Genomic DNA, 911,706 nt, shown 5'->3' with positions numbered 1-911,706 from the left:
CACGACGCCGAGCCCGATCTCGTTGCTGACGACGATCACCTTCGCGCGAGCGTGGCGCAGCGCGGCTTCGAGCGCGGCGACGCGTGCTTCGTAGTGCGCGTCGTCGAGCGGTTCGCCGTCGGCCGGGCACAGCAGGTTCGTGAGCCACAGCGTCAGGCAGTCGACGAGCAGGCACGCGCCGGGATCGTCGAGCCGCGCGAGGGTTTCGGCAAGCTCGACGGGCGCGTCGGCGAATCCCCAGCTCGCGGGCCGGCGCGCGCGATGATGCGCGATGCGCTGCGCGAATTCGGCGTCGGCGGCCTGCGCGGTCGCGATATAGGTGACGGGGCGACCGCTGTCGGCCGCGAGCCGCTCGGCATGCGCGCTCTTGCCCGAGCGTGCACCGCCGAGGACGAAGGTGAGATCGTGCGGAATCATCGCGTGATTGTAACGGCGCAGGCGATAATGCGGCCTTCGATTCGCCACGCCTTTTACACGATGAATGCACCCGAGCTGCGGCCGCGCGGCACGCTGATGATCCAGGGCACGACGTCGGATGCCGGCAAGAGCACGCTCGTCGCGGGCCTGTGCCGCCTGGCGCGCCGCGCCGGCGCGCGCGTCGCGCCGTTCAAGCCGCAGAACATGGCGCTTAACAGCGCGGTGACGGCCGACGGCGGCGAGATCGGCCGCGCGCAGGCGCTGCAGGCGCTCGCCGCGGGCGTCGCGCCGCATACCGATTTCAACCCCGTGCTGCTCAAGCCGACCAGCGACCGCGGCGCGCAGGTGATCATCCACGGCAAGGCGCGCGCGAACCTGAACGCGCGGGCGTACCACGACTACAAGCCGGTTGCGTTCGACGCGGTGCTCGAATCGTATGCGCGGCTGCGCGCCGGCTACGACACGGTGATCGTCGAGGGCGCGGGCAGCCCGGCCGAGATCAACCTGCGCGAAGGCGATATCGCCAACATGGGCTTCGCCGAGCGCGTCGACTGCCCGGTGGTGCTGGTCGCCGACATCGACCGCGGCGGCGTGTTCGCGCATCTGGTCGGCACGCTCGCGTGCCTGTCGGACAGCGAGCGCGCGCGGGTGCGCGGCTTCGTGATCAACCGCTTCCGCGGCGACTTCAAGCTGCTCGAACCGGGCCTCGACTGGCTGCGCGCGCAGACCGGCAAGCCGGTGTTCGGCGTGCTGCCGTACCTGCACGGCCTCACGCTCGACGCGGAGGACATGCTGCCCGCGCAGGCGCGCAGCGGCGCCGCGCACGCGGACGGCCGCGTGCTGCGCGTCGTCGTGCCGGCGCTGCCGCGGATCAGCAACCACACCGATTTCGACCCGCTGCGCGCGCATCCGCAGGTCGAGTTCACATACTGGAAGAGCGGCCCGCTGCCGGCCGCCGACCTGCTGATCCTGCCCGGATCGAAGAGCGTGCAGCGCGATCTCGCGTGGCTGCGCGACGCCGGCTGGGACGCGGCGATCCGGCGGCACCTGCGCTATGGCGGCAAGGTGATCGGCATCTGCGGCGGCATGCAGATGCTCGGCCGCTCGCTCGACGATCCGCTGGGCCTCGAAGGTGCGCCGGGCAGTGTGCCGGGGCTCGGCCTGCTCGAGTTCGACACGACGCTGCAGCCGGACAAGACGCTCAAGAACGTGACGGGCCGCCTGACCCTGCCGGGAGGGGCGGCCGTGCGCGGCTACGAGATCCACATGGGCGAGACGCGTGGCCCCGCGCTCGCGGCGCCGGCGCTCGAGCTGACGGCCGACGGCGCGGCCGCCGCGCACGCGGACGGTGCGCGCTCCGACGACGGCCAGATCATCGCCACCTACGTGCACGGGCTGTTCGACGCGCCGGACGCGTGCGCGGCGCTGCTCGCGTGGGCGGGCCTCGACGCGGCCGAGCGGATCGACTACCCGGCGCTGCGCGAGGCGTCGCTCGAACGCCTCGCCGACACGTTCGCCGCGCATCTCGACCTGCAGGCGCTGTACGCCGAATTCCGCTGAGCGGTTCGACCTCGCTTTTTTCGTCGTGTGGCGTACAACCAAAGGAGGGCGGATATCCGTCCGGAGGAGCGCGACGATGAAAGCTCGACGGTGGTGGGGCATCTTGCTGCTGGCGTTGCTGACTGTCCCGACGCTGGCGCAGGCCTGCGATTACGGATCGGGCGGCGGCAACTCGTCCGGCTATAGCGGATCGCAGGGCAAGGGCGGCGGCGGCTGACTCATGAATCGGGGGCATGACAGATCATGCCCCGTTTTATTTGAATTCGTTCTTGTGAAGAAGTAATTTAAGCGTGGTTGCGTGTTTATTGGCGGAAAAGGTTCGAATAGAGTGCGGTTCATTCCAATCCACTCCCGAAGGAACCCCGACATGAACCCCAACCGCCTCAACGATTTCGCCGCGACGCTGCTGCGCGTCGCGCTCGGCGTGCTGTACCTCGCGCACGTCGCGCAGAAGGTGTTCGTCTTCACGCTGCCCGGCACCGCGCAGTTCTTCACGTCGATCGGCCTGCCCACGTGGCTCGCGTACGTCACGACGGTGGTCGAGCTGGCGGGCGGCATCGCGCTCCTGACCGGCTTCCGCGTGCGTGCCGCCGCGCTGGCGCTGCTGCCGTTCATGCTCGGCGCGACCGCCGCGCACCTGCCGAACGGCTGGAGCTTCGGGGCGCCGCACGGCGGCTGGGAATATCCGGCGTTCTGGGCGGTGACGCTCGCCGTGCAGGCGCTGCTGGGCGGCGGCGCGTTCGCGCTCGGCGCGCCGCGGGCCGCGGCGCAGCGCACGTCGTGACCCGGCCCGGCGCCGGGGCGGATCGATGCCACCGGTTCCGGTGATGCCCCATTTGCCGATATCATCGCTCCCTGTATCCGCAATTGTGCGGCGCCCGCCTGCCTGCCGGCGCCGCGCGGCTTCTTCGGGGGGAATTCATGACGGTTATCGTGGTGGCGAATCCGAAGGGCGGCGTCGGCAAGAGCACGCTGTCCACCAATCTCGCTGGTTATTTCGCGGCGCAGGGCGCCTGGGTCGCGCTGGCCGATCTCGACCGGCAGCAGTCCGCGCATGCGTGGCTCGACCTGCGCCCGGCGGGGCTGCCCGCCATCGAGGCGTGGGAGCTCGATCCGGATGCGCCGTCGAAGCCGCCGCGCGGCCTCGAATACGCGGTGATCGACACGCCGGCCGGCCTGCACGGCAGCCGGCTCAACCTCGCGCTGCAGCTCGCGGACAAGGTGATCGTGCCGCTGCAGCCGTCGATGTTCGACATCCTCGCGACCCAGCACTTCCTCGAACGGCTCGCGAACGAGAAGGCGGTGCGCAAGGGCAGCGTCGAAGTCGGCATCGTCGGGATGCGGGTCGATGCGCGCACGCGCTCGTCCGAGCAGCTGCACCGCTTCGTCGAGGGGCTCGAGCTGCCGGTGCTCGGCTACGTGCGCGACACGCAGAACTACGTGCAGCTCGCCGCGCACGGGCTCACGCTGTGGGACGTCGCGAAGAGCCGCGTCGACAAGGATCTCGAACAGTGGGGCCCGATCGTCGCGTGGGCGGAGCGCAAGGCGTCGAAGGGCGCATAACGGAGCGGATCGGCCGCCGGCGCTAACCGCCGCTGCGCCGCGCGCATAGGACAAGGGCCGGATTCCGTGCTGCACGGAATCCGGCCCTTTGCATTGAGCGGCCCCGGCTTACGACCAGCTCTGGGTCGGCACGTGGTCGCGGCTACCCTTGATCTTGTTGTTGTCGTCGACGAACACGAGGTCCGGCTTCCAGCCGGCTTGCAGTTCGGCTTCGTCGACCATCGCGAACGCCGCGATGATCACCAGATCGCCGAGCTGCGCGCGCCGCGCGGCCGAGCCGTTCAGCGAGATCATCCCGCTGCCGCGTTCGCCCTTGATCGCGTAGGTCGAGAAGCGTTCGCCGTTGTTGATGTTCCAGATGTCGATCCGCTCGTTTTCCGCGATGTTCGCGGCTTCGAGCAGGTCCTCGTCGATCGCGCACGAGCCTTCGTAATGCAATTCGCAGTGCGTGACGGCCACGCGGTGGATCTTCGATTTGAGCATGTGGCGCTGCATGGGGCCTCCTTGATGCGTCGTGATGCGCTGGCGGACGAAAGCCGTCAGATTTCCAGGTTGTCGATGAGGCGCGTCGCGCCGAGCTTCGCGGCCGCGAGCACGACGAGCGGCTCGCCGGCTTCGAGCTCGGCGGCGCTCGGCGCGATCAGGTTCGCGCGCCGGCGGATCGAGAGGTAGTCGGGCGCCCAGCCGCGGCCGGCGAGGTGCGCCTGCGCGTGCTGCTCGAGCTTGCCGAGGTCGCGCTCGCCGCCGAGCACGCTTTCGCGCACGCGCTGCAGCGTCTTCGCGAGCTCCGGCGCCTCCTGGCGCTCGGCCGGCGCGAGATAGCGGTTGCGCGACGACAGCGCGAGGCCGTCGGTGTCGCGCACGGTCTCGGCCGCGATGATGTCGACCGGCATCGCGAGCTGCTGGCACATGCGGCGCACGATCATCAGCTGCTGATAGTCCTTCTTGCCGAACACGGCGACGCGCGGCTGCACGCAGGCCATCAGCTTCGCGACGACCGTGCACACGCCGGTGAAGAAGCCGGGCCGGAACTCGCCCTCGAGGATCCCGCCGAGGTCGTCCGGCGGCTGCACGCGGTATTCCTGCGGTTCCGGATACATGTCGCGCTCGGTCGGCGCGAACAGCACGTAGACGTTTTCCTTCTGCAGCTTGTCGATGTCGTCCTGCAGCGTGCGCGGATACTTGTCGAAATCCTCGTTCGGTCCGAACTGCAGGCGGTTGACGAAAATGCTCGCCACGACCGGATCGCCGTGCTGGCGCGCGAGGCGCATCAGCGACAGGTGCCCTTCGTGCAGATTGCCCATCGTCGGCACGAAGGCGGTGCGGTTCTGTCCGCGCAACTGGTCGCGCAGTTCCTGGATCGAGCTGATGACTTTCATGATCGGGTAGCGGGTTCCTCGCGCTGGCGCGCGTTGACGTCGCGGCAGGCGGCGTCGGGGTCGAAGCGGCAAACGCGTCCGCGCGCGGGCGGCGCGTCGGGCGTCGGCGGATTGTAGAGGATTTGGCCGCCGGACGCACCGATAAAAGGACGATCGTTCACTTTTATCGGGGATACGGCTGAGCGGGCAGGCCGGCGCCGGCGCGCCGCCCGGCGGCGCAATTCAGGCGGGCAGGTACGCGAGGCGCACGTAGATCGGCGCGAACGGTTCGGGCTGGGTGATCTCGACGAGCGATTCGCGCGCCAGCTCGAGCATCGCGATGAAGTTCACGACGACGACCGGCACGCCGCGCGACGTGTCGAACAGCTCGGCGAACTCCATGAAGCGCGCGTTCTGCAGCTTGCGCAGGATCAGGCTCATGTGCTCGCGCACCGACAGCTCCTCGCGGGAGATCTTGTGATGCTGGACGAGCTTCGCGCGCTTGAGCACGTCGGCCCATGCGGCGCGCAGGTCGTCGGAGTTCACGTCGGGGAAGCGCGGCGTGATGCTCTGCTCGATGTACACCTCGGCGCGCAGGAAGTCGCGGCCGAGCTGCGGCAGCCGGTCGAGGCGCTGCGCGGCGAGCTTCATCTGCTCGTATTCGAGCAGACGGCGCACCAGCTCGGCGCGCGGATCTTCCGCCTCCTCGCCGGTGTCGGCCTTCTTGACCGGCAGCAGCATCCGCGACTTGATCTCGATGAGCATCGCGGCCATCAGCAGGTACTCGGCCGCGAGTTCGAGGTTCGACGCGCGGATCTGGTCGACATAGCCCAGATACTGCGCGGTGACCTGCGCCATCGGGATGTCGAGCACGTTGAAGTTCTGCTTGCGGATCAGGTAGAGCAGCAGGTCGAGCGGGCCTTCGAACGTTTCGAGGAACACCTCGAGCGCGTCGGGCGGGATGTACAGGTCCTGCGGCAGCTTGAAGAGCGGCTCGCCGTACAGGCGCGCGAACGCCGCGACGCCGTCGACCGTGTCGGGCGTCGAATCGGCGCCCGCGGGCGCGGCGACCGCGTCTTCCGGCCTGGCCACGTCAGGCTGGGCCGCATTAGGCCGGGCCGCGTCAGGCCGGGCGGCGCTGGCCTCGTCGGCGGCGCTCACGTCGTCAGAAGTTCTGGTAGTAGACGTAGGACGTTTGCTTCACGCGCGATTCCTGCTGCGCGGCACGCTCGTCGAGTTCGACCGGCTGCTTGTCCCACAGCAGTGCGCGGCCCTTGCGCTGCTCTTCCTCGAGCGTCGGCTTCTGCTGCTTGAGCTGGTTCAGGAATTGCGTGACGTCGGACTGGTACGGCATGGCTTGGCTTTCCGTTTCAGGGCGGCGCGCAACGCGCCGGATTGTGCGATGGCGGGATTTTACCGCATCGCAGGGAACAGCCGGCGTGAAACGCACGTCGAACGCGCGGGCGTCGCGCCGTTGCGCGCAAGCGTCAAAGCGGCGCGCGGGCGGGGGTGGCGACGTCCGTGTGGTCAAATACGGTTTTTCGAACAATTCACATCATTGAGGGCGAGGTCATATTTGGCGGGGCAGGCACACCAGCAACGAGACACGGCGCGTGACGCAGCGCGGGGCGCCCGACGCGGCGACGCCGGCGCGGCCCGGGCCGCGCGCATCCTCGCCGGCTGCCTGGCGGCGCTCGCCGCGCTGCCCGCCTGGGCGAAATACGACGTCGAGATCGACGCGCCGCGCGCGATCCGCAAGCTCCTCAAGTCTCACCTCGACATCGCGCGCTTCGGCAAGCGCGACGACGTCAGCGACGACCAGTTCGACTTCCTCGTCACCGCCACGCCGCAGCAGGTGCGCGACCTGACCGCGACCGAAGGCTATTTCTCGCCGGTCGTGCGCACCGACGTGCGCACGCGCGACGGCAAGCGCAACGTGAAGATCGCGGTCGATCCGGGGCCGCAGACCGTCGTGTCGTCGGTCGACCTGACGTTCAACGGGCCGGTCGGCTCGGAAGACCCGAAGCAGGAGCGCGCGACGCGCTTCGCGTTCTCGCTGAAGGCGGGCGACCCGTTCACGCAGGCGGGCTGGGACGGCGCGAAGGGCGCGGCGCTCAAGCAGCTGCAGTCGCGCCGCTACCTCGGCGCGAAGATCACCGCGTCCGAGGCGCGCATCGATCCGCGCACGCAGCACGCGACGCTCGCGGTCACGTTCGACAGCGGCCCGACGTTCACGATCGGCAAGGTTGACGTCGAAGGCGTGCGCCGCTATCCGGAGAAGATCGTCACCAACGTCAATCCGCTGTCCGAAGGCGAGATCTACGACGTGCAGCGGATCACCGAGCTGCAGCGGCAACTGCAGAACACGCCGTACTACGCGAGCGTCGCGATCGACGTCGGCAGCGACACCGACAAGCCGGACCGGACGCCCGTGCACGTGAAGGTCAGCGAGTACCCGTACAACAGTGTGCGTGGCGGAGTCGGCTACGCGACCGACACCGGCCCGCACATCCAGGGCGCGTACACGTACCTCGACACGTTCGGCGCGGCCTGGCCGCTGACGGTGTCGGGGCGGCTCGACCAGATCCAGCAGTACGGCCAGGTCCAGCTGTCGATGCCGCCGGGGCCGCGCGCGTGGACCAACAGCGTGCTCGCGTCATATACGAACACCGACGTGTCGGACACGCGCATCTACAGCGCGCGGGTCGGCGTGCAGCGCACCCGCACCGGGCAGTACATCGACTACGCGTATTCGCTGATGCTGTATCAGGACCGGCTCAACCAGAACGGCGCGGGACCGACCATGAGCCGCGCGCTCGTGCCGCAGTGGGCATGGACGCGCCGCAACGTCGACGATCCGCTGTTCCCGCGCTCGGGCAACCTGATTCACGCGGAGGCCGGCTTCGCGATCAAGAACGTGCTGACCGACCAGACCTTCATCCGCGGCTACGCGCGCGGCCAGCAGTATGTGCCGATCGGCAAGCGCGACCTGTTCGTGTTCCGCGCGGAGCTGGGCGGCGTGTTCACGAGCGGCAGCTCGACCGGCGTGCCGGCGTCGCTGCTGTTCCGCGCGGGCGGCTCGAACTCGGTGCGCGGCTACGGCTACCAGAGCATCGGCAACAACGTCGACGGCTCGGTGCTGCCGACCAAGTACCTGACGACCGCCACCGCCGAATACCAGCACTGGTTCAACCGCGACTGGGGCGCCGCGACGTTCTTCGACGTCGGCACCGCGACCGACGCATGGGGCGAGAAGGTGTTCTACAAGGGCGTCGGCATCGGCGCGCGCTGGCGCAGCCCGGTCGGGCCGATCAATTTCGACCTCGCCTACGGGCTGCGCAACCACAGCGTGCGCCCGTACCTGACGCTCGGCGTCGCTTTCTGACCGAACCGATTCATCCATCACACACCGCATGACGAAGGACGCCCACGACACGCCGCCGCCCCACGATCCGGACACGCCCGACGGCCGGCCCGAGGACGCGCCGCGTCCGCCGCGCCTGTCACACGGCGGACGGGCCCTGCGCGGCGTCGCGTGGACGCTCGCCGGCGTCGTGCTGCTGGTCGTGCTGGTGGCGGGGCTCGCGCTCGCCGCGGTCACGACCGAGCGCGGCACCCGGCTCGCGTGGCAGGCGGCGGTGCGCGTGCTCGGCGGGCGGCTGTCGGGCACGCTCGAGGGCGGTGCGCTGGCCACCGGCGTGCGCCTGCGCGCGTTCGCGTGGACGAGCCCGGACGGCGCGGGCACCGAGGTGCGGATCGACCGTCTCGACGGGCGCTGGGCGTTGACCCGCGCGCCGCTGCGCCTGACGGTCGACACGCTGCGCGCCGGCACGATCGACGTGCGGATCGCGCCGGGGCCGTCGACGCCGAGCGTGATGCCGCAGGACCTGCGCCTGCCGCTGCAGCTGCGGATCGTCGACCTGCGCTTCGACCGTCTCGCGATCCACGAGGGCGGCTCGACGACGCAGCTCGACCATCTCGCGCTGAGCGGCCGCAGCGACGGCCGCCACCATGAGCTGGCGCTCGAGCGGCTCGACACGCCGTACGGCGCGCTCACCGCGCGCGCGAAGCTCGACGGCGTGCGGCCGTTCGCGCTGACGGGCGACGCGACCTATGCGGGCAAGCTCGCCGACGAGCCGGTCGATGCGCGCGCGCGCGTCTCGGGCTCGCTCGAAGCGCTCGTCGCCGACGTCAATGCGAGCGGCTTGAAGCTCAACGGGCGCGCGCACGTCGAGGCGGCGCCGTTCGGCGCGGTGCCGCTCACGCGCGCGTCGCTCGCGTTCGATCACGTGAACCCGCAGGCGCTGGCGCCGGGCGCGCCGGCCGCGGACCTCGCGGTGCGCGCCGAGCTCGCGCCCGCGCCGGCCGATCCCGCGCATCCGCACGCGTTCGCGGTGACGGGCCCGGTGTCGATCGTCAACGCGAAGCCGGGCACGCTCGGCGAGCATCTGCTGCCGGTCGTCGATGCGAACGCGACCGTGCGGCTCGACGCGCACGCGCAGCGGATCGACGGCCTCGCGCTGAAGCTGATCCGCGACGGCAGCGTGACGGGCGGCGGCGCGCTCGCGGGCGGCAAGGGCCGTTTCGACCTGAAGGTCGCGAATCTCGACCTCAACGCGTTCGTGGCGGAACTGCGCCCGATGCGGCTCGGCGGGCCGGTCGGCGTGACGCTCGCGAGCGGCGTGCAGACCGTCGAGTTCGACCTGAACGATCCGAAGCTCGCGCTCGGCGCGCGCGCGAAGGTCGCGTTGACGCCGCAGCAGACGGTGCTGACCGATGCGCGCGTGACGGCGGCCAAGGGGCGCATCGACCTGACCGGCGTGTTCCGCCACGACGCGCATTCGAGCTACGACGCGAAGGCGACGCTCGTCAACTTCGATCCGCTGCTGCTCGCCGCGATGAGCGCGTCGCCGGCCGCTGCCGGCAAGGCAGCCGCGAAGGTGGCGAAGGCCGCGCCGGCGAAGCGCGGCGAGACGCGCGTGAACGGCACGCTGACCGCGTCGGGCGCGTTCGCGCCGCAAGTATCGACGAAGGCGACCTTCAAGCTCGGCGACAGCCTGTACGACGGCGTGCCGCTGACCGGCGCGGGCGTCGTGCAGCTCGCCGGCACGCGGATCCTGCCGAGCAGCGCGAACCTGTCGATCGCGGGCAACCGCGTCGACCTGCGCGGCAGCTTCGGCGCGCCCGGCGACCGGCTGCGCTTCGCCGTCGAGGCGCCGCAGCTCGACCGGCTCGGCTTCGGCGTCGCGGGGCTCGTCGAGGCGCAGGGCGACCTGACGGGCAGCTTCGCGCATCCGAACGTGACCGCGACCTACAAGGCCCAGGGCGTCGTGTTCGGCGCGAACCGGATCGGCGCCGCGCAGGGGCGCGCCGACATCCGCGACGGCGCGCACGGCGCGCTGGTGTTCACCGCCGACGCGAGCAACGTGACGCTCGGCTCGCTGCAGCTGAAGGCGCTGCGCGCGAACCTCGACGGCACGCGCGCGAAGCACACGCTCGACGCGTCGGCGGTCGGGATGGCGGGCGGGCGCGTGATCGACCTGACGGTCGCGGCGAACGGCGGTGTCGTGGAAAACCGCGACGGGATGCGCTGGGACGGCACCGTGACGCGCCTCGAGAACCGCGGCACGCCGGCATTCGCGCTGCAGACGCCGCTCGTCGTATCGGCGGGCCCCGGGCGCGTGACGCTCGGCGCGACGAAGCTGACGCTCGAAGGCGCGGCGATCGACCTGAAGACCTTCGTGTTCGACCACGGCCTGCTGCGCTCCGTGGGCACGGTGAGCGGCGCGTCGGTCGCGCGCTTCCTCGAGATTCGCCGGGAACTGACCGGCGAGCGAGCGCCGGTACGGACCGACGTGGTGCTCGACGCCGACTGGGATTTTGCGCTCGGCACTTCCGCGACCGGCTCTCTGCAGGTGAAGCGGCGCAGCGGCGACGTGACCGTCGAGACCGCGCGCGGGATTGCATCGCTCGGGCTCACCGACCTGCAGGCGCGCGCCGCGTTCGGCGCGGGCAACCGGCTGAACGTGACCGTGCAGGCCAAGGCGAACCGGGTCGGCACGCTCGACGCGAGCGTCGCGGTGCCGTTCGCGCCGCGCGACGGCATGCTCGCGGTCGCTGACGACGGCCCGCTGTCGGGCCGCATCGATGCCGACATTCCGTCGCTGAAGGCGACCGGCTACCTGTTCGGGCCGAGCTACCTGCTCGGCGGGCGCGCGGCGCTGAAGCTGACGGTCGCCGGCACGCCGGCGAAGCCGAACGTATCGGGGATGCTGACGGGCGACGACCTGTCCGCGACGCTCGTCGACCAGGGCGTGCAGCTGAAGGACGGCATCGTGCGCATCCGGCTGGCGGAGAACCTCGTCGAATTCCAGCAGGTCGAGTTCCACGGCGGCAACGGCACGCTGCGCGCGATCGGCCGCGTGCGGCTCGACAACGAGGCCCCCGACCTGACCGCGAGCATCGTCGCGGACAAGCTCGAGCTGTTCGCAGCGCCTGACCGCAAGCTGTCGCTGTCGGGCAAGGCGACGGTCGCGAACGAGGGCGCGCACGGCGGGCTCGCGATCGACGGCAAGTTCGTCGTCGACCATGCGCTGTTCGACCTGCCGGAACAGGCGGCGCCGCACCTGTCCGACGACGTGGTGATCGTGCGCCCGGACAGCACGGTGCGCGGCGAGACGCAGACCGGCACCGCGATCGCGAAGTCGCAGCCGGCGACCGACAAGCCCGCGCCGTCGCTCGCACCGCGCGCGAACATCGACATCGGCCTCGGCAACGACTTCCGGTTCAAGGGCCACGGCGCGGATCTCGGGCTGCGCGGCACGATCACCGTGATGAGCGCACCCGGCGTGCCGCTGCGCGCGGTCGGCAACGTGCGCGTGACCGAAGGCTCGACGTATACGTCGTTCGGCCGCAAGCTCGCGATCGAGAACGGCTTCTTCACGTTCAACGGCCCGGTGTCGAACCCGGGCGTCAACATCCTCGCGATGCGGCGCAACCAGGAAGTCGAGGCGGGCGTGCAGGTGACGGGCACGATCCAGTCGCCGACGGTCAAGCTCGTGTCGGAGCCGAACGTGACCGACAACGAGAAGCTGTCGTGGCTGCTGTTCGGCCACGGCACCGACCAGGGCAACAACCTCGGCCAGCAGAACACGATGACGGCCGCGCTCGCGCTGCTCGGCAGCGCGACCGGCAAGCGCGTCGCGCAGACGATCGGCCTCGACGAATTCTCGATCGGCCGCAGCGACGTCGGCCTGACCGATCCGCAAGTCGTGCAGATCTCGAAAGCGATCAACGAGCGCTTCGTGCTCGGCTACGAGCAGGGGCTGCAATCGGCGAGCAACGCGTTCAAGGCGACGATCAACCTGACGCGCTTCTGGTCGGTGTCCGCGTACGGCGGCACGTTCCAGGGCGTCGACCTGAACTACACGCGGCGCTTCGACCGGTGGTTCGGCCAGCGGTGACGGCGGGGGGGAGGCATGACAGAGCGCCGGGGACGACCCCTGGCGTTCTGCACGAGGTGGGCGCCGGGGGCCTCAAGAGCCTGGTTCAGCATTCTTGCTCGTTGCCAAGGCCGTAGTTGCAAGCAAAGGGATCGTGCCACTTATTTTTTTTATATAGCAAGTTGACTGCTCCCCCTCTGGACCAAAACAGTGTGGAAGTTCCTCCTGAATATAGTTGGAATTTGCCAGAGCTGTTGTCGCTGAATGTAATTGTCCCGGTTGTGTAGCAGGGCGAGTAGCGTTCGGTCGTAACTGTATAATTTTCGATAGGATATGCTTTTTCGAAATAATGCCTCACTTGGTTGATCGTTGGTTTAAATTTCTTGCAGCCTTCCGTCAAATTGGAGTCCTGGGTGTCAAGATTTAATCCCGTTTCATCGATCGTCACTTTTCTCACGGTTCTTGCTTGGGTTGTTGTTTGTAGTGTGAGAAAAACAAGTGCGAGCAAGAGTTTGGCTGGTCTCGAATTTACCATTTTGCGGTGGCTGCTTCTGTCGGTGTTTTGTAGGATAGCTGAGGGTGGCGATAAATTTCATGGGATGAAATGTAAAGAGTTTTAGTTAACTCTTTGATTAACCATTGCAGGGATGAATTTTGCTTTTCTGTGACGCTTTCATACACTTTCTCCTTCCTGTTGGTGCCGGGTATGTCTTTGTCGTGTGCCGCTCCAACCATTTCAATGCCGATCGAGTCGTTGTTCGATGGGTATCGATTCGGCCAGTTTTTTTTGTGCTCGTGAATTGATAGCTTTGTATATTTGTGTTTCATTCCAGATGCTATCTTCAATTCTGCGGCGGGGCATTCGTGTGTAATGATGCAGCGGGATTTGAGTTTTCCAACGTGATTGGTTCTTTTGAGTAGTGAAGCTGTTTGATAGATTGTTCCGTCTTTGTCGATTAGGAAGTGCGCGCCATTGGCCCCTTTTTTTCTGTAGCTGTTGAAGATGCTTTCTGCTGTTGGGCTGTCTGTTTGATGAACGACGATTCCGTTAACCTTGATCATTGGGCTTCGTTCAATTTCTGAAAATATCTTGACCTGGATGCGCTCCGCATCGACATGACCTTGTTTTGAAATGAACAGCATGATATGTCCCGTTGTTAGATGGCCTTGTTTGCTTTAATGTCGTAACCCATAGCCACTGTTCCGGCGCCACCACCCTGGGCGTTCTGAATCACATATTCTTGTTTCACACGGGAGAAAGACAATCGAACTTCTTCGCGCGGGACCCTCATGTTGGGGTTGCTAACCGGCTTGACTCCGGTGACGAGCACGTCCTCCATCGTGATCTTCAGGTATTCGAGTGGTTTGCCGCCAGCTTTACGCATCACCAGCACAGCGCTGTCGATAGGCTTGCCTGTCAAGCAATACTGAATCAGATTCGGTGTGGCGCGATCGATATAGTGCTCGAACGTTAGATCGTCAACGGTGCATTTGCCTGCGCCACCACCGCTTCCCATGTGCATATTGGATTGCTGGCTTACCGACCAAGTCCATGTTAGTACCTCAATTTCATTCGAACGACTGCGATCGGTCGATTCGCCCTCGATGCCCGTGAGCTTCAAGAAAATATCCTGCGCCACCTTATTTCTCCTGTCGGATTATTGAGAAATCGAAGGCACCTGTCTGCTGCTCAAAGTGCTCTCGTGTGAAAAATTACTCATCCTGGAGCATTTAATCCATAGGACATGTATTGTTTTGACGGATTGTTGCCGTTGGCATCGGGGCAATCTCGCAGGACGTTGCAAACGGGGCGCAGCGTGCGGTGGATGTCGTTGGCGCTCGCAAGGTCAGCATCGACAACGGCGTGGCGCAGGCGTAAAAAAACGCACGCATCGTGCGGGACTGTCGAGCGAGCGGCGGCGCGCGCCGCTTACTTCACGCGCATGCCGGGCTTCGCGCCGCTGTGCGGCTCGAGGATGTAGAGGCCCGGCTCGGCCTTCTCGTCGGTTGCCGACGCCGGGAGCACCATCTCTTCGGACAGGCCGAACTTCATCTAGCGCGGCGCGAGGTTAGCGACCATCACGGTCAGCTTGCCGACGAGCTGCTCCGACTGGTACGCGGACTTGATCCCGGAGAACATGTTGTGGGTCTTCTCCTCGCCGACGTCGAGCGTCAGCTGCAGCAGCTTGTCCGAGCCTTCGACCGCCTGGCACGCGACGATCTTCGCGATGCGCAGGTCGATCTTTGCGAAATCGTCGATCGAGATGGGCGAGTCGGCGCCGTCCGAGCTGTTCGCGGCGGCGGGCTTCGCGTTCGCCTTTGCGGCCTTCGCGTCGGCTGTCGCGGCTTTCGCGGCCTTCGCGCTGCCGGCCGCGTCCGTCGAGGTGCCCGCGCCGGCCAGCGAATCGCGGTTCGCGGCGAGCAGCGCGTCGATCTGTTTCGGCCGCAGCGACGTCGGCCTGACCGATCCGCAAGTCGTGCAGATCTCGAAAGCGATCAACGAGCGCTTCGTGCTCGGCTACGAGCAGGGGCTGCAATCGGCGAGCAACGCGTTCAAGGCGACGATCAACCTGACGCGCTTCTGGTCGGTGTCCGCGTACGGCGGCACGTTCCAGGGCGTCGACCTGAACTACATGCGGCGCTTCGACCGGTGGTTCGGCCAGCGGTGACGGCGGTGAGTGCGCAACCGGCTCAGCGGTCGTTCGCTCCTGCCGCGCACGCGGCGAATCCTTCCTGCGTGTCGGCGACCGTGACGTCGACCTGCACCAGCCGGCCGCGCGCATCGACCCGCCGCGCGCGGAAGTAGTGACGGTAGCGCAGCGCGGCGGCCGCGACCGGCGGCGTGATCCGCGCATTCCACGATTCCAGCGAGAAGCCGTCGGCTTCCAGCCATTGCAGCAGCCGCGACACGCCCGCATCGTCGGGCGGCACCACGAGGTCGACGTCGTTCAGCGGCGTATCGGTGTCGTCATCGGCATGGCCCGCTTCGGCCGCGAGCCGGCGCGCGAAGCCGCCGAACACCGCGAACGCGAAGCCGTCGCGCGTCAGCGCGGCGACGAGCGCACGGGCGGCGTCGGCATCGCTCGCAAGCGGCGCCTTGCGGCACACGAGCGCGTACTCGTGCGTGCGATCGGTCGCGCCGTCGCCGTGCGGCGCGGGGCCGCCCGCGCGTTCGTAGATCAGCACGCGTTCCTCGTGCAGCACGAAGCGTTCGCCGAGCAGCCGCGCGACATCCCACGCGAGCGGCACGAACCGGCCGCCGAGGCGCAGGTTCTGCGCCATCGCGATGCACCAGCCGCCCGGTTCGAGCAGCGCGTGCACGCCCGCGAACACGTTGCGCATCCGTTCCAGAAACGGCGCGTAATGCGCGACGCCGTACAGCTGCCCGTCGGCCGACTTGCCGGGCAGCTCGTCGCAGCCGAAGTACGGCACGCTCGTCAGGCACAGCGTGAACGGGCCGCCGGCGTCGCGCGCGGCGGTTTGCGTCGCGGCGGTCGACAGGTCGCCCGCGAGCACCGGATGGCGGCTGGCCGTGGCGCCCGCCCGCGCGAGCCGTTCGCGCGCGAACGCCGCACGCTCCGGATCGATCTCGACGCCGAGCGCCGGTGCGCCGCATTGCGCGGCGGCGACGAGCGTCGTGCCGAAGCCGCAAAATGGATCGACGATCCAGCCGCCCGGCGTCGCGTGGCTGCCGATGAACGGCACCATCTGCTCGACCCAGCCGCAATCGCGTGCGGCGAATGAATCCCGCGCACGCAGGTCGGCGGGCAGGGTGGTGTCGGCGGCTTCTTCGGTCAGGCGCAGCCAGCTAGTTGCGGTGGTCATCGTCGCTCCACAGGATGTCGCGCGTCGGCTGCCAGCCCGCGCACAGGTTGCCGTTCGGATGAAATACGAGCTTGTACACGGCGTCGCGCAGTTCGTGCTCGCGCATCGCGCCGTAGTCGGATGCCTCGAACACGACTTCGAACCCGTCGCGGTGCGCCCAGCGCGCGTTCCAGAAGTAGTAGCCGCCCGTCAGCGCGATCGGCTCGCACCGGGAGGCAAACGCGGGGTCGGCGACGCACGCGAGCAGCAGCGCGTCGATCGCGATCCGCGCGTGGTCGACGTAGCGTCGCGTCGCGTTGTGCCGGTACGTGTCGGGCAGCGTGGAGAATTCGCGGAAGATCACGGCGCTCGCGCCGAGCGCGCGTGCGCGGTCCAGATAACGGAGCACGTCGGCCGGCGTTTCGACGCCGCCGCGCTGCACGATGCAGACGAGCTTGACCGGGAAGCGCTCGCGCGCGGCGGCGAACGCCGTCTCGAACGCGGCGTCGCGCATCACGGGCTGGCCGGGGCGAAAGCGCATGATCGACTGGTTCACGTCGTCGCGATCGTGATGGCGCGACCATTCGAGCCACGACAGCCCGAAGTTCGCGAGCGCGGGCAGCAGCGCGTCGCCGTGCTCGACGAGGCCCGCGCCGTTCGTGTACAGCACGCTGCCGCCGACGTCGGGACCGTCGTCGCCGGCCGCGCCGAGGGTCGCGACGAGCGACAGCAGCCAGCCCGGATCGTCGGTGTTCTCGAGCCCGGACAGCGAATACGACAGCGGCACGCCGCGCAGCGCCCGCAGCGCGCGGCCGAGCCTGTCGAAATAGTTCGCGCCGGGGCGCAGGCTCGCGGCCATCGGGCCGGACGCGGTCTCGTCGACGAGCGTTTCCGAGCAGAACCGGCAGCGCGCGGAGCAGGGCTGCGCGGCGGCGTAGGGCGTGAACGTCAGCGGCTGTGCAAAGCGGATCGCGCGCTTCCCGAGCCGGTGCGTGTGCCAGCGGGTGCGGTCGTCGGCGGGCGGCTCGCGCAGCGCGAGCCACGCGAAGCGTTCGGCGAGTGCGCCGAACGCGCGGCTGCGCACGACGAGCGGCGCGACGCCGTTCGCGTCGGCGACCGGCACGAGCGGGATCGTCAGCGGGGAACCGGCGCGGCTCATGCGGGACGACGCGCGCGTCCGGCCGGCAGGGAAGGCATCGGGTGCGTTTTCATTTCGTTGTACTTTGGACGGAGCCCGCCGCCACGGCCCGTGGCGGACCGCTCGCGGCGGTCTTCGGAATCCGGCGGGTTCCGGTGCTGCAGATTGTGTCGGCTTGCGCCGGCGGCTGCCGCGCAAGCCGACATGGTAGCGGAATCCGTCCGCGGTACGCGCCGGGTGGCGACCCATGCGGCACGCGTAAAAAAGCCCCGCACGCATCGTGCGGGGCTGTCGCGCAAGCGGCGGGGCGCGCGGCTTACTTCACGCGCATGCCCGGTTTCGCGCCGCTGTGCGGCTCGAGGATGTAGAGGCCCGGCTCGGCCTTCTCGTCGGTCGCCGACGCCGCGAGCACCATCCCTTCGGACAGGCCGAACTTCATCTTGCGCGGCGCGAGGTTCGCGACCATCACGGTCAGCTTGCCGACGAGCTGCTCCGGCTCGTACGCGGACTTGATCCCGGAGAACACGTTGCGGGTCTTTTCCTCGCCGACGTCGAGCGTCAGCTGCAGCAGCTTGTCCGAGCCTTCGACCGCCTGGCACGCGACGATCTTCGCGATGCGCAGGTCGATCTTCGCGAAATCGTCGATCGAGATGGGCGCGTCGGCATCCGCGCCGTTCGCCGCCGCGGCAGGCTTCGCACTCGCCTTCGCGGCTTTCGCGTCGGCCGTCGCGGCTTTCGCAGCCTTCGCGCTGCCGGCCGCGTCTGCCGTTGCGCCGCCTCCGGCCTGCAGCGAATCGCGGTTCGCGGCGAGCAGCGCATCGATCTGCTTCGCGTCGACGCGGGTCATCAGGTGCTGGTACGCCTTGATCGGCCGTTCCGACGACAGCGGCTTCGCGGCGTCGGCCCACGCGAGCGGCGCGATGCCGAAGAACGCCTCGACCGCTTCCGCGACGTGCGGCATCACCGGCTTCAGCGCGAGCGACAGCAGGCGGAACGCCTCGAGGCTGACGCTGCAGGTCTCGTGCAGCGCGACGGCGTTCGCCGGGTCCTTCGCGAGCTCCCACGGCTTCGCGCCGTCAACGTACGCGTTGACCTCGTCGGCGAGCTCCATCGTCTGGCGCAGCGCGCGGCCGTATTCGCGGGCCTCGTAGTGTGCGGCGATGCCGGGAATCGCGTCGCGCAGCTTCGCGACGAGCGGGTGGTTCATCGCGCTGTCCTGCACGCGGCCGTCGAAGCGCTTGAGCAGGAAGCCCGCGGCGCGGCTCGCGATGTTCACGTATTTGCCGACGAGGTCGCTGTTCACGCGCGCCTGGAAGTCGTCGAGGTTCAGGTCGAGGTCTTCCATCGTCGCGTTCAGCTTCGCGGCGAAGTAGTAGCGCAGCCACTCGGGGTTCAGGCCCGTGTCGATGTAGCTTTGCGCGGTGATGAACGTGCCGCGCGACTTCGACATCTTCGCGCCGTCGACCGTCAGGAAGCCGTGCGCGAACACGTTGGTCGGCGTGCGGTGGCCGGAGAACTCGAGCATCGCGGGCCAGAACAGCGTGTGGAAGTACAGGATGTCCTTGCCGATGAAGTGGTACTGCTCGGCGGTCGAGCCCTTGCGGATCCACGCGTCGAAATCGATCCCGCGTTGGTCGCACAGGTTCTTGAAGCTCGCGTAGTAGCCGACCGGCGCGTCGAGCCACACGTAGAAGTACTTGCCGGGCGCGCCCGGGATCTCGAAGCCGAAGTAGGGCGCGTCGCGCGAGATGTCCCAGTCGGCGAGCTTCGCTTCGCCGGCGTCGCCGAGCCATTCGCGCATCTTGTTGGTCGCTTCCGGCTGCGCGAGGCCGCTCACCCAGTCACGCAGGAACGCTTCGCAGCGCGGATCGGACAGGCGGAAGAAGTAGTGCTTCGACGTCTTGCGCACCGGCGTCGCGCCCGACACCACCGAATACGGGTTCAGCAGCTCGGTCGGCAGGTAGGTCGAGCCGCACACTTCGCAGTTGTCGCCGTACTGGTCCTTCGCGTGGCACTTCGGGCACTCGCCCTTGATGAAGCGGTCCGGCAGGAACATTTCCTTGACGGGATCGTACGCCTGCTCGATCTCGCGCTCGGCGATCAGGCCGTTTTCCTTCAGCGCGAGGTAGATCTGCTCGCTCAGCACGCGGTTCTCGTCCGAATCGGTCGAGTAGAAATTGTCGAACGACACGCCGAAGCTGTCGAAATCGCGCTTGTGCTCGGTCCAGACGCGGTCGATCAGCTGCTTCGGCGTCAGCCCTTCCTTCTCCGCGCGCAGCATGACCGGCGTGCCGTGCGTGTCGTCGGCGCCGATGTAGTAGACCTCATGGCCGTGCATTCGCAGCGTCCGCACCCAGATGTCGGTCTGGATGTACTCGACCAGGTGGCCGATGTGGATCTGGCCGTTGGCGTACGGCAGAGCGGACGTGACGAGAATCTGGCGGCGGCCTTGCGGCGCGGCCTGCACGGAAGTGAGGTCGGATGCGGACATAGGGTCTGTAGAGGAACGGCGGGAAACCACTGGAAACTGCGATTCTAGCAGGGGCGCGGGCTGGACAGGCGGGTGGCCGGCGCAGGCGGCGCGGGCGGGAGGCGGGGGCGCGCAAGCGGTGTGCCCGAGCGCCGGATGCTGCGTTGCAGCACAAATTTCGCCGGCAAAAAAAACCGGGGCGGATACGGCCCCGGAGCAACAACGACAAGAGGAGAATGGTGACGCGCCGGCAACACCAGCCACGTACCGTAAAGAAAGACCACGGGCCGCGACAGAAGTTCGAAATTTTTTTCGATTTGTTACTTGCCCCGCCGGAAGCCTTGTCCGGCGGGGCAGTGCGGGCGGCGCGCCCGCGCATTCCCCGCCTGCGCGCTTACTGCTGCGCAGCGCGCAGGTAGATTTCGACGCGACGGTTCTGCGCGCGGCCGGCTTCGGTCGCGTTGTCGGCGATCGGGTTCGACGCGCCCATGCCTTGCGCCGACAGGCGGCCGCCGGCGACGCCGCGCTGCGTCAGCGCGTTGACGACGCTCTGCGCGCGGTTCTGCGACAGCGTCTGGTTCAGCCCCGCCGAGCCGGTGCTGTCGGTGTAGCCGACGACCGACGCGGTGACCTGCGGGTTCTGGTTCAGCGTCGTCGCGAGATCGTTCAGCAGCGGCGTGAAGGCCGGCGTGATCGCGTACTGGTTCGTCGCGAACGTCACCGAGCTCGGCACGTTCAGCTTCAGCGAGCCGTCCGGCTGCTCGGTCACCTGCGTGCCGGTCTGGGCCGCCGACGGCGCGAGCTTGTTCTTGATCGCCTGCCAGTTGTAACCCGTCACGCCGCCGACCAGTGCACCGACGCCTGCACCGATCGCCGCGCCCTTGCCGCCGCCCGCCAGCGCGCCGATGCCGGCGCCCAGCGCGGCGCCCGCGCCCGTGCCGACGGCCGTGTTGGTGCCTTGCGGCGACGTCGCGCAGCCGGCGAGAACCGCACCGGCCAATACGAAGACGGACAAGCGGGTCGCGATTTTCATGTTCATCTGGGATTCCTCTCTTGGTTGAACGAGTCGACAACGACAACAACAACAGGTATGGCTTCCTGGGCAGGCCCGCCCGGAAAAAGGGGGCGATCCTGCGCGCGCGGCGGCCGCTGCGGCGACCGCATGCCCTGCCCGGCAGCGTGGCTGTTCCGGCAGCGCGACGCGTCAGCCTCTACAATATAGGCGGTACGGGGTCGATTTGGCCCCATAGCGTGCCGCACGCGAAGATTGCGCCGGCTCGCGCGTTCGCGCAATGGCATGCAACAGATTCTTTCACTTTTCCCGATTTTCGCGACGTTATTTGATAATTCTTGACGTTTGAGCGAGAAAAGAACGTTTTCACGGAGTTTCGATGAGTATCGACCGGGCCCTCGTCGACGCCGCGCTCGCGGTTGTCGTTGATCCCAACACCGGCCGCCCGTATGCGGCCAGCAAAGGCGTGCGCAACGTCGCGATCGACGGCGACGTCGTGAGCGTCGACGTGGTGCTCGGCTATCCGGCGAAGAGCCAGCACGACGACGTGCGTGCGCGCGTGAGCGCCGCGCTCAAGGCCGTGCCGGGCGTGCGCGACGTGCGCGTCGCCGTCTCGCAGGACATCGTCGCGCATACCGTGCAGCGCGGCGTCAAACTATTGCCGAACGTGAAGAACATCGTCGCGGTCGCGTCCGGCAAGGGCGGCGTCGGCAAGAGCACGACGGCCGTCAACCTCGCGCTCGCGCTGGCGGCGGAAGGCGCGTCGGTCGGCATCCTCGACGCCGACATCTACGGCCCGTCGCTGCCGACGATGCTCGGCATCCACGGCCAGCGGCCCGAGTCGCCGGACAACCAGTCGATGAACCCGCTCGTCGGCCACGGGCTGCAGGCCAACTCGATCGGCTTCCTGATCGAGGAAGACAACCCGATGGTATGGCGCGGCCCGATGGCGACGTCGGCGCTGGAACAGCTGCTGCGCCAGACCAACTGGCGCGAGCTCGACTACCTGATCGTCGACATGCCGCCGGGCACCGGCGACATCCAGCTGACGCTCGCGCAGCGCGTGCCGGTGACGGGCGCGGTGATCGTCACGACCCCGCAGGACATCGCACTGCTCGACGCGAAGAAGGGCCTGAAGATGTTCGAGAAGGTCGGCATCCCGATCCTCGGCATCGTCGAGAACATGAGCATCCACGTCTGCTCGAACTGCGGCCACGAGGAGCACATCTTCGGCGCGGGCGGCGCGCAGCGGATGTCGAAGGAATACGGCGTGAACGTGCTCGGCAGCCTGCCGCTCGACATCGCGATCCGCGAGCGGGCCGACAGCGGCGCGCCGACGGTCGCGGCCGATCCGGACGGCACGCTCGCGCAGCGCTATTGCGAAATTGCGCGCGGCGTCGCGCTCGCCATTGCCGAGCGCGCGCGCGACATGACGTCGAAGTTTCCGAGCATCGTTGTTCAAAATACGTAAAACCCTTGCGGGGCGGGGCCGGACGCTGTTTACGCCGCCGCGAGGCGCGGTATCATGGCGACTTTTCCAGGGTCCCTTTACCCGACCGGCGGGCGCCGCATCACACGCGGCGCCTGCCGGCATGAGGAACGCATGAACGAACGACATCACGGCGCGCGGGCCGGCAGCGTGCGGCACGCGCTGCTGGCCGCCGCCGCGCTGGGCCTCTTGGCCGGCTGTACTTCCTTTTCATCGACGCACGAAAAGCGCGCCGACGCGCAACTGCAACCGACCGTCGGATCGCAGACGCGCGGCATGGTGACGCTCGTCGAGCGCCCCGACGGCGTGCAGGTCACCTACAACCTGGTGGGCCTGCCGCCGAACAGCGACCATGCGCTGCAGGTGCACGAGCGCGGCGACTGCAACGCGGGCGACGGTTCGAGCGCCGGCCAGGTGTTCTCGCCGGCCGCCGACCGGCTGCGCGCGGGCGCCCGCGTCGCCGGCGATCTCGGCAACATCCACGCGGACGCGAACGGCGTCGCGGCCGGCTTCATCGTCGCGCCCGACCTGGCGCTCGACGGCGTGCGCTCGGCGCTCGGCCGCTCGGCGCTCGTGCATCGCGAACCGGGCGATCCGGCGTTCCCGCAGCACGGCGCGGGGCCCGCGCTCGCGTGCGGCGTGATCCGTTGATGAGAAGGGCCGCATGCGCGTCCGCGCGATCGCGTAAAATGTGCGCCTTTCCCGGCCGCCGCCGAGTGCGGGCGGCCCTCCTGACAGTCACGCAGCGTTTTCTGGCGCCCTGATATGAGCATCAAATCCGACAAGTGGATCCGGCGCATGGCCGAAGAGCACAAGATGATCGAGCCGTTCGTGCCCGATCAGGTCCGTGCGTCCGAAGACGGCCGCAGGATCGTCAGCTACGGCACGTCGAGCTACGGCTACGACATCCGCTGCGCCGACGAATTCAAGATCTTCACGAACATCAACTCGACGATCGTCGACCCGAAGAACTTCGACGAGGGTTCGTTTGTCGATTTCAAGGGCGACGTGTGCATCATCCCGCCGAACTCGTTCGCGCTGGCCCGCACCGTCGAATATTTCCGCATTCCGCGCACCGTGCTGACGGTCTGCCTCGGCAAGTCGACCTACGCGCGCTGCGGGATCATCGTCAACGTGACGCCGTTCGAACCCGAGTGGGAAGGCTACGTCACGCTGGAATTCTCGAACACCACGCCGTTGCCCGCGAAGATCTACGCCAACGAAGGCGTCGCCCAGGTGCTCTTCTTCGAGAGCGACGAGGTGTGCGACGTGTCGTATGCGGATCGCGGCGGCAAGTATCAGGGGCAACGGGGTGTCACGCTGCCGAAAACCTGATCTGGTTGCATACAGGAACACCGACCAGTTACCGGGTGACCGCCGCGCGTGAAGCGCTGCGGTCGTTCTTTTTGGAGAATCGCCCATGAAGTTTCGTTTCCCCGTCGTCATCATCGACGAAGATTTCCGCTCCGAGAACATCTCGGGCTCCGGCATCCGGGCACTGGCCGAAGCGATCGAGAAGGAGGGCGTCGAAGTCCTCGGCCTCACGAGCTACGGCGATCTGACGTCGTTCGCGCAGCAGTCGAGCCGCGCGTCGTGCTTCATCCTGTCGATCGACGACGACGAACTCATGCTCGGCGAGACCGGCCCGGACGGCGAGCTGCCCGAGCTGGCCACCGCGATCATCGAGCTGCGCGCGTTCGTCAGCGAAGTGCGCCGCCGCAACGCGGACATCCCGATCTTCCTGTACGGCGAGACGCGCACGTCGCGCCACCTGCCGAACGACATCCTGCGCGAGCTGCACGGCTTCATCCACATGTTCGAGGACACGCCGGAGTTCGTCGCGCGCCACATCATCCGCGAGGCGAAGGTCTATCTCGACTCGCTCGCGCCGCCGTTCTTCAAGGAACTGGTCAAGTACGCGGACGAAGGCTCGTACTCGTGGCACTGCCCGGGCCACTCGGGCGGCGTCGCGTTCCTGAAGAACCCGCTCGGCCAGATGTTCCACCAGTTCTTCGGCGAGAACATGCTGCGCGCGGACGTCTGCAACGCCGTCGACGAACTCGGCCAGCTGCTCGACCACACGGGCCCGGTGGCCGCGTCCGAGCGCAACGCCGCGCGCATCTTCAGCGCCGATCACCTGTTCTTCGTGACCAACGGCACGTCGACGTCGAACAAGATCGTCTGGCATGCGACGGTCGCGCCCGGCGACATCGTGCTCGTCGACCGCAACTGCCACAAGTCGATCCTGCACGCGATCACGATGACGGGCGCGATTCCGGTGTTCCTCACGCCGACGCGCAACCACTTCGGCATCATCGGCCCGATCCCGCGCGACGAGTTCAAGCCGGAGAACATCCGCAAGAAGATCGAGGCGAACCCGTTCGCGCGCGAGGCGATGCGCCAGAACCCGGAGATGAAGCCGCGGATCCTGACGATCACGCAGAGCACCTACGACGGCGTCGTCTACAACGTCGAGATGATCAAGGACCTGCTCGGCGACCTGCTCGACACGCTGCACTTCGACGAAGCGTGGCTGCCGCATGCGACGTTCCACGACTTCTACCGCGACATGCACGCGATCGGCGACGGCCGGCCGCGCACCGGCGCGCTGGTGTTCGCGACGCACTCGACGCACAAGCTGCTCGCCGGCATCTCGCAGGCGTCGCAGATCGTCGTGCAGGATTCGGAGAACCGCACGTTCGACAAGCACCGCTTCAACGAGGCGTACCTGATGCACACGTCGACGAGCCCGCAGTACGCGATCATCGCATCGTGCGACGTCGCGGCCGCGATGATGGAGCCGCCGGGCGGCACCGCGCTCGTCGAGGAATCGATCGCCGAGGCGATCGACTTCCGCCGCGCGATGCGCAAGGTGGACGCCGAGTACGGCGACGACTGGTTCTTCAGCGTGTGGGGGCCGGAAGACCTGGCGCAGGAAGGCATCGGCTCGCGCGAAGACTGGATGCTGAAGCCGAACGACCGCTGGCACGGCTTCGGCCCGCTCGCGGAAGGCTTCAACATGCTCGACCCGATCAAGGCGACGATCATCACGCCGGGGCTCGACGTGGACGGCGAATTCGGCGAGACCGGCATTCCGGCCGCGATCGTCACGAAGTACCTCGCCGAGCACGGGATCATCGTCGAGAAGACGGGCCTGTACTCGTTCTTCATCATGTTCACGATTGGCATCACGAAGGGCCGCTGGAACTCGATGGTGACCGAGCTGCAGCAGTTCAAGGACGACTACGACAACAACCAGCCGCTGTGGCGCGTGCTGCCGGAATTCGTCGCGCAGCATCCGCGCTACGAGCGCGTCGGCCTGCGCGACCTGTGCACGCAGATCCACGACGTTTACCGCGCGAACGACATCGCCCGCCTGACGACCGAGATGTACCTGTCGGACATGGAGCCGGCGATGAAGCCGTCCGACGCGTTTGCGAAGCTCGCGCACCGCAAGATCGACCGCGTGCCGCTCGACGAACTCGAAGGCCGCGTGACGAGCATCCTGCTGACGCCGTACCCGCCGGGCATTCCGCTGCTGATTCCGGGCGAGCGCTTCAACAAGACGATCGTCAACTACCTGCGGTTCGCGCGCGACTTCAACGAGCGCTTCCCGGGCTTCCACACCGACATCCACGGCCTCGTCGCGGAAGAGGTGAACGGGCGCGTCGAGTACTTCGTCGACTGCGTGCGCGATTGACGATGGCGCGAAATCGATTCGGGACGATGCGCGCGGCCGCGGCCGCGCTCGTCGCCTGGGCGGCCTGGTCGGCGGGGTTGGACGGGGCGCACGCGGAAGTCGCCGCGGCCGATCCGGTCGACGTCGCGATGCGGCAGTGCCTCGCGCAGCGCGATCGCTCGTCGACGGCCGGGCAGATCCAGTGCATGGGCGAAGCGCAGCAGCAGTGGCAGACGGTGATGGACGCCGCGTACAAGCGCCTGCTGAACGATGCGCCCGACGACGCGAAGCGCGGCTGGCAGGAGAGCCAGCGGCGCTGGCTCACGTGGCGCAAGGACGAAGCACTGCTGCTGAAGGCCGTCTACGACACGACGCGCGGCACGATGTACACGATGGCGAGCGCCGACACGCAGCTGCAGCCGGTGCGCGACCGCGCGCTCGCGCTGCGGGCGGCGGCCGATCGTTATGCGGCGCCGGCCGGCGGGCCGGGCGGGGCGACGCCGAAGGCGGCGGACAATGGCGCGTCGAACGCGGCGGCCGCCGGCCCGGCGAACACGCCGAAGAATGACGCGCGCGATCCGTCGCGCCGCATCCGGCCGTGCGAGCAGGACGCCGCGTGCGAGCACGCGCTGTTCGACCTGAACCGCTATTACCAGAAGCTGCGGCACAAGATGCCCGCGCATTCGGCTGCGACGCTCGTGCATGCGCAGCGCGCGTGGGTCGCATACCGCGACGCGACCGCGCCGCTCGTCGGCGAGGACGGGCGGATCGACCTGATCGGCGCGCGCATCGCGACGATGAAGCGCCTGTCGGAGACGGCCGGCAACAACTGACGGCCATGCGACGCAGTGCGCCAGGGAACGACGGGCACCGGAAGGTGCCCGTTTGCATTGGGGGCGCTTCGTTGCCTACGCGCGCTGCGCGTCGTGCGGCCCGAACCACGCCGGCACGAGCGCAAGCGCGTCGTCGAGCGACGCGAGCACGTGCAGGCTCAGCGTGACGATCTCGGGCGTGGGCGCCTTCAGGTCCGGCACGGTGACGACCGACGCGCCCGAGCCGGCCGCGGCCTGCGCGCCGAAATCGCTGTCCTCGAACGCGATGCACGCATGGGCCGGCACGCCGAGCCGTTCGGCGGCGAGCCGGTAGACGGCCGGGTCGGGCTTGCCGCGCGCGACTTCGTCGCCGCCCGCGAGCGCGTGGAAGAACGGCAGCGCGCCGACCGCGTCGAGCCGCGCGCGGATCACGTCGCGCGCGGACGACGACGCGACCGCGCACGGGATGCCGGCCTGCGCGAGCGCACTCAGCAGCGCGTGCGCGCCGGGCTTCAGCGGGAATTTCGGATGGGGCTCCGGCGCGGCGAGGCGTTCGCGCACGCGCGTACGCACCGCGTCGAACGTGCCGGCGTCGCCGATGATACCCGCGAGGATCGTCTGGCCTTCCGCGAACGAGCGGCCGACGATCTGCAGGTAGTCGGCGACGGACAGCCCGACGCCGTGCGCGCGGGCGACGTCGATCCACGTGTTCATGATCGTCCGCTCGGAATCGATGAGCAGGCCGTCCATGTCGAAGATCGCGGCGGAAAACGTCATTGCGGAGGTCCGGGAGTCGGGGGAGAAGGCGGGCGATGCACGCAAGGTGCCGCGGCCCGCATCAACGAAAAACGGACGCCGCAGGGGCGTCCGTTCGTAGCGAAGCTTACTTGCCGAGCGCCGCGCGCGCGGCCTTCACGGCGGCGCGCACCTGGTCCGGCGCGGTGCCGCCCGGGTGGTTGCGGCTCGCGACCGAGCCTTCGAGCGTCAGGTAGCCGAACACGTCGTCGCCGATCAGGTGCGCGACGTTCGGCAGCTCCTGCTTCATCTCGTCGAGCGTCAGGTCGGCGAGGTCGATGCCGCGATCGTCGCAGATCCGCACCGCGTGCGCGACCGCCTCGTGCGCGTCGCGGAACGGCAGGCCGCGCTTCACGAGGTAGTCGGCGAGGTCGGTCGCGGTCGAGAAGCCCTGCAGCGCCGCCGCGCGCATCGCGTCCGGCTTCACGGTGATGCCCGCGACCATCTCGGCGAAGATCCGCAGCGTGTCGGCGACGGTGTCGACCGTGTCGAACAGCGGTTCCTTGTCTTCCTGGTTGTCCTTGTTGTACGCGAGCGGCTGGCCCTTCATCAGCGTGAGCAGCGCCATCAGGTGGCCGTTCACGCGGCCGGTCTTGCCGCGCGCGAGTTCGGGCACGTCCGGGTTCTTCTTCTGCGGCATGATCGAGCTGCCGGTGCAGAAGCGGTCGGCGATGTCGATGAAGCCGACGCGCGGGCTCATCCACAGCACGAGCTCTTCGGAGAAGCGCGACACGTGCGTCATCACGAGCGCGGCGGCGGCGGTGAATTCGATCGCGAAGTCGCGATCCGACACCGCGTCGAGCGAGTTCGCGCAGATGCCGTCGAAGCCGAGCGTCTTCGCGACCGCGTGACGGTCGATCGGGTAGCTCGTGCCGGCGAGCGCGGCCGCGCCGAGCGGCAGGCGGTTCACGCGGGTACGGCAGTCGCGCATGCGCTCGGCGTCGCGCGAGAACATCTCGACGTACGCGAGCAGGTGGTGGCCGAACGTGACCGGCTGCGCGACCTGCAGGTGCGTGAAGCCGGGCATGATCGTGTCGGCGTTCTGTTCCGCGAGGTCGATCAGCGCGCCGCGCAGGTCGCCGAGCAGGCCGCCGATGCGGTCGATCTCGCCGCGCAGCCACAGGCGGATGTCGGTCGCGACCTGGTCGTTGCGCGAGCGGCCCGTGTGCAGACGCTTGCCGGCGTCGCCGATCAGCGCGGTCAGGCGCGCCTCGATGTTCAGGTGGACGTCCTCGAGGTCGAGCTGCCAATCGAATTCGCCGCGCTCGATCTCGCCCTGGATCTGCGCCATCCCGCGTTCGATCGCCGCCAGGTCGTCGGCGCTGATGATCTTCTGCGCCGCGAGCATCTTCGCGTGCGCGAGCGAGCCGGCGATGTCGACGAGCGCGAGGCGCTTGTCGAAAAACACCGACGACGTGTAGCGCTTGACCAGCTCGGACATCGGTTCCGAGAAGCGGGCCGACCAGGCCTCGCCCTTTTTGTGCAGTTGGGACGTCATGGCGAATCTTCGAAGGGTGTTGGGCGGCGTGCGCCGCGAGGGAATCGGGAGATTTTAGCATTCGCCGCCGCGCGACCGGGCGGGCGTCAGCGCAGCGCGCAGGTCAGCGGGCCGATGCGCGGCAGCGTGCCGTCGTCCGGGCGCCGGTACGCGAATTCGACGCTGCAGCGGCGTCCGTTGCCGGCAATCTCCAGATGATTGTCGGCCACGAGGCCGTCGACGAAGGTGAGGCCGTCGTAGCCGACGATCGTGCGCTGCCCGCTTTCGACGTGGACGACTTCGAGGCCGGGCGGCAGCGGCGCGCCGTCGGGCGTGCGCAGCGCGATCGACGCGGCGCTATAGCGCGTGACCGTAAACCGCGCGAGCACGCCGGAGCGGGCCTGCGGCACGACGTCGAGCGACGTGTCCGCGATGCGCGCATCGGCCGGCAGCGTCGTGCCGTCGATGCCGACGCGGTTGTTCTGGTACGCGTTGAGGTCGGGCACCAGCAGATAGCCGGCGCGATCGGTCTCGCCGATCAGCCGGTTCTGGTGCACCACCGGCACGCGTCCCGCGTCGGTCGACACGAGCGCGAAGCCGTCGTCGATGCGGCGCGCCGTCATCAGCCGGCCGTTCATCAGCACGAGCGCGCCGGCGACGTCGACCGCCGCGTTGCGCTCGCCGCCGAACGACTGCCCGAGCAGCGTGACCTGGCCCGAGCGGCCGAGATACTGCAGTTGCCCCTGGCCATAGCGCATCCCGCCGTTCCCGCCGGCCTGCACGTTCCAGCCGAAGCCGCCGTCGTAGTCTGGCGCGCGCGACGCGTTGACCGCGTAGGTCGACTTGCCGTTCTGGCGGCCGGCGCTGGCGGCGATCGACGTGTTGTCGCCGAGGCCGATGCTCAGGCTGATGAAGAAGCCGCGCGCGTCGTGCTGCCGGAAGTCCTGGAAGGCGCTGACGGTCATCGACGCGCGCCACCCGAAGTTCACCGACCACGCAGCCGAACCGATTCGCGACGCGGGGGCGCCCGGGTACTTGAGGCCGAGATAGCTGAACGACAGCGTCTGCGCGTGGAGGAACGGCAACGACACCGTGACGCGGTCGCTCGCGGTCGCCACCGGCACGCCCTCCCGGGAGCCGAGGTCGCCGTAGCCGTGGAATGCGCGCAGCGTCTGCGCGTCGACCGAGAAGCGCGGCGTCACGTACTGGTAGCCGAGGCCTGCCTGCGCGCCGGAGAAGCGGCCCGCGCTTACGGCCAGCGACGCGTTCGCGACGCCCGCGTCGCCGACGCGCGCGAGCACGCCCGCGCCGGCGTTGTAGACGCCGCTCGTCGCTTCGGCGTGCGCTTCGGCGGTCAGCCGGTCGTTGATCCCGTAGCGCAGCGATCCGCTCGCGGCCGGCGTGCGCGCATAGTCGAACGTGTCGAGGCCATACGCGCGGCGCAGGAAGCCCGCTTCCGCCGAATAGCTCGCGAGGCCGGGCGCGAGCAGGCGCGTGTCGACGTAGAGCGGGATCGACGTGGTGATCGTGCGGCCGAGCGCGTCGCGCGTGATCACGGTCGCGTTGCCGGCGCCGGTGATGCCCGGGACGCTGTTGATCACGAACGGACCGCTCGGGACGGCGCCGCTGAACTGGCGCACGTTGTTCACGTACAGGTCGACCGCCGACGGCACGACCGCGCTGCCGGACAGCGCCGGCACCGGGAAGGTCACGAGGTCGGGGCGCAGCCCGAAGTTGCTGCGCCACTGCACGCCGCCGAGACGCAGCGAACGGGTCCACGACAGCGACGACGAGATGGTGTCGCCGATCTGCGTCGTCGCGAGCGCGCGCGGGTTCGACATCGTCCAGGACGTGTCGTAGCGCACGTAGCGCTGCCGGTCGCGATACAGGTACGCGATGCCGGTGTTGCTGAACACGCCCGCCGGGTCGAAGTAGCGCGCTTCGCTCCAGATCGCGAGCGGCGCGTGCGCGGCGGTCTGCGCGTACGCATCGTAGTTCAGCACGATGCCGCGCCCGGACGTGGCCGGCGGCGTGGCGGCGAGCGCGCGCGTGTCGAACGTGTGCGGAATGCGCAGCGCGTCGGGCACCCGCAGGTCGATCGTCTGGCGGCCGGGGTCGTAGTCGTAGCGCACGCCTTCGAGGGTGTCGAGCGCGACCAGCGCGTTCGACGGCGCATGCGTGCGGTCGCCGGCCGCGATGCCGAGGTCGTTCAGGTCGGCCGAGGCCGCGAACAGGCGTCCGTCGACCAGCTGGAAGCGCGCGATCCGGTGCGTCGGTTCGCCGTTGATCGACACGTCGAGGTACAGCGCGCCGGGTGCCGGAGCGGCGGGCGGCGGCACGGGCGCCGGTGCCGCGCAGGCGGCGTGCGGCCCGAGCGCGACGCCGGCCGATATCGCGACGGCCAGCAGCGCATGTCGCCCGCAGGGCGTCGGTCGGTCGGCGAATCGCGTCGTCGGCGCGCGCAACGTGAAGGGAGGGCGGCTGGCGTCCGGTTCAAGGCGGCGTCAGCCGCGCCTCGACCGGTTGCGTGTTGACGGTCGCCCGGACCTTCACGAACGGCGCCTTGCGGGCATCGAGCCCGAGCGGCCAGCGCCGCACGCTGCCGGCCAGCGCGTAGCCGAGCAGTCCGTGCGTGACCTCGTGCGCATTGCCTTGCGCATCGACGAGCCGCACCGCGGAGATCTGCGCGCGCCGGCCGCCGAGATTCGCGACCGACAGCTGCCAGCCCCGCGGGTCGGCTTCGACGCGCCAGTCGAGCTTTGGCGGCGCGGGCGTCCTGTCGGGTTCGACGAACACGGGAACCGAGTAGCGCAGGCGCAGCGTGACACCGTTCGCCACCGGCGTGCCGGGCGCGGGCAGTTCGTCGATCAGCACCCGATAGCTTTCCTCGGCGGCCGGCGCCGCGAGCGTCGTGCGCACGAGGCGGATCAATTGCTCGGCGTTCGCGCCGATCTGCAGCAGCGGCGGCGACGCGGCGAGCGAATCGGTCGGCGTCAGCACGTCGTCGCCGTTCTCCTGCGTCCAGCGGAACGTGCGGACCTGGCCGTAGATCGGCTGCGCGCCGGAGTTGCTGAGCGTGACGCCGGCCGCCGCCGCCGACGGCGCGAGTTCGAGCGTCACCGGCGAAATCTGCAGGGTCGCCGCCGACGCGGCTGCGCTGAACGCGGCGCACAGCGCGGCGAAGAGACGGGGGCGGATCGCCACGGCGCGTCAGAAATAGACGGTCGCGGTGACGGCTGCCTGATAGGTGTCCGGCTTCGGCGTGGTTTGGGTCTGCACCTGGCCGTATACGTTCACCGTCTGGGCGGACCCGTTGCCGGTGCCGCCGACGGTGTCGGTGCCTTGCGTATTCCCCCAGATCGTCGTATGGCCGGAGTCCTGGTAGAGCTGGAAGCCGAGCGTCGTGCTCGTGTTGCCGCTGGCCGTGCCGGCCATCAGCCGCGCGGAGACCGTCGAGCCCGAGACGCCGCCCGCATCGAGCCCGACGTTGTACGGCGTCGAGTTCGAGCAGGTGATGGAGAGCGTGGTCTGCTGGTTGATCGCCGACGTCAGCACGCCGCTGGTGCCGAATGCCAGCGGGTTCGCGGACACCGAGCAGTTTGCCTGGATCGTCAGCGTGACGTTGAATTGCGCGGTGGCGGTGCCGTTCGAGTAGGTGGCAGCGGCGACGGGGCGCCATGCCGGCGTGATGGCGAGGGTGGCTGCGAAGGCAGCCGACAGTCCGCGACGTGTGGTGGCATTCATTGTGATTGTCTCCAGCCGTTCAAGAAGTGTCGCCCGGCTCGCGGTGCCCGACCCGCGTGATGCGCCGCCGATTCGACGGAACCGCACATTCGTCTGACAGAACTAGACTACTCTACGCATTTGGTTGTGCGCAATGGTAGAAATGCGGTCTCGGCTTGCATTATTCGGACATAACGCGGGCCGGCGGATTGATCCGGGTCAACCACCGGCGTGACAGACGGGCCCGCGGCGGCTGCGGCGGGCAGTCGTGCCGGAGGTCCTTTTGACAGGGAAAACCATGACGGACGAACGGAGCGGGCGGGCGCGCCGGTGCCTGCGCTGGGTGGCGTGCTGGCTGCTGGCCGCGGCGCTGGGCGCGCCGTGGCTGTCCGCGCGCGCGGACAGCTGCACGGTGAGCGCGCCGACGACGAGCTTCGGCTCGGTCAGCCCGATCACCCAGGCCGCGTACACGACGACCAGCACGGTGAGCGTGACGTGCACGTGGGATACGGTCAGCCTCAATACGACCGCGCTCGTCTGCCTGAACCTCACCGGGACCCCGCGCGCGCTGACCAACGGGGCGAACCAGATGCAGTACGACCTGTACCAGGATGCGGGCTATACGCAGTCCTGGGGCGCGGTCGCCAGCGGCACGACGCCGCTGTCGGTCACGCTGACGAGGCCGGGGGTCGGCACGACCGCGAACGCGAACCTGACCGTCTACGGCCGCATCGCGCCGAACCAGCCGACGGTGCCGAGCGTCAACAACAGCAGCACGGTCTACGCGCAGACGTTCGCCGGGAACCAGGCGTCGTACAGCTACAACTTCGCGCTGCTCGGCATCCAGCTGACGCCATGCACGTCCCAAGCGTCGGCCGGAACGTTCTCGTATGCCGCGAACGCGACCGTCGTGAACAATTGCTTCATCAGTGCGACGAATGTTGCATTTCCCGTAGCGGGCGTGCTGGCGTCGCCGCTGACGGCGACCGGCTCGATCAGTGCGCAGTGCACGAACGGCGATGCGTACCAGATCGCGCTGAACGGCGGCGGCAGCGCCAACGTCGCCGCGCGCACGATGCAGCGCTCGGGCGGCGGGGGCGCGGTCGGCTACCAGCTCTACCAGGACGCCGGCCATACGACGCCGTGGGGCGACGGCACCGGCGGCACGTCGATGGCGACGGGCACCGGCAGCGGGGTCGCGCAGTCGATCACGGTCTACGGGCGCGTGCCCGCGCAGACCACGCCCGCGCCGGGCAGCTACAGCGACACGATCACCGCGACGATCAGCTTCTGATTCGCCGTCACTCGCGCACCAGCACGACGAGCTTCAGGTCTTCGCGATGCGCGGGCTTCAGCGTGATCTGCTGGTAGACGAGCCGCCCGTCGGCCGGGTGGTCGAATTCGCGCTGGCCGCCTTCGCGCTCGAACACGTCCTGCGACGCCCAGTACTGCGCGAACGCGTCGCTGCCGGCCGTCAACGCGTCGATCAGCGCGCGGGTCGGCACGTCGTTCAGGTGGCGGATCGAGTCGGCGCGGAATTCGGCGGCGAGCCGGCGCGCGCGGGTCTCCCAGTCGACGATCAGCGTGCGCGCGGCCGGCGCCATGAACACGAAGCGCAGCAGGTTGCGGTCATGGTCGCCGTCGAGCCAGCCGGTGAACAGCGCGGCGGCGGGCGGGTTCCACGCGAGCGCGTTCCACTGGCGGTCGAGCACGTACGCGGGCGTCGCGATCGCGGCGACGGTCGCGGCAAGCGTCGGCGGCAGGTCGCCGGCGGCGACGTCCGGCTCGGCCGGGTCGCGCTGCGCGGCCAGTTCGAACAGGTACGCGCGCTCGGCCCGCGACAGCTGCAGTGCGACCGCGATCCGCGCGAGCGCGTCGGCCGACGCGGACACCGGGCGGCCCTGTTCGATCCACGTGTACCAGGTCGGGCTGACGCCGCACAGCTGCGCGACTTCCTCGCGCCGCAGCCCCGGCGTGCGGCGGCGCGGGCCGGGCGGCAGGCCGACCGCCTGCGGCGACAGGCGCTCGCGGTGCGCGCGGATGAAATCGCCGAGCGCGTGGGCGGGCGTCGCGTCGAGCGGCGGGGTGGGGGCGGCGGGCGGATGGCTCATGCGAAATCGTCAGGCGGGTGGATCGAATACCAGAATAACTGCTTAACTTGTACTGGTACATGGGCGGGCCTATTGTAGCGGCTCACGCGTCTGCCCGCATCGGCGCGGACAGTCCCCACCAAGGAGAAGAGTGCGATGAAACATCACGACCAGGTTGCCGACGCGTTCGGCGCGACTGCCGCCGCCTATCTGACGAGCACGGTCCATGCGACCGGCGCCGACTTGCAGGCGCTCGCCGACGCGGTGCGGGCGACGCCGGACGGCACGGTGCTCGACCTGGGCTGCGGCGCGGGCCACGCGAGCTTCGCGGTCGCGCCGCACGTGCGCGAAGTCGTCGCCTACGACCTCGCGCCGCAGATGCTCGCGACCGTCGACGCGGCGGCGCGCGAGCGCGGCTTCGCGAACCTCCGCACCTGCCACGGGCCGGCGGAGCGGCTGCCGTTCGACGCGGCGACGTTCGACTGGGTCGTGAGCCGGATGAGCGCGCACCACTGGCACGACGTGCCCGCTGCGCTCGCCGAGGCGCGCCGGGTGCTGAAGCCGGGCGGCCGCGTGCTGATGATCGACATCGCCGGCCCCGACCATCCGCTGCTCGACACCTATCTGCAGGCGCTGGAGGTGCTGCGCGACGCGTCGCACGTGCGCAACTACCGGGCCGACGAATGGCTCGCGATGTTCCGCGACGCGGGCTTCGACGCGCAGGTGGCGAGCCGCTGGCGCCTGCCGATCGAGTTCGATTCGTGGGTCGCGCGGATGCGCACGCCGGCCGACAGCGTGACCGGGATCCGTGCGCTGTGGGCGCATGCGCCCGACGAGGTGCGCAGCCATTACGCGGTGCAGCCGGACGGCTCGTTCGAGCACGATGCGCTGCTGATCGACGCGCGCTGAAACAAAAAGGCCGCGACGCCCGGCCAGGCGCGTCGCGGCCAATGCATGGGCTGCGCGGCGCGTGCGTCGCACGCGCGGCGGATCAGCCCGTGTTGCGCAGGCCCGCCGCGATCCCGTTGATGGTCAGATGAATGCCGCGCCGCAGCCGCGCGTTGGTGTCGCCCGCGCGGTGCCGCTTGATCAGCTCGACCTGCAGGTGGTTCAGCGGATCGAGATACGGGAAGCGGTTCTTGATCGAACGCGCGAGCAGCGGGTTCGTCGCGAGCCGCGTGTCCTGGCCGGTGATCTCGGCCAGCGCCTGCGACGTGCGCTCCCACTCGGCGACGATCCGCTCGAACACGTGCTTGCGCAGCTTCTTGTCGGCGACGAGCTGCGCGTAGCGCGACGCGACCGCGAGATCGGTCTTCGCGAGCACCATGTCCATGTTCGACAGCAGGTTCGCGAAGAACGGCCAGGTCTTGTTCATCTTCTTCAGCAGCGCGAGGCGCTTGCCGCGCTCGGCGTCGTCCCTGGCGCCGTCGAGATACGCGGCGACCGCGCTGCCGAAGCCGTACCAGCCGGTCAGCAGCAGCCGGCACTGGCCCCACGAGAAGCCCCACGGAATCGCGCGCAGATCCTCGATCCGGCGATGCTTCGGGTCCTGCAGCTTGCGCGACGCGGGACGGCTGCCGATGTTCAGCTCGGCGATCTCGGAGATCGGCGTCGACGAGAAGAAGTAGTCGGTGAAGCCGGGCGTCTCGTAGACGAGCGCGCGGTACGCGGCCATCGCGGTGTCGGACAGCGCCTGCATGGCCGTCTCGAACGCGGGCAGCTGCGCGGGCGCGTTCGACTGCGGCAGCAGCGACGCCTCGAGCGTCGCGGCGACGACCGTTTCCAGGTTGCGGCGGCCGATTTCCGGGTTCGCGAACTTGCTGGCGATCACCTCGCCCTGTTCGGTCAGGCGGATCTGGCCGTTCACGGTGCCGGGCGGCTGCGACAGGATCGCCTGGTAGGTCGGGCCGCCGCCGCGGCCGACCGTGCCGCCGCGGCCGTGGAACAGGCGCAGCGTGATGCCGCGCTCGTGGAACAGGTCGACGAGCGCGAGCTCCGCGCGGTACAGCTCCCAGTTCGACGTGAGGAAGCCGCCGTCCTTGTTGCTGTCCGAGTAGCCGAGCATCACTTCCTGCTCGCCGCCCTGGTGCGCGACCAGCGCGTCGACGCCCGGCAGCGCGAAGTACTCGCGCATGATCCGCGACGCGTCGCGCAGGTCGGGGATCGTCTCGAACAGCGGGATCACCATCAGGCCGTTCTTCGCGCCGCCGTGCTTCGCACCTTCGCCGGTAGCACCGAGCGCGCCGTCGAGCAGGCCGGTTTCCTTCTGCAGCAGCAGCACCTCGACGAGGTCGCTGACCGTCTCGGTATGCGAAATGATGTAGTTGCGCACCGCGCGCGGGCCGAACTGCGCGCGCACCGCGCGCGCCTTCTCGAACACGCCGAGCTCGCTTTGCGCGAGCGCCGAGTATTCGAAGTACGGCAAGCGCAGCGGGCGGGGATCGGCGAGCGCGGCGAGCAGCGCGGCGAGCTTGTCGTCCTCGGACAGTGCCGCGTAGTCGGCCACGACGCCCGCGCGCGCGAACAGCTCGGCGACGACCGCCTCGTGGATGTCGGAGCTCTGCCGCAGGTCGATGCTCGCGAGATGGAAGCCGAACACCTCGGCCGCGCGCGCGAGCGGCGCGAGGCGCGGCGCGGCGAGCGACGCGCCGTGATGCTCGTCGAGCGATTCCATCAGCACCTTCAGGTCGTGCACGAATTCCTCGGAATCGGCATACGGCGTCGCGCGCACGGGCGCAGCTCCACGCCCGGCGCTGCGCACCGGCACCGTGCCTTCGCCGAGGCGCACGCGGGCGCTCGCCGCGAGCCGCGTGTAGATGCCGATCAGCGCGCGGCGGTACGGCTCGTCGACGCGGTGCGGCGACTGGTCCGGCGACGCGGCGGCGAGCGCCTTCACCGCATCGTTCGCGCCGACCAGCAGGTTCGACACCGACAGCTCGGCGCCGAGCTTGTGCACCTGTTCCAGGTAGTGCTCGAGGATCACCGCGGACTGGCGGTTGATCGCCTCGTCGAGCGTCGTGGCGGTCACGTTCGGGTTGCCGTCGCGGTCGCCGCCGATCCAGCTGCCCATCTGGAAGAACGCCGGCACGCGGGCGGGCAGGCCGTGCTCGGCGAGCGCGGCCTCGATGTCGCCGTACAGCGCGGGCAGCTCGTCGAGGAACGTCGCGCGGTAGTACGACAGCGCGTTCTCGATCTCGTCGCCGACGGTCAGGCGCGCGTCGCGCAGCATCCGGGTCTGCCACAGCGCGGTCACGCGCGCGCGCAGCATCGCCTCGTTGTGCTGGCGCTCGCGCGCGGTCAGCTCCTGGTCGCGCTCGGCGAGGAGGCGCGCGATGTCGTGCTGCGCGTCGAGGATGCTCTTGCGCTGCACCTCGGTCGGGTGCGCGGTGAGCACGGGCACGATCAGCGCGTCGTCGAAGAAGCGCTGCAGCACGCCCTTCGACGCGCCGCCCGCCTGCTTCAGCTGGTCGAGCGCGAACGCGAAGGTGCCGGGCTGCGGCGCGGAGCCGGCGAGCGCGTGGATGCGGCGGCGGCGGTTGTGGTGGCGGTCCTCGGCGATGTTCGCGAGGTGCGAGAAATAGCTGAACGCGCGTACGACGCTCACCGTCTGCTCGGGCGTCAGCTTGCGCAGTTTCTTCTCGAGCGTCTGCGCGGCCTCGCTGTCGTCCTCGCGGCGGAATTTCACCGCAGTCTGGCGGATTGTCTCGACGACGTCGAACACCGCGTCGCCTTCCTGTTCGCGCACGACGTCGCCGAGCAGGCGGCCGAGGAAGCGGATGTCCTCGAACAGCGGGCGGTCCTTGTCCTCGCGGGTGCGGGCGCCCGGCTTCGCGGCGACGGCGGCCGCGCCGTTCGCGGCGGGCTTGGCCGCGCGTTTCGTCTGTCGTATCGGGTCTTTCGGTTTCGTTGCCGGCTGGGTTGCCGATTTCGCACGACCGTTCGCGGCGGCGGCGGAGCCCGTCTGGGCGTCGGAGGAGGGCAAGGCAGCATTGCGGCGCGTCGCGCGCGCCGATCCGGAAGACTTCACGATGGGTTTCCTTGGGAAAGCTCGAGTGAAAGGGAACTGCGATCCAGCGACTGCGACTACTGCGGCACTTCCGCGCATCCGCGCCGCGGCCCGCGCCAGGCAGCGGCGGGCCGGCTCCGCGCCCGGGCGGGCGTGGGCGTGCGTGCTACTATTATTCGATCTTCAATCCCGTCCTTCGATGTTCCTGCAATGAATTCCGAGACTCTTTCGGCACAGCCGCCCGCGACGTTGACGATTGCTTCGCGCGAAAGCCGCCTGGCGATGTGGCAAGCCGAACATGTGCGTGATGCGCTGCGCAAATTATATCCAGCTTGTGACGTGAAAATCCTCGGGATGACGACCCGCGGCGATCAAATCCTCGACCGGACGCTGTCGAAGGTCGGCGGCAAGGGTCTGTTCGTCAAGGAACTCGAAAACGCGCTCGCGGACGGCCGCGCCGACCTCGCCGTGCATTCGCTGAAGGACGTGCCGATGGCGCTGCCCGACGGCTTCGCGCTCGCGGCGATCCTGAACCGCGAAGACCCGCGCGACGCGTTCGTGTCGAACGACTACGCGTCGCTCGACGCGCTGCCGGCCGGTGCCGTCGTCGGCACGTCGAGCCTGCGCCGCGAGGCGATGCTGCGCGCGCGCTACCCGCACCTGCAGGTGCAGCCGCTGCGCGGCAACCTCGACACGCGCCTGTCGAAGCTCGACCGCGGCGACTACGCGGCGATCATCCTCGCGGCGGCCGGGCTCAAGCGCCTCGGCCTCGACGCGCGGATCCGCGCGCTGATCAGCGTCGACGACAGCCCGCCCGCGGCGGGTCAGGGCGCGCTCGGCATCGAGATCGCGTCGCACCGGGCGGACGTCGCCGCGTGGCTCGCGCCGCTGCACGACCACGCGACCGCGCTGGCGGTCGAGGCCGAGCGGATGGTGTCGCGCGCGCTCGGCGGCAGCTGCGAGGTGCCGCTCGCCGCGCATGCGGTGTGGCGCGCGGGCGAGCTGTACCTGACGGGCCGCGTGTCGACGACCGACGGCAAGCGCGTGCTGACGTCCGAGGAATGCGCGTCGGTGATGACCACGGCCGACGCGCTCGCGCTCGGCCGCGCGGTCGCCGACGAGCTCGAGGCGCAGGGCGCGCTCGACATCGTCCACTCGTTGCTCGCCGGCTCGCAGGCCGGCAAGGGCGACGCCTGATGGCGGGCGGCGCACGCACGTTCACCGCCGTGCTGACGCGCCCGGACGGCCAGTCCGCCGGGCTCGCGTCGCAACTGGCGCAAGCCGGTTGCGACGTCCTCGATTTCCCGCTGATCGACATCGCGCCGCTCGACGATCCGGCGCCGCTTGCCGCCGCGTTCGCGGCGCTGGCCGACTACGCGCTCGTGATCTTCGTGTCGCCGAACGCGATCGACCGCGCGCTCGCGCAGTTCGGCGCGATCTGGCCGAATGCGCTGCCGGTCGGCGTCGTCGGTCCGGGTAGCGTCGCCGCGCTCGAGCGTCACGGCATCGCCGCGCCCGCGCACCGGGTGATCGCGCCGCAGGCGCCGGCCGACGGCAGCGCGCCGCATTACGATTCCGAAAGCCTGTTCGCGTGCATCGAAGCGGCGTTCGGCGGCGCGGCCGCGCTCGCCGGCCGGCGCGTGCTGATCGTGCGCGGCGACGGCGGCCGCGAATGGCTCGCCGAACGGCTGCGCGACGCCGGCGCGGACGTGCAGCTCGTCGCTGCGTACCGGCGCGTCGTGCCGGAGCCGCGCATCGGCGCGTGGGAGCGCGTGCATGCGCTGCTCGGCGGCGAGCCGCACGCGTGGCTCGTCACGAGCTCGGAAGGCGTGCGCAACCTGTACGAGCTTGCGCAGGCGCATCTCACCGAAGCGGAGATCGACGCGCTGAAGCATGCGCCGCTCGTGACGCCGCACCCGCGGATCGAGCAGACCGCGCGCGCATTGGGTTTTGATAGGATTACGCTGACCGGCGCGGGCGATGAGCGCATCGTCCGCGCGTTTCGATCGATGGCCGACGAGGCCGTCCAACCGGCGACAGCCGCACCGGTGACTAAACGCATGACAGATACCAACGATTCCAAAAGCGTCGCTTCCCAGCCGGCCGCTGCATCCGCCGCGCCGTCCAGTCCGCCTTACCTGTCGCCCGAGCCGCCCGCGCGCCGCAGCGGCAGCGCGTTCCTGTGGCTCGTCGTGGTCGTGCTCGGCTGCGCGGCGGGCGTCGGCGGCTATGCGCTGAACCGCAAGGTCGACCGGCTCGACGCCACGCTGGCGGCGCGCCAGAAGACGCTCGATGCGCAGGCCGCCGAGACGCGCACGAAGACCGAGCAGGCGCTCGCGAGCGCGCACCAGGTCGATACGCAGCTTGCGCAGCTCGACGGCAAGCTCGCCGATGCGCAGAACGCGCAGCAGGCGCTGCAGCAGCAATACCAGGATCTCGCGCGCAACCGCGACGCGTGGATGTTCGAGGAAGTCGACCAGATGCTGTCGAGCGCGAGCCAGCAACTGCAGCTGACGGGCAACACGCAGCTCGCGCTGATCGCGCTGCAGAACGCCGACGCGCGCCTCGCGAGCTCGCAGAGCGCGCAGGCCGTCACGGTGCGCAAGGCGCTCGCGCAGGACATCGAGAAGCTGAAGGCTGCGCCGTCCGCGGATCTCACCGGCCTCGCGATCAAGCTCGACGACGCGATCGCGAAGATCGACGCGCTGCCGCTCGCCGGCGAGGCGATCGTGCCGCATGCGGCGCCGAAGGCGAATACGGCGGCCGACGTCGCGAAAACGGCCGCCGCGACCGGCGAGCCGCGCTGGAAGGTCTGGTGGCAGGGCTTCTCGGCCGGCATCGGCGAGCAGCTGAAGGGTCTCGTGCAGGTGCGCCGGATCGACAACGCGGACGCGATGCTCGCGTCGCCCGACCAGGGCTACTTCGTGCGCGAGAACGTGAAGCTGCGGCTGCTGACCGCCCGGCTGTCGCTGCTCGCGCGCAACGACGCCGCGATGAAGGCCGACCTGCACGCGGCGCAGGGCTCGCTCGCGAAATACTTCGACCAGGCGGCGAAGGACACGCAGACCGTCGAGGATCTGCTCAAGCAGGTCGACGGCGCGTCGCTGACGGTCGCGGTGCCGAACCTGAACACGAGCCTGAACGCCGTTCAGCAGTTCAAGAGCCGGGGGTAACGATGACGCTTCGAGGAATCGTTTGGCTCGCGATCCTGTTCGCGATCGCCGCGGCACTCGCCACCGTCGGCCGCTTCGATACCGGCCAGGTGCTGCTCGTCTATCCGCCGTACCGAGTCGACCTGTCCCTGAACCTGTTCGTGGTCGGCATCGTCGTGCTGTTCATCGTCGTCTACGCGCTGATGCGCATCGTGCGCAACATCTGGCGCATGCCGCAGCGGGTCGCCGCGTATCGCGCCCGCGCGCGCAACGAGAAGGCACAGGCATCGCTGCGCGACGCGATCGCGAACCTGTACGCGGGCCGTTTCTCGCGCGCCGAGAAGGCCGCGCGCGACGCGCTGTCGATCGACGCGAACCAGGGCGCGGCGAGCCTCGTCGCGGCCACCGCCGCGCACCGGATGCATGAATACGCGCGTCGCGACGACTGGCTGTCGAAGGTCGGCGCGCCGGAGTGGCAGGACGCGCGCCTGCTCGCCGCGGCCGACATGCGCGCCGACGCGCGCGACGCCGACGGTGCGCTCGCCGCGCTGTCCGAGATGCAGGCGGGCGGCAAGCGCATCCATGCGCAGCAGGTCGCGCTGCGCGCGCAGCAGCAGCTGAAGAACTGGGCCGAGGTGCTGAAGCTCGCGAAGGCGCTGGAGAAGCGCGAGGCGCTGCATCCGGCCGCGGCGGTGCGGCTGCGCCAGCAGGCGGCCGAGAACCTGCTGCGCGAGCGCCGTCACGATCCGGACGCGCTGCTCGAGGTGTGGCAGTCGCTGTCGGCAACGGAGCGGCAGTCGCCGCGTCTCGCCGATCTCGCGGCCGACCTGCTCGTGTCGCTCGAACGCCGGCCGGAAGCGCGCCGCATCGTCGAGGACGCGCTCGCGCACAACTGGGATGCACGCCTGCTGCGCCGCTACCCGGACACCGCCGGCGCGGATGCGCTGCCGCTGATCCAGAAGGCGGAAGGGTGGAAGAAGGATCACCCGGACGACGCGGACCTGCTGTTCGCGCTCGGCCGCCTCTGCCAGCAGCAGCAGCTGTGGGGCAAGGCGCAGTCGTTCCTCGAGTCGGCGCTCAAGCTTGCCGACAACGAGGCGCTCAGGGTGCGCACGCACCGTGCGCTCGCGCGCCTGTTCGAGCATCTCGGCGAAACCGACAAGGCGGCGAAGCACTACCGCGAAAGCGCGCTCGCGATCACCGTGGTCTGACGCGGCGGCGCGCCGCGCGCACGAAAAACCCCGAACACCGGCAGGCGTTCGGGGTTTTTTCATGGCCGCGCGTCACTTGTCGACCAGCCGCTTCGGCACCGACAGCGCGAGCAGGCCGCCGAGCACGAGGAACCCGGCGAGCATGTACATGCCCGAGTCGTTCGCGCCCGTCGCCTGCTTGAGCCAGCCCATCAGGTAAGGGCTCAGGAAGCCCGCGAGGTTGCCGATCGAGTTGATCATCGCGATGCCCGCCGCGGCCGCCGTGCCGCCGAGGAACGCGGTCGGCAGGCTCCAGAACAGCGGCAGCGTGGTCAGGATGCCCATCGTCGCGAGCGTGAGGCCGAGCATCGCGAGCGCGGTATCGTGCGCCCAGAGCACCGACAGCACGAGCCCGAGCGCGCCGAGCGCGGCGGGAATCGCGAGGTGCCAGCGCCGCTCGCGGCGCTTGTCCGCGCTGCGCGCGATCAGGATCATCGCGACCACCGCGGCTGCGTACGGGACCGCCGACAGCAGGCCGATCGCGAACGTGTCGGTGACGCCGGTCGCCTTGATGATCGTCGGCAGCCAGAAGCCGACGCCGTAGAGCCCCATCACGAACGAGAAGTAGATGAGCGCCATCAGCCACACGCGCGGGCTCGACATCACGGCGCCGAGCGACGGGTCTTCCTTGGTTGCTTCCTCGGCGTCGATATTGCGCGCGAGCAGCGCCTTTTCCTCGTCGGTCAGCCAGGTCGCCTTCGCGATCCGGTCGTCCAGCGCGAAGAACACCAGCACGCCGGCCAGCACCGACGGCGTGCCTTCGAGCAGGAACAGCCATTGCCAGCCGTGCCAGCCGCTCAGCCCGTCGAACGTCTTCAGGATGAAGCCCGAGATCGGGCCGCCGACCACGCCGGACAGCGCGACTGCCGTCATGAAGAACGTCGTCATCCGGCCGCGCCGGTGCGCGGGATACCAGTAGGTCAGGTAGAGGATCACGCCGGGGAAGAAGCCCGCCTCGGCGACGCCGAGCAGGAAGCGCATCACGTAGAACATCGTGGGCGTCGTGACGAACATCGTCAGGATCGAGATCACGCCCCACGTCGCCATGATGCGTGCGATCCACAGGCGCGCGCCGACCTTGTGCAGGATGAGGTTGCTCGGCACTTCGAACAGGAAATAGCCGAAGAAGAAGATCCCGGCGCCGAAGCCGTAGACGGTGTCGCTGAGGTTCAGGTCGCTCGCCATCTGCAGCTTCGCGAAGCCGACGTTGACGCGGTCGAGGTACGCGACCACGTAGCACAGCAGCAGGAGCGGCGTGAGCCGCCACGACACCTTGCGGTAGGTCGCTTCCTCGAACGCGCCGGACGAGCCCGGCAGCGAATGCGTCGATGTCGCCATGTTGTCTCCTTGTCCTTTGTCGCGGTTGGCCGCGCTTGTTCTGGTTCGATGAAATCAGTCGCCGGTGCGATGCCGGCCGGTGGGGTTGGGGCGGGGATGGCCCGCTGCGCCGCCTGACGGCTAGATGCAGCGTCCGCCGTCCACCTCGAGGCAGACGCCGGTGATGAATTCGGCTTCGTCCGACGCGAGATAGAGCGCAGCGTTCGCGATGTCCTGCGGCGTCGAGAAGCGGCCGAGCGGGATCGTCGCGAGAAAGCGCCGGCGGTTTTCCGGGGTGTCCTCGCAGCCCATGAATTCGGTCATCAGGCCGGTCTCGCCGAGCACCGGGTTGATGCAGTTCACGCGGATGCGGTCCGCGCCGAGCTCGGCGGCGAGCGACTTGCTCGCGGTGATCATCGCGCCCTTCGTGCTGTTGTACCAGACGAGGCCGGGGCGCGGCCGCACGCCGGCCGTCGACGCGACGTTCACGAACACGCCGCCGCCTTGCTCGCGGAAATACGGCACGAAGGTCTGCACGCACCAGTAGAGGCTCTTCATGTTGACCGCGTAGACGCGGTCGAACTCCGCTTCGGTCACGTCGAGCACCGGCTTGTTGCGGTGCGTGGTGCCGGCGTTGTTGACGACGATCTGCACCGCGTGGAAGTCGTCGAGCGCGGCGGCGAGCAGCGCCTGCCAGTCGTCGCGGCGCGACACGTCGCCCGCGAGCGCGATCGCCTTGCCGCCCGCGAGCGCGATCTCGCTCGCGACACGCTCGGCCGCCGCGCCGTTCAGGTCGTTGACGACGACGTTCGCGCCTTCGCGCGCGTACGTCTTCGCGATGCCTTCGCCGAATCCCGAGCCGCCGCCCGTGACGATCGCTGTCTTGCCGCTCAACCGCATGGTGTGTCTCCTTGTTTGTCGTATGCCATCGTGTGCTGCCATGCCGCCGAACCTTCAGCCGTGCCGGATCGCGATCGTCTTCAGCACGGTAAAGCCGTACAGCGCCTCGAAACCCTTCTCGCGGCCGTGGCCCGAATGGCCGACGCCGCCGAACGGCAGCTCGACGCCGCCGCCCGCGCCGTAGTTGTTGACAAACACCTGGCCCGCGCGGATGCGCCGCGCGAGGCGCAGCTGGCGCGCGCCGTCACGCGTCCAGACGCCCGCGACGAGGCCGTACGGCGTGCCGTTCGCGAGCGCGACCGCTTCGTCCTCGTCGGCAAAGCGCATCGCGGCGAGCACCGGGCCGAACACTTCCTCCTGCGCGAGCCGGTGCGTGGACGGCACGTCGCGCAGCAGCGCGGGCGCCTGGTAGAAGCCGGTTTCGGGCGCGTCCGGCACCACCTGGCCGTGCGCGGCCATCGGAATGCCGTCGTGCTGCGCGTCGGACAGGAAATCCCACACGCGCTGCTGCTGCTTCGCGTTGATCAGCGGGCCGCAGTCGAGATCCGCGCGGCTCGGGCCGACCCTCAGGCCGTTGAACGCGGTCGCGAGCCGGTCGATGAGCGGCTCGTAGACCGCGCGCTCGATCAGCACGCGGCTGCCCGCCGAGCAGGTCTGGCCGCCGTTCTGCACGATCGCGTTGACGAGCACCGGCAGCGCCGCGTCGAGATCGGCGTCCGCGAACACGATCTGCGGCGACTTGCCGCCGAGTTCGAGCGTGACGGGCACGTGATTTTCCGCGGCCAGCTGCGCGACGAGCTTGCCGGTCGCGGGCGAGCCGGTAAACGAGATGTGGTCGATGCCTGGATGCCGGGCGAGCGCCGCGCCGGCCTCGTGGCCGTAGCCGGTGACGACGTTCAGCGCGCCGGCCGGCAGCCCGGCTTCGGCGGCCAGCTCGGCGACGCGCAGCACCGACAGGCACGCGTCCTCGGCCGGCTTGACGACGCACGCGTTGCCGGCCGCGAGCGCCGCGCCGACGCTGCGCCCGAAGATCTGCATCGGATAGTTCCACGGCACGATGTGGCCGGTGACGCCATGCGGCTCGCGCATGGTGAGCACCAGGTAGCCGGCCTGGTAGGGGAGAGTCTCGCCGTGCAGCTTGTCGGCGGCGCCCGCGTAGAACTCGAAGTAGCGCGCGAGCGCGGCCGCGTCGGCGCGCGCCTGCCTGAACGGCTTGCCGGTGTCGCGCGCCTCGAGCGTGGCGAGTTCCTCGAGATGGGCCGTGACGAGCGCCGACAGCCGTTGCAGCACGCGGCCGCGCTCGGCGGCGCTCGCGGCGCCCCACGCGCCCGCGAAAGCGTCGCGGGCCGCGGCGACCGCGCGCTCGATGTCGGCGGCGGAGCCGCGCGCGATTGCCGCGAACGGCTGACCGTCGGACGGATCGATGACCGGGATCGTTTCCAGCTGCGCGGGCAACGTCCATTCGCCCGCGATGAAGTGCTTTGCCTCTTCCATGCTTGCTCCTGTTGATCAGGGGTAGCGCTTCGGCGCTTGCCCTGGTCCCATGCAATGCGTCGTCTTGTTCGATGGCCGGACGGTCAGCGCGATTATCGCGCTGTTCGTCATCCGGACGCCACCGGTCGATTGGCTATAATGGCGCATTCTTTCCGGACATGCCGGCGGCGCGTGCCTCGACCGCGGCGTGCCCTGTCCCGAATTCCCTTCGACCAACAGAGAACGCTCATGAGCTTCAACCATGTTCCGGCCGGCAAGGACCTGCCGCAAGATTTCAACGTCATCATCGAGATTCCGGCGCAAAGCGACCCGGTGAAGTACGAAGCGGACAAGGAGCTCGGCCTCCTCGTCGTCGACCGCTTCATCGGTACGGGCATGCGCTACCCGGTGAACTACGGCTACATCCCGCAGACGCTGTCGGGTGACGGCGATCCGGTCGACGTGCTGGTGATCACGCCGTTCCCGCTGCTGGCCGGCTCGATCGTGCGTTCGCGCGTGCTCGGCATGCTGCAGATGACCGACGAGTCGGGCGTCGACGCGAAGCTGGTCGCGGTCCCGCACGACAAGGTCTGCCCGATGACGGCGAACCTGAAGTCGATCGACGACGTGCCCGAGTACCTGAAGGACCAGATCAAGCACTTCTTCGAGCAGTACAAGGCGCTCGAGAAGGGCAAGTGGGTGAAGGTCGAGGGCTGGGCCGGCATCGACGCCGCGCACAAGGAAATCACCGACGGCGCCGCGAACTACAAGAAGTAAGCGGCGCGCCGGCCGCGACGGCCGGTCCGCTCGATGCGAAGAAACCGCGCGAGCCTCGTTACGAGGCCGCGCGGTTTTGTTTTGCGCGGGCGGTTTTCTTCGGCGCGGATGCGGGCGCGGGCGTACGGCGGCCCGCGGGCTGGGCCTTCGCGGCCGGGCGCGTGCGTGCCTTCGGCGTCGTCTTCGCGGCCGGGCCCGTGCAAGTCGGCGCCTGCTTGGCCGCGGCGCGGCCACGTTTCGGCGCGGCGAGGTTCGGGTCGGCCGTGTCGACCGTGGTAGCGGCGTACGCTGCCGTCGCGTCGCCCTTCGACGCGCGCTTGCGTGATGCGCGGGCCGGCGCGGCCTGTTCGCTGCCATCGTCGTCCGCGATCGCCGCGACTGCCGGCAACACCGATTCGAGCGTCCTCGTGCCCGCCGCCAGCTCGCGCTTCTGCGCGGCCGTCAGCTGCTTGACCCAGTATTCCGCGCGCGACGCGCTCGACCGGTCGGCGAGCGGGAACGACGCGAGCACCGCGCGCGGCTTGCGCGAGCGCGTATAGCGTGCGCCCTTGCCGGCCGCGTGCTCGTCGAAGCGCGCCGCGACGTCGGTCGTGATGCCGGTGTAGACGCTGCCGTCGGCGCATTCGATCAGATACAGGAACCAGGACATGACAAGGCGGCGGAATGTGGCGAAATTCGGCGAGGCCGCCAGTGTCTCAGAAAACGCGCGCGCTGCGCGCTAGTCCGCGCCGCGCTTGAACGGGTTGTGGTCGTGCAATTCGTCGACGTACGCGTGGATGTGGTTCGTCTCGCGTTCGAGAAAGCGCGACACCGCGTCCGAGAACGCCGGATGCGCGAGCCAGTGCGCGGAATGCGTGACGGTCGGCAGGAAGCCGCGCGCGAGCTTGTGCTCGCCCTGCGCGCCGCCTTCGAACGTATCGAGCCCGGCCTCGATGCAGAACTCGAGCAGCTGGTAGTACGCGGTTTCGAAATGCAGGCACGGCACGTGCTCGACCGCGCCCCAGTAGCGGCCGTACAGCGTGCCGCCGCCGCCCGCGTCACGCTGGTAGACCGCGAGCGCGCTCGCGATCGGCTTGCCGTCGGCTTCGGCGATCACGAGCAGCAGGTTCTCCGGCATCGTCTGGCCGATCGTGCGGAAGAACTCGAGGTTCAGGTACGGGCTCGAATAGTGGTCGCGATAGGTCTGCCGGTAGCAGCGCGAGAAGAAGCGCCAGTCGGCGTCGCGGATCGCGTCGCCCGTCAGCCGCCGGAACGTCACGCCCGCGTCGTGCACCTTGCGCCGCTCGGCGCGGATGTTCTTGCGCTTCTTCTGCTCGAGCGTGCCGAGGAAATCGTCGAAGTGGCGATAGCCTTCGTTGACCCAGTGGAACTGCACGCCCTGGCGCAGCATCATCCCCATCGAGTCGAACAGCTGCGCTTCGGCTTCGGTCGGGAACAGCACGTGCAGCGACGACACGTCGCTCTGCTCGGCGAGCGCGAGCAGCGTGGCCGCGAGGCGGCGGCGCGCGTCGTCGTCGGCCGCGAGCACGCGCGTGCCCTGCACGGGCGTGAACGGCACCGCGCACAGCAGCTTCGGGTAGTACGGCACGCCATTGCGCTGGTAGGCGTCCGCCCACGCCCAGTCGAACACGTATTCGCCGTACGAATGGGTCTTCAGGTAGACGGGCGCGGCGGCCGCGAGCCGGCCCGTGCGCTCGTCGGTCAGCGTGACGAAGCGCGGCGACCAGCCGGTAGCGTCCACTGCGCAGCGCGCGGCATGCAGCGCGTCGAGGAATTCGTGGCGCAGGAACGGCGTCGGGCGCGCGTCACGTCGGACGAGCGCGTTCCATTCGTCGGCCGACACCTCGGCCGGGGACGTCAGGATGCCCGTGCGATAATCGATGCGTTCGTGTTTCAACCGTGTGAGTCCGTACCGTTGGATGTCGCCGGACCCGCGCCGCCTGTCGCGGCACGCGTCCGGAGCAATTTCATCAGCCGTTCATGGCGCGCCGCCGGGCAGCGCCGATCCCGTCATGAAGACCCGTATCGCTCTCGCTCAAATCAACGTCACCGTCGGCGATTTCGCCGGCAATGTCGCGCGGATCGTCGCGGCCGCGCGCGCCGCGCACAACGATGGTGCGCAGCTGATGATCGCGCCCGAGCTCGCGCTGTCCGGCTATCCGCCGGAAGACCTGCTGCTGCGGCCCGCGTTCTACGCGGCGTCGGCGGCCGCGCTCGACACGCTCGCGGCCGAGCTGAAGGCGTTCGACGGGCTCGCGGTGCTGGTCGGCCATCCGCTGCGGGCTTCCGGCGACGGCGCGGGCCCGTCAGGCGTCGATGGTAATGCAAACCGCCCGATCGAGCGCGGCGTGCCGCCGTCGGACACCTACAACGCGGCGTCGCTGATCGTCGGCGGCGAGATCGTCGGCACCTACCGCAAGCAGGACCTGCCGAACGCCGAGGTGTTCGACGAGAAGCGCTACTTCGCGACCGACGCCGAGCCGCTCGTGTTCGACCTGAACGGCGTGAAGTGCGGCGTGATCATCTGCGAGGACGCGTGGCACGCGTCGGCCGCGCAGATCGCGAAGGCGGCCGGCGCGCAGGTGCTGCTGATCCCGAACGGCTCCCCGTATCACATGAACAAGGAAGCGGTGCGCATGGACATCCTGCGCGCGCGGATCCGCGAGACCGGGCTGCCGATGGTGTACGTGAACCTCGTCGGCGCGCAGGACGAGCTCGTGTTCGACGGCGGCTCGTTCGTGCTCGACGCGGCGGGCGAGCTGGTCGCGAAGATGGCGCAGTTCGACGAAGGGCATGCGATCGTCGAATTCGACGGCGCGCGGCCGCTGCCCGGCGCGATCGCGCCGGAACTGTCGCTGGAGGCGCAGGTGTACCGCGCGCTCGTGCTGGGCGTGCGCGACTACATCGGCAAGAACGGCTTCCCGGGCGCGATCATCGGCCTGTCGGGCGGCGTCGATTCCGCGCTGGTGCTCGCGATCGCGTGCGACGCGCTCGGGCCGGAGCGCGTGCGCGCGGTGATGATGCCGTCGCGCTACACCGCCGACATCTCGACGACGGACGCGGCCGACATGGCGCGGCGCGTCGGCGTGCGCTACGACGAGATCGCGATCGCGCCGATGTTCGATGCGTTCCGCGCGTCGCTCGCCGGCGAATTCGCGGGCCGCGCGGAGGACGCGACCGAGGAGAACATCCAGGCGCGCATCCGTGGCACGCTGCTGATGGCGCTGTCGAACAAGTTCGGCTCGATCGTGCTGACGACCGGCAACAAGAGCGAGATGGCGGTCGGCTACTGCACGCTGTACGGCGACATGGCGGGCGGCTTCGCGGTGATCAAGGACATCGCGAAGACGCTCGTCTACCGGCTCTGCCATTACCGCAACGCGGCGGCCGAATACGCGACGCGCGACATCATTCCGGAGCGGATCCTGACGCGCGCGCCGTCCGCGGAGCTGCGCGAGAACCAGACCGACCAGGACAGCCTGCCGCCGTACGACGTGCTCGACGCGATCATGCGGATGTACATGGAGGAAGACCGCCCGCTCGCCGAGATCGTCGCGGCGGGCTATGCCGAGGCGGACGTGCAGCGCGTCACGCGGCTCATCAAGATCAACGAATACAAGCGGCGCCAGGCGCCGATCGGCATCCGCGTCACGCATCGCGCGTTCGGCCGCGACTGGCGCTACCCGATCACGTCGCGCTTCGCCGAGCGCCTTGATTGAGCCGTGCGCGGCGTAGAATCGGGCTCACGTGTTTTCATCCAAACGAGCATTGAGGGACAACCATCATGAAACGCATCACCGCCATCATCAAGCCGTTCAAGCTGGACGAAGTCCGCGAGGCGCTCGCCGAGGTCGGCCTGACGGGCCTGACCGTGACCGAGGTGAAGGGCTTCGGCCGCCAGAAGGGGCACACCGAGCTGTACCGCGGCGCCGAGTACGTGGTCGACTTCCTGCCGAAGATGAAGATCGAGGTGGTCGTCGCGGAAGCGCAGGTCGACCAGGTGATCGACGCTGTGATCGGCGCCGCGCGCACCGGCAAGATCGGTGACGGCAAGATCTTCGTGTCGGACGTCGAGCGCGTGATCCGCATCCGCACCGGCGAGGAGAACGAAGCGGCCGTCTGACGCCGCAGGCGCCATGCACCCGCGCAATAAAAAACGGTGCGATACCCTGTCGGGTACCGCACCGATACGCGCCTCTCGCAGCAGCGTGGAAAACGTCGTCGAATCGATTCCTTGAGTCGGGCTCTTGAGTCGGGCCCGGATCAGAACAGGTGCTGGATGCCTGCGTAGAAGCCGGTCTGGCTGTGGCCGAGCTTCGGGTTGCCCGTCGCCACGTCGGTGCCTGCCGCATTCGCATTCAGGCCGAAGTTGGCCGTCTTGCTGTTGCGGGCCGTGGCGACCTGGAAGTCGAGCAGCGTGCGCTTCGACAGGTTGTACGTGCCGCCGAGCGTGTAGATGTTCGCGTTGCCGCCGCCGTGGTTCGCGTTCACGTGATACACGGCCGCGATCAGCGCGGCAGCCGGCGTGGCTTGCCACGTCACGCCGCCCCAGACCTGCTGGGTCGACGTAATGCCGTTGTTCTTCAGGTTGCCCGCGTCCGAATCGGCGTGCGAGGTCTGATAGGCCGCCTGCAGCTTGAACGGACCGAGGAACACGTTCGCGCCGATGAAGTATTCGCGCGAGTAGTTGAATACGTCGTCGAGCTGGCCGTTCGCCGGGTTGCGCGCTTCGTCGTAGATGCCGCGCAGCTGGAACAGCGACGTGGTGTAGGTCAATTGGCCGCCGACGCTGCGGCCCTGGCCGGTCGTGCCGTTGCCGTTCCAGTTCGTCGCGTTCGACAGCGCGTACTGGCCGTAGAAGTCGAAGCCGTAGAGCTTCGGCGACTGATACGAAATGTTGTTGCTGGTCTTGTTCCAGTTGCGGCCGCGCACCAGCGACGCCGTCGACCAGGCCGACTGGCCGAACGGGTCGAAGTCCCACACGCCGTTCGCGATCGCGAGCTCGCGGCCGAGCAGCAGCGTACCGTACGTGTTGTTCGCAATACCGACCGTCGCCCAGCGATTCCACAGGCTGCCGGCGCCCGGGCCGTTGCCGGTCATCGTGTCGAAGCTGCCTTCGAGCTGGAACACCACCTTGTTGCCGGCGCCGATGTCCTCGGCGCCCTTGATGCCCCACAGGCTCGTGCCCCAGTCGCCGCTTTCCGCGCGCCAGCGGGAGCCGTTCTGCATCCCGTTCAAGTATTCGATGCCGGCGTCCAGACGGCCGTACAGCGTGACGCTGCTTTGCGCGTGTGCTGCGACTCCAGCAGCCATCAGCGCTGCGGCGACCAAAGCTTTCTTCATCATCTCCTCCATACCCTGTCAAAAAGTCAACCCAGAACTGCACGAGATGCCCGACGCCGCGAGCGCCGGGCAAAAGCGGGCAACTACGGAGACCTCGTGCGAAGCCGGTCAGGCGCAGCACGCGGGCGAACAGACGGGGTGGCCGTTGAGCGGGCCCGCGTGGCCGGGTCGGCCTGGCGGGGTCTCCTTGTTGTCATGAAACTAAACTACATTTCATGAACTTCGTTTTGCTACTTTGGTTACTAATTTAGCAAAAATACACTTTTGTGGCGACGGAAATCGTTGTTTGACTAACACGTGTGTCGAAATTGCCATGCAACACGGCGCGCGACACCGCGGCGCGGGCGGGCGGAACGCCGGCAGCGCCTTGTGCGACAAGGGAGACACGGTTTGCGGGAAGTTGCGTCAAGGATTGCCACTATTGACGCAGGAAAAACGGAGAATTAAGCGTGCGGCGTGCCGAATTGGTAAGTATTTCGTAATGATCGGCACGCTTACGCGATGTCCGCGCTATCCGGCCGCGCCTCGATCAACCGGGCGCGAATCCAGCGATGCGCGTCGGTGCGCGCATGCTTCGCGTGCGAGTAGACCTTCAACGTGTAGCGCGGGATCTCGAACGGCGCCGGAAAGATCCGGATCGGCGCCGCGTGCCGCAGCGCCTGCGCGGCGCGGTTCGGCACGGTCATCAGGAGTCCCGATTCCGCGATGATGAACGGCGCGGCGAGCACGGTCGGCAACTGCACCGCGACCTGGCGTGCGAGGCCGAGCCGGTCGAGCACGTAGTCGACGACGCCGCGCGTCTCGTTCCACGGCGTGACGACGACGTGCCGTGCCGCCAGGTACTGCTCGAGCGTGAGGCGTCGCCGGACCTGCGGATGGCGCTCGCTCGCGATCACGACGTAGTCGTCGGAGAACCAGTCGAATTCCTCGATCCCCGGCGCGTCGGCCGCCGCTTCCTCGTGGTAGCCGAGCGCGAAATCGATGCGGCCCGCCGCGAGCTCGTCGGTCGAGATCTTGCGGTCCGAGTGGACGACCCGGAACCGCAGTTGCGGCGCGACGTGCTGGATCCGCGCGATGAACGCGGGCAGCACCGCGAACGCGGTGTAGTCGGTCGCAGCGAACACGAAGGTCCGCTCGCTGTGCGCCGGGTCGAAGCGGCGGGCGCGCGCGAGGCCCTTCGACATCGTGTCGAGCGCGTTGCTGGCCCAGGTCGCGATGTCATCGGCGCGCACGGTCGGCTGCATCTCGTTGCCGAGCCGCACGAACAGCGCGTCGCCGATCGCCGTGCGCAGCCGCGCGAGCGCGTGGCTCAGCGCGGACGGGCTCATCGCCAGCTCGTTCGCCGCCGCGGCGACCGACCGGTGGCGGTACAGCGCATCGAACACGAGCAGCAGGTTCAGGTCGAGGCGGCGCAGATCGAGATGCATGATTTTCAGGTCTGGATGAAGAAGCTGCACTTCCTGCAGTAGGCCGACGAACGTAGCATGACGTCTTCATCGGCGCCAGCGCGCGTGCGCGGCGCCGCCGTTTGCTGCATGCCGGCCGGGGAGGGCCTTTACCGTGCATATCGACATCCGTTCCGCCACCGTCGCCGACGTGCCGGTGATCCTGCGCTTCATTTCCGAGCTGGCGATCTACGAGAAGGCCGAGGACCAGGTGGTCGCGACCGTCGCGTCGCTCGAGCGCAGCCTGTTCGGCGACGCGTCGCCGGCGCGCGCGCTGATCTGCGAGGTCGACGGCGAGCCGGCGGGCTTTGCCGTGTACTTCTTTTCGTATTCGACGTGGCTCGCCCGGCAGGGGCTGTATCTCGAGGACCTGTACGTGCCGCCGCGCTTTCGCGGCGCGGGCGCCGGCCTGCGCCTGCTGAAGGCCCTCGCGCGGATCGCGGTCGATGCCGGCTGCGGCCGCTTCGAGTGGAGCGTGCTCGACTGGAACGAACCGGCGATCCGTTTCTACGAGAGCGTCGGCGCGCAGCCGCAGAGCGAGTGGGTGCGCTACCGGCTCGCGGGCGACGCGCTGCGCGCTTTCGCCGATGCGGCGCCGGTGGACGCCGCGCCGTCCGGCCGCGCGTAAACGCAAATAAGCGCAAGTAAACGCAACCGGGCGCCGCGCGGCGAACCGCGGGGCGCCCGGCGTCGGGAGCATCAAAGCAGATTCGGGCTTACTTGAGGCTGCCCGACAGGAACTGGCGCAGGCGCTCGCTCTTCGGGTTCGCGAAGACCTCGGCGGGCACGCCTTCTTCCTCGACGCGCCCCTGGTGCAGGAACATCACGTGGTTCGACACGTTGCGCGCGAAACCCATCTCGTGGGTGACGACGACCATCGTCCGGCCTTCCTCGGCCAGCTTCTGCATCACCTTCAGCACTTCGCCGACGAGTTCGGGGTCGAGCGCGGAGGTCGGCTCGTCGAACAGCATCACGTCCGGATGCATCGCCAGCGCGCGTGCGATCGCGACGCGCTGCTGCTGGCCGCCGGACAGGTGCGACGGATACTGCTTCTCGACCCGCGGCGGCAGCCCGACCTTCTCCAGGTACTCGCGCGCGCGCTCCTCGGCGTCGCGCTTGTTCAGCTTCAGCACGTTGACCGGCGCTTCGATCACGTTCTCCAGCACGTTCATGTGCGACCACAGGTTGAAGTGCTGGAACACCATCGAGAGCTTGGTGCGCACGCGCTGCAGCTGCTTCGGCTCGGCGGCGCGCAGCGCGCCCGTCTTGTCGAGCGCGGTGCGCACTTCCTCGCCGTCGACGAAGATGCGGCCCGCGTTCGGCTGCTCGAGGAAGTTGATGCAGCGGAGCATCGTGCTCTTGCCGGAGCCGGACGAGCCGATCACGCTGATCACGTCGCCCGCGTTCGCCTTCAGCGACACGCCCTTGAGCACTTCGTTGCTGCCGTACCGCTTGTGGAGATCGTCGACGAAAAGCTTCTGAGTCTGGGAGTTCATCAATAGTCCTGCGGAAACTTACTTGCCCTGCGGGCGCAGATATGCGAGCCAGCGGCGCTCGGCCTGGCGGAACAGCCAGACCAGCGTGAACGAGATCACGAGATAGAGCAGTGCGGCGATGCCGAACGCGTGGAACGACATGTAGGTCGCCGAGTTGACGTCGCGGGCGATCTTCAGGATGTCCGGCACCGTCGCCGTGAACGCGACCGTCGTCGCGTGCAGCATCAGGATCACCTCGTTGCTGTACAGCGGCAGCGCGCGGCGCAGCGCCGACGGCAGGATCACGCGGCGGTACATCGTGAAGGTCGACATCCCGTACGCGCGCGCGGCCTCGATCTCGCCGTAGGAGGTGGCCTTGATCGCGCCCGCGAAGATCTCGGTGGTGTACGCGCAGGTGTTCAGCGTGAACGCGAGCAGCGTGCAGTTCATCCCTTCGCGGAAGAACGCGTCGAGCATCGGCGTGCCGCGCACGGCCTGCAGGCTGTAGAGGCCCGTGTAGCAGAGCAGCAGCTGCACGTAGAGCGGCGTGCCGCGGAACACGTACGTGTAGAGCCACACCGCGCCCGACAGCCATTTCTTCCTCGACACGCGCGCGACCGCGAGCGGCACCGACAGGCAGAAGCCGAGCCCGATCGACACGACGAGCAGCCACAGCGTGATCGCCACGCCGGTGAGGCGGTAGCCGTCGGTGTAGAGATAGTTGCGCCAGTATTCTTGGATGAGGTCGATCATAGGTCTGCCTTGCGGACGCCGGTCGAATAGCGCTTTTCAAGCCACATCAGCACGAAGTTCGAAATCGTCGTGATGGCCAGGTAGATCGCTCCCGCGATCAGCGTGAAGAAGAAGAACCGCAGCGTGCCCTTGCCGGCATCCTGCGACGCCTTGACCACGTCGGCGAGGCCGATGATCGACACGAGCGCCGTCGATTTCACGAGCACCTGCCAGTTGTTGCCGATGCCCGGCAGCGCGAAGCGCATCATCTGCGGGAACATGATGCGCGTGAACACCTGCCAGTTCGTCATCCCGTACGCGCTGCCGGCCTCGAGCTGGCCGCGCGGCACCGACAGGAACGCGCCGCGGAACGTCTCGGTGAAATACGCGCCGTAGATGAAGCCGAGCACAAGCACGCCGGCGAGGAACGGATCGATGTCGATCTGGTCCCAGCCCGCGAGGTCGGTCAGCTGGTTCAGCCAGATCTGCAGGCTGTAGAACAGCAGCAGCATCAGCACGAGGTCGGGCACGCCGCGGATCAGCGTCGTGTAGACGGTGCCGACGCCGTTCGTGACGCGATTGCGGGACAGCTTGGCGCCCGCGCCGAGGAGACCCAGCAGGAACGACAGCGCGAGCGAGAGCACCGCCAGTTTGACGGTTTGCCAGGTGCCTGCGAGGATCAGCGGGCCGTAACCTTGAAGAAACATATGTGGTCCTTGACGGCGCACCGGGTGCGCCGAGAAAGACGCGTTCCGCATGTTGCGCGGAACGCCCCGTGCGTATCATGACCGTCCGCCCGGCGAGGGCGCCGGACCTGCCTGCCGCGGTGGGCGGTGGGCGAGGGGGCGGGCGGCGCGTGGTTTGACTGCCTGTACTGCGCGAACGCGGGGCGCGCCCCGCGTTCGCACCCGGCGCTCAGCGCGCCGAGTAGACGCTGAACGCGAAATACTTGTGCGACAGGCGGTCGTACGTGCCGTCCTTGTGCATGTCGGCCAGCGCCTTGTTGATCTTCAGTTTCAGGTCGGTGTCCTCCTTGCGCAGGCCGATCGCGGTGCCGTCGCCGATCGTCTTCGGATCCTTCACTTCCGGCCCCGCGAACGCGAAGCCCTTGCCGCGCGGCGTGCGCAGAAAGCCGTAGTCGGCCTGCAGCTCGTCCTGCAGCGTCGCGTCGAGGCGGCCCGAGCCGAGGTCGGCGTAGACCTGGTCCTGGTTCTGGTACGGAATGACGGTCACGCCCTGCGGCTCCCAGTACGCCTTCGCGTAGGTCTCCTGGGTCGAACCCTGCTCGACGCCGACGCGCTTGCCCTTCAGCGACGCGATCGTCGGCAGCAGCGGCGAGCCGGTCTTCGCGATCATCCGCGCCGGCGCGTCGTACACCTTGTCGGAGAAGTCGATCTGCTCGCGGCGCTTGTCCGTCACGGTCAGCGACGACACGATCACGTCGTATTTCTTCGCCTTCAGCGCCGGGATGATCCCGTCGAGATCCTGCGCCACCCACACGCATTTGACGTTGATCCGCTTGCAGATTTCCTTGGTGAGATCGACGTCGAAACCGACGATCTCGCCGCTCGGCGCGGTCGACTCGAACGGCGGGTAGCTGGCGTCGACGCCGATCCGTACGGTCTTCCACTCCTTCGCGAAGGCGCTGCCCGCCACGAGGGCGAGGGCGGCGCACAGGGCGGCCTTCTTCATTTCAATCCTTCAGTTGCTGACTTTCCGGGGCGGCGCGCGCGGCCTGTCGGGCCGTGCGCCGCGCCGTATTCTAGATAGCCAAAATTCGGGTTCGGCGGCCTGGCGGCGGCAACCGCCGGACAGGCGGGCGCCAAAAGCGCGGTATTTTACCCGAACGCGCACCCCGGGCAGCGCACAAGCGTGCTTCCAGCGGGTTCCGTTGGCGGCGAACGACGCCGGCGGCCCGGATCGGCGCCGCTGTTGCGGCATTCGCTGCAGTCGCAACGAATATTGCTTGAATTGGGTTCGTGGATGCAACGATGCGGTGCGCGCGCGTGGATTGTTGCGGGCTCGGCGAACTCCTACATTGGCGGCATTTCGACAAACCGCCCCACGGAGCGTCCATGTTCCAGATCCTCCGCGCCGCCGACCGAGGCTATGCCAACCACGGCTGGCTCGAGTCCCGCCACAGCATCCCGATCGCCGGTGTTGGCGGCGACACGCATCCGTCGTTCGGCCCGCTGCGCGTGCTGAACGACGATTGGATCGCGCCGACGCGCGGCTTCGGCATGCATCCTCACCGCGACATGGAGATCGTCACCTACGTGCTGGAAGGCGCGCTCGCGCACCGCGACAGCATGGGCAACGGGTCGATCGTCCGGCCCGGGGACGTGCAGAGGATGAGTGCCGGCACGGGGGTTGTCCACAGCGAAACCAACGCGTCGCGCGACCGGCCGCTGCATCTGCTGCAGATCTGGCTGCTGCCGACCGAGCGGGGCGGCCGGCCGGGCTACGAGGAACGGCGCTTCGGCGAGGGCGAGAAGCGCGGCCGGCTGCGGCTCATCGCGTCGCCGGACGGGCAGGACGGCTCGGTGTCGATGCGCGCGGACGCGCGGATCCATGCGGGGCTGTTCGATGGCGGCGAAGCGACGGTGTTCGACGTGCCGGCGGGGCGCCGGGTGTACGTGCACGTCGCACGCGGCGCGCTGGAGGTCAACGGCGAGCCGCTGGAGAGCGGCGACGGCGTGCGGATCGGCGGGGTGGCGTCGGTCGCGCTGGCGCACGGCCGGGACGCCGAGGTGCTGCTGTTCGATCTCGCCTGAACGGCCAGATATGGACGCGAAGCGGACGCGGGCCGGGTGCCCGCGTCCGCTTCGCCGCCGCGCCGGGGAGGGCGGCGCAGCCGGATCGGGCCGGCTTACTGCGCCGGCGCTGAAGCGGGCTTGCCCGCCTGGCGGTGCTGTTCCCAGCGCTCCTTCATCTTCTCGTGGCGCTGCTCCATCCGCGCGTACTGCTGCTTGATCGCCGTGCTGACCGTCGTTTTCTGCTGGTCGTTCAGCCCGTTGTAGAACGCGAGCCACGCGGCCGACGTCTGCTCGCGCAGCTGCGCGTTCTGCTGCTCGGCCTGCTGGCGCGCGGCATGCATCGCGTTCAGGTCGAGGATCGGCTGGTTCTGCTGCGCCTTGAACTGCTCGCGCATCTGCTCGTGGCTCGTGCGCATCGCGTCGCGGTTCTGCTTCATCGTGTTGACCGCGGTCTGCCACTGCTGCTCCTGCGCGGCAGTGAGCTTCAGCTGGTCGTGCAGGCGCAGGATCGCGCCGAACGGGCCGCCGTCGTGGCCGTGCATCTGGTGCATGCCCGGGCCGCCCGGCGGCGCGTCGGCCGGGGGCGCCGCGTGCGCGGCGCCGAAGGCGAGGGCGAGCATGGTGGCGGCCGCAATGGCCACCCGGGACGTCTTCTTATACATTTCAGAAACTCCTGTTCGAAAGGGTCCGGCGACGCGGCGGCGGGCGAGACCGCGGGGCCGCATCCGGTAAGACGCAGGTTAGCGGCGCGTCCGGCGGCCGGTGTTACGGCGGCCGGCGGACGGGTTACCGCGCATTACAGTTCGCTTGCGCGGTAATCCGCAGTAACCCTTTCGTCCCTTTGTGTCGTTCTTTGCGGCCGCCGTCGCGCGGTAAACTTCGAGCCATGACTACCCAGATCCTCATCGTCGACGACGACCAAGAATTGCGCGACCTGCTGCGCGACTACCTCGTACGCCAGGGCATGGAAGTGTCCGTGCTGCACGACGCGGCGACGCTCGAGAAGCGCCTCGAGCGCGAGCGCCCCGACCTGATCGTGCTGGACCTGATGATGCCGGGCGTGGACGGCCTCACCGCGCTGCGGCAGCTGCGCGCGGCCGGCGACGACATCCCCGTGATCATGCTGACCGCGCGCGCCGACGACGTCGACCGCATCGTCGGGCTCGAGCTCGGCGCCGACGACTACCTCGGCAAGCCGTTCAACCCGCGCGAGCTGCTCGCGCGCGTGCAGGCGGTGCTGCGGCGTCGCCGCGCGACGCCGTCGGCCGCGGCGCCCGAACAGCGCGAGCCTTATGCGTTCGGCCGCTTCCTGCTCGATTTCCAGGCGCGCACGCTGTCGGTCGACGGCAAGCCGGCCGCGCTGTCGAGCAGCGAGTTCGCGCTGCTGAAGATCTTCGTCAACCACGCGCTGCGCACGCTCACGCGCGAACGGCTGCTCGAGCTGCTGCACGGGCCGGAATACGACGGCACCGACCGCGGCATCGACGTCCAGGTGTGGCGCCTGCGCCGTATTCTCGAGTCGGATCCGTCGTCGCCGCGCTTCATCCAGACGGTGCGAGGGCGCGGCTACGTGTTCGTGCCCGACGGCGAGGCCCATGCGCAAACCCATTGATTCGCTGTTCGGCCGGCTGGCGCTGCTCGTCGTCGGCGTGCTGCTCCTGTCGCACTTCGCGTGGTACTTCGCGATGCGGCTCGAGCGCAACCAGATGCAGACGCGCTATGCGGTCGAGGAAGCGTCGTTCCTGGTCGATGCGGTGCGCCAGCACGTCGCCCGCACGCCGGACCAGCCGCTGCCGTCGCGCGTGCGGCTCGTCCCGCCCGACAGCCCCGACGTGCCGCAGGGGCACACCGGCCTGCCGCCGGCGCTCAAGCGTTTCCGCGACGACGTGAGCGACCGCATGCCGGCCGGCACGCGCGTCGAGATCGGCGTGCCGGGCCATCCGCCCGTGCTGTGGGTCAAGGAGCCGGCCGACCGCAACTGGATCGTCGTGCCGGTGCAGCCGCTGCGGCCGCCGCGCTCGCTGGACCGGATGCTGATCTGGCTCGGGACGATCTTCTCCGCGGGCGTGGTCGCCGCGCTGTTCGCGGCCTGGCAGCTGCAGCAGCCGCTGCGTTCGCTCGCGCGCGCGGTCGCCCGCTTCGGCCGCGGCCAGCCGGTGCCGCCGCTGCGCGAGCGCGGCCCGCGCGAGCTGCGCCAGCTCACGCACGGCTTCAATCAGATGGTGGAACAGGTGTCGCGCGCGGAGAACGACCGCGCGGTGATGCTGGCCGGCGTCGCGCACGACCTGCGCACGCCCCTCGCGCGGATGCGCCTGCGCGCCGAGATGATGGACGACGCGCGGCTGCGCGACGGCGTCGTGCGCGATGTCGACTCGATGTCGCATATCGTCGACCAGTTCCTCGTGTTCGCGCACGGCGGCAACGACCGCAGCGAGCCGGTGCCGGTCGACCAGGCCTGCGAGCGGATCGCGCGCACCTATCGCGCGGTCGCGCCGAACGCGCCGACGGTCCAGACCCGGCTCGCCGCGGATCCGGGCTTCCGCCTGCCGACCGCGACGCTCGACCGGATCCTGTCGAACCTGCTCGACAACGCGCATGCGTACGGCGCGCCGCCCGTGGTCGTCGAAACCGAGCGCACCGTGACCGGCTACGTGCTGGCGGTGAGTGACCACGGCGGCGGCATCGCACCGCGCGATCTCGCGGCCGCGACGCGGCCGTTCGTCCGGCTCGACCCCGCACGCGGCGGCAACGGGCACAGCGGCCTCGGGCTCGCGATCGTCGAGCGGCTGGTGCTGCGGCTGGGCGGGACCTGCGAGATCGGCAACCGGCCGGAAGGCGGCCTGCGCGTCGCGATGCAGTTCCCGTTCGACACGGTGCCGAAGGCCGAAGCGCACGCGCAGGCGGCGTGAGCGCAGCGCGCGGCGCCGGTCTGGCCGGGCCTGACTAGGCCCGGCGGCGCGTCATTCGCCGAACAGCGAGCCGAGCGTCTCGGCGGCGTTGCTGTCGATCGTGTTGTAGGTCACGCTGGTGGCTTCGAAGATATACACGGTCGTGTACCGGCCGAGGCGCTCGAGGATCTCATCCTGCAGCGATTCCGGCACGATGTTCATGTTCAGGTACCAGGCCGTCGACGACAGCCGCGTCTGGAACGAACCGTACTCCTGCATCAGCTCGTAGAACGCATCGGCATCCTGATCGCGGCAGACGATCACCAAGTTTCCTGCCATTCCCTTCCTCCCGCTCGTCGATCGATCCCCGTGGGGGCCAGCCCTGATCATACCTGCTTCGCCGCGACCCGCCCCTGACGGGGCGCACGGTTTTGCCCGGTGCGCGCGGCGGGCGGGTTCACGGGCGGGCCGGTTCACGGCATAATTCGGGCCTGCATGCCGGCCGGCGCGTTGCGCGCCGCTGCGTCCCGCGCCGATCCGTCAGCCGCCAGCCCGTTCCGGGCCCGATTCGTCCGCGGCTGCAGCGGATTCCACCGTCTCGATCCGGAAGGTTGTGCCTGAAATACAGGTTGTAGTAGTGTCGTGCCGTTTGCGGAACGACTCGACCGGGACCCGCGCGGTGATGCTGTCGGCACGGATGCGGCGCATTGCGCCTGCCTTACATCGTGAGTCAAAACGAATTACCGCGCCCGCGCGCTTTGCCATGAATCAACATCGTCTGCCGGTCACATCCTTCGATTCGATCGGCCTTACCGGGGAGAGCGCCTGATGGATTTCGGATTCGATCCAAACCGGATCGCCAATGCATCGGCATGGCGCGTCCTGCCGAACCGCTGGGATTTCATTGCCTTTCCGCTGATCATCTGCGTGATCGCGATGGCGGTGGTCGGGTTCCATGAAACGATGGCGCCGATCACGACCCTCAATACGCAGAAGATCTCGCTGGATCCGTCGAACCTGCCCGAATACGCGCTGCGCACGACGCTGCGGATGCTCGCGGCGATGGTCGCGTCGCTCGCGTTCACGCTCGTGTACGGCACGCTCGCGGCGAAGAGCCGCCGCGCCGGCATGGTGCTCGTGCCGATCCTCGACATCCTGCAGTCGGTGCCGGTGCTCGGCTATATCTCGTTTACGGTGACGTTCTTCCTCGCGCTGTTCCCGAGCCGCGTGCTCGGCGCCGAGCTGGCCGCGATCTTCGCGATCTTCACGAGCCAGGCGTGGAACATGACGTTCAGCTTCTACCAGTCGCTGCGCACGGTGCCGCGCGATCTCGACGAAGTGTCGCGCGGCTTCCACCTGACGTCCTGGCAGCGGTTCTGGAAGCTCGAGGTGCCGTTCTCGATGCCGGGCCTGATCTGGAACATGATGATGTCGATGTCGGGCGGCTGGTTCTTCGTCGTCGCGTCGGAGGCGATCACCGTCGGCAACCACACGATCACGCTGCCGGGCATCGGCGCGTATCTCGCCCAGGCGATCGGCGACAAGAACCTCGGCGCGATCGGCTGGGTGATCCTCGCGATGACCGTCGTGATCCTCGCGTACGACCAGCTGCTGTTCCGCCCGCTCGTCGCGTGGGCCGACAAGTTCCGGATGGAAACCACGAGCTCCGGCAACGCGCCCGAGTCGTGGCTGCTCGACCTCGTGCGCCGCACGCGCCTGATCCACAAGCTGCTCGTGCCGGCCGGCTGGTTCTTCGCGAAGGCCGCGCGCATCCCGTTGCGCCTGCCGCTGTCCGGCGCGGTGCGCTTCACGCTGCCGCGCGTCGAGAAGAAGGCGTCGTTCGCCGTCGACATCGCCTGGGCGATCCTCGTGCTGCTCGGCACGGCCTACGTGGTCTGGCGCGTGTTCAGCTTCGTGGCGACCGGGGTGACGATGGCCGACGTCGGCCACGTCTTCACGCTGGGGCTCATCACGCTGCTGCGTGTGATCGTGCTGATCGCGATCGCGTCGGTGATCTGGGTGCCGATCGGCGTGTGGATCGGCCTGCGCCCGGCGCTTGCCGAAAAGATGCAGCCGCTCGCGCAGTTCCTGGCCGCATTCCCGGCGAACCTGCTGTTCCCGGCGTTCGTGATCGTGATCGCGCATTTCCACCTGAACGCGGACATCTGGCTGTCGCCGCTGATCGTGCTCGGTACCCAGTGGTATATCCTGTTCAACGTGATTGCCGGCGCGACGTCCTATCCGAACGACTACCGCGAGGCGGCGACGAACTTCCGCATCCGCGGCTGGCAGTGGTGGCGCCAGGCGATCCTGCCGGGCATCTTCCCGTATTACGTGACGGGCGCGATCACCGCATCGGGCGGCGCATGGAACGCGAGCATCGTGTCGGAAGCCGTGCAGTGGGGCGACACCAAGATCGAGGCGCACGGCCTCGGCGCGTATATCGCCCAGACGACGGCCGCCGGCGATTTCCCGAAGATCATCCTGGGCATCGCGGTGATGTCCCTGTTCGTGACCCTGTTCAACCGCCTGCTGTGGCGCCCGCTGTATGCGTTTGCCGAATCGAAGCTGCGACTTGACTGAAACTGATTGAGAGCGAAACGCGATGCACAATCCGAATGCTGTAAACGCCCCCGTTCAGACGCAGCCGGCGCCGCCGAAGCTCGGTGACGAGATCCTGCGCGTCGACGACGTCAGCCGCGGCTTCAACAAGAACCAGGGCGAACTGCTCGTGCTCGACGGCGCGAACCTGTCGCTGCGCGAAGGCGAGATCGTCGGGCTGCTCGGCCGCTCCGGCTCGGGCAAGTCGACCCTGCTGCGCATCATCGCCGGCCTGATCGAGCCGACGGGCGGCGAGGTCAGCTACCTCGGCAAGCCGCTGCGCGGCCCGGCCGAAGGCGTTGCGATGGTGTTCCAGACCTTCGCGCTGTTTCCGTGGCTCACCGTGCTGCAGAACGTGGAAGCGGGCCTCGAGGCGCTCGGCGTCGGCGCGCGCGAGCGGCGCGAGCGCGCGCTCGCGGCGATCGACCTGATCGGTCTCGACGGCTTCGAGAACGCGTATCCGCGCGAGCTGTCGGGCGGGATGCGCCAGCGCGTCGGCTTCGCGCGCGCGCTCGTCGTCGACCCGACGATCCTGCTGATGGACGAGCCGTTTTCGGCGCTCGACGTGCTGACCGCCGAGACGCTGCGTACCGATCTGCTGGATCTGTGGACGCAGGGCCGCATGCCGATCAAGTCGGTGCTGATCGTCACGCACAACATCGAGGAAGCGGTGTTCATGTGCGACCGGATCCTCGTGCTGTCGTCGAACCCGGGCCGCGTGATCGCCGAGATCAAGGTGCCGTTCAAGCACCCGCGCAACCGTCTCGACCCGGCGTTCCGCCGGCTGGTCGACGACATCTACGCGAAGATGACGGCCCGCCAGATCGGCGAGGCGACGAAGAAGGGGCTCGAGCCCGGCAGCTGGCTGCCGCAGGTGTCGACCAACCTGATGGCCGGCCTGATCGAGACGCTCGCCGCGCCGCCGTACCACGGCCGCGCGGACATGCCGGAAATCGCGCGCACGCTGCATCTGGAGGTCGACGACCTGTTCCCGATCGCCGAAGTGCTGCAATACCTCGGCTTTGCCGACGTGCGGGAAGGGGACGTGTTCCTGACGCCGCCGGGGCGCGTGTTCGCCGAGTTCGGCACGCAGGAGCGCAAGCTGATGTTCGCCGACCACCTGCTGAAGCACGTGCCGCTCGCGGCGCGGATCAAGAAAGTGCTCAACGAGCGGCCGGGCCATCGCGCGCCGCGCGTGCGCTTCGAGCAGGAGCTGGAAGACTTCCTGTCCGACGGCGCCGCGGAAGAGACGCTCGACGCGGTGATCGACTGGGGCCGTTACGGCGAGATCTTCTCGTATAACGACCAGACCGAGATTTTCAGTCTCGAGGACGTCGAGTCCTGACCGGCGCGCCGGGCCGCCCGGCCCGGCAGCGGCGGGCGCCGCGCATCAGGCGTGGCGCGTCACTGCAGATTGCCCCAGCGGTCGACGGCCGGTTCGGCCGCGGCCCACTTCCAGCGCGCACCTTGCTGGCACGCGTTCGCGAAATACCAGTCCGCCTTCGCGCCGTCCTTCATCGAGAACGCGAATTCCTTGCACAGCGCGAGCGACGTCGAATAGGCGCGCGTGACGCGCACCTCGCCTTCGCCGTTCTCGAGCGGCAGCGTATTCTTCACCTTCCACGGCTTCACTTCGCCGACCGCAAGGCTGCCGGCCGCCTGCGCGATCGCATCCTGCTGGTTCTGGTGGAGCTGCTTCATCGTGCGCTTCACGGCCTCGTCCGTCGCGGCCTGCACCGCGATGCCGACCCCGACGCCGACGGCCGGGTTGGCGGTCACGAGGCCCGTCGCCGCGCCCGCGAGCGCGCCGCTTGCCGCGCCGACCGACCCGCAGCCCGACAGCGCGGCGCCGGCCGCGCACAGCACGCCGAGCCACGCGACGCGGATCGCGACGCTCATTGCAGCGCACCCCAGCGTTCGGTCGCCGGTTCGGCCGACGCCCATTTCCACACCGAGCCGTCACGGCAGATGGTCGCGACGAAGAACGCGGATTGCGCGGCGGCATCGGGTTTTGCCGGCGCATCGACGGAGAACACGATCTCCTTGCAGTCGAGTGGGCCGACGCTGATCATCCGGCTGACCGTCACGCGGCCGCGCTCGTCGTCCTCGATCGGAAACGCGTGGTTCGTCGTCCACGGCGCGACGCCGCCGACGTCGAGCGGCCCGGCCGCGTTGGCGATCTGCTGCTGCGAATAGCGGTGCGCGACGCGCTGCGTGTACTGGACGCCCGCGCGCGCGCCGGCGACCGCGCCGAGGCCGATGCCCGTCGCGACGGCGGCGTTGTTGGTGACCTTGGATGCGATCGCGGCGCCGGCGATGCCGGCCCCGGCCGTCGCGCCTTCGCTGTAGAGCGAGTTGCAGCCGGACAGCAGTGCCGCCGTGGCGGCCACGGCCAGCACGATGCGTGCCGGCATGGCCAGGCGCGGCGGTTCGAAACGAAAGTTCATCCCTGAGTGCGAGTCCTGTCTGGGTGGGCGGCGAGGCATGCGCGCGCCCATGCCGTGCCATTGTTTCGCAATTGTCATAGGGAAACTGCAAAGCTTTGAAAAATCGCCGGCGGCCGGCCTCGCGCGCGCGGCGCTATTGTCTGGCAGATGGTGGACGAGGGGTCGAAACGTTACAAATTGAAGGTAATTGTTACGCTGGCGTCCAAGCTTCGCGCCTAGACTGTTTTGTTATGGAATGTTTCGACGACGGCCGTGCGCCGTTCCGCCCATGAGACACCCAACCATGCGCCGTTCCAGACGGCCTTCGCAGCAGTTGCCCGACCCGGACGCCGGCCGCTCGCGGCCGCGCACCGATGCACCCTCCGCGCCCCCCGCCGGCGTACCCGCCACGACGCCGCACGACGGCGATCACAACCAGGGCGGGACCCGCCCGGAAGGGCTCGACTATCAACGCGACCTCGGCGTCGATCAGGACGCGTGACGTCGTATCCGTTGCATTCCGCCGCAGCATTTCTCACGTCTGAACCGCCGCGCGGCAGCCTTCGGGTTGCCGCGCCCGTCACGGCGCGCGCCTTGCGCGCCGGCCATTCGAATCAAGAAGGGGGAAGCCGCATGAGCAGATTGATCGTCGTATCGAACCGCGTCGCCATCGGGGAGGACACGCGCCCGAGCGCGGGCGGCCTCGCGGTCGGCGTGATGGACGCGCTGCGGGAAACCGGCGGCATGTGGTTCGGCTGGAGCGGCGAGATCGCCGGCGCGCCCGAGGCGCCCGCGATCCGGCGCGACGGCAACGTGACTTACGCGACGGTCGGCCTGACCCGCCGCGACTACGACCAGTACTACCGCGGCTTCTCGAACGCGACGCTGTGGCCGGTGTTCCACTATCGCGGCGACCTCGCGCGCTTCGACCGCCAGGAATACGCGGGCTATCTGCGCGTGAACGCCGCGCTCGCGAAACAGCTCGCCGCGCTGCTGAAGCCCGACGACCTGATCTGGGTGCACGACTACCACCTGCTGCCGTTCGCGCATTGCCTGCGCGAGCTCGGCGTGAAGAATCCGATCGGCTTCTTCCTGCACATCCCGTTTCCGTCGCCCGACGTGCTGCGCATGGTGCCCCCGCACGACGAGCTCGTGAAATTCATGTGCGCGTACGACGTCGCCGGCTTCCAGACCGACGCCGACAAGCAGGCGTTCGTCGACTATATCGAGCGGCGCGGCATCGGCGCCTCGAGCGACGACGGGATGCTGCACGCGCACGGGCGGGTCGTGAAGGTCGCCGCGTATCCGATCGGCGTGTATCCGGACGCGATCGCGCAGGCGGCGGTGGAGTACGGCGCGCGCAAGCCGGTGAAGATGCTGCGCGACGCGCTCGACGGCCGCAAGCTGGTGATGAGCGTCGATCGTCTCGATTACTCGAAGGGGCTCGTCGAGCGCTTCCAGGCGTTCGAACGGATGCTCGCGAACGCGCCCGGCTGGCAGGGGCGCGTGTCGCTCGTGCAGATCGCGCCGCCGACGCGCGCCGACGTGCAGACCTACCAGCGCATTCGCGAGACGCTCGAAGGCGAGGCGGGTCGCATCAACGGGCGCTTCTCGCAGCTCGACTGGACGCCGATCCAGTATCTGAACCGCAAGTACGAGCGCAACCTGCTGATGGCGTTCTTCCGGATGTCGCAGGTCGGCTACGTGACGCCGCTGCGCGACGGGATGAACCTCGTCGCGAAGGAGTACGTCGCATCGCAGGATCCGGCGGATCCGGGCGTGCTCGTGCTGTCCGAGTTCGCGGGCGCGGCGGCCGAGCTGCCGGGCGCGCTGCTCGTCAATCCATACGACCTGTCGCAGATGGCCGACGCGCTCGAGCGCGCGCTGTCGATGCCGCCCGCCGAGCGGCAGGCGCGGCATGCCGACAATCTCGCGCGGCTGCGCGCGAACGACCTGTCGGTCTGGCGCGACACGTTCGTCGCGGATCTGCGCAGCGTCGCGACGGCCGCGTCGGTGACGCGGCGGGCCGGCCGGCGGGTCGCGCATGCCTGAGCGCGCACGGGTGGACAGCGGCACGGACGGCGGGGCCGACGAGGCCGCCCGGCGCTTTTTCGTCGTGACGGGCGGGCCCGGGTCGGGCAAGAGCACGCTGCTCGACGCGCTCGAGCGCGCCGGCTTCGCGCGTTCGCAGGAAGCGGGGCGCGGGGTGATCCAGGACCAGATGGCGGTCGACGGCCCCGCGCTGCCGTGGCGCGACCGGAATGCGTTCGCCGAGCTGATGCTGGGCTGGGAGATGCGTTCGCACCATCTCGCGCGGCAGGCGCGCGGGCCCGTGTTCTTCGATCGCGGCGTGCCGGACGTGATCGGCTATCTGCGCCTGTCGGGGCTCGCGGTGCCCGCGCACGCGGATGCCGCGGCGCGACGCTTCCGCTATCACCCGCGCGTGTTCATCGCGCCGCCGTGGCCCGACATCTACACGCAGGATACCGAGCGCCGCCAGGATTTCGCCGAAGCGGTGCGCACTTACGACGCGATGGTCGAATGCTATGCGTCGTACGGCTATCGGCTGATCGAGCTGCCGCGCGCGAGCGTGAAGGCGCGCGTGCGTTTCGTGCTGGACGCGCTCGACGCGGCATGAGGCGCGCCGGGCGCCGGCCCGGTCAGGCCGAGGCGCTCGGCTGCGGCGCCGCGATGCGCAGCGCGCTGACGACGGCCGCCGCGGCCGCGAACGCGGCGGCGACGTAGAGCGCGACGGTCGGTCCGTGCGCGGGCGCGATCCCGAAGATCAGCGCGACGAGCGCGGCGCCGAGCGTCTGGCCGGTCAGCCGCGCGGTGCTGAGCATGCCGCCCGCGCCGCCGGCGCGCGAGCGCGGCGCCGACGACAGGATCGCGCGGTTGTTCGGCGACTGGAACAGGCCGAAGCCCGCGCCGCACAGCGCCATCCGCCATGCGATGTCGATGCTGTCCGGATGGGCGCCGATCGTCGCGAGCGACAGCAGGCCCGCCGCGAACAGCGCGAGCCCGATGCCGCCCAGCATGCCGGCCGAGTAGCGGTCGGACAGCACGCCTGAGAGCGGCGCGGCGACGACGATCACGAGCGGCCACGGCGTCATGTAGAGGCCGGTCTGCACCTGCGAGAAGCCGAGCGAATGCTGCAGCCAGAACGGCAGCGCGACGAACGCGAGCATCTGCGACGTAAACGACGCGATCGACGTGCAGATCGACAACGCGAACAGCGGGATGCGCATCAGGTCGACCGGCAGCAGCGGCGCCGGCTGCGACAGCTGCCGCTTCACGAAGAACCAGCCGACGACGAGCGCGACCGTCAGCTCGGCCGCGACGAACGCGCCGCGCTCGCCGTGCCCGAGCCCGTCGACGGCCATGATCAGCAGCCCGAACACGCACGCGTTCATCAGCGCGCTCGGGATGTCGTACGGCGCGTCGTGCAGCGGATTGGCGGGGAGCGCGCGCAGGCTGCCGAGCACCGCGGCGATGCCGATCGGCACGTTGATCGCGAACAGCCAGGGCCACGGCGCGACCGACAGCACCGCGGACGCGACGGTGGGACCGACGGCCGACGACAGCGCGACCACCATCGCATTGATCGACAGGCCGCGTCCGAGCATCGACGTCGGGTAGATCATCCGCACGAGCGCGGCGTTGACGCTCATGATGCCCGCCGCGCCGAAGCCCTGGATCACGCGCATCACCGCGAGCGTCGGCAGCGAACCGGCGAGCGCGCAGCCGAGCGATGCGGCGGTGAACAGCGCGAGGCCCGCGATGTAGACGCGCCGGTAGCCGATGCGCTCGCCGAGCGACGCGAGCGGCAAAAGCGTGATCGTGACCGCGAGCTGGTACGCGTTGACGATCCAGATCGATGCGGCGTCGGACGCGCGCAGGTCATGCGCGATGGTCGGCAGCGCGACGTTGGCGATTGCGCCGTCGAGCACGGCGAGCGTGATGCCCAGTGCGACGCAGACGATCGCCCAGTAGCGTTGCGGAAGGGGCAGGCCGGTATCGGGATTCATGGCGGGAACGTGTCGGCCCCGGACCGGGATGTGGCGATGGGGCGTCCTTGTGGGGTTCGACGGCGGGAACGCGCAGGCGGCGCGCATGCCTGCGGGCGCGAGCCGGCCGAGTGTATCACCGGGCCGCGCTACGCGTTGTCGACGCCGGCCGGCGGGCCTGCGCGGTCATCCCTCGAAGTCGAGGCCGCCGAGCCGCACGACCGGATCGGCCTGCGTGCGCGACGCAAGGTCGACGTCGCGCGCGCCCTGCCACGCGGACAGCTTTCTCGGCAGCGCGGCCAGGTAGTGCTCGAAGCGTGCTTCGCCTTCCGGCGCCATCAGCCGTTCGATCTCGTCGGTATCCCAGGTCAGCTCGAGGTTCAGCGGATGCCCGAAGCCGCTCACGTGTTCGTGCGGCGCGCTGCGCACGCGCACCTGCGACGGGTGGCCGTGGCCGCCATACGGGACGACTTCGGTCTGCACATGGTCGGCGAAGTAGGCGGCGATCGCGTGCGCGATGCGCGGCGCGAATTCGGTATCGAAACGGCGGGCGATCTCGGGCTGCATGCAGGCGTCTCCTTGGTCCCGAAAATGTAGCACGGCGCTTGCGCGTTTTGGTTTGCCGGTCCGGCGTAATCGTGCGTTACCACTTGCTGCATCTATTACCGCGGGCCGCGTCCACAATGCATCGCATCCCGTACCACTTCGCGTGGGAGTGCAACATGAAGAAGATCGCAGCAGTGTGTGTCCTCGCCGGTTCGCTTGCCGTCGCCGGGCCCGCGTCCGCGCATGACCGCGGCGGCGCCGTCATCGGCGCGCTGATCGGCGGCGCGGTGCTGGGCGCCATCGTGACGTCCGCGCTGAATCCGCCGGTCGCGTATGCCGCGCCTGCGTATCAGGCGCCCGCCTATCAGCCGCCGACGTATTACCAGGCGCCGGCGTATCAACCGCCGGCCTATGCGCCGGGCTATCAGCAGGCGCAGTACCAGGACGACGACGGCTACGGCGACCAGCCGCGCTATTGCTATGACCGCTATCAGCGCGCGTATGTGTGCGGCGCGCCGGCGCCGGGCGGCTACGGCTATGCGCAGCCGGGCGGATGGTGAGTACGGCGGCCGGCGCAGGCGTAAGCGGCATCGAAAAACAGAAGGCCCTCGCATCGAGCGAGGGCCTTTTTCGTTGGCGGAGGGCGGCGAGGTGTCGTGGCCGATTGTGCTATCCACACGGGTGCACACCGCCCGCGCCGGATACAAACGGTTGCAATTGCGTCAGTGCCAGCGGCCGTTGCCGCGGTCGTTGTCGCCCTGGCCGCCGCGCCAGTCCCGGGCGCCGCCGCTCGCGCGATTGCCTTCGGTCGGGCGGTTGCCGCCGTTGCCGCGATTCCAGCCGCCGTTGCCATTGCCGCGATCGCCCCAGTTGCGATTGCCCCAGCCGTGGTCGCCCCAGCCGCGGTCGCGTCGCCAGTCGCGGTCGTCGCGCCGGTAATCGCGGCGATCCCAGTCGCCGCCGCCCCAGACGTTGACCGTGCCGTACACGGGCGCATAGGCGGGGCCGTACGCGTAGCCGGGGTCCGAGTAATAGGTTTGTCCGTAGCCGTAGCCGGCGTCCGGCGCGACGACGCAGCCGGTCAGCAGCGTGGCGACGGCGGCGGTGGTGGCGATGAGCTTGATCATGGCGTTCTCCCTTGGGGCGAATCATAAGAGGCGGAACGCCGCGCATCTGCCACCAATTGTGTCTCTAAATTACAGCGCCGTAAGGCCGGGCGGCGAAAGTGTTAGCATCCGGAGCCATTTGTCATACAGGAGCACCTCGATGAAATTTGCGATCCGGGCCGCGCTGGCCGCCGTTTGCGTGACGACCGCCGCGGCATGCGCGGCGGGGCCGGCGTCCGAGCCGGCCGTTTCGGCCGAATCGATCAAGATGTTCCCGCAGCCCGCGGCCGGCCAGCAGCGCGTCGTGATCGCGCTGCCCGCGCTGCCCGACGAAGCGGACGCGCGCGTCGAGCTGATGATCGGCAAGACGCTGCAGACCGACTGCAACCAGCAATGGTTCGGCGGCGATCTGGCGGCCGAGACCGTGCAGGGCTGGGGCTATACGTACTACCGGCTGTCCGACGTGAAGGGACCGGCGTCGACGCTGATGGCGTGCCCGGGACAGGCGCCGCGCGAACGGTTCGTGCAGGTGCGCGGCGACGATCAGCTGCTGCGCTACAACAGCCGGCTGCCCGTCGTCGTGTACGTGCCGAACGGCTTCGAGGTGCGGTATCGCGTGTGGCATGCGTCGGGCGACGTGCGGCGCGCGACGGTGCAGTAACGCGGTATCGAGGTCGCGTCGCCGATAGTCATGGGCCGTCGCGCACGAACGCGACGGCGACGTTGTCTGCGTGGATGCGCCGCCATCCCGGCAGCGTCGCCATGGCTTCGGCGAGCGTGCCGTGCGCGGCGAGCAGCGCCCAGCGAATCCGGTATCGTTCGACGAGCCGTTCGATCGCCGCACGGTCCGGCTTGAGCGCATCGAAATACGCGGACATGAACGCGTCTCCATACATGTCCGCGCGGCCGTCGACGAACGGCTTCACGTGCCGGAAGACCAGATAGCCGCCGAATTCGTAGCTGTTGAGAACCGGTGCGTCCAGGCGGTCGGCGGGAACGGCCGCGACCGCGGCGACGGGCGACACCGGATCGTCGCCGCGCACGATCGGATGCGCGAAGCGCAGCGCGGCGAGTGCGATCGCGCATGCAAGCGCAACGGCTGCCCCCGGCAATGGCGCGCGGCTCTTTGCGGCCGCAGGCGGCGGACCGAAGCTGCGGCCGAGCGGCTCGGCCAGCATGGCGGCGCCGACGATTCCGGCCAGCATCTCGTGTCGAGCGTGCCGGTACGCGAGGCAGGCGAGCCCGAGCACGATCAGCAGCCGCACCAGCGGTACTCGCACACGTCGGAACGCCATCACGTACCCCAACACGGCGAGCGCGGGTTCGAGCGGTTGCAGCGTCGTCAGATCCAGCGGCCGCCATTCGCCGATCTGCGCGACGTGATGCATCGCGAGCAGGCGGAACGGGAACAGCAGCCCGTTTGCGCCATGTGGCGTGAGCAACGACGTCGTTACCGCGGCAATGAAGAACAGGCTCCAGTTGCGCAAGCAACGACGGACGTCCTGCCCCCGCGCGTCGAGCATGGCGTCGGCGGCGAGGGCGGGGATCATCGCGAGCCCGAGCACGAAGCTGCCGTGCAGATTGGCCCAGATCAGCATCAGCACCAGCAGGCGCGGCCGCGGGGCGCTCGCATGCGCTTCGGCCGACAGCAATCCGATCGTCCACAGCGTCAGCATCGGCAATGCGAGCAAATGCGGGCGCGCGAGCAGGCTCGGACTGACGCACGCCGTGCCGAGCAGCGCCACGAGGGCCGCGGCCGGCAGGCTCAGCCACCGCGACAGGTAGCGCGCGAGCGCGCCGGCGGTCACCGCGGCCGCGCAGGCGAACAGGAGCGCGACGGTGCTCCAGCCGCCCGCGCGGTACGCGAGCGCCATCAGCACTTCGGACAGCCATTCGTGTGCGACCCACGGCTGACCCGCCATCGTGAACGAGAACGGATCGGTGTGTGGCACCGCGTGGTGGTCGAGGATCCAGTCGCCGGTTGCGAGGTGCCAGTATGTGTCCGCGTCGTTGAGCACCGCAGGCACGAACAGGACGACGCTGTACGCGATCAGCGCGGCGATTAGCGGGAAGGATGGCAGGAGCCGGACGGCGGCCGTCCGCACAGATGCGGCAACGGGGCTTTCCACGGGGTCTCCTGTCGTGTGATGGGCGAAGCGGGCACGAGTGGTCGTCCGGCAGGATTGCCGTGCGAACGTAGCAAACCCGGTTGCTGGTGTCTATTCGGGCAGACGGAAGGAGGCAGCGCGGGCTGGGCGTTCGCGACGCGCGACGAGGGCGGGGCGGCGGAAACGGCGCGCGGCAATGCGCGGAGGCAGCCGGGCCAGCGCTGGCGATGTCCGCGAATTCAGTGACCGGCTTGCGGGCCTGCCCGAGCGCCAGTCACAGCAAAAAGCCCCGCAGTGCTGGGCGTTGCGGGGCTTCGTTGGCCGATCCTGGCAGTGCAGGGAGCGGGCTGGTCCCCGACAGAATTCATGTCTATATGACGGTAGCTGGATGTGGGCGGGATGTTAGTAAAACAACCCCCAAAAGAACCCCCTGACGATCGTGGCCATGAAAGGGAAGCCGGGATCGTCGCAGCGGCCCCTCCCCAACGTGCTGCTTGGCGAGGGTTCCGCGTTGTTTCTGCTCAGACGGCCCCTGCTATTTTTTTTCTTCCGCGTTCAGGTTCAGCACGGATTGATCGAGAGCGTACTCTTCGCCGTTGTAGACTTTCCGCAATAGGTCAACGGCGGCCTCTGAATACTTATGGGTCTTGCTACCTGCGGCCTGTCCAGTTCGCATGGTGATGTGGTATTTGTTATCCGTAGATTTGATATCGAAACCAGTAGACTCCTTCAAAACATCAATGACCTTCTGCACCGCGTTCCAGTTCGGCAGTCCAAGTTGCTCTGCGACGCCACTGAGCACATATTTGTAGTTCAAGTTCACCTGGGCCGGATCGTCGAGTGAAGTAACACCAAAAAGCTTGGCGAAATTTTCGCCGGAGTTTACGGCGTGCTCAAGAGTTTTGAAATCTATCTCGACGTGCTTTTTTGGTATATCGGATCTAATCAATTCAACCGAGCGAGCCATCAATGCGCGCAGAAGTTTGGTATTAATTTTCTCCAGGTTTCCTGCTTGGCCGAACGCGCGAAATACCCATTCGAATGACGAGGCAGTAATGCTTTTGATTCGGATGTTTCGCCCATCGGAGACGGGTAGTACCTTATCGCGAGGCGGATAGGACGCATCGTTAATGCTCGAATCCCATTCGAGAATGTAAATATTCGGCACAAGTTCATACTCGGAAGCACGCACCATCCTGTCGACGTCGGACAGGATGCTCTTGATATTTGGATCTTCGGCGCGGTAGCCGATAAACAAGAGTGGGTGCTCGATAAAGTACGTAAGTAATTTGGCGCTCAGATACTTGTGATCTTCTGAGAATCGATCGTAATCTGCCTCGTTAATGACAATGGAGTCTGGATTGGATATGCACCCATGTATTTTGAATATTTCGCCTATGGCAAGAAATGGTTTGCGCAGAATTTGTTGGCCAACTACTCGCTCGTAGTCGGTAAATAATGGCTCTAGAACTTCGTCATAATTTGTCGTGATGACGGCGTGCGGGCTAATCGCCTTGAGGGCTTCAATTTCGGAGTCGTTCTCAGCAGATCCATAAGAGCCTTTGGCGTCAGGTCCGATCCCCTTCACAAGCTGTGCGATTGCATGCTTGATGAAAATATCTCGTGGTGAATTTGCACGGAAAAATTCATCCGGGAATTTTGCACGTCCCTTTCCCCATGCCCATTCTCGATAGAGGTCCGAAAATACTGATCCGACCTTTTTTAGATCGTTATTATGTGCCTGCTTATAGTAGGCAAAATCCTTGTCTATCAACGGACAATCTTTGCCTAGCTGTGTGAGAAGTTCTTCCCAATTTGGCCCGTTGGCGTAGCGCTTCGAGAAGCCCGAGCCGACGAATAGTATCGGCTGGCAACTTGCGTCAGCGAGTACCTGTGCCACATCAGCAGTGATCTCGTTCTTGTATTGCGCGTAGTCCAACGGCATCGCTCGTTCTCCGTTCTCGATCTAGTTTTGGTGCTTCCGCTATGGGCCTCTGTACAGCGGCGCGGTATGTCCCGTGTGGTTACCCGGTAGATTAACCGCAATATGATGCCGAAATGCAAACTTTGCACCGTGAGGCACGTAGACGGAGCAACTTGCTCTGATTCTCGGGAGTCGAGGGACGGCAACAATGCGCGTGGGCCAGTGCTGGCCGCGTCAGCGGGGCGGCAACATGCTCGCTCGCGATTTGTCATCGGGTTAACAACATGGCTGCTCTTTAACATCGTCTCAATCGACGGAATCTGTTTGCTGATAACGGCTTGAGCAGCTTTGCATCGTGTTAAAGGCTTTAACAAATCGTGTGAAAGGGGAAATTTTCTGCGCGTGAGGGAACGTGGGGTCTAGACGGACAAAGGGCCGGGACTTTCGATAGCCCCGGCCCCTTCGGCATCCTCGCTGCCGTTCCGCTTACGCCTTTGCGGCCTTGCTCGTCACGCCTTCGATGATGGTGATCGCCTGCGGGTAGTTCACGATCAGATCGGCGCGGGCGTGGCACAGGAAGCCGATTTCACCCGTCTTCGCGTATGCCTCGCGGAGCACGCCGATGTTCAAGTTCTCCCGCATGACGAACTGCATCGTGCTGAAGTTACCGACGAACGCCAGGCTGCTGGCCTTGCCAGTGCCGAGATCGACCGGCGCGCCATTCGTTGCCATCTGGCGCACGCCCGACAGCAGCGGCGGCGCAGCCAGCGGCTGGCCGGTGGTATCGGTCAGGCCCGCGAGTCCGACCAGCGTACGCGGTGCCATGATGGCCGCCGTGGGGGCCGGTGCCTTGCCTTCGAGCTGCGTTTGGTACGCGGCCAGCAGGTCGGCATAGCCGAAGGTCGCGCCGGCCTGCTTGATCTTCTTGATCGTGTCGCGACCATACAGGCCGAGCGGTTCCGGATCGGTGCCGGAGCCAACCAGCCCCACACGATCCAGCTCAAGCGCGAACGCCTGCGAGATAGCCAGTGTGAGAGCGCGCGATACGTCGTCCGCATCGGCCAGCAGTTCGCGCGAGATACGGACGATGCACGCGAGCGAACGCGGCTTGCCAGTCAGCGCGCGGAAGGTCGGCTCGCTTTCCGCGACCGCGCCCAGCTCCTGGCGCCATGCCGGAACCGGCAGGGTGTCGATGCCGGCAACCGTGATGCTCTTGGCCCCGTCGAGCGGCAGGATGCCCGCGCCTGCCGTCAGCAGCGCGCTTTGATCCACCAGAGCGTCGAGGATCTTCGGCATGACGACGTTCGGCACTGCGTAGCCGCCCGCCGTATCCGTCCCGACCGCGAGCGACGCCATTACCCCTTCCGTCGTTTTCATGCCCGCCACACCGCGCATGAAGTCCGCCAGCGTCACGCTCTTGTCCTCGTCGGCTGCCTGCGCACGCTTGTTGTAGTGCGCTGCAATCTCAGCAGAGCGCAGACCGCGAGCTGCGTAAACCGGCTGCTGTTCTGCGCGAGCAGCCGCGCCGCCGGCATTGCCGTTCATCTGCTGTGCAGCCATCGCGATAGCGAAGGAATCGACCGCGGTGCGCAGCTCGTCCACTTCGCCTTGATGCTTGTCTTTGAATTCAGCGAAAGCGGTAGTTAGGCCGCCGATCAGCGCTTGAACATCGGACGGTGCCTGTGCGCGAACGAAGCGGATGCCTCGGGCAATCGGTTTTTGGGTATACGGGTGATTCATTGAACGCCTCAAATAGAAAATGGGAAAGTGTCTGTCACGGCCCGCTCAACAGCGCTCGGCTATGCTGCTCGGTGTGGTTACGACAGCGCTTGGCGCGTCGCCTTCTGCAGAGGCAGGATGTAGCGCCCGGCATACATCCCGCTGTTTGTCAATTATTTTATAGTAGTCCTCAATGGTTAACAACGCCTGTTTCGAGTCGTGCAACTTCAACCGACTCCCCGGCGGCGTCTACCACGCTGATTACCGTCTCCAGCACGCCCCCCATCATCGCGGAACTGCGCACCTGCGCCATGCCTCCCGATTGCAGCACCAGCGAGCAATTTCCATATGCGTCCGGGTTCTCTACCCGTTGTTGATCGAAAGCGGCTTGCAGCAGGTGCTTTACCGCCCCTTGGTAATCCGCAATCGCCTGTTCAGTGCTGTTCATTTCGATTCTCCGCTTTGATGGATGCCCGCGCCGCCGCGAGCCGTTCAGTGAAGTGGGTCAGGTCGGGGCGCAGCGTCGAAAGCGGCTGCCGTTCGATGCACAACACCACATGGTCGTAAAACTCGTCCGGCCATCGCTCAAGGCGCGCTAGCTCTGTCACGGCGTCGTACAGCTCACGTTGCCATTGCTTGACCAGTTCGGGCGTCATGTATGGTCCCCACGGTAGGAAAGGGCCGTCTTCGATCGGCAGACCGTTCAGCTCGCGCGCACACTCCCGCAACGCAACCCGATTCGCCCGCATGGCGGGCAATAACCTATCCGCCGCATCCTGCGGCCCTCGCCACGTAAACCGATCGCCATCGACGATCAGGGTGATCCCGCTTCGCCGGCACTCGATCCAGATTTCGAGGGGCGTCATACGTCACCCCCGGCGTCCGCGTCCGAAGAATTTCCCGAAGGCGACACTCCCTTTACCATGTCCCCTTCGGGAGAATCGCCAAAATCGACCGCCCGCAAACCCTTGCCAGAGCCGAAGGGGACATGACTTCCCGAAGGGGACACGGTATAGAGAGTGGGATTCTTCGTGTCTTCTTCGGGGGCTGTCTCCTTCGCGAGCGCCCATTCCCATCCTTCCTTCATCCCGATCTTGCGTTTCTCAACGCCGAGCTTCGACCCGGCTCGCTGCATCATCTTCCAGTTGAACCCGGCGCCGTCAGCATCGGCTTTCAGCACCTTCGTTCGAACCGGCCCATCCGACAGCAGGCTAGTTAGAAACTCGCACGCGTCATCGAGCCCGGTGCGCTCTTCATCGTCCTGCTCAACGTCCCCGAGAATGTCGCGGGCCGATCCGTCGATCAGTGCGCCCCACACAACCCGGCTTGCCTGTATGCCGTCCGTCTCCGACAATTCGAGCGCATACGACACGCCGCCGTCGTCCGGGGCGATATTCGATTTCGCGCGGGCCAGAATCCGGCGCTCGGCTGTTTCGTCCTTGCCTGCAACCAGCACCATTCGAGCGAGTGCGACAAACGCCTGAGAACCGATAACGCGCTCGGCAGGGGAACTGCCCTTGGTGCCCTTCGCGAAATGCGAGATGCCGAGTACACAGCAGCGGTACGCGCTCGCCATGTCCACCAGCGATTGCAGGTTGCGGCGAACGTCGTTGACGCGGTGTGCGTCGCCTGACACGGCCGAAACAATCGGGTCGAGGATCAACAGCCGAGCGTCGCCCATATCGGCCAGCCGTTCGGACAACAGCGGCATGTCGGCGGCTGGATCGAATGGCAGCAGTTCTCCGTTCTCGTCGGTGCGGCCCGTGATGATGTGTACGCGCTCAAGGTCGGCGCCGGCAGCCATCAGGCGCGGAACGATCGTATCGGCGGGGTTGTCCTCGCCACTCCATACGAGAACGTCGCCGGCACGATTGCAGGCCGTTCCGTCCGGCCACGCGCCGCCGCGTGTTACCGTCGCCGCCAGAGCCAAGGCTAGCGTCGTCTTACCGGTTCCCGGAGATCCCGCCAGCAGGGTCAATTTCCCCTCAGGGAGCCAATCCGGCCAGAGCCAGCGGATAGCCTCCGGCACAACGTTCGAGGCGCGGGTGATGGTCACGGCGGGGCGGGCCTTCGCGTCGTTCGTTCCCGGCAACCGGGCAAAGAACGCCTCACGGGCCGCCGCGACTTGGCCGGCGTCAATCGCGCTATCCAAATCCAATTCTGCAAGGTGATCCGTCATAGCCGCCCCGCCTTCGCCTCGCGGGTGAGCCACGCCTTTGCGGCCGTCACGATGTTTGCCGTCACCCATTCCTTGTGCTCTTCCCACTCGCGTTCACCCATCTGCGTTCTACAGCGTTCGATTTCGCGCTCGATCATCCGATTGCCGCGCGCTTTGATTTCCTCGGATCGGGTAGCTGTCATTCGCTGCCCTTATCAGATAAGGACTGCTTAGAGGTTGATCGACGACAAAAGGTAGAGGAGGCGCGCACGGCGCGATCGCGCAGTTCGTAGTCGGCTTCGCTCGCGATGAAGGCCATCTGTCCGATTGCATCCACCTGTCGGGCGATACTCCACAGCAACGAAGGAACGCTGCTTTCTTGGAAATTGCCGACACGTCGCCCGCGCTCCTTCCTCAAATCCTCGGCCACAAGGCAGGCAATTCCATCAAGCGTGTCGCGCAAGGCTCCAGCCTCGTCCGGTGCTGTTGCTGACGAGAGAAATTCGAGTTCTTCGGTCGAGGCGGATTTCATGTCGAAGCGACCGTAGAAGAACGACATCAGGCCGGCAGCGTCAGGTTGCCTATCAATCATGGCGCGCCTCCGCTTCGATTGATTCTGCCTTTTCCAGCGCGTCGGTCAGCTTGGTGTTGAGTATCGAGGTGAGCAGGCGAATTGCCTCGATGGACCATTCGTGCTCGCCGGCGTCGTACTTCTCGAAAAGCCATTTGATGCAGTGGGCAGCAGACCCACAGTCAAGCAGGGTGTCGACGATGGCGTGCTTGAGAATGGGTTTCGTAGCGGCGCTATTCATGCCGACGCCTCCGCACGGACGAGGTCTGCCAGGCGGCGTAGTGCGTCGCCGGTTACGTCGAGTGCGTCCTGGTAGGTTGGGGCGAGTGCAGCAGCGCGCAGCGCTGATTGGACGATTTCGAGAAGAAGTTGCGTTTGCTCAGGGCGAGCGGGGGCGATAGCACGCATAGCGGCCTCCAGTGTTGAGTTGGAGCCCGCCTCCCATCGCCAAATGGGGTGGGCGGGCACTGAGCGGGGTTGGCGAACCGGAACACTGGAACCGGCAGACCCGAGGGTCTCCCCACCCAGGCCCGCCCATTGATCGTATGGGCGCGCGAAGGCATACGGACGTAAAAAAACCGCACTGAGGCGGTCGTCCGCCAGTATTTTCAGGTCGCCAAACCCGGCGTCCGTTGTTTCAGACGCATTCATAGTATAGCGCGTTGGCTCGGGTTTACAAGGTCCGCCGCCGATTAGCACGTCACGTCTCCCAGTGACGAGAGAATGTAGACGCCGACGCGGTGAACGACGCCGCTTTCTGTCTGCTCGGCTCGCATGGTGGTCGAGATTTTGTACCCGTGTGAGTGCCGCAGTTCATGGATTCGCGGCCTCGGGTCAAACACGTCGAGGAAGCGCATGGCCTCGAACGTCGTAATGCTGCCCAACTCGCGCATTGCGGCTAGCAGCCGTGCGCGTTGGGTGGCGGCATCATTTCCAGGGAGGCGGGTAAGAATCAGGGCGAGGCATTGCTTTCGTGCGCTCATCGAGTCAGCCCTCCGCGCGATAATTTGCGGGATCTGCAAGCCAGCGGTGGATCTCGCGGTTCGGCCAAGCCGCGCAACGCTCGGAACCAAGTTGTTGACGGCGAGGGAAGCGGCCTTCTTTTTCGCGCTTGCGGACGGTTTCGCGGCTAAATGGAACAAACGAACGCAGGCTATTCCAGCGCGTGAAGCCGTCGGCCGGAAGTGTCTCCGGGCTAGGGAGGTTTGCGCTGTTGAGGTGTGCAGACGCTTTATTGGACGACATCGCGTTTCCTTTGCCCTCTGTGGGCAGTAGTGGTTGCAATGCCTCAATTGAACTCGGTACGGCCGTTGCGTTGTCCGGAGACCATTCGCAAAACCCGATTTCGGGTGCAATTTCAATACTGGTAAGCGTTTGCGGCCAGAAATAGCCGATTGGCCGGACAGGTACGCTACCCGGGCGGTTTGCTTGCTGGGCTTGGCTGCGTGGGAGATTTCTTCTAAAAAAACTGGAACGGTTTTCTACTTTTTTCTACTCATCGCGTCGATTTGTGTATGTTTGCGTTTATTTGCAACTCTTTCGCGAGACGTGACGAGAACGTACGGGCCTCATCGGCACGTGCCAACACGTGTCGGGCCGTGTCAGTACGTATCAATACATGCAAATGCATACCAATGGATGCCGATGGATTGCACCCTGGATGCCCGCTGGTTCCCGTTTCGATGGAGAAAATTCCTTGGCTTAGATGCAAAAAAGCCGTGCAGTGCACGGCTTTGCAGATGGGCGAAGCGTTCAGTTCGTTAAGGAGTTCCGCGTCTTGCGAGGATACTCCGGCGTAGTTGTTTGGCCTCGTCTAAGTATTTTTTGATGGTTTCGTCGTCCAGTGGCACGCCGGCTCGTTCGAGGTCGATACGCATCTCTTTTGCGTGCTTATTCCTCGGTGAGTCTGGGTCCATGCGATATCCGCCGTAAGCGAAACCGATGATCAATTTGAGCATCGCATGTCGTTCCTTTGTGGCGGCGCTCGCGTTGCGCTGGTTGTTGCGTTCGTCTTCTTCTTCAGCAGCTTTGGAGCGGGCTTCCGCTTCAATCTCTCGGGCTTGCCGTTTCTTGATCTCTATGAGCAGCGGTTGCGGAATCTCAATTCCAGCGCTTCTGATAACGTCAATGATATAGAGCGGGTTGCTACCCACTTGCCATGCCGTTGCACCATATCGAGCAGCCCAATCAGCGCGATCAAGGATGGCAGCAATTTTCGCGGCGTGCTCGTATCCTTCTGGTATCTCTTTCGCTCGGAGTGATATTTCTTTGTGTGATCGAGGATCTTTGCCATCGATTAGGAGGGCGGCCTCCTTCTTGTTCCATTTGTCCAGAGACGCCCAATAGTGGTAATCGATACCGGTCAATCGAATTTCTCCAGTTCATAAAGGACAAACGTTGCCGGCAATTGTAGCGTCGGGTGCAAGGTTTTGTGCGAAGGGAGGTTTACGCATCCGAGGCTGCAAAGTGCAATACCTTCGCCCCGGCCTTCAATTCGTCGAGGTAGTCGGCCCAACGCTGCATCATCTTGCGACGGTCTGGCAGGTACTCGGCGTGAACGTAGGCGGCAGTGACCTGGTTGCGTTCCGCGTGTGCCATCTGACGTTCGACGACGTCCCGGCTGTATCCCAGTTCGCGCAGTGCCGTAGCGGCAAGACCGCGAAAGCCGTGTCCGGTCATGCGCGACTTGTAGCCCATCCGATACAGGGCATACAGCATCGTGTTGTTCGAGATATGACTCCTGCCCTGCACGCTGTAGAAGACGAAGCGCTGTTCACCATTGATCTCGCGCAACCGCGCCAATACGTCGAGCGCCTGCTGGGAGAGCGGCACGATATGCGGATCGCGCATCTTCATTCGGTCGGCTGGTACGCGCCATTCGGCGGCATCGACGTTGATCTCTGACCACTCGGCTTGAATCATTTCTTTCGTCCGCACGAACGTCAACGCCATGAACCGAAGCGCGAGCCGCGTGACCAGATCGCCGGAGTATTCGTCAATGTCGCGCATGAGCTGCGGGATCTCGGTCGCCTTCACGCGCGCCATATGCTGAACGCCGGTGCTCTTCTTCAATGCGGTCTCGGCGTCGATGTCAGCCGCCGGATTTCGACTGCAGCGACCGGTCATGATGCCGTACTGGAACACAGCACGCGATCGCTGCAGTACCCGCTTGGCCGTCTCGCGAACGCCACGAGATTCGACAGTACGGATGATCGCCAGCAGCTCGGGAGCATCGATGCTCGCAATAGGGCGGGCGCCGAGTCGAGGAAAAACGTCGACTTCAAGACAGTTGATGACTTTGCCTGCGTACACCTCGGACCATCCGTCGCGCTGAGTCTCAAACCATTCGCGTGCGACGATTTCGAACGAGCTGGCGGCAGCCAGTTGTGCAGCGCGCTTGTCGGCTTTCTTGGCTTCGCCCGGGTCGATGCCTGCGGCAAGCTTTTCGCGCGCGCTATCGCGGCGAGCGCGTGCCTCAGCGAGCGATACCTCCGGATACGTGCCGAGCGCCAGGCTCTTTTCTTTGCCGTCGACGCGGTACTTGAGAACCCATCGCTTGCCGCCGGCCGGCGTTATCAATAGCAGCAGTCCGCCGCCGTCATAAAGCTTCTGTTGTTTCTCAGCGGGCTTGGCTGTGCGGACCTTGAGGTCGGTGAGCGCCATGTACTGGTGCCTCGGGGGTTGTTTGACGGGGGTGTTTTGCGAAGCCCCCAAAACAACCCCAAGACGGGGGTTGTTTCCACTGGTGGTCGCTGGTGGAAGTTTGCAACAAAAAACCCCGCACAGCCAAGCGTGACGGGGTTCTTGTGGCGAAGCTGGTGAAACTTTGGAGGATATTTGGTCCCCCCGACAGGAATCGAACCTGTATCTAGCGCTTAGGAGGCGCTTGTTCTATCCATTGAACTACGGGGAGCCTGCGGATCCGGCGTGTCGCGCGCGGCGCGAACCGGACAGCGGTGTGGACAGCGCGCAGAGTATAGCAAACGTGCGTTCGCGTCGGCACACGGAATCCGTGTGCGCGCGAACGCGTTGCGCGATCAGAAGTCGACGACGACGAAGTCGTCCTTGCCCACGTCGCACAGCGGGCAGCGCCAGTCGGCGGGAATGTCGGCGAAGCGGGTGCCGGGCGCGATGCCCTCGTCGGGCAGCCCTTCCGCCTCGTTATAGACCCACCCGCAAATCAGGCAGACCCAGCTTTGATATTCGGTCACTTCGCTCATGTTGCGCTCACGATATTGAAATCAGGGTGATGCCGTCCGCGGCCCGGCCGGCGGACGAAACGCGCAATGGTACCGGAATTTCGTCGAACGCCGCCGCAACGTCGTTTTAAACGTGCGCATCGCGAACAATGCGACCGGGACACGCGCGCCGTACGTGCGGTGTATGCTTCCCGGGCTGTCCAATCATCAGGAGAAACCGATGCTCAACGAGAAGTGGATCGCAGGTGCAGTGTGCGTGGCGGCGATGGCCGTTGCCACGATCGCGCGGGCCGAGTCGCGCGTGTATTTCGTCGAGCCGGCGGAAGGTGCGACGGTGCGGACCCCCGTGCACGTGAAGTTCGGTCTCGAAGGCGACATGCAGCTCCGGCAGGCCGGCGACATGACGCCGAATACCGGTCACCACCACTTGCTGATCGACGGCCGGCCGATTACGAAGGGCGACGTGATTCCCATGGGCGAACAGTCGCTGCACTACGGCAAGGCCCAGACCGAAACCGACATCCGGTTGCCGCCGGGCCGGCACACGCTGACGCTGCAGTTCGGCGACGGCGTCCACCGGTCGTACGGTCCCGAGCTGAGCCAGACCATCGTCGTCAACGCCCAGTAAGTGGCGCACCCGCGCGGGTGGCCTGGCCGTCCGCGCGAGAGGGCCTGCACCGGCCCTCCGGCACCCGCCGCCATTGCGCGGCGGCCGCCAACCGGCCTGCACGGCCGGTCTTGCGGCATCATCCGTTCGGCCAGACCGGCGGCGGCGTCCGCCACCGGTACAATGAGCGCTTCCGACTTCTCTTCGCCGTCTTCCCCATGTCGCTTTATTCCATTACCGGAGCGCAGCTCGCGTTCGGTCACGTCGCGTTGCTCGATCACGCGGATTTCTCGCTCGAGGCCGGCGAGCGCGTCGGCCTGATCGGCCGCAACGGCGCAGGCAAGTCGTCGCTGCTGAAGATCGTCGCCGATCTCGCGCGCCCCGATGACGGGCTCGTCACGCGCCAGCAGGAGCTCGTGACCGTCTACGTGCCGCAGGAACCCGAATTCGAGCCCGGCGCGACCGTGTTCGACGCGGTCGCGTCGGGGCTGACGCACACGCGCGAGCTGCTCGAAGAATACGACGCGATCGTGCATCGCCTCGCGGAGACCCCCGAAGGCGCCGAGCATGACGCGCTGCTCGCGCGGATGAACGCGCTGCAGTCGTCGCTCGACGCGCACGATGCGTGGAACTGGCGCACGCGCGTGTCGACGACCCTCGCGCAGATCGGCCTCGCGGACGTCGACGCACGCGTCGACGCGCTGTCGGGCGGGATGCAGAAGCGCGTCGCGCTGGCGCGCGCGCTCGTCCTGCAACCGGACGTGCTGCTGCTCGACGAGCCGACCAACCACCTCGACTTCGACGGCATCCGCTGGCTCGAGGAGCTGCTCGTCACGCAGCGCGCGGGCCTCTTGTTCATCACCCACGACCGCGCGTTCCTCGACCGCGTCGCGACCCGCATCGTCGAACTCGACCGTGGCCGCCTGTTGTCGTATCCGGGCAATTTCTCCGCGTACCAGACGCGCAAGGCGCAGCAGCTCGAAGTCGAGCGGGTCGAGAACGAGAAGTTCGACAAGCTGCTCGCGCAGGAAGAAGTGTGGATCCGCAAGGGCGTCGAGGCGCGCCGCACCCGCAGCGTCGGCCGCATCGCGCGGCTCGTGCAGATGCGCAACGATCGCGCGGAGCGCCGCAACGCGCAAGGCAACGTGAAGCTCGACGTGGCGCAGGGCGAGAAGTCCGGCAAGATCGTCGCGGAGCTGACCGACGTGACGAAGCGCTACGGCGGCCGCACGGTCGTCGACCGTTTCTCGTCGACGGTGATGCGCGGCGACAAGATCGGCTTCATCGGCCCGAACGGCGCGGGCAAGACCACGCTGCTCAAGCTGATCCTCGGCGAGCTCAAGCCGGACGAAGGCACGGTGCGCACGGGCACGAACCTGCAGGTCGCGTACTTCGACCAGATGCGCGCGCAGCTCGACCAGGAAAAGAGCCTCGCGGACACGATCAGCCCCGGCAGCGAATGGGTCGAGATCGGCGGCAACCGCAAGCACGTGATGAGCTATCTCGGCGATTTCCTGTTCGCGCCGGAGCGCGCGCGTTCGCCGGTGAAGTCGCTGTCGGGCGGTGAGCGCAACCGGCTGCTGCTCGCACGCCTGTTCGCGCGGCCCGCCAACGTGCTGGTGCTCGACGAACCGACCAACGACCTCGACATCCCCACGCTCGAGCTGCTCGAGGAGCTGCTGGCCGACTACGACGGCACGGTGCTGCTCGTCAGCCACGACCGCGCGTTCCTCGACAACGTCGTGACGTCGGTGATCGCGGTGGAGGGCGAAGGCAAGTGGCGCGAATACGTCGGCGGTTTCACCGATTGGCAGATCCAGAGCGAGCGCGCGCAGCAGCTCGCCCAGCAGGACGCCGCGAAACGGGCCGCGAAGGACGCGGCGCCCGTCAAGGAGGAGCCGGCGAAGAGCGCGGCCGGCCGCAACGCGCAGCGCACCGTGAAGCTGTCGTTCAACGAGCAGCGCGAACTCGAGGCGCTGCCCGAGCGGATCGCGACGCTCGAGGAAGAACAGAAGACGATCGGCGCACAGCTCGAGGACGGCTCGATCTTCGCGAAGGATCCGCAGGAAGGCACGCGCCTGACCGAGCGGTTCGCGGCGATCGACGACGAACTGCTCGCCGCGCTCGAACGCTGGGAAACGCTCGAGGCGAAACGCAAGCCGTGACGCAGGGCGGCCAGTCGCGAGCGCGCGCCACAGGCGCCGCCGCGCTTTTCGTCCGATGGCGCGCCGCGCGGAACCAGTAGAATACGGCCCGTTTCGGGCGCTTGCGGCGTACGCCGCGCGCCCGCTTTCGGAGCAGTCCAAGCACACCGTTGTTTCGATTCGCTTTTTTACGGAACTCAACGTTTTGTCCACGACGTTATCCACACGAGGTGTGGACAACGTCCCGATGAATGACGAACATCAGCGCCTATGTCAACGAAGAAGCCCAGCGCGGCCTATAGCGAAGCATCGATCAAGGTGCTCAAGGGCCTCGAGCCGGTCAAGCAGCGGCCCGGCATGTACACCCGTACCGAGAATCCGCTGCACATCATCCAGGAAGTCATCGACAACGCATCGGACGAGGCGCTCGGCGGCTACGGCAAGCAGATCACGGTGACGCTGCATGCCGACCATTCGGTGTCCGTCGAGGACGACGGCCGCGGCATTCCGTTCGGCCTGCACCCGGAAGAAGGCGTGCCGGTCGTCGAGATCGTGTTCACGCGCCTGCACGCGGGCGGCAAGTTCGACAAGGCCGCGGGCGGCGCGTATACGTTCTCGGGCGGCCTGCACGGCGTCGGCGTGTCGGTGACGAACGCGCTCGCGACGCGCCTCGACGTGACCGTCTGGCGCGACGGCAAGATCGCCGGGCTCGGCTTTGCGGAAGGCGACGTCGTGAAGCCGCTGTCCACGCAGGCCGCGGGCCGCGGCGAGAAGAAGTCCGGCACGCGCGTGCAGGTCTGGCCGAATCCGAAATACTTCGATTCGCCGAACCTGCCGCTCGGCGAGCTGCAGCGCCTGCTGCGCTCGAAGGCCGTGCTGCTGCCGGGCGTCGAGGTCGTGCTCGTCAACGAGAAGTCGGGCGAACGGCAGACCTGGAAGTACGAGGACGGCCTGCGCGGCTACCTGCTCGACGAGATGAACGGCAGCGAGCTGCTGATCCCGCTGTTCGAGGGCGAGCGCTTCGCCGATTCGCGTTCGGGCGACGACACGTTCGCCGAAGGCGAGGGCGCGTCGTGGGTCGTCGCGTGGAGCGAGGAAGGCTCGCTCGTGCGCGAGTCGTACGTGAACCTGATCCCGACGCCGGCCGGCGGCACGCACGAATCCGGCCTGCGCGACGGCCTCTACCAGGCGGTGAAGAGCTTCGTCGAGCTGCACAACCTGCAGCCGAAGGGCGTGAAGCTGCTCGCGGAAGACGTGTTCGCGCGCGTGTCGTTCGTGCTGTCCGCGAAGGTGCTCGATCCGCAGTTCCAAGGCCAGATCAAGGAGCGCCTGAACAGCCGCGACGCGGTGAAGCTCGTGTCGTCGTTCTCGCGCCCCGCGCTCGAGCTGTGGCTGAACCAGCACGTCGAGCACGGCAAGAAGCTCGCCGAGCTGGTGATCAAGCAGGCGCAGGCGCGCACCCGCGCGGGCCAGAAGGTCGAGAAGCGCAAGAGCTCGGGTGTCGCGGTGCTGCCCGGCAAGCTGACCGACTGCGAGACCGAGGACATCACGCGCAACGAGCTGTTCCTCGTCGAGGGCGACTCGGCGGGCGGCTCCGCGAAGATGGGCCGCGACAAGGAATACCAGGCGATCCTGCCGCTGCGCGGCAAGGTGCTGAACACCTGGGAAACCGAGCGCGACCGCCTGTTCGCGAACAACGAGGTGCACGACATCTCGGTCGCGATCGGCGTCGATCCGCACAGCCCGGACGAAAGCGTCGACCTGTCGAACCTGCGCTACGGCAAGATCTGCATCCTGTCGGACGCGGACGTCGACGGCTCGCACATCCAGGTGCTGCTGCTCACGCTGTTCTTCAAGCACTTCCCGCAGCTGATCGAGCGCGGCCACGTGTGCGTCGCGCGTCCGCCGTTGTTCCGCGTCGACGCGCCGGCGCGCGGCAAGAAGGCCGCGCAGAAGCTGTACGCGCTCGACGAAGGCGAGCTCGAAGCGATCCTCGACAAGCTGCGCAAGGACGGCGTGCGCGAGACCCAGTGGAGCATCAGCCGCTTCAAGGGTCTCGGCGAAATGAGCGCCGAGCAGCTGTGGGACACGACGATGAACCCCGACACCCGCCGCCTGATGCCGGTGAAGCTCGGCGAGCTCGACTACGAGTCGACCGTCGCGCGGATGACGATGCTGATGGGCAAGGGCGAGGCGGCCGCACGGCGCGGCTGGCTCGAGGAAAAGGGCAACGAGGTCGAAGCGGATATTTGAGCGCGGCCGGGCGTGACGCCCGGTCCTGACTCGCGCCACCTACGAATACGGATTTCAGATGGACGACAACACTCCCGATCTCTTTACCGGGTCGGACGCGCCCTCGGGCGACGCGCTGACGCTCGGCAACTACGCGGAGCAGGCGTACCTCAGCTACGCGGTCAGCGTGGTGAAGGGCCGCGCGCTGCCGGACGTCTGCGACGGCCAGAAGCCGGTGCAGCGCCGCATCCTGTTTGCGATGAACGAAATGGGCCTCGGCCCCGACGCGAAGCCGGTGAAGTCGGCGCGCGTGGTGGGCGACGTGCTCGGTAAATACCATCCGCACGGCGACCAGTCCGCGTACGACGCGCTCGTGCGTCTCGCGCAGGACTTCTCGCTGCGCTACCCGCTGATCGACGGGCAGGGCAACTTCGGCTCGCGCGACGGCGACGGCGCGGCGGCGATGCGGTACACCGAAGCACGGCTCACGCCGATCTCGAAGCTGCTGCTCGACGAGATCGACCAGGGCACGGTCGACTTCATGCCGAACTACGACGGCTCGTTCGAGGAGCCGAAGCTGCTGCCGGGCCGCCTGCCGTTCGTGCTGCTGAACGGCGCGTCGGGCATCGCGGTCGGTCTCGCGACGGAAATCCCGTCGCACAACCTGCGCGAAGTCGCGGCGGCGGCGGTCACGCTGATCCGCCATCCGCACCTCACGCACGCAGAGCTGATGGGGCTGATTCCCGGGCCGGACTTCCCGGGCGGCGGCCAGATCATCTCGAGCGACACGGAAATCTCGACGGCCTACGAGAGCGGCCGCGGCAGCCTGAAGGTGCGCGCGCGCTGGAAGATCGAGGATCTCGCGCGCGGCCAGTGGCAGCTCGTCGTCACCGAGCTGCCGCCGAGCACGTCGTGCCAGAAGGTGCTCGAGGAAATCGAGGAGCTGACCAACCCGAAGCTGAAGCTCGGCAAGAAGACGCTGACGCCCGAGCAGCTCAACACGAAGAAGACGATGCTCGACCTGCTCGACGCGGTGCGCGACGAGTCGGGCAAGGAGGCGCCGGTGCGGCTCGTGTTCGAGCCGAAGTCGCGCACGATCGACCAGACCGAGTTTGTGAATTCGCTGCTCGCGCACACGAGCCTCGAGTCGAACGCGACGCTGAACCTCGTGATGATCGGCGCCGACGGCCGGCCGGGCCAGAAGGGGCTGCTGACGATCCTCCGCGAGTGGGTGACGTTCCGCCAGCTGACGATGACGCGCCGCTGCCGCCACCGTCTCGGCAAGGTCGACGACCGGATCCACATCCTCGAAGGGCGGATGATCGTCTTCCTCAACATCGACGAGGTGATCCGCATCATCCGCGAGTCGGACGAGCCGAAGGCCGCGCTGATGAGCGCGTTCGGCCTCTCCGAGCGCCAGGCCGAAGACATCCTCGAAATCCGCCTGCGTCAGCTTGCGCGGCTCGAGAAGATCAAGATCGAGAAGGAGCTCGAGTCGCTGCGCGACGAGAAGGCGAAGCTCGAGGAGCTGCTCGCGAACGAAAGCGCGATGAAGCGGCTGATGATCAAGGAGATCGAGGCCGATGCGAAGCAGTACGGCGACGATCGCCGCACGCTGATCCAGCAGGAAAAGCGCGCGACGTTCGAGGCGAAGGTCGTCGACGAGCCGGTGACGGTCGTCGTGTCGCAGAAGGGCTGGGTGCGTGCGCTGAAGGGCCACGGGCTCGATCCGGCCGGCTTCTCGTTCAAGGCCGGCGACAGCCTGTACGCGGCGTTCCAGTGCCGCACGCCGGACCGCCTGATCGCGTGGGGCAGCCGCGGCCGCGTGTATTCGGTCGACGTGTCGGTGCTGCCGGGCGGGCGGGGTGACGGCGTTCCCGTCACGTCGCTGATCGAGCTCGAATCCGGCACCCACCTGATGCATTACTTCGCCGCGCCGGCCGATCAGCAACTGCTGCTCGCGTCGAGCAACGGCTTCGGCTTCCTCGCGAAGGTCGGCGACATGGTGAGCCGCGTGAAGGCCGGCAAGGCGTTCATGACCATCGACGAAGGCGCGGCGCCGCTCGCGCCGATGCCGGTGCTGCCGAACGCGAAGCAGGTCGCGTGCCTGTCGAGCGGCGGCCGGCTGCTGGTGTTCGGCATGGACGAGATGAAGACGCTGTCGGGCGGCGGCCGCGGCGTGATCCTGATGGCGCTCGACGACAAGGAAACGCTCGTGCAGGCGCTCGCGATCGATCCGGCCGGCGTCGTGCTGATCGGCACCGGCCGCGGCGGCAAGGCGATGGACGAGACGCTGTCGTACGCGGCGCTCGCGCCGCACGTCGGCAAGCGCGCGCGCAAGGGCCGCGCGCCGGACACGAAGCTCAAGGTCATCACCGAGATGCGTCCGCTGCTCGGCTGAGCGCGCGTTCCGGCGGCATCACAGGCCGCACGGCCGCTTCGGCGGGCGTGCGGCCTTTTTCATGCGCGGCGCGCGGCACTTGCAAAATATTGTGAAATCTGAGCGCGGGCCTGAACCGCGAGTGGCCGCGCCTGTCGAACGTCGCTCGATGTCGCGCGCGGCTGGTCCGCCGTATTCAACTCATAACAGGATGTTCGCCATGTCCCACGCAATCGCCGTCGCGCTGTTTCTTCACCTGCTGGCCGTCGCCGTGTGGGTGGGCGGGATGGTGTTCGCCAACTTCTGCCTGCGGCCGGCGCTTTCCGACCTGTCGCCGCAGCTGCGGCTGCCGCTGATCGAGGGCGTGTTCGGCCGCTTCTTCAACTGGGTCGCGGGGTCGGTGATCGTGATCCTGCTCACCGGCGGCTTCCTGCTGATGCAGTTCGGCGGCGCGCACGCGACCTGGGCGCTGCACGCGATGGCGGGGCTCGGCGTCGTGATGATGCTGATCTTCGGCCACGTGCGGTTCGCGCTGTTTCCGCGCATCCGCCGAGCGGTGCAGGCGCAGAACTGGCCGGACGGCGCGCGTGCGGTGAACGCGGTGCGCCTGCTCGTCGTCGTCAATATCGTGCTCGGCGTCGTGACGATCGGCGCGGCCGTGCTGTCGCGCGGCTTCTGACGGCGGCCCGCGGCTGCGCGCCGCTCAGTCGGCGAGCATCGCGTCGAGCAGCCACGCGCCGGCGGGGCCGAGCGGCCGGCTGCGCGACCACACCGCATCGACCCGTACCCGACGCGGCCAGCCGCGGGCGCGCAACTCGCGCAGCCGGTCGCGCGCGAAATGCTCGACCATCCAGCGGGGCAGTTCCGCCCATCCGAATCCCAGTACCGCCATCTCCAGCAGCATCAGGTAGCTCGGCGCCGACCAGCGGTGCGTGCCGGCGACGATCCGGCCTTCTTCGCCGCGCTTGTCCGGCATCGCATACGTGTTGAGCCGCAACTCGCGCGCATCGCGCAGCGCGGCATGCGGCACCTCGGCGTCGCCGGACGCCGCGAGCGGGTGCGGGCGCCCGACGAACAGGCCGAACTCCGACTCCTCCGCGATCGTCGCCGCGCCGATGTCGGCGGGGTAGGCCGCGCGCGCGGCCATCAGCCCGAGCTGCGCACGGCCCTGCTGGATCAGGTCCAGCACGTCCTCGTGTTCCGCGATCTGGCATTCGAGCTCCAGCGCGGGGAAGCGCCGTTCGAGCGCGGTCAGCGTCTCCTCGTAGCGCTTCGACTGGTAGGTGTCGGACACCACCAGCGTCAGCCGCGCCTCCTCGCCGCGCGCGAGCCGCGCGGCGGTGCGGTCGATCGCCGCGCCGGCCTCCAGCGCACGCTGCACCTGCGGCAGCAGCGCGCGCCCGGCGTCGGTCAGCGTCGGCGTGCGCGTCGAGCGGTCGAACAGCTGCACGCCGAGATCGATCTCGAGGTTCGCGATCGCCTCCGAGACCGTCGACTGGCGCTTGCCCAGCTTGCGCGCGGCGGCGGTGAAGGAGCCGAGCAGCGCGGCTTCGGTGAACGCGAGCAACGCTTCGGGGGCGTGGCGCATACGGGTGCTCCTGGCATCGTCCTATCGGAAAAACCGATGATAACCAATTGGAATCATCCGGTCATGCCGATCAGAATGGCGGGCATGGATTACACCGGACCCGAGATTTGCAATGAAACACACGAATAAAACAGTGACGGAACGGCTCGTGCATGCGCTGACGTTCGAACTGGTCGCGATCGCGCTGTGCGCGCCGCTCGGCGCGTGGCTGCTGGACATGCCGGTGTCGCACGTCGGCGCGCTGACGGTGATGGTGTCGCTGATCGCGATGGCGTGGAACATGACGTTCAACGCGCTGTTCGACCGGCTCGAGCGGCGCTTCGGCTGGGTGCGCAACGTGGGCCTGCGGATCGCGCACGCGGTCGCATTCGAGCTGGGGCTGGTCGCGATGGTCGTGCCGCTCGCCGCATGGTGGCTGGGCATCGGCCTTGTCGAGGCGCTGCTGCTCGACCTCGGCATCGTGCTGTTCTTCCTGCCTTACACGTTCTGCTTCAACCTCGCGTACGACAGCCTGCGGGCGCGCCGGCTCGCGCGGCGGGTCGCCGCGTGACCCGCACCCGGCCGGCGGTCAGTGCGCGGCCGCCCAGAGCCACGCGCCGCACGCGATCGCGACCGCGGCGTACACCGCGTACACGGGCACCTTGAAGCGCGCGAAGCACAGCGTGGCGAACGCGCCGGTGAGCCAGTAGACGGGGTCGGCCGGTTCGCGGTGCAGGATCTTCACGACGGCGACGACGAGAAACCCGGTCGTCGCCGCGCGCAGCAGCCGCATCCCGTGCTCGAAGCGGGAATGGCGCCTGAGGCGGAACAGGTGGCGCTGCGCGAACACGACGAGGCAGCCGGACGGGATGAACAGGGCGGCGGTCGCGAGGAGCGCGCCGCGCCAGCCGTCGGTCAGGTAGCCGAGAAACGGCACGACGTTCAGGAGCGGCCCCGGCGACACCGGCGACAGCGCGAACGCGAGCGTGAAGTCGTGATCGGAGATGCCGGTCTCGGGCGTGACGAACAGCGCCTTCAGCACCGGCAGCGCGGAAAAGCCGCCGCCGAACAGCGTCATGCCGGCGCCCGCGAGCCGCGGCCACAGCAGCGTCGCCTGGTAGTCGCCGGGAATCGGCAGCGCGAACAGCGCGACGAACGCCGCGAGCACGACGAGCAGCTTGCGGTCGCGCTTCGCCAGCGTGAAGTTGACCCGGTTGTCCTGCGACGGCCCGGTCAGCCAGCCCGCGGCAAACGCGGCGAACAGGATCACGACGAACGATGCGGGGCTGTGCGCGAACGCGAGCAGAAGCGTCGACACCGCCGCGATCCCCTGCTCGAGCCGCGCGCGCACCAGCGTGCGCAACTGCTTGACCCAGGTGACGCCGATCAGCGCGGCGAGCACCATGCTGAAGTGGTTGAGCATCACGGGCGCGGCGAGCGTGCGCACGAGCGGCGTGCGGTAGAAGACCGCGAACAGCGTCATCATCACGAAGAACGGCAGCACGCTCGCGAAACCGGCGATCCATGCGCCGACGCGGCCGTGCAGCGTCTGGCCGACCTGGATCGCGACGTTGCAGCCGACCGGGCCGGGCATGAGCCAGGCCAGCGACACGATGTCGCCGAACGCGGGCGGCTCGATGCGCTGCAGGCGTTCGACGTAGCGGCGCTCGAGCTGTGCCATCATCGCGAGCCCGCCCCAGGACACGGCGGAAATACCCATGACGACCTTGAAAAAGGCCCACAGGGATTCCTGCTCCACGTGCTGGGCGGCTTCGACTTCGACGCTCATCATGGCTGGTGTAGAGGCGCGGGCCCGTCGTTACTCTCGCGAACGGGCCCTGAATATAGGACGTGTGGCCATGGTCGTAACTGCCACTGGCATTGTCTGACCTGAGGCGCGCGGCGGCCATGCGCGAAAACGCTAGGTAAACAAGCGAGCCGGACAACGAAACAACGCGCGTCCGGGCGGCTGTTCAGGCGCCGGTGCTGCCCGTCGCGCGATGCGGGACGACTTTCGCGCGGTCGCCGCGCACGCCGTAGCGGGCGAGCAGCGCGGGAATCGCGTCGGCCGGCACCGGACGCGAGAACAGGAACCCCTGCGCTTCGATCTCGCCGAGCGCCGACAGCCACGCCACTTGCTCCTCGGTCTCCGTGCCTTCGACGACGACCGTCAGGCCGAGCGAGCGCGCGAGATGCACGATCGACGACACCATCACGCACACGCTGCGGTCGTTCGGGATCGCCTGCACGAACGAGCGGTCGACCTTCAGCGTGTCGACCGAAAAACGGTGCAGGTACGACAGCGACGAATAGCCGGTGCCGAAATCGTCGAGCGCGATGCGGATGCCGAGCTTCTTGAGCGCGACGATCTTTTCCGAGACGAGCTCCGGATATTCCATCATCGCGGTCTCGGTGATCTCGAGTTCGAGGCGGCCGGCCGCGATGCCGGTCTCCCGCAGCGTGCGCGAGATCGTCTCGATCAGGTCGCCGCGCCAGAACTGCACCGGCGAAATGTTGACGGCGAGCGTCAGCGTGTCGTGCCCCTCGTCGCGCCAGCGCGCGATCTGCTCGCACGCGGTGCGGATCACGAAGTCGCCGATCGGCACGATGAGGCCCGTCGATTCGGCAATCGAGATGAATTCGTTCGCGGAGATGATCCCGTGTTCCGGATGGTCCCAGCGCGCGAGCGCCTCGAAACCGGTGATGTGGCGGTGGGTGAGGTCGATCTTCGGCTGGTACGCGAGGAACAGCTGCCCTTCGGCGAGCGCGACGCGCAACTGCTGTTCCCAGCGCATCAGGTGATCGGCGCGGTGCGACAGGTGCGGCGCGTAGAACTGGTAGCAGTTCTTGCCCGCGTCCTTCGCGCTGTACATCGCGAGGTCGGCCTTCTTCAGCAGGTCGATCTCGCTCTCGTTCGCGACCGTGTGCAGCGCGATGCCGATGCTCGCGTGCAGCACGAACGAGCTGCCGCGCACGTCGAACGGTTCGCCGAACATCCGGATGATCGCCTCGGCGAGCCGCACCGCGCGCCGCTCGACGTCGTCGCCCTTCATCACGACGACGAACTCGTCGCCGCCGATGCGCGACAGCGCGCCTTCGTCGCCGACGGCGTCGGCAAGGCGCGACGCCGTCATCTGCAGCACGATGTCGCCGGCGTTGTGGCCGAGCGTATCGTTGACCGTCTTGAAATTGTCGAGGTCGATGAACAGCAGGCCGAGCCGCGACAGGCTCGACGGCATCGACACGTCGTTGCGCAGCCCGCGCAGCGTCGCGTAGCGGTTCGCGAGGCCGGTGAGCAGGTCGTATTCGGCGAGCTGGGTCATCTCGCGCTCGCGGCCGAGCAGCTTGCCGATGAGCCCCGTCGCGACGCCGAAGAACGCGAGCATCGCGAGCGTGATGAAGCTCGTCATCAGCAGGTAGACGTTGCGCGTGTGGTTGTAGTCGGCGAATTCCTCGGCCTGCGACAGGCCGACCATCACCGCGAGCGGATAGCCGTCGAGATGGCGGTACGACACGATGCGCGTCACGCTGTCGATCGGATCGACGATCGTGCCCGAGACCCGCTCGGCGAGCGGGTACACGCCCGATGCCGAGAACGCGCCCGGCGCGTTGTTGAGCAGGCCGGTGCGGCGCGCGAGCACGGCTCCGGTGTCGGAGACCACCGCGATCACGCCTTCCTTGCCGATCGCCGCGTTGTTGTAGAAATCGTTCGTGAAGTAGCTCGGATCCTCGGACACGACCACCACGCCCGCGAAACTGCCGTCGGGATTGTTCAGGCGGCGCGTCATCTGCAGCGTCCAGTGGCTCGACACGCGCCCGAGCACGGGCTTGCTGATGTAAAGCTGGTCGTCGTTGCGCTTCACGTGCACCTTGAAGTGCTCGCGGTCGGACAGGTCGATCGGCTGCGGATGGCGTTCGGAGGTGTTCGCGAACAGGATGCCCTTCGCGTTGACGAGCGAGACCTGGATCAGCGTGTCGCTCGGCACGACGCCTTTCTCGACGGCGCTCGCGAGATTGAAGTTCGCGGGCGACTTCTCGAATTCGAACTTGACGAAGCGGGTGATCTGGTCGACCTGGTGGATCGCCTTGACGGTGTGCTGCTCGAGCGCGGACGACAGGATTGCCGCGGAAGCCGCCGCTTCCTTGTACGCGCTGTCCTTTTCGACGGACATCCGCGCGATGATGACCGCCCACAGCAGCGCAAGTGCGAGCATCCCGAGCAGCGGGATCGCGAACAGCGCCCGCCGGCGCGACTTGCGCGGCGCGCGCAGCGGTCGGGTCGACGGCGTATGGGATGACCGGGCGGAGCTCATCAAAAAGGGGCGGCGTCCTGGCGCGCGTGCGCCATCCCGAAGGATGGCTGAATATGGGGTCGCGTCAGCGGTTGTTCACCTGCGGAAAAACGCATCTGTGGACAGACCCTCAAGCGACGGATTAGGCCCGATATTACTGGCTGGATCGTTTTTGCGATAGCTGGACAAGCATAGCGCCGGGAGTCGCGGCGCGCATGGCGCGCCGCGAAATATCCGATGATCAGACGGAAGGCCGGAAACTGCCGTCGACGATCGTGACGGCGTTGCCGCCGATCCACGTCGTGCCGCCGTCGTCGTAGGCGACGGAAATGCGCCCGTCGCGGCCGATGGCCGTGCCCTGGCGGGCGGTGTACGACGGTCCGGGGCGGCGCTGCTGGCGGGTCAGCACGCCGGCCAGCGCGGCGTTCGCGCTGCCGGTGACGGGATCCTCGCCGGTGCCGAAGACGCCGCCCGTCATCAGGCAGCGGATCTCGAACGTCGCGGGGCCGCCCGGCGGATGCGGCGCGTAGGCCGCGACGCCGTGCGTGCCGTAGCGATGCGTGAGCGCGTCGAGCGCCGCCGCGTCCGGCGCCAGGCCGAGGCAGGCCTCGGCCGACTTCATCCGCACGACGAGCCACGGCGCGCCGTTGTCGACCGCGCACGGCTCGGCGTCCAGATCGACGTCCGGGCTGCGCAGGGCCGCCTCGAGCGCCGGGTAGTCCGCGCGCTCGAGCGGCGTGACCCGCGCGGGCGGCGCCGCGAACGCCCAGCCGTCGCCCTGCTGGCGCAGCGCGACCTGGCCGACGCCGCATTGCTGGATCAGCCGGCCCGGCGTGCGCGGCACGGCGCCGCTTTCGAGAAACGCGTGCGCGGTGCCGAGCGTCGGGTGGCCGGCGAACGGCAGCTCGCCGCCGGGCGTGAAGATCCGCACGCGGTAGTCGGCGTCCCGGTCCGTCGGGGTGCAGAGGAACGTCGTCTCCGACAGGTTGGTCCAGCGGGCGATCGCAAGCATGTCGTCGTCGCCGAGCGAATCGGCGTCGAACACCACGGCGAGCGGGTTGCCCTTGAACGGCACCGACGTGAAGACGTCGACCTGCTTGAAGCGGACGAGGCGGTGGCCGGGCATCGTGGGGCTCGCGTTACGCGACTTCGGCGATCATCTCGATCTCGACGCACGCGCCGAGCGGGATCTGCGCGACGCCGAACGCCGAACGCGCGTGCTTGCCCGCGTCGCCGAACACGTCGGCGATCAGCTCGGACGCGCCGTTCGTCACGAGGTGCTGCTCGGTGAAGTCGAGCGTCGAGTTGACGAGGCTCATCAGCTTGACGATGCGCGTGACCTTGTTCAGGTCGCCGGTGTGCGCGTGCAGCGTCGCGAGCAGGTCGATCGCGATCGACCGCGCGGCCGCCTTGCCGTCCTCGGTCGTGAGGTCGGCGCCGAGCTTGCCGGCCCAGACCTTGCCGTCCTTCTTCGCGATGTGGCCGGACAGGTAGACCGTGTTGCCGCTTTGCGCGCTCATCACGTAGGCGGCGGCCGGGGCGCCGGCGGTCGGGAGCTCGATTCCGAGCGACTTCAGTTTGTCGTAGACGTTTGCCATCTGTTCGATTCCTCGTTGCGGGTCGTGAAAGGAAAGGGGGATCAGAGACGCTCGCGCAGCAGCTTGCCGAGCCGCGCGACGCCTTCCTCGATCTTCTCGGGCGGCACCGTGACGAACGACAGGCGCAGCGTGTTCAGTTGCGCGTCGTCCGCGAAGAACGGCGCGCCGGGCACGAACGCGACGTGGTCGGCCACGGCCGCGTCGAGCAGCTTCATGCTGTCGATCTGCTGCGGCAGCTTCACCCAGATGAACATCCCGCCTTCCGGGCGGTTCCACGTCACGCCTTCGGGCATGTGGCGCGCGAGCGCGCCGAGCATCGCTTCGCATTGCGCGCCGTACAGCTGGCGGATCGTCGGGATGTGTTCGTCGAGGAAGCCGTCCTTGATCACTTCGTGCGCGATGCGCTGCGTGAGCGTCGGCGTGTGCAGGTCGGTGGCCTGCTTCGCCTGCACGAGCTTGTAGTGGAGTTCCTCGGGGGCGATGATGTAGCCGATCCGCAGGCCCGGCGCGAGCACCTTCGAGAACGTGCCGAGGTGCACGATGTGGTCGGGCGCCATCGACAGCATCGTCGGCAGCGGCTCGCCCTGGTAGTTGAGCGCGCCGTACGGATCGTCCTCCAGCACCGGGAACGGGCTCGTCTGCGCGAACGCGGCGAGCGCGCGGCGGCGCTCGACGGGCAGGCGGCGGCCGGTCGGGTTCTGGAAGTTCGGCTGCGCGTACAGGAGGCGCGCGCCTTGCGTCAGGTCGGGCGTGAGGCCTTCGGGCAGCAGGCCCTGCTCGTCGGTCGGCACCTGCACGTAGCGCGGCTCGTACAGCGAGAACGACTGCAGCGCGCCGAGGTAGGTCGGGGTTTCGACGAGGACCGGGCTGCCCGGGTCGACGAGCGCCTTGCCGAGCAGGTCGAGCGCCTGCTGCGAGCCGGTCGTGATCAGCACCTGCGACACGCGCACGCTGTAGCGTTCGGCGATCCACTCGCGCAGCGGCAGGTAGCCTTCGGTCGCGCTGTACTGCAGCGCCGCGGCCGGCGCATCGCGCAGCACGCGGTCGGCGGCGGCGCGCATGCGCTCGGCCGGGAACGTGGCGGGGGCGGGCAGGCCGCCGGCGAACGAGATGACTTCGGGGCGCTCCGTGACCTTCAGGATCTCGCGGATCGCAGAGCTCGTCAGCTTGCGGGCGCGTTCGGAAAGCTGCCAGTGCGGCGGGTGCAGGTCGCTCGGATTCATATGTCTCCTCGTTCGGATATCAGGGTCAGTCATGATGGTCGGCCGGGCCGGTCGGTGCGACGAAGCCGGGTAGGCTGGGTCGACGGCGATCGGTCTGGCGCGGCCGGGTGGGCAAAACCGGTCAGGCAAAACGGCCATTATGGCGCACCAATTCAGACAGCGCGAGCGGGTTGCGGCGCGGCGGCCACCGCGGCCCGCCGGCCGAGCATCACGGTCGCGATCACGGCCGCCGCGAACAGCCACGTCGACGGCGCGACGGTCTCGCCGAACAGCAGCGCCGAAAACGCGATCGTGAAGAAGATCTGCAGCAGCTGCACCTGGCCGACGCGCGCGGTGCCGCCCATCGCGAGGCCCGCGTACCACGCGAAGAAGCCGATGAACTGCGAGAACAGCGTCACGTAGCCGAACGCGAGCCACGTGCGCGGCGCGAGCGGGCCCGGGTGCGCGGCGTGCTGCATCCATGCGAGCCAGCCGACCGGCAGCACCAGGAACGGCGCGGACACGACGAGCGCCCAGCAGATCACCTGCCAGCCGCCGATCTGGCGCGCGAGGCGCGCGCCTTCCGCATAGCCGAGCGCGCCGATGCCGACCGCGGCGAGCATCAGCGCGTCGCCCGCCTGCAGCGTGCCGCCGCCGTCGCGCAGCGCGAACGCGATCACGAGCGCGCTGCCCGTCACCGCGCTGATCCAGAACCCCTTCGACGGCCGTTCGTGCGACAGCCAGGCCGCGTACAGCGCGACCAGCAGCGACTGCAGCCCGTTGACGACCGCGCCGTGCGACGCGGGCACCGTCTTCATCGCCCACGCGGAGAACACCGGATACCCGACGATCACGCCGGACGACACGATCGCGAGGCTTTTCAGCTGCGCGCGCGTCGGCAGCGGCTCGCGCCGCCACCACAGCAGCAGGCCGGCCGGCACCGCGGCGGCGAGCGCGCGGCCGAGCCCGTTGAGGAGCGGATGCAGTTCGGCGACGACGATGCGCGTCATCGGCAGCGTCAGGCTGAAGATCATCACGCCGATGAGGCCGAGCAGCATGCCCCGGGTTTCGCGCGAATTCATGTCGAGGGTGTCTCCGTATGTCGTGTGAACGGCTCAGCGCAGCGTGCGCGTGCCTTGGCGGGTGTCGAACTCGGCGACGAGCGCGGGCGCGCCTTCGCCGGTTTCGAGGTCGAGCAGGTGGGCGGCGCCGAGCCAGTCGAGCTGTTCGCGCACCGTGTCCGCGTGCGGATGGACGCCCTTGAGCGCCGTCAGCGCGACGCCGTCCTGCGGCAGCGCGTCGGACGGATGGCGCGGGCTGTCCCACTGGATCAGCGACGGCACGAGGCCGTCGCCGGCGCCCTGCCACGCGGGGAACGCGCCGTCGTCGGGCACCGTCAGGCCCCAGCTCAGGTCGCCGCGCCGCATCGCGACGACGGGCGGGATGCGGGCCGGGTACTGGCGCTGCCACAGCGCGAGCCGGCGCGGCCGGTCGACCCGCGCGACCCAGTGCGCGAGGAACGGGCCGCGCGCGAGCCGCGCCTGCAGCGCCGGATCGTCGAGCGCGAACAGGCGCGCGCGCGGCGGCGCGCCGGCGTCGGCCGGCGCGTCGGGATCGATCGCGATCACTTCCAGGTAGAGGCCGCCCCAGACGCCGAACAGCGCGTTGTGGGTGCGCATCAGCGGATGCCGGCCGCCGCCGGCCGGTTCGATGCCGAGCGCGTCGGCGACGTGGCGCACGCCTTCGTCGAGCGTGCGCGCGGCGACGACCAGATGGTCGAGGGTCAGGGGATGGGCTGCCATGAAGTTCGGAAAAGCAGGTCGGAAAGCCAAAGTGTCGCGGTGGAAGGGCGCTGCGCCGGCCGGCGCGTCAAGTTTGCGCGGCGCCGGCGGGCGGCCCTGTCCGGCAGGCGGCGCCGCCGGAAGCGGCGGCCGCGCGCCGCATGGTCCGACCCACTGTAATCGTGTGGACCGGCACAGTAACGGTACAATCGCCGCGATACCCTTCGGTACAGTTGGAGCCTTGCCATGTCGACCGTCCCGCTCGATCAGATCCCCGTCCCGCACGACACCGCCACCCTCACGCTCGTCGAGCAGCTCGTCCAGTGGGCGCGGCGGCGTATCGACGAGCGCGTGTTCCGGCCCGGCATGCGGATGCCGTCGATCCGCAAGCTCGCGCTCGACAAGAGCGTGTCGCGTTTCACCGTCGTCGAGGCGTACGAGCGGCTCGTCGCGCAGGGCTACCTGGATTCGCGGCGCGGCTCGGGCTTCTACGTGCGCGAGCGGGTCGCCGGCCCGCAGCCGCTCGATGCGGTGTCGCGCGGCGCCGAGGCGGCGCCTGTCCACAATACGATCGACGTCGTCTGGCTGTTGCGCAACATGCTGCACACCGTCAGCCCGGAAAAAGGGCCGGGTCTCGGCTACCTGCCGGGCCGCTGGCTCGACGGCGAGCTGATCACCGGCGCGCTGCGCGCGCTCGGGCGGCAGGCCGGCGCGCACATGCTCGGCTTCGGCACCGCGCAGGGCTTCCTGCCGCTGCGCCAGCAGCTGCAGACGCGGCTCGCGGAAGTCGAGATCGGCGCGACGCCCGACCAGTTGGTGCTCGTGTCGGGCATCACGCAGGCGATCGACCTGATCGCACGGATCTACGTGCGGCCGGGCGATGCGGTGATCGTCGGCGATCCGGCCTGGTTCCAGATGTTCGGCCGCTTCGCCGCGCAGGGCGCGCAGCTCGTCGGCATGCCGTACACGCCGGACGGCCCCGACCTCGACGCACTCGAGACGCTCGTGCAGATGTGGCGGCCGAAGATGCTCGTGATCAACTCGGTGCTGCAGAACCCGACCGGCACGTCGCTGTCGGCCGCGCAGGCGTTCCGGATCCTCAAGCTTGCGGAGGCGTACGACTTCCTCGTCGTCGAGGACGACGTCTACGGCGACCTGTGCCCGCCGAGCTATCCGGCGACGCGGCTCGCGAGCCTCGACCAGCTGAAGCGCGTGATCTACCTCGGCAGCTATTCGAAGACGCTCGCCGCGAACCTGCGGGTCGGCTACGTCGCCTGCGCACCGGAGATCGCGAAGGCGGTGACCGACCAGAAGATGCTGGTCGGCATGACGACGCCCGAGCTCAACGAGCGCGTGCTGTACAAGATCCTGACCGAAGGGCATTACCGTCGCCACGTCGAGCGGCTGCGCGCGCGGCTCGACGGCGTGCGCGACAAGACCGCGCGAATGCTGGAGCGCACGGGCCTGCGCCTGTTTACGATGCCGGCGTCGGGGATGTTCCTGTGGGCCGACACGGGCGTCGATTCGGACGCGCTCGCGGCCGCCGCGCACGAGGCGGGCTTCCTGCTGACGCCGGGCAGCCTGTTCTCGCCGCAGCAGTCGCCGTCGACGTGGACCCGGTTCAATATCGCGAACTGCGGCGATCCGGCGTTGGCGCCGTTTCTCGGCGAGTATCTGCGGACGGTGTCGAGGCGCGGGGCGGGTGGGTGAGGCCCGCGTAGCGCGCCGAGGGATACTTTGCTGCTGCGCGGCAAGTCGCACGCGTTACTTCTTCACGTGCGCCACGCTGCAGCTTAGTGCATCCACGCTGTCGTGCTTGTAGCCATCCAGATTCCTGTAGCCTTTTGCGATCCAGTAATCGGGATAGGCTGGGTCGAAACGCAGTGATATCACGCCGAAATCACACGCCCGTCCTTTCAGCAAGAATGCGATTTTCGGCTTGGCCGAGGCCAGATCGCTTTCAATCACTTGATAGGGGCGTTTCGTGCAATTAGCGAAAGGCGTGTGCCATTCGATCATTTTTTCGGTCACCCGAAGTTGGCCATCGCATTGCCGACCATGACCGACGAAAGTCCCTGTAAATGGTTGATTGTCAGCATATGCAGCACTTGCCAGCATCGCTGCAAGAAGACCCAACCAACGGGAAATTCTCACGGCGCGCATGCCGACTCCTTGGCCTGTTGAATTGCCGCCAGCGCATGGTCGAGCTTTTTGGCATAAGTTTCGGGATCTTTCGTGTTGTAAAGTCGGCCGATATTTGCCGTCGTCGTTGGCTTCCAGCCCACGATGACTTTGCGTATTGCCGCCTTCTGATACTTCACAACTTGTCCGGGGCGCAATATACCAATGCCGGGATTTAGCGCGCGCAGCATATCCGTTGTCGAACCTTGCTTCTTGGCGATCTTATCCAGACTATCGCCTGGCTTGACGGCAATTTCGTACGTTCGTCGGTCCGTGTCGGGTACGCTCTGTATTGAGAAATTCGCCAGGCGCATGAGCAGATAACCGATAGCAGCACGAATGTTGTAAGCGGGCACGGAGCGTGCATTGGCGCGAGTCAGCTGCGATTTGACAGACACTGGCATGACAAGATCACCCCCTTCCTTGCCTGACAACAGGCCGTCCAAGCCCGGATCGTTGTACATACCGATCTGCATCGGATTGGATGCCCACAAGGGATCTCCTGCGCCGGTCTCGACCCATGATATCGCCTTGATTAGATGCCAGTTCAACGGACGATAACCAGCAACATTGGCAAGGTGTTGATTGTACTCACCGACTGCTGCCCGAATCTCGCAATCGTACATTTGCCATTTCGGATTGCCGATTGCCGACTTAATACCTTCTTGCCATTTCTCGTAGCCGTTTTTTGGTGGCGCGGGTGTTGCCATACTCGGTCTTCTCCATATTTTAGTGTCATAGCACAGCGGACAGGCGTCGATTCGTATGGGAATCAGAGTTCGAAGCTGCACCGAATCATGTCGTCGTCCATCCTGTAGCGAATGCGCCATTGAAACAAATTTCCGGCGGTGGAAACATTGGACATGTTCGAATTGGTGCGGTTTGGCGGCCGGGTTGGACCGGCCGCACGTGAGGCATGTACTATCCGCACGCTGCGATTGTCCGGCACCCCCTTGAAATTGCCTCGTCCGTCCCCAGATAGGCGCGCAATACCCGCCCGGCATCGCGCGCCGCGCAACGGGGACACACCATTCAAGTAAGAGGAAACTGAATCCATGGCACACGAAACGATGAGCTTTCAGGCAGAGGTCAAGCAACTCCTCCACCTGATGATTCATTCGCTTTACAGCAACAAGGAAATCTTCCTGCGCGAACTGGTGTCGAACGCGTCCGACGCCGCCGACAAGCTGCGCTTCGAGGCGCTCGCGAACAACGCGCTCTACGAGAACGATCCGAACCTGCGCATCCGCATCGGCTACGACAAGGCCGCGCGCACGATCACCATCGAAGACAACGGCATCGGCATGAGCCGCGACGAGGCGATCGCGAACCTCGGCACGATCGCGCGCTCGGGCACCAAGGAATTCTTCTCGAAGCTGTCCGGCGACCAGCAGAAGGACGCCGCGCTGATCGGCCAGTTCGGCGTCGGCTTCTACTCGGGCTTCATCGTCGCGGACAAGATCACCGTCGAAACCCGCCGCGCGGGCCTGCCGGCGTCCGAAGCCGTGCGCTGGGAAAGCGCGGGCGAGGGCGATTTCACGGTCGACGCGATCGAGCGCGCGCAGCGCGGCACGACGATCACGCTGCATCTGCGCGAAGGCGAGGACGAGCTGCTGTCGTCGTACCGCCTGAAGTCGATCATCCAGAAGTACTCGGACCACATTGCGCTGCCGATCCTGATGCAGAAGGAAGAATGGGATCAGGAAAAGGGCGAGATGGTCCTGAAGGACGAGGATGAGACCGTCAACCAGGCCAGCGCGCTGTGGACCCGCTCGAAGAGCGACGTCACCGACGAGCAGTACAAGCAGTTCTACCAGCACATCGCGCACGACCACCAGGATCCGCTCACGTGGACGCACAACCGCGTCGAGGGCCGCAGCGAATACACGCAGCTGCTGTTCGTGCCGGCGCACGCGCCGTTCGACCTGTGGAACCGCGACTACCGCGGCGGCCTGAAGCTGTACGTGAAGCGCGTGTTCATCATGGACGACGCCGAGCAGTTGCTGCCGCAATACCTGCGCTTCGTGAAGGGCGTCGTCGATTCGGCGGACCTGCCGCTCAACGTGTCGCGCGAGATCCTGCAGGAAAGCCGCGACGTGAAGGCGATCCGCGAAGGCGTGACGAAGCGCACGCTGTCGATGCTCGAAGAGCTCGCGAACGCGGAAGAGGATGCCGGCAAGGCGCAGTACAAGACCTTCTGGGGCGCATTCGGCCAGGTGCTGAAGGAAGGCCTCGGCGAGGATCAGGCGAACCGCGAGCGCATCGCGAAGCTGCTGCGCTTCGCGTCGACGCACGGCAACACCGATGCGCAGGACGTGTCGCTCGCCGACTACGTCGCGCGCATGAAGCCCGAGCAAAGCAAGATCTACTACGTGACCGCCGATACGTGGCAGGCCGCGAAGAACAGCCCGCATCTCGAGGTGTTCCGCAAGAAGGGCGTCGAGGTGCTGCTGCTGACCGACCGCGTCGACGAGTGGATGCTGTCGTTCCTGCATGAATTCGACGGCAAGCCGCTCGCAAGCGTCGCGCGCGGCGACCTCGATCTCGGCGAGCTGAACGACGACGAGAAGAAGGCGCAGGAGCAGGCGGGCGACGCGATCAAGCCGGTCGTGGACAAAATGAAGGAAGCGCTCGGCGACAAGGTGAAGGACGTGCGCGTCACATTCCGCCTGACCGATTCGCCGTCGTGCCTCGTCGCGGACGACAACGACATGAGCGGCTACCTGCAGCGGATGCTGAAGGCGGCCGGCCAGAACGCGCCGGCGATGCAGCCGATCCTCGAGATCAACCCCGAGCATGCGCTCGTCAAGCAGCTGAACGCCGACAGCGCCGATTTCGGCGACTGGTGCCACCTGCTGTTCGACCAGGCGCTGCTTGCAGAGGGCGGCATGCTGGACGATCCGGCGAGCTTCGTGAAGCGGACCAACGCGCTCCTGCTGTCGCGCGCCGCGTGAGTGCACGGATGCGTTTCGACGGCGGGCAGTCGGGCTGGCGCGAGACGCCGCGGCCCGGCTGCACGCTCGACCAGCGCGACTGGCTGACGCGCGGCGGCTCGCTGACCGCGCATCTCGCGCGGCTTGGCCGCGTGAGCGTGCGCGTGACGCGCGAGGCGGTCGATGGCCCGTGGTTCGACGAGCACGCGGCGCTCGCGTGCGTGCCGCGCGCGCCGATGTGGGTGCGCGAGGTGATCCTGTCGGTCGACGGCACGCCGTACGTCGCCGCGCACAGCATCGCGCCGCTCGCCGCGAGCAAGGGCATCTGGCAGGCGATGCGGCGGCTGCGCACGCGGCCGCTCGCGGAGCTTTTGTACAGCGATCCGCAGGTCGAGCGCTCGGCGCTCGTCAGCCGGCGCGTGATCGCCGGCCATCCGCTGTATGCGCTCGCGAGCCATGCGCTCGGCGGCGCGCGCGCGCCGCACGCGTTCGCCGCGCGGCGCTCGGTGTTCCAGCGGCATGGCGCGCCGCTGATGGTGACCGAATGCATGCTGCCCGCGCTGTGGCGGCATGTCCAGGCGTATGGCGACGGGCCGCGCCCGAGCGGATCAGTCGAGGGCGCGTGATGCTGCAGGGCTTTCCGCCGGTCGTTGCGCCGAACACCCACACGATGATCCTCGGCAGCTTTCCGGGCGAGGCGTCGCTGGATGCTGCGCAGTACTACGCGCATCCGCGCAACCAGTTCTGGCGGTTGCTCGGCGAGGTGCTGGGGGAGCCTGCGTTGCATGAGCTCGCTTATGACGCACGGCTCGAACGCGTGTTGACGCACGGCATCGGCATCTGGGACGTGCTCGCCGCGTGCCATCGCGAAGGCAGTCTCGATTCGGCGATTCGCCATGCGAAGCCGAACGATTTCGATGCGCTGCGCGAGCATGCGCCGCTGCTGAAGAAGGTGTGCTTCAACGGGAAGACGGCAGGGCGGTTTGCGGAAGTGATCGGGGCTGCAGGGTATGAAACGCTCGTGCTGCCGTCTTCGAGTCCGGCGAACGCGACGCTTTCTTTCGATCAGAAGCTGGTCTTTTGGCAGGGAATCCGCGGCTGACCGCGGCGAATCCCCCTAATCGCGCGTGGGCGGTACGGCGCAGTCGAACCGTCGTTCGTTTCAGCCGCGCCGTGCATGCACCTATTTTTGCAATTCGGGCGCCTTTGCCAGCGCGGATTGCAGTTTGGACACCGCATCGGCCGTAGCAAGCTGGCCGGCAAGGCCGAAGTTGCGCTTGAATTCGCTGAACTCCGCGTGGCCGGTACCCGTCACGTCCGCGGTGGTCACGGTCTGACCGCTCGGGTCCGCCACCGTGCAAGCGAGGTTGACCGAGAAATCCGTGGGCGGCCACGTGAAGGGGCTAGGGGACGACGACGTCGTCTTGATCGTCGGCGTGATCACGTAATCAAGATGCTTGGCCTGAATCGTTGCCGCGTCCGGCGCGCTCTTGAGCTTGGTCACATTCTTGAATACGTGGCCGAGACCGAGGTAGATCGGCAATTCAAGGTCGTGGTATGGGTGATAGCTCACCTTGTCACCGCCCCCGCCGGGCGTAATCACTTCCTTCGACAACTGTTCATCCGTGATGACAAGACCCACCGTCTTGTCGAGTGGCGATGTCGACAGGGCCGGAATTTTGTTCGCGTCGCCGGTCAACGAAATTTCGTGCGCGCAGCCGGATAATGCTGCGACCACGCTTGCTGCTGCAATCATTCGAATCAATGCCATTGTGCTTGGTCTCTCGTGTTGTGGTTGGTAACGTTATTGAATTGCCTCGAGGAAGGCGGGATCGGCGTATAGCTCGCCGAGCAGCTTCTGCACGACGAGTGGATATTCTTCGCGTGCTTTCGGCACGGCGATCATTGCCGCGAACGCCGAATCCCATTGCGTGTGCGCAGACTTGACCTGGTCGTAACGCACTGCGCCGGCGCGCATCACGATGAAGCGTGCCGACATTCTCGCAGCGCCGGTTGCCAAACCGACGTCGATGTCGTTTTCCAATAGCGTTGCCTTGATCTCGACATCGCTTTGCGGAGAAAGCTTGCCGGCCAACTGCAATTCCTTCGTCATCGCGTCGGCAAGATAGGCGCCGAAAGAATCCCCAACCGGGGACTTCATCAAGTTTGCGCGCAAGGGGAGCGGGTACCGATTGGTGGTATCCGAGCGGGAGTCGAACGCACCGATCTTCGCGTGCGCGGTCGTGACGTTCTTGAGCGACTGAATATTGTCGACAGCGGGGGAATACGGCGGAGCGACCATCGAACAGGCGGCCAATAACACAATCGGCGTGATCAGGCCGACTGCTCGGACAACGTTGCGCATAGTTGAACTACCTCTGATTATTAAAATCGGCTTACACGGGGCGGGAAGCAATGCCGCCCGGTGCGCGATCGGCGGGTGTTATAGCGTGAGGTCTTGCCTGGTGGGATCCGAATCGGCCTCCGTTCGGGAATATCGGCACGGAACTGCGAATCTTGAATCGTAAGGAAAGGCGCACAGGGTTTAAGGCGGGCAGGCCAGCCGAGGCAATGCCGGCGCGGCGGGATATGAAGCGCTGTCGCGCCCGACGCGGCGAGCGGCTGACAACAGACAAACGCAATTCATGACGAGGCAATCCGTGCTGAAAGCATCCGAGCTCAAGATCATGCCGATACGCGATCTCGATATCTACTATCGCTGCCATACCCGGGACACGACGTCGCTCAGCATCCACATCGACGGCCTGACGATCTACACGCTCGACATACGCGGCGTGCTCAGGCCCGAATCCGGCGCCGACACGGTTGGCGCGTTCAGCAGCGGTGACAAGCGATCGCTCGTCGCGTGGATCGATCCGAAGACGGGCACGTTCATCAGCAGCGATTCCACCTTCTACGATTCGCTTCTCGGCATTCCCGTGCTGGCGTTGATGATCGTGTGCGCAGCGGCGCTGCTGGGCCTGGCGGGGTGGATCGTGGCCGCGCTGTTGGGCATCGCCGTCTTCTTTGCAATCCGACGCGCCATCGAAGGACGCACGAACGCGGCAGAGCTGGAATCGCTGTTACGTGAACAGTCTCGAAAGGACGGGTGACGTCACGTAGTCGAGCGCCGGACCCGCTGCGCAAAGCGCTGCTTCGGCCCGGCCAGCCGCGGTCAATCGCGGTCAATCGTCTTTGCCCCATCTCCATTTCGGTTTTTCGCCCTTCAGCCAGCACACGACGATCAGCGCCGCGGACAGCACCGCAACGCATGAGCCGAATGCGAATGGCGCCTCGTGCGGCGGCAGAAGCCACGCGCTCGCGACGACTCCGAGCATGTACAGAAGCAGCACCACCCAGCCTTGCCATGCCACCGGCAAGCCCCATCCCCAACCATAGCGTTTGGCCGGGAACCAGATTTTCCTGCCGCTCGATGCCATGCGATCCCCCGTCGTCAATGGATGCAGCCTAGCGCCGACCGGTGTCGAAGTCATGCGTGATCGAAGCGCTTCGCCAACGCGCTGTCCAGGGCTGCCCCCGCCGCGAATGCTATCCTCTCGTCCGCAAAACCCGCTTCACCCCTGCGAGATTCCTTCATGACCCGACTGATCAAGCGCGCGTCCGCCGAGGCGCGCGCATTCAAGCGCGACGAACCGTCCGCGTATAACGGTTCCTCGAAACTCAAGCCGCCGCGCGTGAAGCGCCGCGCGGACATCGATGAACACGACGAAGTACCCGTCCTCGACGCGCCGCGCAAGCCGCGCTTCGCGCCGGTGACGTTCTCCGAGGAGCGCGGCGTGCGCTACCTGCACTTCGGCACCGAATGGGTGCAGGGTGCGATGCGGATCTCGAAGCCGCTCCATATCGAGCTCGAATACGCGCAGCAGATGATGGCCTGGCTGCTGTTCCTCGAAACGCCCGCGCGCATCGTGCAGCTCGGGCTCGGCACCGGCGCCCTGACCAAGTTCGCGCACCGCTTCCTGCCGCACGCGAAGGTCGAGGCGGTCGAGCTGAACCCGGCCGTGATCGTCGCCGCGCGCACGATGTTCGCGCTGCCGTCCGACGACGCGCGCCTCACCGTCCACGAAGCGGACGCGTGGGACTTCGTCAACGACGCGGCCAATCGCGGCACCACGGGCGCGATCCAGATCGACCTGTACGACGCGACCGCGCGCGGCCCGGTGCTCGACAGCGTCGCGTTCTACCGCGCGGTGCGCGGCTGCCTCGCCGACGCGGGCATCGCGACGATCAACCTGTTCGGCGATCACCCGAGCTTCGTGCGCAACATGAAGCACCTGAACGCGGCGTTCGACAATCGCGTGATCGCGCTGCCGGAAGTGCACGACGGCAACCGGATCGCGCTCGCGTTCTCGGGGCCCGCGCTCGACGTGACGTTCGCGCAGCTCGACGAACGCGCGAAACTGATCGAGGCGACCGTCAACCTGCCCGCGCGCAAGTGGGTGAAAGCTTTGAAAGCGTCGGTCGCGCCGCACGCGACGTCGTTCTCGATCTGACGCTTCATGCGCCGGCCGGATGCCGGCGCGCCCGCGCGACAGGGACGGATCGTTCGGGTTCGTCCCCGCTTGACCGCGCTGATGCGGCTCCTATACTGGCGCGAAGCCAGGGGAGCCGCAGCTTACCCGTTTCGTCGCTCCTCTCGCCGCCGTACCCGTTCAAGACAAGAACATCGACAACCGGGAATGATGAGGAGACGTCATGGCTCACGATGCCGACGCCAACCGGGCCGCGAAGCGCTGGCTCTGGCTGCTGGTGCTGCCGCTGATCGCGATGGTCTGGGTGCCTTCGTACAACAAGGTCGATCCGCAATGGCTCGGCTTCCCGTTCTTCTACTGGTACCAGCTGCTGTGGGTCTTCATTAGCGCGGTGATCACCGCGTTCGTCTACTTCAAGACCAAGAACGCGTGGAAGGCGGGCAGCGCGCAAGGAGACCGTCGATGAATCTTGCCGCGACCTTCGTCTTCGTCCTGCTCTTCATCGGCGTCACGATCATCGGCTTCCTCGCCGCGAACTGGCGGCGCGGCGATCTCGCGCATCTCGACGAGTGGGGCCTCGGCGGCCGCCGCTTCGGCACCATCGTCACGTGGTTCCTGCTCGGCGGCGACCTCTATACCGCCTACACGTTCGTCGCGGTGCCGGCGCTCGTGTTCGGCGCGGGCGCGATGGGCTTCTTCGCGCTGCCGTACACGATCCTGATCTATCCGTTCGCGTTCGTCGTGTTCCCGAAGCTGTGGAGCATCGCGAAGCGGCACGGCTACGTGACCTCGGCCGATTTCGTGAACGCGCGCTACGGCAGCCGGATGCTCGCGCTCGCGATCGCGGTGACGGGCATCGTCGCGACGATGCCGTACATCGCGCTGCAGCTGGTCGGCATCGAGGTCGTGATCGGCGCGCTCGGCTTCGACACGACCGGCTTCGTCGGCGACCTGCCGCTCATCATCGCGTTCGCGATCCTGGCCGCGTACACGTACACGTCGGGCCTGCGCGCGCCCGCGATGATCGCGATCGTGAAGGACATCCTGATCTACATCACGATCGCCGCGGCGATCGTCGTGATCCCGGCGAAGCTGGGCGGCTTCGGCCACATCTTCGCGAGCGTGCCGCCCGCGAAGCTGCTGCTGAAGGCGCCGGACGCGGCGAGCCTGAACGGCTACAGCGCGTACGCGACGCTCGCGATCGGCTCCGCGCTCGCGCTGTTCCTGTATCCGCATTCGATCACGGCGATCCTGTCGTCGTCGTCGGGCAACTCGATCCGCCGCAACATGGCGATGCTGCCCGCGTACTCGTTCGTGCTCGGCCTGCTCGCGCTGCTCGGCTACATGGCGCTCGCGTCGGGCGTGAAGGACATGCCGCAGTACGTGCCGTACTTCAAGGCGTTCGGCCCGAACTTCGCGGTGCCCGCGCTGTTCCTCGAGTATTTCCCGTCGTGGTTCGTCGGCGTCGCGTTCGCGGCGATCGGCATCGGCGCGCTGGTGCCGGCGGCGATCATGTCGATCGCGGCGGCGAACCTGTACACGCGCAACATCCACCGCGAGTTCGTCAACCGCAACATGACGCACGACCAGGAGACGCACGTCGCGAAGCTGACTTCGCTGATCGTGAAGGTCGGCGCGGTCGCGTTCATCCTCGGCTTGCCGCTGACCTACGCGATCCAGCTGCAGCTGCTCGGCGGGATCTGGATCATCCAGACGCTGCCCGCGATCGTGCTCGGCCTCTATACGCGCGTGCTCGACTATCGCGGCCTGCTGCTCGGCTGGGCGGCGGGCATCGTGTGCGGCACGTGGATGGCGGTCTCGCTGAAGCTCGCGAGCTCGATCTTCACGATCCACCTGTTCGGCTACGCGATTCCCGGCTATGCGGCGGTGTGGTCGCTGGTCGTGAACCTCGTGGTCGCGATCGTCGTGAGCGTGCTCGTGCGGGTGACGGGGATGGCGCATGCGGAAGACCGCACGCGGCCGGAGGATTATCTCGACGTCGTCGAAGGCTGACGCGCTTCGCACACGCAACAACAAAAACGCCTGCCACCGGAAGGTGGCAGGCGTTTTTTCACGTCAGCCCTGCGCGCGCTTCGCGAGATCCTCGCGCTGCGACAGATCCTCTACGTTGATCATCCACTGGATGCCGAAGCGATCCTTCAGCATGCCGAAGCCGAGCGCCCAGAAAGTCTTCTGAAAGGGCATCGTCACTTCGCCGCCGTCGGCGAGCGCGTCGAACAGCTTCCTGCCTTCATCGACGCTCGCCGGGTTCAGCGACAGCGCATAGCCGCTGTGCGTACCGCTCGGCTGGCGGCAGTCGCCGTCCGAGCACATCATCATCGAATCGCCAATCGTGAAGCTCGCATGCATGACCTTGTCCGCCATCTCGGGCGTGATCGGCTGGTCGGGGTTCGGTGGCGCGTCCTTGAAGTGCATCTTGAACATCGTCTTCGCGCCGAGCGCCTTTTCGTAGAACTGAAGGGCAGCTTCGGCCTGGCCGTAGAAGGTCAGGTACGGTTGAACTTGCATCGTTGTCTCCTGTTGACCGGGAAGAGCGCCCGGGAAGCGGCCGGTGCGCCCGTGACGTGGATTGTAGTGCGTGGGTCTGACAGCGGGATGAAAAATAAAAACGGCCGCGAACGTGAGGTTCGCGGCCGTTTCCGGCACGGCTACTGACGGCTGTTGTCAGCGTGACTGCCGCCTGCTGACGTTCGGCAGGGTTCAGCGCAGCGCGTCGATCAGCTTCTCGAGCTTCACCGCATCGGCGGCGAACGTGCGGATGCCTTCGGCGAGCTTCTCGGTCGCCATCGCGTCGTCGTTCAGCTGGAAGCGGAACGATGCCTCGTCGATCGCGACGCGCGCGGCGGGCGCGTCCGTGAGCGCGTCCGGCGACAGCTTGCGCGTGACCGTGTCGTTGCTGTCCTGCAGCTTCTGCAGCAAATCGGGACTGATGGTCAGCAGGTCGCAGCCCGCGAGTTCGACGATCTGGCTCGTCGTGCGGAAGCTCGCGCCCATCACTTCGGTGTGGTAGTCGAAGGTCTTGTAGTACGTGTAGATGCGGCGCACCGACTGCACGCCCGGATCGTTCGCGCCGCCGTTCTTCACTTCATCCCATTCGGCGCCGGCCTGCTTCTTGTACCAGTCGTAGATGCGGCCGACGAACGGCGAGATCAGCTGCGCGCCGGCTTCCGCGCACGCGGCGGCCTGCACCAGCGAGAAAAGCAGGGTCATGTTGCACTTGATCCCTTCCTTCTGCAGCACCTCGGCCGCGCGGATGCCTTCCCAGGTCGACGCGAGCTTGATCAGGATGCGCTCGCGGCCGATGCCGGCGGCTTCGTAGAGCTTGATGAGCTCGTGCGCCTTGTCGACGGAGCGCTTCGCGTCGAACGACAGGCGCGCGTCGACTTCGGTCGACACGCGGCCCGGGATCAGCTTCAGGATTTCGGTGCCGAATGCGATCAGCAGGCGGTCGATGATGAAGTCGGTGCTTTCGTCGCGGTGATCGCGGACGGTTTTTTCGAGGATCGGCTTGTACGCATCCTTCTGGACCGCTTTCAGGATCAGCGACGGGTTCGTGGTCGCGTCCCGCGGCTGGTATTGCGCGAGCTGCTGGAAATCGCCCGTGTCGGCGACGACGGTGGTGTACTGCTTCAGCTGGTCGAGTGCGGTAGTCATGGCGATTCGAGAAGAGGGCGCGATGCGCCGGGGTTCTCACGGGCCGCGCGAACGCGGCGGCGAAGCGAAGCGGCGCGCGGGGCGCCGCTTCCGATCCGCTATTTTAGGCCCGATTCGCGTCGCGCATCGGGTCGCACATGTACAGCACCGCAGACGAGTGCGCCGGGGCGGTTTTGCCGCCGGCGCGAACGGCGCCTACGCGGGGCGGCGCGCGTTGAGGATCGCCTGCGTGACGACCCCGGCGACGAGCCCCCAGAACGCCGGGCCGATCGACAGCAGCGTGAGGCCCGACGCGGTGACCATGAACGTGACGAGCGCCGCTTCGCGCTGCCGCGCGTCCTGCATCGCGTTGGCCATGCCGCTCATGATCGAGCCGAACAGCGCGAGCGCCGCGACCGACACGACGAGCGCCTTCGGCAGCGCGGCGAACAGCGCGGCGATCGTCGCGCCGAAGATGCCGGCGATCAGGTAGAACGCGCCGCACCACACCGCGGCCGTGTAGCGTTTCGCGCGGTCCTCGTGCGCCTCGGGGCCGGTGCAGATCGCCGCGGTGATCGCGGCGAGGTTCACGCCGTGCGAGCCGAACGGCGCGAGCGCGAGCGACGCGAGGCCCGTCGTCGCGATCAGCGGCGACGACGGCGTCGGGTAGCCGTCCGCGCGCAGCACCGCGATGCCCGGCACGTTCTGCGACGCCATCGCGACCACGAACAGCGGAATGCCGATGCTGACGATCGACGCGAGCGAGAACGCGGGCATCGTGAACACAGGTTTCGCGAGCGCGATGTGGAACCGGCTGAAGTCGAGCAGGCCGAGACCGCCCGCGACCGCCGTGCCGACGATCAGCGTCGTCACGATCGCGTAACGCGGCGCGAGCCGCTTGACGATCAGGTACGTGAAGAACATCGCGAGCACCAGCGCGGTCTGGTATTGCGCGGCGCGGAAGATCTCGATGCCGATCTCGAACAGGATGCCGGCGAGCAGCGCGGCGGCGATGCCGGCCGGAATCTTGCGCATCAGCGTGTCGAACAGGCCGCTCACGCCGACCGCGGTCAGCAGCAGCGCGCAGACGATGAACGCGCCGATCGCCTCGGGGTACGGCACGCCGGGCAGCGACGCGACCAGCAGCGCGGCGCCGGGCGTCGACCACGCGACGACGACGGGCGCGCGAAAGCGCAGCGACAGGCCGATCGTCGTCACCGCCATGCCGATCGACAGCGCCCAGATCCACGACGAGATCTGCGCGTCGGTCAGGTGTGCGGCGCGGCCGGCCTGGAACATCAGCACGAGCGAGCTCGTATAGCCGGTCATCATCGCGACGAAGCCGGCGACGAGCGCCGAGATCGACGTGTCCGAGAAAAAACGACCGCTCGCGCGGCCCGTGTCCGCGGTGGACGGCTGATTCATGGGGGACTCCGGAGGAGCGGGCCGCGCGGCCGCTGTTACTTGCTGAGTGCGCGCATCGCGGTTTCGAGCCCCGCGAGCGTGAGCGGATACATGCGCTGGCCGAGCAGGTCGCGGATGATCGCGACCGACTGGCGGTATTCCCATAGCCGCTCGGGCTCGGGATTCAGCCACGCATGATGCGGGAACTGGTCGGCGAGCCGCCGCAGCCACACCGCGCCGGCCTCGGGGTTGTTGTATTCGACCGAGCCGCCGGGCTGCAGCACTTCGTACGGGCTCATCGTCGCATCGCCGACGAAGATCAGCTTGTAGTCGGGCGTGAACTTGTGCAGCAGGTCCCAGGTCGCGGTGCGCTCCGAGTGGCGGCGCCGGTTGTTCTTCCACAGGTGGTCGTACACGCAGTTGTGGAAGTAGAAGAACTCGAGGTGCTTGAATTCCGCCTTCGCGGCGGAGAACAGCTCTTCGGTGCGCTTGATGTGATCGTCCATCGAGCCGCCGACGTCGAGCAGCATCAGCACCTTCACGTTGTTGTGGCGCTCGGGCACCATCCGCAGGTCGAGCCAGCCCGCGTTCGCGGCGGTGCTGCGGATCGTGCCGGGCAGGTCGAGCTCCTCGGCCGCGCCTTCGCGCGCGAAGCGGCGCAGCCGCCGCAGCGCGACCTTGATGTTGCGCGTGCCGATCTCGACCGAATCGTCGTAGTCGCGGTACCCGCGCGCTTCCCACACCTTGACCGCGGTGCGGTTGCCGTTCGACGGCCCGCCGATGCGCACGCCTTCCGGGTTGTAGCCGCCGTGCCCGAACGGCGACGTGCCGCCGGTGCCGATCCACTTGTTGCCGCCTTCGTGCCGCTCCTTCTGCTCGTCGAGCAGCTGCTTCAGGCGCTCCATCAGCTTGTCGAGCCCGCCCATCGCTTCGATCTGCGCCTTCTCGTCGGGCGACAGCTCGCGCTCGAGGCGCTTCTCGAGCCAGTCGAGCGGGATGTCGAACGCGTCGGACGGCAGCGCGGACACGCCGTGGAAGTACGCGCCGAACGCCTGGTCGAACTTGTCGAAATACTGCTCGTCCTTCACGAGCGTCATGCGCGCGAGGTAGTAGAACGCGTCGATCGACGGCGCGATGAGCCCGGCCTTCAGCGATTCGAGCAGCGTCAGGTATTCCTTCACCGAGACGGGCAGCTTCGCTGCGCGCAGCGCGTAGAAGAAATTGAGCAACATGGCCGGGCCTTCGCGGATTTGGGGGCTTACCGGTTGTGCCGGTTCATGTAGACGAGCCGCTCGAACAGGCTCAGGTCCTGCTCGTTCTTCAGGAGCGCGCCCGCGAGCGGCGGCACGATCTGCTTGCGATCGGCGCCGCGCAGCGCGTCCGGCGGGATGTTCTCGGCGAGCAACAGCTTCAGCCAGTCGAGCAGCTCGGACGTCGATGGCTTCTTCTTCAGGCCCGACACGCCGCGCAGCTCGAAGAAGCTCTCGAGCGCGGCGTGCAGCAGCTCCTCGCGGATGTTCGGGTAGTGGACCGCGACGATCTTCTGCATCGTCGACGCATCGGGGAACTGGATGTAGTGGAAGAAGCAGCGGCGCAGGAACGCGTCGGGCAGCTCCTTCTCGTTGTTCGACGTGATGATGACGAGCGGGCGGTGCTTCGCGCGCACGGTCTCGCGCGTCTCGTACACGTGGAATTCCATCCGGTCGAGCTCGCGCAGCAGGTCGTTCGGGAATTCGATGTCGGCCTTGTCGATCTCGTCGATCAGCAGCACGCTCGGGTGCTCGGCGTCGAACGCCTGCCACAGCACGCCCTTGACGATGTAGTTCGCGATGTCCTTCACGCGTTCGTCGCCGAGCTGCGAGTCGCGCAGCCGCGAGACGGCGTCGTATTCGTACAGGCCCTGCTGCGCCTTCGTGGTCGACTTGATGTGCCACTGCAGGAGCGGCATGTCGAGGGCCGCGGCGACTTCCTCGGCGAGCATGGTCTTGCCGGTGCCGGGCTCGCCCTTGATCAGGAGCGGGCGTTGCAGCGTCAATGCGGCATTGACCGCGAGCTTCAGATCGTCGGTGGCGACGTAATGCGAAGACCCTTCGAAACGCATGGCGGCGCTCATCTTTGTCGGGGAAAAAACCCAGTATAAGTCAGAAGGGCTGTCCGGTTGGACCGTGCCCGCGTATCGTTGCTGGGCTGCGGCGGGACGGGCCGGGAAGCCGTATGGACGCGTTCCCCGCCGACGCGGTACAATCTGGCCGTTTTTTTGGCCTGCGTGGCGACCCCATAAGCAAAACGGCGCGGGCCGTTGCCGCTTCGGCGCCAGTTTCCCCTCAAGCTAGGTTACAAGAGCTATGAACAAATTCGTCGGCAAACACGTTGTTGTCGCAGCGCTCGTGGCGCTCGCGGGCAGCGCGCAGGCGGCCGGTGTGGTCGGCAACCCGAAGGACGGGGCGAGCAAGGCCGCCATGTGCATCGGCTGTCACGGCATCCAGGATTACCGCGCAGCCTATCCGGAGGTCTACCGGGTACCGGTTCTCGGCGGCCAGAACGAGCAATACCTTGCCAACGCGCTGCAGGCCTACCGCAAGAAGGATCGCCATTTCCCGTCGATGAACGCGATCGCCGGTTCGCTGACGGACCAGGACATCGCCGATCTGGCGGCCTACTATGCCGCGCAGAAACCCGACTCGAAGGACAATCCCTACAAGTAAGCGCGCGCTTGCTGACCTCATACGCGGGATAGGAGCATTCATGAACAACGCATTCAAGACGGCGGCGGCGATCGCGTTCGCGGCCGGCCTCGCGATCGGCAGCGCGCACGCGGCCGACCTGTCGAAGGGCAAGGACCTGGTCGAATCGCACAACTGCGCAGCCTGCCACGGCGCGAAGATGAACCAGCCGATCAACGCGGAGTATCCGCGCCTCGCCGGCCAGCACGCCGACTACCTCGTCTGGGCGATGCGCCAGTACCAGATGGGCCTCTCGAACCCGCTGCTCGGCCGCAACAACGCGATCATGCAGGCACAGGTGCAGAACCTGTCGGTCAGCGACATGAAGGACATCGCGGCTTACATCGAGTCGCTGAAGGGCGACCTGGTGTTCAAGAAGTAAGCGCCGGCCCGGTCGGGCCCGTGCCGCAGAAGATACCCCGCCGAGGCGGGGTATTTTTTTGTCCGCGATTCGGTTCGCGCTCTGGCCCGCGTCCGCCGGGCTCAGTCGCGCGACGCGCGGCGCAGGATGCGCTGCAGGTACGCGTCGGAATCGGGCGGCGTGTTGGTGCGCTGCGCTTCCCAGATCGTCTCGCCGAGGCACTCCATGATCGCGTGCTGCGCTTCGTGCGTCGAGTCGAGCTTCGCCGCGAGCTTGTCGTGCGCGGCGCGGATTCCGGGCGGCTGGTCGATCGACAGCTGCTCGCTGATCGCGAGGTGCATCGACAGGTGCAGGAACGGATTCGTGCGGCCTTCCTCGGGCGTGTAGTTGCGCTCGGCGGCGCCGTCGGCGTCCGCGAGGTCGTCGTGGTATTCGGGGTGTTCGACGATCCAGTCAGCCGCGATCGCTTCGAGCGGCGTGAGGATTTCACCGGCGCGCTGCTTGCGCCAGGTGTCGATGAAAAAGCGACGCACTTCGTCGCGACTCGGATTGAACATGGTGGGGAACGTCGTGATTCGGATCGGCGTGATGCCGCGTCGCGCATTGTACGCCGGGTCGGCGAGCGGCGCTGGCGGCGGGTGCGGGTGCGGCTGGAAGCGGGCGGGCAGGCCGGGCGCGCGGGTCCCGGCCCGGCTTGCGGGTAAGCGCGGGCTGGGCTGCGCGTCGCATCGCCGATACACTCCGACGCTTTCGGTCTCTCGCCTGCATTCGCCCGTCATGTCCTCCGCCCGTCCGCCTTCCGCCGCCCTGCAGGGTGCGCTCTACGTCGCCGTGTCCGCAGCCGCGTTCGGCGCGATGGCGATTTTCGGCCGCTATGCGTATGCGGGCGGCGTCGACGTGCTCGGGCTCCTGATCGTACGCTTCGCAATCGGCGGCGCGGTGCTTGCCGCGATCGCGATGCGCCGCGGCGTCGTGTGGCCGCGCGGCCGCGCGCTTGGCTCCCTCGTCGCAATGGGTGCGTTGGGCTACGTCGGCCAGTCGTTCTGCTATTTCAGCGCGTTGCAGCACGCGCAGGCGAGCCTCGTCGCGCTGCTGCTGTACCTGTATCCGGCGTTCGTCACGCTGCTGGCCGCATGGTGGCTCGGCGAGCGGCTCACGCGCGCCAAGGTCGTCGCGCTCGCGCTGTGCGTCGCGGGCTCGGCGCTGATGGTCGGCGGCGGCCACGGCGAGCCGCTCGGCATCGCGCTGGCGCTCGCCGCCGCGGTGATCTATTCGCTATACATCGTCGCCGGCACCAAGGCGACGCGCGGCGTCGATCCGCTCGCGACGACCGCCGTCATCTGCGTGTCGGCGACCGCGACGCTCGTGCTGATCGCCGTCGTGCGCGGCGCGGCGCTCGGCGCGCTGCCGCACTGGCCCGCAACGGCGGGCGGCTGGGCGGCGATGCTGGCGATCGCGCTCGTGTCGACGGTCACCGCGATGATCGCGTTCTTCGCGGGGCTCGAGCGGCTCGGCGCGGCGCGCACGTCGATGCTGTCGACGCTGGAGCCGGTCGTGACCGTCGCGCTTGCGGCGCTGCTGTTCGGCGAGGCGTTGTCGCCGATGCAGTGGGCGGGCGGCGTCGCGATTCTCGCGGCGGTGCTGGCGCTCGTGCGGGCGGGCGGCGCCGCCGCGGACGATGCGACGGCGACCTCCAACGCTTGATCGGGGCGGGTCGCCCGGACCCGGGGCCGCGGCTGCGCGCGGCGGTTCACTACTCGGTGGGCGGTGGGGTCTTCGGCCGGTACTCGCACAGCGGCTCGATCGCGCAGTGCCAGCATTCGGGCTTGCGCGCCTTGCACACATAGCGGCCGTGCAGGATCAGCCAGTGATGCGCGTCCTGCAGGAATTCCTTCGGCGTGAACTTCTCGAGCGCGGCCTCGACGGCCCGCACGTCCTTGCCGGGCGCAAGGCCGGTGCGGTTCGCGACGCGGAAGATGTGCGTGTCGACCGCGATCGTCGGGTGGCCGAACGCGGTGTTGAGCACGACGTTGGCGGTCTTGCGGCCGACGCCCGGCAAGCTTTCGAGCGCCTCGCGATCGGCCGGCACTTCGCCGCCGTATTGCTCGAGCAGGATCCGGCACGTGGCCACCACGTTCTTCGCCTTGGTCCGGTACAGCCCGATCGTCTTGATGTACTCGATGACGCCTTCCTCGCCGAGCGCGACAATTTGTCGCGGCGTGTTCGCGACCGGGAACATTTTGCGCATCGCCTTGTTGACCGACACGTCGGTCGCCTGCGCGGACAGCATCACCGCGATCAGCAGTTCGAACGGCGTCGCGTATTCGAGCTCGGTGGTCGGATTCGGATTGAGGCTCTGCAGCGTTTCGAAGATCGCGCGTCGTTTGCTGGCGTTCATTGTGGTTTCGGGTCGGGCGGCGCGGACGGGCCGTCTTCCGGTTCGGGCGCGCCTTCGCCGGCTTCCCCGGCCTCCTGCTCGGCGAGCCGCTTGCGGCGCGCTTCGGCCGCATCGATCTGGGCCTGGACCGCGGGGCTCACGCCTTCGGTGTTTTTCGGCGCGCTGCCTTGCGCGGTCAGTTCGTCCTTTTTCTTGCGCGCGCGTTCGAGCGCGGCCGCGATGATCGCGCGTTTCTTCGCGTCGGCATCCGTGGTCGCGTCGGCCGCGGCGGGTTGCGTCGCGGACATTGCGGCCGGTGCGGCGGCGCTTGCCGAGCGGCGCGCGGCCGCGCGCGCTTCGGCGGCCTCGCGCTCGCGGCGCTGGCGCGCGAGCCGGCGGTCGTGGCGTTCGCGCGCGGCGTCGGCCTGCGCCTGCGTCCATGCATCCCAGCCGGTGTGCTCGCCGGTGACGGGCACCATCGCGATGCAGTCGACCGGGCAGGGCGGCACGCACAGGTCGCAGCCCGTGCAGAGCGATGTGATCACCGTATGCATCTGCTTGGGCGCGCCGGCGATCGCATCGACCGGGCAGGCCTGCATGCAGAGCGTGCAGCCGATGCAGAGGTTTTCGTCGATCACCGCGACGGGGCGCGCGCGCTCGTCGCCGTTGACCGGATTCAGCGGAATCACGGGCTTGCCGAGCAGGCGCGCGAGGCGCGCGATGCCCTCGGCGCCGCCCGGCGGGCACTGGTTGTAGTTTGCGTCGCCGGCGGCGATGGCCTCGGCGTACGGGCGGCAGCCTTCATAGCCGCACTTCGTGCATTGGGTCTGGGGCAGCAGATCTTCGATGCGATCCGCAAGTGTCTTGGAGTCGGTCACGGGGACAGCGGGCGCCGGTGCGCCGAATGTCTGACGGCCACGACGGGCGCGGCCGGCAAGGTTTGCCAAAGGAGGATTATCGCCGATTTCCCGCATTGCGCTTGACGCAGTCTGTGCGCATAATCGAAGCGCATTTTTGCAGGGGCGCAGCAGGGGGGACGCCGCAAGGCGTGCCTGTTCCAGTGTCGCCGGCGCCGACAAGGCGGGGCGACTGATCCGGATCACGCGGCTCACATAGCAAAACGCCACCATGAATCAGCCAAAAATCAAAAGAGATCCTGAAGGCACCCGCCGCCGCATCCTGATGGCGGCGGCCGAAGAATTCGCAAGTGGGGGCCTGTTCGGCGCACGCGTCGACCAGATCGCGCGGCGGGCGGAAACCAACGAGCGCATGCTCTATTACTACTTCGGCAGCAAGGAGCAGCTGTTTACTGCCGTGCTCGAGCATGCGTTTTCCGCGCTGACCGACGCCGAACGCGTGCTCGACCTGGACGGCGTCGCGCCGGTCGAGGCGGTCACGCGGCTCGCGCACTTCGTGTGGGACTACTACCGCGACCATCCCGAGCTGCTGCGGCTGATCAACAACGAAAACCTGCACGAAGCCCGCTATCTGCACAAATCGACGCGGATCCGCGAAATGATCTCGCCGATCGTCACGACGCTCGGCAACGTGCTGACGCGTGGCCAGAAGGCCGGGCTGTTCCGCAGCGACGTCGATCCGCTGCGCTTCTACGTGACCCTGTCGGGCCTCGGCTACTACATCGTGTCGAACCGCTTCACGCTCGCCGCGACGCTCGGCCGCGACTTCAGCGCGCCCGACGAGCGCGACGAGGTGGTCAGGATGAACACCGAGCTGCTGCTCGCCTATCTGCTGCGGCGCTGACGAACGGCTTTCGGCCGCCGGATAGAAAAACGCCGCCGTGCGCTGGCACGGCGGCGTTTTTCGTCTGGCGCGCCGGCGTCAGGCCGCCTTGCGGGCACGGGCTGGCTTCGCGCGCGTGACGCCGCGCTTCGCGGCGGCGGCCTTCGCCGGGGCGGCCGCGTCGGACGTCTTTGCGCGCGCGCGTTTCGCGGCGGCGGTCTTCGCGGACCCGGCCGGCGCATTCGCGGCCGGCACGGCGGCGAGCGGCGCGGACGGCTGCACATCCGGGCGATCCTTCGTGGCGCCGTGCTTCGGTTCCGGCGCGTGTTCGCGGATGAAGTCGCGCAGTTGCGGGTAGATGATCGTGCGCCAGCGGCGGCCCGAGAAGATCCCGTAGTGCCCGCACTTCTCCGCGGTGAGGTTGCGGCGCTGGTCCTGCGGGATGCCCGTGCACAGCTCGTGCGCGACGTGGGTCTGGCCGCTGCCGGAGATGTCGTCGAGCTCGCCTTCGATCGTCATCAGCGCGGTGTGCTTGATGTCCTGCGGGCGCACGCGTTCGCCATCGATATCCCACGTGCCTTCGGCAAGGCGGAATTCCTGGAACACGACGCGGATCGTCTCGAGGTAATACTCGGCGGCCATGTCGAGCACCGCGTTGTATTCGTCGTAGAAGTTGCGGTGCGCTTCCGCGTCGTCTTCGTCGCCGCGCAGCAGGCTTTGGTAGAAGTCCCAGTGCGATGCCGCGTGCCGCTCCGGATTCATCGCGACGAAGCCCGCGTGCTGCAGGAAGCCCGGATACACCTGGCGGCCTTCGCCCGGGTAGTTCGCTGGCACCGTGTGAATCACGTTGTTCTCGAACCAGGAGATCGAATGCTGCGTCGCCAGCGAGTTCACCGACGTCGGGCTGCGGCGCGCATCGATCGGCCCGCCCATCATCGTCATCGTGAGCGGCGTGTCCTCGCCGCGGCTCGCCATCAGCGAGATCGCCGCAAGCACCGGCACCGTCGGCTGACATACCGAGATCACGTGCAGGTTGCGCGCGCCGATGTGGCGGATGAACTCCTGGATATACGTGACGTAGTCGTCCAGGTGGAACGGGCCGGTCTCGATCGGCACCATCCGCGCGTCGATCCAGTCGGTGATGTAGACCTTGTGATCCTGCAGCAGCGTGCGCACGGTGTCGCGCAGCAGCGTCGCGTGGTGGCCGGACAGCGGCGCGCAGACCAGCACGACCGGTTCGTCCTTCAGCTGGGTGACCGCGCCCGCGTCGTCCGAGTAGCGCTTGAAGCGCAGCAGGCGGCAGAACGGCTTCTCGACGATCGTCTGCTCGACGATCGGGATGTTGTGGCCGTCCTTGACGATCTGGTGCAGGTTGAATTCGGGCTTCTCGTAGTCCTTGCCGAGCCGATACAGCAATTCGTACGCGGCGGCCATCCTCGTCGCGCCGGGCATCAGCGAGAGCGGGCTGGACGGATTGGCGAACGATTTCGACGCGGCCTGGGCCCAGGCCGTGAGCGGGCTCAGCATTGCCCGCTGGAATTCATGCAATTGGTAAAGCATGCAGACAACTCCCGCTTGGGGGACGGTGCGCGACGTCGGGCGTCGCGGCGCGCCGTGTGGGTCAGCGATCGGCCATGTTGCACTGCAGCCGGTCAATCGCCGACGATCATATCGGACAACGTGGGGTGGTGCAATGCAACATTTCCCTGATTTTTCATGAATTTGTTGCGATTTGACGTTCTCTGAAATGCCGCCGGTGGCCGCGTCAACGTCCGGTTGCAACCGCCGGCGCCGGCTGGCCGGCCGCGCGCGCCATTGCTTCTTCATGGTGCATCAGGTTCATCGCGGTATGCACGAGCGCGACGTGCGAGAACGCCTGCGGGAAGTTGCCGACGAGGCGGCCCGCGACCGGGTCGTACTCCTCGGCGAGCAGCCCGAGGTCGTTCGACAACGACAGCAGCCGGCTGAACAGGCGGTGCGCTTCGTCGATGCGGCCGAGCAGCGCGTAGCTGTCGACGAGCCAGAAGCTGCATGCGAGAAACGTGCCTTCGCCGGGCGGCAGGCCGTCGTCGTATTCGGTCGTGCGGTAGCGCAGCACGAGGCCGTCGTGCAGCAATTCGCGCTCGATCGCGTCGACCGTGCTGGCCACGCGCGGATCCTCCGGCGGCAGGAAGCCGAGCAGCGGCAGCAGCAGCACGCTCGCGTCGAGCTCGTCGCTGCCGTAGCTCTGCGTGAATGCCTGCTTGTCCGCATGCCACGCATTCGCGCAGACGTCCGCGTGAATCTGCTCGCGCAGGTCGCGCCAGCGGTCGAGCGCGCCGGGCAGGCGGAACATTTCCGCGGACTTGATCGCGCGGTCGAACGCGACCCACGCCATCACCTTCGAGAACGTGAAGTGGCGGCGGCCGCCGCGCGTTTCCCAGATGCCTTCGTCGGGCTGCCGCCAGATCTTCTCGAGATGGTCGAGCAGCGTGCACTGCACCGACCACACGGTGTCGTCGGCCTGCAGGCCGCCCACGCGCGCGAGGTGCAGCGCCGCCATCACTTCGCCGAATACGTCGAGCTGCAACTGATTCGCGGCGCCGTTGCCGACCCGCACGGGTTTCGAATTCTGGTATCCGGGCAGCCAGTCGAGCTCCATTTCCGGCAGCCGGCGCTCGCCCGCGATCCCGTACATGATCTGGATCTGCTCGGGCGAGCCGGCCATCACGCGGCCGAGCCACGAACGCCACGCGCGCGCCTCGTCGTAGTGGCCGCCGCGCATCAGCGCGAGCAGCGTGATCGTCGCGTCGCGCAGCCAGCAGAAGCGGTAGTCCCAGTTGCGGTTGCCGCCGATCTTCTCGGGCAGCGACGTGGTCGGCGCGGCGACGATGCCGCCCGTCGGCTCGTACGCGAGCGCCTTCAGCGTGATCAGCGAGCGGCGCACCGCGGCCGCGTAGCGGCCCTGCACCTGGCAGCGCCCCGACCACTCGAGCCAGTAGTTCTCGGTGCGCGCGAGCATCGACAGCGGGTCGCGCGCGGGCGGCAGCCGCAGGTGCGACGGCGAGTAGCCGAGCGAGAACGGTACGCGCTCGTCGGCGCTCACCGTGAATTCGGCGAGCGTGTGCAGGTTCTTGCCGGTAAGTGGCACGCTCGTGCGCAGCACGACGGTGTCGGGCCCCGCGATCGCCTTCACGCCGTCCTCGCGCGACAGCTGCGTGACCCACGGAATCGAGAAGCCGTAGTCGAAGCGCAATACGAGCTCCATGCGCATCTTCATCGTGCCGTGCCGGCCGACGACGATCCGCACCAACTCCGACCAGCCGTTGCCGGGCGGCATGAAGTCGATCACGGTGACGGCGCCGTCGGCGCTCTCGTAATCGGTTTCGAGTATCAGCGTGTCGCCGCGATAGCGGCGCGCGGTGTGCGTGACGGCGGCGTCGGCCGCCGGCGCGAGCAGCCAGCGGCCGTGCTCGGGCGTGCCGACGAGGGCCGCGAAACAGGCGCCCGAATCGAAGCGGGGCCAGCACAGCCAGTCGACGGAGCCGTCTTTCGCGATCAGCGCGGCCGTGTGGCCGTCGCCGACGAGGGCGTAGTCTTCGATCAGGGCGGGCATGGGCGGCGATCCTTGTTACGCGTTCACTATCCGGACGGCGGCAGCCGGGCTTCACGTCCCGGCTTCGCGCCCCGTATACTTGATCGGGCGGCGGAGCGCGCAACGGCCGGCGTTTCGTCACATATCAACACTTGAAGCGGCTCGATGCAAGGAGGATTCAATGCCCAACCGTTTACGCGTACGTGACGCGCGCGCTTCGACCCGAGGGTTTCCGCTCAGGCTCGCTCACTGGATGAAAGGTTTCGCGATCGTGCTTTCCTTATCCGCGACCCATGCGTTCGCGCAACAGTCCGCGACGGCGCCCGCGGACGGCGTCTACAACCTGCTGGTCGGCACCTACACGGACGGCGGCAGCGACGGGATCTACGTGTACCGCTTCGACACGAAGACGGGCAGCGTCGCGCCGGTGTCGTCGGCGAAGACCGTCAATCCGTCGTACCTTTTGCCGAGCCGCGACGGCCGCACCGTGTACGCGGTCAACGAGTTGCCCGGCGACAACGGTCCGGCCGGCCAGCGCGGCGGCATCAGCGCGTTCCGCTTCGACGCGAAGACGGGCGCGCTGACGTTCATCGACCGCGTGTCGTCGGAAGGGAACGATCCCTGCTACCTGAGCCTGTCGCCGGACGGCAAGTACCTCGTGACCGCGAACTACTCGGTCGCCGCCAACCCGGGCGGCAGTTTCGCGGTGTTTCCGCTGCGCGAGGACGGCGCGGTGGGCCAGGCCGCGCTGGCCGTGCATCACGAGGGCTCCGGGCCCGTGAAGGGGCGCCAGGACGGCGCGCACGTGCATTCGACGGTGTTCTCGCCGGACGGCCGCTACCTGTTCGTGCAGGATCTCGGCGCGGACAAGATCTTCGGCTATCGCTACACGGTCGACGGCAGCCGCGGCCTGATCAGCCCGACCGACACGCGCTACACGCCCGTGAAGGCGGGTTCGGGCCCGCGCCACATGGTGTTCGGCGCGAACGGCCGCTACGCGTACGTGACGAGCGAGCTGAATGCCGCGGTCGAGGTGTTCGGCTACCAGGACGGCAAGCTGACGCCGGTCCAGACCGTGCCGATGGCTGCGCCCGGCTTCAAGGGCAAGGTCGGCGGCGCGGCGATCCACCTGTCGCCGGACGGCCGCTTCCTGTACGCGAGCAATCGCGGCGACGCGAACGAGATCGTCATCTACGCGGTGAACCCGGCCGACGGCCGGCTGAAGACGGTCGGCCGGCAGTCGAGCCTCGGCAAGACGCCGCGCGAGTTCCTGATCGACCCGACCGGCAAGTGGCTGATCGTCGGCAACCAGGACAGCGACACGTTCTACGTGTTCAGGCGCGATGCCGAAACCGGCAAGCTCGACGCGAACCCGCAGAAGGTCGCGGTCGGCAAGCCGGTCGACTTCAAGCTCGTTCCGGTGCTGTAAGACGCTTGACGCCGTAGATGCACGAAGGGCGCTGCGGAGGCAGCGCCCTTCGTGTTTGTGCGAGGCGGCGGAGCGCCGCGGTTACTCGGCGGCGGCCGGCACCAGCACCTCGCGGCTACCGTTGATGCCCATCGGCGACACGAGCCCGGCCGCTTCCATCTGCTCGACAAGGCGCGCGGCGCGGTTGTAGCCGATGCGCAGCTGCCGCTGCACCGACGAGATCGACGCGCGGCGCGTGCGCACGACGAACGCGACCGCCTCGTCGTACAGCGGGTCCGCCTCCGCGTCCGGCGCGTCGCCGAACAGGTCCTGCGCCGCGCCTTCCGACGTCGGGCCGTCGAGAATCCCTTCCTCGTATTGCGGCTCGCCGAACTGCTTCAGGTACTCGACGATCCGGTGCACTTCCTCGTCGGCGACGAACGCGCCGTGCACGCGCTGCGGGTAGCCGGTGCCCGGCGGCAGGAACAGCATGTCGCCCATCCCGAGCAGCGATTCGGCGCCCATCTGGTCGAGGATCGTGCGCGAGTCGATCTTCGACGACACCTGGAACGCGACCCGGGTCGGGATGTTCGCCTTGATGAGGCCGGTGATCACGTCGACCGACGGACGCTGCGTCGCGAGGATCAGGTGGATGCCGGCCGCGCGCGCTTTCTGCGCGAGGCGGGCGATCAGTTCCTCGATCTTCTTGCCGGCGACCATCATCAGGTCGGCGAGCTCGTCGATCACGACGACGATCAGCGGCAGCGTCGACAGCGGCTCGGGATCGTCCGGCGTCAGCGAGAACGGGTTGCCGATCTTCTTTTCCTTCGCTTCGGCGTCGCGGATCTTCTGGTTGAAGCCGGCGAGGTTGCGCACGCCGACGGCCGACATCAGCCGGTAGCGCTTCTCCATCTCGCCGACGCACCAGGTGAGCGCGTTCGCGGCGAGCTTCATGTCGGTGACGACCGGCGCGAGCAGGTGCGGGATGCCTTCGTAGACCGACAGCTCGAGCATCTTCGGGTCGATCATGATGAGCCGCACGTCCTCGGGCGTCGCCTTGTACAGCAGCGACAGGATCATTGCGTTGATCGCGACCGACTTGCCCGAGCCCGTCGTGCCGGCGACGAGCATGTGCGGCGCCTTCGCGAGATCGGTGACGACCGGATGGCCGGTGATGTCCTTGCCCATCGCGATCGTGAGCTGCGACGCGGAATGCTGGTACTGGCGCGACGCGAGGATTTCCGACAGGCGGATCATCTGGCGTTTCGCGTTCGGCAGCTCGAGGCCCATGCAGGTCTTGCCGGGGATCGTCTCGACGACGCGGATCGACGTGAGGCCGAGGCCGCGCGACAGGTCCTTCATCAGGCCGACGATCTGGCTGCCGCGCACGCCGAGCGCGGGTTCGATCTCGAAGCGCGTGATCACCGGGCCGGCCGACGCGCCGACGACCGTCACCGGCACCTTGAACTCCTGCAGGCGCTGTTCGATCACCTGGCCGGTCTGGGCGAGCTGTTCCTCGGAGATCGTCTGGACGTCGTCCGATGCCGGTTCGAGCAGGTCGAGCGTCGGCAACTCGACGTTGAACGTGGCCGGCGCGTGGAATTCGAATGCGTTCGGCCGCGGTGGAGGCGGGGGCGGCGCGGCGGGGGCGTCTGCGGCGCCCGGTGCGGCGGCGGGGACGGCATCGGGCGTCTGCGCGGCGATTGTTGCCGGGGGCGCTCCGAGTGTCGACGTGCCGACGAATGCAGCGGCGGCCGGAACGGTAGCGGTTGCTGCCGGCGTTGCAGGCGTGGAGATTGCCGTGGCAGCGGGCAATGCAACGTGCGTCGGAGCGGCGGTCGCCGCCGTGGGCGTTGTCAGTGTCGCTTCGACGAATGCAGCGGCAGGCGCAGCAGCGACGGCCGGAACGGTAGCGGTTGATGCCGGCGCTGCGGGCGTGGAGAGTGCCGTGGCAGCGGGCACCGCAACGTGCGTCGGAGTGGCGGTCGCCGCCGTGGGCGTTGTCAGTGCCGCTTCGACGAATGCAGCGGCAGGCGCAGCAGCGGCGGCCGGAGCGGTAGCGGTTGATGCCGGCGCTGCGGGAGTGGCGATTGCCGCAGTGGGCGCTGCGACCGGCGTTGGAGTGGCAGTCGTCGCCGCAGACGTCGTCACTGTCGACGTGCCGCCGATTCCGGCGGCAGGCGTAGCAATGGGCATCGGAGTGGCAGCCGTCGGCGCCGGCTGTGCGGGAGTGACGGTTGCCGTGGCAGCGGCTTCGAGTGCTGCAGCGGGCGTCACGAGCGCCGACATGCCGCCGATTGTGGCGGCAGGCACCGCGACGAAAGCCGGAACGGCGATCGTTGCAGCTTGAGCTGCGGGCGCAGCGGCGGCGACTGCGGCAACCGCCGCCGCCGGGGTTGCTTGAGCGGAAGTTGTCGCCGCAGGCGTGGCCAACGTCGCGGACCGGCCGGCTTCGTCGGGGATCGCAAGCGCGGCGGACGTGCCGTAGGGCGAGGGCGTGGCTGGCGTCGAGGACGAAAGCACCGGTGCCGTCGAAACGACCGGGGCAACCGGCGAGGGCGCTGCGGTTGTCGGTTGAGCGGTCGTCGGCGGGACGGCAGGTACGACGGTCCATCCGGTCGCGGTGGGCGGTGCCGACGTTTGTGTCGCCGCACTTGAGCTTGCCGGCTGCGTGGTTGCACCTGCGACGGGCGAATTCGTCACGGTTGACCAAGCGGGCGAGGCGGGCGCCGGTTCCTCGGCCGGTGAAGCGAGCGACGGGGCCGGCGTCACGGCGGGTTCGGCCGCCATGGAAGAGGGGATAGCCGCGTCGGCAGTCGCGGACGTCGCTGCGCTGTCGGTATCGTCCAGGCTCGCGGGCATTGCAGGCGCAGCCGCAGTAGCCACGAGCGCGACCGGTTCGACCGCGGACGCGTCATCCGTTGCGACAGGCGACGGAGCGGCCGCGGCGGGCGTACCGGTCGGTTGCGCCGTCGTGCCGGACATGTGCGACGGCGTCGTCGTTTCTGCCGCGGGCATCGTCGCAACGGATGCGGAGACATTCGGTGCGGTGACGGATTCGGTACGCGTCGCTTCGGCAATTGACGGCGCGGTGACGTTTGCGGCCGACGCAGGCGTTACGGTGCCCGCTTCGACCGTTGCCGGCTTCGGGAGCGGCGCGGCGGCGAACGGGGACGCGTCTGCGGCGACGTTCGTCACGTCGACCTGCGCGAACGTATCGGCCCCGGCGGCATCGGCGTTGCGCGCGACTGCAGCGGTTTCGACGAGGACTTCGGGAGCGGCTTCGATTGCCGACTGCGCGGCCTCGGCCCATTCGGCCGGCTGAAGGTGCGCGTCGATTTCCCCGGCCGGCGTCGTGGCGGCGTCGGCTTGCGGCGCAAGCGGCGGCGTCCCGATCGCAGGCGCGTCGGCAGGCACTGCGCTGGCCGTTTGTATCCCGGCAATGTCTTCCCACGGGGCGAGGTCGATCGGGGCGTCGGCATGCGGCACGGATCGCGTATCGGGTGTCGTCGCGGCGCCGGCCTCGACTTCCTGAGCAGCGTCGCCCGGGCCCGCAATGATCGGCGTATCGGCAGCGGCATCGGTCACTGCAGCAATGGCGTCCGGCGCTTCGTCGACCGTTGGTTCCGGTGCCGGTGCTTCGGCGCCGGCTGTCACGATGGCATGCGCTTCAGGCCGGATCTCTGGAGCGGCGGCGTCGGCCGGCGCGAACGCAGGTAGCACGATGGCATCGTCGTGGCCGATGCCCGCCGAGAGGGCGTCGGCAATGCGGGCGGCTCCGTCCGTTTCCACCGCGGGCGGCACGGAAACCGGCCCGGTAGACGCCGCCGGCCACATCGACGCAGCGGCGCTTGCTGCCGCCGCAGCGCCAGCCAGCGGCGCTGCCGCGTGCGCGGCTTCAGCCGGCGTCGCGTTGGCCAGCGACGCCCATTGCGCGGTGCTGGCCTCGATTGAACGCAGCGTTTCGTGGACGCTCGGCGCGGGGGTAATCGGCGTCGCGGGCTTCTCGGTCCATGCGTAAAGCGGCGCGCGCGCAGGCGCGGCCGGTCGCTGGCGTGGCGCGGCGGGCGGCACGGGGGCGGTCGTCGTCGCGGCGGGCGGGCGCGCCAGCGGCCGTGCCGGCGCCGCACCGGTCGGGCGGGGCGCGACCGGCTGCCGGGGCGCCACGACAGGGCGCGCGGGCGCCGCCGGTGTCGGCGTCGGCCGGGGGCGGGCCGGTTCGAGCTCGAGCGGGGCCGGTGCGGGGCGCGGCGACTGGACGTTGGCCGCGGGACGTGCGGGAGCCGCCGCGCCAACCGTGCCGGCGGTCGTGGCGGGCTTCGCCGGGCTTGCCGCGCCCGACGCGGGCGTCGCGGCCGGCCGGCTCGTCGGCGAGGGCTTCAGCCAGCCGGTGGGCGCAACCGGTTCGGTGTGCGGCCGGGGGGCCATCTGGCCGCGCGGTTTCGGGCGTGCTTGCGGATCGGGCTTCCAGAGCGTCGGGCGCGAAAACCGGCCGTTCTGCCGCGGCGCCATCGAGTTGACGGTGTGTGCGGTGGTCGGCTGGACGTCGCCGGCGCGGCGCACGCGGCGCTCGTCGTCGCGATGCAGCGCGCTGCGCGGCAGGTCGGCGACGCCGCGGGCATCGTCGTCGCCGTTGCGCGAGAGCCGCAGCCCGAACGACGTGTCGAGCCACGCGGCGACGCGCTGCCAGCCGACGCCGGTCAGCCAGGGCAGCCCCGCAAAGAACAGCACGACCATTGCGAGCGGCGTGCCGATGTGGCCGAGCACGCGCTCGAAGCCGGCCGACAGCGCATGGCCGAGCAGGTTGGCGTCTGCGCCGGACAACGGGCTCGTCAGCGTGCAGCTCGCGACGAACACGCAAGCGAAGCCGAGCCAGAGCCGGATCGAGCCGTTGCCGGCGAGCCCGCCGCTGCCGGGCAGCATCGCTTTCGCGAGGCGCCAGATGAGGGGGATGAACCAGACGGCGGAGACGCCGAACCAGCCGAGGACAACCGTGTGCATGCTTTGAAACAGGAGTGGAGCGGGGAGCGCGGTGCGCGACCCGCCGAGTTTAACCGGCTGACGATGCAGGAGACTTTAAAAGACGATCAAACGCGCCGCCGCGGGAGGCGCGTGCGCGACGACGCGCGCGGCGGGACGCGGTCAGCCGGACGCCTCCCACGCGGGCCGCAACATTACGGGCCGCGGCGCGTGAAGGTCAGTGTCGCGCCGCCGTCGGTCACGAGCAGCAGCCGCTGCGGCGCGCGCATCTGCACGCCGGCCTTGGCGACATGCGCGAGCGCGTCGAGATACGCGCGTTCGAGCTGGCCGCCGAGCGTGCCGGCGCAGGCCATCCGCGTGCCCGCGAGGGGGCCGAAGCTCAGCACGCCGTTCTTCACGTCGTAGGTGCCCATGTAGCGGTTGCAGCCGGAAAAGCCGCTCGCGCGGCGCACGCCGGATTCGGTGGACAGCGCGAGCTTGAGCGGTTCGCCGTTGTCGCCGTGCGGGACCGTGCGCGGCGTGCCGTCGGCGTTCTGCCAGCCGGTGAGTTCCCAGCTCGTGTCGTCGAGCAGCTGGACGGCGGCGGGATTGAACGGGTCGGGCGCGGGGGCGTCGGCGTCGGGGTGGGTCGGCATCGAGCAGGCAGCGAGAAGCGTGGCAAGCGTCAAAGCGCAGAGCGGCGCGCGCAACGGGCGAAACAGGCGGGTGCGCGTGCGTGCGGCTGCGATCGGTTGGGACATGAGCCTCGTTCCTCATCATCGTGTTCTGAACAAGGCGTAAGAGTAACGCACTCCCGTCGCGTCAGGCGAGGCGACTGTCCACGCACGAAAACGTTCTCGGCCCGCCGGCGCATCGCGCGCGGCGGCGCGGAACCAGCCGAAACGCGGCCGGACCGGCGCCGATGCGCGTGTTAGCATCGCAGTCGTTTTCGACCTCCAACCAGAAGCGGGAAATCACATGCAGATCGGTCAGCGGCTCGGTACGCCGCTTTCGCCCTCGGCCACGCGCGTCATGCTGCTCGGCGCCGGCGAACTCGGCAAGGAAGTCATCATCGCGTTGCAGCGGCTCGGCGTCGAGGTGATCGCGGTCGACCGCTATCCGGGCGCGCCCGGGCACCAGGTCGCGCACCGCGCGCACGTGATCGACATGACCGACGCCGACGCGCTGCGCGCGCTCGTCGAGGCCGAGCGTCCGCACCTGATCGTCCCCGAGATCGAGGCGATCGCGACCGACGCGCTCGCGGCGATCGAAGCGGCGGGCGTCGCCGAGGTGATCCCGACCGCGCGCGCGACCCAGCTCACGATGAACCGCGAGGGCATTCGCCGGCTCGCCGCCGAGGAACTGGGCCTGCCGACGTCGCCGTACGCGTTCGCGCAGTCGTTCGACGAGTTCAGGGCCGCCGTCGCGAAGATCGGCATGCCGTGCGTCGTGAAGCCCGTCATGTCGTCGTCGGGCAAGGGGCAGTCGGTCGTGCGCAGCGAAGCGGACGTCGAGCCCGCGTGGCAGTACGCGTTGGCGGGCGGGCGCGTGAATCACGGGCGCGTGATCGTCGAGGGCTTCGTGGATTTCGACTACGAGATCACGCAGCTCACGGTGCGCGCGATCGATCCGGCCAGCGGCGGCACGCAGACCTATTTCTGCGAGCCGGTCGGCCACGTGCAGGTCGCGGGCGACTACGTCGAGTCGTGGCAGCCGCAGCCGATGTCCGCGGCGGCGCTCGCGCGCTCGCGCGAGATTGCGCACAAGGTGACCGAGGCGCTCGGCGGGCGCGGGCTGTTCGGCGTCGAGCTGTTCGTGCGCGGCGACGAGGTCTGGTTCTCCGAAGTGAGCCCGCGGCCGCACGACACGGGCCTCGTCACGCTCGCGTCGCAGCGCCAGTCGGAATTCGAGCTGCACGCGCGCGCGATCCTCGGCCTGCCGGTCGACCCGACGCTCGGCTCGCCGGCCGCCTCGGCGGTGATCTACGGCGGGCTCGACGAGCGCGGCATCGCGTTCGAGGGCGTGCGCGACGCGCTGGCGGTGCCGGGCACCGACCTGCGCCTGTTCGGCAAGCCGGAGAGCTTCGCGAAGCGGCGCATGGGCGTCGCGCTCGCGACCGGCGCCGACATCGACGAAGCCCGCGACCGCGCGAAGCGCGCCGCCGCGGCCGTCAAGCCCGTTTTCTCCGCTTCCGCGCGCTGACGCCGCCGATCCCGGATAACGAACACCGGCGCGCCTGCACGGGCGCGCTTGTCACCACGTCTCGTGAGAGGAGCCGCATGATTCGTCAAACCCTCGCCGCGCTCGCGCTGGCCGGACTGTCCGTTTCCGCCGCGCATGCCGCGCAGCTGACCGTCGAGGAGATCGACGCCGACGCGCGCCAGAACGCCGTCTACCAGTGCGCGAACCAGAAGCAGCCGGTGCGCGTGTCGTACTGGCTCGCCGGCAACGGCCAGAGCTTCGCGCTCGTGCCGGTCAACGGCCAGCGGCTGCTGTTCGTCGACACCGTGTCGGCGTCCGGCGTGCGCTACCAGGCCGGGCGCTATACGTGGTGGACCAAGGGCAAGGAGGCGACGCTGCGCGACGAGATCGCCGACGAGAAGGCGCCGCCGCTGCTGTCCGACTGCGTGCAGGTCGAGAAGAAAAAGAAGAAGGGGTGACCCGCGAGGGCGGTGCGCAAGGGCAGGTTTCCGGCTGAATTCGGACCGAACCTGCTCGCGGACCGCTGCTGCGGCCACAGCGGTCGAACGCCGGGATCGAGCACCGGGTTTGACCGCTGCGCAGGGCTGTCACGGACACGTCGCCGCGCAGTGCTACAATACGACCCTTTCCGCCGGCATTCGCGCCGGACGGAGTCCGCACGGCCCTGGGCCTATACGGTCCATCGCGCCAGAGCGGCGCCGCGCGGCGCGCCGCGGCTCCGTCTACTTCCGAAATGTGATTTGCGCAGCGCGCCCGCCGGGCCGAGCTGACGCGTGATGTCCCCGCCGCGCCTTTTGAGCGAAACGCCACCATGTCCGATTCTGTCGCCAAGCCTGTCGACGCAACCTTCGATCAATTCGGCCTTGCCGCCGATATCCTGAAAGCCATTGCGGAGCAGGGCTATACGACGCCGACGCCGATCCAGGCGCAGGCGATTCCGGTCGTGCTCGCCGGCCGCGACGTCATGGGCGCCGCGCAAACGGGTACCGGCAAGACCGCGAGCTTCTCGCTGCCGATCCTCCAGCGCCTGCTGCCGCAGGCCAACACGAGCGCGTCGCCTGCCCGCCATCCGGTGCGCGCGCTGATCCTCACACCGACCCGCGAGCTCGCCGACCAGGTCGCCGCGAACGTGCATGCGTACGGCAAGCACACGCCGCTGCGCAGCGCGGTCGTGTTCGGCGGCGTCGACATGAATCCGCAGATGGCCGAGCTGCGCCGCGGCGTCGAGATCCTGATCGCGACGCCGGGCCGCCTGCTCGACCACGTGCAGCAGAAGACTGCGAACCTCGGGCAGGTGCAGATGCTCGTGCTCGACGAGGCCGACCGGATGCTCGACATGGGCTTCCTGCCGGACCTGCAGCGGATCCTGAACCTGCTGCCGAAGGAGCGCCAGACGCTGCTGTTCTCGGCGACGTTCTCGCCGGAAATCAAGAAGCTCGCGTCGACCTACCTGCGCAACCCGCAGACGATCGAGGTCGCGCGCAGCAACTCGACGAACGCGAACGTCACGCAGATCGTCTACGACGTCGCCGAGGGCGACAAGCAGGCCGCCGTCGTGCAGCTGCTGCGCGATCGCGGGCTCAAGCAGGTGATCGTGTTCTGCAACAGCAAGATCGGCGCAAGCCGGCTCGCGCGCAACCTCGAACGCGACGGCGTGGTCGCGTCGGCGATCCACGGCGACAAGACGCAGATCGAGCGGATGCAGGCGCTCGACGCGTTCAAGCGCGGCGAGATCGAGGCGCTCGTCGCGACCGACGTGGCCGCGCGCGGCCTCGACATCGCCGAGCTGCCGGCCGTGATCAACTTCGACCTGCCGTTCAGCGCGGAAGACTACGTGCACCGGATCGGCCGCACCGGCCGCGCGGGCGCGACGGGCGATGCACTGTCGCTGTGCAGCCCGAACGAGCGCAAGCAACTCGCCGACATCGAGAAGCTGATCAAGCGTCCGCTCGAGGTACAGACGCTGGCGCTCGACAAGCCGGCGCGGCATCGTCACGACGAGCGCGGCGGTGAGCGTGGCGAGCGCGGCGGCGAACGGGGTGGCCGGCGCGAGCGCGACGAGCATCGCGGTGCGGCGGGGCGTCGCTCGGCCGGCGCCGAGCGCGGCCATCATCGCCGCCACGAGGCGCCGATCGACGATTTCTTCCTGAAGCCATACGAGTCGTCGGCGCCGGTGAAGCAGCCGGAAGAGGCGCAGCCCGCGCAGCACGAGAAAAAGGGCCCGAAGCGCCAGGTGGCTGCGCTGCTCGGCGGGTTCGGGATGCCGCGCAAGCCGTCGGCGGAAACGTAATAAGCGGTCGGCCGCGATCGGAAGGTCGCAGCAAGCCGGGTGCATGCGAGCTGCATGCACCCGTTTTTCATTTGCGGGGTCGGATGGGATGCGATAGGGCGGCGCGCAGCCGGCCCTGAGTCGCCGAGAATCGTGCCGGATCGATTCCGGCAAGCGGGCGATGCCCGCGTTTGTGCGCGGACGATGGCGGAACGCTAGCCAGCCTGCGACCCGAAGCGCCGCGCCCATGTGGCCGTCGCCGCCGCATAGAACGCGTCGAGCGTCGCGCCCGGCAATTCGCCGTGGTCGGGCGCCAACCCGAGATGGGCGGCCGCGGCTTGCAGCGCGGGCAGCGGATCGTCGCGTTCGAGCGCGATCGCGCCGGTCTGCTTGCTGAGTTTCTCGCCGCTCGCGTCGACGACGACCGGCACGTGCAAGTACGACGGCGTCGGCACGCCGAGGCAGCGCTGCAGGTAGATCTGCCGCGCGGTCGAGTCGAGCAGGTCGGCGCCGCGCACGACGTGCGTGATGCCAACGTCGGCGTCGTCGACGACGACCGCGAGCTGGTAGGCCCACTGTCCGTCCGCGCGTTTCAGCACGAAGTCGCCGACTTCGGTGGCGAGATTCTGCGATTGCGTGTGCTGCCAGCGATCGTCGAACGTGACGATCGCGGCGTCGCCGTCCGGCACGCGCAGCCGCCATGCGCGCGCGGGCTTGCCGTGCAGGCCCGATCGGCAGGTGCCCGGGTACGCGAGCGTCGTGTGGCGCTCGTGCGCGGCGCGCAGCGAATCGGCGATTTCCTTGCGCGTGCAGCCGCACGGATAGACGAGCCCCGCCGCCTTGAGCCGCTCGAGCGCGGCCGCGTAATCGGTCTCGCGTGCGCTCTGCCAGACGGGCGGCTCGTCCGGCGTCATCCCGAAATGCGCGAGCGTCGCGAGGATGTCCTCGGCCGCGCCGGGCACCGTGCGCGGCCCGTCGATGTCCTCCACGCGCACGAGCCATGCGCCGCCGTGCGCGCGTGCGTCGAGCCAGCTCGCGAGCGCGCCGACGAGCGAGCCGAAATGCAGCGGCCCGGTCGGCGACGGCGCGAAGCGGCCGCGATAGCCGTTCATCGATGGGCGTGCCGGAATGCGCTTACGCGGCGCTGGCGGCGCCGGTGACGTTCAGGCAGGCCGGGCAGGACTGGCCTGCCACGTAGGCCGGCGATTGCTGCTGTTCCGGCGTGACGACCGCGCGGCACGCGAAGCAGGTGACGTTCGCGGTCGGTTCGAGCTGCGGATTCAGCGCGGTGCGATAGTCGAACACGAAGCAGTCGCCGTGATAATGCGCGCCGCCGACTTCCTCGAAATACTTGAGGATGCCGCCTTCGAGCTGGTACACGTTGTCGATGCCGACGTCCTTCATGTGGATCGCCGCCTTCTCGCAACGGATGCCGCCCGTGCAGAACGACACGATCGTCTTGCCTTCGAGGTCCGCGCGGTTCGCTTCGATGACTTCCGGGAATTCGCTGAACTTGGCGATCCGGTAGTCGAGCGCGTTGTCGAACGTGCCGACGTCGACCTCGAACGCGTTGCGCGTGTCGAGCATCACGACCGGGCGGCCCGCGTCGTCGTGGCCGCGGTCGAGCCAGGCCTTCAGCGTGCGCGCGTCGACGAACGGCGCGCGGCCGAGTTCCGGCTTGATCGCCGGCTTCTTCATCGTGATGATCTCGCGCTTCAGGCGCACGAGCATGCGGCGGAACGGCTGCGAGTCGGACAGGCTTTCCTTGAACTGCAGCGTCGCGAACTTGCCTTCGAACAGCGGGTCGTGGCGGATGTAGGCGATGAACGCGTCGGCCGCTTCGCGCGGGCCGGCGATGAACAGGTTGATGCCTTCCGGCGCGAGCAGGATCGTGCCGCGCAGGCCGAGTTCGTTGCAGCGGGCGGTGACGAGCGGGCGCCATTGTTCGGTCGCGTCGAGCGACACGAAGTGGTAGGCGGCGAGATTGACGATACTCATGGTGGTCGAACGAGAGAGCGGCCGCGGCCGTGCGACGGTCGCACGGAGGCTCGCAAAAAAGGGTGCGAAGCCGGGCGGCGGATTCGAAAACCCGTATTATCCCGCAAACCGGGCATCGGCCGGCATTCTGCCGATTGGCCAACGGCGCGGCGCACGGTCGCGGGCATCGGCCGGACGGCCAGCGCGGGGATTTTTTGGGCGGCCTGCGCGGCGGGGCGGCTACAATAGCGCCCATGTCAGATCCCCGCTTCGTCCATCTTCGCGTTCACTCCGAATTCTCGATTGCCGACGGCATCGTGCGCCTCGACGACGTCGTCAAGGCGGCAGCCGCGGACGGTCAGGGCGCGCTCGCCCTCACCGATCTCGGCAATGCATTCGGCCTCGTCCGTTTCTACAAGGAAGCCCGCGGCAAGGGCATCAAGCCGATCGCCGGCTGCGACGTCTGGATCGCCAATCCTGACGATCGCGACAAGCCGTCGCGCCTGCTGCTGCTCGTGAAGGACAAGTGCGGCTACCTGAATCTGTGCGAGCTGCTGTCGAAGGCGTGGCTTACGAATCAATACCGCGGCCGCGCGGAGCTCGACGCGAGCTGGCTCGACGGCGAGCTCGCGCAAGGCCTGCTCGCGCTGTCGGGCGCGCAACAGGGCGACATCGGCCTCGCGCTCGCGGCCGGCAACGAGGAGGCCGCGCGCCGTCACGCGCAGCGCTGGGCGAAGGTGTTCCCGGGCGGCTTCTACATCGAACTGCAGCGCTACGGCCAGCCGGGCGCCGAAGCGTACATCCAGCAGGCGGCGACGCTCGCCGCGGCGCTGAAGCTGCCGGTCGTCGCGACGCATCCGACGCAGTTCATGACCGACGACGATTTCACCGCGCACGAGGCGCGCGTGTGCATTTCGGAAGGCGACATCCTCGCGAATCCGCGGCGCCAGAAGCGCTTCACGACCGACCAGTACTTCCGCACGCAGGACGACATGGTCGCGCTGTTCGCCGACCTGCCGTCCGCGGTCGCGAACACCGTCGAGGTCGCGAAGCGCTGCAACCTGACGCTCGAGCTCGGCAAGCCGAAGCTGCCGCTGTTCCCGACGCCGGACGGCATGTCGCTCGACGACTACCTGATCCAGCTGTCGAAGGAGGGGCTCGAGAAGCGCCTCGTGCAGCTGTATCCGGACGAAGCCGAGCGCGACGCGCAGCGCGACACGTATTACAAGCGGCTCGAATTCGAGTGCGGGACCATCACGAAGATGGGCTTCCCGGGCTACTTCCTGATCGTTGCCGACTTCATCAACTGGGCGAAGAACAACGGCGTGCCGGTCGGCCCCGGGCGGGGTTCGGGCGCGGGTTCGCTCGTTGCCTACGCGCTCGGTATTACCGACCTCGATCCGCTGCGCTACAACCTGCTGTTCGAGCGCTTCCTGAACCCGGAGCGGGTGTCGATGCCCGACTTCGACATCGACTTCTGCCAGCACGGCCGCGATCGCGTGATCCAGTACGTGAAGGAAAAGTACGGCGCGGACGCGGTGTCGCAGATCGCCACGTTCGGCACGATGGCCGCGAAGGCGGCCGTGCGCGACATCGGCCGCGTGCTCGACCTCGGCTACATGTTCACCGACGGCGTCGCGAAGCTGATCCCGTTCAAGCCGGGCAAGCACGTGACGATCGCCGACGCGATGAAGGAGGAGCCGCAGCTCCAGGAGCGCTACGACCATGAGGACGAAGTCCACCAGCTGCTCGACCTCGCGCAGCGCGTCGAAGGCCTGACGCGCAACGTCGGGATGCACGCGGGCGGCGTGCTGATCGCGCCCGGCAAGCTGACCGATTTCTGCCCGCTCTACACGCAGGGCGACGACGGCGGCGTCGTCAGCCAGTACGACAAGGACGACGTCGAAGCGGTCGGCCTCGTGAAGTTCGACTTTCTGGGCCTCACGACGCTGACGATCCTCGACTGGGCGGAGCGCTATATCCGCCGTCTCGATCCGTCGAAGGCCGACTGGTCGCTCGCGCAGGTGCCGCTTGACGATGCCGCGTCGTTCCAGATCCTCAAGAAGGCCAACACGGTCGCCGTGTTCCAGCTGGAAAGCCGCGGCATGCAGGGCATGCTGAAGGACGCGCAGCCGGACCGCTTCGAGGACATCATCGCACTCGTGTCGTTGTACCGTCCGGGCCCGATGGACCTGATCCCGAGCTTCTGTGCGCGCAAGCACGGCCGCGAGAAGGTGGACTATCCGGATCCGCGCGTCGAGCCCGTCCTGAAAGAGACCTACGGCATCATGGTCTATCAGGAGCAGGTGATGCAGATGGCGCAGATCATCGGCGGCTACTCGCTCGGCGGCGCGGACTTGCTGCGCCGCGCGATGGGCAAGAAGAAGGCCGAGGAGATGGCCGAGCATCGCGAGATCTTCGCCGCGGGCGCCGCGAAGAACGGCCTGGCCCGCGAGAAGTCCGACGAGATCTTCGACCTGATGGAGAAGTTCGCGGGCTACGGCTTCAACAAGTCGCACGCGGCGGCCTACGCGCTGCTCGCGTACTACACCGCGTGGCTGAAGGCGCACCATCCGGCCGAATTCATGGCGGCCAACATGACGCTCGCGATGGACGACACCGACAAGGTGAAGATCCTGTTCGACGATTGCGTCGTGAACAGCCTGGCCGTGCTGCCGCCGGACATCAACCAGTCGCATTACCGGTTCGAGCCGGTCGCGGAAGCCGACGGCAAGCGCTCGCGCACGATCCGCTACGGGCTCGGCGCGGTGAAGGGCAGCGGCCAGAACGCGATCGAGGAAATCTTGCGCGCGCGCGAGGAGAAGCCGTTCACCGACCTGTTCGATTTCTGCGAACGGATCGACCGGCGCGTCGTGAACCGCCGCACGATCGAGGCGCTGATTCGCGCCGGCGCGTTCGATTCGCTGACCGCGAACCGCGCGCAACTGCTCGCGTCGGTGCCGCTCGCGATGGAAGCGGCCGACCAGGCCGCGGCGAACGCGATGCAGGCGGGCCTGTTCGACATGGGCGCCGAGTCGCCGCACGCGCATGCGCTCGTCGACGAGCCGGCCTGGGACGACAAGCGCCGCCTGCAGGAGGAGAAGGGCGCGCTCGGCTTCTACCTGTCCGGTCACCTGTTCGATGCGTATCGCGACGAGGTGCGCCGTTTCGTGCGCCAGAAGGTCGGCGAGCTGAAGGAAGGGCGCGACAAGGTCGTTGCCGGCATCATCGCGTCGCTGCGCACGCAGATGACCCAGCGCGGCAAGATGCTGATCGCGCTGCTCGACGACGGCACGGGCCAGTGCGAGATCACGATCTTCAACGAGCAGTTCGAGGCGAACAAGGCACTGTTCAAGGAAGACGAGCTGCTGATCGTGCAGGGGCAGGCGCGCAACGACGCGTTCACGGGCGGCATTCGCTTCACGGCCGATACGGTGATGGATCTCTCGCGCGCGCGCAGCCGCTATGCGCAGGCGGTGCGGTTGACGGTGAACGGCAGTGCGGACGCAGCCGTGCTGCGTCGCGTGCTCGAGCCGCACGTGTCGAAGGCCGATCCGGCCGCGGCGAACGTCGTCGAAGCACCCGCGCCGCGCGGCGGCGGGCGCGACGGCGGCCGCCGGCAGCAAGCGCCGCTGCCCAACGGGCTCGCGGTCCAGATCCACTACAGCAATGCGCGTGCGCAAGGCGAGATGCGCCTTGGCGAAGCGTGGCGCGTGAAGCCGAGCGACACGCTGCTCGCGGAGTTGCGCGCGGCGTTCGGTCAAGGCTCGGTCGACCTGGTTTACTGATTTCACGATGAAGATTGGCATTTCCGCGAACGCACTGAAGCACGGCGGCGGGCTCGAGCGGTACGCGATGGATCTGGTTTGTGGCGTTGCCGAGCGCGGCATCCGCCCCGCCTTCTTCGCGCGGCGTTTCGACACGTCGTTGCCCGAATACCGGCTGGTCGACCCGCACCGGATCAACGTCGCGTTCCTGCCCGGCAAGTTGCGCGATGCATGGTTTTCGTGGCGGATCGGCTCACTGCGTCGTTCGGCACATGTCGATGTGCTGATTGGCTGCAATCGCGTCGACACATCGGAAATTGCGATCTGCGGTGGTACGCATCGCGGCTTCCTGCAAGCGATGGGTCGCGAGCAAGCCTGGTCCGACCGGCGCCAGATCGCGCTGGAAAGCCGGCAATATGCTCATGCCGACATCGTGGTCGCGCATTCGATGCAAATGCGCGACGAGCTGCGCACGCTGTATGACGTACCCGACGAGAAGATCGAGGTGCTGTTTCCGCCGGTCGACGCCACGCGCTTCAAGCCGTGCGACGACGCGACGCGACGTGCCTTGCGCCAGCGATTCGGCTTCGCCGACCATGAAATCGTGCTGCTGTTCGCATCGAGCAGCCATGCGCGCAAGGGATTGCCGCTCATCGAGGCCGCCTTGCGGAATATCGACGCACCGCTCGTGGTGGCGGTGGCCGGAAGACCCGCGAAGTCCGACGACCCGCGTGTGCGGTACATCGGCTACGTGAAGGACATCGAGCATTGCTACCGCGCAGCGGATTTCAGCGTGCTCGCGTCGCTCTACGAGCCGTTCGGGCTCGTCGGCATCGAATCCGTACTGTGCGGAACGCCGGTGATATTTGCGTCGAATATCGGCTGTTGCGACGCGATCGCCGAGCATGCGAAGTTCGTATTTGCCGCTGGCGATGCAAGCGACCTCCAGCGCGCGCTCGAGGCGGCGGCCCGCGCACCGCGGACCGCGCCTGCCGAGATCGCGCAGGGTGCCGTGTTGTACGACGTGAGCGTGCAGTCGCACGTCGATGCGCTCGTCGCGATGGCCGGCCGTGTTCGGGCCGCGCGCTAGGGGCGGTGTCCTGGCTGCAATGTTGTCCAGGCTGTCACGGGGCAGTCATGGGTATCAGAAGAAGCAGATAAATAGGGCAGAGCGCCCCGAACAACAATGACCTCGACCGACGCTATCAAACGGATTCTCGTCATCAGAATCGATTTTCTCGGTGACATGCTGTGCACGACGGCTTTCTTGCATGCGCTTAAGCGGCGCTGGCCCGACGCGGAGCTCCATGTGCTTGCAAACAAGTACAACCGCGCGGCGCTGGCGGGGAACCCGGATGTGACCGCGGTGCATTCCTATGTGTACAGCAAGCAGTTCGAGCGTAACGAGCGGCCTGGCTTCATGGCTGCACTCGTGTCCCGGTTCGCGCTCATCAGGCGGCTGCGACGCCTGCGCTTCGACCTGCTGATCGTGCCGAACGGCGGCATGCACAAGAACAGTATTCGTTTCGCGCAGCAACTCGGCGCGAAAGATTGCCGCTGGCACGACGTACACACCGAATTCGACGACCGCAAACCGGAGCATGTTGCGCAGCGGCCGATGCGGCATGAGGCGTTGTCGGGATTCAGGTTGGTGCCGGAGTTGCCCTGGCCCGACGAGGATGCGTTGCGCCTGTTCGTTCAGCCGGACGGCGCGCGCCGCGTCCACTGGCGCCGCGAGTTCGGTCCGAAGGCGCGGCCCCGCATCGGGCTGTTCGTGTCGAACCGGTCGGCGGAGCGGCGCTGGCACCCGTCGAAGTGGCGCCTGCTTGCTGCCGCGCTTCATTCACGCGCCGACGTGATCGTGTTTCAGGACCCCGCCGGGTCTTCGTCAGGCGACGACTGGCGCGACATGCCGGTGCATTGCGCGACGCCGGCGTCAGTTGCCGACATGGTGGCCGCTGCGAGCGAGCTCGATCTCATCGTGTCCGCCGATAGCGCACCGGTCCATCTCGCGTCCGCGCTGAGGCTGCCGGTGGTTGCATTGTTCGAGAACCGGCCGGAAAAGTATCTGCGCTGGTTTCCGCTCGGTACTCGGCATGTCATCGTGAGGGCCGAGCGGATTGTGGACGACATCGGCGTCGATGCCGTCGAAGCGGCGATTGCCGGGCTGGTCGACGAGAATGGGCAAGTATCCGACGGCGCATCGTCGACGGCAGCGGCGTAACGTGTGCGTTGCGACTCCCCGCGTTCAGCGGGCGTCGCGCGCGAGCCAGCGCTTGAGCGCGAATACCGGCGCGTAGACGGCCGGGCACGCCGCATACAGGAACATGCGGATGCGAAAGCCAGGCTTGACCCGCGAGGCGGTCGCGAGCAGGCGGAGTTTCGCGGCGAGCCCTTCGGCTGCGAATACGTCACGCGTATAAGACTCGCGCGCGATCTTGCCGGCGAGCGCATCGCGCATCCGCGGGCCGACGCCTGCCGTGTCGGCATCACGGATCAATTGCGTGACTTCGGCGAGCGCGAACCGGTTGGTTTGCAGGATGCGTGCAATGAAATCATCGACGGTTTTCCAGCGCCGCTTGCGCGACAGCCCGCCGTGGCGATAGCGGACGAGCGGCTCGCGCAGGCTCAATGCCCCGCCTGTCATGATGGCGCGGAACGTCATGATCTGATCCTCGGCCATTGCCCCGGGCATCATGTCGCCGAAGCGGTCGAATAGCCGTCGCGACCACGCGTGCGCCGCGCCGACGACGTACGGGCGGCCGGCCAGCCAGTCGTCGAACGACCGGTAGCGACCGAGATCGGTGGGGGCGATGCGTGCGTGCGTATCGCCGCGCGCGTCGAGTTCGACGAGGTCGCTTGAAATCAGGTCCGGCGTGCGGTTGTGGGCGAGCCAGAACTCGACGAGCCGCCTGCAGCGTTCAGGCGCCGATACGTCGTCGCCGGCTGCAACGACGAGCAGCTCGCCGCGGCTCATCCGGGCCAGTTTCGACAAGTGTGCGCTGATACCCTCGTTTTTCTCGTTGCGGTTGAGGATGACGCGGTGCGGGCCGTCGTAGCGGCGTACGACGTCGGCCATCACGTCGAAGGTTCTGTCGGGAGAGCAGTCGTCCGACACGATGATCTCGAGCGGCGAGTAATCCTGCGCGAGCACGCTTTCGAGTGCGGCTTCGATCAGATGCTCCTGACGGTAGGCGATCAGCAGTACCGAAACGAGCGGGCGCTGATCGGCGGAAACGGGATCCGGAAGGGCGTCAATCATCAGTTTTGGGAGTGTGTTCAGCGGCTATAATCTTGCATTCTCGCGGAACGCCGGGTCCGGCGGCGGCGCATGGCGACGTACGCGCTGTGTAGATTCTATCGATTTTCATTCAACAATCTTGACGCGCACCCAGTCACTGCTGAACATCGTTGCGACCGCAGCGATTGTATTATCGCCAACCCTGATTCTGTCAATGAAAGGCGGGGCTGGGTACTGCTTCTTCACGGTCCTCGTGCTGTCGCTCGTCTATCTGGGACGTGCGGAGAACCGGCGCGCAGCCGCGCGCCTGTGGCGGACGCACCGCTGGTTCCTGGGTTCGCTGCTTGGGCTGCCGTGTATCGTGCTCTTCCAGATTCTGGTCATGGGCACCGGCAAGTTTCCGGCGCTCGATCCGCTGCTGCGCCTCGCGCTGTCGATCCCGTCCTTCTTTTTGCTCGCGTCGTTGCCGTCGCGCCAACTCCGGCTGGTGCAATGGGGCTTCGTCGCCGGCGCGCTCGCGACTGGCGCATGGGCCGTCTATGCGACCCTCCATCCGGAAGTCTGGTTCGACCCTGGCCGTCTCGGTAATTCGTTTACAAATCCGATTCCGTTCGGCGATACAGCGCTGTTGCTGGCCTTTCTCGCGATCGCCTCGATTCCGCGTACCGAGTCTGTCGTGCCCCCGATGGAAGTCGCGGTCAAGCTCGTCGCGCTGATTGGCGGCATCTACGCGTCTTACCTGTCCGGAACACGTGGCGGATGGATCGCGATCCCGATGCTGCTCTGGTTTGCCATCGCCGGGAAGCACTGGCTGGCCGACCGGCGAGCGCGCGTCATATTTGTCGCGGTGCTGGCCGGCTGCGTGATCGTTGCGGCGTCGACGCACGGCATAAGCACGCGGTTCGCTGCGATCGGCTCCGACGTTCAGGAGATGCAGGAAGGTAACAGCAGCACGTCGACGGGCGCTCGGCTGGACCTGTGGCGCGCTTCGGCGCAAATTTATGCTGCGCATCCGGTGCTGGGCGTCGGGCGGGGCAGTCTCGAGTCGGCGCTTGGCGAGCTTGCCAAACGGGGCGAGGTGCCGAAATTTGTCGTCAACGGCCGCGCCCATAGCGAGTTCTTTTCGGTGCTCGCGGAAATGGGCACGTTGGGGATCCTCGCATTGCTGACGTTATATGGCGCGACTTTCGCGGCGTTCTGGCGCGCGCGCCGGAGCACAGACCCGGATACCGTCGTCGCCGCCTATCTCGGGATGTCGCTCGTGGGCTCGACGATTCTGTTCGGCCTGACGATCGACGTGCTGACGCTCGTGATGAATGTCGCATTTTTCGGGCTGACGGCGGTGACGCTGCTCGCATGGATCGAGGCGCGAGCCAGGGAGATCGCGGCGTCCGGTCGTTGATTCCGTCCGCCCCACATGATTACCCGCCCGCGCTCAAGCGGGCCCTTGCGCTAGAATCAAAACGAATCCTCGTACCGACCGCCGTGAACTCCGCGCTTTCTTTCGCCCGTCCCCCGCAGGCCATCCTCGTCGCATGTACGCGGCGCATCGGCGACGTACTGCTTGCGACGCCGCTCGTCCATTCTTTCAAGCAGCATTGGCCCGACGTGGCGATCGACATGGTCGTCTTTCGCGGTACCGAAAGCGTGCTTGAAGGCAATCCGGATATCCGCAACGTGATCGTGGTCGAGCGGCGCGCGAAGCCGAAGGAGCGGCTCGCGGATGCGTTGCGGCTATGGCGTCGCTACGACCTTTCGCTCGCGGTGACCAGCTCGGACCGCGCGCGATTCTACGCATGGTTCGCGGGCCGCAAGCGCGTCGGGCTTGTCGATTCGCAACGCATCACGCGCACGGCGCGGCTGATGCTGCACCGGATCGCGCCCGACCACCAACTGGATGACCATATTGTCGCGAGCGGCCTGTCGCTTGCGCCGCTCGTTGGCGTCGCCCCGGTGGGCGAGGTCGTTGCGCCGTCGAGCGCTGACCCGATGCGCCGCGAATGGCTGCGCGCGCGCCTTGCTGCACCGCCCGCCGCGCGGGAAGGCCAGCCGCTTGCCGTCGTGCATCCTTCGCCGATGTACCGCTACAAGCAATGGCGCGTCGACGGCTGGGCCGGCCTGGTGCGCTGGCTCCGTTCAAATGGCTATGCGGTCGCGTTGACGGGCGGCCCGGGCGATGCGGAGCGCGCCTATGCCGAAGAAGTGATTGCGGCGGCTGGCGAACCGGTGGTGAACTTCGTCGGGGAATTGAGCTTCGGGGAGACGGCCGATGTCATTCGGCAAGCGAAGCTCTTTGTCGGGCCCGATACGGGGGCGACCCACGTGGCTGCCGCGTGCGGGACGCCGACGCTCGCGCTGTTCGGCCCGTCCGATCCGGTGCGCTGGGGCCCGTGGCCGCAGCACTGGCCGGCCGATGGCGAGATGCCCTGGCAGCGGCGCGGCTCGGGCCGTCAAGGCAACGTCTATCTGCTTCAAGGCGATGGCGATTGCGTACCGTGCCGGCAGGAGGGCTGTGAGCGCCGCGTCGACAGTACGAGCGACTGCTTGACCGGGCTGTCTATATCGCGCGTGATTGCCGCCGCCGCAGAAATGCTCGGCATGCCGGCGCCGCACAGCGACGTGTCGGCAGAGATCAGCGTGCCGTTGCCGAAACCGCAGCGGTAACTGCTGGCTCAGCGGCTCGACTGGCGGGCGTCCGTCTCGCTGTCGCGCAGCCGGGCTGCGTGGTCGAGCTTGAGGAAACGGTAGTAGACGGTCTCGGCGTTGAAGATTGCGATCATGAACCCGGCGCGGCCGTCCAGGAAGCCGCGGCGCAGCAGGTAAGTGCGCACGAATGCCCAGCTGCCCCGCAGCAATGCCTTGCGGAATCCCCCACGTTGTCCGGCTGCGAGCCGCTGCCGGGCACCCGCACTCGAATAGGCGTCGAGTTTGCGCAGCACCGCTTCGAAATCTTCATACGAGTAGTGCAGCAGCTTGCCGCCGAGGCGGACGGCCGTGCTTGCGAACACGAGCCGCTCGTGGACCAGGTCGTCGGAGAAGTGGGCGCTGCCGCGGCGGAACAGTCGCGGAATCCAGTCCGGATACCAGCCGCTGTGCCGGATCCATTGTCCGCAGAAGCTCGACAGGCGATCGACCGCATAGACGTCTGCGCGCGGCGCGCGGATGGCGGCCCGGATCGCGTCGGCAAGTTCCGGCGTGACGATTTCGTCGGTGTCGATCGACAGGATCCAGTCGGTCGCGAGCGCCGCGACAGCCCGATTCTTCTGAGGCCCGAAGCCGGGCCAGTCGCCGGTGACCATGACGCGCGCACCGTGCGCGCGCGCGATCGCGGCGGTGTCGTCGCTGCTGCCATGCTCGACGACAACGATGTCGTCGGCGAAAGACAAGGCGGTGAGGCAGGATGCCAGTTGGTCGGCGGCGTTTCGCGCGATCAGCGCGACGCCCAGCGTGGGTTCGGTCATCGAGGGGAGCTGAGACGCCGCAGGTGGGTGCGGCGGGATGCAGAGTATACCTCCAGCGAGGCCGACGCCGGGCGGTGCGTGGAATCAATGCGGATATAATAATGGGCCTTTTTTGGGGCCCGGCGTGCGCCGGCCCATATGACCTCACGAGCCGACCTGCCGGCTCACAAGGATAGCTTTGGATAGTCAGAACACCTTGCGCAAACCCATGAGCGGTGAGGGCACGTCGCCTTCGACCGTGTTCAAGCGTCTCTGGCCGTTGATCCGCCCGCTGCTGGGCTTCGTCGTGCTGGCCATTGCAACGATGGCGGTCGTCGCAGCGACGGAGGCAGGCATTCCGGCCTTGCTCAAGCCGCTGCTCGACCACGGGTTCGGCGCCAAAAGCGCCGACCAGGCGAAGTGGCTCGTGCCGCTGGCGGTGATCGGCCTCGCGCTCGTGCGCGGGGTGGCCCAATATGCGTCCGGCTACCTGTTGAGCTACGTGTCGAACCGGATTCTGCTTGATCTGCGACTGCGGATGTTCGAGCGGATGATCCACACCGGCGCGTCGTTCTTCCAGCGCGAGACCGCGAGCACGGTGATCAACGCGATCGTCTTCGAGGTCAACCAGATTCTCTCGGTGCTGACGGGCGTGATGGTCACGCTCGTGCGCGACTCGTTGACGGTGATCTTCCTGCTCGGCTACCTGTTCTACCTGAACTGGCGGCTCACGCTGATCGTCGCGGTGATCCTGCCGGGCATCGGCTGGCTCGTCAGCAAGATCAACCGCCGGCTGCGCCGCCTGAACCGCGAGCACCAGACGCTCACCAACGAGCTGTCGTACATCGTCGAGGAGACGGTCGGCGGCTACAAGGTCGTCAAGGTGCATAACGGCGAGCCGTACGAAATCGACCGCTTCACCGCGATGAGCAAGCGCCTGCGCGGCTATGCGATGCGGATGACGATCTCGGGCGGTCTTGCGCAGCCGATCACGCAGTTTCTTGCGTCGATCGCGCTCGCGGTCGTGATCACGATCGCGGTCTTTCAATCGTCGAACGACCAGACGACGGTCGGCGGCTTCGTGGCATTCGTGACCTCGATGCTGCTGGTGATCTCGCCGCTCAAGCACCTGATCGACGTGAACCAGCCGCTGCAGCGCGGGATGACGGCCGCCGAGCTGATCTTCGGCCTGATCGACGAGCCGGTCGAGCCGCGCGGCGGCGGGCGGCCGCTCGCCGCCGCGCGCGGCGAGATCGAGTTCCGCGGCGTGACGTTCGACTACGGCGCGGCCGAGCGGCCGACGCTCGACCGGATCTCGTTCAAGGTCGCGCCGGGCGAGATGGTGGCGCTTGCGGGGCCGTCCGGCAGCGGCAAGACGACGCTCGTGAACCTGCTGCCGCGCTTCTTCGATCCGACCGGCGGCTCGGTTCTGCTCGACGGCGTGCCGATCGCCGACTACGACATCCATGCGCTGCGCAGCCAGATGGCGATGGTGAGCCAGGACGTCGTGCTGTTCAACGACACGATCGCCGCGAACGTCGCCTACGGGCAAGCGCCGGATCGCGTGCGCGTGCAGGCCGCGCTCGAGGCGGCGAACCTCGCGGACGCGGTCGCCGCGATGCCCGACGGGCTGGACACGGTCGTCGGCGGCAACGGGATGCGCTTGTCCGGCGGCCAGCGCCAGCGTCTCGCGATCGCGCGTGCGATCTACAAGGACGCGCCGATCCTGATCCTCGACGAAGCCACGTCGGCGCTCGATTCCGAATCGGAGCGCCACGTGCAGGCGGCGCTCGAGCGGCTGATGGAAGGCCGCACGACGCTCGTGATCGCGCACCGCCTGTCGACGATCGAGCGCGCCGACCGCATCCTCGTGCTCGAGGCCGGCAAGATCGCCGAAGAGGGCACCCACGACGAACTGCTGCGCCACGGCGGCCTGTACGCGCACCTGCATCGCATCCAGTACCAGCAACAGGCGGCCTGACGGACGCGCGGCGAGCCGCCGCGCGTTCGCTGTCATGCCGGCGTGATAGTCTTCACTGCGCAGTCCGCAGTCGTTTCATTCGACCGAACAACACGGAGGGAACGCATGAAGAAGACGCATCGCATGATGTGGGTCGCAGTGATCGCGGCGAGTTTCGCTACGCCGCTCGCGATGGCCCAGGACGAGCAAGGGAATGGCCACCACGGCGGCCCCGGGATGCAGCATGGTCACGGGCCGAAGCACATGCCGCCCGGCCAGATGCGGCACGGCGACGATGCGCCGCCGCGCTGGGCGGACGAGCCGCGCCGCGAATGGCGCAAGGGCGACCGGCTGCCCGACGAATTCCGCGACCGCCAGTACGTGGTCGACGACTGGCGAGGCTATCGCCTGAGCGCGCCGCCGCGCGGCTATCACTGGGTCGGCATCGGCGGGGACTACCTGCTCGTGCAGATCGGCTCGGGCGTCGTGCTGCGGGTCGGCCCGTAATCGCTCGCGCCTGCCGGGCGTGCCTGCGCCCGGCGAACGCCGGCCAACCATTCACATAGTCGCGCTACGCGCGCGCAACCCAGCGCCGCTCGATCTTCGACGTCGCCCAGCACACGCCGAGCGCGCACACCGTGCCGAGCGTCACCTCGCCGAGCCGCACGAGCGGCATGTCCCACAGCGGGCCGCTGCCCGGAAACAGCATCACGATCGTCGCGGTGACGCCGCCGAGCCGCGCCGCGCTGCCGACGTTCAGGCACCAGCAGCTGACGATCACGACCGCGACCGCGATCGCATAGGCGACCATGTCGTGGCCGCCGCCGCCGAGCGCGGCGCCCGCGAAGCCGAGCACGCCGCCGACCATCGCGCCGACGAATTGGTCGCGCGACAGCGACATCGTGTCCGCGTAGTTGTGCTGGGTGACCGCGATCGCGGTGATCGCGGCCCAGACTGCCTGCTCGGTGTGCAGCGCGCGCCCGATGCCGTAGGCGAGGCACGCGCCGCAGACGGCCTGCAGCGCCATCAGCCCGCCTTGCACGAGCCGCTGGCGCAGCGACAGCCCCTTGAACAGGTCGAAGATCGACTGCTGGATCTGCTGCCGGGTTTCGTTGAGTGTCCTGAGCGTATTCATCGTCTGGCTGCCATGGATCGGGTGATGCGGGCGCCCCGCATCAGCGCACCTGCTCGGGCGACGCGGGGGCGGGCGCCTCGGCCTGATCGTCGCCGTTCTCGACGCGCGTTTCCGGCATCGCGAGCCACACGAGCAGCACCGCGAGCGCGCCGGCCGCGGCGAGCCCGAAGAAGCTGACCGCATTGCCGAAATGGTCGGCGATGTAGCCGGCCACGGCCGTGCTGAAGGTCGCGCCGATTCCCGCCGCGAGGCCGAACAACCCGATGCACAGGTTGTAGCGGCCCTTGCCGCCTGCGACGTCCGCGGCGATCAGCGGCAGCATCACGCCGAACACGGCGGCGCTGATGCCGTCGAGCATCTGCACCGGCACGAGCAGGTACGGGCTGCTCACGCCGGCGAACAGGAGCGCGCGCACCGGCAGCGCCGAGAAGCCGAGCAACAGGATCGGCCGGCGGCCCCAGCGCTGCGCGGAGCGGCCGACCCACGGCGACAGCATCGCGACGATCGCCTGCGGCACGATGATGCACGCGGCGATCACGAGCTGCACGTTCTCGCCCATGCCGGCCGTCACTTCGCCGGCCGCGAGGTTCAGCATCGCCGCGTTCGACAGGTGGAACAGCACGACGCACGCGGCGAAAGTCAGCATCCGCCGGTCGCGCAGCAGCTCGAGCAGCGTCTCGCGTTCCTCGCCGTCGCGGTCGTCCTTGTCGTCATGCTTGCCGCCGCCATGCGGGATCACCGTATGGGTCGGCTGGATCATCGCGAGCGCGAACAGCGCGGGCAGCGCGAGCACGGCGGTCAGCCAGAACACCGCGCGCGCGGAGAAGTATTCGCCGGTAAGCCCCATCAGGCCCGCCGCGACCGCGCTGCCGATCGACGCCCAGCGCGCGTTGCGGCCGAGCCGGTCGCCGAGGTCCGCGCGGCCGACCAGCGAGAACGAGATCGCCGCCATCGCCGGCACCAGCATGCAGCTCGCGAAGCCGTGGAATACCTCGGCCGCGATCACCGGCACGATCGTCGGGCTCGCGGCCAGCAGCACCGCGGACAGGATGATCGCCGCGATCGCCCACGCGGCCGCGCCTTTCTTGTTCTTCAGCGCATCGACGGCCGCGCCGCCCGGTACCTGGCTCACCATCGCGCTGATCGTGCCGATCGACAGCACCATGCCGATCTCGCCTTGCGTCCACTTGTGCGACGCGAGGTACGACGCAATGAACGGACCGAAGCCCGTTTGAACGTTTGCCACGAAGAAGTTCAGCCAGTCGAGCGCCCGGAGGCTGCGCACGCTGACGGTCTGGTGGATCGTCATCGCGTGGCACTCGCAGACGAGGCCGGCGCGGGGGCGGGCGGCGGCGAGACGGCGACGAGCGGCTTGTCCGCCGCGTAGGGCGGCGACGCCTTGATCTGCGCGTCGTTGAGGTCGAGCTGCGGGCGCAGCGTCTTGTCGCGCGTGACGAAGCGCAGCGCGGCCCAGTTCGCGGCGATCGAGCGGCGATCCGTGTTGACGAGCCCGCCGAGGTCGAGCACGACCGCCTGCGGCTGCGCGTCGCGGTCGATCAGCACGTCGACGACGCGGCCGATCCTCGTGCCGTTCGGCCGTTCGACGTCGCTGTCGAGCACCGGCAGGCGCGTGGCCGGCGACGCGGCGGACGAGCCTGACAGCGGCACCGCCTTCGGCCGGGCGGCCGGCGGCAGATCGCCCGACGGCACGTCGAGCACGATCGGCTCGCGCTTGCCGCCCGGCGTAAAGCGGAACACGTTCCACGGGAAGCTGACCTTGCGGTCGCCGACGCCCATGAAACCCTGCAGGTTGACGATCATCTCCCGCGGCTTGCCGCTCGCATCGGTCACCATGTCGACCGCGTGACCGATCACCTTGCCGTTGCGCCGCGCCACGTCGCTGTCGAGCAGCGCTCGGATCTGGGTGCGGTCGAGCATGCGCGTCGCGACGAGCGGGGCCGGCGCGGGCGGCGCCGGCGGCGGCGACTCCGGACGCTGGACCGGCTTCGGCCGCGCGACTTCGCGCTGCGGCTTCTTCGGCGCCTCGGCTTCGGGCCGGATCGGCGCGGGTACGGGCGGCATCGTCAGCGGTTCGCCGGCGGTTTCCTCGACCGGCTCGACGAGCGCCTCGCTGATCGGCGCGGGCGGGTTTTGGGTCGGCAGCAGCCCGCAGCCGGACAGCAGCGCGGCAGCGGCGAGGATCGGGAAGAACGTCGTGGACGGGAATGACATGCGGGACGCGTGAAGCGGATATCCGCCGCTCATTGAAAACTCACTCCAAGGGTCGGGGGCGGCCCGGAGGCACGCGGCTGGCGATGGAAGGCGGGTGCGTGCGGCGCACCATGCGAGGGGAGAGTTTACCGTGTCTGGCGGGAAAGGCCGAAGAACGGGGGCGAGCGACGTGAATCGGCGCACGAAAACCGCGGTCGGCGGCGTGCGCGCGGGCGCCGGCGCATCGCGGCGACCGGAGCCGGAGGCCGGTGCGCCGGGCCGTGCGGCATGGCGTCGCAGCGGCCGGCAGCCTTCGGTGGCCGGCTTGCCGGCGACCCCCGCGCCGTGTCGAACGACTGCGCAGGGGCCGCGAGGGGGTTACTTGACCAGCCCGCCGAGCGCGGTCGTGACGGGTGCGAGCAGCCCGCCGCCAGTCTTCGCCAGCGTGCCACCCGAGCTGCTGCCCGTCAGCGCGCCTGCCGGCGCGCCGCCGGCGGCGCCCGCGACAGTGCCGCTCACCGTGCCGACCGCCGACGTGAGCGCGCCCGTCGGGCTACCGCCGCCCGTTGCGCCGCCGAGCGCGCCGGTCGCCGTCGACACGAGTCCCGTCACCGGCGCGAGCGCGTTGGCCGCGCCCGGGCTGCCGCCGCCGCCGAGCAGCGCCGTGCCCGTGGTTGCGACCGTGTTGCCGGTGGCCGTCACGACGTTGCCGACACCGGTCGTGACCGGGTTGCCGCCGGTCTTCGCGAGCGTCGTGCCGGCGCCCGCGACCGCGTTGCCCACGGTCGTGACGAGATTCGTGAGCGGCGCGCCGAGCGGCGTGCTCGACGCGACGGTCTGCGTGACCGAGCCGACCGTCGACGTGATCGGCGTGATCGCCGAGCTCGCGGCGCCCGTCACCTGCGCGACCGGCCCGGTCGACAGTTGCGTGCCGAGCGTCGCGCCGCCGCCCGCGATCGTGTTGCCGAGCGTCGTGATCGCGCCGCCGACCGGCGACGTGACCGGCGCGAGCGGCGACAGGGCCGAGCCGGTCGAGCCGACGCTCGTGACGACGCCGCCGGTCGCGGCGACCGCGTTGCCGAGATTCGTGACCACGCCGCCCGTGCTCGCGACCGTCGTGCCGATCGGGTTCGGCGACGCGCCGAGCTGGCCGAGGCCCGAGCCGATGCCGTTGCCGAGCGTCGTCACGGCCGCGCCGGTATCCTGCACGACCGCGCCGAGCCCTTGCGTCGTCGCGGGGCTCGCGCCCGGCAGCGTCTGGCCGGCGATGGTCGTGCCGATGCCGGACACTGCGCCGCCCGCGGCGGTCACGATGTTGCTCGACGCGGCGGCGGTCTTGCCGACCGCATTGGCCGGCGTGCCGCCGGTGCCGGATGTGCTGCCCGTGCCGCCGGACGTGCTGCCGGTGGTGGTGCTGTCGGCCCCGGAGCCGCTGCCCGAGCTGTTGCCGCTGCCGGCGCCGCCCGCCGTGGCGGTCGTGGCGCCCGAGCCGGAACCCGAGCCGCCGGTGCCCTGGCTCAGCGTGCCGGAGCCGCCGCATGCGGACAGCGACAGCAGCGCCGCAACGCCCGCCGCGATCAAGGTCGTTCGGAGTACTGTGCGATTGATGTTCGGCATGTTCATTGCGTCCTCGTATCGAATGGTGGGGTGAGGTCAGGCGAGCGTCGCCGAAGGCGACGCGTCGCTGGCGAGTCGCTCGCCGCTGCGGGGTTGAAGGGTGTGGCGGATCATCGGTTGTCTCCCTGTCTGGCCTGTCGTCGTGTTGCGCCGGTCGGAATCCGCATCCCGTTTCAATCGGACGGCTGACATTCTTTCGTCCGGCTTGCTGATCGAGCCGGAATTCGTCGGATTCTTTGCGATCAGAGTAGGCGAGCGGCCGCGAGACTTCCTTTAACCAACGTTAAATTGAAGTAAGCATCCGATTCATTGGACGCAAGTGTGCAGGGCGGGGGAGCGGGGAGGTGGGCGCGGCTGCGCGCTCGGGCAGCCGCGCGTGACCGGCCCGCTCGGCGAGCGGGCCGGGTAGCGAGTGCGTCGCGCAAGGCGACGCCCGCGCGAAGGCTTACGCCTCCGGATACCAGGCGTCGGTGAAGTCGCTGACGGCGACGTCGGTCAGCTCGGGCCGGGCCTCGAGCCACGCGCGAACCGATTCGCGGTCCGCGTCGGTCGTCGTGCCGCGCGGCGCGCCGGAAATCACGTAAGCGCTGATGCCTTCGTCCGCGGACGCGACGGTCAGCAGCCCGTTCGCCTCGACGAAGTCGATGAACGTGTCGATCAGTTCGCCGCGCTGGAGGTCGCTCAGCTCGGTGCGGTATTGGGCCGATGCGCAGAAGGCCAGTTCCTGGAATTCGCCGATGTGGAGTTTCTTGCGCTGGCGGCGGTTGCGTTGCTTGCTCATGGTGCTTGATAAATGCGATAGGGATGGAAAAAGAGGCTTCGTGCGGCGGGAGCGCGTGCGTTCACTTCACGCACTGCACATCCTTCCTGGGCACGGAGATGATCACCGGGTACGTTCCGCGCTCGAGTTCCACGCGCGCGACCACGACCAGCGTCTGCGCGTCGCTGTCATCGTACACGCTGACCCGCTCGTGCCGAAGATACGTGACGCCGGTGCAGCCGGACGTGCGGCTGTCTTCGGAGACCTTGCAGTCGAGCGGATTGTCGGCGAGGTAGCGATACTTCTCCGGGGTCGCAAGGTATTCGCGCAGGCTTTGCGCGGATCCGCCGACGCCGGTGACGGTCGCGATCGCGCACGATTGCTGCGACGCGTCGCTGGCGATCGAGGTTTCGGCCGTTGCCGGCACGCTCGCGAATGCGAGCGCGGCGGCGAAGGTTGAGGCGATGATGGACTTCATGGCGCGGTTACCCGTGTGCGGACTCAGCGCGGCATTGTAACCAACCCTTGCGGGCAGGGTTGTAGACAGCGTGTCGCGCGCCGTGCGTCACATCAGCACGACTGCACGGGCAGCAGCGGCAACGACCCGAACGGCTGGTATCGAACAGGAAAAAACCAAACGCGCTTTGACGCAGAGCAGCATTGCGATTACAATTCGCTCCGCGGGGTGGAGCAGTCTGGCAGCTCGTCGGGCTCATAACCCGAAGGTCATAGGTTCAAATCCTATCCCCGCAACCAACATCGAAGCCCGCTCTGCGTAAGCAAGCGGGCTTTTGTTTTGCCCGCGCAGCGCGTGGATGTATCAGGCCAAGTCGCCGAACACCCCGAGCGCAAGGCTGCGTTCGAGGCGAAGATCGCGAAGTGGACGAAGGCGCGCTCAGCGTCCGATCATGATGGTCGATTCCGACTACGCGCCTGGATTTGGGTTGATGTGTAACGTATCGAGTTCGCCAGGAAATATTCTTTACATCAGCACGATGTCGTACTGCTCCTGACTCAGATTCGACTCGACCTGCAGCGACACCGGCTTGCCGATGAAGTCGATCAGCATCGCGAGGTGCTGCGATTCCTCGTCGAGGAACAGGTCGATCACCTGCTGTGCGGCGATCACCCGAAACTCGCGCGGATTGAACTGCCGCGACTCGCGCAGGATCTCGCGCAGGACGTCGTAGCACACGGTGCGCGACGTCTTCACCTGGCCCTTGCCCTGGCAGGTCGGGCACGGCTCGCACAGCACGTGCGCGAGCGATTCGCGCGTGCGCTTTCTCGTCATCTCGACGAGCCCGAGCTGCGAGAAGCCGTTGACGGTCACGCGCGTGCGGTCGCGCGCAAGCGCCTTCTTCAGCTCGGCGAGCACCGCGTCGCGATGCTCGGCGTTCTCCATGTCGATGAAGTCGATGATGATGATGCCGCCGAGGTTGCGCAGCCGCAGCTGCCGCGCGATAGTGTGCGCGGCCTCGAGGTTGGTCTTGAAGATCGTGTCGTCGAAGTTGCGCGCGCCGACATAGCCGCCGGTGTTCACGTCGATCGTCGTCATCGCCTCGGTCTGGTCGATCATCAGGTAGCCGCCCGACTTCAGGTCGACCCGCCGCGACAGCGCGCGCTGGATTTCCGTCTCGATGTTGTACAGGTCGAACAGCGGCCGCTCGCCGGTGTAGTGGTGCAGCTTCGAGCTCACGGCCGGCGTGAACTCGGCCGCGAATTCGGCGAGCCGCTGGTGCGTCTCGCGCGAATCGACCTGGATGCGCGACGTGTCGTCGTTCGCGAAATCGCGCAGCACGCGCTGCGCGAGGTCGAGATCCTGGTACAGCAGGCTCGTCGCCGGCAGCCGCTGCGCCTGGCCGACGATCGTCGCCCAGGTCTTGCGCAGGTAGGTGACGTCGCCGGACAGCTCGTCGGAGGTCGCGTCCTCGGCGATCGTGCGCACGATGTAGCCGCCTTTCTCGTCCGCCGGGATCACCGCGGTCAGGCGTGCGCGCACCGCCTCGCGCTCGGCCTCGCTCTCGATCTTCTGCGAGATGCCGATGTGCGGCTCCTGCGGCAGGTAGACGAGCGTGCGGCCCGCGATGCTGACCTGCGTCGACAGCCGCGCGCCCTTCGTGCCGATCGGGTCCTTGATGACCTGGACCATCAGCGTCTGGCCCTCGAACACGGTCTTTTCGATAGGCTGGTGCGGCGCGCTCGTGTGCGGCTCGCCGTTCAGGCGCGGCTGCCAGATGTCGGCGACGTGCAGGAACGCCGCGCGCTCCAGCCCGATGTCGATGAACGCCGACTGCATGCCGGGCAGCACGCGCACGACCTTGCCGAGATAGATGTTGCCGACGCGTCCGCGCGACAGCGTGCGCTCGACGTGAAGCTCCTGCACCGCGCCTTGCTGGACGAGTGCGACCCGCGTTTCCTGCGGCGTGATGTTGATCAGGATTTCTTCGTTCATGGTGGGATTCAGAAGTCGACGCGCGCGGCGCGCAGCAGCGCTGCAGTCTCAAAAAGGGGCAGACCCATGATACCTGAATGGGAACCGGCGATTTGCTCGACGAACTCGGCCGCGCGCCCCTGGATCGCGTACGCGCCGGCCTTGCCGAACGGCTCGCCGGTCTCGACGTAGCGCGCGAACGCGTCGCGCGACGCGGCCGCGAAGCGCACCGACGAGCGCGACAGCGCGGGCGGCAGCAGCTCGCCGTGCGCGCCGACCACGGCGACCGCGGTCAGCACTTCGTGCTCGCGCCCCGCGAGGCGGGTGAGCATCGCGAGCGCGTCGGCGGGGTCGGCGGGCTTGCCGAGGATCGCGCCGTCGATCGTCACGGTCGTGTCGGCGACGAGCACCGGCGCGGCGGGCTTGCCGCTCGCGACGAGGCGCGCACGCGCGGCATCGGCCTTCGCGACGGTCACGCGCAGCACGTAGTCGTCGGCGGCCTCGCCGGGCAGCTCGGCTTCGAGCGCTTCGGCGTCCTCGTCGGGGCGGGGCAGCAGCAGTTCGAAGCGCACGCCGATCTGCTGCAGCAGTTCCTGGCGGCGCGGGCTTTGCGAAGCGAGGTAAAGGGTCGGAAAAAACTCGGGAGAGGCGCTGGACGGCATCGTGTCGTTATCTCGTTGGGCGCGCGGCGCGCGCGTCGCGAGGACGACGCGTCATGCGCGGTGATAGGGGTGATTCTGCGTGATGCTCCACGCCCGGTAAAGCTGTTCGGCGAGCAGCACCCGCACCATCCCGTGCGGCAGCGTCATGCTGGAGATGCGCAGCAGCAGGTCGGCGCGCGCTTTGAGCTCCGGATCCAGCCCGTCGGCGCCGCCGATGATGAACGCGACGTCGCGGCCGTCCTGCTGCCAGCCGGGCAGCGCCTGCGCGAGCTGCATCGTGGTCCAGTCGCGGCCGCGCTCGTCGAGCGCGACGATCCGCGCGCCCTTCGGCAGCGCGGCCTCGATCTTCTGCCGCTCGGCGGCCATCACGCTTTCGGCGCTGCGCCCGCCGGAGCGCAGCTCGGGCTTGATCTCGCGCAGCTCGATGCGCAGCTCGGGCGGCATCCGCTTCGTGTACTCGTCGAAGCCGGATGCGATCCAGCCGGGCATCTTGTGGCCGACCGCGAGAATGAAAAGCTTCATCGGGACGATGCGTGACGACTCAGCGGCGGCGGGCGGGCGTCTTGCGCGCCGGACGGGCGACTTCTTCCTCCTCGTCCTCGTCGTCTTCGGCGTGCGCTGCCGCGCCGTTCGGGGCCTTGCCGCCGCCGAGCTTCATGCGCACGGGCTTGTCGCCCCAGATTTCCTCGAGGTTGTAGTACTGGCGCAGCGCGGGCTGCAGGATGTGCACGACGGCGTCGCCGCAGTCGACGAGCACCCATTCGCCGGTGTCCTCGCCTTCGGAGCTGACGATGTCGCCGCCGGCTTCCTTGACCTTGTCGCGCACGCTCGACGCGAGCGCCTTGGTCTGGCGGTTCGACGTGCCGGACGCGACGATCACGCGGTCGAACAGCTCGGTCAGGTGGCTGGTGTTGAAGACCTTGATGTCTTGTGCCTTGACGTCTTCGAGGGCGTCGACGATGACGCGCTGCAGTTTGCGAATATCCATGGATTCAGGATTGGTAGAGACGATGTTGAAGAATATAGGCCCAGACGGCAGGCGGCACGTGTTCGGCCGATGCGTCGGGCATTTGTGCGCGGCGCGCGATGCATTCGCGCAGGTGCGTGCGGATGTCGGTCGCGGCGATGTCGAACGCGAGCGTCGTGTCGATCAGGAGCCGCCCGGCCGGCGTGGCCATCAGCGCGTCGGCATCGGCCAGCCGCGCGGCGACCTCCTGCGCGACCGCCTGCGGCGCCGCGGCGAGATCGAAGCCGGGGCGGGTCGACACGCAGATGTGCGCGTAGTCGAACAGCCGGCGCCAGTCGCGCCAGGTGTCGAGCCGCACGAGCTGGTCCGCGCCGATCAGGAGCGACAGCGACGCGTCCGGGCCGATGCGCGCGCGCCAGCGCGCGAGCGTATCGACGGTGTAGGTCGGCCCCGCGTGCTCGATCTCGTCGGTCGCGACGCTGACCGTCGCGCCCGGCAGCACGAGCGATTGCGCGGCGGCGCGCGTCATCGCCAGGCGATGCTCGGCGGCCGACACGTCGCGCTTCTGGTACGGCTGCCCGGCAGGCAGCAGCACGAGCTCGGTCAGCCCGAGCACGTCGGCGAAGCGGCCGGCGAGCGCGAGATGACCGTCGTGGATCGGGTCGAACGTGCCGCCCAGCAAGCCTATGCGACGCAAGAGCGGGCGCGGCAGCGGGGCGGGGCGGGTGGTGGTGTCCAGATGGGTCCCTTTCGTTGCGGTGGCGCGGGGCTCAGACCCAGTCGCGCGGCACGATGAAGTCGCTGGTCAGGCGCGCTTCCGGCGTACCCGGCTCGGGCTGCCAGTTGTAGCGCCAGTTCGCGACCGGCGGCATCGACATCAGGATCGACTCGGTCCGGCCGCCGCTTTGCAGGCCGAACAGCGTGCCCCGGTCGAACACGAGGTTGAACTCGACGTAGCGGCCGCGGCGGTAGGCCTGGAACGCGCGCTCGCGCTCGCCGTACGGCGTGTCGCGGCGGCGCTCGACGATCGGCAGGTATGCGGCGAGGAACGCGTCGCCGACGCTTTGCATCATCTCGAACGCGCGTTCGAAACCGGGCTCCGCGTAATCGTCGAAGAAGATCCCGCCGATGCCGCGCGCCTCGTTGCGGTGCTTGAGGAAGAAATACTCGTCGCACCACTTCTTGAAGCGCGGATACAGGTCCGCGCCGAACGGATCGAGCGCGTCCTTGCAGGTCTGGTGGAAATGCCGCGCGTCGTCCTCGAAGCCGTAAATCGGTGTCAGATCCATGCCGCCGCCGAACCAGAACACGGGTTCCTCGCCGGGCTTGGTCGCGATCAGCATCCGCACGTTCATGTGCACGGTCGGGCAGTACGGATTGCGCGGGTGCAGCACGAGCGACACGCCGAGCGCCTCGAAACCGCGGCCCGCGAGCTGCGGGCGCGCCGCGCTCGCCGACGGCGGCAGCGCGTCGCCCGATACGTCGGAAAAGCCGATGCCGGCGCGCTCGAACACCTGTCCGTCCTCGAGGATGCGCGTGCAGCCGCCGCCGCGCAGGCGTTCGCCGGGGCCGCGCTGCCATGCGTCGGTCGCGAGCGGCGTGCCGTCGAGCGCGCCGAGCGCGTCGGCGATGCGAGTCTGCAGGCCCTGAAGGTAGGCGCGCACGCGCTCCACGTCGTAGGTCGAATCGGTCATGTCTGAACCTGTGCCCGCTCGGAAAAGCGGGCGTAAAAAATGCATCTGCCGGGAATTCTATCGAACCCCGGCAGAGGAGTGGGCGCTACCGCAGGCAGGCGGCGCCGGTTGCTAACGTCACGCGCTCTTGCGGCTCAGCGCGCGGTAGCCGATGTCGCGGCGGTACTGCATGCCTTCGAAATTGATCTGGTTGATCGTTTCGTACGCATGCTGCTGCGCCTCGCGCACCGAATCGGCGAGGCCGACCACGCACAGCACGCGGCCGCCCGACGTCGTCAGCTTGTCGCCATCGAGCGTCGTGCCCGCGTGGAACGTCACCGCCTGCTCGGTCTCGGCCGGGATGCCGTTGATGCGGTCGCCCTTGCGCGGCGCGTCCGGGTAGCCGTGCGCGGCCAGCACGACGCCAAGCGCGGTGCGGCGGTCCCAGTCGAGCTCGACCGTGTCGAGCGTGCCCGCGATCGCCTGCTCGACGACCTTCGAGAAATCGCTCTTCAGGCGCGCCATGATCGGCTGCGTCTCCGGGTCGCCCATCCGGCAGTTGAACTCGAGCGTGCGCGGATTGCCTTCCTTGTCGATCATCAGGCCCGCGTACAGGAAGCCCGTGAAGCGGATGCCGTCCTTCTCCATCCCGCGCACGGTCGGCATGATGATCTCGCGCATCACGCGCGCGTGCATCTGCGGCGTGACGATCGGGGCCGGGGAATAGGCGCCCATGCCGCCCGTGTTCGGGCCGCGGTCCTCGTCGAGCAGGCGCTTGTGGTCCTGGCTGGAAGCCAGCGCGAGCGCGTGCTTGCCGTCGACCATCACGATGAAGCTCGCTTCCTCGCCGTCGAGGAACTGCTCGATCACGACGCGCGCGCCGGCATCGCCGAGCTTGTTGCCCGACAGCATCATGTCGACGGCCGCGTGCGCTTCCTCCAGCGTCATCGCGACGACGACGCCCTTGCCCGCGGCGAGGCCGTCGGCCTTGACGACGATCGGCGCGCCTTTCGCGTCGAGGTAGGCGTGCGCGGCGGCCGCGTCGGAGAAGGTTTCGTAGTCGGCGGTCGGGATGCCGTGGCGCTTCATGAACGCCTTCGCGAAATCCTTCGAGCTTTCGAGCTGCGCCGCTTCGCGGGTCGGGCCGAAGACCTTCAGGCCGCGCGCGCGGAACAGGTTGACGATGCCGGCCGCGAGCGGCGCTTCCGGGCCGACGAGCGTGAACGCGACGCCTTCGCTTTCCGCGAAATCGGCGAGCGCGTCGAGCGACGTGATGTCGACATTCTTCAGGCGCTCGTCCTGCGCCGTGCCGCCATTGCCGGGCGCGACGTAGACCATCTGGACGCGCGGCGACTGCGCGAGCTTCCACGCCAGCGCATGTTCGCGGCCGCCGGAACCGACGACGAGTAGTTTCATGGGATTCCCCGCAGACTGGAAAACAGGGCGGCCGGCACGCTCAGGCGCGCCGGCCGCGATAATCGGTCGGGCCGCCGCCGCGAACGAAGCACGGCGGCAGGCATCTCATTCCTCGACGACGACGGCGTTCGTATACACCTCCTGCACGTCGTCGAGGTTCTCGAGCGCGTCCAGGAGCTTCTGCATCTTCACCGCATCGTCGCCGGTGAATTCGATTTCGTTCTGCGGCTTCATCGTCACTTCGGCGAGTTCCGCCTTGAAGCCGGCGGCTTCGAGCGCGTCCTTCACCTTCGAGAATTCCTGCCAGTCGCACAGCACTTCGATCGAGCCGTCGTCGTTCGTGCTGACGTCGTTCGCGCCTGCCTCGAGCGCCGCTTCCATCAGCGCGTCTTCCGACGTGCCCGGCGCGAACAGGAACTGGCCGACGTGATCGAACATGAACGCGACCGAGCCGTCGGTGCCCATGTTGCCGCCGAACTTCGAGAACGCGTGGCGCACTTCCGCGACCGTGCGGGTGCGGTTGTCGGTCAGCGTGTCGACGATGATCGCCGCGCCGCTGATGCCGTAGCCTTCGTAGCGGATTTCCTCGTAGTTCGCACCGTCCGCGCCGCCGACGCCGCGATCGATCGCGCGCTTCACGTTGTCCTTCGGCATGTTCGCGTCGGCCGCCTTGTCGACCGCGAGACGCAGGCGCGGGTTCGAGCCGATGTCGCCGCCGCCGAGGCGCGCCGCGACCTGGATTTCCTTGATCAGGCGGGTCCAGATCTTGCCGCGCTTCGCGTCGGCCGCTGCCTTCTTATGCTTGATGTTGGCCCATTTCGAGTGACCAGCCATACGTTTCTCCGTCGCCCTGGCGCTCTGCGCGGGCGTTTAAGCCAATGTGTCGTTGAATCGGCGGCCGTACTGGCGGGCGTGAAGCCGCGGGGCCGCGCGTGTCGAGTGGAGCGAGATTTTATCACGCGGCGGGCGTCCGCTTGGGGCCGCCGCGCATGGCCAGATGGCCGGGGCCGGCCGCCGGGAATCCGGCGGCGGGCCGGATGACCGGCCGGCCCTGCCGTCAGTTCTTCGTGCCGAACAGCCGGTCGCCCGCGTCGCCGAGGCCCGGCACGATGTACGCGTGGCCGTCCAGGTGCGAGTCCAGCGACGCGACGTACAGCTTGACGTCCGGGTGCGCGTCCTGGAACACCTGGACGCCTTCCGGCGCGGCGACGAGCGCGACGAACATGATGTTCGCGGCCGGCACGTTGCGGCGCTTGAGCACGTCGACCGCGTGCACGGCCGAATAGCCGGTCGCGACCATCGGGTCGCACAGGATGAAGATCCGGTCCTCGAGATCCGGCAGGCGCACGAGGTATTCGACCGGGCGGTGGTCTTCCGCGCGGTACACGCCGATGTGGCCGACGCGCGCGGACGGGATCAGGTCGAGCAGGCCGTCCGACATCCCGACGCCCGCGCGCAGCACGGGGACGATCGCGAGCTTCTTGCCGGCGATCACCGGCGCGTCGATCTCGACGAGCGGGGTTTCGACCCGCTTGGTCGTGATCGGCAGGTTGCGGGTGATCTCGTAGCCCATCAGCAGCGTGATCTCGCGCAGCAGCTCGCGGAACGTGCGCGTCGACGTGTCCTTGTCGCGCATGTGGGTCAGCTTGTGCTGGATCAGCGGGTGATCGAGGATGAAGAGATTCGGGAAACGGCTGTCCTGTTTCATGACGGGGGCGCCTTGGCGCAAAAGGGGATCGGGACGGCAGGCGGGCGGCGGGCCCGTCTGCGCGCAACGGCGCAAGTTTACCAAGACGGCTCGCGCGATCCGGATATTATCGACGTCTGACCGACAACCCGCGCGCCGCCCGCGGACGTTCGCCGCCGCGGGTTGCCGCCGGCCGGTGCGAATGGGGCACCATCCGGCGCGCCGCAACCAGGGAATATCGACAATGGATCTCGGCATCGCAGGGAAGACCGCGCTCGTGTGCGCGGCAAGCAAGGGCCTCGGGCGAGGCTGCGCGGAAGCGCTGGCCGCCGAGGGCGTGAATCTCGTGATCGTTGCGCGCACGCGCGACACGCTGGAGGCGACTGCGGACGCGATCCGCGCGGCGTCGGGCGTCGCGGTGACCGCGGTCGCGTGCGACATTACGACGCCGGACGGGCGCGCGGCCGCGCTGGCCGCCTGCCCGCAGCCGGACATTCTCGTGACGAATGCGGGCGGCCCGCCGCCGGGCGACTTCCGCGACTTCTCGCACGACGACTGGATCCGCGCGCTCGAGTCGAACATGCTGACGCCGATCGAGCTGATCCGCGCGACCGTCGACGGGATGATCGCGCGCCGCTTCGGCCGGATCGTCAACATCACGAGCTCGGCCGTGAAGGCGCCGATCGACGTGCTGGCGCTGTCGAACGGCGCGCGCTCCGGGCTGACCGGATTCGTCGCGGGCCTCGCGCGCCGGGTCGCGTCGCACAACGTGACGGTCAACAATCTGCTGCCGGGGCTGTTCGACACCGACCGGATCGCGACGACGCTCGCGGCGTCGGCGAAGGCGAAGGGCGTGACGGTCGATGAAATGCGCGAGCGGCGCGCGCAGGAGATTCCGGCGGGCCGCCTCGGCATGCGCGATGAATTCGGCGCCGCGTGCGCATTCCTGTGCAGCGTGCATGCGGGCTACATCACCGGGCAGAACTGGCTGCTCGACGGCGGCGCTTATCCTGGGACTTTCTGACGGGCACGTTCCGACGGGCGCCGCTCGGCCGGCTGTTACGACAACAACACACTGAAGGACGAAGGACTTGGAGATGAGCACACCCCGCATCGCACTGATTGCGCACGACGCGAAAAAGGAGGAGATCGTCGCGCTCGCGGGCGAGTACCGCGCGACGCTCGCGCGCTGCCGGCTGGTCGCGACCGGCACGACGGGCGGCCGCATCGCGGCCGCGCACGGTCTCGACGTCGAGCGCAAGCTGTCCGGGCCGCTTGGCGGTGACCTGCAGATCGGCGCGGAGCTGGCGGAGGGCCGGGTCGACATCGTCGTGTTCCTGCGCGACCCGATGACCGCGCAGCCGCACGACCCCGACATCACCGCGCTCGTGCGCGCGTGCGACGTGCACAACGTGCCGGTGGCGACCAATGTCGCGACCGCGCGGATGCTGCTCGACGATCTGGCGCAGCGTTTCGCCGACGCGGGCTGACGCGAGTTGGCCAGCGGTGCGGCGGGTGGACTGTCCGGACGACGGCGTCACGTCGGGTGTCGACGGCGACGCCCGACGCCACCGCGATTCGCCGTTATCGGCATTGGCTGCATGTCGCGAAAACCCGGCGGGAGATCGGGGCGTTGCCGATCACCTTAGCGGCCAGAACCACACCTCGGACGCTTCCCAATAACAATCCGAGCCGCAGACGGCCTGCGCTCCGTCAATCAGGTCGATGTGGCCCCCCCGGCCATTCATGTATCCCGGTATATTCCAGAAGGCGACCGCGCCCTTTCTGCTGCCAATGCCAGCCACCGCGTCGTCTCGCCGAAACGCTTCGGCCTTGCCGAAATACGCGGGCTCCGCCAGCATCTTGGCTAGTCTGGCTTGGCCCGGCTCGATGCGCCGCCCGCGGTGCGGTCCTTTCTGAATGACCAGCCCGCCGCGCAATGTTATCCCGCTCTTGACGAGTGCCAGACTGACTCGAATGGCGCACGTATTCACATACGACGGATTAGGGATCAGGTCTTGCCAACCCAGCTCTTGATAAAGCGTTTCTCTCGAAACGGTCTTGTTGCTCTGGTAGTGGCCGTGCAGTACAGAAAAAGGCGGTTTCAAATCGGTATTCCTCGATTAACGACACGGGTATTTTTGTCGCAAGACGTTGACGATCAGGCCCGCTGCGCCGACCTTTAGCGCGTCTCGCGGCAGCTTCCGGAGCTCGCCGAGCACTTCCGAATCGATTTCTCCCGATTTGACGCGTCCAGTGCCGCACCAGTCCTTACCTTCGGTGGAATCCGCCACGCCGGCCAGATAACCAGTCATGACGTGACGCTCGGCGTTCGCGTACGGACTGTTATCGGCACGGCTCATGCTGTCGAGCAGTCGAACGCCGTCGACGCGCGGCACCGCGGTCCCGTTTGCGATGCCGACAGTCGCCGACAAAAACACGAAAACAAACTTATTTCGGATAGAAAAGACGCTCATGGCATGTCACTCGCGAGTTCGGAAAAAAACCATAGCACGGCTGTCATCTCATAAATCTGTGTGGCCGAGACTCGAGTAGTCGAGCTGATCGATGTCGACGTCGCCGACTCTGGCACTGCGTGTGGCGAAGTGGCATTGGCCATTCGTCGCGCGCCGGGGGGAATGCCGTGATCAGATGACGTCGGAAACGCCACGCCAGACAGGCGAGTGCGGTGACAGAGGGCATGGCGGGAGCGATGCGACGAGCGGGTGGGGGCGACGAGTTGCTCCGGTGTGCCGCTGTCACATCGATTGAATTTCGTGATTTGCACGACCACGAAGTTCCACCATCCCGGATAAGACGGGAAGTCGTCCGGCGAGCGGGCGATGATCAGAACGTGGCGAAGTGTTGCGAACGCGATTCATGCCGGAAGCCTCGGGATCTTCAGCATGTTTTCTCTCATGCCGCGATCGCATTTCCGGAAATCGAAGTCGGCGCGTTGCCGTTCGATTTTCCGGCAGCTTTGTTTAACCTTGGCGGTCATGCATCATCGAGGTATTGGACTGAACCCGTTCCAGATGATGAACACGGCCGCTTGAAAGTGGCGCGCCATCCGGCGCACGGTAATCGCGCACGAACGGAATCGACGAAAGAGTCATGTGACGCCGTGTCAGCCGGCGGCATCCGACCGGTTCCTGCGATATCCCTACGCTGATCAAGGGATTGCGACGGCCCGCTGCGTGATTGTGCACGACGCGCGAGAATCGCGCGGTGCGACCCGCGTCCGCATGCATTGCCGTCCGACCGACGCCGACGCGTTCGCCGAGCTGTATTTCCAAACAAACGAGGAGCGATGCGATGCCGAAAGCAATCCGATACGACCAGGCGGGCGGCCCGGAAGTGATGAAGTGGGTCGACGTCGAGGTCGCCGAGCCGCAGGCGGGCCAGGTCCGCGTCAAGCAGCATGCGGTCGGGCTCAACTACATCGACGTGTATTTCCGCACCGGGCTCTATCCGCAGCCGCTGCCCGGCGGGCTCGGGATGGAGGCGGCCGGCGAGGTGACGGCGGTCGGCGACGACGTGACCGCGTTCAAGCCGGGCGACCGCGTCGCCTACGTGTCGTCGTCGCCCGGCGCGTACGCGCAGGAGCGCGTGCTGCCCGCCGACCGCCTCGTCAAGCTGCCGGACGGCATCGGCTATGACGAAGCGGCGTCGGTGATGCTGCAGGGCCTGACCGCGCACTACCTGCTGCGCCGCACGTATCCGGTCAAGGCCGGCGACACGATCCTGATTCATGCGGCGGCGGGCGGCGTCGGCCTGCTGGTGTGCCAGTGGGCGAAAGCGCTCGGCGCGACCGTGATCGGCACGGTCAGTACCGACGAGAAGGCCGGGATCGCGAAGGCGCACGGCTGCGATCACCCGATCGTCTATACGCGCGAGAACTTTACGGAGCGCGTGCGGGCGATCACGAACGATGCGCTGCTGCCGGTCGTCTACGATTCGATCGGCAAGGACACCTACATCGGCTCGCTCGACTGCCTTGCGCCGCTCGGGCTGTACGTCAGCTTCGGCAATGCGTCCGGCCCGCTGCCGCCGATCGACTCGAAGGAATTCTCGTCGCGCGGCTCGCTGTTCTTCACGCGGCCGACGCTGTTCTCGTACATCGCGAAACGCGCGGACCTCGAAGCGGCCGCGGCCGAGCTGTTCGACGTGATCCAGTCGGGCAAGGTGAAGACCAGCATCAACCAGCGCTATCCGCTCGCGGAGGTCGCGCGCGCGCACGCCGATCTCGAGGCGCGCAAGACCACCGGCTCGACGATCCTCGTGCCCTGATCCCGCCGCGCCGGCCGCCTGGCCGGCTCGCGACCCCCGGGCGGCGCTGCGGCGCCGCCTGTCCGTTTACGCGTTTTTTATACGCCCCCGACGACCTTTGACCCGTCCTTTACGCGCGTTCCAATAAGGTTCTAGTCGTCCGATTTCGACGACGGAGAACACAAAAATGGATGGGGTTTTCATCGGCGCGCTGGTGCTGTTCACCGTGCTGATCCTCGGTTTGATCGCCGGTTGCGACAAGCTCGCGCAATACGGTCGCGGGGGGCGGGCATGACCTGGATGCTGTGGTTGGCGGGCGCTTCGACCGCCTTGCTGTTCGCGTATCTCGTCTTTGCGCTGCTGCGCGCGGAGGACATCGAATGAACGCGAACACTATCTTTCAATCGGCGCTGTTCATCGTCGTGCTGCTGGCGGCGGCCGTGCCGGTCGCCCGCTATCTGACGGCGGTGATGGACGGCAGCTCGCGCGTCGCGCGCGTGTTCGGCCCGCTCGAACGCGTGCTGTACCGCATTGCCGGCGTGGATGCCGGCCGCGAGATGAACTGGAAGCAGTACGCGATCGCGACGATCGCGTTCAACGCGCTCGGCGCGCTGTTCCTCTACGGTCTGCTGCGCCTGCAGGGCCTCCTGCCCGGCAACCCGCAGCAGTTCGGCGCGATGACGGTCGACGGCGCGTTCAACACGGCCGTGAGCTTCGTCACCAACACGAACTGGCAGGACTACACGCCCGAGCAGACGGTCAGCTACCTGACGCAGATGCTCGGCCTCACCGTGCAGAACTTCCTGTCCGCGGCGACCGGCATCGTCGTCGTGATCGCGCTGATCCGCGGCTTCGCGCGCCACACCGCGCAGACGATCGGCAACTTCTGGGTCGACCTGACGCGCGTGACGCTGTACGTGCTCGTGCCGATGTCCGTGGTCATCGCGGCGCTGCTGATGAGCCAGGGCGTGATCCAGAACATGAAGGCGTACCAGGACGTGCCGGTGCTGCAGGCGAGCACCTACGCCGCGCCGAAGCTCGACGCGCAGGGCAACCCGGTCAAGGACGACAAGGGCAATCCGGTGACGGTCCCGACGCCGCTCACGAAAGAGACGCTCGCGATGGGCCCGGTCGCGTCGCAGGAAGCGATCAAGATGCTCGGCACCAACGGCGGCGGCTTCTTCAACGCGAACTCCGCGCATCCGTACGAGAACCCGACGCCGTTCGCGAATTTCGTGCAGATCTTCGCGATCCTGATCATCCCGGCCGCGCTGTGCCTCGTGTTCGGCCGCATGATCGGCGACCGCCGGCAGGGCATCGCGGTGCTCGCGGCGATGACGGTCGCATTCACGGTCGCGGTCGGCGTCGAGGTGAACGCCGAGCAGGGCGGCAACCCGACGCTCGCGGCGCTGCACGTCGACCAGTCGGCGAGCGCGCTGCAGTCGGGCGGCAACATGGAAGGCAAGGAAACGCGCTTCGGCATCGCGCAGACCGGCATCTTCACGGTCGCGACCACGGCCGCGTCGTGCGGCGCGGTCGATACGATGCACGATTCGCTGACGCCGCTCGGCGGCCTCGTGCCGATGCTCCTGATGCAGCTCGGCGAAGTGGTCTACGGCGGGGTCGGCTCGGGCCTCTACGGGATGCTGGTGTTCGCGCTGCTCGCGGTGTTCGTCGCCGGCCTGATGATCGGCCGCACGCCCGAATACGTCGGCAAGAAGATCGAAGCGTACGAGATGAAGATGGTGTCGATCGTCGTGCTGCTCACGCCGCTGCTGGTGCTGGTCGGCACGTCGATCGCGGTGCTCGCCGATGCCGGCCGCGCCGGCATCGCGAACCCGGGCCCGCACGGCTTCTCGGAAATCCTGTACGCGTTCAGCTCCGCCGCGAACAACAACGGCAGCGCGTTCGCGGGCCTGACGGTGGGCACGCCGTTCTACAACTGGATGACGGCGATCGCGATGTGGTTCGGCCGCTTCGGCACGATCGTGCCGGTGCTCGCGATCGCGGGCTCGCTGGCCGCGAAGAAGCGCATCGCGGCGACGAGCGGCACGCTGCCGACGCACGGGCCGCTGTTCGTCGTGCTGCTGCTCGGCACGGTGCTGCTGGTCGGCGCGCTGACCTACGTGCCCGCGCTCGCGCTCGGGCCCGGCGTCGAGCACCTGATGATGTGGCTGGGCGCGTAATACGTACACCGCACGCACGCCAACAAGGACAAGCATTCAAGAGATTGCGATGACTCAACATTCCGCAACACGCTCCATGTTCGACCCGGCGCTCTTGCGCCCGGCGATCGTGGACTCGTTCAAGAAACTCACGCCGCGCACGCAGTTCCGCAACCCGGTGATGTTCTGCGTCTACGTCGGCAGCATCCTGACGACGATCCTGTGGATCGCCGCGCTCGTCGGCCAGGCCGAGGCGCCCGCGGGCTTCATCCTCGCGATCGCGCTGTGGCTGTGGTTCACGGTGCTGTTCGCGAACTTCGCGGAGGCGCTCGCCGAAGGGCGCTCGAAGGCGCAGGCCGCATCGCTGCGCAGCGCGAAGCGCGACGTGATGGCGAAGAAGCTCAACGAGCCGCATCCGAAGTCGCCGATCCGCATCACCACCGCGACCGAGCTGCGCCGTGGCGACGTCGTGCTGGTCGAGGCGGGCGACGTGATCCCGGCTGACGGCGAGGTGGTCGACGGCGTCGCGTCGGTCGACGAATCGGCGATCACCGGCGAATCCGCGCCGGTGATTCGCGAGTCGGGCGGCGATTTCTCGTCGGTGACGGGCGGCACCCGCGTGCTGTCCGACTGGATCGTCGTGAAGGTCACCGCGAACCCGGGCGAGGCGTTCCTCGACCGGATGATCGCGATGGTCGAAGGCGCGAAGCGCAAGAAGACGCCGAACGAGATCGCGCTGACGATCCTGCTGGTCGCGCTGACGATCGTGATGCTGCTCGCGACCGCGACGCTGCTGCCGTTCTCGATGTTCTCGGTGGAAGCGATGAAGGCGGGGCACGTCGTGACGATCACCGCGCTCGTCGCGCTGCTCGTGTGTCTGATCCCGACGACGATCGGCGGTCTCCTGTCCGCGATCGGCGTGGCGGGCATGAGCCGGATGATGCAGGCGAACGTGATCGCGACGTCGGGCCGCGCGGTGGAAGCGGCGGGCGACGTCGACGTGCTGCTGCTCGACAAGACCGGCACGATCACGCTCGGCAACCGCCAGGCGTCGACCTTCGTGCCGGCGCCGGGCGTGACCGAGGAAGCGCTCGCCGATGCGGCGCAGCTGTCGTCGCTCGCCGACGAGACGCCGGAAGGCCGCAGCATCGTCGTGCTCGCGAAGGAGCGCTTCAACATCCGCCAGCGCGACATGGCGCAGCTGCGCGCGACGTTCCTCGGCTTCTCCGCGCAGACGCGGATGAGCGGCGTCGACCTGCCCGGCCGCGAGATCCGCAAGGGCGCGGCCGACGCGATCCGCCGCTACGTCGAGACGCACGGCAGCCGCTTTCCTGAGGAAGTGCGCCGCGCGGTCGACGACGTCGCGCGGCGCGGCAGCACGCCGCTCGTGGTCGCGGAGCTGCGCGACGGCGCGGCGCGCGTGCTCGGCGTGATCGAGCTGAAGGACATCGTGAAGGGCGGCATCAAGGAGCGCTTCGCGGAGCTGCGCAAGATGGGCATCAAGACCGTGATGGTGACGGGCGACAACCGGCTGACGGCGGCGGCGATCGCGGCGGAGGCCGGCGTCGACGACTTCCTCGCGGAAGCGACGCCTGAAACCAAGCTCGCGACGATCCGCGAGCACCAGGCGGCGGGTCGCCTCGTCGCGATGACGGGCGACGGCACCAACGATGCGCCGGCGCTCGCGCAGGCGGACGTCGCGGTCGCGATGAACACCGGCACGCAGGCGGCGAAGGAAGCGGGCAACATGGTCGACCTCGATTCGAACCCGACCAAGCTGATCGAGATCGTCGAGATCGGCAAGCAGATGCTGATGACGCGCGGCTCGCTGACGACCTTCTCGATCGCGAACGACATCGCGAAGTATTTCGCGATCATCCCGGCCGCGTTCGTGACGACCTATCCGCAACTGAGGGTGCTCGACATCATGCATTTGACGTCGCCGGCCTCCGCGATCCTGTCGGCGGTGATCTTCAACGCGCTGATCATCGTCGCGCTGATCCCGCTCGCGCTGAAGGGCGTCACATACCGGCCGCTCGGCGCCGCGTCGCTCCTGCGCCGCAACCTGCTGGTCTACGGCCTCGGCGGCGTGCTGCTGCCGTTCCCGTTCATCAAGCTGATCGACATGACGCTCGCCGCGCTCGGCTGGGCCTGAGGGAAATTCACCATGAAAACGTTGATTCGTCCGCTGATCGTGATCTTCGTCGTGCTGACCGCGGTGACGGGGCTCGCCTATCCGGCCGTGATGACCGTGTTCGGCCAGGCCGTGTTTCCGTCGCAGGCGAACGGCAGCCTGATCGAGCGGGACGGCAAGGTGGTCGGCTCCGCGCTGATCGGCCAGCAGTTCGATGCGCCGAAGTACTTCTGGGGCCGCCTGTCGGCGACCACCCCGATGCCGTACAACGCGACCGGCTCCGGCGGCTCGAACCTCGGCCCGCTGAACCCGTCGCTCGCCGACCAGGTGAAGGCGCGCATCGCCGCGCTGCGCGACGCGGGCACCGATATGTCGAAGCCGGTGCCGGTCGACCTCGTGACCGCGTCCGCAAGCGGCCTCGATCCGGAGATCACGCCGGCCGCGGCCGCCTACCAGGTCGGGCGCGTCGCGAAGGCGCGCAACCTGTCGCCCGACGCGGTCGCGCAGCTGGTCGCCGCGAACACGGCCGGGCGCCAGTTCGGCGTGCTCGGCGAGCCGCGCGTGAACGTGCTGAAGCTGAACCTTGCGCTCGACGCGGCGCAGGCCGCGCACTGAGCGCGATGCCCACCCGGCGTCCGGCGCGGCCCGATCCGCGCCGGACGCGCGTTTGCCCGACGGCGCTTGCGCCGTCTTTGCCTTTTGTGGCGATTTGGATCAACAATGCTCGTACACGCGCATCGCGCGTTTCGCTCCCCTGACGCATGAACCGCCCCGATCCCGACCAACTTCTCGACAAGCTGCAGCGTGACGAAGAAAAGCAGCGACGCGGCCAGCTCAAGATCTTCTTCGGCGCCTCCGCCGGCGTCGGCAAGACCTACGCGATGCTGCAGGCCGCGCGCCAGCGCAAGCACGAGGGCGTCGACGTCGTCGTCGGCATCGTCGAGACCCATGGCCGCAGCGAAACCGCCGCGCTGCTCGACGGCCTCGACGTGCTGCCGCTCGCGAAGCTCGACTACCGCGGCCGCGCGCTTGCCGAATTCGATCTCGACGCCGCGCTCGCGCGCAAGCCCGAACTGATTCTCGTCGACGAGCTCGCCCATTCGAACGTGCAGGGCGCGCGCCACCTGAAGCGCTGGCAGGACGTCTACGAACTGCTCGACGCGGGCATCGACGTCTACACGACCGTCAACGTCCAGCACCTCGAGAGCCTGAACGACGTGGTCGGCGCGATCACCGGCATTCGCGTGTGGGAGACCGTGCCCGACCGCGTGTTCGACGCGGCCGACGAGGTGACGCTCGTCGACCTGCCCGCCGAGGAGCTGCTCGAGCGGATGCGCGACGGCAAGGTCTATCTCGCGCAGCAGGCCGAGCGCGCGGTGCGCAACTTCTTCCGCAAGGGCAACCTGATCGCGCTGCGCGAGCTGGCGCTGCGGCGCACGGCCGACCGCGTCGACGCGCAGATGCGCGAGTACCGCGCCGACCGCTCGATCCAGCGCATCTGGCAGGCGCGCGAGCGGCTGCTGGTGTGCGTCGGGCCGGGGCCCGAGGCGCCGACGCTGGTGCGCGCGGCCGCGCGGCTTGCCGCGAGCCTGAAGGCCGACTGGATCGCCGTCTACGTCGAGACGCCGCGGCTGCAGCGTCTGCCCGACGCGCAGCGCGAGCGCACGCTGAACGCGCTGAAGCTCGCCGCCGAGCTGGGCGCGGAGACGGCCACGCTCGCCGGCGGCGACGCGGTCGCCGCGCTGATCGGCTATGCGAAGGTGCGCAACGTGTCGAAGGTCGTCGCGGGCGGCTCGCGCAAGACCGGGCTCGCGCGCTGGTTCGCGCGGCCGTTCGGCGAGAAGCTCGCGGAACGCGCGGGCGACGTCGACCTGATGCTGATCCGCGCGTCCGCGAGCGACGAGGTGCGCGCGGCCCCGCTCGACGCGCGCGCGCGCGACTGGCGCGACGCGTTCGCACGCCTCGGCGGCCACCGTTCGCCGCCGCGGCACTACGCGTATGCGGCCGCGATCTGCGCGGCGATCACCGTGGTCGCGACCGCCGTGTCCGAGCGGCTCGACCTGACCAACCTCGTGATGCTGTACCTGCTCGGCGTGGTGTTCTCGGCGGTGCGCCTCGGGCGCGGGCCGGGCGTGCTGCAGTCGTTCCTGTCGGTGGCCGCCTTCGACTTCTTCTTCGTGCCGCCGCGCATGTCGTTCTCGGTCAGCGACACGCAGTACCTGCTGACGTTCTTCGGGATGCTGCTGACGTCGCTCGTGATCAGCCACCTGACGTCGACGCTGACCCGCGAGGCGAGCGTCGCGCAGCGGCGCGAGCGCCGCACGGGCGCGATCTATGCGATGGCGCGCGAGCTGGCGGCGGCGCTGACGACCGAGCAGATCGTCGAGATCGGCAGCCGGCACGTGAGCGAGGTGTTCCGCGCGCGCGTCGCGATCCTGCTGCCGGACAGCGTCGACAAGGTGCAGCAGAAGATCGAGGAGCCGGACGCGGCCGTCACGCTGACGGGCCCCGACCTCGACAACGACGTCGGCCAGTGGGTGTACGACCAGCAGAAGCCGGCCGGCCACGGCACGGACACGCTGCCGGCCACGGCCGCGCTGTACCTGCCGCTGAAGGCGCCGATGCGCACGCGCGGCGTGCTCGCGGTCGTGTCGACGGACCCGCGCGAACTCGAGGAGCCCGAGCAGCAGCGGATGCTCGACGCCTTCGCCGCGCAGATCGCGCTCGCGCTCGAGCGCGTGCATTACGTCGAGATCGCGCGCGACGCGCTCGTCAGCATGGAGTCGGAGCGGCTGCGCAATTCACTGCTGTCGGCGATCTCGCACGACCTGCGCACGCCGCTCACGACGATCGTCGGCTTCTCGTCGATGCTCGCGAACGCGCGCGCGGCCGCGCAGGGCGGCGACCCCGTCGCGCGCGAGCGGCTCGCGGAGCGCGAGGGCGAACTCGTGGAGTCGATCCACGACGAGGCGCTGCGGATGACGGGCATCGTCACCAACCTGCTCGACATGGCGCGGCTGCAGGCCGGCAGCCTGCAGCTGAAGCGCCAGTGGTCGCTGCTCGAGGAGACCGTCGGTGCGGCGCTCGCCGCGTGCCGGCGCGTGCTCGCGCGGCATCCCGCGCGCGTCGCGCTGCCGGCCGACCTGCCGCTCCTGCAGATGGACGCGGTGCTGATGGAGCGCCTCTTCACCAACCTGTTCGAGAACGCCGCGAAATACACGCCGGCCGACACGCCGCTCGAGATCGGCGCCCAGTGCGTGACCGAGGACGGCCTGCCGTTCGTGCGCGTGCACGTCGACGATCACGGCCCGGGCCTGCCGCCGGGCATGGAAACGCGGATCTTCGACAAGTTCACGCGCGGCGAGAAGGAATCGGCGACGCCCGGCATCGGCCTCGGGCTCGCGATCTGCCGCGCGATCGTCGAGGCGCACGGCGGTAGAATCGGTGCGCTCAACCGCACCGCGCCCGACGGCCGCGTGACGGGCGCGCGCTTCTGGTTCACGCTGCCGGTCGACACGCCGCCGGCGGCGCCCGCCGTGTCCGACGACGAAGCCGAGGCGCTGCACGCGCTGCCGTTCGCGCCGTCATCATCCGAACCCCCGCAAGACCATGAGTGAACCGAGCCTGACCGTCGTCCTGATCGAGGACGAAAAACAGATCCGCCGTTTCGTGCGCGCCGCGCTCGAGGAGGAGGACATCGCCGTGTTCGAGGCCGAGACCGGCAAGCAGGGGCTGATCGACGCGGCGACCCGCAAGCCCGATCTGGTGATCGTCGATCTCGGCCTGCCGGATACCGACGGCCTCGACGTGATCCGCGAGCTGCGCGGCTGGTCCGAGGTGCCGGTCATCGTGCTGTCCGCGCGCACGCAGGAGGAGGAGAAGGTCGCCGCGCTCGACGCCGGCGCCGACGACTACCTGACCAAGCCGTTCGGCGTGTCCGAGCTGCGCGCGCGAATCCGCGCGCAGCTGCGGCGGCGCAACCAGGGCGGCGCGAACGAGTCGCCGAAGGTGAGCTTCGGCGCGGTGAGCGTCGATCTCGCGATGCGCCAGGTCTGGCGCGACGGCGAGATCGTGCACCTGACGCCGCTCGAATACCGCCTGCTCGCGACGCTCGTGCGCCACGCGGGCCGCGTGCTGACGCACCGCCAGCTGCTGCGCGACGTGTGGGGGCCGTCGCACGTCGAAAGCCATCACTACCTGCGCATCTACATGGCGCACCTGCGCCAGAAGCTCGAGCGCGACCCGGCGCAACCCGAGTACATCGTCACCGAGACGGGCGTCGGCTACCGGCTGGTCGGCGCGGCCTGAGCGCCGTGCCGTGGTGCCGCACCTGCGCGCCGGCGTGCGCCTCGCGTGAACCGGCCCCGAAGTCGCACACCGGACGCCGATTCCCCGTTATGCTGGCCGTTGCCCCAACCGAACGAGGAGCATGCGATGACCGTCCGTCTGGCTTTCTCCTGTGTGCTGGCCCTCGCCGCGTCCGGCGCAGGTGCGCAACCGCTGCCGCCCGGGCAGCCCTCGCCGCCCGCGCCGAAGACCGCGCTGGCCAATCCGGCGTCGGTGAACTGCGTGAAGCTCGGCGGGCGGCACGCGATCCGCAGCACGCCGGGCGGCGACGTCGGCATGTGCGTGTTCAAGGACGGCCGCGTGTGCGAGGAATGGGCGCTGTATCGCGACGATCGCTGCGTCGGCGCCGGCGCGCCGAAACGCGTGTCGAAGTGAGCGCGCCGCGCGCCGTCGCATCCGCCGGTCGCTTGCTATACTCGGCGCCGCCCGGGGACGACCCCGGGCCGTTCGATTCAACGGGGACGACCCCATCGGATCCATGGAGTCGCGTCGAGATGGCGTGGGTATTGTTGTTGATCGCCGGTTTGCTGGAAGTGGCCTGGGCGGCCGGCTTGAAATCGTCGGAAGGGTTCACCCGGCTCGGGCCGTCGGTGTTTACGATCGTCACCGCGCTGGCCAGCTTCGGGCTGCTCGCGCTCGCGCTGCGCCAGCTGCCGCTCGGCACCGCGTACGCGGTGTGGACCGGCATCGGCGCGGTCGGCGCGTTCGTGTTCGGCATCGTGATGATGGGCGAGGCGCTGACCGTCGCCCGCGTCGCGAGCGCGTCGCTGATCGTCGTCGGGTTGATCGGCCTCAAGCTGTCGTCGGCCGCCTGAGGTTTTTCCTCATGGGGATTTGCGCCGGACCCGCGGCGAGCCTGTCTATAATGGAACGCATTCGAGCCTGATTGCCGTTCCGTCGCGCGCCATGCGCGACACGGCATGCCGCCGGCGCCACGCGTCGCGCGGCCGGCCACATCCAGAATCGATCGGCGACGCGCACGTCACGCGCAAGGAGAGGGCCATGATCGAAGCCATTTCGCTCGGCGCGGGGCTGGCGTGGGCGAGCGGCCTGCGCCTGTACCTGACGGTGCTGATCGCGGGCGTGCTGGCGCGCGCCGGCTGGCTCCACTTGCCCGATACGCTTGCCGTCCTCACGTCGCCGTGGGTGATCGGCGCCGCGGCGCTGCTCGCGATCACCGAATTCCTTGCCGACAAGATTCCCGCGTTCGACTCGCTGTGGGACGCGGTGCATACGTTCATCCGCATTCCGGCCGGCGCCGTGCTCGCGGCCGGCGCGCTCGGCCATGCCGACCCGACCGTGCTCGCGGTCGCCGGGCTCGCGGGCGGCTCGCTCGCCGGCGCCGCGCACATCACGAAGGCCGGCACGCGCGCGCTGATCAACCTGTCCCCCGAGCCGATCTCGAACTGGATCGCGTCGTCGACCGAGGACGGCCTCGTGTTCGGCGGGCTCGCGCTCGCGTTCTTCGTGCCGCTGCTGTTCCTCGTGCTGCTCGCGGCCTTCATCGCGTGCTCGGCGTGGGCGCTGCCGCGCCTGTGGCGCGGCGTGTCGGGCGGCTTCCGGGGCATGGCGAACCACATGGTGTCGCGGCTCAACTCGGTCGGGAAGCGGGATTGACGGGGCGGCCATCCGTCGGGCGACCATCCGCGGCGCGGCCGGAGGCGAGGCCGCCAGCCGGCGGGCGCGGTGACGCGACCGGGCCGGCGCATGCCGGCCGGTTCGGCCGGCGCGACCTGATCCGGCAGGCCATCCGCATGACCGGGCGCGACTGGCGCGCGGGCGAGCTGACGCTGCTCGTGCTCGCGCTGGTGCTGGCGGTCGCCGCGCTGACGAGCGTCGGCTTCCTCGCCGACCGGCTGCGCCAGGGGCTCGAACGCGATGCGCGCCAGATGCTCGGCGCCGATTTCGTCGTGCGCGGCGATCGTCCGGTCGATCCGTCGTTCGACCAGCAGGCCCGGGCGCTCGGGCTGCGCACCGCGACCACGGCCATCTTCCCCAGCATGATCGGCTCGACCGTCGGCGAGGCGACCGGCGATGCGCCGCCCGCGCGGCTCGCGGCCGTAAAGGCCGTGTCGCCAGGCTACCCGCTGCGTGGCGCGGTCGAGATTGCGCCGGCCGGGGGCGCGCCCGCCCGCAAGGCGGCCGCGATTCCCGCGCCCGGCACGGTCTGGGCCGATCCCGCGCTGCTCGACGCGCTGCACCTGAAGGCCGGCGACACCGTGCGCGTCGGGCTGCGCACGTTCACGGTCGCGGCGTCGATCGTCCGCGAACTCGATCGCGGCTTCTCGTTCGTCAATTTCTCGCCGCGGCTGATGATGCGCGCCGACGAGCTGGCCGCGACCGGGCTCACCGGCTACGGCAGCCGCGTCACCTATCGCCTGCTGGTGGCGGGCGACGCCGACGCGGTCACGCGCTTCGAGGCGTATGCGCACATGCGCGTCGATGGCGGCAAGTTGCGCGGCGTCGGCCTTGAATCATTGCAGGAAGGGCAGCCGCAGGTGCGCCAGACGCTCGACCGCGCCCGCCATTTCCTGACGCTCGTCGCGCTCCTGACCGCGCTGCTCGCGGCGGTCGCGATCGCGATGGCCGCGCAGCGCTACATGCGGCGCCATCTCGACGGCTGCGCGACGATGCGCTGCCTCGGCGTCAGCCGCCGCACGCTCGGCGCGCTGTTCGCGCTCGAATTTCTCGGCATCGGCATCGCGGGCGGCGTGGCCGGCGCCGTGCTCGGCTACGGCGGCCACTGGGTGCTGCTCGCGGCGCTCGGCGGCCTGATCGACGTCGTGCTGCCGCCGCCGACGCTGTGGCCGGCCGCCATCGGCATCGGCGCGGCGCTGGTGCTGCTGCTCGGCTTCGCGCTGCCGCCGCTCGCGCCGCTCACGCGCGTGCCGCCGGTGCGCGTGCTGCGGCGCGAATGGGGCGACGCGGCGCGCACCGCGTGGGCGGCGTACGCGGTCGGCATCGTGCTGTTCGCCGGGCTGCTGATCGCCGCCGCGGGCAGCCTGAAGCTCGGGCTGATCGTCGCGGGCGGATTCGCCGGCGCGCTGGTCGGTTTCGCGCTGATCGCGAGGCTCGCGCTGTTCGCGGGGGCGCGGGCGGTGCGCAACGGGCGCGTCGCGGCGGGCCTCGGCTGGCGCTACGCGCTCGCGTCGCTGCACCGGCGCGGCACCGCGAGTTCGCTGCAGATCACCGCGCTCGCGCTCGGCCTGATGTGCCTGCTGCTGATCGCGATCACGCGCAACGACCTCATCGCCGGCTGGCGGCAGTCGACGCCGCCCGACGCGCCGAACCAGTTCCTGATCGATATCCAGCCGGACCAGCGCGCCGATGTCGCCGCGTATCTCGCCGCGCACGGCGTGCGCGACGCGGCGCCCGCGCCGATGGTGCGCGGCCGCCTCGTCGCGATCAACGGCAAGCCGGTGAATCCGGACGCCTACCAGAACGACGACGCGCGCCGGCTCGTCGACCGCGAGTTCAACCTGTCGTATACGACCGAGCTGCCGCCCGACAACCGGATCACGGCCGGCGACTGGTTCGGCACGGCGGCGACGCCGCAGATCTCGATCGAAGCCGGCCTCGCGCAGATGCTGAACGTGAAGCCCGGCGACGTGCTGCGCTTCGACGTGACGGGCCTGTCGGTCGAGGCGCCGGTCACGAGCGTGCGCAAGCTCGACTGGGGCACGTTCCGCGTCAACTTCTTCGTGCTGATGCCGCCCGCGACGCTCAAGGATTATCCGGCGATCTACCTGACGAGCTTCCACCTGCCGGCCGAGCGCGCGTCGCTGCTCGATCCGCTGATCGCGCGCTACCCGAACCTGACCGCGATCGACGTCGCGCCGATCCTCGCGCAATTGCAGCGCATGATGGTGCAGGTGATCGGCGCGGTGCAGTTCCTGTTCGTGTTCACGCTCGCGGCCGGCGTGCTGGTGCTCTACACGGCGCTTGCCGGCTCGCGCGACGAGCGGGTGAGGGAGGCGGCGCTGCTGCGCGCGCTCGGTGCATCGCGTGCGCAGATCGGCGCGGTGCAGCGCGCCGAATTCATCGTCGTCGGCGCGTTGGCCGGTGCGCTGGCGGCGGCGGGCGCGCTCGGCGTCGGCTGGGTGCTCGCGGCGCGCGTGTTCGATTTTCGGCTCGCGGTCGATCCGTGGCTCGTGCCGGCCGGCATCGCGGCCGGCGTCGCGTGCGCGGGTGCGGCCGGCTGGCTGAGCCTGCATAATGTGCTCCGGCGCCCCGCGCTGCAGTCGCTGCGCGACGCGTGAGCGTCGTGGCGGCCCCCAAGACCTGATTTCCGATTGATTCGTATGACCGATGTGAATGACGACGCGCCGTCGCAACCGACCGCGTTCGAACTCGTGGGCGGCGAAGGCCGCGTGCGCGAGATGGTGGACCGCTTCTACGACCTGATGGACCTCGAGCCGGAATTCGCGCAGATCCGCGCGCTGCATCCGGCGTCGCTGGACGGGTCCCGCGACAGGCTGTTCTGGTTCCTGTGCGGCTGGCTCGGCGGGCCCGATCACTACATCAGCCGCTTCGGTCACCCGCGCCTGCGCGCGCGGCACCTGCCGTTCCCGATCGCGTCGGTCGAACGCGACCAGTGGCTGCGCTGCATGGCCTGGGCGATGGAGGACGTCGGCCTGCCCGAGCCGCTGCGCGAGCGGCTGATGCATTCGTTCTACGACACCGCCGACTGGATGCGCAACCGGCCCGGTTGATCGGCCGGTACGCCGCCGCCCGGCTGCCGTCCGGAGTGCGTCTGGGCGGCCGCACCGCCGCGCGCGACACTGGCTGTACCCCATTCACGACGAGACCTGCCAGATGACGACCCATGCCTTGTTTCGGGAAGACGCGTACCTGACGCGCTGCGACGCGATCGTCACGGCGGTCGGCGAAGACGGCATCCGGCTCGACCGCACGGTGTTCTATCCGCTCGGTGGCGGCCAGGCGGGCGACAGCGGCGTGCTGACGCTGCCGGACGGCGCATCGATCGCGATCGCCGACACGCGCAAGGCGAAATTCGACGGCGCGACGCCCGACGACGCCGCGCACGTGCCTGCGCCGGGGCAGGAGGCGGGCATCGCGGCGCTCGCGCCCGGCGCACGCGTGGTCGCCGAAATCGACTGGACGCGCCGCTACCGGCACATGCGGCTGCACACGGCTGCGCACCTGATGTGCGCGGTGCTGCCGTATCCGGTCGACGGCTGCAGCGTGACGGCCGATTACGTGCGGCTCGACTTCGCGACGGCCGAGCCGATCGACCGCGACGACGTCGAGCGGCGGCTGGCCGAGCTGATCGGCGGCGCGCATCCGGTCACGACCGAATGGATCACCGACGACGAGATGGCCGCGCGGCCCGAGCTCGTGCGCACGATGAGCGTGACGCCGCCGATCGGCCTCGGCCGCGTGCGGCTGCTGCGGATCGACGGCGTCGACCTGCAGCCTTGCGGCGGCACGCACGTGCGCAATACGTCGGAAATCGGCGGCCTGCGGGTCGCGAAACTCGAAAAGAAGAGCGCGCGCACGCGGCGCGTCGTCCTGGAGCTTGCATGACGGTGAATGACACGAACAACATGCACGACGACGATGCGGCGCTCGATCCGCGCGCCCGCGACGTGCTGGATTTCTGGTTCGGCGCGCCCGGCTCGGCGGAATTCGGCCACAAGCGCAAGATCTGGTTCAACGGCGGCGCGGCGCTCGATGTCGCGCTGCGCGAGCGCTACGGCGCGCTGCTCGACGCGGCGTGCGGCGGCGCCTGCGACCACTGGGCCGCGTCGCCGCTCGGCGCGCTCGCGCTGATCGTCGTGCTCGACCAGTTCTCGCGCAACGTTCATCGCGGCACGCCGCGCGCGTTCGCCGCGGACCCGAAGGCGCTCGCGTGCGCGCGCCGGCTCGCCGCCGCCGGCTGGGACGCCCGGCTGCCGAGCGGCCATCACCGCGCATTTGCGTATCTGCCGTTCGAGCATGACGAGTCGCCGGACAGCCAGCGAGAGGCCGTGCAGCTATGCGAGGGGATTCGGGAGGAGGCGGGGTGCGCCGGGTATCACGATTTTGCGCTGCGCCATGCGGCCGTGATCGCGCGCTTCGGCCGGTTCCCGCACCGGAATGCGATTCTCGGGCGGGCGTCGACCGCAGAGGAGGCCGCGTTCCTGCGCGAGCCGGGGTCGTCGTTCTGAACGGTGAGCGGCGGGCCGGCCGGCGTGCGCGCGGGCTGAAGACGCGGTGCGCCTTCAACGGCCGTCATTGCAGGTGCTGCTCCGGGGTGCGCACGTAGACGCGCAGCATTTCCTTGTCGTCGCCCGGCCGGGCGCCCGTCCAGAACAGCTTCCATTCACTGCCCGGCGACGCCTCTGCCGCGCGTCCGCCCTGGGCGATCAGCCATGTGCAGCGCGTCGCGTTCGCGTTCGCGACCGGCGCGTGCAGGATGCCGGAGAAGTAGTACAGCATCGGCGCTTCCGATTCGCCGAACCCGGGGAGGCTCGCCATGCAGTCGCCTTCGTTCCATTCGAGCGCGAGGTGCGTGTTCAGGTCTTCGTACACCGAACGGTAGCTTTTCGCGACATCGAGCCACGGCAGCAGCAGCGTGTAGACGAGGCCCCACGCGACGATCGCGCCCGACGCCCACGACAGCGCGCCGCGCCAGCGGCCCGTCGTGCGCAGCGTCGGCAGCAGCCAGAGCCAGCCGACCGTCAGCGCGAGCGCGCCGAGCACGAAACCCGGTTCGATCGGCATCGTCCAGTCGAGCGGCAGCCAGCGGCCGAGCGGTGCGAGGCGTTCGTGCGACGCGGCCGGATCGGCCATCACCGACCAGATCGTCCACGCGAGCACCGCGATGCTGCCGAACAGCGCGCGGCTCAGGTAATCCCACGCGACGTGCAGTTTCTGCGGCAGGCGGTCGATCGCCTGCGCGGCGACCAGCGCGAGCGGCGCGAAGAACGGCAGGATGTAGAGCTGGCGCGACGTCGCTGACGCCCCCAGCACCGTCAGCCCGACGCCGGCGAACACAACCGGCAGCGCGATGCGCGGCGCGCGCCAGTCGCGCCACGCGCCGAGGGCGAGCGCGACGATCGCGAGCGGCGTGACCGGGATGCCGACGGTCAGGAACGCACGCAGGATGAACAGCGGCTTGTCGTTTTCCGCGCCGAGCTGCGGCACCGAGAAGCCGAAGAAGCGGCCGACGTTGTTGTCCCAGAACCAGGTGAGGAAGAGCGTTTCGGAGCGCAGGAACAGCGCGGTCGGCCAGATGATCGCGAACGGCGCGAACACCAGCGCGGCGATGCCGAGCGCGCGCGCGAACGCGCGGGTGCGGCATTCGGGATAGAGCGCCAGCACGGCGGTCAGCGTGGCCCCGAACACCAGCGGCACGAACAACCCCTTCGACATCAGCGCGACACCGACGCCCGCGCCGAACATCGGGGCGGCCCAGCGGTTCTCGGGCCCGGCCGGCAGGCCGAGCTGCGCGTGCCGCGCGCGGGCGAGGTGCTGCATCACGAGCTCGAGCAGGCCGCAAAACGCGATCGCCGTGCCGGCGAACAGCGCGACGTCCGTCATCATGTCGTGCACGTGCTTGACGACGACGAGGCTGCTCGCGCACAGCGCGACGGGTCCGATCACTTTCAGGTCGAACCAGCTGGCCGCGCCGCTCGCGACGCGCGCCGCGCGCGCGGTGAAGCCGAATGCGAGCGCCGCGAACAGCGCGCTCGCGAGCCGCGCCGCGTCGTGCAGCGGCAGCACGCGCTGCAGCAGCCATGCGAGGCTCGTCGCGACCCAGGCGTAGAGCGGCGGCTTTTCCATGAACGGCGCGCCGGCATTGGTCGGCACGACGAGGTCGCCGGTCTCGAGCATGTGCTGGATGATGCCGAACGTGTAGGTTTCGTCCTGCTTCCATGGATCGTGGCCGAGCACGCCGGGCAGCATGTACGCGCAGAACACGGCGGCGACCAGCAGCCACGCGCGCCAGCCGACCCGTGCGACGCGGCTGCGCGCGGGCGCCGTCGTGGCGGCGCCGGTCGCGGCGGACGCGCGGCCGACGTGGCCGGACCCGGAGAGGTCGGTTTCGGCGGATGAGCGGGCGTGCTGGGCCGAAGCGGGCACGGACGTGCGCCGCCGGCTGGGTGCTGCGGATCCCGGCATGGATAATCTCTGATCGAGCCGCCTGGCGGCATGGCCCGGGGCAATAGAAGCCGCGCGCCGGCGGCAACGGACAGGCGGCGGCGCCGGCTGTCGAAGTGCCTGCTAGTAGACCACGAAACTGTTACGGATGTTTACACAATCTGTTGCGGATTTGTGGAGATTTGTAGCGATGTAAGGCGCGGCGAGGGGGAGGGGATGAGGTGCGGCAATCTGTCGCAGTGGCGAGGCTATCGGCCGCCGCCGACGTCGAGGAGGGCGCCCGTCGTATACGACGCGGCATCGCCGAGCAGCCAGACGATCGCCTCGGCGACCTCCTGCGCTTCGCCCGCGCGGCCGAGCGGCGTCTGCGCGCCGAGGCGGCCGGCGCGGTCAGGCTGGCCGCCGCTCGCGTGGATTTCGGTTTCGATCAGGCCCGGTCGCACGGCGTTCACGCGCACGCCGTGCGGGCCGAGCTCCTTCGCGAGACCGATCGTCAGCGAATCGACCGCGCCTTTCGACCCTGCATAGTCGACGTATTCGTTCGGCGAGCCGAGCCGCGACGCGATCGACGACACGTTGACGATCGCGCCGCCGCGCCCGCCGCGATCGGTCGACAGCCGGCGTGCGGCTTCGCGCGCGCACAGATACGCACCGAGCACGTTGGTGTCGAACACCCGCTTCAGCCGATCGACCGGCATGTCGGCGAGCGGCAGCGACGGCGCGACGATGCCGGCGTTGTTGACGAGCGCGTCGAGCCGGCCGAGCGTCGCGACGACGGTGTCGAACATCGCGACGACGTCCGCTTCGCTCGACACGTCGCCGGCCACGACGCACGCGCGGCCGCCCGCTTCGCGCACGGCCGCGGCGGTCGCGTCGGCGGCCGCCGCGTCGCGCGCGTAGTTGATGCCGACGTCCCAGCCGCGTGCGGCTGCGAGCACGGCGCTCGCGCGGCCGATGCCGCGGCTCGCGCCGGTGATCAGGACGACTTTGCGTTCGGACGGTTCGGTCATCGCGCGCGGCCCCCGGTCATTCCGTTTCGTCGGGCGCCCACTTGTCGCGCGCAGGCGGCTGGTAGCGGCGCAACTGCCCGATCAGCCCGGCCGGATCGGCGTCGATGCACAGCGCGTCGAAATAGGCGGGCCGCATAAAGCCTTCGTCGACCGTATGCCGGAGCAGCGCGATCAGCGGATCGTAGAACGCGTCGATGTTGTAGAGCGCGACGGGCTTGCGGTGATAGCCGAGCTGCGCCCACGTGTAGACCTCGAAGAACTCCTCGAGCGTGCCGGCGCCGCCGGGCATCGCGACGAACGCGTCGGCGAGGTCGGCCATCATCTTCTTGCGGTGATGCATGTCCGGCACCACGTGCAGCTCCGACAGGCCGGTGTGGCCGACTTCCTTGTCGACGAGCAGCTCGGGGATCACGCCGACCGCGCGGCCGCCGGCCGCCATCACTTCGTCGGCGATCGTGCCCATCAGCCCGACGCGGCCGCCGCCGTAGACGAGCGTGAGGCCGGCATCGACGAGCGCGCGGCCGAACGCGCGCGCGGCATCCGCATAGACGGGCCGCACGCCGGGCGACGACCCGCAGTACACGCATACGGCCTTCATTGCTTCGCGTCCCTGGCGAGGGCCGGCCCACCCGCGGTGCGCGGCGAACCGTCGCGCGGCGGCAGGTAGTCGGCGAATTCGCGCTTGGGCAGCTTGCCGGAAACGAGGTCGTCGAACAGCTGCCGCGAGCGGCCGCGCAGGTACGGCGCCATCACGGAGATCACGTGCATGCTGACCTGGTGCAGTTCCTCGCGGATCGCATCCTGGTCGTTGTACTTGCGCGGGTGCATCACGTACTGATACGACAGCCAGTAGGTCGAGATCACGGCCATGTTGGTGGCGATGACCGCGATCTCGGCGGGCGTCGCGACCATCTCGGCATCCGACACGAGCAGCTCGCACATCTCGCGCGCGAAGCGCACCTTGTGGCTGATGATCTGCTTGAAGTGCGTCTCCAGCGTGCGGTTGCGCGCGAGCAGGTCGTTGAGGTCGCGATACAGGAAACGGTAGGTCCACATGAAGTCGGCCATGTACTGCAGGTACGACCATGTTTCATCGATCGTCGGACGGTGATCTTCGGGGAAGCGCAGGCGCTTTTCGATCGCCTGCTCGAACTGCGCGAAGATGCTGTTGATGATGTCGTCCTTGTTGCGGAAATGGTAGTAGAGGTTGCCTGGGCTGATTTCCATTTCCTCGGCGATCGTCGTGGTGGTGACGTTCGGTTCGCCGATCTCGTTGAAGAGTTTCAACGACAGCTCGAGAATCCGTTCGCGGGTGCGGCGGGGAGGTTTCGCTTCCATGTCGTCCGGCCCTGTGTGTGCCGGACTGGCGGGCGCTGCAATCGATGCTGCGTGATTCGTCCGGCGCGGGTTACTGTTCTATGTCTAGCGGACGATTATAAACCGGGGTTTCGCCGGTCCGGTGCATTTCGTGATTCGGGCATACCCGGCGAGCTCGCGCCGCCGCGTGCGGGCTAGGGCCTGCTCACGCTAATAACGGGCTTGCGAACGCGCCTTGCCGGCCGTAGTGCAAGGAGCAAGGAGCGCCGTTTGGCCGAGCCAAACAAGCGACGCGCGACGCCGCAATACGGCCGGCAAGACACGTTCCCCTGATCGTGGAAATTCATTCTTGGGGCTGGCCGCCAGAAGGGCCGATCGCCGCGTCATGCTCCTCGCGAATACATCGAGTATTCGCTGCGTCGCAATCCTCGCGCTCGGCCCTTCTGGCGGCCAGCGCAAGCCCGTTATTAGCGTGAGCAGGCCCTAGCAGGCTGTTGAAAAGCGCCTCGTTTTGACGGCCGGGGCACTATTTAAAAGGGTTTCGTATGCGATTGGCTGCTGAGTTGCGGATAAATCGTCCCGGCTGCCCCGCTGGCGAGCGGGCTAGCCGACGCGTTGCCGCGCGACGGCCACGCTTGGCCGGCTCATCGCATTGCCCCTTGTGGCACCGCCGTCAGTATTCGGGCCATTCGAGTCAGGTTGCTCGCCGGCATCGTCAGTTTGAAGTGCTGGTCGACTCGCTTGATGCCGCGATACACGGTCTGTCGAATCCGGCCGACGGTCTTGCCCCAGCCGAAGTGCTCCTCGATGCGTTTGCGAATGACTTGGCTGATGCCATAGCCGACGTGCCGCGACGTGCGCCCGTCGATCGCGCTGCCGCCTTGATGCGCGTCGTTGCGCGCGACATGCGGCGTCACCTTGCGCGCACGACAGTCCCGCACAAAGTCGCGCATGTCGTAACCCTTGTCGGCGCCGAGCGTCTTGGCGTGACGGCCCGGCACGCAATCGAGCAGGCGCAACGCGCTGGCGCGTTCGCCAAAGCCATCGGCATGGCTCACCACAGCACCCACTACCAAGCCCGAGCGGTTCTCCATCAGGATGTGCCCCTGGTAACACAGGATGGACGGCGTGCCTTTGCTCTTCCTAAACAGCCGCGCGTCCGAATCGGTGCTCGACTCGTGAGTCTCGTTGCTGCGTCGCTTGCCCTTCCAGTCGGTGTCGACATTGCGGCCACCGCCGGCCGGCGGATCGTCCGAACCGTCCTTGGGCCGGAAGCTCTTGTGGCTGGCCCATGCCTGGATCAGCGTGCCATCGACCGAGAAGTGTTCTCTGGACAGCAGCCCTTGCTTGTCGGCCAGGCTCATGACTTCAGTAAAGAACGCTTCGACCACTTCGTGCTCGAGCAGACGATCGCGGTTCTTCGAGAACACCGAGTGATCCCAGACGGCGTCTTCGATGGCGAGGCCGACGAACCAGCGGAACAGCAGGTTGTATCGCATCTGCTCCATCAGCATGCGCTCGCTGCGCACCGAATAAAACACTTGCAGCAGCAACGCACGCAGCAGCTTCTCAGGCGCAATCGAGGCCCGGCCGCTGTCTGCATAGATCGTGCTGAACAGCCCGTTGAGCCGCTTCAGCGCTTGATTGACCAGCAGCCGAAGCGGCCGCAACGGGTGATCAGCCGGCACGAAGTCTTCCAGCTTCACCGTCGTGAACAGCGGTTCTTGCATCTCGTCCATTCCGCGCATCGCTCTCGTTTGCCCAAGATCATGAACACGATATCTCTAACGCACCGCCCGCAGCGCCCGTTTACACCGTATCCAATTTCAACAGCCTGCTAGAAGCCCAGCCAGCGCGCGACGACCGGGCCGAGCACGAAACCCCACGTCGTCACGCACGCGAACAGCGCAACCGTGACGGCCGCGCTGCCGAGATCCTTCGCGCGCTTCGACAGTTCGTGGCGCTCGAGCGAGATGCGGTCGATAGCGGCCTCGACGCTCGAGTTCAGCAGCTCGACGATCAGCACCAGCAGCACCGACGCGATCAGGAGCGCGCGGGACGCGGCGGGCACCGGCGCGAATGCGCCGATGGGCAGCATCAGCGCGGCGAGCGTCAGTTCCTGGCGGAATGCGCTCTCCTCGCGGATCGCGACCCGGAAACCGTTCAGCGAATGCTTGAGCGCGTACCACGCGCGCGTGAGGCCGCGGTTGCGCTTGTACGGATTTGGCGGCAGCGGCGCGAGCGGATCGTCGGTGCCGAGCGGTTCGTGTGCCGCCGCATCGGCATGCGGCTCGCCGCCCGACGACTCATCCTCGTCGAACGGCCGGTGCCGTTGCGGTTGCGCGGGCGGTGGGTGAATCTGGTCGTGCGGGTCTCGTTTCAAACGGCGGCACCTTCGGTGGTCGTGTACACGTCCTTCGGCAGCGGTTTCAGATGCGACGCGAACTGCTCGGACGCGGCGCGCCACGAGAAGCGCTCCGCCCACTCGCGGGCGGTCGCGCGCTCGATCTTCAGCGCTTCGAGGCAGGCTTCCTGCAGGTCCTCGTGCATCGCGCCCGCGTTGCCGCCGCCGAGCACGTCGATCGGTCCGGTGACCGGGTAGGCCGCGACCGGCGTGCCGCATGCGAGCGCCTCGAGCAGCACGAGCCCGAAGGTGTCGGTGCGGCTTGGGAACACGAACACGTCCGCGGCCGCGTAGACCTTCGCGAGCTCGGCCTGCGACAGCACGCCGAGGTAGTTCGCTTCCGGATAGCGCGACTTCAGCTCCGCGAGCGCCGGGCCTTCGCCCGCGACCCACTTCGAGCCGGGCAGGTCGAGCCGCAGGAAGGCCTCGACGTTCTTCTCGATCGCGACGCGGCCGACGTACAGGAAGATCGGCCGGGCGGTGTTGAGGACCTTGGACTCCATGGGCCGGAAGATATCGAGATCCACGCCGCGTGTCCACAGGACGACGTTCGTGAAGCCGTACTGCTCGAGGTCGTGCTTGACGACCGGCGTCGGCGCCATCACCGCGAGCGACGGCGCATGGAACCAGTGCAAGAAGCGGTAGGTCGCGCTCAGCGGGATGCCGAAGCGCGCCTGCACGTATTCCGGGAAGCGCGTGTGATACGCGGTCGTGAACGGCAGCTTGCGCGCGCGTGCATAGCGGCGCGCGGCGAGGCCGAGCGGGCCCTCGGTCGCGATATGCAGCGCGTCGGGCGCGAACGCGTCGATCCGCGCGCGCAATTTGCGGTACGGCAGGATCGACAGGCGGATTTCCGGATAGGTCGGGCAGGGCACCGTGCGGAATTCGAGCGGCGTCAGCAGTTCGACGCGGTGGCCGAGGGCCATGAGTTCGCGGGCCGTGCTCTTCAGCGTGCGCACGACGCCGTTGACCTGCGGTTCCCACGCATCGGTGACGATCATGATCTTCATCGCGGCATGTGTCCTGTAAGTAAGTGCCGGGGAGTCAGGCCGTAGCCTTGGTCTTGCGCGAGACGGCCGCGGACGGCGTGCGCATCGCCGTCCAGTAGACGACCTTCAGCTCGCCTTCCATCGTTTCGACGAGCGCGGACAGGCTTTCGACCCAATCGCCGTCGTTGCAGTACAGCACGCCGTCGATGTCGCGGATCTCCGCCTTGTGGATGTGGCCGCAGACGACGCCGTCGCAGCCGCGCCGGCGCGCTTCGTCGGTCATCACGGTCTCGAACTGCGAGATGAAGTTGACCGCGTTCTTCACCTGGTGCTTCAGGTACTGCGACAGCGACCAGTACTGGAAGCCGAGCCGGCTGCGGATCCGGTTGAACCAGCGGTTCAGCACGAGGATCAGCGTGTAGAGCGTGTCGCCGAGGTACGCGAGCCATTTCGCATGCTGGATCACGCCGTCGAACAGGTCGCCGTGCACGACCCACAAACGTTTGCCCGACAGCGTCGTGTGGAACGCCTCGCCGCGCACCTGGATGTCGCCGAACGCGAGGTCGCAGAACTGCCGCGCGCCTTCGTCGTGGTTGCCCGGGATGTAGACGACCTGCGTGCCCTTGCGGGCCTTGCGCAGGATCTTCTGCACGACGTCGTTGTGCGCCTGCGGCCAGTACCAGCCTTTTTTCAGCTGCCAGCCGTCGATGATGTCGCCGACGAGGTACAGGTATTCCGAATCGTTGTGGCGCAGGAAATCGAGCAGGTACGTGGCCTGGCAGCCGCTCGAGCCGAGATGGATGTCGGACAGCCAGATGGTGCGGTACCGATGGGCGGACGGCTCGTGATCGTCGTGCTGCGTGGCGGACGCGGCAGGCGGTTCATGTGTCGCGAGGGCGTCGGCCGTGGCAGAGCCGGACAGGAAGGCGGTGGCGGCGCGGGCGCCGAGGGGGTGACGAAACAGAGAGGTCGCGGACGTTTTCTGGCCCATGCATGACTCGCGCCGGTTGACATTACCGGCATTGCGCCATGCGGGCGTGACTGTGCCGTGACAGTCACAAGACGTTCTTATTACGGCGCGCCGGCACCGTTCAGGGGTGAATTTTCGAGGGCCGCGCGAAGGCGGCGGGCGGCCTGATCGGGGCGGCGGTCAGCGCGGCAGCGCGACCACGCGGGTGCGCGCGAGCCGGTCGTGCGGGAACTGGCGGTCCGGATGCAGCCGCGCCGCGCCGGCCCAGGCGGCGATCCACGCGACGCCGAGCGTGAGCGTGACAGGCACGGACAGGCCGAGGAGGGGGTGCAGTGCGAGCGGCGGCAGGAACCACAGCCAGCCGAGCGCGTAGCGAACGAGCGCGTGGCCGGCGCTCAGCGGCCGGCCGTTCGCCGACTCGATCCGCAGGCGCCAGGTCTTCATCGGGAGCGTCTGGCCGCCATGTGTCCAGAACCAGACGAAATACGCGCCGACGACGAGCGCGATCCACGCGGCGAGCAGGTCGTGATGGACGAGGCCGTTGCGCTGCTGCGTCGCGAGCGCGAACGCGAGGCCGGCGAAAAACACGATGCCGAACAGCAGGACGCCCTCGTAGAGCAGCGCGGCCAGACGCCGCCGGACGGACGGCGGGGTGGCGGGAGACGGGATCGTGTGCGGCACGGCCGCTCAGGAGCCCTTGAACAGCGATGGCGCGTCGGCGGGCGACACGGGCGCCGGCGCGGCCGACGCCGGGGCGGCGCCCGCGGTGGCCGAGGCGACGGCCGGCGGTGCGGCGGCGCCGCTCGATGCGGGCTGCGTCGGCGGCACGACGCCCGCGCCGCTTGCCGGATGTTCGTGCGCGTTCACGAGGCGGCGGACGTCGCGGTCGCCCTTGCCGGTCGGCGGCGCGCTGACGACGGTCGGCCGGCGGCGGCGCTCGGCGGCCGCGAGGCGTTCCTTCTGCTCCTCGGGCAACTGCTGGTAGGCCTTCCACGCGCGCTCACGCGCCTGCGCGGACAGGTCCTTCGCGGTCTGGTAGTTCTCGCGCGCGACGCGGCGCTGCTCGGGCGTCATCCGGACCCATTCGGCCATGCGCTCCTGCAGGCGCTTCTGCGCATCGGGCGTCATCTTCGGGTAGCGTGCCGCGATCTTCAGCCATTTGCGCTTGCGGGCGTCGCTGAACGAATCCCATTGGTCGGCGAACGGCGCGAGCGCGGCGTGCTGCGCGGGCGTCAGGCGTGCCCACGACAGCGGGCCGGCGGCGGGCAGCGGCGCAAGGTCGGCGGTCAGCGCGATGGCGGCCGACGCGAGCGCAGGCGCGTTGGTCGCGACGGTGACCGCCTCGGGTTGCGGGTGGAAACGCGGGTACGTGGCGACGTAGGCGACGGCGATCGCGATCACGCATCCGAAAAATACGGCCAGGCCGCGCTTCTGACTCACCCGTGCGATCCCCTCGTTGCTTGTTCGATTAGTGTGCGTGCGAAAGATACGCGTTGAACCCGTGATCGAGGTACGCGTTGAGCGGCAGGTCGTCGCTGAGCATCGCCGCGTCGATGTCGGCCAGCTCGGCGGTGCGCTGCATGTCTTCCCAGTACGCGATGCCGACGAGGCCGGCGAGCAGCAGCGCGAGCGGCCACGCGCGCAGCAGGCGGCGCGCGAACGACACCGGCTGGCGCGGGGGCGTGACCGCCGGGCCGTAGGCGCCGGCCGCGCCGGCGAAGGCGGGGACGAACACTGGCGCCGCCACCGGCTCGGGCTTCTTGCGCGCGAGCGCGGCCTGGCGGGCGGTGGCCAGCCGGTCGGTGGTGGCGGCCGGCAGCGCGGCCGCGCGCTCATCGAGCGCGCGGCGCACCTTCAGCGCGATTTCGAGTTCTCGGTTTGCGGGAGCGGAGCTCATAGCGTGATTCCTTTGGCCTTGAGTGCTTCCGCCAGCGTGTGGGTGGCTCGCGAGCAATGCGTCTTGACGCTGCCTTCGGAGCACCCCATTGCGGCGGCAGTCTCGGCGACATCCATATCTTCCCAGTAACGCATCAGGAACGCTTCCCGTTGACGCGCCGGAAGTTTCTGGATTTCTTCGTCGATCAGGGCCAGAACCTGTTCCCGCTCGAGGCGGTGCTCGCTGCTCTCGACGCCCGGCGTCTGATCGGCCGCTTCGAGCGTTTCGAGGGGGTCGAAGTCTTCGTCGTCCGTATTGTTCAGCGACGAGAAGAGCGTGACCCAGGTGTTGCGGACTTTCTGGCGGCGGAACCAGTCGTGGATCGCGTTCTGCAGGATCCGCTGAAAAAGCAGCGGCAACTCGGCGGCCGGGCGGTCGCCGTACTTCTCCGCCAGTTTGATCATCGCGTCCTGCACGATGTCGAGCGACGCATCGTCGTCACGCACCGCGTACGCAGCCTGCTTGAACGCGCGCCTTTCGACGCCCGCCAGAAAGTCGGCGAGTTCCTTGTCTGATGCCATTCCGTGAAGGTATGCGCTGCGGACTGCCGCGTGAAGAAGGTCGAAAAATTTCGTAAAACCCGCGGATGCTAACAAATTTTCGCGCTGCTTGGCACCGGGTTTGAGGCGGCGCGTTGCGCGCGAACCGCGGCGCGGGGCTGCCGGCGGGCGGCGATGATGCACTGCGGGACATTTTGCTTGACGGCATTCGCGCGACCCGCTATCGTCGTCCGTTCGCAACATAAGTGATGGTCTCATTTGAGGCTGGCCCAAGAAGCCCGCCCTTCAAACTGGACGCGCCGCTTGAACCCGAGCCACAAGCCCGGCAGAGAGCACCCGATCAATTTTTTGCCGAAAATTCGATAGGTCAACGATGAACATGCCCAGCGCGGAATTCTCCACGTCGGAACCCCTTTCCTCTCCCGATAGCGACTCGATCGGCGCCACGGTGCTCATGCAGGCACTGGCCGACGAAAACGTCGAATTCATCTGGGGCTATCCCGGCGGCTCGGTTCTCTATATCTACGACGAGCTGTACAAGCAAGACAAGATTCAGCACGTGCTGGTGCGCCACGAACAGGCGGCCGTGCACGCAGCGGACGCGTATGCGCGTTCCACCGGCAAGGTCGGCGTCTGCCTCGTGACCTCAGGCCCCGGCGTCACCAATGCGGTGACCGGCATCGCGACGGCCTACATGGATTCGATCCCGATGGTCGTGATCAGCGGCCAGGTGCCTACCGCGGCGATCGGCCAGGATGCGTTCCAGGAATGCGACACCGTCGGCATCACGCGTCCGTGCGTGAAGCACAACTTCCTCGTGAAGGACGTGCGCGACCTCGCGGAAACCGTCAAAAAGGCTTTCTACATTGCCCGTACCGGTCGTCCGGGCCCCGTGCTGATCGACATCCCGAAGGACATCTCGAAGACGCCGTGCCGCTATGAGCCCGTCAAGAGCGTGTCGCTGCGCTCGTACAACCCGGTCACGAAAGGCCATTCGGGCCAGATCCGCAAGGCTGTGTCGCTGCTGCTGTCGGCGAAGCGCCCGTACATCTATACCGGCGGCGGCATCATTCTCGCCGACGCGTCGCGCGAGCTGAACCAGTTCGCGGACCTGCTCGGCTACCCGGTCACCAACACGCTGATGGGCCTCGGCGGCTATCGCGCGTCGGACAAGAAATTCCTCGGCATGCTCGGCATGCACGGCACCTACGAAGCGAACATGGCGATGCAGCACTGCGACGTGCTGATCGCGATTGGCGCGCGCTTCGACGACCGCGTGATCGGCGATCCGGAACACTTCGCGTCGCGGCCGCGCAAGATCATCCACATCGACATCGACCCGTCGTCGATCTCGAAGCGCGTGAAGGTCGACATCCCGATCGTCGGCGACGTGAAGGAAGTGCTCAAGGAGCTGATCGAGCAGCTGCAGACGGCCGAGCACGGCCCGGACACCGACGCGCTCGCGCAGTGGTGGAAGGACATCGAAAGCTGGCGCGCGAAGGACTGCCTGAAGTACGACCGCGACAGCGAGATCATCAAGCCGCAGTACGTGGTCGAGAAGGCGTGGGAGCTGACGGACGGCAACGCGTTCGTGTGCTCGGACGTCGGCCAGCACCAGATGTGGGCCGCGCAGTTCTACCGTTTCAACAAGCCGCGCCGCTGGATCAACTCGGGCGGCCTCGGCACGATGGGCTTCGGCCTGCCGGCGGCGATGGGCGTCAAGATGGCGCACCCGGACGACGACGTGCTGTGCATCACGGGCGAAGGCTCGATTCAGATGTGCATCCAGGAGCTGTCGACCTGCCTGCAGTACGACACGCCCATCAAGATCATTTCGCTGAACAACCGCTACCTCGGCATGGTCCGCCAGTGGCAGCAGATCGAATACAGCAAGCGCTATTCGCATTCGTACATGGATGCGCTGCCGGACTTCGTGAAGCTCGCCGAGGCATACGGCCATGTCGGCATGCGCATCGAAAAGACTGCGGACGTCGAGCCGGCGCTGAAGGAAGCGCTGCGCCTGAAGGACCGCACCGTGTTTCTCGACTTCCAGACCGATCCGACCGAGAACGTCTGGCCGATGGTCCAGGCCGGCAAGGGCATCACCGAGATGCTGCTCGGATCGGAAGATCTGTAACGGCGCGACGCGCGCTTGAGGCTGCGGGCGGCCGCCTTCACGAAGGGCGGCGCGGCACGCGGCGCGGGCGAATCGACACGGACACATTCTGGAAGAAGCGAACATGAGACACATCATTTCCGTCCTGCTGGAAAACGAACCGGGCGCGCTGTCGCGCGTGGTCGGCCTGTTTTCCGCACGCGGCTACAACATCGAAACCTTGACGGTGGCGCCGACCGAAGACCAATCGCTGTCGCGGCTCACCATCGTTTCCATCGGCTCCGACGACGTGATCGAACAGATCACGAAGCATCTGAACCGCCTGATCGAGGTGGTGAAAGTGGTGGACCTGACCGACGGTTCACACATCGAACGTGAGCTGATGCTGATCAAGGTCCGCGCAGTGGGCAAGGAGCGCGAAGAGATGAAGCGGATGTCGGACATTTTCCGGGGCCGCATCATCGACGTGACCGAGAAGACCTACACGATCGAATTGACGGGCGCGAGCGACAAGCTCGACGCATTCATCCAGGGGCTGGACGCGGGCGCGATCCTAGAGACCGTGCGCACCGGCAGCTCCGGCATCGGGCGCGGCGAACGCATCCTGAAGGTCTGATGCCGACGCAGCACGCCGGGTGCGCCGTCATGTCCCGGCCCGCAGTACTCAATCGAACGAATTTTTGAATCTCTGAATTAGCGAAGGAACAATCATGAACGTTTTCTACGACAAAGACGCCGATCTCTCCCTCATCAAGGGCAAGCAAGTCACGATCATCGGCTACGGCTCGCAAGGCCACGCGCACGCGCTGAACCTGAAGGACAGCGGCGTGAACGTGACGGTCGGCCTGCGCAAGGGCGGCGCGTCGTGGAGCAAGGCCGAGAACGCCGGCCTCGTGGTCAAGGAAGTCGCGGAAGCCGTGAAGGGCGCCGACGTCGTGATGATGCTGCTGCCGGACGAGCAGATCGCCGACGTGTACGCGAAGGAAGTGCACGCGAACATCAAGGAAGGCGCAGCGCTCGCGTTCGCGCACGGCTTCAACGTCCACTACGGCCAAGTGATCCCGCGCGCCGACCTCGACGTGATCATGATCGCGCCGAAGGCCCCGGGCCACACGGTGCGCGGCACGTACTCGCAGGGTGGCGGCGTGCCGCACCTGATCGCGGTTGCGCAGAACAAGTCGGGCGCGGCGCGCGACATCGCGCTGTCGTACGCGGCGGCGAACGGCGGCGGCCGTGCGGGCATCATCGAGACGAACTTCCGTGAAGAGACCGAAACCGACCTGTTCGGCGAGCAGGCCGTGCTGTGCGGCGGCACCGTCGAGCTGATCAAGGCCGGCTTCGAGACGCTGGTCGAAGCGGGCTACGCGCCGGAAATGGCGTACTTCGAGTGCCTGCACGAGCTGAAGCTGATCGTCGACCTGATCTACGAAGGCGGCATCGCGAACATGAACTACTCGATCTCGAACAACGCCGAATACGGCGAGTACGTGACGGGCCCGCGCGTCGTGACGGAAGAGACGAAGAAGGCGATGAAGCAGTGCCTGACCGACATCCAGACCGGCGAATACGCGAAGAGCTTCATTCTCGAGAACAAGGCAGGCGCACCGACGCTGCAGTCGCGCCGCCGCCTGACGGCCGAGCACCAGATCGAGCAGGTCGGCGCGAAGCTGCGCGCGATGATGCCGTGGATCGCGAAGAACAAGCTCGTCGACCAGTCGAAGAACTAAGCAGCGCGAGCTGTTCCGGCCCTTCGAGAGGAGGGTCGGTAGCAAAAAGCCGCCCGAAGGCAGCAGTGCCCCGGGCGGCTTTTGCTATCCTACGGGCTTTGCAATTCACCGAACACAGAACGAATCCATGAACTATCCTCATCCGATCATCGCGCGCGAAGGCTGGCCGTTCATCGCGATTGCAGCCGTCATCGCGCTGTTGATCCATGCCGTCGGGGGCTTCGGCTTCGCGTGGCCGTTCTGGCTGCTGGTCGTCTTCGTCGTCCAGTTCTTCCGCGACCCGCAGCGCCCGATCCCGGCGCAGCCGAACGCGGTGCTGTGCCCGGCCGACGGCCGCATCGTCGCGGTCGAGACCACGCAGGATCCGTATGCGAACCGCGAAGCGCTGAAGATCAGCGTGTTCATGAATGTCTTCAACGTCCACTCGCAGCGTTCGCCGGTGGACGGCGCCGTGACCAAGGTCGAGTACTTCCCGGGCGCGTTCCTGAACGCGGCGATCGACAAGGCGTCGACCGAGAACGAGCGCAATGCGGTCGTGATCCAGACGGCGAGCGGCAAGACCGTCACGGCGGTGCAGATCGCGGGTCTCGTCGCGCGCCGCATCCTGTGCTACGTGCGCGCCGGCGAGCCGCTGTCGCGCGGCCAGCGCTACGGCTTCATCCGCTTCGGTTCGCGCGTCGACGTGTACCTGCCGCTCGGCAGCCGCGCGAAGGTGTCGATCGGCGAGAAGGTCTACGCGTCGTCGACGATCCTCGCCGAGCTGGAACAGTAAGCGGCGGGGCGCACGATGGCCGCATTCAAACCGCGCCGGCCGCGCAATGGCACCCTGCGGCCGTTCCGCCGCAACAAGTCGGTCGCGCCGGATCCGGCGCCGATCGTCGAGAGCCGCCGCGCGAAGCGCCAGCAGTTCCTGAAGACGCGCGGCATCTACCTGCTGCCGAACGCGTTCACCACGGCCGCGCTGTTCTGCGGATTCTTCGCGGTGGTGCAGGCGATGAACGTGCGCTTCGAGATCGCCGCGATCGCGATCTTCGCGGCGATGGTGCTCGACGGGATGGACGGTCGGGTCGCACGCATGACGCACACGCAGAGCGCATTCGGCGAGCAGTTCGACAGCCTGTCCGACATGGTTTCCTTCGGCGTCGCGCCGGCGCTCGTGATGTACGAGTGGGTGCTGAAGGATCTCGGCCGCTGGGGCTGGCTCGCCGCGTTCGTCTACTGCTCGGGCGCCGCGTTGCGCCTCGCGCGCTTCAACGCGAACATCGGGGTGGTCGACAAGCGCTTCTTCCAGGGGCTGCCGAGCCCGGCCGCCGCGGCGCTGATCGCCGGCTTCGTGTGGCTCGCGACCGACAACCGCGTGCCGATGAAGCTCGGCTGGCTGCCGTGGGTCGCGTTCGTGCTGACCATCTATGCGGGCGTGACGATGGTGTCGAACGCGCCGTTCTACAGCGGCAAGGCGCTCGACGTGCGCCACCGCGTGCCGTTCGCGGCGACCCTGCTGGTCGTCGTCGCGTTCGTGCTGGTGTCGTCCGATCCGCCGCTGATGCTGTTCTGCCTGTTCGTGCTGTACGGCCTGTCCGGCTACGTGTTCTGGGCCTACATGGCGGTGCGCGGGCGTCCGAATCCGGCGCGCTCGTCGCAGCGCGAGCATTGACGCGCGACATGTTCCGAAACGGCGGCCCGCGGGCCGCCGTTTTTTTGTGCCCCTTTTTCCGCGCGCGCTTCGGGACCCGTCCGATTGCGCGGTCTGCGGAATGCCGCTATAGTCGTTGGCATGACTGCATTTTCCCGCCTCTCGCTCCTTCTAGCCGGTGCGCCGCTACGCGCGCTAGCGCTAGCGCGCCTGCCGCGCTGACCGTTTTCGCCCCCCGTCCAGGCTCGTCTGTTGTTCAGCGTCGCCAGCGGTGGCGCGAATCCATCTCGTTGTACCCCCGAACAAAGAGCCTTGGAGCCCCCCATGACAGACAAGCTGATCATTTTCGATACGACGTTGCGTGACGGTGAACAGTCGCCCGGCGCGTCGATGACGAAGGAAGAGAAGATCCGGATCGCGAAGCATCTCGAACGGATGAAGGTCGACGTGATCGAGGCCGGCTTCGCCGCCAGCTCGAACGGCGACTTCGACGCGATCCACACGATCGCGGGTCTTGTGAAGGACAGCACGATCTGCTCGCTGGCGCGGGCGAACGACAAGGACATCCAGCGCGCGGCCGACGCGCTGAAGCCGGCGAACAGCTTCCGGATCCACACGTTCATCGCGACGTCGCCGCTGCACATGGAAAAGAAGCTGCGCATGACGCCGGACCAGGTGTTCGAACAGGCGCGTCTCGCGGTGCGGTTCGCGCGCAAGTTCACCGACAACGTCGAATTCTCGCCGGAAGACGGCAGCCGCTCGGACATGGACTTCCTGTGCCGCGTGCTGGAAGCCGTGATCGCCGAAGGCGCGACGACGATCAACATCGCCGACACGGTCGGCTACGGCGTGCCGGAGCTGTACGGTCAGCTGGTGAAGACGCTGCGCGAGCGCATTCCGAACTCGGACAAGGCGATCTTCTCCGTGCACTGCCACAACGACCTCGGGATGGCGGTCGCGAACTCGCTCGCCGGCGTGAAGATCGGCGGCGCGCGTCAGGTCGAGTGCACGATCAACGGTCTCGGCGAGCGCGCGGGCAACACGTCGCTCGAGGAAATCGTGATGGCGGTGAAGACCCGCAAGGACTATTTCGGCCTCGACGTCGGTATCGACACGACGCAGATCGTGCCGACCTCGAAGCTCGTGTCGCAGATCACCGGCTTTGTCGTGCAGCCGAACAAGGCGGTGGTCGGCGCGAACGCGTTCGCGCACGCGTCCGGCATTCACCAGGACGGCGTGCTGAAGGCGCGCGACACGTACGAGATCATGCGTGCGGAAGACGTGGGCTGGAGCGCCAACAAGATCGTGCTCGGCAAGCTGTCGGGCCGCAACGCGTTCAAGCAGCGCCTGCAGGAGCTCGGCGTCGCGCTCGACAGCGAAGCCGACCTGAACGCCGCGTTCATGCGCTTCAAGGACCTGGCCGACCGCAAGGCGGAAATCTTCGACGAAGACATCATCGCGATCGTGTCCGAGGAAGCCGCACAGGCGGCCGAGCAGGAGCACTTCAAGTTCGTGTCGCTCGCGCAGCATTCCGAGACGGGCGAGCAGCCGCAAGCGAAGGTCGTGTTCGCGGTCGACGGCAAGGAAGTGACCGGCGAAGCGCGCGGCAACGGCCCGGTCGACGCGACCTTCAACGCGATCGAAGGCGAAGTCGGCAGCGGTTCCGAACTGCTGCTGTACTCGGTCAACGCCATCACGACCGGCACGCAGGCGCAGGGCGAAGTGACGGTACGCCTGTCGAAGAGCGGGCGGATCGTCAACGGCGTCGGCACCGATCCGGATATCGTCGCGGCGTCCGCGAAGGCCTATATTTCGGCGCTGAACAAGCTGCAGGCGAAGGACGACAAGCTCAACCCGCAGCGCTCGTAAGCGCGTCGCGCGTCATCGAAATGCCCCGTGCGGCTCCACGCCGCCGGGGCGTTTTTTTATCCAGCGCTCACTCCGCGGCGGGCGCACGGAATTGCCAGCGCCGCGCGGCGGCGCGAGGCGGCGGGCACGGCCGGCGGAATTCGACCGCGATCCCGCGCTGCGGCGCGTCGGCGATGAATGCATCGAGCAATTCGAGCACGTCGTGGTCGATGTAGTCGGCGCGCGTCGCGTCGATGATCACCGCCGCGCGGTCCGGAATGTGCCGCAGGTAATGCTTGACCTGCACCTTGCCGAGAAACGACACGTCCTTGCGGAACGACAGCAGGAAGTGGTCGTCATGCTGCGCGAGCGTGACCGGGCTCTTCAGGTTCGCGACGGCGACCGTGAGGACGCTGCACGCGAGGCCGAGCGCGATGCCGAACAGCAGATCGACGGCGAGCACGCCGGCGATCGTCGCGACGAACGGCGCGAACGCGGCCGGGCCCTGTTTCGCGACCGAACGGAACAGCGCCGGCTTGGCCAGCTTGAAGCCGGTGTGGATCAGGATGGCTGCGAGGCTCGCGAGCGGGATCAGGTTGATGAGGCCGGTGAGCGCGAACACGCTGACGAGCAGCAGCACGCCGTGCACGATCGCCGACAGCCGGCTTTGCGCGCCCGCGTTGACGTTGACCGAGCTGCGCACGATCACCGACGTGATCGGCAGCCCGCCCATCGCGCCGGCCACGAGGTTGCCGACGCCTTGCGCCTTCAGTTCGCGGTCCGGCTGGGTCGGCCGGCGCTTCGGATCGATCTGTTCGACCGCTTCGAGGCTCAGCAGCGTTTCGAGGCTCGCGACGATCGCCAGCGTGATCGCGACCCGCCAGACGTCCGGGTTGATCAGTTGCGCGAAATTGGGGCCGAGTTCCGCATGCTTGAGCGATGCCGCGAAGGCCGCAAACGACGCGAGCTCGGGCAGTGCGACCCGGTGCGCCGCGCCGGGCGCGAGCGTCGGCGCCAGCGCGCCGAGCACGAGCGTCGCGCCGATGCCGAGCACGACGACCGCGAGCGGCGCCGGCACCGCGCGCACGATCGCGAAGCGGCGCAGCGCGGGCGACTCCCAGGCGAGCAGCAGTGCGAGCGACGCGAGCGCGATCGCCGCCGCGATCCACGCGGCGCTCAGGCCGGGCAGCGCCGCGAGCGGTTGCGCGGCGGCGCCGCCGATACCGAGCGCGAACGGGATTTGCTTGACGATCAACAATAGCCCGATCGCCGCCAGCATGCCCTTGATGACGGGAGACGGCACGTAGGCGGCGAAGCGGCCGGCGCGCAGCATCCCGAAGCCGAACTGCAGGACGCCGGACAGCAGCACGGCGAGCAGGAACGCCGGGAAGCTGCCGAGTTGCGCGATGCCTTCGACGACGATCACGACGAGGCCGGCGGCGGGCCCGCTGACGGACAGCGACGAGCCGCTCAAGAGCGCGACGACGAGTCCGCCGACGATGCCGGACACGAGCCCGGCGAACGGCTCGACGCCGGATGCATTGGCGATGCCGAGACACAGTGGCAGCGCGACGAGGAAGACGACGATGCCGGCGACGATGTCGCGCGGCAGTAGGGACAGACGCTCGTTCAGTTTCATGGTCGGGGGAAGGGCGATTTCGTTGGCGTGTGGGGCGGGATGCGGTTCAGCCGAGCGCCGGTGCGGGCGCCGCCTGCGCGGGCGCGGCGTCCGCCGGTTGGGTCGCGTAGCCGGAATCCAGCTCCTTGAGGCGGCCGTCGGCGAGCGCGAAGATCCAGCCGTGCACGAGCGGCGGCGGTTCGCGGTCGCGCACGATCGGCGACGCGCGCAGCATCCGGACTTGTTCGAGTACGTTCAGTTCGGCGAGACGGTCGGCGGCTGCCGCATCGTCGAGGCCGGCGAGCGTGTCGCGGTGGCGGCGCGCGAGCGCGCACAGCGGCGCGATCCGGCGGCTGACGTGCGGCAGGTCGGTCGGCGGTGGCAACAGCGACGCGCGCACGCCGCCGCAGCCGTAATGCCCGCAAACGATCACGTGATCGACGTTGAGCACGCGCACCGCGTACTCGAGCACGCTCGCGCAGTTGTCGTCGTCGGGATGGAACAGGTTCGCGATATTGCGGTGGACGAACAGGTCGCCGGGCGCGCTGTGCGTGATGGCCTCGGCCGGCACGCGGCTGTCCGAGCAGCCGATCCACAGCACGCGCGGATTCTGGCCGCGCGCAAGCGCGTCGAAGAAGCCGGGCGTGCGTTCGCGCGTTTCGCGGGCCCAGGCGATGTTGGCGACCAGCATGCTCTTGGGGCGATTCATGAGGACTCCTTTTTGATGAAAGCAAATGAAAGCCATCGAAACGGATGGATTAGGATGCTTTCTAAACTGAAAGGTTCAATTTCGGCTGATATTAGGGGTATGCCATGAATCAAAGCAATAATGAAACAAATTGTTTCAAATTAAATCGAGATGGTGCGTGGGCTGCACCAGCTTGACGCATTCGATGCATCACCGATGCAATTTCTCGCAGAGGCACGTATGGCGGTGGATTCCGGTTAATCGTTATTGAATTTCATTGATCCGGAAAGGATTGCCGCTCGATTTTGAGATTAAATGGGAGGGTGGCAAAAAAGAATGGCCATTCACGCAATAATTCGTGAATGGCCATTGCGGAAATGCGCGGGAATCGCGCCGTGCGTTCAGAAAAGATTGCGGCGATCGGGGTCGTGCAGCGGATCGGGGGTTTTCTGCGTGAGCCGCAGGATGCCCTGGCTGTCGAAATAGAAGCTGTACATCATGTACCAGACGTTGTCCTCGAGGTAACGATAGGTCCACGCCTCGCGCTTCATCAGCGGAAAGTAGGACGTCTCGACCGGGCGGCCGAAGTTGACGAGGACGTCGGTCTTGGTCCACTTGCCGATTTCCGCGCGGTAGAACTCGTTCGGCTGCAGCACCTGCCGAACGTTGACGATCTTGCCGGACCCGTCGACGTCGGCTGCGACCGTGATCTCGCCCATCGGCTGGGTCGGCCACATCAGGCGCTTGCCGCCGCCGGGCAGGTCGTAGATCTCGCGCGGCGGGCCCATGCGCGCGACGATCGCCGACTGGTCCTGGCCGGCCTGATATTGCTGCCACGGCTGTGCGCAACCGGCGAACAGCGCCGCCACGCAGGCGAGCAGCACCGGGACACGAATACGCATGTGTTTCTCCAAGAATCACGGGGAATACGCATGTTGTATCACGGAGCGCGCATTCCGGCGCGCGGCCCGGAAAAATTCGGTGCGGGATCGCCGGCACACGCACTCGCTTGCCCGCGCGGGGCGGGCGGGCCTATGATCCGCGCTTCTCACGCGGATTCGGGGGCAGGAAAACCGATGCAGATCTGGAAGCGTTGCGCACTCGCATGGAGCGCGGGCTGGGTGCTGGCGTCGTCGGCGTTCGCGGGCGGCGAGCCGGTGCGCATCGCGCTGATCGAGGGCATGTCCGGCCCGTTCGCGAACGCGGGCGCCGCGGTCGAGCGCAACCTGCGGTTCGGCGTCGAGCGGGTCAACGCGGCCGGCGGCGTGAAGCTGCGCGACGGCGCGCATCCGCTCGAACTCGTCGTGCTCGACAGCAAGGGCAGCCCGGAAGAAGCGCTGGTGCAGTTGCGCGCGGCGGCGGACCGGCACGTCGGTTTCGTCGCGCAAGGCAACAGTTCGGCGGTCGCGGCCGCGCTGGTCGCGGCGCTCGACAAGCAGAACGCCCGCAATCCGGACGCCCGGATGCTGTTCCTCAATTACTCGGCCGACGACCCGGCGCTGACGGGCGCGCGCTGCAGCTTCTGGCACTTCCGCTTCGACGCGCACGCGGGGATGCGGATGGCGGCGCTCGCCGACGTGATGGCGCGCGATCGCGCGCTGCGCAAGGTCTATCTGCTGAACCAGGACTACAGCTTCGGGCATGACGTCAGCACGCTCGCGCGGCAGGCGCTGGCCGCGCGGCGGCCGGACTTGGCGGTGGCTGGCGACGAATTCCATCCGATCGGGCGCATCAAGGATTTCGCGCCGTACGTCGCGAAGATCCGCGCGAGCGGCGCGGACGCCGTCGTGACCGGCAACTGGGGCAACGACCTGACGCTGCTCGTCAAGGCCGCGCGCGAGCAGGGCCTGAACGCGAAGTTCTATACGTTTTACGGCAATAGCCTCGGCGCGCCGGCGGCGCTCGGCGATGCGGGCGTCGGGCGGGTCGTGGCGGTCGCCGATTGGCATCCGAACGCGGGCGGTGCGAAGTCGGACGCGTTCTACCACGCGTTCCGGACCCGCTTCCCGGCCGCGCAGGACGATTACCCGGTGCTGCGGATGAGCCTGATGATCGAGATGGTGGCGGCGGCCATGAACCGCGCCGGCTCGGCTGACCCGGTCGCGGTCGCGCGCGCGCTCGAGGGCCTGTCGTTCGATAACGGCTTCCATGCGTCGCGGATGCGCGCGCAGGACCACCAGCTGATCCAGCCCCTTTACGTGATGGAGATGGACAAGGCCGGCACGCCGGGCGTGCGCTTCGACAACGAGGGCTCCGGTTACGGCTTTCGCACCGTGCTGGCGGTGCCGCCGCAGCAGACGGACGCGCCGTCGACGTGCACGATGACGCGCCCGTGACAAAGCGGTTCGGATCGTCGCGGAGTTGTGCTAGAATGCGGGCCGGTTGTAAATCACGGCACGGCCATTCTTCCGTGTCCGCCTGTTCAGTTAGAAAGGAAATCAAATGTCTGTCGCAGATATCAAGAAGTCGGAAGTCGTTGCTCAGTTCGCACGTGGCACCAATGACACGGGCTCGCCTGAAGTGCAGGTCGCGCTGCTGACCGCACGCATCGTGGAACTGACGGGTCACTTCAAGACCCACGCGAAGGATCACCACAGCCGCCGCGGCCTGCTGCGCATGGTGAGCCGCCGCCGCAAGCTGCTCGACTACCTCAAGGGCAAGGATGCCGACCGTTACCGCGCGCTGATCGAGAAGCTGGGTCTGCGTAAGTAATCGGCGCGATTGCCGCCATCAAGATGCCTGTGTCAGTGCGCTGATACAGGCATTTTGTTTTTGCGCGGTGCGTAGCGTCACGCGCACCGCGGGTTGTCCGGCCGTCTCGCGCCGGGCCGCCCGAACGGCCGATACCGGGGCAGGATTTGTGTCATTCCAGCGCGGCGCTGCGCGAGCGCCGCGCTGGAATGGCATAAAAAACACACCTTGCTCCGGGTGAATCGGCCGGGACGCCGCCGCAACGGTTCGCCGCCGCGGCGAATGTTATGAACGAATCGAAAGGAGCAACCATGTCCATGTTCAACAAGGTCGTGAAGGAATTTCAGTGGGGCCAGCACAAGGTGCGCCTCGAAACCGGTGAAATCGCTCGCCAGGCGAGCGGCGCGGTGATCGTCGACGTCGAAGACACCGTCGTGCTCGCAACCGTCGTCGGCGCGAAGTCGGCGAAGCCGGGCCAGGATTTCTTCCCGCTGACCGTCGACTACATCGAAAAGACCTACTCGGCCGGCAAGATCCCGGGCGGCTTCTTCCGCCGCGAAGGCCGTCCGTCGGAGCACGAGACGCTGACGTCGCGCCTGATCGACCGTCCGCTGCGCCCGCTGTTCCCGGAAGGCTTCTACAACGAAGTGCAGGTCGTGATCCACGTGCTGTCCGTGAACCCGGAAATCCCGGCGGACATCCCGGCGCTGATCGGCGCATCGGCGGCGCTGGCCGTGTCGGGCCTGCCGTTCAACGGCCCGGTCGGCGCGGCGCGCGTCGCGTACCTCGACAACGCATACGTGCTGAACCCGACGCGCGACCAGATCAAGGCGTCGAGCCTCGACCTCGTCGTCGCGGGTACGGAGCGCGCGGTGCTGATGGTCGAGTCGGAAGCGGACCAGCTGTCGGAAGAAGTGATGCTGGGCGCGGTCGTGTTCGGCCACGAGCAGATGCAGGTGGCGATCGATGCGATCCACGAACTGGTGCGTGAAGGCGGCAAGCCCGAGTGGGACTGGCAGCCGGCGCCGAAGAACGAGGCGCTGATCGCGCGCGTGACCGAACTGGCGCAAAACGACCTGCTCGCCGCTTACCAGCTCCGCGACAAGCAGGCTCGCTCGACGAAGCTGAAGGAAGTCTACTCGGCGACTTCGGCGAAGCTCGAGGAAGACGCGCTGGCGGCCGGTACGGCTGCAGCCGACAAGGCCACCGTCGGCAACGTGCTGTTCGACATCGAGGCGAAGATCGTCCGTTCGCAGATCCTGAACGGCGAGCCGCGCATCGACGGCCGCGACACGCGCACCGTGCGCCCGATCGAGATCCGCACCGGCGTGCTGCCGCGCACCCACGGCTCGGCGCTGTTCACGCGCGGCGAAACGCAGGCGCTCGTCGTCGCGACGCTCGGCACGAAGGGTGACGAGCAGATCATCGACGCGCTGGAAGGCGAATACCGCGAGCGCTTCATGCTCCACTACAACATGCCCCCGTTCGCGACCGGCGAAACGGGCCGCGTCGGCTCGCCGAAGCGCCGCGAAATCGGTCACGGCCGTCTGGCCAAGCGCGCGCTGGTCAAGTGCCTGCCGAGCGCCGACGAATTCGGCTACTCGATCCGCGTCGTGTCGGAAATCACCGAGTCGAACGGTTCGTCGTCGATGGCGTCGGTGTGCGGCGGCTGCCTCGCACTGATGGACGCCGGCGTGCCGATGAAGGCGCACGTCGCGGGCATCGCGATGGGCCTGATCCTCGAAGGCAACAAGTTCGCGGTGCTGACCGACATCCTCGGCGACGAAGATCACCTCGGCGACATGGACTTCAAGGTGGCCGGCACGGAGCAAGGCGTGACGGCGCTGCAGATGGACATCAAGATCCAGGGCATCACGAAGGAAATCATGCAGGTCGCGCTCGCGCAGGCGAAGGAAGGCCGCATGCACATCCTCGGCAAGATGACGTCGGCGGTTTCGGGTGCGAACACGCAGCTGTCGGAATTCGCGCCGCGCATGATCACGATCAAGATCAACCCGGAAAAGATCCGCGACGTGATCGGCAAGGGCGGTTCGGTGATCCGCGCGCTGACCGAGGAAACCGGCACGACGATCGACATCTCGGATGACGGCGTCGTGACGATCGCGAGCACGAACAGCGACGGCATGGCCGAAGCGAAGAAGCGCATCGAGAACATCACGGCCGAGATCGAAGTCGGCCAGGTGTACGAAGGCACGGTGCTGAAGCTGCTCGATTTCGGCGCGATCGTGAACCTGCTGCCGGGCAAGGACGGCCTGCTGCACATTTCGGAAATCGTCAACGAGCGCGTGAAGGACATCAACGACTACCTGAAGGAAGGTCAGCAGGTCAAGGTCAAGGTGATCCAGACGGACGAAAAGGGTCGCGTGCGCCTGTCGGCGAAGGCGCTCCTGAACGAAGCGGCGGCAGCGTCGCAAACGGATACGCCGCCGCAGCAGTAAGCGGACGGGCGTACGAACGGCCGGCTGCGCGAAAGCGCGCCGGCCGTTTTTTCTGTAGGATCGGGGCGCGCGCAGCAGACGCGTGTAACGGACGCGCGCAGCAGGCGCGCAATCCGATCCCGATCCTGGAGCGAAGTGCATGAAAGCCATCGAAATCACCGAATTCGGCGCCCCTGACGTCCTGAAGCTTGCCGAGCGTCCGCGCCCCGAGCCGCAGCGCGGCGAAGTGCTGATCAAGGTGACGGCCTCCGGCGTCAACCGTCCGGACGTGTTCCAGCGCAAGGGCGCGTATGCGCCGCCGCCGGGCGCGTCGGATCTGCCGGGCCTCGAGGTCGCGGGCGAGATCGTCGGCGGCGATCTGTCCGACCCCGCGCTCAATCCGTTCGGCCTGAAGCTCGGCGACCGCGTGTGCGCGTTGCTGGCGGGCGGCGGCTATGCCGAATATGCGGTGGCGCCGCTGCCGCAGTGCCTGCCGGTGCCGGATGGCCTGACGGACATCGAGGCCGCGTCGCTGCCGGAGACGTACTTCACGGTGTGGAGCAACGTGTTCGACCGTGCGCTGCTCGGCGCGGGCGAGGGCGGCGCGCAGGAGACGCTGCTCGTGCAGGGCGGCTCGAGCGGCATCGGCGTGACGGCGATCCAGCTCGCGCATGCGCTCGGTTTCCGCGTATTCGCGACGGCGGGCAACGCCGACAAGTGCCGCGCATGCGAAGCGCTCGGCGCGGAGCGCGCGATCAATTACAAGACCGAGGATTTCGTCGAGGTCGTGAAGTCGCTGACGCACGATCGCGGCGTCGACGTGATTCTCGACATGGTCGCGGGCGCGTACGTGCCGCGCGAGCTGTCCGCGCTCGCGGATGGCGGCCGCCTCGTGCTGATCGCGCTGCTCGGCGGCGCGAAGGCCGAGATCAACCTGAACGAGATCCTGCGCCGCCGGCTGACGGTGACGGGCTCGACGCTGCGTCCGCGTCCGGTGGAGTTCAAGGCGCGCATCGCCGCGCAGCTGAAGGCGCGCGTGTGGCCGCTGTTCGGCGAGGGTCGCATCAAGCCCGTGATCTATCGCGTGCTGCCGGCCGAGGAGGCCGCCCAGGCACACGCGCTGATGGAAAGCGGCGAGCATATCGGCAAGATCATGCTCGATTGGGGCGCGAACGGCTGACCGGCCGCGCTTGACATGCGCGGTTTGACCTGTTCAAGCGCTGCGCAGTAAAATCGCGGGTTTGCTTCGCCAGATCAAACCTGACGGCCGGTCGCCGGCCTGTCGATGACGAGACAAACACGATGTCGAAACAGAGAACGAAGCGGGTGATCGGCAACTGGAAGATGCACGGCCGGCTGGCCGGCAACCAGGCGTTGCTGAACGAAGTGGTGCGGGGCGCAGGCTCGGTCGCGGCGGAAACGGCGATCGGCGTGTGCGTGCCGTTCCCGTACCTCGCGCAGGTTCAGGGGCAGCTCGACGGCGGTCGTATCGCGTGGGGCGCTCAGGACGTGTCCGCGCACGAGCAGGGTGCGTTCACCGGTGAAGTGGCGGCGGCGATGGTCGCGGAATTCGGCGCGCGCTATGCGCTCGTCGGCCATTCGGAGCGTCGCGCCTATCACGGCGAAAGCAGCGAGACGGTCGCGGCGAAGGCGCAGCGTGCGCTCGCGGCCGGGCTGACGCCCGTCGTGTGTGTCGGCGAGACGCTCGACGAGCGTGAGGCGGGCGCGACCGAGCAGGTCGTCGGCGCGCAGCTCGACGCCGTGCTCGCGGTGCTGACGGCCGACGAGGTCGTGCGCATCGTTGTCGCATACGAGCCCGTGTGGGCGATCGGCACTGGCAAGAGCGCGACGTCGGCGCAGGCGCAGCAGGTGCATGCATTCCTGCGCACGCGGCTCGCGGCTAAGGGTGCGGCGGACGTATCGGTGCTGTACGGCGGTAGCGTGAAGCCGGACAATGCGGAAGAACTGTTCGCACAACCGGACATCGACGGCGGCCTGATCGGCGGCGCGTCGCTGAAGGCGGAAGATTTTCTGGCGATCTGCCGGGCCGCGCGTTGAGTGGACCGGGATCGAATTGAACCATGACGGTGGCCGGCGCGAGCTGGTTGCCTGATCCAATCGGGTGGATGTGATGCTGTATTTGAAAACGCTGATTATTGTGGTGCAGGTGCTGGCTGCACTCGGTGTGATTGGTCTCGTGCTGCTGCAGCACGGCAAGGGCGCCGACATGGGCGCGGCATTCGGCAGCGGTGCGTCGGGCAGCCTGTTCGGTGCGACCGGCTCGGCGAACTTCCTGTCGCGCACGACAGGCGTGCTGGCGACGATTTTCTTCGTTGCGACGCTGACGCTGACGTACCTCGGGTCGTACAAGTCGACGCCGTCGGCAGGCGTGCTCGGCGCTGCGGCGAGCGCGCCGGCATCGGCGCCGGCCGCGTCCGCGCCTGCTGTTGCGGCGTCCGCGGCCGCGGGTTCGGCTGCGCACGCGCCGGGCCAGGACGTCCCGAAATAAAAAGTTAAATTTTTTTCGATTGTGCGTTGAACAATTCGGGAACTCGGGTTAGAATTTAATTCTTGAAGCGATTCGCGGGAAACAGCAGTTACAACCCGAGTTGCATGCAGTGCCGACGTGGTGAAATTGGTAGACACGCTATCTTGAGGGGGTAGTGGCGAAAGCTGTGCGAGTTCGAGTCTCGCCGTCGGCACCAAAGTTACTCAATGCCAGCCGCTTCTAGTGGCTGGCATTTTTCATTTCTGGGGTGCGCTTGCGGTTGTCTTGCGATCGCGTGCAGTCCGAAATGATCCCTTCCGCCGGATGATGTTATTCTCCGGACGCTCAGAACCAACCGATAGAGGATTGCCTTGAACCTCGCAGCCTATTACCCCGTCTTGTTGTTCCTTCTCGTGGGCACTGGTTTAGGTATAGCGCTGGTCAGCATCGGCAAGCTTCTCGGTCCCAACAGGCCTGACGTCGAAAAGAACGCGCCGTACGAGTGCGGCTTCGAAGCCTTCGAAGATGCGCGGATGAAGTTCGACGTCCGGTACTATCTCGTCGCCATCCTGTTCATCATCTTCGATCTCGAAACCGCGTTCCTGTTCCCGTGGGGCGTCGCGCTGCGCGACATCGGCTGGCCCGGTTTCATCGCAATGATGATTTTTCTGCTCGAATTCCTGCTGGGCTTCGCCTACATCTGGAAGAAAGGCGGCCTCGACTGGGAGTGATGGGTTAATCGCCGGTTTGCATAGGCGGCCACGCTTCGCCGCCTGTCTGGAGTGGAAAGCAAATGAGTATCGAAGGGGTCTTGAAGGAAGGGTTTGTCACCACTACGGCTGACAAGCTGATCAACTGGACGCGTACCGGCTCGCTGTGGCCGATGACGTTCGGGCTTGCGTGTTGCGCCGTCGAGATGATGCATGCGGGCGCGGCCCGTTACGATCTGGACCGGTTCGGGGTCGTGTTCCGCCCGAGTCCGCGCCAGTCGGACGTGATGATCGTCGCCGGCACGCTCTGCAACAAGATGGCGCCCGCGCTGCGCCGCGTCTACGACCAGATGGCCGAGCCGCGCTGGGTGATCTCGATGGGGTCGTGCGCGAACGGTGGCGGCTACTATCACTACTCGTATTCGGTGGTGCGGGGCTGCGACCGGATCGTCCCGGTCGACGTCTACGTGCCGGGCTGTCCGCCCACCGCCGAGGCGCTGGTCTACGGCGTGATCCAGCTGCAGGCGAAGATCCGTCGCACCAATACCATCGCCCGTCAATAAAGCCCCGAGCGTCCCCTCAATATGGCAAGCAAAATCGAGACCCTCAAGGCGAACCTCGAAGCCGCGCTCGGCGCGCGCGTGGTGAGCCTCACCGAAGCAGTCGGTGAACTGACGCTCGTCGTGAAGGCGAGTGATTACCTCGAAGTCGCAACGACGCTGCGCGACGATCCGAAGCTCCGTTTCGAGCAACTGATCGACCTGTGCGGCCTCGACTACCAGACGTACGGCGACGGCGCGTACGACGGCCCGCGTTTCGCGGCGGTGTCGCACCTGCTGTCGGTGACGAACAACTGGCGCCTGCGCGTGCGCGTGTTCGCACCGGACGACGAGCTGCCGATCGTGCCGTCGCTCGTCGACATCTGGACCTCCGTGAACTGGTACGAGCGTGAAGCGTTCGACCTGTATGGCATCGTGTTCGAAGGCCATCCGGACCTGCGCCGCCTCCTGACCGACTACGGCTTCATCGGCCATCCGTTCCGCAAGGACTTCCCGGTGTCGGGCTACGTCGAAATGCGCTACGACCCGGAAGAGAAGCGGGTCGTCTACCAGCCGGTGACGATCGAGCCGCGCGAAATCACGCCGCGCGTGATCCGCGAGGATCGCTATGGCGGTCTGAAACATTAAGAGGGCGTCATGGCAGACATCAAGAACTACACGCTCAACTTCGGCCCGCAGCACCCGGCGGCGCACGGCGTGCTGCGCCTCGTGCTCGAGCTCGACGGCGAAGTCATCCAGCGTGCCGATCCGCACATCGGCCTGCTGCACCGCGCGACCGAAAAGCTCGCCGAAACCAAGACCTTCATCCAGTCCGTGCCGTACATGGACCGTCTCGACTACGTGTCGATGATGGTCAACGAGCACGGCTACGTGCTCGCGATCGAGAAGCTGCTCGGCATCCAGGTGCCGGAGCGCGCGCAGTACATCCGCGTGCTGTTCGACGAAATCACGCGCGTGCTGAACCACCTGATGTGGATCGGCGCGCACGCGCTCGACGTCGGCGCGATGGCGGTGTTCCTGTACGCATTCCGCGAGCGCGAAGACCTGATGGACGTGTACGAAGCGGTGTCCGGCGCACGGATGCACGCGGCCTACTACCGTCCGGGCGGCGTCTATCGCGATCTGCCTGACGCAATGCCGCAATACAAGGCGTCCAAGATCCGCAACGAGAAGGCGCTCGCGAGGATGAACGAGGCGCGCCAGGGCTCGGTGCTCGACTTCATCGACGATTTCTTCACGCGCTTCCCGAAGTGCGTCGACGAATACGAAACGCTCCTGACCGACAACCGGATCTGGAAGCAGCGTCTCGTCGGCATCGGCGTCGTCAGTCCGGAGCGTGCGCTGCAGATGGGCCTGACGGGCCCGATGCTGCGCGGCTCGGGCATCGCATGGGACCTGCGCAAGAAGCAGCCGTACGAAGTGTACGATCGCATGGACTTCGACGTGCCGGTCGGCGTGAACGGCGACTGCTACGACCGCTACCTGGTGCGCGTCGAGGAAATGCGTCAATCGGTCCGCATCGCGAAACAATGTATTGAGTGGCTCCGTAAGAATCCGGGCCCTGTGATGACGGACAATCACAAGGTTGCGCCGCCGTCGCGCGTCGGCATGAAGACCAACATGGAGGACTTGATCCACCATTTCAAGCTCTTCACCGAAGGTTTTCACGTGCCGGAAGGCGAGGCGTATGCGGCAGTCGAGCATCCGAAGGGCGAATTCGGCATCTACCTCGTGTCGGACGGCGCGAACAAGCCGTACCGCCTGAAGATCCGCGCACCGGGCTTCGCGCATCTGGCGTCGCTCGACGAAATGGCGCGCGGTCACATGATCGCCGACGCTGTCACGATCATCGGTACGCAGGACATCGTGTTCGGCGAGATCGATCGCTAATGGCTGCGCCGCCCGTTTGCTCCGGGCGGCGAGCGGTAAGTCACATGCGATGCGCGCTGAACCGGCGCGGCTTCGCAAGCTGTCAACAGTGAGCGCCAGGTCTGCCGTCCATGCACCCCAGTGTGCGGCAGGTGGTTCGTTCGGTAGGAATTGAAAGAGTCGTGTCTGAAAATGATCTCAGCTGAAGGCCTGAAGGAAATCGATCGAGCGTTGACGAAGTATCCCGCCGATCAGAAACAGTCCGCCGTGATGTCGGCGTTGGCCGTTGCCCAGGAAGAGCACGGCTGGCTGTCGCCCGAACTGATGCAGTTCGTCGCGGACTATCTCGGCATGCCGGCCGTCGCCGTGCAGGAAGTCGCGACGTTCTACACGATGTATGAGCTCAAGCCGGTCGGCAAGCACAAGATCACGCTCTGCACGAACCTGCCGTGCCAGCTTGGTCCGCACGGCGGCGCGGAAGCGACTGCCGACTACCTGAAGCAGAAGCTCGGCATCGACTTTGGCGAGACGACGCCGGACGGCAAGTTCACGCTGAAGGAAGGCGAATGCATGGGCTCGTGCGGCGATGCGCCGGTGCTGCTGGTGAACAATCACAGAATGTGCAGCTTCATGAGCCGCGAGAAGATCGACCAGCTGCTTGAGGAGCTCTCGAAATGACGTCCCTCCACGACCGTCACATCAAACCGCTGATCCTCGCTGGTCTGAACGGCGAGAACTGGCATCTCGAAGATTACGTTGCGCGCGGCGGCTACAAGCAGCTGCGCCGCATTCTCGAAGAAAAGATCCCGCCCGAGCAGGTGATCGCCGACGTCAAGGCGTCGGGTCTGCGCGGCCGCGGCGGCGCGGGCTTCCCGACCGGCCTGAAGTGGAGCTTCATGCCGCGTCAGTTCCCGGGGCAGAAGTACCTCGTCTGCAACTCGGACGAAGGCGAGCCGGGCACGTTCAAGGATCGCGACATCCTGCGCTGGAACCCGCACGCGCTGATCGAAGGCATGGCCATCGGCGCGTACGCGATGGGCATCACCGTCGGCTACAACTACATCCACGGCGAGATCTTCGAAGTGTATCGACGCTTCGAGGCTGCGCTCGAGGAAGCACGTGCGGCCGGGTTCCTCGGCGACCACATCATGGGCTCGGAGTTCTCGTTCCAGCTGCACGCGCACCACGGTTACGGCGCGTACATCTGCGGCGAGGAAACGGCGCTGCTCGAGTCGCTCGAAGGCAAGAAGGGCCAGCCGCGCTTCAAGCCGCCGTTTCCGGCGAGCTTCGGCGTGTACGGCAAGCCGACCACGATCAACAACACCGAGACGTTCGCCGCGGTGCCGTTCCTGCTGTCCATCGGGCCGCAGAACTACCTCGAGATCGGCAAGCCGAACAACGGCGGCACGAAGATCTTCTCGGTGTCGGGCGACGTCGAGCGTCCGGGCAACTACGAAGTGCCGCTCGGCACGCCGTTCGCGACGCTGATGGAGCTTGCCGGCGGGATGCGCGGCGGCAAGAAGATCAAGGCCGTGATTCCGGGCGGCTCGTCCGCGCCGGTGATCCCGGGCGACATCATGATGCAGACCGACATGGACTACGACTCGATCGCGAAGGCGGGCTCGATGCTCGGTTCCGGCGCGGTGATCGTGATGGACGAGACGCGCTGCATGGTGCGCTCGCTGCTGCGCTTGTCGTACTTCTACTACGAGGAATCGTGCGGCCAGTGCACGCCGTGCCGTGAAGGCACCGGCTGGCTGTATCGCGTCGTGAATCGTATCGAGCACGGCGAAGGCCGCCAGGAAGATCTGGACCTGCTGAACTCGGTCGCCGAGAACATCATGGGCCGCACGATCTGCGCGCTCGGCGATGCGGCGGCGATGCCGGTGCGCGGCATGCTCAAGCACTACTGGGACGAATTCGCGTACCACGTCGAGCACAAGCATTGCATGGTCGGCGGTCACACCCACGCGGCGGCGGCCTGACGCGAAACCCGGTTGCGGAATTTGAGCGCACGGTCGGGCGAATGCGCGAACGAGCGGAAATAGGTTAAGGACCATTCACCATCATGGTTGAACTTGAAATAGACGGCAAGAAGGTCGAGGTGCCTGAAGGCAGCATGGTGATCCAGGCTGCGCACAAGGCGGATACGTACATTCCTCACTTCTGCTATCACAAGAAACTGTCGGTTGCGGCCAACTGCCGGATGTGTCTCGTCGAAGTCGAGAAGATGCCGAAGGCCGTGCCTGCCTGCGCGACCCCCGTGTCGGCCGGCATGATCGTCCACACCCAGTCCGACAAGGCGGTGAAGGCGCAGCAGTCGGTGATGGAATTCCTCCTCATCAACCATCCGCTCGATTGCCCGATCTGCGACCAGGGCGGCGAATGCCAGCTGCAGGATCTCGCGGTCGGCTACGGCAAGTCGTCGTCGCGCTACAGCGAAGAGAAGCGCGTGGTGTTCCACAAGAACGTGGGCCCGCTGATCTCGATGGAAGAAATGTCGCGCTGCATCCACTGCACGCGCTGCGTCCGCTTCGGCCAGGAAATCGCCGGCGTGATGGAGTTCGGCATGCTGGGCCGCGGCGAGCACTCGGAAATCACGACGTTCGTCGGCAAGACGGTCGATTCCGAACTGTCGGGCAACATGATCGACCTGTGCCCGGTCGGCGCGCTGACCAGCAAGCCGTTCCGCTACAGCGCCCGCACGTGGGAGCTGTCGCGCCGCAAGTCGGTGAGCCCGCACGATTCCGTCGGCGCGAACCTCGTCGTGCAGGTCAAGAACAACCGCGTGATGCGCGTGCTGCCGTTCGAGAACGAAGCGATCAACGAGTGCTGGATCTCGGACAAGGACCGTTTCTCGTACGAAGGCCTCAACAGCGACGAGCGCCTGACCAAGCCGATGCTGAAGCAGGGCGGCCAGTGGATCGAGACCGACTGGCAGACCGCGCTCGAATACGTCGCGAAGGGCCTGAAGGGCATCAGCGCGGATCACGGCGCGAATGCGCTGGCGATGCTCGCGAGCGCGCACAGCACCGCAGAAGAGCTGTTCCTCGTGAAGCAGCTCGCGAACGAACTGAAGACGCCGAACGTCGACTTCCGCCTGCGCCAGCTCGATTTCTCGGCGCCGGTCCAGGGCGCGCCGTGGCTCGGCATGCCGATCGCCGAACTGTCGAACGTGAACGCCGCGTTCGTCGTCGGTTCGATGCTGCGCCGCGACCATCCGCTGTTCGCCGCGCGCCTGCGTCAGGCCGCGAAGAGCGGTGCGAAGCTCCACTTCCTGAACGCGACGGGCGACGACGCGCTGATCCCGACCGCGCAACGCATCGTCGCCGCGCCGTCGGCATGGCTCGACGAACTGGCGGGTGTCGCAGCCGCGGTCGCACAGCTGCGCGGCGTCGCGCTGCCGGACACGCTCGCGGGCGTCACGGCATCGCCGGCGGCCCAGCAGGTTGCGCAGTCGCTCGCGAACGGCGAGCGCCGCGCGGTGCTGCTCGGCAATGCTGCCGTCCGTCATCCGGAATTCTCGAAGCTGCACGCCGTCGCGCAGTGGATCGCCGACAACACCGGCGCCACGTTCGGCTTCCTGACGGAAGCCGCGAACACGGTCGGCGCGCATGCTGTCAACGCGCTGCCGGGCGAAGGCGGGCTGAATGCACGGGAAGCGTTCGCGCAGCCGCGCAAGGGCTACGTGCTGCTCAACGTCGAGCCGGAATTCGACACCGTCGATCCGGCGCAGGCGCTGGCCGCGCTGAACCAGGCGGAAATGGTCGTCGTGATGTCGCCGTTCAAGCACGGCCTCGACTACGCGGATGTCCTGCTGCCGATCGCGCCGTTCACTGAAACGTCGGGTACGTACGTCAACGCGGAAGGCACGGTGCAGAGCTTCAACGGTGTCGTGCGCCCGCTCGGCGACACGCGTCCGGCATGGAAGGTGCTGCGCGTGCTGGGCAGCCTGCTCGGCCTGCCGAACTTCGAATACGAGACGGCGGAAGAAGTGCGTCTCGCGGCGCTCGGCGACGCTGGCGTCGCGAGCCGTCTGTCGAACAAGACGTCGGTCGCGCCGGCGCGTGTCGTGGCTCCGGCGGCTTCGGCTGCGAACGGCAGCTTCGAGCGCCTCGCCGACGTGCCGATCTATCACGCCGACGCACTGGTGCGCCGCGCGGGTGCGCTGCACCTGACGGCCGCCGCTAAGGCGGCGAACGCCGCCGGCCTGCCGGCCGGGCTGTTCGACAAGCTGGGCTTGAAGGAAGGCGACGCGGTGCGCGTGCGCCAGGGCGAGCGTGCGGCGCAGTTGCCGGCCGTGCGTGACGAGAATCTTGCGGAGACGGTCGTTCGCGTGTCGGCGGCGACGCCTGCCGGCGCGGCGCTCGGCAGCCTGTCCGGTGAACTGGTGGTGGAGAAGGCGTAAATGAGCTTGTTCGATACGATCAACTCGGGCGGAGCCGAGCTTCTCGGCGTCGCGTGGCCGACGGTGTGGGCGGTTGTGCGCATCCTCGTCGTCTCCGTCGTGATCCTGCTGTGCGTGGCGTACCTGATTCTGTGGGAACGCAAGCTGATCGGCTGGATCCACGTGCGTCTCGGTCCGAACCGCGTCGGCCCCGGCGGCCTGCTGCAGCCGATCGCCGACGTGCTGAAGCTGCTGCTCAAGGAAGTGATCCAGCCGACCGCGGCGAGCAAATGGCTGTACCTGATCGCGCCGGTCATGACCGTGGTGCCGGCGTTCGCGGTGTGGGCCGTGATCCCGTTCCAGGCCGAGGCCGTGCTCGCGAACGTCAACGCGGGCCTGCTGTACGCGATGGCGATCTCGTCGATCGGCGTGTACGCGGTGATCCTCGCCGGCTGGGCGTCGAACTCGAAGTACGCGTTCCTCGGCGCGATGCGCGCGGCGGCACAGATGGTCTCGTACGAAATCTCGATGGGCTTCGCGCTGGTGCTCGTGCTGATGACGGCCGGCAGCCTGAACCTGTCGGAAATCGTCGGCTCGCAGCAGCACGGCTTCTTCGCGGGCCACGGCGTCAACTTCCTGTCGTGGAACTGGCTGCCGCTCCTGCCGGCGTTCGTCGTCTACTTCATCTCGGGCATCGCCGAAACGAACCGTCACCCGTTCGACGTGGTGGAAGGGGAGTCGGAAATCGTTGCCGGCCACATGATCGATTACTCGGGCATGGCGTTCGCGCTGTTCTTCCTCGCCGAGTACATCAACATGATCGTGATCTCGGCACTCGCTGCGACGCTGTTCCTCGGCGGCTGGGATGCGCCGTTCGAATTCCTGTCGTTCATCCCGGGCATCTTCTGGCTGGTGCTGAAGGTCTTCGCGCTGCTGTCGGTGTTCATCTGGGTTCGCGCGACGTTCCCGCGTTACCGTTACGACCAGATCATGCGTCTGGGCTGGAAGGTGTTCCTGCCGGTGACCGTGATCTGGGTGGTCGTGGTCGGTTTCTGGATCGTGTCGCCGCTCAACATCTGGAAATAAAGGTCGGACGAAATCATGACGGCAATCCAACATTTCTTTAAGACCTTCTTCCTGACCGAACTGCTGAAGGGGCTTGCGCTGACCGGGCGTTACGCGTTCCGGCGCAAGTTCACCGTGCAGTTCCCGGAAGAGAAGACGCCGATCTCGCCGCGCTTCCGCGGGCTGCACGCGCTGCGCCGCTACGAGAACGGCGAAGAGCGCTGCATCGCGTGCAAGCTGTGCGAAGCGGTGTGCCCGGCGATGGCGATCACGATCGAATCGGAAACGCGCGCGGACAACACGCGCCGCACGACGCGCTACGACATCGACCTGACGAAGTGCATCTTCTGCGGTTTCTGCGAAGAGAGCTGCCCGGTCGATTCGATCGTCGAGACGCAGATTCTCGAGTACCACGGCGAAAAGCGCGGCGACCTGTATTTCACGAAGGAAATGCTGCTCGCGGTGGGCGATCGTTACGAGAAGGACATCGCCGCGGCGAAGGCTGCCGACGCGCCGTATCGTTGATTGTTTTGCAGCGCCGGCTCGATGCGAGCCGGCCGAGCCGCCGCGACGGGTGCGGCACGCGAGAGCGTCCCGCAAGCCGCGCCTGACTATGGCCTAACGATGAACCGGTAATCATGGAATTCACGACCGTACTGTTCTACATCTTCGCGCTGCTCCTGGTGGTATCAGGGCTGAAGGTGATCACTTCGCGCAACCCGGTGGCGTCTGCGCTTTTCCTTGTGCTGGCGTTCTTCAACGCCGCCGCGATCTGGATGCTGCTGGAAGCGGAGTTCCTCGCGATCCTGCTGGTGCTGGTCTACGTGGGCGCCGTGATGGTGCTGTTCCTGTTCGTCGTGATGATGCTCGACATCAACATCGACTTCCTGCGACGCGACTTCAAGAAGTTCGTGCCGATGGCGACCGTCGTCGGCGCGATCATCGTCGTCGAGACGGCGCTGGTCCTGTGGCACGGCTACGGCGCGACCGAAGCGCCGGTGCGCGCGATGGCGCAGGGCGCGATGGCGACCTGGCCGAATACCCGCCTGATCGGCAAGGTCATCTACACCGACTACATCTTCGCGTTCGAAATCGCCGGCCTCGTGCTGCTCGTCGCGATCATCGCCGCGGTGGCGCTGACCGAGCGCAAGGGCAAGGACAGCAAGCGCCAGCGCGTGTCCGACCAGGTCAAGGTGCGTCGCAACGACCGCGTGCGCCTCGTGAAGATGGAAGCGGAGAAGCCGCAGCCGGAGACGGCCCAGAGCGATGCCGGCACGGGCGCCAACGGCTAAGCGGAGGAGAGAAAAACATGTTGACCCTTGCTCATTACCTCGTGCTCGGCGCGATCCTGTTCGCGATCGCGATCGTCGGGATTTTCCTGAACCGCCGCAACATCATCATCATCCTGATGGCGATTGAACTGATGCTGCTCGCGGTGAACACGAACTTCGTCGCGTTCTCGCATTACCTCGGCGATATCCACGGCCAGATCTTCGTGTTCTTCGTGCTGACGGTCGCCGCAGCGGAAGCCGCGATCGGCCTCGCGATTCTGGTGACCCTGTTCCGTAAGCTCGACACGATCAATGTCGAGGATCTCGATCAGCTCAAAGGTTAATTTCAGGCAACGCTGTTATGTCAACGACACTCAATGAAAACCTGCTGCTGGCGGTTCCGCTCGCTCCGCTGGCCGGCTCGCTGATTGCGGGGCTGTTCGGGAACGCAGTCGGGCGCAAAGGCGCACACCGGGTCACGATCCTCGGCGTGATGATCGCCTTCCTGCTGTCGGCGAAAGTCTTCCTCGACGTGATGGGCGGCGCGAGCTTCAACGCGACCATCTACGAATGGATGCGCGTCGGCTCGCTGAAGCTCGAAGTCGGCTTCCTCGTCGATTCGATGACCGCGATGATGATGGTCGTCGTGACCTTCGTCTCGCTGATGGTGCACATCTACACGATCGGCTACATGTCGGAGGAAGACGGCTACCAGCGCTTCTTCTCGTACATCTCGCTGTTCACGTTCTCGATGCTGATGCTCGTGATGAGCAACAACTTCCTGCAGCTGTTCTTCGGCTGGGAAGCGGTGGGTCTGGTGTCGTACCTGCTGATCGGCTTCTACTTCACGCGTGAGAGCGCGATCTACGCGAACATGAAGGCGTTCCTCGTGAACCGCGTGGGCGACTTCGGCTTCCTGCTCGGCATCGGCCTGCTGCTCGCGTTCGCCGGTTCGATGAACTACGGCGAAGTGTTCGCGAAGCGCGCGGAACTCGCGAGCCTGCACTTCCCGGGCACCGACTGGGGCCTGCTGACGGTTGCCTGCATCTGCCTGTTCATCGGCGCGATGGGTAAATCGGCGCAGTTCCCGCTGCACGTGTGGCTGCCGGACTCGATGGAAGGCCCGACCCCGATCTCGGCGCTGATCCACGCGGCGACGATGGTGACGGCCGGCATCTTCATGGTGTCGCGCATGTCGCCGCTGTTCGAGCTGTCGGACACCGCGCTGTCGTTCGTCACGGTGATCGGCGCGATCACGGCGCTGTTCATGGGCTTCCTCGGCATCATCCAGAACGACATCAAGCGCGTCGTCGCTTACTCGACGCTGTCGCAGCTCGGCTACATGACGGTCGCGCTCGGCGTGTCCGCGTATCCGGTCGCGCTGTTCCACCTGATGACGCACGCGTTCTTCAAGGCGCTGCTGTTCCTCGGCGCGGGCTCGGTGATCATCGGCATGCACCACGACCAGGACATCCGCAACATGGGCGGCCTGCGCAAGTACATGCCGATCACGTGGATCACGTCGCTGCTCGGCTCGCTGGCGCTGATCGGCACGCCGTTCTTCTCGGGCTTCTACTCGAAGGATTCGATCATCGAGGCCGTGAAGGAGTCGCATCTCGCCGGTTCGGGCTTCGCGTACTTCGCGGTCATCGCGAGCGTGTTCGTCACGGCGCTGTACTCGTTCCGCATGTACTTCCTCGTGTTCCACGGCGAAGAGCGCTTCCGCAAGCCGAAGCATCCGGAATCGCCGATGGGCATGGCGGCCGCGCACGGCCACGACGATCACGGCCACGGCCATGGTCACGACGACCACGCGCACGAACCGCACGAGACCCCGTGGGTCGTGTGGCTGCCGCTCGTGCTGCTCGCGATTCCGTCGGTCATCATCGGTGCGATCGCGATCGGCCCGATGCTGTACGGCAGCTTCTTCGAGCATGGCGTCGCGTTCGACAAGGTGATCTTCATCGGCGAGAACCACCCGGGCCTCGAGGAACTCGGCAAGGAATTCCACGGCTGGGCCGCGATGGGCCTGCATTCGCTGACGACGCTGCCGCTCTGGCTCGCGATCGCCGGCGTCGCAACCGCATGGTTCCTGTACCTGAAGCGTCCTGAGCTGCCTGCTGTGATCCGCCGCGCGTTCGGCCCGATCTACACGCTGCTCGACAACAAGTACTACATGGACAAGATCAACGAGGTGGTGTTCGCCCGCGGTTCGGTGGCGATCGGCCGCGGCCTGTGGAAGGAGGGCGACGTCGTGGTGATCGACGGCCTCGTCAACGGCAGCGCCCGGTTCGTCGCCTGGTTCGCCGGCGTGATCCGTTTCCTCCAATCCGGTTACATCTATCACTACGCGTTCGCCATGATCATCGGCATGCTGGGGCTCCTGACCCTGTTTGTAACGCTCGGCGGCAAATAAGGCGGGGGACGACTAATGCACTCTTTTCCGATTCTCAGTACCGCGATCTGGCTGCCGATCGTTTTCGGCCTCCTCGTGCTCGCGGTGGGTAACGACAGAAATCCGGGGCCGGCCCGCTGGGTCGCGCTGATCGGCTCGCTGCTCGGCCTCGCGGCGACGATTCCGCTCATCACCGGTTTCGATTCGAGCACGGCCGCGCTGCAGTTCGTCGAGCAGTCGACCTGGATCGAGCGCTTCAACATCACGTATCACCTCGGCGTCGACGGCATCTCGATGTGGTTCGTCGTGCTGACCGCGCTGATCACCGTGATCGTCGTGATCGCGGGCTGGGAAGTGATCACCGAGCACGTGTCGCAGTACCTGGCGGCATTCCTGATCCTGTCGGGGATCATGGTCGGCGTGTTCTCGTCGGCCGACGGCCTGCTGTTCTACGTGTTCTTCGAGGCGACGCTGATCCCGATGTACATCATCATCGGGGTGTGGGGCGGCCCGAACCGCGTGTACGCGGCGTTCAAGTTCTTCCTGTACACGCTCGCCGGCTCGCTGCTGATGCTGGTCGCGCTGATCTACCTGTACACGGAAACGCACTCGTTCGACCTGGCGACGTGGCAGAACGCGAAGATCGCGATGACGCCGCAGATCCTGCTGTTCATTGCGTTCTTCCTCGCGTTCGCGGTGAAGGTGCCGATGTGGCCGGTGCATACCTGGCTGCCGGACGCGCACGTGGAAGCGCCGACGGGCGGCTCGGTCGTGCTGGCAGCGATCATGCTGAAGCTCGGCGCGTACGGTTTCCTGCGCTTCTCGCTGCCGATCACGCCTGACGCGAGCCACTTCCTGGCGCCCGTCGTGATCACGCTGTCGCTGATCGCGGTGATCTACATCGGCCTCGTCGCGATGGTGCAGGCCGACATGAAGAAGCTGGTCGCGTATTCGTCGATCGCGCACATGGGCTTCGTCACGCTCGGCTTCTTCATCTTCAACCAGCTCGGCGTCGAAGGCGCGATCGTGCAGATGATCTCGCACGGCTTCGTGTCGGGCGCGATGTTCCTGTGCATCGGCGTGCTGTACGACCGCCTGCACTCGCGCCAGATCGCCGACTACGGCGGTGTCGTGAACGTGATGCCGAAGTTCGCGGCGTTCGCGATGCTGTTCTCGATGGCCAACTGCGGCCTGCCGGGTACGTCGGGTTTCGTCGGCGAGTTCATGGTGATTCTCGCGGCGGTCCAGTACAACTTCTGGATTGCGTTCGGCGCGGCGTTCACGCTGATCCTCGGCGCGGCCTATACGCTGTGGATGTACAAGCGCGTGTACTTCGGCTCGGTCGCGAACGACCACGTCGCGAAGCTGACGGACATCAATCGCCGCGAGTTCGTGATGCTGGCCGTGCTTGCCGCGTTCACGATGCTGATGGGCCTGTATCCGAAGCCCTTCACCGACGTGATGCACGTTTCCGTGGAAAACCTCCTCTCCCACGTCGCGCAGTCGAAGCTGCCGCTGGCCCAGTAATCGCGAGCGGAGGAAATCAAGATCATGCAAAACGCTCCTATGAATGTCCTGTCGCCTGACGCGCTGGTGATGGCCGCCATCGTCGTCGCATGGCTGAACGACACCTTTACCGGCGCGGCCGGCCGCCGCCTGACCTATCTGATCGCGGTGGTGTCGTCGGTGATCGCCGGCGTGTGGTTCGCGGTGCAGGCGCTCGACCCGCAGCAGTACTACTTCTTCTCGCGGATGATCGTCGTCGATTCGTTCGCGAGCACGATGAAGGCGGTCGTGTCGATCGGCTTCGCGGTCACGCTCGTCTATTCGCGCAAGTACCTCGAAGACCGCGACATGTTCCGCGGCGATGTGTTCCTGCTCGGCATGTTCTCGCTGCTCGGGCAGCTGGTCATGGTGTCGGGCAACAACTTCCTGACGCTGTACCTCGGTCTGGAACTGATGTCGCTGTCGCTGTACGCGGTCATCGCGCTGCGCCGCGACGCCGCGCAGTCGAGCGAAGCCGCGATGAAGTACTACGTGCTGGGCGCGCTCGCGTCGGGCTTCGTGCTGTACGGCATCTCGATGCTCTACGGCGCGACCGGCTCGCTCGATCTGGCCGAGGTGTACAAGGCGGTCGGCGGCAACACCGACGCTGCCGTGCTGATGTTCGGCGTGATCTTCATCGTCGCCGGCATCGCGTTCAAGCTCGGCGCCGTGCCGTTCCACATGTGGGTGCCGGACGTCTACCAGGGCGCACCGACCGCGATGACGCTGTTCGTCGGCGGCGGCCCGAAGGTTGCCGCGTTCGCGTGGGGCCTGCGCTTCCTGGTGATGGGCCTGCTGCCGCTCGCGCAGAACTGGCAGATGGCGCTCGTGATCCTCGCCGCGCTGTCGCTGATCATCGGCAACATCACCGGTATCGTCCAGCGCAACATCAAGCGGATGCTCGCGTACTCGGCGATCTCGAACATGGGCTTCGTGCTGCTCGGCCTGCTCGCGGGCATCGTGAAGGGCGACGCGACGGCGCCGGCGAGCGCGTACAGCTCGGCGATGTTCTACGCGATCGTCTACCTGATCACGACGCTCGGCTCGTTCGGCGTGGTGATGCTGCTCGCGCGCCGCGATTTCGAAGCGGAAACGATCGACGACTTCAAGGGCCTTAACAAGCGCAGCCCGGTGTTCGCGTTCGTGATGATGGTGATGATGTTCTCGCTCGCCGGCATCCCGCCGACCGTCGGCTTCTACGCGAAGCTCGCGGTGCTCGAGGCGACGGTCAACGCCGGCCTCACGTGGCTCGCCGTGCTGGCCGTGATCACGTCGCTGTTCGGCGCGTTCTACTACCTGCGCATCGTCAAGCTGATGTACTTCGATGCACCGCAGGATTCGGCGCCGATCACCGGCGATTTCTGCAAGCGCACGATCCTGGTGCTGAACGGCGTCGCGGTCGTCGTGCTCGGCCTGATCCCGAGCCCGCTGCTGACGGCCTGCCTGCAGGCGATTCGTCACACGCTGCCGCTGTAATGTCGGCAGCCGGCTGGTTTATCGTGCTGTTGGCGCTCGCGGGCGCCAACCTGCCGTTCCTGAACCAACGCCTCTTCGCCGTCGTGCCGCTCGGCGCGACGAAGAAGAGCGCGTGGGTGCGGATCGGCGAACTGATCGTGCTGTACTTTGTGGTCGGCGCGCTCGGTTTCTGGCTCGAATCGCGCGCCGGCAACCGTTTCGAACAAGGCTGGCAGTTTTACGCGATCACGTTCAGTCTCTTCGTCGTGTTCGCGTTTCCCGGCTTCACGTTCCAGTATCTCGTCAAACGACGCTGACGGCCCAGGGTTTGCTTCCCACGGCCGTCGCGCTCAACCCCGGAGCCGCCGATGGCCGAATTGCCCAATCACGACGCCGCACTGACCGAAACCTGCCTCGAAAGCGAGGCAATCTTCGACGGCGCATTCCTCAAGCTCAAACGCGACACCGTGCGCCTGCCCGACGGCAAACACGCGACGCGCGAATACGTCCAGCATCCGGGCGCGGTGATGGTGATCCCGCTGTTCGACGACGGCCGGGTGCTGATGGAAAGCCAGTATCGCTACCCGATCGGCAAGGTGATGGCCGAGTTTCCGGCCGGCAAGCTCGACCCGAACGAAGGGGCGCTCGCCTGCGCGGTGCGCGAACTGCGCGAGGAAACCGGCTATACCGCGCGCGAGTACGTGTTCCTGACGCGCATCCATCCGATCATTTCTTATTCCACCGAGTTCATCGACCTGTACCTCGCGCGCGGCCTGACGGCCGGCGAGCGCAAGCTCGACGACGGCGAATTCCTCGAGACCTTCACCGCGACGCTGCCCGACCTGCTCGAATGGGTGCGGACCGGCCAGATCACCGACGTGAAGACGATCATCGGCACGATGTGGCTCGACAAGGCGCTGTCCGGCACGTGGCCGCTCGGCCCGGTGCTGACGCCCTGAAGGCGTCAGCGGCGCGGCAGGCGCCGCGCTACAATTCGATGACACCGGGCGCCCGCATCGGCGGGCCTCGGTTTAGCACGATCGTTCACAAAAATTCTTTTTGCGCTACACTCGTCAAACGCCCTGATTCAGCATGAAGGTCCTCGATTTACAGTGCCCGCATGGTCATCGGTTCGAAGGCTGGTTCGCTTCCGCCGATGAATTCGAAGCGCAGTTGTCCCGCAAGCTGGTCGAATGTCCGGTATGCGGGATGACCGAGGTCAGCCGCATGCCGTCCGCGCCGCGCCTGAACCTGTCGGGCGCGACGCAGGCGAAGCCGGCCGATCCGCGCGCGTTGCAGGCGCAGGTGATGCGCGCGTTGCGCGAGGTGCTGGAGAAGACCGAGAACGTGGGCGAGCGCTTCGCCGAGGAAGCGCGGCGCATCCATTACAACGAAGCGCCGGTGCGCAGCATTCGGGGCGTCACGACGCCCGAGGACGCGCAAGCCTTGGTCGAAGAAGGCATCGACGTGATGCCGCTGCCGATTCCTGGCGCGCTGAAGGAAACGCTGCAATAACGTGCGCAGCGTGTCCTCGCCGGGCCGGTCGGCCGCGGCGAGCCCTGCATGGGACCAGAGTAAGCGCTAAAGCGCTAACCCTGGTCGACAGGAGACACTGCGCATGGATCTGGATTATTCCCCCGCCGACGACGCGTTCCGCGCCGACATCCGCACCTGGCTCGAGGCGAACCTGCCTCACGCGCTGCGCGCCAAGGTTCTCGATCACAAACGACTCAACCGCGAAGACTACGCGAGCTGGCACCGGATTCTCGGCCAGCGCGGCTGGTCCGCGCCCGCGTGGCCGACCGAATACGGCGGGCCGGGCTGGAACGCGACGCAGCGGCACATCTGGGACGAGGAATGCGCGCGGATCGGTGCGCCGACCGTGCTGCCGTTCGGCGTGTCGATGGTGGCCCCGGTGCTGATGAAGTACGGCAGCGACGCGCAGAAGCGCCGCTATCTGCCGCGCATCCTGGACGGCTCGGACTGGTGGTGCCAGGGGTATTCGGAGCCCGGTTCCGGCTCGGATCTCGCGTCGCTGCGCACGCGCGCCGATCGTCAAGGCGACCATTACGTCGTCAACGGACAGAAGACCTGGACGACGCTCGGTCAGCACGCCGACATGATGTTCTGCCTCGTGCGCACCGATCCGGCAGCAAAGAAGCAGGAAGGCATCTCGTTCCTGCTGATCGACATGAAGACGCCCGGCATCACTGTGCGGCCGATCATCACGCTCGACGAGGATCACGAAGTCAACGAGGTGTTCTTCGAGGACGTCAAGGTGCCGGTCGAGAACCTCGTCGGCGACGAGAACCGCGGCTGGACCTACGCGAAATATCTCCTCGGCCACGAACGGACAGGCATTGCGCGCGTCGGCAACTCGAAGCGGGAGCTCGCGTTCCTGAAACGGATCGCGCTGAACCAGCGGAAGAACGGCAAGCCGCTGCTCGCCGATCCGGTGTTCGCCGCGAAGGTCGCGTCGCTCGAAGTCGAGCTGATGGCGCTCGAGGTGACGGTGCTGCGCGTCGTCAGCCGCGAGACGAGCGGCAAGGGGCCGGGCCCGGAAGCGTCGATGCTGAAGATCAAGGGCACCGAGGTGCAGCAGGCGCTCACCGAGCTGATGTTCGACGCGATCGGCCCGCAGGCGGCGCCGTTCGACGTGCCGTTCCTCGAAGGCGAGCGCGCGCACAGCGTGGCGGGCGACGACGATGCCGCGCCGCTCGCCGCGTACTACTTCAACTTCCGCAAGACGTCGATCTACGGCGGCTCGAACGAAATTCAGAAAAACATCATCGCGCAGATGATTCTCGGACTGTGAGGAGCGTGCCATGGACTTCACCTTTACCGACGAGCAGCAACAATTCGCCGACGCGCTGCGTCGCTATCTCGACGAGCAATACGGCTTCGAAACGCGCCAGGCGATCGTGCGCAGCGACGCCGGCGTGTCGGACACGCAATGGCAGGCGTTCACGGAACTGGGGCTGACCGCGCTGCCGGTGCCGGACGCGCAGGGCGGTTTCGGCGGGAGCGCGATCGACATGCTGGTCGCGCTGCAGGCGCTCGGCCGCGCGCTCGTCGTCGAGCCGTACTGGGCGACGGCGGTCGGCGTCGAGGCGCTGCGCGTCGCCGGTTCGGGCGCGGGCGAGGACGCCGCGCTGCTGGAAGGCGTCGCGCAAGGGCGGAAGCGTCTCGCGGTCGCATTCCACGAGCCGCATGCACGCTACGACCTGTTTGCACTCGACACGCGCGCGAGCGGAGCGGACGGCGCGCAGCGCCTGACCGGCATCAAGTCGATCGTGCAGCACGGCGCGCAGGCGGACGTGTGGATCGTGCCCGCGCGGTTCGACGACGGCGCGGTGGGTCTGTTTGCCGTCGAGCGCGGCGCGGCGGGCGCGGACGTCGTCGACTACCGGACGATCGACGGTCAGCGCGCGGCGACGATCCGGCTCGACGACACGCCCGCGCGCCGGCTGGCGGGAGGCGAACGCGATGCGGCTGCGCTCGAGCGGATCGCCGATTACGCGACCGTGCTGCTGTGCGCCGAAGCGGTCGGCGCGCTCGACGAACTGAATCGCGCCACCGTCGAATACACGAAGACGCGCGAGCAGTTCGGCGTGCCGATCGCGCGTTTCCAGGCGCTGCAGCACCGGATGGTCGACATGCTGATCCACGCGGAGCAGGCGCGTTCGCTGACCTATCTTGCCGCGGTGCGCTACGCGAGCGACGATGCCGATGCGCGGCGCAAGGCCGTGTCGGCCGCGAAGGCGCGCGTCGGGCAGGCCGCGCGCTTCGTCGGCCAGCAGGCGGTACAGTTGCACGGCGGGATGGGCGTGACCAACGAGGTGGCGGCCGCGCATCTGTTCAAGCGCCTGTCGATCATCGAGACGACGCTCGGCGACACCGATCACCATCTCGCCCGCATCGCGGCGCTGCCTGATTTCATGCAGGCCGACGCGGCGTAGCGGCAAATCGGCGCGTGCGCGCGCAAACCAAGGAGAGACAGAGTGGGTATCAGTTACGAAGATCTGGTGGTCGGCGCCACGACCGAAGTCGGGCGCTACACGTTCGAGGCGGACGACATCAAGACGTTCGCCGGGCGCTACGATCCGCAGCCGTTTCACATGGACGAGGCGGCGGCGGAAGCGTCGCCGTTCGGCGGGCTCGTCGCGAGCGGCTGGCATACCTGTTCGGTGTTCATGGGCATGCTGGTGCGCAACGTGCTGCCGGGCTCGACCAGCATGGGTTCGCCGGGCATCGACGAAATCCGCTGGCTGAAGCCGGTGCGCGTCGGCGACACGATCACGATGTACCAGAAGATCCACGACAAGCGCGTGTCGGCGAGCAAGCCCGATCGCGGCATCGTGACGACCGAGTGGATCGGCGTCAACGGCGGCGGCGAGACGGTGATCACCGTGCGTTCGAAGGTGATCTTCGGGCTGCGCGATCCGGCTGGAGCGAGCGCATGACGGCGGCGGCCTTGCCGCTGATCGCGTCGGCGCTGGCGCTGACGGCGCGCGTCGGCGAAGCGCCGCTCGAAAGCGGATGGATCGTCGTCGACCAGCACCGCGTCGACGGGTTCGCCGACGCGACGGGCGATCATCAATGGATTCACGTCGATCCCGAGCGTGCGCGACGCGAATCGCCGTTCGGCGGTCCGGTCGCGCACGGTTTCCTGACGCTGTCGCTGATTCCCGTGCTGATGGTCGACGCGATGCGTTTCGAGCAGAAGATGGGCGTGAACTACGGACTGAACCGCGTGCGCTTCCTGAAGCCGGTGCCGGTCGGCGCGCGCATTCGCGCGCTGTTCGCCGTGAAGGAAACCGCCGAGGCGGGGAAGGGCGGCATCCAGGCGACGTGGGCCGTCTCGATGCAGGTCGAAGGTCCCGAGACGCCGCGGCTCGTGTGTGCGGCCGAGTTCATCACGCTGCACTATTTCTGACGCGCCGGCGGGTTCGTGCATGGGACGTCGCGCGATGTGCGGCCCCATGCGCGATGCGCGGAACGTTCAGTGCTTCGCGTATTGCGTTGCGCCGAACAGCACCTCGCGCGCCTTGTCGTCCTGCAGCGCCTTGCGCAGCGATGCCAGCACCTCGACGCCGCGCTGCACCGCCGGCCGCGCGGCGATCGCCTCGTGCCAGCGCTTCACGTTCGGGAACTCGTCGAGCGCAATTCCCTGGTTCTGCCACGAGCGCGTCCACGGGAACGTCGCGATGTCCGCGATCGTGTAGTCGTCGCCGGCGAGATACGCGGTTTCGCCGAGCCGCTTGTCCATCACGTTGTAGAGGCGATGCGCTTCGTTCGTATAGCGGTTGACCGCGTAGTCGATCTTCTCCGGCGCGTAGAGCCGGAAGTGATGCGCCTGCCCGAGCATCGGGCCGATGCCGCCCATCTGGAACATCAGCCATTGCAGCGTCGCATAGCGCGCGGCCGGGTCCGTCGGCAGGAACCGGCCGGTCTTTTCCGCGAGATAGATCAGGATCGCGCCCGACTCGAACAGCGCGATCGGCTTGCCGCCGGGGCCGTCCGCATCGACGATCGCCGGGATCTTGTTGTTCGGGCTGATCTTCAGGAAATCCGGCTGGAACTGGTCGCCCGCGCCGATATCGATCGGATGCACGCGGTATTCGAGGCCGGTTTCCTCGAGCAGGATGTGCACCTTGTGGCCGTTCGGGGTCGCCCAGCTGTAGACGTCGATCATCGCAACTCCTTCAATGCGTCCGCGAAAGCGGCGCCGCCGGGGCGCCGCGACAGGCGGTCATTAGAGCACGGATCGAAGTGGGCTGCCGGCGGCCGCTGTGCGCGATTCGACGTAGCGCGCGAGCTCGAGTTTCGCGATCGTCATGCGGTGCACTTCGTCGGGACCGTTCGCGAAACGCAGCGTGCGCGCCGACGTGTACGCATGCGCGAGCGGGAAGTCATCGCTGACCTTGCCGCCGCCATGCGCCTGGATCGCCCAGTCGATCACCGAGCGTCCCGTGCACAGTTCCAGGCCGGGATGACGATCAGGATTGCGCGAACTTCAGATACTGCTGATACAGCACTTCCATCGTCGTGTTGCGCGTGTCCCGGTGCAATGCTTCGGGAGGCGAGTAGTTGAGCAGGCGGATGACCCAGTCGTGCGGGTCGTCGCCGACATCAAGCGCGTTGATGCAGCCGGTCGATTGCGACAGGTGTCCGATGAAGAGCCGCTGGCCCGGCACCGTCGCATGCGACAGCAACGCACAGTTGACCCCGCCGTGCAGCACCAGCAGCGCGGTGTCCCACGTGCCGTCGGCGCGCAGCGCGTCGAGCGGCGGCAGCACGCGGTCGATCAGTTCGCCGATCGTCTCGCCGCCGAGAAAGCGCGTCGATTCGGGCACGATGCCGTCGAGCACGCGCAGGAACGCGTCGCGATGCTGCTCGGGCGGGATGTCCGACAGATGTCCGCCGCGAATCTCGCGCCAGGCCGGTTCGACCTCGATGTCGATGCGCTGGCCGGTTTCCGCGAGCACGCGTTGCGCGGTTTCGAGCGTGCGCGGCAGGCCGCTCGCGATCACGCGGTCGAAGCGGATGCGCTGTTCGGCGAACAGGCGTCCGGCGGCGCCGGCCTGGTCGCGGCCGCGCGCGTTGAGCGGCACGCCGTCGGGATCGATCGCGCGCCCCGAATCATCGAAATAGGTGACGTCGCCGTGCCGCATCAGGTAGATGCGGCGGCGCCGAGGCAGTTCGAAACGTGACATGGTGGCGTTAGCGCTTGTAGCGGGCCGGGCGTTTGTCGAGAAATGCGGTGATGCCTTCGAGCGCATCCGCGTGATACAGCGACGCGACGAAATGGTCGCGTTCGGTGACGAGGTGCGCATCGAGCGGTTGCGCGGTCGCGTCGTCGAGCAGCGACTTGATGCGCGTCAGCGCGTTCGGCGAGATGCCTGCGAGTGCGTCCGCCCAGGCGAGCGCGTCGGCGAGTGCGGCGCCGGGCGCGGCGAGTCGATTGACGACGCCGAGCGCATGCAGGCGCTCGGCCGCGACGGGCTTGCCTTCGAACAGGATCTCGGCCGCGAGCGCGCGCGGCAGTGCACGGGCGAGGAACCACGAGCCGCCGCCGTCCGGCGTCAGGCCGACGCGCGCGTACGACATCACGAACTTCGCATCGTGCGCGGTGACGATCAGGTCGCAGGCGAGCGCGAGCGAGAAGCCGGCGCCGGCCGCGGCGCCTTCGACCGCCGCGATGACCGGCTTCGTCGCCGCGCGGATCGCGGCGATCCACGCACCGAGCAGGTCGATGCTGTCGGCCTGGTGGGACGGATCCTTCGAGCGGTTGTCGAGCAGCCGGTTCAGGTTGCCGCCCGCGCAGAAGAAGCGGTCGGCGCCGGTGAGCACGACCGCGCGAATCGCGGGATCGCGCTCGGCGGTGGCGAGCGCTTCGATGCCAGCCGCATACATGTCAGGATGCAGCGCGTTGCGCGCGCCGGGATTGGATAGCGTGAGGACGAGCGTCGATTCGCTTTCGGACGGGCGTGACGCCAGCAGTTCAGCACTCATGCGAGTGTGTCTCCATCGAATGGCGCGGCTGCGATGCCGCATTCGCTGCACGGACAGACGACGATGTCGCGGCTGCGGAGGGAACGAAGTCGTGACAGAATTGATAAGCTTTAGACTAGCACGAACGTGCTTTTCAGCGCGACGTATCCCGATACGCCGGGCATCGGCCCGGCAACGTCCCAGCGAGGAAGGAGACTCCGATGCTACAGCTGTGCGGTATTCCGTTGTCCAACTACTACAACAAGGTGAAGTTCGTCCTGCTCGAGTACGGCATTCCGTTCGAGGAATCGCCGTGCGGCTTGCCGATCAGCGATCCGGCCGTGCTCGCCGATACGCCGCTCGGCAAGATTCCGTTTCTGAAGACCGAACGGGGCGCGCTGTTCGAGTCGCAGGTGATCATCGAATATCTGGCGGCGCGCTATCCGGACAAGCCGATTTTTCCGTCCGACCCGTTTGAGGCCGCGAAGGTGCGTGAGCTCGTCGAGACGCTTGAGCTGTATCTCGAATGGACCGCGCGCGAGGTCTATACCGAAGCGTTTTTCGGCGGGAAGGTCAGCGACGGGATGAAGGCGCACGTCGAGAAGCGCCTGCCGCGCGCGATCGACGCGTTCAAGAAGATGACGCGCTTCTCGCCCTACGTGCTCGGCGATTCGTTTGGTCTCGCGGACATCGCTGCGTCGATCCACTTGCCGGTCATCGGCATGGCGACGAAGGCGGTCTACGGCCGCGATTTCCTGCTCGAAGCGGGCATCGACTGGAAGGCGCACGCGCAGAAGGTCGGCGAGCGCCCGGCTGCGCAACGCGTCGCCGAAGATCGCAAGGCATATCTGGCGGCGGCGAACGGCAAACGTCCGTGAGCGTCGCGTTCGCTCGACGCATGCCGCGCGACGGGAGGCGTGCGGCGGCGCGCATCCCGGCGCGCCGCGCATGCTCGGGCCCGCTTACAGCTTCGCGAGCCGTTCGAGCGCGCTGGCGAGCGTGCGCTCCTGCTTCGCGAAGCAGAAGCGCACGACGCCCGATTCATGCGGCGCGTGATAGAACGCCGACACCGGGATCGCCGCGACGCCGATTTCCGTCGTGAGCCACTTCGAGAATTCCGCTTCGGGCAGGTCGCTGATCGCCGAATAGTCGACGCACTGAAAATACGTGCCCGAGCACGGCAGCAGCTTGAAGCGCGTACGTTCGAGCCCGGCGCGAAAGAAATCGCGCTTCTTCTGGTAGAAGTCGGCGAGCGTCAGGTACGGCGCCGGGTCGCGCAGGTAGTCGGCGAGCCCGAACTGCATCGGCGTATTCACCGTGAACACGTTGAACTGGTGGACCTTGCGGAACTCCGCGCTGAGCGCGGCGGGCGCGGCGACGTAGCCGACCTTCCAGCCCGTCACGTGATAGGTCTTGCCGAAGCTGGACACGATGAAGCTGCGTGCGGCCAGTTCCGGATAGCGCGCGACGCTCTCGTGGCGCGCGCCGTCGTACACCATGTGCTCGTACACCTCGTCCGACAGGATCAGCAGGTTGGTGCCGCGCACGATCTCCTCGAGCTTGCGCATGTCCGCTTCACGCCACACGGTGCCGGTCGGGTTGTGCGGTGTGTTGATCAGGATCATCCGCGTCTTCGGCGTGATCGCGGCTGCGAGGCGGTCGAACGGGATCGCGTAGTCGGGTGCCTCCAGCGTGACGAACACCGGCTTGCCGCCCGCGAGCTCGATCGACGGCAGGTAGCTGTCGTAGGTCGGCTCGACGACGATCACTTCGTCGCCCGGGTGCACCGCGCACAGGATCGCGGTGAGCAGCGCTTGCGTCGCGCCGGCCGTCACCGTGATCTCGGTCGCCGGATCGTAGCGGCGGCCGTACACCTGCGCGATCTTGTCGGCGATCGCTTCGCGCAGCGGCGCGACGCCTGCCATCGGCGGATACTGGTTGTGGCCGTCGCGCATCGCGGCGGCGACTGCCTCGACGATCCGCGGGTCGCAATCGAAGTCCGGGAAGCCCTGGCCGAGGTTGACGGCGCCTTTCTCGGCGGCAAGCGCGCTCATGACCGTGAAGATCGTCGTGCCGACGTTCGGCAGACGCGAGGGGAAAACGGGAGTCGTTGGCATGTCGGAAGGAGCGTTCATCGGTGGCTGTCGGAAGTGAAGGGCGCCTGCGGCTCAGGCCGGCGTGGCCGCATCGGCCGCGACGGCGTCGAGCGGCCACGCGTCGGTAAACGGCGCGGGCTGCGCGATCCGGAAGCCGAAGTCGCGCGCGGTGCGCTTCGCAAGCTTGAGCAGCGCCCGGTCCTTCGACACGAGCCACTCGGCCTGCACGGCGCGCGCCAGTTCGAGAAACTTCTGATCGTCGCGATCCTTGCATTTCGGCAGCGGCGGCGCGTCGGCGGCGACCGGCGGCGGTTCGACCCTTTGCGCGAGGCGGGCGACGGTCGTGAGCGCGGCCGCCTTGTCGACCGCGCGCGCCTGGAACTGCGGATAGTCGAGCACATGCTCGAGCTCGGTCAGGCAGCGGCCGTCGATCAGCGCGACGAGCGCGCCGCGCTCCAGTGCGGCCCGGATCGGGCGCGTGGCGGGATCGTCGAAGACGAGAATGTCGATCCAGACGTTCGAATCGAGCACGACGCGACATGCGGCGCGCGGGGCGGGAGAGCTGGGCATTCGTTACAATCGGTGGTTTTCGTCTGACCGCACGGCACGGCGTGCCAGCGAGCCTCTATGATAATCGTTCTCTCCCCCGCGAAATCCCTCGACTACGACACCCCCGCCCATGTCGCGACCTACACCGAGCCTGCGTTCGTCGACGACGCGTCGGAGCTGATCGACGGGCTGCGCAAGCTGTCGCCGCAGGACATCGCGACGCTGATGGACATCTCCGATCCGCTCGCACGCCTGAATTTCCAGCGCTACGCGGACTGGTCGCCGACCTTCTCGCCCGCGAATGCGAAGCAGGCGGTGCTCGCGTTCAATGGGGACGTGTACGAAGGCTTCGACGCGAAGTCGCTGTCGGCGGCGGACCTCGATTACGCGCAGCAGCACGTGCGCGTGCTGTCGGGCCTGTACGGGTTGCTGCGCCCGCTCGACCTGCTGCAGCCGTACCGGCTCGAGATGGGCACGCGTTTCGCGAACGGGCGCGGCAAGGATCTCTATGCGTTCTGGGGCGACCGGATCACCCGCGCGTTGAACGCGCAGCTGGAAACGCGCAGCGGCGCGTCGCGGGTGCTGATCAACTGCGCGTCGACCGAATATTTCAAATCGGTCAAGCCGAAGCTGCTGGCTGCGCCGGTCGTCACGCCGGTGTTCGAGGACTGGAAGGGCGGCCGCTACAAGATCATCAGCTTCCACGCGAAGCGCGCGCGCGGCCTGATGGCCCGCTATATCGTCGAGAACCGGATCGCCGAACCGCAGGCGCTGACGGAGTTCGCGGTAGAAGGCTATGCGTTCGACGAAGCCGCGTCGAACGATTCGACCTACGTATATCGCCGGCGAGTCGGCGAGTGACCTGCGGGCGGTTCACGAGACCGCCGGAGCAGCTTTGCATGGGACAGGAGAGACGATGACCCTTTCGATCACCAGTAATTTCGACGCCGGCGCAATCGACGTCGTGTCGTGCGAGCAGCCGGACGCGATCCGTCTGCGCGTGCGCGGCGACAACCAGGCGGAATTCGCGCAGTGGTTCTACTACCGCGTGACGGGCGCACGCGGCGAGCGGTGCGTGATGACGTTCGAGAACGCGGCCGAATGCGCGTATCCGTCGGGCTGGCGCAACTACAGTGCGGTCGCGAGCTACGACCGGGTCGACTGGTTCCGCGTGCCGACGACGTTCGACGGCAAGACGATGACGATCGACCACACGCCCGAGTTCGACAGCATCTATTACGCGTATTTCGAGCCGTACTCGGAAGAGCGTCATGCGGCGTTTCTCGGCGCGGTCCAGCAATTGCCGCAGGCGAGCGTGACCGAGCTCGGCCGGACCATCGAAGGGCGGCCGATGTCGCTGCTGACGCTCGGCGCGCCGGACACGGACGGCGCGCCGAAGAAGAAGGTATGGATCATCGCGCGCCAGCATCCGGGCGAGACGATGGCCGAGTGGTTCGTCGAAGGGCTCGTCAAGCGTCTCGCCGGTTGGGGCGACTGGGCGGGCGATCCGGTCGCGCGCAAGCTTTACGATCGTGCGACGTTCTACATCGTGCCGAACATGAATCCCGACGGCAGCGTGCGCGGCAACCTGCGGACCAATGCCGCCGGCGCGAACCTGAATCGCGAATGGATGGAGCCGGATGCCGCGCGCAGTCCTGAGGTGCTGGTCGTGCGCGAAGCGATTCACGCGACCGGCTGCGATCTGTTCTTCGACATCCACGGCGACGAGGATCTGCCGTACGTGTTCGTCGCCGGCTCGGAAATGCTGCCGAGCTTCACCGAGCAGCAGGGCGTCGAGCAGGCGGCGTTCATCGACGCGTTCAAGGTCGCGAGCCCGGATTTCCAGGACGAACACGGCTACGCGGCAAGCAAGTACAAGGAGGATGCGCTCAAGCTCGCGTCGAAGTACATCGGGCATCAATTCGGATGCCTGTCGCTGACGCTCGAGATGCCGTTCAAGGACAATGCGAACCTGCCCGACGAGCGCGTTGGCTGGAACGGCGAACGCAGTGCGGCGCTCGGCGCGGCAATGCTGGCCGCGATCCTGCGACACGTCGAGACGTTCGCGTAAGCGCGATTTCGGCGGGGCAAGAAGAAAGCCGGGGCATCGTCGGATGCCCCGGCTTTTTTTCGTTTGCCGTTGTCGTCCCGCCGTGTCAGGACTTCTTCGCCGCCGGTTTCTTCTTCACGGTTTTCTTCTGGGGCGCGGATCGCTTCGTTGCCGAAGCCTTCTTGGCGGTGCGGCCCGAGGCTTTCGCCTTGGTCTTGCCCTTCGCCGACTTGCCCTTGAAGCTCTTCTTCGACGGCGCCGGCCGTTCGGCACGCGGCTTGAGCGGCGGGACCGGATCGTTCCAGCTGAACGCGAGCATCTGCTGGCCGACATAGCCGCAACGGAATTTCAGCGGCGTCGAGTCGCCGCCGTCGTTGCGAATGCCGAGTCCGTCGACGGTGACGATGTTGTCGACCTTGACGCGCTGCTTGCCCTGGTCGAATGCGTCGTTCCACGGCGTGATCGTCGCGTTGCCGCCGTCGAACGCGCTTGGCGGGAAGTCGACGCGATCGAAGGCCGACGACGTGCTGGCGATGAAGCTGCCGTGAGCGGCGCAGTCCGCGACGAGCGGATCGGCGTGCATCTCATTGACGAACTTGTTGATCAGTTCGGAACGCTGGTCGAGGAGGTCGGCGAAGACCGGCGCCGGAAGTGCAAGCGACAAACCCGCGACACAGGCTGCCAGCTTGCCGAACGCTCTGAGAATTCGGAGCGGGGCGGGTGAGCTGTCCATCTGGTTATTGGTGAGGAGCAAATAAGACATCGGGCACGTATAGAGGCCCGATGAAGAGCCGGAGTTCAATCTTAGCGTAAAAAAGTCGCGCGACAGTAGACGTGGCACTCTCCCGCGTCGACAAAGCAGTGCGATGACGCAAGAACCCGCATGATTTGTTGCCGTCGGCAAGCGCTCACGCTCGCGGGCCGCCGAGACGATAGCGCCGGACGTCGAAAGTCGTGACCCAGGCAGGGCGGTAGACGGCGATGAGGGCTGTCGCCATGCCGGTGAACCATGCTTCGCCGAGCGCGAGCAAGGCCGTGTTCCACAGATAACCGGACGGAATGACGATGGCGGTGCCGTCCGCGAGAGCAAGCTGCACCCCGACCGCGGCAGCGGCGACCGCGACGATCGTGATGGCGGGCGACAGAAACCCCTGGCCGGTAATGAACGACGACAGATTGTGCGGCAGCCACGCGAGCGCCGCGCGCTGCAGCAACGACGATACCGCGACGGGCCATGCGCCGTAGATCAGGTAGGTCAGGCCGATCCCGTGCCACGGCGCGTCGAAGATGATCGCGGCGACCACCGTTACGACGCCCATCGCGATCAGCGCGAGCGTCCAGTCGAATAATGTGACGAGTAGGGTCGCGCCGAGCAGGTGCATGACGAGTCCGTCTTCGAGCCAGGCGTTCGACGCCCACAGCACCGTGATCGCCGTGATGAGCGAGAGCCACACGTGCTGAAGCGTCGCGTCCTGGACACGGACGAACGGGCGCTTCCAGATCGCCAGCGCGAGCAGAGCCGCGGCGGCGATCCAGCCACCGACGCCAACCCAAAGCGGAAGCGGTGTGAAGAGAAAACCCATGCGTCCATATTACTCGTTGAACATCAAACATGGGAATCTGCTCGCATGTCGACCGTCGCGATCGCGACACTGTCCGGCTAGCGATCGCGGCGGAAGCGGGCAGACGGCTCGGCGGCGTGGAGCGTCTTCTGCACGCCGTCGTTCGCAGCTGGCGACGGGTACTTGTGATTGTCACGCACGGCGCGCAGCGACACAGGCCCGCGTTCGCCCAGCGCCGGCCTGCGCGCGCCGTCGCGACTCGACAACAGGACTTCGAGGTGCGGGGACAGCCAGCCGTTGTAGATTGCGACCGCGGCGGCGCGGTTGGTCGCGCCGAGTTGCTGGAAAATGCTCGCAAGGTGGATCTTCACGGTGCCTTCGCTGATGCCGAGCGTGCGCGCGATCATCTTGTTGGTGTTGCCCATGTGGACGAAACGCATGATCTGCGCTTGCCGCGGCGACAGCAGGCGGGTGGCCGAACGGCGGGGAATCGTTCCGGCGAGCTCCTGGACGTGCGATTCGTGACGGGTCACAAGCAGCGAAGGCAGGAGGTTGAGGGCGATCGGCGGGATGTAGTGGCCGCCGAGCAGCACCATTTCGAATGCGCGGACGATCAGGTGCGGCCGTGTCGAGCGAGGGATCACGCCGGAGACGCCGCAGTTGAAGAGACCCCGGACGGTTTCCGGCGTGGCGTCGTCGATCAGGACTGCGGCAGGCGAAGGCGAACAGGCGTTGCAGAGCGCCTGAAGTTCGCTGTGCCGACCGACGTCCTGCCAGTCGATTGCGACCAGGTCGAAGCGCTCGTTGCGCAACAACCGGCGTGCCTGGAAGCCGTCAGGCGCATCGTTGTATCCAGCGTGGCGGTCGATCTGCCGCAACAGGGCTTTCAGTCCGTCACGCCGCTCCGCGTCTGAATTGAGAACCAGGAAACGCATAGTCTGACCTCCATAAGGTTGTAAGTCCCGTCGAGCTGTTGGCGTCATGCCTTGATCTCGATCATGACAAACACATTACATGATGTCTGCTTGGCCGAATGGCTTAGGAAAAGTCAGAAATTTTTTAGGACAAGAAAAAAGCCGCTCCGGTGGCAACCAGGAGCGGCTTTCGACGAGCCGGCCGTTCGGAAGGAGCGGAGGTTCAGTGGAAGTGCGGCTGCGCGGGCGACGCGTCTTCCGGCATCTCTGCGTGGACGATTTCCCCGAGCGGATCTGCGTACAGTGGTACGCCGCAGTCGTCGCAGTATTCCGGTTCGAAGCGGCCCGCGTGCCGGCGAACGTCGGTCACGCCGCATTCCTTCAGCAGGCTGACGATTTCTTCGAGCGGCCCGTCGATCGGCAGGTCGCCTTCGATCGTGCCGTTATCGGTCGCCACGTCCCCGTTCTCACGGCCGTAGAGTGGCCAGACGACGCCGTAGATCACGTCGTTGTTGCCGCGGCGCGTGAAGCCGATCCGATATTCGTCGATACGACGTTCGCCGAAGCCGGCGACCACCGCGCGCAGTTCCTGCGGCGCTGCACCAAGTGTGTCGAAAAGATAACGAATCGCGGTTCGCACCGTGTGCGGGCGAATCCTTTCGTCGGCGTCGCGACAGGCCGAATAGTACGCGTCCGGAAGCAGGCATTCGAATTCGCACCCGGGCAGTGCGATTGCGAGGTTCGGGCCGCCTTGCGCAGTCCATTGCTCGAGGCACTGGCTGCGTTCGATCCGGGAGCCGTGCTCTTCCTCTTGCCAGCGGAACAGCGGGGCGCCCGCCGGGGCGGCCACGACGGCAAGCAGGAAGCGTGGATCGGCCAGGATCGGCGAAGTCTCGGGCAGGTCGCCGAAGTTGAGCTTGGCGGCGTGCTGGCCGAGCGCGGTGTGCGCGAGTTGCTGGGCGAGGCGGTAGGTTTCGACGTGATGCCGCGGCAACTGGTCGATGCTGTAGAGGAACGGGGCAAGCCCGACGAGCGTGCCGTTTGCGAGCACGTGCGCCTGCAGATGCGTGCGCAGGGCGTCGGCGGTGTCCGTCTTCAGCGGACCCGACGGGATCATGTAGCGCGTCCACGCCAGCACGGGCACCGCGATCAGCAGCGCATCGTGCGGTTGGCCGTCGTGTTCGATCACCATCGACTCGCTGTGCGTCTCGGCCATGTCGGCAAGCGCGCCGTATGCGTCCGGATGGTTTTGCTGGAGATGGTCGAGGGCCGCATCGAGCGTGGTCTGGTTGCCGTTGCGAACGATCTTGGCGAGCAGCGCGTCGAGCTTCGCTTCCCAGAAGCGGTCCTCGATGCGGCTGCCGGAGGCGAAGAGCGCAAGCGACAGGCCGACCAGTTTGTCGGCATCGGGAGGAAGACGTTTGGCGATTCGCTGGCGCATATTAAATTCGTATAGAAAGGGGCGAAGAACTCCATATTCTATTCCGTTCTGCGCACAGTAAGCGGTCTCGCACTGCGGCATCGAGTGTGCCTGTATCAGGGACTATGTAAAAAAGTGCTTCAAACCCCTTGCGCAGAACGTAGGACGTGCCTAGAATCACGCCTCTTTCGCGCTAACGGCAACGCGGCGCGGAAGAGGGGAAGCGAAGCGGTTCGGGTGTCTGGATTCAGGCGCCGGGGTCGCCGAGGAAGATGAACCCCGCAGTCGCAACGATGTAGTAAAAAAATTGTTGACGAACTGCGAAACAGAGTTCATAATCTCGTTTCTCTGCTGCTGACAACGCAGCGCTGCTGAGAAAGCGGTACTTCTCGCAGAAACGCTCTTTAAAAATTAACAGCCGATAAGTGTGGGCGCTTGATGACAGCGAGCCGATCCTTGGATCGGATTAGCAAAAGTATCAAGAGTCTCACACTAAAGTAAGTCAGGTTTATGAAGCAATTCATATTCCTGTCAGCTTTGAGTGAGCGACCGGTTCTACGGAACCGAAAACAGTAACAGGTTTGAACTGAAGAGTTTGATCCTGGCTCAGATTGAACGCTGGCGGCATGCCTTACACATGCAAGTCGAACGGCAGCACGGGTGCTTGCACCTGGTGGCGAGTGGCGAACGGGTGAGTAATACATCGGAACATGTCCTGTAGTGGGGGATAGCCCGGCGAAAGCCGGATTAATACCGCATACGATCTACGGATGAAAGCGGGGGACCTTCGGGCCTCGCGCTATAGGGTTGGCCGATGGCTGATTAGCTAGTTGGTGGGGTAAAGGCCTACCAAGGCGACGATCAGTAGCTGGTCTGAGAGGACGACCAGCCACACTGGGACTGAGACACGGCCCAGACTCCTACGGGAGGCAGCAGTGGGGAATTTTGGACAATGGGGGAAACCCTGATCCAGCAATGCCGCGTGTGTGAAGAAGGCCTTCGGGTTGTAAAGCACTTTTGTCCGGAAAGAAATCCTTGATCCTAATATGGTCGGGGGATGACGGTACCGGAAGAATAAGCACCGGCTAACTACGTGCCAGCAGCCGCGGTAATACGTAGGGTGCGAGCGTTAATCGGAATTACTGGGCGTAAAGCGTGCGCAGGCGGTTTGCTAAGACCGATGTGAAATCCCCGGGCTCAACCTGGGAACTGCATTGGTGACTGGCAGGCTAGAGTATGGCAGAGGGGGGTAGAATTCCACGTGTAGCAGTGAAATGCGTAGAGATGTGGAGGAATACCGATGGCGAAGGCAGCCCCCTGGGCCAATACTGACGCTCATGCACGAAAGCGTGGGGAGCAAACAGGATTAGATACCCTGGTAGTCCACGCCCTAAACGATGTCAACTAGTTGTTGGGGATTCATTTCCTTAGTAACGTAGCTAACGCGTGAAGTTGACCGCCTGGGGAGTACGGTCGCAAGATTAAAACTCAAAGGAATTGACGGGGACCCGCACAAGCGGTGGATGATGTGGATTAATTCGATGCAACGCGAAAAACCTTACCTACCCTTGACATGGTCGGAATCCCGAAGAGATTCGGGAGTGCTCGAAAGAGAACCGGCGCACAGGTGCTGCATGGCTGTCGTCAGCTCGTGTCGTGAGATGTTGGGTTAAGTCCCGCAACGAGCGCAACCCTTGTCCTTAGTTGCTACGCAAGAGCACTCTAAGGAGACTGCCGGTGACAAACCGGAGGAAGGTGGGGATGACGTCAAGTCCTCATGGCCCTTATGGGTAGGGCTTCACACGTCATACAATGGTCGGAACAGAGGGTCGCCAACCCGCGAGGGGGAGCTAATCCCAGAAAACCGATCGTAGTCCGGATTGCACTCTGCAACTCGAGTGCATGAAGCTGGAATCGCTAGTAATCGCGGATCAGCATGCCGCGGTGAATACGTTCCCGGGTCTTGTACACACCGCCCGTCACACCATGGGAGTGGGTTTTACCAGAAGTGGCTAGTCTAACCGCAAGGAGGACGGTCACCACGGTAGGATTCATGACTGGGGTGAAGTCGTAACAAGGTAGCCGTATCGGAAGGTGCGGCTGGATCACCTCCTTTCTAGAGCTATCTCGCACAAGTTGAGCGCTCACGCTTATCGGCTGTAAATCAAGACAGACTCAGGGGTCTGTAGCTCAGTCGGTTAGAGCACCGTCTTGATAAGGCGGGGGTCGTTGGTTCGAATCCAACCAGACCCACCATTGTCTGACGTGGAAACCTGGGGAAGTCTCTGTACATGGGGGCATAGCTCAGCTGGGAGAGCACCTGCTTTGCAAGCAGGGGGTCGTCGGTTCGATCCCGTCTGCCTCCACCAATCTTCAATGACAAACATTCGAATGATGATTGTTCGAGTCTTTGTCATTGGCGATTGAGCCAGTCAGAGTGATATGAGTAACACCATATCGGCTGTCGTTCTTTAACAATCTGGAAGAAGTAAGTAATTTGGATAGCGGAAGCGTCTTTGAGATGGACGTGGAAACTATCCGGGTTGTGATTGTATCGATGTATCTCAAGATGATTCGGGTCTACTCCCTTCGGGAGTGGGGCCAGCGTAAGCGCTAAAGCGCTAACGCTGGACCGACATCAATTGGAATACGGCACAACGCGAGAACTCAACCTGTAACAGTCGTCGCAAGACAGACTCGTTATAGGGTCAAGCGAACAAGTGCATGTGGTGGATGCCTTGGCGATCACAGGCGATGAAGGACGCGGTAGCCTGCGAAAAGCTACGGGGAGCTGGCAAACGAGCTTTGATCCGTAGATGTCCGAATGGGGAAACCCGGCCCTTTTGGGTCATCCTAGACTGAATACATAGGTCTAGTGAAGCGAACGCGGTGAACTGAAACATCTAAGTAACCGCAGGAAAAGAAATCAACCGAGATTCCCAAAGTAGTGGCGAGCGAAATGGGATGAGCCTTGTACTCTTTATTTGTATTGTTAGCCGAACGCTCTGGAAAGTGCGGCCATAGCAGGTGATAGCCCTGTAGGCGAAAACAGTATGAAAGAACTAGGTGTACGACAAGTAGGGCGGGACACGTGAAATCCTGTCTGAAGATGGGGGGACCATCCTCCAAGGCTAAATACTCGTGATCGACCGATAGTGAACCAGTACCGTGAGGGAAAGGCGAAAAGAACCCCGGGAGGGGAGTGAAATAGATCCTGAAACCGCATGCATACAAACAGTCGGAGCCTCGTAAGGGGTGACGGCGTACCTTTTGTATAATGGGTCAGCGACTTACGTTCAGTAGCAAGCTTAACCGTATAGGGCAGGCGTAGCGAAAGCGAGTCCGAATAGGGCGTTCAGTTGCTGGGCGTAGACCCGAAACCAAGTGATCTATCCATGGCCAGGATGAAGGTGCGGTAACACGTACTGGAGGTCCGAACCCACTAACGTTGAAAAGTTAGGGGATGAGCTGTGGATAGGGGTGAAAGGCTAAACAAACTTGGAAATAGCTGGTTCTCTCCGAAAACTATTTAGGTAGTGCCTCGTGTCTCACCTTCGGGGGTAGAGCACTGTCATGGTTGGGGGGTCTATTGCAGATTACCCCGCCATAGCAAACTCCGAATACCGAAGAGTGCAATCACGGGAGACAGACATCGGGTGCTAACGTCCGGTGTCAAGAGGGAAACAACCCAGACCGCCAGCTAAGGTCCCCAAATATAGCTAAGTGGGAAACGAAGTGGGAAGGCTAAAACAGTCAGGAGGTTGGCTTAGAAGCAGCCACCCTTTAAAGAAAGCGTAATAGCTCACTGATCGAGTCGTCCTGCGCGGAAGATGTAACGGGGCTAAGCTATATACCGAAGCTGCGGATGCGAGCTTTGCTCGCATGGTAGGAGAGCGTTCCGTAAGCCTGCGAAGGTGCCTTGTAAAGGGTGCTGGAGGTATCGGAAGTGCGAATGCTGACATGAGTAGCGATAAAGGGGGTGAAAGGCCCCCTCGCCGTAAGCCCAAGGTTTCCTACGCAACGTTCATCGGCGTAGGGTGAGTCGGCCCCTAAGGCGAGGCAGAAATGCGTAGCTGATGGGAAGCAGGTCAATATTCCTGCACCATTGTTAGATGCGATGGGGGGACGGATCGCGGAAGGTTGTCCGGGTGTTGGAAGTCCCGGTCGCTGCATTGGAGAAGGCGCTTAGGCAAATCCGGGCGCAGGATTCAAGGGTGTGGCGCGAGCTCCTTAGGGAGCGAAGCAATTGGAAGTGGTTCCAAGAAAAGCCTCTAAGCTTCAGTCTAACGATGACCGTACCGCAAACCGACACAGGTGGGCGAGATGAGTATTCTAAGGCGCTTGAGAGAACTCGGGAGAAGGAACTCGGCAAATTGGTACCGTAACTTCGGGATAAGGTACGCCCTTGTAGCTTGACTGGCCTGCGCCAGGAGGGTGAAGGGGTTGCAATAAACTGGTGGCTGCGACTGTTTAATAAAAACACAGCACTCTGCAAACACGAAAGTGGACGTATAGGGTGTGACGCCTGCCCGGTGCCGGAAGATTAAATGATGGGGTGCAAGCTCTTGATTGAAGTCCCGGTAAACGGCGGCCGTAACTATAACGGTCCTAAGGTAGCGAAATTCCTTGTCGGGTAAGTTCCGACCTGCACGAATGGCGTAACGATGGCCACACTGTCTCCTCCCGAGACTCAGCGAAGTTGAAGTGTTTGTGATGATGCAATCTACCCGCGGCTAGACGGAAAGACCCCATGAACCTTTACTGTAGCTTTGCATTGGACTTTGAACCGATCTGTGTAGGATAGGTGGGAGGCTATGAAACCGGAACGCTAGTTTCGGTGGAGCCGTCCTTGAAATACCACCCTGGTTTGTTTGAGGTTCTAACCTTGGCCCGTGATCCGGGTCGGGGACAGTGCATGGTAGGCAGTTTGACTGGGGCGGTCTCCTCCCAAAGCGTAACGGAGGAGTACGAAGGTACGCTAGGTACGGTCGGAAATCGTGCTGATAGTGCAATGGCATAAGCGTGCTTAACTGCGAGACCGACAAGTCGAGCAGGTGCGAAAGCAGGTCATAGTGATCCGGTGGTTCTGTATGGAAGGGCCATCGCTCAACGGATAAAAGGTACTCTGGGGATAACAGGCTGATACCGCCCAAGAGTTCATATCGACGGCGGTGTTTGGCACCTCGATGTCGGCTCATCTCATCCTGGGGCTGTAGCCGGTCCCAAGGGTATGGCTGTTCGCCATTTAAAGAGGTACGTGAGCTGGGTTTAAAACGTCGTGAGACAGTTTGGTCCCTATCTGCCGTGGGCGTTGGATATTTGAAGGGGGCTGCTCCTAGTACGAGAGGACCGGAGTGGACGAACCTCTGGTGTACCGGTTGTCACGCCAGTGGCATCGCCGGGTAGCTATGTTCGGAAGAGATAACCGCTGAAAGCATCTAAGCGGGAAACTCGCCTTAAGATGAGATATCCCTGGGGACTAGATCCCCTTGAAGGGTCGTTCGAGACCAGGACGTTGATAGGTCAGGTGTGTAAGCGCAGTAATGCGTTCAGCTAACTGATACTAATTGCCCGTAAGGCTTGATCCTATAACAAGTCTGTTTTACAGAGCGGTTGAATGACCGCGATGTGCTGATACGCACAACCCAAGATTACTGCTTCTTCCCAGATTGGTCGCGCTGCGAAGCCGCGCGACAACCCTCTTTGCCTGATGACCATAGCGAGTCGGTCCCACCCCTTCCCATCCCGAACAGGACCGTGAAACGACTCTACGCCGATGATAGTGCGGATTCCCGTGTGAAAGTAGGTAATCGTCAGGCTCCCTTAGCCAGAAACCCCCGCCCATCCGGCGGGGGTTTTTGCATTTCCAGCGCCAGAAATGTATGCAATGGTGCGAAACCCTCTGCCTCAAGCCACGCCACCCGGCTCGGAATGAATCCACATGATTTGATACGATCAAGATGCCGCCGGGAACACGAAGGGCGGCGCTTCGCAAATCGAAACGTGTACTCGACGAGAGGGTGTGGAATGAACATCGGCGATGCATCGCGCGCATCCGGGGTCAGCACAAAAATGATCCGCTATTACGAGCAGGTCGGTCTTTTCATGCCGGCGAAACGGAGCGACTCCGGTTATCGGATCTACGGCGCAGACGAAATCCATGTCCTGCGTTTCATTCGTCAGGCCAGACACCTCGGCTTCCTCGTCGAAGATATCCGCAAGTTGCTGACGCTCTGGCAAGACCGATCTCGTGCCAGCGCCGAGGTGAAGTCGATCGCGCTTGGGCACGTCGCCGAGCTCGACGAACGCATCGCGGAATTGACCGACATGCGCAATACGCTGGCCGACCTGGCCGCACACTGCAGTGGCGACGAGCGGCCGGAATGCCCGATTTTGGCGCGCCTTGCTGACCCCGTTTCCGAACCAGAATAGTGCATGGCCTCAAGGGGATGAACAGGGGGATTGTTGGGATTTCAATAAAATCAAAGGGTTGCGAGGCGCTTCCGACGCGACATTCCAATTTGGAATGGCTTCCATGCAACCATTTCACTGGCATCTTGGTGCGGCATCGCTATAATTCGGGATAACCCTATACGGGAAATCCCTGAAGTCCGATTCGCCAGGGTTCCCCCTTCCTTGGAGAACATCATGATTGCCTACATCGTTGAAAAGCTGAGCACCTGGTTCGAATCCGCAGAGCGCGAGCGCCGTGAGGCCTATCTGGCGACGTCGTCGGACATCGTCCAGCTCGAGCAGCGTATCCGCTCGCTGGAAACGAATGGCTACTCGCTGTAATCGGAGTTGCCATCAGGCGCCGGTGGCGCCGAACATAAAGCAAGCCCCGTATCGACGGGGCTTTGTTTTTTGTGCGATGTATCTGGTGAAGCCGGCCGCGTGGCGTTATGGTATGGGCCTGTTTTGCAACCTGAAGGGCTACATCATGCGCTTGCGTATCGCTGATGGGTACGATGTATCACTTGTGCGCGTTGGTCTGGCCGGCGCGTTGTTCATTCACGCACTGGCCGGTTTTGCCGCGACGGCCTCGCAGCCGTTGATTCTCGACACACAACGCGGGATCCAGGACGGAAAGGGCGGACTGATTTTGCAGACCGCGCCGCTGTCGCGTGAACCGATCGTCGAGCCAGCGAGAATGCGAGCGCCGGCCGAGCGGGCGCCGAATTCGTCGGTTCCGTTGTTCGTCGCACCGTACATCAACGTCCCGGGCTGGGGTGCGCCGCCTGCCGGTCAACCGCTCCCGGCGCCGCAACCTCAGCCGCGCCAGCCATAGCCGAGCGGCGCGGCGCTCAGTTGCCCCGGTGCTCGATTTCGCACCGGGCGCCGCCGTCTTGTCCGAGTGTTTCGACGAGGTAGGGCAGCGTTTCCCTCATGTTTTCCACGAGGGTGAAAGGCGGATTCAGGATGAACATCCCGCTGCCATACAGCCCGAGCCCGTCCGCCGGCGGATTCGACACTGTCAGCGTCAGGTGCAGCCAGTTGTCCGGTTGCAACCGTTTCAGTTGCTCGGCGAAACGCTGCGATTCCGTGCGGGCGACCTGCGGGTACCAGATCGCATAGCATCCCGTCGCGAACCGCTTCAGGCATTCCGTGACGCATGCCAGCGTCCGTGCGTAATCCTTCTTGTCCTCGTAGGACGGGTCGATCAGCACGAGCGCACGGCGCGGCGCGGGCGGCAGCAGCGCCTTGATGCCCTCGAATCCGTCGCCGGAAAAGATCATCGCGCGTCGGCCGGCGTCGCGAAAATTGTGGCGTAGCACGTCGATTTCGGTGCTGTGCATCTCGAACAGCCGCATCCGGTCCTGTTCGCGCATCAGCCGCCAGGCGAGATACGGCGAGCCAGGGTAGTAGCGCAATTCGCCGTCGTCGTTCAATGCCCGGACTTCGTCGAGGTACTCGGCCAGCACCGGCGGCAGGTTCTTGTCATTCCACAGGCGAGCGATGCCGGTGTCGAATTCCGAGGTCTTGGCCGCATAGCCTTCGCGGAGCGAATACACGCCCGCGCCCGCGTGCGTATCGACATACCAGTACGACTTGTCTTTCTTGTTCAGATAGCGCAGCAGCTGGACGACGACGGCGTGCTTGAGCACGTCTGCGTGATTGCCTGCGTGAAAACCGTGACGATAACTGAGCATGGCGGGCTGCCTGGAACGGAAGTGAATCAATGAAAACCTGTCGATCGAACGCGGCCGGCTAGGTGCGACCGGCTAGGTGCGGCCGGCGAGGCGGGCGTCGATGCGGCCGCGTATTGTACGCGAGTGTCCGACGATCGCCTTAGTCGTACGCGGTGCCGACCAGATCCTCGATGCGCTCGAGGACGTCCGGCGTCAGCTTCGCAACGACGTCGAGCGCACGCATGTTGTCGGCGATCTGCTCGATCCGCGACGCGCCGGTGATGACCGAACTCACGCGCGGATTGGCCAGCACCCACGCGATTGCCAACTGGCCGACGCTGCAGCCGAGTTCCGCGGCGACCCTGCCGAGCCTTTCGACGATATCGTTTCGGACCGGGTCGGTCAGCCTCTCGCGCAGCCAGTCGTAGCCCTGCACTTGCGCGCGGCTGCCGGGCGGCACCCCGTGCCGATACTTGCCGGTCAGGAGGCCCGACGCCAGCGGGCTCCAGGTCGTGAGGCCGAGGCCGTAATCATCGTAGAGGCGTGCATATTCCTGCTCGACCCGCGTGCGATGGAACAGGTTGTATTGCGGCTGCTCGACGACCGGCTTGCGCAGGTGATGCCGTTCGGCGATCTCGCACGCCGCGCGGATCTCGTCCGCGCTCCATTCGGACGTCCCCCAGTACAGCGCCTTGCCGCGCGCGATCATGTCGCTCATCGCCCAGACGGTTTCCTCGATCGGCGTCTGCGGGTCCGGCCGGTGACAGTAGACGAGGTCGACGTAGTCGAGCTGCAGCCGTTGCAGCGACCCGTCGATCGCGTTCAGCAGATATTTCCGATTCAGCGTGTGGTATTGGTTCGGCGCCTCGGCGAGCCCCCAGAAGAACTTCGTCGATATGACATAGCTGACGCGCGGCCAGCCGAGCGACTTGAGCGCGTGTCCCATGATTTCCTCGGACGCGCCGCCCGCATAGACCTCGGCGTTGTCGAAGAAATTGACGCCGGCATCGCGTGCTGCCGCGAGGCACTCGCGCGCCGCGCGCTGGTCCACCTGGTTGCCGTACGTGACCCATGAGCCGAGCGAGAGCTCGCTGACCTGCAGCCCGGCGCGGCCGAGTCGTCGATAGTTCATGCGTGCCTCCTGCGTGACAGGACCGACCTTAAGCTTAGACGCTTTGGGCGCGAATGGCGGAAGCGGATCATGCACAATAGCGGCTTGCCCGCCGGCGCTCGCGCACCCGCGCGGCGGACCGGCGCTTTATTGACCCAGGATCGAAGGAGACGTGCATGGCAGCGGATTTGAGCGGCAAGGTGGCGGTGGTGACGGGCGCCGCGAGCGGCATCGGCAAGGAAATCGCGCTGGAACTGGCAAAGGCGGGCGCGGCGGTGGCGATCGCCGACCTGAACCAGGACGGCGCGAACGCCGTCGCCGAGGCAATCAAGCAGGCGGGCGGCAAGGCGATCGGCGTCGCGATGGACGTGACGAACGAGGACGCCGTCAACAGCGGCATCGACAAGGTGGCCGAAACGTTCGGCTCGGTCGATATCCTCGTGTCGAACGCGGGCATCCAGATCGTCAACCCGATCGAGAACTACGCGTTCGCCGACTGGAAGAAGATGCAGGCGATCCACGTCGACGGCGCGTTCCTGACCACCAAGGCGGCGCTCAAGCACATGTACAAGGACGACCGCGGCGGCGTCGTGATCTACATGGGCTCGGTGCACTCGCACGAGGCATCGCCGCTGAAGTCGGCCTACGTGACCGCGAAGCACGGGCTGCTGGGTCTCGCACGCGTGCTGGCGAAGGAAGGCGCGAAGCACAACGTGCGCTCGCACGTCGTGTGCCCGGGCTTCGTGCGCACGCCGCTCGTCGACAAGCAGATTCCGGAGCAGGCGAAGGAGCTCGGGATCAGCGAGGACGAAGTGGTGAAGAAGGTGATGCTCGGCAACACGGTCGACGGCGTGTTCACGACGGTGCAGGACGTCGCGCAGACGGTGCTGTTCCTGTCGGCGTTCCCGAGCGCCGCGCTGACCGGCCAGTCCGTCGTCGTCAGCCACGGCTGGTTCATGCAGTAAGCCGCGCGGATCGCCGCCGGTATGCCGCAAAAGAAAACGCGCTCCGTGGAGCGCGTTTTTCATGTCGGCGGGACGGCACCGGACGATGCCGTCTTGCGTGCCGGCGAATTACTTCAGGACGGCCGCGACCGCGTTGGCGACGACGTCGAGGTTGCGCGTGTTCAGCGCGGCGACGCAGATCCGACCCGTGCCGACCGCGTAGATGCCGAACTCGTCACGCAGGCGGTCGACTTGCGCCGACGTCAGGCCCGAGTACGAGAACATGCCGCGCTGCGCATTGATGAAGCTGAAGTCGCGGTCGACGCCGCTCGCCTTCAGGCGCTCGACGAGACCATTGCGCATCGCGCGGATGCGGTCGCGCATTTCGCCGAGTTCCTGCACCCACGATGCGTGCAGTTCCGGCGACGCGAGCACCGCGGCAACCACCGCGCCACCGTGCGTCGGCGGGTTCGAGTAGTTCGTGCGGATCACGCGCTTGAGCTGCGACAGCACGCGCGTGCCTTCGTCCTTGCTCGACGTGATGATCGACAGCGCGCCGACGCGCTCGCCATACAGCGAGAACGACTTCGAGAACGACGACGACACGAATGCGTTCAGGTCGGCTGCGGCGAACAGTCGCACGGCTGCCGCATCGGCGTCGATGCTGTCGCCGAAGCCTTGATACGCGATGTCGAGGAACGGCACGAGGTTGCGCGCCTTGACGACATCGACGACCTGCTGCCATTGCGCGTCGGTCAGGTCCACGCCGGTCGGGTTGTGGCAGCACGCGTGCAGCACGACGATCGTGCCCGGCTCGTAGCCGTTCAGCGCCGACAGCATGCCTTCGAAGTTCACGCCGTTGGTCTGCGCGTCGTAGTACGGGTAGGCGACGACTTCGAAGCCGGCCGCTTCGAACAGCGCGCGGTGGTTTTCCCAGCTCGGATCGCTGATCGCGACCTTCGCGTTCGGGTTCAGCGTGCGCAGGAAATCGGCGCCGATCTTCAGCGCGCCCGTGCCGCCCAGTGCCTGAGCCGTAATCACGCGGCCCGCGGCGATCAGCGGCGAGTCGTTGCCGAGCAGCAGCTTCTGTACGGCGGCATCGTAGGCGGCGATGCCGTCGATCGGCAGGTAGCCGCGCGGCAGGCCGGCGTCGACGCGTGCCTTCTCTGCTTCACGGACCGCGCGCAGCAGCGGAATCTTGCCTTCCTCGTTCGTGTACACGCCGACGCCGAGGTTGACCTTGGTCGTACGGGTATCGGCGTTGAAGGCTTCGTTCAGGCCCAGGATCGGGTCGCGGGGAGCAAGCTGGACAGCGGAGAAGAGCGACATGATGGTTCGGCAGTAGTGAAAAGAGGGTCAGGCTTTCATCGGGCGGGGGCGCGGCAGGCCGCGCGCGGACGGGCACGACGCCGAAAGCGCAGCAGTTCGTCATTGTAGCGAATTCGCGGCTTTTTTTCGCATCGTGACGCGTCGAATGGCGCCTGGTGGCCGTCCGTGCGCGTCAGGAGCCGGCAGCAGTCCGTCCGTCCGCGAAGCGCTAGAATGCTCTTTTGTCTTCGTTCCGGCCGCATTCCATGTCCGAACATCATGCCGACGTCGGCGACGCGCTCGACGAATCGAAATTCGTGACCTTCGAAGGGTCGCCATTCCAGCTGTATCAACCGTATCCGCCTGCCGGCGACCAGCCGACCGCGATCGCGACGCTCGTCGAAGGCATCGAGGACGGTCTCTCGTTCCAGACGCTGCTCGGCGTGACCGGTTCGGGCAAGACCTACACGATGGCGAACACGATCGCGCGACTCGGCCGCCCGGCGATCGTGTTCGCGCCGAACAAGACGCTCGCCGCCCAGCTCTACGCGGAGTTCCGCGAGTTCTTCCCGCGCAATGCGGTCGAGTACTTTGTGTCGTACTACGACTACTACCAGCCGGAAGCGTACGTGCCGCAGCGCGACCTGTTCATCGAGAAGGACTCGTCGATCAACGAGCACATCGAGCAGATGCGGCTGTCAGCGACGAAGAGCCTGATGGAGCGTCGCGACGTGGTGATCGTCGCGACGGTGTCGGCGATCTACGGTATCGGCAACCCGTCCGAATACCACCAGATGATCCTGACGCTGCGCACGGGCGACAAGCTCGGCCAGCGCGAAGTGATCGCCCGGCTGATCGCGATGCAGTACACGCGCAACGAGCAGGATTTCCAGCGCGGCACGTTCCGCGTGCGCGGCGACACGATCGACATCTTCCCGGCCGAACACGCTGAGATGGCCGTGCGCGTCGAGCTGTTCGACGACGAGGTCGAGACACTGCAGCTGTTCGACCCGCTGACCGGCCGCGTGCGGCAGAAGATTCCGCGCTTCACCGTGTATCCGTCGTCGCACTACGTGACGCCGCGCGACACCGTGATGCGCGCGGTCGAGACGATCAAGGACGAGCTGCGCGAACGCCTCGAGTTTTTCCACAGCGACAACAAGCTCGTCGAGGCGCAGCGCCTCGAGCAGCGCACCCGGTTCGATCTCGAGATGCTGCAGGAGCTCGGTTTCTGCAAGGGCATCGAGAACTACTCGCGGCACTTTTCCGGCGCCGCGCCGGGCGAGCCGCCGCCGACGCTCGTCGATTACCTGCCGCCCGACGCGCTGATGCTGCTCGACGAGTCGCACGTGCTGATCGGCCAGCTGAACGGCATGTACAACGGCGACCGCGCGCGCAAGGAGAACCTTGTCAACTACGGGTTCCGGCTGCCGTCGGCGCTCGACAACCGGCCGCTCAAGTTCCCCGAATTCGAGCGCAAGATGCGCCAGGTGGTCTTCGTGTCGGCGACGCCGGCCGACTACGAGAAGCGCGTGACCGGGCAGATCGCGGAGCAGGTCGTGCGGCCGACCGGCCTCGTCGATCCGGAAATCGAAGTGCGGCCGGCGAGCTCGCAGGTTGACGACGTGCTGACCGAGATCAACGCGCGCGTGAAGGCCGGGGAGCGCGTGCTGATCACCGTGCTGACTAAGCGGATGGCCGAGCAGCTCACCGAATTCCTCGCCGATCACGGCGTGAAGGTGCGCTACCTGCACAGCGACATCGACACGGTCGAGCGCGTCGAGATCATCCGCGACCTGCGGCTCGGCACGTTCGATGTGCTGGTCGGGATCAACCTGCTGCGGGAAGGGCTCGACATTCCGGAAGTGTCGCTCGTCGCGATCCTCGACGCGGACAAGGAAGGCTTCCTGCGGGCCGAGCGCTCGCTGATCCAGACGATCGGCCGCGCGGCGCGCAACGTGAACGGCAAGGCGATCCTCTACGCGGACAACATGACCGATTCGATGAAGCGCGCGATCGGCGAAACCGAGCGGCGCCGCGCGAAGCAGATCGCGTACAACGAGCAGATGGGCATCACGCCGCGCGGCGTCGTGAAGCGCATCAAGGACATCATCGACGGCGTCTACAACGCCGACGAGGCGCGCGCGGAACTGAAGGAAGCGCAGCAGCGTGCGAAGTTCGAGGACATGTCCGAGAAGCAGATCGCGAAGGAAATCAAGCGCCTCGAGAAGCAGATGGCCGATTACGCGAAGAACCTCGAGTTCGAAAAGGCGGCTGCCACGCGCGACCAGCTTGCGCTGCTGCGCGAGCGCGTGTTCGGTGCGAACGTCGGCGACCACGTGAGCGGCGTCCGGTAAATCTCTCCGACTGTTACCGACGAAGGCCGGTAACCTGCCTGTAAGCCTTGTCACAGCAGGGTTTTACGCGGTTGCCGGTTTGTCCATGTGCGAGTTCGGTGCTAAACTGCGCCATTATTGAGAATTGTTCGCATTAACGTTCTTCGTCGCGTTAGTGTTTATTGGCGAGCCGACCAGCCGGGCGGCCGCGCTTGTGTCAGATAAAAACAAGGAGTGTCCATGTTGGGTTCTTCGTTCATCCGCACTTCGGTTGCGGTAGCGGCGGCGCTGGCCGCCATGTCGGCATCCGCCGCCGAATATCCGATCGGCAAGCAGCAGATCCAGGGCGGGATGGAAATCGGCGCGGTTTACCTGCAGCCGATCACGATGGATCCGGAAGGGATGATGCGCAAGGCATCGGATTCGGACATCCACCTCGAGGCCGACATCCACGCGGTCAAGAACAACCCGACCGGCTTCGCCGAAGGCGACTGGATGCCGTACCTGCAGGTCACCTACAAGCTGACGAAGCAGGGCGATGCGAAGTGGAAGTCGGAAGGCGACCTGATGGGCATGGTCGCGAGCGACGGCCCGCACTACGGCGACAACGTGAAGCTGAACGGCCCGGGCAAGTATCACCTGACGATGATCGTCAAGCCGCCGATGCAGTCGGGTCACATGGCCTTCGGCCGCCACGTCGACAAGGAAACCGGCGTGGGCCAGTGGTTCAAGCCCATCACGCTCGAATACGACTTCCCGTTCGCCGGCATCGGCAAGAAGGGCGGTTACTGATCGGTGGCATAACGTACGGCGCGCCTCGGGCGCGCCGTCGTCGTAGAGAAACCAGAATGAAATTTCCCCAGAAATTCGTCGCCGCGGCTGCCGCGCTGTTGCTCGCCGGCGCCGCGCAGGCCGCCGATCTGCCGACGTTCAAGCTCGAGATGGCGGACGGCAAGCTGAATCCGGCGCGCATCGAGGTGCCGGCCGGCCAGCGCTTCAAGATCGAGATCCGGAACACCGGCAAGGGCGCCGCCGAATTCGAAAGCGTGCAATTGCGCAAGGAGAAGGTGCTCGCACCGGGCGCCGACTCGTTCGTGGTCGTCGCACCGCTTTCGCCGGGCGAATACAAGTTTTTCGACGATTTCCACCAGCAGGCGCAGGGCGTGATCGTCGCGAAGTAATGCAGTTTTGTCTGCATGCGGGCGTTTGAGTGTCCTGCATGTCAGGGAGGTATCGATGGGTCAGATCTTGTTCATCGTCTGGCGGGAGAGCGTCGAGGCGCTGCTCGTCGTCGGCATTCTCTATGCGTGGCTGAAGAACGGCGACGACGACGCGCGTCGCGGTATTCCGTATCTGTGGGCGGGCGTCGCGACCGGGCTGCTGATGGCAATCGGGCTCGGCGCCGCGCTCGTCGGGTTCACCGAGGTGCTGTCCGGTGACGCGCAGGACTATTTCCAGACGGCGATGGTGCTCATCGCGTGCGTGCTGATCGTGCAGATGGTGCTGTGGATGCGCCAGCACGGCCGCACGCTGAAGCGCGACATGGAGCAGTCGCTGCAGCAGAGCACGCGCGATTCGAACTGGTGGGGCGTCGCGGTGCTGGTCGCGCTCGCGATCGCGCGCGAGGGCAGCGAGACGGTGATCTTCCTGTACGGCCTCGGGTTCGGCCAGTCGGGCCATGTCGACGGCAGCCAGATGCTCGCCGTCGTGCTCGGTCTCGGTCTCGCGTTCCTGACGTTCTATCTGCTGCAGCTCGGCGGCAAGTACTTCTCGTGGCGGCATTTCTTCCGCGTCACCGAAGTGATGTTGCTGCTCCTCGGCGCGGGCCTGTTCCAGACCGGCGTCGACAAGCTGATCGACAAGGAAATCCTGCCGCTCGGCATGTCGCAGGTGTGGGATACGTCGGCCATCCTCGACGATTCCGGCACGTTCGGTTCGCTGATCGCGACGCTGACCGGCTATCGTGCGCATCCGGCGCTGATGAACCTGATCGCGTACGCGGTGTACTGGGCGGTCGTCTGGCTGCTGCTCAAGCGCGCGAGCCGGCGTCCGGCCGCCGCCGCGGGGCGCGCTGCATGAGTACCGTCGCCGGCGCAAAGCCGGGCTGGCTCGCCCGGGCCGGCCAGTGGATGCAGCGCCACGGCGCGCTGGTCCGCGGCGTCCAGTGGGTCGTCGTGGCCGTCTATGCGTTTCTCATCATCGTGCCGGCGATCATGCCGCTGCCTGACGATTCCGCGCATCTGTGGAGCAACCTCACGCTCGCCGCGGAATTCGTGTTCTGGGGCATCTGGTGGCCGTTCGTGCTGCTGTCGATGGTGATGCTCGGCCGCGTCTGGTGCGGCGTGCTGTGCCCGGAAGGCGCGCTCACCGAATTCGCGAGCAAGTTCGGCCGCGGCGGCGCGATTCCGCGCTGGATGAGGTGGGGCGGCTGGCCGTTCGTCGCGTTCGGGCTCACGACGATCTACGGGCAGATGGTCAGCGTGTACCAGTATCCGCTGGCGGTGCTGTTCGTGCTCGGCGGCTCGACCGTCGGCGCGATCGTGATCGGCGTGCTGTACGGCCGCGAGAAGCGCGTGTGGTGCAAGTACCTGTGCCCGGTCAACGGCGTGTTCGGGCTGCTCGCGCGGCTTGCGCCGATGCGCTACAAGGTCGACGAGGACGCATGGCGCCGTTCGTACAAGAACGGCGAGCACGGGCACCGCGTGATTCCGATCAATTGCGCGCCGCTCGTGCCGTTGCGCAACATGAAGGGCGCGGCGGCGTGCCATATGTGCGGCCGCTGCAGCGGGCACCGCGATGCGATTTCGCTGTCGTGGCGCTCGCCGTCCGAGGAGGTCGTGAAGCTCGGCGCGCAGCAGGCGAATCCGTGGGACACCGCGCTGATCCTGTACGGCCTGCTCGGCGTCGCGATCGGCGCGTTCCACTGGACCGTCAGCCCGTGGTTCGTGCAGATCAAGCAATGGCTCGCGGGCTGGCTGATCGATCACGACATCACGTGGCCGCTCGAAACCAATGCGCCGTGGTTCCTGCTCACGCATTATCCGGATCGCAACGACGTGTTCTCGTGGCTCGACGGTGGGCTCATCGTCAGCTACATCGTCGGCACGGGGCTCGTGTACGGCACTGCGCTGCTCGTGCTGCTGGCCGGCGCGGCGCTGATGCTCGGTCGCTTCGATCGCGTGCGGGTCCACCATCTCGCGCAGTCGCTGATTCCGATCGCGGGCGCGGGCGTGTTCCTCGGCCTGTCGGCGACGACGCTGTCGCTGCTGCGTGCGGAACACGTGCCGCTCGGCTGGGCGTCGGACGTGCGCATCGCAATCCTGGTCGCAGCAAACGCATGGAGCGCCTGGCTGGCGTGGCAGGTGACGGGGCGTTATGCGGGCTGGCCGCGCCGCGTGGCGGCCTTCGCATGGTTTGCCGTTGCGCTCGCCGTCATCGACAGCGCGTGGTGGCTGATGTTCTGGGGCTTCGCGCACTTCTGACCGAAGCGGGCGAGTGCGGAGACCGCCGCGCCGCACGCCGCGCATGAAATGAAAAAGCGACACGTCCTTCGACGTGTCGCTTTTGTTTTTGCTGCGAGAACCAAAAAAAGTGGCTTGGCTTGCTGTAACGGCTGCTTGAGTGTGTTTGCACGAAGGGGTCTAGATCTCGCGTGCAAGCCGTAACGCTGGCTAATGCCCAACACCTCTCAGGGAGGTGGTCCCCACAATACTCTGTACTGCGTACTACTTCGTCAGGATCAACTTGCCGAGCCGCGTGGCGCGCAACTGATAGGTTTCCCCGTTGTGCGCGATGCTGACGTGGCTGCGGCCCTGCAGCAACGCGTCGCTGCTGACGATTCGCGTGCCGGTGTCGCGGCTTGCGCCGACGGGCTTCGCCGGCGTCGTGACCGCTGCCGTCTTCTGACGGCTGCCGCCTGGGGCGCCGGTGGTACGACGCAAGGTCAGCGTGGTCGGGCGAGTGGTGTCGGTCATTCGGTTGATCGGTCAATGTCGATGCGATGGAATGAATTCTAAATGATAACCATTCCCATTTACCAAAACTCTTTATTGATCGAAACCTTGAATCTGATAGGACGAATCAAAGAGGCGGCCGCGTGCGGCCGCCGTCGTGTCAGTGCAGGGGAGCGGGATCCTTGCGTCCCTGTGCGTATTCGCGGATCAGCCGCACGGTGTCGATATCCGACGTGCGATACGCTTCCTTGACGATCTCGTGGGTCTGCCGCGCGTCTTCGGTGTCGTTGCTGACAGCCAGCGTCGTGCGGTACTCGAAACGCAGGAAGAGCTGCTGGTCTTCGCGTTCCTCGATCGTCATCGTCAGCGAGCCGCCGATCTCGCCGTCTGCCGCGTGGATGTCGTAGCGGACCTGCTGGTTCGGCGTGAGCGTCACGCGGTCGCGCACGGTCGCGTTGCCGAAGTGCAGTTCGCGTTCGAGCGTCGTGTCGGTCCGTTCGTGGACGACGCAGCTGTCGAGACCGATCACGAACAGTTGCGGCTGCTCGGCGCGCAGCACGAGCCCTTCCCACAGCTGGTCGCGGGTCAGGTTGGGCACGGCCGGATCGTCGGCGTTGATCTGGATCAGGTGTTCGAAGTTCAAGGGGACGGGTTCCTGGTGGTGGCGGGCGCCACGTGGTTCAAGAACTTATTGTGACGCAAATCCGGCGCGTTCGCGGCACCGGCGTCCCCCTATCGACACGGTCAGGGCGCGATGCAGCCCATGCGACCGCTCTGGTAGTCGACCACCGCCTGTCGGATTTCATCCTCCGTGTTCATCACGAAGGGGCCGTAGCGCACGATCGGCTCGTTGAGCGGCACGCCGCCGATCAGCAGCAGGTCGAGCGGCTCGGCGCCGGCGGAGAACGTGACCGCGTCGCCGTCGTCGCGATAGATGACCATGTGGCGGGCGTCGATCGTCTGCCGTTCCGGTCCGTAAAGGCCCGCGCCCGCGATCGGGTACGCGAATACGCGATAGCCGGCCGGCACCGGCTGCGTGACCGTCGCGCCCGGTTCGAGCGTGAAATGCTGGTATAGGATCGGCGTGCGCGTCTCGACGACCGCCTTGGCGCCGAACGCTTCGCCTGCGATCACCCGGACGCGTGCACGGCCGTCCGGCGACGTCGCGGCGGGGATGCGATCGGCGGTGATCTCCTGGTAGCGCGGCGCGATCAGCTTGTCGCGCTGCGGCAGGTTGACCCACAGCTGGAAGCCGTGCGAGCGACCGCCGGTGCGGGCGAACGCCGGGTCCGGCATCTCGCTGTGCACGACGCCGGCGCCGGCCGTCATCCACTGCACGTCGCCCGGGCCGAGCGCACCCGCGTGACCGGCGGAATCGCGGTGCCGGAAGCGTCCGTCGAACACGTAGGTCACGGTCTCGAAGCCGCGATGCGGGTGGTCGGGCGCGCCTTTGGCCTCGTCCGGGCCGTAGTCGACCGGGCCCATCTCGTCGAGCAGCAGGAACGGATCGAAATCCATCAGCAGCCGGGTCGGAAACGGACGGTGGACCACGAAGCCGCCGCCTTCGGTCGTGCGAAGGGCGGGGTAGGTGCGGTCAAGCGAGCGATCGGTCGTCATGCGGCAGCCCTCGGAAAGATGGAATAGCGCTATTTTTGAAACGTAGCGCTATTATATTGGCCGGTTTGCCTATTAATTCAGCTCAGTTCGCAATGGATTGTTCTGGAATTGGAACGATGACATGAATATCGACGCACATAACCTGAACGACCTGATGTACTTTTCGCAGGTCGTCGAGCACGGCGGCTTCTCGGCGGCCGAACGTGTGCTGGGAATCTCGAAGTCGCGCCTGTCGCGGCGCCTGACCGAGCTCGAGGCGTCGCTGGGCGTGCGCCTGCTGCAGCGCTCGACCCGCAAGCTGGCGCTGACCGAGGCGGGCGAACTGTTCTATCAGCACTGTCAGGCGATGCTCGCCGAAGCGCAGGCCGCGATGAACGCGGTGCAGCAGTTGCGCGCGTCGCCGCGCGGCTCGGTGCGGGTCAGCGTGCCGGTCACGCTGTCGCAGACGATGTTGTCGCGGATCCTGCCCGAATTCCTGCATCGCTACCCGGAAGTGAAGGTGCATGTTCGCGTGACGAATCGCGTGATCGACCTGTTCGAGGATTCGATCGACGTCGCACTGCGGGTGCGCTCCGAACCGCCGGAAAACGCGAACATCATCGTGCGGCCGCTGTGGCGGACCGAACAGATGCTGGTCGGCGCGCCGAGCCTCCTGAGCCAGAACGCGCCGCCGCTCGTGCCGGATGATCTCGCCGGTTTCGAGACGCTCGATACGCCAAGCGTCGACGGGCGGCACGTGTTCAACCTGATCGCGCCGGACGGGTCGAAGCACGTGCACGAACACGAGCCGCGCCTCGTGACGGCCGACCTGATGACGATCCGCGAGGCCGTGCTCGACGGCGTCGGGATCGCGGCGCTGCCGGAGATGATGTACGGCAATGCGCTGCGCGCCGGGCAACTGTCGCCGGTGATGCCGGGCTGGACGCTGCCGGTGCCGCAGCTCTATGCGGTGTTCGTTTCGCGGCAGGGGATGCCGCCCGCGGTGCGTTCGTTCGTCGACTACCTGGTCGAGAAGCTCGATCACGGCAAATACCAGCAGCCGGGCTGCCCGGAGCGTGCGAAACAGATGGCCGAGGATGCGTCGGCCGCGTGACACGGACCTTCAAGCACTGCAAATTTGTTTTGTCATTGAAGCGTCGTTTGCAATCGCAAGTTTCAATCGGCGAAGCCTTGAATGCGCGGGCCGGCGGGCCTATATTGGAATCCCATTTCGCGAAGGATGTTCTGAGCGGAAGACGGTGGCCGCATATGTTGCGAGCCAGATAGGGCAGAAAGCGCAGTCCGTGCAGACCACGGTAGCCGCATTTGCGTTGCTCGAGGCGCAACCGATACCGCCGAAGAGCCCGCCGCCCGAAGGCGCCCGCGTGCGCATGAAAAAAGGCCTTCATCTGGCGATGAAGGCCTTTTACTTTGTGTGCGGCGGCCGGCGAGGGCCACAACGCATACCTTTACTTTGACCTTGCCTTCGGCTCCGTCACGAAGCCGAGCTTCGTCAGGCCGCCGGCCTGCGCATCGGACATCACCTCGGCAACCCGCTCGTAGGCGACCTTGCGGTCCGCGCGCAGGTGCAACTCGGGTTGTGGCTTGCGTTGCGCGGCCTCTGCGATATGTGCCTGCAGCTGCTCGCGCGTCACCGTCTGATCGTTCCACAGGATCGTGCCGTTGCCCTGGATCGCGACGTCGACGGTCTGCGGCTTGTCTTCGACCGGCTGGCTGCTTGCATGCGGCAGGTCGATCTTCACCGCGTGCTGCATCGCCGGAATCGTCACCAGAAAAATGATCAGGAGTACGAGCATGACGTCGACAAGCGGCGTCATGTTGATCTCGCTCATCACGCTGTCGTCGTCATCGTCGCTGAAACCGGTGTTCATTGCCATCGTTCACCCCGCTTCAGCTGGCGCGGGCCGCGAGACGCAGGCCGTCGCGCGTGGACGACGACGCGAGGCGCGCGCCCGTCACGAAGTACGCATGCAGGCCGTGCGCGAAGCGGCGCAGCTTGCTGACGACGCCCTTGTTCGCGCGGGTGAGCGCGTTGTAGCCGAGCACCGCGGGAATCGCGACGAACAGGCCGAAGGCCGTCATGATCAGCGATTCACCGACCGGGCCCGCCACCTGGTCGATCGACGTCTGGCCGGTTGCGCCGATCACGAGCAGCGCGTGGTAGATCCCCCAGACCGTGCCGAACAGCCCGACGAACGGTGCGGTGCTGCCGATCGACGCGAGGATCGCGAGGCCGCCTTGCATGCGCGCGATGCCTTCGTCCATCGTGTCCTTCAGACAGCGCGTGATCCAGTCGGACACGTCCATCCGGTCATGCAGGTGCGGCTGCGTCTGGTGATGGTGATCGGCCGCTTCCTTGCCGGCGAGCGCGAGCGCGAGGAACGGGTTGTCGCTCGGCGTCGATGCGGCCTGGCCGAGCTTCTTGATGCCGTCGTCGAAGTCGTCCGAATGCCAGAACGCCTGCTCGGCGTTCTTCGTGAGGCGGTTCAGGCGAATCACGTTCCAGCCCTTGATGACGATCACCATCCACGACAGGACCGACATCACGAGCAACGCGATTGCGATGGCGCGTGTGACGAAATCACCTTGCGCCCAGACGTGCGCGATACCGTAGCTTTGCATTTTTATTCCTTTTGAATCTTCCGGATGAGGCAGTGTTAGTCGGTGAGCCCGAAGTTGTAGGGCTGGGTACGGGCGGCGCGGATCGCCTGACCGTTTTCGATATAGGGGCGGCACGTCGACGCGCGCATCGCGGCGAGGGCGGCCTCGTCGAGGCGCGGATAGCCGCTGCTCTTCTGCAGCTCGACGCTCTCGAGCTTGCCCGTCACGCCGACGACGAAATGCACGTACGCGGTGCCCGATTCGCCGCGGCGGCGGGACATCGACGGATAGTCGGGCTTCACGAACGCGCATTGGAGCGTCGGGACATTCTTCGGCGCGCTGACGTCCATCGTCTCGCGCGCGGGCCCGGTCGCGGCCGACGGCGCGGCGGCAGCCGGTGCGGCGGGCGCCGGCGTCGGGTCGGCCGCGGCGGCGGGTGTCGGCGACGGCGCGGGCGACGGTGCAACCGGCTGCGGCGTCGGCTTCGAAACCGTCGGCACCAGCTTCGGCTCGACCTTGGGCTTCACGCGCGGCGTGGGCTTCGGCGGGGCCGGTTGCGGGATCGATTCGGCCGCGACCTGCTGCGCGATCGGCGCGGGCGCGATCAGTTGCGCGGTGATCGACTGGACCTCGACGTTTTTCGCCGGCGGCGCGTTGCGATGGAGCCAGGCCGCGGTCAGCAGGACCGCGTGCACGGCGAGCACGCCGACCGCAGCGGCGATCACTCGGGGATTCATACGGGGGGCCGCCGGCCAGGCGCCGGCTGGAGCGGAATGCGAAGCCTGCATGTTAGCTTGAAAGAACGGCGCCGCACGCGACGTGCAGCGGGTGACGCAGCATCACTTGCGGAAGATCAGCAACGAGATGCACACGGTGGTAACAAATCCGATCAGCAATTCCATAACAGGCTCCTTGACAGGTAGGCCGTTGGCTCGCGCTGATACTGGCTTGCTGACGGGCAAAACAAAAAATGCGGCCTGAGCCGCACACGCAACCGGCGCGGGTCAGGCCGCCTTGCGCTCGTAGAACGTCACGGGAATCGGGTGAGCATGATGCTCGACGCCGCACCGGCTCGCGCAGACGCCTTGCTCGGCCATGATGTCGCGCACGGACTCCTCGCACTTGCCGCAGCAGGTGGCCACGCCGAGTTCGAACTGGAGTTCATCGAAAGAATCCACGCCTTCCGCAAGGGACGCGCGAATCGTGCGATCAGAGACAGACTTGCACACGCAGACGATCATGATGAGTGCGATAGCTAACGGTAATGCGAATTATTATCATTAAATTTGCCGGCGTTGACAAGCCCGCATCCGGCTTTTTTGTAACAAAACCAGACCCTTAGAGGGGTTACTGACGGAGCAGGGGGCCGGACGAGGGCGTCAGGCGGCCGTGCACGCGTGCGCGTTCGGCGAAGCAATGGCGACGGATTCGACCGGCGCGTCGAGGCCGAGCAAGGCCGACGCGAGCGCGTGCAGCTGCCGGCCGTCGCTGGTCGAGCAGAGGCGCGGCGGCGCGGCCCGGGTGCCGGCCGGCGCGCGCAGGCCGCGTTCGTCGAGGACGCGCACGAGCTGGCGGGCGATCGCGTCGCTGGTGTCGACGATCGTCAGGCGGTCACCGACAAGGTCACGAATCGTTTCCGTGAAGAACGGGTAGTGCGTGCAGCCGAGCACCAGCGTATCGGCGCCCGCATCGAGCATCGGCTGCAGGTAGCCGTCGAGCAGCGCGCGCAACGCAGGCGAACCTGTGTCGCCGCGTTCGACCGCCTCGACGAGCCCGTGCCCGGGCTGGCAGATGAAGCGGCGGCCGGCGCCATAGCGGTCGAGCAGCGCCTGGAAGCGCGCGCTGCCGAGCGTCGACTGGGTCGCGAGCACGCCCACGATGCCGCTCGCGGACAAGGCCGCCGCGGGCTTGATGCCCGGCTCGACGCCGACGAGCGGGATCGCGAGGCGCTCGCGGATGGCGGCGATCGATTGCGCGGTGGCGGTGTTGCACGCGACGACCAGCGCTTTCGCGCCCTCGCGCGCGAGCCACTCGCCGATCGCCAGCGTGCGCTCCGTGATGAACGCCTCGTCGCGCGGGCCATAGGGCGCGTTGCGCGAATCGGCGACGTAGACGAACGATTCGTCGGGCAGCTGCGCACGCACGGCGCGCAGCACCGACAGGCCGCCCAGCCCGGAATCGAAGATGCCGACGGGCGCGCCCGTGGCGGCCGTCGTGGCGATGACGGAAGGCGTCGACATGCTCAGGCAGTCCGCAATGACGGGGAAGGGCGGGGAATGCGCTTACTCCGGCGAACCCATCATCGTCTGCTGGTAGTTCTGGATGCCGACCTTGCCGATCAGGTCGATCTGCGTTTCCAGCCAGTCGATGTGCTCTTCGGTGTCGTCGAGAATCTTTTCGAAGATTTCGCGCGACACGTAGTCACGCACCGATTCGCAATAGGCGATCGCTTCCTTGCAGGTCGCCTGGGAGATCTGCTCGAGCTTCAGGTCGCACTTCAGGATCTCTTCGGTCTCCTCGCCGACGAGCAGCTTGTGCAGGTCCTGCAGGTTCGGCAGGCCGTCGAGCATGAACACGCGCTCGATGAGCCAGTCCGCATGCTTCATTTCGCCGATCGACTCGTCGTATTCGTGCTTGCCGAGCTTCTCGAGACCCCAGTGCTTGTACATGCGGGCATGCAGGAAGTACTGGTTGATCGCCGTCAGCTCGTTCTTCAGCTGGGCGTTCAGGTATTCGATGACTTTCTTGTCGCCTTGCATGGCTTGTTTCCTTCTTGAGGGTGGGGCTTTGGAACCCGAACGATAATCGCTCGAAAGCGAAATGCCAAGCTTCCCGCGCTCGTCCGATCGGCCAGCGGCGCGCGATGAGAATGAGAAGCAAAAAGGCCGGACAGGAGTCCGGCCTTTCGAGCGTTCGCGCTTATGCGGCGGCGACCGGGATCTTGCCGATCTTCGCCTGCCACTCCTTCGGACCGGTCTGGTGCACCGACGTGCCCGACGAATCGACGGCCACCGTCACCGGCATGTCCTGCACGTCGAACTCGTAGATCGCTTCCATGCCGAGGTCTTCGAACGCGAGCACCTTCGCGCCGCGAATCGCCTTCGACACGAGGTACGCCGCGCCGCCGACCGCCATCAGGTAGGCCGCCTGGTGCTTCTTGATCGCGTCGATCGCGACCGGGCCGCGTTCGGCCTTGCCCACCATCGAGATGAGGCCCGTCTGCGCGAGCATCGTCTCGGTGAACTTGTCCATCCGCGTGGCCGTCGTCGGGCCGGCCGGGCCGACCACTTCGTCACGCACCGGATCGACCGGGCCGACGTAGTAGATCACGCGGTTCGTGAAGTCGACCGGCAGCTTCTCGCCCTTCGCGAGCATGTCGGCGATGCGCTTGTGCGCCGCGTCGCGGCCCGTCAGCATCTTGCCGGACAGCAGCAGCGTCTGGCCCGGCGTCCAGCTCGCGACTTCTTCCGGCGTCAGCGTGTTCAGGTCGACGCGCTTGCTGGTTTCCGTGTTCGGTTCCCACTGGACCTTCGGCCAGGCGTCGAGCGACGGCGCTTCAAGCTTCGCCGGGCCCGAGCCGTCGAGCACGAAGTGCGCGTGGCGCGTCGCCGCGCAGTTCGGGATCAGCGCGACCGGCTTCGACGCCGCGTGCGTCGGTGCGGCCATGATCTTCACGTCGAGCACGGTCGCGAGGCCGCCGAGGCCCTGCGCACCGATGCCGAGCGCGTTGACCTTCTCGTGCAGCTCGACGCGCAGCTCCTCGACCCAGTCCTTCGGGCCGCGCGCGATGATTTCCTGGATGTCGATCGGCTCCATCAGCGATTCCTTCGCCATCACCATCGCCTTCTCGGCGGTGCCGCCGATGCCGATGCCGAGCATCCCCGGCGGGCACCAGCCCGCGCCCATCGTCGGCACGGTCTTCAGCACCCAGTCGACGATCGAGTCGGACGGGTTCAGCATCACGAACTTCGACTTGTTCTCCGAGCCGCCGCCCTTCGCGGCGACCTGCACGTCGACCTTGTCGCCCGGCACGATCTCGTAGTGGATCACCGCCGGCGTGTTGTCCTTCGTGTTCTTGCGGCCGCCTTCGGGCGGATTGACGATCGACGCGCGCAGCACGTTGTCCGGATGCGTGTAGCCGCGGCGCACGCCTTCGTTGATCATGTCGGTGACGCCCATCGTCGCGCTGTCCCAGCGCACGTCCATGCCGACCTTCACGAACACCGTGACGATCCCCGTGTCCTGGCAGATCGGGCGGCGGCCTTCCGCGCACATGCGGCTGTTCGTGAGGATCTGCGCGATCGCGTCCTTCGCGGCCGGGCTTTCCTCGAGCTCGTACGCGCGGCCGAGGGCCTGGATGTAGTCGAGCGGGTGGTAGTAGCTGATGTACTGCAGCGAATCCGCGATGCTCTGGATCAGGTCTTCCTGTTTGATGACGGTCATGGCTGAGACTCTGTGAGGACTGTGGGGAATGCGTTGCCGGCGTGTTCCGCCGGCTTGCGGGACGCGACGGCGGGGGCGTGCGTCTCGTGGAAATGCGCGGGATGCGTGTGGGTCGTCAGGCGGTCGACCCACGCCATCACGAGCGCCGACACGAGGAACGACACGTGGATTAGCACCTGCCACATGATCGCGTGGGCGGTGTGCTGGTCCGGGTTGATGAAGGTCTTCAGCAGGTGGATCGACGAGATGCTGATCAGCGCCATCGACAGCTTGACCTTCAGCACGCCCGCGTTCACGTGGTCGAGCCATTCAGGCTCGTCCGGATGCCCCTCGACGCCGAGCCGCGACACGAACGTCTCGTAGCCGCCGACGATCACCATGATCAGCAGGTTCGAGATCATCACCACGTCGATCAGGCCGAGCACCGCGAGCATCACGCCGATCTCGTCGAGGCTCGCCGCGTGCGACAGCAGGTGCCACACCTCGTGCAGGAACAGGAAGGCATAGACGCCTTGCGCGACGATCAGGCCGAGATACAGCGGGACCTGGAGCCAGCGGCTCATGAAGATCAGTCGGGGCAGCGGACGCATGGGGCGGACAACGGGACGGACGGGCGAATGCGGGTCGGTCTGCGGGGCGGGCATGATGGGCGAACGGGCGCGGGTATCGGGGGGTAGCAATTCGGAAAAAGCGCGCTATTGTAGCGCGTCGGCCCGCTTGGCTGCAGCGACGCGCCCCGCGGCCGGGCGGGGCGCCGGGGACGGATCAGGGTGCGACGGGCGGCGTGCGTTTCACGCGCAGGCTTGCAAGCACGATGCCGGTGACGACGCACGCGAGCGCGAAGCCGTGCGCGAGCGTCGGCCGCTCGCCGAGGAACGCGATCCCGTAGACGGCCGCGGCGACCGGCAGCACCGCGCTGAACACGCCGGCGAGGCTGCCCGGCACGTGGCGGATGCCCTTCATCCACATCCAGAACGAGAAGATGCTGGCCGACAGCCCGTACCAGACGACGAGCGCCCAGATGCTCGCCGGCACGCTCGCGTAATGGAAATGCCACATCGCGCCCGCGCCGAGCGGCAGCATCAGCAGCAGGCCGAACAGGTGGGTGTACGCGCAAATGTCGATCGGCGCGAGCGTCTGCGTGAGGCGGCGCGACAGGATCACGTAGATCGATTCGCAGCACACCGCGCCGAGCATCAGCAGGTTCCCCGCCAGCGAGCCGGCCGACGCGCCGGTCGCGGTCGTGCCACCGTTCGCGAAGTTGATCGTCACGACGCCGACGATCGCCAGCGCGATCGACACAAGCGCACGGCCGTTCGGTTTTTCGCGCAGGATCAGCCAGGCGAACAGCGCGACGACGGCGGGGATCGTGCTCGTGATGACGCCGGCCGCGACCGCGCTCGTGCGCTGCACGCCGTTCAGCATCAGCAGCGTGAACATGAAGGTGCCGAAGAACGCCTGCAGGAACAGGTTCAGCCATTCGCCGCGCTTGACCGTGCGCATCTTGACCGGACGGAACAGCGGCCACAGCACGCCGATCGCGATCACGAAGCGCAGCGTGGCGAGAATGACGACGGGAACGAAGGCGACGATCGACTTGCCGATGCCGACGTTGCCGCCGACGAGCAGCATCGACACGATGAGGAAAAGTGCGTAGCGATTCAAGCTGGAATCCGTAAGGCGAGTTCAGTTAGGATTGTAGGGTCGTGGTCGTAACAGCGCAAAGCGCGCCGCCGGGTGTGCCGCAGGTGGTGTCGCCGATTTTGTCCGTAAGTGATGGGTAAGTTGAGACGCTTATCTTGGAAGATGCCGGACCACGCGCTTGCCGTCGTGCGATGTGGTGCGGCGCAGCATCGCGCGCAGCCCCCGGGCCGTGCGCGGGTGAGTGGGAGACAGCGGCGTGGTTGCGCCGACCAAGACGCGGCGCGCACGAATCGCGCCGGCAATCAGAGGATGCATGTTCACCAAGGGGTAGTCGATGTCTGCGATTGAATCGGTTCTTCACGAAAGCCGCCAGTTTGAGCCGCCCGAGGCGCTCGTGAAGGCAGCGGCCATTTCCGGCATGGAAGCCTATCGTGCGCTTGCCGACGAGGCCGAGCGTGATTACGAAGGCTTCTGGGGGCGCCAGGCCCGCGACACGCTCGCGTGGCACAAGCCGTTCACGAAGGTGCTCGACGAGTCCGATGCGCCGTTCTACAAGTGGTTCGACGACGGCGAGCTGAACGCGTCGTACAACTGCCTCGACCGTCACGTCGCGGCCGGCAACGGCGAGCGCGTCGCGGTGATCTTCGAAGCGGACGACGGCACCGTCACGCGCGTCACGTATGCCGACCTGCTCGCACGCGTGTCGCGTTTCGCGAACGCGCTGAAGCAGCGCGGCATCGGCCGTGGCGACCGCGTCGTCATCTACATGCCGATGTCGATCGAGGCGATCGTCGCGATGCAGGCATGTGCGCGCATTGGGGCGACGCACTCGGTCGTGTTCGGCGGGTTCTCCGCGAAGTCGCTCAACGAGCGGCTCGTCGACGTCGGCGCGAGCGCGCTCGTCACCGCCGACGAACAGCTGCGCGGCGGCAAGACGCTGCCGCTCAAGAGCATCGCCGACGAGGCGCTCGCGATGGGCGGCTGCGACGCGGTCAAGAGCGTGATCGTCTATCGCCGCACCGGCGGCAAGGTCGACTGGCATGCGGACCGCGACCTGTGGATGCACGAGCTGACGGCAGGCGCTGCCGATGCGTGCGAGCCGGAATGGGTCGGCGCCGAGCATCCGCTGTTCATCCTGTATACATCGGGCTCGACCGGCAAGCCGAAGGGCGTGCAGCACAGCACCGGCGGCTATCTGCTGTGGGCCGCGTTGACGATGAAGTGGGCGTTCGACTGGAAGCCGTCCGACGTGTTCTGGTGTACCGCCGACATCGGCTGGATCACCGGCCATACGTACATCACGTACGGCCCGCTCGCGTGCGGCGCGACGCAGATCGTGTTCGAGGGCGTGCCGACCTATCCGGACGCCGGCCGCTTCTGGAAGATGATCGCGGACCACAAGGTCAGCGTGTTCTACACCGCGCCGACCGCGATCCGTTCGCTGATCAAGGCGGCCGAGGCCGACGACAAGGTCCATCCGAAGAGCTACGACCTGTCGAGCCTGCGCATCATCGGCACCGTCGGCGAGCCGATCAACCCCGAAGCGTGGATGTGGTATCACAAGCACGTCGGCCAGGAGCGCTGCCCGATCGTCGACACGTGGTGGCAGACCGAGACCGGCGGCCACATGATCTCGCCGCTGCCGGGTGCGACGCCGACCGTGCCGGGCTCGTGCACGCTGCCGCTGCCGGGCATCATGGCGGCCGTCGTCGACGAGACGGGCCAGGACGTGCCGAACGGGCAGGGCGGGATTCTCGTCGTCAAGCGCCCGTGGCCGTCGATGATCCGCACGATCTGGGGCGACCCGGAGCGCTTCAAGAAGAGCTACTACCCCGACGAGCTCGGCGGCCGGCTCTATCTCGCCGGTGACGGCACCGTGCGCGACAAGGGCACCGGCTACTTCACGATCATGGGCCGGATCGACGACGTGCTGAACGTGTCGGGCCACCGGCTCGGCACGATGGAGATCGAGTCGGCGCTGGTCGCGCACGAGCTCGTCGCCGAGGCGGCCGTGGTCGGGCGTCCGGACGAGACGACGGGCGAGGCGGTGGTCGCGTTCGTCGTGCTCAAGCGCACGCGTCCGGAAGGCGAAGAGGCCGCGAAGCTCGCGAAGGAGCTGCGCGACTGGGTCGGCAAGCAGATCGGGCCGATCGCGAAGCCGAAGGACATCCGTTTCGGCGACAACCTGCCGAAGACGCGTTCCGGCAAGATCATGCGCCGCCTGCTGCGCTCGCTCGCGAAGGGCGAGACGATCACGCAGGACACGTCGACGCTCGAGAACCCCGCGATCCTCGACCAGCTCGCCGAAGTGCGCTGAGCCGGCGTTGCGGCATGCGCCCCTGCGCGGCAATCCCGATTGCCCGCGCAGGGGCTTTTTGCTACACAAGGGCATGACCGTCCCGTCCCGTCCCGCGCCTGTCGCGCCGCCGCCCGTCCCTGCGCCGCTCGCGCGCGCGCATGCGCGCTACTGGCGCTTCAACGTCGCGCTGATCGCCGTGCTGATGGCGACCGGCTTTGCGGTGTCGTTCATCGTCCCGTTCTTCGCGCCGGCGCTCGCGGGCGTGCGCTTCGCCGGGTTCAGCCTGCCGTTCTACGTCGGCGCGCAAGGCGCGATCCTCGTCTATCTCGTGCTGATCGTGGTGTACATCGGGCTGATGCAACGCGCCGACCGCATCCTGCGCAGTACGTACGACGCGTACGCGGCACAGGCCGGCGACACGCGTGGCGGGCGCTGACGCATGCTGACGCATCGCCTGATCCGCGCCTATGTGCTGTACACGCTCGGCTTTCTCGGGTTCGTGCTGCTGCTGGGGCAGATCGAGCGCGCGGCCGGCTCCGGCGTGTGGATCGGCTACGTGTTCCTGTTCGTGCCGATCGCCGTCTATGCGGTGATCGGGCTGCTGTCGCGCACGTCCGACCTCGTCGAGTACTACGTCGCCGGGCGGCGCGTGCCGTCCGCGTTCAACGGGATGGCGACCGCCGCCGACTGGCTGTCGGCCGCGTCGTTCATCGGCCTAGCCGGATCGCTGTACGCGACCGGCTACGACGCGCTCGCCTACCTGATGGGCTGGACCGGCGGCTTCTGCCTCGTCGCGTTCCTGCTCGCGCCGTATGTGCGCAAGCTGGCCCGCTACACGATTCCCGATTTTCTCGGCACGCGCTTCTCGAGCACCGCGGTGCGTGCGCTCGCGGCGGGCGCGGCGATCCTGTGCTCGTTCGTCTATCTGGTCGCGCAGATCCAGGGCATCGGGCTGATCGCGACGCGCTTCATCGGCGTCGATTTCGCGATCGGCATCTTCTGCGGGCTCGCGGGCATTCTCGTCTGCTCGTTCCTTGGCGGGATGCGCGCGGTCACGTGGACGCAGGTCGCGCAGTACATCATCCTGATCAGCGCGATCCTGATTCCCGTGTCGCTGATCGCGATGAAGAACGGGCTCGGGCCGGTGCCGCAATTCAGCTACGGGCAGTTGATGGAGCGTGTCGCCGCGCGCGAAGCGCAGATGCGCGATTCGCGTGACGAGCAGCAGGTGCGCGATGCATATCGCCGGCAGGCCGCGCACATCCAGACGCAGCTCGACCGGCTGCCTGCATCGTATGCGCAGGAGCGGGAGCGGCTCGTCGACCAGCTCGCCGACCTGCGCCGCCACAATGGGCCGCTGCGCGAGATCAGCCAGCGCGAGCGCGCGCTCGCGGACTTCCCGCGCGACCCGGCGGCGGCGCGCGTGGTGTGGTCGCAGGCGCGCGACGACCTGCTCGCTCGCGCGGCGCCGCCGGTGCCGATGCACGAGCCGTTTCCGGCGGCGAGCGAAGACGAGCGGCGGCCGCGTGAACGAAACTTCCTCGCGCTGCTGCTGTGCCTGTCGCTCGGCACCGCGAGCCTGCCGCACATCCTGACGCGCTACAACACGACGACGTCGGTCGCGTCCGCGCGCCGCTCGGTCGGCTGGACGCTGTTCTTCATTGCGCTGTTCTATTTGAGCGTGCCGGTGCTCGCGGTGATGATCAAGTACGAGATTCTCGCGAACCTCGTCGGGCGGCCGTTCGCGGCCCTGCCGGCGTGGGTCACGCAGTGGCATCACTTCGAGCCGGACCTGATCAGCGTCGTCGACGAGATTCGCGACGGCATCGTCCACTGGTCCGAAATCCAGATGCAGCCGGACATGGTCGTGCTGGCCGCGCCGGAAATCGCCGGGCTGCCTTACGTGATGTCCGGGCTGATCGCGGCGGGCGCGCTCGCGGCCGCGCTGTCGACCGCGGACGGCCTGCTGCTGACGATCGCGAATGCGCTGTCGCACGACATCTACTACCACATGGTCGCGCCCGACGCATCGAGCCAGCGGCGGGTGACGATCTCGAAGGTGCTGCTGCTCGGGGTCGCGCTGTTCGCGTCGTATGTCGCGTCGCTCAATACCGGGAAGATCCTGTTTCTCGTCGGCGCGGCGTTCTCGCTCGCGGCGTCGAGTTTCTTTCCGGTGCTCGTGCTGGGCGTGTTCTGGAAGCGCACGACGACGCGCGGCGCGATCGCCGGGATGGTGACGGGGCTCGTGGTGTGCGTGTATTACATCGTGTCGACCTATCCGTACTTCGCGCAGCTGACCGGCTTCGCCGGGCCGACGTGGTTCGGGATCGAGCCGATCAGCTCCGGCGTGTTCGGCGTGCCGGCGGGGTTTGCGGTCGCGATCGTCGTCAGTCTGCTCGACCGCCGGCCGGACGATTACACGCGTGCGCTCGTCGACTACATTCGCCATCCGTGAGGGTTGTGTACAAGGGAGTGGCGGGGCATCGCAAGAGTTTGCTATACTCTCGCTCTTCCGGAGAGATGGATGAGTGGTTTAAGTCGCACGCCTGGAAAGCGTGTATAGGTGAAAGCCTATCGGGGGTTCGAATCCCCCTCTCTCCGCCAGAATTGATGAAAAAGCCCCGCAAGATCAATGATCTGCGGGGCTTTTTGTTTTTTTAACCCATCATGCAACCCATCATCAGGTCGAAACTCGCCCGGTTCGCTGAACTTCACCGCCGCTCATGCCCATTATGAAGTGGCGGTGAACTCGCATCGCGCAGAGGTTGCTCGTTCCCGCCACGTCACGCGCAATGAACCACGGCTCGCCGAAACCGCAGTAGCCGTGAAGAACACGGCGGCCTTCGAAATTCCGAACAGCGCCCGTGCTGCCGTCGAGCACGTCCTACTGATGCACGTCGGCAGTTGGCAAACGTGCCCGTCCACGTGATCGCGACGGCCCATGTACGTCTGGCTCAATTCGTTGCGGCCGACAAACTGTCGCCAATCGCGGACGTGTAAATCTCGACTGTAGTCGTAACGTTATGCGCCCGCATGAACGCGTACCTTGCCGTTATCCCTTTGCAAAGTACGCGGCGGCTTTTTTGGGAATGTCGCGCTCCTCGGTCACCCGCTTGAGTTCGGCCTTCAGTCGCCGCACCTCGGCGCTCTGGTCCAATTCCGTCTGCCGCACGACATCCGGCTTATCGAACTTCGCTCGCCAGGCATACAGGCTATGCGTAGTAATGCCTAAACGCTGGGCCACATCTGCTACTGAATGGCCTCGCTCGGTGACTTGCTTGACTGCTTCGATCTTGAACTCATCGGTGTACCGCTTGCCGCTCATACTGACCTCCTCGGTTGCCGTAAATTATGGCTCGAAGATGTCTACGGAAGGCTGGCCGGTCCAGGCGCTATCCAAACTGTCAAATCGAGAATGCCGAGAGTCGAGTCAAAGATCACGTGGCTCTGGCATTGATGGCGCTCGTACTGTGTTTTTCGTTTAAGCTGTGGGCGCAAACCTGTACTGCACTTCGGTGCTTTCTTAGAATGTCGACTATGCCGAATGCCACCTTTCCCTTTGCTATCGACGATTTTTTGGCATCTGTAGTTGAGGCATTTAAGGCCAGTGGAGACGCGCGGTCTATTGCAACGCTCGTCGAGGGGCAATGTGAAGCGGTAGTTTGGGATTCAGATTTCGGAATATATGCTTGGCGGTTGTTCATCGCTTTGCCGGTTCAACTCTTCTATGCAATGAGTGAAGAAGAGCGAGCAGCTACGCAAGCATCTATCGAGTCTGCCGCGTCACCGTTTTTCGCGGCCACGCCGGGCGATGCGCTTCAAGCTGTCGTGATTACCCCGAAAGTACAACAGGCGACGGCGAACTGGCGTGACGACGCGATTCGATTTGTAAAAGGCGAGGGTGTCACAAATCAAGGACGAGTTCGAAGTGACAACATTGCATCGAAGCAGCATCGGGGGCTACTTTTCCGGTCGAAGCCCGAAATCACGTTATTCGAGGCATTGACGCGTGCCAAGCTGGCCGTCGCGCCTTTACCGGTCTTCGTTCGAATAGGGAAAGCATATAACCGACTAGAGCCTGACTTTGTGGTCGTCTACAAGGGGCTAACCTTCGTGGTCGAAGTAGACGGAGATACTTATCACCGAGAGTTGCCTGCCGAGGCGGATAAGCGTCTTATCCCGCTTACCTATGAGGGCGTAGAGGTTCGCCGGATTAAGGCGAGCGACCTAGAGACGAATGCATCGGCCGATCTTGTGGTTCGGGAGCTTATCGAGTTTATGGCCCGCCGCAAAGAATCGCGGTAACACATTTCGCAGTGAACGACTGCGAGGGGATAGCCTTCATGAAATTGATCATCTTGAGCGCTGCCGAAAGCTTGCGGAGTCCTGACACTGCAACAGAACTGGATCCGCGCACGACGATGTTCGCCAGGCAGGATCTGCCGTCCCTGACTGCTCATCACCGTGACATCGAAGCCATTCAGTTCACCGTCGGTGTGCCGGAAGTCGTAGCCATTCAGTTCGAGACGGCTCGTAGCTGCCGCGGCGTGTCGTCGCTTCTTGCGCGGACAGAAGAACGATTCCGAACCGGAAGCGATTCTGCGGAACCGGCGAAGTTGAGCCACAGAACTCGGCCGTGAGCGGCCAGCCGATACTCTCGCAAAGATTGGCGACAATATGTCGTTCGAGCACGAATAAAGGACTTATGGTTTCTATCCATGTAGGTGGAGAGGACAAGACCACGAAGATCAGCGACTGGGCGATTTACTGGAGCGACAAGTACGAAACCCTGCAACTGACGTGCTATTACCCATCCCAAAAAAAATTCACGCGCCCGCTAAGTGACTGCCGCGTTGATCCCATTCGTGAGTTGGGCGAGATGCTGCTGACGAAGCGGGGCAGCGCGATCGTCCAGTCCATTGAAAAGGCGACGATCTACGGCGAGCGGTATGCCGTCGTGCACTATCCGGGTACTGTCAAGCCCTACGTCTACAAATTGGACAGTATCGGGTTCGTCACGCAGACAGCGATGAAGGATACGCTGGTCTTTGGCTATTTCGTTGCGGTGGCGAACGCCCGAAGGGATCGCGCAGGTTCGGCGGATCATCGGAAGATCGCGGCCAATGTGGTGCACCAACTAGAGAAACTGCCGCCCTGTCCGGGCACCGCCTTGGATGCTTATTGCACCGGGCAGAACAGAACGCGGACGCCGGACGGCGGCCTGATCTATCCATTCGGCGTGAACGAAAGTCAGCTCGCGGCGGTCGAGCAGGCGTTCAGCGCGCAGATCAGCGTGATTGAAGGGCCGCCTGGAACCGGCAAGACGCAGACGATCCTGAACATCCTCGCCAATATCCTGCTGCGCGGCAAAACGGTCGCGGTACTGTCTAACAACAATGCTGCGGTGGAAAACGTTTACGAGAAGCTGGAAAAGTTCGGCCTGGAACACTTGGTCGCCAAGCTCGGCAGCAAGCAGAACCGAAAGGATTTCTTCGCCAACCTGCCTCCTTGGCCATCGGCCGAACCCGAGTCTGCACCGACGATGGACGAAATCCAGGTGATGCTTGCACAGTTGAAGCAGCATCTGCATGACCACAACACGGCAGCGCAATTGCAGGCCGATATCGATGAGCTAACTATCGAACGTGGCTATCTGCAGCAGTGGCAGAACGAGAACGGGGTACAGGTTCCAGCGTCTCTGGACAAGTACGGGCTGTCTCCGAGCAAGACGGCGGACTTGATGGCCTACCTGTCCCATCTTGGGGAGCAGCGCATCCGGCTCAAGGACCGGATCGAGCTGCTGTTCAACTTCAAGATTTTTCGCGCCAAGCCTTTCGCGAAGGACACGCGCCTGTCCTTTTTCCATGCCCTGCAGATGCACTACTACGACAAGGCGCTGCAGAAGAAAGAAGCGGCCTTGCAGGCTTGCCGCGAGTCGCTGGCGCGCGGCCATTTCACGGCCTTGCTGGACGCATTGTCGACAGGGTCGATGCGCTACCTGAAGCAACACCTGCATGCGCAGGCCCCGGTGCCGCAAATCTTCGATGAGCAGCGGTACCGACAACAGTTCGATGCGTTCATGCAGCGCTTCCCTATCCTTGGCAGTAGCACACACTCCATCATCAATTCGCTCGCGCAGGGGGCGACCCTCGATTACGTCATCATCGACGAGGCTTCGCAACAGGACATCGTGCCGGGCGTCTTGGCGCTGGGCTGCGCGAAGAACCTGATCGTCGTCGGCGATAGCCGGCAGTTGGCGCACATTCCGGTGGAGTTGGGCCTGGAAGCCCCAGCTGACGTGTACGACTGCGAGCGATACAGCCTGCTCGATTCGTGCATAGGCGTGTTCAAGGACGCGTTGCCCAGGACCTTGCTGAAAGAGCATTACCGCTGCCATCCCAGGATCATCCAGTTCTGCAATCAGCAGTTCTACGATAACGCGCTTGTACCGATGACCCGGGACAACGGCGAAGCTCCCTTGCGTCTGTTGGTGACCGCTAAGGGCAACCACGCCCGCAAGAATACTAATCTTAGGGAACTGGACTCCTTGCTCAAGGTGCTCGAAGATGAGGGTGAGCCTGTCGGGCTGGACGGCGACGGCCGAGGCTTCATCGCCCCCTTCAGGGCACAGGTCACCCTCTCTGGCACGCACTTGCCGGCGGATTTCGTCAAGGAAACCGTGCACAAGTTCCAGGGCAGGGAATGCGACGAGATCGTCTTCTCCACCGTATTGGACAAGAAGCGTTACAACCTGGAGCGGCTGGATTTCGTCGATGACCCCCGTATGGTCAATGTGGCGGTGTCGCGGGCCAAGAGTCGGTTCACTCTAGTGACGGGCGATGAGGTCTTCACCGCGAACAACGGCCACATCGCGGCCTTGATGCGCTACGTCGAGTATTACGCGCAGGACGAGCAGATCGTGCGTGCACCCGTGGTGTCCGCCTTCGACCTACTGTACAAGGAATATGACCAATCCCTGGCGCGGCTCAACGCTAGGTTACGGCCCGAAGATTCACGATACAAATCCGAGCAGATTGTGGCACAGGTGCTCCGCGACGCGCTGTCCGACGCGTCGTGCCAGGCAATAACCTTCCACACCCAGATTCCGCTGGACCAGGTCGCCTCATCGACTAACTCAGCCTTGACGGCGCGAGAACTGGCATTCATGCGCAACCGTGCCAGTTGCGACTTCGTGCTCTATTTCAAGGTGGGCAAAACCCCGTTGGGGGTGATCGAAGTCGATGGCGGCTCCCATGACAGACCGGAGCAAGCGGCACGAGATGACTTGAAGAACAGCATCCTGGCGAAGAGCGACCTTCCCATCCTGCGCCTGCGTACTGTCGAGAGTGGAATTGAGGAGAAAGTCGCGGGGTTTCTTGCCGCATGGGCACGAACGACCTCTAACGAAGGACGCGCGACGGCTAACGCATGATGTCCGAAAATGTCCGCAGAAATTGTTACGTGAGTCTGGCCACTGTCCCATCGAAGAGTCCGCCGAAAACTCGCTCACATCATGGCACTGTTTACCGGGGGTCGCTCACGACGCGAGACTCACTGCCTGATTGGTCCAACATTCCGCCGCAGGTCAACGAACTCGAGGGTCTTTTCTGATCCGCATCAGTTGCCGTATTTGATAAAGAATGTAGCGGGCAAGCTGGTATTTAGCGGCGTTCCATTATTGCGCGGCACGTATCCAAACTGATTACCCGGCAGGACCGCTCGTTTCGACAGCAAGCTTCGTCAGATCAACGTCCAAATAAAGCGTTGACGCAGTTTAAGAAACTCATCCTGAATGCCGATAAGATTATGATGCGGTGGTCCGGCTCCGTCGGATAATGGAAGTCATATACCCTATAGAAGATCCTCACTCCAAATGCGGACGTTCTGTTTTTAGCGCATGGGCGTGCGGTAGATTTATGTAACCAATCATCTCCAACGTTATGGCAAAAGCAATTATCGTCCCCTCGCTCTCGTCTTGCGCAGGAAGAATGTGGCAAGGAGAGCGGCGGTTTGCTGAACGTCTCGAGCAGAAGCTGGATGACGACTACAAGATTTGGTATGACGTGCGTATCGCTTCGATGCAGGAGTACCCTGATTTTGTCATCCTGCATCCGCAACATGGCGTGCTTGTCCTCGAGGTCAAGGACTGGAAGCCGAGCACCATCATAAAGGCCACCCCTGGAGACTGGGACATCCTGGGCACCCATGGTCCAAAATCGGTGACCAACCCGTTAGAGCAGGCCAGGCGATATACGGTAGGGATTATCGACGCTCTCGAACGCGATCCTCAGCTCGTTCACCCAAAAGGGCATCCTTATCAAGGAAAGCTGCGATTTCCATGGGCATTTGGCGTTGTGTTTCCCAACATATCGCGCAAGCAGTTTATGGACGGCCTGCTGGACCGCGCCATCAACCCGAATCACGTTATCTGCTCGGACGAGATGACCGAGTCGGTGGATGAGGAGCGGTTTCAGCAACGCCTCTGGCAAATGTTCCGGTTCCAGTTCAGAGACAAACTGACAATGCCGCAGATCGACCGGATTCGCTGGATTCTTTTCCCGGAAGTTCGCGTGCCGACCAGACAACAGGAATTGTTTGCGGACGAACTGGAGCTGCCAGACATCATGGCGGTGATGGACGTTCAGCAGGAGCAGCTTGCGCGTAGCCTGGGTGACGGGCACCGTGTCATCCACGGCGTTGCCGGGTCAGGCAAGACGATGATTCTGGGCTACCGCGCGGAGTATCTCGCCGGCACGTCAGAAAAGCCGGTGCTGATTCTGTGTTTCAGTGAGCCGCTGTCCAAGCGGCTGAAAAGCTGGATGGACATGAAAGGCTTGTCGGAGAAGGTTTCCGTACGCCATTTCCACGGCTGGTGCTTCGATCAACTGAAGACGTACAACCAGCCTCGGCCAAGCGAGACGGGTGACGCATTTTTTCCTGCGCTGGTGCAGCGTGTGATCACCAGTGTCGACCTCGGGCACATCCCGACCAGTCAGTACAGTGCGATCCTTATCGACGAGGGACACGACTTTGAGCCGAGCTGGTTCAAGCTCGTGGTGCAGATGGTGTCGCCGGAGAGCAATCACCTGCTCGTCTTGTATGACGATGCCCAGTCGATTTTCAACCGATCGAGCCATCGCGGCTTCAGCTTCAAGAGTGTCGGCGTGCAGGCCCAAGGCCGCACGACGATCCTGAAAGTCAACTACCGCAACACGCGGCAGATTCTTGAACTGGCCGCGCTGATTGCCAAGGACATCCTGGATCCGAAGGCGACGGATGATGATGGCGTGCCGCTGATTCGGCCGGTCAGTTGCGGGCGAGAAGGCCCGCCACCTCAGTTGATCAAGTTGCCGTCCATCAAGGACGAAGCCGCGGAGATCGCCCGGCGGATGGCGCAAGCGCATCAACAAGGGGTCGCATGGCAGGATATGGCGATTGTTTATCGCACGTGGCCGGTCGGACAAACCTGCGTCGATGCACTGGCGCGAGCCAAAATTCCGTACCAGTGGCAGCAGCGCGACAAGAAATCCTTTTCGCCGACGGCGGATGCGGTAACGGTGTTGACCATGCACGCCAGCAAGGGCTTGGAGTATCCCTTCGTTGCGATTCCTGGCGTGGGTTTGCTGTCTGCCGAAGAGGACGAGCTCGAACAGGAAGCCAGGCTGTTTTATATCGCGGCTACACGATCCACGCGTCAACTCTTGGTGACGGGCAGCGGCGATTCTCTGTTCATGAACAAGCTGTTTCCCGCTGCAGCGTAGATGGCTTGTGTTTGATGTCGAGGTGCCGGGTGTATGACCCGGCTTCTCGTCGACGCGGCGTTGCATGCCGGTGCGATCCGCCACCGAAGCGCGTTGCTTCGCAGCGGGTCATGTTGATAGACGTGTCGCGGGCTTTATCGCGAATCGCCAGTCCGCTCGGTTTTGGCGGGATGCATCGAGCCGCCGGACGACGAGCTCCGTTGCATGGCGATCATCAGAATCGGAAAGCCGATCGGGAAGAGGGCAAGCTGCATCACGGCCAGCCCGCCATCCGCGGCCACCGCGACCGGCGACAGCGCCAGCTTGACGGCCGCACCGACGGCCGTCGGCTTTTCCGTCACGTCAACGTGATACTCGGAATTGAACGCCTGCGGCAGTTCCGCGCCGTCGAGGCTGCTCGGCAGGTAGCGCATGCCGCTGATCGTGCCGCGTTCGGTGAGGCGATAGCCTTCGTCCTTGAAACCATCCGCGAGCGCACGAGCGCGCGCGTCGCTGTCCGGTTGCGCATCTTCCCTCGACAAGTCGATCCGGTAGCGGCCCGAGATCTTGTCGCCCTGCGCCTCGAAGTCGATGAACTCGGTGTTCAGTTTCTGCCGGTACGACGCCGTCATCACCGCGCGCAGTTGCGGCGGCATGTCGAAGATGTAGTGGTATTTCTTGCCGAGCACGACCAGTTTCTTGCCGTCCTGGGTAATCAGGAATGCAGACAGCGTTTCTTCGTATTTCGAATCCTCGAGCCAGCGGTCGGTGATCGGGCCGATACCCTTGCAACCGGCCGTCAGACCGGATGCCGTCGCGATGGAAAGCGCGAGAAAAAGTCTTCTTTTCATGAATGCCGCATTGAATATTGTTATACAGCGGAACTGCGTGAATGCCGGACGGGATGCGTGATGAAACGCGTTGTCCGGACGGCCGGTTTATTGTTTGCGTATTGTAGGGTTTAAATCGCCTTCGCGCATCACGCCTCGATCTCGACAACCCGCGCCAGCACCCGATCCAGCAACGCCTGCGCAAACGGGTACGCCGGCGCTTGCGCGGCGAACAGGATCCGGTAGACCAGCGGTGCGATGACGTAATCCATCAGGGTCTGGCAGGCCGGCGGCGTCTCCCCGCGCGCAAGCGCCTGCTCGCGCATGCGGTCCAGCTGTTCCTCGATGCAGTGCGCGCATTGCCCCGCATTAAGCGGGTCGGCGCTGCTCAGCACGTCGCGCAGCAGCGCGCGGCCGACCTCGGACGACATCTCCTCGAGATACTGGGCCAGCCAGTTCTCCATGTCCTGTCGGAACGAACCCGTGTCCGGCGGAAGACTGTCGGGCAGCAGATGCTCGATCGCCACGTCGGAAAGCAGCTGCGGCAGGTCGCCCCAGCGCCGGTAGATGGTGGACGGCGTCACGCCGGCGCGCGCCGCGATGGCCGGCACGGTCAGGCCGTCCCGGCCGTTTTCCTGCTGGAGGCCCCGGACTGCGCGATGCACGGCTTCCTGCACGCGCGCGCTGCGACCACCCGGCCTCAATCCCTTTCTCGTCGTCATGGTCGATTCAATTCCTTCATGCAACATACCGGGCAACTCACGACACTAAAGCAAATTATTTGCATTTGCGCGCGCCCGTCGCTATATTAAAGCGCATTCTTTGCTTTAGTGGACCGGCCGCTCTCATGTCGAACGTCACCCAAACCGACGCACCCGCCGCAGCGGCGCCTGCAACGACCGCTTCCGCGCTGACGACCCACACGATCACGCTGGTGGGCTATCTGGCCGCGTCGAGCGTACCGACGCCGCTCTATCGGCTCTACCAGGCGCAATGGCATTTCTCGCCGATGCTGCTGACGCTGATCTTCGGCGTGTACGCGCTGTCGCTGCTGTCGGCGCTGATCGTGGCGGGGGCGCTGTCCGATTATATCGGCCGGCGTCCGGTGATCAGCGCGGCGCTCGTCCTCGAAATGGGGGCGATGGGGCTGTTCCTGGCGGCAGTCGGCCCGGGCTGGCTGATCGCCGCCCGGGTGCTGCAAGGCGTGGCGACCGGGCTCGCCACAGCGTCCCTGGGGGCGGCCCTCATCGACCTGGACAGGGAGCGGGGCGCGCTCACCAACGGGCTGGCGCCGATGGGCGGCATGTCGCTCGGGGTGCTCGGCTCGACCGCGCTGGCCCAGCTGGCGCCGGCGCCATTGCATCTCGTGTTCGTCCTGCTGCTGGCGCTGTTCGCGTTTCAGCTGTTCCAGACGTGGCGCACGCCGGAAACGGCGGGCGGCCGGCCCGGCGCGCTGAAGTCGCTGCGGCCGAGCATTTCGGTGCCGCCGGCCGCCAGGGCCGAACTGCTGGCGATCACGCCGATCAACGTGGCGGTGTGGGCGCTCGGTGGTTTCTATCTGTCGCTGATGCCGTCGCTGATCGGCAAGGTGACCGGCGCGGCATCGGTCTGGTTCGGCGGGCTGAGCGTTGCGGCGCTGACGTTGAGCGGCGGGGCGGCCATCCTGGTCGTGCGCCTGCGCAAGCCGCTGCCGGTGCTGATCGTCGGCGCGCTGGCGCTGCTCGTCGGCATCCCCGCGATCCTCGCGGGCGCCGACCTCGGCCTGACGGCGGTGCTGCTCGTCGGCTCGGTGATTGCCGGAATCGGCTTCGGTGCGGCTTTCCTCGGCGCGGTGCGCAGCGTGATGCCGCTCGCGCAGCCGCACGAACGAGCGGGACTGATGGCGGCCTTCTACGTCGAAAGCTATCTCGCGAACAGCCTGCCGGCGATTTTCGCCGGCTACATGACGCCGCGGATCGGGTTGCTGAAGGTCGCCAATTTCTATGGAAGCGTGTTGATTCTGCTGGTGCTGACGGGGCTGGTGCTCGCGATCGCGCGACATCGGCGCGATCGCCGCGTGGCCGGACAGGCCGCGCATTGACCGGGCACGGGATATCAGCGCGCGCGGGCGGTGCGGAATCGGATTTCTGAACAATCGACGGAGGTGAAAGAGATGGATAAGGACAATGCAGAGGGCTTCACGCAGGCCGCATCGTCGGGCGACGCCGCATTGCTCGGCCTCGGCGCGACCGCGGCCGTCGCCGCGATGCAGCGCGGCGAGTTCACCGCGGAGCGGTATGCGACGGCGCTCCTCGAGCAGGCGGACCGGTGGCGTGACCTCAATGCGTTTCGCACGCTGGATCGCGATGCGGTGCTGCAGGCGGCCCGCGCGGCCGACGAACGGCGCAGGCGCGGCGGCGCGCTCGGCCGGCTCCATGGCTTGCCGATTCCGGTGAAGGACAGCGTGAATACGCGCACGCTGCCGACGTCGAACGGCACGTTGTCGCTGACGGGCTTCCGGCCGTCCGCCGACGCCGGCGTGATCGGCCTGCTCGACGACGAAGGGGCGATCGTCATGGGCAAGACCAATCTGCACGAACTGTCGTTCGGCTGGACCAGCAACAACGAAACCTTCGGGGCGGTTCGCAATCCGTACGATATCGCGCGCAGCCCGGGCGGCAGCAGCGGCGGCTCGGCCGCCGCCGTGTCGGCCCGGATGGCGCCGCTCGCGGTGGCCGAGGATACGTGGGGATCGATCCGCCTGCCGGCATCCTTTTGCGGAATCGCGGGCTTTCGCCCGAGCCGCGGACGCTATCCGGACGACGGCATCATGCCGTTGAGCCGCAATTTCGATCAGGTCGGCCCGCTCGCCCGCTTCGTCGAGGATCTCGTGCTGTTCGATCAGATTGCCGCACGCGACGCGCGCGCTATCGAGCCGCGCCCCGTGAACGAAATTCGCGTCGCCGTCCCCGCGGCGTTCTGGGCCGATCTCGACCCCGAAGTCGAACGGGTCGCGCGGCACGCGCTGGCGCGCCTGCGCGAAGCAGGCGTATCCGTCGTGGAAATCGCCGGCTCGCTGAGCGAGGTGGCGCGCGCGCCCGGCATCGTCGGGACGATCGTGGCCTCCGAACTGCGCAGCAGCGTCGGGGATTTCCTTCGGCGCCACGACGCGGGGGTGTCTTTCGACGATCTGTATGCGACGCTCGGGTCGAATACGAAGAACCTGATGGATGCGATGGTCCTGCCGCCGCACACGCCCACGCGCGATGCCTACGAGGCGGCGTTGAGCGACCGGCGTGCGCTCGCGTCGATCGTTGCCGCCGGCATGCGCGAGCATCGCGTGGACGCGCTTGCGTTTCCCGTTGCCATGGTGCGGGCGCCCCGGATCGGCGAGGAAACCGGCGTGACGATCGACGGCGGCCGCACGATCGACGCGTTCGACGCATTGGGCCGCAACGTCGGGCTCGGCAGTTGCGTCGGCATGGCGAGCATCGTGCTGCCCGCCGGACTCGCGGATGACGGCATGCCGGTCGGGATCGAGTTCGCCGGGCTGCCGGGCAGAGACCGGGACGTGCTCGCGATCGGACTGTCGCTGCAACGGTGGCTCGGCGGCGTGGAACCGCCTTTCGTCCGGGCCTGATCGGCGGTTTCGGCGCGGCGACGGGCGATGCGGCGCTTGCGCCGCCGAACCCATGCGTGAGCGTGATGTGCGGGGCGGCGAAGCCAGTCCGCCCGCGCGGGGTGGCGGGATCCCGAAGCGCGGCCGGATGAAAATTCCAAAAAGGAGAGCGTGTGAAGATCGGAATCATTGGCGCCGGCCGTATGGCGCAGTCGGTCGCGTGGCTGGCCACCCGCGTCGGCTACCGGGTCATGTTGAGCAATTCGCGCGGACCGGAAACCATCCAGGGGCTGCGCAGGCCGCTCGGCTGCGAAGTCGGGCGGGTGGACGAAGCCGCCGCATTCGGCGACATCGTGTTCGCGGCGCTCCCGTTGCAGGCCTGTCGCGCGGTGCCGGTCGAGCCGCTCGAGGGCAAGATCGTGCTGAACCCGCAAAACTACTTCCCGTATTTTGGTGTGCTGCCCGAACTCGAGAGCGGGGCGATGACGACGGCCGACGTGCTCGCGCATCATCTGCCGAAGTCGCGCGTCGTCAAGGCGTTCAATACCATTCTGGTGGAGGACGTGGTGCCGGACGCGCGGCCCGCCGGTTCGCCTGACCGCCGCGCGCTGCCGATTGCCGGCGACGACGCCGACGCGCGCAGCACGACGATCACGCTGATGGATCGCCTCGGCTACGACGCGGTCGATGCCGGGCCGCTGGCGGAAGGGTGGCGTTTCGAGCGGCGGCGGCCGGTCTACTGCGTGCCGCTCGACAAGGCGATGCTGGCGCGGATGCTGGCCGAGACGACGCGCGACTCGGTCATGCCGGAAGCGCATTGGCGCACGCACCGCGGAATGCGCGCCTGACGCCGCGTGCCATCACGTCCACCGGATAACCTGCCCACCGTTGCGTCGCATCGCATTTCCGAACCGGCGGGCAGTTTCGGGAACGAACAGGATTGCCTGTCGCGATGCGACGACTGGCGTGCCGCATGCCTGTTCGGCTGGACGTGCAGGGCAGCGGTGCTCAAATGCGTGGGCTGCGGCTGCTTCGCGATCCGAAACGCTTCACGATGTTCATCGACCACGGCAGCGTCCGACATTCGATCGCGTGCGAGTATGCCGAGCCGGGCGAGCCGGTCGGAACCTGCCGGATCGTTCCGCTGCCGCGGTCACGGGGCGAGCCGGTTCGCGTCGACCGTGCGGTGATTGCTCAGATGCGCACGCAAATCCGCGAGTTGCCCGCGTACGTCCCGCCTCAATACGTCGCGAGACACGACGTCGATGGCGACGGCGCTGTCGAGGTAACCGCGCTCCATATGCAGCACGACCTCGTCGGTGAAGAACGCGCCTGCGATGTAGCTGCCCCGTTCCTGGCCGACGCCGTGCCATCCCGGCGCCGCGTCCAGCCATGCGTCGAACGCCTGCTCGAGATCGGCGATATTCCCATATGCGCCGTGGATGTATCCGCGTTTGCGCCAGGTCACGTGCGCGGAGAACCGCAGGTTGTCGACCGGGTTTTCACATAGCCGTGTGATCAGGGCGGTCGGAATCGCGCGCAACGGGACGCTGATCACCAGGTCCGGCGACTCGGGAAGCAAGCGCTCGTTCTCGTCGCGAACGAGCGGGTCGAGTGCACCGCATTCGACGAGCAGTGCGGTCATGTCGCGCCGAAGCGCCGCCACATGGACCGTGGCGTCGATCACGACACGATCGATCGAGGCGACGTCCGGCTGGTCGGCCAGCATTCGCTTCCGTTCGGCGGCCAACGGTGGCGGCGCGGTATCGTCCGCGGCAGGTTTTGTCGCTGCGGTCGCCCGCGGCGCCTGCGGCCGCCTGAGCATGCGCGGCAGCACGTAGAGGATGACGACGCAGGCCAGCGCAACAACCCAACCGTTCATGTGTGTCCCGTTCAAATCAAATGGTTTTCGCGCATGCGCGAATCGCGCGATTCGTGAATTCGCGAGAATATAAAGGCCGGCGACGGGTTTGGGAATGCGCGGCGAATGCCGCCGATCAAGCCGTCCTTCAATTGTCCCGACTTGCGATTGCGAACATGTTCAAGGCAGTCAGCGCCATTCTCATCGGAATCGGCATGCTCATCGGCGCGGCGATCAGCGTCGGGCCGACGCGCGCGTTTCTTCAAACGTCGATCGTCGTGCCCGGCCGCGTGGTCTGGCTGAACGCAGGCGGCTCCCATCCGCAGATCGAGTTCACGACCCGCGCCGGCGAAACCGTCTCGTATCCGCAGGGCGGAATGATTTCCAGCAAGAAGGTGGGGCAGCGGGTCGCGGTCCGGTATCTGCCCGACGCCCCGGCCCGCAGTGCGTGCGTCGATGAGTTCACGGCGGTCTGGAACCTGACGATCGTGCTCGCGTGCGGCGGCCTGTTCACGATCGTATGCGGGCTGAGCAACTTGCCGTCGCGCAACGACGGCCGCGTCGAGAGACAGTGAATTTTCAAGGCAGGCCCTGGCGCAATCAAGACTCGAAACAGGCGTCGGCAGATCGCCGGCACGCATTTGCCGCACCCGAGCGCCCGGCAACCCCGCGTCACACGGTCAGCGATCCGTAATGCACGATCGACGCACGTCGCTCGTAGTCTTTCAACACTCTTTCATGCGCGCCAGTCGCCGCAGGCCGTCACGCCCTTTTCACAAGCCCGCCGGGCCTGCCGCCCGGCGGAAGAAATTTCCGCTCCTTTCACAGACCCCGACGTTCCGCTTCGTCAACGAATGCAAAATGAAAGCATTCTCTTGACGCAACGCATTCACCCCATTTATTGTCCATCTGCCGCCGTCGTGAGAGAGCACGGCCGGAAATCGCGGATGCCCGTCATTGGGGCACGACAACCCGCAGCAGAAGCAGAAGCAGAAAAGGAAACGTGGTAGCCACATGAAGCCGCTGTTCGATGACAAGAAATCCGACGCGGTCAGCGCTCGTCCTTCCATCCCGTCTTCGTCTCCCGTCGTCGCGTCGCCCGCAGTTGCCATGCCGCCGGCGGCCGATGCCGCGCGCCTGATCACGGTCGACGAGATCGACCAGCTCGGCGCGGCGCAGGGCAACCGGATCGCCGCCTTCTCCCAGCAGATTCTCGCGAGCGTCCGTGCATCGGACGCCGACCAGTTCGGCGACAAGCTCAACGAACTGATCGCGACCGCGAAAGGGCTGGACCCGCGCGGCGCCGACAAGGGCGGGTTGCTTACGCAGGTCACGCGGCTGTTCCGTTCGACAAAGGAAAAGCTGCTGTCGCAATACGAGTCGGTCAGCAAGCGGATGGACACGCTCGTCGTCGAGCTCGAGCACCATGCGCAACGGCAGAAGGCCGGCATCGACGACCTCGAGCGGATGTACGACGACAACTACGCGCTGCACCAGGAGATCGCGCAGGCGAAGACGCACGGCGAAGCGGCGCTCGCGACGCTGCGCGCGCATCTCGCGGCCGGCCAGCCGGCCGACGACGCGTTCGGCGCGCAGCGGCTGCTCGACGTGAAGCGCAAGGTCGACGCGCTCGAAAGCAAGCTCGACGATCTCGACCGCGCGATGCTGATGTCGAAGCAGCTCGCGCCGCAGATCCGGATGGAGCAGGACCAGAAGCGCACGCTGACGTCGAAGTTCATGACGATCAAGACCGTGCTGATCCCCGCGTGGACCAACGCGTTCGCGCTCTACCTCGAACAGCTCGGCACGAAGCGCGCCGCGGCGCTCGCGAACGCGACCTACGACGCGGCCGACGAGGCGATCCGCGCGCAGGCGGACCTCAATCGCGCGAATGCGCAGGCGGTCGCGAAGCTCGCGCAGCGCCCGGTGATCTCGACCGACACGTTCGAATACGCGCAGCAGCAGCTGTTCGGCGCGTTCGACGACGTCACGCAGGTCATCGCCGAAGGCAAGCGGCAGCGCGAGCAGGACGCGCCGCGGCTGCGCCAGCTCGAACAGGACCTGATCACCCGATTCGCCCCGAAGCACAACTGAGGTTCACGCATGATTACGCTTGAGAAACGCGCGGCGAAGGTCGCGATCGTCCTCGAAAAACGCCAGATCCTGAAGCCGCCGGTGGTACGCGTCGGCGCGGCGCTCGACATCTCGGGCTCCGCGAAGTCGCTCTACAAGTCGGGCGTGATCCAGGAGACGCACGACCGGATCCTCGGCATCGCGCTGAAGTTCGACGACAACGGCGAAGTCGACACGTGGACCTTCACCGAAGGATTCGACCGCCTGCCGACCGCGACCCCGGAGAACTACGGCGCGTACATCACCGACTACGTGCTGAACGGCGACATCGACAAGTGGGGCGGCACGCAGTACGCGCCGGTGATGCACGACATCGTCGACTTCTTCTTCCGCGCGCCGGAGCCGGCGCCCGGGCGCGAAGCGAAGCGCGGCTTCCTGAGCCGGCTGTTCGGCGGCGCGGACGACACGCCCGCACCGGCGCGCGCGCCCGTCCCGGCAAACGGCCACCTGCCGGCCTGGGTGCTGTTCGTCACCGACGGCCAGAACCCGAAGAACGATCGCAAGCGCGTGCGCCAGCTGCTGGCCGAGTCGCAGCATTACCCGCTCTACTGGTCGCTCGTCGGCGTTGGCGACCCGAGCGAATTCGACTTCCTGGAGGAGGTCGCCGACGAAATGCCGAACGTCGGCTTCCTGCATCTCGAGTCGCTCGACGTCACCGACGAGCAGATCTACGAACAACTGATCACGCAGGAATTCTGCGACTGGGTGCGCGCGAAGTAAGCGCGGGCCCGCACGGCATCCCTTTTTCGAACACAGTCACACTCCCATCATGCTGAAAGATTTCAAGATTCCGTTGTCGCTCACGGTCCTGGCGCTCGTCGTCGCGTACTGGCTCGGCGGCGTCAAGGACATGCTCATCGTCGCCGTCCTGTGCGTGCTCGAGATTTCGTTGTCGCTCGACAACGCAGTCGTCAACGCATCCGTGCTCAAGAACTGGTCGGAGAAGTGGCGCAACCGCTTCATGGTGTTCGGCCTGCCGGTGGCCGTGTTCGGCATGCGGCTCGTGTTCCCGCTGCTGATCGTCGCGGTGCTCGGCCACATCGGCATGTGGGAGGCGCTGACGCTCGCGATCGACGCGCCGGACCAGTACGCGGCGATCCTGACGTCCGCGCATCACCAGGTGTCGGCGTTCGGCGGCGCGTTCCTGCTGATGGTGTTCTTCAAGTTCATGCTCGACACCGACAAGGACGAGCACTGGATCGGCATCTTCGAAGGCCCGATGCGGCATCTCGGCCGGATCACCGCGCTCGAGGTCGCGCTGACGCTCGCGATCGTGATCATCGCGTCGCTGTACGTGCCGTCGGAGGAGCAGGTGAGCTTCCTGCTCGCGGGCGCGTTCGGCGTGATCAGCTTCGTGATCGCGCACGGCATCGGCGACCTGATCGGCGGCGAGGACACCGGCTCGCGCGTGGTGCGCGAAGGCGTCGCGGGCTTCATGTATCTGGAAGTGCTCGATTCGTCGTTCAGCTTCGACGGCGTGATCGGCGCGTTCGCCCTGTCGGACAACATTTTCCTGATCGCGCTCGGCCTCGGCGTCGGCGCGGCCTACATTCGGGAAATGACGCTGGTGCTGCTGAAGAAGGGCACGCTCGCGCAGTACCGCTATCTCGAGCACGGCGCGTTCTGGGCGATCGGCGCGCTCGCGGCGATCATGTTCCTCGGCGTGAAGCTGGAGATCCCCGAGGTCGTGACGGGCCTGATCGGCGCGGCGACGATCGGCGCGGCGGTGTGGTCGTCGATCATCGCGCAACGCAAGGAAGCGCGCGCCGCGGCCGCCGGCAAGTGACGGCGCGCGATACCGATTGACGAGGGGCTGCCGCAGGCAGCCCGGATTGGCCGCCGGCGCAACGGCGGATGCCAGCAGGAGATGATCAGATGATCAATTTGTCGAAGGGCGGTCGCCTCAACCTGTCGAAAGAGGCGCCCGGCACGCAGAAATTCCGCATCGGCCTCGGTTGGGATGCGAACGCGACGGACACGGGGGCGGATTTCGATCTCGACGTGTCGGTGTTCCTGTGCAAGTACGACGCGCAGAACAATCCGAAGCTGATCTCCGACCAGCACTTCGTGTTCTACAACAGCGAAGTGCGCACGATGGAACGCACGGACACCTTCATCCAGCCCGGCGACGATTTCCCGAAGCGCGGGATGCCGGCGTCGAAGTGCCTCGGCGTCGTCCATAGCGGCGACAACCGCACCGGCAGCGGCGACGGGGACGACGAGGTGATCTTCATCGACGTGACGAAGCTCGCGGCGGACGTCGAGGAAATCTCGGTGGTCGTCACGATCGACCAGGCCGCCGCGCGCCGCCAGAACTTCGGGCAGGTGCGCAACAGCTACATCCAGATCGCCGACGAGGTGACGGGCGCCGTGATCGCGAAGTATGCGCTCGAAGAGGACTTCTCGATGGAGACGTCGGTGCAGGTCGGCAGCTTCTACCGGCGCGACGGCCATTTCATGTTCAAGGCGGTCGGCGCGGGCTACAACCGCGGCCTCGGCGATTTCGTCCGGGCCTACGGCGGCGTGGTCTGACAGCCGGCAGCCCGGCGCACGGGCCACCGGCGCGCCGGGCGGGATGCATCGATGACCCGCCAGCCTGACGAGCCGAAGCCGCTCGAGTTCGACGGCGCGCCCGCGCGCACGCCGGGCCGGCTCGCGTTCGACGCGCCGCCGGCCGACCCGTCGCGGCCGGCCGAGCGGCCCGCGCCGAAGGCGCTCGACCTCGGGCCCGCACCCGAGCGGCACGCGCGCACAGCGCCGGCCGACGTGGTCGGCCGGGCGCTGTTCGGCGAATCGAACCATCCGCTGCTCGAGCAGTGCTTTCGCGTCGCGCAGACGCGTTTCCCGAACCTCTATCCCGACTGCGCGCCGCGCATCGAGCGGCACATCCGGCAACTGGTGCCGCTCAAGCTCGCGAGCGTGGCGACGATCGGCGACGGCGCGCTCGAAAGCGCCGGCAATCTCGTCGAGGCCGTCGCGGCGACGACGCGCGAATTCAACGAACTCGGCGCGGCCGACCTGATGGCGGACCTGCTTGCGCAGGCCACGCGCAAGGCCGGCATGCTGGAGCGCTGGTTCCGTCCGTCGTCCGGCCACGTCGATTACCGCGCGGCGCTCGGCGCGCTCAAGCAGTCGCTCGGCTTCTTCCCGCGCCGGACCGAGGAACTGGCCGTGAAGGCGCGGCACGCGGAAGAAAGTCTCGTCGTCGCGCTCGCGGCGCTGAGCGCGGTCGCGGACGTCGTGCGCGCGCCTGACGACCCCGGGCTCGAACGCACGCTGTTCGACCGCCGCAACATCGTCGGACAGGCGGTCCAGCAGATCCGCATGCAGCCGGCGCTGCTGCGCGGGCTCGACGAGCGGGTGACCGACCTGCTGTCGCGCGCCGATCACCTGATGAACGTGGTGCTGCCGGCGGCGGTCGCGGCGCGGCCGCGAGGTTGAGCGGCGAGGGGGCGCCGCGCAGGCGCCATCCCTATCACCGCACGCCGCCGCAGGTGCGCGCCGGCCGGCGCGACGCCCATTTCCCTGAAATAAGAATGAAAGCAGCCGTGCCGGGCCTCGATCCCATCGAGGCGCCCGTCGCGCGCGACTGACCGCTTGCGCCCCCCGGCGCGGGCGCCCACCTTCATCCGGCACAACCCAACCCATTAGACGCGCTGGGTCCCCCCTACCCGAAAAGTAGGGGGGTGACCCATCCCGGGCTTTCGCGCGCCTCTGCACAATCCAGCTACGGGTCAATGCGAAGTCGTCGCCGGCCCGCGTTCGCACCAGAGCGTGACGTCCAGCGCGTATCGCTGGTTGACCCCAAGGATGGAGGTCATATGTTCAACACCCGCACGTACTGCAGCAGTGTGGCGGCACTGTTGCTCCTGCTGTTCGCCGCTCCGTCGTTCGCGCAGTCGTTCCGTGTCCAATGCCCGTTCACCACGCCGTCGCATCCGACCGCGCTGGCGCTCGGCGCGGGCGAGCCGGCCTATACCGGGCCGGCCTACACGGGACAGAACTCCGCATCGACCGGCACCGTAAACGGCGCGATCAAGTGCCAGCAGATCTCGGGCGGCGACGGTTACGCGACGATGGCCAACGGCGTGCAGACCTACCTGTTCGCGTTCGGTCCGCTGTCCGGCCTGGCGGACATCAAGGCCGGCCTGCCCGGCACGCAGCTCGCGTCGGTGTTCAACACCGTCGGCGACCCGCGGACGGACCCGACCTACAACGGCGCGGTCGGCCTCGCGCCCGATCCGGATGCGGGCGGCGCGCTGACCGGTCACGTCGACCCGCGCCCGATCATGGACATCGGCGTGATGAACGGCAACGAGCCGGCGCCGCTGATGGCGATCGACGAAGACGACGAGTTCTTCCTCACGCTCACGAACGTCGGGATGATCATGCGTCCCGACCTGTTCGAAAAGCACACGGTGCACTTCCACGGCTACCCGAACGCGTCGTCGTTCTATGACGGCGTGCCGGATGCGTCGGTCGCGATCAACATCGGCGCGAGCTTCACGTACTACTACCTCGCGCCGGATGCGGGCACCTATTTCTGGCACTGCCACATCACGCCGCCGGAGCACCTCCAGATGGGCATGGTCGGCCAGATCTACGTGCGGCCGCGCCAGGACCGGGTGCCCGCGGGCGTGTCGCTGTACGAAGCGCTGGTCACCCAGCAGTCCGACCTGCGCACGCGCTGCGGCAACGACATTCTCTGCTCGACGCCGCTGCCGAAGCAGAACACCGGGCTCGTGCGCGCGGCTAATCCCAACATTCCGCAGACCGCGCCGGCGACGCTGTCGCTGTACGCGTACAACGACGGCGACGGCTCGACCGCATACGACGTCGAGTACCCGATCCAGATTCACGGTTTCGATCCGAACTTCCACTTCGTCGGCATGACGTTCAATCCGGAGCCGTTCACCGACATGAAGGACAAGTTCTTCCTGTTGAACGGCCGCAGCTATCCGGACACGGTGACCGAGGGGGCGATGTCGACGCCGTCGTCGGATGCTGCGATGCATCCGTCGCAACCGCTGCCGACGCTGATCAACATCCCGGCCGGCGGCAGGGCGCTGTTGCGGATCTCGGATCTCGACGTCACCGAATACCAGACGCTGGCGTCGCTCGGCATCCCGATGCACGTGATCGCGATCAACGCCCGCATGTTGCGCGACATGGCCGGCAACAACCTGGCCTACGACACGAACTCGATCACGCTCGCGGGCGGCGAGTCGCTCGACCTGATCCTCGACGCCAGCGACAAGACGAAATACCACTCGGGCCAGATTTTCTACCTGTACACGCCGAACCTCGATCACCTGTCGAACGATCAGGAAAACTTCGGCGGCCTGATGACCGAGGTTCACATCTGCAGCGCGGTGGATCCGATCACGAAGCATTGCACTCTTTGAGGGCCAAGGCCCGCCTGCTGCATCGGGCGGGCCCGACCGGGAACTCCTGCACTGAGGAGAACGACCGTGGGACACATCACTCACCGCGCGTGGACCGCGACGCTCGCGCACCTTGGACGGCTCGCGCGCGTCGTCGTCACGACGCTCGCCGCGCTGCTGTCGATGCACGCGCAAGCCGCCGCGCCGGGCATCACCGGCAAGGTCTTCAACCTGAGCGCCGAGGAGGCGCGCATCACGCAGCCCGACGGCTCGAGCGTCTATTCGTGGGGCTACGGCTGCGCGGCGAACAGCGCGACGCCGCCGGTCTTCTCGCCGTCGACGATCGCCGGCGCGACCTGTCCGACGATGCAGATCCCCGGCCCGACGCTGATCGTCAGGCAGGGCGACATCATCACCGTGACGCTCACCAACAACCTGCCCGTGGCGGCCGGCAACACGTCGATCCTGTTTCCGGGGTTCAACGTGTGCACGGGGACGCTGAGCCCGGACGGCAAGACCTGCAGCGGCGCGGCGGCCGGCAACGGCGTGCCGGGGATGCTGGCGCAGGAGGCGCCGCACGGCGGGACGGTCACCTACACGTTCGTCGCGGCGACGCCGGGCACGCACACGTACTACAGCGGCACGCAGGGCGACCTGCAGGTGGAGATGGGGCTGTACGGCGCGATCATCGTGCTGCCGAACACGTCGGCCAACACCGCGGGCTGCATGGCGTTCCCGGATGCCGGCAGGCCCTTCGGCCAGCATGATTTCCGCAACGCGCCGGCGGCCTTCGACAACAGCGCGGCCTGCTACGATCGCGAGTACCTGTTTCAGTTCTCCGAAATGGATCCGAAGATCCATCAGCAGGCGGAACAGCAGGTCGCGGCGAACACCACGTGCACGAAGCCGAACGGCTGCATGACCGTCGAGACCGAGCCTTATCACCCGGCGTATTTCATGGTCAACGGCCGCTCGATGCCGGACGACATGGATCCGAACTACGCGCCGCAGTATCCGCACCAGCCATACAACGGCAACCCGCACATGCATCCGGGCGAGCTGGTGCTGCTGCGGATCATCGGCACGGGCCGCTGGCAGCATCCGTTCCACGAGCACGGCAATCACGTGCGCGTGCTCGCGCGCGACGGCAACCTGCTGCTGAGCCAGGTCGACCCGGCCAATCCGGCGGCGCCCCTGCAACCGGCCGGCCCGCTGCTGTTCACGACGACCACGACGCCGGGCCTCACGATGGACGGGATCTTCTACTGGACCGGCAAGGGCCTGAACTGGGACGTCTACGCCCATTACGCGGGCGACGGCAGCGTCTGCATCCCGGACGCGAACGGCTACTACACGACGGCCTCGAACCCGCCGGCCCCGCGTGACGCGCCGAACTACTACGAGTGGTGCCAGGACCACGGCAAGGCGCTCGAGAACGCGCCGTTCGGCAAGGTCGGCAGCGGCGGGCCGGTCACGCTGCCGGACTCGCACGTGCTGACGAACGGCTTCTGGTATGGCGGCAGTCCGTATCTCGGCCCGGATGCGACCACGCGGGCGACGTCTCCGACGGGAACGACGCCGCCCAGCGGCACGATCCTGAACCCGCCGGCGACGGAAGCAGGTTTCGCATTCATGTGGCACTCGCATAACGAGCGCGAGATCACGACGAACAACATCTTCCCAGGCGGAATGATGATGATGATGCTCGTCGATCCCCCGGTATTTCCGATCGACGAATCCAATTAGAGGTGGGGAGAAAGGCGATGAGATCCACCAAGCTCACAGCGACGCTCCTTGGTCTGTTCAAGGCGGGGGTCGCGGCATCCATGTTGCTGACGGCCGGCGAGGCATGCTTCGCGCAGGCGGTCGTCAATCTGACGGCGAAGGCCTCCACGGCGGTGTTGCCGGACGGACAGTCCGTGCCGATGTGGGGCTACACCTGCACGCCGGCCGCCAATGCGACGGTGCCGGCCGCGAACGCCACCTGTGCGGCCACGAATCCGGCCGCCGGCGCGAACTGGTCGCCGGTGGTGATCACCGTGCCGGCGGGGCAGCTGCAGATCAACCTGACGAACAACTTGCCGGCCCCGGTGCCGACTTCGCTCGTCATCGTCGGGCAATTGGGCGGCGGGCTGGGGAACGCACCGACGACCAAGCCGGGTCCGGTGCATCCGACGCAGACCGCGACGACCTGGCCGATCGTTTCGTCCACGACGGCCCCCCCGACGCCGTACTCCGCGCCGCCCGCGGCATTTACGCCGCCCGCGCAAGGGCCGCGCATCGAATCGTTCGGCACCGAGGTGGCGCCGACGATCGATCCGAAGGCGTACACGACGCTCACCTGGGCGAACCTCAAGCCGGGCACCTATCTGCTCGAATCGGGCACGCACCCGTCGATCCAGGGGCCGATGGGCCTCTACGGCGTGCTGGTCGTGAAGAGCCCGAGCGTGCCCAGCTCGACCTGCGCATCGACGAACCAGGCCTATCCGGGTACGGCGACCTGCTATGACGCCGACGTGCCGCTCGTGATGGGCGAGATCGATCCGGTGCAGAACGCGGCGGTCGCCGCGGCCGTCGCGACCAAGGGCTTCAGCGAAACCGCCGCATGGTCCGGTCAGCCGGGCGGATGCGGCGATTCGAAGTCCGTATCGTTCGGCACCTGCTATCCGCCGGTGGTGAACTACGATCCGCGCTATTACCTGATCAACGGCGTCGCCTTCGACCGCACGAACCCGAACACGTCGGCATTTGCGCCGAGCGCGAACGTGCCGGCGTCGACCGGGCAGGTGCTCGTGCGCTTCGTGAATGCCGGCCTGCGCATGCACATTCCCGCCGTGGTCGGCGCGCAAACGGGCAATCCGTCCGTTCCCGGGTTCTCGCTCGTCGCCGAGGACGGCAACGTGCTGCCCGGCAGCGCGCGCATCCAGAACTCCGTGTTCATGGCTGCCGGCAAGACCTACGACGTGATGGTGAATGCACCGGCCGCGGGGGCATTGCCCGTGTACGACCGCGAGCTGAGCCTGTCGACCAACAACCAGCGCGACGGCGGGATGCAAGGCTACATCGCGGTCAACAACGCGCAGCCGTCGGCGACCGCGGGCATTGGCGAAACGCCGAGCGCCGCGGGTGCGAACTACTACTTCGTGCCGGGCACGACCCTGACCGTGTCGGACCCGGCCAAGGGCGTGATCGCGAACACCACCGGCGTCTACGGCGTGAAGGTGCAGACGGCGCCGGCCAGCGGCACGCTGACGCTGAACACGGACGGCACGTTCACCTATCTGTCGAGCGGCTCGGCGAACGACAGCTTCGTCTATCAGTCGACGAACGGCACGCCGCCGGTGACGGCGCAGGTCACCTTGACCGCCTGCACCGCGGGCAATGGTTGCCTGTCGACGCCCACGGCGGGCAACGCCAGCTTCACGAGCAACATCGCGTCGCGCGTGCAGGTCGGCGCGCCCGGCGTGCTCGCCAGCGCGAGCGACCCGGCCGGGCTGCCGCTCACGGCGCAACTCGTCGGGGCAGCCCAGAACGGCGCCGTCACGCTGAACCCGGACGGATCGTTTACCGCGACGCCGACGACCCCGCCGCTTGCCGGCAGCAACGCGTCCGCGCAGACGGTGACGTTCCAGTACAACGTCACCAATACGCAAAAGCAGACGAGCACGACCACCGGCACCGTGACCGTGACCTTCAATCCCGGCAGCGGGCTCGTCGTGAACGTGATGGATGCGCCGAGCATGGCGCCGGACGCGAAGGCGCCCAACAGGATGGTTCAACTCACCGACTATCGCTGGATCATCGAGGAAGACCGCACGATGCAGATCGATCCGGCCTGCCAGGTGAACTCGGCGACGTCGCGGCCGGCGAACTGTCCGCCGCTGCCGGTGCCGAGCCTCGGCACGAACTTCCATACGAGCTACATGCCGGTGGTCGCGTCGGGCTGTGTCGGCACGGTGGCGTGCGAATCCGGACAGACCGTGTATGACCCGGTGTCCAACACGCACCTGCCGACCGTGTGCGACGTCGGCAACGGCGTGTGCCGTACCGGCGCGAACGTCACGCAGCAGACGGCGGTCGATCCGAAGTACGTGGCGCTCGATCCGACCAAGCATTACTACATCTCGATCCTGCCCGGCGACGCCGGCAACACGTTCTCGAACGGCGGCGGTGTTCCGTACAACGGCGTAAGGCAGTTCAGCATCGCGCAGGACTGCCCGTCCGGCCCGAGCGGCGCGGATTTTGCGCCGGGCACCGGCAAGTGCGGGCACAGCATGGGCGGCGCGCCGATCGCGCCCGCGCAAATCGCTGCCGCGCAGGCAGGGCAGACCGCGGCCGGACAAGCGGGGCAACTCAACGTGCTGCTGACGGAAACGCCGTATCCGACCGCGAAGCTCTCGGTGTTCGTGTTCGAGGACGACGCGCCGCTCAACGGCGAAGTGGATGTCAGTGGCGGAACGGACGGCTTCGGCACGGCGCGCGAGCCGGGCCTCGGCGGGTTCGAGATCAAGCTCTGGGACGATGCCGGCGGCACGGGCGATCCGACCGGGCAGATGACCTACGACATGTTCAACATGCCGCTGTCGAATTCACTGCAGGGCACCGTCGATCCGCTGACCGGGCTCAATGCATGCCCGATCACGACGGCGACCGACGGCCTGGTCGGCATGATTCCGACTTGCCCGAAATACGAGTCGGACGGCAAGACGCTGTCGCCGCTCGTCGGCCAGGCCGTCATTGCGAACCTGATGCCGGGCAGGTACGGCGTGGTCGCGACGCCGGCGGCCGACAGAATCGGCCGCGGCGAGGAGTGGCTGCAGACCAACACGCTCGACGGCCAGAAGGCGCACGACGCGTTCATCAAGGTTGGCGGTCCGGCGTACTTCCAGGAGTTCGGGCCGGCGGGCTATCACGTGGCGGTCGGCTTCGCGAATCCGAAGATCATCAATGCGCGCAGGACCAATGCGAGCAAGACCGGGCTTTGCGACACCGGTGCGTGCCTCAATTCGATCAAGGGTCACGTCACGAACCTGCACTACAGCCGTCCGCCCAACGAAAACCTGTATGGAAGCGGCACACGCGATTCGCTGGCCTTCACGCAGTGCTACGTGAGCGTCGGTGATCCGGACGGCGAGGATTACGGCTTCACCAAGTGCGACAGCAAGGGCAACTTCGAGATCGACGGCCTGCCCAGCGGCACGACGCGGATCACCGTGTTCGATCAATGGAACGACCAGATCGTCGATGGCCTCGCCAAGGCGGTCCAGCTGCCCGATGCCAATGGAAACGCGATGGTCGACGTCGGTGAAATTTCGGTGCTCCAGTGGCAAACGAACCTCTATACGCGGACCTTCATCGACCTGCACGGTGACGGCATCTCGCATCCGGACGATCCCGGCATCGCGCTGGCCTCGGTCAACATGCGGTTCCGCGACGGCAGCTACTCGAGCTTCAATGCGACCGACGGCAACGGCTATGCGCCGTTCAACGAGGTGTTTCCGCTGTTCAACTGGTACGTGGTGGACGACGACCAGACGCGCTACAAGGCGACCGGCACGCACGTGGTGTATGACGCGGGCGGCCCGGTCGACGGCACCGGCGCGCCGGGCAGCGGGAATTCGACGATTGCGAAGAACTTTGCGAACACGGCCGAAACCGTACCCGTGCCGTCCAGTCTTCAAGTGCCGGGCGCCAAGTACTGCGCGGATGCCGATTGCGCGTCGACCGGCAGCGGCTCGACCGGCCGGGTCGATCCGCCGTGGGTGACGTCGGAGGCATGGCAGGGCTTCTCGGGCCAGAACTCGTTCATCGAGTACGGCAAGACGCCGTTTGCGAAGGGAGAAAACGGCGGGATTCGCGGCGAGGTCATCTATGCGTCGACGCGGCCGTTCGACGATCCGACGCTGCTCATCCACACGAAGTGGACGCCCAACGTGCCGAACGTCACGGTGAACCTGTACCAGGAGGGCACGGCTGCAGACGGCACCACGAACCTGACGCTCGTCGACACGACCAAGACGACGAGCTGGGACGACTGGGCGCAGGGCTTCCGCGCCGACGGCGTGACGCCGAACATGAACTGTCCGGGACAGAACACGAGCGATCCGTTCTACTTCACGCTGCAGAACAGCACCAACTGGCTCGATCCGCAGCATCGCCAGTTGCCCGCGAACGCGCAATTCAAGTGCTACGACGGCATGCACGTGTTCAACCAGATCCAGCCGGCGCCGTATGACGGGGCCTACAAGTTCCCGAGCGTGAGCGCAACGGATTCGACCGGCAAGCCGGTCGCGTCGAACTGCACGATCTGCGTCGGGAAAAACCCCGTCGACGGCACGCCGATGCTGCCTGCCGGCAAGTACGTGGTCGAGATCATCGTGCCGCCGGGCTATGAGTTGGTGAAGGAGGAAGACAAGAACATCCTGATCGGCGACAACTACATCGCGCCGGTGACGCAGCAGTTCGGCGGGATCGGCAACATCTACATCATCCCCGACCAGGCCGCGGTGAACTCGAGCTACAACAAGAACAACGCACAGAACCCGACCACGAACCTCGGTTCGACGCCGCACGCCGAAGGCGACACCGGCAGCGTCGAGCGGTTCTGGCCGTGCGTCGGCGAGCTGCGCATCGTGCCGGACTACATGAGCATCTTCCCGGGATCGAAGGAGGTCGCGCCGTTCGCGGGTGCGTCGCGCCATCTGTGCGACCGCAAGGAGGTGCAGCTCACGGACGAGGAGTCGGTGCTCGCGAAGTTCTGGATCTTCAGTTCGACGCACGTCGCCGCGCACTATACCGGCTTCATGCTCGACGACTTCTCGTCGGAGTTCGATCCGTATTCGCCGCAATTCGGCGAGAAGTTCGCGGTGCCGAACGTGCCGATTTCGTTCAAGGATTATTCCGGCAACGAAATCTCGCGCACGTATTCGGATCAATGGGGCATCTACAACGGGCTGACGTTCTCGACCTGGGAAGTGAACCCGCCGAACCCGACCGGCTATGCGCCGACGATGATGGTCACGTGCATGAACGATCCGGGTCCGATTCCCGATCCGAACAACCCCGGCAAGACGATGACCGATCCGCTGTACAACCCGGCCTATAGCCAGTTCTGCTACGAGATTCCGTTCATGCCCGGACAGACTCAGTACATGGATACGCCGGTGGTGCCGGTGCAGGCATTCGCCGACGGGTACAACCAGCCCGACTGCGCGTATCCGGATGCGACGCCCGCGATTTCGAGCGTGACCGGCGACGCGATCGGCGCAGGTGCCGGCCCGTGGGTGAGCGCGCCCGGCAACCAGCTGACGATCAATGCGCTGGGCGACCAGCAGGTGCCGAACAATGCGTACACGGGACCGAGCCAGACCACGGCGCCGTTCAACCAGAAGTTCATCACGCGCCACTATGGCTTCGGCAATACGCAGGGATCGGGATCGGTGACGATCGCGGGCGTCAATGCGCCTGTCGTGTCGTGGGGCGACCAGCAGATCGTCGTGACGGTGCCCGACCTGAGCATCGCGATTCCGCCGTTGACGACGGGGTCCTCGACCTGCACGATCCAGCAGATGGGCGCGCCCGCGACCCAGTGCGGCGAGCTCGTGATCACGGCCGGCAACGGCAAGCGTTCGATCGACACGGTGACCGTGACGATCGGCGGCAAGGCGCCGACTTACATCAACGGCGAGAACGGCGCGAGCAATGCGATCCAGAGCGCGATCGACAACGCGAGCGCGGGCGACATGATCGTCGTCGGCCCGGGCACGTACAACGAAATGCTGGTGATGTGGAAGCCGGTCCGGCTGCAAGGCGTCGGCGCCGCGTCGGTGAAGGTCAACGCGAACACCCATCCGTCGGGCAAGCTCGATCCGTGGCGCAGGCTGGTGTCGTGCCTGTTCGGCACTTCGCTGGACGGCGGGTTGATTACGTCCACGTATGACCCGACGAAGCCGGTCTCGCCGACCAACAACCCGTACGATCCGTCAGGCACCTATCAGTGCCCGGCGCAGATGCAGGGTCACACGGATCCGATACCGTTCGAGCCGACCGTCGGTTGGGACGGCACGCTGAACGGCAACCTGGGCGAATTGCTGATGGAGCCCTCGCTGCTGGGTGCGTATGAGGGCGCGGGCATCACGGTTCTCGCCAAGGGCGTGCAGCCGAGCACGAACTGCACCGCGAACGGCGTCTGCACGCTGCTCACCGCGACGGATTGCACGACGGACCCGAACAACCCGAACTACAGCAACTTCCTGTGCAATCCGTCACGGATCGACGGGCTGACGTTCACCAATAGCTCGCAAGGCGGCGGTGGCATCTTCCTGCATGGGTGGAACCATTACACGGAGGTATCGAACAACCGGGTGACGGGCAATGCCGGCACGTTGACGGGCGGCATCACGATCGGCCAGGTGGAGGTTCCGGACGGGACCATCGCGTCGGACGGCGTGACGCAACTGCCGTTCATGTACAACACGTACGTCAACGTCCATCACAATGCCGTCACGGCGAATGCATCGTATGGCGATGAAATCAACTCGACCACGCCCTCGTCGGCCGGCGGCGTGACCTTCTGCTCCGGCGCCGATTACTACCGGTTCAACTACAACTGGGTGTGCGGCAACATCAGCAGCGGCGACGGCGGCGGCGTCGCGCACTTCGGGTTCAGCTACAACGGCGACCTGTCGCACAACGTGGTGCTGTTCAACCAGAGCAACAACCCGACGTTGCCGACGTACGGCGGCGGCATGATCGCCCAGGGCGTGCCCCCGGACGGCACGTTCTGCGAGAACTCGCTCGTCGACGTCGATTGCGCGCCTCAGCTCTCCGACGGCGTCGGCCCGGGCCTCGTGATCGACGGCAACCTGATCATGGGCAACACCGCGGAAAGCGGCAAGGGTGGCGGCCTGCGGCTGCAGAACGTCAATGGCACCGATGTGCAGCGCAGCCTCGACGACCCGGACAACTGGTACCAGGTGAGCGTGATCAACAACATCATCGCGGACAACGTGGCCGGCTGGTCGGGCGGCGGCGTGTCGCTGCAGGATGCGGTGCGTGTGAACTTCATCAACAACACGGTGATCGCGAACGACGCGACGGCGTCGGCGGGCGTGCTGTTCAATACGCCGGCGGCCGCGCAGTCGAACGTGCTGCCTCCGGGATGCACGACCAGCCCGAACAGCTCGGAAACGACCTGCACCGGCTACATCGGGACGTCGACGCTACAGCCGGCCGGGCTGGAGACCGCGACCCATTCGCAGAACCTCATGACTGCGTTCACGCCGCCCGCGGGCTTCACGGGGACGGTCACGTGCCCGGACGGCGAGACGAACTGCATGAATTTCTCGAATCCGGTGCTGACCAACAACCTGTTCTGGCAAAACCGCGCGTTCTATATCTCGGTGAGCGCGCAGCCGGACCCGACCATTCCCGGCGTGCAGAACGCGGTCACGCTGAATCCGGTGCTGAGCCAGAAGACCGGCGGCACGGGCTTCTGCGATACGCAGGGCATGACCACGAATGGCCAGGCGAGCCCGCCCGTCTATTGGGATATCGGCGCGTACGGCGACACGGGGCCCACCAACCCTCAAGCGGCGATGAAGATGAACCCGCAATACTCGATCATGACCGATACGACGGGTTACGACGCGAGCAACATGGCGGCGAATCCGCAGACGGTGAGCCAGTACTGCAACGGCTCGCGGGTACCGCCGGAGGCGGGCGGAAACGGCTTTGCCGTGCCGCCGGGAATCGCCGATGCGGTCCTGCCGAATCCGCTGTTCGGCCTGCTGCCGTCGGCGACGCCCGATGAGGGCAACCAGTGGATCAACATGTCGTACGGACCGCTGTCGCTGTTCAACGCGGCGCTCACGTCGGGCCAGGCCGGCTACAACACGATGATGGGCAACTACTCGATCACGTCCGGTTCGCCGGCGATCGGCGCGGCGACGGGAGACGGTGCGCCGAATCACGACATCTTCGGCACGCCGCGGCCGTCAGCCAACGGATTCGACATCGGCGCGGTCGAGTACGTGGATCCCGGCTTGCTGGGCGGCTTGCTCGGCGGCGGCGGCGCGCCGATCGACCCGCTTGCGTTGGGGAGCCAGCAACCCAACCTGGCCAGCCTCTTCCCGCTGGGCCTCGGCAGAATCGCGCGCCTGCTCGGCGGCGGGGTGCCGCGGCCGCAGGTCTTCGCTCCTGCGCTGAGGCGGCTGCGTGCCGGCGTGCAGCGGCAGGCTCCGGCGCCGAGGCAGCCGCAGGCCGGCGCGTTGACGCAGCGTCCGGCGCTCGCGCGGCCGCAGTCGAACGTGCTGCTGCAGGCGCCGGCCGCGACGCCGACGCCGGCGCCGGCGCCGGCGCGCAACCGCGCGCAGCCGCAGCCGCAGCCGCAGGCGCGCACGCAGCCGCGGCCGCCGGCCCCGGCGGCGGCGACGCCCAAGCCCAAGCCACTCACGAGAGCCGCGCAATGAAACGATCGACGCTCCGCACGGCATCCGCGCTGTTGCTCGCGGGCGGCGCCTGCCTCGCCGCGGTCCGGCCTCAGCCGGCCGCGGCCGGGCCGGCCGCGCAGGCCGCGCAGGCTGCGCCGGCTCGCTCGCCGTACCGGCCCGTGAGCCTGCCGCGACACGCGAAGGCCTATTACCAGCTGGCGAAAGGCATCGACGACCTGCACGTGCGCAGCACCGCGTCGGGCAACCTGATTCGCTTCAGCTATCGCGTGACCGATCCGCTGATGGCGCGACCGCTCGCCGATACGAAGGCGCCCGCCTATCTGTACGGGCAAGCCAGCCACGCGCTGCTCGTGATTCCGGTGATGGACCAGATCGGCGCACTGCGGCAGACCGGTCAGCTGGAGGCTGGTCAGGAATACTGGATGGTGTTTTCCAACAAGGGCGAGCCGATCAAGCGCGGAGAGCGGGTCAGCATCCTGATCGATTCGCTCCATATCGACGGGCTGGTGGTCGAGTAGTCACGCACTGGCGCATCCTGCCGCACGTTGGCGACCGGCGGCATTTCAACGGGGAGTAAAGTCATGAACCGGTTTCTTTTCAAGTCGATCTCGGCGGCCTGCGCCGCCGGCTCTCTGGCTTGCAGCCAGGCCGCATTCGCGGCATCGGCCGCGGGGAATGCGCAAGCGCCGTCGGCATCGCATCCGGGCGTCGCGCAGATCGTCGAGCGCAATGTCGCGGCCCACGGGGGGCTGCAGGCGTGGCGAGCGGTCTCGACGATGAAGATGACGGGGCAGCTCGATGCGGGCGGCACGAAGAATGTCCGGCTGCCGTTCACGCTGACGTTGAAGCGCCCGCACAAGAGCCGCCTCGAGATTCAATTCGAGCAGCAGACCGCATTGCAGGTGTACGACGGCGCGCAAGGCTGGATGGTCAGGCCGTACCTCGGACGCAGCGAAATCGACCCGTATTCGCCGGCGCAGCTCAAGTCGGCCGCGGCGTCGGCCGAGCTCGACGGCCCGCTGATCGACTACGCGAACAAAGGCACGACCATCCAGGCGCTCGGCACCGAGCAGGTGGAAGGGCACCGCGCGTACGTGCTGAAGCTGACGGCGAAGGATGGCTCGGAGCGCCGCGTGTGGGTCGACGCGTCGAGCTATCTCGAACTGAAGATCGACGGCGAGCCGCGCGTGCTCGACGGCAAGACGCACAGCGTCGCCGTCTTCTATCGCGATTACCGGAAGGAGAACGGACTCGTCGTGCCGCACACGCTCGAGACCGTCGTGAGCGGCGTCAAAGAGACGCGCAAGATCACGATCGAGCATGTCGAGGTGAACGAGCCGGCCGACGATGCGATGTTCGGCAAGCCGCCGCTCGCCATCGCGAAGGCGGCGAGCCGCTAGCCGGGCATCCGGACGAGGGGGGATGGCCATGAAACGAATCGAAGCGTGGGTGTTCGCCGGCTGCGTGACGGCGGTCCTGTGTGCGTGCGAGCAGATTCCCGGGCAGAGCCTGAGCGCGGACCAGATCGTCGAGAAGAATGTCGCGGCCAGGGGCGGGCTCGATGGATGGCGCAAGATCCGAACGATGGTCTGGTCCGGCCATGTGGACAGCGCGAACGCGCCGGTGCGGGACATGCCGTTCATCCTCGCGATGAAACGCCCGAACAAGACGCGCTTCGAAATCACCGTGTTCAGCCAGAAGGCCGTGCGCGTATTCGACGGCCACGAGGGCTGGAAGCTCGGCTCGGGCGCGGGCGGCAATGCGAGCCTGCGGCCCTACACGGTGGACGAGCTGATGTCCGCGCGCGACGAGCAGGTGATCGACGGGCTGCTGATCGACCATGACGCGAAGGGTGTCGGCGTGGCGCTGGAAGGCGTCGATCAGCTGGGCGGGCACAATGCCTATCGCCTCGCGGTGAAGCTGCCTTCCGGCGCGGTGCGCCACGTGTGGATCGACGCGCAGACGTTCCTGGACGTGAAGGTCGACCGCCAGGTGCGCGGGCCGCGCGGCGCGGTGACCGTCGACGTGAACTACAGCGACTACCGGACCATCGACGGCTTGCAGATTCCGCTCAAGATCGTCAGCGGCACGGCGGCGTCGCCGAACAAGGACACGCTGATCATCGACAAGGTGTCGCTGAACCCGCCGCTCGACGATGCGATCTTCGCCAGGCCGGCCTCGACGGACCGGCGCCGTCCGGTTTCGATCGACGCCGATGTGGCGCCGGCGCAGTCGCCCGCCGGCCGGCCGACGCCGCGGCCATGAACGGCATCCGGGGGCGGCTGCGCGCCCTCGCGCGGCCTTGCACGCGCGCGTCGCGCATGCTCGTGCGGGGCGTATTGCTGGCCGCGCTGATCGTACCTGCGGGCGCTGCGCGCTGCGGTGAGCCTGCGGCGACCGCCGCGCCGGCGGACGCAGGACAGGCGATCTTCCAGCGCGGCATCCTGGGCTCGGGTGAGCCGCTCGAAGCGGTGCACCAGGACGGCGTGCGCCTGCAAGGCGCCGCCGCCGCGTGCATCAATTGCCATCGGCGCAGCGGCCTGGGCTCGAAGGAAGGCAATACCACCATTCCGCCGATCACGTGGCGCTATCTGGTCCATCCGCGCGCGCAAACCGCCGAGGATCTCGACATCCCCTACGTTCCCGGCATGCGCACCGATCGCGAGCCGTACACGGAGGAGCGGCTCGCGAGAGCCGTGCGCGACGGGATCGATTCCGAAGGCAAGCCGCTCGGCCGGCTGATGCCGCAGTACGCGCTGAGCGATGCCGACATGGCCGCGCTGACCGGGTACCTGAAGCGCCTCGATCAGCGCAGACTGCCGGGCGTGGCGGACACGGTGCTGCATTTCGCGACGATCGTCACGCCGGACGCGGACCCGGTGAAGCGGGCAGGCATGCTCGACGTCCTGCAGCACTACTTCGCGGACAAGAACGCGTTTCCGTTCGGCGCGACGCCGCCGCTGCGCTCGACGCGCAAGATGATGTTCATGGTCAATCGCCGCTGGGAACTGCATGTGTGGGAACTCAAGGGGCCGCCGGACACGTGGCATGAGCAGTTGCGACAGGATCTCGCGCGGCAGCCGGTGCTGGCCGTGGTGTCCGGGCTCGGCGGCAGGAACTGGGCGCCGGTCCACGATTTCTGCGAGGAGGAGGCCGTGCCTTGCCTCTTTCCGAACGTCGAGGTGCCGGTCGAAACGGATCACGATTTCTATTCGGTGTACTTCTCGAAGGGTGTGCTGCTCGAGTCGGCGCTGATCGCGAAGCGCATTCTGGATGAGGCAGGCGCGCGACCGGCGACGAAAGCGGTGAAGACGGTGTGGCAGGTGTTTCGCGCGGGCGACAACGGCGAGCGGGGCGCGCAGGCGCTGGCCGCCGCGCTGAAAGGGCGCGGCTTCGCGGTGTCGAACCACGCGCTCGCGCCCGGCGACAGCGTCGCGCACGCGCTGCACCGGATGCCGCGCGACGACGTGCTCGTGCTGTGGCTGCGGCCGCCCGACATCGCGGCGCTCGACCATGTGCCGCCCGCGTCGGACACGGTCTTCATGTCGGGGCTGCTCGGCGGGCTCGACAATACGCCGCTTCCGCCAAGCTGGCGCGGCGTGACGCGCATCGCGTACCCGTTCGACCTGCCGGAGGGGCGGCGCGTGCGCGTCGATTATGCGTTCGGCTGGTTCACGATCCGGCAGATCCCGATGGTCGCGCCGCAAGTGCAGGCGGACACGTATCTCGCATGCGGGCTGCTCGCCGAGACGCTCAGCCACCTGGTCGACGCGTTCGTGCGCGAGTACCTCGTCGAGCGCATCCAGGACATGCTCGAACGCCGCATCCTCACGGGCTACTATCCGCGCCTGACGCTCGCACCCGGGCAGCGCTTCGCATCGAAGGGCGGCTATATCGTCCGGTTCGCCGGGCCGGATCGGATGAAGCTCTCCGCGGACGGGGGCTGGATCGTCCCTTGAGCAGTCGCTGCGCCGCGATCGGGTAAAGATCAGCACGCGATAAGAGGGGAGTGCCCCATGCCGGTTCCGCTTGGCGCTTTGCACAATGAAGACATCGCGCGACATCCGCCTGTCGCGCCGGAGCGGGGCGACACAGGGTGGTGGGGGATACAGTGATGACACACTTCTTTGTCAGCCGTGACGCGCGTCGTCACTGGATACGTCGCGGCTTTATGGTTGCACTGGCAACTATCGCGTGGCTGCAGTTTTCCACCGCACAGGCGCTGCCGATCTTCGCGCGCCAGACCGGGCAAAGCTGCGTGGCGTGCCACGCCGGCGGGCAGTTTCCGGAGCTCACGCCGTATGGGCGCCTGTTCAAGCTGAACGGCTATACGCTCGGCGAGCGCACGATTCCGCTCGCCGCGATGGCCATCGGCGACCTGAGCACGACGCGGGCCAACAGCGACGCCAGCGGCAATCCGATCAATACGAAGAACGGCCAGCCGATCTTCGACTTTGCGAGCGTGTTCCTCGCCGGGAAGATCACCGACCATCTCGGCGGTTTCGCGCAGTTCACCTACACGAACTACGATCACCAGAACGACAGCGGCAAATGGAAAGGCCACTGGGCATCGGACAACACCGACTTCCGTTTCGTCGACCGGATCATGTCCGCCGCGAACGACCTGATCCTCGGCTTGACGGTGCACAACAATCCGACCGTGCAGGACGTGTTCAACACCGCGCCCGCATGGGGCTATCCGTACATCTCGTCGACGATCAGCCCGGTTGCGAAGATCCCGAGCCTGCCGGTGATCGAGGGAAGCCTCTCGATGCAGGCCGTCGGCACGGGCGCCTATCTGTACTGGAACAAGACGGTCTACGCCGAGCTGACCGCGTACAGCACGGCAGACGGCATCTGGTCGTTCCTGAGCCACGGGAACAAAGAGGGGAACCCGGACCACCCGCAGGTCTATCTGCGCGGCTACAACCCGTATGCGCGCATCGCGCTGACGCACGACTGGGGCCCGCATAGCCTGATGGTTGGCGCATTCGGGTTCAGCGTCAACATCTATCCGAACGACCCGAACAATTTCCCGATCTTCGGCACGGGCGTCACGCGCTATCGCGACTATGGCTTCGACTCGCAATACCAATACCTGCTGGAGCCGCACACGATCACCGCGCAGGCGCGCTACGTGCGCGAGAACATTCACGACCCGAACAACTTCGTGCTGAGCGACAACACCTCGGCGAATCTCAACTCGCTGCGGCTCAAGGCGTCGTACATCTACCAGAACAAATACGGCGTCAGTCTTTCGTTCTTCAACACGACAGGCACGCCGGACAGCACGCTGTACGCGGCCAGCGCGAACTTCCATCCGAACACGCAGGGCTGGACGCCGGAGATCTTCTGGATACCGGTTCAGTACGTGCGCGTCGGCCTGCAATACACCCACTTCACCAAGTTCCTCGGCGCGACGACCAACTACGACGGCAACGGGCGCAACGCGAGGGACAACGACACGCTGTTCCTGTACCTATGGGTCGCTTCGTTCTGACCTCCCGTCCGGCGTTTCCCGTGCGCGTGGCCGACTGGAGCACGCGCAGCGGGAGGGCGGCGCGCATCTCGCATCGCGTGTCGATGCGCATGCGCACCGCCGCCGAACGGAATCGCTTCAAAGCGCGGCAAAAATTGCGGCAAGGAGGATCGTGACATGAACAAGGTGGCCCATATCGTGTCGCTTGCGATGCTGCTGGCCGGGTCGGCGTGCCACGACCTGGAGCGCTCGCGACAAGTCGACAACCCGGCCGTGGCCGGCAAGACCATCGCGCTGCAGGTGTGCTCGAACTGCCACGGGGCAACCGGCGTGTCGGTGTCGCCGATGTTCCCGAAGCTCGCCGGGCAGCGCAAGGAATACCTCGTCGACCAGCTGACGGACTTCAAGCTTCACGCCCGGGCAGACGCGAATGCGAAGCGGTACATGTGGGGCTTCACGCACCTGACCGACGCGCAGATCGACGAGCTCGCGACGTATTTCTCGAGCCAGAGCGCGACGCTGGGCGACGCCGAAGATCTCGCGCTGATCAACGCGGGCAAGGCGATCTTCGAGGCGGGCCTGCCGGACAAGGGCGTCGCGGCATGCATCGGCTGTCATGGCCAGCATGGCGAGGGCGTCAGCCGGTTTCCCCGTCTCGCCGGCCAGCATGCGGATTACGTGGTGAAGCAGCTCAGGATCTTCCGCGAAACCGACACCCGGCCGCGAGGCGCCGTCATGAAGGACGTGTGCTCAAACATGTCGGAGCAGGACATGCGCGCTGTGGCGGCGTTCGTCGAGGCGTTTCCGCCGGAGGCCGAGGCGTCGGCGAGCCCGACCGCCGATCGTTAAACATTTCAGTGCTTCGTCTCCCCCCGGGGCGGGGCGCTGCTTTTTATTCCTGCGGTACGCGGTTCCGTCACGGTGAAGACGATGAAGATCACGCAATCCGTTCGTGGCGGCGCAGCGCTGGCCCGCAAGTCGCGGCAGCGGCGACGGGCTGCCGAACCGCTGTTTGCGCCGAACGACGCGCGCCCGTTCCTGCTGCGTCTCGACGCTGTCGACTGGCTGTTTGCGCTCGCGGTGCTGGCAGGCGCGGGCTTCGCGCTGACGCGCTACGACGCGTTCATGAACGGCTACGACAAGGCCGTGCTGATCGGCGCCGTCCCGGCGCTCGTCACGCTCGGCTGGCGCTGGAAGCCGGCCCGGCTGCTGATGGCGTCGATCGCGGTGCTCGCGCTGCTGTCGATCCAGATCTACCAGGGCGACCTGGCGCGCGCGGATGCGGCGTTCTTCCTCAAGTACTTCCTGTCGAGCCAGTCGGCGATCCTGTGGATGAGCGCGCTGTTCGTGCTCGCGACGGTGTTCTACTGGATCGGCACGCTCGCGCGCTCGGCGTCGGCCGCCGCGATCGGCCAGAAGCTCACCTGGGTCGCGGTGCTGATGGGCTTCACCGGGATGATGGTGCGCTGGTACGAGTCGTACCTGATCGGCGCCGACGTCGGCCATATTCCGGTGTCGAACCTGTATGAAGTGTTCGTGCTGTTCAGCCTGATCACCGCGCTGCTCTACCTGTACTACGAAGGTCACTACGGCACGCGCGCGCTGGGCGCGTTCGTGCTGCTGGTCATCAGCGCGGCGGTCGGCTTCCTGATGTGGTACTCGATCGCGCGCGACGCGCAGCAGATCCAGCCGCTCGTGCCCGCGCTGCAGAGCTGGTGGATGAAGATCCACGTGCCGGCGAACTTCATCGGCTACGGCAGCTTCGCGCTGTCGGCGATGGTGTCGGTCGCGTACCTGATGAAGGAGCGCGGCGTGCTCGCCGACCGCCTGCCGGCGCTCGAGGTGCTCGACGACGTGATGTACAAGTCGATCGCGGTCGGCTTCGCGTTCTTCACGATCGCGACGATCCTCGGTGCGCTGTGGGCAGCCGAGGCGTGGGGCGGCTACTGGAGCTGGGATCCGAAGGAGACCTGGGCGCTGATCGTGTGGCTGAACTACGCGGCGTGGCTGCACATGCGCCTGATGAAGGGCCTGCGCGGCACGGCCGCCGCCTGGTGGGCGCTGACGGGCCTGCTCGTCACGACGTTCGCGTTCCTCGGCGTCAACATGTTCCTGTCCGGGCTGCACAGCTACGGCAAGCTTTGAAGCGGCGCGCGTGGCGCCGTCTACCGTGTTCTACCCATGCGTTACGGCGAGTGTTCCTACTTCAAGCGAGTCGTGCGCCGGACGAGAATGTCGTCAGGGGCATCCGTTCAGGCGTGACGCAAGGTAGGGGGAGGAGCCATGAGACGCATCTATTTTCTGTTGCCGACGCCGCAGTGCGCGCATCTGATCGTGAACGAGCTCCTGCTGGAGCGGGTCGAGTGGCGGCACATCCATGTCATCGCGAACCACAACACCGTGCTCGACGGTTTGCCGGCGGCGACGCTCGCGCAGCGCAGCGATCTGCTGCCGTCGCTGGCGCGCGGCACGGCCGTCGGTTGTGCGACCGGGATGGTGATGGCGCTGCTCGCGTTGATGTTTCCGCCGGCGGGCCTGCCGATCGCCGGCGGCGCCGTGGTGACGATCACGCTGTCCGGCGCCGGCTTCGGCGCGTGGGCGGCGTCGATGATCGGCGTCGACGTGCCGAATACGCGCCTGAAGCGGTTCGAGGAAGGGATCGACCGCGGCGAGCTGCTGATGATGATCGACGTCGCGAAGGACCGCGTGCATGAAATCGAAGACATGATCAAGCTCCACCACGCGGAGGCGCACCTCGAAGGCGAGGACCCGGCGATTCCGGCGTTTCCATGAGCGGTTGGCCAGGTGCGGCCGGCCAGGCCGGCGTGATACGCGTTGCCGGGCATCGCACCGGCAACGCTTGCGTTCGCACTGCATCCGCTGCATCGCGATGCGTGGCGCGAGGATCGGCATCGGCTAGTTCGTGGCGAGCAGCTGCTTGTAACGCGCGAGCACGCGCGGGACGTAAACGCGCGTCGTCGGAAACGACGGAATGCGATAGCCGGCGCGTATCACTGCGTTTTCTCCGGCGTGGTATGCGGCCAGCGTGAGCTCCACGTTCTCGTTGAACAGGTCGAGCAGGAAGCGCAGGTATTGCGCGCCGGCCAGCACGTTGTCGCGCGGATTGAGCATGTCTCCGCGCGAAAAGCGTCGCGCGGTGTCGGGCATCAATTGCATGAGGCCGAGCGCGCCTTTGTCCGACACCGCCTTCGGGTTGTATCCCGACTCGACGTCGATCACCGCGCGCAGGAGTTCGGGGCGAACGCGAAACGCGTGGCTCGCCTCGTCGATCACGTCCGCGAACCGCGGCAGCACGACGCCATCGGCCGGTTTCGACGACACGCGCTTCATGCCCGGGTCGGCGCCTGGCGGGCCCGCGACGATCACCTTCAGGCCGGCCTTGCCGGGCTGGTTCGTCAACACGATGACGCCGTTGCTCGTGACCGCACCGAATATTTCCGCACGCACGCCGCATGACCACGCGCAGCCGAGCCCCACGCATGCGGCGACGATTGCGTTTCCCAAGCGGAATGAAGGGCGTCGGTGCATCTTCCGAATCTCCTGCACTTGAATTGTGGTGGAGGAAAAATCGGATCGACAATGGGGCACCTCCCTACACTTCGACGCATGCGCCGTCGGCTGAGACGGATGGTGCAAGATTGTTACATCGGTAATCGACGGTAATGGAAGTTGCTCAACGCCGATTACAATTCTTGCGACGCACCACAAGGTATTTTTCGGGTTCGACGTTGTCGCGATTCAATTATTTCCACTCGCCGCGAGAAATGAGCGGTAATTCCGCTATCCGTAGTCGCACTGACGCGGCAAAAAAAATCCATTCGATTCAATCCTGAAACATCCTTGAGGACGCCCGGCTGTTTCCGGCCGGCGGCGCCGGGCGCATGGTCCGGCTCATGCCGGCCGGCCGTGCCGTGGCGCGAACCTTGCTCATCCGAGCGGTATGGCAGTCGGTTGTCGGCGCAATCGAGTCGGGAAGTGAGGACTGGGAAAGATGCCCAGCGGACGGTGCCGGCACTGCGGACATGACATCGCCATACCGAGCATTCCGCAGTGTCCGGGTAGGGGGGCTACCGGGAGTGGAAGACGTGAACACCAAATGTCGCGTGGTAATTGCAGAGGACCATGACCTGCTGAGAAACGGCCTGCGCTCGATGCTGAGTGCGCAAGGCGATTACGAGGTCATCGGCGAGGCGAGGGACGGCAAGGAGGCGTGTCAGCAGGCGATCGCGCTTGCCCCGGACCTGATGCTGATCGACCTGTCGATGCGCGGGATGAACGGCATCGATGCCAGTGCAACGATCAAGCGGCGCTCGCCGCAGGTGCGGATCGTTGCGCTGACGGTGCATCAGAGCGAGGAGTATGTGCGCGAAGCGCTGCGCGCGGGCGTCGACGGCTACGTGCTCAAGGACGTCTCGTTCGAGGAACTGCTGCTGGCGATGCGAACGGTCATGCAGGGCAAGAAGCACCTGAGCGCGGACGTGTACGGGTACATGGTCGATTCATTCGTGACCGGCCGCGAAATGCCCGCGCCGAAGACGGCCTGGGACATCCTGACCGCGCGCGAGCGCAGCGTGCTGAAGCTGATCGCCGAAGGGCGCACCAACCGGCAGGTCGGCCAGTACCTGAACCTGAGTCCGAAGACGATCGAGAAGTATCGCGCCAGCATGATGCACAAGCTCCATATCGCGAACCTGACGGAACTGGTGCTTGTCGCGATGAACATGGGCCTGCTGACGTCGCTGGCGGCGAAGTGCGCGGAGCCCAATGCGAACGACCTGCCGGCACGCCTGGCCGGCAACGGCGATCCGGCGGGCGGCGCGGACGCGAGAGCGTCGTTGCGCGAATATCCGCTCGGCGAAGCGGACGGCTGAGCGTGCGGGGCGCGCGTCACAGCGCCCAGGTCGCCGAGACGAACGTGCCGGTCGTGGCCGACGACCGGATCGAGAACGTGCCGCCGTGCGACTCGACGCGGTACTGCATGCCGATCAGGCCGAGGCCGGTCGTGCGCGCGTCTTCGGTCGCCAGCGGGCGGTGCTCGTAGCCGATGCCGTTGTCCTGGATCGTCAGCAGCAGTCCGCCCGCGACATGGTGCAGGCCAAGCGAGATTTCGGTGGCGTGCGCGTGCTTGACGATGTTGTTGAGCGCCTCCTGCGCGACCCGGAACATATCCGCTTTCAGGTGCTCCGGCACGTCGTCGTCGTCGACGTCGCAATTGAACGTGACCGACAGCGTTTCCGTGTCGCGCTCGACGCGCCGGCACAGCGACGCCAATGCCGCGGGCAGGCCGAGCCTGTCGAGCATCAGCGGCCGCAGTTCCCCGCATATCTGCCGCACGTCGCCGATCGTTTCGCGGATGCGATGAACGGTGGCGTCGAGCAGGCTTTCGGCCTCGTCGATGTCGCCGCGGCGAAGGCGCATGAGCGCGTCCTCGTTCATCAGCTTGATGAGCGTCAAGGCCTGGCCGATGCCGTCATGCAGTTCCGCGCTCAGCCGATGGCGCTCCTTTTGCTGACCCAGCATCAGCCAGGTCTGGCAAGCGCGCGCATCGGCATCGAGCGATGCGGCCGTGCCGCGCTGCTTGGGTTCGAAGGCAACCGGTTCCTCGAACAGCGTCAGCAGCATGCCGGCGACCGCATTCCGGGCGGGGAGCGGCTGCTGATGCAGCAGGAGCTGCACGGGATGCCCGGTGCGCCCGCAGAGCATCGCGCCGAACGAGTGAAACGGGCTGCGGGCGCTCGTCGACAATTCGTCTGCCAATTCGGCGTGGGTGTCGTCGGGTGCGAGGTCGGCGAGGTGCTTGCCGACGAGATCGTCGTTCGAGTAGCCCAGGAGCGTCGCGGCGCTGCGATTCACGGAGACGAAGACGCCGCCGGGCGTGAGGATGGCAAGCGCTGCCCCGCGCGCATCGGTGACGATGCCGGCGCCGCGATTGCCTGGACGGACCGCGCCGCGGAGCTTGCGCATCGCGTCGATCAGGTCGAGCAGCCTGATCTGCGGCCCTTCGGGCTGGCGTTCACTCATGAGAGCTCCCGATAGTGCGTAATCAGGAAACCGTAAGATTTCCGCCATTCTAGGCCCCGACCGGCGCACGCGGCAACCGGGTGATTGCGGGGGCGTGGCATGGGGGGCATCCCGGTTGTGGACGACGGGTAATCCACCAAGCGGACGTACCCTACCGGCCTTTGGGGGGCGTCATCCAATGACCGTCGCGAACATATTCCCGACACTGAACGTGCGGGGTCGGGAAGCCATCGCGGCCTCGCTTATCGCCACGGAGACGGATATGAAAGGGACTGCGAAATCGACGGCGGGCGCATTCGTGCTCGCAGGCGCCGCGCTTGCCGCGACTGCCGCGTGGTGTGCGCCTGCCGAGGACGCCGCCGGGAGCGTCATGGAGCACGCGGTCGGGAACACGACCGAGAGTGCGATGCCGAGCACCGCCGGGAATGCGACTGAGAATGCGACCGGGAATGCGACCGGGAATGCGACCAACGACGCGGCCGAGGATGCTGCACGGAACGCCGCCGGGAGCGCCACCGAGAACGATGCCGGGAGCAAGATGGAGATGCCGGTCGAACAGGCGCCCGAGACTGCTCCGGCGAACGCGAACGGGAAAGCGACCGACGAAGCCACCGAGAGCGCGATCGACAACGCCACCGGGAACGCCGCCGAAGGCGCCACGGAAAGCGCCACGGAAGGCGCCGGCATGCATATGCATCACGCTGTCGCCCCCGGCACGACGCACTCGATGGTCGACTATGCATTGCCGCCGGTGGAGCTCGTGCGGGACGACGGCAAGACCGTGTCGCTGGTCGACGAACTGAACGACGGCCGGCCGGTGATCCTGACGTTCATCTACACCAGTTGCACGACCATCTGCCCGATGATCAGCCAGACGCTCGAGCGGCTGCAGGGCGAGCTCGGCAGCGATCGCGACAAGGTGCACATCGTGTCGATCTCGATCGACCCGGAAGAGGACACGCCTGCGCGGCTCAGGGCCTATGCGGCGAGATTCGAGGCCGGCCCCGAGTGGCAGCACTACACCGGCTCGGTCGACGCGAGCATCGCCGCGCAGCGCGCGTTCAACGTGTACCGCGGCGACAAGATGAATCACGCGCCGGTGGCATTCCTGCGCGCCGCGCCGGGCAAGCAATGGATGCGCATCGACGGCTTTGCGACGCCGTCTGAACTGCTGGCCGCCTATCGCGACGTCGTCGCTTCCGACTAGGGGCCGTTCACGCCGATAACGGGCTCGCGCCGGCCGCCGGAACGGCCGGGCGCGAGGCGCGCGCAACGCGTCCGGCAAGGAGCGACGAACGTGGACAAGAAGACTCGCGTGCTGGTGGTCGAGGACCAGCACCTGTTGCGCGTCGGCCTTTGCCGCATGGTTTCCGAGCTGGACGACTACTGCATCGTGGGCGAGGCGAGCGGCGGGTACGAGGCCTGCCGCCTCGCCGCGCTCACGCAGCCCGACCTGGTCCTGATGGACCTGTCGATGCCGGGCGGCAGCGGCTTCGAGGCGATCACGGCGATCAAGCGCGATGCGCCGCATGCGCGCATCATCGTCCTCACCGTTCATCGCAGCGAAGGCCACGTGCAGGAGTCGTTCGCCGCCGGCGCGGACGCCTACGTGGTCAAGGATACGTCGTTCGCCGATCTGGTCCGCGAGATGCGCTTCGTGATGCAGGGCAAGTGCGTGGTCAGTCTCGACGCGTACCGGTCCCGCGCGTGCGCGCAGGGGTTGCGCGACGAGTCGGCGCACAAGGCGCGGTTGTGGAATGCGCTGACGAGCCGCGAGCGCACGGTGCTGCGTCTCGTCGTCGAAGGACACACGAGCCGGCAGGTCGGCGAGTGCCTGAAGCTCAGCCCGAAAACGGTGGAAAAGCACCGCGCGAACCTGATGCGCAAGCTCGGCATCGTGAACCTGGCCGGCCTCGTCCACTTCGCGATCGACATCGGCGTGCTCGCGCTGGGCGACGACGACCGGGTGTGAAAACCCGCCATCGGCGGGTGGCGCAACTGGGGGGGCTTTACCCATGTCGATGGACGGCACTCCCTACTTCTGGCCCGTAGCGACCTGAACAAGAATGCATTCAACGGCTTCGGCGTGGCTGAAGCGGTGGGTCGATACAGGGAGGGGGCCGTGCGCGACGAATCGTCCTCGATCCAGCCCGGCGTGCCGGGACATGTGCGGCGTGGCGCCGCGCCGCGTTGCCGCGCATGCGCAAGCCGCGGCTTCACGTTGCTCGAACTGCTCGTCGTGATGGTCATCATCGGCCTGCTCGCGGGTCTCGTCGCGCCACGGTATTTCGAGCAGGTCGGCAAGTCGAACGTGAAGATCGCGCGCGCACAGATCGTGTCGCTCGGTCAGGCGCTCGACCAGTACCGGCTCGACGTCGGTACGTATCCGACGACCGAGGAAGGGCTCGACGCGCTCGTGAACAAGCCGCAGAACGAGCCGCGGTGGAGCGGCCCCTACCTGCAGAAGGCCGTGCCGGTGGACCCGTGGGATCGTCCGTACCAGTATCGTTCGCCCGGCGATCACGGCGACTACGACCTGTTTTCGCTCGGCAAGGACGGGCGCGGCGGCGGCACCGGCGAGAACGTGACGATCTCGTCGTGGTAGGGGGGCAGGGCGCGGCGATCCGCGCCTGCCGTGAGCGGGCTTGAAAGGAGAGTCGACGTGAAGTTCGTGCTGCGTGTCTTCGATACGAGTGGCTCGGTCCAGACGCTTCGCCTCGACAGCGATTCGCCGGCGACCGCGGCGGCGCTCGCGCGCTCGCGCGGCTTTCGCGTCGTGTCGGTGAGCGCGGATGCGCGGCGGCGGCGGCGCGGCGCGAACCGGCTCGGGATGCCGGGCGCGCGCTTCAATGTCGAGCTGTTCGCGCGCGAGCTCGCGGCGCTGCTCGACGCGGGCGTCGGCGTCGTCGACGCGCTGCGCACGCTCGGCGGCAACGAGCGGCGCGAGGCGTCCGCGCAGGTGTACCGCGATCTGTTGCGGCACCTGGAAGAGGGGCAGTCGCTGTCCGCGGCGCTCGAGCATGCGAGCGACGTGTTTCCGCCGGTGCTGGTCGCGTGCGTGAAGGCGAGCGAGCAGACCGGCGGGCTCGCCGGCAGCCTGACGCGCTATTCGCGCAACAGCGCGACGCTCCACGAGCTGCGCGCGCGCGTGGTGTCGGCGGCGATCTATCCGACGGTCCTGCTGTTCGTCGGCGCGGCCGTCGTGCTGTTCCTGCTCGGCTTCGTCGTGCCGCGGTTCGCGACGCTCCTCGAGCACAGCGGGCGCGAGCTGCCGTTGATGTCGCGCCTGCTGATGGCGTGGGGCGGGATGGTGCACGCGCACGGCGCCGGGCTGGGCATCGGCCTCGCGGTGCTGGCCGTGGCGACGGCGATCGCGCTGCGTCGGCCGGCGCTGCGGATCTGGATCGCCGATCGCCTGCTGGCGCTGCCCGGCATCGGGCAACACTTCCGCGTGTTTCGCCAGTCGCAGTTCTATCGCACGACGGCGATGCTGGTCGACGGCGGCATTCCCGCCGTCCGCGCGTTCGACCTCGCGCGCGGCCTGGTCGGCGGCGCGGACCGGGCCGCGCTCGCAGGCGCGCTGCAGCAGGTGCGCAACGGCGCCCGGATCTCCGACGCATTCCAGCAGGCCGGCCTCGCGAACGCGATTGCGTACCGGCTGCTGACGGTGGCCGAGAAGACCGGCGGCCTCGGCCGCGTGCTCGACCGGATCGCCGCGTTCCAGGAGGCGCAGGTCGCGCGCACGATCGACCTGATCTCGCGGCTGATCGAGCCCGCGATGATGATCGTGATCGGCGTCGTCATCGGCGGCATCGTCGTGCTGATGTACCTGCCGATCTTCGAAATCGCGTCGAGCATTCAGTAGACCGTTTGAGGTGCGCACGTGGATACCGTCACGACACCATCGGAAGCCCTCCCCGAAGCGGGAGCCGAACTGCGCGACACGCTGCGCGCGCTCGCCGAGCGGCACGGTTCCGGCATTCGCGCGCTCGAGGAGCTGATGGCGCGCACGTCGCTCGGCGCGGACGAGCTGCGCACGCAGCTCGCCGCGCAATTCCGGATGAAGCCGATCGGCATGCGCGAGCTGAACCGGCTCGAGCCGGATTTCGACGTGGTGTCGTTCGTCGACGCGACGGCGCGGCTGTGCGTGTGCTTCCGCGATCCGGAAGGCGGCGACGCGTTGCTGTTCGCGCTCGCCGATCCGCTCGATGCGCGCACCCGCGGCTGGGTCGAGCACCGGATGCGCGCGCGGCCGGCGGTGCCGTACGGCTGGGCGCTCGCGAGCGCGGGCGACCTCAATGCGTACCTGACCGTGCGCGAGAAGGACGTGCGCGCGATGGACTCGCTCGCGTTCGACGATACGATCCCGTGCGCCGCCGACCCGGCATCGCTCGCGCTGACGCTGCAGGGCATCAGCAGCGACGACAGCCCGGTGGTGCGGCTGCTCAACTCGACGATCTACGACGCGCTCAAGATGCTCGCGAGCGACATCCACCTCGAATGCCGCGCGAACGGGCTGATGATCAAGTGCCGCGTCGACGGCGTGCTCACCGTGGTGGGCCGCATCGACGGGCGCGACGTCGCGGACCAGGTGCTGTCGCGCGTGAAGGTGATTTCCGAGCTCGACATCGCGGAGCGCCGCGTGCCGCAGGACGGGCGCTTCAAGGCGCAGTACGCGGGGCGCGAGATCGATTTCCGCGTGTCGATCATGCCGAACCAGTTCGGCGAGGACGCGGTGCTGCGGATTCTCGACCGCTACCAGCTCTCGCAGGCCGCGGGCGGCCTGACGCTCGAGGCGCTCGGCTTCCAGCCGGCCGACACGCGCTTCATGCGCGCGATCGCGTCGATGCCGTACGGGATGCTGCTCGTCACCGGGCCGACCGGCAGCGGCAAGACCACGACGCTCTACGCGATCCTCACCGAGATCAACGACGGCCTCGAGAAGATCGTGACGATCGAGGACCCGGTCGAATACCAGCTCGGCGAGATCCTGCAGATTCCGGTGAACGAAGCGAAGGGCCTGACGTTCGCGCGCGGGCTGCGCTCGATCCTGCGGCACGACCCGGACAAGATCATGGTCGGCGAGATCCGCGATCCGGAAACCGCGCAGATCGCCGTGCAGGCCGCGCTGACCGGGCACCAGGTGTTCACCACCGTGCATGCGAACAACGTGTTCGACGTGATCGGCCGCTTCACGAACATGGAGGTCGATCCGTACAGCTTCGTGTCCGCGCTCAACGGCGTGGTCGCGCAGCGGCTGTTGCGCCAGTGCTGCCCGGATTGCCTGACCGAGGACAAGGTCGATGCCGATGCGCTCGTGCGCTCCGGCATCGACCCGGACGCGACCGGCGGCTACCTGTTTCGCCGTGGCGCGGGCTGTGCGATGTGCCGCGGCAGCGGCTATCGCGGGCGGCGTGCGATCGCAGAGGCGCTGCGCATGAACGACGAGCTGCGGCAGCTGCTGTCGGAGCGCGCGCCGCTCGGGCACATCAAGGCGGCGGCGCTGCGCTGCGGGATGACGACGCTGCGCTCGGCGGCGATCGAGCTGGTCAGGCGCGGCGAAACGACACTCGAGGAGATCAACCGTGTCACGATGGTTGAATAGTCCGGTTGCGATCGGCGTCGGCGCCCGCGAGGTCGTCGTCGGCGCCCGCACGCGCACACGGTGGTATTTGCGCAAGCGAGCGCCGGTGGCCGAGCCGGTCAGCGTCGCGATTCCGGACGCGCAGTTCGGCACCGAGCCGGGCGTGCTCGACGCGCTGCGCGCCGCGCTTTCCGCCGAGCCCGGCGCAGCGCAGCAGGGCGGGGCGGTGCCAACCGCAACGCCAGCGATACGCAGCGCATCCGTCGTGCTCGACGATTTCTGGTGCAACCACGCGATCCTGCGCGGCGACTTCCGCACGTTGCGCGAGCGCGAGCTCGAGGAGATCGCGCGCTCGCATTTCTCGGACACCTGCGGGATCGACGGTGAAGCGCTGGTCGTGCGCTTCTGCGTGCAGCATGGCGGCCGCGCGCTGTTCGCGAGCGCGATACCGCGCGCGCTGCACGACGGCTTGCACGAAGCGTGCGCCGCCAGTGCGATTCGCATCCGCAGCCTGCGCGCGTGTCTTCCGCAGATGCTGAACCGGATCGCGGCGAGTTGCGAAGGCGACGCGCTGCTGCTGTTCGTCGCCGGCGAGCTGATGCAGGCGGTCATGATCGAACGCGGCGGCTGGGCCGCCTATGACGCGCAGCGCCTGTTTCCGGGCGATGTGGGCGACGCGGCGCGGCTCGCCGAACTCGCCGGGCAACTGTTCGAGCGCTCGGCAACGTGGGCGGGCCTGAAGCGCGAGGACTGCCGGATCTACCTGTGCGGCATCGACATGGACCCCGCGCCGTTCGCCGCGCGTTTCGCGTCGGCGATCCGCCCGCCGCAGCCGGCCCTCGACGGGTCGCTCGCGCGTCGGCTGATGGAGGTGGCGCAATGATTCCGCTCGTCGATATCGACTTCGGCCGGCGTCGCGTGCGCACCGCGACGAGCGGCATGATCCTGCTGGCCGCCGCCGTCGTGCTGCTGCTCGCGTGCGGCGCACGGCTGTGGCACGCGTACGCGGAAAACGATCGCGCGCAAGCGGAGGTGGAGGCCGTCCGGCATCGCACGCTCGTGCAGCGGCACATCCCGAAGCCGCCGCCGACCCCGGCGGCGAAGCTGGCGGAGAAGCAGGGTCAGGCGATCCTGCGCGAGCTGACGGTGCCGTGGCAGGACCTCTTTGCGATCGTCGAGGATTATCCGGACCACGACGTCGCGCTGATCGGCATCGACCAGAACCCGGCGCAGAGCCAGATCCGCATCACCGCTGAGGCGAAGAACCTCGACGCGATGGTCGTCTACCTGAAGTATCTGCAGGCGAGCGTGCTGCTGCGCGAAGCGGTGCTCAACGATCACGTGATCGAGAACAACGTGCCGGGCAAGCCGGTGCGTTTCCAGATCACCGCCGTGTGGAGAAAGTCATGAAAGCGGATCGGTTGCGCGACAGGCTGCTCACGCTGCGTTTCGAACTGCGGCGCGCGTTCGGTTTGCCGGGGCTCGCCGGCGTGCTGATGCTCGGCGCGGCGGCGATCCTGTACGCGGCCGTCTCGAACGTCGAAGCCGATACCCGCGCGATGCGGGATCCGGCGGGGCTCGCGCGGGCGACGCACAACCATCGTCCGGCGGGCGAGCGCCATGCGGCGGCGGACGCGATCGCGCTCGACGCGTTGCCCGACCTGTTCCCGCGCTTTTCGCAGAGCGCGGACGACATCGCGGCGATCTTCGCGCAGGCGCGCGACAGCCACCTGACGCTCGGGGCCGCCGAGTATCAGGTGACGTCCGATGCCGGCGCGCATTTCGCGCGCTATCAGGTGCTGCTGCCCGTCAAGGACCAGTACGGCGCGATCCGCCAGTTCCTCGCGCGGGTGCTCAACAACGTGCCGAATGCGGCGCTGCAGGAAATCCACGTCGAGCGTCCCGCCGTGAACGGCAACGTGCTCGACGCGCGCGTGCGTTTCGAGCTCATCTACCGGAGCGCGCAGCCATGAAGCCGCTCGCCATCAAACACGCTGCCGTCGCGCGCATCGCGCTGGCGGTGTGCTGCATCGTCGGCGGCGGCATCGGGTACCGGATGCTGGTCGCGGCATCGCCGGCGCCGCACGCGGCGTTCGACCGCCTGCATCGCGACATCGTGCACGCGCGGCCGGCCACCGGGCATCGCGCGGCGCCGTCGCAAGCGCCCGTGCAAGCGGCGTCCGCGGCGTCCGCATCCGCGGCTGCCGCGGCGCCACGCGCACCGGCCGATACGCCCACGCCCGCGGCGACGCCGCGAGAGAAGCTCGCCGCGTTGCGCGCGCCGGTGTCCGTCGAATCGGCGAACGATCCGTTCACCGCTTCGTCGTGGCTGCCGCCTCCGCCGGTCGAAGCGTCGCCGCCGCCCGTCGCGCGTCCGGCGCCGCCGTCGGCGCCCCCCGTGCCGTTCACCTACGTCGGCGAACGGGATGCGAAGGCGGACAAGCCGCAGGTATTTCTCAGCAACGGCGATCAGTTGCTGATCGTGTCGCCCGGCGACGTGATCGATGGCCAGTATCGCGTCGACTCCGTGTCGGCGTCGAACGTGGTGCTGACCTATCTGCCGTTGAACCAGACGCAGGTCGTGTCCATTCCAGAGGAAGGAAAGTAAATGAAACCTTCACGCACACAGGGTGCGCGCCGCGACGGGAGCGGCGGCCCATCGACACGCCTCTTGCCTGTTACCCCGTTCGATTCCCGGTGCATGCCGGCGAGCCGGATCGCGACGAAACGCGCGCTGGCGATCGCCGTGGCGGTGCTCGCGTGCGGCGGTTGCGCGCACGTGCCGAACCTCCACGACGATCCGACCAACGCGCAGGTGAAAATCGACGCGATGCACGACCGCGACGCGGAAATCAACCAGCTCCTCGACAACGCCGACCGGTTGCGCCAGGAGAGCCAGTTCGATGCCGCGGCCCGGTCCGTCTATATGGCGACCGAGCTCGATCCGGCCAGCGAGCGCGCCCGCAAGCTCGGCGCGATGATCGAGCAGGACCGCAAGCATCTGGGGATCCTGCAGGAAGCCGACCGGATGATGCAGCGCGGCTCGTATGCACAGGCGGCCGATCGCGTGCATCGCGTGCTGGTCGAGAACCCGGCCAATGCGATGGCGCAGCGGATGCAGCGGGAGCTCGACGAAAAGCGCCGGCAGCAGCATGCGGAGCGCGACGACAAGCTCGCCGCGTCGTCGATCATGCGCACGCCGGTGTCGCTGCAGTTCCGCGACGCGAACGTGCGGATGGTGTTCGAGGCGCTGTCGCGCACGTCCGGACTGAACGTGATTTTCGACCGCGACGTGCGGGCCGACCTGAAGACGACGATCTTCGTGCAGAACGCGTCGCTGCAGGATACGGTCGACATGATCCTGCTGCAGAACCAGCTCGACAAGAAGCAGATGAACGCGAACACGCTGTTCATCTACCCGGCGACACCGGCGAAGGAGCTCGAATACCAGGAGCTCAAGGTGCGCACGTTCCAGCTGTCGAACGTCGACGCGAAGCAGATCCAGTCGCTGCTGAAGAACCTGCTGAAAGTGAAGGAAGTCGTGATCGACGAGCGCGCGAACACCGTGACGATTCGCGGCACGCCGGACATGATCAAGGTCGCCGACGAGATGATCGCCGCGCAGGACCTGCCGGAGCCGGAGGTGATGCTCGAGGTCGAGGTGCTGGAAGTGTCGCACGAGCGGATGTCGCAGCTCGGCATCAACTGGCCCAACACGTTCACCGCGTCGACGCCGAGCACGGCGAACACCTGGGGCGCGCTGCACCATCTGCCGGTCAATGCGCTGAATGTCAGCGGCCTGTCCGCCACCGCGGATTTCAAGCTCACGGACACCGATGCGAACCTGCTCGCGAGCCCGCGCATCCGCGCGCGCAACAAGGAGAAGGCGCGCATCATGATCGGCGACAAGGTGCCGGTGATTTCGAGTTCGAGCACGCCGAGCACGAGCGGCCCGTCGTTCACGCAGATGATCCAGTACCTGGATGTCGGCATCAAGCTCGAAGTGGAGCCGCAGGTCTATCGCGACGGCGACGTCGGCATCAAGCTGAATCTCGAGGTCAGCAACATCACCAATACGATCCAGAGCGGCAATTCGCAGGGGCTGAGCTCGCTCGCGTACCAGATCGGCACGCGCAGCGCGTCGACGAGCCTGCGGCTTCGGGACGGCGAAACCCAGATCATGGGCGGGCTGATCTCGGACGAGGACCGCCGCAACGCGAACAAGGTGCCGGGCCTCGGCCAGCTGCCGTTGCTCGGCCGCCTGTTCTCGGATCATGAAGGCGATCACAAGAAGACCGAGATCGTGCTGCAGATCACGCCGCACATCGTCCGGCCGCAGGTCGCGGCGGACGCGGACACGCAGGAAGTGTGGTCGGGCACCGACGTCAACGTGCACGCCGACGAGCTGCGGCTCGATCCCGTCGCGCTGAACGCGGAAGCGCCCGCGGCGACGCCGGCAGCGGACGCGGCGGCGAGGCCCAAGGCGCGGCCGGTGCCCGGCAGCGTCGGCGGCGGCACGTCGGGCGCCAGCGCAGCTTCGGCATTGGGCGCGGCGGCGACCCGCGCGCTGCCGTCGCCGGAGAGCGGCGCGTTCGGGCAGATGCCGGCCGCACCGCGCACGACGCCGCCGCCGGAACCGTACGGCGGGCGTTTCTCGCGACAGCAGCCCGCGCTGCCCGCACCGGCTGCGGCGCCTGCGAAGGGCGCGGAGGCTGCGCAGGGAGCGGCGCCGGCAGGCGGCGCGCCGCAGGCGGCCGAACCGACGGGCAACGAAGCGGAGCCGGCGCCGGGCGCCACCGTGACGCCGGTGGCGCCGCCGGCCGCACCCTCGGCCCCCGCCGCGGCCCCGGCTGCTGCTGCGGCGCCGCCTCCGACGCTGCAGATGCCGGCGGGCGACATCCCGAGCGACAACCCGCTGCACCCGATCCAGAACGGGAACTGAACCGTGGCCACCCGCAACGGCACGACGCGCGTCGGCGGCACCGGTCGTCACGGCCGGCGCGGCTTCACGCTGATCGAGATGGTGATCACGCTCGCGCTCGTGGGCATCCTCGCGCTCGCGATCATGCCGTTTTCCGAGCTGATCGTGCAGCGGCAGAAGGAGCAGGAACTGGGCGCCGCGTTGCGCGAGATCCGCACCGCGCTCGACGCGTACAAGGACGCGAGCGACGCGGGGAAGATCGAGAAAGAGGCGGACGCGTCCGGCTATCCGCCGTCGCTGATCGTGCTCGTGACGGGCGTGAAGGACGCGCGCGATCCCAAAGGCGGCCTGCTGATGTTCCTGCGCAGCGTGCCGCGCGATCCGTTCTTCGCCGGCGACCCGGATACGCCGGCCGAGGAGACCTGGAACGTGCGCGCGTACGGCCAGCCGCCGGATCAGGCGTCCGGCGTGCCGTCCGCTGAATTGTCCGGGAGCGACGCGGCAGGCAAGGACGTGTTCGACGTGACGTCGAAATCCGTGCGCGTCGGCATCAACGGCATCCCGTACAGACAATGGTGACGACGCATCATGAAACCCGCTCGCATGCGCAGACCGCGCGGCTTCACGCTGATCGAAATCGTGGTCGTGATGGCCATCATCGGCCTGCTCCTGACGCTGGCGGTGCCGCGCTACCTGCACAGCATCGAACGCGGGAAGGAGCAGGTCCGGCAGCAGAACATCGCGGTCATGCGCAACGCGATCGACCAGTACTTCGGCGACAACGGCCAGTATCCGGAGACGCTCGACGAACTGGTCGCGAAGCATTACCTGCGCGCGGTCCCGACCGATCCCGTGAACGGCGACGACAAATGGGCGGTGATCGAGTCGCCGGACGAGACCAAGCCGGGGGTCTACGACGTGGCGCCCGCGAGCGGCGCGCAGGGCGAGCCGCCGCACGCGGCGGGAGCGGCGCGATGAGCGCGGCCGGCCGGGCCGCGTGCCGCCCGCGTGCCGCGCGTCAGCGCGGGCTCGTGCTGCTCGCGCTGCTGATCGCGCTGATGCTGATGTCGATCGCGCTGGCGGGCGCGCTGGACGTGTGGGCGCTGCAGCGGCGCCGCGAAGAGGAGAAGCAGCTGCTGTTCGCCGGCGATCAGTACCGCAAGGCGATCGTGCGCTACTACCGCCTGGCTCGCGCGTATCCGGCCAGCGTCGACGATCTGGTCGACGACACCCGCTTCCCGAAGCCGCTGCATCATCTGCGGCGCGCGTATCCGGATCCGCTGACCGGACGGCCCGACTGGATGTTCCTGTGGCGAGCCGACCGCTTCTACGGCGTCTACAGCAGCGTCGACCAGGCCACCGTCAAGCGCGCGGGCTTTCCGCGGAGATACGCGGATTTCGAGGGCGAGGAGACCTACGGGAAGTGGAAGTTCCTTTACCTCGCGCCGGGCCTGGCGATGCCGGCCGATGCGGCGGCGCCGGCTGCGGCATCGGCGGCGCCCGCCACGGCGGCCAGCGCGCCGAGCCTGTCCGGGTTCGGCGGGTATCTGCCGGGGCAGCAGCGGTCCGGATTTCGGTGAAGCGCGCGCGATCGGCGTGCGCGGGGAAGTCTCTGTTATCTTCGGGGGCTTCCGAACGACTTTCCGACCGATTTTCATGACCGACCGCATCGTTGCCGCGTTTGACTTCGACGGCACCATCACCACGTCCGACAGCTTCCGCCACTTCGTCCGCCACGCGATCGGCACGCCGCGCTTCGCGTGGGCGGGGCTGCGCGCGCTGCCGTGGATCGCCGCGATGAAGGCGGGGCGCATCTCGCGCGGCGACGCGAAGGCGAAGTTCGCGTGGTTCGCGTTCGGACCGATGCGCGAGGACGCGCTGGATGCGGCCGCGCGCCGTTTCGTCGAGACGGACCTGCCGCGGCTCGTGCGGCCCGAGATGCTCGAGCGGATTCGCGAGCATCGCGCGCGCGGCCACGAACTCGTGCTGGTCAGCGCATCGCCGTCGCTGTACCTCGAGAAGTGGGCGAAGACGGCCGGCTTCGACGCGGTGCTCGCGACGCGGCTCGCGTTCGAGCGCGGCGCGTTCGCCGGCCGGCTCGACGGCGAGAACTGCTGGGGGCCGCAGAAGGTCGTGCGGCTGAGCGCGTGGTGGGGCGAAAATCCGCCGCAGCAGCTGTTCGCGTATGGCGACAGCCGCGGCGACAAGGAAATGGCCGAGCGCGCGAACTGGGCGTGGATTCGCGGGCAGGGGCCGATGCCGCCGATCGATGCGTGACGCGGCGCCCGGCGCGCGGCGCGTGCGCGCCGCTTACTGCAGCATGAAGATCTCGTATTCGAGCGTATCGAGCTTCCGGTCCAGCCAGCCCATGCCGACGAGCACCACGACGAGCAGCGCGATCGCGAATCCGTAGCCGTAGAACACCGGGCCGGCGGCGAGCGACGCCGCGGTCAGGCACCCGTTCAGCGCGCAGAACAGCGCGATCAGCGCGAGCGCCGGCCGCCGCCGGTCGAGGTAGATGAAGCTGTTCATGATCGCGAGGAACACCATCTGCAGGCTGGTCGCGATCACCTGCACCGACAGCAGCGGCATGTAGAGCCGCGAGATGCCCATTGCGTCGAGCAGCAGCGGGCCGGTCGCGAGCACGACCAGCACGGTCAGCGTCTGCACCTTGACGATGTCGAACAGCGCGCTGCGCAGCGACTGCGCCATCGCGTCGTGCGCGTACTCGATCTGCTGCAGCGAGCCGCCTTCGCGGATCGCGGTGTTGAATGCGCCGTAATGCCGCGCGAACTCGGTCTCGACGCGCAGCAGGAACACCGCCATGCCCGGCGTGATCGCGAGATAGGCGAGGAAGATCGGGATGTCGTAGATGACCGACGCATGCAGCGACCCGATCACCGCCTGTCCGGAGCTCGGCGAATACCAGAACATGATCTTGTCGATCCAGATGCCGAGGTTGTACAGCAAGCCGATCAGCATCAGCGCGGGATAGTGGTGCGCGCGCCGGAACAGGTCGAACGAGATCACGTGCGACGCCGAGAAGCCACTGTAGACCCGGATCAGCAGCAACAGCAGCAACAGCGTCTGGCCGAGCACGAAACCGTACAGCAGCCCTTCGAGGCCGAAGCGCTTGAGCGCGACCGCGGCGACCGTCGTCACCGCGTAGCCGACGAAGAACGCGCGCAGGATGCCGCTGTATTGCTTGAGCCCCGCGAGGAACACGCTCGCGATCCAGATGTCGCACAGCAGCACGAAGCCGGTGACCATCAGCGCGCGATACAGCGCGCTTTGCGCGTCGAACGCGAAGCCGGCGGCGAGCAGGCCGAGCACGATCGCGCCGGCCGTGACCGCGAGCAGCGCGCCGGTGAAGTTCGGCAGGATCGCGTCGAGCTGCCGGTCGAACAGGCGGTCGCTCGTGAAGCGGGTGAGCGAGAGCTGCATCGGGCCGGTGACGATCAGGCTCGCGGCGATCAGGTAGGTCGCGGACACCTGGAAATCCGACACGATCGCGTTCGGCAACAGCGGCGACGCGCCGAGCAGCCCGACGAGCAGGATGCCGACGATCGACCAGATCCACGGCCCGGCGCCGACCAGCCCGGCATACGCATACGCGCGCATGATGCCGAACAGCGAATTGTGCCGGGCGAGCCGGCGCAGCTTGATTCCGATGGCGGACATCGATCGCTCCTTCGTCCCGGGCCCGTTTTTGTCGCTTTCCGTCGCTTGAGGATGCGCGCCGGCGACCGGCGCAAGCCCTTGGTTCGCGCCGCTAGCCGCGCGCCGCTAGCCGTGCGCCGCTGGCCGCGCGCCCGCGTATGGACACGCCGACGCGGCGCCGACCACGCGTCCCGGATCCGGCATGCGCCGGTCCGGCGCGCCGGCCAGCGTCGAGTACAGCGCGCGATAGGCGCCGACCATCCGCTCCTGCGAATAGAAGCGCTCGACGCGCGCGATGCCGGCGGCTTGCGCCGCGCGCCACGCGTGGTCGTCGGCGAGCAGCGCGAGCGCCTCGTGCGCGAGCGCGGCCGGGTCCGCGATCGGCACGAGCCGGCCCGCGGAGCCGAGTGCGGCGTCGTCGGCGTCCGCGCCGTGAATCAGCTCGCAGCACGCGCCGACGTCGGTCGTGACGACCGGCACGCCCGCGGCGAACGCCTCGAGGATCACGAGCGGCAGCGCCTCCGAGATCGAGCTCAACACCAGCACGCCGATCTTCGGCAGCAGCTCGTCGATGCGCTGCATGCCGAGCAGCGTCACCTTGCCCGCGAGACCGAGGCGGTCGATCAGCTCGCGGCACTCGGCCGCGTACGCCGGGTCTTCGCTTTCCGGCCCGGCGATCCAGGCCTCGGCATCCGGCATCGCCCGCACCACGGTCAGCATCGCGCGAATGAAGGTCTTCACGTCCTTGATCGGCACGACGCGCCCGATCAGGCACAGCACCTTCGGCGCGTTCGCGGGCCGCCGCTGGCGCAGCGGCGCGAGGCGGCGCAGGTCGACGCCGTTCGGCACCGTGTGCGTCTTCGGCGGCGGCGCGCCGTCGACGATCTGGCGGCGCCGGTTGCCTTCGTACAGCGCGACGATGTCGTCGGCGGCCGCGTAGGTCATCTTGCCGAGCGCTTCGAAGAAGCGGGCCCACATCTCGTGGAAGTAGCCGATATGCGACGCGTCGTATTCGATCAGGTTGCGGTTGTCGTGGATCCACTGGCTCTGGAACAGCTCGATCTTGCGTTCCTTCGTGTAGATGCCGTGCTCGGAGATCAGCAGCGGCCGCCCCTGGCGGTGTCGCAGCAGCGCGCCGAGAAAGCCCGCGTAGCCGGTCGACACCGCGTGATACAGGCGCATCGGGATCAACTGCCCGGCGATGCGCGCGAGCTGCCACAGCGGCCGGTGCATCAGGCGCACGGACCAGAAATAGTCGGAGAACGACGGATCGCTGCAGTACGCGCGGTACTGGTCGGTCAGGAACGTCCACGCTTCCTGGCTGTACAGGAACTGCGCCTCGTCGAGCCGGTGCTCGTCGGTCAGGTCGTCGACGATGCGCCGCACGAGCCGGTTGTCGAGCGGCGCGTCGGCGGGCCGCCGGAGCTGCTCGTGCAGCAGCGCGATCCGCTCGAACGCGTCGCGGTTGCCGTGCACGCTGCGCACCTGCCCGGCCGGCGGATCGGCGTCGTACAGGTAGTGAAGCTCGACGTGGACGACGTTGGCCGGCAGCGGGTAGGCCATCTTCGGATAGTCGTCCGGCTTGCTGCCGAGAAAGCACAGGCCGAAGGTGTACTCGGGAAACGCGCGGATGATGTCGTGCACCCATGAAGAAACGCCGCCGCTCACGTACGGATAGGTGCCCTCGAGCAGCAGCCCGATGTCGGCGGACGCGGCGCGCGGCAGCACGTTGCCGAGCGCATCGGTGACGGTGGCCGGCCGGGTGCCGGGTGGCGTTTCGAGACCGGAGTCGCGCATCATGGTGGACGTTCCTCGTCACGTATTCCAGTAGTCGGCAATCGGCGCGAGCCGGTGCGGCGGCACTGCCGGCAGGTCGTCGAGGCAGCGCCGCACGGCCGCGTAGTCGTGCCGCAGGTACGCGATCTCGGCGAGATAGGGCAGCACCCGCACGCGCGGAAAGCCGCAGTCGATCGCTTTCTTCAGCATCGCGTCGGCGTCGTCGAGGCGGCCGGTCTCGAACGCGAGGCGGCCGCGCAGCCGCCACAGCGCGCCGTCGAGCGGCTGGTGGCGCAGCGCGCACACCGCGTGCGCGTCGCCCTGCTCGAGCGCGTTGCGATAGACGTCGCCTTCGACGAGACGCGCGTAGACCAGCTCGCAATACAGTTCGGCGAGCGTCTTGTCGACGCGGTAGCGCTCGTCGTCGGACAGCCGCCGCGCGAGCCGCGCGCGCTCGACGACGATCTGCTGCGTGACGCGCTTCTCGCTCTTGTCGAGCATGCCGTACGCGAGCAGGCGCACGTCGTCGGCCGGGTCGTTCAGCAGCGCGTGCAGGATCGGGCTGGCGGCGCGCACCGGCATCGTCTGCATCGCGACCAGCGCGGTCACGCGGCGGCCGACCGCCGCCTGCCGGTTCAGCAGGCCCTCCTTCACCTGATGCTCCTGCGCATACGAGAGCGTCGCGAGCAGGTGCGGCGCGAACTGCGGCTCGCGCACGAGCGCGATCAGCGCCCCTTCGTCGAGACGCGGAAACGCGAACGCGCGCAGGCGCGCGGCGAGGCGCGCGATCGCATCCGCCGCGGAGCGGGCGGCCGCGCGCGTCGCGCGCAGCGCGCGCACGCCCGGCCACGCCGGGTGCCGACGTGGCGGGGCGGCCGCTGTGGGCGGCGCGGCACGGGCGGTGCGGGCGCGCGCATTGCGCGACGCACGCGGGGCAGGGTCACGCGACATCATCGCGGTCGGCCAGCAGTTGGCGCAGCGCGTCGTCGGACGGCGCGCCGGCGAGCGGCATCCAGCGTGCGGCGACCCGCGCGTCTGCGAAGCCGATGCCGAAGCGGTTGCGCACGTCGGCTTCGATTCGTTGCAGCTGCGCGTCGACGGCGACCTCGTCGCACAACGGCATCAGGAACACCAGCGCGCGCTTGCCGCCGACGCGCACGATCCACTGCACGTGAAAGTCGAGATTGGTCCGCTCGATGTGATCGAAGATCGCCTGCGCCTGGAGGCTCGCGTCGAACAGCAGCCGCACCGCGAACGACGCGATGCCGCTCGTGCGCTGCAGGTCGGCGAGCCGCGCATATTCGAGCGCGAAGTCGTACGGGCAATCCGGGAACGCGTGCAGCACGTCGCGCGTGACGGCCGCGTGGTGCACGCCGTTCGCGTAGTAGCTGCCCATCACGAACATCAGCTGCAGGTTGTCGGCGGTCAGCGCGAGGAACGGCAGCTCCGACACGACGAGCACGCCGACGACTTCCTCGCCGGCGCCGATCAGCGGTGCGCATGCGACGTAGCGGGTGTGCGCTCGGTCGCGCGCGTCGAGCGACTGCAGATGCGCGAGCGCGAGCTCGTCGAGCGCGGCGACGACGAGCGGATCGTCGGCGTCGAGATCGAACGGCGCGCCGGTCACGGCGACGGGCGCGGCGGCCAGCACGCCGTCTTGCAGCGCGTGGATCTGCGCGGCCTCGATCTGGCACGCCTGCGCGGCGGTTTCGAGAAAGCGCTGCGCGCCGGGCAGCGCAGCGTCCGGGCCGGCGTCGTCGCGCAGCATCATCCCGCGCAGCCGTGCGAGCGCGTCGCGCAGCGTCGACGGCCGAACGAGCAGGTCCTGTTCGAGCTGGTCGTGCGACAGCCGCAGCAGGTACTGGTTGTTCGTCAGCACGGACAGGCGTTCGCTCAGGTAGGTGTTCGACACGCGTGCCTGCGACAGCCGGGTGGCCCACGTGTCGCTGAACTGGCCGGCGACCAGCATCGTGATGAAGCCGCCGACGAAGAAGTCGCGCGGAAACACGTCGGCGAGCGGCAGGCGCGCATAGAACACCCCCCACGCGGCGGCCAGCAGCACGCCGCCGCCGAGGCCGGCGACGGTTCCGTAGCGCAGCGCGACGAACAGCGGCAGCAGCCACAGCCACGGGAACGCCTTGCCGATCAGCAGCGGATCGGCAGGGGACAGCACGCGGCACAGCGCGAAGACGACGACGGACAGCACGAGCGTTTCGAGCGCGACATACGACGCCGCGTGGTCACGGGGCAGCAACGACGCGAAACGCGCGGTCGACGCGCGCCGCAGGAAGCGCGCGCGCAGGCCGGCACGCGGCACGCGCGGCGGCGCGTCGGCCTGCGCGTCCATGCCCGCGTCGAATCGTGTCGATTTGGTGTCGATGGCCATCGCTTATCTCGCGCATCCTGGTCGTTGTCGTGTGCCGCGGCCGCCGCGATGCTGGAATTCGGCGGGCCGCTGCAGGGCTCGACGTCGGCGCCGTCGATGCTGCCCCTCGCGTTGACGCAAATAACGTACCAGTGAGCGGGTCTCCTTGCGCGACGCACGCCGGGTGACGTGTCGCGGCATTCGGGCCGAGAAACGTGGCGCGAAACGCGCGGTTTTGTTTCATCGCCGATACGTCGGTCGCGGTGTCGGCGCGCTCGCAGCCGCACTTGCCGCGGTTCGCATCCGGGGCGACATCCGGCGCGTGCGTGTGCAACGGTTCCAGGTGAAAGTCGGTTGTCGGTTTCGCCGCCCGTTGCACAGCCCGGCAGTCGCGGCATGTAACACCTGTGTAACGGCGCGGGATGGGGCGCGCGCACTACGGGAAAGTCCGCCCCGACGTTTCGTGATCCTGCAGGGTTCGGCGCCTTGAACTTCGAAATGTCTTGGTCTATTTCTTCATCCAAGGCAGCGCGCTTTCATGCGCGACCGATTCGACAGCGCGACGTGTTCGTGTGCTTCGTGACACGAGAACCGGGAGGACGCGCCGCGACGCAAGAAAGACAACACAGGGGTTCGTAGTGCAAAGCCAACAGCCGTTGGGCCCGGGGGGCATGGTCATGTTGGGGAGGATTCGACGTCGCCTGGTCGGCGTGAGGACGCTCATTGCGTGTCTCGCGCCGCTGTCGGCGTCGGCGCAGGCTGCTTCTCTCGACACGGCACCGCTTCCAGCCGATTCCGCCACCACGTGCGCGGCGCCGCTTGCCATGGCCGACGCGACCGAGGCGCGCGCGGGCGCCGCCGGCGCGGCCGTGGCGCCGCTTCCCACGTTTGCGTTTTTCTACGGCGCGCATGTGCCGGTCGCCGCGCTGTCGTCGTTCGACAGCGTGGTCGTCGAACCCGACAGCGATTTCGATCCGCGCGCGGCCGACACGCCGTGCACCGCGTGGCTCGCGTACGTGAGCGTTGGCGAAGTGACGACCGCGCGCACGTATTTCAAGGACATCCCGAAGGCGTGGCTGCACGGCGAGAACCGCGCGTGGGGCTCGGCGGTCGTCGACCAGGCGGCGCCGCGATGGCCGGCGTTCTATGTCGAGCATGTGATCGCACCGCTGTGGGCGCGCGGCTTTCGCGGCTTCTTCCTCGATACGCTGGATTCCTATCAGATCGTCGCGAAGACCGATGCCGAGCGCGTGCGCCAGCAGGCGGGCGTAGTTGCGGTGATCGATGCGATCAAGGCGCGCTTTCCGTCCGCGCGGCTGATCCTGAATCGCGGCTTCGAGCTGCTGGGGCGCGTGCATGCGAGCGTGTATGCGGTCGCGTTCGAGTCGCTCTATCGCGGCTGGAACCAGGCGCAGCAGCGCTATACCGAAGTGACGCCGGCCGATCGGGCGTGGCTGATGCTGCAGGTGGGCGCCGCGAAGGCATATGGCCTGCCGGTCGTGTCGATCGACTATTGCCCGCCGGCTGACGACACGTGCGCGCGCGAGACCGCGGCGCGGATCCGCGCGGCCGGCGTGATTCCGTACGTGACGGGGCCGGCGCTCGACGTCGTCGGCGTCGGCGTCGGCGCGTTCGCGCAGGGGCTGCTCGCGTCGGCGCTCGCGGCGCGCGAGGCCGTGCGCGCGGAACGCCGCGCGGGTCCGCCGGCGGCGGATGCCGCGGCCGCCGCGCAAGCGCATCGCGAGACGGCGGGGTGGGCGGGCGCGCCAGCGGCCGGTTCCGGGCAATTCGTCGACAGGGGGGCCGACCGTGCAATCTGACCGCAAACGACTCGTATCGCCGCTCGGCATCGCCGGCTTCGGCGCGGCCGTCGCGCTGTCGCTCGTCGCGGTGTTTCCGCGCGGCACGCTCGAACGCGCGCTGCTCGAAAGCCGCGAAGCCGACACGCTGACCGTCGCCTACCTGCGCGCGTGGCTGCGTGCCGATCCGAACAATGCGGGCGCCGTCGAGCACCTCGCCCGCGAATACATCGGCGAAGGCCGCTACGACGACGCGGAGCGGCTCGTCGCGCAACTGCGCGCGTCGCCCGACGCCGACGTGCGCGCGCGCGCGCTGCTGACCGACATCGGCCTCGCCGAACAGCGCCTTTATGCGCTGCCGGAAGGCGCGCCCGAACGCATCGGGCGCATCGCGCGGCTCGATGCGCTGCTGAACGACGCGCTCAACGCGCCGTGGTCGCCGGCCGAGTTGCAGACGCTCGCGATCAAGGCGCTCTCGCTGAACGACGGCGGGCTCGCCGCGCGCTACTACCATCGTCTCGCGGCGCGCGAGCCGGCGCGCGCGACGTACTGGCTCGGCAAGGAATCGGCCACGCAGCTCGCGAGCGGACACTATCGCGAGGCGGCGAGCGCCGCGTTCGCGGCAAGCGAGCGCGCGACGTCGAAGGCCGAGCGCCGCTCGTTCTTCTTCACGGGTCTGCGCGCGCTGCAGGGCGGCAACCTGCTCGGCGATGCGATCGTCGCCGCGCGCGAGCACGTCGGCGAACTCGCGACCGACCCGCGCACGCTGCGCTTCCTGATCTCGCTGTCGCTGTCGGCGGGGCGTCCTGATCTGGCCGCCGACTACACGAACCAGCTCGTGAAGCTGCACGGCGCGTCGAAGCACGCGGACGCGGCGCCGTCGGCGGCGCAGCGCCGAGCCGCCGACGCGCCCCGCCTCGTGTTCGCCGTGTGGCGCTGGAGCGACCGGCCGCGCATCGTGCGCGTCGCGCAGGCGGCCGACGATGCGGACGACGCGCCAGCGCCGGCAGCGGGCAAGGCGTCCGGCGACGAGGCCGCGCAGTCCGACGACGAGCTCGCGTTCAAGGTCTACCTGCAGAACAGCAAGCTGCGCGAAGCGGAGGACGTCGCGCGACGCGCGCTCGCGCGCGATCCGGAATCGGTCGCATGGCACGAGCGGCTCGCGCAGGTCGCGACCTGGAACAACCGGCCGCGCGTCGCGCTCGATGCGTACATGTGGCTCGCGAAGACGCGCAACGACGAAGCGTCGTGGCAGCAGGTGCTGCGGCTCGCGCCCGCGCTGCGCGACGATCGCGCGCTGCTGGCCGCGATGCAGCACGAGCTCGAGCGGGGCGGCGCGAAGGTCGATCGCCGCAAGCAGCTCGAATGGATCGATGCGTATGTCGCGATCGAGGAGGGGCGCGCCGATCCGGGCGCGGCGATCCGCTTCCTCGCGATGCAGGCGCGCGGCGCGCTGCGCCAGCCGGTGCTGGAGCGTACCGCGGCGCTCGCGGAGCGCACCGGCGACGATGCGCTGGCGCTGCGCACGTGGCAGACGCTCGAACGCGAGTACGGCCCGAACCCGGCGTATGCGACGAAGATCGCGGTGGCGCTCTACGGCCAGCACCGCTATGCGGAGGCGCTCGCGGCGCTGGAGCAAGCGAAGCCCGCGGCGAACGCGGCGACAAACGCGGCGACAAACGCCGACGCGTACTGGCGGCTGTATGCGACGCTCGGCAAACTGGCCGGCAAACCGGACGTCGTCGTCGAAGGCTCGCGGCACCTGCTGAAGAGCGGGCATGAAACGCCGAGCGACCTCGAGCAGATGATCGACGCGCTCGACGATCAACCGCTCGACGCGGGCCGCGTCGCCGAATTTGCGTACCGCCGCACCGGCGAGCTGCGCGACCTGCGCCGTGCGGTGTACTACTACACGCGCGCCCGCGCGTACGAGCGCATCGCGACGCTGCTGAATTCGCTGACGCCCGCGCAGGCCGCCGCCGCGGAGCGCGATCCGGAATACCTGATGGCGCGCTCGCAATACTGGCGGCTCGTCGGCGAGCCCGCGCGGGCGGTCGACGACGTGCGCGCGGTGCTGCGCATCGAGCCCGACGACGCGAAGGCGCAGGTCGCGCTGATCTGGCTGCTGAACGACTCGGGCACCGACGCGGAACTGCGCACCGCGCTGCGCACCTACCGTTCGCGGGCCACCGGCGACACGCCGCTCACGGCCGCGTATGCGGCCGCCTACCTGCGGCTCGGCGACGCGCGCGCCGCGTTGCATTTCCTGCGCCTGAACCTGCCGTCGCACCGCGACGACGTGCTGTGGCGGCTGACGGTTGCCGACGCGCTCGAACTCGACGGCCAGACCGAAGAGGCATGGCAAATCCGTCGCACCGCGTGGAAGAAGCTGCACCGCGAGCGGATCGACCAGCGCCGGCCGCAGCAGATGACGCCCGACGAATACGACATGGCGCGCGTGCGCTTCATCGCGCTCACCGACCGCTTCGCGGGCAGCGATGCGTCGAAGCGGCTGCTGATCGAGCTGTTGCGCCGCGACGCGCAGGCAGGTGCCGCGCCGGCGTCGAAGGCGGCGACCGATCTCGGCGACCTGTCGATGCTGCCGCCTGCCACCGCGCAGTCGCTGAGCCGCCGCGACGAACGCGATTCGGCGGTCGCGCGCGAGGCGATGCTGGCGTGGAGCCAGTCGCACGACGCGTACGACTTCGAGCGCGACTGGCTCGCGTGGCGCTACACCGAGCGCCTGTCGCAGCCGTCGTACGCGAACGCGGCGCTCGCGCTCGCGGACGACGACCCGGCGAAGCTGTCGCAGATGCTCGACGATCCGGCCGACCCGATGCCGAGCGCGACGAAGATCGCCGCCGAAGCGCGCGCGGGCCGCATCGAGGCGGCGCAGCAGGATGCGGCGCAGGCGCAGAACCTGCTGCCGGACAACGACACGATGCATGCGACCTACGTCGACGCGGTGATGCCGACCGCGCAGGCGATCGCGCCGGGCTTCCGGTATCTGCATACCGGGCCGCTGCTGTTCTACGAGACCAGCATCGGCGCGGGCGTGCGCATCACGCCGACGCTTGCGTTCGCGTTCCGCTACGTCGACCGCGCGCAGCACGGCGACGCATCGATGCCCGGCGTGCCCGGCAAGGACCGCAACTTCGAAGGCGTGCTGCGCCGCTACGGCACGATCGATCGCGAAGCGCTCGTGCTCGGCCGCCGCAATGCGCTGCGCGACTTCACGACGGTGCGCGTCGAAGGCGCGCTGTTCGAGGGCCGGCCGCTGAGCTTCAGCTATTCGCTCGGGCGCAACCAGGAGGCGACGGAATCCGCGCAGCTGCAGGTCGGCGGCGTGAAGGACAACGTGGTCGGCGCGGTCGCGTTCCAGCCGGACCCGCACATCTTCACGCGGGCGCGCGTCGAATACGCGCGCTTCTACGGGCAGGACCGCTCGTACCTCGGGCACGGCACGCTGATCACCGCCGACGGCGGCTACAAGCTGCGCATCGCGTATCCGGACTTCACGGTGCGCGTGGCCGTCACGCACGGCGAGTACACCGCGAACGGCACGCCGGGCGCGCTGCTGCAGCAGATGGCGCCGAACGGCGTGCCGCTGACGTCGCCGCTGTTCGTGCCGCGAAATTTCACGCAGGTCGCGCTGCTCGGCGGCTTCGGCAACGGGCTGCTGGAAAGCTATTCGCGCCGCTGGCGGCCGTTCCTCGAAGTCGGCCCGCTGTACGACTCGAATGCGAAGTGGGGCGAGCGCGTGACGGCGGGCGTCGTCGGCAGCGTGTTCGGCAACGACCAGCTCGGCCTCTACATCACCCATGCCAGCGCGTCGGCGAACCAGTCGACGCCTTTCACCGAAGTCGGCATCCGCTATCGCTGGATGTATTGACCTGTCAAGCAAGGAGAGCGAAATGAACGAGAGCGCATCGCCGCATGCGGCGGACAAGCCGGCGCGGCACGGAAGGACCGCCCGCCGCTGGTGGCTGGCGTTGGCCGCGGCGGGCGCGCTGCTCGCCGGCTGCGCGCAGGTCGACAGCGGCCCCGTGTCGCCGTTCGAGGCGAACGGCGGCAACAGCGACCTGCGCATGGCGAACACCGGCTGGGCCGTGCTGCCGATCGAGAACAACACCGAGACCGCGAACGCCGGGCAGCGCGCGGCGTCGATCGTCGCGGGCTTCCTGCGCGCGCAGGGCTACACCGACGTGCGCGAGTATCGCGCGCCCGGCGACGACGGGATGTTCGTCGACTGGACCGGCACGGATGTCGGCAAGGCGAGGAAGTGGGCGACCGACAACCACCTGCGCTACGGGCTGACGGGCGCGGTGAACGAGTGGCGTTACAAGGTCGGGGTCGACGGCGAGCCGGCGATCGGCATCGCGCTGCAGATCATCGACCTGCAGACCGGCGCGGTGGTGTGGAGCGGAACCGCGAGCCGCACGGGCTGGAGCCGCGATGCGGCGACGAGCGTCGCGCAGGGGCTGGTGCGGCAGCTGCTCGCGCCCGTCGTCGGGGCCGGGGAGCGGCGCGCGCGTTCGTAGCGTGCGCGCGGCGCCCGAGCGGGCGCCGCATGAAAGCATGAACCGGAGGCGGGCCTTGTGCCCGGCCTCCGGCGCGTCACGCGCAGGGCGTGCGCGACGCGTGACGGGCGATCAGAAGCCCCAGTAGCAGACCGTGCCCTGGCCGGCGCTCGCGTCCGACACGTACGGCGAGAAGCCGTGCGAACGGGCCGAGCTGTACGCGCTCGACGCGTCGGCGGTGTTTGTGCACGAGCCGACGTAGTCGACCGTCGCGATCCAGAACGGATGGCCGCCCGGCGCGAGGTTCATGCTCTTCCAGTTCAGCAGTTCCTGTTCGGCGCCCTGGTCGTAGCTCGGCATATAGACCTCTTCGTGCGCGATGCCGTCGAGCAGGCTCGCGAACTTCACGCCGCCGGTCGTGCCGAGGCGCGTGACGTCGCTGGTCGCGTTCTGCATCACGATCAGCAGGTTCGGATACTTCTGGCGCAGCTTGCGCACGAGGTCGAGGCCGCCCTGGCTGCACGACGCATCGCACGGGCCGTTGGTGGTCGACGTGCCGTGCTCGACCATTTCCATGTTGTCGAGATAGAAGCCGTCCGCGCCCTGCGCGACGAGACGCGGCGCAACGTAGTTGAGGATCAGGTTCTGGTAGTCGGCGTTGCCGAGGTCCATCCACGTCTCGTCCGAATAGCCCTGGTACGCGCCGCGTTGCGCGGCCGTGTTCGCGCCGCACGACACGAAGCCGCTCGGTGCGCTGTTCCAATAGTCGCGCCAGTGTTCGCACGAGCCGAGGTTCAGGTAGCTCAGCACCTTGTTCTGGCCGTTGTTCTTCAGCGCCGCGATATTGGCCGCGGTGAAGTTGCCGACGCCCGGATCGAGGTCGACGTCCATGATGCGGAACGTGCTCGCGGCGCGGGTCACGTCGAGGCCCGTGTTGTCGCCGTAGTACGTCATCCACGGCGCGGAGACCGCGAAGCCGGGGCCGCCCGACACGGTCGTGACCGGGGGCGTGGTGGAGCCGGACGTCGTGCCGGAGGTCGTGCCGGAAGTCGTACCGGAAGTCGTACCGGAGGTCGAACCCGACGAGGTCGACGTGCCCGAGCCCGTCGACGAGGTGGAGGTCGAGCCGCTACGGCCGCTCCAGTTGCCCCAGCCGCCGTTCCACTTCAGGGCGCTGGCGGATTGGGTGCCGCCGTCGTCGCCGCCGCAGGCGGCAAGGGCGAAGGGGAGGATCAGGGAGAGGGCCAACGGGGCAATCTTTCGCATCGGATGATTCCTGTTCAATGTGGTGCGGAGGCCGGTTGCGCATAACCGGAGGACACCCCCCGACACAACGCCGCGACGAACCGGCGCGCGCGACGACGCGGCGCTCATGAGCGTCCGGAGCTGCAATCAGGGGAATCAGCAAGCGACGTTCGACGGGCCTGCCGTGACACCGACAGAGCCGAACGCGTGGCGGCTTTGGACGCCGCCAACTCTCCACCGCCGCGCACATCCGCGCGCGCCGGCCTTTCGGAGAGAAGAATAGGTTCTTATTTATTAGACCAATCGATAATTAAATCTGATGATTTAAATCAATTGGAGACCGACTTTAACCGAGCAGGATTTTTGCGAAGGTAACGAGATGTATACCGCGTAACAGCACGTAAGGACAGAGGAATTGGCGGGGCAAAGCGCGCTGCCGCGCGGCGCCGGTGCGTTGCGCGGCGAGGCTCAGGTAGTGCTTGAACGCGAAAGGATTACCGCTGGTTACGGTTTCTGTTACAAGTCGGCCTGTGCGCCACGCGCCGGGCGATACGGCCCCCAGCGATTCGCGCGCGCGAACGTGCCGACGTCGTTGAAGCGCACGCCGGCTTCGCGCAGCGCGGCATGTGCGGTTTTCGCCGTGAGCTGGCGGATATAGAAAGGGTCGCGCACCACGAAATGATGGATCGCATGCGTGCTGCCGAAGTTGAAGCAGAACAGCTGGAACGGCAGCAGCCACCACGGGTTGAGCACCTGCGTCTGCTGGATCACGTTGCGCGAATCGATGTCGCCGTAGTAATGCATGTTCGAGCTGACGAAATTGATGCAGAAGCTGCGCACGAAGTTCGGCCCCAGCCAGACCACCGCGAGGAAATCGACGACGCGCATCGCACGCGCGACGACGGTCGGCGCCGCGACCGCGTAACCGAACGCATGCAGTGCGAACAGTCCGACGTGGTAGACGATGAACGCATGCCACAGCGCGTAGTACAGGTGCCCGACCGGCATGTACGAAGATACCTGCTCGATGCGCAGCTGCGCGCGCCCGGATGCATCCTGCACGGGCTGCGCGGCGACGTACTGCCTGACCTTGCGGCGCATCGCGGCCGGGCGCAGCACGACCGCGAGCATCCCGTCGGCGATCATCAGCAGGCGCTTCACGCCCCAGCGCTCGCCGTTGGTGATCCCGAATTCCTCGAGATCCGACTCGCCGCCCGACACCTTGTGGTGATGCAGGTGCATGCGCCGCCGCGTCCACGGATTGATCGTGCCGGGCCGCGTGAGCCAGCACAGCGCCATCATCAGGTGGTACGCCCACGGCGTCTTCCTGAAGTACATCAGGTGGATCAGGTCGTGTTCGAGCTCGTGGATCAGCGACGTCGCGAACGCCGCGAGCGGCAGCGCGACGTACCACGCGAGCGTGCCGCGCGCGTACAGCCACGCGTTTGCGAGCAGCGCGGCGACGCACGCGGCCATCACGCTCGCGCCGACCAGGTTCTGGCGGTCGAGCAGCGGAAAGCGCGCGCGGATCGCGTCGCTTGCCGCGTTGACCTCGCGGCGCACGTAGGCGACTTTCTCCGCGTCGTCGCGGAACGTGACTCGGGCTCGCTGGCTCATCGACCGGTTTCCTGCGAAAGAGTGGGGCGCTATGCCGATGGGTCAAGCATAGGCGCGCGCCGCACCGCGCGCGAGGGCCGGGGGTGCCAATGGCGGTGTCATTTCGGGCCATTGCGGGGCATGGCGGGTCATTGCGGGTCATTGCGTTCAACGCGCGCGAGGTTCGTGCGGCAGGTTGAGGCAAGATGCCGGGGTGACATGCCGCGGCCTGATCCGGGCGAACTGAAGCGAGAGGCGATGCATCGCCCCTCGTCGCGCGCTGTCCGGCTCCCGCGACAACGAGGTCTGCGATGCATTACCTGCCCGACGACGTCTCCCGCCTGCTCTCGCACGTTCCGTCCGTGCGGTTGAACCGGCCCGGTTCGGCCGAACGGTTCCTGACGGACGTCGTCGACGCCGGCGCCGAATTCGAGCATCTGCTGCGCGGCTATCCGCAGGTGCGATACGCGCCGCTCGACTTCCATTACGTGTGCCAGCAAAGCCTGTCCGCGCTGACGGATGCGCTGCTGGCCGACCTGACCCGGCATGACGGGTGGCCGGGCATCCACTGGGCCGCGCTGCTGGTTGCGCTGTCAGGCGAGGCGCGCTATCTGCCGCATCTCGACGCGACCCGGCACGATCCGGCCGTGACGTGGGTGACCGGGTTCGCCGATGCTGCCTTGAACCCTGACGCGCCCGCGGCGGCGTCGCCATGCTGCCGGCTGATCGTTCGCCTGCGGGAACAGCTCGCCCCGTTGTCGCGCGTCGTCGTCCGGTTGCGGGCAGGGCCTGCGCCGGAAGCGCTGGCGGCCCGGGCGGCTGCCGTTCGCGCCGCCTATCGTCATGGCGGCGTCGACGCCGCGCTGGCGATCGCGCGTGAACGGTGCGCGTGATGAACGTGCGTCGAGCCGATTCACGCGGACCCAAGGGCCTGGCCAGCGCAAGCCGGTTATTAGCGTGAACAGACCCTGGAGTCCTGCCCATGTGTCACCGCGGGCCGGCGGCCGCTACAATCCGCGAAACCCGCTCCGGAGTCGCCGCATGGCCCTGTCCGTCCCGGATGCCGCGCGCCAGTTGAACAAGGCGACGGTGTCGTCCGCGTATGCGCTGTTCATGCTGATGCTCGCCGAGGAGCGCGGCATCGACGCGGGCCGGATCCTCGCCGGCTCCGGCATCGCGCGCGACCGGCTCGCGCAGCCCGACGCGCGGATCACGCCGCTGCAGCAGGCCGCGATCGTCTTCAACCTGCTCGACGCGACGAACGACCCGTCGATCGCGATCGAGATCGGCCTGCGCAGCAGCCTGACGAAATCCGGGCTGATCGGCTTCGGGCTGATGAGCTGCGCGACGCTCGGCGAGGCGATCCAGCTCGGCATCCGCTACCTGCCGACCCGCGTGCCGTTCTTCTCGGTGCGGCTCACGCAGCTCGACGGCCTCGCCCAGATCGACGTGCTCGAGGCATTTCCGCTCGGCCGGCTGCGCCAGTTCGCGGTGGAGAACTTCATGGTCGAGACCGCGATGCTGTTCAACTCGCTGCTGGAGCCCGCGCCCGGGCGCACGCTGAAGTCGCGCGCGGAGCTGCATTTCGCGTGGCCCGAGCCGCCGTGGTTCGCGCCGTATTACGCGCGGCTGCCGCGCTGCCACTTCGGCGCGAGCGCGAACCGCATCCGCTGCGACGCCGCGCTGCTCGACGAGCCGATCGGCACCGCGAACGCGCAGACCGCGCAGATGATCGTGCAGCAGTGCGAAGCTGAGCTCGCGCGGCTCGGCTACGCGGAGAGCGTCGTCGAACGGGTGCGCAACCTGCTGATCTGCGGCGCGCGCGGCTACCCGTCGCTCGACGACCTCGCGCGCGAGCTGCACGTGTCCGCGCGCACGCTGAAGCGCAAGCTCGCGGAATACGGCGCGACCTACTCGGGGCTGCTCGACGAGATCCGCCTGCGCGACGCGCTGCGGCTGCTCGAAGGCACGCGCCTGCCGGTCGACGAGATCGCCGCGCGCATCGGCTATACGGACCGCGCGAATTTCACGCGCGCGTTCAAGCGCTGGACCGGCGTCGCGCCCAGCGAGCGGCGCTGAGCGGCGGCGGCGGCGCGTCGCGTTGCGTCACACGATCTCGATCCAGTTCGCGCCGCGTCCGCCGGGCACGCGCGCGCGCAGCGACAGCGCGCCGTTTTCGGGCGCGATCGCATACACCGACACGTGCTCCGAGCGCTCGCCGCACGCGACGAGAAACCGCCCCGACGGGTCGATCGCGAAGCCGCGCGGCTGCGCTTCGGTGTCGGTCGCGTGCACGGCCTCGAACGCGCCGTCCGTGTGGTGGCGATAGCAGACGAGCCGGCTCGTCGTGCGCTCCGATACGTAAGCGAAGCGCTCGTCCGGGCTCAGGTGCAGGTCGGCCGCCCAGACGGCCGGCTCGACCGGCGCGGGCGGCCGCGGATGGCCCTGCGCGAGCGGCGCGAGCGCCGCGGGGCGCGGCGTCACGCGCGCGTCGCCGAGCCGGCCGCTGTCGGGGTCGCGCGCGAACACGGCGAGCCTAGCCTCGAACTCGCTGACCACGACGAGCGTGCGACCGTCACGCGACAGCCGCAGGTGACGCGGCCCGAAGCCGCGTTCGACGCGCGCCTCGCCGCGCTCGACCACGCGCAGGCCGCGCATGTCGTGGGCCAGCTCGAAGCAGAAGATCCGGTCCGAGCCGAGCGAGCTGACGTACGCGAACCGGTCGTCCGCCGACACGATCACCGCATGCGCATTCGGGATGCCGCCGATCACCTGCAGCGGCACGCCGTCGCCGTCGCGCATGCGCGCCGCGTCGTAGACGCTCAGCGAATGTCCGCCGTACGACGCGCCGAGCAGCCACCGGCCGCTGCCGTCGAGCGTCAGGTACGCGAGGCTCGCGTCGATCGCGGCCGACGCGACGCGCTTGAGCGCGCCGGCGCCCGGTCCGACGTCGAATGTGACGATCGACGGCCGCTCGCCGCGCGTCGCCGCGTACAGCCGCGACCGGTCGGCCAAGCGCGCGAGCGGCATCACGGCGTCGCCGGCCGGATGCCGGCCGAGCGGCGCGAGCGTGCCGCCGGCGTCGAGGGAGAACGTGGCGAGATCGCCGTCGACGGCGTTCGAGACGATGACGGTCAGGCGGTCAGTGTTCGGCATGGCGGAGCATCGGGGAAGACGTGAATGGTTCGTCGGCCGGCAGGCCGCGCGGCGGGTCGCTGCGCCGGTGCGTGCGGGCGAACAGCGCGGCGACCGCGGCGACCAGCGACGCGATCGCGAGCGCGTACAGGCCGCCCGTGATCGAACCCGTATGTTGCTTCAGATAGCCGAACGCCGTCGGCGCGACGAAGCCGCCGAGGTTGCCGATCGAGTTGATCAGCGCGATCACGGCCGCGGCGACGCGCGTGTCGAGATAGCCCTGCGGGATCGGCCAGAACAGCGACGACGCGGCCTTGAAGCCGAGCGCCGCGAAGCAGATCGACGCGAACGACCACACCGGATCATGCGACGTCGACGCGAACAGCCCGCACGCGGCCAGCACGAGCGCGCATGCGAGCCAGCGCTGCGGATGCTTCCACTTCGCGGACAGCACCGCGAAGCCGTACATCGCGCCGATCGCGATCATCCACGGAATCGTGTTGTAGAGCCCGACCTGGAAGTCGGTGAGGCCGCCCATCTTGCGGATGATGGTCGGCAGCCAGAAGGTCGCCGCGTAGATCGTGAGCTGGATCGAGAAGTAGAGGAAGCAGAACAGCACGATCTGCGGATCCTTCAGCAGCGCGCGCGCCGGCACGTGCACGCGCGAACGCACGTCGCGCTTCGCGCGTTCCTCGTCGAGCGCGCTTTCGAGCGCGCTGCGCTCGTCCGGCGTGAGCCACGTCGCGTCGCGGATGTGCGACTTCAGGAGCAGCCAGCTCGCGCCGCACAGCACGACCGAGAACAGCCCTTCGATCACGAACATCCACTGCCAGCCCTGCAGGCCGAGGCCGCGAACCGACAGCAGCGCGCCCGTGACCGGGCCGGACAGCACCGACGCGAACGCCGAGCCGCCGAGGAAGATCGCCATCGCCTTGCCGCGTTCCTGCGGCGGCAGCCATTGCGTCAGGTACAGCACGACGCCGGGGAAGAAGCCGGCCTCGGCCGCGCCGAGCAGGAAGCGCAGCACGTAGAACGACGTGTCGTTCCACACGAACGCCATCGACGCCGCGACGACGCCCCACGTCGCCATGATGCGCGCGAGCCACACGCGCGCACCGTAGCGCTGCATCAGCAGGTTCGACGGGACCTCGAACAGCGCGTAGCCGACGAAGAACAGCCCGGCGCCGAGCCCGTACGCGGCCGCGCCGATGCCGATCGACGCCTCGAGATGACGGTCGACGAAGCCGACGTTGACGCGGTCGATGTAGTTCGCGATGAACATGATCAGCACGAGCGGCAGCACGTGCCATTTCACTTTGGAGACGGCGGACGCGAGCGGGTCGCGGCCGGATCGGGCGGGCGAGGGCGTGTTCAAGGGTGTCTCCGGTCGGGGCGGCAGGCGTTTCGGGCGCCGGCGTGGCGAGGTTATGTAGTACGTCGTCGTATGACATGTTACGCGCCGATGCGCTTGGAGGCGTCACGGGTATACCCGAGAAGTTGCTGGTTATTGGGTTAATTGGCGATCGAGGCGGCTTGAAAAGACGGATTTGATATCTGATGACGTATGACAAAGATGTCATTTCAGGAGCCGAATCGCCCGCCGCACCGACGAGGCGGTATTGACGGGCGCGTTCGCGGTGGCGTCAAAATATCGGGTGATCGACGCGAACGACAGCGGCGCCAAGCCGCGTTGAGGAACAGGAAAACAGACGATGCGGGCACGCGACAGCGGACGGCACTTCTTCGCGTTCAACGGCGACGCGGACGGCCTGTGCGCGCTGCAACAACTGCGGCTCGCCGAGGGCGAGCGGGGCGCGCTCGTCACCGGCGTGAAGCGCGACGTGCGCCTGCTTGCGCGGGTCGACGCATGCGCGGGCGACCGGGTCACCGTGCTGGACGTGTCGCACGACCAGAATCGCGAGGCCGTCGCCCGGCTGCTGCGTGACGGCGTCGCTATCCGCTATTTCGACCATCACTTCGCGGGTGAACTGCCGGACGATCCGCGCTTCGACGCGCATATCGACACGGCGGCGGACGTGTGCACGAGCGCGCTCGTGAACCGCTACCTCGGCGGCCGTCACGTGCGCTGGGCGATCGTCGCGGCGTTCGGCGACGAGCTGCCGGCGCTCGGCGACGGGCTCGCGCAGGCGCACGGCATCGGCGCGGCGCACGCGCGCACGCTCGCGGAGCTCGGGCGCTACCTGAACTACAACGCGTACGGCGATTGCGTCGGCGACCTGCATTTCGATCCCGCGGCGCTGGCCGACGTGATGCTGCCGTGGGCCGACCCGCTCGACTTCGTGCACGGCACGCCGGTGTTCGCCGCGCTGCGCGACGGCTGCCGCGACGACCTCGCGCGCGCCTGCGCGCTGGCGCCGCTGCGCGAGGTGCCGGGCGCGACGCTGATCCGGATGCCCGATCAGGCGTGGGCGCGGCGCGCAGCGGGCATGCTAGCGAACGAGCGGATGCGCAACGCGCCCGGCGTCGCGCTCGCGGTGCTGTCGCCGCGCGCGGACGGCGGGTTCTGCGTCAGCGTGCGCGTGCCCGACGGCCGGCCGCTCGGCGCCGACGATTTCTGCCGCACCTTCCCGACCGGCGGCGGGCGCAAGCGCGCCGCCGGCATCAACCATCTGCCGGAAGCGGAATTCGATGCGTTCGTCGCTCGCTTCGAGGCGGCGTTCCGGCTCGACTGACGTCGCATCGCGCGCCGTCTGCGCACGGGGGCGCGCTACCCCTGCGCGGCGGCCTGCGCGCGCATGACCGCATCGCATTCGGCCGCTTCCGCGCGGATCCAGTCGCGCACCTCGGCCACCTCGCGCCGCGCCGCCGGGTCGCGCTGGTACAGCCAGTACGCGTAGCCGTTCTGCGGGACGGGCCCGTGCGCGCCGAGCACCGTCAGCCGGCCGTCCGCGAGCATCGGCGCGACGAGCGCGAGCCGCCCGAGCGCGATGCCCTGGCCGGCGATCGCCGCCTGGATCACCTGGTCGTACTGGTTGAAGCGCAGCACGCTCTTCGGGCGCGCGTCGCCGAGGCCGACCGCGCACAGGTGGTCGTGCCATTGCAGCTGCGTCTGCGGCTGCCCGTCGAATTCGAGCAGCACGTGGCCCGCGAGCGCGGCCGCATCCACGATCGGCCGCGCGGCATGCGCCGGGTGCGCGACCGGCACCACCGTCTCGTCGAAAAGGTACAGCGCGCCCTCCGGCGCGCGGTCGCGCGGCGCGTAGCGGATCCCGAGGTCGATGTCTTCGGCGCGCAAATCGAGTACCTTGTCGTTCGCGGCGACGCGCAGGTCGATCTCCGGATGGCGCGCCTGCAGCCGGCCGAGCCGCGGCAGCAGCCACAGCGCCGTGACGCCGATGCTCGCGGTGATCGTGACCGGCTGGCGCTCGCGCGCGGCGGTGAGCGTGCCGACGGCGTCCTGCAGGCTGTGCAGCGCGGCGTCGGCGATGCGGAACAGGCGCTCGCCTTCCGGCGTGAACGCGATCTTGCGGTAGCCGCGCTGCAGCAGCGCGACGCCGAGATGCGCTTCGAGCGCATGCACCTGGCGGCTGACCGCGGATTGCGTCACGCACAGATCCTGCGCAGCGAGCGTAATGCTCATGCGGCGGCCGACGGCGACGAAGCCGCGCACGAGGTCCAGCGAAGGGAGACGGACGAGAGGCGTTGACATGCGTTGGATTCATGTGAACGAAGCAGCAAGATTGGTGGAGTTTGCGCGACGCGTCAAGTTTGGCCGGGGCGGCCCATGCGTGCGTTGCATGCCATGACGAAGGGCGGGGCGGCCGGCAGCGGACGACCGGCCGGCGCGAGGAGACAGATGACGAATTCGAGCAAGACGGCCGGCGCGTTGCCGCCCGAGCCGGTCACGCTGCGCGCGGCCGACGGCTACCTGTTGCGCGGCCACGTGTGGCGGCATCGCGGCGGCGGCGCGGCCGGCCGGCCGGTCACCGTCGTGAATTGCGCGACGTCGGTGCGCTGCGACTATTACTTCCGCTTTGCCGCGTGGCTGTTCGAGCACGGGCGCGACGTGCTGGTCTACGACTATCGCGGCATCGGCGGGTCGCGGCCCGCGCGGCTCGCAGGGCTGCGCGCGAACTGGCTCGACTGGGGGCGGCTCGATTGCGAGGCCGCGTTGCGGTACGCGCGCGATGCGTTTCCCGGCCAGCCGCTCGACGTGGTCGCGCACAGCATCGGCGGTTTCGCGCTCGGGCTGGCGGCGTCGAACCGCCATGTGCGGCACGTGCTGACGGTCGGCGCGCAGTACGCGTACTGGCGCGACTACCTGCCGGCCGAGCGGCGGCGCATGTGGTGGAAGTGGCACGTCGCGATGCCGATGCTCGCGGCGGCCTGCGGCTACGTGCCGGCCAAGCGCCTCGGCTGGATGGAGGACACGCCGCGCGGCGTCGCGCTGTCGTGGGCGCGCTCGCGTCCGCGCTTCGAGGACGTCTACGCGCGCGCGCCGCACGCCGAGCACGTCGCGAGCCGCGCCGCGCTGCCCGCGCGCTTCGCGGCGCTCGCCGCGCCGATGCTCGCGATCGGGCTCGACGACGACGCGTTCGGCACCGTCGCCGCGATCGAGCGGCTGGTCGGCTACTACACGGGCAGCGACGTCACGCATCTGCGGATCGCGCCGCGCGATATCGGCGTCGACGCGATCGGGCACTTCGCGTTCTTCCACAGCCGCTTCGCCGGCACGCTGTGGCCGCTCGCGCTGCACTGGCTGCAGCACGGCGCGCTGCCGGCCGATGCGCCGGGCGCCGTCCATGCGCGCCACGCGGCGGCGCGGGCGCGGCATGCGCCGGCGGGCACGGCCGGGCGCGGTTGAACGCCGCCGCGCGCACGGCGATCGATTAACATCGAACCTTTCGTCCTGCCGGTCCCGCATCGATGTCCATCCCGTCCGTTCCCGATTCCGCGCGCGACGCGTTTGCCGCCTATCGTGCGTATCTTGCGTATCCGCTCGACGTCCCGGCGGCCGCGCGCCGCGCGGGCGTGCAGGTCGTGCGTGTCGATTTCGACTGGCAGGTGCCGCTCGCGTCGCCCGCGTATGCGGCGTTGAGCGACGCCGAACGCGCGCGGGCGGGGCGCTTTCTGCGTCCGCAGGACGCGGTGCGCAGCGCGGGCACGCGCGTGGCGCTGCGCGACGTGCTCGGCGCGCAGCTCGGCATCGCGCCGCAGGCGGTGGCGCTCGTCGTCGGCGAGGCCGGCCGCCCGGCGCTCGATCCCGCGCATCGCGCGCCGCTCGATTTCAACGTGTCGCATGCGGGCGATCACGCGCTGATCGCGTGGTCGGCCGGCTGCCGGGTCGGCGTGGACATCGAGCGCTGCGACCGCGCGACCGACTGGCGCGCGTTGACGCGCGAAGTGTGCGCGGCCGGCGAAGCCGCCTATCTCGACGCGCTGCCGGACGCCGCGCGCGCGGACGCGTTCATGCGCGTGTGGTCCGCGAAGGAGGCGCTGCTCAAGGCGCTCGGCACCGGCATCGGCGGCGGGCTGCGGGCGTTCGCGGTGGTGCCGCCGCGCGATGCGGCGACGCCGGCGGTGGAGGTCGTCTCGCCCGCCGCGCCCGCGGCCGGCGTGGCCGGCTTCAACGCCGCGTGGCTCGACGCGGCGCCCGGCTACGCAGCGTGCGTCGCGTGGACGCGCGCGTGAGCGCCGCTCATTCGAGCGGCGCGTCGTTCGGCGCCGCGTAGCGCGCCTTGATCACGTCGCTCATCGGGAAGTCGAACGACAGCCCCTTCGGCGGCACCGGCTTCATGAACCATTTTTCGTACAGCGCATTGATCTCGCCGCTCTTCATCGCCTGCGCGAGCACGCCGTCGACGAGCGCCTTGAACTGCGGATCGTCCTTGCGCAGCATGAAGCCGTAGGCCTCCGACGATTGCGGCGTGCCGACGATCGTCCAGTCGGCCGGTTTCGCCGAGAGCTGGCGCACGCCCGCGAGCAGCACGTCGTCCATCATGTACGCGACCGCGCGGCCCGATTCCAGCGTGAGGCGCCCCTCGCCGTAGTCCTTCGCGCTGATGATCTGCATGTTCATCTTCTTTTCCTCGTTCATCTTGCGCAGCAGCCGCTCGGACGTCGTGCCCTGGTTCGTCACGACGGTCTTGCCGGCGAGGTCGGGGAAGTCGCGGATGCCCGACGTCGTGCGTGTGAGCAGGCGCGTCGTCGCGACGAAGAAGGTCGTCGAGAACGCGACCTGCGCGTGACGCGCGGCGAGGTTCGTCGTCACGCCGCATTCGAGGTCGACGGTACCGTTCTGCACGAGCGGCATGCGGTTCTGCGACGTGACCGGGATGAAGCGCACCTGCAGGTCCGGCTTGCCGGTGCGCGCCCTGACCGCGGCGATCACGCGGTCGCACAGGTCCTGCGAGAAGCCGATCACCTTGCCGCTCGCGTCGACGTACGAGAACGGCACCGACGTTTCGCGATGGCCGATCGCGATCACGTTGCTTTGCTGGATCTTCGCGAGCGTGCCGGCGAGCGGCTCCGCGGCGAGCGGCGCACAGGCCGCGGCGCAGGCGGCCGCGAACGTGCAGCGGGCGAGCAGGGCGGTGAAGCGGGACGGGGTATTCATGGCGGCTTCTTCATGGTGGATGGACTGAATCGTATGTTGCCAAAACAAAAATAACAGCAACATATGATAAGTGCCGTCCCAGGGTGCGCCGGCCTGCGGACCGTTTCGGGCATCAGGGAAACTCCCGAGTCGAAATCGGGGGAAAACGGGTTGTCTAGACAAGTTCGGATGGCTACACTGCATCCATCTCGAACTTGTCTAGACAGGATTGCTCACATGATTACGCTGACCCCCGGCCACCTGACCCTCCCGCAACTGCGCCAGATCGCACGCGAATCCGTGCAACTGACGCTCGACCCGGCCAGCTTCGCGAAGATCGACGCCGGCGCGAAGGCCGTTGCCGACATCGCCGCGAAGGGCGAGCCGGCCTACGGCATCAACACGGGCTTCGGCCGCCTGGCCAGCACGCACATCCCGCACGACCAGCTCGAGCTGCTGCAGAAGAACCTCGTGCTGTCGCACGCGGTCGGCGTCGGCGAGCCGATGGCGCGCTCGTCGGTGCGCCTCCTGATGGCGCTGAAGCTGTCGAGCCTCGGCCGCGGCCACTCGGGCATCCGCCGCGAGGTGATGGACGCGCTGATCAAGCTGTTCAACGCGGACGTGCTGCCGCTGATTCCGGTGAAGGGCTCGGTCGGCGCGTCGGGCGACCTCGCGCCGCTCGCGCACATGTCGGCCGTGCTGCTCGGCGTCGGCGAAGTGTTCATCCGCGGCGAGCGCGCGAGCGCGATCGACGGCCTGCGCGTCGCGGGCCTCGCGCCGCTCACGCTGCAGGCGAAGGAAGGCCTCGCGCTGCTGAACGGTACGCAGGCGTCGACGGCGCTGGCGCTCGACAACATGTTCGCGATCGAAGACCTGTACCGCACCGCGCTGGTCGCGGGCGCGCTGTCGGTCGACGCGGCGGCCGGCTCGGTGAAGCCGTTCGACGCGCGCATTCACGAACTGCGCGGCCATCAAGGCCAGATCGACGCGGCCGCGTCCTACCGCGACCTGCTCGAAGGCTCGCCGATCAACCAGTCGCACCGCGACTGCGACAAGGTGCAGGATCCGTACAGCCTGCGCTGCCAGCCGCAGGTGATGGGCGCGTGCCTGGACCAGATGCGCCATGCGGCCGACGTGCTGCTGGTCGAGGCGAACGCCGTGTCGGACAACCCGCTGATCTTCCCGGATACCGGCGAAGTGCTGTCGGGCGGCAACTTCCACGCGGAACCCGTCGCGTTCGCGGCCGACAACCTCGCGTTGGCCGCATCGGAAATCGGCGCGCTGGCCGAGCGCCGCATCGCGCTGCTGATCGACGCGACGCTGTCGGGCCTGCCCCCGTTCCTCGTACGGGACGGCGGCGTGAACTCGGGCTTCATGATCGCGCACGTGACGGCCGCCGCACTGGCATCGGAAAACAAGACGCTCGCGCACCCGGCGTCGGTCGACTCGCTGCCGACCTCGGCGAACCAGGAAGACCACGTGTCGATGGCGACGTTCGCCGCGCGCAAGCTCGCCGACATCGCGGACAACACGAAGCACATCCTCGCGATCGAACTGCTGGCCGCCGCCCAGGGCGTCGACCTGCGCGCGCCGCATCACACGAGCCCGAAGCTCGCGCCCGTGATGGAAACGATCCGCGGCAAGGTCGCGCACTACGAGCTCGACCACTACTTCGCGCCGGACATCGCGGTGATCGCGAAGCTGGTCGGCGAGCGTGCGTTCGCGAAGCACAGCCCGTTCTCGTTCGCATCGGAACAGTAACGCGATGAGCGCGCCGGTCTACCAGGAGATCAAGGATTTCATCCTGGGCCGCATTCATGCCGGGGAGTGGGCGGAGGGCGACCAGGTGCCCTCCGAGAACGAGCTGGCCCGCGAGTTCAAGGTCGCGCGCATGACCGTCAACCGCGCGCTGCGCGAGTTGACGGCCGAGCAGGTGCTGACGCGCATGAAGGGCGCCGGCACCTACGTCGCGCGGCCGAAGTACGAATCGACGCTGGTGGCGATCCGCAGCATTTCGGAAGAGGTCGACGCGCGCGGGCATGCGTACCACGCCCGCGTGCTCGGTCTCGAGACGATCCGCGCCGACGAGGCGCTCGCCGACGAGATGCAGGTGGCCGTGCGCGCGAAGCTGTTTCACTCGCAGGTGCTGCATTTCGAGAACGACGAGCCGGTGCAGCTCGAAGAACGATGGGTGAATCCGGCGGTCGCGCCGGATTACGCCGAGCAGGATTTCACGAACACGACGCCGAACCAGTACCTGATGCGCGCGGCCCCGCTGCAGCGCGTCGAGTACCGGATCGAAGCGGCCGCACCCGCGCCGGAGAGGCGCGAGCAGCTTCGGATGGACGACGTCGAACCGTGTCTGGTTTTACATCGGCGCACCTGGTCGCAGGGCGTCGTCGCCTCGGTGGCGAATCTTTGGCATCCCGGCAGCCGCTATCGCTTCACCGGGCATTTCTGAATCTGTTGATTTTCCATTTCCTTCGGGAGCAGTCGTCATGAACCATCCGAAACACATCGATCCCCGTCTCGATCCGACGCGCACGATCCGCGCGCCGCGCGGCAGCGAGAAGACCTGCAAGACCTGGCTCGCGGAAGCGGCGTACCGGATGATCCAGAACAACCTGGATCCCGAAGTCGCCGAGCACCCGCATGCGCTCGTCGTGTACGGCGGCATCGGCCGCGCGGCGCGCAACTGGGAATGCTACGACCAAATCCTCGCGTCGTTGAAGGATCTCGAAGAGAACGAGACGCTGCTGATCCAGTCGGGCAAGCCGGTCGGTGTGTTCCGCACGCACAAGGATGCGCCGCGCGTGCTGCTCGCGAACTCGAACCTCGTGCCGCACTGGGCGAACTGGGATCACTTCCACGAGCTCGACCGCAAGGGCCTGATGATGTACGGCCAGATGACGGCCGGCAGCTGGATCTACATCGGCAGCCAGGGCATCGTGCAGGGCACCTATGAAACCTTCTTCTCGGTCGCGAACCAGCACTTCAACGGCGATCCGTCGGGCCGCTGGATCCTGACGGGCGGCCTGGGCGGGATGGGCGGCGCGCAGCCGCTCGCGGCGACGATGGCCGGCTTCTCGATGATCGCGGTCGAATGCGACGAGACGCGCATCGATTTCCGCCTGAAGACGCGCTACGTCGACAAGAAGGCGACGACGCTCGACGAAGCGCTCGGCATGATCGAGGAAGCGAAGCGCGCCGGCAAGCCGGTGTCGATCGGCCTGCTCGGCAATGCGGCCGACGTGTTCGCGGAACTGGTCGAGCGCGGCATCACGCCGGACTGCGTGACCGACCAGACGAGCGCGCACGACCCGATCAACGGCTACCTGCCGCAGGGCTGGACCGTCGCGCAATGGCGCGAGGCGCAGAAGGTCGATCCGCAGAGCATCGTGAAGGTCGCAAAGCAGTCGATGGCCGTCCAGGTGCGCGCGATGCTGGCGCTGCAGGAACGCGGCGCGGCGACGCTCGACTACGGCAACAACATTCGCCAGATGGCGCTGGAAATGGGCGTCGAGAACGCGTTCGACTTCCCGGGCTTCGTGCCGGCGTACATCCGCCCGCTGTTCTGCGAAGGCAAGGGCCCGTTCCGCTGGGTCGCGCTGTCCGGCGATCCGGAAGACATCTACAAGACCGACCAGAAGGTGAAGGAGCTGATCCCCGACGATCCGCACCTGCACAACTGGCTCGACATGGCGCGCGAGCGCATCGCGTTCCAGGGCCTGCCCGCGCGGATCTGCTGGGTCGGCGTGAAGGATCGCTACCGCCTCGGCCAGGCGTTCAATGAGATGGTGAAGAACGGCGAGCTGAAGGCGCCGATCGTGATCGGCCGCGACCACCTCGACACCGGTTCGGTCGCAAGCCCGAACCGCGAGACGGAATCGATGAAGGACGGCTCGGACGCCGTCAGCGACTGGCCGCTGCTCAACGCACTGCTGAACACCGCGGGCGGCGCGTCGTGGGTGTCGCTGCACCACGGCGGCGGCGTCGGGATGGGCTTCTCGCAGCACTCGGGCGTCGTGATCGTCGCCGACGGCACCGCTGAAGCGCACGAGCGTCTCGGTCGCGTGCTGCTGAACGACCCGGCGACGGGCGTGATGCGCCACGCGGACGCCGGCTACGAACTCGCGCAGCAGACGGCCCGCGAAGCCGGCCTGAAGCTGCCGATGCTCGGCCGCTGAGCATGACGGCGCTCGACCAGGCGCCGGTGAACGCGACGCTGATTCGCTCGTCGGATCTCGTCGCGTCGCCGTGGAAGAACGGCGGCGGCGTGACGCGCGAGATCGCCGCGCATCCGCCCGGCGCCGCGCTCGACGCGTTCGCGTGGCGCGTGAGCGTCGCGGACGTCGCCGCGGCGGGGCCGTTCTCGCGCTTCGAAGGCGTCGACCGCACGCTGGTGCTGCTGTCCGGCGCGGGCATGACGCTCGCGGGCGACGGCGGCGCGCATCACGTGCTCGACGCGCCGCTCGCGCGCGCGGATTTCGCAGGCGAGGCGGCGATCGACGCGACACTGCACGACGGCCCGACGCGCGACTTCAACCTGATGACGCGCCGTGCGACCACGCGCGGATTGGTCGCCGCGTGGCGCGCCGGCCCGCATCGCATCGAGCGCGCGGACACCGTGCTGCTGTTCTGCGCGACGGGGACGGTGCAGGTCGCGTTCGATGGCGCGACCCATACGCTGAATGAAATGGACACGCTGCGGCTCGACGGGCCGCTGCGTGCGCTTGACGTCGCGGTGAGCGGCGACGGCGCGCTGCTCGCCGTATCGCTCGACGCTACCGATCCGAACTGAACGCATGAAACCGACTGTCTGGCATCACCTGAGGCTGTGTCCGCACGGCCATCCCGACGAGACGATCGACGACGCGGCGATCGCCGTCGACGAAACCGGCACGATCGTCTGGCTCGGCGCGTTCTCCGCGCTGCCGCACGGCTATGCGCACTGGACGCGCGAGGACCTGCACGGCGCGTGGGTGACGCCGGGGCTCGTCGACTGCCACACGCACCTCGTGTACGGCGGCACGCGCGCGGACGAATTCGCGCAGCGCCTCGCGGGCGTCAGCTATGAAGAAATCGCGCGGCAGGGCGGCGGGATCGTGTCGACGGTGCGCGCGACGCGCGCGGCCGACGAGACGACGCTGTTCGTGCAGGCCGCCGCGCGCCTGCAGCCGCTGCTCGCCGAAGGCGTGACCGCGATCGAGATCAAGTCGGGCTACGGGCTCGACCTCGCGAGCGAGCGCAAGATGCTGCGCGTCGCGCGCCAGCTCGGCGAGCGCTTCCCGGTGAGCGTCTGCACGACCTTCCTCGGCGCGCACGCGTTGCCGCCCGAATATGCGGGCCGCGCGGATGCGTACATCGACGAAGTGTGCGAACGGATGCTGCCGGCGCTCGCCGACGAAGGGCTCGTCGACGCGGTCGACGTGTTCTGCGAGCGGATCGGCTTCTCGCTCGCGCAGACCGAGCGCGTGTTCGAGGCCGCGACGCGGCGCGGGCTGCCGGTCAAGCTGCACGCGGAACAGCTGTCGAACGCGGGCGGCACCGCGCTCGCCGCGCGCTATCGCGCGCTGTCCGCCGATCACCTCGAATTTCTCGACGAAGCCGGCATCGAGGCGATGAAGGCGGCCGGCACGGTCGCCGTGCTGCTGCCCGGCGCGTACTACTTCATCCGCGAAACGCAGTTGCCGCCGCTCGACCTGCTGCGCAAGCATGGCGTGCCGATCGCGCTCGCGACCGATCACAACCCGGGCACGTCGCCGCTCGAATCGCTGCTGCTGACGATGAATCTCGGCTGCACGCTGTTCCGGATGACGGTGCCGGAAGTGCTGCAGGGCGTCACGCGCCATGCGGCCGCGGCGCTCGGCCGCGCGGACCGCCACGGCGCGCTCGACGTCGGCCGCCAGGCCGATTTCGCGGTGTGGTCGGTCGGCTCGCTCGCGGAGCTCGCCTACTGGATCGGCCGCCCGCTGTGCGAGCAGGTCGTGCGCGGCGGGACGACCGTGTTTCGCCGCACGAATGGATGAGAGAACTCACGATGACCGACACGACGTTGTTCGCGGCGCACGCCTACCTGCCTGAAGGCTGGCGCCGCAACGTGCTGCTGCGCTGGGACGCGGCCGGCACGCTGACCGAGGTGACGCCCGACACCGATGCGCCGGCGGGCGTCGCGCGCGCGGCCGGGCCCGTGCTGCCCGGCATGCCGAACCTGCACTCGCACGCGTTCCAGCGCGCGATGGCGGGGCTCACCGAATACCGTGCGAACCCGTCCGACAGCTTCTGGAGCTGGCGCGACCTGATGTACCGCTTCGCGCTGAAGATCACCCCCGACGCGCTCGCGGCGATCGCGCGCTGGCTGTACGTCGAGATGCTGAAGTGCGGCTACACGTCGGTGTGCGAATTCCATTACGTGCATCACGCGCAGGACGGCTCGCGCTATCCGCAGCTCGCCGAGCTCGGCGTGCGCGTGATCGACGCGGCGCGCGCGGCCGGCATCGGCATCACGATGCTGCCCGTGTCGTACCAGTTCGCGGGCTTCGGCAACAAGCCGCCGCGCGACGACCAGCGCCGCTTCATCAACACGCCCGACGGCCTGCTCGAACTGCTCGACGCGATGCGCCGCGCCGCGCCCGAGGATGGCGCGCTGCGCTACGGCGTCGCGCCGCACTCGCTGCGCGCGGTGTCCGAAGCGGGCTTGCGCACGCTGCTCGACGGGTTGCCCGGCGACGCGCCCGTGCATATCCACATCGCCGAGCAGACGGCCGAGGTCGACGATTGCGTGCGCGCGTACGGCGCGCGGCCCGTGCAGTGGCTGCTCGATCGCTTCGACGTCGATGCGCGCTGGTGCCTCGTGCACGCGACGCACGTCGACGCGGCCGAGACCGCGGCGCTCGCGAAGCGCCGCGCGGTCGCCGGCCTGTGCCTGACGACCGAAGCGAACCTCGGCGACGGCGTGTTCCCGGCCGTCGACTATCTCGCGCAAGGCGGCGTGATCGGCATCGGCTCCGACAGCCATGCGTCGGTCGACTGGCGCGCGGAACTGCGCCTGCTCGAATACGGGCAGCGGCTCGTGCATCGTGCGCGCAACGTGCTCGCGAGCGACGCGCAGCCTTACGTCGCGGATCGCCTGTTCGACGCGTCGCTGGCCGGCGGCGCGCAGGCGAGCGGGCGGCGGATCGGCGCGCTGCGCGCGGGCTGCCGTGCCGACTGGCTCGTGCTCGATCCCGATCATCCGGCGATCGCCGAGCACGACAGCGCGGCGTGGCTGTCCGGCACGGTGTTCGCCGAGCACGGCGACACGCCGGTGCGCGACGTCTACACGGGCGGCGCGTGCGTCGTGCGCGAACGCCGCCATCGCGACGAAGCCGCCGCGTATGCCGCTTACCGCGCCGCGCTGGCGCAACTGCTGCGCTGACGCGCGGCAACCGGCGCGTGCCGCGGGGCGCGCGCCGTCCGACCGACACGGGACCGACATGACCGACCAACCGGCTGTATTCACGCTGAAGCAGGGCACGCTGCCGCTGCTGATCTCGATTCCTCACGCGGGCACGTTCATACCCGACGACATCGCCGCGACGATGACGCCCGACGCGCGCTTCGTCGACGATTGCGACTGGCACCTCGAGCGCCTGTACGGCTTCGCCGTCGCGCTCGGCGCATCGGTGCTGGTGCCGTCGCATGCGCGCTACGTCGTCGACCTGAACCGGCCGCCCGACAACGAGAACCTGTACCCGGGGCAGGACACGACCGGCCTCGTGCCGGTCGACACGTTCGACAAGGCGCCGCTCTATCCGGCCGGCGCGCTGCCCGGCAACGACGAGATCCTGCGCCGCCGCGACCGCTACTGGCGGCCGTACCATGACGCGCTGCAGGGCGAGATCGCGCGCATGAAGCGCGAGCACGGCCGCGTGCTGGTGTGGGAGGCGCATTCGATCCGCTCGCACGTGCCGCGCTTCTTCGACGGGCGGCTGCCGGACTTCAACTTCGGCACCGCGAACGGCGCGAGCGCCGCGCCCGGCCTTGCGGAGGCGCTGGCCGAGCGCGTGATCGCGCAGGGCGGCTATACGGCGGTCGCGAACGGCCGCTTCAAGGGCGGCTACATCACCCGTCATTACGGCGTGCCCGAGACGGGCGTGCAGGCCGTGCAGCTCGAGCTCGCGCAGATCACGTACATGGAAGAGACGCGTCCGTACGCCTACGACGAAGCGCGCGCCGCGCGCGTGTCGCCGCTGCTGCAGACGCTCGCCGAGACCGCCCTCGCGTATCGCTGAACGCGACCGGCGGCGCATCACACCAGGCGGCATCGATTCTGCGGATCGATGCCGCCTTTGTTTTGTCAGGGTTAATACCGGCACGGATTCCTGAAAATTTGACGCAATTTTTAGGTGATATAAGCTGAATGTCAGGAAGTCGTCACAGTCGACGGCTTGCTTGCGTGTCGCTGCACGGTCGGAACCGCGCGCTGCAATACGACACGTGTTCTGCGTTCATCCGTCAGTCGAGTACGATCGTGAAAGCCGCCAGCCCTTCGAACCACCGGACGCGAAGTCCGTCGGCGGGCGCGCCGCGGCATGCCGGTCCGCTCCGGCATGCCGATCGCGGCACGCATTCCGCCTTGCCCAGCGAGCCTCGCCTCACCGTCATGTCCCATCGCGGCCTGCGCCGCTTCAATCTCGTGACCACGCGCGTGTTCAGCGCGATCCGGTGCGACGGCAGCGCGTCGTTGTTGCCCTAGCGCCGTTTGCCTCATTCGATTCGAGCCGCACCGTGTTCCGCAGCGTCATGCCTGCGGCGATCCGCGGACGGCGCCACGCACGCGAACACACGGATGCCATTTGTCGGCGCGACAATCGTCGCGCGTGTGCGATCCGACGTCATCGGAGGCGGCATCATGCGACCGCGTCCCGTCGTAGCCGTGACCGCCGATCGCATGATGCGCGGCGCGCATCCGGCGCATGCGGCGGGGGAGAAGTACCTGGCCGCGCTCGTCGACGGCGCGGGCGTGCTCGCGTTCGTGCTGCCCGCGCTCGGCATGCGCCAGCCGGTCGACGCGCTCGTCGCTGTGCTCGACGGGCTGCTGTTCACCGGCAGCGTGTCGAACGTCGAGCCGCATCGCTACGGCGGGCACGCGAGCGCGCCCGGCACGCTGCACGATCCGGCGCGCGACGCGACCGCGCTGCCGCTGATGCGCGCGGCGATCGACGCCGGCGTGCCGGTGCTCGCGATCTGCCGCGGGATGCAGGAAATGAACGTCGCGTACGGCGGCACGCTGCATCAGCGGCTGCATGCGACCGCGGGGTTCGCCGACCATCGCGAGACGCCGTTCGATCCGCTCGACGCGCAATACGGTCCCGCGCACGTCGTGCGCTTCGCGCCGGGCGGCCTGCTGCAGCGGATCGCGCGCGGCGCGTGCGAAGCGACGGTCAATTCGCTGCATGACCAGGGCGTCGCGCGCATCGGCGCGGGGCTCGTCGTCGAGGCGAGCGCGCCCGACGGCCTGATCGAGGCGGTGAGCGTGCGCGGCGCGCGCGCGTTCGCGCTCGGCGTGCAGTGGCATCCCGAATGGCGGTTCGCGGAGCAGCCGCTGTCACGCGACATCTTCGCGGCATTCGGCGCGGCGTGCCGCGCGCGCATGACGCACCGTATCCGTGCGGCCGTCGACGGCGAAACCGCGCCGCCGGCCGCACATGACGTGGACTGAAAGAGGCCGATCATGCAACCCGCACTGGACGAATTCCTCAGGCAGCATCGCATCACCGAGGTCGAGGCGATCATTCCCGACATGGCCGGCATCGCGCGCGGCAAGATCATCCCGCGCAACAAGTTCGAGTCCGGCGAATCGATGCGGCTGCCGCAGGCGGTGATGGTGCAGACCGTCACCGGCGACTATCCGGAGGACGGCACGCTGACCGGCGTCACCGATCCCGACATGGTGTGCGTGCCGGACCCGTCGACGATCTGCCTGATCCCGTGGGCGGTCGACCCGACCGCGCAGGTGATCCACGACTGCGTGCACTTCGATGGCTCGCCCGTCGAGATCTCGCCGCGCTACGTGCTGCGCCGCGTGCTCGAGCTGTATCGCGAGAAGGGCTGGAAGCCGGTCGTCGCGCCCGAGCTCGAGTTCTACCTGGTCGACATGAACGCCGATCCCGACCTGCCGCTGCGTCCGCCGGTCGGCCGCACCGGGCGCGCGGAGACGGGCCGGCAGTCGTATTCGATCGAGGCCGTCAACGAGTTCGATCCGCTGTTCGAGGACATCTACGAATACTGCGAGATGCAGGGGCTCGACATCGAGACGCTGATCCACGAGGTCGGCGCCGCGCAGATGGAGATCAACTTCATGCACGGCGACGCGCTGGCGCTTGCCGACCAGGTGTTCCTGTTCAAGCGCACGGTGCGCGAAGCGGCGCTGCGGCACAACATGTACGCGACGTTCATGGCGAAGCCGATGGAAGGCGAGCCCGGCTCCGCGATGCACATTCACCAGAGCCTCGCGGATCCGCAGACCGGCCGCAACCTGTTCACCGATGCGACAGGCGACGTGACGCCGCTGTTTCGCGGCTATCTCGCCGGGTTGCAGACGTACACGCCGGCGCTGATGCCGATCTTCGCGCCGTACATCAACTCGTACCGCCGGCTGTCGCGTTTCATGGCCGCGCCGATCAACGTGCAGTGGGGCTACGACAACCGCACGGTCGGTTTCAGGATCCCGCAGTCGAGCCCGCTCGCGCGCCGCGTCGAGAACCGCATTCCGGGCGTCGACTGCAATCCGTACCTGGCCTTCGCGGCGACGCTCGCCGCCGGCTATCTCGGCATCACGCAGCGGCTCGAGCCGTCTGAGCCGCTCGCGTCCGACGGCTACGACCTGCCGTACCAGTTGCCGCGCAATCTCGAGGAAGGCATCTCGCTGATGGCCGCGTGCACGCCGCTCGCGGAGATTCTCGGCGACAAGTTCGTGAAGGCGTATCTCGCGCTGAAGGAAACCGAATACGAGGCGTTCTTCCGCGTGATCAGCTCGTGGGAGCGCCGGCATCTGCTGCTGCACGTGTGAGCGCGCACCACCGCACTCCGGAGGAAGCATGACCTATCGCAACGAATCGGCCTGGATCGGGCCTGCTGCCGAGTCCGCCTCGCGCACCACCGCCGAATACCGCGCGCTCGACGCTGCGCATCATATTCATCCGTTCTCCGACATGGGCGCGCTCAACCGCGCGGGCAGCCGCGTGATCGTGAAGGCGGACGGCGTTTACCTGTGGGACTCGGACGGCAACAGGATCATCGACGGGATGGCCGGCCTGTGGTGCGTGAACGTCGGCTACGGCCGCAAGGAACTCGCCGACGCCGCGTACCGGCAATTGCAGGAACTGCCGTTCTACAACACGTTCTTCAAGACCACGCATCCGCCGGTGATCGAACTGTCGAAGCTGCTCGCCGAAGTCACGCCGCCGGGATTCAACCACTTCTTCTACTGCAACAGCGGCTCGGAAGGCAACGACACCGTGCTGCGCGTCGTGCACCAGTACTGGCGCGTGCAGGGCCAGCCGCAGAAGAAATACGTGATCTCGCGCAAGAACGGCTATCACGGTTCGACCATCGCGGGCGCGACGCTGGGCGGGATGGACTACATGCACGAGCAGATGCCGTCGAAGGTCGAGCACATCGTGCACATCGACCAGCCGTACTTCTTCGGTGAAGCGCAAGCCGGCGAAACGCCCGAGGCGTTCGGCCTCGCGCGCGCGCGGCAGCTCGAAGCGAAGATCCTCGAACTCGGCGCGGAGAACGTCGCCGCGTTCATCGGCGAGCCGTTCCAGGGCGCGGGCGGCGTGATCTTCCCGCCGTCGACGTACTGGCCGGAAATCCAGCGGATTTGCCGCAAGTACGACGTCCTGCTCGTCGCCGACGAGGTGATCGGCGGCTTCGGGCGCACCGGCGAATGGTTCGCGCACCAGCACTTCGGCTTCGAGCCGGACCTGATGACGCTCGCGAAAGGGCTGACGAGCGGCTACGTGCCGATGGGCGCGGTGGCGTTGCACGACCGGGTCGCGCAGGCGCTGATCGAGCACGGCGAATTCAATCACGGGATGACGTATTCGGGCCATCCGGTTGCGGCGGCGGTCGCGGTCGCGAACCTGAAGGTGCTGCGCGACGAAGGGATCGTCGCGCGCGTGAAGCGCGACATCGGGCCGTATTTCCAGCGCAGGTTGCGCGACGCGCTGGGCGGGCATCCGATCGTCGGCGAGATTGCCGGCGCGGGGCTCGTCGCCGGCGTTCAGCTCGCGCGCGAGCCGGCGCGGCGCGTGCGCTTCGACCATGGCGGGGAGGTCGGCATGATATGCCGCGACTTCTGCTTCAACGGCAACCTGATCATGCGCGCGACCGGCGACCGGATGCTGCTGTCGCCGCCGCTCGTGGTAGGCGAGGCCGAGGTCGACGAGATCGTCGAGAAAGCGAAGCGGGCGTTCGATGCGACGGCGCAGCGGGTGGGGGGCTGACGCGGCCGGGATGTGATGTCTGGCGGCGGCCATGTCCGACCCACGCCGCCAGCCACCTGAGACCTGGCTAGGCCGTTATGCGAGGGGCAGCGTTCGGCGCATCGGCTCGTCGCGACAACCAGCGTCCGACCGATCGCGTCATCGGGCGTTCCAGCAGTCGATGGCAAGCGAATGCCACGAGAATCGAGCTGATCACGACCGCCACGCAGACGAGGTCGCCGGGCAGCCTGTGTTGCCGGTCGACCATCTGAATGACCTTCAGCGTGACCGGCACCGACAATACATGCGTCAGATAGAGTGAATAGGACGCGTCGCCCAGCTTGCTGAATAACGTGTTCCAGCGGATTCGCGCTTCGAAGGCGAGCGCCACGACCACGATGGCGAACGCCGGCAGGCCGGACACAATGAAACGGTTGCCGTCGGTCAACGTCGGCGCATACATCATCCTGAACGCGATGACGCCCAGCAGCGCAATCAGCGCGGTGGCCAGCGGTACGCGTTTTCCTCTCGCATAGCAGGTGCCTATGCAGCAGCCCATGACGAACTCGAGCACGATGGGGTTTGTATAGACGAGAAACGGCACGCTTGAGCCGTGCGCGAGCCGCAGGAGCGATGTGAAGCCGAGAAATGCCGCAACCGCGATCAGCGGGCGGCGGGTGACGCATATCGCGACTGCGAATACCACGTAGAACCACGCTTCGTAGTTGAGCGTCCAACCCACGTTGATGACCGGCGCGATGATGCCGGCCCAGTTGATCGACGGCAGGAACAGGAATGACGTGATCACATGCCAGAGGTCGAGTCGGGCGTGCCCGAAGGCAGTTGGCACGACGGCGAGAAGGGCGACGAACAGCGCGGTGAGCGTCCAGTACAGAGGCACGATGCGCGCGATTCGAGCCGCCAGGAATTTCCGTGCCGACTGCAACCCTCGGGGTTCTCCATAGCTGACGAGCGCAATGACGAAACCCGAGATGACGAAGAAAACGTCAACGCCGAGCTCGCCATATCTCGAGATGTGCGGGACGATGCGAGAGACCCATCCATACGTGCCAACGTTTCCTTCGGTGTGAAACGCTACCACCCCGAGTGCCGCGAGCGCGCGCAGCACTTGTATCGATTCGTACCGTCGTGTTGTTGCCATTTCTTGCCTGCGAGAAAGCGTCGGAAGCGTGCGATATCACCTGCAGCCCGTTATCGGGTGGGCAGATGAAGGCTGCGAGGTCGGAAATCGCGCCATGCCCATGAAGTCATGATTCGGGCAACTCGGGGCGAGGGCGGGAAGGATAATGGGCAGCGGGTGTCGACGGGCCGTCGCATATTTCGAGATCAATCTACCCAAGGACACCGGAATCGGAAGGCGCGCAGCAAAAGAAAACGGCTTAGGTCTTTTGACGCTAAGCCGTTGAACTTTCACTGCAGAATTCTTTGGTGGGCGGTACTGGGATCGAACCAGTGACCCCTGCCGTGTGAAGGCAGTGCTCTACCGCTGAGCTAACCGCCCAAAGAAGATGAAATTATGTCAGAGCTTTTCGGGTTCGTAAAGTGCTTTCTGCAAATTTTTTTGCGGACCTGCGCATAACCGGCTCAGTCGCCCGTCGGCGGCTCGACCAGATCGAGGATCGACCCGTCGCGCTTGAGCGTCGCGAGCACGATGCTCGAATTGATCAACATCACGCCGGCCGCGATGCTGCAGCCCGGCGCTCACCCCGCGAGCGCCGGCAGCGCATCGATCGACGCGCGCAGATAGTCGGCAAAGCGCAGCGCGACCGGTTCGGCGCTGCCGCCGCGCTTCAGCTCGAGCGTGCGCGATTCGAGCGGCGCATCCTTCAGCGGCCGGAACGCGAGCCGGTCGCTCTTCACCTGCTGCAGCACGCGCGGCACGAGCGCGACACCCATCCCGAACTCGATCATCGACAGGATGGTTTGCCACAGCCGCGCCTCGTGACGGATCACCGGGCTGAAGCCCGCGTTCACGCATTGCGCGATGATCAGGTCGTGATAGTGGGGAGCCGCGTCGCGCGGAAACAGGATGAACGGCTCGTGCGCGAGCGCGGCGAGCGCGACCTGCCGGCGCCGCGCGAGCGGGTGCGTGGTCGGCAGGCAGCAGACGAACGGCTCCGCATAGATCGGTGTCGAATCGACCTCGGGCGGGAAGTGGCCCCAGTGCGCGTAGCCGAGGTCGATCTGGCCGCGCTGGATGGCCTGCACCTGCGCCTGCGTGTTCATTTCCGAGAGCACGATCTCGACGCCCGGGTAGTCGGCCTCGAAGCGCCGCACCGCATCGAGCAGCCCGCGATACAGCATCGAATGGACGAAGCCGACCCGCAGCCGCCCCGCGTACCCGGACGCCGAGCGGACCGTCAGGCGCTCGGCCTCGGCCGCCTGCAGCAGCAGCCGGCGCGCCTCGCCGAGCAGCACCTCGCCCGCGTTGGTCAGCGCGACCGACTTGCTGGTGCGCGCAAACAGCTGCACGCCGAGCGCATCCTCGAACTTGCGGATGTCGAAGCTCAGCGCCGGCTGCGAGATGAACAGCCGCTTGGCGGCGCGCCCGAAATGCAGCTCTTCGGCCACCGCGACGAAATATCGAAGCTGCTTCAGTTCCATCGCGTCTTCCCCCCGGCTTCGGCATCGATAAGCGCTGTCTATCGTACCGAATAAATCCTGTATTGGACGCTTATCGATCCCGCGCCTACGCTGATCGGACCGCTTTGCATGGGGCAGGAGACACCGACATGAACGACACCGATCGCGCGCCGACCCCCGGCGCGTCCAATATCCCCGACACCCGGGGCATCAATTTCTTCACCGCGGATCCGGACCTGGGCGTGCTGCTGAGGCTCCATCTCGGCGATGCGCGTTATGCGGAACTCGAACCGCAGCTGCACGCGCTCGGCGCGCGCGTCAGCGGCGAGCTCGACGAATGGGCCGCGTGCGCGGACAAGCATCCGCCGGTGCTCGAGCATCGCAACCGGCGCGGCGAGCCCGTGCAGCGCATCGACAAGCATCCCGCCTACGTCGCGCTCGAACGCGTCGCGTATGCGGAGCTCGGGCTCGCGTCGCTGAGCCACCCGCGCGCACCCGCGTTGCCGCTCGTCAAGTACGCGCTGACCTTCCTGTTCGTGCAGGCGGAATTCGGGTTGTGCTGCCCGGTCAGCATGACCGACTCGCTGACCCGCACGCTGCGCCGCTTCGGCGAGCCGGAACTCGTCGCGCGTTATCTGCCGATGCTCGCGTCGCGCGATTTCGACACGCTGTACCAGGGCGCGATGTTCATGACCGAACAGGCGGCGGGCTCCGACGTCGGCCGGATCGCGACGCGCGCGGCGCGCGAGACGGACGCGCACGGCAACACCGTATGGCGCCTGTACGGCGACAAGTGGTTCTGCTCGAACGCCGACGCCGATCTCGCGATGGTGCTCGCGCGGCCCGACGGCGCGCCGGACGGCATCAAGGGCCTCGCGCTGTTCCTGCTGCCGAAGACGCTGCCGGACGGCACGCGCAACCGCTACCGGATCGTGCGGCTGAAGGACAAGCTCGGCAGCCGGTCGATGGCGAGCGGCGAGATCGCGCTCGAAGGCGCGCACGCATACCTGATCGGCGAGATCGGCCGCGGCTTTCACCAGATGGCGGACATGATCAACATGTCGCGGCTGTCGAACGGCGTGCGCGCGGCGGGCCTGATGCGGCGCGCGATGAACGAGGCGCTGCACGTCGCCGCGCATCGCGAGGCGTTCGGCCGCAAGCTGATCGAGATGCCGTTGATGCAGCGGCAGCTGATGAAGATGCTGCTGCCGACCGAGGCCGCGCGCACGATGTTCATGCGGATCGCGCTGCTGCTGCAGCAGGCCGATGCCGGCGATGCCGAAGCCGCGCGCTGCGTGCGCATCCTGACGCCGCTGATCAAGTTCCGCGCGTGCCGCGACGCGCGCCGCGTGACGGGCGACGCAATGGAAGTGCGCGGCGGCACCGGCTACATCGAGGAATGGAGCGACGCGCGGCTCGTGCGCGATGCGCACCTCGGCTCGATCTGGGAGGGCACGAGCAACATCGTCGCGCTCGACGTCGCGCGCGCCGCGCAGCGCGAGCGGGCGCTCGACGCGCTGCATGCGTTCCTCGCCGACCGGCTCGGCCAGGCGCCGTTGCCGGACGCGAGCCGCACCGCGCTCAGGCGCGTGCTCGCGCGCGCAACCGATGCGCTCGCGCAGGTCGCGGCAAGCGGCGACGACGCAGGCGTGCGCCAGGCCGCGTCCGCGCTGTACTACGCGAGCGCGGCGATCCTGATGGCATGCGAGGGCGCGTGCACGGCGCCGGACTACCGCCGTCTCGCGCTCGCGCACCTGATCGTGCGCGAGAAGCTGTTGCCCGTCGATCCGCTCGCGGCGCCGTCGTGCGGCGAGCGCCGAGACGAGGCGGCGACGGCCGACGCGCTGCTGCGCGGCGCGCCGGTCTCGCTCGACGCGGCGCTCGACCTGCTGCCGGAGGTCGAGCGATGAACGGGGCGCAAGGCGCACTGGCCGGCCTGAAGGTCGTCGACCTGAGCCGCGTGCTCGGCGGCCCGTACTGCACGCAGGCGCTTGCCGACCACGGCGCGCAGGTGATCAAGATCGAACCGCCGGAGGGCGACGAGACGCGCGGCTGGGGGCCACCGTTTCTCGACGACACCGCGTGGTACTTCATCGGCGTCAACCGCAACAAGGAAGGGCTCGCGCTCGACCTGTCGCGTGACGAGGGCCGCGCGATCCTGTGGCGCCTGCTCGAGGACGCCGACGTGCTGGTCGAGAACTTCAAGCCGGGCACGCTAGCGCGCTGGGGGATGGACTACGCGCGCGACCTGCGGCCGCGCTTTGCGCGGCTGATCCACTGCGCGGTGACGGGCTTCGGCGCCGACGGCCCGCTCGGCGGGCTGCCCGGCTACGACGCGGTGATCCAGGCGATGGCCGGGCTGATGAGCGTCAACGGCGAGCGCGACGGCGACGCGATGCGCATCGGCCTGCCGATCGTCGACATGGTGACGGGGCTCAACGCGCTCGCCGGCATCCTGCTCGCGCTGGCCGAGCGCGAGCGGAGCGGGCAGGGGCAGTCGATCGACATCGCGCTCTACGACTGCGGCGTGTCGCTGCTGCATCCGCATCTGCCGAACTTCTTCGGTGCCGGGCGCGTGCCCGAACGCAGCGGCAACGCGCATCCGAACATCGCGCCGTACGACAGCTACCGCACCGCGACCGTGCCGATCTTCCTGGCGGTCGGCAACGACCGGCAGTTCGCGCGGCTCGCCGCGCATCTCGGCGTGCCGGAACTGGCGGACGATCCGCGCTTCGTCGACAACCGCAGCCGCTGCGCGCACCGGCCCGAGCTGAAGGCCGCGCTGGAGACGTTGCTGGCCGGGCATGCGTGCGCGCCGCTCGCGCGCGACCTGATGGCGGCCGGTGTGCCGTGCGGCCCGGTGCAGACGGTCGCCGACGTCGTGCGCGATCCGCATGCGCTGCACCGGAACCTGCTCGTCGAAATCGGCCGGTATCGCGGCACCGCGTCGCCGATCCGGCTGTCGCGCACGCCGGCGACCTACCGCTCGCCGCCGCCGGCATTGGGCCGCGACACGCGCGCGGTGCTCGACCGGCTCGGCGTCGATCCGGCGCTGCAGCAGCAATTGCTTGACGCCGGCGTGCTGAAGGCGCCCGGCTGACGCGAGGCCGCCGGCCGGCGGCACCGCCCGGCCAAATCGGCCAAACCGGCCAACCGGACAAGGCGCGCGGCAGTCGCGCCACCGACTACCGACATGGAGACATCGATGACCCGTCCGCAATCCCCTCCCGCCGCGAACCCGCGGCCGGGCCGCGCCGCGCTTGCCGCGTTCGTCGGCACGACGATCGAGTGGTACGACTTCTATATCTACGGCACGGCCGCCGCGCTCGTGTTCGGCAAGGTGTTCTTCTCGAGCGGGATGAACCCGGGCGTCGCGACGCTGCTCGCGTTCGTCACGTTCTGGGCCGGCTTCGCGGCGCGCCCGCTCGGCGGGATCGTGTTCGGCCATCTCGGCGACCGCGTCGGCCGCAAGACCGCGCTCGTGATCACGCTGGTGATGATGGGGCTCGCGACCACCGGGATCGGCCTGTTGCCGACCTACGCGCAGATCGGCGTGTGGGCGCCGGCCGGGCTCGTCGTGCTGCGCGTGCTGCAGGGCATCGCGGTCGGCGGCGAGTGGGGCGGCGCGGTGCTGATCGCGAGCGAAAACGCGCCGAAGCACCGGAGCATCCTGTACGCGGCGTTCGCGCAGCAGGGCTCGCCCACCGGCAACCTGCTCGCGACCGGCGCGTTCTTCGCGCTGAGCGCGCTGCCGACGCCCGCGTTCCTGATGTGGGGTTGGCGCATCCCGTTCCTGCTGTCTGCGGTGCTCGTGGCCGTCGGCATGGTGATCCGCCTGAAGCTCGAGGAGTCGGCCGAGATGCGGCGCGTGCTGCGGCGCAAGCGCACGGTGAAGCTGCCGCTGCGCGACGTGGTGCGCGATCACTGGCCGGTCGTGCTGCTCGCGGCCGGCACGCTGCCGGTCATCAACGTCACGTATTTCCGCAGCACGTTCGCGCTGTCGTGGGCGACCCGGGAGCTCGGCTACGCGCAGGGGACGTTTCTCGGGATCCTGTCGATGTCGCTCGTCGTGCAGTTCCTGATGCAGCCCGTCGGCGCATGGCTCGTGTCGAAGATCGACATGCGGCGCGCGATGTGCTGGATCCTGATTCCGGAGATCGTGCTGATGCCTGTGATGTTCCATGCGCTCGCGACCCGCTCGTACTGGATCGCCGTCGCCGGCATGTGCGTGTCGACGATTCCGTCGGCGATGTTCTACGGCGCGGTCGGCGGCGTGCTCGCGCGCGTGTTTCCGGCGAACGTCCGCTACACGGGGCTGTCGCTCGCGTACCAGCTGAGCGCGCTCGTCGTCGGCGGCGGCACGCCGGTGCTCGCGCAGGCGATCCTCAACGCGACGGGCAGCATCGTCGGCGTCGCGATCGCGTCGGGGCTCTATGCGTGCGTGTCGCTCGTCTGCATGCTGGCGCTGCTGAACCGCACCGGCCATCGCGCGGACGAGCTGTCGAGCGCCGAGCGCAGCGATGCGGCGGAGTGGGGCGCCGAAGACGTGGCGAGCGGGCCGGAGCAGGCGGGCGAGGGCGGCGCGCTGAAGCCGGCGGGGTGAGCGGCGCGGCGCGCGCTGTCGCGCCCAAAAGCCGCCCCAAAAACGAAAACGGCACCGCACGGTGCCGTTTTCGTTTTCGCTGCAAGACCGGCCGAGGCCGGCCGCGCGAATCGCGTCAGCCTTCGGTCGGCGGCACGTAGCCGGACGCCTGGTCGGCGCCGTCGCCGAAGAAATACTTCTCCGTCTGCTTCATCAGATACTGGCGCGCGCGCGGGTCGGCCATGTTCAGGCGGTTCTCGTTGATCAGCATCGTCTGCTGCTTCAGCCAGCCTTGCCACGCCTCTTTCGAGACGCTTTCGTAGATGCGCTTGCCGAGTTCGCCCGGCAGCGGCGGGAAATCGAGACCTTCGGCTTCCTTGCCGAGCTTCGCGCATTGAACCATTCGAGCCATCGTGTACTTCTCCTGTAAGCGGTCGGGGGGAGGGCGGCGGCGCTCAGAGCTGTTTCATCAGCACGAGCGACTTGCGCTGCCAGTTATAGAGTTTGCGGCGGTCTTCCGGCAGGTCGTCGACGCTTACCTTCACGAAGCCGCGCTTGAGGAACCAGTGTTCGGTGCGCGTCGTGAGCACGAAGATGTGCGTGAGGCCGCGCGCCCGCGCGCGCTGCTCGATGCGCTTGAGCAGCCGCTCGCCGTCGCCGGATCCTTGCGCCTCGGGCGCGACGGTCAGGCACGCCATCTCGCCGATCTTCTCCTGCTGGTACGGGTACAGCGCCGCGCAGCCGAACAGCACGCCATCGTGCTCGATCACCGAGAAGTGGTCGATGTCGCGTTCGATCTGATGGCGGCCGCGCCGCACCAGCGTGCCGTCCGACTCGAGCGGCTCGATCAGCGACAGGATGCCGCCGACGTCGTCCGGCGTCGCTTCGCGCAGGCTCTCGAGGTTCTCGTACGAGATCATCGTGCCGACGCCGTCGTGCAGGAACAGTTCGAGCAGCATGCTGCCGTCGAGCGACTGCGGGATCAGGTGCGCACGGGTCACGCCGCCGCGGCACGCGCGGATCGAGTGCTTCAGGAAGAACGCGTCGTCGCCCTGGATGTTGCCCGAGTCGAGCAGATCGGCGGCCGCGTCGAGCGACATTTCGCGGACCAGCTCGCCTTCGTCGTCGACGATGCCGGGGCCTTCGGTCAGGAAGATGATCTTGTCGGCGCGCAGCGCGATCGCCGCCGCGGACGCGACGTCCTCCATCGACAGGTTGAACGCCTCGCCGGTCGGCGAGAAGCCGAGCGGCGACAGCAGCACGAGCTTGCGGCTCGCGAGCGAATGGCGGATCGATTCGGCGTCGATCTTGCGCACGACGCCCGTATGCGCGAAATCGACCCCGTCGAGAATCCCGACCGGCCGCGCCGTCACGAAGTTGCCGGACACGACGCTGATGTGCGCGTGCGCCATCGGCGAGTTCGGCAGGCCCTGGCTGATCGCGGCCTCGATGTCGAGGCGCACTTCGCCCGCCGCTTCCTTCGCGGATTCGAGCGCGCGCGCATCGGTGATGCGCAGCCCGTGCGAAAACTCGGATTCGACACCATGCAGGCTCAGTTGCTCCTCGACCTGCGGTCGCGAGCCGTGCACCAGCACGATCTGGATGCCCATCGCCTGCAGCAGCGCGATGTCGGACACCAGCGCGTTCAGGAGCCCCTGCTGCACCACCTCGCCGCCGAATCCCACGACGAACGTGCTGTTGCGGAACTTGTGGATATAGGGCGCGACGGAGCGCATCCAGTCGACGAACTGCGCGTGGCTGGCGACCGAATCGTCGGCGGCCGGCGGGTTCGCGGCGCCGGACTGGGCGGGGGGGAGGTCGGTTTGGGAATTCATGGGCGGGATTATAATGCGCCCCCATGTCGAATGTACCTAAAAGTCCCGCGCCGACGCGGGCCAAAGCGCCGTCGGCCCGGCACCCGGATGGTGCGGCCGATGCGCACCAGCAGCAGGGCCAGCCGCCGCGCCAGCAGCAGGAAAAGCAGGCGGGCCAGCCGTCGCGCGGGCCGCGCGGCGACGAACGGCGCGGCGATGCGCGCCAGCCGGCCGCGAAGGACGCGCCTCAAGCAACGGGTGAGCGCACGCCGCGCCGCGAGCGTCCGCCGCGCGCCGCCGTTGCGCCTAGGGCGGCCCCGCCGAATCCCGTCCCGCCGATCACGTACCCCGAAAGCCTGCCGGTGTCGGGCAAGCGCGACGAAATCGCGCGCGCGATCGCCGGTCATCAGGTTGTCATCGTCTGCGGCGAAACGGGCTCGGGCAAGACCACGCAGTTGCCGAAGATCTGTCTCGATCTCGGGCGCGGTCTCGGCGCCGGCGGCACCGGCCTGATCGGCCATACGCAGCCGCGCCGCCTGGCCGCGTCGTCGACCGGCCGCCGGATCGCCGAGGAGCTCGGCACGCCGTTCGGCGAGGTGGTCGGCTACAAGGTGCGCTTCACCGACAACCTCGCACCGGGCGCGTCCGTGAAGCTGATGACGGACGGCATCCTGCTCGCCGAGACGCAGACCGACCCGCTGCTGAAGGCGTACGACACGCTGATCATCGACGAGGCGCACGAACGCAGCCTGAACATCGACTTCCTGCTCGGCTACCTGAAGGAAATCCTGCCGAGGCGGCCGGACCTGAAGCTGATCGTGACGTCCGCGACGATCGACGCCGATCGCTTCGCGCGCCATTTCGGCACCGACGAGCGCCCGGCGCCCGTGATCGAGGTGAGCGGGCGGCTGTATCCGGTCGAGATGCGCTACCGTCCGGTGGCCGAGGATCGTCCGGCGGTGAAAAATGCCGAGGGCACGGCGAGCCGCGATCGCGTGAAGACCGCGCGCGAGGCCGAGCGCGACCTGATGGACGCGATCGTCGACGCGGTCGACGAGCTGTGCCGCGAAGGCCCCGGCGACGTGCTGGTGTTCCTGCCCGGCGAGCGCGAGATCCGCGAAGCGGCCGAGGCGCTGCGCAAGCACCATCCGCCGCACACCGAGATCCTGCCGCTGTTCGCGCGGCTCTCGGCGGCCGACCAGGACAAGGTGTTCAAGGCGTCGAACGCGCGCCGGATCGTGCTCGCGACCAACGTGGCCGAGACGTCGCTGACGGTGCCGGGCATCCGCTACGTCGTCGATACCGGTCTCGCGCGCGTGAAGCGCTATTCGTACCGGAACAAGGTCGAGCAACTGCAGGTCGAGTCGATCTCGCAGGCCGCCGCGAACCAGCGCGCGGGCCGTTGCGGCCGCGTGGCCGACGGCGTCTGCATCCGCTTGTACGAGGAAAGCGACTACCAGGCGCGCGCGCGCTTCACCGATCCGGAAATCCTGCGCTCGTCGCTCGCGTCGGTGATCCTGCGGATGAAGTCGCTGCACCTGACGGCGATCGAGTCGTTTCCGTTCCTCGAGCCGCCGCCCGGCCGCGCGATCGCGGACGGCTACCAGTTGCTCAACGAGCTCGGCGCGGTCGACGACGACAACGCGCTGACGCCGCTCGGCCGCGAACTCGCGCGGCTGCCGCTCGACCCGCGCGTCGGCCGGATGATTCTCGCCGCGCGTGACCAGCAGTCGCTGCGCGAGGTGCTGATCATCGCGAGCGCGCTGTCCGTGCAGGACCCGCGCGACCGGCCGATCGAAGCGCAGGAGCAGGCCGACCAGGCGCACCGCCGGTTCGCCGACGAACGGTCCGAATTCCTGCAGTGGCTGAAGATCTGGGCGTGGTTCGAAGAGGCGGTCGCGCACAAGAAGTCGAATCGCCAGCTCGTCGACGCATGCCGGCAGAACTTCCTGTCGCACCTGCGGCTGCGCGAGTGGCGCGACGTCCATTCGCAGCTGCTGACCGTCGTGCGCGAGCACGGCTGGCGGCTCAACGAGGTCGAGGCCACCTACGAACAGGTCCATCTGGCCCTGTTGACGGGCCTGCTCGGCAACCTCGGCCTGAAGGCCGACGACGATCCGCACTATCTCGGCGCGCGCGGGATCAAGTTCTACCTGTGGCCGGGCTCCGTGCTCGCGAAGAAGGCCGGCCGCTGGGTGATGGCGGCCGAGCTCGTCGAGACGAGCCGGCTGTACGCGCGCTGTCTCGCGAAGATCGAGCCGGAATGGATCGAGAAGGTCGGCGCGCATCTTCTGAAGAAAGCGTTGTCGGAGCCGCATTGGGAAAAGCGCCCGGCGCAGGTGAGCGCGTTCGAGCGCGCGACGCTGTACGGGCTGCCGATCTACCACCGGCGGCGCGTCGCGTTCGGCAAGCAGGACCCGGCGCGCGCGCGCGAGCTGTTCATCCGCGGCGCGCTCGTCGAAGGCGAGTTCGACACGAAGCTCGCGTTCTTCGCGCACAACCGCAAGCTGCTCGCCGACATCGAGCAGCTCGAGCACAAGTCGCGCCGGCAGGACGTGCTGGTCGACGACGAGCTGATCTACGCGTTCTACGACCAGGCGCTTCCCGAAGGCATCCACACCGGCGCCGCGTTCGAGCGCTGGTATCGCGACGAGGTGAAGCAGGGCGGCCAGCCGGAAGACAAGCTGCGCCTCCTGTACCTGTCGCGCGACGACCTGATGCGCCACGAGGCGGCGGGCGTGACGACCGAGCTGTTCCCGAAGCGCGCGACGATGGCGGGCGTCGAGATGGCGCTCACGTATCACTTCGAGCCGGGCGCGCCGCGCGACGGCGTGACGCTCGCGGTGCCGCTCTACGCGCTGAACCAGGTCGACGCGCGCCGCTGCGAGTGGCTCGTGCCGGGGATGCTGAAGGAGAAGGTGCAGCTGCTGCTGAAGTCGCTGCCGCAGAAGCTGCGCCGGCACTGCGTGCCGCTGCCCGAGTATGCGGCTGGCTTCGTCGAGCGCATGGGGCGCGAGCGCTTCGGTGCGGGCGGGCTCATCGAGGCGCTGATCGCCGACGTGCGCGCGCAGACGCAGGTCATGATGAAGACGAGCGACTTCAAGCTCGAGACGCTGCCCGCGCACCTGTTCATGAACGTCAAGGTGATCGACGAGCACGGCCGCCAGCTCGCGATGGGGCGCAATCTCGCGCAACTGCGCAGCGAGCTCGGCGCGCAGGCGCAGCAGCAGTTCCAGAAGATCGCAGCGGCGGCGACGATCACCGCCGGCGGCGACGCCGATGCGGCCCCGTCTGCGGCGCCGTCCGCGGGCGCGGGCGCAGCGCAGGGGAGCAAAAGCGTCGGCAAGAGCGGGAAGGGCGCGCCGCCGCAGACCGCCGCCCCGGCGGAAGCCGGCGCGACGGCGCTGTACGAGAACCTGACGACCTGGAACTTCGGCAAGCTGCCCGAGCTGCTGGAAATCCGCCGGCGCGGGCAGACGCTGTTCGGCTACCCGGCGCTCGTCGACCGCGGCACGCATTGCGACGTCGAGGTGTTCGATTCGCCGGAGGAGGCCGCGCGCATCCATCGCGCGGGGCTGCGGCGGCTGTTCGCGTTGCAGCTGAAGGAGCCGATCAAGTATCTGGAAAAGAACCTGCCGGGCCTGCGCGAGATGGCGATGCAATACATGTCGCTCGGCACGCAGGACGAGCTGCGCGACCAGTTGATCGACACCGCGCTCGACCGCGCGTGCCTGCAGGATCCGCTGCCCGACGACGACGCGAACTTCCACGCGCGCCGCGACGAGGGCAGGAGCCGGCTGAACCTGCTCGCGCAGGAGATCGCGCGGCTCGTCGGGCAGATCCTCGCCGAATACGCGGGCCTCGCGAAGAAGCTTGCGCAGGCGAAGCCGTTCGCGCAGGCGCACGCCGATCTGCAGCAGCAGTTGTCGGCGCTGGTCGGCAAGCGTTTCGTGATCGATACGCCTTACGTTCAGCTTGCGCACTTCCCGCGCTACCTGAAGGGAATCGCGCTGCGGATCGACAAGCTGAAGGCCGATCCGGCCCGCGACGCGAAGCAGTTCGGCGACCTGCAGCCGCTCGTCCAGCAGTACCAGCGCGCGGTGTCGCAGCGCGGCGGCGTCGCCGATGCGCGCCTCGCGGAGTTCCGCTGGCTGCTCGAGGAGCTGCGGATCTCGCTGTTCGCGCAGGAGCTGCGCACGCCGATGCCGGTGTCGGTCAAGCGGCTGCACAAGGTCTGGGAGTCGATGCAACGCTAGGGTGTGAACCCGCCCCAAGCGGAGCAAAAATTTTGAGACAAGCGACGGGAACGGATCGCGCCGGCCATGCGTCGAAGTGGCGCAACGTCCGTTTCCGTCAACCGGCGGGGGTGGTCGTCCGTTCTACAATGACGCCTGTTCCACGACGTGAGTCTTCATGCGCACTTTCCTTTCCCTCGGCCGCACGCTCGTGCTGGCCGCTGCCGTGCTGGCGCCCGCCGCCCACGCGAATAACGTCATCATCCTCAATTCCGCCGAAGCGACGCTTTCCCTGATCGACCAGCAGACCCGTCAGGTCGTCGGCACGATGCCGACCGGCAAGGAACCGCATCACCTGATGGCGACGCCCGACAATGCGTCGCTGATCGTCGCGAATTCGGTCTCGAACAGCCTAATGTTCGTCGATCCGAAGACGGGCAAGCTGCAACGCACGGTCGAAGGCATCGAGGATCCGTACCAGCTCGGCTTCTCGCCCGATCACAAGTGGTTCGTGTCGACCGGGCTGCGCCTCGATCGCCTCGACATCTACAGCTACGACGGCCATGACGTGAAGATCGCGAAGCGCCTGCCGCTCGCGGTGATGCCGAGCCACCTCGCGTTCACGAAGGACAGCAAGACGGTGCTCGTGTCGCTGCAGGTGTCGGGCGAGATCGCGGCAGTCGACCTCGCGACCCAGACGGTCAAGTGGAAGATGCCGGTCGGCAAGGTGCCGGCGGGCCTGTGGCTGACGCCGGACGACAAGTACCTGCTGGTCGGGATGACGGGCGCCGATTACGTTGCGGTCGTCGACTGGCGCAACCAGAAGGTCGTGAAGACGATCCAGACCGGCAAGGGCGCGCACAACTTCCGCTCGCTCGCCGACGGCACGCACGTCGCGATCACGAACCGGGTCGCGAACACGATCAGCATCATCGACGAGAACACGCTCACCAACGTCGGCGACATCACGGGCCTGTTGCCCGGCCCCGACGACATGGAGCTGTCCGCCGACAAGAAGACGCTGTGGGTGACGTTCCGCTTCGCGAAAAAGGTCGGCATCATCGACCTGGCGTCGCGCAAGCTGGTGCAGACGATCGCCGTCGGCCGTTCGCCGCACGGGATCTACTTCTACGACCGCGCGCCGTGGAAGGCGGCGAACGGCGCGTGACGGACGGGAGCGAACGATGCTGCACCTGATCGACGCGTTCGTGTCGAACATCCAGACCTGGCTGTACGTCGATATCGTGCAGCCGCTCCTCTTCAAGTTCAACCTGATGGACTATGACGAGGACACCTACGACGCGCTCTACTGGGTGATCGTCGGCGCGCTGCAGATCGTCGCGATGTTCGTGCTGCTGCGCCCGCTCGAGGCGCTGCGGCCGGTCGAGAAATGGACGAACCGCAAGGCGGTGCGGGTCGACGTGATCTATACGGTGATCGCGAAGCTCGGCATCTACTCGCTGTTCTTCTTCTTCGCGCTGCAGCCGCTGTTCGACAACTTCCAGGCGTGGCTGCGCCTGCACGGCATCGCGAACTTCAACCTCGACTACCTGTGGCCGGGCGTCACGTCGCAGCCGATCGTCACGTTCGCGATCTATGTCGTCGTGCTCGACTTCGCCGGCTACTGGTATCACCGCTGGCAGCACAAGATCGGCATCTGGTGGGAGCTGCACGCGGTGCATCACAGCCAGCGGCAGATGTCGCTCTGGTGCGACGACCGCAACCACCTGCTCGACGACGTGATCCAGTCGTGCTTCTTCGCGGCGATCGCGCTCGTGATCGGCGTGTCGCCGTCGCAGTTCGTCGTGCTGACCGCGCTCACCAATTTCGCGCAGAGCATTCAGCACACCAATGCGCGGCTGTCGTTCGGCTGGCTCGGCGAGCGCCTGCTCGTCAGCCCGACGTTCCACCGGCGCCATCACGCGGTCGGCTACGGGCACGAAGGCACCAAGTATGGCTGCAACTTCGGCGTGCTGTTCCCGTGGTGGGACATGATGTTCGGCACCGCGTCGTGGAACCGCACGGTCGAGCCGACCGGCATCCGCGAGCAGATCGAGGGCGTGTCGTACGGCGAAGGCTTCTGCGCGCAGCACGCGCTTGCGTTCGTGCGGATCTTCCGGCGTCTGTTCCCGGCGAAGCGCGGCGCGGCGTCGGCCTGAACGCGGCGCCCGTCATTCCTCTCCGCCCGGCGATGTCCGTTCCTGCGCCGGGCGTCTCTCTCCCGCGGCCCGTCTGCGTTTTGGCGCAGACGGGCCGCGTGGTTTATCCTTTCCCCGTTTTTCTTCGTCGACCCAGGCTCGCATGAACGACTTGCTGCGTTCCTTCGTCCGGGCACTCGCGAGCGCGCTGCACCCGCGGATGCTCTGGCTCACCCTGATGCCGTTCGTCGTCTCCGCGTTGTTCTGGGGCGTCCTGCTGTGGTTTGCGTGGCAGACGCTCGTCGACGCCGCGCGCGGCGCGCTCGACGGCTTCGCGCTGACGACGGCGCTCTACCGGGTGTTCGACGTGCTCGGCATGTCGCAGCTGCATGCGGTCGTCGCGCCGTTCGTCGTCGTGACGCTCGCGGTGCCGCTGATCGTGCTGACGGTGCTGCTGCTGATCGCGTCGATTTCGATGCCGGTCGTGGTCAAGTACCTGTCGAACCGCCAGTTCGCCGCGCTCGAGATGAAGCGGGGCGGCACCTTCGTCGGCAGCGTGGTCAACGCGCTGTGGACGGCCTTCGCCGGCGTCGTGGCGCTCGTCGTCACGCTGCCGCTGTGGCTGATCCCGCCGTTCTTCGCGCTGCTGCCGCCGGTGATCGGGGGCTGGATCACGTATCGGGTGATGACCTACGATGCGCTCGCGGAGCACGCGAGCCGCGACGAACGCCGCGCGCTCGTGCGGCAGCACCGCTGGCCGCTGATCGGCATCGGCGTCGCGACCGGGTTTCTCGGCACGCTGCCGACCTTCATCTGGGTGTCGTCGGTCTGGATGATGGTGCTGTTTCCGTTCATCGCGGCGGCGATGATCTGGGTTTACGCATTCATTCTGGTTTTTTCGGCGCTGTGGTTCGGCCATTACTGCCTGCGCGCGCTGGAGGACCTGCGCGCGACACCGCGCGCCACCACCATCGACATGGGGCAGGCATGAGTATCGGCATCATCATCATTGGCGACGAAATCCTTTCCGGTCGCCGGCAGGACAAGCATCTCGCGAAGCTCATCGAACTGCTCGGCGCGCGCGGCCTCGCGCTCGACTGGGCCGAGTATGTCGGCGACGATCCGGCGCGGATTACCGCGACGCTCGCCCGCGCGTTCGCGGCGGGCGACATCGTGTTCTCGACGGGCGGCATCGGCGCGACGCCGGACGACCACACGCGCCAATGCGCGGCCGCGGCGCTCGGCGTGCCGCTCGAACTGCATCCGGACGCGAAGCTGCTGATCCAGGAACGCATCCGCGAGATGCACACCGACCCGGACCAGCCGATCGACTTCGACTCGCCGGAAAACCAGCACCGGCTCAACATGGGCGTGTTTCCGCGCGGCGCGGCGATCATCCCGAACGGCTACAACCGGATTCCGGGCTTCTCGGTCGGCGACGTGCACTTCGTGCCGGGCTTCCCGGTGATGGCATGGCCGATGATCGAATGGGTGCTCGACACGCGCTATGCGCACCTGCATCACGCGACGCCGCATGCGGAGCGCTCGCTGTACGTGTTCGAGCTGCCGGAATCGACGCTCACGCCGCTGATGGAGAAGATCGAGCGCGATTTTCCGGGCGTGCGGGTGTTCAGCCTGCCGAGCGTCGGCGATGCGGAGCGGGGCGGGATCTACGCGCGCCGCCATATCGACCTCGGCGTGAAGGGCGAGCCGGAAGCGGTCGCGGCCGCGTTCGTGAAGCTGCGCGAAGGCGTGCACCTGCTCGGCGGCGACGTCGTCGAGCCCGACGCGACGCGCGCGTAAGCGCCGGCCGCACCAACGCAACGGGCCGCGCAATGCGGCCCGTCATCGGGATGTCATCGCCCGGCTCGACGATGACGCAGGCGGTGCGCGTGGGCCGTCAGGCGCCGATCCACGGCAGTTTCCGGAAGCACCAGCCTTCGACCGTCTTGCGGTGGCCTTCGGCGTCCTTCGCGCCCTCGAAGCCCTCGAGCAGGTCGAACGCTTTCGTGTAGCCGGCCTGGGTGGCGGCGAGCGCGGCGAGTTTCGAGCGCGCGGCGCTGCGGCACAGGAACAGCACCGGTGCGCCGGGTTCGACGGCGGCTTTCAACTGATCGACGAATTTGGCATTCGGCACGCCGCCCGGGTAGCGGGTCCATTCGAGATGCAGGTACTGGCCGTCGCCGACGAGCGGGCGGCCGACCCAGTCCAGTTCGGCGCGGGTGCGCACGTCCACGAGGCGCGCCGACGGATCGAGCTGCAGCAGTTCGAATGCCTCGGCCGGCAGCAGCGCGCCGGCATAGTTCAGCGCGCCTTGCGTGCGGCGTTCGTCGGCCTTCCCGTAAAGCTGTTCGAGCGTACTCATGGCAGGAGGTCTCCCTATCGGTCAAACGAATATTCTAGCGCGCCGCCTGCCGCGCGATGTCCGTGCGCCACGCGGCCCGCGCACGGCGCACGTGCTCACCAAAAGGGTGCAAAATGCCGGGAATGCACCATAATGATTCATTCGGGGTGTCGGGCACGATGTGTCGCACCATAAAGGTGCTTCCGATGCGCCGGCAAGGCCCTGAAATTGCGCGGCGAGGCCTCGTCGCGGCGCGCCACGGCGTGGTTTGCGCCGATCCCGCGCAGGCATGGCACGGAAGCTGCTTTATTGAATTCGGTCGAATCGGGGCACGCTGCGCCAAAGCCTGGCTCCGAGCAGCTCGATAAACGAGGCGGTCCCAGTCCGCCGGTATTGTTCAATCAGGAGAAGAGGTTATGAGTAAAACCGTCGCCGACGTCATGCAGCTCGTGAAGGACGAGGACGTCAAGTTTGTCGATTTCCGCTTCACCGATACGCGCGGCAAGGAGCAGCACGTGTCGGTGCCGGTGTCGGCGTTTGACGAAGACAAGTTCGAAAGCGGCCATGCATTCGACGGTTCGTCGATCGCGGGCTGGAAGGGCATCGAGGCGTCGGACATGCTGCTCATGCCGGATCCGAGCGCTGCGTTCGTCGACCCGTTCTACGAAGAATCGACGCTGGTGCTGACCTGCGACGTGGTCGAGCCGGCCGACGGCAAGGGCTACGAGCGCGACCCGCGTTCGCTCGCGAAGCGCGGCGAAGCGTACCTGAAGAGCACGGGCATCGGCGACACGGCCTACTTCGGTCCGGAGCCGGAATTCTTCATTTTCGACTCGGTCCAGTGGAACACGGACATGTCGGGCTGCTTCGTGAAGATCAACTCGGAAGAAGCGCCGTGGTCGTCGGGCAAGGAATTCGAAGGCGGCAACACGGGCCACCGTCCGGGCACGAAGGGCGGCTACTTCCCGGTCGCGCCGGTCGACACGTTCCAGGACATGCGTTCGGAGATGTGTCTGCTGCTCGAACAGCTCGGCATCCCGGTCGAAGTGCACCACCACGAAGTGGCGGGCCAGGGCCAGAACGAAATCGGCACGAAGTTCTCGACGCTCGTGCAGCGCGCCGACTGGACGCAATGGTCGAAGTACATCATCCACAACGTCGCGCATTCGTACGGCAAGACGGCGACGTTCATGCCGAAGCCGGTCGTCGGCGACAACGGTTCGGGCATGCACGTTCACCAGTCGATCTGGAAGGACGGCCAGAACCTGTTCGCGGGTAACGGCTATGCCGGCCTGTCGGAACTGGCGCTGTTCTACATCGGCGGCATCATCAAGCACGCCCGCGCGCTGAACGCGATCACGAACCCGACGACGAACTCGTACAAGCGTCTGGTTCCGCACTTCGAAGCACCGGTCAAGCTCGCTTACTCGGCACGCAACCGTTCGGCATCGATCCGCATTCCGCACGTGTCGAACCCGAAGGGCCGCCGCATCGAAACGCGTTTCCCGGACCCGATGGCGAACCCGTACCTGTGCTTCACGGCACTGATGATGGCCGGTCTGGACGGGATCCAGAACAAGATCCATCCGGGCGAAGCCGCCGACAAGAACCTGTACGACCTGCCGCCGGAAGAGGATGCAAAGATCCCGACCGTCTGCGCGGGCCTCGACCAAGCACTGGAAGCACTCGACAAGGATCGCGAGTTCCTGACGCGCGGTGGCGTGTTCACGGACGGCATGATCGATGCGTACCTCGCGCTGAAGGAGCAGGAGCTCGCGAAGTTCCGCATGACCACGCATCCGATCGAGTTCGAGATGTACTACTCGCTGTAAGCGGCGATGGCGCTTCGACGCTTCAGCGGGCGAAGCGCCGCCACGCCGGTTCGCTTGCGCCGCGCAACTCCCGGCGCAGGCAGCGGAATCTGAAAAGGGGACGGCGCCCAGCCGTCCCTTTTTTGTTCCGCGGCATTCACAATTTTTTGTGCCTCCTGGGCTCGATAAGCACGCAAGATGGTTCTGAAGAATCTGATCAAGGCGAAGACGGGGCAGCCTGAGCGTCTGACGGATGACGAGCGGCTCGCGCGTTCGGGGCTGCTCGCCGGGCTGGAGGCGCTGCCGACGGTCGTGCTGGTGCTCGACCGCAAGACGCTGAAGATCGCGTTCGCGAATCCGTCCGCGGAGGCGATGCTCGACATCTCGCGCCGCCAGCTCGCGCAGCGGCCGTGGGGCGAGATCTTCCCGAACGCGAACGAGCTCGCATCGACGATCACCGCGATCGGCGAGGAGCGCTTTCACGCGACGCACCTCGACACCGTGCTCGACCGGCCCGGCCGCGAGCCGCTGCACGTGCATGCGATCGTCGGCTTTCTCGAGAGCGCGCCGGACTTCGTGCTCGTCGAGCTGTTCGAGAACGAGCGCCAGTCGCGCACCGACCGCGAGGAGCGCATTCACGACCTGACCGCGGTCAACAAGCAGCTGATCCGCAACCTCGCGCACGAGATCAAGAACCCGCTCGGCGGGATTCGCGGCGCCGCGCAGCTGCTCGAATTCGAGCTCGGCGAGCGCGAACGCGGCGAGCTGCGCGAATACACGCAGGTCATCATCAAGGAGTCCGATCGCCTGCAGACGCTCGTCGACCGGCTGCTCGAGCCGCACCGGCATCCGCACATCGTCGGCGACGTGAACATCCACGAAGTGTGCGAGCGCGTGCGCGCGGTGATGCTCGCCGAGTTCCCGCGCGGGCTGTCGATCGAGCGCGACTACGACGTCAGCGTGCCGGACCTGCGCGGCGACAAGGAGCAACTGATCCAGGCGCTGCTGAACATCGTGCGCAACGCGGCGCAGGCGCTGCGCGAGCGGATCGCGCAGGGCGATGCGCGCATCGAGCTGCGCACGCGGGTCGCGCGCAAGATCACGATCGCGAAGCGCCTGTACAAGCTGGCACTGGACTTGCATGTGATCGACAACGGGCCGGGCATTCCGGACGAGATCCGCGACCGGATCTTCTACCCGCTCGTGTCCGGGCGCGAGGACGGCAGCGGCCTCGGCCTCACGCTCGCGCAGACGTTCGTGCAGCAGCACGACGGGATGATCGAGGTCGAAAGCCGGCCCGGTCGCACCGAATTTCAGATTTTGCTGCCGCTCGATCACTGAGCGGCGACTTCGCGATTCACCGAGACATCTGACCGACCTATGAAGCCGATCTGGATAGTAGACGACGACCAATCGATCCGCTGGGTGCTCGAAAAGGCACTGGCGCGCGACAGCTTCGCGACCAAGAGCTTCTCGAACGTGCGCGATGCGCTCGGCGCGCTCGACCACGAGACGCCGCAGGTGCTGGTGTCCGACATCCGGATGCCGGGCGGCTCGGGCCTCGAGCTGCTGCAGGCGATGCACGAGCGGATGCCGGGCCTGCCGGTGATCATCATGACCGCGTTCTCCGATCTCGACAGCGCCGTCGCGGCGTTCCAGGGCGGCGCGTTCGAATACCTCGCGAAGCCGTTCGACGTCGACAAGGCGGTCGAGCTGATCCGCCGTGCGGTCGAGGAGAGCCTGCGCGGCGGCGCGCCGCAGGACGACCGCGTCGCCGAGGCACCCGAGATGCTCGGCCAGGCGCCGGCGATGCAGGACATGTTCCGCGCGATCGGCCGCCTGTCGCATTCGGCCGCGACCGTGCTGATCACCGGCGAGTCCGGTACCGGCAAGGAGCTCGTCGCGCGGGCGCTGCACCGTCACAGCCCGCGCGCGAACGGCCCGTTCATTGCGCTCAACACCGCGGCGATCCCGAAGGACCTGCTCGAATCGGAGCTGTTCGGTCACGAGCGCGGCGCGTTCACCGGCGCGCAAACCACGCGCCAGGGCCGCTTCGAGCAGGCCGAGAACGGCACGCTGTTCCTCGACGAAATCGGCGACATGCCGTTCGATCTGCAGACGCGCCTGTTGCGCGTGCTGTCGGATGGCCAGTTCTATCGCGTCGGCGGCCACAGCCCGCTGCGCGCGAACGTGCGCGTGATCGCCGCGACGCACCAGAACCTCGAGTCGCGCGTGCGGCAGGGGCTGTTCCGCGAGGACCTGTATCACCGGCTCAACGTGATTCGGCTGCGCCTGCCGCCGCTGCGCGAACGCAGCGAGGACATTGCGCTGCTCACGCGGCACTTCCTGCAGAAAAGCGCGCGCGATCTCGGCGTCGAGTCGAAGCGCGTGTCGGACGAGGCGCTCGCGTACCTGACGTCGCTGCCGTTCCCGGGCAACGTGCGGCAGCTCGAGAACCTCGCGAACTGGCTGACCGTGATGGCGCCCGCGCAGACGGTCGAGATCAAGGACCTGCCGCCCGATCTCGTGCCGTCCGGCGCGGCGGTCGTTGCGATGGGCGACGCGGCCGACGCGCACGCGGCAGGCGGCGAAGCGCCCGCGCTGTCGCCGGCCGCCGGCGTGACGGGCGCGCCGGTCGCCGCTTCGCCGAACAGCGCGCCGGCTGGTTACCCGATGTGGGAGCACGGGTTGCGCACCGAGGTCGCGCGCCTGCTGCGCGAGAACTCGGCCGACGTGATGGACGAACTCGCGCGCCGCTTCGAGGCCGCGGTGATCCGCGAGGCGCTCGACTTCACGCGCGGCCGCAAGGTCGAGGCGGCGGAGCGGCTCGGCATCGGCCGCAACACGATCACGCGCAAGATCCAGGAACTGCATCTGGAGCCGTGAGCGCGCAGTGCGGCATGCGCGGGCACCGCGCATGCCGCGATCGGACATAATCGTGGTTTGACACGCAGTGTGCTGCCACGCCGATCCGCCATGTCCGACTCCTTCCGCTGGCCCGCCGGGGCCGATCCGTTCCGTTTTCTCGAAGCGCTCGACAGCGCGCGCGCCCGCGCGTGGGTCGACGAGCAGAATGCGCGCACGCGCGTCGCGCTGCGCGACGACGACGCGTATCGCGCGCTCGTGGCGCGCCTGGCGCAAGCCTATCTGCCGCGCGAGCGCCCGGTGATTCCGACCCGCTGGCGCGACTGGGCGTACGACCTGTGGCAGGACGACCTTCATCCGAAGGGACTGTGGCGTCGCGCGCGCTGGGACGACTGGCGCGCGGGCCGGCCGGCGTGGGAAACGCTGCTCGACGTCGATGCGCTCGGCGAGGAAGAGGGCGAGTCGTGGGTGTTCGAGCACGACGCGATCCTGTATCCGGACGGCGATCGCGCGCTGCTATCGCTGTCGCCGGGCGGCGCCGACGCGGTCGTCGTGCGCGAGTTCGATCTCGTGCAGCGCCGCTTCGTCGATGCCGGTTTCACGATCGACGAGCCGGGCCATCACACGGTCGGCTGGATCGATCGCGACACCGTCTACGTGAGCTGGGATCGCGGCGAAGCGCATGCGACCGCGGCCGGCTATCCGTACGAAGCGCGGCGCTGGGTGCGCGGCACGCCGCTCGCCGACGCGCCCGTCGTGTTTCGCGGCGAGCCCGACGACATCAGCGCGGGCGCGTGGTTCGATCCCGTCGACGGCCGCCACTTCGCATTGCGCAGCGTCGATTTCTTCGATTCGCATTCGTACCGGCTGACAGCCGAAGGCGAGTGGGCGCGTTACGACGTGCCGACGCATGTCGAGGTCGGATTCTGGCAAGGCTGGCTCGTGCTGGAGCCGCGGCTCGACTGGGACTGCGGCGACGTGCGCCACGCGGGCGGCTCGCTGCTCGCGATCCGCGAGGATGCGTTTCTCGCCGGTTCGCGCGCGTTCGACACGCTGTTCGAGCCGGGGCCGTCGACGTCCGCGTGCACGTGGACGCACACGCGCCATACGCTGATCGCGAGCTGGCTCGACGATGTGCACAACCGCACGATGCTGTGGCAGCCGCGGCAGGCGGACGACGGCGCGTGGACGTGGGACGCGCGGCCGTTCGACTGGCCGGGCGATGCGCAGATCGACGTCGAGCCCGTCGAGTCGACGTTGAACGACGACGTGTACGTGGACGTCGACACCTATCTCGATCCGCCCGAATGCTGGCTGGCCGATCTTGCCGATCGGACGGCCGATGCGCAATCGCGCCGCGTGCTGCTCGACCGGCCGCCGGTGCAGTTCGACGCGGCCGGGCTCGTCGTGCGCCGCGCGAGCGCGCGCTCGCGTGACGGCACCGTGGTGCCGTACACGCTGATCGGGCCGTCTGATGCGCTGGATGCGCTCGACGGCGACGCGCGCATTCAGCGCATCACGCGGCCGTGCCTGCTGTCCGGTTACGGCGGCTTCGCGCTGCCGAACCTGCCGGGCTACAGCGACGCGCTCGGCATCGCGTGGCTCGAGCGCGGCGGCGTGGCGGCGTTTGCGCACATCCGCGGCGGCGGCGAGTTCGGGCCGCGCTGGCACGTCGACGCGCAGCGCGAACACCGGCAGCGTTCGTTCGACGACTTCATCGCGGTGGCCGAGGATCTGATCGGGACGGGGGTGACGACGGCCGCGCAACTCGGCATCGAGGGCGGCAGCAACGGCGGGCTGCTGGTCGCTGCGTGCATGGTGCAGCGGCCGGAGCTGTTCGGCGCGGTGCTCTGCCAGGTGCCGCTGCTCGACATGCGACGCTATCCGAAGCTGCACGCGGGCGCCGCATGGCTGGACGAGTATGGCGACCCGGACGACCCGCGCGAGGGTGCGGCGCTGGCCGCGTACTCGCCGTATCACCGCGTGCGCGAGGGCGTCGCGTATCCGCCGCTGCTGCTGACGACGTCGACGCGTGACGATCGCGTGCATCCCGCGCACGCGCGCAAGATGGCCGCGCGCATGCACGCGCTCGGTCATGAAAGGGTGTGGTACTGGGAGAACACCGACGGCGGCCACGGCAGCGCCGACGATCTGGAGCGCGCCGAATCCGATGCGGCCGAATTCGGTTTCCTGTGGGCCCATCTCGGGCCCGCGCCCGCGCGTCGCTAACCGCGCGTCGCCGACCGCGCGCGGGCAGCGTGCTCAGCCGACGACCGCGACGACCGGCGTATGGTCGGACGGCTGCTCCCACGTGCGCGGTGTGCGATCGACTTCGCACGACGTGCAGGTTTCGGCGAGCGGCGCCGACAGCAGGATGTGGTCGATGCGCAGCCCCGCGTTGCGGCGGAACGCCATCATCCGGTAGTCCCACCACGTGAAGGTCTTTTCGGGCTGCTCGAAGCGGCGGAACGCGTCGACGAGCCCGAGTTCGACCAGGCCCGCGAAGTGCGCGCGCTCCTGCGGCGACACGAGGTTCTGGCCTTCCCATTTCGCGGGATCGTGCACGTCGCGGTCTTCGGGCGCGATGTTGTAGTCGCCGAGCAGCGCGAGCTTCGGGTAGCGCTGCAGTTCGCTGCGCAGCCACGCGTTCAGCGCGTCGAGCCACTGCATCTTGTAGACGAACTTGTCGGAGTCGGGCGCCTGGCCGTTCGGGAAATATGCGGAGATGATGCGCGCGCCGCCGACCGTCACCGCGATCACGCGCTGTTGCGGATCGTCGAAGCCGGGGATGTTGCGGGTGACGTCCGATTCGTCGAACGACAGGGTGTCACGCGCGAGGATCGCGACGCCGTTGTAGGTCTTCTGGCCGGTGAACCAGCAGCGATAGCCGGCGGCCTCGAGATCGGCGCGCGGGAATTTGTCGTCCGGCAGTTTCAGCTCCTGCAGGCACAGCACGTCGGTGCCGCTTTGCGCGAGCCAGTCGAGCACGTGCTGCTTGCGGACGTTGAGCGAGTTGACGTTCCAGGTGGCGATCTTCATGGGCGGTGCGGTTGCGGCGTGTATTCGAAGGCCGCCATCTTACCGCGAGCGTGATGCGCCAACGCGTGCGATGCGACGCATCGATGAGGTCGTCGTGATGTGACTAGCGCCGGAGCAAGAAAGAAAAATGACAAAAGTGTTGACGTGTGTACGTAACAACCCTATAATTTATTTCTCTGACGCGGGGTGGAGCAGTCTGGCAGCTCGTCGGGCTCATAACCCGAAGGTCGTAGGTTCAAATCCTACCCCCGCAACCAAGCACATCTGGCGATGTGCAGCGCAAGTGACCGATGCGCACCTCGCCAACAAGAACCCGGCTCAATGCCGGGTTTTTTGTTTTCTGCGCGTGGGGCGCGATCATATCGAATTTCGACAACGGCCGAGCGCGTTCCGCGCGGCCTGCGACGTATCACTGCTTGGCGCGGGTCATGCGTCGTCGAGTCGAAGCAGGATCGTTTCACAGAGGACGGCCATTTCAGCGCCGCACGACGGTTCGAGAACGAACAGCGCTTGTCGGCCCGCCGAGAAATCGGCGACGCACTGCGCGACCCTCTCTGGATCTGCCAGACTGGGACTGACATCCACTCGGCCGCCCAGCCACGCAAGCCAATGCGCGATTTCAGCGCTCGAAAACGGATAGGCCGGCGAAATCAGAAGTCGCGAGGCAACGTTCTGGTCGGCGAAGTCGACGACGCGCTGCGCGACGACACCCGTCAAGCGAAACGTGCCGGTGCCGCCGTTCGTACGCCGGAATTGCAGCCGCAATTCACGGTCGGCCCGGTGATGCCCGATGCCGAATAACTCGGCATCGTGAAATGTGGGGATCTCGCCGAAGCCGATCACGTTGCGATAGTGGGAGCCGTTCATGCCACGACGCCTCTCAACCCGCCGCCCATTCGACCGCCGCCTTCGCATGCAGTGCGGTCGTATCGAATACCGGCAACGGCGAATCCTCCGCGCCGATCAGCAGCGTGATTTCCGTGCAGCCGAGGATCACGGCCTGCGCACCGCGCTTCGCAAGTCCTTCGATGATCCTCACATAAGTCGCGCGCGATCCCGCGTCGACGACGCCATGACACAGCTCGTCGTAGATGATCCGGTGCACGTCGTCACGCTCGTGCTCGTCCGGCACGAGCACGTCGAGCCCGAACTTCTCGCGCAGGCGTTCCGCGTAGAACGGCAGCTCCATCGTATAGCGCGTGCCGAGCAGGCCGACGCGCTCGACGCCCGCATGGCGCAGCGCTTCGCCCGTCGGGTCCGCGATGTGCAGGAACGGCAGCGCAACTGCCGCCTCGATCGCGTCGTGCACGCGATGCATCGTGTTGGTCGTCAGCAAGATCAGGTCCGCGCCCGCCGCCTCAAGCTGCCGTGCGGCGGCGGCCATGTGCGCGCCGAGCGCGGGCCAGTCGTGCGTGCGCTGCAGCGCTTCGATCTCCGCGAAATCGACCGTCACCATCACGCTCTTCGCGTTGTGATGTCCGCCATGCAGCGCCTTCGAATACCGGTTCAGCATCCGGTAGTATTCCGCCGACGATTCCCAGCTCATCCCGCCGATCAGTCCGATCGTCTTCATCCGTCATCTTCCCGTTGACCGTATCGCCGCGAGTATAGGCGCGCGCTCACGCGCCCGGCGGTACGCTTCGCGCGAAGCGGGCCGGTACGGAGCGGCCGTGCGTGGCAGCACGGGGCAGTTGAAACCAACACTGTGTTTTTGTACAGTATCGGCACCGTGAGCACGACCACCATTCCGCCAGCCGAACCGAGCACGCCGCCACCGGGCGACGCGCCGCCGCGCGTGCGCAAGATCATCCACTGCGACTGCGATTGCTTCTACGCGTCGGTGGAGATGCGCGACGACCCGTCGCTGCGCGGGCGTCCGCTCGCGGTCGGCGGCCGGCCGGACCAGCGCGGCGTGATCGCGACCTGCAATTACGAGGCGCGGCGCTACGGCGTGCATTCGGCCATGTCGTCCGCGCTTGCGATGCGCAAGTGTCCGGACCTGCTGATCCTGCCGTCGGCGATGGACAAGTACCGCGCCGCGTCGCGTCAGATCATGGCGATCTATCGCGACTACACGGCCGACGTCGAGCCGCTGTCGCTCGACGAGGCGTATCTCGATGTCAGCGGTTCCGAGCGGTGCCAGGGCAGTGCGACGCTGATTGCCCGCGAGATCCGCCGGCGCGTGTTCGAAACGGTCGGCGTCACGGTGTCGGCGGGCGTCGCGCCGAACAAGTTCATCGCGAAGATCGCGTCGGACTGGAACAAGCCCGACGGCCTGTTCGTCGTGCGCCCGCACGAAGTCGACGCGTTCGTCGCGGCGCTGCCGGTGCGCAAGCTGCACGGCGTGGGCAAGGTGACGGCCGCGCGCCTCGACCGGCTCGGCATCCAGACCTGCGCGCAGCTGCGCGAATGGTCGCTGATCGATCTGCATCGCGAATTCGGCGCGTTCGGGCGGCGCCTCTACGAGCTGTCGCGCGGCATCGACGAGCGGCCGGTGCAGGCGGACCAGGAGCGCAAGTCGGTCAGCGTCGAGACGACCTACGTGACCGACCTGACGACGCTCGACCAGTGCGCGGCCGAGATTCGCAAGCTGACGGTCCAGCTCGACGCGCGCATCGCGCGCGCGGGCGCCGCGCGGTCGATCCGCAAGCTGTACGTGAAGGTCCGCTTCGCCGATTTCCAGCGCACGACGGTCGAATGCGTCGCCGACGCGACGAACGCGGAAACGGCTGTCGCGCTGCTCGCGAAGGGGTTGCTGCGGCGCGCGCAGCCGGTGCGGCTGCTCGGCGTCGGCGTGCGCATCGACGAAGACACCGCCGAACGGCACGGGCAGTTCGCGCTGTTCGAGCCGGAACCCGAACCGCCCGCGCCATGAAAAACGGCGCCGCGGAATGCACTGACCCCGCGGCGCCGTCGTCATCGGCACATGAAGCGGGCGGGGCGCTCAGTGCGCGGGCGCCGCCATCCCGTTGTGGCGCAGCAGCGCGTCGATCTGCGGTTCGCGGCCGCGGAACGCCTTGAACGAATCCATCGCCGGACGGCTGCCGCCGACCTCGAGGATCTCGCGGCGATAGCGCGTGCCGGTCGCCGCATCGAGCACGCTGCCGCCGGCTTGGGCGGCTTCCTCGAACGCCGCGTACGCATCCGCGGACAGCACTTCGGCCCATTTGTAGCTGTAGTAGCCGGCCGCGTAGCCGCCCGCGAAGATGTGGCTGAACGTGTTCGGCCAGCGCGAGAACGGCGCTTGCGGGATCACGTGGTAGCGCTCGTTGATCTCGCGCGCGAAGTCGTTCACGCCGGTTGCGCCCGCCGGATCGAAATCGACGTGCAGCAGCATGTCGAACATCGAGAACACGATCTGCCGCAGCGTGCCGAGGCCGCTCTGGAAGTTCTTCGCGGCGATCATCTTGTCGAACAGCGCGCGCGGCAGCGTCGCGCCCGTGTCGACGTGCGACGACATCGACGACAGCACGTCCCATTCCCAGCAGAAGTTCTCCATGAACTGCGACGGCAGCTCGACCGCATCCCATTCGACGCCGTTGATGCCCGATACGCCGAGCTCGTCGACGCGCGTGAGCATGTGATGCAGGCCGTGGCCGAACTCGTGGAACAGCGTGATCACCTCGTCGTGCGTGAAGCACGCGGGCTTGCCGCCGACCGGCGCGGAGAAGTTGCAGGTCAGGTACGCGACCGGCGTCTGCACGCCGCTGGCGCGCTTCGCGCGCGAGCGCGCATCGTCCATCCACGCGCCGCCGCGCTTGCCTTCACGCGCGTACAGGTCGAGATAGAACTGCGCGACGAGCGAGCCGTCGCGATTCTCGACGCGGAAGAAGCGCACGTCCTTGTGCCAGACCGGCGCGTCGTCCGCCTTGATCCGCACGCCGAACAGCGTTTCGGTGACGGTGAACAGGCCCTTCAGCACGGCCGGTTCCGGGAAGTACTGCTTGACTTCGTTTTCCGAGAACGCGTAGCGCTGCTGGCGCAGCTTCTCGGCCGCATACGCGACGTCCCACGGCGCGAGCTCGGTCAGGCCGAGTTCTTTCGCGGCGAACGCGCGCAGTTCGTCCCAGTCCTGGTCCGCGTGCGGGCGCGCGCGCGTCGCGAGATCCTCGAGGAATGCAATGACCTGCTGCGGCGACTCGGCCATCTTCGGCGCGAGCGACACCTCGGCGAAGTTGCGGTAGCCGAGCATCTGCGCCTCTTCGCGGCGCAGCTTCAGCTCGTCGGCGACGATCGCCGTGTTGTCCCACTCGGCGTTGCCGCCGCCGTATTGCGGACCGAGTTCGGACGCGCGCGTCGCATACGCGCGATAGAGCGTCTCGCGTAGCGCGCGGTCGTCCGCGTACTGCAGCACCGGGAAGTAGGACGGGAAGTGCAGCGTGAATTTCCAGCCGTCCTTGCCGTCCTTCTGCGCGGCTTCGCGGGCGGCTTCGATCGCGTCACCGGGCAGGCCCGCCAGTTCGGCCTTGTCCTGCGCGACATACGCGTATGCGTTGGTCGCGTCGAGCACGTGATCGGAAAACGCCTTCGACAGCGCGGCCTGCTGCTCCTGCAGTTCGGCGAAGCGCGGCTTCTGGTCTTCCGGCAGCTCGGCGCCCGACAGGCGGAAGTCGCGCAGCGCGTTGTCGAGGATCTTCTTGCGCTCGACCGACAGTGTCGCGTATTCGGCGCTTGCCGCGATCGCCTTGTACTTCTCGTACAGCGCGAGGTTCTGGCCGACGCTCGACCAGAACTCGGTCACGCGCGGCAGGTTCTCGCCGTATGCGGCGCGCAGCTCGGGCGTGTCGGCGACCGCGTTCAGGTGGCCGACGACACCCCAGGCACGACCGAGCGGCTCCGTCGCGCGCTCGACCGCTTCGACGACGTCAGACCAGGTCGCCGGCGTCGCGCTTGCGCTCGCGGCGTCGACCGCGCGGTTGGCGTCGGCGAGCAGCGTGTCGAGCGCGGGCGTGACGTGTTCCGGGCGGATCTCGCCGAAACGGGGCAGGTCGGAGAAGTCGAGGAGCGGATTGGCATTGGCGCTTGCGGACATGGGACTCCCTGTCTGTTGCCGGTTGAACCGGGGTGATGGGGGGAGGGCGCGGCGGCGCCCGATATCGACATTATTGGGGCGCATCGCGCGCTTTCCAATCGTTAGTTTCTAACGGCGCGATTGAGGCGGGGCCGGAACACGCCCGACGGCGGCCCGCCGGATGCCGGCGCGCGGACGCGCGCCGGCGGAAGGGAGGCAGGTCAGGCGGCCGAGGCGGCGCGCTCGGCGGCTTCGATCGTGTTGATCAGCAGCATCGTGATGGTCATCGGGCCGACACCGCCCGGCACCGGCGTGATATGGCCGGCCACTTCCTTCACGCCCGCGAAGTCGACGTCGCCGCACAGCTTGCCCGCGTCGTCGCGGTTCATGCCGACGTCGATCACGGTCGCGCCCGGCTTCACCATGTCGGCCGTCAGGATGTTGCGCTTGCCGACCGCGGCGACGACGACGTCGGCCTGCCGCGTGTGCGCGGCGAGGTCGCGCGTCTTGCTGTGGCAGATTGTCACGGTCGCGCCCGCTTCGAGCAGCAGCATCGCCATCGGCTTGCCGACGATGTTCGAGCGGCCGATCACGACCGCGTTCGCGCCTTGCAGCGAGATGCCGTGGTCCTCGAACATCTTCATCACGCCGTACGGCGTGCACGGGCGGAACAGCGGCTTGCCGGTCATCAGCGCGCCCGCGTTCGCGACGTGGAAGCCGTCGACGTCCTTCTCCGGCGCGATTGCCTCGATCACCTTGTGGCTGTCGATGTGCTTCGGCAGCGGCAACTGGACGAGGATCCCGTGGATCTTCGGATCGCGGTTCAGTTCGTCGATGCGCGCGAGCAGGTCCGCTTCGGACAGCGACGCCGGATAGCGGTCCTTCAGCGAGAAGAAGCCGTTGTCCTCGCACGCCTTGATCTTGTTGCGCACATAGACTTCGCTGGCCGGGTTGTCGCCGACGAGGATCACCGCGAGGCCGGGCTGGTGGCCGCGGGCGGTCAGCGCGGCGGCGCGTTCGGCGGCCTGGGCGCGCAAGGTCTTCGAAAGGGCGTTGCCGTCGATGAGGAGGGCTGTCATGGTGGTGGGTTCTGCGGAAGTTGGAATGCGGGCGTGCGGCGCATCGGGGTGCGCCGCAGCAAAGCACGGAATTATACCGTCCGCCTGCCGCCGTCCGACAGCGAATGCGCGGGAAGCGTCATCGGCGGGCCGCCGGATCGCCGGCCGCCGGTCGCCGGCCGCCGAATGCAAACTCGCCGCCCCGCGGTCAGGCCGCGTCGCGCGGGGCGGAGGTGCGGGCCCGGCAGGCTCGCCAGGCCGCGAGGGGGCTCACGCCTGCTTCTTCGACAGCGCGAGGCGCAGCAGGTCGGCCACCGTGTTGACGTTGAGCTTTTCCATGATGTTCGCGCGGTGCGCTTCGACCGTCTTGATGCTGATGCCGAGATCGTCGGCGATCTGCTTGTTCAGGCGGCCGGCGATGATCCGCTCGAGCACCTGCTGCTCGCGGGCGGTCAGCTTCGACAGCCGCTCGCTCGCGGCGCGCTGTTCCTGGACGCTCTTGCTTTCGCTTCGGGCCTTGTCGAGCATCCGCTCGACGAGCTTGCGCAACTCCGCCTCGTCGAACGGCTTCTCGATAAAGTCCATCGCCCCCTTTTTCATCGTCGACACGGCCATCGGCACGTCGCCGTGACCCGTGACGAAGATGATCGGCAGCGCGGCGTTGTCGGCGATCAGGCGTTCCTGCAACTCGAGGCCGCTCATGCCGGACATCCGCACATCCAGGATCAGGCATGCGATCTGGCCGGCCTGCTGGGCAGGCTGGTACGCATCGAGGAACTGCTCGGCGCTCGAGAAGCACTGCACGCGATAGCCGTTCGCCTCCAGCAGCCAGCGCAGCGAGTCCCGCACGGCCTCGTCGTCGTCGACGACAAAGACGGTTTCCTGAGTGGTGGTGACAGGGCTATTCATAATTCTCCCGTAACGGTATGTGATGCCGATGCCTCGGACCCCCCTCGGCCCAGATCAGCGGGTTCCCCAATGGGCAGGCTGCAGTGGAACGTCGCGCCGGAGATGCGGCCATCCGCCTCGACGTTGTTGACCACCCACAGTCGCCCGCGATGCGATTCGATGATCGAGCGGCAGATGTTCAGCCCCATGCCCATGCCGTCGGACTTGGTGCTGTAGAACGGCTCGAACAGGCGCTCGGCGGTCGCCTCGTCGACGCCCGGACCCTGGTCGATCACGCGGATGTCGACGAAGCCCGCCTCCAGATCGGCGATCACGCGGATCACGCCGTCGGCCGATGCCGGCTTCACGTCGGCCATCGCTTCGGCCGCGTTCTTCATCAGGTTCACGAGCACCTGCTCGATCAGCACGGGGTCGACATAAATAATAGGCATTCTTGCGAGGATTTCCGTGACGATCCGGATCCTGCGCTTCCTGGCCTCGATTTCGGCGAGCCCGACCGCGTCGGCGACGATGTCCGCGACCCGGGCCGGCTGGCGCTTCGGCTCGCTGCGCTTCACGAATTCGCGGATCCGCTTGACGATCATCCCCGCGCGCAGCGCCTGCTGCGCGGTCTTCTCGAGCGCGGGCGCCAGCATTTCGTTGGTCGCGCGGCCGCTCTTGACCATCGCGAGCGTGCCCGAGCAGTAGTTGTTGATCGCCGCGAGCGGCTGGTTCAATTCGTGAGCAATCGACGACGCCATTTCGCCCATCGTCATCAATCGGCTCGTGAACTGCAGCTTCTCTTCCTGCTGGTGCGCGAGCTCCTGCGCCTTCTTGCGGGTCGTGATGTCGGTCGCGATCTGCATCTGCGCGAGGTGGCCGTCGACCCACTGGATGTACTGGCGGCGCACCTCGAACCACTTCTGGATGCTCTCGACGTAGACCTCCTGCGCGTCCGCGGTGCTGCCCGTCAGCGCGGCGGCCGGCAGGCCGGCGAAGGTGTCGACCATGTCGATCGAATCGGACGACGCCTGCGCGCGGTCGAAGCCGCCGCCGGACAGCTCGAGGTGGCCGTCCGGGCGGATGCCGAACAGGTGTCGGTAATAGCGGTTCGCGAACAGCAGCTCGGCTTCGTCGGCGGCGAGCACCGACACCGCGGCGTCGAGGCTCTCGAGCACCGTCGTGAAGCGCTCGTGCGCGGCGGCAAGTTCCTCGCGCGCGCGCTTCGGCTCGGTGATGTCCGTCATCGACGACATCCAGCCGGTCTGGCGGCCGGCGCTGTCGATCAGCGGCGACACGTACAGGCGCGCATGGAACAGCGTGCCGTTCTTGCGCCGCACGCGCAGCTCGAAGCCGGAGCTCGGCGCCTTGCCGCGCAGCGTCATGTCGAGCTGGCGCTGCATCTCGGGGTAGGAATCGCGCGGCCAGTACGGGAACGGCGCGACCTTGCCGACGAGGTCGCTCTCGTCCCAGCCGGTCATCCGGCAGAACGCCGGGTTCACGTGCGTGATGCGGCCGTGCATGTCGAGCACGCGCATGCCGATCAGCACCGAGTTCTCCATCGCGCGGCGGAAGAACGCCTCGGCGTACAGCGCCTGCTGCGCCTCGAAGCGCTGGCGGGTGTGCTTCCACAGGCTCCAGAGGCTCCACAGCACGAAGCACGACAGCCCCGCGACGAGCCAGACGAGCGTATTGTTGGTCAGGTTGGTGAGCTGCGGGAACGCGTAGACGCGCACGGTCAGGCCCTGGCCGGGCGGATCGAGCGGCAGGTCGTAGTGCGAGTCGCGCGGCAGGCGCGGGCGCGACGACGTCGACGACAGCTCGCGGTTGTTCGCGTCGGTGATCGAGATCTTGTATTTCGACGACAGCTCCTGCGGGATGTCGTGCTTCAGGATCCCTTCGACCGAGAACACGGCGGCGATCGAGCCGAGGTATTCGCGGTCGCCGCGCATCACGGGCGTCTGCAGCGTGATGTAGCCGTTGCCGAAGTCGTCGTAGACGAGCGGCGAATACGCTTGGCGGCGCGAGCTGCGCGCCTCGTCGTACGCGCCGCGCACCGCGTCCTGCATCTGCGCGTCGCCCGGCCGCGCGAGCCGCTGGCCGAGCACGGGCGGATGCACGGTCGGCCAGCGCTGCGTGCCCGGCGCCGTGTACCAGTTCAGGTAGAGGATTTCGGGATGCGTCTGCATCACGTCCGCGACCGCCATCTGGAACCCGTTCTGGTCGAGCCGGCCGGATGCGAGGTCGCGCGACAGCGCCTGGAGTTGCTCCTGCGCGCCCGTCATCGACAGGCGGATCTGCTGCTGCGCCCACGCGACATTGCGGAACAGCGTGTCTTCCTGCTGCTGCTGCTCGCGGCGGTTGAGGCTCCATAGAATGAGACTCATCACCACCAGGAACACGAGGATCGACAGGAGGGGCGTCAGCAAATAGGAATTGGACCACCACGGTCCGTGGTGCCAACGGGACGGCTGCGACTCTGCCGGCGGGCCCGACGGTCGCGCCGAGCGTGCGAAAAGCCGATCGGTCAACATGGCAGGATTGTAGCGCAGCGCTATTTATGGAAAACCTATACCGGATATGTTGAACGGAAACGGATTTGCTGCACGGCGACGCGCCGCGGAACCCCGAAACATGGGTGCGCCGCAGCAATATTTCGCATAGCGGGAAATGATCTCGTAATCCGAAAATTTTGTTGCGCGTGGCCGCACGTGCTCATTACAATCCGCTGGAGCTTGCCCGCAGCCGGTCGCGTCGCGTCGTCTGCACGAAGAGCGATCCTCACATTTCCGGACCAGGAGACGAGAATGTCCGCTGTACCTAACGAAGTGATGAAATATGTCGTCGCCGAGCGTGACGACGATCCGCAGGAAACCGTCGAATGGCTCGAGGCGCTCGACGGCGTGATCTCCTCCGTCGGCACTGGTCGTGCGCACTACCTGATCGAGAAGCAGATCGAATTCGCGCGCACGCGCGGCGAGCATCTGCCGTTCTCCGCGAACACCCCGTACATCAACACGATTCCGGTCGAAGCCCAGGCGAAGATTCCCGGCGACCAGGAACTCGAGCACACGATCCGCTCGTACACGCGCTGGAACGCACTGGCCATGGTGCTGCGCGCGGGCAAGGACACCAACGTCGGCGGCCACATCGCGTCGTTCGCATCGGCCGCGACGCTCTATGACGTCGGCTACAACCACTTCTGGCATGCGCCGTCCGAGCAGCACGGCGGCGACCTCGTGTTCGTGCAGGGCCACTCGTCGCCGGGCGTGTACTCGCGCGCGTTCCTGCTCGGCCGCCTGTCGGAAAACCAGCTCGACAACTTCCGCCAGGAAGTCGGCGGCAACGGCATCTCGTCGTACCCGCACCCGTGGCTGATGCCGGATTTCTGGCAGTTCCCGACCGTGTCGATGGGTCTCGGCCCGATCATGGCGATCTACCAGGCGCGCTTCATGAAGTACATCGAAGCGCGCGGCATCGCGAAGACGCAGGGCCGCAAGGTCTGGGCGTTCCTCGGCGACGGCGAGACCGACGAGCCGGAATCGCTCGGCGCGATCGGCATGGCGAGCCGCGAGAAGCTCGACAACCTCGTGTTCGTGATCAACTGCAACCTGCAGCGTCTCGACGGACCGGTGCGCGGCAACGGCAAGATCATCCAGGAACTGGAGTCGGAATTCCGCGGCGCCGGCTGGAACGTGATCAAGGTGATCTGGGGCAGCCGCTGGGATGCGCTGTTCGCGCGCGACAAGACGGGCGCGCTGATGCGCCGCATGATGGAAGTCGTCGACGGCGAGTACCAGACCTACAAGTCGGAATCGGGCGCGTTCGTCCGCGAGCACTTCTTCAACTCGCCGGAACTGAAGGCGCTCGTCGCCGACTGGTCCGATGACGACATCTGGGCGCTGAACCGCGGCGGCCACGATCCGCACAAGATCTACGCGGCGTTCCACGAAGCCAGCAACACGAAGGGCGCGCCGACCGTCATCCTCGCGAAGACCATCAAGGGCTACGGGATGGGCGAGTCCGGTCAGGCGATGAACATCACGCACCAGCAGAAGAAGCTGCCGGTCGAGCAACTGAAGAAGTTCCGCGACCAGTTCCGCCTGCCGATCACGGACGAGCAGATCGCCGACGTGCCGTACCTCAAGTTCGAGGAAGGCTCGAAGGAGCTCGAGTACATGCGCAAGCAGCGCATGGACCTAGGCGGCTACCTGCCGCAGCGCCGCGAGAAGGCGACGTCGCTGCCGGTGCCGGCGCTCGACGCGTTCGAGCCGCTGCTGAAGGGCACGGGCGAAGGCCGCGAGATCTCGACGACGATGGCGTTCGTGCGGATCCTGAACATCCTGCTGAAGGACAAGGCGCTCGGCAAGCGCGTCGTGCCGATCGTCCCGGACGAGTCGCGCACGTTCGGCATGGAAGGCCTGTTCCGCCAGATCGGCATCTGGAACCAGGAAGGCCAGAAGTACGTGCCGGAAGATTCCGACCAGCTGATGTTCTACAAGGAATCGGAAACCGGCCAGATCCTGCAGGAAGGCATCAACGAAGCGGGCGGCATGTGCGACTGGATCGCGGCGGCGACGTCGTACTCGACGCACGGCGAGATCATGGTGCCGTTCTACATCTTCTACTCGATGTTCGGCTTCCAGCGGATCGGCGACCTCGCATGGGCCGCGGGCGACATGCGCTCGCGCGGCTTCCTGCTGGGCGGCACCGCGGGCCGCACGACGCTGAACGGCGAAGGCCTGCAGCACGAGGACGGCCACTCGCTCCTGTGGGCGGCGTCGGTGCCGAACTGCGTGAGCTACGACCCGACCTTCGGCTACGAACTCGCGGTGATCATCCAGGACGGCCTGCGCCGCATGGTGCAGGACCAGGAAGACGTGTACTACTACGTCACGGTGATGAACGAGAACTACGAGCACCCGGCGATCCCGCAGGGCGAGCACGTGGCGGCCGACATCATCAAGGGCATGTACGCGTTCAAGAAGGCCGACGCCGACAAGAAGGCGCCGCGCGTCCAGCTGCTCGGCGCGGGCACGATCTTCAACGAAGTGATCGCCGCCGCCGACCTGCTGAAGAACGACTGGGGCGTCGCTGCCGACCTGTGGAGCGTGCCGAGCTTCACCGAGCTCGCGCGCGAAGGCCATGAAGTCGAGCGCTGGAACCTGCTCAATCCGACCGAGGAGCGCCGCCTGTCGCACGTGCAGAAGTGCCTGGCGGACACGCAGGGCCCGGTCATCGCGTCGACCGACTACGTGCGCGCGCTGGTCGACCAGATCCGCGGCCAGGTCGATCGCCGCTTCGTCGTGCTGGGCACCGACGGCTACGGCCGCTCGGACACCCGCGCGAACCTGCGTCACTTCTTCGAAGTCGACCGCTACTGGGTGACGGTCGCGGCGCTCAATGCGCTCGCGGACGAAGGCACGATCAACCGCAAGGTCGTCGCCGACGCGATCGCGAAGTACAACCTCGATCCGTCGAAGCCCAACCCGATGACCGTTTAACGCACACGCGCCGTGTGATGCCGCGCGCCGCCGCCGGGAGGGGCGCGCGCGGCCCTGGAGACACAAACAGATGAGTCAAGCGATCGAAGTGAAGGTGCCGGATATCGGCGATTACAAGGACGTGCCCGTCATCGAGGTGCTCGTGAAGGCGGGCGACACGGTCGAGCCCGAGCAGTCGCTCGTCACGCTCGAGTCGGACAAGGCGACGATGGACGTGCCGAGCCCGACGGCCGGCACGGTCAAGGAAGTGAAGGTGAAGGTGGGTGACTCCGTGTCGGAAGGCTCGCTGATCATCCTGCTCGAAGGCGGCGCAGCCGCGCAGCCGAACGGCGCGGCCGCGCCTGCCGCCGCACCGGTGGCAGCTGCGCCCGCAGCGGCTCCGGCAGCAGCGCCTGCGGCAGCCGGCGGCGGCACGCTCGAAGTGAAGGTGCCGGACATCGGCGACTACAAGGACGTGCCGGTGATCGAGATCGGCGTGAAGGTCGGCGACACGGTCGAGAAGGAACAGTCGCTCGTCACGCTCGAGTCGGACAAGGCGACGATGGACGTGCCGAGCCCGGCCGCCGGCGTCGTGAAGGGCATCCTGGTGAAGGTCGGCGATGCGGTGTCGGAAGGCTCGCTGATCGTGCTGCTCGAAGCGGCAGGCGCGCCGGCTGCTGCCGCGCCGCAGGCCAGCGCGCCGGCACCGGCGGCTGCGCCCGCACCGGCGCCCGCCGCACCGAAGGCTGCGCCGGCTCCGGCCGCTGCAGTGGCTCCGGCTCCTGCAGCTGCGCCGGCCGGCGAATACCGCGCCAGCCACGCATCGCCGTCGGTGCGCAAGTTCGCGCGCGAACTCGGCGTCGACGTGGCACGCGTGCAGGGCAGCGGTCCGAAGGCCCGCATCACGAAGGAAGACGTCACGAACTTCGTGAAGGGCGTGATGACGGGCCAGCGGGCGGCGCCGGTCGCAGCGGCCGCGCCGGCAGGCGGCGGCGAGCTGAACCTGCTGCCGTGGCCGAAGGTCGACTTCGCGAAGTTCGGCCCGTTCGAGGCGAAGCCGCTGTCGCGCATCAAGAAGATTTCGGGCGCGAACCTGCATCGCAACTGGGTGATGATCCCGCACGTCACGAACAACGACGAAGCGGACATCACCGACCTCGAAGCGCTGCGCGTTCAGCTGAACAAGGAGCATGAGAAGGCGGGCGTGAAGTTCACGATGCTCGCGTTCGTGATCAAGGCGGTCGTCGCCGCGCTGAAGAAGTTCCCGACCTTCAACGCGAGCCTCGACGGCGACAACCTCGTGTTCAAGCAGTACTACCACGTCGGTTTTGCCGCGGACACGCCGAACGGCCTCGTCGTGCCGGTGATCCGCGATGCGGACAAGAAGGGCCTCGTCGAGATCGCGAAGGAAATGAGCGATCTGTCGAAGGCGGCGCGCGAGGGCAAGCTGAAGCCGGACCAGATGCAAGGCGGCTGCTTCTCGATCTCGTCGCTCGGCGGGATCGGCGGCACCAACTTCACGCCGATCATCAATGCGCCGGAAGTGGCGATCCTCGGGTTGTCGCGCGGCCAGATGAAGCCGGTGTGGGACGGCAAGCAGTTCGTGCCGCGTCTCACGCTGCCGCTGTCGCTGTCGTACGACCATCGCGTGATCGACGGCGCGGAAGCCGCGCGGTTCAATGCTTATCTCGGCGCGCTCCTGGGCGACTTCCGTCGAGTGATTCTTTGATGAGCAGGGAGTCTCGCGGGGGCGTGGGTTTTCTGTCGGTTATCCGCGCCCTGTCGTTGAACCTGTTTTGCTAACGGTCTATTGGCGTCGCCCCTGCGCGGGGCGGCGGTCACTTTTCTTTGTCTTCCAAAGAAAAGTAACCAAAAGAAAGGCGCGTCCTTGGGCGGACGGCAAAGGTGGTCCTGCCCATGCCCCCGTTCTCCAGTCAAGCCGTAGCCAGGTTTATCTCGCGGGTTTCCCTCCGTCTGTCAGCAGCTAATCAAGAAGGGGACAGTACATGAGTCTCATCGAAGTCAAGGTTCCGGATATCGGCGATTTCAGCGGCGTCGATGTCATCGAAGTCAATGTCCAACCGGGCGACGTGATCGAAAAAGAGCAAACGCTCGTCACGCTCGAATCGGACAAGGCCTCCATGGAAGTGCCGAGCGACGTCGCCGGCACCGTCAAGGAAATCAAGGTCAAGGCCGGCGACAAGGTCTCGCAAGGCACCGTGATCGCAATCGTCGAAGCCGCTGCCGCTGCCGCGGCGCCCGCGAAGGCGGCCGAGCCGGCCAAGCCGGCGGCGCCGGCCGCCGCGCCCACAGCCGCTCCGGCGGCTGCGCCGCAGGCAGGCAGCTATGCCGGCGCCGCCGACATCGAGTGCGACATGCTCGTACTCGGCGCCGGCCCCGGCGGCTACTCGGCCGCGTTCCGCGCAGCCGATCTCGGCATGAAGACCGTGCTCGTCGAACGCTATTCGACGCTCGGCGGCGTGTGCCTGAACGTCGGCTGCATCCCGTCGAAGGCGCTGCTGCACACCGCGCTCGTCATCGACGAAGCGGAAGCGCTCGCGTCGCACGGCATCTCGTTCGGCAAGCCGGAAATCAATCTCGACAAGCTGCGCGACTTCAAGTCGGGCGTCGTGAAGAAGCTGACGACGGGCCTCGCCGGCATGGCGAAAGCGCGCAAGGTCGAGGTCGTGACGGGCGTCGGTGCGTTCGTCGATCCGTATCACATGGAAGTGCAGGGCGACGGCGGCAAGAAGGTCGTGAAGTTCAAGCAGGCGATCATCGCGGCCGGCTCGCAGTCGGTGAAGCTGCCGTTCCTGCCGGATGATCCGCGCATCGTCGATTCGACCGGCGCGCTCGAGCTGCGCCAGCAACCGAAGCGGATGCTCGTGATCGGCGGCGGCATCATCGGCCTCGAAATGGCCACCGTCTATGCGACGCTCGGCGCCGAGATCGACGTCGTCGAAATGCTCGACAACCTGATGAACGGCGCGGACCGCGACCTCGTCAAGGTCTGGGAAAAGTACAACGCGAAGCGCTTCGGCAACGTGATGCTGAAGACCAAGACGGTCGGCGCGGAAGCGAAGGAAGACGGCATCTACGTGAAGTTCGAGGGCGAGAAGGCGCCGGCGGAGCCGCAGCGCTACGACCTCGTGCTGGTGGCGGTCGGCCGCAGCCCGAACGGCAAGAAGATCGGCGCCGAGAACGCGGGCGTCGCCGTCACGGATCGCGGCTTCATCGACGTCGACAGGCAGATGCGCACCAACGTGCCGCACATCTTCGCGATCGGCGACGTCGTCGGTCAGCCGATGCTCGCGCACAAGGCCGTGCACGAAGGCCACGTCGCAGCGGAAGCGGCGCACGGCGAGAAGGCCTACTTCGATGCGCTGCAGATCCCGTCGGTCGCATACACCGATCCGGAAGTGGCGTGGGCCGGCAAGACGGAAGAGCAGTGCAAGGCCGAAGGCATCAAGTACGGCAAGGCGGTGTTCCCGTGGGCCGCGTCGGGTCGCGCGATCGCGAACGGCCGCGACGAAGGCTTCACGAAGCTGATCTTCGACGAGGAAACCCATCGCGTGATCGGCGGCGGCATCGTCGGCCTGAACGCGGGCGACCTGATCAGCGAAGTGTGCCTGGCCGTCGAAATGGGCGCGGACGCGGAAGACATCGGCAAGACGATCCACCCGCACCCGACGCTCGGCGAATCGGTCGGCATGGCAGCCGAACTGTACGAAGGCGTCTGCACGGACCTGCCGCCGCAGCGCAAGAAGTAACGCATCGCTGCAATGCCGCCGGCGCCGTCGTGCGCCGGCCCGGCAAGAACGGCGCTTCCCGCCAATCGGGGAAGCGCCGTTTTTTTTGTTTGTTCAGGCGCGGGCGGGGCGACTGTGTCCGGATGATCGCGCGAGGAGCGGATGCACCGGGGCCGACAGGGCCGCCGAACGCCCGCGGCGCATCGGTCACGCCCCAAAAAAGAAAAAGCCGCGCTGAGCGCGGCCTTTCCGGAGCGACAGAAACGCTGAGGCTTATGCAGCCGGCTTGGTTGCGCGGCGCGATGCAGCGGCGCTGGCAGCCTTCGTCGCAACGGCGGCGGCGGCGTTGAAGTTCGTTTCAGCGATCTCGACCGCTTGCTTCGCAGCCTTCTGCACGGTTTCGTACGTCGTGCTCGCGGCGTTCAGCGCCGACTTCAGCGCGGCGACGGCCGTTTCCGAACCGGCCGGCGCGTTCTTCGCGACGTTGTCGACGAGTGCCTGGACCTTCTTGTTCTGCTCTTCGTACTGCGCTTCCGCGACCTTCGCGAATTCAGCCTGCGTGGCCGACGCGATTTCATACACGTGACGGCCGTATGCCAGCGCCTTTTCCGCGACCGGCTGCGTGAGGCTCGCCTGCAGCGCGATCAGTTCCTGTGCATCCTTCACCGACAGCAGGCGCTGTGCGTTTTCCTGCGTCTCGGCGAGCGTCGACTTCACGACTTGCAGGTTCAGTTCGATCAGCTTTTCGATGCCTTCGAACGCCGTCGTGGTCAGACCGAACAGGCTTTCGAGGTTGGCTTTCTGTGCGGCGGCGATTTGCTCGGGGGTCAGCAAAGACATGTCAAGCTCCTGAAAGGCGATCGCGACGATCGCAAGGATAAAGGGCACTACGCTGGGGAACCACGGATGCGCGCGCTTTGTGCAACGCAGCAATGGAACCTATTTTAGGGCAGACGAAGCCAATGTCAAGCAATTTTTGTGCGTTGCACAATCGTGACAATTTATCGACAAAACAACGAGTTATCGTCACGTTAAGGAAACGGTTCCACGCACTTTCCCACATGGTGCGCACGCACCTCGCGCACGCCGGCCGCACCACGATCGCGCGCAAGTAAACCTGACAGGGGGGTGGAACGTTGTCCTCTTGTTCTTGTCGAAAAGCGCGCCGTTTCGTGCGGCCGGGGCGAAGTGCCTTCGTCGCGGCCGACACGCGCGCAGTATGGCGCTCCGAGCGCCGGATACGTAGTTTCCCCGCTTTAAATTGCCCTGAAAGTGACGTTATCTCAATTAACCGAGCGGTAATCGGGAGACGAGCACTGTGGGGCTGTGCACCCGTCATGATTTTTTTTGATGGGGGCGGGGGTGTCGATCGATCAAAGCTTCGACGACGCTTACAATCCGGTTTAAAGACGATCGGTAAGTGCCTAATATTGCTTATTTTTTCAGCCTTAACTACACTTGCGGAAACCTCCCGCCGCTTTGTCCAGACCCCAATGAAAGCCGAATCGTTTTCACCGCGCAGAATGTTGCAGAGCATGGCGCTCGGCACGGCGGTGTCGGTCGCCGTCGCCTTGCTGGCGGCCACCGTCACCATGACGCCTACTGACGCCTTTGCCGCCACTGCGAAGACCCACCAAGCCGCCAAGAAGAAAGCGACCGCTTCGTCCGCGAAGAAGTCGGTGAAATCGGCGTCCGCCGACGACGTGCCGCGCGCGAAGTCGGTGCGCAAGCGCGCAACCCTTGCCGCGAACGTGCGCCACCACGGCGCGGTGCGCCGGGTCGCGTTCCAGCCGCGCCAGCCGTCCGTCGGCCAGGCGTTCGGGCTGCACGACACGCCCGATTCGCTCGCGCTGCGCTCGAGCGTCGCGTACGTCGTCGACCAGAACAGCGGCGAGCCGCTGTTCGACAAGAATTCGCATGCGGTCGTGCCGATCGCGTCGATCACGAAGCTGATGACGGCGATGGTCGTGCTCGACTCGAAGCTGCCGCTGACCGACCAGATCGAAGTCACCGACGAGGACCGCGACTACGAGAAGGGCACGGGTTCGCGCCTGTCGGTCGGCTCGGTGCTGTCGCGCGAAGACATGCTGCACATCGCGCTGATGGCGTCCGAGAATCGCGCCGCGGCGTCGATGTCGCGCTACTACCCGGGCGGCCGTCCGGCGTTCATCGCGGCGATGAACGCAAAGGCGAAGACGCTCGGCATGGCCGACACGCATTTCGAGAACTCGACCGGGCTGTCGAGCCAGAACGTGTCGAGCGCGCGCGACCTCGTGAAGATGGTCAACGCGGCGTACCAGTATCCGCTGATCCGCAAGTTCTCGACCGATCGCAGCTACGAGGTGAACACGGGCAAGCGGAACCTGGCCTACAACAGCACGAACGCGCTGATTCGCGGCAACAACTCGTGGGACATCGGCCTGCAGAAGACCGGCTTCATCAACGAAGCCGGCGAGTGCCTCGTGATGCAGGCGACGATCCATGGTCATCCGATGGTGATGGTGCTGCTGGATTCGTTCGGCAAGTACTCGCGCTTCGCCGATGCGGCGCGCCTGCGCAACTGGCTCGACGCCGGCGGCGGCGAGCGCCTGACGGCGGCCAACGCGCCGAACGGCGGCACCTGATCCGGCTGGGGCGGCGTCGATGCCGCCACACGCAGCAGACAGCAAAAAGCCCCGCAAAACGCGGGGCTTTTTTTCGTCCGATGAGTCGCGTGGCGGCGGTTCAGGCCTGCCGCTGCAGGCCGTCCAGTTCCTTCGCGTTTTCCGGCCGGTAGCCGAGCGATTCCGAGATGGTCAGCGCGGTGCGGCTCAGCTGGCCGAGCCACGCGTCCTGCAGGCGATCGGCCGGCGCCGACAGCGACAGCCCCGCGACGAGCTTGCCCGAGTCGTCGTAAATGCCCGCCGCGATGCAGCGCACGCCCAGCTCCAGCTCCTCGTTGTCGCGTGCGCACGATTGCTGGCGCACGATCGTCAGTTCACGCTCGAGCTTCGTGATGTCCGTGATGCTGTTCTGCGTGTGGCCGGCGAGCCCCGTGCGCGTCGCATACGCGCGCACCCGCGTCGTTTCGTCGGCCGCGAGGAACAGCTTGCCGACCGACGTCAGGTGCAGCGGCGCGCGTCCGCCGATCGCGCGCACGACCTGCATCCCGGAGCGCTCCGAATAGGCCCGCTCGATGTAGACGATCTCGTCGCCTTGACGCACCGACAGGTTCACCGTCTGCCCGGTGAGGCGGTGCAGCTCGCGCATCGGCATCAGCGCCGCGTCGCGCACCGACAGGCGCGCCTTCACGAGGTTGCCGAGCTCGAGCAGCCGCATCCCGAGACGGTACGTGCCCGGATCGGAGCGGTCGACCAGCCGGCAGGTCACCATGTCGTTGAGGATACGGTGCGCGGTCGACGGATGCAGCTCGGTGCGCTGCGCCAGTTCTTTCAGGCTGACGGGGTCGCTGTGCGCGGCGAGCGCGTCCAGCAGCCGCATCATGCGTTCGATCACCTGGATCGACGTTTTGGAATCCGGGGTCGGGTTGGTCATGTCGGGGAATCGGTTGCTGCGTCATGCGCTGTTGCGCCGATTGTATCTCGTATAGTGAAAAAAGCGAACGGCGTTCGAGGAAGTCCTCGCATGGGTTCTAGGCGGCCGGGCCGCGCGCGCCGGCGTTGGTCTTGCCGGGCAAACGGCGGATAATGAGAGCCGTTTTCTCGAAGGAGCGCCTATGCGAGTCGGTTTGTTCGTGACCTGTCTGGTCGATCTGATGCGTCCCGAAATCGGTTTTTCCGCGCTCAAGCTGATCCGCGATGCGGGCTTCGAGGTGATCGTGCCGCCCGCGCAAACCTGCTGCGGACAGCCGGCCTACAACTCCGGCGACCGCGCGCTCGCGCGCGATCTCGCCGAGAAGACGCTGCGCGAGTTCGAGCAGTTCGACTACGTCGTCGCGCCGTCGGGCTCGTGCGGCGGGATGATCCGCACGCACTACGGCGACCTGTTTCGCGACGATCCCGAATTGATGGGGCGCTATTCCCGATTCCAGCAAAAGGTGTATGAACTGACCGACTTCCTCGCGAACGTCGCGAAGGTCACGCTCGAACGCGGCGAATTCGCGGGTCCGGTCACGTACCACGATTCGTGCTCGGGGCTGCGCGAGCTCGGCGTGAAAGCGCAGCCGCGGGCGCTGCTCGCGCAACGCGGCGTGGCGGTCACCGAGATGAAGGACTGCGAGCACTGCTGTGGCTTCGGCGGCACGTTCGCGGTCAAGTACGGCGACATCTCGACGGCGATCGCGGACGAGAAATGCGCGAATGTGCGCGCCTCGGGCGCGGGCGCCGTCGTGCTCGGCGATCTCGGCTGCATGCTGAACATCGAAGGGCGGTTGCGCCGCACCGGCGACCGCGACACGCGCGTGCTGCACATCGCGCAGGTGCTGGCGGGCGACGTCTGACGCCCGGGTCCGCTCACTTTTCCCCCGATACCGCGATGCAAGTTCAATCGATGCATTTCAAGGCGCGCGCCGGCCAGAAGCTGGCCGACCAGCGCCTGCAGCAGAACCTGAAGAAGCTGTCGACGAAGTTCGTGTCCGCGCGGGCCGACGCGATGACGCAGATCGACTTCCCGGCGACGCGCGCGGCGCTCAAGGCGCGCCGCAATCGCGCGCTCGAGAACCTCGACGTGTGGCTCGATGCGTTCGAACGGGAGGCGACGCGGCGCGGCACGACGGTGCTGTTCGCGGAAACGACGGCCGACGCGGCGCGCCTCGTCGCCGACATCGCGCGCCGTCACGACGTGAAGAAGGTCATCAAGACCAAGTCGATGGTGTCCGAGGAAATGCGCTTGAACGAGGTGCTCGGCCAGCTGGGCGTGCAGTCGATCGAGACGGATCTCGGCGAGTACATCCTGCAGATCAACGACAACGAGCCGCCGAGCCACATCATCGCGCCCGTCGTGCACAAGGACAAGGACGAGATCGCCGACCTGTTCGCGCGCACCCATCACCGCGAGCGCCTGACCGAGATTCCCGACATGACGCGCGAGGCGCGCGAGGTGCTGCGTCCGCATTTCCTGTCGGCCGACATGGGCGTGACGGGCGGCAACTTCGTGATTGCCGAGACGGGCTCGGTCGCGCTCGTCACGAACGAGGGCAACGAGGGGATGTGCACGGTGATGCCGCGCGTGCACGTCGCCGTGACCGGCATCGAGAAGGTGCTGCCGACGCTCGAGGATCTCGCGACCGCGATGCGCCTGCTGCCGCGCTCGGCGACCGGTCAGAAGACGTCGAACTATTTCTCGCTGCTGACCGGGCCGCGCGGGCCGGGCGACGAGGACGGTCCGGAGCACATGTACGTGGTGCTCGTCGACGGCGGCCGCACCGGCCTCATCGGCGGCGAATTCCAGGAGATGCTGCGCTGCATTCGCTGCGGCGCTTGCATGAACCATTGCCCGGTGTATCAGAAGGTCGGCGGCCACACCTATGGCTGGGTCTATCCGGGGCCGATGGGGTCGGTGCTGACGCCGAGCTATGTCGGCCTCGACCGCGCGCTCGACCTGCCGCAGGCGGCGACGCTGTGCGGCGAGTGCGACAGCGTCTGCCCGGTGGGTATCCCGCTGTCGCACCTGCTGCGCACGCTGCGCGAGAAGCAGGTCGAGCGCCATCTGCGGCCGTGGCGCGAGCGCGCGGCGCTGGCCGCGTGGGGCTTCGTCGCGCGCCGCCCGACGCTCTATGCGCTGACGACGAAACTTGCAGTGCGCATCCTCGAGCGGCTCGGCGGCAGGGGCGGCATGCTGCGGCGCCTGCCGATGATGGGTGGCTGGATGGCGACACGCGACCTGCCGGTGCCGACCGGGCGCACGTTCCGCGAACTGTACGCCGCGTCGCGCAGCCATCTCGGCTGAACGCCGCGCGACTGTTCATCCGGCAGCAACACTGAGTTCACTATTTACGTATTTATCTTGATAGATGCGGTCTATAGAATCTGGCCTGTAGTCCCCGGGAGAGGGTTCCGGGGACGTCAGGTCAAGGAGGTCGCATCATGAAAAAGACAATATCGATGTACTGGCCGTTGGCGATCGTCGTGCCGCTCGCGGCTGCCGCTTATCTGCATGCCGTCGGCGACGCGCCGTCGCGGGGGCCGCTCGCGGTTCACCAGGCATCCGCCGAGCTGGCGCGCGCCGTGTCGTTCGGGCTCGTCGGCGACGTGGCGAAGCCGTTGCCTGCCGCCGGCAGTGTCGTGCTCGCGGCGCCCAAGGCGCTTTGACGCAGGTCGCCGTCGCGTGCAGCGACGGCGCAATTCCGGGCGCCTTTGTATAATGACGCGTTCTTCGTTTGCGCGGTTCGCCGCGGCCTTCCGGTAGTGCGATGACCCGCGTTGCGATCTGTTTCGTCTGTCTCGGCAACATCTGCCGTTCCCCGACCGCCGAGGGCGTGATGCGCCATCAGGTGGAAGCTGCCGGGCTGGCGGACCGGATCGATGTCGATTCGGCCGGCACCGGCGACTGGCACGTCGGCGAGCCGCCCGACGCCCGCGCCCAGGCGGCAGCGCGTACGCGCGGCTACGACCTGTCGGCGCTGCGCGCGCGGCAGGTGAGCGCAGCCGATTTCGAGCGCTTCGACCTGCTGCTGGCGATGGACGAGGCCAATCTCGCGGAATTGCACCGGCGCTGTCCCGCGCAGTATCGCGACAAGGTGCGGCTGCTGATGGAATTCGCGGCCGGCGCGACGGCGTCCGAGGTCGCCGACCCTTATTTCGGCGGCGCGCAGGGCTTCGAGCAGGTGCTCGACCAGTGCGAGGCCGCGTGCCGCGGCCTGCTGGACACGCTGCGCCAGCGCGCGCCGCGCTGACTTCGGCCGGTTTTCATTAACCGCTTCGCGAATACCCTGTCGAAGACAGGGATACTTGACTAAATTCGTCAAATATTTATACTTGACCAAAATCGTCAAGATTGCAGTCCCCTAACACCACCATGAGACTCACCACCAAAGGCCGTTTCGCCGTCACGGCGATGATTGACTTGGCACTGCGCCAGGAGCAGGGCCCGGTGACGCTTGCAGGCATCAGCCAGCGCCAGCGGATTTCGCTCTCGTACCTCGAACAGCTGTTCGGCAAGCTGCGCAGACACGAAATTGTCGAGTCCGTGCGCGGACCGGGCGGCGGCTACAACCTCGCGCGCCGCGCACAGGACGTCACCGTCGCCGACATCATCATCGCGGTCGACGAACCGCTCGATGCCACGCAGTGCGGCGGCAAGGGCACGTGCGACGGCTCGAAGCAGCCCGACGGCCACTGCATGACGCACGAGCTGTGGGCGACGCTGAACCAGAAAATGGTCGAATACCTCGATTCGGTCTCGCTGCAGGATCTCGTCGATCAGCAGCGCACGCGCGAGGGCGCGCCCGCGGTGCTGCGCGACCGGCGCGCGCCGGAGCCCGTCGCCGCGCCCGCCGAGCCGGTGCGCACGATGCCGCTCGGCCCGAATTCGGTGTTCAACATCGCGAGTTCGTGAGCGAGAAGCCAGCCCGCTGACACCCTACAACGCATAGTCCCTGCACAGAATACCCGGAGCGACAGATGACCCAAGAGACTCTCCACCTGCCCATCTACATGGATTACAGCGCGACGACGCCGGTTGATCCGCGCGTGGTCGACAAGATGGTGCCGTACCTGCGCGAGCAGTTCGGCAACCCGGCGTCGCGCAGCCACGCATACGGCTGGGACGCGGAGCGCGCAGTCGAAGAGGCGCGCGAGCAGGTGGCCGCGCTCGTGAACGCCGATCCGCGCGAGATCATCTGGACGTCCGGCGCGACCGAATCGGACAACCTCGCGATCAAGGGCGCCGCGAATTTCTACAAGGGCAAGGGCAAGCACATCATCACGGTGAAGACCGAGCACAAGGCCGTGCTCGACACCTGCCGCGAGCTCGAGCGCGACGGCTTCGAAGTCACCTACCTGGACGTGAAGGAAGACGGCCTGGTCGACCTCGACGTGTTCAAGGCCGCGCTGCGCCCGGACACGATCCTCGTGTCGGTGATGCACGTCAACAACGAGATCGGCGTGATCCAGGACATCGAGACGATCGGCGAGATCTGCCGCGAGAAGGGCATCGTGTTCCACGTCGACGCCGCGCAGGCGACCGGCAAGGTCGAGATCGACCTTGCGAAGCTGAAGGTCGACCTGATGTCGTTCTCCGCGCACAAGACCTACGGCCCGAAGGGCATCGGCGCGCTGTACGTGCGCCGCAAGCCGCGCGTGCGCATCGAAGCGCAGATGCACGGCGGCGGACATGAGCGCGGGATGCGCTCGGGCACGCTGCCGACGCACCAGATCGTCGGCATGGGCGAGGCGTTCCGCATCGCCCGCGAAGAAATGGCGACCGAGAACGAGCGCGTCCGCATGCTGCGCGACAAGCTGCTGCGCGGCCTGTCGCAGATCGAGGAAACGTATGTGAACGGTGACATGGAGCACCGTATCCCGCATAACCTGAACATCAGCTTCAACTTCGTCGAAGGCGAGTCGCTGATCATGGCGATCAAGGACGTCGCGGTGTCGTCGGGCTCCGCGTGCACGTCGGCTTCGCTTGAGCCGTCGTACGTGCTGCGCGCGCTTGGCCGCAACGACGAGCTCGCGCACAGCTCGATCCGCTTCACGGTCGGCCGCTTCACGACGGAGCAGGAGGTGGACTACGTGGTCAATCTGCTGAACAGCAAGATCGCGAAGCTGCGCGAACTGTCGCCGCTTTGGGAAATGCACCAGGAAGGCATCGATCTGTCGACGATCGAATGGGCCGCGCACTGAACACCGCATTGAATACACATGCGGGCGGATTGGCGCACGCAGACGCAACGAGTCAAGGAGTCTGAGTCATGTCTTACAGCAACAAGGTTCTGGATCACTACGAAAACCCGCGCAACGTCGGTTCGTTCGCGAAGGACGACGACGCGGTTGGCACCGGCATGGTGGGCGCGCCGGCCTGCGGCGACGTGATGAAGCTGCAGATTCGCGTGGGCGCGGACGGCGTGATCGAAGACGCAAAGTTCAAGACCTACGGTTGCGGCTCGGCGATCGCGTCGAGCTCGCTCGTGACCGAATGGGTGAAGGGCAAGACGCTCGACGAGGCGCTTTCGATCAAGAACACGCAGATCGCCGAGGAACTGGCGCTGCCGCCGGTGAAGATTCACTGTTCGATCCTCGCGGAAGACGCGATCAAGGCGGCCGTGGCCGACTACAAGAAGCGTCACGACGTCAATGAAGGCGATCAGGCAGCCGCCTGAGCGGAATCGAGCGACTAGCTGGAACGTCGCGCACCGCGATCGGCGCGCGGCGGCAAGGACATCATGGCAATTACACTGACCGAAAAAGCAGCACAGCACGTCCAGAAATACCTCGTCCGTCGCGGCAAGGGTGTGGGCCTGCGGCTTGGCGTTCGCACGACCGGGTGCTCGGGGCTCGCGTACAAGCTCGAGTATGTCGACGAGCTGGCTCCCGAGGATCAGGTGTTCGAAAGCCATGGCGTGAAGGTCGTCGTCGACCCGAAGAGCCTTGCGTACATCGACGGCACCGAACTCGATTTCGCGCGCGAGGGCCTGAACGAAGGGTTCAAGTTCAACAACCCGAACGTGAAGGACGAGTGCGGCTGCGGCGAATCGTTCCGCGTGTGACGCGGGGTGCCGCTCGAAGCGGGCAACAGGCGGCGCGTGCCGCCTTTTTAATGCGCGGCGTTTGCCCGCGCGACGAACCGGAATTGAACGCGACGATGGTCTCGCTGAAAGACAGCCACTTCGACCTGTTTCACCTGCCGGCGCAGTTCGCGCTCGATGACGCGGCGCTCGACGCCGCTTACCGGACCGTGCAGACGCAGGTGCATCCCGACCGCTTCGCGGCGGCCGGCGACGCGCAAAAGCGCATCGCGATGCAGTGGGCGACGCGGGCGAACGAGGCATACCGGACGCTGCGCGATCCGCTGAAACGCGCCACCTACCTGCTGTCGCTGCGCGATGTGGATATCGGCGCGGAAAACAATACCGCGATGGAACCGGCGTTCCTGATGCAGCAGATGGAGTGGCGCGAAGGCATCGAGGATGCCGCGGCCGCCCGCAACGTCGACGCGCTTGATGCGCTGCTCGCCGAGCTGCGCGACGAGAAGCGCGTGCGCTTCGAGCGCCTCGGCACGCTGCTCGACAGCGGCGCCGACCAGGCCGCCGCCGAGGCCGTGCGCCAGCTGATGTTCATCGAGCGGGTCGCGTCGGAAGTGGGCGCGCAGATCGAGCGTCTCGAAACTTAACCGCGTGCCTCGCGGCACGCGCAGCAAACGGGCCGAGCGCCCGAACGAACCAAGATGGCTTTACTGCAAATTTCCGAACCGGGTATGGCGCCGGCGCCGCACCAGCGGCGGCTCGCCGTCGGGATCGATCTCGGCACGACGAATTCGCTCGTCGCGGCCGTGCGCAACAGCGTGCCCGAAGTGCTGCCGGACGAAGCGGGCCGCGCGCTGCTGCCGTCGGTGGTGCGTTACCTCGAGAAGGGCGGCCGCCGCATCGGCCACGAGGCGAAGGAACAGGCCGCGACCGACCCGCGCAACACGATCGTGTCGGTCAAGCGCTTCATGGGCCGCGGCAAGGCCGAAGTCGAAGGCGCGGCGAACGCGCCGTACGAATTCGTCGACGCGCCGGGCATGGTGCAGATCCGCACCGTCGACGGCGTGAAGAGCCCGGTCGAGGTGTCGGCCGAGATTCTCGCGACGCTGCGCTATCGCGCGGAAGATACGCTCGGCGACGAGTTGGTCGGGGCGGTGATCACGGTGCCCGCATACTTCGACGACGCGCAGCGCCAGGCAACCAAGGACGCCGCGCGTCTCGCGGGCCTGAACGTGCTGCGCCTGCTGAACGAACCGACCGCGGCGGCGATTGCCTACGGTCTCGACAATGCTGCCGAAGGCCTGTACGCGGTCTACGATCTCGGCGGCGGCACGTTCGACCTGTCGATCCTGAAGCTGACGAAGGGCGTGTTCGAAGTGCTCGCCGCGGGCGGCGATTCCGCGCTCGGCGGTGACGATTTCGATCACGCGCTGTTCGGCCATGTGCTCGCGCAAGCCGGGATCGACGCGAACACGCTTGCGCCCGAGGACGTGCGCCTGCTGCTCGACCGCGTGCGGCTGCTCAAGGAAGCGCTGTCGGCGGCTCCGGATGCGGTGCTCGACGTGACGCTGTCGACCGGCGCGCACCTTGTGCAGACGGTCACGCACGATACCTTCGCTGCGCTGGTCGAGCCGCTCGTGCAGCGCACGCTGACGCCGACCCGCAAGGCGCTGCGCGACGCGCAGGTGACGCCGGCCGACATCAAGGGCGTGGTGCTCGTCGGCGGTGCGACGCGCATGCCGGTGATCCGCGACGCGGTCGCGAAGCATTTCGGCCAGCCGCCGCTCGTGAACCTCGATCCGGATCAGGTCGTCGCGCTCGGCGCGGCGATCCAGGCCGACCTGCTCGCCGGCAATCGCGGCGGCGGCGACGACTGGCTGCTGCTCGACGTGATTCCGCTGTCGCTCGGCGTCGAGACGATGGGCGGTCTCGTCGAGAAGATCATCCCGCGCAATTCGACGATCCCGATCGCGCGCGCGCAGGAATTCACGACCTTCAAGGACGGCCAGACCGCAATGGCGATCCACGTCGTGCAGGGCGAGCGCGAGCTCGTCGCCGACTGCCGGTCGCTCGCGCGTTTCGAGCTGCGCGGCATTCCGCCGATGACGGCCGGCGCGGCGCGGATTCGCGTGACCTATCAGGTCGACGCGGACGGCCTGCTGTCGGTGTTCGCGCGCGAACAGCATTCGGGCGTCGAGGCGTCGGTCGTCGTGAAGCCGTCGTACGGCCTCGCCGACGACGACATCGCGAAGATGCTCGAAGAGAGCTTCAAGACCGCCGAGATCGACATGCGGGCGCGCGCGTTGCGCGAGGCGCAGGTCGAAGCCGAGCGGATGATCGAGGCGACGGACGCCGCGCTCGCGGCCGACGGCGAGCTGCTCGACGCCGCGGAGCGCGCGGAAGTCGGTGCGCTCGTCGCGGCGCTGCGCACGGTTGCGCAGGGCGACGAGACCGACGCGATCGAGGCGGCGACCAAGGCGCTGGCCGACGGCACCGACGAATTCGCCGCGCGCCGGATGGACAAGAGCATCAAGCGCGCGCTGGCGGGCCGCCGGCTCGACGAGATCTGAACGAAGGACTTGCACGCCGGCCGGCGACGGCCGGCGTTATGATGAATTGTGCGGCGCAACCTGCCGCACCTGACTGACGGAACGGACATGCCTCAACTGGTGGTGCTGCCTCACGTCGAACTGTGCCCGGACGGTGCAGTGATCGACGCGACGCCCGGCAAGAGTATCTGCGACAACCTGCTCGACAACGGCATCGAGATCGAGCATGCATGCGAGAAGTCGTGCGCGTGCACGACGTGCCACGTGGTGATCCGCGAGGGCTTCAACGATCTGGAGCCGTCCGAGGAAGACGAGGACGACCTGCTCGACAAGGCGTGGGGTCTCGAGCCGACGTCGCGCCTGTCGTGCCAGGCGATCGTGCAGGAAGATTCGGACCTGGTGGTCGAGATTCCGAAGTACTCGATCAACCACGCGAAGGAAAATCACTGACAGCGACAGGAGGCAGGCGATGAAATGGACCGATTCGCGCGAGATTGCCATTGCGCTGGCGGACAAGCATCCGGACATCGATCCGCAGCGGATCAATTTCGTCGACCTGCGCCAGTGGGTGCTCGAACTCGACGGCTTCGACGACGATCCGAAGCATTCCGGCGAGAAGATCCTCGAAGCGATCCAGGCGCACTGGATCGACGAATCCGACTTCGACGAAGACGACTAAGCACGGCGGGCGCCTCATGGCGCAAGTGGCTCGGGATGAAAAAAAACGGCTCGTGAGCGATCACGAGCCGTTTTTGTTTCCGGGTCACGCGCCCGCGCATGATAAGCGGGCAGGGGACCGATCACCGGTTACGCGCCGACCAGCGTACCGTTCTCGATCCGCACGCGCTGGCCTTGGCCGAACGGCGGCGGGGTGTGGTACGTGAACGTGCGGGTCGTGCCGTTCTGCATCTGCACCTGCACCTGGTAGTCGGTTTCGCTGCGGACCTGCTTCTCGACCTGGTTGCCCGCGAGGCCGCCGCCGAGTGCGCCGAGCAGCGTCATCGCGGTACGGCCGTTGCCCCGGCCGAACTGGTTGCCGAGCAGGCCGCCCGCCGCCGCGCCGCCGACTGCGCCGATGCCCGTGCTCTGGCCCGGCGTGCGCATCTGGTTGATCGCGACGACCGTGCCGCAGGTCTGGCAGTAGGACGAAGACGGCTGCGCGTTGCCGCCGCCCTGCTGCGCGTACTCAGGCGGCTGCGGCGCCGTCGACGTATGGCGGCGGTGGTGCGTCGGCGCCGGGCGCGGAGCCGGTTGCGGCTGGGCCTGGGCGACCGGCGCCTGCTGTTGCGCGGCTTGCTCGGCCGCGAGCTGCTGCGCTTGCGCAGCGCGCGCCGCGCTGGCTGCCGCCGCGGTATCGACGGGCGGCTGCGACGCGATCAGCGCCGCCTGGGTCTGGCCGTTCTGCGCATCGCCGCTGGTGGCTTTCGGGAACAGGCCGGTAACGGCCGCCGTGGCCGCGAGGCTCGCGATGATGACGGCGCCCGCCGCGGTCGCGACGAGCGGGTGAAGGCGTTGTTTTTGAGGCGTGGTCTGGTTCTGGTTGTCCATTTTTGCTCTCCTCGCACGCAGTCGTGCGTTGTTTTGCAAAAGGAGTGTCGTCCAAGCACAGGACAGCCGCCGTATCAAGTTGTAACGATTCGCTGCTGAAGTTTGCGAACGAGCGTGCACTAAACCGGCCAAAAGCCGTCGCGACAAGGAAGTAAAACGGGGAGGGGTCGATTGCCGGCGGACGCCGGCAGGCGGGATTTACGCGCGGTTACAAAGCTGTCGCCTGCGCGCCGCAGGGCGCGCAGGTGAAGCGGGTCAGTCTTCGCGGCGCAGGTGGGGGAACAGCAGCACGTCGCGGATCGTCGGGCTGTCGGTCAGCAGCATCACGAGACGGTCGATGCCGATCCCGCAGCCGCCCGTCGGAGGCATCCCGTGTTCGAGCGCGCGAATGTAGTCGGCGTCGAAGAACATCGCTTCCTCGTCGCCGGCATCCTTCTGCTCGACCTGCTTCTTGAAGCGGGCGGCCTGGTCTTCCGGATCGTTCAGCTCCGAGAAGCCGTTCGCGATTTCGCGGCCGGTCATGAACAGCTCGAAGCGCTCGGTGATGCCCGGCACCGTGTCCGACGCGCGTGCAAGCGGCGACACCTCGATCGGGTAGTCGATGATGTACGTCGGTTCCCACAGCTGCGCTTCGGCGGTTTCCTCGAACAGTGCGAGCTGCAGCGCGCCGATGCCCGCGTTCAGGAATGCCGGCTGCCTGACGTCGACGCCGAAGCTCGTCAGTTCATTGCGCAGGAACGCGTCGTCCGACAGCTGTCCATCGGTGTACTGCGGCGCATACTTCTGGATCGCCTGCGTGATCGTCAGGCGGTGGAACGGCTTCGCGAGGTCGAGCTCGCGGCCCTGGTACTGGATCGTCGCGGTGCCGAGCGCATCGATCGCCGCCTGGCGGATCAGCTGCTCGGTGAAGTCCATCAGCCAGCGGTAGTCGGTGTACGCGGCGTAGAACTCCATCATCGTGAATTCCGGATTGTGACGCGGCGACACGCCCTCGTTACGGAAATTCCGGTTGATTTCGAACACGCGCTCGAAGCCGCCGACGATCAGCCGCTTCAGGTACAGCTCCGGCGCGATGCGCAGGAACATCTGCATGTCGAGCGCGTTGTGATGCGTGACGAACGGCTTCGCGGCCGCGCCGCCCGGGATCGGGTGCAGCATCGGCGTCTCGACTTCCATGAAGTCGGCCGTGTCCATGAACTTGCGGATCGACGCGATCGTCTTGGTGCGCGCGCGGAACGTGTCGCGCGTTTCCGGCGTGACGATCAGGTCGACGTATCGCTGGCGGTAGCGCATTTCCTGGTCGGCGAGGCCGTGGAACTTGTCCGGCAGCGGGCGCAGCGCCTTCGACAGCAGGCGCAGTTCCTTGCACTGGACCGACAGCTCGCCCTTGTTGGTGCGGAACAGCACGCCGCGCGCGGCGACGATGTCGCCGAGGTCCCACTTCTTGAATGCGTCGTACGTTTCCGCGCCGACGTCGTTCGGCGTCACGAAGAACTGGATCTGGCCCGAACCGTCCTGCACCGTCGCGAAGCTCGCCTTGCCCATCACGCGCTTGAGCATCATGCGGCCGGCGATCGCGACCTCGAACGGGTTCGCTTCCAGCGCTGCCTTGTCCGAATCGGCGAATTTCGCCTGCAGTTCGGCCGCGTGATGCGTCGGCTGGAAATCGTTCGGGTAGGCGACGCCTTGCTCGCGCAATGCGCGCAGCTTCTCGCGGCGCTCGGCGATGATCTGGTTTTCGTCCGCCGCGACGGCGGGCTGCGTTTGGGTCGGTTCGGTCATGATGGTCGGAATTCGGGGTGGGTGCGGCAACGCAAACGGGGGAGGGCGGCGCGGCCAAGCCGCGCCGCGGCGCTTACACGCCCTGTTTGAGGCTCGCGCTGATGAAGTCGTCGAGATCGCCGTCGAGCACCGCTTTCGTGTTGCTCATTTCGACGTTCGTGCGCAGGTCCTTCACGCGGCTCTGGTCGAGCACGTACGAGCGGATCTGGTGACCCCAGCCCACGTCGGTCTTGCTCGATTCGAGCTTGTCCTGCTCGGCCTGGCGCTTGCGCATCTCGGCTTCGTACAGGCGCGACTTCAGCATCGCCATCGCTTCCGCGCGGTTGCGGTGCTGCGAGCGGTCGTTCTGGCACTGCACGACGATGCCGGTCGGCATGTGCGTGATCCGCACCGCCGAGTCGGTCTTGTTGATGTGCTGGCCGCCCGCGCCCGATGCGCGGTACGTGTCGATGCGCAGGTCGGCCGGATTGACCTCGACCTCGATCGAGTCGTCGATTTCCGGATACACGAACACCGACGAGAACGACGTGTGGCGGCCGCCCGACGAGTCGAACGGCGACTTGCGCACGAGGCGGTGGATGCCGGTTTCGGTGCGCAGGAAGCCGTATGCGTATTCGCCCGAGACCTTGACCGTCGCGTTCTTGATGCCGGCGACGTCGCCGTCGGACTCTTCCAGCACCTCGGCCTTGAAGCCCTTGCGCTCGCAGTAGCGCAGGTACTGGCGCAGCAGCATCGACGCCCAGTCGCACGCCTCGGTGCCGCCGGCGCCGGCCTGGATGTCGATGAAGCAGTTGTTCGGGTCGGCCGGGTTCGAGAACATCCGGCGGAACTCGATGTCGCCGACGCGCGCTTCGAGCTTCGCGGCATCCTCTTCCGACGCGACGAGGGTGTCTTCGTCGTCTTCCTCGCGAGCCATCTCGAACAGGTCGAGCGCATCGCGCAGGTCGCTATCGAGCGCCGTCAGCGTCGTGACGACGCCTTCGAGCAGCTTCTTTTCGCGGCCGAGCGCCTGGGCGTTCTTCGAATCGTTCCAGACGTTCGGGTCTTCGAGTTCCTTGTTGACTTCGGTCAGACGCGCAGCTTTGGCGTCGTAGTCAAAGATACCCCCGAAGCTCGCCCGCGCGGTTGCGCAGGTCGAGCAGGGAGCTTTCGATCGCGTTGAGACGTTCCGCTTCCATGATCGTTTCGCTTTTCGTGCTTCGTAAAAAAGCGGAATTATAGCCGATCGAGGCGGCCTCCCGGTGACGCCGGCAGGGCGCGCACGCTCGTCCGCGCCTCGTCGGGCGAGGCGGCGCGGGGGTAGGGCGCGCTCAGGCGCCCGCGTGCTCGACGATCAGCTGCACGCGCGTGACGCCGTTCCAGGTGTCGGCGACGAGGCGGTACGCGATGAGCGCACTCGCCGGCAGCGGTTCCGTGTGGTTGAACCAGATCGCATTGAAGCGCTGGCGGCCGCGCGCGAGCTGCAGCTTCAGGTGCTTCTCCTTCACGAGGGACTGCGACACGACGTCGAATTCGCCGGAGAACAGCGGGGCCGGAAAGCCCTGGCCCCAGACCGCCTCGTCGAGCAGCCCGACGAACTGCGGCGTGAAGTACGCGTCCTCGAGCTCGCCGTCGGTCTCGATCACGCGGGCGAGCGCGTCGTCCGACAGCCATTCGCGTGCGACCGCCTCGAACGCGGCCGCGAAGCGCGGCACGTTCGCGGTGTCGAGCGTGACGCCGGCCGCCATCGCGTGGCCGCCGAACGCGACGAGCAGATCCGGTTCGCGCTTCGACACGAGGTCGAGCGCGTCGCGCAGGTGGAAACCGGGGATCGATCGCCCGGAGCCCTTCACGCGCGCGCCTTGCTCGTCGGCGTGCGCGAACGTGAACGACGGCCGGTGGAATTTTTCCTTCAGGCGGCCGGCGACGATGCCGATCACGCCCTGGTGCCATTCGGGATTGAAGAGGGTGATCGTGCACGCGTCGGCCGGATCGACGTGCGCGAGATCGGCGAGCGCCTGCTGCTGCATCCCGGCCTCGATTTCGCGGCGTTCGCGGTTCATCGTGTCGAGCTGCTGCGCGAGCTCCCACGCGCGGCCGACGTCGTCGGTGATCAGGCACTCGATCCCGAGCGACATGTCGGACAGCCGCCCGGCGGCGTTCAGCCGCGGGCCGAGGCCGAAGCCGAGGTCGAAGCCCGACGCGGTGCGGGCTTCGCGGGCGGCAGCGCGGAACAGCGCGGCGACGCCCGGCTGCATCCGGCCGTTGCGGATCCGCTGCAGCCCCTGCGCGACCAGCACGCGGTTGTTGCCGTCGAGCCGCACGACGTCGGCGACGGTGCCGAGCGCGACGAGGTCGAGCAGGCCGTCGAGGCGCGGCTCGGCCTCCTTGCTGGCGAACGCGCCGCGGCGGCGCAACTCGGCGCGCAGCGCGAGCAGCACGTAGAACATCACGCCGACGCCGGCGATGTGCTTGCTCGGGAACGCGCAGCCCGGCTGGTTCGGGTTGACGATCGCGCGCGCGGCGGGCAGCGCGTCGCCGGGCAGGTGGTGGTCGGTGACCAGCACGTCGATCCCGCGCGCGTTCGCGGCTTCGACGCCCGCGACGCTCGCGATGCCGTTGTCGACGGTGATCAGCAGGTCCGGCTTGCGCGCGACCGCCAGCTCGACGATCTCGGGCGTGAGGCCGTAGCCGTACTCGAAGCGGTTCGGCACCAGATAGTCGATCTGCGCGCCGAACATCCGCAGCCCGCGCACGGCGACCGCGCAGGCGGTCGCGCCGTCGCAGTCGTAGTCGGCGACGACGAGCAGGCGCCGCCGGTCGGCGATCGCGTCGGCGAGCAGTGCGGCCGCGTCGGCGCAGCCTTTCAGTTCGGTGGGCGGGACGAGGCGCGCGAGCGCGGTCTCGATGTCGGACGGGGATTGCACGCCGCGCGAGGCGTACAGGCGCGCGAGCACCGGGTGCAGGCCGTGGCGCGCGAGCGCTTCGGCGTCGGCGGGCGCGACGGGGCGGGTAACGATGCGGGTCATGAGGTGGCTTTATTCAAACAGGGACGCGAGCGCGCGACGGCGCCAGAACTTGCGCAGGTCGCCGCGCGTCGCGCGCAGGGTGGCCGAACTGGTGTCGCCGCACAGCGTGACGTCGACGCGCGCCAGTTCGCCGCGCTGCAGCGCGGCGAGGGCGGGCGCGAACCAGTCGTGTTCCATCGCGCCGAGCGCGTCGTGCCAGCGCGCCCAGTCCTGTTCGATGAATGGGGTCGTGAGCGCCGACAGCTCGACGAGCGTCGCGCCGTCGGCGGCGGCGAGCTTGTCGAACGTGGCGGGCGGTGCGCCGGCGTCGACCCGGGCCGCGCGCGCGAGGCCGAGCGCCGCGGGCGCGGTGGACAGCACCCGTGCGAACGGCCGGCCGACGGGCTTCAGCGCGCCCTGCGCGTGGAACCAGATCGAATTCACGGCGGGCAGGCCGCGCGCCTCGCGCGCTTCGTTGACCGGATGCTGGAACCAGGCCATCTGCACTTCGTTCTGCAGCTTCATCCAGGTCCGCGAGCGTTCGCCGGTGTGCGCCTCGTGCGGCAGCCAGATCTCGATGTTGCGGCCGCTCGCGCGCAGCGGCGCGGCGCCGGCCAGGTGGTGGAACTGTTCGCTCGACAGGTACCAGCGGTGTGGGCGGGGCGCTTCGAGCCGGACCCCGAGCTCCTCGATCAGCGGGCGCGCGACCGCGAGCAGCGCGGCCGCCTCGCCGTCTTCCAGCTCGAGCGCGGCCGGGTCGACGAGCACGAGATGGTCGTGCGCGATCTCGACGTGTACGGGTTCGACGCAGGCCCAGGCTTGGTCGCCCGGGTCGCCGCCGTCGGCGAGCAGCATGTAGGGCGCGAGCGGCGCCTCGTCGGCGGCATTGCCCTGGGCCGCGCCGAACTGGCGGGCGAGCCAGCGCTCGTGCGGCAGCGTGCGCTGGAAGTCCTCGCCGGCCACGCGCTCGACGAGGCTCGCGCGCGACAGCAACTTTTCGAGCGCGGGACTGTCCAGCGTGTGCAGGGACGAGGCCGCATCGGCCGCCGACGGCAGCGCGAACGGAACGAGAAAATGGAGGCGTCGGTCGTGCATGATGGTGCGCATTGTATGGCAAACTGCGCGCGTGTTCGGGCGGGCCGACGGCCGGCTCGCGCCCGGCGGCCGGTTTTGTCCCCGTCCGGGCGGGCGGCGACCGGACTCGCGGGCCGCCACCCATGCCGCAACCAGCAGAAAGGATTCGCTTGAAACTTCCGTACGAATGGCAGATCGGCTGGCGCTACACGCGCGCCGGCAAACGCACGACCGGCAACGGCTTCATTTCCTTCATCGCGCTCGTGTCGATGCTCGGCATCGCGCTCGGCGTCGCGGCGCTGATCGTCGTGCTGTCGGTGATGAACGGCTTCCAGAAGGAGGTGCGCGACCGGATGCTGTCCGTGCTCGCGCACGTCGAAGTGTTCTCGCCGACGGGCCAGATGCCCGACTGGCAGCTGACCGCGCAGGAGGCGCGCCGCAACCCGTCGGTGACCGGCGCGGCGCCGTACGTGGAGGCGCAGGCGCTGCTCACGCGCCAGGATGCGGTGAGCGGCGTGATGCTGCGCGGCATCGAGCCGTCGCTCGAGCCGCAGGTGTCGGAGATCGGCAAGGACATGAAGGCCGGCCAGCTCGGTGCGCTCGTGCCCGGCCAGTTCGGCATCGTGCTCGGCGACGCGCTGGCCGGCAATCTCGGCGTGACGGTCGGCGACAAGGTCACGCTGGTCGCGCCCGAGGGTACGATCACGCCGGCCGGGATGCTGCCGCGGCTGAAGCAGTTCACGGTCGTCGGCGTGTTCGAGTCGGGGCACTACGAATACGACAGCACGCTCGCGATGATCGACATCCGCGACGCCGAGGCGCTGTTCCGCCTGAGCGCGCCGACCGGCGTGCGGCTGCGGGTGAAGGACATGCAGAAGGCGCCGGACGTGGCGGTCGAGCTGTCGCATTCGCTGTCCGGCAGCCTGTACATCCGCGACTGGACCCAGCAGAACAAGACCTGGTTCTCGGCGGTGAAGATCGAGAAGCGGATGATGTTCATCATCCTGACGCTGATCATCGCGGTGGCCGCGTTCAACCTCGTGTCGTCGCTCGTGATGACGGTGACCAACAAGCAGGCCGACATCGCGATCCTGCGCACGCTCGGCGCGCAGCCGGGCTCGATCATGAAGATCTTTGTCGTGCAGGGCGTGACGATCGGCTTCTCCGGCACCGCAATGGGCATTGCGCTCGGCTGCCTGATCGCGTGGAGCATCCCGTGGCTGATCCCGATGATCGAGCATGCGCTCGGCGTGCAGTTCCTGCCGTCGTCGGTGTACTTCATCAGCGAGCTGCCGTCCGAGCTCGTCGTGAGCGACGTGATCCGGATCGGCGTGATCGCGTTCGCGCTGTCGGCGGTCGCGACGCTCTACCCGAGCTGGCGCGGCGCGAAGGTCAAGCCGGCGGAGGCGCTGCGCTATGAATGACCGCGCCGCCGCTGTCGCGGCTTCTCGATCCAACTACAACAACCAGGATTCGGCAGGTATGCAGGATTACGTGCTTCAGGCGCGCGGCATCACGAAGGCGTTCGTGCAGGGCGGCTTCAACGTGCAGGTGCTCAACAATACCGAGCTGACGGTGCGGCGCGGCGAGAAGCTCGCGGTCGTCGGCGCGTCGGGCTCCGGCAAGAGCACGCTGCTGCACGTGCTGGGCGGTCTCGACGAGCCGAGCGCGGGCGAGGTGTCGCTGCTCGGCAAGCCGTTTACGCAGCTCGGCGAGCGCGAGCGCAACGAGCTGCGCAACCGGGCGCTCGGGTTCGTCTACCAGTTCCACCATCTGCTGCCCGAATTCAGCGCGCTCGACAACGTCGCGATGCCGCTGCGCATCCGCCGGATGACGACCGAGGACGCGCGCGCCGAGGCGCAGGCGATGCTCGAGCGGGTCGGCCTCGGCGCGCGCGCGAAGCATCGTCCGGGCGAGCTGTCGGGCGGCGAGCGGCAGCGCGTCGCGATCGCGCGTGCGCTCGTGACGAAGCCCGCGTGCGTGCTTGCCGACGAGCCGACCGGCAACCTCGACGGCGGGACCGCCGATACGGTGTTCAACCTGATGCTCGAACTGTCGGAGACGCTGAACACGAGCTTCGTGATCGTCACGCACGATCCCGATCTTGCCGCGCGCTGCGACCGCATCATGCGGCTGCGCGACGGCGTGCTGCACGAAGAGCCGGCCCTGCCGGTCTGACATGAACCCGCGCGCCTCGCGCGAGCCGCTGCCCGACGGGCGGCGCGTTCGCCGGGAGCGGCCAGGCGAACGCTGACATGTGGATCGATACGCATTGCCATCTCGATGCCGCCGAATTCGATGCCGACCGCGACGCGGTCGCGCAGGCGGCGCGCGACGCGGGCGTGGCGCGCATCGTGATCCCGAGCGTCGGGCGCGACAACTTCGCGACGGTGCGCGAGCTCGCGCACCGCACGCCGGGCGCGGTCTATGCGCTCGGCATCCATCCGATGTATACGCCGCATGCGCGCGACGCCGACCTCGACCGGCTGCGCATGGAAATCGAAGCGAGCCTCGACGATCCGCGCTTCGTCGCGATCGGCGAGATCGGCCTCGACTACTTCGTGCCCGGGCTCGACGAAGACCGGCAGCAGTTCTTCTACCAGGGCCAGCTGAAGCTCGCGCGCGAGTTCGACCTGCCGGTGCTGTGCCACGTGCGCAAGTCGCAGGACCGAGTGCTCGCGGGGCTGCGCCGTTTCGGCGTGCGGCGCGGCATCGCGCACGCATTCAACGGCAGTTTCCAGCAGGCCGAAGCGTATCTCGCGCAGGGCCTGCATCTCGGCTTCGGTGGCAACGTCACGTTCACGCGCGCGCTGCAGATCCGCCGGCTGGCGGCGCAGCTGCCGGTCGACGCGCTCGTCGTCGAAACGGATGCGCCCGACATCGCGCCCGAGTGGGCGTACAAATCCCGCAACACGCCGGACCAGGTGCCGCGCATCGGCGACGTGCTCGCCGAACTGCGCGGCATCGACGCGGCCGAGCTCGCCCTATGCACTTCGGCTAACGCGCGTGCCGCGTTGCCCCGGCTCGCGCTTTCGTCCGCATAATCGTTTCCCGAAGGCGCCTGATTCGCAACGGCGCCGCCGGGTCGGCGAGGAGGCGGAATGCGCGTGTGGTGGGTGGCGTTCGCGTTCGGCGTCGCCGTGCTGCAGCGGCAGGCGGCGTTGCCGGGCGCTGCGCACTGGCTGGGCGGCGCGGCCGTGCTGGCGGCGCTCGCGGCGGCCGGCATCGGGTGCGCGCGACGCCGGCCGCGGACGCGGGCGACCGCCGCGATCGGCTGGGCGTTGTGGGCGGCGGCGGCCTGTGTCGTGGGGTTCGGGTACGCGGCGGGGCGAGCGGAGTGGCGGCTGCGCGATGAGCTGCCCACCGAATGGGAAGGGCGCGACATCACGGTCACGGGGGTGATCAAGGGGCTGCCTGTCGTCGACGATACGGGCGCCCGGTTCCTGCTCGCCGTCGAATCGAACGACGCCGGCCTGGCCCGTTTCCCGCCGCTGATTCGACTGTCATGGCGCACCTACGGAGCGCGCGCGGAACCGGCGGCGACTCCGGAGCTGCGCGCCGCGCAGCGCTGGCGGCTGACGGTGCGGCTGAAGCGGCCGCATGGCGAAGCGAATCCCGGCGTGCGCGACAGCGAGGCAGCGTGGCTCGGCGCGGGGATTCGCGCGCTCGGCTACGTGAGCGCGCCGCAGCGGGCGGTGCTGCTCGATGCGCGGGCGCGCGGCGTCCAGGCGTCGATCGATCGCCTGCGCGACCGGTTGCGGGCGCGCATCGTCGCGACGCTCGGGCAGCACGCGGATCATCGCGGCATCGTCGCCGCGCTCGCCATCGGCGATCAGTCCGGCATCGGGGACGAAGACTGGCGCGTGTTGCGCAACACCGGCACCAGCCATCTGGTGGCGATCTCGGGCCTGCATGTCGGCCTGGTCGGCGGGATCGCCGGCTGGCTCGCGTCGGCCGTGTGGCGCCGGCTTTGCTGGCGGGGCCGCGCCGCCGTGCTCGTCATGCCGGCCCCCTGGGTCGCAGCGCTCGCGGCGCTGACGGGCGCGCTTGGCTACGCGGCGCTGGCCGGTTTCAACGTGCCGGCGCAGCGGTCGTGGTGGATGATCGCGGCGGGCGGCGTCGCGTATCTGGCGGGGCGCAGCGTTCCCGCGTCGTCGATGCTGTGCGCGGCGCTGGGCGCCGTGCTGCTCGCCGATCCGTGGGCGGTGCTGTCGGCCGGTTTCGGGCTGTCGTTCGGCGCGGTAGCCGTCATCCTGCTGGCCGTGTCGGGCTGGCGCGCCGTGCAAGAGCCCGGCGCCGAGCCGCAAGGCGCCGGGTTCGGCGAGCGGCTGCGTGCATGGCGCCGGCGGGCCGTCCGCCGCGTGGCCGAAGCATCGCGGGTGCAATACGCGGTCACGATCGGGCTAGCGCCGCTGACGGCCGCATGGTTCGCGCAGATCTCCGTATCGGGGCCGCTCGCGAACGCATTCGCGATTCCGTGGGTCAGCAGCGTCGTCACGCCGATCGTGCTCGCGGGCATCGCGCTGCCCGCGCCGCTCGACGCCGGCGCATTCCGGCTGGCGCGCGCGACGCTCGATCCGATGATGGCGGCGCTCGAGCGGCTCGCGGACTGGCCGCGCAGCGTGTTCTGGCTGCCGATGCCGGACTGGCCGGTGCTGACGCTTGCTTGCGTGGGCGTCGCATGGGTGTTGCTGCCGCGCGGCTGGCCGCTGCGCTGGGCGGCGCCGCTCACCTGGCTGCCGCTCGTCGCGCCGGCGCCGGACCGGCCGCCGGAAGGCGGGTTCCGGCTGACCGTGGTCGACGTCGGGCAAGGCGCATCGGTACTGGTCGAGACCGCGCGTCGCACGCTGCTGTTCGACGCCGGGCCGGGGGCGGAGTCGACCCATGCGGGCGAGCGGATCGTCGTGCCGTTCCTGCGCGCCCGTGGGATCCGGGATCTCGACACGCTCGTGTTGAGCCATGCGGACGCGGATCACGCCGGCGGCGCACCCGCCGTCTATGCGGCGGTCGACGTGCGTCAGCTGCTGGGCGGGATGCCGGCCGGCAACCGGCTGTGGCGCGACGCGCAGGCGGCTGGCGTTGCGAGCCGAGTGCCGTGCGCGGCGGGGCAGCGCTGGCACTGGGATGGCGTGACGTTCACGATGCTCTGGCCGCAGGGCGGCCCCGGCGGCGGCGCGACGAACGCGCAATCGTGCGTGCTGCGCATCGACGCGGGCGGCACGTCAGCGCTGCTGACGGGGGACATTGAAGCGAGCGTCGAGCGCCGGCTCGTCGACACGGATCGCGATGCGCTTGCCGCACAGATCCTGATCGTCGCGCATCACGGCAGCCGCACGTCGTCGGTCGAGCCTTTCCTCGATTCGGTCGGGCCGCGCGTCGCGGTATTTCCTGTAGGCTATCGCAATCGTTTCGGGCATCCGCACCGGACCGTCCTTGCACGTTTCGCGGCGCGCGGGATCCCGTTGCCGCGCACCGATCGCGACGGCGCCGTGCGGTTCGACGTCGCGCCGGCGGACGGAAGGTTCGCGCTCGAACTTCACCGCGATGCGCAGCGCCGCTACTGGATGGACCGGTGACGTGCCGCGCGGGATGACGGCTATGCGTGGGACCCGAGCAAGCGCTGAAGCGCCAACTCAGGTCGACCGCGAAGCATGGGACCTGACTAAGCGCTGAAGCGCCAACTCAGGTCGACAAAGGAGACACCGGCGTTTGAAGGACATCATCCATTTTTCGCACGCGAACGGCTTTCCGGCGTCGACGTACCGGACGATCTTCGCCGAACTGGCCGACGACTACGAGCTGCGCTACATCGAGCGGATCGGGCACGACCGGCGCTACCCGGTCACGCGAGACTGGCCGCACCTCGTCGAGCAGCTGCTCGACGACATCGGTGGTCGTTACGAGCGGCCGGTGTGGCTCGTCGGCCATTCGCTCGGCGGCTATCTGTCGCTGATGGCCGCGCTGAAGAAGCCGCAGTGGGTACGTGGCGTGGTGATGCTGGATTCGCCGATCATCGCCGGCTGGCGCAGCGGCGCATTGCGCGCCAGCCAGTGGGCGGGGCTCGACGAGCGGCTGTCGCCGGCCGCGGCGACGCGCAACCGGCGCACGCACTGGGCGAGCCGCGACGAAGCCTGGCGGCATTTCCGCGAGAAACCGGCGTTCGCGCGCTGGGACGAGCGGATGCTGGCCGACTACATCGACTACGGCATTCCGCAGGCGGCCGTCGACGGCGAGCGCGCGCTCGCGTTTGACCGGCAGGTCGAGTACCTGATCTACCGGACCTTGCCGCATACGCTCGGCCCGAGGCTTGCGCACGGCACGCCAGTGCCGCTCGGCTTTCTCGCCGGCACGCACTCGCGCGAAGTGCGGCAGGTCGGGCTCGACGCCACGCGCCGCGCGACTCACGGGCGTATCGAGTGGCTCGAGGGCAGTCACCTGTTCCCGATGGAGCGGCCGCTGGAGACGGCGCGCGCATTGCAGCGGATGCTGAATACGCTGCGCGCGGAAGAAGGGGCCGTCGTGTCCGCGCACGACGCATGAAACGCGGCCCGGCCCTGTGCCGGGCGCCGGCCGGCGTGTGGGGCGCATCCCGTCCGATTGCGGCGCATCCGACGCGGCAGGCTCGGCTGGCGAGGCACAGCGGGAAAGGGCGCAATCATCGCGTCAATTGCTGAGAGAAGCGCGGGCTTTACGGTATAATCCGTTTTTCCCGCGAGCATCCAGCGATGACCAAATATGTTTTCGTCACCGGCGGCGTAGTTTCTTCCCTCGGCAAGGGTATTGCCGCCGCCTCTCTCGCCGCGATCCTCGAATCGCGCGGTCTGAAAGTCACCCTCCTCAAACTCGATCCGTACATCAACGTCGACCCCGGCACGATGAGTCCGTTCCAGCACGGCGAAGTGTTCGTGACGGAAGACGGTGCGGAAACCGACCTCGACCTCGGCCACTATGAGCGCTTCATCAGCACGAAGATGCGCAAGGCCAACAACTTCACGACCGGCCAGATCTACGAATCGGTGATCCGCAAGGAACGCCGCGGCGACTATCTCGGCAAGACCGTGCAGGTGATTCCGCACATCACGAACGAGATCCAGGCGTTCATCGAGCGCGGGGCCGCGTCGGCCACCTGCGGCGAGCCGGACGTCGCGATCGTCGAGATCGGCGGCACGGTCGGCGACATCGAGTCGCTGCCGTTCCTCGAGGCGGCGCGCCAGATGAGCCTGCGCCTCGGCCGCAACAGCGCGTGCTTCGTGCACCTGACGCTCGTGCCGTACGTCGCGACGGCCGGCGAGCTGAAGACGAAGCCGACCCAGCACAGCGTGCAGAAGCTGCGCGAGATCGGCATCCTGCCGCACGTGCTGCTGTGCCGCGCGGATCGCCCTATCCCCGACGACGAATCGAAGAAGATCTCGATGTTCTCGAACGTGCCCGAAGACGCCGTGATCTCGGTGTGGGACGCCGACAGCATCTACAAGATTCCGCAGATGCTGCACGACCAGGGCCTCGACCGGATCATCTGCGAGGAGCTGAAGCTGTCGCCGCACGACGCCGACCTCGCGATCTGGTCCGAGCTCGTCGAGAAGCTGGAGCACCCGAAGCACGAAGTGACGATCGGCATGGTCGGCAAGTACGTCGACCTGACCGAGTCGTACAAGTCGCTGATCGAAGCGCTGCGCCATGCGTCGATCCACACGTCGACGAAGGTCAACATCGAGTACATCGACTCGGAAGAGATCGAGGCGAACGGCGTCGACAGCCTGAAGCACCTGGATGCGGTGCTCGTTCCGGGCGGTTTCGGCCGTCGCGGCACGGAAGGCAAGATCGCGGCAATCCGCTTTGCGCGCGAGGCGAAGGTGCCGTACCTCGGCATCTGCCTCGGCATGCAGCTCGCGGTGATCGAGTTCGCGCGCGACGTCGTCGGCCTGAAGCAGGCGAACAGCACCGAATTCGATCAGGAGACGCCGGAACGCGTCGTCGCGCTGATCAACGAGTGGTACGACCGCGAAGGCAAGATCGAGAAGCGCACCGAGGACTCCGACCTCGGCGGCACGATGCGTCTCGGCTCGCAGCGCTGCCCGATCAAGCCCGGCACGCTCGCGGAAGAGATCTACGGCAAGGATGTGAACGAGCGTCACCGCCACCGTTATGAAGTCAATAACCGCTTCGTGCCCCAGCTCGAAAGCGGCGGCCTTATCATCAGCGCGCGTACCCCGAGCGAGGACCTGCCGGAAATGATGGAACTGCCGCGCTCGATGCACCCGTGGTTCGTCGGCGTGCAGTTCCACCCGGAATTCACGTCCACGCCGCGTGACGGTCATCCTCTGTTCAAGTCGTTCGTCGAAGCTGCGCTGGCCAACCAGCAGGCGCGCGCCGGAGTGAAAGCATGAAGCTGTGCGATTTCGAGGTCGGTCTCGACAAGCCGTTCTTCCTGATTGCGGGCACCTGTGTCGTCGAATCCGAACAGATGACGATCGACACGGCCGGCCGCCTGAAGGAAATCTGCGAGCAGCTGAACATCCCGTTCATCTACAAGTCGTCCTATGACAAGGCGAACCGCAGCTCGGGCAAGTCGTTCCGCGGCCTCGGAATGGACGAGGGGCTGCGCATCCTGTCCGAGGTGAAGCGCCAGCTCGGCTTGCCGGTGCTCACCGACGTGCACTCGATCGACGAGATCGAGACGGTCGCGTCGGTCGTCGACGTGCTGCAGACGCCCGCGTTCCTGTGCCGCCAGACCGACTTCATCCACGCGTGCGCGCGCTCGGGCAAGCCCGTCAACATCAAGAAGGGCCAGTTCCTCGCGCCGCACGACATGAAGAACGTGATCGACAAGGCGCGTGAAGCGGCCCGCGAAGCAGGGTTGTCGGAAGACCGCTTCATGGCGTGCGAGCGCGGCGTTTCGTTCGGCTACAACAACCTCGTGTCGGACATGCGTTCGCTCGCGATCATGCGCGAGACGGGCTCGCCCGTCGTGTTCGACGCAACCCACTCGGTGCAGCTGCCGGGCGGGCAGGGCACGAGCTCGGGCGGCCAGCGCGAGTTCGTGCCGGTGCTCGCGCGCGCGGCGGTCGCCACGGGCGTCGCGGGCCTGTTCATGGAAACGCACCCGAAGCCGGCGGAAGCGAAGTCGGACGGCCCGAACGCGGTGCCGCTCGACCGGATGGGCGCGCTGCTGGAGACGCTCGTCACGCTGGACCAGGCGGTGAAGCGCAACCCGTTCCTGGAAAACGATTTCAACTAAGAACGTATGAACCTGCGGCGGCTTCGCGCGTCTGTAGCGAAAGCGGCTTTCGCGCATGCGCCGTCGCAGGATGAAGAATCCATCGTCATTCTCAGAGGAAACCCATGAGTGCAATCGTAGATATCATCGGCCGCGAGATTCTGGATTCGCGCGGCAACCCCACCGTCGAATGCGACGTGCTGCTCGAATCGGGCACGATGGGCCGCGCGGCGGTGCCGTCGGGCGCGTCCACCGGCTCGCGTGAAGCGATCGAACTGCGCGACGGCGAAGCCGGCCGCTATAACGGCAAGGGCGTGCTGAAGGCGGTCGAGCACATCAACACCGAGATCTCCGAAGCCATCATGGGCCTCGACGCGTCGGAACAGGCGTTCCTCGACAAGACGCTGCTCGAGCTCGACGGAACCGACAACAAGTCGCGCCTCGGCGCAAACGCGATGCTGGCCGTGTCGATGGCCGTCGCGAAGGCCGCCGCTGAAGAAGCCGGCCTGCCGCTGTACCGCTACTTCGGCGGTTCGGGCGCGATGCAACTGCCGGTGCCGATGATGAACATCGTCAACGGCGGCGCGCACGCGAACAACAGCCTCGACATCCAGGAATTCATGATCGTCCCGGTGAGCCAGCCGACGTTCCGTGAAGCCCTGCGTTGCGGCGCGGAAGTGTTCCACGCGCTGAAGAAGATCCTGAGCGACCGCGGCATGAGCACGGCGGTGGGCGACGAAGGCGGCTTCGCGCCGAACTTCGGCAGCAACGACGAGTGCCTGTCGACGATCCTGCAGGCGATCGAGAAGGCCGGCTACCGTGCGGGCGAGGACGTGCTGCTCGCGCTCGACTGCGCGGCATCCGAGTTCTACCACGACGGCAAGTACCAGCTCGCGGGCGAAGGCCTGCAACTGTCGTCGGCCGAGTTCACCGACTACCTCGCGACGCTCGCCGACAAGTTCCCGATCGTGTCGATCGAGGACGGCATGCACGAAGGCGACTGGGACGGCTGGAAGCTGCTGACCGAACGTCTCGGCAAGAAGGTGCAGCTCGTCGGCGACGACCTGTTCGTCACCAACACGCGCATCCTGAAGGAAGGCATCGAGAAGGGCATCGCGAACTCGATCCTCATCAAGATCAACCAGATTGGCACGCTGACCGAAACGTTCGCGGCGATCGAGATGGCGAAGCGCGCGGGCTACACGGCCGTGATCTCGCACCGCTCGGGCGAAACGGAAGATTCGACGATCGCGGACATCGCGGTCGGCCTGAACGCCGGCCAGATCAAGACGGGTTCGCTGTCGCGCAGCGACCGCATCTCGAAGTACAACCAGCTGCTGCGCATCGAGGAAGATCTCGGCGATATCGCGAGCTACCCGGGCAAGTCGGCGTTCTATAACCTGCGCTAACGCGCTACTATCGGGCTGGTTTGCTTCGACGCCGCTCTGCGTGATACGTGGAGCGGCGCTTCTTATATCTGCGTCTCCTACATGCGGCTTGTCACTGTCGTCCTGATTGCCTTGCTGGCGCTTATTCAGTACCCCCTATGGTGGGGGCATGGCGGCTGGCTGCGTGTGCACGAGTTGCGTCAGCAGCTCGACAGCCAGTTGCAGAAGAACGCCGACGAAAAGCTGCGCAATGAGCGGACCGCGGGCGAAGTGCAGGATCTGCAGGGCGGCACGGCGGCCATCGAGGAGCGCGCGCGCTACGAGATGGGCATGGTGAAGGACGGCGAGGTGTTCGTGCAGTTCGTGTCGCCGAACGCGCAGGCCGCGCAGGCGGCGCCCGCCGCCAACATGCTGTCGAGCACGTCGACGCGCGGCGAAGTCTCGGCGGCGCCGGTGCGCGTCGTGCCGAATCCGCAGTCGATGGCGAAGCCGTCGCGGCACCACGCCGGCGAGAAGGGGAAGCAGCCGCATCACTGATTGCGGTGATGCGAGCCCATTGAAAAAGCGCGGGAAATGCCGCGCTTTTTTATTTCCTGCCGGTCGGCAATCGAACCGCTGAAGGCCTTACCACCACCAGCCCGGATAGCCGTAGCTGAACCCCGTGCCCCCACCCGCCGCCGTAATAGCCGCCATAGTACGTGACGGGCGGCGGCGTGTAGTACGACCACGCGCGAATCGCGGCTTCGGTCGCGATCGCGTCGTCCTGTTCGCGCAGCACCTGCCGGTCGATCTCGTCGTAGCGCTTGCGCTCGGCGGACGTCAACGTGACTGGCTGGCCGGACGCGTGTTGTTCGGGCAGGCGGCTCAGGATCGTGGAGGCCGGCTGCACCGCGCAACCGGCGAGGACGAGCATGCCGGCTGCGGCGCTCGTCAGCAACAGGGGGCGAAACAGGCGATTCATGTCCTTCTCCAGCGGCGCGCCGGCGACCCGAGAGGCGGGGTGGCGCGCTCGACGCACGTGCGTCGTTCATTATGCGCCCGCGCGCCCGCGCGCCCGCGCGCCGGCGGGTGCGCGGGCGCGCGGGCGCGCGGCTCAGTGACGCTGCTCGGCGGCAGGCGTCATGCCGCTCGCGAGTTCGGGCGCGGCAAACAGCTGCGCGACGTCGACGGGATCGAACTCGTAGCGCTGGTTGCAGAATTCGCAATGGATTTCGACGTGACCGCGTTCGACGATCACGCTGTCGACTTCTTCCTGGCCGAGCATCTTCAGCATCGCGCCGACCTTCTCGCGCGAGCACGTGCACTCGAAGCGCGTGCCGGCCGGGTCGAAGTGCTGGACGTTCTCCTGCCAGAACAGCCGGCGGAACACGACGTCCGGCTCGACCTCGAGCAGTTCCTTGGCGGACAGCGTGCCGCCGAGCGTGCACACGCGCTCCCACGTATCGACATCGGTTTCCGCGGCGCGCGGCACGATGCCGCCGTCGCCCGGCAACTTCTGCAGTAGCATGCCGACCGCGCGGTCGCGATCGGCGGCGAGCCACAGGCGCGTATCGAGCTGCTCCGAGTGGTGCATGTAATGCTCGAGCACCTGCGCGATCGACTCCAGCGACCCGTGTTCGCCGTTGAGCGGCACGATCCCCTGGTACGGCTGCTGGCCCGGCTGCTTGTCGGCCGGGTCGAGCGTGATCACGCAGCGCCCATGGCCGCTCGCGTTGACGAGATCGGCGAAGCGGACGTCGTCCGCGATCGTCTGTGCCACGTCGCCGGAAAACTTCGCGGTCGCGCGCATCGACAGATCCGAGCTGCACTGCACGACCAGCATCTTCACCGGCCCGTCGCCGAAGATCTGCATGACGAGGGTGCCGTGAAATTTCAGGTTCGCCGACAGCAGCGCGCATGCGGCCATCATCTCGCCGAGCACCGTGCGCACGGGGGCCGGGTAGTCGCGGCGGGTCAGCACCTCCTGCCACGTGTTGCGCAGCGAAACGATCTCGCCGCGCACGGGCGCCGCGTTGAACATGAATTTCTGTAACTGGTCGCTCACTCTTGTTCCTTGAATTCCGCGCGGATCAGCCGATCCGCACGAGTTGCTCCTTGAAGTGCGCACGCCGGTCGACGTACGTCTTCGCATTCGCCTGCAGCCGCGCGACGTCTTCGGCCGACAGCTCGCGCACCACTTTCGCGGGGGCGCCGAGAATCAGCGAATTGTCCGGAAACGTCTTGCCCTCCGTCACGACCGCGCCGGCGCCAACCAGACAGTTGCGGCCGATCACCGCACCATTCAAGACCACCGCCTGAATTCCGATCAGCGAGCCTTCGCCGATCGTGCAGCCGTGCAGCATCGCCTGGTGCCCGATCGTCACATTCGCGGCGATCGTCAGCGGATAGCCGGGGTCGGTGTGCAGCACCGCGCCTTCCTGCACGTTGCTGCCCGCGCCGACCGTGATCGGCTCGTTGTCGCCGCGCAGCGTCGCGCCGAACCACACGCTCGCGTTTTCCTCGAGTACGACTTTGCCGATGATGGCCGCCGTATCGGCGACGAACACGCTTTCGTGGATGGTCGGGGCAGTGTCGCCCAGCTTGTAGATCGTCACATTGTCTCCTTTGTCGAGCGGACCTGGCGCTTTCGCGCCGAGTCCGGGCCCATGCAAAGCGGTATCGTTCGGTAGGCGCCGGTAAAATGACGCGTTTCGCGCCGCGCCTGTCGCCGCAGCACAGGCGCGTATTGTAAACCGTTGCGCGCGGCGGCTCCCGACGCGCATTCAGCGGTGCCCCCGGTCATGAACATGGTGCCTTTTTCTTCCCTCGATTCCGACGCGCAGACCTGCGTGCGCCGCGCGGCGCTCGACGCCCTGCGCACACCCGAGCCGGCCGCGAAGGCTGCTCGGGTGCGCACGCTGTACGACGCGCTGCTGGCCGGGCAGGCAACGATCGATCCGTCGCTCGCACTGCCGGAGCCGGCCGGATTGCCCGGGCGTCCGGCGCGCCCCGCGCTGGTCGAGCCGCGCCAGCTGGAGCGGCGCAGCATGCGCTCGCCGGAAGGCCGGGCGGTGCTGCTGCACGCGCTCGCGCATATCGAATTCAACGCGATCAATCTGGCGCTCGATGCGGTGTGGCGCTTTGGCGGCCAGCCGGACGCGTTCTACGCGGACTGGCTGAAGGTCGCCGCCGAAGAGGCGTATCACTTTTCGCTGCTGGCCGGCCGGCTCGCCGAATTCGGTCACGCGTACGGCGATTTCCCCGCGCACAACGGGCTGTGGGAGATGTGCGAGCGCACGGCGGGCGACGTGCTTGCCCGCATGGCGCTCGTGCCACGCACGCTCGAGGCGCGTGGCCTCGACGCGTCGCCGCCGATCCGCGCGCGGCTCGCGCAGGCGGGCGACCATGCGTCGGCCGCGATCCTCGACGTGATCCTGCGCGACGAAATCGGCCACGTCGCGATCGGCAACCGCTGGTTCCGCCATTTGTGCGTCGAGGCCGGCCGCGACCCGGTGCCGACCTACCGGCAACTGGCCGAACAGTACCGCGCGCCGCGCTTGCGCGGCCCGTTCAATTTCGATGCGCGTCGCAGCGCCGGGTTCGAGCCCGCCGAACTGGACGCGCTTGCGGCGCAGGACGAGGCCGCGGCGCGGGATGGGGCCTGATCGAGGGTATCACCCGTCGGGCAGGAGCGGCGCTGGTTGCGCGGACGCCGACCGTCGCGACGCGCGATGCGCGGCGCCTAGCCTAGAGGAGTGCCTCGACACGCGTGACGATTGCGGCACGCGCCCGCGCAGCAGCATCGTTATAATCGAACGACCATTCTTTTTTTGACGGCTGCCATGACTGCCACGAGTTCTGTTTCCGATTTCGTCACGGTTCACGGCGTCAGGCTGCATGTCCGGCGCTGGGGCCGGCCGGATGCGCCGACGCTGTTCATGCTGCACGGCTGGATGGACGTCGCCGCGTCGTTCCAGTTCGTCGTCGACGCGCTGGCGGGCGACTGGCAGGTGATCGCGCCGGACGCGCGCGGCTTCGGCCTGTCCGACTGGCCGGTGGCGCGGCAGGGCGGCGGTCATTACTGGTTCCATGAATACATCGCCGATCTCGATGCGCTGCTGGACCACTATGCGCCGACCGGCCAGGCTAACCTGGTCGGGCACAGCATGGGCGCGAACGTCGTGTGCCTGTATGCCGGCGCGCGGCCGGAGCGCGTGCGGCGCGTCGTCGACCTCGAGGGTTTCGGCCTGGCCCCGGCGCGGGCCGAGCAGGCGCCGGGCCGGCTGCGCGGCTGGCTCGACGGACTGTGCGCGCCGCCGGCGCTGAAGCCCTACGCATCGCTCGACGAGGTGGCCGCCCGCCTGATCAAGACCAATCCGCGGCTCGAGCCGCGCCGCGCGGCGTTCCTGGCCGCGCACTGGTCGAAGCGGGGCGACGACGGGCGCTTCCATCTGCTGGCCGATCCCGCGCACAAGATGGACGGGCCGTTGTTGTACCGGCTCGACGAAGTGATGGCGACCTGGGCGCAGGTGCGCGCGAAGGTGCTGCATGTCGAGGCGGTCGATTCGCCGACGCTCGCCTATCTGGCCGGAGACATCCCGCTGCCGGAGTTCAAGGCGCGCTTCAGGGCGTTCCCGGACTGGCGCGAAAAGCTTGTCGAAGATGCCGGCCACATGGTTCACCACGACCAGCCTGAGCAGATCGCGGCGCTGATCGAGGCGTTCTGCGCATAGCGTTTGCGGCCGGCGCGCGGCCGGACGGTAAGGGGGAGGGGCGGCGGCGGAATGCCGCATTGCAGTAGAATGAAGCTTCACCTCCGATGCCTACGATGAACGCTGATCTCCACTGCCATTCGAATGTCTCCGACGGATTGCTGTCGCCTGTCGATGTCGCGCGCCGCGCCCATGCCGGCGGCGTGACCCTCTGGGCGCTCACCGATCACGACGAGCTGGGCGGCCAGGCGGCGGCGCGCAGCGAGGCGGAGGCGCTCGGCATGCGCTACCTGAGCGGTGTCGAGATTTCCGTGACCTGGGCGTCGCGCACGGTGCACGTCGTCGGCCTGAACATCGATCCGGCAAATCCGGCGCTCGTCGACGGCCTGTATCGCACGCGCCACGGCCGCGCGGGCCGCGCGCAGGCGATCGCCGCGCAGCTCGAGAAGCTCGGCATTCCGGGCGCATACGACGGCGCGCTGAAATACGTGTCGAATCCCGACCTGATCTCGCGCACGCATTTCGCGCGCTTCCTCGTCGAGAACGGGCACGCGGAATCGACGTCGGACGTCTTCGACCGGTTGCTCGGCGACGGCAAGCCCGGCTTCGTGCCGCATCGCTGGGCGAAGCTGTCCGATGCGGTGCAGTGGATCCGCGGCGCGGGCGGCGAGGCGGTCGTCGCGCATCCGGGACGTTATCGCTACACGCCGGTCGAGTTCGACGCGTTCTTTGGCGAATTCATCGACCTCGGCGGCCGCGCGATCGAGGTTGTGACCGGCAGCCATACGCCGGACCAGTATCGCGAATATGCGGACGTCGCGCGCCGCTTCGGCTTCGAAGTATCGTGCGGCTCGGATTTTCACGCGCCCGGAGAAGGGCGCATCGAGCTGGGCAGCCTGCCGCCGCTGCCGTCCGACCTGAAGCCGGTCTGGGAACGCTGGCTCTGACGTCCCGCGGCGGCCGGCCGCGCGCGTCGCCTGCGCGGCGCGCCCCCCGTTCAATCCCTCTTTACCCGTCCCCATGTCCCAGTTCTTCAGGATTCATCCGGATAATCCGCAGCCGCGCCTGATCAAGCAGGCGGTGGAGATCGTCAACAAGGGGGGCGTGGTCGCGATGCCGACCGACTCCAGCTATGCGCTCGCGTGCCACCTTGACGACAAGGATGCGGTCGAGCGCGTGCGCCGCATCCGCGGCCTCGACGAAAAGCAGCACCTGTCCCTGCTGGTGCGCGACCTGTCGGAACTCGCGAACTTCGCGATGGTGGACAACCGGCAGTACCGGCTGATCAAGTCCGTGACGCCCGGCCCGTATGTGTTCATCCTGCAGGCGACGAAGGAGGTGCCGCGGCGGCTGTCGCATCCTTCGCGCAAGACGATCGGGCTGCGGGTGCCGGAGCATGCGATCACGCTTGCGCTGCTCGAATCGCTCGGCCAGCCGCTGCTCGGCACGACGTTGATCCTGCCGCCCGAAGAGGAGCCGCTCAACGACCCGGAGGACATCCGCGCGCGGCTCGAGAAGCAGGTCGATCTCGTGATCGACGGCGGCGCGTGCCCGCGCGAGCCGTCGACGGTGATCGACCTGACGGCCGAGGAGCCGCAGCTCGTGCGCGCGGGCCGCGGGCCGCTCGAGCCGTTCGGGCTGACGGCGGCGTGAGCCAGCGCCGTTCCTTCCGTGTCCGTGCGATTGCGCTTGTTACAATAACGCGATATGGACGCTAACCTGATACAGACCATCGCCGTCTACGCGCTGCCCGTGATCTTCGCGATCACGCTGCACGAGGCCGCGCACGGCTACGCCGCACGCCTTCTGGGCGACAACACCGCCTACATGATGGGGCGCGTATCGTTCAATCCGATGCGCCACATCGACCCGATCGGTACGATCGCGATCCCGCTCGTGATGTATTTCCTGACCGGCGGCGCGTTCCTGTTCGGCTACGCGAAGCCGGTGCCGGTGGCGTTCCGCAACCTGCGCGATCCGCGCTGGGGCAGCCTATGGGTGTCGCTGGCCGGCCCCGCGTGCAATTTCGTGCAGGCGCTGCTGTGGGGCGTGCTGAGCATCGTGCTCGCCGCCGCGCACGTCGACGAGCCGTTCTTCGCGCGCATGGCGCTCGCCGGCGTCAGCGTGAACCTCGTGCTCGGCGTGCTGAACCTGTTCCCGCTGCCGCCGCTCGACGGCGGCCGCATCCTGGCGGCGCTGCTGCCGCCGAAGCAATCGATCGCGCTGTCACGCATCGAGCCGTACGGTTTCATCATCGTCCTGTTGCTGGTCGCGACAGGCGTGCTGACGAATTTCTGGCTGCGTCCGCTCGTCAACGTGGGCTATCGCGTGGTGGCGGCCATCCTGACTCCTTTCGCCTCGCTTTTCTAACGACAATCATGTTCCCAGATCGTATTTTCTCCGGCATGCGGCCCACCGGGTCGCTGCACCTCGGCCACTATCACGGCGTGCTGAAAAACTGGGTGAAGCTGCAGTCCGAGTACCCGTGCTTCTTCTGCGTTGTCGACTGGCATGCGCTGACGACGCACTACGAGACGCCCGAGGTCATCGAGAAGAACGTGTGGGACGTGCTGATCGACTGGCTCGCGGCCGGCATCGACCCGGCGCAGGCGACGCTGTTCATCCAGAGCAAGGTGCCCGAGCATGCTGAGCTCGCGCTGCTGCTCGGCATGAGCACGCCGCTCGGCTGGCTCGAGCGCGTGCCGACCTACAAGGAGCAGATGGAGAAGCTGAAGGACAAGGATCTGTCGACCTACGGCTTCCTCGGCTATCCGGTGCTGATGGCGGCGGACATCCTGCTGTACCGCGGCTCGCTCGTGCCGGTCGGCGAGGACCAGGTGCCGCACGTCGAGATGACGCGCGAGATCGCGCGCCGCTTCAACTACCTGTACGGCCGTGAGCCGGGCTTCGAGGAGAAGGCGCTCGAAGCCGCGAAGAAGCTCGGCGGCAAGCGCGCGAAGCTGTATCACGAGCTGCGCATCGCGTATCAGCAGGAGGGTGACGACGAGGCGCTCGAACAGGCGCGCGCGATGCTGCAGGAATCGCAGAGCCTGTCGATGAGCGACCGCGAGCGCCTGTTCGGCTATCTCGAAGGCGCGCGCAAGATCATCCTCGTCGAGCCGCAGGCGATGTTGACCGAAGCGTCCCGCATGCCGGGCCTCGACGGCCAGAAGATGTCGAAGTCGTACGGCAACACGATCGGCCTGCGCGAGGACGCGGAGACGATCACGAAGAAGGTCCGCACGATGCCGACCGACCCGGCGCGCGTGCGCCGCACCGATCCGGGCGATCCGGACAAGTGCCCGGTGTGGCAGCTGCACCAGGTCTATACGGACGAGGCGACCCACGAGTGGGTGCAGAAGGGCTGCCGTTCGGCTGGCATCGGCTGCCTCGACTGCAAGCAGCCGGTGGTCGAAGGCATCCTGCGCGAACAGCAGCCGATGCTCGAGCGCGCGCAGAAGTACATGGACGATCCGTCGCTGCTGCGCGCAATCGTCGCGGACGGCTGCGACAAGGCGCGCAAGTACGCGACGGAGACGATGCGCGACGTGCGCGACGCGATGGGCCTGTCGTACACGTGAACGGCACACATGAACCGGCCGTGTCCGCCGGCGGCGGGCACGGCGCGTCGACCGAGCCGTCGCGCTGGGTCGCCGGCTGGACGCCGCTGATCGCGGCCGGCGGCGCGGTGCTGGACGTCGCCGCGGGCGGCGGGCGGCATGCGCGCTGGTTTGCCGCGCACGGGCATCCGGTCGTCGCGCTCGAACGCGATCCGGCCGCGCTCGCCGCGTTGCGTGCGCTTCCCGGCGTGGACGCCCGCGACGCCGATCTGGAAGGCGCACCGTGGCCGCTGCCGGCCGGCGAGCGGTTTGCGGCCGTGGTCGTCACGAATTATCTGCATCGTCCGCTCTGGCCCCATCTGCTCGATGCGCTCGAGCCGGGCGGCGTGCTCGTCTACGAAACCTTCGCGCGAGGAAACGAAACGGTCGGCAAGCCGTCGAACCCTGCGTTCCTGCTCGCGCCGGGCGAACTGCTCGAAGCTGTGCGCGGCCGCCTGCGCGTGGTGGGGTACGAAGACGGCTTCGTCGCTGCGCCGCGCGCGGCGTTCGTCCAGCGCATCTGCGCGGTGCGCGAGGGCGCGGCCACGGGGTCGGAGGCGGGTATTCCGCGTTACGAACTGCCCGGCTAATCCGCTACAATCTCAACGTTTACCGATTCATATTCAATCGCGTTTCATGGCTAACGGCACCCAAGACGGCATTCAAATCCGCGGCAGCATCCCCGCGATCGTCACCCCGATGCTCGAAGACGGCAGTCTCGATCTGCCGGCGTTTCGCAAGCTGATCGACTGGCACATCGAAGAAGGCACCGACGCGCTGGTCGTGGTCGGCACGAGTGGCGAGTCGGCGACGCTCAACGTCGAAGAACACATCCTGATGATCCGCACCGCGGTCGAGCACGCGGCCAAGCGCATTCCGATCATCGCCGGCGCGGGCGGCAATTCGACCGCCGAGGCGATCGAGCTGACGAAGCACGCGAAGGCGGTCGGCGCGGACGCGACGCTGCAGGTCGTGCCGTACTACAACAAGCCAACGCAGGAAGGGATGTATCGCCACTTCAAGGCGATTGCCGAGGCGATCGATCTGCCGGTGATCCTGTACAACGTGCCGGGCCGCACGGTCGCGGACATGTCGAACGAGACGATGCTGCGTCTCGCGGAGGTGCCGGGCATCATCGGCGTGAAGGAAGCGACCGGCAACATCGATCGCGCCGCGCAGCTGATCAAGGCCGCGCCGGCGCATTTCGCGATCTACAGCGGCGACGATCCGACCGCGATCGCGCTGATGCTGCTGGGCGGCCACGGCAACATCTCGGTGACGGCGAACGTCGCGCCGCGCGCGATGAGCGCGCTGTGCCGCGCGGCGCTGGCAGGCGACGTGAAGACGGCGCGCGAACTGCACATGCAGCTGCTGTCGCTGCACAAGAACCTGTTCATCGAGGCGAATCCGATTCCGGTGAAGTGGGCGCTGCAGGCGATGGGCAAGATGCAGGGCGGCATCCGCCTGCCGCTCACGCCGCTTGACGAACGGTGCCACGACGCGGTGCGCTCGGCGCTCGTCGAAGCCGGCGTCCTGGCCTGATGGCGCGGCGGACGGGCACCGTCCGCCGATTCATTCCCTGATCAACCCGCACCGGCCGGCTCCGTCCGGCGCCGCTCCTGACGAGCGTTCTAGCAAGACGAAGGATTTCATGAAACGTTTCGCCTTTTCCTCTCGCGCCATCCAGGTTTCGGTGGTGGCGCTTGCGCTGGGCGCGCTCGCCGGCTGCGATACGCTGAACGATTATCTGGCCCCCGACAAGGTCAACTACAAGAACACCGGTTCAGCGCCGCCGCTCGCGGTGCCGAGCGACCTGAAGCCGGTGCCGACGAGCCAGCAGTTCGTCGCGCCGCCGGTCAATGCCGGCCTCGGCACGCTGCCTCCGCGTGCGACGACGGCAGCCGGCACCGCGACGGACGGCGTGCCGAGCGCGCAGGATCCGTTCGGCATGCACGTCGAACGCGACGGCGACCGCCGCTGGCTCGTCGTCGACGGCCGCACGCCGGAGCAGCTCTGGCCGATCCTGAAGGATTTCTGGCAGGACAACGGCTTCTCGCTGAAGACCGACGCGCCGTCGACGGGGATCATGGCCACCGACTGGGCGGAGAACCGCGCGAACATTCCCGACGACTGGTTCCGCCGCACGATCGGCAAGGTCGTCGATTTCGTGTATTCGTCCGGCACGCGCGACCGCTTCCGCACGCTCGTGAACCGCACGGCGGACGGCAACACCGACATCTCGATCACGCACAGCGCGATGGAGGAAATGATGGTCGGCCCGCAGGGCGGTACGTCGTCGCGCTGGGAGGAGCGTCCGCGCAACCCGGTGCTGGAGGCGGTGTTCCTGACGAAGCTGATGCAGAAGTTCGGCCTGTCCGAAACGCAGGCGAAACAGCTGCTGACCGACGCGCGGCCGTCGACGGCGCCCGCGCAGGTCAGCGCCGCGAGCGCCGGCACGGCGACGCTGCAGCTTGCCGAATCGTTCGACCGCGCATGGCTGCGCGTCGGCCTCGCGCTCGATCGCACCAACTTCACGGTCGACAACCGCGACCGCGAGAAGGGCATGTACTACGTGCGCTACGCGAATTCGATGGAAGAGCTGAAGCGCGACGGCCTGTTCGGCAAGCTGTTCTACGGCGGCCCGTCGGCGGCGAAGCCGGGCAAGGAATTCGTCGTCAACGTGCGTGCGCAGGGCGGTGGCGGCACGCAGGTCGCGGTAGTCGACGCGAACGGCCAGATCGACAACTCGTCGGACGCCCAGCGGATCATCTCGCTGCTTCACGCGCAATTGAACTAAGCGCGTGCGATTCGCCAGCCTCGGAAGCGGCAGCGAAGGCAACGCACTGGTGGTCGAAGCCGCGAGCGGCGCGACCACCACCCGCGTGCTGCTCGACTGCGGCTTTTCCGCCAAGGAGGTCGAGCGCCGGCTCGGCCGTCTGCATCTCGGCATCGACGATCTCGATGCGATCCTCATCACCCACGAACACAGCGACCATGTCGGCAGCGCGTTGACGCTCGCCCGGCGCGCGTCGTTGCCGCTTTACATGAGCTGGGGCACCGCGCGAGCGGTCGGCGCGGACGAAGCGGACGTCGAACTCCACGTCCTGTGGGGCGACGAGACGGCCCAGATACGCGATCTGGCGGTCCTGCCGTACACGGTCCCGCACGACGCGCGGGAGCCGCTCCAGTTCGTGTTCATGGACGGCTGCCACCGCCTCGGCGTGCTGACCGACGTGGGCGGGTCCACGCCGCACATCACGGCCGTCCTGAGCGGCTGCGACGCGCTGGTGCTGGAATCGAACCACGATACCGCGATGCTGGCCGCGAGCCGCTATCCGCAGTCGCTGAAGGCGCGGATCGGCGGCAGCCACGGGCACCTGAGCAACGACGCGGCGGCGGGCATCCTTGCGTCGCTCGAACGCAGCCGGCTGCAGCATCTCGTGGCGGCTCACCTGAGTCAGCAGAACAACCTGCCGGAACTGGCCCGCCAGGGGTTTGCGGGCGTGCTGGGCACGGACGGGAGCGAGGTGGTCGTCGCCACGCAGGAAGCGGGCTTCGACTGGCTGGCATTGACGTAGGAGGGCGGGCCTGCGGCCTAGAGCGGACGCCTGCGGATGTCAAAACGTGCAGACGTAAAAAAACCGGCCCGAGGGCCGGTTTTTTTTCAGCTGATGCTGAGGCTTACTGGCTTGCGCCCGAAGCCGGAGCAGCCGTCGCTGCCGAAGCAGCCGACGCCACAGCAGCAGCTGCGTCGCTCGCAGCAGCCGTTGCCGACGAAGCAGCAGCCGTTGCGTCGCTCGCAGCACCAGCAACTGCCGAAGCAGCCGACGAAGCGGCAGCAGCAGCGTCGCTAGCAGCCGGCGCAGCAGCTTGGTCTGCGCTCTTGTTGCAAGCAGCCAGTGCAACAGCAGCCAACAGGGAAGCTACGAGGAGGGATTTCTTCATGATCACGTCCTTTTATGGTTAAAGGGTAAGCAACAGCGCGAAACAATACCGGTAATGTGCTCCAACACCGACCTGGGCCGCTGGTGGAGACGCACTTCTAGAGCGTGAATCTTCCCTACGGCTTGGGCGGAAATTATATGCACTTTCCTATCGACCGTCGACAAATGCGGGGTCAATACGTTGTCTTTCCCATACAAAATTTGATTCGCATGGGCATACGGGTCAACTCACACTAATTCCGGCTCCAACCCGTATCCAGCCCGCACAATACCACTCGTGCAGCAAGGCTGTCATGGAGGGATCCCGGGATAGTGTTACAAACCGTTTCGCCTCCATCCGACGCTGATTGGCCAGCTCGGGCAGCCAATTGGCGGCCTGATCGAGTGGTCCTTCCTCGCCGTTGATGAAGTACGAGCGCGCGTTATACATCAATGCGGCGCGTCTGTCGAGAGATACGCCGCGCCGCGCAGCCTGCGCGACGAACGCTGCCTCGGAAAGCGCGCGCGCGGGCGGGTCGAATACGACGTTAGATTTGGGCTCGCTCAGGTAGCAGCCGAGGAATTCGGCGACATCCTGTTCGCGCCACTTGATGCCGTTGACAATCGCCGCGACCCGTTCGACCATCGCCGGCGGCAGGTGCGCCGGCGTCTCGACGGCGGGCTGCTTCGGATCGCGGTAGAGGTCGTCGCCGCGCACGCCGCTGCGCAGGCCGCCGCGCTCCGCGAGGTAATACAGGAACTGGGCGCCCAGTTCGCCGGCGGACGGAGCCCGGAAGCCAATCGAGCAGGTCATGCATTCGCCTTCGGCGATGCCGTCGTGCGCGATGTGCGGCGGCAGGTAGAGCATGTCGCCTGGCTCGAGCACCCATTCGTCGCTCGGTTCGAAATGCTCGAGGATCTTGAGCGGCACGCCTGGCTGCAGCGACAGGTCCTGCTGCGCGCCGATGCGCCAGCGGCGCTTGCCCTCGACCTGCAGCAGGAATACGTCGTACGAATCGAAATGGGGGCCGACGCCGCCGCCCTCAGTCGCATACGAGATCATCAGGTCGTCGAGGCGCGCGTCCGGGATGAAGCGGAAGCGGTCGAGCAGCGCGCGCGCGGCGTCGACGTGGAGGTCGAGCCCCTGCACCAGCAGGGTCCAGGCCTTGCGCGTGACGGGCGGCAGCGCGTCGTCGTCGAACGGGCCGTGCGCCAGTTGCCACTTGTTACGAAAGTGCGTGATCAGGCGCGATTCGGCGTCGTAGTCGCCCGCCAGCTCGAACAGTGCGTCGCGCGAGACGGGGGACGTCACGCCGGGGATCGCCTGGCGGATCAGCAGCGGTTTCTTTTGCCAGTAGCGGCGCATGAATTGCGCCGGCGTGAGGCCGCCGAGCAGCGGCGTGGGAAGATCGGGTGGCGGCGCGCCGACCGCGGCGGCTGCGCCGTCCAGCGGTTCGGCTTGAGACCGTTTGCGCATCGTATAATGAGAGTTGTATTTGGGAGAATTGGATGAAAATCGCAAAAAACACCGTCGTGTCGGTCACTTACAAGCTGTCGGATGCGCAAGGCAATCTGATCGAGGAAAGCGACGAGCCGATGGTCTATCTGCACGGCGGCTATGATGGCACGTTCCCCAAGATCGAGGAACAGCTTGACGGCCATGAGCCGGGTTACCAGGCGCAGATCCAGCTGGAGCCGGAGGACGCGTTCGGCGACTACGACCCCGAGCTCGTGAAGATCGAGCCGCGCGACCGTTTTCCCGAGCCGCTCGAAGTGGGCATGCAGTTCGAAGGCACGCCGGAGGACGCCGACGAAGAGATCGACTCGCTGATCTACACGGTCACCGACATCGCGGAAGACAAGGTCGTGCTCGACGGCAACCATCCGCTCGCCGGCATGGCGCTGCGTTTCTCGCTGACCGTGAAGGACGTCCGCGAGGCCACCGAGGACGAGATCGAGCATGAGCACGCGCACGGCGCGGAAGGGCTCGAAATCGTCGACGAGGACGAGGACGACGAGGACGGCGAGCCGTCAGGGCGCACGCTGCACTGAGCTGGCGGGCGCGCCTTGCGTCGGAGCCGCGTAGTAGGGCGCCGGCGCGGGGCCTGATGCGCCATTCGGCGCCCCGCTGTCGCCCGGCAGCGGCGGCGCGACCGACGAGGCGTCCGGCAGCGCAGGCAGGGCCGGGATCTCCGGCATCTGCGGGAGCGGGACATCGTCGTGCGGTGCGGCCGGCAAGGCCGGCGGCACCGGCAGGTTTTTCGGCACGTCCTGCAGGCTGACATTGAATAGCGTCTGCCGCGCGGGCGACACGCCGACCTTCACCCATTGATTTGCAGGCTGGCGCGGTCCGATCGCGACGCGCGTCAGGTTGCCTACGAGTTCCCCGTTGTCGGCACGCAGCGGACGGTCGATGACGTAGCCGTTCGCCAGAGGCTCGCCGCTCGCATGAATCACGAGTATCGGACCTCGGAAGGTGGCGGCCGCCTTGACCAGGGTGCGCTTTAGTTCGCGGAAACCGTCGCGCACGCGCGGGCGGTTGAAGCGCAGCCACGCGAAGCGTTCCGCGCGCTCGTAGCGGTCGAATTTCGGGTCGCCTTCGAAGATCACGACCAGCGCGCGCGCGTCGCGCCGCTTCGCGTATTCGGCTGCATGATCGATCCAGAATCCGTTCGCGACGATGCGATCCTCGAACTCGCCGTTGCGGCCGCCGGCCGTCAGGAAGTGATTGTTCGGCGCGGGGGCGTTGAGCGCGACGAACACGATGTCGTCGCGCACCCACCGCGCGTTCTCGCGATACGGCCGGAAACGCGCGACTTCGCTCTCGCGCGTGATCTGCAGCGCGCCCGGATCGGGCAGCGCCGCATCGGCGAGCAGCGTCTGCCGCAGGAAGTCGAGCCGTTCGACCGGGTCGTAGCCGCCTCCCGCCGCCGTGTTGCAGGTGACCCAGTCGTCGTGGCCGGGCACGAACACGAGCGGCGCGCGCGACGCGTCGAGAATCGCGCCGCGTTGCGTGTACAGCGCATCGCGGCACGCTTCCTTCGCTCCCTTCAGATCCCCCGCATACACGACGAACGCAAGGTTGCGCTCGCGCGCCATCGCCTCGAGCATCCGCTGCGCGGCGACCTCGTCCGCAGGCGATGCGATCACGCCGGAGACGACCGCGAACGAATAGGGCGCGCCGGCGCGCTTCGCGGGAGCAGCCTGGGCGAGCGGGCCGGAAAGCGCGAGCGCCGTCGCCGCGGCGAGCGCGACGTGCGCGAGCCGGCCGGCTGCCGCGCGCTTACGCGTGCCCGTCGGCATCGTGCGACTGGGCGAGCGCGCGCAGCTCGTACAGCAGGTCGAGCGCTTCACGCGGTTTCAGGTCGTCGGGGTCGATGTCGCGCAGTTTTTCGAGCGCAGGGTGGGGCGCGCTCGGCGTCACCGGCGCGTCCGCGCATTCGAGGTCGTCGGCAGCCGGCTGCGTGCTGAACAGGTCGAGTTGCGGCGTGTGCTGCGCGGCCGATTGCTGCTCGAGATATGCGAGATGCTTGCGCGCCGCACGGATCACCGGCGCCGGAACGCCTGCGAGCTGCGCAACCTGCAGCCCGTAGCTCTGGTTGGCGGGGCCTTCGTTGACCGCGTGCAGGAACACGATGCCGTGACCGTGTTCGACCGCCGACAGGTGGACGTTGGCCGCATGCGGGAATTCGGCCGGCAGCTGCGTCAGTTCGAAGTAGTGCGTCGCGAACAGCGTGTAGCAGCCGTTGTGCGCGAGCAGGTGCCGCGCGATCGCCCACGCGAGCGCGAGGCCGTCGAACGTCGACGTGCCGCGGCCGATTTCGTCCATCAGCACGAGGCTTTGCGGCGTCGCGTCGTTGAGAATCGCCGCCGCCTCGGTCATCTCGACCATGAACGTCGAGCGGCCGCCGGCGAGATCGTCCGCCGCGCCGATCCGCGTGAAGATCCGGTCGATCGGGCCGAAGCACGCGGACTTCGCCGGCACGTAGCTGCCGACATAGGCCATCAGCGCGATCAGCGCGGTCTGCCGCATGAACGTCGACTTACCGCCCATGTTCGGGCCGGTGATCAGCAGCAGCTTGCGTTCCGTGCCGAGCTTGCAGTCGTTCGCGATGAACTGCTCGACCTGCGCCTCGACGACCGGATGCCGGCCTTGCTCGATGTCGATGCCGATCTCGTCGGTGAACGTGGGGGCGACCCAGTCGAGTGCGCGGGCGCGCTCGGCGAACGCGGCGAGCAGGTCGAGTTCCGCGAGTGCGGACGCGACGCGCTGGCATTCGGGAATGAACGGCAGCAGCGCCTGCAGCACCGCGTCGTACAGCGCGCGCTCGCGCGCGAGCGCCCGTTCCTGCGCGGACAGCGCCTTGTCCTCGAAGGTCTTCAGCTCGGGCGTGATGTAGCGTTCGGCGTTCTTCAGCGTCTGGCGGCGGCGGTAGTCGTCCGGCACCTTGTCGGTCTGCCCGCGCGTGACTTCGATGTAGAAGCCGTGCACCTTGTTGTACTCGACCCGCAGGTTCGCGATGCCGGTGCGGGCGCGCTCGCGCGCTTCGAGGTCGATCAGGAACTGGCCGCAGTTTTCCGAGATGTCGCGCAGCTCGTCGAGCTCCGCATCGTAGCGGCGCGCGATCACGCCGCCGTCGCGCACCATCGCCGCCGGCTCGGGGGTGATCGCGTTCGTCAGCAGGTCCAGGCATTCGGCGGGCGGCGCCAGCGTGGCGTCGAGGCGGGCGATCGCGTCCGCGTTGCCGACGATCTGGCTGATGCGCTCGCGCAGCGCCGGCAGCGCGGCGAACGTGTCGCGCAGGCTCGACAGGTCGCGCGGCCGCGCGGAGAGCAGCGCGAGGCGGCCGGTGATCCGTTCGACGTCGGCGATTTGGCGCAGCGCGCTGCGCAGCGCATCGAGGCTCGCGTTCGCGGGCGCGTCGAGCAGCGCGCCGATCGCCTGCTGGCGCGACCGCGCGGCGACGGACGCGCGCGGCGGATGGTGCAGCCAGTGGCGCAGCAGGCGGCTGCCCATCGTCGTGCAGCAGGTATCGAGCAGCGAATACAGCGTCGGCGATTCGGTGCCGCGCAGCGTCTCGGTCAGCTCGAGGTTGCGGCGCGTGGACGGATCGAGCCCGATGTATTCGGTTTCGTTCTCGACCTTCAGGCTGCGCACGTGCCGCAGCTGCTGGCCTTGCGTGGCCGCCGCATACAGGAGCAGCGCGCCCGCGGCGCCGCAGGCGCTCGTCAGCGAGTGCGCGCCGAATCCGTCGAGGCTCGCGACGTCGAGCTGGTCGCACAGGCGCTGCGTGCCCGCCGCGATGTCGAAATGCCAGGCCGGCACGCGCTTGAGCGCGCCCGCGCCGGCGGGCATCGCGTCAGCGGACGCGTCCGCCGCGAGAATCTCGGCCGGCCGGATGCGCTCCAGCGCGGCGCCGAGCTGGTCGGGTTCGATCTCCGCGAGGCGCAGCGCGCCGCTGGCGAGGTTGAGCCACGCGAGGCCGATGTTGACCGCGACGCCGCGCTTGTTGTGGCCCGTGCACATCGCGAGCAGGTAGACGTCGCTCTTGTCGGACAGCAGCGCGGCGTCGGTCAGCGTGCCCGGCGTGACGACGCGCACGACCTTGCGCTCGACGGGGCCCTTCGACGTGGCCGGGTCGCCGATCTGTTCGCAGAGCGCAACCGATTCGCCCATCTTGACGAGCTTCGCGAGGTACTGCTCGACCGCGTGGTGCGGCACGCCGGCCATCCGGATCGGATTGCCGCCCGATGCGCCGCGCTGTGTCAGGGTCAGGTCGAGCAGGCGCGCGGCCTTTTCCGCATCGTCGAAGAACAGTTCGTAGAAATCGCCCATCCGGTAGAAGACGAGCGTGTCGGGGTGGTCGGCCTTGATGCGCAGGTACTGCTGCATCATCGGCGTATGGTTTTCGAGCCCGGCGACGGCTCGGGCCGCTGCCGACTGCGTATCGCTCGCGGCCGCGGCGGGCGTGCCTTTGAGCGATGTCGAGTCCATTGGGGTTTCGTGACTGACGGGCGTGTTTTCCATCAAAAATGAGCGTAATCGGTTGGTTTTGGGCGGGATAGCGTGCGTCCCGCACATGTCCGGGGTTCATCCGCGGCCGCCGGCTGCTTGCCGTGAATCGGCCGGATTCATGAAAGCGGCGGCGCCGAACCCTCGATAGGGTCGTGACCGGCCTGTTGGAACCGGTGTGCAATAGGCCACAGTTTACATGGCGCGTGCGTTGCGAGCTGCTATCCGATCGACCAACGTCGGGATGGGTGGTTCGCGCGAGGCCGGAGCGTCTCGCGGGCAGGCACGCGTGGCGTCCCGATGCGATCGGGCGCCGACGATCGCTAACCGGGCTCTTTCCCGGCCTGGGCCTGGGTGATCTCGTGCGGGATGGCCGACGTCGCGAGTGCGGCCATCACGGAGGCGATGCCCGCCACCATCAGCGCGAGCGAAGATGAAGTTGAAGTGGTGATCAACGTTCCGGCAATGGCGGATCCGATTGGAAACCCCGCCACATTCAGGCTCATCGAGATGGACATCACACGGCCGAGTTGCCGAGGGTCCGTTCGCCTCTGGCGCAGCGTCAGCAACGCGACGTCTATCGGGCCGGATGCAACGCCGACGACGATCAGCGCGGCGACCAGCCCGCCGAGTCCGAACTCGCCTGCAACGGGCCACGCGGCGGCTGCGGTCGCAGCCATGCCGACGGCCATGATTCGACGCTCCCGGCCGACTGTACGCAGATGACTGGCAAGCAACGCGCCGACTCCGCCTGCGACGCCGACCGCGGCCCACATCAGGCCGGCAATCGAACTGGCTGCGCCCTTGGAGAAGTGCTCGGCGACAAATGTCGGGACGACCACGATGAGCGCGCCCCAAGTGACCTGGTGCAACGAATAGGAAATCGCGAGTCCTCGAAGCGTTGGTTGCCCGGCAACCATCCTGCTGCCAGATCGAGGCTTGGGCGCGGGCCAGTCCGGACAGGTGCGGAACGAACGACATGAATACCGCTGCGCCGGCGTATGTGGTGGCGATCAGCAAGATCGCCGCCGACAGCCGCAACGAAGATGGCGCTGGCGATGAAGTCGATCCGGACAGCCGTTGTCGGCCCGACGCGATCGAGGGTCGCGCCCGCAACAGGGCTGACGACCAAGCCGGGTACGATTGCAGCGAACGTCAGCCATCCGGCCAGCTCGGGCGACGAAAACCGCGCCAGGACAAAAAGAACCAGCGTCAGGACGAACATCCGTCCGGCAAGGCGCGAGAAGGTCGCTGCGACGAGCAAAGGCGACAAACCCGGGATGTCGAGCAGGGCGCGATAGGAATCGTGTTGTTTCATGGCGATCCGCGAGTCGCGCCGGTCGCGGCCATACTATGGAGCGGCTCTGGGCGCGCGTGCGGGTGGCGATAGTCCGCGCCGTTACGCTGCACCAGCATGCCCGTCAGTTCACTCGCCCGAACTGCGCCGCCGCCTCGATGAACGGCTCTGCCAGCGGGTCGCTCGCCGCCGCCACGTTGAGCCGGACCCACGGCGTCGCCTCTCCGTTCGGCCGATAGTCTCGTCCCGGCGCGAGATCGAGCCCGAACGTGCGTGCGGCATCGACGAGCCGCGCGGAATCGTCCACGCCCGGCACGCAGGCCCACACGAACATCCCGCCGCTCGGTTGCTCGTAGACTTCCCATCCCGCCTGCCGCAACCGCGCGACCGCGTAGGCCGACGCGTGCGCAAGGCGCCTGCGCAGCCGCTCCAGATGCTTGCGGTGCGTGCCGCGCTCGAGCAGCAGCGCGACGATGCTCTCCGCGATCCGCGCGCCGCCCATGCTGGTGAGCGCCTTCAGGTCGACGAGATGCTTGATCAGGTCGGGCCGCGCGGCCAGGTAGCCGATCCGCAGCGACGACGACAGCGTCTTCGAGAACCCGCCGAGATAGATCACGCGCTCGAGCTGGTCGAGCGTCGCGAGCCGCTGCGACGGCGTTGCTTCGAAGTCCGCGTAGACGTCATCCTCGACGAGCGTGAAGCCGTGCTGGTGCGCGAGCTGCAGCAGCCGGAACATGACCTGCGGCGCGACGTTCGTCGCGGTCGGGTTGTGGAACACGGTATTGACGAAGAACAGCTTCGGATGGTGTTCGCGCAGCAGCGCTTCGGCCATCTCGACGTCCGGCCCGGTCGCGCGGCGGGGCACGCCGACGAGCTTCACGCCATGCAGCTTCAGCAGGCCGAACAGGTTGAAGTAGCCGGGATCCTCGACGAACACCGTGTCGCCCGGCTTCAGCATCAGGCGCACGACGAGATCGAGCGCCTGGCTCGCGCTGTGCGTGACGAGGATCTGCTGCGGCTGCGCGTCGATGCCGAGCGGCGCAATGTGCCGGCACAGCTGCTGGCGCAGCAGCGGATCGCCCTGCGGCTGGGCGTAGTCGACGAGGTTCGCCGCGTCGCTGCGCACGACGTGGCGCACCGCCTGCGCGATGCCGTCGACGTCGCGCCAGGCCGCCGGCATGAAGCCGCTCGACAGTTTCACGCGATCGTCGATCGATGCGAATTGACCAAGGATGTGGCTCGATTCTTCCTCGGCGACCCGCGGATCCGTGCCGCCGGGGTGGGTGTCGGCATCGAACCGGTCGGTCACATAGAAGCCGGAACCGTGGCGGGGCCGGATCAGCCCGCGGGCGGCGAGCAAATCGTACGCCTCGATGACGGGGAAGCGGCTGATCTGCTGGTCGGCCGCCATCTTGCGGATCGACGGCAGCTTCACGCCGCTGCGCAAATGCCGCGAGCGGATCATCTGTTCGAGCTGGCTGGCCAGCTGCTCGGTCAGCGGAACGCCGGCCGTCGTATCGAGCGCAAGTTTCATCGGACACCACCGTCAAGGAGCTCAACCAAAGTGTTCAGTGAGAATCGCTGAACACTTTGAAGGTGATTGTTCAGTTCTGTTCATTCCATCGCACGCATTCTAGTCGAATAATCAGCACCGTTGGCTTTCAGAAATGCGACGGTCGCGTCGAGTGACAAGGAGGGCCAAATGCGGGAAATCCGGACGTTCCAACTGGAAGAGGACGGTGCGCCGACGCGCTGGACCGCTGATGGGCGGCAGACGCTGGTCGTGCGCCGCGGCATGGTGTGGTTGACGGTGCCTGGCCTGTTGAACGACTTCTGGCTGCGCGAGAACGAGACGTTCGATCTCGCGCCGCATTCGACGATCTGGCTGAGCGGGATCGGCGGTAGCGAAGTCGCGATCGCGGAGGAGCGGCCAACGCGTGCGCAGGCGGGATCGCGGCTGCGCACGCTGTTATGGGGACGATGACGGCGGACGCTCGAGGCGGCCGCCAGCGAACGATGGGGAATCAGCAAGCGTGAGTGTCGAATCGAAGCCGTTCGTGATGGCGCTGCCGAAGTCGGAGCAGCTCTATCAATCCTTCCGCCTGTCGATTCCGGTGGCGATGGCGTACGTGCCGCTCGGGGTCGCGTTCGGCGTGTTCCTCGTGACGAGCGGGGTGCCGTGGTATTGGGCGCCGCTGTCCGCGTTGATGATTTTCGCGGGCTCGATCGAGTTTCTGGCGGTGAGCCTGATGGTCTCCGGGATGGCGCTGCCGCAGGTCGCGCTGACCGCGCTGATCGTCAATTTCCGCCACGTGTTCTACGGACTGTCGTTTCCTTACGCGCGGCTGCGCACCGTTCTGCAGCGGGTGTACGGCGTGTTCGCGCTGACCGACGAGACGTACGCGATCACGTCGGCGGGCGAGGGCGCGAAGCTGAACGGCTTCCAGATCACCGCGCTGCAGCTCATCAGCCATGTGTGGTGGGTGGGCGGCGCGCTGCTCGGCTCGCTGACGGGCCTCGCGATCCCGAGCAGCGTCAAGGGCTTCGGCTTTGCGCTGACGTCGATGTTCGTGATCCTCGCGGTCGACGCGGTGCGCACCAAGGGCACGGCGCTCCTGATTGGCGTCGCGGCGCTCGCGAGCGCCGCCGCATTCGCGAGCGAGAAATGGCTTTACCGCGAATCGTTCCTGTTCGCCGGTCTGCTGGTTTATCTCGCGATATTGACCGCGCTTTATATTTTTGGAAGTAAAGGCAATGACGAGTGATTGGCGTGCGCTGTCGGTAATCATCATGATTTCCGTTGTCACGATCGGTTTGCGCTATGCGCCGATTCTGCTGATGAAACGGCTCGAAAACAACGGGTATCTCCGCTATCTCGGCGAGCGCATGCCGCCGGGCGTCATGATCCTGCTCGTGCTTTATACGCTGAAGGACAAGGACTTGACCCGCTATCCGTACGGCCTGCCGGACCTGGCGGCGCTTGCGTTGTCCGTGCTGATTTACTGGAAATCCAGGAATTCGCTGTTGGCGATCGGCGTCGGGCTCGCGTCTTACATATTTGCGGTGAATTGCATCGTCGCAAATTGATTGAAGTCAATCCGTATAAAAATCATTTGCATTGCATCCGGATTTAATTGATTATGGGCCGTGAGTGAGAAAATAAGAAGTACTAAACCTGAGAGAGCGCCAATGAATGCACGCGCGGAATTGACGCCGCAAATGGCGGATTACGAGAAGAAGTTCACGGACGGTGGCGAGGTCCGTTGGTTGCCGTATCTGATGTACTTCCATCCTGCGGAGCACCGCTCGCCGGTCGTCAACACCGACGCGAGCGGGTTCCGCTACTCGGAGCGCGGCGGCGTCCGCTACTCGGTGGCGGATCACGCGGGCGTCCATTCCGCGCGGCTGCTCGCCGGCAGCTCGACGGTGTTCGGCATCGGCGCGAGCGCCGATCGCTGGACGCTGTCGTCGCGGCTGTCGGAGAACGACCGGCGCGGCGCGCCGTGGCTGAACTTCGGCGGGCGCAGCTTCAACTCCACGCAGGAGCTGATCCTGTTCACGCTGTACCGCCACCTGCTGCCGAAGGTCGAGGAAATCGTGCTGTTCTCCGGCTTCAACAACCTGGGGCTCGCGCGGCAGCCGAGCCAGAACCGTCTCGAGCATGGTGCGTTCTTCAACTGCAACCAGTTCTTCGACGCGTTCCGCCCCGAATCGGCCGGCCGGCGCAAGGGCTGGTCGCTGCTCGGCCGCGGCGACGTGGAGGAGCCGGTCGAGCCGCCGCCGTCGCTCGACGCGCAGATCGATTACGCGGCGGATCTCACGCTGCGTCATCTGGACGCGTGGCGTGCGCTCGCGGCGGACCTTGGCGCAAAGCTCACGTTCATCCTGCAGCCGCTGGCGGGATGGATTCGCCCGAAGGGGTGCGCGCAGGAGGAGGCGCTGTTCGCGGAGCTCGATCGCGCGGGCCGCTTCAGCGACGTGTACGGCGACATCCTGACGCGCGACGCGTGCAACGCGTACGCGGCAAAACTGGGCGACGGCGCATCGAAGCTCGGCGTGAAATTCGTCAACCTCACCCCGTTCATCGCGGAGGCGCTGAAGCCCGATCAGTGGCTGTTCGTCGACCGCATCCATTTCACCGACCAGGGGCATGACTTCGTTTCGAAGCTCATTCTCGACGTCATCTGAAGGATCAGGCCATGAATCTGTTCAAGCGACTCTTCTCCCGGCTCGGTCAACTGTTCGGCAAGAAAAAGAAGAAGGCCGATTCGTCGATCTACCCGATGTTCTGATTCCCGCACGCCCTGGGCGTGACGAGCAGGCGGCTGCACGGGCAGCCGCCCGGATTCCTGCACCCTCGAGAGGCCCGACATGTGGCGAGAGGCATATCGACTGGCGACCGATCCGGAAGCCTTTCTCGACGACCGGCGCATTCGCGCGCGGCTCGTGGGAACGGGCGCCGTCGAACCAAGCCGGCCGGCGCGAGACTGGTCCGCGCTGGCCGATGAGATTGCCGCGTGGCGCGACGCGCGACGCGACGCATGGCAGCGGCTCGCGGACGACGCGCATCGCTCGGCGGGCGACGCGGCGTTCGCCGGCGCGATCCTCGTGCAATCGGCGCCGCTGGCGTCGGTGCTGGGCGCATGGCTGCAAGGCATGAGCGCGCCCGGCGTGTTCGAGGACGACGCGCATCTGCGCATCATGGCGCTTCATGCCGGCGAAGTCGGCGTCGGCCGGCCGGAGGCATCGCGCTACGACCGCTTCAAGGCGCTGTTGCGCGACGCCGCGCTCGCCGATGTCGCGCTCGAGCCGTTCGAGCTGTCGACGGTCGCCTCGATCGATGACGAAGCGTTCCGCCTGCCCGCGCTGCTGCTCGCGATGAGCCGTCGCGCCGACGCGTTCGGCCCCGAGCTCGCGGCGGCCGATCTCGCGTTCCGCTCGCTCGGCCTCGCGCCGTGCTGGGCGGCGCTCGGCGACGCGCCGGAGCGCGCGCTCGACGTGCGGGCGCTCGACCTGCGCACGCCCGTCGGCCGCGTGGACGGGCTCGACGCGCCCGCGCAATCGCGCTGGGTGGTCGAGCAGTATGCGGCGCACGACACGGCGGCGCGCGAGCGCATCGAGCGCATGCTCGCATGGACGTTCGACGCGCTGCGCGCGTGGGACGCGTTCGTCGAGGGCGCGGCCGCACGCATGGCGTCGCCGCGGCTCGCGATGGCGCGGCTGATGCAGCAGCGCGCCCGCGAGGCGATGGTCTATCACCACGAATACAAGCTCGGCGGGCGCGTGCTGTCCGACTGGTTCAAGGATGCGCTGCGCGATCCGGAGCCGCTTGTCGACACGCTCGCGAAGAGCCGCCTCGTCGTGCCGGGCCGCGCGGAGCTCAGCCCGCTCGTGACGACGCTGATCGGCCCGGGCGGCCGGATGTTCCGCGTGTTCAGCGACGACGACCTCGCGATCATCCGTCGCTGGATCGATTCGCTGGCCGGGGCGCCGGCGGCGGTTGCCGCCGAACCGCGCGCGGCGACAACCGAACCGGAACCGGCGCTGTCGCTGGCCGTCGACGACGCGACGCTCGGCAGCGCGCCGCCGAGCCTGCGCGAGCTGTATTTCGTGCTGCAGGGGCGGGCGCTCGCGCCGCGCACGCGGCAGCTCGCCGAGCGCTATGCGCGCGACTGGCTGGCGCGCGCCGCGCGCTCGTTGCGCCGCGCCAACCGCGGGCTGCCCGCGACGTGGCGCGCGGGCGCATTGCGCGCGTGGCTGCTCGACCAGCACGATCGGCACGGGCTCGAATTCGAGCAGAGCGATCCGGCCAACCTGCCGTCGCGCGAGGAAGTCGTCGATTCGACGCTGCAGCTCGCGCCGCTCACGCTGATCGACGGCTCGTGGCTGCAGGGGTTCAGCGACTGGCGGCTCGCCGCGTCGCAGGTCGGCTTCGCGCTGTTCCAGACCTACTGGGACGAGCTCGGCAACGGCCTCTATGCGCTGAACCACCCGAAGATCTATCGCGACGGGCTGCGCGAGATGGGCATCGAACTGCCGCCGACCGGCAGCCGCGCATTCGCGCACGACCCGCGCTTTCGCGACGAGGCGTTTCGCCTGCCGGTCTACTGGCTGTGCCTCGGCAAGCTGCCGCGCACGTTCATGCCGGAGATCCTCGGGATGAACCTCGCGATGGAGCTGTCGGGGGTCGGCGGCAGCTATCGCAGCGCGCGGCGCTTCCTGCGCCACTATGGCTTCGGCACCGAGTTCGTCGATCTCCACAACACGATCGACAACGTGTCGACCGGCCATTCCGCGTGGGCGGTCGACGCGATCGACGCGTACATGCGCCAGGCGGCGGCGCAGGGCGCGGGCGCGACGTCTGCGAGCTGGGAACGGATCCGGGTCGGCTACGAGTCGCTCGCGCCGTTGCCGGATCGTCGGGAGCGATGGCTCGGCAAGCTCGGCGTGCGGCGCTGGACCCGCGTCGCGCCGGCCGCGGGCGCCGCGTCGTCCGCGTCGGACCTGTTTCACCATGCCCCGGTTGCGCGGCCCGCATGAGCGGACTGCCGACCGACAATCATCGAGGCCGTGTGATGTCACTTGTCAACGTACACAACGAATGGGACCCGCTGGAGGAGATGATCGTCGGGATCGCGGACGGCGCGCAGGTGCCGCGCCCCGATCCGGGCCTCTACGCGCTCGACTATGCCGAGCATCACGCGCGCGCCGACGAGATTCCTTCGGGCCCGTATCCGGACCAGGTGCTCGCGGAGGCGGCGGAAGACCTCGACGCGTTCGCCGAATTCCTGCGCGGGCAAGGGGTGACGGTGCGCCGCCCGGAGCCGACCGATCATACGGCTACGTTCGGCACGCCCGACTGGCGCACGGACGGCGAATACAACTACTGTCCGCGCGACGTGCTGCTGCCGATCGGCGACACGATCATCGAGGCGCCGATGGCGCTGCGCAGCCGCTATTTCGAGTCGCACGCGTACCGCTCGCACCTGCTCGACTATTTCGCGAGCGGCGCGCAGTGGATCGCGGCGCCGCGTCCGCGCCTGCGCGACGCGACGTACCGTGCGAATCCGGCCGACGGCCGGATCCTCGCGAACCTCGAGCCGGTGTTCGACGCGGCGAACGTGATCCGGATGGGCCGCGACATCCTGTACCTCGTGTCGAGGAGCGGCAATCGCCTCGGCCTCGAATGGCTGCAGCGCACGCTCGGCGACGGCTACCGCGTGCACGCGATCGAGGGGCTGTACGACGGCACGCACATCGACACGACGATCACGCTCGTGCGGCCCGGTCTCGTCGTGCTGAATCCCGAGCGGATCGCGCGCGCGCAGGTGCCGGAGATCTTCCGCAACTGGGAGGTGATCTGGTGTCCGGAGATGGTCGACACGGGCTATTGCTGGTCGTATCCGCGCGCGTCGATCTGGCAGGGGATGAATTTCATCATGGTCAACCCGTCGCTCGCGGTCGTGAACGATCGGCAGCTGCCGCTGATCCGCGCGCTGGAGAAGCATCGCGTCGACGTCGCGCCGCTGGGCATGCGCCATGCGCGCAGCCTGAGCGGCGGGTTCCACTGCGTGTCGGTGGACATCCGCCGGCGCGGCGGCCTCGAAGACTATCGCTGAACGGAGCCGCATCGCGATGGATTACCTGTCGATCATCCTGTTCGTGATCTCGACCTGCGTGACGCCCGGTCCGAACAACGTGATGCTGATGTCGTCCGGCGTGAACTTCGGCACCGCGCGGACGATGCGCCACGTGATCGGGATCAACGTCGGCTTTCCGCTGATGCTGATCGCGGTCGGGCTCGGCGCGGGCGCGGTGTTCCATCGCTATCCGTCGCTGCACGACGTGCTGCAGGTCGTCGGCGCGGTCTACATGCTGTATCTCGCGTACCGCATCGCGACCGCGCCGACCGTCGACTTCGACGCGAAGGCGGGGGCGCCGCTCGGCGTGATGCCCGCGGCGCTGTTCCAGTGGGTGAACCCGAAGGCGTGGGTGATGGCCGTCGGTGCGGTGCTGACGTATGCGTCGACCTCGGGCACGTATGCGTTCGACGTGCTCGTGATCGCGCTGCTGTTCTGCGTGTTCGGCTCGCCCTGCTCGATGGTGTGGGTGTTCTTCGGGACGTTCCTGCGGCGCTACCTGGCGAAGCCGCGCGCGCTGCGCGCGTTCAACGTCGCGATGAGCGTGCTGCTTGTTGTCTCGCTGGTGCCGGCGCTGCACGGCCTCGTCGCGAAGGGACGCGGCGACGCGGCCGCCCACGCGCCGGACCGGCCCGTCGCCGGGCATGTCGCGGCGGCGCACGACCGTCTGTCGTAGCGCCGCCCGCCGCGCCCGCGCATTTCCAAGTCAAACAACCGACAATCCGACAGTCACTTCGACATGGCCAACCACATACTCGGCATCTCGGCGTTTTATCACGACAGCGCAGCCGCGCTGATCCGGGACGGCGTGCCTATCGCGGCCGCCCAGGAGGAGCGCTTCACGCGGGTGCGCCACGATTCGGCGTTTCCCGCGAATGCGATCCGCTACTGTCTCGACGCGGCGGGCATCCGTCTAGACGACCTGACGGCGATCGTCTACTACGAGGACCCGAAGGAGAAGTTCTCGCGCGTCATGTCGTCGTTCGCGAGCGCGGGCACGGGCGGCGCGCGCGCGTTCGCGCGCACGATCCCCGAGTGGCTGCGCTGGAAGCGCCGCGTGCTCGAGCATGTCGACCAGGAGATCGCGCAGCTCGGTCTCGGACATGCGCCGAAGGTGATCGCATCGCAGCATCACCGCTCGCACGCGGCGGCGGCGTTCCTCCCGTCGCCGTTCGAGCGCGCAGCCGTGCTGTGCATCGACGGCATCGGCGAATGGCACTCGACGACCGTGTGGCGCGGCGACGGCACGTCGCTGCGCCTGCTGAATTCGATCTCGTATCCGCACTCGGTCGGGCTGTTCTATTCGGCGTTCACGTACTACTGCGGCTTCAAGGTCGATTCCGGCGAATACAAGCTGATGGGCCTCGCGCCGTATGGCGACCCGATCTACGCGGACACGATCCGCGACGAGCTGATCAACATCCGCCCCGACGGCTCGTTCACGCTGAACATGCGCTACTTCGAATACCTGAAGGGCGAGCGGATGGTCGGCGAGGCGTTCGAGCGGCTGTTCGGCGCGCCGATCCGCCGGCCCGAGAGCCCGATTTCTCAGCGCGACTGCGATCTGGCGGCATCGGTGCAGAAGGTGACCGAGGAGGTGGTGCTCGGGCTCGCGCGCGCCGCCGTTGAGCAGGCCGGCGAGCGCAACCTGTGCCTCGCGGGCGGCGTCGCGCTCAACTGCGTCGCGAACGGCGTGCTGAGCCGCTCGGGCGAATTCGACGCGCTGTGGATCCAGCCCGCCGCCGGCGATGCCGGCTGCGCGCTCGGCGCAGCGATGGACGTCGCCGCGAAGCTCGACGGCCGGCCGCACGTCGGCAGCGGTCGTGCGGACGCGATGAGCGGCGCGCTGCTCGGCCCGCGCTTCGACGACGACGAGATCGCCGCCTTCCTCGACGGCCAAGGCTATCGCTACACGCGCCTTGAAGGGGACGCGCTGTTCGACGAGGTCGCGCGTCATCTCGCGGACGGCGCGGTGGTCGGCTGGTTCCAGGACCGCATGGAATTCGGGCCGCGCGCGCTGGGCGCGCGATCGATCATCGGCGATCCGCGCGACACGACCATGCAGCGCAAGATGAACCTCAAGATCAAGCACCGCGAATCGTTCCGGCCGTTCGCGCCTGCCGTGCTGCTCGAGGATGCGACGCGCTACTTCGACATCCGCGAGGAGAGCCCGTACATGCTGATCGTGTCCGAGGTCGCGGACGCGATCAAGACCGAACAGTCGCGCAGCCCGGGTGGACCGAATCGCGGGCTCGGCAGCATCAACGACGTGCGCTCGACGCTGCCCGCGATCACGCACGTGGACCTGTCGGCGCGCGTGCAGACGGTGACCGACGAGAGCAATCCCGCGTTCGCGCGCCTGTTGCGCGCGTTCAAGCGCCGCACCGGCTGCCCGGTGCTCGTCAACACGTCGTTCAACGTGCGCGGCGAGCCGATCGTGTGCCGGCCGGAGGAGGCGTACGCGTGCTTCATGCGTACCGAGATGGACGTGCTGGTGCTCGGCTCGCACGTGCTCGTGCGCGCGGACCAGCCGGCGTTCGAAGAAGAGACCGACTGGCGCGAGGCGATTCCGCTCGACTGACGCCAGCCCAAGGAGACGACCATGCTGCTCAAGACCCTGTCCTTTCTGCTTTACCTGCTCGTGCTCGTGCCGATCGGGTGGCTGCGCCGGATCGGCAACCACTCGCGCTTCAGCCCGGGTTTCCATCGCGCGCCCACGTCGTGGGACCGCACCTGATCACGCACGTCACGGAACAACGCACATGTCAGCAGTCATCTACAAGAACCTGAATGCCGCGCCGATCGTCGCGACGGGCGGCGCGGGCGTCTGGATCGAGGACGCCGCCGGCAAGCGCTATCTCGACACTTGCGGCGGCGTCGCGGTGTCGAGTCTCGGGCACGCGCATCCGCGCATCGTCGCGGCGATGGAGCGCGAGGCGCGCAAGATCGCGTGGGCGCACGCGGGCAGCTTCACGACGCCCGCCGCCGAGGAGCTGGCCGAGCGGCTCGTCGCCGCGTCGAACGGGCTCGCGAAGGCGCAGTTCCTGTCCGGCGGCTCGGAGGTGATGGAGCTCGCGATGAAGATCGCGTACCAGTACCAGTGCGAGCGCGGCAAGGCGTCGAAGCAGACGTTCATCGCGCGCCGCCAGGGCTATCACGGCAGCACGCTCGGCACCCTCGCGGTGTCCGGCAATCCGCAGCGGCGCTCGGTGTTCGAGCCGCTGCTGCCGCCCGCCGAGTTCGTGTCGCCGTGCTACGCGTACCGCCACCAGCGCGCGGACGAGAGCGACGACGCGTACACGACGCGTCTCGCCCGCGAGCTCGACGACAAGATCCGCGCGCTCGGCGCGGAGAACGTCTGCGCGTTCGTCGCGGAGACGGTGGTCGGCTCCACGAACGGCGCGGTTCCGGCGGTGCCGGGCTATCTGAAGAAGATCCGCGAGGTATGCGACCGGCACGACGTGCTGCTGCTGCTCGACGAGGTGATGGCCGGCATGGGCCGCACGGGGCCGCTCTTCGCGTATCTCGACGACGGCATCGTGCCGGACCTCGTCGCGGTCGGCAAAGGGCTGGCGGCGGGCTACCAGCCGATCGCGGCGGTGCTGACGAACGCGGCGATCCACGACGCGATCGCGCACGGCACCGGCGTGCTCGGCAACGGCCAGACCCATGTGAACCATCCGTTCGCCTGCGCGGTCGCGCTGGAAGTGCAGCGCACGATCGAGGAGGAGCAGCTGCTCGACGCGGTGCGCTCGCGCGGCGAGCAACTGCGCGCGCGGCTGCGCGAACGGTTCGCCGACGTCGAGAGCGTCGGCGACGTGCGCGGCAGGGGGCTGTTCGTCGGCGTCGAGTTCGTCGACGACCGCACGACGAAGGCGCCGTTCAGCGGCGGTGGCGCGTTCGCCGCGCGGCTGAAGCGCGAGGCGCTCGAGCGCGGCCTGCTGATCTACCCGGGGTCCGGGACGGCGGACGGCGTGCGCGGCAATCACGTGCTGTTCGCGCCGCCCTTCATCGCGACCGAGCGTGACATCGACGAGATGGTCGAGCGCTTCGCGAGCGTCGTGCATGCGTGCGCGGCCGCGCAACCGGCATGAGGCGCGGTCTGCACGGAGGGTTCGCGCGCCCAACGGGAGACGACGCGATGAAACTGCAAGCGGATGAACTGGACGGATGGGTGCTGGAGCACGCGGATTTCGAGCGCCTGCCGTCACACGGCTACCTGTTCTACTCGAATCGGCGCTGCTACGTGTGCTATCCGGCGAGCGGCGCACGGCGGATGCGCGACGTGCTGCCGCGCGTCGTCGACCTGCTCGCGCGGGGCGGCGACGGCGCGTGCCGGCTGCGCGTCCTGCTGACGCTCGCCGGGACGGAGGGCGCATGATGCATGCCGAACCGTTGATCGTCACGCCGGCCCGCGCGTTGCCGCGCGTTGCGCCGGCACGGCGCGCGGACGACGCGTGGGCGCTCGTCAACACGCTCGTGTTCGATAGCCGCGACCACGTGCTGCGCCAGGCGGACGTCGAGATCGCGGCGGGCGAGATCGTCGCGGTCGTGCCGGCGGGCGCCTCGCGCGCGCCGCGGCGGGTCGACGCGAGCGGGCTGCTGTGCGCGCCAGGGCTTGCCGGCGTGTTCTCCGCGCCGGATGGCGCGGGGGCGGACGCGCTGCCGGGCGATGCGCTGTCGCGTTCGCTGGCGCGCGGCGTCACGCTGGCCGGCTGCTTCACGGCCGACGCCGCGAGCGACATCCCGCGTGCGGCGCGGATCGGTGCGCGCGTCGTGCTGTTCGCGGCGCTTGCCGACCGCTGGGTCGGGCCGGACGACGGCCCGGCGATCCGCAGTGTCGACGGCAGCCTGCTCGAATACGTACGCGCGGCGCAGGCTGCCGAGGAAGCCTGCGCGCGCGTGATCGTCGCGCCGGCGATCGGTTCGCAGCTCGCGGCGTCGCCGCGCCTCGTGCTCGCCCTGCATGAGGTGGCGCGCCGGCGCAGGCGCCGCTTCGCGGTGCGCATCGACGGCGGCGGCGCATACGCGACGCAGTTTCGCGACGCGTACGGGTGCTCCGGCGTTGCGTTGCTGCGCAGCCTCGACGCGCTCGATGCGCATCTGCTCGCGTATCCGGCCGCGCCGCTCGGGAGCCACGAGCGCAGCCTGTTGCGCGCGAGCGGCGCGCACGTCGTCGGCGCCACGCCGACGCAGGGCGGCGAGATCGCCGCGCTTGCGTGGCCGGCCACCGACGCCGGCTTCGATGCCTGGCTCGACGCGCGGCGCCACGAACGCCGGGCCGCACGGGCCGCGTGGCGCGCGCGGGACGCGGCGGCCGAGCTGGTCGACATCCTGACGTGGAAGGGCGCGCGTGCGCTCGGGCTGGCCGACGCCGGCCGCGTCGCCACCGGCCAGCGCGCCGACCTGCTGCTGTACGACCGGCCGCCCGCTGCGCGCGAACGCCCGGCCGCGTTCGACGCCGCGGCGTTTCTCGAGCTGGTCGCGCACGCGCGCCCGGCCGCCGTGCTCGTCGACGGCGAGTGGGCGGCCGGTGCGCGGTTGCCCGCCGCGCATGCGCGCGGCGAGCCGTCCGCCGGCGATTTCGCGATCCGCTTCGCGCGCTGATTGTTTTTTCCACCGTTTGAGGGAGGGTGTCCGATGTCGAACGAACCGTGCCGGGACAAGGTCCTGCTGTCTGTCTGCACGATGAACTGGTGCGACCTGGGCGTCGAATTTGCGAAGACCGTGTTCTCGAACCTCGAGGTGTTCTGCTGGGATCCGGGCGATCCGTATCCGCATCACCTGCATGACTGGGAAGGCGACTGGATCATCTCGTACCGGGGCGACTTCATCTTCCCGAAGGAGATCTACGCGCAGGCGCGCAAGGGCGCGATCAACTTCCATCCGGCGCCGCCGAAGTATCGCGGGCTCGGCAGCCAGCACTACGCGATCTACTACGGCGACGAGACCTACGGCTCGACCTGCCACCACCTCGCGCCGTCGGTGGACAGCGGGCAGATCGTCAACGTCGCGCGCTTCAACATCGCGCAGGCGGAGACCGCGTCGTCGCTCCGGCTGCACGTCGGCGCGTATTGCCTGCAGCAGTTCATCGAACTCGTCACGGACTACATCCTGCCCGACCGGCCGCTGCCGCAGTCGACCGAGCGCTGGGGCGAGCGCCTGTACCGGCAGGGCGAGCTGCAGGGATGGATGGACAAGATCCGGCAGGAAGAACCCGATCACCGTTGTTTCAGATAAGCATGGCGGCGCGCGGCGAGGCGGCCGCGCGCCCGGACCGGCACAGGATATCCAGATGAATCTCGCTCACTTCTCCAACTTCGGCGTCGCGTTCGCCGTCTACCTGATCGGCACGGCGACGCCGGGTCCGGGCAACCTGTCGATCGCCAACGCGTCGCTCAACTACGGACGCACGCCCGGCCTGGCGATGGCGGCCGGCGTGATCTCCGGCTCGCTCTGTTGGGGCGTGACGGCGGCGGCCGGCGTGTCCGCGATGCTGCTGTCGTACCGGCCGCTGCTCACGTGGCTCAAGATCCTCGGCGCCTGCTACCTGCTGTGGCTCGCGTACAAGGCGGTGCGCACCGCGTACTCGTCGCGCGATCCGCTGAAGGCCGGCGCGCAGGCGCGGCGCGGCAGCCTGGCGGTGTTCTATCTGCAGGGGCTCGGCATCCACCTGACCAACCCGAAGGCGATTCTGACGTGGCTGACCGTGACGACGCTCGGGCTGTCGGCGAACTCGCCGGCGTGGACGAGCTTCGTGCTCGTCGCCGGTTGCGCGATGCTCGGCTTCGTCGTGTTCACGACGTATGCGCTCGCGTTTTCGACGCATTCCGCGGGGCCGTTCTTCACGCGCACGCGCAAGCCCTTCGGTCTCTTCTGCGGGCTGTTCTACTGCGTGCTCGCGGCGGGCTTCATCCGCTCGCTTGCGTAGCGCTTTCGGCGGATCGACGCGGAGCGGCGCGTGAGGCATCTTCAGAGCAGCGATCCGACGATCGCTTTCCAGCTATGGCTCGAACGGACGCGCCAGGACAACTGCCTGCACTTGACGATCGCGCTCAATTACCTGAGCGAGGCCGTGTTCGAGGCGCAGTTCGTCGCGGCGACCGGCTGCCTCGCGTGGCGCGCGACGCCTGCGGACGGGCGCGAGCCGGATGACCCGCGCTCGGTCGTCGATACCGTGCAGCAAGTCGCGACCCGGCGCGCGTGCCGGCTGTTCGGCGCCGAGTATGCGAACGCGCTGCCGATGTCCGGCTCGCAGGCGAGCGTCGTGGTCCAGCACGCGACGCTGCGTTGCGGCGACGCGGTGCTGGATGTGTCGGCCGCGCTCGGCCGGCCGACGCTGCGGATCTCGCGCGTGAACGCGCTCGGGCACCTCGACCAGCTGGTCGGTTGCTGGATCGGCGACGGGCGCGGCCATGTCGATTGCGACGCGCTCGCATGGCACGTGCGGACGGTCGAGCCGCGGATGGTCCGCGTGACGGTCACCGCCGACTGGGCGCCGGCCGACTGGGCGCCGCTCGCGGTCGTCGCGCACGACGCGGGCGCGTATTTCGCCGTCGATCTCGCGCACTTCGCGGGGCCCGTCGCGGCCGGGATACTGCAGTCGCCCGTGCCGTGCGCGGACTTCGTGTCGATGGCGACGAACGGCACGCTGCGCGGGCCGCGCGGCGGGCTCGTGCTCGCGCAGGCCCGCTTCGAGCCGCTCGTCGAGCGCGCGTGCGCCGCGGGCGACGGCAATCTCGTCGCGCTCGCGACCAAGGCGGTCGCGCTGCACGAGGCGCTCGCCGAACCGTTTGGCGCGTACCAGCGGCGGATGCTCGACAACGTCCATGCGATGTCCGCAGTGCTCGTCGAGCGCGGCTTCATGACCGATTCGCGCGAATCCGGGCAGATCGTCGTTGGCGGCCTCGCGCCGCGAGGCAGCGCGGCCGACGCGCTCGAGCGGCTGGCGTCCGCGCATGTGCTCGCGGACCGGTATCGCATCTACCGGCCGGACGAGGACCAGACCGTCGACGCGGGAATCGGGGTCGGCGCGGCGGCGCTGACCGCGCGCGGACTGACGGCCGAGGATTCCGCGTACGTCGCGCACCTGATCGCCGACGTGCTCGACGCGCCGCAGCGCGACGACATCGTCGAGCGCGCGCGCGGCGAGGTGCATGAGCTTTGCCGGCAGTTTCCGGTGGGGCAGTGACGGGCGGGGCAACGCGTCGGGCCCGGTGCGAACGGCAGCCTGCCCTCGGGAGGGCCACATCGCTCAACCTGCTGCGGCCCGGAAAGAAAAACGGCCCGGGCCGCGCGGGGCGGACTCGGGCCGTCGGTGTGCGATGCGCGGGCGCGGTTATTCCGCGGCCGGTTGCAGGCGGCTGTAGCGGTTCAGGATCGGGATCATCTGCGCGTAGACCTTCGGGTTCGCCGCGACGATCTCATGACGATGCAGGAAGTCGGCTTCGCCCATGTAGTTGCCGACGAGACCGCCGGCCTCGGTGATCAGCAGGCTGCCGGCCGCCATGTCCCACACGTTGATGCCCTGCTCGAAGAAGCCGTCGAGGCGGCCGGCGGCGACGTTCGCGAGGTCGAGCGCGGCGGCGCCCGGGCGGCGCAGGCCCGTGCAGGCCTGCGTCATCTCGGTGAACAGGCGCGCGTACGCGTCGAGGCCGTCCTTCTCGCGGAACGGGAAGCCGGTGCCGATCAGCGAATCCGCCAGGCGGTCGCGGCGGCCGACGCGGATGCGGCGGTCGTTCAGGTACGCGCCGCGGCCGCGCGTGGCGGTGAACAGGTCGTTTTTATTGGGGTCGTAGACGACGGCCTGCGTGACGACGCCCTTGTGCGCGAGCGCGATCGATACGCAGTAGTACGGGAAGCCGTGGATGAAGTTGGTCGTGCCGTCGAGCGGATCGATGATCCACTGGAATTCGGATTCGTTGTCGGATTCGCCCGATTCTTCCGCGAGGATCGCGTGATCGGGGTAGGCGGTCTTCAGCGTCTCGATGATCGCGTCTTCGGCGGCCTTGTCCACTTCGGTGACGAAGTCGTTCTGCTGCTTCTTGCGAATCTCGATCAGGTCGAGATCGAGGGATGCGCGGTTGATGATCTGTCCGGCGCGGCGCGCAGCCTTGACAGCAATGTTGAGCATGGGATGCATGAGCCTGGATCCTGTAGCCGGCGGCAGGAGGCCGCCACGAAAGTGGAACAACCCGCCCGCAACGGCGCAGGCGCGCGTGGGCGAGGTGAGACGCGAATTGACAAAGAGCGGGCACGACCCGCGCCGCCTGGGCGGCGCGTAAAGGCATGATTTTACCCGACTTTCGGTCCGTTTAGGCGACGGAAGTGCGGGGAAACCCCACTGGCCGTCCGGACAGGTGGGTTTGGCCGGGCGTAAGCGATACCATACGGCCATTCTGATTATCGAGTCGTACCGTGCTGGAAACCTTGCAGAACATCGTCGCGCCGTCCGCATCCGGCGCGGCGCAGCCGTCGGGGCCGCTGAGCGGCGGCTTTACGTCGACCCGCTTCGTGCTCGTCGAGCCGAGCCATCCCGGCAACGTCGGCGCCGCCGCGCGCGCGCTGAAGACGATGGGCTTCTCGCGGCTCGTGCTCGTCGCGCCGCGCGTGCCGCACGTGCAGAGCGACCCCGAGGCGATCGCGATGGCGAGCGGCGCGGACGACGTGCTCGCGTCCGCGCACGTCGTGCCGACGCTCGGCGACGCGCTGTCCGGCGTCCACTGGTCGATCGCGCTGACCGCGCGCTCGCGCGAGTACGGCCCGCCGCGGCTCGCGCCGCGCGCGGCCGCCGAGCAGGCCTGCGCGCAGGTCGGCACGGGCGACATCGCGCTCGTGTTCGGCAACGAGCGCACCGGCCTCGCGAACGAGCACGTCGAGCAGTGCAGCGTGCTCGCGCATATCCCGGCGAACCCGGCCTACAGCTCGCTCAACCTTGCGCAGGCGGTGCAGGTGCTGGCCTACGAGCTGCGGATCGCGTTCCTCGAGCACGCGAACGCGCCGCTGCCGCTGCCGCAGCCGGAAGCCGGCACGCTCGCGCAGAGCGACGAGATCGAGCGGATGTACGTGCACCTTGAGAACGCGCTGATCGCGCTCGATTTTCTCGATCCGCGCAATCCGAAGAAACTGATGCCGCGGCTGCGGCGCCTGTTTGCGCGCACCGGGCTGGAGCGGGAGGAGGTGAACATCCTGCGCGGCATCGCGAAGCACATCCTGCTGAAATCGCGCACGCCGGACGGCGACGCCTGACGCGCCGCGGGGCCGCGGCGCGAATACCCGCGCCGGCGCCGGGGGAAATGTTCGGCGTCGTGCGGACGCGCGCGACTCGCCCTAAAATCGCCGAACGTCATATACAAAGCAGCCGGCGCGATAAAGCCGGCCATTGCCGGCGGTGCGCGCCGGCCCTTTCCCCAGATCAGATCATGTTCACGAGACTGCGCGAAGACGTTGCGACGATTCGCGAGCGGGACCCCGCCGCTCGCAGTGCCTGGGAAGTGCTGACCTGTTATCCGGGGCTGCATGCGCTGACGCTGCACCGCTTCGCGCACGCGTGCTGGCGCGCGCGGCGCTACTGGGTCGCGCGTTTCGCGTCGCAGGTCGGCCGGTTCCTGACCGGCATCGAGATCCACCCCGGCGCGACGATCGGCCGGCGCGTGTTCATCGATCACGGGATGGGCGTCGTGATCGGCGAGACGGCGATCGTCGGCGACGACTGCACGATCTACCAGGGCGTGACGTTGGGCGGCACGTCGCTCACGCGCGGCGCGAAGCGTCACCCGACGCTGGAGGCTGGCGTGATCGTTGGCGCGGGCGCGAAAGTGCTCGGCGGTTTCACGATCGGCGCGGGCGCGAAGATCGGCTCGAATGCGGTGGTCGTGAAGCCGGTGCCCGCGGGCGGCACGGCGGTCGGCAACCCGGCGCGCGTCGTGATGCCGGCGCAGCCGAAGCCGCAACCCGAGCGCGCGGCGTTCTGCGCGTACGGCATCACGCCGAATGCGGACGATCCGATGTCGCTCGCGATTCACGGGCTGATCGATCACGCGGCGAAGGAAAGCCGGCGCGTGGACGAGATCGTCGCTGCGCTCGAGCGGCTCGGCGCGCATCTGGAAACGCTGCAGGGCGCCGATGCGGCGCGCCTCGACCTGCGCCGCCTGTCGGCGGTGCTGGAAGGCAAGGCGGTCGAGCGCCAGTCCTGAGCGGTGGGGGTGGCGCGGCGCGGCCGCTGTCGTGCGGCGGCCTGCCGGGCTGCGGTAGTCAGTCGAGCGGCACCGCGTGGATGCCTTCGGCGTCGGCGCGCAGATAGCCGCCGCGCGGCATCCCGTGATCGAGATCCCAGTCCGGCAGCACCCAGCGCACGCCGTTGGGTTCGAGATGGCGCGCGGGGCGATGCGTATGGCCGTGGATCATCACGCTCGCGCGGCTCTTCCTGAACAGTGCGGCGACGCCTTCGCGCGTGACGTCGTAGATCGGCGACGCGGGGCGCATCCGGCCGGCTTCGCTCTTCGCGCGCATGCGTTCCGCGAGCGCGCGGCGCCAGCGAAACGGCCACACGAGAAACAGCCACTGTGCGAGGCGGTTGCGCGCGAAGCGCCGGAACACCTGGTAGCCGACGTCGGCCGTGCACTGCGCGTCGCCGTGCGCGAGCACGATGCGCTGGCCGAACGCCATGACCAGCGCCGGATCGGGCAGCAGCATCGCGCCGGCCGCCTTCATGAAGCGCTTGCCGAGCAGGAAGTCGCGGTTGCCGTGCATCACGTAGAGCGCGATGCCGCGCTCGGAGAACGTATGCAGCAGCGCGGCCATGCGCTTGACGAACGGATCGTCGTCGAGCATGTCGTCGCCGATCCAGTATTCGAACAGGTCGCCGAGGATGAAGACCGAATCGGCGCTGTCCGCGGTGTATCTCACGAAATGCTCGAACGCGGCGACCGTCTTCGGGATCGCGTCGCTCAGATGCAGATCGGACAGGAACAGGAACGGGCGTGCGGCCTGCGCATATTCGCGCTCGCCCGGCACGCCCGCGGAGACGCTTCGCGGCGGAGTCTCCTGCAACATCGAAGTGCCTCCGTATTCGCGCGTCAGACGACGACGGCCTTCTCGATCACGACGTCGTCGGTCGGGACGTCCTGATGGAAGCCTGCGTTGCCCGTCTTGACGGCCTTGATCTTGTCGACCACGTCCTGGCCTTCGACGACCTTGCCGAACACCGTGTAGCCCCAGCCTTGCGGCGTCGGCGACGAGTGGTTCAGGAAATCGTTGTCGTTGACGTTGATGAAGAACTGGGCGGTCGCCGAGTGCGGATCGTTGGTGCGCGCCATCGCGATCGTGTACGTGTCGTTCTTCAGGCCGTTGTTCGCCTCGTTGTCGATCGGCGCGTCCGTCGGCTTCTGCTTCAGGCCCGGCTCGAAGCCGCCGCCCTGGATCATGAAGCCGTTGATCACGCGGTGGAACACCGTGCCGTCGTAGTGGCCCTTCTTCACGTAGTTCAGGAAGTTCTCGACCGTCTTCGGTGCTTTTGCGGCGTCGAGTTCGAGCTTGATCACGCCGTGGTTCGTGTGCAGTTCAACCATGATGAATTCCTTCGATAGGGCGGTTTAAATGGCACGCGGCCGGTCGTGCGACGCGGCCGCGTGAGGCGCCGGAACGGGGTCCGGCCGGATTTACTTCGAGACGACGCTCGCCGATTCGATCACGACGGCCTGCTCCGGCACGTCACGCATCGGGCCGCGCACCGTCGTCGGCACGCCTTCGATCTTCTTCACGACGTCGAGGCCCGACACGACCTTGCCGAACACCGCATAGCCGTTGCCGTCCGGGTTCGGGTAGTCGAGGCCCGAGTTGTCCACCGTATTGATGAAGAACTGGGCGGTCGCCGAATTCGGGTCGCTCGTGCGCGCCATCGCGATCGTGCCCAGCGAGTTCTTCAGACCATTGCGGCTCTCGAGCGGGATCGGCGCGCGCGTCGGCTTCTCGTCGAAGTTGGCCTTGTAGCCGCCGCCCTGGATCATGAAGCCCTTGATCACGCGATGGAAGATCGTGCCGTTGTACTGGCCGGCCTTCACGTAATCGAGGAAGTTGGCGACCGTCTTCGGCGCCTTCTCCGGATACAGCTCGACGCGAATGTCGCCCTGCGAGGTCTTCAACTGCACGACGGGGTGCGCCGTGGCCGTTTGCGCGAACGCGGGTGCGGTCGCGAGGAGGGCGGCGCCGCCAAGCGCCAGCAACAGACGTTTCATTGCGATCCTCTGGTTGGTGGGTGGAGTGCCGTGCGCCGCTTACTGAGCCGGCGCGATGTAGGGTGCCGCCAGGGCGCCGGACGGGCCGCCGAACTGGAACGTCGGCGACAGCGGCAGCGTGGTGGTGGTCACGTTCGCGGCCGCGCGGTCCGAGTACGCGCGCGTCGACGGTGCGGCGGCGCGGGCGCCCGGGGCGGCTTTAGGCGGCGTGATGATCTTCTGCAGGTCGGCGAGGCGCTGCGCGGTCGGGCCGCTCGTGCGGCCGAGCGCTTGCGCGCGCTTGTACGATTCGGCCGCAAGACGCAGGTACAGGTCGCCGAGATTCTCGTACGCGAGCGTGTAGCTCGGGTTGGTCTGGGTCGCAGTGACGAGCGCCGAGCGCGCTTCGTCGTAGCGGCCGTGCTTCGCATAGAGCGCCGCGAGGTTGTTGTACGGCTCGGGCAGTTCGGGGTAGGCCTGGGTGATCGCGACGAACTGCTGGATCGCGTCGTCGTCGCGGTTCAGGCGCGCGAGCACGGTGCCGCGCTTGAACTGGGCCTGCACGTCGTGCGGGTTCGCGGCGATGCGCGCGTCGAGCTGCGCGAGCGCCTGTTTCCATTGCTTGCCGGCGATCGACGAGTCGATCTCGGGGGTGCCGTCGGCGGTGGGCGGGCCCTTCTGCGCGTGGGCCGCGGCGGCAGGCAGAAACGTCAGCGCGACGCCCATGACGGCGGTCGCAACGAGGGTCGCAGCGCTCTGCGCGCGGCCGCGGGGAGATTTCATAGGCGTAAATCGGAATGTTATACTCCGAGCCATTCTAACAAAACGTCTGCGCGTTCCGGCGAGCCGCAGACAGTCTTTCTTTTGCCTCTCGTGGCCGTCACCGCTGTGCTTGCAGCCTGACCGCTCCATGTGATATCGGGGACGCGCGGCACGATGCCGCGGCGGCTGCTCGATCGTTTCGCATGCTGGGCGAGTATCGCCATGGCGTTCCTTCGGCTCACGGTTCATCTCTATGGAATCACTGCGCATCTACAACACGCTCGCGCGTGACAAGCAAGTCTTCGTGCCGCGCCAGCCCGGCGAGGTGCGGATGTACGTATGCGGGATCACCGTCTACGACTATTGTCACGTGGGCCATGCGCGCATGCTGGTCGTGTTCGACCTCGTGCAGCGCTGGCTGCGTGCGATCGGCTACCGGGTCACGTACGTGCGCAACATCACCGACATCGACGACAAGATCATCCGCCGCGCGGTCGAGAACGGCGAGACGATCAGGTCGCTGACCGACCGCTTCATCGCCGCGATGCACGAGGACGAGGATGCGCTCGGCATCCAGCGCCCGGACATCGAGCCGCGCGCGACGCACTTCATTCCGCAGATGCTCGGGATGATCGAGACGCTCGAGTCGAACGGCTACGCGTATCAGGCGAATGACGGCGACGTCAACTATTCGGTGCGCAAGTTCGCGAACTACGGGAAGCTGTCGGGCAAGTCGCTCGACGACCTGCGCGCGGGCGAGCGCGTCGCCGCGAACGACGCGAAGGAAGACCCGCTCGATTTCGTGCTGTGGAAGCGCGCGAAGCCGGAGGATCCGGAAGGCGCGTCGTGGGATTCGAAGTACGGCGCGGGCCGGCCCGGCTGGCACATCGAGTGCTCAGCGATGGGCTGCACGCTGCTCGGCGAGCATTTCGACATCCACGGCGGCGGGCAGGACCTGCAGTTCCCGCACCACGAGAACGAGATCGCGCAGAGCGAGGGCGCGACCGGCCAGACGTTCGTCAACTACTGGATTCACAACGGTTTCGTGCAGGTCGACAACGAGAAGATGTCGAAGTCGCTCGGCAACTTCTTCACGATCCGCGACGTGCTCGAGCAGTACGATGCCGAAGTCGTGCGCTTCTTCATCGTGCGCACGCATTACCGTTCGCCGCTCAACTACAGCGACGTGCATCTCGACGATGCGCGCGCGGCGCTGACGCGGCTCTACACCGCGTTGAAGGACGTCGCGCCGGATGCGGCCGCGCTCGACTGGAACGAGCCGCACGCGCAGCGCTTCGCGGCCGCGATGAACGACGATTTCAACACGGCGCTCGCGGTGTCCGTGCTGTTCGAGCTGGCGGGCGAAGTGAACCGCACGCGCGACGCGGCGCTGGCGCGTCAGCTGAAGCAGCTGGCGGCACTGATGGGATTGCTCGGCCGCGAGCCGCGCGCGTTCCTGCAGCAGGCGGCGGGCGCCGCGCAGGAAGGCGCGCTGGCGGTCGACGAGATCGAAGCGAGGATCGCCGCGCGCGGCGCGGCGAAACGTGCGAAGGACTATGCCGAAGCGGACCGGATCCGGGCGGAACTGCTCGAAGCCGGCGTCGCGCTTGAAGACAAACCGGGCGGATCGACCGAATGGCGTCGCGTATGAGCGCGCAGCGTTCCACTGACCGATTCGTCAGGTAGGAGGCAAGATGGCAACGGCCAGAAAAGCGCCGGTCAAGCGCGCGACGATTGTCGCTGCGCGTCCGGCAGCCAAGCGTGCGCCGGCGGCGAAGGCGGACGCGAAACGCGTCGCGCCGAACGGCGCCGCGCTCAACGGTCACGCGCAGCCGGCGGCGGCGAAGCCGGCGCGCGCGTCCGACGCTGTCGCGCCGGCGGAGATCGACGGCGTCGACGTCGTCGTGCGTCCCGCATACTGGGACAAGGCATGCGCGGATCTCGTCAAGCGCGACCGCATCATGAAGAAGCTGATCCCGAAGTTCGGCCCCGCGCATCTCGTCAAGCGCGGCGACCCGTTCGTCACGCTCGCGCGCTCGGTGGTCGGCCAGCAGATCTCGGTGGCGTCCGCGCAGTCGGTGTGGGCGCGCATCGAGGCGGCCAGTCCGAAGCTCGCGCCGCAGCAGGTGATCAAGCTCGGTCCGGACAAGTTGATCGCGTGCGGGTTGTCGAAGCGCAAGACGGAGTACATTCTCGACGTCGCGCAGCACTTCGTGTCGGGCGCGCTGCACGTCGACAAGTGGACGTCGATGGACGACGAGGACGTGATCGCGGAACTCACGCAGATTCGCGGCATCAGCCGCTGGACGGCGGAGATGTTCCTGATCTTCAACCTGTCGCGTCCGGACGTGCTGCCGCTCGACGATCCCGGCCTGATCCGCGCGATCAGCGTCAATTATTTCAGCGGGGAGCCGGTCACGCGCAGCGAGGCGCGGGAAGTGGCGGCCAACTGGGAACCGTGGCGCACCGTCGCGACCTGGTACATGTGGCGCAGCCTGGACTCGCTGGACACCGGGGCCTGAACAGGGCTATCGGGTTTTAAACATCAATAGTTGAGAACCGGTTTTGAGCGTCGCGCGCGCGGGTAGAATACGCGCTGCCGCAAGACCCAAGGATTCGAACACATGAAAACCACGTTTCTGGATTTCGAACAGCCGATCGCCGAACTCGAGGCCAAGATCGAAGAGCTGCGCTTCGTGCAGGACGATTCGGCTGTCGATATTTCGGAAGAAATCGAGCGGCTGTCGAAGAAGAGCCAGCAACTGACCAAGGACCTGTACGCGAACCTGTCGCCGTGGCAGGTGTCGCAGATCGCGCGGCATCCGCAGCGTCCGTACACGCTCGACTACGTCGCGGAGCTGTTTACCGATTTCCACGAGCTGCACGGCGACCGCGCATTCGCGGACGACTTGTCGATCGTCGGCGGCCTCGCGCGTTTCGGCGGCCATCCGTGCATGGTGATCGGCCACCAGAAGGGGCGCGACACGAAGGAGCGCGCGGCGCGCAACTTCGGGATGCCGCGTCCGGAAGGCTATCGCAAGGCCGAGCGCCTGATGCGGCTCGCCGAGAAATTCGGCCTGCCGATCTTCACGTTCGTCGATACGCCGGGCGCGTATCCGGGCATCGGCGCGGAAGAGCGCGGCCAGTCGGAAGCGATCGGCCGCAACCTGTACGTGATGGCCGAACTTAAGACGCCGGTCATCACGACCGTGATCGGCGAGGGCGGTTCGGGCGGCGCGCTCGCGATCGCCGTGGCCGACACCGTGATGATGCTGCAGTTCTCGACCTATTCGGTGATCTCGCCGGAAGGCTGCGCGTCGATCCTGTGGAAGAGCGCCGCGAAGGCGCCCGAGGCGGCCGAGGCGCTTGGCCTGACCGCGCACCGCCTGAAGGCACTCGGCCTGATCGACAAGATCATCAACGAGCCGCTCGGCGGCGCGCATCGCGATCCGAAGGGCATGGCCGCACTGCTGCGCCGTGCGCTCGCGGATTCGCTGCGCCAGTTCCAGGGCATGAGCATCGATGCGCTGCGCGAGCGTCGCTTCGAACGCCTGATGGCCTACGGCAAGTTCAAGGAAACCACGCCGGGCGCATGACCCGCCGCGTGCGTCCATCACAGCGCGCCTGTGTGCGCGCTTGTCCATCGTGATTCCTCCGAGCGAATTCTCCGCCGACCGCGTCGTCCTCGATGCGGTCGGCGTTGCGCTTGCCGACGTGCCGTCCGGCGCGCGCATCGCGATCGCGTACAGCGGCGGGCTCGACTCGTCGGTGCTGCTCGACGCGGCCGCGCGCGTCGCGGCCGCGTCGCGCTGCATCGCGCTGCACGTGCACCACGGGCTGAGCGCGAACGCGGACGCGTGGGCCGCGCACGCGGAGGCGACCGCCGCGCAGCTCGGCGTCGCGTTCGATGCGATGCGCGTCGACGTGCCGCGCAACAGCGGCGCCGGGATCGAGGCGAGTGCGCGGGAGAGCCGCTACGCGGCGCTCGACGCGATGTGCGAGCGGCACGGCGCCGCGGTGCTGTGGCTGGCGCAGCACGCCGACGATCAGGCCGAAACGGTGCTGCTGCAACTGCTGCGCGGCGCGGGCATCGCCGGGATCGCCGCGATGGCGCCGCGCTACCGTCCCGCGGCGGCGCGCGTCGAGCGCGTGCGCCCGCTGCTGCGGCTGCTGCGCGCGCAGCTCGAGCGCTATGCGGCGCAGCGCGGGCTCGCGTGGATCGACGACGAATCGAACCAGGACACACGCTTTGCGCGCAATGCGCTGCGGGCCGACGTGCTGCCGGCGCTCGCGGTGCACTTTCCGGGCTTTCGCGATGCGCTCGGCCGTGCCGCGCAACATGCGGCGTCGGCGCAGCGCCTGCTCGACGACCTGGCCGAACTGGATTTCGCCGGCGCCGCGCGCGATGACGGGCGCGCGCTGTCGCGTAGCGCGCTGGTCGCGCTCGACGATGCGCGCGGCGCGAACCTGCTGCGTTTCTGGATGCGCAGGCTCGGCCTGCCGGGCGCGTCGGCCGCGCGGCTTGCCGACATGATGCGGCAGTTGCGCGACGCGCACGACGCGCACGCGCTGCGCGTCGATCACGCGGGGCAGTGCCTGCGGCTGTATCGCGACGCCGTCTCCTGGGAGGCGGGCGACAGCAGCGACCCGGCCGACGACGGCAGCGGGGCGCCGCGCCCCGAATGCACATGCGCGTGGAGCGGGCAGGAGGTCTGGCATCTGCCGGCATGGCGCGGCACGTTCGTGTTCGCGCCGGCCGCGCCCGGCGACGCGGACGCGGTGCCCGACGCGCTGCTGCGCGCCGCGCCGCTCGCCGCGCGCGCCCGCGCGGGCGGCGAGCGGATGCGCACGGCGCCCGGCGGGCCGGGCCGCACGCTGAAGAACCTGTTCCAGGAGCGCGGCGTGCCTTCGTGGCAGCGTGACGTGCCGCTACTGTTCGCGGGCGACCGGCTGATCTTCGTGCCGCGGCTCGGCGTGAACCGCGACGGCGGGGACGGCGCCGCGCCTGGCGACGGCGCCTGGCGCCGGATCGAGTGGCGGCCGGACTTGCTGATCGCGTGACGGCCTTCGGCGCACCTTGCGATGGCGCGCCGATTTTCACCATTTGGTAAACAGCGCCCGAGCGCCCGAGCGCCCGCCGGTACGGCGTCCGGCTTGTCAAGCGGACATCGATCGGGTACGCTCGGTTGTTTGCTCGGCTCGATTTTTGAGCGTTTTGTGCAGGTTTTCCGCGTGACGTACCCGGTTTGCGCGGCCTGATCGGCCTTCCGGGCAAAATCCGTCACGCTTGCGTGTTGCGTCCCAGCCGTCCCCCTCGTCGTCCGTCCACAGCCAAAAGCCGCGTGACCGAACGGCAACGCGGCCTGTCCAGCGCGCCCGTGCGGTTTCTCTTCCAGTTCAGAACGACAATGGCACTCATCGTACATAAATACGGCGGCACTTCGATGGGCTCGGTCGAGCGCATCAAGAACGTCGCGAAACGCGTCGCAAAATGGCATCAGGCCGGGCACCAGATGGTGGTCGTGCCGTCGGCGATGTCCGGCGAAACCAACCGTCTGCTCGGTCTCGCGAAAGAGATTTCGAGCCAGCCGAGCCCGCGCGAGCTCGACATGATCGCGTCGACCGGCGAGCAGGTCAGCGTCGGCCTGCTGTCGATCGCGCTGCAGGAGATCGGCGTCGAGGCCGTGAGCTATGCCGGCTGGCAGGTGCCGATCAAGACCGACAGCGCCTTCACGAAGGCGCGCATCCACTCGATCGACGACGAACGCGTGAAGGCCGACCTGAACGCAGGCAAGGTCGTGATCATCACGGGCTTCCAGGGCGTCGATCCGGACGGTCACATCACGACGCTCGGCCGCGGCGGCTCGGACACGTCGGCGGTGGCGGTCGCGGCCGCGCTCGACGCGGAAGAGTGCCTGATCTACACGGACGTCGACGGCGTCTACACGACCGATCCGCGCGTCGTCGAGGAGGCGCGCCGCCTCGATCGCGTGACGTTCGAGGAAATGCTGGAAATGGCGAGCCTCGGCTCGAAGGTCCTGCAGATCCGCTCGGTCGAATTCGCCGGCAAATACCAGGTGAAGACGCGTGTGCTGTCGAGCCTGACCGATCCGCTGATTGCGCTCGACGTGGAAATGCGCTCGGGCACCCTGATTACTTTTGAAGAAGACGAGACCATGGAAAAGGCAGTCATTTCCGGCATCGCGTTCCAGCGCGACGAAGCACGCATTGCGGTGATGGGCGTGCCCGACAAGCCGGGCATCGCGTATCAGATCCTCGGCCCGGTCGCGGACGCGAACATCGACGTCGACATGATCATCCAGAACCAGAGCGTCGAGGGCAAGACCGACTTCACGTTCACGGTCGGCCGCGGCGACTACCAGAAGGCGATGGACATCCTCACCAACCAGGTGAAGGGCCACGTGAGCGCGGAGCAGGTGCAGGGCGACCCGAAGGTGTCGAAGGTGTCGGTCGTCGGCGTCGGCATGCGTTCGCACGTGGGCGTCGCGAGCAAGATGTTCCGCACGCTGTCGGAAGAGGGCATCAACATCCAGATGATCTCGACGTCCGAAATCAAGATTTCGGTGCTGATCGACGAGAAGTACATGGAGCTGGCCGTCCGCGCGCTGCACAAGGCATTCGAACTCGAGCAGGCGTGACGAAATTTTCGTGATGCGTTGAAGAAAATGCATCAAAAAAATTGACCTGCGGCTCGAAACCCTATATTATCTTTTTCTCGTCGCACTGCCTCCCTGGTGCGAGCGAAAGTTTGGGAGACGTGGCCGAGAGGTCGAAGGCACTCCCCTGCTAAGGGAGCATCTGGGCCAAAACCTGGATCGAGGGTTCGAATCCCTCCGTCTCCGCCAGAAATGGCGGAACAAGCCCCGCAAGTTCTCGGACTTGCGGGGCTTTTCTTTTTCCAGCTCCCGCATCGGCGAACCGATGAGGCGGAGTCGGCGCGCCTCCGGCGCGATCGCGCTGGACGGGGTTTCAGTCCCCCTTGTTCCTGGCGCACGCCGGCATTCGTCTCCCCGATCTGCATCGGCTCATCCGCGCTACCGTTTCCGAGCTGGCCTCAAGCCATCGGTCGGCATCGGTTCTGCGACCGCCTCGATCAATCGCGGATTGACGTCCTGGCGCTGCCGGGTCCGTCGGGCCGGGTCAATTTCCAATCCCGCATACGCCATCTTTCGGAGAAAGCAGTTTTTTCGATATCCAAATCGGAAAATCCGCTGAGTAATCGGCATATCCGTTTCGGCGCGCTTCGGCTCGACTCCGGTCTGCGCGATGTTGAAACATTTGCCTTTTTGCACGCGGCCTACTTCAATCAAATGCACCACTGAAGGCGCAGGCGCGCCACGCCGCCGCAGCGGCGCCGCCCGGCGTCTGCAGACCGATTCGAGACATTTTCGTCCGCTATGAAAATACGGTCGAACTGCTTTTAATTTGTTTGGCCATTGACTTACCATGGATGCGAAAAATAATTTTCACTTAAAGGTAACTGCTATGGCCTTTCAAAATGTTTCGCCGAATCAGTCGGCTGGTTATTCGTTTGCATCGGCATTAACGCAGCGCGTCGACAGCGTGCTCGAACGCACGTTGTCGGAGCAGCGCCTCGTCGGCGCGGTCATTTTGATTTCGCAGGCCGGGCAACTGATTTACCGGCGGGCCGCCGGCATGGCGGATCGCGAGGCCGGCAAGCCGATGCAGGAGGACGCGCTCTTCAGGCTGGCTTCCGTGTCGAAGCCGATCGTGTCGGTTGCGGCGTTGGCATTGATCGCCCAGGGGCGGCTGCAGCTCGACGACGACGTGACCCGGTGGCTGCCGGCATTCACGCCGCGGCTGCCCGACGGCACGCAGCCCCAGATCACGATTCGTCACCTCATGACGCACACCGCCGGCCTGTCCTACAAGTTCTTCCAGGAGGAGAACGGTTCGTATGCGCGTGCCGGCGTGTCCGACGGGATGGACGACAGCGACGTGAGCCTGCAGGAGAACGTGCGCCGCATCGCGTCGGCGCCGCTGCTGTATCGGCCGGGAAGCGAGTGGAAGTACTCGATCGCGACCGACGTCCTGGGCGCCGTCATCGAGCAGGTCACGCAATTGCCGCTCGACAAGGCGGTCGGCGAACTGGTGACCGGGCCGCTGGGGCTGCGCGACACGGCCTTCGCGGCGGTGGACGAAAGCCGGCTCGCCGTCGCCTACGCGGACGATCCGTCAGCGCCCCGGCGCCTGGGCGAACCCGATTTCGTGCCGTTCATCGAAGGGACGGCCGGTTTCGACTTGTCGCCGAATCGCGCGTTGAATGCGCGCGCGTATCCGTCCGGCGGCGCAGGCATGATCGGCTCCGCAGGGGACTTCCTGCGTCTGCTGGAAACGTTGCGCACGGGCGGGGCGCCGCTGCTGCCCGAGTCCCTTGTCCGGCAGTTCACCACCAACCAGATCGGCGACTTGCCGATGGCGTTCTGGCCCGGCCGGGGGTTCGGCCTCGGCATCACGGTGCTGAAGGATCCCGTCGCGGCGCAGACGCCGGAATCGGCCGGAACCTGGCGCATGGGCGGCACTTACGGCCATTCATGGTTCGTTGACCCGGTACGGGAACTGAGCGTGGTCGCGTTCACGAATACCGCGCTGGAAGGGATGTCCGGCGCGTTCGTCGGCGAATTGTGCGAAGCCGTCTACGTGCCGGAGTTCAGCACGGCCGAATAAAGCGGTTCGCGCGACGACATCGATCGCTTCGCCGGGTGGGCAGGCACCTCGGGGGCCGGGGTGCCGTTCGCTCGTGACGGGGAGCGGGCGTGCGTTGCGTCCAGCGCTGCAACGGCCCGGGTGGGCGCGCGATCGCGCACCGGCGCCGAGCGGTCCGACATGATTTGCAGTACTCAAAGAAGGGACGGACATGCCGCCCAAACGAAAGTACCCGATTGCGATTGCCGTCTTGCTGATCGTCGCGGCTGCCGGCGCGGTGACCGCCGTGCTCGGTCGCGGCGGCGCGATCAAACCGGTCTACGCCGAGGCGCAGCCCCCCGCAGCGGAAGTCGATGTCGCCGCTGCCGTGGAAAAGCGCATCGTGGACTGGCAAAGCTACTCCGGCCGGCTGGAGGCCATCGACAAGGTCGAGGTGCGGCCGCTGGTATCAGGGACGATCGTCGCGGTCCATTTCAAGGACGGCGCGCTGGTCAAGAAAGGCGATCCGCTGTTTACCATCGACCCGCGTCCGTATGTCGTCGAGGTCGATCGCGCCGAAGCGCGACTGGCGTCGGCCCAGGCGCGGCGCAGCTTCACGGACGCGGACCTGGCGCGCGCGCGACGCCTGATCGTCGACAACGCGATCGCCAAGCGGGATTTCGATGAAAAACAGAATGCGTCGCGCGAGGCGGATGCGGACCTGAAGGCCGCGCAGGCCGCGCTGGAGGCGGCCAGGCTCAATCTCGGCTATACCCGGATCGTTGCCCCCGTCGCGGGACGGGTATCCCGCGCCGAAATGACCGTAGGCAATATCGTCTTTCCCGGCGCCTCGTCGCAGCCGTTGACGACGCTGGTGTCGCTTTCGCCGATCTACGCGTCGTTCGATGTCGACGAGCAGACCTATCTGGCCTACCTGAGCCGAAACGGCAAAGGCGCCATGCCGGTCATGCTGGGGCTGGCCGACGAGGGCGGCTATTCCCATCCGGGTTCGGTCTCATCCATCGACAATCGCATCGACAGCGGGTCGGGCACCGTTCGTGTGCGGGCGATCTTCGACAACCCCGACGGCACGCTGCTGCCCGGATTGTTCGCCCGCGTGAAAATCAGCGGCAGCACGCTGCATCCCGCGGTGCTGATCAGCGATGGCGCGATCGGCACCGACCAGGAAAAGAAATTCGTGATGGTGGTCGATGCGCAGAATCGCGTGCAGTATCGCGAGATCCTGCCGGGGCATCTGCAGGATGGGCTGCGCATTGTCTCCCGCGGCTTGCAGCCGGGCGAACGCATCGTCGTCAACGGCCTGCAGCGCATTCGTCCCGGCAGCAGCGTGAAACCGAACCTGGTTTCCATGGCCGCCGACAGCGTCAGCGGCTAGCGAAGCACCAATCGCAACCACTGCAGGATCCGGCGCGCGGATCGCAACATCGCGGCAATCGCCGCGCGACGAGATTGTCCTCGGCACTTCAGGAAAGAGGGCGGCGCCATGCCGTCCCGGATCGCGGCAGCGAATGCCGCGGCCGAGGTCGTCCGTTCACTGAAAACATGCGCCACCGAATAATTGCATCGATCTGTCGTGGTTAAGCCATATTTATAAGGAGTGCTTCATGAGTGACGTGATCAGGACTTCGTCCGCGTTGCCGCATTACCCTGCGAGGAAGTTGCCGTCGCTGACCGGGTTGCGTTTCGTCGCGGCCGCGCTCGTCTTCGGCTTTCATGCATCGTTGACCAAGATCATCGGCTTCAACCCGTATGCCGACCACCAGGCCTCGCATATATTCAAGGTGCTGTTCGGAGAAGGCGGGTGGATCGGCGTCTCGTTTTTCTTCGTGCTCAGCGGCTTCGTGATCACGTGGTCGGCCAGGCCGGACGACACGGTCGGCAGCTTCATCTACCGGCGCGTTCTGAAAATCTACCCGAATCACTTCGCGACCTGGGCCTTGACGATGATTCTGTTCGGCGCATCCGTCACGTCGGCTTCCGTCTGGCTGCCGAACCTGCTGCTGGTTCATGCATGGATTCCGAAAGACGAAGTCTATCTCGGCGTCAACGGCCCATCGTGGTCGCTCTGCTGCGAACTGTTCTTCTATGTCATGTTCCCATTTCTTTTGATCTATATAAAAAGGATTCCTGAAAACAGCTTGTGGATCTGGGCGGCGGCCATGGTGGTCGGGCTGTTCGCAAGCCAGCTGGCCATCAATCTGCTCGTGCCGGGCACGCCCTGGGTGACGGCCTGGCCGATTTCGGTGGAGCGCTGGTGGCTGTCCTACTTCTTCCCGCCGTTTCGATTGTTCGAGTTCGTGCTCGGCATGCTGATGGCGCGCATCCTGATGACGGGGCGCTGGATCGGCCTGGGACTCGCGCCCGCGTTCGGACTGATGGTTGCCGGATACGTCTTCGCGATGTTCGTGCCGTTTCAATACAGCTTCAACGTGGCAACGGTCATTCCGGTCGCCTTCCTGATCACGTCGGTGGCGGCGGCCGACGTGGCCGGACGCAGAACCGGATTCGCCGGAAAGACGATGAACTGGCTGGGCGACCTCTCGTTCGGGATGTACATGATCCATCTGGTCATCCTGACGGCGGTGACGAACTGGCTGAACGGCCGCTTGCTGGCCACGCCTGCGGCGACGGCGCTGGTGCTGGCGGTGTTCGGCGCGTCGGTGCTCGGCGGCTGGCTGCTTTTTGTCTGCATCGAGCGGCCGGTCATGCGCCGGTGGGGGAAGACCGCGCCGCGCAAGCCCGCGCTGATGGGCGCCGAGGTCTAGCCCGCCTTCGAACGACGGCGCACTGCATCCGGCCGGGAAGCGGCGACCAAAGCCGCGCGTTCCGGCGGCGTGCTTCGGCTTCGGCGGTGCGTCGTCGCAGGAGCCAATCCAGAATGATGGAAACTTGATCATGAACGTTTCGAGGTTTTTCGTCGACCGGCCGATTTTCGCCGGCGTCCTGTCGACGCTGGTCTTGCTGGCAGGCGTCATATCGCTGTATTTCCTGCCGATCGCGGAGTACCCCGAGGTGGTGCCGCCCGTGATCGCCGTCAATGCCCAATACCCGGGCGCGAACCCGAGGGTGATTGCGGAGACGGTCGCGTCGCCGCTGGAGGAGCAGATCAACGGCGTCGAGGGCATGCTCTACATGCAGTCGCAGGCGAACAGCGACGGCAATTTGACGCTCACGGTCACCTTCAAGGTCGGCACCGACCCGGACAAGGCACAGCAGCTGGTTCAAAACCGGGTCTCGCAGGCGTTCCCGAAGCTTCCCGCCGATGTGCAGAGGCTCGGCGTGACGACCGTCAAATCGTCCACCACCCAGACCATCGCCGTGCATCTGGTGTCGCCCAACAATCGCTACGATGTCAACTATCTGCGCAACTACGGGATACTGAATATCAAGAGCCGGCTGGAGCGCATTGCCGGCGTCGGCGAAGTCAGAATCTGGGGCGGCGGAGACTATTCGATGCGGATCTGGCTCGATCCGCAAAAGATCGCGGCACGCGGGCTGACCGCGACCGACGTGGTCAACGCGATCCGCGAGCAGAACGTGCAGGTCGCGGCCGGCGTGATCGGCTCGCAACCGATGCGCGGCAACGTGCCGTTGCAGCTGTCCGTCAATACGCGCGGACGCTTGCAATCGGAAGACGAATTCGGCGCCATCGTGGTCAGGACGGCGCAAGCCGGTGGCGTGACCTATCTGCGCGACGTCGCGCACATCGAGCTCGGCGCATCGGATTACGGCTTGAGATCGATGGTCGACGGCAAGCCCGCGGTGGGGTTCGGCATCTTTCAGGCGCCCGGCGGAAACGCGCTGACGATCTCGGACAAGGTGCGCGAGGCGATGGAGGAAATCAAGGCGGAGATGCCGGCCGGCGTCGATTACCGGATCGTTTTCGACCCGACCAAGTTCGTGCGCGCGAGCATCTCCGCCGTGGTGTCCACGCTGCTTGAAGCCATTGCGCTGGTCGTGGTCGTCGTCATCCTGTTCTTGCAGACCTGGCGCGCGTCCATCATCCCGTTGCTGGCGGTCCCCGTTTCGATTGTCGGCACCTTCACGCTGCTGCTGATGTTCGGATTCTCGATCAACGCGCTGTCGTTGTTCGGGATGGTGCTGGCGATCGGGATCGTCGTCGACGACGCGATCGTGGTCGTGGAAAACGTCGAGCGCAACATCGCCAAGGGGCTGTCTCCGAAGGATGCGACCTATCTCGCGATGAAGGAGGTGAGCACGCCGATCATCGCCATCGCGCTGACGCTTTCCAGCGTGTTCATTCCGCTGGCGTTCATGCCGGGCCTGTCCGGCGAGTTCTACCGGCAGTTCGCGCTGACCATTGCAATCTCGACGATCATCTCCGCGTTCAATTCCCTCACGCTGTCGCCCGCGCTGTCCGCGCTGCTGTTGAAGGGGCACGGCGATCCGGAGGACGGCGCGACCCGTTTCATCCGGCGTTACCTGGGCGGATTCTTCGACGCGTTCAACCGGCTGTTCAAGCGCGGCTCGACGGCATACGGAACGGGGCTCGACGGACTGATCGGCCACAAGGCGCTGGTGATGGGCCTGTACGCCGTGCTGATCGGCATCACCATCCTGGTGGGCAAAGTGGTTCCGACCGGGTTCGTGCCCGCGCAGGACAAGGAGTATCTCGTGGGGTTCGCACAGCTGCCGAACGGCGCGTCGCTCGACCGCACCGAAAAGGTGGTCGACACGATGGCCGACATCGCGATGAAGCAGCCCGGCGTGGAAAGCATCCTCGAGTTCCCGGGCATGTCGGTGAACGGCCTGATGAACTCGTCGAGCGCGGGCACGGTATTCATCACGCTGAAGCCGTACGACAAGCGCGGTAACAAGGCGCTGTCCGCGCAGGCGATCGCCGACGCATTGAATCGCAAGTACGCGGACATCAAGGAGTCCTTCGTGGCCATCTTTCCGCCCCCGCCCATTCTCGGTTTCGGCACGCTCGGCGGCTTCAAGATACAGATCGAGGATCGCGGCGCGCTCGGCTATGCGCGGCTCGCGGACGCGACCAACGACTTCATCAAGCGCGCGCAGCAGGCGCCGGAGCTGGGGCCGCTGTTCACGAGCTACCAGATCAACGTGCCGCAGCTCAACGTCGATCTCGACCGTGTGAAGGCGAAGCAGCTCGGCGTGTCGGTCACCGACGTGTTCGACACGATGCAGATCTATCTCGGCTCGCTGTACGTGAACGATTTCAACCGCTTCGGCCGTGTGTACCAGGTGCGCGTGCAAGCCGACGCGCCGTTCAGGGCGTATGCCGAGGATATCGGGCAGCTGAAGACGCGCAACGCCGCGGGCGAGATGGTGCCGCTGTCGTCGCTCGTTTCCGTCGCGCCGACGTTCGGCCCCGAGATGGTGGTGCGCTACAACGGCTATACGGCGGCGGACATCAATGGCGGGCCGGCGCCGGGCTTCTCGTCGGGGCAGGCGCAGGCGGCGATCGAGCGGATCGCGCACGAGACGCTGCCGCGCGGCGTGCGCTTCGAGTGGACCGATCTCACGTACCAGCAGATCCTCGCGGGCAACGCGGCGTTCTGGGTGTTCCCGATCAGCGTGCTGCTCGTGTTCCTCGTGCTCGCCGCGCTGTACGAGAGCCTGACGCTGCCGCTCGCGGTGATCCTGATCGTGCCGATGAGCATTCTGTCGGCGTTGACGGGGGTGTGGCTCACGCAGGGCGACAACAACATCTTCACGCAGATCGGCCTGATGGTGCTGGTCGGGCTGTCGGCGAAGAACGCGATCCTGATCGTCGAGTTCGCGCGCGAGCTGGAGCACGACGGCAGGACGCCGCTCGAGGCGGCGATTGAGGCGAGCCGGCTGCGGCTGCGGCCGATCCTGATGACGTCGATCGCGTTCATCATGGGCGTCGTGCCGCTCGTCACGTCGACCGGCGCGGGGGCGGAGATGCGCCACGCGATGGGCGTCGCGGTGTTCTTCGGGATGCTCGGCGTGACGCTGTTCGGGCTGATGCTGACGCCGGTGTTCTACGTCGTGCTGCGCACGCTCGCGGGCGGCAAGATCCACGTCGCCGGCAAGGACTCGGCAGGCTACGGCGTACCGGCTCCGGATGCTTGAGGACAACAACATGGATAACTCGAAGACTCAATCTGGCTTGATGCGCATCGCGAAGCTGGCGGCGGCGAGCGGCCTGCTCGTGTCGTTGCTGGCCGCATGCGCGGTCGGGCCCGACTACAAGCGGCCGGACGTCGCGACGCCCGCCGCGTTCAAGGAAGCGCCGCCGCTCGCGCCGGGCGAGCAGGCAGGCACGTGGAAGACCGCCGAGCCGTCGGACGCCGCGCATCGCGGCGAATGGTGGAAGGCGTTCGGCGATCCGGTGCTCGATTCGCTCGAAGCGCAGGCGCTGGCCGCGAACCAGAACCTGAAGGCCGCGGCGGCGCGCGTCGAGGAAGCGCGCGCGTCGACCCGCGCGGCGCGTTCGCAGTGGTTCCCGCAGGTCGGCGCCGGCTTCGGGCCGACGCGCCAGGGGCTGTCGTCTGCTTCGCAGTCCTTGCCGCAAGGCAGCGGCCCGACTACCTCGACGCTGTGGCGCGCGCAGGGCACGGTGTCGTACGAAGCGGACCTGTTCGGCCGCGTCGGCCGCAACGTCGAGGCGTCGCGTGCGGACCAGGCGCAGAGCGAGGCGCTGTTCCGCTCGGTGCAGCTCGCGCTGCAGGCGGACGTCGCGCAGAACTACTTCGAGCTGCGCCAGCTCGATTCGGACCAGGACCTGTACCGCCGCACGGTCGAGCTGCGCGATCAGGCGCTGAAGCTCGTGCAACGGCGCTTCAACGAAGGCGACATCAGCGAGCTCGACGTGTCGCGCGCGAAGAACGAGCTGGCGACCGCGCAGGCGGATGCGGTCGGCGTCGCGCGTCGTCGCGCGGCGTCCGAGCATGCGCTTGCGATCCTGCTCGGCAAGGCGCCGGCGGATTTCGCGTTCAAGGAAACGCCGCTCGTGCCGGTCGCGGTGAAGGTGCCGGCGGGTCTGCCGTCGGCGCTGCTCGAACGGCGACCCGACATCTCGGCGGCCGAGCGCGCGATGGCGGCGGCGAATGCGCGGATCGGCCTCGCGAAGTCCGCGTACTTCCCGAAGCTCGACATCACCGGGGCGTTCGGCTATGAAGCGTCGACGCTCGGCAGCCTGTTCATGTGGTCGAGCCGCACGTTCCTGCTCGGGCCGTTCGCGGGCACCGCGCTGACGCTGCCGCTGTTCGACGGCGGACGGCGTGCGGCGGGCGTGCAGCAGGCGCGCGCGCAGTACGACGAGCAGGTCGCGAACTACCGGCAGCAGGTGCTCGTCGCGTTCCGCGAGGTCGAGGACAATCTCGCGGACCTGCGGCTGCTCGACGACCAGATTCGCGCGCAGGACGCGGCGGTCAACGCGTCGCGCCGTGCGGCGAAGCTGTCGCGCACGCAGTATCAGGAGGGCGCGGTCAGCTATCTCGACGTGATCGACAGCGAGCGTTCGGTGCTGGTGTCGCAGTTACAGGCGAATGCGCTGACGGGCACGCAGGCGGTGTCGACCGTGAACCTGATTCGTGCGCTGGGCGGCGGGTGGGGGGAAGCGTAGCGTCGCAGGCATCGGGGCCGGATTCGCGCGACGCATTCCGCTTGCGCGCGAAACCGGTTGGGCCGCCGCGCGGCCAATGCGGATCTTCCATTAAAAGAACTGGATCGATGCGCGGCGAAATAATGCGAGGGAACTATGGACAAGGGACCGTTTCACGATCGCCTGAACGACGCATTGTTTATCGTTGGCGACTGTTGGGGCAGCGGCCTGATCGACGACGGCATGGTCAGCGTTTCGGATTTCATTTCCGGATTGCGCGCGGGACGTTATCACGAGCCCTTGCCGATGCTGCGATCCGGATTCGGGGTGGAGCACCACGAGCTCGACGTCCTGCGCCACGAACTGGAGCGGATCGGCCTGGACCCGTTCGCGTTGAGCGAGATGCGCGAGCCGGATTGCGTCGAGATTGCGCATACGCATAAACGGAACCCGCAGAACGTCTTGCTCGCGAAGCTCGAACGCCTCGACGACACACGTTACCAGGCAGCGCTGCGATTGAACAGCAACAACGAGCTGCTGCTCGATCACGTCACCGGCTGCCATATCTCCGCGATGGTTCTGACGGAGGCTGCCCGGCAGATGTTTCTCGCGGTGACCGAGCAGTATTTCCTCGGCGGGGCGGCGGCCGGGCGCCACCGTTTCGTGATCAACGAATGGCAGGCGTCGTTCGAGCATTTCCTGTTTCCGCTGGATGCCGTCATCGAGTACCGGATCGACGAGATCGTCCGAGACAAGAGCGATCGATTGCGGTTTCGCGTGGAGATCCTCGTGAAGCAGGCCGACTCGGTCGCCGCCAGGATTCGCATCGTGTTCACCGTTTTCGAAACGACGTACCTGACGCGGTATGAAATGAAGCAGGCCGCCCGCACGGTCAGGCGCCTGAAGGCCTGCCTCGCCCGTGCCGATTCGAAGGAATGAATGCACCGAACATCGACCCTGAGGAGGGACATCGTGCAATGGTTCTTGCGCAAGTATCCGCTGCTCGTATTCTTGTCGTGTTGCCTGGTATTGCTGATCGCCGCGATCGGCGAAGCGCCCCGCTATGCATCGCCCCTTCATCGGACCGGCATTGCGTTGGTCGCGATGTATCTGGTCTGGCTCGCATGCGAGGCGCGGACCGCGATGAGCAGCTCGGTCGAAAGCAATCTGTCGAGCGATCGCGGTACGGTTCTGGCTTACGGGGCCGCCAGGGTGGTGACAGTCGCGAGCGCCTGCTTCGTGCCGAGTCACTGGGATGACTATCGACCCTGGATGCCGGTATTGCCGGTGCTGTTCTTCATTGGCGTCGCGTTGCGGATCGTCGCGATTCGCACACTCGGGAAATTCTATACCCACAAGATACGCACGCTTGCCGATCACCGGATCGTGCGCACCGGCCCGTATCGGTGGGTAAGGCATCCGGCTTACGCGGGGATGTTGATTGCGCATGCGTCGTTCGTCGCGTACTTCCTGAATGGCTATAGCGCCACTGCATTCCTGGCCATGCTCCTGCCGTCCATCGTGGTGCGCATCCGGTGCGAGGAACGGATCCTGTTCGACGTGGCTGGCTACGCGGACTACGCTCGCGAGCGATTTCGGCTGATGCCGTTCGTGTGGTGAAGGAATGACGAGATCGACGATCCTGGTGACCGGGGCAAGCGGCTTCATCGGCGAGGCGGTCTGCCGTCGGATGATCGGGCTCGGGCACGCGTCGCGCCTGCGCGTGCTGGTGCATCGACGTGCGCCTGGTTTTAGCGACGCGGGCAGCATGGATTGCGTTCACGGCGACCTGACTCGGCCCGCCGGTTTGCGGGGGGCGTGCGACGGCATCGAGACGGTGATTCATGCGGCTTCGGATGTCGGCGCCGATGCCGACGCGTGCGACGCGGTCAACCGGTCGGGCACGCGGGCATTGATCGATGAAGCGCGGCGGGCCGGCGTGCGGCGAGTGATTTATGTCAGTACGGCCGCGGTATACGGTGCCGGCGTTCATCGCGGCATCCGGGAGAACGAGATCGTGCCGGTTCCGGTGTCGGCGGTCAGCCGCTCACGGCTGGCCGCCGAGGCGTGCGTGCTGGCCGCCGGCGGGATCGTGCTTCGGCCGATGTTCATCCTGGGCGCGGGCGACAAGTGGTTCTTGCCGACGCTCTTGCGACTGATCCGCGGGCTGGACGCGTGGATCGAAGAGGGGCAGGCCGTCTTGTCGTGCACGACGGTGGACACGGTTGCCGCCGCGTTGGCCGGGATTGCGCTCGATTCGGCCCGCGTCGCGGAGGGGAGCGTCTATCACTGCACGCATCCCGAGCCCGTTCGCGTGCGCGACCTGGTCGAGGCGGCTGCGATCCACGTCGATTTCACGATGCCGCGAAGGTCGGTCAGTCTTTCCGAAGCGCTCCGGAGATTGCCGTCTGGCGTAAGCGAACGGCAAGCCCGTCTTTTCGCGGAGGATCACTGGTACGACGGCACCCGGTTATGGCAGGCACTCGGCGCGCCGCCGGCCGTGAAATTGACCGAGAGCTGCGGCGATTACTGGCAAGGATATCGCCGCTGGCTGACGGGTAGCGGCTGACGCGTGGCATCAGGTCGGGTTGGGAACGGGTTGGGTGAGGGCGCATCAGGCGAATGATTTGCATAACTAATATGTCGAGCGGCGTGAAGCAGATTCAAGAATAACCTTACTACTGTCTGGGGAGAAACCATCATGACGATTCTCTTGCCCGAGACGCAATGTCTCGATCCCAGGGAGGTCGGATTCAAGTTTTCGCGTCAGGCGGAACTGCGGGCGGCGGGATTTCCGGTGCCGCGATTCCATTGCGTGCCGGTGTCGGTGTTCGATTCGACGGTCGGTGCGGTGTTGGGCGGGCTGCCCAGGCCGTCCCTGGCTGACGGCGACCTGGCACCGCTGAAAAGATGGTCGCTCGACATCAGGGCCCGCTTGGAGGCCGTGACCTTCCCGGCCGAACTGGCCGGCGAACTGGTGACCGTGTTCGAGCGCATTGCCACGGACGACAAGCTGGTTGCGGTTCGGGCCTGTGTCGTCGCGGATGACGGCGGGCCGGGCGAGGATTCGGCCGACGATCCATTTGCCGGACTCTCCGACAGTTTTCTGTACGTGCCGCTGGGCGGCCTGGTGACGTCGGTCATGAAATGCTGGGCGTCGGCATTCAACGTCGAGATGATGCTGTACCGGCACACGCGCGGACTGGATCCGGCCGGTGCGCGCGTCGCGGTGGGCATCCAGACCATGATCCTCGGCGCGCGCTCCTTCGTGGCCTTTACCCGGGACCCGCGAGACGCGTCGGAGCGGTGCGTGATCGCCGCGGCATACGGCATTGGCGAGGGCGTGGTCCAGGAAAAGGCGGACATCGATCATTTCTTTGTCGAGCCCCATTCCGGGGCGGTCGCGTCGCAGCTCGTCCCGAAGCAGCGGATGGTGGGACTCGATCGACGATCCGGCGCGATCGCCGCCCTCGACGTTCCGCCGGACCTGGTCGACCAGCCGGTGTTGAGCGACGAAGCCGCGCGGTCGGTGGCAGGGCTGGCGGCCCGCGTCGAGCAGCATTTCGGCGTGCCTCAGGATATCGAAGGCACGATCTCGGCGGACGGCGCGATGCATCTGCTGCAGGCCCGGCCGATCGCGCTGGCAACGCGGGACCGGAGCGACTACCCGCGGCCGGGCCCGTCGGCTCCGGTCGACATGATATGGAGCAACAGCAATATCACGGAGAGCTTCCCCGGCGTCACGTCGGCATTGACCTTTTCGCTGGCAGCGAACTACTACGACGTGTTCCTGACCGACGGCTACCGGCGCTGGGGTGTCCCGCGGCGGATACTCCAGCAGAATGCGCACCACCTGAGCAACATGATCGGGCAGTTCGACGGCCGGATTTATTGCTGCATGAGCGTCTGGTACCACCTTCACGGCCATGTGCCGATCTTCTGGATGATGCGCAAGACGTGGGAACGCTCCTTCTTCGGCGTGGAGCCCGATTCCGTCGCGACCGCACCCGCCACGCGGCGCGCGTCTGTCCTGTCGCGAACGGCCGGCGCGTGTCGCGACTACCTCGGCATTGCGTCGCGCCTGATCGCGCATCCGCTGCTGATTTCCCGCTTCCTAAAGCAATGGCGTGCGTTCGTGCATGCTCACCGCGATCTGGATGGGCTCGATGCGTCGGCGTTGATTGCCGTCTATCGCCGGATGTGGGCGATCGTCGCGGCTCAATGGGGCGTGACGCTGGTGAACGGTTTCTTCCTGGTGTCGCTGACCGGCTGGGTTCGCGCGCTGATTCAGCGATGGACGCCGTCCGCAAGCCCGGGACTGCTGAATGGACTGCTGTGCGGCGGCACGGAGAATCGCTCCGTCGCCGCGCTGAGATCGACCCTTGCCCTGTCCGAACAGGTGCGAGCGCATCCCGAGTTGCTGCGTGCGTTTCTCGGGCCCGCACCGGAGTCGGCGATCTGGCGCGATCTCAAGGCGGGCCGCTACGGTCAAGTGCTGGCGGATGCGGCAGACCGGCATCTGCGCGAGTTCGGCGACCGCAATCTCAGCGACCTGAAACTCGAGGCCCTGACGCCACGGCAACAGCCCTGGAGGTTGATCGGACAACTGCGTCCGTTCGTCCGGCAGCAATTGACCGTGGAGAGCAGCCGCCGGATCGAGGCGCAGGCGCGGCGCGACGCCGAATCCGAGCTCCGCGATCATTGCCGGTCGTGGGGCAAGCGCGTCGTGCTGCGCAGCCTGGTGAAGGCGATGCGCTGGTTCATGCGCATGCGCGAGGACACGCGCTTCTGTCGCAGCGAACTGTTCGGGATATCTCGCGAAGTCTTCATCCGGCTCGGGATGGCCCTGGCCGACGCCGGGTTGCTCGATCGGCCCGACGACGTTTTCGACTTGTCCGTCGACGAGGTGCTCGGCGCGTTCAGCGCCGGCGGCACCGTTCCCGACAGCGCACTGCGTGTCCTTGCCGAGGAGCGCGCCGCGATTCGACGGAGCCAGGCGCTATTGCCGGACCCGCCGACGACGATCCGGCGTTCGAGCGCCGGACTGCGCACGTCGACGATGCGGCGCGGTCGCGAGGACGCGCACGGCAACGCGGCGGCCGCGGCATCCACGGATGTCCGTCTGCAGGGAATCCCTTCGAGCAGCGGCGTGGTGCGCGGCAGGGCGCGGGTCGTGCTCGATCCGGCGACCATCGAACCGAGCTCCGTGCACGACCAGATCCTTGTCGCGAAGGAAACGGATCCGGGCTGGCTCTTCCTGATGCTGGCGGCCAAGGGGCTGATCGCGGAGCGGGGGACATTGCTCTCGCATACGGCCATTACCGGGCGCGTCCTCGGCATACCGACGGTGGTGTCCGTGACCGATGCCACGCGACGCATCGCCGACGGATCGTGGATCGAACTCGACGGCGCGACCGGCACGGTGCGTCTGTTGCAGCAAGAGGAGGTGACATCGTGATTGCGCGTTTGAGGTTGTTCGTCGGCGAGTCGTTTCCGTTGCGATTCTTCATTCCCTATTCGCTCATTTACGCGTTCGGATTAACGGGGCTGCTCGCCGCGACCGACGGGAGGATCACGGACTGGACGCCTGATCTCAGGCTGTTGATCAGCGCCGCTACGCTGGCGGTCGATCAACTGGTCATCCGGGCGCTGGACGACATCCGCGACCTCGAATACGACCGCCGCTACAATCCGGCGCGCCCGCTCGCCCGAGGCGCGGTCAATCGTTCGGACCTGATCGTCCTCATCCTGTGCGGTGCGGCCTTCGTTCTGCTGATCAATGCCGGTCGCGGCATCGCGGATCTGATTCTGGTGATCCAGCTGCTCTATCTGATCCTGCTGGCGGCGATCGAGAAGCGCTTCGATTGGCCAGGCGACGGACAGCTGTTGACGAACCTCGCGGTCAGCTATCCGATTCAGCTCGCGTTGAGCGTCTACCTGTATGCGGACTTGCTGGGCATCTACACGCTCGCGCCGACGTGGCCCGGTGCGTTCGTGATCCTGGCGGCGGCCATCGGCTTGTTGCACCTGGAGCTGGCCCGAAAGGTCACGCGCAGGCCCAAGGACGGGGAACGGACCTACGTGCGCATCTTCGGCGTGCGCAATACCATCCGGATCGCGTCGGCCTGTGCGGTGCTCACGAGCCTGATCGTCGTCGCGCTGCTTCAGCCGTGGGCAAGTCCGTCGCGCAGCGCATGGGGCTGGGCAGCGCTGCTTCCGCTGATACCGGTCGTGATCGGTCGAGTGAAATTCAGCGATCCTGCCTTGCCCCGGTGGCCCTTGCGCTATGCGGCGTGGTACATCCTGGTGATGTATGCGTCGTTTCTGTTCGTGGGCTTGGCGGCGCTGAGCAAACGGCTCGCGTGATCGATCGCCGATTCGCGACATTTCTGTCGTCTATGAAAATACCGTCGGGCCGTTTATGCCCTTTGATCGTTGAGATACCATCCAACGGCAATCGGGAGCCTTCGAAGCAGGGGAGTCGCCGCTGTCCCGCCAGCGTGATTCGCCGCACCGATCGATCAACCGCGGCCCGGCATCGACGCGCATCGATCGCGCCAATCCGACATTTCGCGTTATCCATTCAATCTATACGGTGCAGATCCGTTCATGTGTCGACGACCTCGACTCGCTCGGTCGGGCATCACGTTCGAGCGGCCTGCGCCTAGCGGTCGCCGAAGCATTTTCTCGATACGCAGTCGAAGCGAAGCGTGCGTCCCTGGGTTACCGCACGAAGAGAAATGATTTGCCCCGGCATATCGACAAGCGCAACAGCGTAAAGGAAGCTCAAATGACGTCCCCCCGCAACTATCAAACGCCTGGCCTGAATCGTCGGAAAATCGGCGACCTCCATGTCACGATGATCAGCGACGGTTATCTCGATGCCACGACCGATCTGCTGAACGGAATCGATCGCGCGTCGGCCGACGAGATTTTGCGCAAGCGAGGCGTATCCGACGTGTCCCGCATGAACATCAACGTGTATGTCGTGCAGGACGCGAAGCGCACGATCCTGATCGACGGCGGCGGCGGCGGGTATAACGGCTGGGGCGGGAGGCTGCCGGTTGCGCTCGCCGCCGCCGGCATCGACCCGCTCGATATCGATACGATTCTGCTGACGCATGCCCATCCCGATCACGTGGGCGGCCTCGCCGGCCCGCTGGCCACACCGCTGTTCCGGAACGTCGAACGGCTGCTGATTCATCGCGCCGAGTTCGATTTCTGGAACGACGATGCCAATCGGCCGCAGTCGCCCGAGGAAATTCGACCGTTCTTTGATATTGCGCAGAACGTCTTTCAAGCGTATCGGCAGCAATTGGTGGCCTTTGACTCGGAAGACGTACTGGCCGGCATTCAGGCCGTTCCGTTGCCGGGACATACGCCGGGGCACACCGGATACCTGATTTCGGACAGCGGGCAGGCGCTCCTGGTGTGGGGAGATGTCGTTCATTTTCCTCACGTACAAATCGAGCGTCCGGAAGTGACGATCGCGTTCGATCATGCGCCCGACGAAGCGGCCGTGGCGCGACGTCGTCTGCTCGATCGTGTGAGCTCGGACGACCTGCTCGTCAGCGGCATGCACTTCAACCTGCCTGCGTGTGCCCGCATCGAGCGGCGCGGGGCCGCTTACGGGTTGATGTACGAGACCTGGTCGCCGGCCTTGGTCTGAGCGGTCCATCCGCCGACTGGAAAACGCGCGCCGATGTCAGGCGCGCATCAGCGCCAGGCCGACCGCATCTGGCGCCCGGTATCGAGGTCGGACGCGGCAATCCGCGCGTGACCGGCCATTGCCACGTCCGGACATTCCGCGCTCACATCCTCCCCGTAACGCACCGATCGCCGCCGCCATTTCATCGCGCGCAGCGTCGCGACCGCTGCGATCACAGATGATCGCCGCTCGCGCGCTATGTCAGCCCGAGAGCGGACCGGTATCGCCGTGCATTGTCCTTTGCCGAGGATTTTGCCCAATGAAAACGCCGCAACTATCTTAAAATATCGAACGAGAGCCCACATTGAACACGCGCAAATTAGGGAGTCGTATTGGACAAGCTAAACGGCGTTACTGTTTTTGTACAGGCAGCGGAGACACGCAGTTTCGTTGCAACCGGCCGGTCTCTCGGAATATCGGCGTCGGCGGTCGGAAAAAGCATTTCGCGTCTGGAGGAAAGGCTTGGCGTGCGGCTTTTCTATCGGAATACCCGCAGCATTCACCTGACGCCGGAGGGCTCGCTGTTTCTCGGGCACTGCCGGCGCATCCTGGGCGAAATCGAAAACGCCGAGCGGGAATTGTCCAAGGCCAGAACGGCGCCGCGCGGCAAATTGCGCGTCAGTCTTCCGCTCGTCGAGAGCTTGCTGCTGTCGACGCTGTCGTCGTTCATGGCGCGCTATCCGGAAATCGAGCTGGAGCTCGATTTCAGCGACAGGCTGGTCGACATCATCGACGAAGGTTTCGACGCCGTGATCCGCACCGGCGAGTTGCGCGATTCGATGCTCATGTCGCGCAAGCTGTGCGCGTTCCGGATGCTGCTGGTGGCGTCGCCGCGCTATCTCGACCAGCATGGCGTCCCGCTGCTTCCGGACGACCTGATGCGCCACGCGTGCCTGCACTACAAGTTCGCGACGTCCGGCAAGCTCGAGCAATGGCCAATCGAACGCAGCGCGAGTGCGTACGACTTCCGGCTGCCCGTGACGATGGCCTGCAACAACGTGACGACGCTCGTTTATCTGGCGAGGCAGGGGCACGGCATCGCGTGCCTGCCGGATTTCGCCGTGCGCGATGCGTTGCTTGACGGCTCGCTCAGGACCGTGCTGGACAACCATGCCGGCGATCCGAATGTCTTCTGGATCCTGTGGCCGTCGAGCCGTCACGAGTCGCCGAAGCTGCGCGCCTTCATCGATCATTTGACGGAGCACCTGTTTGCGCCGGCAAGCGACATGCGTGGGGCGCCGGGCATCCTGGAGACCCTGGCCGCGGACCGGCCCGCGCTGCAGCAGCTCGCGCCGTCGCGGTAGGCGCGCTCGCGCGGCGAACGCACGAGCGAGCGGTGGATCGCCGGCCGGATTCACGATGGCAACCTCTGAACGCATGTTGACGTCAGCGCGCGGCGGACAGGGCGCCCTCCCGCGGCGCGTCGCCGTAGTAGAGGACCTTGATGCCGATGAAAGCCAGCGCGACGGCGGCGAACAGCAGGCCGCTCCAGATGGTTCCCTGGATCCCGAATCTGGAGAGGAACCATCCGCCGGCGGTCGAGCCGAACACGACGCCGAGGTTGATGAACGAGATGTACACGCCGGTCGCGAACTCCGGCGCTTCCGGGGCTTCCGACGTCAGCCAGATCTGCGTGACGATCAGGCCGCTCGTATGGATCGCGCCCCAGAGCAGCGCGATCACGATCATCGGCGGCAGCGACGACGTACAGAAGAAGTGAAGAATCAGGTACGCGGCGCTCAGTGCCAGCGGATGCAGCACCGTCGTTCGCACCTTGTCCTTCGCGAGCAGCTTGCCGGCGAGCAGGTTGCCGGTCACGCCGCCGATCCCGAATATCACCAGCACGACGCTGATGAGCTCGCCGCTCATGTGGGCTTCGACGCGCAGGTATTCGGCGGAGTAGCTGTACACCGAAAACATCGCGCCGAATATCGCGGTCGACGCGGCGATGTTGAGCCACAGCGGGACCTTGCGCAGGATCGCGAGCTGCTTGCCGTATGAAATGCGTTCGGTCGCGGCGGCATCGGGCAGTCTCGCGAGGATGCCGAGCGCGGCGATGAAGTTGACCGCGGTACTGAACAGGAACGATGCCTCGTAGGACACGCGCGCGGCGATCCACGTCGTGATCGGAATGCCGAGCACCATGCCCATGCTCGTTCCGACGAACGCCTTGGCGGAAGCATGGGTCGCCATGTTCCTCGGATAAAGCGACGCGGCCGCGACGAAGGCCAGCGAGAAATACACGGGGTGGAACAGCGCCGGGATGATCCGCGAGATCGTCAGCACCGTGTAGTTGGGCGCATACGCGGACAGCACGCTGCTCGCCGAAAATATCAGCAGCGAAAGCATCAGGACTTTCTTGCGATTGAAGCGCGACATCAGCAGGACCATGAACGGGCCGCCCGCCGCGACGACGAGCGCGAACAGACCCACCAGGAATCCGGCTTGCGACGCCGTGATGCCGTAGCGCTGCGTAATGACGGGGAGAATGCCGACCACGCCGAATTCGATGGAATAGACGCCGAACAGGCCAAGCGCAATGAAGAATATGGGATGCAGTTTTTTCACACAATCTCCTTCATTCGTTGCCCGCAGGCTTCGAATAATTCAAGGACTCGATTCGATGCGTGGATGGTATGTCGGGACGGAAGAAAGAAAAATAGTCTCTAGTTCCGTGGTTTGACGACGCGGGTGTCCGCAATCGCGCGGGAAGCCGCCTCCGGCGGGGCGATTGGGGGTTGGGTGGTGGCGGTGGCGGAGCGCGTGGATTGCCGCCGGCGCATCACCGGATTCATTTCCGGAAATGCCTGGTTTCGCGTTATCGGCGGCGCGCGAATCGATATATTCGAATCGGGATATGAATCGACGGATTGTGGATATTTACTCTGTTAACAATGGACTGAAATGGACGCAATTTTGTTGATTTGTATGTATTATGATCGCGGCAGCGCAGCATGATTGTGGGGATGGCTTTCGGCAGTTTCTTTTGTGTTCCTAATTTAATGTGTGCCGGTGTGATGAGCACGTTACAGGAATGCAGCGACCGAGGCGATGAGTGATTGTCCGAATGTTGTCCTGGTGCGCGCCGTTTCATGAGAGTGCCTGACTATCCAAACGAATATCAAAGGCGTCGAACGCCTTAGGGGCATTGATAATGAAGGTTGAGATTCTCGATGATCTTCTGTCGAAGATATACGATACGGCTCACGATGCCTCCCTCTGGCACATCGCGCTCGCCGCGTTGTGCCGGAAGCTGCAGGCCGAGTCCGGTTCATTGCTCTACGTCCCGCTGCCGGGAAGCGGCTGCCAGCCGATCGAGATCATCTACGGGGTGCCCGACGACACGTTTAGGACACTGACGGAAAAATTGAGCCGCGGGCAGGGTTGCCAGCCGCTCGAGTATGTCGATCCGCAAGGCGAGGTCGTCAGGATCGACGTGAAGGAGGGGGCCGACGGGCAAGGCTTGCCGTGGCTCGTCGGCTCGACGGGCGGACCGGAGAGCGGACAACTGCTGCTTGCGGTGTTTTCCCGGAACGATGCCTTCGTCGGCGCGATCGGTTTCAAGTCGCGCGTGCGCAGCGAGCCGTTTTCGCAGGGCGATATGCAGCTGCTTTCGCTGTTGCTGCCGCATATCCGCCGCGCTCACGAATTGAAGGCGCGGTTCGAGGATATCGCCGGCGTGAACGAGACCGCGCTGCTTGCGCTTGGCCGGCTGTCCTACGGCGCGGTGCTGCTGGCATCCACCGGCGAAGTGATCCGCACGAACCACGAAGCGGACCGGATCTGCACGGCGTCCGACGGCGTCACGATCGCGCAGCGCCGCTTGCGTTGCGTCGACGCCGACAGCGATCGCAGCCTCGCCGATACGCTGCGTCGCAGCGTATTCCGGTCTTGCGGCGACAGCGCGAAAACGGTGCTGATCCCCCGCCCGTCCGGCAAGCGCCCGTATATCGCGTGGAGCGTGCCGGTCGAGCATGCGCGGCCGGACGCGTCCCGAAGCCCGCCGTACACGATGATCATCATCAACGATCTGGAGCGGCCGAAGAACAACCTGCACGCGTTGCAGGAGCTTTACGAACTGACGCCCTGCGAAGTCGACATCGCGATCGCGCTGGGCACGGGGGCGGAGGTGTCGCGCGTTGCTGAAAGCCGGCACGTGTCGGTCAATACGGTTCGGACCCAGCGCGCCCAGATCTATGCGAAGCTCGGGATCAGCAGCCAGAGCGAACTGATCCGGACGCTCGCGGCGCTGCCGCAGCACGACATGCGGCTCTGTCACGCAACGTAGGCCCGCAACGAAAGCGGGCGGTCCGCTTGCGGCGGACCGCCCGGTACGGACGGCGAAAACGCGGCGCGCTCAGGCGCTGACAGCCGCAGCGGCCGACTCCGGCGTGATCAGATCGGTCACCTGATAAAGGTGATATTCCCAGGTTCCGGTTTCCTTCAGCCCGTTATAGCGCGACAGGAACTCCGGGTCCGTGAAGAGCGTGTCGAAGGCGGCCTTGCTCGTCCACTTCGCCTGATTGATGACGGTCTTGCCGTCGACGCTCTTGTACAGGCGGCTCCACTGGAAGTCCGGATAGGTCCGTGCAACGTAATTCACGGTCACGCGCAGCACGTCGAGCGCGGCATCCTGCTTGCCGTCGAAGACGTGCACGACGTTGACGAGCACGACTTCGTCGGCGTGGTTGGAATCGGGCGTCGTCGAAAGCGTGTCATTGGCCATAGCTAACCTCGAGTCGAGTTGAGAAAGATGAGAGCGGCGGCCGTCGTCGCATCGGCGGCCGCCGGTTGCGTCACGCCGGCGTCGCGAGCCCGGCTTCATGGATGCCGTGTGCCGGCGCGCGCAGCTCCGGCAGCGCACAGGCGCCGGCGGGCATGCCGTCCTGCCACAACAGCGGGGAAACGGCGTCCGCCGCGCTCGCCGCGCGAACCCGGCCGACGACGACCTCATGGCTGCCGTACGCGAACTGGCCGTCGACGTCGCAGAACAGGTTCGCTTGCGCGCCGGCGAGGAACGGCAGCGCGTGGCGCTCGTCCCACGTGCCGTATGCGAAGCGCTCGCGGCTCGGCACCTTGCCGGAGAACACCGGAATCAGGTGACTCTGATCGGAGCGCAGCAGGTTCACCGAGAAGCGCCGCCGGCGCAGCAGCGGCTCGCAGATGCTCGCCGACCGGTTGATGCAGACGAGGATGGCCGGCGGATCCGACGAAACGGAGCTGACGGCGGTCGCCACCATCCCGAACCGCTCGGATCCTTCGTGCGTCGCGATGATGGAAATCGTCGACGTCAGACGCCGCATCGCTTTCTTGAAGCTCGCGACGACGGCGTCGTCGGGCTGGGAGTGATCGAGCATGGCTTGACCCTTCATGAGAGTGTCGCAGTGGGTTGTGCGTTGTAGCGGGAGCGGACGACTGCCGTCACGCGATCCGCACGCGCGCCTGCGGATACGTGCCCCGCAGGCCTGCGTCCTCCATCAGCGGCAGCACGCCGTCGACGAAGTCCTGGATGCCCGAGTGATAGTCGAGCCACGTGAGGCAGATGCCGTCGATGCCCCAGTCCGAATACTTCTGGAACTGCGAGACGATCATTTCCGGCGTCCCGACGAGCGGCACGCCGGCGAACCCGGCCTTGATGTGGTAGCGGAAGCGCTCGGCGTCCTCGGTCGACTTGAACATGCCGCTTTCGATGCCGATTTCCTTCGTCACGTTCGTGCAGGCCAGCTCGTCGCCCATCTGGTTCACGTAGTAGTCGAGATCGCGTTCGGCTTCCGCGAGCGTGTCGCGCTGGATCACGTACGCATAGCACCAGATCTGGAGGTCGCGGCCGAATTCCTTGCGGGCGAGATCGCGGTACGACTGGATCTGCGCGCGCGCGACGTCCTCGCCGTCCTGGTACTTGACGATCAGGTACGCCGCATCGCAATGCTGCGCGCAGAACCGCTTGCCACGCGGCGAGCCGCCGGCGTTCATCAGGAACGGCCGGTTGAGCGGCTTCGGCTCCGAGAAGCCGCGCTCGATGTTGAAGTACTTGCCCTTCAGGTCGAACTCGCCCTGATGGGTCCATGCGCGGCGGGCGACCTCGATCCACTCGTCCGCGTGGTCATAGCGCTCGTCGTGCTCGCGCATCGTACCGTCGAACATCTTCATCTCCGCGCTGTTCCAGCCGCAGATGATGTTCAGCCCGAAACGGCCGCCGCTGATGTGATCGATCGTGGTGGCCTGCTTGGCCGCGAACAGCGGGTGCACGGTCGACACGTGCGACGTCGTGAGGATGCCGATCTGGTCGGTGACCGACGCGAGCCCCGCGGCCCACGTATAGGTTTCGTACGACACGCCCATCGGGTTGCTGTCGCCGCCGAAGCCGCGCCACCGGCCGACCGGCAGCAGCGCCTCGAAGCCTGCGCGGTCGGCGGCCTTCGCGACCTTCAGGTTGCCGAGCCAGTCGTCCGCCTTCAGGCGCTCGGGCGCGCGGGTGAACGTGCAGCCGCCTTCGATGTTCAACGCGAATACGCCCAGCTTCATTTGATTGGTGCTCGTCAGCATCGGGTTGGGCTTGCGGGACGCGTAAGTCTGATTGGCCATGAAGCTCTCCTTGAAAAGGGCAACGCATGTGAGAGGAATACGCTGATACGACGGAACGGATGGGGCGACCGGGCGACGGGGGCCTAGGTCAGCAGCGCGAGCGGATTGACGCGGGTGATGGCGTCGATGCGCTCGCGGGACAGCCCGAATGTGTCGAACCACCCGGACGACGTCCGCAGCCAGTCCGGGATGTCCGGCTGGCTCGTCTGGCCGAGATCCGAGCTGTAGACGACGCGCGGGACGTCGGCCAGCACCGCGCGAAAATCCTCGGCGTCCTGGTAGCCGAGCAGGTAGGTGAGCGCGGTCTGCTCGACGTACACCATCGGCGCGCTCGCGATGTCGCGCAATTCGGCCGCGCGAAGCCCCGTGAGCGGATTCGCGGGCTGGTTGAGCATCAGCCGCGGCACGTCGTGGTGAAGCGCCGCGTCGACGAGGCGATACACCTCGTCGCGGTTCGCGTGGCCGGTCGAGATCACGAGCGGGTAGTCGCGCGCCATGCGCAGGATGTCGACGACGCTGTCCTTCAGCCGGCCGTCGGCGTCCGACACGGTGCAGGGCGCGATGGCGCGCCGGTCCAGAATCGGGTGGCTGCGTTCCCGCGCGAGCCGGCTCGCATGCTTGCGGCCCGTCACGGTCGGTAGGTGGACGACCAGGCGGACGGGCCCCTCGCCGTGCTGGCAGAGCGAGCGCTCGACCGCGCGCCGGTCGATGCCGCCGGCGATCTCGTTGAGCACGATCGACGCCGACACGGGAAGGCCCGCCTGCTGCGCTTCCCAGGCCTGCGCGGCCGTGCATCCGAGATGATTCTTCAGGACGACCCAGCCGCCGGCTTCGCGGTAGCGCGCGCCCGCGTCGAGCGCGGAACGGCGACGCACGTATGCGTCGGGCCCCGCGTGGTAGTGCACGTCGATGAACGTGGCCTGGGTGATATCGGTCATGTTCGGTTCCGGTCAGGTCAGGTGCGGCTGCGGCACGGCGATGTCCAGGTGCGCGCGCACGGCCGCGCAGACGCGGACGAGATCGTCCGTCAGCGGACGCATGCCGCCGTTCGGGATGCCGAGCGCGGCCTGCGCGGGCGTGTCGCGCAGATGGATGTTGCCGCGCCGGACGAGTTGCGAGCGCTCGCCGTAGACGTTCAGCAGGCGGCCGGCGTAGCGGTCCACGGCCGCCCTGACGTCGATGTCGTGGAGCAACGCGAAACCGCGGGCGAGGCGTGCGGCTTCCGCGGCGCGCGAGCCGGGCGCGGGCGGCGCGGCGGGGACGGGCGAAGCGGCGGCGCCTTCCGGGGCGACGAGGCTGTCGAGCATCGTCAGCGCGTGCGCGACGTCGCCGCGGCGGCCGAGCTCGGCGAGGGCGCCGAGCCGCGTGTTGAGCGTCTCGTCGGCGAGGCTCGGCGCGGAGATCAGCAGGACCTTCGGCACGTCAGCGACCCACGGTGCGCCGAGCATCGCCTGCACGACGGCGCCCCCCAGCGCGCCGCCCGCGAGCAGGTCGATGCGCCCCGATGCGGCGAGGAGGGCGGACCAGCGCGCGGCGAAGGCGTCGAGGCGTTCAGGTTGTTCGGACAGCAAGGACAACGTGTCGTAGATCGTCACGCGATAGCCGGCGTCGACGAGTGGCCGCACGAGCGGCTCGAAGAAGCGCCCTTCGTCCCAGGCCGGGAGGACCGGGGACAGGACGGCCGCCTGCAGCGGGCCGTCGCCGTAACGCACATGGACAGGTTCGATGGGTTTCATCTGGCGGTTGGCGGTTTGAGCCGGCGCGGTGGTGCGAGCGGCCGGCGTGCATGGGCGAGAGGTCAGGCGACCTCGGGCTGAAACGCTTCGCCGAGCTGCGTCAGGTGACGGGCCGCATCGTGCGCGATGCTTCGCACGACGTCGGCCGCCGGGCTGACCTCGCGCACGAGATCCGACACCTCGCCCGCCCAGATCGCACGCGTGCCGACGTCGTCGTCGCGAATCGCCTGCACATAGGCTTCGCGCACGGCGTCGGGCGCGTTCTTGAGCTCGTGTTCGCGCCCGACCCACTGTGCGGAGAAGTCGTTCGCGAGCGCGCGGCCCGAATACTGGGCCGGCCATTCGATCCCGCGGACGAGATCGAACGCGCGCGTGCGCACGGTGTCCTTTTCGGTCGAGTCGATGAGGCGCTGCCGCATTTTCGGGGTCGCCAGCGACTCGTCGGTCGCGACGAAGCGCGTGCCGAGCATCACGGCGTTCGCGCCGAGCGCGAGGGCGGCGGCCGCGCCGCGCCCGTCCGCGATGCCGCCGGCGGCGATCAGCGGGTACGCGTCGCCGACCGCGTCGCGCACCGCGGGAAGCAGCGGAAAGAGCGCGCGTCGCAGGTTGTGGCCGCCCGCTTCGGCGCCTTGCACGATCAGTGCGTCCGCGCCCGCGTCGACGGCGAGCAGCGCCTGGTCGACATCGTGCACCTGGACGACGGCGAGTGCGCCTTGCGCCTTGATCCTGCCGACGAACAGGTTCGGATTGCCGAACGACAGCGCGACGACCTTCGGGCGATACGAGAGCGCGAGGTCGAGCAGCTGCATGTTCTTCTCGACCGTGAACATCACGAGCCCGACGCCCCAGGGCGCGTCGACGTCCGACATCAGGCCGAGCTCGGCGCGCATCCAGTCCGGGTCGCCGTAGCTCGCGCCGACGAGGCCGAGGCCGCCGGCGCGGGAGACGGCGCCGGCCAGGCGGCCGCCCGACACGCCGCCCATCGGGGCGAGCACGACGGGATGGCGGATGCCGAACAGGCGGGTGATTGGCGAAGTGATGGCAGTCATGGATTGATCCTCGAAAAGGCGAATACCGGGAGAGCGAAGTTCATGCGTATCGGCACCAGGCGTCGGGTCAGCTCGCGTTCGCGCCGGTGGCCGGCAGCCACGGCTGGTCGTAGCGATGCAGGCGGCGGGCGTCGGCGAGGCTCGCGCCTTCGGTGACCGCGGCGATGATGCGCGATTCGGTCTGCTCGATCGCGAGCGCGCGCCTGATCACTTCTTCGGCGTGCTGCCTCGGGATCGCGATGCAGCCGTTGTCGTCGCACACGATCAGGTCGCCGGGATGCACGACGACACCGCTCACGTCGACCGGCACCTGGGTGGCCTGAAGCTGCGCGCGGTTCTTCCCGGTCTGCATGAAGACCGCGCGGCTGAACAGCGGGTAGTTGAATTGCCGGACGGTGCCGATGTCGCGCGCGGCGCCGTCGATGACGGTCCCGCGGATGTTCCGGCTGAGCGCGACGTGCGTGAGGATGTCGCCCCAGACCGTGCAGTCGGTGCGGCCCGCGTTGCTCGAGACGACTACCGAATCGGCGGGCACGTCGTCGATGTAGTTCGCGGCGTTCCTGAAGCCGGCGGTGTCGCTCACCGGCTCGTAGCGGACCGTGTACGCGAAGCCCGCGCAGCGGGCGCCCGGCACGCGCGGCGCGAGGCCGTGAAGGCCGCCCGAGATGCGCAGGCTGTCGAGCGCATCCGACAGGCAGGCGGTGTCGAGATTCCGGCAGGCGGCCAGGAGCGCGTGGTCGTTCGCGACGGGTGGAGTGCTGGTCATCTTGGTGAGTCCCGTAGAGAAGGGCGTCCTAGGATTGGATCGACGACAGTTCGAGCGCGCAGCGCTCGATGATCGCGTCGGCGACCTCGCGCGTCGTCGACGCGCCGCCCAGGTCGTAGGTGCGGCAATCGGAGCGCGCGACGTCGCACACCGCCGAGCGGATCGCAACCGCCTCGTTCGCGTAGCCGTAGTGATCGAGCAGCAGCGCGATCGTGAGGAACATCGCGCTCGGGTTGGCCTTGCCGAGCCCGGCATGCGCGGGCGCGCTGCCGTGCACCGGCTCGAAGTACGCGCCGGATTCGCCGATGTTCGCGCTGGGCGCGAGCCCGAGGCCGCCCATGACGCCTGCGCCGAGATCCGACAGGATGTCGCCGAACATGTTTTCCGCGACGATCACGCCGAACCGCTCCGGACGCCTGACCATCCACAGCGCGACGGCGTCGACGTTGTCGATGCCGACGGCAATCCCCGGATAGTCGGCGGCGACCGCTTCGATGATGTCCCGCGCGAACGCGCCGCTATGGCGCAGCACGTTGGGCTTGTCGGCGAGCGTCACCTTGTCGAAGCCGTGTCGCCGCGCGTAGTCGAACGCGAAGCGGAACAGGCGGGTGAGGCCGTCGCGGGTCTGCAGCCGCACGGCCATCGTGGCGTCCGCCGCCGCGACGTGCTTCCACGGCGCACCGGCCTTTTCGTGCCGCGCCAGCACCGGCTCGAATTCCGCGGGAATCGCCGGGAAATCCAGCCCGGCATACAGGCCCTCGGTGTTCTCGCGAATGACCGCGAACCGGTAGCGGTCCGGGCCCAGCACGTCGACGATCGGCCGCACGTTCGCGAAGAGACTGAGTTTCTGCCGCAGCTGGATGACGGGCGATACGTACTGCAACCCCGTGCCGCGCAGCTCGGCCGCGAGTTCGCCTTCGGCCTCGCGCATCGGCTTGCTGGTGATGGCGCCGAGCAGCGTTGCGTCGCTCGCGGCGATCTTGTCCCAGGTCGCGTCGGGAATCGGGTCGCCGCCGGCGCGCCAGCATTCCCAGCCGATTTCGCCGAGGCTCAGTTGGCTCGGAATGCCGAGCGCGTCGAGCACCGGCAGCGCGGCGTGCGTGACCTCGACGCCGATGCCGTCGCCCGGCAGCACGCAGATGCGCAGCGGCGACTGCGGCCGGCCCGGTTCGATGTTGTTGCGCGCATTCATTCAGAGTGCTCCTACGCGCGCTTCGGTCTGGCGGCGTGCGGGCGCCACGTGTTGCTGCGCGGTGTCGGCTTCGCCGGCCTTGCGCTGGTCGCGCACGCGCCGCAGCGTCCGGAACCACTCGGATTCGGAGTTGTCGGCGATCGTCGCCGCGATCTTCTGCTTCGCGTCGAACGAGATGTTGTACGCGCCGAGCATGATGTCGACGAGCGGTGCGGGCTGGCTGCTCTCGGTGACGTGCTGCGCGGCGTACGACGACAGTTCGAGCACCTTGACGAGGTCGTAGCGGGTCGGCGCGTCGAGCCGGTCGAGGTACGCGGCGATCATGCTCAGGTGCAGGTTGCCGGCGCCCTTGCCCATGCCGCACAGCGACGCGTCGATGTACTCGGCGCCGGCGTCGACCGCGGCGAGGGCGTTCGACAGCGCGAGCGACAGGTTGTTGTGCGCATGGAAGCCGAGCGGCACCGCGACGCGGCTCGCGAGCTTGCTGATCAGCCGCTCCGTGTCCGACGGGATCATGTTGCCGTTCGAGTCGGCATAGACGACGATATCCGCGCCCGCATCCTCGGCGCGCACCGACATTTCGGTGATGGCGGCGAGCGGCATCGTCGTCACGTGCGTGACGTTCGCGCTGACCTTCAGCCCGTGCCGCTTCACGCTCGCGATCGTGGCGACACCGTCGTCCAGCTGATCTCGGCGCAGGCAGACGCGCACCATCGCGACGCCGCGATCCGCGAGCATCGCCAGGTCGCTGTCGTCGATGTTCCGCGGGTGCACCATCACGCAGAGATTCGTTTTTCCGTCTGCGGCGTCGACGAGCGCGTCGATATAGCTTTCGTCGACCGCGCTGGTGAGCCCGTGTTCGCTCTTGCGCACGAACGACCCTTTCCGATACCCGATCTCGACGTACGGGACGCCCGCCTGCGCGAGCCTGCGCGTCGTCTCGACGGCGAAGTCGGTCGTGAAATTGAAGTTGTTCCGATAGCCGCCATCCCGCAGGGTCACGTCGGTGATGATGATGTCGTTCATTTCTATGCCTCGTTTAAAAAGTTGGGAAAACGAAACGAAATGCAAATTTCTAATATGGCGCAGGTATCCTGCTTTTATTGATCTTTTGTTGTCGATTGCTGGAGGTGAATTTAAGTGATGAAACAAGGGGCGTCATCATCCTTGAGGATGATTGCAGCTGGCTGCTTTCGGCAATGGCGCCTGGTCGACGCGCGGGCCGATGCGGAAAGCGCCTTGCTGGATGGCTTGCACGCACTCTTGTTGGGCGATGGCACCACGCTCGAGCCGGCATGCTCCGAAAGCGGACGCCGGTTGATCTGCGATGGTGCGAGGCGTCGCCCGCATTACGATTATTTAATTAAAATCGAATGACGGCTGAGCGAATGGGCGCGCAATTCATTTCGTCGCTTATCGGCCGACGGCAGCCAATCGACTGCATGAAAATTGAATTAGGTTATTCCAATCAAATGTATTGACATGTGGTTTGGATTTGTCGTGCGGGTCCGATCCGGAGATCGGGGGTGAACACGCTCCCGTTTCGCGACGCGCGCCGGTATCGCGTGCAACGCAGGTCGTCTTGCTGACAATTGCCTGACGATATAATGTATCATCGCAGGATTGCATCGCCGACCGGTGCGACTGCCTGCCGGTGCGTGGTTTCGCGCGCGGCGGAACCACACGAAGATCGATACACAGTGACCAAAACAACGCGACCACCGACCCGCGACGCGCGGCGACGCAGCCCGCCGCGCGGGAGCGGGGCGGCCTGGCTGACGCTCAAGCACACGCGACGCGGCTGCACGACGATGCTGACCTGCGCGATGACGACTTCCGGCGCGCTTGCCGCGGAGGCCGCAGCGGCCGATGCCGCCCCGCACGCGCTGCCGGCGATCAACGTCACCGCGCAAGGCGCGCCGCTCGATCCGCTGTCGCGCGTGCTCGACACCGGTTCGCGGCTCGGCCTGTCGAGCCTCGATACGCCGGCGAGCGTCGAGACCGTCACGGCAGAGGCGATCGCCGCGCGCGGCGACCACACGGTGCTCGACGCGGCGACCCGCGCGACCGGCTTCTCGAGCGCGGCCTCGCCCGGCAACGGCGGCACCGCGCTGAGCGTGCGCGGCTTCGGCGGCCAGGAGTCGGTCACGACGCTGCTCGACGGGGTACGGCTCCTTCCCGCCGCGGGCACGATCACGTTTCCGTTCGATGCGTGGTCGGTCGACCGCATCGAGGTGCTGCGCGGTCCGGCGTCGGTGCTGTATGGCGAGGGCGCGATCGGCGGCGTCGTGAACGTGGTGCCGAAGCGGCCGCAGTCCGTCCGCGAGACGACGCTGCAGACGGGCTTCGAGACCGGCGGCGGCAAGCGCGTCGCGTTCGACACGACGGGCGCGCTCGGTTCGCGGCTGTCGTACCGGTTCTATGCGAGCGATGCGCGCGCGAACGGCCTCGCGGCACGGGCCGATACGCATACGACCGCGTTCGGCGGCGCGTTGAAGTTCGACGCGAGCCCGCGGCTCACGCTGACGCTCGACTACGACTACGGCCGCCAGAAGCCGGCGACTTACTACGGCGTGCCGGCCCCGAACGGCGTGCTCGATTCGACGCTGCGCAAGCTCAATTACAACGTCGGCGATGCGACGATTGCCTACTACGACCAGTGGACGCGGCTGTCGGCCACGTACCGGCCGACGGTCGGCGTGCGAATCGACAACCAGTTCTACTACCTGACGTCCAATCGCCACTGGCGCAATGCCGAGTCCTACGCGCTCGATGCGTCGACCGGCCGTGTGACGCGCAGCGACTACCTCGAGATCGGTCATCACCAGCGGCAGATCGGCGATCGCGTCAGCGCGCGACTCGACGGCCGCGTGCTGGGCCGCGCGAACCGCTTCGTGATCGGCGCGGAACTCAACCAGATCACGTTCGACGGCAGCAACAATTCGCCGTATCGCGGCGAATCGACGGTGGACGCGCATGGCTTCGATCCCGGCGTGTTCGCGAGCCCGGATCCGACTGTGCCGCAATTCAGCACGCGCACGCGCCAGGCCGCGATCTTCGCCGAGAACCGTCTGGAAGTGCTGCCGCGCGTCGCCTGGGTGAGCGGGCTGCGCTACGACCACGTCACGTATCGCCGCGAGCAGGCGGCGACGGGCGCCGGCTTCGACAAGCGCTTCGCGAACGTCGGCTGGCGCACCGGATTCGTGTTCGAGGTCACGCCGACGCTGTCCGCATACGCGCAATACACGACGGGCGCCGAGGGGCTCGGCTCGCTCGTGACGCTGTCGGCGTCGCAGGCGAACTACCGGCTCGCGACGGGCGAGCAGTGGGAGGCGGGCGTCAAGCAGACGCTCGCCGACGGCCGCGCGTACTGGACGTTCGCCGTATACGACATCACGAAGCGCAACCTGCTCAGCACCGACCCGTTCAACCCGGCGCTGCGCCAGCAGGTCGGCCGGCAGTCGTCGCGCGGCGTCGAGCTGACGGGCGGCGCGCGGCTGCCGCACGGCTGGACGGTCGACGCGAACGTCGCGCTGCTGCGCGCGCGCTACGACGAATTCAACCAGACGAGCGGCGGCGTCGCGCATTCGCGCGCCGGCAACGTGCCGGCCAACGTGCCGCAGCAGACCGCGAATCTGTGGCTCGGCTGGGCGTTCGCGGAGGGCTGGCAGGCGAATGCCGGCGTGCGCTACGTCGGCCGCACCTACGGCGACGATGCGAACCGCGTGTCGACGCCGTCGTACACGGTGTTCGACGCGTCGTTGCTGTGGCGCCCGACGTCGCACGTCGACCTCGCGCTCTATCTGCGCAATCTCGCGAACCGCACATATGCGGTGACGACGTCGAACGGCGGCGAGCAATGGCTGCTCGGCCCCGCGCGTTCGGCGGAGCTCGTCGCGACGCTGCGCTTCTAGCGATGACGGTGCGCATGCCGACGCCGATGCTGTCGATCGATCGCGTGAGCTGGTCGCCCGCCGGCGTGCCGACCGTGCTCGACACGGTGACGCTTGCGGTCGGCGCGGGCGAGTTCGTCGGGCTCGTCGGCCCGAACGGCAGCGGCAAGACGAGCCTGCTGCGCTGCGTGTTCCGCTACACGCGGCCCGACGGCGGCAGCGTCGCGCTCGATGCGCAGGACGTCTGGCGCATGCGGCCGCGCGCGGTTGCGCGGCGGATCGCCGTGCTCCAGCAGGAGACGCCAGACGACTTCGGGCTGACCGTCGACGAGCTCGCGTGGATGGGCCGCACGCCGCACAAGGGGCTGTTCGACGCGGATACGGCCGACGACGCAGGAATCGTCGAGCGCGCGCTGCACGACGTCGGCCTGCTGGCGCGGCGCGCGCAGTCGTTCGCATCGCTGTCGGGCGGCGAGAAGCAGCGGGCGCTGCTGGCCCGCGCGCTCGTCCAGCAGCCGGAGCTGCTGCTGCTCGACGAGCCGACGAACCATCTCGACCTGCGCCATCAGCTCGAACTGCTCGCGCGGGTGCGGCGGCTCGGCATCCCGACGCTCGCGACGATTCACGATCTCAACCTCGCGGCGGCGTACTGCGACCGGCTCTACGTGCTCGCGCACGGCCAGGTGGTCGCGTCCGGCGCGCCGGACGACGTGTTGACGGAAGCGATGCTGCGCGGCGTGTTCGGCGTCGCCGCGCTCGTCGACCGTCATCCCGTCACGGGCCGGCCGCGCATTACTCCCCTTCATACGCCGCTTCATCCGGAATGACTCTCATGCCGATCCCCGACCTGCGGCGCCTCGTCGCCGCCGTCGCGCTGGGCTGCGCCGCCGCGCACGCAAGCGCCTATCCCGTCACCGTGCGCAGCTGCGGCCGCGACGTGACGTTCGACCGCGCGCCGACCCGCGCCGTGAGCAACGACGCCAACCTGACCGGGATGCTGCTCGCGCTCGGCCTGAAGGACCGGCTCGTCGGGTATACGGGCATCGGCGGCTGGAAAACCGGCAACGGGCGGCTGCGCGCCGCGCTCGCCGGCGTGCCCGAACTCGCGAGCCAGTATCCGTCGCTCGAGGTGCTGGTCGCGGCGCGCGCCGATTTCTACCTCGCCGGGTGGGGCTACGGGATGAACGTCGGCGGCCCGGTGACGCCCGACACGCTCGCGCCGTTCGGCATCCGCACGTATGAACTGACGGAGTCGTGCTCGCACGTGATGTCGCGGCCGCCCGCGTCGTTCGACGACGTATTCCGCGACCTGCAGAACCTCGGCCGCATCTTCGCGGTGGAAGCCCGCGCCCGGCAGGTCGTCGATGCGATGCGCAAGCGGCTCGCGGCGGTTGCGCGCACGGTCGCCGCCGCCGGGCCGCCGCTGCGGGTGTTCGTCTATGACAGCGGCACCGACAAGCCGACGACGGCGGGCGGCCTCGCGATGCCGACCGCGCTGCTGGCCGCGGCCGGCGCGCGAAACGTGATGGACGACCTGCCGCGCAGCTGGACGCAGGTGAGCTGGGAGAGCGTCGTCGAACGCGATCCGCAGGCGATCGTGATCGTCGACTACTCGGCCGTGACCGCCGAGCAGAAGCAGCGCTTCCTCATGAGCCAGCCGGCGCTGGCGCGCGTCGCCGCCGTCCGCGACCGGCGCTTCGTGGTGGTGCCGTACGACGCGGCGACGCCGGGCCCGGAGAATGTCACGGCCGTCGAGACGATTGCGCGCGCGCTGTATCCGGCCGCGTTCGCGCGCGCGCCGCGATGAGCGCGCCGGTCCGGGTCGCGCGGCTGCGCGCGGGCATCGCGCTGCCGCTGCTCGCCGTGCTGCTGGCGGTGTCGGCCGTGCTGTCGGCCGCGTTCGGGTCGGCGCCGATCGCGCCCGCGCAGGCGGTGCGAATCGTCGTCACGCATGTCGCGGCCGCTTTCGGCCACGCGGCGCCGCTTGACGGGGCGCTCGCCGGGAACCTCGGCGACGACAGCATCGTCTGGCTGATCAGGATCCCGCGTGCGCTGCTCGCGGCGCTCGTCGGCGCGACGCTCGCGAGCGTCGGCGTCGCGCTGCAGGCCGCGACCGCGAATCGCCTCGCGGATCCGCACCTGCTCGGCGTCAGCGCCGGTGCAATGCTCGGCGCGGTCGCCGCGACGCTCGGGTTCGGCGCGGCGTTCGGGCCGTTCACGCTGTCGATGGCCGCGTTCGCGGGCGCGCTCGCCGCGACGGCCTGCGTGATCGCGCTCGCGTACCGGCGCGGCCGGCTCGAATCGGACCGGCTGCTGCTCGCGGGCGTGTCCGTGTCGTTCATGATGGCCGCGCTCGGCAACCTGATGCTGTATCTCGGCGACCCGCGCGCGACGGCGTCGGTGCTGTTCTGGATGCTCGGCGGCGTCGGCCTCGCGCGCTGGGACCTGTTGCCGGTCCCGGCCGTGTGTGCGGTGCTGGCCGGCGTGGCGCTGTATGCGCGCCGCCGCGAACTCAACGCGCTGATGTCGGGCGACGTCGCGGCGGCGGCGCTCGGCGTGCCGAGCGCGCGCATGCGCCGCGAGGTCTTCGTGATCGCGTCGTTCGCGACGGGCGCGATGGTCGCGGTGAGCGGCGCGATCGGCTTCGTCGGGCTGGTGACGCCGCATCTGTGCCGGCGCATCGTCGGCGCTGAACATGGGAGGCTGCTGCCCGTCGCCGCGCTGACGGGCGCGATCCTGCTGGTGTGGGCCGACGTGGCCGCGCGCACGCTCGCGGCGCCGGAGGATCTGCCGATCGGCGTGGTGACCGCGTTGTTCGGCAGCCTGTTCTTCGTCGTGTTGTTGCGGCGAAGTTGACCGCGGAGGAGGGCGGCTCACGCGTCGTCGTCACGGGGCTCGGCACCGTGTCGTGTCTCGGCAATGCGCTGGACGACGTGTCGGCGGCGCCGCGCGCGGGCGCGATCGTCGGCTCAGGCATCGGCTCGATCGCGGCCTATGACGACGCGATCGCGATCGGCGCGCAGCGCGGCATCGACAAGACGCCGCCTTATGTCGTGCCCAAGGCGATGAGCAGCACGGCGTCCGCGTGCCCGAGCGCCGCGCTGGCGATCGGGCAGGCGATGCCGACGATCCTGGCGGGCGCGAACCGTCGTTCAGCAGCCGGAACGATTTGCCTTGGCTGCCACGCGCAGCACGCGATGTTCCCAGGTGTCCGTGCGCAGCCACCAGACGCCGAAGGCGGTCTCAGAAACATAGGTGGCGGCGTGCAGGCGGGAAGACGGCATGGGGCCCTTGTTAGACTCTTCGGTTTATTGGTCGCTTATCGTAATTGGCATCGTGCCGGCGCGGCGTGGAGATTCCGTCTGAACAATCACGCGCAAAGGGCAACAAAGGGCAAGCAACAAAGGGCAAGCAAACATGAATGAAACGAACTCCGGTCCGGTCGAGGTCGACGTCGCGATCATCGGCGCGGGGCCTGCCGGTGCGGTCGCGGCGGGACTGCTGCGCAAGGCGGGCCGATCGGTACTCGTGCTGGAGCGGCAGCACTTTCCGCGCTTCTCGATCGGCGAAAGCCTGCTGCCGCAGAGCATGCAATACCTCGACGAGGCAGGCATGCTGCAGCCGGTCATCGAAGCCGGATTCCAGTTCAAGAACGGCGCGTACTTCGTGCATCGCGACCGGATGGCGTCGTTCGACTTCCGCGACAAGTTCACGCCGGGGTGGGGCACCGCGTATCAGGTCGAGCGCGCGGCCTTCGACGACCTGCTGATTCGCTGCGCGGCGCAGCAGGGCGCCGAGGTGCGGTTCGGCCATACGGTGCGTGCCTTCGCGCCCGGCGACCGGCCGACGCTCGACGTCGTCGACGAAGCCGGCCGCGACTATCGCGTGCAGGCGTCGTTCGTGCTCGATGCGAGCGGCTTCGGCCGCGTGCTGCCGCGCCTGCTGGATCTCGAGGCGCCGACGCGCATGCCGACGCGCGCGGCGATCTTCTCGCACGTCGAGGACCGGCTGCCCGCAGGTTCGACCGATCGCGACAAGATCTGCATCGCGGTGCACCCGGAGCGGCGCGACGTGTGGTTCTGGATGATCCCGCTGACGAATGGGCGCTCGTCGGTCGGATGCGTCGCGGAGGCCAGTTTCCTCGACGTCCCCGAAGCGCGTCGCGAGCCGCTGCTGCGCGAGCTGTTGCGGACCGAGCCGACGCTGGCGCTGCTCGTCGGCGACAAGCCGTTCGTGATGCCGGTGCGGCATATCGGTGGTTACGCGTCGAACGTCGAGCGCCTGCACGGGCCGGGCTATGCACTGCTCGGCAATGCCGGCGAGTTTCTCGACCCGATCTTTTCGTCGGGCGTGACGATCGCGCTGCGTTCGTCGCATCTGGCGGTGCGCGCGCTCGAGCGCCAGCTGCGCGGCGAGGCGGTCGATTGGCATCGTGATTACGACGTCGCGCTGCGCAAGGGCATCGACGTGTTTCGCGAGTTCGTCGAGCACTGGTATTCGGGCGCGCTGCAGGATGTCGTCTTCTACGACCACAAGGCGCAGGAAGTGAGGCGGATGATCTGCTCGATCCTCGCGGGCTACGCTTGGGACGAGTCGAATCCGTTCGTCCGGGAACCGGGCCGGCGCCTGGCGGTGCTTGCCGAACTTTGCCGGAATCGCTAGCCGTCGACGGGCGCGCACGGCAGCAAAATGAAATAAATATGTAATAAATACTGTAAGGATTCCGAGTCGGCCGCCGTGCAGATTCGGGGCGCGCTCCGCAGAGCCGTCTTGCGTGCGACGACAGCCGATGGCGTCAAAAAATGCGGCAATGCGTCGGAAGTGCGCTATTTACTCGTTCCAGATCAAAAAAATTAATCATTAAAATCAATTATCTGGAACGGCGTTTTAAACGGTCGTCTTGCTGCGCTGCAAAAAATAATCAACCGTTTTATGCTGGTTAACCCGGCTGCGCTTGACCGGCATCAAGTTCTCGCGAGATGCCGCTTTACATTTGCCCGACACCGGCGATCCACGAAATCTACCTTTCAAGTCGATTTCGTTCCTTTCGTTGCGCCTGTCCCCGATCCAGCGCGCGGCACTCTCAGGGCTTTACTGACATGCAAGCTTTCCCCATTCTGAGCCTGGCCATCTGGGTTCCGATCCTGTTCGGCGCGTTCCTGCTGCGCGCCGGTTCCGACCGCCATCCACGCCGCACGCGGCTGATCGCGCTTGCCGGCGCGCTCGCCGGGCTCGCGGCCGTCGTGCCGCTGGTCGCGGGCTTCGACACGCATTCGGCCGCGATGCAGTTCGTCGAGCACCACGACTGGCTCGCGGCGTTCGGTTCGGGCTGGCGCGTCGGGATCGACGGCGCGTCGCTATGGCTCGTCGTGCTGACCGCCTTCACGACGCTCGTGATCGTCGTCGCGTCGTGGGAGTCCGTCACGGTGCGCGTCGCGCAATACCTGGCGTCGTTCCTGATCCTGTCGGGACTGATGGTCGGCGTGTTCGCCGCGCAGGACGGCCTGCTGTTCTTCATCTTCTTCGAAGCGACGCTGATCCCGCTCTACCTGCTGATCGGCACGTGGGGCCGCGAAAACCGCGTGCATGCGGCGGTGAAGTTCTTCTTCATCTCGTTCGCGGGCTCGCTGCTGCTGCTGATGGCGATGCTGTACCTGTACGCGAAGTCGCACACGTTCGACATGAGCGTGTGGCGCACGCTGCAGCTCGGCTTCGCGCCGCAGCTGCTGGTGTTCCTCGGCTTCTTCGCGGCCTTCGCGGTCAAGGTGCCGATGTGGCCGGTTCATACGTGGTTGCGCGACGTCTACTCGGATGGCCCGACCGGCGCCGCGCTGATGCTCGGCATGCTGAAGCTCGGCGGCTACGGCTTCCTGCGCTTCGCGCTGCCGATCACGCCGGACGCGAGCCATTTCTTCGCGCCGGCCGTGATCGCGCTGTCGCTGTTCGCGATCATCTACGCGAGCCTGCTCGCGCTCGCGCAAACCGATCTCGGCAAGCTGCTCGCGTATTCGACGGTCGCGCACATGGGGCTCGTCACGCTCGGGCTGTTCCTGTTCAACCGGATCGGCGTCGAAGGCGCGATCGTGCAGCTCGTGTCGTACGGCTTCGTCGCGGGCGCGATGCTGCTCTGCGTGAGCGTGCTGTCCGACCGCACGAACACCCGTGCGATCGCGGAGTACGGCGGTGTCGCGAACGTGATGCCGCGCTTCGCGACGTTCACGCTGCTGTTCTCGATGGCGAACGTGGGGCTGCCGGGCACGTCGGGGTTCGTCGGCGAGTTCATGATCATCATGGGCGCGATCCGCTTCAACTTCTGGATCGGCGCGCTCGCGGCGCTGACGCTGATCCTCAGCGCGTCGTACACGCTGTGGATGCTCAAGCGGGTCGTGTTCGGCAAGGTCGCGAGCCCGCGCATCGCGCAGCTCGTCGACCTGAACCGCCGCGAGATCGTGGTGTTCGCGTCGCTCGCGCTGATCGTGCTGATGGTCGGCGTCGATCCGAAGCCGTTCACCGACGCGATCGATCCGACGGTCGCGCGCCTGATCGACGAGGCCGGCCAATCGAAGGTGCCGGACGGGGACGGCGCGACGCCGGCGCAGTCGTCGTTCGTGGCGTCGGTGCACGACTGATCGCCGCGGCGCCGATGTGTCGGGGGCTGCTTGCGCGCATGCGTCGCAGCCCCGCGACAATCTGACACACAGCAAATTTTGCAATGATCATTTGCCGCATTTGTTGATTTTCAACAAATCCAGTCGCCTTAAGATGCCGCCACTTTCGTGGATCGAATGCGCATCGGGCGTGGATGGATTCATAGACAACCAGGCTGTGTAATGAAAAGAAAGGCTTTGAAAGGCGCGTCGAGACTGCTGCCGCTCGCCGTGACCTTGAGTTTGTCCGGCTGCAACCTCGACGTGCTGAATCCGAAAGGCAGCATCGGCGCTGCCGAGAAGTCGCTGATCGCGACGTCGACGTGGGCGATGCTGATCGTCGTCGTGCCGGTGATTTTGCTGACGCTGTTCTTCGCGTGGCGCTACCGCGCGTCGAACCGCAACGCGACGTATGCGCCGGACTGGTCGCACTCGACCGCGATCGAGGTCGTGATCTGGACGGTGCCGACGCTGATCATCCTGTTCCTCGGCGTCCTCACGTGGAAGACCACGCACGAGCTCGACCCGTACAAGCCGCTCGAGTCGTCGGTCAAGCCGATCGACGTCGAGGTGGTCGCGCTCGACTGGAAGTGGCTGTTCATCTATCCGGAGCTCGGCATTGCCTCGGTCAACCAGCTCGCGATTCCGGTCGGCACGCCGGTGAATTTCCGCATCACGTCGGACTCGGTGATGAACTCGTTCTTCATCCCGCAGCTCGGCGGCCAGGTCTACGCGATGGCCGGCATGCAGACGCGCCTGCACCTGATCGCCGACGAAGCGGGCGATTACGCGGGCACGTCCGCCAACTTCAGCGGCCGCGGCTTCTCCGACATGAAATTCCGCACGCTCGCCGAGCCGCGCGAGCAGTTCGATGCATGGGTGCAGAAGGTGAAGGCGTCGTCCGACCGGCTCGACATGACGGCATACGGCACGGTCGCGCAGCCGAGCGAGAAGGCGCCGGTGCGCTACTTCTCGTCGGTCGATCCGAAGCTCTTCCATAACATCATCGCGAAATACAACGATGGCCACGTCCTCGACCTGAAGGACGCCGCCTGCGGCACGAAGGGGTAACGCATGTTCGGCAAACTGACACTTTCGGCGATCCCGTTCGATCAGCCCATCATCATGGGGGCGGGCGCCTTCATGGGGCTCGTCGTGCTGGGCATTCTCGCCGCACTGACGATCACCGGCCGGTGGAAATGGCTGTGGAGCGAATGGCTCACGTCGGTCGATCACAAGAAGATCGGCGTGATGTACATCATCGTCGCATTCATCATGCTGCTGCGCGGCTTCGCCGACGCGATCATGATGCGCCTGCAGCTCGCGCTCTCGTACAACGCGCCCGGCTTCCTGCCGCCGCATCACTATGACCAGATCTTCACCGCGCACGGCGTGATCATGATCTTCTTCATGGCGATGGTGTTCATGGTCGGCCTGATGAACCTGATCGTGCCGCTGCAGATCGGCGCGCGCGACGTCGCGTTCCCGTTCATCAACTCGCTGAGCTTCTGGATGACGGCGGTCAGCGCGATCCTGATCAACATCTCGCTCGTGATCGGCGAATTCGCGCAGACGGGCTGGCTCGCGTATCCGCCGCTGTCGGAACTGCAGTACAGCCCCGGGGTGGGCGTCGACTACTACCTGTGGGCGCTGCAGATTTCCGGCGTCGGCACGCTGCTGACGGGCGTCAACTTCTTCGTGACGATCATCAAGATGCGCGCGCCGGGCATGTCGCTGATGAAGATGCCGGTGTTCACGTGGACCGCGCTGTGCACGAACGTGCTGATCATGGCGTCGTTCCCGATCCTGACCGCGACGCTTGCGCTGCTCGGCCTCGACCGCTACTTCGGCATGCACTTCTTCACGAACGAAGCCGGCGGCAACGCGATGCTGTACCTGAACCTGATCTGGGCGTGGGGGCATCCGGAGGTGTACATCCTGATCCTGCCGGCGTTCGGGATCTTCTCGGAAGTCATCGCGACGTTCGCGAAGAAGCCGCTGTTCGGCTACAAGACGATGGTGTACGCGACCTGCGCGATCATGGTGCTGTCGTTCCTCGTGTGGCTGCATCACTTCTTCACGATGGGTTCGGGCGCGAACGTCAACGCGTTCTTCGGCATCATGACCATGATCATTGCGATCCCGACCGGCGTGAAGGTGTTCAACTGGCTGTTTACGATGTACCGCGGCCGGATCGAATTCACGACGCCGGTGCTGTGGACGATCGGCTTCATGGTCACGTTCACGCTCGGCGGGATGACCGGCGTGATGATGGCGATTCCCGGCGCGGACTTCGTGCTGCACAACAGCCTGTTCCTGATCGCGCACTTCCACAACGTGATCATCGGCGGCGTGCTGTTCGGCTATCTCGCGGGCTTCAACTACTGGTTCCCGAAGGCGTTCGGCTTCAAGCTGAACGAGAAGCTCGGCAAGGCCGCGTTCTGGTTCTGGCAGGTCGGCTTCTACGTCGCGTTCGTGCCGCTGTACGTGCTCGGCTTCATGGGCATGACGCGCCGCCTGAACCACTACGACAATCCGGCATGGCATCCGTGGCTGCTGGTCGCGGCGTTCGGCGCCGTGCTGGTCGCGATCGGCATCGCGTGCCAGCTGCTGCAGCTCGTGGTCAGCATCCGCAACCGCAACCTGCCCGAGAACCGCGACACGACGGGCGACCCGTGGGGCGGCCGCACGCTGGAATGGGCGACCACGTCGCCGCCGCCGGCGTACAACTTCGCGACGATCCCGCAGGTGCGGGCGCTCGACGCGTTCGCCGACATGAAGGCGCGCGGCGAAGGGCAGGGGAAGAGCGCGGCGTACCGCGACATCCACATGCCGTCGAATACGTGCGCGGGTCTCGTGATCGGCGTGTTCAGCCTCGCGCTCGGCTTCGCGCTCGTGTGGCACATCTGGTGGCTCGCGATCGCCGGGCTGGCCGGCATCGTCGCGACGCTCGTGATCTACAGCTCGCGCAATAACGACGGTTATTACATTCCCGCCTCCACGGTGCGGCGAATCGAAGAGCCGCGACACGCTGCGCGCACGACCGCGCAGCGCGTCGACGACGTGGAACTGGAGACCAACTGATGTTGCAGAAAACCTTGAGCGCAAACCTGGTCGACCACGCGGACGACCACGACCATCCGCCGTCGCATTCGGTGTTCGGCTTCTGGCTGTACCTGATGACCGACTGCGTGATCTTCGCGGCGCTGTTCGCGACGTTCGCGGTGCTCGGCAACCAGTACGCCGGCGGCCCGACCGCGAAGGACCTGTTCGACATTCCGGGCGTCGCGGTCGAAACCGCCGCGCTGCTGCTGTCGAGCATCACGTACGGCTTCGCGATGCTCGGCGCGCACCGCGGCAAGCGCGGCACGACGCTCGTCTGGCTCGCGGTGACGTTCGTGCTCGGCGCGGCGTTTCTCGCGATGGAGCTACGCGAGTTCTCGCACCTGATCGCGGAAGGCGCGGGCCCGCAGCGCAGCGCGTTCCTGTCGGCGTTCTTCACGCTGGTCGGCACGCACGGGCTGCACGTGACCGCGGGTCTCGTGTGGATGATCGTGCTGGCCGCGCAGATCGCGTTCGGCCACGCGCTGACCGAGCGCGACATCCGGCGCCTGACGTGCCTCAGCCTGTTCTGGCACTTCCTCGACGTCGTGTGGATCTGCGTGTTTTCCTTTGTCTATCTTGCGAGCGTGATCTAAATGGCCCATTCGCATTCGTCTCAACTCGAAGCAGGGCACGGCAGCGTCGGCGGCTACATCGCCGGCTTCATCCTGTCGGTGCTGCTCACGGCCGCATCGTTCGGTCTCGTGCTCGGCGGCGTGCTGTCGCCGCATGCGTCGCTGATCGCGCTCGCGGTGCTCGCGTTCGTGCAGATCGTCGTGCACCTCGTGTACTTCCTGCACATGAACAGCTCGTCGGGGCAGCGCTGGAACGTGATGGCGTTCAGCTACACGGTGCTGACCGCGGCGATCCTGATCGTCGGCACGCTGTGGGTGATGCACAACGTGACCATGAACATGATGTCGCGATAACGCGGCAGCGGTTCCCGAAACAAGAAGAGCGGCACGCGATGTGCCGCTCTTTTTTTATTGCCCGTCCGCGTGCGGGATGTCTCCGCGCGCTGCGCCATCATTCCCGCCGCACCGGTGCGGCAGGGGTGCGGCACGGGCGCGAATGTTACAAGACGTTAAAGCCCGTCCGGGTTGCGATCCCGCGCATCATTTCTTACAAACTTGAAATATGCGCGCGCGGCGCATGTCGCTATAGTCGAATCACCCATGAAACAACCAGAAGAGGAATCCATGAAGACCTTGCGTGTTGCGTCGCTCATCACAGGTACCGCGGCGTTGCTCCTGTCGGGCGCAGCAATGGCGGGTGTCAATGTCGGGATCAACGTCGGCGTGCCGGCGCCCGTCTACGTCGCGCCCGCGCCGGTGTACGCGCCGCCGCCGGTCGTCTACCAGCCGGCGCCGGTGTATGGCGCACCCGTGTATGCGGCGCCCGCGCCGGCCATCGTGATCGGCTGGCACGGCGATCGCTATTGGGACGGCCGCCGCTACTGGGGGCGCGACGACTGGTATCGCCACCATCGCGGCTGGGACGACCGCGGCCACTGGGATCACGATCGCGGCCGTCACAACGGCTGGCGCTGATCGGCAGGCGGGCGCGCCAACTACGCGTCGATTCCGCGCCGCCGCCGGGGCGGTTCAGGCCGCCGACGAACCCCACGCTGGTTAAAGCGTGGGGTTTTTGTTTTTTCCGGCTCGAACCGCAAGCATAGGCGAATGCCGAATGGTGGCAGGTCCATCCGAATGGGTAGAATGCGCGGACGTTGCCACCCTCAATCGATCGACAGGACTTTATGACGAAGGGTTCGCCCCGGAGCGCCGCCGCGCCCGCCCGTTCCGGTGTCGCGCGGGCTGCCGGCCGCGCCGCGGCCGCGCTGCTGATGCAGGCCGTGCTTGCCGCGAGCGCCGCGCATGCCGCCTATGCGATCGCCCAGTACGGCGAGCCGAAATATCCGCCGGGCTTCACGCATTTCGACTATGTGAATCCGGATGCGCCGAAGGGCGGCACGCTCGTGCTCGCGAACCCGAGCCGGATGACGTCGTTCGACAAGTTCAACCCGTATACGATGCGCGGCAATCCCGCGCCCGGCATCGAGATGCTGTTCGAGAGCCTGGCGACGGGCAGCCTGGACGAGCCCGCGTCCGCGTACGGGCTGCTTGCCGACGACATCGCGGTCGCGCCGGACCGCCTGTCGGTCACGTTCCACCTGAACCCGCGCGCGCGCTTCTCGAACGGCGACCCGGTGACGGCAGCCGACGTCAAGTACTCGTTCGACACGCTGAAGAGCAAGCAGGCGGCGCCGCAGTTCGCCGCGTACCTCGGCGACATCGCGCGCGCGGTGATCGTCGACCCGGCCACGGTGCGGTTCGAGTTCCGCCAGCGCAACCGCGAGCTGCCGCTGATCGCGGCCTCGGTGCCGGTGTTCTCGCGCAAATGGGGGCTGCGCGCGGACGGCACGCGCATCGCGTTCGACCAGCTCGCGTTCGAGCAGCCGATCGGCAGCGGGCCGTACCTGATCGAGCGTAACGACAATGGCCGCAACATCACGTACCGGCGCAACCCCACGTACTGGGGCGCCGACCTGCCGGTGCGGGTGGGCACCCACAACTTCGAGCGGATCGTCTACAAGCTGTACGGCGACAACGTCACGCGCCTGCAGGGGTTCAAGGCGGGCGAGTACGACGTGCTCGTCGAGAACATCGCGCGCAACTGGGTGCGGCACGACGTCGGCAAGCGCTTCGACAGCGGCGAGCTGGTGAAGCGCGAGTTCCGGCAGCACAACGGCGCGGGCATGCAGGGCTTCATGATGAACCTGCGCCGGCCGCTGTTCCGCGACGTGCGGGTGCGCCAGGCGCTCGACCTCGCGCTCGACTTCGAATGGCTGAACCGCCAGCTGTTCTACGGCGGCTACACGCGCCTCGACAGCTACTTTGCCGACACCGACCTGCAGGCGACCGGCATGCCGGGGCCGGGCGAGCTCGCGCTGCTCGACCCGCTGCGCGCGCAGCTCGACCCGGCGGTGTTCGGCCCGATGGTCGCGCAGCCGAACACGAATCCGCCCGGCTCGCTGCGCGCGAACCTGCTGAAGGCGCGCGCGCTGCTCGCGCAGGCTGGCTGGACGTATCGTGACGGCGCGTTGCGCAACGCGCAGGGCGAGCCGTTTACGTTCGAGATCCTCGACGATGCGGGTTCCGCATTCGAGCCGGTCGTGATCGCGTACCAGCGCAATCTCGCGAAGCTCGGCATCACCGTGAAGTTCCGCACCGCCGACTACGCGCTGCTGCAGAAACGCCTCGACGCATTCGACTACGACATGACGACGATCCGCTACCTCGGGGTGCAGGTGCCGGGCGCCGAGCAGTTTTCGCGCTACAGCAGCAAGTTCGCGGACCAGCCGGGGTCGGACAACGTCATCGGGCTCAAGTCGCCGGCCGTCGACGCGCTGCTGAAGGCGCTCGACGCCGCGCAGACCCGCGAGCAGCTGGTCGATGCGACGCGTGCGCTCGACCGCGTGCTGATGCACGGCTACTACGCGGTCCCGCAGTGGTACAGCACGACGCACCGGGTCGCGTACAAGCGCACGCTCGGCTATCCGCAGACGCTGCCGCTGTACTATTCGGCGGAGAGCTGGGTCGTGTCGACCTGGTGGGTCAAGCCGGGCAGCTGAGCGCCGCGCGCCCCGCCGTCCCAACCGTTCAATCGATCGCGAGTCGACGCTTATGTGGAGCTACATCCTCAAACGCCTGCTGTTGATGATCCCGACGCTCGTCGGCGTGCTGACGCTCACGTTCGTCGTGATCCAGTTCGTGCCGGGCGGCCCGGTCGAGCAGGCCGTGCAGGAACTGCGCAAGGGCGCGACGGAGCAGGGCGCGGCGCCGTTCGGGATGCGCGCGCGTACCGGCGTCGATCCGCAGCAGGTCGCGCAGCTGAAGGTGCTGTACGGCTTCGACAAGCCGCCGCTCGAGCGCTACGTGCTGATGCTCAAGCACTTCGCGCGCTTCGATCTCGGCGACAGCTACTTCCGCCACCAGAGCGTGTGGTCGCTGATCGTGCAGAAGCTGCCGGTGTCGATCAGCATCGGCTTGTGGACGTTTTTCCTCACCTACCTGATCTCGGTGCCGCTCGGCATCGCGAAGGCCGTGCGCAACGGCTCGCCGTTCGACGTCGCGACGAGCCTCGTCGTGCTCGTCGGCTATGCGATTCCCGGCTTCGTGCTCGGCGTGCTGCTGCTCGTGCTGTTCGGCGGCGGCTCGTTCTGGCAGCTGTTCCCGCTGCGCGGGCTCACGTCGGACAGCTTCGCGCAGCTGTCGATCGCCGGCAAGGTGCTCGACTACCTGTGGCACATCGCGCTGCCGATCACTGCGTCGGTCGTCGGCAACTTCGCGATCATCACGATGCTCACGAAGAACGCGTTCCTCGACGAGATCCGCCGGCAGTACGTGCTGACTGCGCGCGCGAAGGGACTGTCCGAACGCCGCGTGCTGTGGAAGCACGTGTTCCGCAACGCGATGCTGCCGCTCATCGTCGGCTTTCCGGGCGCGTTCATCGGCGCGTTCTTCACCGGCAGCCTGCTGATCGAGACGCTGTTCACGCTCGACGGACTCGGGCTGCTGTCGTACGAGTCGGTCGTGCGCCGCGACTACCCGGTCGTGCTCGGCACGCTGTACCTGTTCACGCTGATCGGCCTCGCGACCAAGCTGATCTCCGACCTCTGCTACGTGTGGGTCGACCCGCGCATTCAATTCGAGAACCTGGAGCGCTGACATGCAACGACCCCCACGCTCGCTTTGCTCGCTGCCCCCGGAGGGGGCGGCCAGCCTCCTAGGGGCGGCCCGGCGGAGGCCGGCACGACCCCCACGCTCGCTTTGCTCGCTGCCCCCCGAGGGGGCGGCCAGCCTCCTGGGGGCGGCCCGGCGGAGGCTGGCACGACCCCCACGCTCGCTGTGCCCGCACCGTTTCGATGAAGATGCCGGCGTGCGCCCCGCCGCCCGCGGAGGGCGCGCATGAGCCAGGCTGCCGCTCCGTCCCGCCTCGATGCCGCGCGCGCGCGCGTGTCGCCGTCGCCCGCGCGCCGCGTGTGGCGGCGCTTCACGCAGCAGCGCCTCGGCTACTGGAGCTTCGTGATCTTCATCGTCGCGTTCGCCGCGAGTCTCGCCGCGCCGCTGTGGTCGAACGACAAGCCGCTCGTCGTCCGCTACGACGGCCACTATTACTTCCCGATGTTCAACACGTATCCGGAGACGACCTTCGGGGGCGATTTCCCGACGCCCGCCGACTATCTCGATCCGTACGTCCGCAAGCGTCTCGAGGCGCCCGGCAATTTCGTCGTCTATCCGCCGAACCGCTACCACTACGACACGCTGAACTACTTCTCGAACGTGCCGAATCCCGCGCCGCCGTCGCGTGAGAACTGGCTCGGCACGGACGCGCAGGGGCGCGACCTGCTGGCCCGGCTCGTCTACGGGTTTCGCGTGTCGGTCGAATTCGGACTGGTGCTGACGCTGATCGGCACGCTCCTCGGCATAGCCGCGGGCGCGGTGCAGGGCTTCTTCGGCGGCCGCGTCGACATCGTCGGGCAGCGGCTGATCGAGATCTGGAGCTCGCTGCCCGAGCTGTACCTGCTGATCATCTTCGCGTCGATCTTCGAGCCGAGCTTCGTGCTGCTGATCGTTCTGCTGTCGCTGTTCGGCTGGATCGGGCTCGCCGACTACGTGCGCGCCGAGTTCCTGCGCAACCGCACGCAGGACTACGTGCGCGCGGCGCGCGCGATGGGGCTCACGAACTGGCAGATCATCTGGCGCCACGTGCTGCCGAACAGCCTGACGTCGGTGATTACGTTCCTGCCGTTCCGGATGAGCGGCGCGATCCTCGCGCTGACGAGCCTCGACTTCCTCGGGCTCGGCGTGCCGCCGCCGACGCCGAGCCTCGGCGAGCTGCTCGCGCAGGGCAAGGGCAACCTCGATGCATGGTGGATCTCGCTGTCGACGTTCGGCGTGCTGGTCGCGACGCTGCTGCTGCTGACCTTCATGGGCGACGCGCTGCGCAACGCGCTCGACACGCGCATCGCCGATTCCGTGCGGGCGGCGGGAGGCCAGCGATGAGCGCCGCCACCGTATCGGCGCCGTCGCAGGACGAGCCGCTGCTGTCGCTCGAGCGCCTGCAGGTCCGCTTCGGCGACACCGTCGCGGTCGACGACGTGACGCTCGCGATTGGCCACGGCGAGCGCGTCGCGCTCGTCGGCGAGTCGGGGTCGGGCAAGAGCGTGACCGCGCTGGCGATCCTGCGCCTGTTGCGCGATGCCGAGGTCGGCGGCACGATCCGCTTCGCGGGCCAGGACCTCGCGGCCCGCAGCGAGCGGGAGATGCGCGGGCTGCGCGGCTCCGACATCGCGATGATCTTCCAGGAGCCGATGACGGCGCTCAACCCGCTGTATACGATCGGCGCGCAGATCGGCGAGACGATCCAGCTGCACGACGGCGTGCCGGCGGCGCAGGCCCGTCGGCGCGCGATCGCACTGCTCGCGCGCACCGGCATCGCGGAGCCGGAGCGGCGCGTCGACAGCTATCCGCACCAGCTGTCGGGCGGCCAGCGGCAGCGCGCGATGATCGCGATGGCGCTCGCGTGCCGGCCGCGCCTGCTGCTCGCCGACGAGCCGACCACCGCGCTCGACGTGACGATCCGCGCGCAGATCGTCGAGCTGCTGCTGGAACTGCAGCGCGAGGAAGCCGAAAAGCGCGGGATGGCGATCCTGATGATCACGCACGACCTGAACCTCGTGCGGCACTTCGCCGAGCGCGTCGCAGTGATGGAACGGGGCCGGCTCGTCGAGAGCGGGGCGGTCGAGCGGGTCTTCGCCGCGCCCGAGCATCCGTATACGCAGCGCCTGCTGAACAGCCGGCCGCAGCGCGCGGTCGTGCCGGTGATGCCGATCGCGCCGGTGCTGCTCGACGCGCGCCACGTGAGCGTGCAGTTCGCGCGCAAGCGCCCGGGCCTCGCGGGCTGGTTCAAGTCCGCGCCGGTGGCGGCGGTGTCGGACGTGTCCGTGTCGGTGCGGCAGGGCGAGACGCTCGGCGTGGTCGGCGAGTCCGGCTCGGGCAAGTCGACGCTCGCGATGGCCTTGCTCGGGCTGCAGAAGACCGCGCACGGCGAGATCGAATTCCAGGGGCGCGCGCTGTCGAGCTATCGCGGCCGCGAGCAGGCCGCGCTGCGCTCGAACCTGCAGGTCGTGTTTCAGGATCCTTTCAGTTCGCTGTCGCCGCGCCACACGATCGAGCGGATCGTCGGCGAGGGGCTCGAGCTGCACCGCCCGGACCTGTCGGCCGACGCGCGGCGCGCGAAGTCGCTCGCGGTGCTGCGCGAGGTCGGCCTCGACCGCACGGTGATGCATCGCTATCCGCACGAGTTCTCCGGCGGGCAGCGCCAGCGGATCGCGATCGCCCGCGCGCTCGTGCTTGAGCCGCGCATCCTGATCCTCGACGAGCCGACGTCGGCGCTCGACGTGTCGATCCAGCAGCAGGTGCTGAAGCTGCTCGCGAGTTTGCAACAGAAATACAACCTCGGTTACGTGTTCATCAGCCACGACCTAGAGGTGATCGGCGCGATGGCGCACCGTGTCGCGGTGATGCAGGGCGGGGCGATCGTCGAGTCCGGCGACGTCGCCGACATCTTCACAAAGCCGTCACATCCTTACACACAAAAGCTGTTGAAAGCGGTCTGGAAAGCGTGATAAGGCACCAATGGTCTGACTATCTCGATTGTATTTTTTAATTTGTTTTGACAAACGGATACGCGCTGGCTAGTATCGACCGAAATTTTCCGCCAATCAGCTGATTTTTAAGCACAATCCATCGACCAATGCAGCACCGATCCCTGACCCAGGCATGCGCGCGCGCCGTCGCCGGGATGTTTATCGGCGTCCTGTTCGCTGCAACTTCCGGCGCGTTCGCCGACGAAGCCGGCAGTTTTAATCAGAATGCCACGAATTCGACTCAATCCGGGTCGGCTTCCACCCAGAATACCCAAGCCAACGCATCGTCGTCGACCGGCGGCGCGAAGTCGTTCCTGTCCGGCATGGCGGGCAAGGCGGGCGACGTCGTCGTCGGCGCGCTGAACATGATCGGCGTGCGCTACCGCTGGGGCGGCAACACGCCGGATTCGGGGCTCGACTGCAGCGGCTTCGTGCGCTACGTGTTCCAGGACACGCTCGGCATGTCGCTGCCGCGCCGCGCGGAAGAGATGAGCCGGGTCGGCGAGAAGGTGCGCGTGAGCGAGCTGAAGCCGGGCGATCTGGTGTTCTTCAATACGATGCGCCGCACGTTCTCGCACGTCGGCATCTACATCGGCGACAACAAGTTCGTGCATTCGCCGTCGACGGGCAGCACGATTCGCGTCGACGATCTCGACAGCACCTACTGGGAAAAGCGTTTCAACGGCGCGCGCCGGATCGAGACGCAGTTTCCGATGAAGGCCGACGATCTGCGCCAGCGCGTGCGCGCGACGCTCGGCGACGACGCGGCGAACGGCAGCAACTGAGCGTTCCCCGACAGCCGGATCGAAAACCCTGTCGCCCGAAAGGCGGCAGGGTTTTTTGCTTTTGGGGCGGTCGAAGCCCGGCGCTGCGTTATGCGGCAGTCGCGGCGGTCGCCGCCGCGAGCTTGCGCTGCAGCTCGGGCATGATGCGCGCGACCGCTTCCTCACCGGCGAGGATCGCCGCGTTGCGCTGGTTGAAGTCGCTGCCGCCCATCGCGTTGAGGTTCGGGCGGATCACGACGTCGGCGTACTTGTCGAGCTCGTAGGTCTTGATCGTCTGGCCCATGATCGTGAACGTCTGCAGCAGCATCTCGATCGGGTTGCCGGTCGGCGCGCCGTCCGGGCGCGACGAGATGTCGACCGCGATCACGAAGGTCGCGCCCATCTTGCGCGCGTAGGACGCGGGCACCGGGCTCACGAGGCCGCCGTCGACATACTCGCGGTTGCCGATCTTCACCGGCTCGAACACCGACGGCACGCTGCACGATGCGCGCACCGCGAGCCCCGTGTTGCCCTGCTGGAACAGGATCGGCTGGCCGTTCTGCAGATCCGTCGCGACGACGCCGAGCGGCTTCGCCATCTTCTCGATCGGCCGGTTGTTCAGCGACTTGTTGATGAAGTTCTGCAGCGCGACGCCTTGCAGCAGGCCGCGCGAGCGGAACGGCAGCGCCCAGTCGCTGATCGCGGACTGGTCCATCTCGAGCGCGAGCTTGTTGAGCTGCAGCGCGTTCATGCCCGACGCATAGAGGGCGCCGACCACCGAGCCGGCGCTCGTGCCGGCGACGATCTCGATCGGGATGCCGCGCGCCTCGAGGCCTTTCAGCACGCCGATGTGCGCGAAGCCGCGCGCCGCGCCGCCGCCGAGCGCGATGGCGATCTTCACCGGCTTGTCGTGCGGCTGGCCCGTGGCGGCGTTGTCGGGGCGGCTCTTGCCGCCGAGCGACGTGCAGGCGGCAAGGCTGGCGGAAGCGCACGCGATCGTGAACTGGCGGCGCGACAGGCGAGGGGACGACATCGAAGGTTCTCCAGCGTCGGGCGGCGGGCAACGGGCCCGCCGCGTCGGTAGGTTGGGGCGGTGCGGCGCCGGCAAGGCGGCCGCGGCGCGCACATCATAAAGCAAGCGCCGCGCTTGGCGCGAAGTCCGGCGCGGGTATAATTTCGGCTTCTTTTCCGTTCCGGGCGTCGCCGGCCTCGTTGCTCTTCGGGCAGCCGCTGCCGACCCCGCGTCGAATCATTCACGCGCCCCAGGCGTTCGAGTTACCGTTTATGACCCGTCCTGTCCGTACCCGCTTCGCGCCGAGCCCCACCGGCTTCATCCACCTCGGCAACATCCGCTCCGCACTCTATCCGTGGGCGTTCGCCCGCAAGATGAAAGGTACGTTCGTACTGCGCATCGAGGATACCGACGTCGAGCGGTCGTCGACGGAAGCGGTCGACGCGATCCTCGAAGGGATGCAGTGGCTCGACCTCGATTTCGACGAAGGCCCGTTCTACCAGATGCAGCGGATGGACCGCTATCGCGAGGTGCTCGCGAAGATGCTCGAAGAGGGCCTCGCGTACCCGTGCTACATGTCGACCGAGGAGCTCGACGCGTTGCGCGAGCGCCAGCGCGAAGCCGGCCTGAAGCCCCGTTATGACGGCACGTGGCGTCCGGAGCCGGGCAAGGTGCTGCCCGAGCCGCCCGCGGGCGTGAAGCCGGTGCTGCGTTTCCGCAACCCGCTGACGGGCACCGTCGCGTGGGACGACGCCGTGAAGGGCCGCGTCGAGATCTCGAACGAAGAGCTCGACGATCTCGTGATCGCGCGTCCGGACGGCACGCCGATGTACAACTTCTGCGTGGTGGTCGACGACCTCGACATGGGGATCACGCATGTGATCCGCGGCGACGACCACGTGAACAACACGCCGCGCCAGATCAACATCCTGCGCGCGCTCGGCGGCGAAGTGCCGGTGTACGCGCACCTGCCGACCGTGCTCAACGAGCAGGGCGAGAAGATGAGCAAGCGTCACGGCGCGATGAGCGTGATGGCGTACCGCGACGCGGGCTATCTGCCGGAAGCGGTCGTGAACTACCTGGCGCGCCTCGGCTGGTCGCACGGCGATGCGGAGATCTTCTCGCGCGAGCAGTTCGTCGAGTGGTTCGACCTCGAGCACCTCGGCAAGTCGCCGGCGCAGTACGACCACAACAAGCTGAACTGGCTGAACAACCACTACATCAAGGAAGCGGACAACGCGCGTCTCGCCGCGCTGTCGAAGCCGTTCTTCGACGCGCTCGGCATCGACGACGCGGCGCTCGCGAGCGGCCCGGACCTCGACGCGGTGATCGGCCTGATGAAGGATCGCGCGTCGACGCTCAAGGAAATCGCGGAAGGCGCGGCGATGTTCTACCGCGCGCCGGCGCCGGATGCCGAAGCGCTCGCGCAGCACGTGACCGATGCGGTGCGCCCGGCGCTGGCCGAACTCGCGGCGGCGCTGAAGACGGCCGAATGGAGCAAGGAGGCGATCTCGGCCGCGCTGAAGGCCGCGCTGGCCGCGCACAAGCTGAAGATGCCGCAGCTCGCGATGCCCGTGCGCCTGCTGGTGGCGGGTACGACGCATACGCCGTCGATCGACGCGGTGCTGATGCTGTTCGGCCGTGACGCTGTCGTGTCGCGCATCGAGGCCGCGCTGGCCTGAGGTTCGAGCATTCGCGAAGCCGCCGGTGGGCGGCTTCGCAAAAAATTTTGCTCGAATCGCAAAAAGGGTATTTACAAGTTCAAGGTTGGTCCATATAATCTCATTTCTGTTCTGCAAGGGGGTATAGCTCAGCTGGGAGAGCGCTTGCATGGCATGCAAGAGGTCAGCGGTTCGATCCCGCTTACCTCCACCAACAGAACAAACAAATCGATTCGCGAAGCAGGGCAGTTTAAAAAATGCTTCACAAAACGATTTAAAGCAGTTAGAATTTCGGCCTTCGCTGTTGATGAGAAATTAATAGCGTAAGCCAGACAGATCTGAAAAGATTTTGTCCCCTTCGTCTAGAGGCCTAGGACATCACCCTTTCACGGTGAGTACAGGGGTTCGAATCCCCTAGGGGACGCCAGATTCAGCGGCGTTTCGTTGGAAGTGTCGCGAAGCTTGCAGGAACGTAACCGACGTCCTGCAGGTTAGGGTTGAGAAGTTGGAGCGGTAGTTCAGTCGGTTAGAATACCGGCCTGTCACGCCGGGGGTCGCGGGTTCGAGTCCCGTCCGCTCCGCCAGAACGAAGCCCGTTCAAGACGTTTTTGAGCGGGCTTTTGTATTAAAGGTGTAAGCAGTACGTTGTCCCCTTCGTCTAGAGGCCTAGGACATCACCCTTTCACGGTGAGTACAGGGGTTCGAATCCCCTAGGGGACGCCAGATTCAGCGGCGTTTCGTTGGAAGTGTCGCAAGGCTTGCAGGACAGTCGTTGACGTCTGCGGGCTTGGGTGAAGAAAGCTGGAGCGGTAGTTCAGTTGGTTAGAATACCGGCCTGTCACGCCGGGGGTCGCGGGTTCGAGTCCCGTCCGCTCCGCCAGAACGAAGCCCGTTCAAGACGTCATTTGAGCGGGCTTTTGTATTAAAGATGTAAGCAGTACGTTGTCCCCTTCGTCTAGAGGCCTAGGACATCACCCTTTCACGGTGAGTACAGGGGTTCGAATCCCCTAGGGGACGCCAGATTTCGGCGTCGTTCGAACAAACGATGCGCCGGCAGGAAGTAACCGACGCCTGCCAGGCAAGCAGCAAGACTGGAGCGGTAGTTCAGTCGGTTAGAATACCGGCCTGTCACGCCGGGGGTCGCGGGTTCGAGTCCCGTCCGCTCCGCCAAAAAAGAGAATGCCCGCCTTGTGCGGGCATTTTCGTTTGTAGCTCATCCATGCCCGCTGGCGGGCATCTGGCTGCGGAGCGGAGGAAGCCGCCTGCGCGGCTTCCGGCGGGACTCGAAGGGCTGCGCCTGCAGGCGCAGTCGCGGCCTGCGGGACGTAGGCGAGTCCCGTCCGCTCCGCCAAAAAAGAGAATGCCCGCCTTGTGCGGGCATTTTCGTTTGTAGCTCGTCAGACCTTCAGTCTCCAGCCCGCTCAAGCGGGTTTTCTTCTTTTGAGCCCGGCGCGATACGAACAAATCACGATTGCATCCGCACCGGACTGCGCTATCGTGGCGAGATGCGTCCTTGACCATCGCGCGATGCTCGATCCCACCGACCTGCGACTCCTGTATCAGCTCCGCCCCGCGGAGCCCGGCGATTTTCCGTTTGCCGAAGCGCTGACGCACGGCAACATGGGCGGCTATTACAAGCGCCACGGGCTCGTGTGGCGCAGCGACCTGTTCTACGCGAGCTGGCGCGAGTCCGAGAACTTCATCCTCGAAGCCGACGGCGAGCGGATCGGCGTGTTGCGCGTGACGGAAGAGGGCGATTCGCTGCACATCCGCGACGTGCAGATCGCAGCCGGCCATCGCGGACACGGCGCCGGCACCTACCTGCTCGAGATGTCGCACCGCTGGGCGAGGGCGCGCGGGCTGAACGAACTCCAGTTGCGCGTGTTCGTCGACAATCCCGCCGCGCGACTGTATCTGCGCATGGGCTATCGCGTGACCGGGTCGCGGTTCGCGCAGTTCGGTGCGATCCGGCACATGGTGCGGCGGGTCTGACGCTCGCGCCGCCGTCACGGCTGGCGGTCCGCCGCGTCGTCGTTCGGGTGTCCGTCGCTGCCCGTCACGTCTTCGGCGGCCTCGTGCGCGTGGCCGCGCAGCATGAACGCGCGCGGGCTTTCGCCGAAGGCGCGCCGGAACATCGCGGAGAACGCGCTCTGGCTCTGGTAGCCGAGTTCGCGCGCGATATGCGACAACGGACGCCCCTGGTTCAGCAGCGGAATCGCGCGCGCGAGCAGTGCCTGCTGCCGCCATTGCGAAAAGCTCACGCCCAGCTCCTGCTTGAACAGCCGTGAAATCGTGCGCGTGCTCGCGCCGACCTCGCCCGCCCAGTGTTCCAGCGATTCCGCGTGCGCGGGCTGCGCGAGCACCGCTTCGCACAGCGTGCGCAGTCGCTTCTCGTCGGGCATCGGCACCGACAGCGGCAACGGTTCGGCATGGCTCAATTCGTCGAGCACCAGCGCGCAGAGCAGGCGTTCGCGGGCCGCGCCCAGGTCGCGTGCGTCGAGCGCGACGATCAGCTCGCGCAGCAGCCCCGTCACTTCGACGACGCGACACGCGTCGAGCCCGCCCGGCACGATCGACTCGTCGATGTACAGCGTGCGCAGGTACGCGTCCTCGACGATCAAGACCTCGTGCGTCACGTGCGGCGGCACCCAGATGGCCCGCGACGGCGGCACCATCCACGTCGTCCCCGTCGTCGCCATGCGCAGCACGCCGCGCGACGCATAGGCGAGCTGCGCCCAGGCGTGCGTGTGACGCGGGATGCGCGCGCCGGCGGGAACCGGCCGCGCACGCACCCGCATCGGGTGGACAGGCGTCGGCGCGAATTCCGGCGGGATGTCGATGGTGTCGCGATGAGCGGGCTCGTCGGCGCGGGCGGACGGATTCATGGGCGATTCGGACTGTGCGGCAGCGATGCCGTTATTTTAGAAGGCCCGCACACCTGCACGCGGCGGCTTTTTTTCAGTCGATAATGCAACGTTCGAATGAACCTTGAATGAGACCGGAGACGACATGACGACGTTTGCGACAACCGACCTCTGCGACGCCCACGAAGAGCGGCTCACGGCCGGCACCCTGCGCGTGCTTGCGCCGGCGCTGCGCCCGTACGGCGGCGCGGCGCGCTTCGCGGGGCCTGCGGCGACGCTCAAGCTGTTCGAGGACAACACGCTCGTGCGCGCCGCGCTCGAGCAGGACGGCGCCGGGCGCGTGCTGGTCGTCGACGGCGGCGGCAGCCAGCGTTGCGCGCTCGTCGGCGGCAACCTCGGCGCGCTGGCCGAGAAGAACCATTGGGCCGGTATCGTGGTCTATGGATGCGTGCGCGATTCGGCTGAATTGCGCGCGTGCAACGTCGGCGTGCTCGCGCTCGCGACGCATCCGCGCAAGAGCGACAAGCGCGGCGCCGGCGAACGGGACGTTCCCGTCACGGTGCTCGGCACGCGAATCGCCCCCGGCGAATGGATCTACGCCGACGAAGACGGCGTGCTCGTCAGCGCGACGCCGCTGACCTGACACGGCAACACACGAATAGAAGAAGGAGAAACACGATGCGCCACGTATTCGTCTACGGCACGTTGAGAGCGGGAGAGGCCAACGATATCGCCCATGCGGCTGCGCGGCACGGCATCGCAGCGCCGACGCTGGTCGGCGCGGCCGCGCTGCCGGGCGAACTGTACGATTTCGGCACGTATCCGGGCATGGTCGCGGTGGCCGACAGGAAGACGCTCGTCTGGGGCGACGTCTATGAAGTCGACGAACGGCTCGTCCCCGTGCTCGACGAGATCGAGCGCGTGTATCCGGGCGTCGATACCCTGTTCAGTCAGGAAGCGGCGAACGTCGAACTCGGCGGCCGGCAGTATGCGTGCCTGTATTACCCGGTCGCCGCGCATGCGGTGTCGGACCAGCCGCGCATCGTGTCGGGCGACTGGGTCCAGCATCGGCGCGAGCGGGAAGCCGCCTGAGCGGGCGCGCGTCGCGCAAAGGAAAAAGCGCCCCGCGGGGCGCTCGAACCGGACGGCTAGTCTGACCGAAACATGCCCGATCTGCGTAAGCCGATCGGGCATGTTTCATTCGGGCGCGACGCGGTCAGATCTCCTCGTACAGCGGCAGCGTCAGGAATTCGGTGAAACCTTCCGACGTCGACATCTGCTCGAAGATCGCCGCGGCGCGCTCGTACGGTTGCGTATTGCCGCCGACCGACCGCTTCACGTTCTCGAGCTCGGCCTTCGCGTAGTCGCGCACGAGTTCCGCCGTCACCTTGCGGCCGTCGTCGAGCACGCCCTTCGGCGAGCGGATCCACTGCCACACCTGCGAGCGCGAGATCTCGGCCGTCGCGGCGTCTTCCATCAGGTTGTGGATCGGCACGCAGCCGTTGCCGTCGAGCCACGCGCCGAGGTAGTGGATGCCGACGTTGATGTTGTTGCGCAGGCCGGCTTCGGTGATCGGCGCCTCCGGCTGGAAGTCGAGCAGGTTCCGGCCTTCGATCTGCACGTCGTCGCGCTGCTTCGCGATCTGGTTCGGCTTGTCGCCGAGCACCTTCACGAATTCGTCCATCGCGATCGGCACGAGGCCCGGGTGCGCGACCCAGCCGCCGTCGTAGCCGTCGGTCGCGTCGCGTTGCTTGTCCGAGCGCACGCCGCCCATTGCCTTGTCGTTCGCTTCAGGATCGTTCTTGATCGGGATCAGCGCGCTCATCCCGCCGATCGCCGGCGCGTTGCGCTTGTGGCAGGTCTTCAGCAGCAGCAGCGCGTATGCACGCATGAACGGCACCGTCATCGTGATCTTCGAACGGTCCGCGAGGCAGAAATCGAGGTCGTTCTTGAACTTCTTGATCGCCGAGAAGATGTAGTCCCAGCGGCCGGCGTTCAGGCCCGAGCTGTGCTCGCGCAGTTCGTACAGGATCTCGTCCATCTCGAAGGCGGCGAGGATCGTCTCGATCAGCACGGTCGCGCGGATCGTGCCGCGCGGGATGCCGACCTGCTCCTGCGCGGCGACGAAGATGTCGTTCCACAGGCGCGCCTCGAGATGGCTTTCCATCTTCGGCAGATAGAAGTACGGGCCCGAGCCGCGCGCGATCAGTTCCTTCGCGTTGTGGAACAGGAACAGCGCGAAGTCGAAGATGCCGCCGGACACGCGCTGGCCGTCGACCGTCACGTGCTTCTCGTCGAGGTGCCAGCCGCGCGGACGCACGATCAGCGTCGCGACCTTGTCGTTGAGCTTGTACGACTTGCCGTTCTGCTCGAGCGAAATCGTGCGGCGGATCGCGTCCTTCAGGTTGATCTGGCCGTCGATCTGGTTCGTCCAGCTCGGCGCGTTCGAATCCTCGAAGTCCGTCATGTACGAATCGGCGCCCGAGTTCAGCGCGTTGATGATCATCTTGCGCTCGACGGGGCCGGTGATCTCGACGCGGCGGCATTGCAGGTCGGCGGGCAGCGGCGCGACCTTCCAGTCGCCTTCGCGGATCGCCTTCGTGTCGGCCAGGAAATCGGGGCGCTCGCCGGCATCGAGGCGCTTCGTGCGTTCGACGCGCGCCTGCAGCAGGGCGTGGCGACGCGGCTCGAACGTGCGATGCAGCGCCGCGACGAGTTCGAGTGCCGCGGGCGTCAGGATTGCTTCGTAGCCCGGACGGATCTCGCCGGTAATCGCCATGCCTTGCGGCAGCGTGAGCGTGGTGGTCATGAGTCTCATCTCCTTGGTCGGTCAGTTGCGGTTTCGGTGAAAGGGGGAAGTGGCCGGCATCGATGCGAGCGTTACGCGCCCGGGCCGGGGCGCGCGCGGCTGGCACTTCTGCCGGACGGAGTCGGGGTGGCGAGGAAAGCCAGCAGGTCGGCCATGCCGGCGCCGGCGCCGTCGGGCGGCGCGCCGAGCTCCTCGGCGGGGGCGCCCGTGCGGTTGAGCCAGAACGTCGTGTAGCCGAACCAGGCGGCGCCCGTCACGTCCCAGCCGTTCGACGACACGAACACGATGTCGCGCGGGTTCGGCCCGAACGCGTCGGTGCCGAGCGCGTAGGCGGCCGGGCACGGCTTATACGCGCGCACCGCGTCGACCGACAGCACGCGATCGAACAGGCCGGTCATGCCGGCGCTCTTCACCGCGATGTCGAGCATCTGCGGGTTGCCGTTCGACAGGATCGCGAGCGGCGGACGCGGGTCGAGCGCGCGCAGCTTGCGCAGCGCGGGCACGGTGTCGGGATAGGTGGACAGGCACGCGTATTCGTCCATCAGGCGTTTCTCGGCGGCGCTGTTCAGCGTGAGGCCGAGCGCGCGCGCGGCGAACCGCAACGCGTCGAGCGTGATGTCCCAGAACGGGCGGTAGCGCGCGCCGGCCGGATCGGCGAGCGTGCGCAGTTGCGTGTATTCGATTTGCTTGCGTCGCCACAGCTGCGACAACCGGTCCCCGTGGCCGGGGAACATCTGCTCTGCCGCGGCCACGACCGCGTGCACGTCGAACAGCGTGCCGTAAGCGTCGAAGAGGATGGCGGTAGGAGAGAGTGTCGTTGTGGCCGACATAGCCTTGCGCTCCAGTATCAGAGGTCGGAAACGATTTTATTCGTGATCGTCAGTGCCAAAAAAGACGCTAAACATCACTTGATCTTTTACTTTCATATACCTAATCTGGAGCCGCTTCAGTCAACGTGAAGGACGGTTGCGGCCGTCCTCCCGATTCATGGACCGGTTCAAACAGATCGAAACGTTCGCCGCGGTCGCGGCGAAAGGCAGCCTGTCGGCGGCCGCGCACGCGGAAGGGGTCGCGCCCGCGATCATCGGCCGCCGGCTCGACGCGCTCGAGGAGCGGCTCGGCGTCAAGCTGCTGGTGCGCACGACGCGCAGGCTCACGCTGACCTTCGAGGGCTCGGCCTTCCTCGAGGATTGCCAGCGCATCATCAACGACATGCAGAACGCGGAGGCGAGCGTGTCCGCGGGCGGGGTGAAGGCGAGCGGCCACCTGCGGATCTCCGCGCCGGCCGGCTTCGGCCGGCGCCACGTCGCGCCGCTCGTGCCCGAATTCAGCTGCGCGCATCCGGACGTGTCGGTCACGCTCGACCTGTCCGACCGGATGGTCGACCTCGTCAACGAGGGCTTTGATTGCGCGGTGCGGCTCGGCGAGCTGCCCGACTCGTCGCTGGTGTCGCTGAAACTCGGCGAGAACCGCCGCGTGTGCGTCGCGTCGCCCGCGTATCTCGCGCGGCGCGGCACGCCGGCCACGCTCGCGGAACTCGCGCGGCACAACTGCCTCGCGCTTGCCGCGAACGCGAACCAGCAGCGCGGCTGGTCGTTCCAGGAGGACGGCAAGGTCGTGTCGATCCGCGTGAGCGGCACGATGGAATGCTCGGACGGCGCAGTCCTGCACGAGTGGTGCCTGGCGGGGTACGGCCTCGCGTGGCGCTCGTGGTGGGAGGTCGGCGACGACATCGCGGCCGGCCACCTCGTCAGCGTGCTGGACGCGTTCGCGGCGCCGCCGATCGGCATTCATGCGGTGTTCCCGCAGCGCCGGCATTTGCCGTTGCGCGTGCGGCTGTTCCTCGATTACCTGAAGCACACGTACGAGCGGCCCGGGTATTGGGGGTAGGATGGCTCGATCGTCGCGGGCTCGGCCGCCCGCGCGTTTCCGATATGAGGGCGAACCCGCTGCCGGGGCCGGCGGCCGGTTTTCGCACACTACAATCGAAACAGGCACTCCGGGCGTGCGGCGCGCGGGGTGTGACTGGCGATGGAGGGCGCGATGTTCAAGCACATCCTCGTTCCGACCGACGGGTCCGACCTGTCGAAGAAGGCGATCGACGGCGCGATCGATCTCGCCCGGGCGGTCGGCGCGCGCGTGACCGCCTATGCGTGCCTGCCGCAGTATCCCTACTCGCCGTTCTCCGAAGTGATCATCGAGCCGCCCGCCGATTTCAGGGCGCGCAGCGAGCGCGAGGCGCGCACGCATCTCGACGAGGTCGAATCCGCCGCGCGGGAGGCGGGAGTCGACTGCGACACCTGGACGAGCGTGCATCCGTCGCCGTACCTCGGCATCATCGAGGCGGCCGAGCGCGGCGGCTGCGACGTGATCTTCATGGCGTCGCACGGGCGCCGAGGGCTCGGCAGCCTGCTGATCGGCAGCGAGACGCAGCGCGTACTGACCCATACGAAAATTCCGGTGATCGTTTATCGGTAGGCGCGGCGACCGGCGGGCACAGGCCGGTCGGCCGACGCTGAAAGCAGCGCGCGCCGGGCAGGGCCGGCGCGCGTTTTGTCGTATATGGCCCGCAGGCCGTGCGGCATGTCGTGCGCCTGCCGTCGCGCGCATGCCGTCTCCTCCCTGTTGCTCCTTCGCGTTTTCGGCTGCCGATGCCGCGCCGTCGCATGACCGGCGGGCGTCGGCATGATGCCGCGACGCGTGTTACGCGACCTTCTTGCCGTCGAAGAACTGCTCGTCTTCGGTCGAGCCGTGCAGCGCGGTCGTCGACGCTTCGCGCTCGACCGTCTGCGTGACCGCGTCGAAGTAGCCGGTGCCGACTTCGCGCTGGTGCTTGACCGCGGTGAAGCCCTTGTCGGCTGCCGCGAACTCGGCCTGCTGCAGTTCGACGAACGCGCTCATCTGCGTACGGGCATAGCCGTGCGCGAGGTTGAACATCGAGTAGTTCAGCGCATGGAAGCCGGCCAGCGTGATGAACTGGAACTTGTAGCCCATCGCGCCGAGTTCCTTCTGGAACTTCGCGATCGTCGCGTCGTCGAGGTTCTTCTTCCAGTTGAACGACGGCGAGCAGTTGTACGACAGCAGCTTGCCCGGGAACCGCTTGTGGATCGCTTCCGCGAACTTCTTCGCGTACTCGAGATCCGGCTTGCCCGTTTCGCACCAGATCAGGTCGGCGTACGGTGCGTACGCGAGACCGCGCGAGATCGCCTGCTCGAGGCCCGGCTTCGTGCGGAAGAAGCCTTCGACCGTGCGCTCGCCCGTCAGGAACGGCTTGTCGTTGTCGTCGACGTCCGACGTGATCAGGTCAGCCGCTTCCGCATCGGTGCGCGCGACCAGCACGGTCGGCGTGCCCATCACGTCGGCCGCGAGACGCGCTGCCGCGAGCTTCGCGACGGCTTCGCGCGTCGGCACGAGCACCTTGCCGCCCATGTGGCCGCACTTCTTCACCGATGCGAGCTGGTCTTCGAAGTGGACGCCCGACGCGCCGGCCTCGATCATCGCCTTCATCAGCTCGAACGCGTTCAGCACGCCGCCGAAGCCGGCTTCCGCGTCGGCGACGATCGGCGCGAAGAAGTCGACGTAGCCTTCGTCGCCCGGGTTCTTGCCTTCCGACCACTGGATCTGGTCGGCGCGCGTCAGCGTGTTGTTGATGCGCTTCACGACCTGCGGCACCGAGTTCGCCGGGTACAGCGACTGGTCCGGATACATTTCGCCAGCGAGGTTCGCGTCGCCCGCGACCTGCCAGCCCGACAGGTAGATCGCCTTGAGGCCGGCCTTCACCTGCTGCATGGCCTGGTTGCCGGTCAGCGCGCCGAGCGCGTTGACGAACGGCTCGTTGTTGATCAGGGTCCAGAGCTTTTCCGCGCCGCGCTTCGCGATCGTGTGCTCGACCTGGATCGAGCCGCGCAGGCGGACCACGTCCTCAGCCGAATAGGTGCGCTTGATGCCTTTCCAGCGCGGATCGGTTTCCCACTGCTTGTGCAGTTCCTGTGCCTGTTGCTGACGCGACATGATGTGCTCCTTGACGTGGTGTTGCCTGAATCGGGATGAATCGAACGGTGGTGCAGTTCGCGAGGCGGGGAGTGGGGCGTTCCGGTTCGCGAAGTCTTGTATAAGAGTCTAGGCAAATCGCCGGTTGCGAAACAGGGGCTTCGTCAGGGAGTGCGGAAATTTTTAATCGTTATAAATCAATTGTTTGAGATGTGCATTTCGAGATAAGAAATGCCTTTTTCCATTCCGCAATGTCGTGTGTTGTGCCACGCAGCATGATTTTTTACGACACAAAAAAATTTTTCGTATCGTGAAATGTCGGCGAGGGCGAAAAAAAACCGGCGCGGGTGCGCCGGTTGCGTGTTGCGGGCGGGTGACGGACGGCCGATGAGGCCGCCCGCGCGCCATTACGACGCCGAATTGCTGCGTCGCGGGCCGCCGCGCTGGCCGTCGCCGCGGCGGTTGCCGCCGTCGCGGCTGCCGCCCGGCTTGCCGCTCCAGCCGCCGTTGCCGCCGTTGCCGCCGCCGTAGCTGCGGCCGCCGCCGTTGCCGTGACCGCCGCCCGGCTTGCCGCCGAAACGACGGCCGCCGTTACCGCCACCCGGACGGCCGCGGCCGCCGTTGCCGCGATCGTTGCGCGGCGGCGCCTTGCGCGGCTCGAAGCCTTCGATCACGTTGACCGGCAGCGGCGAGCGCACGAAACGCTCGATGCGCTTCAGCGCGCCTTGCTCGGCGTGATGCACGAGGCTGACTGCGATGCCCGAGCGGCCCGCGCGGCCGGTACGGCCGATACGGTGCACGTAGTCTTCCGCGAACTTCGGCAGGTCGTAGTTGAACACGTGCGTGATGCCCGGGATGTCGATGCCGCGCGCCGCGACGTCGGTCGCGACGAGCACGCGCACGCGGCGCTCGCGCAGTGCGCGGATCGTACGGTTGCGGGCGCCCTGCGGCAGGTCGCCGTGCAGCGCGGCCGACTCGAAGCCTGCGTCCGCGAGGCGGCCGGCGAGCTGGTCGGCGTCGATCTTGGTCGCCGTGAAGATGATCGCCTGGTCGAGCGCGTTGTCGCGCAGCAGGTGATCGAGCAGGCGATCCTTGTGATCGCGGTCGTCGACGTAGTGCACGGTCTGCGCGATGTTCGCGCGCGACTCGAGGCGCTGCTGGATCTCGATGCGCTCCGGATCCTTCAGCAGGCGGCTCGTCAGCGAACCGATCTTGCCGTCGAGCGTGGCCGAGAACAGCATCGTCTGGCGCGATTCCGGCGTTGCGTCGACGATCGTCTCGATGTCCTCGATGAAGCCCATGTCGAGCATGCGGTCGGCTTCGTCGAGCACGAGCATCTTCAGCTCGGACAGGTCGATGCGGCCGCGCTCGAGGTGGTCGAGCAGGCGGCCCGGGGTCGCGACGAGGATTTCAGGGTTCTTCGCGAGCAGCATCAGCTGCTGGCCATAGGCGACACCGCCGAGGATGCTGACCGTGCGCAGACGTTTCAGGTGCTTGCCGTAGGTCGATGCGGCGGTCGTCACCTGCATCGCGAGTTCGCGGGTCGGCGTCAGCACGAGCAGGCCCGGGCGCGCGACCGGCTGCGGACGGCGGGCACGGCGATCGCCATTGTTCGGTTCGCGCGGCGCGCGCGGCTGCTGCGCCTGCGCCTTCTGGAGCTGCGCGAAGCGCTCGATCGCGGGCAGCATGAACGCGGCGGTCTTGCCCGAACCGGTCGGGCTCGACACCAGCAGGTCGCGGCCGGCGATGCCGGCCGGGATGGCGCGCTGCTGCACCGGCGTCGGCTTCACGTAGCCGGCGGCCTCCAGCGCGGAGACGATCTCCGGCGACAGCCCGAGCGACGCGAACGTCGGCTCGTCAGCGGCCGGCGCGGCTGCTGCCGGCGCGGCGTCGTCGAGACCGAGTGCCTTGTCGGCGGTCGCGTTGAGGGGGCTGGTGGAAATGCTCGAAGTCATAACAATCCTTGAAACACAGTGGGTGAAACGTCGGCGCCAATCGCGCATGCCCAAGTTGTCGGATTCAACGAGCAAATCGGAAAACGGGTGCAATCCGCCAGTCATGAGGCGGATGAGGCTAGAAGCTGTTTTGGGTGCGGCGTGCTATGACGCGTTGCCGCCAGCCTGATAATTGACGGCCGCTAGAGCCGAAGCAGGAAGGGGACAGGTTCTAAACCGGATTGGAGCTTAACGCTACGAGGCGTCCGGCCGGTTCGGCCAATGGGCCGAGCGCGGAAGTGACGCAGCCGGCATTATAGAGATTTTTGCTGCGCTGCGCCACTGCTGATTTTGCTGATTTGACGACGAGCCGCGATCAGGACGTGGTGCCGTTCTTCAGCGATTCGACGAGTTCGACGTATTGCTGCTTGGCGGCATCCTGCGACGTGCCCTTCAGCGCGTCCCACGCGTCGTACTTGTACTTGCCGACGATGTCGGTGAAGCCCGGCTTGTCGCCGTGCACGTCGCCGTCGGTCGCCTGCTTGAAGAGCGCGTAGAGGCGCAGCAGCGTGAGGTTGCCCGGACGCTCGGACAGTTGCTTCACGTCTTCCTGGGCCTGGTTGAACTGGGCGGTGATGTCGCTCATCGGGTGTCTCCGTGGAGGTTTCAAGTCGGGCGATCTTAACAAGCGCGCCGCCGCGGCGGGTCGAGCGATCCTTCCAAACCGGCGCGCGCGCCCCGTGCGCACGGCGATCTGCTGCGCGTCGCCCGTGGGAGCGGGGCGTCGCATTACAATGTCGGCCATGACGCAAACAGTGCTCCTCGCCATCGATACGTCGACCGAATACTGCTCGGTCGCGCTGCTGCGCTCGGCCACGGCCGAATCCGCCGCTTCCTCCCTGCAAAGCTGGGTCCGCCACGAACTGACGGGCGCCGTGTCGAGCACACGCGTGCTGCCGGCCGTCCAGGAACTCTTCGCCGAATCCGGGCTGACGCTCGCCGACTGCGACGCGATCGCGTTCGGCGCGGGCCCCGGCTCGTTCACGGGCCTGCGCACCGCGACCGGGATCGCGCAAGGCCTCGCGTTCGGGCGCGGGCTGCCGGTCGTGCCGATCGGCACGCTGCTCGCGTGCGCCGAGCATGCGCGGCTGCGTGCGCCGGGCACCGCGCGCGTGCTGGCCGCGCTCGACGCGCGGATGGACGAGGTCTACTGGGCCGAGTTCGCGTGGGACGACGGCGCCGGCGACTGGCGCACGCTGCATCCGGCCGCGCTCGATGCGCCCGGCGCGGTCGGCGTGCCCGACGTGCCGTTCACGCTCGCGGGCAACGCAGCGGCCGCATTCGGCGCGCAACTGCCGGCGGTTGCGCGCGCCGCGGCGATCGACGGCGACGCAATGCCGCATGCGCTGGCGGTCGCGCACGCGGCGTTGCGCGCGTTCCGGGCCGGGCGCACGGTGCCGGCAGACCAGGCCGCGCCCGAGTACGTGCGCGACAAGGTCGCGCAGACCACCGCCGAACGGATGGCGGCGCGTGCGGCGCAACCGGGCGGAGCGCGGGAATGACGGGTGTGTTGCTGAGCGATCGGTACCTGTCGCCGATGACGGATGCCGATCTCGACGAAGTCGTCGCGATCGAGCATGCCGCATACGAATTCCCGTGGAGCCGCGGCAACTTCGAGGATTCGCTGCGCAACGGCTATTTCGGCGTGTGCCTGCGTCACGTGACGGGGACGCTCGTCGGCTATTGCGTGCTGATGCCCGTGATCGACGAGATGCACCTGCTGAACCTGTGCGTCGCACCGGCCGCGCAATGCACGGGCGCAGGCCTCGCGCTGCTGCGCGAGGCGGTGCGCATCGCGCAGGCGGAGCGGCTCGACGGCATGCTGCTCGAAGTGCGGCCGTCGAATCCGCGCGCGATCCATCTGTATGAACGCTTCGGCTTCGCGACGATCGGGCGGCGCAAGAACTACTATCCGGCGCGGCATCGCGGCCGGGAGGACGCGATCGTGATGCGTCTGACGCTGAACAAGGACGGAGGCGCGCATGGCGTTGGCTGAAGCGGCACTCGAGGAAATGGGGCTGGCGCAGATCTGGGTGCGGCGCGGGCTGCACGCGGCCGATGTGCCGGCAGCCGCCGCGCAGGATGTCGTGACGAAAGCGCCGGAGGCGGCTCCGGCGGGGCGGGCAGGCGAGGGTGGCGCGGCGCGCTCCGTCGTGTCGGAGCCGGTGGCATCCGTGGCCGTTACGCCGGCGGTCGATGCGCCGACGCGCCCGCTGCCGCCATCCGCGCGGGCGAATGCGCCGGAGCACGCGTGCGACGCCGGCGAGTCGCCGGCCGCGACGCAGCCGCCTGAAGCGCGCGCGCAGTCCGTCGCGGGCGAGCACGTCGCGTCCCGCCACGTCGCGCGCACGGACGACGTTGCGCCGCCGGCCGATGCGCGGCCGCTCGAAGAGGACGATTTCGCGTGGTTCGACGCCGCGCCGCCCGCCGATCTCGCGCCGGTGGCCGACCTGCGCGCGGCCGAGACGCCGGTCGCCGAGCTCGACTGGGACGCGCTCGCCGCGCGCGTGGCCGACTGCACGCGCTGCCGGCTCTGCGAAAAGCGCACCAACACCGTGTTCGGCGTCGGCGATCGCGCGGCCGACTGGATGCTGGTCGGCGAAGCGCCGGGCGAAAACGAGGACAAGCAGGGCGAGCCGTTCGTCGGCCAGGCGGGCAAGCTGCTCGACAACATGCTGCAGTCGCTGTCGCTCGCGCGCGGCACCAACGTGTACATCGCCAACGTGATCAAGTGCCGCCCGCCGGGCAACCGCAACCCGGAGCCGGACGAGGTCGCGCGCTGCGAGCCGTATCTGCAGCGCCAGGTCGCGCTCGTGAAGCCGAAGCTGATCGTGGCGCTCGGGCGCTTCGCCGCGCAGACGCTGCTGAAGACCGACGCGAGCATCGCGTCGCTGCGCGGCCGCGTGCACACCTACGAAGGCGTGCCGGTGATCGTCACCTATCACCCGGCCTATCTGCTGCGCAGCCTGCAGGACAAGTCGAAGGCATGGGCCGACCTGTGCCTCGCGCGCGATACGTTCCGTGGGACGGCCATCCGTGGGGCTGACGAGCGGTCCGAACAATGACAGCCGGCGCGGCGTTGTCGTTCGTCGAAACGCTGCGCGACGCTGTGGTACGCGATCTGGCGTGGCTGCTGACGAGCCCGGGCCTGCTGACGGCGGCGCCAGGCGCGCCGCTTGCGCAGCCGTGGTCCGATGCGTCGGAGCGAGCCGCCGCGCAAGCCTGGCTGGCCGCGCTCGATGCGGCGCCCGAGCCGCTGCACCGCGCGCTCGAAGGGCTGCGGCCGGTGCGCCTCGGCCGCTATGCCGAGTGCCTGGTCGAATTCTTCCTCACGCACGGGCCGTCGCTGCGGCTCGTCGCGGCCAACCTCGCACTGCGCAGCCACGGCCGGACGCTCGGCGAGGTGGACTTCCTTGTCGATACGCCCGGCGGCCGGCGCCTGCATTGGGAACTGGCCGTGAAGTGCTATCTGTGCGCGCCAATGGGCGACGGCGACGCGGCGTCGCTCGCCGACTTCGTCGGGCCGAACCTGGTCGACCGTTTCGATCGCAAGCGCGCCCGCCTGATCGATCACCAGCTGCGCCTGAGCGCGCGCGACGGATTCGCGCTACTCGGCTACGGCGCGCCGTCCGACGCGCAGATGTTCATCAAGGGATGGCTGTTCTATCCGCACGGCGCGCCGCTGCCGCCACTCGACGGGGAAATCGCGCCGGATCATCCGCACGGCTTCTGGCTGACCCACGCGCAGTGGGCCGGGTGGGCGGCCGCGCAGCCGGCCGATGCTGGATGGGCGGTGCTGCCGCGGCTCGCGTGGCTCGCGCCGCGCCGCATCGCGGCGGGCGCCGGCGAGCCCGAGCCGCTGGCGGCCGCACATGCGTTGCCGGCGGTGCTGTCGGCGCGCCAGGCGCCGGCGCTGATCGGCGTCTACGGGCCGGCTGCCGACGGCGTGTGGCGGGAGACCGCGCGCGGCTTCGTCGTGCCGGACGACTGGCCGGAGCAGGCGCGCGCGTTCGCGGCGAAGGTGGACTGACGCGGCGTCAGCCGCCGCTTACCACCAGCGGTGGAAGTGATGCACGGGGCCGACGCCGCGGCCCACGTCGAGGCGGTCGCTGGCGGCGATCGCGCCGGTGAGGTAGGCCTTCGCGTCGCGCACGGCGCTTTCCAGATCGGGATGCCGCGGCAGCAAGGCGGCGATTGCGGACGACAGCGTGCAGCCGGTGCCGTGCGTATTGTTCGCGCGCACGCGCGGGCCGTCGAAGCGCACGGTGCGGGTCGCGTCGACGAGCCAGTCGGGGCTCGCGTCGGCGACCGGCAGATGGCCGCCCTTCATCAGCACGGCGTGCGCGCCCGCCTTCACGAGCGCCTGGCCCTGCCGGACCATTTCGTCTTCGGTCGTCGCCGGCGCGTCGCCGAGCAGCGCGGCCGCTTCGGGCAGGTTCGGCGTGACGACGGTGGCGAGCGGCAGCAGCTCGCTGCGCAGCGCATCGACCGCATCCGGCGCGAGCAGCGCGTGCGAACTCTTCGAGATCATCACCGTGTCGAGCACGATGTAGCGGGGTGCGTAGCGGCGCAGCGCGTCGGCGACCGCGCGCACGATCGCCGCGTTCGCCAGCATGCCGATCTTCACCGCGTCGATGCGGATGTCGTCGAACACCGCGTCGAGCTGCGCCGTCACGAACGCGGCGTCGGGTGCGTGCACGCCGGTCACGCCGCGCGTGTTCTGCGCGGTCAGCGCGGTGATCACGCTCGCGCCGTACGCGCCGAGCGCGGAGAAGGTCTTCAGGTCGGCCTGGATGCCTGCGCCGCCGCCGGAATCGGAGCCGGCGATCGTCAGGACGTTGGGGATCGGATGCGTCATGATGGCAAAGCGCCGGTTCGGGAACCGGCGCGGGCAGGCGGGAACGGAATGGGGCGCGTCAGTGCTTCGCCTCGCCGATCAGCGCGACCGAATCGAACTGGCGCTGGTTCGCCTGGTGGCGGCGCATCACGAGCCACATGGTCAGGCAGACGAACGTGCCGAACAGCACGATGACGACGCCGACCGGCACGTCGAGCCACACGAGCACCGCGTACAGGCACAGCATCACGAGCACCGACAGGTTCTCGTTGAAGTTCTGCACCGCGATCGAGTGGCCGGCCGACAGCAGCACGTGGCCGCGGTGCTGCAGGAGCGCGTTCATCGGCACGACAAAGTAGCCGGACAGCGCGCCGACGCACATCAGGAAGATGTACGCGATGATCAGGTAGACCGGCAGCCGGATGTGGCCGAGATGGACAATCCAGTTCGACGGGATCATGTCGCGCGAGTAGAACGCCATCAGCATCACCGCGATGCCCATGATGACGCCGACGGGCAGCACGGTCAGCGACTTCTTGAGCGGGATCCGGCTGGCCGCGGCGATTGCGCCGGCCGCGACGCCGAATGCGACGACCGCCTGCAGCAGCGCGCCTTCGGACAGCGACATGCCGAGCGACACCTCGGCCCATTTCAGCACGATGAACTGCAGCGTCGCGCCGGCGCCCCAGAACAGCGTCGTGACCGCGAGCGAGATCTGGCCGAGCTTGTCGTGCCAGAGCGCCGTGAAGCAGTCGGCAAAGTCGGTGACGAGCTTGATCGGGCCGTGCTGCTGCTTCGGATAGCGTGCGCCGGTGTCGGGAATGCGCAGGTTGAATAGCGCGGCGACCACGTAGATCGCGAGGATCACCGCGATCGCGGCTTCGGCGGGCGTGCTGATCCACGCCGGCGTGTGCGCGATCACGTGCGACGCGATGTGCGGACTGATCAGCGCACCGCCCAGCACGGTGCCGAGGATGATCGAGCTGACGGTCGTGCCCTCGATCCAGCCGTTCGCCGCGACGAGCCGGTCGGCCGGCAACAGCTCGGTGAGAATGCCGTACTTGGCGGGCGAATAGGCCGCCGCGCCGAAGCCGACGATCCCGTAGGCGATCAGCGGATGCGCGCCGAACAGCATGATCAGGCAGCCTGCGACCTTGATCGAGTTGGTGATGAACATCACGTGGCCCTTCGGGCGCGAATCCGCGAAGGCGCCGACGAACGCCGCGAGCACGACATAGGACAACACGAAGAACAGCTTGAGCAGCGGTGTCATCCAGTTCGGGGCGTGGAGGTCTTTCAGCAGGGCAATGGCGGCGATAAGGAGCGCACTGTCGGCCAGCGACGAGAAAAACTGCGCGGCCATGATGGTGTAAAAACCTTTTTTCATCTGATGCGATGCTTTCGTCGCTGCGGTCCGGCCGTATGGGCCGCCGGGTAGGCGATCGGCTTATTCCGTTCGAAATGGGTTGTGCGCACGGCTTTATAACACGAAAATACAGCGATTCGGACTAGCAAGATTCCCCGATCGTTCCGCAAGTTGTCGGCTTCGGCGCCCAAAAGGCGCAGTAAGCTGATGATTCGCAAGCGTCTTTACGTAAATTTCCCATGCCGCGCCCGATCTCCGCCACCATCCATACCGCCGCTCTCGCGAACAATCTCTCCGTCGTCCGACGCTACGCCGGCCAGTCCAAAGTCTGGGCGGTCGTCAAGGCCAACGCGTACGGGCATGGCCTCGCGCGTGCATTTCCCGGCCTGCGCGGCACCGACGGCTTCGGGCTGCTCGACCTCGACGAGGCCGTCAAGCTGCGCGAGCTCGGCTGGGCCGGCCCGATCCTGTTGCTCGAAGGGTTCTTCCGTTCGACCGACATCGACGTGATCGACCGCTACAGCCTGACCACGACCGTCCACAACGACGAGCAGATGCGGATGCTGGAAACGGCGCGGCTGTCGAAGCCCGTCAACGTCCAGCTGAAGATGAACAGCGGGATGAACCGGCTCGGCTACGTGCCCGAGAAGTATCGCGCCGCGTGGGAACGCGCGCGCGCCTGCCCCGGCATCGGCCAGATCACGTTGATGACCCATTTTTCGGATGCGGACAGCGAACGCGGCGTCGCCGAGCAGCTGGCCGCGTTCCAGCGCGGCGCGGAACACATCGCCGGCGCGCGCAGCCTAGCGAATTCGGCGGCGGTGCTCTGGCACCCGGGCACGCATTTCGACTGGGTGCGTCCGGGCATCATGCTGTACGGCGCGTCGCCGTCCGGGCGCTTTGCCGACATCGCCGACACCGGGCTCAAGCCGACGATGACGCTCGCGTCCGAGCTGATCGCGGTGCAGACGATCGCGAAGGGGCAGTCGATCGGCTACGGCTCGACGTTCTCCGCGCAGGGACAGATGCGCATCGGCGTCGTCGCGTGCGGCTACGCGGACGGCTATCCGCGCGTCGCGCCCGAGGGCACGCCGGTGATCGTCGACGGCATCCGCACGCGGATCGTCGGCCGCGTGTCGATGGACATGATCACGGTCGACCTGACCCCGTGCCCGCAGGCCGGCGTCGGCTCGCGCGTCGAGCTGTGGGGCAACGAACTGCCGATCGACGACGTGGCGCGCCACTGCGGGACGATCGGCTATGAACTGATGTGCGCGGTGGCGGGCCGCGTACCGGTGCGCGCGGAATAAGGGCGCACCGCGTGGCTAAACAGAAAACGGTTTACGTCTGCAGCGAGTGCGGCGGCCAGTCCCCGAAGTGGCAGGGGCAGTGCCCGTCGTGCCAGGCCTGGAACACGCTGGTCGAAGCGGTTGCCGAAGCGCCGTCGGCGCACCGCTTCCAGTCGCTCGCGAAGCGCGCGCCGGTGCAGCGCCTCGTCGACATCGAGGCGGCCGACGTGCCGCGCTTCTCGACCGGCATCGGCGAATTCGACCGCGTGCTCGGCGGCGGGCTGGTCGCGGGCGGCGTGGTGCTGATCGGCGGCGATCCGGGCATCGGCAAGTCGACGCTGCTGCTGCAGTCGCTCGCGGGCATCGCGAGCGAACGGCGTACGCTCTATATCAGCGGCGAGGAGTCGGCTGCGCAGATCGCGTTGCGCGCGCAACGGCTCGCGCTGCTCGACGGCGGCGTGCCGGCGGCCGAACTGAAGCTGCTCGCGGAGATCCAGCTCGAGAAGATCCAGGCGGCGATCGACGCGGAGCGGCCGGACGTCGCGGTCGTCGACTCGATCCAGACCGTCTATTCGGAGGCGCTCACGTCGGCGCCCGGCTCGGTCGCGCAGGTGCGCGAGTGCGCGGCGCAGCTCACGCGGATCGCGAAGCAGTCGGGCACCGCGATCATCATGGTCGGGCACGTGACGAAGGAGGGCAACCTGGCCGGCCCGCGCGTGCTCGAGCACATCGTCGACACCGTGCTGTACTTCGAGGGCGACACGCATTCGTCGTTCCGCCTCGTGCGCGCGTTCAAGAACCGCTTCGGCGCGGTGAACGAGCTGGGCGTGTTTGCGATGACCGAGCGCGGCTTGCGCGGCGTCGCCAATCCGTCCGCGCTGTTCCTGTCGCAGCACGAGCAGGTCGTGCCCGGCTCATGCGTGCTCGTCACGCAGGAGGGCACGCGCCCGCTGCTCGTCGAGATCCAGGCGCTCGTCGACACCGCGCACGTCCCGAATCCGCGCCGGCTCGCCGTCGGTCTCGAGCAGAACCGGCTCGCGATGCTGCTCGCGGTGCTGCACCGCCATGCGGGCATCGCGTGCTTCGACCAGGACGTGTTCCTCAATGCGGTGGGCGGCGTGAAGATCGCCGAGCCCGCCGCCGACCTCGCGGTGCTGCTCGCGATCCATTCGTCAATGCGCAACAAGGCGCTGCCGAAGGGCCTGATCGTGTTCGGCGAAGTCGGGCTGGCCGGTGAGATCCGACCGTCGCCGCGCGGACAGGAGCGCTTGCGCGAGGCCGCGAAGCTCGGCTTCACGACCGCGCTGATCCCGAAGGCGAATGCGCCGAAACAGCCCATCGACGGGCTGGAGGTGATGGCGGTCGATCGGCTCGAACAGGCGATCGACCGGGTGCGCGGCCTCGAATGAGCGCGACGGATCGCCGGGGGAGCGCCCCCGGAGATCTGTCGCGTAATGTGCTGTAAATGTTTTGTAGGGTTGTGTAACCCGGCGGACATCGCTTTTCCCTATCCTTTTGCGGACAGCCGAACCGTGCAAAGCGAAAGGGACCTATGTTGAAACAGTACGGGCAAGCGCCGGACCGAGACCTTCACAACCTGCGCGGTTGCCGCGTGTCGGAGCCGATCCGCCAGCCGTGGGGCGGCGGGTGCCGGATCGTCGAATGGATCGACGCGGAAGGGCGTCTCGCGCGACGGGTCGTTGCCGAGGACGTGACGGAAGCGGAAGTCGTCGAGGTGATCCGGCGGCCGACCGAAGGGCGCCGCCACCTGATGGGCGACGACGAGCAGATGCCGCGGGATACGCTGCCGCGGCGCTGAGCTGGCGGCCCGCCGGGCCGAGCCAGGCGGGTGAGGGAATCGGCCGGGCCTTCGCGCCCGGCTTTGTTGCATAGGGCGTCCGCATGTACCGCACCCGGCCGGCCCTGCCGCGCGGCGGTCAGCCGATCTGCTCGAGCTCCTCCTGCGCGGCGAGCCAGTCGCCCTCGATGGATTCCAGCCGCGCGTTGACGTCGCCCAGCTTGCGGATCGCGTCGGTCAGTTCGGTCTTGCGCTCCGCTTCGTAGCTCGCCGGATCGGCGACGAATGCGTCGAGGCGGGCCTTCTCCGCGTGCAGCGCGTCCATTTCCTTTTCCAGCTTCGTGATGCGCGTCTGCAGCGGCTTTTTCAGGTGCGACAGCCGCTGCCGTGCCTCGGCTTCCTGACGCTTCTGGTCCTTGCGGTTGACGGTCGGTTCCGCGCTGGCTGCGGCTGCGCTGTCGGCCTTCGCGGCCGCGCGCTGCTCGGCCGCGTGCTGCAGCAGCCAGTCGCGGTAGTCGTCGAGATCGCCGTCGAACGGCTGCAGCCGGTGCTTCGCGACGAGCATGAACTGGTCGGTCGTCGCGCGCAGCAGGTGCCGGTCGTGCGAGACCAGGATCAGTGTGCCTTCGAATTGCGCGAGCGCCATCGTCAGCGCGTGGCGCGTTTCGAGGTCGAGGTGGTTGGTCGGTTCGTCGAGCAGCAGCAGATTCGGCTTCTGCCAGATGATCAGCGCGAGCGCGAGGCGCGCTTTCTCGCCGCCCGAGAACGGCCCGACCGGGCTCGTCGCCATGTCACCCGAGAAATTGAAGCCGCCGAGGAAGTCGCGCAGCTCCTGTTCGCGCGTGTCGGGCGCGAGCCGCGCGAGGTGCGCGAGCGGCGAATCGTCCTCGCGCAGCGTTTCGAGCTGGTGCTGCGCGAAATAGCCGATCGTCAGGCCCTTGCCTTCGCGTACGTGCCCGGACAGCGGTTCGAGCGTTGCCGCGAGCGTCTTGATCAGCGTCGACTTGCCCTGGCCGTTCGCGCCGAGCAGGCCGATGCGCTGGCCGTTCTGGATCGACAGCGACACGCGCTCGACGATCGGGATCTCGGCGCCGTCGTCGCCGTGGTAGCCGCAGCGGACGTCCTCCATCACCATCATCGGGTTCGGCGCGGCGTCGGGCGTGCGGAATTCGAACGTGAACGGCGATGCGATGTGCGCCGGCGCGATCAGTTCCATCTTCTCGAGCGCCTTCATCCGGCTCTGCGCCTGGCGCGCCTTGGTGGCCTTGGCCTTGAAGCGGTCGACGAAGCTCTGCAGGTGCTCGATCGTCTTCTGCTGCTTTTCGTATGCGCTTTGCTGCAGCGCGAGCTGTTGCGCGCGCAGCACTTCGAATTGCGAGTAGTTGCCGCCGTAGCGCTTCACCTGCCGGTTCTCGAGGTGCAGCGTGACGTTGCAGATGGAATCGAGGAATTCGCGGTCGTGCGAGATCACGACGAGCGTGCCGGGGTAGCGGTGCAGCCAGTCTTCGAGCCAGACGATCGCGTCGAGGTCGAGGTGGTTGGTCGGTTCGTCGAGCAGCAGCAGGTCGGAGCGGCACATCAGCGCCTGCGCGAGGTTCAGGCGCATGCGCCAGCCGCCGGAGAAGCTCGAGACCGGCTCGCGCGTCTGCGCGAGCGTGAAGCCGAGGCCGAGCAGCAGCGCTTCGGCACGCGCCGGCGCGGTATAGCCGTCGGCGTCGGCGAACGCCGCGTGGGCTTCCGCTTCGGCCGAGCCGTCATGCGCGGCCGAAGCGGCGGCGATACGCGCTTCGATCTCGCGCAGCGCGGCGTCGCCGTCGAGCGTGTAGTCGAGCGCCGAGCGTTCGACGGCCGGCGTTTCCTGCGACACTTGGGCGATCCGCCACGACGGCGGCATCGAGAAATCGCCTGCGTCGGCGTGCAGCTCGCCGCGCAGGACCGCGAACAGCGTCGACTTGCCGGCGCCGTTCGCGCCGATCAGGCCGGCCTTCTCGCCGGGATTGAGCACGAACGACGCCGCGTCGAACAGCGGCTTGGTGCCGCGCGCTAGGCTGAACTGATTGAAACGGATCACGACGGAAATGACTGGGCAAAACCGCTATTCTAGACTGCGGGCCGCACACCGGGCATTGGCCGTTCGGGAGATGCCGTTTCTGTGCGATTTCGCCTAGACTCACGTCGGTCCGAATTCGAAAGGGGGCACGATGTCCACACTGTATTCCTTCAGCGCGGAGACGCTCGCCGGTGCGCCGGTGTCGCTCGACGCGTATCGCGGCAAGGTGCTGCTGATCGTCAACACGGCGAGCGAGTGCGGATTCACGCCGCAGTACGCGGGCCTGCAGACGCTCTACGACCAGTACGCGGCGCGCGGCTTCTTCGTGCTCGGCTTCCCGTGCAACCAGTTCGGCAAGCAGGAGCCGGGCGACGCCGCGCAGATCGGCACGTTCTGCGAGCGCAACTACGGGGTGACGTTCCCGATGTTCGCGAAGATCGACGTGAAGGGCGGCAACGCGCATCCGCTGTACCGCTACCTGACCGACGAAGCGCCCGGCATCCTCGGGCTCAAGGCGATCAAGTGGAACTTCACGAAGTTCCTGGTCGACCGCGACGGCCGGATCGTCAAGCGCTACGCGCCGTCGACCAAGCCCGACGAAATCGCCGCCGACGTCGAAAAGCTGCTGTGACGCCCGGGGCGGGGCGCCCGGGCCGCAGGCGGGCGCTCACAGAATCGGCGCGAACAGCCGCGCGATGTGCATCGCGACCCGCCGCCACGCGGGCGAGTAGCGGTATTCGCTCGCGTCGACTTCGTAGGCGAGCGCGAAGTCGGTCGTAAGCATTGCCTCGACCTCGCCGGCGAACGCGCGATCGACGGTCAGCACCATGATCTCGAAGTTCAGGCGGAACGAGCGGTTGTCGAGATTCGCGCTGCCGATCGCGGCCGCGGTGCGGTCGATCAGCACCACCTTCTGGTGCAGGAAGCCCGGCCGGTAGCGGAACACCTTGACGCCGGCGTCGACGAGGTCGCGCGCGTACAGCTTCGACGCCTCGAACACGACGACATGGTCGCGCCGGCTCGGGATCAGGATGCGCACGTCGACGCCGCGCATCACCGCGAGCTTGAGCGCGGCGATCACCGCTTCGTCGGGGACGAGATACGGCGTCGTGATCCAGATCCGCTCGCGCGCCGCGTTGATCGTCTCGACGAAGAACAGCGAGCCGGTTTCCTGCTTGTCGGCCGGCCCCATCGGCACCGCGAGGCAGTGCATGCCGGCGTCCGGCAGCGCGGCGGGCGGCGGCGCGAGCGGCGGCAGCTTCTGCGTCGCCCAGTGCCAGTCTTCCGCGAACACGTACTGGATGCTCGCGACGACCGGGCCGCGCAACTCGATGTGCGTATCGCGCCACGGCGACAGCCGGGGTTTCGCGCCGAGATACTCGACGCCGACGTTGTGCCCGCCGACGAACGCGCGATGGCCGTCGACGACGACGATCTTGCGGTGATTGCGGAAGTTGAGCTGGAAACGGTTGACGAACTGGCGCTTGGTCGCGAACGGGTGGACCTCGACGCCGCCCGCGCGCAGTGCGTCGACGTAGCCGTGCGGCAGGTCGAAGCTGCCGATGCTGTCGTACAGCAGATAGCAGCGCACGCCCGCGGCCGCGCGCGCGAGCAATGCGTCGCGCAGCATCTGGCCGAGCGCGTCGTCGCGAACGATGAAGAACTGGACGATCACGTAATCGCGCGCGTCGTCGATCGCCGACAGGATCGCTGCGAACGTCGCCTCGCCGTTGACGAGCGTGCGCACCGCGTTGCCGGCGAGGAACGGCATTCCGCCGAGCCGCGTGAGCGCGTGCACCGCGGACTGGCCGAGCGCGCTCGCGGCCGCGCCGTCGGTCGAATCGGTGGCCGCCCACGGGACGGGGTGCGTATACGTGCGCAGCGTTTCGGTCTCGTGGCGGCGCGCGTCGACGTAGCCGGAGAACTTGCTGCGGCCGAGGAACAGATACGGGATCAGCGTCAGGTAGGGCATCGCCGCGAGCGATACGGCCCACGCGATCGCGCCTTGCGAGGTGCGCGTGTTCAGGATGGCGTGGCAGGCCGCGACAATTCCGAGCACATGGATGGCCAGGATGAGCGTGCCGAGGTGTAGCCAGTCGAGTGTCATAAGCGCGTGGCGGACTCCTGATGCGCGGCACCGCGGCCGCTTACGCGCATCTTACCGAACCGCGCGGCGCAGCGGGGCGCCGCGCGGTCCGGACTGGCGGGGCGTCAGGCCTTGCGCGGGAGATCCGACGCCTGGATCAGGAACACGCTGTCTTCGCCGGCGCTGGTCGGCAGCCACGTCAGCTCGAGGCCGCCGAATGCCGCTTCGACGTGCTCGCGCTCGTTGCCGATCTCGACGACGAGCACGCCGTCGTCCTGCAGCCAGTTGCGCGCCTCGCCGATGATGCGGCGGACGATGTCCATCCCGTCCTCGCCGCCGGCGAGCGCCATCTCGGGCTCGTGCCGGTATTCGGGCGGCAGCGCGGCCATCGACGCCGCGTTGACGTACGGCGGGTTCGTCAGGATCACGTCGTAGCGCGCGCCCGGCTCGGACGAGCGGAACAGCGGCAGCGGCGCGTAGAGGTCGCCGCGGTGCAGCGAGATGCGGTCCTCGAGCGCGTAGTCGCGCACGTTGATCTCCGCGACCTCGAGCGCCTTGTCCGACAGGTCGACCGCGTCGATCTCGGCGTTCGGGAACGCGCTCGCCGCGAGGATCGCGAGGCAGCCGGAACCGGTGCACAGCTCGAGCACCGCGCCGACCTGCTCGGGATCGGCGACGTACGGCTGCAGGCCGTCGTCGAGCAGTTCGCCGATGAACGAGCGCGGCACGATCACGCGCTCGTCGACATAGAAGCGGTGGCCGTGCATCCACGCTTCGTGCGTGAGATAGGCGGCCGGCACGCGGTCGGTCGCGCGCCGCTCGATCACGGCCAGCACGGCGTCGATTTCGTCCGGCAGCAGGCGCGCGTCGAGGAACGGCTCGAGCGTGTCGAGCGGCAGGTCGAGCGTGCGCAGCACCAGATAGGCCGCTTCGTCGTAAGCGTTGTCCGAGCCGTGGCCGAACGCGAGCTTCGCCTTCGAGAAGCGCGTGACCGCGTAGCGCAGCAGGTCGCGAACGGTTGCAAAAGGTGTCGTCGTCATTCGGAGCTCCATCAGGCGATCAGTTGTTCGAGCACGCGGCGGTACACGTTCTTCAGCGGATCGACGAAGCGCACCTCGATGTGCTCGTCGATCTTGTGGATGCTGCCGTTCGGCGGGCCGAACTCGATCACCTGCGGGCAGATGCGCGCGATGAAGCGGCCGTCCGACGTGCCGCCCGTCGTCGACAGCTCGGTCGTGATGCCGGTTTCGGCGCGGATCGCCGTCTCGAGCGCATTCGACAGCTCGCCGCGCGGCGTCAGGAACGGCAGGCCGCTGATCGACCAGTTGAGTTCGTAGTCGAGCCCGTGCTTGTCGAGGATCGCGTGCACGCGCGCCTGCAGGCCTTCGACGGTGCTCGCCGTCGAGAAGCGGAAATTGAACAGCAGGTCGATATGGCCCGGGATCACGTTGGTCGCGCCGGTGCCCGCATGCAGGTTCGACACTTGCCAGGTGGTCGGCGGGAAGTATTCGTTGCCTTCGTCCCACTGTTCGGCGGCGAGCTCGGCGAGCGCCGGCGCGAGCAGGTGGATCGGGTTCTTCGCGAGGTGGGGGTACGCAATGTGGCCCTGCACGCCCTTGACGATCAGCTCGCCGGACATCGAGCCGCGGCGGCCGTTCTTCACGACGTCGCCGAGCTCGGCGGTCGACGTCGGTTCGCCGACGATGCAGTAGTCGAGGCGCTCGCCGCGCGTTTCGAGCAGCTCGACGACCTTCACGGTGCCGTCGGTCGCCGGGCCTTCCTCGTCGCTCGTGATCAGGAATGCGATCGAGCCGCGGTGGTTCGGGTGCGCGGCGACGAATTCCTCGGTCGCGACGACGAAGCCCGCGAGCGAGGTCTTCATGTCGGCCGCGCCGCGGCCGTACAGCTTGCCGTCGCGATGCGCGGGAATGAACGGCGGCGACGTCCATTGCTCGAGCGGGCCGGTCGGCACGACGTCGGTATGGCCCGCGAACGCGAGCAGCTTGCCGTCGCGTCCGGCGGCGCCGCGCTTGACGGCCCACAGGTTGGTCACGCCGTGCGACGCGATGGTCTCGATGTCGAAGCCGAGCGCGGCGAGGCGCTCGGTCATGATCTGCTGGCAGTGCTGGTCGTCGGGCGTGACGGACGCGCGCGCGATCAGCTGTTCGGTAAGGGCTAGGGTGGCGGACATGGTTCGGACCACTTTCGATAAAAAATGCCGGCGCGGTGGCCGGCAGCGATGTGTTCGGGCGCCGTGCGGCGGGAACGGACCCTATGCGGCGAACAGGGCCGCGTACTGGTCGGCCGCGAAACCGAGCGATTTCACGCGGCCGTTGACGACGAGCACGGGGCGCTTGATGACCGACGGCTTGTGGATCATCAGTGCGACCGCGCCGGCCTGCGTTTCCGCGGCCGCCTTCATGGCGTCGTCCAGGCCGCGCCACGTGGTGCCGTGCTTGTTCACGAGCGCGTCGAGCGGCACGTCCTTCAGCCAGTCTTCGACCAGCGGCACGCTGACGCCGGCTTTCTTGAAATCGTGAAACTCGAATTCGACGCCGTGGTCGTCGAGCCACACGCGGGCTTTCTTCACGGTGTCGCAGTTCGGAATGCCGTAGACGACCACGGTGCGCGGCTTCGCCATCAGTCGCCTCGCAGCAGTTCGTTCAGGCCGACCTTCGCGCGGGTCTTCGCGTCGACCTTCTTCACGATCACCGCGCAGTACAGGCTGTGCGAGCCGTCCTTCGACGGCAGGTTACCCGCGACGACGACCGAGCCGGCCGGGATGCGGCCGTAGCTGACTTCGCCGGTTTCGCGGTCGTAGATCTTGGTGCTCTGGCCGAGATACACGCCCATCGAGATCACCGAGTTCTCCTCGACGATCACGCCCTCGACGACTTCCGAGCGCGCGCCGATGAAGCAGTTGTCCTCGATGATGACCGGGTTCGCCTGCAGCGGCTCGAGCACGCCGCCGATGCCGACGCCGCCCGACAGGTGCACGTTCTTGCCGATCTGCGCGCACGAGCCGACGGTCGCCCAGGTGTCGACCATCGTGCCTTCGTCGACGTACGCGCCGATGTTCGTGTACGACGGCATCAGCACGACGTTCTTCGCGATGAACGAGCCGCGGCGCGCGATCGCCGGCGGCACGACGCGGAAGCCGCCCGCGGCGAAGTCTTCGGCGGTGTAGTTCGCGAACTTCGACGGCACCTTGTCGTAGAACTGCGAGTAGCCGCCGGCCGGCATCGGCGCGTTGTCCTCCAGGCGGAACGACAGCAGCACGGCCTTCTTCAGCCACTGGTGCACGGTCCAGTTGCCGTCGATCTTCTCGGCGACGCGCAGCGCGCCTTTGTCGAGCTGCTCGATCGCGTGCGCGACGGCGTCGCGGACTTCGGCGGGCGCGGCCTTCGGCGACAGCTCGGCGCGGTTATCCCAGGCGGTATCGATGATTTGCTGAAGTTGTTGCGACATGTTCGTTTTCGCAGGAGATGGATGGAATTGATCGGGAGGGTCGATTAACGGGCGAGGCCGCGGCAGAAATCGACGATGCGTTGCGCGCCCTCGACGCATTCGGGGGTGCCCGCGACGAGCGCGATCCGGATGAAATCGCGGCCCGGATTCGTACCGTGCGCGTCGCGCGCGAGATACGAGCCGGGCAGAACCGTCACATTATAGTCGGCGTACAGGCGCCGGGCGAACTCGGTATCCGACAGGCCGGTGCGCGAAACGTTGGCCCACAGGTAGAACGCGGCGTCGGGCAGCTTCACGTCGATCACGTCGGCGAGCATCGGCGTCACGGCGTTGAACTTCTGCGCGTACAGCGCGCGGTTCTCGCGCACGTGCGCCTCGTCGTTCCACGCGGCGATGCTCGCCTGCTGCCAGACGGGCGACAGCGCCGACCCGTGGTACGTGCGGTACAGCAGGAATTTCTTCAGCAGTGCCGGATCGCCGGCAACGAAGCCAGAGCGCATGCCCGGCACGTTCGAGCGCTTCGACAGGCTCGACAGCATCACGAGCCGCTCGAAGCCGCGGCCGAGGCGGTGCGCGGCCTCGAGCCCGCCGAGCGGCGGATTGGCCTCGTCGAAATAGATCTCCGAATAGCATTCGTCGGACGCGATCACGAAGCCGTGGCGGTCGGACAGCGCGAACAGCTCGCGCCAGTCGTCGAGCGTGAGCACCGCGCCCGTCGGGTTGCCTGGCGAGCACACGTACAGCAGCTGGGTGCGCGCCCACACGTGGTCGGGCACGGCCGCGTAGTCGCACGCGTAGTTGCGGGCCGGATCGCTGTTCGCGAAGTACGGCTCGGCGCCGGCCAGCAGCGCCGCGCCTTCGTAAATTTGATAGAACGGATTCGGACAGAGTACGATCGCCTTCTCGCCGCCGGCGGAGCGGCTCGGGTCGATCACCGTCTGCGCGAGCGAGAACAGTGCCTCGCGCGAGCCGGACGCGGGCAGCACCTGCGTCGCCGGATCGATCGCCGGCAGCCCGTAGCGGCGCTCGAGCCAGCGCGCGATCGACGTGCGCAGCGCGTCCGAGCCGGCCGTGGGCGGATACGCGGCGAGGCCGTCGAGCGCGGCTACCGCGGCGTCGCGGATCAGCGCCGGGGTCGGGTGCTTGGGCTCGCCGATGCCGAAGCTGATGGCTTGAAGGCCGGCGGCAGGCGTCACGTCCTTGAACAGGGCGCGCAGCTTTTCGAAAGGATAGGGCTGGAGCGAATCGAGTCGAGGGTTCACGGGCGAAGCGGCCATCGCGGCCGGTTGGAGCGAAAGGAGCGGCGGGCGCGCCGCGCGGCTGCGAACGGGCGCCGGTCGTGCGGCGGGTTTCGCAACCAATGATTATAGCGTGACGAAATGCGGTCACGGCGGGCGCAGACGCCGGCCGGGCAACGAACAACGGAAGGGTTTCAAGCAAATGAACAATGCGGTACGCGGCAGCCTGCCGACGCTGGCGATCCTGGTCGGCGCATCGGTGTGGGGCCTGATCTGGTATCCGTTGCGGATCCTGGCGTCGCTGGGCCTGACGGGCACCGCGGCGAGCGCGCTGACGAGCCTCGTCGCGTTCCTGTTCGTGATCGTCGCCAGGCGCAGCACGATCGCAACCTTGCGCTGGCACTGGGTGTTGCCGGGGATCGCGGTGACGGCCGGGATCACGAACCTCGGCTTCGTGTGGGGCACGATCCACGGCGAGGTGCTGCGCGTGATGCTGCTGTTCTATCTGACCCCCGCGTGGACCGCGATCTACGCGCACTTCCTGCTGCGCGAGCGGCTCACCTGGGCGGGCGTGGGGCTCGCCGCGCTGTCGATCGGCGGCGCGATGCTGATGCTGTGGTCGCCCCGGCTCGGCGTGCCGCTGCCGGCCAACCCGGCCGAATGGGCGGGGCTCGCGGCCGGGCTCAGCTTCGCGATGAGCAACGTGCTGGTCGTCAAGGCGAGTCGCGAACTGCCGCAGATGCGGGCCGAGATGCGCACCGCGACGCTGTTCGGCGGCGCAGCGGTGTTCGGCGCGATCGCGTCCCTGTTCGAGGGGCTGCCGGCCGTGCCGGCGGGCGGCAATCTCGGCTTCGCGGCGCTGCTGATCGCGGGCATCGGCGTAACGGTGGCGTCCAACAACCTGCTCGTCCAGTACGGGCTCGCGCGCGTGCCGGCGAACCGGGCGTCGATCATCATGCTGTTCGAGATCGTCATCACCGCGCTGTCGGCGTGGGTGTTCGCCCACGAACTGCCGACCGCGCGGGAATGGGCGGGCGGCGCCTGCATCGTGCTCGCGACGCTGCTGTCGAGCCGGGTCCACCGGCCGCGCGCTGCGCAGGACAAACCCGGGAACGGGCGGGACGGCGCGCGCGCGATGGTATGATGGGTGCCGTTTGCGGGGCCCGACGCTCGAGAGCGCGGCCCCGTTTTTGAATTCCGAGGCGCGCCGCGCGCAAGGGCCGGCTGGTCCGGCGCGGCGTGTCGTCGTCCGTTTCACACATTCTTCACATCCGATACCGCCGTGCGTCTGAGCTCGATCAAACTCGCTGGCTTCAAATCCTTTGTCGATCCCACGCATTTCCAGGTTCCGGGCCAGCTTGTCGGCGTGGTGGGCCCGAACGGGTGCGGCAAGTCCAACATCATCGACGCCGTGCGCTGGGTGCTCGGCGAGTCGCGCGCGTCCGAGCTGCGCGGCGAGTCGATGCAGGACGTGATCTTCAACGGCTCGACCGCCCGCAAGCCCGGCAGCCGGGCGAGCGTCGAGCTGATCTTCGACAACTCCGACGGCCGCGCGGCCGGGCAGTGGGGCCAGTACGGCGAGATCGCCGTGAAGCGCGTGCTGACGCGCGACGGCACGTCGAGCTACTACATCAACAACCTGCCGGCGCGCCGCCGCGACATCCAGGACATCTTCCTCGGCACCGGTCTCGGCCCGCGCGCATACGCGATCATCGGGCAGGGCATGATCGCGCGGATCATCGAGGCGAAGCCGGAAGAACTGCGCGTGTTCCTCGAGGAAGCCGCGGGCGTGTCGAAGTACAAGGAACGCCGCCGCGAGACCGAGAACCGCCTGCACGACACGCGCGAGAACCTGACCCGCGTCGAGGACATCGTCCGCGAGCTCACCGCGAACCTCGAGAAGCTCGAGGCGCAGGCCGTCGTCGCGACCAGGTACAAGGAACTCGTCGCCGACGGCGAGGAAAAGCAGCGCCTGCTGTGGCTGCTGCGCAAGAACGAGGCCGGCGGCGAGCAGCAGAAGCAGCAGCGCGCGATCGAGCAGGCGCAGATCGACCTGGAGGCGCAGACCGCGAAGCTGCGCGAGGTCGAGTCGCAGCTCGAGACGCTGCGCGTCGCGCACTATGCGGCGAGCGACGCGATGCAGGGCGCGCAGGGCTCGCTCTATGAAGCGAACGCCGAAGTCAGCCGGCTCGAGGCCGAGATCAAGTTCATCGTCGAATCGCGCAACCGCGTGCAGGCGCAGATTGCCGCGCTCAATGCGCAGCGCGAGCAGTGGCGTGCACAGGCCGAGAAGGCGCAGGACGAGCTCGAGGATGCCGAGGAAGCGCGCGCGATCGCCGACGAGAAAGCCGCGCTCGCCGAGGATGACGCCGCGGCGAAGCACGACGCGCTGCCGGCGCTCGAGGCGACCTGGCGCGATGCGCAGGCGCAGCTCAACGACGAGCGCGCGCGGATCGCGCAGACCGAGCAGTCGCTGAAGCTCGAGGCCGCGCACCAGCGCAACGCCGACCAGCAGCTGCAGCAGTTGCAGCAGCGGCAGGAACGCCTGAAGGCGGAAGCGGGCGGCCTCGACGCGCCGGACGAGGCGCAGCTCGAGGAGCTGCGCATGCAGCTGGCCGAACAGGAAGAAATTCTCTCCGACGCACAGGCGCGGCTCGCCGACGCGCAGGAAACCGTGCCGCGCCTCGATGCCGAGCGCCGCGGCGCGCACGAGCGCGTGCAGGCCGAAAGCGCGCAGATCCATCAGCTCGAGGCGCGCCTCGCCGCGCTCAAGCAGCTGCAGGAGAACGTGCAGACCGAGGGCAAGGTGCAGCCGTGGCTCGACAAGCACGAGCTCGGCACGCTGCCGCGGCTGTGGAAGAAGCTGCATGTCGAGCCGGGCTGGGAAACGGCGCTCGAGGCCGTGCTGCGCGAGCGGCTCGCCGCGCTCGAAGTGTCGAATCTCGACTGGGTGAAGGCGTTCGCGACCGACGCGCCGCCCGCGAAGCTCGCGTTCTACGCGCCGCCGCCGGCCGGCGAGCCGCCGGTGGCGGCGGCCGGGCTGCGTCCGGTGCTGTCGCTCGTGCGCATCGACGACGCGGGCATCCGCGCGGTGCTGAACGACTGGCTCGGCAACGTGTACGTCGCCGACGACGTCGCGCAGGCGCTCGCGACGCGCACGCAGCTGCCGGCGGGCGGCTCGTTCGTCGTCAAGGCGGGTCATGTCGTCACGCGCGTCGGCGTGCAGCTGTACGCGGCCGATTCGGAACAGGCGGGGATGCTCGCCCGCCAGCAGGAAATCGAGAACCTGACGCGCCAGGTGCGCGCGCAGGCGCTGCTCGCGGACGAGGCGAAATCGGCCGTGGTGCGCGCGGAAGCCGCGCACACGCAGGCGACGCAGGTGCTGGCCGACGTGCGTGCGCAGGCCGAGCGCGCGACGCAGCGGGTGCATGCGCTGCAGATGGACGTGCTGAAGCTCGCGCAGGCGCACGAGCGCTACACGCAGCGCAGCACGCAGATCCGCGACGAGCTCGAGGAAATCGGCGCGCAGGTCGAGGAGCAGCGTGCGCTGCGCGCGGAGTCGGAAGCGAACTTCGAGCGTTTCGACGGCGAGCTCGCGGAACTGCAGGCGCGCTTCGAGGACAACCAGCTCGCGTTCGAGTCGCTCGACGAATCGCTGTCGCAGGCGCGCCAGGCGGCGCGCGATCTGGAGCGCGGCGCGAACGACGCGCGCTTCGCCGCGCGCAATGCGGCGACGCGGATCGACGAGCTGAAGCGCAGCATCCAGGTCGCGCACGAGCAGAGCGAGCGCGTCGCCGCGTCGCTGGAAGACGCGCGCGCCGAGCTCGAGACGATCAACGAGCAGACCGCGCATACGGGCCTGCAGGACGCGCTCGAGATCCGCGCGGTGAAGGAAGAGGCGCTGCAGGCGGCGCGCATCGAGCTCGACGACCTGACCGCGAAGCTGCGCGCGGCGGACGAGGCGCGCCTCGTCGCCGAGCGTTCGCTGCAGCCGCTGCGCGACCGCATCACCGAGCTGCAGCTGAAGGAGCAGGCGGCGCGCCTGTCGGTCGAGCAGTTCGCCGAGCAGCTCGCGACGGCCGAGGTCGACGAGGCCGCGCTGCGCGAGAAGCTGACGCCGGACCTGAAACCGTCGTACCTGCAGGGCGAGGTCACGCGGATCAACAATGCGATCAATGCGCTCGGCCCCGTGAACATGGCCGCGCTCGACGAGCTGAAGGCCGCGAACGAGCGCAAGGTGTTCCTCGACGCGCAATCGGCCGACCTGAACGACGCGATCACGACGCTCGAGGACGCGATCCACAAGATCGACCAGGAAACCCGCACGCTGTTGCAGGGAACCTTCGACGAAGTCAATCGTCACTTCAGCGACCTGTTCCCGCGCCTGTTCGGCGGCGGCCAGGCGAAGCTGATCATGACGGGCGACGAGATCCTGGACGCCGGCGTGCAGGTGATGGCGCAGCCGCCCGGCAAGAAGAACGCGACGATCCACCTGCTGTCGGGCGGCGAGAAGGCGCTGACCGCGACCGCGCTGGTGTTCGCGATGTTCCAGCTGAATCCGGCCCCGTTCTGTCTTCTGGACGAGGTCGACGCACCGCTCGACGACGCGAACACCGAGCGTTTCGCGAACCTCGTGCGCGCGATGTCGGACAAGACGCAGTTCCTCTTCATCTCGCACAACAAGATCGCGATGGAGATGGCGCAGCAGCTGATCGGCGTGACGATGCAGGAGCAGGGCGTGTCGCGGATCGTCGCGGTGGACATGGAAACCGCCGCGGGTTTTGCCCAGAATTGACGTTTACGAACCGGGTTCGCGGGCGTGCGGCACCGAGCCGCCCGGCGCAATCGCGCCCCGCTTGCGAGCCCAACGAAAAAGAATTGTGATGGAGCGTGCATGGACGAGTTGACACTCGGTTTGATCGGCGCAGGCGCGGTCGTGGTGGGCGGCGTCGTGGTCTACAACGCGTGGCAGGGTGCGAAGGTGCGGCGCAAGATGCCGCGTCCGATGCCGCAGGAGACGGCGGACACGATGCACCGCCCGGAGCGCGACGACGAGCTGCCGTTCATCGAGCCCGTGCGCCAGCCGGCGCGCCGCGAATCGGCGGCGCCGGACGCCGAGACTGCAACGGGCGCTACGGGTGCTGCGAGCGCGTCGGCCGAGGCCGCGCGCGTCGAGCCGACGTTCGGCGCGGCCGCCCTGGGCGGCGCGGCGCCTGCCGACATGCCGGCGGACCTGCAGACCGAGGCGACGTCGGCCGACCTGCCGGTTGCCGAGACGGTCGACGAAAGCGGCGCGAGCGAGCCGGCTGAGCCGGTCGAGCCGGTGCTGCCGGCCGCGACGACGATCTCCGCGGCCCCGCCCGCGGTCGTCGACCGCCGGATCGACTGCATCGTGCCGATCCGTCTCGCGTCGCCGCTGCCGGGCGACAAGATCCTGCCGGCCGCGCAGCGTCTGCGCCGCGCGGGCAGCAAGCCGGTGCACATCGAAGGCAAGCCGGAAGGCGGCCACTGGGAGCTGCTGCAGAACGGCGTGCGCTACGAGGAGCTGCGCGCGGCCGCGCAGCTTGCGAACCGCAGCGGCCCGCTGAACGAGCTGGAGTTCTCGGAATTCGTGACGGGCGTCCAGCAGTTCGCCGACGCCATCGACGGCGCGCCCGAATTCCCGGACATGATGGAGACGGTGTCGATGGCGCGCGAGCTCGACGGCTTCGCCGCGCAATGCGACGCGCAGCTGTCGATCAACGTGATGTCCGACGGCGCGCCGTGGTCGGCCAACTACGTGCAGGCGGTGGCGTCGCAGGACGGGCTGCTGCTGTCGCGCGACGGCACGCGCTTCGTCAAGCTCGACGCGAAGCAGAATCCGGTGTTCATGCTGCAGTTCGGCGACACCAACTTCCTGCGCGACGACCTGACCTACAAGGGCGGCAACATGATCACGCTGGTGCTCGACGTGCCGGTCGCGGAAGAGGACATCCTGCCGTTCCGGCTGATGTGCGACTACGCGAAGTCGCTGTCCGAGCGGATCGGTGCGCGGGTGGTCGACGACCAGCGCCGGCCGCTGCCGGAATCGACGCTGCTCGCGATCGAGCAGCAGCTGATGAAGTTGTACGCGAAGCTGGAAGAAGCCGGCATTCCGGCCGGTTCGCCGGTGACGCGGCGGTTGTTCAGTCAGTAACGCGAACCACCGGCGAACCACCGGTCGCGGCGCGCGATCCGCCGCCGCGACCCGCTGTCGGCGGCCGTCGGCCGCATCGCGCGCCAGGCCGTTTCCGGCCCCCGGCGCGACGCCAAACTGAGATAATCTGGCATTCGATTGTCTCAGAAAGAATCTGCCGCCAGCATGGCCCGAACCCAAGCCGAACCGCCAGCCAGCCAGCCCGACGCGCGCGCCGCGTGGCTGCGCGACCAACTCGAGCGGGCGAACCACGCCTATTACGTGCTCGACCAGCCGGACCTGCCCGACGCCGAATACGACCGACTGTTTCTCGAATTGCAACAGCTCGAGGCGGACCACCCCGAACTCGTGACGCCCGACTCGCCGACGCAGCGCGTCGGCGGCGAGGCCGCGGGTGGCTTCACGCCGGTGGTCCACGACGCGCCGATGCTGTCGCTGAACAACGGCTTCGAGGACGAGGACATCGTCGCGTTCGACAAGCGCATCGCCGACGCGCTCGACAAGGCCGTCGACCTCGCCGGGTCGGTGACCGACCCGGTCGAATACGCGTGCGAGCTGAAATTCGACGGCCTCGCGATCTCGCTGCGCTACGAAAACGGCACGTTCGTGCAGGCGTCGACGCGCGGCGACGGCGCGACGGGCGAGGACGTGACGCAGAACGTCCGCACGATCCGCTCGCTGCCGCTGAAGCTGAAGGGCAAGGACCTGCCGGCCGTGCTCGACGTGCGCGGCGAGGTGCTGATGTTCAAGCGCGATTTCGCGCGCCTGAACGAACGCCAGCGCGCGGCCGAGCAGCGCGAATTCGCGAACCCGCGCAACGCGGCGGCCGGCAGCCTGCGCCAGCTCGATCCGAAGATCACCGCGCAGCGCCCGCTGTCGTTCTTCGCGTACGGGATCGGCGTGCTCGACGGCGCGCCGATGCCCGACACGCACAGCGCGCTGCTCGACTGGTACGAGACGCTCGGCTTGCCGGTGAACCGCGAGCGCGCGGTCGTGCGCGGCGCGGACGGGCTGCTCGGGTTCTTCCGCAAGATCGGCGAGCAGCGCGAGTCGCTGCCGTACGACATCGACGGCGTCGTCTACAAGGTGAACCGCCGCGACGAGCAGGAGCGGCTCGGCTTCGTGTCGCGCGCGCCGCGCTTCGCGCTCGCGCACAAGTTCCCCGCGCAGGAAGCGCTGACGACGCTCGTCGCGATCGACGTGCAGGTCGGCCGCACCGGCGCGATCACGCCGGTCGCGCGGCTCGAGCCGGTGTTCGTCGGCGGCGCGACCGTGACCAACGCGACGCTGCACAACGAGGACGAGGTGCGCCGCAAGGACATCCGGATCGGCGACACGGTGATCGTGCGGCGCGCGGGCGACGTGATTCCGGAAGTGGTCGGCGCGGTGCTCGACCGGCGGCCGGACCCCGCACCGGAGTTCGTGATGCCGACCGAGTGCCCGGTGTGCGGCTCGCGCATCGAGCGGCTGCCGGACGAGGCGATCGCCCGCTGTACGGGCGGCCTGTTCTGCCCGGCGCAGCGCAAGCAGGCGCTGTGGCACTTCGCGCAGCGGCGCGCGCTCGACATCGACGGGCTCGGCGAGAAGATCATCGACCAGTTGGTCGAGCAGAACCTCGTGCGCACGCCGGCCGACCTGTTCAACCTCGGCTTCGCGACGCTCGCGGAACTCGACCGGTTCGCGGAGAAGTCCGCGCAGAACCTGCTCGATTCGCTGGAGAAGGCCAAGCACACGACGCTCGCGCGCTTCATTTACGGGCTCGGCATCCGCCACGTCGGCGAGTCGACCGCGAAGGATCTCGCGAAGCATTTCGGCTCGCTGAACCCGATCATGGATGCGACGCTCGAGGAACTGCTCGAAGTCAACGACGTCGGGCCGATCGTCGCCGAGTCGATCCACCAGTTCTTCGCGGAGGACCACAACCGCACGGTGATCGAGCAGCTGCGCGCGCCGGGCAAGGTCACGTGGCCCGAAGGGCCGCCCGCGCCGAAGGCGCCGCAGGGCGTGCTGGCCGGCAAGACCGTCGTACTGACGGGCACGCTGCCGAATCTCACGCGCGATGCGGCAAAGGAGATGCTCGAGGCGGCCGGCGCGAAGGTCGCGGGCTCGGTGTCGAAAAAAACGGATTACGTTGTCGCGGGCGCGGAGGCGGGCAGCAAGCTCGCGAAGGCCGAGGAACTCGGCATCCCCGTGCTGGACGAAGACGGACTACACCAACTTCTGGAGGGCCACGCGCCATGATTCGCGAGATTCTGAAGATGGGCGATCCCCGCCTGCTCGAAATTGCCCAGCCGGTCGAGCGCTTCGACACGCCGGCGCTGCACGAGCTGGTCGCGGACATGTTCGAGACCATGCATCACGCGAATGGCGCGGGACTTGCCGCGCCGCAGATCGGCGTCGGCCTGCAGGTCATCATCTTCGGCTTCGGCAACAACAACCGCTACCCGGAAGCGCCGCCCGTGCCCGAGACCGTGCTGATCAACCCGAAGGTCGAGTTCATGCCGCCGGACATGGAGGAGGGCTGGGAAGGCTGCCTGTCGGTGCCGGGCATGCGCGGCGTCGTCAGCCGCTACGCGAAGATCCGCTACAGCGGCTTCGACCAGTTCGGCGCGAAGATCGACCGTGTCGCCGAAGGGTTTCACGCGCGGGTCGTCCAGCATGAATACGATCACCTGATCGGCAAGCTCTACCCGATGCGGATCACCGACTTCACGCGCTTCGGGTTTACCGACGTGCTGTTTCCGGGGCTTGACGCGGAGGATGACTGACGCGGGACGGGCGGGCGCAATCGCGCGTCACGCCGGCCGGAATGAAAAAGCCCGCGCAAGCGGGCTTTTTCGTAACGTGCGCAAACGCGCCGCGTATTACCGTCAGAACGTCTCGTCGGCCGACAGGTAGCGCCATTGCCCCTGCGGCAGCGCGCCGAGCATCACGCGGCCCATGCGCACGCGCTTGAGGCCGATCACTTCGAGGCCGACCAGTTCGCACATGCGGCGGATCTGGCGCTTCTTGCCTTCGCGCAGCACGAAACGCAACTGCTCGCCGTTCTGCCAGCTCACCATAGCGGGCTTCAGTGCGACGCCGTCGAGCTCGAGGCCGTGGCGCAGCTTCGCGAGCGATTCCGCCGGGAAGTGCTGGTCGATGTCGAGCAGGCGCTCGCCGAAGCGCACGCGCACCAGGTATTCCTTGTCGATGTCCGACTGCTCGCCGATCAGTTGTTTTGCGATCCGGCCGTTCTGCGTCAGCACGAGCAGGCCGGTCGAATCGATGTCGAGCCGGCCCGCCGGCGCGAGCGAGTGCAGATGCTGCGGGGAGAAGCGCAGCCCCGCACGGTCGCCGCTCCAGTGGTTCTCGCGCGTGATCAGCACGGTCGCGGGCTCGTAGCCGTCTTCCGCCTGGCCCGACACATAGCCGACCGGCTTGTGCAGCAGGATCGTCACCTGCGCGGCTTGTGCCGCACTGGCGCGTTCGTCGATCTCGATGCGCTGGTCGGCGCGCACCTTGGTGCCGAGCGTGTCGATGCGCTCGCCGTCGACCAGCACCCAGCCCTTCTCGATCCATTCGTCGGCTTCGCGGCGCGAGCACAGGCCCAGTTCGGACATCCGCTTCGACAGGCGCATCAGGCCGGACTCGTCGCCGCGATCCACGTCGGCTGCCCGCTGCTTCACCGGTCGCGCGGTCTTGAAGCCCGCGCCCTCGGCACTGCGGGGGCGGGCGGGAGCGTTAGCGCTGCGCGTGGCGCGATCGCCGTCGCGCGGTGCGCGGGCCGGGCGGTCGGACGACGTGCGGCGCTCGCCGAAGCTGCGCTTCGCGCCTTCGCCGCCGGTCGTGTCGCGATAGGGCGTGCGCTTGCCGCCTTCGGCGCCCGCGCGGCGGGGCCGCGCATTGTCGTCGCCGCGGCGGGCCGGGCGTGCATCGGGTTTGCCGCGGCCGAATTTGCCGTCGGCGCTGCGGCCTTCGCCTGCGGGTTTCGCGTCCGCGCTTCGATACGGGCGGGTGTCGCTGCGTTCGCCGCGTGCAGCGGGCTTGCCCTCTGCGCTGCGATACGGGCGGCTGTCACCGCGTTCGGTACGTCCTGCGAATTTCGCGTCCTTGTCGCGATAGCGTGATTCGCCGCGTTCACCGCGTTCACCGCGCTCGGTGCGGCCCGCAGGTTTCGCGTCCGTGCCGCGGTACGGGCGGGATTCGCCGCGTTCGCCGCGCGCGGCGGGCTTGCCTTCCGCATTGCGATACGGACGGTCTTCGCCGGGGCGGCGCTCGCCGCGTTCGGTGCGACCCGCGGGTTTCGCATCCTTGTCGCGATACGGGCGCGATTCGCCGCGCTCGCCTCGCGCACCGGGCTTGCCTTCCGCGCTGCGATACGGGCGGTTTTCGCCGGGGCGGCCCGCGCCGCGTTGTTCGGTGCGGCCGGTGGGCTTCGCATCGCCGCCGCGATAACTGCGCTCGGCGCCGCCGTCACGCGGCGGACGTTTCGCCGGTGCGCGATCCGCACCCGGACGGTCCGCGCCACCGGCGGCGCGCGGCTTGAACGCGCGCTCGCCGGCGGCCGTCGGTGCGGGCGCCTTCTTCGGGCGGGCCGGCTTGGCTGCCGCATCCGGTACAGCGGCGCGCACCGGCTTGCGGGCGACGAGGCTGCCGGAACGGACGGGTGCGCGGGTCGGCGACGCCGGCCGCGGATTCTTGACGGTCAATTTGGTGCGCATAAACGCTGGGATACTTTCAGACTGTTTCAGACTGCGATCGCGCGCAGCAACTCGGTTTCCACCTGAATCTGCAGACGGTTTCCGGACAGGCCGGCGCCGTCGAGCAGGAAGATGTCCTCGACGCGTTCGCCGAGCGTATTGATCCGCGCCGCATGGACGCCGACCCGGTGCTCGGCCAGCACGCGCGCGATCGAATAAAGAAGGCCCGGCCGGTCGTTGGCGGACACGGACAGGATGTAGTACTGGCCGCGCTCGTCGGCCCGCAGGTCGACGCGCGGCGTGATCGGAAACGTCCGCGACAGCCGCGACAGGCGGCCCTTGGACGGCTCCGGCAGCGGCGCGGCTTCGGCGAGGCGCATTGCCAGCTGCTGCTCGACGAGGTTCGCGATGTCGCGGTACTGCACGTCATGCTCGGTCTGCGTGACGATGAAGTTGTCGAGCGCATAGCCGTGCCGCGTCGTGCTGACGCGTGCGTCGAGCACTGACAGCCCGTTGCGGTCGAAGTATGCGCAGATGCCCGCGAACAGGTCCGCGCGATCCTTCACGTAGACGAGCACCTGCAGCGCGTCGCCGACGGGCGACGGCCGCGCGCGCACGATCGCGGTCTCGGCGTTCACGTGCCGGTACAGCACGCGGGTCTGCCACGCGATGTCGGCGGCGTCGTGGCGCAGGAAGAAGCCGACGTCGAGCTGGTCCCACAGCGCGCGATGCGCGTCGGTCGGCACGGTCTCGAGGCGCAGCAGCGCGAGCGCCTCTTCCTGGCGCGACTTCAACTCGGAATGCGTGTCGGGCTGCGCGCCGCCGAGCACGGCGAGCGTCGCGCGGTACAGGTCCTCGAGCAGCTTGCCTTTCCACGTGTTCCAGACCTTCGGGCTGGTGCCGCGGATGTCGGCGACGGTCAGCAGGTAGAGCGCCGTCAGCCGGCGCTCGCTGCCGACGAGATCGGCGAAGCGCTTGATGACTTCCGGATCGCTCGTGTCCTGCTTCTGCGCGACCTGGCTCATCGTCAGGTGATGCTGGACCAGCCACACGATCAGCGCCGCGTCGTCGCCGGCGACGCCGTGCTCGCGGCAGAAGCGCCGTGCGTCGGCCATCCCGAGCGTCGAGTGATCGCCGCCGCGGCCCTTCGCGATGTCGTGGAACAGCGCCGCGATGTACAGCACCCACGGCCGCTCGAAGTTGCCGATCAGCTGGCTGCAGAACGGATATTCGTGCGCATGCTCGGCGACCGCGAAGCGGCGGATGTTGCGCAGCACCATCAGGATGTGCTGGTCGACCGTGTACACGTGGTACAGGTCGTGCTGCATCTGGCCGACGATGCGGCGGAAATTCAGCAGGTAGCGGCCGAGCACGCTCGTCTGGTTCATCAGCCGGAACGCGTGCGTGATGCCTTCGGGCTGCTGCAGGATCTGCATGAACGTCCGGCGGTTCTGCGGATCGCGCCGCCACGCGTTGTTCATGATCTCGCGCGAGTTGTACAGCGCCCGCAGCGTGCGCGCCGACAGGCCCTTCACGCCGCGCGTCGTCTCGTAGAGCAGGAACGCCTCGAGGATCGCGTCCGGATGGCGCTCGAACACGTCGTCGTCGACGATCTCGAGCATCCCCTGCTTCTCGACGAAGCGCTCGGGCGACAGCACGCGCGTGATGCCGCTCGTGGCCGGGAACAGCTGCGCCTCGATGTTCTGGATCAGGATCGTCGCGAGCTGCGTGACGGCCTTCGCGGCCCAGTAGTAGCGGCGCATCAGCTGCTCGCTCGCGCGCTTCGCGGGCGTCGGCTGGTAGCCGAAGCTTTCGGCCGCCTGGGTCTGCAGATCGAACACGAGCATGTCCTGGCGGCGCCCGGCGATCACGTGCAGCCGCGCGCGCAGCGTCTTCAGGAAGCCCTCGTTGCGGCGCAGCTCGCGCGCTTCGCGCTCGGTGATGAGGCCGCGGGTGTCGAGCTCGCGCCAGCTGCTGCCGAAGCCGGCCGCGCGCGCGATCCACAGGATCGTCTGCAGGTCGCGCAGCCCGCCCGGGCTTTCCTTGACGTTCGGCTCGAGGCTGTACGGCGTGTCCTGGCTCTTCGCGTGGCGCTGGCGCATCTCGAGCACCTTCGCGGTGAAGAACGCGCGCGCGTCGAGCGCCTCGTTGTAGCGCACCGTGAAGCGCTCGAACAGCGCGGTGCTGCCGACGATGCGGCGTGCTTCCAGCAGCGACGTCTGCACCGTGACGTCTTGCGACGCCTCTTCGATGCATTGCTCGACCGTGCGCACGCTGCTGCCGATCTCGAGGCCGAGATCCCAGGCCATGCCGATGAAACGCTCGATCCGGGCGTCGAACTCGGCGGCGTGCCCGTCGGGCAGCAGCACGAGGATGTCGACGTCGGAATACGGGGCCAGCTCGCCGCGCCCGTAGCCGCCGACCGCGACGAGCGCGAGCGTCGCGGGCAGCCGGCAATCGTCCCAGACTTGCCTGAGCGCATCATCGGTGGCTTTCGACAGCGCGTGCATCAGCGACGCGACGTTGGTCGCGCTGCGAAAGCGTGCGAGCAGGTCGGCCTTCGCGGCCTTGAATTCGGCGCGCCGCGAGAGCGCTTCGGTCGAGGGGGCGGCGTGAGCGCTCATGGGCGGCGGGGCGGAAGCGGGCGGGCGCGGGCGCGCTCAGGCCGCCGGGGTCGAATGGGCGAAGACGGGGCGCTCGGGCGAGCCGGCGGACACGGTCAGCACGTCGTAGCCGGTTTCGGTGACGAGCACGGTGTGCTCCCACTGCGCGGACAGGCTGCGGTCGCGCGTCTTGACCGTCCACTGGTCGGGCATCGTGCGGATGTCGCGCTTGCCGGCGTTGATCATCGGCTCGATCGTGAAGATCATGCCCGGCTTCAGTTCGACGCCGGTGCCCGGGCGGCCGTAGTGGACGACCTGCGGGTCCTCGTGGAACACCGTGCCGATGCCGTGGCCGCAGTACTCGCGCACGACGCTGTAGCCCTGCGCTTCCGCATGCTTCTGGATCGCGTGGCCGATGTCGCCGAGGTGCGCGCCCGGCTTGACCTGGTCGATGCCGAGCCACATGCACTCGTAGGTGGTCTGCACGAGGCGCTTCGCGAGGATCGACCCTTCGCCGACGATGAACATCCGGCTCGTGTCGCCGAAGTAGCCTTCCTTGATCACGGTGACGTCGATGTTCAGCGCGTCGCCGTTCTTGAGCACCTTGTCGCCCGGGATGCCGTGGCAGATCACGTCGTTGACGGAAATGCAGCACGACGCCGGGTAGGGCGGGTAGCCGGGCGGCTGATAGTTCAGCGTCGCGGGAACCGTGCCCTGCACGTCGACCATGTAGTTGTGGCAAAGGCGGTCGAGTTCGGCGGTCGTGATGCCGGCGACGACATGCGGGGTCAGGTAGTCGAGCAGTTCGCTCGCCAGACGGCAGGCGACGCGCATCTGCGCGATATCGTGTTCGTTTTTGAGCGTAATAGCCATCGAGGTGTGCCTGGAAAGCGGTGAATTGACGGATTATCGCACCTTATGGCGGGTGTCGCAGCCCCGGCGCCCGCGTGGATGCGGGTTTTTGCGGATTGCCGCGGGCACCGCCGCCGGCCCGGCAAAGTGTCGGGCGACTTGAGGGCGGACAACTCGGCGTGCTATACTCTTTGGCTAAGTCGACACTCAAATGCCTCGCATGTCCCAAGCTGGGGCGGCGTTTGCGGTGAAAGGCTTGCGGCACGGGCAGCTTCGTTTTTGCACGTGCCGAATCGCAAGCCGGCGCAACCAGGGTGCCGGCCGCGCGGAGCGGAAAGCCTCGCGCGGCGGTACGGCAGCCGGCTTAAGACCCAACCCTCGTGGAGAATTTACATGGCAGTTACGATGCGCCAAATGCTGGAAGCGGGTGTCCACTTCGGTCACCAGACCCGTTTCTGGAACCCGAAGATGGCACCGTTCATTTTCGGTCACCGCAACAAGATTCACATCATCAACCTCGAAAAGACGCTGCCGATGTTCACGGACGCACAGAAGTACGTGCGTCAGCTGGCAGCGAACCGCGGCACGATCCTGTTCGTCGGCACGAAGCGCCAGTCGCGCGACACGATCGCTCAGGAAGCGCAGCGCGCAGGCATGCCGTACGTCAACGCACGCTGGCTCGGCGGCATGATGACCAACTTCAAGACGCTGAAGGTTTCGATCAAGCGCCTGAAGGACATGGAAGCGGCCGTCGAATCGGGCGAAACCGAGAAGATGAGCAAGAAGGAAGCGCTGCTGTTCGAACGTGAAATCGCCAAGCTGCAGAAGTCGATCGGCGGCGTGAAGGACATGGGCGGCATTCCGGACGCAATCTTCGTCGTCGACGTCGGCTACCACAAGATTGCCGTCACCGAAGCGAACAAGCTGGGCGTGCCGGTCATCGCCGTGGTCGATACGAACCACTCGCCGGAAGGTGTGGACTACGTGATCCCGGGTAACGACGACTCGAGCAAGGCCGTCGCGCTGTACGCGGAAGGCGTGGCCGACGCGATCCTGGAAGGCCGTGCGAACGCGGTCAACGAAGTGGTCCAGGCAGTGCGTGGCGGCGACGACGAGTACGTCGAGGAAAACGCGTAACTGGCCCCGAGCCGGCGCAAAAAGGGGGCTCTCAACAGGCCCCCTTTTTTTAAGCTTGTGCGCCGGACCTGATCGCGCCGAATCGGCGCGGGTCCGGAAACGAATCTCGGCCGTTCGCGTCCAAGCGGGCGGCGTTGTGAATACAGACTCAAGGAGCGAATGATGGCGGCAATTACCGCAAGCATGGTGGCAGAACTGCGCGCAAAGACCGACGCACCGATGATGGAGTGCAAGAAGGCGCTGACGGAAGCCGACGGCGACCTGGCCAAGGCTGAAGAGCTGCTGCGCGTCAAGCTCGGCAACAAGGCGAGCAAGGCGGCATCGCGCGTGACGGCCGAAGGCGTCGTCGCATCGTTCGTCGGCGGCAACGCAGGCGCGCTCGTCGAGCTGAACTGCGAAACCGACTTCGTCGCGAAGAACGACGACTTCCTCGCATTCTCGAAGACGGTTGCAGAACTCGTCGCGACGCAAAACCCGGCCGACGTGGCTGCGCTGTCGGCGCTGCCGCTCGAGGGTTCGACGGTCGACGCAGTGCGTCTGGCGCTGATCGGCAAGATCGGCGAGAACGTCTCGATCCGCCGTTTCGTCCGTTTCGAAACCGCGAACCAGATCGCGACCTACCTGCACGGCTCGCGCATCGGCGTGATCGTCGAGTACACGGGCGCGGAAGAGCAGGTCGGCAAGGACGTCGCGATGCACATCGCGGCAATGAAGCCGGTCGCGCTGTCGTCGGCCGACGTGCCGGCCGAGCTGATCGAGACGGAGCGCCGCGTGGCCGAGCAGAAGGCTGCGGAATCGGGCAAGCCGGCTGAAATCGTCGCGAAGATGGTCGACGGCAGCGTCCAGAAGTACCTGAAGGAAGTGTCGCTGCTGAACCAGACGTTCGTGAAGAACGACAAGCAGACGATCGAGCAGATGCTGAAGGCTGCGAATGCTGCAGTGCAGAAGTTCGCGCTGTTCGTCGTCGGCGAAGGCATCGAGAAGCGTCAAGACGACTTCGCCGCCGAAGTGGCCGCGCAAGTCGCAGCAGCAAAGCAGCAGTAAGCAGTCCGGCAGCACCCGCGGCGGGCGTCCGCTCCCGCCGCGGCCGGCGGCGCTGCCGGTCGGCCGGAATCCGGTCTGGCCGGCGGCGCTTGCCCGAATCAGTATTTCGCCCCTACAGTTCGTGGTTGTCATCCTCTCGTCGCTCGGAAGCCCCTATGTCCAATGCCTATAAACGCGTCCTCCTCAAACTTTCCGGCGAAGCGCTGATGGGCGACGATGCCTTCGGCATCAATCGCGCTACGATTGAGCGGATGGTGGCCGATATCGCCGAAGTCGTGCGACTCGGCACGCAGCTCGCGGTGGTGATCGGCGGTGGCAATATTTTCCGTGGCGTCGCGGGCGGCGCGGCCGGCATGGACCGCGCGACGGCGGACTATATGGGGATGCTGGCGACGATGATGAACGCGCTGGCGCTGCAGGACGCGATGCGCCACGCCGGCATCGAGGCGCGCGTGCAGTCCGCGCTGCGGATGGACCAGGTCGTCGAGCCGTACATCCGCCCGCGTGCGATCCGCCAGCTCGAGGAAGGCCGCGTCGTGATCTTCGCTGCCGGCACCGGCAACCCGTTCTTCACGACCGACACGGCTGCTGCGCTGCGCGGCTCGGAAGTGGGCGCCGAGGTGGTGCTGAAGGCGACGAAGGTCGACGGCGTGTATTCCGCCGATCCGAAGAAGGATCCGTCCGCCACGCGCTACACGACGATCAGCTTCGACGAGGCGATCAGCCGCAACCTGCAGGTGATGGACGCGACCGCGTTCGCGCTGTGCCGCGACCAGAAGCTGCCGATTCGCGTGTTTTCGATCAACAAGCCGGGTGCGCTCAAGCGCATCGTGCTGGGCGAGGAAGAGGGTACGCTCGTCCACGTGTAAACTCCCGCGGATGCGGGCGACCGGCCGGGCAACCGGTTGGCGCGCCCGCGCGGCGCCGCTGCGCACGCGACGAGTCCGCGTCCATTGAAGATTTGAAGGTTCGGAGGTTGAAATGAGTGTCGCTGATGTCAAGAAGGGCGTAGAGCAGAAGATGCAGCGCTCGATCGAAGCGTTCAAGAACGATCTGGCGAAGATCCGCACGGGCCGTGCGCACACGGGCCTGCTCGATCACGTGCAGGTCGACTACTACGGCTCGATGGTGCCGATCTCGCAGGTGGCCAACCTGACGCTCGTCGACGCGCGCACGATCGGCGTGCAGCCGTGGGAAAAGAACATGGTCGCGAAGGTCGAGAAGGCCATCCGCGAAGCCGACCTGGGCCTGAACCCGGCGACGTCCGGCGACCTGATCCGCGTGCCGATGCCGCCGCTGACGGAAGAGCGCCGCCGCGAGCTGACGAAGGTCGTGAAGAGCGAAGGCGAGACCGCGAAGGTCGCGATCCGCAACCTGCGCCGCGACGCGAACGAACAGCTCAAGAAGCTGGTCAAGGACAAGGAAATCTCGGAAGACGACGAGCGCCGCGCGGGCGACGACGTGCAGAAGCTGACCGACAAGCACGTGGCCGAAATCGACAAGCTCGTCCAGAGCAAGGAAGCGGAGATCATGACGGTCTGACCGTCGTTCTCGCGTACCGCCTTCTTCCCGCATTACTGTCTCAACGGCCATGACTTATACCAGCTCTACCGTTCGCGTGCCTGACGTCGGCGCCGTGCCGCGTCACATCGCGATCATCATGGACGGCAATGGCCGTTGGGCGACCGAACGCCGCCTGCCCCGCGTCGCGGGGCATACGCGCGGCGTCGACGCGGTGCGGGCGGTGGTCGAGGGCTGCGCGCGCGTCGGCGTCGAATACCTGACGCTGTTCGCGTTCAGCTCGGAGAACTGGCGGCGGCCGACCGAGGAAGTGTCGTTCCTGATGCGGCTGTTCATCACCGCGCTGGAGCGCGAGGTCGGCAAGCTGCATGCGAACGGGATCCGCCTGCGCGTCGTCGGCGATCTCGATCGCTTCGAGCCGCGGATCCAGGCGCTGATCCGCCGCGCCGAAACCAAGACGGCGCGCAACACGCGCCTCACGCTCACCATTGCCGCGAACTACGGCGGCCGGTGGGACATCCTGCAAGCGACCCGCAAGCTCGTCGAGCAGGCCGTGCGCGAGGGCTGCGAGGTGGAAGTCAGCGAAGACAGCTTCGCGCCCCACCTGGCGATGGCCTATGCGCCGGAGCCTGACCTGTTCATCCGCACCGGCGGCGAACAGCGCATCAGCAACTTCCTGCTGTGGCAGCTCGCGTACACCGAATTCTATTTCACCGACAAATTCTGGCCGGACTTCGACGGCGCAGCGCTGGCCGCCGCGCTGGCGTCGTACACCGATCGCGAGCGCCGCTTCGGCCGCACGAGCGCGCAGCTCGAGCCGCAATCCCAGAACGCCGATTCCCTTTCATGCTGAAAACCCGTGTGATCACGGCGGTCGTGCTGCTGGCGGTGCTGCTGCCGGTGACATTGTTCGCGCCGTTGAGCGCGTTCGGCGCGCTGATCGGCGTCGTGCTCGTGTTCGCCGCCTGGGAATGGGCGCGCCTGCTGAAGCTCGGCGGCGCCGGCCCGGTCGTCTACGCGATCGTCGCGGCGCTGGCGCTGCTGGCGACCACGCGCCTCGGCATCGGCACCTCTTCATCCCGCCCCCTTTTTGCGGCGGCCGGCGTGTTCTGGCTGCTGGTCGGCCCGTTCGCGCTGCGGCGCAAGCCCGTGCTCGCCGAGGGCGTGTGGCGGCCGTTCCTGCTCGCGGCCGGCCTCGTGATCTTCACCGCCTGCTGGCACGCGCTCGTCGCGGCGCGCGCACAAGGCGTGCCGTTCGTGCTGTCGCTGCTGCTCGTTGTGTGGCTGGCCGATATCGGTGCATATTTCGCGGGCAAGGCCTTCGGGAAGCGTAAACTGGCAGTCACGATCAGCCCCGGGAAGAGCTGGGAAGGGGCGGTGGGCGGCTGGCTCGCCGTGATGGTCGTCGCGAGCGTCGCGATGGCTGCGCACCTGTTCGAGCCGACCCTTTTTTCTGCCTTCGCCGCGCAGTTCGGCGGGCCGGGCGCCTGGGCGGCGCTGACGCTGCTCGTCGCGTACAGCGTGATCGGCGACCTGTTCGAGTCGCTGCTGAAGCGCCAGGCCGGCGTGAAGGATTCGAGCGGTCTGCTGCCGGGGCACGGCGGCGTGCTCGATCGCGTCGACGCGCTGCTGCCCGTGCTGCCGCTCGCGATGCTGCTGTTTCACGGTTAAACCCTACACTTCAGTTATGCAAAAACGCCTGACATTGCTCGGTTCGACGGGCTCGATCGGAGACAGTACGCTCGACGTGGTCGCGCGCCATCCGGAGCGCTTCTCGGTTTATGCGCTGACCGCGCATCGCAACGGCGACAAGCTGGTCGCCCAGTGCCTGCGCTTTGCGCCCGAGGTCGCGGTGGTCGGCGACGCGCAGACGGCCGCGCACGTCGAAGCGCAACTGCGCGCGGCCGGCAGCAAGACCGCGGTCGCCTACGGGCCGCAGGCGCTCGTCGACGTGTCGCAGAGCGACCAGTGCGACACCGTCGTCGCGGCGATCGTCGGCGCGGCCGGCCTCGCGCCGAGCCTCGCGGCCGCGCGCGCCGGCAAGCGCATCCTGCTCGCGAACAAGGAGTCGCTCGTGATGTCGGGCGCGATCTTCATGGACGCGGTGCGCGACCACGGCGCGATCCTGTTGCCGGTCGACAGCGAACACAACGCGATCTTCCAGTGCATGCCGCGCGACGCGGCCGAGCACGGCGGGATCGCGAAGATCATCCTGACCGCGTCGGGCGGCCCGTTCCGCACCCGCGAACCGGCGACGCTCGTCGACGTGACGCCCGACGAGGCGTGCAAGCACCCGAACTGGGTGATGGGCCGGAAGATTTCGGTCGATTCCGCGACGATGATGAACAAGGGCCTCGAGGTGATCGAGGCGCACTGGATCTTCGGGCTGCCGGGCGACCGGATCGACGTGCTGATCCATCCGCAGAGCGTGATCCATTCGCTGGTGTCGTATCGCGACGGCTCGGTGCTCGCGCAGCTCGGCAATCCCGACATGCGCACGCCGATCGCGCATGCGCTCGCCTATCCGGACCGCGTCGACGCGGGCGTCGAGCAGCTCGACCTCGCGCAGATCGCGCAGCTGTCGTTCGAGAAGCCCGACTACGCGCGCTTCCCGTGCCTCGCGCTCGCGCTGAAGGCGATGGCTGAAGGCGGCATCGCGAGCGCTGCGTTGAACGCGGCGAACGAAGTCGCGGTCGAAGCGTTTCTCGAGCGCCGGATCGGCTTCATGGCGATCGCGGCGACGGTCGACGCGGTGCTCAACGCGCTGCCGAACCGCGCGCCGAACGGGCTCGACGACGTCCTGGCGGCGGATACCGAGGCACGCCGCCTCGCCGCCGAAATCATTGCGAAAGCGCCTGCGCCACGCGTGGAGCGCACTGCCTGAATGAGGTGCTCATGAACGTGCTGGTCGAACTGATCGCGTTTGCGGTGGCGATCGGGGTGCTGGTTGTCGTGCATGAGTACGGTCATTATCGCGTCGCGCGCTGGTGCGGCGTGAAGGTGCTCCGCTTCTCGATCGGCTTCGGCCAGCCGGTTGCGCGCTGGGTCAGCAAGAAGACCGGCACCGAGTGGACGCTGTCCGCGCTGCCGCTCGGCGGCTACGTGAAGATGCTCGACGAACGCGAACCGGGCCCCGGCGTGAAGCCGGAGGAACTCGGCCAGGCGTTCAACCGCCAGTCGGTCGGCAAGCGCATCGCGATCGTCGCGGCGGGGCCGATTGCCAACTTCCTGTTGGCAATTCTGCTGTTTTCTGTCGTATTTGCATCCGGCGTGACCGAGCCCGCGGCGATCATCGCGCCGCCGGCGGCCGGCACGGCGGCGGCCCGCGCGGGCTTCGACGGCAACGAGACGATCGTGTCGATCCGCGACGCGCGAGGCGGCGACACGCAGCCGGTGCGCTCGTGGCCGGACTTGCGCTGGAAGCTCCTCGCAGCGGCGTTCGATCACCGGGAGGTCGTGCTCGGTGCGCGCGACGGCGGCGCTTCGACGTTCGATTTCCGCGTCGATCTGCGCAATATCGCGGAAGGCGACATCGACGACGATTTCATGGCGCGGCTGGGCTTCGAGACGGGGGGCGGCACGCTGTCGGTCGCGTCGGTGCAGCCGGGCAGCGCGGCGCAGCAGGCGGGGCTGAAGAGCGGCGACAAGCTGCTTGCGCTCGACGGCGAGCGGATCGGCGGCGCGTCGCGCTTCATCGACGCGATCAAGCACCATGCGGGCAAGACGCTGACGCTGAAGATCGAGCGCGGCGGCGTCACGCAGGCGGTCACGATCATGCCGCAGGCGCAGCCGGACGACGAAACCGGGCGCCAGGTCGGCCGCATCGGCGCGGCGCTGTCGATGCAGACGCCGGGCGTCGACGTGCGCTACGGTCCGATCGACAGCGTGAAGCTGGGCGCGCGCCGCACGTGGGACATCGCGGTGTACTCGGTGCGGATGTTCGGGCGGATGGTCACGGGGGACGCTTCGCTGAAAAACCTGTCGGGTCCGGTGACGATCGCCGACTACGCCGGCAAGAGCGCTCGGCTGGGTCCGTCGGCGTTCCTATCGTTCCTCGCCCTTGTCAGCATTAGCCTTGGCGTACTGAACTTGTTGCCGATTCCCGTTTTGGACGGGGGGCATCTGTTATATTATCTGGTTGAAGCCGCGACCGGGAAAGCCGTTTCGGAGCGCTGGCAACTGATTCTGCAAAGAGCCGGGTTGATCTGCATCGTCGCATTGTCGGCGATCGCGCTGTTCAACGATCTGGCTCGGTTAATCCATTTCTGAAGCGTCAGGCGGCGGCCACGGGCAGCCGCCTGATTTGATGCAGCTAAATATTGGGGATGCATGTTGTTCAAACCTCATCGCTTTGTACCTAAGACAATGGCAGCGGCGGCGCTCGCCGCGCACGGACTCGCGGCGCATGCAGCCGCGCCGTTCGTGGTGCAAGACATCAAGATCGAGGGCTTGCAGCGCGTCGAACCGGGCTCCGTGTTCGCGTACCTGCCGATCAAGCAAGGCGATACCTTCACGGACGACAAGGCATCCGAAGCAATCCGCGCGCTGTACGCGACGGGCTTTTTCAACGACGTGCGCATCGCCACCCAGGGCAACGTCGTGATCGTGCAGGTTCAGGAGCGTCCGGCGATTGCGTCGATCGACTTCACCGGCACGAAGGAATTCGACAAGGACAACCTGACGAAGGCGCTGCGCGCCGTCGGTCTCGCGGACGGCCGCTACTACGACAAGGCGCTCGTCGACAAGGCGGAGCAGGAGCTCAAGCGCCAGTACCTGACGCGCGGCTTCTACGCGGCCGAGGTCAAGACCACGGTCACGCCGGTCGACGCGAACCGCGTGTCGATCCTGTTCGCGGTCGCCGAAGGCCCGAGCGCGAAGATCCGCCAGATCAACTTCATCGGCAACAAGGCGTTCAAGACGAGCACGCTGCGCGACGAGATGCAGCTGTCGACGCCGAACTGGTTCTCCTGGTACACGAAGAACGACCTGTACTCGAAGGAAAAGCTGACCGGCGACCTCGAGGCGGTGCGCTCGTACTACCTGAACCGCGGCTACCTCGAGTTCAACATCGAGTCGACCCAGGTGTCGATCTCGCCGGACAAGAAGGACATGTACCTGACGGTCACGCTGCACGAAGGCGAGCCGTATACGGTGTCCGGCATCAAGCTCGCGGGCAACCTGCTCGACCGCGAGGCCGAGCTGACCAAGCTGATCAAGATCAAGCCGGGCGACCGTTTCTCGGCCGAGAAGCTGCAGCAGACGACGAAGGCGATCGTCGACAAGCTCGGCGAATACGGCTACGCGTTCGCGGCCGTCAATGCGCAGCCTGACATCGACCAGGCGAACCACAAGGTGAACCTGACGCTCGTCGTCGATCCGAGCCGCCGCGTGTACGTGCGCCGCGTCAACATCGTCGGCAACACGCGCACCCGCGACGAGGTCGTGCGCCGCGAAATGCGCCAGCTCGAGAGCTCCTGGTTCGACTCGAGCCGTCTCGCGCTGTCGAAGGACCGCGTGAACCGCCTCGGCTACTTCACCGACGTCGACGTGGCGACGGTGCCGGTCGAAGGCACGAACGACCAGGTCGACGTGAACGTGAAGGTCGCCGAGAAGCCGACCGGCGCGATCACGCTGGGCGCGGGCTTCTCGTCGACGGACAAGGTCGTGCTGTCGGCGGGCGTGTCGCAGGACAACGTGTTCGGCTCGGGCACGAGTCTCGCGGTGAACGTCAACACCGCGAAGAGCTACCGGACGCTGACCGTCACGCAGGTCGACCCGTACTTCACGGTCGACGGCATCAAGCGGATCACGGACGTCTACTACCGCACGTACCAGCCGCTCTACTATTCGACGAACTCGAGCTTCAAGATCGTCAGCGCGGGCGGCAACATGAAGTTCGGCATCCCGTTCTCGGAAGTCGACACCGTGTACTTCGGCGCGGGCTTCGAGCAGAACCGCCTCGACGTCGATTCGAACACGCCGCAGAGCTACCAGGACTACGTGAACCAGTTCGGCCGCGTGTCGAACACGGTGCCGCTGACAGTCGCGTGGTCGCGCGACGCGCGCGACAGCGCGCTGATCCCGAGCCGCGGCTACTTCACGCAGGCGAACATGGAGTACGGCGTGCCGGTCGGCAAGATCCAGTACTACAAGGCGGACCTGCAGGCGCAGTACTACTATTCGTTCTCGCGCGGCTTCATCCTGGGCATGAACCTGCAGGGCGGCTACGGCAACGGCATCGGCAACCCGTACCCGATCTTCAAGAACTACTACGCGGGCGGTATCGGCTCCGTGCGCGGCTATGAGCCGAGCTCGCTGGGCCCGCGCGACTCGAAGACGAACGACCCGATCGGCGGCTCGAAGATGGTCGTCGGCAACATCGAGCTGACGTTCCCGCTGCCGGGCACCGGCTACGACCGCACGCTGCGCGTGTTCACGTTCGTCGACGGCGGCAACGTGTGGGGCAACGCGCCGGGCGGCAACAGCACGGGCGCGAACGGCCTGCGTTACGGCTACGGCGTCGGCCTCGCGTGGATCTCGCCGATCGGGCCGCTCAAGTTGAGCCTCGGCTTCCCGGTTCAGAAGCACGAAGGCGACAAGTACCAGAAATTCCAGTTCCAGATCGGGACGGCGTTCTGATCGAACGCTCATGACAACAGCAACGAGAGGGTAATTTTGCTAACCGGTAAGTTTTCGAAACGAGTGATGTGCGCGCTGACCGTTGCGCTGGCCCTGGGCGCCGCGACGGTGCACGCACAGGACGTCGCCCGCATCGCGGCGGTCAATTCGGATCGGATCCTGCGCGAGTCCGTGCCCGCGAAGGCGGCGCAGACGAAGCTCGAAGCCGAGTTCGCGAAGCGCGACAAGGATCTGCAGGACATGGCGCAGCGCCTGAAATCGATGTCGGATTCGCTTGACAAGAACGGCTCGTCGTTGTCGTCGGCCGATCGCGCGCAGAAGCAGCGCGACCTCGCACAGCTCGACACCGACTTCCAGCGCAAGCAGCGCGAGTTCCGCGAGGATCTGAACCAGCGCCGCAACGAAGAGCTGGCGGCGGTGCTCGAGCGCGCCAACAAGGTCATCAAGCAGATCGCCGAGCAGCAGAACTACGACCTGATCGTGCAGGAAGCCGTGTACGTCAGCCCGCGCATCGACATCACAGACAAGGTGCTCAAGGCGCTCGCGTCCGGCTCGATAAACTGAACGGAGCGGACGACGAATGGCATTGACGCTTGAGGCACTCGTAAAGCGGTTCGGCGGCGAGATCGCCGGTGACCACCAGTGTCAGGTCGGCGGCCTCGCGCCGCTCGACCAGGCCGGCCCCCAGCAGCTCGCGTTCCTCGCGAACCCGAAATACCTGTCGCAGGTCGAGACGACCCGGGCAGGCGCGGTGCTGATCGCGCCGAAGGATCTGGAGAAGCTGGGCGCGGCCGCTGGCGGCCGCAGCTTCATTGTGACGCCGAATCCGTACGCGTACTTCGCGCGCGTCGCGCAGATGTTCATCGACCTCGCCGCGCCGCCGCGCGCCGCGGGCGTGCATCCGAGCGCGACGATCGATCCGGCCGCGCAGGTGGCCCCGACCGCGGTGATCGGCCCGCACGTGACGATCGACGCGGGCGCGGTGATCGAGGACGGCGTGCAGCTCGACGCGAACGTGTTCGTCGGGCGCGGCACGAGGATCGGCGCCGATTCCCACCTGTACCCGAACGTGTCGGTCTACCACGGCTGCCGGATCGGCCCGCGCGCGATCGTGCATTCGGGCGCGGTGATCGGCTCGGACGGCTTCGGCTTCGCGCCGGACTTCGTCGGCGACGGCGACGCGCGCACCGGCAGCTGGGTCAAGATCCCGCAGGTCGGCGGCGTGGCGATCGGCCCGGACGTCGAGATCGGCGCGAACACGACGATCGACCGCGGCGCGATGGCGGACACCGTCATCGAGGAATGCGTGAAGATCGATAACCTGGTCCAGATCGGCCACAACTGCCGGATCGGCGCGTACACGGTGATCGCCGGCAACGCGGGGATCGCAGGAAGCACGACGATCGGCCGCCACTGCATGATCGGCGGCGCGGCCGGCATCGCGGGCCACGTGACGCTCGGCGACTACGTGATCATCACCGCGAAGTCGGGCGTATCGAAGTCGCTGCCGAAGGCAGGCATCTACACGAGCGCGTTCCCGGCCGTCGACCACGGCGACTGGAACAAGAGCGCCGCGCTCGTGCGCAATCTCGACAAGCTGCGCGACCGCATCAAGGCGCTCGAGACCGCACTGGCCGCCCACGGCGGCGGCGCGGACGCGTAACCGACATCATGAACCGGGCAGGGACGGCGCGTGCCGCCCGGTTCGACCGACAGGGCCGGGCACCGGCCCGCATCAGCACTTGCATCACCACCGCGCAGCCTCTGCGTGAGACGAACCATCATGAGCACTGAAAAAATCAATCTCGACATCCACAAGATCCTCACGCTGCTGCCGCATCGCTACCCGATTCTGCTCGTCGACCGCGTGCTCGAGCTCGAGCCGCACAAGGGCATCAAGGCGCTGAAGAACGTGTCGATCAACGAGCCGTTCTTCCAGGGGCATTTCCCGAAGCGGCCGGTGATGCCGGGCGTGCTGATTCTCGAGGCGCTCGCGCAGGCGGCCGCGCTGCTGACGTTCGCGGAAGAGCAGCCGAAGGACCCGGAAAACACGCTGTACTACTTCGTCGGCATCGACGGCGCGCGCTTCAAGCGCGTGGTCGAGCCGGGCGACCAGCTGATCCTGAACGTGACGTTCGAACGCTACATCCGCGGCATCTGGAAGTTCAAGGCGGTGGCGGAAGTGGACGGCAAGGTCGCGGCGGAAGCCGAACTGATGTGCACGGTCAAGACGGCCGACGCGGCGCCCTGAGCGGCGTCACGCATGGCAACGCAACGCGACACATCACATTGAGAGGCAACGGCGCATGACCAGGATTCATCCCACGGCGATTGTCGAGCCGAGCGCGCAGATCGACGAATCGGTCGAGATCGGCCCGTACGCGATCGTCGGCCCGCACGTCACGATCGGTGCGCGCACCACGATCGGTTCGCACAGCGTGATCGAAGGTCACACGACGATCGGCGAGGACAACCGCATCGGCCATTACGCGTCGGTCGGCGGCCGGCCGCAGGACATGAAGTACCAGGATGAGCCGACCCGGCTCGTGATCGGCAATCGCAACACGATCCGCGAATTCACGACGATCCACACCGGCACCGTGCAGGACGCGGGCGTCACGACGCTCGGCGACGACAACTGGATCATGGCCTATGTGCACATCGGCCACGACTGCCGCATCGGCAGCCATGTGATCCTGTCGAGCAACGCGCAGATGGCGGGCCACGTCGAGATCGGCGACTGGGCGATCGTCGGCGGCATGTCCGGCGTGCACCAGTTCGTGCGCATCGGCGCGCACGCGATGCTCGGCGGCGCGTCGGCGCTCGTGCAGGACGTGCCGCCGTTCGTGATCGCGGCCGGCAACAAGGCGGAGCCGCACGGGATCAACGTCGAAGGGCTGCGCCGCCGCGGCTTCTCGCCCGATGCGATCTCGGCGCTGCGCAGCGCGTACCGCCTGCTGTACAAGAACGGCCTGTCGCTCGAGGAAGCGAAGGTGCAACTGCGCGAGCTGGCGGAAGCCGGCGGCGACGGCGACGCGCCGGTCAAGGCGCTCGTCGCGTTCATCGACGCGTCCCAGCGCGGCATCATCCGCTAAGCGATGTCGCTCCCGACCAACCAGCTCCGGCTTGCGATGGTGGCGGGCGAGCCGTCGGGCGACCTGCTCGCGGCGTCGCTGCTCGGCGGGCTGCACGAGCGGCTGCCCGCGTCGGCCCACTATTACGGGATCGGCGGCCAGCGGATGATCGCGCACGGCTTCGACTCGCACTGGCAGATGGACAAGCTGACGGTGCGCGGCTACGTCGAGGCGCTCGGCCAGATTCCGGAGATCCTGCGGATCCGCGGCGAACTGAAGCGCCAGCTGCTCGCCGACCGGCCGGACGCGTTCATCGGCGTCGACGCGCCGGACTTCAACTTCAACGTCGAGCAGGCGGTTCGCGACGCGGGCATTCCTTCGATCCACTTCGTGTGCCCGTCGATCTGGGCGTGGCGCGGCGGCCGGATCAAGAAGATCGCCAAGTCGGTCGACCACATGCTGTGCCTGTTCCCGTTCGAACCGGCGATGCTCGACAAGGCGGGCGTCGCGTCGACCTACGTCGGCCATCCGCTCGCCGACGAGATCCCGCTCGAGCCCGACACGCATGGCGCGCGGATCGCGCTCGGCTTGGCCGTAGACGGCCCGGTGATCGCCGTGCTGCCCGGCAGCCGGCGCTCGGAAATCGCGCTGATCGGCCCGACGTTCTTCGCGGCGATGGCGCTGATGCAGCAACGCGAGCCGGGCGTGCGCTTCGTGATGCCGGCGGCGACGCCGGCGCTGCGCGCGCTGCTGCAGCCGCTCGTCGACGCGCATCCGCAACTCGCGCTGACGATCACCGAAGGCCGTTCGCAGGTCGCGATGACGGCGGCGGACGCGATCCTCGTCAAGAGCGGCACCGTGACGCTGGAAGCCGCGCTGCTGAAGAAGCCGATGGTGATCTCGTACAAGGTGCCCTGGCTGACGGGGCAGATCATGCGCCGGCAGGGCTACCTGCCGTATGTCGGCCTGCCGAACATCCTCGCCGGGCGCTTCGTCGTGCCGGAGCTGCTGCAGCATTTCGCGACGCCGGAGGCGCTGGCCGACGCGACGCTGACGCAGCTGCGCGACGACGCGAACCGCCGCACGCTCACCGAAATCTTTACCGAAATGCATCATTCCCTGCGACAGAACACAGCCGCGAAGGCCGCCGAGGCGGTCGTACGCGTGATCGAACAGCGCAAGGGGCGGCGCGCATGACGGCAGCACGCACATCGCGTCGCCGCACGCCGGCCGACGCGCAGGGCGGCTTCGACTTCAGCCGGCCCGACGAGATCGTCTGCGGCGTCGACGAAGCCGGGCGCGGCCCGCTCGCGGGCCCGGTCGTGGCCGCCGCGGTGATTCTCGATCCCGCGCAGCCGATCGACGGGCTCGACGATTCGAAGGCGCTCTCCGCGAAGAAGCGCGACGCGCTGTACGAGCTGATCGTCGCGCGTTCGAGCGCGTACTGCATCGCGTCGGCGAGCGTCGAGGAAATCGACACGCTGAACATCCTGCACGCGACGATGCTCGCGATGAAGCGGGCGGTCGAAGGGCTCGCGGTCGTGCCGACGCTCGCGCAGATCGACGGCAACCGCTGCCCGACGCTGTCGGTGCGCGCCGAGGCGATCGTCAGCGGCGATGCGCTGGTGCCGAGCATCTCGGCCGCGTCGATTCTCGCGAAGGTCACGCGCGACCGCATGCTGGTCGACCTGCACGAGCGCTTCCCAGTCTACGGGTTCAACGTGCATGCGGGCTACGGCACCGCGAAACACCTTGCCGCGCTGCGCGAGCACGGGCCGTGCGAAGCGCATCGCCGCTCGTTCGCGCCGGTGCGCGCGGCGCTCGATCTGAGGGTCTGTTCTCGCTAATAGCGGCCAGCCCCAAGCAGGAATTTTTTAGTTACGGGAACGTGCCTTGCCGGCCGCATTGCGGCGTCGCGCGTCGCTTGTTTGGCTCGGCCAAACGGCGCTCCTTGCTTCTTGCACGCGCCCCGAAGGAAGTCCCCTTGGGGGACGACCGGCAAGGCACGTTCGCAAGCCCGTTATTAGCGGGAACAGGCCCTCTGATGAAAGTCATTACCTCTCGCGACAACCCGCTTTACAAGCGCCTGAAGGCGCTCGCGGGTTCGACGTCGCATCAGCGCCGCAACGGCCAGGCGCTGCTCGAAGGATTCCATCTCGCGAGCGCGTATCTCGACACGGGCGCGATTCCCGAGCTGTGCGTCGCGACCGAAGGCGCGCTGCGCCACGACGAGGCACAGGCGATCGTCGCCCGCATCGACGCGCACCGGCTCGTCACGTTGCCCGACGCGCTGTTCGGCCAGTTGTCGAACGTCGTCAACGGCGTGGGCTTCCTGCTGCTCGTCGACCGGCCGTCCGAGCCGCTGCCCGCGCGCGTGACCGACACGTCGGTCGTGCTCGACGGCGTGCAGGACGCCGGCAACGTCGGCTCGATCCTGCGCAGCGCGGCGGCGGCGGGCGTGAAGCATGTGTTCTGCGCGCCGGGCACCGCGTACGCGTGGTCGTCGAAGGTGCTGCGCTCGGGCATGGGCGCGCATTTCCTGCTGTCGATCCACGAGGACGTCGAGGCGGGCGCGCTTGCCGAGCGAATCGGCGTGCCGGTCGCGCTGACGGATTCGCACGGCGCGCAGGCGATCTACGATTGCGACCTGGCCGGGCCGGTCGTGTGGGTGTTCGGCAACGAGGGCGCCGGCGTGTCGGCGTTCTGGCGCGACGCGGCGACCCATCGCGTGACGATTCCGCAGCCGGGCGGGATGGAGTCGCTGAACGTCGCGGCCGCGGCCGCGGTCTGCCTGTTCGAGCAGGTGCGGCAGCAGCGCCGCGCGTGACGGTGCGGGGCGGCAGGGCGGTTTGACGCCGCGCCGCTGCGAAACGAAAAAAAGGCCGCGTGTCGCACGCGGCCTTTTGCCGTTCCGGAGCAGGAAGGGCGGCGCGAGCGCGCCGCGTCGCGTCAGTACGACTGCCGGTCGAGGCGGATTTCCTGCAGGATCGTCGTCGCGATCTCCTCGATCGACTTGTGCGTCGACGACAGCCACTTGATGCCTTCGCGGCGCATCATCGCCTCGGCTTCGTTGATCTCGTAGCGGCAATTCTCGGGCGCCGCGTACTTGCTGCCCGGCCGGCGTTCGTTGCGGATCTCGGACAGGCGCTGCGGATCGATCGACAGCCCGAACAGCTTGTCGCGGTGCGCGCTGAGCGCGGACGGCAGCTTGCCGCGCTCGAAGTCTTCCGGAATCAGCGGATAGTTCGCGGCCTTCACGCCATACTGCATCGCGAGGTACAGGCTCGTCGGGGTCTTGCCGCTGCGCGACACGCCGACGAGGATCACGTCGGCTTCCGACAGGTTGCGGTTCGACTGGCCGTCGTCGTGCGCGAGCGAGAAGTTGATCGCCTCGATGCGCGTCTTGTATTCCTCGGTGTCCGCGTTCTGGTGGCCGCGGCCCATCGCATGGCTCGACTTCAGCTGCAGTTCCTGCTCGAGCGGCTCGACGAAACGCTGGAACATATCGAGCACGAGCGCGTTCGAGCGCTTGACGATGTCGTTCGATTCGCTGTCGACGAGCGTCGTGAACACGATCGAGCGGCGGCCGTCGTGCACGGCGGCTTCGTTGATCTTCTCGACGGTCGCATACGCCTTGTCGAGCGAATCGACGAACGGCACGCGCACGAGGCGGAATTTCTGGTCGAACTGGGAGAGGATCGAGTGCGCGAAGGTCTCGGCAGTGATCCCGGTGCCGTCGGAGACGATGAAAACGGTAGGCAGCATGAATCTGGACGTCGAACGTGAAGGGCGGTTGCGCGGGCGGCAGGAGGTCGCCCTCCGGGCGCAGTGACAAGGTCGCGCCACATCCGGCAGCCGGCACGGTAGAATAGCGGCAACCTGTTGGATAAGCAATTGCGGGGGCCGTGCGCGACGCGCACAGCGCGCTTGCCGCAAGCGATTCAAAATTCCCGGCAAGTTCGGCGATATGACTGAAAATTTCGCCCTTCTGCCGGGATTTTTGTAAATCGGGTCGGAAGATTTACGGGCTCGGCGATTGTTTATCTAACAGGTTGCACAAGACGCGCCGCGCCTTTTTGCAAGCGCCCGCGTTCAAGCCCACTTGCGCGATCGAGCATTTTTTTCACACTTAGGGGCTTGTATGACTAACGCAGCAAACGTCGCAAAGGACCAGGCGTATGTAATTCCGTTCGAGCAGTTGCGGATGACCGATGTGGAGATCGTCGGCGGCAAGAATGCGTCGCTCGGCGAGATGATCAGCCAGCTTTCCGAAGCAGGCGTTCGCGTACCCACCGGTTTCGCCACGACCGCGCTCGCTTTCCGTGATTTCCTCAAGCACAACGACCTCACCGACCGCATCGCCAAGCGTCTCGAGTCGCTCGACATCGACGACGTGAAGGCGCTCGCCGAAGCCGGCGCCGAGATCCGCAAGTGGATCGTCGAAGCACCGATGCAGGCGCGCCTGGCACAGGAAATCCGTGCCCAGTTCGAGATCCTGAAGGCCAGCTCGCCGGAAGAGCTGTCGTTCGCCGTGCGTTCGTCCGCGACCGCGGAAGACCTGCCTGACGCGTCGTTCGCGGGCCAGCAGGAGTCGTACCTGAACGTCGTCGGCATCGAGGACGTGCTCGACCGCATGAAGCATGTGTTCGCGTCGCTCTACAACGACCGCGCGATCTCGTACCGCGTCCACAAGGGCTTCACGCACGCCGAGGTCGCGCTGTCGGCCGGCGTGCAGCGCATGGTGCGCTCGGACGTCGGCGCGGCCGGCGTGATGTTCACGATCGACACCGAATCGGGCTTCAAGGACGCCGTGTTCATCACGTCGAGCTACGGCCTAGGCGAAACCGTCGTGCAGGGCGCGGTGAACCCGGACGAGTTCTATGTGTTCAAGACCACGCTGGCGCAGGACAAGTACCCGATCATCCGCCGCTCGATCGGCTCGAAGCTGATCAAGATGGAGTTCACGCAGCCGGGCGAGCCGGGCCGCGTGAAGACGGTCGACGTGCCGCACGAGCAGCGCAACCGCTACTCGATCACCGATGCCGACGTGATCGAGCTGGCGAAGTACGCGGTGATCATCGAGAAGCACTACCAGCGTCCGATGGACATCGAGTGGGGCAAGGACGGCCGCGACGGCAAGATCTTCATCCTGCAGGCGCGCCCGGAAACGGTGAAGAGCCAGGCGAGCGGCAAGGCCGAGCAGCGCTTCAAGCTGAAGGGCCAGTCGCAGGTGCTGGCGACGGGCCGCGCGATCGGCCAGAAGATCGGCGCGGGCCCCGTGCGCGTGATCCAGGACCCGTCGGAAATGGAACGCGTGCAGCCGGGCGACGTGCTGGTCGCCGACATGACCGACCCGAACTGGGAGCCGGTGATGAAGCGCGCCGCCGCGATCGTCACGAACCGCGGCGGCCGTACCTGCCACGCGGCGATCATCGCGCGTGAGCTCGGCGTGCCGGCAGTCGTCGGCTGCGGCGACGCGACGGACGTGCTGAAGGACGGCGCGCTCGTCACGGTGTCGTGCGCGGAAGGCGACGAAGGCAAGATCTACGACGGGCTGCTCGAGACGGAAGTCACCGAAGTGCAGCGCGGCGAACTGCCGGAAATCCCGGTGAAGATCATGATGAACGTCGGCAACCCGCAGCTCGCGTTCGATTTCTCGCAGCTGCCGAACGCCGGCGTCGGCCTCGCGCGCCTCGAGTTCATCATCAACAACAACATCGGCGTGCACCCGAAGGCGATCCTCGAGTACCCGAACATCGACCAGGACCTGAAGAAGGCGGTCGAGAGCGTCGCGCGCGGCCACGCGTCGCCGCGTGCGTTCTACGTCGACAAGCTGACGGAAGGCATCGCGACGATCGCCGCGGCGTTCTATCCGAAGCCCGTGATCGTGCGGATGTCCGACTTCAAGTCGAACGAGTACAAGAAGCTGATCGGCGGTTCGCGCTACGAGCCGGACGAGGAAAACCCGATGCTGGGCTTCCGCGGCGCGTCGCGCTACATCGCCGACGACTTCGCGCAGGCGTTCGAGATGGAGTGCCTCGCGCTCAAGCGCGTGCGTGACGAGATGGGTCTCTCCAACGTCGAGATCATGGTGCCGTTCGTGCGGACCGTGAAGCAGGCGGAGCGCGTCGTCAACCTGCTCGCGAAGTTCGGCCTGAAGCGCGGCGAGAACGACCTGCGTCTCATCATGATGTGCGAAGTGCCGACGAACGCGATCCTCGCCGAAGAGTTCCTGCAGCACTTCGACGGCTTCTCGATCGGCTCGAACGACCTTACGCAGCTCACGCTCGGCCTCGATCGCGACTCGGGCATGGAGCTGCTCGCAGCCGACTTCGACGAGCGCGACCCGGCGGTCAAGTTCCTGCTGAAGCGCGCTATCGACACCTGCCGCAAGATGGGCAAGTACGTCGGCATCTGCGGCCAGGGCCCGTCCGATCACCCGGACTTCGCGCAGTGGCTGACCGACGAAGGCATCGTGTCGATCTCGCTGAACCCGGACACGATCATCGATACGTGGCAGGCGCTCGCCAACCGCAAGTAAGATCGGCGGCGGTCCTCCGGCAGGCGGGCGGTGCGTTCGCCTGCCGGTTGGAGGCAAAACGCAAGCTTCATGCTATAAACACCCCGGTAAGCACCGGGGTGTTTTCGTTTGTAGGAGACCACATGATGTCGGGGCATCTGTTCTGGTGGATCGGGGTGGGCGTGCTGGTCGTCGGCGAACTGCTGACGGGCACGTTCAATCTGTTGATGATCGCGCTCGGGTTCCTCGCGGGCGGCCTGCTGCAGGTGGCTGGCGTCGCGCCGCACGTGCAGTTCGGGGCGGCCGCGGTGGTCGCGATCGGCGCGATGGTCGCGCTGCGCCGTTCGGGGCTGGGGCGCAGGCAGAAGCGCGACGCGTCGTCCAATCCGGACATCAATCTCGACATCGGCGCGACCCTCACGGTCGACGCGTGGCGCGACCGCCGCGCGCGCGTCCAGTACCGGGGCGCCGAGTGGGATGTCGAGCTGGCCGAAGGCGAGCGCGACGACGCGCGCCTTTACCAGGTGCACGCCGTGCGCGGCAACTGTCTCGTCGTCATAGCGAAACCCGCGGGCTGATCGTCCGCTGACAACAAGGAGGGAACGCTTCATGGACTCGCTGACCATCTGGGTCGTCCTGCTCGTCATTGCCGTCGTGATCGTGTCGAAGACGGTGAAGATCGTGCCGCAGCAGCATGCGTGGGTGCTCGAACGCTTCGGGCGCTATCACGCGACGTTGTCGCCGGGCTTGAACATCGTGCTGCCGTTCGTCGACCGCATCGCGTACCGGCACGTGCTGAAGGAAATCCCGCTCGACGTGCCGAGCCAGGTCTGCATCACGCGCGACAACACGCAGTTGCAGGTCGACGGCGTGCTGTACTTCCAGGTGACCGATCCGATGAAGGCGTCGTACGGGGCGAGCAACTTCGTGCTCGCGATCACGCAGCTCGCGCAGACGACGCTGCGTTCGGTGGTCGGCAAGCTCGAGCTCGACAAGACCTTCGAGGAGCGCGATTTCATCAACCACAACATCGTGTCGGCGCTGGACCAGGCCGCGGCGAACTGGGGCGTGAAGGTGCTGCGCTACGAGATCAAGGACCTCACGCCGCCGAAGGAAATCCTGCACGCGATGCAGGCGCAGATCACCGCGGAGCGCGAGAAGCGCGCGCTGATCGCCGCGTCGGAAGGCCGCAAGCAGGAGCAGATCAACCTCGCGTCCGGCGCGCGCGAAGCCGCGATCCAGAAGTCCGAGGGCGAGCGGCAGGCAGCGATCAACCAGGCGCAGGGCGAGGCGGCGGCGATTCTCGCGGTCGCCGAGGCGAACGCGCAGGCGATCCAGAAGATCGCGAACGCGATCCAGTCGCAGGGCGGGATGGATGCGGTGAACCTGAAGGTCGCCGAGCAGTACGTCGGCGCGTTCTCGAATCTCGCGAAGCAGGGCAATACGCTGATCGTGCCCTCGAACCTGTCGGATCTCGGCACCGCGATCGCGTCGGCGCTGTCGATCGTCAAGCGCGCGGGGCCGGCCGGAGCCGGCACGCCGGCCGGCAAGGCCTGAGCGGCGTCGCCGCGGCGGTTTTGCCGCGGCTTATGTCGTGCGCCGGGCGTGCGGCGGATTGCCGCGCGGCGAAGTGCGCGCCAAGCCGCTCGCCGGCTCTTCACGCTGCGCCACAGGACAAAGGCCCGCTTCGAGCGGGCCTTTGCATGCGGGGGAACGGCTTGCGCGTCAGGTGCCGGCGCGCATGATGCGCGCCTTCTCGCGCTCCCAGTCGCGCTTCTTCTCGGTTTCGCGCTTGTCGTGCAGCTTCTTGCCTTTCGCAAGGCCGATGTCGCACTTCACGCGGCCGCCCTTGTAGTGGAAGTTCAGCGGCACGAGCGTGTAGCCGCGCTGCTCGACCTTGCCGATCAGTTTCTTGATCTCCTCGGCGTGCAGCAGCAGCTTGCGGGTGCGCAGCGGGTCGGGCTTGATGTGCGTCGAGGCCTCGGGCAGCGGGCTGATGTGCGTGCCGATCAGGAAGATCTCGGCGTTCTTCACGACCACGTAGCCTTCCTTGATCTGGCCGCGCCCGGCGCGCAGCGCCTTGACTTCCCAGCCCTCGAGCACGAGCCCCGCCTCGTAGCGTTCCTCGATGTGGTAATCGAAGTGCGCTTTCCTGTTGTCGATGATGCTCATGAAAGGATCGGGCCAACTCGTTTAAAATCACGATTTTAGCAAAGCAGGGCGGGAATCGCCCGGCTTGCTTTCCCACCTTTGCGATGCCGCGTGATTTATGGCAGATGTCCAGAAAACCGTATTGATCCGCCATTCGGCGGAACAGATGTTCGACCTCGTCACCGACGTTGCCGATTACCCCAATTTCCTGCCCTGGTGCGGCGGCATCGAGATCCGCCGCCAGGACGAGAACGGGATGGAGGCGCGCATCGACATCAACTTCAAGGGCATCAAGCAGCATTTCGCGACCCGCAACACGCAGCAGCGCCCGACGCGCATCGACATGGAGTTCGCGGACGGCCCGTTCAAGAAATTCACGGGCTCATGGCGCTTCACGGCGCTGCGCGCCGATGCGTGCAAGATCGAATTCTCGCTGCATTACGAGTTCTCGAACATCCTGCTCGAGAAGATCATCGGGCCGGTGTTCAGCCACATCGCGAACACGTTCGTCGATTCGTTCGTGAAGCGCGCCGACCAGCGCTACGGGAAGGGGTGACGCGATGCTGTCGATCGAAGTCTGCTACGCGCTGCCGGAGCGCCAGACGCTGATTCCGGTCACGTTGCCGGACGGCGCGACCGTCCGCGCGGCGATCGTCGCGAGCGGCGTGCTCGCGCTGCATCCGGAAATCGATCTCGAACACGCGAAAACCGGCGTGTTCGGCAAGCTCGCGCCGCTCGACACGCCGCTCGCCGACCACGACCGCGTCGAGATCTACCGTCCGCTGATCGTCGATCCGAAGGTCGCGCGCCAGCGCCGCGTCGAGAAATCGCGCCGCGAAGGCTCCGTCGAGGGCCGCAAGTGGCAACACAAGGATTCGCGCTGATTCGCGCGATCCGGCGCTGATTTATCCGATTCGTCCGATCAAACCCCGCCGCGCTCAGTGCGCGGTGAGGTTCGCATTCAGCGGGTCGTCCTTCGTGTGGGTATCGCTGTGCCGGCGCACCGAGCCGTAGACGCCCGCGAGCAGCAGCACGAGCGCCGCGATCTCGAGCACGCGCGGCAGCCGGTGGTCGAAGACGAACGCGTACAGCAGCGCGAACACGGTCTCGAACACGATCAGCTGGCCCGACAGCGTCAGCGGCAGGCGCTTCGACGCGGCGTTCCACAGCCCGTTGCCGAGCCACGAGGCACCGATCGCGAGACCGAGGTTCAGCAGCCAGAACAGCTGCCAGCGCGACGCAGGCAGCGCCGCCTGCAGCGTGCCGGCGGGCGCCGCGAGGATGCCGAGCCAGCACAGCCCGCCGATCAGGCCCGTCACGACGCCCCACAGCACCGACCACTCGTTGCCGCTGAAATGATGATGCCGCTGCAGGTAGCGGGCATTCGCGACCGCATACCAGGTCCAGCTCGCGAGCGCACCCGCCGCGCACGCGATGCCGGCGAGTTTCTGCGCGAGCGTCGTCGCGTGCGCGGCTTCGGACGTGAACAGGTCGACGTTGATGCACGCGATGCCCGCGACGACGAGCGCGAGCGGGCCGGCCAGCCGCCTGAGCGGCACCGCGCCGCGGTCGCCGAGACCGGCGAGCGTGACGGTCACGGGCAGCACGCCGACGATCAGCGAGCTGGGCGCGATGCCGATCAGGTGCACCGCGCCGGACAGCAGCATGTAGTAGGCGACATTGCCGACCAGCGCGAGCTTCGCGAGCGCGATGAAATCCTCGCGGGTCAGGCGCGCGAGCAGCGAGCGCGCGACCGGCAGCGCGGCCGCGAGCGACACGAGGCCGTACATCGCGTAGCGGCCGGCGCTCAGCAGCAGCGGCGAGAAGTCGGTCAACAGCCGCGGGACCAGGAACACCATGCCCCACAGGGCGCCCGCCAACACTCCGTACACCACACCGCGCTGCATCGACTTCTCCGACTGAATCACTGACGAGCGCGCATCTTAACGGTGTCGGCGGGGCGTCGTCTTGTTCATTCCTGCACTCCGCGGGGCGCGGTGCGGCGTTGGCGAATCGCACCCGGGTGATCGGAGGCGGATTTCGGCTAGGGCCTGTTCACGCTAATAACGGGCCCTTCTGGCGGCCAGCCCCAAGAATGAATTTCCACGATCAGGGGAACGTGCCTTGCCGGCCGTATTGCTGCGTCGCGCGTCGCTTGTTTGGCTCGGCCAAACGGCGCTCCTTCCTCCTTGCACTCCGACCGGCAAGGCACGTTCGCAAGCCCGTTATTAGCGTGAACAGGACCTAGTGATCCGTCGAATCGGCCGGCGCGGTTGTGCCGTGTGCGGGGCGGCGTACGACGCGGATCGTCCCGCTGTTGCCGCCGCCGCAGAAGAAGCGGTCGCCGCCGTCGGATTCGAGCCCCGACACGCCGGCGCCCGGCGGCATCTCGAGCCGTTCGAGCACCTGCCCCGATTGCGGATCGACCCGCCGCAGCTCGCTGGCGTCGCCTTCCCAGGTGCCGTGCCACAGCTCGCCGTCGACCCAGGTCACGCCGGTGACGAAGCGGTTGGACTCGATCGTGCGCAGCACCACGCCGGTCTGCGGATCGATCTGATGAATCTTCCGCTCGCGATACTGGCCGACCCACAGCGTCCCTTCGGCCCACGCGAGGCCCGAATCGGCGCCGCCGCCGGGCGCGGGGATCGTCGCGAGCACGCGGCCGGTCTGCGGATCGATCTTCTCGATGCGGTTCTCGACGATCTGGAACAGGTGCCGGCCGTCGAAGGCCGTGCCCGCATGCGCGGCGACGTCGAGCGCGCGCAGCGTCTCGCCGCTGTCCGGATCGAGCGCGTTCAGCCGGTCGCCGGACGCGAACCAGACCTGCCGGCCGTCGAACGTGACGCCGTGCACGCCGTCGACGCCCGGAAAGGGGCCGTATTCACGGATGATGTCTGCCGCGGATCGTTTCATGTCGCCGTCCTCGTCCTCGTCGTTCGGTAACGCCATCCTAGTCGCCCGGCAGCGGCGCGGGGAGTAACAAGGTCGTCGCGAATCCCGGCACGGACGGCGTCGTCCAGCGGCGCGCCCGCCCGCGGCCGAAGGTCTGCACCTTTCCGGCCGCCGCGAGCGTGTCGAGCGCGCGCTGCACGGTGCGCTGGCTCGCGCCGAGCGCGAGGGCCAGCGCGGAGCTCGACCACGCTTCGCCGTCGGCGAGGAGGGCGAGCACCGCCGCATGCTTCTCGTCGACCGGGCGCGCGAGCACGACGACCTCGCGCGCGCCGTGCGGCTCGAGCGCGAAGCCGCGCGCGGTCGCGGTCACGTTCGCGAGCGGCCGGAGCATCGCGCGCAGCCGGCCGATCTCGACGCGCAGGCGCGCGCGATGCGATTCGTCCGCGTGCCGCGCGCGAAACGCGTGGGCGACGAGCGCGTCTCTCGGCACGTCCGCCGGCCACGCCTCGCCGAGCGCACGCGCCAGCGCGAACAGCACCGGCCGCCGCGTGAGCGGGATCGCCGTGCGCGTGTCGCGCACGACATGGCGGCACGCATCCACGACCACGGCGTCCGACGCCAGCAGCGCTTCCACTTCGTCGAGCAGCAGGAGCCGCGCGGCGCCGCGCGCGATTCGGCGGGCGGCCGGCGCGTCGAGGATGCCGCGCGCGCAGTCGATCTCGGCCGTCAGCGCGGCAATCCCGGCGTCCTGCGCGGCCTGGCGTGCGCGGGCGAGCGCCGCGCGCGCGGCGCCGGGCCGGACGCGCCGCATCGCGATGCCCGCGGCGACGAGCTCGTGGGCCGCGCGCGACGCCGCCGGCAGCGGCGCCGGATCGAGGCCGGCGAGCGCGCGCTCGGCGTCGTCGAGGCGCCCGATCAGCAGCAGCCGGCGCACTTCGAGGTGGCGTGCGTGCGCGGCATTGACGCGATCGCCGTGCGCGTCGAGCGTGGCGCGCGCGGCGTCGAGCGCGCGGGTCGGCCAGCCGAGCTCGCGCGACGCGAGCGCGATCTCGGCTTCCGCGACGACGCAGCGCGCGCGGGCCACGACCTCCTTCGGGCCGAACGCGCGCGCCGCGCTGCGCACCAGCGCCTTCGCGCGCTCGAAGTCGCCGAGCTGCGCCATCGCGATGCCGCGCAGCGCGAGCGCGGGCGCGTCGTCGCGCAGCGCGACCCGGTTCAGCGCGCCGAGCGGGTCACCCGCGGCGAGCGCGCGGGCCGCGGCCGTAATCAGCGAATCCATTCGAATCCCGACACACTTGTCACTCCCGCCGTTCGTGGCCCGGCACTAATCTAGCACCACACCCCCCGCGCGGCACGCCGTGCCGGCCGCGGGCCATGCGATGCAGGACACCGAAAGGAGGGCCCCACGATGGCCACACATCTCACCGGAACGCGCGACGAATGGCTGGCGGCGCGGCTCGCGCTGCTCGACGCCGAGAAGGCGCTGACGCGGCAGGGCGACGAGCTGGCGCGGCGGCGTCAGGCGCTGCCGTGGGTGCGCGTCGACAAGGCCTACCGGTTCGACACCGACGACGGCCCCGCGACGCTTGAAGACCTGTTCGCCGGGCGCTCGCAACTGCTCGTCTATCACTTCATGTTCGGGCCCGACTACAAGGCCGGGTGCCCGTCGTGCTCGTCGATCGCGGACGGCTTCGACGGCTTCGTCGTCCATCTGGCGAACCACGACGTGACGCTGATGGCGGTGTCGCGGGCGCCGCTCGCGAAGCTGCACGCGTACAAGCGGCGGATGGGGTGGACATTCCCGTGGGCGTCCTCGGTCGACAGCGACTTCAACTTCGATTTCAACGTGTCGTTCACCGACGCGCAGCAGCGCACGGGCGACCTCGAATACAACTACCGGCGCGCCGGCCACGCGATGGACCTGACGCCGCCGCCGGAGCCCGTCGCCCGGTTCGCGGCCACCTGCGGCACCGATGCCGCCACGTTTTCGCTCGACCGGCCCGGGATGAGCGCGTTCGTGCTCGAGGACGGCGCGGTCTATCACACTTATTCGACCTACGCGCGCGGGCTCGACGGCCTGTGGGGCATGTACCAGTGGCTCGACCGCGCGCCGAAAGGGCGCAACGAGCAGGGCGTCTGGTGGCGCCGCCATGACGAATACGGCCAGCGCTGAGCCGGGATTCGGGTGCGGCCGTCGATGCGAGGCGGCCGCCTCGCCGCCTTCCGTGGCGGGCGGGCGAGCTTCCCGGCGGGCGTTCGTCGGCGCGCTGGCCGCGCTGTTCGCCGTCGGCGTGGCGGCGACGATCGCGCAGGGGGCGTCGATGGCGGCGATGGGCGGCGTGCCGATGGCGGGCGGCTGGACGGTGTCGATGGCGTGGAGCCGGGCGTGCGGACAGACGTGGCCGGGCGCTACGGCATCGTTTCTCGGCATGTGGGGCGCGATGACGGTGGCGATGATGCTGCCTTCGCTCGCGCCGACCCTGTGGCGTTACCGGCAGGCGCTCGGCGCGGCCGGCGTCGCGCGCGCGGGATGGCTGACCGTGCTCGCCGGCGCCGGCTATTTCGCGGCATGGGGCGCGCTCGGCGTATTCGTCTATCCGGCCGGTGTCGCGCTGGCCGGCCTTGCGGCGCGGCTGCCCGGCGTGGCGCGAGCGTTTCCCGTTCTGGCGGGCGTCGTGGTCCTGCTCGCGGGCGCACTGCAGTTCACTGCGTGGAAGGCGCGCCGGCTCGCCTGTTGCCGGGGTGGGGCGGCGCATGCCGCGTCGCTGCCCGCGAGCGCAGGCAGCGCGTGGCGGGACGGCCTGCGCGCCGGTTGCCGTTGCGGCGCGTGCTGCGCAAACCTGATGGCGATCGCGCTCGCGGCCGGCATCATGGACCTGCGCGTGATGACCGCGGTGGCGGCCGCCATCACCGCCGAACGTGTCGCGCCGCACGGCGCTCGCGCGGCGCGGGTCGGCGGCGGCGCGGCCGTCGGGGCGGGCGCGTGGCTGATCGCACATGCGGCCGGGCTGGCGTGAAGGTCCGCGCGAGCGGACGCGCCGGCACCCAAAACGAAACCGGATCGAAAACGACTCGAACGGCGATCCGAACGATTCGGGGCCCCAACCGCCTGAAAACGGCTAAGCCATTGTTCGTGTTGTGAAATTCAGCCGCACATCGCGTATAATTCGATTTTGCGCCCATAGGATTTGCCATGCGTCTGATCCAAAAAGCACTCACTTTCGATGACGTGCTCCTCGTCCCGGCCTTCTCCGACGTTCTGCCGCGCGACACCAGCCTCAAAACCCAGCTGACCCGCAACATCTCCCTGAACATGCCGCTCGTGTCCGCCGCGATGGACACGGTCACTGAAGGTCGCCTCGCGATCGCGATGGCGCAGCAAGGCGGCGTCGGCATCGTTCACAAGAACCTCACGCCCGCCGAGCAGGCCCGCGAAGTCGCGAAGGTCAAGCGTTTCGAGTCCGGCGTCGTCCGCGACCCGATCACGGTGCCGCCGCAGATGAAGGTGCGCGACGTGATCGCGCTGTCGCGCCAGCATGGCATTTCGGGCTTCCCGGTCGTCGAGGGCCCGCAGCTCGTCGGCATCGTCACGAACCGCGACCTGCGCTTCGAATCCCGCCTCGACGAGCCGGTCAAGTCGATCATGACGCCGCGCGAGCGCCTCGTGACGGTCAAGGAAGGCACGCCGCTCGCCGAAGCGAAGGCGCTGATGCACAGCCACCGCCTCGAGCGCGTGCTGGTCGTCAACGACGCATTCGAGCTGCGCGGCCTGATGACCGTCAAGGACATCACCAAGCAGACCGAGCACCCGGACGCGTGCAAGGACGAGCACGGCAAGCTGCGTGCAGGCGCGGCGGTCGGCGTCGGTCCGGACAACGAAGAGCGCGTCGAGCTGCTGGTGCAGGCGGGCGTCGACGTGATCGTCGTCGATACCGCGCACGGTCACAGCAAGGGCGTGCTGGAGCGTGTGCGCTGGGTCAAGCAGAACTTCCCGCACGTCGAGGTGATCGGCGGCAACATCGCAACGGCCGCGGCCGCGAAGGCGCTGGTCGAGTACGGCGCGGACGCGGTGAAGGTCGGCATCGGCCCCGGCTCGATCTGCACGACGCGGATCGTCGCGGGCGTCGGCGTGCCGCAGATCAGCGCGATCGCGAACGTGTCGGAAGCGCTGCGCGGCACCGGCGTGCCGTGCATCGCCGACGGCGGCATCCGCTTCTCGGGCGACGTGTCGAAGGCGCTTGCCGCCGGCGCGAACGCGGTGATGATGGGCAGCATGTTCGCCGGCACCGAAGAAGCGCCGGGCGACGTGTTCCTGTACCAGGGCCGCCAGTACAAGTCGTACCGCGGCATGGGCTCCGTCGGCGCGATGAAGGACGGCGCGGCGGACCGCTACTTCCAGGACAACTCCGCGAACATCGACAAGCTCGTGCCGGAAGGCATCGAAGGCCGCGTCGCGTACAAGGGCTCGGTCAACGCCATCATCTTCCAGCTGATCGGCGGCGTGCGCGCGAGCATGGGCTACTGCGGCTGCAAGACGATCGCCGAGCTGCACGAGAAGGCCGAGTTCGTCCAGATCACCGCGGCGGGCATGCGCGAGTCGCACGTGCACGACGTGCAGATCACGAAGGAAGCGCCGAACTACCACGTGGACTAAAGCCGATGAAACCGCTGCTGCGAGCCGTGCTGGTCGTCGATGCCGTGCTGCTGCTGGCGTTCGGCGTGCTGTTCGTGCTGACGCCGTGGCACGCGCTGTTCAACGCGCTGCAGCTTGCGAACGTCGAGCCGGCGATGCTTGGCCAGGCGTTCGGCATCGCGTTGCTCGGCCTTGCGTGGCTCGCGGCGCATGCGGCGGTCAACGGCGACCTGACGGCGCCTGTCGCGCGCACGGTCGGCCACGTGAACTGGCTGACCGGCGTGCTGACGATCGTGTGGGCGATCGGCTCGCACGGTCCGGCGCTGGCGGCGGCCGGCCAGCTGCTGTCCGCGGCGGTCGGCGCCGTGCTGTTCGTGCTCGGTCTCGGCGGCGTGCGGCTGGCTTCGGCCGTGCGGCGGCGCGAGCGGGCGCAGACGCTCGAAGGCCGTGTGGCGCAGCGATCGGCCGAGCCGGCGGCGGGTTCGCCGCAGCGGGTCGAGCCGGTCGTCGCCCGTCCGGCGGCGCCGGCGGCAACGCCCGCCGCAGCGGCGTCTGCACCGTCCAGCGCGCCTGCCGCGCCCGGCAAGGCGTCAGGCGACGTCGCGCTGGACGAGCGCCCGCCGATGCAGGAATGATCGCCGTGCGTCGCGCGCCCGTTCCGCCCGACGCCGCCGTCCATGCTTTTGACGCAGCGCGCGATGCGCTGCTTTTCTTATCCGTTTGTTCTTCATCCCGTCCGCAGCCATGCACGACAAAATCCTGATTCTCGACTTCGGTTCGCAAGTCACCCAATTGATCGCGCGGCGCGTGCGCGAAGCGCACGTCTACTGCGAAATCCATCCGAACGACGTGTCCGACGACTTCGTCCGCGAGTTCGCGCCGAAGGCCGTGATCCTGTCGGGCAGCCACGCGAGCACGTACGAAGACCATCAGCTGCGCGCGCCGCAGGCCGTGTGGGATCTCGGCGTGCCGGTGCTCGGCATCTGCTACGGCATGCAGACGATGGCTGTGCAGCTCGGCGGCAAGGTCGAGTGGAGCGACCATCGCGAATTCGGCTACGCGGAAATGCGCGCGCACGGCCATACGCGCCTGCTCGACGGCATCGAGGATTTCACGACGGCCGAAGGCCACGGCATGCTGAAGGTCTGGATGAGCCACGGCGACAAGGTTGCCGAGCTGCCGCCGGGCTTCGCGCTGATGGCGTCGACGCCGAGCTGCCCGATCGCCGGCATGGCCGACGAGGCGCGCGGCTACTACGCGGTGCAGTTCCACCCGGAAGTCACGCACACCGTGAAGGGCCGCCAGATCATCGAACGCTTCGTGCTGCAGATCGCCGGCGCGAAGCCGGACTGGATCATGCGCAACCACATCGAGGAAGCCGTCGCGAAGATCCGCGAGCAGGTCGGTGACGAGGAAGTGATTCTCGGCCTGTCGGGCGGCGTCGATTCGAGCGTCGCCGCTGCGCTGATCCATCGCGCGATCGGCGACCAGCTGACCTGCGTGTTCGTCGACCACGGCCTCCTGCGCCTGAACGAAGGCCAGATGGTGCTCGACATGTTCGAGGGCCGCCTGCATGCGAAGGTCGTTCACGTCGACGCGTCGGAGCAGTTCCTCGGCCACCTGGCCGGCGTGACCGATCCGGAAGCCAAGCGCAAGATCATCGGCCGCGAGTTCGTCGAGGTGTTCCAGGCCGAGGCGAAGAAGCTGTCGAAGGCGAAGTGGCTCGCGCAGGGCACGATCTATCCGGACGTGGTCGAATCGGGCGGCACGAAGACGAAGAAGGCGACGACGATCAAGAGCCACCACAACGTCGGCGGCCTGCCGGAAACGCTCGGCCTGAAGCTGCTCGAGCCGCTGCGCGACCTGTTCAAGGACGAAGTGCGCGAACTGGGCGTCGCGCTCGGCCTGCCGCCGGAGATGGTGTACCGCCATCCGTTCCCGGGCCCGGGCCTCGGCGTGCGGATTCTCGGCGAAGTGAAGCGCGAGTATGCGGACCTGCTGCGCCGCGCGGATGCGATCTTCATCGAGGAGTTGCGCAACACGACCGCGACCGCGCAGGATGCGGCGGCGGGCCTGTGCGGCGAAGCCGATATCGGCAAGAGCTGGTACGACCTCACTAGCCAGGCGTTCGCGGTGTTCCTGCCGGTGAAGTCGGTCGGCGTGATGGGCGACGGCCGCACGTACGACTACGTGACGTCGCTGCGCGCGGTGCAGACGACCGACTTCATGACCGCGCACTGGGCGCACCTGCCGTACGCGCTGCTCGGCCGCGCGTCGAACCGGATCATCAACGAAGTGCGCGGGATCAACCGGGTCGTGTACGACATCTCCGGGAAGCCGCCGGCGACGATCGAGTGGGAATGATCTAGACGGCTCCCAACTCGTTCCGGGTGCGCTGGTTTTTTCTTTGAAAACCACGGCACAGTTGGACGGTTGAAGGCCAGGCTCCCAAGGGCTGAGTTCCGTATTGCACGGAACTCAGCCCTTTCAATTTGCCTTTTCGCTTGCAGCAACGCATCGATAGCATGTCGTTTCATTGCACCAACATGAATCGAATCCGCGCTCATTGGTCAGCAATGTGTCAGCGCATTGAAAAAATATGCCGGCAAAATCGATGCCTAAGGAAACTGGCTGGACGCTCGGGAAAATGCTAGCTGTATCGGCCGATTGGAGTTACTAGCCTTACTACAACGAAGAATCCGATCGTCGATCCAATTAGACAAATGAAATTGCAACTTGCATTCCGCATTCGGTACACCGCGACCGACCGGCGAAATGATGACCAGCATGCTCTGATAGCGAAAGCGACTGACGTCACCGTGTGACGCGTTTGCGTGTCGTGCCGGCGGGAGCCATACCCGCTGAATTCTTCGTGCGTATGACCTGTCGCCGGGACCCGACGGAGTACTGATCAAGTTCCGGGATCAACACAATAAACGGAGCGCGCGAATGAGCGACGAGCGGACCGTGACGCTTGACCGTCTGGAAGATCAGATCAAATGGTATGACCATAAAAGCCTTTCGGCACAGCGACACTACAAATTGCTGAAACTGCTCCAGATGGTTACCGCCGCGGTGATCCCGCTGCTCGCCATCCTCTCTGTCGAACAGTGGCAGAAGGTGAACGCGACACTCGGTCTGTGCGTGTTGATCCTGGAAGGTGTCCAGCAACTCAATCAATATCAGCACAACTGGATTACCTACCGCTCGACGTGCGAATCCTTGAAGCACGAAAAATACACCTATCTCGCGTCGGCGGGTCCGTATGCGGGCGCCGAAGACCGATTGGCGACGCTGGCGGATCGCATCGAAGGGCTGATATCCCAGGAGCACGCAAAATGGGTTTCAACGCAAGAGCAGATGCGGTCGCCTCGGGGTCTCGACACGGCAGGTTGAAGCCCATGCGTCCTTGAAGCCCTCGGCGCTTTCCGCCACAGGCCGTACTGCTGTCTAACCCAAGCGAAGGCAATTCGCCCGGGGAGCGCCATGAGAATTTCTCGGAGTGTTGCCCCGTCGAATTGCCCGGTTCGGCGATCGTCTTGTGTGCTTGGGTACTCCAGGACGGCGTTTGGCGCAATGCTCGGCGCGATTCTCGGTGCAATTGCGGTCAGTAGCGCTGCGCATGCACAAGGACTCGGGTCCGGGGCGGCTGACGATGGCGCCACCAGCACCGCCGCGGATTGCGTATCGGGGAGCCGGGACGCGTGTGGCGCACCGGAAACGAACACCGGGCAGATTGCCGACGCGCAGACGGCGCCGGCAGCGAATGCCGCTACGTCCGACTCGCGTTCCTCACTGCCGGAACGCGCTGACACTTCCGGGCAGCCGCTTGGACTCGCCGTGAACGCAGGCCTGACCTACGACGATAACGTGTCGCGCGCGCGCGTTGCCGAAGACAAGCTATCGAGCCAGTCGCTCGGTGCAACCGCAAGCAAGGTCTTTCTCCTTCCGTTGAGCGGCTCGTGGCAAATCATGCTGAATGGCTTTGCCGGGGGCGACGCCGTGCGCACCTATACGAAATTGTCGCGCCTGTTTGTCGGTCTTCACGGCGAGATCCGCTATCGTCACTCGTCGTCTTTTTTTAGCCCGACGCTCGCGCTGTTTTCTCGCATCTCTGGAGAGGAGTACGGTTCCGATCTGCGCAGGGGCTATCGCTATTCCTTCGGCGCTTCAATAGAGCAGCCGCTGACGGATCGCATCACGCTGTCCGGATCCATTGCACACAATCGGCGCGACGCGAAAAGCGCCGTGTTCGACATCAGTGACAACGCGGTACGGCTCAACCTTGATTACGCGACCGTGGCAACGGGCTCGTTCTATGTGAGCGCGGAATACCATCTCGGCGATACGGTCTCGTCAGGACGGATGTCGCTTGCAAATGTCGATATCGCAGAGGTTTTCGTCCGGGACGACGCGTTCAACCGCAGCGATTTCTTCAGCTATCGAACCAGAGCCAGGACGGTGTTTGCCGCAATCGGCTATAGCTACCCGGTCGGCGAGAAAGGCTCGCTCGATTTTTCCTGGCGATATGCGCACGCGACGCCCACTGCAACACCGAATTTCCTCGGCGCGGGCAACTCACCCTATACCGACAACCAGTTCACGATCGCCTACCAGATGCATTTCTGAGGACATAGCCATGCGCTCAAATTGGCTCATCGGTTGCGCGGTGTTCGCGGTGGCGGCGCTCCTGCTGGCGGGGTGCAGCGGCGGGAGCAGCAACGACGTGTCTCCGGCGGCTCCGCCCATTGCCGCGCCGACGGGAGCCGACATGTTCCTCCTGTTCCCGAACCCGCAGGTGCAGCCTGACGGTTCGTTCCAGACCAATACCGACGCCTACGCCCAGGCTTACTATGCGGCGATCGATCCGACCAACGCGAAGGACACGTTGGACAAGTGGAAGGCGGCAAACGGCTTCGGCAGCGGAACGGGAACGGAGATGACCGCCGTATTCGGTGACGTTCGGGATCTCGGCTACGGCCGCCGTATGGTTGCCCGGGTCGATCCCGCTCGCCAGAGCATTGCATTTCTCGTCGAGAACTACCTGACCAGTCCTGGCGGATCGTACGGTTTCTCGAGCCTGAGCATGGACGCTGCGGTACTGAGCGATGCGCGCTGGCGCATCCATTACAACGCCATTGAATTCAGTCCGGGTCCTAACGGCGGTGTGCCGTTTGCGAAGTTCTACAATTTCGATCCCGTCACCGGGCAGCGGCAGCTGACGATCGATATGGATGGACGTGGCCGCAAGGCGATGCCTGCCGTCTGCTTCTCGTGCCATGGCGGACGCGCCGACGCGCTCACACGGGATATGAACGGAAATCCCGTGTTCGGTCACGTGCAGTACGCGCAGTCCCAAGCCGACGGTGACGCACAGGCCCGGCTGCAGCCGTTTGAAGTAGGGAGCTTCGATTTTTCCACCATGTCGGGACATACGCGTGTGGACTACGAAGCAATCCTGAAGGCGATGAACAAGTTGGTGCTATGCACTTATCCGGTGGCCGCGGGCGCGCCCGCCGGGCAAACCAATTGCCCGGATTATCCGGTGTTCAATCGCCAGGCCAACTCCAGCGAATGGCAGGGCAAGCCAGCCATGCTGATACGGAACGCATACGGCGGCAACGGTTTGCCCGCCGCCACCTATCTGGATTCGTATCTTCCTCAGACCTGGTCAAACGCGGGCCAGGGAGCGCTGTACCGCAACGTCGTCGCGCAATCGTGTCGTGCGTGCCACATGCTGCGCGGAAGCAAGGTCAGCGACGAAATCGACTTCGACGATTTCAAGGGTTTCGTGACGTACCAGCAGCTGATCAAGCACGACGTGATCGATCGCGGAACGATGCCACTGGCCAGGATCGTCTACGACAACTTCTGGAAGTCGGGCGAACCTGAATTGCTCGCCAGTTTTCTCGAGTCGCCGCCAAACGCCCAGGTCGTACGGGATGCAAGTGGTGCGGTTCTGCAGCCCGGGCGGCCGATCGCCGATCCCGGGCCGGACCGGGCGGTCAATTCAGGCCCGACCCGGTTGAGCGCCGCGGACAGCAGGTTCGCGGACACTTTTCGCTGGACCATTGTCGGCGGTCCGGCCGGTGGAGTGCTGAGCGATGCCAACAGTCCTTCACCCATCTTTACGCCGGGTGGGACAGGGCTTTACGTGTTGCAGCTCGTCGTGAGTCGCGGCACGGCAACAAGCGCGCCGGCGCAGTTGAGAATCAGCGTCAACGGCTCCGGGGTCACTGATCCGAGCCAGCTCCGCCTGGCTGATATCCTCGCCGTCCTGCAGGGCACGCAGACCAACCCGCGCTGTCTGTCATGTCATGGATTGCCCCCGCTTTCCGGGCTGATTCCCCCGCTCAACTACCAGGATCCTGTCGGCCTGTATCAGAACATCCGCAGCCGCATCAACTTTACCGACATCAACGCGAGCCCGTTGTTGCAGAAGCCCGCTGGACTCGAGGGCCACGGTGGTGGTCTTCAGAGCGGTTTCGACCTGTCCGGGCCGCCGACCCAGGCGAGCGCGATGCCCGTTGGGCGCGAATCCTACGATCTCCTTGTCAATTGGATCATGAATGGCGCGCCCGAGAAATAGCGGCCGTAGCGTGGTCTGCACCCACGCCTCGGCGTTGAAGGCCGCTTCACGGCGTGTAATTTCGCGTCGACGGCACGCCATACCGCGCATCCGGCAATGCCGGAAAGGATCGCGGCAATTCCCGTCCCACCAGCGTTTCGATCAGCGCGAGTTCCTGGTCGGTGTGGTTCTTGAACGGCGCGGGAAGAATGCTCTTTCCCGGATTCTTGTTGCCTGGAAGGATATAGAGCGGTCTGTTGTGATGCGTCGACACAACCGTGTCCGTGCTCTGCGGGTCATCCTTTGCGGCGACATTCGTAGCGCCATAGCAGGTACAAAAATACGTTTGTTCCGGGTCGGCTTCGAGATACAACCCTGTCCCGCGAATGCCGATTGATGCCGAGGGCGTCTCGATCCGAACCGGCCGCCCCGGAGCAAACACGGAAAGCAGCTTTCCGTTGAGCAGCTTCATGCTGCCGACGATTTCGGATGCCGGATCTCCAGCCGTTGCGGACAGCACGAGGTTGCTGTCGTTGCGCAGGAGCATCGACGTTTCGCCCACGACAAAGATGAGCTGGCTGCGAGGCCCGGTCTCCACCGTATCTCCGGGTCTGATAGGGGAGTCGACGGTCGCCGGCTTGCCGTTGATCTTGCAAGCGCCGTCAACGCTGTATATCGATTGACCCGGCGGGAGCTTGGCCGGCCTGCCGCCGAAAATGCCGGCGGCAATCGCATTGCCCGCACCTGTCGATGCGGTGAAAAATCCGGCGGCAAGCGCGCGGATCAGAATCCGTCGACGGGGGTCGTCCGCATCACCGAAACGTTGCATGGATGCTCCGCGTTCAGGGAGTGCTTCAGCTTGAAGACCTGGAATGTCGTGGGATGCATGGTATTTCTGTTGATTCTGCAAGCGGCGCGGAAGAGTGAGACCCATACGTGCCGCGCGCTTCGCAGTATTAAGGTAGGCCAAATAATGGCGTCATTCCAGGCATTTAATCGCACTTCTCAGGAGCAGGCAGTGATGCGCAGGTCTTGTGATAGCTGCCCGTGCGCACATATCTTTTCCACTCGTCGCAACTCAAGTTCCGATTGGCAATTCGGCAAGCTTCCGAAGTAGCGGCCGCCGGGTCGACGCGCCAAAGCATGATCTTGCTGTCAAGCCCTCCGGAGGCCACGTGTATGCCATCCGGGCTGAACGCAACACTCTGGAGCCGCTCGTCGTGGCCCTCCAGCACGGTCGCAACGGGTGTTTCCCTGTTCAGGTCCCAGACGATCACCTTCTTGTCCCAGCCGACCGATGCCAGTTGCGTGCCGTCCGGACTGAACGCAACGCCGAGCACCGGCTCGGAATGCGCTTCGAGCGTTGCCAGCAGGGTGTTGTCGGTCGTGTTCCACAGGCACACGGTGCCGTCCCAGCTCGAGGACGCGAGTCGGGTGCCATCCCGGCTGAATGCGACGCTCGAGACGGCATCGCCATGCTTCTCGAGTCTCGCGATCTGGCGATGGCTGTTGATGTCCCACAGGAGCACGCCGTGTTTCGCGCTCGCGATTGCCAGTGTCGTACCGTCGGGGCTGAACGCCACGGACAAGTAAGGGCCGGCCTGTATCGGCAAGGTTGCGGGCGGACGATGCGCGTTGACGTCCCAGATCGTGACGGCGCTTTCGCCGGCTCCGGCGACGAACCGGCCATCATGACTGAACGCAACGCCCGAAATCCTTCCACTCGATGCATCGAACGACTTCAACGGTGTTGCGTGGTCGAGGTCCCAAAGCGCTACCGTGCCATCCCAACTGCCTGACGCGAGCCATTTCCCGTCGGGACTGACGGCGATGCTGCTGACCATGTTCTTGTGCAGACGGGGTAGCGTTGCCACCCGCTTTCGGGTTTCGACGTCCCAAATGGTGATGGCGTTGTCGGAGCCTGATGACGCAAGATGCTTGCCGTCGGCGCTGAATGCAAGGCTCATGACCCGGCCGTCGAGGTCCTGCAGCGGCGCGGCGAATCGCGTATCGGGCAATTCCCACAAGATCACCGACTGGTCGGCGCCGGACGACGCAAGCCGTAGTCCATCCGGGCTGAACGCCGCCGAGAAGATCATTGCGGAATGCCCTTTCAGGGTGGCGGTGGGTGCGCCGGTCAGAATGTCCCATACGATCAGGCTCCGGTCCGCGCCGGCGGACACGATTCGCCTGCCGTCGGGGCTGAATGAAACGGCGTGAACCGCTGCCGTATGCCCGACGAAGAAGCGCACACCCGCATAGCTGTCGGTATTCAAGACGACCACGGAACCATTCGCACCCGACAACGCAAGGTACTTGCCGTCCGGGCTGAATGCGACGCTCAACACTTTGCCGATATGAACCGGAAGACTGCGCTGACGCGTGTTGTCGCTTAGCGCCCAGATGGCGACCGTTCCATCCCAGCTCGACGATGCGACCCGCGTGCCATCCGGACTGAAGGTGACGCCGGTCACCATGTCCGTGTGTCCGTCAAGCGTGGCAACAGGCCTGCCGCTTTCCACGCTCCAGATCATGATGGTTCGGTCCGCGCCGCCGGAAGCCAGCAACTTGCCGTCGGGGCTGAATGCGACGCTGGTGACGGTGCCTTGATGTCCTCGAAAGACGGCGACGGATTTGCGGCTATCCACGTCCCAGAGCGTCACGGTGCCATCCTCATTTGCGGAGGCCACTTGCCTGGCGTGCGGGCGGAACGCAACGCCGTAAACCTCCTCGCCATGCCCGGTCATGTTCGCAATCGGCTTGTGCTGTTCCACGTCCCACAGCATGACGCTGCCGTCGTAGCTGCCGGAGGCGAGCGTCTTGCCGTCCTCGCTGAACGCAACGCTGAATACGGGCTTCCGATGACCGTGCAAATACGCGGAAATAGCGGGTTGGCGAAGGAAGCGCGGGATGAAAGCCATCGCATCAGGCCGAGTGTTCGACATCCGCAGCGCCTCGAGGTGCAGCAACAAGGCAGTGTCGTACTGGCGGTTTTCGAGTTTGTCGGCGCTGGCGATAAGCGCATCGTGTTGGGTGCGCGTGCGCAACGCGTAGCTTTGCCGTACGGAAACGGCGGCGACGACAATCAGCGCGGCGGCGGACAACGCACCGACGAGCACGAAGAAGGAGTTGCGCCGGTTGACGCGCTGCTGGGCGAGGGCGGCTTGCTCACGTGCGTGCGCTGCCTGCTCGGCTTCGCTTGCACGACGGTTGTCCCGGCTATCCTTGACGACGCGCGTCAGCACATCGTGAGTCAGCTCGATGCGGCGAACGTCGCGCCGCTCGTCGATTCGCAACAGGCGGCGGCGCACCAATTGTTCGAGGCCCTGCGCGCTCACGCCGGGCCGAGCCAGTGCGTCGTCGAAATCGTAGCTGTCGCGATACCCGCGGTCGGTAATCAGTTCGTCTTCAACGAAGGCCCGCAAGTGCGGATCACAGCCGTCCATGCTGCGCGCATAGAATCCCGAGAGGATTTCGCCGTCGGCGCGTTCGATCAGGTCAAACGTAATGGACTCGCGCGGCGGACGGCTTTCACGCCGCTTGCGATTCAGTTCGCTGCACATCACGCTGAGCAGGGCAGGGTCGATTTCGATGCGTTCGAATTCCGATCGATCGACGGGGGGCGTGGCCTTGTTCTGCCAGGCCAGACGAATGATGCTGCGCGCGCTTTCGTCGTTGACGAGATGCCCGCCGGCTTCGGTGACGACGCGATACGCCTGCGCTCCGTCCATCGCCAGCAGCCGAAAGCGGTTGTACATGAGCGATGGTATCTGCTCCTTCAAGCTCTCGACTTCAGCGAGGAAGTCCTCGCGAAAGCTCAGCAGGAGTTTCGCGCGAGACCGCTTGAACTCGAAGCGGCCGGCATGCGAGGGATCCGCCTCCAGTGCCTGCGCGACCGTCTCCGGCGGATGGTTTTCGACCAGGTTGCCGAGCGAGGCGACGAACTGCGCCAGGCGATTTCGCGACCCGTCGGCATCCAGGCCTGACGTGAATATTTCCTCGAACTGGTCGAGCACGATGACGGGCGTGACCGGCCGATTGCGTGCGCTCCAGAATTCGACGTCGCGCCGGTGAAAGAACGACCACAGGCTCTCGTCGGCCACCGGTTGCGTGGCGTGCACGTGATAGGCCTCGCATTCCGTCTGTAGCGTGCGAAACACCTGCTCGGTGAGGGGCGGCGCATTCTCGGCATGATCCAGACGCACGTAGACGGGCAGGTAGTCGTGATCTCGCAGCAGCGGAAAGAGCCCCGCTTTGAGCAGTGACGTCTTGCCCAGTCCCGACCGGCCGAGCAACACGGTCAGGTTCTCGCGCTGAACGAGGCGGTAGAGTTCGCGCGACTCGACGGTCCTTCCGAAGAAGTAGGCGCGATCCGCCTCGTCAAAAGGATCCAGGCCGGGCCACGGATTGTCCGGTGTCAGCGCCTCGCGTCCGGGGCCGAGCATGTCAGGTCGCCTGCTGTCTGCGATGGAAATCGCGCACCAGCTCGACGAGTCGATTGGCCGATTCGGATGTCAGCGTTCCGCCGGAAAGGCGCATGGCCTGCGAGCGCTTGAACGTGTCGGGCAGCGCATCGGCGACGTCGATTCGCGTGTCGTCGATCACGATAGGTACGATGAATGTCTCATCACGCGACATTCCGCTGGCGATATCGTGCGCGTAGTTCCATTCCCGCCAGAAATAGCGTCGATGGTTTCTTTCGCTCAGCGCCTCATGCGATATGACCGGCGCGAACAATGAACATCGTTCGACGCCTTGACGGATCATGTGCGCCCAATCGTCGCCGGCGTGCAGGGCGGCCTTGTCGAACCAGACGTCCAGCCCGGCAGCCTGGAGTCCGCTCGCGAGGCGTTCTGCGGCCCCGATGTTTTCGCTGGCGTAGCTGATGAAAATGGCGCCCTGTGGCACATGCACGGTGTCAGGAATCCTGGACGATTGCGGTGGATCGTGCGCGTCGACGGGGTGGAGCTCGCGCCAACGCCGCGTCAGTTCCGACACGAAGGCGTGAGCCGTAATGGGAACCACGCGTGTTTCATGGCTGTAGTTCTTGAGAAAGAAGGTGAGATCCGCCTCGTTCTGGATCCGGTCGTCGACCAGGACCTCCCAGCGCCTGCGCTTTTGTGAAAGCTCGACGCTCCGCACCGCGCGAATGAAAAAGCGCGTCAGCCAGTCCTGAAAGCCACAACCGAGAAACAGCAGGTGATGGCGGCGCAATTCGTCGAACAGGAACGCCGGCTGGCGCTGCTTGTCCTGCATCGCATGGACAAACTCCAGCAGATCCTCGTCGCAGATCACGAATTCCGGGGAACAGGATGCGCGCCCGAGCAAATGGAAGACGAGGGGCCTCGTCAGCTCGGCCTTCGAACAGGTCATGTCCCGCAGGGCATTCGGCGCGTAGCTGATCTGGTCGGCGCGCGATCCCGGATGGGCTGCCGCCAGCGCATCCGCGAGCAGGGAATCGCAAGTCAGCGACACGTATAAATTGAAGCGGGAAATGCTGGCGAGATCGCTGAGCAATTCGCATGGGCTCAGCGCGGCGTTCCGGACGATGCTGAAGATTCTCGGATACAGTTCCTCGCGGTCGCCGCCCGTACTCAAGTGCAAGGAGACGACGTCGTTCAGCTGAAAGCGCTCCGGCAGCCCGGCGACCGGCAGGTCAAGCACCTGCTGTAGCCGCCTGGCAATCCAGCGACCGATCGGGAGGTCCACGCCGTCGTCGTAAACCGTCACCAGGTCAGGACCGATCACGGGGATGACGCGGCTTTCCTCGACAAGGAGGAGGAGATCTTCCCAGAACCGCTCGTGAGGATCGATCATCTGACGCTCACCCTGTTTGGCGGCCGCCTGTGCGCGTTAACCAACGGCGGCCGGTAAGGTGTCGATTGCCATTCGGAATTCCGCGCCAAACAAATCACTGTCTGCGAGCGCTTTACCCAGGAATTGAACCCATTTTTTAATATATCAATCCGGTGGACCGTCATCGTCAGCACAAACCCTGATCGTACTGTTTGACGCGGGCCTATGGCGCCGAGTCGACCTGAAGTCCGTGTACCGCGGGCATCACGACGCATCCTGCAACACGTCCCCATGCCCGGCGAGCGTGCCGTCCTCGATCCGCACGATATCCGGGGCGATCAGCGTGGTCGCGCGCGGCGCAGGCGCCGCGCGCGTGCAGCCGTCATGCGACAGGAATCGGGTTGTCGACGATGAACTGGTTGAACTGGTCGACGAACGCATGCTCGTTCGGCCCCGCGTTATCGCGCAGCGGCCGGGCAGCGTCGACGACGATCTCGGTCGTGGCGGTTTCCAGCAGCGTCATCGTTTCGGCGATGAACGCGTCGAGCGGCATCGCACGCGGGTCGCCGCTCTTGAGAACGAGATCCGTGTCGACCCACGGCGGTGCGATCTCGAGAACGCGGACACTCGTGTTGCGCAGCATGAAGCGCTGCGACAGCGTGTACGAGTGGATCGCGGCCTTGGTGGCCGAGTACAGCGCGGTCGCCGCGAGCGGCACATAGGCGAGCACCGAGCTGTTGTTGATGAGGGTCGCCTCGGGCTGCCGCTTCAGATGCTCGACGAAGGCGGCGCTCACGCGCACGGGGCCGAGCAGGTTCGTGTCGACGAGACGGAGGGCCTGATCGTCGTCGAGTGGGCCGCCGGCGTCGTCGAACGGCATGATGCCCGCGTTGTTGATCACGACGTTCAAGGCCGGATAGCGTTCGATCAACTCGCTGGCGACCTCGCGAATCCGCGCGGCGTCGCTCACGTCGAGCTCGACGGTGTCGATGTCGGGATTCAGCTTCGAGATCTCGTCGAGCAACGCCTTGCGCCGGCCCGCAACGATGACCTTGTTGCCGCGCCGGCTGAAGGCTTCCGCCAGCGCGCGACCGATGCCCGACGTGCCGCCGGTGATGAAGAGGGTGTTTCCGCTGAGTTTCATGTTCGGCGTTCCTTGTCAGGATGGATCGGGTGCGGGGGCGATTGCCGCGATTTATCGCGCCGTCGCGTAGCGCGGTGCGGGCGCGTTGGTCGACAGATGCGGGGCCATCGTTTGCCGCGCGGCTTCATAGGCGTCCCACTCTTCGCCGGCATGCAGCGACGGGATCGTCACGAGTTCGCGACGGTCGAAGCCCGTCAGCGCGGCGTCGACCATGTCGGAGGCCGACATGACGATCGCCTTGGGCAGGTGCTCGAGCGGGAGGCCGCCGGTCTCCCAGAAATCGGTGGCGGTCGCGCCGGGCAGCACCGCCTGCACCTGCACGCCCTTGTCGGCGAGCTCGTGATGCAGCGACTGGCTGAAGGCGAGCACGAACGCCTTGCTGCCGCCGTAGACGCCGTTGAGCGTTTCCGGCGAGATCGCGACGATCGACGAGATGTTGATGACGGCGCCCTTGCCGCGCGCGACGAAGCCCGGGACGGCCGCATACGTGAGGCGGGTGAGGGCGGTGACGTTCAGGTCGATCAGCCGCGTCATCGCATCGACGTCGCTGTCGAGGAGCGGCGTATGCGTTCCCACGCCCGCGTTGTTGACCAGCAGCGTGATGCTGGCGTCCTGTTTCAGTTTGGCTTCGACGCCGGCGAGTGCCGCGCGGTCGTTGAGGTCCGCGGCGATGATTTCCACGCTGCGGCGCGTGTCGTTCGTGATGCGCTCGGCGAGGGCCGCCAGCCGGTCGCGGTTGCGCGCGACCAGGATCAGGTCGTAGCCGCGGCGTGCCAGCCGGTCGGCATAGATCGCGCCGATACCCGTCGACGCGCCGGTCACGACGGCCGTACCTTGATGTGCTTGAGCCATGATGTCACTCCGTTCCGAAGGGGTTGGTGAATGCGTGAGTGCATTCTGGCTTCGATTCGGCGCGACGGAAATGACGTAGATGGGTATGATTCAGGACATGGCTTGACGGCTTTGACCGACACGGGAGAACGGAGATGCACCGGATTGGCTTCCTGATCAGCGACGGTTTTCAGATCATGGCGCTCGCGCCGCAGTCGGTGTTCGAGTACGCGAACATGGTGGCGGGCGACGCGTTCTACGCGCTCGAGAACTTCTCGGTAGACGGCGGCGAGGTGCGCTCGTCGCTCGGCGTGGCGGTGGGCACGCGGTCGTTGCGCGGAAAGCTCGACGTGGACACGTGGATCGTCGCCGGGGTCAATGATCCGCTCGATTCGCCGCCCCCGGGAAAGCTGCTTGCGTACCTGCGCCGGGCGGGCCATCGCGCGAGGCGCATCGCCGGGATCTGCACCGGCGCATTCGTGCTCGCGGAAGCGGGCCTGCTGGCGCAGCGGCGCGCCACGACGCATTGGGCGTTCGGGCGCGACATGCAGAAGCGCTTTCCGGACATCCGCGTCGAGGAAGACCGGATCTACATCGTCGACGGGCCGATCTGGACGTCCGCCGGCATGACGGCCGGCCTCGACCTCGCGCTCGCGATGGTGGAAAAGGATCTGGGGGCGGAGGCGGCCCGTTCGGTCGCGCACAAGCTGGTCATGCACCAGCGGCGGGCCGGCGGACAGTCTCAGCATTCCGAAATGCTGGAGCTCGCGCCGAAATCGGACCGCATCCAGAATGCGCTGAACTATGCGCGCCAGAATCTGGGCCGCCCGCTGACGGTGGAGGAACTGGCCGAGACGGTGCATCTGAGCCCGCGCCAGTTCAGCCGCGTGTTCACGCTCGAAACCGGACAGTCCCCGGCCAAGGCCATCGAAAGGCTGCGGCTGGAAGCCGCGCGGCTGATGGTCGAGCAGAGCCGGCATCCGCTCGACGTCATCGCGAGGGAGACCGGCTTTCGCGATCGCCGCCACATGCGCGAAGCCTTCATGCGCGGATTTGGCCTGCCGCCGCAGGCCGTCCGGCGCGATTCGCGCCTGGACGACTGAAAAAACTTCCGGACCGGCATTCGTCGGTTTCGATGCCGCGCGGTCGGTTGAACCGGAACGCGCCGAAAAAAAACAGGCGGACATGTCGATTTGCGCGCACCTCATTCGTCGTATCTACGTCGACGCCGGCCGTGCTCGAGACCCGGGTCAAATCGCGGATAGACGCAGATACAAGGAGATGCCACATGCACGCTTCTCGCTACCGCTGGGTGATCGTCGCCGCGGGCGGCCTGCTGGGCTGCGTCGCGATCGGCGCGATGTTTTCGCTGCCGGTATTCCTGAGGCCGATCGCGCGCGACACCGGATGGTCGGTGACCGGCATCTCGAGCGCGATGACGATCGGCTTCGTCGCGCTGGCGCTCGCCAGCATCGCATGGGGCAGCCTGTCGGACCGCGTGGGCCCGCGGGGCGTGGTGATGGCGGGGGCCGTCCTGCTGGCCGCGAGTCTCGCGCTCGCGAGCCGCGCGCCGTCGCTGGCCGCGTTTCAGCTGAGCTTCGGCCTGCTCGTCGGCAGTGCGACGGCGGCGATCTTCGCGCCGGTGATGGCGTGCGTGACGGGCTGGTTCGACACGCATCGCAGCCTCGCCGTGTCGCTCGTGTCCGCGGGCATGGGCATGGCGCCGATGACGATGTCCCCGCTGGCCGCGTGGCTCGTGTCGGTGCACGGCTGGCGGACGTCGATGCAGATCATCGCCGCGCTGGCGGCTGTCCTGATGATTCCGGCGGCGTGCCTCGTGCGCCGCGCCCCGGCGCTCGACGGCGGGCAGGGCGCGGCGTTGCCGGCGGACGCGCGGCACACCGCGATGTCCGTCGGGCAGGCGCTGCGTTCGCCGCAATTCATGATCCTGGCGCTGACGAACTTCTTCTGCTGCATGACGCACTCCGGCCCGATCTTCCATACGGTGAGCTACGCGACGAGTTGCGGGATACCGCTCATCGCCGCGGTGTCGATCTACAGCGTGGAAGGGCTGGCCGGCATGGGAGGCCGCATCGCGTTCGGCATCCTGGGCGATCGCGCCGGCGCGAAACGCATGCTGGTGGCGGGCCTGCTGATCCAGGCGGTCGGCGCGCTCGCCTACTTCTTCGTGCGCGGCCTTGGCGGGTTCTATGCGGTCGCGACGCTGTTCGGTTTCGTCTACGCAGGCGTGATGCCCTTGTATCCGGTCATTGCGCGCGAAAACTTCCCGCTGCGGATGATGGGCACCGTGATCGGCGGCAGTGCGATGGCCGGCAGCCTGGGGATGGCGGCGGGGCCGGTCGCCGGCGGCCTGATCTTCGATGCGCTCGGCGGCTACGGCTGGCTCTATGTCGGGTCGTTCGGCATCGGGATCGGCGCGTTCCTGATCGCGCTGACGTTCCGGCCGTTTCCGAAGGATCGCTCGATGCCGGCGGCGGCGTGACGCGCGCGCCGCGCGGCTACCCCTGCGCGCCGAGACGAAACACGCTGCGCAGCTCGTCGTGGTTGTGGACGTCGAGCTTGCGATAGATCTTGCGGACGTGATCGACGACCGTGCTGTCGCGCAACGCGAGGCAACGCGCGATCTCGCTGTGCGAGCGGCCGAGCACGAGCTGCGTGCAGAGCTCGCGCTGGCGTTCGGTGAGGCCGAGCCGGAAGCCGAGCCGCTCGATTTCCAGTTCGAGCGGCGGGAAGTGCTCGATGTAGATCACGATCGCGAATTCGCGTCGCATCGCGCCGGCGTCGGCGAAGCGATACGCCTTGAAGCGGAAGCGGCCCGCGGTGGTGCGGCGCTCCAGCGTGGCGGGCGGCGCGGGGTGGCCTCGCCAGATCCGGCTGACGTTCGTCAGCAGCGGCGCGAGCCAGTCCGGTACGCGGTCGTGGCGATAGAACGCGAGCGGCTCGCCGGTCGCGAGCGCCAGCATCCGGATGCTGTCCGCATTGTGCAGCAGGACCCGGCCGGCGTCGTCGACGACCACGATCGCGGACAGGCTGCCTTCCGCTTCATGCAGCGGCGGCTGCACGGGACGCGACAGCGCATGTGCGAGATGCCGCGCGAACGGTTCGAGGTCGCGGTGATCCCGTTCGGAGAACGGCGGGCTGCCCGGTGAACGGGACAATTGCAGGCTGCCCCAGCCGCGCGTGCCGTCGGTCGCGGTCAGCTCGAGACAGTGCCGCATCGATACCGGCCGCCACAGGTCCGCATACATGGCGCTCGACAATAGCGCGCTGTCGTAGCGCGCGCTGTTGTCGAAGCCGCGTCCGCGACGCATCGCGTCGGAAAAGGTGACGCCGAGCACTTCCTGTTGCCGGGTGTTGTGGACGTTCGCGAAGTAGGCGGGAAGCACCGTGTAGACCGCGTCGTTTTCGCTGTACACGTCGGTCAGCGCATGACGGTCGTCCGCGTAGAAGAACATCCCCCAGTCGGCGCCGACGATGTGCCGTGCCGCTTCAATCACGTGAGGAATGACGAGACGCGGCTCGACGCCCAGCGAACACAGTCGTCGAATGTGACCTGCAAGCGCGGCGTGCTTGTCAGACATGAAGACGTCCCTCGAGCGTACGACGGACCTGCTCGCGACAGCGTCGCGGTGCGCGATGTGTTGAGCTTAGGCGGAAAAGATGACAACTCGCGCAATTGCCCCCTTTCAAGGGGGCGTCAAGCGCACCCGTGGTCCCTATCATTGCCCCATTCCTGCCGTACGACCGATGCCGCACGCTGTCGCGCGCGATGCGAGAGAGGAGTCCGAAGCAACGCGAGCACGACAGGAAGATTCGATTCGCGATGCGGCGAAACGTGCGAACAGGACGACACGAAACGCGCGATGCGGCCGCGAAGCGGTTTTGCGCATCCCGATGCGCTGACCCGGGGGAATTCATAGGGGGAATGCTGGAAAAGATCGACGAAGCCTCGGGCGCGCGAGCCGGTCGCCGGCCGGCCTGTCGAATGCGCGCGGCTGCATGGCGTCGGCAACGGCCATGGACAGGCTCGGCCGGCGCATCGCAATGAGGCGGATGTCGAAGCGCGCGGACGGCGGACATCAGCGCCGCCCGCGTCGAACAGATCGCATTGCTGCTTCATGTGAGGTGCCACGATGAAGACCGTATTCAAGGCGGCGTTGGCCGCAGTCTGCGTGCTGGGTGCGATGGGGCTCGCCCGGGCGCAGGAGGGAAGCACACCGGCGTCGCCGTCCGACGCCGCGATTAGCTCGACGTCGGTGGGCAGCATGCCCGCCGCAGGTACGCAGTCGGGCAGCCCGACCGGCCTGACACGGGCGCAGGTCAAGCAGGAACTGCTGCGCGCGCAGAAGTCGGGCGAACTGGAACGCTTGAACCAGCTCTACCAGGGCGGTCAATAGTCATTGGTCCGACCGCCGACCGCCGGGCGGCGCGGGCGGTCGCGTCTTCCGGCGGCGCTGACGGGGCAATGCGCGGCGATGCGGTGCGATTATGCGATGCCGCACGCCGCGCATCGTTGTAAATGGGGGAAGAACGACGCGTGCGCCGACGCAGCACAATCCTGTCGCCGATGCAATATCGAGCATTCTCTCGAAGGGCCTGTCACATGCGCGTCACCCTGCTAGAATTCGGCTGCCGCATTGTTTCGATTGACCAATGAGATTGCTTGACGCCCTGGTCGAACAGCGTATTGCCGCCGCCGCCGCGCGGGGCGCGTTCGACGATTTGCCGGGTACCGGCGCGCCGCAGGCGCTGGACGACGACCTGCTCGTACCCGAGGAGGTGCGGGTGGCCAACCGTATCCTGAAGAATGCGGGCTTCGTGCCGCCGGCCGTCGAACAACTGCGCGCGCTGCGCAACCTGCAGGACGAACTGCGCGCGGTCAGCGACCGCGCGGCGCGTTGCCAGCTGCAGGCGAAGATGCTGGCGCTCGACATGGCGCTCGAATCGCTGCGCGGCGGCCCGATGACGGTGCCCCGCGAATACTGCCGCCGCATCGCCGAACGCCTGTGCGAGCGCGGGCTCGACGACGACGGGCCTGCAGAAGCGGGGCCGATGTGACGCCCGACGTGCTGCCGGGCGCGCCTGCCGAACCCACGACCGATTCTCCCGCACCCGCCGCCGCGCCGGTGTCGGCGCGCGACACGCATTTCATGCGGCTCGCGCAGGCCGCCGCCGAAGAGGCGCGCGCGGCCGGCGAAGTGCCGGTGGGCGCGGTGCTGGTGCGCGGCGACGAAGTGATCGCGCGCGGCTTCAATCACCCGATCGGCGGGCACGACCCGTCGGCCCACGCCGAAATGGCCGCGCTGCGGATGGCGGCCCAGCATCTGCAGAACTACCGGATGCCCGGCTGCGAGCTGTACGTGACGCTCGAGCCGTGCCTGATGTGCGCGGGCGCGATCATGCACGCGCGGATCGCGCGCGTCGTGTACGGCGCGGCGGATCCGAAGACGGGCGCTTGCGGCAGCGTGATCGACGCGTTCGCGAATCCGCAGCTCAATCATCACACCGAGGTCGTCGGCGGCGTGCTGGCCGACGAGTGCGGCGCGGCGCTGAAGTCGTTCTTCGCCGAGCGTCGCCGTGCGCTGCGCGAGGCGCGCCTCGCGCGCGACGACGCGTCCGGCACGTGATGAACCCGGCGCGGTTCGGGCCCTCTAAGCTGGTTTGATCACCGACACGTCCTGCCCATGTCCGCTCCGCCCACCGCATCCTATTCCATCCGCCTGCTGGCGCCGTCCGGCTATCCGCACGATCCCGACGCGATCAATCGCGCGCTCGAGCGCCTGAGCGACGCGCAGCACCGCATCGAGAACGTCGAGGCGACGCAGCGGCGCTACCAGCGTTTCGGCGGCACCGACGGCGAACGGGCGGGGGACCTGAACCGGCTCGCCGATCCCGCGCGGCCGCTGCCCGACATCGGGCTCGCGGTGCGCGGCGGCTACGGCGCCGCGCGCATCCTGCACGGGCTCGACTATCGCGGGCTCGAGCGCCGGCTGCGCGACCAGCCGATCGCGCTGGTCGGCCACAGCGACTTCACCGCGATCCAGCTCGCGCTGTATGCGAAGGCGCGGATCAAGACGTTCGGCGGTCCGATGCTGTCGGCTGATTTCGGCGCTCAGACGCCCAGCGACTTCACGATGAGCCACTTCTGGCGGACGATCGCGCAGCCGTCCACGACGCTCATGGCCGACGCGCCGCAGGCGCAGAGCGTCAACGTGTCCGGCACGCTGTGGGGCGGCAACCTCGCGATCCTCACGTCGCTCGTCGGCACGCCGTACATGCCCGACATCGAGGGCGGCATCCTGTTCGTCGAGGACGTCAACGAGCAGCCGTTCCGCATCGAGCGGATGATCTACCAGCTGCACCTGTCGGGGCTGCTCGCGCGCCAGCAGGCGCTCGTGCTCGGCCAGTTCACCGGCGCGCGGCCGTTCGAATACGACAATGGCTACGACATGCAGACGATGATCGAGCAGGTGCGCGCGGTGATCGGCATCCCGGTCATCACGGGGTTGCAGTTCGGTCACGTGCCGGACCTGGTGACGCTGCCGTTCGGCGCACAGGCGCAGCTGGTCGCGAACGCGCACGGCTTCCGGCTCACGCTGTCGGACTATCCGCATCTCGGCTGATGCCGGGACGCACGATCGAAAGGGCGGGTCTTCCGCCTTTTTCTTTACGCGGTCTCGCAACTAACGGTCAAGCATTCGGGCGCCGCGCAACGCGGTGCCGCTTCTGCCGTGCACCAATTTTGTCAACAAAATTACCGGCGTCAATGCGGGCAAGGATCACTGTCGACAGGCGATTCAGGCTTGTAGCGCAGGGATTTGGCGTGGATTGCACCACGCCGGCTCACCGCGATGCGCGCCGATTGTGCAAAATTGACGAAATGAATTGTTGACAATCTTTGTGTCCGTTCTACGATGAGGACCATCAGACGATGCAGATCATGAACGAGCCCGAATCCGTCCCGTCCGGCGCGCCCGGACCCGAAGCGATCGCCGAGCGTATCCGCACGGCGATCCTCGAGCATCGGCTCGCGCCCGGCGCGAAGCTGACCGAGGCGCAGCTGTGCGACGTGTTCGGCGTCAAGCGCGGGACGATCCGCCAGGCGCTCGCGCTGCTCGCGACCGACCGGCTGGTCGACCTGGAGCCGAATCGCGGCGCGTTCGTCGCGAGCCCGACGCTGCAGGACGTGCACGAGGTGTTCGAGATGCGCCGGATCATCGAGCTGGCGGTGGTCGAACGGCTTGCGACCGGGCCGGGCGCGAAACGCCTGAAGGGCGTCGCGGCGCTGATCGACAAGGAGCGCAAGGCGTTCGAGCGGCGTGACGTCCCGGCGTGGATCCGCCTGTCGGGCGAGTTCCATACGGCGCTCGCCGCGCTGATGGGCAATGCGACGCTCAGCGCGTGCCTCGACGGCCTCGTCGCGCGCTCGACGCTGATGTCGGCGCTGTACGAATCGCACGGGCGAAGCCCGTGTTCGTTCGACGATCACGGCGCGATCCTCGTCGCGCTGGAAGCGGGGGACGCGAAGCGCGCGGCGGAGCTGATGGCGCACCACCTGCAACACGTCGAATTGAAGATGCTGGACCGGCCCGCGCCCGGGGCGGTCGATTTGCGCGAGGTGTTCGGCGGCGCCGCGTAAGCGGCGACGGAACCGGATTCACGCGCCACCCGAACTGAAGCAGTGCCGGTCCGCGGTTCGCGCCGCGGCCGCAGGTCCGACCCCGGGACGACGGTCCGGGGCGATTTCGACGACGATGAAGCGGCCCTGCGGCCGCGGTCAAGGAGAGGTCATGGCTCAGTTCAGTGTGGTGCACGACAGCGCATATCCGGCGGAGGGCGGCAGCGAGGAGAGCAGCCCGCCATTGCCGGGTGGTTTCAGTGAACGTCTGTATAACGAAGATTTGGCACCCCTTAAGAATCAGAAATGGGGTTCGTACAACATCTTCGCGTTCTGGATGTCGGACGTGCACAGCGTCGGCGGCTACGTGTTCGCGGGCAGCCTGTTCGCGCTCGGTCTGACGAGCTGGCAGGTGCTGATCGCGCTGATCGTCGGCATCGGCCTCGTCAACGTGCTGTGCAACCTGATCGCGCGGCCGAGCCAGCAGATCGGCGTGCCGTATCCGGTCGCGTGCCGAGCGACGTTCGGCGTGCTCGGCGCGAACGTGCCGGCGGTGATCCGCGGGCTGATCGCGATCGCGTGGTACGGGATCCAGACCTATCTCGCGTCGAGCGCGCTCGTGATCGTCGTGCTGAAGTTTTTTCCGCAGTGGCTGCCGTATGCGGACGTGCACCGCTACGGCTTGTTCGGGCTGTCTGCGGTCGGCTGGGCGGGCTTCATGCTGCTGTGGGTGCTGCAGGCGTTCGTGTTCTGGAACGGGATGGAGACGATCAAGAAATTCATCGACTTCGCGGGCCCGGCCGTCTATGTCGTGATGTTCATCCTCGCGGGCTACATGGTGTGGCGCGCGGGCTGGCGCAACATCGGCATCAACCTCGGCGGCGTCAAGTATCACGGCGCCGAGGTGATCCCGGTGATGATCACCGCGATCTCGCTCGTCGTGTCGTACTTCTCCGGGCCGATGCTGAATTTCGGCGACTTCTCGCGCTATTGCAGGAGCTTCGGCGACGTGAAGCGCGGCAACTTCTGGGGTCTGCCGGTCAACTTCCTCGCGTTCTCGCTCGTCACGGTGATCACGACCGCCGCGACGCTGCCGGTGTTCGGCGAGCTGATCACCGATCCGGTCGAGACGGTCGGGCGCATCGATCATCCGACCGCGGTCATCCTCGGCGCGCTGACGTTCACGATCGCGACGATCGGCATCAACATCGTCGCGAACTTCGTGTCGCCCGCGTTCGACTTCTCGAACGTCGCGCCGCGGCTCATCAGCTGGCGCGCGGGCGGGATGCTCGCGGCGGTCGCGTCGATCTTCATCACGCCGTGGAACCTGTTCAACAACCCGGCCGTGATCCATTACACGCTCGACGTGCTCGGCGCGTTCATCGGCCCGCTGTACGGCGTGCTGATCGCCGACTTCTACCTCGTCAAGCGCGGCCGGATCGTGCGCGACGACCTGTACACGATGTCCGAGCGCGGCGCGTACTGGTACACGGGCGGCGTCAACCGTCGCGCGCTCGCCGCGCTGCTTCCGGCCGCGCTGATCGCGATCGTCTGCGTGATGATGCCGGGCTGGCAGGGCGTCGCGAACTTCTCGTGGTTCATCGGCGCGGCGCTCGGGTTCGGGTTCTACCGCCTGCTGGCGAACGGCAAGGCCTGAGGAGCGCGCGATGAAGATCAAGCTGATCAATCCGAACACGACGCGGCGGATGACCGACGCGATGGGCCGCTGCGCGCGCGAGGTCGCGGGCGCCGGCACCGCGGTGGTGGCGGTCAGCCCGCCGATGGGCCCGCCGTCGATCGAAGGCTATTACGACGAGGCGCTCGCCACCCCCGGGCTGCTGGCCGAGATCGCGCAGGGCGAGCGCGACGGCTTCGACGCGTACGTGATCGCATGCTTCGGCGATCCGGGGCTGCATGCGGCGCGTGAGCTCGCGCGCGGGCCCGTGATCGGCATCGCCGAGGCGGCGATGCACGCGGCGAGCGTGCTCGCGCCCGGCTTCTCGGTCGTCACGACGCTCGCGCGCACCTGCGGGATGGCGTGGCATCTGGCCGAACGCTACGGGATGAAGCGGTTCTGCCGCAACGTGCGCGCGACCGACGTCGCGGTGCTCGAACTCGACCGGCCCGGCTCGGCCGCGCGCCGGATCATCGTCGACGAATGCCGGCGCGCGCTCGATGAGGACGGCGCCGACGCGATCGTGCTCGGCTGCGCGGGGATGGCCGAATTCGCGCACGAGATCGAGCAGCAGATCGGCGCGCCGGTGGTCGAAGGCGTCACGGCGGCGGTGAAGTGGGCCGAGGCGCTCGTCGCGCTGCGGCTCGCGACCGCGAAGCGCGGCGATTACGCGCGCCCGCTGCCGAAGCGCTATGACGGCGAATTCGCGCGCTTCAGCCCGCCCGGGGACGCGGCGGACCCGGCGCCGGGCCGGCCGGGCGCGGCCGCGCCGCAGGCGGACGCCGCCGCTTTGCCGCACCCGCACATACACACCGTCTGACACGCACTATCTGCGCCGCTGTATGGGCGCATATGGGCGTTTTCGCTACACTGGGCCGTCGTTCGCATCGGCTCGCGGGGGCGCCGCGCAGCCGGTGCGAACGCGGCGGCCCGCCGGCCGGGCCGATCGATACCCATTACTTCAGCAGGCTTTCGTCGCACATCGAACCATGTCACTCGATCCCAACTATCCACGCGATCTGATCGGCTACGGCCGCCATCCGGTGCAGGCGAACTGGCCCGGGCGGGCGCGCGTCGCGGTGCAGTTCGTGCTGAACTACGAAGAGGGCGGCGAGAACTGCGTGCTGCACGGCGACCCCGGCTCCGAGCAGTTCCTGTCGGAAATCGTCGGTGCGGCCGCGTATCCGGACCGCCACATGAGCATGGAGTCGATCTACGAATACGGGTCGCGGGCCGGCGTGTGGCGCATCCTGCGCGAGTTCGAGAAGCGCGGCCTGCCGTTGACCGTGTTCGGCGTCGGCATGGCGATCGAGCGGCATCCGGAGCTCGCGCGCGCGTTCGTCGAGCTCGGCCATGAAATCGCGTGCCACGGCTGGCGGTGGATCCACTACCAGGGCATGACGCCCGAGCTCGAGGCCGAGCACATGCGGCTCGGCATGGCGGCGATCGAGCGCGTGACCGGCGTGCGGCCGCTCGGCTGGTACACCGGCCGCGACAGCCCGAACACGCACCGGCTCGTCGCCGAATACGGCGGCTTCCTGTACGACTCGGACAATTACGGTGACGACCTGCCGTTCTGGATGGACGTCGACGTGTCGGGCGGCGGCACGACGCCGCAGCTGATCGTGCCGTACACGCTCGACACCAACGACATGCGCTTCGCGACGCCGCAGGGCTTCAACACCGCGGATCACTTCTTCCACTACCTGCGCGACGCATTCGACGTGCTGTACGAGGAGGGCGACGAGGCGCCGAAGATGCTGTCGATCGGCATGCACTGCCGGCTGCTCGGCCGGCCGGGCCGGTTCCGCGCGCTGCAACGGTTCCTCGACCACATCGAGCAGCACGATCGCGTATGGGTGACGCGGCGTGTCGATATCGCGCGTCACTGGCATGAACATCATCCGTATCAGCCCAATCAACGGAACCAAGGGAAAGCATGAAGGCGATGCGTTACACGTTGGAGCAACTGAACACGATGGCGCCGGGCGCATTCGTCGCGGCGCTGTCCGGGATCTTCGAACATTCGCCGTGGGTCGCCGAGGCGGCCGCGGGCGCGCGGCCGTACGCGAGCATCGACGCGCTGCACGAGACGATGTCGGGCGCGGTGGAGTCGGCAGGCGAAGTGCGCCAGCTCGCGCTGATCAACGCGCACCCGGAGCTCGCGGGCAAGGCCGCGGTGCGCGGCGAGCTGACCGTCGAATCGACGCGCGAGCAGAGCGGCGCGGGCCTCAGCCAGTGCACGCAGGAAGAATTCGACAGGCTGCAGACGCTGAACCGCACCTATCGCGAGAAGTTCGGCTTCCCGTTCATCCTCGCGGTGCGTGGCTACGATCGGCACGGGATCATCGCGAACTTCGAGTCGCGCGTGAATCATTCGCGCACCGAAGAGCTGCGCGCGAGCCTCGACCAGATCTACCGGATTGCGCGCTTCCGGCTCGACGACCTGATCGACGCGTGACACCACAATATGGCCGGCTGCATCGCAGCGGCCGCTTCGCAATACTGACAAGGACACACCATGGCAATCCCGCTTCTCGACCCCAACGCACCTGACTTCACGCGCCGCTACGTGAATCTCGCCGACCCGCGTCTCGGTGCGCAGGCGCTCGAGGCCAGCGACGATTTCTTCGCGCCGAAGGAGCGCATGCTGAACCCCGAGCCGGCGGTGTTCATCCCCGGCAAGTACGACGACCACGGCAAGTGGATGGACGGCTGGGAAACGCGCCGCAAGCGCACGACCGGCTACGACTGGTGCATCGTCAAGCTCGCGCGCCCGGGTGTGATCAAGGGCTTCGACATCGACACGAGCCACTTCACCGGCAACTTCCCTCCGGCCGCGTCGATCGAGGCCGCGCACGTGGCCGACGGCGCGCCGACGCAGGCGACCGAGTGGGTCGAGATCGTGCCGTCGACGACGCTGCAGGGCAACAGCCACCACTACGTCGAGGCGAGCGACGCGCGCGCGTTCACGCACCTGCGCGTGAACATCTACCCGGACGGCGGCATCGCGCGCCTGCGCGTGTACGGCCAGCCGCAGCTCGACTGGGCCGGCGCGAGCGCGACCGAGCTGTTCGATCTCGCGGCGACGGAAAACGGCGGCTACGTGGTCGCCGCGAACAACCAGCACTTCGGCCTCGCATCGAACCTGCTGCTGCCGGGCCGCGGCGTGAACATGGGCGACGGCTGGGAAACCCGCCGCCGCCGCGAGCCGGGCAACGACTGGGCGATCATCGCGCTCGCGCAGCCGGGCGTGATCCGCAAGATCGAAGTCGACACCGCGTTCTTCAAGGGCAACTATCCGGACCGCTGCTCGATCCAGGCCGCGTACGTGACGGGCGGCACCGACAGCTCGCTGATCACGCAGTCGATGTTCTGGCCGGCGCTGCTCGGCGAGCAGAAGCTGCAGATGGACAAGCAGCATTATTTCGAGCACGAGGTCGCGTCGCTCGGGCCCGTCACGCACGTGCGCCTGAACATCATTCCGGACGGCGGCGTGTCGCGCCTGCGCCTCTTCGGGACGCTCGACAAATGAAGACGCTCGTCATCGAACCGCTGACCAGGGAAGCGTTCGCGCCGTTCGGCGACGTGATCGAGACGGAAGGCGCAAAGCAGATCCCGATCAACCTCGGCACGACGATCCGCTTTCACGATCTCGCGAAGGTCGATGTCGAGGACGAAGGCGGCCGCACGCTCGTCAACCTGTTTCGCGGCCAGCCGCGCACGCTGCCGTTCGAGGTGAAGATGCTCGAGCGGCATCCGCTCGGCAGCCAGGCGTTCGTGCCGCTGAACGACAAGCCGTATCTCGTCGTCGTCGCGCCCACGGGCGAGCTCGACCCGGCGCAGATTCGCGCGTTCGTGACGAGCGGCTGGCAGGGCGTCAACTATGCGAAGGGCGTGTGGCATCACCCGCTGATCGCGCTCGGCGACGTCAGCGACTTCATCGTCGTCGATCGCGGCGGGGACGGGATGAACCTCAACGAGCAGGACCTGCAGGAATCGCTGTGGCTGACCGAGGAGGCGCTGCACGCGATGACGGACTGAGTCGGCGACGCGGCTCACGGATCTACCGAAACCCGCGCATATCGCGCGGGTTTTTTGTGTTCGCCGAGGCGGCCGATTCATGTCTGCGCGAGCGTCGTCGCTTTGCGACGCGGGTTCGCGACCGGCGCATGCAGCGCCATCAGCTCGGCGATCCAGTCGATGAACACGCGCAGCTTCGCGCTGACGTGCCGGTTCGGCGGAAAGGCCACGTACATCGGCATCGGATCGAGTTGCCAGTGCTCGAACAGCGGCACCACAGTTCGCCGCGAGTCCGAGGCGCGGCGGCCACGTAGTCCGGCAGCCACGGAATGCCGAGACCGGCTCCGACGTACGCGTTGCCGTCATCGACCGCCACGACGTAGCGCCCCAGTACGTCGTCGCGCGTGCTATCGTGCCCGCATCGCCACCGTACGGCGTCCGATCCGGACGCATCATTGTCCAATGAGCCGACCCGAAACCGACCTCGCGATCCTGCTGCGCACGATGCAGCCCGAACTGCATCCGGGCGCTTACGCATTCGTATCGCTGTCGCATGACGTAGACGTATCGTCATCCGAAACGATTGCGACGTTCCGTGAAGCGGAGGGATTGACTGTCGTCGTCAGCGAGGAAACGGCCGCGCGTCGCGGCTGGCCCGTGCTGTTCCGTGCTGCCTGGATCACGCTGACCGTGCATTCCGACCTTGCGGCCGTCGGTCTCACGGCGGCGTTCGCGCGGGCACTCGGCGCGGCCGGCATCAGCTGCAACGTGATGGCGGCCGCCTACCACGATCACATCTTCGTGCCGTTCGACGACGGCCCGCGCGCGCTCGATGCGCTCGTCGCGCTCCAGCGCGACGCGATGCGCGGCTGAAGCGCGAAGGGCATCCGGGACACGCAAAAAAAAACGGGCCCGTCACCGGGCCCGCGAACGGAGAGGATTGCGCCGGCAAGCGGCGCACGGCGGCTTACTTGTTCGCGCCACCCTCGAACCAGGCGGCGAGCTTGGTGCGCTCGTCGTCTGTCATGTGCGTGACGTTGCCGATCGGCATCGCCTTCAGTCGCACGGCCTGCTCGTAGATCCGCTGCGCGTTCTTCGACACTTCGTCCGGCGTGTCGAACATCACGCCGGCGGGCGCGCTGCCCATCAGCGTCGGCTTGGCCGAGTGGCACTCGACGCAGCGCTGCTGCAGGATCGGCATGATGTCGTTGATCACGACCTTCGGCGCGTTCGCGGCCTGCGCTTCCGGCGCGACCGGCTTCGGCGTCGTCCATACCAGCGCGCCTGCCAGCAGCGCGACGCCGCCGATCGGCAGGTACCACAGCTGCTTGCCGCGGTGACGCATCACGAAGAACTGGCGGATCAGCGCGCCGGCCAGCATGATCAGCACGAGCACGACCCAGTTGAACTTGTTCGTGTACGTCATCGCATAGTGGTTCGACAGCATCGCGAACACGACGGGCAGCGTGAAGTACGTGTTGTGCACCGAGCGCTGCTTGCCGCGCTTGCCGTAGATCGGGTTCGGCTCCTCGCCCTTGAGCATCTTGTCGACCATCTTGCGCTGGCCGGGGATGATCACGAAGAACACGTTCGCCGACATGATCGTCGCGAGCATCGCGCCGACGATCAGGTACGCGGCACGGCCTGCGAAGATGTGGCACGCGAGGTACGCGGCGGCGACGACATAGATGCCGACGCAGATGCCGAGCACGCGGTCGTTGGTGCCGAGGATGCGGCACAGCGAGTCGTAGACGATCCAGCCGGCCATCAGGAAGCCGAGCGCGGACGCGACGGCGACCACCGGGCCCATGTCGAGCACGCTCTTGTCGATCAGGTACGTGTTCGGCGCGAGCAGGTACAGCACGAAGAACAGCGAGAAGCCCGACAGCCAGGTCGTGTACGACGGCCACTTGGACCAATGCAGGTCATCCGGCATTTCCGGCGGGGCGACCGTGTACTTCTGCATGTTGTAGAAACCACCGCCGTGGACGTGCCACAGCTCGCCGAACACACCGCGCTTGCGCTGGTTCGGGTCGGTCGGCGGTTTCAGGCTGTTGTCGAGCGCGACGAAATAGAAGGACTCGCCGATCCACGCAATGGCGACGATGACGTGCAGCCATCGCAGCGCGAGGTTCAGCCAGTCGGTGATGAAGCCTTCCATGAAACTCCTCCAGACTCAGATCGTTGTCTTGTTGCGGGCGGCCGATACGGTGTCAGCTGCCGCGATAGGTGCTGTACGACCACGGCGACACGAGCAGCGGCACGTGATAGTGCGCGCCCGGGTCGGCGATGCCGAAGCGCAGCACGACGCGATCGACGAAACGGGGTTCGGGGACCTGCACGCCGATCGACGCGAAGTAGTCGCCGGCATGGAACACCAGCTCGTATTCGCCGGCGGCGAGCGCGGCGCCTTCGAGCAGCGGCGCGTCGCAGCGGCCGTCGCTATTGGTCAGCACGGTCTTGATTGCGCGGCGCGATTCGCCGTCCAGCGCGTAGAGGTCCACCTTGAGCGCGGCGCCGGGACGACCGTGCGCCGTATCGAGTACGTGGGTAGTGAGCTTTCCCATTCGTAGTGTCCTTGTGTGAATGCGAGGTTCGGCGGCGGCCCGATCCAATGACTGTGCGGCGGATCGAGGCTCCACGTCACGTGGCTACATACCCGTCGGCGAAGTTGAAGCGAGCGCCGTGCAGGCATTTTAAGAAGGTTCACCATGCAAAACCGCGAGCGATAGCAAAGATAATGCGCTACGCATGAGCCGCTGTCGACGGCGCGAAAAACGCCGTTCCAACGCTGTTTCAGCACCGTTCCGCGCGCGGCCGGACGCCGCCGCGCACTGGCTGCGCGCGTACCATATCGGAACCGTGAACCTGGGTATTCGGGGTCGCGCATTGTGTGCCGCACGCGCTTGCGCGATCCTCCCGCCGTGCGCGTCGGCTCCGGCCGACGCGTACCCCGAAGACGGCGAGCACGCCGGGTAACCGGGCCATGGCGTTCGAACGGACGCGGGCACCGGGCGTGCCGCGAATCAGCGTTCGAACGGCTTTGTGACCGCCCACAGGCACCGCCCTGGGGCAGACCGACGCGGAGAACGCATGAACCTCGAGCAGCACTCCGGCGCGCCCGCCCGCGCGCCGCACGATTCCCCATCCCGCCCGAAGACCTTGCTGGTCAAGCACGCCGACGTGCTGGTGACCATGGACGATACGCGCCGCGAGCTGCGCGACGCGGGGCTCTACATCGAAGACAACCGGATCGTCGCGGTCGGCCCGAGCGCCGAGCTGCCCGACACGGCCGACGAGGTGCTCGACCTGCGCGGGCACCTCGTGATCCCGGGGCTCGTGAACACGCACCACCACATGTACCAGAGCCTGACGCGCGCGATTCCGGCCGCGCAGAACGCCGAGCTGTTCGGCTGGCTCACGAACCTGTACCGGATCTGGGCGCACCTGACGCCCGAGATGATCGAGGTGTCGACGCTGACCGCGATGGCCGAGCTGCTGCAGTCCGGCTGCACGACGTCGAGCGATCATCTGTACATCTACCCGAACGGCAGCCGGCTCGACGACAGCATCGCGGCCGCGCAGCGGATCGGCATGCGCTTTCACGCAAGCCGCGGCGCGATGAGCGTCGGCCAGCGCGACGGCGGCCTGCCGCCCGATTCGGTCGTCGAGCGCGAGCCGGACATCCTGCGCGACGCGCAGCGGCTGATCGAGACCTACCACGACGCAGCGCGCTACGCGATGCTGCGCGTGGTCGTCGCGCCGTGCTCGCCGTTCTCGGTGAGCCGCGAACTGATGCGTGACGCCGCCGTGCTCGCGCGTGAGCACGGCGTGTCGCTGCACACGCACCTCGCGGAAAACGTCAACGACATCGCGTACAGCCGCGAGAAGTTCGGGATGACGCCCGCCGAATATGCAGAGGATCTCGGCTGGGTCGGGCACGACGTTTGGCATGCGCACTGCGTGCAGCTCGACGACGCCGGCATCGGCCTGTTCGCGCGCACCGGCACGGGCGTCGCGCACTGCCCGTGCTCGAACATGCGGCTCGCGTCGGGCATCGCGCCGGTGAAGAAGATGCGGCTCGCGGGCGTGCCGGTCGGGCTCGGGGTCGACGGTTCGGCGTCCAACGACGGTGCACAGATGGTCGCGGAAGTGCGCCAGGCGCTGCTGCTGCAGCGGGTCGGCTTCGGGCCGGATGCGATGACCGCGCGCGAGGCGCTCGAAATCGCGACGCTGGGCGGCGCGCAGGTGCTGAACCGCGACGACATCGGCGCATTGAAGCCCGGCATGGCGGCCGACTTCGCCGCGTTCGACCTGCGCCAGCCGCTGTTTGCCGGGGCGCTGCACGATCCGGTCGCGGCGCTGGTGTTCTGCGCGCCGTCGCAGACGGCGTACACGGTCGTGAACGGCAAGGTCGTCGTGCGCGAAGGACGCCTGGCGACGCTCGACCTGCCGCCCGTCATCGCGCGCCACAACGCGCTTGCGCAGGCGCTGGTCGACGCGTCGCGCTGACCCGCGCCTGCCTCCGCCACGCGCCGCCATGGCGCGCGGCGGCGGCAGGCAAAGCGCGCCGTTACGCCTCGATCAGCGTGCGGGTGGCCTCGGCGACGAGGCTGCGCAGCCAGCGCACTTCGTCGGAGTAATGGCAGCGTTCGTGCCAGAGCTGGTAGTACTGCATCGGCGGGAAGTCGAGCGGCGCCGGCACGACCGACAGCGGCAGGAACTTCGCGTAGTGGTCGGCGAACAGGCGCGTCGTCGTGAAGATCAGGTCGGACTTCACGAGCACGTACGGCGCGAGGTTGAAGTACGGCAGCGTGACGACCACGTGGCGCTTGAGCCGCTCGCGCGCGAGGTGCACGTCGATCGCGCCGCGCTGGCCGACCGAGTAGGGCGTCGGCGCGAGGTGCGGTGCGTTCAGGTACTGGTCGAGCGTGAGGCCGCCGCGCTTCGCGAACGGATGCGTGTTGCTCATCAGGCAGACGATCTCGTCGACGAACAGGTTCGACAGGTGCAGCTGCTCCGGCGGTTCCGGCCAGTTGCCGACCACGATGTCGAGCTTGCCGTCCTCGAGCGCGAGCTCGTAGTCGAACGCGGGGCCCAGCGAGTGGAACTCGAGCGTCGCGTTCGGCGCGGCCAGACGGAAGCGCTCGACGACGGTCGGCACGAACAGCACATTCAGGTAGTCGGGGCAGCCGATCCGGTAGCAGCGGATCGACGTCGCCGGATCGAAGCTGTGCTGCTGGAACTTGATCCGCTCGATCTCGCGCAGCGCGTTCTGCACGGGCTCCAGCAGGCGCAGCCCGTATTCGGTCGGCACCATGCCGGACTTGCCGCGCACGAGCAACGGGTCGCCGGTGATGTCGCGCAGGCGCCGCAGCGCGGCGCTGATCGCCGGCTGCGACTGGTTCAGTTTGACGGCCGCGCGCGTGACGCTGCGCTCCATCAACAGGGTGTGCAAGACGCGCAAGAGGTACGTGTCGATCGCCTCGCGTTGCTGACTCATGATTTCTCCGTTTATATGCCCAGGCTGATCGAGGGGGAAGGGGGTATATGGTTTTTAATATGAACGAAAAAGAGCGTCAAGAGATGGATACCCGCAGGAGGTCGCCGGCACGGCAGCGATCGCGGCAGGCACGGGGCGCACGAAGGGCGCGCGGATGCGCGGGGCGCGCATCCGGGGCGGGATGAGGCGTGACGCGGCGCTCGCGCGTCAGTCGTCGATGCGCAGGCCGACTTTCAGCGTCACCTGCCAGTGAATCACCTGGTTGCCTTCGATGTGGCCGCGCGTTTCGGTCACCTGGAACCAGTGCAGGTTATGCAGCGTCGACGCGGCTTTCGCGATGGCATTGCGGATCGCGTCGTCGCTCGATTCGCGCGACGAGCCGGTCAGTTCGATCAGCTTATAAGTGTGGTCGCTCATGATGCGCTCCCTGTCGTGTCGGGTTCCGCCGCGGGCGCAGCGCACAAGCGCAGCCACGTGCGGAATGCGCCCGGCTTCTTGAGTGATAGGTATGATGGGCGGCAAGTTCAACCCATATCGGAGACGAGGCGTATCGTGGAAGTCGGATTTTGCGGACCGGGACTGATGGGCGCGCCGATGATTCGGCATCTGCTGGCGGCGGGCCATCGCGTCGGCGTGTGGAATCGCACGCGCGCGAAATCGGAGGCGCTCGCGGCCGACGGCGCGCAGGTCGTCGATACGCCGCGCGCGCTGGCGGAGCAGGTCGAAACGGTGCTGCTGTGCGTGCTGGATGCGCGCGCGGTCGGCGATGTCGTGTTCGGCCCGGACGGGCTGCTGTCCGGCGACGCGGCGGCGCGCCGTGTGCGGCGCATCGTCGATCACTCGAGCATTCCGCCCGGCGTGACGCGCGATTATGCGAAGCGCGCGGCGGAGCTCGGCGTCGGCTGGGTCGACGCGCCGGTGTCGGGCGGCGTGCCCGGCGCGCAGGCCGGCACGCTCGCGGTGATGGCGGGCGGCTGCGCGGAGGATCTCGATGCGGTGCGGCCGCTGATCGACGCGTACGCCGCGCGCATCACGCACATGGGCGACGCGGGCGCGGGCCAGACCGCGAAGCTGTGCAACCAGGCGATCGTCACCGCGACCGTCACCGCGATCGCCGAGGCGGTCGGGCTCGCGCAGGCGAGCGGCATCGACGCCGCGCGCCTCGCGCAAGCGCTGGCCGGCGGCTGGGCGGATTCGGTGCTGCTGCAGACGTTCGTGCCGCGCATGACCTCGGGCGGCCATCCGCCGATCGGCGCGCTCGGCACGTTTCAGAAGGACGTCGACACGATTGCCGACGCGGCGCGCGACACGGGCGCGGTGATGCCGGTGTCGGCCACCGTCCAGCAGGTGCTGCGGCTAGGCGCGGCGATGGGGCTTGCCGACGCCGACTTCGCCGCGTTCATCGATATCGTCAGGCCGGGAAACGGGCGCCGGCAGGCGTGAAGGCCGTGCGTGCGGCGCGCGAATGACAGATGGGCCGCCCGGAGGCGGCCCATCGAAAACCGGCGTTGAATCAGCCGAGAGAGCGGGGCGTCGTGTCCCCGGCGTTCTGTCGCCCGACCCCGCTGCGCAGGCTCGCTTTCGTGCCCGCACCAAATTCGGGCAGGATGCGCGCACGGGCGCGGCTCGCGAACACGAGGAAGCCGAAGCCGTTGGACTCGTACCAGTAGCCGCCGTTTTCGAGGCCGTCGAGCGGCTGCTCGAGCGCATTGGCGATCGACTCGATGCAGCGCTTGCGCAACTCGGCGATGGCCGGGTACGGCGGCTGTGCGCCGCGTATGCTGCACAGGAGCACGTCCAGGCCGGGAAGCACATGCGCGTACAGCACCGGTTCGTCCTGCGCGCGGGCGCGTGCGATCTTGGTGTCGAGCTGGGCGAACGGTTTCGAGTGGCGCAATACCGCGAGGAACGATTCCTGGCCATCCTGCTGCGCGCGTCGGCGTTTCTTCGGGAAGGACATAAACACTCGCCTCAAAAACAATTGCAAGAAATGCGGCATTTTCATGCGACCCACTCCCGGCTATGTACGCCGCATGTCGATCCTTTATAGCACACGAAGATGCTGCATTCGTGCGGTGCGACGATCGATGTCTCCCGTCGACCCGCTTCGCCACGATCGACACAGTCAGCGCTTGGCGCCTGTACTGTCGTTTAGTCTCCATCATAGACCCGGTTTCCCGGTGCGTGCATCCGCTCGTCACAAAAAAATGCGAGGCGCCGGCGCGGCGTCCCGGATGGCGCGCGGCAACAAAAAGGCCCGCACGCGGCGGGCCTGGCTGACGATGTCGGGCGGTGCTCAGCGCTGCTTGAGCGAATCGCGGATCTCGCGCAGCAGCACGGTGTCTTCCGGCGTCGCGGCCGGCGCGGCTTCCGCGGGCTTGCGCAGCTTGTTGATGAATTTCACCATCAGGAAAATGATGAACGCGAGGATGATGAAGTTGATCAGCACGGTGATGAACGAACCGTAGCCGAACGCCGCGACGCCCGCGGCCTGCAGGTCCTTGAACGAATCGGGATTACCCTTGAACGACGGCGGGATCGTGCCGAGCAGTACGAACTTGTTCGAGAAATCCAGGCCGCCCGTCAGGACGCCGATGACCGGCATGATCAGGTCCTTCACGATCGAGTCGACGATCTTCGAGAACGCGCCGCCGATGATCACGCCGACGGCGAGATCCATCACGTTGCCCTTGACGGCGAACTCCTTGAATTCCTTGATGATGCTCATGAGCGGCTTTCTCCTGGTTGGGGCAAGTGGAGGCGTGCCGCGACGCGCTGCGTCGAATTCAGGGTCGGTGGCACGCCGATGGCCGCATGATAGCGAACGTGCCCCATTGCCGATAGCCCATCTTTGAATGATTGACAAATCGGCGCGACGGTCGGGCTCCGCATCCGCTGGAGCCCGACCGCGCGGGACGCTGACGCGCGATGCGCAGCGCCCGAACCGCGACGATCAGGTGTCGGTCCAGCCGTCGTCGTTGCTGCCGAGATCGACGCCGCCGCTGCTGCCGCTGCCGTTATCCCAGTTCGTATCGTCGCCGCGGCCGAGGTCGAAGCCCGGATCGGCTTCGCGCCGGCGGTGCTCGTCGTCGACGATCACCTCGCGCTCGATCACGCGGTCGCGTCCGCCGGACATCGCCTGGCCGAGCAGCACGCCGGTCAGGAGTCCGCCCATGCCGCCGCCGAAGCCGCCGCCGCCTTGCTGGATCACGACGGGCGGTTGCTGCTGCGGCGGATAGGGCGGCGGAACCTGCTGCGGCGGGTAGGGCTGGCCCTGCGCGCCGCTCAGACGGTCCGCTTCCTGCGCGAACACCGAGCCGCTGCCGCCGGCCGGCGCGCTCGCCGGCGCAGCCGGATCGGGCCGGCCTTCGACGCGAGCCTTCACGCTCGCGTGGCGTTTCTCGAGTTCGTCGACGCGGTACGACGGCACCGGGTTCTTGCCGTTCGACAGCGCTTCGACGAGTTCACGCGCATCGGTCTCGATCCCCTCGAGCTCGCTCGTGAGCGCGGCGGCGCCGGGCGCCGTCGACAGGCGCGCGTCGAGCTTGAGCGGACGGATGTCGTTGAGCACGTCGGTCGCGCGCTTCAGTTGCGCGCGGCGTTCGTCGTCGGCGCGCGTGTCGCCGGCCGAGCGCGCGCGCCGCAGCGTCCAGCGCAGCACCAGCGCGATCACCGCGACGATCAGGCCAAGGCCGATCCACATGCCGGCCGACGGCCCGTGCTTTTCGGCGGGCGCCACGGCGGGCGCGAGCGACGACCGCAGCGTGCCGCTTTGAGCGCCTGCCGACGGCGCGTTGCTCACACGGCCAGCGTCCGCGCGGATGCGCGCTTCCGTCTGCGCGAAACGGGAAGGATCGGTGAACCGCAGCTGCGGATCGAGCGTCTTCGCGCGTTGCAGCTGCGCGAGCGCGTCGGACGTGCGGCCTTCGCGGTCGAGCACCTGTGCATACAGGTAGTGCGCGTGCGCGTTGTTCGGGTGCGCGTCGATGACTTGCGACAGTTGCGTGTCGGCGCGCTGCCAGTCGCGCTGCGCGATCGACTGCTCGACCTGCTGCAGCGTCGGTACCGCGAACGCGGCGGACGACAGCGTCAGCAGCGCGAAGCCGAGAGCGGCGAGGGATTTCTTCATGATCGAACCGGGCGCGTTCGCCCGTCTCCTTGCGATCGATGCGCGCCGCGCCGAAACCCGGGGCGGCGCGCGCCGGTTACTGCGCGGGCGTGTCGAGCTGCTTCTTCAGTGCGGCGAGGCGATCCTCGACCGACGGGCCCTTGTTCAGCGCGGCGAGCTTGTCGTCGAGCGCCTTGCCGCTCGACGTGTCGGCCGAGTTGAGGCGGGCGTCGGAACGCGCGTTCTGCAACGCGACCTTGTCCTCGAGCTTCTGGAAATCTTCCGACAGGTTCTTGCCGCCGATGCCGCCGAGCGCGGTGGCCGCGACGTCCTTCGCCTGCGCGATTTCCTGCTTCGCCTGCAGGATGTTCGAGCGGGCGTTCAGGTCGTTGCGGCGCTGGCGCATCTCGGCGATCTGCCCCTTCAGCTTGTCGACCGACGGCTCGAGCGTCGCGAGTTCCGCGGCGAGCGCGTCGCGCTCCGCCTCGGCATTCGCCTGCGCGCCGAGCGCTTCGCGCGCGAGCGACTCGTCGCCCGACTGCAGCGCGCGCTTGGCGCCGTCCTCGTACTTCTTCACCTTGTCGTCGGCCGCATCGCGCTTGCTGCGCTGGGTCGCGACCTGCGCTTCGATCTCGATCAGCGAGTTTTCGGCGCGGCCGATGCTGTCGTCGAGCTCCCGCACGATCTGCCGTGCGTCGCGCGACGGGTCCTGCACCGAGTCGGCCGCATCGTTCAGCAGGCCCTTGATCGTGCGCGAAACAGAGTCGAAAAGCGACATGAAATCCTCCGTGTATAAAAGACGCCGCGTAGCGGCGGCGTGGCCCGCGGCGGTGCCGGTTCCGGCCCGCGGTTTCGGCCCGCGATTGCCGGCGGATATTACACCACCGGATCACTTAAATACGGCTTAAACCCGCAAGTTCAAGCGATGCGAATTCCGGGCCGAGAAATCGCGCGTCGAGTCTTTCACGATTGAAAGCTCGGGCGCGCGTGATTTCGTGTTCATGATAGGCCGGCCAAGCGGGCAAAAAGACGCGCGCAGCGCCGCGACGCGGGAATTTTTACAAAAAATCGCGAAGCTAATCGATTGATTTCATTAAAATGCGCTGTCACGTCGCGGGAACGGATCGCCGCGCGACGCGGTCTGTCGACGTGACGAATGTGTCACGATGCACTCTCTCTCGATTCATCCGCTTGCATTCCGCATGCGTCCGAGGGCGCGATGCGCGCCCGCCATTCCGACATGCCAATTATCAAACGACCACCTTCTTCTTCCGCCAGGAACGAACCTCACTACACGCTGCGCCGTTCGCCTGCGGGAGCCTATTACACCGATGACGACGACCGCGATGCGCACCGCGAGCCGCAGCATGACGGCGGCGGGGGCCGCCGCCGCTCGTTCCGCTCGCGTGTCGCGCTGTGGTTCGTCGGCCTGTTCGCCACGCTTGCCGTCATCGGCGCGCTGATCGTCGGCTATGCGCTCGTCGTGATGGCGCCGCAGCTGCCGTCGCTCGATGCGCTGACGAACTACCAGCCGAAGGTGCCGCTGCGCGTCTACACGGCCGATCACGTGCTGATCGGCGAATTCGGCGAGGAGCGCCGCAGCCTCGTGCGCTTCCAGGAGATTCCCGACGTGATGAAGAAGGCGGTGCTCGCGATCGAGGATTATCGCTTCTACGAGCATGGCGGCGTCGACTTCCTCGGCATCCTGCGTGCCGGCGTCGCCGACCTGATGCACGGCGGCGCGCGCCAGGGCGCGAGCACGATCACGATGCAGGTCGCGCGCAACTTCTTCCTGTCGAGCGAGAAGACCTACACGCGCAAGATCTACGAAATGCTGCTCGCGTACAAGATCGAGAAGGCCCTGACGAAGGACCAGATCCTCGAGCTGTACATGAACCAGATCTACCTCGGCCAGCGCTCGTATGGTTTCGCCGCGGCCGCGCGCGTGTATTTCGGCAAGGACCTGAAGGACATCACGCTCGCGGAAGCCGCGATGCTGGCCGGCCTGCCGAAGGCGCCGTCCGCGTATAACCCGGTCGTCAATCCGAAGCGCGCGAAGGTGCGCCAGGAATACATCCTGAAGCGGATGCTCGAGATCGGCTACATCACGCAGACGCAGTACGACCAGGCACTCAAGGAAGAGATCCACGTGCGTACCCCGGGCAACCAGTACGCGGTGCACGGCGAGTACGTCTCCGAAATGGTGCGGCAGATGATGTACGCACAGTACAAGGACGAGACGTATACGCGCGGCCTGACGGTCACGACGACGATCAATGCGGCGGACCAGGAAGCGGCCTACCAGGCGGTGCGGCGCGGCATTCTCGATTACGAGCGCCGCCACGGCTATCGCGGGCCGGAAGGCTTCATCACGCTGCCGGCGCCCGGCGACGAACGCGACGAGGCGATCGACGACGCGCTCGCCGACCACCCGGACAACGGCGACCTGCAGTCGGCGGTGGTGCTGTCCGCCGCGCCCAACGCGGTCGAGGTGCAGTTCGTCGGCGGCGCGACGACGACGATCGGCGCGAGCGGGCTGCGCTTCGTCGCGGCGGCGCTCGGGCCGCGCGCGAACGCCACGCTGAAGCTCAAGCCGGGCTCGATCGTGCGCGTGCTGAAGGAGGCGAAGACGGGCTGGCAGGTCGTGCAACTGCCGCAGGTCGAGGGCGCGCTCGTCGCGATCGCGCCGCAGGACGGCGCGATCCGCTCGCTCGTCGGCGGCTTCGACTACAACAAGAGCAAGTTCAACCACGTGACGCAGGCGTGGCGGCAGCCGGGCTCGTCGTTCAAGCCGTTCGTCTACTCCGCGTCGCTCGACAAGGGGCTCGGACCGGCGACGATCATCAACGACGCGCCGCTGTACTTCCCGCCGAGCGTGCCGGGCGGCACCGCATGGGAGCCGAAGGACGACGACCAGCCGGACGGCCCGATGTCGATGCGCACCGGCCTGCAGCGTTCGAAGAACCTCGTGTCGATCCGCATTCTCGCGTCGATCGGCACGCAGTACGCGCAGGAGTACGTGACGCAGCGCTTCGGCTTCGATCCGGCGAAGACGCCGCCGTACCTGCCGATGGCGCTCGGCGCGGGCCTCGTGACGCCGCTGCAGCTCGCGACCGGCTACGCGGTGTTCGCGAACGGCGGCTACAAGGTCGATCCGTACCTGATCGCCGAGGTCGACGATGCGCATGGCCAGCCGCTGCAGAAGGCGCAGCCGGTGATCGCCGGCGGCACCGCGCCGCGCACGATCGAAGGCCGCAACGCGTACGTGATGAACAGCCTGCTGCACACGGTCGCGACGGCCGGCACGGGCGCGGGCACCAACGCGCTGGGCCGCGGCGACCTGCAGGGCAAGACCGGTACGACCAACGACGCGAAGGACGGCTGGTTCGCCGGCTACCAGCAGTCGCTCGTCGCGGTCGCGTGGATGGGCTTCGACCAGCCGAAGAGCCTCGGCAGCCGCGAGTTCGGCGCGCAGCTCGCGCTGCCGATCTGGGTGGGCTACATGCGCACCGCGCTGCAGGGGGTGCCCGAGCAGCCGATGCCGATGCCCGACGGGCTGACGTCGATCGACGGCGAGCTGTACTACGCGGATCGCACGCCGGGCGCCGGCTTCGTCGCGAGCGTCGACATCAACCCGGCAGCCAATGCGATGAATGCGAACGATGCGCTCGGCTCGGCCGGCGCGGCGGGCCTGGCGCCGCCGCCGGTGACCGCGCAGGAGAAGCAGCAGATCATGGACATGTTCGAGAGCAACAAGCCCTGATCGACGACGGCGGGCGCGGCAGCGCCCGGCGACGACACGACGAACGGCGGCCGCGCGATGCGGTCGCCGTTTTTTTATTGCGATGACGGAAGGGCGTGCCGCAGGCGCCGGCCCGCGCCGCGGGCGCGCCGGACGAATCCTTGCGCATCAACGACTTGGCGCGCCGATCCCGCCCTTATCAACATGCCTGTCAACAGAAATTGTGGATAACCTGCGGTGACGGCGAACATTGCCCAATCGGCGGCGTGCCCGGGGGCGATGTTTGTTTTATTAATGGAAACAATGGCTTGGGGTGCTTGTCGGCGAGTTCTCCACAGTCCTGTCAACAAAAACTGGGGATAACCCTAAGCTGCGCGACGGGCCGCGCACGGCCGCTGCCGCAAACCGCGTCGCGCGGGGAAAGCGCTGTCCGATCAACGCGTTGGCGCAGTTTCCAGAAACTTTTCAACAGGCTCTTCAACACGAACCGTGGATAACCCCGCGCGGCGTCAGCGCAGCAGCTTCGCGTGCGCGAGGTGCATGCCGAGCGTGACCGGATCGGTGTTGGTGCCAGACAGCAGCACGCCGATCCGCTTGCCCTGCAGCGTTTCGCGCAGCGGGCCGAGCAGGGCGGCCGTCGCCGCCGCGCAGGCGGGCTCGACGGCGACCTTCAGGTGCGAGAACAGGTACAGCATCGCCGTGCGCAGCGCGTCGTCGGAGACGGTGACGACGCTGTCGATGTGGCGGCGGCATAGCTGGTAGCTGTATTCCTCGGTGTGCGGCGCCATCAGCGAATCGGCGATCGTGTGCATCGCGGCCATCTTGACCGTGTGGTTGGCCGCGAAGCTGCGGCTCATCGCGTCCGCGCCCTCCGGCTCGACGCCGTACACGTGTACGCGCGGATTCGCGAGCCGCAGCGCGGTCGACACGCCGGCCGCGAGCCCGCCGCCGCCGATCGGCACGATTACCGCGTCGAGGTCGGGCGTCTGCGTCGCCCATTCGTAGCCGAGCGTCGCGGTGCCGAGGATCGTGTGATAGCCGTTGAACGGATGGATGAAGAAGCGGCCTTCCTCGGCCTCGATCCGGCGCACGAGATCGAACGCCTGCGACGCGCTCGCCGCCAGCACGACCTCCGCGCGGTACTGCTTGCATTGCGCGATGCGCGTCGGGCTCGCGGTATGGAACATCACGACCTTCGCGCTGCTGCCGAGCCGCATCGCCGCATACGCGACCGCCGCCGCATGGTTGCCGGCCGACACGCAGGTGACCCCGGCATTGCGGCGCGCCTCGTCGAGCGCGAGCAGGTGCGTGAACGCGCCGCGCGCCTTGAAGCTGCCGCTCGCCTGCAGCAGTTCGAACTTGAAGTTGACGTGCGTGCCTTCGAGCGAAGGCAGGTCGGCGCGCTCGAACACCGGCGTGCGCGAGACCCATGGCGACAGCGCGAAGTGCTGCGCGGCGATTTCGTCGAGCGTCGGGATCGGCTCGCCGTCGATCGTGTGGGCGGTGCCCTGTTGTGTAGTCGACATGGCCTGGCGTGTGGGGGAATGAACCGGCCCGCCCACGCGAGCCGGCGTGGCGGGAAACGGTCAGTGCGCGTCGACCGACATGCTGCGGATGAACTTGCGCAGGAACTGCTCGCATTCGGCCAGTTGCGCGAGCTCCACGTATTCGTTCGGCTTGTGCGCCTGCTCGATGTAGCCGGGCCCGCATACGACGCTCGGGATGCCCGCGCGTTCGAACAGGCCGGCCTCGGTGCCGTACGCGACCTTGCGCTTGTCCTGGTCGGCGGTCAGCGCGCGCACGAGTTGCGTGATCGCCGCCTGCTCGGTCGCGTCGAGGCCGGGCGCTGCGGCGATCTTCGAGAATTCGATCGCCGCGTTCGGATGCTCGCGCCGCATCTGCGGCAGCAGCGTTTCCTGCGCATAGGCTTCGATGCGCGCGAAGATCTGCTCCGGATCGAGCGTCGGCAGGTTGCGGAACTCGAAATCGAAACGGCATTCGGCCGGCACCGTGTTGATCGCGTTGCCGCCCTGGATCGTGCTCGTCTGCGCGGTCGAGAACGGCACGTCGTAGAGCGCGTCGAACGGGCCTTCGGCGCGGAATCGATCGGCGATGTCGCGGATGTGGCAGATGAGGCGCGCCGCGTACTCGATCGCGTTCAGCCCCTTCGGCGTCAGCGACGAGTGCGCCGCGTGGCCGCGCACGCAGCAGCGGTACGCGTTGATGCCCTTGTGCGCGATGATCGGGCGCATCCCGGTCGGCTCGCCGACGATGCAGCCGGACGGCTTCACGCCGCGCCTGACCAGATCCGCGATCATCAGCGGCGCGCCCGCGCAGCCGATTTCCTCGTCGTAGGAAAGCGCGAAATGGATCGGCTTCGCGAGCTTCGTCGCCTGCATCTCGGGCAACAGCGCGAGCGCCGCGCCGATGAAGCCCTTCATGTCACAGGTACCGCGGCCGTACAGGCGGCCGTCGCGGAGTTCCGGGCGGAACGGGTCGCTGTCCCACTGCTGGCCGTCGACGGGCACGACGTCGGTGTGCCCGGACAGCACGATGCCGCCGTCGGTCGCGCCGTCATGCGCGGGGACGGTCGCGAACAGGTTGGCCCAGCCTTCGCGCGGATCGTGCGTGATCACGGACGCGATGCCCTTGGCGGAGAGCGCGTCGCGCACCGTTTCGATCAGGCCGAGGTTCGGCACGCGGCTCGTCGTGTCCATCGACACGAGCTGCTTGATCCAGGGCAGGCTGACGAGCGATGCGTCGTCGTGGTCGGCGAGGTCGGCGGCAACCTGCGCCGTCGCGTCGAGGGTGGGCATGGCTCAACTCCGTCGGATGAATGCGAAAATCATACTCAAAAACGCTGCGGCCCGCTCTCGCGGGCCGCGATGCGCTGCAGCAACGCGGCGCATTTCAGATCGACCGGCCGTCGAACCGTCCGCTCAGCGCGACGCGGCAGATGCGTCCTGCCGGTTCGAATGGCCGAGCGCGCGCAGCGTCTCCTTGATCGTCGACACGCGGACCGCGAGATCCGGCGAGCGCGTCTCGATCCGCAGCTTGTCCTGTCCCGCGAGCTTGATGTGGCGATGCTTCTGCACCATCTCGATGATCCGCATCGGATCGATCGGCGGATTCGGCACGAACTGCAGCCCGATCGCCACCTCGCTCGCATCGATCTTCGTGATCCCGAGCGGCTTCGCGGCGAGCCGCAGCCGGTGCGTCTCGACGAGCGCGTGCGCCTGCGGCGGCATCTTGCCGAAGCGGTCGATCAGCTCTTCCTGGATGCCGTCGATCGCGTCGCCGTGCTCGCAGTTCGCGAGGCGCTTGTACAGCGACAGCCGCTCCTGCACGTCCGCGCAGTAGTCGGCCGGCAGGATCGCGGGCGCATGCAGGTTGATCTCGGTCGTCGCGGCGAGCGGGGCGGTGAGGTCGGGCTCCTTGCCGTTCTTCAGCGCCTTCACCGCGTCGTTCAGCATCTCCGTGTACAGCTGGAAGCCGATCTCGTGGATCTCGCCCGACTGCTTGTCGCCGAGCACCTCGCCGGTGCCGCGGATCTCGAGGTCGTGCATCGCGAGGTAGAAGCCCGAGCCGAGCTCCTCCATCTGCTGGATCGCTTCCAGCCGGCGCTGCGCCTGCTTGGTCAGCGCCTGCGGATCGTGGACGAGCAGGTACGCATACGCCTGGTGGTGCGAGCGGCCGACGCGGCCGCGCAGCTGGTGCAGCTGCGCGAGGCCGAACTTGTCCGAGCGGTGCATGATGATCGTGTTCGCGCTCGGCACGTCGATGCCGGTCTCGATGATCGTCGTGCACAGCAGCACGTTCGCGCGCTGCGCGACGAAATCGCGCATCACGCGCTCGAGCTCGCGCTCGTGCATCTGGCCGTGCGCGATCGCGATGCGCGCCTCGGGCACCAGCTCCTCGAGCATCGCCTTGCGGTTCTCGATCGTCTCGACCTCGTTGTGCAGGAAGTACACCTGGCCGCCGCGCTTCAACTCGCGCAGCATCGCCTCGCGGATCACGCTTTCTTCCTCGCGGCGCACGAAGGTCTTGATCGCGAGCCGCTTCTGCGGTGCCGTGGCGATCACCGAGAAGTCGCGCAGGCCTTCGAGCGCCATCCCGAGCGTGCGCGGAATCGGCGTCGCGGTCAGCGTCAGCACGTCGACTTCCGCGCGCAGCGCCTTCAGCGCCTCCTTCTGGCGCACGCCGAAGCGGTGCTCCTCGTCGATGATCACGAGGCCGAGCCGCTTGAACTGCACGTCCGACGACAGCAGCTTGTGCGTGCCGATCACGATGTCGACGCTGCCCTCGTTGATCTGCGCGATCGCCGCGTTGACTTCCTTCGTGGTCTTGAAGCGCGACAGCTCGACGGTCCGCACCGGCCAGTCGGCGAAGCGGTCCGCGAAGGTCTGCGTGTGCTGCTCGGCGAGCAGGGTGGTCGGCGACAGCAGCGCGACCTGCTTGCCGCCCATCACCGCGATGAACGCGGCGCGCAGCGCGACTTCCGTCTTGCCGAAGCCGACGTCGCCGCACACGAGGCGGTCCATCGGCTTGCCGCTCGTCATGTCGCCGATCACGGCCGCGATCGCCGCGGCTTGGTCCGGCGTCTCCTCGAAGCCGAAGCTCTCCGCGAACTTCACGTAGTCGCGCGGCTCGAGCGCGAACGCGTGGCCTTCGCGGGCCGCGCGGCGCGCGTACAGGTTCAGCAGCTCGGCCGCGGTGTCGCGGATCTGCTGCGCGGCCTTGCGCTTCGCGCGCTCCCACTGGCCCGAGCCGAGCGCGTGCAGCGGCGCGCTGTCCGGATCGGCGCCGCTGTAGCGCGAGATCACGTGCAATTGCGCGACCGGCACGTAGAGCTTGCTGTCGCCCGCGTATTCGAGGTGCAGGAACTCCGTCTCGCCTTCGCCGAGATCCATCGACACGAGGCCCATGTAGCGGCCGATGCCGTGCTGCGCGTGCACGACCGGGTCGCCGACCTTCAGCTCGGACAGGTCGCGCACCATCGCGTCGACGTTGCTCGCCTGCTCCTGGCGGCGGCGCCCCGCGCGGCGGCCGAGCGCGCCGTAGAGTTCGGTCTCGGTGACGATCGCATAGCCTTCGCCCGGCACCGCGAAGCCGCTCGACAGCGGCGCGACGCCGAGCGCGAAGCGTTCATCGCTCGCGAGCCAGCCGGCGAAATGGTCGTTCGACGCCGGCCGCAGGTGGTGCTCGGCGAGCAACTGCAGGATCGTCTCGCGGCGGCCGGCCGATTCGACGGTCAGCAGCACGCGCTTGCCTGACGTGTCGACGAACGTGCGCAGTGCGGCGAGCGGATCGTCGGCATGGCGGTCGACCGTGAGCTCGGGCAGGCCGGTCGCCCAGCCACCCGCCGGCTGCGCGGGCAGCACGACGCGCGCGAAGGGCTTCGCGAACGCGAAGAAATCCTCGTCGGACAGGAACAGGCGCTGCGGCTCGAGGATCGGCCGCTCGCGGTCGTGCGCCAGGAACGCGTGGCGCTGCTTCGTGTCGGCGGTGAAGCGGCGGATCGACGCGTCGAGGTCGCCCGTGAACACGAGATGCGCGTCCTGCGGCAGGTAGTGGAACAGCGTCGCCGTCTCGTCGAAGAACAGCGGCAGGTAGTACTCGATGCCGGCCGACGGCACGCCGTTGCCGATGTCCTTGTAGATCGGCGCGCGGCTCGGGTCGCCTTCGAAGGTCTCGCGCCAGCGGCTGCGGAACGCGGTGCGCGCGGCCTCGTCGAACGGGAACTCGCGGCCCGGCAGCAGGCGCACGTCGCGCACCGGATAGAGGCTGCGCTGCGTGTCCGGGTCGAACGCGCGGATCGAATCGACCTGGTCGTCGAACAGGTCGATCCGGTACGGCAGCGGCGAGCCCATCGGGAACAGGTCGATCAGCGAGCCGCGCACGCAGTATTCGCCGGGCCGCACGACCTGGCTCACGTGCTCGTAGCCGGCAAGCGTGAGCTGCGCCTTCAGCTTCGCCTCGTCGAGCCGCTCGCCCTGCGCGAACGCGAACGTGTAGGCGGCCATGAACGACGCGGGCGGCATCCGGTACAGCGCGGTCGTCGCGGGCACGAGCAGCACGTCGCAGCGGCCTTCGCCGAGGTCGTGCAGCGTCGCGAGCCGCTCGGACACGAGGTCCTGGTGCGGCGAGAACGTGTCGTACGGCAGTGTTTCCCAGTCCGGCAGCAGGCGCACGCGCGCGTCGGGGGAGAAGTAGCGGATCTCCTGCGCGAGGCGCTGCGCGTCGACCGCGTTCGCGCAGATCACCGCGAGCAGCGGCAGGTCGTGGCGGTTGTCGGCAAGATAGCGGGCGATGGCGAGCGCATCGGCGGAGCCGTGCGCGCCGTCGAAGGCAAAGCGCTGGCCGGGCTTGACGCGCGCGACGGGCGAGGCGGACGGGTTGGAAGCGTTGTCTGGCATAGGGACGGCAGGGTAGCGGGCGCGAGGCGCATCGCGGTGCGCCGGTCGAGACGAAAGACCTATTATAAAATCCGCTTCTTGATTTCACCTTTCCGGCGTTTCATTTCGTGACTCCCCGACTTTTTGCCCTGATTCCATGCGCCGGCACGGGCAGCCGTTCCGGCTCGGCCGTGCCGAAGCAATACCGCACGCTCGCCGGGCGCGCGCTCCTGCATTACACGCTCGCCGCGTTCGACGCATGCAGCGAATTCGCGCAGACGCTCGTCGTCCTCGCGCCCGACGACACGCATTTCGACGCGCGCCGCTTTGCCGGCCTGCGCTTCGCGGTGCGCCGCTGCGGCGGCGCGTCGCGGCAGGCGTCGGTGCTGAACGGGCTGCTGGAGCTGACCGAATTCGGCGCGACCGACCACGACTGGGTGCTCGTGCACGACGCCGCGCGCCCCGGCATCACGCCGCAGCTGATCCGCACGCTGGTCGCGGCGCTGAAGGACGACCCGGTCGGCGGCATCGTCGCGCTGCCGGTTGCGGATACGCTCAAGCGCGTGCCGGCCGGCGGCGACGCGATCGCGCGCACCGAGTCGCGCGACGCGCTGTGGCAGGCGCAGACCCCGCAGATGTTCCGCATCGGCATGCTGCGCGAAGCGATCCTGCAGGCGCAGCGGGAAGGGCACGACCTGACCGACGAGGCGAGCGCGATCGAATGGGCCGGCCATACGCCGCGCGTCGTGCAGGGCAGCCTGCGCAACTTCAAGGTCACTTATCCGGAAGACTTCGCGCTGGCGGAAGCGATCCTCGCGCGCGACCCGCAATCCACCTGACCCCCACTCAATTTCAATCGGAACACGCATGGATTTCAGAATCGGACAAGGCTACGACGTGCACCAGCTCGTCCCCGGGCGGCCCCTCATCATCGGCGGCGTGACGATTCCGTACGAGCGCGGCCTGCTTGGCCACTCGGACGCGGACGTGCTGCTGCACGCGGTCACCGACGCGCTGTTCGGCGCGGCGGCGCTCGGCGACATCGGCCGCCACTTCTCCGACACCGACGCGGCTTTCAAGGGCGCGGACAGCCGCGTGCTGCTGCGCGAATGCGCGGCGCGCGTGAAGGCCGCGGGCTTCACGATCCAGAACGTCGACAGCACCGTGATCGCGCAGGCGCCGAAGCTCGCGCCGCATATCGACGGGATGCGCGCGAACATCGCCGAGGATCTCGGCCTGCCGCTCGACCGCGTGAACGTGAAGGCGAAGACCAACGAGAAGCTCGGCTATCTCGGCCGCGGCGAGGGCATCGAGGCGCAGGCCGCCGCGCTGCTGGTGAAGCAGGGCGGCTGACGGGCCGCGACCGGGCGGGCGCGGGTTTGTCCCGCGCCGCACAAACGCTTGCGAAAATGAAAAACGCCACGCGAGGCGGGCCCGCGTGGCGTTTTTGCTGGTTGCGCGCGCCGTACGGCTCGCGCGGCGCGGCTTATTCGCCTTCGGCGGCGATCACCTGCGCGGCGGCGTTGATCACCGACGCGATGCGGCCGACGTCGCGCAACTGCGTGACGGTCATGCCTTGTTCGTTCTTCAGCAGCGCGTAGTGCGACTTCACGCAGAAGTGGCACTTGCCGACGATCGACGCGGCGAGCGCGTACATCTCGAACTTGCGCTTGTCGACGCCGCCGTGCGACGCATACGCGCCCATCCGCAGCTCGGCGCGCTGGGTCTTCAGGTCGGCGTCGTCGGCCATCTCGACATACGGATACCAGGCGTTGTTCATCCCCATCAGCGCGGCCGCGGTTAGCGCCGCGTTGGTTTCCTCGGGCGACAGCACGCCGGCTTCGCGGATCGTCTTCACGATCGCGGTGCTCTTGGCCGCGAACGCCGCCGCCAGCGCGACGCCGACCGCGTCGTTGCCTTCGAGCGACGAGCGCGAGATCGTGCCGTCGAGGTTCAGGCGAATGTCCTTCGCGTAGTCGGGGATGCGTGCCTTAATCGAGTCGATGAATTCCATTGATATCTCCTATGGGTTGGCCGTTAAAAAAGCCCGCAGGCAGGACGTGCGCCGCGGGCTTCGTGCATCGATGCGCTTACAGCGTCGCGCCGCCGACAGAGCGGTTGCACGGGCACAGTTCGTCCGTTTGCAGGCCGTCCAGAATGCGCAGGATTTCGTCCGTGTTACGGCCAACGTTCAGGTTGTTGATCGAAACGTGCTGGATCGTGTTGTCCGGATCGACGATGAACGTCGCGCGCAGGGCCACGCCGGCTTCCTTGTCGCGCACGCCGAGCTGGTCGATCAGCTCACCCTTGACGTCGCCGAACGAGTAGTGATTCAGCTTGTTCAGGTCCTTGTGCTCACGGCGCCATGCGAGCTTGACGAACTCGTTGTCCGAGCTGCCGCCCAGCAGGATGGCATCGCGCTCTTCGAACTGCTTCGTCAGCTTCGCGAACTCGACGATTTCCGTCGGGCACACGAACGTGAAATCCTTCGGATAGAAGTAGATGATCTTCCACTTGCCCGGGAACGACGCTTCGGTGACGGTCTCGAACGCCGACTGGCCGTTTTCCTCGTGGTGGTTGAAGCCCGGCTTCGCGGCTACGACGGTGAAAGCGTCGAGTTTATCGCCCACGGTTTTCATGCGGCTACTCCTGTGTGAATGAGTTGGGAAGAAGACTTGAGTCAAGCTACCTCGGTGCTGCAACGGTGATGTGACAGCATGGGCGAGACTATAACACTATTGATTAAGTACTTCAATAGATTTTAACTAATGATCCTCATAGTTTTTTTCAACCGGATCGATAGTGTGCGGCGCAATACGCGTGCCTGTGCGCGTCACGCGGTCGCACGCGCCTTGCCGCCGGGGAATTCGAGCGTGACTTCGAGCCCGGGTTCCGGGCTGCGGTTGCGCAGGCGCAGCGCGCCGCGGTAGCGGCCGACGAGGCGCTGCACGATGGCCATCCCGAGGCCCGTGCCGTCCGCCTTGGTGCGGGCGGTGTCGACGCGGTAGAACGGCCGCATCACGAGCGGCAGCTGGTCCTCCGGGATGCCGGGGCCTTCGTCGCTGACCGACAGCTCGACCCGCGCGTGCGACACGCGTGTCTCGAGCGTGATGCGCGCGACGCCGTCCTGCCGGCTCTGGCCGTACTTGCGCGCGTTCTCGACGAGGTTGCCGATCACGCGCCGCATGTCGGTCTCGTCGGCCTCGATGACGGCGGTGGGCGCGAGCCGCGTCTGGATCTGCACGCCGTCCTCGCCCGCGATGCGCGCGGCGACTTCCTGCACGATCGTCGACAGGTCGACGGGCTCGGGCCGGCGCTGCGTCGGGCGCGCGTAGTCGATGAACGCGGCGATGATGCGGTCCATCTGCTCGATGTCGTCGACCATCGCGTCCTTGGTCGCCTGGTCGGACGGGCTCATCTCGGTTTCGAGGCGCAGTCGCGCGAGCGGCGTGCGCAGGTCGTGCGAGATGCCCGCGAGCATCAGCGCGCGGTCGGCCTCGAGCTGTTCGAGGTCGCGCACCATCTGGTTGAAGCTGCGGTTGGTGTCTGCGGCGACGCCCATGCCGCGCTCCGGCAGCCGCTCGGGCGCCTGGCCCGAGCCGACCTGGCGCGCGGCGAGCGCGAGGCGCGAGAACGGCCGGTTCACGAGGCTCGTGATGAACGCGGAGCCGAACAGCGACAGCGCGAGCGCGAACAGCCCCCAGCCGGCCCACTGCAGGCCCGTGACGGTGTCGAGCTGATCGCGGTCGAGCGCGACCCAGTAGTCGTCGTCGTCGATCTTGAAGCTGATCCACACGCCGGGGATGTCGTTGACCGTCTGCGCGATCACCGTATCGTCGCCGAGCCGGCTGCGGATGTCGTGCTCGATCAGGCGGTTCAGCGACTCGTCGGGCTGCAGCCTGAACTTGTCGGTTTTCTCGCGCGGATACACGCGCACGCCTTCGTTGCTCTCGAGATCCTGCAGCAGCGCGCGGCGCAGGTCGGGGTCGGAGTAGAGCAGCGCGGTGCGCGTGAGCTTGACGATCGCGACGAGCTGGAGCGCGACGCGCTGCGCGCGCGGCTCGCGCTCGATCACGCGAAAACTCTGGAACCACGCCGCGAGACTGACCGAGATCAGCAGCGCGATCAGCAGGAAGGTGCGCCAGAACAGCCCGCCGAAGGCGAGCTGCAGAAGGCGCCGGTCGATACGCATGGGACGGGCCGTGGACAGACGAAGCCGGAAGAAGGGAGGGTCAGGCCGCGCCGTCCGGAATGAACACGTAGCCGAGGCCCCAGACGGTCTGGATGAAGCGGGGGCTGCCCGGATCCGGTTCGATCAGCTTGCGCAGGCGCGAGATCTGCACGTCGAGGCTGCGGTCGAACACTTCGTATTCGCGGCCGCGCGCGAGCTCCATCAGCTTCTCGCGCGACAGCGGCTGGCGCGGATGGCGCGCGAACACCTTCAGCACCGAGAATTCGCCGGTCGTCAGCGGAATTTCCTGGCCGGACTTCGTCAGCGTGCGGGTCGCGAGATTCAGCGAGAACTCGCCGAACTCGAACACCTCGGTCGTTTCCGACGGCGCGCCCGGCAGCTCGGCCGGCGCCTGGCGGCGCAGCACCGCGTGGATGCGCGCGACGAGCTCGCGCGGGTTGAACGGCTTCGGCAGGTAGTCGTCGGCGCCCATCTCGAGGCCGACGATGCGGTCGACGTCCTCGCCCTTGGCGGTCAGCATGATGATCGGCGTGCGGTCGTTGCTGCCGCGCAGGCGGCGGCAGATCGACAGGCCGTCCTCGCCGGGCAGCATCAGGTCGAGCACGAGCAGGTCGAAACGCTCGCGGACCCACAGCTTGTTCATCGCGGTCGCGTTCTCCGCGACGTACACATTGAAGCCCTGCTCGCCCAGGTAGCGGCGCAGCAGATCGCGCAGGCGCGGGTCGTCGTCGACGACGAGAATCTTGGAGGGGTTTTTCGTTTCCATGAATGGCATCTTATCGCGAATGGGAAATGGCGCGCGGCCGGGGATTTTGGCGCGTTACAGTCAGTTACAAAATTTACCCGTGGTGTGACGCGGAGTAAAGGCACGCTATAGAGATTCCTTTACTCGAAGACGAAATTCGGTAGATACTCGCTCCACTTAATCTTTCATGGTTTGCACACCCGATTTCCGCAGGGTTTTTCAAGTACCAGAGGTAGCCGGTTGCCGCGTGACGTAGGGAACAAATCGACCAAAGAAGCGAGGACGGTCATGCGATCTGCCCGGATTGCACTGATGCTGACGATCGCGCTCGCCGGTCCGTGTGCGTCGAACTTCGCATATGCTCAACGCCCCGAGCCGGGCGCTTCGTCGCGCAAGCTGCCCCGCGGCAAGGCGGCGCAGCAGGCTGACCGCGCCGATGCCGTTGCCCGCTCCGCCGTGCCTCCCGATCTCGAGCAGCGCCGCCGCGACGGGCACATGACGCCCGAGGAGCGCCACTTGCTGCGCCAGCACATCGAGGACGCCGTCCGCGAACTTTACAAGCGCTGACCTGCGCCGCTCCCGCCCGCCGCCGGAAGCCCGTCGCGCGGAAAAATTCCGTAGCAATTTTGCAGTCAACTTTCGCTCACCGGATGCCGTTTAACCGGCACATGCGCGCATCGCGCGCTTCGGGAGTCATTCACGATGAGTCGAGCGAACGCCGCCGCGCAGGCATTGCCGCCTGCGATGCAAACGCCCCTCGAGGCGGACGATGCGCTGTTCTTCCTGAGCCGCACCGGCTTCACGCCGGCGCCTGCCGACGTGGCGCGCCTCGTCGGCCTGACGCGCGCGCAGGCGGTGGCCGACGTGCTCGGCAACGTCCGGCGCGAGCCGGCCGCGACGTGGCCCGACTGGCTCGCCGAACTGCCGCCGACGCGCGCCGAACGGCAGGCGCAGACGCCGGACCAGCGGCGCGACGAGCAGCGCACGCGCGATCAGCGCTACGAGGCATTGCGCGCGGCGTGGGTCAACGAGATGGTCGCGACGCCGTCGCCGCTGACCGAGCGCATGACGCTGTTCTGGCACGGCCATTTCACGTCGGGCCAGGACAAGGTGCCGTTTCCGCAGACGATGGCCGCGCAGAACGCGCTGTTGCGCCGCGAGGCGCTCGGCAATTTCGGCACGCTGCTGCATGCGATCGCAAGGGACCCGGCGATGCTGCAGTACCTCGATGGCGCGAGCAACCGCAAGGGGCGCCCGAACGAGAATTTCGCGCGCGAGGTGATGGAGCTGTTCACGCTCGGCGAAGGGCATTACACGCAGCGCGACGTGACCGAAGCCGCGCGCGCGATGACCGGCTGGACGATCGATCCCGACACGCTGCGCGTTGCCGTGCGGCCCGAGTGGCACGATGCCGGCGACAAGACGATCCTCGGCGAGACGGGGCCGTTCGACGGCGACGGCTTCCTCGACATCCTGCTGAAGCGTCCGGAAACCGCGCGCTTCATCGCGGGCAAGCTGTGGCGCGAGTTCGTGTCCGATACGCCGGACACAGGCGAACTGGAGACGGTCGCCGAGCACTTTCGCGCGAGCGGCTACGAGATTCCCGCGGCGCTCGGCGCACTGTGGTCGACCGACGCGTTCTGGGATCCGCGCAATCGCGGCGTGCTGGTCAAGTCGCCGGCGGAATTCGTCGTCGGGTCGGTGCGGCTGTTCGACGTCGGCTACGGCGATCCGCAGATGCTCGCGAACACCGTGCGCACGCTCGGGCAGAACCTGTTCTATCCGCCGAACGTCAAGGGCTGGCCGGGCGGCGCGATCTGGATCAACAGCTCGACGCTGCTTGCGCGCAAGCAGTTCGTCGAGCAGCTGTTCCGCGCGACCGAGACGGCCGGCATGCGTCCCGCGGCGCTCGGCGGAACTTCCGGCGGGATGGCGACGATGATGGGTGGCAGCCCGCGTGCGACGCCCGCGAAGCCCGCGCGCGGCGGCCTGCGTTTCGATCTCGAACGCTGGCTCGCGCAATACCGTGCGCGGCCGCAGGCGCCTGCGGGGCTGTCGACCGAACTTCAGCTGCAGCACGCGGTGCTGCCGGTGCCGCCCGTCGCGGCGATCGACACCGGGTCGACCGGCAGCGCGTATCTCGAGGCGCTGCTGATGGACCCGGCCTATCAATTGAAATGACGACGAGTCGCCGGCGCGGCATGCATGCGCTGTGGCCGGCAAAGGACCCACGATGAACCGACGCGATTTCCTCGCGCTCACCGGTGCCGCCGCGACGGCAGGCGTGTCGCTGTGGCAGCCCGGCGCGCTGGCGGCCCCGCTCGCGGCGACGAAGGCGGGCGCGGGCTATGCGAACGTGCTGATCCTCGTCGAGCTGAAGGGCGGCAACGATGGCCTCAATACCGTCGTGCCGTATGCGGACCCGCTGTACTACCAGTTCCGCCGCAGCATCGGCATCAAGCGCGAGCAGGTGCTGCAGCTCGACGAACGCACCGGGCTGCATCCGTCGCTCGCCGCGCTGATGCCGCTGTGGCGCGACCGGCAGGTCGCGGTCGTGCAGGGTGTCGGCTATCCGCAGCCGAACCTGTCGCATTTCCGCTCGATCGAGATCTGGGATACCGCGTCGCGTTCCGACCAATACCTGCGAGAAGGCTGGCTCACGCGTACGTTTGCGCAGGCGCCGGTGCCGCCCGGCTTCGCGGCGGACGGCGTGGTGCTCGGCAGCGCCGAGATGGGGCCGCTCGCGAACGGCGCGCGTGCGATCGCACTCGTCAATCCGGCGCAGTTCATTCGCGCCGCGCGGCTCGCCGAGCCTGTGTCGCTGCGCGAGCAGAACCCGGCGCTCGCGCACATCATCGACGTCGAGAACGACATCGTGAAGGCGGCGGACCGGCTGCGGCCGCGCGGCGGGATGCGGGAATTCAGGACGGCGTTTCCGGGCGGCGCGTTCGGCACCGCGGTGAAGACCGCGATGCAGGTGCTCGCCGCGTGCGAAGCATCGGGGCAGGCCGCGCAGGACGGGGTTGCGGTGCTGCGGCTCACGCTCAACGGTTTCGACACGCACCAGAACCAGCCGGGACAGCAGGCGGCGCTGCTCAAGCAGTTCGCCGAAGGGATGAGCGCGATGCGCGGCGCGCTGCTCGAACTCGGGCGCTGGAACGAGACGCTCGTGATGACGTATGCGGAGTTCGGGCGGCGCGTGCGCGAGAACCAGAGCAACGGCACCGACCATGGCACGGCCGCGCCGCATTTCGTGATGGGCGGGCGCGTGGCCGGCGGCCTGTATGGTGCGCCGCCCGCGCTCGGGCGGCTCGACGGCAACGGCAACCTGCCGGTCGCGGTCGACTTCCGCCAGCTCTATGCGACGGTGCTTGGGTCCTGGTGGGGGCTTGATGCGACGCGCGTGCTGCAGCAGCGCTTCGAGCCGCTGCCGCTTTTGAGGGTGTAGCGGAGCGTCGACGGCAGGAATGTCAACGGCGGCGCGCGGCGCGCCACGCGATCCACAGCTTGCGGATCGGCGTCAGCGCGATGCGCTGGTGCAGAACCTGGTAGCCGTCGCGCTCGATCTCGACGAGCAACGCGCCGGCAAGCGCGAGTTGCGCGCGCAGCGTGCGCTGCGCGCGGCGCTCGGCGGCGGGAATTGCTGCGTCGGCGGCCGCGAGCGCGTCGCGCGCCCGAGCGGTCTGGAACGTCAGCAGTTCGGTGAACGCGGGGCTGTAGCGCCGGTTCAGCAGGTCCGCGGCCGTCACGTTGTAGCGTTGCAGCTCGTCGATCGGCAGGTAGATGCGGCCGTGCCGTGCGTCGTTGCCGAGCTCCTGCACGAATTGCGCGAGCATCAGCGCGTGGCCGACTTCGTCGGCCCACGGCTGCGGCTCGGCCGGGCGCGCGGCGCTGGCCCGCGCGACGAGCGACGCGAAGCCGCCGCCCACTTGCACGATGTAGCGCCGCAGGTTCGCGAAATCGAGGTAGCGCGCCTGTTCGAGATCCATTCCGTAGCCGCTGACCAGCGCGCGCAGCGCATCGGCTTCGGACACGATCGACGGATGGTGCTGCGCGAGTGCCTTCGTCACCGGATGCGACGGTTCTCCGGCGGCCAGCGCCGCGAGTTCCTTGTGCCACCACGCGAGCTTGGTATGGCCGACGGTCGGGTCGCTGGTTTCCTTGACGGTTTCCTCGAGTTCGCGGCGCAGCGCGAAGAGGGCGGTGAGGCGCGGCTGGACCGCGAACGGCGCCTGCCGCAACGCGTAGTAGACACTGGAGCCGGCGGGCGCGGCTTTCTGCTGACAGTAGTCGTCGAAATTCACGTGCGGAATCGGGTCGGGGGCGGAATCGGGGACGTGCGGTTGCGCACCGCCGGAAGCATCAAGCGCGGCATTCTAGCACCGGCGCGTGAACCTCGTCGGCCGATGCAGACAATGCTGCGCAGATCGGGTAGAATCTCGCGCTCGCCTGATCGGGCGCGCCGGTTTTTCATGTCGGCGTGACGGCCCGGGCGCCCGACGCACCTCGCGCGGGCAGGCGACAGAGATGCGCGTGAGTGGCGAAATTGGTAGACGCACCAGGTTTAGGTCCTGACGCCCGCAAGGGTGTGCCGGTTCGAGTCCGGCCTCACGCACCAGTTGGACACCGCCCTTGACGGGCGGTCCGTCGAAGAAGCGCTGCCGGTCGGCCGACCGCAGCGCTTTTTTGTTTTTTGCGCGGCCGGCGCAAGCCCGGGATGGGCGCGAACAGACACTAATCCCAGAAACTCCGCACCGCGACCGCGACAATCACCGGCACCGAGAACACCAGCGGAATCGCGAAATATTGCGCTTCGCGGTCGACGATCCAGCTGTAGATCAGCCAGGCCGCGCCGATTCCGAACGTGATGAGGCCAACCAGAATGGCGGCGATATTCAGCACCAGGTTGGACGGCCTGCGGCGCGTCTTCTCGCGCGGAGACGATTTCATCGGATGAGTGCGGCTCCAGGCCCCGCTTGTGCAAACGCACAGGAAACCGCATTCGCGCCGATTACGCAAGGGCCGCGCTGCCGCGCGCAACGGGCGTCACAGATCGAACGACGCCGCAAGTTCGTCGAGCAGCCCGCGCTGGAACGTACAGAACCGCTCGCCGGGCTGCTGAGCGATCGCGAGCTCGAGCATCGGGTCGGCGACATCGGTGCGCACGCCCGCCAGCTCCTCGACGATCGCGAGTCCGCAGAACGGCACGTACGCCTCCGAGTAGCCGCCTTCGTGAACGATCGCCAGACGCCCTGTGCAGAGCCGCCGCGCGACGTCCCGCACCGCGCGCGTCATGAACCGGTAGCTGTCGCTGTGAAGCTGCATGCGCGCGAGCGGATCGACCGCGCTCGCGTCGAGGCCGCTCGCAACGACGATCAGTTCCGGCCGGAAGCGCTCGAGCGCGGGCAGCACGATGCGCTCGAACGCATAGCGGTACGCATCGTCGCCGCTGCCCGCGAGCAGCGGGACATTGATATTCGCGCCACTGCCCGCGCCGGCGCCGCGGTCGTCCGCGCCGCTGTAACCGGGCGGAAAGCAGCGGTCCTGGTGCAGCGAGATCGTCAGCGTGCGCGGATCGTCGTAATAGATCGACTGGGTGCCGTTGCCGTGATGCACGTCCCAGTCGATCACCGCGACGCGGCCGACGCAGTGCGTCGCGCGCGCGGCCTCGATCGCGATCGGGATGTTCGCGAGCAGGCAGAAGCCCATCGGGCGGTCTCGCAGGCAATGATGGCCGGGCGGCCGCGACAGCGAGAACGCGTTGGGCGCGCGTCCTGCGACGACCGCGTCGACCGCGGCGATCGCGAGGCCTGCCGACAGTGCAGCGATCTCGTAGCTGCCCTTGCCGAACGGCGCGAGATCGCCGAGATCGCCGCCGTTCGCGTCGCTGAGCGCGCGGAACGCGTCGAGATAGCCGGCCGGATGGATGCGCAGCAGGTCGTCGGTCGTCGCGGCCGGCGCGCCGCGCAGGTCGAGCTGCGCGGCGAGGCCGGACGCCTGCACGAGCGACAGGAAGCGGCGCTTGGAGTCGGGCGATTCCGCGTAGCTCGCGGCCGACGGCGGCTGCACCCAGCCGCCGACCGGGAAGAACAGCGCATGCGTGCCGCCCGTATGCCAGAAGGTGCGTTCGTCGGTGAAGAAGGCAGTGCGATTCATGGATGTGCGTGACCTGTCACGGTTGTGGGGAAACGGAAGGGCGCGCGCGCCGGTCGATGTGCAGCAGCGCGGCGAGTGAAGCGGCCGACACGGCCGTCGCGGCGACGAACAGCACGCGCATCGTGCCGCCGGCATCGAGCATCAGCCCGGCGAGCAGCGGGCCGGCGGCGAGACCGGCGCCGATCACGAAGTTGAGCGTCGCGACGAGGCGGCCCGACGCGTCGATCTGCGCGACGGTCGCGAGGATGAACGGCAGCACGAACGTCCACGCGAACTTGAACGCGAAGATCGCGGCGCCATAGCCTGTTGCGTGCGGCCGCCCGGCCAGCGCGACGAGCGACGCGGCGAGCAGCGCGTAGCCGGCGGCCAGCATCGCGCGCCGCGCGAGCCGGCCGCCGAGGCACGACGCGAGCGCCGCGCCGGCGATGCCCATCACGCTGGCGATCGCGAGCATGTTGCCGGTCGCTTGCGGATCGAGCCCCGCATCGGCGGCGGCGCGGCTCGCGAACGTCCAGACGCTGCCAATCGCGAGGTAGAACGTCAGCACGGCACCGATCGCGAGCGCAAGGAGACGGCCCGGCGCGCGGATCGTGCGCGCGCCCGACGGCTGCGCAGCCGACGCGCGTTCGCCGAGCGACGGCGGAAAGCCGCGCGCCAGCGGCGCCGCGCAGATTGCGAGCACGGCGAGCGCCGCGTACAGCGCGCGCAACCCGAACGCCGCGAACACGTGCGGCAGCACGAACAGCCCGATTGCACCAGCGATCAGCTGGCCGACGACCCACAGCCCGTATACGCGGTCGCTGTTGTCGCTCGTCGCCGCGCTCGTCATGCAGAGCACCATCAGCGAGCCGCCGCCGAGTGCGGTCGCCGCGCGCAGCGCGAGGAGCGGGCCGAAGCCGGGCATCCACAATGCGGTGAGCAGGTTGCCCGCGCCGAACAGCGCGATCGCGCATGCGGCGACGCGGCGCGTATCGACGCGGCCGAGCCACAGATACGACGGCACGGTCGCGAGGCTGAACGCGCCGAGCTCGACGAAGAAGTACGTGCCGATCTGCGATGCGGACAGCCCGAACTGGGTCGTGAGCTGTCCGGCGACGGCCGGCGCGACGAGCAGCAGCAGCGGGGTGATTGCGGCGAACACGACGAGCGCGACGAGCGTCGGGCGCGCGAACGTCGACGCCTGGCCGGCGGGCGGCAGCGCGGCATCCGGGGAGAGGGTTTTCATGGCGGGGTCTCGTGAAGGTCGTGGGGCAGGTCAGAACAGGTGATACATGCCGACCATCGCGCCGAACTGCGATGCGCCGGCGAGCGGCGTCGGGTCGTATTCGTAGACGGTCTGCGAACTCTGTCCGCTGTTGCGCGCGTAGCCGAGGTTCAGGTACGCGACGGTGCCTTTCGACAACGCGTAGGTTGTGCTCGCGATGAACAATGTCGGATGGCCGATCGCCGGCGTGCGCGAGTCGGTGTGATAGACGCCGGCGTTCAGGCCGATGCCGTTCGACGTCAGGTAGCGCGCGCCGCCCCAGGCGATCGTGCGCGCCGCGTCGAGGTCGCCGGTGAGCCGCTCGACGCCGGCGTAGAGGGTTAGCGGCAGTGCGTCGAACGCGTAGCGCATGGCGAGCGTGCCGAGCTCGCGGCGGCGCCCGGAGGCGTCGCTCGCGGCGGGCGCGTCGCCGTGCGCCTGATGCAATACCGCGCTGACCGACAGGCTGTTGCTCGTGTACTGGCCGCCGAGTTCGAGCACGCGGCCGGCGCGTGTGTTGCCGGCGACGCCGGCGGTCGCGGCGAGCGCCTCGACGTCGAAGCCGCCGAACGTCGGCGACTGGTACTTGACCGAATGGTCGATGAAGTTGGCCGACATCGGCATGAGCACGCCCTGGCCGCTGTACGACGCGTACCACAGCGGGTCGTAGAACAGCGTCTTGTCGAACAGCACGCTGAACTGCCGGCCGAGCGTGACGGTACCGGCGGGACCCGCGACGCCCAGGTACGCGCCGCGGAAGAACGCGTAGCCTGGCGCGGTCGACGTGCCGTCGTTCACGTTGATCCCCTGTTCGAGCTTGAAGAGCGCAAGCCAGCCGCCGCCGAGATCCTCGCGGCCTTTCAGCCCGATCTGCGACGGCACGATGCCATAGTTCTGCAATTGCCACGCGGCGCGATGCCCGTCGGCATGCGTCAGGTACTGCACGCCGGCGTCGAGCGCGCCGTACAGCGTGAGGGTCGACTGCGCGTGCGCGGACGCACTGCAGGCGGCGAGCGCCGCAGCGGCCGAGGCCGTGCGGATGAAGCGCGGGTTCATGACGTTGAGTTCTCCATACCGATGTCGCGTGCCGTCGTTGCGGCTGTTGTCGCGATGCAGTGTCGGTAGTGGGGAAGCCGCGCGAAAGTCGTTCAGATGAACGGTGCGGAAAACCCCCGAGGTGCGCGCCGCCGGGCGCTGCGGCCGTGAAAAGGGGCGTGATGCGGAGCAGCAATCCGCTGCGCCCCGTTCAATTGGATGGGGCCGCCGCGCGTCGCGGCGCACGGTTTCGCCAAAAAAACCGCTCGCTATAATCGGCCGTGCGCAAGATCAGCCCGGTCGGGGCAGGGGAGCGGGAAGTGAGGATCACGACGGATATCGGGCAGGACCTCGACGTGCTGCGCGACGTGCCGGCCGCGATCGTGCTGGACGAATCCGCATGGCCCGCGCTGCCGCCGCGACGCACCGATTTCGACGGCGTCGATCGCGACGATGTGCGCGGCCGCGCGCTCGGCCTGCTGCTGCTCGACTTGTACGCGCTTGCCGGGCAGGCCGGCATCGGCGAATTCGAATGCCGTTTCTTCGGGCTGCTGCGCGCGCTGATTCCGTTCGACGCCGCGTGGACGGGCGTCGCGACGCACACGGCGGCCGGCCCCGTGATGCACAACAGCTTCCTGTACCGCCTGCCGCATGCGTTCTTCGGCGACTGGAAGCGCGTGCGCGACTGCGATCCGCTCGCGCGCCGTACGTTGCACGGCGCCGACGGCCGCGCGGTGCGGCTGTCGGTCGTCGAGCGCGGGCTCGACGGCCGTTTTCGCGACTGGTGCGTGAAATACGGGCTCGCGCAACTGATGTGCGTGTGCACGCTCGACCGCCGCTTCGGCCTGAGAACCTTCCTGTCGATCTACCGCCAGGGGCTGCATTGCCCGTTCGACGACGACGACGCGCGCCGCTTCGAGGAAGTGATCCCGCACCTGGCCGCCGCGCTGACGATCAATCGCGCCGCGCAGCTGATGCGTGTCGGCGGCGATGCGGCCGTGCCGGCCGCGCGTGCGCTGTGCGACAACTTTGGCGTGCTGCACCACGCGGACCGCGGTTTCGACGCGGTCATGCAGGCCGAGTGGCCGGGATGGACAGGCGCGCGCCTGCCCGAGCCGCTCGTCGCGCACCTGCGGCGCCAGCCTGCGCAGCCGTTTGTCGGCGCTGCGCTGCGCATCCGGTGCGTGCCGGTCGCGGGCCTGTTCCAGCTCGACGCGCGGCCCCGCTCGCTGCTCGACCGGCTGAGCCCGCGCGAGCTCGCGGCGATCCGCTATTACGGCGCCGGACGCTCGCACAAGGAGGTTGCGCAGCAGATGGCCATCTCACCGACGACCGTGCGGCATTATCTGCGCTGTGCGTATCGCAAGCTCGGCATGCACGACAAGAGCCAGATCGCGGGCGTGCTCGGCGCGGCCGTCGAGCCGCCGTGCGACGTGCCTGCGACTGCGTCCGCAGGCGACAGGCCGCGCTGAGTCGATCCACTCGTGCAGATGGTTGTATGCGCAACCATGGCGCGCTATGCTCGTCAGCTCTCAGGAGACGAAACCCCATCATGAACGACGTAAATTCAGGGTCGGTGCGCGCGGCGGTGGTCGGCGTCGGCGCGATCGGCGGACTGCTTGCGGCCGCGCTTGCGCAGGCCGGCATGCGCGTGAGCGCCTACGCGCGCGGCGCGACGCTCGACGCGCTGAAGACGCACGGCGTGCGCGTGCTCGACGAGACGGGCGCGATGTCGTCGGTCCCGGTCGACGCCAGCGACGACGCGGCCGCGCTCGGCGTGCAGGACTACGTGGTGATCGCGCTGAAGGCGCAGGCGCTGCCGGATCTGGCGGCGCGCATTGCGCCGCTCGTCGGACCGCGGACGGTGATCGTCGCGGCGATGAACGGCCTGCCGTGGTGGTTTACTCACGGGTTGGCCGGGCGGCTCGACGGCGTGCCGCTCGAAGCGGTCGATCCGGGCGGTGCGGTGTCCGCGGCGCTGCCGCCGGCGCAGGCGATCGGCTGCGTCGTGCACCTGTCGTCGAGCACCGACGCGCCGGGCGTCGTGCGGCGCGGACGCGGCAATCGCCTGATCGTCGGCGCGCCCGATCCGGCGCGCGACGCGGCTGCGTCGCGCTTCGCGGCGGCGCTGGCCGCGGGTGGCTTCGACGTCGAGACGACGCCGGCGATTCGCACTGAGATCTGGGCGAAGCTGTGGGGCAACATGAACATGAATCCGTTGAGCGCGCTGACGGGCTCGACGGCCGACCGCCTGCTCGACGATCCTTACACGCATGCGCTCGCGCTGCGGATGATGGAGGAGGCGGCCGCGATCGGCGCGAAGCTGGGCCTGGATACCGGTGTGAGCGCGCCGGAGCGCATGGCGCTGACGCGCAAGCTCGGCGCGTTCCGGACGTCGATGCTGCAGGATTTCGAAGCGGGGCGAGCGCTCGAGATCGGGCCGATCCTCGGCGTGTTTCCGGAACTGGGGCGCAAGCTGGACGTGCCGACGCCGTATTGCGACGCGGTGCTCGGCCTGTTGCGCCAGCGCGCCGCGAACAGCGGGCTGCAGGCGGGGTGAACGGAGCGGGGCGGGCTGCCCCGCGCGGCTCAGTCGTGCTCGAGCGCGTGGCTGAGCACCTTCTCCAGCAGCCGTTCGAACGTGTTGCGCTCGCTGTCGGACAGGCAGGCGAGCAGCCCGTCGTTCCACTTGCGCACGATCGGCATGATCTTGCGATGCAGCGCGCGGCCGTCCGGCGTGAGCGCGATCAGCACGATCCGGCCGTCCGCCTCGCTGGCGCTGCGTTCGAGGAGCCCCTGCTGCAGCAGCGCCTCGGCAGCGCGGCTCGCCTGGCTCTTGTCGAGGTTGGTGTGGCGCGCGAGATCCATGATCGAAAACGGGCCGAATGCGCCGACGGCTGCGATCACGCGCGCCTCGGGCAGCGAGATGCCGAGCTTGTCGCGGTAGACCTCGCCGATGCCGCGGTCGGAACGCTTCGTGAGTACGTGGAGGCGGTAGGTCAGAAACTGATCGAGCCCGGCTGGACGGCCTTTCATGTCGAATCCTGAAGATAAAGGGCGGGCCCGATTGTTCCCGTATCGCGCGCTCGGGTCAACGGTCAGCGCCCGCCGTATTTCAGGCGCGTCAGCTGCTCCGCCTCGTTCGCGAGCAGGCTGGCGGCGTCGCGGATCGCGACGTCGAGCGTGATCGGGCCCGGCGCGGGCGAGAAGCACCCGGAAAAATGCTCGGCAAGGCGCGGCAGCGCGGCCGGATCGACGGCGCCCGACAGCAGCGACGCCGGCACGCCCGCCGCCTGCGCATGGCGGCACGCGATGAACGGCGCCTTGCCGTGCAGCGTCTGCACGTCCGAGCGGCCTTCGCCGGTGATCAGCCAGTCCGCGCCCGCGAGCGCCGCGTCGAGCCCGACCTGCCGCGCGACGACTTCCGCGCCCGCCTCGAAGCGCGCGCCGAGCATGTGCAGCGCGAAGCCGAGGCCGCCGGCCGCGCCGGCGCCCGGCAGGTCGCGGCCGCGCCGGTCGAGCGCCGCTTCGAGCAGGTCGGCGAAATGGCCGAGCGCCGCGTCGAGGGTCGCAACCTGCTCGGGCGTCACGCCCTTTTGCGGGCCGAACACCGCGGTCGCGCCATGCGCGCCCGTCAGCGGGTTGTCGACGTCCGACATGCCGATGAACTCGGCCTCCGCGATGCGCGGGTCGAGCCCCGACGCGTCGATCCGCGCGATCTCGGCGAGCCGCGCCGGCACCGGCTCGACCGGCTGGCCGGCGGCGTCGAGGCAGCGCAGCCCGAGCCCGGCGAGGAGCCCCGCGCCGGCATCGTTGGTGCTGCTGCCGCCGAGCGCGACGAAGAACCGCCGCACGCCGTCGTCGAGCAGCCGGCGGATCGCTTCGCCCATCCCGCGCGTGCTGCGCGCGTCGACCGCGACGCTCATCCCGACCGGATCGGTAATGCCGACGATCTCGGCCGTCTCGACGATCGCGGTGCGCGCATCGATGACGCCGACCGCGGCGTCGCGCGCCGCGAGCGACGCGCCGGCCACCGTCACGATGCGCCGCGCGCCGCCGCCGGCGAGCATCGCGTCGAGCGTGCCTTCGCCGCCGTCGGCCATCGGGCAGCAGCGCACGACAGCGTCGGGGCGCGCGCGGCGGATGCCGGATGCGATCGCGTCCGCGACCTGGGCGGCGGAAAGCGAGCCTTTGAACGAATCGGGCGCGATGACGACGACGGGCGCGGACGGGTGATGCGGCATGGTGTCTCCGGTTGGCGTAATTGGTCGGACGATTGGCCGCCGTGCGGCGGCGCATGCGCTATCCGAAGGAGCTTACAGGATGCGGGGGCGGGCGTGGATATGCGCGGCGGCATATCGGCGATCCATGCGCATCGGCGGCCGCCGCGCAACGGCCGCGCACGCGCGTGGCCGGTTCTGGCGGTACAGGGAAAATTGTTTGCTAGAATAGTCGATTCTTCCGGCCAAAGCCGTGCTCCGAGCCGCTTGCGTCAGCCCTCCCGGCGCATGCAAGGATGGCGTGGCGTTTCGGTGCGGCGTATGACGCCGCCAGGCAGGCACGGCAAGGAAAACCCGATTCGCTCGAATAATTTTAGGACGATTGAAGCCATGGCTAACGTTGTTGAAAACCTCGGCAAGCTTGAACGCCGCGTGACGATTTCCCTGCCGAAAGAAACGGTTCAGAAGGAAATCGACACCCGTATCCAGAAACTCGCGAAGACCGTGCGCATGCCGGGTTTCCGCCCGGGCAAGGTGCCGCTGAAGATGGTCGCGCAGCAATATGCGGGTCAGGTCGAGGCGGAAGTCCTGAGCGACAAGATCGGCCAGGAGTTCTTCACGATCAGCCGTGCCGAGAACCTGCGCGTCGCGGGCCAGCCGAGCTTCGCGCCGAAGCAGGAGCAGGCGGAAGGCGCGTATGCGTTCGACGCGACGTTCGAGGTCTATCCGGAAGTGAAGATCGGCGACCTGGCGACGGCTGAAGTCGAGCGCTCGACGACGACGATCGGCGACGCTGAAATCGACCGCACGCTCGACATCCTGCGCAAGCAGCGCGTGCACTTCCACGCACGCGGCGAAGGCGGCGAGCACGGCGACGGCGGCGCGGACACCGCAGCGCAGAACGGCGACCGCGTGACGGTCGACTTCGTCGGCAAGCTCGACGGCGTCGCATTCCAGGGCGGCACCGCGGAAGACTTCCCGTTCGTGCTCGGCGAAGGCCGCATGCTGCCGGAATTCGAAACGGCTGCGCTGGGCCTGAAGGCCGGCGAAGCGCGCGAATTCGACCTGAAGTTCCCGGACGACTATCACGGCAAGGACGTGGCAGGCAAGACCGCGCAGTTCACGGTCACGATGAAGAAGATCGAATGGCCGCACCTGCCGGAGATCGACGCCGACTTCGCGAAGTCGCTCGGCATCGAAGACGGCGATCTGGCCAAGATGCGCGGCGAGATCAAGGAAAACCTCGAGCGTGAGGCAAAGCGCCGCACGCAGGCGATCGTCAAGAACCAGGTGATGGACGCACTGCTGAAGATCTCCGAGCTCGACGTGCCGAAGGCGCTGATCGAGCAGGACCAGCAGCGCCTCGTCGAAATGGCGCGCCAGGACCTCGCGCAGCGCGGTGTGCCGAACGCAAAGGACGCGCCGATCCCGGCCGAGATGTTCACCGAGCAGGCCGAGCGCCGCGTGAAGCTGGGCCTCGTGCTCGCCGAGCTGGTGAAGGCGAACAGCCTGGAAGCGAAGCCGGAGCAGATCCGTGCGGAAGTCGACGAGTTCGCGAAGAGCTACGAAGACCCGAAGGAAGTGGTCCGCTGGTATTATTCGAACCAGCAGCGCCTCGCCGAGATGGAAGCGTTCGTCGTTGAAAGCAACGTCGTCGATTTCGTGCTGGGCAAGGCGAAGGTGACGGACAAGGAAGTGAGCTTCGAAACACTCGCGAGCGCATCGGCGCAAGCGTAAGTGTCGCTCTAGCGGCGTGCCGGCTGTCGGAGCGACGGCCCGCACGCCGTTTTTACGTCAGGCGCACGGTTGCCATTAATATGGCGATTGAGCGGGCGGCTTCCTTCCGTTCAATTTTCCATTCGAACAAGGTTCATTGAATGATCACTCGCGCTGAATTGCTGGACATGCTTGCTTCGAACGCGCCGCAGGGTTTCGAGGCCCAGGCGCTGGGGCTGGTTCCGATCGTCGTCGAAACGAGCGGCCGCGGCGAGCGTTCGTACGACATCTATTCGCGTCTCCTGAAGGAGCGCCTGGTGTTCATGGTCGGCGAAGTGAACGACCAGACCGCCAACCTCGTGGTCGCGCAGCTGCTGTTCCTCGAGAGCGAGAATCCGGACAAGGACATCAGCCTGTACATCAACAGCCCGGGCGGTTCGGTGTCGGCCGGCATGGCGATCTACGACACGATGCAGTTCATCAAGCCGGACGTGTCGACGCTGTGCATGGGCCTTGCCGCGAGCATGGGCGCGTTCCTGCTCGCGTCGGGCGCGAAGGGCAAGCGTTTCGCGCTGCCGAACTCGCGCGTGATGATCCACCAGCCGCTCGGCGGCGCGCGCGGTCAGGCGTCGGACATCGAGATCCAGGCGCGCGAGATCCTCTACCTGAAGGAGCGGCTCAACCAGTTGCTCGCGCAGCACACGGGCCAGGACGTCGAGCGCATCGCGCGCGACACCGACCGCGACAACTTCATGTCGAGCGAGGACGCGAAGGCGTACGGGCTGATCGATCAGGTGCTGTTGAAGCGTCCGTGAACTTAGTGGGGTGCCGCCCCATTAGCGGCGGCACGCCCGATACGCCCCGAGCATCTGCGGCAATCGCATCCAGCCGGCTCAGGTCGCGCCCTAGGTCGTGGCGCGCGGAGCATTCGGCGTATCATGTCATTTACCTGTCCGGAGGCTCATACATTCATGGCGGACAAAAAAGGTTCGAACAGCGAGAAGCTGTTGTATTGCTCGTTTTGCGGCAAGAGTCAGCATGAGGTGAAAAAGCTCATTGCCGGCCCGTCGGTCTTCATCTGCGATGAATGCATCGACCTGTGCAACGAGATCATTCGCGACGAGGCGGCAGCCGCGGGCGTCGAGGCCAGCCTGTCCCGGTCGGATCTGCCGAGCCCGCAGGAAATTCGCGACATCCTCGATCAGTACGTGATCGGGCAGGAGCGCGCGAAGAAAATCCTCGCGGTGGCCGTCTACAACCACTACAAGCGTCTCAAGCATCTCGACAAGAAGGACGACGTCGAGCTGTCGAAGAGCAACATCCTGCTGATCGGCCCGACGGGTTCCGGCAAGACGCTGCTCGCGCAGACGCTGGCGCGTCTGTTGAACGTGCCGTTCGTGATCGCGGATGCGACGACGCTGACCGAAGCCGGCTACGTCGGCGAGGACGTCGAGAACATCATCCAGAAGCTGTTGCAGAACTGCAACTACGAGGTCGAGAAGGCCCAGCGCGGGATCGTCTACATCGACGAAATCGACAAGATCAGCCGCAAGTCGGACAACCCGTCGATCACCCGCGACGTGTCGGGCGAGGGGGTCCAGCAGGCGCTGCTGAAGCTCGTCGAGGGCACGATGGCGTCGGTGCCGCCGCAGGGCGGCCGCAAGCACCCGAACCAGGATTTCATCCAGGTCGACACGACCAACATCCTGTTCATCTGCGGCGGCGCGTTCGACGGTCTCGAGAAGGTGATCACCGACCGCACCGAGAAGACGGGCATCGGCTTCGGCGCGACGGTCAAGAGCAAGCAGGAGCGCGACGCCGGCGAGGTGCTGCGCGAGGTCGAGCCTGAGGACCTGATCAAATTCGGTCTGATCCCCGAATTGATCGGTCGTCTGCCGGTCGTCGCGACGCTCGGCAAGCTGGACGAGGCCGCGCTGATGAAGATCCTGGTCGAACCGAAGAACGCGCTCGTCAAGCAGTATCACAAGCTGTTCGCGATGGAGCGCGTCGAGCTGGAAATTCGCCCGGCCGCGCTGCAGGCGGTGGCCCGCAAGGCAATCCGTCGCAAGACGGGCGCGCGCGGTCTGCGCTCGATCATCGAACAGGCGCTGCTCGACGTGATGTACGAATTGCCGACGATGAAAGGGGTCAGCAAAGTCATCATCGACGAGAACGTCATCGATGGGGACGGCAAGCCGCTGTTGATCTACGAGGACACGCCCAAGGTGGCGGGTTCGAATTGACCGGCTTGACGACTATGTTCAGACAAAAAAGGCCGTTCATCGAAGCGTGAACGGCTTTTTTTCGTTTATCTTGTGGGTAATCTGACTCAACACGCGGCGGTTACTTTCTTACCGAATATTTCCCACGCTTGGAGGCCTTGCAATCGGATGCGCCGGCCTCAATTACCGAACAATTGATTCCACTCATGGGGAAATGAAATGTCAGGCACCCAACTTCTCCCGCCGGAACGCATCACGCTCCCGCTGCTGCCGCTGCGGGACGTCGTCGTTTTCCCGCACATGGTGATTCCGCTCTTCGTGGGCCGGCCGAAATCGATCAAGGCCCTCGAAGCAGCGATGGAAGGCGGCAAGCACATCATGCTGGTCGCCCAGAAGACCGCGGCCAAGGACGAGCCGACCGAAAAGGACATGTACGAGGTCGGTTGCGTCGCCAACATCCTGCAGATGCTGAAGTTGCCGGACGGCACCGTGAAGGTGCTGGTCGAAGGCCTGCAGCGCGCGAAGGCGTTGTCGATCGAGGAGCAGGAGACGCAGTTCTCCTGCGAGGTGATGCCGCTCGAGCCGGACCACGCGGACAGCGCGGAAACGGAAGCGCTGCGCCGCGCGATCGTGTCGCAGTTCGATCAGTACGTGAAGCTGAACAAGAAGATCCCGCCGGAGATTCTCACGTCGCTGTCGGGCATCGACGAAGCAGGCCGGCTCGCGGATACGATCGCCGCGCACCTGCCGCTCAAGCTTGACCAGAAGCAGCACATCCTCGAGATGTTCCCGGTCGTCGAGCGCCTCGAGCACCTGCTCGCGCAGCTCGAAGCCGAGATCGACATCCTGCAGGTCGAAAAGCGCATCCGCGGGCGCGTGAAGCGCCAGATGGAGAAGAGCCAGCGCGAGTACTACCTGAACGAACAGGTCAAGGCGATCCAGAAGGAACTGGGCGAAGGCGAAGAGGGTGCGGATCTCGAAGAGCTCGAGAAGCGCATCAACGCCGCGCGCATGCCGAAGGAAGCGAAGAAGAAGGCCGACGCCGAGCTGAAGAAGCTGAAGCTGATGTCGCCGATGTCGGCCGAAGCGACGGTCGTGCGCAACTACATCGACACGCTGATCGGCCTGCCGTGGCGCAAGAAGAGCAAGGTCAACAACGACCTGTCGAACGCCGAGCAGGTGCTCGACGAGGATCACTTCGGCCTCGAGAAGGTCAAGGAACGCATCCTCGAGTATCTCGCGGTGCAGCAACGCGTGGACAAGGTCAAGGCGCCGATCCTGTGCCTCGTCGGGCCCCCGGGCGTCGGCAAGACCTCGCTCGGCCAGTCGATCGCGCGCGCGACGAACCGCAAGTTCGTCCGCATGGCGCTCGGCGGCGTGCGTGACGAGGCCGAGATCCGCGGCCACCGCCGCACGTACATCGGTTCGATGCCGGGCAAGATCCTGCAGAGCCTCACGAAGGTCGGCGTGCGCAATCCGCTCTTCCTGCTCGACGAAGTCGACAAGATGGGCATGGATTTCCGCGGCGATCCGTCGTCGGCGCTGCTCGAAGTGCTCGATCCGGAACAGAACCACACGTTCGCCGATCACTACATCGAGGTCGACTTCGACCTGTCGGACGTGATGTTCGTCGCGACGTCGAACTCGCTGAACATTCCGCCGCCGCTGCTCGACCGGATGGAAGTGATCCGCCTGTCGGGTTACACGGAAGACGAGAAGGTCAGCATCGCGCAGCGTTACCTGCTGCCGAAGCAGAAGAAGAACAACGGCCTGAAGGAAGGCGAGATCGAGGTCGCCGAGCAGGCGATCCGCGACATCATCCGCTACTACACGCGCGAAGCCGGTGTGCGTTCGCTCGAGCGCGAAGTGTCGAAGATCTGCCGCAAGGTCGTGAAGATGCTGCTGCTGAAGAAGGCAACGGGTGCGATCAAGGTCGACGGCGAGAACCTCGACACGTTCCTCGGCGTGCGCAAGTACGACTTCGGCCTCGCGGCGAAGGAAAACCAGGTCGGTCAGGTGACGGGCCTCGCGTGGACCGAAGTCGGCGGCGACCTGCTGACGATCGAAGCCGCGGTGATGCCGGGCAAGGGCAACGTGATCCGCACGGGTTCGCTCGGCGACGTGATGAAGGAGTCGGTCGAGGCGGCGCGTTCGGTCGTGCGTTCGCGTTCGCGGCGTCTGGGCATCAAGGACGAGGCGTTCGAGAAGCAGGACATCCACATCCACGTGCCGGAAGGCGCGACGCCGAAGGACGGTCCGTCCGCCGGCGGTGCGATGACGACCGCGCTGGTGTCGGTGCTGACGGGCATCCCGGTGCGCGCCGACGTTGCTATGACGGGCGAGATCACGCTGCGTGGCGAAGTCCTGCCGATCGGTGGCCTGAAGGAGAAGCTGCTGGCCGCGCATCGCGGCGGCATCAAGCTTGTGCTGATTCCGGAAGAGAACGTGAAGGATCTCGCGGAGATTCCGGACAACGTGAAGAACGCGATCGAGATCGTGCCGGTCCGCTGGATCGACAAGGTGCTCGAACTCGCGCTCGAGCGGACGCCGACCCCGCTGCCGCCGGAAGAAGAGGCGAAGGCTGCGGCGCCCGTCGCGGAAGCGACGAAGGATGCCGGCTCGACGGAAGTCGTCAAGCACTGAGCCTGATGTGACGGTTGTTCACGAAACCCGCGGCGTGTCCGCGGGTTTTTTTATGCGCGGTACGCAAGCACGACGACTGGGAGCACGGTGATGAACAAGACAGAGCTGATCGAGCATATTGCGCGGCAGGCGGACCTGTCGAAGCTGTCCGCCGCCCGCGCGCTGGAGGCGGTGATCGAGGCCGTGACGCAGACGCTCAAGTCGGACGGCAGCGTGACGATCGCGGGCTTCGGCACGTTCGTGGTGGCCGAGCGCAGCGCACGGCAGGGACGTGATCCGCGCACCGGCGCGCCGATCGAAATCAGCGCTGCAAAAATTCCGAGATTTAGGGCTGGCAAAGTTCTGAAGGATGAATTAAACTAGCGGGCTCGCTGGTTGTTGATGCTGAAACGCAGATCGCAGCCAGAATGAATCCGGAACGGGTGCTTAGCTCAGCTGGTAGAGCGGCGCCCTTACAAGGCGTAGGTCGGGGGTTCGAACCCCTCAGCACCCACCAGTTTCGCGGTTCAGCCAGACCAAGGAGCGGTAGTTCAGTCGGTTAGAATACCGGCCTGTCACGCCGGGGGTCGCGGGTTCGAGTCCCGTCCGCTCCGCCAGAACAATAAATGCCCGCCTTGTGCGGGCATTTTTGTTTGTAGCTTTTTTGTGCCCGCGGGCGGGCACGTGGCTGCGGAGTGGAGGAAGCCGCCTGCGCGGCTTCCGGCGGGACCCGAAGGGATGCGCCTGCAGGCGCATCCGCGGCCTGCAGGATGCAGGCGAGTCCCGTCCGCTCCGCCAAAACAAAAGAATGTGCCCGCCTCGTGCGGGCATTTTCTTTTCTGCCTCGCTTTTTTGCCCGTGTTCCGCGGCCCGCAGCGCGGCGGCGAGCCCGTCCGCACGGCCGTCGAACCCCCGTTTCGCCTTTTTTCCTGCCCGCTGTTGTAATATCGGGCGTTTTGTCCAATACACACCCCGTCACGCATGCTCGATTTCTTCCGTAATCACCAGCGCCTGATGATGGCGCTCCTGCTCCTGATCGTGTTGCCGGGGCTGGGTTTCGTCGGGATCCAAGGCTTCCGCGGCTTCTTCGATGAAAGCGCGAACGTCGCGGCGGTCAACGGGCACAAGATCACGCGAGTCGAATTCGACGGAACGTACCGTCAGCAGATCGATCGCGCGCGTCAGATGCTCGGCGCGCAGTTCGACCTGAAGTCGTTCGACACGCCCGAGCACCGCAAGGAAGTGCTCGACGGCCTGATCCAGCAGCGCGTGCTCGCCGACGAGACGCAGCGCCTGCACCTGACCGCGTCCGACAACGCGGTGCGCGAGGCGTTGCTGGGCGACCCGATGATCGCGTCGCTGAAGAAGCCGGACGGCTCGATCGACGTCGAGCGCTATGCGCAGCTGCTGTCGTTCCAGGGCATGACGCCCGAGCAGTACCAGGAGCGCGTGCGCTACAGCCTGGCGCTGCAGCAGATCCCGGCCAGCATCGTGTCGAGCGCGTTCACGCCGAAGAGCCTCGCGCAGCGGCTGTCCGAACTCGCCGCGCAGCAGCGTGAAGTGCAGGCGCTCGTGCTGAAGACGAGCGACTACGCGTCGAAGGTGCAGCCGACCGACGCGCAGCTCGCCGCGTACTACGACGCGCACAAGCAGAGCTTCGCGACGCCGGAGACCGCGACGATCCAGTATCTCGTCTATTCGCCGGCAGCGGCCGCGGCGAACGCGCAGCCGACAGACGCGGACATCAAGAAGTTCTACGACGACAACCCGACGCACTTCCGCACCGAAGCGCAGGTGCGCGTGAGCCACATCTTCATCGCGGCGGCCGGCGACGCCAGCGCCGCGGACAAGGCGGCCGCGAAGGCGAAGGCCGAGCAGCTGCTCGCCGATGTGAAGGCGCATCCGGACCAGTTCGCGCAGATCGCGCAGAAGAGTTCGCAGGACGCGCCGTCGGCGGCGAAGGGCGGCGACCTCGGCTTCATCACGCGCGGCTCGACCGCGGGCGGCAAGGCGTTCGACGATGCCGCGTTCGCGCTGAAGCAGGGCGACGTGAGCGGCATCGTGCAGTCGGATCTGGGCTTCCACATCCTGAAGGCGACCGAAGTGAAGCCGGCGGCCGTGAAGCCGTTCGCGGAAGTGAAGGATGCGATCGCGGTGGAGCTGAAGCAGCAGTACGCGTCGAAGGCGTTCTCGGACAACGCGGAAGGCTTCACGTCGACCGTCTACGAGAAGGCGAAGAGCCTGCAGCCGGCTGCGGACAAGTACAAGCTGACGATCCAGACGGCCACCGTCACGCCGACGCCGAACCCCGCGCTGCCGCCCACCAGCCCGCTGAACAACGCGAAGTTCCTGGCTGCGGTGTTCGCGGCCGACTCGGTGAAGAGCCAGAACAACACGCAGGCGATCGACATCGGCAACAACACGCTGATCTCGGCGCGCGTGACCGACTACAAGCCGGCCGCCGTGCCCGCGCTCGACGCGATCAAGGATGCGGTGCGCCAGAAGGTGGTCGCCGAGCAGGCCGCGGAACTCGCGAAGAAGGACGGTGCGGCAAAGCTCGCCGAGTTGCAGAAGTCCAAGGCGACCACGGGCTTCGCCGCGGCGACAACCCTGTCGCGCACGCAGTCGCACGGCCTGACGCCCGCGGCGCTGAGCGCGGTCTACAAGGTCGATGCGAAGGCGCTGCCGGCCTACATCGGTGTCGACCTCGGCGCGGACGGCTATGCGATCTACCGCGTGAATGCGGTGATCGCGGGCTCCGCGGTCGATCCGCAGCAGCTCGCGGCCGCGCAGCAGCAGATGGCGCAGGTCGACGCGCAGAGCGAAGGCGAAGCCTATCTCGCCGCGCTGCGCGACCGCTCGAAGGTCAAGCTGTACGGTTCGACGGCCAATGCCGCGCAGGACGGCGGAAACTGATCTCCGCTTCGTCGACAGCAAAAAGCCCCGCCATCGAGCGGGGCTTTTTGTTGGCCGGGCGCTTGCAGACCGCCGGCGCGGCGCGCGTTCAGCCGCGCGGTTTGCCAAGCAGCGGTTTCAGCGACGGCCACACGTTGTCGAGCAGCACGCCCTGTGCCTGCTGGGTCGGATGGATCTGGTCGGCCTGGAACATGTCGGGACGGTTCTCGATGCCGGCCAGCAGGAACGGCACCAGGGGGACGCGGAGATCCTTCGACAGGCGCGTATAGATGCCGTGGAACTTCTGCGTGTAGTCGAGGCCGTAGTTGGGTGGCACGAACATGCCGACCAGCACGACCTTCGCGCGCGCCCGCTGGGCGTCGGCGACGATCTCGCGCAGGTTGCGTTCGGTCGTCGCGAGCGGCACGCCGCGCAGCGCGTCGTTCGCGCCGAGCTCGACGACGACGACCGCGGGCTTGAGCCGCGCGAGGACGGCGGGCAGGCGGGCGCGTCCGCCGCTCGTGGTGTCGCCGCTGACGCTCGCGTTGGCGACGCTATAATCGATCCGCTCGGTGGCGAGCCGTTGCCGCAGCAGTGCGACCCATCCGGTGTCGCGCGGCAGCCCGTATTCGGCCGACAGGCTGTCGCCCAGCACCACGATCACGGGCTGGGCCGGCGGCGTCGCGGCGCAAGCGAGCCCGGCCGCGGTTGCGGCGAGCACGCCGCCCAGCAGTGCGGCCAGCGCCGCGCGTCTATTCCTGCGAGTTGTCGTATCCATGCTCAAGATTAGCGATCCGATCATCGAAGTCCATCACGTATGCAAGCGTGTCGCCGATGCGACGGGCGAACTGACGATCCTCGACGGCATCGATCTCACGGTGCGCTCCGGCAGCAGCCTCGCGATCGTCGGCGCGTCGGGGTCCGGCAAATCGACGCTGCTCGGCCTGCTCGCGGGGTTGGACAGCGCGACGAGCGGCACGGTTCGCCTGCTCGGCCAGCCGCTCGACCAGCTCGACGAGGATGCACGCGCGGCATTGCGCAATGGCGCAGTCGGGTTCGTGTTCCAGTCGTTCCAGTTGATGCCGCATCTGACCGCGCTCGAAAACGTGATGCTGCCGCTCGAGCTGCAAGGCGGCGTCAGCGCGCGTGACGCGGCCGACCGTGCGCGGGCGCTGCTCGTGCAGGTCGGGCTCGGCGAACGCACGACGCACTATCCGAAGCTGCTGTCCGGCGGCGAGCAACAGCGCGTCGCGCTCGCGCGCGCGTTCGTCACCCGCCCGTCGATCCTGTTCGCCGACGAGCCGACCGGCAGCCTCGATGCGGCGACCGGTCACGCGGTCATCGACCTGATGTTCGAACTCAATCGCACGCACGGCTCGACACTCGTGCTTGTCACGCACGATCCGGAACTCGCGCGCCGCTGTGCGACGACAGTGACGCTCGACGCGGGGCGGATCGTGGCGCCGCGCGCGGCGCAGCGGGGCGCCTGACGGATCGATGGTCCGGCCGCGCATGCGCGCGGCCGGTGCGCGTCAGTGCTTGAGCGCGGCGCGCGCGCGGGCGATCAGCGCGGTGGTCGACGAATCGTGCTTCGCCGGATCGACTGCCTCGGCGGCCAGGTCGGCCTCGACCACCTTGCCGAGGATCTTGCCGAGTTCGACGCCCCACTGGTCGAACGGATTGATCTGCCACACCGACGCCTGCACCAGCACCTTGTGCTCGTAGAGCGCGATCAGTGCGCCGAGCGAGCGGGGCGTCAGCGCGTCGACGAGCAGCGTCGTCGTCGGGCGGTTGCCGGGGAACGTCAGGTGCGGCGCGAGCGCCTCGTTGCCGGGTCCGGCGACCTTGCGCGCTTCGTCGAGCGTGCGGCCGAGCATCAGCGCCTCGCTCTGCGCGAAGCAGTTCGCGAGCAGCTTCGGATGATGGCTCGCGAGCGGATGCTCGGGCGTCAGCACCGCGACGAAGTCGATCGGCACGATCGTCGGCCCCTGGTGCAGCATCTGGAAGAACGCGTGCTGGCCGTTGGTGCCCGGCTCGCCCCAGGTCACGGCGGACGTCGGGTAGTCGACGAACGTGCCGTCGAGACGCGCGGACTTGCCGTTGCTCTCCATCTCGAGCTGCTGCAGGTATGACGGCAGGAAATGCAGCGCTTCGGAATACGGCGCGACGAGATAGCTCTGCGAGCCGAAGAAGTTGCGATACCAGATGCCGATCATCCCGAGCAGCACCGGCAGGTTGCGCTCGAGCGGCGCGTCGCGGAAATGGCGGTCCATGTCGTTCGCGCCGGCGAGCAGCTCGTCGAACTGTTCCGGGCCGATCGCGATCATGATCGACAGCCCGACCGCCGACCACAGCGAGTAGCGGCCGCCGACCCAATCCCACATCTCGAACACGTTGTTCTCGGCGATGCCGAACCGGACGACTTCGGCCGGGTTCGCCGACACGCCGACGAAGTGCTTCGACAGCGCATCCTCCGGGCAGCCCTTCGCGACGAACCAGTCGCGCAGCGAGCGCGCGTTCGTCATCGTCTCGAGCGTCGTGAAGGTCTTCGACACGATGATCGCGAGCGTCTCTTCCGGATCGACCTGCTCGAGCACGCGCGCGAGATCGGCGCCGTCGACGTTCGACACGAAGTGGGTCGAGATCTCGGGCATCGCGACGTGGTGCAGCGCGTGCACGACCATCTTCGGGCCGAGGTCCGAGCCGCCGATGCCGATGTTGATCACGTGGCGGATGCGCTTGCCGGTGTGGCCGGTCCACGCGCCGCTGCGCACCGCGCGCGCGAACGTCGCCATCTTCGCGCGCTCGGCGCTGACCTGCGCGTGGAACGGCGCGTGCGGATCGGTCGCGCGCAGCGCCGTATGCAGCGCCGCGCGTCCTTCGGTCGGGTTGACGATGTCGCCCGCGAACATCGCATCGCGGCGCGCCTCCACGCCGGCGTCGCGCGCGAGCTGCGCAAGCAGGCGCACGGTTTCGTCGGTGATGCGGTTCTTCGAGAAGTCGGCGGCAAGGCCGCCGCCCGAGAGCGTGAAGCGCTCGGCGCGGGTAGGCGCGGGATCGTTTTCCGGGGCGAACCAGTCGCGCAACCGGGCGTTGCGGATTTGTTCGAAGTGGCTTTGCAGGGCAGTCCAGGCGGGGAACGATTTCAGCGTCATGGCGGTTCGTGTGAGGCGTGAATCGGAGGAAGGCCGCGCCGGCGCGTCGGAAGCGGACCGCCGGCGGACGAAGGGCCCGCCGTGCGGCGGGGGACTCAGTATAGCGGCGTTATGTGTCCGCGCGCGTCGACGGGTAAAAAAGGCGATTGATCAGCGCGCGCACCGCCGGCGCGAGTTCGCCCGCCGTCAGGCCGGCCGGGCCCGTGCCGTTCGCGACCAGCGTGTCGGCCGCGAGGCCGTGCAGGTAGACGCCCGCGAGCGCGGCCGCGTACGGGGCGACGCGCTGCGCGAGCAGGGCGCCGATCAGGCCGCCGAGCACGTCGCCGGTGCCGCCCGTCGCGAGCGCCGCGTTGCCGGTCGGATTGACCGTCAGGCGGCCGTCGGGCGCGGCGATCACGGTGCCGGCGCCCTTCAGCACGACGACGCTCGCGAAGCGCGCGGCGAGCGCGTGCGCGGCGTCGAGGCGGTCGCGCTGCACGGCCGCGGTGTCGCAGCCGAGCAGCCGGGCCGCCTCGAGCGGATGCGGGGTCAGGACGCACGCGCGGCCGTGCGCGCCGCGCGCCGCGACCGCTGCCGCGAGATCGGGGTGCGCGGCGACCAGGTTCAGCGCGTCGGCGTCGAGCAGCGTGGGCGCGTCGTGCGCCAGCACGTCGCGCACGAGCGTCGCCGCGGCTACGCGCGTGCCGAGGCCGCAGCCGGCCGCGACCGCGGTCATCGCGTCGAGATCCAGCGCGTCGGCAGGATGCAGCATCAGTTCGGGAAACGGTGGGTCATAAGGCGGCGCGCCGGCGCCGAGGAAACCGACGTGCACCTTGCCCGCGCCGGCGAACAGCGCGGCGCGCGCGGCGAGGACCGGTGCGCCGCACATGCCGGTGTCGCCGCCGATCACGGCCAGGCTGCCGAAGGTGCCCTTGTGCGACGCGAACGCGCGCGCGGGCAGCGCGGCGGCGAACTGCGCGGGGGCATTCAGCGTCACCGCGGGCGCGGCCGGCGGCGGAACGTCGAGCGACGCGACGGCGATCTCGCCGGCGAGGTCGCGGCCGTCGCCCATGTAGAGGCCCGGCTTCGCGCCGATGAAGGTCAGCGTATGCGTCGCGGCGACAGCGGCGCCCGCGCCGACGATCCGGCCGGTGTCGCTGTCGAGCCCGCTCGGCACGTCGAGTGCGAGCACGCAGCCGACGGCGCGGGCGCGCGCGGCGATGCGCTCGGCGAGGTCCGCGAACGCGCCGTCGAGCGCACGGCCGAGACCGATGCCGAACAGGCCGTCGACGACCCACGCGTAGCCGTCGAGCGAGTCGGGCGGCTCGGCCGAGACCGGCACGCCAGCGGCGCGCGCGACGCCGAGCGCCCATTGCGCGTCGTCGGGCTTCACCGCGACGGGCATCCACGCGTGCGTCGCGACGCCGAGCCGCTGCAGTTCCGCCGCCGCGACGAGCGCGTCGCCGCCGTTGTTGCCGGGGCCGACCGCGAACCCGACGGGGCGGGCGTCGCCGCCCAGGCGTTCCGACAGCCAGCGCGCGGCGGCGGCGCCGGCGCGCGCCATCAGCGTGTGCGGCGGCAGCGCCGCGGCCGCGGCGGTTTCGGCGGCGCGCAGGTCGGCGACGCGCAGCAGCGCGATCGGTTCAGGGGCGGGAAGCGGGTGGGCAAGCGGGCGGGCGAGCGTCATGGCGGCAGGAGGGTCGGCGCCGCCGGGCGAGCCCGCGCGGCCGGTCAGTGCGAGAAGCGCTCGGCGCGCAGCGCGGCGAGCGTGTCGGCGGGCCAGTGCTGCGTATCGCCGCCGAGGTAATCCGCCACCACTTTAGCAGACCCGCATGCGAGCCCCCAACCGGACGGCCCGTGCCCGAAATTGGCGAACACGCGCGGATGCGGGGTCGGACCGACGACCGGCAGGCCGTCCGGCGACAGCAGCTGCGTGCCTTGCCACGACAGCGCCGCGGAGATCTTCGCGGCGCCGGGCACCCAGTCGTGGACGGCCTGGCCGAGCAGCGCGAGCGCGGCCTCCGACAACGGCTCGGCGAGCGGCCGCGCGGTGTCCTGCAGGCTCTGCAGCACCGCGCCGCCACCGATGCGAAGCCGCTGGTGGGTGCGGGTCATCGAGATGCGCTTGATCGAATCGACGACGGCCAGGTGCGGCGCGTGCTCGACGTAGGCGACCGGCGCGGTCAACGTGTGGACGCGCATCGGATGCAGCGGCACGCGCATGCCGAGCCGCTCGAGCAGCGCGACGCTGCTCGCGCCGGCGGCGACCACGATCGCGTCGGCGGAAATCACGTCGACCTCGCGCGCCTTCGGCGCGCGCCGGTCGCCGCCCGGCGGCGCGAGTTCGACCGCGGCGCGGCCGGCGTCCGCGCGGATGGCGGCAACCTCGGCGCCGAAGCGGAACTGCACGCCGTGCTCGTCGAGCACCTGCTTGACCAGCTTCGTGAACAGCGGGCAGTTCGCGGTGCGCTCGGTCTCGAGCAGCACGCCGCCGGCGAAGCCGGGCTCGGCGGGCACCGACGGCTCGAGCGCCGCGCATTCGGCGGCCGTCAGCACGCGGTGCGACAGGTCGAGCGAGCGCAGCAGCTCGAGCGCGGGCTGCGCGGCGTCCCAGTCGCCTGCGTCGCGCACGACGTGCAGCACGCCGGTCCGCTGTTCGAAGTCGAGATCGAAGCGGGCCTCGATGTCGGCGATCGCGTCGCGCGACGCGTCGACCAGCGGGCGCAGCCGCGCGTACTGGGTGGCGAACGCGTCGGGCTCGCGCAGCGCGCCGAGCTGCTTCACGAAGCGGCGCACGCCGCCGTTCAGCCCCGGCTTGTAGACGATGCCGCTGTCGCGCGGCTGGCGCTGGCGCATGAAGGTCGGCCCGAACCAGACGTCGAGCGGGCTCGGCAGCAGCGTGCCGCCATCGCCGTAGGTCGCGCCTTGCGCGACGGTCGCGTGGCGTTCGACCACGCACACGCGATGGCCGGCCGCGCGCAGCTGGTAGGCGGTGGCGACGCCGCTGATTCCGCCGCCGATGACGATGACATCCATGGATTGCTTCGATGACGGACGGCCGTCCGGCCGCCCGGTGGGTGATTCGCGTGACGGGCCGCAGGGCCCGGTGAACCGGCAATGATAGCGCCAAACCGCCGGCGCGGCGGCCCGGGACCGGTTCGCGCATGCCCGGCGCGCGCCGCGGACGGGTTTGGGCGCCCGACTTCCGGGTATAATTACGGCCTTCCTTTCGCCCCACGTCGCCACCTTGCGCGACTCATCGACGTCAGTCCAGCCCATGGCTCACTTCTCGTGTTTTCCCGGCGCTTCGGCCCTCTCCGATTTCCGTCAAACCCGTCTGCTCGACACGCTCAGGCAAATCGACGCCAACATCGTCGCGGTGCGCGGCCAGTACCTGCACTTCGTCAATGCCGGCGAGCCGCTGTCGGCCGATGACAGCGCACGCATCGACGCGCTGATGCACTACGGCGCGCCGTTCGAGCCGGCGGCCGAGAAGGGCGCGGTCGAGACCTTCGTCGTGCTGCCGCGCTTCGGCACGGTCTCGCCATGGGCGAGCAAGGCGACCGACATCGCGCAGCACTGCGGCCTCACGCACGTGCGCCGCATCGAGCGCGGCGTCGAGTACACGGTCACGCTGAAGTCGGGCCTGCTCGGCGGCAAGAAGGCGCTGTCCGACGACGCGCGCGCCGCGGTCGCGGCCGCGCTGCACGACCGGATGACCGAAAGCGCGGTCGCGTCGCGCGACGACGCGAAGCACCTGTTCGACGAGCTGCCGGCCAAGCCGCTCGCGACCGTCGACGTGCTCGCGCAGGGCCGCGGCGCGCTCGAGCGCGCGAACGTCGAGCTGGGCCTCGCACTCGCCGACGACGAGATCGACTACCTGGTCGACGCGTTTCGCAAGCTCGAGCGCAACCCGACCGACGTCGAGCTGATGATGTTCGCGCAGGCGAACAGCGAGCACTGCCGCCACAAGATCTTCAACGCGCAGTGGACGATCGACGGCGACGCGCAGGACATGTCGCTGTTCGCGATGATCCGCAACACCGAGAAGCTGAGCCCGCAAGGCACGATCGTCGCGTATTCGGACAACTCGTCGATCATGGTGGGCGCGCAAGCGGAGCGCTGGTTCCCGCGCGGCGCGGGTGCGGCCGGCGAGCCGGGCGAGCGCTACGGCCGCCACACCGAGCTCACGCACACGCTGATGAAGGTCGAGACGCATAACCACCCGACGGCGATCTCGCCGTTCCCGGGCGCGGCGACCGGCGCGGGCGGCGAGATCCGCGACGAAGGCGCCACGGGCCGCGGCGCACGTCCGAAGGCGGGCCTGACGGGCTTCACGGTGTCGAACCTCGATCTGCCCGACGCGCGCCAGACGTGGGAAAACGCACGCGACGCCGCGCAGCCGGTCGCCGAGCGCAACCCGAACGAGCAGCACGGCCCGTACGGCCGCCCGGACCGCATCGCGTCGCCGCTGCAGATCATGATCGACGGCCCGCTCGGCGGCGCCGCGTTCAACAACGAATTCGGCCGCCCGAACCTCGGCGGCTACTTCCGCGTGTACGAGCAGAACGTCGGCGGCCAGGTGCGCGGCTATCACAAGCCGATCATGATCGCGGGCGGCCTCGGCAACATCTCCGACGCGCACACGCACAAGCACGATGTGCCGGCAGGCTCGCTGCTGATCCAGATCGGCGGCCCCGGCATGCGGATCGGCATGGGCGGCGGCGCGGCGAGCTCGATGGCGACCGGCGCGAACACGGCCGAGCTCGACTTCGACTCGGTGCAGCGCGGCAACCCGGAAATCGAGCGCCGCGCGCAGGAAGTGATCAACGGCTGCTGGCAGCTCGGCGACGAGAACCCGATCCTGAGCATTCACGACGTCGGCGCGGGCGGCCTGTCGAACGCGTTCCCCGAGATCGTCGACGGCGCGGGCAAGGGCGCGCGCTTCGAGCTGCGCAAGGTCGCGCTCGAGGAGTCGGGCCTGTCGCCGCGCGAAATCTGGTCGAACGAGGCGCAGGAACGCTACGTGCTGGCGATCGCGCCGTCCGACCTGCCGCGCTTCGAGGCGATCTGCGCGCGCGAGCGCTGCCCGTTCTCGGTGGTCGGCGTCGCGACGGACGAGCGCCAGCTGCGGCTCGTCGACGACCAGGCGACGGGCGCTGACGAATACCCGGTCGACATGCCGATGGAAGTGCTGCTCGGCAAGCCGCCGCGCATGCACCGCGACGTCACGCGCGTGAGCACCGAGCGCGCGCCGGTCGACGTCACGGGCATCTCGCTCGCGCAGGTCGCCGTCGACGTGCTGAAGCACCCGACGGTCGCGAGCAAGTCGTTCCTGATCACGATCGGCGACCGCTCGGTCGGCGGCACGTCGGTGCGCGACCAGATGGTCGGCCCGTGGCAGGTGCCGGTGGCCGACTGCGCGGTGACGGCGCTCGACTACGCGGGCTTCAAGGGCGAGGCGATGACGATGGCCGAGCGCACGCCGCTCGCCGTGATCGACGCGCCCGCGTCGGGCCGCATGGCGGTCGGCGAGGCGATCACCAACATCGCGAGCGCGCCGATCGCGTCGCTCGACAAGCTGAAGCTGTCCGCGAACTGGATGGCCGCGTGCGGCACCGCCGGCGAAGACGCCGCGCTGTTCGACACGGTGAAGGCGATCGGCATGGAGCTGTGCCCGGCGCTCGGCATCGGCATCCCGGTCGGCAAGGACTCGCTGTCGATGAAGACGAAGTGGGACGAGCAGGGCGTCGCGAAGGAAGTGGTCGCGCCGGTCTCGCTGATCATCTCCGCGTTCGCACCGGTCGAGGACGTGCGCCGCCACCTGACGCCGCAGCTGCAGCGCGTCGCCGACGCCGGCGACAGCGTGCTGATCTCGATCGACCTCGGCCGCGGCAAGAACCGGATGGCCGGCAGCATCTTCGCGCAGGTCACGCAGCAGGTCGGCGACGCGACGCCGGACGTCGACGATCCGGAAGACCTGAAGCGCTTCTTCAACGCGATCCAGTCGCTGAATGCGCGGGGCTTGCTGCTCGCCTACCACGACCGCTCGGACGGCGGCCTGTGGGCGACGGTCTGCGAAATGGCGTTCGCGGGCCATGCGGGCGTGTCGCTGAACGTCGACATGCTGACGCTCGACGCCAATCATGAATCCGACTACGGCGACGCGAAGGACTGGGCGAAGCAGACCAGCGGCCGTCGCGAGGACCGCACGCTGCGCGCGCTGTTCTCGGAAGAGCTCGGCGCCGTCGTGCAGGTGCGCTCGGCGGACCGCGACGCGGTGCTCGGCGCGCTGCGCGAGTTCGGGCTGTCGGCGTGCTCGCACGTGATCGGCTCGGTCAACGAGCGCGATGCGATCGAAGTGTTCCGCGACGCGAAGAAGATCTACGACGCGCCGCGCGCCGAGCTGCATCGCGCGTGGGGCGAGGTGAGCTGGCGCATCGCGCGCCTGCGCGACAACCCGGCCTGCGCGGACGCCGAATACGATGCGCTGCTCGACGCGGCCGACCCGGGCATCTCGCCGGTGCTGACGTTCGAGCCGGCCGACGACATCGCCGCGCCGTACATCGCGACGGGCGCGCGTCCGCGCGTCGCGATCCTGCGCGAGCAGGGCGTGAACTCGCACCTCGAAACCGCGTATGCGTTCGACCGCGCGGGCTTCGACGCGCACGACGTGCACATGAGCGACCTGCTCGCGGGCCGCGCGACGCTTGCCGACTTCACGGGCGCGGTCGCGTGCGGCGGCTTCTCGTACGGCGACGTGCTGGGCGCGGGCGAGGGCTGGGCGAAGACGATCCGCTTCAACGCGAACCTCGCCGACATGTTCTCGGCATTCTTCGCGCGGCAGGACACGTTCGCGCTCGGCATCTGCAACGGCTGCCAGATGCTGTCGAGCCTCGCGTCGATGATCCCGGGCGCGCAAGCGTGGCCGAAGTTCACGCGCAACAAATCCGAGCAGTTCGAGGCGCGCTTCTCGTTCGTCGAGGTCCAGTCGTCGCCGTCGATCTTCTTCGCGGGGATGGAAGGCTCGCGGATTCCGGTCGCGGTCGCGCACGGCGAAGGCTATGCGGACTTCTCGCAGCAGGGCGACATCGATCGCGTCGCGGTCGCGATGCGCTACGTCGACCATCGCGGCAACGCGACCGAGGGCTATCCGTTCAACCCGAACGGCTCGCCCGCCGGCATCACGTCGGTGACGACCGCCGACGGCCGCTTCACGGTGCTGATGCCGCACATGGAGCGCGTGCACCGTACGGTCACGATGAGCTGGCACCCGGAAGGCTGGGGCGAGGCGAGCCCGTGGCTGCGCGTGTTCCGCAACGCGCGCCGCTGGATCGGCTGACGCGATGTTCGATCCGCACGCGCCGGTCGACGTCGTCACGCTGCGCGACGAGCGCGCGAGCGACGTCGCGGCGATTGCCCGCGTGATCGCCGCCGCGTTCGCGGCCGCGCCGCAGCGCGGACAGTTCGAGCAGCGGATCGTCGACGCGCTGCGTGCGGACGGCTGCCTCGGCGTGTCGCTCGTCGCGGAGCGTGACGAGCGCATCATCGGGCATGTCGCGTTTTCTCCGGTGACGATCGGCGACGGCGGTGAATCGGGCTGGTACGGGCTCGCGCCGCTCGCGGTGCTGCCCGACTGCCAAAGGCAAAGCGTCGGCGCGGGGCTCGTGCGCACCGGTCTCGATGCGCTGCGGCGGCTCGGCGCGCGCGGCTGCGTCGTGCTCGGCGACCCCGCCTATTACGCGCGCTTCGGCTTCGGGCCCGCAGGCGACCTCGTGTTTCCGCACGCGCCGCCGGAATACCTGATGGTGCTGCCGTTCGATGCGGCGGCGCCGAGCCCGGCGGGCGAGGTGCGGTATCACGCGTCGTTCTATGCGTAGCGGCACGGCGATCCGCGAATCGCCTGCCGGCAAAAAGAAAAAGCCGCTCCGTGGAGCGGCTTTTTCGTATGCGGCGCAGCGTGGCGTTACTGCACCTTGGCCTGCTGCCGCAGGCCTTCCTCGAACGCCTGCAGCTTCTGCTGGACCATCTGTTGCGCGATCTGCGCCTTGACCTGGTCGAACGGGGGCGGCGCGACGGCGCGGATGTCGTCGACGCGGATGATGTGCCAGCCGAACTGGGTCTTCACCGGCTCGTCGGTCATCTGGCCTTTCTGCAGCTTCGTCGCGGCGGTCGCGAATTCCGGCACGTACGCCTTCGGATCGGACCAGTCGAGATCGCCGCCGTTCTTGCCCGAACCCGGGTCCTTCGAGTATTGCTTCGCGAGGTCCTCGAACTTCGCGCCGGCCTTGATCTTCGCGATCAGGTCCTTCGCCTGCTGCTCGTTGTCGACGAGGATGTGGTGCAGGTGGTATTCGCGGTTCGCGACGCCCTTCACCAGTTCGTCATAGCGGGCCTTCACTTCGGTGTCGGTCGGCTGGTTCTTCTTCAGGAAGTCTTCGATCAGCGCGCGCAGCACGACGGTCTGCTGCGCGACGGCGACTTGCGCCTTCACGTCCGGACGGTTCGGGATGCCGCGGCGAATGGCTTCCTGCATCAGGATTTCGCGGTTCACGAGTTCCTGGCGCACGGCCTGCTGCATCTGCGGGCTGTCAGGCTGGCCTTGCTGGACCAGCTGCGCGACCATCGCGTCGGCGCGCGACTTCGGAATCGGCGTGCCGTTGACGACGGCGATGTTCTGGGCGAAGGCCGGCGCTGCTGCGAGAGCGGCCGCTGCGGCCCACAGGCGGGGGGATTTCAGGATCATCGGGAATTCCTAATGAGACGACTTGTTTGAAGATTCGTTGAATTCTTCGGGCGTGTACGCCACGATCGCGAGCGCGTGAATGCCGCGCTGCATCGCATCAGCGAGCGCATCATACACCAGCCGGTGCCGCGCGACGCGCGCCTTGCCGGCGAACGCGGCGGATACGATCGTGACCGTGTAGTGGCCGCCGGCGGCCGCGCCCGCGTGGCCCGCGTGCTGCGCGCTGTCGTCGCGCACCGCGAGCGACGCGGGCGCGAGCGCGGCGGTGAGGCGCGCCTCGATCAGCGCGATGCGCGCGTCAGGCGACGCGTGGAGGAAGGCGTCCGTCATGTCACTCGTCCTTCAGGTATTTCGCGAGCCAGAGGCTCTGCAGGATGATGAATACGACCATTGCGCCCGTCGTGCCGAACAGCTTGAAGTTCACCCACTGCGACTCGGTGAAGTTGCGCATCACGTACAGGTTGACCGCGCCGAGCGCCGCGAAGAACAGCGACCATGCGACGTTGAGCCTGTCCCAGACGGGATGCGGCAGCGTGAGCTGCTTGCCCATCATCTTCTCGATCAGGTTGTTGCCGAACGCATAGCGCGCGGCGAGCAGGCCGATTGCGAATAGCCAGTAAAGCACGGTCAATTTCCACTGAATGAATTTCTGGTTGTGCAGCACGAGCGTCGCGCCGCCGAACACGACGATCAGTCCGAGGCTGACCCACTGCAGCGTGTCGACCTTCCGGTGCCGGAAAGCCACCCACGCGACTTGAATCAGCGTCGCGACGATCGCGACGGCGGTCGCGGTGAAGATATCCCACACCTTGAAGGCGGCGAAAAACAGGATGATCGGAAACAGATCGAACAGGAATTTCATGGTGATCGCAGCTGCGTGAAAGGCCGCTTGCGCGGCCTCTCACCGTTGTAGGGACCCGCCGGGCGCCGTCGTCGCGAATCGGGGGCGCCCGGTCGAGGCGCCGGTCCGATTCGCCCGGACGCCGCTTATTCGTCTTCCGGTCGGGAGTCGAAGTTTAACGCAGCCGAATTGATGCAGTACCGCAAGCCGGTCTTGTCGCGCGGGCCGTCCTCGAACACGTGGCCGAGATGCGCGCCGCAATGGTTGCAGCGGACCTCGACGCGCACCATCCCGTGCGTATAGTCCATCACTTCGTCGATCACCTCGCCGTTGAGCGGCTTGAAGTAGCTGGGCCAGCCGCAGCCGGAATGGAATTTCGCGCCGGATTCGAACAGCGGCGTGCTGCACACGACGCACTTGTAGATGCCGGCGTCTTCCGTGTCGGTGAATTCGCCGGTGAACGCGCGCTCGGTCGCCGCGTGCTGCGTGACTTCGTACTGCATCGGCGTGAGCCGGCGGCGCAGATCCTCGTCGTCCTTCTGGTACGGATAGGACTTGTCGTCTGAATCGTGGGACATGGGTCGTTTCTCCTGATGGAACGGTCGGGACGCGGGCGTCACGACGAGCAGCTCACTTCGAGCGAGCCGGCCCAGTCGGGCGGAAGCGCCGCGTACGACGCGTATTCGGGTTGTTCGTCGAACGGCCGGCGCAGCACGTGCGCGAGCCGTTCGACCTCGGAAAAATCCTTCTCCTTCGCGTGCCGGATCGCGATCTCGGCCAGATGGTTGCGCAGCACGTACTTCGGATTCACGCGATTCATCGCGGCGGCGCGCGCCGCATCGTCGCGTGCTTCCACGGACAGGCGCGCGCGGTAGAGGTTCGCCCATGCGTCGAACGCGCCGCGGTCGATGAACAGGTCGCGCACCGGCGCATCCCGGCTCGCGTCGTGCTTCGACAGCTGCGACAGGTGGCGGAACGTCAGCGTGAAGTCCGCATGGCTCGCGTGCATCACCTCGAGCAGCTGGTTCGCGAGCGCCGCGTCGCCGTCGCGTTCGAGCTCGAGGCCGAGCTTCGCGCGCATCAGGCGTTCGAGCGCGGGGCCGAAGCGATCCGGAAACTTCGCGAGCACGGCCTGCGCGTCCTCGACCGCGCGTTCGGCGCGCGCGTCGTCGTCGGCGATGTCGTGCTGCAGGCCGATCAGCGGCAGCAGCGCCTGCGCGAGGCAGTAGCAGTTCCAGTGCGCGATGCGCGGCTGCATCCGGTACGCGTAGCGGCCGTGCGTGTCGGAGTGGTTGCAGATGTGGTTCGCATCGAACGCGTCGACGAAGCCGAACGGGCCGTAGTCGATCGTCACGCCGAGGATCGACATGTTGTCGGTGTTCATCACGCCGTGGCAGAAGCCGACCGCCTGCCATTGCGCGACGAGGTCGGCGGTGCGCAGCGTCGCCGCTTCGAGCAGCGCGAGGTATGGATCGTCCGCGTCGCGGCAGGCCGGGTAGAAGCGGTCGATCACGTGATCGGCGAGCGCGCGCAGCAGGTCGGGGCGGTCGTTCGAGAAGAAGTGCTCGAAGTGGCCGAAGCGCACGAAGCTCTCGGACACGCGCGTGACGACGGCCGACGTTTCGATTTCCTCGCGGACCACCGGCTGGTCGGAGCCGATCACGGTCAGCGCGCGCGTGGTCGGAATGCCGAGGTGATGCATCGCCTCGGAGCACAGGAACTCGCGGATCGACGAGCGCAGCACCGCGCGTCCGTCGCCCATCCGCGAGTACGGCGTGCGGCCGCTGCCCTTGAGCTGCAGCTCGTAGCGGCGGCTGTCCGTGCCGTCGAGCTCGCCGATGGTCAGCGCGCGGCCGTCGCCGAGCTGGCCGGCCCATACGCCGAACTGGTGGCCCGAATAGACCGACGCGTACGACATCGCGTCCGCGGGCCAGTCGCGGGTCGGATTGCCGGCGAACAGCTCGGCGAACTGCGGATGGCCGGCGAGCGACGCCGGCAGCCCGAGCAGCCGCGCGACTTCGTCGGAGAAGCCGACCACGTAGGGCGCGGGCAGCGGCGCGGCCGGCAGGCGCGTATGAAACGCCGCGCCGAGCCGCACGAATGCGCCGTCGGCGGGAGCGCCGAGCGTGGCGGCAAGATCGGGGAGGTCAGGCAGGGTGTCAGCCGGATCGGCTGCGCTTCGGGAAAACGACATGTTGAGCGCCTCTGGTTTAGCCGATATTGTAAGGCGGCGCCGCGCCGCCCGCATGGCGGCGCGCCGGGCCGCAGCGCCGGCCCGCGCGGTTGACGGGCTTGCGCCGGCCCGAGGCTGTACACCGATTCGCGTCCTTCCGGGAGAACAAGACGATGGGTAAGCCGTTGCTGGGCCAGATGATGGACATGCCGCTCCTGGTGTCCTCGTTGATCACGCATGCCGCGCGTCACGCGGGCGAGGTCGAGATCGTGTCGAAGCGGATCGAGGGCGACCTGCATCGCTACACGTATCGCGACTGCGAACGGCGCGCGAAGCAGCTCGCGCAGGCGCTCGCGCGGCTCGGCGTCGCTGCGGGCGAGCGCGTCGGCACGCTCGCGTGGAACGGCTACCGGCACCTCGAGGCGTACTACGGGATCAGCGGCATGGGCGCCGTCTGCCACACGATCAACCCGCGCCTGTTTCCCGAGCAGATCGCCTATATCGTCAACCACGCGGAAGACCGCTACGTCTTCTTCGACATCAATTTCGCGCCGCTCGTCGACGCGCTTGCGCCGCAATGTCCGCACGTGCAGGGCTGGATCGCGATGACCGACGCCGCGCACCTGCCCGCCGGCGCGACGCCATACCTATGCTACGAGACGCTCGTCGAAGCGGAGGACGGCCGCTACGACTGGCCGCGACTCGACGAGCAGCAGGCGTCGGGGCTCTGCTACACGTCGGGCACGACCGGCAACCCGAAGGGCGTGCTGTATTCGCATCGCTCGACCGTGCTGCATGCGTACGGCGCGGCGCTGCCCGACGCGATGAACCTGTCCGCGATGGACGCGGTGCTGCCCGTCGTGCCGATGTTCCATGTCAACGCGTGGGGGCTGCCTTACTCGGTGCCGCTCACGGGCGGCAAGCTCGTGCTGCCCGGCAAGGACCTCGACGGCAAGTCGCTGTACACGCTGATGGAGGCCGAGCGCGTGACCTTCTCGGCGGGCGTGCCGACCGTGTGGCTCGGCCTGCTCAACTACATGCGCGAGGCGGGCGTGCGCTTCTCGACGCTCGAGCGCACCGTGATCGGCGGCTCCGCGTGCCCGCCGGCGATGCTGCGCACGTTCGAGGACGAGTACGACGTGCGCGTGATCCACGCGTGGGGCATGACCGAGATGTCGCCGCTCGGCACGCTCGCGAAGCTGACCTGGGCGCAGTCGCAGCGTCCGCCCGACGCGCAGCGCAAGCTGCTCGAGAAGCAGGGGCGCGTGATCTGCGGCGTCGACATGCGGATCGTCGGCGACGACGGCCGCGAATTGCCGTGGGACGGCGTCGCGTTCGGCGAGCTGCAGGTGCGCGGGCCATGGGTGGTCGACCACTACTTCCGCAGCGACGCGTCGCCGCTCGCGGACGGCTGGTTCCCGACCGGCGACGTCGCGACGATCGATCCGGACGGCTTCCTGCAGATCACCGACCGCAGCAAGGACGTGATCAAGTCGGGCGGCGAGTGGATCAGCTCGATCGACATCGAGAACGTCGCGATCGCGCATCCGGCGGTCGCCGAGGCCGCGTGCATCGCCTGCGCGCATCCGAAGTGGACCGAGCGGCCGCTGCTGGTCGTCGTCCTGCGGAGCGGCGCCGACGTGAGCCGCGAAGCACTGCTCGCGTTCTATGACGGCAAGGTCGCGAAATGGTGGATTCCCGATGACGTCGTGTTCGTCGACGCGCTGCCGCATACCGCTACGGGCAAGCTGCAGAAGCTGAAGCTGCGCGACATGTTCCGGGACTACGCGCTGCCGACGGCGGTCTGCTAGCGTTCGCACCGCACCCGGGTGTGCCGACGGGTGGCGCACCGGGACACGTTTCATCTGCTGCCGACCTGACGCCCGCCTGCGCTCGCCGCGGCGGGGCCGTGTGCCGTCGCTCGCGTGCTCCACGGCGCGCGGATCCGTCCCCGGATCACGTTCAAAATTCAAATTGAACGACCGTGCTTTTTCGTTGTATGCTGCCTCCGTTCGTCTTGGACAAGCGGCTGTTCACCCGCGCACAATGAAGCGCAGCCACCCCGGCGCGCGACGCATGGAGGCAGACAGATGGCAGTGGATTACTCGATTCGCGACGGCGTCGCCGTCATCACGCTCAACAATCCGCCCGTCAACGGGCTCGGTCTGTCGACCCGGCTCGGCATCATGGAAGGGCTCGATCGCGCCGCGCAGGATCCGGCGGTCGCCGCGATCGTGCTGACGGGCGCAGGCCGCGCATTCTCGGGCGGCGCCGACATCACCGAATTCAACACCCCGAAGGCGCTGCAGGAGCCGACGCTGCACACCGTGATCCGCACGGTGGAGGCGAGCGCGAAGCCGGTCGTCGCGGCGATCCACAGCGTCGCGATGGGCGGCGGCCTCGAGCTCGCGCTCGGCGCGCATTACCGGATCGCGGCGAGCGGCGCGCAGATCGCGCTGCCGGAGGTCAAGCTCGGGCTGCTGCCGGGCGCGGGCGGCACGCAGCGCCTGCCGCGCGCGGTCGGGCTCGAGACCGCGCTGAACATGATCGTATCGGGCGCGCCGGTGCCGTCCGAGCAGCTCGCGAAGAGCGGGCTGTTCGACGAGATGGCCGAGGGCGACCTGCTCGACGCGGCCGTCGCGCTCGCCCGCAAGGTCGGCGCGCAGGCGGGGCCGCATCCGCGCGTGCGCGACCGCAAGATCGTCCACGAGAACGCCGCGGGCTTCATCCAGTTCGCGCGCAACTCGGCGCAAGCCGCCGCGCCGAACTTCCCGGCGCCGCACAAGTGCATCGACGCGATCGAGGCGGGCGTGCTGAACGGCTTCGACCGGGGCGTCATCGCGGAGCGCGACGGGTTCGTCGCGCTGATGATGACGCCGGAAAGCCGTGCGCTGCGGCACGCGTTCTTCGGCGAGCGTGCGGCGAGCAAGATTCCCGACGTGCCGGCCGACACGCCGGTGCGCGAGATCCGCAAGGTGGCGGTGATCGGCGCGGGCACGATGGGCGGCGGTATCGCGATGAACTTCGTGAACGCGGGCCTGCCCGTCATGCTGCTCGAAACGAAGCAGGACGCGCTCGACCGCGGGCTGGCGACGATCCGCAAGAACTACGACGCGCAGGTGAAGAAGGGCAAGCTCACGCAGGAAAAGCTCGACGCGCGCATGGCGCTGATCACGCCGACGCTGTCCTACGCCGACCTGAAGGACGCCGACCTGATCATCGAGGCCGTGTTCGAGGAGCTCGGCGTGAAGGAGCAGGTGTTCCGCCAGCTCGACGAAGTCGCGAAACCGGGCGCGATCCTCGCGTCGAACACGTCGACGCTCGACGTGAACAGGATCGCCGCGTTCACGAAGCGGCCGCAGGACGTCGTCGGCATGCATTTCTTCAGCCCGGCGAACGTGATGAAGCTGCTCGAGGTCGTGCGCGGCGAGGCGACCGCGAAGGACGTGCTCGCGACCGTGATGGCGATCGCGAAGAAGATCCGCAAGACCGCGGTGGTGTCGGGCGTGTGCGACGGCTTCATCGGCAACCGGATGATCGAGCAGTACATCCGCCAGGCGCTGTTCCTGCTCGAGGAAGGCGCGCTGCCCGCGCAGGTCGACCGCGCGATCGAGAAGTTCGGGTTCGCGATGGGCCCGTTCCGGATGAGCGACCTCGCCGGCAACGACATCGGCTGGGCGATCCGCAAACGCCGCTACGTCGAGAAGCCGGACCTCCATTACTCGAAGATCGCCGATCGCCTGTGCGAGCAGGGCCGCTTCGGACAGAAGACCGGCGCGGGCTGGTACGACTATGCGCCGGGCGACCGCAAGGCGAAGCCGTCGGCGCTCGTCGACGAGATGATCGTCGCGTATTCGCAGGAGCGCGGCGTCGAGCGGCGCAAGATCGGCGACGACGAGATCGTCGAGCGGCTCGTGTTCGCGCTCGTCAACGAAGGCGCGAAGATTCTCGAGGAGAAGATCGCGTCGAAGGCATCCGACATCGACATGGTGTACCTGACCGGCTACGGCTTCCCGCTGTGGCGCGGCGGCCCGATGCTGTACGCGGACACGGTCGGCCTCTACAACGTCGAGCGGGCGATCCGCCGCTATGCGGCCGCCGCGAACGGCGATGCGTGGCAGCTCGCGCCGTCGATCGCCGAACTCGCGCAGGCCGGCCGCGGCTTCAACGGCTGACGGCGCGACAGCGCGGCTGCGCGGTGAATTTAGGAGAAACGCGATGAAACACACCGACGACGTTCTGCTCGTGATCGACGTGCAATACGACTTCATGCCCGGCGGCGCGCTCGCGGTGCCGGACGGCGATGCGGTCGTGCCGGTCATCAATGCGCTCGCCGCGCGTTTCGACCAGGTGGTGCTGACACAGGACTGGCATCCGCGCGACCACGTGTCGTTCGCGGCGAACCATCCGGGGCGCGAGCCGTTCTCGACGCTCGCGCTGCCGTACGGCGAACAGGTGCTGTGGCCCGTGCATTGCGTGCAGGACACCGACGGCGCGGCGCTGCATCGCGACCTCGACATTGCGCACGCGCGGCTCGTGATCCGCAAGGGCGGTGACGCGCAGGTCGACAGCTATTCCGCATTCGTCGAAGCCGATCGCACGACGCGCACGGGCCTCGCCGGCTACCTGCGCGAACTCGGCGCGAAGCGCGTGTGGTGCTGCGGGCTCGCGACCGACTATTGCGTCGCGTGGTCGGCGCTCGACGCGCGCGCGGCCGGCTTCGACGCAGCGGTGATCGACGACGCATGCCGCGCGATCGACCTGAACGGCTCGCTCGCGAACGCATGGCAACAACTGCAGGCGGCGGGCGTGGCACGCGTCACGTCCGCCGGCGCGCGCCCGGCGGCGTAGCGCATTCACTCATTCATCCAGGAAGCAGGAACAGGAAGGAGACTCGCATGACCGAAGCCGTAATCGTATCGACTGCGCGCACGCCGCTGGCGAAATCGTGGCGTGGGGCCTTCAACATGACGCACGGCGCGACGCTCGGCGGCCACGTGGTCGCCGCCGCGCTCGAACGCACCGGGCTCGACCCCGCGCGTGTCGAGGACGTGATCATGGGCTGCGCGAACCCGGAAGGCGCGACGGGCGGCAACATCGCGCGCCAGATCGCGCTGCGCGCGGGGCTGCCGGTGAGCGTGCCGGGCATGACGGTGAACCGCTTCTGCTCGTCCGGGCTGCAGACGATCGCGCTCGCCGCGCAGCGGATCATCGCGGGCGAAGGCGACGTATACGTCGCGGGCGGCGTCGAGTCGATCTCGTGCGTGCAGAACGAAATGAACCGGCACATGGCGTACGAGGGCTGGCTGCTCGAACACAAGCCGGAAATCTACTGGAACATGCTGCAGACCGCGGAGAACGTCGCGAAGCGCTACGGGATCTCGAAGGAGCGGCAGGACGAATACGGCGTGCAGTCGCAGCTGAGGGCGGCAGCCGCTCAGGCGGCGGGGCGCTTCGATGCCGAGATCGTGCCGATCACCGTGCGCGCCGGCATTGCCGACAAGGCGACCGGGCGGCTCTTCACGAAGGAAGTGACGGTGTCGGCCGATGAAGGCATCCGGCCGGACACGACGCTCGACGGCGTGTCGAAGATCCGCTCGGCCGTGCCGGGCGGTGTGATCACCGCAGGCAACGCGAGCCAGTTCTCCGACGGCGCATCCGCGTGCGTGGTGATGAGCGCCGATGCCGCGCACAAGGAAGGCCTGCAGCCGCTCGGCGTGTTCCGCGGCTTCGCGGTCGCCGGCTGCGAGCCGGACGAGATGGGCATCGGCCCGGTGTTCGCGGTGCCGAAGCTGCTGAAGCAGGCCGGGCTGAAGGTCGAGGACATCGGTCTGTGGGAGCTCAACGAGGCATTCGCGGTGCAGGTGCTGTATTGCCGCGACAAACTCGGCATTCCCGAGGACCGGCTCAACGTGAACGGCGGCGCGATCGCGGTCGGGCATCCGTACGGCGTGTCGGGCGCGCGCCTGACCGGCCATGCGCTGATCGAAGGCAAGCGGCGCGGCGTGAAATACGCGGTCGTGACGATGTGCATCGGCGGCGGGCAGGGCGCGGCCGGCCTGTTCGAAATCGTCTGACCTTGGCGCGTCCGGCGTGCGTTGCCCGCACGCCGGACGCGCAAGCGCGCGCAGGCACCTCGACCCGCATACGACAAGGTGTCCGATCCGCGCGATCCGATAGGGACGCGAATCAATCCGCGCGGCCGAATCGATGCTGTTTCCCCTTACTTGTCAAACGAATCCCCCCACCTATACTAGCCTCTGACATTTGCCTTTCGGTATAGAGGGCCGGATCGCGCGTTGCGCAGACAGTCGCCGCGCATGCCCCGTCGGCTGGGGCGGGCGATGTGTCGTGACCCGGCGTGTTTCGAGTTCGAACAACGCAGCGGATCGATCGGGGGCCGAATTGAGCACGACATACACCGCAAGCGAGCCGCCGCGCGCTGTCAGCGCCGTCGCGAAGATCTACGCGAAGTGCCTGCTGATCGGGTTCGCGCTGCTGCCAGCCTATCTCATTGCATACCTGTGGTTCTTCGGCGATCCGCGCCTGACGTTCGAGAACCACGCGTTCCATGAAATTGCGATTGCCGCGGCGACGCTCGAGGGCGCCTTCGTCACGTACGTGACGTGGGTGTGCTACCGCTCGTCCGGCGAACCGCTGCTGCGCTGGCTGACGCTCGGCTTTCTCGGCTTCGCGATGATCTATGCGCTGCACGGCCTCTTCACCGGGATGGCACATCACAACATCTGGCTGTTCCTGTTGTACGGCCCGGCATCGCGGCTCGTGATGGCGATCCTGTTGCTGACCGGCCTGATGTCGTATTCGCGGCCGTCCGATCGCGTCGACCGGCGCAGGAGCCTGCGCACCTGGCTGCCGTGGGTCGTGTTCTTCCTGGTCGTCGATGCCGCGGTCGCGTATCTCGCGTATTCGCCCGTCGCCGGCGCGCTCGGCACCCGCCTGTCGATGGAAGGCGGCGCGATGGTGTTCTCGATGCTCAACGTCGGCGTGCTGCTCGCGCGGCGCATCCGCTCGCCGCTGATGGCGATCTACGGGATGTCGATCACGGCGTTCGCGCTGTCGTCGCTCGCGTTCATTCTCGGCAAGCCGTGGAACCACATGTGGTGGCTCGCGCATGCGATCTTCGCGGGCGGGTTCTTCCTGCTCAGCTACGGCGTCGTGCAGGCGCTGCAGACCACGCGTTCGTTTTCGGCGATCTACAGCCAGGAAGACCTGATGAGCCGGCTGTCGGAATCGATGTCGCGCACCGAGAGCGCGCTGCAGGAACTGCGGCGCACCAACCAGAAACTCGAATACCTGGCGGCGACCGACCCGCTGACCGGCGCGTCGAACCGCCGCCAGTTCATCGGCCTCGTCGAACGCGAGATCCAGCGCGCGGAACGCGACGGCAAGCCGTTCTCGCTGCTCGCGTTCGATCTCGACAACTTCAAGAACATCAACGACGCGTACGGGCACCAGATCGGCGATGAGGTGTTGCGCGGCGTCGTGCGGCAATGCATCGAGGCGATCCGGCCGGTGAGCGGGGGCGCGCGGGGCGGTGGCGAGGAGTTCGTGGTCCGGCCGGCGGGCGGGATTGCGCGGGTCGGCGGCGAGGAGTTCATGGCGCTGCTGCCGGAGATGCCGCTCGAGGGTGCGCGGATGACGGCCGAGCGCCTGCGCTCGTCGATCGCGAGCGCGCCGTTCGGGCTCGATTTCAAGCGGGTGCAGGTGACGGTCAGCGTCGGCGTCGCGCAGTACGGGATCGACGGCAGCACGGTCGACGCGCTGCTGCGCGCGGTGGACGAGCGGTTGTACCAGGCGAAGCGCGAAGGGCGCAATCGCGTCGTTGCGCATTGACGGCGCTTGGGGCGGTTTTGCCGCCCTCCGCGGAGCGGTCGCCGTGAACTGCACAATGGATCGATGTGAGCGCGTCAGCCGCCTGCGTCGACGATCAATTCCGGATCCAGTGCGCGAATCCGCTGATCGATGAAGTAGCCGCCACCTTCCTGGTAACGCAGATACATGCGCCCGCATGGCCGGCACCGGGATACGTTGCAGCGGTTGTACGGAAAGTGATGCACCGCGATCGGTGCATTCGCCGACCAGTAGCGCGTTCCGTCCGGGTGATATTCATCAAAGGCGGGTTCGCCGGTCTCGTCCGGCGCCACGAGCGTTCCGACCACTTCCAGTTGATCTTCCGGCAGCGACAGCGGCAGGCTCGTCCATCCTTCGAGCGGCGTTTTCGTGCAGGTGCACGGCGACGACACGGTCGCCGATTGGCGTGCCAGTTCCAGCAGCGCGGCGTGCGCGAGATAGGGGGGATTCATGGTGGGCGTTTTGTGAAACAGGGACAAGTCGGCAGTGTAGCCAATCGGCGCGGATCACGTACGCGTGCGTTTGTCTGTCCGGTTTGGCAGGCCTGGTGCCTGCCTTCGCTCGCTGGATTACCGGCCGACGACGGTTTGGGCCACAATGGCAAATCATCACGACCTGGAACGGGAGCAAACGAAGTGATCCGACATATCGTCATGTGGAAACTGAAGGAAACCGCGGAAGGCGCGACGCGCGCGCAGAACGCGCTCCGGCTGAAGGAGAAGCTCGAAGCGTGCCGCGACATCGTGCCTGGCATTCTTCATCTCGAAGTCGGTCTGGCGACGCCGGGCCTCGAAGCGACCTACGACGTCGTGCTGGTGTCCGACTTCGTCGACCAGGCGGCGCTCGATGCGTACCAGGTGCATCCGGTGCACGAGACAGTGAAGCAGTTCGTCGGCGCGGTGCGCGAAGCGCGCCAGTGCATCGACTACCTCGTCGACGCGGCACGATGAGCGGCGCGGCACAGCAGGCGGGCGGCCCGCAGATCGAGAGCCCGTTCGTCGACATGCTCGGCGTGCAGCTCGTGTCCGCGAAGGACGGCAACAGCGAGATCCTGTTGCCGCTCGACGAACAGCACATGAACACGTGGAGCATCGCGCACGGCGGCGTGACGATGACGCTCGCGGACGTCGCGCTCGCGATGGCCGCGCGCAGCCTGACCGACGACGGCGTCGGCGTCGTCACGGTCGAGATGAAGGTGAACTTCATGCAGCCGGGGCGCGGCGAGTTGCGCGCATACGGGCGCGTGATGCACCGTTCGACGACGATGGCGTACTGCGAAGGCGAGGTGCGCGACAGCGAGGGCCATTTCGTCGCGAAGGCGCTCGGCACGTTCAAGTACATGAGGCGGCTCGCGGTCGGCCGCGACATCCGCCAGCAACGCAACCGCACCGTGCCGGACGCGCATCCCGGCCCGAGCGACGCGTAAGCCTGGCGACACGCGGCCCTGCCGGTCCGGCAGGGCCGTTTTTTCTTGCGGCGCGTCTCCCGCGCATGCCGCGAGGCATGGAACCCGGGCAAGCGCCAAAGCGCCAACCCGGATCGACCGCGAAGCATGGGGCCGGAGTAAGTGCTAAAGCACTAACTCCGGCCGACAGGAGACCATGATGAGCATCGTCAATCGCCAGATCCTGCTCGTGTCGCGTCCGCAGGGCGCGGCGAGCGTCGACAACTTCCGGCTCGTCGAGACCCCGCTCGCGCCGCTCGCGAGCGGCGAAGTGCGCGTGCGCAATCATTTCCTGTCGCTCGATCCGTACATGCGCGGCCGCATGAACGACGCGAAGTCGTATGCGCAGCCGCAGCCGCTGAACGAAGTGATGATCGGCGGCACGGCGGGCGAGGTGATCGAGTCGCGGCATCCCGGCTTCGCGGTCGGCGATCTCGTGGTCGGCGCGCTCGGCTGGCAGGAATACGGCACGTCGGACGGCCACGGGCTGCGCAAGGTCGATACGTCGCGCGTGCCGCTGTCGGCGAGCCTCGGCGTGACCGGGATGCCAGGCGTCACCGCGTGGTACGGGCTGAACCGGATCATCGTGCCGAAGGCGGGCGAAACGGTCGTCGTGAGCGCGGCGAGCGGCGCGGTCGGCAGCGTCGTCGGGCAGCTCGCGAAGCGCGCCGGGTGCCGCGCGGTCGGCATCGCGGGCGGGCCGGACAAGTGCCGCTACGTCGTCGAGGCGCTCGGCTTCGACGCGTGCGTCGACTACAAGGCGGGCCGGCTCGTCGACGACCTTGCGGCCGCGACGCCCGACGGCGTCGACGGATGCTTCGAGAACGTGGGCGGCGCGGTGCTCGACGCGACGATGGCGCGGATGAACGCGTTCGGCCGCATCGCAGTGTGCGGGATGATCGCCGCGTACGACGGCGCGAGCGCGCCGTTGGCGGCGCCGGCGCTGATCCTGCGCTCGCGGCTGAAGATGCAGGGCTTCATCGTGTTCGAGCATCCGGACGCGTGGCCGCCCGCGCTCGCGGAGCTGACCGAGCTCGTCGCGTCGAAACACCTGCACTACCGCGAGTCGATCGCGTACGGACTCGAGCGCGCGCCCGAGGCGTTCCTCGGGATGCTGAAAGGCCACAACTTCGGCAAGCAGCTCGTGCAGCTCGTCTGACGCGGGCGTGGCATGATACGGCGCTTGTCGACCGTTCCCGCGCCGTTCTCGCGCCCGCTTGCCGATGCCGCTGAATCCGAAGATCGCCCAGATACTCGACATGATCGAGCGGGCCAAACGTCCGTCCTATCATCATCAGACGCCGCAGCAGGCGCGTGCGGCGTACGAGAAGAGCGCTCCGATCCTCGACGTCGCGCCGGCGCCGATGCACTCGGTCGAGGACTGCGTCGTGCCGACGCGCGACGGCCGTTCGATCGGCGCGCGCCTGTACCTGCCGATCGCGCCGAGCCTCGCGGAGCCGCTGCCGGCGCTCGTGTACTACCACGGCGGCGGCTTCACGGTCGGCAGCATCGACACGCATGACGCGCTGTGCCGGATGTTCGCGCGCGACGCGCAATGCGCGGTGCTGTCGGTCGGTTACCGGCTCGCGCCGGAGCACAAGTTCCCGACCGCGGCGAACGACGCGGACGACGCGCTGCGCTGGCTGCATCGCGAGGCGGGCGCGTTCGGCATCGACGCGACGCGGCTCGCGGTCGGCGGCGACAGCGCGGGTGGCACGCTCGCGACCGTCTGCGCGGTGCTCGCGCGCGACGCGGGCATCCGGCTCGCGCTGCAACTGCTGATCTATCCCGGTCTGACCGGCCACCAGCAGACCGACTCGCATGCGCGGCTCGCGAACGGCTATCTGCTGTCGCAGGACACGATCCAGTGGTTCTTCTCGCAATACGTGCGCGATCCGTCCGATCGCGACGACTGGCGTTTCGCGCCGCTCGACGGCACGCGCGATGCGCCGTCGTTCGCGGGCGTCGCGCCGGCGTGGATCGCGACCGCCGAATACGATCCGTTGAGCGACGAGGGCGTCGCGTATGCGGACAAGCTGCGTGCGGCCGGCAATACGGTCACGCTGACCTGCTACGCGGGGATGATTCACGAATTCTTCAAGATGGGCGGCTACGTGCCCGAAGTGCTGGCCGCGCATGCGGATGCGGTCGCGGCGCTGAAGGTGGCATTCGACGATGCTTGACGACATTTGACGGCGGCTCGGCCGCGCGGAGGATGCGCAATGACGAACTGCGAGGTGGAGACGGGCGACTGGACGATGCTGGGCGGCGACGCCGCGCGCATTCGCGACGCGGTGTTCGTGCGTGAGCAGCGCATTCCGCCGGAGTGGGAGCTCGACGACGACGATCCGCTGTCGCGCCATGCCGTTGCGTACCGGATCGACGCGGGGACGGGCGCGCGCCGCGCGATCGCGACTGGGCGGTTGCTGCCGTCGGGCACGATCGGCCGGGTCGCGGTGCTGGCCGACGCGCGCGGGCAGGGCGTCGGCTCGGCGGTGCTGCAGGCGCTGCTGGACGAGGCGCGGCGCCGCGGCGAGCCCGCCGTACGGCTCTATGCGCAGGAAACCGCCGTATCGTTCTACGCGCGGCACGGCTTCGCGACGATCGGCGAATGGTTCGTCGAGGCTGGCGTGCGGCACGTCGAGATGACGCGCGCGCCGTGAGCGGCGCTGCGGCGTCGGCCGGCGCGCCGACCGTCGCCCTCGTGCAGCGGGACGCGCGTGTCAGCGCACCTGCGTCGCGTCGATATCGAACGTGAATGCGCGCTCGAACGCGCCGGGACGGACGATGCGGTGCGAGCCGTCGTCGTCGCAGCGTTCCTTGATCTCCACGGTCAGCCGCACGCCTTCCTTCATCGTGACCCGCAGCGCGGTGGTGCCGCGGGTGCCGTATTCGGGCGTCTCGATGAACGCGGCGGACAGCGCGCGCTCGCGCTCGAGCGGGATGCCCGTGTGCGGCAGCACGTCGTCGGCGGCGATGCGCGGGTCGCGCATCAGCGCGATCAGGTCGTCGAGCGGCGGCGTCGGGTCGTCGGTCAGCAGCGTGCCGAGTTCGGCGCGCTTGCGCACCACCTTCGGCCAGGGCGTGTCGAGCCGCGCATTGGACAGCGCGTGCACGCCGGCCGGCACGAGCGCGGGCGCGTCGACGCCGGCCGCGTCTTCCGCCGCGCGGTTGCAGAACCACGCGAGCTCACGCCGCTTCCAGTCACCGACCAGCAGGTTGAAGCCGTTGTACACCGCGGCATGCTCGGCGAGCCGCGCGAGGTAGTCGAGCGGCGCGACCGGCTGCCCGCCGAGGTAATCGGACACGAGCTTGCCGCGGGTCGGCGCGCCCGCGCGGATGTCGAACGGCGCGCGGTAGTTCGTGAGCGCGGCGAAACGGCCGTCGCGCGACACGCCGAGCCACGTGCCGCCGGCTTCGAGATCGCGGCCGGCCAGCAGGCCGGGCACATCCTCCCACCACGACAGCGGCGCACTGGTGCGACGGAAGAACTCGTCGCGGTTGGCGACGAGGGTGAACACGGGACCGGCAGCGGCATCGGGCTGCCAGTCGAAGGCAATCAGACACATCGGGCGAATCTCTCGCTTCAAACCTCGGCCGCCGGCCGCACAGCGCGGGCCGGCGCCTGAACATTGGGATGGCCGGTCAAGCCTCCGTCGACCATGCGTAGGGCAGCGGCTCGAACGCGAGCGCCGGGCCGTCGGCCGCGCCGAGATGCACGCTGCCGCTTTCCAGCGCGGCGAGCTTGATCTCGACGAGTGCGTCGACGCCGCCGGCCGGCGCGGCCGCGGCGTTCACGACCATCCCGCACGGCTGGCCGGGGTCGTCGCTATGAAACAGTTCGATGCCGGCGCGCACCGCGTCGGTGTCCGCGGCATGCGCGAGCGCGGTGCGGCGCTTGATCGTGCCGCGATACTGGCTGCGGGCGACGATTTCCTGGCCCGGATAGCAGCCCTTGCGAAAATTCACCGCGCCGATCACGTCGAAATTGATCATCTGCGGCACGAACTGCTCGACGGCCGGCTGCGTGACGCGCGGCTCGCCCGCGCGGATGTCGAACCAGTCCCACACGGCCGGCGACACGGCGGGCAGCTTGCCGTCGAGCGCGGCGAGCCGCGCGTCGACTTCCGCGCGCGGCCCGATCCACAGGTAGCGCAGCTTGCCGGCGGCGTCCGGCATGCGGATCAGCGCGCCGGCGGGACCGTCGACCTTCACGTGCACGCCGTCCGGCAGCGCGTCGAAGATGCCCGACAGCGCGGCGCGCACGTCGCCGGCGAAGCCGATCACGGCAAGCGCGTCGCTGGCGTCCGCGAGCTTCGCCTTCGCGCGCAGCACGAACATCGACAGCCGCTTCTGCACCGCGGCCTGCACGTCCTTCGAGACCAGCAGGCGCACGTCATGGCCGGAGCGCCACGCGAGGAACGACGCGAGCAGGCGCCCCTTCGGCGAGCAGTAGCCGGCGAGCCGCGCGCTCGCGGCGTCGAGGTGCTCGATATCGTTGGTCAGCTGGGTGTGCAGGAACGTCGCGGCATCGTCGCCGGCAACGTCGATCACGCCGAACTGCGGCAGCGGCATGTACGCGCCCGCCGCGTCGAAATCGGCGGCCGGCGGACGGGGGAAGACGGGAAGCGAGACGGGTGCGGCTTGGGCAGCGGGTGAAGCGATCGGTGTGCTCATGGAATGAGGGAACAGTCAACCCTGACTTTGACGTAGGCGAGCAAGTATTATATGGGTCTTACCTGAGTCACGTTTCCATGTCCCTACTGAAGAAATGCGCCGCAACGGTTGCGGCGCTGGCCGTCGTTGTAGTCGCCGCCGGCGCGGGCGGCGCGTATTACTGGGCAACCCGCCCGCTGCTGCTCGGCGCCGCGTCGCTCGACGTCACGATCAAGCCGCGCAGCAGCGTGAAGAGCGTCGCGCAGCAGCTGAAGCGCGGCGGCGTGCCCGTCGAGCCGTTCGCGTTCGTCGCGATGACGCGCGTGCTCGGCCTGTCCAGCCAGCTCAAATCCGGGAATTACGAATTCAAGACCGGCATCACGCCGTACGACGTGCTGCAGAAGATCGCGCGCGGCGACGTCAACGAATACGTCGCGACCGTGATCGAAGGCTGGACCTTCAAGCGAATGCGCGCGGAACTCGACGGGAATCCGGATCTCGTGCACACGACCGCCGGCATGAGCGACGCCGACTTGCTGCGCGCGATCGGCGCGCCGGACGGCGCGGTCAAGCGGGGCAGCGGCGAAGGGCTGTTCTTTCCCGACACCTATCTGTTCGACAAGGGCACGATCGACCTGAACATCTACCGGCGCGCATACCGCCTGATGCAGACGCGTCTCGACGAGGCATGGGCGGCCCGCGCGCCGGGCCTGCCGTACAAGACGCCTTACGAAGCGCTGACGATCGCGTCGATCGTCGAGAAGGAAACCGGGCATGCTGCGGACCGCGCGTTCGTCGCGGCGGTGTTCGCGAACCGGCTGCGCATCGGCATGCCGCTGCAGACCGATCCGTCGGTGATCTACGGGCTCGGCGACGCGTACGACGGCCGCCTGCGCAAGCGCGACCTGCAGACCGACACTCCCTACAATACGTACACCCGGCGCGGGCTGCCGCCGACGCCGATCGCACTGCCCGGCGTCGCGGCGCTGCAGGCGGCGATCAATCCGGCGGCGACGAGCGCGCTGTACTTCGTCGCGAAGGGCGACGGCACGAGCGTGTTTTCCGACTCGCTCAACGACCACAACAAGGCCGTGGACAAATACATACGAGGTCAATAATGGCGCGCGGTAGATTCATCACGTTCGAAGGCATCGACGGGGCGGGGAAGACCACCCACCTGAACTGGTTCTGCGAACGGCTCCAGAACAAGCTGGCCGGCGCCGGCCGGCAGGTCGTCGTCACCCGCGAGCCGGGCGGCACGCAGCTCGGCGAGAAGCTGCGCGAGATCCTGCTGAACCAGCCGATGGACCTCGAGACCGAGGCGCTGCTGATGTTCGCCGCACGGCGCGAGCATCTCGCGCTCGTGATCGAGCCCGCGCTCGCGCGCGGCGACTGGGTCGTGTCCGACCGCTTCACAGACGCGACGTTCGCGTACCAGGGCGGCGGCCGCGGGCTGCCGCGCGACAAGCTCGAGGCGCTCGAGCGCTGGGTGCAGGGCGGCTTCCAGCCGGACCTGACCGTACTGTTCGACGTCGCGCCGCAGGTCGCGAGCGAGCGGCGCGGCGCGGCGCGGATGCCCGACAAGTTCGAGAGCGAATCCGACGCGTTTTTCGCGCGCACGCGCGGCGAATACCTGCGGCGCGCGGCTGAGGCGCCGCACCGCTTCGCGATCGTCGACGCGACGCAGTCGATCCCCGAGATTCGCAGGCAGCTCGAAGGCGTGCTCGCCGCGCTGTAAATTCCGGACGGCCGCTTACCTTTGGAACACACATGATCTATCCGTGGCAGACCGACGACTGGAACCGCCTGCAGCAACTGCGCGCGCAATGGCCGCATGCGCTGCTGCTGCACGGCCAGGCCGGGATCGGCAAGCTGCAGTTCGCGCAGCATCTCGCGCAGGGCTTCCTGTGCGAAACCCCGCAGGCAAACGGCGCGCCGTGCGGCGCGTGCGCGGCCTGCACGTGGTTCGCGCAGGGCAACCATCCCGACTACCGGATCGTGCTGCCGGAAGCGCTCGCCGGCGAAGCGCCGGGCGCGGATGACGCCGCGAAGCCGGCGGACGCCGACGAGGGCGGCAAGAAGACCCGCGCGCCGAGCAAGGAAATCAAGATCGAGCAGGTGCGTGCGCTGCTGGATTTCTGTGGCGTCGGCTCGCACCGCGGCGGGGCGCGCGTCGTCGTGCTGTACCCGGCCGAGGCGCTGAACGTCGCCGCGTCGAACGCGCTGCTGAAGACGTTGGAGGAGCCGCCGGCAGGCGTCGTGTTCCTGCTCGTGTCGGCGCGCATCGACCGCCTGCTGCCGACCATCATCAGCCGCTGCCGGCAATGGCCGATGACGGTGCCGGCGCCGGACGCGGCCGCCGCGTGGCTTGCCGCGCAGGGCGTCGCAGACGCGCCGGCGCTGCTGGCCGAGGCGGGCGGCGCGCCGCTCGCGGCGCTGGCGCTGGCGAGCGACGAGAACCGGCCGCTGCGCGACTTCACGCTCGGCCAGCTCGCGGCCGGCGCGGGGTGCGACCCGTTCGCCTGCGGCGAGGCGCTGCAGAAGCTGCCGGTGCCGCTCGTGCTCGGCTGGCTGCAGCGCTGGCTGTACGACCTGCTCGCGCAGCGGATGGCGGGCACGCCGCGCTATTTCCCGGTCCATGCCGCCGCGCTTGCGCGCTGCGCGGGCGCGCTCGACGCGAATGCGTTCGCGCGCTTCATGAAGACCGTGACGCGCCAGCGGATGGTCGAAAACCACCCGCTCAATGCGCGGCTGGTATTCGAGGAACTGTTTCTCGGATATCGTGAAATGTTCGCGTGAGCGCCGGCAAGCGGCTCGACCGCGCACGGGGTGCATAACTGGCGGCGCGCTGTCCGGGCGGCCGCCCGTCACCAGTATTCAGGAAACACGATGTTCGTCGATTCTCACTGTCACATCAATTTCAAGGGTCTCGCGGACCGCCTGCCGGCGGTGCTCGAGAACATGCGCGAGCACGACGTCACGCACGCGCTGTGCGTGTCCGTCGATTTCGAGACCTTGCCCGAGGTGCTCGCGATCGCCGACGCGCACGACAACGTCTACGCGTCGGTCGGCGTGCATCCCGACCACGAGGACGCGCAGGAGCCGACGCTCGCCGAGCTGATCGAGCTAGCCGCGCACCCGAAGGTCGTCGCGATCGGCGAGACGGGCCTCGACTACTACCGCCTCGAAGGCCGCTCGATCGCCGACATGGAATGGCAGCGCGAGCGCTTCCGCACGCACATTCGCGCCGCGCACGCGACGATGAAGCCGCTGATCATTCACACGCGGTCGTCGTCGGAGGACACGCTGCGGATCATGGCCGAGGAGCGCGCGGAGGTGCCGGGCGGCGTGATGCACTGCTTCACCGAGCCGTGGCCGGTCGCCGAGCAGGCGCTCGCGCAGAACTTCCATATCTCGCTGTCGGGGATCGTCACGTTCAAGAACGCGACCGACGTGCAGGACGTCGCGCGTCGCGTGCCGCTCGAGCGGCTGCTGATCGAGACCGATTCGCCGTATCTCGCGCCGGTGCCGTATCGCGGCAAGCCGAATGAACCTGCGTACGTCAGCCATGTCGGACGCTTTATCGCATCCGAGCGCGGCATCGCCGTCGAGGCGCTGGCCGACGCGACGACGCAGAACTTTTTCCGGCTGTTCAAGATCGCCCGCTGACGGCGGCGCGACGCAGCCGACAACCCAGGGGAAGGAGCCCACAACAATGACCAAGCCGATCAAACATCTGCCGAAACGTGCGCTCGTCGCCGCCGCGCTGGTCGCGGGCGGGCTGTTCGCGGCCGCCGGCGCGCACGCGGAGTCGCTCGAAGCGATCGTCAAGGCGGTCAAGTTCGACGACATCGCCGACATCGGCAAGCAGCTGAAGAACGGCCTCGATCCGAACACGCTCGCGCCGAACGGCGATCCGCTCCTCGTGATCGCCGCGCGCGAGAAGTCCGACAAGGTCGCGGCGGCGCTCGCCGCGGCGCCGAACGTCGACCTCGAGAAGGAAGACAAGGCGGGCGAGAACGCGCTGATGCTCGCGTCGATGAACGGCGACGTCGGCCTCGTGAAGCTCCTGATCGACAAGGGCGCGGAGGTCAGCAAGAAGGGCTGGGCGCCGCTGCACTACGCGGCCACCAGCGGCCAGGACGCAGTCGTCAAGGTGCTGCTCGACCATGACGCGTACATCGACACGGCATCGCCGAACGGCACGACGCCGCTGATGATGGCTGCGCGCGGCAACCACGCGTCGACGGTGAACCTGCTGCTCGACCAAGGTGCCGATCCGCAGGTGAAGAACCAGCTCGGCATCACCGCGCTGGAGTTCGCGAAGCACTACAAGGCGCCGGATGCGATCGACATCCTGAGCAAGCGCACCGAGCGCATCGGGGCGGCGACGCCGGGCAACGCCCAAAAGAGTGCAAAATAGCGGTTTTGGGCGCGGCTGGCCAGGCGCTGCCGGCCAGGCGCGGCCGGCGGCCCCGGGTCGCATTGACATAAGGAACACCATGTTGCGGGCTATGTTTTGTGCCGCGGCGTTCGCCGTGCCGTTGACGGCGGCAGCCTTCACGGGCGGCGATCTCGACCGGCTGTGCGCGAAGACGGACGTGAAATCGCGGGCGTCGTGCGCGGCCTACATCGAAGGCGCCGCTGACGGCGTCTACAACACGATCGACGCGATCGGCGGCACCACCGGGCCGCGCGTCGGCCAGTATTTCTGCCTGCCGCCCGACATCAAGGCGCAGCAGATGACCGACGCGGTGCGCAAGTACATCGCGGAAAATCCGAAGCTGGCCGACTACAACGCGAGCACCGCGGTGTCGCTCGGTCTCGGCAAGGCGTTTCCCTGCAGGGGCGGCAACTGACCTGAAGCCGTGTCCGGGCGCGTGCCGCGCCCGGGCGTCGCCGATGCATCCAGGACGAGGCGCATGACGTGCCTCCTGCACCGAAGAGGCTCAGGCGTCGATGATTTCACTCGATGAACTGCGGCGCATCGCCGATGCGCCGTTGCATTCGTGGCTCGGCACGCTGATCGTGTCGGCCTTCATCCTGCTGGTCGGCGCGGCCGCGCACCGGATCGGCGCGCGCATCGTCAAGCGCATCGCGAGCCCCTATCCGATGCTGAGCGTGGTCCTGCGCTACATCGACAGGCCGTCGCTCGTCACGCTCGCGTTGCTCGCGCTCGAATTCGTGTGGGTGCAGGCCGACGACGGCATGGCGTTCGTGCGCGGCATGCGCACCGCGGCGGCCGTCGGCACGATCGTGTCGCTGACCTGGCTGCTCGTGCGGCTCGCGTCCGCGGTCGGCGAGGCGATCATCCGGGCGCATCCGCTGGACACGGCGGACAACCTGCAGGCGCGCCGCATCCATACGCAGGCGCGCGTGCTGTCGCGGACCGTGATGGTGCTGATCGTGATCGTCGGCGCCGGCGCCGCGCTGATGACGTTCCCGAACGTGCGCCAGGTCGGCGCGAGCCTGCTCGCGTCGGCCGGGGTCGCGGGCCTCGTCGCCGGCATCGCCGCGCGCCCGGTGCTCGGCAACCTGATCGCGGGCCTGCAGATCGCGCTGACGCAGCCGATCCGGCTCGACGACGTCGTCGTGATCCAGGGCGAGTGGGGGCGCATCGAGGAGATCACCGGCACCTACGTGTCGGTGCGCCTGTGGGACCAGCGCCGCCTCGTCGTGCCGCTGCAATGGTTCATCGAGAATCCGTTCGCGAACTGGACGCGCAACAGCTCGGAAATCATCGGTACGGTGTTCCTGTCCGTCGACTACCGGACGCCGCTCGCGCCGCTGCGCGAGGAACTCGCGCGGCTCGTGCAGGGCGCGCCCGAATGGGACGGCCGCGTGCAGGTGCTGCAGGTGACCGACGCGACCGAGCGCACGATGCAACTGCGCGCGCTCGTCAGCGCGGCGGATTCGTCGCTGTGCTTCGACCTGCGCTGCCGCGTGCGCGAGGGGCTGATCGCGTACATCCAGTCGCATTTTCCGCAGTGCCTGCCGCGCAACCGCACTGAATTATTTCCACACGCATCGGCGCCGGATGCGCTGAACCCCGAACGCCCGCGCGAGCGCGCGTCTGCCGCCAGCACGGCGGCGAATACCGCGGCCGATCCGCAGGCCGCCGACGGACGCTGACCCGCACCCATCCATGACGACACTCCATACGCTCGCCATTGCCAACTACCGCTCGCTGCGCGAACTGATCGTGCCGCTCGCGGCGCTGAACGTCGTGACGGGACCGAACGGCAGCGGCAAGTCGAGCGTGTACCGCGCGCTGCGGCTGCTCGCCGACACCGCGCAGGGCCGCGTGATTCCGTCGCTGGCCCGCGAGGGCGGGCTGCCGTCGACGCTGTGGGCGGGCCCCGAACGGTTCTCGCGGTCGATGCTGGCGGGCGACACGCCCGTCACCGGCACGGTGCGCAACGGACCGGTGAGTCTCAAGCTCGGTTTCGCGTGCGACGATTTCGGCTACGCGATCGACCTCGGGCTGCCGCCCCCGGACAGCGAGTCCGAGTTCGGGCTCGATCCGGTCGTCAAGCGTGAGTGCATCTGGGGCGGGCCGCTGTTGCGGCCGTCGACGCTGCTGGTCGACCGGCAGGGCGCGCAGATTCGCACGCGCGACGCGTCGGGCGGCTGGTCGACCGTCCCGCAGCCGGTCGCGAGCTTCGACAGCATGATGACGGAGTTCGCCGACCCGCGCGGCGCGCCGGAGATGATCGCGGTGCGCGAGCGGATCCGCTCGTGGCGCTTCTACGATCATTTCCGCACCGACGCGCAGGCGCCTGCGCGGCAGTCGCACATCGGCACCCACACCCCCGTGCTCGCGGACGACGGCGCCGATCTTGCCGCCGCGCTGCAGACGATCCGCGAGATCGGCGACAGCGCGGCGCTCGACGCGGCGATCGACGACGCGTTTCCGGGCGCGGCGGTCGAGGTCGACAATCCGGGCGCCCGCGGCCGCTTCGAGGTGCTGATGCGCCAGCCGGGGCTGCTGCGCCCGCTGGCGGCCGCCGAGCTGTCGGACGGCACGCTGCGCTACCTGCTGCTCGCGGCGGCGCTCCTGACGCCGCGGCCGCCCGCGCTGATGGTGCTGAACGAACCGGAGACGAGCCTGCATCCGGAGCTGCTGCCGGCGCTCGGCCGCCTGATCGCGCAGGCGGCCCGGCATTCGCAGGTGATCGTCGTGTCGCACGCGGCGCGGCTGATCGCGACGCTCGAGCGCGAGGCCGGCTGCGAGTCGCTGGTGCTCGACAAGCGTCTCGGCGCGACAGGGCTCGTCGATGCCGACTCGCGGGACCTGCCGCCGTGGAAATGGCCGTCGCGCTGACGTTCGGCGCGTCGTCCATCGGGGCTCCGACCCCTGTATCGGCGGGGCGCCCGGGTGTATCCGGTCTGTAACAACACCCATAAAATGCAAGACCCTCGGTGCCGTCCGCCGGGATCGCTAATAATGAGATATCCGGCCCGCGTTGCGCTGGCCCTTTGGAGACGTGGATCATGAGAATTGCCCAGATCGCACCGCTGACCGAGTCGGTGCCGCCGAAGCTGTACGGCGGCACGGAGCGCGTCGTGTCGTACATCACCGAGGCGCTTGTCGATCTCGGTCACGACGTGACGCTGTTCGCGAGCGGCGATTCGACGACGCGCGCGAAGCTCGAGGCGGTGTGGCCGCGCGCGCTGCGGCTCGACTCGTCGATCCGCGACCGGATCGCGCCGCACATGCTGCTGATGGAAACGGTCGCGCGCCGCGCGAAGGACTTCGACGTCCTGCATTTCCACATGGACTACTACTCGTTCTCGGTCTTCAACCGCCAGGAAGTGCCGTACGTGACGACGCTGCACGGCCGGCTCGACCTACCCGAGCAGCAGCCGGTGTTCGACACGTTCAACACCGCGCCGGTGATCTCGATCTCGAACGCGCAGCGCCAGCCGCTGCCGCAGGCGAAATGGCTGACGACGGTTTATCACGGGCTGCCGGAGACGCTCTACACGCCGCAGCCGGTCGAGCCGCGCTATCTCGCGTTCCTCGGCCGCATCTCGCCGGAAAAGCGCGTCGACACGGCGATCCGGATCGCACAGCAGTGCGGGCTGCCGATCAAGGTCGCCGCGAAAATCGACGCGGCCGACCAGGAGTATTTCGAGCGCGAGATCAAGCCGCTGTTCGCGCTGCCGCACGTCGAATACATCGGCGAGATCGCCGATCACCAGAAAGCGGAATTCCTGTCGGGCGCGCATGCGCTGCTGTTCCCGATCGACTGGCCGGAGCCGTTCGGGCTCGTGATGGTCGAGGCGATGGCGTGCGGCACGCCGGTGATCGCGTTCAATCGCGGCTCGGTGCCGGAGGTGCTGGACGAGGGCGTGTCGGGCTTCATCGTCGAGGACGAGATCAGCGCGGTCGCGGCCGTCAATCGGCTGCACCTGCTGCCGCGCGCACGCGTGCGGCAACGTTTCGAGGAGCGCTTCACGTCGCGCCGGATGGCGCAGCAGTACGTCGACGTCTACCAGTCGGTGATCCGCGCGCAGAAGCGCGCGCGGTTCAAGGTGATCGATTCGACGACCTGACGCGTGTCGCGCAGGCGCAAAAAAAACGGCGATGCCCGCGAGGGCATCGCCGTTTGCACATGGGTTGCCCGCGCGGTGCGCGGGCGGCGTGCGTCAGATCTTCAGCTTGGTGACCTTCGTGCCGTTGATCGACACGTCGCCCATCAGGCCGGCGTTCGTCAGCACGATCACCTGCACCGGCGCGGTGGCCGTGTTGGTGTCGACCGCGCCGTTCGCGCCCATCTTCACCAGCGCGACCGACGCGCCCGCGCCGGCGGCCCAGCCGTCCGAGCCGCGGAATTCGTCGAGCGCTTCCTGCGTCATGAACAGGAACACGATCGCCTTCGATTGCGCGCCCGCCTGCAGGCCGACCGACAGCGACGACGTGTTGTAGTAGCCGACCGTGCTGCCGCCGACGCGCAGCGAGCCGTTGCCGGTCTGGCCGCCGAGGATGAAGCCGGCCTGCAGCACTTCCGGGAACACCAGCACGCCGCGCGATTTCGCGACGAGCTCACGCGAGCCCTTGACCGTGGAATACAGGCGCGACAGCGTTGCGTCGACGCTCGAATCGATCGCCTGGCGCTTCGACGCATTGGTCGCGGCGGTGTCGGGCTTGTCGGGGGTCGTGGTGCAACCGGCGAGCGCGAGGCTGCCGACGATGAGCGCGGCGGCGGCTTTCAGTGCGAGATTCCGTTTTTGCATCGTTCTTCTCCATCGGGTGATATTCAGGGTGAGTCGCGCCGCTCGAGGGGCGGATCACGTCGGAAGTTATATCACAGCGGATTACAGGCGGCTTTTCATCCGGAGGTGAAAAAGCGTCAAATTGTCAAGTCGTGTCGCGCTACGTCAACGAACGGCGCACACACGCTCACCGGCGCGGCGAGCGAATGCGCCGACGGCTTGCTGGCAATGGGAGGGCGGGCGTGGTGCGACGACGCGCGCGTCAGTGCGGCATCGGCGGCTTGATCGGCGGCCGCCGCAGCGCGCGGCGAATCAGCGCGATGACGACGCCGCATGCGAACAGGAACGCGGCCGGCACGACCCAGTAGCCGACGAACGCATGCCACAGGTAGCTTGCGAGCGTGTTGCGACGCACCACGTACTCGTCGCGCGCGGCCTGCTGGCGGGGGGCATTGGCGGCGAGCACGTCGGCGGGGCAGCCGGCCGCGCGCGCTTCGTCAGGCCCGCCGTGACAGCGCGCGGCGGCGCCGGCGGCGCGCTGCGCATCGGTCAGCTGCCAGGTGGTCAGCGCGAGCTGCAGGTCCGCCTTGTTGTAGGCCATTTCCTCGCGGATCTCGCGCACCGCGACGATCGCGACGGGGACGGCCCAGAATACGATCACGAGCACCCAGCGGCGGAACCAGCGGTGTTGTCTCCATGCCATCCAAGCCTCCGTTTGACGCGGTGTGCGCGTCCGTGTCGAGGGCGGCCCGATGGCGCTTCTTATGCTTGGATGGGCCGCATTGCAGCCATCATAGAAGAAAACGCGGCGAATTGCCGCATCCTGTGCCGGGCGTGTGCGGATGCCGATGCGCGTGCAACAAAAATGCCGCGCCCGTCGTAAACGGTGCGCGGCATTGATGACGGGCGAGGCGGGATCAGGCGGCCGGCTGGGCGCTCAGGCAGCTCTTCATGAACGCCTTGCGCTCGTCGCCTTTCTTGCCGGCGGCGTCCTTGTTGCAGGCCTTCATCTTGTCCTGCTGCGACGTCGCCTTCGCCGGCTTCGCCGACAGGCAGTCCTTCATGAATGCCTTGCGTTCGTCGCCCGTCTTGCCGGCGGCCTGGGTGTTACAGGCCTTCATCTTGTCCTGCTGGCTGTTCGCCGCGAATGCGGGGGAAGCGAGCATGCCGCCGACGAGCAGTGCGGCTACGAGCGATTGGATTTTCATTTGACACTCCCATGGGGTGAATTGCGTTTTATTGACGCCGTGGCGAAGCGGGACGCATAGCGGGGACGCATCGCGCCGCGCGCTCCGATTATGGCGATTCAATGTGAAAACACCAAAACAGCACTTTCTATAACGTGGCGGGCCGGACCCGCGTTGACGAAAAGCGTGCGCGGGCGATCGGGACAAACCATGATGCGCACGCGCCGGGCATGCGACGGCGCGCATGCCGGGCTATCGTGCCCGGATCGTGAGCCATTACAATCGCGCCCATGAATACTCCGCACTCCGCTTCCGCTTCGTCGCCGGCCCTGCCGCGCATCGCCGTCCTCGCCACCGGCGGCACCATCGCCGGGGCCGCACCGGACGCCGCCAGCACGGCCGGCTACCAGGCCGGCGCGCTCGGCGTCAACTTCCTGCTCGACGCGGTGCCGGCGCTCGCGTCGGTCGCGCGCGTCGACGCCGAGCAGGTCGCCAGCATCGACAGCAAGGATCTCGCGCTGCCGCTGTGGAACACGCTGGCCGCGCGCATCGGCGCGCTGATGGCCGACGACGCCGTCGACGGCATCGTGATCACGCACGGCACCGACACGCTCGAGGAAACCGCCTACGCGCTGCACCTGACCGTGCAGGGCGACAAGCCGGTCGTGCTGACCGCGGCGATGCGCCCGGCGACTGCGCTGTCGTCCGATGGCCCGCTCAACCTGCTCAACGCGGTGACGGTCGCGGCGCATCCGGCCGCGCGCGGGCAGGGCGTGCTGGTCGCGTTCAACAACCGGATCCACGGCGCGCGCGACGTCGTGAAGACGAGCACCTACGCGGTCGATGCGTTCCAGTCGCCGGAACTCGGCGCGCTCGGCTGGGTGCAGGACGGCCGCGTCGAATTCGCGCGGCGCGTGACGCGTCCTCGCGATTCGCAACTGGCGATGCGTAATGAATGGCCGGCGGTCGAGGTTGTTGCCAGCTATGCCGGTGTCACGCGCACCGCAGTCGATGCGCTCGTCGCGGCCGGCGTGCGCGGGCTCGTCGTCGCGGGCACCGGCAACGGCTCGATCCATGCGACGCTGCAGGCGGCGCTCGCCGACGCGGTGAAGCAGGGCGTCGTCGTGGTCCGCGCGTCGCGGGTCGGCTCGGGGCACGTGATGAAGAACGGCGCGGCCTGCGACGATGCGCTCGGCTTCGTGAGCGCGGGCTCGCTGAACCCGTTCAAGGCGCGCGTGCTGCTGATGCTTGCGCTCGCGAACGGGATCGGCGCACGCGACGACCTGCAGCGCCTGTTCGACACCTGCTGACCGTACGCGTTGCGTCCGGCGCCAATGAGAAAGGCAGGCCAATGGCCTGCCTTTTCGTTTTGCGACCCTGCGCGAGCGATCAGGACTGCGGCGGAATCACGAGCTTCTGGCCCGGATAGATGCGGTCGGGGCTCGACAGCATCGGCTTGTTCGCTTCGAAGATCACGGTGTTCTTCGTGCCGTCGCCGTAGTACTTCTCGGCGATCTTCCACAGATTGTCGCCGGACACGACGTCGTGGTACTGGACTTCCGGATCGTCCGGCTGGAGGTCGTCGTCGTTGACGCCCGCGACGCCCTGCACGTTGCCGGCCGCGACCTTGACCTTGGCCTTCGTGTCGAGATCGGCGACGCTGCCCGACAGCGTCACGGTGCGCGACGCGCCGTCGAACGCAACGGTCAGGTTCGACGTGTCGAGGCCTTGCGTGTTGATGTAATTCTTGATCGCATCGGCCGCGGTCTGGTTTGCGGCATTCGGATCTTCCGCCGCTTGCGCGTCGGCGTGACCCAGCAGTTTTTCACCCGCCTCTTTGATAAACGAAAGAAGACCCATCGTTGCACTCCTTAGGTGGTTGAAAAGAAAACGCGCCGTGAAGGGGCGAAAAAAACACCGCGCTGGGCACGAATGCGCGCGCGGCGGTTTTCTCGAAAGGCGTGGCGAAAGTGTAGGCGGTCGCGGCGTCAATTGCATGACTTATTGCGCGCGCGAACGTAAAGAAGTGTAAGACGTGAAATCCGACAGACGGACACCCGACGACGACGTCTGACCGACCAAGGCTTCCCCGGCGTCGCCGGGTGCCGCTGCGGACCCCACCTCGCCGCTCTCAGCCCAGAGCGGCGTTTTTCGCCCCGTCGCACGCGAACCGCGATGCGTGGCGGGGCGCCCCACGGTGATGCGCGACGACGCGCGCATCGATGCGATCCGGCACGCGGAACCGCAAGTGTGGCGTGGGTGCGCGTCCGCGACGGCGGCGGACGGCGCACGGTTGCGTCAGGCGACCTTGGCTTGCGCCTGCGGCTGCGCGATCTCGAAGTTCGACATGATCTCGAGCGCGCGCACGAGCGCCGAGTGATCCCATGCCTTGCCGCCGTGCGACGCGCAGACGCTGAACAGTTGCTGCGCGCTCGCGGTGTGCGGCAGCGCGAGGCCAAGCTTGCGCGCGCCGTCGAGCGCGAGATTCAGGTCCTTCTGGTGCAGCTCGATGCGGAAGCCCGGATCGAACGTGCGCTTCGTCATCCGCGCGCCGTGCACTTCGAGGATGCGCGATGCGGCGAAGCCGCCCATCAGCGCCTGGCGCACGCGTTCCGGATCGGCGCCCGAGCGTGCGGCGAACAGCAGCGCTTCGCCGACGGCCTCGATGTTCAGTGCGACGATGATCTGGTTCGCGACCTTGCAGGTCTGGCCCGCGCCGTTGTCGCCGACGAGCGTGATGTTCTTGCCCATCAGTTCGAACAGCGGCTTTGCGCGCTCGAAGGCCTGCTCCGGGCCGCCGACCATGATCGTCAGCGTCGCCTCGCGCGCGCCGACTTCGCCGCCGGACACCGGCGCGTCGAGGTAGTCGCAGCCGAGCGCGTTGATGTCCTTCGCGAATGCCTGCGTGTCGAGCGGCGAGATCGAGCTCATGTCGATCACGAGCTTGCCGGCGGTGAGGCCCTTCGCGACGCCGTCGTCCGCGAACAGCACGTTGCGCACGTCGGGCGTGTCCGGAACCATCGAGACGATGATGTCCGCATGCTTCGCGACTTCGGTCGAGTTCGCGACGACCTTTGCGCTCGCGCGCAGGTCGTCGGGAATCGGGAACGCGCCGTTCACGACGAGCTGATGATCGCCTTTGAGCAGGTTGCGCGCCATGTGCGCGCCCATGATGCCGAGGCCGATGAAACCGATGGTTGCCATGTTCAATGTCTCCTTGTTGGGCGATGACGGAAAGGGCGATGCTCAGGCGGCGCGGCGCGCCGAGCCCGGCGCGCAGCCGGCGACGCTTTGCAGCCAGCCGAGACCTTCCGTCGTGGTGCTGCGAGGCTTGTATTCGCAGCCGACGTAGCCGCCGTAGCCGAGCCGGTCGAGCAGCGCGAACAGGAACGCGTAGTTGATCTCGCCCGTGCCCGGCTCGTTGCGGCCCGGGTTGTCCGCGAGCTGGACGTGGCCGATCGACGCGAGGTTGCGTTCGATCGTCGCGGCCAGTTCGCCTTCCATGCGCTGCATGTGATAGATGTCGTACTGCAGGAACAGGTTGTCCGAACCGACCGCGCGGATCACGTCGAGCCCTTCGGTCGAGCGGTTCAGCGCGAAGCCCGGGATGTCGAAGCCGTTGCACGGCTCGACGAGCAGGCGGATGCCTTCGCGCTTGAGCGCATCGGCCGCGAAGCGCAGGTTGTCGACGATCGTCACGAAGGTCGTGTCGCGCGGCGTGCTCGCCGATGGAATCCCGACGAGGCAATTCAGCTGCGGCACCTTCAGCGCCTTCGCATACTCGATCGCGCGGCCGACGCCTTCCTGGAACTCGCCGACGCGATCGGGCAGGCACGCGATGCCGCGCTCGCCCTGGTCCCAGTTGCCGGCGGGCAGGTTGTGCAGCACGAGGCGCAGGCGGTGCGTTTCGAGCCGCTCGGCGAGTTCCTCTTTCGCGTACGGATACGGGAACAGGAACTCGACGGCGTCGAAGCCCGCGTCCGCGGCCGCCTTGAAGCGGTCGAGGAACGGCACTTCGTTGAACAGCATGGTCAGGTTGGCTGCAAACTTCGGCATGAGCTAAGCCTCTTCGGTCGGTCAGTAGGAATGTTGCGGGTCAGTCGAGCAGCGAGATCGCGGTCGGCGCGTGTTCGGCTTTCTCGGCGAGATCCTCGAACTCGTTGATCGCGTCGATCTCGGTGCCCATCGAGATGTTGGTCACGCGCTCGAGGATCACTTCGACGACCACCGGCACGCTGAACTCTTGCGCGAGCGATTGCGCCTGCTTCAGCGCGGGTTCGATCTCTTCCGGCCTGGACACGCGCAGCGCCTTGCAGCCAAGGCCTTCCGCGACGGCCACGTGGTCGACGCCATAGCCGTTCAGTTCCGGTGCGTTGACGTTGTCGAACGCGAGCTGCACGCAGTAGTCCATGTCGAACGCGCGCTGCGCCTGGCGGATCAGTCCGAGGTACGAGTTGTTCACGACGACGTGCACGTACGGCAGCTTGAACTGCGCGCCGGCGGCGAGCTCCTCGATCATGAACTGGAAGTCGTAGTCGCCCGACAGCGCGACGATCGGCCGCTGCGGATCGGCCGCGCGCACGCCGAGCGCGGCGGGGATCGTCCAGCCGAGCGGGCCGGCCTGGCCGCAGTTGATCCAGTTGCGCGCCTTGAACACGTGCAGGAACTGCGCGGCGGCGATCTGCGACAGGCCGATCGTGCTCACGTAGCACGTGTCGCGCCCGAACACCTTGTTCATTTCCTCGTACACGCGCTGCGGCTTGACCGGCACGTTGTCGAAGTGGGTCTTGCGCTGCAGCGTGCGCTTGCGTTCCTGGCATTCGGCCACCCACGCGCTGCGGTCCTTCAGCTTGCCGGCGGCCTTCCATTCCTGCGCGACGGCAACGAACAGCTCGAGCGCGGCCTTCGCGTCGGACACGATGCCGAGGTCCGGGCCGAACACGCGGCCGATTTGCGTCGGCTCGATGTCGACGTGGACGAACTTGCGGCCCTTCGTATAGACGTCGATGCTGCCCGTGTGGCGGTTCGCCCAGCGGTTGCCGATGCCGAGCACGAAGTCGGACGCGAGCATCGTCGCGTTGCCGTAGCGGTGCGACGTCTGCAGGCCGACCATGCCGGCCATCAGCGGATGGTCGTCCGGAATCGCGCCCCATGACATCAGCGTCGGGATCACCGGCACGCCGACGGTTTCCGCGAACGCGACGAGCAGGTCCTCGGCCGCCGCGTTGAGCACGCCGCCGCCCGAGACGATCAGCGGCTTGTCCGCGTCGTTGAGCATCGCGAGCGCCTTCTCGACCTGCGCGCGGGTCGCCGCGGGCTTGTAGACGGGCAGCGGCTCGTAGGTGTCGATGTCGAATTCGATCTCGGCGAGCTGCACGTCGATCGGCAGGTCGACCAGCACCGGGCCCGGGCGGCCCGAGCGCATCAGGTGGAAGGCCTGCTGGAACACGCGCGGCACGAGCGCCGGCTCGCGCACGGTGACGGCCCACTTGGTGACCGGCTTCGCGATCGACTCGATGTCGACGGCCTGGAAGTCTTCCTTGTAGAGGCGCGCGCGCGGCGCCTGGCCGGTGATCGCGAGGATCGGAATCGAGTCGGCCGACGCCGAGTAGAGGCCGGTGATCATGTCGGTGCCGGCGGGGCCCGACGTGCCGATGCACACGCCGATGTTGCCTGGAGCTGCGCGCGTATAGCCTTCGGCCATGTGCGACGCGCCCTCGACGTGGCGGGCCAGCACGTGGCTGATGCCGCCCGATTTGCGCATCGCGGAATAGAACGGGTTGATCGCGGCGCCCGGCACGCCGAACGCGGTCTGGATGCCTTCCTTCTCCAGCACGAGCACGGCGGCGTCAACGGCTCTCATCTTGGCCATGAATGTCTCCTTGAATGTTTGCGGATCTTGCGAATCGGTCTGTTGGAGACACTTTAGGGATGCATCAAAGGTTTGATAAGATCAGCCGGAGTCGCTTTTTTCGAAACTAAAAGTATTGAATGACGGTGTGCCGGGCCTCTGCCGGCCGTCGTCATCCAGGAGACACGAGATGGACCGCTTCAAGCAGATCGAGACGTTCGTGCGGGTCGCGGACGCGGGCAGCCTCGCGGCCGCCGCGCTCGAGGAGGGCGTGTCGCCGGTCGTGCTCGGACGGCGCATCGACGCGCTGGAGAAGCGTCTCGGCGTGAAGCTGATGTACCGCTCGACGCGGCGGCTCGTCGTCAGCGAGGAGGGCGCGGCGTTCCTCGAACGCTGCCGCGGCCTGCTCGCCGAGTGGGACCAGGCCGAGAACGAGCTGGCCGCCGGGCGGCGCGCGGTGAGCGGCCACCTGATCGTGTCCGCGCCGGCCGCGTTCGGCCGCAAGCACGTCGCGCCGCATGCGCCGGGCTTTCTCGCCGACAAGCCGGACATGCAGCTGTCGTTCAACCTGACCGACCGGGTCGTCGACCTCGTGCGCGAAGGCTACGACCTGTCGATCCGGATCGGCGGCGCGGTCGATCCGAACTTCGTCGCGGTGAAGCTCGCGTCGAACCGGCGGGTCGTTTGCGGCACGCCGGATTATTTCCGCCGGCACGGCCGCCCGAAGGCGCTCGACGACCTGCTGAAGCACAACTGCCTCGCGTTCAACCTGCAGGGCGGCCAGAACCGCGGCTGGTACTTCCAGCGCAACGGCAAGATCGTCACGATGCGCGTGACGGGCAACCTCGACTGCAACGACGGCGAACTGCTGCACCGCTGGGCGTCGGAAGGGCTCGGGCTCGGCTGGCGCTCGACCTGGGAGATCGCCGCGCAGCTCGAGACGGGCGAGCTCGAGACCGTCCTCGACGACTATGCGCTGCCCGACTACGACATCCTCGCCGTCTATCCGCAGCAGCGCTACGTGCCGGCGCGCGTGCGCTATTTCATCGACTACCTGCGCGACGCGTACGCGCGCGCCGGCTACTGGAGCGGCACGCCGTAGGCGCGCGGGACGCGGCAGCGGCCGGGGCACGACCGGGCGCGGCGGCGCGCGGCGCGCACGCGGAGTCCGCCGCGGCGGGCGCGGCTCGCCGCGGCAGAAGCTGGATGTTTCGGAAACGGGAGAGCGTACGGCATGGCGGTTCCAGTATGGGTGGGGCGTGTGCCTGTGATACCGGCGGCGTGCGGCGGCCATTCCCGGTTTATTTTTCGTCTCCGCTCGCTCGTGGCGGGAATAAACTCGATCGACGGGCGGTAAGGATCGTGAGCCGCGCGCATCGCGACGGTCAGTCCGGGCGACGCGCGCCGGGCCAAAGCGGCGGCGCCGCATCGATCAACAGGAGGCGACGTGGGGCAATCCGGCCGGACGGTCGACGAGCACGCGGCGGGCGACGCCGCCGCGCGCGGCGAGCGCTTTCGCACGCTCGTGCTGCCGCATCTGGACGCCGCGTACAACCTCGCGCGCTGGCTGTCCGGCAATGCGGGCGACGCGGAGGATGTCGTCCAGGAAGCCTGCGTGCGGGCGCTGCGGTTCGTCGATGGGTGCCGAGGCGACAATGCGCGGCCGTGGCTGCTGACGATCGTGCGTCACACCTGGTACAGCGAATGGCGGCGGCGCACGCATGCGCACGAGGTCGCGCTGCCCGACACGCTGGATGCAGCGGATGCGCCGGACGACTGGCACCCGGCGGCGGAAGATCCGCTCGCGCAGCTGCTGCGCGGCGAGGACGCGCGGCTCGTGAATGCCGCGCTCGCGAAACTGCCGGCCGAATATCGGGAAGTGCTCGTGCTGCGCGAAATGGAGGACTTGAGCTACCGCGAGATCGCGGCGATCGCGGACGTGCCGGTGGGCACCGTGATGTCGCGGCTCGCGCGCGGCCGCCGCCGGCTCGCCGCGCTGCTCGGCGGCGCGCGCGGCGCGGCCCGCAAGGAAGCGCCGCCGGCCGGCGCCGCGTCGGGCGGCGCGCCGGCGGCCGGAACCGCATCGGAGGCCATCGATGGACTGTAACGAAGCGCGCGAACTGCTCGGCGCGGATGTCGACCGCGAGTTGCCGGCGCCCGATGCGATGCGGATCCAGCGGCACGTCGACGCCTGCGACGCGTGCCGCCGCGAGCGCGACCGGATCGTCGCGCTCGGCCAGGCGGTCCGGCAGGCGGAATACCATCGCGCGCCGGATGCGCTGCGCGCGCGCATCCTCGCGGGGCTGCCGGCGGCCCAAGCCGAACCCCGGGTGGCCGCGCGCGGGCCCGGCTGGCTCGAACGGCTCGGCCTGCGGGGCGCGCCGCGCGGCCCGGCGACGGTTCGGCCGCGTGCGGGCGCCGTCGTGCTGCCGGGCCTCGGCTGGGGCGTCGCGCTCGTGGTCGCGCTGGCCGCGGCGGCGGGGCTGGCGCTGTCCGCGCACCGCGCGTCGACGGAGCGCACCGTCGACGAGCTCGTCGCGAGCCACGTGCGGGCCGGCCTGTCGGCGCGCGACATCGACGTGATCTCGACGGACCGTCACACGGTCAAGCCGTGGTTCAACGGGCGGCTCGACTACGCGCCGCCGGTCAAGGACCTGGGCGCGAGCGGCTTCGCGCTCGCGGGCGGGCGGCTCGACTACGTCGGGCAGCGTCGCGTCGCGGTGCTCGTCTACCGCTACCGGCAGCACGTGATCGACGTCTATGTGCGGCCGGCCGGCGAGGGCGGGGCGGCGGCGCCGTATGCGACCGTGTCGCAGGGCTATGCGCTCGACCGCTGGGACGCGGCCGGCATGACGTGGTGGGCGGTGACGGACGCCGAACCGGCGGCGCTCGCGGCGTTCAAGACGGCGCTGAATGCGCGCCTTGCCGCGCCGCGCACCGAGTGACGGCGGGCCGCGCGATGCGGCCCCATCACGATCCGCGTGGCGCCGCCGCCGCCGGCCGGGCTCAAGTCGTTGAAAACATGGCCGATTCACGCGGCGAATCAACGGTTCGCCTTGCACGCGACCCATATCCGGGTTAGAATCTTCGGCTTCTCACTTGCCACACCGGTTCAGGCGCCCGGGTGGCTTCAATCCACAAGGAGTGTGTAATGCGTCATTACGAAATCGTATTCATCGTGCACCCCGATCAGAGCGAGCAAGTGCCCGCGATGATCGAGCGTTACAAGACCACGATCACGTCGCACGGCGGCCAGATCCACCGTGTCGAAGACTGGGGCCGTCGCCAGCTGGCCTACATGATCGAGAAACTTGCGAAGGCTCACTACGTCTGCATGAACATCGAGTGCGACCAGACGACGCTCGACGAACTCGAACACGCGTTCAAGTTCAACGACGCCGTGCTGCGTCACCTCATCGTCAAGATGAAGAAGGCCGAGACCGGCCCGTCGCCGATGATGAAGGAAGTTCAGCGCGAAGAAGCCAAGAAGGCGGCTGCAGCTCAGCCGACCGAAGCGCAGGCTTAAGCGCCTAGCCTTTAAGCCATCAGGGAGCGCGCGACTCACGTGAACAGGTTGCAATTGACGGCGAGCGTCGTCGAGCGCGCAGCGGTGCGGTACACGCCCGCCGGCGTTCCGATCGCAAGCGCCACGTTGCATCACCGCACGGAAGTCGTCGAGGCAGGCATTCCGCGTCAGGTCGACATGACGATCGAGGCGGTAGCGGCCGGCGAGGCGAGCGGCAGGCTGGAAAGCCGTGAAATGGGCGTCGAGACGCTGTTCACGGGCTTCCTGGCGAAGAAAAGCCGCAACGCGCGCACCTTGGTGTTTCACATCACAGCATTGCAGGACATTGGAAAGGACTGAACATGGCCCGCCCCACTGGTAAGAAATTCGACAAGCGTCGTCAGCAACAAAACCCGCTCTTCAAGCGCAAGAAGTTCTGCCGCTTCACCGCAGCCGGCGTCGAGCAGATCGACTACAAGGACACGGAAACGCTGAAGGACTTCATCGGCGAAAACGGCAAGATCACGCCGGCTCGCCTGACGGGCACGAAGGCGCACTATCAGCGTCAGCTGGACACGGCAATCAAGCGTGCGCGTTTCCTCGCGCTGCTGCCGTACACCGATCAGCACAAGGCGTAATCAGGCGACGCAATAAGGAGAATTCGAATGCAAATCATTCTGTTGGAAAAAGTCGCCAATCTGGGCAACCTCGGCGATATCGTCAAGGTCAAGGACGGTTACGCTCGCAACTTCCTGATCCCGAACCGCAAGGCTCGCCGTGCAACGAAGGAAGCGATCGCTGAATTCGAAGTGCGTCGCGCAGAGCTCGAGAAGATCGCGGCTGAAAAGCTGGCAGCTTCGCAGGCAGTCGGCGAGAAGCTGGCAGGCCAGTCGTTCGAAATCACGCAGAAGTCGGGCGTTGACGGCCGTCTGTTCGGCTCGGTCACGAACGGCGACGTGGCTGAACTGCTGAAGAAGGCAGGCTACGACGTCGAGAAGGCGCAGGTTCGCATGCCGGAAGGCCCGCTGAAGATGATCGGCGAGCACGGCGTTCAGGTCGCGCTGCACACGGACGTCGTCGTCGACGTCACGGTCAACGTGATCGGCGACCACGCGTAAGCGACAGGCAGTCTCGCCGGGCGGCTCCCGCCGCCCGGATGAAGGGCAGGCGCCCGGGCAACCGGGGCCTGCCTTTTTTGTTGCCCGGCAGCCGGCGACCGCGCTGGCATCTCCGTGCTCAATTCGCGATAATCCCAACCCATGAACGCGCCGCAAGATCCTCAAATCGAATCGCTGAAAGTCCCGCCGCACTCGGTCGAAGCCGAGCAGTCGGTGCTGGGCGGCCTGTTGCTCGACAATGCGGCGTGGGACCGGATCGCCGACTATCTGTCGCAGGGCGATTTCTACCGCTATGACCACCGGATCATCTTCGAGCACATCGGCCGGCTGATCGCGTCGACGCGTCCGGCCGACGTGGTGACCGTGTACGAAGCGCTGACCACGTCGGGCAAGGCGGACGACGTCGGCGGGCTCGCGTACCTGAACGCGCTCGCGCAGAACACGCCGAGCGCGGCGAACATCCGCCGCTATGCGGAAATCGTGCGCGATCGCGCGGTGCTGCGCCGGCTCGTGTCGGTGGCCGACGAGATTTCCGCCGATGCATTCAACCCGCAGGGCAAGGAAGTCCGCCAACTGCTCGACGCGGCGGAAGCGAAGGTGTTCTCGATCGCCGAAGAGGGCGCGCGCGGCAACCAGGGCTTCCTCGAGATCGGGCCGCTGCTCACGCAGGTCGTCGAGCGGATCGACACGCTGTATCACACCGCGAATCCGAGCGACGTCACGGGTACGCCGACGGGCTTCGTCGATCTCGACAAGATGACGTCGGGCATGCACGGCGGCGAGCTGATCATCGTCGCCGGCCGTCCGTCGATGGGTAAGACGGCCTTCTCGATGAACATCGGTGAATATGTCGCGGTCGAGTACGGGCTGCCGGTTGCGGTGTTCTCGATGGAAATGCCGGGTACGCAGCTCGTGATGCGTATGCTCGGTTCGGTCGGTCGGCTCGACCAGCACCGAATGCGGACCGGGCGGCTGACCGACGAGGATTGGCCGAAGCTGACCCACGCGGTGCAGAAGATGAGCGAGGCGCAGCTCTTCATCGACGAGACGGGCGGTCTGAACCCGATGGAACTGCGTTCGCGGGCGCGCCGGCTCGCGCGCCAGTGCGGCAAGCTTGGCCTCATCATCGTCGACTACCTGCAGCTGATGTCGGGGTCGTCGCAGGGCGAGAACCGCGCGACCGAAATTTCGGAAATCTCCCGCTCGCTGAAGGGCCTCGCGAAGGAGCTGGACGTGCCGGTGATCGCGCTGTCGCAGCTCAACCGCGGCCTCGAACAGCGTCCGAACAAGCGTCCGGTGATGTCGGACCTGCGGGAATCGGGTGCAATCGAGCAGGATGCCGACGTGATCCTGTTCATCTACCGGGACGAAGTCTACAACCCGGACAGCCCGGACAAAGGCACTGCCGAAATCATCATCGGCAAGCAGCGTAACGGCCCGATTGGGCCCGTTCGACTCACGTTCCTGGGGCAATACACGAAGTTCGACAACTTTGCAGGTGCACAGAACTTCTACGGCGAGTAAAGCCGGTTGTAAACCCCTATTTCACGAAACGTTGTATCTCGTCGCCGCGCGCGTGCGCGTTCCGTGCGCGCGCCTGACGGAAGCCGTACAATGTCGCCGATTTTTGTGACAGCCGTTTGACCATCTTTCAGGAATTCCATGTTCGGTCGATTCATGCCCACCGAGGGCAAGTTCTTCGAAATCTTCAACGCGCACGCGAAGTACATCGTTTCCGGTGGCCGCGAACTCGAACTGCTGATCGATAATCTCGCCGACGCCGAGATTCACAAGCAGAATGTGCAGTCGGCCGAGAAGGCGGCTGACAAGCTGACGCACGAAGCCATCGATCTGCTCCACAAGACTTTCATCACGCCGCTCGACCGCGACGAGATCCACAAGCTGATCACGACGATGGACGACATCCTCGACCTGATGGAGGACGTCGCGACCGCCGTGTCGCTGTACGACGTGCAGGCGGTGACGTCCGAGGCGAGCCAGCTCGCGCATATCGTCACGCAGTCGGCGCAGCACGTGCAGCAGGCCGTCGCGCTGCTGTCGGACATGAAGCAGTCCGCGCAGATCCTCAAGGCGTGCGAGGAGATCGACCGCTGGGAATCGGAGGCGGACCGCGTGCTGCGCGCGGCGATGTCGAAGCTGTTCCGCGAAGAAAACGACGTGAAGACGCTCATCAAGCTGAAGGCGATCTACGAGCTGCTCGAAGAGATCACCGACAAATGCGAGGACGTCGCCAACATCATCGAAGGCATCGTGCTGGAAAACGCCTGAGCGGAACACGATGCATTCGATACAACTTGCCCTATGGATGGTCGCGGCGCTGGTGCTCGTCGCGCTCGTATTCGACTTCATGAACGGCTTCCACGACGCGGCGAACTCGATCGCCACCGTCGTGTCCACCGGGGTGCTGAAGCCGCAGCAGGCGGTGGCATTTGCCGCCGCGTTCAACGTCATCGCGTATTTCATCTTTCACCTGAAGGTCGCGCAGACCGTCGGCAAAGGCACGATCGACCCCGAGATCGTCGACCACTACGTGGTGTTCGGCGCGCTCATCGGCGCGATCGCCTGGAACGTGATCACCTGGTACTACGGGATCCCGTCGAGCTCGTCGCACGCGCTGATCGGCGGCCTTGTCGGCTCGGCACTCGCGAAGTCGGGCTGGGGATCGCTGAACATCGACGGGCTGATGAAGACGATCGCGTTCATCTTCATCTCGCCGCTGCTCGGTTTCATCCTCGGTTCGCTGTTCATGCTCGGCGTGTCGTGGCTGTACTTCCGCACCGCGCCAAGCAAGGTCGACCGCCGGTTCCGTCGCCTGCAGCTGCTGTCGGCCGGGCTGTACAGCCTCGGTCACGGCGGCAACGATGCGCAGAAGACGATCGGCATCATCTGGATGCTGCTGATCGCGACCGGCTACGCGTCGGCGACCGCCGACGCGCCGCCGGCCTGGGTGATCGGCGCGTGCTACCTGTCGATGGGCCTCGGCACGCTGTTCGGCGGCTGGCGGATCGTGCGCACGATGGGCCAGAAGATCACCAAGCTGAAGCCGGTCGGCGGGTTCTGCGCCGAAACGGGTGGTGCGATGACGCTGTTCATCGCGTCGTTCCTCGGCATTCCGGTGTCGACGACTCATACGATCACCGGCGCGATCGTCGGCGTCGGCGCGACGCAGAAGCTGTCGGCCGTGCGCTGGGGCGTCGCCGGCAACATCGTCTGGGCGTGGGTGCTGACGCTGCCGGCATCCGCGCTGTTCGCGGCCGGCGGCTGGTGGCTCGGCCATCAGATCTTCTGATTTCGCCCGAACGACGCTTCACATCGAAAGCGCCGCATGCCGACAGGCTGCGGCGCTTTTTGTTTGGTCGGGCGGGCTGTGCGTATGCGGGCCCGGCGGATCAGGTGCGTGGCGGAGGAGGCAGGACAGCGCGTCGAGTCCGGCTATGGCGACCGCTTGCCGTTCGATGTGTCGATGTCCACAGGTGGAGCGCAATCGGGCGAAGCGTGTCCACGATGAAAACGTGGCGCGACACAACGCATGCGGCGAGCGCGCGGCGTTGGCGCCGCGCGTATCAATAATTGCCGTTGGCGAACCGTGCAATCGGATCATCGGTCGTGCCGGTGCGCGCGCTGACCGGCGCGGACTGCGTCGACGCGCGCAGCACCTGCACGGTGTCGGACTCGGCGGCGCGCGCTTGACGGGGTGCGGCGGCGGGCGGCGATTCCGCATCGAATGCGGCGGCCTCGGCGGCCGTCAGTGCCGTCGTCGGAATCGGCGTGCCGACTTCCGGGGCGCCGGCTGGCGCCGCGTTTGCCGCCTGGGCGCCGCCGCCCACGGATGCCGTCTGTTGCTGGGCCACGGCCATGCGCGGCGGCGGCGGTTCGTACGGATCGGCGGGAGCGGCCGGCGCGCTGGTCGCGACAGGCACGATCGGAGCCGGCGACGGCGACACGCTCGGCTGCACCGCCGCAAAAGCGGGTTGCCGCGGCGCTGCTGCGGTTACGACAGGCGCCGGCGCCGCAGGCTGCGCGCGCGGCGCATCGCGCTGCGCCTCATAGGTCGGCGCGTCGAACGGCGTTGGCGTCGCCTTCGGCGGCGCGACGCGGCGAATCCCGTCGAAGCGCTTCGCCCAGTACGGGTTCGTCAGGTAGTCGAGCCGCACGGTGCCGCCGGTCGACGGCGCGTTGACGAAGCGCAGCTTGCCGACATAGATGCCGACGTGCGAATGCGGCCGGCCGGTCGTGTTGAAGAAGATCAGGTCGCCCGGCGCGACCTGGTCGGGGTCGATCGACATGCCGCGGCCGCTCATGTCGGCGGTGGTGCGCGGCAGGTTCACGTCGGCCGCACGGCCGACCACGTAGCGTACGAGCCCGCTGCAGTCGAAGCCGCTGTCCGGCGTATTGCCGCCCCAGCGGTACGGGACGCCGACGAGGCTCATCGCCTGGATCGAGATTTCTTCCTGGCCGACGCTGTGGTCGACGAATTTCGGGAAATTGGCGGGCGGGGCGAACGCGCGGGGCGTCGTGATCTTCATGCCAGACGAGCGCGATGCCGACTGAGGCGGCACGCTGGAACAGGCCGCAAGCAGCGAGACGAGGGCGACGGGAAGCCAGATTCGAAGCATGACAGGCGGGACGAGCGCGGCGCGCTCGACAATCGTATGACAACAGACAGACCCGATGGTAGTCGCTCCGACGGGGCTTAGGCAACCATTCCTGAGAATTTACTTGAAGTTTCGCGCGTAAATGTGGTTGTTGCGTGACGCGGTCGCGCAATGCTTTCGACCCCAAAAATAAAAACGGCGCTCCGTTGCGGGAGCGCCGTGTGCTTTCGCGAACCGGCCCGAATCGGCCGGCAGGCTGCGTTACAGGATATCCGACGCGTAGTCGGCGAGCCGCGAGCGTTCGCCGCGCGCGAGCGTCACGTGGCCGCTGTGTCCCCAGCCCTTGAAGCGGTCGACGACATAGGTGAGGCCCGAGCTGCCTTCCGTCAGGTACGGCGTATCGATCTGCGCGATGTTGCCGAGGCAGACGATCTTCGTGCCGGGGCCCGCGCGCGTGACGAGCGTCTTCATCTGTTTCGGCGTCAGGTTCTGCGCCTCGTCGATGATCAGGTACTTGTCGACGAACGTGCGGCCGCGCATGAAGTTCATGCTCTTGACCTTCAGGCGCGAGCGGATCAGTTCCTGCGTCGCCGCGCGGCCCCATTCGCCGGCTGCGTCGTCGGTCTTCTGCAGCACTTCGAGGTTGTCGTCGAATGCGCCCATCCACGGCTGCATCTTCTCTTCCTCGGTGCCGGGCAGGAAGCCGATGTCCTCGCCGACCGGCACGGTCGCGCGCGTCACGATGATCTCGTTGTAGCGCTTGTCGTCGAGCACTTGCGCGAGGCCCGCCGCGAGCGCGACGAGCGTCTTGCCGGTGCCGGCCTGGCCGAGCAGCGTGACGAAGTCGATCTCCGGATTCATCAGCAGGTTCAGCGCGAAGTTCTGCTCGCGGTTGCGCGCGGTGATCCCCCACACGTTGTTCTTGTGGTGGCTGTAGTCGCGCAGCGTCTGCAGGAGCGCCGTCTTGCCGTTCAGTTCGCGCACGAGCGCATGGAACGTCGGCTCGCCGTTCTGCGGTTCGAGATAGACGAACTCGTTGACCAGCATCGACGCGACGAGCGGGCCGGTCACGCGGTAGTACGTGGTGCCCGTCTTCGTGTCCTGCCAGCTCTCCATGCCCTTCGCGTGCCTGGTCCAGAAATCCTGCGGCAGTTCGCGCACGCCGGTGTAGAGGAGATCCTTGTCCTCGAGCACCTGGTCGTTGAAGTAGTCTTCGGCGGGCAGGCCGAGCGCGTGCGCCTTGATCCGCATGTTGATGTCTTTCGACACCAGCACGACCTGGCGGTCCGGCCGGTCGCGCTGCAGCGCGCGCACGACGCCGAGGATCTGGTTGTCGGCCTTGCCTTCCGGCAGGCCTTCGACCGGCGGGATGTTGGTGAGCGTCGTCTGGAAGTACAGGCGGCCGAGCGCTTCACGGCTGCCGAGGCGCGACAGCGGGATGCCGTTCGTGATCGGGCCCGCGTCGGCGACGAGCGCATCGAGCGTGCGGCTCACCTGGCGCGCGTTGCGCGCGACTTCGGACATCCCCTTCTTGTGATTGTCGAGTTCCTCGAGCGTCATCATCGGCAGATAGACGTCGTGTTCCTCGAAGCGGAAGAGGCTGCTCGGGTCGTGCATCAGCACGTTCGTGTCGAGCACGAACAGCTTCTGCATCTCGGCCTCGGCGGCCTTGCGGCCGCGCGACTTGGTCGCCGCGCCGGTGTCGCGCGCGGCGGTTGCGACCGCCGCGACCGGTTTGGCGGCGGCGGGTTTCTCTGCGCGCGCAACCGGCGCGGCGGGTTCCGCGGGCGCCGGCACGGGCTGCAGCAGCGCGGCCGTCTGTTTGGTCTTGCGGCTGCGCACGGGCGCGCTCTCGGCTTCAGGCGCCGACGCGACCGCACGCAACGGCGCGGCGGTGTTGGCGGCTTGCGTCATCGGTTGGGCCACGCTAGCCGGGCCGTAGTCAGCGGCCGTGGAAACGTCCCCTTCGGCGGATTTCTTCGCGGCTTTCGTCGGCCGCGCTTTCGCCTTGTATTCGTCGGGCGGCAGCAGGCTGCCGAGCTTGCTGGGGGGGTAGGCAAAGGCATGGTGTCCCTCGGGAGGAATCGTGTCGCATGGGGTGCGCCGCTGATCGCATCCTGCTGCGTGACGGACACGCGTGCAGTTTGCGCGCGGTGGCGCACATGAATTTCGTTTAGCCGGTTCGCCTAAGTGTCGGTCAACTCCTTGACGGGGTGAAGGGCCGGACCGAGTGCCGGCGCGCGTACCATAAAAAAAGCCGCTGTCCCGTCGACCGGGACATGCGGCTCGGCTGATACCGTCGTGATGCGCGTCAGGTGCCGGAAAGCATCGCTACGAGCACCGGCGCAGCTACGAGAAATATGGGGCGAACTGGCATTCATTGCGGCCCAATATAGCGCGCCTCAAAGCGCTTGTACAGCACCTAGCACGTCGTCCACGTGACCCGGCACCTTGATGCCGCGCCATGCCTGGCGAAGCACGCCGTCGGCGTCGATCAGGAACGTCGAGCGCTCGATGCCGCGCACTTCCTTGCCATACATTTTCTTCATCTTGATGACATCGAACAGCGTGCACAGCGCTTCGTCGCCGTCGGAAATCAACGCGAACGGCAGCTCGAGCTTTGCCTTGAAATTGTCATGCGAGCGCAGGCTGTCGCGCGACACGCCTACGATTTCCGCGCCGGCCTTCTTGAACTTCGGATACAGGTCGCGGAACTGCAGCCCCTCGGTCGTGCAGCCGGGCGTGTTGTCCTTCGGATAGAAATACAGCACGAGCTTCTTGCCCCGCAGGTCGGACAGCGAAAGATCGCCGCCGGTGGCCGGTGCGGTGAAATCGGGAACTTGACGGTCAACTTCGACGGACACGTGTTTCTCCTGTTGTTATGGGAGGGCGCCTTGGCAATGGCGCGCGTGGGTGACGGCGCATTATGCGACGACGCGATCGCGTCGTCGCGCAGGGAAAGGCGCGGCGGAGGGGCCGTGCCGACGGGCAGGCGCCTGGTGTCGCCTGCCCGCGTGGATCAGTCGGGCTGGACGATCAGCTCGCCCGACCGGCCCGGAATCTCGCCCCACGTGACAGGGTACGATGGCAGCGTGTCGCGGTCCAGCGTCGCGTGATAGTCGCCCATCGTCGCGAACGTATGGCCTTGCGCACGCCAGCCGGCGAGCAGCTGCTCGAACACCGGCGCGAGCTTCTGGCCTTCCAGTTCCGCATGCAGCGTGAAGACCTGGTCGTGCGGATTGGTTTCGGTGAACTTGAGGATATGCGCGGCGACGTTGCGCGTGTCGACGCCGTCGATGCCGAGCACCTCGTCGAGCGTCGGCAGCGTCGTCGGCATCTGCACGTGATCGAGCGTTCGGCCGCCGACGACCGGCAGGTACGGCGAATGACCGCGGCCGTCGGATGCGTAGCGCATGCCCCACGCGTCGATCTGCTCGAACGCCGCGTCGTTCATCTGCCAGCCCGCCGCGCCGTGCGTGACGGGCGGCGCGCCGAAGATCTCGACGAAGCGCGCGTGGCTTTTCTGCATTTCGCGCGCGGTCCAGTCGCGGTCGCGCTCGCGGACGTTGTCCTGCCAGTACACGTGATCCCACGTGTGGATCCCGCATTCGAAGCCGGCCTCGTGGATCGCGCGCATGTCGGCGACAGCGCGGCGGCCGATGTCGGGGCCCGGCAGCAGCACGCCGTACATCAGCTGCTTCACGCCGTAATGCTCGACCACCGACGTGCGCGATACCTTCTTCAGGAACCCGGGGCGGAACACGCGCCGCAGCGCCCAGCCGGTATGGTCGGGCCCGAGGCTGAACAGGAAGGTCGCGCGCGCGCTGAAGCGGTCGAAGATGCGCGCGAGGTTCGGCACGCCTTCGCGCGTGCCGCGCAGCGTGTCGACGTCGATCTTGAGGACGATGCGAGCCAAGCGTGCGTCCCGCTTAGCCTTGCTGCTCGACGAGCGCGCGCGCGTCGGCGACGTGGCCGCGGTACGCCTCGAAGATCTTGCGCAGCGCTTCGTCGAACGTCGATTGCGGCGCCCAGCCGAGCTCCTGCATCGTGTTGTCGATCTTCGGCACGCGGTTCTGCACGTCCTGGTAGCCCTTGCCGTAGTACGCGCCCGACGTGGTCTCGACGAGATTCACGTTCTTCGCGGAATCGGCGTACTCCGGGAACTCGGCGGCGAGCTCGAGCATCTTGTGCGCGAGTTCGCGCACCGAGAAGTTATTCTTCGGATTCCCGATGTTGTAGATCTTGCCCGACGCGACGCCGTTCGGGTTCTCGATGATCTTCATCAGCGCGCTGATGCCGTCGTCGATGTCGGTGAACGCGCGTTTCTGCGAGCCGCCGTCGACGAGGCTGATGTTCTCGCCGCGCACGATGTGGCCGAGGAACTGAGTGACGACGCGCGAGCTGCCTTCCTTCGGCGTGTAGATCGAGTCGAGGCCCGGGCCGATCCAGTTGAACGGGCGGAACAGCGTGAAGTTCAGGCCTTCCATCCCGTAGCCCCAGATCACGCGGTCCATCAGCTGCTTCGAGCACGCGTAGATCCAGCGCGGCTTGTTGATCGGGCCGTAGGTGAGGGCGGAGTTGTCCGGGTCGAACTGCTCGTCCGCGCACATCCCGTAGACCTCCGAGGTCGACGGGAACACGAGGTGCTTGCCGTACTTCACGGCCGAACGCACGATCGGCAGGTTCGCCTCGAAGTCGAGCTCGAACACGCGCAGCGGCTGCTGGACGTAGGTCGCGGGCGTCGCGATCGCGACGAGCGGCAGGATCACGTCGCACTTCTTCACGTGATACTCGACCCACTCCTTGTTGATCGTGATGTCGCCTTCGAAGAAATGCATCCGCTCGTGGTTGACGAGATCGCCAAGCCGATCGGTCTGCATGTCCATGCCGAACACTTCCCAATCGGTGGTTTCAAGAATGCGCTTCGACAGGTGATGGCCGATGAAGCCGTTCACACCCAGAATCAGGACTTTTTTTGCTTTCATGAATGACGGGAAGAATGAATGAACTGCGCGAATTCCGCGGGCGTCACGACGGTTTCGCTACCGTCGCGCTGTTGCCACAGCTCGAGAATGGAAATGGCGCGGCTGTCGCCGCAGACGCCGAATAGCGCATTATCGCTTACGTGCAGGCCGGGCGGCAAATCCGCCGCCGCCGCCGCGGCCGGGCTGCCGGGCGAGGCGGCGCGTGCGCGCGCGACCACGAAACGCGCGCCGTTCAGGTCGGTAAACGCGCCCGGATACGGGGGCGCGACCGCGCGGATCAGGTTGTAGACCTGCGCGGCGGGCTTCGCCCAGTCGATCCGGCCGTCCTCGGGCTTGCGCCCGCCGAAGTAGCTGCCGGCCGCGAGATCGTTCGGCAGGTGCGGCGCCTCGCCCGCGAGCAGCGCGGGGAGCACGCGCCAGAGCGTCTGCTCGGCGGCCACCGTGACCTTGTCGAACACCTGCGCGGCGGTGTCGTCCGGCAGGATCGGCACCGCGGTCTGGCCGATGATCGCGCCCGCGTCGGGTTTCGCGGCCATTTCGTGCAGCGTCGCGCCGGTTTCCGTTTCGCCGTTGAGCACCGCCCAGTTGGTCGGCACCCGACCCCGGTATTTCGGCAGCAGCGACCCGTGCATGTTGTACGCGCCGCGCGACGCGACGGCGAGCAGGTCGACGGGCAGCATGTGCCGGTAATAGAACGAGAAGATGAAGTCCGGCTGCGCATCGGCGAGCGCGCGGCGCAACGCGGGGTCCGCCGGATCGGCCGGCGTGACGACCGGAATGCCGTGCGCAGCCGCGACCGACGCGACGCTGCCGAACCAGATGTTCTCGTTCGGGTTGTCCTCGTGCGTGACGACCAGCGCGACGTCGACGCCGCGCGCGAGCAGCACCTGCAGGCAGCGCACGCCGACGTTGTGATAGGCGAAGACGACGGCGCGCGGCTTCATCGCGCGACCTCCCGGCGGCCTTCGTCGGCCGGCGCGTCCTGCACGTTGCCGTGCCGCTCGAGCACGGTCTGGATCAGGTAGCGCGGGCGCGCGCGCACCTGCTGGTAGATGCGGCCGATGTACTCGCCGAGCAGGCCGAGCGCGAAGATGATCACGCCGAGCAGGAAGAACGTGATCGCGAACAGCGTGAACACGCCTTGCACTTCCGCGCCGACGATGAAGCGCCGCACGAGCAGCAGCACGAACAGCGCGGCGGAGCCGAGCGACAGGATCACGCCGATGAACGACAGCCATTGCAGCGGCACGACCGAGAAGCCGGTCACGAGGTCGAAATTCAGGCGGATCAGGCTGTACAGCGAATACTTCGATTCGCCCGCGAAGCGCTCCTCGTGCGCGACCTCGACTTCGGTCGGCTTCTGCGCGAACGTGTAGGCGAGCGCCGGGATGAACGTGTTGACCTCGCCGCACACGTTGATCGTGTCGATGATGCGGCGGCTGTACGCACGCAGCATGCAGCCCTGGTCGGTCATCTTGATGCGCGTGATGCGCTCGCGCAGCCGGTTCATCATCTGCGACGCCTTGCGCCGCCACAGGCTGTCCTGGCGCTGCTGGCGGATCGAGCCGACGTAGTCGTAGCCCTCGTGCATCTTCGCGATCAGCTTGCCGATTTCCTCGGGCGGGTTCTGCAGGTCGGCGTCGAGCGTGACGACGATGTCGCCGCGCGACTGCGCGAAGCCGGCGAGGATCGCCATGTGCTGGCCGTAGTTGCCGTTCAGCAGCACGACGCGCGTCGTGTCGGGGCGCACGTGGAACTGGTCCGCGAGCATGGCGGCCGAGCGGTCGCGGCTGCCGTCGTTGATCAGGATCACTTCGTACGACGTGCCGAGCGCGTCGAGCGCCGGATACAGCCGCGCGAAGAGCGCGGCGAGGCCGTCTTCCTCGTTGTACACGGGAATGACGACCGATACTTCCGGGTTGGCTGCGCCCGGACGTCCGGCGCCCGGATGCCCGGCGCGTGCTTCAAGGTGACTCATGTAGGCTTACTTTCCGTATTGTTCGCAAATCTGGTTGATGGCGTCGACGACGCGACGCACGTCGTCTTCCGTCATCTGCGTGAAGAGGGGCAGCGTGACGGTCGACGCGCCGTACCGTTCGGCGTGGGGGAACATGCCCTCCTTGAAGCCGCGCGCGCGGTACAGCGAGAAAAGATGGATGGCCGGGTAGTGGATCCCGGTGCCGATGCCGCGCTCCTTCATCTGCGCCATGAACTCGCCGCGGGTGATCGACAGCCGCTCGAGCGGCAGCGTGACGAGGAACATGTGCCAGTTGCCGTGCTCGAATTCGGCGAGCGGCAGGCCGAGGCCGAGCTTCGCGGCCGGGCCGCCCTCGAAGGCGGCGAAGTATGCGCGGGCGAGCGCATGGCGCTGCGCGGTGAAGCGCTCGAGGTGCGGCAGCTGGCCGAGGCCGACGCGCGCGGCGACGTCGGTCAGGTTGTACTTGCCGCCGAGCACGTCGCAGTCCATCCCGTCGAAGCCGGTGCGCGTGATGCCCTGCAGCCGGTACTTCTGCGCGAGCGTCGCCTCGTCCTCGTTGTTGAGCACGAGCGCGCCGCCTTCGATCGTCGTGAGGTTCTTGTTCGCATGGAAGCTGAACGACACGATGTCGCCGATCGCGCCGATGCGCTTGCCTTTCCACGTCGAGCCGAGCGCCTGCGCGGCGTCCTCGATCACGCGCAGGTTGTGCGCGCGCGCGATCGCGTACAGGCGGTCCATGTCGACCGGCAGGCCGGCCAGGTAGACCGGGATGATCGCCTTCGTGCGCGGCGTGATCGCCTTTTCGAGCAGGTCGAGGTCGATGTTGCGGGTGACCGGGTCGATGTCGGCGAACACCGGCGTCGCGCCGGTCTCGAGGATCACGTTGCTGGTCGACACCCACGACGCGGGCGACGTGATCACCTCGTCGCCGGGGCCGACGCCGGCGATGCGCAGGCCGATCTCGAGCGTGCAGGTGCCCGAATTGAACGCGCGCACCGGGCGGCCGCCGCAGTACTCGGACAGTGCGGCCTCGAAGCGCTGGTTCTGCGGGCCGGTGGTGATCCAGCCCGAGCGCAGCACCTCGACGACGCCCTGGATGGTTTCCTCGTCGATTTCCGGGCGCGTGAACGGCAGGAACGGAACGGTAGTCTGGCTCATGAACGCGTGACTCGTAATGGCGGGTGAAAAGGGTCGGGCGCTTGCCCGAAACCGGCATTAAACACCGGTTGGCGGATTCGTACCGTGATTTTTTGTAGGCAGGTGCTTAACGGCCGGGGGCCAGGCGGCTCAGCTGCGCGCGAGCACGAACACCCCGATCAGGATGATGCCGATGCCGACGAGCCGCTGGACGGACAGCACCTCGCCGAACAGGTACCACGCGGCGAACGCGTTGACGACGTAGCCGAGCGACAGCATCGGATACGCGATCGACACGTCGACCCGCGACAGCCCGACGATCCATACGACGACGCTGAGCACGTAGCACCCGAGGCCGCCGATGATCGGCAATTGGGTCGCGATCTTCAGGCCGACGGGCACGATGTTCGCACGGGTGAATTCGAAGTGTCCAACGGCGTTGACGCCGGCCTTGAGCAGCAGTTGCGCGCATGCGTTGAGCATGACGCCGGTGACGATGCAGACGAGCGAGATCGGGTTCACGGGGCGGCGTCCTTACGATTGCGGCTTTTCGACGATCACGCGGCGGTTGTCGCGCGCGATCACGCGCATCGGCAGGCCGGCCTTGGCGAACTGGTCGTAATAGCTCGCCGGCATGATCGCGAGTGCGTAGCGCTCCTCTTTCCAGCGGGTGATCCACTGGTCGACGGTCGGCACCCACTTGTCCGGCTCGACCGAAATGCCGAACGCGAGCTCGTCCTTGCGCTCGACCATGATCGTCGTGTGGCCGACGTAGAACGGGAACGTGTGATCGAGCATCTGGATCGAGTAGAACGGCGTGTCGGCCGGCAGCCTCGCCAGCTCGGCGCGCACCGCGGGCGCGAGCAGCGCGCCCGAGCTGTAGCGGCCGAACTCGTCGTGGCCGGTGCCGCCGATCGTACCGAACGCGAGCCACGCGGCGCCGAATGCGGCGATCGCGGCCGCGACGCCGGCGCGCGCGTGGCGGTTGAGCCACGCGGCGGCGAGCGTCAGCGCGGCCGCGACCGCGAGGCCCGCGTACAGCCACAGCTGGAACGCGCGGTACTGCGCGTTCGGCGTGCGCGCATCGCCCTGGTAGGCGAGGAAGATGATGCCGAACGCCGCGACGACGAGAAACACGAGGTAGCCGAGCAGGTGGCGGCGGAACCGGTCGGCCGACACGAGCGGCAGGTACGCGCCGATCATGAGCGCGAGCGCCGGCGCGACCGGCAGCACGTACGAGATCAGCTTCGAATGCGATGCGCTGAAGAACAGGAAGATGAACGCGCTCCAGATCAGCAGCACGAGCATCGGCGCGAAGCCGTTCGGCTGGCGCGGCATGCGCAGCGCATGGCGCAGGCTCTGCCACGCGACCGACAGCCACGGCAGGAAGCCGACCAGCAGCACCAGCACGAAGTAGTAGAACGGGCCGGGACGGTTCTGTTCCGGGGTCAGATACCGGCGGAACTGCTGGACGATGAAGAAGAAATTGAAGAATTCCGGGTTGCGCGCCTGGACCAGCACGAACCACGGCGTGACGATCGCGAAGAAGATCACGAGCCCGCTGACGAGGTACAGGCGCTTCCACAGCGCCCAGTCGCGCGCGATCAGCGTATACAGCACCAGCACGGCGCCGGGCAGGATCATGCCGACGAGGCCCTTGGACAGCACCGCGAGCGCCATCGACGCCCAGCACGCCCACATCCAGCCCCGCGCGGCGCCGGGCCGCAGCCCGGGGCGCTGCGCGAGCAGCAGCGAGCAGAGCGTGACGGTCATCCAGAACGACAGGCCCATGTCGAGCGTGTTGAAATGGCCCATCAGGTTCCAGTACGGCGAGCACGCGAGCACGACGGCCGCGAGGAAGCCGGAGAGCGGGTTGAACAGGCGTGCGCCGGTGAAGCCGACGATCAGCACGCCCGCGAAGCTCGCGAGCGCGGTATAGAGGCGCGCCTGCCACTCGCCGACGCCGAACCACGCGAACGTGAGCGCGTTGAGCCAGGTCTGCAGCGGCGGCTTCTCGAAGTACTTGTAGCCGTTGTAGCGCGGCGTGATCCAGTCGCCGGTGACGAACATCTCGCGCGCCATCTCGGCGTAGCGGCCTTCGTCGCTGGGAATCAGGTGGCGCATGCCGATCGGCGCGAACCAGATGACGGCGAGCGCGAGGATCAGGAGGGCGAGCACGGTGCGATTGAGCGGTAGCCTCGACGGCGTATCGTTCATGGATGTTTCAGCCTGTTGGTTGTTGTGATGTGCCGCCGGCGGCTTGCGACGGGGCATGCGCCGGACCGGGGATCGGACCCGGCCTGGCGTGGCCCGGTGCGCCGGCGAGAGTTTTACCGCATCGGGGATTTACGTTCAATTAAGAGCGCGGCGGCAACTTTGCGGCCTTCGGCCATCAGGATGTTGTAGGTGCGGCAGGCGGCCTGGAAATCCATCGTCTCGACGCCGATGCGCTGCGCGGTGAGCGCCGCGACGAGGCGCGGATGGGGGAAGCGCAGGCGGGTGCCGCTGCCGAAGATCACGACCTCGGGCGCCGGTTCGAGCAGCATCGCGAAATGCTCGGGCGCGAGCGCGTCGAACGACGACACCGGCCACGCGAGCACCGGCCCGCCGGGCAGGACGATGACGCTCTGTTCGTGACGCTGGAGATTGACGTCGACATAATCGGGGCCATAGCCGGTAACGGTGTTGAGCGCGCCGCTCGCGTCCTGGTGCAGTTTCAAATCAGTATGTCCGCAGTTCCGATAGGGGGATTCGACGGGGCCGCCCAGGCGGGGCCGCCCGGGTCGGGCCACCCAGCCGGGCCACGCGGGCCCGGACGGCCGGTTTCGCGCGCGGTGCGCGCGGGACGCCTGACGGCGCGGGCCCGGCGCGGCTTTGTGCATTGCGAAAGTCGGCCAAAATCCGCTAAATTATAACTTTTTGGCCGCCCCCGGGCGGCATCCGCGTCGTGCGTCGCCACAAGCCGCGCCCGGCCGCCCCAAAATCGTCCAGCCTAGACAGCGCGCGCACCGGCCGCTCTCCAGTTTCGATTCCCGTCCCCAGGCCGCCAGGCATTATCCAGGAACCGTGTCGTCGTGAAACCGATCCAGAAATCGAACAAGCTGCTCAACGTCTGCTACGACATTCGTGGCCCGGTGCTCGAGCACGCGAAGCGCCTCGAGGAAGAAGGCCACCGCATCATCAAGCTGAACATCGGCAACCTCGCGCCGTTCGGTTTCGACGCGCCGGACGAGATCATCCAGGACATGATCCGCAACCTGCCGACGTCGTCGGGCTATTCGGACTCGAAGGGCGTGTTCTCGGCGCGCAAGGCGGTGATGCACTACACCCAGCAGAAGGGCGTGGTCGGGGTCGGCCTCGACGACATCTACATCGGCAACGGCGCGTCCGAGCTGATCGTGATGGCGACCCAGGGGCTCTTGAACGACGGCGACGAGGTGCTGCTGCCCGCGCCCGACTACCCGCTGTGGACGGCTGCGGTCAGCCTGTCGGGCGGCACGCCGGTCCACTACGTCTGCGACGAGCAGAACGACTGGATGCCCGACCTCGACGACATCCGCCGCAAGATCACGCCGAACACGAAGGCGATCGTCGTGATCAACCCGAACAACCCGACGGGCGCGCTTTATTCGGACGAATTGCTGCTCGAGCTGCTCGAGATCGCGCGCCAGCACGGGCTGATCGTGTTCGCCGACGAGGTCTACGACAAGATCGTCTACGACGGCCGCGAGCACACGGCGATGGGCGCGCTGTCGGAGGACGTGATCACCGTCACGTTCAACAGCCTGTCGAAGAGCTACCGCTCATGCGGCTACCGCGCGGGCTGGATGGCCGTGTCGGGCCTCGGCGGCGACAACCGCCGGCGCGCGAAGGACTACCTCGAGGGGCTCGGCATCCTGTCGTCGATGCGGCTGTGCGCGAACGTGCCGGGGCAGTTCGCGATCCAGACGGCGCTCGGCGGCTACCAGAGCATCAACGAGCTGATCGTGCCGTCGGGGCGCCTGTACAAGCAGCGCGAGCTCGCGTACGACATGCTCACGTCGATTCCGGGCGTGACCTGCGTGAAGCCGCAGGCCGCGCTCTACATGTTCCCGCGGCTCGACCCGAAGCTCTATCCGATCCAGAACGACCAGCAGTTCATTCTCGACCTGCTGCTCGAGGAGCGCGTGCTGCTCGTGCAGGGCACCGGCTTCAACTGGCCGACGCCGGATCATTTCCGCGTCGTGTTCCTGCCGAATCTCGACGACCTGACCGATTCGATCAACCGGATCGCGCGCTTCCTCGACGGCTATCGCAAGCGTCATTCGGTCTGAGCCGGGCGACACCGCGCCATTCGTTTTTAACTTTTACTCACGATCACACGCAGCATGGAACCGATCAAAGTTGGCCTGTTGGGCTTCGGCACGGTAGGCAGCGGCACCTTCAAGGTGCTGCGCCGCAACCAGGAAGAAATCAAACGTCGCGCGGGGCGCGGCATCGAGGTCGCCCGCATCGCGGTGCGCAACCCCGCCAAGGCGCAGGCCGCGCTCGCCGGCGACGCCGGCAGCGCGCAGATCACCGATGACTTCAACGCGGTCGTCGACGATCCGTCGATCGCGATCATCGCCGAGATGATCGGCGGCACCGGCGTCGCGCGCGAGCTCGTGCTGCGCGCGATCTCGAACGGCAAGCACGTCGTGACCGCGAACAAGGCGCTCCTCGCGGTGCACGGCACCGAGATCTTCGAGGCGGCGCGCGAGAAGGGCGTGATGGTCGCGTTCGAGGCGGCCGTCGCGGGCGGCATCCCGATCATCAAGGCGCTGCGCGAAGGCCTGACCGCGAACCGCATCCAGTACATCGCCGGCATCATCAACGGCACGACCAACTACATCCTGTCGGAAATGCGCGACCGCGGCCTCGATTTCGCGACCGCGCTGAAGGCGGCGCAGGAACTCGGCTACGCGGAAGCCGACCCGACCTTCGACATCGAAGGCGTCGACGCCGCGCACAAGGCGACGATCATGAGCGCGATCGCGTTCGGCGTGCCGGTGCAGTTCGACCGTGCGTACGTCGAGGGCATCAGCAAGCTCGACGCGACCGACATCCGCTACGCGGAAGAGCTCGGCTACCGGATCAAGCTGCTCGGCATCACGCGCCGCGCCGAAAACGGCATCGAGCTGCGCGTGCATCCGACGCTGATCCCGGAGAAGCGCCTGCTCGCGAACGTCGAGGGCGCGATGAACGCGGTTGTCGTGCACGGCGACGCGGTCGGCACGACGCTGTACTACGGCAAGGGCGCGGGCGCGGAGCCGACCGCGTCGGCGGTCGTCGCGGATCTCGTCGACGTCACGCGCCTGCACACGGCCGACCCCGAGCATCGCGTGCCGCATCTCGCGTTCCAGCCGGACAGCCTGTCGAACACGCCGATCCTGCCGATCGAGGAAGTGACGAGCGGCTACTACCTGCGCCTGCGCGTCGCCGACCAGACCGGCGTGCTTGCGGACATCACGCGCATCCTCGCCGATTCGGGCATCTCGATCGACGCGCTGCTGCAGAAGGAGTCGGAGCAGGTCGACGACGCGAACGGCGAGACCGACATCATCCTGATCACGCACGAGACGATCGAGAAGAACGTCAACGCGGCGATCGCGCGCATCGAAGCGCTCGCGACGGTCGTCTCGAAGGTCACGAAGCTGCGCATGGAAGCGCTGAACTGAGGCGGAAGACATGAACTACATCTCCACGCGCGGCGCCGGCATCGGCGAGCGCCACACGTTCTCCGACATCCTGCTCGGCGGCCTCGCGAAGGACGGCGGGCTCTACCTGCCCACCGAGTATCCAAAGGTCTCGGCCGACGAGCTCGCCCGCTGGCGCACGCTGCCGTACGCGGATCTCGCATTCGAGATCCTGTCGAAGTTCAGCAACGACATCCCGGCCGACGACCTGCGCGCGATCACGCGCCGCACCTACACGGCTGCCGTGTACAGCAACACGCGCCACGGCGAGAACGCGTCCGACATCACGCCGCTGAAGACGCTCGGTACCGAGAACGGTGCGGCGCTGTCGCTGCTCGAACTGTCGAACGGCCCGACGCTCGCGTTCAAGGACATGGCGATGCAGCTGCTCGGCAACCTGTTCGAGTACACGCTCGCGAAGCACGGCGAAGCGCTGAACATTCTCGGCGCGACGTCGGGCGACACGGGCAGCGCGGCCGAATATGCGATGCGCGGCAAGGCCGGCGTGCGCGTGTTCATGCTGTCGCCGCACAAGAAGATGAGCGCGTTCCAGACGGCCCAGATGTTCAGCCTGCAGGATCCGAACATCTTCAACCTCGCGGTCGAAGGCGTGTTCGACGACTGCCAGGACATCGTGAAGGCCGTGTCGAACGATCACGCATACAAGGCGAAGCACAAGATCGGCACCGTCAACTCGATCAACTGGGCGCGCGTCGTCGCGCAGGTCGTGTACTACTTCAAGGGCTATTTCGCCGCGACGAAGAGCAACGACGAGCGCGTGTCGTTCACGGTGCCGTCGGGCAACTTCGGCAACGTCTGCGCGGGCCACATCGCGCGGATGATGGGGCTGCCGATCGCGAAGCTCGTCGTTGCGACCAACGAGAACGACGTGCTCGACGAGTTCTTCCGCACCGGCGCGTACCTCGTGCGCAGCGCCGAGCACACGTATCACACGAGCAGCCCGAGCATGGACATCTCGAAGGCGTCGAACTTCGAGCGCTTCGTGTTCGACCTGCTCGGCCGCGATCCGGCGCGCGTGATGCAGCTGTTCCGCGACGTCGAGGAGAAGGGCGGCTTCGATCTGGCCGCGAGCGGCGATTTCGCGCGCGTCGCCGAGTTCGGGTTCGTGTCGGGCCGCAGCAGCCACACGGACCGCATCGCGACGATCCGCGACGTGTTCTCGCGCTACGACACGATGATCGATACGCACACGGCCGACGGCGTGAAAGTCGCGCGCGAGCATCTCGACGCGGGCGTGCCGATGGTCGTGCTCGAGACGGCTCAGCCGATCAAATTCGGCGAGACGATCCGCGAAGCGCTCGATCGCGAAGCCGAGCGGCCGGCCGCATTCGACGGGCTCGAGGCGCTGCCGCAGCGTTTCGAGGTCGTGAACGCCGACGCGCAGCAGGTCAAGGCATTCATCGCCGCGCATACGGGCGCATGACGCGCTGCCGGGCTGCGGGCCCGGCAGCGCCGGACGGCCGGAACGCCGATTCGTCGAACGGATCGGCGTTCCGGCCGTTTTGCTTGGTGGTGCGCTCGGGCGTGGCCGTTCCTGCGAGGATGGCCGCGAGGCAACCGGCCCGGCCTGCCGCAGAACGCCGTTTGAAATAAGCGACAGTCCCGCGCTGTTGCGCGGATCACGGTTTCCGCATGTCCGCCATATCGCACGCCGGCCCGATCGCGTCGCTACAATGGCATATTGCTTCCCACGATTCCCGATTCCATCGATGTCGAACCCGAATCCCGCGGCGCCGCGCGCGCCGATGCTGTCGACCGCCGAGGCGCTGGCCGCGCTGCTCGACGCCGCAACGTTGCTTGCCGGCGCCGAATCCGTCGCGACGCTCGACGCGCTCGGCCGCGTGCTGGCGGCCGACGTCGAGTCGCCGCTCGACGTGCCGCCGATGCACACCAGCGCGATGGACGGCTACGCGGTGCGCGTCGCCGACCTGCTGCACGGCGAGCGGCGCCTGCCGGTGTCGCAGCGCATTCCCGCCGGCCATCCGGCCGCGCCGCTTGCGGCCGGCACCGCGGCGCGCATCTTCACCGGCGCGACGGTGCCGCCCGGCGCCGACGCGGTTGTCATGCAGGAGCAGACCGAAGCCGACGGCGACGCGGTCGAAATCCTGCATACGCCGAAGCCCGGCGAATGGATCACCGCGCAGGGCGCCGACATTCGGCGTGGTGCGGTGATCCTGCCCGCCGGCACCCGGCTGACGCCGCAGGCGCTGGGTCTCGCCGCCTCGGTCGGCTGCGCGCAGCTGTCGGTCGCTTGGCGGATCAAGGTCGCGGTGTTCTTCACGGGCGACGAACTGACGATGCCCGGCGAGCCGCTCAAGCCGGGCGCGATCTACAACTCGAACCGTTTCACGCTGCGCGGGCTGCTGGAGCGGCTCGGCTGCCACGTGACCGATTACGGGATCGTGCCCGATTCGCTCGCGGCGACCCGCGACACCCTGCGCGAGGCCGCGCGCGACCATGACGTGATCCTCACGAGCGGCGGCGTGTCGGTCGGCGACGAGGACCACGTGAAGCCCGCGGTCGAGGCCGAAGGCCGGCTCGCGCTGTGGCAGATCGCGATGAAGCCCGGCAAGCCGCTCGCGTTCGGCGCGATCCGGCGCGGCGACAGCCGGCCCGACGCGCACTTCATCGGGCTGCCCGGCAATCCGGTGTCGAGCTTCGTCACGTTCCTGCTGTTCGTCCGGCCGTTCCTGCTGCGCCTGTCCGGCGTGCGCGACGTTGCACCGCGGGCGCTGTCGCTGCGTGCCGACTTCACACAGGGCAAGTCCGACCGGCGCAACGAGTTCCTGCGCGCGCGCATCAATTCGGCGGGCGGCCTCGACCTGTTTCCGAACCAGAGCTCGGCGGTGCTGACGTCGACGGTGTGGGGCGACGGCCTGATAGACAATCCGCCGCACCATGCGATCAGCGCGGGCGAGACCGTCCGCTTCCTGCCGTTTTCCGAACTGCTGTCCTGACGGGGCGGCTCCTTTCGACATGAAGATTCAACTGAAATTTTTTGCGAGCGTCCGCGAGGCGCTGGGCGTCGCCGACGAGCAGGTCGACGTGCCGGATGGCGTGACGACCGTCGGCGATGTGCGCGCTTGGCTGCGCATGCGCGGCGGCGCGTGGGCCGATACCCTCGCGGAAGGCCGCGCGCTGCGCATGGCCTGCAATCACGAAATGACCGACGCCGCCACGCGGATCACCGACGGCTGCGAGGTCGCGTTCTTTCCGCCGGTGACGGGCGGCTGAGGAGGCGCGATGGCAATGGTGCGAGTCCAAACCGACGATTTCGACCTGAATGCCGAGGTGGCGGCGCTGCGCGCGCGCAACCCGAGGATCGGCGCGATCGCCTGCTTCGTCGGCACGGTGCGCGACCTGAACGACGGCGAATCGGTCGCTGCGATGGAGCTCGAGCACTATCCGGGGATGACCGAGAAGGCGCTCGAGCAGATCGCCGCCGACGCGTGCCGGCGCTGGCCGGGCATCGACGTCGCGATCGTGCACCGGGTCGGCAAGCTGTATCCGCTCGACCAGATCGTGCTGGTCGCGACGGTCGCCGCGCACCGCGGCGATGCGTTCGCGTCGTGCGAGTTCGTGATGGACTACCTGAAGACCCAGGCGCCGTTCTGGAAGAAGGAAACGACGCCCGACGGCGAGCGCTGGGTGGATGCCCGCAGCACCGACGACGCCGCGCTCGCGCGCTGGGGCGTCGAATCGGGCAACGCGCCGCGCTGAGCGGGGCTTAAGGGATAAGGCCCCGCCGGCCGCCGGCCGGCGTTGCGCGCGGGCCACGCAGGGGCTGCGTCACTGCGCCGCAGCAGGATGGGGCCTGACCTGCGTCAAGGTGCCGCGCGGCTCAATCCTCCGACGAGCGGCGCCCGATGATCTTCGCCGGGAACGGCTCGCCGCGCGTGCGCGACGGCGGGTGGTCGGGATCGTCGCGGCGGCGCGGCGCGACCGCGTCGAGCAGCGCTTGCTGTTCGGGCGGAATCTGGTAATCCCAGCCGAAGCGGCTCAACTGCAGGCTTTGCGCGATCCGCAGCGCCGGCTCCATGAAGCGGACCGCCGCAGGCGGCATGTAGCGCGCTTCGACCGTCTTCAGGAACAGCGCCAGCCAGCGGCTGAAATGCCAGGGCTCGAGGCCGTCGAGCGGCTGGTGCGCCTGCTGCACGTTGCCGCGATAGCCCTTGGTGCCGAGCACGAGGCTCGACCAGAAAGTCACCATCTTCGGCAGGTGCTCGTCCCAGCGGCCGGCCAGCTTGCCGTCGAACACGGGCCCGAGCAGTGGATCGGCGCGCACGCGGTCGTAGAACGCGTAGACGAGCGCGCGGATGTTGTCTTCGGTGGGTTCCGCGTCGCGGGGCCGGTTCGGCGCGGCGTCGGGCGGGGTAGGCGTGGCGGTCATGACGATAAAGGGGCCGGGAGAAGGGCGGGACGCCGGCATGATTTTGACGCACAATAACGTCGGCCAACCCCTCGATAAACGTGCTGATGCCACGCATCTTATTGCGCGCCGGCCGTCCCGGCAACCGGGGCCGCGAGCCGGACCGTCCGCCGGGGCGCGCATAATCAGTTCACGATCATCAAACACCGCTTTCATCCATGAGACTGACCGACTACACCGACTACTCGCTGAGAGTCATGCTGTACCTCGCCGTGCGCGGCGAGGGGCTCGCGACGATCCAGGAGATTTCGGACGCCTACGGCATCTCGAAGAACCATCTGATGAAGGTCGTGCAGCGCCTCGGCGAGCTCGGCTGGGTCGATACCGTCCGCGGCCGCAACGGCGGGCTGCGGCTGTTCCCGCACTCGGCGCGGCTGACGGTCGGCCAGGTCGTGCGGGAGACCGAGAACGATTTCGCGCTGGTCGGCTGCTTTGCCGGCGGAGAATCGCCGCGTGCGTGCGTCATCGAGCCGCAGTGTCGCCTGAAGGGCGTGCTGGCGGCGGCGCGCGACGCATTCTTCGCGGAACTCGACCAGCACACGCTCGGCGAGCTCGCGCAACCCGCGTCGCCGCTCGCGGCGCTGCTCGGCGTCAAGCCGATCACCATCGTGCGGGACGCGGCGGCGCCCGCCGAGTCGTCGTCGCTCGCCGGCTGACGCGTGTCCGCCCGCCGTGCGCTGCGAGCCGCCGTTCGCAGATTGCGCCGGTCCGTGAACACTTTTGCGCTGAATCAACAGGAATCCGCTTGAAAGCCGCATAACCATCCTCATTTTGGTGTTAATCGAAAATTGGAGGTCTCTACCAAATGAGAATCGACAAGCTCACCACCAAATTCCAGGAAGCGCTGTCGGATGCGCAAAGCCTCGCGGCAGGCCGCGACAATCAATATATCGAACCGGTTCACGTGCTGGCCGCGCTGATCGCGCAGCAAGACGGTTCGGCGCGCTCGCTGATGTCGCGCGCGGGCGTCCATGTGCAGGCGCTGCAGGGCGCGCTGAACGAGGCGATCTCGCGCCTGCCGCAAGTGACGGGCACGGGCGGCGACATCCAGCTCGGCCGCGAGCTGATCGGCCTGCTGAACCAGGCGGACAAGGAAGCGCAAAAGCTCAACGACACGTTCATCGCGAGCGAGATGTTCCTGCTCGCCGCCGCCGACGACAAGGGCGAGGTCGGCCGGCTCGCGCGCCAGCACGGCCTGACGCGCAAGGCGCTCGAAGCCGCGATCGCCGCGGTGCGCGGCGGCTCGCAGGTGCACAGCCAGGACGCGGAAAGCCAGCGCGAGGCGCTGAAGAAGTACACGGTCGACCTGACCGAGCGCGCCCGCGCAGGCAAGCTCGATCCGGTGATCGGCCGCGACGACGAAATCCGCCGCTCGATCCAGATCCTGCAGCGCCGCACCAAGAACAACCCGGTGCTGATCGGCGAGCCGGGCGTCGGCAAGACCGCGATCGTCGAAGGGCTCGCGCAGCGGATCGTCAACGGCGAAGTGCCGGAAACGCTGAAGGGCAAGCGCGTGCTGTCGCTCGACATGGCGGCGCTGCTCGCCGGCGCGAAGTATCGCGGCGAATTCGAGGAGCGCCTGAAGGCGGTGCTCAACGACATCGCGAAGGACGAAGGCCAGACGATCGTCTTCATCGACGAAATTCACACGATGGTCGGCGCGGGCAAGGCCGAAGGCGCGCTGGACGCGGGCAACATGCTGAAGCCGGCGCTGTCGCGCGGCGAGCTGCACTGCATCGGCGCGACCACGCTCGACGAATACCGCAAGTACATCGAGAAGGACGCCGCGCTCGAACGCCGCTTCCAGAAGGTGCTCGTCGACGAGCCGAGCGTCGAGGCGACGATCGCGATCCTGCGCGGGCTGCAGGAGAAGTACGAGCTGCACCACGGCGTCGACATCACCGACCCGGCGATCGTCGCCGCGGCCGAGCTGTCGCATCGCTACATCACCGACCGCTTCCTGCCGGACAAGGCGATCGACCTGATCGACGAGGCGGCGTCGAAGATCAAGATGGAAATCGATTCGAAGCCCGAAGAGATGGACAAGCTCGACCGCCGGCTGATCCAGCTGAAGATCGAGCGCGAGGCCGTGAAGAAGGAGCAGGACGAGGCGTCGCAAAAGCGCCTGCAGCTGATCGAGGAGGAAATCGAACGGCTCGGCCGCGAATACTCGGACCTCGAGGAGATCTGGACCGCCGAGAAGGCCGCGGTGCAGGGCAGCGCGCAGCTCAAGGAAGAGATCGAGAAGGTGCGCGCCGACATCGCGCGCCTGCAGCGCGAAGGCAAGCTCGAGAAGGTCGCGGAGCTGCAGTACGGCAAGCTGCCGCAACTCGACGCGCAGTTGAAGCAGGTCACGCAGGCCGAAGAGCGGGAACAGCACAACCCGACGCGTCCGCGTCTGTTGCGCACGCAGGTCGGCGCGGAGGAAATCGCGGAAGTCGTGTCGCGCGCCACCGGCATTCCGGTGTCGCGGATGATGCAGGGCGAGCGCGAGAAGCTGCTGCACATCGAGGAGAAGCTGCACGAGCGCGTGGTCGGCCAGAACGAGGCGATCGACGCGGTCGCCGACGCGATTCGCCGTTCGCGCGCGGGTCTCGCCGATCCGAACCGTCCGTACGGCTCGTTCCTGTTCCTCGGCCCGACGGGCGTCGGCAAGACCGAGCTGTGCAAGGCGCTCGCGGCGTTCCTGTTCGACTCGGAGGAGCACCTGATCCGCATCGACATGAGCGAGTTCATGGAGAAGCACAGCGTCGCGCGGCTGATCGGCGCGCCGCCGGGCTATGTCGGCTACGAGGAAGGCGGCTACCTGACGGAAGCCGTGCGCCGCAAGCCGTACAGCGTGATCCTGCTCGACGAGATCGAGAAGGCGCATCCGGACGTGTTCAACGTGCTGCTGCAGGTGCTCGACGACGGCCGCATGACGGACGGGCAGGGTCGCACGGTCGACTTCAAGAACACGGTGATCGTGATGACGTCGAACCTCGGCTCGCAGGTGATCCAGGCGATGACGGGTTCGCCGCAGGAAGAGATCAAGGACGCGGTGTGGCTCGAGGTGAAGCAGCATTTCCGCCCCGAGTTCCTGAACCGGATCGACGACGTCGTCGTGTTCCATGCGCTCGACCGCAGCAACATCCAGTCGATCGCGAAGATCCAGCTCGCCCGCCTGCACGACCGGCTCGCGAAGCTCGACATGGCGCTCGACGTATCGGAAGCGGCGCTCGAGCAGATCGGCAAGGTCGGCTACGATCCGCTGTTCGGCGCGCGGCCGCTCAAGCGCGCGATCCAGCAGGAGATCGAGAACCCGGTCGCGAAGCTGATCCTCGCGGGGCGTTTCGGTCCGAAGGACGTGATTCCGGTCGATGTCCGGGACGGCACGTTCGTGTTCGACCGCGTCGTTCACTGAGCGCGCGCGTCTCGGTGCGGGACCCGGCGCGGGATGCTGGGTCGCCAAAAAGCAAACACCCCGCCGCGAGGCGGGGTGTTTTTTTATCCGGCGTCCAGCTGCCGGCTCAGGCTTACGCCTGCTTGTTGCCGCCGAACAGGCCCGCGAGCTGCGTCAGCGTGCCGAGTACGTTGGACGTGTCGACCTGGCCGTCGGCCGGCACTTCGCCGTTCGGCGTCGCATGGTTGACGACGTGCGGCAGCACCTGCGCGAGGATGCCCGACGCCTGCGCCGGATCGACGCCGAACTTGCTCGCCAGCGCGCCGACCGCGTCGGAGCCGAGCACGTTCTGCAGCGTGTCGGGCGAGATCGGCTGGTTCTCGCCGGTGCCGACCCACGAGCCGATGATGTCGCCGGCGCCGCCGGCCTTGAACTTCTCGATCAGGCCGTTCAGGCCGCCGGGCTGGTTGTTGATGAATTCGAGCGCCGCCGACAGCAGCGCGCTTTGCGAATTGCCGCCGGCCTGGCCGCCGAGCAGACCGCCGACGATGTCGAGTAGACCCATGATGCTTCACCTTCAATGAAACGGCGCCGCGACGGCGGCGCCCGTGGAACGAAGCCGCGCGCGCACCGTTGCGCACGCGGCGCGAATCAGGCGCCCGACGCCGCAGCGGCGGAGGCAGCCTTGTCTTTCTTGCCTTTCTTCTTCGAACCCTTCGTTGCCTTCGCGGCAGACGCGTCGGCCGGCGCACTTGCGTCCGCGGTCGGCGCCGATGCGCCGGCGGCCGCTGCGACCTTGTCCTTCTTCGACGCGCGCTTGGCCTTGGCCTGCTTCGACGCCGCTTCCGGCGCGCTCGCGGCCGGCGCCGGCGCGGTGGTCGTCGCGGCCGGAGCCGTCGTGGCCGGCGTAGCGGCCGGTTTCGTCGCCGGAGCCGTCGTGCCCGCCGTCGCGGCCGGCTTCGACGCCTTCACGCCTTTCGGCGGCGTCGACGAGCCGCCGATCGTCAGGCCATTTTCCTCGAGATGCGCGACCGACTTCGTGCCGAGGCCCTTCACGCGGTTCGCGAGATCGTCGGCATCCTTGAACGGGCCGTTCTTGGTGCGTTCGTCGATGATCGCCTTCGACTTCACGGGCCCGAGACCCTTGACGGACTCCAGCGCGGTCTGGTCGGCCGTGTTGACTTCGACTGCCGCGGCGAAGGCCGCGGTCAGCGACAGCGATAGCGCGACGAACAGCATCAGCAGCTTTTTCAGCATGGCAAAGGCTCCCTGGTTCGAACGGATGAATGACTGGTGCAACGGACGGCAGGCGGCACGTGGCCGGGCGTCGCCGTTAAGGATAGGACAAATGCGTGCCCTTTTTAAGACAGGCTGCCGGAATCTTGCTGAACGCCTGCGCCGCTGTAAAGGGCACCGGCCCCGCCGGACCGCGGTTTTGACGATGTTTGACGGAATCGCCGTTCACGTTGCGCTGGCCGTCGACAAGTCCTTGACTTAGAGTGAACTCTAAGTCCTAACCTTGAGCCTGTCTGTCATGTCACCCGTATCGAAGACTTCCGCCGCACGCGTCCTGACGATCGGTCAGGTTGCCGAACTGATCGGCGTGTCGACGCACACGCTGCGCTACTACGAGCAGGCGGGCCTGCTGCGCGCGATCGCGCGCACGCCGGCCGGGCACCGGCTGTATGCGCCGGCCGACCTCGACTGGCTGCGCTTCGTGATGCGCCTGAAGGCGACCGGCATGCCGATCGCGCAGATGCAGCAGTTCGCCGCATTGCGGGCACGCGGCGAGCCGACGCTCGGCGCGCGCCGCGAACTGCTGGTCGCGCATCGCGACGCGGTGCGTGCGCATCTCGCGGAGCTGCAGGCGAGCCTCGACGTGATCGTCGAGAAGATCGCCTATTACGAGACGGCGGAGCGCGACGCGGGGCGACAGGCGACATCCCCACAACCGGAACAGGACACACGCCATGGAACGACTCGCTGACGACCGCTACACGCGCGGCTGGAACAAACTGAAGGAAATCGACGGCGACGTCGGCGAACGCGTGATCGCGGCGCTCGCGCCGATCGCGCCGGATTTCGGCCGGCTGCTGGTCGAGTTTGGGTTCGGCGATATCTACAGCCGGCCGCAGCTCGACCTGAGGGCGCGCGAGATCGCGACGATTGCCGCGCTCGCCGCGCTGGGCAATGCGCAGCCGCAACTCAAGGTGCATATCGAGGCGGCGCTGAACGTCGGCTGCACGCGCGACGAGATCGTCGAGGTGTTCATGCAGATGGCTGTCTACGCGGGTTTTCCGGCCGCGCTGAATGCGCTGTTCGCCGCGCACGAGGTGTTCCGGCAGCACGACGGCGAGGTGGCGGCATAGGCAGCACAGGCGGCCGCCTGACGCGGGCGGCGCGTGCCCGTCATGCGCGCTTTCAGGCGGGCTCGGGCGAGGGCGCCGGCGTGCGGCTCACGTGGCGCAGATACAGCGCGAGCCCGGCGCCCGCGAGCATCAGGCTCATCGTGTTCGCGAACCAGAAGCCGCGCGCGCCGGTCAGCCACGCGGGCGCGTAGCCGCCGACGTCGAAGCCGAGCAGGTAGCCGCCGCCGAGCCCGACGCCCCACAGCGCGACCGCGTAGATGACGGTCGGCACGACCGCGACCTTGTACGCGCGCAGCGCGAATGCGGATGTGACCTGCAGCGCGTCGAAAAAGTGATAGCAGGTGACGATCGCGACGAGCGGTATCGCGGCCGCGGCGACCGCCGGGTTCGGCGTGTAGCCGCCGACGATCAGCGGGCGCAGCGCGAACACGAGCACGCCGTACAGCACGGCGATCCCGCCCGCGAGCGTCACGCCGTGCCGGCCGAGCAGCCGGGCTTCGTCGCGCTGCCCGGCGCCGAGCGCGCGGGCGACGAGCGTGGACGTCGCGACACCGATCGACAGCGGCGTCATGTACAGCACGCCGCTGATGTTGGCGGCGATCTGGTGTCCGGCGAGCGTGGTCGTGCCGAACTGCGCGATGAAGAGCGCCATGCAGGTGAAGGACGTGACCTCGATCAGGTACGACAGGCCCATCGGCACGCCGAGCTTCAAAATCGCCTTCTGGCGCGCCCAGACCGGCCAGCAGAAGCGCGAGAAGATCGCAAGCGGTGCGAACACGTCGAGCTTCGCGAGCAGCGTGAAGCCGACCAGCGCGAGCGCCCAGTTGATCACCGTGCTCGCGAGCCCGCACCCCGGGCCGCCGAGCGCAGGCACGCCGAGCCCGCCGAAGATGAACCAGACGTTCAGCGGAAACTTGAGCGCGAGCGCGCCGATCTGCAGGATCATCGCGAGGCGCGGCTTGCCGGCCGCGTTGGTGAGCGCGCCGTAGATCCGGAACACGAGGCTCGCGGGCAACCCGAACGACAGGAGGCGCAGATAGGCGACGGTGCGCTCGTGCAGCGCGGCGGGCGCGTGCGCGAGACGCAGCAGCGGCTCGGGGAAATGCAGCAGCAGGAAGCCGGGCACCGCGAGCAGCGCGGCGAGCCACAGCGCCTGGCGGACTTCCTCGCCGATCTCGGCGTAGCGCCGCGCGCCGTACAGCTGGCCGGTGATCGGCTGCAGCGCGGACAGGATGCCCGTCAGGCCGATGAAGACCGACAGGTAGAGCGATGCGCCGAGCCCGAGCGCGGCGAGGTCGACGGCGGAGAAGCGGCCGACCATCGCGGTGTCGGTCACGCCGAACGCGATGATCGCGAGCTGGCCGACGAGCACCGGCCATGCGAGGCCGATGATGCGACGGATGTCCGCGAGCATCGTCAATCGTTGGCCTGGCGGCGCGGCGGCCGGCGCTTGACCGGCGTCTTCGGCCGTTCGATGCGCTCGTACAGGCGGAAACGCTCGTCGCGGTCTGCGGCGCGTCGGCCTTCCCAGACGAGACGCCACACATACCGCGATATCGAGCTCGGCTCACCGAAATCGGCGCGGTCCTGGCGCAGGATCACGTCGCAGTCGCCGGCGTAATCGAAGTGCATGTTGCCGAAATACGCGAACGTCGCGATCTGCGCGTCGCCGAGCCGCACCGGCGAAATGCACTCGTAATCGGACGGCAGGTGCGCGGCGATCTGCTGCGCGACGTCGCGATAGGTCCGGCCGTAGTTGACGATCGGCAGCCACAGCGTCATCAGCAGCACCCACATCAGCGTGGTGCCGGCGCCCGACAGCACGACGCTGCGCCACAGCACCTTCGGCTGGCGCGACACGCGCCACCGCGCGAGTAGGAACCAGCAGACCGTCACCGCGACCGCGCAGACGAACGACAGCACCTTGAAGTGCGGCTCGTAGCCGGGCAGGAGGCGTGCGAGGTTGCGCGCGAGCGGGTGCGGGAAACCGGTCACCGACGCCAGCCAGACGAGCCACACGAAGCTGCCGAGGATCGTGAAGCTCAACACCGCGAACCAGTCGATCGCGTTGATCGCGCCGCGCTTCAGCGTCGGCAGCGCGAACGTCGCGAGCACCGCGAGCGGCGGCAGCAGCAGCATGTACATGCGGTTCGACTGCTGGCTCTGCAGGATCACGAGCGCGACGAGCGGCACGACGACCGACAGCGGGATCGCGACGTGCGCGCGCCGGCGCAGGCCGGCCCAGCTCCACCATGCCCAGATCGCGAGCGGCCACGCGGGCCACGTGAAGATCGGCAGGTTCTTCGCCGCGTACATCAGCACGGCGGTCGGCGGGCCGGAAAAGCGCATCAGGCTGCCGCGCACCCACTGATCGAAGAACCACGCGGCGTCGTCGGGCGCCGCGGCGAACGCGGCGAACACCCACAGCGCGATGATCGCGGCGGCGAGTGGCACGCCGACCACGGGCAGGTGCAGGTTGCGCATCCCGGGCGTGACGAGCCACAGCACGGCGGTGCCGACGACGAGCGCGACGGCGAGCACCGGGTTGCCGGACAGGCAGACGAGGCCGATCGCCGCGCCCCACCACAGCGCGCCCTGCAGCGGCTTGTCGATGCCGCGCACGAGCCCGTAGACGAGCATCGCGATCCACGCGAACTGCGCGAGCTGCGGCGTCGTTTCGTGTCCGCGCTCCGCGAGGCCGAAGCAGGCGAGCAGGATCAGCAGTGCGCCGTCGGCGAGCGTGCGGCCGTAGTCGCGCGGTTCGGGCTCGCCGCCGAACGCGTACTTGAACGGCTGGACTTCGGCGCGCCGGCCGAGCAGATACGCGGCGTACCAGACGAACGCGCAGGCGACGCAGAACAGGATGCCGGTGGAGAGCCGCGACGCGTTGCTCGCGTCGACCCAGGACCCAAGCGCGCGGATCGACAGCGCGCCGAGCCAGTATCCCAGCGGTCCGTCGGTCGTGATGAACTTGCCGACGAGATTCGGCAGCAGCCAGTCGTGCCAGCCGCCCTTGGCCATCGTCCACATGACGCCGAAGCCCGCCGCGTCCTCGTTTTTCCACGGGTCGCGGCCGAACAGGCCGAACGCCGAATAGACGAGGCAGAGCGTGAGCAGCAGCCAGCGCGGCAGCGCGCGCGTGGCGGAGGCGGTGAGACGAACGACAGGCTTCATGCAGATGGGCGATTTGTTCTGGGCGCGGCTCGCGCGATGTTGCGCGGCGCGCCGATTTTGAGCATCCGGCATTGTAGACGCGCCGGCCGTTGCGCGTCAGCGGTTGCGCCCGGGCGCCGGCCGACGGCGCGGGGGGCGAGCAGAGACGAAAAAGGGCAGCCTGGGCTGCCCTTTGGTGCGATACCGGTGCGTTGTGGTCACCGGATGCGGCGCGACACTTACTTCGCGACCTTGCCGCTGGCGCGCGAGCCGAACTTGTTCTTGAACTTCTCGACGCGGCCGGCCGTGTCCATGATCTTCTGCTGGCCGGTGTAGAACGAGTGCGATTCCGACGACACTTCGATCTTGGCGAGCGGGTAGGTCTTGCCTTCGAAGTCGATGGTTTCACGCGTCTGGATCGTCGAGCGCGTGATGAACTTGAAGCCGTTCGACATGTCTTGGAAGACGACTTCGCGATAATTCGGGTGGATGCCTTCTTTCATGGTCTTTCCTTGGTGAGAGCGGTAGCCAACCCGCCGCTTGCCGCTCCGAACCGCGCGAATTGCGCGTGTCGGCTGGCGTCAAGCCCGGCGCGAGCCACTTGCCTAAGGTCGAAAAACGGCGATTATGCCAGAAAATCAGACGGTTGACGATTAATTTTCAGGGCGCGTCGAGCGCGCCGGTTTTGGCCGGGTCTTGCCGGTAATAGCGGGCGAGCAGCCGGTAAAGCTCGGGGAATTCGGCCTCGAACGCGCGCGGCCGCACGAACAGCGCCTCGCTGCACACGGCAAAGAATTCCGACGGGTGGTCGGCCGCATAGGGATCGATGACCGAATCCCGCTCGAAGCGCGCCCACGCGCGATCCGACACCGCATCGACGCGCGCGCAGAACTGGTCGTACGCGTTCTCGAACACGTCGGCCCACGCCTGTGCGTCGAGTCGCGGCGCATGCCAGCGACGAAAAAGGGGCGGATAGCCGTCGGCCCAGCCGTTGATCGAGTCGATCTTGTGCGCGAACTCGTGAATCACGGGGTTGTACGCGCTGCGGCCGTCGGTGATCTGCGCGTCTTCCCACGACAGAAACAGCTGGCCGCCTTCCCACGATTCGCCGCTCGCTTCCTCCTCGACTTCGTGGACGACGCCGTCCTCGTCCTGCACGGTCTTGCGGATCAGGAATCCGCCCGGGTACAGGACGATGTCGCTCCAGCCGTCGTACAGCGACAGGTCGAGATTGAGCACAGGCAGGCAGGCTTGCACGGAGATGCTGACGATCATCTCGTCGGTCAGCTCGAGGTCGTGCGCCGTCGAAAACGATTTCCGCGCGAGGAACAGGCTCGTCAGCTCGCGCAGTCGGCCGAGGTCGTCGGGCGACAGGTAGTCGAGGAACGGCAGCCGCTCGACGGTCTCCTGCCACAGCGCGTCGGGGATCGGGTGGCTGCGCAGTGCGCGGTCGCGGCGGCGATGGTCGAGCCAGCGGGTGAGTTTCGAAAACATGGAGACGGCAACGGAATCCCAAAGCCTGTCTTTTAACTCAATCGATGTCTTTTTGCCATGCGGCGAAGATCCCGCCGCATATCGCGATGCCGGCGAGGAAATAGAACCCGTCGAGCGACGACAGGAACGACGCCTGCTGCGCGACCATCCGCGCGATCGACGAGATCGCGAGCGCGTGGGCGTCGCCTGGCGCATGGCCGGCGGCCGCGTAGCTGCGGGTCAGCACGTCGACCGTCTGCTGGAACAGCGGGTCGAACACGTTCGCACGCTCGACGAGCCGCGTCTGGTGCACGGCCAGCCGATGCTGCTCGACGATGATCACCGACGCGGTCGCGAACGAGATCGTCAGCTGGCGGACGATGTTCTTGAGCCGGTAGCCGTGCGTGTATTCGTCGATCGCGAAGATCCGGAACGTCAGGTTCGCGACCGGCAGCACGATGAACAGCAGCAGCAGGCCGCGCAGCAGCAGCGGCAGGATCAGCGCGGCTTCGCCGACCTGCGGCGTCATGCGGGTCATCCACAGCACGGCGAACGCGGCGACCGCGAAGCCCGGCACGATGATCCATTTCTTGTGCGTAATCAGCTTCGCGTAGCGCAGGTATGCGAACAGCGCGGTCGCGGAGATCAGCGACATCGTGCCGACGAGGCGTCCGGCGTTCTCGACCGGATAGCCGAGCCCCGATTCGAGAAAGCGGGAGGTCAGGTAGCTGAAGCCTGTCGACTCGTAGTAATAGAACATGTAGAGCAGGAGCCCGACCAGGAAGGTGCGCTGGCGGAAGGCGTGCAGGCGCACGAGCGGCGTCGGGTGGTGCCACTGGTGGTGCGCGAACCACGCGAGCGCGCCGAGGCCCGCGACCGTCAGCAGGATCAGCATCGGCGAGCCGCTGTAGAGCTGGTACCGCACCTGCTGCATCACGACCTGCAGCGCGCCTTGCGCGAGCGCGAACACGACGTATGGCCAGAAATGCCCGGTGCCGCGCTCGTCGTCGGGCAGGTTGCCGGTGTCGGGCAGCGTCAGCAGCGCGAGGATCGCGAACGCGACGCCCACGGGCGCGGTGCATGCGAACAGCGCGCGCCACGTCGAATGTGCGACGAGCAGGCTGCCGGCGATCGGCGCGAGCGCGCTGCCGAGCAGGATCATGATCAGGAACGCGCGCGTCGCGGGTGGCCGTTCCTGCGGCGTGAAGCTGATCTGGATCAGGATCCGGCACGCGCCCATCATCGGCCCGATGAAATAGCCCTGGAAGCCGCGCGCGAACGCGAGCGCCAGCGACGTATCGGCAAGCGCGGACGCGATCGCACCGAACGAGAACATCAGCATGCAGCCGGCGACGTAGCGGCGGTGTCCGAGGCGGTCGATCCACCATTGCTGCTGGAGGATGCCGAGCACGGCCGCGACCGCGTACGCGCTCGACGACCACACGAGCTCGTCCGGCGACGCGTTGATGCCGCCCGCGATGTAGCTGGCGAAGAACGAGAACGCCGCGTTGTCGAAATAGTCGATGCCGGTGACGAGCGCGAGCGCCCACGGGAACAGGTCGGCGCGCAGGTTCGCGCGGCTCCACTGCAGTGGGCGGTCCGGCGTCGTATTCATGCGCGGCCCTTGCGCGACCGCCGCTCGCTCGCCTCGGCCCGCCGCTGCGCGATCAGCGTGTCCGCGCTTTCGCCGGCGAGGCGCCGCTCGACGTAGTCGATGTCGCGCTGCAGTTCCTTGCGCAGCGCCATTGCTTCCTTCAGCTCGCGCTGGACCGCCGCGATGCGCTGGTCCAGCGTGCCGATCTGTTCCGCGAGACCGGTGCGGATGTCCCGCAGCGACGCGTCCGAATAGCGGCGCCGGCCGTCGTCGGTCTCTTCCAGCGGACGCTTGAGCATTTCGGTGATGCCCTGCAGCGAGAAGCCGAGCGCGCGCAGGCGCAGGATGCGCGCAAAGCGCTCGAGGTCGGCTTCGTCGTAGAGGCGATAACGGCCTCCGCTGCGCGATGGTGTGACGAGCCCGCGCTCCTCGTAGTACTTCAGGGTGCGCGGCGTGACGCCGAGCCGCGCGGCGGCGTCGCTCACGGTCAGCAGCGGGGTGGCGGTGTCGGTCGTCATCGAGGCGGGGTCAGTGGGTTGGAGGCGACAGGATGGATTATAGATCAACGTGTACGTTCACGTTCAGGTTGGCGCGAAAAAACGGCCGCCGGGCGCAATGCGCGGGCGGCCGTCGTATCCGCTGCCGGGGCGATCAGCCGCCGCGGCGCATCAGGTCGAAGAACTCGGAGTTGCTCTTCGTCTGGCGGATCTTGTCGAGCAGGAATTCCATTGCCTCGACTTCGTCCATGTCGTGGATGAATTTGCGCAGCACCCAGATCTTTTGCAGGATCTCGGGCTTGATCAGCATTTCCTCGCGGCGCGTGCCCGACTTGTTCAGGTTGATCGACGGATACACGCGCTTTTCCGCGAGACGGCGCTCGAGGTGCACTTCCATGTTGCCGGTGCCCTTGAACTCTTCGTAGATCACGTCGTCCATGCGGCTGCCGGTTTCGATCAGCGCGGTGCCGATGATCGTCAGCGAGCCGCCTTCCTCGATGTTGCGCGCCGCGCCGAAGAAGCGCTTCGGGCGCTGCAGCGCGTTCGCGTCGACACCGCCCGTCAGCACCTTGCCCGACGCCGGGATCACGGTGTTGTACGCACGTGCGAGACGCGTGATCGAGTCGAGCAGGATCACGACGTCGTGCTTCATTTCGACGAGGCGCTTGGCCTTCTCGATCACCATTTCGGCAACCTGAACGTGGCGCGTGGCCGGTTCGTCGAACGTCGACGCGATCACTTCGCCCGCGACGGAGCGCTGCATTTCGGTCACTTCTTCAGGACGCTCGTCGATCAGCAGCACGAACAGGATCACGTCCGGGTGGTTCTGCTTGATCGCGTGCGCGATGTGCTGGAGCATCACGGTCTTGCCCGACTTCGGCGATGCGACGAGCAGGCCGCGCTGGCCCTTGCCGATCGGCGCAATCATGTCGATGATGCGGCCCGTGACGTTCTCTTCGCCGCGCATTTCGCGCTCGAGCGAGAGCGGCTTGTTCGGGTGCAGCGGCGTGAGGTTCTCGAACATGATCTTGTGTTTCGAGGCCTCGGGCGGCTGCCCGTTGACTTTGTCGACCTTGACAAGCGCGAAGTAGCGCTCGCCGTCCTTCGGCGTACGGACTTCGCCTTCGATCGTGTCGCCGGTGTGCAGGTTGAAGCGGCGGATCTGCGACGGGCTGATATAGATGTCGTCGGTGCTCGCGAGGTACGACATTTCCGGCGAGCGCAGGAAGCCGAAGCCGTCCGGCAGCACTTCGAGCGTGCCGTCGCCGAAGATCGTCTCTCCCGTCTTGGCGCGCTTTTTGAGAATGGCGAACATCAGCTCCTGCTTGCGCAGGCGGTTCGCGTTTTCGATCTCCAGGCCGTTGGCCATCTCGATCAATTCGGACACGTGCAGAGACTTGAGCTCGGATAAATGCATACGGGAATCCCGCCAGGGAAGAGAAGCGACGAAAGAAAAAAGGGAGGAGGGCGAGCGGAATCGCTCAGAGACTTAAATGCGTCTTGTAGACGTTTTTTGATTCTAGCATACGCCGATTCGCGCTTGAGCAGCCGATCGGCGGCTTGGCGGCGGACGTGTTGCCGGTTGACAACACGTCCGCGAGCCTGCCGGTATTTTTACAGGTGGCTGTCCAGGAATGCGGTCAGCTGCGACTTCGACAGCGCGCCGACCTTCTGCGCGGCGGCCGCGCCGTTCTTGAAGAGGATCAGCGTCGGGATGCCGCGCACGCCGAACTTCGCAGGCGTTGCCTGGTTGTCGTCGACGTTGATCTTCGCGATCTGCAGCTTGTCGCCGTAGTCCTTCGCGACTTCGTCGAGGATCGGCGCAATCATCTTGCACGGGCCGCACCATTCGGCCCAGAAATCGACGAGCACCGGCTTGTCGGATTTGACGACGTCCTGTTCGAACGATGCGTCGCTGATGTGTTTGATCTGTTCGCTCATTTGGTCAATACCTCTTTCGGTTCGGGGACTGCCTGCATGGCGCCTGTCGGCGCGCCGGCCACCCGGTGGGCTGCCGGCCGCTGCGGCAGGTAGCTCCGCACTCCGGAAAAGAAGGGCGTAAGCACTGCATAGCGCGGCTCGCGGGTCATTCGGGCGTCATATTAGCCTAAATTGCTATCCGCTGTTGACGGCGATAGTAGCCGCTTCGCGAGTAGGGGCACGTACGCTGAAGACCGTTGCGCCACCCATGTGGAGGCCGGCACGCAAAATACAAGAGGGCGGTCGCGCCTGTTGCGCGCGCCTGCTTTCGCATATTCGTTCGAATAAACGGTCGCATTCGGCGCAAAGCGGTGATAGAATGCGACGTGACGGGCCTCCTCGCATGGTGGGCCGGTGAACCTGGTCAGGTCGGGAACGAAGCAGCCACAGCCGTTTTCCGCCAGTGCCGAGGGTCGGGCTCGTCACCTTCCTTCTCGCCCCGTTCGCAGGGCGTTTTTTATTTCCGCTTTCCACGCGCTTTCCACGTTTTCGCATCCGTGTTCCGTACCGTTTCGCGTGTCGGCGTGACGCAGCGTTGCTGATACAATTTCCCGATGACCTATCAAGTTCTCGCACGCAAGTGGCGTCCGAAGGATTTCGCTTCGCTCGTCGGCCAGGAGCACGTCGTCAGGGCGCTCACGCACGCGCTCGACGGCGGGCGTTTGCATCACGCCTATCTGTTTACAGGTACCCGCGGCGTCGGCAAGACGACGCTGTCGCGGATTTTCGCGAAGGCGCTCAACTGTGAAACCGGCGTGACGTCGCAGCCGTGCGGCGTGTGCCGCGCGTGCCGCGAGATCGACGAAGGCCGCTTCGTCGACTACGTCGAAATGGATGCCGCGAGCAACCGCGGCGTCGACGAAATGGCCGCGCTGCTCGAGCGCGCGGTGTACGCGCCCGTCGATGCGCGCTTCAAGGTCTACATGATCGACGAAGTGCACATGCTGACGAACCACGCGTTCAACGCGATGCTGAAGACGCTCGAGGAGCCGCCGTCGCACGTCAAGTTCATCCTCGCGACGACCGACCCGCAGAAGATTCCCGTCACGGTGCTGTCGCGCTGCCTGCAGTTCAACCTCAAGCAGATGCCGGCCGGGCACATCGTGTCGCATCTCGAGCGCATTCTTTGCGAAGAGCAGATCACGTTCGAGCCGCAGGCGTTGCGCCTGCTCGCGCGCGCGGCGCAAGGCAGCATGCGCGATGCGCTGTCGCTGACCGACCAGGCGATCGCCTATTCGGCGAACGAAGTGACGGAAACGGCCGTGTCGGGGATGCTCGGCGCGCTCGACCAAACCTACATGGTGCGCCTGCTCGACGCGCTCGCGGCCGGCGACGGCACGGAGATTCTCGCGATCGCCGACGAAATGTCGCTGCGCAGCCTGTCGTTCTCGACCGCCTTGCAGGATCTCGCCAGCCTGTTGCACCGGATCGCGTGGGCGCAGTTCGCGCCGGGCTCGGTGCTCGACGAATGGCCGGAAGCGGCCGACCTGCGCCGGTTCGCGCAGACGCTGAGCCCCGAGCAGGTGCAGCTGTTCTACCAGATCGCGACGGTCGGGCGCGCGGAACTGGGCCTCGCGCCCGACGAGTACGCGGGCTTCACGATGACGCTGCTGCGGATGCTCGCGTTCGAGCCGGCGGCGGGGGCTGCCGGCGGCGCGCCGGTCGGCCAGCCCTCGGCGCCGCGCGCCGTGCCGGGGCCGCGTGCGGCCGTGTCGGCCGCGGCCCCGGCGGTGGTGAAGCCGGCGCCGACCGCTCCCGCCGAGGCGACGCGCAAGCCGGCGGCAGCCACGGCGCCGACGGCGTCTGCCGCGCCGCTCGCGCGACCGGCTGCCGATATGTCTGCGCAACCCGGCGAACGCGCCGGCGAGCCGCCTGCCGCTCCCGCGACAAACGAGGCTCCCGCCGCGGCGACTGCTGCGGCTCAGCCGGCTGCGGCAGCCGACGCGGCTGCGCCCGGCGCCGCCGTGAAGAGCGATCCACCCGCACCGCAGGCCGAATCCGAACCCCGTAACGCCGAGGCAGACGCCGCGCCGGCCGAATCCGCGCCGCGCGCCGCGTCGACGGAAGCCGCCTCGCGTCCGGCTGCCCGCGCGGGCGGCGCTGCCGCCGCACTCGACGTGCTGCGCAATGCCGGCATGCGCGTGTCGACCGATCGCTCGCGCGCCGGCGCGACGGCGAAACCGGCCGCGCCGGCCGCTGCGAAACCGGCTGCGCCGCGTCCCGCGGTGCAGGTGCCGACGCCGCGCGCCGCGGCTCGCGCGCCGCAGCCCGACACGCGTCAGGCGCCGCCGCCGTGGGAAGACATTCCGCCGGACGAGTACGTGCCGCTCAGCGCGGACGAGATGTTCGGCGGTCCGCCCGACGACGGCTTCGTGCCGGTGTTCGACAGCGGGCCTGACGACGTGCGCGTCGTGCCGAAGCCGGCCGTGTCCGCGCCGGTCGACACGCGTCCGCTGCCGCCCGCCATCGCGCTCGATCCGATCGGCTTCGACGGCGAGTGGCCGGCGCTGGCCGCGCGGCTGCCGCTGAAGGGCGTCGCATACCAGCTCGCGTTCAACAGCGAGCTGACGGCGGTCGACGCAACGACGCTCAAGCTGTCCGTGCCGGTGCCGCAATACGCGGACGCCGCGCAGGTCGCGAAACTGAAGGCCGCGCTCGCGGATGCGCTCGGCAAGCCGGTCGACGTCGCCGTCGAGGTCGGGCCCGCGCGGCGCACCGCGGCGGCGCTCGACGCGGCCGCGCGCGCGGCGCGCCAGCGCGAGGCGGAGCAGGAGATCCATGCGGATCCGTTCGTCCAGCAGCTCGTGCGCGACTTCGACGCACGCATCGTCGACGGTTCGGTGCGTCCGCTTGCGGATGTCGCGCCTGCGGACAGTGCGGCGCCGACGCTGCATTGAACGGACTGCGCAGCGACAGGCACAATCACGCCCATGCACACTGCCGGCACGCGTCGCGTGCCGGTTTTCACACGATCAAGAAGGAGTATTCCCATGTTGAAAGGCAACATCGCCGGACTGATGAAGCAAGCGCAGCAAATGCAGGAAAACATGAAGAAGATGCAGGAGCAGCTTGCGCAGATCGAGGTCGAAGGGCAGTCGGGCGCGGGCCTTGTCAAGGTGACGATGACCTGCCGCAACGAAGTGCGCCGCGTGGCGATCGACCCGAGCCTGCTCGCGGACGACAAGGACATGCTCGAGGATCTCGTGGCTGCCGCGTTCAACGACGCCGTGCGCAAGGCCGAGGCGACGTCGCAGGAAAAGATGAGCGGCATGACGGCCGGCCTGCCGCTGCCGCCGGGCTTCAAGCTGCCGTTCTGAGCGGCGCGTCCGTCCCGGCATCCGTCGACGTATGAAACAGCCGTCCGCCCTGTCCGCCCTCGTCGAAGCGCTGCGCGTGCTGCCCGGGGTCGGGCCGAAATCCGCGCAACGCATGGCGTACCACCTGATGCAGCACGATCGGGAGGGGGCGGAGCGGCTCGGCCGTTCGCTGCTGTTCGCGACCGAGCATCTGCAGCATTGCGAGAAGTGCAATACGTTCACGGAGGCGCAGATCTGCGAAGTCTGCAGCGACACGGAGCGTGATCCGACGCTGCTGTGCGTCGTCGAGACGCCGGCCGACCAGATCATGCTCGAACAGACGATGACCTATCGCGGGCTGTATTTCGTGCTGATGGGGCGGTTGAGTCCGCTCGACGGCATCGGCCCGAAGGAAATCCATTTCGACCGGCTGGTGCGGCGCGCGTCAGACGGCATCGTCAAGGAGGTCGTGCTCGCGACCAACTTCACGAACGAAGGCGAGGCCACCGCCCACTATCTCGGCCAGACGCTGAAGGCGCGCGGGCTCGCGGTGACGCGTCTCGCGCGCGGCGTGCCGGTCGGCGGGGAGCTGGAATACGTCGATGCGGGCACGATCGCGCGCGCGATGCTCGACCGCCGCACGATGTAACGCAACGGCTGCCGCCGTCCGGCGGTGCCGTTTCTCATGCCAGGGAGACACATGAGCACCAGCCAGGGCCCGCTCGCGGGCGTCAAAGTGCTCGAATTCGGTACGCTGATCGCCGGACCGTTCGCGTCGCGGCTCTTTGCCGAATTCGGCGCGGAAGTCATCAAGATCGAGGATCCGAACGGCGGCGATCCGCTGCGCAAGTGGCGCAAGCTGCATCCGGAGACGGGCGGCACGTCGCTGTGGTGGTCGGTCCAGGCGCGCAACAAGAAATCGGTCACGCTCAATCTGAAATCGGATGCCGGCAAGACGATCGCGCGTCAGCTCGCCCGCGACGCGGACATCGTGATCGAGAATTTCCGCCCGGGCCTGCTCGAGAAGCTCGGGCTCGGCTACGACGTGCTGTCGGCCGAGAATCCCGGCCTCGTGATGGTGCGCCTGTCCGGCTACGGGCAGACCGGCCCGTATCGCGACCGGCCCGGCTTCGGCGCGATCGCCGAATCGATGGGCGGGCTGCGCCACATCACCGGCTACCCCGACTTGCCGCCGCCGCGCATCGGCATCTCGATCGGCGATTCGATCGCCGCGCTGCACGGCGTGATCGGCGCGATGATGGCGCTGCATCATCGCAACATGAACGGCGGCGCGGGGCAGGTCGTCGACGTCGCGCTGTACGAAGCGGTGTTCAACATGATGGAAAGCGTCGTGCCGGAATACGGCGTGTACGGGATGGTGCGCGAGCGCACCGGCGCGTCGCTGCCGGGCATCGTGCCGTCGAACACCTACGCGTGCCGCGACGGCAGCATCGTGATCGGCGGCAACAGCGACCCGATCTTCAAGCGGTTGATGAAGGCGATCGAACGCGACGACCTCGCCGATGATCCGGCGCTCGCGCGCAACGACGGGCGCGTGCCGCGCACGCAGGAGATCGACGACGCGATCGCCGCGTGGCTCGCGCCGCGCACGATCGACGAAGCGCTCGCGGTGCTCAACGCGGCGGACGTGCCGGCCGGGCGGATCTACAGCGTCGCCGACATGTTCACCGATCCGCAGTTCGTCGCGCGACAGATGATCCAGCGCTTCAAGCTTGCCGACGGCACCGACATTCCGCTGCCGAACGTCACGCCGAAACTGTCCGGCACGCCGGGCGAAACGCGCTGGCTCGGGCCCGAGCTCGGCGAGCATACCGACGAGGTGCTGCGCGGCCTCGGCTATGACGCGCAGGCGATCGCGGCGCTGCGCGAAGCCGGCGCGATCTGACCGGGAAGGCCGCTGCGCAACGCGGCGGCGCGTGCCGCGCGAGCGCGCGTTTGCACGGGCCGGACTGTCGCTCTCGCGCCATCTTTCCTCGGTTACAATCGCCGCATGCGAATCCTACTCAGCAACGACGACGGCTATCTCGCCCCCGGTCTCGCGGCGCTTCACGACGCGCTGCAGCCGCTGGCCGAACTCACGGTGACGGCGCCCGAGCAGAACTGCAGCGGCGCATCGAATTCCCTGACCTTGTCGCGACCGCTGTCGGTCCAGCGCTCCGCGAGTACGGGTTTCTTCTACGTGAACGGCACGCCGACCGATTCGGTGCACATCGCGCTGACCGGCATGCTCGATGCGAAGCCGGACCTCGTCGTGTCGGGGATCAACAACGGCCAGAACATGGGCGAGGACACGCTCTATTCGGGGACAGTTGCGGCGGCGACCGAAGGCATCATGTTCGGCGTGCCCGCGATCGCGTTCTCGCTGGTCGACAAGGACTGGGCCCATCTTGCCGACGCCGCGCGCGTCGCCGCCGAGATCGTGCAGCACTATCTCGCGCATCCGCTGCCGGGCCAGCCGTTGCTGAACGTCAATATCCCGAATCTGGCTTACGACGAGCTGAAGGGCTGGAAGGTCACGCGCCTCGGCAAGCGTCACCCGTCGCAGCCGGTGATCCGCCAGACCAACCCGCGCGGCGAGCCGATCTACTGGATCGGGCCGGCAGGGGCGGCGCTGGATGCGAGCGAAGGCACCGATTTCCATGCGGTCGCAAACGGTTTCGTGTCGATCACGCCGCTGCAGCTCGATCTCACGCATACGCACATGCTGCCCGCGACGCACGACTGGGTGCGCGCCGGGGGGCGCGCTTCATGAGCGGCGAGCGCGCGAAGCGGTTCCCGCTCGCGCTCGAAGATCTCAAGCGGGCGCCGCGCAAGGCCGAGGGCCGGGCAGGCGAGCGCCATGCGGCGGGCGACGGCACGCGCCAGCGGTTGTCGGCCGGCGCGTCCGCGCGTGGCGGCGCGGTGGCGACGCCGCGGGCGTCCGATCCGCCTGGCGCGTCCAGACCGGGCACGGCGCCCGCACCCAAGCCGGCTGCTGTGCCGAAACCGATTGCACCCAAGCTGGCGACGCCCGTAGCGGCCACGCGCAAGCCGGCTGCGTCGAAGCCGCCTGCACGCGGGTCGGCGGCCGGCAAGCCTGCCGCGACACCAGCGGCGCCGAAGGCTGCCCCCAAGCCGGCGCTGCAAATGCAGAATGCCGCGCTCGCCGGCGCGCATGCGCTGACGTCGGAACGCGTGCGCGAACGGATGGTCGAACGGCTGCGCGCGAACGGTGTCGCCGACGCGCGCGTGCTGGAGGCCATGGCCGCGGTGCCGCGCCACCTGTTCGTGGATCCCGGGCTCGCGACGCAGGCCTACGAGGATTCCGCGCTGCCGATCGGCCACCAGCAGACGATTTCGAAGCCGTCGGTCGTCGCGCGGATGATCGAGCTCGCGATGGCCGGCCGCACCCTCGAGCGCGTGCTGGAAATCGGCACCGGCTGCGGCTACCAGGCCGCTGTGCTGAGCCATGTCGCACGCGACGTGTATTCGATTGAACGCATCAAGCCGCTCTACGAGCGCGCGAAGCTGAATCTGCGGCCGCTGCGCGTGCCGAACATCCGTCTCCACTACGGCGACGGGCGCGTGGGCTTGCCGTCCGCGGCGCCGTTCGACGCGATCGTGATCGCCGCAGCCGGGCTCGACGTGCCGCAGGCGCTGCTCGAACAGTTGTCGATCGGCGGGCGGCTCGTCGCTCCGGTCGGCGGGCAGAGCGGGCAGCCGCAGGTGCTCACGCTCGTCGAGCGCGTCGCGCCCGCCCAGTGGCGGGAGTCGCGGCTTGATCGCGTTTTCTTTGTCCCTTTAAAATCCGGAGTAATTTGAAACCGATGAGTATGTTGCGCGCGATGCAAAACAAACGTTCCAAGGAACCGCTCACGCTCGCCCAGCGCGCGATCTGTGTGGCCGCGTTCACCACGCTACTGGCCGCCTGTGCGACGCGGCTCGACAACGCGCCCGTCGTCGACCGCTCCGGCTCGCTCGGCACGACGCCCGCCGCGCAGCCGGCGGTTCCGCTCGGCCCGCCGCCCCCGGGTTACTACCGTGTGAAGCCGGGCGATACGCTGTACCGGATTGCGCTGGAGAACGGACAGAACTATCGCGACATCGCTGCGTGGAACAACCTGGCGAACCCGAATCAGATCGAAGTCGACCAACTGTTGCGCGTCGCTCCGCCGGGCGGCGCGGCAGCCGCCAGCGTTGCACCGGGCGCCGCGCCCATCACGGGCGGCGCCGTCGCGACCGCGCCGCTGAGCAGCGGCCCGGCCACGCCGGCCCGCGGCGCGTCGGCAGTTACTGCTGCGCCGCCCGCTGCCGCGGCAGCGTCGAGCGACACGTCGGCGGCGCCGAGCGGCCCCGTCACGTTCGCATGGCCCGCGCGCGGCCCGGTGCTGAACAATTTCGACGACGCGAAGAACAAGGGCGTCAACATCGGCGGCGCGTCCGGCGAGACCGTGAAGGCGGCGGCGGACGGCCGTGTCGTCTACGCAGGCAACGGCCTGCGCGGCTACGGCAATCTCATTATCATCAAGCACGACGCAACTTACCTCACGGCATATGCACACAATCGCGCTTTGATGGTAAAAGAGGGGGACGCGGTGACGAAGGGGCAGAAGATCGCCGAGATGGGTAATAGCGATGCCGACCGCGTGATGCTGCATTTCGAGGTTCGCCGTCAGGGTAAACCTGTCGATCCGCTGAAGTATTTGCCGCCTCAATAACCGAGACGACCATGCCGAAATCGAAGCGCCACGAGCCGCAAGCCGAATCTGAGAACATCAGTCGTGCCACGCAAGCATCGGTGGGGCGTGCTGGCGCTTCGACGGACGACGAAGACGACGTCGCGGACAACGAACGCGAGTTCGAGGCGCGCGACGCCGACGCGGACAGCGGCGACGACGAGCGCGAAGGCAGCGCGGAACCGTCGCCCGAGCTGGACGATTTCCGGGCGATGCTGCAGGCGGAGCTGACCGCCGACACGATCCAGCATTACCTGAACCGCATCAGCGTCAAGCCGCTGTTGACCGTCGAGGAAGAGCAGCGCTATTCGCGTCTCGCGAAGGCCGGCGAATTCGAGGCGCGGCAGGTGATGATCGAGCGCAATCTGCGCCTCGTCGTCAGCATCGCGAAGGGTTACCTGAATCGCGGCGTGCCGCTGCTCGACCTGATCGAGGAAGGCAATCTCGGCCTGATGCACGCGATCGAGAAGTTCGACCCGACGCGCGGCTTCCGATTCTCGACCTATGCAACGTGGTGGATCCGGCAAAGCATCGAGCGGGCGATCATGAACCAGGCCCGCACCGTGCGCCTGCCGGTGCACGTGATCCGCGAACTCAACCAGGTGCTGCGCGCGAAGCGCCACCTCGAAAAGAACTCGATGTCGACGGGCGAGGCGGCCGAGCGCCGCGAAGCCAGCATCGACGACATCGCCTATCTCACCGGCAAGACCGCCGAGGAAGTCACCGACATCCTCGCGCTGAACGAACACACCGCATCGCTCGACGCGCCGCTCGATCTCGATCCGGCGAGCAGCCTGCTCGATCTGCTGCCGGACGACCAGAGCCAGTCGCCGGACGCCGAAGTGCAGCACCGCGAGCTCGAGACGCTCACGCGCGCGTGGCTGTCGCGGCTGTCCGACAAGCACCGGCACGTGATCGAGCGCCGCTTTGGCCTGAACCACATCGAACCGGCGACGCTCGAGGAGCTCGCCGACGAAATGGGGCTCACGCGCGAGCGCGTGCGGCAGATCCAGCAGGAGGCGCTGGTGCGCCTCAAGCGGTTCTTCGCCTCCAATGGCGTTCGCAAGGACGCTGTTCTGTAAAGATGACTCCGATTCTGGTTTTTGACATCGAGACGATTCCCGATGTCGACGGCATTCGCCGTCTCGACGATCTGCCTGCGACGCTCGACGATGCCGCGGTGGCCGAACACGCGTTTGCCGCCCGACGCGAGAAGACCGGCAGCGATTTCCTGCCGCACCATCTGCAGCGTGTCGCGGCAATCTCGTGCGTGTTCCGCGACGCCAGCGGCTTTCGCGTGCGCTCGCTCGGCACGCCGCAGGACGGCGAGGCTGCGCTGATCCAGTCGTTCTACCGCGTGATCGAGAAATACACGCCGCAACTCGTGTCGTGGAACGGCGGCGGCTTCGACCTGCCGGTGCTCCATTACCGCGCGCTCGTGCACGGCATTCCCGCGACGCGCTACTGGGATCTCGGCGAGGACGACCGCGATTTCAAGTGGAACAACTACATCTCGCGCTATCACTCGCGGCATACCGACCTGATGGATCTGCTCGCGATGTATCAGGCGCGCGCGAACGCGCCGCTCGACGCGCTCGCGAAGCTGTGCGGCTTTCCCGGCAAGCTCGGGATGGACGGCAGCCAGGTCTGGACCGCGTTCCAGGACGGGCGGATCGAGGAGATCCGCAACTACTGCGAAACCGACGTCGTCAATACCTATTTGCTCTACTGCCGGTTCCAGCTGATGCGCGGCGGCCTGACGCCGGACGAGTACGCGAACGAGATCCTGCTCGTCAAGAACGCGCTCGCGCAGGAGCTTGCGCCGCACTGGGCCGAGTACCTCGCCGCATTCGACGCATAGCGCGCGCCGTCAATCCAGCTCGAGCACGATCGGCTGGTGATCCGATGCACGCAGGTTGCCGTCGATCTCGCAGCGTGCGACGCGCGGCAACAGCGTGTCGGTGACGAACACGAAGTCGCACGCAAGCGGCCCCTCCGACCATTGCACCGTGTCGTAGACGCCGGCCGTCGGCGGCGGCGCGACGCCCGGGTGCAGAGCCGCCCACGCATCGACGAAGCGCGGCGTGCCGTCGATCGGTTCGAGAAAGTGCCTATACGCGTCGCTGTCGTATGCGCTGTTGAAGTCGCCGCAGACGATCGCGTCGCGCGGCTGCGCGGTCGCGCTGAACGGGCTGTCCGCATGCTCGGCGCGCGCGGGGCGGTCTGCATGCGCGCACGCTTCCTGGTGCCGGTCGCGCAACGCATCGACCTGCGCACGCCGCTGTCGCGCGGAATAATATTCGAGATGCGTGGTAGTCACGCGCAGCGGGCCCGACGCGGTCGCCAGTTCGACCTCGAGCGCGACGCGCGGCATCGAAGGCGCGGCATCGTCGGCCGGCCATGGCAGCAGCCGGCGCATCACGCGCCCGACCGGCAGGCGGCTGGCGATCGCGTTGCCGAACTGGCGGCGCGGCGCGCCGGGCGCGCCGGGCGCGGCGGGCGGCAGGTCGGCGCCGATCGCCTCCACGACCGTGAAGCCGGGCAGCAGCGCGGCGAGCTCCGCGAACTGGTCCGGGCCGGGATGGCCGGCCAGCGCGCCGAACCCGCGCGTGACTTCCTGCAGACACAGCACATCGAAATCGCCGAGCCCGCGGGCGGCGGCAATGGTGCGGGAGAGGTCGACGACGCCATCCGCGTCCCGACCCCATTGAATGTTCCAGTCGATCAGTCGCACGGTCGAATCTCCATGGTGAGGCGGTCCTTCGTCTACAATCTCGCCTTTCAACGTTTGTCAGGAAAAGCTGGTGTCTGAAGCTGCCCCCACTTCTGCGCGCAAATTGAAAAGCGTGCCCGCCGCGCCCGATAGCGCCCCGGTTCTCGAGATCGAATCGCTCGACATGGAAGCGCGCGGTGTCGGCCGCGTGACGACCGAGGAGGGCGAGCCCGGCAAGGTCATCTTCGTCGAGGGCGCGCTGCCCGGCGAGCGCGTGACCTATTCGAGCTACCGCCGCAAGCCGAGCTACGAGCAGGCGCTGGTTGTCGATATTCTGCGCCCGAGCGTGATGCGCACGGAGCCGAAATGCAAGTTCTTCGGCACCTGCGGCGGCTGCTCGATGCAGCATCTCGACATGCGCGCGCAAGTGGCGATCAAGCAGCGCGTGCTCGAGGACAACCTGTGGCACCTCGCGAAGCTGCGTGCGGAGACGATGTTCGCGCCGATCCACGGCCCGTCGTGGGGCTACCGCTACCGCGCGCGCCTGACCGTGCGCAACGTCGTGAAGAAGGGCGGCGTGCTGGTCGGCTTCCACGAAAAGAAGAGCAGCTACGTGGCCGACATGACGAGCTGCGAGGTGCTGCCGCCGCACGTGTCGGCGATGCTCGTGCCGCTGCGCCGGCTGGTCGAGGGGCTGTCGATCCGCGATCGCATGCCGCAGATCGAGCTCGCGGTCGGCTCGCAGGTCACGGCGCTCGTGCTGCGCGTGCTTGAGCCGATCAACGAGGCCGACGAAGCGCTGCTGCGCGCGTTCGCCGACGAGCACAAGGTGCAGTTCTGGCTGCAGCCGAAGGGCCCGGACACGGTGACGCCGTTCTATCCGCTCGACGTGCCGCTCGACTATACGTTGCCCGAGTTCGGCATCCGCATGCCGTTCAAGCCGACCGACTTCACGCAGGTCAACCACCAGATCAACCGCGTGCTGGTCGGTCGCGCGCTGCGCCTACTCGCGCCGTCGCGTGACGATCGCGTGCTCGACCTGTTCTGCGGGATCGGCAATTTCACGCTGCCGCTCGCGCGCCTCGCGCGCGAGGTGATGGGCATCGAAGGCAGCGAGACGCTGACGACGCGCGCGCTCGCGAATGCGCGCGAGAACGGCGTCGACGGCCATACGACGTTCGCGTGCCGGAACCTGTTCGAAGTGACCGCCGACGACATCCGCGCGCTGGGCGCATTCGACAAGTTCCTGATCGATCCGCCGCGCGAAGGCGCGCTCGCGGTGTCGAAGGCGCTTGCGGACATCGCGCAGAGCGGCGAAGGTCCGCTGCCGCGCCGGATCGTCTACGTGTCGTGCAACCCGTCGACGCTTGCGCGCGATGCAGGCCTGCTCGTGCACGAGGCCGGCTACCGGCTGAAGGGAGCGGGCGTCGTCAACATGTTCCCGCATACGTCGCACGTCGAATCGATCGCGCTGTTCGAGCGCGACTGAGCGCGCCTGCGGCGGACGTAAAAAAACCGGCCCGAGGGCCGGTTTTTTGCTGGTGTGCGGCGAACGTCAGTTGCGGTTGCCGCCGAAGATGCCGAGCAGCGCGAGCAGGTTCGTGAACACGTTGTACAGGTCGAGGTAGATCGCGAGCGTTGCGCTGATGTAGTTCGTCTCCCCGCCGTTCACGACGCGCTGGACGTCGAACAGCATGTACGCGGAGAAGATTGCGATCGCGAGCACCGACACGGTCAGCATCAGCGCCGGCAGTTGCAGGAAAATGTTCGCGACCGACGCCAGCAGGATCACGATCACGCCCATGAACAGCCACTTGCCGAGGCCCGAGAAATCGCGCTTGCTGACCGTGGCGATCGTCGCCATCGCCGCGAAGATGATGCCGGTGCCGCCGAATGCCAGCATGATCAGCGACGGGCCGTTCGAGAAGCCGAGGATGAAGCTGAGCAGGCGCGACAGCATCAGGCCCATGAAGAACGTGAAGCCGAGCAGCACGAACACGCCGGCCGCGCTGTTCTTCGTGCGTTCGATCGCGAACATGAAGCCGAACGCGATCGCGAAGAACGCGAGAAGGCTCATCATCGGGCTGGTGGCCGCGAACAGCGAGAAGCCGGTCGCGACGCCGACCCAGGCTCCCAGCACCGTCGGCACCATCGACAGCGCGAGCAGCCAGTACGTGTTCCGCAGCACGCGGTTGCGAACTTCGACGGTGCTGACGGAGCCGCCGCGGCCGAAATTGTACGGATAATCGTTCATGGTTTCTCCTAACATTGAACGCATGGGCGTCCGGGGCCGGTTCGGCGCGCGCGGTGTGCGGCGCAGCAAACCGGAGCAGCTATGGCTAAGATACGTTCCGCGCCGGGAGGTTTCAATGGCGGGGCGGCGCAAAACATATGGATTTGGAACCTTTCACGCGTGTAAGGGTTCAATCGCAATGATACACGGGATCGTGCTACAATAGCGGATTCATTTGGAAGTGTAACTTCTTAATTTCTTGGAGTTTTTATGGCAATCGAGCGCACCCTGTCGATCATCAAGCCGGATGCGGTGGCAAAGAACGTGATCGGCCAGATCTACAGCCGTTTCGAAGGCGCCGGTCTGAAGGTCATCGCAGCACGCATGGCACACCTGTCGCGCGCTGACGCAGAGAAGTTCTACGCAGTCCACGCAGCACGTCCGTTCTTCAAGGACCTCGTCGATTTCATGATCTCGGGCCCGGTGATGATCCAGGTTCTGGAAGGTGAAGGCGCGATCCTGAAGAACCGCGACCTGATGGGCGCGACGGATCCGAAGAAGGCGGAAAAGGGCACGATCCGCGCCGACTTCGCCGACAGCATCGACGCGAACGCGGTGCACGGCTCGGACGCACCGGAAACGGCAAGCGTCGAAGTCGCGTTCTTCTTCCCGGAAATGAACGTCTACTCGCGTTAAGCACTGACTGAGCATTCAGGCAGGCAGGATTCAGCGCACGCGGCAAGGCAGGGCACCATGACGAGCGAAACTTCCGTCAATCTTCTCGACTTCGACGCCGAGGGCCTTGTCGCGTACTGCGGCAGCCTCGGCGAGAAGCCGTTCCGCGCCAAGCAGTTGCAGCGCTGGATCCATCAGTACAACGCCGGCGATTTCGACGGCATGACCGATCTCGCGAAATCCCTGAGGGAAAAGCTCAAGGGCCGCGCGACGATCACGATGCCGGACATTGCCAGCGATCACGTTTCCGCCGACGGCACACGCAAGTGGCTGATCGACGTCGGAAACGGCAATGCGGTCGAAACCGTGTTCATCCCGGAAGAGACGCGCGGCACGCTGTGCGTGTCGTCGCAGGCTGGATGCGCGGTCAATTGCCGCTTCTGCTCGACGGGCAAGCAGGGGTTCTCCCGCAATCTGTCGACGGCTGAAATCATTGGCCAGCTGCGCATGGCCGAATTTGCATTGCGCGAGTCGCTCGGTCGCGCGCCCGGCCCGAACGGCAAGGCCGAACGGGTGATCACCAACGTGGTGATGATGGGCATGGGCGAGCCGCTGCTGAATTACAGCGCGGTCGTGCCGGCGATGCGGCTGATGCTCGACGACAACGCGTATGGACTGTCGCGCCGCCGCGTCACGCTGTCGACGTCCGGCGTGGTGCCGATGATGGACCGCCTCGGCGCCGAGCTGCCGGTGGCGCTGGCCGTGTCGCTGCACGCGCCGAACGATGCGCTGCGCGACATGCTCGTGCCGCTCAACAAGAAGCATCCGCTTCGCGAACTGATGGCCGCGTGCCAGCGCTACCTGAAGGTCGCGCCGCGCGACTTCATCACGTTCGAATACTGCATGCTCGACGGCGTCAACGACACCGAAGCGCATGCGCGCGAACTGCTGGCGGTGACGCGCGACGTCCCGTGCAAGTTCAACCTGATCCCGTTCAATCCGTTTCCGGAGTCGGGGCTCATCCGTTCGAAGTCGGAGCAGATCAAGCGCTTTGCACAGATCCTCATCGACGCGGGCGTCGTCACGACGGTGCGCAAGACGCGCGGCGACGACATCGACGCCGCGTGCGGCCAGCTGGCCGGTGCGGTGAAGGATCGCACGCGCCTTGCCGAGCGCACGGGCGCAGCAGCAAAAATAATCGAGGTTCGGGCGGTTTGACGGGGCCGCCTAGGCGGGATGCCCGGACTTCTTGGCGGTACAACACGCGAATAGCGATCGGACGCGGCGCCTCGTGCGCCGCGCATGGTATGGACGACGCGCGGGCGTTGCGCCGGCAGAAGCCGGGCGCGCCCGCCAGTGAAGAAGAATCGACGCGAGGACAAGGATGAGTGAGCCGCAGCCGTCAAACGGCGCAGAGACGAATGCCGCGAAGCCGGCAACGGCTGGACTGGAATCGCTGACGGCCGTCGGGGGACGGCTGGCGCAGCTTCGGGAGGCGAAGGGCTGGACGGTCGACGACGTGTCGGCGCGGCTCAAGGTCGCGCCGCAGAAGCTGCGGGCGCTCGAGTCGGGCGATATCAGCCATCTGCCCGGCGTGACGTTCGCGATCGGGGTCGTGCGCAGCTACGCGAAGATGCTCGGCGTCGATCCGGAACCGTTTGCGCAGGCGCTGCGCCGCGAGCGCGGCGAGCCGGAGGTGGATCTGTCGATGCCGGCGTCGTCGGGGACGGATCTGCCGCGCGGCCGCGTGTCGATTCCGCTCGGCGGCTCGTCGCGCCATCGCCCGTGGCTGTGGGGGACGGCGGCGGCGGCCGTCGCGCTGATCGCGGCGGCGATGTGGCACACTGGCGGCGATTCGTCGAACTGGCTCGCACGCTTCAAGAGCGGCGCGGTGCAGGGCGGTGCGTCCGCGGCATCGGCGCCGGTGGCGTCGGCAGCGACCGCCGAGGCGGCGAGCGCGGGCGGCGCATCCGTCTCGACCGCAGTCGAGGCGTCGGCGCCGGCCGTGACGGCCGCGGCGCCGCAGGTGGTTGCATCGGCGGTCGCGCCGCAAGTCGTGGCTTCCGCCACGCAGGCCGCAGCCGAGCCGGTGTCGCAGCCCGCGGCGGTTGCGCCGGCGGCAAGCGTCGCCATGGCGGCCACGGCCCAGCCGGCGAGCGTCGGGATCGCGGCCGGCCAGTCGATGATCGAGCTGAAGGTCAAGCAGGACAGCTGGTTCAGCGTGCGTGACAAGAACGGCAAGGAGCTGTTCTCGGGGCTGGTGCGCGGCGGTGAGACGAAGCAGGTCGCGGGCGACGGCCCGTTCAAGGTCACGATCGGCAACAAGGCGGGCCTCGACGCAATCGCGTTCGACGGCAAACCGGTCGATCCGGCAAAATATTCGGCAGCGCGGGGTAACGTGGCGCGGTTCACGTTGCCCTGACGGCAAGCGCCGTGGCGAGGGTCTGTGACGCGTGTCGACAGACCCAGAAGGCACGGCGCTTTTTCAATTCATGCGCCGCGACGCGGCGCATTCGGCGTAAATGGATCTATCGATGCAATCCGAAGCTCAATCCCCACGCAGCAGTCAGATTTGTTCAACCGAGCCGGTGTTCGGCGGCCATGCGTCGCGTCGCGTATCGCATACGGTGAATGTCCGCTGGGGCGGAACGCTGGTGACGATCGGCGGCGATTCGCCGGTGCGCGTGCAGTCGATGACGAATACCGACACCGCGGATGCGATCGGCACGGCCATCCAGATCAAGGAGCTCGCGAACGCGGGTTCCGAACTCGTGCGCATCACTGTCAACACGCCCGAGGCGGCGGCGGCCGTGCCGGCGATCCGCGAGCAGCTCGACCGGATGGGCGTGACGGTGCCGCTCGTCGGCGACTTCCATTACAACGGCCACCTGCTGCTGCGCGACCATCCGGGCTGCGCGGAGGCGCTGTCGAAGTACCGGATCAACCCCGGCAACGTCGGCCAGGGTGCGAAGCGCGACACGCAGTTCGCGCAGATGATCGAGGCGGCGATCAAGTACGACAAGCCGGTGCGGATCGGCGTGAACTGGGGCAGCCTCGACCAGGACCTGCTCGCGCGCATGATGGACGAGAACGGCGCGCGCGCGCAGCCGTGGGATGCGCAGAGCGTGATGTACGAAGCGCTGATCCAGTCCGCGATCGGCTCGGCGGAGCGTGCGGTTGAACTGGGCCTGGGGCGCGACCGCATCGTGCTGTCGTGCAAGGTCAGCGGCGTGCAGGACCTGATCGCGGTGTACCGCGAACTCGCGCGCCGCTGCGGCTTCGCGCTGCACCTCGGGCTGACCGAGGCGGGCATGGGCTCGAAGGGCATCGTCGCGTCGACGGCGGCGCTTGGCGTGCTGCTGCAGGAAGGGATCGGCGACACGATCCGCATCTCGCTGACGCCGGAGCCGGGCGCGTCGCGCACGGGCGAAGTGGTGGTCGGCCAGGAAATCCTGCAGACGATGGGCCTGCGCTCGTTCGCGCCGATGGTGATCGCGTGCCCGGGCTGCGGCCGCACGACCAGCACGCTGTTCCAGGAACTCGCGATGCAGATCCAGACCTACCTGCGCGAGCAGATGCCGGCCTGGCGCAAGGAATATCCGGGCGTCGAGACGATGAACGTCGCGGTGATGGGCTGCATCGTCAACGGTCCGGGCGAATCGAAGCACGCGAACATCGGCATCAGCCTGCCGGGTTCGGGCGAGAACCCGGCCGCGCCCGTCTTCATCGATGGCGAGAAGGTCAGGACGCTGCGCGGCGAGCGCATCGCCGAGGAATTCCAGCAGATCGTCAGCGACTACGTCGAACGCAACTACGGCCGCGCGGCGGCCCAGAACTAATTCGTAACAGACACGATGACTGAACAGAAACGCAAGATCGAGAAGCTTACGGGCGTCAAGGGCATGAACGACATCCTCCCGCAGGATGCCGGCCTTTGGGAGTTCTTCGAGGCCACCGTGAAGTCGCTGCTGCGCGCTTACGGCTACCAGAACATCCGCACGCCGATCGTCGAGCACACGCAGCTCTTCACGCGCGGCATCGGCGAAGTCACGGACATCGTCGAGAAGGAGATGTACAGCTTCACCGACGCGCTGAACGGCGAGCACCTGACGATGCGTCCGGAGAACACCGCCGCCGTCGTGCGCGCGGCGATCGAGCACAACATGCTGTACGACGGTCCGAAGCGCCTGTGGTACATCGGCCCGATGTTCCGTCACGAGCGTCCGCAACGCGGCCGCTATCGCCAGTTCCACCAGGTCGGCGTCGAGGCCCTCGGCTTCGCGGGCCCGGACGCGGACGCGGAAATCATCATGATGTGCCAGCGCCTGTGGGACGACCTCGGCCTGACCGGCATCAAGCTCGAGATCAACTCGCTGGGCCTCGCGGAAGAGCGCGCGGCGCACCGCGTCGAGCTGATCAAGTATCTCGAGCAGCACGTCGACGCGCTCGACGCGGAGGCGCAGCGCCGTCTGTATACGAACCCGCTGCGCGTGCTCGACACGAAGAACCCGGCGCTGCAGGAGATCGCGCAGAACGCGCCGAAGCTGATCGACTTCCTCGGCGACCAGTCGCGCGCGCACTTCGAGGGGCTGCAGCGCCTGCTGCTGGCGAACAACATCCCGTTCACGATCAACCCGCGTCTCGTGCGCGGCCTCGACTACTACAACCTGACCGTGTTCGAGTGGGTCACCGACAAGCTCGGCGCGCAGGGTACGGTCGCGGCCGGCGGCCGCTACGACCCGCTGATCGAGCAGCTCGGCGGCAAGCCGACCGCCGCGTGCGGCTGGGCGATGGGCGTCGAGCGCATTCTCGAGTTGCTGAAGGAAGAGCAACTCGTGCCCGAGCAGGACGGCGTCGACGTGTACGTCGTGCACCAGGGCGAGGCGGCGCGCGAGCAGGCGTTCATCGCCGCCGAGCGTCTGCGCGACACCGGCCTCGATGTGATCTTCCACTGCAGCGCGGACGGCGCGCCGGCGAGCTTCAAGTCGCAGATGAAGCGTGCCGATGCGAGCGGCGCCGCGTTCGCGGTGATCTTCGGCGAAGAAGAGATCGCGAACGGCACGGTCGGCGTGAAAGCGCTGCGCGGCACGGGCGAGGAAGGGGAAAAGAACGCTCAGCAGACCGTACCGGTCGAAAGCTTGACCGAATTCCTAATCAATGCGATGGTTGCATCCGCCGAAGACGGCGACGACTGATCGCACTGGCATTCGCTCGACAAGAAAGGCCTGAACAGGAAGGAATCGCTCGCCGATGAGTTACCACGACGAACAAGAATCGATTGAAAGCCTCAAGGCGTGGTGGGCCCGCTGGGGCAACCTCACCACGTGGATCGTCCTCGCGGCGCTCGTTGTCGCGGCCGGCTTCAACGGCTGGAATTTCTGGCAGCGTCGCCAGTCCGCGCAGGCATCCGGGCTGTACGAGCAGGTGCAGAAGGCCGCCGCGTCGAACGACAAGGCGACGATGGCCCGCGCTGCCGCCGACATGGAAGACAAGTACAGCGGCACCCCGTATGCGCAGATGACGGCGCTCGCGGCTGCGAAGGTGCTGTACGCGGCGGGCGACGCCGCGGGCGCGAAGACGCAGCTGCAGTGGGCGGTCGATCACGCGAAGGACGACGAGTACAAGCAGATCGCGAAGCTGCGCCTCGCGTCGCTGCTGCTCGACGAGAAGGCGTACGACGCAGGGCTCGCGTTGCTGTCCGGCACGCCGATCGATGCATTCAAGGGCCTCGTGGCCGATCGCCGCGGCGATCTGCTCGCTGCGCAAGGCAAGGCGGACGATGCGCGCACCGCGTACAAGCTCGCGCTCGACAGCCTGCCGAAGGAAGACATGTCGGCGCGCCAGCTCGTGCAGTTCAAGCTGGACGCGCTGGGCAGCTGAGCCACGGCTCCCTCAACCTCTTAACTTTGCTTCGCTAATCGATGAATTTGCTGAAACGTTACGCTGTGCCCGTTGCCTGCGCGGCGGCCGTCCTGGCACTGGGGGCCTGCTCGTCGACGAAGGACGCGCGTCGCGTGCCGACGCCGCTGACCGAGTTCAAACCCGTCCTCGACGTGCAACAGGTCTGGTCGTCGAGCGTCGGCAAGGGCGGCCGCTACCTGTTCTCGCCGGTGGCGGTGGGCGACGCAGTCTTCGCGGCCGGCGAAAACGGCTCGGTCGAGAAGATCGACGCAAAGACCGGTCAGCGGATCTGGCGCGCGAAGCTCGACTCGGACCTGTCGGCGGGCGTCGGCAGCGACGGCAACCTGACCGCGGTCGGCGCGCTGAAGGGCGGCGTGTTCGTGCTCGGCGCGGACGGCAAGCTGCTGTGGAAGACGAGCGTGCAGGGCGAGATCTTCTCGCCGCCGCTCGTCGGCAACGGCCTCGTGATCGTCCGCACGATCGACGGTCAGGTGATCGCGTTTTCCGCGCAAACCGGCGAACAGAAGTGGAACTACCGCAACCGCGCGGTGCCGCTGAACCTGCGCGTGTCGGCGGGCATGACGTTCGCGGGCGACGCCGCGGTGCTCGCGGGCTTCCCGGGCGGCGGCCTCGTCGCGATCAACCTGCAGACGGGCGAGCCGTACTGGCAGACGCCGGTGTCGTTTCCGAAAGGCGTGACGGAAGTCGAGCGGATCAACGACGTCAGCGGTCCGCCGACGCTCGTCGGTGCGCAAGCCTGCGCAGTGACGTTCCAGGGGCAGCTCGGCTGCTTCGATGCGAACTCGGGCCGCCCGGTGTGGGAGAAGGCGTTCTCGAGCCGCAGCGGCATCGCGCAGGACGACTCGGTGGTCGCGGGCGGCGACGACTGGTCGGTCGTCACCGCGTACGACTCGGCGAGCGGCAACGAGCTGTGGCGCAACACGAAGCTGAAGAGCCGCGACGTCAGCGTGCCGTACCTGCTCGGTCATGCGGTCGTGATGGGCGACTACAAGGGGTACGTGCATTTCCTGTCGCGCGAAGACGGCACGTTCCTCGCCCGGATGAAGACTGACGGCAGCCCGATCACGGCGGCGCCGGTCCTCGCGGGCAACACGCTCGTCGTGCAGACGAACGACGGCGGCCTGTACGGCTTCCGTCCGCGCTGACGCGACGGCGCGCGGGCGCCGTAGCGCGGCGGATCGCCGCACGGTGCGCCGCGCATCACTTGAAGGCGGCCGGGTGCTCCCGGCCGTTCGGTATTTGGAAGGCAGTACGAGACGAATGATGGACGGCGCGCGTCGCGCGCCGGGCGCGCGCATCCGGCGCGGCGCGAATTCGTGATATTTTCATTCAGCGCAGCCGCCCGCAGCAGCGGGCCTCCCGCTGCTGCGCCTCACCGTAGACAACACAGATGAAACCGGTCATTGCCCTTGTTGGGCGCCCCAATGTGGGAAAATCCACGCTGTTCAACCGGCTCACGCGTTCGCGCGATGCGCTGGTGGCCGACTTGCCGGGCCTGACGCGCGATCGCCACTATGGCGAAGGGCGAGTCGGCGAGCGGCCGTACCTCGTCGTCGACACGGGCGGCTTCGAGCCGGTCGCGAAGGACGGCATCCTGCACGAGATGGCGCGTCAGACGCGGCAGGCGGTCGAGGAGGCCGACGTCGTCGTGTTCATCGTCGACGGCCGCAACGGGCTCGCGCCGCAGGACAAGTCGATCGCCGACTACCTGCGCAAGACCGGCCGGCCGATCTTCCTCGTCGTCAACAAGTCCGAGGGGATGAAGTACACGGCCGTCGCGGCCGACTTCTACGAGCTCGGGCTCGGCGATCCGCGCGCGATCTCGGCCGCGCACGGCGACGGCGTGACCGAGATGATCAACGAGGCGCTCGGGGTTGCTTACGCAGGCCAGCCGGAAGAGGAAGACGAGGACAAGGCGTCGCGCGGGACCAAGATCGCGATCGTCGGCCGGCCGAACGTCGGCAAGTCGACGCTCGTCAACACGCTGATCGGCGAGGATCGCGTGATCGCGTTCGACATGCCCGGCACGACGCGCGATTCGATCTACGTCGATTTCGAGCGCAACGGCAAGCCGTACACGCTGATCGACACGGCCGGCCTGCGCCGCCGCGGCAAGGTGTTCGAGGCGATCGAGAAATTTTCGGTCGTGAAAACGCTGCAGTCGATTGCCGACGCGAACGTCGTCATTCTTCTGCTGGATGCGCGCCAGGACATTTCCGACCAGGACGCGCACATCGCCGGGTTCGTGGTCGAGCAAGGGCGGGCGCTGGTGGTCGGCGTGAACAAGTGGGACGGTCTCGACCCGCACGTGCGCGAGCGCACGAAAGCGGATTTGACCCGCAAGCTGAAATTCCTCGATTTCGCGAAATTCCACTTCATTTCCGCTGCGGAAAAGACCGGCATCGGCCCGCTGATGCGTTCGGTCGACGACGCGTACGGCGCGGCGATGGCGAAGCTGCCAACGCCGAAGCTCACGCGCGCGCTGATCGAGGCGGTCGAGTTCCAGCAGCCGCGCCGTCGCGGCCCGGTGCGCCCGAAGCTGCGCTACGCGCACCAGGGCGGCCAGAATCCGCCGGTCATCGTGATCCACGGCAATGCGCTCGATGCGGTGACCGACACCTACAAGCGCTACCTGGAGAATCGTTTCCGCGAAACTTTCTCCCTGACCGGGACTCCATTGCGCATAGAGTTCCGTTCGTCGCACAACCCGTACGCGGACAAGAGCTGAACGCACGTCCCGCAAGGGGTAGGCCGCATGGCCGACGCCCGGGCGGGGCACGCAAAATCGGCTATAGTGTAGCGATTGGCGCCGGATCTCTTTTTCTTCGTCGCCAATCCAGATCAACCTGCAAAACAAGATGGAGTACGCCATGAGCAACAAAGGGCAATTGTTACAAGACCCGTTTTTGAACGCACTGCGCAAGGAGCACGTTCCCGTTTCGATCTATCTCGTCAACGGCATCAAGCTCCAAGGGAACATCGAATCGTTCGACCAGTACGTCGTGTTGCTCCGTAATACGGTGACCCAGATGGTCTACAAGCATGCCATCTCGACGGTCGTTCCGGCGCGCCCGGTGAACTTCCACCCGGACGCGGAAGTCTCGTCCTAACCTATCGCAGCGGCCGGCATCCGGTCGCCGCGTGCGACCGATGCCAGCCGCCATATCTTGACACCTGACAATTTGATCAACGCAGCGCTCGTCGGCATCGATTTCGGCAAGACCGATTTCGAAGCCAGTCTCGAAGAACTCAGTCTTCTTGCATCCAGCGCGGGGGCGCATCCCGCCGTCACCCTGACCGGCCGCCGGTCCAGCCCCGATGCCGCGATGTTCGTCGGCAGCGGCAAAGCCGAAGAATTGCGGCTGGCCTGCGAAGCCAACGACGTCGACATCGTCATCTTCAATCACGCCCTGGCGCCTGCCCAGCAACGCAATCTGGAGCGCACGCTTAACAGGCGGGTCGTCGACCGCACGAGTCTCATCCTCGACATCTTCGCGCAGCGCGCGCGCAGCCACGAAGGCAAGCTGCAGGTCGAGCTCGCTCAACTGCAATATCTGTCGACCCGGCTGATCCGCGCGTGGACCCACCTCGAGCGGCAAAAAGGTGGTATCGGCCTGCGCGGCCCCGGCGAAACGCAGCTCGAAACCGACCGCCGCCTGATCGGCGAGCGCATCAAGATGCTGAAGTCGCGCCTCGATCGGCTGCGTCGCCAGCACAGCACGCAGCGTCGCCAGCGGGCGCGCAGCGGCACGATGTCGGTCTCGCTCGTCGGCTACACGAACGCAGGCAAGTCGACGCTGTTCAACGCGCTGACGAAGGCGCAGGCGTATGCGGCCGACCAGCTGTTCGCGACGCTCGACACGACGTCGCGGCGCGTGTATCTCGGCGACGAGGTCGGCCAGATCGTGGTGTCGGACACCGTCGGGTTCATTCGCGAGCTGCCGCACCAGCTGGTCGCGGCGTTCCGCGCGACGCTCGAGGAAACGATCCACGCGGATCTGCTGCTGCATGTCGTCGATGCGTCGAGCGCGGTGCGGCTCGAGCAGATCGAGCAGGTCAACGGCGTGTTGCACGAGATCGGCGCGGACACGATCCGGCAGGTCCTGGTATTCAACAAGATCGACGCCGTGCCTGAGCTGGCGGCCCGCGGCGACGCGGTCGAGCGGGACGAGTATGGTAATATTTCGCGCGTCTTTTTGAGCGCGCGTACCGGTCAAGGGCTGGACGCGCTGCGCGCCGCCATCGCCGAGATCGCCTCTGCGGAACACCTTGACGGCGCGATGCCGCTCGACGGCGCGCCCGCGGAATCACACGAAGACCATACGCTTTCCGAACACGGGCGTTAGCCGGTCCCGGCCGGTTTGCCGGCGTCTAATCTGGTGAACAAACTCTGGTGAACGAATACAACGAGCGGAGTAACGGGCGGCGGAAGCACGCCTTGCTGTCGATCAACGATCCCCGCTGGGGACGTGGCGAAGGCAATGGCGGGACGCAGCCCCGCGCGAACGAATCGAAGCGCCCGCCAGGCGGTGACGGCGAAGGCCCGCCCGATCTCGACGAAATGTGGCGCAATTTCAACCGGCGCCTGAGCGGCCTGTTCGGCGGCAAGGGCGGCAACGGATTCCGTCCGGATAACGGCCGGGCCGCGAGAGTCGGCGTCGGCATCGTGATCGGTGTGCTGGTCGCGGTCTACGCGGGCAGCGGCCTGTTCGTCGTGCCGGAAGGTCAGACGGGCGTCGTGCTGCAGATGGGCCGGCTCGCCGGCACCGTCGACCAGGGCGTGCACTGGCGCGCACCGTATCCGTTCGCATCGCACGAGATCGTCGACACGTCGCAGAGCCGCTCGGTCGAGGTCGGCCGCAACAACGTCGTACGTCTCGCGAACGTGAAGGAATCCGCGATGCTGACGCGCGACGCCGACATCGTCGACGTGCGCTTCGCGGTGCAGTACCGGATCCGTTCGGCAACCGACTACCTGTTCCGCAGCGCCGATCCGGAGCGCAGCGTCACGCAGGCCGCACAGGCCGCGGTGCGCGCGATCGTCGGCACGCGCAGCGCAGCGGACATCCTCAATCAGGATCGCGATGCATTGCGCCAGCAGGTGAGCGAAGCGATCCAGCGCGATCTCGACCGCTATCACACGGGGCTCGAAGTCACGTCCGTGACGATGCAAAGCGTCGCGGCGCCCGAGCAGACGCAGGCCGCCTATAGCGAAGTGGCGAAGGCGCGCGACGAGCGCGAGGCGGCGAAGCGCGCCGCGCAGGCCTATGCGAGCGACCTGCTGCCGAAGGCACAGGGCGATGCCGCGAAGCTGACCGACGAGGCGAAGGCGTATGCGGATCGCGTCGTCACGCAGGCCGAGGGCGACGCGGAGCGCTTCAAGCAGGTCTACGCGCAGTATTCGAAGGCGCCGGCCGTGATCCGCGAACGGATGTACTTGGAGACTATGCAGGAAATCTATTCGAACTCGACGAAGATCTTCGTCGGCAGCAAGGGTGGCAACAACGTGCTGTATCTCCCGCTCGACAAGCTGGTCGAGCAGGGCAGGCAGAATGCGGCGGGCGCCGCTGCGCCGTCCGGCGCATCGGCGGCTGCAGTGCCCGCGCCGGCCGCGGCATCGACGCCGTCGGCAAGCGTGCCGGCTTCGGCGGCCGCACCGGCGTCCGGCAGCGATGTGCTGCGATCGCGCGAAGCGTTTCGCAGCCGGTCGCGCGAAGACGATCTGAAGTAACGGGAGCGCGTGTCATGAATCGAATCATTGCGCTCGTCGTTGCAATCGTGATCGTCGCCTTCGCTGCGTCGTCGACCGTCCTGACCGTCGACCCGCGCCATGCGGCCGTGTTGTCGGGTCGTTCCGGCGCTGACCCTACGCTGGCCGGTCCCGGCGTTCATTTCAAGCTGCCGCCGCCGTTGCAGACGGCGACGCTGATCGACACCCGCCTGCAGTCGCTGGAGTCGGCGGATCCGCTGCAGTTCGCGACCGCGGACAAGCATGACCTGCTTATCGGCTACATGGTCAAGTACCGGATTGCCGATCCGATGAAGTATTTCGTCGCGACGGGCGGCGAGCCGGCAGCGGCCGCCGACCGCCTGGGCGTCGCGCTGAAGGGCGCGCTCGGCGATGCGATTGGCAAGCACGAGCGCGACGACGTGATCGGCGGCCAGCGCGCGATCGCCGGCGCCGCCCGCGGCGCGGTGCAGGCGACGGCGTCCGGGTATGGCGTGGACGTAGTCGACGTGCAGCTCACGCGTGTCGACCTGCCGGCCGCGCAGACCGACGCCGCGTACCAGCGGATGATCGCGGCGCTGCGCGGGCAGGCTGCGCAGGTGCGCGCCGAAGGTGCGGCGGACGTCGAGCAGATCAAGGCCGACGCGGAGCGCGAGCAGCAGGCGGTGCTGGCGAACGCGTACAAGTCGGCGCAGACGATCAAGGGCGAGGGCGACGCGAAGGCCGCAACGATCGCCGCCGATGCGTTCGGCCGCGATCCGCAGTTCTACCAGTTCTATGCGAGCCTGCAGGCGTATCGCAACACGTTCAAGCGCAACGACATCATCGTCGTCGACCCCGACAGCGAGTTTTTCCGTTTCATGCGCAGCCCGACGGGCGGCGCCGCACCGGCGGCGCCCGCTGCTCCCCGCAAACACTGAACTTGGGGCGCCGCGTCATGCGGCGCCGTCGCTCGCATGGACCTGGCTGGCTCGTTGTTGCTCGCAGTTGCGCTGATGCTGATTATCGAGGGCGCATTTCCCTTCGTGTTTCCGTCCGCATGGCGGGACACGTTTCGTAGAATAGCGGAGCGGCCGCCGCATCATATCCGGATCGGCGGGCTGATCGTGATGGCGCTCGGGCTCGCACTGCTGCTGCTCGCCACCTGATCCGGACGGCGCATCCGGCCGCCTGCCTGAACCCGATTCCGATTCACACCGCGGTGCGCGTGTCGCGCGCCGCGTTTCCCGTCGTAGGACCGTACCGATGTCGACCTGGTTACTTCCCGAGAATATCGCCGACGTGCTGCCGTCGGAAGCGCGCAAGATCGAGGAGCTGCGCCGCAGGCTGCTCGACCGCTTCCGTTCGTACGGCTACGAAATGGTGATGCCGCCGCTGCTCGAATACCTCGAGTCGCTGCTGACGAGCGGCGGCAACGATCTGCGCCTGCGCACCTTCAAGCTGGTCGACCAGCTGTCGGGGCGCACGCTCGGCCTGCGTGCGGACATCACGCCGCAGGTCGCGCGCATCGACGCGCACCTGCTGAACCGCCAGGGCGTGACGCGCCTCTGCTATGCGGGTCACGTGATGCACACGCGCCCGCGCGGCCTGCATGCGACCCGTGAGCAGATCCAGATCGGCGCCGAAATCTACGGTCACGCCGGGCTGGAAGCCGATCTCGAAATCCAGCAACTGATGCTCGATGCGCTGCATCTCGCAGGCCTGTCGCGCATCCGGCTCGACCTGTGCCACGCGGGCGTGCTCGCGGCGCTGCTCGCGCGCGACGCGCAGGCCGCCGAACGCGGCGAGGCGCTGTACGACGCGCTATCGGGCAAGGACGTGCCGCTGCTGAACGAACTGACCGACGATCTCGGCGCCGATACGCGCGCCGCGCTGCTCGCGCTGCCGCACCTGTACGGCGATGCGAGCGTGCTCGACGAGGCGCGCGTGCGGCTGCCCGCGCTGCCTGAGATCACGCGCGCGCTCGACGATCTCGCGCAGCTCGCGGCGCAGGCGAAGGGTGTCGAAGTCGCGATCGATCTCGCCGACCTGCGCGGCTACGCGTACCACAGCGGCGCAATGCTGACGGCCTACATCGACGGCGTGCCGAACGCGATCGCGCGCGGCGGCCGTTACGATCACGTCGGCCAGGCGTACGGCCGCGCCCGCCCGGCGACGGGCTTCTCGCTCGACCTGCGCGAGCTCGCGCGGATTTCGCCGGTCGAAGCGCGCGGCACCGCGATCCTCGCGCCGTGGGCGCAGGACGACGCGTTGCGCGCGGCCGTCGCGGCGCTGCGCGACGCGGGCGAGGTCGTGATCCAGGCGCTGCCGGGGCACGATCATGTGCTCGACGAGTTCGCCTGCGACCGCTCGCTCGTCGAGCGCAACGGCGCGTGGGTGGTCGAGCCCCGCTAAAAAAGCGTTCGCGGGCTGCGTTTTGGCGTGCCATATCGTTGAAGCGAAACGGAAAAATTCGGAATCGCCCGCGAACATAGGTAGAATACGTTTTTAACCAGCTAACGAATCAACATGTCTGCCAGCGCAGTGAATGTGACTCCCGGGCGCAATGTCGTCGTCGTGGGGACTCAATGGGGTGATGAAGGCAAGGGCAAGATCGTCGACTGGCTGACGGACCACGCCCAGGGCGTCGTGCGTTTCCAGGGCGGCCACAACGCCGGCCACACCCTCATCATCGGCGGCAAGAAAACCATCTTGCGCCTCATTCCGTCGGGCATCATGCGTGAAGGCGTCGCCTGCTACATCGGCAACGGCGTCGTCCTGTCCCCCGAGGCACTGTTCAAGGAAATCGGCGAGCTCGAAGAAGCCGGTGTGAACGTGCGCGACCGACTGTTCATTTCCGAAGCGACCACGCTGATCCTGCCGTATCACATCGCGATCGACCAGGCGCGCGAAGCGCGCAAGGGCGCGGGCAAGATCGGCACGACCGGCCGCGGCATCGGCCCGGCGTACGAAGACAAGGTCGGCCGCCGCGCGCTGCGCGTGCAGGACCTGTTCGACGCGAAGACCTTCGCCGACCGCCTGCGCGAGAACCTCGACTTCCACAACTTCGTGCTGACCCAGTACCTGGGCGGCGCGGCGGTCGATTTCCAGGCCACGCTCGACACGATGCTCGGCTATGCGGACCGCCTGAAGCCGATGGTGGCCGACGTGTCGCGCCGCCTGTACGACGCGAACAACGCGGGCCAGAACCTGCTGTTCGAAGGCGCGCAGGGCACGCTGCTCGACATCGACCACGGCACCTATCCGTTCGTCACGTCGAGTAACTGTGTTGCCGGCGCAGCGGCGGCGGGCGCGGGCGTCGGTCCGCAGAAGCTCAACTACATCCTCGGCATCACGAAGGCGTATTGCACGCGCGTCGGTTCGGGCCCGTTCCCGAGCGAGCTGTACGACGCCGACAACCCGAAGCGCCAGGACCAGGTCGGCGTCACGCTCGCGAACGTCGGCAAGGAGTTCGGTTCGGTCACGGGTCGCCCGCGCCGCACCGGCTGGCTCGACGCGGCCGCGCTGCGTCGCTCGATCCAGATCAACGGCGTGTCGGGCCTGTGCATGACGAAGCTCGACGTGCTCGACGGCCTCGACGAGGTCAAGCTGTGCGTCGGCTACAAGATCGACGGCAAGGATGCGGACATCCTGCCGCGCGGCGCGGCCGATGTCGCGCGCTGCGAGCCCGTGTACGAGACGTTTGTCGGCTGGAAGGAAAGCACCGTCGGCATCAACTCGTGGGATGCGCTGCCGGAAAACGCCCGTGCGTACCTGACTCGCGTCCAGGAAGTGGCCGGCGTGCCGATCGACATGGTGTCGACCGGCCCGGACCGCGACGAGACGATCCTGCTCCGTCATCCGTTCAAGGTGTAACGCACGATGACGCAGCAGAACACGATGACTACGCTTGTGATGACCGATCCGCGCAACGACGACAAGAACCTGTGGGTGGGCTGGGACGAATATCACCGTCTGATCGAGATGCTCGCGCTCCAGGTGCATGAGTCCGGCTGGAAGTTCGACCAGATCCTGTGCCTCGCGCGCGGCGGCCTGCGCGTCGGCGACCAGCTGTCGCGGATCTACGACGTGCCGCTCGCGATCCTCGCGACCAGCTCGTATCGCGAAGCGGCCGGTCGCGAGCAGGGCGACCTCGATATCGCCCAGTACATCACGATGACGCGCGGCAATCTCGCGGGTAACGTGCTGCTGGTCGACGACCTCGTCGACTCCGGCGTCACGCTCGCACGCGTGCAGGAGCACCTGAAGGAGCGCTATCCGGCCGTCACGGCAGTGCGCTCGGCTGTGCTCTGGTACAAGGGCTGCTCGAAGGTGAAGCCCGACTACCACACGCAGTTCCTGCCGACGAATCCGTGGATCCATCAGCCGTTCGAGGAATGGGATACGGTTCGCCCGCACAATCTCGAGGCCTGGATCAAGCGCGGCGACGCGCAGCGCGACGGCGCACGCGCGTAAGCGCCTGCCGGCCGATCGCCAAACCACCCAGACGGCGTCGCTTGCGGCGCCGTTTTCATTGGTGCGTCGCGACCCGGGTAGGCAACCGCTGGCGTGACGGCTATGATGGCCTCCCTGCCACAGCTCGCGCCGCGTTGCATCGGCAGAGCGGGCCTCGTGGCTTCGCGGCAACAGGACAGGACGGCATTCGCCCACCGCGCGAGTAGAATAGCGCTCGTTTTGTCCTATTCCGGACCCGATTATTACGCTGCATATGAACGATACGACTCACGCGACTAACGCGATCCATGCGCCGCATTCGTCGACGCAACAACATTCGCTGCAGGCGCTCGCGATCGCCGCAATCGGCGTGGTGTTCGGCGACATCGGCACAAGCCCGCTGTATTCGCTCAAGGAGGCGTTCAGCCCCGCACACGGCATTCCGCTCACGGAAGGCTCGATCCTCGGCGTGATCTCGCTGCTGTTCTGGGCGATCATTCTCGTGGTCGGCATCAAATACCTGCTGTTCGTGATGCGCGCCGACAACAACGGCGAGGGCGGCGTGCTGGCGCTGATGGCGTTGTCGCTGCGGCCGCTCAATTCGAAGAGCCGCGTGACGGGCGCGCTGATGGCGCTCGGGATCTTCGGCGCGTGCATGTTCTACGGCGACGCGGTGATCACGCCGGCGATCTCGGTGATGTCGGCGGTCGAAGGTCTCGAGATCGCGACCCCGCATCTGTCCCATCTCGTGCTGCCGATCACGATCGTGATCCTGATCGCGCTGTTCTGGATCCAGCGTCACGGCACCGCGACGGTCGGCAAGCTGTTCGGCCCGATCATGGTGCTGTGGTTCATCGCGATCGCGGCGCTCGGCGTGTATCACATCGTGCGCGTGCCGGGCATCGTCGCGGCGATCAATCCGTACTACGCGGTGTCGTTCATGTCGGACCACGTGCTGCAGGCCTACGTCGTGCTCGGCTCGGTCGTGCTGGTGCTGACGGGCGCCGAAGCGCTCTACGCGGACATGGGCCATTTCGGCGCTAGGCCGATCCGGATCGCGGCGTACGGGCTCGTGATGCCGTCGCTCGTGCTCAACTACTTCGGGCAGGGCGCGCTGCTGATCCAGAACCCGAAGGCGATCGAGAACCCGTTCTTCCTGCTCGCGCCCGACTGGGCGCTGCTGCCGCTCGTCGTGCTGTCGACGGTCGCGACCGTGATTGCGTCGCAGGCGGTGATCTCGGGCGCGTATTCGCTGACCTCGCAGGCGATCCAGCTCGGCTACGTGCCGCGCATGAAGGTGCTGCACACGTCCGAACTGGCGATCGGCCAGATCTACGTGCCGGTCGTGAACTGGATGCTGCTGTTCGTGATCCTCTGCATCGTGATCGGCTTCAAGAGCTCGGACAACCTTGCCGCGGCGTACGGTATCGCGGTGACGGCGACGATGGTGATCACGACCGTGCTCGCCGCGGTCGTGATGGTGAAGGTGTGGAACTGGAACCGGCTGCTGGTCGGCGGGATCATCGCGGTGTTCCTCGCGGTCGACCTCGGCTTCTTCGGCGCGAACCTGCTGAAGGTCGCGCAAGGCGGCTGGCTGCCGCTCGGGATCGGTGCGCTGCTGTTCTTCCTGCTGATGACCTGGTACAAGGGGCGCCACATCGTGAAAGAGCGCACGGCGGCCGACGGCATCCCGCTCGAGCCGTTCCTGCAGGGACTGCTCGCGCATCCGCCGCACCGCGTGTCGGGCACGGCGATCTACCTGACCGGCAACGACAGGCTCGTGCCCGTCAGCCTGCTGCACAACCTGAAGCACAACAAGGTGCTGCACGAGCGGACCATCTTCCTGACGTTCGTCACGCGCGACATCCCGTACGTGCGCGACGACAAGCGGCTGAGCGCGCGCGACGCGGGCGGCGGGCTGTACATGGTGACGGCGGAATACGGCTTCAACGAGACGCCGGACGTGAAGGCGGTGCTGGAAGAGTTCGGCCGTACCCACGACATGACGTTCGAGCTGATGGATACGTCGTTCTTCCTCGCGCGCGAAACGGTCGTGCCGACGCAACTGCCGGGCATGTCGATCTGGCGCGAGCGCGTGTTCGCGTGGATGCACCAGAACGCCGCGAAGCCGACCGATTTCTTCGCGATTCCGGCGAACCGGGTGGTCGAGCTCGGCACGAAGATCGAGATTTGACGGCTGCGGGCGTGCGCCCCGCGCAGCCCCCCCCGGAACGAAAAAAGCCCGCCGTCAGGCGGGCTTTTTGTTGGCGCGTGCGATGCTCAGCGCTTGAGTTTCGCGAACGCCGCGGCCATTGCGCCGGCCGGTTCCGGCTCGCGCGAGCGGGGCGGCCGCGCCTGACCGCCTCGGCTTGCGCCGCGATCCTGGCCGCTGCGCGCCGCCGTGCCCGGGGTCGCATCGTCGTCGAGGCGCATCGTCAGCGCGATGCGCTGGCGCTTGACGTCGACGTCGAGCACCTTGACCTTGACCACCTGACCGGCCTTCACGACTTCGTGCGGGTCCTTGATGAACTTCGTCGACAGCGCGGACACGTGGACGAGGCCGTCCTGGTGCACGCCGACGTCGACAAACGCGCCGAACGCGGCGACGTTCGTCACGACGCCTTCGAGGACCATGCCGGGCACCAGGTCCGACACCTTCTCGACGCCTTCGCGGAACGTCGCGGTCTTGAATTCCGGGCGCGGGTCGCGGCCCGGCTTCTCCAGTTCCGACAGGATGTCGCGCACGGTCGGCAGGCCGAAACGCTCGTCGACGAATTCGGCGGGCGACAGGCCCGCGAGCGCTTCGCGGCTGCCGAGCACGTCGTCGATGCGCTTGCTGATCTTCGCGAGGATCCGTTCGACGACCGGATACGCTTCCGGGTGCACCGACGAGCGGTCGAGCGGATTCTCGCCGCCGTTGATGCGCAGGAAGCCGGCTGCCTGCTCGAAGGTCTTGTCGCCGAGGCGCGGCACCTTGCGCAGGTGCTCGCGGGACGGGAACGGGCCGTTCGCGTCGCGATAGTCGACGATGTTGCGCGCGAGCGTCGAGTTCAGGCCCGACACGCGCGCGAGCAGTGCGGCCGAAGCGGTGTTCGCGTCGACGCCGACCGCGTTCACGCAGTCCTCGACGACCGCGTCGAGCGAACGCGCGAGTTCGCGCTGGTTCACGTCGTGCTGGTACTGGCCGACGCCGATCGCCTTCGGCTCGATCTTGACGAGTTCGGCGAGCGGGTCCTGCAGGCGGCGCGCGATCGACACGGCGCCGCGCAGCGACACGTCGAGCTCGGGGAATTCCTTCGCCGCGAGCTCGGACGCCGAGTACACGGACGCGCCGGCTTCCGACACGACGATCTTCTGCAGGCGCAGTTCGGGGTGCTTCGCGATCAGCTCGCTCGCGAGCTTGTCGGTTTCACGCGACGCAGTGCCGTTGCCGATGCTGACGAGCTCCGCCTGGGTTTGCGCGGCGATGCGCGCGAGCTTCGCGAGCGAGCCGTCCCAGTCGCGGCGCGGCTCGTGCGGGTAGATCGTGTCGGTCGCGAGCAGCTTGCCGGTGCGGTCGACGACCGCGACCTTCACGCCAGTGCGCAGGCCGGGGTCGAGACCGATCACGGCCTTCGGGCCGGCCGGCGCCGCGAGCAGCAGGTCCTTCAGGTTGCGCGCGAACACGCGGATCGCCTCGTGTTCGGCGTCCTCGCGCAACTGCGTCAGCAATTCGTTCTCGATGTGCGGCTGCACCTTCACGCGCCAGCACCAGCGGCAGACATCGGACAGCCACTTGTCGGCCGGCCGGTTCTGGTTCGCGATGCCGAAATGGCGCGCAATCATTGCCTCGCCGGGATGCGGCACCAGCGCGTCGAGTTCCTCGCCGAGGCCGAGCTTGACCGTCAGCACGCCGGCGTTGCGACCGCGGAACAGCGCGAGCGCGCGGTGCGACGGCACGGTCTTGATCGTTTCCGCGTAGTCGTAGTAATCGCGGAATTTCTCGCCTTCTTCGTTCTCCTTGCCTTCGACGACCGCCGACGACACGACGCCCTGGTTGTGCAGGTAGTCGCGCAGCTTGCCGAGCAGCTCGGCCGTTTCGCCGAACTGTTCGGACAAAATGTCGCGGGCGCCGTCGAGCGCGGCCTTCACGTCGGCGACGCCCTTGTCGGCGTCGACGTAGGCGGCCGCTTCGGCCTGCGGGTCGAGCAGCGGGTTGCCGAGCAGCGCCTGCGCGAGCGGCTCGAGGCCGGCTTCGCGGGCGATCTGCGCGCGCGTGCGGCGCTTCGGCTTGTACGGCAGATAAAGGTCTTCGAGCACCTGCTTGCTGTCGGCGGCGTCGATCGCGGCGCGCAGCTCGTCGGTCAGCTTGCCTTGCTCGTCGATGCTCGCGAGGATCGTGGCGCGGCGCTCCTCGAGCTCGCGCAGGTACAGCAGGCGTTCCTCGAGCTGGCGCAGCTGCGTGTCGTCCAGGTTGCCGGTCACTTCCTTGCGGTACCGGGCAATGAACGGAACGGTGGCGCCTTCGTCGAGGAGTTGCACTGCCGCCGCGACCTGGCGCGGCTGGACGGTCAGTTCGGTGGCGATGCGCTGTACGATCTTGAGTGCTACGGTTTCCGTCATGTCGTGGATGATCTGCCTGCTGAAATCGCGGCGCGGGCCCGTGAGGCCCGCCTGGCGGGCCGCTCGCGGCGAGCCCGCCGAACCAGACGCCGCGGGTGAATGAAGCGGGGCATTTTGCCATAAATGGCCGAGCGTCCATCCGCGGGGTGATAGAATTTGACACATGTCCCGCAGCTTTCCTACGACGTTGCCAACCTCCCGTTTTCCTCTCGTCGCGCTCGGCGCAGCGCTTGCCGCGGCTTTGTCCCTCGGGGCGGCCGGTGCGCATGCGCAGGCGTCCGCTGTCGCCGCATCGGCCGCCGACGCGGCCGCGCCCGTCTCGGCCTCGACCACACGCGACTTCGACGCACGTCAAAAAGTGCTCGATCAACGCACGGCCAAAAACGATTATCGTTATGCGGTGGCCGAACACGACTGCTACAGCACGTTCTTCGTCAACTACTGCCTCGGCAAGGCGCGCGACCAGATGCGCGAGGAGCGCGCGAGCATCCGTCAGGAGCAGCTCGCGCTCGACGACGAGCAGCGCGCGGTACGGGCGCAGCAGCGCGACGAGCGAATCGCGCTGAAACAGGCGCAAAATGCGGCGGAGGCGCCGCAGCGCGCGGCGAACGAAGCGGCGAACGCGGCTGCGTTCCGCGACAAACAGGAGCAGAGTGCGCTGAAGCAGGCGCAGCGGGGCACGGAAGGCCCGCAGCGCGCGGCGAACAAGCAGGCCTACGATCAGAAACAGGCCGATTTCCAGCGCAAGCTCGACGACGCGCACCAGCAGGCGGCCCAGAAGGCGCAGGAACGGGCGGACAACGCCGCGCGCTACGAGCAGAAGCAGAAGGAGGCCGCGCAGCACAAGGCCGACGTGGAGCAGCGACAGAAGGAAGCGGCCGAGAAGGCCAAGCAGCAACAGCAGCAAATGCAGGGGCAGTAACGTGTTGGGTTGATCCGGAAAGCAGTCTCGAGCGCACCGGCACGCGGGCCGGCGCGCTGCTTCGATGAGGAGGCGCATATGCAAAGCCGTCAAGTGGAACAGCAGCAGGAATTGCACAACCGGTTGGCTTCATTGCAGGAGCTCCACGCTCAGCTGGCTCGGGAAATCGAGCAGAAGGAAGGGCGGTCCGACATCGACGACATAACGCTGCACCGGCTGAAGAAAGAGAAGCTGGCGGCCAAAGACAAAATCATCATGCTGCAATCGCAGCTGGAACCGGATAAGCGCGCCTGAGCGCGGCCTGGCAAGCGCCGGCGCCGCTCGGGCGCTGGACACAGGAACGCTTGCCTTGAATTCACCGCTTGAAGCCACCCCCGATGCCCGGCGAGACAGCTCGTCCGCCGGGCGCGCACGTGCGCCCGAAGCCACCTTCGAGCTGAGCCGCAAGCGCGTCGACGAGCTCGACGCGATCTTCGGCGACGGCGGGCTGTTTGCGCGCGCGCTCGACGGCTACCGTCCCCGCGCATCGCAGATCGAGATGGCGCGTGCAGTCGCGGCCGCGATGGAGGCGTCCGCGCGCCGGATGCCCGAACCCGAGATCTTCGAGACCCGCAAGCGCCCGGCGCGGCGCCTGCAGAATGACGCGGAACACGCGGCCGAACCCGGCGCGGACGGCGTCGCGGAAGCGGAGGCCGACGGCGACGCGGGCGACAACACGCTGATCGTCGAGGCGGGCACGGGCACCGGCAAGACCTACGCGTATCTCGTGCCGGCGATGCTGTGGGGCGGCAAGGTCATCGTATCGACCGGCACCAAGCACCTGCAGGACCAGCTGTTCCTGCGCGACCTCCCGACCGTGCGCGACGCCCTCGCGGTGCCGGTCACGGTCGCGATGCTCAAGGGGCGCGCGAACTATCTGTGCCACTACTACCTGCAGCGCACCGCGGACAACGGCAGGCTGCCGTCGCGGCAGGACACCGCGTACCTGCAGGAGATCGTCCGTTTCGCGAAAATCACGCGAAGCGGCGACAAGGCCGAGCTGGCGAGCGTGCCGGAGAACGCGCCCGTATGGTCGATGGTCACGTCGACGCGCGACAACTGCCTCGGCCAGGAGTGCCCGCACTACAAGGACTGCTTCGTGATGCAGGCTCGGCGCGAGGCCCAGCAGGCCGACGTCGTCGTCGTCAACCATCACCTGTTCTTCGCGGACATCATGCTGCGCGACACGGGGATGGCCGAGCTGCTGCCGAACGCGAACACGATCATCTTCGACGAAGCGCACCAGCTGCCGGAGACGGCGACGCTGTTCTTCGGCGAAACGCTGTCGACAACGCAGATCCTCGAGCTTGCGCGCGATACGGTCGCGGAGGGCCTGAGCCATGCGCGCGACGCGGTCGAATGGGTGAAGCTCGGCGGCGCGCTCGAGCGTGCTGCGCGGGACCTGCGGCTTGCGTTCGCGGACGACACGATCGTGCGCATGTCGCTCGCGCAGCTCGGCGACGACCATCCGCTGTTCGGCGCGCTTGACGATCTGGAGGCGGCGCTCGACGCGCTGGCGTCGGCGCTCGCGAGCCAGGCCGAACGCGCGGAATCGCTCGGCGCATGCCTGCGGCGCGCGCGCGAGCTGCAGGACCTGCTCGCCGGCTGGGTCACGCCCGGCGCCGCGCAGGCGGCCGCCAGCGCGGAGGCGGCGGATTCGAAGGCCGGCGAGGGCGGTGACGCCGGCGAGAAGGTGCGCTGGGTCGAGGTGTTCTCGCATACGGTCCAGCTGCACGAGACGCCGTTGTCCGTCGCGCCGATCTTCGCGAAGCAGCGCGCGGGCGTGCCGCGCGCATGGGTGTTCACGTCGGCGACGCTGTCGGTGCGCGGTGATTTCACGCACTACGCGGCGCAGATGGGGCTCAGTTCGCGCCGCTCGATGACGCTCGCGAGCCCGTTCGACTACCAGACGCAGGGGCTGCTGTACGTGCCGCGCAACCTGCCGCAGCCGTCGTCGCCTGCATTCACGGATGCGGTGTTCGACGCCGCGCTGCCGGCCATCGAGGCGTCGGGCGGCGGCGTGTTCATGCTGTGCACGACGCTGCGCGCGGTCGACCGGATCGCCGCGAAGCTGCGCGACGTGATCGAGTCGCGCGGGTGGAACACGCCGCTCCTCGTGCAGGGCGATGCAAGCCGCACCGAACTGCTCGATCGGTTCCGCGCGTACGGCAACGCGATCCTCGTCGGCAGCCAGAGCTTCTGGGAGGGCGTCGACGTGCGCGGCGACGCGCTGTCGCTCGTCGTGATCGACAAGCTCCCGTTCGCGCCGCCCGACGATCCGGTGCTGGCCGCGCGGCTCGACGCGCTCACGAAGAAGGGCTTGAGTCCGTTCGCCGCGCACCAGCTGCCGCAGGCGGTGATTACGCTGAAGCAGGGCGCGGGCCGGCTGATTCGCGCGGAAACCGATCGCGGCGTGCTGATGATCTGCGACACGCGCCTCGTCGACAAGCCTTATGGGCGTCGGATCTGGCAGAGCCTGCCGCCGTTCAAGCGGACCCGCGAGATCGAAGTCGTCGAGGAGTTCTTTGAAGAGCATCGCGCGGCGAAGCGGGTGTAGCCGCTCGGCGGCGTCCGTGTAGCGCCGCGGTGCGGCGCCAGTAAAAAACCCGGCCAATCGGCCGGGTTTTTTTGTCGCTTCATTTGCAGCGGCGGCTCAGAACTGCCACCACGACTTCTTCGCGCCGGGGCGGGCCTTGCCCGTCACGTACGGGCTGTCCGGGAACGTACCCGCGAGCACGCGCTTCGTGTCCTCGGCGAGTTGCGGCTGCTGCAGCTTGTCGTACGACAGGACCATGATGTGCAGCGCGTCCTCGATCGCCGGCGCGCCCTTGTATTCCTTGATCGCGAGCTGCGCGCGGTTGATCGCCGCGACATAGGCGCCGCGACGGTAGTAGTAGTCGGCGGCGTGCACTTCGTGCGACGCGAGCGCGTTGACGATGTAGCGCATCCGGGCCGCCGCGTCGGGCGCGTACTTGCTCTTCGGAAAGCGGTCGACGACGACCTTGAACGCGTCATACGATTCGCGCAGCGCCTGCGGGTCGCGCTCGCTCATGTCCTGGCCGGAGAAGCGGCCGAACAGACCGAGATCGTCGTTGAAGTGGATCATGCCCTTCAGGTAGTACGCGTACGGGATGTCGGGGTGATCCGGGTGGAGCTGGATGAAGCGGTCGACGGCCTGGTCGGCGGCAGCCGGTTCGTTGTCCTTCCAGTTGCAGTACGCGACGTTGATCTGCGCCTGTTGCGCAAAATGGCCGAACGGGTCACGGCCCTGCAGCGCCTCGAAGTACTTCGCGCACTTGCCCCAGTCGCCGCCGGTCAGGGCATCCTGAGCCTCTGAGTATAATTTGTTGTTCGACCAGGTCGCGGTCTCGTCCTGCTTCTGCGGCAAGCCGTGGCAACCCGCGATGAGGGCTGCGGCCGCAACCGCCGTTGCCCGGGCGGCGACGGTAATTGCCGCGCGTTTGGTCGAATTCATCATGCTCGCATGTCCTAGCTTCAAGTCTCGGTGACCCAGTCTAAATGACCCGTTCAAATTCGCAGAATGCCCAGAAGGGCAAGTCAAATCGCGAAGATTATAGCCCAAGCGATCGGCCCGCCGACGCCGCTCCCGGCGATTCGCTCGATGACGACCTGATCGGCGACGCGCTGCAGTCGTCCGTTGCGTCGTCCGCCACGGCCGACGATGCGCCGCGTGTCGTCGAAGTCCCGCCGTCGCTCGCCGGCGAACGACTCGACAAGGCGCTCGCGCAACTGTTCCCCGAATTCTCGCGCAGCCGGCTGCAAAGCTGGATCGACGCACAGCGGGTGCGCGTCGACGGCGCGCCCGCGAAGATCCGCCAGCCGGTGCCGCTCGGCGCGACGATCGAGCTCGTGCCCGACCTGCTGCCGGAGCAGCTCGCGTTCACGCCGGAGCCGGTGCCGCTCGACATCGTCTACGAGGACGACGCGCTCGTCGTGATCAACAAGCCGGCCGGCCTCGTCGTCCATCCGGCCGCCGGCAACTGGAGCGGCACGATCCTCAACGGCCTGCTGCACCGCTACGGCGACGCGGCGGCCGGCCTGCCGCGCGCGGGGATCGTCCATCGGCTCGACAAGGAGACCTCGGGCCTGATGGTCGTCGCGCGCACGCTTGCCGCGCAGACCGACCTGGTCCGCCAGCTGCAGGCCCGCACCGTGAAGCGCCGCTATTTCGCGCTCGTCTGGGGCACGATGCCGGAGGACGGGACGATCGACGCGCCGATCGGCCGCGATCCGCGCGAGCGCACCCGGATGGCGGTCGTGACCGGAGCGTCCGGCAAGCCGGCGCGCACGCATTTCCGCACGGTTGACACATGTCTGTGGCAACGTCAGCCGGTTTCCGCGATCCAGTGCGATCTCGAGACGGGCCGCACGCACCAGATCCGCGTGCATTGCGCGCACGCCGGGCATCCGCTGCTGGGCGACCCCGTGTACGGGCGCGCGCGCGGCAAGCGCTCGGTGACGCCGCTGCCGGACGGTTTCGCGCGGCAGGCGCTGCATGCGTGGCGGCTCGGTCTCGTGCATCCGGTGAGCGGCAAGACGATGCAATGGCGCTGCCCGTTGCCGGACGACATGACCGCGCTCGTCGCGGCGCTCGGATTCGGGCAGGACGATGGGGAATTCGACGACGACGACGGTGTCTACGACGATGATTTCGGCGGCGACTATCACGACGATGAGCCGTACCTGGACGACGAGGAGGAGTGAGTGGCGATGACGAACCTGGCGCCGTTGACGTGGCAGGACTGCGTGCAGCCCGACTGGCAGGTGTCGCCGCGCGTGCGCGCGCTGGTCACGACGCGCGACGGCGGCGTCAGCGAGGGCGCTTACGGGCGCTGGCAGGACGGCGTCGCGCTGCCGGGCGGGATGAATCTCGGCCTGCATACCGGCGATGACCCGGCCCACGTCGCCGAGAACCGCGCACGGCTGCTTGCGCTTGCGGGCCAGCCGCGCGCCGCATGGCTCGATCAGGTTCACGGCGCGCGGATCGTGCGCGCCGACGAGGTGATTGCAGCCGATTCCGGATCCGCTGCGCCGGCGCAGGCCGACGCGAGCGTAACCGACCGCGCGAATGCGGTATGCGTCGTGATGGTCGCTGATTGCCTGCCGGTGCTGCTGTGCGATGCGCAGGGGCGCGCGGTCGGCGCGGCGCACGCGGGCTGGCGCGGGCTCGCTGCCGGCATCGTCGAACAGACCGCCGCGCGCGTCGCGGCGCTTGCAGGCGGCGCGACGGACGGCCTGCACGCGTTCCTCGGGCCGGCGATCGGCCCGGATGCGTTCGAGGTCGGCGCGGACGTGCGCGACGCATTTCTCGACACGGCCCCGCAGTCGGAGCATGATGAAACCGGCCGCGCGTTCGTCGCGATCGAAGGCGCGCCCGGCAAGTATCTCGCCGATCTCTACGCGCTGGCGCGCTTGCGCCTGGCGCGCGCGGGCGTCGTGCGCGTGACCGGCGGCGGCGCGTGCACGGTCGCCGAGCGTTCGCGCTTCTATTCGTACCGGCGCGACCGCGTGACGGGCCGCATGGCGGCGGCGATCTGGCTGACGGACTGACATGGCGCGCGGACGAGCTTGCTGCGACGCGGCATCGGATTGTCTCGATATTTGCGCGGCGTTGCGCCGCGCATCCGCAAGCAAAAGAAAATATGTGAAGTCAAGCGAACGAAAATGTTTCGGGTTCGCCGGAAGCCTTGTCCCGCCTGTTTCGTGCGGATTATCTCGATTTAGCGGTTAAACGGCGCGCCGGTTTGATGCAACGCTTCACATGGGGAAAACGATAATGATAAAAATACCGCACTGCGGCAGAATCTGGAGGCGCCCCTCCAGTGCATGACGGCCCGGCTCGTTCGGCCGGCACGCCGCGCCGCGAGCAGGATTTCCACGATTGACGCTCAGGAATCACCGGTAAGGCAGGTAATGACAGCATCGAAAAACTCGTCGACGTCCGCACAGGCGGACACTTCCACGGGCCGCCAGGCATTCGATCAGGCAGCCCAGCCGATGCAGCAGATGTTCGAGGCGTGGTTGAACGCATGGCGGGGCTTCGCGGACCCGGCGCGCGCGGCGACCGCATCGGCCGCGACGAATCCGTTCGCGACGTTCCAGTTTCCCAAGTCGTTTCCGTTCCAGGTGCCGTCGATGCCCGATTTCGGCGGCGCGGCGTCGCCGTTCGCGGGCCTGAAGCTGCCGGTCGCCGCGATTGCCCCTGAGCGCCTGCAGAAGCTGCAGGCCGACTATGCGCGCGACTGCGCGACGCTGATGCAGCAGGCGAGCGCGGCGAAGCTCGAGGCGCCCGAACTGAAGGATCGCCGTTTCAGCGGCGACGCATGGAAGGCGTCGCCCGCGCACGCGTTCGCCGCGGCGTGGTACCTGCTCAACGCGCGCTACCTGCAGGAGCTCGCCGACGCGCTCCAGACCGATCCGAAGACGCGCGAGCGGATTCGCTTCACGGTCCAGCAGTGGACGGCCGCCGCCGCGCCGAGCAACTTCCTCGCGCTCAATCCGGACGCGCAGAAGTCGATCATCGAGACCCAGGGCGAGAGCCTGCGGCAGGGGATGATGAACCTGCTCGGCGACCTGCAGCGCGGCAAGATTTCGCAGACCGACGAATCGCAGTTCGTGGTCGGCAGGAACCTCGGCTGCACCGAGGGCGCGGTCGTCTACGAGAACGACCTGATCCAGCTGATCCAGTACAAGCCGACGACGGAGACGGTGTTCGAAAGGCCGCTCCTCATCGTGCCGCCGTGCATCAACAAGTTCTACATCCTCGATCTGCAGCCCGAAAATTCGCTCGTCGCGCACGCGCTGTCGTGCGGCCACCAGGTGTTCCTCGTGTCGTGGCGCAACGCGGACGCGTCGGTCGCCCACAAGACCTGGGACGACTACATGAACGAAGGCATGCTGGCCGCGATCGATGCTGTGCAGCAGGTCAGCGGCCGCGAGCAGATCAACACGCTCGGCTTCTGCGTCGGCGGCACGATGCTGGCGACCGCGCTGTCGGTGCTTGCGGCGCGCGGCGAGCATCCGGCCGCGTCGATGACGCTGCTCACGGCGATGCTCGACTTCTCCGATACGGGCGTCGTCGACGTATTTGTCGACGAGGCGCACGTGCAGATGCGCGAACAGACGATCGGCGGCAAGAACGGTACGCCGCCCGGGCTGATGCGCGGCGTCGAGTTCGCGAACACGTTCTCGTTCCTGCGCCCGAACGATCTCGTGTGGAACTACGTCGTCGACAACTACCTGAAGGGCCGCACGCCGGCGCCGTTCGACCTGCTGTACTGGAACAGCGACTCGACGAACCTGCCTGGCCCGATGTACGCGTGGTACCTGCGCAATACCTATCTCGAGAACCGGCTGCGTGAGCCGGGCGCGCTGACCGTGTGCGGCGAAGCGGTCGACCTGTCGCTGATCGACTTGCCGACGTTCATCTACGGCTCGCGCGAGGATCACATCGTGCCGTGGCAGACGGCCTACGCATCGACGTCGATCCTGACGGGCCCGCTGAAGTTCGTGCTGGGCGCGTCGGGCCACATCGCCGGCGTGGTCAATCCGCCCGCGAAAAAGAAGCGCAGCTACTGGGTCAACGACGACAGCCTGCCCGAATCGGCCGACGACTGGTTTGCCGGCGCGACCGAGCAGCCCGGCAGCTGGTGGCCGGCCTGGATCGAATGGCTCGATCAGTACGGCGGCCGCAAGGTCGCTCCGCACGCGCAGCTCGGCTCGCAACAGTTCCCGGTGATCGAACCGGCGCCCGGCCGCTACGTGTTGCAGCGCGATTGACGAAAACCGGACAGCGGCGCACGCTGTCCGATGCGCCGCAGTTTTTTTAACAGGGCGGGGAGCGATGCGCCGTGTCGCGCCGGCCCGGAGGAAAGGGAAATGACGGACGTAGTGATCGTATCGGCCGCGCGGACCGCGGTCGGCAAATTCGGCGGCACGCTCGCGAAGATCGCGGCGCCGGAGCTGGGCGCGACGGTGATCCGCGCGGTGCTGGAGCGCGCCGGCGTGAAGCCGGAGCAGGTGAGCGAAGTGATCCTGGGCCAGGTGCTGGCGGCCGGCTCGGGCCAGAACCCGGCGCGGCAGTCGCTGATCAAGGCCGGGCTGCCGAGCGCGGTGCCGGGGATGACGATCAACAAGGTGTGCGGGTCGGGCCTGAAGGCGGTGATGCTGGCGGCGAACGCGATCATTGCCGGCGAGGCGGACATCGTGATCGCGGGCGGGCAGGAGAACATGAGCGCGGCGCCGCACGTGCTGCCGGGCTCGCGCGACGGGTTCCGGATGGGCGACGCGAAGCTGGTCGACACGATGATCGTAGACGGGCTGTGGGACGTGTACAACCAGTACCACATGGGAATCACGGCGGAGAACGTCGCGAAGGAATACGGGATCACGCGCGAGGAGCAGGACGCATTTGCGGCGCTGTCGCAGAACAAGGCGGAAGCGGCGCAGAAGGCGGGCCGCTTTAACGACGAGATCGTGCCGGTGGCGATCCCGCAGAAGAAGGGCGAGCCGCTGCAGTTCGCGACCGACGAGTTCGTGCGTCACGGCGTGACGGCGGACGCGCTGGCGGGGCTGAAGCCGGCGTTCGCGAAGGACGGCACGGTGACGGCGGCGAACGCGTCGGGGCTCAACGACGGCGCGGCGGCGGTGCTGGTGATGTCGGCGCAGAAGGCGGCGGCGCTGGGTCTCACGCCGCTGGCGCGGATCAAGGCGTACGCGAACGCGGGCGTGGACCCGAGCGTGATGGGGATGGGCCCGGTGCCGGCGTCGCGGCGGTGCCTGGAGCGCGCGGGCTGGACGCCGGGCGACCTGGACCTGATGGAGATCAACGAGGCGTTCGCGGCGCAGGCGCTGGCGGTGCACAAGCAGATGGGCTGGGACACGTCGAAGGTGAACGTGAACGGCGGGGCGATCGCGATCGGTCATCCGATCGGGGCGTCGGGCTGCCGGATCCTGGTGACGCTGCTGCACGAGATGGTCAAGCGCGACGCGAAGCGCGGGCTGGCGTCGCTGTGCATCGGCGGCGGGATGGGCGTCGCGCTCGCGGTCGAGCGTCCGTAATCCCTTCGTGCGGTTCTCGGCGCCGGCCGTCAGGTCCGGCCGGCGCCGCGTGAAGTCAGAGGGGGCCCCGGCTGCTCTCGAAACCAAAAAAATGGAGTGAGATTTATGTCTCAGCGAATTGCTTACGTAACGGGCGGCATGGGCGGCATCGGCACCAGCATCTGCCAGCGCCTGTTGAAGGACGGCTTCAAGGTGGTGGCGGGCTGCGGCCCGAACTCGCCGCGTCGCGTGAAATGGCTCGAGGAGCAGAAGGCGCTCGGGTTCGACTTCATCGCATCGGAAGGCAACGTCGGCGACTGGGACTCGACCAAGGAAGCGTTCGACAAGGTCAAGGCCGAGGTCGGCGAGATCGACGTGCTGGTCAACAACGCGGGCATCACGCGCGACGTCGTGTTCCGCAAGATGACGCGCGAGGACTGGACCGCCGTCATCGACACCAACCTGACGAGCCTGTTCAACGTGACGAAACAGGTGATCGACGGCATGGTCGAACGCGGCTGGGGCCGGATCATCAACATCTCGTCGGTGAACGGCCAGAAGGGCCAGTTCGGCCAGACCAACTACTCGACCGCGAAGGCCGGCATTCACGGCTTCACGATGTCGCTCGCGCAGGAAGTCGCGACGAAGGGCGTGACGGTCAACACCGTGTCGCCGGGCTATATCGGCACCGACATGGTCAAGGCGATCCGTCCGGACGTGCTCGAGAAGATCGTCGCGACGATTCCGGTGCGTCGTCTCGGCGCACCCGAGGAAATCGGGTCGATCGTCGCGTGGCTTGCGTCGAATGATTCGGGCTTCGCGACGGGCGCCGACTTCTCGCTGAACGGCGGCCTGCACATGGGCTGAGCCCCCGAACCGCGCGGGCCGGGCGGCCGCGCGGATCGGCGTTTACAAAGGGGCCCCACCACCCGTCTTTCGGGCGGCGGGGGATCGTCACTGCGCTGCGCTGGCACTTAAAGGCGTTACATGACTACTACAAAGAAAACGGCTGAACGGCTCATCAAGAAATATCCGAACCGCCGGCTCTACGATACCGAGACAAGCACGTACATCACGCTTACCGACGTGAAACAACTCGTGCTGGAACAGGAGGATTTCAAGGTCGTCGACGCGAAATCGAGCGAAGACCTGACCCGCAGCATCCTGCTGCAGATCATCCTCGAAGAGGAAAGCGGCGGCGTGCCGATGTTCTCGTCGTCGATGCTGTCACAGATCATCCGCTTCTACGGGCATGCGATGCAGGGGATGATGGGCACCTACCTGGAGAAGAACATCCAGGCGTTCATCGATATCCAGAACAAACTCGCGGACCAGTCGAAGAACCTGTATGAGAACAATGCGATGAACCCGGAGATCTGGTCGCAGTTCATGAACATGCAGGCGCCGATGATGCAGGGCATGATGACGAGCTACATCGAGCAATCGAAGAACATGTTCGTCCAGATGCAGGAACAAATGCAGAATCAGGCGAAGTCGATGTTCAGTTCGTTCCCGTTCAAGCCGCCTGGCTCGGAGCCGGAGAAGAAGTAAGCGGATATCCGGTGCGGGCGCGCAACGCGCCGCGCCGGCATCGCGCGGGATGGACGCGAGTCAGTCGCATCGCGTCAAGGTCCGCGCCAAGGTCGCCGAATGTCGTGCGGACTCATGGTCCGCTGCGATGGTGGCGCCGATCGATACCCAGGACCGGTCGTTCGCATCGGCGCCTGCAGGCTGCTCGTGGTTCTATGATGCTCGGCAGCGAGCCTGAATCGCTGCCGTAGCAAGTTGCTCCCGATTTCCCCCCCCGTGCACGAGCGCACGACAATGCCGTCCGTTCGGCCGTCGTGCGACGTGTCGCCCGGCAAGCGCCTGTTCATCGACAACCATTTCACGCTGCGTTCACACAGCTTCACGAGCGCGTGTTCGATCCCAAGCTGCTGTACGCGTGGGGGCGGCGAGAGATTGAAAAGGGAACAGGGTAAATGAGCGTGGAATCCGTACGCCGCAAAGCGGCGGTGTCGGAAAGATGAAAAATGGGCCGGCCGGCGTATGCCGGTCGGCCGACATGAAGGCAAAAATCAATCGTGGTTTCTGTTGATCAGCCGTGATGCGCGATTATCGAACGGCGAAGCGAGTAGCTACCATGCCGTTGACGCATCCATTCCCGTAGATGATGAAATTCCGGTTGCTGTTGAAGACGGAATAGATGATCGAGAAAAATTCCTTCTGGTTGAACACGTAGGTGTTGTCGACAATGCTGACCAGAAGGTTGCCGCTCGGGTCAGACTCGATCTTGTCGATCCTGCCGGCTTTGCAGATGGATTCCGCAGACGCGTAGGAAGACGCGAGCATCATGGCAGTAAAAAGCACCGTTGCAATTTTTTTCACGACTTGTCCTTTGTGAGTGAATTGATGATGTGGTTTTTGACGCGGTTGATGCCCGGTGAGGTGGTGTTTGTTTTTATCGACAAATAGGGTCTGAGTCTTTGTGGTTTGTTTTGATTGTTGGATTTCCGGATTTGACTGGTCTGCTTATGGGAATTGTCGACAAATTTGTGCTGCTTGATGGTTGGGTGCAACATTTCGGTGCTGCGGTGCGCAACAGAGATTATGGTTTGGAATTGTCTAATTCCAATTAAATAAATTTATCGTTTTTCTTGGTTGATAAGGTTGGAATTGAATTGGTGCTGTAATATTCTGGTGGGTATTGTTCAATGCTTTGATCGCGGTTGTGGGCGTCGATATTGAATCGGGAGATTAATGTCGAGACGTGGCATTTGGCGAAGCCAAGGTGTTGAAGATGTTCGCCGCTTCAATCGATGAATGTTTCGGCGGTCGGCGCAAGAGAGGCGCTGGTTTGATACGGAACCACAAACGGACGAGGCGGCTGTACTGCAAGACGGTGTACCGCTTCACATGAAACGGCGAAAGACGTGTCCGAGCGCATCACGCAAGGTGAGCGCTTCAACGGACGATTGCGCGAAGAATGCCTGGCTCGGTGTGCGTTCGACAGCTTCGTCCAGGCACATACGCGCATCGGAATGTGGCGAAGCGATTACAACTCGGTTCGCCAGCATTGTGCCTTGGGGCAACTGACATCGGATCAATTCCCGAAAATGCATCAATCGAAAACTGCCGAAGCCGCCAGCTTGCAAATGGCGTGCCCGGCGTAAGGTCGGTTCGGCAATTTCAGGTTTTGCTAGTTGCCAATTGCGATAAATGCAAAGCTTCTGTTCTGGAGGCTGCCGGTACTGTTGCCGGTATTGGCTTGACAGGAGTTCTTGTTGACGAACGGGAAGGCCACTCCGTCAGAATTGGCTTGTCCTGAATCGTTGTAGTTGTTTTGAGATCCGACAATTCCGGGGAGTGCGGAGAAACCAGGGCTGAAGGAGATCGCGTACTTGCCAGAGCTGACGTTCTCGACGGTGAAATCTCCGCTGCCGTTGAGTATGCTTCCGTTTTTGTCGATGGTTCCCCAAATGATTCGAGACATTATTTCCTCCAATGTGAATAAGGTATTCATTGTTCCATATTCATGGCGGCTTAAACCAAGGCGATCAAGAAGTGCGGGACGTGGAAATGTCCGATCAAGTTCGCATTGGAATTTTGATGGTAGGTCGTGGATGTTGGGATGTAAACGTCCGGTCAAGGCGGATTTTTCGAGTGGCGGCTGCGTTTGATTGTCTGAGGTCGGGTTTGTTTGGGGGGGTAAATTAAAATGCTCGTTGCTTTTGTTGAATATTTGTGGATTGAGCTGAATCTGACTACGGCGACTGGCTGCACACGAAGAACGTCGAGGCCGCGTGCACGATGCCGCAGTTGTATCCGGCTGACGAAATGATCGGGAAGTAAAAGGTTTGACATGCTGCGGCGGCTTTTGCGGCTGATGCAGCAAGGTGGTGTTCGAGCGAGTCAACTTCTCGGTGCTCGCCGACAAACTGGATCGCGAGTTCGCGCTGCGCTGATGCATGCCCGCTGGTGCCTCGCCGTGATCAAAAAGCAGGGCAGGTCACTCCGTAGCATCAAATTGCTTGGATCGACCTTGAATTCGACGTCGGGGCAGAAGCGCCGGCGTCGATGATCTGGCAGGGCCACATCAATTTCCAGTCCGTGGTCGACCGCCCATCGATCGGCGTACTCAAGCCGCCGGTCCATGCCGCCGCCACCTGCTCATTTTGGCTCGCCGAACCCTAAATGGCTGTAAACTCTCGTTTTTGCTGCCACGCCCCACATTCCAGATGTCTCAATCCCCGAAAGTAGGCTTCGTTTCGCTCGGCTGCCCGAAAGCGCTGGTCGACTCCGAACAAATCATCACCCAGCTGCGCGCCGAAGGCTATGAAATCTCCGGCACCTACGACGGCGCAGATCTCGTCGTTGTCAACACCTGCGGCTTCATCGACGAAGCCGTGCAGGAGAGCCTCGACGCGATCGGCGAGGCGCTGACCGAAAACGGCAAGGTGATCGTCACCGGCTGTCTCGGCGCGAAGAAGAGCGCAAGCGGCTCGGGCCTGATCGAGGAGGTGCATCCGAAGGTGCTCGCGGTCACCGGCCCGCACGCGGTCGGCGAGGTGATGCAGGCGGTCCATTCGCACCTGCCGAAGCCGCACGATCCGTTCGTCGACCTCGTGCCCGCGGCCGGCATCAAGCTCACGCCGCGCCACTACGCGTACCTGAAGATTTCCGAAGGCTGCAACCACCGCTGCACGTTCTGCATCATCCCGTCGATGCGCGGCGACCTCGTGTCGCGCCCGGTCGCCGAAGTGATGCTCGAAGCGGAAAACCTGTTCAAGTCCGGCGTCAAGGAACTGCTCGTGATCTCGCAGGACACGAGCGCGTACGGCGTCGACGTCAAATATCGCACGGGCTTCTGGAACGGCAAGCCGATCAAGACGCGCATGACCGACCTGGTCGCCGCGCTCGGCGAACTCGCGGCGCAGTACGGCGCGTGGGTGCGCCTGCACTACGTGTATCCGTATCCGAGCGTCGATGAAGTCATTCCGCTGATGGCCGAAGGTCCGTTCAAGGGCCACGTGCTGCCGTACCTCGACGTGCCGTTCCAGCACGCGCATCCGGAAGTGCTGAAGCGCATGAAGCGCCCGGCGAACGCCGAGAAGGTGCTCGAGCGCGTGCAGAAGTGGCGCGAGCTCTGCCCGGACCTGACGATCCGCAGCACGTTCATCGCGGGTTTCCCCGGCGAGACCGAGGAACAGTTCGAGACGCTGCTCGACTTCATCCGCGAGGCGGAACTCGACCGTGTCGGCTGCTTCGCGTATTCGCCGGTCGAGGGTGCGACGGCGAACGAGCTGGACGGCGCGCTGCCCGACGACGTGCGCGAGGAGCGTCGCGCGCGCTTCATGGAAGTGGCCGAGGAGGTGTCGGCGAAGCGCATCGAGCGCAAGGTCGGCAAGACGCTGAAGGTGCTGATCGACGAAGTGAGCGACGAAGGCGGCATCGGCCGCACGGCGGCGGATGCGCCGGAAATCGACGGCGTCGTCTACGTCGAGCCGGCGCAGAAGGCGTCGAAGCGCTACAAGGTCGGCGATTTCGTGTCCGTGAAGATCACGGGCGCCGACGGTCACGATCTGTGGGGCGAGGTGTAAGCGATGGCGGCGCCGTTTCCGGAGATTCTCGCGCTCGGCGAGGCGATGGTCGAATTCAACCAGTCGCAGCCGGGCCGTCCCGAATTCCTGCAGGGCTTCGGCGGCGACACGTCGAACTTCTGCATCGCGGCAGCGCGCCAGGGCGCGTCGGCGGGCTTCGTGTCGGCAGTCGGCGACGACCCGTTCGGCCGGCTGCTGAGCGACCTGTGGCGCAGTGAGGGCGTCGACACGACGTATGTGCGCATCGACCATGCGGCGCCGACCGGCGTGTACTTCGTCACGCACGGCCCGAACGGCCATCAGTTCGACTACCTGCGCGCCGGCTCGGCCGCGAGCCGCTACGCGACCGGCGACCTGCCGCTCGACGCGCTCGCCGCCGCGAAGGCGGTGCACCTGTCGGGCATCAGCCTCGCGATCGGCACGGCTGCGTGCGACGCCGCGTTCGCGGCGATCGAGCATGCGCGCAAGCACGGCGCGAAGGTCAGCTTCGACACGAACCTGCGCCTGAAGCTGTGGCCGCTGCCGCGCGCCCGCGCGGTGATGCGCGAGGCGCTGCGCCAGACGGACATCTGCCTGCCGAGCTGGGAGGATGTCACGGCGATCACAGGCGCGGACGACCGCGATGCGATCGTCGACGCGATGCTCGAACTCGGGCCGCAGGTCGTCGCGCTGAAGCTCGGCAAGGACGGCGCGTATGTTGCGACGCCGCACGAACGGCGCGTCGTGCCGGGCTTCACGGTCGACGCGATCGACGCGACGGGCGCGGGCGACTGCTTCGGCGGCGCGTTCGTCGCGCGGATCGTCGCGGGCGACGATCCGTTCACGGCGGCGCGCTACGCGAACGCGGCGGCGGCGCTGTCGACGACGGGCTACGGCGCGGTCGCGCCGATTCCGCGGCGCGACGCGGTGGAGCGCTTCATGCAGGGCTGACGCGCACGCCGGCCGCGCCACATGGTTGTTTCATTCGGACAGGGGATGAGGAGGCAGCATGCAGCGTGAAGTGGTGGTGGTGAGCGGCGTGCGGACCGCGATCGGCGATTTCGGCGGCAGCCTGAAGGATTTCCCGCCGACCGAACTGGGCGCGAAGGTCGTGCGCGAAGTGCTGCAGCGCGCGCAGGTGTCGGGCGACGAGGTCGGCCACGTGGTGTTCGGCAACGTCGTGCATACCGAGCCGAAGGACATGTACCTCGCGCGGGTCGCCGCGATCGACGGCGGCGTCGCGCAGCACACGCCCGCGCTCACCGTCAACCGGCTGTGCGGCTCGGGCCTGCAGGCGATCGTGTCGGCCGCGCAGGGCGTGCTGCTCGGCGATGCGGACGTTGCGATCGCCGGCGGCGCGGAAAACATGAGCCGCGCGCCGTATTCGATGCCGGCCGCGCGGTTCGGCCAGCGGATGGGCGACATGCGCGCGGTCGACATGATGGTCGGCGCGCTGAACGATCCGTTCCAGACGATCCACATGGGCGTGACGGCGGAGAACGTCGCGGCGAAATACGGAATCTCGCGCGACGAGCAGGACGCGCTGGCGCTCGAATCTCACCGGCGCGCGTCGCATGCGGCGCAGGCCGGCTACTTCAAGGACCAGATCCTGCCGGTCGAGCTGATCGGCTCGAAGAAGGGCACGCCGGTCATGTTCGACCGCGACGAGCACGTGCGGCACGACGCGAGCGCCGACGACTTCACGAAGCTGCGCCCGGTGTTCGTCAAGGAAAACGGCACGGTGACGGCCGGCAATGCGTCGGGCATCAACGACGCGGCCGCCGCGGTGCTGCTGATGGAGCGCAGCGTGGCCGAGAAGCGCGGCGCACGGCCGCTCGCGCGTCTCGTCGCGTATGCGCACGCAGGCGTCGATCCCGCGTACATGGGAATCGGCCCGGTGCCGGCAACGCGCAAGGTGCTCGAGCGCGCGGGGCTGACGGTCGCGGATCTCGACGTGATCGAGGCAAACGAGGCATTCGCCGCACAGGCCTGCGCGGTGACGAAGGCGCTGGGGCTGGACCCGGCGAAGGTGAATCCGAACGGGTCGGGCATTTCGCTCGGTCACCCGATCGGCGCGACGGGCGCGCTGATTGCCGTCAAGGCGCTGTACGAACTGCAGCGCATCGGCGGCCGTTACGCGCTCGTGACGATGTGCATCGGCGGCGGGCAGGGCATCGCCGCGATTTTCGAGCGAATCTGAGAGCAAGGAGCAACACAAGGTGGGTCGATATTCGGGATGGCAACGGGCACTCGTCGTCGCATGCGCGCTGGCGGCGGGCATGGCGACGCCGCATGCATTCGCGGCGCACGTCATCGCGCCGGACGCGCAGCAGGACCCGCAACAGGACCTGCAGCGGGACGACTCCGCCCCCGCGCGGCCGCTCAAGCCGAATCCCGAGTTCGCCCGCCTGCCGCGCTACGAAGGCACGCTCGGCGGCCGGCCGATCGTCGTGCGTCTCGGTCCGAAGGAGAACGAAGAGGGCGTGCACGGCGAGTACCAGTTCGCCGACACGGGCGAAGTGATCCTGCTGGCCGGCGACCGCGACGGCGATACGCTCGAAATCGAGGAATCGAACGACGGCACCAACATCACCGGCGTGTGGATCGGCCGCTTCGACGCGTCCGGTGGCCTGAAGGCGGACCGGATGAACTCGGATGAATCGGATCCGCAGCCGGTCGTGCTGCGGCCGGCGCGCGGGTCGCGCGCGGCGCTGCAGGTGCGCGACGGCCGCGTGCAGGAAATCGAGACGGTCGGCGGCGTCGTCGACCTGCGCGCCGACGACTGAGCCCCGCGCTGGCTCGGTGTGCGCGGCGCGCATTGTACCGGGCCAAGCGCGGCCGTTTTGACTATGCTGGCGGTCTGTTCAGCAACCGTTCGGCTTTCTTCCGGCCTCATCGCCATGACTGCATCCACTCCCAAACGCGCACTGCAAACCCGCATCGTTCAACCCGACGACGTGATTCCGGAAGGCTTCCGCTCGTTCGTTCCGCCGGTCGCGCGCGCGTCGACGGTCGTGTTTCCCGACCTCGCGACGATGCGCAACCTCGACTGGCGCCAGGACAGCCAGTGGCGCTACGGGCTGCACGCAACGCCGACCTCGCTCGCGCTCGCGCAGCGGCTCGCGGAGATCGAGGGCGGCACGCACGCGCTGCTGCAGCCGTCGGGTCTCGCGGCGATCATGAACGTCTACTTCGGCCTGGTGAAGGCGGGCGACGACGTGCTGATCCCGCACAACGTCTACGGCCCGAACGCCGATTTCGGCAACTGGCTCGCAAAGGATTTCGGCATCACCGTGCGTTTCTACGATCCGCTCGTCGGCGCCGGCATCGCGGACCTGATCCGGCCGAACACGCGCCTGATCTGGCTCGAGGCGCCCGGCTCGGTGACGATGGAAGTGCCGGACGTCCGGGCGATCACGGTGGTCGCGAAGCAGCACGGCGTCGTCACCGCGATCGACAACACGTATTCGGCGGGGCTCGCGTTCAAGCCGTTCGAGCACGGCGTCGACATCTCGGTGCAGGCGCTGACCAAGTACCAGTCGGGCGGCAGCGACCTGCTGATGGGCGCGACGATCACCGCGGACGCGGCGCTGCACGCACACCTGAAGCTCGCGCGGATGCGCTGCGGGATCGGCGTGTCGGTCGACGACTGCTCGCTCGTGCTGCGCAGCCTGCCGAGCATGCAGGCGCGCTTCGACGCGCACAGCAAGAGCGCGCTCGCGCTCGCGCACTGGCTGAAGGCGCGGCCGGAAATCGCGGCCGTGCTGCATCCGCAGTTGCCGGATTGTCCGGGCCATGCGTCGTTCGAGCGCGATTTCACGGGGGCGGGCGGCCTGTTCTCGGTGATCTTCGACGCGCGCTACAGCGCGGCGCAAGTCGACCGCTTCGTCGAGGCGCTGGAGCTGTTCGCGATCGGCTGGAGCTGGGGGGGCGCGTGCAGTCTCGCGATGCCGTACGACGTCGCGTCGATGCGGCCGGAGTGGCCGCATCGCGGCACGCTGGTGCGGTTCTACGTCGGCCTGGAGGCCGAAGCCGACCTGCGCGCGGACATCGAGCGCGCGATGCAGGCGACGCTCGGCTGAGCGGCGCTCGGGCAGGCCGGACGCCGGCGTGACTTCTTGAGGTCGCGCCGGCGTTTTTGTTTCAGAACAGGCGCAGCAGGCCGTCGAGGCCGACGTGATCGAACGCGACCGTCGCCGCGTCGCGCACGATCGGCTTCGCGCGGAAGGCGACCGACAGGCCGGCTTCCGCCATCATCTTCAGGTCGTTCGAGCCGTCGCCCATCGCGATCGCGCGGCTTGGCGCGATGCCGAGCGACGCACACGTGTCGCGCAGCATGCGCGCCTTCACGTCGGCGTTGACGATCTCGCCGATCACTTTCCCGGTCAGCTTGCCGTCGACGATTTCGAGCGTGTTCGCGTGCGCGAAGTCGAGGCCGAGCCGCATCTTCAGGCGTTCGGTGAAGAACGTGAAGCCCCCCGACACGAGCAGCGTCTTCAGGCCGGCGGCCTTCGCGCCGGCGAGCATCGTCTCCGCGCCCGGCGACAGCCGCAACCGCTCGTCGTACACGCGATCGAGCGCCTGTGCGTCGAGGCCGGCGAGCAGCGCGACGCGACGCGTCAGGCTTTCGTCGAAATCGCGGATCTCGCCGCGCATCGACGCCTCGGTGATTGCCGCCACCTCCGCCTTGAAGCCGCAGAAATCCGCGATCTCGTCGATGCATTCGATCGTGATCAGCGTCGAATCCATGTCCATCACGACGAGCCCGAAGTCGTGCAGCGTGCGGCCGGCATCGACGAACGCGAAGTCGAGCGCGTGCGTGCCGCAGTACACGTCGATGTCGGGCCGCTGCGCTGGATTGGCATCTTCGATGCGCAGCGCGTGCGCGTCGATCTGCACGATGCGGGCGCCGCGCGCCAGCGCGAGCAACGGTTTGTGATGTGCGTCCGACAACGGCGCGACGCTCTGGATGACGAGATTCTGAGTCATGACGGATACGTTGGAATGCGAATGGAATGCGTGGGCAGCCGTGGCTGCCTGCGGACGCCGAACCGGACCGCCCGATGCCGGCGGCGGGCGGCTGCGCCGCAAACCTGACATTGTAGCCGGTCGGTGCGGCCCGGGTGCCGGACGGCGGCGCGGAGTCGTCCGGTCGGCCAGTGCCGGCCAGGCACGCGCCGTCTATCGCGCATCCGCACGATCCCAGTAAGGCGGATCGCCGAAATGCCCGGCGAGAAACGAAATGAACGCGAGCGTCTTCAGCGGCACGTGCGCGCGGCTCGGGTAGACGGCCCAGATCGCGACCTCGTCGGCGAGCGGGTAGTCGTCGAGCACGGTGACGAGCGCGCCGCGCGCCAATTGGGGCGCGACGTCCCAGGTCGACTTGATCGCGATCCCGAAGCCGTCGACGAGCGCTTCGCGGATCGCCTCGCCGTTGCTCGCGACGAGCCGGCCGCCGACGCGCACCGTGAGCGGCCCCTGCGGCGTGACGAACGACCAGTCGCGCTGGTCGCCGAGGATCACGCATTCGTGCTGCGCGAGATCGGCCGGATGGCGCGGCGCGCCGTGCTCGGCAAGATAGGCGGGCGAGCAGCACACGACGCGGCGGTTCGCGGCGAGCTTGCGCGCGACCAGCGTCGAATCCTTCAGCGCGCCGAGCCGGATCGCGACGTCGATGCCTTCGTCGACCAGGTCGACGATCTCGTCGGACAGCCGCAGGTCGAGCGACACCGACGGGTAGCGGCGCAGGAAGGCCGGGATCACCGGCGCGACGTGCTGGCGGCCGAACGACGACGACATCGACACCTTCAGGCGCCCGTACGGCTCGGTGCGGCCGTGGCCGACCGACGCGCGCGCGGCGTCGGCGGCGGCGAGCAGCGCCTCGGCGCGCGCCATGAAGACCTCACCGTCCTGCGTGAGGCTGATGCGGCGCGTGGTGCGATGCAGCAGGCGGGCGCCGAGCTGGCGTTCGAGCTGCGCGATGCGCGCGCTCGCGACCGCGGCGGACACGCCGAATTCGCGGCCGGCGGCGGTCACGTTCGCGAGCAGCGCCGCGCGCACGAACAGGCCGACGTCGAGCAGGTCGAGCGGCTTGTCGGGGCCGGGAATGGGGGGCAATGCCGGAGCCGATGTCGGGTCGGATGTCATTCTTCGGAAAATCAGGAAAATGTTTCAGGAAATATAGCGGTTTTCGCGAAGGATCGCGCGGCCTACGATGCGGTTCACAGGGCCGCCGTCGCGGTCCGATCGACCCCTTCAAGGAGCCGCAAGATGAAAGCCGTTGGACTGACCCGTTACCTGCCGATCGACGATCCGCAGGCGTTGCTCGACGTCGAGCTGCCGCAGCCCGTGCCGGGCCCGCGCGACCTGCTCGTGAAGATCGAGGCGATTTCCGTGAACCCGGTCGACACCAAGGTGCGCGCACCGAAGCCGCAGGTCGAAACCGCGCCGCGCGTGCTCGGCTGGGACGCCGCCGGCACGGTCGTCGCGGTCGGCGCGGAAGTGACGCTGTTCCGGCCGGGCGACGAGGTGTTCTACGCCGGCAGCATCACGCGGCCGGGCGCGAACAGCGAATACCACGCGGTCGACGAGCGCATCGCCGCGCTGAAGCCGCGCACGCTCGACTTCGCGGCGGCCGCCGCGCTGCCGCTCACCGCGCTGACCGCGTGGGAAGCGCTGTTCGACCGGCTGCGCGTGTCGCCGCAGGGCGCGGACGCGGGCAAGTCGGTGCTGATCGTCGGCGGCGCGGGCGGCGTCGGCTCGATCGCGATCCAGCTTGCGAAGACGCTCGGCAAGCTGCACGTGATCGCGACCGCGTCGCGGCCCGAATCGGTGCAGTGGGTGCGCGGGCTCGGCGCCGACCAGGTGGTCGACCACTTCGGCGATTTGCCCGCGCAGCTGCGCGACGCGGGCTACCCGCAGGTCGACTATGTGCTGATCTTCAACGACTCCGACCGGCACTTCCCGGCGGCGGCCGAGGTGATCCGGCCGCAGGGGGGCATCTGCACGATCGTCGAGAATGCGAAGCCGCTGCCGGTCGAGCTGCTGAAGGCGAAGAGCGCCGCGTTTCACTGGGAATTCATGTTCACGCGCGCGATGTTCGAGACGCCGGACATGATCGAGCAGCACAAGCTGTTGACCGAAGTGGCGCGGCTCGTCGACGACGGCGTGCTGCGCACGACGCTGGGCGAGCACCTGGGGGCGATCAACGCGGACAACGTGCGGCGCGCGCATCGGCTGCTGGAGGCGGGGCGCGCGATCGGCAAGCTGGTGCTGAGCGGCTTCTGAGTAACCGTCTAGCGAGTCAAGCGGAATGAAGCGAACTGTCCCAAGGAGTGCTGGTTCTGACCATGGCGTTGAGCACGGTCAAGAGCTTGCGCATGCAGGCAACCAGTGCAACCTTGGGCGGTTTGCCGGAAGCAATGAGCCGTTGGTAGAAGGCGGTAATGGCGGGGTTGCGTCGCGAAGCGGTGAGCGCAGCCATGTACAGAACGCGGCGGATATCAAAGCGTCCGCCTTGGATTCGCCTGCGTCCGCGGACGGTTCCAGAGTCCCAAGCCATCGGGGCGACACCGACCAAGGCTGCAATCTGGCGCCGATTAAGCCGACCGAGCTCAGGCAATTCCGCGATCAATGTGGCGCTGGCTACCGGACCGATACCGCTTGCGGAGCGAAGCAACACGTCGAGCGCACTGTAGTGCTCGCGAACGTGAGCGACCATTTGGGCATCGACATCATCGAGTTGCTTGCGAATGGCGTCGATCATGGTCTCGATGCTCGGGCGAACGACTGGAATCGCCAGTTGCAGACGCTGTCGCTCCGAGAGCAGCATGCCGAGCAACTGACGACGACGCGTGACCATGGCGGCCAGGGCTTGTTGCTGGGCGTCCGCCAGCGGTCGAATGAAGCTGGCCAGATCCTGGCGGCGAACCAGTACCGATGCGAACTCGGCCAGCATATGGGCATCGATCGTGTCAGTCTTGGCCAGACGTCCCATCGATTTAGCAAAGTCGCGCGCCTGACGCGGATTAACCACGGCAACCGGCAGACCAACCGCTTGCAGCGCGCAGGCAAGCGCTGCTTCGTAGCCGCCAGTGGCCTCCATGACGATCAGGCTAATGTTCAGCGGTTGCAAAGCCGCTGCCAGTGCCGAGTGCGCCTCGGCATCGTTAGCCCATCGCTGAGAAGCCAGTTCAGCGCCCAAGACTTCAATATCGACGTGTTCTTTGGCCACGTCGATGCCGACCACCACTGAGGAAACAGACATGATCTTCAGATCCCTTGCTTGTGCATGCGCTCTCGATCAAATCGGGGCGGGTAACCGTTCGGGTTTCAGGAAGACCAGCACGGCAACCGTGCGTTTTGTACTCAGAAACGGGCTCTCACGCCCAAGCGCGGATCAAACTGCACGGTCATGTCTGGCTGCGCTCAGACTTTACCGTACTGGTCAGGCTTAAACATACAAGCGCAGCATCGGACGCACGGCACGCGCGGCGAGCGCAAGCGGGGTAACACCCGATGCGATCGCGGCGCATGACCGGCCGCTTGGCGGTAGACTGACAGCGCATCATGCATCGAAAACCGCGCGGCGCGCGCCAGCGCCGCAATACAAGGAGGTCAGCATGAGCCAACGCAGTGTGTCGGTCGCCGCAGCGTGGTCGGTCGCGATCGCGGCGGCGTGCGTCAGCGCGAGCGCGTTCGCGGCGCCGCCGGTCAAGGGCAGCCTGAAGGGCGGCGGTACCGGGCAGCTCGACTACACCGTCAAGGTCGATTCGAAGACGTTCGGCAATACGCAGGAGACGCGCAAGATCCGCTCGGGCGAGACGGACGACTTCAACTGGAAATCGGTGCCGCCCGACGGCGCGGTCGCGATGCCGGACGAATGCCCGAACGCCGGCAACCTGCCGCGCGACGCGAACGGCGCGATGGTCCGGCAGACGCAGGTCCGGCTCGCGCCGTCGATCGACGCGAAGGGGATGGCGAACGTGCAGATGAGCTTCCAGGCGGCCGCGCCGAAAGGCACACGCAGCGTGACGGTAGGCGGCAAGTCGCTGCTGTGCCCGAACGTCGTGTCGGTGAGCCAGGTGAAGTGGCTGACGATCTCGTCCAACGGCGGATCGAAAACCGTCACGATGAGCGACGGCACGAAGGTGGCGGTGTCGATCAAGCGCTGAACGGCGCGCGGGCGCCGCGCTGCATGACATGCAACGGTCACGCGACGCTGCGCTCGCGTGACCGTTGCCCGCAGCGTTTCAATCGATTGTTTTGCTTGACGCGTTTCGCGTCCCGCGTCGCGTGACCGCCAGCGTGACGTCACGTTATCCTCCCCGGCATCATCCACAGTCTCCGAACGGAATCCCGATGAAAGACCGAATGCGCGCGCTGCTCGCCACCGCAGCGCTCGTCGCCGCGCCGGCGCATGCGGCCGACGACTGCAGCTTTGTGAAGAAGGTCGCGTTGCCGTCGCGGCAACAGACGGCCGTCGTGTCGAGCGGCGCGCTCGAGCCGTGCTCGACCGGCAGCTACGCGGTGCGCGTGTATTCGACCGCGCACGCCGCGCCCGGCTTCGACACCGACGACTACGTGGCAGGCGTGCTGCATCCGCGCGACGGCACGATCGCCGATGCGTTCACGGCCGATCTCGGCGCGCGGGCGCCGCAGGCGCTCGTCGTGACGACGCGCTCGGCCGGCAGCGGCGGCTATGTCGGCGCGCAGGCCTACGTGACGACGCCGCGCGCGGTGCGGCTCGTCGCGTCGGTCGACGCGCTGGCGCCCGACGCCGACGTGCTCGGCGCGCTGCGGCAGGCGCTCGGCAAGCGGCGCGCGCGTTAGCGGCACGCCGATGCGTGTCAATGCGCGCGCTCTTCGAGCCGCGCGGCGAGGAAGCGATGATCGGCGGAGAACAGCCGCCGATAGGTCAGCAGCACTGCGCCGACCGTGCCGAGCGCGGAGGCCGCGGCGATCAGGAACATGATGACGATCTGATAGCGCACCGCCTGCAGCGGCGGCTGGCCGGCCAGCACCTGGCCGGTCATCATGCCCGGCAGGCTGACCACGCCGACGACGGCCATCTGGTTGAGCGTCGGCAGCATGCCGGCGCGCACGGCCTGGCGCGCTGCGTCCTGCGCAGCTTCCCAGCGCGTCGCGCCGAGCGCGAGCGCCGTCTCTACGCGGTCGCGGCGCGCGGTGAGTTCCTCGGTCATCCGCTCGACGCCGAGCGACACGCCGGTCAGCGTGTTGCCGAGGATCATCCCGAGGATCGGGATCGCATACTGCGGCGCGTACCACGGATGAATGCGGATCACGACGAACAGGCCGATCGCCGCGACGATCCAGCTGCTGGCCCAGATCGACAGGATGCTGTCGACGCGCTGCCCGCGATAGGTGCGCTTGCCGCGGCCGGCGCCCGCGAAGCCGGCGATCAGCGTCATCAGCGCGGTGAGCGGCAGCACGACGTACCAGTGCGCATGGCCGAACACCCAGCCGAGCACGTAGCCGATCGCGAGCAGCTGTACGACGGTGCGCACCGCGGCGAGCGCGAGCTTGCGGCCGAGCCCGAGCGACAGCGCGGCCGAGATCGCGCCGTTGACCGCGACGAGCGCTGCCGCGATGCCGACGTCGACGAGGCTCAGATCCTGCAGGACGGAATTCATCGTTGGACCTCCGCGGCGTGCGCGACGCTCAGCACGCCTGCCTGCATCGTCACCCGCAACGTGCCGATCCGCGCGGCCTGCGCGGGATCGTGCGAGATCCACATGTAGGCGCGTGCGTCGGGCGCCGCGTCGAACCACGCGCCGACGAGTGCCTCGATCGCGCGCGTCGAGTCCGGGTCGAGCGCGGAGGTCGGCTCGTCGAGCAGCAGCACGTCGGGATCGAGCTGCAACACGCGCAGCAGCGCCGCGATCTGCGCCTCGCCGCCCGACAGCTCGCTCGCGCGCTTGTCGAGGAAGTCGGCGCCGCGGCCCGCGCGCGCGGCGAGCTGTTCTGCACGCGCGCGATCGAACGCCACGTCGCGATAGACCGCGAGCGAATACGGATAGCGCAGTTGCGATTCGACCGTGCCGTCCGTCTGCGCGGGACGCTGGCGCAGATACGCGACGCTGCGCCGATAGCGCGGAATCGCACTGCGGCGGATCGGCTTGCCGCGCCACAGCACGTGGCCGCCGTCGAGCGGGTCGAGCAGCGCGAGCGCGCGCAGCAGCACGCTCTTTCCCGACCCCGAAGGCCCGGTGATCGCAACGCGCGTGCCCGCGGGCAGGCTGACATCGGTGGGGGCAAGCAGGATCTTGCCGCTTCTGGCGTCGCGCCGGGTCACACCCCGCGCGTCGATGAGGCCGGTCGCTGTCATGTCACAAATGAAAAAAAGCGTTAATGGCGCCGAAGTGGCGCGGAAGCGTGGGTCATAATACCCAGTGAAAAGCTCGCGCGGGTGTCGTGCGTCGTTTGCCCACGCAACACGCAAGCGGCCCGGCATGGCGCGACAGGCATCGAGAACAACAACGGAACCGCCATGACGCTTACCCGAGCCATCGGCAAATCGGCTGCATGGATCGTCGGCATCGTCGCGGTCGTGATCGCGGCGGCCGGCGTGTTTGTCTTCACGTTCGACTGGAACCACGTGAAACCGTGGGTCAACGAACAGGTGAGTGCGGCGCTTGGCCGCCCATTCGCGATCAACGGCGATCTCAAGGTCGACTGGCGCCGCCCCGACGGCGAGACCGGCTGGCGCGCGTGGGTGCCGTGGCCGACCCTCTCCGCGACACGGATCGAAATCGGCAACCCCGACTGGGCGAAAGCGCCGAAGTTCGTCACGCTCGACGCCGCGCATTTCGATCTCGCGATCCTGCCGCTGCTTGCGCATGAAATCGTCATCCCGTCGATCGACGTCGTCAATCCCGCGGTGGATCTCGAACGGCTCGCCGACGGCCGCAATACGTGGACCTTCCAGTTCAAGCAGTCGAACCAGCCGTCGCCGTGGAAGGTGCGGCTCAACAGCTTCGGCTTCGCGAAGGGCGTGCTCACGTATCGCGACGCGATCACGAAGGCCGACCTGACGATCGCGATCGACACGCTCGGCCAGCCGATTCCGCTCGGCGATGTGATGAAGGAGCAGGAGGAAACATCGCGTGCCGCGTCGGCGCAGCGCGTCGGCAAGCATGGCGCCGCGCAGTTGAGCGCGAAGGCGAGCGCCGAGGCGGCGTCGGGCGCGTCTGCTGCGCCGGCGGTGAGTGCGGCGGCGAGTGTGGCGGTTGCATCCTCCGCGCCGGCCGCTTCGTCCGCGACGCAGGCATCGGCCGCCGCGACAGCCGCGTCCGCTTCCGGCGCAAGCGGTGCCCGTGCGACCGCCAAGGCGGCGGGCCCCGCATACGCGTTCGGCCTGAAGGTCGACGGCCGCTACAAGAACGTGCCGATCTCGGGAACCGGCAAGCTCGGCGGCGTGCTCGCGCTCGAGGACGCGTCGCGGCCGTTCCCGCTGCAGGCCGACGTGAAGGCGGGCGACACGCGCCTCGCGATCGTCGGCACGCTGACCGATCCGCGCAAGCTCGCCGCAATCGACCTGCGGCTGTGGCTCCAGGGCACGACGATGTCGCACCTGTATGCGCTGACCGGCATCACGCTGCCGGACACGCCGCCGTATGCGACCGAAGGGCGCCTGATCGGCAATTTCAAGCCGCACGCGAGCACGTTCCGCTACGAGAACTTCAACGGCCGGGTCGGCGGCAGCGACCTGAGCGGCACGCTCGCCTATGTGCAGCGCGAGCCGCGTCCGCAGTTGTCGGGCGAGCTGGTGTCGAACCTGCTGCGCTTCTCCGACCTCGCGCCGGTGATCGGCGCGGATACCGCCGCGAGCAAGGCGCAGCGCGGCGACACGACGCGCCAGCCGGCGGGCCGCGTGCTGCCGGTCGAGACGTTCCGCACCGACCGCTGGCGCGCGCTCGACGCGGACGTCGAGTTCACCGGCCGCAAGCTGATCAAGAGCACGGACCTGCCGATCACCGACCTGTACGCGCACATCGTGATGCAGGACGGCGTGCTGTCGCTCGAGCCGCTGAAGTTCGGCGTCGCGGGCGGCTCGCTCGCGACGACCGCGCACCTCGACGGCAGCAGCGCGCCGCTCAAGGGCCGCTTCACGGTCGCGGCGCGGCATCTGAAGCTCAAGCAGCTGTTCCCGGCGCAGAAGGTGATGCAGTCGGCGATCGGCGAGATCAACGGCGATGCGTCGCTGTCGGCGACCGGCAATTCGCCGGCCGCGCTCGCCGCGACGTCGAACGGCGAAGTGAAGGCGATCGTGACCGACGGCGCGATCAGCCGGCTGCTGATGGAAGCGGCCGGCCTGAACGTCGCGAACGTCGTCTACGAGAAGATGTTCGGCAATCGCGACGTGAAGATCAACTGCGCGGCGGTCGATTTCAGGGCGACCAACGGCGTGCTCGACACGAAGGTGTTCGCGTTCGATACGGACGATGCGCTGATCAACGTCGACGGCCCGATCAGCCTGCGCGACGAGTCGATGGACCTGAAGGTCCACCCGCACACGAAGGGCTTCCGGATCTTCTCGCTGCGCTCGCCGCTGTACGTGAAGGGCACGTTCAAGAATCCGGACGTCGGCGTCGATGCGGGCGCGCTCGCGCTGCGCGCCGGCGCGATGGTCGGCCTCGGGCTGATCAACCCGCTGGCCGCGCTGATCCCGCTGATCGCGCCGAGCAACAACAAGGACGTGCCGTGCAGCGAGCTGTTCGCTCAGCTGAAGACGCCGACGAAGGTGTCGGCCAAGGTCGGCAAATGACGGGAGCGCACGGCGGCCGGGACGCCTCCGGCGCCGGCTGGCGCCCCCGCGAAAATTGCGATACGCCCCCGTTTAACCGGCAGCCGAACGCGGTGAGACCCAGCGATTCACCGACTCCTGCTAAAATACGCGGTTTTCCGTCGATTACCTCTTAACGGGTTCTGCCGTGCTTTCTACTGCCAATATCACGATGCAATTCGGGCCGAAGCCCCTGTTCGAGAACATCTCGGTCAAATTCGGCGAGGGCAATCGCTATGGCCTGATCGGCGCGAACGGCTGCGGCAAGTCGACGTTCATGAAGATCCTCGGCGGCGACCTCGAAGCGAGCGGCGGCAACGTCGCGCTCGAGCCGAACGTCCGCCTCGGCAAGCTGCGCCAGGACCAGTTCGCGTACGAGGATGTGCGCGTGCTCGACGTCGTGATGATGGGCCACACCGAGATGTGGGCCGCCATGACCGAGCGCGACGCGATCTACGCGAACCCCGAAGCGACCGATGACGACTACATGCACGCGGCCGAACTCGAGGCGAAGTTCGCCGAGTACGGCGGCTACGACGCCGAGGCGCGCGCGGGCGCGCTGCTGCTCGGCATCGGCATCGAGGAGAAATTCCACACCGGCCCCATGAGCGACGTCGCGCCGGGCTGGAAGCTGCGCGTGCTGCTCGCGCAGGCGCTGTTCTCGAAGCCGGACGTGCTGCTGCTCGACGAACCGACCAACAACCTCGACATCAACTCGATCCGTTGGCTGGAGAGCATGCTCAACGAGTACAACTCGACGATGATCATCATCTCGCACGATCGTCACTTCCTGAACTCGGTGTGCACGCATATGGCCGACATGGACTTCGGCACGCTGAAGGTCTGGCCGGGCAACTACGACGACTACATGCTCGCGTCGGCGCAGGCGCGCGAGCGACAGGCTGCGGCAAACACCCGCGCCAAGGAGCGCGTCGCGGAACTGCAGGACTTCGTGCGCCGCTTCTCGGCGAACAAGTCGAAGGCCCGCCAGGCGACCAGCCGCGCGAAGCAGATCGACAAGATCAAGATCGAGGAATTCAAGCCGTCGTCGCGCCAGAACCCGTTCATCCGCTTCGAGTTCGAGAAGAAGCTGCACAACGTCGCGGTCGTCGCGGAAGAGATCACGAAGAAGTACGAACGCACGATCTTTCAGAACTTCAACCTGTCGGTGCAGCCGGGCGAGCGCATCGCGATCATCGGCGAGAACGGTGCGGGCAAGACGACGCTGCTGCGCTCGCTGCTCGGCGCACTCGCGCTCGACCACGGCACGGTGAAGTGGTCCGAGAACGCGAACGTCGGCTACATGCCGCAGGATACATACGAGGAGTTTCCGGACGACGTCGTGCTGATGGACTGGATCGACCAGTACCGCAAGGACGGCGACGACGAGACGATGGTGCGCGGCACGCTCGGCCGCCTGCTGTTCTCGGCGGACGACATCAAGAAGTCGGTGAAGGTGCTGTCGGGCGGCGAGAAGGGCCGCATGATCTGGGGCAAGCTGATGCTCGGCCGCCACAACGTGCTGCTGATGGACGAGCCGACCAACCACATGGACATGGAATCGATCGAGTCGCTGCAGATCGCGCTCGAGAAGTTCGAAGGCACGCTGATCTTCGTGTCGCACGACCGTGAATTCGTCAGCGGCCTCGCGAACCGGATCATCGAAGTGACCACGCATGGCACGCTGACCGACTTCGGCGGCAACTACGAGGAGTTCCTCGCGAGCCAGGGGCAGGCGTAACGATCCGCCCGATGTACCCGACCTGATTTACCCAGTCGTATCCAAGAGGCCCGCCCGGTTTTCAACCCGGCGGGCTTTTTGTTTTATTTGTTGTATCCAATGGGCGGGCCGCACTCCATTGACAACGGAGAAACGCGGTAGTCGTGACCTGCCTGATTTCTTCGCGCCATTTCATTTCAATCTTGCAAAACGGGCGCTGTGAACAGCCCCACGCAAATTGCGCGTATACTCGCGCGCTCATTTGCTGAAATTCGTTGTAAATGCGGTATGCCAAACCAGCGCACATTCATCTTGAATCGGCATACCCATATTCAGAAATAACACGTCACAAACATCTGCCACGAATTGCAGATGTCGATCAGGCAGACCGGGCCAGTCCTTTACGCAGGACTCGACTACGGCCATGTATGGGGACCGCAGCCGATTGAGCTGATCGGCATCAAAGGCAGTATCGGTACGCGCTTTGGCGCATATGGCTATGGCCTGTTCGCGGGCACGCCGATCTATAAAGCCGTCCGGATTCCCGACCGCACGCGTGACGGTCGGATTCCAGTTGACGGGACAGTTTTGAGTGTTCGATCGATAGGAGAATTTCAGGCATATCCAGCGCGTTATCGCAGCGCTCATCGCGCTCGCCCAATCACCCGCGAGGCAAAGCACCTCGTCCGAAATCCGTGTCCCGATCATATTGGGAAAACCTGGAGACCAATCCAATGAAACAATCTTCCCGCTGGTCCTGCCTTTTCGCAGTTTCACTCGTCACGACAGCGCTTTCCGCATGTGGCGGCGGAGACGATGTCAATACGTCCGGCACGGGATCATCCGCGCCTCCGGCATCATCCTCGCCTCCGGCGTCGCCCACCACGCCCTCATCCCCACAGCCAACCGTTCAGGCAGCGTGTCGGCCGAACGGCAAATTCACCTATTCCGGTTCAGCCTCTCAGGTCAAGGACAGCAACGGCAAGCTGGCCGTGGTGGTGGTGCCCAGCATGCCCAAGGAATATCAGCTGAACCGGAACTTCACCGCCTCGGCCGTGCCGGCATCGAGCCTGGTGCAACAAGCGAGCGGCGCGTTGACGACGCTGGCTTCATCGGATGCTGGGGCCGACTGCCTTGGACTCGAACACGGCTTGGTGTCGGACATCCAGAGCGTCGCCAGTGATGTCGCGATTGGTCGCTGGAACATGGCCATGGACACGGATGGCAATACCTATTCCATGTACCAGGGCGTCCACTACGCAGTGGGCACGCCCCTTTCGCTCACCGCGACGAGCGGAACGCTTGCCTGCACTCAGCTGATCGCGGATACGGTCTCAAGCGATTTCAGCGGCCCTACCGGCACGCTTGGAACGGCTTCGGCTACGCTTGATCTCGGTACACGCACGCTGAACAACTTGAGCATGACGATTCACAGCGAGTATGGTCAATATACGTTGACAAAGGCACAGACGCCGTTAAATGGCGTTTCGACTGAAGGGACCCTGTCCGTACAATCGGTTGTCGTCGGTCATGACCCGAAGCAGCCGTTGGTGGCGCTCGGCTACACAACCTCGCAGCCTAATTCGGGGATTGGCGGCGTTGTGGTGTTGTCGTGCCAGTAGTGTCTACGAGAAACCCGCGATCGAGCGCATAAGCTGACGCCATCGGAACCTCATCCGAGGCCCGCATTGGCAATTTGCCGGTGCGGGCCTTTGGCTTTTCAATGGACCGGACGATCGAGAGGCGCCAGCGCGAGAGCCTCGATGCCCGAGAAATCCAGTGCGTCGAGACTGAGCCGGACTTCGGTCAGAAACGCCGCGGATGCAGGGTGAACGCGGCTCGTGCAGTCGATCCATCGCTCGATGTCGGTCAATCGTCCGTCTTTCGCGAGCACCGCCAGTTCCCGGCGGTCGCTTTCGGGCGGAACGGCAACTTCCGGCGGGCGCGCGCGATGCACGCGGATGTCGGCGGCCCCGAAGGACGAATAGGGGATGATGTTCGACGTCGCTGCTGCCTCGGCCGCCGGAACGACGATCTCGAAAGAGAACGACGTGCCGCGGCCCGGCGCGCTCGACACGCGCAGGTCGCCGCCCATCGTGGTGACGATGCGCTGCGCGATGAAAAGGCCGAGGCCCGTGGTGCCGTTCATCGACTGCATCCGGCGAAAGGCCGAAAACAGGCTCGACTGTTGCGCGATGTCGATGCCGATGCCGGTATCCGCGACTTCGAATCCGATGAGCCAGCAACCGTCCTGCCGGCGCGCTCGCACAGTCATCATGACGATGCCGTCGCGGGTGAACTTGGACGCATTGGACAGCAGATTGAGCAGCACCTGCTGCAGCCGGCGGCCATCGATCGTCACGCCACGGGGCAGCGATGTCAGCGCCTGATAGTGGAACTGGTTGTTCAGTTGCGCGCAGAGTGCGATCGCGTATTCGGCGATGTCGTTCAGCAGCGCGAGCAGGTTCGCCGGCGCCGGGGCGATATCCAGCGGCTGCAGCTCGGCTTTCGCATACCCGATCAGTTCGTCGATCAGGCCAAGTTGATAGCTCACGCTGCGCTCGATCGCGTGGATCAGGCTCGCCTGCTTCGAATCGGCCCGGTTCAGCAGCAATCCTGCGTAACCGGCAATCGTCGCAAGCGGCGCACGCAGGTCGTGACTGACATAGCCGAGCGTTTCGACCTTCTGCTGGTTTTTCTCTTCCGCGTCGAGCAATGCCGCGTTCAATGCCGCCGTGCGCTGCGCGACCTCGTGCCGCAGCCGTTCGTGTTCGCTTCTTTGCCAGTCGGCAAGGTCTGCTCGCGCCTCCTGCCGCTGCTTCCCGACATGATTGATCCATGCGGCAAGGACGACCAGATGGGTGGCCAAGCCGATGGCGGCGACGACCGGGTTCGGGTGAATGTCGGAATTCAGCCATGCAAGGCCGGCCGGCAGGAAGCCGAGCGTCTCGACCAGGCGCAATGCAAAGTTGAACAGCGCAAAGCCGATCGTGATCAGCATGACTCGCGCAGTGGGCGCGGCCTGGCGCGCGAGCACGGCGACGACGCCCACTTCGACAATGCCGAACAATCCGTTGATGATCAGGCTCGCCTGCGCGAAAACGTACAGATTTCCGAATGCGGCGCCTGCCGCCGTGATGCACTCGAGTACCGCGAATCCGAACAGCACGCGGCGCGCGGGGAGGGTGGTTCGCTCGCCGCGGGCGATGCGCAGGATGAATACGATGAACAGCAGCACGCTGATGCAGCCGAACACCGAAATGCTCCGGGTGCTCCATTTGACGGCGTGGGGCCATAGATAGACTTTCGTATAACCGCGAATGGCGGCTTCGTACATGGCCGTCATGAAGCAGACGGCCGCGAGCACGACGAACGAGGCGCTTCGCGAGAACAGGGCGATCAGCAACGCACACCATCCGAGCGCCAGTACGCCGCCGATCAGGCCGCCGCCCCAAAGCGCCGCCCGCTGCTCGAGCGCGTCATACTCCGCCGACGCATACAGTTTCGGCGCGAGCGAGAGCGCGGTGTCGCCGGTCACGCGAACCAGGATGAACGCTTGCTCGTCGGGACCGAGGGTGAATCGCGCCAATGGATTGCGGGATATCGATGGCCGCGAGGTCGGGGGCGCGGTGGCATCGATGCCGTCATGGGTCCACTGGCCGTTCCTGCCGATATAAAAATCGACGTGCACGAGGCGCGGTTCCATCAGCGCTAGGACGAGCGATGATTCCGCCGGGCTGCGGTTGCTCACTGCCACGCGCAGCCACCATGCCGAATGCGAGAAACCGGGTTTCAACCCGTCCTGCCGAACGGCAAGGAACCCGCCGGGGCGTTCCGTCGGCAGCGCGAGTATGTCGTCCACGCGCATCCGGCTTGAAACGTCTTCGAATACCTGTATTCGGTCCAGCGATGGAGCCTGCCGGACTGGTTGGGCGGTCGTATCGGGCAGAACGGCGAATGCGCACGATGCCCACCAACTCAGGCACAAGAGCAGCAGTCGGCGCCACATGGCGGTCGTCATTGCGGCGTTAGTCGAGATCAAGGTTGGGCGGCAGGACGCCGGCCGGCTCCCGCCCGCGACAATCGTCCCGGTAGGTCGAGGGCGTGACGCCAAATCGCTCCCGAAATGCCGTGGCGAAATTCGCGGCGTTCGAAAAGCCGATTTCTTCCGCAATGTGGGCAATGCTCAACGGCGTACTGCTTAGCAGGCTTTGAGCCATGCGCAAACGTTCGCTGCGGAGATACTCGAACACGGTCTGGCCAAGGTTGTCCCGGAACGCGCGCGACAGCCGCTTTTCGTGGGTGCCGACCAGGTGGGCGAGCTGTTCGACCGTGGGCGGGTTGGCCAGTCTCTGCGCCAGATGGCGCTTGGCCGCGCGAACGATGGCGTGGTTGCCCGTTGGATCCGATACGGGCGGATCGGCCTCGGCATGCCGGTCGCCTTTCGCTCGGCCGAGGTGAACGCGAATCCGCGCAAGGACCTCGGCAGGCTCGAACGGCTTCGTCACGTAGTCGATGCCACCGATATCCAGCCCCTCGAGACGGTCATGGAGGTCGCCGGCCACGGTCAGGAAAATGACCGGTATTGCGCGGGTGGCGGGAGTTTCGGCAAGCAGTCGGCAGGCCGCGAAACCATCCATGCGCGGCATCCGGACGTCCATCAGGATCAGGTCGGGCGAGATCGCCAGCGCCCGTTGATACGCCTGTGAACCATCGAACGCCACGCTGATCCGGCACCCGGCGCTGCGCAGGATGTCGATCAGCAGATGAAGCTGGTCCGGCTGATCGTCGACGACAAGAATGTGAGCGTCGGCAAGAGCGGAATGTCGGGGCAGCATGGTGGGGGAGTCGTGCAGGCCTTGCGGGTTGCGTTCTGGTGCGTTGTCGGCGGGCGTTCGGGGCAATCAACGCGCAAGGTCTCGAGCCGATCCGGATCATTTCATCGCCGGCCGCTGCGGAGAATATCAGATCGCAGTTGTCTGCGAAATCTCAAAAATTTCCTCTCGAGCAAAAGGTTTGGGCGCTCAGGAAAAGGCATGCATTGACAATGCTGACCACAATGCGTTTCGACGTTGCGCGCGCCGGCCACCATGTGCAGATATCCGAGGGCCGAGGGCCGGCGAACCGCGATCGTCGGGCGCGTGTCGTGTCGCTCCCGAGCGTGTGGTCTGTCGCTCAACGCGGCCGTGAGCAGGCTTTTGAAAGCATGGATTTGATCATTGATTAAAAAGCGAACGTAGATTTTTCGTGAGAATAAGAGATCAAATGAGGACGAGTCAATTGTCAAAGATATCGAAACAAGGCATTCGTCGCTTGTCGTCGTCGCGTCGTTGATCGTTTCGACGAGCAGGCATTGCGATTCCGATCGCGCGCTGCCGGGATGGCGGCGCTGCGGGTTTGGGATGTTGAATGGATAAAAATGGGACAAAGAGTCGTTGGGTTTGCTGGACAAACAGGGAGTGCCTTCCCAGAATTTCTCTGGCTGACGCGTGATTATTCGAGGCTTTTTTAAAGAATATTAGAAATACCGAATCCATGATGCACGATTTTGGTACGTGTGACTTTCACGAATCGGCCGGATAGAAAAATGATGCGGTTCGCCCGGTGCGAAGAAACTTGTCGTTTCGAATGCAGGGACGTCTCGCGCTAACACTCTACGGGCAAAGGCACAGGAATCATGAGCAATCGGAGCGCCACAGGAAGGGGTAGGAAGCCGATCGAGCCGGACACTCACCGGGACGATCATTCAATCAAGCCGTGTGCCGTCGCAGGCGTCGCCCGACGCCACGATCCGCCCTGAGCAATCGCCCCGTGGCGATAGCAGAAGGCGGGCCGCCACGAGTGCCGTGTCAGATTCGCCGGTTTTTGAATCCCTGTTTCGGACGTCCTGACGCCCGACGCGGCTTCGTACGCGCTCGTCCGTTGCGAGCGATGTAGGCGAACCCGTTCCGGCCGTCATGCGCCGGACTGGTCGACCATTTCGCAAACGTTTGCAGGATGTGCGGTGGACCGATGTCGCGCGCGATCCGGGAATACGTTGAAGCGGTCGCGACAAAGTTAGTTATCCATATTTCATTTACGGTTATTCGTCACGAGGGAAATGATGAACAGGATTTATCGAACCGTCTGGAACAAGGCGCTGGGTACGTTTGTGGCTGCGTCGGAATCCAGCAAGGCGCGCGGCAAGGGTAAAGCCGGGGGAAGCGCCGGGCTCCGTGACCAGCGTGTGAAAGACGCCGCTGCGGCCATGATGCTTGTCGGGCTGGGCCTTGCCGTTCCGGATGGACATGCGCAAGTCGGCCCCGGAACCAGCGTAGGCGCCGGAACCAGCACAACTAACGGATCAGACACCGCAATCGGGATTTCGTCGACCGCCTCCGGCGGCATTTCGGCGGCGATCGGCAATCACGCAACTGCGAGCGCTTTAGCGACCATTGCGATCGGCAATGCTGCAATTGCGAACGTTAACGCAGCCGTTGCATTGGGCAGCGGAGCGACAGCGAGTGGTGCTTCCGCGACGGCGCTGGGAAATAGCGCATTTGCATCAAACCAGAATACGGTCGCATTGGGCAACCAGGCGTCGGCTTCCGGCGCTAATACCACCGCCATAGGCGTGACAACGACAGCCTCGGGCAACACGTCGATCGCTGTCGGCATGTCATCGACAGCCGCGGGCGACCTGTCGATCGCCGTCGGCAATTTCGCATCCACGGTGAGCACCGCCACCAGCGCAATCGCGATCGGCGTGCAGGCCACTTCGTCCAAGCAATTCGGCGTCGCGCTCGGCAACCTGGCGAAGTCGAGCGGTGTTTCCGCGGCGGCGCTGGGTGCGGGCGCCACGGCTTCTGCCGACAATTCGACGGCCGTGGGCATTAACGCAAATGCCGGGGGATACGGGAGTGTGGCACTGGGCGTGAATGCAGCCGCGCTTGCCGCATCGACCGTCGCATTCGGCGAAAGCAGCAAAGTGGCCGCAACGGCGGGCACGGGGGCCATCGCCGGCGGCTACAACTCGCAAGTGCTGAACGGAACCGGCGCGGTGGCGCTCGGGCAGGGGCAGACTGCGAACGGCAACGGCGCGGTGGCAATCGGCGATCCGAACACGGCGACCGGCACCGGCGCAGTTGCGATGGGGGCGAACAACATCGCGAACGGTAACGGCGCACTTGCGATCGGCAATTCGAACAGCGCGCAGGGGATGGGCGCCATCGCGCTCGGCAACACGTCGACGGCTGCCGCTGCCGGTGCGCTCGCATTCGGTTCCGGCGCCGTCGCCAACAACGCGGGCGATGTCGCGCTTGGCTCCGGGGCGATCACCGCAGCGCCCAATCCGACGCCGAATGCGACGATCGGCGGCGTGACATACCACTTTGCCGGCAACAACCCGGCAAATGTCGTGAGCGTGGGTGGAAACGGCAGCGTGCGTCAGATCACCAACGTCGCCGCAGGCCAGATCAGCGACACGAGCACGGACGCGATCAACGGCTCGCAGCTCAACGCGACGAATCTCGCGATCAACTCGCTTTCGACGTCGACGCTGTCGAGCATCGGATCGCTGTCGACTGGTGTCGCATCGCTATCGACGTCTACGTCGACGGGCATCAGCTCGCTGTCGACCGGAGTTGCATCGCTGTCGACCTCAACGTCGACGGGCATCAGCTCGCTGTCGACCGGAGTTGCGTCGCTGTCGACCTCAACGTCGACGGGCATCAGCTCGCTATCGACCGGTGTCGCATCGCTGTCGACCGCCACGTCGACGGGCATCGGCTCACTGTCAACCGGTGTTGCTTCGCTGTCGACCTCCACGTCGACAGGCATCGGCTCACTGTCGACCGGTGTCGCATCGCTGTCGACCGCCACGTCGACGGGCATCGGCTCACTGTCAACCGGTGTCGCTTCGCTGTCGACCACCACGTCGACAGGCATCAGCTCGCTGTCGACCGGCCTGAGCACGGTCGTCAGCACGACCACCAACGTCGGCAACAGCACGGCGACGGCACTCGGTGGCGGTGCGGCCTACAATTCGACGACCGGCACGATCTCCGCTCCGACGTACACGACGTACAACGCGAACGGCACGACGACGATCAACAACAACGTCGGCTCGGTCGTCGACAACATCAATTCCCAAGGCATCAAGTATTTCCACACCCATTCCACGGCAGCGGACAGTCAGGCGACGGGCACCGATAGCGTCGCGATCGGCCCGGCGGCCATCGCGAGCGGGACGAGCAGCCTGGCAGCCGGCAATGGTGCGCAGGCGACGGCAACCAACGGGCTCGCGCTTGGCACACAGTCGACCGTATCGGTCGCGGGCGGCGTCGCGATCGGCTCGGGATCGGTATCGGATCGGGCCGTCCTGTCCGGCGTCGGATCGGTGACGATCGGCAGCCGTGCAATACCGTACAACACGTCCGATCGAACCTTGCTCGGCGCGGTGTCGTTCGGCGATGCAAGCGGCAGCACCTATCGTCAGTTGACCAACGTCGCCGACGGCACGCAGGCACAGGATGCGGTCACCGTTCGCCAGCTCGCCAACGCACTGTCGTCCTTTGCGGTAACCGGCCAGAAGTACTTCCATGCGAATTCGACCCAGGCGGACTCGCTCGCGGTCGGCACGGATTCCGTCGCGGTCGGCCCGGCGACCGTCGTCAACGGCAACAACGGCGTGGGCATCGGGAACGGCGCGATCGTCGATTCGACCGCGCCCGGTGGCGTGGCCATCGGCCAGAGCGCGAGCTCGGCGCAGGCGGACGCGATCGCGTTCGGCAGCGGCGCGACGGCCGCCGGCGCGCAGTCGATCGCGCAAGGCGCGAATGCGAGCGCGCTGAACGCGGGCGGGGTGGCGCTCGGGTCCGGCGCGCACAGCAGTGCGATCAATGCGCTGGCGCTGGGCGCCGGTGCAAACGCCACGCTCGCCAACAGCGTCGCACTCGGCGCCGGCAGCACGACGGCCGCCCCGGACACGGGAGCGACCGCGCTGTACGGCGGGACCGCGGCCGGCATCGCGAGCGCGGCCAACGGCGTCGTATCGGTTGGCGCTGCCGGCCAGGAGCGGCAGCTGCAAAACGTCGCCGCCGGCGTGATCTCGGCGGCGAGCACCGATGCGATCAATGGATCGCAGTTGTTCTCGGTGGTGACGGGTGTCAATACGCTCGGCAACAGCGTCGCGTCGAGCCTCGGCGGCGGCAGCACCTACAACAGCGCGACCGGCGCCGTGACGACGAGCCTCAGCTATGCGGGCAATACGTATGGCTCCGTCCAGAATGTGCTGAACGCGATCGGTGGCGGCGGGACGACCGCGGGCGTCAAGTATTTCCACGCCAATTCGACCGGCCCCGACAGCCGGGCGCTCGGCGCCGACAGTGTCGCGATCGGCACGAATGCCGTCGCGAACGATGCGGGCGATGTTGCGCTTGGCGCCAATTCGACGACCGCGGCGGCGACCCCGACATCCGGCGCGACGATCGGCGGCACCCACTACGGCTTCGCGGGTGCGAATCCGGCGAGTGCGGTGAGCGTGGGCGCTGCCGGCGCGGAACGGCAGATCCAGAATGTCGCCGCCGGCCAGCTGAACCAGAACAGCACGGACGCAGTCAACGGCTCGCAGCTTTACGCGACGAACCAGCAGGTCACCGCGAATACCACGGCGATCAACAACATGGCCAACGGCGGCGGGATCAAGTATTTCCACGCCAATTCCACGGCGCCGGACAGCCAGGCGACGGGCGCGGACAGCGTCGCGATCGGCGGCGGCGCGCAGGCGACCACCGCGAATTCGGTCGCGCTCGGCGCGCATTCGACGACGAACGCGAATCTGGGCCTTGCCGCATACAACCCCGGCACCGCGCCGCTGGCGGGCGCGACGCCCGCGGGTGAAGTGTCGGTGGGGTCCGCGGGGGCAGAGCGACGCATCACGAACGTGGCGGCAGGCGCCGCGGCGACCGATGCCGTGAACGTGAGCCAGCTGCAGGCCGTCAGTTCGCAGGTCAGCCAGGTGCAGAACGATGCGCTGCTGTGGGACCCGACGGCGAACGGTGGCGCCGGCGCTTTCAGTGCCAAGCACGGCGGCAGCGGCCCGAATACGATCACGAACGTCGCGGCCGGCGCATTGAGCCCGACGAGCACGGACGCGGTCAACGGCTCGCAACTGTACGCGACGAACCAGAACGTGACCAACGTGGCGAGTGCCGTCAACAACATCCAGAGCGGCGGCGGCGTCAAGTACTTCCATGCGAACTCCATCGCGGCCGACAGCCAGGCGACGGGTACCGACAGCGTCGCGATCGGTCCGCTGGCGATCTCGGGCGGCGCGAGCAGCCTTGCGGCCGGCAACGGCGCGCAGGCGCAGGCGGCGAATGCATTGGCGCTGGGTGCACAGTCGAACGCGTCGATCGCGGGCGGCGTCGCGATCGGCTCGGGTTCGGTATCGGATCGCGCGGTGCTGTCCGGCATCGGTTCGGTGACGATCGGCAGCCGGGCGGTTCCGTACAACACGTCGGACCAGACCTTGCTCGGCGCGGTGTCGTTCGGCAGCGCGAGCGGCAACACCTATCGGCAACTGACCAACGTCGCGGACGGCACGCAGGCGCAGGACGCGGTCACGGTGCGGCAACTGGCCAACGCGCTGTCGTCGTTCGCGGTGAGCGGACAGAAGTATTTCCACGCGAACTCCGCGCGGGCCGACTCGCTGGCAGTGGGCGCGGAGTCGGTCGCGGTCGGTCCGACGACCGTCGTGAACGGCGATAACGGCGTGGGCATCGGGAACGGCGCGATCGTCGATGCGACGGCGCCCGGCGGCGTGGCGATCGGGCAGGGCTCGAGCTCGGCGCAGGCGGATGCGATCGCGCTCGGCAGCGGCGCGGCGGCCGGCGGCGCGCAGGCGATCGCGCAGGGCGCGAATGCGCGCGCGCTGAATGCCGGCAGCGTGGCGCTCGGTTCGGGCGCGCAGAGCAGTGCGATCAATGCGCTGGCGCTGGGCGCCGGCGCCAGCGCGACGTTTGCGAACAGCATCGCGCTCGGCGCCGGATCGCTGACGGCGGTTGGCGCATTGAACAACTACATCGCCTACGGGCTGAGCAGCCCGCAGTCGTCGGCGGGCGAGGTCAACGTCGGCAATCGGCAGATCACGGGCCTGGCCGCCGGGCGGGCGGGGACCGATGCGGTCAACGTGTCGCAACTGGATGCGGTTGCCAATCAGTTGACCACCCTGATCGGTCAGAAGACCAGCAATACCGGCGGGTCGACTGGCGGATCGTTTACGTCCAATCAGTCCAGCCTGAACAGCGCGCCGGCGCCGAGCGGTTCGAATGCTTCCGCGGGTGGATTGGGGGCGGTGGCGTCCGGGGCGAGCAGCACGGCCGTGGGCAACGGCTCGCAGGCGACCGGCAGCGGTTCGACGGCGATGGGCGTCGGCGCGACGTCGTCGGGCACGCATTCGGTGGCGATCGGCACGGGCAGCGATGACGGCGGTCGCTCCGGCGTCGTCGCGGTGGGTTCCGACAAGGCGGCGCGCCAGGTCGTCAACGTGGCCGAGGGGACGCAAGGGACCGACGCGGTCAACGTCAACCAGTTGAACGCGGTATCGACGGCACTGTCGACGTCGGTCAACACGCTGGGCAACCAGGTCAACCAGATGCAGCAGCAGATCCAGCAGACCGACGCGATGGCGCGCGAGGGGATCGCCGCGACCGCCGCGATGGCGTCGATCCCGCACATGGATCGCGATTCGAATTTCGCGATGGGTGTCGGCACGGCGACGTTCGCAGGCCAGAAGGCGATGGCCATCGGCGTGCAGGCGCGCATTACCGAGAACCTGAAGGCGACGCTGAATGGCGGTTTCAGCGGCAGCCAGCGCGTCGTCGGCGCGGGCATGCTGTATCAGTGGAAGTAACGGCGGGATCGGGCATCGAACGGATGCCCGATCACAGAGATGCGCGAACCCGCCTGCATGGCCGGGCGGCGTTCGCTTGCGCACCCTCCCTTTTCCGGAGTACTACAGTGAAGCATATTCGCGTCGCACTCGTTCTGTCCGTGTTGTCCCTTGCGGCGTGCTCCAGCGCGTCCGGGCCGACGTTCAGCGCATCCGAGCTGCAACCGAGAGAAGGCATTCGCACCTACCAGGTCGATTGTCACGGCATCGTTTCAAGCCACGCGACCTGCATGAAGGCGGCGAAGCGCATGTGCGGCGACGAGCCGGTGCGCGTGATCGATTCGGCCAGGCCGTACCGCGATGGCGCCGAGCCACGAACGCTGGTGTTCCAGTGTGGCGCCGCCGGCGGCGCGCCCACGCCGGCGCCCGCCGCGGAGGCGCCCGCTCCGGCCGAGAAAGTCGCCCTGACGGGCGACGCATTCTTCGCGTCGGGCGAAGCGAAGCTGACGCCGTCCGCACGCGCCACGCTCGATACGCTGCTGAGCCGGCAAACCGGCACACGTTTCGCGAGGGTGGCCGTCACGGGTTATGCGGACGCGGTCGGCTCCACGGCTGCCAATCTCCAGTTGTCGCAACGACGCGCGGATTCAGTTGCCGCCTATCTTCGTGATCATGGGGTGCGGGCCGATGCGTTTGCTGCGACCGGGCGCGGCGATGCCGATCCGGTCGCCACCAACGCGACAGCCGAAGGACGTGCGAGCAACCGGCGGGTCGAGATCGTGCTGCAGCGTTGAGCACCTGGCCAGACTGGCCGTCGCGCCGACCGGCGGGCAAGTCAGGCCGCCATCACTCGACCGGCTCGATCGGCAGCGGACACGTGCCGGCAACGCGCAACCGCGTGCCGGTCCATTCGTAAAAGAAGCGGGCCGCCTTCGCGTTGCCGTGGTCGCAGTCGTCGTCGAAGCAGCCGGAGACGATCAGCAACCTGCTGTCGGCCCGGAAATCGAGCCGCTCGTCGCCGTTGCCCATGACCCCCGAGATCTCCTGCACGCCGGGCATCGTGTAGGTGGTTCCCGTGTACTTGTCGATGATCGCGAAGTTCCGGCAGTCGGTTCCGCAACCCCATCTGACGACGCGGTAGTGACCGGCAAAATTGGCGGGTTGCGTGAACTCTTCTCGAATGACGGTGCGGTAGAGGCGGGCTACCTTGCTGCGCAGCCGGGGTGCGTCGGGCAGCGCGTGCGGCGCGCGCACGGCGCGTGCCGGATACCGGTCGAACGACGGCGACGGGCATGCGCTGACGGGCGCCGCCGCGAGCGGAACCGCCGGGGTGGCCGCGCCGGCGGAAGCGGCAAGCACGGCGAAGGCGCCGGCCAGCAGCAGAAGTCGGTATGGGCGCGTCACGCGATCATCCTTGCATGTTCGAGGTTCGGTTGGGCCGCAGGCACGGCGCCCGGGCATCGATCCGTGCGCCCCATATCCACCTTGTCGTCAATCCGCCAGCCGCTGATCCGCGAGCGCCTTGCAGCAGTCGTCGTACACCCATTGCACGAGCCGCGCCTGATAGTTCAGGTCGTCGGTGTCGACGATCTCCTCGACCGCGTCGCGCGCCCAGGCCGCGTCGACGAAGCCGGCATGGCGTTTCGCGATGTCCTGCGCGAGCGCGGACAGCTTCGCGATCGCCAGCCAGTCGGCGACGCGGTGGTGGCGGTCGAGCCAGCGGTGCGCGGCCTGAACCTGGAACGCGGAATCCGGCCATGCCTCATTGAGGTAGTACGCGCCGAGATTGCCGCAGGTGAGCCAGCAGAGGAGCTCCAGGCGGTCGTGCGAGCCGAGGGTGGGACGGGCGTCGGTCATGGCAGCGCTCACGAAAAGCGTCAGTTCCGGGTGGCGGCCGGGCGCAAGGCACCGGTGCCGATACTAAAAACATAGCACGATGCGGACCATGCCGCGCACCCGGGCGGATGCGGAGGCTGCAGTGACGAAGTCGGTGAGGCGTCGAGGGGGGCGTGCGGGCGGCGAGTCGAATGCCCGGGAACGGGGCGGCGGGGCGCAGCGGCAGCCGCCGCGGCGCGGGTCCTGTACGGGCGGCCCCTACGGACTTATCGCGTCGCGCGCGTCTCGGCCGCAATCGAGCGGATGCTGCGCTCGACCCGGATCAGGATGATCAGCACGGCGAGCGAGACGAACGAGTACAGCGCGATCAGCGCAGCGGCGCCGGCGAAGCGCGCGGTCTGCGCGTTCTCGACAGCCGCTTCGTCGGCCGCCTTCTTCTCGTTCTCGAGCGCGGTTCGTTTCGCACCGTAGCGCTCGCCAAAGTCCCGCATGATCGCCGACACGACCTCGTTGTACGTTTCCTCGCGCGCGGTTTCGTCGCCGTGCGCGGCGACCTTCTGTTTAACGCCGGCCGCAACGTCCTGGCGCGACAGCACCTTGTCGAGATAGCTGGCCTGCTGCTCGAAATAGGTGATGGGCAGTGGGTCGTCCCGCTCGAGGGCCTGCTCGAACGACGGTTCATACACGTCGCGTTCGACCGTGTAGTTGGGCGAGACGACCGCGCGGCCGTGCTTTTGCACGATGCCGCTCAGTTGCGCCGACAGGCGCGCGGCAGGCGAGCCGTTGTCGGTTTTCGCGGCCGGGGCGTCGTCCGGCGCCTTCGACGGCGACTGCGCGCCGGATTCCCATGCAAACGACGCCGGGTCGATCTGGACGTTGGAATCGATCTTCGGCGCCTTCGACAGCTGCGCGTCGAGGCCGATCACGCCGAACACGACGCCGCCGGCCAGCACCGCGGTCGCGAACAGCAGCACGATCACGCGCAGCACCTGAAGATAACCACCCTCGATTTTGGTCAGAATGCTCAAGGCATCTTCCTTTTTTATGATGAATGAGGCGCCAGAGGCTAAAACCCTTTCTAATGGCTGTCAATCGAAAGAAGGGCGACGATGCGGGCGCGTCGGCCGGCGAGCGCGACACTCGCTAAAATGGCCGCTTCCAAGGAGACGGAACACGATGAAAACCTACGACCAGTTCTATATCGACGGCGCGTGGCGCCAACCGGCGGGCGCCGGCACGATCGACGTGATCGACTCGGGCACCGAGGCCGTGATCGGCCGGATTCCGGAAGGGCAGCCGGCCGACGCGCAGGCGGCGATCCGCGCCGCGCGCGCCGCGTTCGACGGCTGGGCCGCGACCCCGCCCGCGACCCGCGCCGCGTATCTGCGCAAGATCGCCGAGCATCTGCAGGCGCGCAGCGAGGAGCTCGCCCAGTCGATCACGGGTGAAGTCGGCATGCCGATCAAGCTATCGCGCGCGATCCAGGTCGGCGGGCCGATCTACAACTGGAACGCGTATGCGAAGCTCGCGGAGTCGTTCGGGTTCGACGCGCAAGTGGGCAATTCGCTCGTGGTGCGCGAGCCGGTCGGCGTCGTCGCGGCGATCACGCCGTGGAACTACCCGCTCAACCAGATCACGCTGAAGGTCGCGCCGGCGCTCGCGGCCGGCTGCACGGTGGTCCTCAAGCCGTCCGAAGTCGCGCCGCTCAACGCGTTCATGCTCGCCGAGGCGATCGATGCCGCCGGGCTGCCGGCCGGCGTATTCAACCTCGTGTGCGGCTACGGGCCCGTCGTCGGCGAAGTGCTCGCGACCGATCCCGACGTCGACATGGTGTCGTTCACCGGCTCGACGCGCGCGGGCAAGCGCGTGGCCGAGCTGGCCGCCGCGAGCGTCAAGCGCGTCGCGCTCGAGCTGGGCGGCAAGTCGGCGTCGGTGATCCTCGACGATGCCGACTTCGCGGCGGCGGTGAAGGGCACGGTCAACGCGTGCTACCTGAACGCCGGGCAGACCTGTTCCGCGCATACGCGGATGCTCGTGCCGCAAGCGCGCTACGACGAGGCGCGCGCGCTGGCGAAGACCGCGGCCGAAGCGTATGTCGCGGGCGACCCGCGGCAGGATGCGACGCGTCTCGGCGCGCTCGCGTCGGCTGCGCAGCAGCAGCGCGTGCAGTCGTACATCCAGCGCGGCATCGACGAAGGCGCCGAGCTCGTGACGGGCGGCGTCGGCCTGCCGGACGGCATCGAGAAGGGCTTCTTCGTGAAGCCGACCGTGTTCGGCCGCGTCGATCCGAAATCGACGATCGCGCAGGAGGAAATCTTCGGGCCGGTGCTGTCGATCATCACGTATCGCGACGAGGAGGAAGCGATCCGCATCGCGAACGACTCGCCGTACGGCCTCGGCGGCGCGGTATGGGCGGGCAGCGACGAGCGCGCGCTGCGCGTCGCGCGGCGCATGCGCACCGGGCAGGTCGACATCAACGGCGGCGCATGGAACATGGCCGCGCCGTTCGGCGGCTTTAAGCAGTCGGGCCACGGGCGCGAGAACGGCGTCTACGGACTCGAGGAATACCTCGAATACAAGTCGATGCAGCTGAAGCCGGCGAAGCCGGCCTGAGCGGCCCGCCGCGCGATTCCCGACACGGCACGCGTCGCGCGTGCCGTTTTTTCTTGACGCGGCTCAAGGTGCGCATCGGCGATTCGTCGATCATCGCAGTTTCGATGGATCGACGAGGTACCCGATGTCCGCACGCACTTCCTTCCCGCCGCTCGTGATACGCGGTCGTTCGCTGCTGCCGATCGTGCAAGGCGGCATGGGCGTCGGCGTGTCCGCGCATCGCCTCGCAGGCAGCGTCGCGCGCGAAGGCGCGCTCGGCACGATCGCGAGCATCGACCTGCGGCATCACCATGCGGACCTGCTCGCGCGCTGCCGCGCGCAACCGGATCGCGCCACGCTCGAGGCCGCGAATCTCGAGGCGCTCGCGCGCGAGATCCGTCTCGCGAAGACCTATGGCGAAGGGCGCGGAATGATCGCCGTCAACGTGATGAAGGCGGTCAGCGCGCATGCGGACTACGTGCGCGTCGCTTGCGACGAGGGCGCGGACGCGATCGTGATGGGCGCGGGCCTGCCGCTCGACCTGCCGGACCTGACGCACGGCCGCGACATCGCGCTGGTCCCGATCCTGTCGGACAGCCGCGGCATCGCGCTCGTGCTGAAGAAGTGGATGAAGAAGGGCCGGCTGCCGGACGCGATCGTGATCGAGCATCCCGCGCACGCGGGCGGCCATCTCGGCGTCACGCAGCTCGAAGACATGCACGACGCGCGCTTCGATTTCGCGCGCGTGCTCGACGAGACCACGCAGGTGATCGCGTCGCTCGGCCTCGAGCGCGAGCGGATTCCGCTGATCGTCGCCGGCGGGATCAACAGTCACGACGCGGTGCGCGATGCGCTTGCCGCCGGCGCGAACGGCGTGCAGATCGGCACGCCGTTCGCGGTGACCGAGGAAGGCGACGCCCACCCGAATTTCAAGCGCGTGCTCGCCGACGCGAGCCCCGACGACATCGTCGAGTTCGTCAGCGTGACGGGCCTGCCGGCGCGCGCGGTGAAGACGCCGTGGCTCGAGCGCTACCTGCGCAACGAGACGCGCATCCGCGAGAAGCTCGGCGCGCTGAAGCTGCGCTGTCCGACCGCGCTCGAATGCCTGAGCGTGTGCGGGCTGCGCGACGGCATCGAGAAGTTCGGGCACTTCTGCATCGATACGCGCCTCGCGGCCGCGTTGCGCGGCGACGTCGCGAACGGGCTGTTCTTCCGCGGCCGCGAAGCGCTGCCGTTCGGCCGTGCGATCCGCAGCGTGCGCGACCTGCTCGACCTGCTGCTCACGGGCAGCGCGGGCGAGCCTGCGACAAACCGCCCGGCGTTTACGCTGGCTTGACGAACATCAAGACGCACCCAAGACCCTGACGGCAGAATGGATTCCGTTCTTTGGGGGTCCATACAGATGCATAAAATGATTCAAAAATTTGTTACCGCCGCGGCATGCGCTGCGAGTCTTGCCGCGATGCCGTCGGTGTCGCACGCAGCATCGCAGGGCGACGGCATTTACCAGGGCGATTTTCTGGCCCGCCTGCGCGCGATCAGCATTCAGCCGAACGAGCGCGGCAGCGACACGCTGGGTACGATCAACGTCGGCGTGAAGAACGCGATCGTGCCGGAGCTCGATTTCACGTACATGATTCGCGACTACCTGGGCGTCGAACTGATTCTCGGCACGTCGCGGCACCAGATGACGTCGAATCTCGGCAACCTCGGCGGCGTGAACGTGCTGCCGCCGACGCTGCTGTTGCAATACCACTTCAACCATGCCGGCAAGGTGCGTCCGTATGTCGGCGCGGGCCTGAACTACACGTACTTCTACAACAACGGCCTCAACGTCGGCGGGCAGGGCGTGTCGATCGAGAAGAGCAGCTTCGGCCCGGCGCTGCAGTTCGGCGTCGACGTGCAGGTGACGAAGAAGGTGTTCGTCAACGTCGACGTGAAGAAGATCTGGATGAGCACCGACGCGACGCTCGGCGACAAGTCGATCGGCACGCTGCACATCGATCCGTTGATCGTCGGCGTGGGCGTCGGGATGAAGTTCTGATCGCGCGACTGACGCGACAGACGCAATAGAACAGAGTTGGGGTTGGCGGCACGGCGGTATGCGTGCCGCTTTTTTTTATGTGCTGCCCGTGGCGGGATCGGGCGATGACGCACAGCGCGCGTCGGCCCGTTCGTAGTAGCGCGTCGCGACGGGCGGCACGTCCGGCAGCGCGAACGTCAGGCGGCAGCGCTTCCCGTTCGGCAATGCGATCCGCAGCGGCTTGGTCAGTTGGGCGCCCGTGAGCAGCAACTTGCCTTCGCCTGCGGTGACGGTCACGAACCGGTCGCCGTCGTCGATGACGGTCGACAGCGTCGGCAGCAACGCGCCGTTCGCTTGCGTTACGGTCAGCAACACGCGTCGCGTTTGCTCGACGGCAAATTCGATGCGGCTGACCGAGCCGCGTCCGGCTTCGACGGTCTGCAGGCCATTCTTCAGGTCGAGGTTGCGCGGCAGGCTTTTCGTGTTGACCCGAATGAACGTCAGCGCGTATGCGGGCAGCGATGCGATGACGGCTCGGCCGCGCCGACCGGTCCAGACCGGGCCGGACGGCGTCGCGAGTTCGATGCCGGCGCGATCGCCGACGCTGGCGAGCGCAAACGTGTCGCGAATCTCGTACGGCGACAGCATGCCGACGCCATCGAGCAGGGCGACCGCGCCGCGCAGATTGACACCGATTGTCGAACGGCCGGCGCCGTAGAGGCTGGCGTTCAGGGTCGCACGCGCATGGCTTGGCGTGGCGCTGACAGTCGCGCGTATCGACGGCGAACGGATCGCGGTGTCGTAGTCGGCCGCGACGCTGTAGCTGCCGGTGCGGCCGAACGTGTCGGAATAGCGGGCGCCGGAGCGCAGCGAGTCGCCGGTGACGTTCGCGTATGCGCTGACGCTGCGCTTGCCGATCGGCACGGTCACGCCGACGTAGACCTGGGTGCCGCCCGCGCCGCGGGTGCCGAGCGTACGGTTCACGTTCAGCGCAATCGATCCGAGCCCGAACGGACGGGTCCACGTGCCGGCGACGCGTTGCATGTCGGGGCCGTCGAATACCCAGACACGCGTGTAATCGAGCGACAGCATGCCGAGCGCGCGATCGTGCCAGCCGAGCGCGGCAGCGAATTGCGTGTGCGACGGCGGCGTGAATGCGTCCATCGAGAGGACGGCATCGGTCAGCTCCCGGTATCCGGACGTGCGCCGTGCAAACGACACGCTGGCGCTCAGCGCCGTGTCGCGGTTGCTCGCCACGGTGACACGGGCCTGGGTGCCGCGTCGACCGGCGGCACGGCTGATGTCGATGCCGACGGCCGCATCGATGCCGGCAAGCGGGACGAATTCGACGCTCGCAGCGCCAGACTGCAAGGGCGACGACACCAGGATGCCGGCGTTCAGCCGGGCGCGTTGCCGGATCTGCCAGCCGTGGGTGGCGGTCGCGAGCCATGGGGCCTGCGCGTATCCGTCGTTCTGCAGGCGGCCGACCGCGATCGCCAGCCCTTGCGCGGCGGCGAGCCCGGCGCTGGACAGAGACGATCCCGGCACGATGAAATGCTGCGCGTCGCCCGTTGCCTCGACGATCGTCACGTCAAGATCCGCAGTGCCGCTGACGAGCGGCAGATCGCCCAGCGCAAAAGGGCCGGGCGGCAACTGCGACGTATGAATCAGCACGCCGAGCTGGCGCACCTCGACGCGCGCCTGCGTACGCGCGATCCCGGTCACCCGTGCGCCCGTCCCGGGCGCGACAGCAAGCGCTTCGTCGGGAAACGTCTGCAGGCCGAACATCCGGCCGGTCGCGAACAGCGTCGAGCGCGGGACGATCTGCCCCGCCTGCAACGTCGTGCCGTGCGACGCGAACGTGCGCTGCGCGTAGGCCGCCTGATGGTTGACGCCAACGTGCCCGTCCACGACCGTGACGATCTGGCTGCTGCGGACGATCCAGTCCGACGCGTTGAACCCGGCTTCGGTCGTGGCCTGCCAGTAATGCGATGTGCCGGCGGGATTGCGCGTCGTCGTCGCGAGCAGGTCGTAGTTGACGAGCCCCGCGAAGCCGCCGCGCTCGAACGCGCCGGGCGTGCGCCGGGTCGCAGCGAGCGCGTCGGCCGGCACGACGAGGTCGATGGCGCCGTCGGCCGGGCGCAGCGTGACGATCGTCTGCGGATGGAAGCGCCGGTAGTCGTAGCATGGGGTCGCGTCGGGACTCGTGGCCGGCGCGACCGCGTCGCGGAACTCATCGGGGACGACGAGGCCGGCCGCATGCAGCAGGGCGGGCGTGGCACACAGGTTTCCGTTGTCGTCGAACCGCGCATCGGCGCGACCGGCGCGCCTGCCGTTGACCGTCAGCCTGACGGACGCGGTGCCGGGCGCGAAGCGTGGCGCGTGCTCGAAGTAGCGGGCGGCCGTGGCGTCGATGCGGTGCTCGCGCAGCGCGCCCGTATCGAATTCGAGCGCGTCGGGCGGGGCGCCGCCGGCGCCGGAGGTTGCGGCGCATGGCGTGCTGCCTGCGGCGATGTACAGCCCGAACGCAAGCAGTACGTCCCGGTTACGAGCGGCGCCCGCCGTTGCAGGTCCGGAAACGGCAGCGCGGCGCTTACCGGCGCGTGACCGCACCGGCCGTACCGAGGTCGAGCGGCGCGTCGTAGTGGTCGACCGAGTAGCCATAGACCGTGGCGGGAAACAGGCGGACGCGCTCGGGCATCGCGGCAGCGCCGCTGGCGAACGCGATCCGGCGTGCCTGTCCGGCCAGCACGTAGGGCGCCGGCAACGACACGATCTGCTGCGTCGGCAGCAACTGCACTTTCTGTTCGAGGCGCACCACGTAGCGGCTGTCGTTGCGCACGACCAGTTCGCCGCCCTCGATCGACCACTTCAGCAACTCCCACGGCGCATCGTTGCGCGCGAGGTCGCGCGGCTGGACCAGGACGGGCAGGTTCTGGCGAAGGATCGTCCGGATCTCGTTCCGGCCCTGGCGCTTCGGTGGAATGCCGGAGAACGTCACGCGGGCGAGGCGCTGCGTTGCGAGCGGTTCGTTTCCGGCGAGTACGAACCGGACGAGTTGCACGGCGCCGCGTTCGACACGCGCGACCGGGGGCGTCACGATGACGAGCTCGGCCTGGTCTTCGGGAATGGGCTCGATCGTCGTATGAAGGAGCGTCGGCTGGTTGTCGGTGTTTCTGACCGAGATCGTTCCTTCGCCATCGGCCTCGTCGACGATCACCACGGACGTATCGGGCACGACGCCCATTCCGTGTACGGCGTTCGCGCCGATCAGGCAACCGAGGAGAGGGACGAACAACGACAACCGCAGGGAATGGATCGCAGGAGATTTCATGGATTCGGCTATCTGTTGGCGCAAGCGTGCGTTGCGCCGCCGCTTCGTCGAAGCGGCGGCGCAGTCAACGCCTGTCAGGCGATAAAGACAATCGACGGAAAGAGGCGTACCGGAATTACAGGTACACGAGCGAGACGGTCGCGAGGCCGTCGAGATTGATTTCCTGGCTCATGTCGAGATTCGACGTCTTGTCGATGGCGGCCTGCACGTCGAGCGTGCCGGTGAAGACCTTCGCCGCGATCGGCACCAACTGGCCTTTCGTTGCCCAGGACTCGTAGCCTCCGGTCTTGTCGGCGATCCCGTTGGACGCGACCCAGGTGGTGCCGCTGGTCTTCGAAAAAATCGAATCGACAGCCACGCCATCTGCCTGGAACGTGTTTTTCCTGAACCGGAATGCAAAGGCGCCGATGTTCTTGCCGCCGGCCGTGCCGAGACCGAATTGCGTGCCGGTTGAGTTGGATGTGCCGAAGAAATTGATACTGCCGGAGAATGCGCCAGTGCCGGCGCGATTGTCCTGCGCCGTCAGTGCGACGCGGGCGGCAGCGTCGCAGGTGATCGTGATCGAATCCGAACGGACCGCGAGCAGCGTGGGCTCGGTCGGGCTGAGTTCGGCCGCGCCGATGAGTCCGTAATCGAACGTGCCGCCACCGGCGAGCGTCGGCGTGCAGGCGCCGGGCTTGATCTTGCCGGTGACCTTGATGTCGAACGAGTCGGCGAACGCGGATGTGCTGCACATCGCGAGCAGGCCCGCAGTCACGAGGCCGGACATTTTGTTCGTCATATTAATAACTTTCATCTGAACGGGTTCCAGGTAATAAGCCGGAATTCCGAATTTGATTCGGGTGATCCGGATTTTTGACTAATGGAGGGAAATTCGCCCGCCGATATTTCCGGTGAGCGAGGTGGAATTTATCAATTAGATTCTGGAATTGAAATCGGACATGTACAAATTTTCACGACTTTTTTATGGAATCTGAAATTTCTATTTGTGAAAATAATTGGGTTTGTCTTGGGGTAACTGGTGGTTTGATCGTTACGAATGTCAAATGAAATATTTTTCAGCTTCAATAAAGATAAAGCGGTATGGATTCGATCTCGGTGGACGATGTCGAAGATCGGGCGTGACGCGGCCTTGACATGTCGGTCGGCAATCGCCGGTCGGAATTGCCGACGCGCGGCGTCATGCCGGCCATGGCGTTTGCCGGCGGCGGGAAGGTGGAAGGGAAGCGGATGTCGCCGTGTTTGTCGCGTTGGGGGCGGGTGGCGACGCAAGCAGGGAACCGGGCGGGGCGTGTGGCCAACGCCGTGGCTGCGCGCGATACGCAGCGTTCAGTCGGCCGACGAGCGGCTCGCACGCGGACAGGTGGAACCCGGCCGTGTGCATCGCGTCGGCATGTGCCGGCGCGAGAAGAATGATTACAGCTTGTCGTACTGGAAGCGCATCGCCGTGCCTTCGCGCGTGATGCGTTCCCACACCGCGTGTTTTTCGTCGTCGCTCAGGAACACCCAGTTCGAGACTTCGGCGGCTGTGCGGCCGCAGCCCTTGCAGACTTCGTCGAAGAGGGTCGAGCACACGCCGATGCAGGGGCTGTCGGGCAGGTCGTGGAGATTGGAGGCCATCGGAGGGGGGCGCAGTGGAATCGTCAGGTCATCATTTTAATGCATCGGGCCGGGTGGCCTGGCGGGTGCGGCCGGCATGCTGTCCCGGTACGTCGTCGTGACAGTGCGGCCAAGCGGTCGATGACGGGCCACGGCCAACAGCGGGCCGGCCCTGGCGGCTGGGGCCGGGTGCGCGAGGCGCGTCGCGATTTCACCGGTGAAACGGCAGCGTGCGCCGCCGCCGGGCAAGCCGCCCGTCCGGCGCTCGACGGCGGTTTCGCCACCGCCTGTTTTTCCAGGTGGACAGCCGCCGATTACCCGATAGAATTTCCCTCGGAATGCCCCGCCGCACGGGCGGCCGGATCGGCCGGCGGCGGGAATCTGTTCCGTTTGCGCGACACCGGCATGATTTTTTTGTGACGGAGCGCGAATGATGGTAGTTTTCGGGGTTTTCGAGGGGCGGAGCGCCAGAATGCGCCGCCATGACGAGGCAGCCGGACAAGCGGTCCGGCCGGAGGGAGAACGGGATGAAAGCAAAGGTAGTGGGCCGGTTCGCGGCGCTCGCGCTGTGCGTGGGCGCATCGGCGGCGGCGGCGAAGGATACGCAGCTCAATGTCTACAACTGGTCGGACTACATTGCGAAGGACACGATCCCGAACTTCGAGAAGCAGACGGGCGTCAAGGTCCGCTACGACAACTACGACAGCGACGACACGCTGCAGGCGAAGCTGCTGACCGGCAGCTCGGGCTACGACATCGTCGTGCCGACCAGCAACTACGCCGGCAAGCAGATCGCGGCCGGCATCTTCGCGCCGCTCGACAAGTCGAAGCTGCCGAACCTCAAGTATCTCGATCCCCAACTGATGGCGCTCGTCGCGGGCGCGGACCCGGGCAACAAGTTCGCGGTGCCCTGGGCGTACGGCACGACCGGCCTCGCGTACAACGTGAACAAGGCCCAGCAGATCCTCGGCAAGGTGCCGCTCGACAACTGGGACATCCTGTTCAAGCCGGAAAACATCTCGAAGCTGAAGGCGTGCGGCGTGTCGGTGCTCGACGCGCCCGACCAGATGTTCGCGGCGACGCTGCACTACATCGGCAAGGATCCGATGAGCACGAACCCGGCCGACTACAAGGCCGCGATGGAAGTGCTGAAGAAGATCCGCCCGTACATCACGCAATTCAACTCGTCGGGCTACATCAACGACCTGGTCGGCGGCGACCTCTGCTTCGCGTTCGGCTGGTCGGGCGACGTCGTGATCGCGAAGCATCGCGCGATGGAAGCGAAGAAGCCTTACAAGGTCGAGTACTACATCCCGAAGGGCGGCGCGCCGGTCTGGTTCGACGTGATGGCGATCCCGAAGGATGCGAAGAACAAGGAAGCCGCGCTGTCGTGGATCAACTACATCGAGGACCCGAAGGTTCACGCGGCGATCACGAACGCGGTGTACTACCCGAGCGCGAACGCCGAGGCGCGCAAGTACGTGCGGCCTGACGTCGCGAACGATCCGGCCGTCTACCCGCCGGCCGACGTCGTGAAGACGCTGTTCCTGCTCAAGCCGCTGCCGCCGGAAATCCAGCGTCTGCAGACGCGTCTGTGGACCGAGCTGAAATCGGGACGCTGACGCCAAGCGTGCCGGAGTCGCACATGCAGTCATGAAGCCCCTGGTGCCCCCGGGGGCTTTGTTCGTCAAACGCAGGAGAGAAGCAGCACATCATGAATAGCCAGTCGAGTGCGCCGGTTGCGAGCGCGCCGTCCTTCGTTTCCTCGTCCGGCGCCGGTCCGCGCGCCGAGAACTTTGTCCAGATCATCGACGTCGTCAAGAAATTCGGCGAGACCGAAGCGGTGCGCAGCGTCAACCTGACGGTGCGCAAAGGCGAGCTGTTCGCGCTGCTCGGCAGCTCGGGCTGCGGCAAGTCGACGCTGTTGCGGATGCTCGCCGGCCTCGAGACGGTCACGTCGGGCAAGATCCTGATCGACGGCGAGGACCTCGCGCAGATGCCGCCGTACAAGCGGCCCGTGAACATGATGTTCCAGTCGTATGCGCTGTTCCCGCACATGACGGTCGAAGCGAACGTCGCGTTCGGCCTGAAGCAGGAAGGCGTGCCGAAGGCCGAGCTGAAGGAGCGCGTGCATGCGGCGCTCGAGCTCGTGCAGATGGGCAAGTTCGCGAAGCGCAAGCCGCACCAGCTGTCGGGCGGCCAGCAGCAGCGCGTCGCGCTCGCGCGCTCGCTCGTCAAGCGCCCGAAGCTGCTGCTGCTCGACGAGCCGATGTCGGCGCTCGACAAGCAGATCCGCCAGCGCACGCAGATCGAGCTCGTCAACATCCTCAACAAGGTCGGCGTCACCTGCATCATGGTTACGCACGACCAGGAAGAGGCGATGACGATGGCGAACCGGCTCGCGGTGATGAGCGAAGGCCAGATCGTCCAGATCGGCTCGCCGAACGAGGTCTACGAGTATCCGAACACGCGCTTCTCGGCCGAGTTCATCGGCTCGACCAACCTGTTCGACGGCGTCACCGTCGAGGACGAGCCCGATCACGTGTTCATCGAGTCGCCGGGCCTGCCGTGCCGGCTGTACGTGAACCACGGCATCACCGGCCCGCTCGGCATGCCGGTCACGGTGTCGGTGCGCCCCGAGCGCATCGCGCTGACGCGCAAGCCGCCCGAAGGCGCGTTCAACTGGGCGCACGGCCGGATCTCGAACGTCGCGTACATGGGCGGGTATTCGCTGTATCACGTGAAGCTCGACGGCGGCAAGACCGTGATCGCGAACGTGTCGAGCCTCGCGATCTCGGAGCTCGAGACGCCGGCGCTCGGCGACGAGATCTACGTGCGCTGGAGCGCATCGGCGGGCGTGGTGCTGACCTCATGATCGCGCTCAAGTCCCTGCTCAACTGGCCGGTGAGGCGCTTCAACCTGACCGGCCGCACCGCGGTCGTCGCCGGCCCGTTCACGTGGCTCGTGCTGTTCTTCCTCGTGCCGTTCGTGCTGGTCGTCAAGATCAGCTTCGCGGAGCTGCAGCTCGGCATCCCGCCGTACTCGGAGCTCACGACGTACGCCGACGGCATCGTGCACATCGCGCTGAACCTGTCGCACTACGCGTTCCTGCTGACCGACAGCCTGTACTTCGCGACCTACGTGAACTCGGTGCTGGTCGCCGCGATCACGACGCTGCTGTGCCTGCTGATCGGCTATCCGATGGCGTACTACATCGCGCGCTCGAACCCGGCGACCCGCAACCTCCTGATGATGGCGGTGATGCTGCCGTTCTGGACGTCGTTCCTGATCCGCGTGTACGCGTGGATCGGCATCCTGAAGAACAACGGGCTCCTGAACAACTTCCTGATGTGGATCGGCCTGATCCATACGCCGATCGAGCTGTACCGCACGAACTACGCGGTCTACATCGGGATGGTGTATTCGTACCTGCCGTTCCTCGTGATGCCGCTCTATGCGCACCTCGTGAAGATGGACCTGCGCCTGCTCGAGGCCGCGTACGACCTCGGCGCCAAGCCGTGGAAGGCGTTCGTGCAGATCACGCTGCCGCTGTCGAAGAACGGGATCATCGCGGGCTGCCTGCTGGTGTTCATCCCGGCGGTCGGCGAATACGTGATTCCGGAGCTGCTCGGCGGCGCGGACACGCTGATGATCGGCCGCGTGATGTGGAACGAGTTCTTCAACAACGCCGACTGGCCGATGGCGTCCGCGGTGACGGTGGCGATGGTGCTGCTGCTGCTCGTGCCGATGGCGATGTTCCAGCGTTTCCAGGCGAAGGAGCAGGAGGGCCGCCGTCGATGAAGCCGAATCGTTTCCTGCAGTTCGCGGCGCTCTTTGCCGGTTTTGCGTTCCTGTACATCCCGATCGTCAGCCTGATCGTCTATTCGTTCAACGAGTCGAAGCTCGTCACGGTCTGGTCGGGCTTCTCGTTCCGCTGGTACTCGGCGCTCGTCGGCGACGACGAGCTGCTGACTGCCGCGTGGCTGTCGCTGAAGATCGGCCTCATGACCGCCACCGCGTCGGTGGTGATCGGCACGTGGGCGGGCTTCGTGCTCGCGCGGATGGGGCGTTTCCGCGGTTTCGCGCTGTTCAGCGGGATGATCAACGCGCCGCTCGTGATTCCGGAAGTGATCCAGGGGATCTCGCTGCTGCTGCTGTTCATCGAGCTGGGCAAGTGGATCGGCTGGCCGGCCGAGCGCGGCATCTTCACGATCTGGCTCGGCCACGTGATGCTGTGCATCTCGTACGTCGCGATCATCGTGCAGTCGCGCGTGCGCGAGCTCGACCCGTCGCTCGAGGAGGCTGCGCTCGATCTCGGCGCGACGCCGCTCAAGGTGTTCTTCGCGGTCACGCTGCCGCTGATCTCGCAGGCGCTGATCGCCGGCTGGCTGCTGTCGTTCACGCTGTCGATCGACGACCTCGTGCTGTCGGCGTTCCTGTCGGGCCCCGGCTCGACGACGCTGCCGCTCGTGGTGTTCTCGCGCGTGCGGCTCGGCCTGAATCCGGAGATGAACGCGCTCGCGACGCTGCTGATCGTCGCGGTGACGGCCGGCGTCGTGATCGCGAACTTCGTGATGCTGCGCCAGGAGCGGCGCAGGATGACGGCGGCAGCGGCGGCGATGGCCTGACGCCGTTTCGCCCGACGCCACGCAAAACGCCCGGTGCCGACGACGAGTCGGGCCGGGCGTTTTCTTTTGCGCCGCCGTGCGGCGCGCCGCTTGGGTCAGTACGCGAAGCTCTTGCCCGGCGTCGTCCAGACGGCCGTGGCCGCCGTGCACGGCTGGAGGCCGAGCATGCTGCCGGCCGGCGCGAGGCAGCGGCCCGACGGCAGCGACACGAGCTGCGCGGCGCCCGGCTGCGGGCCCGCCGTCACCTGCCATTGCTGGTCCGCTTCGCCGGCCACGCAGGTGCGCAGCGACGCGCCGCCGGCCGCGCCCGGCGCTGGCGCGGTCAGGCAGTAGCTGGACTTGGTCTGCAGCGTGCCGTCGCCGGCGGCGACCCACAGCTGCGAATTGAAGTGCGTGCCGCCCGATGCGCGCACCGACGCGAGCGTCGGGCACGCGGCGAGCGCCGCGGGGCTGCCGTCGCGCAGGCCGCTCGTGGCCGTCAGGCATGCGCCGTTCGCCTTGACGAGACCGGCCGCCGATTGCTGCGGGCCGCCGATCAGCGTCGCGACGCCGTTCGACGCCGACGCGTTCGCGTAGATCGCGGGGCAGGTCTTGTTGACCGTCACCGACGGGGCCGGCACCGTCACCGCATTGCCGAGCGTGTCGTACGCGCGCACGCCGAACCGCGCGTTCGTGTACGCGACCGACGCGCAGCTCGTGCGGCTCGAATTCCAGTCGAAGTACTCCACCCACTGGCTGATCGACGAGACCGGCACCTGCGTCTGCGTCGTGCCGACGTAGATGCTGCCGATGTCGAAGCTGTCGCCGGTCGTGCCGTTCGTCACGTCGGTCACGTTGCTCTTGAACCAGCCGGGACCCTGGGTCGTGTCCGGCGTGATGCGGAACCGGTACGTGTGGCCCGCCTGCCAGTCGTAGCGGTAGCGGCACTGCGCACCCGCGCTGCCGTCCGTCGCCGAGCCGCTGACCGTGCAGTAGCTGCCGGCGCCGATGCCGGCGCTCGCGGGGGTGCCGGGCTTCGCGGCGGTCGCGCCCCACAGGCTGAACAGGAATTGCTTGCCGACGCCTTCGGTGGCCGACACCAGTTCGGTCGACTGCAGGCCCGTGTAGCCGTGCAGCGAATTGACCTGGTTCGACCAGAACACGTTCGAGTTCGGGCCGGGGTCGGTCTGCGGCGTGATGAACAGGTCGAGGATCGCGACGCTGCGCACCGTCGACGGGAACCACGTATTGCTGTACAGCCCCGGCGTCGCGCCGAGGAAGCCCTTGAGCGTCGGCGCGGTGCTGGCCGACAGCGTCGCGAGGTTTGGAGCGGCGCTGGCCGCGATGCTGAAGCTGCGCGCGCCCGGCGGCGGCAGGGACGAGACGGGCGGCACATGGGTCGTGAACGTGAACGTGCAGGCGCCGCCGGCCGGCACCGTCGCGCCGGAGAGCGTGACCGCGGCGTCGTTGGCGGTGAGCGTGCCGCCGCACGCGCTCGTCAGGCCGTCCGCCGTGAAGCCGGCGGGCATGTCGATCACGAGGCCGGCGGCGGCCGGCGCAGTGCCGGTGTTGGCGAGTTGCAGCGTCGCCTTGTCGGTTCCGCCGACGGAAGGCGAGAGACTGGCGAGGGTCAGCGTGGCGGTGTAGGCGGATGCGGCGACGGCGCTGAGCGGAGCGAACATCAATGCGGCGAGTGCCGCGCGACGGACGGGCGGAATGTGCATGGCCGGATTCCTGGCTTGTTGTTGGATGGCATGAGACATGGGTAGCCGACGCGCATGCCGCGCGAGGGCGCGGGCGCGTCGCGGCAAGTATGACCATCTCCGCATTTTTGCGATAGCGACGATTGCTGCTGCGGTGGCCCGAAGCCGGAAATGAACGTATGTGCGAACAGCGCGACGCCATGTCACGCGCGCCGACAATAGTGTCGAATTGTCAAAAGTCCTGGTTTGGTCCTAGTTTGCCGGCGGGGGATGGGCGCCGCGCGAATCCGCTTCACAAAAGCTGACTCCCGATAGCCAAGTGAAATTGAGGAGAAATTCGCTCGTCAAATGGCTGTCGATATCCTCGCGTCCTTCTTTTTAGACAGCCGGATTTGGAATTCAGGAGAATACGCAAAATCCTAGATCATGCTGAAAATTTAGGATAAAACAAAATTTACAATTGTTATTGTTAAATTTATTTATCACTATTTTAATATAATCATCTCAATAATTGCGCGGCATTTCCGGTCGAGGTAAAAGAACGCTTTCATTCCTCGCAAGAGTCGTTGATGAAAAACGAACAAGGCCGTGACATGGTCCGTTTGGGCGACGCGACCCACCCCGGTGGCAACGTCATATTGACGCTAGCTCAGTCGCGTACGCTGTCGATTTCCGGCGCGGCACTGCCGGCCTATGGCGTCGACGGGTTGCCGGTATTCGTTCCGGTGCGATTGCGGGGGAGAGAAACGATCGGTCGCATCGACGAATGTCGTTATCGGGTTACGCTGCGAATCGATGACGCCTATACATTCTCGCCGAGCCGGACGGCCGACATCAAACTCGACAGGATGGTTGGCACCGAAGCGACCGTATTGATCCAGCTTGAAGGCAAGCCGGGCCTTGCAGGCCATGCCGGACTCGGCAACATCGGCGTGGACACACGCGAAATCACGGGGCTGATCGAGGCGGCACGGCTTGCCGGTCAGGATCGTCATTCGATCCTGTATGAGCTGGAACTACGTCCGTGGCTTTATCGGGCAACATTGACGCAAGACTGCCGTCTGTTTCAGGATATGAGCGTGGTCGAGATTACCGACGCGGTACTTGCAAAATATCCGTACCTGGTCGACAAGCGTCTGGCCGGCGTATCTCGCGGAATCTACCCGAAGCGGGACTTGCAGCGTCAGGCGTTTGAGACGGACTGGGCATTCCTGCAACGCCTATGGGAAGAATGGGGCATCTGGTGGTGGTTCGAGCACGACGGCGGCTACCATCGCCTCGTGCTGTGCGACACGATGGGCGGCCACCACCCGCATGGCGACGCCTACGAAACGCTGCGCTATCTCCCGCCGGACGGCAAGCGTATCGACGAGGAGCACATTCATGCGCTGTCGGTGACAAGCCGGCTCACGTCTGGACGCGTCACCGTGACGGACTACGATTACACGCGTCCGCATGCGAATCTGGCCGCTACCGAGGAGAACCCACGCGGAACCGCGAGCGCGGACGGCGAGATCTACGGCTGGGGCGACTACAGTCAGCCGCTGGCCGGCGCGCAGGGTATTGCGTACCAGCCCAACGATACCGATGTGGAAGCGCGCCATTTCGCACGCGTACAGCTCGAGGCGAAGCATTGTGCGGGACTACGCGCCAACGGGCGCGGCAACCTGCGCGGGCTGACGGTGGGCCGCACTTTTGCGTTGACGGGCTACCCGCAGCAGTCGGCTAACCGGGAATACGTCGTGGTGTCGTCCACGCTCGACATCGAGGAAGTGGGAGACCGCACGGGAACCGGGCAGACCTATCGCGCCGAAGCGCAGTTTGAACTGCTGCCGGCAAACGAACCGTTCCGGCTCGCGAGAAGCGTGCGGAAACCGCGCCTGTCCGGCCCGGAGAAGGCCATAGTCGTCGGCCCGGCCGGACAGGCGGTCTGGACGGACCAATACGGCCGGGTCAAGGTGCAGTTCGGGTGGGATCGTCTGGGCAAGCTGGACGAGCATTCCGGAATCTGGCTTCGCGTGCTGTCGCCGTGGCAAGGCATTGATATGGGGGCGACGTTCCTCCCGCGCGTCGGTCACGAGGTCGCTGTGGAGCACTACTACGGCGACCCGGATTTGCCCGTGATCGTCGGCAGCGCCGTGAATGCGTTCCACCAACCGGCGCTGGACCTGCCGGACAACCTGGCGGTAACGGTGCTGCGCGGCCGGGAGTTTCAAGGCACCGCGTCCGGCCATGTGGCGATCGACGATACGCAGGGACAAATCCAGACGCAGATCGCGAGCGATGCAGGTGCGTCTCAACTCAGTCTCGGGAATATCCGGCGCATTGTGAGGAAGAAAGGCCGCACGGATGCGCGCGGCAAGGGCTTCGAGCTGCGCACGGATTTTTGGGGTGTGGTGCGGGCGTTGAGGGGCCTGTTCGTCACGACGGACGGCCGAGCCGGCGGCCCCGGCCACGCAAAGGATGCGCGCGAGGCGGTCGGCCGGCTCACGCAAGCGCGCGAGTTGCAAGAGAGTCTGTCCGGGTTGGCGCAACGGCACGAGGCGCAGCAGCAGGACGCTGACCAGAGCGACGTTGTGAAGGCCATCAAGGCGCGCAACGATGCGATTCGGGGAAAGCCGTCCGATGGAGAACAAGATTTTCCGGAATTGGCGGAAGCCGACATAGTGCTGTCGGCGGCGGCTGGAATCAGCCTCGCGGCGGAACGAAGCGCCCATATCGCGAGTAACGAGGATGTCGCCGTGACGAGCGGCCGGCATGTTGGTCTGGCGGTCGGCCGGTCGTTGTTTGCGAGCGTGGCGAACCGGTTTTCGTTGTTCGTACACAAGGCGGGGATGAAGCTGATTGCCGCCGCCGGCAAGGTGCGCATCGAAGCGCAGACCAATGGCATCGACATGACGGCCAAGCAAGCGATCACGATCACGAGCACGACCGACCGCATTCATCTCCATGCAGCGAAGGAGATCGTGCTGCACGCCGGCAGTACGGAAGTGCGCATCAGCGAACGGGGCTACGTGGTGCGCACGGCCGGCGAACACACGGTCTATGCAGGCAGTCATCAGACCGACGCTCCCCAGACGCGGCCCATGCGCTTGCCGGTCACGTCAGACAATCCGGGACAGTTTGCCGCGCACTTTGTGTTGATGGAACACGCCAGCGGCTTCGCGCTGCCGCAGCAGCCTTACCGGATCACGCTCGATAACGGACGCGTGATCGAGGGGGTGAGTAACGAGCGTGGTGAAACGTCGCTGGTTACCGACCATGACGTGACGTTTGGGACGGTAGAACTGCTGGCGGCAAGCGACCCGGACAAGGTGATTGCGGTCAATCATGCGGCGATCGTGCGCGACAACACGACGCCCTATACCGCCACGGCACCGAATGCCGACAAACGGACCGCGAAGATCAGGGGCAAGACGGCGAGCACGCCGGAACAGGGGGCAACGTCTGAGAATCAACAACCTACGTTCGCGACTTGCGACCCGCTTAACTTCGGGCTGCGCTTCCATCACTTCATCAACGGGGCCAAGCAGAGCGATGTGAATGAGAATCGGCCGCGCAACGATGTCGTGTATCCGGTGACGAAGGCCTATACGGCGGCGATCAAGGCGGCACTCAAGAGCATTCCGTGGAGTCAGTTCAACACGGTACGCGGTGGAATCTCAAGTGGATTGAAAGACAAGATTGTCGACACGGTTGGTGGAATATTGAGTGCGGCGTTAGCCTCTGGGCCATTTGGTTTGCCCAAAGGCAATGTTAATGATGCGATGCAGTCAAACGGAGCGATGCCGCGCATTGATATTGTCAACGCGCAGCAAGGGCAAGCCCAATACAACATGCGTCCCGACGTCAGTGCGTCATTTGTCCAAAGCAGCTGGGTCATAGCCATTCAAGAGACAGAGATCGCAAAAATTATTGCGGTTGTGGGTGACATAGGGGCGTTGGACGGTCGGCTGAAATCCTTTGCTGACCTGCTTTACCATGAGGCGCGACACTGCCAGCAGGCTTTCTGGATGATGGCGTTGCTGCGACAACACAGTGGCGACTACGCCATGCTCTCGCAAATCCACGCCGTTTATCAGCGCTATACCAAGGAGGAAATTTATGATGCAACCGAAAAAAACAATCTCCCAAACGATAGCCGGGTTCTGGTTGGATTGCATCGAATGCTGACGTTTCACTACTACTGGATGATTTCGCATTTGCAGAGTCAGATAGGTGGAACCTATGTGACACCGGATATTCCGGTCGCACAAGCCGAGGTGTGCAAATTGCTCAACGTGTCGCCCGAGACGGCAGCAAAAATGGTGAGTTTCGAAGAAGGCTACCGGAGCCAGTTACATGAAGAAGATGCCTATGCGTGTGCGGATGTGGTGCAGTCTTATTGGGACCGTTCTGATCGTGCTTTCGTGCACAATCCCGGCACATGCACACACAAGTATGTCGATGCCCTCAGAGCCGTTGGCGCAAGGAGTTGAGATGCAAAATCAAGCGGAAGAACAGCGTGCGATGGTGCGCAGCATGCTGAAAACGGCGATGGGGATCCTACGCGATGATAAACCATTCGATCCTGAAAACACAGTCTTCGGACGGATGTGCGCGGCAAAGTCACATCTTCCTGCAGAGGGAAAACTTTACCGTTATGCCAATCCAGTGTTACCTGACGCGAGAATTGAATTTTCCACTGGAGATGATCCGGAAGATTTCAGTGCTGATCGCTCCAAGGTGAATATCGTCCCGGCGGGCGTGACGATTCGGTTAAGCCCGATGCTCGCTGGCCTACCCGACACGGAAATCAAGGAATTGCTTCAACTGGATGACTATTGGGTCGATTCAAACGGAAGTCGTCACTATGAAAACGAGATACCAGGGCGTCATCCTCAAACCCCAAATTTGCAAAGTTTCCGTTATCGAAATATGGACACTCGCGGCAGTAAATTTCCTATCAATGTCACACTCTTCTACGCAAATCCGCTGGACGGATCATTTCCGCCGATGCTGGCCGAAATTGCGATAAGGCGCGCCTATAAGATTTTGACGCCCGAAGAACGCAAGCAACGCCGCCTTGAAGAGCGGCAAGCAAAGCGCCAGAAATACGGGGAGATGAACCTGTGCACGGGCATGCTCTGCCCCGAAACCGGCTTATGGCAGGGATACACCAAGACCTCTAGCCCGAATCGCTTGGTGGTCCGGAAAGGGCAAAGATTTCCTATGATCCGCACGTTGACGCATCAGGATGAACACGAACAACGGCGGCACAGCGAGCTCGTAGCAGGCCAGTGGATGTGGTTGAGGGGGGAGTCCGGGGATCCAACATGGTGGATGACTGACCCGGAATCTGAATCATGAGCCGCAAGGGGAACGCTTTCGAAGAGTCTCTAGATCCTCCGTAAGCCGCTCCCCTTTTGGAGTATCAGCAGCAGAACTTGGGTTGACAGGCGTGTTCTCCGGCCGACTGCACGCGGCGCTGGGCATGCATACCCACTCGGCGCAGTGCGTGTGAGTATCAGAGTGCGCCGGGGGTATTTTTCGGATGGGATTCTTCGTCCCTTTTATTGGTGAGGATAGGCGCCGGCAATTCGGAAGCCGCCGCCTCCGCTCACGCACCAAACACCGCCTTCGCAAGCAGCCCGAGCGCGACGCACACGAGCGCGGCCGCGAACCCGACCTGCACGTGGCGCGCGGACAGGAAGCGCGACACGCCGCGGCCGGCCGCCATCCCGAGCGCGGTGGTCGCGGTGAACCACAGCGTCACGTCGAGCGGCGCGTGCGTGCCGGCGGCGAGCGTCGCGAACACGCCGCCTGTGCCGACCAGCGCGATCACCATCAGCGACGTCGCGACGATCCCGTGCATCGACACGTCGGTGAACTTGCGCAGCATCGGCACGATCACGAAGCCGCCGCCGACGCCGAGCAGGCCCGTCATGAGGCCGGTCACCGCGCCGGTCGACGCGAGCGCGAGACCGGCCGGCCACGACCAGAGGAGCCGCCCGGTGTCGGGGTTCACGCGGCCGACGCACAGCGGCGAAGCCTGAGCGGCGCCGTGCGGCGTGCGCAGCGCCTGCCGCAGCAGCCGGCCGGCGACGACCAGCATCGTCGCCGCGAACAACGCGAGCAGCACGCGTTGCGGCAGCACGTGCGCGAGCCGCACGCCGAGCGTCGTGAGCGGCACGCCGGCCGCGGCCATCAGGAACGCCGCGCGATAGCGCACGAGGCCGCGGCGAAAGCCTTCGAGCGCGCCGAGCGCGGCGCTGCCGGCGACCGCGACGAGCGCGACCGGCGTAGCCTGCTGCATCGGCCAGCCCATCCCGACGACGAGCGCGGGCACGGCGAGAATGCCGCCGCCCGCGCCCGTGAGCCCGAGCACGGCGCCGACGATGCCGCCCAGCACGAGAGAAATCAGCATGATGTCATCCGTTCGGGCGGGGTCAGCCGTCGATGGTCGGCTTCGCGAGCCATTCGCGGCCCTTGAGCATCGCCTTCCAGTAGAGCGGCGGCAGCAGCCGTTCCTTCAGCAGCCACGCGAGCCGCGACGGACGCCGGCCGTCGATCAGCCACGCGGGGAAGGTCGGCGCGACCTTGCCGCCGTACAGGAATTCGGCGAGCACGATCCGGCCGCGCTCGACGGTCAGCGGGCACGAGCCGTAGCCGTCGTAGGCCGCATCGCCGCGCGCCTTGCCGAGCGCCGCGAGCACGTTGTGCGCGACGACGGGCGCCTGCTTGCGCGCGGCGGCGGCGGTTTTCGCGTTGGTCGTGTTGGTCGCGTCGCCGAGCGCGAACACGTCGGGAAAGCGCTTGTGCCGCAACGTCGCCGGATCGACGTCGATCCAGCCGGCCGCGTCGGCGAGCGGGCTCGCGCGCACGAAATCGGGCGCCTTCTGCGGCGGCACCACGTGGATCATGTCGAACTCGCGCACGACGGTTTCCGCGCCGCCGTCCGGCAGCGTGCGCCGGAAGGTCGCCTGGCGCGCCGGCCCGTCGATCGCGACGAGGTTGTGGGTGAACTGCAGCGCGATGTTGTAACGCTGCACGTATTCCATCAGCGCGGGCACGTAGTCGGCGACGCCGAACAGCGCGGCGCCCGCATTGAAGAACTCGACGTTCGCGGCGTCGAGGCGGCCGGTGCGCCGCCAGTGGTCGCACGCGAGATACATCGCCTTCTGCGGCGCGCCCGCGCACTTGATCGGCATCGGCGGCTGCGTGAACAGCGCACGGCCGCCCTTGAAGTCGCGCACCAGCTGCCACGTGTACGGCGCGAGATCGTAGCGGTAGTTCGACGTGACGCCGTTGCGGCCGAGCGTGTCGGCAAGGCCGTCGATCGCGTGCCAGTCGAGCTTGAGGCCGGGGCAGACGACGAGCTGCCGGTAGCCGATCCGCCGGCAGCCGTCGAGCACGACCGCATGCGCGTCCGGCTCGAAGCCGGCGACGGCCGCCTGGATCCAGCGCACGCCGCGCGGCAGCACGGCGGACATCCGGCGCGCGGTCGTCTCCGGCCGGAACACGCCCGCGCCGACCATCGTCCAGCCGGGCTGGTAGTAATGGACGTCGGCCGGATCGATCACGACGATGTCGAGCGACCGGTCGCGCGCGAGCAGGCTCGATGCGACCGCGAGGCCGGCCGCGCCCGCGCCGACGATCACGATGTCGTGCCGGGCGTCGACGGCCTGGGCCACGTGCTGGCCGCGCGCCGCGACGCGCGGCGCGATTCCCGCGAGGTCGTAGCCGGCCGCGGCGGCCGTCGCGACGATGTCGTTCAGCGGCCGCAGGCCGGCCTGCGACAGCGCCCACAGCGTGGCCGAGCGCGTGCCGGTGCGGCAGTACGCGAGCACCGGCGCATGCAGCGACTCATTCAGCGACGCGACGAGCGCGCCGAAGCGCGCGGCCTGATCGTCGGTGACCTTGCCGGAATCGACCGGCAGGTCGTGCACGGCGATGCCGAGCGGCGCGGCGGCCGCGCGAATTTCGGCGACGGTCGGCTGGTCCGGGCCTTCGCCGTCCGGGCGGTTGCAGACGATCGCGCGGAAGCCCGCGGCGTGCAGCGCGGGCAGGTCGGCCGCCGTGATCTGGGGCGAGACCGACAGCGTGTCGGTCAGCTTGCGGATAGTCATCTTGTGGGTCCTTCGGTTGGGGCGGCGGCGGGGCGCTCAGATCGCATCGAGCGGGATCTTCAGGTAGCGCACGCCGTTGTCTTCCGGTTCCGGCAAGTGGCCGGCGCGCATGTTGACCTGCACCGACGGCAGCATCAGCACCGGCATGTCGAGCGTTGCGTCGCGCACGGTGCGCATCGCGGCGAAGTCGTCCTCGGTCACGCCGTCGCGCACGTGCACGTTCGCGCGCCGCTGTTCGGCGACGGTGCTCACGTACTGCACGTCGCGGCCGCCGGGCGGGTAGTCGTGGCACATGTAGAGGCGCGTGTCGGCGGGCAGGCCGAGCACGCGCGCGATCGACCGGTACAGCGTGCGCGCGTCGCCGCCGGGGAAGTCGCAGCGCGCGGTGCCGTAGTCGGGCATGAACAGCGTGTCGCCGACGAACGCGGCGCGTTCGTCGCCGCCGTCGACGCAGTAGGTCATGCACGCCGGCGTGTGGCCGGGCGTGTGCAGCGCACGGATCGACAACGCGCCGAGCGGCAGCACGTCGCCGTCCTCGAGCAGCCGGTCGAACTCGCTGCCGTCGCTCGCGAAGCCGGCGCCCGCATTGAACAGGCGGCCGAACACGTGCTGCACGCGCCGCACTTGTGCGCCGATCGCGATCGCGCCGCCGACGCGCGCCTTCAGGTACGGCGCCGCCGACAGGTGGTCGGCGTGCACGTGCGTCTCCAGCAGCCAGCGCACCGTCGCGCCGAGCTCGGCCACGCGCGCGAGCAGCCGGTCGGCGCTGGCGGTGCGCGTGCGTCCCGACTTCGGGTCGTAGTCGAGCACGCTGTCGATCAGCGCGCATTCGCGGCTCGTCGTATCGAGCAGCAGGTAACTGATGGTGCTGGTCGCCGGGTCGAAGAAGCCTTCGACCGACATGACGGGCAGGTTGCTCACGGGATCGTCCTCATTCGGGTTCTGCAATCCGTCAGGTAGTACAAAAACCGTGCCAGGTGGTCGCGATGCGCCGGGGAACGCGCCAGGGGATTGATTCAGTTCGGTTTTTTGCGGGCACGCATGCGGTGGGCGGTGCCCGGCACCGCCAGGCGGCGCGCGCGTGCTGCCAGTTTCGGCAGTGTCGTGGCAGAATTGGCAGTTCGCATGACAGGCCCCGCCGAACCCGACCATGAGCCAGCACGACATCATCCCGATCGTTCCCGCGCCGCCGCGCGCTGCCGCGCCCGACGTGGGCGCGCTCGTCTCCTACCTGGAGCAGGACCCGCAGCCGATGATCGTGGTCGACCCAGACTACCGGATCCTCGCGGCGAACGGCGCGTACCGGCGGCAGTTCGGCGTCGCGGGCGTCGAGCACGTGGGCCGGCATTGCTACCGCGTGTCGCATCACTACGACGTGCCGTGCGACCAGGCGGGCGAGCACTGCCCGATGAAGCAGGCGCTCGAGTCGCGCGGCGCCGACCGCGTGCTGCACATCCATCACACGCCGCGCGGCCCCGAGCACGTCGACGTCGAGCTGCGCCCGATCTTCGATGCGGCGGGCGACGTGATCGCGTACGTCGAGCGGCTGACGACGCTGAAGAGCGCGTCCGCGCAGCCGAGCGCGCAAGGGCTCGTCGGCGGCTCGGACGCGTTCAACGCGGCGCTCGGCGCGCTGCAGCGCGTCGCGCCGTCGCTGCTGCCGGTGCTGCTGCTCGGCGAGTCGGGCACCGGCAAGGAGCTGTTCGCGCGGGCGCTGCACGAGGCGAGCGCGCGGGCGATGGGGCCGTTCGTCGTCGTCGATTGCTCGGGGATCGCCGAGACGCTGTTCGAAAGCGAGCTGTTCGGCTACGAGAAGGGCGCGTTTACGGGCGCGGCGGCGCGCAAGCCGGGCCTCGTCGAAACCGCGCAGGGCGGCACCCTGTTTCTGGACGAGATCGGCGACGTGCCGCTGCCGATGCAGGTGAAGCTGCTGCGGCTGATCGAGTCGGGCACGTTCCGGCGCGTCGGCGGCGTCGAGACGCTGCGCGCGGATTTCCGGCTGGTCGCCGCCACCCACAAGCCGCTGCGCGCGATGATCGACGACGGGCGGTTTCGGCAGGACCTCTATTACCGGATCAACGCGTTTCCGATTCACCTGCCGGCGTTGCGCGAGCGGCACGGCGACGTCGCGCTGCTGGCCGCGTCGATCCTGCGGCGCATCGCGAACGCGCGCGCCGGGGCGGGCGAGGCGGGCGCCGCGCCGTACACGCTGACCGACGCCGCGCGCGCATGCCTCGACGCCTATGCGTGGCCCGGCAACATCCGCGAATTGCGCAACGTGCTCGAACGCGCGTGCCTGTTCGCGGACGACGGCACGATCCGCAGTGAGCACCTGCCGGACGAAATCGCGCTTGCGGACGCGGCGTCGCGGCTGCCGGACGCGTCGCGCGCGCCGTCCGACGACGAACTCGTGCGCGTCGCACGCACGTTCCGCGGCACGCGGCGCGCGCTCGCCGAACGCGTCGGGCTGAGCGAGCGCACGCTGTACCGGCGGCTGCGCGCGCTCGGGCTCGCGACGCGGGACGCGTAGGGCCGGCGCGGCGGCCTCACGCGTCCGACCGTTTACGCGCGCTCAATGGGACGGCGCTCTGCTAGCCGGCAGAACGGCCGCCGGGCGCGGGTCGATGCGAAGCACAACGCGGCGCGAAGGGTTCTGCCGACGTTCATGATCGACACTGGAAGCGGAGCGGACGAGGCGCGGTGCGCCGGCGGGCGGGGCCGTCAGCGGTTCTGGACTTCGAGCCGGCCCGCCGGCGCGGGCCTGATCTGCGAGCCGACGGCGAACGTGAGCAGGCTGAGCAGCGCGATGAAGCCCATGCCGTAGAACATCGCGGCGCCGCCGTAGTGCAGCAGCACGAGACCGCCAAGCCAGGGCCCGAGCAGGTTGCCGACGTTGCTGAGCGAATGCGCGCCGTAATAGATGCCGCGCAGCGGCTCGGGCGTGATGCTGTCGAGGACCGCGTATTCCGACGGGATGAGCAGCACTTCGCCCCACGTGAAGACGACCATCGACACGACGAGCGCGATCATGTTCGGTGAATTCGCGAAGCCGGCCGCGCCGATCGCGAGCAGGATCGCGCCGAGCGTGAGCGACGTGAACGGCCCGCGCCGTTCGCCGATGCGGTTCAGCAACGGCTGGCTCAAGACGACCGTGATCGCGTTCGTGCTCATCAGCCAGGCGAACATCTTGAGCCCGTCGTCGAACGCGCCGATCAGGTACTGCGAGAACGTGACCGACATTTCGCCGTGCACGGCGATCGCGAGCATGCTGCCCGCGGTGAAGAGGACGAGGCGCCGGTCGGTGCCGATGACGCGCAGCTTCGCGGCGAGCGGCAACTCGGAGGCGGCCGCTTCGTGCGGCGCGCGGCCGACCGCGAGCCGGGCCGTGATCGCGTAGATCGCGATCGAGAACAGCAGGTAGACGGCGGCCGTGATGAGAAACACGGGGGATTTGTCGAGCAGGCCGAGCGACGCGCCGAGCAGCGGCCCGATCGCGAAGCCGATGTTGATCGCCACGTAGCGCCGCGCGAATGCGCGCAGCCGCTGCTCGGGCGGCAGATTGTCGCTGATGGTCGCCTTCGAGACCGGATCGTAGAACGAGCTCGCGAGATTGATGAAGAGGTTGATGACGAAGATCTGCCACGCGTCGGCCGCGAAATGAAGCGCGGCGAACGACAGGCTCGATACGACCAGGCAGCCGGTCAGCACCTTGCGCCGGCCGAGCACGTCGGACAGATGGCCGCCGAAGAAGCCGCCGAACGTGCCGACAAGCGCGCCCGTGCCGAGCAGCAGGCCGATCGTCGCCGCGTCGAGCCCCATCCGTTCATGCAGGTAGATCGCCAGAAACGGCAGGCTCATCGCGCGCGCCATGACGACGAAGCCGGTGCCGACGATCAGCAGCCAGACGAGGAGCGGGTGTCTTGCCTTTGCTTGGCTCATGTATGTCTCATCGAGAACCGTTGAGGACCGGCCGTGCCGTACCGATGCGGCGCATGCGCCGTTGCTCGAGCACGCGCCGTGCGCCGTGCCGCGGGTCCGGTATTGTACTCAGCGTTTTCGTGGTTACGTAAGCTTGGCGTCGGCGAAGCGTCAGCTTGCGCTCGACAGGATTTCACGCACGATCGCGAACGTGCGGTCGATGTCGTGCGCGGAATGGTGGCAGTGCGTCACGGCGCGGATGTTGCCGTGGCCGAGCTCCGCCATTCGCACGCCGCGCGCTCGCCGAACGCGTCGGGCTGAGCGAGCGCACGCTGTACCGGCGGCTGCGCGCGCTCGGGCTCGCGACGCGGGACGCCGCGCCGGCATCCCGTCGCTGCACATGCATGCATTGCAATAAATAATCAAACTTGAGCAATCATTAATGATTGTTTTACGATAATTTCTCGCTTAAAATCCGGGCATATTCTCCCTACCGCGAGGAATTCGCATGCCAGCCGATCGCATTGCCCGTGTCAGCCAGCGGATGGCTGCCGTCACGCTCTGCTTCATCGTCGCGATGATGTTGCTCAACGCCGCATGCTGGGTCGCGCCATCGCTGAACGCGACGCCGTCCGGCGCGGGCTTCAGCTTTGGCTTGACCGATTCGCTGATCGCCGGGCTTGGCGTCGACGTCGCCGCGTTTCCTTGGTGGCAGAAGGCCGGCGGCATCGTGCTGTCGAGCGTGCCGCTCGTCGCGCTGGCGAGCGGCTTGCGGCACCTGCGCCGGCTGTTTCGCACCTACGCGGGCGGCGACTATTTCTCGGGGGATGCTGCCCGGCATCTCGGCAAGATGGGGCGCGCGGTCGGCCTCTGGGTCCTGCTGAGCATCGTGTGCGAGCCGCTCCTGAGCATGTGGGCGACGATGCGCGAGCCGGCCGGACGCCATGTCGTCACGATCAGCATCGGCATGCCGTATGTCGTCGCGCTGTTTACCGCGGCCTGCATCCTCGTGATCGCGCACATCCTGCGGCAGGCGAGCGTGCTCGACGCCGAGCACCGGCAATTCGTGTGAGGCGCGCGCCATGCCGATCGTCGTCAAGCTCGACGTGATGCTCGCGACCCGCAAGGTCCGCTCGAAGGACCTCGCGGCGGCCGTCGGCATCACCGAACAGAACCTGTCGCTGCTCAAGCAGGGGAAGGTCAAGGGGATTCGCTTCGCGACGCTCGAGGCGATCTGCCGCCATCTCGATTGCCAGCCCGGCGATCTGCTCGCATTCAGCGACGACGACGTCGCCGACGCGGGCTGACGCGTCGCGGCGACGCGCGCAGCGGCCATGACGGGAAGCGTCGCAGTCCGCCCGGGCAATGCGCGGCGGCTGCGCGTCGGCGCGCTGGCGTTCATCGTCGTGGCGTCGCTCCATCTGCTCGGCTGGCTGGCGCTGCGCTCGGCGTCGATGGCTGAGCGTGCCGCGCGACTGCCGGTCGTGGAGCCTGAAAGGCGGGCGCTGAACGTCGAACTGATTCCATTGCAGACGCCGGCGCAGCCGCGGCGCGAACCGGCGACGATTGCGCCGATGCGTGGCCGGACGGGCGCCGCAGGGTCCGGCGGCGCCCGTCCGCTGCGCGATCGTGGCGCGGGCATGACCACACACGTGCCGGCGCGTTCGGCCAAGGCGGCGGCTCGATTGCCGAAAGCAGAGGCCGTCACGCGTGCGGACACCATGAGCGCCGACGAAAACAGCCCGGCCGACGCGCAGGCCCCTGGCGTCGACTGGCGGCGCGACCTCGATGCGATCGGCGCGCCGCGAACGGTTGGGCGCAGTCCGGCTGCCGTGGCCATCAGCGGGTTGGGGGCGGCGTCCGGCGCGGGTGTGTCGCGGCGGGCAACCGTGGACGCAACGCTCGCGCGCGGGATGTCGGAGGCCCGCCGCGCCGACTGCCGGAACGCATATTCGGGGATGGGGCTGCTCGCGATTCCGGCGCTCGCGCTCGACGCGGTGCGCGATGCCGGCTGCAAGTGGTGAGCGGCGCGTGTCGCATGGCGGCCGCGTGCGCCTTTCGGGATAATGGCGCGTTCCATCCGAGGTTCGCCACCACAATGAAAACAAGCTTCCGCCGCGCCTGGCCCGCTCTCGCCGCCATGCTGTTCAGCCACGCCGTCCTTGCAACCGAATACACGTGGACCGATACGGCCGGTGCGCACGCGGTCACGATCGCGGAGACCCCGCGGCCGGACGGCGCGCAGCTGAGGATCGTCGGGACGCTGAACGGAGAGCCGGACTGGAAGGTGCGCGACGACGTGACGCAATGCGATCTGGACAAGGTGCTCGCCGTCGTGCCGTCGTCGGTCGAAATGCTCGACCTGCTCGGCAACGGGCGCAAGCAGTTTCTGTTCGCGTACAAGATCGGCTGCCGCGGCGACGTGAGCCCCGACGAGGTCAAGTATTTCCTGATCGATCAGGGCAGGAAATACGTGCTGCGCGGCGAGGAGCTCATCACGATGCAGGGCAAGGTGATGGACGGCGGCGCGCCGCCCGTCCCGAACGCGGACCTGAAGGCCAACCCCGCGTTTCTCCGCTACATGAAGAAGCACTGGCGCGGCGTCAGCCTGCGCGCCTATCCGTAATCGCGCGCAGCCAGTCCGCGCCGGTCAGGCGGCCGGGCCGCACGCAATGCGCATGCAACCCGGCCGAGCCCCGCTCAACGCTGCGGGTTCAACTGCGCCATCGCCTCCCGCATGAAGCCGAGCAGCGTCTCGTCGGCCCATGCGTCCTTCGTCAGCACCGGCTCGTTCATCATCGCCTGGCGGAATTTCGCGTGCGTGGCCGGATCGTCGCCCGCGTAGCCGCGGAACAGGTCGAGCCAGCGCCGCGCGAGCGCGCGGGCCTCGGGCGAATCGGGCTGCGCGCCTGCGTCGATCACATCGCGCACGTCGGCCATCAACTGCGGCCATTCCATCGCACGCTCGCCGTAATGCGCGCGCATGAAGCGGATCTCGTCCGGCGCGAGGTACTTCTCGAAGATCCGCATCTTCGTTTCGGCCACCGCGCGCAGCACGTAGTCGCGCAACGCGGTCGAAATGCCTGTCTGCGCCTGCATCGACGGCTCGCGTTCGTGCATCAGGTTCAGCTTCGCCAGCAGCCGCGGGTCGTTGTTCGTGTCGCGCACGAGCAGGGTCATCCAGCGGTCGGCAAGCGTACGCGCACGTTCGTCCTCGGGCGGCACGCCGGCGTCGTGCAGTGCGCGCACGTCGCCGACGAGCGCGATCCATTCCGCGTCGCCGGTCTGGCTCTTGCGGTACATCGGCATGCGCGCGAGTTCTTCCTCGGAAAAATATTTGTCGTACACGGTCATCAACTCCAGTGTGGTGAGCCAATCGGCCAGTTCCGGCTCCGTGCCTTCGGCGAGCTGCGCGTGCAGGCGCACGAGCCGCTCGCGCAATTGCGCGCTCTGTTCGATCTGATGGTCGAGCAGCGTGATCTGCTTCGCGACGAGGTCGACGAGCGGGGCGCCGGGCTGGTACAGGTAGTCGCCGATTTCGGCGAGCGACAGTCCGAAGCGACGCAGGGCCTGGATCTGGTGGAGCCGGGCGATGTCGTCGCGGTCGTACAGCCGGTAGCCGTTGTCGGCGCGCGCCGAAGGCGTCAGCAGACCGATCGCGTGATAGTGATGAAGCGTGCGGACGGTCAGCCCGCTGCGTTTCGCCAGTTCTCCCACTTTCAGTCGCATTCGTTCCTCCGTTTGGTGCGCACACTGGAGTCTCGAACGTTACGCTACGTGAGGGTCAAGCGGAAGATCGGGCGTCGGGCGCAGCGCCCGACGCCCGGCGGACGGGCCGGCTTATTGCGGCGAGGGCGGGCTGTCCGGCGTGGTGGCGCGGGCTTGCTGGCCGGCCGCCGTGCCGGCCGGCGGCGTGCCCATCGCCTGGTACAGCCGCGCGGTGTCCGCGAGCCGCGCGCCCGTCGCGCGGATCTCGTCGAGCCGCGCGTTGCGGTACTGCAGCTCGCTCGCGCGCGACGCCGACGGCGGCAGCGCGCCGAGCCGCACGCGCGCGGCCGCATCGTCATACGCGCCGCGCGCGGCGAGCGCGGCGCGGCCCGACGCGTCGAGCGCCTGCGCGTCGTGCTCGAGCGCCGCGAGCGAGTCGGCGACGTCCTGGAACGCACCCAGCACGGTCTGCTTGTACTGGTCGACGGCGGCCGCGTAGCTTTCCTTCGCCGCGCGGCGCTGCGCGAGCAGCGCGCCGCCGTGGAAGATCGGCTGGCTGAGCGACGCGCCGATGCTCCAGATCGCGCCCGCGCCGGACAGCATCGCCGGCCAGTTGAAGCCGCCTTGCCCCATCGACGCCGACAGCGACAGCTGCGGGAACAGCTGCGCGGTCGCGACGCCGACCTCGGCCGCGGCGGCCTGCAGCGCCGCGTCGGCCGCGCGGATGTCGGGCCGGCTCTGCAGCAGGTCGGACGGCACCACGACCGGCACCTGCGCGGGCAGATGGAGGTCGGCGAGCGCGAGGTCCGCGGGCGCTTGGTCCGGCGTGCGCCCGATCAGCACCGCGAGCGCATGGCGTGCCGAATCGCGCTGCTGGCGCAGCGCGGGCAGGCCGGCCGCGACCGTCTCCGCACTTTGCCGCGCGTTGAGCGCATCGCTGCGCGACGCGGCGCCGAGCGCATGGCGGCGCTCCGCGTCGCGCGCCTGCGCGTCGGCGAGCGCGACGAGCCGTTCGGTCGTGTCGATCTGCGCGCCGAGCACCGACGTCGTGACCGACGCGGTGACGATGTTCGCGGCGAGCGCGCGGCGCGCGGATTCGAGCTGGAACGCGCTGATGTCGACGCGCTTGCCCAGCGCGCGGTTCGCGAAGCGCGACGCGCCGAACAGGTCGATCGTGTAGCGCGCCTGGAGCTGGCCGACGAACGTGTCGTACAGCAGCGTCGGCGCGCCGAGCGCGGGAATCGGCACGCCGAGCGCGCGCTGTCGCGTGGCCTGGCCGCCCGCGTCGATCGACGGCAGCATCGAGCTGCCGATCTGCGCGCGCAGCTGCTCGCGCGCGGCGTTCAGCGTGTGCGCGGCGGCGCCGAGCGTCGGGCTGTTGCGCAGCCCTTCGTCGACGAGCGCGTCCAGCGCGTCGCAGCGGTATTGCTTCCACCAGTCGGGCACCGGCTGCGCGCCGACTTCGAAATGCTGCGCGACGCCTTGCGCCGCGACCGTCTGCTCCGCTTGCGGCGTCGCGCCGTAGTGCGCAGGCGACGGCATCGCCGGCGGCTCGCCGCTCGGCGCGAACCACGCGCAGCCCGCGAGCGCGCCGGCGAGGCCAGCGGCCGCGAGCGCGCGCGCGATGTTCGTCTTCAGGTTCATCGACAATTCCATGGTCAGGCTCCCGACGGCGCGGCGGGCGGCGTGCTGCCCGGCACATCGTGCTCGTCGTTCTTCACGCGGAACCACGCGGCGTACAGCGCCGGCAGGTAGAACAGGGTCAGCACGGTCGCGCTCGTGATGCCGCCCATCAGCGCGGTCGCCATCGGCCCGAAGAAGTTCGAGCGCAGCAGCGGGATCAGCGCGAGCACCGCGGCGGCGGCCGTCAGCGTGATCGGCCGGAAGCGCCGCACGGTCGCGCCGACGATCGCGTCGAAGCGCCCGTGGCCGGCCGCGATGTCCTGCTCGATCTGGTCGACGAGGATCACCGAGTTGCGCATGATGATCCCGAACATCGCGATCACGCCGAGCATCGCGACGAAGCCGAACGGCTGGCCGAACAGCAGCAGCGTCGACACCACGCCGATCAGGCCGAGCGGCGCGGTCAGCACGACCATCAGCACGCGCGAGAAGCTCTGCAGCTGGATCATCAGCAGCGTGAGCACGGCGATCGCCATCAGCGGCATCTGCGCGTTGATCGACTTCTGCGCTTTCGCGCTTTCCTCGACCGAGCCGCCGATGTCGATCCGGTAGCCGACCGGCAACTGCGCGCGCAGCGCATTCAGCTTGCCGTCGATCGCGTGCGTGACGTCGATGCCCTGGGCGCCGGCGCGCACGTCCGACTGCACGGTGATGGTCGGCTGGCGGTCGCGCTCCCAGATCACGCCGTATTCGAGCGACGGCGTGAAGCGGCCGAGCGAGCCGAGCGGCACCGGGCCGTTCGGCGTCGGCAGCGCGAGGCCCGCGAGCTTCGCCGGATCGACGCGGTCGGCCCGCGGCGCGCGCAGGTCGACCGCGATCAGCTTGTCGCGCTCGCGGTATTGCGTGACGGTCGTGCCCGACAGCGTCATCGCGAGGAAGCTCGACACGTCCTGCGACGTGACGTTCAGCTCGCGCGCCTTCTTCTGGTCGAGCTCGAAGCGCACCGAGCGCTCGGCGGGCTCGTCCCAGTCGAACTGCACGTTCACCGTGCGCGCGTCGCCGCGCATCGTCGCCGCGACCTTCTCGGCGATGCCGCGCACGGTCGCGATGGTGTCGCCGCTGACGCGGAACTGCACCGGATAGCCGACCGGCGGCCCGTTCTCGAGCCGCGACAGCCGCCAGCGCACCGCCGGAAACCGCTCGCGCAGCGTGGTTTCGAGCCAGCGCGCGAGCTTTTCGCGATCCTCGACCGATTTCGCGGTGATCACGAACTGCGCGAAGTTCGGCAACTGCAGCTGCTGGTCGAGCGGCAGGTAGAAGCGCGGCGCGCCGCTGCCGACGAAATTGACCGCGTGGTCGATCTCGGGGCGACCGGCGATCGTCTGCTCGAGACGCTCGGTTTCGCGCAGCGTCGCCGCGAACGACGCGCCTTCGGGCAGGCGCAGGTCAACGAGCAGCTCGGGCCGGTCGGAGCTCGGGAAGAACTGCTGCGGCACGAGCGAGAATCCCATCAGCGACACGACGAAGAGGGCGCCCGTGATCGCCAGCACGACGAAGCGCCGCTCGATGCACCAGTGGATCCAGCCGCGCAGCCGCGTGTAGAAGCGTGTGTCGTAGATGTCGTGCTCATGGTCGTCCGGCAAGTGCGCTTCGTGCTCGTGCTTCTTGCGCTCCGGCAGCATGTGGAAGCCGAGCAGCGGGATCAGCACGACGGCCGCGAACCACGACGCGATCAGCGCGATCGCCGACACCTCGAAGATCGAGCGCGTGTATTCGCCGGTGCTCGACTTCGCGAGCGCGATCGGCAAGAAGCCCGACACCGTGACGAGCGTGCCCGTCAGCATCGGGAACGCGGTGCTGGTGTACGCGAACGCGGCGGCGCGCGCGCGGCTGTAGCCCTGCTCGAGCTTCACGGCCATCATCTCGACCGCGATGATCGCGTCGTCGACGAGCAGGCCGAGCGCGAGCACCAGCGTGCCGAGCGACACCTTGTGCAGGCCGATGTCGAACAGGTACATGAAGAGGGCGGTGACCGCGAGCACGACCGGAATCGAGATCACGACGACCATCCCGGTGCGCAGGCCGAGCGACACGAGGCTCACGACCAGCACGATCGCGACCGCTTCGGCGACCGCCTCGAGGAAGTCGTCGACCGAGCGCGACACCGCGTCCGGCATGCTCGACACCTCGGTCAGCTTGAGGCCGGCGGGCAGTTGCGCCTGCAGTTCCTTCGACGTCGCGTCGAGCGCCTTGCCGAGCCGGATCACGTCGCCGCCCGGCCGCATCGTGATGCCGATGCCGAGCACGGCCTTGCCGACGACGGCTTTGCTTTCCGCGCCTTTGCCGTTCGGTCCTGCGTCAGCGCTGCGCATCTGCGTGACGGGCGGATCGTCGTAGCCGCGCTTCACCGTCGCGAGGTCGCCGAGCCGGAACGTGCGGCCATTGATGCGCAGGAGCGTGTCGGCGAGCGCGGCGACGTTGTCGTACTGGCCGCTCGGCCGGATGAACACGCGGTCGTCGGCGGTCGTCAGCACGCCGGCCGACGCCACGCTGTTCTGCGCGTTGAGCGCCTGGCCGAGCTGCTGCGGCGAAATACCGAGACGCGTGAGCTGCGCGTTGTTGACCTCGATGAAGATCCGCTGGTCAGGATCGCCGAAATAGTCGACCTTGGCGACGCCCGGCACGCGCAGCAGCACCGTGCGCAGCTGGTCCGCATAGTCGTGCAGCTGCGCGGGCGAGAACCCGTCGCCCTCGAGCGTGTAGATGTTGGTGTAGACGTCGCCGAACTCGTCGTTGAAGAACGGGCCCTGCACGCCTGGCGGCAGCGTGTACCCGATGTCGCCGACCTTCTTGCGGATCTGGTACCAGGTCTCGGGCACGTCCTTCACGCTCGCCGAGTCCTTCATCGTGAAGAAGATCAGCGATTCGCCGGGGCGCGAGTAGCTGCGCAGGAAGTCGATCGCCGGGGTTTCCTGCAGCTTGCGGCCGATCCGGTCGGTGACCTGCTCCTGCACCTGGCGCGCGGTCGCGCCCGGCCAGAACGTGCGGATCACCATCACGCGGAACGTGAACGGCGGGTCTTCGGATTGGGCGAGGCGCGTGTACGCGAGGATGCCCGCGACCGTCGCCAGCACGATCAGGTAGACGACCAGCGCCTGGTGGCGCAGCGCCCACGCGGACAGGTTGAAGCGGCTTTCTTCGCGAAACGCGCTCATGACGCGAAGTCCTCCGGGTGCAGCGGCGCGATCGCGCGGACCTTCTCGCCCGCGCTGACCGTGTGCACGCCCTGCAGCACGACGCGCTCGCCCGGCTGCAGCCCGTGCGACACGGTCACGGTGCGCTCGTTGAAGCGCGCGACGTCGACGCGGCGCAGCTCCAGCATGTCGTCCTTCGTGCGCACGACCCACACGGCCGGATGCTGGCCGTCGTGGAACAGCGCGGTCGCGGGCAGCGTGATGGTCCCGGCGTCGCGGCCGGCCGTCAGGCCGTCGAACGCGACGTCGGCGGTCATGCCCAGGCGGATGACCGGATCGGGTCGCTCGAGCGCCAGCTTCACGCGGTAGGTGCGGCTTTGCGGATCGGCGGCGGGCGCGATTTCGCGCACCTTCGCGGCGAACTGCCGGCCCGGCAGCGACGGCAGCGTGACGTTCGCCGCATGACCGGGCGCGAGCGACGCGAGCGCCGCTTCGGGGACGTCGCTGACGACGTCGACGTCGCCCGCCCACGCCAGTTGGTAGACGGGCTGCCCGGCGGACACGTTCTGGCCCGTGTCGGCCTGTTCGGCGGTGATGGTGCCCGCGTGGTCGGCGACGAGCGTCGCGTAGCGCAGCTGGTTGTTCGCGAGCGCGAGCTGCTGCTGCGCCTGGTCGCGCTGCGCGAGCGCCGATGTGTAGGCGTCCTCGGTCTGCTCGAGCTGCGCGGTCGCGATCAGGTTCTCGCGGGCCTGCGCGCGGTCGCGCTCGAGCTGCTGCTTCGCGTACGCGAGGCGGTGCGCCGCGGCGTCGAGCTGCGCCTGCGCGCTCGCGGCGTTCTTCTCGACGTCGGACGGATCGAGCAGCGCGACGACCTGGCCGGCCTTCACGGTGTCGCCGAGCCGCACCTTGCGCTCGACGATCTTGCCGGCGATGCGGAACGACAGCGGCGTCGCGTAGCGCGGCTGGATCTCGCCGGGCAGCATGCGCGACACCGCGGCGCCGTCGGCGCGGGCCGGCTGGGTGACGACGGGGCGGGGAGCGGGCGGTGCGGATTCTTTCGGATGACAGGCGGCGACGACGAGTGCGGCGCCGATCAGCAGCGCAGCACGGGAACCGGAGCAATTCACGAAACCCCCAGAGGCGGTAACAACGGAGCGAAACCGGCAAGCGGCGGGCGCTTGCCCCGAGCGGCGCGGCACGATGCGCGCGGACAAGATATTTCGGATACTGTTTCGAATTCTAATACAGTGCTGTATCTGAATGCAAAGATGAATCTGAAAGCCGGTTGGTGCTAGACTTCGCGCCATGAAACCAAAGCGCTTGACCCGGGAACAGAGCAAGGACCAGACGCGCGAGCGTCTGCTGAACGCTGCACAGTCGATTTTTCTGAAGAAAGGCTATGTCGCCGCGAGCGTCGAGGACATCGCCGCGGCGGCCGGCTATACGCGCGGCGCGTTCTACTCGAATTTCCGCGGCAAGGCGGAGCTGCTGCTCGAGCTGCTCGAGCGGGACCATGCGTCCGTGCAGGGGGATTTGCGGCAGATTTTTGAAGGCGGCGGCACGCGCGAAGAAATGGAAGCGACCGCGCTCGCCTACTACCGGCGGATGCATATCGACGACCGGTGCTACCTGCTCTGGGTCGAGGCGAAGCTGCAGGCGGCGCGCGACGCGAAGTTCCGCGCGCGGTTCAACCAGTTCCTGCAGGAATCGCGCGCGCGGATGGCCGACATCATCCGCGCGTTCGCGGAGCATTCGGGCACGCCGCTGCGGCTGCCGGCCGAGACGCTCGCGCTCGGGCTGATGAGCCTGTGCGACGGCGTGCAGTCGTACTACACGGCCGATCCGCAGCAGGTGTCGGCCGAGGCGGCCGAGGCCGTGCTCGCGGGGTTCTTCTCGTGGGCGGTGCTGGGGCGCGCGCCGGACTGAATCAGCGCTCGCCCGTCATCCGCCGGTACGCGTCGAGCAGCGACGTCTTGTAGACGACGCCCGCGAGCGTCGGCTCCGCCGTGCTCTCGATCACCGGCAGCCGCTCGCCCTGGAAGCCCATGAACAGCTCGAGCGCGGTGCCGAGCGGCATGTCGGGCGTGAGGAGCGGAAACGGCGTGTGCGCGTAGTGCGCGGCCGTCTTGTCGGCCGTGTCGCGCTTGTCGAGCAGGTCGCACGTGATGTCCTTCAGCGCGACCGCGCCGCGAAAGCACCCCGCGTCGTCGGTCACGTACAGGTATTTCACCGGGTATTCGAGGAACACGCGCGTCATGTCGGCGACGCTCGCGGTCAGCGGCACGACCGTCTGCGCGGGCTGGATCAGCTCGCGCATCTGCGTCGTCCGGATCCGCAGGCGTTCCTGCGCGTCCTGGTGGTGGCGCAGCGTGATCTCGTACATCGACGTCGTGCCGGTTGCGCGCGCGACGAAATACGCGACGACGCACGACACCATCAGCGGCAGCACGACCTGGTAGCTGAGCGTCATCTCGAAGATCATCAGGATCGCCATCAGCGGCGCCTGCGTCGCGCCCGCCATGAACGCGCCCATCCCGACCATCGCGTATGCGAAGTACGCGGATGTGTGTCCCGGCCACAGTGCCTGCATGCCGAGCCCGAACAGCGAGCCGAGCACCGCGCCGACGAACAGCGTGGGCGTGAAGACCCCGCCGATCGCGCCGGAGCCGGCGGTGGCCGCCGTCGCGAGCACCTTGAACACCAGCACCGCGACGAGCGCCTGCCAGGTCCATGGCGAATGCAGGATCTGGTTCACGACGCTGTAGCCGTTGCCCCAGACGTCCGGAATCCACACCGAGATCACGCCGACGATCAGGCCGCCGATCGCGAGCCGCACCGGCAGCGGCGCGGGCAGCCGCTTGAACTGGTTCTTCGACGCGTCGAGCAGGTGCAGGAACTGCGGCGCGAGCACCCCGCACAGCAGGCCGAGCACGACGAACAGCAGCACCTCGGGGCCCGCGACGGCCGGGAACACCGGCATCTCGTATGGCGGCCGGTAGCCGGCGAATTCGCGCATCACGATGTTCGCGACGACCGATGCGACCACCATCGGGCCGAAGCTCTCCATCGCGATCGCGCCGAGCACGATCTCCGACACGAAGAACGCGCCGGCGATCGGCGCGTTGTACGCGGACGTGATGCCGGCCGCCGCGCCGCACGCGACGAGCAGGCGCAGCCGCGGCGGGTCGAAGTGCGCGAAGCGGCCGACGAGCGACGCGGCGAGCGCGGCGAGCTGCACCATCGGGCCTTCGCGGCCGATCGAGCCGCCGGTGCCGATCGTCAGCAGCGACGACACGCTGCGCCACAGGCTTTGCCGCACCGGCACGACGCCGTTGCCGAGCGCGACCGCCTCCATGTAGTCGGTCTTGCGCGTTTTCGTGTCGCCGCGGGTCGCGAGCAGCAGCACGCAGCCGGCGAGGAAGCCACCCGCGGCGGGGAGCCAGAAGCGCACGTACCACGGCAGGCGTTTCGCCATTTCGACGAAGCTGCCGCTGCTGCCCGACACCACCCGCTGCACCAGCTCGATGCCTTCGCGGAACGCGATCGTCGCGAACGCGCCGCCGATCCCGACGATCACCGACCAGATCAGCATCGTATGGGCGTCCGACAGGCGGAACAGCGTTTGGGCGCGGGTGCGCAGCTTCAGCAGGAAAGAAAGCACGACTGAGCGAAGACCGTGGAAAACGACGCGAAGCATAGCACTGCGCCGCGCCCGCGGGACCTTCCCGGCGGGCGCGGCGCGCGAGGCGAAACGGGCGGGCGGCTCAGCCGAGCCAACGCTGGACCGCCCAGGTGATGCCGTAGCCGCCGGCGATCAGCCACACGTACAGGATCAGGCCGGTCGTCAACGCGCGGGGGCCGGCTTCGCGGATCTGCGACACGCGGGTCTCGATGCCGAGCGCCGTCATCGCCATCGTCAGCGCGAACGTGTCGAGCACGTTGAGCGTGTGGGTGAGCTCGGCCGGCAGCACGTTCAGCGAGTTGACGATCACGAAGCCGAGGAAGCCGAGCGCGAACCACGGCACCGCGATCCTGCGCTTGCCGTGCGCGCCGTCGGCGGCTGCGTTGGCCGATGCGTTCGCCGAGCGGGCGAGCCACCAGCCGAGCGCGAGCAGCACCGGCACGAGCAGCATCACGCGGGTCATCTTGACGATCGTCGCGATGTGCGCGACCTGCGGGCTGACGTCGCTCGCCGCGCCGACCACCTGCGCGACCTCGTGGATCGTGCCGCCGAAGAACAGGCCGAGGCCGGCCGGATCGAGGTTCAGCAGCCCGGCGTGATACGCGAGCGGGTACACGAACATCGACAGCGTGCCGAACAGCACGACGCTGCCGACCGCCATCGCGCTCTGGTGCGGCTTCGACTGCAGCGTGGATTCGAACGCGAGCACCGCGGCCGCGCCGCAGATCGCGCTGCCGGCGGCGGTCAGCAGCGCGGAATCGCGGTCGAGCTTCATCAGCTTCATGCCGGCCCAGGTGCCGATCACGAGCGTGCTGACGACGACCAGCACCGACACGGTCAGGCCCGGCAGGCCGACCTGCGCGATTTCCTGCAGGCTCACGCGCAGCCCGAAGAACGCGACCGCGATGCGCAACAGCTTGCGGGCCGAGAAGTTGACGCCGGCCGCCCAGCTGGCCGGCATGCCGTCGCGCAGCGCATTGCCGTACAAGGCGCCTGCGACGATGCCGACGATCAGCGGGGAGAGGCCGAGCCCGGCGATCGCGGGCAGTTCGGACAGGCTCGTCACGGCCGCGGCGAACAGCGCGACGAACAGGATGCCGTTCAATTGGCCGCGCATCGACGGCGCGGCGTGGCTGAGATGGGGAGTCGGAGCGGTAGACATGATGGAACCCGGATCGGATCGTCATTTCAATGCCCTAATCCTAGTTTGGTTATATCGATATGAAAAATTGTGATTTGTGACATAAACTATCTGGAAAACCGATAATTCATCTCCATGACCCCGGATCAACTGATAACGTTCGCGGCCGTCGCCGAGCATCTGAACATCAGCCGCGCCGCGTTGGCGCTGCATCTGTCGCAGCCCGCGGTGTCCGGCCAGCTGCGCCTGCTGCAGGACGAGTTCGGCGAGCCGCTGTACCAGCGCGACGGCCGCGGCATCCGGCTGACGCCGGCCGGCGAGCAGCTCGCGCAGTACGCGAACGCGCTGCGCGACACGTTCGCGCAGGCGCGCGCGTTTCGCGACGCGGTGCGCGGGCTCGACGCCGGCACGCTGCGGATCGGCGCGAGCACGACGCCCGCGAGCTACCTGCTGCCGTACCTGATCGCCGCGTTCCAGCCGACGGCGCCGCGCGTCGCGATCCAGACGATGAGCGGCAACACGTCCGAAGTGGTCGCCGCGCTGCCGTCGCTCGACATCGCGCTGATCGAAGGCCCGCCGGGCGAGGCCCTGCCGCCCGGCACGGCCGTGCATGCGTGGCACGAGGACGAGATCGTCGCGATCGTGCCCGCCGGGCATCCGCTGGCCGCGCCCGCGCACGCGGGCGGCGCGACGCTCGATGCGCTGGCCGCGCATCCGCTGGTGCTGCGCGAGGAGGGCTCGGGCGTGCGGCAGCTCGTCGAGCGCGCATTCGCGCACGCGGGCGCGCCGATGCGGGTCGCGCTCGAGATCGCCGGCGTCGAGGCCGTGAAGGAGGCGGTGCGGGCGGGGATGGGCGTCGGCTTCGTGTCGGCGATGTCGCTGCGGCATGACGATGCCGCGCTCGTGATGCGCTCGTTCGCGCCCGCGCCGCTCACGCGCCATTTCTCGATCCTTGTGCCGCACGGCGGCGCGCCGTCGCGGGTCGCGGCGCAGTTCCTGGCGCTGTGCCTTGCGCAAAACGGCATGTGATGCGCGCACGGGGCAATTCCTAGGGATTTCCTCTATGGCGTGCCCCCCGCACGAGGCGCACCATCCGTCTCACGCAAATGGAACCGGTTCCATTCCGGTGATAAAAGGGCAACATGGCAGACATCGTGATCGTGGCGAGCGCATTCGGCATGGACCGGGTGCGACAGGAGGGCCACCGGGCATTCGTCGAGACCGCCGCGCAGGCGGGCGCGGCCGGGTTCGAGGTGCGGCGCGAGCTGTTCGCGTCCGATGCGGACGCGGCGCATGACGCGCTGGCCGCGCTCGGCGCGCACGTCGCGGCGCACGGCTTGTGGTCGGTCTATTCGACGCCCGCCAACTTGTATACCGACGCAGGCGCGCTCGACGCCGACGCGTTGCGCGACACGCTCGCCGAAGCCGACGCGCTTGGCGCGCGCTTCGTGAAATTCCAGCTCGGCGGCTTTGCCGGCAACGCGCACGCGGCCGACATTGTCGCGCTGTCGCGGGATGCGCGCGCCCGGGTCGTCGTCGAAAACGGTCAACTGCCGGTCGGCGGCTCGCTCGCGCAGTTCCGCGACCTGTTCGCCGCGCTCGACGCGGCCGGCGCGCCGCGCGCGCTCGGCATGACCTTCGACATCGGCAACTGGCAATGGCCCGGCGAAGCGCCGCTCGCCTGCGCGGATGCGCTCGCGCCGCACGTCGAATACATTCATTGCAAGGCCGTCGAAGGCGAGGGCGCACGCCGTTTCGCGGTCGCGCCGGCGCAGCACGACCCGCTCGTCACCGCCGTGCTGGCGGCGCTGCCGCGGCACGCGCCGCGCGGCATCGAGTTTCCGTTCGACGCCGCCGACTTGGGGCGCGATGCCCGCCGGCGCGTCGCCTGGCTCGAAGCCGCTTGAAGTCGCTTGAAGCGCGAAGGATCCGGAGGAATTCACTGATGCACCAACCACTCGATGTCGTCACCTACGGCGAAGCGATGGCGATGTTCGTCGCCGCCGAGACCGGCCACCTCACGCACGCGTCGCAATTCACGAAGCGGATCGCGGGCGCCGACCTGAACGTCGCGATCGGCCTGTCCCGCCTCGGTTTCCATGTGGGCTACGTGAGCCGGGTCGGCCGCGACTCGTTCGGCGGCTACGTGCTCGACACGCTCGCGCGCGAACGCATCGACGCGTCGTGCGTGACGGTCGACGACCGCTATCCGACCGGCTTCCAGCTGAAGTCGCGCAACGACGACGGCAGCGATCCGACCGTCGAGTATTTCCGCAAGGGCTCGGCGGCGAGCCACCTGTCGTGCGAAGACTACGTGGCCGACTACGTGCTCGGCGCGCGCCACCTGCACCTGACGGGTGTCGCGCCGGCGATTTCCGCCACGTCGTGCGAGCTCGCGTTCCACCTGGCCCGCGAAATGCGCGCGGCCGGCAAGACGATCTCGTTCGATCCGAACCTGCGCCCGACGCTTTGGCCGTCCGCCGAAGCGATGGCGAACACGCTGAACGCGCTCGCGGCACTCGCCGACTGGGTGCTGCCGGGCCTCGCGGAAGGGCGGCAATTGACCGGACGCGACGCGCCGGCCGACATCGCGCGCTTCTATCTCGCGCAGGGCGCGCGCGGCGTCGTGATCAAGCTGGGCAAACAAGGCGCGTACTATCTGACCGCCGACGGCCGCGAAGGCACGGTCGACGGGGTGTGCGTCGAGAACGTCGTCGACACGGTCGGCGCGGGCGACGGCTTCGCGGTCGGCGTCGTGAGCGCGCTGCTCGAAGGCCGGAGCGTCGAGCACGCGGTCGCGCGCGGCAACCGGATCGGCGCGCTGGCGATCCAGGTGATCGGCGACTCGGAAGGCCTGCCGACCCGCGAGCAGCTCGACTGTCTCGAAAACGTCAGCAATCCGGCCGATCGCGTAGAGGAAACCTTCGCCGCGCAATAAGATGCCGGGCACGGCACAATCGCGGGCTATTTCGTCGCTTTGCACGGGACCTGGGTGCGAAGCATGGGGCTGGAACCGGTGCTGAAGCACCCGTTCCGGTCGACAAAGCGCTGGAGCGCTCACTCAGGTCGACTTAGGAGACATATCCATGACTGCCAATCTCGCCGCCCGACGCTGGTGGATGATCATGCCGATCATCTTCATCACCTACAGCCTCGCCTATCTCGACCGTGCGAACTACGGGTTCGCGGCGGCGGCCGGCATCAACCAGGATCTCGGCATCAGCAAGGGCCTGTCGTCGCTGATCGGCGCGCTGTTCTTCCTCGGCTACTTCTTCTTCCAGATCCCGGGCGCGATCTACGCGGAACGCCGCAGCGTCAAGACGCTGGTGTTCTGGAGCCTCGTGCTGTGGGGCGCCTGCGCGGCGCTCACGGGCGTCGTCAGCAACATCCCGTCGCTGATGGCGATCCGCTTCGCGCTCGGCGTCGTCGAGGCGGCGGTGATGCCGGCGATGCTGATCTACATCAGCAACTGGTTCACGAAGAGCGAACGCTCGCGCGCGAACACGTTCCTGATCCTCGGCAACCCGGTCACGGTGCTGTGGATGTCGGTGGTGTCGGGCTATCTCGTCCACGAATTCGGCTGGCGCCACATGTTCATCGCCGAAGGCGTGCCGGCGATCATCTGGGCCGTGTGCTGGTGGTTCCTCGTGCAGGACAAGCCCGCGCAGTCGACCTGGCTCACCGACCAGGAAAAGCGCGATCTCGACGCGGCGCTCGCGGCCGAGCAGGCGGCGATCAAGCCGATGCGCAACTACGGCGAGGCATTCCGCTCGCCGGCCGTGATCAAGCTGTGCGCGCAGTACTTCTGCTGGAGCATCGGCGTGTACGGCTTCGTGCTGTGGCTGCCGTCGATCGTCAAGAACGGTTCCGCGCTCGGGATGGTCGCGACCGGCTGGCTGTCCGCGCTGCCGTACCTGGCGGCGACGATCGCGATGCTCGCGGCGTCGTGGGCGTCCGACAAGCTCGGCTCGCGCCGCGGCTTCGTGTGGCCGTTCCTGCTGATCGGCGCGGCCGCGTTCGCCGCATCGTACGCGCTCGGCTCGACGCACTTCTGGATCTCGTATGCGCTGCTCGTGGTCGCCGGCGCCGCGATGTACGCGCCGTACGGCCCGTTTTTCGCGATCGTGCCGGAGCTGCTGCCGAAGAACGTCGCGGGCGGCGCGATGGCGCTGATCAACAGCATGGGCGCGCTCGGTTCGTTCGTCGGCTCGTATTTCGTCGGCTACCTGAACGGCGCGACCGGCTCGCCCGTCGCCTCGTACGCGTTCATGAGCGCCGCGCTGGTCGCCGCGGTGATCCTCACGCTGTCCGTCAAACCCCAGGCGCGCGAGGCACAGCCGCTCGGCGCGCCGCTGCAAGGAAAAATGCCTCAATGAAGCCTCGTATCGTCGCCTACAAGCCGCTGCCCGATGACGTCCTCGCGTACCTGCGCGAACATGCCGACGTCGTGCAGGTCGACGGGGCCGACGCGCTCGCCGCAGCGCTCGGCGACGCGGACGGCGCGATCGGCGCGAGCCTGAAGATCCCGCCGCCGATGCTCGAGCGTGCGCCGCGGCTGAAGGCCTGGTCGACGATCTCGGTCGGCTACGACAACTTCGACGTCACGGACCTGACCCGGCGCGGCATCGTGCTCGCGCACACGCCTGACGTGCTGACCGAGTCGACCGCCGACACGGTGTTCTCGCTGATCCTCGCGTCGGCCCGGCGCGTCGTCGAACTGGCCGAGTGGGTGAAGGCCGGCCATTGGCGGCACAGCATCGGCCCGGACCTGTACGGCACCGACGTGCAGGGCAAGACGATCGGGATCGTCGGGCTCGGACGGATCGGCGCGGCAGTCGCGCGCCGCGCGGCGCTCGGCTTCCGGATGCGGGTGCTGTACACGAACCGCTCCGTCCAGCCGGATGCCGAGGCGCAGTACGGCGCGCGCCGCGTGACGCTCGACGAACTGCTCGCCGAGTCGGATTTCGTGTGCCTGCAGGTGCCGCTGTCGGACGAGACGCGCCACCTGATCGGCGCGGCCGAACTCGCGAAGATGAAGCGCGGTGCAATCCTGATCAATGCGTCGCGCGGGCCGGTCGTCGACGAGGCGGCGCTGATCGACGCGCTGCGCGCGGGCACGATCCGCGGCGCGGGCCTCGACGTGTTCGAGCGGGAGCCGCTCGCGGCCGATTCGCCGCTGCTGCGGATGAAGAACGTCGTCGCGCTGCCGCACATCGGCTCGGCGACGCACGAAACGCGGCACGCGATGGCGCGCTGCGCGGCGGAGAACCTGGTCGGCGCGCTGGCCGGCACGCTGCGCGTCAATCTGGTCAATCCGGACGCGTTGACCCAGGCGCGCGCCGGCTGAGCGTGCGGACGCGGCCGGGAGGGGCCGGGTACGACGGGCTTTTTTCGCGTCGATGGGTTAGAGTCGACGGACTTGGTGTCGGGCAGTCGGCTGCGTTATGATCGCCCGCTCGTCGCATCGAAGCCGGAGTCGTTGCCACCCGCTTCGGGCGACTGCGAAGCATCGGACCGGAGCAAGCGCCAAAGCGCTCGCTCCGATCGACCGCGAAGCATGGGATCGGCGTTAGCGCTAAAGCGCTGACGCTGATCGACAGGACGACAGGAGAGTCCGTCAGTTGGCTTTCATTTCGAACAACAAACATCCGCCCGCGTACGTCGCAGAGCGGATCGCACGTCGCGAGGCACGACAGTGACCGAATCGCACCCCACCAGCCAGCGTCCCGCGACGATCAGCGACGTCGCCCGCGAGGCCGGTACCGGCAAGACCAGCGTCTCGCGCTATCTGAACGGCGAGACCCATGTGCTGTCCGCGGATCTGCGCCAGCGGATCGAGGCGGCTATCGCGCGGCTGAACTACCGGCCGAACCAGATGGCGCGCGGCCTCAAGCGCGGCCGCAACCGGCTGCTCGGCATGCTGGCCGCCGACCTGACCAATCCCTATACCGTCGAGGTGCTGCTGGGCGTCGAGGCCGCGTGCCACGCGCTCGGCTACATGCCGCTCATCTGCCATGCGGCGAACGAGGTCGAGATGGAGCGCCGCTTCCTGCAGCTGCTCACCACGTATCGCGTCGAAGGGCTGATCGTCAACGCGCTCGGCGCCGAGGAGGACGTGCTGCGCCCGCTGCGCGGCGGCGGGATTCCGGCGGTGCTGGTCGACCGGACGGTCGAGGGCTTCGAGGCCGACCTGATCGGCCTCGACAACGGCGACGCGGTCGAGATGGGCGTGCGGCACCTGATCGAGCGCGGCTTCGATGCCATCCACTTCGTCGTGCAGCCGTTCGAGCGGGTCAGCTCGCGGCGCCTGCGCGAGGCGGCATTCCGTGCGGCGCTTGTCGCGCACGGCCGGCCGGTGCCGCCGACCGTCGTGCTCGACCTGAATGCGCCCGAGGCCGTCGCCGCCGCGCTCGCCGAGGTCGATGCGCGGATCGACGCGGCCGCGCAGCGGGGCACCCGCGCGGCGCTGTTCGCGGCGAACGCGCCGGTCGCGCTCGCGCTCGCGCGGCATCTGCGCGCGCGCTTCGGCTCCGCATGGCAGACCCAGGCGGCGCTGGTGTCGATCGACGATCCGGAGTGGGCGGAGCTGATCGGCATCACGACGATTCGTCAGCCAACCTACGAAATCGGCTACAAGGCGGTCGAATTCGTCCACGAGCGGATCGACGGCGCGGCGGGCGACGCGCGCGTCGCGCTGCTGCCCGGCGAGCTGATCGCGCGCGCGTCGACCGCAAGCTGAGTATCATTCGGGGCACGCAGCGCGTCAGGTGCGCTGCCCCGAACAAGGATTCACATGACTGTCGCCCCCTTCACGCTGGCGTTGCTGATCGCCGCCACGCTGATCCTCGCACTGCTGCCGCTCGTCCTCTACCGCATCCTGCGCAAGCCGCTGTCGCTCGACCGGCGCGACGGCATCGTCGGCGTCGCCGCGTTCACGCTGTTCGCGATGGTCGCCGAACGCGCGTTTCATGGCGTCGTGCTGAGCCAGGCGTCCGCCGGCGGCTGGCTGACGCAACCGCTCGCGTTCGTCGCGTACGGCGCGCTCACGGCCGGCGTGTTCGAGGAGGCGGGACGCTATCTCGGGATGCGCTTCCTGAGCCGCCGCTACGGCGCGGCGGCCGGCGACGGCCGTGCGATCGGCTACGGGCTCGGCCACGGCGGCGCGGAAGCGTGGTTCATCGGCGTGATCGTCTGGGGGCAGTGGGCCTATCTCGCCTGGCTCGCGAATCACGGCCAGCTCGACGCACAGCTCGCGGGGCTGCCGGGCGATGCCGTGCTGCGCCTGCACGTGATGCTGGCGACGCTGTCGGCGCCGGCGATCGCGATGCTGCTGCTCGAGCGCATCGCGGCGTTCGCGCTGCAGGTCGCGCTGTCGCTGCTGATGTGGCGGGGCATGCGCGCCGGCCGGCGCGGCGTGCTGCCGCTCGCGATCGCGCTGCATGCGCTCGCGTACGTGCCGGGGATGCTCTATCAGGTCCGTATCCTGCCGGCCGCATGGACCGAGGCGTGGCATTTCATGCTGGCCGCGCTGCTGATCGGCGTGCTGGTGAAGTTCTGCCGGCCGGCGCGCGCGGCGGCCTGACGGGAGGCGAGAGATGGATGACTATCTGATCGAATGCGAAAGCGCGGAATTCGATGCATTCGCGCGCGTGATCTGCGAGCTGTTCCCGGAGCAGACCCGTTTCGTCGAAAGCCGCGACGAACGCGGCCGCTTCCTGTCCGTGCACTGGCTCGCGATGCGCTTCGGCGCGACGCCGAAACGGATGACGCTCGACGTGCGCATCGCGCCCGCCGCGCTCGCGCGCTATCTGGCGATGAAGCCGATGCAGCGCGCGCGCAGCCATGCGGTGCTGCATGCGTATGTGGAAGCGATGCTGGGTTCGCTCGAAGAGCGTCACGCGGCGGGCGAAGCGGTGTCGCGCGATGCGGAGATTGCGCTCGACGACGAGTTCGCGTGAGCGGAGCGGCGTCGCCGGCGCGCTGAGCCGTCAGCCGGCGTCGCGGTAGACCTGCGCGAAGCGCTGCGCCTGCACGACGCCGTAATCGCCGGGCGCGTACTGCATCACCCAGTCGCCCGCGACGCCGCGCAGCGTGTCGCCGTCCGCGGAACGCGCGATCGTGAACGGCTCGTCCATGCGCTTCGCGAGCACGACCGCCGGCCGGTTCCGGTACGCGCCGGGCTCGCCGTGCGCGAGCGCCGGATCGGCCGGCAGGTATTTCGCGTCGAAGCGCGCACGCGACACGACCCAGCGGTCGCCGGTCGAGCCGGTGATCAGCGCATCGCCGGCCACGTAGCGGTTCGGGCCTTCGAGGCTCATCAGTTCGCCGTCCGCGGCCGCGAAGGCGACCGCGACGGTCTCGTCCTTGACGACGCGCCGGGCCTGCGGATCGGTGCTGAGATCGAGTTGCTTGAGTTCGAGCATGGCGAAGAAATGCGGGAAAAGCGTGGAGCTTATCCCGAAATCGGCGCGCTGTGAAATCGGCGCCGGTCGCCGGAGGAAGCGGCGCAGCCCGCCCGGCCGGCAACGGCGGGGCGGCTGCGCGTGACGCGTCAGGGCTTCGCGGGCGCGTTTGCGGCCGCGCCGGGCGCCGCCTTGGCCTTGCCGCGCGGCTCGCCGCCGTGCTGCAGCCAGCTGCGGAACGTCGTGTCGGCCAGCGCCTTCTGGTCGGCCGGGAAGCTCGCGTAGAGCGGCGCGAACGCGTCGGCCAGCTTCTTCGCGCCGTCCGCGTTGGCCTGCGCGAGTTCCGCGTATTGCTTCATGTCGTCGATCGCGGATGCGTTGCGGCTTTCCATCCGCTGACGGTACAGGCGGCCCATCGTTTCGCCGTTCGCGCGCATCGTGTCGGCGAAGGCCTTCCACTGTGGCTCCTGCGCCGGCGTGATCTTCAGCTGGTTGTGCAGGTACGTGATGCGTTCCTCGAGGCGCGTTTCGTGGCGGGCGGCGGCCGGGGCCGATGCCGGCGCGGCGGCCGGCTGCGCTGGCGCCTGTGGTTGCGCCGGCGTTTGCGCGAATGCGCTGGTCGCCAGCGCGAGCGCAGCGAGGGTGAGCGAAATCTTCTTCATGGTGGCTCTCCGGGTAGTGTCGTGCGAGCGGGCGCGGGCGCTTCTGCGGCGCACGCGGGTTCCGCGTCGCAGCATATTAGTAGCACGCCGCGCGCCGGGCGTTCAGCCAATGCGACACTTGCTTACATCCGATACGAATCGATATCGTTGCGTAACCATTCCATTCGGCGGGGCTGCCCGCCGTCGCCGATGCACGCGCCGGTTGGGCAGGCGGGCGTTCGGCGCTATCATCCCGTCACCTTTCCATCCGAATCGCGCTCGCTCGCGTGCCTCAAGCCTCATGCGTCCACCTCGTCTCGACCAACTCGACGACCTCGACCGGCAACTCGTCGCACTGCTGCAAGCCGATGCGCGCGCGAGCGTCGCGGATCTCGCGCGCCAGCTCGACGTCGCGCGCACGACGGTCGTCGCGCGCATCGCGCGGCTCGAGCGGACCAACGTGATCGCGGGCTATAGCGTGCGGCTCGGGCAGGATGTGCTCGACGCGAGCATCTACGCGTACGTCGGCATCATCCTCGCGCCGAAATACGGCAAGGACGTGCTGCGCAAGCTCGACCGGATGCCCGAAGTGCAGCTGCTGTGCGCGGTGAGCGGCGAATACGACTACGTCGCGTGGCTGCGCGCCGATTCGCCGGAGCGGCTCAACGACCTGCTCGACCAGATCGGCGCGCTCGAAGGCGTCGAGCGCACGACGACGTCGATCATCCTGTCGCGCAAGATCGACCGCGGCACGATCGGCGGGTGACGTGCGCGGTCAGCGGGTTGGGTGCTCGTCGTCCGGCGCCGCGCCCGGCGGCTGGTCGTGCGGAATCCGCAGCGACACGCGCAGCCCGCGGCATTGCCGTTCGTCCGCGTAGGCGAGCGTGACGTCGGCGCCCAGCCGGTCGGCGATCGTTTTCACGATCGACAGGCCAAGCCCCGAGCCGATCTGTTCGTTGCCGGGCACCCGGTAGAACGGATCGAAGACACGCTCGCGCTCGTG

Annotated in this window: 799 protein-coding genes, 19 tRNA genes, 3 rRNA genes, 1 other RNA gene and 15 pseudogenes (2 of these 837 cut by a window edge); 508 read left to right on the top strand and 329 right to left on the bottom strand. The window is 67.2% G+C overall.

The features are described 5' to 3' along the window. Positions 1 to 417 carry the 5' portion of a bifunctional adenosylcobinamide kinase/adenosylcobinamide-phosphate guanylyltransferase gene (cobU, locus tag B7P44_RS13555; RefSeq protein WP_084906668.1) on the bottom strand. The gene continues 138 nt to the left of window position 1, outside the view, so 417 of the gene's 555 nt are visible here — the first part of the coding sequence; the start codon lies at positions 415 to 417; the stop codon falls past the left edge of the window. 60 nt (positions 418 to 477) lie between these two features. On the opposite strand from cobU, the gene B7P44_RS13550 reads away from it, so the two are divergent. The 4 genes from B7P44_RS13550 (at position 478) to B7P44_RS13540 (ending at position 3,540) form a co-directional block, all read left to right on the top strand. Beyond that, entirely contained in the window at positions 478 to 1,977 is a 1,500-nt protein-coding gene (locus B7P44_RS13550) for a cobyric acid synthase (RefSeq protein ID WP_084904967.1), read from the top strand. Between the two features lie 76 nt (positions 1,978 to 2,053). Beyond that, positions 2,054 to 2,194: a hypothetical protein gene (locus B7P44_RS36325; protein WP_157721063.1), complete on the top strand. Its 141-nt coding sequence runs from the start codon at positions 2,054 to 2,056 to the stop codon at positions 2,192 to 2,194. A gap of 150 nt (positions 2,195 to 2,344) precedes the next feature. After that, positions 2,345 to 2,761, top strand: a complete 417-nt coding sequence (locus B7P44_RS13545) for a DoxX family protein (RefSeq protein ID WP_084904965.1) — start codon at positions 2,345 to 2,347, stop codon at positions 2,759 to 2,761. A 137-nt stretch (positions 2,762 to 2,898) separates the two neighbouring features. Continuing rightward, positions 2,899 to 3,540 carry a ParA family protein gene (locus tag B7P44_RS13540; RefSeq protein ID WP_084904962.1) on the top strand — a complete coding sequence of 214 codons (642 nt, stop codon included), beginning with the start codon at positions 2,899 to 2,901 and terminating at the stop codon, positions 3,538 to 3,540. A 108-nt stretch (positions 3,541 to 3,648) separates the two neighbouring features. Here the strand turns inward: B7P44_RS13540 and panD are convergent, their stop codons facing one another. From panD to B7P44_RS13520, 4 genes are all read right to left on the bottom strand, one after another. Then, positions 3,649 to 4,035 carry an aspartate 1-decarboxylase gene (panD, locus tag B7P44_RS13535; protein ID WP_084904960.1) on the bottom strand — a complete coding sequence of 129 codons (387 nt, stop codon included), beginning with the start codon at positions 4,033 to 4,035 and terminating at the stop codon, positions 3,649 to 3,651. 44 nt (positions 4,036 to 4,079) lie between these two features. Next, a complete protein-coding gene (panC, locus tag B7P44_RS13530) occupies positions 4,080 to 4,919 on the bottom strand; it encodes a pantoate--beta-alanine ligase (protein WP_084904957.1) in 840 nt (279 codons plus the stop codon). Positions 4,920 to 5,141: 222 nt separating this feature from the next. Next, entirely contained in the window at positions 5,142 to 6,059 is a 918-nt protein-coding gene (locus B7P44_RS13525; RefSeq protein ID WP_059537028.1) for a segregation and condensation protein A, read from the bottom strand. Between the two features lie 4 nt (positions 6,060 to 6,063). Then, positions 6,064 to 6,252, bottom strand: coding sequence for a DUF3460 family protein (locus B7P44_RS13520; protein ID WP_084904954.1), 189 nt, complete (start codon positions 6,250 to 6,252; stop codon positions 6,064 to 6,066). A gap of 222 nt (positions 6,253 to 6,474) precedes the next feature. On the opposite strand from B7P44_RS13520, the gene B7P44_RS13515 reads away from it, so the two are divergent. Next, complete coding sequence (locus B7P44_RS13515; RefSeq protein ID WP_084904953.1) at positions 6,475 to 8,283, top strand: autotransporter assembly complex protein TamA; 1,809 nt, start codon at positions 6,475 to 6,477, stop codon at positions 8,281 to 8,283. A gap of 28 nt (positions 8,284 to 8,311) precedes the next feature. Next, positions 8,312 to 12,361, top strand: a complete 4,050-nt coding sequence (locus B7P44_RS13510; protein WP_084904950.1) for a translocation/assembly module TamB domain-containing protein — start codon at positions 8,312 to 8,314, stop codon at positions 12,359 to 12,361. A gap of 507 nt (positions 12,362 to 12,868) precedes the next feature. Here the strand turns inward: B7P44_RS13510 and B7P44_RS13505 are convergent. From B7P44_RS13505 to metG (B7P44_RS13495), 3 genes and pseudogenes are all read right to left on the bottom strand, one after another. After that, a complete protein-coding gene (locus tag B7P44_RS13505) occupies positions 12,869 to 13,483 on the bottom strand; it encodes a peptidoglycan recognition protein family protein (protein ID WP_088511450.1) in 615 nt (204 codons plus the stop codon). Between the two features lie 14 nt (positions 13,484 to 13,497). Continuing rightward, positions 13,498 to 13,980 (bottom strand): Hcp family type VI secretion system effector, encoded by a 483-nt coding sequence (locus tag B7P44_RS13500; protein WP_084904948.1) that lies wholly within the window; start codon positions 13,978 to 13,980, stop codon positions 13,498 to 13,500. A 290-nt stretch (positions 13,981 to 14,270) separates the two neighbouring features. Continuing rightward, positions 14,271 to 14,795, bottom strand: a pseudogene (gene metG, locus B7P44_RS13495) (methionine--tRNA ligase subunit beta); the annotation flags it as partial. Here metG (B7P44_RS13495) and B7P44_RS13490 point away from each other — a divergent pair. Next, positions 14,782 to 15,009: pseudogene (locus tag B7P44_RS13490) on the top strand (translocation/assembly module TamB domain-containing protein); the annotation flags it as partial. The pseudogenes metG (B7P44_RS13495) and B7P44_RS13490 overlap by 14 nt on opposite strands. A gap of 22 nt (positions 15,010 to 15,031) precedes the next feature. On the opposite strand, the gene B7P44_RS13485 reads toward B7P44_RS13490, so the two are convergent. From B7P44_RS13485 to B7P44_RS13465, 4 genes are all read right to left on the bottom strand, one after another. Further along, positions 15,032 to 16,165 carry a TRM11 family SAM-dependent methyltransferase gene (locus tag B7P44_RS13485; RefSeq protein WP_084904942.1) on the bottom strand — a complete coding sequence of 378 codons (1,134 nt, stop codon included), beginning with the start codon at positions 16,163 to 16,165 and terminating at the stop codon, positions 15,032 to 15,034. Then, positions 16,149 to 17,303 carry a radical SAM protein gene (locus B7P44_RS13480; protein ID WP_231716623.1) on the bottom strand — a complete coding sequence of 385 codons (1,155 nt, stop codon included), beginning with the start codon at positions 17,301 to 17,303 and terminating at the stop codon, positions 16,149 to 16,151. Before B7P44_RS13480 ends, B7P44_RS13485 begins: the two co-directional genes overlap by 17 nt. A 295-nt stretch (positions 17,304 to 17,598) precedes the next feature. Continuing rightward, positions 17,599 to 19,773 (bottom strand): methionine--tRNA ligase, encoded by a 2,175-nt coding sequence (metG, locus tag B7P44_RS13475; protein ID WP_084904940.1) that lies wholly within the window; start codon positions 19,771 to 19,773, stop codon positions 17,599 to 17,601. A gap of 373 nt (positions 19,774 to 20,146) precedes the next feature. Further along, positions 20,147 to 20,791 (bottom strand): YiaD family glycine zipper/OmpA-like lipoprotein, encoded by a 645-nt coding sequence (locus B7P44_RS13465; RefSeq protein ID WP_059537049.1) that lies wholly within the window; start codon positions 20,789 to 20,791, stop codon positions 20,147 to 20,149. Positions 20,792 to 21,143: 352 nt separating this feature from the next. Here B7P44_RS13465 and apbC point away from each other — a divergent pair, with 352 nt between their 5' ends. The 5 genes from apbC to B7P44_RS13440 all read left to right on the top strand — a co-directional run bounded on the left by apbC (position 21,144) and on the right by B7P44_RS13440 (position 26,765). Then, on the top strand, positions 21,144 to 22,235 hold the full coding sequence (gene apbC, locus B7P44_RS13460; RefSeq protein ID WP_084904937.1) for an iron-sulfur cluster carrier protein ApbC: 1,092 nt from the start codon (positions 21,144 to 21,146) through the stop codon (positions 22,233 to 22,235). Positions 22,236 to 22,367: 132 nt separating this feature from the next. Further along, positions 22,368 to 22,904 (top strand): superoxide dismutase family protein, encoded by a 537-nt coding sequence (locus B7P44_RS13455; protein WP_084904935.1) that lies wholly within the window; start codon positions 22,368 to 22,370, stop codon positions 22,902 to 22,904. A gap of 114 nt (positions 22,905 to 23,018) precedes the next feature. Continuing rightward, positions 23,019 to 23,588: a dCTP deaminase gene (gene dcd, locus B7P44_RS13450; protein WP_006398615.1), complete on the top strand. Its 570-nt coding sequence runs from the start codon at positions 23,019 to 23,021 to the stop codon at positions 23,586 to 23,588. An 85-nt stretch (positions 23,589 to 23,673) separates the two neighbouring features. Continuing rightward, positions 23,674 to 25,953: an arginine/lysine/ornithine decarboxylase gene (locus tag B7P44_RS13445; RefSeq protein WP_084904932.1), complete on the top strand. Its 2,280-nt coding sequence runs from the start codon at positions 23,674 to 23,676 to the stop codon at positions 25,951 to 25,953. A 26-nt stretch (positions 25,954 to 25,979) separates the two neighbouring features. Beyond that, on the top strand, positions 25,980 to 26,765 hold the full coding sequence (locus B7P44_RS13440; RefSeq protein ID WP_193834326.1) for a lysozyme inhibitor LprI family protein: 786 nt from the start codon (positions 25,980 to 25,982) through the stop codon (positions 26,763 to 26,765). Between the two features lie 75 nt (positions 26,766 to 26,840). On the opposite strand, the gene B7P44_RS13435 is transcribed toward B7P44_RS13440, so the two are convergent. The 5 genes from B7P44_RS13435 to B7P44_RS13415 form a co-directional block, all read right to left on the bottom strand. Further along, positions 26,841 to 27,521: an HAD family hydrolase gene (locus B7P44_RS13435; RefSeq protein WP_084904926.1), complete on the bottom strand. Its 681-nt coding sequence runs from the start codon at positions 27,519 to 27,521 to the stop codon at positions 26,841 to 26,843. A gap of 106 nt (positions 27,522 to 27,627) precedes the next feature. Further along, positions 27,628 to 29,037: an argininosuccinate lyase gene (gene argH / locus B7P44_RS13430; RefSeq protein ID WP_084904924.1), complete on the bottom strand. Its 1,410-nt coding sequence runs from the start codon at positions 29,035 to 29,037 to the stop codon at positions 27,628 to 27,630. A gap of 86 nt (positions 29,038 to 29,123) precedes the next feature. Beyond that, the gene (locus B7P44_RS13425) at positions 29,124 to 31,424 is read right to left on the bottom strand and encodes a fimbria/pilus outer membrane usher protein (protein ID WP_231716686.1); all 2,301 of its coding nucleotides are present in this window, start codon (positions 31,422 to 31,424) and stop codon (positions 29,124 to 29,126) included. Between the two features lie 85 nt (positions 31,425 to 31,509). Continuing rightward, positions 31,510 to 32,220, bottom strand: coding sequence for a fimbrial biogenesis chaperone (locus B7P44_RS13420; RefSeq protein WP_084904919.1), 711 nt, complete (start codon positions 32,218 to 32,220; stop codon positions 31,510 to 31,512). Between the two features lie 6 nt (positions 32,221 to 32,226). Beyond that, positions 32,227 to 32,760, bottom strand: coding sequence for a Csu type fimbrial protein (locus tag B7P44_RS13415; protein WP_084904917.1), 534 nt, complete (start codon positions 32,758 to 32,760; stop codon positions 32,227 to 32,229). Between the two features lie 277 nt (positions 32,761 to 33,037). On the opposite strand from B7P44_RS13415, the gene B7P44_RS13410 reads away from it, so the two are divergent. Then, a complete protein-coding gene (locus B7P44_RS13410) occupies positions 33,038 to 34,033 on the top strand; it encodes a Csu type fimbrial protein (protein ID WP_084904914.1) in 996 nt (331 codons plus the stop codon). A 7-nt stretch (positions 34,034 to 34,040) separates the two neighbouring features. On the opposite strand, the gene B7P44_RS13405 is transcribed toward B7P44_RS13410, so the two are convergent. After that, a complete protein-coding gene (locus B7P44_RS13405; RefSeq protein ID WP_084904911.1) occupies positions 34,041 to 34,850 on the bottom strand; it encodes a helix-turn-helix transcriptional regulator in 810 nt (269 codons plus the stop codon). A gap of 135 nt (positions 34,851 to 34,985) precedes the next feature. On the opposite strand from B7P44_RS13405, the gene B7P44_RS13400 reads away from it, so the two are divergent. Then, positions 34,986 to 35,738: a class I SAM-dependent methyltransferase gene (locus tag B7P44_RS13400; RefSeq protein WP_084904910.1), complete on the top strand. Its 753-nt coding sequence runs from the start codon at positions 34,986 to 34,988 to the stop codon at positions 35,736 to 35,738. Between the two features lie 82 nt (positions 35,739 to 35,820). Here the strand turns inward: B7P44_RS13400 and ppc are convergent, their stop codons facing one another. Continuing rightward, the gene (ppc, locus tag B7P44_RS13395; RefSeq protein ID WP_084904907.1) at positions 35,821 to 38,856 is read right to left on the bottom strand and encodes a phosphoenolpyruvate carboxylase; all 3,036 of its coding nucleotides are present in this window, start codon (positions 38,854 to 38,856) and stop codon (positions 35,821 to 35,823) included. 189 nt (positions 38,857 to 39,045) lie between these two features. On the opposite strand from ppc, the gene hemC reads away from it, so the two are divergent. Genes hemC through B7P44_RS13375 form a run of 3 tightly spaced genes read left to right on the top strand, consistent with a single transcriptional unit; the run spans position 39,046 to position 43,198 of the window. Further along, entirely contained in the window at positions 39,046 to 40,032 is a 987-nt protein-coding gene (gene hemC / locus B7P44_RS13385) for a hydroxymethylbilane synthase (RefSeq protein ID WP_084904905.1), read from the top strand. Then, positions 40,032 to 42,008, top strand: a complete 1,977-nt coding sequence (gene hemDX, locus B7P44_RS13380; protein ID WP_084904902.1) for a fused uroporphyrinogen-III synthase HemD/membrane protein HemX — start codon at positions 40,032 to 40,034, stop codon at positions 42,006 to 42,008. Before hemC ends, hemDX begins: the two co-directional genes overlap by 1 nt. A 2-nt stretch (positions 42,009 to 42,010) precedes the next feature. Beyond that, positions 42,011 to 43,198 carry a heme biosynthesis protein HemY gene (locus B7P44_RS13375; protein ID WP_084904899.1) on the top strand — a complete coding sequence of 396 codons (1,188 nt, stop codon included), beginning with the start codon at positions 42,011 to 42,013 and terminating at the stop codon, positions 43,196 to 43,198. Positions 43,199 to 43,270: 72 nt separating this feature from the next. Here the strand turns inward: B7P44_RS13375 and B7P44_RS13370 are convergent, their stop codons facing one another. The 3 genes from B7P44_RS13370 to B7P44_RS13360 form a co-directional block, all read right to left on the bottom strand. Then, entirely contained in the window at positions 43,271 to 44,575 is a 1,305-nt protein-coding gene (locus tag B7P44_RS13370; protein WP_084904896.1) for an MFS transporter, read from the bottom strand. Positions 44,576 to 44,695: 120 nt separating this feature from the next. Beyond that, positions 44,696 to 45,454 (bottom strand): SDR family oxidoreductase, encoded by a 759-nt coding sequence (locus B7P44_RS13365; protein WP_084904893.1) that lies wholly within the window; start codon positions 45,452 to 45,454, stop codon positions 44,696 to 44,698. A gap of 54 nt (positions 45,455 to 45,508) precedes the next feature. Continuing rightward, positions 45,509 to 46,948: an aldehyde dehydrogenase family protein gene (locus B7P44_RS13360; protein WP_084904891.1), complete on the bottom strand. Its 1,440-nt coding sequence runs from the start codon at positions 46,946 to 46,948 to the stop codon at positions 45,509 to 45,511. 228 nt (positions 46,949 to 47,176) lie between these two features. Between B7P44_RS13360 and ppa the strand changes: the two genes are divergently transcribed. Further along, positions 47,177 to 47,704 carry an inorganic diphosphatase gene (gene ppa, locus B7P44_RS13355; protein WP_017333852.1) on the top strand — a complete coding sequence of 176 codons (528 nt, stop codon included), beginning with the start codon at positions 47,177 to 47,179 and terminating at the stop codon, positions 47,702 to 47,704. A gap of 58 nt (positions 47,705 to 47,762) precedes the next feature. Here ppa and B7P44_RS13350 read toward each other — a convergent pair whose 3' ends face one another. Beyond that, the gene (locus B7P44_RS13350) at positions 47,763 to 48,353 is read right to left on the bottom strand and encodes a GIY-YIG nuclease family protein (protein ID WP_084904888.1); all 591 of its coding nucleotides are present in this window, start codon (positions 48,351 to 48,353) and stop codon (positions 47,763 to 47,765) included. A 69-nt stretch (positions 48,354 to 48,422) separates the two neighbouring features. After that, on the bottom strand, positions 48,423 to 49,601 hold the full coding sequence (locus B7P44_RS13345) for a GNAT family N-acetyltransferase (RefSeq protein ID WP_084904885.1): 1,179 nt from the start codon (positions 49,599 to 49,601) through the stop codon (positions 48,423 to 48,425). Positions 49,602 to 49,716: 115 nt separating this feature from the next. Between B7P44_RS13345 and B7P44_RS13340 the strand changes: the two genes are divergently transcribed. After that, complete coding sequence (locus tag B7P44_RS13340) at positions 49,717 to 51,423, top strand: NAD+ synthase (protein WP_084906662.1); 1,707 nt, start codon at positions 49,717 to 49,719, stop codon at positions 51,421 to 51,423. Between the two features lie 65 nt (positions 51,424 to 51,488). Then, positions 51,489 to 51,827, top strand: a complete 339-nt coding sequence (locus B7P44_RS13335; RefSeq protein ID WP_006398637.1) for a P-II family nitrogen regulator — start codon at positions 51,489 to 51,491, stop codon at positions 51,825 to 51,827. Between the two features lie 140 nt (positions 51,828 to 51,967). Here the strand turns inward: B7P44_RS13335 and B7P44_RS13330 are convergent, their stop codons facing one another. Together B7P44_RS13330 and B7P44_RS13325 are read right to left on the bottom strand one after the other, a co-directional pair. Further along, the gene (locus B7P44_RS13330) at positions 51,968 to 53,047 is read right to left on the bottom strand and encodes a porin (protein ID WP_084906660.1); all 1,080 of its coding nucleotides are present in this window, start codon (positions 53,045 to 53,047) and stop codon (positions 51,968 to 51,970) included. 494 nt (positions 53,048 to 53,541) lie between these two features. Further along, positions 53,542 to 54,474, bottom strand: coding sequence for a LysR family transcriptional regulator (locus B7P44_RS13325; protein ID WP_231716622.1), 933 nt, complete (start codon positions 54,472 to 54,474; stop codon positions 53,542 to 53,544). Between the two features lie 133 nt (positions 54,475 to 54,607). Between B7P44_RS13325 and B7P44_RS13320 the strand changes: the two genes are divergently transcribed. Continuing rightward, the gene (locus B7P44_RS13320) at positions 54,608 to 55,120 is read left to right on the top strand and encodes a GNAT family N-acetyltransferase (RefSeq protein WP_084904880.1); all 513 of its coding nucleotides are present in this window, start codon (positions 54,608 to 54,610) and stop codon (positions 55,118 to 55,120) included. 88 nt (positions 55,121 to 55,208) lie between these two features. Here the strand turns inward: B7P44_RS13320 and B7P44_RS13315 are convergent, their stop codons facing one another. From B7P44_RS13315 to B7P44_RS13300, 4 genes are all read right to left on the bottom strand, one after another. Beyond that, entirely contained in the window at positions 55,209 to 55,988 is a 780-nt protein-coding gene (locus B7P44_RS13315) for an ABC transporter ATP-binding protein (RefSeq protein ID WP_084904878.1), read from the bottom strand. 18 nt (positions 55,989 to 56,006) lie between these two features. Then, a complete protein-coding gene (locus tag B7P44_RS13310) occupies positions 56,007 to 56,720 on the bottom strand; it encodes an ABC transporter permease (RefSeq protein WP_084904875.1) in 714 nt (237 codons plus the stop codon). Further along, entirely contained in the window at positions 56,717 to 57,406 is a 690-nt protein-coding gene (locus B7P44_RS13305) for an ABC transporter permease (RefSeq protein WP_084904873.1), read from the bottom strand. The genes B7P44_RS13310 and B7P44_RS13305 overlap by 4 nt, the downstream gene beginning before the upstream one ends. A gap of 208 nt (positions 57,407 to 57,614) precedes the next feature. Then, the gene (locus B7P44_RS13300) at positions 57,615 to 58,391 is read right to left on the bottom strand and encodes an ABC transporter substrate-binding protein (protein WP_084904870.1); all 777 of its coding nucleotides are present in this window, start codon (positions 58,389 to 58,391) and stop codon (positions 57,615 to 57,617) included. A 383-nt stretch (positions 58,392 to 58,774) separates the two neighbouring features. On the opposite strand from B7P44_RS13300, the gene B7P44_RS13295 reads away from it, so the two are divergent. Next, positions 58,775 to 59,473, top strand: a complete 699-nt coding sequence (locus tag B7P44_RS13295; protein ID WP_084904867.1) for a pirin family protein — start codon at positions 58,775 to 58,777, stop codon at positions 59,471 to 59,473. A 95-nt stretch (positions 59,474 to 59,568) separates the two neighbouring features. Here the strand turns inward: B7P44_RS13295 and B7P44_RS13290 are convergent, their stop codons facing one another. Next, positions 59,569 to 60,117 (bottom strand): Spy/CpxP family protein refolding chaperone, encoded by a 549-nt coding sequence (locus tag B7P44_RS13290; RefSeq protein ID WP_084904865.1) that lies wholly within the window; start codon positions 60,115 to 60,117, stop codon positions 59,569 to 59,571. A gap of 224 nt (positions 60,118 to 60,341) precedes the next feature. Between B7P44_RS13290 and B7P44_RS13285 the strand changes: the two genes are divergently transcribed. After that, positions 60,342 to 61,067, top strand: a complete 726-nt coding sequence (locus B7P44_RS13285; RefSeq protein ID WP_084904862.1) for a response regulator — start codon at positions 60,342 to 60,344, stop codon at positions 61,065 to 61,067. Continuing rightward, positions 61,051 to 62,364, top strand: a complete 1,314-nt coding sequence (locus tag B7P44_RS13280) for an ATP-binding protein (RefSeq protein ID WP_084904860.1) — start codon at positions 61,051 to 61,053, stop codon at positions 62,362 to 62,364. Before B7P44_RS13285 ends, B7P44_RS13280 begins: the two co-directional genes overlap by 17 nt. Before the next feature lie 51 nt (positions 62,365 to 62,415). Here the strand turns inward: B7P44_RS13280 and B7P44_RS13275 are convergent, their stop codons facing one another. Further along, positions 62,416 to 62,682, bottom strand: a complete 267-nt coding sequence (locus tag B7P44_RS13275) for a double-stranded DNA-specific endonuclease (protein ID WP_042586045.1) — start codon at positions 62,680 to 62,682, stop codon at positions 62,416 to 62,418. 489 nt (positions 62,683 to 63,171) lie between these two features. Here B7P44_RS13275 and B7P44_RS13270 point away from each other — a divergent pair, with 489 nt between their 5' ends. Together B7P44_RS13270 and B7P44_RS13265 are read left to right on the top strand one after the other, a co-directional pair. Next, positions 63,172 to 64,926: an ABC transporter permease gene (locus B7P44_RS13270; RefSeq protein ID WP_084904857.1), complete on the top strand. Its 1,755-nt coding sequence runs from the start codon at positions 63,172 to 63,174 to the stop codon at positions 64,924 to 64,926. 22 nt (positions 64,927 to 64,948) lie between these two features. Then, positions 64,949 to 66,289, top strand: coding sequence for an ABC transporter ATP-binding protein (locus B7P44_RS13265; RefSeq protein WP_084904854.1), 1,341 nt, complete (start codon positions 64,949 to 64,951; stop codon positions 66,287 to 66,289). Between the two features lie 59 nt (positions 66,290 to 66,348). On the opposite strand, the gene B7P44_RS13260 is transcribed toward B7P44_RS13265, so the two are convergent. Beyond that, a complete protein-coding gene (locus tag B7P44_RS13260) occupies positions 66,349 to 66,843 on the bottom strand; it encodes a hypothetical protein (protein WP_084904851.1) in 495 nt (164 codons plus the stop codon). Next, the gene (locus tag B7P44_RS13255; RefSeq protein WP_084904849.1) at positions 66,840 to 67,391 is read right to left on the bottom strand and encodes a hypothetical protein; all 552 of its coding nucleotides are present in this window, start codon (positions 67,389 to 67,391) and stop codon (positions 66,840 to 66,842) included. The genes B7P44_RS13260 and B7P44_RS13255 overlap by 4 nt, the downstream gene beginning before the upstream one ends. A gap of 283 nt (positions 67,392 to 67,674) precedes the next feature. On the opposite strand from B7P44_RS13255, the gene B7P44_RS13250 reads away from it, so the two are divergent. The 3 genes from B7P44_RS13250 to B7P44_RS13240 all read left to right on the top strand — a co-directional run bounded on the left by B7P44_RS13250 (position 67,675) and on the right by B7P44_RS13240 (position 70,008). Further along, positions 67,675 to 67,872 (top strand): hypothetical protein, encoded by a 198-nt coding sequence (locus B7P44_RS13250; RefSeq protein ID WP_084906658.1) that lies wholly within the window; start codon positions 67,675 to 67,677, stop codon positions 67,870 to 67,872. A gap of 131 nt (positions 67,873 to 68,003) precedes the next feature. Then, positions 68,004 to 69,422, top strand: a complete 1,419-nt coding sequence (otsA, locus tag B7P44_RS13245; RefSeq protein WP_084904846.1) for an alpha,alpha-trehalose-phosphate synthase (UDP-forming) — start codon at positions 68,004 to 68,006, stop codon at positions 69,420 to 69,422. After that, positions 69,415 to 70,008 (top strand): AAA family ATPase, encoded by a 594-nt coding sequence (locus B7P44_RS13240; protein ID WP_084904844.1) that lies wholly within the window; start codon positions 69,415 to 69,417, stop codon positions 70,006 to 70,008. Before otsA ends, B7P44_RS13240 begins: the two co-directional genes overlap by 8 nt. Positions 70,009 to 70,030: 22 nt before the next feature. Here the strand turns inward: B7P44_RS13240 and B7P44_RS13235 are convergent, their stop codons facing one another. Together B7P44_RS13235 and B7P44_RS13230 are read right to left on the bottom strand one after the other, a co-directional pair. Further along, the gene (locus B7P44_RS13235) at positions 70,031 to 71,398 is read right to left on the bottom strand and encodes an MFS transporter (RefSeq protein WP_084904842.1); all 1,368 of its coding nucleotides are present in this window, start codon (positions 71,396 to 71,398) and stop codon (positions 70,031 to 70,033) included. Between the two features lie 165 nt (positions 71,399 to 71,563). Continuing rightward, positions 71,564 to 71,944, bottom strand: coding sequence for a DUF5594 family protein (locus B7P44_RS13230; protein WP_084904841.1), 381 nt, complete (start codon positions 71,942 to 71,944; stop codon positions 71,564 to 71,566). Between the two features lie 116 nt (positions 71,945 to 72,060). Here B7P44_RS13230 and B7P44_RS13225 point away from each other — a divergent pair, with 116 nt between their 5' ends. Next, the gene (locus tag B7P44_RS13225; RefSeq protein WP_084904837.1) at positions 72,061 to 72,483 is read left to right on the top strand and encodes a hypothetical protein; all 423 of its coding nucleotides are present in this window, start codon (positions 72,061 to 72,063) and stop codon (positions 72,481 to 72,483) included. Positions 72,484 to 72,645: 162 nt separating this feature from the next. On the opposite strand, the gene B7P44_RS13220 is transcribed toward B7P44_RS13225, so the two are convergent. Next, complete coding sequence (locus B7P44_RS13220) at positions 72,646 to 73,050, bottom strand: hypothetical protein (RefSeq protein ID WP_084904836.1); 405 nt, start codon at positions 73,048 to 73,050, stop codon at positions 72,646 to 72,648. 139 nt (positions 73,051 to 73,189) lie between these two features. Here B7P44_RS13220 and eco point away from each other — a divergent pair, with 139 nt between their 5' ends. After that, positions 73,190 to 73,690, top strand: a complete 501-nt coding sequence (gene eco, locus B7P44_RS13215) for a serine protease inhibitor ecotin (protein ID WP_084904833.1) — start codon at positions 73,190 to 73,192, stop codon at positions 73,688 to 73,690. 28 nt (positions 73,691 to 73,718) lie between these two features. On the opposite strand, the gene B7P44_RS13210 is transcribed toward eco, so the two are convergent. The 15 genes from B7P44_RS13210 to B7P44_RS13140 form a co-directional block, all read right to left on the bottom strand. Continuing rightward, positions 73,719 to 75,158 carry a hypothetical protein gene (locus B7P44_RS13210; RefSeq protein ID WP_084904831.1) on the bottom strand — a complete coding sequence of 480 codons (1,440 nt, stop codon included), beginning with the start codon at positions 75,156 to 75,158 and terminating at the stop codon, positions 73,719 to 73,721. A gap of 514 nt (positions 75,159 to 75,672) precedes the next feature. Continuing rightward, complete coding sequence (locus B7P44_RS13205) at positions 75,673 to 77,082, bottom strand: SIR2 family protein (protein ID WP_231716621.1); 1,410 nt, start codon at positions 77,080 to 77,082, stop codon at positions 75,673 to 75,675. A 465-nt stretch (positions 77,083 to 77,547) separates the two neighbouring features. Next, positions 77,548 to 78,801 (bottom strand): phage major capsid protein, encoded by a 1,254-nt coding sequence (locus B7P44_RS13200; protein ID WP_084904827.1) that lies wholly within the window; start codon positions 78,799 to 78,801, stop codon positions 77,548 to 77,550. 169 nt (positions 78,802 to 78,970) lie between these two features. Next, entirely contained in the window at positions 78,971 to 79,228 is a 258-nt protein-coding gene (locus tag B7P44_RS13195; protein WP_084904825.1) for a hypothetical protein, read from the bottom strand. After that, positions 79,215 to 79,646, bottom strand: a complete 432-nt coding sequence (locus tag B7P44_RS13190) for a hypothetical protein (RefSeq protein WP_084904822.1) — start codon at positions 79,644 to 79,646, stop codon at positions 79,215 to 79,217. Before B7P44_RS13190 ends, B7P44_RS13195 begins: the two co-directional genes overlap by 14 nt. Continuing rightward, positions 79,643 to 80,959, bottom strand: a complete 1,317-nt coding sequence (locus B7P44_RS13185) for an AAA family ATPase (RefSeq protein WP_231716620.1) — start codon at positions 80,957 to 80,959, stop codon at positions 79,643 to 79,645. Before B7P44_RS13185 ends, B7P44_RS13190 begins: the two co-directional genes overlap by 4 nt. Continuing rightward, a complete protein-coding gene (locus tag B7P44_RS37495) occupies positions 80,956 to 81,096 on the bottom strand; it encodes a hypothetical protein (RefSeq protein ID WP_231716619.1) in 141 nt (46 codons plus the stop codon). The genes B7P44_RS13185 and B7P44_RS37495 overlap by 4 nt, the downstream gene beginning before the upstream one ends. 41 nt (positions 81,097 to 81,137) lie before the next feature. Then, positions 81,138 to 81,530: a hypothetical protein gene (locus B7P44_RS13180; RefSeq protein WP_084904817.1), complete on the bottom strand. Its 393-nt coding sequence runs from the start codon at positions 81,528 to 81,530 to the stop codon at positions 81,138 to 81,140. Beyond that, complete coding sequence (locus tag B7P44_RS13175) at positions 81,523 to 81,750, bottom strand: hypothetical protein (RefSeq protein ID WP_084904815.1); 228 nt, start codon at positions 81,748 to 81,750, stop codon at positions 81,523 to 81,525. Before B7P44_RS13175 ends, B7P44_RS13180 begins: the two co-directional genes overlap by 8 nt. 451 nt (positions 81,751 to 82,201) lie before the next feature. Then, on the bottom strand, positions 82,202 to 82,492 hold the full coding sequence (locus B7P44_RS13165; protein WP_084904812.1) for a helix-turn-helix domain-containing protein: 291 nt from the start codon (positions 82,490 to 82,492) through the stop codon (positions 82,202 to 82,204). Between the two features lie 4 nt (positions 82,493 to 82,496). Further along, complete coding sequence (locus B7P44_RS13160) at positions 82,497 to 82,754, bottom strand: helix-turn-helix transcriptional regulator (RefSeq protein WP_084904810.1); 258 nt, start codon at positions 82,752 to 82,754, stop codon at positions 82,497 to 82,499. 515 nt (positions 82,755 to 83,269) lie between these two features. Further along, positions 83,270 to 83,875 carry a hypothetical protein gene (locus tag B7P44_RS36320; RefSeq protein WP_133117956.1) on the bottom strand — a complete coding sequence of 202 codons (606 nt, stop codon included), beginning with the start codon at positions 83,873 to 83,875 and terminating at the stop codon, positions 83,270 to 83,272. 79 nt (positions 83,876 to 83,954) lie between these two features. Then, a complete protein-coding gene (locus B7P44_RS13150; RefSeq protein ID WP_084904806.1) occupies positions 83,955 to 85,172 on the bottom strand; it encodes a tyrosine-type recombinase/integrase in 1,218 nt (405 codons plus the stop codon). 175 nt (positions 85,173 to 85,347) lie between these two features. Continuing rightward, positions 85,348 to 85,422: transfer RNA gene (locus B7P44_RS13145), tRNA-Arg, on the bottom strand. A gap of 124 nt (positions 85,423 to 85,546) precedes the next feature. Further along, on the bottom strand, positions 85,547 to 85,729 hold the full coding sequence (locus B7P44_RS13140) for a rubredoxin (protein ID WP_045567368.1): 183 nt from the start codon (positions 85,727 to 85,729) through the stop codon (positions 85,547 to 85,549). A gap of 199 nt (positions 85,730 to 85,928) precedes the next feature. Between B7P44_RS13140 and B7P44_RS13135 the strand changes: the two genes are divergently transcribed. From B7P44_RS13135 to B7P44_RS13115, 5 genes are all read left to right on the top strand, one after another. Beyond that, complete coding sequence (locus B7P44_RS13135) at positions 85,929 to 86,336, top strand: DUF4399 domain-containing protein (RefSeq protein ID WP_084906656.1); 408 nt, start codon at positions 85,929 to 85,931, stop codon at positions 86,334 to 86,336. A gap of 197 nt (positions 86,337 to 86,533) precedes the next feature. After that, a complete protein-coding gene (locus tag B7P44_RS13130) occupies positions 86,534 to 88,480 on the top strand; it encodes an ATP-binding cassette domain-containing protein (RefSeq protein ID WP_084906654.1) in 1,947 nt (648 codons plus the stop codon). A gap of 249 nt (positions 88,481 to 88,729) precedes the next feature. Further along, complete coding sequence (locus B7P44_RS13125) at positions 88,730 to 90,712, top strand: DNA topoisomerase IV subunit B (RefSeq protein WP_084904802.1); 1,983 nt, start codon at positions 88,730 to 88,732, stop codon at positions 90,710 to 90,712. A gap of 58 nt (positions 90,713 to 90,770) precedes the next feature. Then, on the top strand, positions 90,771 to 93,092 hold the full coding sequence (parC, locus tag B7P44_RS13120; RefSeq protein ID WP_084904800.1) for a DNA topoisomerase IV subunit A: 2,322 nt from the start codon (positions 90,771 to 90,773) through the stop codon (positions 93,090 to 93,092). Between the two features lie 199 nt (positions 93,093 to 93,291). After that, positions 93,292 to 93,750 (top strand): CopD family protein, encoded by a 459-nt coding sequence (locus B7P44_RS13115; protein ID WP_010091073.1) that lies wholly within the window; start codon positions 93,292 to 93,294, stop codon positions 93,748 to 93,750. 24 nt (positions 93,751 to 93,774) lie between these two features. Here the strand turns inward: B7P44_RS13115 and B7P44_RS13110 are convergent, their stop codons facing one another. Continuing rightward, the gene (locus B7P44_RS13110) at positions 93,775 to 94,659 is read right to left on the bottom strand and encodes a LysR family transcriptional regulator (protein WP_084904798.1); all 885 of its coding nucleotides are present in this window, start codon (positions 94,657 to 94,659) and stop codon (positions 93,775 to 93,777) included. A 112-nt stretch (positions 94,660 to 94,771) separates the two neighbouring features. On the opposite strand from B7P44_RS13110, the gene B7P44_RS13105 reads away from it, so the two are divergent. Further along, positions 94,772 to 95,209, top strand: coding sequence for a multidrug/biocide efflux PACE transporter (locus B7P44_RS13105; protein WP_084904795.1), 438 nt, complete (start codon positions 94,772 to 94,774; stop codon positions 95,207 to 95,209). An 18-nt stretch (positions 95,210 to 95,227) separates the two neighbouring features. Here B7P44_RS13105 and B7P44_RS13100 read toward each other — a convergent pair whose 3' ends face one another. The 7 genes from B7P44_RS13100 to B7P44_RS13070 all read right to left on the bottom strand — a co-directional run bounded on the left by B7P44_RS13100 (position 95,228) and on the right by B7P44_RS13070 (position 103,532). Further along, positions 95,228 to 96,430 (bottom strand): chromate transporter, encoded by a 1,203-nt coding sequence (locus tag B7P44_RS13100; protein ID WP_084904793.1) that lies wholly within the window; start codon positions 96,428 to 96,430, stop codon positions 95,228 to 95,230. Between the two features lie 181 nt (positions 96,431 to 96,611). Then, positions 96,612 to 98,951, bottom strand: a complete 2,340-nt coding sequence (locus B7P44_RS13095) for a bifunctional diguanylate cyclase/phosphodiesterase (protein ID WP_084906652.1) — start codon at positions 98,949 to 98,951, stop codon at positions 96,612 to 96,614. 220 nt (positions 98,952 to 99,171) lie between these two features. Then, on the bottom strand, positions 99,172 to 100,056 hold the full coding sequence (locus B7P44_RS13090; RefSeq protein ID WP_084904791.1) for a PhzF family phenazine biosynthesis protein: 885 nt from the start codon (positions 100,054 to 100,056) through the stop codon (positions 99,172 to 99,174). A 13-nt stretch (positions 100,057 to 100,069) separates the two neighbouring features. Beyond that, the gene (locus tag B7P44_RS13085; protein ID WP_084904788.1) at positions 100,070 to 100,528 is read right to left on the bottom strand and encodes a RidA family protein; all 459 of its coding nucleotides are present in this window, start codon (positions 100,526 to 100,528) and stop codon (positions 100,070 to 100,072) included. Positions 100,529 to 100,569: 41 nt separating this feature from the next. Beyond that, positions 100,570 to 101,751: an aminotransferase-like domain-containing protein gene (locus tag B7P44_RS13080; RefSeq protein ID WP_084904786.1), complete on the bottom strand. Its 1,182-nt coding sequence runs from the start codon at positions 101,749 to 101,751 to the stop codon at positions 100,570 to 100,572. 152 nt (positions 101,752 to 101,903) lie between these two features. Further along, positions 101,904 to 102,812: a DMT family transporter gene (locus B7P44_RS13075; RefSeq protein ID WP_084904782.1), complete on the bottom strand. Its 909-nt coding sequence runs from the start codon at positions 102,810 to 102,812 to the stop codon at positions 101,904 to 101,906. Between the two features lie 33 nt (positions 102,813 to 102,845). Beyond that, on the bottom strand, positions 102,846 to 103,532 hold the full coding sequence (locus tag B7P44_RS13070) for a VOC family protein (RefSeq protein ID WP_084904779.1): 687 nt from the start codon (positions 103,530 to 103,532) through the stop codon (positions 102,846 to 102,848). A 225-nt stretch (positions 103,533 to 103,757) separates the two neighbouring features. Between B7P44_RS13070 and B7P44_RS13065 the strand changes: the two genes are divergently transcribed. Then, the gene (locus B7P44_RS13065) at positions 103,758 to 105,221 is read left to right on the top strand and encodes an aminotransferase-like domain-containing protein (RefSeq protein ID WP_084904777.1); all 1,464 of its coding nucleotides are present in this window, start codon (positions 103,758 to 103,760) and stop codon (positions 105,219 to 105,221) included. Positions 105,222 to 105,275: 54 nt separating this feature from the next. Here B7P44_RS13065 and B7P44_RS36315 read toward each other — a convergent pair whose 3' ends face one another. Beyond that, a complete protein-coding gene (locus B7P44_RS36315) occupies positions 105,276 to 105,674 on the bottom strand; it encodes a hypothetical protein (protein WP_133117955.1) in 399 nt (132 codons plus the stop codon). After that, on the bottom strand, positions 105,662 to 106,402 hold the full coding sequence (locus tag B7P44_RS13055; protein ID WP_084904773.1) for a LysM peptidoglycan-binding domain-containing protein: 741 nt from the start codon (positions 106,400 to 106,402) through the stop codon (positions 105,662 to 105,664). The genes B7P44_RS36315 and B7P44_RS13055 overlap by 13 nt, the downstream gene beginning before the upstream one ends. A 345-nt stretch (positions 106,403 to 106,747) precedes the next feature. Here B7P44_RS13055 and htpG point away from each other — a divergent pair, with 345 nt between their 5' ends. The 3 genes from htpG to B7P44_RS13040 are packed head-to-tail and all read left to right on the top strand — an operon-like array spanning position 106,748 to position 109,727. Continuing rightward, positions 106,748 to 108,646, top strand: a complete 1,899-nt coding sequence (gene htpG, locus B7P44_RS13050) for a molecular chaperone HtpG (RefSeq protein WP_084904770.1) — start codon at positions 106,748 to 106,750, stop codon at positions 108,644 to 108,646. Between the two features lie 8 nt (positions 108,647 to 108,654). Continuing rightward, positions 108,655 to 109,251: a chorismate--pyruvate lyase family protein gene (locus B7P44_RS13045; RefSeq protein ID WP_084904767.1), complete on the top strand. Its 597-nt coding sequence runs from the start codon at positions 108,655 to 108,657 to the stop codon at positions 109,249 to 109,251. Beyond that, entirely contained in the window at positions 109,251 to 109,727 is a 477-nt protein-coding gene (locus tag B7P44_RS13040; RefSeq protein WP_084904765.1) for a DNA-deoxyinosine glycosylase, read from the top strand. The genes B7P44_RS13045 and B7P44_RS13040 overlap by 1 nt, the downstream gene beginning before the upstream one ends. A gap of 81 nt (positions 109,728 to 109,808) precedes the next feature. Here the strand turns inward: B7P44_RS13040 and B7P44_RS13035 are convergent, their stop codons facing one another. Then, positions 109,809 to 110,396: a hypothetical protein gene (locus B7P44_RS13035; protein WP_084904762.1), complete on the bottom strand. Its 588-nt coding sequence runs from the start codon at positions 110,394 to 110,396 to the stop codon at positions 109,809 to 109,811. Between the two features lie 33 nt (positions 110,397 to 110,429). Further along, entirely contained in the window at positions 110,430 to 110,990 is a 561-nt protein-coding gene (locus B7P44_RS13030; protein WP_084904760.1) for a hypothetical protein, read from the bottom strand. Between the two features lie 295 nt (positions 110,991 to 111,285). Between B7P44_RS13030 and B7P44_RS13025 the strand changes: the two genes are divergently transcribed. Continuing rightward, complete coding sequence (locus tag B7P44_RS13025; protein WP_084904757.1) at positions 111,286 to 111,738, top strand: hypothetical protein; 453 nt, start codon at positions 111,286 to 111,288, stop codon at positions 111,736 to 111,738. A 72-nt stretch (positions 111,739 to 111,810) separates the two neighbouring features. Here the strand turns inward: B7P44_RS13025 and B7P44_RS13020 are convergent, their stop codons facing one another. After that, a complete protein-coding gene (locus B7P44_RS13020) occupies positions 111,811 to 112,065 on the bottom strand; it encodes a hypothetical protein (RefSeq protein WP_084904755.1) in 255 nt (84 codons plus the stop codon). A 156-nt stretch (positions 112,066 to 112,221) separates the two neighbouring features. Here B7P44_RS13020 and B7P44_RS13015 point away from each other — a divergent pair, with 156 nt between their 5' ends. From B7P44_RS13015 to mctP, 3 genes are all read left to right on the top strand, one after another. Next, entirely contained in the window at positions 112,222 to 113,139 is a 918-nt protein-coding gene (locus tag B7P44_RS13015; protein ID WP_084904753.1) for a class I SAM-dependent methyltransferase, read from the top strand. Positions 113,140 to 113,341: 202 nt separating this feature from the next. Next, positions 113,342 to 113,584, top strand: a complete 243-nt coding sequence (locus B7P44_RS13010) for a DUF3311 domain-containing protein (protein WP_084904750.1) — start codon at positions 113,342 to 113,344, stop codon at positions 113,582 to 113,584. Continuing rightward, positions 113,581 to 115,131 (top strand): monocarboxylate uptake permease MctP, encoded by a 1,551-nt coding sequence (gene mctP / locus B7P44_RS13005; RefSeq protein ID WP_084904747.1) that lies wholly within the window; start codon positions 113,581 to 113,583, stop codon positions 115,129 to 115,131. Before B7P44_RS13010 ends, mctP begins: the two co-directional genes overlap by 4 nt. A 63-nt stretch (positions 115,132 to 115,194) precedes the next feature. Here the strand turns inward: mctP and B7P44_RS13000 are convergent, their stop codons facing one another. From B7P44_RS13000 to B7P44_RS12980, 5 genes are all read right to left on the bottom strand, one after another. Continuing rightward, positions 115,195 to 115,647: a VOC family protein gene (locus tag B7P44_RS13000; protein WP_084904745.1), complete on the bottom strand. Its 453-nt coding sequence runs from the start codon at positions 115,645 to 115,647 to the stop codon at positions 115,195 to 115,197. Between the two features lie 192 nt (positions 115,648 to 115,839). Next, positions 115,840 to 116,793, bottom strand: coding sequence for a transaldolase (tal, locus tag B7P44_RS12995; protein WP_084904742.1), 954 nt, complete (start codon positions 116,791 to 116,793; stop codon positions 115,840 to 115,842). A gap of 195 nt (positions 116,794 to 116,988) precedes the next feature. Beyond that, complete coding sequence (locus tag B7P44_RS12990) at positions 116,989 to 118,197, bottom strand: benzoate/H(+) symporter BenE family transporter (protein WP_084904739.1); 1,209 nt, start codon at positions 118,195 to 118,197, stop codon at positions 116,989 to 116,991. 35 nt (positions 118,198 to 118,232) lie between these two features. After that, complete coding sequence (locus B7P44_RS12985) at positions 118,233 to 119,408, bottom strand: vWA domain-containing protein (protein ID WP_084904736.1); 1,176 nt, start codon at positions 119,406 to 119,408, stop codon at positions 118,233 to 118,235. Between the two features lie 26 nt (positions 119,409 to 119,434). Next, positions 119,435 to 120,277 (bottom strand): AAA family ATPase, encoded by an 843-nt coding sequence (locus B7P44_RS12980; protein WP_059714585.1) that lies wholly within the window; start codon positions 120,275 to 120,277, stop codon positions 119,435 to 119,437. A 244-nt stretch (positions 120,278 to 120,521) separates the two neighbouring features. Here B7P44_RS12980 and B7P44_RS12975 point away from each other — a divergent pair, with 244 nt between their 5' ends. Together B7P44_RS12975 and B7P44_RS12970 are read left to right on the top strand one after the other, a co-directional pair. Further along, positions 120,522 to 120,881 (top strand): c-type cytochrome, encoded by a 360-nt coding sequence (locus B7P44_RS12975; RefSeq protein WP_084904733.1) that lies wholly within the window; start codon positions 120,522 to 120,524, stop codon positions 120,879 to 120,881. Between the two features lie 40 nt (positions 120,882 to 120,921). Next, on the top strand, positions 120,922 to 121,281 hold the full coding sequence (locus B7P44_RS12970; RefSeq protein WP_084904731.1) for a c-type cytochrome: 360 nt from the start codon (positions 120,922 to 120,924) through the stop codon (positions 121,279 to 121,281). Between the two features lie 101 nt (positions 121,282 to 121,382). Here B7P44_RS12970 and B7P44_RS12965 read toward each other — a convergent pair whose 3' ends face one another. Continuing rightward, positions 121,383 to 121,817 (bottom strand): DUF1841 family protein, encoded by a 435-nt coding sequence (locus tag B7P44_RS12965; protein ID WP_084904728.1) that lies wholly within the window; start codon positions 121,815 to 121,817, stop codon positions 121,383 to 121,385. 220 nt (positions 121,818 to 122,037) lie between these two features. Between B7P44_RS12965 and B7P44_RS12960 the strand changes: the two genes are divergently transcribed. Beyond that, on the top strand, positions 122,038 to 122,964 hold the full coding sequence (locus B7P44_RS12960) for a DMT family transporter (RefSeq protein ID WP_084904724.1): 927 nt from the start codon (positions 122,038 to 122,040) through the stop codon (positions 122,962 to 122,964). 49 nt (positions 122,965 to 123,013) lie between these two features. Here B7P44_RS12960 and nth read toward each other — a convergent pair whose 3' ends face one another. Continuing rightward, on the bottom strand, positions 123,014 to 123,658 hold the full coding sequence (nth, locus tag B7P44_RS12955) for an endonuclease III (protein WP_084904721.1): 645 nt from the start codon (positions 123,656 to 123,658) through the stop codon (positions 123,014 to 123,016). Then, positions 123,655 to 124,611 (bottom strand): electron transport complex subunit RsxB, encoded by a 957-nt coding sequence (gene rsxB, locus B7P44_RS12950; RefSeq protein ID WP_084904718.1) that lies wholly within the window; start codon positions 124,609 to 124,611, stop codon positions 123,655 to 123,657. Before rsxB ends, nth begins: the two co-directional genes overlap by 4 nt. 154 nt (positions 124,612 to 124,765) lie before the next feature. Here rsxB and B7P44_RS12945 point away from each other — a divergent pair, with 154 nt between their 5' ends. Further along, positions 124,766 to 125,398 (top strand): TetR/AcrR family transcriptional regulator, encoded by a 633-nt coding sequence (locus tag B7P44_RS12945; RefSeq protein WP_084904715.1) that lies wholly within the window; start codon positions 124,766 to 124,768, stop codon positions 125,396 to 125,398. A gap of 78 nt (positions 125,399 to 125,476) precedes the next feature. Here the strand turns inward: B7P44_RS12945 and B7P44_RS12940 are convergent, their stop codons facing one another. After that, positions 125,477 to 126,937, bottom strand: a complete 1,461-nt coding sequence (locus B7P44_RS12940; protein WP_084904713.1) for a polyhydroxyalkanoate depolymerase — start codon at positions 126,935 to 126,937, stop codon at positions 125,477 to 125,479. A 205-nt stretch (positions 126,938 to 127,142) separates the two neighbouring features. Further along, positions 127,143 to 128,972: a glycoside hydrolase family 15 protein gene (locus B7P44_RS12935; protein WP_084904711.1), complete on the bottom strand. Its 1,830-nt coding sequence runs from the start codon at positions 128,970 to 128,972 to the stop codon at positions 127,143 to 127,145. A gap of 160 nt (positions 128,973 to 129,132) precedes the next feature. Here B7P44_RS12935 and B7P44_RS12925 point away from each other — a divergent pair, with 160 nt between their 5' ends. Continuing rightward, entirely contained in the window at positions 129,133 to 130,380 is a 1,248-nt protein-coding gene (locus B7P44_RS12925; RefSeq protein WP_193834325.1) for a lactonase family protein, read from the top strand. An 81-nt stretch (positions 130,381 to 130,461) separates the two neighbouring features. On the opposite strand, the pseudogene B7P44_RS37935 reads toward B7P44_RS12925, so the two are convergent. Then, a pseudogene (locus B7P44_RS37935) lies at positions 130,462 to 132,912 on the bottom strand (DNA translocase FtsK); the annotation flags it as partial. A 118-nt stretch (positions 132,913 to 133,030) separates the two neighbouring features. On the opposite strand from B7P44_RS37935, the gene B7P44_RS37930 reads away from it, so the two are divergent. Continuing rightward, the gene (locus B7P44_RS37930) at positions 133,031 to 133,684 is read left to right on the top strand and encodes a hypothetical protein (RefSeq protein WP_206602329.1); all 654 of its coding nucleotides are present in this window, start codon (positions 133,031 to 133,033) and stop codon (positions 133,682 to 133,684) included. Between the two features lie 524 nt (positions 133,685 to 134,208). On the opposite strand, the pseudogene B7P44_RS38040 reads toward B7P44_RS37930, so the two are convergent. Together B7P44_RS38040 and B7P44_RS12915 are read right to left on the bottom strand one after the other, a co-directional pair. After that, positions 134,209 to 135,360, bottom strand: a pseudogene (locus tag B7P44_RS38040) (DNA translocase FtsK); the annotation flags it as partial. A 173-nt stretch (positions 135,361 to 135,533) separates the two neighbouring features. Next, positions 135,534 to 136,079 (bottom strand): META domain-containing protein, encoded by a 546-nt coding sequence (locus tag B7P44_RS12915; protein WP_084904702.1) that lies wholly within the window; start codon positions 136,077 to 136,079, stop codon positions 135,534 to 135,536. Positions 136,080 to 136,296: 217 nt separating this feature from the next. On the opposite strand from B7P44_RS12915, the gene purT reads away from it, so the two are divergent. The 3 genes from purT to B7P44_RS12895 all read left to right on the top strand — a co-directional run bounded on the left by purT (position 136,297) and on the right by B7P44_RS12895 (position 139,810). Further along, positions 136,297 to 137,520: a formate-dependent phosphoribosylglycinamide formyltransferase gene (gene purT, locus B7P44_RS12910; protein ID WP_084904699.1), complete on the top strand. Its 1,224-nt coding sequence runs from the start codon at positions 136,297 to 136,299 to the stop codon at positions 137,518 to 137,520. Positions 137,521 to 137,597: 77 nt separating this feature from the next. Beyond that, positions 137,598 to 137,978: an MliC family protein gene (locus B7P44_RS12905; protein ID WP_084904696.1), complete on the top strand. Its 381-nt coding sequence runs from the start codon at positions 137,598 to 137,600 to the stop codon at positions 137,976 to 137,978. 353 nt (positions 137,979 to 138,331) lie between these two features. After that, positions 138,332 to 139,810: a DEAD/DEAH box helicase gene (locus B7P44_RS12895; protein WP_231716618.1), complete on the top strand. Its 1,479-nt coding sequence runs from the start codon at positions 138,332 to 138,334 to the stop codon at positions 139,808 to 139,810. Positions 139,811 to 140,004: 194 nt separating this feature from the next. Here the strand turns inward: B7P44_RS12895 and gluQRS are convergent, their stop codons facing one another. Together gluQRS and B7P44_RS12885 are read right to left on the bottom strand one after the other, a co-directional pair. Then, positions 140,005 to 140,901 carry a tRNA glutamyl-Q(34) synthetase GluQRS gene (gene gluQRS, locus B7P44_RS12890; RefSeq protein ID WP_084904693.1) on the bottom strand — a complete coding sequence of 299 codons (897 nt, stop codon included), beginning with the start codon at positions 140,899 to 140,901 and terminating at the stop codon, positions 140,005 to 140,007. A gap of 22 nt (positions 140,902 to 140,923) precedes the next feature. After that, on the bottom strand, positions 140,924 to 141,787 hold the full coding sequence (locus B7P44_RS12885) for a sulfurtransferase (protein ID WP_084904691.1): 864 nt from the start codon (positions 141,785 to 141,787) through the stop codon (positions 140,924 to 140,926). Between the two features lie 233 nt (positions 141,788 to 142,020). Between B7P44_RS12885 and dnaE the strand changes: the two genes are divergently transcribed. The 3 genes from dnaE (at position 142,021) to B7P44_RS12870 (ending at position 147,757) form a co-directional block, all read left to right on the top strand. Then, the gene (gene dnaE, locus B7P44_RS12880; RefSeq protein ID WP_084904688.1) at positions 142,021 to 145,554 is read left to right on the top strand and encodes a DNA polymerase III subunit alpha; all 3,534 of its coding nucleotides are present in this window, start codon (positions 142,021 to 142,023) and stop codon (positions 145,552 to 145,554) included. Positions 145,555 to 145,561: 7 nt separating this feature from the next. Further along, positions 145,562 to 146,623, top strand: coding sequence for a glycosyltransferase family 4 protein (locus B7P44_RS12875; protein ID WP_084904685.1), 1,062 nt, complete (start codon positions 145,562 to 145,564; stop codon positions 146,621 to 146,623). 96 nt (positions 146,624 to 146,719) lie between these two features. Next, positions 146,720 to 147,757 carry a glycosyltransferase family 9 protein gene (locus B7P44_RS12870; RefSeq protein ID WP_084904682.1) on the top strand — a complete coding sequence of 346 codons (1,038 nt, stop codon included), beginning with the start codon at positions 146,720 to 146,722 and terminating at the stop codon, positions 147,755 to 147,757. A gap of 24 nt (positions 147,758 to 147,781) precedes the next feature. Here the strand turns inward: B7P44_RS12870 and B7P44_RS12865 are convergent, their stop codons facing one another. Beyond that, positions 147,782 to 148,795 carry a glycosyltransferase family 2 protein gene (locus B7P44_RS12865; RefSeq protein ID WP_084904679.1) on the bottom strand — a complete coding sequence of 338 codons (1,014 nt, stop codon included), beginning with the start codon at positions 148,793 to 148,795 and terminating at the stop codon, positions 147,782 to 147,784. 118 nt (positions 148,796 to 148,913) lie between these two features. Here B7P44_RS12865 and B7P44_RS12860 point away from each other — a divergent pair, with 118 nt between their 5' ends. Both B7P44_RS12860 and B7P44_RS12855 read left to right on the top strand, forming a co-directional pair. Continuing rightward, the gene (locus tag B7P44_RS12860) at positions 148,914 to 150,176 is read left to right on the top strand and encodes an O-antigen ligase family protein (RefSeq protein WP_133117954.1); all 1,263 of its coding nucleotides are present in this window, start codon (positions 148,914 to 148,916) and stop codon (positions 150,174 to 150,176) included. A gap of 83 nt (positions 150,177 to 150,259) precedes the next feature. Continuing rightward, complete coding sequence (locus tag B7P44_RS12855) at positions 150,260 to 151,438, top strand: glycosyltransferase family 9 protein (RefSeq protein WP_231716617.1); 1,179 nt, start codon at positions 150,260 to 150,262, stop codon at positions 151,436 to 151,438. Between the two features lie 8 nt (positions 151,439 to 151,446). Here the strand turns inward: B7P44_RS12855 and B7P44_RS12850 are convergent, their stop codons facing one another. After that, positions 151,447 to 152,235 (bottom strand): glycosyltransferase family 2 protein, encoded by a 789-nt coding sequence (locus B7P44_RS12850; protein WP_084904670.1) that lies wholly within the window; start codon positions 152,233 to 152,235, stop codon positions 151,447 to 151,449. Between the two features lie 208 nt (positions 152,236 to 152,443). Here B7P44_RS12850 and msbA point away from each other — a divergent pair, with 208 nt between their 5' ends. Then, positions 152,444 to 154,195, top strand: coding sequence for a lipid A export permease/ATP-binding protein MsbA (gene msbA / locus B7P44_RS12845; RefSeq protein WP_231716616.1), 1,752 nt, complete (start codon positions 152,444 to 152,446; stop codon positions 154,193 to 154,195). Positions 154,196 to 154,300: 105 nt separating this feature from the next. After that, positions 154,301 to 154,681 carry an RcnB family protein gene (locus tag B7P44_RS12840; RefSeq protein WP_084904663.1) on the top strand — a complete coding sequence of 127 codons (381 nt, stop codon included), beginning with the start codon at positions 154,301 to 154,303 and terminating at the stop codon, positions 154,679 to 154,681. A gap of 64 nt (positions 154,682 to 154,745) precedes the next feature. Here B7P44_RS12840 and B7P44_RS12835 read toward each other — a convergent pair whose 3' ends face one another. From B7P44_RS12835 to B7P44_RS12810, 6 genes are all read right to left on the bottom strand, one after another. Beyond that, positions 154,746 to 155,309, bottom strand: coding sequence for an FUSC family protein (locus B7P44_RS12835; RefSeq protein ID WP_084904660.1), 564 nt, complete (start codon positions 155,307 to 155,309; stop codon positions 154,746 to 154,748). A gap of 40 nt (positions 155,310 to 155,349) precedes the next feature. Further along, entirely contained in the window at positions 155,350 to 156,618 is a 1,269-nt protein-coding gene (locus B7P44_RS12830) for an MFS transporter (protein WP_084904657.1), read from the bottom strand. Continuing rightward, complete coding sequence (locus B7P44_RS12825) at positions 156,615 to 157,574, bottom strand: PRC-barrel domain-containing protein (RefSeq protein WP_084904655.1); 960 nt, start codon at positions 157,572 to 157,574, stop codon at positions 156,615 to 156,617. Before B7P44_RS12825 ends, B7P44_RS12830 begins: the two co-directional genes overlap by 4 nt. A 324-nt stretch (positions 157,575 to 157,898) precedes the next feature. After that, the gene (locus B7P44_RS12820; RefSeq protein WP_084904652.1) at positions 157,899 to 159,143 is read right to left on the bottom strand and encodes a collagen-like triple helix repeat-containing protein; all 1,245 of its coding nucleotides are present in this window, start codon (positions 159,141 to 159,143) and stop codon (positions 157,899 to 157,901) included. A 439-nt stretch (positions 159,144 to 159,582) separates the two neighbouring features. Beyond that, positions 159,583 to 159,918 (bottom strand): YggL 50S ribosome-binding family protein, encoded by a 336-nt coding sequence (locus tag B7P44_RS12815; RefSeq protein WP_084904649.1) that lies wholly within the window; start codon positions 159,916 to 159,918, stop codon positions 159,583 to 159,585. Positions 159,919 to 159,979: 61 nt separating this feature from the next. Further along, on the bottom strand, positions 159,980 to 160,375 hold the full coding sequence (locus tag B7P44_RS12810; RefSeq protein WP_084904646.1) for a hypothetical protein: 396 nt from the start codon (positions 160,373 to 160,375) through the stop codon (positions 159,980 to 159,982). Positions 160,376 to 160,576: 201 nt separating this feature from the next. Here B7P44_RS12810 and B7P44_RS12805 point away from each other — a divergent pair. After that, positions 160,577 to 160,653, top strand: a tRNA-Met gene (locus B7P44_RS12805). A gap of 226 nt (positions 160,654 to 160,879) precedes the next feature. Here the strand turns inward: B7P44_RS12805 and rng are convergent. The 9 genes from rng to upp all read right to left on the bottom strand — a co-directional run bounded on the left by rng (position 160,880) and on the right by upp (position 168,754). Beyond that, the gene (gene rng, locus B7P44_RS12800; protein WP_084904643.1) at positions 160,880 to 162,349 is read right to left on the bottom strand and encodes a ribonuclease G; all 1,470 of its coding nucleotides are present in this window, start codon (positions 162,347 to 162,349) and stop codon (positions 160,880 to 160,882) included. An 8-nt stretch (positions 162,350 to 162,357) separates the two neighbouring features. Continuing rightward, positions 162,358 to 162,990 carry a Maf family protein gene (locus B7P44_RS12795; protein ID WP_084904640.1) on the bottom strand — a complete coding sequence of 211 codons (633 nt, stop codon included), beginning with the start codon at positions 162,988 to 162,990 and terminating at the stop codon, positions 162,358 to 162,360. 51 nt (positions 162,991 to 163,041) lie between these two features. Beyond that, positions 163,042 to 163,512, bottom strand: coding sequence for a 23S rRNA (pseudouridine(1915)-N(3))-methyltransferase RlmH (gene rlmH / locus B7P44_RS12790; protein ID WP_084904637.1), 471 nt, complete (start codon positions 163,510 to 163,512; stop codon positions 163,042 to 163,044). Between the two features lie 19 nt (positions 163,513 to 163,531). Then, on the bottom strand, positions 163,532 to 163,978 hold the full coding sequence (rsfS, locus tag B7P44_RS12785; RefSeq protein ID WP_084904633.1) for a ribosome silencing factor: 447 nt from the start codon (positions 163,976 to 163,978) through the stop codon (positions 163,532 to 163,534). A gap of 4 nt (positions 163,979 to 163,982) precedes the next feature. Continuing rightward, positions 163,983 to 164,696, bottom strand: a complete 714-nt coding sequence (locus B7P44_RS12780; RefSeq protein ID WP_084904630.1) for a nicotinate-nucleotide adenylyltransferase — start codon at positions 164,694 to 164,696, stop codon at positions 163,983 to 163,985. 31 nt (positions 164,697 to 164,727) lie between these two features. Beyond that, positions 164,728 to 165,651, bottom strand: a complete 924-nt coding sequence (hemF, locus tag B7P44_RS12775) for an oxygen-dependent coproporphyrinogen oxidase (protein WP_084904627.1) — start codon at positions 165,649 to 165,651, stop codon at positions 164,728 to 164,730. A 117-nt stretch (positions 165,652 to 165,768) separates the two neighbouring features. Then, positions 165,769 to 167,046 (bottom strand): phosphoribosylamine--glycine ligase, encoded by a 1,278-nt coding sequence (purD, locus tag B7P44_RS12770; protein WP_084904624.1) that lies wholly within the window; start codon positions 167,044 to 167,046, stop codon positions 165,769 to 165,771. Positions 167,047 to 167,151: 105 nt separating this feature from the next. Then, positions 167,152 to 167,880, bottom strand: coding sequence for a YebC/PmpR family DNA-binding transcriptional regulator (locus B7P44_RS12765; RefSeq protein WP_084904620.1), 729 nt, complete (start codon positions 167,878 to 167,880; stop codon positions 167,152 to 167,154). Between the two features lie 223 nt (positions 167,881 to 168,103). Further along, a complete protein-coding gene (gene upp, locus B7P44_RS12760) occupies positions 168,104 to 168,754 on the bottom strand; it encodes a uracil phosphoribosyltransferase (RefSeq protein ID WP_084904618.1) in 651 nt (216 codons plus the stop codon). Positions 168,755 to 168,977: 223 nt separating this feature from the next. On the opposite strand from upp, the gene B7P44_RS12755 reads away from it, so the two are divergent. Both B7P44_RS12755 and B7P44_RS12750 read left to right on the top strand, forming a co-directional pair. Next, positions 168,978 to 169,757 carry an SDR family oxidoreductase gene (locus tag B7P44_RS12755; protein WP_084904615.1) on the top strand — a complete coding sequence of 260 codons (780 nt, stop codon included), beginning with the start codon at positions 168,978 to 168,980 and terminating at the stop codon, positions 169,755 to 169,757. A 73-nt stretch (positions 169,758 to 169,830) separates the two neighbouring features. After that, a complete protein-coding gene (locus tag B7P44_RS12750) occupies positions 169,831 to 170,223 on the top strand; it encodes a methylglyoxal synthase (protein WP_084904613.1) in 393 nt (130 codons plus the stop codon). Positions 170,224 to 170,373: 150 nt separating this feature from the next. Here the strand turns inward: B7P44_RS12750 and B7P44_RS12745 are convergent, their stop codons facing one another. Further along, positions 170,374 to 170,841: a T6SS effector amidase Tae4 family protein gene (locus B7P44_RS12745; RefSeq protein ID WP_084904610.1), complete on the bottom strand. Its 468-nt coding sequence runs from the start codon at positions 170,839 to 170,841 to the stop codon at positions 170,374 to 170,376. A 15-nt stretch (positions 170,842 to 170,856) separates the two neighbouring features. Next, positions 170,857 to 171,210 carry a Rap1a/Tai family immunity protein gene (locus B7P44_RS12740; protein WP_084904608.1) on the bottom strand — a complete coding sequence of 118 codons (354 nt, stop codon included), beginning with the start codon at positions 171,208 to 171,210 and terminating at the stop codon, positions 170,857 to 170,859. Between the two features lie 838 nt (positions 171,211 to 172,048). Here B7P44_RS12740 and B7P44_RS12735 point away from each other — a divergent pair. The 14 genes from B7P44_RS12735 to B7P44_RS12670 all read left to right on the top strand — a co-directional run bounded on the left by B7P44_RS12735 (position 172,049) and on the right by B7P44_RS12670 (position 187,818). Next, a complete protein-coding gene (locus B7P44_RS12735) occupies positions 172,049 to 173,023 on the top strand; it encodes a quinone oxidoreductase family protein (RefSeq protein ID WP_084904605.1) in 975 nt (324 codons plus the stop codon). Positions 173,024 to 173,293: 270 nt separating this feature from the next. Then, the gene (kdpF, locus tag B7P44_RS12730) at positions 173,294 to 173,386 is read left to right on the top strand and encodes a K(+)-transporting ATPase subunit F (RefSeq protein ID WP_006752209.1); all 93 of its coding nucleotides are present in this window, start codon (positions 173,294 to 173,296) and stop codon (positions 173,384 to 173,386) included. Then, on the top strand, positions 173,383 to 175,188 hold the full coding sequence (gene kdpA, locus B7P44_RS12725; protein ID WP_084904602.1) for a potassium-transporting ATPase subunit KdpA: 1,806 nt from the start codon (positions 173,383 to 173,385) through the stop codon (positions 175,186 to 175,188). The genes kdpF and kdpA overlap by 4 nt, the downstream gene beginning before the upstream one ends. Before the next feature lie 49 nt (positions 175,189 to 175,237). Next, positions 175,238 to 177,322: a potassium-transporting ATPase subunit KdpB gene (kdpB, locus tag B7P44_RS12720; RefSeq protein ID WP_084904599.1), complete on the top strand. Its 2,085-nt coding sequence runs from the start codon at positions 175,238 to 175,240 to the stop codon at positions 177,320 to 177,322. Positions 177,323 to 177,334: 12 nt separating this feature from the next. Next, the gene (gene kdpC, locus B7P44_RS12715; RefSeq protein ID WP_084904596.1) at positions 177,335 to 177,916 is read left to right on the top strand and encodes a potassium-transporting ATPase subunit KdpC; all 582 of its coding nucleotides are present in this window, start codon (positions 177,335 to 177,337) and stop codon (positions 177,914 to 177,916) included. 146 nt (positions 177,917 to 178,062) lie between these two features. Next, on the top strand, positions 178,063 to 180,918 hold the full coding sequence (locus B7P44_RS12710; protein WP_084904593.1) for a DUF4118 domain-containing protein: 2,856 nt from the start codon (positions 178,063 to 178,065) through the stop codon (positions 180,916 to 180,918). Then, positions 180,911 to 181,609: a two-component system response regulator KdpE gene (gene kdpE, locus B7P44_RS12705; RefSeq protein ID WP_059613032.1), complete on the top strand. Its 699-nt coding sequence runs from the start codon at positions 180,911 to 180,913 to the stop codon at positions 181,607 to 181,609. Before B7P44_RS12710 ends, kdpE begins: the two co-directional genes overlap by 8 nt. A gap of 126 nt (positions 181,610 to 181,735) precedes the next feature. Further along, complete coding sequence (locus B7P44_RS12700) at positions 181,736 to 182,023, top strand: putative hemolysin (protein ID WP_084906648.1); 288 nt, start codon at positions 181,736 to 181,738, stop codon at positions 182,021 to 182,023. A gap of 119 nt (positions 182,024 to 182,142) precedes the next feature. Further along, a complete protein-coding gene (sugE, locus tag B7P44_RS12695; protein ID WP_084904589.1) occupies positions 182,143 to 182,463 on the top strand; it encodes a quaternary ammonium compound efflux SMR transporter SugE in 321 nt (106 codons plus the stop codon). A 187-nt stretch (positions 182,464 to 182,650) separates the two neighbouring features. Beyond that, on the top strand, positions 182,651 to 183,265 hold the full coding sequence (locus B7P44_RS12690) for a DUF4126 domain-containing protein (protein WP_059618559.1): 615 nt from the start codon (positions 182,651 to 182,653) through the stop codon (positions 183,263 to 183,265). 137 nt (positions 183,266 to 183,402) lie between these two features. Further along, positions 183,403 to 185,907: an ABC transporter permease gene (locus tag B7P44_RS12685; RefSeq protein WP_088511448.1), complete on the top strand. Its 2,505-nt coding sequence runs from the start codon at positions 183,403 to 183,405 to the stop codon at positions 185,905 to 185,907. Positions 185,908 to 185,949: 42 nt separating this feature from the next. Next, complete coding sequence (locus tag B7P44_RS12680) at positions 185,950 to 186,360, top strand: group II truncated hemoglobin (RefSeq protein ID WP_042585938.1); 411 nt, start codon at positions 185,950 to 185,952, stop codon at positions 186,358 to 186,360. Between the two features lie 103 nt (positions 186,361 to 186,463). Then, positions 186,464 to 187,195, top strand: a complete 732-nt coding sequence (locus B7P44_RS12675; RefSeq protein ID WP_084904582.1) for an alanyl-tRNA editing protein — start codon at positions 186,464 to 186,466, stop codon at positions 187,193 to 187,195. After that, a complete protein-coding gene (locus B7P44_RS12670; RefSeq protein WP_084904576.1) occupies positions 187,192 to 187,818 on the top strand; it encodes a DUF924 family protein in 627 nt (208 codons plus the stop codon). The genes B7P44_RS12675 and B7P44_RS12670 overlap by 4 nt, the downstream gene beginning before the upstream one ends. Before the next feature lie 64 nt (positions 187,819 to 187,882). On the opposite strand, the gene B7P44_RS12665 is transcribed toward B7P44_RS12670, so the two are convergent. The 12 genes from B7P44_RS12665 to B7P44_RS12605 form a co-directional block, all read right to left on the bottom strand. After that, a complete protein-coding gene (locus B7P44_RS12665; protein WP_084904571.1) occupies positions 187,883 to 189,775 on the bottom strand; it encodes an ArnT family glycosyltransferase in 1,893 nt (630 codons plus the stop codon). Between the two features lie 227 nt (positions 189,776 to 190,002). After that, complete coding sequence (locus tag B7P44_RS12660) at positions 190,003 to 190,764, bottom strand: SDR family oxidoreductase (RefSeq protein ID WP_084904568.1); 762 nt, start codon at positions 190,762 to 190,764, stop codon at positions 190,003 to 190,005. A 16-nt stretch (positions 190,765 to 190,780) separates the two neighbouring features. Further along, positions 190,781 to 191,362, bottom strand: a complete 582-nt coding sequence (locus tag B7P44_RS12655) for an LOG family protein (protein WP_084904566.1) — start codon at positions 191,360 to 191,362, stop codon at positions 190,781 to 190,783. Beyond that, positions 191,359 to 192,102 (bottom strand): TetR/AcrR family transcriptional regulator, encoded by a 744-nt coding sequence (locus B7P44_RS12650; protein ID WP_084904563.1) that lies wholly within the window; start codon positions 192,100 to 192,102, stop codon positions 191,359 to 191,361. The genes B7P44_RS12655 and B7P44_RS12650 overlap by 4 nt, the downstream gene beginning before the upstream one ends. 623 nt (positions 192,103 to 192,725) lie before the next feature. Further along, positions 192,726 to 193,820: an IS5-like element ISButh5 family transposase gene (locus B7P44_RS12640; protein ID WP_084904560.1), complete on the bottom strand. Its 1,095-nt coding sequence runs from the start codon at positions 193,818 to 193,820 to the stop codon at positions 192,726 to 192,728. Positions 193,821 to 193,918: 98 nt separating this feature from the next. Continuing rightward, a complete protein-coding gene (locus B7P44_RS12635; RefSeq protein WP_084904558.1) occupies positions 193,919 to 194,464 on the bottom strand; it encodes a diacylglycerol kinase in 546 nt (181 codons plus the stop codon). Next, positions 194,461 to 195,495: a glycosyltransferase family 4 protein gene (locus tag B7P44_RS12630; RefSeq protein ID WP_084904555.1), complete on the bottom strand. Its 1,035-nt coding sequence runs from the start codon at positions 195,493 to 195,495 to the stop codon at positions 194,461 to 194,463. The genes B7P44_RS12635 and B7P44_RS12630 overlap by 4 nt, the downstream gene beginning before the upstream one ends. Positions 195,496 to 195,529: 34 nt before the next feature. After that, entirely contained in the window at positions 195,530 to 196,465 is a 936-nt protein-coding gene (locus B7P44_RS12625) for a UDP-2,3-diacylglucosamine diphosphatase (protein WP_084904552.1), read from the bottom strand. 159 nt (positions 196,466 to 196,624) lie between these two features. Beyond that, positions 196,625 to 197,125, bottom strand: coding sequence for an RDD family protein (locus B7P44_RS12620; protein ID WP_084904549.1), 501 nt, complete (start codon positions 197,123 to 197,125; stop codon positions 196,625 to 196,627). Positions 197,126 to 197,131: 6 nt separating this feature from the next. After that, positions 197,132 to 197,884: a DUF3106 domain-containing protein gene (locus tag B7P44_RS12615; protein ID WP_084904546.1), complete on the bottom strand. Its 753-nt coding sequence runs from the start codon at positions 197,882 to 197,884 to the stop codon at positions 197,132 to 197,134. 28 nt (positions 197,885 to 197,912) lie between these two features. Next, positions 197,913 to 198,341: a DUF3619 family protein gene (locus B7P44_RS12610; RefSeq protein ID WP_084904544.1), complete on the bottom strand. Its 429-nt coding sequence runs from the start codon at positions 198,339 to 198,341 to the stop codon at positions 197,913 to 197,915. After that, positions 198,338 to 198,901: an RNA polymerase sigma factor gene (locus tag B7P44_RS12605; protein ID WP_042585928.1), complete on the bottom strand. Its 564-nt coding sequence runs from the start codon at positions 198,899 to 198,901 to the stop codon at positions 198,338 to 198,340. Before B7P44_RS12605 ends, B7P44_RS12610 begins: the two co-directional genes overlap by 4 nt. 352 nt (positions 198,902 to 199,253) lie before the next feature. On the opposite strand from B7P44_RS12605, the gene B7P44_RS12600 reads away from it, so the two are divergent. The 6 genes from B7P44_RS12600 to B7P44_RS12570 all read left to right on the top strand — a co-directional run bounded on the left by B7P44_RS12600 (position 199,254) and on the right by B7P44_RS12570 (position 206,225). Further along, entirely contained in the window at positions 199,254 to 201,017 is a 1,764-nt protein-coding gene (locus B7P44_RS12600) for an acetolactate synthase 3 catalytic subunit (RefSeq protein ID WP_084904541.1), read from the top strand. A 103-nt stretch (positions 201,018 to 201,120) separates the two neighbouring features. Next, positions 201,121 to 201,612: an acetolactate synthase small subunit gene (gene ilvN / locus B7P44_RS12595; RefSeq protein WP_084904539.1), complete on the top strand. Its 492-nt coding sequence runs from the start codon at positions 201,121 to 201,123 to the stop codon at positions 201,610 to 201,612. Positions 201,613 to 201,706: 94 nt separating this feature from the next. Then, the gene (ilvC, locus tag B7P44_RS12590) at positions 201,707 to 202,723 is read left to right on the top strand and encodes a ketol-acid reductoisomerase (RefSeq protein ID WP_084904536.1); all 1,017 of its coding nucleotides are present in this window, start codon (positions 201,707 to 201,709) and stop codon (positions 202,721 to 202,723) included. 127 nt (positions 202,724 to 202,850) lie between these two features. Then, complete coding sequence (locus B7P44_RS12585; protein WP_076475595.1) at positions 202,851 to 203,495, top strand: phosphatidylserine decarboxylase; 645 nt, start codon at positions 202,851 to 202,853, stop codon at positions 203,493 to 203,495. A 15-nt stretch (positions 203,496 to 203,510) separates the two neighbouring features. Beyond that, the gene (pssA, locus tag B7P44_RS12580; protein ID WP_084904532.1) at positions 203,511 to 204,377 is read left to right on the top strand and encodes a CDP-diacylglycerol--serine O-phosphatidyltransferase; all 867 of its coding nucleotides are present in this window, start codon (positions 203,511 to 203,513) and stop codon (positions 204,375 to 204,377) included. 303 nt (positions 204,378 to 204,680) lie between these two features. Continuing rightward, positions 204,681 to 206,225 carry a 2-isopropylmalate synthase gene (locus B7P44_RS12570; RefSeq protein WP_084906646.1) on the top strand — a complete coding sequence of 515 codons (1,545 nt, stop codon included), beginning with the start codon at positions 204,681 to 204,683 and terminating at the stop codon, positions 206,223 to 206,225. A 67-nt stretch (positions 206,226 to 206,292) separates the two neighbouring features. Here B7P44_RS12570 and B7P44_RS12565 read toward each other — a convergent pair whose 3' ends face one another. From B7P44_RS12565 to B7P44_RS12555, 3 genes are all read right to left on the bottom strand, one after another. After that, entirely contained in the window at positions 206,293 to 207,843 is a 1,551-nt protein-coding gene (locus tag B7P44_RS12565) for a SulP family inorganic anion transporter (protein ID WP_084904530.1), read from the bottom strand. A 46-nt stretch (positions 207,844 to 207,889) separates the two neighbouring features. Next, the gene (locus B7P44_RS12560; RefSeq protein ID WP_084904527.1) at positions 207,890 to 208,531 is read right to left on the bottom strand and encodes a carbonic anhydrase; all 642 of its coding nucleotides are present in this window, start codon (positions 208,529 to 208,531) and stop codon (positions 207,890 to 207,892) included. Positions 208,532 to 208,911: 380 nt separating this feature from the next. Further along, positions 208,912 to 209,412, bottom strand: a complete 501-nt coding sequence (locus tag B7P44_RS12555) for a hypothetical protein (protein ID WP_010091185.1) — start codon at positions 209,410 to 209,412, stop codon at positions 208,912 to 208,914. A gap of 174 nt (positions 209,413 to 209,586) precedes the next feature. Between B7P44_RS12555 and B7P44_RS12550 the strand changes: the two genes are divergently transcribed. The 28 genes from B7P44_RS12550 (at position 209,587) to B7P44_RS12410 (ending at position 236,320) form a co-directional block, all read left to right on the top strand. After that, positions 209,587 to 210,846, top strand: coding sequence for a branched-chain amino acid ABC transporter substrate-binding protein (locus B7P44_RS12550; protein ID WP_084904524.1), 1,260 nt, complete (start codon positions 209,587 to 209,589; stop codon positions 210,844 to 210,846). Between the two features lie 106 nt (positions 210,847 to 210,952). Further along, on the top strand, positions 210,953 to 211,222 hold the full coding sequence (gene rpsO / locus B7P44_RS12545; RefSeq protein WP_006398792.1) for a 30S ribosomal protein S15: 270 nt from the start codon (positions 210,953 to 210,955) through the stop codon (positions 211,220 to 211,222). A gap of 290 nt (positions 211,223 to 211,512) precedes the next feature. Then, entirely contained in the window at positions 211,513 to 213,660 is a 2,148-nt protein-coding gene (pnp, locus tag B7P44_RS12535; protein ID WP_084904521.1) for a polyribonucleotide nucleotidyltransferase, read from the top strand. A gap of 139 nt (positions 213,661 to 213,799) precedes the next feature. Next, positions 213,800 to 214,819: an NAD(P)H-quinone oxidoreductase gene (locus B7P44_RS12530; protein WP_084904518.1), complete on the top strand. Its 1,020-nt coding sequence runs from the start codon at positions 213,800 to 213,802 to the stop codon at positions 214,817 to 214,819. A 122-nt stretch (positions 214,820 to 214,941) separates the two neighbouring features. Then, entirely contained in the window at positions 214,942 to 215,697 is a 756-nt protein-coding gene (gene tpiA, locus B7P44_RS12525; protein ID WP_084904515.1) for a triose-phosphate isomerase, read from the top strand. 73 nt (positions 215,698 to 215,770) lie between these two features. Then, positions 215,771 to 216,148, top strand: coding sequence for a preprotein translocase subunit SecG (secG, locus tag B7P44_RS12520; protein ID WP_084904512.1), 378 nt, complete (start codon positions 215,771 to 215,773; stop codon positions 216,146 to 216,148). Between the two features lie 111 nt (positions 216,149 to 216,259). Continuing rightward, positions 216,260 to 216,344: transfer RNA gene (locus tag B7P44_RS12515), tRNA-Leu, on the top strand. Positions 216,345 to 216,498: 154 nt separating this feature from the next. Next, positions 216,499 to 216,858, top strand: coding sequence for an NADH-quinone oxidoreductase subunit A (locus B7P44_RS12510; protein ID WP_010091191.1), 360 nt, complete (start codon positions 216,499 to 216,501; stop codon positions 216,856 to 216,858). Between the two features lie 62 nt (positions 216,859 to 216,920). Further along, positions 216,921 to 217,400, top strand: a complete 480-nt coding sequence (locus B7P44_RS12505; protein WP_006398799.1) for a NuoB/complex I 20 kDa subunit family protein — start codon at positions 216,921 to 216,923, stop codon at positions 217,398 to 217,400. A 21-nt stretch (positions 217,401 to 217,421) separates the two neighbouring features. Continuing rightward, positions 217,422 to 218,024: an NADH-quinone oxidoreductase subunit C gene (locus tag B7P44_RS12500; protein ID WP_084904509.1), complete on the top strand. Its 603-nt coding sequence runs from the start codon at positions 217,422 to 217,424 to the stop codon at positions 218,022 to 218,024. Between the two features lie 9 nt (positions 218,025 to 218,033). Beyond that, positions 218,034 to 219,287, top strand: coding sequence for an NADH-quinone oxidoreductase subunit D (locus B7P44_RS12495; protein WP_084904504.1), 1,254 nt, complete (start codon positions 218,034 to 218,036; stop codon positions 219,285 to 219,287). Positions 219,288 to 219,458: 171 nt separating this feature from the next. Further along, a complete protein-coding gene (gene nuoE / locus B7P44_RS12490; RefSeq protein ID WP_009694121.1) occupies positions 219,459 to 219,944 on the top strand; it encodes an NADH-quinone oxidoreductase subunit NuoE in 486 nt (161 codons plus the stop codon). Further along, a complete protein-coding gene (nuoF, locus tag B7P44_RS12485) occupies positions 219,941 to 221,251 on the top strand; it encodes an NADH-quinone oxidoreductase subunit NuoF (protein WP_084904502.1) in 1,311 nt (436 codons plus the stop codon). Before nuoE ends, nuoF begins: the two co-directional genes overlap by 4 nt. 83 nt (positions 221,252 to 221,334) lie before the next feature. Beyond that, positions 221,335 to 223,674 carry an NADH-quinone oxidoreductase subunit NuoG gene (gene nuoG, locus B7P44_RS12480; RefSeq protein ID WP_084904499.1) on the top strand — a complete coding sequence of 780 codons (2,340 nt, stop codon included), beginning with the start codon at positions 221,335 to 221,337 and terminating at the stop codon, positions 223,672 to 223,674. Then, positions 223,675 to 224,739, top strand: a complete 1,065-nt coding sequence (nuoH, locus tag B7P44_RS12475; protein ID WP_084904496.1) for an NADH-quinone oxidoreductase subunit NuoH — start codon at positions 223,675 to 223,677, stop codon at positions 224,737 to 224,739. It begins immediately after the preceding gene. A gap of 15 nt (positions 224,740 to 224,754) precedes the next feature. Continuing rightward, complete coding sequence (gene nuoI / locus B7P44_RS12470) at positions 224,755 to 225,243, top strand: NADH-quinone oxidoreductase subunit NuoI (RefSeq protein WP_010091199.1); 489 nt, start codon at positions 224,755 to 224,757, stop codon at positions 225,241 to 225,243. 113 nt (positions 225,244 to 225,356) lie between these two features. Beyond that, positions 225,357 to 226,010: an NADH-quinone oxidoreductase subunit J gene (locus tag B7P44_RS12465; RefSeq protein ID WP_084904493.1), complete on the top strand. Its 654-nt coding sequence runs from the start codon at positions 225,357 to 225,359 to the stop codon at positions 226,008 to 226,010. A 17-nt stretch (positions 226,011 to 226,027) separates the two neighbouring features. Continuing rightward, positions 226,028 to 226,333: an NADH-quinone oxidoreductase subunit NuoK gene (gene nuoK / locus B7P44_RS12460; protein ID WP_084904490.1), complete on the top strand. Its 306-nt coding sequence runs from the start codon at positions 226,028 to 226,030 to the stop codon at positions 226,331 to 226,333. Positions 226,334 to 226,350: 17 nt separating this feature from the next. Further along, the gene (gene nuoL, locus B7P44_RS12455) at positions 226,351 to 228,405 is read left to right on the top strand and encodes an NADH-quinone oxidoreductase subunit L (protein ID WP_084904487.1); all 2,055 of its coding nucleotides are present in this window, start codon (positions 226,351 to 226,353) and stop codon (positions 228,403 to 228,405) included. Positions 228,406 to 228,420: 15 nt separating this feature from the next. Next, positions 228,421 to 229,911, top strand: coding sequence for an NADH-quinone oxidoreductase subunit M (locus B7P44_RS12450; protein ID WP_084904484.1), 1,491 nt, complete (start codon positions 228,421 to 228,423; stop codon positions 229,909 to 229,911). 39 nt (positions 229,912 to 229,950) lie between these two features. Beyond that, positions 229,951 to 231,405: an NADH-quinone oxidoreductase subunit NuoN gene (gene nuoN / locus B7P44_RS12445; protein WP_084904481.1), complete on the top strand. Its 1,455-nt coding sequence runs from the start codon at positions 229,951 to 229,953 to the stop codon at positions 231,403 to 231,405. After that, entirely contained in the window at positions 231,405 to 231,701 is a 297-nt protein-coding gene (locus tag B7P44_RS12440) for a DUF2818 family protein (RefSeq protein WP_059930402.1), read from the top strand. Before nuoN ends, B7P44_RS12440 begins: the two co-directional genes overlap by 1 nt. A 51-nt stretch (positions 231,702 to 231,752) precedes the next feature. Beyond that, positions 231,753 to 232,343, top strand: coding sequence for an NUDIX domain-containing protein (locus tag B7P44_RS12435; protein ID WP_042585910.1), 591 nt, complete (start codon positions 231,753 to 231,755; stop codon positions 232,341 to 232,343). Positions 232,344 to 232,476: 133 nt separating this feature from the next. Further along, positions 232,477 to 232,899, top strand: coding sequence for a DUF1178 family protein (locus tag B7P44_RS12430; protein ID WP_084904478.1), 423 nt, complete (start codon positions 232,477 to 232,479; stop codon positions 232,897 to 232,899). A 103-nt stretch (positions 232,900 to 233,002) separates the two neighbouring features. Continuing rightward, positions 233,003 to 234,199 (top strand): acyl-CoA dehydrogenase family protein, encoded by a 1,197-nt coding sequence (locus B7P44_RS12425; protein ID WP_084904475.1) that lies wholly within the window; start codon positions 233,003 to 233,005, stop codon positions 234,197 to 234,199. A gap of 10 nt (positions 234,200 to 234,209) precedes the next feature. Further along, positions 234,210 to 235,343 (top strand): acyl-CoA dehydrogenase family protein, encoded by a 1,134-nt coding sequence (locus B7P44_RS12420; protein ID WP_084904471.1) that lies wholly within the window; start codon positions 234,210 to 234,212, stop codon positions 235,341 to 235,343. A 42-nt stretch (positions 235,344 to 235,385) separates the two neighbouring features. After that, the gene (locus tag B7P44_RS12415) at positions 235,386 to 235,847 is read left to right on the top strand and encodes a MaoC family dehydratase (protein ID WP_010091210.1); all 462 of its coding nucleotides are present in this window, start codon (positions 235,386 to 235,388) and stop codon (positions 235,845 to 235,847) included. After that, positions 235,844 to 236,320, top strand: coding sequence for a MaoC family dehydratase (locus B7P44_RS12410; RefSeq protein WP_084904468.1), 477 nt, complete (start codon positions 235,844 to 235,846; stop codon positions 236,318 to 236,320). Before B7P44_RS12415 ends, B7P44_RS12410 begins: the two co-directional genes overlap by 4 nt. A gap of 66 nt (positions 236,321 to 236,386) precedes the next feature. On the opposite strand, the gene B7P44_RS12405 is transcribed toward B7P44_RS12410, so the two are convergent. The 4 genes and pseudogenes from B7P44_RS12405 to B7P44_RS12390 form a co-directional block, all read right to left on the bottom strand. Continuing rightward, the gene (locus B7P44_RS12405; RefSeq protein WP_084904465.1) at positions 236,387 to 237,079 is read right to left on the bottom strand and encodes a glutathione binding-like protein; all 693 of its coding nucleotides are present in this window, start codon (positions 237,077 to 237,079) and stop codon (positions 236,387 to 236,389) included. 60 nt (positions 237,080 to 237,139) lie between these two features. Continuing rightward, positions 237,140 to 237,346, bottom strand: a pseudogene (locus tag B7P44_RS12400) (acyl-CoA dehydrogenase family protein); the annotation flags it as partial. Positions 237,347 to 237,383: 37 nt separating this feature from the next. Further along, a complete protein-coding gene (locus tag B7P44_RS12395; RefSeq protein ID WP_084904462.1) occupies positions 237,384 to 238,100 on the bottom strand; it encodes a histidine phosphatase family protein in 717 nt (238 codons plus the stop codon). 7 nt (positions 238,101 to 238,107) lie between these two features. Then, complete coding sequence (locus tag B7P44_RS12390; RefSeq protein WP_084904459.1) at positions 238,108 to 238,899, bottom strand: oxepin-CoA hydrolase, alternative type; 792 nt, start codon at positions 238,897 to 238,899, stop codon at positions 238,108 to 238,110. A gap of 200 nt (positions 238,900 to 239,099) precedes the next feature. Between B7P44_RS12390 and B7P44_RS12385 the strand changes: the two genes are divergently transcribed. Beyond that, positions 239,100 to 239,756, top strand: coding sequence for a glutathione S-transferase family protein (locus B7P44_RS12385; RefSeq protein ID WP_084904455.1), 657 nt, complete (start codon positions 239,100 to 239,102; stop codon positions 239,754 to 239,756). Positions 239,757 to 239,840: 84 nt separating this feature from the next. Here B7P44_RS12385 and B7P44_RS12380 read toward each other — a convergent pair whose 3' ends face one another. Then, positions 239,841 to 241,013, bottom strand: coding sequence for a pyridoxal phosphate-dependent aminotransferase (locus tag B7P44_RS12380; RefSeq protein ID WP_084904451.1), 1,173 nt, complete (start codon positions 241,011 to 241,013; stop codon positions 239,841 to 239,843). Positions 241,014 to 241,046: 33 nt separating this feature from the next. Beyond that, complete coding sequence (locus B7P44_RS12375) at positions 241,047 to 241,544, bottom strand: putative toxin-antitoxin system toxin component, PIN family (protein ID WP_084904448.1); 498 nt, start codon at positions 241,542 to 241,544, stop codon at positions 241,047 to 241,049. Between the two features lie 57 nt (positions 241,545 to 241,601). Here B7P44_RS12375 and yaaA point away from each other — a divergent pair, with 57 nt between their 5' ends. Then, positions 241,602 to 242,384, top strand: a complete 783-nt coding sequence (gene yaaA / locus B7P44_RS12370; RefSeq protein WP_084904444.1) for a peroxide stress protein YaaA — start codon at positions 241,602 to 241,604, stop codon at positions 242,382 to 242,384. A 55-nt stretch (positions 242,385 to 242,439) separates the two neighbouring features. Continuing rightward, positions 242,440 to 243,594, top strand: a complete 1,155-nt coding sequence (locus B7P44_RS12365; protein WP_084904441.1) for a M14 family metallopeptidase — start codon at positions 242,440 to 242,442, stop codon at positions 243,592 to 243,594. An 85-nt stretch (positions 243,595 to 243,679) separates the two neighbouring features. Here the strand turns inward: B7P44_RS12365 and B7P44_RS12360 are convergent, their stop codons facing one another. From B7P44_RS12360 to B7P44_RS12345, 4 genes are all read right to left on the bottom strand, one after another. After that, positions 243,680 to 244,336 carry a BspC domain-containing protein gene (locus tag B7P44_RS12360; RefSeq protein ID WP_084904438.1) on the bottom strand — a complete coding sequence of 219 codons (657 nt, stop codon included), beginning with the start codon at positions 244,334 to 244,336 and terminating at the stop codon, positions 243,680 to 243,682. Between the two features lie 145 nt (positions 244,337 to 244,481). After that, positions 244,482 to 245,156 (bottom strand): energy-coupling factor ABC transporter permease, encoded by a 675-nt coding sequence (locus B7P44_RS12355; protein WP_084904436.1) that lies wholly within the window; start codon positions 245,154 to 245,156, stop codon positions 244,482 to 244,484. Between the two features lie 77 nt (positions 245,157 to 245,233). Then, entirely contained in the window at positions 245,234 to 246,070 is an 837-nt protein-coding gene (locus B7P44_RS12350; protein ID WP_084904433.1) for a response regulator transcription factor, read from the bottom strand. Positions 246,071 to 246,272: 202 nt separating this feature from the next. Beyond that, on the bottom strand, positions 246,273 to 247,490 hold the full coding sequence (locus B7P44_RS12345; protein WP_084904430.1) for a DUF2863 family protein: 1,218 nt from the start codon (positions 247,488 to 247,490) through the stop codon (positions 246,273 to 246,275). A 562-nt stretch (positions 247,491 to 248,052) separates the two neighbouring features. On the opposite strand from B7P44_RS12345, the gene B7P44_RS12335 reads away from it, so the two are divergent. From B7P44_RS12335 to B7P44_RS12300, 8 genes are all read left to right on the top strand, one after another. Continuing rightward, positions 248,053 to 249,585 (top strand): 16S ribosomal RNA (locus B7P44_RS12335). A gap of 63 nt (positions 249,586 to 249,648) precedes the next feature. Next, a tRNA-Ile gene (locus tag B7P44_RS12330) sits at positions 249,649 to 249,725 on the top strand. A 37-nt stretch (positions 249,726 to 249,762) separates the two neighbouring features. Further along, positions 249,763 to 249,838 (top strand) — tRNA-Ala (locus tag B7P44_RS12325). Positions 249,839 to 250,175: 337 nt separating this feature from the next. Then, positions 250,176 to 253,057: ribosomal RNA gene (locus tag B7P44_RS12320) — 23S ribosomal RNA — on the top strand. A 118-nt stretch (positions 253,058 to 253,175) separates the two neighbouring features. Further along, positions 253,176 to 253,288: ribosomal RNA gene (gene rrf / locus B7P44_RS12315) — 5S ribosomal RNA — on the top strand. Together the 16S, 23S and 5S rRNA genes with 2 tRNA genes alongside form the textbook arrangement of a ribosomal RNA operon. Positions 253,289 to 253,496: 208 nt before the next feature. Continuing rightward, positions 253,497 to 253,901: a Cu(I)-responsive transcriptional regulator gene (cueR, locus tag B7P44_RS12310; protein WP_084904427.1), complete on the top strand. Its 405-nt coding sequence runs from the start codon at positions 253,497 to 253,499 to the stop codon at positions 253,899 to 253,901. 216 nt (positions 253,902 to 254,117) lie between these two features. Beyond that, entirely contained in the window at positions 254,118 to 254,264 is a 147-nt protein-coding gene (locus B7P44_RS12305) for a DUF3563 family protein (protein WP_081538663.1), read from the top strand. Between the two features lie 112 nt (positions 254,265 to 254,376). Beyond that, positions 254,377 to 254,757: a hypothetical protein gene (locus B7P44_RS12300; RefSeq protein ID WP_088511482.1), complete on the top strand. Its 381-nt coding sequence runs from the start codon at positions 254,377 to 254,379 to the stop codon at positions 254,755 to 254,757. Positions 254,758 to 254,773: 16 nt separating this feature from the next. Here B7P44_RS12300 and B7P44_RS12295 read toward each other — a convergent pair whose 3' ends face one another. Together B7P44_RS12295 and B7P44_RS12290 are read right to left on the bottom strand one after the other, a co-directional pair. Continuing rightward, entirely contained in the window at positions 254,774 to 255,619 is an 846-nt protein-coding gene (locus tag B7P44_RS12295; RefSeq protein ID WP_084904424.1) for a 23S rRNA (adenine(2030)-N(6))-methyltransferase RlmJ, read from the bottom strand. 139 nt (positions 255,620 to 255,758) lie between these two features. After that, a complete protein-coding gene (locus B7P44_RS12290) occupies positions 255,759 to 256,730 on the bottom strand; it encodes a potassium channel beta subunit family protein (protein ID WP_084904421.1) in 972 nt (323 codons plus the stop codon). A 155-nt stretch (positions 256,731 to 256,885) separates the two neighbouring features. Between B7P44_RS12290 and B7P44_RS12285 the strand changes: the two genes are divergently transcribed. Next, positions 256,886 to 257,674, top strand: a complete 789-nt coding sequence (locus B7P44_RS12285; protein ID WP_084904418.1) for a 3-hydroxybutyrate dehydrogenase — start codon at positions 256,886 to 256,888, stop codon at positions 257,672 to 257,674. A gap of 108 nt (positions 257,675 to 257,782) precedes the next feature. Here the strand turns inward: B7P44_RS12285 and B7P44_RS12280 are convergent, their stop codons facing one another. Beyond that, on the bottom strand, positions 257,783 to 258,982 hold the full coding sequence (locus B7P44_RS12280) for an amino acid aminotransferase (protein ID WP_084904417.1): 1,200 nt from the start codon (positions 258,980 to 258,982) through the stop codon (positions 257,783 to 257,785). A 245-nt stretch (positions 258,983 to 259,227) separates the two neighbouring features. Between B7P44_RS12280 and uvrB the strand changes: the two genes are divergently transcribed. The 5 genes from uvrB (at position 259,228) to B7P44_RS12255 (ending at position 264,779) form a co-directional block, all read left to right on the top strand. After that, positions 259,228 to 261,318 carry an excinuclease ABC subunit UvrB gene (gene uvrB / locus B7P44_RS12275; protein ID WP_084904414.1) on the top strand — a complete coding sequence of 697 codons (2,091 nt, stop codon included), beginning with the start codon at positions 259,228 to 259,230 and terminating at the stop codon, positions 261,316 to 261,318. A 219-nt stretch (positions 261,319 to 261,537) separates the two neighbouring features. Next, positions 261,538 to 262,089: an iron transporter gene (locus B7P44_RS12270; protein ID WP_084904411.1), complete on the top strand. Its 552-nt coding sequence runs from the start codon at positions 261,538 to 261,540 to the stop codon at positions 262,087 to 262,089. A gap of 56 nt (positions 262,090 to 262,145) precedes the next feature. Beyond that, positions 262,146 to 262,478 carry a cupredoxin domain-containing protein gene (locus B7P44_RS12265; protein WP_010090024.1) on the top strand — a complete coding sequence of 111 codons (333 nt, stop codon included), beginning with the start codon at positions 262,146 to 262,148 and terminating at the stop codon, positions 262,476 to 262,478. 55 nt (positions 262,479 to 262,533) lie between these two features. Next, positions 262,534 to 263,376 carry an FTR1 family iron permease gene (locus B7P44_RS12260; RefSeq protein WP_084904409.1) on the top strand — a complete coding sequence of 281 codons (843 nt, stop codon included), beginning with the start codon at positions 262,534 to 262,536 and terminating at the stop codon, positions 263,374 to 263,376. Further along, complete coding sequence (locus tag B7P44_RS12255) at positions 263,373 to 264,779, top strand: 4Fe-4S binding protein (RefSeq protein WP_084904406.1); 1,407 nt, start codon at positions 263,373 to 263,375, stop codon at positions 264,777 to 264,779. Before B7P44_RS12260 ends, B7P44_RS12255 begins: the two co-directional genes overlap by 4 nt. Before the next feature lie 243 nt (positions 264,780 to 265,022). Here B7P44_RS12255 and hemP read toward each other — a convergent pair whose 3' ends face one another. The 3 genes from hemP to B7P44_RS12240 form a co-directional block, all read right to left on the bottom strand. Next, positions 265,023 to 265,271, bottom strand: coding sequence for a hemin uptake protein HemP (hemP, locus tag B7P44_RS12250; protein WP_084904401.1), 249 nt, complete (start codon positions 265,269 to 265,271; stop codon positions 265,023 to 265,025). 139 nt (positions 265,272 to 265,410) lie between these two features. Then, positions 265,411 to 265,893, bottom strand: a complete 483-nt coding sequence (locus B7P44_RS12245) for an SRPBCC family protein (protein ID WP_084904398.1) — start codon at positions 265,891 to 265,893, stop codon at positions 265,411 to 265,413. Between the two features lie 101 nt (positions 265,894 to 265,994). Further along, the gene (locus tag B7P44_RS12240) at positions 265,995 to 266,867 is read right to left on the bottom strand and encodes a pirin family protein (protein WP_084904395.1); all 873 of its coding nucleotides are present in this window, start codon (positions 266,865 to 266,867) and stop codon (positions 265,995 to 265,997) included. A 121-nt stretch (positions 266,868 to 266,988) separates the two neighbouring features. Here B7P44_RS12240 and B7P44_RS12235 point away from each other — a divergent pair, with 121 nt between their 5' ends. Beyond that, on the top strand, positions 266,989 to 267,960 hold the full coding sequence (locus tag B7P44_RS12235; RefSeq protein WP_084906641.1) for a LysR family transcriptional regulator: 972 nt from the start codon (positions 266,989 to 266,991) through the stop codon (positions 267,958 to 267,960). Between the two features lie 355 nt (positions 267,961 to 268,315). Here the strand turns inward: B7P44_RS12235 and B7P44_RS12230 are convergent, their stop codons facing one another. From B7P44_RS12230 to B7P44_RS12190, 9 genes are all read right to left on the bottom strand, one after another. Beyond that, on the bottom strand, positions 268,316 to 268,744 hold the full coding sequence (locus tag B7P44_RS12230; protein WP_084904392.1) for an ExbD/TolR family protein: 429 nt from the start codon (positions 268,742 to 268,744) through the stop codon (positions 268,316 to 268,318). A gap of 13 nt (positions 268,745 to 268,757) precedes the next feature. Then, positions 268,758 to 269,489, bottom strand: a complete 732-nt coding sequence (locus B7P44_RS12225) for a MotA/TolQ/ExbB proton channel family protein (protein WP_084904388.1) — start codon at positions 269,487 to 269,489, stop codon at positions 268,758 to 268,760. A 35-nt stretch (positions 269,490 to 269,524) separates the two neighbouring features. Next, positions 269,525 to 270,256: an energy transducer TonB gene (locus B7P44_RS12220; RefSeq protein ID WP_084904385.1), complete on the bottom strand. Its 732-nt coding sequence runs from the start codon at positions 270,254 to 270,256 to the stop codon at positions 269,525 to 269,527. Positions 270,257 to 270,472: 216 nt separating this feature from the next. Then, positions 270,473 to 270,709, bottom strand: coding sequence for a (2Fe-2S)-binding protein (locus B7P44_RS12215; RefSeq protein WP_010090012.1), 237 nt, complete (start codon positions 270,707 to 270,709; stop codon positions 270,473 to 270,475). 138 nt (positions 270,710 to 270,847) lie between these two features. Further along, positions 270,848 to 271,708, bottom strand: coding sequence for a glutamate racemase (gene murI / locus B7P44_RS12210; protein ID WP_084904382.1), 861 nt, complete (start codon positions 271,706 to 271,708; stop codon positions 270,848 to 270,850). A 42-nt stretch (positions 271,709 to 271,750) separates the two neighbouring features. Then, entirely contained in the window at positions 271,751 to 272,227 is a 477-nt protein-coding gene (gene bfr / locus B7P44_RS12205) for a bacterioferritin (protein WP_010095804.1), read from the bottom strand. 160 nt (positions 272,228 to 272,387) lie between these two features. Continuing rightward, entirely contained in the window at positions 272,388 to 273,911 is a 1,524-nt protein-coding gene (locus B7P44_RS12200) for a fumarate hydratase (RefSeq protein WP_084904379.1), read from the bottom strand. Beyond that, positions 273,908 to 274,555, bottom strand: coding sequence for a TIGR00645 family protein (locus B7P44_RS12195; protein ID WP_084904376.1), 648 nt, complete (start codon positions 274,553 to 274,555; stop codon positions 273,908 to 273,910). The genes B7P44_RS12200 and B7P44_RS12195 overlap by 4 nt, the downstream gene beginning before the upstream one ends. Positions 274,556 to 274,676: 121 nt before the next feature. Beyond that, positions 274,677 to 275,576, bottom strand: a complete 900-nt coding sequence (locus B7P44_RS12190) for a DMT family transporter (protein ID WP_084904373.1) — start codon at positions 275,574 to 275,576, stop codon at positions 274,677 to 274,679. Between the two features lie 313 nt (positions 275,577 to 275,889). Between B7P44_RS12190 and acs the strand changes: the two genes are divergently transcribed. From acs to B7P44_RS12165, 4 genes are all read left to right on the top strand, one after another. After that, positions 275,890 to 277,872 carry an acetate--CoA ligase gene (gene acs / locus B7P44_RS12180; protein ID WP_084904369.1) on the top strand — a complete coding sequence of 661 codons (1,983 nt, stop codon included), beginning with the start codon at positions 275,890 to 275,892 and terminating at the stop codon, positions 277,870 to 277,872. Positions 277,873 to 277,945: 73 nt separating this feature from the next. Further along, positions 277,946 to 278,290 carry a DUF4212 domain-containing protein gene (locus B7P44_RS12175; RefSeq protein WP_084904366.1) on the top strand — a complete coding sequence of 115 codons (345 nt, stop codon included), beginning with the start codon at positions 277,946 to 277,948 and terminating at the stop codon, positions 278,288 to 278,290. A 3-nt stretch (positions 278,291 to 278,293) separates the two neighbouring features. After that, positions 278,294 to 280,309 carry a sodium:solute symporter family protein gene (locus B7P44_RS12170; RefSeq protein WP_084904364.1) on the top strand — a complete coding sequence of 672 codons (2,016 nt, stop codon included), beginning with the start codon at positions 278,294 to 278,296 and terminating at the stop codon, positions 280,307 to 280,309. 59 nt (positions 280,310 to 280,368) lie between these two features. Then, positions 280,369 to 280,458 (top strand) — tRNA-Ser (locus tag B7P44_RS12165). Positions 280,459 to 280,877: 419 nt separating this feature from the next. Here B7P44_RS12165 and B7P44_RS12160 read toward each other — a convergent pair. After that, positions 280,878 to 281,179 (bottom strand): annotated as a pseudogene (locus B7P44_RS12160) (transposase); the annotation flags it as partial. Positions 281,180 to 281,391: 212 nt separating this feature from the next. On the opposite strand from B7P44_RS12160, the gene B7P44_RS12155 reads away from it, so the two are divergent. The 4 genes from B7P44_RS12155 to B7P44_RS12140 all read left to right on the top strand — a co-directional run bounded on the left by B7P44_RS12155 (position 281,392) and on the right by B7P44_RS12140 (position 287,615). After that, positions 281,392 to 282,159 carry a hypothetical protein gene (locus B7P44_RS12155; RefSeq protein WP_084906639.1) on the top strand — a complete coding sequence of 256 codons (768 nt, stop codon included), beginning with the start codon at positions 281,392 to 281,394 and terminating at the stop codon, positions 282,157 to 282,159. 38 nt (positions 282,160 to 282,197) lie between these two features. Further along, the gene (locus tag B7P44_RS12150; RefSeq protein WP_133118140.1) at positions 282,198 to 282,494 is read left to right on the top strand and encodes a hypothetical protein; all 297 of its coding nucleotides are present in this window, start codon (positions 282,198 to 282,200) and stop codon (positions 282,492 to 282,494) included. Positions 282,495 to 282,559: 65 nt separating this feature from the next. After that, positions 282,560 to 285,286, top strand: coding sequence for an AAA domain-containing protein (locus B7P44_RS12145; RefSeq protein WP_084904359.1), 2,727 nt, complete (start codon positions 282,560 to 282,562; stop codon positions 285,284 to 285,286). 556 nt (positions 285,287 to 285,842) lie between these two features. Then, positions 285,843 to 287,615 carry a 3'-5' exonuclease gene (locus tag B7P44_RS12140; protein ID WP_084904356.1) on the top strand — a complete coding sequence of 591 codons (1,773 nt, stop codon included), beginning with the start codon at positions 285,843 to 285,845 and terminating at the stop codon, positions 287,613 to 287,615. A gap of 134 nt (positions 287,616 to 287,749) precedes the next feature. Here the strand turns inward: B7P44_RS12140 and B7P44_RS12135 are convergent, their stop codons facing one another. Both B7P44_RS12135 and B7P44_RS12130 read right to left on the bottom strand, forming a co-directional pair. After that, the gene (locus B7P44_RS12135) at positions 287,750 to 288,445 is read right to left on the bottom strand and encodes a 5-formyltetrahydrofolate cyclo-ligase (RefSeq protein WP_231716615.1); all 696 of its coding nucleotides are present in this window, start codon (positions 288,443 to 288,445) and stop codon (positions 287,750 to 287,752) included. Between the two features lie 128 nt (positions 288,446 to 288,573). Then, positions 288,574 to 289,146 carry a TetR/AcrR family transcriptional regulator gene (locus B7P44_RS12130; protein WP_084904353.1) on the bottom strand — a complete coding sequence of 191 codons (573 nt, stop codon included), beginning with the start codon at positions 289,144 to 289,146 and terminating at the stop codon, positions 288,574 to 288,576. A gap of 125 nt (positions 289,147 to 289,271) precedes the next feature. Here B7P44_RS12130 and B7P44_RS12125 point away from each other — a divergent pair, with 125 nt between their 5' ends. From B7P44_RS12125 to B7P44_RS12115, 3 genes are all read left to right on the top strand, one after another. Continuing rightward, positions 289,272 to 290,504 (top strand): MFS transporter, encoded by a 1,233-nt coding sequence (locus B7P44_RS12125; protein WP_084904350.1) that lies wholly within the window; start codon positions 289,272 to 289,274, stop codon positions 290,502 to 290,504. 72 nt (positions 290,505 to 290,576) lie between these two features. Next, the gene (locus B7P44_RS12120; RefSeq protein WP_084904347.1) at positions 290,577 to 292,043 is read left to right on the top strand and encodes an amidase family protein; all 1,467 of its coding nucleotides are present in this window, start codon (positions 290,577 to 290,579) and stop codon (positions 292,041 to 292,043) included. A gap of 152 nt (positions 292,044 to 292,195) precedes the next feature. Then, positions 292,196 to 292,870 (top strand): NADPH-dependent F420 reductase, encoded by a 675-nt coding sequence (locus B7P44_RS12115; protein WP_084904345.1) that lies wholly within the window; start codon positions 292,196 to 292,198, stop codon positions 292,868 to 292,870. 305 nt (positions 292,871 to 293,175) lie between these two features. Here the strand turns inward: B7P44_RS12115 and B7P44_RS12110 are convergent, their stop codons facing one another. Continuing rightward, on the bottom strand, positions 293,176 to 293,904 hold the full coding sequence (locus B7P44_RS12110) for a hypothetical protein (RefSeq protein ID WP_084904342.1): 729 nt from the start codon (positions 293,902 to 293,904) through the stop codon (positions 293,176 to 293,178). 155 nt (positions 293,905 to 294,059) lie between these two features. On the opposite strand from B7P44_RS12110, the gene B7P44_RS12105 reads away from it, so the two are divergent. The 17 genes from B7P44_RS12105 (at position 294,060) to B7P44_RS12025 (ending at position 320,123) form a co-directional block, all read left to right on the top strand. After that, a complete protein-coding gene (locus tag B7P44_RS12105) occupies positions 294,060 to 294,458 on the top strand; it encodes a DUF3592 domain-containing protein (protein ID WP_084904339.1) in 399 nt (132 codons plus the stop codon). 439 nt (positions 294,459 to 294,897) lie between these two features. Then, positions 294,898 to 295,977: a toxic anion resistance protein gene (locus tag B7P44_RS12100; protein WP_084904336.1), complete on the top strand. Its 1,080-nt coding sequence runs from the start codon at positions 294,898 to 294,900 to the stop codon at positions 295,975 to 295,977. 9 nt (positions 295,978 to 295,986) lie between these two features. Beyond that, positions 295,987 to 296,736 (top strand): VWA domain-containing protein, encoded by a 750-nt coding sequence (locus B7P44_RS12095; RefSeq protein ID WP_084904333.1) that lies wholly within the window; start codon positions 295,987 to 295,989, stop codon positions 296,734 to 296,736. A gap of 49 nt (positions 296,737 to 296,785) precedes the next feature. Beyond that, the gene (locus B7P44_RS12090) at positions 296,786 to 297,802 is read left to right on the top strand and encodes a DUF475 domain-containing protein (RefSeq protein WP_084904330.1); all 1,017 of its coding nucleotides are present in this window, start codon (positions 296,786 to 296,788) and stop codon (positions 297,800 to 297,802) included. 89 nt (positions 297,803 to 297,891) lie between these two features. Next, complete coding sequence (locus tag B7P44_RS12085) at positions 297,892 to 298,548, top strand: TerD family protein (protein ID WP_084904327.1); 657 nt, start codon at positions 297,892 to 297,894, stop codon at positions 298,546 to 298,548. Between the two features lie 51 nt (positions 298,549 to 298,599). Next, entirely contained in the window at positions 298,600 to 299,457 is an 858-nt protein-coding gene (locus B7P44_RS12080; RefSeq protein WP_084904324.1) for a hypothetical protein, read from the top strand. Positions 299,458 to 299,837: 380 nt separating this feature from the next. Next, a complete protein-coding gene (locus B7P44_RS12075) occupies positions 299,838 to 301,421 on the top strand; it encodes a multicopper oxidase domain-containing protein (protein ID WP_084904321.1) in 1,584 nt (527 codons plus the stop codon). A gap of 66 nt (positions 301,422 to 301,487) precedes the next feature. Continuing rightward, complete coding sequence (locus tag B7P44_RS12070; RefSeq protein WP_084904318.1) at positions 301,488 to 303,146, top strand: multicopper oxidase domain-containing protein; 1,659 nt, start codon at positions 301,488 to 301,490, stop codon at positions 303,144 to 303,146. Positions 303,147 to 303,163: 17 nt separating this feature from the next. Further along, positions 303,164 to 311,869, top strand: coding sequence for a choice-of-anchor Q domain-containing protein (locus B7P44_RS12065; RefSeq protein ID WP_084904315.1), 8,706 nt, complete (start codon positions 303,164 to 303,166; stop codon positions 311,867 to 311,869). Continuing rightward, positions 311,866 to 312,369: a hypothetical protein gene (locus tag B7P44_RS12060; protein WP_084904312.1), complete on the top strand. Its 504-nt coding sequence runs from the start codon at positions 311,866 to 311,868 to the stop codon at positions 312,367 to 312,369. The genes B7P44_RS12065 and B7P44_RS12060 overlap by 4 nt, the downstream gene beginning before the upstream one ends. 63 nt (positions 312,370 to 312,432) lie before the next feature. Beyond that, a complete protein-coding gene (locus B7P44_RS12055; RefSeq protein WP_084904310.1) occupies positions 312,433 to 313,251 on the top strand; it encodes a LolA-like protein in 819 nt (272 codons plus the stop codon). Between the two features lie 28 nt (positions 313,252 to 313,279). Continuing rightward, entirely contained in the window at positions 313,280 to 314,116 is an 837-nt protein-coding gene (locus tag B7P44_RS12050; RefSeq protein WP_084904307.1) for a LolA-like protein, read from the top strand. Further along, positions 314,113 to 315,810, top strand: coding sequence for a c-type cytochrome (locus B7P44_RS12045; protein ID WP_088511446.1), 1,698 nt, complete (start codon positions 314,113 to 314,115; stop codon positions 315,808 to 315,810). The genes B7P44_RS12050 and B7P44_RS12045 overlap by 4 nt, the downstream gene beginning before the upstream one ends. A gap of 155 nt (positions 315,811 to 315,965) precedes the next feature. Further along, positions 315,966 to 317,351 carry a cytochrome C gene (locus B7P44_RS12040; RefSeq protein ID WP_084904304.1) on the top strand — a complete coding sequence of 462 codons (1,386 nt, stop codon included), beginning with the start codon at positions 315,966 to 315,968 and terminating at the stop codon, positions 317,349 to 317,351. Positions 317,352 to 317,507: 156 nt separating this feature from the next. Then, a complete protein-coding gene (locus B7P44_RS12035; RefSeq protein WP_084904301.1) occupies positions 317,508 to 318,179 on the top strand; it encodes a c-type cytochrome in 672 nt (223 codons plus the stop codon). Positions 318,180 to 318,260: 81 nt separating this feature from the next. Then, complete coding sequence (ccsB, locus tag B7P44_RS12030; protein ID WP_084906635.1) at positions 318,261 to 319,475, top strand: c-type cytochrome biogenesis protein CcsB; 1,215 nt, start codon at positions 318,261 to 318,263, stop codon at positions 319,473 to 319,475. 138 nt (positions 319,476 to 319,613) lie between these two features. Next, positions 319,614 to 320,123 (top strand): DUF1269 domain-containing protein, encoded by a 510-nt coding sequence (locus tag B7P44_RS12025; protein WP_084904299.1) that lies wholly within the window; start codon positions 319,614 to 319,616, stop codon positions 320,121 to 320,123. Positions 320,124 to 320,246: 123 nt separating this feature from the next. On the opposite strand, the gene B7P44_RS12020 is transcribed toward B7P44_RS12025, so the two are convergent. Then, positions 320,247 to 320,879: a lytic transglycosylase domain-containing protein gene (locus B7P44_RS12020; RefSeq protein WP_084906633.1), complete on the bottom strand. Its 633-nt coding sequence runs from the start codon at positions 320,877 to 320,879 to the stop codon at positions 320,247 to 320,249. 557 nt (positions 320,880 to 321,436) lie between these two features. Between B7P44_RS12020 and B7P44_RS12015 the strand changes: the two genes are divergently transcribed. Continuing rightward, positions 321,437 to 322,222 (top strand): response regulator, encoded by a 786-nt coding sequence (locus tag B7P44_RS12015; protein ID WP_231716614.1) that lies wholly within the window; start codon positions 321,437 to 321,439, stop codon positions 322,220 to 322,222. Positions 322,223 to 322,238: 16 nt separating this feature from the next. On the opposite strand, the gene B7P44_RS12010 is transcribed toward B7P44_RS12015, so the two are convergent. Further along, on the bottom strand, positions 322,239 to 323,372 hold the full coding sequence (locus B7P44_RS12010) for a sensor histidine kinase (RefSeq protein WP_084904297.1): 1,134 nt from the start codon (positions 323,370 to 323,372) through the stop codon (positions 322,239 to 322,241). A 622-nt stretch (positions 323,373 to 323,994) separates the two neighbouring features. Here B7P44_RS12010 and B7P44_RS37820 point away from each other — a divergent pair. From B7P44_RS37820 to B7P44_RS11940, 14 genes are all read left to right on the top strand, one after another. Further along, the gene (locus tag B7P44_RS37820) at positions 323,995 to 324,579 is read left to right on the top strand and encodes an SCO family protein (RefSeq protein WP_407924016.1); all 585 of its coding nucleotides are present in this window, start codon (positions 323,995 to 323,997) and stop codon (positions 324,577 to 324,579) included. A gap of 90 nt (positions 324,580 to 324,669) precedes the next feature. Further along, a complete protein-coding gene (locus B7P44_RS12000; protein ID WP_231716613.1) occupies positions 324,670 to 325,344 on the top strand; it encodes a response regulator in 675 nt (224 codons plus the stop codon). 183 nt (positions 325,345 to 325,527) lie between these two features. Next, positions 325,528 to 325,977 carry a type II secretion system major pseudopilin GspG gene (gene gspG, locus B7P44_RS11995; protein ID WP_084906628.1) on the top strand — a complete coding sequence of 150 codons (450 nt, stop codon included), beginning with the start codon at positions 325,528 to 325,530 and terminating at the stop codon, positions 325,975 to 325,977. Between the two features lie 57 nt (positions 325,978 to 326,034). Beyond that, entirely contained in the window at positions 326,035 to 327,237 is a 1,203-nt protein-coding gene (locus B7P44_RS11990) for a type II secretion system F family protein (RefSeq protein ID WP_084904292.1), read from the top strand. Between the two features lie 18 nt (positions 327,238 to 327,255). Beyond that, complete coding sequence (locus B7P44_RS11985; RefSeq protein ID WP_088511444.1) at positions 327,256 to 328,977, top strand: GspE/PulE family protein; 1,722 nt, start codon at positions 327,256 to 327,258, stop codon at positions 328,975 to 328,977. Further along, the gene (locus B7P44_RS11980; protein WP_084904289.1) at positions 328,958 to 329,839 is read left to right on the top strand and encodes a hypothetical protein; all 882 of its coding nucleotides are present in this window, start codon (positions 328,958 to 328,960) and stop codon (positions 329,837 to 329,839) included. Before B7P44_RS11985 ends, B7P44_RS11980 begins: the two co-directional genes overlap by 20 nt. After that, entirely contained in the window at positions 329,836 to 330,366 is a 531-nt protein-coding gene (locus B7P44_RS11975) for a hypothetical protein (protein WP_084904286.1), read from the top strand. Before B7P44_RS11980 ends, B7P44_RS11975 begins: the two co-directional genes overlap by 4 nt. Further along, the gene (locus B7P44_RS11970; RefSeq protein ID WP_084904283.1) at positions 330,363 to 330,929 is read left to right on the top strand and encodes a hypothetical protein; all 567 of its coding nucleotides are present in this window, start codon (positions 330,363 to 330,365) and stop codon (positions 330,927 to 330,929) included. Before B7P44_RS11975 ends, B7P44_RS11970 begins: the two co-directional genes overlap by 4 nt. Then, positions 330,926 to 331,564 (top strand): hypothetical protein, encoded by a 639-nt coding sequence (locus B7P44_RS11965; RefSeq protein ID WP_084904280.1) that lies wholly within the window; start codon positions 330,926 to 330,928, stop codon positions 331,562 to 331,564. The genes B7P44_RS11970 and B7P44_RS11965 overlap by 4 nt, the downstream gene beginning before the upstream one ends. Then, a complete protein-coding gene (locus tag B7P44_RS11960) occupies positions 331,565 to 333,898 on the top strand; it encodes a type IV pilus secretin PilQ (RefSeq protein ID WP_084904277.1) in 2,334 nt (777 codons plus the stop codon). It begins immediately after the preceding gene. 3 nt (positions 333,899 to 333,901) lie between these two features. Continuing rightward, on the top strand, positions 333,902 to 334,456 hold the full coding sequence (locus B7P44_RS11955) for a type II secretion system protein (protein WP_084904274.1): 555 nt from the start codon (positions 333,902 to 333,904) through the stop codon (positions 334,454 to 334,456). A gap of 9 nt (positions 334,457 to 334,465) precedes the next feature. Next, complete coding sequence (locus B7P44_RS11950; RefSeq protein ID WP_084904272.1) at positions 334,466 to 334,855, top strand: type II secretion system protein; 390 nt, start codon at positions 334,466 to 334,468, stop codon at positions 334,853 to 334,855. After that, complete coding sequence (locus B7P44_RS11945; protein ID WP_084904269.1) at positions 334,852 to 335,457, top strand: type II secretion system protein; 606 nt, start codon at positions 334,852 to 334,854, stop codon at positions 335,455 to 335,457. Before B7P44_RS11950 ends, B7P44_RS11945 begins: the two co-directional genes overlap by 4 nt. 76 nt (positions 335,458 to 335,533) lie before the next feature. After that, a complete protein-coding gene (locus B7P44_RS11940; RefSeq protein WP_084904266.1) occupies positions 335,534 to 336,154 on the top strand; it encodes an HAD family hydrolase in 621 nt (206 codons plus the stop codon). A 33-nt stretch (positions 336,155 to 336,187) separates the two neighbouring features. On the opposite strand, the gene pelG is transcribed toward B7P44_RS11940, so the two are convergent. The 4 genes from pelG to B7P44_RS11920 all read right to left on the bottom strand — a co-directional run bounded on the left by pelG (position 336,188) and on the right by B7P44_RS11920 (position 341,699). Further along, entirely contained in the window at positions 336,188 to 337,558 is a 1,371-nt protein-coding gene (gene pelG / locus B7P44_RS11935) for an exopolysaccharide Pel transporter PelG (RefSeq protein WP_084904263.1), read from the bottom strand. Positions 337,559 to 337,663: 105 nt separating this feature from the next. Beyond that, positions 337,664 to 339,337 carry a GT4 family glycosyltransferase PelF gene (gene pelF / locus B7P44_RS11930; protein WP_193834369.1) on the bottom strand — a complete coding sequence of 558 codons (1,674 nt, stop codon included), beginning with the start codon at positions 339,335 to 339,337 and terminating at the stop codon, positions 337,664 to 337,666. A 15-nt stretch (positions 339,338 to 339,352) separates the two neighbouring features. Continuing rightward, a complete protein-coding gene (locus B7P44_RS11925; protein WP_084904260.1) occupies positions 339,353 to 340,153 on the bottom strand; it encodes a hypothetical protein in 801 nt (266 codons plus the stop codon). A 100-nt stretch (positions 340,154 to 340,253) separates the two neighbouring features. After that, a complete protein-coding gene (locus B7P44_RS11920) occupies positions 340,254 to 341,699 on the bottom strand; it encodes a PelD GGDEF domain-containing protein (RefSeq protein WP_084904258.1) in 1,446 nt (481 codons plus the stop codon). Positions 341,700 to 342,502: 803 nt separating this feature from the next. Here B7P44_RS11920 and B7P44_RS11915 point away from each other — a divergent pair. From B7P44_RS11915 to B7P44_RS11905, 3 genes and pseudogenes are all read left to right on the top strand, one after another. Next, positions 342,503 to 343,300 (top strand): annotated as a pseudogene (locus tag B7P44_RS11915) (endo alpha-1,4 polygalactosaminidase); the annotation flags it as partial. A gap of 187 nt (positions 343,301 to 343,487) precedes the next feature. Then, positions 343,488 to 347,369 (top strand): tetratricopeptide repeat protein, encoded by a 3,882-nt coding sequence (locus tag B7P44_RS11910; protein ID WP_084904252.1) that lies wholly within the window; start codon positions 343,488 to 343,490, stop codon positions 347,367 to 347,369. Positions 347,370 to 347,391: 22 nt separating this feature from the next. Then, positions 347,392 to 348,018, top strand: coding sequence for a DUF4136 domain-containing protein (locus tag B7P44_RS11905; protein ID WP_084904249.1), 627 nt, complete (start codon positions 347,392 to 347,394; stop codon positions 348,016 to 348,018). A gap of 111 nt (positions 348,019 to 348,129) precedes the next feature. Here B7P44_RS11905 and B7P44_RS11900 read toward each other — a convergent pair whose 3' ends face one another. Together B7P44_RS11900 and B7P44_RS11890 are read right to left on the bottom strand one after the other, a co-directional pair. Next, positions 348,130 to 349,263 (bottom strand): glycoside hydrolase family 191 protein, encoded by a 1,134-nt coding sequence (locus tag B7P44_RS11900; RefSeq protein WP_231716611.1) that lies wholly within the window; start codon positions 349,261 to 349,263, stop codon positions 348,130 to 348,132. A gap of 495 nt (positions 349,264 to 349,758) precedes the next feature. Next, a complete protein-coding gene (locus tag B7P44_RS11890; RefSeq protein WP_084904241.1) occupies positions 349,759 to 350,859 on the bottom strand; it encodes a fatty acid desaturase in 1,101 nt (366 codons plus the stop codon). A gap of 290 nt (positions 350,860 to 351,149) precedes the next feature. Here B7P44_RS11890 and B7P44_RS11885 point away from each other — a divergent pair, with 290 nt between their 5' ends. Continuing rightward, complete coding sequence (locus B7P44_RS11885) at positions 351,150 to 351,731, top strand: hypothetical protein (RefSeq protein WP_084904238.1); 582 nt, start codon at positions 351,150 to 351,152, stop codon at positions 351,729 to 351,731. Positions 351,732 to 351,879: 148 nt separating this feature from the next. Then, positions 351,880 to 352,917 carry an AraC family transcriptional regulator gene (locus tag B7P44_RS11880; RefSeq protein WP_084904235.1) on the top strand — a complete coding sequence of 346 codons (1,038 nt, stop codon included), beginning with the start codon at positions 351,880 to 351,882 and terminating at the stop codon, positions 352,915 to 352,917. A gap of 27 nt (positions 352,918 to 352,944) precedes the next feature. On the opposite strand, the gene B7P44_RS11875 is transcribed toward B7P44_RS11880, so the two are convergent. Further along, positions 352,945 to 353,994 (bottom strand): lactonase family protein, encoded by a 1,050-nt coding sequence (locus tag B7P44_RS11875; protein WP_084904232.1) that lies wholly within the window; start codon positions 353,992 to 353,994, stop codon positions 352,945 to 352,947. Beyond that, the gene (locus tag B7P44_RS11870; protein WP_084904230.1) at positions 353,981 to 355,348 is read right to left on the bottom strand and encodes an MFS transporter; all 1,368 of its coding nucleotides are present in this window, start codon (positions 355,346 to 355,348) and stop codon (positions 353,981 to 353,983) included. The genes B7P44_RS11875 and B7P44_RS11870 overlap by 14 nt, the downstream gene beginning before the upstream one ends. Before the next feature lie 337 nt (positions 355,349 to 355,685). On the opposite strand from B7P44_RS11870, the gene B7P44_RS11865 reads away from it, so the two are divergent. Next, the gene (locus tag B7P44_RS11865) at positions 355,686 to 356,666 is read left to right on the top strand and encodes an acetyltransferase (protein ID WP_084904227.1); all 981 of its coding nucleotides are present in this window, start codon (positions 355,686 to 355,688) and stop codon (positions 356,664 to 356,666) included. A 35-nt stretch (positions 356,667 to 356,701) separates the two neighbouring features. Here the strand turns inward: B7P44_RS11865 and B7P44_RS11860 are convergent, their stop codons facing one another. Next, entirely contained in the window at positions 356,702 to 357,643 is a 942-nt protein-coding gene (locus tag B7P44_RS11860) for a LysR substrate-binding domain-containing protein (RefSeq protein ID WP_084904225.1), read from the bottom strand. Positions 357,644 to 357,790: 147 nt separating this feature from the next. Between B7P44_RS11860 and B7P44_RS11855 the strand changes: the two genes are divergently transcribed. Continuing rightward, a complete protein-coding gene (locus B7P44_RS11855) occupies positions 357,791 to 358,798 on the top strand; it encodes an alpha/beta hydrolase family protein (RefSeq protein ID WP_084906622.1) in 1,008 nt (335 codons plus the stop codon). Positions 358,799 to 358,860: 62 nt separating this feature from the next. Then, positions 358,861 to 359,625, top strand: coding sequence for a 4'-phosphopantetheinyl transferase family protein (locus B7P44_RS11850; RefSeq protein WP_084904223.1), 765 nt, complete (start codon positions 358,861 to 358,863; stop codon positions 359,623 to 359,625). Between the two features lie 7 nt (positions 359,626 to 359,632). Here B7P44_RS11850 and B7P44_RS11845 read toward each other — a convergent pair whose 3' ends face one another. After that, entirely contained in the window at positions 359,633 to 360,550 is a 918-nt protein-coding gene (locus B7P44_RS11845) for a glutamate/aspartate ABC transporter substrate-binding protein (protein ID WP_084904220.1), read from the bottom strand. Positions 360,551 to 360,766: 216 nt separating this feature from the next. On the opposite strand from B7P44_RS11845, the gene hutH reads away from it, so the two are divergent. From hutH to B7P44_RS11790, 10 genes are all read left to right on the top strand, one after another. Further along, complete coding sequence (gene hutH / locus B7P44_RS11840) at positions 360,767 to 362,290, top strand: histidine ammonia-lyase (protein WP_084904217.1); 1,524 nt, start codon at positions 360,767 to 360,769, stop codon at positions 362,288 to 362,290. Positions 362,291 to 362,294: 4 nt separating this feature from the next. Then, on the top strand, positions 362,295 to 362,990 hold the full coding sequence (gene hutC / locus B7P44_RS11835; RefSeq protein ID WP_084904214.1) for a histidine utilization transcriptional repressor HutC: 696 nt from the start codon (positions 362,295 to 362,297) through the stop codon (positions 362,988 to 362,990). A 37-nt stretch (positions 362,991 to 363,027) separates the two neighbouring features. Further along, entirely contained in the window at positions 363,028 to 364,716 is a 1,689-nt protein-coding gene (gene hutU / locus B7P44_RS11830) for a urocanate hydratase (RefSeq protein ID WP_084904212.1), read from the top strand. Between the two features lie 2 nt (positions 364,717 to 364,718). Then, positions 364,719 to 365,330 carry a HutD/Ves family protein gene (locus tag B7P44_RS11825; RefSeq protein ID WP_084904210.1) on the top strand — a complete coding sequence of 204 codons (612 nt, stop codon included), beginning with the start codon at positions 364,719 to 364,721 and terminating at the stop codon, positions 365,328 to 365,330. Between the two features lie 4 nt (positions 365,331 to 365,334). Then, positions 365,335 to 366,558: an imidazolonepropionase gene (gene hutI / locus B7P44_RS11820; protein ID WP_084904207.1), complete on the top strand. Its 1,224-nt coding sequence runs from the start codon at positions 365,335 to 365,337 to the stop codon at positions 366,556 to 366,558. Positions 366,559 to 366,569: 11 nt separating this feature from the next. Then, positions 366,570 to 367,946, top strand: coding sequence for a formimidoylglutamate deiminase (locus B7P44_RS11815; protein ID WP_084904204.1), 1,377 nt, complete (start codon positions 366,570 to 366,572; stop codon positions 367,944 to 367,946). 58 nt (positions 367,947 to 368,004) lie between these two features. After that, positions 368,005 to 368,802, top strand: a complete 798-nt coding sequence (gene hutG, locus B7P44_RS11810; RefSeq protein ID WP_084906621.1) for an N-formylglutamate deformylase — start codon at positions 368,005 to 368,007, stop codon at positions 368,800 to 368,802. Positions 368,803 to 369,422: 620 nt separating this feature from the next. Continuing rightward, positions 369,423 to 370,232, top strand: a complete 810-nt coding sequence (locus B7P44_RS11800; RefSeq protein ID WP_084906617.1) for a gamma-glutamyl-gamma-aminobutyrate hydrolase family protein — start codon at positions 369,423 to 369,425, stop codon at positions 370,230 to 370,232. 12 nt (positions 370,233 to 370,244) lie between these two features. Further along, entirely contained in the window at positions 370,245 to 371,582 is a 1,338-nt protein-coding gene (locus tag B7P44_RS11795) for a glutamine synthetase family protein (RefSeq protein ID WP_084904202.1), read from the top strand. Between the two features lie 28 nt (positions 371,583 to 371,610). Further along, a complete protein-coding gene (locus B7P44_RS11790) occupies positions 371,611 to 373,023 on the top strand; it encodes an aspartate aminotransferase family protein (protein ID WP_084904199.1) in 1,413 nt (470 codons plus the stop codon). A gap of 67 nt (positions 373,024 to 373,090) precedes the next feature. On the opposite strand, the gene B7P44_RS11785 is transcribed toward B7P44_RS11790, so the two are convergent. The 4 genes and pseudogenes from B7P44_RS11785 to B7P44_RS11770 all read right to left on the bottom strand — a co-directional run bounded on the left by B7P44_RS11785 (position 373,091) and on the right by B7P44_RS11770 (position 375,627). Beyond that, a complete protein-coding gene (locus tag B7P44_RS11785) occupies positions 373,091 to 374,131 on the bottom strand; it encodes an acyltransferase family protein (RefSeq protein WP_231716610.1) in 1,041 nt (346 codons plus the stop codon). 318 nt (positions 374,132 to 374,449) lie between these two features. After that, positions 374,450 to 374,524, bottom strand: a tRNA-Val gene (locus B7P44_RS11780). A gap of 83 nt (positions 374,525 to 374,607) precedes the next feature. After that, positions 374,608 to 374,706, bottom strand: a pseudogene (locus tag B7P44_RS37815) (Lrp/AsnC family transcriptional regulator); the annotation flags it as partial. 18 nt (positions 374,707 to 374,724) lie between these two features. After that, positions 374,725 to 375,627 carry a LysR family transcriptional regulator gene (locus B7P44_RS11770; protein WP_084904194.1) on the bottom strand — a complete coding sequence of 301 codons (903 nt, stop codon included), beginning with the start codon at positions 375,625 to 375,627 and terminating at the stop codon, positions 374,725 to 374,727. A gap of 128 nt (positions 375,628 to 375,755) precedes the next feature. On the opposite strand from B7P44_RS11770, the gene B7P44_RS11765 reads away from it, so the two are divergent. The 3 genes from B7P44_RS11765 to B7P44_RS11755 all read left to right on the top strand — a co-directional run bounded on the left by B7P44_RS11765 (position 375,756) and on the right by B7P44_RS11755 (position 380,209). Then, on the top strand, positions 375,756 to 377,516 hold the full coding sequence (locus B7P44_RS11765) for an acyl-CoA dehydrogenase family protein (RefSeq protein ID WP_084904191.1): 1,761 nt from the start codon (positions 375,756 to 375,758) through the stop codon (positions 377,514 to 377,516). Continuing rightward, complete coding sequence (locus B7P44_RS11760) at positions 377,513 to 378,706, top strand: CaiB/BaiF CoA transferase family protein (RefSeq protein WP_084904188.1); 1,194 nt, start codon at positions 377,513 to 377,515, stop codon at positions 378,704 to 378,706. Before B7P44_RS11765 ends, B7P44_RS11760 begins: the two co-directional genes overlap by 4 nt. Before the next feature lie 105 nt (positions 378,707 to 378,811). Further along, entirely contained in the window at positions 378,812 to 380,209 is a 1,398-nt protein-coding gene (locus B7P44_RS11755) for an MFS transporter (protein ID WP_084906615.1), read from the top strand. A 115-nt stretch (positions 380,210 to 380,324) separates the two neighbouring features. Here the strand turns inward: B7P44_RS11755 and B7P44_RS11750 are convergent, their stop codons facing one another. Both B7P44_RS11750 and argA read right to left on the bottom strand, forming a co-directional pair. After that, positions 380,325 to 380,600 (bottom strand): oxidative damage protection protein, encoded by a 276-nt coding sequence (locus tag B7P44_RS11750; protein ID WP_084904186.1) that lies wholly within the window; start codon positions 380,598 to 380,600, stop codon positions 380,325 to 380,327. A gap of 43 nt (positions 380,601 to 380,643) precedes the next feature. Further along, positions 380,644 to 382,023 (bottom strand): amino-acid N-acetyltransferase, encoded by a 1,380-nt coding sequence (argA, locus tag B7P44_RS11745; protein ID WP_084904183.1) that lies wholly within the window; start codon positions 382,021 to 382,023, stop codon positions 380,644 to 380,646. Between the two features lie 23 nt (positions 382,024 to 382,046). Here argA and hrpA point away from each other — a divergent pair, with 23 nt between their 5' ends. The 5 genes from hrpA (at position 382,047) to B7P44_RS11720 (ending at position 390,178) form a co-directional block, all read left to right on the top strand. Continuing rightward, complete coding sequence (hrpA, locus tag B7P44_RS11740; RefSeq protein ID WP_084904180.1) at positions 382,047 to 386,258, top strand: ATP-dependent RNA helicase HrpA; 4,212 nt, start codon at positions 382,047 to 382,049, stop codon at positions 386,256 to 386,258. Positions 386,259 to 386,415: 157 nt separating this feature from the next. Continuing rightward, positions 386,416 to 387,405: a YVTN family beta-propeller repeat protein gene (locus B7P44_RS11735; RefSeq protein WP_084904178.1), complete on the top strand. Its 990-nt coding sequence runs from the start codon at positions 386,416 to 386,418 to the stop codon at positions 387,403 to 387,405. A gap of 16 nt (positions 387,406 to 387,421) precedes the next feature. Further along, entirely contained in the window at positions 387,422 to 388,396 is a 975-nt protein-coding gene (locus B7P44_RS11730; protein WP_084904176.1) for a sterol desaturase family protein, read from the top strand. A 142-nt stretch (positions 388,397 to 388,538) separates the two neighbouring features. Next, entirely contained in the window at positions 388,539 to 389,366 is an 828-nt protein-coding gene (locus B7P44_RS11725) for an EI24 domain-containing protein (RefSeq protein ID WP_084904172.1), read from the top strand. Then, a complete protein-coding gene (locus tag B7P44_RS11720) occupies positions 389,363 to 390,178 on the top strand; it encodes a competence/damage-inducible protein A (RefSeq protein WP_084904169.1) in 816 nt (271 codons plus the stop codon). The genes B7P44_RS11725 and B7P44_RS11720 overlap by 4 nt, the downstream gene beginning before the upstream one ends. 97 nt (positions 390,179 to 390,275) lie before the next feature. Here B7P44_RS11720 and B7P44_RS11715 read toward each other — a convergent pair whose 3' ends face one another. After that, complete coding sequence (locus B7P44_RS11715) at positions 390,276 to 390,740, bottom strand: rhodanese-like domain-containing protein (RefSeq protein WP_084904166.1); 465 nt, start codon at positions 390,738 to 390,740, stop codon at positions 390,276 to 390,278. Positions 390,741 to 391,135: 395 nt separating this feature from the next. Here B7P44_RS11715 and glnA point away from each other — a divergent pair, with 395 nt between their 5' ends. The 4 genes from glnA (at position 391,136) to B7P44_RS11695 (ending at position 397,624) form a co-directional block, all read left to right on the top strand. After that, complete coding sequence (gene glnA / locus B7P44_RS11710; RefSeq protein WP_034183538.1) at positions 391,136 to 392,551, top strand: type I glutamate--ammonia ligase; 1,416 nt, start codon at positions 391,136 to 391,138, stop codon at positions 392,549 to 392,551. A 177-nt stretch (positions 392,552 to 392,728) separates the two neighbouring features. After that, positions 392,729 to 393,871, top strand: coding sequence for a nitrogen regulation protein NR(II) (gene glnL, locus B7P44_RS11705; RefSeq protein ID WP_084904164.1), 1,143 nt, complete (start codon positions 392,729 to 392,731; stop codon positions 393,869 to 393,871). A gap of 39 nt (positions 393,872 to 393,910) precedes the next feature. Then, positions 393,911 to 395,416: a nitrogen regulation protein NR(I) gene (gene ntrC, locus B7P44_RS11700; protein ID WP_084904161.1), complete on the top strand. Its 1,506-nt coding sequence runs from the start codon at positions 393,911 to 393,913 to the stop codon at positions 395,414 to 395,416. 90 nt (positions 395,417 to 395,506) lie between these two features. Then, positions 395,507 to 397,624 carry a prolyl oligopeptidase family serine peptidase gene (locus B7P44_RS11695; RefSeq protein WP_084904158.1) on the top strand — a complete coding sequence of 706 codons (2,118 nt, stop codon included), beginning with the start codon at positions 395,507 to 395,509 and terminating at the stop codon, positions 397,622 to 397,624. Between the two features lie 33 nt (positions 397,625 to 397,657). Here the strand turns inward: B7P44_RS11695 and xth are convergent, their stop codons facing one another. Further along, entirely contained in the window at positions 397,658 to 398,434 is a 777-nt protein-coding gene (gene xth, locus B7P44_RS11690) for an exodeoxyribonuclease III (protein WP_084904155.1), read from the bottom strand. 180 nt (positions 398,435 to 398,614) lie between these two features. Between xth and B7P44_RS11685 the strand changes: the two genes are divergently transcribed. Further along, positions 398,615 to 398,691 (top strand) — tRNA-Met (locus B7P44_RS11685). Positions 398,692 to 398,860: 169 nt separating this feature from the next. Here B7P44_RS11685 and B7P44_RS11680 read toward each other — a convergent pair. Both B7P44_RS11680 and B7P44_RS11675 read right to left on the bottom strand, forming a co-directional pair. Then, positions 398,861 to 399,301 carry a hypothetical protein gene (locus tag B7P44_RS11680; protein WP_084904152.1) on the bottom strand — a complete coding sequence of 147 codons (441 nt, stop codon included), beginning with the start codon at positions 399,299 to 399,301 and terminating at the stop codon, positions 398,861 to 398,863. Positions 399,302 to 399,314: 13 nt separating this feature from the next. Beyond that, positions 399,315 to 400,007, bottom strand: coding sequence for an aspartate/glutamate racemase family protein (locus tag B7P44_RS11675; RefSeq protein WP_084904149.1), 693 nt, complete (start codon positions 400,005 to 400,007; stop codon positions 399,315 to 399,317). A gap of 132 nt (positions 400,008 to 400,139) precedes the next feature. Between B7P44_RS11675 and dinB the strand changes: the two genes are divergently transcribed. Continuing rightward, a complete protein-coding gene (dinB, locus tag B7P44_RS11670; RefSeq protein WP_084904146.1) occupies positions 400,140 to 401,309 on the top strand; it encodes a DNA polymerase IV in 1,170 nt (389 codons plus the stop codon). A 69-nt stretch (positions 401,310 to 401,378) separates the two neighbouring features. Here the strand turns inward: dinB and B7P44_RS11665 are convergent, their stop codons facing one another. From B7P44_RS11665 to fixL, 4 genes are all read right to left on the bottom strand, one after another. After that, entirely contained in the window at positions 401,379 to 403,466 is a 2,088-nt protein-coding gene (locus tag B7P44_RS11665) for a M3 family metallopeptidase (RefSeq protein WP_084904143.1), read from the bottom strand. Positions 403,467 to 403,666: 200 nt separating this feature from the next. Then, complete coding sequence (folD, locus tag B7P44_RS11660) at positions 403,667 to 404,524, bottom strand: bifunctional methylenetetrahydrofolate dehydrogenase/methenyltetrahydrofolate cyclohydrolase FolD (RefSeq protein WP_084904139.1); 858 nt, start codon at positions 404,522 to 404,524, stop codon at positions 403,667 to 403,669. Between the two features lie 249 nt (positions 404,525 to 404,773). Beyond that, positions 404,774 to 405,412, bottom strand: coding sequence for an oxygen response regulator transcription factor FixJ (gene fixJ, locus B7P44_RS11655; RefSeq protein WP_006493245.1), 639 nt, complete (start codon positions 405,410 to 405,412; stop codon positions 404,774 to 404,776). Next, positions 405,409 to 407,925, bottom strand: coding sequence for an oxygen sensor histidine kinase FixL (fixL, locus tag B7P44_RS11650; protein WP_084904135.1), 2,517 nt, complete (start codon positions 407,923 to 407,925; stop codon positions 405,409 to 405,411). The genes fixJ and fixL overlap by 4 nt, the downstream gene beginning before the upstream one ends. Before the next feature lie 273 nt (positions 407,926 to 408,198). Here fixL and aceE point away from each other — a divergent pair, with 273 nt between their 5' ends. The 3 genes from aceE (at position 408,199) to lpdA (ending at position 414,644) form a co-directional block, all read left to right on the top strand. Further along, positions 408,199 to 410,895 carry a pyruvate dehydrogenase (acetyl-transferring), homodimeric type gene (gene aceE, locus B7P44_RS11645; RefSeq protein WP_084904133.1) on the top strand — a complete coding sequence of 899 codons (2,697 nt, stop codon included), beginning with the start codon at positions 408,199 to 408,201 and terminating at the stop codon, positions 410,893 to 410,895. 70 nt (positions 410,896 to 410,965) lie between these two features. Further along, positions 410,966 to 412,603, top strand: a complete 1,638-nt coding sequence (aceF, locus tag B7P44_RS11640) for a dihydrolipoyllysine-residue acetyltransferase (protein WP_084904130.1) — start codon at positions 410,966 to 410,968, stop codon at positions 412,601 to 412,603. A 277-nt stretch (positions 412,604 to 412,880) separates the two neighbouring features. Next, entirely contained in the window at positions 412,881 to 414,644 is a 1,764-nt protein-coding gene (gene lpdA / locus B7P44_RS11635) for a dihydrolipoyl dehydrogenase (RefSeq protein WP_084904127.1), read from the top strand. Between the two features lie 252 nt (positions 414,645 to 414,896). Here the strand turns inward: lpdA and B7P44_RS11630 are convergent, their stop codons facing one another. After that, positions 414,897 to 415,463 (bottom strand): phasin family protein, encoded by a 567-nt coding sequence (locus B7P44_RS11630; protein WP_084904125.1) that lies wholly within the window; start codon positions 415,461 to 415,463, stop codon positions 414,897 to 414,899. A gap of 653 nt (positions 415,464 to 416,116) precedes the next feature. Between B7P44_RS11630 and pbpG the strand changes: the two genes are divergently transcribed. After that, positions 416,117 to 417,247 carry a D-alanyl-D-alanine endopeptidase gene (gene pbpG, locus B7P44_RS11625; RefSeq protein WP_084904121.1) on the top strand — a complete coding sequence of 377 codons (1,131 nt, stop codon included), beginning with the start codon at positions 416,117 to 416,119 and terminating at the stop codon, positions 417,245 to 417,247. A 100-nt stretch (positions 417,248 to 417,347) separates the two neighbouring features. Here pbpG and B7P44_RS11620 read toward each other — a convergent pair whose 3' ends face one another. Continuing rightward, on the bottom strand, positions 417,348 to 418,157 hold the full coding sequence (locus B7P44_RS11620; RefSeq protein ID WP_084904118.1) for an IclR family transcriptional regulator: 810 nt from the start codon (positions 418,155 to 418,157) through the stop codon (positions 417,348 to 417,350). 181 nt (positions 418,158 to 418,338) lie between these two features. Here B7P44_RS11620 and B7P44_RS11610 point away from each other — a divergent pair, with 181 nt between their 5' ends. The 12 genes from B7P44_RS11610 to iscX all read left to right on the top strand — a co-directional run bounded on the left by B7P44_RS11610 (position 418,339) and on the right by iscX (position 427,473). Continuing rightward, positions 418,339 to 419,061 carry a (Fe-S)-binding protein gene (locus B7P44_RS11610; RefSeq protein ID WP_084904114.1) on the top strand — a complete coding sequence of 241 codons (723 nt, stop codon included), beginning with the start codon at positions 418,339 to 418,341 and terminating at the stop codon, positions 419,059 to 419,061. 35 nt (positions 419,062 to 419,096) lie between these two features. Beyond that, positions 419,097 to 420,509 carry a lactate utilization protein B gene (locus tag B7P44_RS11605; protein ID WP_084904111.1) on the top strand — a complete coding sequence of 471 codons (1,413 nt, stop codon included), beginning with the start codon at positions 419,097 to 419,099 and terminating at the stop codon, positions 420,507 to 420,509. A 137-nt stretch (positions 420,510 to 420,646) separates the two neighbouring features. Continuing rightward, positions 420,647 to 420,871 (top strand): hypothetical protein, encoded by a 225-nt coding sequence (locus tag B7P44_RS11600; RefSeq protein ID WP_084904108.1) that lies wholly within the window; start codon positions 420,647 to 420,649, stop codon positions 420,869 to 420,871. A 101-nt stretch (positions 420,872 to 420,972) separates the two neighbouring features. Next, positions 420,973 to 421,455: a low molecular weight protein-tyrosine-phosphatase gene (locus tag B7P44_RS11595; RefSeq protein ID WP_084904104.1), complete on the top strand. Its 483-nt coding sequence runs from the start codon at positions 420,973 to 420,975 to the stop codon at positions 421,453 to 421,455. A gap of 122 nt (positions 421,456 to 421,577) precedes the next feature. Then, complete coding sequence (gene iscR / locus B7P44_RS11590) at positions 421,578 to 422,117, top strand: Fe-S cluster assembly transcriptional regulator IscR (protein WP_042584372.1); 540 nt, start codon at positions 421,578 to 421,580, stop codon at positions 422,115 to 422,117. A gap of 65 nt (positions 422,118 to 422,182) precedes the next feature. After that, positions 422,183 to 423,406, top strand: a complete 1,224-nt coding sequence (locus tag B7P44_RS11585; protein ID WP_059749944.1) for an IscS subfamily cysteine desulfurase — start codon at positions 422,183 to 422,185, stop codon at positions 423,404 to 423,406. A 68-nt stretch (positions 423,407 to 423,474) separates the two neighbouring features. Then, positions 423,475 to 423,882, top strand: coding sequence for a Fe-S cluster assembly scaffold IscU (gene iscU, locus B7P44_RS11580; protein WP_084904101.1), 408 nt, complete (start codon positions 423,475 to 423,477; stop codon positions 423,880 to 423,882). A gap of 63 nt (positions 423,883 to 423,945) precedes the next feature. Continuing rightward, positions 423,946 to 424,269, top strand: coding sequence for an iron-sulfur cluster assembly protein IscA (gene iscA / locus B7P44_RS11575; protein ID WP_011885413.1), 324 nt, complete (start codon positions 423,946 to 423,948; stop codon positions 424,267 to 424,269). A 95-nt stretch (positions 424,270 to 424,364) separates the two neighbouring features. After that, positions 424,365 to 424,892 (top strand): Fe-S protein assembly co-chaperone HscB, encoded by a 528-nt coding sequence (hscB, locus tag B7P44_RS11570; RefSeq protein WP_084906614.1) that lies wholly within the window; start codon positions 424,365 to 424,367, stop codon positions 424,890 to 424,892. 54 nt (positions 424,893 to 424,946) lie between these two features. Next, positions 424,947 to 426,815: a Fe-S protein assembly chaperone HscA gene (gene hscA / locus B7P44_RS11565; protein WP_084904099.1), complete on the top strand. Its 1,869-nt coding sequence runs from the start codon at positions 424,947 to 424,949 to the stop codon at positions 426,813 to 426,815. A gap of 87 nt (positions 426,816 to 426,902) precedes the next feature. Next, a complete protein-coding gene (gene fdx / locus B7P44_RS11560) occupies positions 426,903 to 427,244 on the top strand; it encodes an ISC system 2Fe-2S type ferredoxin (protein WP_006754135.1) in 342 nt (113 codons plus the stop codon). A gap of 19 nt (positions 427,245 to 427,263) precedes the next feature. Beyond that, complete coding sequence (iscX, locus tag B7P44_RS11555) at positions 427,264 to 427,473, top strand: Fe-S cluster assembly protein IscX (RefSeq protein ID WP_084904096.1); 210 nt, start codon at positions 427,264 to 427,266, stop codon at positions 427,471 to 427,473. A 128-nt stretch (positions 427,474 to 427,601) separates the two neighbouring features. On the opposite strand, the gene B7P44_RS11550 is transcribed toward iscX, so the two are convergent. The 5 genes from B7P44_RS11550 to B7P44_RS11530 form a co-directional block, all read right to left on the bottom strand. Further along, positions 427,602 to 428,342, bottom strand: a complete 741-nt coding sequence (locus B7P44_RS11550) for a glycine zipper 2TM domain-containing protein (protein ID WP_084904093.1) — start codon at positions 428,340 to 428,342, stop codon at positions 427,602 to 427,604. A 255-nt stretch (positions 428,343 to 428,597) separates the two neighbouring features. Next, on the bottom strand, positions 428,598 to 430,124 hold the full coding sequence (gene lysS / locus B7P44_RS11545) for a lysine--tRNA ligase (protein ID WP_084904089.1): 1,527 nt from the start codon (positions 430,122 to 430,124) through the stop codon (positions 428,598 to 428,600). A 73-nt stretch (positions 430,125 to 430,197) separates the two neighbouring features. Next, positions 430,198 to 431,302, bottom strand: a protein-coding gene (gene prfB / locus B7P44_RS11540; RefSeq protein WP_096645334.1) for a peptide chain release factor 2 whose coding sequence is annotated in 2 segments (ribosomal slippage) — positions 430,198 to 431,220 and positions 431,222 to 431,302 — 1,104 coding nt in all. Because the reading frame shifts where the segments join, the coding sequence is not laid out codon by codon here. Between the two features lie 132 nt (positions 431,303 to 431,434). Next, positions 431,435 to 433,132, bottom strand: a complete 1,698-nt coding sequence (gene recJ / locus B7P44_RS11535; RefSeq protein ID WP_084904085.1) for a single-stranded-DNA-specific exonuclease RecJ — start codon at positions 433,130 to 433,132, stop codon at positions 431,435 to 431,437. Positions 433,133 to 433,141: 9 nt separating this feature from the next. Then, positions 433,142 to 434,206, bottom strand: a complete 1,065-nt coding sequence (locus tag B7P44_RS11530) for a regulator (RefSeq protein ID WP_088511480.1) — start codon at positions 434,204 to 434,206, stop codon at positions 433,142 to 433,144. A gap of 149 nt (positions 434,207 to 434,355) precedes the next feature. Between B7P44_RS11530 and B7P44_RS11525 the strand changes: the two genes are divergently transcribed. The 9 genes from B7P44_RS11525 (at position 434,356) to ftsB (ending at position 445,327) form a co-directional block, all read left to right on the top strand. After that, positions 434,356 to 435,609 (top strand): lipoprotein-releasing ABC transporter permease subunit, encoded by a 1,254-nt coding sequence (locus B7P44_RS11525; protein ID WP_084904081.1) that lies wholly within the window; start codon positions 434,356 to 434,358, stop codon positions 435,607 to 435,609. Further along, the gene (gene lolD / locus B7P44_RS11520) at positions 435,602 to 436,363 is read left to right on the top strand and encodes a lipoprotein-releasing ABC transporter ATP-binding protein LolD (RefSeq protein WP_084904079.1); all 762 of its coding nucleotides are present in this window, start codon (positions 435,602 to 435,604) and stop codon (positions 436,361 to 436,363) included. Before B7P44_RS11525 ends, lolD begins: the two co-directional genes overlap by 8 nt. 77 nt (positions 436,364 to 436,440) lie before the next feature. Continuing rightward, positions 436,441 to 437,229 (top strand): TatD family hydrolase, encoded by a 789-nt coding sequence (locus B7P44_RS11515; RefSeq protein WP_084904076.1) that lies wholly within the window; start codon positions 436,441 to 436,443, stop codon positions 437,227 to 437,229. 57 nt (positions 437,230 to 437,286) lie between these two features. Then, entirely contained in the window at positions 437,287 to 439,761 is a 2,475-nt protein-coding gene (locus B7P44_RS11510; RefSeq protein ID WP_084904073.1) for a DNA internalization-related competence protein ComEC/Rec2, read from the top strand. 133 nt (positions 439,762 to 439,894) lie between these two features. Next, positions 439,895 to 440,725, top strand: coding sequence for an alpha/beta fold hydrolase (locus B7P44_RS11505; protein WP_084904070.1), 831 nt, complete (start codon positions 439,895 to 439,897; stop codon positions 440,723 to 440,725). A 185-nt stretch (positions 440,726 to 440,910) separates the two neighbouring features. Then, the gene (locus tag B7P44_RS11500; RefSeq protein ID WP_084904067.1) at positions 440,911 to 442,572 is read left to right on the top strand and encodes a CTP synthase; all 1,662 of its coding nucleotides are present in this window, start codon (positions 440,911 to 440,913) and stop codon (positions 442,570 to 442,572) included. Next, positions 442,569 to 443,423 carry a 3-deoxy-8-phosphooctulonate synthase gene (gene kdsA, locus B7P44_RS11495; protein WP_084904064.1) on the top strand — a complete coding sequence of 285 codons (855 nt, stop codon included), beginning with the start codon at positions 442,569 to 442,571 and terminating at the stop codon, positions 443,421 to 443,423. The genes B7P44_RS11500 and kdsA overlap by 4 nt, the downstream gene beginning before the upstream one ends. A 104-nt stretch (positions 443,424 to 443,527) precedes the next feature. Beyond that, entirely contained in the window at positions 443,528 to 444,811 is a 1,284-nt protein-coding gene (gene eno / locus B7P44_RS11490) for a phosphopyruvate hydratase (RefSeq protein WP_011885396.1), read from the top strand. An 81-nt stretch (positions 444,812 to 444,892) separates the two neighbouring features. Next, complete coding sequence (gene ftsB / locus B7P44_RS11485; RefSeq protein WP_084904062.1) at positions 444,893 to 445,327, top strand: cell division protein FtsB; 435 nt, start codon at positions 444,893 to 444,895, stop codon at positions 445,325 to 445,327. 87 nt (positions 445,328 to 445,414) lie between these two features. Here ftsB and B7P44_RS11480 read toward each other — a convergent pair. The 3 genes and pseudogenes from B7P44_RS11480 to B7P44_RS11470 all read right to left on the bottom strand — a co-directional run bounded on the left by B7P44_RS11480 (position 445,415) and on the right by B7P44_RS11470 (position 447,384). Continuing rightward, positions 445,415 to 445,751, bottom strand: a pseudogene (locus tag B7P44_RS11480) (hypothetical protein). Between the two features lie 132 nt (positions 445,752 to 445,883). Then, the gene (gene hslO, locus B7P44_RS11475; protein ID WP_084904059.1) at positions 445,884 to 446,834 is read right to left on the bottom strand and encodes an Hsp33 family molecular chaperone HslO; all 951 of its coding nucleotides are present in this window, start codon (positions 446,832 to 446,834) and stop codon (positions 445,884 to 445,886) included. 25 nt (positions 446,835 to 446,859) lie between these two features. Next, on the bottom strand, positions 446,860 to 447,384 hold the full coding sequence (locus tag B7P44_RS11470) for a gamma carbonic anhydrase family protein (protein WP_084906612.1): 525 nt from the start codon (positions 447,382 to 447,384) through the stop codon (positions 446,860 to 446,862). Between the two features lie 192 nt (positions 447,385 to 447,576). On the opposite strand from B7P44_RS11470, the gene B7P44_RS11465 reads away from it, so the two are divergent. The 11 genes from B7P44_RS11465 to B7P44_RS37125 all read left to right on the top strand — a co-directional run bounded on the left by B7P44_RS11465 (position 447,577) and on the right by B7P44_RS37125 (position 456,934). Continuing rightward, positions 447,577 to 448,434, top strand: a complete 858-nt coding sequence (locus B7P44_RS11465; RefSeq protein WP_084906610.1) for a ferritin-like domain-containing protein — start codon at positions 447,577 to 447,579, stop codon at positions 448,432 to 448,434. Positions 448,435 to 448,611: 177 nt separating this feature from the next. Then, a complete protein-coding gene (locus B7P44_RS11460) occupies positions 448,612 to 449,502 on the top strand; it encodes an alpha/beta fold hydrolase (protein ID WP_084904056.1) in 891 nt (296 codons plus the stop codon). Positions 449,503 to 449,597: 95 nt separating this feature from the next. After that, positions 449,598 to 450,428, top strand: coding sequence for a 3',5'-nucleoside bisphosphate phosphatase (locus B7P44_RS11455; protein ID WP_084904053.1), 831 nt, complete (start codon positions 449,598 to 449,600; stop codon positions 450,426 to 450,428). A gap of 73 nt (positions 450,429 to 450,501) precedes the next feature. Next, on the top strand, positions 450,502 to 451,134 hold the full coding sequence (locus B7P44_RS11450; RefSeq protein ID WP_084904051.1) for an L-threonylcarbamoyladenylate synthase: 633 nt from the start codon (positions 450,502 to 450,504) through the stop codon (positions 451,132 to 451,134). A gap of 54 nt (positions 451,135 to 451,188) precedes the next feature. Beyond that, on the top strand, positions 451,189 to 451,851 hold the full coding sequence (locus B7P44_RS11445; RefSeq protein WP_084904048.1) for a site-2 protease family protein: 663 nt from the start codon (positions 451,189 to 451,191) through the stop codon (positions 451,849 to 451,851). 8 nt (positions 451,852 to 451,859) lie between these two features. Next, positions 451,860 to 453,062: a tryptophan--tRNA ligase gene (locus B7P44_RS11440; protein WP_084904045.1), complete on the top strand. Its 1,203-nt coding sequence runs from the start codon at positions 451,860 to 451,862 to the stop codon at positions 453,060 to 453,062. Continuing rightward, positions 453,059 to 453,670, top strand: a complete 612-nt coding sequence (locus tag B7P44_RS11435; protein ID WP_084904042.1) for a class I SAM-dependent methyltransferase — start codon at positions 453,059 to 453,061, stop codon at positions 453,668 to 453,670. Before B7P44_RS11440 ends, B7P44_RS11435 begins: the two co-directional genes overlap by 4 nt. 46 nt (positions 453,671 to 453,716) lie before the next feature. Further along, the gene (gene dapA / locus B7P44_RS11430) at positions 453,717 to 454,622 is read left to right on the top strand and encodes a 4-hydroxy-tetrahydrodipicolinate synthase (protein ID WP_084904040.1); all 906 of its coding nucleotides are present in this window, start codon (positions 453,717 to 453,719) and stop codon (positions 454,620 to 454,622) included. 109 nt (positions 454,623 to 454,731) lie between these two features. Then, the gene (gene bamC, locus B7P44_RS11425; RefSeq protein WP_084904037.1) at positions 454,732 to 455,877 is read left to right on the top strand and encodes an NlpB/DapX family lipoprotein; all 1,146 of its coding nucleotides are present in this window, start codon (positions 454,732 to 454,734) and stop codon (positions 455,875 to 455,877) included. A 4-nt stretch (positions 455,878 to 455,881) separates the two neighbouring features. Further along, positions 455,882 to 456,658 carry an MBL fold metallo-hydrolase gene (locus B7P44_RS11420; RefSeq protein WP_084904034.1) on the top strand — a complete coding sequence of 259 codons (777 nt, stop codon included), beginning with the start codon at positions 455,882 to 455,884 and terminating at the stop codon, positions 456,656 to 456,658. Between the two features lie 93 nt (positions 456,659 to 456,751). Further along, the gene (locus tag B7P44_RS37125; RefSeq protein ID WP_162296965.1) at positions 456,752 to 456,934 is read left to right on the top strand and encodes a hypothetical protein; all 183 of its coding nucleotides are present in this window, start codon (positions 456,752 to 456,754) and stop codon (positions 456,932 to 456,934) included. A 313-nt stretch (positions 456,935 to 457,247) separates the two neighbouring features. Here the strand turns inward: B7P44_RS37125 and B7P44_RS11410 are convergent, their stop codons facing one another. Continuing rightward, a complete protein-coding gene (locus B7P44_RS11410; protein WP_084904030.1) occupies positions 457,248 to 458,480 on the bottom strand; it encodes a cupin domain-containing protein in 1,233 nt (410 codons plus the stop codon). A 32-nt stretch (positions 458,481 to 458,512) separates the two neighbouring features. On the opposite strand from B7P44_RS11410, the gene B7P44_RS11405 reads away from it, so the two are divergent. Further along, entirely contained in the window at positions 458,513 to 459,055 is a 543-nt protein-coding gene (locus B7P44_RS11405; protein WP_084904027.1) for an FKBP-type peptidyl-prolyl cis-trans isomerase, read from the top strand. On the opposite strand, the gene B7P44_RS11400 is transcribed toward B7P44_RS11405, so the two are convergent. From B7P44_RS11400 to B7P44_RS36305, 3 genes are all read right to left on the bottom strand, one after another. Further along, the gene (locus B7P44_RS11400) at positions 459,035 to 460,306 is read right to left on the bottom strand and encodes a metallophosphoesterase family protein (RefSeq protein WP_084904025.1); all 1,272 of its coding nucleotides are present in this window, start codon (positions 460,304 to 460,306) and stop codon (positions 459,035 to 459,037) included. The genes B7P44_RS11405 and B7P44_RS11400 overlap by 21 nt on opposite strands. Beyond that, positions 460,287 to 462,899: a DNA mismatch repair protein MutS gene (gene mutS, locus B7P44_RS11395; protein ID WP_084906608.1), complete on the bottom strand. Its 2,613-nt coding sequence runs from the start codon at positions 462,897 to 462,899 to the stop codon at positions 460,287 to 460,289. Before mutS ends, B7P44_RS11400 begins: the two co-directional genes overlap by 20 nt. A gap of 440 nt (positions 462,900 to 463,339) precedes the next feature. Next, on the bottom strand, positions 463,340 to 463,936 hold the full coding sequence (locus B7P44_RS36305; protein ID WP_133118139.1) for an MFS transporter: 597 nt from the start codon (positions 463,934 to 463,936) through the stop codon (positions 463,340 to 463,342). Between the two features lie 59 nt (positions 463,937 to 463,995). Between B7P44_RS36305 and B7P44_RS36300 the strand changes: the two genes are divergently transcribed. Next, positions 463,996 to 464,406: a hypothetical protein gene (locus B7P44_RS36300; RefSeq protein ID WP_157721062.1), complete on the top strand. Its 411-nt coding sequence runs from the start codon at positions 463,996 to 463,998 to the stop codon at positions 464,404 to 464,406. A gap of 31 nt (positions 464,407 to 464,437) precedes the next feature. On the opposite strand, the gene B7P44_RS11385 is transcribed toward B7P44_RS36300, so the two are convergent. Then, positions 464,438 to 465,847, bottom strand: coding sequence for an aminotransferase-like domain-containing protein (locus B7P44_RS11385; RefSeq protein WP_084904022.1), 1,410 nt, complete (start codon positions 465,845 to 465,847; stop codon positions 464,438 to 464,440). A 168-nt stretch (positions 465,848 to 466,015) separates the two neighbouring features. On the opposite strand from B7P44_RS11385, the gene B7P44_RS11380 reads away from it, so the two are divergent. The 15 genes from B7P44_RS11380 to B7P44_RS11315 all read left to right on the top strand — a co-directional run bounded on the left by B7P44_RS11380 (position 466,016) and on the right by B7P44_RS11315 (position 480,144). Beyond that, positions 466,016 to 466,297, top strand: a complete 282-nt coding sequence (locus B7P44_RS11380; protein WP_133118138.1) for a DUF2917 domain-containing protein — start codon at positions 466,016 to 466,018, stop codon at positions 466,295 to 466,297. Between the two features lie 49 nt (positions 466,298 to 466,346). Then, positions 466,347 to 467,078, top strand: a complete 732-nt coding sequence (locus B7P44_RS11375) for an AzlC family ABC transporter permease (RefSeq protein WP_205128699.1) — start codon at positions 466,347 to 466,349, stop codon at positions 467,076 to 467,078. 25 nt (positions 467,079 to 467,103) lie between these two features. Beyond that, positions 467,104 to 467,400, top strand: a complete 297-nt coding sequence (locus B7P44_RS11370) for a branched-chain amino acid transporter permease (RefSeq protein WP_157721061.1) — start codon at positions 467,104 to 467,106, stop codon at positions 467,398 to 467,400. A gap of 102 nt (positions 467,401 to 467,502) precedes the next feature. Continuing rightward, entirely contained in the window at positions 467,503 to 468,501 is a 999-nt protein-coding gene (locus B7P44_RS11365; protein ID WP_084904010.1) for an SGNH/GDSL hydrolase family protein, read from the top strand. 183 nt (positions 468,502 to 468,684) lie between these two features. Next, positions 468,685 to 470,853 (top strand): iron-containing redox enzyme family protein, encoded by a 2,169-nt coding sequence (locus tag B7P44_RS11360; RefSeq protein WP_088511439.1) that lies wholly within the window; start codon positions 468,685 to 468,687, stop codon positions 470,851 to 470,853. Between the two features lie 35 nt (positions 470,854 to 470,888). Next, on the top strand, positions 470,889 to 471,932 hold the full coding sequence (locus B7P44_RS11355) for an inosamine-phosphate amidinotransferase 1 (RefSeq protein WP_084906604.1): 1,044 nt from the start codon (positions 470,889 to 470,891) through the stop codon (positions 471,930 to 471,932). A 16-nt stretch (positions 471,933 to 471,948) separates the two neighbouring features. Next, positions 471,949 to 472,629, top strand: coding sequence for a LysE family translocator (locus B7P44_RS11350; RefSeq protein ID WP_084904007.1), 681 nt, complete (start codon positions 471,949 to 471,951; stop codon positions 472,627 to 472,629). Positions 472,630 to 472,692: 63 nt separating this feature from the next. After that, a complete protein-coding gene (locus tag B7P44_RS11345; RefSeq protein WP_084904004.1) occupies positions 472,693 to 474,534 on the top strand; it encodes a carbamoyltransferase family protein in 1,842 nt (613 codons plus the stop codon). Positions 474,535 to 474,555: 21 nt separating this feature from the next. After that, positions 474,556 to 474,690, top strand: a complete 135-nt coding sequence (locus tag B7P44_RS37720; protein ID WP_265341379.1) for a hypothetical protein — start codon at positions 474,556 to 474,558, stop codon at positions 474,688 to 474,690. Between the two features lie 25 nt (positions 474,691 to 474,715). After that, a complete protein-coding gene (locus tag B7P44_RS11340; protein ID WP_084904002.1) occupies positions 474,716 to 476,047 on the top strand; it encodes an aspartate aminotransferase family protein in 1,332 nt (443 codons plus the stop codon). A 47-nt stretch (positions 476,048 to 476,094) separates the two neighbouring features. Beyond that, the gene (locus B7P44_RS11335) at positions 476,095 to 476,334 is read left to right on the top strand and encodes a hypothetical protein (RefSeq protein ID WP_084903999.1); all 240 of its coding nucleotides are present in this window, start codon (positions 476,095 to 476,097) and stop codon (positions 476,332 to 476,334) included. Beyond that, positions 476,331 to 477,560 carry an amidohydrolase family protein gene (locus tag B7P44_RS11330; RefSeq protein WP_084903997.1) on the top strand — a complete coding sequence of 410 codons (1,230 nt, stop codon included), beginning with the start codon at positions 476,331 to 476,333 and terminating at the stop codon, positions 477,558 to 477,560. Before B7P44_RS11335 ends, B7P44_RS11330 begins: the two co-directional genes overlap by 4 nt. Positions 477,561 to 477,593: 33 nt before the next feature. After that, positions 477,594 to 478,193, top strand: coding sequence for a formyltransferase family protein (locus B7P44_RS11325; RefSeq protein ID WP_084903994.1), 600 nt, complete (start codon positions 477,594 to 477,596; stop codon positions 478,191 to 478,193). A 55-nt stretch (positions 478,194 to 478,248) separates the two neighbouring features. Further along, positions 478,249 to 478,884, top strand: a complete 636-nt coding sequence (locus B7P44_RS11320; protein ID WP_084903991.1) for a LysE family translocator — start codon at positions 478,249 to 478,251, stop codon at positions 478,882 to 478,884. 30 nt (positions 478,885 to 478,914) lie between these two features. Then, complete coding sequence (locus B7P44_RS11315; RefSeq protein WP_157721060.1) at positions 478,915 to 480,144, top strand: hypothetical protein; 1,230 nt, start codon at positions 478,915 to 478,917, stop codon at positions 480,142 to 480,144. Between the two features lie 147 nt (positions 480,145 to 480,291). Here B7P44_RS11315 and B7P44_RS11310 read toward each other — a convergent pair whose 3' ends face one another. After that, entirely contained in the window at positions 480,292 to 481,095 is an 804-nt protein-coding gene (locus tag B7P44_RS11310) for an inositol monophosphatase family protein (RefSeq protein ID WP_059635962.1), read from the bottom strand. Between the two features lie 278 nt (positions 481,096 to 481,373). Between B7P44_RS11310 and B7P44_RS11305 the strand changes: the two genes are divergently transcribed. Then, positions 481,374 to 482,201, top strand: a complete 828-nt coding sequence (locus B7P44_RS11305) for an RNA methyltransferase (protein WP_084906602.1) — start codon at positions 481,374 to 481,376, stop codon at positions 482,199 to 482,201. A 173-nt stretch (positions 482,202 to 482,374) separates the two neighbouring features. After that, on the top strand, positions 482,375 to 483,148 hold the full coding sequence (cysE, locus tag B7P44_RS11300) for a serine O-acetyltransferase (protein ID WP_084903983.1): 774 nt from the start codon (positions 482,375 to 482,377) through the stop codon (positions 483,146 to 483,148). 58 nt (positions 483,149 to 483,206) lie between these two features. On the opposite strand, the gene B7P44_RS11295 is transcribed toward cysE, so the two are convergent. The 4 genes from B7P44_RS11295 to B7P44_RS11280 form a co-directional block, all read right to left on the bottom strand. Next, positions 483,207 to 484,007, bottom strand: coding sequence for a UDP-2,3-diacylglucosamine diphosphatase (locus tag B7P44_RS11295; RefSeq protein WP_084903980.1), 801 nt, complete (start codon positions 484,005 to 484,007; stop codon positions 483,207 to 483,209). 23 nt (positions 484,008 to 484,030) lie between these two features. Further along, entirely contained in the window at positions 484,031 to 484,522 is a 492-nt protein-coding gene (locus tag B7P44_RS11290; protein WP_084903977.1) for a peptidylprolyl isomerase, read from the bottom strand. Between the two features lie 90 nt (positions 484,523 to 484,612). Then, positions 484,613 to 485,188, bottom strand: a complete 576-nt coding sequence (locus B7P44_RS11285) for a peptidylprolyl isomerase (RefSeq protein WP_084903975.1) — start codon at positions 485,186 to 485,188, stop codon at positions 484,613 to 484,615. A gap of 39 nt (positions 485,189 to 485,227) precedes the next feature. After that, positions 485,228 to 485,950, bottom strand: a complete 723-nt coding sequence (locus tag B7P44_RS11280) for a tetratricopeptide repeat protein (protein ID WP_084903972.1) — start codon at positions 485,948 to 485,950, stop codon at positions 485,228 to 485,230. A 232-nt stretch (positions 485,951 to 486,182) separates the two neighbouring features. On the opposite strand from B7P44_RS11280, the gene cysS reads away from it, so the two are divergent. From cysS to tilS, 4 genes are all read left to right on the top strand, one after another. Beyond that, positions 486,183 to 487,580 (top strand): cysteine--tRNA ligase, encoded by a 1,398-nt coding sequence (cysS, locus tag B7P44_RS11270; RefSeq protein WP_084903969.1) that lies wholly within the window; start codon positions 486,183 to 486,185, stop codon positions 487,578 to 487,580. Between the two features lie 43 nt (positions 487,581 to 487,623). After that, a complete protein-coding gene (locus B7P44_RS11265; protein WP_084903966.1) occupies positions 487,624 to 488,451 on the top strand; it encodes a DNA-3-methyladenine glycosylase family protein in 828 nt (275 codons plus the stop codon). A 102-nt stretch (positions 488,452 to 488,553) separates the two neighbouring features. Beyond that, positions 488,554 to 489,525, top strand: coding sequence for an acetyl-CoA carboxylase carboxyltransferase subunit alpha (locus tag B7P44_RS11260; RefSeq protein ID WP_084903964.1), 972 nt, complete (start codon positions 488,554 to 488,556; stop codon positions 489,523 to 489,525). A gap of 49 nt (positions 489,526 to 489,574) precedes the next feature. Further along, the gene (tilS, locus tag B7P44_RS11255; RefSeq protein ID WP_084906600.1) at positions 489,575 to 490,990 is read left to right on the top strand and encodes a tRNA lysidine(34) synthetase TilS; all 1,416 of its coding nucleotides are present in this window, start codon (positions 489,575 to 489,577) and stop codon (positions 490,988 to 490,990) included. Between the two features lie 127 nt (positions 490,991 to 491,117). Here tilS and B7P44_RS37915 read toward each other — a convergent pair. Further along, positions 491,118 to 491,355 (bottom strand): annotated as a pseudogene (locus B7P44_RS37915) (hypothetical protein); the annotation flags it as partial. Here B7P44_RS37915 and B7P44_RS11245 point away from each other — a divergent pair. The 14 genes from B7P44_RS11245 (at position 491,338) to B7P44_RS11185 (ending at position 509,841) form a co-directional block, all read left to right on the top strand. Continuing rightward, positions 491,338 to 492,588, top strand: coding sequence for an aspartate kinase (locus B7P44_RS11245; protein ID WP_084903961.1), 1,251 nt, complete (start codon positions 491,338 to 491,340; stop codon positions 492,586 to 492,588). The pseudogene B7P44_RS37915 and the gene B7P44_RS11245 sit on opposite strands and share 18 nt — an antisense overlap. Positions 492,589 to 492,701: 113 nt before the next feature. After that, a tRNA-Ser gene (locus B7P44_RS11240) sits at positions 492,702 to 492,795 on the top strand. Positions 492,796 to 492,798: 3 nt separating this feature from the next. Next, a complete protein-coding gene (locus tag B7P44_RS36295) occupies positions 492,799 to 493,272 on the top strand; it encodes a hypothetical protein (RefSeq protein WP_133118137.1) in 474 nt (157 codons plus the stop codon). A 163-nt stretch (positions 493,273 to 493,435) separates the two neighbouring features. Beyond that, entirely contained in the window at positions 493,436 to 494,638 is a 1,203-nt protein-coding gene (locus B7P44_RS11235) for a serine hydrolase domain-containing protein (RefSeq protein ID WP_084903958.1), read from the top strand. Between the two features lie 190 nt (positions 494,639 to 494,828). Beyond that, positions 494,829 to 495,992: an efflux RND transporter periplasmic adaptor subunit gene (locus tag B7P44_RS11230; protein ID WP_084903956.1), complete on the top strand. Its 1,164-nt coding sequence runs from the start codon at positions 494,829 to 494,831 to the stop codon at positions 495,990 to 495,992. Between the two features lie 229 nt (positions 495,993 to 496,221). Continuing rightward, positions 496,222 to 497,382 (top strand): acyltransferase family protein, encoded by a 1,161-nt coding sequence (locus B7P44_RS11225; RefSeq protein ID WP_167389802.1) that lies wholly within the window; start codon positions 496,222 to 496,224, stop codon positions 497,380 to 497,382. Positions 497,383 to 497,512: 130 nt separating this feature from the next. Continuing rightward, a complete protein-coding gene (locus B7P44_RS11220) occupies positions 497,513 to 500,698 on the top strand; it encodes an efflux RND transporter permease subunit (protein ID WP_084906596.1) in 3,186 nt (1,061 codons plus the stop codon). Between the two features lie 10 nt (positions 500,699 to 500,708). Continuing rightward, the gene (gene opcM / locus B7P44_RS11215) at positions 500,709 to 502,193 is read left to right on the top strand and encodes a multidrug efflux transporter outer membrane subunit OpcM (RefSeq protein WP_084903954.1); all 1,485 of its coding nucleotides are present in this window, start codon (positions 500,709 to 500,711) and stop codon (positions 502,191 to 502,193) included. A 285-nt stretch (positions 502,194 to 502,478) separates the two neighbouring features. Then, entirely contained in the window at positions 502,479 to 503,111 is a 633-nt protein-coding gene (locus B7P44_RS11210) for an AfsA-related hotdog domain-containing protein (RefSeq protein ID WP_157721059.1), read from the top strand. Positions 503,112 to 503,144: 33 nt separating this feature from the next. Further along, positions 503,145 to 503,792, top strand: a complete 648-nt coding sequence (locus B7P44_RS11205; RefSeq protein WP_084906594.1) for a methyltransferase family protein — start codon at positions 503,145 to 503,147, stop codon at positions 503,790 to 503,792. Positions 503,793 to 503,796: 4 nt separating this feature from the next. After that, positions 503,797 to 504,741, top strand: coding sequence for an NAD-dependent epimerase/dehydratase family protein (locus B7P44_RS11200; RefSeq protein WP_084903949.1), 945 nt, complete (start codon positions 503,797 to 503,799; stop codon positions 504,739 to 504,741). 132 nt (positions 504,742 to 504,873) lie between these two features. Then, on the top strand, positions 504,874 to 507,630 hold the full coding sequence (locus B7P44_RS11195) for a PEP/pyruvate-binding domain-containing protein (RefSeq protein ID WP_084903946.1): 2,757 nt from the start codon (positions 504,874 to 504,876) through the stop codon (positions 507,628 to 507,630). Then, a complete protein-coding gene (locus tag B7P44_RS11190; RefSeq protein WP_133118136.1) occupies positions 507,627 to 508,538 on the top strand; it encodes a UbiA prenyltransferase family protein in 912 nt (303 codons plus the stop codon). Before B7P44_RS11195 ends, B7P44_RS11190 begins: the two co-directional genes overlap by 4 nt. 424 nt (positions 508,539 to 508,962) lie before the next feature. Next, positions 508,963 to 509,841, top strand: coding sequence for an MBL fold metallo-hydrolase (locus tag B7P44_RS11185; protein WP_084903941.1), 879 nt, complete (start codon positions 508,963 to 508,965; stop codon positions 509,839 to 509,841). Positions 509,842 to 509,888: 47 nt separating this feature from the next. Here B7P44_RS11185 and B7P44_RS36290 read toward each other — a convergent pair whose 3' ends face one another. Beyond that, positions 509,889 to 510,056 carry a hypothetical protein gene (locus B7P44_RS36290; protein ID WP_157721058.1) on the bottom strand — a complete coding sequence of 56 codons (168 nt, stop codon included), beginning with the start codon at positions 510,054 to 510,056 and terminating at the stop codon, positions 509,889 to 509,891. 156 nt (positions 510,057 to 510,212) lie between these two features. Between B7P44_RS36290 and B7P44_RS11180 the strand changes: the two genes are divergently transcribed. Continuing rightward, positions 510,213 to 511,184 (top strand): LysR family transcriptional regulator, encoded by a 972-nt coding sequence (locus B7P44_RS11180; protein ID WP_084903939.1) that lies wholly within the window; start codon positions 510,213 to 510,215, stop codon positions 511,182 to 511,184. A gap of 82 nt (positions 511,185 to 511,266) precedes the next feature. Here the strand turns inward: B7P44_RS11180 and B7P44_RS11175 are convergent, their stop codons facing one another. After that, positions 511,267 to 512,448: an MFS transporter gene (locus B7P44_RS11175; protein ID WP_084903937.1), complete on the bottom strand. Its 1,182-nt coding sequence runs from the start codon at positions 512,446 to 512,448 to the stop codon at positions 511,267 to 511,269. 586 nt (positions 512,449 to 513,034) lie between these two features. Here B7P44_RS11175 and B7P44_RS11170 point away from each other — a divergent pair. Beyond that, the gene (locus tag B7P44_RS11170; RefSeq protein WP_084903934.1) at positions 513,035 to 514,168 is read left to right on the top strand and encodes a helix-turn-helix transcriptional regulator; all 1,134 of its coding nucleotides are present in this window, start codon (positions 513,035 to 513,037) and stop codon (positions 514,166 to 514,168) included. A 69-nt stretch (positions 514,169 to 514,237) separates the two neighbouring features. Here B7P44_RS11170 and B7P44_RS11165 read toward each other — a convergent pair whose 3' ends face one another. The 9 genes from B7P44_RS11165 to B7P44_RS11125 all read right to left on the bottom strand — a co-directional run bounded on the left by B7P44_RS11165 (position 514,238) and on the right by B7P44_RS11125 (position 522,234). Further along, positions 514,238 to 514,606 (bottom strand): antibiotic biosynthesis monooxygenase, encoded by a 369-nt coding sequence (locus B7P44_RS11165; RefSeq protein WP_084903931.1) that lies wholly within the window; start codon positions 514,604 to 514,606, stop codon positions 514,238 to 514,240. Between the two features lie 70 nt (positions 514,607 to 514,676). After that, positions 514,677 to 515,252 carry a flavin reductase family protein gene (locus B7P44_RS11160; RefSeq protein WP_231716608.1) on the bottom strand — a complete coding sequence of 192 codons (576 nt, stop codon included), beginning with the start codon at positions 515,250 to 515,252 and terminating at the stop codon, positions 514,677 to 514,679. A 49-nt stretch (positions 515,253 to 515,301) separates the two neighbouring features. Beyond that, positions 515,302 to 516,465: an LLM class flavin-dependent oxidoreductase gene (locus tag B7P44_RS11155; RefSeq protein ID WP_084903925.1), complete on the bottom strand. Its 1,164-nt coding sequence runs from the start codon at positions 516,463 to 516,465 to the stop codon at positions 515,302 to 515,304. Between the two features lie 83 nt (positions 516,466 to 516,548). Next, positions 516,549 to 517,403 carry a DUF6282 family protein gene (locus tag B7P44_RS11150; protein WP_084903923.1) on the bottom strand — a complete coding sequence of 285 codons (855 nt, stop codon included), beginning with the start codon at positions 517,401 to 517,403 and terminating at the stop codon, positions 516,549 to 516,551. Positions 517,404 to 517,415: 12 nt separating this feature from the next. Then, positions 517,416 to 518,201, bottom strand: coding sequence for a hypothetical protein (locus B7P44_RS11145; protein WP_084903920.1), 786 nt, complete (start codon positions 518,199 to 518,201; stop codon positions 517,416 to 517,418). A gap of 62 nt (positions 518,202 to 518,263) precedes the next feature. Further along, positions 518,264 to 519,250 carry an NAD(P)H-dependent flavin oxidoreductase gene (locus tag B7P44_RS11140; RefSeq protein WP_084903918.1) on the bottom strand — a complete coding sequence of 329 codons (987 nt, stop codon included), beginning with the start codon at positions 519,248 to 519,250 and terminating at the stop codon, positions 518,264 to 518,266. Between the two features lie 67 nt (positions 519,251 to 519,317). After that, complete coding sequence (locus B7P44_RS11135) at positions 519,318 to 520,016, bottom strand: RraA family protein (protein WP_084903916.1); 699 nt, start codon at positions 520,014 to 520,016, stop codon at positions 519,318 to 519,320. Positions 520,017 to 520,044: 28 nt separating this feature from the next. Then, positions 520,045 to 521,208 carry an isocitrate/isopropylmalate dehydrogenase family protein gene (locus tag B7P44_RS11130; RefSeq protein ID WP_084903913.1) on the bottom strand — a complete coding sequence of 388 codons (1,164 nt, stop codon included), beginning with the start codon at positions 521,206 to 521,208 and terminating at the stop codon, positions 520,045 to 520,047. Beyond that, entirely contained in the window at positions 521,209 to 522,234 is a 1,026-nt protein-coding gene (locus tag B7P44_RS11125; protein WP_084903910.1) for an aldolase catalytic domain-containing protein, read from the bottom strand. It abuts the gene before it with no gap. A gap of 114 nt (positions 522,235 to 522,348) precedes the next feature. Between B7P44_RS11125 and B7P44_RS36285 the strand changes: the two genes are divergently transcribed. The 18 genes and pseudogenes from B7P44_RS36285 to B7P44_RS11035 all read left to right on the top strand — a co-directional run bounded on the left by B7P44_RS36285 (position 522,349) and on the right by B7P44_RS11035 (position 543,349). Continuing rightward, positions 522,349 to 522,585: a hypothetical protein gene (locus B7P44_RS36285; RefSeq protein ID WP_133118135.1), complete on the top strand. Its 237-nt coding sequence runs from the start codon at positions 522,349 to 522,351 to the stop codon at positions 522,583 to 522,585. A gap of 449 nt (positions 522,586 to 523,034) precedes the next feature. Beyond that, the gene (locus B7P44_RS11120; RefSeq protein ID WP_084906592.1) at positions 523,035 to 525,122 is read left to right on the top strand and encodes a TonB-dependent receptor; all 2,088 of its coding nucleotides are present in this window, start codon (positions 523,035 to 523,037) and stop codon (positions 525,120 to 525,122) included. Between the two features lie 14 nt (positions 525,123 to 525,136). Beyond that, positions 525,137 to 525,928 (top strand): ABC transporter ATP-binding protein, encoded by a 792-nt coding sequence (locus B7P44_RS11115; RefSeq protein ID WP_231716607.1) that lies wholly within the window; start codon positions 525,137 to 525,139, stop codon positions 525,926 to 525,928. 5 nt (positions 525,929 to 525,933) lie between these two features. Then, positions 525,934 to 526,908, top strand: a complete 975-nt coding sequence (locus B7P44_RS11110; RefSeq protein ID WP_407923989.1) for an ABC transporter substrate-binding protein — start codon at positions 525,934 to 525,936, stop codon at positions 526,906 to 526,908. Then, positions 526,905 to 527,957, top strand: a complete 1,053-nt coding sequence (locus B7P44_RS11105; RefSeq protein ID WP_084903903.1) for a FecCD family ABC transporter permease — start codon at positions 526,905 to 526,907, stop codon at positions 527,955 to 527,957. The genes B7P44_RS11110 and B7P44_RS11105 overlap by 4 nt, the downstream gene beginning before the upstream one ends. Beyond that, positions 527,954 to 528,265 (top strand): annotated as a pseudogene (locus B7P44_RS11100) (hypothetical protein); the annotation flags it as partial. The gene B7P44_RS11105 and the pseudogene B7P44_RS11100, both read left to right, overlap by 4 nt. A gap of 253 nt (positions 528,266 to 528,518) precedes the next feature. Beyond that, positions 528,519 to 529,763 (top strand): NAD(P)/FAD-dependent oxidoreductase, encoded by a 1,245-nt coding sequence (locus B7P44_RS11090; protein ID WP_084903900.1) that lies wholly within the window; start codon positions 528,519 to 528,521, stop codon positions 529,761 to 529,763. 437 nt (positions 529,764 to 530,200) lie between these two features. Further along, complete coding sequence (locus B7P44_RS11085; RefSeq protein WP_084903898.1) at positions 530,201 to 531,730, top strand: complex I subunit 4 family protein; 1,530 nt, start codon at positions 530,201 to 530,203, stop codon at positions 531,728 to 531,730. 201 nt (positions 531,731 to 531,931) lie between these two features. Beyond that, positions 531,932 to 532,819, top strand: a complete 888-nt coding sequence (cyoA, locus tag B7P44_RS11080; protein ID WP_084903895.1) for a ubiquinol oxidase subunit II — start codon at positions 531,932 to 531,934, stop codon at positions 532,817 to 532,819. Positions 532,820 to 532,822: 3 nt separating this feature from the next. Next, positions 532,823 to 534,832: a cytochrome o ubiquinol oxidase subunit I gene (gene cyoB / locus B7P44_RS11075; protein ID WP_084903893.1), complete on the top strand. Its 2,010-nt coding sequence runs from the start codon at positions 532,823 to 532,825 to the stop codon at positions 534,830 to 534,832. Beyond that, the gene (gene cyoC / locus B7P44_RS11070; protein ID WP_084903890.1) at positions 534,832 to 535,446 is read left to right on the top strand and encodes a cytochrome o ubiquinol oxidase subunit III; all 615 of its coding nucleotides are present in this window, start codon (positions 534,832 to 534,834) and stop codon (positions 535,444 to 535,446) included. The genes cyoB and cyoC overlap by 1 nt, the downstream gene beginning before the upstream one ends. Further along, positions 535,447 to 535,779 (top strand): cytochrome o ubiquinol oxidase subunit IV, encoded by a 333-nt coding sequence (gene cyoD / locus B7P44_RS11065; protein WP_084903887.1) that lies wholly within the window; start codon positions 535,447 to 535,449, stop codon positions 535,777 to 535,779. It abuts the gene before it with no gap. Positions 535,780 to 536,049: 270 nt separating this feature from the next. Then, positions 536,050 to 536,400 (top strand): hypothetical protein, encoded by a 351-nt coding sequence (locus B7P44_RS11060; RefSeq protein ID WP_084903885.1) that lies wholly within the window; start codon positions 536,050 to 536,052, stop codon positions 536,398 to 536,400. Between the two features lie 209 nt (positions 536,401 to 536,609). After that, positions 536,610 to 538,484 carry an extracellular solute-binding protein gene (locus tag B7P44_RS11055; protein ID WP_084903882.1) on the top strand — a complete coding sequence of 625 codons (1,875 nt, stop codon included), beginning with the start codon at positions 536,610 to 536,612 and terminating at the stop codon, positions 538,482 to 538,484. Positions 538,485 to 538,536: 52 nt separating this feature from the next. Next, positions 538,537 to 539,580: a microcin C ABC transporter permease YejB gene (locus tag B7P44_RS11050; protein WP_084903880.1), complete on the top strand. Its 1,044-nt coding sequence runs from the start codon at positions 538,537 to 538,539 to the stop codon at positions 539,578 to 539,580. Between the two features lie 240 nt (positions 539,581 to 539,820). Further along, positions 539,821 to 540,918, top strand: a complete 1,098-nt coding sequence (locus B7P44_RS11045; RefSeq protein ID WP_084903877.1) for an ABC transporter permease — start codon at positions 539,821 to 539,823, stop codon at positions 540,916 to 540,918. Further along, complete coding sequence (locus B7P44_RS11040; protein WP_084903875.1) at positions 540,915 to 542,543, top strand: ABC transporter ATP-binding protein; 1,629 nt, start codon at positions 540,915 to 540,917, stop codon at positions 542,541 to 542,543. The genes B7P44_RS11045 and B7P44_RS11040 overlap by 4 nt, the downstream gene beginning before the upstream one ends. Before the next feature lie 128 nt (positions 542,544 to 542,671). Then, positions 542,672 to 543,349: a C40 family peptidase gene (locus tag B7P44_RS11035; protein WP_084903872.1), complete on the top strand. Its 678-nt coding sequence runs from the start codon at positions 542,672 to 542,674 to the stop codon at positions 543,347 to 543,349. An 88-nt stretch (positions 543,350 to 543,437) separates the two neighbouring features. Here the strand turns inward: B7P44_RS11035 and B7P44_RS11030 are convergent, their stop codons facing one another. Then, the gene (locus B7P44_RS11030) at positions 543,438 to 544,361 is read right to left on the bottom strand and encodes a patatin-like phospholipase family protein (RefSeq protein ID WP_084903871.1); all 924 of its coding nucleotides are present in this window, start codon (positions 544,359 to 544,361) and stop codon (positions 543,438 to 543,440) included. A 251-nt stretch (positions 544,362 to 544,612) separates the two neighbouring features. Here B7P44_RS11030 and gltX point away from each other — a divergent pair, with 251 nt between their 5' ends. From gltX to B7P44_RS10985, 9 genes are all read left to right on the top strand, one after another. Continuing rightward, a complete protein-coding gene (gene gltX / locus B7P44_RS11025) occupies positions 544,613 to 546,022 on the top strand; it encodes a glutamate--tRNA ligase (RefSeq protein WP_084903868.1) in 1,410 nt (469 codons plus the stop codon). Positions 546,023 to 546,139: 117 nt separating this feature from the next. Further along, a tRNA-Ala gene (locus B7P44_RS11020) sits at positions 546,140 to 546,215 on the top strand. 137 nt (positions 546,216 to 546,352) lie between these two features. Next, positions 546,353 to 546,428: transfer RNA gene (locus B7P44_RS11015), tRNA-Glu, on the top strand. Between the two features lie 80 nt (positions 546,429 to 546,508). After that, positions 546,509 to 546,585: transfer RNA gene (locus B7P44_RS11010), tRNA-Asp, on the top strand. Between the two features lie 63 nt (positions 546,586 to 546,648). After that, positions 546,649 to 546,724: transfer RNA gene (locus B7P44_RS11005), tRNA-Glu, on the top strand. 80 nt (positions 546,725 to 546,804) lie between these two features. Next, positions 546,805 to 546,881, top strand: a tRNA-Asp gene (locus tag B7P44_RS11000). Between the two features lie 64 nt (positions 546,882 to 546,945). Beyond that, positions 546,946 to 547,021: transfer RNA gene (locus B7P44_RS10995), tRNA-Glu, on the top strand. 73 nt (positions 547,022 to 547,094) lie between these two features. Next, positions 547,095 to 547,171, top strand: a tRNA-Asp gene (locus B7P44_RS10990). A gap of 357 nt (positions 547,172 to 547,528) precedes the next feature. Continuing rightward, a complete protein-coding gene (locus B7P44_RS10985; RefSeq protein WP_084903866.1) occupies positions 547,529 to 547,993 on the top strand; it encodes a GNAT family N-acetyltransferase in 465 nt (154 codons plus the stop codon). Positions 547,994 to 548,007: 14 nt separating this feature from the next. Here the strand turns inward: B7P44_RS10985 and B7P44_RS10980 are convergent, their stop codons facing one another. Beyond that, positions 548,008 to 548,886, bottom strand: a complete 879-nt coding sequence (locus tag B7P44_RS10980; protein WP_084903864.1) for an AraC family transcriptional regulator — start codon at positions 548,884 to 548,886, stop codon at positions 548,008 to 548,010. A 124-nt stretch (positions 548,887 to 549,010) separates the two neighbouring features. Between B7P44_RS10980 and rraA the strand changes: the two genes are divergently transcribed. Both rraA and B7P44_RS10970 read left to right on the top strand, forming a co-directional pair. Continuing rightward, the gene (gene rraA / locus B7P44_RS10975) at positions 549,011 to 549,508 is read left to right on the top strand and encodes a ribonuclease E activity regulator RraA (RefSeq protein ID WP_084903861.1); all 498 of its coding nucleotides are present in this window, start codon (positions 549,011 to 549,013) and stop codon (positions 549,506 to 549,508) included. A gap of 35 nt (positions 549,509 to 549,543) precedes the next feature. After that, complete coding sequence (locus tag B7P44_RS10970) at positions 549,544 to 549,957, top strand: gamma-glutamylcyclotransferase family protein (protein WP_084903858.1); 414 nt, start codon at positions 549,544 to 549,546, stop codon at positions 549,955 to 549,957. A 124-nt stretch (positions 549,958 to 550,081) separates the two neighbouring features. Here B7P44_RS10970 and aceB read toward each other — a convergent pair whose 3' ends face one another. Next, positions 550,082 to 551,674, bottom strand: coding sequence for a malate synthase A (aceB, locus tag B7P44_RS10965; protein ID WP_084906590.1), 1,593 nt, complete (start codon positions 551,672 to 551,674; stop codon positions 550,082 to 550,084). Between the two features lie 71 nt (positions 551,675 to 551,745). After that, the gene (locus B7P44_RS10960; protein ID WP_084903855.1) at positions 551,746 to 552,504 is read right to left on the bottom strand and encodes a haloacid dehalogenase type II; all 759 of its coding nucleotides are present in this window, start codon (positions 552,502 to 552,504) and stop codon (positions 551,746 to 551,748) included. Positions 552,505 to 552,661: 157 nt separating this feature from the next. Between B7P44_RS10960 and B7P44_RS10955 the strand changes: the two genes are divergently transcribed. After that, positions 552,662 to 553,564 (top strand): LysR family transcriptional regulator, encoded by a 903-nt coding sequence (locus tag B7P44_RS10955; protein WP_084903853.1) that lies wholly within the window; start codon positions 552,662 to 552,664, stop codon positions 553,562 to 553,564. A gap of 153 nt (positions 553,565 to 553,717) precedes the next feature. Continuing rightward, entirely contained in the window at positions 553,718 to 554,152 is a 435-nt protein-coding gene (locus tag B7P44_RS10950) for a universal stress protein (RefSeq protein ID WP_076475900.1), read from the top strand. Positions 554,153 to 554,377: 225 nt separating this feature from the next. On the opposite strand, the gene aceA is transcribed toward B7P44_RS10950, so the two are convergent. The 3 genes from aceA to B7P44_RS10930 form a co-directional block, all read right to left on the bottom strand. Next, on the bottom strand, positions 554,378 to 555,685 hold the full coding sequence (gene aceA, locus B7P44_RS10945; protein WP_084903850.1) for an isocitrate lyase: 1,308 nt from the start codon (positions 555,683 to 555,685) through the stop codon (positions 554,378 to 554,380). A gap of 386 nt (positions 555,686 to 556,071) precedes the next feature. Continuing rightward, complete coding sequence (locus B7P44_RS10935; RefSeq protein WP_084903847.1) at positions 556,072 to 557,619, bottom strand: DEAD/DEAH box helicase; 1,548 nt, start codon at positions 557,617 to 557,619, stop codon at positions 556,072 to 556,074. 355 nt (positions 557,620 to 557,974) lie between these two features. Continuing rightward, positions 557,975 to 558,244, bottom strand: a complete 270-nt coding sequence (locus tag B7P44_RS10930) for an acyl-CoA-binding protein (protein ID WP_084903846.1) — start codon at positions 558,242 to 558,244, stop codon at positions 557,975 to 557,977. 148 nt (positions 558,245 to 558,392) lie between these two features. Here B7P44_RS10930 and tsaB point away from each other — a divergent pair, with 148 nt between their 5' ends. The 4 genes from tsaB to B7P44_RS10910 are packed head-to-tail and all read left to right on the top strand — an operon-like array spanning position 558,393 to position 561,688. Further along, on the top strand, positions 558,393 to 559,160 hold the full coding sequence (gene tsaB / locus B7P44_RS10925; protein WP_084903843.1) for a tRNA (adenosine(37)-N6)-threonylcarbamoyltransferase complex dimerization subunit type 1 TsaB: 768 nt from the start codon (positions 558,393 to 558,395) through the stop codon (positions 559,158 to 559,160). After that, on the top strand, positions 559,157 to 559,654 hold the full coding sequence (gene rimI, locus B7P44_RS10920; RefSeq protein WP_010092035.1) for a ribosomal protein S18-alanine N-acetyltransferase: 498 nt from the start codon (positions 559,157 to 559,159) through the stop codon (positions 559,652 to 559,654). The genes tsaB and rimI overlap by 4 nt, the downstream gene beginning before the upstream one ends. Further along, complete coding sequence (locus B7P44_RS10915) at positions 559,641 to 560,723, top strand: uracil-DNA glycosylase (protein WP_084903841.1); 1,083 nt, start codon at positions 559,641 to 559,643, stop codon at positions 560,721 to 560,723. Before rimI ends, B7P44_RS10915 begins: the two co-directional genes overlap by 14 nt. Continuing rightward, complete coding sequence (locus B7P44_RS10910) at positions 560,720 to 561,688, top strand: DUF1853 family protein (RefSeq protein WP_084903838.1); 969 nt, start codon at positions 560,720 to 560,722, stop codon at positions 561,686 to 561,688. The genes B7P44_RS10915 and B7P44_RS10910 overlap by 4 nt, the downstream gene beginning before the upstream one ends. 18 nt (positions 561,689 to 561,706) lie before the next feature. Here the strand turns inward: B7P44_RS10910 and thiD are convergent, their stop codons facing one another. Next, positions 561,707 to 562,516, bottom strand: coding sequence for a bifunctional hydroxymethylpyrimidine kinase/phosphomethylpyrimidine kinase (thiD, locus tag B7P44_RS10905; protein ID WP_084903836.1), 810 nt, complete (start codon positions 562,514 to 562,516; stop codon positions 561,707 to 561,709). A 58-nt stretch (positions 562,517 to 562,574) separates the two neighbouring features. After that, positions 562,575 to 563,882, bottom strand: coding sequence for a lysophospholipid transporter LplT (gene lplT / locus B7P44_RS10900; RefSeq protein WP_084903833.1), 1,308 nt, complete (start codon positions 563,880 to 563,882; stop codon positions 562,575 to 562,577). Positions 563,883 to 564,100: 218 nt separating this feature from the next. Between lplT and alr the strand changes: the two genes are divergently transcribed. The 3 genes from alr to B7P44_RS10885 all read left to right on the top strand — a co-directional run bounded on the left by alr (position 564,101) and on the right by B7P44_RS10885 (position 566,969). Next, the gene (gene alr, locus B7P44_RS10895; protein WP_084903831.1) at positions 564,101 to 565,171 is read left to right on the top strand and encodes an alanine racemase; all 1,071 of its coding nucleotides are present in this window, start codon (positions 564,101 to 564,103) and stop codon (positions 565,169 to 565,171) included. A gap of 11 nt (positions 565,172 to 565,182) precedes the next feature. Beyond that, positions 565,183 to 566,559, top strand: coding sequence for a DNA repair protein RadA (gene radA, locus B7P44_RS10890; RefSeq protein WP_084903828.1), 1,377 nt, complete (start codon positions 565,183 to 565,185; stop codon positions 566,557 to 566,559). A 143-nt stretch (positions 566,560 to 566,702) separates the two neighbouring features. Continuing rightward, positions 566,703 to 566,969: a DUF2866 domain-containing protein gene (locus tag B7P44_RS10885; RefSeq protein ID WP_084903826.1), complete on the top strand. Its 267-nt coding sequence runs from the start codon at positions 566,703 to 566,705 to the stop codon at positions 566,967 to 566,969. A 118-nt stretch (positions 566,970 to 567,087) separates the two neighbouring features. Here the strand turns inward: B7P44_RS10885 and B7P44_RS10880 are convergent, their stop codons facing one another. Continuing rightward, positions 567,088 to 569,019 (bottom strand): ATP-binding cassette domain-containing protein, encoded by a 1,932-nt coding sequence (locus B7P44_RS10880; RefSeq protein ID WP_084903823.1) that lies wholly within the window; start codon positions 569,017 to 569,019, stop codon positions 567,088 to 567,090. A gap of 130 nt (positions 569,020 to 569,149) precedes the next feature. Between B7P44_RS10880 and B7P44_RS10875 the strand changes: the two genes are divergently transcribed. Further along, complete coding sequence (locus B7P44_RS10875; protein ID WP_084903820.1) at positions 569,150 to 569,629, top strand: glutathione peroxidase; 480 nt, start codon at positions 569,150 to 569,152, stop codon at positions 569,627 to 569,629. A gap of 36 nt (positions 569,630 to 569,665) precedes the next feature. On the opposite strand, the gene cls is transcribed toward B7P44_RS10875, so the two are convergent. The 6 genes from cls to dapC form a co-directional block, all read right to left on the bottom strand. After that, positions 569,666 to 571,105, bottom strand: a complete 1,440-nt coding sequence (gene cls / locus B7P44_RS10870) for a cardiolipin synthase (protein ID WP_084903818.1) — start codon at positions 571,103 to 571,105, stop codon at positions 569,666 to 569,668. 104 nt (positions 571,106 to 571,209) lie between these two features. Further along, on the bottom strand, positions 571,210 to 572,124 hold the full coding sequence (gene prmB, locus B7P44_RS10865; RefSeq protein ID WP_084903815.1) for a 50S ribosomal protein L3 N(5)-glutamine methyltransferase: 915 nt from the start codon (positions 572,122 to 572,124) through the stop codon (positions 571,210 to 571,212). Positions 572,125 to 572,135: 11 nt separating this feature from the next. After that, on the bottom strand, positions 572,136 to 573,275 hold the full coding sequence (gene dapE, locus B7P44_RS10860) for a succinyl-diaminopimelate desuccinylase (RefSeq protein ID WP_084903812.1): 1,140 nt from the start codon (positions 573,273 to 573,275) through the stop codon (positions 572,136 to 572,138). 81 nt (positions 573,276 to 573,356) lie between these two features. Continuing rightward, the gene (locus B7P44_RS10855; RefSeq protein ID WP_084903810.1) at positions 573,357 to 573,725 is read right to left on the bottom strand and encodes an arsenate reductase; all 369 of its coding nucleotides are present in this window, start codon (positions 573,723 to 573,725) and stop codon (positions 573,357 to 573,359) included. After that, positions 573,725 to 574,552 (bottom strand): 2,3,4,5-tetrahydropyridine-2,6-dicarboxylate N-succinyltransferase, encoded by an 828-nt coding sequence (gene dapD, locus B7P44_RS10850; RefSeq protein ID WP_084903807.1) that lies wholly within the window; start codon positions 574,550 to 574,552, stop codon positions 573,725 to 573,727. Before dapD ends, B7P44_RS10855 begins: the two co-directional genes overlap by 1 nt. 44 nt (positions 574,553 to 574,596) lie before the next feature. Continuing rightward, entirely contained in the window at positions 574,597 to 575,829 is a 1,233-nt protein-coding gene (dapC, locus tag B7P44_RS10845) for a succinyldiaminopimelate transaminase (RefSeq protein WP_084903805.1), read from the bottom strand. Between the two features lie 163 nt (positions 575,830 to 575,992). On the opposite strand from dapC, the gene B7P44_RS10840 reads away from it, so the two are divergent. The 5 genes from B7P44_RS10840 (at position 575,993) to def (ending at position 584,733) form a co-directional block, all read left to right on the top strand. Further along, entirely contained in the window at positions 575,993 to 576,934 is a 942-nt protein-coding gene (locus tag B7P44_RS10840) for a DMT family transporter (RefSeq protein WP_084903802.1), read from the top strand. Between the two features lie 138 nt (positions 576,935 to 577,072). Beyond that, on the top strand, positions 577,073 to 580,585 hold the full coding sequence (smc, locus tag B7P44_RS10835) for a chromosome segregation protein SMC (protein ID WP_084903800.1): 3,513 nt from the start codon (positions 577,073 to 577,075) through the stop codon (positions 580,583 to 580,585). Between the two features lie 99 nt (positions 580,586 to 580,684). Further along, positions 580,685 to 581,965: a cell division protein ZipA C-terminal FtsZ-binding domain-containing protein gene (locus B7P44_RS10830; RefSeq protein ID WP_084903798.1), complete on the top strand. Its 1,281-nt coding sequence runs from the start codon at positions 580,685 to 580,687 to the stop codon at positions 581,963 to 581,965. 165 nt (positions 581,966 to 582,130) lie between these two features. Next, complete coding sequence (gene ligA / locus B7P44_RS10825) at positions 582,131 to 584,206, top strand: NAD-dependent DNA ligase LigA (RefSeq protein WP_084903795.1); 2,076 nt, start codon at positions 582,131 to 582,133, stop codon at positions 584,204 to 584,206. Beyond that, on the top strand, positions 584,203 to 584,733 hold the full coding sequence (def, locus tag B7P44_RS10820) for a peptide deformylase (RefSeq protein WP_084903792.1): 531 nt from the start codon (positions 584,203 to 584,205) through the stop codon (positions 584,731 to 584,733). Before ligA ends, def begins: the two co-directional genes overlap by 4 nt. A gap of 102 nt (positions 584,734 to 584,835) precedes the next feature. On the opposite strand, the gene B7P44_RS10815 is transcribed toward def, so the two are convergent. Genes B7P44_RS10815 through map form a run of 3 tightly spaced genes read right to left on the bottom strand, consistent with a single transcriptional unit; the run spans position 584,836 to position 590,123 of the window. Then, positions 584,836 to 586,668 (bottom strand): pseudouridine synthase, encoded by a 1,833-nt coding sequence (locus B7P44_RS10815; RefSeq protein WP_084903790.1) that lies wholly within the window; start codon positions 586,666 to 586,668, stop codon positions 584,836 to 584,838. 26 nt (positions 586,669 to 586,694) lie between these two features. Further along, positions 586,695 to 589,271 carry a [protein-PII] uridylyltransferase gene (locus B7P44_RS10810; protein ID WP_084903787.1) on the bottom strand — a complete coding sequence of 859 codons (2,577 nt, stop codon included), beginning with the start codon at positions 589,269 to 589,271 and terminating at the stop codon, positions 586,695 to 586,697. Between the two features lie 36 nt (positions 589,272 to 589,307). Beyond that, complete coding sequence (gene map, locus B7P44_RS10805; protein WP_084903785.1) at positions 589,308 to 590,123, bottom strand: type I methionyl aminopeptidase; 816 nt, start codon at positions 590,121 to 590,123, stop codon at positions 589,308 to 589,310. Positions 590,124 to 590,495: 372 nt separating this feature from the next. Between map and rpsB the strand changes: the two genes are divergently transcribed. From rpsB to B7P44_RS10720, 16 genes are all read left to right on the top strand, one after another. Beyond that, on the top strand, positions 590,496 to 591,239 hold the full coding sequence (rpsB, locus tag B7P44_RS10795; protein WP_026044645.1) for a 30S ribosomal protein S2: 744 nt from the start codon (positions 590,496 to 590,498) through the stop codon (positions 591,237 to 591,239). A gap of 162 nt (positions 591,240 to 591,401) precedes the next feature. After that, the gene (tsf, locus tag B7P44_RS10790; RefSeq protein ID WP_084903782.1) at positions 591,402 to 592,283 is read left to right on the top strand and encodes a translation elongation factor Ts; all 882 of its coding nucleotides are present in this window, start codon (positions 591,402 to 591,404) and stop codon (positions 592,281 to 592,283) included. Positions 592,284 to 592,438: 155 nt separating this feature from the next. Beyond that, positions 592,439 to 593,152: a UMP kinase gene (gene pyrH, locus B7P44_RS10785; RefSeq protein WP_084903779.1), complete on the top strand. Its 714-nt coding sequence runs from the start codon at positions 592,439 to 592,441 to the stop codon at positions 593,150 to 593,152. A gap of 112 nt (positions 593,153 to 593,264) precedes the next feature. After that, a complete protein-coding gene (frr, locus tag B7P44_RS10780; RefSeq protein ID WP_084903777.1) occupies positions 593,265 to 593,825 on the top strand; it encodes a ribosome recycling factor in 561 nt (186 codons plus the stop codon). A gap of 49 nt (positions 593,826 to 593,874) precedes the next feature. Then, entirely contained in the window at positions 593,875 to 594,657 is a 783-nt protein-coding gene (gene uppS, locus B7P44_RS10775; protein WP_084903775.1) for a polyprenyl diphosphate synthase, read from the top strand. Then, positions 594,651 to 595,475, top strand: coding sequence for a phosphatidate cytidylyltransferase (locus tag B7P44_RS10770; RefSeq protein ID WP_084903772.1), 825 nt, complete (start codon positions 594,651 to 594,653; stop codon positions 595,473 to 595,475). The genes uppS and B7P44_RS10770 overlap by 7 nt, the downstream gene beginning before the upstream one ends. A 16-nt stretch (positions 595,476 to 595,491) precedes the next feature. Next, positions 595,492 to 596,688 carry a 1-deoxy-D-xylulose-5-phosphate reductoisomerase gene (locus B7P44_RS10765; RefSeq protein WP_084903770.1) on the top strand — a complete coding sequence of 399 codons (1,197 nt, stop codon included), beginning with the start codon at positions 595,492 to 595,494 and terminating at the stop codon, positions 596,686 to 596,688. 11 nt (positions 596,689 to 596,699) lie between these two features. After that, positions 596,700 to 598,073, top strand: coding sequence for an RIP metalloprotease RseP (gene rseP / locus B7P44_RS10760; RefSeq protein WP_084903767.1), 1,374 nt, complete (start codon positions 596,700 to 596,702; stop codon positions 598,071 to 598,073). A gap of 60 nt (positions 598,074 to 598,133) precedes the next feature. Further along, positions 598,134 to 600,443 (top strand): outer membrane protein assembly factor BamA, encoded by a 2,310-nt coding sequence (gene bamA, locus B7P44_RS10755; protein ID WP_084903765.1) that lies wholly within the window; start codon positions 598,134 to 598,136, stop codon positions 600,441 to 600,443. A gap of 66 nt (positions 600,444 to 600,509) precedes the next feature. After that, complete coding sequence (locus tag B7P44_RS10750) at positions 600,510 to 601,007, top strand: OmpH/Skp family outer membrane protein (protein WP_193834367.1); 498 nt, start codon at positions 600,510 to 600,512, stop codon at positions 601,005 to 601,007. Positions 601,008 to 601,023: 16 nt separating this feature from the next. Continuing rightward, complete coding sequence (lpxD, locus tag B7P44_RS10745) at positions 601,024 to 602,106, top strand: UDP-3-O-(3-hydroxymyristoyl)glucosamine N-acyltransferase (RefSeq protein ID WP_084903759.1); 1,083 nt, start codon at positions 601,024 to 601,026, stop codon at positions 602,104 to 602,106. A gap of 120 nt (positions 602,107 to 602,226) precedes the next feature. After that, positions 602,227 to 602,694 (top strand): 3-hydroxyacyl-ACP dehydratase FabZ, encoded by a 468-nt coding sequence (fabZ, locus tag B7P44_RS10740; RefSeq protein WP_006495559.1) that lies wholly within the window; start codon positions 602,227 to 602,229, stop codon positions 602,692 to 602,694. A 55-nt stretch (positions 602,695 to 602,749) separates the two neighbouring features. Further along, the gene (gene lpxA / locus B7P44_RS10735; RefSeq protein WP_084903757.1) at positions 602,750 to 603,538 is read left to right on the top strand and encodes an acyl-ACP--UDP-N-acetylglucosamine O-acyltransferase; all 789 of its coding nucleotides are present in this window, start codon (positions 602,750 to 602,752) and stop codon (positions 603,536 to 603,538) included. Positions 603,539 to 603,541: 3 nt separating this feature from the next. After that, the gene (gene lpxB, locus B7P44_RS10730) at positions 603,542 to 604,714 is read left to right on the top strand and encodes a lipid-A-disaccharide synthase (RefSeq protein ID WP_084903754.1); all 1,173 of its coding nucleotides are present in this window, start codon (positions 603,542 to 603,544) and stop codon (positions 604,712 to 604,714) included. Then, positions 604,711 to 605,364 (top strand): ribonuclease HII, encoded by a 654-nt coding sequence (gene rnhB / locus B7P44_RS10725; protein WP_084903752.1) that lies wholly within the window; start codon positions 604,711 to 604,713, stop codon positions 605,362 to 605,364. The genes lpxB and rnhB overlap by 4 nt, the downstream gene beginning before the upstream one ends. A 197-nt stretch (positions 605,365 to 605,561) precedes the next feature. Then, positions 605,562 to 606,344, top strand: coding sequence for a TrmH family RNA methyltransferase (locus B7P44_RS10720; protein ID WP_084903749.1), 783 nt, complete (start codon positions 605,562 to 605,564; stop codon positions 606,342 to 606,344). A 122-nt stretch (positions 606,345 to 606,466) separates the two neighbouring features. Here the strand turns inward: B7P44_RS10720 and ppsR are convergent, their stop codons facing one another. Further along, positions 606,467 to 607,282, bottom strand: a complete 816-nt coding sequence (gene ppsR, locus B7P44_RS10715; RefSeq protein WP_084903747.1) for a posphoenolpyruvate synthetase regulatory kinase/phosphorylase PpsR — start codon at positions 607,280 to 607,282, stop codon at positions 606,467 to 606,469. A gap of 376 nt (positions 607,283 to 607,658) precedes the next feature. Here ppsR and ppsA point away from each other — a divergent pair, with 376 nt between their 5' ends. The 3 genes from ppsA (at position 607,659) to B7P44_RS10700 (ending at position 611,594) form a co-directional block, all read left to right on the top strand. After that, complete coding sequence (gene ppsA, locus B7P44_RS10710) at positions 607,659 to 610,058, top strand: phosphoenolpyruvate synthase (RefSeq protein ID WP_084903744.1); 2,400 nt, start codon at positions 607,659 to 607,661, stop codon at positions 610,056 to 610,058. Between the two features lie 122 nt (positions 610,059 to 610,180). After that, positions 610,181 to 610,615, top strand: coding sequence for an NfeD family protein (locus B7P44_RS10705; protein ID WP_084903741.1), 435 nt, complete (start codon positions 610,181 to 610,183; stop codon positions 610,613 to 610,615). A 31-nt stretch (positions 610,616 to 610,646) separates the two neighbouring features. Then, positions 610,647 to 611,594, top strand: coding sequence for an SPFH domain-containing protein (locus tag B7P44_RS10700; protein ID WP_084903739.1), 948 nt, complete (start codon positions 610,647 to 610,649; stop codon positions 611,592 to 611,594). Between the two features lie 168 nt (positions 611,595 to 611,762). On the opposite strand, the gene smpB is transcribed toward B7P44_RS10700, so the two are convergent. Next, the gene (smpB, locus tag B7P44_RS10695; RefSeq protein ID WP_084903736.1) at positions 611,763 to 612,209 is read right to left on the bottom strand and encodes an SsrA-binding protein SmpB; all 447 of its coding nucleotides are present in this window, start codon (positions 612,207 to 612,209) and stop codon (positions 611,763 to 611,765) included. A 97-nt stretch (positions 612,210 to 612,306) separates the two neighbouring features. On the opposite strand from smpB, the gene B7P44_RS10690 reads away from it, so the two are divergent. Both B7P44_RS10690 and B7P44_RS10685 read left to right on the top strand, forming a co-directional pair. Next, positions 612,307 to 612,744: a type II toxin-antitoxin system RatA family toxin gene (locus B7P44_RS10690; RefSeq protein ID WP_010092083.1), complete on the top strand. Its 438-nt coding sequence runs from the start codon at positions 612,307 to 612,309 to the stop codon at positions 612,742 to 612,744. Between the two features lie 4 nt (positions 612,745 to 612,748). After that, entirely contained in the window at positions 612,749 to 613,072 is a 324-nt protein-coding gene (locus B7P44_RS10685) for an RnfH family protein (protein WP_084903734.1), read from the top strand. Positions 613,073 to 613,126: 54 nt separating this feature from the next. Here B7P44_RS10685 and B7P44_RS10680 read toward each other — a convergent pair whose 3' ends face one another. The 3 genes from B7P44_RS10680 to B7P44_RS10670 all read right to left on the bottom strand — a co-directional run bounded on the left by B7P44_RS10680 (position 613,127) and on the right by B7P44_RS10670 (position 616,359). Continuing rightward, a complete protein-coding gene (locus B7P44_RS10680; RefSeq protein ID WP_084903732.1) occupies positions 613,127 to 614,095 on the bottom strand; it encodes a DMT family transporter in 969 nt (322 codons plus the stop codon). 337 nt (positions 614,096 to 614,432) lie between these two features. Beyond that, a complete protein-coding gene (locus B7P44_RS10675) occupies positions 614,433 to 615,101 on the bottom strand; it encodes a Vgb family protein (protein ID WP_084906586.1) in 669 nt (222 codons plus the stop codon). 37 nt (positions 615,102 to 615,138) lie between these two features. Continuing rightward, entirely contained in the window at positions 615,139 to 616,359 is a 1,221-nt protein-coding gene (locus tag B7P44_RS10670) for a helix-turn-helix domain-containing protein (protein WP_084903730.1), read from the bottom strand. A 129-nt stretch (positions 616,360 to 616,488) separates the two neighbouring features. On the opposite strand from B7P44_RS10670, the gene B7P44_RS10665 reads away from it, so the two are divergent. From B7P44_RS10665 to B7P44_RS10630, 8 genes are all read left to right on the top strand, one after another. After that, positions 616,489 to 617,253: a DUF899 domain-containing protein gene (locus tag B7P44_RS10665; RefSeq protein WP_084903728.1), complete on the top strand. Its 765-nt coding sequence runs from the start codon at positions 616,489 to 616,491 to the stop codon at positions 617,251 to 617,253. Continuing rightward, the gene (locus tag B7P44_RS10660; RefSeq protein ID WP_084903725.1) at positions 617,231 to 618,097 is read left to right on the top strand and encodes a DUF2182 domain-containing protein; all 867 of its coding nucleotides are present in this window, start codon (positions 617,231 to 617,233) and stop codon (positions 618,095 to 618,097) included. Before B7P44_RS10665 ends, B7P44_RS10660 begins: the two co-directional genes overlap by 23 nt. A 176-nt stretch (positions 618,098 to 618,273) precedes the next feature. Then, entirely contained in the window at positions 618,274 to 619,734 is a 1,461-nt protein-coding gene (gene guaB, locus B7P44_RS10655) for an IMP dehydrogenase (protein WP_084903724.1), read from the top strand. Positions 619,735 to 619,739: 5 nt separating this feature from the next. After that, the gene (locus tag B7P44_RS10650) at positions 619,740 to 620,348 is read left to right on the top strand and encodes a hypothetical protein (protein WP_084903721.1); all 609 of its coding nucleotides are present in this window, start codon (positions 619,740 to 619,742) and stop codon (positions 620,346 to 620,348) included. Between the two features lie 109 nt (positions 620,349 to 620,457). After that, complete coding sequence (gene guaA / locus B7P44_RS10645; protein WP_084903719.1) at positions 620,458 to 622,077, top strand: glutamine-hydrolyzing GMP synthase; 1,620 nt, start codon at positions 620,458 to 620,460, stop codon at positions 622,075 to 622,077. Between the two features lie 585 nt (positions 622,078 to 622,662). After that, positions 622,663 to 623,109 carry a DUF4231 domain-containing protein gene (locus B7P44_RS10640; RefSeq protein WP_084903716.1) on the top strand — a complete coding sequence of 149 codons (447 nt, stop codon included), beginning with the start codon at positions 622,663 to 622,665 and terminating at the stop codon, positions 623,107 to 623,109. Between the two features lie 180 nt (positions 623,110 to 623,289). Continuing rightward, entirely contained in the window at positions 623,290 to 624,342 is a 1,053-nt protein-coding gene (locus B7P44_RS10635) for a hypothetical protein (protein WP_133118133.1), read from the top strand. Between the two features lie 10 nt (positions 624,343 to 624,352). Further along, entirely contained in the window at positions 624,353 to 626,302 is a 1,950-nt protein-coding gene (locus B7P44_RS10630; protein WP_084903710.1) for a hypothetical protein, read from the top strand. 46 nt (positions 626,303 to 626,348) lie between these two features. On the opposite strand, the gene B7P44_RS10625 is transcribed toward B7P44_RS10630, so the two are convergent. The 5 genes from B7P44_RS10625 to B7P44_RS10605 all read right to left on the bottom strand — a co-directional run bounded on the left by B7P44_RS10625 (position 626,349) and on the right by B7P44_RS10605 (position 634,073). Beyond that, positions 626,349 to 627,110, bottom strand: coding sequence for a FecR family protein (locus B7P44_RS10625; RefSeq protein WP_133118132.1), 762 nt, complete (start codon positions 627,108 to 627,110; stop codon positions 626,349 to 626,351). A gap of 163 nt (positions 627,111 to 627,273) precedes the next feature. After that, positions 627,274 to 630,726: a WD40 repeat domain-containing protein gene (locus tag B7P44_RS10620; RefSeq protein WP_084903707.1), complete on the bottom strand. Its 3,453-nt coding sequence runs from the start codon at positions 630,724 to 630,726 to the stop codon at positions 627,274 to 627,276. Between the two features lies 1 nt (position 630,727). Then, positions 630,728 to 632,098, bottom strand: coding sequence for a toll/interleukin-1 receptor domain-containing protein (locus B7P44_RS10615; protein ID WP_084903705.1), 1,371 nt, complete (start codon positions 632,096 to 632,098; stop codon positions 630,728 to 630,730). A 361-nt stretch (positions 632,099 to 632,459) separates the two neighbouring features. Then, positions 632,460 to 633,221, bottom strand: a complete 762-nt coding sequence (locus B7P44_RS10610) for an SDR family oxidoreductase (RefSeq protein ID WP_084903701.1) — start codon at positions 633,219 to 633,221, stop codon at positions 632,460 to 632,462. Between the two features lie 51 nt (positions 633,222 to 633,272). After that, a complete protein-coding gene (locus tag B7P44_RS10605; RefSeq protein ID WP_084903698.1) occupies positions 633,273 to 634,073 on the bottom strand; it encodes an SDR family NAD(P)-dependent oxidoreductase in 801 nt (266 codons plus the stop codon). 134 nt (positions 634,074 to 634,207) lie between these two features. On the opposite strand from B7P44_RS10605, the gene B7P44_RS10600 reads away from it, so the two are divergent. Both B7P44_RS10600 and B7P44_RS10595 read left to right on the top strand, forming a co-directional pair. After that, a complete protein-coding gene (locus B7P44_RS10600) occupies positions 634,208 to 635,155 on the top strand; it encodes a GlxA family transcriptional regulator (protein ID WP_084903695.1) in 948 nt (315 codons plus the stop codon). A 185-nt stretch (positions 635,156 to 635,340) separates the two neighbouring features. Further along, a complete protein-coding gene (locus tag B7P44_RS10595; protein ID WP_084903693.1) occupies positions 635,341 to 636,555 on the top strand; it encodes an MFS transporter in 1,215 nt (404 codons plus the stop codon). Between the two features lie 16 nt (positions 636,556 to 636,571). Here B7P44_RS10595 and B7P44_RS10590 read toward each other — a convergent pair whose 3' ends face one another. Beyond that, positions 636,572 to 637,654 carry a helix-turn-helix transcriptional regulator gene (locus B7P44_RS10590; RefSeq protein ID WP_084903691.1) on the bottom strand — a complete coding sequence of 361 codons (1,083 nt, stop codon included), beginning with the start codon at positions 637,652 to 637,654 and terminating at the stop codon, positions 636,572 to 636,574. 552 nt (positions 637,655 to 638,206) lie between these two features. On the opposite strand from B7P44_RS10590, the gene B7P44_RS10585 reads away from it, so the two are divergent. The 11 genes from B7P44_RS10585 (at position 638,207) to B7P44_RS10535 (ending at position 647,410) form a co-directional block, all read left to right on the top strand. After that, a complete protein-coding gene (locus B7P44_RS10585; RefSeq protein WP_084903689.1) occupies positions 638,207 to 638,470 on the top strand; it encodes a DUF4148 domain-containing protein in 264 nt (87 codons plus the stop codon). A gap of 256 nt (positions 638,471 to 638,726) precedes the next feature. After that, on the top strand, positions 638,727 to 639,131 hold the full coding sequence (locus B7P44_RS10580; RefSeq protein ID WP_084903687.1) for a DnaJ family domain-containing protein: 405 nt from the start codon (positions 638,727 to 638,729) through the stop codon (positions 639,129 to 639,131). Beyond that, positions 639,128 to 639,700 carry a tRNA adenosine(34) deaminase TadA gene (tadA, locus tag B7P44_RS10575; protein WP_084903684.1) on the top strand — a complete coding sequence of 191 codons (573 nt, stop codon included), beginning with the start codon at positions 639,128 to 639,130 and terminating at the stop codon, positions 639,698 to 639,700. The genes B7P44_RS10580 and tadA overlap by 4 nt, the downstream gene beginning before the upstream one ends. A 57-nt stretch (positions 639,701 to 639,757) precedes the next feature. After that, a complete protein-coding gene (ldcA, locus tag B7P44_RS10570; protein ID WP_084903682.1) occupies positions 639,758 to 640,696 on the top strand; it encodes a muramoyltetrapeptide carboxypeptidase in 939 nt (312 codons plus the stop codon). A 308-nt stretch (positions 640,697 to 641,004) separates the two neighbouring features. After that, complete coding sequence (locus B7P44_RS10565; RefSeq protein WP_059609130.1) at positions 641,005 to 641,712, top strand: GntR family transcriptional regulator; 708 nt, start codon at positions 641,005 to 641,007, stop codon at positions 641,710 to 641,712. Between the two features lie 151 nt (positions 641,713 to 641,863). After that, the gene (locus B7P44_RS10560) at positions 641,864 to 643,348 is read left to right on the top strand and encodes an NCS1 family nucleobase:cation symporter-1 (protein WP_084903680.1); all 1,485 of its coding nucleotides are present in this window, start codon (positions 641,864 to 641,866) and stop codon (positions 643,346 to 643,348) included. Between the two features lie 10 nt (positions 643,349 to 643,358). Then, positions 643,359 to 644,186 (top strand): aspartate/glutamate racemase family protein, encoded by an 828-nt coding sequence (locus tag B7P44_RS10555; RefSeq protein WP_084903678.1) that lies wholly within the window; start codon positions 643,359 to 643,361, stop codon positions 644,184 to 644,186. 169 nt (positions 644,187 to 644,355) lie between these two features. Further along, positions 644,356 to 645,309 (top strand): allantoinase PuuE, encoded by a 954-nt coding sequence (gene puuE, locus B7P44_RS10550; RefSeq protein WP_084903675.1) that lies wholly within the window; start codon positions 644,356 to 644,358, stop codon positions 645,307 to 645,309. Beyond that, entirely contained in the window at positions 645,306 to 645,827 is a 522-nt protein-coding gene (gene uraD / locus B7P44_RS10545) for a 2-oxo-4-hydroxy-4-carboxy-5-ureidoimidazoline decarboxylase (RefSeq protein WP_084903671.1), read from the top strand. The genes puuE and uraD overlap by 4 nt, the downstream gene beginning before the upstream one ends. 60 nt (positions 645,828 to 645,887) lie before the next feature. Beyond that, complete coding sequence (gene alc, locus B7P44_RS10540; RefSeq protein ID WP_084903669.1) at positions 645,888 to 646,901, top strand: allantoicase; 1,014 nt, start codon at positions 645,888 to 645,890, stop codon at positions 646,899 to 646,901. Continuing rightward, positions 646,898 to 647,410, top strand: coding sequence for an ureidoglycolate lyase (locus B7P44_RS10535; RefSeq protein WP_084903666.1), 513 nt, complete (start codon positions 646,898 to 646,900; stop codon positions 647,408 to 647,410). The genes alc and B7P44_RS10535 overlap by 4 nt, the downstream gene beginning before the upstream one ends. 77 nt (positions 647,411 to 647,487) lie before the next feature. Here the strand turns inward: B7P44_RS10535 and B7P44_RS37485 are convergent. Beyond that, positions 647,488 to 647,783: pseudogene (locus B7P44_RS37485) on the bottom strand (LysR substrate-binding domain-containing protein); the annotation flags it as partial. 68 nt (positions 647,784 to 647,851) lie between these two features. Between B7P44_RS37485 and B7P44_RS10525 the strand changes: the two are divergent. Beyond that, the gene (locus B7P44_RS10525) at positions 647,852 to 648,262 is read left to right on the top strand and encodes an ACT domain-containing protein (protein ID WP_084903664.1); all 411 of its coding nucleotides are present in this window, start codon (positions 647,852 to 647,854) and stop codon (positions 648,260 to 648,262) included. 94 nt (positions 648,263 to 648,356) lie between these two features. Here B7P44_RS10525 and B7P44_RS10520 read toward each other — a convergent pair whose 3' ends face one another. Beyond that, a complete protein-coding gene (locus tag B7P44_RS10520) occupies positions 648,357 to 649,550 on the bottom strand; it encodes a urate hydroxylase PuuD (RefSeq protein WP_084903662.1) in 1,194 nt (397 codons plus the stop codon). Positions 649,551 to 649,602: 52 nt separating this feature from the next. Next, a complete protein-coding gene (uraH, locus tag B7P44_RS10515) occupies positions 649,603 to 649,956 on the bottom strand; it encodes a hydroxyisourate hydrolase (protein WP_084903660.1) in 354 nt (117 codons plus the stop codon). A gap of 526 nt (positions 649,957 to 650,482) precedes the next feature. Here uraH and B7P44_RS10505 point away from each other — a divergent pair. Next, positions 650,483 to 651,901, top strand: a complete 1,419-nt coding sequence (locus B7P44_RS10505) for an 8-oxoguanine deaminase (protein ID WP_084906584.1) — start codon at positions 650,483 to 650,485, stop codon at positions 651,899 to 651,901. 61 nt (positions 651,902 to 651,962) lie between these two features. Here the strand turns inward: B7P44_RS10505 and B7P44_RS10500 are convergent, their stop codons facing one another. Together B7P44_RS10500 and B7P44_RS10495 are read right to left on the bottom strand one after the other, a co-directional pair. Beyond that, complete coding sequence (locus B7P44_RS10500) at positions 651,963 to 652,892, bottom strand: LysR substrate-binding domain-containing protein (protein WP_084903657.1); 930 nt, start codon at positions 652,890 to 652,892, stop codon at positions 651,963 to 651,965. Between the two features lie 207 nt (positions 652,893 to 653,099). Then, positions 653,100 to 653,309: a dodecin gene (locus B7P44_RS10495; RefSeq protein WP_084903655.1), complete on the bottom strand. Its 210-nt coding sequence runs from the start codon at positions 653,307 to 653,309 to the stop codon at positions 653,100 to 653,102. Positions 653,310 to 653,444: 135 nt separating this feature from the next. On the opposite strand from B7P44_RS10495, the gene B7P44_RS10490 reads away from it, so the two are divergent. After that, positions 653,445 to 654,335 carry an NAD(P)-dependent oxidoreductase gene (locus B7P44_RS10490; protein ID WP_084903653.1) on the top strand — a complete coding sequence of 297 codons (891 nt, stop codon included), beginning with the start codon at positions 653,445 to 653,447 and terminating at the stop codon, positions 654,333 to 654,335. A gap of 70 nt (positions 654,336 to 654,405) precedes the next feature. Here B7P44_RS10490 and B7P44_RS10485 read toward each other — a convergent pair whose 3' ends face one another. The 4 genes from B7P44_RS10485 to B7P44_RS10470 form a co-directional block, all read right to left on the bottom strand. Continuing rightward, positions 654,406 to 654,852, bottom strand: coding sequence for a hypothetical protein (locus B7P44_RS10485; RefSeq protein ID WP_193834365.1), 447 nt, complete (start codon positions 654,850 to 654,852; stop codon positions 654,406 to 654,408). Positions 654,853 to 655,188: 336 nt separating this feature from the next. Further along, positions 655,189 to 655,620 (bottom strand): large conductance mechanosensitive channel protein MscL, encoded by a 432-nt coding sequence (mscL, locus tag B7P44_RS10480; RefSeq protein ID WP_084903648.1) that lies wholly within the window; start codon positions 655,618 to 655,620, stop codon positions 655,189 to 655,191. Positions 655,621 to 655,845: 225 nt separating this feature from the next. After that, complete coding sequence (locus tag B7P44_RS10475; protein WP_084903645.1) at positions 655,846 to 657,021, bottom strand: tetratricopeptide repeat protein; 1,176 nt, start codon at positions 657,019 to 657,021, stop codon at positions 655,846 to 655,848. A gap of 76 nt (positions 657,022 to 657,097) precedes the next feature. Continuing rightward, positions 657,098 to 657,778, bottom strand: a complete 681-nt coding sequence (locus tag B7P44_RS10470) for a PspA/IM30 family protein (RefSeq protein WP_084903643.1) — start codon at positions 657,776 to 657,778, stop codon at positions 657,098 to 657,100. A 462-nt stretch (positions 657,779 to 658,240) separates the two neighbouring features. Between B7P44_RS10470 and B7P44_RS10465 the strand changes: the two genes are divergently transcribed. Further along, on the top strand, positions 658,241 to 660,763 hold the full coding sequence (locus B7P44_RS10465) for a penicillin-binding protein 1A (RefSeq protein ID WP_084903639.1): 2,523 nt from the start codon (positions 658,241 to 658,243) through the stop codon (positions 660,761 to 660,763). A gap of 488 nt (positions 660,764 to 661,251) precedes the next feature. On the opposite strand, the gene B7P44_RS10460 is transcribed toward B7P44_RS10465, so the two are convergent. From B7P44_RS10460 to mfd, 3 genes are all read right to left on the bottom strand, one after another. Continuing rightward, positions 661,252 to 662,268: a threonine/serine dehydratase family protein gene (locus B7P44_RS10460; protein ID WP_084903636.1), complete on the bottom strand. Its 1,017-nt coding sequence runs from the start codon at positions 662,266 to 662,268 to the stop codon at positions 661,252 to 661,254. A gap of 60 nt (positions 662,269 to 662,328) precedes the next feature. Then, positions 662,329 to 663,558: an acetylornithine deacetylase gene (argE, locus tag B7P44_RS10455; protein WP_084903633.1), complete on the bottom strand. Its 1,230-nt coding sequence runs from the start codon at positions 663,556 to 663,558 to the stop codon at positions 662,329 to 662,331. Positions 663,559 to 663,681: 123 nt separating this feature from the next. Beyond that, entirely contained in the window at positions 663,682 to 667,158 is a 3,477-nt protein-coding gene (gene mfd / locus B7P44_RS10450) for a transcription-repair coupling factor (protein ID WP_084903631.1), read from the bottom strand. Positions 667,159 to 667,265: 107 nt separating this feature from the next. On the opposite strand from mfd, the gene ispD reads away from it, so the two are divergent. Together ispD and ispF are read left to right on the top strand one after the other, a co-directional pair. Then, positions 667,266 to 667,976, top strand: a complete 711-nt coding sequence (gene ispD / locus B7P44_RS10445) for a 2-C-methyl-D-erythritol 4-phosphate cytidylyltransferase (protein WP_084903628.1) — start codon at positions 667,266 to 667,268, stop codon at positions 667,974 to 667,976. 28 nt (positions 667,977 to 668,004) lie between these two features. After that, complete coding sequence (gene ispF / locus B7P44_RS10440) at positions 668,005 to 668,490, top strand: 2-C-methyl-D-erythritol 2,4-cyclodiphosphate synthase (protein ID WP_084903626.1); 486 nt, start codon at positions 668,005 to 668,007, stop codon at positions 668,488 to 668,490. 133 nt (positions 668,491 to 668,623) lie between these two features. Here ispF and B7P44_RS10435 read toward each other — a convergent pair whose 3' ends face one another. The 4 genes from B7P44_RS10435 to ompR form a co-directional block, all read right to left on the bottom strand. Then, positions 668,624 to 669,151, bottom strand: coding sequence for a carboxymuconolactone decarboxylase family protein (locus B7P44_RS10435; protein WP_059750586.1), 528 nt, complete (start codon positions 669,149 to 669,151; stop codon positions 668,624 to 668,626). A gap of 76 nt (positions 669,152 to 669,227) precedes the next feature. Beyond that, positions 669,228 to 669,776: a peroxiredoxin gene (locus tag B7P44_RS10430; RefSeq protein WP_084903623.1), complete on the bottom strand. Its 549-nt coding sequence runs from the start codon at positions 669,774 to 669,776 to the stop codon at positions 669,228 to 669,230. A gap of 194 nt (positions 669,777 to 669,970) precedes the next feature. After that, entirely contained in the window at positions 669,971 to 671,329 is a 1,359-nt protein-coding gene (locus tag B7P44_RS10425) for an ATP-binding protein (RefSeq protein WP_084903622.1), read from the bottom strand. Positions 671,330 to 671,369: 40 nt separating this feature from the next. Further along, positions 671,370 to 672,104 (bottom strand): osmolarity response regulator transcription factor OmpR, encoded by a 735-nt coding sequence (ompR, locus tag B7P44_RS10420; RefSeq protein WP_370542727.1) that lies wholly within the window; start codon positions 672,102 to 672,104, stop codon positions 671,370 to 671,372. 258 nt (positions 672,105 to 672,362) lie between these two features. On the opposite strand from ompR, the gene B7P44_RS10415 reads away from it, so the two are divergent. The 3 genes from B7P44_RS10415 (at position 672,363) to B7P44_RS10405 (ending at position 675,522) form a co-directional block, all read left to right on the top strand. After that, a complete protein-coding gene (locus tag B7P44_RS10415; protein ID WP_010092130.1) occupies positions 672,363 to 672,641 on the top strand; it encodes a hypothetical protein in 279 nt (92 codons plus the stop codon). 135 nt (positions 672,642 to 672,776) lie between these two features. Next, entirely contained in the window at positions 672,777 to 674,255 is a 1,479-nt protein-coding gene (locus tag B7P44_RS10410; protein WP_084903619.1) for a DUF1800 domain-containing protein, read from the top strand. Between the two features lie 52 nt (positions 674,256 to 674,307). Beyond that, a complete protein-coding gene (locus B7P44_RS10405) occupies positions 674,308 to 675,522 on the top strand; it encodes a DUF1501 domain-containing protein (protein ID WP_084903617.1) in 1,215 nt (404 codons plus the stop codon). Positions 675,523 to 675,544: 22 nt separating this feature from the next. Here B7P44_RS10405 and hpnD read toward each other — a convergent pair whose 3' ends face one another. Beyond that, positions 675,545 to 676,378 carry a presqualene diphosphate synthase HpnD gene (gene hpnD, locus B7P44_RS10400; protein WP_084903614.1) on the bottom strand — a complete coding sequence of 278 codons (834 nt, stop codon included), beginning with the start codon at positions 676,376 to 676,378 and terminating at the stop codon, positions 675,545 to 675,547. Positions 676,379 to 676,605: 227 nt separating this feature from the next. Between hpnD and B7P44_RS10395 the strand changes: the two genes are divergently transcribed. Further along, positions 676,606 to 676,692 (top strand) — tRNA-Leu (locus B7P44_RS10395). A gap of 116 nt (positions 676,693 to 676,808) precedes the next feature. Here the strand turns inward: B7P44_RS10395 and B7P44_RS10390 are convergent. The 4 genes from B7P44_RS10390 to B7P44_RS10375 all read right to left on the bottom strand — a co-directional run bounded on the left by B7P44_RS10390 (position 676,809) and on the right by B7P44_RS10375 (position 680,529). Further along, the gene (locus B7P44_RS10390) at positions 676,809 to 677,024 is read right to left on the bottom strand and encodes a hypothetical protein (protein WP_084903612.1); all 216 of its coding nucleotides are present in this window, start codon (positions 677,022 to 677,024) and stop codon (positions 676,809 to 676,811) included. Between the two features lie 96 nt (positions 677,025 to 677,120). Continuing rightward, positions 677,121 to 678,230 (bottom strand): class II histone deacetylase, encoded by a 1,110-nt coding sequence (locus tag B7P44_RS10385; protein ID WP_084903609.1) that lies wholly within the window; start codon positions 678,228 to 678,230, stop codon positions 677,121 to 677,123. Between the two features lie 16 nt (positions 678,231 to 678,246). Next, complete coding sequence (locus B7P44_RS10380) at positions 678,247 to 679,455, bottom strand: MFS transporter (protein WP_084903607.1); 1,209 nt, start codon at positions 679,453 to 679,455, stop codon at positions 678,247 to 678,249. Positions 679,456 to 679,485: 30 nt separating this feature from the next. Continuing rightward, positions 679,486 to 680,529, bottom strand: coding sequence for a porin (locus B7P44_RS10375; RefSeq protein ID WP_084903604.1), 1,044 nt, complete (start codon positions 680,527 to 680,529; stop codon positions 679,486 to 679,488). Between the two features lie 299 nt (positions 680,530 to 680,828). Here B7P44_RS10375 and B7P44_RS10370 point away from each other — a divergent pair, with 299 nt between their 5' ends. Beyond that, positions 680,829 to 681,980 (top strand): helix-turn-helix transcriptional regulator, encoded by a 1,152-nt coding sequence (locus B7P44_RS10370; protein WP_084906582.1) that lies wholly within the window; start codon positions 680,829 to 680,831, stop codon positions 681,978 to 681,980. Positions 681,981 to 682,060: 80 nt separating this feature from the next. Then, a complete protein-coding gene (locus B7P44_RS10365) occupies positions 682,061 to 683,068 on the top strand; it encodes a 2-dehydropantoate 2-reductase (protein WP_084903602.1) in 1,008 nt (335 codons plus the stop codon). A 29-nt stretch (positions 683,069 to 683,097) separates the two neighbouring features. Here B7P44_RS10365 and B7P44_RS10360 read toward each other — a convergent pair whose 3' ends face one another. Both B7P44_RS10360 and B7P44_RS10355 read right to left on the bottom strand, forming a co-directional pair. Then, complete coding sequence (locus tag B7P44_RS10360; RefSeq protein ID WP_084903599.1) at positions 683,098 to 683,544, bottom strand: MarR family winged helix-turn-helix transcriptional regulator; 447 nt, start codon at positions 683,542 to 683,544, stop codon at positions 683,098 to 683,100. Between the two features lie 62 nt (positions 683,545 to 683,606). Then, on the bottom strand, positions 683,607 to 684,752 hold the full coding sequence (locus tag B7P44_RS10355) for a glycerate kinase (protein ID WP_084903597.1): 1,146 nt from the start codon (positions 684,750 to 684,752) through the stop codon (positions 683,607 to 683,609). 366 nt (positions 684,753 to 685,118) lie between these two features. Here B7P44_RS10355 and tig point away from each other — a divergent pair, with 366 nt between their 5' ends. The 8 genes from tig to B7P44_RS10315 all read left to right on the top strand — a co-directional run bounded on the left by tig (position 685,119) and on the right by B7P44_RS10315 (position 694,204). Beyond that, positions 685,119 to 686,465 carry a trigger factor gene (gene tig / locus B7P44_RS10350; RefSeq protein ID WP_084903594.1) on the top strand — a complete coding sequence of 449 codons (1,347 nt, stop codon included), beginning with the start codon at positions 685,119 to 685,121 and terminating at the stop codon, positions 686,463 to 686,465. 140 nt (positions 686,466 to 686,605) lie between these two features. Next, complete coding sequence (gene clpP, locus B7P44_RS10345; RefSeq protein ID WP_010092137.1) at positions 686,606 to 687,259, top strand: ATP-dependent Clp endopeptidase proteolytic subunit ClpP; 654 nt, start codon at positions 686,606 to 686,608, stop codon at positions 687,257 to 687,259. 156 nt (positions 687,260 to 687,415) lie between these two features. Further along, the gene (clpX, locus tag B7P44_RS10340; protein WP_010092138.1) at positions 687,416 to 688,687 is read left to right on the top strand and encodes an ATP-dependent Clp protease ATP-binding subunit ClpX; all 1,272 of its coding nucleotides are present in this window, start codon (positions 687,416 to 687,418) and stop codon (positions 688,685 to 688,687) included. Between the two features lie 198 nt (positions 688,688 to 688,885). Further along, entirely contained in the window at positions 688,886 to 691,309 is a 2,424-nt protein-coding gene (gene lon, locus B7P44_RS10335) for an endopeptidase La (RefSeq protein WP_084903591.1), read from the top strand. A gap of 90 nt (positions 691,310 to 691,399) precedes the next feature. Beyond that, positions 691,400 to 691,672, top strand: a complete 273-nt coding sequence (locus B7P44_RS10330) for an HU family DNA-binding protein (protein WP_084906580.1) — start codon at positions 691,400 to 691,402, stop codon at positions 691,670 to 691,672. A 57-nt stretch (positions 691,673 to 691,729) separates the two neighbouring features. Then, positions 691,730 to 691,805 (top strand) — tRNA-Val (locus tag B7P44_RS10325). Positions 691,806 to 691,828: 23 nt separating this feature from the next. After that, positions 691,829 to 691,905 (top strand) — tRNA-Asp (locus B7P44_RS10320). 364 nt (positions 691,906 to 692,269) lie between these two features. Continuing rightward, positions 692,270 to 694,204, top strand: coding sequence for a SurA N-terminal domain-containing protein (locus tag B7P44_RS10315; protein WP_084903589.1), 1,935 nt, complete (start codon positions 692,270 to 692,272; stop codon positions 694,202 to 694,204). An 88-nt stretch (positions 694,205 to 694,292) separates the two neighbouring features. On the opposite strand, the gene B7P44_RS10310 is transcribed toward B7P44_RS10315, so the two are convergent. Beyond that, positions 694,293 to 694,961: an arylesterase gene (locus tag B7P44_RS10310; protein ID WP_084903586.1), complete on the bottom strand. Its 669-nt coding sequence runs from the start codon at positions 694,959 to 694,961 to the stop codon at positions 694,293 to 694,295. On the opposite strand from B7P44_RS10310, the gene B7P44_RS10305 reads away from it, so the two are divergent. After that, a complete protein-coding gene (locus tag B7P44_RS10305) occupies positions 694,960 to 695,673 on the top strand; it encodes an ABC transporter ATP-binding protein (RefSeq protein ID WP_084903584.1) in 714 nt (237 codons plus the stop codon). The genes B7P44_RS10310 and B7P44_RS10305 overlap by 2 nt on opposite strands. Before the next feature lie 42 nt (positions 695,674 to 695,715). On the opposite strand, the gene pgi is transcribed toward B7P44_RS10305, so the two are convergent. From pgi to B7P44_RS10290, 3 genes are all read right to left on the bottom strand, one after another. Continuing rightward, positions 695,716 to 697,338 carry a glucose-6-phosphate isomerase gene (pgi, locus tag B7P44_RS10300; protein WP_084903581.1) on the bottom strand — a complete coding sequence of 541 codons (1,623 nt, stop codon included), beginning with the start codon at positions 697,336 to 697,338 and terminating at the stop codon, positions 695,716 to 695,718. Positions 697,339 to 697,447: 109 nt separating this feature from the next. Continuing rightward, entirely contained in the window at positions 697,448 to 699,004 is a 1,557-nt protein-coding gene (locus tag B7P44_RS10295) for an NAD(P)H-hydrate dehydratase (protein WP_084903580.1), read from the bottom strand. A 44-nt stretch (positions 699,005 to 699,048) separates the two neighbouring features. Beyond that, positions 699,049 to 700,353, bottom strand: coding sequence for an FAD-dependent oxidoreductase (locus B7P44_RS10290; RefSeq protein ID WP_084903578.1), 1,305 nt, complete (start codon positions 700,351 to 700,353; stop codon positions 699,049 to 699,051). A 241-nt stretch (positions 700,354 to 700,594) separates the two neighbouring features. On the opposite strand from B7P44_RS10290, the gene purL reads away from it, so the two are divergent. Together purL and B7P44_RS10280 are read left to right on the top strand one after the other, a co-directional pair. Beyond that, positions 700,595 to 704,659, top strand: a complete 4,065-nt coding sequence (gene purL, locus B7P44_RS10285) for a phosphoribosylformylglycinamidine synthase (RefSeq protein WP_084903575.1) — start codon at positions 700,595 to 700,597, stop codon at positions 704,657 to 704,659. A 4-nt stretch (positions 704,660 to 704,663) separates the two neighbouring features. Next, on the top strand, positions 704,664 to 705,197 hold the full coding sequence (locus B7P44_RS10280; protein WP_084903573.1) for a GNAT family N-acetyltransferase: 534 nt from the start codon (positions 704,664 to 704,666) through the stop codon (positions 705,195 to 705,197). Between the two features lie 86 nt (positions 705,198 to 705,283). Here the strand turns inward: B7P44_RS10280 and B7P44_RS10275 are convergent, their stop codons facing one another. From B7P44_RS10275 to B7P44_RS10255, 5 genes are all read right to left on the bottom strand, one after another. After that, the gene (locus B7P44_RS10275) at positions 705,284 to 706,063 is read right to left on the bottom strand and encodes a peptidylprolyl isomerase (protein WP_084903570.1); all 780 of its coding nucleotides are present in this window, start codon (positions 706,061 to 706,063) and stop codon (positions 705,284 to 705,286) included. Between the two features lie 9 nt (positions 706,064 to 706,072). Then, complete coding sequence (locus B7P44_RS10270) at positions 706,073 to 706,393, bottom strand: BolA family protein (RefSeq protein ID WP_084903568.1); 321 nt, start codon at positions 706,391 to 706,393, stop codon at positions 706,073 to 706,075. Position 706,394: 1 nt separating this feature from the next. Then, entirely contained in the window at positions 706,395 to 706,925 is a 531-nt protein-coding gene (locus B7P44_RS10265) for a septation protein A (RefSeq protein WP_084903565.1), read from the bottom strand. 125 nt (positions 706,926 to 707,050) lie between these two features. Continuing rightward, complete coding sequence (gene msrB, locus B7P44_RS10260) at positions 707,051 to 707,482, bottom strand: peptide-methionine (R)-S-oxide reductase MsrB (RefSeq protein ID WP_084903563.1); 432 nt, start codon at positions 707,480 to 707,482, stop codon at positions 707,051 to 707,053. Positions 707,483 to 707,520: 38 nt separating this feature from the next. Beyond that, on the bottom strand, positions 707,521 to 709,098 hold the full coding sequence (locus tag B7P44_RS10255) for a protein adenylyltransferase SelO (protein WP_084903560.1): 1,578 nt from the start codon (positions 709,096 to 709,098) through the stop codon (positions 707,521 to 707,523). A 152-nt stretch (positions 709,099 to 709,250) separates the two neighbouring features. On the opposite strand from B7P44_RS10255, the gene B7P44_RS10250 reads away from it, so the two are divergent. The 5 genes from B7P44_RS10250 to B7P44_RS10230 all read left to right on the top strand — a co-directional run bounded on the left by B7P44_RS10250 (position 709,251) and on the right by B7P44_RS10230 (position 716,931). Further along, complete coding sequence (locus tag B7P44_RS10250) at positions 709,251 to 710,888, top strand: 3-(methylthio)propionyl-CoA ligase (protein WP_084903556.1); 1,638 nt, start codon at positions 709,251 to 709,253, stop codon at positions 710,886 to 710,888. A 279-nt stretch (positions 710,889 to 711,167) separates the two neighbouring features. Continuing rightward, positions 711,168 to 713,252, top strand: coding sequence for a 3-hydroxyacyl-CoA dehydrogenase NAD-binding domain-containing protein (locus B7P44_RS10245; RefSeq protein WP_084903554.1), 2,085 nt, complete (start codon positions 711,168 to 711,170; stop codon positions 713,250 to 713,252). A 43-nt stretch (positions 713,253 to 713,295) separates the two neighbouring features. Beyond that, on the top strand, positions 713,296 to 713,928 hold the full coding sequence (gene pncA, locus B7P44_RS10240) for a bifunctional nicotinamidase/pyrazinamidase (protein ID WP_084903552.1): 633 nt from the start codon (positions 713,296 to 713,298) through the stop codon (positions 713,926 to 713,928). Between the two features lie 47 nt (positions 713,929 to 713,975). Then, the gene (locus B7P44_RS10235; RefSeq protein ID WP_084903550.1) at positions 713,976 to 715,154 is read left to right on the top strand and encodes an acetyl-CoA C-acyltransferase; all 1,179 of its coding nucleotides are present in this window, start codon (positions 713,976 to 713,978) and stop codon (positions 715,152 to 715,154) included. Positions 715,155 to 715,482: 328 nt separating this feature from the next. Further along, complete coding sequence (locus B7P44_RS10230; RefSeq protein WP_084903547.1) at positions 715,483 to 716,931, top strand: sensor domain-containing diguanylate cyclase; 1,449 nt, start codon at positions 715,483 to 715,485, stop codon at positions 716,929 to 716,931. Positions 716,932 to 717,005: 74 nt separating this feature from the next. Here the strand turns inward: B7P44_RS10230 and B7P44_RS10225 are convergent, their stop codons facing one another. Continuing rightward, entirely contained in the window at positions 717,006 to 717,401 is a 396-nt protein-coding gene (locus B7P44_RS10225) for a hypothetical protein (protein ID WP_084903545.1), read from the bottom strand. 183 nt (positions 717,402 to 717,584) lie between these two features. Here B7P44_RS10225 and B7P44_RS10220 point away from each other — a divergent pair, with 183 nt between their 5' ends. The 5 genes from B7P44_RS10220 to B7P44_RS10200 all read left to right on the top strand — a co-directional run bounded on the left by B7P44_RS10220 (position 717,585) and on the right by B7P44_RS10200 (position 721,056). Next, on the top strand, positions 717,585 to 717,899 hold the full coding sequence (locus B7P44_RS10220) for a Dabb family protein (protein ID WP_321970436.1): 315 nt from the start codon (positions 717,585 to 717,587) through the stop codon (positions 717,897 to 717,899). Continuing rightward, positions 717,896 to 718,375 carry a PaaI family thioesterase gene (locus tag B7P44_RS10215; RefSeq protein ID WP_084903539.1) on the top strand — a complete coding sequence of 160 codons (480 nt, stop codon included), beginning with the start codon at positions 717,896 to 717,898 and terminating at the stop codon, positions 718,373 to 718,375. The genes B7P44_RS10220 and B7P44_RS10215 overlap by 4 nt, the downstream gene beginning before the upstream one ends. 178 nt (positions 718,376 to 718,553) lie before the next feature. Continuing rightward, a complete protein-coding gene (locus B7P44_RS10210; RefSeq protein ID WP_084906579.1) occupies positions 718,554 to 719,552 on the top strand; it encodes an NADP-dependent oxidoreductase in 999 nt (332 codons plus the stop codon). Between the two features lie 64 nt (positions 719,553 to 719,616). After that, positions 719,617 to 720,576 (top strand): alpha/beta hydrolase, encoded by a 960-nt coding sequence (locus B7P44_RS10205; protein ID WP_084903537.1) that lies wholly within the window; start codon positions 719,617 to 719,619, stop codon positions 720,574 to 720,576. Between the two features lie 39 nt (positions 720,577 to 720,615). Then, positions 720,616 to 721,056, top strand: a complete 441-nt coding sequence (locus B7P44_RS10200; RefSeq protein ID WP_084903534.1) for a GNAT family N-acetyltransferase — start codon at positions 720,616 to 720,618, stop codon at positions 721,054 to 721,056. A gap of 60 nt (positions 721,057 to 721,116) precedes the next feature. Here B7P44_RS10200 and B7P44_RS10195 read toward each other — a convergent pair whose 3' ends face one another. Next, positions 721,117 to 721,962, bottom strand: coding sequence for an NRDE family protein (locus B7P44_RS10195; RefSeq protein WP_084903533.1), 846 nt, complete (start codon positions 721,960 to 721,962; stop codon positions 721,117 to 721,119). A gap of 76 nt (positions 721,963 to 722,038) precedes the next feature. Beyond that, positions 722,039 to 723,070, bottom strand: coding sequence for a CAF17-like 4Fe-4S cluster assembly/insertion protein YgfZ (ygfZ, locus tag B7P44_RS10190; RefSeq protein ID WP_084903530.1), 1,032 nt, complete (start codon positions 723,068 to 723,070; stop codon positions 722,039 to 722,041). Between the two features lie 77 nt (positions 723,071 to 723,147). Between ygfZ and mltG the strand changes: the two genes are divergently transcribed. From mltG to B7P44_RS10145, 9 genes are all read left to right on the top strand, one after another. Then, the gene (mltG, locus tag B7P44_RS10185) at positions 723,148 to 724,167 is read left to right on the top strand and encodes an endolytic transglycosylase MltG (RefSeq protein WP_084903528.1); all 1,020 of its coding nucleotides are present in this window, start codon (positions 723,148 to 723,150) and stop codon (positions 724,165 to 724,167) included. Then, positions 724,167 to 724,787 (top strand): dTMP kinase, encoded by a 621-nt coding sequence (gene tmk / locus B7P44_RS10180; protein ID WP_084903525.1) that lies wholly within the window; start codon positions 724,167 to 724,169, stop codon positions 724,785 to 724,787. The genes mltG and tmk overlap by 1 nt, the downstream gene beginning before the upstream one ends. Positions 724,788 to 724,819: 32 nt before the next feature. Continuing rightward, the gene (locus tag B7P44_RS10175) at positions 724,820 to 725,848 is read left to right on the top strand and encodes a DNA polymerase III subunit delta' (RefSeq protein ID WP_084903522.1); all 1,029 of its coding nucleotides are present in this window, start codon (positions 724,820 to 724,822) and stop codon (positions 725,846 to 725,848) included. A gap of 90 nt (positions 725,849 to 725,938) precedes the next feature. Continuing rightward, entirely contained in the window at positions 725,939 to 726,718 is a 780-nt protein-coding gene (locus B7P44_RS10170; protein ID WP_084903520.1) for a TatD family hydrolase, read from the top strand. A 46-nt stretch (positions 726,719 to 726,764) separates the two neighbouring features. Beyond that, positions 726,765 to 727,472, top strand: coding sequence for an ankyrin repeat domain-containing protein (locus tag B7P44_RS10165; RefSeq protein WP_084903517.1), 708 nt, complete (start codon positions 726,765 to 726,767; stop codon positions 727,470 to 727,472). A 79-nt stretch (positions 727,473 to 727,551) separates the two neighbouring features. Beyond that, positions 727,552 to 727,908 carry a Rap1a/Tai family immunity protein gene (locus B7P44_RS10160; protein ID WP_084903514.1) on the top strand — a complete coding sequence of 119 codons (357 nt, stop codon included), beginning with the start codon at positions 727,552 to 727,554 and terminating at the stop codon, positions 727,906 to 727,908. 100 nt (positions 727,909 to 728,008) lie between these two features. Beyond that, positions 728,009 to 729,181 (top strand): mechanosensitive ion channel family protein, encoded by a 1,173-nt coding sequence (locus tag B7P44_RS10155; protein WP_084903512.1) that lies wholly within the window; start codon positions 728,009 to 728,011, stop codon positions 729,179 to 729,181. Positions 729,182 to 729,194: 13 nt separating this feature from the next. Continuing rightward, the gene (locus B7P44_RS10150; RefSeq protein ID WP_084903510.1) at positions 729,195 to 730,373 is read left to right on the top strand and encodes an AAA family ATPase; all 1,179 of its coding nucleotides are present in this window, start codon (positions 729,195 to 729,197) and stop codon (positions 730,371 to 730,373) included. Between the two features lie 170 nt (positions 730,374 to 730,543). After that, positions 730,544 to 731,608: a glycosyltransferase family 4 protein gene (locus tag B7P44_RS10145; protein ID WP_084906577.1), complete on the top strand. Its 1,065-nt coding sequence runs from the start codon at positions 730,544 to 730,546 to the stop codon at positions 731,606 to 731,608. A gap of 93 nt (positions 731,609 to 731,701) precedes the next feature. On the opposite strand, the gene B7P44_RS10140 is transcribed toward B7P44_RS10145, so the two are convergent. The 3 genes from B7P44_RS10140 to B7P44_RS10130 all read right to left on the bottom strand — a co-directional run bounded on the left by B7P44_RS10140 (position 731,702) and on the right by B7P44_RS10130 (position 733,476). Next, positions 731,702 to 732,289: a BPSL1445 family SYLF domain-containing lipoprotein gene (locus B7P44_RS10140; protein ID WP_084903506.1), complete on the bottom strand. Its 588-nt coding sequence runs from the start codon at positions 732,287 to 732,289 to the stop codon at positions 731,702 to 731,704. A gap of 241 nt (positions 732,290 to 732,530) precedes the next feature. After that, positions 732,531 to 732,971 (bottom strand): hypothetical protein, encoded by a 441-nt coding sequence (locus B7P44_RS10135; RefSeq protein WP_084903502.1) that lies wholly within the window; start codon positions 732,969 to 732,971, stop codon positions 732,531 to 732,533. Positions 732,972 to 733,185: 214 nt separating this feature from the next. Then, the gene (locus B7P44_RS10130) at positions 733,186 to 733,476 is read right to left on the bottom strand and encodes a PsiF family protein (protein ID WP_084903499.1); all 291 of its coding nucleotides are present in this window, start codon (positions 733,474 to 733,476) and stop codon (positions 733,186 to 733,188) included. Positions 733,477 to 733,745: 269 nt separating this feature from the next. Here B7P44_RS10130 and B7P44_RS10125 point away from each other — a divergent pair, with 269 nt between their 5' ends. After that, positions 733,746 to 734,765 carry an asparaginase gene (locus B7P44_RS10125; RefSeq protein ID WP_084903497.1) on the top strand — a complete coding sequence of 340 codons (1,020 nt, stop codon included), beginning with the start codon at positions 733,746 to 733,748 and terminating at the stop codon, positions 734,763 to 734,765. A gap of 79 nt (positions 734,766 to 734,844) precedes the next feature. Here B7P44_RS10125 and lysM read toward each other — a convergent pair whose 3' ends face one another. The 4 genes from lysM to gcl form a co-directional block, all read right to left on the bottom strand. Next, positions 734,845 to 735,315, bottom strand: coding sequence for a peptidoglycan-binding protein LysM (gene lysM / locus B7P44_RS10120; RefSeq protein ID WP_084903494.1), 471 nt, complete (start codon positions 735,313 to 735,315; stop codon positions 734,845 to 734,847). 438 nt (positions 735,316 to 735,753) lie between these two features. Further along, positions 735,754 to 736,659, bottom strand: a complete 906-nt coding sequence (locus B7P44_RS10110; RefSeq protein WP_084903492.1) for a 2-hydroxy-3-oxopropionate reductase — start codon at positions 736,657 to 736,659, stop codon at positions 735,754 to 735,756. Positions 736,660 to 736,701: 42 nt separating this feature from the next. Further along, on the bottom strand, positions 736,702 to 737,511 hold the full coding sequence (gene hyi, locus B7P44_RS10105) for a hydroxypyruvate isomerase (protein ID WP_084903489.1): 810 nt from the start codon (positions 737,509 to 737,511) through the stop codon (positions 736,702 to 736,704). A 40-nt stretch (positions 737,512 to 737,551) separates the two neighbouring features. Further along, positions 737,552 to 739,327, bottom strand: coding sequence for a glyoxylate carboligase (gcl, locus tag B7P44_RS10100; RefSeq protein WP_084903487.1), 1,776 nt, complete (start codon positions 739,325 to 739,327; stop codon positions 737,552 to 737,554). A gap of 169 nt (positions 739,328 to 739,496) precedes the next feature. Here gcl and B7P44_RS10095 point away from each other — a divergent pair, with 169 nt between their 5' ends. The 10 genes from B7P44_RS10095 (at position 739,497) to B7P44_RS10050 (ending at position 747,239) form a co-directional block, all read left to right on the top strand. After that, on the top strand, positions 739,497 to 740,408 hold the full coding sequence (locus B7P44_RS10095; RefSeq protein WP_084903483.1) for a LysR family transcriptional regulator: 912 nt from the start codon (positions 739,497 to 739,499) through the stop codon (positions 740,406 to 740,408). Positions 740,409 to 740,753: 345 nt separating this feature from the next. Next, positions 740,754 to 741,413 carry an RNA polymerase sigma factor gene (locus B7P44_RS10090; RefSeq protein WP_084903480.1) on the top strand — a complete coding sequence of 220 codons (660 nt, stop codon included), beginning with the start codon at positions 740,754 to 740,756 and terminating at the stop codon, positions 741,411 to 741,413. Beyond that, on the top strand, positions 741,403 to 742,251 hold the full coding sequence (locus B7P44_RS10085) for an anti-sigma factor family protein (protein WP_084903477.1): 849 nt from the start codon (positions 741,403 to 741,405) through the stop codon (positions 742,249 to 742,251). Before B7P44_RS10090 ends, B7P44_RS10085 begins: the two co-directional genes overlap by 11 nt. A gap of 206 nt (positions 742,252 to 742,457) precedes the next feature. After that, a complete protein-coding gene (gene rpsF, locus B7P44_RS10080) occupies positions 742,458 to 742,832 on the top strand; it encodes a 30S ribosomal protein S6 (protein ID WP_006402295.1) in 375 nt (124 codons plus the stop codon). A 39-nt stretch (positions 742,833 to 742,871) separates the two neighbouring features. After that, positions 742,872 to 743,171: a primosomal replication protein N gene (gene priB / locus B7P44_RS10075; RefSeq protein ID WP_084903474.1), complete on the top strand. Its 300-nt coding sequence runs from the start codon at positions 742,872 to 742,874 to the stop codon at positions 743,169 to 743,171. A gap of 2 nt (positions 743,172 to 743,173) precedes the next feature. After that, a complete protein-coding gene (gene rpsR, locus B7P44_RS10070; protein WP_004193360.1) occupies positions 743,174 to 743,449 on the top strand; it encodes a 30S ribosomal protein S18 in 276 nt (91 codons plus the stop codon). A gap of 27 nt (positions 743,450 to 743,476) precedes the next feature. Next, complete coding sequence (gene rplI, locus B7P44_RS10065; RefSeq protein ID WP_084903471.1) at positions 743,477 to 743,929, top strand: 50S ribosomal protein L9; 453 nt, start codon at positions 743,477 to 743,479, stop codon at positions 743,927 to 743,929. A gap of 141 nt (positions 743,930 to 744,070) precedes the next feature. Continuing rightward, entirely contained in the window at positions 744,071 to 745,453 is a 1,383-nt protein-coding gene (locus B7P44_RS10060; RefSeq protein ID WP_059611531.1) for a replicative DNA helicase, read from the top strand. A gap of 138 nt (positions 745,454 to 745,591) precedes the next feature. Then, on the top strand, positions 745,592 to 746,218 hold the full coding sequence (locus tag B7P44_RS10055; protein ID WP_084903468.1) for a DUF47 domain-containing protein: 627 nt from the start codon (positions 745,592 to 745,594) through the stop codon (positions 746,216 to 746,218). Positions 746,219 to 746,228: 10 nt separating this feature from the next. After that, positions 746,229 to 747,239, top strand: coding sequence for an inorganic phosphate transporter (locus tag B7P44_RS10050; RefSeq protein WP_084903466.1), 1,011 nt, complete (start codon positions 746,229 to 746,231; stop codon positions 747,237 to 747,239). A 274-nt stretch (positions 747,240 to 747,513) separates the two neighbouring features. Here B7P44_RS10050 and B7P44_RS10045 read toward each other — a convergent pair whose 3' ends face one another. The 11 genes and pseudogenes from B7P44_RS10045 to B7P44_RS09995 form a co-directional block, all read right to left on the bottom strand. Next, a complete protein-coding gene (locus B7P44_RS10045) occupies positions 747,514 to 748,566 on the bottom strand; it encodes a C40 family peptidase (RefSeq protein WP_084903462.1) in 1,053 nt (350 codons plus the stop codon). 240 nt (positions 748,567 to 748,806) lie between these two features. Continuing rightward, positions 748,807 to 750,611: pseudogene (locus tag B7P44_RS10040) on the bottom strand (PhoH family protein). Between the two features lie 336 nt (positions 750,612 to 750,947). Further along, positions 750,948 to 751,409, bottom strand: a complete 462-nt coding sequence (locus B7P44_RS10035) for a peroxiredoxin (RefSeq protein WP_059750854.1) — start codon at positions 751,407 to 751,409, stop codon at positions 750,948 to 750,950. Between the two features lie 155 nt (positions 751,410 to 751,564). Continuing rightward, on the bottom strand, positions 751,565 to 752,461 hold the full coding sequence (locus B7P44_RS10030; RefSeq protein ID WP_084903459.1) for a polysaccharide deacetylase family protein: 897 nt from the start codon (positions 752,459 to 752,461) through the stop codon (positions 751,565 to 751,567). A 13-nt stretch (positions 752,462 to 752,474) separates the two neighbouring features. Beyond that, positions 752,475 to 753,530, bottom strand: coding sequence for a bifunctional UDP-4-keto-pentose/UDP-xylose synthase (locus B7P44_RS10025; RefSeq protein WP_010092202.1), 1,056 nt, complete (start codon positions 753,528 to 753,530; stop codon positions 752,475 to 752,477). After that, entirely contained in the window at positions 753,527 to 754,474 is a 948-nt protein-coding gene (locus B7P44_RS10020; RefSeq protein WP_084903456.1) for a formyltransferase, read from the bottom strand. The genes B7P44_RS10025 and B7P44_RS10020 overlap by 4 nt, the downstream gene beginning before the upstream one ends. Then, positions 754,471 to 755,508, bottom strand: coding sequence for a glycosyltransferase (locus B7P44_RS10015; protein ID WP_084903453.1), 1,038 nt, complete (start codon positions 755,506 to 755,508; stop codon positions 754,471 to 754,473). The genes B7P44_RS10020 and B7P44_RS10015 overlap by 4 nt, the downstream gene beginning before the upstream one ends. A 6-nt stretch (positions 755,509 to 755,514) precedes the next feature. Further along, positions 755,515 to 756,666, bottom strand: coding sequence for a DegT/DnrJ/EryC1/StrS family aminotransferase (locus B7P44_RS10010; RefSeq protein ID WP_084903451.1), 1,152 nt, complete (start codon positions 756,664 to 756,666; stop codon positions 755,515 to 755,517). A 129-nt stretch (positions 756,667 to 756,795) separates the two neighbouring features. Continuing rightward, on the bottom strand, positions 756,796 to 757,167 hold the full coding sequence (locus B7P44_RS10005) for an EamA family transporter (protein ID WP_084903448.1): 372 nt from the start codon (positions 757,165 to 757,167) through the stop codon (positions 756,796 to 756,798). Positions 757,168 to 757,179: 12 nt separating this feature from the next. After that, positions 757,180 to 758,862, bottom strand: a complete 1,683-nt coding sequence (locus tag B7P44_RS10000) for a glycosyltransferase family 39 protein (RefSeq protein ID WP_084903446.1) — start codon at positions 758,860 to 758,862, stop codon at positions 757,180 to 757,182. A gap of 113 nt (positions 758,863 to 758,975) precedes the next feature. Beyond that, entirely contained in the window at positions 758,976 to 759,365 is a 390-nt protein-coding gene (locus B7P44_RS09995; protein ID WP_084903443.1) for an Mth938-like domain-containing protein, read from the bottom strand. 354 nt (positions 759,366 to 759,719) lie between these two features. Here B7P44_RS09995 and B7P44_RS09990 point away from each other — a divergent pair, with 354 nt between their 5' ends. The 6 genes from B7P44_RS09990 (at position 759,720) to moaE (ending at position 766,100) form a co-directional block, all read left to right on the top strand. Beyond that, entirely contained in the window at positions 759,720 to 760,958 is a 1,239-nt protein-coding gene (locus B7P44_RS09990; protein WP_084903440.1) for a pyridoxal phosphate-dependent aminotransferase, read from the top strand. 54 nt (positions 760,959 to 761,012) lie between these two features. Further along, positions 761,013 to 762,341, top strand: a complete 1,329-nt coding sequence (locus B7P44_RS09985; protein WP_084903438.1) for a homoserine dehydrogenase — start codon at positions 761,013 to 761,015, stop codon at positions 762,339 to 762,341. A 10-nt stretch (positions 762,342 to 762,351) separates the two neighbouring features. Continuing rightward, complete coding sequence (thrC, locus tag B7P44_RS09980) at positions 762,352 to 763,803, top strand: threonine synthase (RefSeq protein ID WP_084903435.1); 1,452 nt, start codon at positions 762,352 to 762,354, stop codon at positions 763,801 to 763,803. Between the two features lie 286 nt (positions 763,804 to 764,089). Next, positions 764,090 to 765,337 carry a molybdopterin molybdotransferase MoeA gene (locus B7P44_RS09975; RefSeq protein ID WP_084903432.1) on the top strand — a complete coding sequence of 416 codons (1,248 nt, stop codon included), beginning with the start codon at positions 764,090 to 764,092 and terminating at the stop codon, positions 765,335 to 765,337. Between the two features lie 19 nt (positions 765,338 to 765,356). After that, on the top strand, positions 765,357 to 765,614 hold the full coding sequence (moaD, locus tag B7P44_RS09970) for a molybdopterin converting factor subunit 1 (RefSeq protein ID WP_084903430.1): 258 nt from the start codon (positions 765,357 to 765,359) through the stop codon (positions 765,612 to 765,614). A gap of 9 nt (positions 765,615 to 765,623) precedes the next feature. Continuing rightward, positions 765,624 to 766,100: a molybdopterin synthase catalytic subunit MoaE gene (moaE, locus tag B7P44_RS09965; protein WP_084903428.1), complete on the top strand. Its 477-nt coding sequence runs from the start codon at positions 765,624 to 765,626 to the stop codon at positions 766,098 to 766,100. Positions 766,101 to 766,221: 121 nt separating this feature from the next. Here the strand turns inward: moaE and B7P44_RS09960 are convergent, their stop codons facing one another. Further along, positions 766,222 to 766,770, bottom strand: a complete 549-nt coding sequence (locus B7P44_RS09960; protein ID WP_084903425.1) for a group III truncated hemoglobin — start codon at positions 766,768 to 766,770, stop codon at positions 766,222 to 766,224. 197 nt (positions 766,771 to 766,967) lie between these two features. Here B7P44_RS09960 and B7P44_RS09955 point away from each other — a divergent pair, with 197 nt between their 5' ends. Beyond that, positions 766,968 to 767,465, top strand: a complete 498-nt coding sequence (locus B7P44_RS09955; RefSeq protein WP_084903423.1) for an Rrf2 family transcriptional regulator — start codon at positions 766,968 to 766,970, stop codon at positions 767,463 to 767,465. 149 nt (positions 767,466 to 767,614) lie between these two features. Next, positions 767,615 to 770,212 carry an ATP-dependent chaperone ClpB gene (gene clpB / locus B7P44_RS09950; protein WP_084903420.1) on the top strand — a complete coding sequence of 866 codons (2,598 nt, stop codon included), beginning with the start codon at positions 767,615 to 767,617 and terminating at the stop codon, positions 770,210 to 770,212. Between the two features lie 112 nt (positions 770,213 to 770,324). Here the strand turns inward: clpB and B7P44_RS09945 are convergent, their stop codons facing one another. After that, positions 770,325 to 770,756 carry a YidB family protein gene (locus B7P44_RS09945; protein WP_084903418.1) on the bottom strand — a complete coding sequence of 144 codons (432 nt, stop codon included), beginning with the start codon at positions 770,754 to 770,756 and terminating at the stop codon, positions 770,325 to 770,327. 86 nt (positions 770,757 to 770,842) lie between these two features. Beyond that, a complete protein-coding gene (locus B7P44_RS09940; protein ID WP_084903415.1) occupies positions 770,843 to 771,448 on the bottom strand; it encodes a ComEA family DNA-binding protein in 606 nt (201 codons plus the stop codon). A 277-nt stretch (positions 771,449 to 771,725) separates the two neighbouring features. Here B7P44_RS09940 and B7P44_RS09935 point away from each other — a divergent pair, with 277 nt between their 5' ends. Further along, positions 771,726 to 772,178 (top strand): MerR family transcriptional regulator, encoded by a 453-nt coding sequence (locus B7P44_RS09935; RefSeq protein WP_084903413.1) that lies wholly within the window; start codon positions 771,726 to 771,728, stop codon positions 772,176 to 772,178. Then, positions 772,162 to 772,560, top strand: coding sequence for a carboxymuconolactone decarboxylase family protein (locus B7P44_RS09930; protein ID WP_084903410.1), 399 nt, complete (start codon positions 772,162 to 772,164; stop codon positions 772,558 to 772,560). The genes B7P44_RS09935 and B7P44_RS09930 overlap by 17 nt, the downstream gene beginning before the upstream one ends. 52 nt (positions 772,561 to 772,612) lie before the next feature. On the opposite strand, the gene B7P44_RS09925 is transcribed toward B7P44_RS09930, so the two are convergent. From B7P44_RS09925 to trxA, 8 genes are all read right to left on the bottom strand, one after another. Beyond that, positions 772,613 to 773,974, bottom strand: a complete 1,362-nt coding sequence (locus B7P44_RS09925) for an MATE family efflux transporter (RefSeq protein ID WP_084903407.1) — start codon at positions 773,972 to 773,974, stop codon at positions 772,613 to 772,615. Between the two features lie 2 nt (positions 773,975 to 773,976). Beyond that, positions 773,977 to 775,806: an ArnT family glycosyltransferase gene (locus tag B7P44_RS09920; RefSeq protein WP_088511434.1), complete on the bottom strand. Its 1,830-nt coding sequence runs from the start codon at positions 775,804 to 775,806 to the stop codon at positions 773,977 to 773,979. A 146-nt stretch (positions 775,807 to 775,952) separates the two neighbouring features. Continuing rightward, complete coding sequence (locus B7P44_RS09915) at positions 775,953 to 776,216, bottom strand: type B 50S ribosomal protein L31 (RefSeq protein ID WP_084903402.1); 264 nt, start codon at positions 776,214 to 776,216, stop codon at positions 775,953 to 775,955. A 157-nt stretch (positions 776,217 to 776,373) separates the two neighbouring features. Next, positions 776,374 to 777,207 carry a M90 family metallopeptidase gene (locus tag B7P44_RS09910; RefSeq protein ID WP_084903399.1) on the bottom strand — a complete coding sequence of 278 codons (834 nt, stop codon included), beginning with the start codon at positions 777,205 to 777,207 and terminating at the stop codon, positions 776,374 to 776,376. 37 nt (positions 777,208 to 777,244) lie between these two features. After that, complete coding sequence (locus B7P44_RS09905) at positions 777,245 to 778,801, bottom strand: MFS transporter (protein ID WP_084903398.1); 1,557 nt, start codon at positions 778,799 to 778,801, stop codon at positions 777,245 to 777,247. Then, a complete protein-coding gene (locus B7P44_RS09900; RefSeq protein WP_084903395.1) occupies positions 778,798 to 779,298 on the bottom strand; it encodes a MerR family transcriptional regulator in 501 nt (166 codons plus the stop codon). The genes B7P44_RS09905 and B7P44_RS09900 overlap by 4 nt, the downstream gene beginning before the upstream one ends. Before the next feature lie 133 nt (positions 779,299 to 779,431). Further along, the gene (gene rho, locus B7P44_RS09895; RefSeq protein WP_006478662.1) at positions 779,432 to 780,694 is read right to left on the bottom strand and encodes a transcription termination factor Rho; all 1,263 of its coding nucleotides are present in this window, start codon (positions 780,692 to 780,694) and stop codon (positions 779,432 to 779,434) included. Between the two features lie 197 nt (positions 780,695 to 780,891). Next, a complete protein-coding gene (gene trxA, locus B7P44_RS09890) occupies positions 780,892 to 781,218 on the bottom strand; it encodes a thioredoxin TrxA (protein WP_006402348.1) in 327 nt (108 codons plus the stop codon). A 367-nt stretch (positions 781,219 to 781,585) separates the two neighbouring features. On the opposite strand from trxA, the gene ffs reads away from it, so the two are divergent. From ffs to B7P44_RS09840, 10 genes are all read left to right on the top strand, one after another. Beyond that, an RNA gene (ffs, locus tag B7P44_RS09885) (signal recognition particle sRNA small type) lies at positions 781,586 to 781,684 on the top strand. Between the two features lie 127 nt (positions 781,685 to 781,811). Then, the gene (gene dnaX, locus B7P44_RS09880) at positions 781,812 to 784,154 is read left to right on the top strand and encodes a DNA polymerase III subunit gamma/tau (RefSeq protein WP_084903393.1); all 2,343 of its coding nucleotides are present in this window, start codon (positions 781,812 to 781,814) and stop codon (positions 784,152 to 784,154) included. Between the two features lie 93 nt (positions 784,155 to 784,247). Next, the gene (locus tag B7P44_RS09875) at positions 784,248 to 784,574 is read left to right on the top strand and encodes a YbaB/EbfC family nucleoid-associated protein (protein ID WP_042584164.1); all 327 of its coding nucleotides are present in this window, start codon (positions 784,248 to 784,250) and stop codon (positions 784,572 to 784,574) included. 31 nt (positions 784,575 to 784,605) lie between these two features. Continuing rightward, the gene (gene recR / locus B7P44_RS09870; protein WP_010092235.1) at positions 784,606 to 785,202 is read left to right on the top strand and encodes a recombination mediator RecR; all 597 of its coding nucleotides are present in this window, start codon (positions 784,606 to 784,608) and stop codon (positions 785,200 to 785,202) included. A 51-nt stretch (positions 785,203 to 785,253) separates the two neighbouring features. Then, positions 785,254 to 786,459: a CaiB/BaiF CoA transferase family protein gene (locus B7P44_RS09865; RefSeq protein WP_042584163.1), complete on the top strand. Its 1,206-nt coding sequence runs from the start codon at positions 785,254 to 785,256 to the stop codon at positions 786,457 to 786,459. Positions 786,460 to 786,564: 105 nt separating this feature from the next. Then, complete coding sequence (gene surE / locus B7P44_RS09860) at positions 786,565 to 787,326, top strand: 5'/3'-nucleotidase SurE (protein ID WP_084903390.1); 762 nt, start codon at positions 786,565 to 786,567, stop codon at positions 787,324 to 787,326. After that, positions 787,323 to 788,375, top strand: coding sequence for a protein-L-isoaspartate(D-aspartate) O-methyltransferase (locus tag B7P44_RS09855; protein ID WP_084903388.1), 1,053 nt, complete (start codon positions 787,323 to 787,325; stop codon positions 788,373 to 788,375). Before surE ends, B7P44_RS09855 begins: the two co-directional genes overlap by 4 nt. A gap of 5 nt (positions 788,376 to 788,380) precedes the next feature. Beyond that, on the top strand, positions 788,381 to 789,271 hold the full coding sequence (locus B7P44_RS09850) for a peptidoglycan DD-metalloendopeptidase family protein (protein ID WP_084903386.1): 891 nt from the start codon (positions 788,381 to 788,383) through the stop codon (positions 789,269 to 789,271). Positions 789,272 to 789,282: 11 nt separating this feature from the next. Continuing rightward, positions 789,283 to 790,371 carry an RNA polymerase sigma factor RpoS gene (gene rpoS, locus B7P44_RS09845; RefSeq protein WP_084903384.1) on the top strand — a complete coding sequence of 363 codons (1,089 nt, stop codon included), beginning with the start codon at positions 789,283 to 789,285 and terminating at the stop codon, positions 790,369 to 790,371. Positions 790,372 to 790,373: 2 nt separating this feature from the next. Beyond that, a complete protein-coding gene (locus tag B7P44_RS09840; protein ID WP_084903382.1) occupies positions 790,374 to 791,150 on the top strand; it encodes a 3'-5' exonuclease in 777 nt (258 codons plus the stop codon). A gap of 9 nt (positions 791,151 to 791,159) precedes the next feature. Here the strand turns inward: B7P44_RS09840 and B7P44_RS09835 are convergent, their stop codons facing one another. Then, a complete protein-coding gene (locus B7P44_RS09835) occupies positions 791,160 to 792,023 on the bottom strand; it encodes an endonuclease/exonuclease/phosphatase family protein (RefSeq protein ID WP_084903379.1) in 864 nt (287 codons plus the stop codon). A 70-nt stretch (positions 792,024 to 792,093) separates the two neighbouring features. On the opposite strand from B7P44_RS09835, the gene rlmD reads away from it, so the two are divergent. Next, positions 792,094 to 793,491 (top strand): 23S rRNA (uracil(1939)-C(5))-methyltransferase RlmD, encoded by a 1,398-nt coding sequence (gene rlmD / locus B7P44_RS09830; protein ID WP_193834363.1) that lies wholly within the window; start codon positions 792,094 to 792,096, stop codon positions 793,489 to 793,491. Positions 793,492 to 793,557: 66 nt separating this feature from the next. Here rlmD and B7P44_RS09825 read toward each other — a convergent pair whose 3' ends face one another. Further along, positions 793,558 to 794,256, bottom strand: coding sequence for a Bax inhibitor-1/YccA family protein (locus tag B7P44_RS09825; RefSeq protein ID WP_010092245.1), 699 nt, complete (start codon positions 794,254 to 794,256; stop codon positions 793,558 to 793,560). Positions 794,257 to 794,505: 249 nt separating this feature from the next. Here B7P44_RS09825 and ndk point away from each other — a divergent pair, with 249 nt between their 5' ends. From ndk to B7P44_RS09735, 17 genes are all read left to right on the top strand, one after another. Beyond that, positions 794,506 to 794,931: a nucleoside-diphosphate kinase gene (gene ndk / locus B7P44_RS09820; RefSeq protein ID WP_059611461.1), complete on the top strand. Its 426-nt coding sequence runs from the start codon at positions 794,506 to 794,508 to the stop codon at positions 794,929 to 794,931. A gap of 57 nt (positions 794,932 to 794,988) precedes the next feature. After that, complete coding sequence (gene rlmN / locus B7P44_RS09815; protein WP_084903374.1) at positions 794,989 to 796,128, top strand: dual-specificity RNA methyltransferase RlmN; 1,140 nt, start codon at positions 794,989 to 794,991, stop codon at positions 796,126 to 796,128. Positions 796,129 to 796,294: 166 nt separating this feature from the next. Then, the gene (locus B7P44_RS09810; RefSeq protein ID WP_084903372.1) at positions 796,295 to 797,332 is read left to right on the top strand and encodes a helix-turn-helix domain-containing protein; all 1,038 of its coding nucleotides are present in this window, start codon (positions 796,295 to 796,297) and stop codon (positions 797,330 to 797,332) included. A gap of 112 nt (positions 797,333 to 797,444) precedes the next feature. Then, a complete protein-coding gene (ispG, locus tag B7P44_RS09805; RefSeq protein ID WP_084906575.1) occupies positions 797,445 to 798,749 on the top strand; it encodes a flavodoxin-dependent (E)-4-hydroxy-3-methylbut-2-enyl-diphosphate synthase in 1,305 nt (434 codons plus the stop codon). A 15-nt stretch (positions 798,750 to 798,764) separates the two neighbouring features. Continuing rightward, positions 798,765 to 800,105, top strand: a complete 1,341-nt coding sequence (gene hisS, locus B7P44_RS09800) for a histidine--tRNA ligase (RefSeq protein ID WP_084903370.1) — start codon at positions 798,765 to 798,767, stop codon at positions 800,103 to 800,105. A gap of 55 nt (positions 800,106 to 800,160) precedes the next feature. Further along, positions 800,161 to 800,790 carry a tetratricopeptide repeat protein gene (locus tag B7P44_RS09795; protein WP_084903368.1) on the top strand — a complete coding sequence of 210 codons (630 nt, stop codon included), beginning with the start codon at positions 800,161 to 800,163 and terminating at the stop codon, positions 800,788 to 800,790. 41 nt (positions 800,791 to 800,831) lie between these two features. Further along, positions 800,832 to 801,977 (top strand): outer membrane protein assembly factor BamB, encoded by a 1,146-nt coding sequence (gene bamB, locus B7P44_RS09790; protein WP_084903366.1) that lies wholly within the window; start codon positions 800,832 to 800,834, stop codon positions 801,975 to 801,977. A gap of 245 nt (positions 801,978 to 802,222) precedes the next feature. Next, on the top strand, positions 802,223 to 803,560 hold the full coding sequence (gene der, locus B7P44_RS09785; RefSeq protein ID WP_084903364.1) for a ribosome biogenesis GTPase Der: 1,338 nt from the start codon (positions 802,223 to 802,225) through the stop codon (positions 803,558 to 803,560). A 142-nt stretch (positions 803,561 to 803,702) separates the two neighbouring features. Beyond that, positions 803,703 to 803,942: an RNA chaperone Hfq gene (gene hfq, locus B7P44_RS09780; RefSeq protein WP_014896913.1), complete on the top strand. Its 240-nt coding sequence runs from the start codon at positions 803,703 to 803,705 to the stop codon at positions 803,940 to 803,942. 72 nt (positions 803,943 to 804,014) lie between these two features. Then, positions 804,015 to 805,178, top strand: a complete 1,164-nt coding sequence (hflX, locus tag B7P44_RS09775; protein ID WP_193834364.1) for a GTPase HflX — start codon at positions 804,015 to 804,017, stop codon at positions 805,176 to 805,178. 47 nt (positions 805,179 to 805,225) lie between these two features. Further along, the gene (gene hflK / locus B7P44_RS09770; protein WP_084903360.1) at positions 805,226 to 806,563 is read left to right on the top strand and encodes an FtsH protease activity modulator HflK; all 1,338 of its coding nucleotides are present in this window, start codon (positions 805,226 to 805,228) and stop codon (positions 806,561 to 806,563) included. A 14-nt stretch (positions 806,564 to 806,577) separates the two neighbouring features. Then, positions 806,578 to 807,480: a protease modulator HflC gene (gene hflC, locus B7P44_RS09765; protein WP_084903358.1), complete on the top strand. Its 903-nt coding sequence runs from the start codon at positions 806,578 to 806,580 to the stop codon at positions 807,478 to 807,480. A gap of 36 nt (positions 807,481 to 807,516) precedes the next feature. Continuing rightward, positions 807,517 to 807,708, top strand: coding sequence for a DUF2065 domain-containing protein (locus tag B7P44_RS09760; RefSeq protein WP_010092260.1), 192 nt, complete (start codon positions 807,517 to 807,519; stop codon positions 807,706 to 807,708). A 97-nt stretch (positions 807,709 to 807,805) separates the two neighbouring features. Further along, positions 807,806 to 808,954, top strand: a complete 1,149-nt coding sequence (locus B7P44_RS09755) for an ATP phosphoribosyltransferase regulatory subunit (RefSeq protein ID WP_084903355.1) — start codon at positions 807,806 to 807,808, stop codon at positions 808,952 to 808,954. A 114-nt stretch (positions 808,955 to 809,068) separates the two neighbouring features. Continuing rightward, positions 809,069 to 810,415: an adenylosuccinate synthase gene (locus B7P44_RS09750; protein WP_084903353.1), complete on the top strand. Its 1,347-nt coding sequence runs from the start codon at positions 809,069 to 809,071 to the stop codon at positions 810,413 to 810,415. A gap of 6 nt (positions 810,416 to 810,421) precedes the next feature. Then, on the top strand, positions 810,422 to 811,015 hold the full coding sequence (locus B7P44_RS09745; RefSeq protein ID WP_084903350.1) for a phosphoribosyltransferase: 594 nt from the start codon (positions 810,422 to 810,424) through the stop codon (positions 811,013 to 811,015). A gap of 253 nt (positions 811,016 to 811,268) precedes the next feature. Next, the gene (locus B7P44_RS09735) at positions 811,269 to 813,188 is read left to right on the top strand and encodes a potassium transporter Kup (protein ID WP_084903349.1); all 1,920 of its coding nucleotides are present in this window, start codon (positions 811,269 to 811,271) and stop codon (positions 813,186 to 813,188) included. 86 nt (positions 813,189 to 813,274) lie between these two features. On the opposite strand, the gene B7P44_RS09730 is transcribed toward B7P44_RS09735, so the two are convergent. Further along, the gene (locus B7P44_RS09730) at positions 813,275 to 815,596 is read right to left on the bottom strand and encodes a Tex family protein (RefSeq protein ID WP_084903346.1); all 2,322 of its coding nucleotides are present in this window, start codon (positions 815,594 to 815,596) and stop codon (positions 813,275 to 813,277) included. A 163-nt stretch (positions 815,597 to 815,759) separates the two neighbouring features. Between B7P44_RS09730 and B7P44_RS09725 the strand changes: the two genes are divergently transcribed. The 3 genes from B7P44_RS09725 (at position 815,760) to B7P44_RS09715 (ending at position 819,114) form a co-directional block, all read left to right on the top strand. After that, positions 815,760 to 816,518 carry a hypothetical protein gene (locus tag B7P44_RS09725; RefSeq protein WP_084903344.1) on the top strand — a complete coding sequence of 253 codons (759 nt, stop codon included), beginning with the start codon at positions 815,760 to 815,762 and terminating at the stop codon, positions 816,516 to 816,518. 78 nt (positions 816,519 to 816,596) lie between these two features. Further along, the gene (locus B7P44_RS09720; protein ID WP_084903341.1) at positions 816,597 to 816,812 is read left to right on the top strand and encodes an HP1242/YdcH family protein; all 216 of its coding nucleotides are present in this window, start codon (positions 816,597 to 816,599) and stop codon (positions 816,810 to 816,812) included. Positions 816,813 to 816,867: 55 nt separating this feature from the next. Continuing rightward, a complete protein-coding gene (locus B7P44_RS09715) occupies positions 816,868 to 819,114 on the top strand; it encodes a DNA repair helicase YoaA (protein ID WP_084903339.1) in 2,247 nt (748 codons plus the stop codon). A gap of 96 nt (positions 819,115 to 819,210) precedes the next feature. Here B7P44_RS09715 and B7P44_RS09710 read toward each other — a convergent pair whose 3' ends face one another. Beyond that, positions 819,211 to 820,035: an outer membrane protein assembly factor BamD gene (locus tag B7P44_RS09710; RefSeq protein WP_059611435.1), complete on the bottom strand. Its 825-nt coding sequence runs from the start codon at positions 820,033 to 820,035 to the stop codon at positions 819,211 to 819,213. 41 nt (positions 820,036 to 820,076) lie between these two features. Here B7P44_RS09710 and B7P44_RS09705 point away from each other — a divergent pair, with 41 nt between their 5' ends. The 8 genes from B7P44_RS09705 to B7P44_RS09670 all read left to right on the top strand — a co-directional run bounded on the left by B7P44_RS09705 (position 820,077) and on the right by B7P44_RS09670 (position 828,790). Further along, the gene (locus tag B7P44_RS09705) at positions 820,077 to 821,282 is read left to right on the top strand and encodes an RluA family pseudouridine synthase (RefSeq protein ID WP_084903335.1); all 1,206 of its coding nucleotides are present in this window, start codon (positions 820,077 to 820,079) and stop codon (positions 821,280 to 821,282) included. A gap of 6 nt (positions 821,283 to 821,288) precedes the next feature. Further along, positions 821,289 to 822,128, top strand: a complete 840-nt coding sequence (pgeF, locus tag B7P44_RS09700) for a peptidoglycan editing factor PgeF (protein ID WP_084906571.1) — start codon at positions 821,289 to 821,291, stop codon at positions 822,126 to 822,128. A 363-nt stretch (positions 822,129 to 822,491) separates the two neighbouring features. Continuing rightward, the gene (gene phaC, locus B7P44_RS09695) at positions 822,492 to 824,357 is read left to right on the top strand and encodes a class I poly(R)-hydroxyalkanoic acid synthase (protein ID WP_084903332.1); all 1,866 of its coding nucleotides are present in this window, start codon (positions 822,492 to 822,494) and stop codon (positions 824,355 to 824,357) included. A gap of 99 nt (positions 824,358 to 824,456) precedes the next feature. Next, a complete protein-coding gene (locus B7P44_RS09690) occupies positions 824,457 to 825,638 on the top strand; it encodes an acetyl-CoA C-acetyltransferase (RefSeq protein ID WP_084903330.1) in 1,182 nt (393 codons plus the stop codon). A gap of 105 nt (positions 825,639 to 825,743) precedes the next feature. Then, entirely contained in the window at positions 825,744 to 826,484 is a 741-nt protein-coding gene (locus B7P44_RS09685) for a 3-ketoacyl-ACP reductase (protein ID WP_084903327.1), read from the top strand. A 120-nt stretch (positions 826,485 to 826,604) separates the two neighbouring features. After that, complete coding sequence (phaR, locus tag B7P44_RS09680; RefSeq protein WP_084903325.1) at positions 826,605 to 827,168, top strand: polyhydroxyalkanoate synthesis repressor PhaR; 564 nt, start codon at positions 826,605 to 826,607, stop codon at positions 827,166 to 827,168. 498 nt (positions 827,169 to 827,666) lie between these two features. After that, positions 827,667 to 828,092, top strand: coding sequence for a hypothetical protein (locus B7P44_RS36275; protein ID WP_157721056.1), 426 nt, complete (start codon positions 827,667 to 827,669; stop codon positions 828,090 to 828,092). 458 nt (positions 828,093 to 828,550) lie between these two features. Then, positions 828,551 to 828,790, top strand: a complete 240-nt coding sequence (locus B7P44_RS09670; protein ID WP_084903319.1) for an integrase core domain-containing protein — start codon at positions 828,551 to 828,553, stop codon at positions 828,788 to 828,790. A gap of 26 nt (positions 828,791 to 828,816) precedes the next feature. Here B7P44_RS09670 and B7P44_RS36270 read toward each other — a convergent pair whose 3' ends face one another. Further along, positions 828,817 to 829,587, bottom strand: coding sequence for a hypothetical protein (locus B7P44_RS36270; RefSeq protein ID WP_157721055.1), 771 nt, complete (start codon positions 829,585 to 829,587; stop codon positions 828,817 to 828,819). A 268-nt stretch (positions 829,588 to 829,855) separates the two neighbouring features. Here B7P44_RS36270 and rimO point away from each other — a divergent pair, with 268 nt between their 5' ends. The 5 genes from rimO to B7P44_RS09645 all read left to right on the top strand — a co-directional run bounded on the left by rimO (position 829,856) and on the right by B7P44_RS09645 (position 835,278). Continuing rightward, the gene (gene rimO, locus B7P44_RS09665) at positions 829,856 to 831,217 is read left to right on the top strand and encodes a 30S ribosomal protein S12 methylthiotransferase RimO (RefSeq protein WP_084903316.1); all 1,362 of its coding nucleotides are present in this window, start codon (positions 829,856 to 829,858) and stop codon (positions 831,215 to 831,217) included. Between the two features lie 3 nt (positions 831,218 to 831,220). Next, positions 831,221 to 832,147, top strand: coding sequence for a sugar kinase (locus tag B7P44_RS09660; protein WP_084903313.1), 927 nt, complete (start codon positions 831,221 to 831,223; stop codon positions 832,145 to 832,147). Between the two features lie 58 nt (positions 832,148 to 832,205). Next, on the top strand, positions 832,206 to 833,396 hold the full coding sequence (gene bktB, locus B7P44_RS09655) for a beta-ketothiolase BktB (protein WP_084903311.1): 1,191 nt from the start codon (positions 832,206 to 832,208) through the stop codon (positions 833,394 to 833,396). A gap of 19 nt (positions 833,397 to 833,415) precedes the next feature. Continuing rightward, positions 833,416 to 833,982, top strand: coding sequence for a hypothetical protein (locus tag B7P44_RS09650; RefSeq protein WP_059476913.1), 567 nt, complete (start codon positions 833,416 to 833,418; stop codon positions 833,980 to 833,982). Positions 833,983 to 834,096: 114 nt separating this feature from the next. Continuing rightward, entirely contained in the window at positions 834,097 to 835,278 is a 1,182-nt protein-coding gene (locus B7P44_RS09645; protein ID WP_084903308.1) for a cystathionine beta-lyase, read from the top strand. A gap of 61 nt (positions 835,279 to 835,339) precedes the next feature. On the opposite strand, the gene serB is transcribed toward B7P44_RS09645, so the two are convergent. Further along, a complete protein-coding gene (serB, locus tag B7P44_RS09640) occupies positions 835,340 to 836,185 on the bottom strand; it encodes a phosphoserine phosphatase SerB (protein ID WP_084903306.1) in 846 nt (281 codons plus the stop codon). A gap of 192 nt (positions 836,186 to 836,377) precedes the next feature. Further along, complete coding sequence (locus tag B7P44_RS09635) at positions 836,378 to 837,343, bottom strand: LysR family transcriptional regulator (protein ID WP_084903303.1); 966 nt, start codon at positions 837,341 to 837,343, stop codon at positions 836,378 to 836,380. Between the two features lie 123 nt (positions 837,344 to 837,466). On the opposite strand from B7P44_RS09635, the gene B7P44_RS09630 reads away from it, so the two are divergent. Further along, positions 837,467 to 838,483: a zinc-binding alcohol dehydrogenase family protein gene (locus tag B7P44_RS09630; RefSeq protein ID WP_084903301.1), complete on the top strand. Its 1,017-nt coding sequence runs from the start codon at positions 837,467 to 837,469 to the stop codon at positions 838,481 to 838,483. A gap of 16 nt (positions 838,484 to 838,499) precedes the next feature. On the opposite strand, the gene B7P44_RS09625 is transcribed toward B7P44_RS09630, so the two are convergent. Beyond that, positions 838,500 to 839,462 (bottom strand): IS110 family transposase, encoded by a 963-nt coding sequence (locus B7P44_RS09625; RefSeq protein ID WP_167389794.1) that lies wholly within the window; start codon positions 839,460 to 839,462, stop codon positions 838,500 to 838,502. 355 nt (positions 839,463 to 839,817) lie between these two features. Between B7P44_RS09625 and B7P44_RS09620 the strand changes: the two genes are divergently transcribed. Together B7P44_RS09620 and B7P44_RS09615 are read left to right on the top strand one after the other, a co-directional pair. Then, the gene (locus tag B7P44_RS09620; RefSeq protein WP_084903298.1) at positions 839,818 to 840,369 is read left to right on the top strand and encodes a DUF6013 family protein; all 552 of its coding nucleotides are present in this window, start codon (positions 839,818 to 839,820) and stop codon (positions 840,367 to 840,369) included. 187 nt (positions 840,370 to 840,556) lie between these two features. Then, a complete protein-coding gene (locus tag B7P44_RS09615) occupies positions 840,557 to 841,027 on the top strand; it encodes a PliI family lysozyme inhibitor of I-type lysozyme (protein WP_084903296.1) in 471 nt (156 codons plus the stop codon). 17 nt (positions 841,028 to 841,044) lie between these two features. On the opposite strand, the gene B7P44_RS09610 is transcribed toward B7P44_RS09615, so the two are convergent. Beyond that, the gene (locus B7P44_RS09610; RefSeq protein WP_084903293.1) at positions 841,045 to 841,848 is read right to left on the bottom strand and encodes an ABC transporter permease; all 804 of its coding nucleotides are present in this window, start codon (positions 841,846 to 841,848) and stop codon (positions 841,045 to 841,047) included. After that, positions 841,845 to 842,543, bottom strand: a complete 699-nt coding sequence (locus B7P44_RS09605) for an ABC transporter ATP-binding protein (RefSeq protein WP_084903291.1) — start codon at positions 842,541 to 842,543, stop codon at positions 841,845 to 841,847. Before B7P44_RS09605 ends, B7P44_RS09610 begins: the two co-directional genes overlap by 4 nt. Positions 842,544 to 842,705: 162 nt before the next feature. Here B7P44_RS09605 and B7P44_RS09600 point away from each other — a divergent pair, with 162 nt between their 5' ends. From B7P44_RS09600 to B7P44_RS09585, 4 genes and pseudogenes are all read left to right on the top strand, one after another. After that, positions 842,706 to 844,982 carry an AsmA family protein gene (locus tag B7P44_RS09600; protein WP_084903288.1) on the top strand — a complete coding sequence of 759 codons (2,277 nt, stop codon included), beginning with the start codon at positions 842,706 to 842,708 and terminating at the stop codon, positions 844,980 to 844,982. 166 nt (positions 844,983 to 845,148) lie between these two features. Beyond that, positions 845,149 to 846,741 carry an ABC-F family ATPase gene (locus B7P44_RS09595; protein WP_084903285.1) on the top strand — a complete coding sequence of 531 codons (1,593 nt, stop codon included), beginning with the start codon at positions 845,149 to 845,151 and terminating at the stop codon, positions 846,739 to 846,741. 339 nt (positions 846,742 to 847,080) lie between these two features. Beyond that, positions 847,081 to 847,312 (top strand): annotated as a pseudogene (locus B7P44_RS37480) (ShlB/FhaC/HecB family hemolysin secretion/activation protein); the annotation flags it as partial. A 142-nt stretch (positions 847,313 to 847,454) separates the two neighbouring features. Next, a complete protein-coding gene (locus tag B7P44_RS09585; RefSeq protein WP_084903282.1) occupies positions 847,455 to 848,342 on the top strand; it encodes a hypothetical protein in 888 nt (295 codons plus the stop codon). Positions 848,343 to 848,440: 98 nt separating this feature from the next. On the opposite strand, the gene B7P44_RS09580 is transcribed toward B7P44_RS09585, so the two are convergent. From B7P44_RS09580 to B7P44_RS36260, 3 genes are all read right to left on the bottom strand, one after another. Further along, positions 848,441 to 850,741, bottom strand: coding sequence for a sensor histidine kinase (locus tag B7P44_RS09580; protein ID WP_231716604.1), 2,301 nt, complete (start codon positions 850,739 to 850,741; stop codon positions 848,441 to 848,443). Between the two features lie 7 nt (positions 850,742 to 850,748). Next, positions 850,749 to 851,558, bottom strand: a complete 810-nt coding sequence (locus tag B7P44_RS09575; RefSeq protein WP_084903280.1) for a response regulator transcription factor — start codon at positions 851,556 to 851,558, stop codon at positions 850,749 to 850,751. A gap of 101 nt (positions 851,559 to 851,659) precedes the next feature. Beyond that, positions 851,660 to 852,172: a hypothetical protein gene (locus B7P44_RS36260; protein WP_133118127.1), complete on the bottom strand. Its 513-nt coding sequence runs from the start codon at positions 852,170 to 852,172 to the stop codon at positions 851,660 to 851,662. Between the two features lie 648 nt (positions 852,173 to 852,820). Between B7P44_RS36260 and B7P44_RS37910 the strand changes: the two are divergent. The 3 genes and pseudogenes from B7P44_RS37910 to B7P44_RS09565 all read left to right on the top strand — a co-directional run. After that, positions 852,821 to 853,564, top strand: a pseudogene (locus B7P44_RS37910) (ESPR-type extended signal peptide-containing protein); the annotation flags it as partial. A 57-nt stretch (positions 853,565 to 853,621) separates the two neighbouring features. After that, the gene (locus tag B7P44_RS37475; RefSeq protein ID WP_407924015.1) at positions 853,622 to 858,613 is read left to right on the top strand and encodes a beta strand repeat-containing protein; all 4,992 of its coding nucleotides are present in this window, start codon (positions 853,622 to 853,624) and stop codon (positions 858,611 to 858,613) included. Positions 858,614 to 858,720: 107 nt separating this feature from the next. Then, positions 858,721 to 859,386, top strand: a complete 666-nt coding sequence (locus B7P44_RS09565) for an OmpA family protein (RefSeq protein ID WP_088511433.1) — start codon at positions 858,721 to 858,723, stop codon at positions 859,384 to 859,386. 52 nt (positions 859,387 to 859,438) lie between these two features. Here the strand turns inward: B7P44_RS09565 and B7P44_RS09560 are convergent, their stop codons facing one another. The 3 genes from B7P44_RS09560 to B7P44_RS09550 form a co-directional block, all read right to left on the bottom strand. Continuing rightward, a complete protein-coding gene (locus B7P44_RS09560) occupies positions 859,439 to 859,996 on the bottom strand; it encodes a hypothetical protein (protein WP_088511432.1) in 558 nt (185 codons plus the stop codon). A gap of 87 nt (positions 859,997 to 860,083) precedes the next feature. Then, positions 860,084 to 860,449 (bottom strand): hypothetical protein, encoded by a 366-nt coding sequence (locus tag B7P44_RS09555; protein WP_084903272.1) that lies wholly within the window; start codon positions 860,447 to 860,449, stop codon positions 860,084 to 860,086. A 245-nt stretch (positions 860,450 to 860,694) separates the two neighbouring features. Then, positions 860,695 to 861,456: a hypothetical protein gene (locus B7P44_RS09550; RefSeq protein WP_133118126.1), complete on the bottom strand. Its 762-nt coding sequence runs from the start codon at positions 861,454 to 861,456 to the stop codon at positions 860,695 to 860,697. Between the two features lie 148 nt (positions 861,457 to 861,604). Between B7P44_RS09550 and B7P44_RS09545 the strand changes: the two genes are divergently transcribed. The 3 genes from B7P44_RS09545 to B7P44_RS09535 all read left to right on the top strand — a co-directional run bounded on the left by B7P44_RS09545 (position 861,605) and on the right by B7P44_RS09535 (position 865,064). After that, on the top strand, positions 861,605 to 863,041 hold the full coding sequence (locus tag B7P44_RS09545; protein ID WP_084903268.1) for an aldehyde dehydrogenase family protein: 1,437 nt from the start codon (positions 861,605 to 861,607) through the stop codon (positions 863,039 to 863,041). Positions 863,042 to 863,165: 124 nt separating this feature from the next. Beyond that, complete coding sequence (locus B7P44_RS09540) at positions 863,166 to 864,356, top strand: NAD(P)H-dependent flavin oxidoreductase (RefSeq protein ID WP_084903265.1); 1,191 nt, start codon at positions 863,166 to 863,168, stop codon at positions 864,354 to 864,356. Positions 864,357 to 864,422: 66 nt separating this feature from the next. Beyond that, a complete protein-coding gene (locus B7P44_RS09535) occupies positions 864,423 to 865,064 on the top strand; it encodes an OmpW/AlkL family protein (RefSeq protein WP_084903262.1) in 642 nt (213 codons plus the stop codon). 75 nt (positions 865,065 to 865,139) lie between these two features. On the opposite strand, the gene B7P44_RS09530 is transcribed toward B7P44_RS09535, so the two are convergent. The 4 genes from B7P44_RS09530 to B7P44_RS09515 form a co-directional block, all read right to left on the bottom strand. Next, entirely contained in the window at positions 865,140 to 867,656 is a 2,517-nt protein-coding gene (locus B7P44_RS09530) for a fimbria/pilus outer membrane usher protein (RefSeq protein ID WP_084903260.1), read from the bottom strand. After that, positions 867,637 to 868,377, bottom strand: coding sequence for a fimbria/pilus chaperone family protein (locus B7P44_RS09525; protein ID WP_084903257.1), 741 nt, complete (start codon positions 868,375 to 868,377; stop codon positions 867,637 to 867,639). Before B7P44_RS09525 ends, B7P44_RS09530 begins: the two co-directional genes overlap by 20 nt. 115 nt (positions 868,378 to 868,492) lie before the next feature. Continuing rightward, positions 868,493 to 869,158, bottom strand: a complete 666-nt coding sequence (locus tag B7P44_RS09520) for a DUF1120 domain-containing protein (protein ID WP_231716603.1) — start codon at positions 869,156 to 869,158, stop codon at positions 868,493 to 868,495. Positions 869,159 to 869,793: 635 nt separating this feature from the next. Then, positions 869,794 to 869,997 carry a DUF1289 domain-containing protein gene (locus B7P44_RS09515; RefSeq protein ID WP_059234082.1) on the bottom strand — a complete coding sequence of 68 codons (204 nt, stop codon included), beginning with the start codon at positions 869,995 to 869,997 and terminating at the stop codon, positions 869,794 to 869,796. 120 nt (positions 869,998 to 870,117) lie between these two features. On the opposite strand from B7P44_RS09515, the gene B7P44_RS36240 reads away from it, so the two are divergent. The 5 genes from B7P44_RS36240 (at position 870,118) to B7P44_RS09495 (ending at position 874,604) form a co-directional block, all read left to right on the top strand. Further along, on the top strand, positions 870,118 to 870,396 hold the full coding sequence (locus B7P44_RS36240) for a hypothetical protein (RefSeq protein ID WP_133118125.1): 279 nt from the start codon (positions 870,118 to 870,120) through the stop codon (positions 870,394 to 870,396). A gap of 107 nt (positions 870,397 to 870,503) precedes the next feature. Then, positions 870,504 to 871,598, top strand: coding sequence for a polyamine ABC transporter substrate-binding protein (locus tag B7P44_RS09510; protein ID WP_084906565.1), 1,095 nt, complete (start codon positions 870,504 to 870,506; stop codon positions 871,596 to 871,598). Between the two features lie 92 nt (positions 871,599 to 871,690). Further along, positions 871,691 to 872,851 (top strand): ABC transporter ATP-binding protein, encoded by a 1,161-nt coding sequence (locus B7P44_RS09505; RefSeq protein WP_084903250.1) that lies wholly within the window; start codon positions 871,691 to 871,693, stop codon positions 872,849 to 872,851. Beyond that, positions 872,848 to 873,777 (top strand): ABC transporter permease subunit, encoded by a 930-nt coding sequence (locus B7P44_RS09500; protein ID WP_084903248.1) that lies wholly within the window; start codon positions 872,848 to 872,850, stop codon positions 873,775 to 873,777. Before B7P44_RS09505 ends, B7P44_RS09500 begins: the two co-directional genes overlap by 4 nt. After that, the gene (locus tag B7P44_RS09495; protein WP_084903246.1) at positions 873,774 to 874,604 is read left to right on the top strand and encodes an ABC transporter permease subunit; all 831 of its coding nucleotides are present in this window, start codon (positions 873,774 to 873,776) and stop codon (positions 874,602 to 874,604) included. Before B7P44_RS09500 ends, B7P44_RS09495 begins: the two co-directional genes overlap by 4 nt. A 95-nt stretch (positions 874,605 to 874,699) precedes the next feature. Here B7P44_RS09495 and B7P44_RS09490 read toward each other — a convergent pair whose 3' ends face one another. Next, on the bottom strand, positions 874,700 to 876,307 hold the full coding sequence (locus B7P44_RS09490; RefSeq protein WP_162296962.1) for a DUF3472 domain-containing protein: 1,608 nt from the start codon (positions 876,305 to 876,307) through the stop codon (positions 874,700 to 874,702). Between the two features lie 572 nt (positions 876,308 to 876,879). On the opposite strand from B7P44_RS09490, the gene B7P44_RS09485 reads away from it, so the two are divergent. Both B7P44_RS09485 and B7P44_RS09480 read left to right on the top strand, forming a co-directional pair. Continuing rightward, the gene (locus tag B7P44_RS09485) at positions 876,880 to 880,764 is read left to right on the top strand and encodes a type VI secretion system Vgr family protein (protein WP_084906561.1); all 3,885 of its coding nucleotides are present in this window, start codon (positions 876,880 to 876,882) and stop codon (positions 880,762 to 880,764) included. 1 nt (position 880,765) lies between these two features. Beyond that, a complete protein-coding gene (locus tag B7P44_RS09480; protein WP_084906563.1) occupies positions 880,766 to 881,635 on the top strand; it encodes a hypothetical protein in 870 nt (289 codons plus the stop codon). 250 nt (positions 881,636 to 881,885) lie between these two features. On the opposite strand, the gene B7P44_RS09475 is transcribed toward B7P44_RS09480, so the two are convergent. From B7P44_RS09475 to B7P44_RS09465, 3 genes are read right to left on the bottom strand one after another with little or no spacing between them, the layout of a single operon-like run. Further along, positions 881,886 to 882,692 (bottom strand): sulfite exporter TauE/SafE family protein, encoded by an 807-nt coding sequence (locus B7P44_RS09475; RefSeq protein ID WP_084903241.1) that lies wholly within the window; start codon positions 882,690 to 882,692, stop codon positions 881,886 to 881,888. Between the two features lie 22 nt (positions 882,693 to 882,714). Beyond that, complete coding sequence (locus B7P44_RS09470; RefSeq protein WP_084903239.1) at positions 882,715 to 884,394, bottom strand: bifunctional protein tyrosine phosphatase family protein/NAD(P)/FAD-dependent oxidoreductase; 1,680 nt, start codon at positions 884,392 to 884,394, stop codon at positions 882,715 to 882,717. Positions 884,395 to 884,430: 36 nt separating this feature from the next. Continuing rightward, positions 884,431 to 885,297 carry an MBL fold metallo-hydrolase gene (locus B7P44_RS09465; RefSeq protein WP_407924014.1) on the bottom strand — a complete coding sequence of 289 codons (867 nt, stop codon included), beginning with the start codon at positions 885,295 to 885,297 and terminating at the stop codon, positions 884,431 to 884,433. A gap of 349 nt (positions 885,298 to 885,646) precedes the next feature. Between B7P44_RS09465 and B7P44_RS09460 the strand changes: the two genes are divergently transcribed. Further along, complete coding sequence (locus B7P44_RS09460) at positions 885,647 to 886,924, top strand: sigma-54 interaction domain-containing protein (protein ID WP_407924013.1); 1,278 nt, start codon at positions 885,647 to 885,649, stop codon at positions 886,922 to 886,924. 191 nt (positions 886,925 to 887,115) lie between these two features. On the opposite strand, the gene B7P44_RS09455 is transcribed toward B7P44_RS09460, so the two are convergent. Then, a complete protein-coding gene (locus B7P44_RS09455) occupies positions 887,116 to 888,333 on the bottom strand; it encodes an MDR family MFS transporter (RefSeq protein ID WP_084903234.1) in 1,218 nt (405 codons plus the stop codon). 487 nt (positions 888,334 to 888,820) lie between these two features. Here B7P44_RS09455 and B7P44_RS09445 point away from each other — a divergent pair, with 487 nt between their 5' ends. The 4 genes from B7P44_RS09445 to B7P44_RS09430 all read left to right on the top strand — a co-directional run bounded on the left by B7P44_RS09445 (position 888,821) and on the right by B7P44_RS09430 (position 890,938). After that, the gene (locus B7P44_RS09445) at positions 888,821 to 889,384 is read left to right on the top strand and encodes a DUF2975 domain-containing protein (RefSeq protein WP_084903229.1); all 564 of its coding nucleotides are present in this window, start codon (positions 888,821 to 888,823) and stop codon (positions 889,382 to 889,384) included. Positions 889,385 to 889,394: 10 nt separating this feature from the next. Beyond that, positions 889,395 to 889,619, top strand: a complete 225-nt coding sequence (locus B7P44_RS09440; RefSeq protein WP_084903227.1) for a helix-turn-helix domain-containing protein — start codon at positions 889,395 to 889,397, stop codon at positions 889,617 to 889,619. A gap of 99 nt (positions 889,620 to 889,718) precedes the next feature. Further along, entirely contained in the window at positions 889,719 to 890,336 is a 618-nt protein-coding gene (locus B7P44_RS09435) for a hypothetical protein (RefSeq protein ID WP_231716601.1), read from the top strand. Positions 890,337 to 890,410: 74 nt separating this feature from the next. After that, positions 890,411 to 890,938, top strand: a complete 528-nt coding sequence (locus tag B7P44_RS09430; protein WP_084903222.1) for a M949_RS01915 family surface polysaccharide biosynthesis protein — start codon at positions 890,411 to 890,413, stop codon at positions 890,936 to 890,938. A 74-nt stretch (positions 890,939 to 891,012) separates the two neighbouring features. Here B7P44_RS09430 and B7P44_RS09425 read toward each other — a convergent pair whose 3' ends face one another. From B7P44_RS09425 to B7P44_RS09410, 4 genes are all read right to left on the bottom strand, one after another. Continuing rightward, positions 891,013 to 892,041 carry a MerR family transcriptional regulator gene (locus tag B7P44_RS09425; RefSeq protein ID WP_084903219.1) on the bottom strand — a complete coding sequence of 343 codons (1,029 nt, stop codon included), beginning with the start codon at positions 892,039 to 892,041 and terminating at the stop codon, positions 891,013 to 891,015. 111 nt (positions 892,042 to 892,152) lie between these two features. Then, positions 892,153 to 893,676 carry an efflux transporter outer membrane subunit gene (locus tag B7P44_RS09420; protein WP_084903216.1) on the bottom strand — a complete coding sequence of 508 codons (1,524 nt, stop codon included), beginning with the start codon at positions 893,674 to 893,676 and terminating at the stop codon, positions 892,153 to 892,155. A 2-nt stretch (positions 893,677 to 893,678) separates the two neighbouring features. Then, positions 893,679 to 896,858: an efflux RND transporter permease subunit gene (locus B7P44_RS09415; protein WP_084903214.1), complete on the bottom strand. Its 3,180-nt coding sequence runs from the start codon at positions 896,856 to 896,858 to the stop codon at positions 893,679 to 893,681. Beyond that, positions 896,855 to 897,964 (bottom strand): efflux RND transporter periplasmic adaptor subunit, encoded by a 1,110-nt coding sequence (locus B7P44_RS09410; protein ID WP_084903211.1) that lies wholly within the window; start codon positions 897,962 to 897,964, stop codon positions 896,855 to 896,857. Before B7P44_RS09410 ends, B7P44_RS09415 begins: the two co-directional genes overlap by 4 nt. A gap of 178 nt (positions 897,965 to 898,142) precedes the next feature. Between B7P44_RS09410 and B7P44_RS09405 the strand changes: the two genes are divergently transcribed. Next, entirely contained in the window at positions 898,143 to 898,763 is a 621-nt protein-coding gene (locus B7P44_RS09405; RefSeq protein WP_084903209.1) for a TetR/AcrR family transcriptional regulator, read from the top strand. Between the two features lies 1 nt (position 898,764). On the opposite strand, the gene B7P44_RS09400 is transcribed toward B7P44_RS09405, so the two are convergent. Together B7P44_RS09400 and B7P44_RS09390 are read right to left on the bottom strand one after the other, a co-directional pair. Continuing rightward, on the bottom strand, positions 898,765 to 900,498 hold the full coding sequence (locus B7P44_RS09400) for a ClcB-like voltage-gated chloride channel protein (protein WP_205128698.1): 1,734 nt from the start codon (positions 900,496 to 900,498) through the stop codon (positions 898,765 to 898,767). A gap of 103 nt (positions 900,499 to 900,601) precedes the next feature. Further along, positions 900,602 to 901,681 (bottom strand): YeiH family protein, encoded by a 1,080-nt coding sequence (locus tag B7P44_RS09390; RefSeq protein ID WP_084903202.1) that lies wholly within the window; start codon positions 901,679 to 901,681, stop codon positions 900,602 to 900,604. Positions 901,682 to 901,795: 114 nt separating this feature from the next. Between B7P44_RS09390 and B7P44_RS09385 the strand changes: the two genes are divergently transcribed. The 8 genes from B7P44_RS09385 to B7P44_RS09350 all read left to right on the top strand — a co-directional run bounded on the left by B7P44_RS09385 (position 901,796) and on the right by B7P44_RS09350 (position 909,618). Next, positions 901,796 to 902,689 (top strand): LysR family transcriptional regulator, encoded by an 894-nt coding sequence (locus B7P44_RS09385; RefSeq protein WP_084903200.1) that lies wholly within the window; start codon positions 901,796 to 901,798, stop codon positions 902,687 to 902,689. Positions 902,690 to 902,802: 113 nt separating this feature from the next. Further along, positions 902,803 to 903,567 carry a sugar phosphate isomerase/epimerase family protein gene (locus B7P44_RS09380; RefSeq protein ID WP_084903197.1) on the top strand — a complete coding sequence of 255 codons (765 nt, stop codon included), beginning with the start codon at positions 902,803 to 902,805 and terminating at the stop codon, positions 903,565 to 903,567. A 38-nt stretch (positions 903,568 to 903,605) separates the two neighbouring features. Beyond that, positions 903,606 to 904,598 (top strand): sugar kinase, encoded by a 993-nt coding sequence (locus B7P44_RS09375; RefSeq protein WP_084903195.1) that lies wholly within the window; start codon positions 903,606 to 903,608, stop codon positions 904,596 to 904,598. 148 nt (positions 904,599 to 904,746) lie between these two features. Further along, entirely contained in the window at positions 904,747 to 906,036 is a 1,290-nt protein-coding gene (locus tag B7P44_RS09370; protein WP_084903193.1) for an MFS transporter, read from the top strand. Beyond that, positions 906,033 to 907,007 (top strand): NAD(P)-dependent oxidoreductase, encoded by a 975-nt coding sequence (locus B7P44_RS09365; RefSeq protein WP_084903191.1) that lies wholly within the window; start codon positions 906,033 to 906,035, stop codon positions 907,005 to 907,007. Before B7P44_RS09370 ends, B7P44_RS09365 begins: the two co-directional genes overlap by 4 nt. Before the next feature lie 348 nt (positions 907,008 to 907,355). Further along, positions 907,356 to 908,399 (top strand): LacI family DNA-binding transcriptional regulator, encoded by a 1,044-nt coding sequence (locus B7P44_RS09360; RefSeq protein ID WP_084903188.1) that lies wholly within the window; start codon positions 907,356 to 907,358, stop codon positions 908,397 to 908,399. 54 nt (positions 908,400 to 908,453) lie between these two features. Next, positions 908,454 to 909,242, top strand: a complete 789-nt coding sequence (locus B7P44_RS09355) for a YhfC family intramembrane metalloprotease (RefSeq protein ID WP_084903186.1) — start codon at positions 908,454 to 908,456, stop codon at positions 909,240 to 909,242. A 13-nt stretch (positions 909,243 to 909,255) separates the two neighbouring features. Next, complete coding sequence (locus B7P44_RS09350) at positions 909,256 to 909,618, top strand: DUF3022 domain-containing protein (RefSeq protein ID WP_084903183.1); 363 nt, start codon at positions 909,256 to 909,258, stop codon at positions 909,616 to 909,618. A 30-nt stretch (positions 909,619 to 909,648) separates the two neighbouring features. Here the strand turns inward: B7P44_RS09350 and B7P44_RS09345 are convergent, their stop codons facing one another. Both B7P44_RS09345 and B7P44_RS09340 read right to left on the bottom strand, forming a co-directional pair. After that, the gene (locus B7P44_RS09345; RefSeq protein ID WP_084903181.1) at positions 909,649 to 910,083 is read right to left on the bottom strand and encodes a PGDYG domain-containing protein; all 435 of its coding nucleotides are present in this window, start codon (positions 910,081 to 910,083) and stop codon (positions 909,649 to 909,651) included. 128 nt (positions 910,084 to 910,211) lie between these two features. Next, positions 910,212 to 910,724 (bottom strand): Spy/CpxP family protein refolding chaperone, encoded by a 513-nt coding sequence (locus tag B7P44_RS09340; RefSeq protein WP_084903179.1) that lies wholly within the window; start codon positions 910,722 to 910,724, stop codon positions 910,212 to 910,214. 280 nt (positions 910,725 to 911,004) lie between these two features. On the opposite strand from B7P44_RS09340, the gene B7P44_RS09335 reads away from it, so the two are divergent. After that, entirely contained in the window at positions 911,005 to 911,469 is a 465-nt protein-coding gene (locus B7P44_RS09335) for an Lrp/AsnC family transcriptional regulator (RefSeq protein WP_059611760.1), read from the top strand. 9 nt (positions 911,470 to 911,478) lie between these two features. Here the strand turns inward: B7P44_RS09335 and B7P44_RS09330 are convergent, their stop codons facing one another. Further along, positions 911,479 to 911,706, bottom strand: partial view of a sensor histidine kinase gene (locus B7P44_RS09330; RefSeq protein ID WP_084903177.1) — the 3' end only. The gene runs 1,161 nt beyond the window's last position; the window shows 228 of its 1,389 coding nt (coding positions 1,162–1,389); the start codon falls outside the window, past its right edge — the gene reads right to left on this strand; the stop codon is at positions 911,479 to 911,481.

This window comes from Burkholderia ubonensis subsp. mesacidophila (assembly GCF_002097715.1).
Classification (GTDB): domain Bacteria; phylum Pseudomonadota; class Gammaproteobacteria; order Burkholderiales; family Burkholderiaceae; genus Burkholderia; species Burkholderia mesacidophila.
The sequence above is the reverse complement of the archived record's forward strand: the minus strand, read 5'-3'. Positions and strand labels throughout refer to the sequence as shown.

Bases quoted from the DNA above. Each gene is read 5' to 3' on its own strand.
- B7P44_RS09415 (WP_084903214.1), bottom strand. From the start codon at position 896,858: ATGAGCGCGTTTCGCGAAGAAAGCCGCTTCAACCTGTCCGCGTGGGCG.
- B7P44_RS13240 (WP_084904844.1), top strand. From the start codon at position 69,415: ATGCCTGAGCGCGCACGGGTGGACAGCGGCACGGACGGCGGGGCCGAC.
- pgeF (WP_084906571.1), top strand. From the start codon at position 821,289: ATGACGAACCTGGCGCCGTTGACGTGGCAGGACTGCGTGCAGCCCGAC.
- B7P44_RS09480 (WP_084906563.1), top strand. From the start codon at position 880,766: ATGCAAAATCAAGCGGAAGAACAGCGTGCGATGGTGCGCAGCATGCTG.
- B7P44_RS11730 (WP_084904176.1), top strand. From the start codon at position 387,422: ATGCTGCACCTGATCGACGCGTTCGTGTCGAACATCCAGACCTGGCTG.
- B7P44_RS11905 (WP_084904249.1), top strand. From the start codon at position 347,392: ATGAACGAGAGCGCATCGCCGCATGCGGCGGACAAGCCGGCGCGGCAC.
- B7P44_RS12375 (WP_084904448.1), bottom strand. From the start codon at position 241,544: ATGCCCAGCTCTCCCGCCCCGCGCGCCGCATGTCGCGTCGTGCTCGAT.
- ispG (WP_084906575.1), top strand. From the start codon at position 797,445: ATGCAATCCGAAGCTCAATCCCCACGCAGCAGTCAGATTTGTTCAACC.
- B7P44_RS12055 (WP_084904310.1), top strand. From the start codon at position 312,433: ATGAACCGGTTTCTTTTCAAGTCGATCTCGGCGGCCTGCGCCGCCGGC.
- B7P44_RS13180 (WP_084904817.1), bottom strand. From the start codon at position 81,530: ATGATTGATAGGCAACCTGACGCTGCCGGCCTGATGTCGTTCTTCTAC.
- B7P44_RS12025 (WP_084904299.1), top strand. From the start codon at position 319,614: ATGAGACGCATCTATTTTCTGTTGCCGACGCCGCAGTGCGCGCATCTG.
- B7P44_RS12235 (WP_084906641.1), top strand. From the start codon at position 266,989: ATGAATATCGACGCACATAACCTGAACGACCTGATGTACTTTTCGCAG.
- B7P44_RS09355 (WP_084903186.1), top strand. From the start codon at position 908,454: ATGACTGTCGCCCCCTTCACGCTGGCGTTGCTGATCGCCGCCACGCTG.
- B7P44_RS11380 (WP_133118138.1), top strand. From the start codon at position 466,016: ATGCGGGAAATCCGGACGTTCCAACTGGAAGAGGACGGTGCGCCGACG.
- alr (WP_084903831.1), top strand. From the start codon at position 564,101: ATGCCGCGCCCGATCTCCGCCACCATCCATACCGCCGCTCTCGCGAAC.
- B7P44_RS37495 (WP_231716619.1), bottom strand. From the start codon at position 81,096: ATGATCGAGCGCGAAATCGAACGCTGTAGAACGCAGATGGGTGAACGC.
- trxA (WP_006402348.1), bottom strand. From the start codon at position 781,218: ATGAGCGAACAGATCAAACACATCAGCGACGCATCGTTCGAACAGGAC.
- B7P44_RS11325 (WP_084903994.1), top strand. From the start codon at position 477,594: ATGTCGAACGAACCGTGCCGGGACAAGGTCCTGCTGTCTGTCTGCACG.
- B7P44_RS13035 (WP_084904762.1), bottom strand. From the start codon at position 110,396: ATGGCATTGATTCGAATGATTGCAGCAGCAAGCGTGGTCGCAGCATTA.
- B7P44_RS11675 (WP_084904149.1), bottom strand. From the start codon at position 400,007: ATGAAGACGATCGGACTGATCGGCGGGATGAGCTGGGAATCGTCGGCG.
- B7P44_RS10495 (WP_084903655.1), bottom strand. From the start codon at position 653,309: ATGAGCGACCACACTTATAAGCTGATCGAACTGACCGGCTCGTCGCGC.
- B7P44_RS10145 (WP_084906577.1), top strand. From the start codon at position 730,544: ATGAGAATTGCCCAGATCGCACCGCTGACCGAGTCGGTGCCGCCGAAG.
- lpdA (WP_084904127.1), top strand. From the start codon at position 412,881: ATGAGTCTCATCGAAGTCAAGGTTCCGGATATCGGCGATTTCAGCGGC.
- B7P44_RS11090 (WP_084903900.1), top strand. From the start codon at position 528,519: ATGAATGAAACGAACTCCGGTCCGGTCGAGGTCGACGTCGCGATCATC.
- lplT (WP_084903833.1), bottom strand. From the start codon at position 563,882: ATGAAAAAAGGTTTTTACACCATCATGGCCGCGCAGTTTTTCTCGTCG.
- B7P44_RS10270 (WP_084903568.1), bottom strand. From the start codon at position 706,393: ATGACGGACGCCTTCCTCCACGCGTCGCCTGACGCGCGCATCGCGCTG.
- B7P44_RS13400 (WP_084904910.1), top strand. From the start codon at position 34,986: ATGAAACATCACGACCAGGTTGCCGACGCGTTCGGCGCGACTGCCGCC.
- B7P44_RS13550 (WP_084904967.1), top strand. From the start codon at position 478: ATGAATGCACCCGAGCTGCGGCCGCGCGGCACGCTGATGATCCAGGGC.
- tal (WP_084904742.1), bottom strand. From the start codon at position 116,793: ATGACTACCGCACTCGACCAGCTGAAGCAGTACACCACCGTCGTCGCC.
- B7P44_RS10215 (WP_084903539.1), top strand. From the start codon at position 717,896: ATGAGCGGCGCGGCACAGCAGGCGGGCGGCCCGCAGATCGAGAGCCCG.
- cyoA (WP_084903895.1), top strand. From the start codon at position 531,932: ATGAAAAGAAAGGCTTTGAAAGGCGCGTCGAGACTGCTGCCGCTCGCC.
- mfd (WP_084903631.1), bottom strand. From the start codon at position 667,158: ATGCCAGACAACGCTTCCAACCCGTCCGCCTCGCCCGTCGCGCGCGTC.
- B7P44_RS12670 (WP_084904576.1), top strand. From the start codon at position 187,192: ATGACGGTGAATGACACGAACAACATGCACGACGACGATGCGGCGCTC.
- B7P44_RS12505 (WP_006398799.1), top strand. From the start codon at position 216,921: ATGAGTATCGAAGGGGTCTTGAAGGAAGGGTTTGTCACCACTACGGCT.
- dcd (WP_006398615.1), top strand. From the start codon at position 23,019: ATGAGCATCAAATCCGACAAGTGGATCCGGCGCATGGCCGAAGAGCAC.
- clpP (WP_010092137.1), top strand. From the start codon at position 686,606: ATGATCACTCGCGCTGAATTGCTGGACATGCTTGCTTCGAACGCGCCG.
- B7P44_RS11735 (WP_084904178.1), top strand. From the start codon at position 386,416: ATGCGCACTTTCCTTTCCCTCGGCCGCACGCTCGTGCTGGCCGCTGCC.
- B7P44_RS13455 (WP_084904935.1), top strand. From the start codon at position 22,368: ATGAACGAACGACATCACGGCGCGCGGGCCGGCAGCGTGCGGCACGCG.
- B7P44_RS10980 (WP_084903864.1), bottom strand. From the start codon at position 548,886: ATGAATCCGTCCGCCCGCGCCGACGAGCCCGCTCATCGCGACACCATC.
- B7P44_RS10840 (WP_084903802.1), top strand. From the start codon at position 575,993: ATGAACAATGCGGTACGCGGCAGCCTGCCGACGCTGGCGATCCTGGTC.
- B7P44_RS11295 (WP_084903980.1), bottom strand. From the start codon at position 484,007: ATGTTGCAGGAGACTCCGCCGCGAAGCGTCTCCGCGGGCGTGCCGGGC.
- msrB (WP_084903563.1), bottom strand. From the start codon at position 707,482: ATGTCCCACGATTCAGACGACAAGTCCTATCCGTACCAGAAGGACGAC.
- B7P44_RS12420 (WP_084904471.1), top strand. From the start codon at position 234,210: ATGGACTTCACCTTTACCGACGAGCAGCAACAATTCGCCGACGCGCTG.
- B7P44_RS12135 (WP_231716615.1), bottom strand. From the start codon at position 288,445: ATGAAAAGAAGACTTTTTCTCGCGCTTTCCATCGCGACGGCATCCGGT.
- ligA (WP_084903795.1), top strand. From the start codon at position 582,131: ATGGCCCGAACCCAAGCCGAACCGCCAGCCAGCCAGCCCGACGCGCGC.
- B7P44_RS13360 (WP_084904891.1), bottom strand. From the start codon at position 46,948: ATGGAAGAGGCAAAGCACTTCATCGCGGGCGAATGGACGTTGCCCGCG.
- B7P44_RS10680 (WP_084903732.1), bottom strand. From the start codon at position 614,095: ATGCAGCGCGGTGTGGTGTACGGAGTGTTGGCGGGCGCCCTGTGGGGC.
- B7P44_RS11060 (WP_084903885.1), top strand. From the start codon at position 536,050: ATGAAGACCTTGCGTGTTGCGTCGCTCATCACAGGTACCGCGGCGTTG.
- B7P44_RS12350 (WP_084904433.1), bottom strand. From the start codon at position 246,070: ATGCGTTTCCTGGTTCTCAATTCAGACGCGGAGCGGCGTGACGGACTG.
- B7P44_RS13165 (WP_084904812.1), bottom strand. From the start codon at position 82,492: ATGAGCGCACGAAAGCAATGCCTCGCCCTGATTCTTACCCGCCTCCCT.
- B7P44_RS10565 (WP_059609130.1), top strand. From the start codon at position 641,005: ATGCAGATCATGAACGAGCCCGAATCCGTCCCGTCCGGCGCGCCCGGA.
- hemDX (WP_084904902.1), top strand. From the start codon at position 40,032: ATGGCGGGCGGCGCACGCACGTTCACCGCCGTGCTGACGCGCCCGGAC.
- B7P44_RS37720 (WP_265341379.1), top strand. From the start codon at position 474,556: ATGCTGCTCAAGACCCTGTCCTTTCTGCTTTACCTGCTCGTGCTCGTG.
- B7P44_RS10155 (WP_084903512.1), top strand. From the start codon at position 728,009: ATGATTTCACTCGATGAACTGCGGCGCATCGCCGATGCGCCGTTGCAT.
- B7P44_RS12690 (WP_059618559.1), top strand. From the start codon at position 182,651: ATGATCGAAGCCATTTCGCTCGGCGCGGGGCTGGCGTGGGCGAGCGGC.
- nuoK (WP_084904490.1), top strand. From the start codon at position 226,028: ATGTTGACCCTTGCTCATTACCTCGTGCTCGGCGCGATCCTGTTCGCG.
- kdpC (WP_084904596.1), top strand. From the start codon at position 177,335: ATGAAAACGTTGATTCGTCCGCTGATCGTGATCTTCGTCGTGCTGACC.
- frr (WP_084903777.1), top strand. From the start codon at position 593,265: ATGAGTGTCGCTGATGTCAAGAAGGGCGTAGAGCAGAAGATGCAGCGC.
- B7P44_RS13540 (WP_084904962.1), top strand. From the start codon at position 2,899: ATGACGGTTATCGTGGTGGCGAATCCGAAGGGCGGCGTCGGCAAGAGC.
- B7P44_RS11265 (WP_084903966.1), top strand. From the start codon at position 487,624: ATGGCAACGGCCAGAAAAGCGCCGGTCAAGCGCGCGACGATTGTCGCT.
- rimI (WP_010092035.1), top strand. From the start codon at position 559,157: ATGACGGGTGTGTTGCTGAGCGATCGGTACCTGTCGCCGATGACGGAT.
- B7P44_RS10060 (WP_059611531.1), top strand. From the start codon at position 744,071: ATGAACGCGCCGCAAGATCCTCAAATCGAATCGCTGAAAGTCCCGCCG.
- parC (WP_084904800.1), top strand. From the start codon at position 90,771: ATGGACGACAACACTCCCGATCTCTTTACCGGGTCGGACGCGCCCTCG.
- B7P44_RS10135 (WP_084903502.1), bottom strand. From the start codon at position 732,971: ATGGCATGGAGACAACACCGCTGGTTCCGCCGCTGGGTGCTCGTGATC.
- B7P44_RS10425 (WP_084903622.1), bottom strand. From the start codon at position 671,329: ATGCGTATCGACCGGCGCCTTCTGCAGCTCGCCTTCGGCGGGCTGTTC.
- argH (WP_084904924.1), bottom strand. From the start codon at position 29,037: ATGACGTCCCAACTGCACAAAAAGGGCGAGGCCTGGTCGGCCCGCTTC.
- B7P44_RS10685 (WP_084903734.1), top strand. From the start codon at position 612,749: ATGCTGTCGATCGAAGTCTGCTACGCGCTGCCGGAGCGCCAGACGCTG.
- mctP (WP_084904747.1), top strand. From the start codon at position 113,581: ATGAATCTTGCCGCGACCTTCGTCTTCGTCCTGCTCTTCATCGGCGTC.
- B7P44_RS11940 (WP_084904266.1), top strand. From the start codon at position 335,534: ATGACCGACCGCATCGTTGCCGCGTTTGACTTCGACGGCACCATCACC.
- B7P44_RS09840 (WP_084903382.1), top strand. From the start codon at position 790,374: ATGACTCCGATTCTGGTTTTTGACATCGAGACGATTCCCGATGTCGAC.
- B7P44_RS13090 (WP_084904791.1), bottom strand. From the start codon at position 100,056: ATGCCCGGCCACCGCCTCGTCCGCTTCAAGCAGGTCGACGTCTTCACG.
- sugE (WP_084904589.1), top strand. From the start codon at position 182,143: ATGGCGTGGGTATTGTTGTTGATCGCCGGTTTGCTGGAAGTGGCCTGG.
- hfq (WP_014896913.1), top strand. From the start codon at position 803,703: ATGAGCAACAAAGGGCAATTGTTACAAGACCCGTTTTTGAACGCACTG.
- B7P44_RS13080 (WP_084904786.1), bottom strand. From the start codon at position 101,751: ATGAATCCGAGCGACCTGCACCCGCCGCACTGGCAGCTTTCCGAACGC.
- B7P44_RS12650 (WP_084904563.1), bottom strand. From the start codon at position 192,102: ATGGAAGCGAAACCTCCCCGCCGCACCCGCGAACGGATTCTCGAGCTG.
- rpsO (WP_006398792.1), top strand. From the start codon at position 210,953: ATGTCTGTCGCAGATATCAAGAAGTCGGAAGTCGTTGCTCAGTTCGCA.
- B7P44_RS11865 (WP_084904227.1), top strand. From the start codon at position 355,686: ATGCGGGCACGCGACAGCGGACGGCACTTCTTCGCGTTCAACGGCGAC.
- B7P44_RS11120 (WP_084906592.1), top strand. From the start codon at position 523,035: ATGACGACTTCCGGCGCGCTTGCCGCGGAGGCCGCAGCGGCCGATGCC.
- B7P44_RS12935 (WP_084904711.1), bottom strand. From the start codon at position 128,972: ATGCCCGCCCTGATCGAAGACTACGCCCTCGTCGGCGACGGCCACACG.
- pgi (WP_084903581.1), bottom strand. From the start codon at position 697,338: ATGACGCTGAAATCGTTCCCCGCCTGGACTGCCCTGCAAAGCCACTTC.
- B7P44_RS13010 (WP_084904750.1), top strand. From the start codon at position 113,342: ATGGCTCACGATGCCGACGCCAACCGGGCCGCGAAGCGCTGGCTCTGG.
- acs (WP_084904369.1), top strand. From the start codon at position 275,890: ATGTCTGCGATTGAATCGGTTCTTCACGAAAGCCGCCAGTTTGAGCCG.
- B7P44_RS09690 (WP_084903330.1), top strand. From the start codon at position 824,457: ATGACGGACGTAGTGATCGTATCGGCCGCGCGGACCGCGGTCGGCAAA.
- folD (WP_084904139.1), bottom strand. From the start codon at position 404,524: ATGACAGCCCTCCTCATCGACGGCAACGCCCTTTCGAAGACCTTGCGC.
- B7P44_RS09975 (WP_084903432.1), top strand. From the start codon at position 764,090: ATGTCGAACCCGAATCCCGCGGCGCCGCGCGCGCCGATGCTGTCGACC.
- B7P44_RS13030 (WP_084904760.1), bottom strand. From the start codon at position 110,990: ATGCGCAACGTTGTCCGAGCAGTCGGCCTGATCACGCCGATTGTGTTA.
- B7P44_RS09465 (WP_407924014.1), bottom strand. From the start codon at position 885,297: ATGTCGGTCGAAGGCTTCTTCGACCCGGCGACCAGCACCATCAGTTAC.
- B7P44_RS12425 (WP_084904475.1), top strand. From the start codon at position 233,003: ATGGATCTGGATTATTCCCCCGCCGACGACGCGTTCCGCGCCGACATC.
- B7P44_RS10765 (WP_084903770.1), top strand. From the start codon at position 595,492: ATGCAAAAACGCCTGACATTGCTCGGTTCGACGGGCTCGATCGGAGAC.
- B7P44_RS12740 (WP_084904608.1), bottom strand. From the start codon at position 171,210: ATGAGCGTCTTTTCTATCCGAAATAAGTTTGTTTTCGTGTTTTTGTCG.
- B7P44_RS12980 (WP_059714585.1), bottom strand. From the start codon at position 120,277: ATGCGTTTCGAAGGGTCTTCGCATTACGTCGCCACCGACGATCTGAAG.
- argE (WP_084903633.1), bottom strand. From the start codon at position 663,558: ATGCCCACCCTCGACGCGACGGCGCAGGTTGCCGCCGACCTCGCCGAC.
- B7P44_RS12985 (WP_084904736.1), bottom strand. From the start codon at position 119,408: ATGTTGCTCAATTTCTTCTACGCGCTGCGCGCAGCGAAGCTGCCCGTC.
- upp (WP_084904618.1), bottom strand. From the start codon at position 168,754: ATGAAACAGGACAGCCGTTTCCCGAATCTCTTCATCCTCGATCACCCG.
- B7P44_RS10475 (WP_084903645.1), bottom strand. From the start codon at position 657,021: ATGAAGAAATCCCTCGCCGCTCTCGGCTTCGCGCTGCTGACGCTGTCG.
- B7P44_RS10970 (WP_084903858.1), top strand. From the start codon at position 549,544: ATGCGCCACGTATTCGTCTACGGCACGTTGAGAGCGGGAGAGGCCAAC.
- B7P44_RS10810 (WP_084903787.1), bottom strand. From the start codon at position 589,271: ATGAGCGCTCACGCCGCCCCCTCGACCGAAGCGCTCTCGCGGCGCGCC.
- B7P44_RS11040 (WP_084903875.1), top strand. From the start codon at position 540,915: ATGAGCGCCGCCACCGTATCGGCGCCGTCGCAGGACGAGCCGCTGCTG.
- B7P44_RS09725 (WP_084903344.1), top strand. From the start codon at position 815,760: ATGTCCCGCAGCTTTCCTACGACGTTGCCAACCTCCCGTTTTCCTCTC.
- B7P44_RS09455 (WP_084903234.1), bottom strand. From the start codon at position 888,333: ATGAGCCAAGCAAAGGCAAGACACCCGCTCCTCGTCTGGCTGCTGATC.
- B7P44_RS11510 (WP_084904073.1), top strand. From the start codon at position 437,287: ATGCGCGTGTGGTGGGTGGCGTTCGCGTTCGGCGTCGCCGTGCTGCAG.
- B7P44_RS12095 (WP_084904333.1), top strand. From the start codon at position 295,987: ATGATTACGCTTGAGAAACGCGCGGCGAAGGTCGCGATCGTCCTCGAA.
- B7P44_RS13115 (WP_010091073.1), top strand. From the start codon at position 93,292: ATGTCCCACGCAATCGCCGTCGCGCTGTTTCTTCACCTGCTGGCCGTC.
- B7P44_RS09535 (WP_084903262.1), top strand. From the start codon at position 864,423: ATGCATAAAATGATTCAAAAATTTGTTACCGCCGCGGCATGCGCTGCG.
- B7P44_RS10705 (WP_084903741.1), top strand. From the start codon at position 610,181: ATGATGTCGGGGCATCTGTTCTGGTGGATCGGGGTGGGCGTGCTGGTC.
- B7P44_RS11970 (WP_084904283.1), top strand. From the start codon at position 330,363: ATGAAAGCGGATCGGTTGCGCGACAGGCTGCTCACGCTGCGTTTCGAA.
- B7P44_RS10160 (WP_084903514.1), top strand. From the start codon at position 727,552: ATGTTGCGGGCTATGTTTTGTGCCGCGGCGTTCGCCGTGCCGTTGACG.
- hutG (WP_084906621.1), top strand. From the start codon at position 368,005: ATGACCGACCAACCGGCTGTATTCACGCTGAAGCAGGGCACGCTGCCG.
- B7P44_RS13365 (WP_084904893.1), bottom strand. From the start codon at position 45,454: ATGCGGTTGAGCGGCAAGACAGCGATCGTCACGGGCGGCGGCTCGGGA.
- hscA (WP_084904099.1), top strand. From the start codon at position 424,947: ATGGCTTTACTGCAAATTTCCGAACCGGGTATGGCGCCGGCGCCGCAC.
- B7P44_RS11105 (WP_084903903.1), top strand. From the start codon at position 526,905: ATGAGCGCGCCGGTCCGGGTCGCGCGGCTGCGCGCGGGCATCGCGCTG.
- aceB (WP_084906590.1), bottom strand. From the start codon at position 551,674: ATGACCACCACGCTCACGCTGCCGCAAGGCATGGCGATTACCGGCGAG.
- ldcA (WP_084903682.1), top strand. From the start codon at position 639,758: ATGTCCGCTCCGCCCACCGCATCCTATTCCATCCGCCTGCTGGCGCCG.
- B7P44_RS09610 (WP_084903293.1), bottom strand. From the start codon at position 841,848: ATGAATTCCGTCCTGCAGGATCTGAGCCTCGTCGACGTCGGCATCGCG.
- B7P44_RS13370 (WP_084904896.1), bottom strand. From the start codon at position 44,575: ATGGCGACATCGACGCATTCGCTGCCGGGCTCGTCCGGCGCGTTCGAG.
- B7P44_RS09370 (WP_084903193.1), top strand. From the start codon at position 904,747: ATGACTGCCAATCTCGCCGCCCGACGCTGGTGGATGATCATGCCGATC.
- B7P44_RS11405 (WP_084904027.1), top strand. From the start codon at position 458,513: ATGAAAATCGCAAAAAACACCGTCGTGTCGGTCACTTACAAGCTGTCG.
- B7P44_RS11350 (WP_084904007.1), top strand. From the start codon at position 471,949: ATGGATTACCTGTCGATCATCCTGTTCGTGATCTCGACCTGCGTGACG.
- B7P44_RS13135 (WP_084906656.1), top strand. From the start codon at position 85,929: ATGCTCAACGAGAAGTGGATCGCAGGTGCAGTGTGCGTGGCGGCGATG.
- B7P44_RS11230 (WP_084903956.1), top strand. From the start codon at position 494,829: ATGCCGCCCAAACGAAAGTACCCGATTGCGATTGCCGTCTTGCTGATC.
- fdx (WP_006754135.1), top strand. From the start codon at position 426,903: ATGCCTCAACTGGTGGTGCTGCCTCACGTCGAACTGTGCCCGGACGGT.
- B7P44_RS13040 (WP_084904765.1), top strand. From the start codon at position 109,251: ATGCTGCAGGGCTTTCCGCCGGTCGTTGCGCCGAACACCCACACGATG.
- B7P44_RS36305 (WP_133118139.1), bottom strand. From the start codon at position 463,936: ATGGTTGCCGGGCAACCAACGCTTCGAGGACTCGCGATTTCCTATTCG.
- hemC (WP_084904905.1), top strand. From the start codon at position 39,046: ATGAATTCCGAGACTCTTTCGGCACAGCCGCCCGCGACGTTGACGATT.
- murI (WP_084904382.1), bottom strand. From the start codon at position 271,708: ATGTCGACGCCTTCCGTCATCGCCACGACGGCCGCCACGGGCGCGCCC.
- B7P44_RS09505 (WP_084903250.1), top strand. From the start codon at position 871,691: ATGAATAGCCAGTCGAGTGCGCCGGTTGCGAGCGCGCCGTCCTTCGTT.
- B7P44_RS09540 (WP_084903265.1), top strand. From the start codon at position 863,166: ATGTCCGCACGCACTTCCTTCCCGCCGCTCGTGATACGCGGTCGTTCG.
- B7P44_RS11440 (WP_084904045.1), top strand. From the start codon at position 451,860: ATGTTCCCAGATCGTATTTTCTCCGGCATGCGGCCCACCGGGTCGCTG.
- B7P44_RS12710 (WP_084904593.1), top strand. From the start codon at position 178,063: ATGAACCGCCCCGATCCCGACCAACTTCTCGACAAGCTGCAGCGTGAC.
- B7P44_RS13375 (WP_084904899.1), top strand. From the start codon at position 42,011: ATGACGCTTCGAGGAATCGTTTGGCTCGCGATCCTGTTCGCGATCGCC.
- B7P44_RS09495 (WP_084903246.1), top strand. From the start codon at position 873,774: ATGAAGCCGAATCGTTTCCTGCAGTTCGCGGCGCTCTTTGCCGGTTTT.
- rnhB (WP_084903752.1), top strand. From the start codon at position 604,711: ATGACGGCAGCACGCACATCGCGTCGCCGCACGCCGGCCGACGCGCAG.
- clpX (WP_010092138.1), top strand. From the start codon at position 687,416: ATGGCGGACAAAAAAGGTTCGAACAGCGAGAAGCTGTTGTATTGCTCG.
- B7P44_RS13350 (WP_084904888.1), bottom strand. From the start codon at position 48,353: ATGTCCTGGTTCCTGTATCTGATCGAATGCGCCGACGGCAGCGTCTAC.
- B7P44_RS10770 (WP_084903772.1), top strand. From the start codon at position 594,651: ATGCTGAAAACCCGTGTGATCACGGCGGTCGTGCTGCTGGCGGTGCTG.
- B7P44_RS09605 (WP_084903291.1), bottom strand. From the start codon at position 842,543: ATGACAGCGACCGGCCTCATCGACGCGCGGGGTGTGACCCGGCGCGAC.
- B7P44_RS12895 (WP_231716618.1), top strand. From the start codon at position 138,332: ATGTCCGATTCTGTCGCCAAGCCTGTCGACGCAACCTTCGATCAATTC.
- rplI (WP_084903471.1), top strand. From the start codon at position 743,477: ATGCAAATCATTCTGTTGGAAAAAGTCGCCAATCTGGGCAACCTCGGC.
- htpG (WP_084904770.1), top strand. From the start codon at position 106,748: ATGGCACACGAAACGATGAGCTTTCAGGCAGAGGTCAAGCAACTCCTC.
- B7P44_RS09760 (WP_010092260.1), top strand. From the start codon at position 807,517: ATGGACCTGGCTGGCTCGTTGTTGCTCGCAGTTGCGCTGATGCTGATT.
- B7P44_RS13310 (WP_084904875.1), bottom strand. From the start codon at position 56,720: ATGATCGACCTCATCCAAGAATACTGGCGCAACTATCTCTACACCGAC.
- B7P44_RS12735 (WP_084904605.1), top strand. From the start codon at position 172,049: ATGCCGAAAGCAATCCGATACGACCAGGCGGGCGGCCCGGAAGTGATG.
- B7P44_RS12305 (WP_081538663.1), top strand. From the start codon at position 254,118: ATGATTGCCTACATCGTTGAAAAGCTGAGCACCTGGTTCGAATCCGCA.
- bamC (WP_084904037.1), top strand. From the start codon at position 454,732: ATGAAACGTTTCGCCTTTTCCTCTCGCGCCATCCAGGTTTCGGTGGTG.
- B7P44_RS13095 (WP_084906652.1), bottom strand. From the start codon at position 98,951: ATGAGCTCCGCCCGGTCATCCCATACGCCGTCGACCCGACCGCTGCGC.
- B7P44_RS09645 (WP_084903308.1), top strand. From the start codon at position 834,097: ATGACTGCATCCACTCCCAAACGCGCACTGCAAACCCGCATCGTTCAA.
- B7P44_RS10640 (WP_084903716.1), top strand. From the start codon at position 622,663: ATGAGCGACGAGCGGACCGTGACGCTTGACCGTCTGGAAGATCAGATC.
- B7P44_RS09945 (WP_084903418.1), bottom strand. From the start codon at position 770,756: ATGGGTCTACTCGACATCGTCGGCGGTCTGCTCGGCGGCCAGGCCGGC.
- B7P44_RS10605 (WP_084903698.1), bottom strand. From the start codon at position 634,073: ATGGCTCAAGCACATCAAGGTACGGCCGTCGTGACCGGCGCGTCGACG.
- B7P44_RS10025 (WP_010092202.1), bottom strand. From the start codon at position 753,530: ATGAAAGCAAAAAAAGTCCTGATTCTGGGTGTGAACGGCTTCATCGGC.
- B7P44_RS09600 (WP_084903288.1), top strand. From the start codon at position 842,706: ATGACGCTTACCCGAGCCATCGGCAAATCGGCTGCATGGATCGTCGGC.
- B7P44_RS12255 (WP_084904406.1), top strand. From the start codon at position 263,373: ATGAGTACCGTCGCCGGCGCAAAGCCGGGCTGGCTCGCCCGGGCCGGC.
- puuE (WP_084903675.1), top strand. From the start codon at position 644,356: ATGTCACTCGATCCCAACTATCCACGCGATCTGATCGGCTACGGCCGC.
- cysS (WP_084903969.1), top strand. From the start codon at position 486,183: ATGGAATCACTGCGCATCTACAACACGCTCGCGCGTGACAAGCAAGTC.
- B7P44_RS12010 (WP_084904297.1), bottom strand. From the start codon at position 323,372: ATGAGTGAACGCCAGCCCGAAGGGCCGCAGATCAGGCTGCTCGACCTG.
- B7P44_RS12020 (WP_084906633.1), bottom strand. From the start codon at position 320,879: ATGCACCGACGCCCTTCATTCCGCTTGGGAAACGCAATCGTCGCCGCA.
- B7P44_RS11460 (WP_084904056.1), top strand. From the start codon at position 448,612: ATGACTGCCACGAGTTCTGTTTCCGATTTCGTCACGGTTCACGGCGTC.
- B7P44_RS11360 (WP_088511439.1), top strand. From the start codon at position 468,685: ATGTGGCGAGAGGCATATCGACTGGCGACCGATCCGGAAGCCTTTCTC.
- B7P44_RS09855 (WP_084903388.1), top strand. From the start codon at position 787,323: ATGAGCGGCGAGCGCGCGAAGCGGTTCCCGCTCGCGCTCGAAGATCTC.
- B7P44_RS11790 (WP_084904199.1), top strand. From the start codon at position 371,611: ATGACCTATCGCAACGAATCGGCCTGGATCGGGCCTGCTGCCGAGTCC.
- B7P44_RS11465 (WP_084906610.1), top strand. From the start codon at position 447,577: ATGGTGCCTTTTTCTTCCCTCGATTCCGACGCGCAGACCTGCGTGCGC.
- B7P44_RS10255 (WP_084903560.1), bottom strand. From the start codon at position 709,098: ATGTCGTTTTCCCGAAGCGCAGCCGATCCGGCTGACACCCTGCCTGAC.
- B7P44_RS12570 (WP_084906646.1), top strand. From the start codon at position 204,681: ATGACAGACAAGCTGATCATTTTCGATACGACGTTGCGTGACGGTGAA.
- msbA (WP_231716616.1), top strand. From the start codon at position 152,444: ATGAGCGGTGAGGGCACGTCGCCTTCGACCGTGTTCAAGCGTCTCTGG.
- tsf (WP_084903782.1), top strand. From the start codon at position 591,402: ATGGCGGCAATTACCGCAAGCATGGTGGCAGAACTGCGCGCAAAGACC.
- B7P44_RS13220 (WP_084904836.1), bottom strand. From the start codon at position 73,050: ATGATCAAGCTCATCGCCACCACCGCCGCCGTCGCCACGCTGCTGACC.
- ftsB (WP_084904062.1), top strand. From the start codon at position 444,893: ATGCGGCTTGTCACTGTCGTCCTGATTGCCTTGCTGGCGCTTATTCAG.
- B7P44_RS11340 (WP_084904002.1), top strand. From the start codon at position 474,716: ATGTCAGCAGTCATCTACAAGAACCTGAATGCCGCGCCGATCGTCGCG.
- B7P44_RS10635 (WP_133118133.1), top strand. From the start codon at position 623,290: ATGCTCGGCGCGATTCTCGGTGCAATTGCGGTCAGTAGCGCTGCGCAT.
- metG (WP_084904940.1), bottom strand. From the start codon at position 19,773: ATGTCCGCATCCGACCTCACTTCCGTGCAGGCCGCGCCGCAAGGCCGC.
- B7P44_RS10910 (WP_084903838.1), top strand. From the start codon at position 560,720: ATGACAGCCGGCGCGGCGTTGTCGTTCGTCGAAACGCTGCGCGACGCT.
- B7P44_RS09825 (WP_010092245.1), bottom strand. From the start codon at position 794,256: ATGAACGATTATCCGTACAATTTCGGCCGCGGCGGCTCCGTCAGCACC.
- B7P44_RS37125 (WP_162296965.1), top strand. From the start codon at position 456,752: ATGCTGAGGCTTACTGGCTTGCGCCCGAAGCCGGAGCAGCCGTCGCTG.
- B7P44_RS13335 (WP_006398637.1), top strand. From the start codon at position 51,489: ATGAAACGCATCACCGCCATCATCAAGCCGTTCAAGCTGGACGAAGTC.
- B7P44_RS10555 (WP_084903678.1), top strand. From the start codon at position 643,359: ATGAAGATCAAGCTGATCAATCCGAACACGACGCGGCGGATGACCGAC.
- B7P44_RS11220 (WP_084906596.1), top strand. From the start codon at position 497,513: ATGAACGTTTCGAGGTTTTTCGTCGACCGGCCGATTTTCGCCGGCGTC.
- dnaX (WP_084903393.1), top strand. From the start codon at position 781,812: ATGACCTATCAAGTTCTCGCACGCAAGTGGCGTCCGAAGGATTTCGCT.
- B7P44_RS09960 (WP_084903425.1), bottom strand. From the start codon at position 766,770: ATGACCGCCACGCCTACCCCGCCCGACGCCGCGCCGAACCGGCCCCGC.
- rpsB (WP_026044645.1), top strand. From the start codon at position 590,496: ATGGCAGTTACGATGCGCCAAATGCTGGAAGCGGGTGTCCACTTCGGT.
- B7P44_RS10585 (WP_084903689.1), top strand. From the start codon at position 638,207: ATGAAGACCGTATTCAAGGCGGCGTTGGCCGCAGTCTGCGTGCTGGGT.
- B7P44_RS09445 (WP_084903229.1), top strand. From the start codon at position 888,821: ATGCCAGCCGATCGCATTGCCCGTGTCAGCCAGCGGATGGCTGCCGTC.
- B7P44_RS09875 (WP_042584164.1), top strand. From the start codon at position 784,248: ATGTTGAAAGGCAACATCGCCGGACTGATGAAGCAAGCGCAGCAAATG.
- B7P44_RS10465 (WP_084903639.1), top strand. From the start codon at position 658,241: ATGCCAATTATCAAACGACCACCTTCTTCTTCCGCCAGGAACGAACCT.
- phaC (WP_084903332.1), top strand. From the start codon at position 822,492: ATGACAGCATCGAAAAACTCGTCGACGTCCGCACAGGCGGACACTTCC.
- nuoF (WP_084904502.1), top strand. From the start codon at position 219,941: ATGACGTCCCTCCACGACCGTCACATCAAACCGCTGATCCTCGCTGGT.
- B7P44_RS10630 (WP_084903710.1), top strand. From the start codon at position 624,353: ATGCGCTCAAATTGGCTCATCGGTTGCGCGGTGTTCGCGGTGGCGGCG.
- B7P44_RS11410 (WP_084904030.1), bottom strand. From the start codon at position 458,480: ATGCGCAAACGGTCTCAAGCCGAACCGCTGGACGGCGCAGCCGCCGCG.
- rsxB (WP_084904718.1), bottom strand. From the start codon at position 124,611: ATGCGGGAAATCGGCGATAATCCTCCTTTGGCAAACCTTGCCGGCCGC.
- B7P44_RS09635 (WP_084903303.1), bottom strand. From the start codon at position 837,343: ATGACATCCGACCCGACATCGGCTCCGGCATTGCCCCCCATTCCCGGC.
- B7P44_RS12835 (WP_084904660.1), bottom strand. From the start codon at position 155,309: ATGAATACGCTCAGGACACTCAACGAAACCCGGCAGCAGATCCAGCAG.
- B7P44_RS11960 (WP_084904277.1), top strand. From the start codon at position 331,565: ATGAAACCTTCACGCACACAGGGTGCGCGCCGCGACGGGAGCGGCGGC.
- B7P44_RS09420 (WP_084903216.1), bottom strand. From the start codon at position 893,676: ATGGAATTGTCGATGAACCTGAAGACGAACATCGCGCGCGCGCTCGCG.
- B7P44_RS11310 (WP_059635962.1), bottom strand. From the start codon at position 481,095: ATGCATCCCATGCTCAACATTGCTGTCAAGGCTGCGCGCCGCGCCGGA.
- opcM (WP_084903954.1), top strand. From the start codon at position 500,709: ATGGATAACTCGAAGACTCAATCTGGCTTGATGCGCATCGCGAAGCTG.
- hemF (WP_084904627.1), bottom strand. From the start codon at position 165,651: ATGACCGATTCGACCTACGACGTGGAGCGCGTGCGCGCCTACCTTCAG.
- B7P44_RS10170 (WP_084903520.1), top strand. From the start codon at position 725,939: ATGTTCGTCGATTCTCACTGTCACATCAATTTCAAGGGTCTCGCGGAC.
- B7P44_RS12215 (WP_010090012.1), bottom strand. From the start codon at position 270,709: ATGATCGTCTGCGTGTGCAAGTCTGTCTCTGATCGCACGATTCGCGCG.
- B7P44_RS12220 (WP_084904385.1), bottom strand. From the start codon at position 270,256: ATGCAGGCTTCGCATTCCGCTCCAGCCGGCGCCTGGCCGGCGGCCCCC.
- B7P44_RS11620 (WP_084904118.1), bottom strand. From the start codon at position 418,157: ATGACCAACCCGACCCCGGATTCCAAAACGTCGATCCAGGTGATCGAA.
- uvrB (WP_084904414.1), top strand. From the start codon at position 259,228: ATGTCCGAACATCATGCCGACGTCGGCGACGCGCTCGACGAATCGAAA.
- guaB (WP_084903724.1), top strand. From the start codon at position 618,274: ATGCGTCTGATCCAAAAAGCACTCACTTTCGATGACGTGCTCCTCGTC.
- B7P44_RS13255 (WP_084904849.1), bottom strand. From the start codon at position 67,391: ATGAACTTTCGTTTCGAACCGCCGCGCCTGGCCATGCCGGCACGCATC.
- B7P44_RS12550 (WP_084904524.1), top strand. From the start codon at position 209,587: ATGCAGATCTGGAAGCGTTGCGCACTCGCATGGAGCGCGGGCTGGGTG.
- nuoN (WP_084904481.1), top strand. From the start codon at position 229,951: ATGAATGTCCTGTCGCCTGACGCGCTGGTGATGGCCGCCATCGTCGTC.
- B7P44_RS09935 (WP_084903413.1), top strand. From the start codon at position 771,726: ATGTCACCCGTATCGAAGACTTCCGCCGCACGCGTCCTGACGATCGGT.
- rimO (WP_084903316.1), top strand. From the start codon at position 829,856: ATGTCTCAATCCCCGAAAGTAGGCTTCGTTTCGCTCGGCTGCCCGAAA.
- hyi (WP_084903489.1), bottom strand. From the start codon at position 737,511: ATGCCGAAGTTTGCAGCCAACCTGACCATGCTGTTCAACGAAGTGCCG.
- B7P44_RS12945 (WP_084904715.1), top strand. From the start codon at position 124,766: ATGAATCAGCCAAAAATCAAAAGAGATCCTGAAGGCACCCGCCGCCGC.
- B7P44_RS10720 (WP_084903749.1), top strand. From the start codon at position 605,562: ATGAAAGTCATTACCTCTCGCGACAACCCGCTTTACAAGCGCCTGAAG.
- B7P44_RS13510 (WP_084904950.1), top strand. From the start codon at position 8,312: ATGACGAAGGACGCCCACGACACGCCGCCGCCCCACGATCCGGACACG.
- B7P44_RS10380 (WP_084903607.1), bottom strand. From the start codon at position 679,455: ATGAAAACCCTCTCCCCGGATGCCGCGCTGCCGCCCGCCGGCCAGGCG.
- B7P44_RS09630 (WP_084903301.1), top strand. From the start codon at position 837,467: ATGAAAGCCGTTGGACTGACCCGTTACCTGCCGATCGACGATCCGCAG.
- B7P44_RS12655 (WP_084904566.1), bottom strand. From the start codon at position 191,362: ATGAAGGCCGTATGCGTGTACTGCGGGTCGTCGCCCGGCGTGCGGCCC.
- B7P44_RS10310 (WP_084903586.1), bottom strand. From the start codon at position 694,961: ATGGATACGACAACTCGCAGGAATAGACGCGCGGCGCTGGCCGCACTG.
- B7P44_RS12380 (WP_084904451.1), bottom strand. From the start codon at position 241,013: ATGAACGCTCCTTCCGACATGCCAACGACTCCCGTTTTCCCCTCGCGT.
- B7P44_RS13195 (WP_084904825.1), bottom strand. From the start codon at position 79,228: ATGAACAGCACTGAACAGGCGATTGCGGATTACCAAGGGGCGGTAAAG.
- B7P44_RS11155 (WP_084903925.1), bottom strand. From the start codon at position 516,465: ATGGCCAATCAGACTTACGCGTCCCGCAAGCCCAACCCGATGCTGACG.
- cls (WP_084903818.1), bottom strand. From the start codon at position 571,105: ATGACACTCGACTGGCTACACCTCGGCACGCTCATCCTGGCCATCCAT.
- B7P44_RS10390 (WP_084903612.1), bottom strand. From the start codon at position 677,024: ATGAAATCGTCTCCGCGCGAGAAGACGCGCCGCAGGCCGTCCAACCTG.
- B7P44_RS10085 (WP_084903477.1), top strand. From the start codon at position 741,403: ATGGACTGTAACGAAGCGCGCGAACTGCTCGGCGCGGATGTCGACCGC.
- moaD (WP_084903430.1), top strand. From the start codon at position 765,357: ATGAAGATTCAACTGAAATTTTTTGCGAGCGTCCGCGAGGCGCTGGGC.
- pyrH (WP_084903779.1), top strand. From the start codon at position 592,439: ATGTCCAATGCCTATAAACGCGTCCTCCTCAAACTTTCCGGCGAAGCG.
- cyoB (WP_084903893.1), top strand. From the start codon at position 532,823: ATGTTCGGCAAACTGACACTTTCGGCGATCCCGTTCGATCAGCCCATC.
- B7P44_RS12295 (WP_084904424.1), bottom strand. From the start codon at position 255,619: ATGCTCAGTTATCGTCACGGTTTTCACGCAGGCAATCACGCAGACGTG.
- B7P44_RS11765 (WP_084904191.1), top strand. From the start codon at position 375,756: ATGAACGACACCGATCGCGCGCCGACCCCCGGCGCGTCCAATATCCCC.
- tig (WP_084903594.1), top strand. From the start codon at position 685,119: ATGGCTAACGTTGTTGAAAACCTCGGCAAGCTTGAACGCCGCGTGACG.
- smpB (WP_084903736.1), bottom strand. From the start codon at position 612,209: ATGAGCATCATCGACAACAGGAAAGCGCACTTCGATTACCACATCGAG.
- rseP (WP_084903767.1), top strand. From the start codon at position 596,700: ATGAACGTGCTGGTCGAACTGATCGCGTTTGCGGTGGCGATCGGGGTG.
- B7P44_RS13105 (WP_084904795.1), top strand. From the start codon at position 94,772: ATGAAACACACGAATAAAACAGTGACGGAACGGCTCGTGCATGCGCTG.
- lpxB (WP_084903754.1), top strand. From the start codon at position 603,542: ATGTCGCTCCCGACCAACCAGCTCCGGCTTGCGATGGTGGCGGGCGAG.
- purL (WP_084903575.1), top strand. From the start codon at position 700,595: ATGGCTCACTTCTCGTGTTTTCCCGGCGCTTCGGCCCTCTCCGATTTC.
- B7P44_RS36315 (WP_133117955.1), bottom strand. From the start codon at position 105,674: ATGCGCGCCGTGAGAATTTCCCGTTGGTTGGGTCTTCTTGCAGCGATG.
- B7P44_RS13445 (WP_084904932.1), top strand. From the start codon at position 23,674: ATGAAGTTTCGTTTCCCCGTCGTCATCATCGACGAAGATTTCCGCTCC.
- B7P44_RS13020 (WP_084904755.1), bottom strand. From the start codon at position 112,065: ATGGCATCGAGCGGCAGGAAAATCTGGTTCCCGGCCAAACGCTATGGT.
- hutC (WP_084904214.1), top strand. From the start codon at position 362,295: ATGAGCGCGCCGGTCTACCAGGAGATCAAGGATTTCATCCTGGGCCGC.
- prmB (WP_084903815.1), bottom strand. From the start codon at position 572,124: ATGACGACGACACCTTTTGCAACCGTTCGCGACCTGCTGCGCTACGCG.
- mltG (WP_084903528.1), top strand. From the start codon at position 723,148: ATGTCCCTACTGAAGAAATGCGCCGCAACGGTTGCGGCGCTGGCCGTC.
- B7P44_RS11035 (WP_084903872.1), top strand. From the start codon at position 542,672: ATGCAGCACCGATCCCTGACCCAGGCATGCGCGCGCGCCGTCGCCGGG.
- mscL (WP_084903648.1), bottom strand. From the start codon at position 655,620: ATGAGCATCATCAAGGAATTCAAGGAGTTCGCCGTCAAGGGCAACGTG.
- B7P44_RS13295 (WP_084904867.1), top strand. From the start codon at position 58,775: ATGTTCCAGATCCTCCGCGCCGCCGACCGAGGCTATGCCAACCACGGC.
- ntrC (WP_084904161.1), top strand. From the start codon at position 393,911: ATGAAGCCGATCTGGATAGTAGACGACGACCAATCGATCCGCTGGGTG.
- B7P44_RS09335 (WP_059611760.1), top strand. From the start codon at position 911,005: ATGCGTCCACCTCGTCTCGACCAACTCGACGACCTCGACCGGCAACTC.
- B7P44_RS11855 (WP_084906622.1), top strand. From the start codon at position 357,791: ATGACGAATTCGAGCAAGACGGCCGGCGCGTTGCCGCCCGAGCCGGTC.
- B7P44_RS12915 (WP_084904702.1), bottom strand. From the start codon at position 136,079: ATGTCCCAACCGATCGCAGCCGCACGCACGCGCACCCGCCTGTTTCGC.
- B7P44_RS11445 (WP_084904048.1), top strand. From the start codon at position 451,189: ATGGACGCTAACCTGATACAGACCATCGCCGTCTACGCGCTGCCCGTG.
- B7P44_RS10615 (WP_084903705.1), bottom strand. From the start codon at position 632,098: ATGATCGATCCTCACGAGCGGTTCTGGGAAGATCTCCTCCTCCTTGTC.
- B7P44_RS12045 (WP_088511446.1), top strand. From the start codon at position 314,113: ATGAACGGCATCCGGGGGCGGCTGCGCGCCCTCGCGCGGCCTTGCACG.
- B7P44_RS12075 (WP_084904321.1), top strand. From the start codon at position 299,838: ATGTTCAACACCCGCACGTACTGCAGCAGTGTGGCGGCACTGTTGCTC.
- B7P44_RS12170 (WP_084904364.1), top strand. From the start codon at position 278,294: ATGCTGACGCATCGCCTGATCCGCGCCTATGTGCTGTACACGCTCGGC.
- hutI (WP_084904207.1), top strand. From the start codon at position 365,335: ATGAAACCGACTGTCTGGCATCACCTGAGGCTGTGTCCGCACGGCCAT.
- B7P44_RS36300 (WP_157721062.1), top strand. From the start codon at position 463,996: ATGAATACCGCTGCGCCGGCGTATGTGGTGGCGATCAGCAAGATCGCC.
- guaA (WP_084903719.1), top strand. From the start codon at position 620,458: ATGCACGACAAAATCCTGATTCTCGACTTCGGTTCGCAAGTCACCCAA.
- B7P44_RS12200 (WP_084904379.1), bottom strand. From the start codon at position 273,911: ATGACCGTCATCAAACAGGAAGACCTGATCCAGAGCATCGCGGATTCG.
- B7P44_RS12990 (WP_084904739.1), bottom strand. From the start codon at position 118,197: ATGAATCAGCCGTCCACCGCGGACACGGGCCGCGCGAGCGGTCGTTTT.
- B7P44_RS09490 (WP_162296962.1), bottom strand. From the start codon at position 876,307: ATGCACATTCCGCCCGTCCGTCGCGCGGCACTCGCCGCATTGATGTTC.
- B7P44_RS11665 (WP_084904143.1), bottom strand. From the start codon at position 403,466: ATGTCCGCAAGCGCCAATGCCAATCCGCTCCTCGACTTCTCCGACCTG.
- B7P44_RS10415 (WP_010092130.1), top strand. From the start codon at position 672,363: ATGCGATCTGCCCGGATTGCACTGATGCTGACGATCGCGCTCGCCGGT.
- bamB (WP_084903366.1), top strand. From the start codon at position 800,832: ATGAATTTGCTGAAACGTTACGCTGTGCCCGTTGCCTGCGCGGCGGCC.
- B7P44_RS12830 (WP_084904657.1), bottom strand. From the start codon at position 156,618: ATGACGATCCACCAGACCGTCAGCGTGCGCAGCCTCCGGGCGCTCGAC.
- B7P44_RS13205 (WP_231716621.1), bottom strand. From the start codon at position 77,082: ATGCCGTTGGACTACGCGCAATACAAGAACGAGATCACTGCTGATGTG.
- B7P44_RS12040 (WP_084904304.1), top strand. From the start codon at position 315,966: ATGACACACTTCTTTGTCAGCCGTGACGCGCGTCGTCACTGGATACGT.
- B7P44_RS12195 (WP_084904376.1), bottom strand. From the start codon at position 274,555: ATGCCCGCCCCGCAGACCGACCCGCATTCGCCCGTCCGTCCCGTTGTC.
- B7P44_RS09955 (WP_084903423.1), top strand. From the start codon at position 766,968: ATGAGACTGACCGACTACACCGACTACTCGCTGAGAGTCATGCTGTAC.
- B7P44_RS11680 (WP_084904152.1), bottom strand. From the start codon at position 399,301: ATGAACGGCTCCCACTATCGCAACGTGATCGGCTTCGGCGAGATCCCC.
- B7P44_RS13150 (WP_084904806.1), bottom strand. From the start codon at position 85,172: ATGGCGCTCACCGACCTCAAGGTCCGCACAGCCAAGCCCGCTGAGAAA.
- B7P44_RS10140 (WP_084903506.1), bottom strand. From the start codon at position 732,289: ATGCAAAAACGGAATCTCGCACTGAAAGCCGCCGCCGCGCTCATCGTC.
- gcl (WP_084903487.1), bottom strand. From the start codon at position 739,327: ATGGCCAAGATGAGAGCCGTTGACGCCGCCGTGCTCGTGCTGGAGAAG.
- B7P44_RS09750 (WP_084903353.1), top strand. From the start codon at position 809,069: ATGTCTGCCAGCGCAGTGAATGTGACTCCCGGGCGCAATGTCGTCGTC.
- B7P44_RS11110 (WP_407923989.1), top strand. From the start codon at position 525,934: ATGCCGATCCCCGACCTGCGGCGCCTCGTCGCCGCCGTCGCGCTGGGC.
- otsA (WP_084904846.1), top strand. From the start codon at position 68,004: ATGAGCAGATTGATCGTCGTATCGAACCGCGTCGCCATCGGGGAGGAC.
- rpoS (WP_084903384.1), top strand. From the start codon at position 789,283: ATGCCGAAATCGAAGCGCCACGAGCCGCAAGCCGAATCTGAGAACATC.
- B7P44_RS11800 (WP_084906617.1), top strand. From the start codon at position 369,423: ATGCGACCGCGTCCCGTCGTAGCCGTGACCGCCGATCGCATGATGCGC.
- B7P44_RS11885 (WP_084904238.1), top strand. From the start codon at position 351,150: ATGCATTACCTGCCCGACGACGTCTCCCGCCTGCTCTCGCACGTTCCG.
- B7P44_RS09930 (WP_084903410.1), top strand. From the start codon at position 772,162: ATGGAACGACTCGCTGACGACCGCTACACGCGCGGCTGGAACAAACTG.
- B7P44_RS11400 (WP_084904025.1), bottom strand. From the start codon at position 460,306: ATGCCGACGGGCACGCGTAAGCGCGCGGCAGCCGGCCGGCTCGCGCAC.
- B7P44_RS10430 (WP_084903623.1), bottom strand. From the start codon at position 669,776: ATGAAAACCGTGGGCGATAAACTCGACGCTTTCACCGTCGTAGCCGCG.
- rng (WP_084904643.1), bottom strand. From the start codon at position 162,349: ATGAACGAAGAAATCCTGATCAACATCACGCCGCAGGAAACGCGGGTC.
- hutU (WP_084904212.1), top strand. From the start codon at position 363,028: ATGAACCATCCGAAACACATCGATCCCCGTCTCGATCCGACGCGCACG.
- ompR (WP_370542727.1), bottom strand. From the start codon at position 672,104: ATGCCATTCATGGAAACGAAAAACCCCTCCAAGATTCTCGTCGTCGAC.
- B7P44_RS11750 (WP_084904186.1), bottom strand. From the start codon at position 380,600: ATGGCTCGAATGGTTCAATGCGCGAAGCTCGGCAAGGAAGCCGAAGGT.
- B7P44_RS11945 (WP_084904269.1), top strand. From the start codon at position 334,852: ATGAGCGCGGCCGGCCGGGCCGCGTGCCGCCCGCGTGCCGCGCGTCAG.
- B7P44_RS12870 (WP_084904682.1), top strand. From the start codon at position 146,720: ATGACCTCGACCGACGCTATCAAACGGATTCTCGTCATCAGAATCGAT.
- B7P44_RS09615 (WP_084903296.1), top strand. From the start codon at position 840,557: ATGAAAGACCGAATGCGCGCGCTGCTCGCCACCGCAGCGCTCGTCGCC.
- B7P44_RS12765 (WP_084904620.1), bottom strand. From the start codon at position 167,880: ATGGCTGGTCACTCGAAATGGGCCAACATCAAGCATAAGAAGGCAGCG.
- B7P44_RS12080 (WP_084904324.1), top strand. From the start codon at position 298,600: ATGACCCGCCAGCCTGACGAGCCGAAGCCGCTCGAGTTCGACGGCGCG.
- B7P44_RS12265 (WP_010090024.1), top strand. From the start codon at position 262,146: ATGAAATTTCCCCAGAAATTCGTCGCCGCGGCTGCCGCGCTGTTGCTC.
- B7P44_RS10205 (WP_084903537.1), top strand. From the start codon at position 719,617: ATGCCGCTGAATCCGAAGATCGCCCAGATACTCGACATGATCGAGCGG.
- B7P44_RS09720 (WP_084903341.1), top strand. From the start codon at position 816,597: ATGCAAAGCCGTCAAGTGGAACAGCAGCAGGAATTGCACAACCGGTTG.
- B7P44_RS09385 (WP_084903200.1), top strand. From the start codon at position 901,796: ATGACCCCGGATCAACTGATAACGTTCGCGGCCGTCGCCGAGCATCTG.
- B7P44_RS12360 (WP_084904438.1), bottom strand. From the start codon at position 244,336: ATGTCTTATTTGCTCCTCACCAATAACCAGATGGACAGCTCACCCGCC.
- B7P44_RS10130 (WP_084903499.1), bottom strand. From the start codon at position 733,476: ATGAAAATCCAATCGCTCGTAGCCGCACTGCTCGTCGGCGGCATGCTC.
- lpxD (WP_084903759.1), top strand. From the start codon at position 601,024: ATGGCATTGACGCTTGAGGCACTCGTAAAGCGGTTCGGCGGCGAGATC.
- nuoI (WP_010091199.1), top strand. From the start codon at position 224,755: ATGACGGCAATCCAACATTTCTTTAAGACCTTCTTCCTGACCGAACTG.
- B7P44_RS10175 (WP_084903522.1), top strand. From the start codon at position 724,820: ATGATCTATCCGTGGCAGACCGACGACTGGAACCGCCTGCAGCAACTG.
- B7P44_RS11585 (WP_059749944.1), top strand. From the start codon at position 422,183: ATGACCCAAGAGACTCTCCACCTGCCCATCTACATGGATTACAGCGCG.
- B7P44_RS10665 (WP_084903728.1), top strand. From the start codon at position 616,489: ATGGCCACACATCTCACCGGAACGCGCGACGAATGGCTGGCGGCGCGG.
- B7P44_RS09485 (WP_084906561.1), top strand. From the start codon at position 876,880: ATGGTCCGTTTGGGCGACGCGACCCACCCCGGTGGCAACGTCATATTG.
- gltX (WP_084903868.1), top strand. From the start codon at position 544,613: ATGACCCGTCCTGTCCGTACCCGCTTCGCGCCGAGCCCCACCGGCTTC.
- B7P44_RS09985 (WP_084903438.1), top strand. From the start codon at position 761,013: ATGGAACCGATCAAAGTTGGCCTGTTGGGCTTCGGCACGGTAGGCAGC.
- B7P44_RS13225 (WP_084904837.1), top strand. From the start codon at position 72,061: ATGCATCGCATCCCGTACCACTTCGCGTGGGAGTGCAACATGAAGAAG.
- eno (WP_011885396.1), top strand. From the start codon at position 443,528: ATGAGTGCAATCGTAGATATCATCGGCCGCGAGATTCTGGATTCGCGC.
- B7P44_RS12940 (WP_084904713.1), bottom strand. From the start codon at position 126,937: ATGCTTTACCAATTGCATGAATTCCAGCGGGCAATGCTGAGCCCGCTC.
- B7P44_RS12970 (WP_084904731.1), top strand. From the start codon at position 120,922: ATGAACAACGCATTCAAGACGGCGGCGGCGATCGCGTTCGCGGCCGGC.
- B7P44_RS11860 (WP_084904225.1), bottom strand. From the start codon at position 357,643: ATGTCAACGCCTCTCGTCCGTCTCCCTTCGCTGGACCTCGTGCGCGGC.
- B7P44_RS12175 (WP_084904366.1), top strand. From the start codon at position 277,946: ATGACCGTCCCGTCCCGTCCCGCGCCTGTCGCGCCGCCGCCCGTCCCT.
- kdpF (WP_006752209.1), top strand. From the start codon at position 173,294: ATGACCTGGATGCTGTGGTTGGCGGGCGCTTCGACCGCCTTGCTGTTC.
- B7P44_RS11030 (WP_084903871.1), bottom strand. From the start codon at position 544,361: ATGTCGTCCCCTCGCCTGTCGCGCCGCCAGTTCACGATCGCGTGCGCT.
- B7P44_RS12565 (WP_084904530.1), bottom strand. From the start codon at position 207,843: ATGAAACTGAACGAGCGTCTGTCCCTACTGCCGCGCGACATCGTCGCC.
- B7P44_RS09755 (WP_084903355.1), top strand. From the start codon at position 807,806: ATGTCGACCTGGTTACTTCCCGAGAATATCGCCGACGTGCTGCCGTCG.
- B7P44_RS11225 (WP_167389802.1), top strand. From the start codon at position 496,222: ATGAGTGACGTGATCAGGACTTCGTCCGCGTTGCCGCATTACCCTGCG.
- B7P44_RS10315 (WP_084903589.1), top strand. From the start codon at position 692,270: ATGCTCGATTTCTTCCGTAATCACCAGCGCCTGATGATGGCGCTCCTG.
- B7P44_RS09705 (WP_084903335.1), top strand. From the start codon at position 820,077: ATGACCCGTTCAAATTCGCAGAATGCCCAGAAGGGCAAGTCAAATCGC.
- aceA (WP_084903850.1), bottom strand. From the start codon at position 555,685: ATGTCGCGTCAGCAACAGGCACAGGAACTGCACAAGCAGTGGGAAACC.
- B7P44_RS10330 (WP_084906580.1), top strand. From the start codon at position 691,400: ATGAACAAGACAGAGCTGATCGAGCATATTGCGCGGCAGGCGGACCTG.
- B7P44_RS12605 (WP_042585928.1), bottom strand. From the start codon at position 198,901: ATGGCATCAGACAAGGAACTCGCCGACTTTCTGGCGGGCGTCGAAAGG.
- B7P44_RS10435 (WP_059750586.1), bottom strand. From the start codon at position 669,151: ATGGAATTCATCGACTCGATTAAGGCACGCATCCCCGACTACGCGAAG.
- B7P44_RS13015 (WP_084904753.1), top strand. From the start codon at position 112,222: ATGACCCGACTGATCAAGCGCGCGTCCGCCGAGGCGCGCGCATTCAAG.
- iscU (WP_084904101.1), top strand. From the start codon at position 423,475: ATGTCTTACAGCAACAAGGTTCTGGATCACTACGAAAACCCGCGCAAC.
- B7P44_RS09525 (WP_084903257.1), bottom strand. From the start codon at position 868,377: ATGAAATCTCCTGCGATCCATTCCCTGCGGTTGTCGTTGTTCGTCCCT.
- B7P44_RS11330 (WP_084903997.1), top strand. From the start codon at position 476,331: ATGATGCATGCCGAACCGTTGATCGTCACGCCGGCCCGCGCGTTGCCG.
- B7P44_RS09850 (WP_084903386.1), top strand. From the start codon at position 788,381: ATGAGTATGTTGCGCGCGATGCAAAACAAACGTTCCAAGGAACCGCTC.
- B7P44_RS09340 (WP_084903179.1), bottom strand. From the start codon at position 910,724: ATGAAGAAGATTTCGCTCACCCTCGCTGCGCTCGCGCTGGCGACCAGC.
- phaR (WP_084903325.1), top strand. From the start codon at position 826,605: ATGACTACTACAAAGAAAACGGCTGAACGGCTCATCAAGAAATATCCG.
- ilvN (WP_084904539.1), top strand. From the start codon at position 201,121: ATGAGACACATCATTTCCGTCCTGCTGGAAAACGAACCGGGCGCGCTG.
- rpsF (WP_006402295.1), top strand. From the start codon at position 742,458: ATGCGTCATTACGAAATCGTATTCATCGTGCACCCCGATCAGAGCGAG.
- B7P44_RS09810 (WP_084903372.1), top strand. From the start codon at position 796,295: ATGAGTGAGCCGCAGCCGTCAAACGGCGCAGAGACGAATGCCGCGAAG.
- B7P44_RS10470 (WP_084903643.1), bottom strand. From the start codon at position 657,778: ATGTCGCTTTTCGACTCTGTTTCGCGCACGATCAAGGGCCTGCTGAAC.
- B7P44_RS13465 (WP_059537049.1), bottom strand. From the start codon at position 20,791: ATGAACATGAAAATCGCGACCCGCTTGTCCGTCTTCGTATTGGCCGGT.
- B7P44_RS12810 (WP_084904646.1), bottom strand. From the start codon at position 160,375: ATGAAGTCCATCATCGCCTCAACCTTCGCCGCCGCGCTCGCATTCGCG.
- B7P44_RS12500 (WP_084904509.1), top strand. From the start codon at position 217,422: ATGGCAAGCAAAATCGAGACCCTCAAGGCGAACCTCGAAGCCGCGCTC.
- B7P44_RS10280 (WP_084903573.1), top strand. From the start codon at position 704,664: ATGTTCGATCCGCACGCGCCGGTCGACGTCGTCACGCTGCGCGACGAG.
- B7P44_RS12050 (WP_084904307.1), top strand. From the start codon at position 313,280: ATGAAACGAATCGAAGCGTGGGTGTTCGCCGGCTGCGTGACGGCGGTC.
- B7P44_RS11880 (WP_084904235.1), top strand. From the start codon at position 351,880: ATGGCCCTGTCCGTCCCGGATGCCGCGCGCCAGTTGAACAAGGCGACG.
- B7P44_RS12225 (WP_084904388.1), bottom strand. From the start codon at position 269,489: ATGCAAAGCTACGGTATCGCGCACGTCTGGGCGCAAGGTGATTTCGTC.
- pelF (WP_193834369.1), bottom strand. From the start codon at position 339,337: ATGATGCGCGACTCCGGTCTCGAAACGCCACCCGGCACCCGGCCGGCC.
- B7P44_RS10000 (WP_084903446.1), bottom strand. From the start codon at position 758,862: ATGAACGATACGCCGTCGAGGCTACCGCTCAATCGCACCGTGCTCGCC.
- B7P44_RS13065 (WP_084904777.1), top strand. From the start codon at position 103,758: ATGTCGACCGTCCCGCTCGATCAGATCCCCGTCCCGCACGACACCGCC.
- dnaE (WP_084904688.1), top strand. From the start codon at position 142,021: ATGTCAGATCCCCGCTTCGTCCATCTTCGCGTTCACTCCGAATTCTCG.
- fixL (WP_084904135.1), bottom strand. From the start codon at position 407,925: ATGTTGACCGATCGGCTTTTCGCACGCTCGGCGCGACCGTCGGGCCCG.
- B7P44_RS10225 (WP_084903545.1), bottom strand. From the start codon at position 717,401: ATGAATCCCCCCTATCTCGCGCACGCCGCGCTGCTGGAACTGGCACGC.
- B7P44_RS09380 (WP_084903197.1), top strand. From the start codon at position 902,803: ATGGCAGACATCGTGATCGTGGCGAGCGCATTCGGCATGGACCGGGTG.
- B7P44_RS09745 (WP_084903350.1), top strand. From the start codon at position 810,422: ATGACGCAGCAGAACACGATGACTACGCTTGTGATGACCGATCCGCGC.
- B7P44_RS09730 (WP_084903346.1), bottom strand. From the start codon at position 815,596: ATGACGGAAACCGTAGCACTCAAGATCGTACAGCGCATCGCCACCGAA.
- B7P44_RS36295 (WP_133118137.1), top strand. From the start codon at position 492,799: ATGGCGGAACAAGCCCCGCAAGTTCTCGGACTTGCGGGGCTTTTCTTT.
- B7P44_RS12685 (WP_088511448.1), top strand. From the start codon at position 183,403: ATGACCGGGCGCGACTGGCGCGCGGGCGAGCTGACGCTGCTCGTGCTC.
- B7P44_RS10625 (WP_133118132.1), bottom strand. From the start codon at position 627,110: ATGCAACGTTTCGGTGATGCGGACGACCCCCGTCGACGGATTCTGATC.
- alc (WP_084903669.1), top strand. From the start codon at position 645,888: ATGGCAATCCCGCTTCTCGACCCCAACGCACCTGACTTCACGCGCCGC.
- B7P44_RS12440 (WP_059930402.1), top strand. From the start codon at position 231,405: ATGTCGGCAGCCGGCTGGTTTATCGTGCTGTTGGCGCTCGCGGGCGCC.
- B7P44_RS11320 (WP_084903991.1), top strand. From the start codon at position 478,249: ATGAATCTCGCTCACTTCTCCAACTTCGGCGTCGCGTTCGCCGTCTAC.
- B7P44_RS13130 (WP_084906654.1), top strand. From the start codon at position 86,534: ATGTCGCTTTATTCCATTACCGGAGCGCAGCTCGCGTTCGGTCACGTC.
- rsfS (WP_084904633.1), bottom strand. From the start codon at position 163,978: ATGGATATTCGCAAACTGCAGCGCGTCATCGTCGACGCCCTCGAAGAC.
- hutH (WP_084904217.1), top strand. From the start codon at position 360,767: ATGATTACGCTGACCCCCGGCCACCTGACCCTCCCGCAACTGCGCCAG.
- panD (WP_084904960.1), bottom strand. From the start codon at position 4,035: ATGCAGCGCCACATGCTCAAATCGAAGATCCACCGCGTGGCCGTCACG.
- der (WP_084903364.1), top strand. From the start codon at position 802,223: ATGAAACCGGTCATTGCCCTTGTTGGGCGCCCCAATGTGGGAAAATCC.
- B7P44_RS11450 (WP_084904051.1), top strand. From the start codon at position 450,502: ATGTCCCAGTTCTTCAGGATTCATCCGGATAATCCGCAGCCGCGCCTG.
- ndk (WP_059611461.1), top strand. From the start codon at position 794,506: ATGGCAATCGAGCGCACCCTGTCGATCATCAAGCCGGATGCGGTGGCA.
- B7P44_RS10250 (WP_084903556.1), top strand. From the start codon at position 709,251: ATGGGTAAGCCGTTGCTGGGCCAGATGATGGACATGCCGCTCCTGGTG.
- B7P44_RS10915 (WP_084903841.1), top strand. From the start codon at position 559,641: ATGGCGTTGGCTGAAGCGGCACTCGAGGAAATGGGGCTGGCGCAGATC.
- B7P44_RS09515 (WP_059234082.1), bottom strand. From the start codon at position 869,997: ATGGCCTCCAATCTCCACGACCTGCCCGACAGCCCCTGCATCGGCGTG.
- B7P44_RS12145 (WP_084904359.1), top strand. From the start codon at position 282,560: ATGGTTTCTATCCATGTAGGTGGAGAGGACAAGACCACGAAGATCAGC.
- B7P44_RS12660 (WP_084904568.1), bottom strand. From the start codon at position 190,764: ATGACCGAACCGTCCGAACGCAAAGTCGTCCTGATCACCGGCGCGAGC.
- B7P44_RS10200 (WP_084903534.1), top strand. From the start codon at position 720,616: ATGACGAACTGCGAGGTGGAGACGGGCGACTGGACGATGCTGGGCGGC.
- B7P44_RS13315 (WP_084904878.1), bottom strand. From the start codon at position 55,988: ATGAACTCCCAGACTCAGAAGCTTTTCGTCGACGATCTCCACAAGCGG.
- hscB (WP_084906614.1), top strand. From the start codon at position 424,365: ATGGTCTCGCTGAAAGACAGCCACTTCGACCTGTTTCACCTGCCGGCG.
- B7P44_RS10275 (WP_084903570.1), bottom strand. From the start codon at position 706,063: ATGATCCTGAAATCCCCCCGCCTGTGGGCCGCAGCGGCCGCTCTCGCA.
- purT (WP_084904699.1), top strand. From the start codon at position 136,297: ATGCAGATCGGTCAGCGGCTCGGTACGCCGCTTTCGCCCTCGGCCACG.
- B7P44_RS11550 (WP_084904093.1), bottom strand. From the start codon at position 428,342: ATGGACAACCAGAACCAGACCACGCCTCAAAAACAACGCCTTCACCCG.
- B7P44_RS11500 (WP_084904067.1), top strand. From the start codon at position 440,911: ATGACCAAATATGTTTTCGTCACCGGCGGCGTAGTTTCTTCCCTCGGC.
- yaaA (WP_084904444.1), top strand. From the start codon at position 241,602: ATGATAATCGTTCTCTCCCCCGCGAAATCCCTCGACTACGACACCCCC.
- B7P44_RS09940 (WP_084903415.1), bottom strand. From the start codon at position 771,448: ATGCTGAAAAAGCTGCTGATGCTGTTCGTCGCGCTATCGCTGTCGCTG.
- B7P44_RS10580 (WP_084903687.1), top strand. From the start codon at position 638,727: ATGAGATTGCTTGACGCCCTGGTCGAACAGCGTATTGCCGCCGCCGCC.
- B7P44_RS10405 (WP_084903617.1), top strand. From the start codon at position 674,308: ATGAACCGACGCGATTTCCTCGCGCTCACCGGTGCCGCCGCGACGGCA.
- B7P44_RS11755 (WP_084906615.1), top strand. From the start codon at position 378,812: ATGACCCGTCCGCAATCCCCTCCCGCCGCGAACCCGCGGCCGGGCCGC.
- B7P44_RS10660 (WP_084903725.1), top strand. From the start codon at position 617,231: ATGACGAATACGGCCAGCGCTGAGCCGGGATTCGGGTGCGGCCGTCGA.
- B7P44_RS10595 (WP_084903693.1), top strand. From the start codon at position 635,341: ATGCACGCTTCTCGCTACCGCTGGGTGATCGTCGCCGCGGGCGGCCTG.
- B7P44_RS09660 (WP_084903313.1), top strand. From the start codon at position 831,221: ATGGCGGCGCCGTTTCCGGAGATTCTCGCGCTCGGCGAGGCGATGGTC.
- rlmN (WP_084903374.1), top strand. From the start codon at position 794,989: ATGACGAGCGAAACTTCCGTCAATCTTCTCGACTTCGACGCCGAGGGC.
- B7P44_RS10590 (WP_084903691.1), bottom strand. From the start codon at position 637,654: ATGTCTGACAAGCACGCCGCGCTTGCAGGTCACATTCGACGACTGTGT.
- B7P44_RS11845 (WP_084904220.1), bottom strand. From the start codon at position 360,550: ATGAATACCCCGTCCCGCTTCACCGCCCTGCTCGCCCGCTGCACGTTC.
- B7P44_RS09795 (WP_084903368.1), top strand. From the start codon at position 800,161: ATGAGTTACCACGACGAACAAGAATCGATTGAAAGCCTCAAGGCGTGG.
- B7P44_RS10245 (WP_084903554.1), top strand. From the start codon at position 711,168: ATGGCAGTGGATTACTCGATTCGCGACGGCGTCGCCGTCATCACGCTC.
- pncA (WP_084903552.1), top strand. From the start codon at position 713,296: ATGAAACACACCGACGACGTTCTGCTCGTGATCGACGTGCAATACGAC.
- B7P44_RS12625 (WP_084904552.1), bottom strand. From the start codon at position 196,465: ATGGGCCAGAAAACGTCCGCGACCTCTCTGTTTCGTCACCCCCTCGGC.
- B7P44_RS10950 (WP_076475900.1), top strand. From the start codon at position 553,718: ATGTTCAAGCACATCCTCGTTCCGACCGACGGGTCCGACCTGTCGAAG.
- B7P44_RS13505 (WP_088511450.1), bottom strand. From the start codon at position 13,483: ATGCTGTTCATTTCAAAACAAGGTCATGTCGATGCGGAGCGCATCCAG.
- B7P44_RS10600 (WP_084903695.1), top strand. From the start codon at position 634,208: ATGCACCGGATTGGCTTCCTGATCAGCGACGGTTTTCAGATCATGGCG.
- B7P44_RS09345 (WP_084903181.1), bottom strand. From the start codon at position 910,083: ATGCTCGAACTCAAGCAACTCGATCTCAGCACCGATCCGCAGGCCCGG.
- B7P44_RS09580 (WP_231716604.1), bottom strand. From the start codon at position 850,741: ATGACGACCGCCATGTGGCGCCGACTGCTGCTCTTGTGCCTGAGTTGG.
- B7P44_RS12430 (WP_084904478.1), top strand. From the start codon at position 232,477: ATGAAGGTCCTCGATTTACAGTGCCCGCATGGTCATCGGTTCGAAGGC.
- B7P44_RS13140 (WP_045567368.1), bottom strand. From the start codon at position 85,729: ATGAGCGAAGTGACCGAATATCAAAGCTGGGTCTGCCTGATTTGCGGG.
- B7P44_RS12390 (WP_084904459.1), bottom strand. From the start codon at position 238,899: ATGAGTGCTGAACTGCTGGCGTCACGCCCGTCCGAAAGCGAATCGACG.
- B7P44_RS11260 (WP_084903964.1), top strand. From the start codon at position 488,554: ATGAAAACCACGTTTCTGGATTTCGAACAGCCGATCGCCGAACTCGAG.
- B7P44_RS11715 (WP_084904166.1), bottom strand. From the start codon at position 390,740: ATGAGTACGCTCGAACAGCTTTACGGGAAGGCCGACGAACGCCGCACG.
- B7P44_RS09625 (WP_167389794.1), bottom strand. From the start codon at position 839,462: ATGTCTGTTTCCTCAGTGGTGGTCGGCATCGACGTGGCCAAAGAACAC.
- B7P44_RS10935 (WP_084903847.1), bottom strand. From the start codon at position 557,619: ATGACTTCGAGCATTTCCACCAGCCCCCTCAACGCGACCGCCGACAAG.
- B7P44_RS10815 (WP_084903790.1), bottom strand. From the start codon at position 586,668: ATGCGCACCAAATTGACCGTCAAGAATCCGCGGCCGGCGTCGCCGACC.
- B7P44_RS13285 (WP_084904862.1), top strand. From the start codon at position 60,342: ATGACTACCCAGATCCTCATCGTCGACGACGACCAAGAATTGCGCGAC.
- B7P44_RS12035 (WP_084904301.1), top strand. From the start codon at position 317,508: ATGAACAAGGTGGCCCATATCGTGTCGCTTGCGATGCTGCTGGCCGGG.
- B7P44_RS10620 (WP_084903707.1), bottom strand. From the start codon at position 630,726: ATGCTCGGCCCCGGACGCGAGGCGCTGACACCGGACAATCCGTGGCCC.
- B7P44_RS11890 (WP_084904241.1), bottom strand. From the start codon at position 350,859: ATGAGCCAGCGAGCCCGAGTCACGTTCCGCGACGACGCGGAGAAAGTC.
- lolD (WP_084904079.1), top strand. From the start codon at position 435,602: ATGAATGACCGCGCCGCCGCTGTCGCGGCTTCTCGATCCAACTACAAC.
- B7P44_RS10560 (WP_084903680.1), top strand. From the start codon at position 641,864: ATGGCTCAGTTCAGTGTGGTGCACGACAGCGCATATCCGGCGGAGGGC.
- B7P44_RS12600 (WP_084904541.1), top strand. From the start codon at position 199,254: ATGAACATGCCCAGCGCGGAATTCTCCACGTCGGAACCCCTTTCCTCT.
- B7P44_RS12875 (WP_084904685.1), top strand. From the start codon at position 145,562: ATGAAGATTGGCATTTCCGCGAACGCACTGAAGCACGGCGGCGGGCTC.
- pnp (WP_084904521.1), top strand. From the start codon at position 211,513: ATGTCCATGTTCAACAAGGTCGTGAAGGAATTTCAGTGGGGCCAGCAC.
- def (WP_084903792.1), top strand. From the start codon at position 584,203: ATGATTCGCGAGATTCTGAAGATGGGCGATCCCCGCCTGCTCGAAATT.
- B7P44_RS11235 (WP_084903958.1), top strand. From the start codon at position 493,436: ATGGCCTTTCAAAATGTTTCGCCGAATCAGTCGGCTGGTTATTCGTTT.
- B7P44_RS13000 (WP_084904745.1), bottom strand. From the start codon at position 115,647: ATGCAAGTTCAACCGTACCTGACCTTCTACGGCCAGGCCGAAGCTGCC.
- nuoE (WP_009694121.1), top strand. From the start codon at position 219,459: ATGATCTCAGCTGAAGGCCTGAAGGAAATCGATCGAGCGTTGACGAAG.
- kdpB (WP_084904599.1), top strand. From the start codon at position 175,238: ATGACTCAACATTCCGCAACACGCTCCATGTTCGACCCGGCGCTCTTG.
- B7P44_RS11975 (WP_084904286.1), top strand. From the start codon at position 329,836: ATGATTCCGCTCGTCGATATCGACTTCGGCCGGCGTCGCGTGCGCACC.
- nuoH (WP_084904496.1), top strand. From the start codon at position 223,675: ATGAGCTTGTTCGATACGATCAACTCGGGCGGAGCCGAGCTTCTCGGC.
- B7P44_RS12680 (WP_042585938.1), top strand. From the start codon at position 185,950: ATGACCGATGTGAATGACGACGCGCCGTCGCAACCGACCGCGTTCGAA.
- B7P44_RS11455 (WP_084904053.1), top strand. From the start codon at position 449,598: ATGAACGCTGATCTCCACTGCCATTCGAATGTCTCCGACGGATTGCTG.
- ccsB (WP_084906635.1), top strand. From the start codon at position 318,261: ATGAAGATCACGCAATCCGTTCGTGGCGGCGCAGCGCTGGCCCGCAAG.
- B7P44_RS12815 (WP_084904649.1), bottom strand. From the start codon at position 159,918: ATGAGCAAGCAACGCAACCGCCGCCAGCGCAAGAAACTCCACATCGGC.
- B7P44_RS10955 (WP_084903853.1), top strand. From the start codon at position 552,662: ATGGACCGGTTCAAACAGATCGAAACGTTCGCCGCGGTCGCGGCGAAA.
- B7P44_RS13055 (WP_084904773.1), bottom strand. From the start codon at position 106,402: ATGGCAACACCCGCGCCACCAAAAAACGGCTACGAGAAATGGCAAGAA.
- B7P44_RS10960 (WP_084903855.1), bottom strand. From the start codon at position 552,504: ATGTCGGCCACAACGACACTCTCTCCTACCGCCATCCTCTTCGACGCT.
- B7P44_RS09365 (WP_084903191.1), top strand. From the start codon at position 906,033: ATGAAGCCTCGTATCGTCGCCTACAAGCCGCTGCCCGATGACGTCCTC.
- rho (WP_006478662.1), bottom strand. From the start codon at position 780,694: ATGCATTTATCCGAGCTCAAGTCTCTGCACGTGTCCGAATTGATCGAG.
- secG (WP_084904512.1), top strand. From the start codon at position 215,771: ATGCTGTATTTGAAAACGCTGATTATTGTGGTGCAGGTGCTGGCTGCA.
- B7P44_RS12240 (WP_084904395.1), bottom strand. From the start codon at position 266,867: ATGACGACCGATCGCTCGCTTGACCGCACCTACCCCGCCCTTCGCACG.
- B7P44_RS11210 (WP_157721059.1), top strand. From the start codon at position 502,479: ATGCTGCGATCCGGATTCGGGGTGGAGCACCACGAGCTCGACGTCCTG.
- B7P44_RS10985 (WP_084903866.1), top strand. From the start codon at position 547,529: ATGCTCGATCCCACCGACCTGCGACTCCTGTATCAGCTCCGCCCCGCG.
- B7P44_RS11195 (WP_084903946.1), top strand. From the start codon at position 504,874: ATGACGATTCTCTTGCCCGAGACGCAATGTCTCGATCCCAGGGAGGTC.
- B7P44_RS11185 (WP_084903941.1), top strand. From the start codon at position 508,963: ATGACGTCCCCCCGCAACTATCAAACGCCTGGCCTGAATCGTCGGAAA.
- panC (WP_084904957.1), bottom strand. From the start codon at position 4,919: ATGAAAGTCATCAGCTCGATCCAGGAACTGCGCGACCAGTTGCGCGGA.
- B7P44_RS09905 (WP_084903398.1), bottom strand. From the start codon at position 778,801: ATGAATACGACGCCGGACCGCCCACTGCAGTGGAGCCGCGCGAACCTG.
- B7P44_RS13190 (WP_084904822.1), bottom strand. From the start codon at position 79,646: ATGACGCCCCTCGAAATCTGGATCGAGTGCCGGCGAAGCGGGATCACC.
- B7P44_RS12905 (WP_084904696.1), top strand. From the start codon at position 137,598: ATGATTCGTCAAACCCTCGCCGCGCTCGCGCTGGCCGGACTGTCCGTT.
- B7P44_RS12450 (WP_084904484.1), top strand. From the start codon at position 228,421: ATGCACTCTTTTCCGATTCTCAGTACCGCGATCTGGCTGCCGATCGTT.
- B7P44_RS11815 (WP_084904204.1), top strand. From the start codon at position 366,570: ATGACCGACACGACGTTGTTCGCGGCGCACGCCTACCTGCCTGAAGGC.
- B7P44_RS09405 (WP_084903209.1), top strand. From the start codon at position 898,143: ATGAAACCAAAGCGCTTGACCCGGGAACAGAGCAAGGACCAGACGCGC.
- B7P44_RS09520 (WP_231716603.1), bottom strand. From the start codon at position 869,158: ATGACGAACAAAATGTCCGGCCTCGTGACTGCGGGCCTGCTCGCGATG.
- B7P44_RS10125 (WP_084903497.1), top strand. From the start codon at position 733,746: ATGAATACTCCGCACTCCGCTTCCGCTTCGTCGCCGGCCCTGCCGCGC.
- B7P44_RS09440 (WP_084903227.1), top strand. From the start codon at position 889,395: ATGCCGATCGTCGTCAAGCTCGACGTGATGCTCGCGACCCGCAAGGTC.
- B7P44_RS10535 (WP_084903666.1), top strand. From the start codon at position 646,898: ATGAAGACGCTCGTCATCGAACCGCTGACCAGGGAAGCGTTCGCGCCG.
- B7P44_RS12120 (WP_084904347.1), top strand. From the start codon at position 290,577: ATGGATAAGGACAATGCAGAGGGCTTCACGCAGGCCGCATCGTCGGGC.
- B7P44_RS12750 (WP_084904613.1), top strand. From the start codon at position 169,831: ATGAGCACACCCCGCATCGCACTGATTGCGCACGACGCGAAAAAGGAG.
- B7P44_RS12975 (WP_084904733.1), top strand. From the start codon at position 120,522: ATGAACAAATTCGTCGGCAAACACGTTGTTGTCGCAGCGCTCGTGGCG.
- bamA (WP_084903765.1), top strand. From the start codon at position 598,134: ATGTTGTTCAAACCTCATCGCTTTGTACCTAAGACAATGGCAGCGGCG.
- B7P44_RS12530 (WP_084904518.1), top strand. From the start codon at position 213,800: ATGAAAGCCATCGAAATCACCGAATTCGGCGCCCCTGACGTCCTGAAG.
- gluQRS (WP_084904693.1), bottom strand. From the start codon at position 140,901: ATGAACGGCTATCGCGGCCGCTTCGCGCCGTCGCCGACCGGGCCGCTG.
- tsaB (WP_084903843.1), top strand. From the start codon at position 558,393: ATGTCGGCCATGACGCAAACAGTGCTCCTCGCCATCGATACGTCGACC.
- B7P44_RS09910 (WP_084903399.1), bottom strand. From the start codon at position 777,207: ATGTTTTCGAAACTCACCCGCTGGCTCGACCATCGCCGCCGCGACCGC.
- B7P44_RS12365 (WP_084904441.1), top strand. From the start codon at position 242,440: ATGACCCTTTCGATCACCAGTAATTTCGACGCCGGCGCAATCGACGTC.
- B7P44_RS10875 (WP_084903820.1), top strand. From the start codon at position 569,150: ATGTCCACACTGTATTCCTTCAGCGCGGAGACGCTCGCCGGTGCGCCG.
- glnA (WP_034183538.1), top strand. From the start codon at position 391,136: ATGAGTAAAACCGTCGCCGACGTCATGCAGCTCGTGAAGGACGAGGAC.
- B7P44_RS12395 (WP_084904462.1), bottom strand. From the start codon at position 238,100: ATGTCACGTTTCGAACTGCCTCGGCGCCGCCGCATCTACCTGATGCGG.
- B7P44_RS11345 (WP_084904004.1), top strand. From the start codon at position 472,693: ATGGCCAACCACATACTCGGCATCTCGGCGTTTTATCACGACAGCGCA.
- B7P44_RS11150 (WP_084903923.1), bottom strand. From the start codon at position 517,403: ATGACCGATATCACCCAGGCCACGTTCATCGACGTGCACTACCACGCG.
- B7P44_RS13410 (WP_084904914.1), top strand. From the start codon at position 33,038: ATGACGGACGAACGGAGCGGGCGGGCGCGCCGGTGCCTGCGCTGGGTG.
- B7P44_RS36240 (WP_133118125.1), top strand. From the start codon at position 870,118: ATGACGGGCCACGGCCAACAGCGGGCCGGCCCTGGCGGCTGGGGCCGG.
- B7P44_RS10045 (WP_084903462.1), bottom strand. From the start codon at position 748,566: ATGCTTCGAATCTGGCTTCCCGTCGCCCTCGTCTCGCTGCTTGCGGCC.
- ispF (WP_084903626.1), top strand. From the start codon at position 668,005: ATGGATTTCAGAATCGGACAAGGCTACGACGTGCACCAGCTCGTCCCC.
- B7P44_RS13160 (WP_084904810.1), bottom strand. From the start codon at position 82,754: ATGTCGTCCAATAAAGCGTCTGCACACCTCAACAGCGCAAACCTCCCT.
- B7P44_RS12105 (WP_084904339.1), top strand. From the start codon at position 294,060: ATGTTCAAGGCAGTCAGCGCCATTCTCATCGGAATCGGCATGCTCATC.
- B7P44_RS10195 (WP_084903533.1), bottom strand. From the start codon at position 721,962: ATGTGTCTGATTGCCTTCGACTGGCAGCCCGATGCCGCTGCCGGTCCC.
- B7P44_RS12130 (WP_084904353.1), bottom strand. From the start codon at position 289,146: ATGACGACGAGAAAGGGATTGAGGCCGGGTGGTCGCAGCGCGCGCGTG.
- B7P44_RS09555 (WP_084903272.1), bottom strand. From the start codon at position 860,449: ATGACCGACGCCCGTCCCACCCTCGGCTCGCACGACCGCCTGGAGCTC.
- B7P44_RS11725 (WP_084904172.1), top strand. From the start codon at position 388,539: ATGAACGACTTGCTGCGTTCCTTCGTCCGGGCACTCGCGAGCGCGCTG.
- B7P44_RS11825 (WP_084904210.1), top strand. From the start codon at position 364,719: ATGACGGCGCTCGACCAGGCGCCGGTGAACGCGACGCTGATTCGCTCG.
- B7P44_RS09915 (WP_084903402.1), bottom strand. From the start codon at position 776,216: ATGAAAGAAGGCATCCACCCGAATTATCGCGAAGTCGTCTTCCAAGAC.
- B7P44_RS09865 (WP_042584163.1), top strand. From the start codon at position 785,254: ATGAGCACCAGCCAGGGCCCGCTCGCGGGCGTCAAAGTGCTCGAATTC.
- B7P44_RS13300 (WP_084904870.1), bottom strand. From the start codon at position 58,391: ATGAAGAAGGCCGCCCTGTGCGCCGCCCTCGCCCTCGTGGCGGGCAGC.
- B7P44_RS09925 (WP_084903407.1), bottom strand. From the start codon at position 773,974: ATGCTCGCGGACATCCGTCGCATCATCGGCCTCGCATGGCCGGTGCTC.
- B7P44_RS12110 (WP_084904342.1), bottom strand. From the start codon at position 293,904: ATGAACGGTTGGGTTGTTGCGCTGGCCTGCGTCGTCATCCTCTACGTG.
- B7P44_RS09585 (WP_084903282.1), top strand. From the start codon at position 847,455: ATGAAACAATCTTCCCGCTGGTCCTGCCTTTTCGCAGTTTCACTCGTC.
- eco (WP_084904833.1), top strand. From the start codon at position 73,190: ATGAAATTTGCGATCCGGGCCGCGCTGGCCGCCGTTTGCGTGACGACC.
- hisS (WP_084903370.1), top strand. From the start codon at position 798,765: ATGACTGAACAGAAACGCAAGATCGAGAAGCTTACGGGCGTCAAGGGC.
- B7P44_RS12820 (WP_084904652.1), bottom strand. From the start codon at position 159,143: ATGAACATGCCGAACATCAATCGCACAGTACTCCGAACGACCTTGATC.
- B7P44_RS11050 (WP_084903880.1), top strand. From the start codon at position 538,537: ATGTGGAGCTACATCCTCAAACGCCTGCTGTTGATGATCCCGACGCTC.
- surE (WP_084903390.1), top strand. From the start codon at position 786,565: ATGCGAATCCTACTCAGCAACGACGACGGCTATCTCGCCCCCGGTCTC.
- B7P44_RS12270 (WP_084904411.1), top strand. From the start codon at position 261,538: ATGTTGGGTTCTTCGTTCATCCGCACTTCGGTTGCGGTAGCGGCGGCG.
- B7P44_RS10700 (WP_084903739.1), top strand. From the start codon at position 610,647: ATGGACTCGCTGACCATCTGGGTCGTCCTGCTCGTCATTGCCGTCGTG.
- B7P44_RS12090 (WP_084904330.1), top strand. From the start codon at position 296,786: ATGCTGAAAGATTTCAAGATTCCGTTGTCGCTCACGGTCCTGGCGCTC.
- B7P44_RS09900 (WP_084903395.1), bottom strand. From the start codon at position 779,298: ATGACGACCGACACCGCCACCCCGCTGCTGACCGTGAGCGACGCCGCC.
- B7P44_RS12585 (WP_076475595.1), top strand. From the start codon at position 202,851: ATGAACTATCCTCATCCGATCATCGCGCGCGAAGGCTGGCCGTTCATC.
- B7P44_RS12065 (WP_084904315.1), top strand. From the start codon at position 303,164: ATGAGATCCACCAAGCTCACAGCGACGCTCCTTGGTCTGTTCAAGGCG.
- rraA (WP_084903861.1), top strand. From the start codon at position 549,011: ATGACGACGTTTGCGACAACCGACCTCTGCGACGCCCACGAAGAGCGG.
- B7P44_RS10885 (WP_084903826.1), top strand. From the start codon at position 566,703: ATGTTGAAACAGTACGGGCAAGCGCCGGACCGAGACCTTCACAACCTG.
- map (WP_084903785.1), bottom strand. From the start codon at position 590,123: ATGGCTATTACGCTCAAAAACGAACACGATATCGCGCAGATGCGCGTC.
- B7P44_RS10410 (WP_084903619.1), top strand. From the start codon at position 672,777: ATGAGTCGAGCGAACGCCGCCGCGCAGGCATTGCCGCCTGCGATGCAA.
- dapC (WP_084903805.1), bottom strand. From the start codon at position 575,829: ATGGCCGCTTCGCCCGTGAACCCTCGACTCGATTCGCTCCAGCCCTAT.
- B7P44_RS36275 (WP_157721056.1), top strand. From the start codon at position 827,667: ATGCCGGTCGGCCGACATGAAGGCAAAAATCAATCGTGGTTTCTGTTG.
- B7P44_RS11160 (WP_231716608.1), bottom strand. From the start codon at position 515,252: ATGAAGGGTCAAGCCATGCTCGATCACTCCCAGCCCGACGACGCCGTC.
- hrpA (WP_084904180.1), top strand. From the start codon at position 382,047: ATGTCGAATGTACCTAAAAGTCCCGCGCCGACGCGGGCCAAAGCGCCG.
- dapA (WP_084904040.1), top strand. From the start codon at position 453,717: ATGGCTAACGGCACCCAAGACGGCATTCAAATCCGCGGCAGCATCCCC.
- recR (WP_010092235.1), top strand. From the start codon at position 784,606: ATGAAACAGCCGTCCGCCCTGTCCGCCCTCGTCGAAGCGCTGCGCGTG.
- B7P44_RS10855 (WP_084903810.1), bottom strand. From the start codon at position 573,725: ATGGCGAAGCCGCGCACCGTGGTCGTCTACGGCATTCCGAACTGCGAC.
- B7P44_RS12675 (WP_084904582.1), top strand. From the start codon at position 186,464: ATGACGACCCATGCCTTGTTTCGGGAAGACGCGTACCTGACGCGCTGC.
- glnL (WP_084904164.1), top strand. From the start codon at position 392,729: ATGGTTCTGAAGAATCTGATCAAGGCGAAGACGGGGCAGCCTGAGCGT.
- B7P44_RS10305 (WP_084903584.1), top strand. From the start codon at position 694,960: ATGCTCAAGATTAGCGATCCGATCATCGAAGTCCATCACGTATGCAAG.
- ilvC (WP_084904536.1), top strand. From the start codon at position 201,707: ATGAACGTTTTCTACGACAAAGACGCCGATCTCTCCCTCATCAAGGGC.
- B7P44_RS13485 (WP_084904942.1), bottom strand. From the start codon at position 16,165: ATGACCACCGCAACTAGCTGGCTGCGCCTGACCGAAGAAGCCGCCGAC.
- B7P44_RS12630 (WP_084904555.1), bottom strand. From the start codon at position 195,495: ATGAAGATCATGATCGTCACCGATGCGTGGGAACCGCAGGTCAACGGC.
- B7P44_RS09575 (WP_084903280.1), bottom strand. From the start codon at position 851,558: ATGCTGCCCCGACATTCCGCTCTTGCCGACGCTCACATTCTTGTCGTC.
- kdpA (WP_084904602.1), top strand. From the start codon at position 173,383: ATGAACGCGAACACTATCTTTCAATCGGCGCTGTTCATCGTCGTGCTG.
- clpB (WP_084903420.1), top strand. From the start codon at position 767,615: ATGAGAATCGACAAGCTCACCACCAAATTCCAGGAAGCGCTGTCGGAT.
- B7P44_RS12140 (WP_084904356.1), top strand. From the start codon at position 285,843: ATGTGGCAAGGAGAGCGGCGGTTTGCTGAACGTCTCGAGCAGAAGCTG.
- B7P44_RS10150 (WP_084903510.1), top strand. From the start codon at position 729,195: ATGACGACACTCCATACGCTCGCCATTGCCAACTACCGCTCGCTGCGC.
- cysE (WP_084903983.1), top strand. From the start codon at position 482,375: ATGTTCACGAGACTGCGCGAAGACGTTGCGACGATTCGCGAGCGGGAC.
- B7P44_RS12925 (WP_193834325.1), top strand. From the start codon at position 129,133: ATGCCCAACCGTTTACGCGTACGTGACGCGCGCGCTTCGACCCGAGGG.
- B7P44_RS13075 (WP_084904782.1), bottom strand. From the start codon at position 102,812: ATGAATTCGCGCGAAACCCGGGGCATGCTGCTCGGCCTCATCGGCGTG.
- uppS (WP_084903775.1), top strand. From the start codon at position 593,875: ATGACTTATACCAGCTCTACCGTTCGCGTGCCTGACGTCGGCGCCGTG.
- B7P44_RS10020 (WP_084903456.1), bottom strand. From the start codon at position 754,474: ATGAAGCCGCGCGCCGTCGTCTTCGCCTATCACAACGTCGGCGTGCGC.
- B7P44_RS13545 (WP_084904965.1), top strand. From the start codon at position 2,345: ATGAACCCCAACCGCCTCAACGATTTCGCCGCGACGCTGCTGCGCGTC.
- B7P44_RS11280 (WP_084903972.1), bottom strand. From the start codon at position 485,950: ATGAAATCTCCCCGCGGCCGCGCGCAGAGCGCTGCGACCCTCGTTGCG.
- B7P44_RS11610 (WP_084904114.1), top strand. From the start codon at position 418,339: ATGCGAGTCGGTTTGTTCGTGACCTGTCTGGTCGATCTGATGCGTCCC.
- B7P44_RS12385 (WP_084904455.1), top strand. From the start codon at position 239,100: ATGCTACAGCTGTGCGGTATTCCGTTGTCCAACTACTACAACAAGGTG.
- B7P44_RS10295 (WP_084903580.1), bottom strand. From the start codon at position 699,004: ATGACGCTCGCCCGCCCGCTTGCCCACCCGCTTCCCGCCCCTGAACCG.
- B7P44_RS10525 (WP_084903664.1), top strand. From the start codon at position 647,852: ATGAGCCGACCCGAAACCGACCTCGCGATCCTGCTGCGCACGATGCAG.
- B7P44_RS11290 (WP_084903977.1), bottom strand. From the start codon at position 484,522: ATGGTTGAACTGCACACGAACCACGGCGTGATCAAGCTCGAACTCGAC.
- B7P44_RS10750 (WP_193834367.1), top strand. From the start codon at position 600,510: ATGTGCGCGCTGACCGTTGCGCTGGCCCTGGGCGCCGCGACGGTGCAC.
- B7P44_RS13275 (WP_042586045.1), bottom strand. From the start codon at position 62,682: ATGGCAGGAAACTTGGTGATCGTCTGCCGCGATCAGGATGCCGATGCG.
- iscX (WP_084904096.1), top strand. From the start codon at position 427,264: ATGAAATGGACCGATTCGCGCGAGATTGCCATTGCGCTGGCGGACAAG.
- pbpG (WP_084904121.1), top strand. From the start codon at position 416,117: ATGAAAGCCGAATCGTTTTCACCGCGCAGAATGTTGCAGAGCATGGCG.
- B7P44_RS11850 (WP_084904223.1), top strand. From the start codon at position 358,861: ATGTCCATCCCGTCCGTTCCCGATTCCGCGCGCGACGCGTTTGCCGCC.
- B7P44_RS10360 (WP_084903599.1), bottom strand. From the start codon at position 683,544: ATGAAAGGCCGTCCAGCCGGGCTCGATCAGTTTCTGACCTACCGCCTC.
- B7P44_RS12290 (WP_084904421.1), bottom strand. From the start codon at position 256,730: ATGAACTATCGACGACTCGGCCGCGCCGGGCTGCAGGTCAGCGAGCTC.
- B7P44_RS12060 (WP_084904312.1), top strand. From the start codon at position 311,866: ATGAAACGATCGACGCTCCGCACGGCATCCGCGCTGTTGCTCGCGGGC.
- B7P44_RS12755 (WP_084904615.1), top strand. From the start codon at position 168,978: ATGGATCTCGGCATCGCAGGGAAGACCGCGCTCGTGTGCGCGGCAAGC.
- xth (WP_084904155.1), bottom strand. From the start codon at position 398,434: ATGAAGATCGCCACCTGGAACGTCAACTCGCTCAACGTCCGCAAGCAG.
- B7P44_RS13440 (WP_193834326.1), top strand. From the start codon at position 25,980: ATGCGCGCGGCCGCGGCCGCGCTCGTCGCCTGGGCGGCCTGGTCGGCG.
- B7P44_RS11950 (WP_084904272.1), top strand. From the start codon at position 334,466: ATGAAACCCGCTCGCATGCGCAGACCGCGCGGCTTCACGCTGATCGAA.
- B7P44_RS13415 (WP_084904917.1), bottom strand. From the start codon at position 32,760: ATGAATGCCACCACACGTCGCGGACTGTCGGCTGCCTTCGCAGCCACC.
- hflC (WP_084903358.1), top strand. From the start codon at position 806,578: ATGAATCGAATCATTGCGCTCGTCGTTGCAATCGTGATCGTCGCCTTC.
- B7P44_RS11130 (WP_084903913.1), bottom strand. From the start codon at position 521,208: ATGAATGCGCGCAACAACATCGAACCGGGCCGGCCGCAGTCGCCGCTG.
- dapD (WP_084903807.1), bottom strand. From the start codon at position 574,552: ATGTCGCAACAACTTCAGCAAATCATCGATACCGCCTGGGATAACCGC.
- lpxA (WP_084903757.1), top strand. From the start codon at position 602,750: ATGACCAGGATTCATCCCACGGCGATTGTCGAGCCGAGCGCGCAGATC.
- B7P44_RS13480 (WP_231716623.1), bottom strand. From the start codon at position 17,303: ATGAGCCGCGCCGGTTCCCCGCTGACGATCCCGCTCGTGCCGGTCGCC.
- B7P44_RS11875 (WP_084904232.1), bottom strand. From the start codon at position 353,994: ATGCCGAACACTGACCGCCTGACCGTCATCGTCTCGAACGCCGTCGAC.
- B7P44_RS11385 (WP_084904022.1), bottom strand. From the start codon at position 465,847: ATGAAACTTGCGCTCGATACGACGGCCGGCGTTCCGCTGACCGAGCAG.
- aceF (WP_084904130.1), top strand. From the start codon at position 410,966: ATGAGTCAAGCGATCGAAGTGAAGGTGCCGGATATCGGCGATTACAAG.
- B7P44_RS12125 (WP_084904350.1), top strand. From the start codon at position 289,272: ATGTCGAACGTCACCCAAACCGACGCACCCGCCGCAGCGGCGCCTGCA.
- B7P44_RS11900 (WP_231716611.1), bottom strand. From the start codon at position 349,263: ATGCGAAAGATTGCCCCGTTGGCCCTCTCCCTGATCCTCCCCTTCGCC.
- B7P44_RS09545 (WP_084903268.1), top strand. From the start codon at position 861,605: ATGAAAACCTACGACCAGTTCTATATCGACGGCGCGTGGCGCCAACCG.
- B7P44_RS12155 (WP_084906639.1), top strand. From the start codon at position 281,392: ATGCCGAATGCCACCTTTCCCTTTGCTATCGACGATTTTTTGGCATCT.
- B7P44_RS13330 (WP_084906660.1), bottom strand. From the start codon at position 53,047: ATGAAGAAAGCTTTGGTCGCCGCAGCGCTGATGGCTGCTGGAGTCGCA.
- lon (WP_084903591.1), top strand. From the start codon at position 688,886: ATGTCAGGCACCCAACTTCTCCCGCCGGAACGCATCACGCTCCCGCTG.
- bktB (WP_084903311.1), top strand. From the start codon at position 832,206: ATGCAGCGTGAAGTGGTGGTGGTGAGCGGCGTGCGGACCGCGATCGGC.
- B7P44_RS11770 (WP_084904194.1), bottom strand. From the start codon at position 375,627: ATGGAACTGAAGCAGCTTCGATATTTCGTCGCGGTGGCCGAAGAGCTG.
- B7P44_RS10690 (WP_010092083.1), top strand. From the start codon at position 612,307: ATGGCAGATGTCCAGAAAACCGTATTGATCCGCCATTCGGCGGAACAG.
- B7P44_RS10165 (WP_084903517.1), top strand. From the start codon at position 726,765: ATGACCAAGCCGATCAAACATCTGCCGAAACGTGCGCTCGTCGCCGCC.
- B7P44_RS10365 (WP_084903602.1), top strand. From the start codon at position 682,061: ATGAACGACGTAAATTCAGGGTCGGTGCGCGCGGCGGTGGTCGGCGTC.
- bfr (WP_010095804.1), bottom strand. From the start codon at position 272,227: ATGCAAGGCGACAAGAAAGTCATCGAATACCTGAACGCCCAGCTGAAG.
- B7P44_RS12300 (WP_088511482.1), top strand. From the start codon at position 254,377: ATGGGCCTGTTTTGCAACCTGAAGGGCTACATCATGCGCTTGCGTATC.
- B7P44_RS11135 (WP_084903916.1), bottom strand. From the start codon at position 520,016: ATGACCAGCACTCCACCCGTCGCGAACGACCACGCGCTCCTGGCCGCC.
- B7P44_RS12150 (WP_133118140.1), top strand. From the start codon at position 282,198: ATGAAATTGATCATCTTGAGCGCTGCCGAAAGCTTGCGGAGTCCTGAC.
- B7P44_RS12260 (WP_084904409.1), top strand. From the start codon at position 262,534: ATGGGTCAGATCTTGTTCATCGTCTGGCGGGAGAGCGTCGAGGCGCTG.
- B7P44_RS09710 (WP_059611435.1), bottom strand. From the start codon at position 820,035: ATGATGAATTCGACCAAACGCGCGGCAATTACCGTCGCCGCCCGGGCA.
- ppsR (WP_084903747.1), bottom strand. From the start codon at position 607,282: ATGCTGCCTACCGTTTTCATCGTCTCCGACGGCACCGGGATCACTGCC.
- cyoC (WP_084903890.1), top strand. From the start codon at position 534,832: ATGTTGCAGAAAACCTTGAGCGCAAACCTGGTCGACCACGCGGACGAC.
- B7P44_RS13270 (WP_084904857.1), top strand. From the start codon at position 63,172: ATGGATTTCGGATTCGATCCAAACCGGATCGCCAATGCATCGGCATGG.
- nth (WP_084904721.1), bottom strand. From the start codon at position 123,658: ATGAACGCCAGCAAACGACGCGCGATCTTCGAAACGCTGCAGAGCCTC.
- B7P44_RS11600 (WP_084904108.1), top strand. From the start codon at position 420,647: ATGAAAAAGACAATATCGATGTACTGGCCGTTGGCGATCGTCGTGCCG.
- B7P44_RS12355 (WP_084904436.1), bottom strand. From the start codon at position 245,156: ATGGGTTTTCTCTTCACACCGCTTCCGCTTTGGGTTGGCGTCGGTGGC.
- B7P44_RS12285 (WP_084904418.1), top strand. From the start codon at position 256,886: ATGGCAGCGGATTTGAGCGGCAAGGTGGCGGTGGTGACGGGCGCCGCG.
- B7P44_RS11115 (WP_231716607.1), top strand. From the start codon at position 525,137: ATGCCGACGCCGATGCTGTCGATCGATCGCGTGAGCTGGTCGCCCGCC.
- ygfZ (WP_084903530.1), bottom strand. From the start codon at position 723,070: ATGAGCACACCGATCGCTTCACCCGCTGCCCAAGCCGCACCCGTCTCG.
- B7P44_RS12085 (WP_084904327.1), top strand. From the start codon at position 297,892: ATGATCAATTTGTCGAAGGGCGGTCGCCTCAACCTGTCGAAAGAGGCG.
- kdsA (WP_084904064.1), top strand. From the start codon at position 442,569: ATGAAGCTGTGCGATTTCGAGGTCGGTCTCGACAAGCCGTTCTTCCTG.
- B7P44_RS10830 (WP_084903798.1), top strand. From the start codon at position 580,685: ATGGACGAGTTGACACTCGGTTTGATCGGCGCAGGCGCGGTCGTGGTG.
- uraD (WP_084903671.1), top strand. From the start codon at position 645,306: ATGAAGGCGATGCGTTACACGTTGGAGCAACTGAACACGATGGCGCCG.
- B7P44_RS10385 (WP_084903609.1), bottom strand. From the start codon at position 678,230: ATGAATCGCACTGCCTTCTTCACCGACGAACGCACCTTCTGGCATACG.
- B7P44_RS10290 (WP_084903578.1), bottom strand. From the start codon at position 700,353: ATGGATGTCATCGTCATCGGCGGCGGAATCAGCGGCGTCGCCACCGCC.
- mutS (WP_084906608.1), bottom strand. From the start codon at position 462,899: ATGATGCAGCAGTACCTGCGCATCAAGGCCGACCACCCCGACACGCTC.
- B7P44_RS10355 (WP_084903597.1), bottom strand. From the start codon at position 684,752: ATGCCGCATCACCCGTCCGCGCCCGTCGTCGTCATCGCGCCCGATTCG.
- B7P44_RS13520 (WP_084904954.1), bottom strand. From the start codon at position 6,252: ATGCCGTACCAGTCCGACGTCACGCAATTCCTGAACCAGCTCAAGCAG.
- B7P44_RS13250 (WP_084906658.1), top strand. From the start codon at position 67,675: ATGCGCCGTTCCAGACGGCCTTCGCAGCAGTTGCCCGACCCGGACGCC.
- B7P44_RS10050 (WP_084903466.1), top strand. From the start codon at position 746,229: ATGCATTCGATACAACTTGCCCTATGGATGGTCGCGGCGCTGGTGCTC.
- B7P44_RS09460 (WP_407924013.1), top strand. From the start codon at position 885,647: ATGATCGTGGTCGACCCAGACTACCGGATCCTCGCGGCGAACGGCGCG.
- dapE (WP_084903812.1), bottom strand. From the start codon at position 573,275: ATGTCCGCCACCCTAGCCCTTACCGAACAGCTGATCGCGCGCGCGTCC.
- B7P44_RS13340 (WP_084906662.1), top strand. From the start codon at position 49,717: ATGAAGACCCGTATCGCTCTCGCTCAAATCAACGTCACCGTCGGCGAT.
- B7P44_RS10520 (WP_084903662.1), bottom strand. From the start codon at position 649,550: ATGGAAGGCTTCATCACCGACTGGCTGAACCTCGCGCTGCGATGGCTG.
- thiD (WP_084903836.1), bottom strand. From the start codon at position 562,516: ATGACGCATCCGATCCCCAACGTCCTGACGATCGCCGGCTCCGATTCC.
- hemP (WP_084904401.1), bottom strand. From the start codon at position 265,271: ATGACCGACACCACTCGCCCGACCACGCTGACCTTGCGTCGTACCACC.
- B7P44_RS09430 (WP_084903222.1), top strand. From the start codon at position 890,411: ATGAAAACAAGCTTCCGCCGCGCCTGGCCCGCTCTCGCCGCCATGCTG.
- B7P44_RS10500 (WP_084903657.1), bottom strand. From the start codon at position 652,892: ATGAGTCAGCAACGCGAGGCGATCGACACGTACCTCTTGCGCGTCTTG.
- B7P44_RS12100 (WP_084904336.1), top strand. From the start codon at position 294,898: ATGAAGCCGCTGTTCGATGACAAGAAATCCGACGCGGTCAGCGCTCGT.
- B7P44_RS13125 (WP_084904802.1), top strand. From the start codon at position 88,730: ATGTCAACGAAGAAGCCCAGCGCGGCCTATAGCGAAGCATCGATCAAG.
- fabZ (WP_006495559.1), top strand. From the start codon at position 602,227: ATGAGCACTGAAAAAATCAATCTCGACATCCACAAGATCCTCACGCTG.
- B7P44_RS12840 (WP_084904663.1), top strand. From the start codon at position 154,301: ATGAAGAAGACGCATCGCATGATGTGGGTCGCAGTGATCGCGGCGAGT.
- thrC (WP_084903435.1), top strand. From the start codon at position 762,352: ATGAACTACATCTCCACGCGCGGCGCCGGCATCGGCGAGCGCCACACG.
- B7P44_RS12960 (WP_084904724.1), top strand. From the start codon at position 122,038: ATGTCCTCCGCCCGTCCGCCTTCCGCCGCCCTGCAGGGTGCGCTCTAC.
- B7P44_RS10650 (WP_084903721.1), top strand. From the start codon at position 619,740: ATGAAACCGCTGCTGCGAGCCGTGCTGGTCGTCGATGCCGTGCTGCTG.
- ppsA (WP_084903744.1), top strand. From the start codon at position 607,659: ATGACTAACGCAGCAAACGTCGCAAAGGACCAGGCGTATGTAATTCCG.
- B7P44_RS11245 (WP_084903961.1), top strand. From the start codon at position 491,338: ATGGCACTCATCGTACATAAATACGGCGGCACTTCGATGGGCTCGGTC.
- cueR (WP_084904427.1), top strand. From the start codon at position 253,497: ATGAACATCGGCGATGCATCGCGCGCATCCGGGGTCAGCACAAAAATG.
- nuoL (WP_084904487.1), top strand. From the start codon at position 226,351: ATGTCAACGACACTCAATGAAAACCTGCTGCTGGCGGTTCCGCTCGCT.
- B7P44_RS10930 (WP_084903846.1), bottom strand. From the start codon at position 558,244: ATGAGCGACATCACCGCCCAGTTCAACCAGGCCCAGGAAGACGTGAAG.
- aceE (WP_084904133.1), top strand. From the start codon at position 408,199: ATGTCCGCTGTACCTAACGAAGTGATGAAATATGTCGTCGCCGAGCGT.
- B7P44_RS10210 (WP_084906579.1), top strand. From the start codon at position 718,554: ATGAGCATCGTCAATCGCCAGATCCTGCTCGTGTCGCGTCCGCAGGGC.
- B7P44_RS12560 (WP_084904527.1), bottom strand. From the start codon at position 208,531: ATGAATCGCCCCAAGAGCATGCTGGTCGCCAACATCGCCTGGGCCCGC.
- iscA (WP_011885413.1), top strand. From the start codon at position 423,946: ATGGCAATTACACTGACCGAAAAAGCAGCACAGCACGTCCAGAAATAC.
- B7P44_RS09425 (WP_084903219.1), bottom strand. From the start codon at position 892,041: ATGCGACTGAAAGTGGGAGAACTGGCGAAACGCAGCGGGCTGACCGTC.
- B7P44_RS11760 (WP_084904188.1), top strand. From the start codon at position 377,513: ATGAACGGGGCGCAAGGCGCACTGGCCGGCCTGAAGGTCGTCGACCTG.
- B7P44_RS11795 (WP_084904202.1), top strand. From the start codon at position 370,245: ATGCAACCCGCACTGGACGAATTCCTCAGGCAGCATCGCATCACCGAG.
- B7P44_RS10610 (WP_084903701.1), bottom strand. From the start codon at position 633,221: ATGAAACTCAGCGGAAACACCCTCTTCATCACCGGCGGCACGTCGGGC.
- B7P44_RS11285 (WP_084903975.1), bottom strand. From the start codon at position 485,188: ATGAAACGTCTGTTGCTGGCGCTTGGCGGCGCCGCCCTCCTCGCGACC.
- B7P44_RS10015 (WP_084903453.1), bottom strand. From the start codon at position 755,508: ATGAGTCACCTTGAAGCACGCGCCGGGCATCCGGGCGCCGGACGTCCG.
- B7P44_RS36325 (WP_157721063.1), top strand. From the start codon at position 2,054: ATGAAAGCTCGACGGTGGTGGGGCATCTTGCTGCTGGCGTTGCTGACT.
- B7P44_RS10670 (WP_084903730.1), bottom strand. From the start codon at position 616,359: ATGGATTCGCTGATTACGGCCGCGGCCCGCGCGCTCGCCGCGGGTGAC.
- B7P44_RS10485 (WP_193834365.1), bottom strand. From the start codon at position 654,852: ATGTCCTTCCCGAAGAAACGCCGACGCGCGCAGCAGGATGGCCAGGAA.
- serB (WP_084903306.1), bottom strand. From the start codon at position 836,185: ATGACTCAGAATCTCGTCATCCAGAGCGTCGCGCCGTTGTCGGACGCA.
- B7P44_RS11965 (WP_084904280.1), top strand. From the start codon at position 330,926: ATGAAGCCGCTCGCCATCAAACACGCTGCCGTCGCGCGCATCGCGCTG.
- B7P44_RS09375 (WP_084903195.1), top strand. From the start codon at position 903,606: ATGCACCAACCACTCGATGTCGTCACCTACGGCGAAGCGATGGCGATG.
- apbC (WP_084904937.1), top strand. From the start codon at position 21,144: ATGAGTATCGACCGGGCCCTCGTCGACGCCGCGCTCGCGGTTGTCGTT.
- B7P44_RS10235 (WP_084903550.1), top strand. From the start codon at position 713,976: ATGACCGAAGCCGTAATCGTATCGACTGCGCGCACGCCGCTGGCGAAA.
- B7P44_RS12345 (WP_084904430.1), bottom strand. From the start codon at position 247,490: ATGCGCCAGCGAATCGCCAAACGTCTTCCTCCCGATGCCGACAAACTG.
- B7P44_RS12410 (WP_084904468.1), top strand. From the start codon at position 235,844: ATGACGGCGGCGGCCTTGCCGCTGATCGCGTCGGCGCTGGCGCTGACG.
- B7P44_RS09920 (WP_088511434.1), bottom strand. From the start codon at position 775,806: ATGCCGGATGCTCAAAATCGGCGCGCCGCGCAACATCGCGCGAGCCGC.
- B7P44_RS11595 (WP_084904104.1), top strand. From the start codon at position 420,973: ATGACCCGCGTTGCGATCTGTTTCGTCTGTCTCGGCAACATCTGCCGT.
- B7P44_RS12495 (WP_084904504.1), top strand. From the start codon at position 218,034: ATGGCAGACATCAAGAACTACACGCTCAACTTCGGCCCGCAGCACCCG.
- B7P44_RS13100 (WP_084904793.1), bottom strand. From the start codon at position 96,430: ATGATGAGCGTCGAAGTCGAAGCCGCCCAGCACGTGGAGCAGGAATCC.
- B7P44_RS11200 (WP_084903949.1), top strand. From the start codon at position 503,797: ATGACGAGATCGACGATCCTGGTGACCGGGGCAAGCGGCTTCATCGGC.
- B7P44_RS12230 (WP_084904392.1), bottom strand. From the start codon at position 268,744: ATGGCAATGAACACCGGTTTCAGCGACGATGACGACGACAGCGTGATG.
- B7P44_RS13290 (WP_084904865.1), bottom strand. From the start codon at position 60,117: ATGTATAAGAAGACGTCCCGGGTGGCCATTGCGGCCGCCACCATGCTC.
- B7P44_RS11605 (WP_084904111.1), top strand. From the start codon at position 419,097: ATGCAAGTTCAATCGATGCATTTCAAGGCGCGCGCCGGCCAGAAGCTG.
- B7P44_RS11355 (WP_084906604.1), top strand. From the start codon at position 470,889: ATGTCACTTGTCAACGTACACAACGAATGGGACCCGCTGGAGGAGATG.
- B7P44_RS09510 (WP_084906565.1), top strand. From the start codon at position 870,504: ATGAAAGCAAAGGTAGTGGGCCGGTTCGCGGCGCTCGCGCTGTGCGTG.
- B7P44_RS12640 (WP_084904560.1), bottom strand. From the start codon at position 193,820: ATGGACGAGATGCAAGAACCGCTGTTCACGACGGTGAAGCTGGAAGAC.
- B7P44_RS11140 (WP_084903918.1), bottom strand. From the start codon at position 519,250: ATGACTGCCATCACTTCGCCAATCACCCGCCTGTTCGGCATCCGCCAT.
- moaE (WP_084903428.1), top strand. From the start codon at position 765,624: ATGGCAATGGTGCGAGTCCAAACCGACGATTTCGACCTGAATGCCGAG.
- rpsR (WP_004193360.1), top strand. From the start codon at position 743,174: ATGGCCCGCCCCACTGGTAAGAAATTCGACAAGCGTCGTCAGCAACAA.
- B7P44_RS09735 (WP_084903349.1), top strand. From the start codon at position 811,269: ATGAACGATACGACTCACGCGACTAACGCGATCCATGCGCCGCATTCG.
- B7P44_RS09500 (WP_084903248.1), top strand. From the start codon at position 872,848: ATGATCGCGCTCAAGTCCCTGCTCAACTGGCCGGTGAGGCGCTTCAAC.
- B7P44_RS11515 (WP_084904076.1), top strand. From the start codon at position 436,441: ATGTGGATCGATACGCATTGCCATCTCGATGCCGCCGAATTCGATGCC.
- recJ (WP_084904085.1), bottom strand. From the start codon at position 433,132: ATGACCCGCATCGTTACCCGCCCCGTCGCGCCCGCCGACGCCGAAGCG.
- B7P44_RS10375 (WP_084903604.1), bottom strand. From the start codon at position 680,529: ATGAACCCGCGCTTCATCCGCACGGCCTCGGCCGCTGCGGCGCTCGCC.
- ppa (WP_017333852.1), top strand. From the start codon at position 47,177: ATGAGCTTCAACCATGTTCCGGCCGGCAAGGACCTGCCGCAAGATTTC.
- B7P44_RS36270 (WP_157721055.1), bottom strand. From the start codon at position 829,587: ATGCATCAGCGCAGCGCGAACTCGCGATCCAGTTTGTCGGCGAGCACC.
- B7P44_RS12700 (WP_084906648.1), top strand. From the start codon at position 181,736: ATGACCGTCCGTCTGGCTTTCTCCTGTGTGCTGGCCCTCGCCGCGTCC.
- B7P44_RS13200 (WP_084904827.1), bottom strand. From the start codon at position 78,801: ATGAATCACCCGTATACCCAAAAACCGATTGCCCGAGGCATCCGCTTC.
- B7P44_RS12885 (WP_084904691.1), bottom strand. From the start codon at position 141,787: ATGAGTATCGTCAATCTCGCCGCCTACCACTTCGTGTCGCTCGACGCG.
- fixJ (WP_006493245.1), bottom strand. From the start codon at position 405,412: ATGAATAGCCCTGTCACCACCACTCAGGAAACCGTCTTTGTCGTCGAC.
- B7P44_RS12280 (WP_084904417.1), bottom strand. From the start codon at position 258,982: ATGTCGCTCTTCTCCGCTGTCCAGCTTGCTCCCCGCGACCCGATCCTG.
- B7P44_RS10460 (WP_084903636.1), bottom strand. From the start codon at position 662,268: ATGTCGACTACACAACAGGGCACCGCCCACACGATCGACGGCGAGCCG.
- B7P44_RS10055 (WP_084903468.1), top strand. From the start codon at position 745,592: ATGTTCGGTCGATTCATGCCCACCGAGGGCAAGTTCTTCGAAATCTTC.
- B7P44_RS11045 (WP_084903877.1), top strand. From the start codon at position 539,821: ATGAGCCAGGCTGCCGCTCCGTCCCGCCTCGATGCCGCGCGCGCGCGC.
- B7P44_RS13405 (WP_084904911.1), bottom strand. From the start codon at position 34,850: ATGAGCCATCCGCCCGCCGCCCCCACCCCGCCGCTCGACGCGACGCCC.
- B7P44_RS11145 (WP_084903920.1), bottom strand. From the start codon at position 518,201: ATGAAACCCATCGAACCTGTCCATGTGCGTTACGGCGACGGCCCGCTG.
- B7P44_RS13230 (WP_084904841.1), bottom strand. From the start codon at position 71,944: ATGCAGCCCGAGATCGCCCGCCGTTTCGATACCGAATTCGCGCCGCGC.
- B7P44_RS13085 (WP_084904788.1), bottom strand. From the start codon at position 100,528: ATGGCAAACGTCTACGACAAACTGAAGTCGCTCGGAATCGAGCTCCCG.
- B7P44_RS13110 (WP_084904798.1), bottom strand. From the start codon at position 94,659: ATGCGCCACGCCCCCGAAGCGTTGCTCGCGTTCACCGAAGCCGCGCTG.
- purD (WP_084904624.1), bottom strand. From the start codon at position 167,046: ATGAAACTACTCGTCGTCGGTTCCGGCGGCCGCGAACATGCGCTGGCG.
- B7P44_RS12405 (WP_084904465.1), bottom strand. From the start codon at position 237,079: ATGATCGACGTCTACAGCTGGGCGACCCCGAACGGCCACAAGGTGCAC.
- B7P44_RS12965 (WP_084904728.1), bottom strand. From the start codon at position 121,817: ATGTTCAATCCGAGTCGCGACGAAGTGCGTCGCTTTTTCATCGACACC.
- argA (WP_084904183.1), bottom strand. From the start codon at position 382,023: ATGAATTCCCAAACCGACCTCCCCCCCGCCCAGTCCGGCGCCGCGAAC.
- pssA (WP_084904532.1), top strand. From the start codon at position 203,511: ATGGCCGCATTCAAACCGCGCCGGCCGCGCAATGGCACCCTGCGGCCG.
- B7P44_RS11365 (WP_084904010.1), top strand. From the start codon at position 467,503: ATGAATGCACGCGCGGAATTGACGCCGCAAATGGCGGATTACGAGAAG.
- B7P44_RS12435 (WP_042585910.1), top strand. From the start codon at position 231,753: ATGGCCGAATTGCCCAATCACGACGCCGCACTGACCGAAACCTGCCTC.
- pelG (WP_084904263.1), bottom strand. From the start codon at position 337,558: ATGTCCGCCATCGGAATCAAGCTGCGCCGGCTCGCCCGGCACAATTCG.
- B7P44_RS12865 (WP_084904679.1), bottom strand. From the start codon at position 148,795: ATGATTGACGCCCTTCCGGATCCCGTTTCCGCCGATCAGCGCCCGCTC.
- B7P44_RS10095 (WP_084903483.1), top strand. From the start codon at position 739,497: ATGGACCGCTTCAAGCAGATCGAGACGTTCGTGCGGGTCGCGGACGCG.
- B7P44_RS11170 (WP_084903934.1), top strand. From the start codon at position 513,035: ATGAAGGTTGAGATTCTCGATGATCTTCTGTCGAAGATATACGATACG.
- B7P44_RS11920 (WP_084904258.1), bottom strand. From the start codon at position 341,699: ATGGCCATCGACACCAAATCGACACGATTCGACGCGGGCATGGACGCG.
- tmk (WP_084903525.1), top strand. From the start codon at position 724,167: ATGGCGCGCGGTAGATTCATCACGTTCGAAGGCATCGACGGGGCGGGG.
- B7P44_RS09620 (WP_084903298.1), top strand. From the start codon at position 839,818: ATGAGCCAACGCAGTGTGTCGGTCGCCGCAGCGTGGTCGGTCGCGATC.
- B7P44_RS09685 (WP_084903327.1), top strand. From the start codon at position 825,744: ATGTCTCAGCGAATTGCTTACGTAACGGGCGGCATGGGCGGCATCGGC.
- cyoD (WP_084903887.1), top strand. From the start codon at position 535,447: ATGGCCCATTCGCATTCGTCTCAACTCGAAGCAGGGCACGGCAGCGTC.
- rlmH (WP_084904637.1), bottom strand. From the start codon at position 163,512: ATGAAGCTTTTCATTCTCGCGGTCGGCCACAAGATGCCCGGCTGGATC.
- B7P44_RS09350 (WP_084903183.1), top strand. From the start codon at position 909,256: ATGGATGACTATCTGATCGAATGCGAAAGCGCGGAATTCGATGCATTC.
- B7P44_RS13325 (WP_231716622.1), bottom strand. From the start codon at position 54,474: ATGCATCTCGATCTGCGCCGCCTCGACCTGAACCTGCTGCTCGTGTTC.
- B7P44_RS11630 (WP_084904125.1), bottom strand. From the start codon at position 415,463: ATGTCTTTGCTGACCCCCGAGCAAATCGCCGCCGCACAGAAAGCCAAC.
- B7P44_RS11530 (WP_088511480.1), bottom strand. From the start codon at position 434,206: ATGCACGACCGACGCCTCCATTTTCTCGTTCCGTTCGCGCTGCCGTCG.
- B7P44_RS12555 (WP_010091185.1), bottom strand. From the start codon at position 209,412: ATGCGTATTCGTGTCCCGGTGCTGCTCGCCTGCGTGGCGGCGCTGTTC.
- B7P44_RS12825 (WP_084904655.1), bottom strand. From the start codon at position 157,574: ATGAGCGGCGGATATCCGCTTCACGCGTCCCGCATGTCATTCCCGTCC.
- B7P44_RS11695 (WP_084904158.1), top strand. From the start codon at position 395,507: ATGTCCGACTCCTTCCGCTGGCCCGCCGGGGCCGATCCGTTCCGTTTT.
- B7P44_RS12465 (WP_084904493.1), top strand. From the start codon at position 225,357: ATGGAATTCACGACCGTACTGTTCTACATCTTCGCGCTGCTCCTGGTG.
- nuoG (WP_084904499.1), top strand. From the start codon at position 221,335: ATGGTTGAACTTGAAATAGACGGCAAGAAGGTCGAGGTGCCTGAAGGC.
- uraH (WP_084903660.1), bottom strand. From the start codon at position 649,956: ATGGGAAAGCTCACTACCCACGTACTCGATACGGCGCACGGTCGTCCC.
- B7P44_RS11125 (WP_084903910.1), bottom strand. From the start codon at position 522,234: ATGAACGACATCATCATCACCGACGTGACCCTGCGGGATGGCGGCTAT.
- lysM (WP_084903494.1), bottom strand. From the start codon at position 735,315: ATGGGTCTTCTTTCGTTTATCAAAGAGGCGGGTGAAAAACTGCTGGGT.
- B7P44_RS10675 (WP_084906586.1), bottom strand. From the start codon at position 615,101: ATGAAACGATCCGCGGCAGACATCATCCGTGAATACGGCCCCTTTCCG.
- lysS (WP_084904089.1), bottom strand. From the start codon at position 430,124: ATGACCGAACCGACCCAAACGCAGCCCGCCGTCGCGGCGGACGAAAAC.
- B7P44_RS12610 (WP_084904544.1), bottom strand. From the start codon at position 198,341: ATGAGCTCCGCTCCCGCAAACCGAGAACTCGAAATCGCGCTGAAGGTG.
- B7P44_RS10110 (WP_084903492.1), bottom strand. From the start codon at position 736,659: ATGGCAACCATCGGTTTCATCGGCCTCGGCATCATGGGCGCGCACATG.
- B7P44_RS12850 (WP_084904670.1), bottom strand. From the start codon at position 152,235: ATGACCGAACCCACGCTGGGCGTCGCGCTGATCGCGCGAAACGCCGCC.
- B7P44_RS09390 (WP_084903202.1), bottom strand. From the start codon at position 901,681: ATGTCTACCGCTCCGACTCCCCATCTCAGCCACGCCGCGCCGTCGATG.
- kdpE (WP_059613032.1), top strand. From the start codon at position 180,911: ATGAGTGAACCGAGCCTGACCGTCGTCCTGATCGAGGACGAAAAACAG.
- B7P44_RS13260 (WP_084904851.1), bottom strand. From the start codon at position 66,843: ATGAGCGTCGCGATCCGCGTCGCGTGGCTCGGCGTGCTGTGCGCGGCC.
- B7P44_RS10010 (WP_084903451.1), bottom strand. From the start codon at position 756,666: ATGAGCCAGACTACCGTTCCGTTCCTGCCGTTCACGCGCCCGGAAATC.
- B7P44_RS11085 (WP_084903898.1), top strand. From the start codon at position 530,201: ATGCAAGCTTTCCCCATTCTGAGCCTGGCCATCTGGGTTCCGATCCTG.
- B7P44_RS11370 (WP_157721061.1), top strand. From the start codon at position 467,104: ATGATTTCCGTTGTCACGATCGGTTTGCGCTATGCGCCGATTCTGCTG.
- B7P44_RS13280 (WP_084904860.1), top strand. From the start codon at position 61,051: ATGCGCAAACCCATTGATTCGCTGTTCGGCCGGCTGGCGCTGCTCGTC.
- B7P44_RS09475 (WP_084903241.1), bottom strand. From the start codon at position 882,692: ATGCTGATTTCTCTCGTGCTGGGCGGCATCGTCGGCGCCGTGCTCGGG.
- B7P44_RS09470 (WP_084903239.1), bottom strand. From the start codon at position 884,394: ATGACTATCCGCAAGCTGACCGACACGCTGTCGGTCTCGCCCCAGATC.
- iscR (WP_042584372.1), top strand. From the start codon at position 421,578: ATGAGACTCACCACCAAAGGCCGTTTCGCCGTCACGGCGATGATTGAC.
- B7P44_RS12665 (WP_084904571.1), bottom strand. From the start codon at position 189,775: ATGCCGGGATCCGCAGCACCCAGCCGGCGGCGCACGTCCGTGCCCGCT.
- tpiA (WP_084904515.1), top strand. From the start codon at position 214,942: ATGTCGAAACAGAGAACGAAGCGGGTGATCGGCAACTGGAAGATGCAC.
- B7P44_RS11055 (WP_084903882.1), top strand. From the start codon at position 536,610: ATGACGAAGGGTTCGCCCCGGAGCGCCGCCGCGCCCGCCCGTTCCGGT.
- B7P44_RS10265 (WP_084903565.1), bottom strand. From the start codon at position 706,925: ATGAAATTCCTGTTCGATCTGTTTCCGATCATCCTGTTTTTCGCCGCC.
- B7P44_RS13175 (WP_084904815.1), bottom strand. From the start codon at position 81,750: ATGAATAGCGCCGCTACGAAACCCATTCTCAAGCACGCCATCGTCGAC.
- B7P44_RS13305 (WP_084904873.1), bottom strand. From the start codon at position 57,406: ATGTTTCTTCAAGGTTACGGCCCGCTGATCCTCGCAGGCACCTGGCAA.
- B7P44_RS13185 (WP_231716620.1), bottom strand. From the start codon at position 80,959: ATGACGGATCACCTTGCAGAATTGGATTTGGATAGCGCGATTGACGCC.
- B7P44_RS13045 (WP_084904767.1), top strand. From the start codon at position 108,655: ATGCGTTTCGACGGCGGGCAGTCGGGCTGGCGCGAGACGCCGCGGCCC.
- B7P44_RS11165 (WP_084903931.1), bottom strand. From the start codon at position 514,606: ATGGCCAATGACACGCTTTCGACGACGCCCGATTCCAACCACGCCGAC.
- B7P44_RS12795 (WP_084904640.1), bottom strand. From the start codon at position 162,990: ATGCCGTCCAGCGCCTCTCCCGAGTTTTTTCCGACCCTTTACCTCGCT.
- B7P44_RS13265 (WP_084904854.1), top strand. From the start codon at position 64,949: ATGCACAATCCGAATGCTGTAAACGCCCCCGTTCAGACGCAGCCGGCG.
- B7P44_RS10505 (WP_084906584.1), top strand. From the start codon at position 650,483: ATGAACCTCGAGCAGCACTCCGGCGCGCCCGCCCGCGCGCCGCACGAT.
- B7P44_RS13235 (WP_084904842.1), bottom strand. From the start codon at position 71,398: ATGAATCCCGATACCGGCCTGCCCCTTCCGCAACGCTACTGGGCGATC.
- B7P44_RS13435 (WP_084904926.1), bottom strand. From the start codon at position 27,521: ATGACGTTTTCCGCCGCGATCTTCGACATGGACGGCCTGCTCATCGAT.
- B7P44_RS13070 (WP_084904779.1), bottom strand. From the start codon at position 103,532: ATGGCAGCCCATCCCCTGACCCTCGACCATCTGGTCGTCGCCGCGCGC.
- B7P44_RS11720 (WP_084904169.1), top strand. From the start codon at position 389,363: ATGAGTATCGGCATCATCATCATTGGCGACGAAATCCTTTCCGGTCGC.
- B7P44_RS11335 (WP_084903999.1), top strand. From the start codon at position 476,095: ATGAAACTGCAAGCGGATGAACTGGACGGATGGGTGCTGGAGCACGCG.